This window comes from Pseudomonas sp. S2_A05, assembly GCF_054668485.1.
Genome location: NZ_CP162775.1, coordinates 515,099 through 1,437,844, shown reverse-complemented (window position 1 = coordinate 1,437,844; position 922,746 = coordinate 515,099). Strand labels below are relative to the sequence as shown.

Genomic DNA, 922,746 nt, shown 5'->3' with positions numbered 1-922,746 from the left:
ATCTGCAGGACGCGAGCGAAGGCAATTATTCGCCGATTACCACGGTGCGCGAGTATGGGCAGTGGTTGTATTTCGGCTCGTTGAAGGCCATGCATATGGGGCGAATGGGGTTGGATGCGGCGCTTAAGTAAAACAGAAAAATTTTCACCGTATGGACCGACGATATCGCTGGCAAGCCAGCTCCCACAGTGTCCGTGTGAATTCCAAATATGTGTTCACCAGATGAACCTGTGGGAGCTGGCTTGCCAGCGATAGCGGTCTGTCAGTTGCCGGACCGGTCGAACTTCTCCGGATCTTCATCCTCAGGCAGTTCTTTCACGGTTTTTTCCGGATGCGCTGTGGTATGCGCCGGGCTGTTCGGTTCAGGACGGGTAGGAATCGGGTCGAAACCACCCTGCTCTTCACTGGGGAATTTGGGGTCGTTCATAAGGCACCTCGCAACGAGTCGATGGTTTGCAGACTCTGCACATTGGAGGTGCCATTGGCCGTAGCCGTTCCCTTCAAAAATGACCACGGGTCGGGCGACTACTGTCCCGTCAGCGGCTGCCCGGCGAGTTGAGCAACGATCTGTTCCTTGACGATCACGCGCTTCTCTTTGAGCTTTTTCAATTCGTCGTCAGTGGGGGCGTCTGACTGGGCGTTCTCGGCTTCGACCACGGCTTTATCCACGTCGAAGTACTTGTTGAGCAGCGAATCCAGCTTCGGATCCTCGGAGCGTTTTTGCTCGATCTCTTCCTTCTTGCAGCCCAGGTCCTGATACAGATCATGTGAAACCGGCATGAAACACCTCCATCAATTTGATCGACAACCAGCGCGACCGATGCGCTGACTCATTATCAGCATGGCCTTGCCCGATGACTTCTGTCGACTCCCTGTCAGACCAGCGGTGGCCGTTCGTCGCCCTGTCGTAAATGCGATAAAACCTTTGGCGTCTGCGCTCGCTCCATTGGATAACGCTCACAAAAACCTGCGTGGAGATACCCAATGGACGGATTCAACCTGCGTCATCTCGCTCTGGCTGTTGCACTGTCTGCCGGCATGGGCAGCGCCTTTGCCGCAACCGACAACGACTTTGTCGACAATGCCGCCGCTGGTGGCATCGCCGAAATCGAAACCAGCAAGCTGGCACTGGAAAAAAGCCAGTCAGCCGACATCAAAGCCTTCGCTAACCAAATGATCGCTGATCACACCAAGGCCAATGAAGAGCTGAAGAAGATCGCGACCACCAATGACATCGAAGTCCCTGACGACACCACCCTGGTCAAGCAGGCCAAGGAAAAGATTCTCGACATGCGCGATGAATCCTTCGATGCGGCCTACGCCAACAACCAGGTCAAGGCTCACGAAGAGACCATCGAGCTGTTCAAGAAGCAGGCGAACACCGTGACCGATGACAAGGCCAAGGGCGCTACTGAGCTGAAAGCGTTCGCGCAGAAGATGCTGCCAGCGCTGGAAAAACACCTGGCCCACGCCAAAGAGCTGCAAGCCAAACATCCGAGCAAGTAACCGGCCGGCAATAAAAAGGCCGCATCCTTCGATGCGGCCTTTTTGCGTTTCAGCGATCAACCACCATCGGTGTCGATATCGGCGTCAGTGCTTTCGCCCGGTTCAGGACGGTCCGGGTCAGGCTTGAAGCCGGGGCTGAAATCGTTGCTGTTGTCGTTGTGATGCTGCTTTTGATCGACCTCGGCAGCCGCGCTGTCCGCCTGCCCTTCTTCAACCGGCGCGGGAGTATTTTGCCCCGGCGTTTGCGGGTCGATGGCCGGGTCGTTGCGGTTAATTGACTCTGAGGACTGATTTTGCTGTTGCGGCGCTTGCTCGTTCATATCCACCTCATTCATAGTCCTGCCTCCTTCTTCCAGCACGACTGGAAAACGTCGGGCATGCAGATTCGAAGCCTGACGCCGTAGATTCGTTCAAAAGATCGTTGCCTGCCGCCACGCCGACTAGAGTTACCGGGGCGTTCGACGCGGCAGGCAGAAAAATTCATCGCTAGCTGAACAACTATTTCAAGCGGTAAATGTCAGTCAAATCGCGCCGGTCATTTCGCCGAGCCGGCCCATATACGTAACGGAGCGACACGCACATGGCAGCACTGCAGAACAGCACAGTTGAAGCAATCAAGAACAACCAGACTCAGCTGTTGAGCGAGTGGACCAAACGCCTCGAAGCCAGCGGCGCCACACGCAACCTCAAGGAACACGACCTCGCTCAGCAAACCCGCGACTTGCTGGGCCTGCTCCTGGCGGGTCTGGAAAACGGCAACGGCAGCAAGATTGCCGCTGCGGGCTGGGAGGATACCCGTCAGTTCCTTGAAAAGCTGTCGCAGAGCCGTGCCCTCCTCGGCCAGGATTCCCAGCAAACCGCAAACTTCATCTTCGCCTTGAAAGGCCCGTTGTTCGCCCTGCTGCAAAACCATTATCAGGACCAGCCGGCACTGCTTGCCGAGCAATTGCTGGAAGTCTCCGAATTGCTCGACACCGTCGGTATGCACACCATCGGCACCTTCCAGAAATCCCGTGAAGCGGTGATCAAGCGTCAACAGGAAGAGCTGCTGGAACTGTCGACTCCGGTGGTCAAGCTGTGGGATGGCGTCCTCGCCCTGCCAATGATCGGCACCCTCGATTCGCAGCGCACCCAAGTAGTCATGGAATCGCTGCTGCAACGCATCGTCGACACCGGTTCGGAAATCGCCATCATCGACATCACCGGCGTGCCAACCGTCGACACTCTGGTCGCCCAGCACTTGCTGAAAACCGTGACCGCGATCCGCCTGATGGGCGCTGACTGCATCATCAGCGGCGTGCGTCCACAGATTGCGCAAACCATCGTTCACCTGGGTCTGGATCTGCAAGGCGTAGTGACCAAGGCCAATCTGGCCGACGCATTGAAACTGGCCCTGACCCGCTTGGGTGTCAGCCTCGTCAAGACGGCTTGACCATGGAACGTATTCCGATTCTTCAAATGGGCGATATCTTGCTGGTGACCATTCAGGTCGACATGCATGACCAACTCGCCCTGACCCTGCAGGACGATCTGTCCGAGCGCATCAGCCGGACATCCGCCCGGGGCGTGCTGATCGACATCACGGCGCTGGACATGGTCGATTCGTTCATCGGGCGCATGATCGGCGACATTTCCGGGCTGTCGAAAATCATGGACGCCAAAACCGTGCTGGTCGGCATGCAGCCGGCAGTGGCGATCACGCTCGTTGAGCTGGGCATGACTTTGCCAGACGTGAGCACCGCCCTGAACGTCGAACGCGGGATGAAACTGCTGCGGGAACGAGTACTTGCACAATGACCGTGCGCAGTAGCGGTACGCAACCCATTCTCATTGAACAGGACGTAGTGCTGGCCCGCCAGACCACGCGCAAGCTCGCCACCGAATGTGGCATGCGCCTGATCGACCTGACCAAACTGGTGACCGCTGTCAGTGAGCTGGCGCGTAACACCATGGTCTATGGCGGCGGCGGCGACATGGACTGGCAGATTCTCGAGGAAAACGGCCGGGTCGGTTTGCGTATCACCTTCCGCGACGAAGGCCCTGGCATCCCCGACATCAAACTGGCGATGACCGACGGCTGGACCTCCGGCAGCGGGTTGGGCCTTGGCCTGACTGGCGCCAAGCGCCTGGTCAATGAATTCGAACTCGACACTGAGCCCGGCAAAGGCACGCGCATTACGATCACACGATGGACATGAATATCACCGGGTCGTTGACCCAGGTTCTGCCGATCGAGGACAGCAGCCAGATCGGCCACGCCCGGCGCACCGCGCAGAAACTCGCCGAGCAGCATGGCTTCGACGAAAACGATGCCGGCCGCGTGGCGCTGGTCGCGACCGAACTGGCGAGCAACGTGCTCAAGCATGCCCAGCGTGGTGAATTTCACCTGCGTGTACTGGCTCGGCCGGATAACGGCTTCGGCATCGAAATGCAGACCGTGGATCGGGCGCAGGGCTTTGATCTGGATGCCTGTCTGGCGGATGGCTTTTCCACTGGCGGCACACAAGGCATCGGCCTCGGCGCCGTATCGCGGCAGACCAGTGTCTTCGATGTCTACGCCGACCACCGTGGCGCGGTGTTGCTGGCGCGAATTTTTCCGCGCAGCGATCGTCAGGCCGATATCCGCTTCGGCGTCAGCCAGCATTCGCTGCATGCCGATCCAGCCTGCGGCGATGTCTGGCATCTGGCGTATGAAGGCTCGCGGATCAGCGCGCTGGTGGTCGATGGCCTCGGTCATGGCGAAGACGCCGAGCGCGCAGGCCTGGCCGGGGCGCAGGCATTCGCCCGGGCGCCGTTTGCCGATCCAGTGGTATTGATGGAAGACCTGCATCAGGAAATGCTCGGCACCCGTGGCGGCGCCGTCGCTTTCGCGCAGTTTGACAGCCAGCGCGACGGCCTGACGTTCGCCGGTGTCGGTAACATCGGCGCCAGTCTGCTGGAGCCTGGCAAATCCCGCGGTCTGGCCTCACATCCCGGTATCGTTGGCGGCCAGTACCGTAAAGCCAAACCCTTTGACTATGCTCACGTGAACGGACATTTATTGATCATGTACAGCGACGGCCTACAGTCCCGTTGGAATCTTGCAGACTACCCCGGCCTGGTGCATCGCCATCCTGCCGTGATAGCCAGCGTCCTGCACCGCGACTTTTGCCGTGGTCGCGATGACGTGACGGTGCTGGTCGTGGCTCTGGAGGCCGCCCATGGCTGAATCGACAACCCTGAGCCCTGCTGAACAGGCGGCGCTCATCGCTCAGTTGCAGCGCGAAACCACTGCCCTGCGCGAAGAACTCGATGAAACCAACCAGGGTGTTCTGGCGCTGTACGCCGAGCTCGACAATCAGGCCGAAGAACTGCGTCAGGCATCGGATCTCAAAAGCCGTTTCCTGTCGTACATGAGCCATGAATTCCGCACGCCGCTGGGCTCGATACTGAGCATCAACAGTCTGCTCGCTGACGAACTCGACGGTCCGCTCAGCCCTGAACAGCACAAGCAGGTAGCCTTCGTCAGCACCGCTGCCCGCGAGCTCAGCGACATGGTTGATGACCTGCTCGATCTGGCGAAGATCGAAGCCGGGCGCATCAGCATTTCCCCGGCCTGGTTCGACATGTTCGACCTGTTCTCCGCCCTGCGCGGGATGTTCCGGCCAATCGTCGACGCCTCGGCGGTGGATCTGATCTTCGAAGAGCCACTGGGCCTGCCGCGCCTGTATACCGATGACAAGAAGCTCGGGCAGATCCTGCGCAACTTCATTTCCAACTCACTGAAATTCACCACCCGTGGCGAAGTGCGGGTATCGGCGCGAATGGAAGGTGAAGACAAAGTGCGCTTTGCCGTCAGCGACACCGGCATCGGCATCGCGGCCGAACTGCATGACACGCTGTTCGAAGACTTCTCCCAAGTCGATTCGCCATTGCAGAAACGTCTGCGCGGCACCGGTCTGGGTCTGTCACTGTGCAAGCGTTTCGCCGCCCTGCTCGGCGGTGAAGTCGGGGTAGACAGTACGCCGGGCGTCGGCTCGACGTTCTTTGTCATCATCCCGCTGGCGATCGCTCTGGAGAACGTCGATGAATCGTGACATCCGCCTGTTGATCGTCGATGACAACGTCGCCACCCGTTACGCCCTGCGCCGGCGCTTGGAGCGCCATGGCTACACGGTGCTCGAAGCCGGCACCGGCAGCGACGGCCTGGCCCTGATCGAGGGCGAAGCCCTCGATGCGTTGATCCTCGACGTCAACCTGCCGGACATGAGCGGTTTCGACATCGTCCGCCTGCTGCGCGCCGACCCGGGCACCGCGCTGCTGCCAGTGATTCATGTGTCAGCGGCGTCGATCCAGACCGGCGATATCATCACTGGTCTCAACGCGGGTGCCGATGCCTATCTGATTCACCCGGTCGACCCCGATGTGCTCTTGGCGACCCTGCGTACCCTGCTGCGGGTGCGCGACACGGAAAATGCCCTGCGCGAGAGCGAGGCACGTTTCCGCGAGATTTTCGCCAACGTCTCGGCACCGATCGCCGTGCTCGATGCCAATCTGAAAGTGTATGAATGCAACCACGCCTTTGCCCAACTGATCGTCGATAACCGCGACGCGCAGGCGCTGCGTGAATGCTTTGCCGAAGATCAATGCTCGATCCTCGATGAACTGCGTCTGCGTCTGGTCGACGGCGAGCGCTGGAAAGGCACGCTGAACATGCGTGTGCAGGGCGAGATTCGCGAGACGCAATGGCAGATTTCGCCGTATCGCACCCCGGAACTGAGTCTGGTGTTCGTCGAGGACGTCACCGAACACCGCCACCGCGAGCGCTCGCACCTGGCGCGGCTGGATGACACCACCACGCAGCTGGCCAAGGAAGTCGCCGAGCGCGTGCACGCCGAAGCGCAATTGCTGCAAGTGCAGAAAATGGATGCGCTGGGCAAGCTCACCGGCGGTATCGCCCACGACTTCAACAACCTGCTGACCGGGATCATCACCAGCCTGGAACTGATCCAGAAACGCGTGGCCGATGAGCGTCTGGACAAGGTGCAGTTCTATACCGAAGCAGCGCTGAACTCAGCCATGAGCGCGGCCTCATTGACCCATCGTCTGCTGGCATTTGCCCGCCAGCAGCCGCTCGATACACGGCCGGTGGACATCAACGAGCATGTCCGCTCGCTGGAAGAATTGCTGGTGCGCACCATCGGCGAGCGCATCACCCTCAAGCTGGAACTGACCAACAAACCGGCGATTGCGCTGGTCGACCCGGTGCAGCTGGAAAGCGCGGTGCTCAATCTGGTGATCAACGCCCGTGATGCCCTGCCCTCGGGCGGCAATATCTGGGTCAATACTTACGCCGCTTATTCCCATGGCGATCCGAATCTGGCCGATGGCGCGTACGTGGCGCTGTCGGTACGCGACGACGGCACCGGCATTGAACACAACGTGATCGACAAGGTGTTCGAACCGTTTTTCACCACCAAGCCTTTGGGCCAGGGCACCGGGCTCGGTCTGTCGACGATCTACGGTTTTGCCCGTCAGTCCGGCGGTGACGCGCACATCCGCAGCGTCGCCCGACGTGGCACCGAAGTGACCATCATGCTGCCCGGCACCAACGACCCGACCGGGGCCGACGCACCTGTGCCCGTGCCTGACGCGAAAGGCAGTGGCGAGCATGTGCTGATCGTCGAGGACATGGCCACGGTGCGCTTGTTCGTCACCGAAGTGCTGGAGGATGCCGGCTATCGCTGCACGCAAGCGGCGGATATCGAATCGGCGCTGGAGCGCTTGCAGAACGACCCGTCGATCGACCTGCTGCTGACCGACGTCGGCCTGCCGCGCATGAGCGGGCGGGAGTTGGCGGATGTTGCCCGTGGCTGGCACGAAGGGCTGCCGATCCTGTTCATGACCGGCTACGCCGAAACCGCGCTCAACCGCCAGGTCTTCCTCGGTACAGGCATGGACATGCTGGTCAAACCGTTCCAGATCAGCGAACTGCTCGACAAGGTCCGCCGCACGCTGGATGGCGCCTGAACTGGCGCCATCGCTGGCAAGCCAGCTCCCACAGGGGCATCAGTGTGCGCAGATTTTCGGCAACAACTTGAATTTCTGTGGGAGCTGGCTTGCCAGCGATGGCGGCCAGCAAGGCGCTGCAGTTATCGGCTTAAAGCACGGGCAAGAAACGGCGCGGTCTTGCTCTTCTTGCTGGCGGCGACTTTCTGTGGTGTGCCGGCGGCGACGATCCTGCCGCCCTGATCACCGGCGCCGGGGCCGATGTCGATCACCCAGTCGCTCTGCGCGACGACACGCATTTCGTGTTCGACCACAATCACCGTGTGCCCCGCCGTTACCAGCGTATCGAGTTGTTCCAGCAAGCGATCGACATCTCTCGGGTGCAATCCCGTGGTCGGTTCATCCAGTACATACAAGGTCGCACCACGCTGGCTGCGCTGCAACTCGGTCGCCAGTTTGATCCGCTGCGCTTCACCACCGGACAGTTCCGTGGCCGGTTGCCCCAGGCGCAGATAACCCAGGCCGATATCGCGCAGCACTTCCAGCGAACGACGAATCCCCGCCTGTTCGGCAAACACCGCTACCGCTTCATCGACTGTCAGTTGCAGGACTTGGGCGATGCTCAAGCCCTGCCAGAGAATCGCCAATGTCTGCGGGTTATACCGCGCTCCGTGGCAAGTTGGGCACGGCGCATACACGCTGGGCATGAACAGCAATTCCACACTGACAAAACCTTCGCCCTCACACGTGGCGCAACGGCCCTTGGCGACGTTGAAAGAAAACTGCCCGGCATCATAGCCCGCCGCTTGTGCCTCAGGTGTCGCGGCAAACAGCTTGCGCACGTTGTCGAACAACCCGGTGTAAGTCGCCAGATTGGAGCGCGGCGTGCGTCCGATGGGTTTCTGATCAACCTGCACCAGCCGTTTGATCGACTCCAGGCCGGCGCTGATCTGCCCGGTGCTGGGCGGCGGAGTGTCATCTTCCAGGCTCGGCTCTTCTGACTCGGCCTCGGCCACCGGACGGCCCAACTGCGCGCCGACCAGTTCGAGCAAGGCCTGACTGACCAGACTCGATTTGCCAGATCCCGATACGCCGGTCACCGAGGTGAAACAGCCCAAAGGGAATTCGGCGCTAAGATTATTCAGGTTATTGCGCGTGACGCCGTCCAGCTTCAGCCACCCGCTCGGCTTGCGTGCGGCGCGCTCAGGGCGTTGATTTTCCGCGAACAGATAAGCGCGGGTCTGCGAATCTGCAATATCAGCAAGTCCCGCAGGCGGACCGCTGTACAGCACGCGCCCGCCCTTCTCGCCCGCCGCCGGACCGACGTCAATCAGCCAGTCGGCACGGCGCATGGTTTCGACATCGTGCTCGACCACAAACAGCGTGTTGCCGTCCGCCTTCAAGCGCTGCAACGCCTCGAACAGCGCCTCACCATCCGCCGGATGCAGACCGGCAGACGGCTCGTCCAGGACATAAATCACCCCGAACAGCTGCGAACCCAATTGCGTGGCCAGGCGCAAACGCTGCAACTCGCCCGACGACAAGGTCGGCGTACTGCGTTCCAGCGCCAGATAACCCAGGCCGAGATCGGTCAGGGTGCTGACCCGCTCCAGCAAATCCTCAGCGATGCGCTGCGCCGCCAGACGCTTTTCCAGCGACAGATTCGGCGTGTGGCGCACGTCCGGTGCGCTGGCATGACCGCTGGCGCCATGGGCGACCCGCTGCTGACGAGCCTCGCGGGTTTGCGCATGGCTGAGGGTGTCGCCGCTCTCCTCGGCCTGTTCCAGATAATTTGCCGCTGCTACAGGCCGCAGCACTTCGGCCACTTGCAGCAACGGCATCTGCGACAACTCGCCAATGTCGTAGCCGGCAAAGGTCACCGACAACGCCTCGCGCTTGAGCCGTTTGCCCTCGCACAATGGGCACGGGCTACCGCGCATGAACTGTGAAACACGCTTCTTCATCAGCGCACTTTGCGAGTGAGTGAAGGTGTGCAGGATGTAGCGCCGGGCGCCGGTGAAGGTGCCCTGATAACTCGGTTCCATCTTGCGCTTGAGCGCGACGCGGGTTTCTTCCGGGGTCAGCCCGGCGTACACCGGCACCGTCGGCGTCTCTTCAGTGAAGAGAATCCAGTCGCGCTGCTTTTTCGGCAGTTTTTTCCACGGAATGTCGACATCGATGCCCATGGTCACGAGGATGTCGCGCAGGTTCTGCCCTTGCCAGGCCAAGGGCCAGGACGCCACTGCACGCTGGCGGATGGTCAGGTTCGGGTCCGGCACCATCAGCGCTTCGGTGACTTCATAGACGCGACCAAGTCCATGACACTCCGGACAGGCGCCCTGCGGCGTGTTCGGTGAAAAATCCTCGGCATACAGCATTGGCTGCCCCGGCGGGTAACTCCCGGCCCGGGAATAGAGCATGCGGATCAGGCTCGACAGCGTCGTCACACTGCCCACCGAAGAACGCGCGCTTGGCGTGCCGCGCTGTTGTTGCAGAGCGACGGCAGGCGGCAGTCCTTCGATGGAATCGACATCCGGCACGCCGACCTGATCGATCAGCCGCCGCGCGTAGGGCGCCACCGATTCGAAATACCGCCGCTGGGCCTCGGCGTAAAGCGTGGAAAACGCCAGCGACGACTTGCCCGAACCCGAGACGCCGGTGAACACCACCAGCGCATCACGCGGAATATCGACGTCAACGTTCTTCAGGTTATGTTCGCGGGCGCCGCGCACACGAACCATGCCGGCGGGTGCTTTGGAATTGCGCTTGGAAATCATCGGCCTGCCTTGATTGAAAAACTGGGCAGCGCTCGGCATCAGGTGCCGAGCACCTCGCAAATCATCTGCAGTAAGGCTTGCGGGCTGTAGGGTTTGCCGAGCAGATGCGTATCGGGGCTGAGCTGGTGGTCGCGGGAAATGATGTCGCGGGTATGCCCGGAAGTGAACAGCACCGGCACTGGCGGCGTCTGCACCTTGGCCCAGGCAGCTAGATCGGAACTCTTGATCAGGCCGGGCATGACCACGTCGGTGAAAATCAGATCGATCTCGATGCCTTCCAGCAACATCTGCATGGCCACGTCGCCATTGCCGGCGGTCATCACCCGATAGCCTTCTTCGCGCAGCAACTCGACCGCCGAAGCGCGCACCGCGTCATTGTCTTCCACCACCAGAATGGTTTCGTGGCCGCCGCTCTTGCGCTCGCCGACACTGGCGGTCTCTTCACGAACCGGACGCCGACTGCGCGGGAAATACAACTGCACCCGCGTGCCTTCGCCGAGCTTGCTGTCGATCTCGACGTGGCCGCCACTCTGTTTGACGAAGCCGAAGACCATGCTCAGACCGAGACCAGTGCCCTGCCCGTCGGCCTTGGTGGTGAAAAACGGTTCGAAAACCTGTTCCAGCATTTGTGGGGCAATGCCCACGCCGGTGTCGGTGACCGCCACGCGCACATACTCACCGGACGCGATGCCCTTGCCGACGCAGTATTCGCTGTCCAGACAGACATTGGCGGCGCTGAGGCCGATAACGCCCTCGCCTTTCATCGCGTCGCGGGCGTTGATGGCCAGATTGAGAATCGCGTTTTCCAACTGGTTACGGTCGACGTTGATATGCCACGGCTGCGGCGGCAACTGCACGTCGATCTGAATGGTTTCGCCCAAGGCGCGTTGCAGCAACTCGCCAACGCCTTCGAAAATCTGTTCTGGGTTGCACACGGCCGGTGACAGCGGTTGCCGGCGGGCAAATGCGAGCAATTGCGAAGACAGTTTGGCCCCGCGCTCGACCGCCGCCAGCGAAGCCCCGACCCGGCGCTGCACGTTGGCATTGTTGGGCTCATGCCGAGCGAGCAAATGCAGGTTGCCGGCAATCACTTGCAGCAGGTTGTTGAAGTCATGGGCCACGCCACCGGTCAAGCCGCCGATGGCTTCGAGTTTCTGCGACTGGCGAAGCTGTTCCTCAGCCGCCAGCCGCGCATTCACCTCGGCGGCCACGCGCTGTTCGAGGTTGCGGGTGAATTTGAGCAGCGACTCTTCAGCATTCTTGCGCTCATGAATATCGATCAGCACGCCGGGGAAGCGAAACGGCCTGCCGTCTTCATCGAACTCGCAGGCACCACTGGCCAGCACCCACAGATATTGGCCATCGCCGCGCTGTACACGGTACTCAGCGTTGTAGGGCTCGCCAGTGCGCACACAATGGGCGACCCGCTCCTGGACCCATGGGTGGTCGTCGGGATGAATGCGCGATTCGGCGATGTCTTGTTGCAGATCGCTCAGGTCCTGATCCGGCGGGTAGGAAAAGGTGCGGGCGAAACGTTCGTCAGCAGAGAAGCGATTGTTCTTGATGTCCCAGACAAACGAGCCAAGCAGTGCGCCGGCATTCAGCGCCAGACGCACGCGCTCGTTGTCGGCGCGGTACGCATCTTCGGCCGCCTGACGCAGGCGCTCGGAATGCACCAGTTCGGTGGTTTCGACCACCATCGCCATGACGCCGCCGGGCACGCCTTCGTCGTTGGCCACCGGGCTGTAATACAAGTCCATCCAGACGTCTTCGGGCACGCCGTCGCGCAGCAATACCAGCTCTTTGTTGCGATAGGACAAGGTGCCGCCGGCCAGGCAAGTGTCAACGACGTGGCGGTTGAATTCGGCGACTTCCGGCCAGCCCAGCTCTACCGGCACGCCAAGCAGATAGGGATGGCGGCCACCGGCGAATTCGGAGTAGGCGTCGTTGTAGATCATGTAGCCGGCATGGCCCCAGAGCATCACCATCGGCAGCGGCGAAGCCAGCATCAGCTGCACGGTGTTACACAGACTGGCCGGCCAGTCGGCGAGCGGACCCAGTTCGGTGAGGCTCCAGTCGAACGCACGGATGCGTCCGGCCATTTCGCCTTTCCAGCCCTCACAGCCGTGGCTTTCGGATAAAAACTGCATCGCCTGACTCAGTGTCCTTTTTTGCGGTTTTCCGATCTATCGCAACGCTACAACGACGCGACGCCCGTGTGTTTCGAGGCCCTGAAAACGCATTGGTTTCATTGGAGGTATAGCCGATTTGCGACACAGAGCCATTCAGACGCCAATCAAGTGTTTGAGTGGGTGATAGCCGGTTTTCATTTTTGCAGCAACGTCGAGAATCGCCTTCTCGATTCCGTTGAGGTGCGTGCAGGTCAGCTCGATCGCGGCGCTCTGATTACCGGCCTCGATGTACTCGAGCAAACGCAGGTGTTCATCGTCGCGGCAAGCTTGATGACTGTCATCATCGAGCGCGGCGGCATACAGCGAAGCGCGCGAGATCAGCTTCTGGAACCAGTCGAGCAGCACCGGATTGTTCAGGCTGCGCGCCAGTTTGAGGTGGAACTCGCCGAGGAGATGGATCAACCGTTCATGGTCGCCGGCCGCATGGGCGGCATCTTCCAGTAACAAGTGCTCACGCAGATCCTGCATGGCAACGGTGTCTTTGCGCCGGCACAGTTCGGTGACGATGCCGATCTCGATCAACCGCCGGGTTTCGAACAGCGAACGCAGCTCTGCGTCACTGGGCAGCGACACCGATGCACCTTTGTTGGGCTCAGTGGTGACCAGACCATCGGCTTCCAATTGCTTGAGCGCAGCACGAACCGACGTGCGGCTGACATTGAACAACTCGGCCAGCGAGGCCTCACCCAGCTTCATGCCCGGGCGCAACGAACGCTTGCTGATCGCCGCGTAAACCCCTTGGTAGACGCGATCGACCGTGGTTTCCAGTTTCTTTTCGCTCATTCGAACACTCCTTTGGCGTCGGGCAATTCATCCTGGCAGTGGCTGGCCATGGAGATTGATCGGGCTCCCGTACCGGTGTGAAGCGCAGAATATCTGCCTTCGGCCCAAAGGTGCAGCCTTTTGATTTATCTCGATTTTGAATAAACAGCCAAAACCTGTGGGAGCGAGCCTGCTCGTGAAGGCGGCGGCACGTTTGACATCGTCATTGCCTGACAGTCCGCTTTCGCGAGCAGGCTCGCTCCCACACTGATACGGGGTAAATCCACCATCTTCATCGCAACCAAATTCCCTGTGGGAGTGAGCTTGCTCGCGAAGGCGGCGGCACAGTCAACATCGTCATTGCCTCAGACTGCGCTTTCGCGAGCAGGCTCGCTCCCACTCTGATACGAGGCAGATCGACCATCTTCATTGCAACCAAAATCCCTGTGGGAGCGAGCTTGCTCGCGAAGGCGGCGGCACAGTCAACATCGTCATTGCCTCAGACTGCGCTTTCGCGAGCAAGCTCTTTCCCACAAGGCTCAGTGGAAATCCCGGCTCTGCACATGAATGCCGTTGAGCAGCGGGCTCAGGTCGCTCATGCGCCCGGCGATCAGGTGGCGCACATCACCTTCGCGTTCCCAGCGGCCGTCGACCTTGAGCAATTGCGACCCCACCAGCACTTGGCGCTGCCGCTCGGCCAGGTCACGCCAGACCACCACGTTGACGTTGCCGAACTCGTCTTCCAGGGTCACGAACGTCACGCCGCTGGCCGTACCGGGGCGCTGTCGGCCGGTGACCAGACCGGCCAAGCTGACCGGCCGGCCATGTTCGATATCCATCAATTCCCGCGAGCTGCGGCAACGCCGGGCCTGCAACTCGCCACGCAACAACGCCAGTGGATGCGGCCCCAGCGTCGTCCCCACGGTCGAGTAATCAGCATGCAGGTCTTCGCCAACGCTGGGTTTGGGCAGGACGATTTTGACTTCCTCTTCGTTGGGCAGGCCGGCGAACAGGCCGAGTTGTTTCTGCACCCCGGCTACTTCCCAACGCGCACGATGACGATGCCCGGCCAGACCGCGCAAGGCGCCGGAGTCTGCCAGCAAGGCCTGCGCACGACTGTCGAGGGCGGCGCGCTCACCCAGGTCAGCGACATCGGCAAACGCCCCGTGTCGGCGCGCGGCTTCGATGCGCCGTGCGTCCTCTTCGCGAAATCCCTTGATCATGCGCAGGCCCATGCGAATCGCCGGTTGCCCGGCACTCAACGGTTCGAGGCTGCAATCCCAGTCGCTGGCGCGCACGTCCACCGGACGGATCTGCAATTGGTGCCGCCGCGCGTCCTGCAGAATCTGGTCCGGGCTGTAAAAGCCCATCGGCCAACTGTTGATCAATGCACAGGCGAACGCCGCCGGCTCGTGGCATTTCAGCCAGCAACTGGCGTAGGTCAGCAAGGCGAAACTGGCGGCGTGGGATTCGGGGAAGCCATAACTGCCGAAGCCTTTTATCTGCTCGAAGATCTGCGCAGCGAATTCCGGTGTGTAGCCGTTCTTTTTCATGCCGGCGGCGAGGCGCTCCTTGTGCGGCTCCAGTCCGCCATGGCGCTTCCACGCCGCCATCGAACGGCGCAACTGATCGGCCTCGCCGGGGCTGTAGTCGGCAGCGACGATGGCGATCTGCATGACCTGTTCCTGAAACAGCGGCACGCCCAGGGTTCTTTTGAGTACGACTTCGAGCGCTGGCGACGGATAGGTTTCCGCCTCTTCCTTGTTACGTCGGCGCAGGTAGGGATGAACCATGCCGCCCTGAATCGGCCCCGGGCGGACGATCGCCACTTCAATCACCAGATCGTAGAACGTCTGCGGTTTCAGGCGCGGCAGCATCGACATCTGCGCCCGCGACTCGATCTGAAACACACCGACGGTATCGGCGCGGCTGATCATTGCGTAGGTCGGTTTGTCTTCGGCGGGGATCGTCGCGAGCGTCAGGTTCAGATCACGATGCCGGCGCAGCAGGTCGAAGCAGCGGCGAATCGCACTGAGCATACCCAAGGCGAGAATATCCACCTTGAGCAGGCCGACCGCATCGAGGTCGTCCTTGTCCCATTGAATGATGGTGCGGTCGGCCATTGCCGCGTTTTCGACCGGCACCAAGGTGTCCAGCGGCTGCTCGGAAATCACGAAACCACCGGGATGCTGCGACAGGTGCCGGGGAAGCCGATCAGTTGCCCGGTCAGGCTCAGCACCCGGCGCAGCACCGGACTGTCCGGGTCGAAGCCACCTTCACGCAAACGTTCCAGCGGCGGCGTTTCATCGCTCCAGCGCCCGCAGCAATCGGCCAGCGCGTTGATCTGATCCGGTGGCAGGCCGAGGGCCTTGGCCACATCGCGCACGGCACCGGTGGCGTGATAGGTGCTGACCACCGCGGTCAGCGCCGCACGCCGCCGGCCATAACGGTTGAACACGTATTGCAGGACTTCCTCGCGGCGCTCGTGCTCGAAATCGACATCGATGTCCGGCGGCTCGTTGCGCTCTTTGGACATGAAGCGTTCGAACAGCAGCGTAGTACGATCCGGATCGATCTCGGTGATGCCCAGGGCAAAACACACCGCCGAGTTGGCGGCCGAACCACGGCCCTGACAGAGGATGTTCTGCGTGCGGGCAAAGCGCACCACGTCGTGCACGGTGAGGAAGTAGCTTTCGTAGCCGAGTTCAGCGATCAATTGCAGCTCGTCATCGATCTGCTTGAGCACCTTGGCCTGAGGCCCTTTCGGCCAGCGCCAGGCAATGCCCTCCTCGGTCAGATGACGCAACCAGGAACTGGCATTGTGGCCCTTGGGCACCAGCTCTTTCGGATATTGATAGCGCAGCTCGCTCAGATCGAAGGTGCAGCGCTGGGCCAGGTTGACCGATTCCTCGAGCAAGGCCGGCGGATACAATTCGCGCAGCACATCAAGGCAACGCAAATGCCGCTCGCCATTGGGATGCAGGCGCAGACCCGCTTCGGCCACGGGGACGTGATGACGGATCGCGGTCATGGTGTCCTGCAAGGCACGGCGCCCCCGGGCATGCATGTGCACATCGCCGCTGGCCACGGCTGGAGTCTGCAGCTCAGCCGCCAGAGCCAACAATGCCGCGAGCCGCTGCTGATCGTTCTGCCCGCGATGCAGTTGCACCGTGAGCCACAGGCGGTCGCCGAAGGTTTGTTTCAGCCAGCGCCCTTCTTCCCGGTCATCCACTGAATCCGGCACCCACAACACCAGCAAACCCGGCAGCGCTTCGGCGAAGTCTTCGCGCAGCACCTGATACTGCCCTTTCTGCGTACGCCGCCGGGCCTGGGTGATCAAGCCGCACAGGGCCTGATAACCAGCAAGGTTTTCCACCAGCAGTACCAGTTTCGGGCCGTTGTCGATGCGCACCTCGCTGCCGATGATCAGCGGCAACTCGACGGACTTTGCCGCTTGCCACGCACGAACGATGCCGGCCAGGGTACATTCGTCGGTGATCGCCAGCGCCTGATAGCCGTGCTTTTTCGCCCGCTGAAACAGCTCCAGCGCGCTGGAGGCTCCGCGCTGGAAACTGAAATTCGACAGGCAATGCAGTTCGGCGTAATCGGCACTCATGCGAACCAGCCTTGCAGCCACAGCGGGCCGCCCTCACCCACAGCGCGCCAGGCCCAGCCCTGCTGACCGGCGCGGTTCTGGATCAGGTAGTAATCACGCCGCACGTCGCCACCGTCCCACCAACCGGATTCGATGCGCTCCGGCCCCATGAGAATCCGCGCCGAACCTTCCGGCACGCTCTGCGGTTCGTTGAGCAGCCAGCCCGGGCGCTGGACGCTGGGCAAACCTGTGCAAGGCTGTTTGTCGACGCCATTCTGCCACGCGCACTCGGGGCGATGATCGGCCTGAAAGCGCAAGCCCTGCACCGCGTCATCACCCAGCCGTGCGCGCAGACGTTCGCGCAATTGCTCCCAGGGCAAGGTCTGCTGCGGGCGGTCGTCGAACAGTTCCTGATACTGCGGAACGAAACTCGGCAGGTCTTCGGCGCGCAAGCGAAAACCACGCACCGGCGCCTCGACCTGGACTTGCTCCAGCCGGCCACGGGCCAGTTCAAACAGCATCGCCGCGTCACGCTCGGCACTGAGCAGGCCGACCTTGATCACCGTGTCCGGCAGCCCTGCGTGTTCCAGATGCAGGTCAAAACGCTGCACGCCACTGTCGCGCCCACAGAGGAACGCCGACAGGTCGCCGGTCAAGCGCCGTAACGGGAACAGCAAGGCTTGATGGGATTGCACGTCGAAATTCAGTTCGATGCGGATATCGAAACGGTCTGGCGGCAGATAGAACGCCAGCGCCAGCGGGCGTGCGCCGAACAGCGTGTCGAGGTGCTTGAGCATCTGCGCTTCGAAACGCCGGGCCAGTGCCTGGCGTGGCAGGCTTTGCACCTGACTGAGATTGCGCAGGCCCATGCGCGACAACGCCGTGGCGACATTCGGCTCCAGCCCCACACGATCAACCGGCAATTGCCCGAGATGATGCTGCAAGGCTTCGCTGTCCGGCACCACCAGGCCATCGTAGGCATTGGCCAGCACTCGTGCCGCCACCGGGTTCGGCGCGGCGACGATGCGATGGCGAAAGCCCAGATCTTTCAATTCCTGGCGCAGGCGAGCTTCAAATTGCGGCCAGGTACCGAACAGTCCGAGGCTGGATTCGATCTCGAACACCACGGTACGCGGGTAATGCACGCTGACCTGCGCGCTGAAGCGATAGGCCCACGCGGCGAGAAACTGCTGCCAGTGCTCGACCTCGGCCACCTCGTAATCGGCGGTGGCAAAGCCTTTGCTCATGGCTTGCGCGGCGGTCATCGACATGCCGGGGCGCAGGCCGAGTTTGCGCGCCGCCGGATTTACCGCTTGCAGCACTCGGCGTTGGGCCGGACCGCTGAGCAGCACCAACGGCTCTTCAGGGTCGGGCCGCTGACGCAGCACAGCGTCGAGGGCCAGTTGCGGAAAGAGAATACATACCCAGCGCATGACGATCAGTGCCCCACGGCAAAGGCAATCGGCGCCGCACGCGCCAGCCCGCCACGGCATTTGAGTACGCGGAGTTGCGCCGGTTTGGCATCGATGGCTATGCGCAACGCTGCCGGTGACGGGTTGACCGCCTCGCTCAACGGGCGCCAGGCAAAGGCCAGGGTCTGGCCGGTTTCCGCCGCTACCTGCAAACGCCGCAAAGCCCGGTCGTCGGCCTTGTTCGGCCAGCACAGCACCGCGCCGCAACTGCCCGAGCGCAGACACTGCTCCGCCGCCCACAAGGCATCGCGTTCGCTGGCCTGAATCACCGACAACTGGCGCAAATCGACCCCGGCATTGGCCCAGGCCTGCGGGTACGGCACGAACGGCGGCGCCACCAGCACGATGCGCTCACCGGCCGCGGACAATCGCGCCAGGGTTGGCCAGACCAGTTGCAGCTCGCCGACACCAGGGCCGGCGAGAAGGATTTCGCTCAGCGCCGCTTCCGGCCAGCCGCCGCTGGGCAGAGCTGCGTCCAGTCCCGCATGCCCGGTCGGCTGCGGACTCGCCGCCGGTGGCGCAGGCCTGCCGCGCCAGACCTGGCCGCCATTGAACAGCGTATCCAACGCAACGACGGCGCCCATCAGCCTTGCCTCACCAGACCACAGAACACGCCTTCAATGGCCAGATCCTGATCATCACGCACGACAATCGGCTTGTACGCCGGGTTGCGCGGCAGCAGGCGCACTTCATCCCCGACCCGTTCGAAGCGTTTGATGGTGACTTCACCGTCCAGACGCGCAACGACGATCTGGCCGTTCAGCGCCTCGGGATTGCGCCGCACACCGACCAGATCGCCATCGAGAATGCCGTCTTCGATCATCGAGTCGCCCTGCACCCGCAGCATGTAATCCGGGGTGCGGGAGAACAGCGCCGGGTCGAGCAGCAAACGGTTATGGATATCGGCATCGGCGCCAATCGGCGCGCCGGCGGCCACACGACCGAGTACGGGGATCTCCAGCAGCTCCGGACGCGATGGCTGGCCGAGCAAACGAATGCCCCTGGCCTGATGCGGGTTGACCTCGATGAAACCGGCTTCCGTGAGCGCCAGCACATGCTTGCGCGCCACGCTGCGCGAGGCAAAACCAAAAGCCTCGCTGATTTCAGCGAGGCTTGGGGGCTGACCGTGCTCGGCGATGCGATCGCGGATAAAGGTCAGAATGGCGGTACGGCGGGGAGTCAGATTGGTCATGGAGTACATTTGTACTCCTGTGGGAAATGCCTGACAAGAACCGCCAGTCGGCGCAAGCCGACGCAAGCAGCTGCCGAAGGCTGCGATCTGATCGTTCCCACGCTCTGCGTGGGAATGCCTCAAGGGACGCTCCGCGTCCAGTGACGCGGAGCGTCACGGGCTGCATTCCCACGCGGAGCATGGGAACGATCATCGGATAAGGTCAGGAAGCCAGTTGCGCCAGGTACTCCCACGGATAAATCCCGCGTTGATGCCCGTCGCTGAACACCAGTTGCACACCATAACCCTGCGGGTTGAGTTCGATCAGGCGCACGCGATCATCAACCAGCGGCGTGACACCGCGCAGGCGAAATGCGCGGCATTGCGAGCAAGGGCATTGCCGGCGCAGATCGGCATGCTTGAGCAGCGATTCGCGCCCGTCCGGCCAGCTCAGGTGTAACGTGCGCTCACTCTGCGAGTTGCCCACCGACAGCGGAGTCATTGCAGCTGACTCAACGCGATGCGCACGGCTTTGCGCACTTCCGGGTCGCCGTCGTCCTGCGCTGCCTGCAACGCGGCCACGGCGCCGCGATCGTTCAACTCTCCAAGCGCCAGCGCGGCCTCCTTGCGCAGGTTGCTGATGCGGTGGCCGAGGGTGTCGATCAGCGCGTCCAGCGCCGGGACGAAACGCAAGCGGCCAAGGCTGCGAGCGGCGCGCAGGCGCACTTGCCAGTAATCATCGCTCAGCGCTTCGACCAAGGTCGGGCCGGCGTCGCTGTGGCCAACCTTGCCCAGTGTCGTCGCGGCTTCTTCGCGCACTTGCCAGGCGGGGTCGTGCAAGGCCTGGCTCAGCGCCGGCAACACTTCGGCGCCACTGGCCAGACCCAGCGCACCGGTCGCGGCGCGGCGCACTTCGGTGTCCGGGTCGTCGCTGGCCAGGCGCGCCAAGGCTGGCAGCGCGTCGAGCTGTTTGAGCCAGCCGAGCACGCCAACCGCTTCGCGCCGAACATGAGCATCGGCATCCTCCAATGCCGCGACGGCAGCCGGCGCGGCCTCGGCAAAGCGCAATTCTCGCAACGCCCGAAATGCGGCGATGCGCACACTGACATCGGCATGTTCGGTCCACGGCAGAATCACGCGCCCCGCCGCTGCAGTCTTGAGCAGGCTCAGGCTTTGCGCCGCTGCCGATTGCACAGCGGGCGACGTATCCGTCAGCGCTTCGCACAAGGCTTGCACGACCGCATCGTCCTCCCACGCTTCAAGCAATCGCGCAGCTTCAGCGCGAACATCCTCGGCAGGATCCTGACGAAGTCGATCAACCAGCCAGAGCAAGCCATCCGGTTCTTCGAGATCGGCCAGATCGATCAGGGCAATGCGCCGCACGCCAGCGTCTTCAGCCGTCAGGCGCGGATGCAGGGCGCGGATTTCATCGTTGTCGGTCACAGCAAAAATAGAGGTCATAAGGCAAATCGCGGCAAAGGGTTTTCAGGAGGCAGGCCGAGCGGATTGAGGCGCGGCAGCGGTCGGTCGTTGTCGTGGCGCAGCAGGTCGAGGCAGTGGCGCTTGAGGCGAGCGAATTCCGGGCTGGTCACCAGTTCGCTGGTGCGCGGACGCGGAAAGTCCAGAGGCAAATCTTCGATGATTCGCCCCGGTCGCGCGCTCATCACCAACAAGCGATCGGCTAGAAACAGCGCCTCGTCAATGTCGTGGGTGACGAAAACCACCGTGGTGCGGATGCGCGTCCAGATGTCCAGCAGCAGTTCCTGCATGTTCAGACGGGTCAGCGCATCCAGCGCGCCGAACGGTTCGTCCATCAGCAACAGTCGCGGGCGATTGACCAGCACCCGGGCGATTTCTACCCGCTGCTGCATGCCCCCGGAGAGCTGATCGGGCCAACGCTCGGCAAAGCCGTCGAGGCCGACCAGTTTGAGAATGTCGTCAGCGGCGCGATGGCGCTCAGCCTTGCCGACCCCGCGCATCTTCAGGCCGAAGGCGACGTTGTCGCGCACCGTGCGCCACGGGAACAGCGTGTGGTGCTGAAACACCATGCCGCGCTGCGGCGACGGGCCGGTCACCGCGCTGCCGTCGACTTTCAAGCTGCCGGTACTGGCATTCAAGTGTCCGGCCAGGGCGCCGAGCAAGGTCGACTTGCCGCAACCGGACGGGCCGAGAATGCACACGAACTGGCCGGATTCGATCTGGCAATCGAGGCCCTGCACCGCTTCGAAGGCTTCGCGGCCCTGGCCGAGGACGATGGACAATTGGCGGATGTCGATCCGCCCTTCCGGGGTTTGCATCACGCTCATCAGGCTTTGCCTCGCGGTCGATGCCAAGGCGTGAACAAGCCGCCCAGGCGTTTGATCAGCCAACTGCTGCCCATGCCCAACACGCCGATCAGGAGCATGCCGACGACATTGTCGGCGTAGTTCTGAATGGTGTAGGACTCCCAGGTGTAGTAACCGATGCCGAACTGCCCGGAGATCATTTCCGCCGTCACCAGACAGAACCACGACGTGCCCATGCCGATCGCCAGGCCAGTGATGATGCTCGGCGCAGCGCCCGGCAGGATTACTTCCAGCAGAATCGCCCGACGCCCTGCCCCGAGGCTCTTTGCCGAAGCGATCAGGCGCGGGTCTACAGCTTCAACGCCGTGCACGGTGTTGAGCAGGATCGGGAACAGCGCGCCAGTGAAGGTGATGAAAACCATCGACAACTCCGAGGACGGAAACATCAGGATCGCCAGCGGAATCCACGCCACGGCGGGGATCGGGCGCAGGACCTCCAGTGGTGGCAGCAGAATGTCTTCAGCCCATTTCGAACGGCCGATGGCCAGGCCCAGGGCGATGCCGAGGATCAACGCCGCCACGTAACCGGCGAAGACCCGGCCGAGGCTGCTGCTCAGGTGCTGCCAGAGTTTGCCGGAGTCGCCCAGGCCCAGCGCGGCTTCGATCACCGCCAGTGGCGTCGGCACGTTGGCAAAGGTCACCAGGCCGAGGTTCCAGTGGTGGCTGGCGGCGAGTTGCCAGAAGAGCAGGCAGAGCAGCAGTGAGGCGGCTCTTGATGTCCAGCGCAACGGTGTTTTCATAGTCCGGTTTCCAGTTCGGGTTCTGTGTGATGGCTGAGATTTACCCCCTCACCCCAGCCCTCTCCCCGAGGGGGCGAGGGGGAAAGGGAGCCGATTTGCGTGCTTTTCACGACCTGAGTTCGACTCGATATTTCACGTCGGCGTATCTCTCACCAACAACTCGGTCAGTCCCCTCTCCCTCCGGGAGAGGGTTAGGGTGAGGGGCTTTTGATCTCAGCGCTTGCAGACCTCAGTTCGACTCGGTAATTCACGTCGGCGTATCTCTCACCAACAACTCGGTCAGTCCCCTCTCCCCTCCGGGAGAGGGTTAGGGTGAGGGGCTTTTGATCTTCAGCGCTTGCAGACCTCAGTTCGACTCGGTACTTCACGTCGGCGTATCTCTCACCAACAACTCGGTCAGTCCCCTCTCCCTTTGGGAGAGGGTTAGGGTGAGGGGCTTTTGATCTTCAGCGCGCAGCAACAACCTGCGCAGTGGCATCGCTAAAGTCGAACACCTTGCCACCCTGCGCCGCAGCGTATTGCTGGGCCTGGCCCTTGAGCAGAAATGCGCTGAGTCGGCCCTTGGCGTCGCTGGCAAACCACGCTTGTTCGGCGAGCAACTTGATCCCGCTGTCACTGGCCTGCGCATACACCGCACGAATGTTCCTGCCCTCCTGCTTCAACCCCGCCAGCGCGGTGAACGCCGCTTCAGCCGAGCCATAACGGCGGACTTTTTCCTCACCGCGCACCCAGATTTCCGCGACATGGCTGACGTCGGTGATGGCATTGCCCGTCGCCGCATCCACGCCCGGCAATGGCGTCTGCGCGTAGTTGGCCAGTTGCGCGGTGTAATCGAGGTTCGCAGCCTTGAAGGCGGCGCGGATGTACTGGTCGTCGATGAAGTTGTTCAGGTCGAGCCCGCGATCGGCTTTCTTCAGCAGCTTCAAGGTATCGATGGCGGTACCGACAGCCTGGCGGTATTCAGGTTTCCAGCTCAGGTCGCGGGTCTGTACGCCGAGCGGGCCGTGAAACAGGTAGTTGACCTCGGCATCGACCCCGGTGACTTTGGCGATCAGTTCGCTGTACTTCTCGGGTTCGGCGGCAAGCAGTTGGTTGGCTTCGATGCTCGCGCGCAAATAGGCGACGACGATTTCCGGGTACTTCCGGCGTAGGCCTGATCCACCAGTGCGCCATGGAAAGTCGGCGCGTTGGCCTGGGCGCCGTCGTAGATCTTGCGGGCGAAACCACGGCTCGGGAACAGCTCGGCGAACGGCACGAAATCGGCGTGGGCGTCGATCTTGCCGGCCTGCAATGCCGAGCCAGCGACTTCCGGTGGCTGGGCGATGATGTTGACATCCTTGAGCGGGTCCCAGCCCTGCTCTGCCACGGCACGCAGCAACATGCCGTGAGCCGTCGAGGCGAACGGCACCGAAATGGTCTTGCCCTTGAGTTCGCTCAGGCTTTGCACCGACGAAGCGCTCGGCACGACGATGCCATTGCCGCTGCCCTTGATGCTGCCCGACAGCACGCTGATGAACAGGCTGTGCTTGCCCGCTGTTTCGAACGCCACACCATTGAACGCACCGGGGAAATCGGCCATGGCGCCAAAGTCGAGCTTGCCGGCGACCATCTCGTTGGTCAGCGGCGCGCCACTGGTGAAATTCTTCCATTGCACGTCGTACTTCGCGTCTTTGTAGGCGCCATCGTGGGGCAGGTATTTTTCCAGCAGCCCCAGTTCCCTGATCAACAGGCCACCGGCGGCGCAGTTGATGGTGGTGTCCTGAGTGCCGATGGCGATGCGGATGGTTTCGGCCGAGGCCGACAAGGTGAATGAAGCCAGTACCAGACCGGCAAGTGCTGCACGCAACATGAGTGTTTCCCCTCGAATCATTTGTTTGAAGTTCGTCTCCGCCGCGATCGGGGCGCGGTGGGAAACGAGGGGTGTTTTGCATTCAGCGTCCGGGGTTCACCGGATGGCTATTGGATAATCACAATTGCAATGTGGGAGCGAGCCTGCTCGCGAAGGCGGCGGGTCAGTCACCATCATTGTTGAACGAACGATTGCTTTCGCGAGCAGGCTCGCTCCCACAATGGATTTGGGGTCAACGCAACAAATAGGGGATGTCGACCTTCACCGCCCCAGTCGGGCAATCCTTCTCGCACGGCATGCAGTACCAGCATTCATCGAACGCCATGTAGGCCTTTTGCGTGGCCGGGTTGATCGCCAGCAGGTCCATCGGGCAGACGTCGACGCACACGGTGCAGCCCTTTTCGGCGATGCATTTGTCCTCGTCCACGGTGACCGGGGCGTTGGAGCGGAAGAAGATTTCCTGAGCTTGATAAGCCATGGTTCGGACTCTCTTTCTAGTGATGCATCAAGCGGCGAAGGCGCCGACCCGCAGGCAGTCATAGGCCTGCATTTCCTCGGCATCGAGCGGAATGATGTAAGGCTCGACGGCTTTCTTGAAACTGGTCATCTGGCCGTCCTCGCCCTTCTTCAGATGGCAATGGCAGAACCACTCGGCGTCGTTGCGTTGCGGGTGATCGACGCGATAGTGGTACAAGCCCCAGCGGCTTTCGGCGCGGAACAACGACGCGCGGGCGGCCATTTCGGCGCAGTCGCGGATCACGCTGGTTTCCATCGCTCGCATCAGTTCGTGAGCGTTGTTGGCTTTCATCTGCTCAAGATCGCGTTCGATGTCGCTGAAACGCTGCAGGCCGATCTGCATCTTCTTGGTCACTTTCGGCGGTTGCAGGTAGTCGTTGACGAAGCGGCGCAGCTTGTATTCCACCTGCGCCGGTGGCAGGCCGTGTTCGCGGTCGAGCGGCGCGTAGACCCGGGCTTTTTCCTTGGCGATCTGCTCGCTGTCCAGTGCGGAAAACTCGCGGCCGGCGACAAAGTCTGCGGCGTTGTGCCCGGCGAACCAGCCGTAAGTGAACGCGCCAAGCATGTAATTGTGCGGCACCGCAGCCATGTCGCCGGCCGAATACAAGCCTTTCACTGAAGTCTCGGCACGCTCGTTGACCCACACGCCGGACGCCGAGTGGCCGCTGCAAAAGCCGATTTCCGAAATGTGCATTTCAACCATCTGCGTGCGGTAGTCGGTGCCACGGTTGGCGTGGAACTGGCCACGGCTCGGGCGCTCATTGCTGTGCAGGATTTCCTCGATGTTCTGGATGGTTTCCTCGGCCAGGTGATCGAGTTTGAGGAACACCGGACCGTTGCCGCTCTCCAGTTCCTGATGGAATTCCCACATCATCTGCCCGCTCCAGTAGTCGCACTCGATGAAGCGTTCGCCCTTGTTGTTGGCGGTGTAGCCACCCAGCGGGCCGGTGACGTAGGCACAGGCCGGGCCGTTGTAATCCTTGATCAACGGGTTGATCTGAAAGCACTCGAGATTGGCCAGTTCGGCGCCGGCGTGATAGGCCATCGCGTAGCCGTCGCCCGCATTGGTCGGGTTTTCGTAGGTGCCCATCAGGTAGCCCGACGACGGCAGGCCGAGGCGCCCGGCCGCGCCGCAGGCGAGAATCACTGCTTTGGCCTTGATCACATGGAAGTCGGCGGTGCGGCAATCGAAGCCCATCACTCCGTTGATCGCGCCCTCCTCGTCGGTCAACAAACGCGTGCATACCAGGCGATTGGTGATGCTCACCCGCGCACGTTTCAACTGCCGATACAGGACTTTCTTGATGTCGTGCCCTTCCGGCATCGGCAGCACATAGGCGCCCATGTGGTGGACCTTTTTTACCGCGTAGTCACCGGTCTCGTCTTTCTCGAACTTCACGCCCCAGCGGTCGAGTTGTTCGATGGTTTCACAACTGTGCGTCGCATAGGCGTAGACCGCCGCCTGATTGACGATGCCGTCGTTGGCGATGGTGATTTCCTTGGTGTACTGCTCTGGCGTCGAGTGGCCGGGGATGATCGCGTTGTTCAGGCCGTCCATGCCCATGCTGATCGCGCCGCTGCGCTTGACGTTGGCCTTGTCGACCAGCAAAACGCGCAAATCGCGGTTCTTCTCTTTGGCCTTGATCGCCGCCATCGGCCCGGCCGTACCGCCGCCAATCACGACGATGTCGTATTCCTGTTCTAGAACGTTGCGGGTCATGCCTGCTCCCCTTTTTGCCGGTCGATCCGCAGGCGGTACTGGAACGCATCGCCACGGTAATAAAGATGTTCGAAGTCCAGCGGCTGGCCGTGGGCATCGTGGGTCAGGCGCTCGATGCGCATGATCGGCGAGCCCGCTTCGACGCTGAGTGCCTGGGTCAGGTCGCTGTCGGCCAGCACCGCATCGATGGCCAGATCGGCGTGGCCGAGGGCGATGCCGCAGTCGTTTTCCAGAATCAGAAAGATGTCGCGAGTGACCAGATCGGCCTTCTCCAGCCGCTCGCCGACGTCTTTGGGCAGGTAGGTGATTTCCAGCGAGATCGGCTCGCGGTTGATCAGGCGCACGCGTTTGATCTGCGCGACGATTTCACCCTCGGCCACCTGCAGACGCTCGGCCACACGCTTGTCGGCCGGAATGAATTTGAAACTGCGCAGGCGGTTGATCACTTCATAACCGCGCCCGGTCATCGACTCGGCGAGGCCTTGCAGGCTGCTGACGTTCTGAAAGGTTTTCGGCTTGGCGACGAAGGTGCCCTTGCCATGGATTTTGAAGATCAGCCCTTCTTTCTGCAGATCGCCCAAGGCCTGGCGCACGGTGATGCGGCTGACTTTGAACAGCGCACCGAGTTCGCTTTCGGAAGGCATTTGACTGTCTTGCGGGTATTCACCGTCGAGAATCCGCGCACGCAGAACGTCGCGCAGTTGGGTGTGCAGCGGAACGCTACTGAGGGAGAGAACGTTATCGGTCATCACGGGATCACTTGTCATAACGAGTTATGACGTGATCTTAGAGATGTGATGCCGAGGTTGAGAAATACTGTTTGGGCATAACCTTAGATGCGTGTTGCGCCGGCAAAACCTGTGGGAGCGAGCCTGCTCGCGAAAGCGGTGTGTCAGTCACCCAAGATACTGACTGACAGAATGCTTTCGCGAGCAGGCTCGCTCCCACAGGGGATCGTGAGCTATTCAGCGTTTGAGTATCCGGTCCATGACCCAGTCGGTCTTGACGGCTTGCTCGGCCACGGCGGGATGCTGTGAATCACCACGAATATGCGCATTCATCCCCAGCACGTGATGCCACTGGATATGCTCATGGTGGGCGATTTCCAGGCTGATCTGCTCGTCGGCAAACAGCTGCACCGGATGTTCATCAAACACCGAAAACCCGATCCGCCCTTTGCTGCCGATAATCTCGACGCGATCCTCACGGCGGTCCGCAACAAAGTTCCAGCAGCCCATGCCCAGCGCTCCGGAAGCGAACCGCCACGTGGCGCTGACCGCATCTTCGGCGGCGTACAGACCCGCCTGACGCGCGGTGAAACCGGCGACCTCAACGATGTCGCCAAGCAGATACTGGAACAGGTCCAGGCCATGGCTGGCCAGGTCGGCAAAGTAGCCGCCGCCAGCCACCGCAGGGTCGGTGCGCCAATTATCGCGACCCTCAAGATCAGCCGGCGACGGCGCTTTGGTCAGCGTCCAGCTCATATGCCGGACATCACCGATGCGGCCCTCCTCCAGCCAATGCCGCACCTGGGCAAAGCGCGGTAGCGAGCGGCGGTAATACGAGACGAACAAGTGCAGACCGGCAGCGACAAACGCTTGCTGCATCTCGCGGCTTTGCCCGGCGTTGAGCGCCATGGGCTTTTCCACGCAGCAATGCTTGCCGGCGGCGGCGACTTTCAGGCTGTAGGCATGGTGGCTGTCGGGCGGCGTGGCGATGTACACCGCGTCCACCTCGGGATCGTTGATCAGCGCATCGACATCGGTGTAGACGCGACTAATGCCGTGGCGCGCAGCGTAGTCGGTCACCGCTTCGAGGCGACGGCCCATTACCGCAATCAGCGCCGAACCGGGCGCCTTGTAAAAGGCCGGCCCGCTCTTGCGTTCAGCGACGCTACCGCAACCGATCATGCCCCAGCGCACCACGTTCATCTTCAGTCCTCAGCCGATGCGCAACGCGCGCAGATCAAGGCGTCCGTCCTTGAGCGGCGGGCACCAGTAGTAGCCGCCGGTGATTGGTCGGCTGATCTGATACAAGCCATCGGCAATACCGTCCTCCAGACCGCTCATGCGCCGCAGCTGTGCTTCGAAGGCATCCAGCGAAAAGCCGAAGGCGAGGAACATCAAACCGGCACGATCGCCTTCGATCCACGGCATCGAACGGCGCACCACGAACGCTTCCGGCGCGAAGCTTTCCTGCGCGGTGCGTTTCACGTGGGCGGAGATCGGCGCGTCGTCGATTTCTTCGTTATCGCTCAAGCGCCGCCCCATGATGTCGTCCTTGGCCCCGGCAGACAGGCGATGAAAACCCTTGAGATCGTGCTGCCATTGCTGGATCGCGGCGAAGCTGCCACCGACCAGCCCGTCCGCGCCGGAGCTCAGCAGCGCGGCAGCCACAGCGGCGTCATCGTGGGGGTTTTCCGTGCCGTCTTCGTAACCGGTGAGGTCATGGCCCTCCATGTGGCGGAAGGCTTCCTGCATCTCGACCAGACGCAAGGCCGGGGCCAGCGCGGCTTCGATAGCGTTGCAGCGGTTGAGCAGCTCACCACGGTCGACACCGTGCAGCCAGATCCACAGGGCATGCTGGGTCGACGGGTTATTCACGCCAACGCCGGTCAGCGCCGGGAAGCTGCGCAGGCCAGCGATTTCGACATTCAGCGCCTTGGTCAACGACTCACCAAAGCCAACCACCGCCGACTTGCCATCCACCAGCATCAGCAGGTTGTCGATCGCTTGCGGCAAGGCTTCAACCGACGCCAGGGCGAAAAACAGATGACGTGCTTGCGCAGGAACAGGGTAGCGAGAATGCCCGGCTGGTAGTAACTCATGTGAACTCCTTGAAAAAGTGCGCGGAGTTTACCTGTAGCCGGATCGTTTGTGTGGGTAACGAGAGCGTCGTCGTTCAGCGTTCACCGCCTTCGATCAACGCCCTCAATGCCAGCGCATCGGCGGTGGCGGCACCGCTGGCGGTGTTGTCGAAGATGCACCAGATGTCTCTGCCGTCGGCCTTCGCGCGCCGCAGGTTCTGAGCGAGCTGTTGCAGATAAGCCGCTTCATAAGCGCTGTGATAAATCCGTGGCGAGCCGTGCAGGCGCCAATACTGCAGGCCTTGCCATCCACCCGGCGCGGTGTCGCTGCTGATCCGCGAGGGATCGACCACTGCCTGGGCAATCTGCAAATCCACCAGCATTGCCTCTGCCTCAGTCCACGATTCGTGTCGTGGCTCAAGCACCACACTGCCTTTGTACCGCTCGCGCAGGGCACGAAAAAACGCCTCGGCCACCGGAGCATCGAAAGCAAGTTTCGGTGGCAGTTGCACCAGCAGGCAGCCGAGTCGATCACCCAAGCCCGGCACTGTCCGAGAAACTCATCGAGCGCGGCCGCGCTGTCCGCCAGCCGCTGTTCATGGGTGATGAGCTTCGGCACTTTCACGGCGAAGCGAAAGTCCGGCGCCACCGAATCAGCCCAGCGCTCGTAGGTCTGACGCCGATGCGGGCGGTAGAACGAGCTGTTGATCTCCACACAGTTGAAGCGCGCGGCGTAGCGTTGCAGGTGCGTGCCCTCGGCGGGGAATGCCGGCCAGTGCTCGCGGCCGAGACTCCAGCCGGCGCAACCGATAAAGATCGCTGGCTCGTTCAAGCGCCCACCGTCATTTTTTCCCGGGCAACACGGCGCCGAGCACCTGCTTGGCGGTCTGCACAATCACCCCGGCTTCATCCGGATCACCCTTGAGCAGGGTCGTGGCGAACTTCTTCGCTTGCTCAAGCTTGATGTGCGGCGGCAGCGGCGGCACGTTCGGGTCGGTTTTGAACTCGATCAGCACCGGCACTTCCGAGGCGAGTGCCTGTTCCCACGCAGCGGCGACCTCTTCTTCACGATCAACAAAAATGCCCTTGAGGCCAATGGAGATCGCGAACAGGTGATACGGCACATCGGGAATGCTCTGCGACGCTTCGAACTTCGGATCGCCCTCCATCACCCGCTGCTCCCAGGTAACCTGGTTGAGATCCTCGTTGTTGAACACCGCGCAGATCCATTTCGGGCTCTGCCATTGCCGCCAGTATTTGGCGACGGTGATCAGCTCGGCCATGTTGTTCATCTGCATCGCGCCATCGCCGACCAGGGCAATGACCGGGCGTTCCGGGTAGGCAAATTTCGCCGCGATCGCATACGGCACCGCCGCGCCCATCGAGGCCAGACCACCGGACAACGAGCATTTCATGCCGCGACGGATTTTCAGGTCACGGGCGAACCAGTTGGCGCAAGAGCCGGAATCGCTGGTGATGATTGCCTGCTCAGGCAAGCGCGGTGACAACTCGTAGACCACTCGTTGCGGGTTGACCGGATCGGCTTTGGCCATGGCGCGTTTTTCCAGGGTTTTCTCCCAGCTGCTGCGCCAGCCTTCGATCTTCTTGCGCCATTTGTTCGAGGTTTTCTGTTCCAGCAATGGCAGCAACGCGGCAAGAGTTTCCGCTGAATCACCGACCAGATTGACCTCCATCGGATAACGCAGGCTGAGCATGTCCGGCTGCAGATCGATTTGAACCCCGCGCGCCTGGCCTTCCTTGGGCAGAAACTCGGAATACGGGAAGCCCGAACCGATCATCAGCAAGGTGTCGCATTCGCTCATCAGCTTGTAGCTGGGCTCGGTGCCAAGCAGGCCGATGCTGCCGGTCACCCACTGCAAGTCATCGGGGAGTGCCGCTTTGCCGAGCAGAGCCTTGGCGACACCGGCGCCAAGTTTTTCCGCCACGGCGATGACCAGATCGGTCGCCTCCAGCGCACCGGCACCGACCAGAATCGCGACTTTCTCGCCGCTGTTCAGTACCTCGGCGGCGCGTTGCAGATCGGCTGCATAAGGAACGACTTTCGGCTTGCTGTAGCCGACGCCGGAATGCGCGGTGCCATGGGCGCGCGCCGGTTGTTCGTAAGGCAGATCCTGCAAGTCATTGGGCAGAATCAGCGCGGTGACGCGGCGCTCGCCGACCGCAGTACGCACCGCACGATCAAGCAGATGGCGCACTTGCGACGGCGCCGAAGCCTGCTGCACAAAAGCCCCGGCGACATCCTTGAACATCGACACCAGATCCAGCTCCTGCTGGTAGTGACTGCCCAGCGCCGTCCGCGCCTGCTGACCGACAATGGCCAGCACCGGCATGTGGTCCATGCGCGCATCGTAGAGGCCGGTGATCAGGTGCGAAGCGCCGGGACCGGAGGTGGCGATGCACACGCCCAGCTCGCCGGTGAACTTGGCGTGGGCCGAGGCCATGAACGCAGCCATTTCCTCGTGCCGTGCCTGAACGAATTCGATCTTGCCTTTGGTCCGGCTCATGGCGCCGAACACGCCGTTGATGCCATCCCCTGGATAGCCAAAAATCCGCGTCACGCCCCATTCGCTGAGCCGCTCAACCAGAAAATCACCTACTGTCATCGTCATCTTGACCCTCGCCATTTACCGCTGCATGGACATGTAAGGGTCTGGACAGCCCGGTGCGCGATGAAGTTTCGCTGGATTTTCCGGGCATCAACATCGGCGCCGTGTTTGCGCGGCAATGATTTTTTGAGGCGTGCGCCCTGCTCTGTGGTCGATTGAGAAATGATCGAAGGAGGATGGGCCATGACTGAAGTACAAACCCTGCTGCTTCAACGCAATGACTGGGTGCCGAACAATCCGCGTCTGCCAGTGCTGATCTACCGCAGCGCGGTTGCCGTTGAAGGCGACGATCCCGCGGCGCGCTTCGAGCAGACCTTCGGCGCCAATGGCTGGCCGGCGCAGTGGCGCTACGGCATTTATGACTATCACCACTATCACACTGAAGGCCACGAAGTGCTTGGCGTGGCGGCCGGTCAGGCGCGGTTGATGTTGGGCGGGCCTGATGGGCAAGTCGTCGACGTCAGTGCCGGGGATGTGTTGTTGCTGCCGGCCGGAACCGGGCATTGCAATCTGGGCTCGAGTGAGGATTTTCTCGTGGTGGGTGCTTATCCGCCGGGGCAGCAGGCGGATATTTGCCGGGCCGCGCCAAGTGGTGCGCAGTTGGCGCGGATCGAGGGGCTGGCGTTTCCTGAGACAGATCCGGTGCAGGGAGTCGGGGGTGCGGTTGGGCGGTATTGGAGCCATTAGGCGCGGCGACCCTGCCGACGCTTTCGCGAGCAGGCTCGCTCCCACAATGAATACGGGTGAACCCTGTTTCTCTGTCCAATACATACCCTGTGGGAGCGAGCCTGCTCGCGAAGGCGGCAGATCGGTTTACATCATTCAATATGAATAACCGCACTCACCGCTGGCACCCGCCGGAAATTTTCCCTACGGTGTCTACCTGTTCTCTCCCAGCATCGACGAGGTCCGTTTCATGAGCAATGCGTCTTACGTTCCGCCCAAGGTCTGGAAACACGAAGCCCCGTCCGGCGGCCACTTCGCCAGCATCAACCGGCCGATCGCCGGGCCGACCCATGACAAAGAGCTGCCGGTCGGCAAGCATCCGCTGCAACTGTATTCGCTGGCCACGCCCAACGGCGTCAAGGTCACCATCATGCTCGAAGAGTTGCTCGCACTCGGGCACAGCGAGGCCGAATACGATGCGTGGCTGATCCGCATTGGCGAAGGCGATCAATTCTCCAGCGGTTTTGTCGAGGTCAACCCGAACTCGAAAATCCCGGCGCTGCTGGATCGCAGCGTCGAGCCACCGATCCGGGTGTTCGAATCCGGCTCGATCCTGCTGTATCTCGCGGAAAAGTTCGGCGCGTTGCTGCCCAAGGATCCGGCCGGTCGTACCGAAACCCTCAACTGGCTGTTCTGGCAAATGGGCTCGGCGCCGTACCTGGGCGGCGGTTTCGGGCACTTCTACGCGTATGCGCCGGAGAAGCTCGAATACCCGATCAACCGCTTCACCATGGAAGCCAAACGGCAGCTGGATGTGCTCAACCGCCGTCTCGCCGACAACGCCTATCTGGCCGGCGACGATTACACCATCGCCGATATCGCCGTATGGCCCTGGTATGGGCAACTGGTGCGCAACAACGTTTACTCGGCGGCGGAATTTCTCGCCGCTCATGAGTACAGCCATGTGCAGCGCTGGGCCGAAGAAATCGCCAAGCGGCCAGCGGTCATCCGTGGGCAGCGAGTGAATCGCACCTGGGGTGATGAAGACAGTCAGGTGCCGGAGCGGCATGAGGCGAAGGATCTGGACTGATTTCAAAAAAACCGCATAACCCTGTGGGAGCGAGCCTGCTCGCGAAAGCGGAGTATCAGACAACGCATCTGATGAATGACACACCGCCTTCGCGAGCAGGCTCGCTCCCATTTGCGTCAGAAGGCCATCGAATCCAATTGTGAAAAAATCATTAACTAACTGACTCGTACGGGTTTATTCCCCCGGTAACTTCCGACATACTAATGCGAATAATTCTTACATGCACTCGCATTAGTTTCGTTTGGGTAAATCTTGGGGAAGCAGATAGATGTCGTTTCACACCATTCACCGTCGCTCGAACCTTTCACCTAACCTCCTCGCAATCGCCATCGGCATGGCCAGCATCGCTCCTGCGTTGGCTGAAGAAACCGCAGCCACTGCGCCCACCAATGGCCCGCTGGAACTGCAAGCGACCGAAATCGGCGCCACGCAGATGAGCAGCACCACCGAAGACACGCAGTCCTACACCACCGGCCCGATGCAGACCGCGACCAAGCTGTCGCTGACCATGCGCGAAACGCCGCAGGCGGTGACGGTGATCACCCGTCAGCGCATGGACGACCAGAACATGACCAGCGTCAACGACGTGGTGCGCGGTACGCCGGGGCTGTTCCTCAGCGAGGCCAGCGGCCCGGGCCGGCAGACTTACAAGGCGCGCGGTTTCGACATCGACAACATCATGTACGACGGCCTGCCCAGCTCGTATTCGCCGTTCACCCTGGCGGTGCAGCCGAACCTGGCGATGTTCGACCGGGTGGAAATCGTTCGTGGCGCGACCGGCCTGGTCACCGGTGCCGGCAACCCGTCGGCGGCGATCAACATGGTCCGCAAGCGTCCAACCGCCGATCAGCGCGTGACCCTCACTGGCGCCGCCGGCAGCTGGGATGACTACCGTGGTGAAGTCGATGCCTCCAGCCCGCTGAACGACAGCGGCACCCTGCGTGGCCGGGTGGTGACGTCGTATCAGGGCGCCGACAGCTTCCGCGACAAGGAGGAAAACGATCACGGCCTGTTCTACGCCATCGGTGAAGCCGACCTGAGTGACAGCACCACCGCGACCCTCGGCTTCTCGCGGCAAAACGATCAGACCAACTATTTCTGGGGCGGCCTGCCGATCGGCGAAAACGGCCACCACCTCGACCTGCCCCGCTCCACCTACCCGGGCACCGATTGGGAAAACCGCAAGCTGCAGGTCGACACCGTGTTCGGTGAAGTCGAACACCGTTTCGCCAATGACTGGAAACTGCACCTCGGCGGCTCGACGTCGACCCTCGAGGGTGAATTCTCCGGCACGTACCTGTCGCGCTACGACGGCCCGCTGGAAACCACCGCCTACCAATCGCACCACACCGACAAGCAACGCGCCTTTGATGGTTTCGCCAGCGGCCCGTTCGAAGCGTTCGGCCGTACCCACGAATTGGTAGTCGGCGCCAGCAACCGCGTGTACGACGCCACCACCAAGGAATACTCGCCCTACGACACAGGTCTGCCGATCGCCGCGCCCAAGCCTGACTTCGTGCGCAGTGGCAAGTCGCGTAACGTCACCACCCAGGACGCGGTTTACCTGACCACGCGCTTGAGCCTGGCCGACCCGCTGACGTTGATCCTCGGCAGCCGCCTGGACTGGTATGACTACGACGATCGCAGTGCCGACGGCGACTTCAAGGTCACGCGCAACCTGACCCGTTACGCCGGCCTGATCTACAAACTCGATGACCATCATTCGGTCTACGCCAGCTACACCGATATCTTCACCCCGCAAACCCAGAAGGACCTCGGCGGCAAAGTGCTCGAGCCGATCGTCGGTGAAAACTACGAAGTCGGAATCAAGGGCGAATATTTCAACGGCGCGCTGAACGGCAGCGTGGCGGTGTTCCAGATGGACCAGACCAACCGCGCCACCCAGGCGGCGACCCAGCTCGGCTGCCCGGAACTGACCTGCTACGAAACCTCCGGCAAAGTTCGCGCCCAAGGCGTGGACATGGAACTGCAAGGTGCGCTGACCGAGCAATGGCAAGTCGGCGCCGGCTACACCTACACCCGCGCCCACTACATCAAGGACGAAAACCCGGCCAACAATAACCAGAAATTCGACACTGACATGCCGGAGCACCTGTTCAAGGTCTCCACCGTGTACCGCTTCAAAGGCCCGCTGGAAAAACTGCGCGTGGGCGGCAACGTCTACTGGCAGAGCCGCATGTACAACGACATCGCTCTGGCCAACGGCGGCAGCTATCGTCTCGAACAGGGCGGCTACGCGGTCACCGACCTGATGGCCGGTTACGAGGTCAACAAGCACCTCGACCTGCAGGTCAACGCCAACAACATCTTTGACCGCAAGTACTATTCCTCCATCGGCACCGACGTGACCTGGGGCTCGACCGATAACTACGGCACCCCGCGCAGCTACATGATGACGGCCAAGTACAAGTTCTGAGGCGATAGCGCTCAGCAAGCACCACACAGAGCGCCGGGAGTTTTCCCGGCGCCCTTTTTTGCAGGTTCATTAGGCATGTCCGGCGTTTACCGATAGTCTCTGGCGACACTTTCGCGAAGCGCCGGCCATGCCCCAGACAGATTTCTCCTCCGACCTCCAGGCCATCGGCAGCATTGACGCTGTGCCGGTGATCCTGAGCATGGTCAAGCACATGACCGGCATGCGCTTCGCCGCCGTAGCGCGGGTCACTGAGAGCAAGTGGATCGCCTGCGCCGTGGATGATTCGATAGACTTCGGCCTGTTGCCCGGCGGCGAACTGGTACTGGAATCGACGATTTGTCATGAGATCCGTCAGCACCATCAGCCGGTGATCTTCGGCCATGCCAGCCAGCACCCGGTTTTCTCCACGCACCACACGCCGAAAACCTATGGTCTGGAAAGCTACATTTCGATTCCGATCATCAAGGCCGATGGCGAGTTTTTCGGCACACTCTGCGCCATTGATTCGGTTCCGGCGAACCTCGACGACCCGGCCATCGAAAAGACCCTCACCCTCTTCGCCCAGCTGATTGCGATGAGCCTGGATACCCAAGGCCATTTGCACGCGACCAAAACCGCGCTGGCTGATGCCAACGAAATGGGCCGTCTGCGCGAGCAATTCATCGCGGTGCTGGGCCATGACTTGCGTACGCCGCTCAGCGCCATTCGCATGAGCGCCGATCTGCTGCAAAGCAAAGCCGAAGACAAAGCGCTCGCGCACGCTGCTATCGGCGATCCGTACCAGTTCGGTGCGCATGGGCGTGCTGATCGAAAACATCCTCGACTTTGCCCGGGGTCGGCTCGGCGGCGGGATTCCGGTGCAACGCAAACTGGTCGATGACTTGCAGCAAACGCTGCGCCAGACCCTTGAAGAAATCCAGGTGGCGTACCCGCAGGCGAAGTTCATTGATTCGCTTGAGGGTACCGACCGGGGTCTATTGCGACCCGTTGCGCATCAGCCAGTTGTTGTCGAATCTGCTGGGCAACGCGGTGACCCACGGTTCTACGGCCGAACCGATCGTGCTCAAGGCGTTTGCCGAGGGCGATGAGATGGTGATTTCGCTGACCAACCAGGGCGCGCCGATTCCACCCGCGCTGATGCCGCTGCTGTTTGAACCGTTCTCACGTTCCGAAGCCGGTCAGCGCAATGAAGGGCTGGGGCTGGGCTTGTACATTGCCGGGCAAATTGCCAATGCGCACAACGGCACCTTGACCGTGACGTCCGACAGCGAGGCAGGCACCTGTTTCGTGGCGCGCTTCCCTGCCCGCTTCAAATGGGTCTGAGCGCCGTTCTAAGTATTCAGTGGTGTCTGCGGCGTATCCGGATTGAGCTGGCGGCGACGAAACTGCCCCGGTGGCTGGCCATGAATCTGGCGAAAACGTCGAGAGAAATAGGCCTCATCAGCAAATCCACACAGCCGCGCGACCTCGCCCACCGAGCGCGTGCTGTTGAGGAGGAAATTGCGCGCCGCGTGCATGCGCCGCTCCAGCACCAGCTCGGTGAACGTCTTGCCGATCTCCTTGCGCAGCCAGTGCGTCAGGTAAGTCGGTGACAGATAGGTCGCAGCGGCGACTTTGATCAGGTTGAGATCAGGATCGGCGATGTTCTTCCGCAAGTACTCGAACATTCGGCTCAAGGCGTCGCGACGGCTGTTCTCGGCGGCATTCTCTTCCGCCAGGCGCTTGAGCGGCTCGGCGTAAAGAAAACACACGCTGCCGATCATCTGCAACAACAAGCCCTTGAGCATTTCCCGTGTGCCGAACTGACGGTTCTCATCAAGGCTGCGCATCTGCTCGATCAGGCCGCAGACCTGAGCGAAATCCTCATCGCCCAAAATGAAATCCAGATGCTCCTGAAAGCGGAACGGCGACAGTTCAGGCGCGAGCAGGATTGACACCTCTTCCAGATCCATCGGGTCGCACTGTAGATGCGGCAAGAGGAACGTCTGGGAAAAATTGATGACGATGAAATTGCTGTCTGCGGGATGCGGAATCACATGCACGCGGTGCGGCAGGATGAACGCCAGAGTGTTGCGCGGGAACGGCCGTTGCACGCTGCCGATGTGCTGCACGGTGTCGCCACCGAGGTTGATCTGGATTTGAAAATACTCATGCCGGTGAGGCGCGGTTTCGGCGCGCCGACCCTTTGTCGCGAATGTAGAAATCGGTCAATTCGCTGCGTTGCTGCATGACGTAGGTCGGGATACGGCTGGGTGAAGACATGGGCGGGAGGTCCTCCGGGCAGTGAGGTGGCGCCCGTCATCTTGCAGGGTTGTGCGGTGGGCGGCAACGAGTCATACGATGACGTCGTCTTTTTTGAAAGAAGCCTCGCGATGAGCCTGTCCAAAAACCGCATTATCGTAAAAGTAGAGATAGTCGTTATTTTTCAGTTATTTATGCTTTAAACCTGATCTTTATTCTCAAGACAAATCGTATTTATCTTTTTGGACACGTTCGCCAAATCCACTTTTTTCAGAAAAAACGTTCTAACCCATCGGTTGATTTAGAACCGTTGTACGACCACTGTAATGACCAACGCAGCCCAACCTCTTTCAAAAACAATCAAAGGTGCGCACGTCATGATCCTGCTATTTCCCCTCGCCGCCCCGCCCGACCTCCGCTTGAAATCAGTCGCAGAAAGACGTTCCTGAACGTCTGAAAACCGCGCTGCAACCCGTTCGATTGCCTTGCCCCACACGTTGCGGGCAACGGCATCGGCTGCTCGAAAAATCTCGACTCTTCTAACAATAACGAGGTCTCCGCATGTCCAACTCCCATTCTTCCAGTGCCACGGTGCCGCCGGTGATCGCCGGTGCACGCGATGCCGTTTCGGCGCAGCGTCTGCCTACCCGGCGGCGCTGGTTCATGCTGTCGCTGCTGCTGATCGCGACGATCATCAATTACATCGACCGGGTGAACATCTCGATCGCCGCGCCGTTCATGGCCAAGGACCTGGGCCTGGACAAGATCGAGATGGGCCTGATTTTTTCCGCGTTCGCCTGGACCTATGCGCTGGCGCTGGTGCCGGCCGGCTTCATCGCTGATCGATTTGGCTCGCGTTTCACCTACGGCGTATCGCTGATCAGTTGGTCGACCGTCACCGTTTGCCAAGGTTTCGCCACGGGATTTGCCTCGCTGTTTGGCCTGCGCCTGGCGGTCGGCGCCATGGAAGCCCCGGCTTTTCCGGCCAACAGCCGCGCCGTGACGGTGTGGTTCCCGGCGCGAGAACGCGGGATGGCCAGCAGCATTTACGTGTGCGGTCAGTACCTCGGCACGGCGCTGTTCACCGGCGCGCTGTTGTGGCTGGCGACCACTTTTGACTGGCGCCACGTGTTCTACAGCACCGGCGCACTCGGCATCGTCTTCGGTGTGCTGTGGCTGTACCTGTATCGCGATCCGCTGAACTGCAAGAAAGTCAGCCAGGAAGAATTGAAGTACATCGAAACCGGCGGCGGCCTGGTCAAGAGCAGCCAGGAGCGCACCCGTTTCAACTGGCGGCAGATCGCCGAGCTGTTCAGCTATCGGCAGATCTGGGCGATCTGCATCGGCAAATTCGCCAGCACCTCGGCGCTGTACTTCTTCCTCACCTGGTTCCCGACCTACCTGATCGAAGAACGCAAACTGACCATGATCAAGGCCGGGATCTTCGCCGTGCTGCCCTTCGTCGGTGCCACGGTGGGGATTCTGCTGGCCGGCATCGTTTCCGACCTGCTGATCCGTCGCGGCTACTCGATGTCCTTTGCGCGCAAGTTGCCGCTGGTGGTTGGCTCGATGCTGGGCATGTCGATCGTGCTGGTGAATTTCACCGATTCCAACCTGATCTGCATCGCCGTGCTGACCATCGCCTTCTTCGCCCAGGGCATCGCGTCCTCATCGTGGGCGGCGGTATCGGAAGTGGCGCCAAAAGAGCTGATCGGCCTCACCGGCGGCATTACCAGCCTGGCGGCGAACATCGGCGGCATCGTCACGCCGATCGTGATCGGCGCCATCGTCCACGCCACCGGCACCTTCGCCTATGCCTTCTGGTTTATTGGCGGCGTCGCGCTGATCGGCACGCTCTCCTATTCGTTGTTGCTCGGACGTCTGTACCGCATCGAGCTGAAGGTGCGCTGAGGCGAAAAGCCCGGATTTGTCCAAACGCAGGCGGCTTTCGTCCAACTTCGCCGACGCCAGCCGCCGTACGCTGCCCTTTCAAACAGGATGACCCGCAGGATGAACATGACCGAATACGTCTTTACCCCGGATCTGCCCGTGACCTTGCCGGTCCTCGGCACCGAGCAGCGCTTCCCCGTCGGCCGGGTGTTCTGTGTCGGCCGCAACTACCCATGGCCGGACTCTCAAGGCCAGTCGCGCCAGCCGCCGGTGTTTTTCATGAAACCGGCAAGCTGCGTGGTCGATGCCGTCGGCGACGTCGCCTTCCCCTCAGTGTGCGAGGACTTCGTTCACGAAATCGAACTGGTCGTGGCCATCGGTGAAGGCGGCGCCCATATCCCTGAAGATCAGGCTCTGGCCTACGTCTGGGGCTACGCTGCCGGCCTCGACCTGACCCGCCGCGATGTTCAACGCGCAGCCAAGAGCAACGGCTTGCCGTGGGAAGGCGCCAAGGTGTTCGACGGCGCCGCGCCGATGACTGCCGTTGTCCCGGTGAGCCGCTGCGGCCATCCCGAGGGTGAGTTGTGGCTGAACGTCAACGGCGAAGAACGCCAGCGCGACAACCTCGACAGCCAGATCTGGTCGGTCAGCGAAGTGATCGCGCGCATCTCGCAATCCGTGGCCCTGCGCGCCGGCGACCTGATCATGACCGGCAGCCCCGCCGGCGTTGACAGTCTGCAACCCGGCGATGTGATCAACGCTGGCATCGACGGCATCGGCCACCTGGAAATGCGCGTCGGCCCACGGCCCTGATCCTGCGGATTAAGAAAAAGGAGAACAACAATATGACGACCTCTTTGAAAGTCGCGCTGGTGACCGGCGCCGGCAGTGGCATCGGCCGCGCCGTGGCACTCGGCCTGATGGCCGACGGCTTTACCCTTGTGCTCGCCGGACGCCGGCCCGAGCCCTTGCAAACGCTGGTCGAACTGGCGCAGAGCCAGGGTCATCAAGCCTTGGCGGTGCCCACCGACGTGCGTGATCCGGCCAGTGTCGACGTGCTGTTCGCGACCATTGCCGAGGTCTACGGCCGCCTCGATGTGGTCTTCAACAACGCCGGGGTCAACGCCCCCGCCGTGCCGCTGGACGAGCTGACCTTCGAGCAGTGGCGCAACGTGATCGACACCAACCTCAACGGAGTCTTTCTGTGCGCTCGCGGCGCGTTTGGGCTGATGCGCAAACAACAGCCGCAGGGCGGGCGGATCATCAACAACGGCTCGATTTCCGCACACACGCCGCGCCCGTTCAGCAGCGCCTACACCGCGAGCAAACACGCCGTGCTCGGCCTGACCAAATCCCTGGCGCTGGATGGCCGTGAATTCAACATCGCCTGCAACCAGATCGACATCGGCAATGCCCTGACCGAAATGTCGGTGCGCATGACCAAAGGCGTACGCCAGGCCAACGGCAGCATCGCCGTCGAGCCGATGGTCGACGTCAAACACGTCGCCGATGCAGTGCGCTACATCGCCGGCCTGCCGCTGTCGGCCAACGTCCTGAACATGACCGTCATGGCCAGCGCCATGCCGTTTGCCGGCCGCGGTTGAGCCGGCCTTTTATTGCGTAACGAGGTAGCCATGAAGCCAGAAATCCTGCAACTGAGCCCGATCCTGATCCCGGCAATCAACGCGCGTCTGGACGAACTGTTCACCGTACGCCGCTACTTCCAGCAAGCGGACAAACCCGCCTACATAAAGGAACACGGCGCCAACATTCGCGGCGTCATCACCGGCGGCCACACCGGCATCAGCCAGGCGCTGATGGCGCAACTGCCGAACCTGGAAGTCGTCGCGGTCAACGGCGTCGGCACCGACGCCGTCGATCTGGCCTACGCCCGCGACCGCGGCATCCGCGTCACCGCCACCATCGGCGCCCTCACCGAAGACGTCGCCGACCTCGCCATCGGCCTGCTCATCTCGGTCTGTCGCGGCCTGTGCACCAGCGACCGCTACGTCCGCTCCGGCCAATGGCCGCAAAGCCCAACCCCACTCGCCCCACTGCCCCTGGCCCGACAAGTCTCCGGCATGCGCATCGGCATCGTCGGCATGGGCCGCGTCGGCCGCGCCATCGCCACCCGCGCCGCCGCCTTCGGCTGCCCGATCAGCTACACCGACCTGCAACCAATGAGCGACGTCCCCCACACCTTCGTCGCCGACCTCAAACAACTGGCCCGCGACAGCGACGCCCTGATCCTCGCCGCCGCAGCGGACAAGGGCGAAGCGATCATCGACGCGCCAGTGCTGCAAGCGCTGGGCAAGGACGGTTACCTGATCAACGTCGCCCGGGGCAAACTGGTGAATGAGACGGATCTGGTGGCCGCGCTTTCAGCGGGAGAGATTGCCGGGGCTGGGCTGGATGTATTCGTTGATGAACCGAATGTGCCGGAAGCGTTGTTTGGTAATGAACAGGTGGTGCTGCAACCTCATCGAGCCAGCGCAACATTGCAGACTCGCACGCGGATGGGGGAAATGGTGGTGGCGAGTCTGGTTGATACGTTTGCGGGGAAAGTGCCGGTTGGGTGTGTGACGGGGTGAACGGGTTCCGGAGCGCTGTTCGTGATCGCGGCACACACCGCCTTCGCGAGCAGGCTCGCTCCCACAGGTTTGATTGCGTACATTCAGTGAGAAATGGGGCGTCTGTCAGGCCGCCTTCGCTGGCAAGCCAGCTCCCACAGTTTTTTGTGGCGTAGACAGGAACTGGTCAACACCCAAAGTCCAATGCAGGCTTGCTCTCAACGGAAAAGCAAAAGCGAAGGCCAGATCAAAAGATCGCAGCCTTCGGCAGCTCCTACAGTTGGATCGCGTTCCGCTCAAGAACAGGTCGGCTGTCAGGCCGCCTTCGCGAGCAGGCTCGCTCCCACAGGAAAGCAAAAGCAAACCAAGCAGGCCGTCCCGCCACCCAACACGATGAGCGCAAGCTCGAGTAGCTTTTGATCCCGGAGCCCGTCGGCAGGCTGAGTGGAGGGATTGATCCGGGTGTGGGAGCGCAGCGACCGTCTGGCGCAGCCAGACACAGCGGAAGGAGGTGCAGCGAAGCAAACCGGAGCCGCTGCGCCCGGATCGATCCCGGAGCGAAGGAACCCCGAGCCCCAGCGAGCGGGCCGAACGTCAGGGCGAAGACCTTTGGTTCCTTTTGGGGCGTTTGCCAAAAGGGACTCGCCGTAAGGGCGAAACCGCCAGCCGCAACACCACCAAAAAAGGATATACACCCAAAAACCCCAAAGCATGGTCGGCCCAAAGGCCGCCAAGTCCAAAAAAAGCCCCACAACCGAAAACCAGTGTGGGGCGAAAAAATTGGTTGGTTGCGGCCAACCAAAGGAGCTCTGTCAAAACCCGTCAAGCGCTCAGATCAAATGCACTCCTGAGCCGCCCGCTCAAAACTCGAAGGCAACAAATTCGACGCCAGCAAATGCCGCTCATAAATGAACACCTTGCCGCCCTTCCCCGCCTTGTACGCCTCCAGCACGTTATCCGCCGACACCTTGCTCGGCACCACAATCCGATAACTGCGCTGACTCTGCGAAACCGTCGGATTCAACGCACTGCCCTGCAACTTCGGCACCACGCAATCGGCGTACTGCGCCGGCGTCTTGCTGGTCTGCAACGTCAGAGTCGGATCGTTCGGCGCCGAAGCACAACCGCCGAGCAAAGGGAAACAAAAGCCATGGCTGGTACGAATAAGGGACGCATCGAGGTAAATCCTGAAAATAAAGGTTCGGTTCAACCGGCAACGGTTCGACTTCACGGGATCGCCGCTGCCATTCAATTTTTTGGAGAATCAGCTCGACGCCACCAGGGCCTTGAGCGACACATCGAATTGCTTCAGCGCATTGAGTTGCAGATCACGCTGCTGATTGATCTGTGCCGCGATCTGCGGCGCCGCCCGGTCATGCACCCAGACCGAAGGCAGCTCCTGCTCGATTGCCCCCTCGGCCTTGCCGATGTATTGCAGGTCGGCGTCGTAGAACCGTGCAGAGAAGCGCGCCTCGACCAGACTGTTGCGCTGGGTCAGCAAGCGGTTAAAGGTGTCGAGCTTGACCACCACGTCCGGATGGGCCTGAACCAGCGCATCCAGATTGTCGTAGACGGTCACCGAGACGAACTGTTGCTGCAGCGAACTCACCAGCCAGTCGAGGGCCAGTTCCGGGTCGGAACTGCCAACAAAGGCGTCGCGAATTCGCGAATCCAGCGCATCTTTCGCGCCATTGAGCGCCATGTCGTGGTAGCGCTCCAGATATTGCAGGTTCTGCAACGTGTTTTCGCTCAACAACACCCCCACGGTCTGCGTATGCTGCAACGCCGAGGCACTGGCGGCGATGGGTTGCAGGTGACACGACCGGGCGTCGTCTGCGTAAGCCGGTGCGGTAACTACCCCGCCCATCAGCAGGGCGATCATTGCCAGTCGAGTCAGAATGTTCATCGCGCAATTTCCTTGAGCTGCGTCTTCGATGGAGGCGATTTTCCGCCGATCGCCGGCAAAGCAGAACTTGCGTTTCTTGATGGTCACTATTACTTCCAGCAATAGTTGCGCGTCGCGCAGACTGATGCACACTGAGCACATTCAAGAAAAATGATGAGGGTCTCGCCTTGAGAACGTTTGATCTGATCCGTGACGCCGTGCTGCCCGAATATCGCGACCGAGTAGCCGAATACCTGGTGCAATACGAAAGCGTCCTGCTGGACAAAACCACCCGCGATGCGCAATTGATCCGCGATACCGCCCAGCAACTGCGCGGTTATCTGCGCGGCCTCAATACCACGCGGGTGCTGGGCATGGCCTATTGGGAAGAGCTCGATCGCCGCGTGGTAGACACCTGGCTAAGCCCGCAAGAGTGACCGCTGAAGCGCCAGTGGTCTGCCCGGCAACGCGCCCCCTGCGAAAAACCTGACCAAACGCTTACAATCGCAGGCCTATTGCCATACAGACAGGCCTGCCCGGAAATGCCGCTCGACCCGCCAACGATGCTGACCATCACGATCGCCCTCGCAGCCGCTGCCGCGCTGTACCTGGCGGTCGAGTGGCGCAGCATTCGTGAGCCTTCGCTACTGTTCTGGAGCGCCGGTTTCGCCACCATCACCATCGGCTCCACCCTCGCGCTGCTGCGCAGCAGCGGTTTTCTGCTGCTGGGCATCTGGTTCGCCAACGGCCTGCTGGTGACCGCGCATTTCTTTTTCCTGCTCGGTGTGGCGCGCTTCACCCAGACCCGACTGTCGCCGGCGTGGTACCTGATTTTCGCAACCTGGCTGATCATGTTGATGTTGCCGGACGGCCCGCTGTGGTCCAAGGCCATGCTGGTGGCCAACTCAATGCTGGTGGCGATCCCGACCCTCAAGGCCAGTTCGCTGCTGCGCCCGCACGGCAAGTCGTTGAGCGTGGGCGCGGTGCAATTGCGTTATGTGCTGCTCGGCCACGGCATCTTTTATGTGGCCAAGGCCCTGACCGTGGTGATCCCCGGCACGCTGATCGATCTGGCGGCATTTCGCGGCGAGATCATTCAGATCTCGCTGGTCGAAGGCGCGATGGCGATCATGTTGATCGCCCTGTCGATGACCGGGACCGAGCGTTATCGCCGGGAAAAGCAGATCGCCCGCCTCGCCGAGCGCGATCCGCTCACGGCCCTCTACAACCGCCGCGCCCTGGAAAAGCGCACGCCACGCCTGCTGGCCGGCGTATCCGCGCAAAGACCGGGTGCGTTGCTGTTGATCGATATCGACAACTTCAAACTGGTCAACGACCAGTACGGGCATATCGCCGGTGATCGCTTGCTGATTGCTCTGAGCGAGATGATCCGCGCCCAGCTGCCGCCCCATGCGCTGACGGCGCGGCTGGGTGGCGATGAGTTTTTGATGCTGCTCAACAACGCGTCAGCGGAAGCTATCCTTGAACTGGGCAACGCCTTGCGCGAACAGTTTCTGGCCCTGGCGTCGCACACCTATCCCACGTCCGCTTCGGTGACCTTGAGCATCGGCGCCACCCTGTTCGACACACCGCCGGCCAGTCTGGCGGCGCTGATCGAACTTGGCGACGCCGCGCTCTACGAGTCCAAACGCGGCGGACGCAACCGCTTGCGCCTGTCCGGCCTCGCCACTCCAGGATGAAACCCGCCATGTCCAGCCACGACACCCCACTGCAAGACCTCGCCGCCCCCGAAGGCGTTTGTTACGGCTGCGGCGGCCGCAATCCGCAAGGCCTGCACGTGAAAAGTCGGTGGGATGAGGACGGCAACCACGTCATCGCCGAGCATCTGCCCGAAGCTCAATACTGCGGCTGGCCGGATCTGGTTTACGGCGGGCTGATTGCCATGCTCGTCGACTGTCACTCCAACTGGACCGCCATGGCCTGGCACTACCGCGCAGAAAACCGCGAAGCCGGCAGTCTGCCGCGCATCGACTGCGTGACTGGTAACCTTGGGATCAAGTTCATCAAGCCAACGCCGATGGGCGTACCGCTGCTCTTGCGTGCACGGGTCGAAGGTGAAGTCGGGCGCAAGACCCGGGTGATTTGCGAGGTGTATGCCGGGGAAGTGCTGACAGCGGTGGGTGATTCGGTGTTTGTGCGGGTGGATACGGGGCAGTTGGCAAACGCCGCGCATGGCCGCGAAAGCCAAAGCCCCTCACCCTAGCCCTCTCCCAAAGGGAGAGGGGAACTGACCGAGTTGCTTGGTGCAGATACGCCGACCTGGGAAACCGAGCCGAACTCAAATCTTGAAAAAACCCTCACCCTACCCCCTCTCCCAGAGGGGAGAGGGGATTGACCGAGGTGTCTGGTGGAATAGGCCGACCTGGGAAACCGAGCCGAACTCAAATCTTGAAAAACCCTCACCCTACCCCTCTCCCAGAGGGAGAGGGGATTGACCGAGGTGTCTGGTGGAATAGGCCGACTGGGAAACCGAGTCGAACACAAATTCTAAAAAAGCTTGAAAATCGGCTCCCTCTCCCTCGGGAGAGGGCTGGGGTGAGGGGCTACGGTTCAAGCCACGCAGCCACACTCAAGCCGAAAGCGAAACGTTCTGAGCCAGCTCTTCAACGCGACAAAGCCGCCACACCAGCCCGCGCCGCGTGCAGCTTTTATAGCTTTCGATCAAGCGCAAATGCCGATCCAGCCCTTCCAGCTTCATGCTCGTTGGCGTCAAACCGTAAAAACGCACACTGCCATTCACCGAACCAATCGCAGCATCCATACGCTCGTCACCAAACATCCGACGGAAGTTGGCCTCGTAGTCTTCCAGCTCGAGATCCTCGTCCAGCTCCATCTCCAGCACCACATTCACTGCCTGATAGAACAAGCCGCGCTCTACGGTGTTGTCGTTGTATTGCAGGAACGCCTCAACCAGATCCTTGGCCTCGTCAAACTTCTGCAGTGCGAGGTAGATCAGCAGGCGCAGTTCCAGAATCGTCAGCTTGCCCCACGGCGTGTTGTCGTCAAACTCGATGCCGATCAGCGTGGTGATATCGGTGTAGTCATCCTGCTCGCTGCGTTCCAGGCCTTGGACCAGATTGCGCAGGCCAACCTTGCTGAGGTTGTGCAGATTGAGGATGTCGGCACGGAATTGCAGGGCTTTGTTGGTGTTGTCCCAGATCAGGTCTTCGACCGGGTAGATCTCCGAGTAATCCGGCACGAGGATGCGGCAGGCCTTGGCGCCGATGTGCTCGTAGACCGCCATGTAGACTTCCTTGCCCATGTCTTCGAGGATGCCGAACAGGGTCGCGGCTTCTTCGGCGTTGGAGTTTTCGCCTTGGCCTGAGAAGTCCCATTCGACGAATTCGAAATCTGGTTTGGCGCTGAAGAAGCGCCACGACACCACACCGCTGGAATCGATGAAGTGCTCGACAAAGTTGTTCGGTTCGGTCACTGCCTGCCCCGAGAACGTCGGCTGCGGCAAGTCGTTGAGTCCTTCAAAGCTGCGGCCCTGAAGCAGTTCAGTCAGGCTGCGTTCCAGCGCGACTTCCAGGCTCGGGTGCGCGCCGAACGAGGCGAAGACGCCGCCGGTGCGCGGATTCATCAGGGTCACGCACATCACCGGGAATTCACCGCCCAGCGAGGCGTCCTTGACCAGCACCGGGAAGCCCTGCTCTTCAAGGCCTTTGATGCCGGCGAGGATGCTCGGGTATTTTTCCAGTACCTCTTGCGGTACATCCGGCAGGGCCATTTCGCCTTCGAGGATTTCGCGTTTGACCGCGCGCTCGAAAATTTCCGACAGGCACTGCACCTGCGCTTCGGCCAAGGTGTTGCCGGCGCTCATGCCGTTGCTCAGGTAGAGGTTTTCGATCAGGTTCGACGGGAAGTACACCACTTCACCGTCCGACTGGCGCACGAACGGCAGCGAGCAGATACCGCGCTGAGTGTTGCCGGAGTTGGTGTCGTAAAGGTGCGAGCCGCGCAGTTCGCCGTCGCGGTTGTAAATGCCAAGGGTGTAGTCGTCGAGAATCTCGCTTGGCAATTCGTCTTTCGAACCCGGCTTGAACCACTTCTCGTCCGGATAATGGACGAATTCGGCGTTGGCGATGTCTTCGCCCCAGAACTGGTCGTTATAGAAGAAGTTGCAATTGAGGCGCTCGATGAACTCGCCCAGCGCCGACGCCAGTGCGCCTTCCTTGGTCGCGCCCTTGCCGTTGGTGAAGCACATCGGCGAATGCGCATCGCGAATGTGCAGCGACCAGACGTTGGGCACGATGTTGCGCCACGAAGCGATTTCGATCTTCATGCCGAGGTCGGCGAGGATCTTCGACATGTTGGCAATGGTCTGTTCCAGCGGCAGGTCCTTGCCGGCGATGTAGGTGCCTGCCTGGGAATCGGACTGCGGCATCAACAAGGCCTGGGCATCGGCGTCGAGGTTGTCGACTTCTTCGATGATGAACTCGGGGCCGGTCTGCACCACCTTCTTCACGGTGCAGCGGTCGATGGAACGGAGGATGCCCTGGCGATCCTTGTCCGAGATGTCGGCCGGCAACTCGACCTGAATCTTGAAGATCTGGTTGTAGCGGTTTTCCGGGTCGACGATGTTGTTCTGCGACAGGCGAATGTTCTCTGTCGGAATATTGCGCGTGTCGCAGTACAGCTTGACGAAGTAAGCCGCGCACAAGGCCGACGACGCCAGGGAAGTAGTCGAACGGCCCCGGTGCCGAACCATCACCCTTGTAGCGAATTGGCTGATCGGCGATCACCGTGAAGTCGTCGAACTTGGCTTCAAGTCGAAGGTTGTCGAGAAAGTTGACCTTGATTTCCATGCGGGATTACCAGAATACGGCTAAACGAATGGCGGCCATTATCCGGTTTTTGTGCGGGAAGTCTCGCCCTTTCGGGATTCGCCGCTGGCCGGCGGTTCTGGAAATTCCAACGGATTCGCTACACTTTGAAAAAATCCAGGCGATACCAATAACAACAATCTGAACATTGTGCGCTCGCCATTGTTCTAGATTCAGAAGACACCGGATCAAGGACGAGCACATGGCCGTTATTCTCCCTGCGCAGCCAATCCCCACCCCGCAACGCGCCGTCACCCGGCGCCTGGCCATCGCCGTTGGCGCACTGTTTGTTGCGGGTGTCATTGCCGCGATCAGCACCTTGCTTGGCATTGCCAATACCCTTGACGCGAAGGATCTGGAACAGAATCAGTTCTATTCCGTGCGCGCCGTGGAAAACCGCATCACCGCGTCGAAAAACTACATCACCAGTTATGCCTACTGGACCCGCGCCTATGAGGCCTTGAGCGGGCCGATCGACGTCAATTGGGCCTACACCGAACAGAACATGGGCAAGACCCTGTTCACCAGCGACGGCTACGACGGCGTGTTCGTCCTTGATCGTAATCGCACCAAGTACGCGGTGATTCGCGGGCAGATGGTTGAAACCAACGTATCCAGCGTACTGCAAGCGCCCGCCTCGGCGCTGGTCGAGCAGGTGCTGAGTCAGCCTGATCTGACCAAGCCGATCAGTAGCTATTCATTGTTCGAAGGCTGGCCGGCGCTGATCACCGCTGCCGCGATCATTCCCAATGACGAGCGCCCGCTGGATGAATTGAGAAACACCTCGGTGCTGGTGTTCGTCGACAAGCTGACCCCGACCAAACTGCGCAAGATCGGCAGCGGTTATGGCCTGACGAACCTGACCCTCGTCCCGGATGAAACCATTGAGAAAGGCCATCCAAGCGTGCCCCTCGACAGCACCGGCTACAGCCTGGTCGCCGACCTGCAACGGCCCGGTCAGCAACTGTTATGGACGCTGGTGCCGCCGCTCGGCGCGACGTTTCTGGTGCTGATGCTGCTGACGGCATACTTTTTCCGCCACGCCCTGCGCTCATCGCAATACGTCGACAACAGCATTCATGCCATGCAGGCCTCGAATCAGGCACTCGAGAAAGCCAATCATGCCCTCGAAGCCAGTGAAGAACGCTTTCGCGCCGTGGCCGAAGCGGCGTCGGACTGGATCTGGGAAGTTGATGATCAGTTGTCGCTGACCTATCTGTCGGCGCGCTTCAGCGAAGTCACCGGTTACCCGCAAGCCCTGTGGCTGGGCCAGGACATCGGCGAATTACTGTCTTGCGACACCACGCCACTGGAGCTGTGGCTACGCAAACTCAGCGAAGAAAACAGCGCCGGCGACTTGCGCTGCACTTATCGCGATCACTCCGGGCGGCCACGCCACTGCCGGCTCTCGGCGCGGCCGATTTTCGACAAGAACAGCGTCGTCGGCTATCGCGGCACTGCCAGCGACATCACCGACGAAGTCGCCGCCCATGCGCAGATCCAGCACCTGTCGATGCATGACGCCCTGACCGGCCTGCCCAACCGCAACAAACTGGCGCGTTATCTCGACGACGTCCTGGTATTGAAGGAACACGCGCCGCCGCTGTCGCTGCTGATGATCGATCTGGACAACTTCAAGCCGATCAACGATTCCCTCGGCCATCCTGCCGGTGACGCGGTTCTCCAGGAAGTCGCCACGCGCCTGCGCGAATGCACCCGCGAGCACGACATCGTCGCCCGTCTCGGTGGTGATGAATTCGTCGTGGTGCTCAACGGCATGGACAGCCATAACGAGATCGACAAATTCTGCACACGGCTGATCGGCAGCCTGCATCAACCGATCAATTACGAACAACATCCGCTGCACATCGGCGCCAGCATCGGCATCGCCCTGAGTCGTCGACACGGTTTTGCCGCCAGCGATCTGATCCGCTACGCCGACATCGCGCTGTATCAGGCCAAATCCGACGGCAAGAACACCTGGTGCTATTTCGAAGCGCACATGAGCGACCAGATCCAGACGCGCCGGCAAATGGAAGATGACCTGCGCCACGCGCTCAAGCACAACGAATTTGTCCTGCACTATCAGCCGCGCTACAAGGTCGACGGCAAACACATCGTTTCAGTCGAAGCGCTGGTGCGCTGGCAGCATCCGACCCAAGGGTTGCTCGGACCGGACGTGTTCATTCCGCTGGCCGAGCAGACCGACCTGATCGTGCCGCTGGGCCGCTGGGTGTTGCGCGAAGCCTGCGAAACCGCGCTGGAATGGCCCCATGACATTCTGCTGTCGGTCAACCTCTCGCCTGCGCAGTTCGCCCTCAGCGATGTCGTCGAGGATGTTCGTGAAGTGCTGGTGGATACGCGTTTCCCCGCCAGCCGTCTGGAACTGGAGATCACCGAGAACGTGATGCTCAACGACACCGACGGCGCGCTGACCACCATGAATCAGCTCAAGGAGCTCGGCGTGCGTCTGAACATGGACGACTTCGGCACCGGTTATTCGTCGCTCGGTTACCTACGCGCCTATCCATTCGACGGGATCAAGATCGACAAACGCTTTATCGCCTCGATCAGCAGCGGCGCCAACGACCGTGCCGTGGTGCAGGCGATCATCGGTCTGGGCAAAGCCATGGGGCTGACGGTGACGGCCGAAGGCGTCGAGACCGAGGAGCAACTGGCGATTCTCGGCAAGGATCAATGCAACGAGGTGCAGGGTTATTTCATGAGTCGACCGATCGACAAGGCGGCTTTTGCTGATCTGCTACGGGCTTCGCGACTGTCGCTGGTGAGCAAAAAAGGTCGGGTGACGTGAATATCAGCCATCGCTGGCAACGCGCACTTTGCCGCTGAACACGCGGAAACCAAACGTGTTGTAGGCCAGCGTGATGGGGATCAGCACGGCGAATCCGACCAGCATGAAGATCTGGCTGTTCGGGCTGGATGCGGCTTCGCTCAAGGTCAGATCCGGCGGAATGATGAAGGGAAATAGCGCGACCAGCATCACCGCGAAAGCCGGGACGAAAACGCCCAGTGCGGCGAACAGCGGGATGAAGTCGAAGCGGCTGTGGAGGCCTTTGCTGAACCCCCCATCCTAGAGCGCTGAGGATCAGCCCTGCCGCCAACCACAGGCGAATATCGGCGAGCCTCCGGGCATATTGCGGCTGCAACGTCGCCGTCCATGCGATCAGCACCAGCAATAGTGCCGCGACGACCAGCGCCAGCATGCGGGCCTGACGAGCCGAGCGCTGCTGCAATTCATCCAGGTGCGCCAGTACAACCAGCACGTCCCCAGCCAGACGTAACCGAGTACCAGCACCAAACCGCAAAACACCGGGAACGGATTCAGCCAGTCGCGGCCATCGTCAATGTATTGACCGCCCCGATGCGCAACGCCTTGCACGAGAGTGCCGAGCACCATGCCCTGGACCAACCCGGTCAGCAGCGAAGCCGGGGCCAGCACACCGTCGACGATGCGCTTGCGTCGCTCGTTCGGTGCGTAATCCGCGAAATTCCAGCGCCATGGCCCGCGCGATCAAGGCGAGGAACATCACGATAAAAGGCACGTACAAGGCCGGCAGCAAGATCGCGTACGCCAGCGGAAACAACGCCAGCAGCCCGCCGCCGCCGAGCACCAGCCAGGTTTCGTTGGCGTCCCACACCGGCAGAATCGACACCGCCATGGCTCGTCGCTGGTGTTTGCAATCCGTGAGGCCCATGAGCATGCCGACGCCCAGATCGGTGCCGTCGAGCACCACGTAGTTCATGACCGAAAACGCCAATGCGGCGGCGCACAACAGAGTCAGCCAGTCCGTGTCCATGTCTGCTATTCCTCAGTGCCCGGTTTCGTCGGCAAGGGTGGGCTGCGGCCCGGGTTGATCCTGCTGCGGCGGCTCGCGCAACAGGCGCAGCAACACCCACAGACCGATGCCGAAGATCAGCAGATAAAACAGCAGAATCAGCCACGTCGACCCGACGACTTGAGCCCTGGACACCGATGACAGACTGTCCGCCGTGCGCATCAATCCGTAAATCGTAAACGGCTGTCGCCCCACTTCGGTGACGACCCAGCCGCTGAGCATTGCCAGAAATCCGGCCGGTGCCAACAGCACGCACGCGCCCAGCCAGAGCCGCGCCGTGTACAGGCGATTACGTCGGCGCAGGATCAGGCTGACCACACCCTGCCCAAGCATCAACAGCCCCAGCCCGACCATCAGCCGGAACGCGAAAAACACCGGCGCCACGGGCGGGATGTCCTCAGCCGGAAATTCATCAAGCGCGGCGATGGTGCTGGTCAGGTCATGCTGCAGGTAGAGGGAACCAATGCGCGGAATCGCCACCTCCCAGTGGTTGCGGCGCTCTTGCATATCCGGCCATGCGAACAGCCGCAGTGGCTCCCCTGCCCCTTGAGCCGGGCGCGTCCACGAGCCTTCAATGGCCGCCACTTTCTGCGGCTGGGCTTGCAAACTGTGCCGGCCATGCAGATCGCCGATAACAATCTGCACCGGCATCAGCAGCGCAATCACCCACAGCGCCATGGAGAATTGCAGGCGAGCACGCGGGTTTTCCGGGGCCTTGCGCAATTGCCAGGCACTGATCCCGGCAATCAGCGTCGCGCTGCCGATGAGCACGGCAAGTAGCATATGCGCCAGGCGATAGGGAAACGAAGGATTGAAGATGATTGCCCACCAGTCCTCGGCAAGGAAACGCCCGTCCGCGCCAATCGAATAGCCGGCCGGGGTTTGCATCCAGGAGTTGGCAGACAGAATCCAGAACGCGCTGATCAGCGAGCCCACCGTCACCGCGCACGTGGCAAAAAAGTGCAGACGCGGGCCGACTTTCTTCAAGCCGAACAGCATGATGCCAAGGAAACCCGCTTCGATGAAAAACGCCGCCATCACTTCATAGAACATCAGCGGACCGAGGACATCACCGGCCTGCACCGACAGCCGCGACCAGTTGAGGCCGAACTGATACTCCAGAATCAATCCCGACGCCGTGCCCACCGCAACGTTGAGGGCGAATACCTTGAGCCAGTAACGATAAACATCCAGATAAACCTGGCGCCCGGTTTTCAACCACAACGCTTCCAGCACCATGAGGAAATTCGCCAGACCGATGCTGAACGCCGCCAGCACGATGTGAAAGCTGATCGTGATCGCGAACTGGGCGCGGGCGGCCATCAGGGCCGAATCAACAGGCTCCATCCATCAGCCGCTGTAGAACACAGCAAGCTTGTTGCCTTCGGGGTCGCGCAGATAGGCCACGTAAAAGTCCGGCGTATAGGCTTCGCGCGTGCCCGGCGGTCCTTCATTGCTGCCGCCACTGTCGAGCCCGGCCTTGTGCACCTGATCGACCTGGTGCCGCGAGTCGGCGCGAAATGCCGGCATCATGCCGTTGCCGGGTGTCGCCGGCTCACCATTGAACGGTTGCGAGATGTGCACACTGCCGGGGCCGTTGGACTTGTCGATGCAATCGGGCAGGTAAAAACAGTAGTGTTCTTCGCGATCATGCCGGTAGCCCAGCGGCGTCAGGATCGCCTTGCAAAAAGCTGCCGAACGCTCGACGTCGTTGGCGCCGATAAACAGATAACTGAGCATGGGACGTCCTCCGATGACAGCTGTCAGCGCTGTGGCTGTTCTTGGTTCAAGGTGAAAACGTTGCCGGCGTCACGCACCAACTGGCGCCATTCGGCACTGGTGATCAGGCCTTGCTCCTCCATCTGATCCGCAGCCTTGAGCAGCTCGTCATATTGCTGTTCCGGATCCAGATCGCCCTCGGCCTGCTCTGCCATCTTGCGCCATGCCGCCAGTGATGCCTTCTTTTGCTGATCGAACATACCGGTATCTCCTGAGGGACTTACCCGGTAGAAAAATCAGCGCGAGAGAGGTTCAGGGCAGACGACGGATGGACGGTTGATGCGCAAAACCTTGTCGGAGTGAGCCTGCTCGCGATAGCGGTATATCTGTCAAATTAAATTTGAATGTTCCTCCGTCATCGCGAGCAGGCTCTCTCCCACAGAAAAAGCAAAATCAAAAGATCGCAGCCTTCGGCAGCTCCTACAGTTGGATCGCGTACCACCTCAAGAACAGGTCGGCTGTCAGGCCGTCATCGCGAGCAGGCTCACTCCCACAGAAAAGCAAAATCAAAAGATCGCAGCCTTCGGCAGCTCCTACAGTTGGATCGCGTACCACCTCAAGAACAGGTCGGCTGTCAGGCCGCCTTCGCGAGCAGGCTCGCCTACAAAGCAAACGCAAAGCAGCGCAGCTGCCCGCGGCGAAGCCGCACCACTCAACAATGAGCGCAAGCTCGAGTGCTTTGATCTTGACTCACCGGCGACGTCGGAAGGCTGAGTGGAGGGATTGATCCGGGCGTGGGAGCGCAGCGACCGTACGACGCAGTCGTACACAGCGAGTGTAGGTGCAGCGAAGCAAACCGGAGCCGCTGCGCCGGGATCGATCCCGGAGCGAAGGAACCCGAGCCTGCGAGGGCCGAACGCAGGAGCAAAGCGTTTTGGTTACTTTTGGGCGTCTGCAAAAGTGACCCGCTGTAAGAGCGGAACCGCCAGCCGCAACACCCGAAAAAACGGATATACACCCAAAACCCCAAGAGCCTGGTCGGCCCAAAGGCCGCCACGCCCAAAAAACCCGCAAATGTCAAAACCGCTCCGCCACCCGCTTGTACGCATAATCCGGCTCCCGGTACTTGCCCGGCTTCTGCCGTTTCGGCAACTCGACCTTGTCGCGCTTCACCTCTTCATAGGGGATGCGACTGAGCAGATCAGTGATGATGTTCAGCCGCGCACGACGTTTGTCATTCGAGTCGGCAACCCTCCACGGCGCCCAATCGGTGTCGGTGTGCTTGAACATTTCGTCCCGCGCCCGTGAGTAGTCATACCAGCGGCTGTAGGACTTCAGATCCATGGGTGTCAGTTTCCAGATCTTGCGCCCGTCATTGATTCGCGCTTCGAGCCGGCGGGTCTGTTCCTCCGGACTGACCTCCAGCCAGTACTTGAGCAGGATCACCCCCGAATCGACGATGGCGTTTTCCACCCACGGGATCGACTTGAGAAACTTGTCGGCCTGCTCCTCCGTACAAAAACCCATGACCCGTTCGACACCGGCGCGGTTGTACCAACTGCGGTCGAAAATCACCACCTCGCCGCCCGCCGGCAGATGCGGCAGATAGCGCTGTACATGCATCTGACTTTTTTCTCGATCGGTTGGCGCCGGTAATGCCATCACGCGGAACACCCGTGGGCTGACGCGCTCCGTGATCGCCTTGATCACCCCGCCCTTGCCCGCACCGTCGCGCCCTTCGAAAACAATACAAACCTTGACACCTTTGGCGATGACCCACTCCTGCAGCTTGACCAGCTCAACGTGGAGCTTGCGCAGCTGTTCGAGATAGTCCTTGTTTTTCAAGCGCGGACGTTCGATTGCCTTTGCAGGTTTCTTCTTGTCTTTCGCCATGAACCTGTCCTCGCGCTTCAACAGCCCGCTGAATTTGTTTATTGACCCGATGGCCCTGATCCGTGAGGTTAGTTCACGCCCGGTTGTTTGCCATCGCCGGGCAAAAAAGCCCTGTCGCCATGTGTTTCCTGAGGTTGTTCCGACGTCGCACTGTTCATTGCCCGATCCCCTGTTTGCTGGAGTTTTTCGATGCCGTCGTCCAAATCATTGCCCACTGCCCTGCTCGGTCTGGCCCTGGCCGGCCCGGCGATGGCCGAGATCCAAGGTCTGGAGCTGGGGCAAGTGCTGATTTCGGCAGATGAGCGCAGTGGCAGCGATGCAGCGGTCGAAGAAGCGCGGGAACGCCTTGAGCAGGTTCCCGGCGGCACCAACGTGGTCGACATGCGCCAGCCGTTGCAGGGCCGCGTTGCCAGCAATCAGGATGTGCTGGCCTATCAGCCGGGGGTGTATGCACAGTCGGCGGGCAACGAAGGCGTGAAGATTTCCATCCGTGGTTCAGGCATCAACCGCGCACCCGGCGCCCACGCCTCGGGGCTCTACACGATGCTGGATGGCTTGCCCCTGAGCGGCCCCGGCGGCACACCGTATGAATTGCTCGAGCCACTGTGGGTCGACCATGTCGAAGTGCTGCGCGGCGCCAACGGTTTCGATCGCGGCGCGCTGGCACTGGGCGGCGCTATCGATTACGTCAGCCACACCGGTTACACCGCGCCGAAGCTGCAAGTGCGCTACGCCACCGGCAGCCATGGCTTTCAGCAGCGCCAGGTCAGCTCCGGGCAAGTGCTGGGAGATTTCGATTACTACGTGTCCCTGACCGATGCCAACGCCGACGGCTATCAGGACCATACCGCCAGCGAGAGCAAAGGCCTGGTCGCCAACTTCGGCTATCGCTTCAACCCGAATCTGGAAACCCGCTTCTACTTCCGCTATCGCGAAACCGACAACGACCTCGCCGGTCGCGTGACCAAGCATTCCATCGAACACAGCCCACGGGCAGCCAACCCGGCGTATGTGGCCCGCGATGACAGCCGCAAGCAACCCGGCAGTACCTTCATCGGCAACAAGACCACGTTCTACCTCGATGACGATTCGAGCATCCAGACCGGCCTCGCCTACCACGACTACCCGATGGATCTGCGCGAAGGCCCGAACCGGCTGAAGGTGGCTTATACCGACGTCAGCGGCACCTTCGACTACAAGCGCCGCGCCACTTTGTTCGGGATGGAAAGCCGCAGCAATGTCGGCCTGCGCGTGACCAAGCACCTGCCCAACGATGGCGCCAGCGAGTTCGTGCGCATCCCGAGTGGCAACACCGCCAGCTATGCCCCGGGCACGCGGATGCGCAACTTCACTTATCAGGGCTCGGACACCGTTCTGCATTTCGGCAATGACCTGGAAATTGCCGACGACCTCTGGCTGACCACCGGCCTCGCCGCGATCTACACCCGCCGCGAAAGCGCCGTGACCTATCCGCAGGGCGGCGGCAAAACCAGTCTCAGCGACTGGGACTATGCACCGCGCATCGGCCTGCGCTACCAGATCACCCCGGACGTGCAAGTGTTCGGCAACCTCAGCCGCTCCGTCGAAGCACCGCACCCGTGGTCGCTGATCTACAGCTCCAACGTGCGCTTCCCTGCCGGCAACGGCGCCGCCACCGGCACCCAGCGCGACCCGGTCGAACTGCAAAACCAGACCGCTACCACTCTGGAACTCGGCGGCCGTGGCGACAGCCATTTGGGCGAATGGAGCCTGGCCTGGTACTACGCGCAAGTTCGTCACGAACTGCTCTCGGTACTGCCGGACGCCAACGCCGTCACGCCCTACGAACTCAACGCCAGCCCGACCGTGCACCAGGGCATCGAGGCCAGCCTCAACAACAAACTCTGGACCGCCGCCGACGGCCGCCAGTTGAGCTTGCGCCAGGCCTACACCTTCAGCGACTTCCACTACCGCGACGATGAGCGCTTCGGCGACAACCGCTTGCCGGGCCTGCCGATGCATTATTACCAGGGCGAACTGCGTTACGACTGGCCGCAGGGCTTCTTCGCCGCCGTAAACACGCAACTGGTGTCCAAAGTTGCCGTGGACTACGCCAACAGCTACTACGCCGATCCCTACGCCCTGTTCGGCGCCACCCTGGGCTACAACGCCCCGAAGGGCGACTGGCAAGGCTGGGTGGACATGCGCAACCTGACCGGCAAGCGTTATGCGGCAACGGTCACGCCGGGGTATGACGACAAGGGAGTGGACGCCGCGCGGTCGACCCCGGGTGAAGGGATGGGGGTTTATGTTGGGGTTTCGTGGAGTTTGCTATAAGACCCAACGCGAAATTCAAATGTGGGAGCGAGCCTGCTCGCGAAAGCGGTGTATCAGCCGTGAATTGTTTCGACTGACACGACGCCTTCGCGAGCAGGCTCGCTCCCACATTTGGCTTTGTGGTGTTGTTTAGAACGGCGCAGGATTCGAATCTTTGGACGAGTATATTCGTGAAAGCACGTACCCTCGAACCGACCAGATAATCATCGCTCTCCATTGAAAATAACGGACTGACCTCATGGATACTTCCCAAGAAAACCCATTGGAAACATCGCTCCGACTCGCCGCGGACGAACCCGCGCATCGCCCTGAGTTCTATCACACCCTGCTGGACTCGACCGTCTACATCCTCGGCACCGCCGGTGCGGCGCAAGGCCATGTCAATCTCGAAGCCGGCAGCAATATCAGCATCGCTCATTGGCAGAAGCCCGATGGCACGCCGGTCATTCCGTTCTTCTCCTCACTGCCAACGCTGCAACAATCCATCGACAGCGAGCAGAGCTATGTGGAGATACCTGCACGATCATTGTTCGAAATCACTCTGGGCGCGCTGCTCTTTCTCAATCCGAAGTCGCCGTACGGCAAGGAATTTCTTCCGGAGGAAGTGCAACGCCTGCTCTCAGGCGAAATCGGCCGGCCCGCCACGCAGCGTACCGTCGAAAAAGAAACCAACGTCTTGCTTGGACAGCCTTCGGACTACCCATCGACGATGGTCCATTCGCTCTCGCAACTGCTGGCCAAACACGCCAATGTGAAACGCGCATTCCTGGCGCTGATGCACGACCCCTCGATTGATGAAAAACCGCACTTGATCGTCGGCATCGAAGCGGATGGCGATATCGAACAGGTCATGCGCGAAGCCGGCAATGTCGCTGGGGACACAGCCCCTGATGGCGGGCCGGTTGATTTTTGCCGCGTGCTGACGGGACAAGCCGGGCTGAGTGATTACTTCCTCAGGGAGACCAAACCGTTCTACGAGCGCAAGTCACCGAGCAAGCTGCGTTCGTTCTTTGGCTTTGGTTGAATACGATCTGATGAAAATCGCAGTCGCCTGCATGTCGCTTGATCAGCAGGCCAGTGGTCGATTCTCATGAGCGTGACCTTGGATTCTCTCAACCCGCCCTCATAACAGTGGGTATCCCCCCATCGTCTCGAGAGGAAGCACACACCATGACCACTCAAACCGAAACTGCCATTCTCGCCGGCGGCTGCTTCTGGGGCATGCAGGATCTGTTGCGCCGCTATCCGGGTGTGCTGAAAACCCGCGTCGGCTACACCGGCGGCGATGTGCCGAATGCGACCTATCGTAATCATGGCAACCACGCCGAAGCCATCGAAATCGAGTTTGATCCGGCCGTGATCAGCTACCGGCAGATCCTTGAGTTCTTCTTTCAGATCCACGACCCGAGCACGCCCAACCGTCAGGGCAACGATCTTGGCCCGAGCTACCGGTCGGCGATTTACTACCTCAACGACGAGCAGCGCGCCGTCGCTGAGGACACCGCCGCCGATGTCAACGCCTCGAAGCTGTGGCCGGGCCGTGTGGTAACCGAAATCGAACCGGCCGGGCCGTTCTGGGAAGCGGAACCCGAGCATCAGGATTACCTGGAGCGGATTCCGAACGGTTACACCTGCCACTTCATCCGGCCGAACTGGAAACTGCCGAAGCGCGGTTGAAGAAACTGCTTGGCTGGGTTCAATGCCCCGCCACCACCGAAGCTCCTACGGAGCGCGGGCCTGACCTGAAACCGTGGGCCCGGGCACCCAGGCAATGGCGAAGGCGATAGCGACCAGTGCCAGCATGGCCCACGGAAATGAGGTAACGCCCCACTGATCGAGCAGCACGCCGCCGACGACACCGCTGCCAGCGATCGCGCTGTTCCACGCCACTACGTTCAACGACAAGGCAACATCCGCTCCGTCGCCCGCCGCATCAGCCAGCGCCGTTTGCAACAGCGTCGCTGCGCCGCCAAAGGTCAAACCCCATGCCGCCACGCCGAGATAAATCACCTCTGGGTTGCCTCCGCCAAATCCCAGCGCCACGCAGACGGCGGCAAAGGTCGCCAAACTCAGCAGAACCGTCGAGCGCAGCAGCGGCTCGACCAGCTTCGCCGTCAGCCATATCCCGACCAGCGCGGCGATGCCGAAGCTCAACAACACCACATCCACCCGCTCGGCCATGCCCGCCGGCGCCACGAACGGAGCGATATAGGTGTAGAGAATGTTGTGCGCCAGCATCCAGCTGATCACCACTGCTAGCACAGGACGCACGCCCGGGGTAGTCAGGACTTTGCTCAGCGATAGGCGTTGATGGGCCGGCTGCGGCGGGTAGTCGGGCACTTTCACCAGTACCCAGACGATCAGTACCAAGGTCAGCGCCGACATCAGACCGAATGTAGTGCGCCAACCGACCAGCCCACCGAGCCACGTACCCAGAGGCACGCCCAGCGACAACGCAATCGGTGTGCCGACCATCGCCAGCGCCAACGCCTTGCCCTGCTGTTCGGGCTCAACCATGCGTCGCGCATAGCCGGCCAACAGACTCCATGCCAGACCCGCCGCAACCCCGGCGAAGAACCGCGCGACCAGCGTCACGCCGTAGTGCGACGACAGCGCGGTAATCGAATTGAACAGCAGGAAACCGACAATCGTCAGCAGCAGCACGTTGCGGCGCCGCCAGCCCCGGGTGGCGATGGTCATCGGGATCACCGCCAGTACGGAACCCAATGCGTACGCGGTAACCATTTGCCCGGCCATGGACGGCGAAATCGCCAGACCTTCACTGATCAAAGGTAGCAGGCCCGCCGGCAGGGTTTCGGTGACGATGCAGATGAAGCCAGTCATGGCCAGCGCCAGCAAAGCGCCGATGGGCAGACCTTTTGGCGTAGCCGTTAACGTGATTGAAGGTGTCACTGGAAGCTCCTCGAAAAAACCGACTCAGATTTAAATACCGATCGATCTAGATCCTGAGGGTGCATGCGCAGCGTTGTCAACAATTTCTGTATCGACTAGTCTTTATATTAAATCAATGAGGAGTCAGGTCATGGCGAGAACCGGTCGCCCCCGTCAGTTTGATCGCGACGACGCCGTCGATCAGGCTTTGCAACTGTTCTGGCAACACGGCTACGACGCGACATCGCTCGCCCAATTGAAGGCAGGCCTGGGTGGCGGTATCTCTGCGCCTAGCTTCTACGCCGCGTTCGGTTCCAAGGAAGCGTTGTTCGATGAATGCGTGCAGCGTTATTTAACCACCTACGCGCAAGTCACCGAGTGCCTGTGGGACGACAGCCTGCCACCACGCCAGGCGATCGAGACCGCTTTGCGCCAGTCGGCACGCATGCAGTGCGACGACACACACCCCAAGGGCTGCATGGTTACCCTCGGCGTCATGAGCGCACCGAGCCCGGAAACCGCCCATGTGGCGCAAGCCCTGACCCACTCCCGGCAGCGCACCCGTGCCGGCATTCAAGCCTGCGTCGAACGTGCTGTGAATGCCGGCGAGCTGGCCAGCGGCACAAGTGCGGCGGCGATGGCGACGGTATTCGACAGTTTCCTGCAGGGCATATCCATCCTCGCCAGAGACAACACCGCGCTGGATAACATTGATGCTGCCATCACTCAGGTCATGCAAACCTGGGACATTGCCGCCACGCGTAAGGCGGATTGATCAAATCACAAATGCACCGGTGCCACCGGCGCCGAACCCGGCTCCGGCACATCGACATTGACCTTCAGGGCAATCAGCAGCGCGGCCAGCAACATCAGAATTCCAGCTGCTACAAACACGCCATTGATGCCGCTGAAACTGAACACCGAACCGCCGGCGGCGGCGCCTGCGGCAATCGCCGACTGCACCGATGCGACGACCATGCCGCCTGCGCTTTCGGCCTGATCGGGTATCGATCGCGCCACCCAGTTCGACCATGCCACCGGCACGCCACCGAAGGCCATCCCCCACAGAGCCAGAAGCAACGCCTGCCCGGTGAGCGACGCCGGTAACCCGACCAACGCCAGAGCAGCAACGCCCACCAACACCGGCATCAGCACCAGTGTTGCGCGTGGATTGCGCTGCAACAGCCAGCCAGCGAACAGCGTGCCGGCAAAGTTCGCCACGCCGAAACCGAGCAGCATCAGCGCCAGCGTCTGCGGGCCGACTCCGGTGGTGCTTTCCAGAAATGGCCTGATATAGGTGAACAACGCGAAGTGGCCGGTGTGCACCAATACACAGCCGAACATGCCAATGGCAATGCCCGGTCGCAGCAAAACCTCAAGCACCGTACGCAGGCGTGACGGTCGATGCGGCGCCAGACTCGGTAACGTGAACATTTGAAAGACCAGCGTCACCACGCCAACCGCCGCAGCTGCGAAAAACGCACTGCGCCAGCCAAACTGGCCGCCGAGATAACTGCCCAATGGCACCGCGACCACGGTCCCGACGGCGATCCCGCTGAAGATAATCGACAGCGCCCGTGGCAGCAGCGCCGCCGGCACCAGGCGCATCGCCACGGCCGCCGCCATGCTCCAGAATCCGCCCAGAGCTATGCCCAAAAGGATGCGCATGATCAGCAACACTGCGAGGCTCGACGACAGCGCCACCAGCAGATTCGACGCGATCATCAGTACCGAGAAACCGAGCAAGACCAGCCGCCGATCAAGACTGCGCGTCAATCCAGGTACGAGCAATCCGGCAAAGAGCGCCACCACTGCGGTCACCGTCACTGCTTGCCCGGCCAGGGCTTCGCTGACGCCAAGGTCGAGCGCCATCGGCGTCAGCAGGCTGGCCGGCAGATATTCTGCGGTGAGTAAACCGAACACACCCATCGCCAGTGAGAAAACCGCCATCCACGCAGGAACCATCGGCTCCTCTTCAGCTCGCCCATCACCTACACGTTCATTCATTTCCAGACTCCCTCGGACATTTCGAGAGGGCAGTCTATTGACGGCAAACCGGATGATCTATGATGGGCAGTCTTGAACTTTTGATCGAAACCCCGAACATGAGCAGCACTGATTCCTTTTCACTGTCATCAGACCTGATCACTGAATTGCTGCGCAGCATGCGTCTGCGTGGCGTGCAGTATCGGCGGATCCACGCCGGTCCGCCGTATGGTCTGGGTTTCAGCGACAAATCGGGCCATGCGTATTTCCACTTCGTTGCCGCTGGATCGACGGTGTTGCGACTGGAGGACGGCAGCCTTTACGAGTTGGCGGCGGGCAATGCGGTATTCATTGCCCATGGTGCAGCGCACCAGTTGCTGTCACACCCAAACGCCGAAGTGCAGGACATTGACAGCGCCGTCGCCGCGCCACTCGGCGATACGGTCTGCGCGGTGCAGGTCGGTCACAGCGCCGTTTCGCCCGATAGCGCCCTGCTCTTCAGTGGCTGTATGGAGTTCGAGCTCGGCAGCCTGCAGGGCCTCGGTCGGCTGATGCCGGGACTGATGCTGATCGACGCCGGCGGCCAGCGTTATCCGGGGCTTATGCCAATTCTTGCGACCATGGAACGCGAAGTCAGCGCAGCGCGCATCGGCTTCGCCGGCATTCTCGCTCGCCTTGCCGACGTAGTGGCGGCAATGATTGTTCGTGGCTGGGTCGAATGCGCTTGCGGCAATGCCTCCGGTCTCGTCGCCGCCCTGCGCGACCCTCGTCTGTCGAAAGCTTTGCTGGCCCTGCACCAACAACCGGGGCGCGACTGGAGCGTCGCCGAGCTGGCAACGCTGTGCAACACCTCACGCTCGGTCTTCGCCGAACGCTTCCAGACCACCCTCGGCACCCCGCCGCTGCGCTACGCCACCGAACTGCGCATGCGCTTGGCCAGTCAGTGGCTGACACTGGAAAGACTGCCGATCGAAGAAGTGGCGCAGCGCTTGGGCTACACCTCCCAAGCGGCGTTCAGTCGTGCGTTCAAGCGGATAACGGGAAGCTCACCGGGAGCGAGTCGGCGCCAGCGCGCACTGTAGAAATTGCGTTAACAGGGCGGCAATGAATCCGAGCCGCCCTCACCGCTGGATTTTCCCCAGCCCCGCGCCCACCCGCTCAGCAGCCTGCAAATCCCCGCGCGCCTCCAACTCCTGCGCCACTTGCCGCAACTGCTCAACCGTCAATCCCACATTCAGACTGATCTTCAAATGTGACTCCAGCTGCGATTCCACCCCAGCCATTGCCGCCAGCGCGCCAACCGTCGCCAGTTCCCGATCCGTCCATGCCAGGTTGTCGCGGGCGAAGATGTCGCCGAACAAGTGCACTTTCAGGAACTGATCGATCGCCGGGGCGAATTCGAAGAGCGGGCCGGACACTGGCGCGCCGACCAGACGGGTCTGATTGTCGGTGCCGAGTTCGGTAAGTGCATACCCCGACGGAACCGGGCCGGGCTCTCGTCCGGGCGCGTCTTCAATGCCCCGCGCGGCGCGTTCCTGCACAACCTTCATTAGCAAGGACAAGGCGTTGAGGCTGCGTGGGAACCCGGCGTAGGCGTACAGCTGCACCAGAACTTCCTTGGTTTCGCTGATGCTCAACCCGGCATCGAGGCCGCGATTGAGTGCGTCGTGCAAACGCGGCATGTCGCCGATTGCAGCGTTGGCGGCAATCGGGGCGATCGCCAGTTGCTTAAGCGTCAGAGGTTGTTCTTGCATGATCGGTTTCTCCGGTGATCGGGAAGGATTGGCGCACAGAGGATTCACGCAGGCTGCGCTGGCGAGGACCGCGCAGCCGAGAGCCACAATGCGCAGAAGGCGCGGCTGATGCAGGTTTTTCAGCTTCATCAATGAATCTCCTCACTCATCCAGCGTGAACGTCACCCGCACATCGCCACGCCCCAAGGTCTCGGCCAAGTCCTGCGGCCGGTCGATGCGACCAAGGCGCGAATAGCGGTAAGACGAATCGAAGGTTTTGTAGAAGACCACCAACGTATCGTCGCCATACAAAAGGAAATCGCCGTTGTGGATCGTGCCCGGCCGATAGGGCTGCGTGGGCAAGGGCGGCTGCACGGTGGCGTATTTTTCGTTGCTGTGCAGGTCGACCATGTTCAGGCTCAGCGGCAATCGCGTGAGCAATTGCCGAGTGCTCGGGTTGTCCTCAAGAGCAATGGCAAAACGGTGTTCTCCGACGGTCATCCACATCGTGATCTCCTCCGGGTTAGCAGCAGACAGAGCAAAGGGCAGCCATGCCATCAGTACGAATCCCTTCCAGCCGTTGGCAAAAATCCGCATCGCTTTGCTCCGTCGCGTTGAAAGTTACTTCAGGTTGCTCTTGAAGAACTGCGTCAGCTTGGCAAAAGGAATCAGCTCGGCCCGGTCGTACAGATCGACATGACCGGCATTCGGCACAATCACCAGTTCTTTCGGCTGCCCCGCCAACCGAAACGCCTCTTCGCTGAACTCACGGGAGTGCGCGTCGGCACCGGCAATAAACAACATCGGGCGCGGCGAGATGCTCTCGATATCGACGAATGGATAGAAGTTCATGAACTTGGTGTTGCTGCTCAGCGTCGGACGCGTGGTCTGTTGCGGCGTCGAGCTGGCCGGGGTGAATTCGCCGCGCGGGGTGCGGTAGAAATCGAAGAATTCACGCTGGATCGGATGGGTGTCGGCCTTCAGTTCCAGCACCGTGCCGCCGGTGTATTCGACTTTGCCGCCAGTAAACTCGGCGTAACGCTGCTCGGCCGCTTGCGCAATGATCTGCTTGCGCTGCGCAAGGCTTTGCGAATGCTTTAGGCCGTCACGGTTGGCGGCGCCCATGTCGTACATGCTGACCGTGGCGATGGCTTTCATGCGCGGGTCGATTTTCGCCGCGCTGATCACGAAGCTGCCACTACCGCAAATGCCCAACACGCCGATGCGCTCGCGGTCGATGAATGGCCGTGTGCCGAGGTAATCGACGGCCGCGCTGAAGTCTTCGGCATACATGTCCGGCAGCACGGCATTGCGCGGCGCGCCCTCGCTTTCGCCCCAGAACGACAGATCCAGCGACAAGGTGACAAAGCCCTGCTCCGCCAGTTTCTGTGCGTACAGATTGGCGCTCTGCTCCTTTACCGCGCCCATCGGATGACCAACGATAATCGCCGCGCTGCGGGCTGCCGGGTCGAGTCCTTTAGGGACAAACAGGTTGCCGACCACGGTGAGTTGATATTGATTTTTGAAGCTGACCTTCTGCGCGGTCACCTTGTCGCTTTTGAAGAAATTGTCGGCACCGTGGGACATGTCAGCTCCGAATGCAGTGAATGAACTCAGGAGAAACCCGAGCAGTATGAACAGTCGTTTCATGGGGGCGTCCTTGATCGAGAAGCCAGTCGTGGCCGGGATGAAGGTATTGTTGCGCACGCTCGAGACTTTGATTAGCTAATGAGTGCTTAATGCGGTTATAACTGCTGCTAATCAATAGAGCTGAACATTGCGCCATGGCCAAACCCAATTTCAACGACCTGCTTGCCTTCGTCACGGTTGCCCGCAGCGGCAGCTTCACCCGCGCGGCGGTGCAACTGGGCGTGACGCAATCGGCGGTGAGCCAGGTAGTCTCGGCGCTGGAGGCACGTCTTAAAATTCGCTTGCTTACCCGCACCACACGCAGCGTGTCACTGACCGCGGCCGGCGAACGCTTGCTGCACACCGTGGGTCATCGTTTCGATGAGATCGAAGCCGAGCTGGACGCTCTCACCGAGCTGCGCGACAAGCCCGCTGGCACGGTGCGCATCACCTGCGGCGACAACATCATCAAGACCACTCTGCTGCCGAAGCTGACGCCACTATTGCTGCAATATCCGGACATCAAGCTCGAGTTCGATATCAACTACGGTTTCCGCGACATCGTGGCCGACCGCTTCGATGCCGGCGTGCGTTTCAGCGATACCGTCGCCCAGGACATGATCGCCGTACCGATCGGCCCGCCACTGCGCATGGCCGTGGTCGCTTCGCCCAGCTACTTCGCCCAGCACCCCGCCCCGCAACATCCGCGCGATCTGGCGGCGCACCGTTGCATCGACATCCGCTTTCCGACCTACGACGGCGTCGATGCATGGGAATTCGAGCGTCAGGGCAAAAAGTTGAAAGTGCGAGTCGACGGGCAACTGGTGTTCAACTCCACCGTGCACATCGCCGACGCGGCTGTGAACGGGTTAGGGATTGCCTACCTGCCTGAAGACGAGTTCGGTACGCATCTGGCTGAAGGGCGTTTGGTCAGAGTGCTGGAAGACTGGTGCGAACCGTTCGGTGGCTTCCACCTCTACTACCCCAGCCGCCGCCAACCGTCGCCGGCGTTTTCACTGGTGGTGGATGCGTTGCGCGTGGTCAGAGACCCAGCCCCGTTGTAGGAGCGAGCCTGCTCGCGATAACGTCGGCACATCCAACAGAGTAAGTGCCTGACCCAGCGCTTTCGCGAGCAGGCTCGCTCCCACAGGGTTTTGCGTCAGATCCCGGAAATCAGTCGATTCACAAATCCATTGTGGGAGCGAGCCTGCTCGCGAAGACGCCAGACCAGGCAAATCATCTCTGCATGCCACCCCGCGCGCGCCTCACAACTTCGACACATCCCCGGTAGCCTCGGCAATCGTCGCCAAGGTTTCCTCCATGCTGGCGATGTCTTCATGCAGCTTTTGAAACACCAGATCCAGCGACTCGGGAGCGTCCACGGTCTGATGGCCACGCAGCGACTCGACGCTAGCGCTCTCCACGTGCTGAAGAATGTCCACGCTTTCTCGCAGTGCCAACAGCTGATCAAAGATCGCGGCAATCTGCGCCTGGCTGCGGGTGCTCATCGCTTCCCCGGCTTACAGATCAGTGATCCCCATCCCAGACATGTGATGACCATAAATCAGCCCCTTCTAAAGAAACGATGAACACAGAAAACAAGAGCCTGCTCAGCCTTTGGTTTTTCGCGGATCGGCAGCGCGCGGTAAAGTGCGTTCTTGCGTGAATGATCAAGACCGATATTGGATTGACCTTGAGCGGTTCAGAGAGTTTGAAAGAATTGATCCCGACTCAATACGCGAACTCGTGGCCCAACTCGCTCTCCATCCACGCCAGAAAACGCCTGACCCGTGGAAAGCTGGAGTGCGCCTTGGGGAATACCAAATGGTGCGCAGCCACCGCAGCACTCAGTGATTCAGGCGCGACTTCAACCAGCGTGCCCGCGGCCAGATACTTCTGCGCCAGCAATGTGCTTTCCAGCGCGAAACCCAAGCCATGACTCGCCGCTTCCAGCGACATGTACGAGCGATCGAAGCTCAATGCATAAGGCCGTTCCGGACGCGCCAGACCATGCTGAGCAAACCATTGCGGCCATTTGAGCAGGGTGGCTTCCGACAGAATCAGATCGCACTCCAGCAGATCCGCCGCCCCGCGCACCGGGCGTTGCGCGAGCAGTTTCGGTGAGGTCAGCACCGCGAACGTCTCATTCCTGACCGTGCGCACCTCATAGCTTGGCCAGTTCGGCAGACCATGGCGGATATCGACGTCGATCTTGTCGCGACTGAAGTGCAGCGATTCATAGGAGCACGACAGATTGATCTGTATGTCCGGGTGACTGGCGCGAAACGCTTCCAGGCGCGGCATCAGCCAGAGCAGGCCGAAGCTTGGCGACGAGTGCAAGCGCAGGCAATCGAGGCTGACATCGCTGGCAGCACGTTCGGTGGCAACGGCGAGACTGTGCAAAATCCCGGAAACTTCCTTGAGGTATTGCTCGCCGACCGGCGTCAGCGAGACGCCACGGGCAGCACGGACGAATAATTGCCGGCCGATCATCCCTTCCAGTTTCGCCAGTTGATGGCTGACTGCCGAGGGTGTCAGGTCCAGCACTTCCGCCGCTCTGGCGACGTTGCCGAAGCGCGCGGTTTGTTCGAAGGCCTGAATTGCTTTCAGCGGTGGCAGGATGATCGATGCCTCAGTGTCTGAGCGCATGGGGACTCCGTGGTGATTTCTTGTGATGTACGGACCGGTTTCATTCAAGCATTTGCGAAACGGCCTGACGAGTGCTGAATTTTTTTCAGCATTGAGTGACTTCCGCGTTATTGCTCACGCTCGCCCCGGAGGACAAGCTGAGTCATCGGTTACTTACACACCGACCCAATAAAAACAATTCGAGGGAATCCTCCATGCTTCTTCAAGGCAAAGTCGCAATCATTACCGGTGCCGCATCTGCCCGTGGCATTGGCCGCGCTACCGCCAGTACATTTGCGCAACACGGCGCTCGCGTGGTCATCCTCGATCTGGATGCATCCGCAGCACGTGACGCCGCCGCAGCACTGGGCGAAGGTCATCTGGGCCTGGCGGCCAACGTGGCCGACGAAGCGCAGGTTCAGCAAGCCGTCGCCGCCATCATCGAGCACTTCGGGCGCATCGATATCCTCGTCAACAACGCCGGCATCACCCAGCCACTGAAGACTCTGGATATTCGCCCATCGGACTACGACAAGGTGCTGGACGTCAGCCTGCGCGGCACTTTGCTCATGTCCCGGGCGGTGATTCCGCTGATGCGCCAACAGTCTTCCGGCAGCATCGTCTGCATGTCGTCTGTGTCTGCCCAGCGCGGCGGCGGCATCTTCGGTGGCCCGCATTACAGCGCGGCCAAGGCCGGTGTGCTGGGGCTGGGCAAGGCCATGGCGCGGGAATTGGGGCCGGACAATATCCGCGTCAACTCCATCGCCCCGGGCCTGATTCACACCGACATCACCGGCGGCCTGATGCAGGATGACCGCCGCCACGCCATCATCGAAGGCATTCCGCTCGGGCGCCTGGGTCAAGCGCAGGACGTCGCCAACGCCGCGCTGTTTCTGGCCAGCGACCTGTCCGCTTATCTGACCGGCATCACCCTCGATGTGAACGGCGGCATGCTGATTCACTGAGTAACTCTGGGCGGGCCTGCGTGGCCCGTGCGGTTCTGGATCGATGATGCAGCCGGGCCTGATGGCCTAGCGGTCAATAAAAACAAGAGATCAGACCATCATGACTACCCTGTCGCTCGAAGCGGTTTCGACCGTGCGTTCTTCTGCCTATCGCAAAACGGCCTGGCGGCTGATGCCGTTCCTGATGCTGTGCTACCTGTGCGCCTATCTGGACCGGGTCAACGTCGGTTTCGCCAAGCTGCAAATGATGAACGATCTGGCCCTCAGCGAAACGGTCTACGGACTGGGCGCGGGGGTGTTTTTCATCGGCTATTTCCTTTGCGAAGTGCCTAGCAACATCATCCTGCACAAGGTCGGCGCACGGGTGTGGATTGCGCGGATCATGATCACCTGGGGCATCGTCTCGGCGCTGTTCGCCTTCGTCGAAACCGCCTGGCAGTTCTACGCCCTGCGCTTTCTCCTGGGGATTGCCGAAGCCGGTCTGGCGCCGGGCCTGCTGCTCTATCTCACCTACTGGTTTCCGTCCTATCGGCGGGCGCGCATGACCGTGTTGTGGTTTATCGCCATTCCGCTGTCAGGCATGGTCGGTGGCCCGCTGTCCGGTTGGATCATGAACCACTTTGCCGGCGTGCACGGCTGGGCCGGCTGGCAGTGGATGTTCGTTCTCGAGGCGGTGCCCACCGTGGTCGTCGGCCTGCTGGTGCTGAGTTATCTGAAGGACGGCGTGCATCAGGCGACCTGGCTCAATGACGAGGAAAAAGCGCTGATCACTCGCGAACTGGCCGAAGACGACCAGCAAAAGGTCACCCACGCCTCGATCGGCGAGTTCATCCGCGACCGGCGCTTGTGGCTGCTGGCGGCGATCTACTTCTGTGTGGTCATGGGCCAATATGCGATCACCTTCTGGCTGCCGACACTGGTGCGTAATGCAGGGGTTTCCGACCCGCTGCACATCGGTTTCCTGACCAGCCTGCCTTACCTGTGCGCCATCGCCGCCATGCTCCTGGTCGGCCGCAGTGGCGACAAACATCGCGAGCGCCGCTGGCACCTGATCGTGCCGATGATCGCCGGTGCGATCGGCTTGAGCCTGGCAGCAATGATGGGCGGCAACCCGACCTTGTCGATCCTCAGCCTGTGCCTGGCCGCCTCCGGCATTCTCTCCGCCACCTCGTTGTTCTGGATGCTGCCCACCACGCTGCTTGGCGGGGTGTCTGCGGCCGCCGGCATCGCCGCGGTCAACAGCTTCGCCAACCTCGCCGGGTTTTGCTCGCCCTATCTGATCGGCTGGATCACCACCCTGACCGGTTCCAGCGCCATCGGCATGTACCTCATCACCGGCGTGCTGTTCCTCGGCGCCAGCCTGGTCCTGCGTATTCCTGCCGCTTTGGTCAATCGTTGAGTCAACGGAGTTTCATCATGACGACTAATCTTGCACACGCTGCATCGCTGAGCCTGACCCAGCGCGCGCACAACATTCGCCGCCATGCATTGCGCATGGGCCAGGTTCAGGGCCAGGGCTATGTGGGCCAGGCCCTCGGCGCGGCTGACCTGCTGGCGGTGTCTTACTTTCATGCGATGAATCATCGCCCCGCAGATCCCGAATGGGAGCAGCGCGATCGCTTCTATCTCTCCATCGGCCACTACGCCATTGCGCTGTACGCAGCGCTGATCGAAGCCGAGATCATTCCGCTCGACGAGCTGGAAACCTACGGTTCGGATGACAGCCGCCTGCCGATGTCGGGCATGGCCGCCTACACCCCGGGGATGGAAATCACCGGCGGCTCGCTGGGTCAGGGCCTGGGCATCGCGGTCGGTGCCTGCCTGGGCCTCAAGCGCAAAGGCTCGGCCTCGTTCGTCTACAACCTGCTGTCCGATGGCGAACTCAATGAAGGCTCGACCTGGGAAGCGGTGATGTCGGCGTCGCACTGGAAGCTCGACAACCTGATCGCCATCGTCGACGTCAACAACCAGCAGGCCGACGGTTACTCCAGCGAGATTCTTTCGTTCGAACCCATTGTCGATCGCTGGCAAGCCTTCGGCTGGTTCACCCAGCGCGTCGACGGCAATGACCTCGACGCCCTGGTCGCTGCATTCGATGCCGCCCGCAATCACCCCGGCGGGCAACCGCGCGTGATCATCTGCGACACGAAAATGGGCAAAGGCGTGCCGTTTCTGGAGAACCGGGAAAAGACCCACTTCATTCGCGTCGAAGAGCACGAATGGGACTTGGCACTGAGCAACCTTGAAGAAGGAAAAGACCAATGAGCAACACCGCCAATACTGCGACTTCGACTGCTACTGGCGCGCCGGTGAAAAAGCGCCTGACCACCTCGGCGATGATTGCCTCGATTGCCTCCGAGGGCCAGGCGACCCGTTCGGCACCGTTCGGCCATGCGCTCGCAGCGCTGGCAGACCAGCGCGCGGACATCGTCGGTCTCTCGGCTGACCTGTCCAAGTACACCGACCTGCACATTTTCGCCAAGGCGCATCCGGAGCGTTTCTATCAAATGGGCATGGCCGAACAGTTGCTGATGAGCGCTGCGGCGGGCATGGCGCGTGAGGGTTTCGTGCCGTTTGCCACCACCTACGCGGTGTTCGCTTCGCGCCGCGCTTACGACTTCATCTGCATGGCCATCGCCGAGGAAAACCTCAACGTCAAAATCGTCTGCGGTTTGCCCGGCCTCACTACCGGCTACGGGCCGAGCCACCAGGCCACCGATGATCTGGCTATTTTCCGCGCCATGCCCAATCTGATGATTGTCGACCCTTGCGATGCGCTGGAAATCGAACAGGCCGTGCCGGCCATCGCCGCTCACCAAGGCCCGGTCTACATGCGTTTGCTGCGCGGCAATGTGCCGTTGGTGTTGGACGAGTACGGTTATAAATTCGAGATCGGCAAGGCCAAGACTCTGCGCACGGGCAACGACGTGCTGATCATCTCCACCGGGCTGATGACCATGCGCTCGCTGGAAGCTGCCAAGCAGTTGCAGGCCGACGGCATTGATGTGGCCGTGCTGCACGTGCCGACCATCAAGCCGCTGGATGAACAAACCATTCTCGCCGAAGCACGCAAATCCGGGCGTCTGGTGGTCACAGCCGAGAACAGCTCGATCATCGGCGGTTTGGGTGAGGCGGTTGCCGGGTTGTTGTTGCGCAATGGCGTGACGCCCACCTTCAGACAGATCGCGTTGCCCGACGCCTTCCTCGACGCCGGTGCCCTGCCGACGCTGCATGATCGCTACGGCATTTCGACGCCGGCTGTCTGCGCGCAGATCAAAGCCTGGCTGTAACTCCACCGTGGGCGGCGCTTCGATCAGAGGCGCTCGCTCATTCGAGAACAGGAGGCAGAACGTGAAAGCACATGAACTGCTGGATCCCGACTTCAAAAGCTTTTTAACCCCCGGCGCACAAGCCTGGACGTTGGAGACGCTGCCCGCGATCAGGGAGCGTGTCCATGCGACGTTCAAATCCCGAGAACAAGCGCGCGGTGAAAGCCTATGGACCAAGGCCCACGACGGTGAGGATTTGCGCCTGTGTCTTTACCGGCCCGCCGCCGGGGCACCGGGCGGTAATTTTGCGGTGATCCTGTACATCCACGGTGGAGGCTTCGTCCTTGGTTGCCCCGAAATGGCCGATGACTATCTGGCTAACCTCGCCGAAGCACTTCAGGCGATCATCGTCGCTGTCGATTACCGTCTCGCGCCAGAGCACCCCTTCCCTATTCCCCTGGAAGATTGCTACACCGCCCTCGGCTGGGTTGTCGCCCACCGGCAAACGCTCAACATGGACGCCGACAACGTGATCGTCATGGGTCACAGTGCCGGTGCAGGTCTGGCAGCAGCGCTGGCAATTGTGGCGCGGGATCGCGGCGTATATTCCATCGCCAGCCAGGTGCTGGTGTATCCGATGCTCGATTACCGTTCGGGCAGCCCGGCCTCGCCTCACCAGAACAGCACGACCGGAGTGATTGGCTGGCCGGCGCAAGCCAACCAGTTCTGTTGGGATTGCCTGCGCGCTGACCAAGCGCTGGATGATCTGCCAATCGGCTGGTTTTCGCCGGCCCTGCAAGACGATCTGCGTGACTTGCCACCGACGTTTCTGGCCGTCGGGGCGCTGGATCTGTTCCTGGAAGAGGACGTTGCATTTGCCATGCGTCTGTCGCGCGCCGGGGCTGCCGTCGAACTGCATGTCTACCCTGGGGCGCCACATATGTTTGATCAGTGCCCCGGTAGCGTTAGCGATCAGTCTGCGCTGGATATCGTCCGATCACTTCGGCGATCGATAGCTAGCGCATTAACTGCTGAGGGATAGAAAGAACCGCTGAAACGGTAAAACAGGATTTCTTATACAAAGCCTTCCCCCCTTCTACGCTTATTGATTAATACCTTCGCAGACAGGCAGCTGCGGAGGTTGGCCTGCGCTTTGAGAAATTCAATATCGCTTAGCCATCACCCTCGGCGTTTTCGCCCGGACCTTTTCCAGCGTCCCTTTGGACAATGTCGAAAACGACACATTTTGTTGCACCCAAAAACCCCTTGGATCCAACGTCCCGACAAACGGTAACGACCTGAATAGAACAGATTTTCAAAGAGATAAACGTGGGCAAATGGCCCATCCATCCGCTCGTCAAAAATCAGGCAGCCCCATCTGACACTCCCTATCTATGGTTTTAAAACCATCCGTGGACGTCCGCCCCACCCATTTACAGGGAGTAGTAATGGACAACATCGTCATTGCCGACAAAGCCAATTCTCAGCTCACTGCCCAGAACTGGGGCAATGTTCAGCTCAATCAGCCTTCAGTTGTACAAATGCCGGTTCGGCCCGATCAATTGGCGTCGACCAGTCGCAGCGGTCAGGATTTGATCGTCAATCTGAAGTCAGGCGAGCAAATCAAAATCTCCAATTTCTTTGTCACCAGCCCTGACGGCGTGCCCAATGACATTGTCTTTCAGGGTGACGACGCGACGCTGTGGCAGGCGCGCTACAGCGCCGAGCCGTTCAATGGCTTTACCTTTGACGAAATCAATTCGCTGGACGAGCTGATCGCTGGCGTCGGTGTGGTGGATGGCGCAACGCCGGCCTGGGCGATTGCTGGGCTTGGCCTGTTGGGCGCGGGTGGTGCGGCGGCCGCTGCGGGCGGAAGTGGTGGTGGCGGCGGCGGTGGTGGCGGTGGAGACGCAACGCCTCCTGCGCCCGCGACCGGATTAACCTTGTCGGCCGATGGCCGGGTGCTGAGTGGTTTTGGCGAAGCTGGCAGTGTCGTTCAGGTACGCGATGCAGCCGGCAACCTTTTGGGTTCCGGAACCGTTGGCGCCGATGGCAGTTTCCAGGTCGACCTGGGTACGCCACAGAACAATGGCCAGCCGCTCGACGTCACGCTCACCGACCCTGCGGGCAACGTTTCGACACCGGGTACGGTCACTGCGCCGGATACCACCGCGCCGACCGCACCAGGCAATCTCAGCGTGAGCCCCGATGGCACGCAACTCGGCGGGACCGGTGAAGCCGGCTCGACCATCCAGGTGCGCGCCGCCGATGGCACGCTACTCGGTAGCGCTGTGGTGGCGGCGGATGGCACTTTCAGCGTCGCCCTCAGCCCCGCGCAAACCGGCGGTCAGCCGCTGACAGTGAATGCCACCGATGCCGCAGGCAACACCTCGACCGGCGCAACGGTCAGCGCGCCGGAGATCGTCGAACCGACGACGCCAGGCAATCTTGGTTTGAGCAGCGACGGCAGCCAACTGACCGGCACCGCCCGGGCCGGCACCACGATTGAAGTCCGTGCCGCCAACGGCGAATTGCTCGGGCGTGCGGCGGTGGCTGCTGACGGCACTTTCCTGCTGACGCTGGTTCGTGCGCAGGCCAACGGTGAAACCTTCAGTATCGTGGCAGTCAACAGCGCCGGTGCGCAATCGCCGGCCGTCACCTTCAATGCACCAGACATCACCGGCCCCACCGCTGCAACGGATCTGGCCGTGAGCAGCGATGGCCTTTCGGTGACCGGCCGTGGCGAACCCGGCAGCACAGTCAGCGTCACCAATGCCCAAGGCGCGCTGCTCGGCACGGCTCTGGTCGCCGCCGATGGCTCGTTCACTGTGCAACTCAATGCCGCGCAAATCGATGGTGAGGCGCTGAGCGTGCTGGTCACCGACGCCGCCGGCAACCCTTCGCCAGCAGCGACCGTTATCGCCATTGATCTCGATGGCCTGACTCAACCCAGCGACATCGCGGTAAGCGTCGATGGCACGCAGTTGAGCGGACGCGGCCAGCCCGGTTCGACCGTAACGGTGCGCGACGCCAACGGCAATGTGCTCGGCACGGCCGTGGTGGCGGCGGACGGCACGTTCAGCCTGCAACTGAGCAGTCCGCAGAACAATGGCGAAACACTGCAGATCAGTGCCAGCGACGCCGCTGGCAACACTTCCGCACCACTGAACTTCGTGACGCCTGACACCCAAGGGCCGACGGCCGTCTCCGATCTTGCGCTCGACACTCAGGGGCAGACGCTCACCGGTAAGGGTGAGTTGGGTGCGTCGGTCACTGTGCGCGATCCGGCCGGCAACATCATCGGCACGGGCACGGTGGATGCCGATGGCAATTTTACCGTTCCACTTTCCACACCACAGACCGATGCGCAACAACTGCAAGTGATCCAGACCGACGCGGAAGGCAATCCTTCGGCGCCGGTCAACGTCACCGCACCCGATCTGACCACGCCGGTCGCCGTGACCGATGTGAGCATTTCCGCCAATGGCGCCGTAGTCTCCGGCGCGGGTCAGATCGGCGCCACCGTTACTGTCACTGACACCAACGGGACCGTGCTGGGAACAGCTTTGGTCGGCAGCAACGGCCGGTTCGAAGTCACCCTGTCCTCGCCACAAACCAATGGCCAGAACCTCAGCGTGGTGCAGAGCGATGGCTCGCCTTCAGGCTCGCCGGCAGTTCCAGTTGAAGCGCCGGATATCCAGGCCCCCACTGCCCCTTCCAATCTGACGCTGAATGCAGGTGGCACTGAACTGAGTGGCACCGGCGAACCCGGTGCCACGGTGTCGGTCAAGGATTCGGCCGGCAATGTGCTGGGCACCGCAATCGTCGACGGCAGCGGCGCCTTTACAGTGCCGCTGAACAGCCCGCAGATCGATGGCCAACAACTGCAAGTGAGCCAATCGGATGGCGTGAACGTCTCCCCCAACACGCCGCTGACCGCAGCGGACACCACCGCGCCGCTGGCGCCGGACAATCTCGTGCTCGCCAGTAACGGCGTGACCTTGACCGGCACCGGGCAAGCGGGCAGCACCGTAACCGTCAGCGCGCCCGACGGCACGGTGCTCGGCACTACGGTGGTCGCCAGCGACGGCAGTTTCAGCGTCAATCTGAGCCCGGCTCAGCTCGACGGTCAGGTGCTGAGCGTGATCCAGACCGATGCGAGCGCCCTGCCCTCGCCCGCCACACCGGTCACCGCACCGGACATCACCGCCCCACCTGCACCGAGCGGTCTGCTCATCGATCCGGCGGGTGCCACGGTCACCGGCACCACGCAGCCCAATAACACGGTGCAGGTGCTGGATGCCGACGGCAACGTCATCGGCACCGCAACCGCTGACGGCACGGGCGCCTTCACGGTCAACCTCGATACGGCGCAGACCAATGGCGAAGCCTTGCAAGTCGTGGTGTCGGACGGCACCAACAGTTCGCTTCCCGGCAATGTCACCGCGCCTGACAGCACGCCACCGGCGCCGGTCAGCGATCTCGCGCTCAACCCCGCCGGCACGCAAGTGTCGGGACTTGCCGAACCGGGCACGACGGTCACCGTCAGCATTGCTGGCGGCGGTCTCGTGCTGGGTACCGCAACGGCGGGTGAGGACGGCCGCTTCGTCGTGACCCTCAGTCCACCGGCCGAGCCTGGCGGCAATCTGGAAGTCATCAGCACTGACGGCGGCGGCAATGATTCGCCCGTTGTGCCGCTGGCAGGACTGGACGGTACCCAGGTCGCGACCCCGACCGATCTGGCTTTGAGTGCCGATGGTTTCACCCTGACCGGCGCCGGTACGCCCGGTTGCACCGTGACGGTGACCAGCAGCAGCGGCACGGTGCTCGGCTCCGGGCTGATCAACAGCTTCGGCCGCTTCACCCTGTTGCTCAGTAGCAAACAGATCAATGCGCAAGTCCTCCAGGTGACGGCCACCAGTCCCGACGGTGACGTGTCGATTCCGGGCACGGTGACGGCGATCGATGGCACGGCGCCGGACGCTGTGACCAATCTGGCGCTGAATGCCAACGGCACGACACTCACTGGACGCGGAGAGGCCGGGGCGACGGTCACTGTCACCGACGCCACAGGTACCGTGCTCGGTACTGCACTGGTCGCCAGCAACGGCACGTTCAGCCTGACGCTGACGCCGGCACAACTTAATGGCCAGGCGCTTACCGCGATCCAGAGCGACGCCGCCGGCAATCTGTCGCAACCCGCCGGCATTATCGCTACCGATCTGCAACCGCCAGCTGCGGCGACTGGCGTGAGCATCAATGACGTCGGCACCGTGGTCAAAGGCCAGGGCGAAGCCGGCAGCACCGTGACCGTGCGCGATGCCGCCGGCAATGTTCTGGCCACCGGCGTGGTCGATCAGAGCGGCAATTTCCAGGTCACCTTGCCCAATGCGCAGAACACCGGCGAAACCCTGCAGGTCACTCTGACCGACGCCAACGGCAACGCCTCGATTTCCACTGGCGTGGTCACCGTCGACGGCACCCCGCCGGCCGCCGTGCAGAATCCGCTGATCAGCGCCGATGGCAGCACCCTCAGCGGCACGGGTGAAGCTGGCGCAACCGTCAATGTCACCACCGCCAACGGCATCGTGCTAGGCAGCGCCGTAGTTGGCGCGGACGGCTCGTTCAGCGTGACCCTGGCGCCAGCGCAGAGCAATGGTGAGGCGCTCGCGATCAGCCAGACCGACCCTGCCGGCAACGTCTCGCCATCAACCAGTGTCAACGCACCCGACATCAGCCCACCAGCTGCACTGACCCAAGTCGCGGTGAATGCTGACGGCGTCACCGTCACTGGTCATGGCGAACCGGGCGCAACGGTGTCCGTGCGCAGCGCCGACGGCACCTTGCTCGGCACCGCGCAGGTCGGCAGTGGCGGCGCGTTCACTGTCACCCTCAACGCAGCACAACTGAATGCCGAAGTGCTGACCGTCACTCAGGAAGATCCGCCGGGCAACGTTTCGACGGCGGTTGAAATCATCGCCGCGGATTTGACCGCGCCGGCGATTCCGAGCGCATTGACTCTCAATGCTGCCGGCGTGCAACTGGCCGGTAACGCCGAGGCCGGCAGTACGGTGACCGTACGCGACAGCCAGGGCAATCTTCTCGGTACCACCACGGCGGCCGCAAACGGCACTTTCCAGATTACTCTCAACAGCCCGCAAACCAACGGCCAGTCGCTGAACGTGACGGCCACCGATGCGGCAGGCAATCCGTCGGCCCCGGCAATCCTCAATGCGGTCGATAGCACGGTGCCGTTGTTGGCGAGCGATCTGGCGGTGAGCGCCAATGGTGCCACCCTGACCGGCATCGGCGAGGTCGGCGCCAGCGTGGAAGTTCGCGATGCCGGAGGTGTTTTGCTGGGTACTGCGACCGTTGCCAGCAATGGCAATTTCAGCGTCACGTTGTCCCCGGCTGCGGTGGCTGGATCGAATCTTTCCGTGGTGCAGATCGATGCTGCCGGCAACACCGGACCGGCAGCGCCGGTGACTGCACCGGGCAATCTGGCGGAAAGCGCACCGACCAATCTGGCCCTCAGCGCTGACGGCCTGACCCTGACCGGCTCGGCCACCGCCGGCAGCACCGTGAGCATTCGCAATGCCTCGGGCGTGTTGCTCGGCAGCGCGCTGGTGGCGGCCAATGGCACTTTCAGCGTCACCCTCAACGCCGCGCAACTCAACGGCGAACAGCTGTCTGCCGTGGCGACGTCGAGCACCGGTATCAATTCATCCCCGACCGACTACACCGCTGCCGATATCGCCGCGCCAACGCCGCTCAGCGAACTGAGCCTGGCACCGAACGGCACGGCCCTGACCGGGCGCGGTGAAGCCGGCGCCACGGTGACCGTGCTCGGCACGGGTGGAGTGGTTCTCGGCAGCGCCGTGGTGGCGGCCAATGGCACCTTCAGCGTCACTCTCAGCCCGGCACAGACCTCTGGTCAGACTTTGAGCCTGAGCCAGGCCGACACCGCCGGCAACGAATCGAACAGCGTCAACCTGATCGCCCCGGACCTGCTCGCGCCCAATGCGCCGGCGGCGCTGGTGGCAAGCACTGACGGCACGCTGCTGTCGGGTACCGGTGAGGCCGGCACCACGGTCAACGTGTACAACACCGCCGGAGCGCTGGTCGGGACCGGCACCGTGAGCATCGACGGCACGTTTGCGATCACCCTGACCACGCCGCAAGCCAACGGCCAGGCGCTGACCGTGTCGCTGACGGATGCAGCGGGCAACACCTCGGCAGCCACGCCGTTCACTTCGGTCGACAGCACACCGCCAGCGGCCGTTTCGCAACTGAGCATCGGCGGCGACGGCGCAAGCTTGACCGGGCGCGGCGAACCGGGCGCGCAGGTGCGCGTCATCGACAGTGACGGCAACGTGCTTGGCACCGCCGTGGTCAGCGCGACCGGTACCTTCACGCTGCCACTGAACCCGGCGTTGACCAATGCCGAAGTGATCACCGTGGTCCAGGCCGACGCAGCGGGCAACGACTCGCCGGCAGTGAACCTGACCACGCCGGACTTCACCCCACCTGATCCACTGGACAACGTCGATATCAACTCGTCCGGCGCGCTGGTCATCGGTACTGGCGAACCCGGCGCGACCGTGACCGTGCGCGATGCCAACGGCACTTTGCTCGGCACCAGCGTGGTACTCGGCGACGGCACGTTCAGCGTCACCCTCAATCCGCCGCAGATCAACGAACAGATCCTCAGCGTGCAGCAGGCTGATCCACCCGGTAACGTCAGCGCCCCGGTCACGGTCACCGCCCCGGATCTGACCCCGCCAGCGACGCCGGCCGATCTGCAACTGAATGCCGATGGCGGCCTGCTCACCGGTACCGGCGAAGTCGGCGCCACTGTCCGTGTGACGTCGGCCGATGGCACCGAACTGGGCACAGGCACGGTGGGCAGCGATGGTCGTTTCCAGATCACCGTGACCCCGGTGCAGACCAATGGCCAAGCGCTGTTTGTGGTATTGGCGGATGCGGCCGGCAATGCCTCGCCTGCCGGCACCCTGACCGCGCCGGACAGCACGCCTCCTGCCGCGCTGACCGATGTCGATATCGACGCCAGCGGCAGCCTGATCACCGGCTCCGGTGCGGCTGGCTCGCAGGTGGTCGTCACCAATGCGCTGGGCACCATCGTCGGCACTGGCACGGTGCAGGCCGACGGCAGTTTCAGCGTGACGCTCGACCAGCCGTTGCTCAATGGTGAAGCCTTGTCGGTGATCCAGCGCGATGCGGCGGGCAACCCTTCGCCGATCGTGCCCGTCACTGCGCCGGACATCACCCTGCCCGCTGCGCCCACCGGCCTCGTTCTCGCGCCCGACGGCGTGACATTGACCGGTACCGGTGAAGCCGGCGCCACGGTGCGCGTGCTCAGTGCGACTGGCACGGTACTGGGCTCGGCAACCGTGACCGGCAATGGCTCGTTCAGCGTGACCCTCAACCCGCCGCAGGTGAATGGCGAGCTGTTGAGCGTCAATCAGACTGATCCGGCTTCAAACATTTCACCCACAGCACCTCTGCAAGCGGGCGACAGCACTGATCCGCTGGAAGTGGCCGACCTCAACGTCAGCCAGGACGGCTTGACCGTCACCGGTACCGGCGAGCCCGGCGCAACCGTCACCGTGCTTGACGGCGCGGTGGTGCTCGGCACGGCGACGGTGGCGGCAGATGGCAGTTTCAGCGTCACGTTGTCGGCTGCGCAACTCGATGGCCGCGCACTGTCGGTCGTGCAGGCCGATGCACAAAACAACCAGTCCGAGCCCGTTCTGGTCGACGCGCCGGACAGCACTGCACCGATCGCACCAACGGTGACATCGCTGACCGGCGCCGGCACCTTGCTCGCCGGGACCGCCGAAGCTGGCAGCACCGTGACTGTGCTGTCCGCCACCGGCACCGTGCTCGGCACGGCGGTGGCATTGGGCGACGGCACCTACACCGTTACGCTGAATCCGGCTCAGGCCAATGGTCAGTTGTTGTCAGTGATCGCGACGGACGAAGCGCAAAACGCATCGCCAGTGCTGCTCTACCCGGCGGATGACACTACCGCTCCAGATGCCGTCACTGGTCTGACCATCAGCGGCGATCTGAGCCAACTCGCCGGTCGTGGCGAAGCCGGCGCCAGTGTCGAAGTGACCGATGCGCTGGGCAATATCGTCGGCACCGGCACAGTGGCCGCCAACGGCACGTTCCTGATCGATCTGGATTCGGGCATCACTGCCGGCCAGGTGCTGACGGTGAATCAGATCGACGTGGCGACTAACATTTCGGCAGATGCCAGCCTGATCGTTCCGGCCGTTCCGGCCCCGGATGCTCCAGCCAATCTGGCGCTCACGGCCGATGGTCTGACGCTGACCGGCACTGCGGCCATTGGCACGATCATCAATGTCTACGCGCCGGACAACAGTCTGATCGGCACCGGCGTCACCGGCGCGGATGGCACGTTCAGCGTCGTGCTGACGCCCGCGCAAACCAACGGCCAAAGCCTCGAAGTCACCGCCAACACTGCGTTGGGTGGCGCCTCGCTGCCGACTGAAATCACCGCAGGTGACACCTCGGCGCCGGCGCCACTCAGCGATCTGGCGGTCAACGCCAACGGCACTTTGGTTACCGGTCGCGGCGAAGTCGGCGCGTCAGTGACCATCACCGGCGCTGGCGGCGTGGTGCTGGGCAATGCGACGGTTGGCGCCAATGGCACTTTCAGCGCACAGCTCAATACGCCGCAGGTCAACGGTCAGGTGCTCAATGCGACACAGACCGATGCGGCCAACAACACCTCATCCGGTCTTAACGTAACTGCGCCCGATATCACTCTCCCGGCCGCTCCGACAGCACTGGTCCTCAGCGGTGCCGGACTGGTGCTCGGCGGGCTCGGTGAAGCCGGCGCCACCGTCACTGTTCGCGGTGCGGGTGGCGCGGTGCTGGGCACGGCGACGGTGGCGGGCAATGGCTCGTTCTCGGTGACCTTGTCCTCCGCGCAACTCAACGGCCAGCAACTCAGCGTCACGCAGAGTGATGCGGCGGGCAACGTTTCGCCGGTTACCAACCTCAGCGTCGCCGATACCACAGCGCCGGCGCCGCTGAGCAATGTCAGCCTGAACGGCACCGGCCTGGCGGTCAGCGGCACGGGTGAAGCCGGCGCGACCGTCAGCGTGACCAATGCGGCTGGTACCGTCCTCGGCACCGCCGTGGTCAATGCTGGCGGCACCTTCACCGTGCAACTGTCCAGCGCGCAACTGAATGGCCAACAGCTCAACGTCCAACAGGCCGACCCGACGGGCAATCTGTCGCCGGTTTTCAACCTGACGGCCCCTGACGTACAGGCGCCGATCGCGGCCAGCGGTCTGACGCTCGCTGCCAACGGTCTGACTTTGAGCGGTACGGGCGAAGCCGGTGCGACGGTCAACGTCTACGGCCCCGGCGGCGCGCTGATTGGCACTACCACCGTGGGCAGTGGCGGCACGTTCAGCTTCAACCTGAACACCGCACAACTCGACGGGCAGCTGTTGACCGTGCGTCTGGTCGACCCGGCCGGCAATCTGTCGCCCAACGCCAGCCTGACAGCGCCGGACATTACCGCGCCCGGCGCGCCGACCGGCGTCAGCGTCAATGGCAGCGGCACCGCGCTCACTGGCGTCGGTGTGCCCGGTTCGACCATCAGCGTACGCGGCGTCGGCGGTGTGGTGCTCGGCACCGCGACCGTTGCCGCCAACGGCAGCTTTTCGGTAGTACTGGCATCGGCGCAGATCAACAGCCAGGTACTCAGCGTCACCCAGGCCGATCCGAGTGGCAACGTATCGGCAGCGGCGACCGCGACGGCGCCAGACCTGACACCGCCCGCTGCGGCAACGGCGCTGCTGGTCGGTGCCGATGGCCTGACCGTCACCGGTACCGGTGAAGCCGGTGCAACCGTCACCATCAAGTCGGCCAGCGGCGCCGTTCTGGGCACCGCCACGGTCAACAACCTCGGCGTGTTTACCGTCACCCTGAGCAGCGCGCAGATCAACGGCGAAAACCTCACCGTCAATCTCAGCGACGCACGCGGCAACGTTTCGGTGGCCGCCAACGTCATTGCGCCGGACGTCGACGTCAACGCGCCAGTGGTCGCCAGCGATAACCTCGCCGTCGGCACCGTCACCCTGGCACCGGTCACCGCGTCGCAGACCTTCAACGACTCGTTCACCACGCTGCTGGCCGGATTCTCGAAAACCTTCACCTTCACCGTCGCCGGCGGCACGCGTCTTGATCCGACCCTGACGCTGACCACCAGCAGTCTGATTTCGCTGATCGATGGCGTGGTCTACACCCTGCAAGTGAAAGATGCCAGTGGCAACTGGGTCACTCTGGATGTCAACGGCAGCGGCGGCCTGCTTGACCTGATCGCGCTCGCCGGCCAGGGCGTACGGGTCGACATCGGTAATTTGCTGTCAGGCGATTATCGACTGACGGTTTCGAGCACCGGTATCGGCGTGCTGACCACGGTCAATACCCAGCTGCAACTGGATGTCAGCAGCCTGACCCAGTTCAACGGCATTGCCGGGCCAGCGGTGACCGGCAACGTCATCACCAACGTCGGCGTCGATGGCACGGCCGATCAGACCGGCCCGGACAACGGCGCGCAATTGCAGATCTTCAAGAACGGCGCCTGGGTCAGCGCTGGGGCCGGCACCACGGTGCAAGGGTTGTACGGCACGCTGACCATCGACGCTAACGGCAACTACAGCTACAAACCGAACGGCAGTGTTGGCAGCGTCGGCAAAGTCGACGTGTTCAACTACCAACTAGTGCACCCGAACGGCTTGAGCGACACCGCCAATCTGTACGTGCGCATCGACAGCCCGCAAGCCAGCGCAGTGTGGAACGACGCGAACCTTGGCAGCCCGGCGCTGGTGGTGGATGCCACGCCAGACGTCGCCTCGACTGACGTCAGCCTGATCAACCGCGAAGTCACCACCAACTCTGCCCTTGGCACGTTCAATGTCCTGCTGGGCGGCGGCAGCGGTAACTACAACACCGTGGTCGCGGCCGATACCGTCAGTGACCTGACCGTGGTGGTCAATTCGAGCAACCTGTTGGCGCTGCTCGGTTCGATGACGGTGGGCCTGTACAAACTCAATACCGCCACCAACCAGTACGTGCTGGTCAAGAGCTACGGCGGCAACGCCCTGGTCAATCTCGGCGGCGGCAACTACGGGATCAAGTTCGACGACCAGACCGCCGGCAGTTATCAGGTGCGGGTGGCAGTGGGCGGCCTCGGCCTGCTGACCAGCGTCAACACCAGCCTGATCAACGTCGCGACCTACAACAATCAGTTCGTGGTCGGCAGCTACACACCGGTATCGGGCAACCTGCTCACCGACACCGCGGGCGGCGGTGCCGATGTACTGGGCTCGGTCTATACCTTGCTCAGCGTGCTGGTCGCTGGCAGTTACGTCGCGCCGGGGTACAACGGCGTCTCGCTGGTCGGCAACTACGGCACCCTGGTGGTCCAGGCCAACGGCAACTACACCTACACGCTCAAGGCCGGCCTGACCGATGCGGTGATCGGCCAGGAAGACACCTTCACCTACCAACTCACCCACCCCAACGGCACCGTGGATACCGCGACGCTGACCATCGACCTGAACAATGCCGGCGCATTCGCCAGCACCGCGTTCTCGGCACTGGCCAGCGATGACCTCGGTCTGGCCCATGTCGCTGGCAGCGAACTGATCCAGGGCACCGAAGGCAACGACACCCTCGACGGCTCGCACGGTGGCGCCGTCACGCTGCAAGGTGGCGGTGGCGACGACACGCTGATCATCGCCGATCAGCAGTTCACCTCGGTGGACGGCGGCAGCGGCACCGACACCCTGCTCTGGGCCGGTGGCGATGTGTCGATCAACCTCGGCGATCTGCAGAGCAAGATCCACAACGTCGAAATCCTCGACCTCAACCATTCCAGTGCGGTTGCGCTGACATTGAATCTCAGCGATCTGCTGGCGATTACCTCTTCGGACAACAACACCCTGCTGATCAAGGGTGACGACAGGGACAGCGTGCACATGACCGATGGCTGGGTCGCCGATGGCACGCAACAGGCCGACGGCATCGACTATGTTCAATACACGGCACAGGAGGATCCGAGCCACCACTTGTGGGTGCAGAACGGCATTCAAGTGGTTTGAAACAAGACATCAAACGTTGGTCTCTCAACAGTAAGGGAAGTCTGTGGAGTCAGTTTTTCGCCAGAAATGGCCGGTGGTCCTGTTGACCATCGGCCTCTACCCCGCTTTCACCGTCGGCGTTCGCGCCGACGACAACCTCGACAGTAGCTTGCGCAGCATCAGCCCGTCGCAACTGCAACAACCGGCAGGCAATGACAATCGTCAGCGCCCTGCCCCTGCTTCAAAAACGGCCGCCAACGCGGATACTTTGGGGCTGGAACAAGCGGTCAGGCTCGCCGTGGACTGGCACCCACGCATCGGCGAGGCCATCGGCACCCTGTTCCAGCAAGGCGAAGGGGTCAACGTCGCCGAATCCGGTTATTACCCGCAGGTCACCGGAGGCATCAAGGGTGGTTACACCAGCGGTTACGGCAGCGATGCCGGCAGCCAGTCGGTGAACATTTCCCTCAAGCAGATGCTGTATGACTTCGGCAAGGTTTCCAGTTCGGTCGACGCCGCCCGCGCCCGGGTGGCGCGCAGTCAGGCGGGGATTCTGCTGGCAATCGACGACATCGCCCGCGACACCGCCAGGGCCTACATCGAAGTGCAGCGTTATCAGCGTCTGCTCGAGGTTGCCCGCGAACAGATTCAGGGCATCGGCGGCATCGTCGACCTGGCCAAACAGCGCAGCGACATGGGCGCCAGCACCCGCTCCGATATGGTCCAGGCGCAATCCCGCGCAGAAGGCGCGACGGCGACGTTGCAGGAATTCAAGGCGCAATACGCACGCTGGCAAGCGACCCTGACCAGTCTGCTCGGACGACGCACGCCGCCAGCAGTCAGCGACGCCGCCGCGCCTACGCTAACCCAGGCCTGCGACGCCTCGCAGATCTCCGACACCCTGCCCGCCGTCCTCCAGGCCGCCGCGCAACGCACTCAGGCCCAGGCCGAGCTGGCCCAGGCCAGAGCCGAGGCCAACCCGACCCTGTCGCTGCAACCCTCGGTCAACCAATATCTGGATGACCACTACGACGATCAGAACTCGCGCGCCGATCGCACTCAGGTCGGGATCTTTCTCAATCTCGAAGTGCCGATCTACCAGGGCGGTGCGATCAGTGCGCGCAGCCGCGCCGCCGGGCATGCACTGACCGCAGCGGACTCGGCCGAAGACTTCGCCCGTCTGCAAGCGCGCCAGGGTCTGGCCGAAGCCCAGGCGCAAACCTCGGGCCTGAACCGGCGGCTGCGCTCGCTGGAATTTCGCCAGACCAGCATCACCGAGGCGCGCATGTTGTATGGCCGCCAGTACCTGGAACTGGGCACGCGGCCGCTGCTCGACCTGCTCAACGCCGAGCAGGAAATCCACCAGTCGCGCTTCGATCTGGTCAACACCCGTGCTGATCTGCAACGTCTGCAGATCGACTGCTTCTACAACAGCGGTGCGATTCGCCGGGTCTTCGGCATCGACCACAGCGCCATCCAGAATGTCGAGATCCTGCCATGACCGATGTCAGCATCACTGTTCCCGAACCCGCCGCTGCCGAAGCTCGCGAAGATTATTCGCCGTGGCTGGAAGCGGTGCTCAAGGTCGCCCGCCACTATCGCCTCGACGTCTCGCCGGAAAGCGTGCGCCTGGCTTCGGTGCACAGCGAAGGCCGCGTCGAAGAAGTGGTTCGGCACATGGCGCGGCAGGCCGGTTTAAGCGTGAAGTTCGCGGTTTTCGACAACAAGAGCCTGAGCCGCTGGCGCACGCCGCTGGTGGTGCAACTGCGCGATGGTCAGGTCGGCGTGCTCGAAAGCATCGGCGAGACCGGCGAGCTGGGCATCTGCTTCAGTGGCGACCAGGGTTTGCAGAGTCGCATGGACGCCACCGCGCTCGCCGAGCAGGCCCTGCGCACGGTGATTCTGCGCCCGACGCAACCGGTGGCCGACGTGCGCACCAACGATTACATCAAGCCCTACGACGAGCACTGGTTCCGGCGCATCGTCCTCACCGATCTGCGGCCCTACAGCCAGGTGATGATCGCCTCGCTGGTCGCCAACCTGCTGGGCATGGCCGGGGTGCTGTTTTCCATGCAGGTGTACGACCGGGTGATTCCGGCCGAGTCGCTGCCGACCCTGTACGTGTTGTTCGGCGGGGTGATGCTGGCGCTGCTGTTCGATTTCGTCATGCGCATTTTGCGTCTGCGCATCACCGATGTGCTGGGCAAGCGCGCCGATTTGCGCGTCTCCGATCTGGTCTTCGGCCACGCCCTGCGCCTGCGCAATTCCGCGCGGCCGAAATCCACCGGTTCGTTCATTTCGCAGTTGCGCGAGCTGGAGCAGATCCGCGACCTGATCACCTCCAGCACTGCCACGGCACTGGCGGACATGCCGTTTTTCCTGCTGTTCCTGCTGGTGTTCTATTTGATCGGCGGGCCGCTGGTGCTGATTCCACTGGTGGCGCTGGTGTTCATGTTGCTCCCCGGGATCATCGCGCAACCGCGTTTGGCGCGATTGGCCAATGCGTCGATGCGTGAAGCGGCGCTGCGCAACGCCATGCTGGTGGAAAGCATTCAGGGCCTCGACGACATCAAGGCGCTGCAGGCCGAGCAGCGTTTCCAGCAACAGTGGAATCAGTACAACGCCGCCTCGGCGGACAGCAGCCTGCGCCTGCGCACCTTGACCAACAGCCTGGTGGCGTGGACGCAGAACGTACAAGGCGGAGTATTCGCAGTGGTCATCGTATTCGGCGCGCCAATGGTGATTGCCGGCGACCTGACCACCGGCAGTCTGGTCGCCGCGTCGATTCTGTCGTCGCGGATGATGGGGCCGATGGCGCAACTAACCCACGTGCTCACGCGATGGCAGCAGGCCAAGGTCGCGCTCGAAGGCTTGAACCGGATCATGCAGATGCCGGTGGATCATCCCGAAGGCAGTCAGCGCGTGCACTTGCCGGCGATTCGCGGCGACTACCGCCTGCGTCAGGCCAGTTTTCGCTACAGCGAGGAATCGACCCCGGCGCTCAACAACATCGACCTGAGCATTCGCCCCGGCGAGCGCATCGCCCTGCTCGGCCGCAACGGCGCCGGCAAGTCGACGTTGCTGCAAGCGCTGGGCGGCGCGATGGATCTGAGCAGCGGTGAAACCATCCTGGACGGCATCGCCCTGGCGCATCTGGATCCGGCCGATCTGCGCCGCGACGTCGGCCTGCTGTCGCAACAGGCGCGACTGTTTCATGGCACCTTGCGCGACAACATCACCCTCGGCGCCGGTCAGGCCAGCGATCAGGAAATCATCGCCGCGTTGACTGTCACCGGTGCGCTGGACTTCGTTCGGCAGCTGCCCAAAGGCATGGATCATCTGGTGCTTGAAGGTGGCTTGGGCCTGTCGGGCGGTCAGCGTCAAAGCCTGTTGCTGTCGCGCTTATTGATCCGCCAGCCACAAGTGCTGCTGCTCGACGAACCGACCGCCGCGCTCGATGACGTCACCGAGCGGCTGCTGCTGGAAAAACTCGCGACCTGGACCCGGGGCCGAACGCTGGTGGTTGCCACGCATCGGGTCAGTGTGTTGCAACTGGTCGAGCGGATCATCGTCCTCGACAACGGCCGCATCGTCATTGACGACCATCGCGACGCGGCACTCGCGCGGCTGCGCGCACCGGGCAAAGGAGTGGCGGTATGAAGCCGATGATGACCGACGTGCCGGATCCGATGTCCTACCTCGATGGCCGCGATGAGCGCGCACTTGCCGGTGGCGCAAAGGTGATCTGGAGTTGCGCGCTGATGCTCGCCTGCTTCATTGCCTGGGCGGCTTGGTTCGAGATCGTCGAAGTCTCGACCGGCACCGGCAAAGTGGTGCCCAGCTCGCGCGAGCAAGTCATTCAGTCGATGGAGGGCGGCATTCTCGAGCAGCTCAATGTCAGCGAAGGCGCTTTGGTCGAGCGCGGGCAGATCCTCGCGCAACTGGACCCGGTGAAGAACCAGTCCAACGTCGGCGAAAGCGCGGCCAAGTACCGCGCGGCGCTGGCCAGCGTCAACCGCTTGCAGGCCGAAGTCAGCGAAAAGCCGCTGACCTTCGACGCATCGCTGCAGGAATTTCCCGATCTGATCCGCGCCGAAACCGAGCTCTACCAGACCCGGCGCAAAGGTCTGGCGGAAACCCTCGACGGCATTCAGAGCTCGCTGAAACTGGTACGTAGCGAACTGGCGATCACCGAGAATCTGGCGAAGATCGGCGCCTCGAGTCGGGTCGAAGTGCTGCGCCTGACCCGTCAGCGCTCGGAGCTGGAATTGAAGGCCACCGAAGCCCGCTCCGATTACATGGTCCGCGCCCGCGAAGACCTGGCCAAAGCCAACGCCGAGGCGCAAATGCTCGAAGCGGTGATCCGTGGGCGCACCGATTCACTGTCGCGCCTGACCCTGCGCTCGCCGGTGCGCGGCATCGTCAAGGACATCGAGGTCAGCACGATTGGCGGCGTCATTGCGCCCAACGGCCAGGTCATGCAGATCGTGCCGCTCGACGAACAACTGCTGATCGAGACGCGCATCTCGCCGCGCGACATCGCCTTCATTCACCCAGGCCAGGCGGCGAAAGTGAAAATCACCGCCTATGACTATTCGATCTACGGCAGCCTCGACGGCGAAGTGGTGACGATCTCGCCGGACACCATCCAGGACGAAGCCAAGCCGGAGATCTTCTACTACCGCGTGTTCATCCGTACCGCGTCGGATGAACTGCGCAACAAGGCCGGCAAACGCTTCGCCATCGTGCCTGGGATGATCGCCACGGTGGACATCCGTACCGGCGAAAAAACCGTGCTCGACTACCTGATCAAACCACTCAACCGCGCCCGCGAAGCGTTGCGCGAACGCTGATCAGCGGCTGGCCAGTTTGGTCGCTGGTGGCGCTGTGGGGGTGATGCTGGCCTGATAGCGCGACCACTCGCGATTGATCTCCGCGTACGGCAAAAAGATGCTTACGCGCGGTTGATCGAGCAAGTCCTTGCGCTTGAGGCGGCTGACATCATCGCGGGTGAGAAACGCCACGTTGATGCCAACCACTTTGCCATCGGCGGAAAACACCGGCCCGCCAGACATGCCCTTGGCCAGCGCGCCATTGTGGGTGCCGTAAAGCACGTTGCCCTCTTTGACGTCGAGGCGAACCATCGCCGGCAACGCCTGGCCGGTACCCTTGACCGACATGTACAGCGAATTGAAGCCCACCGAAGTCAGCTCCTCGCCCGGCTTGTAGCCGCGCCACGCCGGCACGCTATTGGCCTTGTGACGGAAGAACTGCACATCTGCCTGCCCTTGGAAAACCGTGCCCGACAAGTAAGGAATGTGCTTCACCGTCACGGCGAAGTCTTCATTCCATTGCACAGCCGAACCCATCAGCACGTAAGGCAAAGGCGCGCCGGAGTGGACGACAAAGGCTTGGTCTAAAACAGGATCCTGAACATAAGCGACTGGCATTCCATTGCACCCGCTGAGCAGCAACGACGCTGCAACAAGTGACTTGAGGGGGCGCATTTTCGGTACATCTTGAGGTGAGGAAAGGTGCTGCAATATGTCATTGCGCCATCACTTTTAGCAATAGGCTCAGCCTACCGCTTGTCGGCGTGCGATATAGTGAGTTAATGATTGGATCCAAGTAGCGAGGTTGGGACGATGGCCACCATCGTCCCATTCAGACTCAGATCTGCGCTTGACCACCGTCGACAAACAGTTCGATACCGTTCACAAAGCTCGAGTCGTCCGAGGCGAGGAACACAGCGGCAGCGGCGATTTCTCCCGGCTCGCCGACACGCCCCATCGGTATCTGCGACGCCATGTAATCGAGCAAACCCTGTTGCTGTTCGGCATCCGGACCGGCCAGCCCCACCAGCCCCGGGGTTTTGGTTGCGCCGGGACTGAGTGTGTTGATGCGCACGTTGCGACCCTTCAAGTCGAGAATCCAGCTGCGCACAAAGGCCCTGACAGCCGCCTTCGACGCGGAATACACACTGAACGCCGGCGTGCCGGAACTGCCCGCTGTGGAACCTGTGAGAATCACCGAAGCGCCTTTGGCCAGCAGCGGCAGGGCTTTCTGCACGGTGAAAAGCACGCCTTTGACGTTGCGATCAAAGGTATCGTCGTAGTGCGCCTCAGTGATCTCGCCCAATGGAAGCATCGACCCACCGCCGGCGTTGGCGACAAGCACATCGAGGTAGCCTTTCTCGGCACCGATTTGCTGGTACAGCGCATCGAGCTGTTCGAGGTTCGTCGAGTCAACCTGAACGCCTTTGGCGTTGCCGACCAGGGCAACGGCGGCATCGAGCTCAGCCTGACGACGGCCGGTAATGTAAACGTAAGCGCCTTCTTCGGCGAAGCGCTTGGCCGTGGCAAGGCCAATACCAGTGGTGCCGCCGGTAACCAGTGCGATTTTGCCTTGAAGTTTGCCAGTCATAAGTCTTCTCCAGAACGTGAATACAGCCAGTCAGCGTTGGGTTGCGCGTTGGGCAAAGCTTATCGACGCTGTAGACCTTTCAAAATAGACTTGTCTGAAACTCATCGTTGCAGAATTGAAATGAGCAAACTGCCTGATTTTGAAGGTCTGGCGATGTTCGCCAAAGTCGCGGAGGAAGGTTCGTTCGCTTCTGCCGCACGGGTCATGGGTGTTTCGGTACCGACGGTGTCGCGCGCGATAGCGCGGCTCGAAGAGCGCCTCGGCGGTCGCCTGTTCAACCGCACCTCGCGGCAATTGGCACTGACTGAGTTCGGTTCGAGCATGGCGGCCAAAGCCGGGGACATTTACCGGCAGGCCGAGGAAGTCGAGAGTGAAGCCCAGGACCTCTCGGTGCAGCCGCGCGGACAAGTGCGCCTCGCCGTGCCCATGTCTTTCGGTTTGCGCTGGATCGCGCCGTTGTTGCCCGAACTGCTGCGCCGATTCCCCGAGCTGTTTGTCGACCTGCATTTGCACGACGCCTCGGTCGACCTGATCGCCGAGGGTTTCGACGCCGCGTTGCGTATCGCCGCCCTGCCCGATTCATCGCTGGTCGCGCGTCGACTGTGCGCCGTGAGCCAGTTGCTGGTGGCGTCTCCCGGCTACCTGGAAACTCATGGACGCCCCGCGCACCCGCGTGATCTGGCGACGCGTTCGTGCCTGAGTTACGCCTACCGTGCGCGTACACAAGTCTGGCGCTTCACCCACGAGAGCGGCGTCGAGGAAGATGTCGTGCCGAAAGGCCCGTTGCGCGTGACCAATTCCGATGCGCTGCTGCCGGTGTTGCTCGAAGGGCTGGCGATCGCCGAACTACCGGAATTCATCGCCAGCGAATACCTGGCCGATGGGCGGCTGGAAGTGTTGCTGCCGGAGTGGCACATGACGCGCGGCGGTCTGTATTTCGTGACGCCGTCTGCACGCAGTCGGCCAGCGAAAATCCGCGCGCTGTCCGACTTCTTTGCCGAGCATCTGTCAGAGCCGGTGTGGCGCTGTGATCCGGCCCACGCTTCGTACTTGCTCAAATGAACGTTCGTCGGTGCGCCTGAGGACCGCACGGGCAATCCGGAAAGTGCGTGCTAGGGTGTCTAGCCCAAGCACGTTTCAATCCAGGAAAATGAGGAGGATTCATGCCACTTCATCCCATTCTGTTCATGGGCGGCTCCGGCGCCATCGGCCATCAGACGGCCCGCGCATTGCGCGCGGCGCATCCCGACGTCCCCTTGCTGATCGGCGGACGCGACCTCGCCAAGGCTGAGCAAACCGCCGAGCAAATCGGCAATGCCCGTGGTGTGGTCATCGATGCTCGCGCAGATGATCTGGGGCTGGGTGATCGCCCGGTCAGCGCCATCGCCCTGTTCTACATGGACCACGCCCTCGCCGGGCTGCGCTTTGCGCAAAAGCGCAAGGTGCCGCACTTGAGCATCTCTTCCGGCGTGTTCGAAATCGCCCCGCAGATCGCCAGTTTCATGCACACGCCTGACGCGTCGCCCATTGTCCTCGGCTACGAATGGATGGTCGGTGCCACCACCGTGGCAACGCTGCACCTCGCCAAGGCATTCGCCCGCGTGCACGACATCCACATCCATGCACTGGTCGACGAACAGGACGGCGGCGGCCCGACCGTGGCCGTCGATTTCGAGCACCTGAACAAAATGCTGCCCGCCGCGCTGACCCGCCGTGACGGCGAATTCATCTGGCGTGAAGGCGACGATGCCAAGGTCAGCTTCCGCGCCGTCGACGGCACCACCCTGCAGGGCGCCGGCTTCTCCTCCATCGACGTGACAGGCCTCGCCGCCGCCACCGACGCCCCGAACGTCGAGTTCAACCTCGCCAGCGGCGTCAGCTCGACCCGGCGTCAGGGTCAGCCGATGTCGACGGAGATACTCATCGAACTTGAAGGCACGGATCACGATGGACAGCCATTGCGCACCCGCCACGCCGTGGTTCACCGCGCAGGTGCAGCGGCGTTGACCGGGCTCAGCGTGGCCATGCTGCTGGAGCGACTGGTTGGGCTGGATGGGCAAGCGCCGGTAAGGCCGGGGCTGTATTTCCCGTATCAGTTGCTGGAGGCACAGGTGTTTTTGCAGCGGTTGAGAGAGGACGGTGGGGAGTTGATCGAACTACTTGAGTGAGACGGCGCACAGGTCACTCGACACTTGAACTGCTCGTTTGAGAGAGTACCGGTGCTGCCCGCCACTGCTCGCAAGGATTGATTGCCATGGATTGCATCCCCACGCTTTACACCCGCCGCTTGATCCTCACGCCGCTGCAACTGAGTGATGCAGCGGCGGTGCAACAATTGTTTCCGCAATGGGAGGTCGTGCGCTATCTCGACAGCCGCGTTCCGTGGCCGTATCCGGACGACGGCGCGCTTGTTTACGTCCGCGATGTCGCGCTGCCCGCGATGGCTGCCGCAAAGGAATGGCACTGGATGATCCGCACCCGCGTTCAGCCCGAGAGCTGCATCGGCAGTATCAGCCTGTTTGATCAACCGGGTAACCATCGAGGCTTCTGGCTCGCCCCACAGTTTCAGGGCAACGGCTACATGCGCGAGGCCTGCAAGGTGATCAATGCCTACTGGTTCGATACGTTGATGCGCCCATTGATGCAGGTGCCCAAGGCCGCCGCCAACCGCGCTTCGCGCAAGATTTCCGAAGATGAAGGCATGCGGATGGCTGAAACACGGGACGGCCAGTTTGTGTCGGGGCCGATGCCGGTGGAGGTGTGGGAGATCACGCGCAGCGAATGGCTTGCCGAAGAAACAAACCGGTCAATTGATTGTTAGAGCCGATCAAGTGCTCAATCTTGCGTATATGCTGCTGTCTGCAAAATCAGGACAAGTACTCCCCCAAACGTTCGAGACAGTAGAAATGATCTCCGATCCAGGAACACCAACGCTTGATCAACTGAAAGTATTTCTGACGGTTGTAGAAGTGGGCAGTTTTGCCGCTGCGGCCAGAAAACTGCATCGCGCGACATCGGTGGTGAGTTACTCCATTTCCAATCTGGAGATGCAGCTCGGGGTTTCACTGTTTGACCGCAAAACCACGCGCAAACCGCAACTGACGGAGGCAGGTCGAACCGTCCTGGCTGAAGCACGCACTATTACCAACGGCGTAAATGGGCTGCGCGCAAAAGTCTCCGGTTTGCTGCATGGGCTTGAAGCAGAAGTTCACCTCGCGCTCGATGTAATGCTCCCTGCCGAGCGAGTAGTCGATGCGTTGAGGACCTTCAGGGAAGAATTTCCCACAGTCACTCTGCACTTGCACATGGAAGCCTTGGGGGCAGTGACCCAACTGGTGATGGAGAAGAAAGCTGGAGTCGGCATCAGCGGTCCGCTGGACATTGGCCTGGACGGCATCGAGCGCATCGGCGTGGGCAGTGTTCAATTGATACCGGTCGCCGCGCCTGCACACCCGCTTGCAACCGAGTGTTCCAAATCCCTGGCGCTGCCAGAGAGTTTGTTCAATTGGTGCTATCGGATCGTTCAACGCTTACGGGTGACAAGGACTTTGCCGTCGTGAGCACTCGCACTTGGCGACTGGCGGATCTGGGCGCCAAACACATGCTTCTCAAAGAGGGCATCGGATGGGGGAATATGCCGGTGCCCATGGTTCAGTCTGACCTGGACGAAGGACGCCTGGTCGAGCTTGATATGCCCGACTGTAAAGGCGGCACCTATGCCTTCGATGCGATTTATCGAACCGACTCGCCGCCCGGTCCGGCTGGGCAGTGGCTGATCAAGCGGTTCGGCGAACAGCTCTTGCCGACGTAAGCAATTCAGGGAAAAGAGCAAAAATCCGACAGCCTGAGCAAGGCTGCCGGAGAGATGCATGTCAAAAAGCAGGAAAGTTGAATTGTCGAAAGCGACTGACAACAACTGTTTATCCTCTTTTGATCCCCGGAGGCGCCATGACCGCATTTCGAAAATCCGACTTCCCTTTGAGCGAGGTTCGCCAGCATCTGGAAACCGGCCCCATCGTCCTGGTGACCTCCGCCTGGCAAGGTGAAACCAACATAATGACCATGGGTTGGCACATGATGATGCAGTTCTCCCCCGCCCTGTTTGGCTGCTACATCTGGAGTGCAAACCACAGCTACGAGCTGATCCACAACAGCCAGCAGTGCGTCATCAACGTGCCCACCGTCGAATTGGTGGACCAGGTTGTTGCCGTCGGCAACAGCAGCGGTGGCGCCATCGACAAGTTTGCCCAATTTGACCTCACAGCCGCCCCCGCAGAACGGGTAAAGGCCCCGTTGATCAAAGAGTGCTACGCCAATTTCGAGTGCAAGCTGTTCGACTCCAATCTTATCGGCGAGTACGGTCTGTTCGTGTGGGAAGTGGTCAAGGCGCATGTGGCTACGTCGGTGAAAAACCCCAAAACCCTGCATTACCGCGGGCAGGGGAAATTTATGGTGGCGGGCGAAACCCTGGATTTGCGCGATCAATTCCGCCCACAGAATCTGTAATACGACACTAATAAAAAAGCCGGAATGTTCATTCCGGCTTATGCGTCAGCGCTCGGGATATAACACCATGCCCGCGTGGTACAGCACGTTATCTCGAAACTCTCCGTCTGCGGTAAAGCCAGTATCGTCCACATACTCGATGTGGTCGCCTTCCAGCCAGTAGCGCCCTTGATAAGCGCTTTTTTGCCGACCGCGAGCCTCGTCATATCGCCCTCCTGGCAGCAACTCATGGCGAATATGACCGTCGGCTGTCACCCACATGCCAACGTACTTGCCCTGATCGCCGGCTGGATTTGCCGTGGCGTTTTCTTGCGCATCAGGGGTTACGCGAATTTCGACATCGGACATTTTAGAACTCCTGTTTTCAGATCATAGTTTCCTGCCGTTCAGCAGGATTTGAAGCAAGAGTAAAAAGTCGCGGCGCGGTGCCGTTATGCAATTCCTGCGCAGGTTTTGCCCAATGCTCCAGGCGCTCGCAGAACGTCTAAGCGAAGGACTACGCGAACTTCTGCAAAGGAGAGAAGGCCCGCGCATCTTTCAGCGCCCGTGCCCACCAGGCCAGCTGGATCAACAACTGCGCCATCGAAACCCGTGCTTGCGCAAAGTGCTCCAGTCCGAGGCCTTGTTCGAGACGCTCGGCAATCTCAGCGAACTTCACATAGCCACCAACAGGCATGGCCTGCAGCTTCAACAACTCGCATCCAAGCTCGTCGACCTCATCCTCCCCGCCGGTCGTGGTGCCATAACCAACAAATGAACAAGGTCGTCCCTGGAGGTGTTCAGGCCAGCGCGCCATCAAGACTTTCAATCCATGCTGGTAACCAAGGTGACGTGCGGGCACCAAGACGATATAGGCATCTGCTGCCGCTAGCGCTCTCAAGCACACTCGACGACCGGGTTGTTCCGAAAAATCGTCTATAAATCTCAGGTCAAACGGCTCTACCACGCTCAACGCAAATTCGCTGCGGTCTTGCACCACGGCGGTAATCCATTGCACCAACGCCGTGTCTACGCCGTTGGACTGGTTGCTGTTATGGATCAGTACTAATTGCAGTGTGTGAGTCATTTCAGCCTCCGAGCAGCTATCAACTTGGCAATGTTCTACGGTTAGAGAAAACAACGTGACAGCAAGAGCGCGATGGTTGGAAGTGGCCACTTCTTTGCTTGCAAAGTCGGCAACCGTTCCATATCGCGTTGGCAAAATATTAGGCGCGCGAAATGGTAGATAAACAGCCCGTGCCCAGGCACACGATTTATGACGTGAGTTCACATGCGACGACTGGATATCAATTGCTTCGCCGAGATGAGCGTGTTCGTTAAAGTGGTGGAACGCGGAGGTTATTCAGCGGCCGCAAGAGCTTGCGCGATAACCCCCTCTGCCGTGAGCAAGCTCATGACGCGCCTGGAAAGCCGTCTTGGCGCACGTTTGCTGAGCAGGTCCACGCGCAAGCAACTGCTGACGCCAGAAGGAATGGCTTTTTACGAACGCAGCGTTGCCATACTGGCCGATCTTGACGAAACGGAACGCGAAGCATCTGCCAGTTCTGCACCGCAGGGAGTGGTCAGAATCAGCTCTAATGTGGGTATCGGCCGCCAGCTTTTTCTTCCCATCATCAACTTGTTCATGAATCAACATCCTGGGGTCAGCGTCGAACTTTTCCTCACCGATGAGGTGGTCGATCTCATCGAAGCACGTGCGGATATCGCCATACGCACCGGAGCGCTCAAGAACTCCAACCTTGTGGCGAAACGACTCGGGCAATCCAGAGGGCTGATCGTAGGATCTCCTGACTACCTGGCGGCCAAGGGCACTCCGCTGGTGCCTCAAGACCTTGCCGATCACAACTGTCTGGGTTTCACCTTTTCGCCTCCCGCCATGGAGTGGGCCTTGCTCGACGAGAGCGGCGAGCAACGTATGTACCCGGTAAAAGGCAATCTGCGCGTCAGCGATGGCGACGCCTTGCGTGAATTGACGGTGCTGGGCGCAGGGCTAGCCAGGCTGGGGTTCTGCCAGGTTGCAGATGACCTGGCTGCCGGAAGGTTGGTTTGCGTCCTGCAACCATTCGTGCCTGCAAGCGTCACGGAGATTCATGCGATTTACGTCGGCCAAGGCGGACATCTGCCCGCACGCGTAAGAGCCCTGATGGATTTCCTCGCCGCCCATTTGCATGTTCATTGAACCGCAACGCGGGCAAAGGGCCGTTCCTTCAATGCATAGGCCAGCACAAGAGCCGCGGGCAAAGCAGCGCCCAGTAGGCACAGCCCTTCCCAGCCGACATACCGAATACCGAAACTTGCAACTGCGGAGCCAATAGCGCCGCCAACAAAGTTGATACTGATAAACACCGCGGTAATCCGTGAGTTGGCTGCGGGGGCCAGTTTGTAGATGACCGATTGATGGGTGATCTGCAAGCCCATTACGCCAACGTTCAAGGCCATTGCGGCAGCGATAATTATCCAGAGCCCTGTCGCCGCAAAGCTCAGCACTGCCCAGGCCAGCATCATCAACGAGGCCAACCCGAATGCCAGCGCGTGCCGGTAGCCATGATCACAGAGCCGGCCAACCACACCGGGAATCAACGCGCCAGTCACTCCCGTGAGCCCGATCAGTCCGATGCTCGAAGTCGAAAAATTGAACGGCGGTTGCGACAACAGTATTGGTAATCCAGTCCACAACATGCTGAAGCTGGCCATTCCCAGCGCACCGTAAAGCGCCCGGCGAGCAAGCGCTGGGTACTCGAGGATGAGTTGCCACAACGAGCGCATCAACTGCTCATAACGCACGGGCTGGCCTCGGCGCTCGGGCTCGGTTGGCAAGGTGATTCTGAGCAGCATGAGCAGGATCAGCGCCGCGCACCCGGCGCTGGCGTACACCAAGCGCCAACCTGCCGCGTTGCCGATACCGCCGGAGACCAGCCACGACAGCGGTATCGCGAGCAAGGCCCCGGTCATCACCACGCCGATCACTTGACCGCGCCGATGCTCGGCTGCGATGGACGCTACATACGGCACAATCAACATGGCAGCGGATGCCGTGACTCCACTGATCAACACTGCGGCGCAGAACAGCAAGAAATTCGGGCTGGCCGCAGCCACAAACAGCGCTAATGCGTTGATGGTAAACATCCGGCTCAGAAGCGCTCTTCTTTCGAGGACGTCACCGAGCGGGACGACCGGCACAATGCCCAGCGTGTAGCCAAGTTGAGCGCAACTCACCAGCAGGCCGGACGTGGCAAGCGGAATACCAAATGCCCCCGTTACCAACGACAGGATCGGTTGCAGATAATAGAGATTAGCGATCATGGCCCCCGCTGCGAATGCGCAGAGCCACATGAAAGGTCGGGACGGGGACGACGAATTCATACAAATACTCCTCGGTAAATGCCGTTCAAAATTGGGCGAGTCAACTCACTCGCCCAGTTTTTCCCGCACCGCGTCGTCCCCGTTAACTCACTCCTCTCAGGTGTTTGCCTGATTCTGTAGCGTCCATGCCATCAGTGCGGGCTTCGCCTGTCAGGCCGTCGGGAAGTCCGCGCCACGGGCGGTAGACTCCCATGCGCTGAACTCGCGGCCCATGGCGGCAAGCTTCGCCTGCGCTGCCTCATAGGCTTCATTGCCCAACAGCAGGCGCGCCGGCGGCGCTGCGCAGGTAACCGCGGCGTAGATCGCCGCTGCCGCCCTGTCTGGGTCGCCAGCTTGATTGCCAACAGATTGCTGGTACGCGCGCATCGCAGCGCCGGCGGTTGCCTGATAATCCTCGGCCACCGTTTGCGCAGCGCCCGAAGACCCCGCCCATTGGGTTCTGAAGGCGCTGGGCTGAACGGTCATCACGCCGATACCCAGTGGCGCAACTTCGGCGCGCAGACTTTCCGACAGGCCCTCAACGGCGAACTTCGTCGCGCAGTAGTGGCCGACCGCTTCGAACCCGACCAGACCGCCTACCGATGTGAGGTTGACGATCATGCCGGTGCGCCGCTTGCGCATGCCGTGCAGTACCGCGCGAATCATATGGGCCGTGCCGAAGTAGTTGACCTCGAACATCCGCCGAACAGCCCCATCGTCGCTGTCTTCTATCGATGAGAAATAGCCGACGCCGGCGTTATTGATCAGCACGTCCACTCGCCCGAAGCGATGCTCGGCCGCCTGTACGACCTGCATCGCCTGCGCCGGATCGGTCACGTCCAGAGGCAGAATCAAAGCGTCGCCGAGGGCGGCCAGATCCTCGATCTGCTGTGTGTTGCGCGCCGTGACCACCACACGCTCACCCTCATTCAGCAGCGCCGTGGCGATGTGGCGACCGAACCCGGTGGAACAGCCTGTAACCAACCAAACCTTAGTCTCGTTCATTGCAGTACTCCTCTAGATAGCGGCGGTTCAGGATTCGGCTGAACCGCGTTCGAGACCAACGTACCGAATCCGCCCCGCCACTGTTATCCGATTAATCCGCGACATTTGCCTGATCCTGCTCCCCAACACACGTCGCTGACCACAGTGGAAGGTCAACTTCGATTTCTGCTGCATTTCTAGTTTTTCGAACCTGATCATCGAAACTTGTCGGCTATTGCGCAAAGCCTCGCGATGACATCATCTGCTCCACAACGGCGCTTCATGGTGAAGCGCTGAAATCAGCGGAATCCACGTCATGTCCCACGCAGCCACAATTTCCAGCGTCACTGCCTCAACGTCTTCCAACCTCAACAGCACCGTTTCCTTGATCGGGCGGATTCTTCTGAGCGCGATCTTCATTCTTTCGGGCCTGTCGAAAATCGCGGCACCGGCCATGATGATTGGCTACATCGGCTCTGTCGGGTTGCCTTTTCCCGAACTGGCGTTGGGCGTGGCGATTGCTGTCGAGGTTCTCGGCGGCGTAGCGTTGATCGCCGGTTATCGCACACGTACCACCGCAGCGCTGTTGGCGATTTTCAGCGTACTGACCGCACTGATTTTCCATAACGCCCTGGCGGACCAGAATCAGTTCATTCACTTCTTCAAGAATATCGCCATGGCCGGTGGGCTCTTGCAGATCGTTTCTTTCGGCGCAGGGCGTTTCAGCCTCGACGCACGTCGCCACTAATCGAATCGCCGGCACGTCCATTCCTTCCGACGAGCCTTGACCATCACAACGGAGAGAATCATGAAAGCGATCCAAGTCGCGCAGTACGGCCAGGCAGAAGCGCTGGAGCTCAAAGAACTTGCGGATCTGAAACCCAATGACGATCAGGTGTTAATCAATGTTGCCGGTAGTGGGATCAATCCAATCGATTGGAAAATCCTCTCCGGTGCCATGCAGCAATTCATTCCTCTGCCACTGCCCTACACGCCTGGCGTGGAAGTCTCAGGCACAGTCGCCGCGGTGGGCAGGAATGTCAGAGACTTTGTCGTTGGCGACAAGGTGTTCGGGTTTATCGGGATTACCGGCGGATATGCGACCCAGGCCCTCTCAACGCCAGATCGTCTGGCCCACACGCCGACAACACTATCGTTGCAAGAAGCCGGCGGCGTGCCGGCGGCAGCGCTGACCGCTTGGCAAGCTCTGCATGAACACGCCGGAATTCAGGCAGGTCAAAAAGTCCTCATTCACGGCGGCTCAGGTGGCGTGGGCAGCTTCGCAATCCAGCTCGCCCGCCTTGCCGGTGCTTATGTGATCGCGACCAGCTCTGCGAAGAACCACGACTATCTGCGTTCACTTGGCGCCGATGAGGTGATTGACTACACCACGGCTAAATTCGAAGACAACGTTGCTGACCTCGATGCGGTCATTGATCTGGTCGGCGGCGAAACTCAGAACCGTTCATGGAGTGTGATCAAGCGCGGGGGCGTTCTGGTTTCCCCCGTAAGCGCACCCTCTGCACAGAAGGCAAGCGAGCACGGTGTGAGTGGCAAAAATTTCGCCACCCGCTCCGATGGCAGCCAATTGGTCGAGATTGCCGCGCTGTTCACATCCGGCAAGCTCAGCCTTGAGGCTCAAGTGGTACCGCTGACAGAAGTTGTCGACGCGGTTAAACAAAGCTGGGCCGGACACACCCGGGGAAAAATCGTGCTCGATGTCAGCGCTCAGGCCGAATCCTGAACCAGATCGCATACATCGCCGGCAGAAACACCAGCGTGATGATGGTGCCAACAAACGTGCCGCCGATCAGCGTGTACGCGAGCGTGCCCCAGAACACCGAGTGGGTCAGCGGAATGAACGCGAGAATCGCCGCCAGCGCGGTCAACAACACCGGCCGCGCCCGTTGCACTGTCGCTTCGACCACGGCATGGAACGGCGCCAGCCCTTCCTGCTCGTTGTGATGGATCTGCCCGATCAGAATCAGCGTGTTGCGCATCAGAATCCCCGACAGCGCAATCAGCCCGACCAGCGCATTGATGCCGAAAGGCTGGTTGAAGATCAGCAGCGTCGGCACCACACCGATCAAGCCTAATGGCGAGGTGAGAAAGACCATGATCATCGCCGAAATCGAGCGTACCTGGACGATGATGATCAGCAAGGTCATGGCGATCATGATCGGCAGCAACGGCAGAATCGCTTTGCCAGCCTTGCCGGATTCTTCGATGGCGCCCGCCTGTTCAATCCGGTAGCCGGAAGGCAGGTTTTCGAGGATCGGCTGCAACTGCTGGATGATCGCGCCGGAAACGTCCGGCGGCTGCAAACCTTCGGCGATGTCGCCACGGACGGTGATGGTCGGCGTGCGATCGCGACGCCGCAGGATCGGGTCTTCCATGCGCACTTCCACCTCGCCGATCTGCGACAAGGGGATGCGCTGCCCCGCCGCGCCGACCAGGGTGAAGCCTTCGATCTGTGCCGGGTCGAGGCGGATATTGCCCGCCGCACGGCCGACGACCTGCACTGATCGGATGTCCTCGCGAACCGCCGTGATCGGCACGCCGCTGAGCAAAACCTGCAGCTGCTGCGCGACCGCGCTGGACGTCAGCCCCACTGCCTGCAAGCGGTCCTGATCCAGGTTGAAATGCAGCGTCGGCGTCAGCGGCCCCCAGTCGGTGTTGACGGTTCTCATCATCGGGCTGTCCTGCATCACCGCCCTGACCTGCTCGGCGATGTCGCGCAGCTTTGCCGGATCCGGCCCCATCACCCGGTAGGCCACCGGGAATGGCGAATACGGACCGAACACGATCTGCGTCGCCCGAACCCGCGCCTCTGGAGCAAGCCCTTCGGCCACCGCTTCGCGCAAACGCAACTTCAGAGTTTCGCGGGCGTCCTGGCTGTCGGTCAGCACGACGATTTTGGCGAACGATGGATCCGGTAACTCCGGCGCCATCGCCAGGAAAAACCGAGGCGCACCCTGGCCGATATAGGCGGTGACGATTTTGGCCTCTTCCTGCTTGTGCAGCCAGGCTTCGACTTTGGCCGCAGCGGCGCTGGTCTGCTCGATGGACGTGCCGTAGGGCATCTGCACTTCGATCATCACTTCGGGGCGGTCCGAGGTTGGAAAGAACTGCTTCTTCACCAGCCCCATGCCTGGGATCGCAACAGCAAACAGCGCGACCACCGCACCGGCCACCAGCCATTTGCGCGTGATCACCCATGCCAGAACACGCCGGAAACGGTTATAGCGCGGCGTGTCGTAGATTGCCCCATGCCCGCCTTCGACTTTCTTGATGTCCGGCAACAGCTTCACGCCCAAGTACGGCGTGAAAGCCACGGCGACGACCCACGAAGCAATGAGCGCGATGCCGACAATCCAGAACATGTTGCTGGTGTATTCGCCCGCCGTTGATTGCGCAAAACCGTTGGGCAGAAAGCCAATCGCCGTGACCAGCGTGCCGGCCAGCATCGGCGCTGCCGTATGACTCCAGGCATAGGCCGAAGCCTTGATGCGGTCGTAGCCCTCCTCCATCTTCACCACCATCATTTCAATGGCGATGATCGCGTCATCGACCAGCAAGCCGAGCGCCAGAATCAGCGAACCGAGGGTGATCCGGTCAAAGTTCTTGCCGGTGGCCGCCATCACCACAAACACGATCGCCAGGGTCAATGGCACCGCCGCTGCGACGACCACGCCGACACGCCAGCCCATGCTGAGAAAACACACCAGCATGACCACCAGCAGCGCGAAAAAGAACTTGACCATGAACTCGCCGACGGCCGAGTCGATATTAACCGCCTGATCGGTGACTTTGGAGAGGGTCATGCCCAAGGGCATTTCCTCGTTGATCCCGGCCGTTTCGGCGTCCAGCGCCTTGCCCAGATCGAGACCGTTCCAGCCCTCGCGCATGATCACGCCGAGCAATAAGGCTTCTTCGCCGTTGTTGCGCACGAGGAAGGTCGCCGGGTTTTCGTAGCCGCGTTCGACCGTGGCCACGTCAGACAGTTTGAGTGTTCGTCCCTGCGCCACCACAGGCGTGTCACGGATTTTCTGTAACGTGTCGAACGCGCCATCGACGCGCAAAAATACCTCCGGCCCTTTGGTTTCGACCGATCCGGCGGGCGTCAATACGTTCTGATTGTTCAGCGCGGCGAAGATGTCCTGTGGCGCCAAGCCCAGCGTCGCCAGCCGATCATGGGAAAACGAGACGAATATCCGCTCGGCCTGCTCGCCGATGATGTTGACCTTCTTCACGCCAGGCACATGCAACAGCTGCTGGCGTAACCTCTCCGCATCACGCACCAGCAAGCGCTGTGGCTCGCCCCCTGGCTTTCAAAGCGAACAGCGCGAAGGTCACGTCGGAAAACTCGTCGTTGACCATCGGCCCGATGACACCCGCCGGCAGCCTGATCGCTTCATCGTCGAGCTTCTTGCGTGCCTGGTAGAACTCTTCCTGCACCTGCGATGGCGGTGTGCTGTCGAGCAACGAGACCACGGTGAATGCCAGTCCCGGACGCGTGTAGGTTTCCGAGCGGTCGTACCACTTCAGTTCCTGCAAGCGTTTTTCGAGGGGTTCGGCGACCTGATCCTGCATCTCTTGCGCGGTCGCTCCTGGCCACGCGGTGATGACGGTCAGCTGCTTGACCGTGAACGGTGGGTCTTCCGCCCGGCCCAATTTGAAGAACGACAGAACGCCGGCAACGGCGATGAGAAAAATAAGAAACACCGTGATTGCGCGCTGGCGCACGGCGATGGCGGAAAGGTTGAACCGGCCCTCGCTCATGGACGACTCCCGGCAATCTGGCCATCGTCGCGGGCAAGCAAGCGTACTTCTTCGCCATCGCGCAGCAGATGCGCGCCCAGCGCGACAATCGGTTCACCGACGTTGAGCTGGCCAGCGACACGGGCCGAGTCATCGCTCAAGCCCAGCACCTCGACCGGGCGCCAGCTCACTGTCGCCGGTGTGCCGGCGATGACCCACACGCCGGGGCCTTTGCCTGGGTTGTAGATCGCGGCGACGGGCACCTTGAGCGCCTGATCTGGCGAAGAACCCTGGGCAATTTCGACGGTGACCGTCGAGCCGATTGGCGCATTGGCCAAACTGCCTTCGAGCACATAGCGCGCCTCGAAAGTACGAGTTGTGCTGTCGGCCGAATCGGAAAGCAGACGCAGTTTTGCGCTCACGGTAGCCGACTTATCGCCATACAATTTTGCCTGAGCGGTCGAGCCCGGCGCGGGGCGCAAGGTCTCGGGCAGATGGACGATGGCCTCCCGCTGACCGGCCCGCGCCAGCCGCACCACCGGTTGTCCCGGGCTGACGACTTGCCCGGGCTCGGCGAGGGTTTCCACCACCACGCCATCAGCGTCCGCCACCAGAACCGCGTAGCCCGAGGCGTTGCGCGCGACGTCCGCTTGCGCCACAGCGGCATTGAGCTGCGCCCCGGCGGTGTCGGCTGCGGCTTTGAACTGATCGTAGGCCGATGCCGAAATAGCGCCGGCGGCGACGAGTTTGCGATTGCGTGTTTCGTCACCGGCAGTCTGTATGGCTCGGGCGCGAGCGGCGCTCACCGCTTCTTGCTGGGCTCGCGCCTGCAGGCCGAGGTCGATCGGGTCCGAGCGCATCAGTGGCTGGCCGCGCTTGACCGTCTGCCCGGTATCGACCAGACGCTCAAGCACCTTGCCCGAAACGCGAAAGCCCAGATCGCCCTGGGTGCGCGCGGCGACGACGCCGGTGAATGATCGAGATCCATTTTCTGCCGGTTGCACCGCCGCCGATCTGACAATCGGCGCCAAGGTACGTGGATCTTTTGCGCTGGAGGAATCACCGCACGCCGTCAGGGCCAGGGCAATAAACATACCGCGAGGGGAAAAGGTCGGAGCCGGCGCATGGAATTCCTTCACTGAAAATAGGATGACCATCATATTCTCAATCTTGTGACCGATATCGTCAACAGTCACTAAATCGCCGATCCGATTTTCCGCGCTGAATCAGAAGCGGTAACTGACGGAAGTGCCTCAGGCCGCTGGCGCTGTTCTTGTATTTCGCGCTGAACGAACCCTTGCCAGCCGAGGTGTCGTTGATCTCCACGCTCTCTTCCCAGAGATAGGAATAGGCGACGTCGATGGTGACATTTTCCGCAGGCGTCCAACCGGCGCCGACGCTGAACACCTTGCGATCGCCCGTTGGAATACGCGGCCCGCGATTGGTGTTGTTCGCCGGCGATTGATCAACCGAGAACCCGGTGCGCAGCACCCATTGGTTGTTCAACCGGTACGCCGCGCCGATGGCGTGAGCCCAGGTGTCATGCCAGTTCTGTTCTTCGCTGATCGTGCCCAACTGACGGGCGAGCAGTGGCGGCAATCCGCTGTTTTCGATGGTCAGCGCTTTAAAACGGCTCCAGCGCGTCCAGGTGCTGCCGGCATACAGCGTCCAGTCGTTGTTCAGTTGATGGGTGACCGAGAAGTCCACCGATTCCGGGGTGTCGACGTCCAGCGACGCGTCAAAGCTGCGGCCGCTGACGCCGAGCACGTTGAAGATGCCATCGCTGAGTTTGCTTTTCGCGTCGAGGTGGTAACTGACTTTTGAGTGATAGGTCAGGCCCAGGCGGGTCTGCTCGGTCGCCTGCATCATGACCCCGGCGTTGAAGCCCAGCGCGGTATCGTCGCCCGTGCTTTTGACTTTGCCGTCATTGCGCCCGGGGCTCAGCGGATTGGCGACCATCCCCGATAGCTCGCCGCTGATGCGGTTGATGGTCGGGCCGAAGCCGATCGACACCTTGTCATTGAAGGCATAACTGATGGTCGGCTGGAACGTCAGCGTGGTGACTTCGCTTTTGTTGGCGTAATAGCGGCCAGCGAAACCACTGCCGTAGTCGGTGATCAGGCCAAACGGCACGTAGAACCCCACGCCGAACGCCCAATGCTCGTCGATCGGTTTGACGTAATAACCCATCGGTACCGTGGTGGTCGGCACCATGTCGCCGTCTTCCTTGCCGCCGAACGTGCTGCGGGTCTGGCTGATATCAGACTTCGCAAACAGCGTCGCCTGCCCCACGCTCGCCTGCTCGCGCTTGAGCCGCGCCATGCCCGCCGGGTTGCCAAAAACGGTGCTGGCGTCTTCCGCCGAGGAAGAGCGACCGGCAAAGCCCGATCCCATGCCGCTGACGCTTTGCTCATTGAGCGCAAAACCACCCGCAAGAACATTCGACGAGGCAAGAACGACAGCCAGCCCCACCGGGCGCTTGAGCATTGTTTTTTTCATTGTGTGGACTCTATGGGTGACTCGGAATTGGATGAACTGCGGCGGCCATGTTATCCGAGTGACCATATCAGTCAACAGTCACGCTTTGGGCAATTATTCATCGTCCGCCCTGTACAGGCGAGGCGAGATCAGGCGGCGACTGATCCGAGTATTCGGATCAGCAGAGGGTCAAGGCATCAAGCTGCGCAGGATGAGGTTCGAAGTCAGCGTCGGCGCCACTTCGATAAAGTCGAGGTTGTGTTGCAGCATCAGTGGATTGACGAAGGGTCGCAACGCCAGGTGGATCGATTCGACCGTCTCGTCCAGCGGCGTCCTGCGCTCGAACTCACCGGCCTCGCGCCCTTCACGGACAATGTCGGTGATGAAACGCTTGATCTGCGCATCGTAACGCTGCGCACTCGGCCAGTTCTCACCCGCTGCAAACGCAGCAATGTCGTAGAGCTTGCGGTCGTTGAAAAACAGGTTCACGCCCGTGGCGATCACGGTTTTCACCAAACGGCGGAAACGCTCGGTAGGCGTCAGGTCTTCCTCGTTGATCGCCTGCTCGACCGCCGCAACGATTTGCCCCAGACAGTTAGCGCAGATGGCTTCGCCAATCGCCTGCTTGGAATCAAAGAATTTGTAGATGTACGCCTTGGAGAAACCGATGGCCTTGGCCAGATCGGACACCGTGGTCTTGGCGTAGCCGTACTGGCTGAAATGCTCGTTGGCAGCCGCGACAATCTGATCACGAATGTCGTGATCGACTGGCCCACGCGGGCCGGGGAAAGATGGGGAAACTGAGGACTGATTCATGTCGGCAGCTTACTCACCCGCCCGCCGACTGACAACGTGTGACACATTTTGAATACCACCACCCATCCACTGTGGGAGCGAGCCTGCTCGCAATGACACCCGCCCAAACGACACCAATCCCCCAAACCGGCGCACTACCCGGCCTTACTGATCGCGGAAAATCTAATGCGAGAACAGCCATGCAGCAACATCCCGACAATGATCAGCGCCCCCGCCCGCAACCACGTTTCCCACCCCTGCTGACTGAGCAGCACCAGACACGACACGATTGCAAGCACCGGAACGAAGGTCGGCACGCGAAAGTGGTCCTCCTCTACCCTGTCACGACGAAGGACGAGCACCGCCACATTGGTACTCAGAAAAACGAACAGCAACAGCAACACCACCGTCTCTGCCAGCGTTGCCAGCGTGCCTGTGAGTGTCAGGGCAATAGCGACCACGGTGGTTGCGACAATGGCAGCCCATGGAGTTTTTCGTTCAGGCAGAACCGCACCCAAGACACCCGGCAACAGCCCCAGGTTGGCCATGCCATAAGTCAATCGACTGGCCATGATCATGGTTAATAGCGCACCGTTGGCCACAGCGATCAGCGCAATAAAAGAGAACAGCGCCGGCGGGATTGCGAGGGTCGATGCGCGGACAACTTCGAGCAAAGGCGCCGACGTTGCCACCAACTTCTCGGTAGGCAACACCGAAGAAGCCGCCACACCCACCGCCATGTAAACCACGCCAGCCGTAATCAAAGCCGCGAACAAGGCGCGCGGATAGACCTTGCGCACGTCCTTGATTTCCTCGGCCAGATTGGCCGAAGTTTCGAACCCGACGAAGGAATAGAACGCCAACAATGCCGCCCCCAGCACCGCCAGCACGGGACTGACGCCCGGTTTGAACGTGAGCGTCCGCCCCAGATCCGCATCGCCTGTACGGAAATACCAGACCGCAGCCACGATCACCAGAATCAACCCGGACAGTTCAATCACGGTCATCACCAGGTTTGCCCCAAGCGACTCCTTGATCCCCCGCGCGTTGAGCAGGCCGATAGCCAGAAGAAACACCAGGGCTGCAATCTGCGGCGATACGTCGACGAAGGCGTTCAAGTAATCACCGGCAAACGCCAGCGACAAACCCGCTGCACTGGTGACCGCAGCCGCCAGCATGCAAAAACCGACCAGGAAGGAAATGAGCGGTGACTTGAAGGCTTTTTCCGCGAATACCGAAGCCGCGCCGGCGTGGGGATATTTGGTCACCAGCTCCGCGTAGGAACCCGCCGTCAACATGGCGAAGAACAATGCGATCAGCAGCGGCACCCAAATCGCGCCGCCCACCTCCCCCGCGATCGTTCCGGCGAGTGCGTAAACGCCCGCCCCCAGAACATCGCCGAGAATAAACAGAAACAGCATCGGGAAAGTGATAGCCCGGCGCAGAGAAGTTTTATCAGTGGGAGCCGTCACGGTCATTCCTTGATTCAGGTGGGTAGGAGCTGGAGGGTTGTCACCTCAAACAATGGAAATGGCGCCGAAAGCAAAGTTCAAAATGTGTGACCGCCCGACTGGCACGACGCTGTAAACGTTGCCAACTCGACACCTGTGGGAGCGAGCCTGCTCGCGAAGACCCCAGCCCGATCAACACAAAACATCAGCCAAAACCAATTCCCTAAACACCCCGTTTAAAACCGACATCCAGACTGTTCCAGCAAGCTACAACGCCTTGCGCCATTGCCTACGACTACGCCAGAATCCGCCGGCTTGTGCGCCTCGGGCCGTGGTTCTATCGTTGGCCGGTCACTGAAAACCAGTGATCGGGTTTGGTAGCCCGCTTTCCACATGGCGCATAACGTCATTCTATGCAGATGCTTTCGCATCGGTTTTATGGTGGCCATGCGCAGGGCGTTTTCGAGCGCGCCGGTTTTTCCATGTGGGCCGGTCTACCAACCTTCGTATGGCCACCACCCTTCGTTTGGTAGCGAGAGTGATGGCTCCCTTGGTCACATATGGAGCTTCACCATGTTCAAAGTCACGCCAAACCCGCCACAGTCGGACGCAACCTCCCCCTACGAATCCCTCGACTCAAAAAACTCCACGAAGCTGCCGACCGCGCCCTCGACCACTACCTCAAACCCAGCGACACCATCAAAACCACGCCCTACCAGACCAGCAGCATGTTCCTCGCCAACCCGAAAACCGCCACTGAAGAACTGCTGGTCAACGCCAGCGAATCGCTGGGCTCGGCTTCGGTGATGTTGAGTGATGTGATCGGGATGGTTGAAGGATCTGCGCGCAAGACACTGCAAGGTATCGCGCAAGTGGTGATGCTTGGCGAGCTCGCGGTTAATCAGGCGTTGGATAACGTCGTGCCGGTCGAGTAATTCTGCGGATGCAGGCGTTCGCTAATGCCTCGCCCCCATCGCGCTCCTCGATAGCCCAGCCTTGCGCTGGGCTTTTTGCTCGTCAGTGGCAGTGGTAGTCGTTGTCGTTGTCGTTGGTTTTATGGTTGCGATGGCAACCCTTTGCATCAGTGCCACCGCTGTGCGCAAACGGCCTTATGCGCTCAGGCCAATCCAGCCATGAAAGCCGACATACAGGCCAACGCCAATGATCAGCACGCTGGACAGGTAAGGAGCGCGGCGCGCCACGGTTCCCAGCCACGGCCAGCGATTGGAAGCCTGTCTGGCACCGATGGCTGCTGCGGCACCGACAGTGACCAAAGTCAGCGCCAGGCCGATACTGAAACACAGGACGAGCATGCCGCCGAGCGCGACTTCTTTGACTTGCAGGCACAGCAACAGAACAGTGATGGCAGCCGGACAGGGAATCAGGCCGCCAGTCAGCCCGAACATGACGATCTGACCCGTGGTCACTTCGCGGTTGGTGAAGCGCTTACGGATGTCGTTGGCATGAGCACGTTCGTGCGCATCCTGATAGCCATCAATCGACAGCTCCAGGCCTTCGAGTTCGGAATGCGCATGCCCGTGATCATGCTCCTGGAACGTCAGGTCGTAATCATGCGAATGCCCGGCATGTCCAAGGCTCAAGCGAGCGCTGAACTCGTGCGGTTCCGGAATATCCACCGTCGACTGCAGAAAGCCTTCGCGCTCGACGAACGCGAACGATTGGCTGCTGCCGTCCGGACGCGTCGTGGTCAGGCGAACATCCGAGGCTGCCCAGGCGTGTCCGCTCAAGGTCTTCAAGCGCCAGTGCGGTGGCAGGCCTTCCTCGAAGATCGACAGTTCAACACGGCCATGGCCGGTATCTATTCGGTGCGTTTCATCATGATGACCATGGTCGTGTTCGCCGTGATGGTGATCATCGCTTTGCTCGAACTTGAACATCTGCTCACCGCGCCAGGTACGCCACAGCATCCACAGGGCGATCGCGATGATCAGTGCAGCAGACGCAAGCTGGAAATACGGCTCAGTGGTTTCAGCATCCAGTGCCTTTGCCCAGGTACATGCCGCCGATGGCGACCAGCCACACCACGGCGGTGTGCGAAAGCGTTGCGGCCAACCCCAACAAAACAGCCTGTTTGACCGAGCCACGGATGGCCACGATGAAGGCCGCCATCATGGTTTTCGAATGACCTGGCTCCAGGCCATGCAAGGCGCCGAGCAGAATCGCGCTCGGGAAATACAGCCAGGCGTGAGCCCCGCCTTGCTGCAACAGTTCAGCGAAATCGGGCATGTCAGACCTAAAGGTACTTGGTGATTTGTTTGAAGGCTTCCAGCGGTGCGCGCTCGCCATTGCCTAGCGCCGAAACGGTATCTTCGAGGCAGTGGTCGATGTGATCCTGGATGAGCGTGCGTTTGGCCTGGCAGATCGCTTTCTCAACCGCATGAAGCTGCTGGGCGATATCCACGCACTGACGCCCTTCTTCGATCATGGTGATGATGCCGCGCAAATGCCCGTCCGCCCGTTTGAGGCGTTTGATGATCGCCTCATGACTTTGGTGGGTGTGGGGATGGCTGTGGTCGTGTTCGTGTTCACTCATGAGTTGAGTCTCAGGGCTCGATGAATTACGCTGGCATCGTATCCCCCCGGGGGGATTAGGCAAATCGCTTGAGCGCCCTGTCGACGAGTTGAAACCTTTAACACCATGTACAGCAAAACACTGACAACGACGGTAGTAATCGCGCTTGCTCTCGCCATGTTCATGGCCTGGGCCGGGCATACCTATTCGTTGCCAGCCACCTCGGGGCAGCCAGCCTGGGAGATCGCTCAGGACGTCCATCGTTCTCACGGCGAAGAGTCGTCATCCAGCCACGACCGGCGATTACCTGAGCGTCAAACAGTAGTCCGGAACACATGGAAAACGAGGCCGCAAATGCGGCCTCGTTTTTTCTGCGTGAAGAAAAGTGCTGGATTCAAATTCCACAAATGTCCGTGCGCAGCCGCCAGGCGTCCTTCGCCGGTGGCATGCCGAACAGACGGGCGTAGTCCCGACTGAACTGCGAGGGGCTTTCATAACCGACCGTATATCCCGCCTCTGCGGCATCGACCGCTTCGGTGACCATCAGCCGGCGTGCTTCCTGTAGCCGCAACTGGTTACGAAACTCCAGCGGGCTCATCGAGGTGATCGCCTTGAAATGCGCATGAAACGAAGAACGGCTCATGCCGGCGACTTCGACGAGTTCATCTATCCGACACGCTTCGTTGTAGTGGCTGCGGAGCCAGGCAATGGCCTTGGCGATCTGGTTCAAGCGGCTGTCTGCTTGTGCCATCTGCCTGATGATGCTGTTGCCGTTCTCGGTGAGAAGGCGATAAAGCATTTCGCGAATCACCAGCGGAGCGAGCGCTTCGATATCCCGCGGTCTGTCGAGCAGCCCCGCGAGTCGAACCGCTGCATCCAACAGTTCTGGAGTCGTATCGTTGAGCGTAATGCCTGCCGGCGGTGCACTGACGCTCTCTTCTCTTAGCGGATGGCGCAGCGCAAGTTCACTCAACACAGCGGTATCGAGATCCAGCGCCAGGCACAGATAGGGAACAGCCTCACTCGCCTCGATGACCGAGCCCATCACCGGAAGGTCTACCGATGCAATCAGGTACTTGGCCGGATCGTAAACATAGACGGTAGTACCCAGCATCGCTTGTTTACGTCCCTGAGCGACAAGGCAGAGTGTCGGCTCGTACACCACCGGCATAGGCATCGTGGGCGTAGCCGAGCGAATCAGGCTGATACCCGGGATCGCGGTGCTGTGAATGCCGTCATCCCGGACGTGACGACCAATGATATCGACAAGCTTTGAAAGGGAATTCAAACACAACTCCATAACGTGACGATGCGGCGGATAGGCATCTGGTATCGGATGATCAAGCAAGAAATCAGGACGATCCTGCAACAGCCCTCCTCCGCTCGTAAGTCACACTTCAGATGAGGCCCAGAGATACTGCTGGCCAAACCCGCGCCGGTTCTTGCCAATGCCTCATATAGAACAACGGCGTGTGGGAACGCAACTAGCGGCTCTCAGATAACAACAACGGCCCATCCAACTCGACGGGGCTCATCGGACAGATTAAGGAGCACAGGAAATGACGCTTGTTCAACGCCTCTCTACAGCGCTAGCACTGGTCCTCACCACACTCATCGCAGGGCCGGCGCCCGCCGGAGCCAACGATCCGACGGAACGCAATCGCCAATTCATCGCGCAAGCGTTCAACCAGTGGGCTCAAGGCGGCCGGACGTTCTTCACAGATGTGCTGTCTCCCGACGTGACCTGGACAATCAAGGGGACGAGCCCCTCGGCAGGTACTTATCGGGGCCGAGATGACTTCCTAAAACGCGCAGTCCACCCTTTCGCAAAACGGCTCGCCTCGCCCGTTCGCCCGACGGTGACGGATATCTGGGCTGAAGGCGATGACGTCGTTGTGCACTGGAACGGCACCGCCACCGCAGCCGACGGCGCGCCTTATCGCAACAGCTACGTATGGATCATGCGCATGCGAAATCTGCAGGCAGTTGAAGTCATTGCCTTTCTCGATCTGGTGCCTTATGACGACGTTATCAGGCGAATTCCGCTTAAAGCGGGAGATCTTGAATAGATAAGCCCGCCAGGATCGACTGGAGGATCTGCTCGCAACAAGCTGCAAGAAATACGGAGATAGAGATGTCACCGAATGTCGGCTTTCGGCCAAAAGCGGACGTTCGGCCCATGGTCTTCAGTCCAGAAACGGTCGTTCATCTGAAGCTTCCGCGCAAAGCTCACCAAGCTGCCGGCTGCGCAGCGTGTACCAGATATAACTCCGGATGAGCAGGCGTATGCAATTTTGAGTGTCATAAGGAGACTGACTATCGATGAGCGGCTTGCGATCACAGCTAATGCGCAATGGCCATTACCAAAGTGTTTTAGATAGCATACTATTACCCAAGGCCTGCGAAATCATGGAAAGGAGTGCTCTGTAAAATGTCTATATTGGAAAAAAGTGACCATTTTGAGGTAAAGGAAGAGTCGCTGACGCGGGAAGAATTAGTGCGCAATGCACCCCAGTCATTGGCAGAAATTATCAAAGAAAAAAGTTTAATCATTTTACCGTCACACGGAACAGTAGATGAATTTTACGCGGGAAGTCTGGACACACTTGATTACCTCAATGATAACAATGTCGATACTGAGATCTACTCTACGGATGAGAACTATAAAGAGCTAAGCCTGCACGGGGCAGACTTTTGGATTGGAACATTTTTTGTTTCTAGCATTGTTCTGCCAATACTAACCAATCTTATGTCATCTTACATATATGATAAGCTCAAAGCCCAGAAAGATGATGGGATCTCCTTAAAGCTTATTATCGAAAGAAAAAGCGGCTCAACAGTCTCCATTAGCTTTGATGGCAAGGTTGAAAAACTAGATAAAGTTTTCACTGCTATCAAGGAACTCGAAAATGAAATTTGAGCTGACCACGCTGGAACACACAAAAAATCCAGACATTAAATGGGCCTTGAGTGAGCTGGAAAAAGTTAAGGCGCAAGCTGTTGTTGCAGGGGACGAAGAGCGTGCAAACAATTGCTGGAGAGAATCAGAAGCTCTCCAGCTTACGCTGATCTACATAGAGGCGTTTCACAAAATAAAGCGTAAGGAGTACAGAGAGGCATGGTACGACTTAGAACGATGCGAGGTTAAGTGTCAGTTTGTCCTACGAAACTCGAGTGAAGAGTTCTGTCTGAATAAAAATATATTTTTCATAAATCATCAAATTTCTAATCTGCAATCACTTTACCCTTATTGTGTGTTTTCAAGCCCTGGCATGGTTGTTGGGTATTACTCTTGCGGTATCTGTGACCATAAAATTCGCCCTCGCTCTAGATGCTCTCATGCGAAAGGTAAAATATACAACGGAAAACTATGCGTTCATGTTGCACATGATATCGTGCTTAAAGAGATATCTATTGTGTCAAAACCGGTCCAAAAATACTCTGTTGTTCATAATGATGAGACTTTGGATTTTTCCGTACTGGAACACCTCATGGCTGTTTTGGAAGAGGCTTTTGAGGAGTGGGATGTTATTAGGACGACAAGAAAATTTCCAATTGATATGTTTTTCCGTGTCGGGCTGGATTCTGATTGTCCTTGCAAAGGGGGAGGCAAGTTCGGGCAGTGCTGTTCTAAAAAAGGAGAGGTTGAAATACCTCATTTGGATTTTGTTTTTCGAAGGGATATTCCAAATCTTCCGGGGATTAAATTCCCTTATTGATTGCGATTATAGAATTTTAGATTCGCGACGATCAGACCTTGGTAAGGTCGGAGCACTTCTTTTGGTCGGCGATTACAGCATCAATTTGAATGGTAGGCTCCTGCCCTTTAATAATGCGCGCATCAACTACCTTGTCATAAAGTTTATAGGCAGTGAGGCACTATGTCTGAATTATGCTACATGTGTGAAAAACCGGGCATCACTGTCGAGCACGTACCTCCAAGATGTCTGTTTCCTGAGTTAAAGGATGCCGGCATTGATTTAAGATTAAACTTAATTACAGTACCTTCTTGCGAGGAGCACAATTGTAAAAAGTCTGATGACGATGAATTTCTGATGGTGAGTATTGCGGGGATTCTTGGGAATAATTCCATCGGTTATGAACATTACAATGGAAAAATCCAAAGAGCTCTAAAGCGCACGTCTTACAAGCTATTAGAAAAGGTTTTCCTTAAGAAACGGCTCATTCGGCTCGGCAACGAAAATAAGTTTATCGACGTACTTTGGGGAACCCCAGATTATAAACGTCTTATTGACTGCTTTACACATATTGCCTATGGCATACACAGACATCATTTTAAGGCCAGTTTTGTTGGTACCACCAAGGCACTATTAGGATTCCTTCACACAAATGTACCCAACCCGAAAGCATTCAAAGCTTTCATTAAAGAAAAGGCAAGCCTGGAACTCGCCGACAAGACTAAGCATGGAGACAATCCGGCAGTCTTTTATTATCAATATACAGAGCCAGATAAATTCGGGATTTTTCTAGTAAAGTTATGCTTTTACCAGAACGTTGATGTGTATATTTCTTATATGCCATCTTCCTCAGAAAAACCATTCCACATTGGCTTCGAGTTAATGAAATTAGGGTGTAAAACGATCATTACTTTGGGTGATAAGAAATTTGAATTTAACTCCAGCGCTGACTCAGCCGATCTTACTCAAAATCCAAGAATTGATAGCGATAAAATTGATTAATATACGCCGCCCTCGTCGAGACTGGTTAACAGTCGGTGTAACTTGAGGGGTGAGTTGCATTCCTGCAACTCATCATCGGCCAGATAACCGCTAACTCTGAACCAATTCAAATATCTTTATTGATCACTTGACCTAACATCGGCTAACAACTTGTTTAGTTTCTTCCAATGAGAGCACAACTGCTTTCTAATTGATTCAGAATCCATAATATTTGCAGCCCTGAACCCATATGAAATGAAGTTTCTGCGCCCCGGTAGCTATACCCCCTATAGATCGTACGAAGGAAAAGCTCTCGCGGAAGCTCCCCCTTCCAGCCCGGAGTTCATTGCAACGGTCCATGGCTTTCTTACTTACCCAAATACGCTTCCGAAGTTTTTTATAGTATCTTGTTATCGATGATGATCGAATATGCTCACGTTGCCCATCAAACGAAAAGCCAAGGTAATGTACCGGCTTATCAGAGCGAAGCTTGCCAGCCGCGTCAAAGGAAAATTGTCTAATTTCCGTTTTTTTCTCCTGTAAATTCAACCCTAATTTTCTAACTTCATCATTTACAAATTCATAAATTTCATCTTCTTTTTCCGCATCACATATGACGAGTATGTCGTCGCAATAGCGATAGAAGACCGATTCTGTCAAGGATAACTTGGAAAGCAATGCGAGATCAAACTCCAACATATAGATATTGGATAGGAGCGCACTTATTGGAGATCCTTGCGGAATGCCTCGTGACTCGGGGTTGGTAGCAAGAAGTCCTCCACCTCTCACATCATCACGGAATCGCTGGGCCGAGCAGAGACGTTTATCCTCAACTCGAGGGTTATGGATCGATACACCGAGCTTATTATAGAGGGCAACTTTTTCGACGCGAGAGCTCTTTGTGATCGACTTGAAAACCGCAAAATGGTCCGTCGGAAGTTTCCCGACTCCTAGTAACTTCGCCCAAGCAGCCTTCAATCGTGAATGATCAAGGCGATCAAAGAACTTTTCAACATCGAATGCAAGAACGCAGCACTCTCCCTTAGCCTTGATCTCGCAGAACGCATCATGTGCAAAATGAATATTACTTTTTCCATCAATAGAGCGAAAAGCTAATACTGACGTATGCAAACCACGCCGCACTAGCTCCTTTTCATATAGTTGGCTTAGAACGAAGCAGTAGTAGGCATATACGTGCGAGTCTAAGTGAGCCGAGTAACTGATTGGCCTAGGCTTGGGAGTCTTTACGAACATCCCACTATCTTTATCTAAACGATACTTCAGAATCACTGAATTGTAGGTGATAAAGGGATAAAACGAATGAGCTGCGACTTTCTGAGGAGAAGACACGTAATCCAGAGCGGCTTTCTGTCCAACAGGACGGTCAAAGTGAAGATACTTTCTAGGCTTGTACCGGGGCAACTCGTCCATGCTCACACCTTGATAAGCCAACCGGTGGGACTAGGATGGCGGCAATCCCTAAACCGCCCCACCGGCTAAACTTAATGCTCTAAACATTATCCATCTTTTCAGACTAGGCCGCGTATTGCTAGAGTTGACGTATAGTGTCAGTATCACGATTACATCCGGAGGTTCTCAATGAAGAGATTCCGCATGCTGTTGTTCGCCATCTGTATCCCGCTGATAAACAATCATGGGTGGCTTGACAACTTGTGATCCACCTCGTGGCCTAATGCCACAAGCATTTTGAAGCTAGCACAAGGAATGTGATCACGCCTATGGAGCGGATCATATTTTTCAACCGTAGCCCCGCCTCAAAAAATCCAAGCTCCCTTCCAACATCTAGTTTTACGCCGAAAAAAATGCAGCGTTATCAGGTGGTTATGCCCGAGGTGCTTAGCTGTGCGCAACTGGTGTCATCGTGAACCCGATATCTGAATTACCACAAATTTCTTAGACTCATTCGAAAGTCCGCTCATGGCCGGAAGGCTCCGCTCAAACTCCGCTTTTGGCCGATTGCTGCCCGTCGCAATGCGCACCTTGCTGGCAGGCAATGCAAATGGATAACGGTGAAGATCCTGGAAAATCAAAAAACCCCGACAGCCCCATAACCCGTCCAGACAAGCTATCGTGTCGAGCCCTCGCTTCGTCAAAACCAAGGAAAGCCAATGCCCAGCTCACTTGTATTGAATGGCCAGGCTCACCAGCTCGACCATTCAGACCCCATAACCCCATGGTGGAGCTTTACCAAAACAGTGTTGGCAGCGACCGCGCTTTCATTGGTACGTGACGGTCTGATCGAACTGGACGAGCCAGTTCTCAACCAGCCTTTTACGCTGCGTCAGTTGCTGCGGCATGAGGCAGGCCTCGCCGATTATGGCGAGCTGGCTGAGTATCACGCCGCCGTCGCTGGCAATGAGGACGCATGGCCGGTGGTTGAAATGATGCAACGTCTTGAGGGTGCGCGACTTCGATACAGCCCTGGCACCGGATGGCGTTACTCGAATGTTGGTTACCTTTTCGTCGTGAGACTTATTGAACAGCTCACTGAGCTGACGCTTGAAGAGGCCATCCGCCGACGCGTCTTGATCCCATTAGGTCTTTCGAGCGTTCGCTTCGCTAAAACGCGGGCCGATTTGACGGAGTGCCAAGGTGGAAATACCTTGAACTACGACCCCGCCTGGGTCTATCACGGCTTGCTGATTGGCCCCCTCTCGCAAGCAGCGTTATTGCTGGATCGACTCCTCGCCGGCCAACTCATTCCCTCGACGTTGCTTCAGGCAATGCAGACAGCAAAACCCTTGGGCGGGCCGATTCCAGGACGCCCATGGATCGCTCCGGGGTACGGCCTTGGTTTGATGCAGGGTTCGATTGAGGGCGGATTGACCCTGAGCGGACACACGGGTTGCGGACCCGGCAGTGTCATTGCCGTTTACCGGGTCTGCGATGGCGACGCGTCAGCCTGTTGCGCGGGTTTCGAGATGGGAGCCAATGAAGGTGCCGTTGAAGCCCACGTCGTCCAACGATTGGTGCAGGCCTTACGATACGGCGCTGACAACGCCTGAGTTCTCTGCCGGCTGCCGTTCACCCCGCAAAAAATCCACAAACGCCCTCAGCGGCGAAGGCATGTGGCGGCGGCCGTGGTAGTAAAGAAACGGGCCGTCGAAGTCCTGCCACCAGTCCTCGAGAATCGGCACCAGTCGACCATCGGAGAGCGGCTCGCGCAGGAAGTCCTCGAAGGTATAGACGATGCCCAGTCCGTTGATGGCCGAGCGAATTTTCAGATCGTGCGACGACGTCAGCAGTTGCCCCTGAGGCGGGATACGCACGATACGGCCGTCTCGATGGAACTCGAATACGCCGACTTTGCCACTCTCGAACCGATGGCCAAGCAGGTCATGGCCTGGCAGTTCTTCGGGATGAGTGGGTGTCCCTCGTTCAGCCAGATAGCGCGGGGCGGCGGCTGCAACGAAGCGTTGGCGACGCGGGCCGATGGGCACGGCGATCATGTCCTTGGCCAGGCTCTCTTCATAGCGCACGCCGGCGTCATACCCGCCAGCATTGACGTCGACAAAGGTGTTGTCCATGACGACTTCGACACTGATCCCCGGATAAAGGCGCAGAAAACGCGCCAGCAGGTCGGGCAACAGAAAGCGTGCCACCGGCACCGGCACATTGAGCTTTAGCGTGCCGACCGGGCGCTGAGCGTCGTCGTCGAGATCGTTGAAAGCGGCGTCGATTTCTTGCAAGGCCGGGCGCAGGCGCTCGAGCAATCGTTCGCCGGCCGCCGTCGGCGTGACGCTGCGCGTGGTTCGATTGAGCAGGCGCACGCCCAGGTCGCTTTCCAGCCGGCGCATGCAGTCGCTCAACGACGAGGCGGACAGCCCTCGCTTTTGCGCGGCAGCACGAAATCCCCCCGCCTCGACCACCGCAGCAAATATCGACACATCGGTAAGGTTTGGTTTACGCATGAATGCTTCCTCCGCAGGCGCCTGACTGTACGCCATACCGTACGGGCCATCCACAAATGACCGACTTATCCTCGCGCATTCGTACACCGATACTGCTCACTCGCCCCGCCAACCGGGAACCTGTACCGCGAATGAGATTTCCCCAATGAGCCATTCACCCGCTACGCCGAGCAATACTGCGACCCAACGCCTCCTCAAGGCCGCCCGAACGCTGTTCGCCATTTCCGCGATGGCCGGCACACTGGCTGCGCAGGCGACTCCCCGAACGGAGCCGAAGCCGGACTGGTCAACCCACGATATGCCCAGCCAGAAAGGCCGCATTGTGCTGGTGACCGGAGGGACCAGCGGCATGGGCTATGAAGACGCGCTGGCCCTGACGCGCGCCGGTGCCGAGGTGATCATCGCCGCACGCAACGCCGAGCGCGGCCGCGAAGCGATCGCAAACATCAAGCAAGCCGTGCCCGAGGCGCGCGTGCAATTCGAAACGCTGGACCTTGCCAATCTGCAATCGGTGCGCGACCTCGCCAACCGTCTGCAAGGTCGCCTGCCGAGGCTCGACGTGCTGATCAACAATGCCGCGATCATGTCGCCGCCTGTTCGAGGCGTTTCCGCCGATGGCTACGAGATGCAATTGGCGACCAATTACCTGGGGCATTTCGCCCTGACCGGCCTGCTGATGCCCCTGCTACGCAAAAGCGACGATGGTCGGGTGGTCAGCCTGTCGAGCATCGCCGCCGGGCGCGCAAGCCTGAACTTCGATGACCTGCAAGCTGAGCGCAGTTACGACCCCTTTGCCAGCTACAGCCAATCGAAACTGGCGATACTCAAGTGGAGTATCGAGCTGCAGCAGCGCAGCGATGCCGCCGGTTGGGGAATACGCAGCATCGCCGCTCACCCCGGCGTTGCCGTGACCGAACTGATCGCCCGGGGGCCTGGCCTGGACAGTCAATTCGGCAAACAATGGGCTGTAGAGCGGGACATGTATCATTCCGCAGCGCAGGGCGCGCTGCCCACCTTATATGCGGCGACGGCGCTGGAGGCTGTCGGCGGCGCCTACTACGGCCCCACCGGTGATAACGAGAAGCGCGGGCCGCTGGGCTTCGCCAAGATGCCGCCGGCCGCTGCCGATCGCTCGAATTCGGCCACACTGTGGCAACTCTCTGAGCGACTGACCGGCGTCACCTATCGCTGAGCCCGCTGGCACGGGCAGGCTCCGTGCCATTGCCCCGCCACTCCCACAGGAGCGCAACATGGATACGTCTCTTCTCGCCCACCGCGCCGGCGCCATCATCAATGCCGAGGCTCACGAGCTGCGCCCTGCGCTCAACGGTTTTCTGCTGTTCGTTTGCCTGTTCGCCGGCTATTTCATGCTCCGCCCGATCCGCGAATCGATGGGCATCACTGCCGGCGTCGAGAACTTGCAGTGGCTGTTCACCGCGACCTTCCTGGTCATGCTGACGGCCGTTCCGCTGTTCGCCTGGCTCAGCGCACGCGTGCCGCGCCTGCATTTCGTGGACTGGGTGTACGGATTCTTCTGCACCAACCTGCTGTTGTTCGCCGCCTTGTTCCTCGGCGAAGAAAGCGCTTGGCTGGCGCGCGTGTTTTACGTGTGGATATCGGTCTACAACCTGTTTGTCGTATCGGTCGCCTGGAGCCTGATGGCCGATGTATTCGACAGTGCCCAGGCCAAACGCCTGTTCGCGTTCATCGCGGCGGGCGCCAGCGTCGGCGGCCTGAGTGGCCCTGCGCTGAGCGCCTTGCTGATCGGTCCGCTGGGGGAGTCCGGCCTGATGCTGCTGGCCGCTGTTCTGCTCGGCGCTGCGATGTGGTTCAAGCGCCAGTTGATGCGCTGGCGTGAACGGGGTGGCGCAGGACGCCCCGATGCCGCGCCGAGCGAAAGCCCTCGCAGGCCGTTGCCGGGCAATCCGTTCAGCGGTATGACGGCCGTTCTGAAATCACCCTATCTGCTCGGCATCTGCGGTTTTGTGGTGCTGCTGGCGACAGTCTCCACCTTCCTTTACTTCGAGCAGGCACGCGTCGTCGCCGAACACTTCCCGGACCGCGAGGCGCAGGTGCGCGTGTTCGGCATCATCGACTTTGTCGTGCAGGCGGGCGCCCTGCTCTGTCAGCTGTTCATCACTGGACGCCTCGCGCAAAGGCTCGGCGTCGGCGTGCTGTTGGCCATGGTGCCGCTGGTCATGTGTGCCGGGTTTATCGGACTGATCTTCGCCCCCGGCTTTGGCCTGATCGCCGCGCTGATGATCGTGCGCCGCATCGGTGAATACGCCTTCGTGCGCCCAGGCCGGGAGATGCTGTTCGCCCCGCTCGATGCCGAAAGCAAGTACAAGGCAAAGAACTTCATCGACACCGTGGTCTACCGCGCCGGCGACGCCATCAGTGCCTGGGCGAAAAGCGCGCTGGACGCCATCAGCCAAGGTGCAGGCATGGCAGCGTTGGTCGGCGCGCTGTGTGCACTGCTCTGGGGTCTGCTGGGATGGCGACTCGGCGAACGGGCGGACCGCCGAGCCAGTTTGTCGGCGGCGCGGCAAAACCCCGCCTAGCGTTCAACGGTCATTGACTGATACAGGCATTGCCGTAGAATCCCCCGCCCAAAAAATCAGCTTGCAGAGCGAGAAGGAGCTTCGATGCAACGGGTGATGATTGTTGGTCAGCCTGGGTCTGGCAAAAGTACGTTGGCGCGCAAGCTGGGTAAGCGCACGGGGTTGCCGGTCGTGCATATCGACACGATCCACTGGCAGCCAGGCTGGATCGAGCGAAGCCCGGATGAGAAGACCCGACTCTGCCTGGAGGTCGAGGCGCGTGATCGCTGGATATTCGAAGGTGGCCATTCGACAACTTGGGAAAATCGCGTCGCCCGTGCAGATCTGCTGATCTGGATCGATCGTTCGCCACCGCTTCGATTCTTGCGCGTCCTGCGTAGAACGCTGCTCAACCACGGTCAGTCTCGGCCCGACTTGCCGGAAAACTGCCCCGAACAGCTGGCGAACCTGCCGGAGTTTCTAAAGTTCATGTGGCGGACGAGAAAAACCTCGCGAGCCAAAATGCGCCAATTCGTGTCAACGGCGCCATCGGCTTGCCGGGTGGTTCATCTGCGATCCAATCGAGAGACGAGGATATTTCTTGAAAGCATTCGCCATGCACAGGGCCAGACTTTGCAGACTGACTGACGGCTGACCGCCCCACCAGGGAACTGCCGGTGCCAGGCATCGTCCGAGCTTAAGCGTTTAAGCAAACTGCTCGCCACGAGGTTTCCGTTTGAAAGCTGCCATCGTCAAAAAATACCGTCTGATCATCAAGACCCTGGGTTACGTGGGCTGGTCTTTGTTCTGGTTGCTGCTCTGGGACATCGCCGTCACCGTCGACTTCATGCTATTTCTCAACGCCAAGCTGAACCTGCCGTTGATGCCGCTGACCTTGCTCGGTTCGGCGTTGATCGTGTTGATCAGTTTTCGCAACAGCAGCGCTTACAACCGCTGGTGGGAGGCGCGGACGCTGTGGGGGTCGATGATCAACAATTCCCGCAGCTTTGCCAGGCAGGTGCTGACGCTGCTGGACGACGCTGGTGGCGAGGTTAATCCGGTCAAATCCACGCTGTTGCGCCGCCACGTGGCCTACGTAAATTGCCTCGCCGCGCATCTGCAAGGTCAGCCGTGTCCCGACGAGGTGCGAGCGTTTATTCCCGCCGAAGAATTTGCCCGCAGCGGCACGACCAATAACTTTGCCAACGATATCCTCACCGGCTCGGCGACTCTGCTCGCTCGCGAATACAAGGCCGGGCATCTGGACAGTATTCGCCTGGCGCGGCTTGAGTCGACGCTGGTGGATCTGTCCAACAGCCAAGGCGGCATGGAGCGGATCGCCAACACCCCGCTGCCCTACCCTTATGTGTATTTCCCACGGCTGTTCATTTCGCTGTTCTGCCTGATCGTCCCGATAGGTCTGGTGGAATCCCTCGGCTGGTTCACGCCGCTGGCGTCGACTGTGGTCGGGTTCATGCTGCTGGCCATCGAGCGCATCGGCACCGATCTGCAAAGTCCGTTTCGCCACAGCGAACACCAGATTCAGATGGAAGCGCTGTGCGAAACCATTGAAAAGAATTTGCAGTCGATGCAGCGTGATTCCTTGGGGGATGTGCGCAGGGTTGAAGAGCACGCTTGAGGCGCTGCTTTAGCAGCAGCGCTTTTCATCAGATGCGGAGCGGCTATTGACGAGTGTCCGCCTCCTCGGCCGGGTAAAACTCGCCCTGCTTGCCCATTTCTTCGAGTCGTTCGCGCGCTACCGCCTCAACACGGGCCACTGCATCTCGATCGTCAGGGTCAACCAACTGCAAGCACAGGCGTCGAACATTCTGATCATGGGTTCCCTCGCTGAGCATTTCGTGGGTGAAGACTTGTTCAGCACGCCATAGGCATAACTGGGTATGGGTCCCGCCGAGCCATATCTCGTTGATTGATCCAAGATCAGTGGTTGCCAGTTGATCCACGGTGATTGTCTTATCCATTGCGCCGTACCTTGAAAATGCTTGTACAGGTACGACTGGCAGGCATAGCGAGTCGTTCAAGTCGTCGACAGTCCACCCACGCCCCACTCTCACTTGTTCGGAAAATTCTTATGAAATCGCCAAAAATCGAAGATTACATCGCTCAATGGCCATTACTGGGCGTGGACTCCGCTGCCCCTTGGGCGGTGGTTCAGGATTGCGAGAGCCGGATTCTGAAATTGCTTGAAACGCTCGGCCCGGGATACCGGCGCCACAACAATTGTGCGATTCATGAAACCGCCATTGTTGAGCAAGGCGCCGTTCTCAAAGGCGCAATCATCATCGGCGAGGGCTGTTTCGTAGCAGCGGGCGCTTACCTCCGTGGAGGCGTTTACCTGGGCAAAAACTGCATCGTTGGCCCCAGCTGTGAGCTGAAAAGTACCTTCATGCTCGATGGCAGCAAGCTTGCCCACTTCAACTTCGTCGGCGACTCATTGATTGGCGAAGCGGTAAATATTGAAGCCGGCGCGATCATCGCCAACTACCGTAACGAACTGGACGGGGCTGATATCAGGATCCGCCACGAAGATCAGGTGATCGACACAGGCGTCAGCAAGTTCGGAGCGCTGGTGGGTGACGGCTGCAAGATTGGCGCAAACGCTGTGATTGCTCCTGGCGCTTTGTTGCGGTCCCACACACGTGTTCCTCGTCTGGGGTTGATTGATCAGTTTGCTTACGAATGACACCAGATATTCGAATCTATTTTTCGGCCAGAAGCTGCCGTTGGAATGTGTACCTTCCCGAGTATGTTCCGAGGTGGTGATCTGTCTGCCGGGAATATGCAAGTGCGATTAATTGGCTGTCTGCTCTTGCTTGAAAGCAGTCCGTGGTTCCAGCCCTGTCACTGAACCGTCACACCCGCCTCCTACGCTCGACCGATCTCGACCATCGCCCCAAGAGCCCGCATTCCAAAATGCCGCCCATCGCAACTGCATCCCCAACCCGGCAAAAAATCATCCTGCGCTCCGACAACCTCACCTCTTCCGACTTCGGCGCCCTGTTCTCCAGACTCTTTGGCAACCGCTACGCCGATACTCCGCCGCCGCCCTCCAACATCATCATCGGCGGTGTCTACGGGCGGCACGACGGGGTGAGTTTTCGGCGTATGCATTACCACGGCGACTTCAGCGTCACCCTCCCCGATCCGCAGAACGAAATCACTTTCGTCATCCCCACCGCCGGCAAGATCGTTTTCAACCACGCCACCGAGTCCATCGGCATGGCGCATGTCGGTCTGGCAATCGACAAGGCGGATATCCGTTCGATGCGTTTTGTTGACGATCACGCGCATCACGGCATTTCGATCAATCGTCTGCAGCTCACCGAGCGGTTGTCGGCGCTGCTGGAGAAACCGGTCGTGCAGAAGATCGTGTTTGAGCCAAGCGTGGATCTGAATGCCCCGGCATTTCAGGGCCTCAAGGCGTTGATCGATCTGGCCACGGGCACTGAGTTCGATGCCTTGATCAACAGCGGCACGTTGATGCCGTCACGGTTGCGCGAGATGTTGATCGATGCGGTGCTGGAGGCGTGGCCGCACAATTTCACCGAGGCATTACGGGGGCCGGCGCCGTGTGTGGCGCCACGACATGTGAAGGTGGCGATGGAGTTTATTCAGGCGCATCCGCAGCAGTTGGTCAGTGGCGTGGATCTGGCGCGGTTGAGCCATGTCAGCCAGCGCGCCTTGCAGGAAGGTTTTCGACGTTTTGTCGGGATGTCGATCGTGGCGTATCAGCGGCAGGTGCGTTTGCAGCGCGCCTATGAGGCGTTGGTGCGCGGGCATGCAGGCTCCGTGACGGAGGTGGCGTTGAGCTTTGGCTTCAGTAATGTCGGGCGCTTTTGTCAGTATTTTCAGAGTGCTTATGGCGTTAGCCCAGCGGAGTTGAAGGCTAGGCGTTGACCATTCGGTCCGGCGAAACCTGCATTTGATTGAACAGCAGGAATCTCAGGACGACTAACCCCAGACAGGTCGCTTGACGGCATAGCCGATTCAGGCGGCGTTTACCTGGCTGCGGCCGGCGCTGCGCTTCTGCGCCAGCGTCGTCGCAGGCTTCGCAAGGGGGTTTCAATGACTGAGGATTTCATCGGCTTTTTCACGACGCACACACTTCTGGGAATTTCACTGGCGAACTGGGTCTTGGCGTTGCTCGCCGCAACGCTCAGTTATCTGCTGACCACCACGGCGATCCGCTTCGTTTTCCGCAAGGTGCAGGCGCGGGCCACTGCCGGCAATGGGCATCTGACGTACATGGCCAGCGAAGTGCTGGCGGCGACCAGCACCACGTTGCTGTTGCTGGCATCGATTCTGGTCGGTATCGGTTTGCTGGATTTGCCGGAGCGCTGGCTCGGGCGGGTCAGCAGTTTATGGTTCGTGGTGGCGGCGTTGCAGGTCGGCCTGTGGACCAACCGCGCACTGGCGCTGGGGCTGCATCGCTATTTTTCGCGGCATAACGCGACCGGCTCCTTTCAAGCGAGCGCCCTGGCGACCCTTAGCCTGTGGGGCGTCAAGGTGTTGCTGTGGGCGGTGATTCTGCTGGCGATGCTGTCGAACCTGGGCGTCAACATCACTGCATTCGTCGCCAGCCTGGGTGTCGGCGGTATCGCGGTGGCGCTGGCGGTGCAGAACATTCTCGGCGACGTGTTCGCCTCGCTGTCGATTGCCGTCGACAAGCCGTTTGAGGTGGGCGATTTCATCGTCGTCGGCACGCTGGCCGGTACGGTCGAGCACGTCGGCCTGAAGACCACGCGCATCCGCAGTCTCGGCGGTGAGCAGATTGTCATGGCCAACGCCGACATGATCGGCAGCACCATTCAGAACTACAAACGCTTGCAGGAGCGTCGAGTGGTGTTCGAGTTTCGTCTGACTTACGAGTGCACCAGCGAACAGATCCGCCAGATCACTCAACGCGTTGAAAGCATCATCAAGAACGAAAAACAGGCACGCTTCGACCGCTGCCATTTCCGCAGTTTCGGTGAAAGCGCGCTGGAATTCGAGACGGTGTATATCGTTCTGGACGCCAGCTACAACGTCTACATGGACGTGCAGCAACGCATCAATCTGGCAATCATGGAAGCGGTGGCCGAGCTGGACGCGACGTTCGCCTTCCCGGCGCGCACCGTGCATGTCGCCTCGCTGCCCGAACCCACCGCGCCACCGGCACGCACACAGCAACCTTCGCGTGCGCAGCATGCTTGAGCGCAAGAGCCCGGCAATTTGCCGGGCTCGCTGTGTTCAAAACGCGTAACTGGCTTTCAGTCCGCCATTGAAACCATGGCTGTCACCGCCACCGTTGGCCCCGACCTCAGCGCCCACACTCAGGGCGCCGAGGTTGGCCATCAAGTTGACGCCGCCGCTGAACTGATCGCGGTTGTCGAACGCCGCGCGCTGCTCGATATCCAGCCCCAGCAGGTGGCCTTCGCTGTCGACTTGCTGATCGCCGAGCGCACGTTCATAGCCCACGCGAACGCCCGGGACCAACTGCCACGCACCCACGGCCTCCGGGGCAAATGACACGTCGAGATTGGCCACCGCGCTACGGCGGGTCTGCTCGATGCCATCGACGTCGAGCGCCAGCTCACTGCCCTTCTCTTTGAAACCTTGCAAGTCGAGATGACTGACGCGAAAGCCCAGGCTCGGTTCGACAATCACGCTGCTCAGCGGCAGGCGATAACCCAACGCCACGGTCGCGCCAGTGAGATTGCCGTGAGTGTCGCCCTTGGCAGTGCCGAGGCCACCGCCAAGCTCGCGTTTGCTGTCGTAGTCGACGTAACCGGCGCTGGCATTGGCATCGACAAACATGCCGCGCTCAAGGCTGGTGAGGCCGTAACGCGCACCGAGGTTGAGGAAGGTGAAGTCCGTATCGGCCTCGCCACCCGCGCCGCCCACGCTGCCCTTGCTGTAGCCAAAGCCGCCGCGTGCGCTGAGTTGTTCGCTGAAGCGCTGGGTGATGCCGAGCATCAGGCCCTGGCTGTGTTCGTTGCTGCTGTCGGCGTGGGCCGAGCCGTCCGTGCCGAGGTAGCCGGCAAGCGCGGTGCTCCACAGGCGGTATTGGCCGATCTTCAGATCGCTGCCGCTGGCGAACGGTGCGGCGGCTTGTTCGATCATCGCGTTCTGCCGCAGCAGGTAGCTGGCCGCATCAGCGTGGACCTGACCGCCGACTTGAGATTCGACACCGCCCAGACTGCCGGCGTCGATCGCCGATTGCAGGTAGTAGTTGTAGGCGCTGTAGGTGCCGGACAGCTCGGAGTTCTGCAGCTGGCGCAGCAACTCGGCACCAGCGGCGGCATTGCCGATCAGCCCGGTCTGCCCCGGCAAGCTGTTGTACTCGACCAGTTTGCCGCGCAGCACGTAAATGGTTTCCTGGGACAGACCGAGGCCCTGCTTGAGGTAGTTGTCCATGCTGCCGTACTCGGCGGCGACCTGGTCGAGACCCGCCTGCAAATAACTGGCCTGCACCCCGAGCAGCGGCTCGTAGACAGCGGCCATGCTCGGCGGCAAGGCTTTCAAGGTCGCGGCGACACGGGCGGCGGTGTAGTCGTTGGTCGCCAGATAATTGGCCATGATCGTCGCCTCATCAACGCCAGCGATGCTCTGCAACACGGCGGCGGTCCAGCCGGTGCGGTCCTTGCCGGCGGTGCAGTGAAACAACTGCGCGGCGTCGACACTGGCCAGCTCATTGAACAACTGGCCGAACTGCCCGCGCATGCCGGCATCGCTGACGAAAGCGCGGTTGGTTTCCTCCATCATCGCCACGGCCTCGGCGGCGCTGTGGAACGAGATATTGGTGATGTTCGCACCAGAGGTGGTGCTGCCAATGATGTCGATGTTGCGATAGACCGCGCCGCTGATCATCGTGTCGGGCGTAGCGGCAATTTCGCTGGGCGTGCGCAAGTCGTAAATGGCTTTGATGCCAAGCCCATTGAGTGTCGCCAGATCCGTCGCCGACGGCGTCAATGCGTTGGAGCGGTAGAACACGCCGCTGCGCATAACGCCGTCGTGGGCGGTGGAGTACGCAGTGGCGATGCCGGCGATGTCGCGAAAGTTGTCGATGCCGGACAAGCGCGGCGTGTCGAGGCTGACAGGCTCGGCCGCGTGGGCAGCGGCGATGGACAGGCTCAGAACGGACAGCGAACACAGAAGACGTTGGAACACAGTGCAGCCTCATGAAATCAGCGTTGGGCTGGTCACTATGGGCAGACGAGTGGGAGGGAATATGACAGTTTCGGCTGGCTACAAAATGCCTGCGCGAATGGGCCGTGGAGTGCGTGATCGGTCCATCAATCCTGCTTGGATGTGTTGAAGATCCCTGTGGCAGCGAGCCTGCTCATGAAAGCGGCGTGTCAGCCGATTATATTCAAACTGAAAAAAGCTTTCGCGAGCAGGCTCGCTCCCACAGGGTTTGGGGAAGTATCCGTTTTTTCAATTTGTCGCGCGCAGCGACAACCCCTTATAAGACTGCCATCACTTTCAAGAACAAGAGACCGCCCTCATGAGCAACGCCTGGAACGAAGGTTATTTCACCGACGAAGGCTACACCTACAGCTATAGCCGGGAGATCAATCCGGTGTTCCTGCGTTACTGCCTGTTGTTGCGCGGGTTCGCCACGCTGGAAAGCAACGAAGGCGTGCACTGCGAACTGGGCTTCGGTCAGGGCGTGTCGATCAACATCCACGCCACCGCCAACCCGGGTTCGTTTGTCGGTACGGACTTTCACCCGGGTATGGCGGCCCATGCCATCGAACTCGCGACTGCCGCCAACAACGGCGCCCGCCTGTATGACGACAGCTTCGAACAGCTGCTGGCGCGCAATGATCTGCCGCAGTTCGACAGCATCAGCCTGCATGGCATCTGGACCTGGGTCAGCCGCGACAATCAAAAACTGATCGTCGAATTCGCCCGCCGTCACCTGAAGCCGGGCGGCATGCTTTACGTCAGTTACAACTGCTTCCCCGGCTGGTCGCCGTCGGCGCCGCTGCGCAATCTGTTCAGCCTGCATGACCGCTTTGCCAATGCCTCGTCGCGCTCCGACCAGCGCATCGACGCCGCACTGCAATTTTCCGAAGCACTGCTCGCGGCCAACCCGAAATACGCCGCTGCGGCGCCGAGTCTCGGCGCGCGGCTGCAGAGCATCAAGGGTCAGGATCGTCACTACGTCGCCCACGAGTATTTCAACCGTGACTGGAATTGCATGTACTTCGCCGACATGGTCGACGCGCTGGCCTCGGCCAAACTCGACTACGCCACCACGGCAGTGCCGCTGGATTCGGTCGCCCCGCTCAACCTGAGCGCTGAAGGCATGGACTTTCTGGAAACCATCGAACATCCGATCATGCGCGAGCAAGCGCGGGACTACTTCGTCAACCAGCACTTCCGCCGCGACCTGTACGTACGTGGCGCGACCCGCCTGTCCGCTGCCGAACGCCGCGCGAGGATGCTGCACAGCCGTTTCGTGCTGCTGCAACCCTGGGAAACCGTGGCGGGCTCGGTCAGTGGTCCCGCCGGCGAAGCGACGCTGCAACCGGAGATTTACGGCCCGGTGCTCGATGCACTGGCGGCACAGAACTATGCGGCCAAATCGATGCGCCAATTGCTGTCCGAGGCTGCGCTGGCTTACGACGACCTCGAACAAGCCCTGGCCGTGCTGATCGGTATGGGCGCTGTCGCTCCGTGCCAGAGCGAGGCCGCCGAGTCTCAGGTCAGCGGTCGCTGCGCCGCGCTCAATCTGCAACTGTGCAAACGCTCGCTGTACGGCGCCAACATCCAGACCCTGGCCAGCCCGGTCACTGGCGGCGGCGTGACGGTCAGCCGCTTCCAGCAGCTGTTCCTGATCTCGATCAAGCAAGGCAAACAGCAGCCAGCCGAGTGGGCGCAATTGGCGTGGAGTGTGATCAGCGAACAAGGTGAAGTGCTGGTAGAGAACGGCCAGCCGCTGCTCACTGCCGAAGCCAATATCGCCGCGCTGACCGCACAGGCGCAGGTATTCGCCGAGCAGACGCTGGTGGTGCTGAGGGCGTTGAAGATCGCTTGATTGCCAACGAACCATTGTGGGAGCGAGCCTGCTCGCGAAAGCGCTGGATCAGCCGCCAAATCGGTAACTGACGTACCGCATTCGCGAGCAGGCTCGCTCCCACATTGGTCGTGGAACAGGGTCAAGCCAACCGTCCTGTTTCCGGAACTTTCCGCCCTCTGCCGTCCGTCCAGCCGGCCTGCAATAAACGAAATTTCCGCTCCACCCACTCCTCACAACTATGCATGCGCTAACGCCCATCAGGGCAAAAGCGCGATAGCCTGGTCTGAGGAAAATTTGAATGTTCATACATAACAAGCGACTTCAGTACACCGTTCGCGTGGCCGAGCCCAACCCTGGTCTGGCCAATCTGCTGTTGGAACAATTCGGGGGCGCCAATGGCGAACTGGCCGCAGCAGCGCGCTATTTCACCCAAGCCTTGGCCGAGGAAGATCCGGGGCGCAAAGACCTTCTGCTGGACATTGCCACCGAAGAATTGAGCCATCTGGAGGTGGTCGGCTCGATCATCGTCATGCTCAACAGAGGTGCCAAGGGTCAACTCGCCGAGGGCGTTCAGGAGGAAGGCGAGCTGTACCGTGCGCTGAATGGCGCCGGTAATGACTCGCACATCACCAGCCTGCTGTACGGCGCAGGCGCGCCTCTGGTCAATTCCGCTGGCGTACCGTGGACAGCGGCGTATGTAGATTCGATCACCGAGCCTACTGCCGACTTCCGTTCGAACATCGCAGCCGAAGCGCGGGCGAAAATCCTCTACGAACGTTTGATCAACATCACCGATGATCCGGGCGTCAAAGAGGCGCTTGGCTTTTTGATGACGCGGGAAATCGCCCATCAACAATCCTTCGAAAAAGCCCTGCATTCGATCCAGCCGAACTTTCCGCAGGGCAAGCTGCCGGGGATGCCGGAGTTCACCAACAAGTACTTCAACATGTCTGGCGAGCCTAATGTGCGCGGCCCTTGGAACGAGGGCGGTGCGTGGGAGTACGTGGAAAACCCAGAGCCTGCGGTCGACGGCGGCGATGGTCTGGCGACCGTCAGCCTTCCGGCCGAAGACGAACAGGTGCTGGAAGCGATGAAGACTCGTACAGCCTCTGACCCACTCAGCGAGCCGGTGACCGGTGCTGATCTGGGCTCCGGTTATGTACAAGGCAAAGATGTCTGAACCCGTCCGGCGGCCCCGGACCGGGGTCGCCACTTGCTCAAGGAAAACCACATGAAAAGCAGCAAAGTCCTGGCACTGACCTCTGAACATTTTCAACGTTTGATGGAGCACGCATACGCCGGTTTTGAGCTGGACTGCAAACAGGCCTGTCGAGGATTGAAAGTCAGCATGGCGGTGAATGTATTCGGCTTGGGCACCCTTCTCCCGAATAATTTTGCCGATCAAGCCACAGTCCAGCAATCGGAGGTGGCAGCCATCCATTGACCGCGAACTGGCGGGAAGACTTGCTGCTCTGTGAGCCGAGTGTTGCCACCGTCTTCAATGCAGAACCGGGCGTTCAGAAAAGTACCGACGCAGCTTCCCTCATGAAGATCTCGACGGTCTTCGGCCCTATCCCCTCGAACTCGGACAGGCGCTTCTCCAGCGCCTTACGGTCCGCGCTCGCGGCCACGATGTTACTGACCTTACCGGCGTACTCGCTGTTGAGCTTGTAGGCCAGCGCGAGTAGTCGCGACGCCGTGCTTTCGTCGTAGCGCACGTAACGCGCCTGCCCCAGCATCGACACCAGTTGACGGTGCGTACACTGCGCGAGCTTTTGCGGGGTGTCTTGGTGATGCTGCTCTACTATGACTTGATACGCCTTGGCGGCAATGGCGCCCTGAATCCTTTTGCCCATCAGAAAACTCGCCAGCAGCCATTTGAACAGGCCGGTTTCGTTGGCATTGCGCAGGTCGATGTTCAATTCACCGGCCGTGATGATTTCGCTCACAAGTCTCACCTCAAGGCGCGTTTCAATTACAGATGTTGACCCGGCACGGCTTTGAACGATCCAATCGCGACCGCCTGGCCAAGGCAGTAAATTGAATTCCAGATGGAAAAGGATGGTCATCTTTCAAGAGATGAGAGATGACAAGCATAAGGACCCTCAAATGCTCGGTCGTAAGATGCCCAAAACCAAGGGGCATGACGCCGCAGAAACCGCTCCCATCAAAGCTGCCAGCGAGATAGCCGCTTTCCGCCTGACAGTCATCTTCATGCTGACGGTCATTCTGGCGTTTCTCGGCGTGGAGGGATGGCGAACCTGGCGTGACTATCATGCAGCCTTCTCGTCGGCGCGTGATTCGGTCACCAACCTCGCGCGGGCAACCGCGCAACACGCCGAAGACGCCATCCGCCAGGTCGATGTGTTGACCGCCGCCCTGGGCGAGCGCGTCGAAGGCGACGGTCTGCAGAACATCGACGTACCGCGCATCCACAACTTGCTGGTGCAGCAGGCCAAATTGATGCCGCAGTTGCATGGACTGTTTATCTACGGCCCGGACGGCAAATGGATCGTCACCGACAAGGAAATGATCCCGGACCCGGCGAACAATGCCGATCGCGACTACTTCCAGTATCACCGCGCCAACACCGATCGAAACGTGCGTATCGGTGATGTCGTCAAAAGCAAATCCACGGACGACCTGATCATTCCGATTTCCCGCCGCTTGAATAACCCGGACGGCTCCTTCGCCGGCGTGCTGCTGGGGACGATCAAGGTCAGTTATTTCGTCGACTATTACGGCGATTTCAAGATCGACGACAAGGGTGCACTGGTGCTGGCGTTGCGCAATGGAACCATTCTCGTGCGTCGTCCTTTCATCGCTTCGGTAATCGGTCAGAGCCTCGCCGACAGCGAGGTGTTCAAGAACTACCTGCCGTTTTCCAATCAAGGGATCGCCGAGGTCCGAGCCGTCGTCGACGGCACCCAGCGTCTGTACGGTTACAGAGCTTTGAGCACCTATCCGTTGGTAGTCGAAACCGGACTGTCCCGCGAATCGATCATTGCGCCGTGGCGCTGGGACCTGATCAAAACCGGCTTTGTGTTGATGTCGGTGATCACCGCGTTCACGGTCTTCGGACTGATCGTCTTGAGGCAACTGCGCCAACGGATGGTGATGGAAAAGGATTTGCGCAAGGCACACCAGGCCATGAAGGACATGGCCTTGACCGACAGCCTGACCGGGCTGGCCAACCGTCGGCGACTGGACACTGCCTTGATTGACGAAATTCGTCTGGCCAGACGCCAGGGTTCGTCGATCTCACTGATCATGATCGATGTCGATCACTTCAAGCTCTACAACGACAGCTACGGGCACGCGGCAGGTGATGATTGCCTGAGCGCAGTCGGGCAGGCGATTGCGCAGGCGGTAAAGCGACCGGGTGATCTGGCTGTGCGCTATGGCGGCGAGGAGTTTTCCGTGTTGCTGCCCAACACCGATATTCGCGGGGCGGCGCTTGTGGCTGAGGAAATTCTTGAGGCCATTCGATCCTTGCGGATGGAGCACAGAGCCCATCCGCTGGGTCACGTCACCGCCAGTGCAGGTATTGCGGTTGGCAAACCGGCCGAACATGAAGTGACCCCCGCCACTCTTATCGAGTCGGCTGACAAAATGCTTTATGCCGCGAAGCAGAAAGGCAGGGATCGCTACTGTATCGGCGAGGAAGTGCTCGGCGCCTAGCCACCGCTCTTCAACGGGAGCGCAGCATCACGGCTGCGCGAACCCGCTGTACACCAAACACCGTCATGCGCAGAAATTCCTGGTGACTGACCGGCAAGTGCTGGCAGTCCAGGCCGCGCTTGAGTTTGCTGTGGTCGACATCAGGATCATGCAAGTAGACGAAGTCCTCGTCACACCCGGTGATGATGACCCAATGCGGCGCTTTCAAGCGGGTGAATCGGTAGCTGCTGATCAGCACCAGCGGTTTGTATCCGGCCGCCAACGCAGCGCCGATCTGCAGATAATCACCCAGAACCTGCTCGACTTGCGTGGCAGCCAGTTCCTGGGCAAACCCATCCTCGACCAGTTTCATGATCGACTTCTTCTCCGTGCTGCGTACGCCGTGAAGAAAAAGCGAGCCCGCGTGACTGACTTCCAGGCGCACATCGAAACCGCGCCGCCAGGCCGCCAATGCCAGACCCTGAGGACTACAGCCACCGTGCCCCGCCGTCATGAAAATGGTGGTTGCCTCGCGCCACAGCTGGATTTCCTCCGCTCGGGTCATGGCACGGCTCGCGTCGATGGCAGACATGGCCATCAGCAGGCACGCGGCGCCGCAGGTGAACTCGGTGGTCTGCTGGTAATACGGCACTTGCCGGGCGGGGGCAGGTGTTTCGCGCAGGATGCGTTTCTCGTAGCGCAACGCCTCGCAGTGGTCCTCGTAGTAGTCCTCGACACTGGCAAAGCGTTGATAGCCGTTGGCTTCGTAGAGGCGGATGGCAGCGCTGTTGTCAGCGCGCACCTCCAGACGCAGCCATGCGCAGTTGCGCGCCAATGCGCAGGCCTGGGCCTTTTCCAGCAGACGCTGGCCAAGCTCATGCCCGCGCCAGGCGGGGCTGACCGCAATCGAATACAGGCGTCCAAGTGAGGTGCCACGGTGAAAAAGCACCAGCGCGTAACCGCAAAGTGTTGCGCCCGAGGTGACGACAATCAGCGCGGCATTCGCTCGACTGAGCATCCAGCTGAAGTTGCGCTGATTCAACCGGTCGAGGGTAAAACACATCCGCTCCAATTCGACCAGATCGTCGATATCGTCCATGGATGCAAAGCGAAAATCAAAAGACATGACCGCACCGTAAAGTTTGAGTAACGAACCGGGACAGACCGAAAGGCCCGTGATTTATTGAAGCGGCGTCTTCTTCAACAGGGATTCATTACTCATGTCAGCGGTGCAAGCCAACGTGAACGAAGTATTAGACAAAACCGAGCATTCGACAATCTCCCTCAGCGAGGAACCTCCCAGTATCAAGCCCTCGGGAAGTCGATTGCTCATACTGGTCGAACGCAAGGATGACTGGGCTGATTACCTGCCCAGCGAGAGCCTGATGCTGGCTCAGGATTACCTTGAACACAGCGATGATTTTCCTCATCGCACCCAGGTCATAAACCTCTGCCGCAATTACAAATACCTCGGTCAGGGCTATTACTGCTCATTGCTGGCCGAAGCGCGCGGACACAAGGTTTTCCCCTCGGTACGCACCGTCAGCGAGCTGGCGCGCAAAGCGCTTTACGGGGTCGGGCTGAATGATCTGCAACGCACCCTGGAGCGGGCGCTGGCCAACCATCCATACGGCGAAACCGAAGCCTTCACGCTGTCGCTGTACTTCGGCAAGGCCTCGATCGAGCCGCTGCAAGAGATCGGCCGTCAGCTGTTCGAGGCGTTCCCCTGCCCTATCCTGCTGGTGGAATTCCGCCGTGGTGAGAGCTGGCAGATCGCAGGCATCAAGGCCGGTGCACTGCACAAACTTCGCGATGAACAGCAGCATGTTTTCGCTGATGCACTGGACGCGTTCAATCGCAGGACATGGCGTCAGCCCGCCTCCAAACGTGTGGCCCGCTACGACCTGGCCATCCTCCATGATCCTGACGAAGCCCTACCGCCGTCCAACCCCGAGGCATTGCAGCGTTTCATCGCTGCGGGCGAACAGCTGGGTATCGATGTCGAACTGATCGAGAAAAAGGACTACGCACGTCTCGCCGAATTCGACGCGCTGTTCATCCGCGAAACAACGCGAGTGGATGATCACACCTATCGGTTCGCGAAAAAGGCTGAAAGCGAAGGCCTGGTGGTGATTGACGATCCGTCGTCCATCCTGCGCTGCACCAACAAGGTTTATCTGGCCGATTTGCTGAAGCGTCGCGGACTGGGCATGCCTGCAACGGAAATACTCTACAAGGATCGTCCGCAGGAACTCGAAAACGCAGGGCGTCGCCTCGGTTTTCCCTTGGTATTGAAGATCCCCGATGGCTGTTTTTCAAGGGGTGTGATCAAGGTCGCCGATGCACAAGCGCTGGCCACTGCCGCGCAGGAGTTATTCGAACACTCGGTGTTGCTGCTGGCGCAAGAGTATTGCTACACCGAATACGACTGGCGCGTCGGGGTGCTCAATGGCGAAGCGCTGTATGCCTGCAGGTATTTCATGTCAAAGGGGCATTGGCAGATTTACAACCACAAGGCGCTGCCCGGCGAGATCAACGGAATGTGCGAGGCGGTGCCGGTCGAGCAAGCCCCGCCCGCAGTCGTGCAGCTCGCCGTACAGACGGCGCGGCTGATCGGCGACGGCCTCTACGGCGTCGACCTCAAGCAAGCGGGTGATCGGGTGCTGGTGATCGAAGTGAACGACAATCCCAACCTCGATGCGGGCATCGAAGACGCGGTGCTGGGCGACGAATTGTACCGGCGCGTATTACAGGCTTTTACCCAAAGGCTTGAGCTCAAACACCGTGGCCAAGCGTGGTGAGCAATGATTGAAGGCTATTGCATTGATTGCGGCGCCCTGCACAGGACATCGGAGGACCAGGCGACTGTCTGGCTGTGTGTCGCCCCGGACGCAGCCGAGCAACTGGATTTGCACAGACGCCTGGGCATTGGCGCACAAGCGATAGAGTCGTCGCTGGACCCAGATGAAGTGGCCCGCATCGAGGTCAAGCCAGATCACCTGTTCCTGATCTGGAAGCGTCCGGAAAGCTTCGACGGGCGCGCATTCAACGTTTCGTCCTTCGGAGTGGTGCTGAGCGAAAAACGCCTGGTGGTCATTTGCGCGAGCAACTCGCTGCTTTCGGGTCTTGAGCACGATGCGCAAATGACCGGGCCGCTGGACGTGCTGATGGCGTTACTCGCTGAAAGCGTTCATCACTACCTTGGGCATTTGCGCGTGGTCAAACAGATCGCCCGGGAGATTCAACAGCAATTCACGCGGGCAATGGACAATCAGCAATTGGCGCAGATGTACAACCTGAGCGAAAGCCTCGTGTACTACGTCAATGCGATTCAAAGTAACGGAGCAGTGCTGACGCTGTTGCGCAACCACGGCCAGCGTCAGGGCTTCAGCGACAGTCAACTGGCTGCGCTGAACGATCTGATCGTGGAAAACGAACAAAGCTTCCAACAGGCCAGAATTCACGCCAAGGTGTTCGCCAACCTCATCGAATCCCACGGCAATCTTGCCAACAACAGCATGAACCGCGCGCTGCGAAAGCTGACGCTGATCAACGTCGTATTCCTTCCCTTGAACCTGATCGCCGGCATCGGTGGCATGTCGGAGTTCAGCATGATGACGTCCGGCGTCCCATGGTGGATGTCCTTTCCCGTGCTGATCGCATGCATGGGCCTCGTGGGCGCGGGGATGGTGCTGGTATTGCGGCGCATGGCCTGAATTCAGAGCACATTCTGCTAACGCCTGCGCCGCATGCGGGCGTCAATTGGTCCGGCTGACCACCCGGATATGCGTAATCCCTACCCGCTCAGCCTGCTCGATAATCTGCTCTGGCGTCGAATCCGCCGTGGGCATGACCAGGCTGTTTTCCGCATCGCCCAGATGCAGTTCGAGCAGATGCATCGCCGCGTCGTGCTCGGCCAGTTGCGCTTCCTTGAGTTCGAGCAGATAAGTACGAGGCTCGCCGTTGAAACGGTATTCGATGTGATAGGTGTACATGTTGTCGTCCGCGTCGGTGGGAAAAGGCAGTGTTTATCCTGACGCAGCGGTCAGCTTTTAGTTCAACCTGACTGCCAAATTGCATTTGCGAACAAACTTTTTGCGCAGCGAAGCGTCCTCTTCTTAACTCTCCATAACAGCTGATCACAGCTAAGGACTGGCAATGACCTTTTTCATCTTCCTCTTGGCCTGCGCGGCGGCGGCAACCACTGGCGTAATGTTCAAACCCGGCCCGTGGTATGAATCGCTGACCAAACCCTCTTTCACCCCGCCCAACTGGGCCTTTCCGGTAGCGTGGACGATCATCTACCTGCTGCTGGCCTGGGCCGGTTATCGCCTGAGCCTGATTCCCGGCAGCCAAACGGTGCTGGCCTTGTGGGCCGCGCAAATCGCCCTGAACACGCTGTGGACGCCGGTGTTCTTCGGCGCGCATCAGGTGCTGGCGGCGCTGGTGATTCTGGCGGTGCTGTGGGTGGTAGTCGCGGTGATGGTCGTGCTCGCACTGCAACTGGACGTGGTCACCGGGCTGATTCTGTTCCCGTACCTGGCGTGGCTGTGCGTTGCGGCGGCGCTGAACTGCTCGATCCTGATGAAGAATCGCCTGTGAGCGATTTTCCATGGCCGCAAGGCGAGCGTGAGCTGGCACAGGTTCGCGCATTCAACAAAAAGCTCGCCTGGCTGCCGCGTTTCAAGATCCGCAATCGCCTCACCCCACGGCTGATTCAGGCGTTGCTGCGGGCGGGTCAGCTCGGCGGCGCTGGCAAGCTGCGCCAGCATGGGCTGAGCGCCGAACGCAAGATCATCGACACGGTGCCGGTACGCATCATCCGTCCCAAGGGCAAAGCCAGAGGCGTAGTGCTGGATTTCCATGGTGGCGGCTGGGTGATCGGCAATGCGCAGATGAACGACAACTTCAACATCGCCATCGTCAACACTTGCGACGTGGCGGTGCTGTCGGTGGATTATCGGCTGGCGGTGTCGACGCCAATCGAGGGCTTGCTGGAAGACTGTCTGCGCGCCACTCGCGGCATCTTGAGCGATGGCGAATTTGCCGGACTGCCCGTGGTCGTCGTCGGTGAATCGGCCGGTGGGCATCTGGCGGCGGCCACCCTGCTCGCCCTCAAATCTTTGCCGCAACTGCTGCAACGGATCTGCGGCGCGCTGCTGTATTACGGCGTCTACGACCTGACCGGCACGCCCAGCGTGCGCGCCGCGCCAGCCGATACCTTGGTGCTCGACGGCCCCGGCATGGTCGAAGCGTTGCGCCTGCTCACGCCGGATATCAGCGACGAACAACGACGCCAGCCACCGCTGTCGCCGCTGTACGGCGATTTCAGCGGACTGCCACCAGCACTGCTGTTTGCCGGCGACCTCGATCCGCTGCTGGATGACTCGCGACTCATCGCTGAGCGCTGGCAGCAAGCGGCGCCGGTGGAGATGTACGTGCTGCCAGAGTGTCCGCATGGCTTCATTCACTTCCCGACCGCCACTGCTGACCATGTGCTGGCTTACAGCAGGCAGTGGATTTCGGCACGAGTGGCAAGCTACTCAGCGAAATCCGCCGAGATCAGCCCGGCGCTTTCGTAGCTGCCGATCAACTCATCAAACAACGCAATATCCCCTCGGCTGCGTGCAATCAACTGCGCACCGGCCACCGCCGCGTAAATCGCCCGCGCCCGCGCCTCGCAGCTGTCTTCGTCGGCAGCTCCTGCAGCGATCAACACCTGGGTCAGCCACTCGATGTTGACCTCTGCGAACTTCTTCACCTGGTCCTTCACCGGGTCTGGCAGATCCTGGTATTCGGCAGCCATGAAGCTGACCAGGCACAGCCGATTACCGTTCTCCAGCGAAGTGCGGAATATCGACGGGTACAGCTTCAGGGATTGATGCGGCTCGGGATTGGCCTCACGAATACCGTCCAGCGCCTTGGCCGCGTCTTGCCAGTAACGCTCGGCAACTGCCGCGCCGAGGTCGGCCTTGCTGGGAAAGTGATAGTAGATGCTGGCGTTCTTGATACCCACCACTTCACCGATGCTACGGAAGTTGATGCCGTTGTAGCCGTGGGTCTGCGCCGCTGTTTTGGCGGCGTCCAGAATAGCTTCGCGTGCGTTCACGCTCATGTCTGTGTCCTCGCTGACTATCGGTCAATGGGGCGGAGTGTACCCGCGAAAGATTTACCTGCCAATTGGCAGGTAGGGGATTGACAGGAATAAATTCTGGTCGCAGTCTTTGCCTACCAACTGACAGGCAGGGCAACTGAAATGACCGCTAACTCGACTCAAAACGACGCTCACTCCATTTCCGCATTGAAAATCTACGACTGGTACAACGGCCCCTACCCGGCGCGCGTGCGCATCGCCCTGGCGGAAAAATCGCTATTGGCCCGCACCGAATTCGTCTCGGTAAATCTGTGGAAAGGCGAACACAAGAACCCCGAGTTCTTGCGCTTGAACTACTCCGGAACGCTGCCAGTGCTGGAGCTGGAAGACGGCACGCTGCTCGCCGAATGCACGGCCATCACGCAATACCTGGACGTTCTCGATGGCAACCCTGTCCTCACCGGCCGCACACCGATTGAGCAAGGACGAATACACATGCTGACCAAACGTGCCGAGATCGAATTTCTCGATGCCGTCAGCGTGTATTTCCACCATGCAACCCCGGGACTCGGCCCTAAAGTGGAGCTGTACCAGAACGCTGAATGGGGCATGCGCATGCGGGACAAGGCTGTGCGCGGCATGCGCTATTTCGACAACTTGCTGCGTCAGCAGCCGTTCGTGGCCGGCACCAGTTTTTCCATGGCGGACATCGCCGTGTTGGGCGGGATGATCTTCTCGGCGCTGGTTGAGCTGGAAGTCCCGGAAGACTGCACGGCACTGCGCGAATGGCACGCGCGCATGCAGCAACGTCCGAGTGTGCAGCAATGGCGCGCGATGGTTGAGCGAGGCGAGCCGTAAAAAACCAGACCAGCAAAAAAGGCGCCTTGATCGGCGCCTTTTTCGTTGTCAGCCTACCTTGATCACAACCTTGCCAAACGCCCCCTTCGCCAGATGCTCATAGGCATCGCGCGCCTTTTCGAATGGATACACATGGTCGATCACCGGCCGAATATCGTGCTCGGCGAGGAACACGTTCATCCGGTCGAACGATGAACGCGGTGCCACCGCGATGCCGCGAATGGTGGTCTGGCGGAAGATCAGCGGCATCAGGTTCAGCTCGACAGTCTGCCCTGTCAGAAAGCCGATCTGCGCTATCCGCCCCGAAGCCTTGGTCGCTGCTACCGACTGATTGATGCCATTGCCTCCCGCCACATCAAGCAGCAGGTCCACACCCTTGCCCTCGGTGAGTTTCAGCACCTCGTCCGCCCAGTTCGGCGTGCTGCGGTAGTTGATACCGGCGATCGCGCCCAGACGTTTTACCGCGTGCAGATTGTCATCGCTGCTTGAGGTTGCGATGACTTTGGCGCCCAGCGCGGTGGCGATCTGCACGGCGAAAATCGATACGCCGCCGGTGCCCTGTACCAACACGGTCTGGCCCGGTTGAATAGCGCCGAAATCCACCAGTGCGTACCACGCGGTGAGTGCGGCGATTGGCAGCGTCGCCGCCTCTTCATCGCTCATGTTGGCCGGCGCGCCGACGGCGCTGTCCTGATGAATGATCATGTACTCGGCGAGGCCACCGGGCAGCGGCGAACCGAAGCAATAATCCGGCTCGTTCGGCCCCGGCTCTCCGTCAAGCCAGCGCGAGTACAGATGCGAATTGACTCGGTCGCCGACCTTGAAGCGTGTCACGCCGTCGCCGATCGCAACCACCGTGCCGACGGCATCGCTGACCGGAATCAACGGTTTTGGCACCATGTGCGGCTCATAGATGCCGTCAACGATGGCCTTGTCGCGAAAATTCAGCGACACCGCGCCGACCTTGACCAGCAGTTCGCCAGCCTTGGGCTGCGGCGTTGGCGTCTCGCCGAGTTGCAGATTTTCGAGCCCGAAATCTTTCAGTAACCACGCTTTCATGATGTGTCTCCAAATGCATTATTGGCCGCAAACCCTCAGCGGGCTTGCCTTGGGGCCATGATTGGCTTTTACATCAGCGCAATAAATGCTTGGAAACAGACATGATTGTTCTATTCTCAGGCAACAAATCCAGATACTGAAGCTCACCGGAAAAGTCATGGAATTACTGCAATCGATGCGCCTGTTCGCCCGACTGGCGGAGCTGGGCAGTTTCACCAAAGCCGCTGAGTCGCTGGACATCGGCCGGCCGCAGGTCACTCGCTATATTCAGGAACTGGAAACATCGCTGGGCGTGCGCCTCTTCCAGCGCACTACGAGGAAAGTCGCACTCACCGCCGAGGGTGAACTTTTCTATCAGCGGGTCCAGGAAATTCTGGCCGAGATCACCGCCGCCACCACAATGTTCGATCGCACCGGAGCCACGCTGTCCGGCCGCCTGCGCATCGACATTCCCACGGCGTTCGCGCAGCTGGAATTCATCAAAAGCCTGCGCGAATTCACCGACACCTACCCCGGCATCGATATGGTGCTGGGCGTCACCGATCGTGCGGTTGATCTGGTCGGCGAAGGCATCGACTGCGCGCTGCGCATCGGCGAGCTGCCCGACTCAACCCTGATCGCCCGCCCTATCGCCTTGGCGACCATGGTCACCTGCGCCGCGCCCGAATACCTGCGCGAGCACGGCACACCGGAAACGCTTGGAGATCTGGCGAACCATCAAGGCGTGAACTTTCTCTCGGGCCAGAACAACCGCACCTTGCCCTGGCAGTTTTCAGCTGAGGGCAAACAGAAATCCTACGTCAGCCGCCAAGGTATTACCGTCACCGAGTCGAACGCCTACGTGCAGTGTGGCGTGTCGGGCTTCGGCATTATTCAGGCACCGGGTATCGCGGTGGCAGAGCATCTGGCTAACGGTGCTCTGGTGGAAATTCTGCAACCGCTGCGCCCGCTGCCTCGGCCAGTGACGCTTTTGTACCCGAGCCGCACGCATTTGCCGGCGCAGGTGCAGGTGTTTATCGAATGGCTGCAGGTGCGGTTTGTGCAGTTGCATGGGGGGTGGGTGGTAGGTTGAATCTGGCTTATCCCGCAGTTTCTGCAGCGTGCGCACCTAGGATTTAACACTGATCCCGCGAGCAGCAAAGACTTCACGCGCAGCCGTTATACCGTTCAAGGCGCTGGGAAATCCTGCGTATACGGTCATTTGCAAGATCACATCGACCACCGCCTCCGGTGTGCACCCGACGTTCAGGGCGCCGCCGATATGCACTTTCAGTTGTGGCTGTGCATTGCCCAGTGCGGTCAGTGCCGCAACGGTTGCCAGCTCACGAGTGCAGTGATCGAGCCCGGGGCGGGCGAAGACATCGCCGTAGGCAAAACTCAGAATCCAGTCCGCAAGCTCTGGAGCAGTATCCTTCAATGAATCAACCACTGCCTGACCAGGTCCGCCAGTAATCTGCGTCAGAGCGGCTTCTCCGCGCGCTCGACGATCAGTCATGTCCACGGGCGCTGCCACACTGGTCACGCTTGCGCCAATCAATGTGGCGGACAGCAAGCGGTTGAAACCGGGAAGTTTACGGATCATGGTGATGCTCCTTTTGCTCGAGTTGGTGATAGATCTGAATCTTGTTATCCAGAACCTCCAGGGACTGGCTCAACTGGCTGATCTGCGCTTGCACGTCCCGGCGATGCTGCTCGAGAAGCTCGCGGCGTTCTGCCAGGGTCGAGTCGCCTGATCGGCGCAGTTCGGCATACCGCAGCATTTGCTGGATCGGCATTCCGGTCGCCTTCAACCGGAGCAGAAACTCGGCCCACAGCACATCCTTCTCGGCGTACACCCGGTGGCCATTGCCACCGCGCCCAACCGGGTCGAACAGCCCGATGCGCTCGTAATAGCGGATCGTGTGAGCGCTCAAATCAAGGCGCTTGGCCAACTGTGAAATTGTCAGTTCTGGATTCATGTCATCACCGTAAAGGTTTGAGCGTGCTCTAAGTCAATGGCTATTTTCAATCAGTTGGAATCAGACAAATCGCGGGCACTATCCGCGCGGTCCGTCGCTATCAGTCTCGACGGTTCAACCCCTGTTATATTCGCTTTACCAGATATATGACTATGCGTATATTCGGTTATCCGTATCCATTGCTCGGCAATCATCCCGCCGCCTTTCACCCTACGCGTCACGACATCCGCAAGCGCATCAGGCTCTTCGTTTTGGTCAAGACACAAGCTTCTGGAGGATGTATGACAGAACCCATGACCCCCACCACCTTGTTCAAGTGTCTGGCCGATGACACCCGGGCCAAAATTTCCCTGCTTGTCGTGCGCGAAGGCGAGTTGTGTGTATGCGAGCTGACGGCAGCGCTCGACCTCAGTCAGCCGAAGATTTCTCGCCACTTGGCGCTGCTGCGCTCCGCCGGTTTGCTGCTGGATCGTCGCCAGGGTCAATGGGTGTACTACCGGCTGAATCCTGATGTGCCCGCGTGGGTGGCAGCAGTTTTGAAGGCAGTGGCAGACGCCAATCAGCCATGGCTGGAAACCGAGGCCAAGCGCCTGTGCTGCATGAGCGACCGACCGATCAATCAGGCCATGTGCAGCTGATTCATGCCCACCGGATCAACCACCCTGGCACTGCGCCTCAGTTTCTGAATCAAGGAATCGTCTGATGAAAATCTTGTTCATGTGCACCCACAACAGCTGCCGCAGCATTCTGTCCGAGGCGCTTTTCAACCATTTGGCGCCCGAGGGCGTAGACGCTGTCAGCTCAGGCAGCTTTCCCAGTGGCCGGGTGAATCAACGGGCACTGCAAACGCTGGAGGCGGCGGGTATTTCCACAGTGGGCTTGAGCAGCAAGGCTTCGGATGCTTTTGAGGGCTCGCCTCCGGACATCGTGATCACCGTCTGTGATCGGGCTGCGGGAGAAGCATGCCCGATCTTTTTCGGCCCAGCCTTGAAGGCGCATTGGGGGCTGGCCGACCCGTCTGAGGCTAGCGGGTCGGAAGCCGAGATCACCGCAGCGTTTGCAACCACACTGGCCAAAATCCAGGAACGCGTGAGTGCGTTTCTCGCACTGCCGCTCAAGACCATGAGCCCTGACCAACTGCAAGCTGAACTGAACCGCATCGGTTCGCTTTGAAGATCAACCGAGGCGCCCCCCTCCGGGTGCCGCCGCAGGAGTTCATATGCAAGAGACATTGCCAAACGTACACGCCGACCTGATCGACATTCCTACGCTGGAGCAGCTGTCTCCGCGTAATCCTTCGCCCCACAAACCTCGCATTTTGCTGCTATACGGATCGACGCGAGAGCGCTCGTTCAGTCGTCTGGTCACGCAAGAAGCGGCACGCCTGCTGAATGAGTTTGGCGCCGAAACCGGGATTTTTGATCCTGCGGGTCTGCCGCTGCCTGATGACGCACCCGACACGCATCCCAAAGTCGTGGAACTGCGCGAGCTGATGCAATGGTCCGAGGGTCAGGTGTGGTGCTCTCCTGAGCGTCACGGCTCCATGAGTGCCGTGTTCAAAGCGCAGATCGACTGGGTTCCGCTGGCGCTGGGCGCTGTACGACCTACGCAAGGCAAAACCCTCGCTGTGATGCAGGTCTGCGGCGGCTCGCAGTCATTCAACGTGGTCAATCAGTTGCGGGTACTTGGCCGCTGGATGCGGATGTTCACCATCCCGAACCAGTCTTCCGTGGCCAAGGCCTTCACAGAGTTCGATGAGGCCGGTCGCATGAAGCCTTCCGCCTACTACGATCGCCTGGTGGACGTGATGGAAGAATTGATGAAGTTCACGCTGCTCTTGCGCGATCGTCAGGATTACCTGGTCGACCGTTATTCCGAGCGCAAGGAATCCGCCGAAGAGCTGTCCAGACGAGTCAACCAGCGTTCAATTTGATACCTGTGTGCGGAAACGGTATGAGCGCACCACGATCTTTCACACGTTGAGGCCTTTGCGCCGGGAGGATGCTGGTGAGTCAGAATTCGACACTTGATGTTGTGGTCATTGGTGGTGGTCAATCCGCGCTGACAGTCGCCTATTTTTTGAAGCGCACAGGCTTGTCTTACGTGCTGCTCGATGCCGAGCCGGGACCGGGAGGCGCCTGGCGGCATGGCTGGGATTCGCTGCGACTCTTCTCGCCGTCGGCATGGAGCTCGATTGCAGGCTGGCCGATGCCGGCCATAACCGAGGGGACGCCCGGGCGGGACGATGTTGTCGAATACCTGACTCAGTACGAGCGCCGGTATGACTTCCCCATCATCCGTTCCACGCGGGTGACCGGTGTCGAGAAGATCGAAGGCGGGTTGCGCGTTATCTCAAAGGACAATTACTGGGACGCCAAAGCGGTTATCAGTGCAACAGGCACCTGGAGCCGCCCGTTCGTACCGGACTATCCCGGCCAGGCGTTGTTTGCAGGCAGGCAGCTTCATTCCGCTCATTACGTCGGGCCGAACGGGTTTGCGGGTAAAAACGTCCTTGTCGTCGGTGGCGGCAACTCCGGCGCCCAGATTTACGCCGAGGTCTCCAAAGTGGCTCAGGCAACCTGGGTCACGCAACAGGCCCCAACGTTCTTACCTGATGAGGTGGATGGACGAGTCCTGTTCGAACGCGCTACTGCTCGACTGAAGGCGCAGCAGGATGGCGTGGAGCCTCAACAGCCCGTTGGAGGGCTGGGCGACATCGTCATGGTGCCGCCGGTGAAGGAAGCTCGCGAACGCGGTGTACTGAACGCAGTACGGCCGTTCACGCGTTTTACTTCGACGGGGGTTGTGTGGTCATCGGGCATCGAGACAAAGGTGGACGCTGTCATCTGGTGCACGGGTTTTGCTCCGGCGCTCGACCACCTGAACAGCCTGGGCGTTGTAGGCCGGGATGGCAAAGTGATTGTGGACGAAAGCCGAAGCGTTGCGATGCCCGAACTGTGGCTGGTGGGTTATGGCGACTGGACGGGGCTCGCTTCTGCCACATTGATCGGCGTAACCCGCACCGCCCGGGATGTAGTCAAGCAAGTGCAAAGCTATCTCACTGGCGGAACCTGATTGCTCGCGGCGCCGTGAAGCCATAAGGTCGCTAGCCTGTAAATCATCTTCAGCGAGCAGAATCAGGCAAGTCGCCAACAGTATCCGCCTAACGCCGACACCGCCCTGCCCCCTAATCTGAACCCATGCAGAACACACCACTGCAACGGGTTAACCAGATACGGATCTGAACGACCCGGACCTCAATCTCAACTTGACCGGAGTCACCGCCATGAAAACTGTAAGCCAACTGATCGCCGTCGCCACTTTCGCCCTCAGCGCCAGCGCATTCGCCGTACCGAGCAATCAGGAAGATCGTTTCTTCACCCAGGTCAACGAACCACAGCAGACTGTTGCTGCCGATGGCTCGGAACGTACGCCGCAGGGTCAGGCCATCGCTGCCGACGGCTCAGACCGCACCCCACTGGGCGAGGCGCTCGCCGCTGATGGATCAGACCGGACCCCAGGTCGTCGCGCAGCTTAAGCGCATGATGCTGAGACAAGAAAAGTCCTGCAGGTTTGAAACCTGCAGGGCTTTTCCGTTTTTTGAGGCAAGACCTGATCGAAAACCCTACTGATAGGAACAGGCAATACTCCGATCCGATTCGGCATCGTCCGCCAGCGTTATCCGCCCTAGCATGGCCTCTCCAATTGCCTGCTGGAGTACAGATCCATGAAGACCCTTTTCATCACCGGTGTCAGCAGCGGCTTTGGCCAAGCGCTGGCCAAGGAAGCACTTGCCCAGGGCCATAAGATCATCGGCACAGTGCGCAGCGAATCAGCGCTGGCAGCCTTCGAAGCGCTGTCGCCCGAACGCGCTCATGGGGTGGTGCTGGACGTTACCGATTTCGATGCCATCGATGGGGTGGTTGCGGCAGTGGAGGATCGCCACGGCCCGGTGGACGTGCTGGTCAACAACGCAGGTTATGGCCACGAGGGGATTTTTGAAGAGTCGTCGCTGCAGGAAATGCGCCGCCAGTTCGACGTCAACGTGTTCGGCGCGGTGGCGGTGGCCAAGGCGTTCGTCCCGTATTTTCGCCAGCGCCGCGCGGGGCATGTTCTTAATATCACGTCGATGGGGGGCCATATCACCATGCCCGGGATCGCGTATTACTGCGGCAGCAAGTTTGCGCTTGAGGGCATCTCCGACACCTTGAGCAAGGAGCTTGCGCCCTTCAATATTTTTGTCACCGCTGTGGCGCCGGGGTCATTTCGCACCGACTGGGCAGGCCGCTCGATGCAACGCACGCCGCGTAGCATCAGTGACTACGACGCAAGCTTCGATCCGGTGCGCAAGGCCCGGGAGGAGAAAAGCGGCCAGCAGCTGGGCGATCCGCTGAAAGCTGCACGGGCCATGCTGACCATCATCGACAGTCCAGATCCGCCGGCTCACCTGCTATTGGGCAGTGATGCGCTGGCGCTGGTGCGTGACAAGTTGCAGCAGACGGCGGAGAGTATTGAGCAATGGGCAGCGCTTAGTCGTTCGACGGATGGCTGAAAGATCAAAAGCACCCTCACCCCAGCCCTCTCCCGGAGGGAGAGGGAGCCGATCGCGGGTGGATTCAACTCCTGAGCCTGCCTCGAAGATTTCCGCAGGGCTTATTACGCTAGAACAGCGCGGTCAGCATTCGGCGCGATATTTCAGGTCGGCAGATCCCGATCAAACACCACGGTCAGTCCCCTCTACCTCTGGGAGAGGGAGCCGATCGCGGGTGGATTCCACTCCTGAGCCTGCCTCGAAGATTTCCGCAGGGCTTATTACGCTAGAACAGCGCGGTCAGCATTCGGCGCGATATTTCAGGTCGGCAGATCCCGATCAAACACCACGGTCAGTCCCCTCTCCCTCTGGGAGAGGGAACCGATCGCGGGTAGATTCCACTCCTGAGCCTGTCTCGAAGATTTCCGCAGGGCTTATTGCGCTAGAACAGCGCGGTCAGCATTCGGCGCGATATTTCAGGTCGGCAGATCCCGATCAAACACCACGGTTAGTCCCCTTTCCCTCTGGGAGAGGGAGCCGATCGCGGGTGGATTCAACTCCTGAGCCTGCCTCGAAGATTTCCGCAGGGCTTATTGCGCTAGAACAGCGCGGTCAGCATTCGGCGCGATATTTCAGGTCGGCAGATCCCGATCAAACACCACGGTCAGTCCCCTCTCCCCTCTGGGAGAGGGCTAGGGTGAGGGCTCTGTCTGACACCCCGCCAATCAGCCAGACAGATTCAAACGCGCCTTTTCACAAGGAAACCCACAGCCCATGCCGAAACCGAAAGACCCAATCACAGCGCGCATGGTCCAGTTAATGAGCCAGCTCGCCCCGCTGGAGGGCTACAACCTGAGCCCGCTGGACGATGTACGTTTCCTGCGTTCCAACCGACCGCTGACCCGCACGCCGGTGCTGTATGAACCGGGCATCGTCATCCTCTGTCAGGGGCGTAAACGCGGTTACCTCGGCGATGAAATCTACGTCTACGACGCTCAGCACTATCTGGTGGTGTCGGTGCCGGTACCCTTCACCATGGAAACCGACGCCAGCGAAGCCGAGCCAATGCTCGCGGTGTACGTACGTCTGGATTTCGCCCTGGCTGGCGAGCTGATTCAGCAAGTGGATGAGCGGTGGGATTTCCCCACAGCGCAGCCGATGGGCATGTACGCCTCGCCTCTCGACGAACCGCTACGCCAATCGACCCTGCGCTTTCTTGAAGTGATGAGCAACGATGCCGACGCGCAAATCCTCGGCCCGGCGATGCTGCGCGAGCTTTACTACCGAATCCTCACCGGCGAACAAGGTGGCACCCTGCGCGCCGCCATTGCCCAACAAGGCCAGTTCGGCAAAGTGACCCGCGCCATCCACAAGATCCACAGTTGCTATCACCAACATCTCGACGTAGAAACCCTGGCCGAAGAAGCGCAGATGAGTGTGCCCAATTTTCATCTGCACTTTCGCAAGGTTACCGATTCCTCGCCGATGCAGTATCTGAAGTCGACGCGTTTGCACCAGGCGCGATTGCTGATGCTGCGTAACGACCTGACCGCGGCAAAATCTGCGTTTCTGGTCGGTTACGAAAGCGCCTCGCAATTCAGCCGCGACTTCAAACGCCTGTTCGGCCGCACGCCGCTTGCGGAAGTGGCGTGGATGAAACAAGCCTATGCGCTGCCGGCACCGACGAGTGCTTCGCCGTTTGTGTCGTCGCACTGATTTTCAGTGCCACGCTCCGCGCATTTATTGCAGCAAATTCCCCGTTCGCATAGTGCTTGCCCCCTCCTGCGTTTCCTCGCCCAATCATGCAGGTCAGTCGCCTGCATCAGGATGGGAACATGAACACCACGGCCATTCCCGAAGGTTTTACTCCGTTCACCCGCAGCAGTCCTTTGCTGGATCTGCTCGGCCCGATCTACGCCAGGGGTCAGGGGCTGCACTTGGAACTGGGTTTACTGACCGACTCCCGCCACGCCAATGGCCGTGGCACTTTGCATGGCGGTGTATTGGCGACACTGGCGGACGTGGGCATGGGTTACGCCATGGCCTTTTCCAGCGATCCGCCGCAGCCGTTGATCACCGCGAGCATGACCCTGGATTATCTCGGCGCGGTGCAAATCAACGAGTGGCTCGAAGTGCGTCTTGAGCACTCCAGAAAGGGCCGCCAATTGGCGTTTGCTGGCGTCAGTCTGCACGTCGGTGAGCGAACGGTTGCGCGCGCCAGTGCCGTGTTCGCCGTGCCGATGAATTGAATCGACTGACTCGACTCATCGTCCCACCCTGGACGGCAGGCCGGGATTTGCCGCCCCGCCCGCACGGCCATTACCTTCAAGGCATGGTGTTCGCCATCGTCACCCCATACGCAGCCAGAAGCATATCCGCCGCCCGCTCACCAATAACGACACACGGCGCCATCGTGTTGCCAACGGTAATGCGCGGCATGATCGAGGCATCTGCAACGCGCAGCCCGTCGATCCCGTACACGCGTAATTGGTGGTCAACCACCGACAGCGCATCGCGGCCCATTTTTGCCGTGCACGACAGGTGCCAGTAGGTCACGGCCGAATTGCGGATGAACTGTTCCATAGCGCGACGCTCTCTGGGACCGGGCACGACTTCGCGCTTGATCAGCGCATTGAAGGCCTGGCTGTTGCCGAGTGCGCGGCACAGTTCGATCGACGCATGGGCTGCGGCCATGTCCTCGGGCTCGCTCAGGGAGTTCGGCTCAATGATCGGTGCATCCAGCGGCCCAGCACCCGACAACCGCAAGCGCCCACGACTGGCCGGTCTGGCCAGCCCGGCGAACATGGTCCAGCCATGCTCCGGCGGCTCGATGGCGACCTCAGGCGGAGACGGTACCGCGAATGCCAACTGGCACTGCAACAGGTCCGGGGCTTCCAGGCGGCTGTCGCTTTTCCAGTACAAGGTGGTTTCGCATCCGCTGCCAGCGACGGCCTGGGGTTGTCGATACTCCCACGTGCAAGCGAACGCCAGATGATCCTGCAAATTCTCGCCCACACCGGGTAGATGAACGACCGGTGCGATGCCGTGTTTTCGCAGTTCATCCGCCGGGCCGATGCCCGACTGCATGAGCACTTTCGGTGATTGCACCGCGCCCATGGACAGGATGACTTCTGCTGCGGCATGAAAGCAGCGCCGCTCGCCGGCGATCAACACTTCGACACCGACGGCCCGGGTGCCGACCAGCAACACGCGGGTCACTAAGGCTCCGGTCAGCACCGTCAGATTTGGACATTGCAAGCGTGGCTGGATGTAGGCGTCATAAACCGATTCACGCTTGCCGTGTTTGATGCGCAAGTCGGTGATGGCGACCCCGCCCGGGCCTTCCATCATCTCGCCATTGGGACTGTCGAATCGGGGGATGCCCAGATCGCTGGCCGCCTCCAGCGTTGCCCACGCAAGGGGTTGAGGCGTGGCCGGCTGTTCGACATGTACCGGCCCACCTGAACCACGCCGAGTGGCGTCCGGGCTGCCTTGCCAGTTTTCGATCCTGCGGTAGTAATCGAGAACCGATGCGTAGCCCCAGGCCGGGTCGCCAGACTCGGCAGCAAAATGCTCCCAATCGGCGCGATGGCCGCGCGACCAGACCATCACGTTGATGCTCGAACCTCCACCGAGCCCCTTGCCCATGCTCAGCGGGAGCCGTCGACCGTTGAGGCGTGGATCGGATTGCCCCTCGAATGCCCAGTCGCGCGCGGAGCCGAGGTTCAGCGGCCATTGCGCCGGTTCGGTCACCTCGGGGCCTGAGTAACCTTCGCCGGCTTCAATCAGCAGAACCCGTGCGCCTGACTGATCGGCAAGCCGCGCAGCGACCACGCAGCCCGACGTGCCGGCACCACAGACAATGAAGTCATAGTCGTGATCGCTCCGAGGATTCATACGCCCGCTCACCTTCGATGCCGCGATCACTGCTCAGCAACGCCGTGCACGGCTTTGAGAATCACCGCCGCGACTTGCGCCGGCTGCGACTGCTGCGGGACATGGCTGGCGTGCACCTCTGCAAGGGTCGCACCGATGCGCTTGGCGGCAGACCGCTGGACGTCGGGATGAATCATCCGGTCTTCGGTAGCGAGCAGGTACCAGGACGGCTTGGTTTTCCAGGCCGAAGCGGTGGTTTTATCTTCGAAAGCCGAGGCCTTGATCGGCCCCTGTGTGGCGGTCATGACGGCGGTCTGCGCGGCCGGCAGATCCTGAGCGAAATCCTTGGCCATGCCTTCAGCGGTCAGATAGAGGAAGCCGTTACCGTCGGCCTTGATCTGACTGATGCCCGGCGGCGTCGGCGCGCCTTTACCCTGTTCGCCACTGGTTTGCCCGGCGTCTGGCGCGAAGGCGGCGACATACACCAGCGCGCTGACTTTCTGGTCGTTGCCGGCTTCGGTGATCACCGTGCCGCCCCAGGAGTGACCGACCAGCACCACCTTGCCCTGCTGGTTGTTCAGCGCGCGGCGCGTGGCGGCAACGTCGTCGGCCAGTGAGGTGAGCGGATTTTGCACAACGGTAACGGCCACGCCTTTGGCTTGCAGCAGTGGCACCACTTTGGCCCAGTCGGAACCGTCGGCGAAGGCGCCATGTACGATCAGCACCGAAGGCGTTGTATCCTGCGCGTGGCTTGCGCCGGCCATGAAGGTACTGGCCAGGGCAAAGGCGACGGTGGCGAATTTCGATTTGATTGTTTTCATTGGATGAGCTCCTGTTCGGGAGTTCAGAGTGTGCTGGCCGGCCTGCGATGTGGGCATCGGTCAATTATCCGACCCCGGGGCATTTTTCATGGATAGTGGCTTGCAACTGGACATCTCACTGGACGGCGCACTGGCAACCATCGCCCAGGTCGGTGACCTCAGCATGGGGCAACCGCTCGGTCACTCGCGGCGCGTTGCCGCTTTGGCGCGGATGCTCGCGCAGGCATGCCACGGCGCCGGTGAGCATCTGCAGGTTGCAGAGCAGATTGCCTTGCTGCGCTGGTCTGGGTGCACGGCCAACGCCGAAGGCTTTGCCGACCTGCTGGGTGACGACGTCGATGGTCGCCGCGCGATGCTCGATCTGACCCTGGGCAATGAGCAGATGAACGCGGTGCATCAGGCAACCCCGCTGGCCGTGGTGCACTGTGAAGTGTCCGGTGCAATCGCCAAAACCCTCCAGCTCGGAACCGCCGTCGAAGCGGGCCTGTGTCGGGTGTTCGAAACCTACGACGGCACTGGCCGACCGCTCGGCGTGGCGCATGAACATATTCCGGAGGTGGCCTATCAGGTGGTCATGGCCGGTGATCTGGATATTCTCACTCGCGCTCACGGTCTGGACGCGGCGTTGCGCTGGATCAACGAGCAGTCGGATCGGCGCTATCCAGCGTCGCTGGTGTCGTTGCTGGTGGCCAATGCCAAGGCCTGGCTGGCGGATCTGGAAACGCTTTCCACCAAAGTTGAACCCGCGCCTGAGCAGCGTCGTGTCTCGCTGACTTTGGTCGGAGACGTCATTGACTTGAAGCTGCCATGGCTGGCCGGGCATTCGCGTCAGGTCGCCCATGTCGCCGTGGAAGCTGCGCGCCTGTGGGGGCTGGGTGAGCCGGCTTTGGCAAACATTGGCAAGTCTGCACTCATTTACGGTCTCGGCCGCGCAGCCGTTTCCAATCACCTATGGAATAGCCCAGGGCCGCTGCCCTATGGGGCGGCGGAGCGAATTCGCCTGGTGCCTTACTGGACGCAACAGGCGCTCCGACCGGTACCTGAACTGGCCGCGCCCGCCGAGATAGCCACCCACGCGTATGAACGGCTCGATGGCAGCGGCTATTTTCGCGGCGTGGCCGGTGATGCACTGAATGCCGAACATCGGCTGTTCGCCACCTCGGTCGCCTGGGTAGCGTTGAGGCAAGCCCGGCCATGGCGAACAGCCCACGACGAAGCCGCAGCAGCCACGCTACTCAAACAGGATGCTGGCCGTGGTCTGTTCGACAACGATGTCTGCGAAGCGGTCATTGCCGCCGCCAGTGGCGAGCGTCGCCTGCGGCAACCCAAGCCTTCGCTGCTGACAGCGCGTGAGTGCCGCATTCTTCTGGAGATCAGCCGTGGCGCCAGCAACAAGCAAGTCGCGCAACTGTTGGCTATCAGTCCGAGCACGGTACGCACGCACATGGAAAGCATCTTTCGCAAATTGCAATGCTCGACCCGTGCAGCCGCCACTCTGAAGGGGCTGACACTGGGCTTGATCGCCTGAGCCCTGCGCCGGGTCAAGCCTGATCAGCCTGCATGGCGCGAGCAAGTTCGATGAATGCCCTGGCGGCCGCAGAGGGATTGCGGCGGTTCGGGTAGTACAGGCACAACCTGTCTCGGGGCGGGGTCCAGTCCTTGAGTACCTGCACGAACTCGCCGCTGCGGATTTCGTCACGAACGTCCTGCTCCATGAAAAAGCCCAGCCCCATATCCGCCTGCACCGCCACCTTGACCACGCTCGATTCATCCAGGGTCAGCGGCCCGTTCACATCCAGACGAATGACTTCGCCGTCGCGCTCGAAATACCAAGGGAAAATCGCCCCGTTCGGCAGTCGCACACGGATGCATCGATGCCCGGGCAGATCGGACGGCGAGCGCGGTTTGTCGTGTTGTGCAAAATACCCCGGCGAACCGACCACCGCGTACCGTTGCGGCGGCCCGACTGGCACCACAATCACATCGTTGGGCACCAGGCCTGCCGAGCGCACGCCGAAATCGAAGCCGTCAGCCACGATATCCACCAGGCGCCCTTCGGTCACAAGGTCAATGTGGACTTTCGGATGCTGCTGCAAAAACTCGATCACCAGTGGCAGCAGCGCCGAACGAGCAGCGCTGGCGAATGCGTTGATGCGCAGCGTTCCCGAGGGTCCGGCATTCTGCGATCGCACTGCATCCAGTGCGGCGCGCAAGTCGTGCAAGGCTGGCCCCACTTGCTCGAGAAACACCCTGCCCGCTTCGGTGATGGCGACGCTGCGGGTGGTGCGGTTGAACAGGCGCGATTCGAGGCGCGCTTCGAGTTGCGCAATGGTGTTGCTCAGCGCGGTGGTCGAAACGTCGAGATCAATGGCAGCCTGGCGGAACGACCCCCTGCGTGCCACCGCTATAACGGCATCCAGTTCATTAAGGGCTAAGCGATCCTGGGCCATGGATTGTCCTGTTTTCCGGGATTGGTCATTACGATTTGTCCCAGTTGAACAAACTATCTGCAGCGCAGCAAGATGACTCCAGACCATCAATCAGGAGTCAGGCAATGAACCTTCAACTTTCCAACGTCGTGCAAACGTATCTCACGGTCACCGACGAGAAAAAAATCTCCGACGCAATCCATCAATTCCTCGCGCTGGAGATCTCGCCATGCTGAATTCAGGATTGACTGGCAAGCGGGTGCTCGTCACCGGCGGCACCAAGGGAATCGGCAGAGCCGTTGTGGATTGGTTCGTAGCCGAGGGCGCGAAAGTCATCACCTCGGCTCGGCAAGTGGACGTCCAAATGCCGGGCGCACTGCTGGTTGCGGCTGATCTTTCGACACGGGAAGGTTGTGACGCACTCATCGCTGCGGTCGAACAGCAACTGGGCGGCGTCGACATAGTGATCCATGTCCTGGGTGGCTCGTCGGCCCCCGGTGGTGGTTTTGCGGCGCTGGACGAGGAACAGTGGCATCGCGAGCTCAACCTGAATCTGCTGCCGGCGGTGCGCCTTGATCGCGCCGTGCTGCCGGGCATGCTCGAGCGTCGTAATGGCGTGGTGATCCATGTCACATCCATCCAGAGTCGGCTGCCACTGCCGGAATCAACGACGGCGTACGCGGCGGCCAAGGCTGCGCTGTCAACCTACAGCAAAAGCCTGTCGAAAGAAGTGTCACCCAAGGGGGTTCGCGTCGTGCGGGTATCGCCGGGCTGGGTTGAAACCGAAGCGTCGGTGGCATTCGCCGAGCGACTCGCGCAGGAGGCAGGCACTGACTATCAAGGTGGCAAGGACATCATCATGCAGGCCCTGGGCGGTATCCCGCTCGGCCGCCCGTCGACGCCAGTTGAAGTGGCTGAGCTGATCGGGTTCCTGGCATCGCCGCGAGCAGCGTCGATCACCGGGAGTGAATTTGTGATCGACGGCGGCACCATCCCGACCATTTAGCCGCCAGTCTGCGGGTCATGGACGACCCGCAGAATCCGCACAGCACGTCTACATCCGATGCTGCTCCAGCAAAAAATCCACAAACAAGCGCACCCGCACCGGCATCGCCGCGCCGCCGACGAACACCGCATGAATCGGTTCCTCATCGCCCGGGTTAAACACTTGCAGCAGCGGGATCAGCGTGCCGCGCTGCAAGTCTTCCCTGACGGTGAACTCGCCAATCCGCGCAACGCCTGCGCCGAGTCTGGCGAACTGGGCCAGTGCTTCGCCGCTGCTGCATTCGATGTTGCCGCTGACTTTCAGCGAGAACTCCTTGCCGTCGCGGATGAACGGCCAGTTGGCTTCGGCGCGGCGGAAGTTGAAGCGCAGGCAGTTGTGCTTGAGCAGGTCTTCGGGTTGCTGAGGCGTGCCATGACGTTCCAGATAGTCGGGCGATGCCACGACCACCTGGCCGGTGTGGCCGAGCCGGCGGGCGGTCAACGGGCTGTCGGGCAGATGGCCGAAGCGTATGGCGACGTCAGCTTGGCCGGCGAGGATGTCGACGACTTCGTCGCCAAGGCTGAGGTCGACGACGATGTTCGGGTAACGGGCGGTGAAGGCTGCGACCAGCGGCACAATGGTCAGCCTTCCATGGCCAAGGGCGGCACTGACACGCAAGCGGCCCTTGGGTACGCCCTGATCGGTGATGGCCCCTTCCACTTCGTCCATGTCGGCGAGAATCCGCCGGGCACCGCGCAGGAAGGCCTCGCCCTCGGCGGTAAAAGTGAGTGCGCGGGTGGTGCGCAGCAGCAAGCGGGTACCAAGTCGTTGTTCCGCGCGGGCGATGATCCGACTGACCGCCGAAGGCGTCAGTCCCAGCGCACGCGCAGCAGCTGAGAGACTGCCCTCCTGCGCCACGGTGACGAACACGCTCATTTCCCCTGACCTGCCGTTGAAGTCCATTCGTGCCTCTTGCGCAAAGGTGATTGCCAAAATCGCCATCTACCGCCTGGAAACCATGGATCGTAGCATTGGCGGCATAGATGAGGAGACTTTCCATGCGTATCAATCCACCACTTGTTGCACTCGCTGTCGGCGCCTTTGGCATCGGCGTCACCGAGTTCGCGCCGATGGGCATGTTGCCCGGCATCGCCGCCGATCTCGGCGTTTCCATTCCCGCTGCGGGGTTGCTGGTCAGTGCCTACGCCTTGGGCGTGCTGCTCGGCGCGCCGCTGATGACCCTGACCACTGGCAAGATCCCCCGGCGCTATCTGCTGATCGGGCTGATGGCGATTTTCACCCTGGGTAACCTGATGTCGGCGCTGGCCACCGATTACTCCAGCCTGATGGTCGCCCGAGTGATCACCTCGCTCAATCACGGCGCATTCTTCGGAGTGGGCTCTGTGGTCGCCGCCAGCGTGGTCGCGCCGGAAAAACGCGCCGGCGCAGTCGCGGCGATGTTCATGGGCCTGACCCTGGCGACCATTGGCGGTGTGCCGCTGGCAGCCTGGTTCGGTGAGCTGTTCGGCTGGCGCACGGCGTTCTGGGGCATTACCGGCCTCGGTGTGCTGACCATGATCGCCTTGTGGTTCGCCCTGCCCAATCTGAAAGCAGAGCAAGGCGCGGGTGCGCTGGCAGAAATACGGGTATTGGGCCGCGGTCCGGTGTTGGCCGCGCTGGCCCTGACCGTGGTCGGCTCAAGTGCGATGTTCACCGTATTCACCTACATCGCGCCGATCCTCAGCAGCGAGACCCATGCCTCCGCCGCGTTCATCACCGCCATGCTGGTGTTGTTCGGAATCGGTTTGACGCTGGGCAACATGTGGGGTGGCAAGGCTGCCGACCGTTCGATCGACCGCACCCTGATCGTGTCGCTGAGCGCATTGATTGTGGTGTTGCTGGCGTTCACGGTGCTGATGCGCTGGCCGCTGCCGGCCGCCGTGGCCATTCTGATCTGGGGTATCGCCAGTTTCGCCCTGGTGCCACCGCTGCAAATGCGCGTGATGGAAGCGGCCAAGGACGCGCCGAATCTGGCTTCGGCGGTGAACATCGGTGCCTTCAATTTCGGCAACGCGATCGGCGCGGCGCTGGGTGGCGCGGTGATCAATGCCGGGCTGGGTTATCCGGCGATTTCCCTGGCCGGCGCGGCGATGGCTGGTCTGGGGTTGCTGATGGTGCTGACGTTCGCCTGGCGCTCCAGAGCCAGTGCCGCTGCGCTGGCGTAAGTCTTCGCAGCGCTACGCCCCGCCCTGCTGATACTCGCGGGGCGTGCAGCCGAACTCGCGACGGAACACCGTGTGCAGGTACTGCGCCGATTTGAAGCCGCAGGCCTGGGCAATGTCGGCAATCGCAGCATCGGTGTTCTTCAAACCGCTGGTAGCCGCCGCCAGTTTGAAACGCAGAATCTCGTCATGCACGCTGCAACCGCGCTCGGCGCGGAAATGCGCTTCCAGCGATGAGCGCGACACGCCGACATACGCCGCCACTTGCGCGGTCTTGATGCCCTGACAGGCATATTGGCGGATGAACAGCAGCGCTTGCATGACGTAGGGATTGCCCAGCGGTTGGTGCAGGCTCGACACCTGCACATTGACCGCATCAGGCGGAATCAGGATTTGCGTGCCGGTGGACGGCATGCCGTGGAGCATCTGGTGCAGCAATTGCGCAGCGGTGCGGCCCATGGTTTCGGTGCCCTGAATCACCGAACTCAGCGGTACACGCGTCAGGCTGCGGGTCAGCGGGTCGTTGTCGATGCCGATCAGCGCGACCTGCTCCGGCACGGCAATGCCGGCGGTCAGGCAGGCTTGCAGCAACTGCCGAGCGCGGGCGTCGCTAACGGCGATGATGCCGATCGGTTTGGGCAGGCTGTGCAGCCAGGCTATCAGTTGCTCGACGGCACTGTCCCACAGCGGCGCGCTGGTGCCCATGCCGCGATAGATCTCGGCATGCAGGCCGTCGCGCTGCATCAGTTTGCGAAAGGCTTTCTCCCGCTCCTGCGCCCAGCGATTGGCCTGCGCCTCCGGCAGACTAAAACAGGCGAAGCGCTGCAACCCCGCCTCGACCAGATGCGAATAAGCCAGAGTGATCAGTGCGTTGTTATCAGTGGCAACGTAGGGGATCGCTTTCGGATAGGCGCGCGCATCCTCGTAAGAACCGCCGACCGCCACCACCGGCAAATGAATGTCGGCCAGCGCCTCGCCAATCAGCGGATCGTCGAAGTCGGCAATGATGCCGTCACCCTGCCAGCGCTCGATGCCTTTCAAGCGGCAGAGAAAGTCCTCTTCCAGAAACAGGTCCCAGGAAGCGCGGGTGCTGCTCAGGTAGTTGCCGATGCCGCTGATGATTCCACGGTCGTAGATCTTGCTGCCGTTGAACAACAGGGCGATGCGGTGCACGGGCGGTAGGCTTTTCATTCAGTATCCGGATTTTGCGTCAAGCCATTCGCGAGCAGGCTGGCTCCCACACGGTTTTGTGAACGACACGAATCAAATGTGGGAGCGAGCCTGCTCGCGAAAGCGGCCTCAAATTGTTTTTGTTCCGGGCGCCATGTCACGGCGACGATGGACACAGACTAGGCCTGCGCGCGCTGAAGCTCAATACGCAAAATCGCACTCACGGTTGAGGCTTTTCATAATCAGCGGGCACGGGGGCGTTGCTAGTATCGAGACACCGCCAAGAACAACAAGGACAAGGTCCATGCAGTATTTCCCCAATATCGAGCCGGTTCGCTACGAAGGCCCGAACAGTGATTCGCCCCTCGCTTTTCGTCACTACGATGCCGACAAACTGATCCTCGGCAAACCCATGCGCGAACACCTGCGCATGGCCGCCTGCTACTGGCACACCTTTGTCTGGCCGGGCTCCGATGTGTTCGGTGCCGGCACCTTCAAACGCCCCTGGCAACGCAGTGGCGAACCGATGGAACTGGCCATCGGCAAGGCTCAAGCCGCATTCGAGTTCTTCAGCAAACTGGGCATCGATTACTACTGCTTTCACGACACGGACGTCGCCCCCGAAGGCAATTCGCTGAAGGAGTACCGCGAACACTTCGCGCAAATGGTCGACCGCCTCGAACAGCATCAGGAACAAAGCGGCATCAAGTTGCTCTGGGGCACCGCCAACTGCTTCAGCAATCCGCGTTTTGCCGCCGGTGCGGCGAGCAATCCCGATCCGGAAGTGTTCGCCTGCGCCGCCGCGCAAGTGTTCAGCGCAATGAACGCCACCCATCGGCTCAAGGGTTCCAACTACGTGCTATGGGGCGGTCGCGAAGGCTACGAAACCCTGCTCAACACCGATCTGAAACGTGAGCGCGAACAACTCGGGCGCTTCATGCGCATGGTGGTCGAGCACAAGCACAAGATCGGTTTCACCGGCGACCTGCTGATCGAACCCAAGCCGCAGGAGCCGACCAAGCACCAATACGATTACGACAGCGCCACGGTGTTCGGCTTCCTCCAGCAGTACGGTCTGGAGAAGGAAATCAAGGTCAACATCGAGGCCAACCACGCGACCCTGGCCGGCCACAGCTTTCATCACGAAATTGCCACGGCTGCCTCGCTGGGGATTTTCGGCAGCATCGACGCCAACCGTGGCGATCCGCAGAACGGCTGGGACACCGACCAGTTCCCCAACAGCGTCGAAGAAATGACCTTGGCGACCTATGAAATCCTCAAGGCCGGCGGTTTCAAGAATGGCGGTTTCAACTTCGACTCCAAGGTGCGCCGGCAGAGCCTCGACGAGATCGACCTGTTCCACGGTCATGTTGGCGCCATGGACGTCCTCGCCCTGTCGCTGGAACGCGCCGCTGCGATGGTTGAGAACGATCAATTGCAAGTGCTCAAGGATCAACGCTACGCCGGCTGGCGTCAGCCGTTCGGGCAAGCGGTGATGGCGGGCGACTTCAATCTTGAGTCTCTGGCCGAGCACGCGTTCACCAACGAGCTGAACCCGCAAGCCGTCAGCGGCCGCCAGGAAATGCTCGAAAACATCGTCAACCGTTACCTGTATCGCTGATCGCCAAGGGAGGCTGCCGACGCAACGACGCTGTGACAATTGCACGACAATTCTGTACCTGCTGCGTCGGCAGATTCTCTACAGTTCTACCCAGCCCGATTCATCGTCAGGCCGTGTCTTTCCAACAAAAATAAAAGGACGCACCACCATGAAGAACTTGAAACGTACGCTGTTGGCCAGTGCCCTGGCGTTGTTGGCCCTGCCGGTAATGGCCGACGCCACCCACCCGAAAATCGGTTTCTCCATTGACGATCTGCGTCTGGAACGCTGGTCGCGCGATCGCGATTACTTCGTCGCGGCGGCGGAAAAAATGGACGCCAAAGTCTTCGTGCAATCGGCGGACGCCAACGAGCAGAAGCAGATTTCGCAGATCGAAAACCTTATCTCTCGCGGCGTCGATGTGATCGTCATCGTGCCGTTCAACGCGACAGTGCTGACCAACGCCGTGGCCGAGGCGAAGAAAGCCGGGATCAAAGTGGTGTCTTACGACCGGCTGATTCTCAACGCCGATGTCGACGCCTATATCTCCTTCGATAACGAAAAGGTCGGTGAGATGCAGGCCGGCGGCGTGCTGAAAGCGGCGCCCAAGGGCAATTACTTCTTGCTGGGTGGCGCGCCCACCGACAACAACGCCAAGATCCTCCGTGAAGGCCAGATGAAGGTGCTGCAACCCGCCATCGACAAGGGCGATATCAAGATCGTCGGCCAGCAGTGGGTCAAGGAATGGAACCCGACCGAAGCGCTGAGCATCGTCGAAAACGCCCTGACCCGTAACAACAATAAAATCGACGGCATCGTCGCCTCCAACGACGCCACCGCTGGCGGCGCCATCCAGGCATTGGCCGCGCAGCAACTGGCCGGCAAGGTGCCGATTTCCGGTCAGGACGCTGACCTCGCAGCGGTCAAACGCGTAATCGCCGGCACGCAAACCATGACCGTGTACAAACCGCTGAAACTCATTGCGTCCGAAGCGGCGAAGCTCTCGGTGCAACTGGCACGCAACGAAAAACCGGCCTACACCTCGCAGTACGACAACGGCAGCAAAAAGGTCGACACCATCCTGCTCACGCCAACGCCGTTGACCAAGGACAACATCGACTTGCTCGAACAGGACGGCTTCTACACCAAGGCGCAGATTGCCGGGCAGTGATCCGGTCGTAAATCTTGATCAGACCTGTGGGAGCGAGCCTGCTCGCGAAAGCGGAGTGTCAGTCAGTCAAGCTCTGGCTGAAAAGGCCCCTTCGCGAGCAGGCTCGCTCCCACACAGGTTCAGTGGTGTTTGAGTCCCTGGTATACGAGCCTTTTCCATGTCCGACTATCTGCTGCAAATGAACGGCATCGTCAAAACCTTCGGCGGTGTCAAAGCGCTCAACGGCATCGACATCAAAGTCCGGCCCGGTGAATGCGTGGGCCTGTGCGGCGAGAATGGCGCCGGCAAGTCGACGCTGATGAAGATCCTCTCGGCGGTCTATCCCTATGGCACCTGGGACGGTGAAATCCTCTGGGACGGGCAACCGCTCCGGGCGCAATCGATCAGCGAAACCGAAGCCGCCGGCATCGTCATCATCCATCAGGAACTGACGTTGGTTCCCGACCTGTCGGTGGCGGAAAACATCTTCATGGGCCATGAGTTGACGCTGCCCGGCGGGCGCATGAACTACCCGGCGATGATCCACCGCGCCGAAGCCTTGATGCGTGAATTGAAAGTGCCGGACATGAATGTTTCGCTGCCGGTTTCGCAGTACGGCGGCGGCTACCAGCAACTGGTGGAAATCGCCAAGGCCCTGAACAAACAGGCGCGCCTGCTGATCCTCGACGAACCCTCCTCGGCCCTGAGCCGCTCGGAAATCGAAGTGCTGCTGGACATCATCCGCGACCTCAAAGCCAAGGGCGTCGCCTGCGTCTACATCTCGCACAAGCTCGATGAAGTCGCCGCCGTGTGCGACACGATTTCAGTGATCCGCGACGGCAAACACATCGCCACCACCGCCATGGCCGACATGGACATTCCACAGATCATCACGCAGATGGTCGGCCGCGAAATGAGCAACCTCTACCCCAGCGAGCCGCACGAGATTGGCGAGGTGATTTTCGAGGCGCGCCACATCACTTGCTACGACGTCGACAACCCCAAGCGCAAACGGGTCGACGACATTTCCTTCAGCCTCAAGCGCGGCGAGATTCTCGGCATTGCCGGGCTGGTCGGAGCCGGCCGCACCGAACTGGTCACCGCATTGTTCGGCGCTTACCCCGGCCGCCACGAGGGCGAAGTCTGGCTGGACGGCCAGCCGATCGACACGCGCACGCCGCTCAAAGCGATCCGCGCCGGCCTGTGCCTGGTGCCCGAAGATCGCAAGCGCCAGGGCATCATTCCGGATCTCGGTGTCGGTCAGAACATCACCCTCGCCGTGCTCGAGAGCTATTCGAAAATGACCCGCATCGATGCCGAAGCCGAGCTGGGCTGCATCGACCGGGAAATCTCCCGTCTGCATCTGAAAACCGCAAGTCCGTCCCTGCCGATCACCAGCCTGTCGGGCGGTAACCAGCAGAAAGCCGTGCTGGCGAAAATGCTGCTGGCCAAACCGCGCGTGCTGATTCTCGACGAGCCGACCCGAGGCGTGGACGTCGGCGCCAAGTACGAGATCTACAAATTGATGGGCGCGCTGGCCGCCGAAGGCGTGTCGATCATCATGGTTTCGTCGGAACTGGCCGAAGTGCTCGGCGTCTCCGACCGCGTGCTGGTGATCGGCGAAGGCCAGTTGCGCGGCGATTTCGTCAACCATGAGCTGACCCAGGAACAGGTACTCGCCGCCGCCCTCAGCCAGCCGGGCAGCCATAACAATAATGATCGGAAAACCGCGTAAATGAATCAGGTCAAACAACTGTTCACCCGCTACAAGATGCTCGCGCTGGTATTTGCCGTGGTGCTGATCTGGCTGTTCTTCAGCTGGCAGACCGAGGGCGGCTTCCTCACCCCGCGCAACCTTTCCAACCTGCTGCGGCAGATGTCGATTACCGGAATTCTGGCCTGCGGCATGGTGCTGGTGATCATCAGCGGCGAGATCGATTTGTCGGTGGGTTCATTGCTCGGCCTGCTCGGCGGCCTCGCGGCGATACTCGACGTGGTCTATCACATTCCGCTGCTGGCGAATCTCAGTCTGGTTGCCCTGTGCGGTCTGGTCATCGGGCTTGCCAACGGCTACATGGCGGCGTACTTGCGCATCCCCTCATTCATTGTCGGCCTCGGTGGCATGTTGGCGTTTCGCGGGATTTTGCTGGGGATCACCGGCGGCACCACCATCGCCCCGGTATCGCCGGAGCTGGTCTACGTCGGCCAGGGTTATCTGCCCCACGCGATCGGCACCGGCCTGGGTGTGCTGCTGTTTGTGCTGACGGTGTTCCTGACCTGGAAACAACGACGCAATCGCGCCCTGCATGGCCTGGCGGCGCATTCGCTGGTACGTGATGTTGTGCGCGTGCTGGTGATCGGCGCGGTGCTGGCCGGCTTCGTCCAGACCCTCAACAGCTATGACGGCATTCCGGTGCCGGTGCTGCTGTTGCTGATTCTGCTCGGCGTGTTCAGCTACGTCACCAGCCAGACCGTGTTCGGCCGCCGGGTCTATTCGGTCGGCAGCAACATGGAAGCGACGCGCCTGTCGGGCATCAATGTGCAAGCGGTCAAGCTGTGGATCTTCGGCATCATGGGCGTGATGTGCGCCCTCGCCGGCGTGGTCAACACCGCACGCCTCGCCGCCGGCTCACCGTCCGCCGGCAGCATGGGCGAACTCGACGCCATCGCCGCCTGCTTCATCGGCGGCACCTCCATGCGCGGCGGCTCCGGCACCGTCTACGGCGCCCTCCTCGGCGCACTGGTGATCACCAGCCTGGATAACGGCATGTCGATGCTCGACGTCGACAGTTACTGGCAGATGATCGTCAAGGGCAGCATTCTGGTGCTGGCGGTCTGGGTGGATGTGAGCACGCGCACGGCGCGGCGTTGAAACGTTGCAGGTGAGTTGGTAAAACGCAAATGAGGCCTGATCACAGGCCTCACTTTTTCCTATCAACGGCGTGAACCGTCTCTTGCGACTGGCTTAAGCGTGCTTTTCCGGGTTCTGGCCAGCCCGTCAGGGCATCCACTGCCACGGCGGCTGGCACCGACGCTACATTCAAACGCCATCCACCGCCGGATAATCCCCATACCCTTCCCAACCCTGGCTGAACCAAGTGCTCATTTCGCTTTCCGCCAATGGCAACTGCCGAGCGAATCTCAGCGGCAGATCCGGATTGGCTATAAACGGCCGTCCAAACGCAATCGCATCGGCGAGCCCGGCATCCAGTTGCGCTTGTGCCCTGGCGAAACCGTAGTCCGAATTGAGGATCAGCACGCCTTTGAACACGTCGCGAATCATCCCGGCCAGTGGCGGGCGTTCGGACTTGCCGAAGGTGCCGTCCAGCGGTGGTTCGCGGACTTCCAGATGAGCGATGCCAATCGCTGACAGCACTTCGGCGGCGCGGATGAACAGCGCTTCGGGATCGCTGTCGCGGATGCCCTGCTCGTAGCTGCTTGGAGTCAAGCGCACGCCAGTGCGGTCGGCGCCGATGACTTCGGCCACCGCCTCGGTCACTTCCTTGAGCAAGCGGATACGGTTGTTGATCGAGCCGCCGTACGCATCGGTGCGAAAATTGTCGCTGTCGCGCAGGAACTGGTCGAGCAGATAGCCGTTGGCGGCGTGGATCTGCACGCCATCGAAACCCGCCTCGATTGCGTTGCGAGTGGCCTGACGAAAGTCTTCCAGCAGTTCGGGAATTTCTTCCAGCGGCAACGCACGCGCCGGTGTATACGGCTGCTTGCCGGCGTACGTATGCGCCTGTCCCGGCGCGGTGGTGACCGATGCGGAAACCGGCTGGCCGCCGCCAAGGAAACTCGGGTGCACGACCCGGCCCATGTGCCAGAGCTGCGCGATGATCCGGCCGCCAGCGCCATGCACGGCATCGGTGACCTTGCGCCAGCCGGCGACCTGTTCGGCCGACCAAATGCCTGTCGCATACGGCCAGCCCAGACCTTGCTGGCTGATGCCGATCGCTTCGGAAATGATCAGGCCGGCACTGGCGCGCTGGCGGTAATACTCGACCATCATCTCGGTCGGGACGTGCTCGCGAGTGCCGCGCGCGCGGGTCATCGGTGCCATCAGGATGCGGTTGGGCAAATCGAGCGCGCCGAGGCGCACGGAATCAAATAACGATGTCATGTTCAGGCTCTCAAAAAGGTGGGCAGGATCAAACCAGGCGTGCGCCGCCGTCGATGTTGAGCACGGCGCCGTTCATGAAGGTGTTGCTCATCAGGAAAACCACTGCCGCGCCCGCTTCTGCAGCTGTGCCGAGGCGATGCAGGGGCAGCACCTGCTCAAGAGAAGCGACAAATGCATCCCGCCCCTCGCCCAGTGCCTTGCCCAGAATCGGGGTGTTGATCGGGCCGGGCGAAAGCGTGTTGACTCGCACCGGTGCCAACTCAAGGGCCAGACCGCGAGCCAGTGCTTCCATGGCTGCCGAGGCGGCGGCGAGTACGGCGGTGCCGTAGGCATTCGGGCGATCAGCGAGAGAACCGGAGATAAACGTGATCGAGCCGTCTTTTGCCAGCCTGTCGCCAAGGACCCGAATCGCATTGATCGATGCCCAGATGCGTTCGTCGAACGCGCGGTGCAGATAATCGAGATCAGCCGCGCGCACGGTGCTAGCGACAAACGTGCCGGCGAGCAGAACGAGGTGATCGACCTGAAGGATATCGGCCAGTGCAGTATCGAGAGCCTGGCTATCGGTCACGTCGGCCGCGCGCCAGCCATCGAGCCCGTGCTCGCTGGCGGCCTGCTCGGCACGTGCAGCGTTCGAGCCGATGACGATGACCTTGGCGCCAGCGGCTTTCGCTTGCACCGCAGCGGCCAGGCCGATGCCGGAGGTGCCGCCGAAAATGACCACGGTTTTGTCGGTGAGTGTGGAAGGCAGGGTTTGGCTGATGTTCATGCTGAGTTCTCCGTCTGGAACACCTGAATGGCGTTCGATGGGCAAAGACTACGTTTTGGAAGCCACATTGATAATTGGGCCAGAAGTCGCTTTACTAGTGCCATGAAGGCACAAATTGGATTGGATCGTTTAACCGGGCTCATCGCCTTTGCACGAGCGGCTTCGCTGGGCAGCTACACGGCTGCCGCTCGGGCACTGTCGGTGTCGCCGTCGGCCATCAGCAAAGCGTGCAACGGCTCGAAGAGTATTTCGGCCTGATGCTGTTTACTCGCACCACGCGCTCGCTGGTACTCACCCCGGAGGGCCGTGATCTATACGAACGGGCGCTGCGGATTCTGCGCGAAGTCGAAGACATCGATCAGGCCGCCGTTGCTTCACGCGCTGAGCCATCGGGCGTATTGAAGGTCACCGCGCCGTTGCCGATTGGACTGAATATCCTCGCGCCGGCCCTGCCGAGATTTCGCGAGCAATATCCAAAGGTGACGATCGATCTACGACTCGGCGATCAGTATGCCGACCTCATCGAACAAGGCATCGACGTCGCGGTTCGGGTTGGCAATCTTGCGGATTCGCGACTGATTTCTCGCCCGCTGGGCCCGCATCGAATCGGTGCGTTCGCATCACCGGACTATCTGCAGCGCAAGGGTACTCCGCTTACGGCCGAGGATCTCGCCGAGCATGAGTGCGTGAATTTCCGCTATCAAAGCACCGGGCAGAGTTTGCGCTGGCCGTATCTAGCCGGTGACAGACAGTTGGAACTGGCACCCGACGCGGCCTTCACCGTTGATGCCAGCGATGCGGTCGCGGCGGTGCTGGCTGCCGGCGGCGGCATCGGTATTTCGCCGCACTACGTAGCGGCGGCGTATGTTCGTCGGGGCGAACTGGTCCCGGTGCTGCCACAGTTCACCGTCGAACGCTTCGCCATTACCGCGTTGTGGCCGGAGAGCCGTCGCGGTAGCCCGAATGTCAAAGCGTTCACGGCGTTTTTGCTTGAGTTGTTCCCTGCAACGCCGCCTTGGGATGAGGTCATCCAGACGTACGTAGAGGGTTCAGGTCCGGCCTGACGGTTCATAGCGAACGTTTTGCAATCCACTGCTTGTACTGTCCGGTGCGAAAGAACATCGCCAACTGTTGTGACAGCAATCGCGCAACCTACTGTGGAAACGGGCTTGCTCGCGAAAGCGCTCTGCCGGTCGCCATCCGTGGTGACCGTTCTGGCCCCTTCGCGAGCAAGCTCGCTCCCACAGGTTTTTTGGCATGGCTGGGGATTGGTGGCGTGCCAGCACCGACTGGTTTTCGTCAGTGCGCCAATTCTCATCGTCCCGCCCCCAGTCCATAACCTTTGAACTGACTTGAAACCTGTACGCGTCGGCAGGCCAATCAAGCGCTCACGTTGCCCGAATCACTTATGCACAAGCAGCGACTTGCGCGCTGCCTTGTCCTGCTTCATGGCAGCGATTTCCCGCTCGCACGCTTCGACATCGAAGGAGTTGTCCCACTTGGCAATAGCAATGGTGCCGATGCCGTTGCCGATCAGGTTGGTCACCGCTCGCGCCTCGTTGAGGAAGCGGTCGATGCCCAACAGCAACACCAGGCCCACCAGAGGTATGGAGTGAATGGTGGTGAGCGTGGCCGCCAGGGTCACGAACCCTGCTCCCGCCACCCCGGCCGAGCCCTTGGAGGTCAGCAGGAACACGCCGAGCAGAATCATCTGATCCATGAAGGTCAGCGGCGTGTTGGTCGCCTGGGCGATGAAGATCGCTGCCATGGTCAGGTAGATGCAGGTGCCGTCCGCGTTGAAGGTGTAGCCCGTCGGCAGGACCATGCCGACCACGGATTTCTTGCAGCCGAGCTTTTCCAGTTTGACCATCATTCGCGGCAGCACCGCTTCGGTCGAACAGGTGCCCAGCGTGATCAGGATTTCATCCTTGAAATAACGCAGAAACTGCATCAGCGGCATGCCCGACCATCGCGCCACCGCGCCCAGTACCACGACGATGAAGATCAGCGTGGTGATGTACAGCGCGACCAGCAACTGCCCCAGCGACAGCAAGGTGCCGATGCCGTACTTACCGATAGTGAACGCCATGCCAGCCCCCGCGCCCAACGGCGCCAGACGCATGACCATCGCGACGATTTTGAACAGACCTTGCAGGAACAGGTCGATGGTGTTGATCAGCGGTTTGCTGGTTTCGCCCATTTGCACCAAGGCGACGCCCATCAGCACCGACAACAGAATCACCTGCAGCATGACGCCATTGGAGAAGGCGCCGAGGAAGGTATGCGGAATGATATTGAGGAAGAATTCGACGAGGCCGCCCTGCTCGCTCGCCGCCTGGCTGTACTTGTTGACAGCGCTGCCATCGAGGGTGCCGGCGTTGATGTTCATGCCGGCGCCGGGCTTGACCACGTTGACTACGATCAGGCCTACCACCAGTGCGATGGTGGAAAGAATCTCGAAGTAGATCAGCGCTTTCACACCGATGCGGCCGACCTCCTTGATGCTGCCCATCTTGGCGATACCGACCACTACCGTGCCGAAAATGATCGGCGCCGGGAGCATCTTGATCAGTTTGATGAAACCGTCGGCAAACGGTTGCAGCTTGGCGCCGATGTCCGGCACGAAGTATCCGATGGCAGCGCCGATGACGATGCCGATCAGCACTTGCACATAGAGCTGGCTGTACCAGCGTGATTTTGAAGTTTCCACGGAAGCACCTCATTTTATTGTTGTGGTGGGCATGTGGCTTTGGCGTCGAGGATGATGCCTGAAGGTGCGGCCTCGGAAATCGAGGCCGCAGATAAAACCGAATCAGCCCTCGCCCAGTTCGCGCATGACGGCATACAGCGCAGACTTGGCTTCGAAGCCGACGCCCGGAATATCCGGCAGCCCGACGTAGCCGTTTTCTACGCGGATGCCATCGGCAAAACCGCCGAAGGGCTGGAACACGTCCGGGTACGATTCGTTGCCGCCCAGGTGCAGACCAGCGGCGATGTTCAGCGACATCTGGTGACCGCCATGTGGCACCACGCGGCGCGAAGACCAACCCAGCTCTTCCATCACTTTCAGGGTGCGCATGTACTCGACGAGACCGTAGGACAGCGCGCAGTCGAATTGCAGGTAATCGCGGTCCGGGCGCATGCCGCCGTGGCGCAACAGGTTGCGGGCGTCCTGGTGAGAGAACAGGTTTTCCCCAGTGGCCATCGGCAGTTCGTAGTGATTGGCCAGCTCGGCCTGGAGCGCATAATCCAGCGGGTCGCCGACTTCTTCGTACCAGAACAGGTTGTACTTCTTGATCGCTTCGGCGTACGCGATACCGGTCTGCAGATCGAAGCGGCCGTTGGCATCGACCGCCAGGCGCTGGCCGTCGCCCACCACTTCGAGCACCGCCTCAATGCGGCGGATATCTTCGTCCAGCGGCACCGCGCCGATCTTCATCTTGACCACGTCGTAGCCACGATCCAGATAGCTCTGCATTTCGGCCTTGAGTTTGCTCTGGTCCTTGCCCGGGTAGTAATAGCCACCCGCCGCGTACACCCAGACTTTGTCATCGGCCACACCGTTGCGATAACGATCGGCAAGCAGGCGATACAGCGGCTTGCCTTCGATCTTCGCCACCGCATCCCACACCGCCATATCGATGGTGCCGACCGCTACTGAACGCTCGCCATGCCCGCCCGGTTTTTCGTTGGTCATCAGGGTTTTCCAGATGGCGAACGGATCGAGGTTATTGTTCTCGTGATCGATCAGGGTTTCCGGGTCGGCTTCAGTGATCCGCGCCAGAAAACGGTCGCGCATCAATGCGCCCTGGCCGTAGCGACCGTTAGAGTTGAAACCGTAACCGATGACCGGCTTACCATCGCGAATCACGTCGGTAATGACCGCGACGACCGAGCAGGTCATCTTCGAAAAGTCGATGTAGGCATTGGCGATCGGGGAAGCGATGGAGACGGTTTTTTCACGGATATCGACGATACGCATGACGGGTTCCTCTTGTTGTGGTGGGCCAACGTTATGCGTTGCGACGACACCCGCCCAATGCTATTAATGCCGCGCCCTATGCACAGGAGGCATTGCCCTTGGAACTGGTTTGGCTTGAGGATTTTTCAGCGCTGGCCGAATACGGCAGCTTTGTCCGGGCCGCCGAAGCGCGCCATGTGACGCAGCCGGCGTTCAGTCGCCGAGTGCGCTCGCTGGAGAACTGGATGGGCGTGGAATTGTTCGTGCGCACTCCGCAGGGCGCGACGCTGACCGAGGCCGGCAGGCAGATTTTGCCCAGCGCTCAGGAAGCGGCCAGACGCCTGTACCGCATGCGCTCCGAGGCTCAGGAAGTGGCTGGCATGGCGGCGAAAACCTTGCAGTTTGCTGCCACTCACTCGCTGTCATTCACCTTCTTCCCACGCTGGTTGCGCAGTGCCGAAAGTGGCGCGCCGATCGATGCAGTTCGCCTGCATTCCGACAGCATGGCCGTGTGCGAACAGATGCTGATTCATGGTCAGGTGCAATTTCTGTTGTGCCATCGCCACCCCGACGTTCCGCCGTTGCTGGCGCCTGATCAGTTCATTGGCAAGAAGGTCGGCGAGGACGTACTTGTGCCGCTGGCGAGTGCTTCAGCCCAGTTCGGCACGTCGCCTGAAACCCTGCCCTATCTGGCCTACACCCACGAATCCGGCCTGGGCCGAATCGTCGCCCACAGGCTACACGGCAAGGCCGATTATCTGCATTTGAAACCGCTGTTCAGCAGCCATCTGGCGGCAGTGCTGATGTCGATGGCGCTGGAAAGCAAAGGCGTCGCCTGGCTGCCGAAAAGCCTGACCGAACAGGAAATGGCCGACGGGCGCCTGGTCAGGGCGCTGGATGACAGTTGGGACATTCCACTGGAAATACACCTGACTCGCCCGACCGCACCGATCAGCCCTTCGGCGGAGGAATTCTGGGCGAAGCTGGGAGAGTAACTCTATCGAGCAGCCCCTCACCCCAGCCCTCTCCCGAGGGAGAGGGAGCCGATTTGGGTGCTGTTCAAGAACTGAGTTCGACCCGGTATTTCAGGTCGGCGAATTTCTACTAAACACCTCGGTCAGTCCCCTCTCCCTTCGGGAGAGGGTTAGGGTGAGGGGCTTTTGTCCTTTGACTCGATTTATGCCACCGTGAGCCCCGTCCATTGCTCCGAAACCGCCCAAAGTCGCTCAGCCAGCTCAGCATCCGCCGCCCATTGCGCAACGCCCTTGCGGCCCGCTTCAGGTTGATTGATCGGCGCAACATTGCAGTCTTCGCAATACACGCCACCCAAATCCGCAAGCAATGCACTGGTCGCACACCACAATCCCGTCGCGGCGCCCTGCTCCAGCGTTTTCAGACCGTTGTGGGCATCCAGCCGTGGCCGGCCCTGCTCATCCAGCGCATCGAATGCGGCAAGTTCCGCTGTGCTGAGGTGCCGTGCCAGATCCGTCAGAATCTGCCCCGGATGCAATGAGAACGCACGAACGCCATGACTGCGCCCGCGACGATCGAGCGCCATGGCGAACAAGGCATTGGCCGTTTTCGACTGACCATACGCGACCCATTTGTCATACGGCCGTTGCAGGAAATCAATGTCGTCAAAGTCGATCCCGGCAATCTGGTGCCCGCGCGATGACACTGACAGCACCCGCGCCTGTCCAGCTTTGACCAGCGCCGGCCAAAGGCCGCAGGTCAGGCGATAGTGGCCCAAGTGATTGGTCGCGAACTGGCTTTCATGGCCATCGGCATCGCGCAGCAACGGCGCGGCCATGACTCCGGCGCAGTTGATCAGCAATGACACCGGCTGACCCGCGCTGACCACGCTGTGGCTGAACGCCGCCACCGATTCAGCCTGCATGAGGTCCATGGGCAGCACGCGGACACCGTCAACACCCGCCAATGCCACCTCTGCCCGCGCCGTATCTCTGGCCGGCACGATGACTTGCGCGCCCGCCGCCGCGAGGCTTTTCACCGTCAGCAGACCCAGGCCGGAATAGCCGCCGGTGACCACAGCGAGTTGCCCGCGCAGATCGATGCCGGCCATGACTTCAGCCGCTGTGCTCGCGGCGTTGAACGGTGATTGCACAGGTTGTTGGAGCGTAGCCATGAGCCTTAATCCTGAGTGAGCTATCGAAGGCCTTCATTCTTGGCTAAGCTCTCGGGACAAACCAGTCTGATAAATCCAGGTTTCTGTCGTGATCATCCAAAATCCTGCTGGCGATCCGCTTTCTGCCGTATTGGCGCTCTCCGAGTTGCAAGCAGCCTGCTCGGTTCGCTTGCAAGCGGGAGGCGTCTGGGCGCTGCGATTTCACCCCATCGAACTGAAATTCAACGTGGTGCGACGAGGCGAATGCTGGTTGCGCATGCAGGGCTTGCCGGCGCAGTTGCTGCGGGCCGGCGACTGTTTTGTGGTGTCGCGCACGCCGTTCATTCTGGCCAGCGGCGCCGACGTCGAGGCGGTGAATGCAGCGGATGTTTTTGCCCATGACGGCGTCTCGGCGACCTTTGGCGTCGGCGAGGAAGTCGAGCTGCTGGGCGGCAGCGTGTCGCTATCGGGACCCGGCGCAACCGAACTGCTCGACGTGCTGCCGACCTCGCTGATCATTCGCGCCGAGGCCACAGGTGCCTCGTCGTTCGGTTGGCTGCTGGATGAACTGGAGCGCGAGTGGCCATCACACCAGGCCGGCTCGCAGGCGATGTGCAACGACTTGCTGCGACTGATCTTCATCCATGCGCTGCGCCATCACATCAACAGCGCGGATGCCGAACAGTTGTCCTGGCTGGGCGGGCTACGGGAACCGGCGATTGCCGGCGTCTTGCGCGCCGTTCACGCTGCCCCGGAAAAACCTTGGCGACTGACGCAAATGGCCGAGATTGCCTGCATGTCGCGCTCCGGTTTCGCCGCGCTGTTCAAGACACGCATGGGTCTGGCACCGGTCGAATACGCCACGCGCTGGCGGATGCGCGTAGCCGCGTTCCGCTTGCGCAATGGTCGGGACAATGTGGCCACTGTTGCCGCGTCACTGGGCTATCTGTCCGACGCGGCGTTTGGCGCTGCCTTCCGCCGCGTGCACGGCATATCGCCGGGCCAATACCGCCGCGATCCACTCCTGTAGGCCAATGATCGAGGTTATGATCGCGACAACCGCCGCCAAGGACATCCGCCGATGCCTGCCATGAAAACCCGCCCTACCCCCGCGCCATTGCTCAAGCCCGGCGAAACCGTGGTGCTGTTCGACGGCGTGTGCAAACTGTGCAACGGCTGGGCGCGCTTTCTGATTCGCCATGACCATCAGCGCCATGTGCGTCTGGCGACCGTGCAATCGCCCGAAGGCCAGGCCTTGCTGGCGTGGGCCGGTTTGCCCCTGGATGAGTTCGACACCATGGCGGTGATCCGCGACCGCAATTATTGGGAGCGATCAGATGCATTCCTTGAAGTGGTCGGGCAACTGCCGATGCGCTGGCAGCCGTTGAAACTGCTGCGCATCTTCCCGCGTCGTCTGCGCGACTGGGCTTACGATCGAATCGCGCTGAACCGCTATCGGCTGTTCGGCAAGTACGACACTTGCCTGCTGCCAACAGCGGATCATGAAAGCCGCTTTCTAAAAGCCCACGGTTAACCCGACCAGTTGCACCGGTGTCATCTTCGTCACCATCATCAGCACGATGACAAACATCCCGGCGAACCCGGCGATGCCCATCCAGAACCACCAGCGGTAAGTGCTTGCAAAGCGATCATCCAGAGGCAGGCCACTCTCGCCCGCGCTCAGCGCCATCTTCTGCAGACGCTTTTGCAATACCAGTACAGGCAGCCACAGTGCGCCTACGCAGAAGAAAATGATCAGCGACGTCAGCAGCCACTCACTGCTCATCGAAAGCCCGGAAAGCCGCATCAGCAGATAGCCGGTGATGACCTGCACAATCCCTGCCGGCGTGGTGATCCACGTATCGAAACGCACCACCATCCTTGCGACATGGGCGATCACTTGCGGGTTGCCGCTGCGGCTGGCGGCGATCAGGTAGAGGTAGGAACCCATGCCGAAACCGAAGAGGAAAATCGCCGCGATTACATGCAGGTACTTCAGGCAGAGATAGAGCATCTCAACGCTGCCCATCGGAGAATTGAACCGACAGGCTCAAGTTGGCCGGATCGTTGATCGCCGCCAGATATTCATCGACGCTGATTTCGCCAACACACGGCCGCGCGCCGGCCTGCGGTACATAACCCCGAGCCATTTTGCTCGCGAGGGCGACGGCGGCGCAGGTGGGGATTTCCGGGCCTTTGTCATTCAGTGCGGTGAGTTGCGCGGTCATGCTCAGCGGCTGGCCTTCGACACCGATGCCGCGAACATCGATGTACATCGCGCTTTTGCCATCACCGAAACGTTCGAACCAAGTACCCAGGCGATGCAGGCGTGCCGCCCAGCGCACATGATCGCGCACCACCCCGAAGCGCAAAGCCTGCGCCAGCAAGGCGTTGGCAACGCCGCCGAGCTTCAGGCCAGCGCCAGCCTTGAAGCGCAGCGTCTGTGCGCCATAGCGGCGAGCGAAAATATCCATGTCCGGCACATCGACATTGGCCAGCACCCGCGTGCCCAGTTGCGGCATCGTGCGCAAAGTCAGATCGAGCCAGCCCAGCACTTCGTGTACCTGGCCGTGCTTCAATTGTTTGATCGGTTTGCCGGCATAAGCGAGCACGCCTTCGACCGTGGACAGCCCCGGCATTTTTGCCGAGGAAGAAATGCCATGCTCGATCGAGTCGATTCGCGCAAAACGTGAGCGCTGCTGATCGATGATTGCCGAAGACAAGGTCGGCACCGAACTGCAACCGCTGAGCACGGCCACCCCAGCCTCTCTGGCACGGGCGTCGAGCACATCAATGCCGTCGACGAAGGTGCGGCAGTCAGCCAGATCGCAATAATTCACACCGGCGCCGATGCAGCTTTCAGCAACTGCGTAGGATTGCCCCTGAAACGGCCCGCCGGTGTGCACCACCAACTGAACATTCAACTCTCGCAACGCCGCTTGAAAACCTGCGCCCATTGCATCACCGCACCAGCCTTCGCACGGACGGCCTGATTGCGCTTGCAGCTCAGCGACCTTGCCCTGCAACTTGCGCGCATCGCGGCCCGACAACAGCAGTTCAATCTCTGGCATGAGCGCCAGATGCCGACAAACGATGCTGCCGAAATTGCCGTAACCACCGACGACCATCACCCTGAATGCCATTGCCCTGTCCCTGTTCCAGCCTAAACGTGTGGCGCAGAGGATATAGGGCGCAGCGGCGACCAGACATTTATTTTGCAACCGGGTATCACCCCGCCCGCTTGTCCAAGGCAAAAAGAATGAACCCAACGCCCCTCTCGTCGCCTAACGCACAGACCATCAGGAGCTAAGCCTATGCAAATCGAAACCGTGTGGATCGTATTGGCGGTCATTCTTGTGCTGATCGAGCTTTGGGCCATTAACCGGGTGCGTAAAAGCGAGGGGAAATCCAGTAGTAAAGGCGTGTGGATCGTGCTGATCGTGTTCGTGCCGCTGTTCGGCCTGATCGCCTGGGCGTTGGCGGGACCCAAGCATGTCGGTCGCATTTCGCCTTCCCAGGCTAACCGGTGACCCACGGGTGCAGGCCCGTCTGAAGTATCACCACAGCCCGGCTTTTGCCGGGCTTGTTATATGCAATGCCCGCCGCGCGGATTTCTTGCAGGCTGCACGAAAGCATTGTGCCTGCTTCGATGCCAGCCCTTGATTTAGAAGGGTTGCGCTTGATCGGCGAGTTGGCATGAGTCCTGCGATAGCCTCTTCCTGAATACACAGCAGCGCGAAAAAAGAACGCTGTGTTCAATCCGTGAAAAGCAGAGGCCTCAAAAAATGAATGCCATCGACCTTCTCAAAGCCGACCATGAAAAAGTAAAAGCCATCCTCAGCCAACTGAGTGAATCCACCGACCGCGCGCTGAAAAAACGCGTCGAGTTGCTGGGCAAACTGGAAATGGAAATCACCATCCACACCCGCCTCGAAGAAGAGATTCTCTACCCTGCGTTCAAGGAAGCCGGCAGCAAGGAAGAAGACATCATGTATTACGAAGCCAAGGAAGAGCACCGCACCGTGGATTCGCTGGTACTGCCTGATCTGAAAGAAACCGATCCAGGCAGCCCGGAATTTGCCGGTCGGGTCAAAGTGGTCAAGGAACTGCTGGAGCACCACATCGAGGAGGAAGAAGAGGAAATGTTCCCGAAAGCGCAGAAGCTTCTGGGTAAGGCCAAGCTCGAGGAACTGGGCGCACAGATGGAAGCCATGAAGGCGAGCCACAAAAGGAAATGGCGGCCAACAAAATCGCCGCTTGAAGTGTTGAAGACACCGAAGCCCGGCGGCAATGCCGGGCTTTTTTTGCGCGCCCAAACTGGCCCTCGCTCCCACACTGGATATACGTATGTCCGGCAATTCCTGAGCAAGCCACGAAACCTGTGGGAGCGAGCCTGCTCGCGAAGGCGTCAGGTCAGCCACATCATCTATGACTGACACTGCGCTTTCGCGAGCAGGCTCGCTCCCACAGGGTCAGTGTCGGTCTTGATGCAGGTTGTGATCAAACCGCCCAAGGTGGCGCCGGATCGAATTTCCCTTCAATCCACTCCTTGAACACCACCACCGCCGCCGCTGGAAACCGCGATGACGGCCTGACCAGATAAACGCCGCCCGCCGAATCCAGATGCCAGTCGGGCAGCACGTGAATCAACCGACCTGCCGCCAGATCGCGGCTCATCAGCCAGTCGCCGGCACCGAGTATGCCGGCGTCGGCGCGGGCGGCGGCGAGCAGGGATTCGCTGTCGCTGGCAGTCAGGTTGCCGTGGGGCGTGATGGTCTGCACCTCGTTGCCGCGATGCAGGCGCCACAGCGGGAACGACGCCAGCCCACTGAAGCGCAGGCAATTGTGCTGCAGCAGATCCTGTGGTGTCTGCGGCATGCCATGGGCCTCGATGTACGTCGGTGATGCGCAAAGAATCCGCCGATGGTCACTGAGCTTTTTTGCAATCAGCCGATTGTCCTCAAGCTCGCCGATGCGGATAGCCGCGTCGAAACCCTGCTCGATGATGTCGACCAGGCCTTCGCTGTAATCGGCGATTACCGAAACATGCGGATGAGCCTTGAGAAACTCCGGCAGCAGCGGTCCCAGCCACAAGCGCCCCATCGCCGCCGGCAACGCCAGGCGCAAGGTGCCGCGTACTTCGCTGGCGCCCTGCACCGCTTGTTGCTGCGCTTCGTTCATCAACTCGACGGCCGCGCGCAAGCGTTGTTCAAGTTGCAGGCCGGCCTCGGTGATACGCACGTGTCGCGTCGAGCGTTCCACCAACCGCACGCCCAGTCGCTTCTCCATCGCCGCGAGGCGCTTGGAAACGATGGTCGGATGACGCTGCAACAAACGCCCCGCCGCGACAAACGAGCCTTGCGCGGCGACGGCCAGGAAAGCAGCGATTTCATCGCTGTGCGGGTTGCTCAGAACATCCAGATTCATGGTTTTAGAATGATCGCCCCTGATGATCGCCCCGATTCAAGATCGGCATGCGCTTGTGCCGCGTCGGCCAATGAATACCGCGCGCGAATTTGCGGCGTGATGATACCGGCGGCCACCGCAGCCAGCACGTCTTGCGCGCGCTCCTGATATTCGGCTGTCGTGGCAGTGTGCGCGGCCAGCGATGGACGGGTCAGGAACAGCGAGCCCTTGGCGTTCAGCGTGGCTATTTCCACCGCTGCCGGCGCGCCGGTCTGCGCGCCGAACGAGACCATCAATCCGCGTGGGCGCAAGCTGTCCAGCGAGGCCTGAAAAGACACCCGACCAATCGGGTCATACACCACATCGACCTTGCGCCCCTCGGTGATACGCAACACGTCGGCGGCGAGGGTCTCGGCATCGAACACCAGTACTTCGTCACAACCGGAAGCGCGAGCCTTGTCGACACTGGCCTGCTTCGACACCACACCGATCACCGTTGCGCCAAGGTGTTTGGCCCATGGCACCATGATTTCCCCCAGACCACCCGCGACGCCGTAAAGCAGCATCGTCGTGCCCGGCCCGACCGGATAAGTCGCCTTCAGCAGATACTGCGCGGTGATGCCTTTGAACAACACCGCCGCCGCATCTTCGAACGACAACTCATCGGGGATCTTCACCAGACGCTCCGCCGGAAACAGCCGCGCCGAGGCGTAACCACCCAAGGGGCCAGTGGCATAAGCAACTCGATCGCCGACGCGGACATTGCTCACACCGGCACCGACCGCTGCCACCCGACCCGCGCCTTCCAGACCCAACCCCGAAGGCAACGCCACCGGCACTGCACCTTTGCGCTGGCTGACATCGAGGTAATTGACGCCCACCGCCGCTTGCTCCAGCCAGACCTCGCCGGCCCCGGGGGTCTGTTCGCTGACAGTGTGCAATTGCAGGACATCCGGTGCGCCCGTTGCGGTGAAGCGGATTGCATTGGCCATGGTCATCTCCATTCATTCGTTAGCCGTTGAGCTCAGTCTGAAAGCTCAGCATTCAACGAACAACCCAACCTGAATGCAGTTCATTGCTGCATCTGATGCAGCTATGCGTGAATAAAAAAGGAGCGGCAGGTGCTGCCACTCCTCTTTGCAGAATCAATCGAACGCGCCGTTGAGCACCTCGTAGATCAGCCCGGTAGCCAGCGCGACGAGGATCAGGTCGGTGCCAACCTGTTGCCATTCGTAGCCGTCATAGTGAGGCAAATGGCCGAGCAGCCGCCCGTCCAGCTTCTTGGCGATGCCCGGTGGCAGCGGTTTGCCCCGCGCCAGATTCTTTTGAATGCCCGGCGGCAGTGCTGGCCCCGGATTCCAGTATTCGCCGCGATAGCCGCCGACGATGCCGAGAATATTGCCGCGATCAATGCTCGGAGCACCGCCGCCATTGCCAGAGTGTTGCTGGCCTTTGTTGCCATTGCCCTGACCGCCCCCACCCGGTTTACCATGATCCTGCATGTTCTGCGGTTTGCCCTTGCCGTTGCCCTGGCCGCCCTGGCCCTTGCCATTGCCGGGGTCGGCCAGTGCCGTCGTGCTGCCGACTACAAGCGCGAGGCAAGACAGCGCGACAATCAATCTGCGAGCTTTTCTCATGTGCGATTCCTTCGGTTTGGGGGGCTCTTGAGTAGGGGGAATGTGCTCAGCTTAGTGGATTTCTCCTTGCTGACCACTTGGCCTTGCGTCAGGATTCCCACCCTCTCCACCCGCGATCGAAAAATCATGAATCGTCAAAAGAAGCTGCAGCAGTTGTTCAAGGAAAAAGCCAAAAAGGCCAACGCCAAACTGGCGCCGAAAAAGCCCAAGTACATCTGCAAGGCCGACCGCCTGAAGCTGGAAGCCGAAGCCGCGCAGGCTTCAGTGGAGAATACCGAGAGCTGAGTCAGGCTTTCTGCCGCGACGTCAGCCACGTCATCATCGCCGCCAGCACCAGCAATGCCGCGCTGGCGAAGAAGGTCAGCCGATAGCCACTGCCGTCGAACAGCAGACCACCGACGGTCGACCCCGAAGCGATAGACAACTGCACCACCGCCACCATCAGCCCACCGCCGGCTTCGGCATCGTCAGGCAGCGTGCGCGCCAGCCACGACCACCAGCCTACCGGCGCCGCCGTGGCGATCAATCCCCACAAGCCCAGCAACACGAACGCCGCCACCACTGAACTGCCCAGCCCGATGAGCGCCATCGCAATCATCGCCATCAATAGCGGAATCGTGATAACCACCCTGTACAGTCCTGACTTCAGCACCGAGCCGATGACCACGGTGCCGATAAACCCGGCCACACCAATGACCAGTAAAATCATCGACAGCACCGAAACATCGACCCGGGTCACGGTTTCCAGAAACGGTCGCAGGTAAGTGAACAGCACAAACTGGCCCATGAAGAACAGGCCGGCGCCGAGCATGCCGAATGCCACCCGGCGGCTTTTGAACAACGCAAAGCCGTTGGCTGCGCTGGCTTTGCGTGGCGCGGCGGGGAGCGCGGGCAAGCTGATCCATTGCCAGAGCAGCGCAATCAACGCCACCGGTATCAGGCAGAAAAACGCCCCGCGCCAGCCAATCACACTGCCGAGATAACTGCCCAGCGGCGCCGCGACCACCGTAGCCAAAGCATTGCCGCCGTTAAAAATTGCCAATGCCTTGGGCACGCTGGCGGAGGGCACCAGACGCATGGCCAACGCTGCCGACATCGACCAGAAGCCGCCAATCACCACGCCGATCAATGCGCGACCGATCATGTAAACCGTGTAGTTGGGCGCCAGGCCCACCACCAGCCCGGACGCACACATCAGCGCCGTCAACAGCAGCAACAGGCGCTTGCGATCCATCGAACCGGCAAGCCCGGTGATCGTCAGGCTGGTCAGCACCGCGAACGCGCCGGAGATGGCGATGCCGTAGCCGGCCAGGCCTTCGCTGATGTGCAAGTCCGTGGCCATGGGCGTGAGCAGACTGACCGGCATGAACTCGGAGGCGATCAGCGCGAAGACACACAGGGTCATGGCGAACACGCCGCTCCAGTACGCCGGTTGCTCGCCGGCAGTGGACACGCCCATGGGCTGGTTTGTCGGGTTGTCGATTGCTTGGGCCGTCATGCAAAAACCTGTTTGGAAGAACAAATGGTCGAGGCACTTCTGCCCCGCTACTCAGGCTGCAAAGCTTGACGGATCGGACTTAACTTGATTAGTAGCGGTAATCTTCATGTGCTTTTGAGAAAAATTCAGCAATGAGCAACACCAAAGTCAATGACCTGCAGGCCTTTCTGGCGGTGGCCCAGGATCAAAGCTTCACCAAAGCCGCTGCTCGCCTCGGCGTCACGCCTTCTGCGTTGAGTCATACGGTCCGCGCGCTGGAGCAGCGTCTGGGTATCCGCTTGCTGGCTCGCACGACGCGCAACGTCTCGCCGACCGAGGCTGGCGAGCGCTTGATGCATTCGATTGCGCCGCTGTTCGAGCAGATCAGCGCCGAGCTCGAAGCCCTTGGCGAATTGCGCGACAAGCCCAGCGGCACCATTCGGATTTCCTGCACGGACGATCAGATTGAGTTGTGCATTCGGCCGATGCTTACAAAGTTTTTGCAGGACTATCCGGACATCACCTTGGAGTTTTACGTCGATTATGGTTTCACCAATGTTGTCAAGGAGCGCTTCGACGCTGGTATTCGTCTCGGTGAATCAATCAGCAAAGACATGATCGCCGTACGCATCGGCCCGGACTGGCGCCTGGCCGTGGTCGCCTCGCCCGATTACTTCGCCCGCCACCCGGCCCCCGCCACGCCGCATCAGTTGACGGAACACACCTGCATCAACATCCGCCACCAACCGGCCGGCGCGATATACGCCTGGGAGTTTGCGCACAAGGGTCAGGATTTCAGCGTGAAGGTCGACGGGCAGTTGGTGTTCAACAGCATCATGCACGTGCTCAATGCCGCCGTGGATGGCATCGGCGTGGCGTACGTGCCCGAGCAATTGGTCGCGCCGTATCTGGCGGACGGGCGACTGGTGGAAGTCCTGGAAGAGTGGTGCCCGACGTTTCAGGGCTATCACCTGTACTACCCGAACCGGCGCCAAGGCTCGGCAGCGTTTGCAGCGTTTGTCGAAGCACTGAAGCTGAACACCGCGCCCCTGTAAGAGTGAGCCTGCTCGCGAAGGCGCCAGATCAGATACATCCACGTTGAATGACACACCGCTTCGCGAGCAGGCTCGCTCCCACAATGGTCCGGGGCAAGGCCAAAATCTTCAGCGCAACCAAAATCCCTGTGGGAGCGAGCCTGCTCGCGAAGGCGCCAGATCAGATACATCCACGTTGAATGACACACCGCTTCGCGAGCAGGCTCGCTCCCACAATGGTCCGGGGCAAGGCCAAAATCTTCAGCGCAACCAAAATCCCTGTGGGAGCGAGCCTGCTCGCGAAGGCGCCAGATCAGATACATCCACATTGAATGACACACCGCTTTCGCGAGCAGGCTCGCTCCCACAATGATCCGGGTCAAGGCTACGTTTTCACAGGCTGGCTCACCACAGCGGCGCACCGAATCACCGCCGTACAACGACGAAGGGAGGCCCATTGCAGGCCTCCCTCGTTTCTCCCCGTCAGGATGTACCCAGACCCTGCGACAGATCCGAAGAAGACGGCCGCGCCGGATCCGGTTTGGTCTCGACTTCGGTTTGTTCAGTGGTTCGGGTCACCGTGTCACGCACGGCTTCATAACCTTCCTGAGCTTTTTGCTTGGCTTTGTCGACCATGCCAGCGCTGGTGCGGCCCATGTAGCGCTGTTCAGTGGACGTGGTCGGCAACGCCGCGCCGAGCAAGGCACCCAAAGCGACCCCAGCGGCAGCCACCATCAGCGGTTGCTCCTTGAGCAGGTGACTGAACTGCTGGCCAAGCACCTGCGAATTGCGCGACAACCGGTCACCGGCGTCATGCATCGCATGGCTCAGGTTTTCCTTCGCCGCACCGACGTTTTCACCAAGGTGGCTGGCCTTGCCTTTCAGCGACTGGTAGCCGTCCTTCAGCGAATCCGAGGTCGAGTGCAAATGCGCGCGGGCACTGTCGATGCCGTCGGCCAGACCGTCGGCCCACTCGCCGGCCTTGTCCTGATCCGGCCCGCTGCGATAGGTCGGCTGCGGCACCGGTGGGCGATTCTGGCTGATCATCAGCCAGAGCAGGCCCACGGAAGTCAGCACCGCTGGCACCGGATTATTGCGCACGCTGGTGCCGAGATTGGTGAAGAACGTCGAGCCGTTGCTCTGCATCATCCCCCAGGCCTGATCGATCATCTGCCCGGGGGTGAACTTGCTCTCCAGTTGATCGACGATGTTGCCGATGCTGGCGCGCTGCGCATCGATTTCGCGCTCGATCTGCTCCGGGCTTTTTTCCGCTTCGATATCCAGTTCGCTTTTCATGAGACTTTCCTCCGCAGCGCTTCCTGATCCTTGTTCAAGGCGTCGAGGGTGCGATCAGGTTTGAAGTGAGATGGCTCGAATTGCTTTTTCCCGGATTGCAGCATGGCGAAGCCGATGATCATCACCACCACGCCGACGATCAGCGCGGCCAGCCATGGCGCCATGAACATGCTCAGGCCGTACACCGCCGACATCAGCAGAATGATGAAGCCGGCGAGAAACACGATCGCGCCGCCGGCCACCGCAGCGATGCCCGCTTTCAGCGTGCTGAGGCTGTTGTGCAGTTCGGCTTTTGCCAGTGCCAGTTCCTTGGTGAACAAGGCCGGGACTTCGCGCGACAGTTGTCGCAACAGGCCGACCACGGAGGCGTCATCCGTTTGGCCGAGGGGCCTTGCCCCGCTCAGATCAGATTCATCTCTGTTCATCACAGTTCTCCTTTGGCGTCGGGTGCGTGCGGTACGGAAGCCGCGGCAAAATCAGAGGGGTGATCGCTGTCACTGGGCGAGGTCGGCGTGATGCCGGTGGCCAGTCCCGGATTGGCGTGGGTCGACGACGGCATCGACGATTCATAGGGTCGCTGCGCGCCGTAATCGGCTGGCGGTGGCGTCGAGGTGGAGCCCGCCGCTGGATCGTGTTCGGCACTGACCGTCGCTGCTGCAGAGGTGCCGGCTTTGAGAAACCGCGACAGGCCGAAACCGATGGCAATGCTGCCGGCGATGAACAATCCCGGATTGCTGCGCGCCAGATCCGCTGCATCGTGCAGTAACTGTTCGGCACTCTTGCCGCGCAAATTGCCCGCCAGCCCGGTCATGGAATCCGCCATGTCGGTCAGGTAGTCGGACATACCCAGCGTGTCCTTGTCCTGGAGTTCCGAGACAAAGCTTTTCGCCCCTTGCGCCAAGGCTTCGATCTGCTCGGCCGCCGTGTCGCGATACTGGCCGAATTGCGCATCGGCCTGCTGCCGCGCACCGCCCAGTGCTTCGCTGACGTTGTCCTTCAAATGATCAAAACTTTGCTCAGGCTTGCCGTTGGGATCACCTGATTCATACCCTGACCTGCTGTCTGAAGTATTCATGTCGCCCCTCGCCTTCTCACTGAAAACGTAAAAACGGAGCTACACGGCAACATTGCCTCGAGCCCCCACATAGGAGATGACGGAGCAGCTTGCGCGAGAGTTCAAACAGGTTGATGAGCGTGCGACATCAGGTCTGGATCAGCGACGAAAGGTTGCGCTTGGCAGGATTGTGTTGAGCTTCTGCGCCGGTCTGCGGTCAAGACAAGGCACGGGGGTTCATCCAGATGATGGCAGTGAAACCCTCAACGCCGCCGATAGATGGCAGAATCCCCACACCCTGATCACTTCGGAGACCGCAATGCTTCGCCTGTTTGAAGAAAGGCTCGACCCCTTCCCGCCCGACGAGGCGCCGCCACCGCCAGTCGGCCTGATGCGATTTCTGTGGGCCTGCACCCGGGGCGCGCGCGGTTACATCCTGGCCTTCGCCCTGCTCAGCGCCAGCGTGTCGATCTACGAGGCATGGCTGTTTTCGTTCCTCGGGCAAGTGGTGGATCTGCTCTCGACCTGGCAATCTGGCGGCGCTGCTGGTGACGAGGAAAGCCGCGTGTTGTGGGGCATCGGCATTGTGCTGGTAGTCAGCATCGGGCTGGTGGCGCTACGCACGATGGTCCAGCACCAGATCCTCGCGATCAATCTGCCGCTGCGCCTGCGCTGGGACTTTCACCGGTTGATGCTGCGGCAAAGTCTGTCGTTCTTCTCCGACGAGTTCTCCGGCCGGGTCACGACCAAGGTCATGCAGACTGCGTTGTCGGTGCGCGAGGTGTTGTTCACCCTGATCGAAATTCTCCCCGGCATTGGCGTGTACTTCATCGCGATCATTGCGCTGGCTGGTGGCTTTGCGTTGAAGTTGATGCTGCCGTTCCTGGCGTGGATCGTTTTGTTCGGGCTGGCGATGGTGTATTTCGTGCCGCGTCTGGGCAAGGTCGGCCAGGAACAGGCCGATGCGCGCTCGTCGATGACCGGGCGGATTGCCGATGCCTACACCAACATCACCACGGTCAAACTGTTCTCGCACTCCAAGCGTGAAGCGCATTTTGCCCGTGCGGCGATGGAAGATTTCAAGCTCACCGGGTTCCGCCAGATGCGTCTCGTCAGCCAGTTCGAGATCGTCAATCAGGCGCTGGTGGTCGCGCTGATTCTCGGTGCCGGCGGTTATGCGTTGTGGCTGTGGCATCAGGGCGAAGTCGGCACCGGCGCTGTCGCGGCGATCACCGCCATGGCGTTGCGCATCAACGGCATGTCGCACTGGATCATGTGGCAAATGACTTCGCTGTTCGAAAACATCGGTACCGTGCAGGACGGCATGGCCACCCTGACCAGCGGCCCGAAAGTCCAGGACGCGCCGGATGCCAAAGTGCTGGAGCCGGCCGGCGGCGAAGTGGTTTTCGACAATGTCAGCTTCAACTACAACGGCGAACGCCAGGTGCTCGACGGCTTGACTCTGCACATTCGCCCCGGCGAAAAAATCGGCCTGGTCGGCCGCTCCGGTGCAGGTAAATCGACGCTGATCAACCTGCTGCTGCGCTTCTACGACGTTGATCGCGGCGAGATCCGCATCGATGGGCAGAACATCGCCGAGGTCACCCAGGACAGCTTGCGCAGCGTGATCGGCATGGTCACCCAGGACACGTCGCTGTTGCACCGTTCGATCCGCGACAACATTGCCTACGGACGCCCGGACGCCACCGACGAAGACATCCACCGCGCTGCGGTGAACGCCCAGGCCGATGGTTTCATCAGCCAGTTGAGCGACAAGCAGGGCCACAGCGGTTACGACACGCTGGTCGGCGAACGCGGCATCAAGCTCTCCGGCGGGCAGCGACAACGCATTGCCATCGCCCGGGTAATGCTGAAGAACGCGCCGATCCTGTTGCTCGACGAAGCCACCAGCGCCCTGGACTCGGAAGTCGAAGTGGCGATCCAGGAAAGCCTCGATGAAATGATGCAGGGCAAAACCGTGATCGCCATCGCCCACCGCTTGTCGACCATTGCGGCCATGGACCGGCTGATCGTCATGGACGAAGGCCGCATCATCGAGCAAGGCACCCACGCGCAATTGCTCGAGAAGAACGGCACCTATGCGCGGCTGTGGCAACACCAGAGCGGCGGCTTCCTCGGTGAGGATCGCGGTTTGGTTGAGGTGATGGAGGAGTGATCAGGCTGGAGGGCCGGGGCCGGCTCTCCATCGATTGGCCTAGATGGAGACGGGGCTTTCGGCATCAACCGGAAGCTTTACGCGAAACACGGTTCCGCCGTCCAGGTCAGAGCTGACCTCGATGGAGCCGGCATGTGAGGCGACGATTTCCGAAGCGATAAACAGGCCCAGACCGAGCCCGGCAACCGGTCCGTGATCAACCACGGAGCGCTGCGAGAACCGCCCCATCGGGTTGAAGATGAACGGCAATACATCCTCCGGGATCGGTTCACCGCCGTTATGTACGGTGAACACCGCGCAATCCTCGCGGACCTGCAACTCGACCGAGACCGGAAACTTATTGTCGCCGTGGGTCACCGCATTGCTGATGATGTTGGAAAAGACCTGTTCCATCCTGGCGCCATCGAAGGCTCCCCTCACCGCTTCCTTCGCATCGAACCGCACGTTGGCCTGCGGATGAAAGGCGCGGATTTCCTCGATCACCCGCTCGCACACAGGGCTGAGATCGATCAGGGATTTTTTCACCGGAATTCCCGGCCCCATCTGGCAGCGCGTCAGATCCAGCAGGTCGCCAACGATCTCGCTGGCGCGCTGCACGCTGGCGTAGATCTGCCGGGCCACCTTGCTGGTGCGCGGGTCGGCAGTCTCTGTACGCCGCAACATATCCGCACCAAGCAGAATCGCCCCCAGTGGCGTGCGCAAGTCATGGCCGAGAATCCCCAGAAACACATTGCGCGACGCCTCGACGGCGCGCGAGTAGCTGGCAATCGACTCGGCCAGCGCCTGGTCGATGGCTTCGTGAAAACGCGTCATGTCGTCGACATTCACCGATTTGCCATCCTTGACCTGACGCAGCCACTGGCTCAGCACACTGGTGCGCAGCGCGCGGTATTCGGAAACCATCTGATCGATGGTGAAACCGGCCATCAGCCGCGTCACCGCGTGGGTTTCCGCAGCCGTTTCTTCATCGTCGCGCGGCGCATGACCCTGGGCCTTGGCAATTTGCTCGCTGATGGTCTGCTTGCTCCGCAGATCGATAACGATGGCGTGCAACATCTGCTCGGCGTGATCGCGCAGCGCAGCGTTATCGAGTTCCGCACCTGGTGTCTCGATGGTGCGGGCGAAATCTTCCCAGGCCTGCAGTATCGGCTCTAGGTTTTCGAGAATGAAATCTGGCAGGCGCATGGCTGTAGTCCATAGAGGAAATCCATCTGCGCCGACAGGCGCGCCGGCGCAGACAGTAAAAGAACAAACTCAGGAGTACAGAAGGTACGGCTGACCTCGTGCAGCCTAACATCATTGCATTGGTTCAACGCGGGAGGAAAATCGGCAACAGCCACTTGTGACGAAAGCCATCAGAACACTCAGCTACCTGTACTTGAGCCACTGTCCGGAACGCTCAAGTCGCCACCCGGAAAAGCACCACCCTCAATGTGATACACGCTCGGCTCTGCGGAAAAATAATCCTCCAGCCCCAGCATGAAGCGCTGATGGTCGTCACTCTCTTCAAACCCCGGCGAGTGATCCTCAAGCGATTGCCAGCGCACCATCAGATTGAACTGCTCGGGAGTTTCAATACCTTGCGCCAGCAAGTGGCCGCCGTATCCCTTGGCGCGGGTCAGCAACGGTTCGACTTCGGCAAATGCGCGCCGGAAGGCTTCAGTCTGATGCGGGTGAACGGGCAGCACAGCGATCTCGTAAACCATGATGTTTCTCCAAAATCAGTGAGCGGATTCAGACGATGAGCGAAGGCTCGACGGCGATGGCGATTTTTCCCAGCAGACCGTTGTTGGCGCTCTCCAGTCGAGCGTGGGCGAGCGGGATGTCGGCGAGGGAATAGACCGCGCCAACGTGGGGCCGCAACTGGCCGCGCTCGACCAACGCGCTCAATTCATCGAGCTTGCCGCGATTCTGCCGGGTGAAGACGAAGTGGTAGCTGGCGTTCTTGCCCCAGGCCTGAACGAGGTTTTGTGGCTGCGCGATGTCGACGATCGAGACTACGCGGCCAAGCTGAGCGAGCACGTCGGCGCTGCGAGACAGGGTATCGCCGCCGATGGTGTCGAACACCACATCAACGCCATGCCCGGCGGTTTCGCGCATGATCGCTTCGACGTAGTCCTCTTGGGTGTAATCGATCACCACGTCAGCGCCCAGGCTGCGGACGAAATCGGCGTTGGCCTCGCGCACGGTCGTAAAGACCCCGGCGCCCATGGCTTTGGCCACCTGAATCGCCACATGGCCGACGCCGCCCGCGCCGCCGTGGATCAGAATGCTTTCGCCTACGCGCAGCACAGCGCGCACGGTGAGCGCTTCCCAAACCGTACCGCCGACCAGACTCAGACTGGCCGCCTCAAGGTGGCTCAGCGAGGCAGGCTTTCTGGCGATGATGCTTTCGGCTGCGACGTGGTACTCGGCATAACTGCCCTGCCCGTCGAATATCTGCGGGGTGTACCAGACCTCGTCGCCCGGCGCGAAAGCGCTGACGCCCGGCCCGATGGCTTCAACCACGCCCGACACGTCGTGACCGGTAATGGCTGGCAGCGGCACCAGGTCGGGATAGTCACCGCGCCGAACCTGATAATCCAGCGGATTGATGGAAGTAGCGTGCACTCGGACCAGCACTTGGCCCGCTTGCGGAACCGGTTTGGGCACTTCGCTGAGTTCGAACGAATCAGGACCGCCGAAGGATTTCAGAATCATCGCTTTCATGGCAAAACCTCGTATCGATAAAGAGGGATATCGAGAATTCTCGATATCCTGTAGTAAAAAAATTTACAGCTCTTTCCCTATGATCTCTGCAAGCGCGCTGATTGCTGCCTCATTGCGTTTGTAGTAGGTCCATTGACCGATGCGCCGCACTTCCACCAGCCCCACCCGCTGCAACGTGGCCAGATAACTCGACACCGTCGACTGCGACAGGCCGATACCTTCCTGGATACTGCTGACGCAGACACCCTCAACAAGAACGTCACCCTCATCCTGCGGGGGGAAGTTCTTCACGGGATCCTTCAGGCCTTCAAGGATCTTGAGGCGCGTCGGGTTCGAGAGGGCTTTGAAGATTTCGATCAGTTCCATTCGCCGAGGATATCGAGATTCTTCGATATGTCAATGCGGGATATCGATCTGATTGACAGTCGGCGACAGGCGGCAATGGAACCCGATCTGCCGCCCTGCCGGACAGCTCAGCCTTGGGGCGCATCCAGCAACACCCACAACCGCACGATTTTCCCTTCGCTGATTTCTGCCACATCGACGCCGCTGACGATGACCGGCCCATCGCCCGGGCCGGCGTGCCAGCGCAGATAACCCAAGCCGTGATGCCCAACTGCAGTTCCCTCCGCAACAAAAGCGAAGTCCGGCCCGAACTGATCCAGCAACGCACCGGCCACTGCCGAAATCGCCGCTTGCCCGGTGACGATGCCAGCCGGTTCATACATCGTCGGTGCTTCTGCAAAAAGCTCCTGCACCGCCGCCAAGCGCCTTTGTGCATCGCGTTGGTTGAACACCCGCTGCAGATTGGCCCGTAGCAAGGCGTCGTAGTTTTCAACTTCATCAGTATTTCGCGAATCTGAGCCAGCCATTTTTGATTCCTCGATTTGTGTGTGAAGCCCGGTTGCCCGGGCTCAGCGATTAACCATGTTTGACCAGGTTCAAGGCTGGCAGCGGTCCGCCCGGAAACTGCGCAAGCATTCCCTGCTGCACACCGCCGAGATCGATGCCGTAAAAACCCAATTGATCAATCAGCTCTGCAACTTGGGTTTTGCTCGCGGCATCTTCACCGGAATAAAACAGCACACGCTTGCCGCCCTCGGCGGTGGGATCGCTCAGCAGAGCCGCGAGCAGGTGGTTGAAGGCCTTGACCACGTGCGCACCGGGCAGCATCTGCGCCACCACTTGCGAAGACGGCTGGCCGCCCAGATCGAACGGTTTGAACAGTGGCGCCTCGATCGGGTTGTTGGCATCGATCACGATGCGCCCATCCCAAGGCCCGAGATCGCGCACCGCGTCGGGGATTTTCGACCAGTTCACCGCCAGAAAAACGATGTCCGCCTGACTGGCTTGCTGAGCCGTCACCGCTTGTGCGAGTGGACCCAATTTGCTGACCAGATCGGCAAGGCTCTGCGGCCCGCGGCTGTTGGCCAGGCTGACCGGCAGGCCTGCGTTGACGAGCAACCGAGCGATGGCGGTGCCGATGGAGCCAGTACCAATGATGCTGATAGTCATGATGCTCTCCTTACGCTGTGAAGCCGCCGTCGACGATTAATTCTGCACCGGTGACAAACCCTGCCTCTGCACTGGCCAGGTACGCCACCGCGCTGGCAACATCCTTGCCCTCGCCGTACCGCCCCATGGCGATGTTCGGGCGTAGGAAGTCCGCAATAGGCCCGTCGGCCGGGTTCATGTCGCTGTCGGTCGGGCCGGGATGGACGGTGTTCACAGTGATGCCGCGCGGCCCCAGATCGCGCACCAGTCCACGACTGAAACCGGTCAGCGCACCTTTGCTCAGGGTGTAGACGGAGGCGGTAGCGAACGCAGCGTATTGCACCATCGAGCTGCCGATGTGAATGATGCGGCCGCCCTGCCCCATGTGTTTGAGCGCTTGCTGAGTGGCGACGAAGAGGCCGGTCACGTTCACCGCAAGGATGCGTTGAAAGTCCTCAAAGACGATGTCCTCGGGGGCACCGAGCAGGCTGATACCAGCGTTGTTGACCAGAATGTCGATCTTGCCAAAACGCTGTGCAACCTCGGCAATCGCAGCACGTACAGCCTCGGGGTTGCCCGCATCGGCCGCCAGCGCCACAGCCTGGCCGCCCGCCGCAACGATTTCCTGCACGACCGCTGCGGCGCGATCTGGCGATGCGTTGTAGGTGATAGCGACGGTTGCGCCATCTGCCGCGAGCCGTTTGGCGATGGCTGCGCCGATGCTGCGTGAGCCACCGGTAACGATGGCGATTTTGCCGGTCAGTGGAAGCGTGGATGTGTTCATGGTCGAGCCTCTGGGTGGTTGAAGTTGATGAGGCTATGAGACGCTTTTTGATCTTCCACCAGTAGTGGAAGACAACTAGAATCACTTTCAATCATTAGTTGAAGGTGCGCGGATGGAAACGTTGGGTAATTTGCTCTCATTCGTGCGCAGCGCCGAGGCAGGAAGCTTCTCTGCGGCGGGGCGCCGCCTAAGCCTGACACCCGCGGCGGTCAGCCGCAATGTCGCGCAATTGGAGGCTAACCTCGGCGTACGCTTGTTTCAGCGCAGCACGCGCAAACTCACGCTGACCGAAGCGGGAGAACGCTTTCTGGCCAACGTCGGTTCGGGACTGGAAAGTGTTCAAGCGGCGATTGCCGATGTGGCCGGCAATGCCGGAGAGCCTTCAGGGCTTTTGCGTCTGAGCGCAGCACCCGGTTTCGCCAGGGATTTTCTGCTGCCGCTGATGCCCGAGTTTCTCAAGCAATACCCCGCCGTGACCCCTGAATGGCACGTCGACAATCGCCAGGTCGATCTCATCGCGGATGGATTTGATGCGGCCATCGGTGGCGGCATTGAACTCGCGCAAGGTGTGGTCGCCAGAGCCATCGCCCCGGCGCATCTGATTCTGGTGGCCTCGCGGGAGTATCTGTCGGGGCGCCCGCGCGTCCAGCGCATTGAAGAGCTGTCGACGCTGAATCACCTGGCCATGCGCTCGGTACAGACCGGCAAGGTGCGCAGCTGGATGCTGCAAGGCCCCGACGGGCAACGAGCGCCCCTGGAGTTGACGCCGCGCCTGTTGGTCAACGATCCGCAAGCGCTGTGTCAGTGCGCGCGACTGGGGTTGGGGGTTGCGCTGTTGGCAGTTCCGGATGTTTTGCCTTATCTGCAGGACGGTACGCTGGAAAGGGTTTTGCCCGATTGGTATGTCGATGCAGGGCAGATCTATTTGTACTTTTCCAGCCAGAAACTATTGCCAGCAAAAACCCGGGCTTTTGTGGATTTTCTGGTCGGTCAGGCTCGAGAGGATGGGTGGGCAATTCGACTCGATGCTCGGGTTTAACGAGCAAGTTATACGACCTCTAAGATCTAAGCAGCACCACAACCAAGCGATTTTACAAGCCTTTCAAGCTTGCCGGCCCCGCTCGATTACGGTACAAATCTGGCAGTTGTACGACAACATAATAAAAACCTGAGCCACCCCGAGTGGCTATCATTTTTGAGATCTGCCATGTCCCGTCCTGAGTTTGCGCCAACCGTACCGCCGCCCTTCCCCCGTTATCTCGCCGTGATCATTCTGTTGTGCATGGGTTGTGCGTTCGCCGGCAACCACGTCGCGGCACGGGTCGCTTTTGATGATGGCGCGGGCGTGTTGCTGGCGATTCTGATGCGCTCGGGCGGGACCTTGCTGGTGCTGGCCATTCTCGTCCTGTGGCAGCGGCAAAGTCTGCGTCTGCCGGCGGGCGCTTGGCGTTGGCAATTACTGTTGGGGCTGTTGATCACCGCGCAGAGCCTATGTCTGTACTCCGCTGTCGCGCGGGTCCCGGTCGCTTTGGCCCTGCTGGTGGCCAACGTGTTTCCGATCCTGCTCGCCTTGCTGACCTGGGCGCTGGGCGGCCCACGACCAAGCGCGCGCACCGCGATGTTGATGGGCTTGATTCTCATGGGATTGGTGTTCGTACTGGACGTCCCCGGACGTCTGTCAGACAGCGCCAGCGTCGGCCCGGAATGGCTACTGGGCGTCGCACTCGCCTTCTGCGCCGCCAGCGTATTCGCCTGCGCGCTGTGGATCACCGACCACAAACTGTCGCAAGTGCGCGGCTCGGTGCGCAGCCTGCTGACCATCTTCATCGTCTTCAGCAGCGTCAACCTGGCCGGCCTGACCGGCGCCCTCCCCGGCGGACTCAACCTCCCCCGCCACCTCAACCGGCTGGCTGGCCCTTGCCACGCTCGTCGTGCTCTATGGGACCGGCTTCATTGTGTTGTTCATTTCCGTACCCCGACTGGACATGCCACGCAACGCCCCGGTGATGAATATCGAACCACTGGCGACGTTGTTGATGGGCTGGATTGTGCTGGATCAAATGCTCAGCAGAGGGCAGATCGTGGGTGGAGTAATTGTAGTGAGCGGGATTGTTTTGCTGACGTATCGCAAAGCGGCGGTGAAGGTTGGGGTGAAGGCTGAGCTTTGAGGGGGTGTGGTGGCGGGACTCTTGGTTGGCGAGTCCTGCTTATCGCCCCCGGCTCGATACCGGATCAGCAGAATTGCAGGCTCTCGAGGTCTACCTGGACATAGCTTCCTATTTCACCCTTGTAGAGATAAATCGCAGTTACCTCCAGCTCCGTTCGTAAGAATTCCGCCAGCGTTCTGAGTCTGGTGCTTGTGGTCATGGCAGGGCGTACGACCGTCGCGCTACCGGGTTGGTCATCGTAAGTTCTGACGAGAAACTGATCGACACCATCCAGAATCAGGTAATTGAACCCTCGATACTCATAGCCTGCGTCGTAGTCGACATCATCGAAACGGTCGACCTTTTCTATTCTCAAGACGCCGCCCCTAATTCGACTCAAAAGAAGTGAAACGGTCTAGCACTTGAAAAGTGGACGGCGCTCCATCCACGTCATTTACCAACTACCGTACGGGATGCCGAACTTATCAATGTAACGCTTGGCCTTTTCACTCACGGGATAGGCATAGCGCCCGCCATGCTTGCCCTGCTCCGGGCCGAGAGGTTCGAGTTCGCCTTGAGCATGGGAGACTTTTATCGGGCGGTGGCAGTAGTCCCTGACCCACGCTTGAAGCACTCCCCCCGGGGCGAGCCCCACAAGCAGCGTTGCGGAGTAACGTGCGGTTCTTTCCGGAGTCTTCGGGCACCGCTGATGTGTGGACTGCACCATCAGTTGCCTCGCTTCTTCTGGAATCTCTATGAAGCCTTTATAGGTTTTCTGCTCCGATATCGACTGCCAACGGACAAAAATCATTCGAGGAAGGTCAGCACCGGTAACCAAAACTCCAGAACCACCGACTGTTCCCCAACCACGGGCAGACTCCGTCCCATCTTCTGGTTCGCCTCCGGGAGCGGATTTTCCACCGACTCTGAAAAACATTCTGTTATTGATATCCAGCACCGAGCTGTCCTCAACCCAGATCTTCATGTAATTCGGCTCAACGAATCCTATTTGCCACCAAGGAGACTTGGGGTCATTTTCTCCACTTTCGAAACCTCCTTTCTGGCAGCCCATTAACAATAAGGCGACAAGCAGAGCGATTACAGACTTCATTACCAGAGCTTCCAATCAGCTACGTGAGGATGTTGTACACGGATCGCGTCTTCCGTCGGGGCGTTGATGTAAACAGCATCAATACCGCTCCCGTCTCTTCTTCCAAGGGGATGATTCCAGTTTGCAGAGGTATGAATGTACTTCAGCTTGAGCAAAGCCTCCTCTTCTGCAGTTGTTCTGTAGTTTCCGGTGAGAAATCGGTCACAAAGAGATTGCAGCTCTGCCGGCACGGAATATTCGTCATCTTCCGGTATATCAATGAATTGAACACCCTTTTCTTTTGCCAGCTGATACATGACTCTTAAATAAACTCTCGAAAGTTTTCCACTCACCGGACGTTTCAATTGTAGAGCGGCATATACGCGCTTCTGCCCCGGTGAAAGCCTGTCTTGATGCTCCTGCGGAATTTCGAAGGAAGCCGGGGTGACAATATCCAGCAGATGCGCAGGCCATCCTTTAGCAAGCCACTCGCTTTTTACGCGCGCGGCGTCGTGATAAATCGACGTCGTTGAAACGTCTACGTACCGAGGTACATCGAGAGTTTGCATCGGACTGACAAGCACGCGTTCCTCTACTTCATCAAGATAGCTGCCGCCAATATCCGAATGAACCCCGGGAAGAGTGTACTCAGGGTGCGCGGGCTTCACTCGGCTGAGCGCAAAATTAGCGCGACACTCATCACGCGCTACGAGATGTACGACATCCGTGAAGTATTGACGGTCCAGGTAAAGCCTCACACCGGGAGCTATAGGACTTTTCACCCGGCCAAGATTGGTGAAGCCGGCAATTGAGGGCACCGTGTCAAAGAGCCCGATGAAACCCATTTTGATGCCGTTCCCGTATTTATTATCAAAGGTGCGACTGAAATCTGCGGCGTTCCGGTTTAGGAGATCTCCTAAAGCTCCTTGCTTACCCCGCACCACTTCATTTGCGAAGTGCCGTGCAGCAGCAGCCCCACGACTGAAGCCAAATGTATCGAACGTCAGGGACGCAATTTCACTGTCGGGGTTCTCTTGCAGTGCCTCTTCGATAGCTTGTTTTATCTGCGTGAAGGACGCTTGTACGCGACTCGTAACACCAGTCTCACCTCGCCCCGTTCCAGCACCTACAGCGCTATCCATCTGATTGCTTTCAGTGCCTATACCTTCGACATATATTGGGCTTGAGACGAACTTAAGAAAGCCATCGCCTTCGGCTTTCTGGGTCTTTTTATACAGAGAAAACAATTTCTTGATATTCGTAGGCCCGGCACCATAACTACTATCCGGGTCACTCATATAAGGCATGCAGCTAGCTGGTATATCCTCCGGCGCAATCGGATGCTGAGCACCACACAACAACCCCGCAGCAGAATTGTTCGCATTGTTGCCAGTGCCATCAAAGAAAACCCCGATCCTCAACGCAATGCCTATCTTCTCAGGCTCGCGCGCGGGCTCTTTCCCGTGTTTCTCATACTCGGCCCAATGCTGGGCGTGCAGGTCGACGGGTTTGGCTTGTTCGTAGCGGTAGTTTTTCGGCGGGTTTGGAACGTAACCACTCAATCCTTGATTCCTTGTTCTGATCCTTGAAGAACGGCCCGAAGGGTGACAGTCGAGCCCGGGTGGTGCAAGCCGTGGCCGTGTGCCAGCCGTGGTGCGCCCGGGTGTTGCGACGAGGTTTTGCGCTCGTCGCATTGCGGGTTATTTGGCTATTTCGACTTTGTCCAAAGCCTGATTGACCGCGATTTCGCCGAGCATGACGACCTGGGCGATGCCTAGCAGGGTTTTGCGGCGCGGGTTGTCGAGCAGCGCGGCGAAGTCGTAGAGCATGGTGGTGGCCGAGCCGAGGGATTCGCTGGCGTTGGCCAGCAGGGATTCGGTGTCGTATTTCGGGTTGGCGAGGAACATCTGTTCCGGGGTGTTGGTGCTGGCCAGGATGTCTGCCGGGCCGAGGTAGTGATCGAGGGCGCGTTCGGCGGCTTCGTGTAGTTTTTTCGATGCACTTGATTCGTAGGGGGATGCGGGGTCGGTGGTTGGGGGATTGGGTGTGACTTTGAACATGGTGAAACTCCTAGTTAGCTAAAAGGAGCCTTCACATTCGCTACCAAACGAAGGTGGCGGCCATACGCGGGTTGGTAGACCGGTAACTAGGAACCGGCACACCCGAAGGTGTCCTGCGCATGGCCACCATTGAGCAGCGACCTGAAGCCGGTCTGCGAACGGTGCGCGATGCGACTAGTTATGGCGGGCTACCAAACCCGATCACTGTTTTTCAGCGACCGACAGACGATAGAACCCGCGACCTAGACGCACAAGCCGGCGGATTCTGGCGTAGTCGTAGGGAATGGCGCAAGGCGTTGTAGCCGTTTGCTTAATGCTTGATTTACTGTTTAAACGGGCTAAGGGTTTTCTGTTTATGTGGCGGTGAATGGGCTGGCGTCATCGCGAACAGGCTCACTCCTACAAGGGGATCAGGCGATGGGCAGTCACAGCATTCTGCTCCTGCACATTCAACTGTCGCTTCTTAAGCAGCGGGTCAATCTCCATTTTGCTCCTCGGTCGTGTGCCGCTAGTTGTCCCTGGTACTTCAAAGCCTCAATCAAAAACCCGAGCGCTCTACGAAAGGTCGGGATGCATAAAGATTTCCTTATCGGTTTAAACGATCAATCGGGGCGGCATCAACCCTGCGTTACGAGCGTCAATTTCGGCCAGATCTCGAGCCATCTCTTCGACTGCAGGCGCTCCAGAAACACCACGTATTTATCACTTTCAAATCGGGCGGTTGGCCGCACTTTCAGCGCAAACAAATCCTCCAGCCCCAATGGCGCCGAAACCTCTATCGCACCATGCCGATCAAGCCTGACACCTACTGCCGTAGCAGTTTCCGGCCAGAACGTCATTGCATCCGCAGCCGCCCCATAAGGCGCATCGGCGTTCCGCTGGTGCATGCGTGCCTGGTTTTTCACCGACCACTTCAAGTCACTGCACAGTGCTGCAAGCTCGACCTCCAAGGCCAAATCCGTTTGATCACCGGGACGTGTTCTGTCAAACCATATGACATCAATGTCCTCGGGCAACGGCGAAGGTTGGCGCTGATGCAGATGATCCCAAACCAGGCTGCGCACAAAACCTGCGGCAACCCAGCAGTCCGGCAAGTTGAGAACCCTGACGATGCGCAAGATGTGCATGCGGACGGGATCTTCAGCAATCAGATCCCGCAGTTGCGCTTCCAGATTCATTTATTTCAATCCAATGACCATGGTTGCGAGAGCCTATCAGTGATCTCTGTAAGCGCTCGGTCCCTTGTGCTGAATGACGAGTGCAGGCGAACTTTGCAGGATAGGGCCAACTGCCGACCACTTCTCAAACCTTGAACTCTTCCTTAAGCAAATCGGCAAACTTGTCTTTTGCGCGATTAGATTCAACGTGCCTGTTCCAGATAAAATAATTCTGCACAGGCTTTAAGTCATTGAAGAAGAATCCTTGAATACCGCCGAGCTGGCGGAACTGTTCAAACATGCCTCTGGGCACCAACGATATCCCGGCGCCTGAACTTACGCAGCCAAGGATGGTGCCATAACTGGCTATGCTTGTTATCGGATTGAAAACTTTGTACCGTTCCAGCCAGGTTACCAAAGCCTTTCTGTAGGGACATCCTTCAGGCCACATGAATAAATCCACACCGCGCAGGTCCTCTGGCTGGTTTATCACCCCCGCGGACGGCGAGGCAATCACCACTAGATCCTCTTCATAGATCTCCAGACTCTCGATGTCCGGATGTTCTGGCCTGACGGCAATTATTGCCCCGTCCAACGTGTAGTTGACCACTTCTGCGGATAATTGTGACCAATCGCCAGTGCTGAATTGCATTTGTACAGCCGGATAAAGTTGATGAAACCTGGATAGCACTTTGGGTAACCGGCCGGTAGCGGATGATTCTATGGCACCAATCCTGAGTTCTCCCGAAGGAGCTGACGACGGATCAAGCGCTCGTTGCGATTCTTCGCACAAAGACAGGATTTTGTTGGTATAGCCGAGAAAAAGCCGACCTGAAGGGCTGATGATCAATCCTCTGCCTTTCCTTATAAACAGGTCAACTCCAAGCTCACGTTCCAGAAGCTTGATGCGGTTGGTGATGTTGGACGGCACGCAGTGCAATCGCTCCGAGGCACGGACGATACTGCCCAGATCGGCTACTGCCTTGAACATGACCAGTTGCGAAAACTCCATGTAAACGCTCATTAAAAATGAATGATTTGGTCAGTATAAGTCACTTGTCGCAGGCCAACAAATCGGGCTAATTTCGCCGCTGCAAGGCAAGAAAGTGCGTTAAAACCAAACATTTCATAGGTCTTTAGGGAGAAGGACACATCATGAGCTCAGCATCGCCACAGAGTCGTTTGGAACCGCTTGAACATAAATCCATGCAAGAATTTGGCGAGACATTTATCCAGGCCCTGCCCAAGCACATACGCAACTTGAAAATTCCCGGACGTACCTTAGAAGAAAACCAACGGCGTCAACCGTTGCTGGCCTGCGTCGGCAACGTTGCTGAGATACAGGACGCCATGCTTGAGGTACTCAATCATTCCATCACGCAAGACGCGCAACTGGCGGCTGAAAGCGCATTCAGGGCGTTCCTCGAAAAGCCAGTAATAGACTCGTCGGTATTGAGCTTTTTCAATGGGTGGAATGAAACCCATAAAACCACCAGCCTTGTCTCGGCAAAAATCATCATGCGCCTGTCGGCGGATGCGATATCGGTATCTGCCGACAGACGTGAGGGTTACCACAATGTCATGGCGCATATGCATGAAGTGGCGAAAGATGATTTCGGTCTTGGACATCAGGGCCATGACGGAATGTACAACTACATGACTGCAACTTTTGGTGCGTCAGCCTGGGTTGAAGAACAATTCAAAATTGCTGAATGCAATGACTTCGCGGACTTCCTATACAACACCGGGGTCGCCAAGCATAAAACGGCACTAAACTCGCAGGAACACAAATCTTCAATTATGGATGCGATGATGGTTTCAATCTCATCTGAACTGTGGAACGGTCGTGAATACAATTTCATCGCTCAATATATTGAAGCAAAGCTCCTCGCGGCCAATCCGTTCTTGAGGACAAACACGCAAAACCTGCGTAACGCCAAAGGCTACGTAATGGGGCACTCCGGAGAAGTTGAGAACAAACACGGATTGCATGCCTTGGCGGCCGCGCAAGCTTACGGTCAGACGGTAGGTCTGGAATTCAAGCCTGCGCGACTGAAGGGCATCATGCTCAATTACAATGAAAGAGTCGGCAATGCATTCTCCGCCATGCATCGGATTATGACCTGTTGATCTCTATGGATTAACGAAGCATGCCGATGAACTCTCATAATGTGAGCTTGGAGAATGATCGGCATGTTTTGACGATATTTAAACCAAACCACGAGCGACTCATGAACCTTCCGGCCAAATGACGTTCCGCAGGGATCTATCGCATGGATGTTGAACACGCTGTTCTTGCATTGGGTTTCTTCGCGTTTTGTGGTGGCCTGATAGACGCTGCGGTCGGTGGCGGGGGCCTGGTACAGGTGCCGGCACTTCTACATGCTCTACCCCAGTACAGCCTTGCCACCATTTTCGGCACCAACAAACTGGCCGTTCTGGCAGGCAATATTTCATCAATATCGGGTTACCTGAAGCGCATAAAAATTCGCTGGAATTTAATGCTTCCGACCATGCTCGCCGCTTTTTTATTTTCTTTTCTCGGAGCTCTCTCAGTATCCCTTGTTCCTAAAAGATTGATGGAGATCGTTGTCTTTTTCATATTGATAGTCATGGCTATCTACACGTTTATGGAAAAAAACTTGGTTTGGCAGGCAAAGACCGCCACTTCGGAACGAAAGACATATGCCTTGGAGTTTTCTTTGGCAGCCTGATCGGTTTCTACGATGGTGTCTTCGGCCCGGGCAGTGGCAGCCTGCTGCTGTTTATCTTCGTCAAGGTCTTTGGCTTTGATTTCCTCAATGCATCAGCCTCTGCAAAACTGGTCAACCTGGGGACGTTCAGCGCTGCGCTCATATTTTTTATCCCCTCCGGTAATGTCTTGTGGGCGATTGGCGGCATAGTTGCTTTATGCAATATGGCCGGTGCACTGACCGGTGTCTTTTTGGCATTACGGTATGGAAGCAGTTTCATCAGAGTTTTCTTCCTGATTCTGCTCGTATTCCTGATCGGCAGAATGGGGATCAACATTTTTTCGTAGACCCTGGTCACGTCATACCCTCCGCCGCGAATCCCGCCGTACCGCCTGCGGCGGCACGCCAAAGCCGCGCATGAACACCTCGCGCATATGCCGACGGTCACGAAACCCGGTTTCTCTGGCAACAATATCCAGACTGTGATTGCTCTGCTCGATCAGCAAACGCGCCGCTTCCAGGCGCAGGCTCTCTATCGCCTTGGCCGGAGACTGGCCGGTTTCGGCGGTGAACACGCGGGTGAATTGCCGCGGACTCAGGTGCACCACTTCGGCCAGTTCTTCGACACTCAGCGGGCGATTGAGGTGCTTGCGCGCGTAATCCAGCGCACTCTGAATGCGGTCGGATTTGGGTGACAGCGACAGCAATTCCGAGTGCTGCGACTGCCCGCCCGAGCGGCGCTGATGCATCACCAGCCGATGTGCCACCGAGCGCGCAATGTCGCTGCCCAGATCTTTTTCGACCATGCCCAACGCCATGTCGACCCCAGCGGTCATGCCCGCCGATGTCCACACCGGGCCGTCGATAATAAAGATCCGGTCGTCCTCGACATTCACCGACGGATGCATCCTGCGCAGCGCCGGGGCGAACGCCCAGTGCGTGGTCGCGCGGCGATTATCCAGTACACCGGCCTGCGCCAGTACGAACGAGCCGGTGCAGATGCCGGCCACGCGGCGTGCGCCGTCGGCGAGCCCGCGCACGCTGTGCAGCACGTCAGCATCGGGCGGCGTCAGCGGTGTCAGCGTTCCCGCCACCAGCCAACTGTCGGCCAGCCCCGCTTGCGTCAGCGGCAACGTATCGACGTGCAAGCCCAGCGAGGAGCTGACGATGCCGCCGGCCTGGGAAAAGTTCTGCACCTTGTACACGGCTTTGCCCGTGACGATGTTGGCGAACTCGAACACCGACTGGGTCGCCAGCGCCATCACCTGAAAACCTTCCGTGAGCAGATAGCCGACTCGATGCATGGTCGCGCTCCGTTTGTTGAATGTCCTGAAACACTACCACATACGTCATTCAGGTCGGAGCAGGTTTTCTCCATCATGGCTTGCATTCCAATCAATCCACTCGCGGGACGCAGCTCATGAAACTTGAAGCCAACACGATCTTCATCACCGGCGGCACTTCCGGCATCGGCCGCGCACTGGCCGAGGCCCTGCATCAGCGCGGCAACAAGGTCATCATCGCTGGTCGTCGCCAGACCCTGCTGGCAGAGATTGCCCAGGCGAATCCGGGCATCGACACCGTGCAGCTGGACATCAACGATGCGCAGCAGATCAAGGACGTCGCCGCCGAAGTCATCCGCCGCCATCCGTCGTTGAACGTAATCATCAACAACGCCGGGATCATGCCCTTCGACAACGCGGGTTCCGGCGACTACGACGATGAGCAGGCAGTAGGTCTGTTGCAGACCAACCTGCTCGGCCCGGTGCGCGTCAGTGCGGCGTTCGTCGAACACCTCAAGCGCCAGCCCGAGGCCTACATCATCAACAACAGCTCGGTGCTGGCCTACCTGCCGCTGGCGACCACGGCGCTGTATTCGGCGACCAAAGCGGCGATCCACTCCTACTCGCTGTCGCAACGCTTCATGCTGCGCGACACCAGCGTCAAGGTCCTGGAAATCGCGCCACCTTGGGTCGATACCGATCTGATTCACAAGAGCGGCGACGAGCGCGCCATGCCGCTGGGCGAGTTCATCGAGGAAACCCTGATCAAGCTGGAAACCGCCACTACCGAAGTGCTGGTTGATCGAGTCTTGCCGCTGCGAGCCAACCAGGGCGCGAACGAGCACGGGTTGATCGAGCAGTTCAACCTGTCGCTGCTGGAGAATCCTATTCCGGTGGCCTGAACTCACCGACAGAAACACCCGGGCTCAATGCCCGGGTAGCCTGGCTGTTGATCATGTTCATTCACAACGCGGCAAGCCAAACACCACCCGCGCCCCGCTCGGCTCATTGCGCTCGGCCCACAATTTGCCGCCGTGTCCTTCAATGATCGTGCGGCAAATCGACAGGCCCATGCCCAGCCCGGTGGATTTGGTCGTGTAGAACGCCGTGAACACGTGCTCCGCCCGCTCGCAGGCAAAGCCCGGCCCCGAATCGCTGACACTGATGTGCACGTTATCACCCAGCGCCTCACTGCGAATCAGCAGACGTCGCTGCCCCTCTGCCATGATCGTCATGGCTTCGAGGCTGTTGATGATCAGGTTAAGCAGCACCTGTTGCAGTTCGACCCGGTCCGCCACTACGAAAGGCAATTCTGCCGCAAGCTCAACGCTGACTTCGGCGCCGTGCTTGAGCGCTTCGCCCCGGCTGAAACCGACCATTTCTTCAATCAGCAGATTGAGGCTGACAGGCTGACGCTGCGGTGGCGTTTTGTGAATCAGCGCGCGGATGCGCCCGAGTACGTCGGCGGCGCGGTTGCCGTCGAGAATGATATGCCGCAGGCCCTGCTCGACCTCGTTGATATTTGGTGGCTTTGCACCGAGCCAGCGCAACGCGGCATTAGCATGGGTCACCGTGGCGGCGATCGGCTGATTGACTTCGTGGGCAATCGATGCGGCCAACTGACCCATGGTTGCCACACGATTGGCGTGGGCCAGTTCCGTTTGCACCTGACGATAACGACGCTCGCCTTCGCGCACTTGCTCTTCAGCCAGCTTGCGTTCGCTGATATCCAGCACAAAGGCCAGGCCCTGTTGCTGACTCGCTTCGAAGGCAGCCAGACCGACAATCACCGGCAGCCGACTGCCGTCCTTGCGGATGTACTCCTTTTCGAATGGCTGGGCCCGGCCAGTGTGGATCGCCGTTGCCAGTGCAATATCGCTGTTAGCGCGCATCGCCGGCGGGGTCATGTCACGCCAATGGACACTGCCCGAAAGCAACTCATCACGGGTGTAACCGACCATGCGCAGGAACGCGTCATTGGCCTCGATGATTTCCCCTTCCACGCCCCAGACGATGATGCCGATGATGTTGGCGTCGACCAGCCGACGGATCTTCGCTTCTCGCTCGGCGAGGTCGCGGTACAGGCGCGCGTTGTCCAGCGAGATCGCTGCCTGCGACGCCACCAGGCGCAACACGGCGAGACGCGTCGGGCTGAACACCCCGGCGGACAGGTTGTTTTCCAGATACAGCGCCCCGGCGACCCGCGCCTGATTCATCAATGCCAGGCACAGGATCGAGCGCGCGCCTCGTTGCTGAACGTATGGATCAGCGGCGAACAGCGGATCGGCAACCGCGTCGTCCAGGCACAGGTTTTCGCCGGTGCGCAGCGTCTGGTAGAGCACTGACTCTGCCAGCGCCACCGTGTGCAGCGGCGCGTTGCACAGCTGCGTGGCACCGTCGCCGATACGGGTTCGCGCAGCGACATAGGGAATGTCGGCGTTCAACAAAATGAGCAGGCCATGCTCGGCCCCGGCCTGTTCGATCGCGGTGCGCATCACCGTTTCGATCAAACGGTCCAGGACGATCTCGCCGGAGACTGCTTGAGAGACCTTGAGCACCGTTGCCAGGTCGAGATGTTCAACTGGCGTAATGAGCGTGGTGACCGGATTCGGTTGCGCCTCTTCGGCACGCAGAAAACGATGACGTCGCTCCAGCTCCCGCACCTTGCCAGCAGCCCCCCAACGCAGATAGGCGTAGCGTGCGTCGCGCAGGTAAACCCGGGATATCCTGACCAGCCCGCGAGCGCCGTAGAACCGTGCGGCCAGTTCGTTGGCCAGCGCTTCGATATGGAGCAAACCATTGTCCTGAGCCAATTGAATGGCTTGCTCGTACTGCAATTCGGCTTCGAGCAACTGTCCGGTGACGCGCGCCATTTCCGCGCCGACCAGCGCCACCTGACTGGCGAAGGTCTCTGCACACAAGCGCGCCCACGTCTGCAACTGTTCATGATGTTGACCCAGACGCTGCAAAGCACCGGCGTCAGTTTCGCCGTGGGCCGCCAAGGTCAACGCCGCGTAGAAATGGTATTCGGCCTCCTCGAAAAACGCCGAAACCACCCACAAAAGTCCCTGCGCCTGGGCCGCGCACTCAGCGGCCGCCGCGTAATCCCCGGCCAGATAGCGCGCCTGCAACTTGCGTACCCAGTACTTGCCGCGCGCCAGCGCCAGATCCGCCGAACCGGCCAGATGCGCCTCGACAGCTGTTTCATCGAACCCGTCATCGTCGAAACAGCCGAACGTCGGCGTCTGCCCGCGCAGCATGCGGATCAGCGTCAACTGGCAGCGCATGAAATCCGCCACCAGACCGAAACCGACCTTTTGTGCATAGACCAGCCCTGATTCCGCTTGCGCCTGCACCTCGGCCAGCGGCTCGCCGATAAACAACAGATCGGAAATCAGGCTGTTTCCGGCGAACGCGGCATACGGCAGATCGCCGCTGCGATGGGCCGCGTTGAGCGCACGGCGCAACAGTTCGCGGCACTCGCGCACTGGCCGCATCCAGCGCACCACGAAGATCGAGAAGCACAACCAGGTGCTCGCCTCATAACGCGTGAGCCCGCGCCGATCAACCAGATCGCAGCCCAGACGGCCAAATCGATAACCAGCGGCATAGTCGCCAAAACGCGGCCCCGACACGCGCCCGAAGTTGGCATAGAGCAGGCAGGAGGCGTCGCAGTTGCCATATTGCAGGCTCAGGCTGATCGCTTTGCAAATGGTCAGGCTGGCGAGGTTCAGATCCGACTGCACCGCCGGCGCGAAGAGTTTGCCCAGCGCATCGAGGGTGGCCCGCGCGGCAGGATCCTCCATCAGCGGCAAGTCGATCATCTGCTCGATACTGCGCCCGCGCAGGCTGGTCCAGACCTGCTGATATTCGTCGCGCACCTGAATATCGTCCGGACGCGCTGGCCAATCGATGCCGACCTGACGCAGAAAGGCCAGACACACCGTCACCGCCCGGTCACTGCGATCAAGCAGCAAGTAGACATCCATCTGCAGGCACGCCACCGCCGCGCGCTCGACGGTGGTCACGGCGCGCTCGGCCAATGTCGCCAGGCGCGAGTCGGCAAGCTGCAGTTGGCCGGTGAGAAATTCGCACTCGGCACGGTTCAGCTCCAGAGCGAAACCCAGTTCATGCCGACTGTCATAACCCTGCTCGCCCAACAGTTCTGCGCCGGCGCCCAGATAGGTCAGTGCTGAGGTATAAGCGGTCGAGGCCTTCGCTCGCTGGCCGGCGAGCAGGTTGAACTCGGCCAGTTGCTCGCGCTCGGCACGCAGGCTGATCAGATGCGCACCGCGATTGAGCTGGCCGACAATCTCGAAGATCGCCTCCTCGCGCCGCTCACCCTGGGTTTGCAGTGCCAGCAGCCGGCCGATGCGCAAGTGCATTTGCGCCCGTTCGGTTTCAGCGATCAGCGAATACGCCGCCTCATGGATGCGATCATGCACAAACCTGTAGGCACCGTCCTGACGCTCGACCAACTCAAGCCGCACCGCCGGCCACAATGCGGAGTGAACGTGAGGCACCGGCACATCAAGGACTGTGGCCAGCGTGTCGAGACGCGCGACGTTGCCCAGGCAGGCCAGTTGTTGCAGCGCCTGGCGGGTTTCCTGGGCAGCCGCGCCAGTTTGCCGACCATCAAATCGACGACATTGTCGGTGTAGCCCTTGCCGTTGATCAGGTGCACATCCCACCGCCAGCGCTGGCACGCAGGCTCGTATGTCAGCAGCTTCTCCTCGGCCAGGGCGTGCAGAAACTGGATGACGAAGAACGGATTGCCAGCGGTCTTGTCCAGCACCAGCCGCGCCAGCGCGACAATGCTCGCCGGCGGGCAGCGCAGTGACTCGCTGATCAGTTGTTCGATGTGCGCGCCAGCCAGTGGCGCCAGACGAATTTCGTCAATGTGTACGCCGGCGTGATGCAGGGTCTTGAGTGTGCGGCTGAGTGGGTGATCGCCATCTACCTCGTTGTCGCGATAAGCACCGACCAGCAGCAGATGAGGGGTCTCTGCGCGACTGAGCAAATCTTCGAGCAGATCAAGGGTGGCCGCGTCGAGCCATTGCAGGTCGTCAAGGAACAGCGCCAACGGATGCTCGGACTGAGCGAACACGCCAATAAAACGCTGCAAGACCTGAAGGAACCGCTGCTGCGCCTGTTGCGGCTCCAACTCAGGCACGGGCGGCGGCTCGCCGATGATCAGCTTGAGTTCGGGGATCAGATCGGTGATCAACCGCGCATTCGCTTCCAGTGCCCGCAACAGTGCTTCGCGCCAGCCCGCCAGTACGTCGGTGCGCTTGCCCAACAGCGTCCGCACCAGCCCCTGAAAGGCCTGAACCAGAGTCGAATAAGGCACGTCGCGCTGGTACTGGTCGAACTTGCCGGCGGCGAACAAGCCACGCGACGGCACCAGCACCTTGTGCAGTTCACTGACCACCGACGATTTGCCGATGCCGGAATAGCCGGATACCAGCACCAGTGTCGGCGCGCCTGTCTGCACCACATTGGCGAAGGCATCGATCAACGTTTGCACTTCGTGTTCGCGGCCGTAGAGTTTTTCCGGAATCAGCAAGCGCTCGCAGGCGCCCTGCTCGTCCAACGTGAACGTCTCGATCTGCCGCATACGGCGCCAGTCATCGAGGCAACGGCGCAAGTCATGCTCGACACCGACTGCGCTCTGATAGCGCTCCTCGGCAGTTTTCGCCAGCAGTTTCATGACCACTCGCGAGAACATCGGCGGCACCGTCGCCACCCGTTCACACACGGGCATTGGCAGCCGCGCGATATGGCAATGCACCCACTCCATCGGTTCACTGGCACTGAACGGCAGCGAGCCGGTGAGCATCTGGTACAGCGTCACGCCAAAGGCATACAGATCACTACGCGAATCGATCGAACGATTCATCCGCCCGGTTTGCTCCGGCGCCATGTAAGCCAGCGTGCCGGCGATAGATTCCGGTGGCGTGGGCGCTTGCCGTTCCCGTGGCAAGCGCGTGGCCAGGCCGAAGCCGGTCAGCCGCGCCTGCCCGTCATGGCAATGGACAAAGACATGCTGCGGTTTCAGGTCTTTGTGCACCAGACCACACTGATGCATATGGCCCAGTGCCTTGGCGATGTTCGTGGCCAATTCCAGACAGGTTTCGATATCCAGCGGAGCGACCAGCAATCGCGACAACGGCTCGCCACCCGGATCGTCGAACAGCAGACGAACTCGGGTGCCCGTACGCTCGAAAGCTGTCGGCTGCAACGCCCAGGCAGGATTGAGGTCGTCCCTGAGGCTGTATTCATGCGCCAGACGCTCCAGGGTGCTCGGCAATGGCTGGCCCATCGCCGGACGCACCGCCAGTAGGCTGCCATCATTCGAACCGCGCTCACGGGACAGCACCCGCTCGCCGTCGTCCCACAAAATCTGTTTTCTGCTGGCCATCTGCGTCAACACTGCTCAGGTTTTTTGCCGCACGGTGAGTTGCACGTCGCCAGCGCTCAGGGGTTGCGCTGGACAGGCTCGATGCCCAGCGCTTCTGCGATACGCACCAGATCGGCCACTGAACGTGCGGCCATTTTGCGCATGACCTGGCCACGGTGGACCTTGACCGTGACCTCGCTGAGGTTGAGCTGTCCGGCAATCTGTTTGTTCATCAGCCCGGCAATGACGAAGCCGAGCACTTCGCGCTCACGTGCGGTCAGGGTTTGGTAAGCCCGACACAAAACGGCGCCGGAGTGTTCGGCTGCTAGCCGCGCACGGTCGCGAGCCAACGCACTGGCCACGGCGTCGAGCATGTCCTGATCACGGAACGGCTTGGCCAGAAAATCCACCGCGCCGGCCTTCATCGCCTTGACGCTCATGGCGATGTCGCCGTGGCCGGTCATGAACACCACAGGGATGCGCAAGCCATTTTTTTCCATCTGTTCCTGAAACGTCAGGCCACTTTCGCCGCGCAGGCGCACGTCGAGCACCAGGCAACCGGGTACCTCACGTTGCGCTTGCGCGAGAAAATCTCCGGCGCTGTCGAAGGTTCGCACCTGCAAGCCGATCGAGCGCAGCAAGCTGTCGAGCGCCTGGCGCATCGAGGCATCGTCATCGACCACGTACACCACTGGTTCGCCGAGCACATCGGGACTTTGCGCAGGGCTGGAATGCGACCACAAGGTCATTGTGTCTCCTCGGCGAGATCGCAGCACGCATTGGGCTGGTCAATAAATCTAGTTCAGGATGGCCACCGCAGCCAGACACCGGCCGGACGGTCAGCAATCAGGCTAACAGTCAGCACCATTGCCGGCCGGCCAGAAACCCCTGAAAATCGGCCAGGCTGAGGCAGTCCCGCCTCTAGCGCTGCAAACAGGCAGGCCCGCGATGTCCACTCATCCCGCTTTTACAACGGCCCCGCGCGACGTGGTGTTTATCGCCTACCCACGGCTGAGCCTGCTCGATCTCAGCGGTGCGCAGACCGTGTTCTGGGCGGCGAGCAAAGCCTTGGTCGAGCGCGGGCAGCCCGGTTATCAACTGCACACCGCCAGCCTCAGCGGCGGCTTGATCCCGACCGTCGAAGGGCTGGCCATCGACACCCAAGCGTTAACCACGCTCGACACCACCGCGCTGGACACGCTGGTCGTGCCCGGCGCCCCTGACATCTGCCAGACCCTTGAGGAGCACCGCGAACTGAGCGACTGGCTGCAGGACCATGCTCACCTCGCCCGCCGCGTGGTCTCGGTGTGCAGTGGTGCGTTTCTGCTGGCTCAGGCCGGATTGCTCGACGCCCGCCGCGCTGCCACTCACTGGGCGATGTGCGACGCTTTGCGCGATCGCTTTCCAGCGGTCGAGGTAGATGCCGACGCGATCTTCATTCAGCAAGGCAAGGTCTGGACCTCGGCCGGAGTCACCGCCGGGATCGATCTGGCGCTGGCGCTGGTAGAGGCCGATTACGGCCGTGAAGTGACGTTGCAAGTCGCGCGGGAATTGGTGGTGTACATCAAACGCCCCGGCGGCCAGGCGCAATACAGCACGCTGCTGCAATCGCAGGCGCAGGACGCTGCGATGTTCGATGATCTGCACCTTTGGCTCATGGAGCGCCTCGGCGACCCGAATCTGACGGTGGAGCGCCTCGCCGAGCAAGCCGCAATGAGCCTGCGCAACTTCACGCGGGTCTATAAAGCGCGCACCGGGCGCACACCGTCGAAAGCGCTCGAGCTGTTCCGGCTCGAAGCGGCCAAACGCCTGCTGGAAAACTCCCCGCACAAAATCGAACGAATCGCCCGCCTCTGCGGCTTCAACGATGAAGAACGCCTGCGCGCCTGCTTCCAGCGCCACCTGTCGATCTCCCCGCGCGACTACCGCAGTCGCTTCAGCCGCGATGGCTGAACCGCTATACCTACGTATAGTTTTGCCCGCTGGCCATCAGCGTATGGTGCAAGAACGACAGGAGTCACCAGCTCGGCCGCCCGGCCCGGGAGCTTTATGTACAAGACGCATGTCATTGCGGTAGTGGACGACGACGAGGCAATGCGCACATCGCTGAGCAGCCTGCTGCGAGCGTCGGGGTATCAGGTGTTCTGCTATGCGGCGCCAGCGGACTACCTTGACTCGGACGGGCCGGCGCAGACTGATTGTTTGATTTCCGATATTCAGATGCCGGGCATGGGTGGTTTGCAGATGCTGGATGCACTGCGGGCGCAAGGCTGGCGGATGCCGGTGATTTTTGTGTCGGCGCATGCGGGCAAAATGCCCAACAGCGTACCCGGGGTCATCGCGTGTCTGGCCAAGCCATTTCAGGCTGAACGTTTGCTCGCCTGCCTGGAAAAAGCGCTGGGTTGATCCTTTTTCCCCATACCTTCGTATACCCCCCTTCCACCCATGCGTACCCCACGCACACCGATGGACAACTGCGCTCGTAGCCTCCCCGCCCTAGCATGGCTCTACACAGCGGGCGATTGAGCGCCAGGCAGTACGGCAAGCAGTTACGGCGGCCAGTGATCGTCACGCCAGAGTCCGCATCGGACTCGGGTGTCATCCATCCATCAGCGTCAGGGAGCACATTATGAAACAGCAATTATTGGTGATCGGTGCAGGGTTCGGCGGGCTGTGGAGTGCGCTGAGCGCTGCGCGTTTGCTGGATATGCATGCCCGTCAGGATGTCGAGATCACGCTGCTCGCCCCGCAAGCGGAATTGCGTATTCGCCCGCGCTTCTACGAGCCGGACGTGCACAGCATGTACGCGCCGCTCGACGCGCTGTTCGATGCGGTGGGTGTGCGCTTCGTCAAAGGCACCGCTGAAAGCATCGACGCCCGGGCGCGCCGAATCGGTTACCGCGACGAGGCCGGGCGTCCGGGTGAACTGGCCTACGATCGGCTGGTTCTCGCCAGCGGCAGCCAGCTCGCTCGGCCTCCGGTGGTTGGCCTCAAGGAGCATGCGTTCGATGTCGATCAGATCGAATCCTCGGCGCGTCTGGAACGCCATCTCATCGCCCTCGGCAACCAACCGCCCAGCGTTGCGCGCAACACCGTGGTGGTCGCCGGTGGCGGTTTCACCGGGATTGAAACTGCGACGGAAATGCCGGCGCGCCTGCGCGCGATTCTCGGTGAGGATCAAGACCTGCGCGTGATCATTGTCGATCGCAGCAAGGACATCGCTGCGACCATGGGCGATGGCATTCGCCCGTCGATCATCGAGGCGTCCAATTACCTGGGTATCGAATGGATCGTCGATGCCAGCGTTGCCGCTGTGGATGCCAATGGCGTCACCCTCGCCGATGGCCGCCACATCGAAAGCCACACCGTGATCTGGACCGTAGGTTTCCGCGCAAGCCCGCTCACCGAACAACTCGACGCCGAACGCGATGGCCAGGGCCGCTTGCATGTCGATGGCAACCTCAAGGTGCACGGCATCGATCACGTCTTTGCCGCCGGTGATGTCGCTCGCGCCGCCACTGACGACCTCGGCAACTATGCCGCGATGTCTTGCCAGCATGCGATCAGCCTGGGTCGCTACGCCGGCAACAACGCCGCCGCCGATATCCTCGGCGTCGCTCCGACAATGTATCGCCAGCCCAAGTACGTGACTTGCCTGGATCTGGGCACCTGGGGCGCGGTGTACACCGAAGGCTGGGATCGTCAGCTGAAACTGGTGAAGGCCGAAGCCAAAGAGCTGAAGACGCAGATCAACACGGTGTGGATCTACCCGCCCGCCGCCGAACGTCGCGCCGCCCTCGCGGCCGCCGATCCGCTGATCCCTGTAGCCTGATTTCACCCTCCGCTTTAGCCCTGAGAACAAGGAGAACACCATGACCCTGCATCTGGATTCCTTCACCGCCAACCGCGCGGTGGCCCTGCAAACGCAAAGCGAAGAACTGGTGCCGTCGCGCTACGCCCTGCGCCTGGGCGACATTGACGTGATGGTGATCAGCGACGGCGTGTTGCCGTTGCCGACCCAGACCATGTCAACCAATGCCGCCCCCGCCGACCGTGCCGCCTGGTTCAAGGAAATGTATCTGGGCCCTGACGCCTTCGACTGGGCGCTCAACGTGCTGGTGGTGCGTAGCGGCGAACAAGTCATCCTCGTCGACGCCGGCCTCGGTGGCCAATTCCCCGGTTTCCCGCGCGCCGGGCAGTTCCCCAAGCGCCTGGCCGCTGCCGGGGTGGACCTCGCCGACATCACTGATATCGTCATCACGCACATGCACATGGACCATATCGGCGGCCTACTGGTCGACTCGGTGAAGAGCCGTCTGCGCCACGACGTGCGCATCCACGTCACCGCTGCCGAAGTGAATTTCTGGTCCACGCCAGACTTCACCAGCACCGACATGCCCGCACCAGTACCAGACGTCCTGCGCAGCACCGCCAACGCGTTCATCAACCACTATGAAAGCAAGTTGCACATATTCGAAGACGAATGTCAGGTTGCACCGGGCGTAGTTGCAAAACTCACCGGTGGTCATACGCCAGGGCACTGCGTGGTCTACGTCAACTCCGGTGGCGAGCGCCTGACCTTTGCCGGTGACGCGTTGTTCCCGGTGGCGTTCGATCACCCTGACTGGCACAACGGTTTCGAACACGATCCGACCAAATCGGTGGAAGTGCGCGTGCGCATGCTCAAGGAAGCCGCCGCCAGCGGCGAGCTGTTTGTCGCCACGCATCTGGCCTTCCCTTCGGTGGGTAGGGTCGCGATCAATGGTGCTGCTTTCCGTTGGATACCTGCGATTTGGGATTACTGATTGCGCGCCTGAAATCTTCGCCCGGCTTCTGCCGGGCGAAACCTTTTTCACCGCCATTGCTACGCAGAACCGTGCGGGCGGTGACCATACTTCGGTTGCTGTGTACCCTTTCTGCATCAGGCAAATCCATGCAGAGGACAGGGTGTTGGCATATCTGGATTGGGTGCAATGGCCGGCGATGCTGGTCACCGTTCTGGCCGCCTGGCTGATCGGTTCGCAACGACCGCAACGGCGCATGAGCGGCTTCGTTTGTTTCAGTCTGAGCAATTTGCTGTGGGTGATCTGGGGCGTCCATGCCGGGGCTTACGCGCTGATCGTTCTGCAGCTTTGCCTGTTCCTGATGAACCTGCGCGGCTTCATGAAGAACCGCGTTTCAGAGCGCTGAGTGACGATGATCATCTGGCCAGAAAATCCTTTGAATTTTTCTTGTCGGACAAAATCATTTACGTATGAGCGTAAGGAGGAACTCATGCGTAGCACCGATATTTTCGTCATCGAATACAAACATCACGACCAGCCAAAATCATTCGTCATCCGCGCCAAGAGTATGCGCAACGCCGACGCTTGGCATTGGGCGAGCTGTGACGCCGGTATTGCGCCGATTCCGAAACCGGGTAAACCACCGTTGAAAGTGGTTTCCAAACCCCAGGCCGAGCGCTATGGGATTACGGAGGTGAAGTGGCGCGAGACGGCAGCGCTGGACTGGACGGAGGCTTAGGCAAATCGGGTCGCCTGGCTGAGCTTGCAAGTCAGCCAGGCGCCCCATAACAGACCAGGGGGGCATTCCGCTGGGGAATGTGCGGTTATCGTCCCGGTGAAGTGACCAGTACCTGACCGCGCGAAACTGATCGTTCCTCACGCTCCGCGTGGGAACGATCCATATCAACTAAGACCAGAACCCTTTATGCGGCTCAGCCGCCTCTTCCTCCAGCATCGGCCCGAAAACGCTCACCGTGCGCTGCCCTCTGGCAAACACTTCGCGACACGGCAACGAGAACGTCGGGTTCTCGGGATGATCGCCGGTCAGCCCGAGCAAAGCATGTTCCGATAACGCGTACACCACTCGCCCGACACCGGTCCAATACACCGCGCCCGCGCACATGCAGCAAGGTTCGGCGCTGGTGTACAGCGTGCACGCCTCCAGCTCCGTGGGTGACAAACGCTTCGCCGCCGCAGCCACCGCGACCAGTTCGGCGTGCTGGGTGGGATCACCTTCCGGCGGCATCGAATTGTTGCCCGCTTCGGCAATGACGTTGCCGTCGCGGTCCGCCACCAGCGCCGCAAACGGGTGCCGGCCACGTTGTTTCGACGCCTGCGACAGGGCGATGGTCTGGCGCAGCAATGCCGAGGTCCAGATCGCTGACGCCGGCCGGAACAAGCTGAGTGAATTGATTCATGGGTAACTCCTGGGCAGTGAGAAAAGACAAAAGTCAGTCGGCCAGTTTGGCCGTGGAAGCGCCGACGGCGTCGGTCGATGGTTTTTGTTTGTTGAGCAAGAGGTTGAGCAGAATGGCGGTGATCGCACCGAGGAAAATGCCGCTGTCGAGCACCAGTTTCAGCGTCGGGCCGACATGTTCGAACAGGGCCGGAAACGACATTGGCAAGACGCCGACGCTGACCGACACCGCAACAATGATGGCGTTGCGTGTGCCCTCGAACTGCACCCGTGACAGTTCCTGAATGCCCGCCACCGTGGTCATGCCGAACATGACGATCGCGCAGCCGCCCAGCACCGGCGTCGGCACCGCCGCAATCAGCGCGCCGAGCTTGGGGAACAAGCCCATCAACACCATGATCGCGCCAGCGGTCGCAACGACGAAGCGGCTCTTGATGCTGGAAAGCGCAATCAGGCCGGTGTTTTGCGTGAAGGCGTTATAGGGAAAGCTGTTGAACAGACCACCGAGCATGGTCGACAAGCCGTCGGCGCGGAAGGCGTTACCGAGGGTCTGCTGCGTAGTCGGTTTGCCGACCAGTTTGCCGATGGCCAGGCAGTTGCCAGTGGTCTCGGCCATGATCACCAGCATCGCCAGGGTCATGATCAGAATCGGTACCAGAGAAAATTCCGGCGCACCGAACGCCATTGGCGCGCTCAACTCGAACCACGCCGCCTCGCTGACCCGACTGAAGTGCGTCATGCCGAATGCGGCAGCGATCAGGCTGCCGACAAACAAGCCGATGAGCACACTGAGGTTACCGATGAAGCCGCTGAATTTCGCATAAATCACCAGCGTCACACTGACCGTGGCCAGACCCAGCAGCAGATTGGCCGGGCGACCGAAGTCAGGCGAATCAGGATTGCCACCACCCAGCCAGATTGCCGCCGCCGGCATCAGTGAAATACCGATGATGGTGATCAGGCTGCCAATCACCACGGGCGGAAAGAATCGCAGCAAGCGGCTGAACACCGGCGCCAGTGCGATGGTCAGGAAGCCGGCGGCGATCACCGCCCCGAAGATCTGGCTGAGGCCAAATTCTTTGCCGATCATGATCATCGGCGCCAGCGCAATGAACGAGCAGCCCTGAATCAACGGTAAACGCGCGCCGAACTTCCAGAAGCCGAGGGTCTGAATCAACGTCGCCACACCGGACGTCAGCAGGTTGGCGTTGATCAGTAAAACCACCTGAGCCGACGTCAGCCCCATCGCACTGCCGAGAATCAGCGGCACCGCCACCGCTCCCGCATACATCACCAGAACATGCTGCAGACCGAAGGTGAAAAGCTGCCGCAGGGGCAACACCTCGTCGACCGGGTGAACGCGTTGTGTAGTCATGGCACAAGCTCCTGAAGGGGCAGCGTTGGTTGTAATCGCGGGCGCTCAGGGACAGACGCACAAACAGAATCGGCCCCGGCGTTCGAAGACGCGGGGTCATCCTTGAATGTTTTTAACGATGAAACAAATTGGCAACCATCGCTTTTTCGATGGCAAAGACGCGGCACAATCGCCGTCTCGCTCAAGCTCGGAGTACACCGCGTGCGCTTCTCACTCGATCAGTTGCTGATGTTCGTCCAAGTGGTGAAAAGCGGCTCGTTCTCCGCCGCCGGGCGCAAGCTGGGCAAGACGCAATCGACCATCAGCGCGGCGATCGCCAATCTGGAAACCGACGTTGGCGTCGAGTTGTTCGACCGCAGCAATCGCAGCCCTGCCCTCACCGCCAGCGGGCATAAATTGCTGGTCCAGGCAGAGGCGGTACTGGAGCGCTGCATGACCTTCGAGGCCCACGCCGATTGCCTTTCCGATAGCGTCGAACCGAGCCTGACCCTGGCGATTGAAACGCCGTACGGCCCGATCATGCCGGTGCTGCAAGCGTTCGAGCAGGCCTTTCCGTTTGTCGATCTGATCATTCGCCACCCGGTCTACGGCGATGTCAGCGAACTGGTCAGCAGTGGCGAGGCGGTGCTGGGCGTGGCGTTTTCGCAGCCGGGCTATCCCCGGGAACTGGCGTTCCAGCAACTGGGCAAACTGATCATGCTGCACGTCTGTCATCCCGATCATCCGCTGGCGCAACTGGACAACGTCACGTTCGACGATTTGCACGTGCATCGGCGCCTGGCGTTCAGTGCGCACGCCAGCAAACTGCCGAGCAGTGAATACCTGCGTTCGACGCAACTGTGGCAAGCGGAAAGCTATCTGGCCCTGCTCGAAATGGTCCGCGCCGGCCTCGGCTGGGCGACCCTGCCGCGCCAGCTGATCCAGCGTGAACTGGGCAATGGCGAACTGGTCGAGTTGCAGCTGTCGGCGTACCCGCATACCGACTGGCAAATCGGCGTCGACCTGTTATGGGCACGCCAACGGCCACTAGGGACGGCCGAGCGCTGGCTTAAGGAAAAGCTCCAGGCCAACAAGGTTTATGAACGCGATCGCAACGGTCAGACCACTACGCTGTGATTACTTGGCGAACACCTGGCCCATGTCCTTGAACGCCTTGAATTCCAGCGCATTACCGCAGGGGTCGAGCAGAAACATGGTCGCCTGTTCGCCGACCTGACCCTTGAATCGAATGTAGGGCTCGATCACGAATTGCGTGCCGAATGACTTCAGTCGCTCGGCCAGTGCTTCCCATTGCTGCCACTCTAAAATGATGCCGAAGTGCGGGACCGGTACGTCGTGGCCGTCGACCGGGTTGCTGTGAACGCTTTCCTGGGCAGCTGTCTGCGGCTGTTCATGGATGACCAATTGGTGGCCGTAAAAATTGAAATCGACCCACTGCGCGCTGGATCGGCCCTCGTCCAGACCGAACACTTCACCGTAAAAACGGCGGCAAGCGGCAAGATCGTAAACCGGGATGGCGAGGTGGAAAGGCGAAAGACTCATCAGGCACTCCGGCAACCGCGTTGATTAAACCAATCTGGCAACGGCGCACCGCTGCTGATCGAGGATCGAAAACAGCCTAGATCAAAAACCCTGCGAATGCCGGCTCGACTTTTCATGCCATGGAGATAGCGCGGCTGTGAATACGCGCCACGACTATCTGCTCGGCTTCCTTACCGGCGCGTCACCACTTTTCGGTGACAGTCCGCCGGGGCCAGCACCGCGCCGGCGCTGGAGCGCACGACGATAGTTTCGACGGGCTCGGCCCGTTCGTTGTCGAGCAGGATCGAGTGATCCTCGCCTTCCGCAAACAGGAAGCGCTCGCCCCACTGACGCAGGCTGACGACGATGGGAAACACCGCGCGGCCCATGTCGGTGAGCACGTATTCCTTATAGGCACTGCCGTCTGACGCGGGCCGAAGCTCCAGCACGCCCAACTCGACGAGCATTTTCAGTTTGACCGTGAGGATGTTCTTGGCCAGGCCCAGACGTTTCTGGAATTCACTGAAACGGCGCACGTCATCGAACGCATCGCGAATGATCATCAAGGCCCAGCGATCGCCAATGGCTTCGAGGGTTCGGGCCACCGGGCATTCGCTCTGCGCCAATGTTTGTTGTCGGGCCATGTGATTCCTGATGGATCGGCTATTGAATGTGGTTGCATTTAACAACCCGAATGAATAAAGATCAACGTATCGGTTTCAATTCAAAACCACACTACGAGGAAGCAAGGATGCCGTGTCAGACGCAAACCCTGATCAATGCGCAAGCCGCAGCTGACAGCGCAACGACCGGGCTGAGTCGTTTGCAGACTTTTCTCTTTGCAATCACCTGCGCGATGGCAGTGGCCAATGTTTATTTCGCACAGCCATTGTTGGAATCGATGGCCGCCAGCCTCGGCGTTTCACCCGGTGCAATCGGCGTTGTGGTCACGGCCACGCAAGCCGGGTATGCGGTCGGGCTGCTGTTCATTGTGCCGCTGGGTGATCTGCTCGATCGCAAGAAACTCATCGTGAGCCAACTGCTTTTGTCTGCAACGGCGCTGTGTGCCGTGGGCCTGTCCGAGAGCTGGGGAGTGTTGCTCGGCGCCATGATGCTGGTGGGTCTGCTGGCGGTGGTGGTGCAAGTGGTGGTCGCCTGCACCGCCAGCCTTGCTCGCCCGGAGCAACGCGGCGCCGCGGTGGGCACCGTCACCAGTGGCGTGGTACTGGGCATTTTGCTGGCGCGTTTCGTTTCCGGCGTAGTGGCTGATCTGGCCGGATGGCGCGGCGTGTATTTTGTCTCGGCAGTCACGATGGTCGGTATGGCTTTGGTGCTTTGGCGCACCCTGCCCGCCTCGGCAAAACCGCCCGCACAGGGCAGCTATCGGCAATTGCTGCGCTCGATGTTCCAACTTTTTTTGACTGAGCGGGTATTGCGCATCAGAGGCATCTTCGCCCTGCTGATTTTCGCCGCGTTCAGTGTGTTGTGGACGTCGATGGTGCTGCCGCTCAGCGCCGCGCCCCTGTCGTTGTCCCACACGCAGATCGGCCTGTTCGGACTGGCCGGGGTAGCGGGCGCGCTCGCCGCCGCACGGGCTGGGCGCCTGGCCGATCGCGGCTTGGGCAATCGCACCACCGGCATCGCTCTGGCGCTGTTGACGCTGTCCTGGCTACCCATCGCATTTGTCGACAGTTCGCTGCTGGCGATGGCCGTCGGAGTGATCCTCCTCGACTTCGCCGTGCAAGCGGTGCACGTCACCAACCAAAGCCTGATCTTCGCCGCACGGCCCGATGCGCAGAGCCGACTGGTCGGTGCGTATATGTGTTTTTACTCGGTGGGCAGTGGTCTGGGCGCCATCGCGGCGACGTATACCTATGCGCACTCTGGCTGGGTGGCGGTGTGTTTTCTCGGAGGCGGGATCAGTGCTGTGGCGCTGATGTATTGGGTGTGGCTGGAGTACGTATATTCACACGACTGAACCAATGTGGGAGCGAGCCTGCTCGCGAAGACTAAGCATCAGTCAGCAGCGAATTGTCTGACCTGACGCCTTCGCGAGCAGACTCGCTCCCACAGGGATTATTCGCCAGCAGTTACTTGCCGTCCTCGGGCTTCTCGGTCTGCATCTGCACCGACGGTTTGCTCTTGTCGCCGTCCTTGTTGGGTGCATCGTTGGAATCGAAGCAGCCGCTCAACAGAAACACTGAGCAGAACCCCAGACATACGCAGATTTTCTTCATGACAATCTCCTTTCAGCAGTGGTATTGCTACCCGGTTCAAGCTTGAGCATGCATCGTTCACCTACATTTCCGGAATGCGCGCAAAATCATTGCAGGACCGCATCAGGCTCTCAACCCTTACTGTGCTCCGGCGACGAAGGCCCTTCCTTGACGCCGCGCGGGCCGGCGATGCCCCACACGATCAGGCCGAGCACCGGGAAGACGATCAAGCCGATCGCCCAGGCGGCTTTGACGCCGACGCTCTTGTTGCTGCGAAACACACTGACGATCGCCCACAGATCGACCAGCAGAATGATCACCGCCACGGCGATGGAGAAGTAACTCGCTGCCTCGTTCATTTCGCAATCCTCCGATGACTTGTAAGCATTGGGCTGCGGGGCTTTTTCAGCGTTCAAAAAAATTGCGCGCGCGCGGCGCCAAAGCTTCAGCCGCCTTCCGGATCCTGGCGGATCACGGAAATCTTGCCGTTGCGTTCGATGATCGCGAATTTGATCTGGTCGATGGTTTCTATGCCCTGACTGGAACGTGCCGCCTCCATGACATCCGCCTCGACCAGCCGCGCATGACGCAGGCGTCGGTGCAACAGCTTGCCATTCTCGACAATGATCGTCGGCTCGCCATCGATCAGCCGCGACACCCAACTGGAACGTTGTTTGAGCAGGGAAAAACCGACATCCACAGCGATCAGCGTAATGATCACCAGAAACGCATTGGTCAGAGAAAAATCATCACCGAGCAGCGCTTGCTGGGTGGCTTCACCGATGATCATCAGCAGGACGAAATCAAACGTCGTCAGCTCGGCCAGCGAACGCCGGCCGGCAATTTTGAACAGCACCATCAGTGCCAGATACATCGCGAGTGCGCGCAACACCGAGTCCATGGGTCACCTATGGATAAATGAATTGAGTGAGCTTCACTTCGCTCGAGCCTAGCGTGCGGATATGGCTGCGAAACAGGCCCAGTCCGTCGCCGCGCAGCGTCACATAGAGCGTCGCCTGGCCTTGGGCATCCGCCTGCAACCACAAGCGCATACCCTGTTTTGAGCTGCGCATACGCACCGGTGCCGGCTGCATGGTTTCGACGCTGAAGCCATCGAGCATCTCGCCGCCGATGTCCAATTCGACGGTAGCTTCAGGGGTCGCGTGCACGCTGAGTTTCAGCGGGTTGGTCGAGCCGTTGCGATGGAACATCTCGTATTCGACCTGGACTTTACCGTCATCGCTGCGAGCGTCCTGCGAACTGAGCACGCCCCGGGAAAACAACCCCAACAGGCCCAGCAGCATGCACAACACCAGCAGATACCAACCAATGTGCTCGAAGCGCCAGACCTTCAACTGATAGGCCATGTCCTCCTGCACCGGGAACTGTCGACTTTGCAGATCGGGATGGTCAGCGTCGTGCTTCATCGGCGCCACCCTCCTTCGCCGCGCAAGGCACGACGGTGATAGGCCGGCAACTGCTGCAAGGCGAACTCACAGGCCAGGGTCTGCACTTCACTGCGCGATCCGGGAAACCATTGCCGGGTGCTGAACAGAAAATGTTGGTCATCGAACTGGAATGCCCAGGCGAAACACACCGTACCGGCCTTGATGCCATCCATATCGTCGGGTCCGAGAATGCCGGTGGTGGCGACGGCGACGTTGGCCGTGCTGTCGCGCAACGCACCGATGGCCATTTCACTGGCCACTTCCACGCTGGTCAGATTGAAGGTTTCCATGGTCGCCGGGCTGACGTGGAGCAAGCGCTGCTTGGCTTGCGGCGAATAGACCACGTAGCCGCATTCGATCAGCTCGCCGCTGCCGGGCACTTCCGACAGCAACATGACGATTTCCCCGGCCGTGCAGGATTCGGCGGTGGTGATGATCAGCGAATGTTGGCGCAGGTATTCAATCGTTTCCTTGGCGATGGACATGGCACGCTCTCGAAGCTGTTATTGCCGGTTGACCGCTCGCTGTGCGGATCATTCCGCTGGACTGGATGAGCGTATAACCGCCTCTTGCCGAGAAAGTTTTCCGCCCCATTCGGCGCGATCACCTACCCTCATAGACTGTGTGATCCACTCGAGCCCGCCGCCCCCATGCGTTGTTCATTCAAGTCATTGTTTTTGATTCTGTTCCTGCTGCTGATGCCGGGCAGCGCCGCGTCGTGGGCAGCGGAGCCTGCCGCGCCGACAAACCCCGGCGCAGCGCCGCTGCCGGTGATTTCGCAGAGCGATCTGCAAGCCCTGCAACAACGCCTCGACGGGCTCAAGCAGCAGATTTCGGCGGCAAACAATTACAACCAGCTCGAAGGCCCGCAGGATCGGGTGCAGGCGTTCATTCTCGATGTCGATCGGTTGTCGGCAGCGCTGTTGCCGCAACAGGCGCAACTGGCGGTGCAACTGGGCGTGCTCGGCACCGCTCCAGACGCCGAGGTGGCTGCCGAGCAAGCCGATATCGTCGCCCAGCGGGCCGCGCTGGCGGAACAGAAAAGCAAGGTCGACGGCACCCTGAAAAGCCTCGCCGCACTGAAACAGAATGCCGCCGACCTGATCACGCAAATCGCCGGCATTCGCCGCACGCTGCTGGAAAGCGAACTGACCCTGAGCACACGCAGCGTGTTGAGTCCGCAGTTCTGGGCGCCACTGATCAATCCAAGCGAGGACGACCGCGAGCGGCTGCGACTGTTCGTCGAGCAGGTTGGCGACGTCTGGGCCACGGTCTGGGCGCCGGGCGAGCGTTTTTACACCTGCGTGCTGGTGCTGCTGGCGCTGCTGATCTGGACCTTCGGCCGACGTCTGGCTGAGCGCGGGCTGACCTGGTTCTGCATTCATCGCGTGGCGGAGGGCCGACTGCGCCGCAGTGCCTTGGCATTCGCCTCAGCCATAGCGACCTTCATCACCACCGCCATCGCCCTGAAGCTGCTGTTCTACGCCTGCACCCGCCACGACGCCCTGCCGCCGGTGCTGGAAACCTTCTCCGAAGAGTTCGAAAAAGTCGTCTATGCCTGCGTGCTGATCACCGGGCTCAGCCGTGCATTGCTGTCCACCGAGCACCCGTCGTGGCGCCTGCCGGCAATTGCTGATCCAGTGGCGCTGGCCCTCAAGCCTTATCCGCGAATCCTCGCCTGCGCGTTGCTGGTGTTGGTGACGCTGGTGCAAGTCGCCAATGCCACAGGCATGAGCAGCCACATCGTGATGGCCGGGCGCGGCGTGATTTCCATGGTGGTGCTGGCGATCATCGGCACGATGCTGGTGCGCGTGGGCAAAGTGCGCAAGGCCTTGGTCGCCGCCAACGACGCTTCGGCGACGAACAGCGTGTTCGCCGGGCTGATCTACAGCGTCGCCAGCGTCTCGATGTTTGTCACGGCCATTGCCCTGCTTGCCGGCTATGTTTCGCTGGCGCGGTTCATCAGTTATGAACTGGTGTGGAGCTACGTCGTGCTGTCGGGTTTCTATTTGCTCATTCAGTTGGTCAAGGACGCCTGTGAACACCTGTTTTCACCGAAACACGCGAGCGGCCAGGCGCTCAAGCAATTGCTCGGGGTCAGCGATCGACGCCTTGAGCAAACGTCGATCCTGTTGTCCGGCGTCAGCCGCGCCGGCCTGATGCTGATGGCGCTGATTTCGTTGTTTGTCGGCGGCATCGGCACCACGCTCGGCCAACTGGTCACCAACATCATGTCGATTCTTGGCGGCGCCGGTTTGCGCAAGCTGAATATCGTCCCCGGGCACCTGCTCAATGCGCTGTTGGCGCTGCTGATCGGCATCTGGCTGATCCGTACATTGAGCCGCTGGCTCGACAACGAATTCCTGCCCAAGACCGACATGGACCCGGGCATGTGCGCGTCGCTGAGCACGCTGTTTTCCAATATCGGCTACGCCTTCGTGATTCTGCTGACGCTGTCGTCGCTGGGCGTGCAGTGGACCAATCTGGCGTGGATCGTCAGTGCGCTGTCAGTGGGTATCGGCTTTGGCTTGCAGGAGATCGTCAAGAACTTCGTCTCCGGCCTGATTCTGCTCACCGAGCGCCCGGTCAAGGTCGGCGACCTGATCAGCATCAGCGGCGTCGAGGGCGACATCCGCCGGATCAACGTGCGCGCCACGGAGATCCAGCTCAGCGACCGCTCGATCGTGATCGTGCCCAACTCGCAACTGATCTCGCAGAACCTGCGCAACGTTACCCTCGGCGGCAGCGCTCAGGGCGTAGCATCGCTGGAGCTGGTGTTTCCGCTGGATATCGATCCTGAGGAGGTCAAACAACTGCTGCTGGATGCGTATCACGAGAACGAAACCATCCTCGATAAACCGGCGCCATTCGTGCGCTTCAGCAAGTTGTCCCAGGACGGAATAACTCTCACGGTCACCGGATATGTCGGCAGTCCAAGGATCGTCGGGCTGACCAAGAGTGATTTGTTGTTTGAGGTCCTGAAGCGTTTGGGTGCGGCGGGGATTGCGCTGGCGAAACCGCCAGCGGCGTGATCAGGTTAGCGCTTGCCCGTGTTGTCGATGCGGGCCGTGCTGCTGCGTGGCGTCAGCTCGAACGGCAGGACGACATGCCTTTCTGCCAGCGGCCGCTTTTCGATCAGGGCAATCAGCATCTCGACCGCCTTGGCCCCGAAGGCCTCGGCTGGTTGCGAGATGGTGGTCAGCGGCGGATCGCAGAACGCAGCCATGGGAATGTCATCGAAACCCACCAATGAAATATCCTCGGGCACACGTAGCCCGGCCTGCCGGATGCGCTTGAGCGCACCAATGGCCATTTCATCGTTTTCGCAGAACAGCGCGCTCGGCCGCTCGGCCAATGCGAGCATCTTTTGCGCGCCGGCAAAACCGGCCTCGAGGCTGAAATTGCCATGGCAGATCAGTGCTTCGTCGAAGGCAATCCCGGCCTCGCGCAGTGCCGCTTCGTAGCCTGCCAGTCGATCCAGAGCCAACGGGCTGTTTTTCGAGCCCTTGATCAGGCCGATGCGTCGGTGCCCCAATGCGATCAGATGGTCGGTCATGGCTTTGGCGGCGGCGACGTTGTCCAGGCTGATGGTTGGATAACGCCCGGCCTTGAGCACTTCGCAGGCGTTCACAATCGGCGGCACATCGGCGTCGGCCGGAGCGTTTTCGAAAGGATCGTAGGCGCGCAACTGAATCACCCCGTCGGCCTGATAGGCGTACACCAGCTCGGCGAATTGTCGCTCCAGTTCTTCCCGGCCCTGAGTGTCGCAGAGCAGCAAGCGATAGCCAGCCGCCTGCGCCGCTTGCTGCGCGCCGCTGATGACCCGGGCAAAGAAGGTATTGGCGATGGTCGGCACCAGAATCACCAGATTGCCGGTGCGCCGCGAGCGAAACTGCACGGCCATCAGGTTCGGCCGATAGCCGGCCTGCTCCACGGCGGCCATGACGCGCTCACGGGTTGGCGCGAGCACACGCTCGGGCGATTTCAAAGTCCTTGAAACCGTCGCCACGGAAACCCCGGCCAGCCGAGCCACTTCGCGAATATTGGACAAAACCACCTCGTTGTTTCATGCCGATCAGGCGCGGAGCTTACCGCAGGCGACGAGCGATCGAAACGCTGTCGATCATCCGCTGGCATTTGACACCCGGCTAATTCAAGCCTAGATTTCGCCCACGATGTAACCGGTTACATCACTCATCAGCATTGCATCCAGCTACCGAGAGGACCGCCATGTACGCTGCCGCAAAAAAAACAAGAATGGGTTTTGTCGGAGGCGGTGAAGGTTCATTCATTGCCCGTGCCCACCGGCAAGCCGCCGGCCTCGATGGACGCTTCGAACTGGTCTGTGGCGCGTTCAGCCGCGACTCGGAGAATAATCAGCGCACCGCTGCGACCCTGGGAGTGTCCGCCGAACGTTGTTACGGCGACTGGCAAACCCTGCTCGCTCGCGAGGCCGCCCTGCCCGCCGAGCAACGCATGCAACTGCTGGTCATTGTCACCCCCAATCATCTGCACGCACCGATTGCCCGTGAGGCATTGAGCGCCGGTTTTCACGTGTTCAGCGAGAAACCCGCGGCGCTGAATCTCGCCGAGGTGCAGGCGCTGCATTCGGTGGTGATCAACAGCCAGCGAATTTACGGGCTGGCGCACACCTACCTCGGTTACGCGATGGTCTGGCAGGCCCGCGAAATGGTCGCCAGCGGCGTGCTCGGGCACGTGCGCAAAGTCATCGTCGAGTACCCGCAAGGCTGGCTCAGCACCGATGTCGCCGGGCAAGGCAACAAGCAGGCCGGCTGGCGCGACGATCCGGCGCAATCCGGGATCGGCGGCTGCATCGGTGACATCGGCACCCATGCCTTTTCCCTCGCCGAGTTCGTTACCGGCCAGTCGATCCAGTTCATCAGCGCGATGCTTGGCGCCCATGTCGAGGGGCGGCACCTGGATGACGATGTGGCGATGCTGTTCAAAATGAGCGACGGCGCCAGTGGCGTATTGCTCGCCAGTCAGGTCTGCGCCGGTGAAGAAAACCCGCTGAAGATCCGCGTCTACGGTGACAAGGGTGGGCTGGAATGGCGTCAGGAAGAGCCGGCCAGTCTGATTCATCGACCGTTGAATGAACCGATGCGCATTCTGCGATCCGGAGTCGGTCAGCCGTGGTTGTGTGACGCTGCCAGTCAGCGCATGCGCCTGCCCGCCGGGCATCCCGAAGGTTATTTGGAAGCGATGGCCAACCTGTACGGCGATCTTGCCGAGGCGATTGTTCAAGGCGTCGAAGGCCATCAGGCCCCGGGCGTACCGGGCATCGAGACCGGCCTGCGCGGCATGGCCTTTATTGAAACCGCCATCGCCAACCACCTTGGCAATGAAAAGTGGAGCGAGATTCCCGGCCAACCGACAGGAGCCCAGCACAATGAACAGTGATCAGCAAAATTCGACTGGCCTTAAAGGTCCGGGGATTTTTCTCGCGCAATTCATCGCCGACCAAGCGCCTTTCGACACGCTCGCCAACATCGCCGAATGGGCAGCCTCGCAAGGCTACAAAGCCATTCAGGTACCGACCCTCGGCACGCGTTTCATCGATTTGCAGCGCGCCGCTGAGAGCCAGGATTACTGCGACGAACTCATCGCCGTCTGCGCCCGCGCGGGTGTAGTGATCAGTGAGCTGTCGACGCACCTGCAAGGGCAATTGGTCGCTGTGCATCCGGCGTTCGACAGTCTGTTCGACGACTTCGCCCCGCCAGCGCTGCGCGGCAAGCCGCAGGAGCGCACCGAGTGGGCCATCGAGCAGTTGAAACTGGCGGCCCGTGCCAGCCAGCGTCTCGGACTCAAGGCCCATGCGACCTTCTCCGGCGCCCTGCTCTGGCCCTACGTCTATCCATGGCCGCAACGTCCGGCCGGTTTGGTCGAGCAAGGTTTCGCCGAACTGGGCAAGCGCTGGCTGCCGATCCTCGACTGCTTCGAAGAGGCTGGCGTTGATCTGTGCTACGAAATCCATCCCGGCGAAGACTTGCATGACGGCGCGTCGTTCGAGCAGTTTCTTGAGGCGGTGAATCATCACCCCCGCGCCGCAATTCTCTATGACCCGAGCCACCTGCTGCTGCAGCAAATGGATTACCTCGGCTTCATCGACCGTTACCACCAACGCATCCGCATGTTCCACGTCAAGGATGCCGAGTTCCGCCCCGATGCGCGCTCCGGCGTCTACGGCGGCTATCAGGGCTGGGTCGAGCGTCCCGGGCGCTTCCGCTCGCTGGGCGACGGCCAGATCGATTTCAAATCGATCTTCAGCAAATTGTGCCAATACGACTTCAACGGCTGGGCCGTGCTCGAGTGGGAATGCTGCCTGAAAGACTCTGCACAGGGCGCGGCGGAAGGCGCGGCGTTCATCGAGCGACACATGATCCGCAAGACCGCCAAGGCCTTCGACGACTTCGCCGGGGTCAGCGCCGATGCCGCTTCCAACCGGCGCCTGCTCGGCCTGACCGACGACTGATTCATCCGCGTTACCGACATAAAAACAATACGGTGATCTGAAATGAACGTAATGAATGCGCGACTGAGCGTGATGATGTTTTTGCAGTTCTTTATCTGGGGCGGCTGGTTCGTCACCCTCGGCACTTTTCTGGCCACCACGCTCGCTGCCAGCGGCGGCCAGGTCGGCATGGCCTTCGCCACGCAATCATGGGGTGCGATTCTGGCGCCGTTTGTCATTGGCTTGATTGCCGACCGGTTTTTCAATGCCGAACGCATTCTGGCGGCGCTCCATCTGCTGGGCGCGGTGCTGCTCTATCAGCTCTATCGCGCGGCAGACTTCAGCGCGTTTTATCCCTATGTGCTCGCCTACATGATGGTCTACATGCCGACATTGGCGCTGGTGAACGCCGTGGCGTTCCGCCAGATCAAAGACCCGGCGCTGGAGTTCTCGCGCATTCGCGTATGGGGCACAGTGGGCTGGATTGTCGCCGGCGTGGTGATCAGCTTCGTGTTCGCCTGGGACTCGCAGCAAAGCATCGCGGCGGGAGGCTTGCGCAATACGTTTCTGATGTCCGCCGTCGCATCACTGCTGTTGGGGCTTTACAGCTTCAGTCTGCCGAACACCGCGCCGCTGAAAACCGCAGCCGGCTCATCAAGCCTGAAGCAGATGCTCGGCGTCGATGCGTGGGGTTTGCTCAAGGATCGCAGCTATCTGGTGTTCTTTCTCGCCTCGATCCTGATCTGCATTCCGCTGGCCTTCTATTACCAGAACGCCAACCCGTTTCTCGCGGAGATCGGCGTGACCAACCCGACAGCGAAGATGGCCATCGGTCAGGTCTCGGAAGTGCTGTTCATGTTGCTGTTGCCGCTGTTCATCCATCGTTTCGGCATCAAGATCGCCCTGCTGGTCGGCATGGCTGCCTGGGCGTTGCGTTACGTGCTGTTTGCCTTCGGCAATAACGACGATCAGGCATTCATGCTGCTGATCGGCATTGCCCTGCACGGCGCGTGCTATGACTTCTTCTTCGTGTCCGGGCAGATCTACACCGATGCAAAAGCACCGGAACGCTTCCGCAGTTCGGCGCAAGGTCTGATCACTTTGGCCACGTACGGGTTGGGCATGTTGATTGGCTTCTGGATTGCGGGACGGATTACTGACCACTTCACTTCGAGTGCGGGCCATGACTGGAGAAGTATCTGGCTATTTCCAGCCGGTTTTTCCGTGGCGGTGCTGCTGTGTTTCTGGGCGACGTTCAAGGGCCGCGATCGGGACAAGGCTGTGTTGCCGACTGCGGTTTAGAGCAGAGTTCTAATGCATGAACAGAACGAATGCCGCCTGTGGTTTAGGCGGCATTCGCTATCGATGCTCATGGTTGCGCTCAAGCGGTGCGACGTTCGAGCAGACGGTCTGCGCCACCTTCGGCAACCCGATTGCCTTGCAGATGATCGGAGCCATCAGAGGCTACTGCATCGCTGAACAGTGGATCGGTTTCGGTGGCGGCAACTGCGTCGCTGAATAGCGGGTCGGTTTCGGTGGCGGCTACTGCGTCGCTGAACAGACGATCAGTTTGAGTAGCGGCCACCGCGTCGCTGAACAGTGGGTCGGTTTCGGTGGCGGCGAAGGCGTTCAGTGCAAAAACCGAGAAAGCGATACCGAGGATAGTCTGGCGTTTCATGATGATGTGCTCCGAGGTGCAGTGATTGGGTATGGAGTCGATCTTACGCCGCGCTATGGATATGAGAACTTCATTGACTTAATGGTCGTTATTGACGCAATCAATGATCGAGCTAAGCAAAAGTAGCTGCTTATCTAACCTTTAAGCTGTTACTTACGGGTCCAAACGAAACGCCCTACAACGTCCAAGGCACAAAACTGACCAATCGTATTATTGACAGCTTTACGCAAGCAAAAAAAAGACCCGAATCGATAAAAACCGAAACGGGTCTTTCCCACTCAGACGACCCTTATTTCAAGTCGTCAAAGTGATCTCGCAGGAACTCGTAAAAGCGCAAAGCTTTCAACAATCTCCATACAAGGCTCAGCGTACGCAGCAAAAGCTTCATACGTTTTGGCCTCCAGGGCTGGCGGCCAAACCTCCAGCAAACTTACCGGACCATGCGTGCCTTCAGCCTACATGCTGGTGTGGCTAGTGAGGCGGCCGGTTGAAATCCCTCCGAGACAACATTCCGGCGCGGGTGCGAATCCGCGTCAGAGGGCGTGAAACCTTTTGCGCCCCCCAGCCAAACCTCACTGCTCTACCAACAAGATGAGCGCAGGCATCTTAACGCAGAAATCAGAAGAGAAAACCCGAGTACCCAAGGTTATCCTGCGGCTACGCCTGAACCTTTGTAAAATCTTATTTCTGACAATGTTTATTGACAGACCTGAATTCAGCTACATGCGTTGGACGTTCCGAAAAAACCTCGCACATCACGCTAAACCTACGTTGCACTGACGGGAGAAACTCAATACCATGCGCGGACATGTTGGTGTGGCTAGTGAAGCACATGGCCTCGGCTCCAAACCGAGGATTGAAAAACCGCCCCGCGAAGGCGGTTTTTTTTCGTCTGCGTTTTCTGGTCCCACCCCATCCAGGACACATTGCCTGACTCGATCCCCCTGCACAAATCTTCTAAACACTCTCCTCCCCCACGCGGTATTTTAAAAACGCCCAAGCTCAACCGCCCTATGGAGTCCTCCCATGGACACACGCAACTGGATCTCCCTGTCCCAGGATGTCGATACCGGGATCGAGTCGATTCGTGCGCATTTCCGTGGGCATGCCTACGATCCGCACTGGCATGACAGTTTCCTCGTGGGCGTTACCGAGCAGGGCGTGCAGCAGTTCAATTGCCGTCGTATACGTCATCGCAGTACCCCGGGGCATGTGTTCCTGCTTGAACCAGGAGAGATCCACGATGGCCATGCGCCGACCGAGGATGGCTTCACCTACTCGATGCTGTACCTCGATCCGCACTGGCTGGAGCGCGAACTGCACGCGCTGTTCGAAGAGGCGCCCGCCGACAGTCAGCCAGGATTTGCCGACACCCTGAGCCACGATCCGCGCCTGTCGACGGCGATCGTGCAAGCCTTCCATGCTTTGCATGACGGCGATCTGCGCATCGTCCGGCAGACTGCGCTGGATGGCCTGCTGGCGTCCCTCACCCGCCACCTCGACTGGCGCAAGCGTCAGGACTTCGATCCGCGCCTGCCACTGGTTGCGCAGGTTGCGCGCGACTATCTGCATGCCCACACCTACGAAGACATCGGCCTCGACGACCTAGCGCAAGCCTGTGGCGTTGATCGCTTTCGCCTGACCCGCGCGTTCAAGGCCGCTTTCGGTCTGGCACCCCACGCTTACCTGATCCAGTTGCGCCTGGCCAAGGCGCGGCAATTGCTCGCGCGCGGCGAGACGCCAGCGCAGGTGGCCAGCGTGCTCGGTTTTGCCGATCAGAGTCATCTCGGTCGCTGGTTCCGACGCGCCTATCAACTGACCCCGGCGGACTACCGCAAACGCTGCTCAAATCTTCCAGACTGACGCCCTCCGTCTGACGATCATGGTGTCCTGTTTCGACTTTCAGGAGTTTGCACCATGGCTTCTTTACTGCCCTTTCTACTGTTTGCTTTCGTTGCCTCGATCACGCCGGGGCCGACCAATATTCTGGTGTTGAGCCACAGCTCGCGGCGCGGATTGATTGCCACGCTGCCGATCATTTTTGGCGCGTGTGCGGCGGCCGCGTTGATCGTGCTGGTGGTCGGGCTCGGTGCTGGTGAAACCCTGCTGCGCTTTCCGCGCGTGCAGCAAGCCATGGCTTGGGCTGGCGTGCTCTGGTTGAGCTGGCTGGCGTGGCAGATCTTTCGCAGCCCGCCGCCATCCCTGGACCCGAAATCGCAGGAACAAAGCTTGAGCGTATTCGGCGCGGCGCTGCTGCAATTGGTCAACCCGAAGGTGTGGATGATGGCTGTGGCGGTGGTCAGCGTATTCGTCGGCGGCGGCGACAAGACGCTGCGCCTGTTGGTGTTGTCGCTGGCGTTTCTGCTGGTGTCGTTGCCGTGCATGACGCTCTGGGCATTGCTCGGCGTTGGCAGCGCGCGCTTGCTCAGCTCACCGCAGGCGTTCAAGCGCATGAACGCGGCACTGGCCCTTCTTCTGCTGCTCTCGGCCTGGATGGCCGTGTTGGTCTAATGCCCGGTGGCTTGCCGGTATTCGCGTGGTGTAAACCCGGTCGAGGCCTTGAACTGACGGGTGAAAGCGCTGTGATCGGTGTAGCCGCATTGCAGCGCCACCTCGGTGATCGGCAGGTCGCTGTGCAGCAATCGATGGGCGTGTTCAAGACGGACTTTCTGAATCATCTGCCGTGGTGTCAGGTGGAAAACGCGTTTGCAATAGCGCTCCAGTTGCGCCACGGAAATCCCGGCGATCCGCGTCAGTTCACTCAGCGTCACCCGCCGGTTGAAGTTGCCGCGAATGTATTCATCGACAGCCGCCAGGCGCTCGAACGCCGGGTGGGTTTCACTGGCTGACTGCAGATCCACCGAGATCCCCACCAGACCGATGATCGTCCCGTCACGGTTGTAGATCGGCCTCTTGTGGGTCAGGCACCAGCCCGGTTCGCGACTGCCATACAGATGCAGTTCGAGCTGATCCTCCAACACGAAACCTTCCTCCAGCACCTTGCGATCCTGCTCGGTATAACCCGGCCCCAACTGCGCCGGGAACACCTGCGCACTGGTTTTGCCGAGCAACGGGCGCAGGTCCTTCAAGCCACAACGCTGCACCAGCGTACGGTTGGCCAGCACATAACGCGCTTGCAGATCCTTGATGAAGATCGCCGCATTGGGGATCACATCGAGTATCGGCAACAGCTGCGCGGCCCCGGCGACCATCTCTTCGAGGGTCTGCGCACGCAAGCCGTCAGTGCCTTGGCACAGGATCGAAAACGCTGACTGCATCAAAGACTTCCCCTCGAATTGAACCACCGCAAATGTCACTCGCCAGCAGATTGCAGCAACGTCGCGACCCTGTCGAGGCCGCGCATTCATCGGTGCCATTGTGCTGAATTCGTCATCGATCCCGGCATAAAACATCAATCGCCGCCACTGCCGGGCGGTGCAAAGTCTGCTCGTCCCCGTGACACAACTGCCTATCCAATAACTCACAAGAAGGCGATGCCATGTCAGGCCAAGGCAAGTTCAAAAAACAGCTTTCATTGATCGACCTCACCTTTATCGGACTCGGCGCGATCTTCGGCTCCGGCTGGTTGTTCGCCGCCAGCCATGTCTCGGCGATTGCCGGTCCGGCGGGGATTTTCTCCTGGTTGCTGGGCGGTTTTGCCGTGTTGCTGCTGGGCATCGTCTACTGCGAACTGGGCGCGGCATTGCCCCGTGCCGGCGGCGTGGTGCGCTACCCGGTTTATTCCCACGGCCCGCTGCTCGGCTACCTGATGGGCTTCATTACGCTGATTGCGTTTTCCAGTCTGGTGGCGATCGAAGTGGTCGCCTCGCGCCAATACGCGGCGGCGTGGTTTCCCGGCCTGACCAAGGCTGGCAGTGGCGATCCGACGATCCTCGGCTGGCTGGTCCAGTTCGGCCTGCTCTGCGTGTTTTTCCTGCTCAACTACCGCAGCGTGAAGACCTTCGCCAAGGCCAACAATCTGGTCAGCGTGTTCAAATTCATCGTGCCGCTGCTGGTCATCGGCGTGCTGTTCACCTTCTTCAAACCGGAGAACTTCCAGGTTCAGGGATTCGCTCCATTCGGCCTGTCCGGCGTGGAGATGGCGGTCTCCGCCGGCGGGATCATCTTTGCCTATCTGGGCCTGACGCCGATCATTTCCGTCGCCAGCGAAGTGAAGAATCCACAGCGCACCATTCCCATCGCGCTGATTCTTTCGGTACTGCTGTCGACCTTGATTTACGTGCTGCTGCAAATGGCTTTTCTCGGCAGCATCCCGACGGAAATGCTCGCCAACGGCTGGGCCGGTATCAGCAAGGAATTCGCCCTGCCCTATCGCGACATCGCCCTGGCGCTCGGTGTCAGCTGGCTGGCGTATCTGGTGATTGCCGATGCGGTCATTTCGCCGAGCGGCTGCGGCAACATCTACATGAACGCCACGCCGCGAGTGATCTACGGCTGGGCGCAGACCGGCACCTTCTTCAAGGTCTTCACCCACATCGATGAAAAGTCCGGCATCCCGCGTCCGGCGCTGTGGCTGACTTTCGCCCTGTCGGTGTTCTGGACCCTGCCATTCCCGTCGTGGGAAGCGCTGATCAACGTGGTGTCCGCCGCGCTGGTGTTGAGCTATGCGGTGGCGCCCGTATCGGTTGCGGCGCTGCGGCGCAATGCGCCGGACATGCCGCGCCCGTTCCGGGTCAAGAGCATGGGCCTGCTCGGGCCGGTGTCGTTCATCATCGCCGCGCTGATCGTTTACTGGTCGGGCTGGAACACCGTGTCGTGGCTGCTCGGCCTGCAAATCCTGATGTTTGTCATCTACCTGTTCTGCGGTCGCTTTGTGCCCACTGCGCACCTGAGTCTGGCGCGTCAGGTGCGCTCATCGGCGTGGCTGATCGCCTTCTACGCGGTGACCATCGTGCTGTCGAAACTCGGCACCTTCGGTGGCCTGGGCATCCTCGCCCATCCGTTCGACACGATCGTCGTCGCCGCTTGCGCCACCGGCATTTACTACTGGGGTGCAGCAACCGGCGTGCCTGCGCATCTGCTGCGCCTGGACGACGAGGACGAAGAAAGCGAAAGCCCTGCGCCCTCGTCCACCGTCACCGCCCGCCCTGCCGGCGCCTACTGAAATCATCCAACGGGATCTCTCCATGAAACGAGTACACGTCATTGATTCCCACACCGGCGGCGAACCGACACGGCTGGTGATGAGCGGCTTCCCCGAGTTGTCCGGCAACAGCATGGCCGAGAAACGCGATGCCTTGCGCAACCAGCATGACCAGTGGCGGCGCGCCTGTCTGCTCGAGCCACGCGGCAACGATGTGCTGGTCGGCGCGCTCTATTGCCCACCGGTATCGGCGGACGCCACTTGCGGGGTGATCTTCTTCAACAACGCCGGCTACCTGGGCATGTGCGGCCACGGCACCATTGGCCTGATCAATTCGTTGCAGCATCTGGGGAAAATCCAGCCGGGCGTGCACAAGATCGACACACCGGTGGGGCAAGTCAGCGCGACGCTGCACGACGATGGCTCGGTCACTCTGGGCAACGTGCCCGCTTACCGTTATCGCAAACAGGTACCAGTGGACGTGCCCGGTTTTGGTCGCGTAGTCGGTGATATCGCCTACGGCGGCAACTGGTTTTTTCTGGTTTCCGAGCATGGCCAGACCCTGACCATGGACAACGTCGAACACCTGACCGCGTGCACCTGGGCCATGCTCAAGGCGCTGGAAGATCAGGGCATCTTCGGCGAAGACAGTGCGGTCATCGACCACATCGAATTGTTCGCCGATGACGATCAGGCCGACAGCCGCAACTTCGTCATGTGTCCCGGCAAAGCCTACGACCGCTCACCGTGCGGCACCGGCACCAGCGCCAAACTTGCCTGCCTGGCAGCCGACGACAAGCTGCAACCGGGCGCACCGTGGATCCAGGCGAGCATCACCGGCAGCCAGTTCGAAGGCCGCTTCGAATGGGAAGGTGAACGCATTCGCCCGTTCATCACCGGCCGCGCCTACATGACCGCCGACAGCACCTTGCTGATCGACGACAGCGACCCGTTCGCGTGGGGCATCTGAGCCGCCACGCCGATTTTTTCCCTCGAATAAAACGAAATGCCAAGGAGTTAAACCATGAGCGACAACATCTTCACCGGTTGCATGCCGGCCCTGATGACCCCGTGCACCGCCCAGCGCAAACCGGACTTCGATGCGCTGGTGAGCAAGGGACGCGAGCTGATTGATATCGGCATGAGCGCCGTGGTCTATTGCGGCTCGATGGGCGACTGGCCGCTGCTGACTGAAGCCGAGCGTCAGGAAGGTGTGGCGCGCCTGGTCGCCGCCGGGGTGCCGACCATCGTCGGCACTGGTGCAGTGAATACCCGTGAAGCGGTTTCCCACGCAGCGCATGCGGCGAAAGTCGGCGCGCAAGGCTTGATGGTCATTCCGCGCGTGCTGTCCCGTGGTGCTTCGGCGACGGCGCAAAAGGCCCACTTCGCTGCCATCCTGCAAGCCGCACCGAACTTGCCGGCGGTGATTTACAACAGCCCTTACTACGGCTTCGCCACCCGCGCCGATCTGTTTTTCGAACTGCGTCGCGAATACCCGAACCTGATCGGCTTCAAGGAATTTGGTGGGGGCGCAGACCTGCGCTACGCGGCTGAGAACATCACCTCCAAGGACGATGACGTGACCCTGATGGTCGGTGTCGACACGCAAGTGGTGCACGGTTTCGTCAACTGCAACGCTACCGGCGCCATCACCGGTATCGGCAACGCCCTTCCTCGCGAAGTGCTGCAACTGGTCGCGCTGAGCAAGCAGGCCGCGCAAGGCGATGCCAAGGCCCGACGTCAGGCGCGGGAGCTGGAATCGGCATTGGCAGTGCTGTCATCGTTCGACGAAGGCTGTGATCTGGTGCTGTATTACAAGCACTTGATGGTGCTCAACGGCGACAAGGAATACACCCTGCACTTCAACGAAACCGATGCGCTGAGCGACTCGCAACGGCGCTATGCCGAGAAGCAGTATTCGCTGTTCCGTCACTGGTATGAAAACTGGTCTGCCGAACAGAATTTCGCCTGACCACCACCTGCTGCGAGTCATCACGATTCGCGGCAGGCCTCGCTCATTTCACAGGAAGACACCATGACTCTGACGGGCAACATGCTGATCGGCCAGCAAGCCGTGACCGGTAATCGTCCAGCCTTTCGCGCGATTGATCCGGCGACCAACCAGGCACTTGAACCGCAGTACGCCGGGGCATCAGCCGAACAGGTGGAACAAGCCTGCGCCCTGGCCTGGGCGGCGCTAGACGCGTATTGCGAAACCAGCCTGAGCAGCCGTGCGGCATTTCTCGAAAGCATTGCCGAGCACATCGAAAACCTTGGCGATGAACTGATCGAACGCGCCCACGCCGAAACTGGTCTGCCACCTGCACGCCTTCAAGGCGAGCGTGGCCGCACCTGCTCGCAATTGCGCCTGTTCGCCCGTACGGTGCGCGCGGGTGAATGGCTGGATGTGCGCGTCGACAGTGCGCAACCGCAACGCCAGCCACTGCCGCGCTCCGACCTGCGCCAGCGGCAGATTGCCCTGGGGCCGGTCGCGGTGTTTGGTGCGAGCAACTTTCCCCTGGCATTTTCCGTGGCCGGTGGCGACACCGCTGCGGCATTGGCGGCTGGTTGCCCGGTGATCGTCAAGGCGCACAGCGCGCATCCCGGCACCAGCGAACTGGTCGGCCGCGCAGTCGCGCAAGCGGTCAGGGCCTGCGCTCTGCCCGAAGGCGTGTTTTCCTTATTGTTCGATTCGGGGTACGAAGTCGGCATCGCATTGGTCAGTGATTGGCGCATCAAAGCCGCTGGTTTCACCGGCTCACGGGCTGGTGGACTGGCCTTGATGAAAGCCGCGCAAGTGCGGCCGGAGCCGATTCCGGTGTATGCGGAAATGAGCTCGATCAACCCGGTTTTGCTGTTTCCCGCCGCGCTGGAAAATCGGGCGCAGGCGTTGGCCGAAGGGTTTGTCGCGTCGCTGACACTGGGCGCCGGGCAGTTCTGCACCAACCCGGGATTGCTGATTGCCCGCAAAGGCCCTGCGCTCGACGGGTTTCTCGGCGCGATAGCGGAACTGATCCCGCGCAGCGCGGCGCAAACCATGCTCACGCCCGGCATCTTCGGCGCCTATCAAGCAGGCGTGACCGCTCTGCAAGGCAATCCCCGTGCACGCGCGGTAGCGGTTGGCCAAGTCGGCGGCGCCCCGAATCAGTGTCAGACGCATGTCTTCAGCACCGATGCAGCGGATTTTCTTGCCGATCAAAACTTGCAAGCTGAGGTGTTCGGCGCGACATCGCTTGTCGTGCATTGCAGCAGTGACGAGGAAATTCGCCAGGTCTGCGCACATCTGGAAGGCCAACTGACCGCGACCCTGCACATGGATGACGCCGACCTTGCACTGGCGCGCACGTTGTTGCCAACCCTCGAGCGCAAGGCCGGGCGCTTGCTGGTCAATGGCTGGCCGACCGGCGTGGAAGTCTGCGATGCGATGGTGCATGGCGGGCCTTACCCGGCAACCTCGGATGCGCGCAGCACCTCGGTGGGCACTGCGGCGATCCTGCGTTTCCTGCGGCCGGTGTGCTATCAGGATTTCCCCGACAGCTTGCTGCCGACGGCGCTGCAACAGACCAATCCGCTCAACCTTCGGCGCTTGCTCGATGGCCAACGGGAAGCGACACACCATGGCGAATAATCCTTCGCACGACATCGCGGTGGTCGGCGCCGGGATCATTGGCGTGGCTTGCGCACTGCGCCTGGCCCGCCAGGGTTTGCGCGTGGTGGTCATCGATCAGCAGGAACCGGGGCATGGCGCTTCGTTCGGCAACGCCGGACATCTGGCCACCGAGCAAGTCTTTCCTATCGCTGACGTGTCGATCCTCAAGCGCCTGCCGGCCATGTTGATGGACCCGATGGGGCCGCTACGCCTGGACTGGAAGTACCTGCCGCGCGCCCTGCCGTGGTTCACCCGCTTGCTGCTGAATCTGCGGCCTGAGCCTTTTCAGAAAACCGTCGCCGGCTTGCGCGCACTCAATGAAAGCAGCCTGGATGCGTGGCAGCGCTTGCTCAGCGATATCCAGCGCCCGGATCTGCTCAAGGTTGACGGCTCGTTACTGGTCTTCGAAAAACCTGAATCGCGGCAATCCCTCGAAGCCTTGCAGGCACGCCTGAATCAGCAGCAGGTGCCGGTGGATTACTGGCAGGCGGGGGCGATCCGCGAAACGGCGCCGCAGCTCAGCGAACAGATTCAGGGCGGACTGTTTTTCCCGCGAACCGGGCATTTCCTTGACCCCTATCGGGTGGTTCGTGCACTGGTCGAGGCGGCGCGCAGCAGCGGCGTGAGTTTTCTCAAACAGCAGGTTCAGGGCGGCTACGTGCAGGAAAACGGTGTGCTATTAGTCACCGGTAATGGCGGCGTAACGGCCAGCCGCGTGTTACTGGCCTGCGGTGCGCATTCGGCGAAACTGACTGCCGCGCTGACCGGCAAGCAAGTACCGTTGGACACCGAACGTGGCTATCACCTGATGCTGCCGCACGAGCATGATCGCCTGCCCTTCCCCGTCACCTCGCTGGAACGCAAATTCATCATGACGCCGATGCGCGATGGGCTGCGCCTGGCCGGCACGGTCGAATTCGCCGGATTGGAGCGGCCAGCGAACATGGCGCGCGCCTGGCAGTTGCAGCGCCTGAGCCAAGGCCTGTTTCGCAAGGACCTGAACGCTGATGGCGCCACACCGTGGATGGGCTTTCGCCCGTCGCTGCCGGATTCGCTGCCAGTGATTGATCAGGTTTGCGCCGGCAAGGTCTTGCTTGCCTTCGGTCATCAGCATCTGGGCCTGACTCAAGCGGCGGTGACGGCGGAATTGATCGGGCAGATGGTCTCAGGCGCGGCCGGCGAGTTGCCGAATGCCGACGCCTACCGACTGGCACGTTTCTAAGCGTGCTTCAGCGCGTCGCCGTGATGCATGGCCAGGTGGCCGGTCTTGTCGCTCTTGACCTCGTACTGCGGCGCGTCTTTCGAGGGCTGGCCGGTGGCGGCCCATGAACTCGGTGTCGCGGGTGTGCACCTTGACCACTTTGCCGTGGATCTCGCCCGCCTCGGAATTCCAGCGCACCGCATCGCCGACTTTGAATGAGCTGCTCATCATTGCGTCCTCGCCTCTGGCTGTTGGTTTATGGAGCGGCGCGCGTCGGAGAAATTCCGCTTTTTTGCGAGGCGACCGAAGGCAGGCAAAAAAATCGAACGGCGAAAATCACCCGCACCTCCAATCTGCACAAGCCGTAGAAAACGGCCATGACGAGGTGTGAGATGAATAACGATCAAGGCAAGCAAGGTGACGATCCGCTCCCAACCACGCCCGACCCGCTGAGTCCGGGGCGTACCGAGGTCGATCCGATGAAGGAACGCGGCATCGACGAACTGCCCGACAACGAAGGCGAAATCCCGCTGGACGATGACAGTACCGGGCTGGATCCGGAGCGCGTACGTCAGGAAACCGATAACGCCGAGATGGACGACCAGCCCAATCCGCGTTGAGCCTGAACAGGCAGCCGTCGCCATACGGCTGCCTGTCGGTTGCGCAATCAACAGCAGAATCAGGCAAGCATTTCACAGAAATGCACTACTTCGCGCTCCGACCCAGGCGCAACAATGGGCGTCCGACAACCCATGGAGGATGCTCACATGCTCGTACAAGCCTATGGCGCCCACGCTGGCGACAAACCCCTTGAGCCCATGCAGATCAAACGCCGTGCGCCAGCCGCGCACGACGTACAGATCGATATCGCCTTCTGCGGCGTCTGCCATTCCGACCTGCATCAGGTGCGCGCCGAATGGGCCGGCACGCAATTCCCTTGCGTCCCCGGCCACGAAATCGTCGGCCGCGTCTCGGCGGTCGGCGATCACGTCAAGGACTACAAGGTCGGCGATCTGGTCGGTGTCGGCTGCATCGTCGACAGCTGCCAGCACTGCGATGACTGCGAATCCGGTCTGGAAAATTACTGTGACGGCATGATCGGCACCTACAACTTCCCGACCCCGGACGCACCGGGCTGGACTCTCGGCGGTTACTCGCAAAACATCGTCGTGCACGAGCGCTATGTGCTGCGCATCCGTCATCCCGAGGCGCAACTGGCCGCCGTCGCGCCGCTGCTCTGCGCCGGCATTACCACCTACTCGCCGCTGCGTCAGTGGCACGCTGGCCCCGGCAAGAAAGTCGGCGTGGTCGGCATCGGTGGCTTGGGTCACATGGCCATCAAACTGGCCCACGCCATGGGCGCCCACGTGGTGGCGTTCACCACCTCCGAATCCAAGCGTGAAGCGGCCAAGGCACTGGGCGCGGACGAAGTGGTGGTGTCGCGCAATGCCGAGGAAATGGCGGCGCACACCAAGAGCTTCGACTTCATCCTCAATACCGTCGCAGCCCCGCACGATCTCGACGCCTTCCTCCTCCTGCTCAAGCGCGACGGCGCGTTGACCCTGGTCGGTGCGCCTGCCTCGCCGCATCCGTCGCCGAACGTGTTCAACCTGATCACCAAGCGGCGCACCATCGCCGGCTCAATGATCGGCGGCATCCCTGAAACCCAGGAAATGCTGGATTTCTGCGCCGAGCACGGCATCGTCTCCGACATCGAGTTGATCCGCGCCGATCAGATCAACGAGTCCTACGAGCGCATGCTCAAGGGCGACGTGAAATACCGCTTCGTCATCGACAACGCAACGCTCGCCGGCTAAGCACAAGCGCCCATCGGCAGCGCAATGCTGCCGATGGCACGAGTAATTCCATCGCGTAATTGACAGCGCCAGCGTTGCTCGCCAGAGTCGCACCCCTTTTTTCCACCGCAGGGTGAACAGGGGTTTGCGTTGAACCAACAAACATTGTCCATGCGCCTTGAGCGCGTCGCCGCCCATGTGCCGCTTGGCGCTAGACTGGCCGATATCGGCTCCGATCATGCTTACCTGCCGGTGGCCTTGCTGCGCCGCGGACTTATCACAGCGGCGGTGGCTGGCGAGGTCGCGTTGACGCCATTTCACGCGGCGCAACGCACCGTCAATGACAGCGACCTGCACGGCCAGATCAGCGTGCGCCTGGCCGATGGTCTGACGGCAATCAAACCTGGCGACGCCATCAGCGCCATCACCCTGTGCGGCATGGGCGGCGAAACCATTCGCGATATTTTCGACAGTGGTAAAGCCCATCTCAGCGGCCACGAACGCTTGATCATGCAACCCAACGGCGGCGAGCAAGCGCTGCGCCAGTGGTTGATGGATAACAGTTACCGGATCGTTTGCGAAGAAGTGCTGCACGAAAACCGTTTCGACTATGAAATCATCGTTGCCGAGCCAGCCATTGAACCGCTGACTTACAACGCCAGGGAACTGTTTTTCGGACCGCTGCATCTGCAGGCGCGCTGCCCGGCATTTCTGCACAAATGGCAACGCAGGCTGAAGCAGCGGCAGAAGACGTTGGGGCAGTTTACGAGAGCGCAACAGACGTTGCCGGAGGACAAAATTCTTGCGCTGAAGCAAGAGATGCAGTGGATTAGTGAATTGCTCGGGTGACTGTGCCGCCGTCTTCGCGAGCAGGCTCGCTCCCACAGGAAATTGCATTTCTCCTGAGGGAACACGGTCCACTGTGGGAGCGAGCCTGCTCGCGAAAGCGGTGGGTCAAGCTACAGAGCAACCAAGTTGGCCGCAGCCGTCGGAAAAACAAAAAGCCTGCTGTTAAAAGCAGGCTTTTTCGTGGGTGGTGAACTTACTTCTGCTGCGTCAGCGCCGAGTAGCTGTTCATCAGGTTGCGGTAGTTGGGGATGCGCTGCGACAGCAGATTGCCCAAGCCTTCGATGTCGTTGCGCCAGTCGCGGTGCAGCTCACAGGCCACCGAGAACCAGTTCATCATCTGCGCGCCAGCCTGAGTCATGCGGCTCCATGCGGCTTGCTGCACGGTGGTGTTGAAAGTGCCGGACGCATCAGTCACCACGAACACATCAAAACCTTCCGCCAGCGCCGACAGGGTCGGGAACGCTACACACACATCCGTTACGACACCGGCAATGATGATCTGCTTGCGCCCGGTGGCCTTGATCGCCTTGACGAAATCTTCGTTGTCCCAAGCGTTGATCTGACCTGGACGAGCGATGTACGGCGCATCCGGGAACATCTCTTTCAACTCCGGTACCAGCGGGCCGTTCGGGCCTTGTTCGAAGCTGGTAGTGAGGATCGTCGGCAGGTCGAAGAACTTGGCCAGATCCGCCAGCGCCAGCACGTTGTTCTTGAACTCGTTCGGCGAGAAGTCCTGCACCAGCGAGATCAGACCGGTCTGGTGGTCAACCAGCAGCACGATAGCGTCGTCTTTGTTCAGGCGGTTGTAGGTTGGAGTGGTCATGGTGTGCGTCCCTTTTCAAGTTTGGAGTTTTGTTGTTGCGTTCAAGTTGGGTACAGATTACTGACGCACAGCAAAGGGATAAATCGGCTGAAAAGCGTTTCACCGTCCACCTGAACAGGACAATCGAAAACGGCCCACTCCTACAAAAGCGCGTGCAGGCCGTTCTGATTAGATACACCGAAGTACAAATGATGTACCTCAGCCCCCATTTATCAACTCCGCGCAACTTCCTAAAGTCCTCTCCAACAGCCACCCGCCATCCTGACGGGCCAGCGACAGAGGAAATCATCATGAGCACATCGAAAAAAGTAGTTGTCATCACCGGCGCCTCGCAAGGCATTGGTGCAGGTCTGGTCGAAGGCTTTCGCGCCCTTGGCCATCAAGTGGTCGCAACCTCGCGCTCGATCAAAGAGTCGAGTGACCCGGATGTCCTGACCGTTGCCGGCGACATTGCCGATCCGCAAACCGCCGAGCGCGTGATTCGTGCCGCCGTTGCCCGCTTCGGTCGCGTCGATACGCTGGTCAACAATGCCGGGATCTTTCTGGCCAAGCCGTTCACCGCTTACAGCCAGGCGGACTATGCCCAGGTCGTGGCGACCAACATGAGCGGCTTCTTCTACATCTCGCAACTGGCCATCGCCGAGATGGAAAAACACGGCAGCGGCCACGTCGTCAGCGTCACCACCAGCCTGGTCGATCATGCAATAGACGGCGTGCCTTCGGTATTGGCGTCGCTGACCAAGGGCGGCATCAACGCCGCGACCAAATCCCTGGCGATCGAGTACGCCAAGCGTGGCATTCGGGTCAACGCGGTATCGCCGGGCATCATCAAAACGCCGATGCACGCCGAGGAAACCCATCAGGCGCTGGGCAGCCTGCACCCGGTCGGCCACATGGGGGAAATCGACGACATCGTGCAAGCGATCCTCTACCTCGACGGGGCGAATTTCGTCACTGGCGAGATCCTGCATGTCGACGGTGGCCAGAGCGCCGGCCATTGATCGAAACCCTGCAACGCCGCCGGTGGATACCGGCGGCGTCGTTGGTTGTGGTACACAGAGGATGAACGTCCGTCGATCCTCGGTGCGAGCCACAATGAAACGCCATTTTGAAGATTTGCAGTTAGGCAGTATCGAACTGTTCTGCCTGGCCGCCGAAGCCGGCAGCTTCACCGCCGCCGCGCAACTGGCCGGGGTCACGCCCGCTGCGGTGAGCCGGTCGATTCTGCGTCTGGAGCAACGCCTGGGTTCGCGACTGTTCGCCCGTACTACGCGCAGCATTCGCCTCACCGACGCCGGCCGCAGCTTCTTCGAACAATGCAGCCAGGCCCTGACGCAACTGGTCGAAGCGCAGCAGGAAGTCATGGGCGCGCAGACATCGCCATCGGGTCGACTGCGCATCAGCCTGCCAACCACCTACGGGCATCACCGCATCCTGCCGCTGCTGCCGAAATTTCGCGCGTTGTACCCCGAGGTCACGGTCGACGTGCACTTGGGCAATCGCAATATCGACTTCGTTGAAGAAGGCTACGACCTGGCGATACGCGTACGCGCGCAACCGGACTCGACCCTGATCGCGCGCTTGCTGGAAGACGCCGCCCTGGTGGTGGTCGCCGCCCCCGAATATCTGCATAGAGCCGGCACGCCGCAGACCCTCGACGATCTCATTGCGCATGAGTGCATCCAGTTCGAATTGCCCAGCAGCGGGCGGCGGATTTCCTGGCTGTTTCAGGAAAACGGCCGGGACCTGGAAGTGATTTCCGACGGTGGCTATTCCTGTTCCGACGATGTGCTCGGCGGCGTGACGCTGGCCAAGCACGGCGCCGGGCTGTTTCAGACTTACCGGTTCATCGTCGAGCAGGAACTCGCCGATGGCCGCCTGATTGAAGTGCTGCAGCCGTACGCCGGACGTTCGCGCCCCTACACCCTGCTCTACCCGCACGGCCGCTATGTGCCGCAACGGGTGCGGGCATTTGTGGATTTTCTGCTGGGGTTTCGTGAGGAATGGGCGGAACCCGCGCGCTAAACAGGGCGTCAACCGGTCTGGCGCAGGCGGCTGAGTTCCTTGGACGGCGGGCAGCCGAACTGGCGGTTGTATTCGCGGCTGAACTGCGAAGCGCTTTCGTAGCCGACGCGGTAGCAGGCGCTGGAGACGTCCAGCCCTTCATTGATGATCAGCCGCCGCGCCTCTTGCAGGCGCAGCTGTTTTTGATATTGCAGCGGGCTCATGGCGGTGACGGCTTTGAAGCGGTGATGCAGCGCCGAATTGCTCAGATTGGCCACCTGCGCCAGCGCGTCGATGCGCAGCGGTTCAGTGAAATTCTTGTTCAGCCAGTCGATGGCCCGCGTGACCCGATGGGTCTGCGAATCGCTGACGGCGATTTCATACAGCAGATGCCCGTGCTGGCCGCGCAGCAGGCGGTAATACAGCTCACGCAACACCATCGGTGCGAGCATGCCGATGTCGCGCGGATTATCCAGCAGGCGCACCAGACGCAACATGGTGTCGAGCAGGGTCACGTCGATCTTGTCGAGAAACATGCCGCGCCCGGCGTCTTGCGGCATGCCGGTCAGCGGCGACTCGGCAATCAGTTGCGTCAGTTGCGCGGGATCGAAGTCCAGCCGTACGCAAAAATACGGCGCCTCGGGTGAGGCTTCAATCACCCGTCCCGACACCGGCAACGTCACCGACACCACCAGGTAATTCAACGGGTCGTAGAGGAAACGTTCGTCGCCCAGCCCGACTTCCTTGCGGCCCTGCACGATCAGGCACAGCGCCGGGCGGTGCACGACATGGATCAGCTCGGACGGCCCATCGAGACGGATCACGTGCAGCGGCGCAATCGCGGTTTCGTAGGTGCCTGGCGCATCGAAGCGCTGAGTCAGCAAGCGCACCAGCTCGGCGCGATACACCGCCGTGTCGTGGAGGATGGAAGCGTCGTGGTTATCCATGCAAAGGGCCTCGAAAGCAGACGAAGGTAGGTCAACTGCCCAGGAAGATTAGCCAGTTTTACCCAGCGGCGACTAGATCAAAGATGCTGCAGATTTGCCTGATTCTGCGTGCTCATGATCGTGGCAAAGCCATGGCCGCGTTATCACACGCGCCCTTGGCTTGCCGCACCGCTATCAGCCTGCCGTTACCGTCATGCCGCCATCGGCCATGACTACCGAGCCGACCATGAAACTGGCGCGGTCGGAGGCCAGAAAGGTCACGATCTCGGCGATCTCTTCCGGCTGCGCCGCCCGACCGATTGGCGCTGCTTCGCCGTGCTGCGCGAGGAAGCCCGGGCCGTCCTCGACCACATCGTTGAGAATATTGGTCACCACATCGCCGACGCCGATCGCGTTGACGCGAATGCCGTGCTCGATGACTTCCAGGGCCAGCGTGCGGGTCAGTTGTGCCAGCGCACCTTTGGAAGCGGTGTAGGCGGCGATGGTCGGGAAGGCAAAGTACGAGGCATAGGAGGCGATATTGACGATGGCACCGGACTTGTTCGGGATCATCGCTTTCACCGCTTCGCGACAGTGCAGGAAGGCTGCCGTGGCATTGACTGCCTGGATCCTTTCCCAGTCGTCGCGGCTCATGTCGATCACGGCTTTGTTGATGATGATCCCGGCGTTGTTGACCAGAATATCCAGGCGCCCGAACTGCTCGACGGCAAGGCCTACTGCGCGTTCGGCGGCGCCGTCCTCGGTGATGTCCGCCACCAGCGGCACCAGATCGGGACGAGCCAGTGCTTCGACAGCCGGGTTGAGGTCTTCGGCAATCACCTTGGCGCCGCGAGCGTGCAGCATCAGCGCAATCGCCTTGCCGATGCCACTGGCCGCGCCAGTGACCAGTGCAACTTTACCGGCGACTTCTTGGGGCAGGGTGTGGTTGAAATCAGTCATGGTTTTAACTCCTCGATAGCGAATCGGTGTTGCGCCTGATGGCGCGGTCGTGAACACGGCTTCACTGTCGCGCACTGTCCGCCGCCGGGCTTTCGGGTGATTGCCGGGACTGTCGGGGTTTTGCGCTGGAGTTTCTCGTTCGCCCGCCCTAACCTTCAAAATCATTCGCAGCCGAAGCTTTTGATGGAGCGTCCTGTGCCCTCTGCCAGCCCCGCTACACCGACAATCAGCCAGCCCGCGCGCATCGCCGCCGAAGCCATGCCGGAGCATCTGCCCGGTATTGCGGAAACGACCACGCCGCGGCCGCAGATCAAGGATGCGGTGGTGCAGCTGTTCCGCCATCAAACCCTGCTTGAGCCGATCCGCGTGCCGTGCGTGGCCGAACCGCTGCTGGTGCTGGTACTGGCCGGCACTGCCCGGGTCGAAGAACGTTCGTTGGGCGGAGAGTGGCAGGCGAGCCAGGTCACGGCGGGCGATTTTTTCCTGACCAACACCCGCGAACCCTACGAAATGCGCTGGCAGACCGAAGGTTGCGAGGTCTTCGAAGTCATGCACCTCTACCTCGGTCTGGGCCTGATCGAACAAGCGGCGCGCGAAGCCTTCGGCGAACAGGCCGGTGCAGTGACGTTTGTCGATGTGTCGGGTGCGCGTGACGAGCAGGTCAGCTTCATTGTTGAGCAACTGCGCATCGAACTGACCGGACAGCGCCAACCCAGTGCACTGCTGGTGCACAGCCTGGCTCAGGCGTTGGCGATCCATCTGCTGCGTCATTACCTCGACCCCGACAGCAACCCGCGCCGCGACAACGCCCTGCCCGCCTACAAACTGCGCCGGGTGATCGAAGCCATGAATGCGAATCTGGCGGAAGATTTCAGCCTCGGTGATCTGGCCGCAGTCGCTGAGCTGAGCGACTACCACTTCAGCCGCACCTTCAAACGCGCCACCGGTTTATCGCCCTCGCAATACTTCATACGCCTGCGCATCAGCCGCGCGCGTCATCTGTTGCTGGAGACCGCACGCAGCGTGATCGACATTGGCCTGGAGGTGGGCTACTCCAGCCCCAGCCACTTTTCCCAGGTGTTCCGCCGTGAAGTCGGGGTCACTCCGAGTGCCTACCGGGACGCGCCACGCGGGGCCTGAAAACCTGTCGAAAAGCGATGCAGCAGAATTGGGCAAATCCCGAGGAGGAATCGATTAATAGCCCATGAGCCGCCGCACTTAATCTTCTTCCAGTGCCCACTCACGGGCACACAGAAGAGGACGACATCATGCTGAACATTCAAGAAAAAGTGATCGTGATTACCGGCGCCAGCAGCGGCATCGGCGAAGCCACCGCACGCCTGCTCGCCGAACGTGGCGCCAAAGTGGTGTTGGGGGCTCGGCGCACCGAGCGTTTGGCAGTGATTGCCGAAGGGATCAATAGCGCCGGCGGCCACGCGCAGTTCCGCGCACTGGACGTCACCGATCAGCAGGATGTGCAGCGCTTCGTTGATTTCGCCGTCGAGCATTACGGCCGCGTCGATGTGCTGGTCAACAACGCCGGGGTCATGCCGTTGTCACGGCTGGACGCGCTGAAGGTCGATGAGTGGAACCGCATGATCGACGTCAACATCCGTGGCGTGCTCCACGGCATCGCCGCCAGTCTGCCGTTGATGCAGCGCCAGCGCGCCGGGCAGATCATCAACATCGCCTCGATCGGCGCCTACGCGGTCAGCCCCACCGCAGCGGTGTACTGCGCAACCAAATACGCAGTGCGGGCCATTTCCGAAGGCTTGCGCCAGGAAGTCGGTGGCGATATCCGCGTCACCGTCATCGCACCGGGCGTGACCGAATCGGAACTGGCCGAGAGCATTTCCGATGAAGGCGGCCGCGAAGAGATGAAGTCATTCCGCAAGATCGCCATCCCCGCCGAAGCCATCGCCCGCGCGATTGCGTATGCCGTCGAACAACCGGCGGATGTCGACGTCAGCGAACTGATCGTGCGCCCGACCGCGAGCCCTTACTGAGACCAGATGAATCACAATCAACTGTAGGAGTGAGCCTGCTCGCGATAGCGGTAGACCAGTCAATGAAAATGCTGAATGTGCCGCCGCCTTCGCGAGCAGGCTCGCTCCCACCGGGGATTTGTGGCACCACCAAATAATTGGTCAACACGGAACATTGTGGGAGCTAGCCTGCTCGCGAAAGCGCTGGGTCAGTCGGCGAAGATGCTGGATGTGCCGCCGTCTTCGCGGGCAAGCCCGCTCCCACAGGGTTTTGTGGCGCAACCAAATCAATGGACAACACGGAACATTGTGGGAGCGAGCCTGCTCGCGAAAGCGCTGGGTCAGTCGGCAAAGATGCTGGATGTGTCGCCGTCTTCGCGAGCAGGCTCGCTCCCACCGGGGATTTAGCGCACGGATATTCCAACCCTGGCCGGTCGATACTGGTTTTCACGATGTCGGTGACTGAACTGCATAAGGGTGCGCGGGAGAGCCTCTCACTCTAATTCCAGAGTGGGAGGCATCGATTAAATCGCTCGATCAGCGTGACGGCGGATGTTCGGTTGACACCGAGTTGGCCGCATCCACATCTGACATATCTTCCTCGACCGGTGCCTCATCGTCCGGCGGCAAAGGCACCTCGGGATTTTCCCGCTTGGGATCGTGCCCCGTCTCGTTGTCGGTGGTGCGCGTCACGGCTTGTTGCGACTGGTTGCCCGGTGCGTTTTCATCAATGTCCATGTCGGTCTCCGATGTGATTCAGCGATAGGTACCTGAACGTGTGAAATGCCGGCGCGTGACAAGTGCCCGGCAATGGACGAACGGCGTTCTGTAGAAAACGCAAAAGCCTGCTTTCGAGGCAGGCTTTAGCTTTGGATGGGAGGCTTACTTCTGCTGCGTCAGCGCCGAGTAGCTGTTCATCAGGTTGCGGTAGTTGGGAATACGCTGCGACAGCAGGTTACCCAGACCTTCAATATCGTTGCGCCAGTCGCGGTGCAGCTCACAGGCCACCGAGAACCAGTTCATCATCTGCGCGCCAGCCTGAGTCATGCGGCTCCACGCGGCTTGCTGAACAGTGGTGTTGAAGGTGCCGGACGCATCAGTCACCACAAACACATCAAAACCTTCCGCCAGCGCCGACAGGGTCGGGAACGCTACACAGACATCCGTTACGACACCGGCAATGATGATCTGCTTGCGCCCGGTGGCCTTGATTGCCTTGACGAAGTCTTCGTTGTCCCAAGCGTTGATCTGACCTGGGCGAGCGATGTACGGCGCGTCCGGGAACATCTCTTTCAACTCCGGTACCAGCGGGCCGTTCGGGCCTTGTTCGAAGCTGGTGGTGAGGATGGTTGGCAGGTCAAAGAACTTGGCCAGATCCGCCAGCGCCAGCACGTTGTTCTTGAACTCGTTCGGCGAGAAGTCCTGCACCAGCGAGATCAGACCGGTCTGGTGGTCAACCAGCAGCACGATAGCGTCGTCTTTGTTCAGGCGGTTGTAGGTTGGAGTGGTCATGGTGTGCGTCCCTTTTCAAGTTTGGAGTTTTGTTGTTGCGTTCAAGTTGGGTACAGATTACTGACGCACAGCAAAGGGATAAATCGCTTGAAAAGGGTTACACCGTCCACTCAAACCGGACAATCCACTTCAATCGTAAAACGGCTCAACCAACGCCCGGCTGCCGACAAAGAAACTGTCCGCTACCAGGCGCAATGGTTGCAGGTCGAGGTCGCTGGCCTTGTCGCCGATCAATTGCTGGAAGTGGCGGTAGACCGCTGCGTACTCGCCCTCCTCCGACACGCTTTGCTTCACGCCGTCGATGCTTAGCACCGCGCCGCCATTGTCCAGACGCAGGACGCCTTCGACGCAGCGGATTTCGATGCTCCACAGTTCGTCGTGGCCATGGTCGAAGTCGAACTCGGCGCGTACGTCGAGCTGATGTGCATCAGACATTTTGATAGAGGCGGCAATCGGCGACTGGCAGTTGCTCGGCACGCGCAGTTCGGCGGCTTCGACAAACAGCGGCAGCGTCAGCAGGTGGGTGATGATCGACAAGGCGTTGATGCCCGGGTCGAAGACGCCGAGGCCGCCCGGTTGCCAGATCCATGCCTGACCCGGATGCCACTTGCGCACGTCTTCCTTCCAGTCAATCTGTACGCTTTGCAGGGTGCGGCTGGCCAGCCAGTCGCGGGCGGCGGCGATGCCCGGTGCGTAGCGTGAATGCCAGGCGAACAAAGCGCTGACGCCTTGATCGGCGACTTGATCGACCAGGGCCATAGCCTCGCCCAATGTCGCACAGGGCGGTTTTTCCACCAGCACGTGCTTGCCGGCCGCCAACGCCTGTTGCACCAGTGCGAAGCGCCCCTGTGGCGGCGTGCAGAACGCAATTGCGTCGACAGTCGGGCCGTTTTCGAGCAGTTCGCCCAGCGACTGGAAGTTCTCCACCCCGGCGCAAGGTTTGCCCTGGGTAGCGACCGCCACCAACTGGAACGCCGGGTTGGCGAGGATGGCGGGAACGTGTTGATCCTGGGCGATCTTGCCGTAGCCCACCAGGCCGAGACGAATCGGTTGCATTACAGACTCCTGTTGTTGTTTTGGTCTTTGCAGCGCAGCGGCAAGAGTACGTGTTTCTGCGCCCGCCTCCAATCGTCATACTATTTAAATCGAGTTTGGTCGCGGCGAACGCATGGCTTATTCGTCATTTCTTCTTACACCTTTTATCGTCCGATCCGGCACCGCGCGGCGATCGGCAGCCGGCGATCAGCCTCAGTTTGCTATCATGCGGCGCTTTTACGGTTAACCCCTCGCCAGTCCTGCCGACTGGCGGGCTGCAAAAGGCGGTATTAGATGACGGCTTTGTTGACTCGCCGCAAGGTACTTGCGGGAATGGGCGTGCTCGGGCTCGGCCTGCTCGCCGGTTGCGACACCCGTGGCCAACTGTCGTACAAGTACGGCAAGGATCTGAGCGACAAGATCCTCGGACGCACCTTCAAGCTGAAGAACCCCGAAGGCGAAACCATGTCGCTGTCGAGCTTTCGCGGGATGATGCCGATGATCTTCTTCGGCTTCACCCAGTGCCCGGCCGTTTGCCCCACCACCCTGGCCCGCGCCGCGCAGATCAAGAAACTCATGGGCCGCGACGGCGACCGCCTGCAAGTGGTGTTCATCACCCTTGACCCTGAGCGCGACACGCCGCAGATCCTCGACGCCTACGTCAAAGCCTTCGATCCGAGCTTCGTCGCGCTGTACGGCACACTTGAGGAAACCAAGGCCACCGCCAAGGAATTCGACGTGTTCTACGAGAAGGTCCCGGCCGGCGACACCTATACCATCTCCCATACGTCCACCAGCTACGTCTACGACTCGCGTGGTGAGTTGCGCCTGGGCCTGTCCACTTCGCTGACAGCCCAAGAGTGCACGGAAGATTTGCTTACTGTTATGGAGGTCTGCTGATGCATCCCGTTCTGAATCACCTCAAACGCACCGTATGTGCACTGTCCCTGCTCGGCCTGGCCTTCCAGGTGTCGGCGCAGACCAAAGTCGACGATGCCTGGGTCCGTGCCACCGTGCCGACCCAGTCCGCCAGCGGCGCGTTCATGACCGTCACTGCCGACACCGACAGCAAGCTGCTCAGCGTTGCCTCGCCAGTGGCCAAGGACGTTCAGATTCATGAAATGAGCATGAAGAACGATGTGATGACCATGGGCCGGGTGAAGTCCGTTGAGCTGCCTGCCGGCAAAGCCGTGAGCTTCGACCCGAACGGCTACCACGTCATGCTGATGGGCCTGAGCGGTCAGTTGAAGGAAGGCGACAGCGTGCCGCTGACCCTGACAGTGGAAAACATCAAGGGCGAGAAAGAAACCATCGAAGTCAAAGCACCGGTTCGCGCGCTGACCAACATGGGCGGCCACGATCACAGCAAGATGCATTGATCGCTGACGGAAAGACTGTTCGCCTGACACATAAACGGGGCGGCCTGATCGATGATCGGGCCGCCCCGTTTTTTATTGGCCGGAAGAAGGCTTACGCCGCTAAACCTGTGGGAGCGAGCCTGCTCGCGAAGGCGTCAGGTCAGTCAACTCGTCTGTGGCTGAAACTCCGCTTTCGCGAGCAAGCTCACTCCTACAGTAGTTCCGGGTGATGCCCAATCCCTCAACTCCCCGCACCACCATGCGCTTCTTCAAAGAAGTAATCCTTCCAGCTCGCCGCTTTGTTCTTCAACACGCCCAGTTCCTGCAATTTTTCGGCATAGATAAACGTGCGTTGCGGCACGACGGTGAAGTCGATTTCCGGGTCTTTGACGATTTGCTCGACCAGGGCCAGCGGCAGTTTCGATTGTTCTACGCGGATGTAGGCCTGGGCAGCGGCGGGTTTGTCGGCCTTGATGATTTTCTCGGCTTCAGCCAGTGCGTCGTAGAACGCCTTGTAGGTTTTCGGGTTTTCGTCGTGAAATTTTTCTGTGGTGTAGAGCACGTTGAACGTCGCCGGGCCGCCGAGGATGTCGTAGGAGCTCAGCACTTTATGCACGTTCGGGTTTTGCAGAGCCTGGTACTGAAACGGTGGGCTGGAGAAATGCGAATTGATTTCCGAGCCGCCGGCGATCAGCGCGGCGGTGGCGTCCGGGTGCGGCAGGCTGACTGAGATGTTGTCGAATTTCTTGAACTGGTCGTCACCGAATTGCCTGGCGGTTTCTATCTGCAGGGTGCGCGACTGAAAACCCACGCCTGCGGCTGGCACGGCGATGCGGTCCTTGTCGCTGAAGTCCTTGAGGGTTTTGATGTTCGGGTTGTTGGTCAGCAGGTAATTGGGCATCGAGCCCAGCGCGGCGATGGCTTTGACGTTCTGCTTGCCCTTGGTGCGGTCCCACACTGTGAGCATCGGCGGCACGCCGGCCGAGACCACATCCAGCGCTCCGGTCAGCAGCGCCTCGTTCATCGCCGTGGCGCCGGAAATGCTGTTCCAGTCGACCTTGATGTCCAGACCCTGAGCCTTGCCGTGTCTCTCGATCAGCTGTTGATCGCGTACGACATCGAGAATCAGGTAACCAATGCCGAATTGCTGGGCGATGCTGATCCTGCCCTCGGCTTGGGCGCCGCTACTGAACAGCGCACCCGCTGCCAGAGTAGCGGCCAACAGAGTCAGCGCAGAACGTTTGAACGGTGTGGCCATGACAACCTCGCAGCATGGGGATGGGCTGAAAGGCCTGACTTTATAGCTATAAAAAATTGAAATTAAATATCTTTATCGCATATCGATAGCACTGAGCGGTTTGCTGTCTGTTACGTGGATATCGCGAGAGGCGGACGGACTTACAACAGTCTGAAACAAAAAACTGCGCTGACTGTAAAGCCGCAATACGACCAGAACCCGTGCCTGATCTGGGTCCACGACATTTAAAGGATCGCCAGCCGCAGGTTTAAAAAGCCGATCAGCCCGCCTGTCCTTGGTATCATCACCCACACTTTTTTGACCCTTTGATGACAAGCAGGCCTTTTTTGTGAGCGCTCTTTTCAACTGGCTGCGGCGGCCGAATGCCCGCCTTCTTTCTCTAATCGTTTTGGTATTGATCGTGCCGGTGTGCCTGCGTGCAGCGTTGGGCTGGTCGACACCGCTGGGCTTTTTGTCGGATCTGGCCGTGGGTAGTCTGCTGGTGGTATCGCTGCATCGCCGTACGTGGTGGCTGGCCTTGCCGGTGCTGGTGTTTTGGGCGCTGCTGGCGATCGCCACGGCAGAATTGGTCAGCGCCGTCGGCCGCCTGCCGACGCCTTCGGATGTTCACTATCTGATCGACCCGCAGTTCGTCGAGAATTCCACTGGCGGCGGACTTGCGCACCCTGCCCTGGCCATTGCTTTGCTGGGTACTTTGGTTTTCTGGCTGCTGGCCCAATTTGTGGGGCGCGGTCTGGCTCGGCCGGCATTGCCGCGCGCTGCCTGGGCCGCGCCGATCGTTTTGTTCGCCGCCCACTGGGGCGCGCAAAACCTGTGGCCGAATGACGGCGACGCCTGGCGCCTGTACAACCTGCCGCATCAATTGCTCGCCAGCGAAGTGGCCGACCTGCAGATCCAGGCCGAGGAATGGCTGGACGGCGACGTCGAAGAACCGACACCGGCGATGGCCGGGCTCACCGATGTCGATCTCATTGGCCAGAAGCTGCTCGCCGCGCCGGGTCAGGCGCGCAATGTGTTGATCATTGCCCTGGAAGGCATTCCCGGCGCCTACATCCGCGCCAACCGCGAGGCGATCGGCAGTCATTACCAGGAAGACCTGATGCCCAACCTCAGCCGCTGGGCCGAGCGCGGCATGAACACTCCGGATTACGTGCTGCACACCCATCAGACCATTCGTGGTCTGTACGCCATGCTGTGCGGTGACTACGACAAGCTCAACAACGGCACGCCCAAAGGCGTGGAAATGCTCACCCTCAACGAACGCAACCAGGCCTGCCTGCCGGCGCAGCTGCGCGAACACGGCTTCAGCACTCATTACTTGCAGGGCGCCGGCCTGCGCTTCATGGCCAAAGACAAGATCATGCCGCACATCGGTTTCGATGCGACCCACGGCCTGGAATGGTTCAGCAACAGCAACTATCTGGAGTTCCCGTGGGGCAAGGATGACAAGGCGTTTTTCGAAGGTGCGCTGGATTACGTCGGCCAGTTGAAAAAGCAAAAGCAGCCGTGGATGTTGACCCTGCTGACGGTCGGCACCCATCAGCCCTACTCCGCACCGGAGGATTATCTGCAGCGTTATGAGACGCCCAAGCAGGCTGCCGTCGGTTATCTCGACGATGCGCTGGATCAGTTTCTTTCAGGGCTGGAGCGCCAAGGAGTTCTCAAGGACACACTGGTGGTGATCACCTCGGATGAATCCCATGGCATCGACGGCGTGCGGCTGGCCTCCTCGTGGGGTTTCAACCTGACGCTGGCACCGGAGCAGGCGCAACTGCCGCGTCTGAATGCCGGGGTTTATGGTCACGTCGATCTGAGCACCTCGATCCTCGACTATTTCGACCTGCCGGTGCCGACTGCGCTGAGCGGGCGGTCGCTGTTTCGCGACTACGATTCGGGGCGAGAAATCATGTCGTTCACCAACGGCAAACTGCGCTACCACAACGGTCAGGGCATCTTCTCCGAGTGCGATCTGCCGCGCCGCTGCCGCTATTACCAAAGCACCGGCTTCATCGCCGAAAGTGCCACATACAAAGGCACCTACAGCGGCCACCCGGCCCGGCAAATCGCCGCGCGCGCCGATGCGCTGGACCTGTCCTTGCTGCGCACACCGCTCAATCATCGCTACCAGTTCGGCAGCAACAACATCATCCCTCTGCAAGCGCAGATCAAGGATGACTGGGCTGACAACCTGATCGGCGCGCAATACCTGGAAATGCCCAAAGGCTCGCACACCCGCGTGCGCCTGACCGTGCGCTCGGTCGATCCGCAGCAGGCGGCGTACATTCAGCTCAAGGCCAAGGAATTTGAACAGGACGTGCAACTGGGCCTGCCAGCAGAGATGGTAGCCACGGCGGATCAGCCGCTGGAGATGGATTTCAGCTTTGAAAACCCGCAGCCGCGCAAAGCCTTCTCGTTCCATTTGCTGGGCTACGGCAATGGCGCGGTTGAAGTATCGGACTTCAGCGTGATCACTGAACTGCACTGGGCAGGATGACATTCTTGATGACGTGCCCGAGGACGACACCGCGCAATCGAGTTGACGTTTTTATCTATAAAGGCTGCACTCGCCTGTCACTTTGCTTCGGGGTATCGAGTGTAAGATCGAATTTGCCTGTCACTTTCCTGGCTTTTCCCAGATCCAGAGCAAAAGTGCCTGCTACGTTTTTGCGAAAATTGGCAAAGGTGACGATGAGTTCACCCTCAATAATGGGTTGGTCAAAATGATTGATCATAACCTTCCAATACCGTCCCATGGTTGGAAAAGTCACTGTGTGAGGACCATCTCCCTCCAACGCATTCGGCACAGACAACTCGACCGTGTGTATAAAATCGTCAGTTCCGATGATGATAAATTCCGTCTCGGTCTCTGCATAAACACATAACTTGCTCTCCAAAAATTTAACGTCATCGAGAAACGCGACAAAGCTACCGGTAGCATTTCGTTTGTTCAGAAGGTCACTTGTTTCGTCCTGAGACATGTCGATATTCCCTTGAGGTGAAGGTGACGTTGCGTTGACTCCAACATATTGTGATTGCGTGGTATCAACCACTGTCAAAGCTGACAGTTTTTAAGATCGCTTCGAAATAACGCCGCTTTTGCATCACGATATCGAGGTAGCAAAAGAGCCTGCCTATCGCCTGCCAAGACTGCGGCTATTAGCCGACTTGCCAACTCGGGTCTAGCCTTACCAGTCCGAAGTCGGCACGAGCCGGCCGCAGACCTGATAGGGATCCGAACATGGCAAACGAATCGAAATGCCCGTTCAACCACGCCGCCGGCGGCGGTACGACGAACCGTGACTGGTGGCCGAATCAACTCAATCTGAAAATCCTCAGCCAGCATTCCCCCAAGTCCGATCCGCTGGGCCAGGACTTCGACTACGCCAAAGCCTTCAAAAGCCTCGACTTCCAGGCGCTGAAACAAGACATCAAAGCACTGATGACTGATTCTCAGGACTGGTGGCCAGCCGATTTCGGCCATTACGGCCCACTGTTCGTGCGCATGGCCTGGCACAGCGCCGGGACCTATCGCACCGCCGACGGCCGTGGCGGCGCCGGCTCCGGTCAGCAACGCTTCGCCCCGCTCAACAGCTGGCCGGACAACGTCAGCCTCGACAAGGCCCGCCGTCTGCTGTGGCCGATCAAGCAGAAATACGGCCGCAACATTTCCTGGGCCGACCTGATCGTGCTCACCGGCAACGTCGCCCTTGAATCCATGGGCTTCAAGACCTTCGGTTTTTCCGGGGGCCGCGCCGATGTCTGGGAACCGGATGAAGATGTGTACTGGGGTTCGGAAACCGAGTGGCTGGGCGGCGACAACCGTTACGGCAAGAGCAATGGCCCGGTGCAGGAGCCCGGCGACGGCACGCTGGTGGCTGAGCCCGATCTGCATGGCCGTGAAGAAAGCCGCACCGATCAAGGCGAACGCAATCTGGAAAATCCCCTCGCCGCCGTGCAGATGGGTCTGATCTACGTCAACCCTGAAGGCCCTGAAGGCAACCCGGACCCGGTGGCCTCGGCCAAGGACATTCGCGAAACCTTCGGCCGCATGGCCATGAACGACGAAGAAACCGTGGCGCTGATCGCCGGCGGCCACGCGTTCGGCAAGACCCATGGCGCCGGCCCGGCTGACAATGTCGGTCCCGAACCGGAAGCGGCTGGCCTTGAGCAACAGGGTCTGGGCTGGAAAAACGCCTTCGGCACCGGTAAAGGCGCCGACACCATCACCAGTGGTCTGGAGGTAACCTGGACCACCACGCCAACACAGTGGAGCAACAACTATCTGGAAAACCTGTTCGGCTTCGAGTGGGAGCTGACCAAAAGCCCGGCGGGCGCCCATCAGTGGCAACCGAAAAACGGCGCCGGTGCCGGCACCGTTCCCCACGCTCACGATCCGAACAAGAAGCTCTCGCCGACCATGCTCACCTCCGACCTGGCGTTGCGCTTCGATCCTGCATACGAGCAGATTTCCCGGCGTTTCCTGGCCAATCCCGATCAGCTCGCCGACGCATTCGCCCGCGCCTGGTACAAGCTGATCCATCGTGACATGGGTCCGCTCTCTCGCTACCTCGGCCCGGAAATGCCGCAAGAGGAGCTGCTCTGGCAAGACCCGCTGCCCGACGTGACGCACCCGCTGATTGACGACAGCGACGCTGCGGCGCTGAAAACCAAGGTGCTGAATTCAGGACTGTCGGTGTCGCAACTGGTTTCGACCGCGTGGGCGGCGGCGTCGACGTTCCGCGGCTCGGACAAGCGCGGTGGCGCCAACGGCGGACGCTTGCGTCTGGCCCCGCAGAAGTTCTGGCAGGCCAACCAGCCCGAACAACTGGACAAAGTGCTGAGCACGCTGGAAAGCATTCAGAACGAGTTCAACGGTTCTGCTGCCAATGGCAAGAAGATCTCGTTGGCGGACCTGATCGTCCTGGCCGGTAATGCCGGGGTGGAAAAAGCCGCGCAGAACGCCGGGCATTCGGTGTCGGTGCCGTTTTCACCGGGCCGCGTCGATGCTTCGCAGGAGCAGACCGATGTCGAATCGTTCGGCTTCCTGGAACCGATCGCCGATGGCTTCCGCAATTACAGCAAAGGCAAATACACGGTTGCGGCAGAAACCCTGCTGATCGACAAGGCGCAGTTGCTGACTCTCACGGCACCAGAAATGACCGTGCTGCTGGGTGGTTTGCGGGTATTGAACACCAATGTTGGCCAGACCCAGCATGGCGTGTTCACCGACAGACCCGAAACGCTGAGCAACGACTTCTTCACCCACCTGCTGGACATGGGCGTGGAGTGGACGCCGACCTCACGGGATGCTGATGAGTTCGAGGGTCGCGAGCGCAAGACCGGGGCGGCGAAATGGACGGCGACGCGGGTGGATCTGGTGTTCGGCTCGAATGCGCAATTGCGCGCATTGGCCGAGGTCTATGCCAGTTCCGACGCGAACGCGCAGTTCGTCAATGATTTCGTCAAGGCGTGGACGAAGGTGATGAATCTGGATCGGTTTGATCTGCGTAAATAGCTGTTTGTTGTGCCAATGAAAATGCCGCTCGTTGAGCGGCATTTTTTTGTTGATCGTTCCCACGCGCAGCAAAGGAATGCAGCAAGGGACGCTCTGCGTCCCAAAGCCGATGCAGAGCGTGGAGAGAGGCATTCCCACGCAGAGCATGGGAACGATCAATTAAAGGCCCCAACATTTAATCGGCGTTACGCCAGGCTTTTGCTCACCACTTCATACACATCACTAGACAGCGCCCCGGACGCCAGAATCCGCTCCAGTTCAGCCTTCATCAACGCCTGGCGCGCGCTGTCGTATTTGCGCCAGCGGGTCAGCGGGGCCAGTTGGCGCGAGGCGATCTGCGGGTTGAAGCCGTTCAGTTCGATCACCAGATCGGCAAGGAAGCGATAACCGGAACCGTCCGCCGCGTGGAAGTTGATCAGGTTCTGCCCGGCGAACGCGCCGATCAGTGCCCGCACCTTGTTCGGGTTCTTGATGTTGAACGCCGGGTGCTGCATCAACGCCTTCACCCGCGCCAAACCGCCCGGCAAGGTGCTACCGGCCTGCACGCTGAACCACTGATCCATGACCAGCGGATTGTCCTTGAAGTGCTCGGCGAAGCTGGCCAAAGCCGGGGCCTTCTGCTCTTCGAACGGCGAGTTGACCAGCACCGCCAGCGCGGTCAGGCGCTCGGTCATGTTGTCGGCGGTCTCGAATTGCTCCAGCGCCGCTGCCAGCACTTCCGGCTTGCCGCTGAGCATCAGGTACGACAGGGCGATGTTCTGCAAGGCGCGACGGGCGAAGTGCTCGGCCTCGGCCACGTACGGAGTCTTTTTCGACAGATCGCGGTTGGCCTGATAACGCAGCCACAGCGCTTCGAACAAGCCTTCGGCGAGTTGCTTGCGGGCGAACTCGCGAGCGACGTGAATCGCCTCGACGTCAGCCACTTCGCTGATCTCGGTGAGATAGGCCTCACCCGGCAGCGAGAGCATTTCGGCAACCATCGCCTGATCCAGCGACTCGTCGGACAGCACCGTGCGCAGCGCCGACACCAAACGCGGATCGAGCTTCAGGCTCTCGCCGTTCTGATGCTGGCCGATCAACTCTTGAAGCACTTGCACCGACAGTTGCTGACCGGCATCCCAGCGATTGAAGCCGTCGCTGTCGTGCTGCATCAGGAACATCAGTTGATCGCGGTTGTACGGGAAGCTCAATTTCACTGGCGCCGAGAAGCCGCGCAGCAGCGACGGCAACGGCTGTTCGTTGATGTCGACGAAAGTGAAGGTCTGCTCGGCGTCGGTCACCGAGATCACCCGAGTGGTGCCTTGTGCCGAAGCTTCCCCAGCCAGACGCAGGGCGATTTCGTTGCCCTGGCTATCAAGCAGCCCGAGCTCGACCGGAATCACGAACGGCAGTTTTTCTACCTTGTCCGGGGTCGGCGGGCAGCTCTGGCGGAAGGTCAGGCTGTAGGTTTTCGCCGCAGCGTCATAGGACTCGCTGACGGCCAGACGCGGTGTGCCGGCCTGGCTGTACCAGCGCTTGAACTGGCTGAGGTCAACGCCATTGGCATCTTCCATGGCCTTGACGAAGTCGTCGCAGGTCACGGCCTGACCGTCGTGGCGTTCGAAATACAGATCGCTGCCCTTGCGGAAGCCGTCGGCGCCCAGCAGGGTGTGGATCATGCCGACCACTTCCGAACCCTTTTCGTACACGGTCAGGGTGTAGAAGTTGGAAATCTCGATGAAGCTGTCCGGACGCACGGCGTGGGCCATCGGCCCGGCATCTTCGGCGAACTGGTGGGTACGCAGGTACGCCACGTCCTGGATGCGCTTGACCGTCGCCGAGTTCATGTCCGAGGAGAAACCGGCATCGCGGAACACCGTGAAGCCTTCCTTGAGCGACAACTGGAACCAGTCACGGCAGGTCACGCGGTTGCCCGACCAGTTGTGGAAGTATTCGTGGGCGACGATCGCCTCGACCCGCTGGTGCGCGGCGTCGGTCGCGGTTTCGGCGCGGGCCAGCACGGCGCTGGAGTTGAAGATGTTGAGGCCCTTGTTCTCCATCGCGCCCATGTTGAAATCGTTGACGGCGACGATCATGAAGATGTCCAGATCGTACTCGCGACCGTACACCTCTTCGTCCCAGCGCATGGATTTCTTCAGGCTGTTCATCGCGTGCTGGCACTTGTCGATGTTTTCCGGCTCGACATAAATGCGCAGCGCGACGTTGCGCTGGCTCATGGTTGTGAAAGTGTCTTCGACGCACCACAGATCACCGGCGACCAGCGCAAACAGGTACGCCGGTTTCTTGAACGGATCTTCCCAGGTCGCCCAGTGCCGGCCGTCTTCGCCGGGGCCGGAAGCGATCGGGTTACCGTTGGAGAGCAACACCGGGTAGCTGTGCTGTTCGGCCACGACGGTGGTGGTGAACTTGCTCATCACGTCCGGGCGGTCGAGGTAATAGGTGATCTTGCGGAATCCTTCGGCCTCGCACTGAGTGCAGAACATCGTGCCGGACTTGTACAGGCCTTCCAGCGCGGTATTGGTTTCCGGATGGATGCGCACGCTGGTGTCGAGGGTGAAGGTTTCACTGGTTGGCTGCAGAGTCAGGTGGCTGTCCGAGACTTGATAGTCAGCGGCGCTCAGCTCCTGGTCCGCCAGCGTCACCGACAGCAGCTCCAGTTGCTGGCCGTCGAGCACCAGCGGCGGCAGGCCGGCGCCGCGTTCCGGGTTGCGGCGCATCACCAGTTGCGCGTGAACCAGGCTGTGGTCCTCGAACAACTCGAAGGTCAGGTGGGTTTCGTCGATCAGGTACTCGGGTGCCTGATAGTCCTTGAGGTAAATCATCTTCGGTTGTTCGGTGCGCATGCTGGAATCCTTATTGATGCACGGCGAGCTGGTACGCCGTGTATTTACGAATGTTGATCACGCCGGTGTCGAAGATCAGGTACTGGCCCTTGATCCCCAGCAGCGTGCCTTCGGCAATCGGGTTCTTGTCCAGGTTGAAGCTGACGATTTTCGCCGGGTATTGCTCGACGGGATAGCGGATTTCCAGCGGTTCGACATCGGCAATCGTCTGAATCGCCTGTAGGCCGAATCGCTCCTGCAACCCTTGCAGGCCTTCGGCGCAGCTTTCGAACAACTGATCGCGCACCTGCGCCAGATCCACCGCCGCCGCATCACCTTTGAGCAGCGCGCGCCAGTTGGTCTTGTCCGCCACCTGGCTGCGGAACAGGTCCTCGACAAACCCCGATTGCTGGCGTGTCGATACACGCATGATTGGCAAGGCTTGACTCGCACCCTGGTCGAGCCAGCGGGTCGGCAACTGCGTAGCACGGGTGATGCCAACCTTGATGCCTGACGAATTGGCCAGGTAAACCACATGGTCGGTCATGCAGAACTGCTGGCCCCACACCGGATCACGGCAGGTGCCGGCGTCGAAGTGGCAGCGTTCCGGGCTCATGATGCACAGGTCGCACTGCGCCAGTTTGGTCATGCACGGGTAGCAATAGCCCTGACTGAAACTGGTTTTGGTTTTGCGCCCGCAATGGGTGCAGTGAATCGCCCCCAAAAACTCCAGACGCAGCGTGCTGCCGATCAACGGATTGACCGGCACCTCGACGTCATCCAGACGAAACGCGTACTGCACGTTCGACCCGTCCAGACGCGCCGACATTTTGCTGATTGCACCGCGGCCAATCTCGATCAATGGATGGCATCCGACTTGAACAGGATGTTCGGCACTTCGATCGACTTCGACGCACACTCTTGCGGGCCCATGTAGCCAGTGCGCTGGTCTTCCGGCAGGTTCTGGATTTCCCAGGCAATCATCGCCTGCAACGACAGCTCGCGCTGTTCGGCAGTGAGTTTGTTGCCGTCGGACCATTTACCGATTTCCACGGCCAGTTTCAGGCTTTCGTAGATGTCCGGGGTGATGTTGTTGATCATGTCGTTGAAAGAGGACATCAGGGTCTCCGTGCTCTTTGCTGAAACAAAAATGTTAGGCGGCCAGTTTACGGCGGTTATACAAACCGCCCAACAAACCGGTAAAGCATCCGATGAGTAACCCGCTCAGGTGCGCGGCGTTGGCGATCTGGCCGAAACCGATCAGCGAGATCAGCCCGGACATGCACACCACCAGCCATACCAGCATCATCACCAGCACGCCGCGCGGCAGACGATAGGCCGGGTTCGGCGCCAGCAACTGGAAGATCCAGCAATGCCCGAGCAAGCCGTAAAGCACACCGGACAGCCCACCAAACAGGCTCGGGCCGCTCCAGACGAACTGCGCGTAGTTGGACACCAGACTGAACAACAGCGTCAAACCGATCAGGTTGATGCTGCCCTGGCGTGACTCGATGCGCCGCCCCAGCTCCCAATACCACATGCCGTTCATGGCCAGATGGAGGATGCCGAAGTGGATCAGCATCGGCGTGACCAGCCGCCACCACTGCCCCGCCGCGAGGCTGTCGGCCAGCGGCGTGAAGTGGATGTACTCACCGATCACGCGAAAATCGAGGAAGGTCAGCCAGCGCAGCGTTTCCAGGTTTTCGCCGAGAAAGGTCAGGCCACCGACGATGAGGCTCAACAGCAGAATCAACCCGGTGGCTTTGGCGTGTTTCAGCTGTTCGGCGAAACCCGGGCGCTTGAAGGTCTGGCCCACGGGAATGTCCAGTTGCTGATCCGGGTCGCCTGCCGGGAAGCGCTCGTACAAGGAACGCACGTCCTCGCTGATTTCCTCCGGCGCCCACAGCACCTGCTCGCCCGCCTCTTCGCTGACCCGATGGGGCACTTGCATGCGTTGCAGCAGCTTGACGAAACCGCTCAAATCCACCGCCAACGGCAGGCGCAATACCGCTATCGCACTCATTGCAGCACCTCCGGCCGCTCGACATCGACCCAGACGAATTTTTGCGGATCCAGGCGCGTTTCCTGGTCCAGACGATAGGCCACCAGTTTGCCGTAGAGCACGGCGCTGTAATCCAGGCACGCGAGGTTCGGGCGGATCGGCGCCGGTTTGCCGCTGCGCCAGTAGTGGCCGACGAACAGCAACGGCTCGTCGACGCCATAGCGCAGCAGGGAATTCTTTTCAGTGGACGTCAGCGGCGTCTGCGCGACAGGTTCCGGCAGTGCATCGGGCTGAAACACGATGTCGCCATAGGTTTTCGGGTCGTCCTCCCAGAACTTGGTGCGGAAAAACGAACGCACCAGACCGTCGCCGCTGGTCATGGTCAGGCCACCCGGCAGGCGCATGTCAGTGCCGCGCAGCAAGCGATCGAACACAGTGCAAGCGAAGCTGCCGGGCACCGCCGAGGCCTGGAGGAAATGCTCATCGACGCAGCCATTGGGGAACAGCGCCCGCAGCGGCTCGATCAGCCCGGCATCCCAGCATGCATGGACGACGCGAAACCGCCCGGCATCGACGAACAGCGGCAGCTCGTAGAACCACTGCTGGAAGTCATGCCAGTCGCCGGGATGGTCTTCAAATTGAGTCAGGGTTTCCTGCAACAGCCGCGCATGGCGCTTGGTGTGTTCGCGCACGAACTGCTTGCCGCTGCCCGGTGGCGCCGGGGTGACCCAGCCGAGCGCATTGAATTCATGGTTGCCCATGATGCACAGCGCCTGCCCCGCCTCGACCATGTCGTGAACGATGTGCAACGCCTCGCGAATGCGCGGGCCACGGTCGATGATGTCGCCGACGAACACCGCCATGCGTGACGGATGCCGCCAGACCCCGCCCTGCTTGTGATAACCGAGACGGTCCAGCAAGTGTTCGAGGGTCATGGCGCATCCGTGCACGTCACCGATCAGGTCGTAACTGCGCGCGGGATCGAGCATCAGTCGCCTCCGCCCCCCAGCTTGCTGCCCCAGCCAAGCTTGGTGCGGCACACCTCGTAGTAATTGTGATCGAGCGGATGAATCAGGCGCAGCTTCTGCGCTTTCTTGCTCACGGTAATGGTGTCGCCCGGTGCGCAGGTGAAGTGGTTCTGGCCGTCGCAGGACACCTGCGGGTAGATCTGCATATCTTTGGACACGACGATTTTCAGCTCACTGTTGCCATCGACCACGATCGGCCGTCCCGACAAGGTATGGGGGTACATCGGCACAATCACAATAGCGTCGAGCTTGGGATGCATGATCGGCCCGCCGGCAGACAACGCGTAGGCAGTGGAGCCGGTCGGCGTCGCGACGATCAGGCCGTCGGCCTTCTGGCTGCAGACGAACTGGCCGTCGATGTACAGCTCGAATTCGATCATCCGCGTCGATTTGCCCGGGTGCAGCACCACATCGTTGAGCGCATCGCCCTGGCCGATGGCCTCGCCATGGCGACGCACTTCGGCTTGCAGCAGGAAACGGTTTTCTACCAGATAGTGGCCGTCGAGCACTTCGGCGACCTTGATTTCCAGCTCGTCGGGGCGAATATCGGTGAGGAAGCCAAGGCTCCCACGGTTGATGCCCAGCACCGGAATATTGTGCTCGGCCAGCGCTCGCGCGGCGCCGAGCAGGCTGCCGTCACCGCCGACGACGATGACCATGTCACAAACTTCGCCGAGCATCTTGCGCGACGAGGTTTGCAGGCCATGGCCGGGCAGGACTTCAGCGATGGTGTCTTCGAGGATCACATGCATGTGACGGTCGAGCAGAAAGCGTTTCAGTCGGCGGACGGTATCCAGCACCTGGGAACTGCCCAGGCGACCGATGATGCCGATATTACGAAATTGCTCCATGGGACCTCTGCGGACAATCGAAAACGCGAAAAGCCGATTATGGGCGAAAGCGCCAGATAGACAAAATCCTTTCAGCCTCAAGGGTGCACTCAGGTTTAAGGCTATGCTCGCAAGATGATCCTGTTCCCCGACTTGTTGCAATTGCCCCATCGATTACGCCATCCCGAAGTGCGGGACCTGGCGTGGGTGATCCTCGCGCCGCCGATGCTCGCTGCCACGCCGTGGCCCCAGCGCCATCCGCTTGCCGGCAGCGAATGGGTACACGACCCGCAGCGCCTCGAACATTGGCTGCACCAGCTCGACCGCGACAGTTACGGCCTGCTGCAATGGCTGTCTCAGGCGCGCACCCGGCGTCTGGGTCTGTATTACGAGCGTCTTTGGCAGTTCGCCGTCTCGCATGCGCCGGGCATCGAACTGATCGCCGCCAACCTGCCGATTCGCCGCGCCGGGCACACCCTCGGCGAACTCGACATGCTGCTGCGTGACCGCGACGGCGTGCATCATCTGGAACTGGCGATCAAGCTCTACCTTGGCCCGCAGGATGGCGATGGCCGCGATCCCGCGCAGTGGCTGGGGCCGGGTTGTCATGACCGGCTGGATCGCAAACTGGCACATCTGGCCGAGCATCAATTGCCGATCTCGGCGCGCCCGGAAAGCCGCGAGGTGCTCGCGGCGCTGGATATCGAAACGTTCAGCGCGCAGCTGTGGCTGGGCGGTTATCTGCTGTATCCGTGGCCCGGGCAGGCCGACTCACCGCAAGGCGCGCATCCACAACATCTGCGTGGCAGTTGGCTGCATCAGAAGGACTGGCCGGCGTTTGTCGCACAGCGCCCGCCGGGCCGCTGGCAACCCCTGCCCCGCCATGCGTGGCTGGCGCCGGCGCATTACCCGGCGGATCAGGTCTGGACAGATGAGCACCTGCGTTTGTGGCTGGAAGACCTGCCAGCACTGGCCCCGGCGCAGTTGATGGTACGCCTGACCGAGAATGCCCAGGGCGAATGGGAAGAGGCGGAGCGGTTGTTTCTGGTGGCGGATCTTTGGCCGAATGTCCCCGGCCAAACCTGAGATTTGTGGTGTCCGACCCAATTCGCGAGCAGGCTCGCTCCCACAGAGAATGCATTTCAAATGTGGAATGCGATCCCTGTGGGAGCGAGCCTGCTCGCGAAAAGAGCAACTCGGTCTATAGGGATAACCGCACCGCCAATGCCGCCAACGTCACCAGTAACACCGGCACCGTCAACACAATCCCGACACGGAAGTAATAGCCCCAGCCGATATGGATGCCTTTGCGCTCCAGCACGTGCAGCCACAGCAAGGTCGCCAGGCTGCCGATCGGAGTGATCTTCGGCCCCAGGTCGCTGCCGATGACGTTGGCGTAGATCATCGCTTCTTTGATCACGCCGCTGGCCTGACTGGCATCGATCGACAGCAAGCCGATCAACACCGTCGGCAAGTTGTTCATGATCGACGACAGCAGCGCCGTCAGCACCCCGGTGCCCATGGCCGCGCCCCACACGCCGTGACCGGCGAATACGTCCAGCCACCCGGCGAGGTAACCGGTGAGCCCGGCGTTGCGCAGGCCGTACACCACCAGGTACATGCCCAGCGAGAAAATCACGATCTGCCACGGCGCTTCTTTCATCACTTTGCGCGTGGAGATCTTGTGGCCGCGCGCAGCGATACCCAGCAGCAGCGCGGCGCACACAGCGGAAATAGCGCTGATCGGAATGCCCAGCGGTTCGAGGGCAAAGCAGCCGATCAACAGGATCACCAACACCGCCCAACCGGCGTAGAACGTCGCTTTGTCGTGGATCGCGGTTTGCGGATTTTCCAGTTGTTCCGGGTCGTAAGCGGCCGGGATGTCGCGGCGAAAAAACCACAGCAACATGCCCAACGTCGCCGCCACGCTGACGAAGTTCACCGGCACCATCACTGCGGCATAGCGGTTGAAGCCAATATGGAAGAAGTCCGCCGAAACGATGTTGACCAGGTTCGACACCACCAGCGGCAGGCTCGCCGTATCGGCGATAAACCCGGCGCCCATGACGAAGGCCAGCGTCGCCGCTGGTGAAAAGCGCAGCGCCAGCAGCATTGAAATCACGATCGGCGTGAGAATCAGCGCCGCACCGTCATTGGCGAACAGCGCCGAGACCAGCGCGCCGAGCAGCACCATGAAGGCAAACAGTTTGCGCCCACTGCCCCGCCCCCAGCGCGCCACGTGCAGCGCTGCCCAATTAAAGAAGCCAGCCTCGTCGAGCAACAGGCTGATGATGATCAGCGCGACGAAGGTGCCGGTGGCGTTCCAGATGATCTGCCAGACCAGCGGGATGTCCGTGAGGTGAACGACGCCAAAAATCAACGCCAGCACGGCGCCCAACGTTGCACTCCAGCCGACGCCGAGCCCCTTGGGTTGCCAGATGACGAGGGTGATGGTCAGCAGGAAAATCAGTGACGCAGCGAGCATTCGCAGAAGCCTTCAAATAGCGAAACGAGTGGAAATCGAACAAATGTGGGAGCGAGCCTGCTCGCGAAAGCGGTGTGTCAGACGCGAAATTCTTATCTGACAGTCCGCCTTCGCGAGCAGGCTCGCTCCCACAGTGCGTTTCGGTAAGTTTATTTCTTGTGTTGCTCGACGAACTGGCCGTACGCATCGATGAATTTCTGCAGGAACGGTTTCACCGAGTCGCTCAGTTTGCCCGCTTCGTCGAACGCGTTACCGGCGCCGCCCAGGTAGGCTTCCGGCTGTTGCAGGCAATGGATATCAAGGAAAACAAAGGTCTGGCGCAGGTGCTGGTTGGCGCCGAAGCCGCCGATGGCGCCTGGCGATACGCTGATCACCGCACCGGGTTTGCCACTCCACGCGCTCTGGCCATAAGGACGGGAACCGACGTCGATGGCGTTCTTCAACGGTGCCGGGATCGAGCGGTTGTACTCGGGGGTGACAAACAGCACCGCGTCGGATGACGCCACTTTCTGACGGAAAGTGCTGTAGGCTGCCGGCGGAGAATCGCCGTCGATGTCTTCGTTGTACAGCGGCAGTTCACCGATTTCGACAATCTCGAGCTTGAGATTGGCCGGTGCCAGTTCGGCGAGGGCCAGTGCGACTTTGCGATTGATCGATGCTTTGCGCAGGCTACCGACCACTACAGCGACGTTGTAGACATTGCTCATGGATGACTCTCGATGGTCCGTGGGAAGAGTCGCTAGTTATAGATGATCCAGTGACATTTTCACCAGTGGTCATTGGTTTTTCCTGCGCGAGGAATATTTTTTTCATGTAGGAAAACTTACCGAGCTTGCTGACGGTCTACAAAGCCGCAAATCAAGCGTTTTATCTCCAGAGGTTCTAAGCAGATGGCAGCAGTACTCGTCGGTCAGTTTCATGCAAGAGATGCGGAAGGCCGCGTTTATTCCGTGCATGAATTCCAGGAATCGAACCCGTCTGCAGACGGATCCACTGGCTCGGAGCCCATTTACAAACTCGCCATTGGCGATCGGGTCAACAAGGTCAGTGACAGCGAGTTTCTCCTGGTTCAATCAGGCATTACCCTGATCCGCGAACCCGAGCCAACCGTTGCTTCATAACCCTGCATTATGAGCAGAAGTCATGCGAGCGGACTTGGGGTAGGATTCAGCGTCTGACCCCACCTGCTGAACATGGACTTCACGCATGCGTTTACGCCACATCGAAGTGATTCAGGCGCTCTTGCAGACCGGTCACCTGGGCACCGCCGCCGAATGGCTGCAACTGCCGGTGACCGAGGTCGAAGAGCGTTTGCGCGAAGCCGAGAGTCAGTTGGGGTTCATGCTGTTCGCCAGCGTTCGCGGTCGCCTGCAATCGACCCCCGAAGCGCGCGCCCTGCAAGTGGAAATCGCACACGTTTATGAGGCGCTTGAGCCGGTGCAGCGTCTGGCCAGCAGCCTCAAGCAATACCTCGCCCCACCCCTGCGCATCATCGGCACCCCGCCGCTGGCTCAACAATTACTGCCACAAAGCCTTGCGACTCTGCGTCGGCGCTTGCCGGACGCACCTTGCAGCCTGCTCAGCGCGCCGACTCGCGACATCGTCCGCAGCCTGTTATTGCGCGAAAGCGATCTGGGCCTGAGCCTGCACGATCCCGAACACCCCGATATCCACTGCCAGCCGCTGGCCCAGGGCAAGCTGCAATTGCTCGCTCCGCACGGCTGGCTGCAGCCGAAACAGAAATACATTTCCCTAGTGGATCTGGCCGGTCAGGCCATGGTCGGTCTCGAAGGTCAGGATCCACTGAGCCCGGCGCTGGAAAACAAACTTCAGGCCTTGCGCCCGGCACCGAGCATTCAGACCCGCGTGCAGACCCATCAGATGATGCGCAGCATGGTCGAGGCCGGCGAAGGTCTGGCCATCGTCGATCCGTTCACCGCTCTGGGCGCCCGCGCCGGTGGCCTGGACGTCTGCCCATTGTCACCGGCGGTGCCGATCAGCCTCTACGCCCTGACCTTCAAACATGCCGCGCCGTCGGCGGCGATTCAGACCTTGCTGGCGATCGTCACGGAACAAGCCGAGGCGATGTTGTCGAGCTGAGTGGTTTTTCCAGCGGATTATCGAACAGGCGATACCAGAACAACGCGACTTCAGCGGTATGCGCATCGATGCCGCGATAGCGCAACTGGTCGATGCCGCCGATCACATAGCCGCAACGCTCATACAGACGACAGGCGCCGAGATTGTTGTTTTGGGTTTCGAGCATGATGCCCGGCAGCTTCTTCTTGCGACTCCAGAACTGCGCGACATCAAGCAACGCCTTGGCCACGCCGTGGCGACGGGCCGGGGCATGCACCGCCAGTTCATCGATGTGGGCAAAGCCGTTCCAGTTGGTGCTGATCACCAGGTGGCCGACCGGCTCGTCGTCCAGATACGCCATGAAAATCGCGCTGTCGGGCGCGTTGTGAAAGGCGCTGAATTCTTCGGGATCAATACCGTAGCACTTGCGGTACGGCACGATCGGCGTCACCGGCCACTGCTCGACCGGTTTGCCGATCACGGCAGCGCCGTAGGCAGCGACCTCGAAACTGAAGTCGCTGCCCCAGATATACGGCGCAAAACCTTCGTCGGCTACACGCACCGACAACCCTGGGTATTTCGGATTCATGACCGGTTGCATACTGGGAAAAGTCCTCATTCCTTGACGCAGCCGACGGTGTCGACCTTACCGTCGCGATGGATGATTGCCAGCGCAAATTTCAACTCTTTGTACATGAGGCTCAGTGTCCTGAGGCGGCAGATTTGCACCTGACCAGTGCACTCAGGGTAGAGGGTTGCGACGAATGTGGCGAGGGTGGCAACTTGGCTTCATGTCGCCAAATGCAAAAAATCGCTGCCTTCCTGGTCCCTACTATGGAATGCAATCCCCGTAGGAGCTGCCGAAGGCTGCGATCTTTTGATCTTCTGATCTTTTGATTTTTCAGACCTGCGCATCAGCCTCGGCAATCTGCGTCCACAACGCCGGCGCTCCCGCCGATTTGGCGATGATTTCCAGCCGCACCAGATGCGCCGCCAGTTCCTCTTCGGTCGCGCGAATGATCCGTGCTGGCTGGCGATCGACCGGCAGGCGGCGGATTTCGGTAGCCGAGTTGTCGGCGCCCTCGCCCGTGCCATTGCCGTCGGACGCGTTGCCAGCCAGCGACAGGCTGGTCTGGCCGCCGGTCATGGTCAGGTAGACGTCGGCGAGAATCTCCGAGTCGAGCAAGGCGCCGTGCAGTTCACGGCCGGAGTTGTCGACGCCGTAACGTTTGCACAACGCGTCGAGGCTGTTGCGCTGCCCCGGGTGACGTTCCCGGGCCATTATCAGGGTATCGAGGATGGTGCAATGCTGGGTGATATCGGCGCGATCGTGCTGGCCCATCAAGGCGAATTCGTTGTTGATGAAGCCAACGTCGAACGCCGCGTTGTGGATGATCAGTTGCGCGCCCTGGATGAACTCGAAGAACTCATCGGCAACTTCGGCAAAGCGCGGCTTGCCGACGAGGAATTCGTTGGTGATGCCGTGCACACCGATCGCGCCTTCGTCGCTCTCGCGATCCGGTTGCAGATAAACGTGAAAGTGCCGGCCCGTCAGGCGCCGACCGATCAGTTCGACGCAACCGATTTCAATGATCCGGTGACCATCGGTCACCGGCATGCCGGTGGTTTCGGTATCGAGTACAACGGATCTGGTGGCCATCAGTGCTCAGCTCTCAACGGGTCAATCGGGCAAAGGCGCGGATGTTAACACGCTCGGCGGGGTGTTTCAGTCAGACCGTGCCGGGTCCTTCGCGAGCAGGCTCGCTCCCACATTGGAATGCATTCCAATTCAAGGCCTGGAATACATTTCCCTGTGGGAGCGAGCCTGCTCGCGAATGGCTACGCCACGGTTAGAAGCGAAATCAGCTCTGCTTGTAACCACGCACTTCGTCAACGCCACGATTGGCCAGTTGGTCAGCCCGCTCGTTACCGTGATGGCCAATGTGCCCGCGCACCCATTTCCAGGTGACTTTGTGGCGGTTGACCTGCTCGTCCAGCTCTTTCCACAGATCGGCATTCTTTACCGGCTCTTTCGCAGCCGTTTTCCAGCCGCGCTTCTTCCAGTTGGCCATCCACTCGTTGATGCCTTTCATCACGTATTGCGAGTCGGTGACCAGCAGCACTTCGCAGGGGCGCTTGAGCGCTTCGAGGCCACGAATCGCGCCGAGCAGCTCCATGCGATTGTTGGTGGTGTTGGCCTCGCCGCCCCACAGTTCCTTTTCGACGCCCTTGCACACCAGCAGCGCGCCCCAGCCGCCGGGGCCGGGGTTGCCCTTGCAGGCGCCGTCGGTGAACAGTTCTACGGTATCGACGCTTTCCACGCTTTCGCTCATGCCAGTCTTTCCAGAAAAAATGCCTGTCCTGCCAATCACGGATCGACAATGACCGCGGCCGGGACAAGCCCGGCCACAAATAAAAGAAGATTTACGGTTCGATGCGGCGGCGGTTGACCTTGGCCATCGGCAGCGGAATCAGCTTGCCCATCGGCTCGCGGCGTTCCTGGCGCAACGGCCTGAGCCCCACCACGATCTTGCGCGCCACCAGCAGATAGAAGCCGCCGCCGGACAATTGCCAGTCACCGGCCTTGCGTTCCCAGCCGGCCAGACGGTTCTGCCACTTGGGTGATGCGAGCGGCGGACGATAGCACCCGAAGCGGCGTTTCTCCAGCGCGAAGCCGAGCAGATTGAGCCAGTCGGCGACCCGCGACGGCGAGATGCAGCGCGCCTTGCGCAGGGCATCATTGGCGAAGAAATGCCGCAGCCCCCAAGTGCTCCAGGGGTTGATGCCGATGATCAGCAGATGCCCGCCGGGGCGCACGCTGCTCGCTGCTTCACGCAGCAAACCGTGGGGCGACAGGCAGAAATCCAGGCCATGCTGCATCACCACCACGTCGGCAGCGTGCTCGCTCAACGGCCAGGCCTGCTCTTCGCAAACGATCTCGACTCCGGGCAACGGTGCGCCGAGACGCACGTTGCGCTGCACTTGCGGCGCGGCCGGCGGGGTTTCGGCGGACGGCCCGTAATGCACCAGATAACCGCCGAAGAAGCGCCCGAGCTCGTCATCGAGCATGCGCCGCTCTTCATCCAGCAGAAATTGCCCGAGCGGCCCCAACAGCCATTCGCGGGCGGCGCTGATCAATGCCAGCCAGTCGGGATCGGCCTGAGCGAACGCTTTATCGGTCATGTCATTCTCCAACGCGCCGGGAACTACTAAGATGCGCCAATGTTTTCTGCTTGGCGAATTCCGACGATGATACAGATCAGTGCCCTGCCCGCGTTCACCGACAACTACATCTGGTTGTTACAGGATCACCAGACCCAGCGTTGCGCGGTGGTCGATCCGGGCGACGCCACCCCGGTGCAGGCGTGGCTTGACGCGCATCCGGGCTGGGTGCTCAGCGATATTCTGATCACTCACCATCACCATGACCATGTCGGCGGCGTCGAGCGCCTGAAAGCCGCGACCGGCGCCAAGGTCTACGGCCCGGCCAGCGAAAGCATCCCGGCGCGCGACGTAGCGCTCAAGGACAACGACAGCGTCAGCGTGCTCGGCTGGGACTTCGACGTCTATGCGGTACCCGGTCACACCCTGGGGCACATCGCCTATTACCACCATGGTCTGCTGTTCTGCGGCGACACCCTGTTCGCCGCCGGTTGCGGCCGGCTGTTCGAAGGCACACCCGAGCAGATGTACCGCTCGCTCAGCCGTCTTGCGGCCCTGCCGGAAGATACGCTGGTCTACTGCACCCATGAATACACCTTGAGCAATCTGAAATTTGCCGCCGCCGTCGAGCCGGGCAACCCGGAAGTCGCCGCCCGTCTGGAAAAGGTCACGCAGCAACGGCAGAACGGCGTGATGACATTGCCGTCGACTTTGGCCCTGGAAAAGCTGACCAATCCGTTTTTACGCACTTCTGAAACATTGGTTACACAAAAAGTGGACGAACGGGAAGGCGCTCAAAACCGGGAGCCGAGCGAGGTATTTGCGGCTCTGCGGGCATGGAAAGACAAGTTCTGACAAGCGCGCCGGCCGGGGCAAAAATTCTCAATGGTTGACCGCAGGGGGTGCGCTTTCTAGAATCGCCCGACATTTTTGCCCGGAACTTACTTCCAGCCAATGTCGTCATCCATACGTAAGTCCGTCAATTCAGATGCTTTGACCCGCCTGGCACAAGCCATCGCGGTGGCTGTGTCCGCCACGCTGGCGGGTTGCTCCAGCCACGCTCCGCAGACTGAAGCGACGCATACGCCGAACATTGCTGCGCGAGCCAAGCAGAAGCCGATCTGGCTGACCGAGAAGCCCACTCCAGTGGCGCCCCAGGACATCTGGGAACGCATGCGTCAGGGCTTCCAGTTGCAGGAAGGCCTTGGCGTCAATCCGCGCATTGAGCAACAGCGCCTGTGGTTCGCCAGTAACCCCTCTTTTCTCGAGAATGCCGGCGAACGCGGCAGCCTCTACATTCATTACATTGTCGAACGCCTCGAAGAGCGCAACATGCCGCTGGAACTGGCCCTGCTGCCAGTGATCGAGAGCGCGTACAACCCGATGGCCTACTCCCGCGCCGATGCGGTGGGCCTGTGGCAGTTCATTCCGTCCACCGGGCGTTATTTCAACCTGCGCCAGACGCGTTTTTATGATGGTCGTCGCGACATTACCGCCTCGACCACGGCCGCGATGGATTACCTGACCCGCCTGCACGACATGTTCAACGGCGACTGGCTGCTGGCGCTGGCAGCCTACAACGCTGGTGAAGGCACCGTCAGCCGGGCGATCGAGCGCAACGAAAAGCTCGGCCTGCCCACCGACTACTGGAACCTGCCGCTGCCGGCGGAAACCCAGGCCTATGTGCCGAAGTTGCTGGCGCTGTCGCAAGTGGTGCTGGCGCCGGAAGCCTACGGCGTCAACCTCAACCCGATCGCCAACGAGCCGTACTTCCAGGTCGTCGAAATCAACCAGCGCATGGACCTGTCCAAGGTCGCTGCGGTAGCGAACATCGATGAAGACGAACTGTTCCAGCTCAATCCGGCGTTCAAACAGCGCACCACCATCGACGGTCCGCAGCACTTGCTGGTGCCAACGTCCAAGGCGCAACTGCTGACCGCCAGTCTGCAGACCATGCGCCCGGACGAACTGATCAGCCCGCGCTCGCTGAAACCGGTGTTCGAAGGCGCCGATCCGTCGGAAGTGGCACAGCTCAAACGCGCCTATCGGGTCAAGCGTGGCGACAACCTCGGTTCCATCGCCAAGGCCAACAAGGTCGAAGTCAAGGATCTGCAGCGCTGGAACAAGCTGACCGGCAAGAATCTCAAGGTCGGCCAGACCCTGGTCATGCAGGACAACACCAAGCGTGCACCGGCGCGCAAATCCGGCCGGGTCAACACCGTGGTCGCGGCGAATACCAAGACCAAAGGCAAGGACGAGAGCAAGCAGCAGACCCAGTACAAGGTCAAGCGCGGCGACACCCTGTATGTGGTGGCCAAGCGCTTCAACGTCGAGATGCAACATCTCAAGCGATGGAACCCGGGTGCGGGCAAGGCGTTGAAGCCGGGGCAGATGCTTACGGTTTATCAGCCGCACTGATTGAAGAGCCCCTGATATTTCAGGGGCTTTTTTTTGGATGAAGTTTTTGTGGTGTGCTTTAGATCCATCCCCCTCACCCCAGCCCTCTCCCCGGGGGGAGAGGGGAAAGGAGCCGATCGAGGGTTTTTCAGAAACTGACTTCGACTCGGTATCGCACCTCGGTGCAATTCGCCCAGACACCACGATCAGTCCCCTCTCCCCTCCGGGAGAGGGTTAGGGTGAGGGGCTCTTCGCGCAAACGATTAACCCGGCATTAACCCGCATCTTTTTCCTGTCCAGACAAGCTGTTACTGTACGGCCCACAAAGCCCAAGCCGCTGGATCGGATCTGACTTGAAGCGTGCCCTCTCCCTGCTCCTGATCAGCCTGGCCTTGAGCTCACCCGCAAGCGCGACGATTACCGAAAGTCATGGTTATGCGCAGTTCGGCACGCTCAAGTACCCGGCCAGATTTACCCACTTCGACTGGGTCAACCCGCAAGCGCCCAAAGGCGGTACGTTGCGGGTGATGGCGTTCGGCACCTTCGATACTGTCAATCCGTACACCTTCAAGGGCACCAGCCCGGTTACCACCGCCAATTTTCTCCAGTACGGCATCAACGAGCTCAACGAGCCGCTGATGGTCGGTACCGGGCAGTATTCGCCGTCCGGCGACGAGCCGGCGTCGAGCTACGGTTTGATCGCACAATCGGTGGAGTACAGCGAAGATCGCAGCTGGGTCGTCTTCAATTTGCGCCCCGAAGCGCGCTTTCACGACGGCGCGCCGATCACCGCCTACGACGTGGCGTTCTCCTATCGAACGCTGCTCAAGGACGGTCATCCGCTATATCGCACGGCCCTGCAGGAAGTGCTGCGGGTCGACATCCTCAACAAACAGCGCATTCGCTTTGTGTTCAAGCGCTCGGGCAATCCGCTGCTGATCCTGCGCCTTGGCGAGTTGCCGGTGCTGCCGCAGCATTACTGGAAAGACCGCGACTTCAAAGCCACCACCTTCGAACCACCGCTGGGCAGCGGGCCGTACCGCATCACTACGGTCACGCCGGGGCGGCAGCTGATTTTCGAGCGGGTCAAGGATTACTGGGGCAAGGACCTGCCGGTCAATCGCGGCAAGTACAATTTCGATCGCATGGAAGTCGAGTTCTACCGCGACAGCGATGTCGCCTTCGAAGCGTTCAAGGCCGGGGAGTTCGACATCTACATCGAGCATCAGGCGAAGAACTGGGTCAACGGTTACAACTTCCCTGCTGTACGTCGTGGCGAAGTGATCAAGGTGCAGATCCCGCATCAGATCCCGACCCAGACTCAGGGCCTGTTCATGAACAGCCGCCGCGCGACCTTCGCCGATGTCAGGACGCGCGAAGCGTTGGGTCTGATGTTCGATTTCGAATGGACCAACCGCGCGCTGTTCAGCGATGCCTATAAACGCACCAGCAGCTACTACCCCAACAGCGAATTCACTGCGTCCGGCCTGCCGGTCGGCCATGAATGGCTGATGCTCAAGCCTTACAAGGAGCAGTTGCCAGCCCGGCTGTTCACCGAGCCGTTTACCCTGCCGAAGACCGACGGCCGTGGCATTCCGCGCGAGACTATGCGCAAAGCCCTCGCCCTGCTCGCCGAGGCCGGTTGGAAGCTCCACGGCCAGCGCCTGCAAGACAAAGACGGCCAACCGCTGCGTTTCGAACTGCTGCTGGTCAACCCGAGCCTGGAGCGGCTCTATCAGCCGTACATCGAAAACCTCAACAGCATCGGCATCGACGCGCGCCTGCGCACCGTTGATCGTGCGCAATACAAACAGCGCCTCGATCAATTCGATTTCGACATGATCTCGATGACCCTCGGCCAGACCCTGAGCCCGGGCCTTGAGCAGTGGCAGTACTTCCACTCCAGCCAGGTGAACGTCAAGGGCAGCAAGAATTACGCGGGCATCGCCAATCCGGTGGTCGATCACCTGCTCGAACAGTTGCTCGCCGCCCGCACCCGCGACGAGCAGGTCGCCGCTGGCAAAGCGCTCGACCGCGTGCTGCTCTGGCAGCACTACAGCATTCCCAACTGGTACCTCAATTATCACCGTCTGGCCTACCGCAACCGGTTGGCCTTTGTCACCACGCCGCCCTACACCCTGGGCCTGAGCGCATGGTGGCTGAAGTCTTCGGAGAAAGATCGATGAACGCTGTTCGCACCCTGCTCGTGCAGGCCGGCGGCTTGCTGTTCGCCGGGCTGGCCTGGGCCGCCCCGCAACACGCCGTGACCCTGTACAACGAGCCGCCGAAATACCCGGCCGATTTCAAGCACTTCGACTACGTCAATCCCGATGCGCCCAAGGGCGGCGTGTTCCGCCAAGCCGGTTTCGGCGGCTTCGACAGCCTCAACCCGTTCATCAACAAAGGCGTGCCCGCCGATGACATCGGCCAGATCTACGACACCCTGACCAAACACAGCCTCGACGAGCCGTTCACCGAATACGGCCTGATTGCCAGCAAGATCGAGAAAGCCGACGACAACAGTTGGGTGCGCTTCTACCTGCGCCCGCAAGCACGCTTCCACGACGGCCACCCGGTGCGCGCCGAAGACGTGGTGTTCAGCTTCGAGACGTTGACCAAGGAAGGCTCGCCGATGTTTCGCGGCTACTACAACGACGTCGCCGAAGCCATCGCCGAAGACCCGTTGAAAGTCTTGTTCAAGTTCAAGCACAGCAACAACCGCGAGCTGCCGCTGATCCTCGGCCAGTTGCCGGTCCTGCCGAAACACTGGTGGGCCAGCCGCGACTTCAACAAGGGCAATCTGGAAATCCCGCTGGGCAGCGGCCCGTACAAGGTCACCCAAGTGAAGGCCGGCCGTTCGGTACGTTACGAGCGGGTCAAGGATTACTGGGGCAAGGACTTGCCGGTCAACCGTGGCTTTTACAATTTCGACACGATGACCACCGACTATTACCGCGACAACACCGTCGCCCTCGAAGCACTGAAGGCCGGACAGTTCGACTACTGGCTGGAAATGACCGCGAAGAACTGGGCCAGCGCCTATAACGTTCCGGCGGTCACCGAGGGGCGTTTGATCAAGGAACTGATCCCCAACAGCAACCCGACCGGCATGCAGGGCTTCGTCTTCAATCTGCGCCGCCCGGTGTTCCAGGATGTGCGCGTGCGTCAGGCTCTCGGGCTGCTGTTCGACTTCGAATGGACCAACAAGCAATTGTTCAACGGCGCCTACGTGCGCACCCGCAGTTACTTCGAGAACTCGGAAATGGCCGCCACCGGCCTGCCCGACGCAGAGCAACGGACGATCCTCGAACCGTTTCGCAGCAAACTGCCGGCCCAGGTGTTCAGCGAAGCCTTCGAAAATCCCAAGACCGACGCCAGCGGCATGATCCGCACCCAGCAGCGTGAGGCGTATCAATTGCTGCAAGAGGCCGGCTGGAAAATCGTCGATGACAAAATGGTCGACGCCACTGGCAAACCGGTGGTGATCGAATTCCTCCTCGCCCAGACCGAGTTCGAACGGGTGCTGCTGCCGTTCAAGCGCAACCTCAGCGACCTCGGTATCGATCTGGTGATCCGCCGCGTCGACGTCTCGCAGTACATCAACCGCGTGCGCTCGCGGGATTTCGACATGATGGTCGGCAGCTTTCCCCAGTCCAATTCGCCGGGCAACGAGCAGCGCGAGTACTGGATGAGCGCCGCCGCCGACAAACCGAGCAGCCGCAACAGCATGGGGCTCAAAGACCCGACCGTTGACCAACTGGTGGAAAGCCTGATCAACGCCGACTCGCGCAAAAGTCTGGTTGCCCACGCTCGCGCGCTGGATCGGGTGCTGCAATGGGGCTACTACGTGGTGCCGAACTGGCACATCAAGAGCTGGCGCGTGGCTTACTGGAATCATATAGGCCACCCGAAAACCTCGCCCAAGTACGACATCGGCATCAACACCTGGTGGGTCAAGCCTGACGCCAAGCCTGCCGTAGAAGTCGAAACCCAACTGCAAGCCGACCCTGCGGGCACGGAGTAATCAGATGCTGGCGTATATCTTTCGGCGACTGCTGCTGATCATCCCGACCCTGTTCGGCATTCTGCTGATCAACTTCGTGATCATCCGGGCCGCGCCCGGCGGGCCGGTCGAGCAGATGATCGCCAAGCTCGAAGGTTTCGAAGGCGCCACGAGCCGGATTGCCGGCGGTGGTGCCGAAGTGGCGGTGGCCGGCTCGTCCTACCGTGGTGCGCAGGGGCTGGACCCGGCGCTGATCAAGGAAATCGAGCACATGTACGGGTTCGACAAATCGGCCCCGGAACGTCTGTGGATCATGGTCAAGAACTATGCGCAGCTGGATTTCGGCGACAGTTTCTTCCGCGACGCCAAGGTCATCGACCTGATCAAGGAAAAGATGCCGGTGTCGATCTCGCTGGGGCTGTGGAGCACGCTGATCATGTATCTGGTGTCGATCCCGCTGGGCATCGCCAAGGCCACGCGGCACGGCAGCCACTTCGACGTCTGGACCAGTTCGGCGATCATCGTCGGCTATGCGATCCCGGCGTTTCTGTTTGCGATCCTGCTGATCGTGGTATTTGCCGGCGGCAGTTATCTGGACTGGTTCCCCCTGCGCGGGCTGACTTCGAACAACTTCGATGAGCTGAGCCTGGGCGGCAAGATCCTCGATTACTTCTGGCACCTGGCATTGCCGGTCACCGCACTGGTGATCGGCAACTTCGCGACCATGACCCTGTTGACCAAGAACAGCTTTCTCGACGAAATCAACAAGCAGTATGTGGTCACCGCCAAGGCCAAGGGCCTGACCCGCCATCGCGTGCTCTACGGGCATGTATTCCGCAACGCCATGCTGCTGGTGATTGCCGGTTTCCCGTCGGCATTCATCGGTATCTTCTTCACCGGCTCGTTGCTGGTGGAAGTGATCTTCTCTCTCGATGGCCTCGGCCTGATGAGTTTCGAGGCGGCGATCAATCGCGATTACCCGGTGGTGTTCGGCACCCTGTTCATCTTCACCCTGCTCGGGCTGGTGGTGAAACTGATCGGCGATCTGACCTACACCTTTGTCGATCCGCGTATCGACTTCGCCAGCCGGGAGCATTGAGATGAACCTGTCCCCTCTCAACCGCCGGCGCTTCGAACTGTTCAAGGCCAACAAGCGTGGCTGGTGGTCGCTGTGGCTGTTCCTGATTCTGTTCGGCCTCAGTCTGGGCGCCGAACTGATCGCCAACGACAAGCCGCTGGTCGTGCATTACGACAACAACTGGTATTTCCCGGCGATCAAGCGCTATCCGGAAACCGCGTTCGGCGGCGAATTCCCGCTGGAAGCCAACTACAAGAGTCCGTACATTCGCGAACTGCTCAAGGCCAAGGAGGCGTGGATTCTGTGGGCGCCGATCCCCTACAGCTACCAAAGCATCAACTACGACCTGAAAGTCCCGGCCCCGGCGCCACCCTCGGCGGACAACCTGCTGGGCACCGACGATCAGGGCCGCGACGTGCTGGCGCGGGTGATCTACGGTTTCCGCATTTCCGTGTTGTTTGCGCTGACGCTGACCGTGCTGAGTTCGATCATTGGCGTGATTGCCGGGGCGCTACAGGGCTTTTATGGCGGCTGGGTCGATCTCGCCGGGCAGCGTTTTCTCGAGATCTGGTCGGGGCTGCCGGTGCTGTATCTGCTGATCATCCTTGCCAGTTTCGTCCAGCCGAATTTCTGGTGGTTGCTGGGGATCATGCTGCTGTTCTCGTGGATGAGCCTGGTCGATGTGGTGCGCGCCGAGTTCCTGCGCGGGCGCAATCTGGAATATGTGCGCGCCGCCCGCGCGCTGGGCATGCAGAACGGCGCGATCATGTTCCGCCACATCCTGCCCAACGCCATGGTCTCGACCATGACCTTCATGCCGTTCATTCTCACCGGCGCCATCGGCACCCTGACCGCGCTGGACTTCCTCGGCTTCGGCTTGCCGGCCGGCAGTCCGTCGCTGGGCGAACTGGTTGCCCAAGGCAAATCCAACCTGCAGGCGCCATGGCTGGGCATGAGCGCGTTTGCCGTGCTGGCGCTGATGTTGAGTCTGCTGGTGTTTATCGGCGAGTCCGCTCGCGATGCCTTCGACCCGAGGAAGTGAAATGAATCAGGACAATCTGATCGAAGTGCGCGACCTCGCCGTCGAATTCGGTTTCGGCGAGCGCGTGCACCGCGTGGTCGAAGGCGTGAGCTTTGACATCAAGCGCGGCGAGACCCTGGCACTGGTCGGCGAATCGGGCTCGGGCAAATCGGTAACGGCGCATTCGATCCTGCGCCTGCTGCCCTACCCCATGGCGCGGCATCCGGCCGGCAGCATCAATTACGCCGGGCAGAACCTGCTGGATTTGAGCGAGAAGACCATCCGCCATATTCGTGGCAACCGCATCGCCATGATCTTTCAGGAGCCGATGACTTCGCTCAATCCGCTGCATTCGATCGAGAAGCAGATCAACGAAGTGCTCGGCATCCACAAGGGCCTGAGTGGCAAAGTGGCGACCAAACGCACGCTGGAGCTGCTGGAAATGGTCGGCATTCCCGAGCCGCACAAGCGGCTCAAGGCGCTGCCCCATGAATTGTCCGGCGGCCAGCGGCAGCGGGTGATGATCGCCATGGCCCTGGCCAACGAGCCGGAATTGCTGATCGCCGACGAACCGACCACGGCGCTGGACGTGACCGTTCAGCTGAAAATCCTCGATTTGCTCAAGGATCTTCAGGCTCGATTGGGCATGTCGCTGCTACTGATCAGTCACGATTTGAACCTGGTGCGAAGAATTGCGCATCGCGTATGTGTCATGCAGCGCGGTTGCATCGTCGAACAGGCATCGTGCGCAGAGCTGTTCCGTTCGCCGCAGCATCCGTACACTCGGGAATTGCTCGGCGCGGAGCCCAGCGGCGGCCCGGCGAGCAATGAAATCGGCGCGCCGCTGCTCGAAGTCGAGGACCTCAAAGTCTGGTTCCCGATCAAGAAAGGCCTGCTCAAACGCACGGTGGATTACGTCAAGGCAGTGGACGGCATCAATTTCAGCCTGCCTCAGGGCCAGACCCTGGGGATCGTCGGCGAAAGCGGTTCCGGCAAATCCACCCTCGGTCTGGCGATTTTGCGGCTGATCGGCAGCAAAGGCACGATCCGCTTTGAAGGCAAGCAGCTAGACTGCCTGACGCAGAACGAGATTCGCCCGCTGCGGCGGGAGATGCAGGTGGTGTTTCAGGACCCGTTCGGCAGCCTGAGCCCGCGCATGTGCGTTAACGACATCGTTGGCGAAGGCCTGCGGATACACAAGATGGGCACCGCGACCGAACAGGAAGCGGCGATCATTGCGGCATTGAAGGAGGTAGGTCTGGATCCGGAAACCCGGCACCGCTACCCCCACGAATTTTCCGGTGGGCAACGGCAGCGAATCGCCATTGCCCGGGCCTTGGTGCTGAAACCGGCGCTGATCCTGCTGGACGAGCCGACTTCGGCGCTCGACCGGACGGTGCAGCGGCAAGTGGTGGAGCTGTTGCGTTCACTGCAAGCCAAGTACAACCTGACGTATTTGTTCATCAGCCATGACTTGGCTGTCGTCAAAGCGCTGAGCCACCAACTGATGGTGGTCAAGCATGGCCAAGTGGTCGAACAGGGAGACGCGCAAAGTATTTTTGCCGCCCCCCAACATCCGTATACACAGCAGTTGCTGGAAGCCGCTTTTCTGGCACCAGCCACTGCGCAATAACCTGAAAGAGGAGCAACACATGGGTTTTCTCGCCGGTAAGCGCGTACTGATCGTCGGTGTCGCCAGCAAGCTGTCCATCGCATCCGGCATCGCTGCCGCCATGCATCGCGAGGGCGCTGAGCTTGCCTTCACTTATCAGAACGACAAACTCAAGGGTCGCGTCGAAGAGTTCGCACAAGGCTGGGGTTCGAGCCCTGAGCTGTGCTTCCCGTGCGACGTGGCCAGCGATGAAGAAATCGCCAAGGTCTTCGAAGAGCTGAGCAAGAAGTGGGACGGTCTGGACTGCATCGTGCACTCCGTCGGCTTCGCCCCGGGCGACCAACTGGACGGCGACTTCACCGAAGCCACCACCCGTGAAGGCTTCCGCATCGCTCACGACATCAGCGCCTACAGCTTCGTGGCCCTGGCCAAGGCCGGTCGCGAAATGATGAAAGGCCGCAACGGCAGCCTGCTGACCCTGTCGTACCTGGGCGCCGAGCGCACCATGCCGAACTACAACGTGATGGGCATGGCCAAGGCCTCGCTGGAAGCCGGCGTCCGTTACCTGGCCGGTTCCCTCGGTCCGGACGGCACCCGCGTCAACTGCGTATCGGCTGGCCCGATCCGCACCCTGGCCGCTTCCGGCATCAAGAACTTCCGCAAGATGCTGGCTGCCAACGAAGCGCAGACTCCGCTGCGCCGCAACGTCACCATCGAAGAAGTCGGCAACGCCGGTGCCTTCCTGTGCTCCGACCTGGCGTCGGGCATCAGCGGTGAAATCATGTACGTCGACGGCGGCTTCAACACCACCGCGATGGGCAACATCGAAGAGTGATCTTCCTGTAGCCGATAAAAAACCCGCCGAATCCGGCGGGTTTTTTTATGTCTGCAGAAAAGCTCGCCCAACTACATATGTACCGCCAACCACCCTGCCCTGCCTTTGATACTCGGCGCTCGATGCTTATCAGCCGCCAGGGAGGCGCAGATGGACGACACACCGGTACACGAACAGACGCTGATTCACAATCTCATCGCAGAATTGACCGCCGTACCGGTGGTCAGCGCCGCCACACCGGCGCGCACGCTGGAGGTTCCCCGTGCATGCCGGCTGCGCGAATGGATGGAGCTTTACTGGAGCGCCCTCGAACGCCCTGAATTTCTCGATTGGGCCAGTGGCTTTAACATCGATCTGGATACCCTGCAGATCAAGGGCGATACCCTGCAAGCGCAGACACCCTCGAACGGCTCCAGCGATGTCCGCACGTTCACGCTGGAAGATGATTCGGGCTGGTGGCAGATGGCGCCGATGCTGCTGTCGATTTCCCAGCGTATCGATCCTGCGGGGCTGGGCCTGCCCTACATCGGCGGTAAATCCGCCAATCCGCTGTATCGGTTTCCACGGCAAGTGGTGCTGGCGTTCTACGGTTACCCGGAACCGCAAAACCAGATTCAGGCCCGAGTCATCCTCGCCGAGCTGAAGAAAACCGGGCTGGCGGCCATCGATGAAAACGGCCAGAGCACGTCGGCGCTAGTGAAGGAACGCAACGCGCAACTGGAAGACTTTCGGGCGATCGCCGATCGAATCGATGAAGTGTTGCTGGCGAGCGACCCTTTCGAGCAGCGAGGCTTTCTCGACACGCCGGTAACCCTCACTTCGGCCTCTGTTTCTGCACCCGCCAGAGGGCCGCGCCTCAAACTGGGCGAGCTTCTGGGCCGCTATGAGTTTGCGTTGCCGCAAGATGCCCGCGAAGCCAAGGCACTTGCGCAACGCCTGCGCCAGCAAAGCTGGCCGGCGCTGCCCTACGTCAGCGATTACGTGCAAAGCAACGACCCCATCCGCAGTTATCGTGAAGAATTTGGCGCTCTGGAAGATAACCGGCACATCGTGCGACGCCTTGAAGCGCTGAGCTGGAACAAAGCGCCCAAGGCCAAGATCGATTACGAGGAAATCAGCGAGCCCCATCCGGATTCCGCGCTGGCGGGACGGATGAAGTATGGCCAGCGTCAATTGCAGACACTCAGCGCCGATGAGGATTTTCAAGCCATCCTGCAACAGCACGGACTGCCCGCCGACAGTCAATTGCTCGTCACCGAATCCGGTCATGTCGGTACTGCCAGCGTAAAAGGCTGGGTCACCCTGACGGCGCAGGTGGAAAAACAGGCTGATCTGAAACTCTTTCGCGACCAGCTCAAGGCCAAGGCAAGCAAAGCCGGCGGCGCCCTGCGCTCAAGCGGTAAAGTCACCCTTGGGCAAATGCTGCGCTTCTACAATCTGCTTTTGCCGAACACTGTCGAGCAAGCCCTCGCGCTGGTGAAATGGTTCAGGATCAATCTGCACACCCGCCCCGGGCATATGAATCACTGGTATCTGCTGGGCCAGCCGTGGACACAAACCGAACGGTTCACGGCGCAACAGCGTCAGAGCATCATCGACACCACACAGGCGTTTTTACCCGTAGACTCGCCGCCGTTGATCGACTACCTCAGTGAGGGTGTCGATACCGATCTGCCGCTCAAAACGCTCCAGGCAAAAGCCGACTACCTGATCAGCCGTATCCTGATCACACCGCGCGCGCAAACGCTGGGCAATCTGCTGGTGAAGAATCTGGGCGCTCCGGCGCAGGAGAAACGCCTGCTGGCCACCAACCGCGATCGCCTGTTGCTCGCTGCATTGATTCTCAGCCTGGAGCCGAACGCGGGTGAGGATTTGAACCGTATTGTCGTGCAACGTCTGGAGGGGCGTGATTTCTGGGGCGACAGCTATGACGAGGTACGCCGCTTCATTGATCGGCAGCCCGCTCTTGCATCGGTAAAAAACAAAACGCTGGCGACCCATCTGTTGTTGTCCGGTATAGCGCCGGAGTTTCTGACCCGGCATATTCCGCCATCACTCTGTTACATGAGCTGTTCGCGTTGGGTCAGGCTGAAGCAGGTCGTGCTGTATATCGAAAGCCAAATGCCGGGTGTGGCACGCCTGATGAGCTATGAGCAACTCAGCCAACTGACCAAAGGCCCGGCCCCCACGCACTTCTACAAATTCCTGCGCGAGGATTCCTGTGCCTCACTGGTCGTTGACTGGGCGGTTGCCAGAGGGCTGATCCAGCGCAACGCCGAATTTCCGGTGACTGTTTATGACGCCACGACGCTGAAGCAGGCCGATGTCCTGTTCCGCAACCACAATCGCCTGTTGAACGATCTTTATCGGCGGGCGTTCCTCTCGGCACCGCCCACTCCCGTCACGGTTGCCTTGGCCGATCTGCGCAAGGTGTTCAGCGATTCCCCCTACCTCACGGAGAAGGCGCTGTTTGTTGCAGACGCCAACCCGCAGACCTCTGCAGCGCATTACTCGCTGAGCGAATTGCATGTCGCCGGCAAGCTGACAGGGAAGCTGGCGGGATGGCAATCGAGCAATGCACAGTTGCAACTGGCCCCCATGCTTGCCTCGTTGCCCAGACTGCACAATGTGGCGACCTACTTCCATGCGGCACTGAGCGCACGCCTGAGGCAAATGAAGGACGCACATATCGCATTTCTCAAGGAAGCGTTCTGTCGCTTGCCGTTCGCGCAGCGAATCGACATCGAAGACCACGAGCTGGAACTGCTCGCCCTGCGGCCAGTATCGGCAGCCACGGACAAGCTGGCTGACGCCAGCACTGCGCCATTCGGCATCTTGGCGCTGCTGCGTGGGAGTCCAGCCAGAGTCTTCGAGATTTTCACTGGCAGGAATGAAGTGGTGCTGCGTCGCGATATCGACCTTGCATTACTCAAACCATCGGGGGCAAATGATGCGGCGAAATCGCTGCCCGTCGACGCCGAAGCCTACAGGCACGGCTCCCAGCCTCGCTTGAATGCCACTTGTAACGCGTTCATTACTCGCCTCGATATTCAGGGCGCACCCCTGGCGCAACAGGAGCGCGCCGCCGTGCCCGATACTTTCGCCTCCAACATAGTCAACGCCATCGCCAGCACTGCCGTCAGGCATCTGTTCGATGCTTTCAAAGCGCAAGCCTTGCAAGACGCATTGCGCGTGCCCGAACTCGAGGATGCCGCTGCGAGTCACGAGAAATGGCTGGCGTTTTACCAGAAGCTGAGCCCGCCCAAGCGCTGAGCACTGGCGAATCCGGCGATAGATCGGCTGACGCCTTCGCGAGCAGGCTCGCTCCCACATAGATGGTGCTGAACTGAAAAATCCTCCGCGCCATCGAGACCTGTGGGAGCGAGCCTGCTCGCGAAGACATTCCATCAGCCAGCATCAAATTGCCTGACCCACCGCCATCGCGGGCAAGCCCGCTCCCACAGGAATTCAAGGTGAACTCACACCTCATTAACGTCACTGGAGTCTGTGGGAGCTGGCTCGCCAGCGATGGTGCCGGTGCTAGCAGCCTTTCAGAGCTTGCTTGTGCGCATACATTGCGCCATCCGCATCGGCGAGCAGGCGATCAACGGTTTCGTGGCGTGTGGGGTCGTATTCGATCTGGCCGACGCTGAAGCGAATCGCGTAACCACGGTGCAGCGTGGCGTTGCGCTCTTCGAGGATTTCCTTGAGCCGCGCCATGATCCGCGTGGTCTCGACGTGGCTGGAGCCGGTCAGCAACGCGACGAACTCATCACCGCCCAAGCGCCCCACCACATCGCTCTCGCGAAAGGCAATGCGCAACACATCGGCGAAGGTCTTCAGCGCACTGTCACCTTCGGCATGCCCGTACAGATCGTTGATCTGCTTGAAGTCGTTGAGATCGAAAAACAACAGCGTCGCCGGTCGGTTCAAACGTGCGCAGGCATCCAGCGCATGCTGGGCCAGTTGCTTGAAACCACGGCGATTGGACAGCAGCGTCAGTTCATCCATGCTTGCCATCTGCACCGCCGTCAGCTCTTGCTCGGCCATCTCCGCGAGGTCGCGCAACAAGGCACGCTCTTCGTCGTCGAGATGGCGGGGTTTGGTATCGATCAGGCACAGGGTGCCCATTTTGTTACCGTCCGGCACCGTCAATGGATAACCGGCGTAAAAGCGAATATTCGGTGCGCCGGTGACCAACGGGTTGTCATGAAAGCGCAAATCTTCCAGCGCATCGGGCACCAGCATCAACTCGTTTTGCAAAATCGCATGGCCGCAGAACGAGACATCGCGGGACGTCTCGCTGACATCCAGACCCACACAGGACTTGAACCACTGGCGATCCTTGTCGACCAGCGTGACCAGGGCGATCGGCACGTTGAACAGGCGCTTGGCCAGGCGTGTCAGACGATCAAAGCGCTCCTCCGGCGCCGAGTCGAGGTTGAGGCCGTGCAAGGCGTCGATTCGTGCAGCTTCATTGGCAGGTTTTCCGGGCACCAGCATGCGCACACTCCGTAGACAGTCATGCGTTCAGCGTAGCGCTTAATCGTCGGGGCATCACATTTGCGCCACCGGACAAGGCCCGCCGGCATCGGCCCAGAGTTTGAATTGCGCGACGAAGATATCGTGCGGCACTGGCACCGGTGCGCGCCCTGCCCCGGGATTCCAGCCCCAGAGCACCAGTTTGTCTTCGCTGACGTGTTTTAACAGCGCGGCGAAATCACGATCACCATTGCTCGCGCGGTCCTTGATCATGGTGCAAAGCTTGTCCGAAGGCAGGCCGATCCAGGCCATTTTGTGTGCCGCTGGCGGCAGGCTCCAGTGCGGCGCACCCGGCGGCGCATGGGGGCCATAACTGGCCGGCGGATTGCTTTCAGCGTGACAGGTGGCGCAGGGCAAACCGGCGGCGCCCCTTGCCATCCATGCCGCGCACTACATTCATCGCGTGAGGGATGCCAGCGTCGAACTGCAACGGCGAATCGCCGGGGATGTGGCAGTTCTGGCAGCGCGGGCTCTGAAAGACTTTCTGCACCGTGGCGAAGGCTTTCAACGCCTGCTGATCCTCGGCAAACAGGTCCGAGGCATAGCCACCGAGGCCCAGCAACACGACGGTGCCCAACACAAGATGTCGTTTCATCTCACACCCCCGACAATTGCAGTGGCAGTTCGCGCAGGCGTTGCCCGGTCAAGGCGAACACTGCGTTGGCCACCGCCGGCGCGGTCGGTGGCACGCCGGGCTCGCCGATGCCGCCGGGTTTTTCACTGCTGGGGACGATGTGCACTTCCACCACCGGCATTTCGTTGAGCCGCAGCACCTGATAATCGTGATAGTTGGACTGCACGACGCCGCCGTCCTTGACGGTGAGCTTGCTGTGCAACGCCATGCCGAGACCGAAGGTGATGCACGATTCCATCTGCGCGGCGATGCTCTGCGGATTCACCGCAATGCCGCAGTCCACCGCGCAGACCACCCGATGCACGCGGATCGCCAGATTGTCCTGCGACACCTCCGCCACTTGCGCCACGTAGCTGCCGAACGACTCGTGCACCGCCACGCCCAGAGCATGCCCGTCCGGCAACGGCGCGCCCCAGTTGGCCTTCTCCACCGCCAGATTGAGCACGCCGAGATGGCGCGGGTGCGCCTTGAGCAGCGTTCGTCGGTACTCCACCGGATCCTTGCCCGCCGCCGTCGCCAGTTCATCGATCAGCGATTCCATGACAAAACCCGTGTGGGTGTGGCCCACCGAACGCAGCCACAACACATTGATGCCGGTCTGCGGCGAATGCAGGTCGACCTGATGATGAGGCAGATCCTTGATGTACGGACTGTCGGCCACGCCCTCGACCGAGGTGGCATCGATGCCGTTCTTGACCATCGCTGCCTCGAGCATCGTCCCGGCCATGATCGACTGGCCGACCAGCACATGCTGCCAGCTCATCGGCAAACCATCAGCACCCAGTCCGACCTGCGCCTTGTGCAGGTACATCGAGCGGTAGTAGCCGCCGCGAATGTCATCTTCGCGCGCCCACACGGTTTTCACCGGCAGGTCCGCCGCTTTCGCCACTTGCACCGCTTCGGCGACGAAGTCCGAAGTCGGATTGGCGCGGCGACCGAAGCCACCGCCGAGAAATTCCGTGTGAATTTCGACCTGCTCGGGCTTGAGCCCGGTGATCTTGCTGGCGACCATTTGGTCGAGGGTCTGAAACTGCGTGCCAGTCCAGATTTCGCATTTGCCAGCGCTGATTTTCACCGTGCAATTGAGCGGTTCCATCGGCGCGTGGGCCAGATACGGCACGCTGTATTCGACCTCTATTTTCTTCGCGGCTTTGCCGAAATTGGCCTTGGCATCTCCAGCCTGCGTGGCCGAGGTGCCCGGCGTCGCCGCCAGTTTGCGGAAACTCTCGAGCAGTTTTTCACTGCTCATGTCGGCCAACCGCCCCAGATCCCAATCGACCTTCAGCGCATCACGGCCCAACTTCGCCGCCCAGAAATGCTCGGCCACCACCGCCACGCCGCTGGGCACCTGCACAACCTTGTGTACGCCGGGAATGGCCAGCGCTGCGGCGCCTTCGAAGGTTTTCACCGTGGCGCCAAACACCGGCGCGCGGGCGACCATCGCGGTCATCAGGCCTTCGAACTGCACGTCCATGCCGAATCTGGCGCGGCCGGTGATCTTCTCCGGGGTGTCGAGACGCTTGGTCGGTTTGCCGATGACTTTCCAGTCCTTGGCTTCCTTGAAAGTGATGGTTTTCGGGTCAGGCACCGGCAGTTGCCCGGCGGCATCGGCCAGTTCGCCGTAGGTCGCGCGGTGGTCCCCGACGATGACCACGCCGGACTCAGTGCGAATCGTCGACGGCGCGACGTCGAAACGTTTCGCAGCCGCTTCCACCAGCATCTGCCGTGCCGTCGCCCCGGCCAGTCGATAGCGGTCGAATTCCATCCAGGTCGACGTCGAGCCACCGGTGATCTGCATGCCGCCAAATGCTGGCAACCCGTAATCCGCCGCTGAGGCTGGCGAGTGCTCGACGCGGATTTTCGACCAGTCGGCGTCCAGTTCTTCGGCGATCAGCATGGTCAGGCCGGTCCAGATGCCCTGGCCCATTTCCGAATGACCGAGCAGCACGGTGACGCTGTTGTCCGCCGCGATGCGCAGAAACGCGTTGGGTGCGAACGTCTTGTTCTGATTTTCTGCCGCCCGGGCAAAGCGGTTGGCCCCGGGCACCACAAACGCCACCATCAGGCCGCCGCTTAACAGTGCGCTGCCCTTGAGAAACCCGCGACGCGATACAGGACTGTTCATCGTTCCTCTCCCAGAGAATGACTCAGCCGATTTCGGCGGCGCGTTTGACCGCAGCGCGAATGCGCGGATAGGTGCCGCAGCGGCAGATATTGCCGGAGAGCGCCTGATCGATATCGCTGTCGGTGGGCTTGGGAATTTTCGCCAGCAACGCGGCGGCGGACATGATCTGCCCGGACTGGCAATAACCGCACTGCACCACGTCCAGCTCGGCCCAGGCCTGCTGCACCGGGTGCGAGCCATCGGTGGACAAGCCCTCGATGGTGAGGATTTTCTGGCCGTGGGCGACGGCAGTCGCCGGGGTGATACAGGAGCGTAATGGCGCGCCGTCGACGTGCACGGTGCAGGCGCCGCACTGGGCCATGCCGCAACCGAACTTGGTCCCGGTCAGGTGCGCGATATCGCGCAGAACCCAGAGCAGCGGCATGTCGGCGGGTACATCGAGCTCTTGGTCCTTGCCATTGATATTCAGGGTCAGCATCGGGTGATTTCCTCAGACTCACGTATTGCAAAGGGGCGTCGCTGTGGTCGCAAAAACCTACGGACGCCCGCGCTTATCCCTTTCAGCAAAGCCTAATTTGCGCTTGAAGCCAGACGTTGTGACCAGCGGTCATGCAGACCCCGGCTTTGCTCCTACAGTTGATAACGGCTCGCACTGAGTCGTCGTATCTCTGCGCAACCGGCCCGCGAACCTCGCGGTTGTCCATCACAGGTCAGGAGTAACGAATATGGGCTTTGTCACCACTCGAGACGGCGTCGACATCTTCTACAAGGACTGGGGGCCGCGCGACGCGCCGGTGATGCACTTCCACCACGGCTGGCCGCTCAGCTCGGATGACTGGGACGCGCAGATGCTGTTTTTCCTGGCACAGGGCTTTCGGGTGATTGCTCATGATCGACGCGGGCATGGCCGCTCGAGCCAGGTCTGGGACGGCCACGACATGGATCACTACGCCGACGATGTGCTGGCAGTGGTTAATCATCTGGGTACGCGCGACGTTGTCCACGTCGGCCATTCCACCGGCGGCGGCGAAGTGATCCATTACATCGCCCGGCATGGTCAGGACAAGGTCAGCAAAGCGGTGTTGATCAGCGCCGTGCCACCGTTGATGGTGCAGACCGAAAGCAACCCGGGCGGTTTGCCGAAATCGGTGTTCGATGGCTTTCAGGCGCAGTTGGCGGCGAATCGCGCGCAGTTCTATCGCGATGTGCCGAGCGGACCTTTCTACGGCTACAACCGCCCGGGCGCCGAGTCGGCGGAAGGGATCATCGCCAACTGGTGGCGCCAGGGCATGATCGGCGGGGCCAAGGCGCATTACGACGGCATCATCGCCTTCTCGCAGACCGACTTCACCGAAGACCTGAAAAAAGTCACCGTGCCGGTGCTGGTCATGCACGGCGAGGATGACCAGATCGTGCCTTACGCCAACTCCGCACCGTTATCGGCGAAACTGCTGCCCAACGGCACACTGAAGTCGTACCCGAGGATTTCCGCATGGCATGCCGACCACGCAGGCTGAAACCATCAATGCGGATTTGTTGGCGTTTATTCGCGGGTAACCGCCTCAATCAGGCTTACTGCAATTGGCAAACACTGATCCCCTGTGGGAGCGGGCTTGCCCGCGAGGCGTCTCTACAGTCCAATTATCTGCGAATGACACTCCGCTTTCGCGAGCAGGCTCGCTCCCACAGTTGGGATTGGGTATATCCGTCAGAGACTGGTCGGCTACAAGGCCGCCATCGCTGGCAAGCCAGCTCCCACAGTTGGAATTGGGTATATCCGCCAGAGACTGGTCGGCTATAAGGCCGCCATCGCTGGCAAGCCAGCTCCCACAGGGATCAGGGTAGATCTGCTGTTCATTCGTATCTTTGAGATAGCTATCGCGAGCAGGCTCACTCCTACAAGAGCAAGAGCAAGAGCAAGAGCAAGAGCAAGAGCAAAAGATCGCAGCCTTCGGCAGCTCCTACAGTCTCCGCGTTCGCCTTAGGCCGAGTGTCAGCTCGCCTGCTTTTGATCTTGATCCACCGGCGACGTCGGAAGGCTGAGCGGAGGGATTGATCCGGGCGTGGGAGCGCAGCGACCGTCTGGCGCAGCCAGACACAGCGGAAGGAGGTGCAGCGAAGCAAACCGGAGCCGCTGCGCCCGGATCGATCCCGCAGCGAAGGAACCCGAGCCTGCGAGGGCCGAACGCAGGAGCAAGCCTTTTTTGGTTACTTTTTCGGCGTTTGGAAAAAGTGACCCGCCGTAAGGGCGGAACCCTAAGCAGCCGTTACCGCAGCAACGGATATGTACTCGGTCAACCAGAACAAATCATCGCTCGACAACAAGCCTTCGCGAGCAGACTCGCCCCCACAGAAATCGCAAGCGTGCTGAAGGCTGAATCAATCCCCTACCCCTCTGCCCGCCCTTCGCCTTCACGATCACCACGGTAATGCCTGGCCAGCGGAAAATCCGGCAGCCACGATTCACGCCGCACAATCCAGCTCTCATAGGTCGGCTTCAACTGATCCGGCGCATCCAGCGCGCCGAGGTTCACCTCGACCTCATCAACACTGCGGTTGAACACCGAAGAACCACAACGCGGACAAAAGTGCCGCCCCTGGTACTCATGGGTTTCACCGCTGATGGTCACAGCGTTCTCAGGAAAAATCGCCGAGGCATGAAACAGCGCACCGTGGACCTTGCGACAGTCCAGACAATGGCACAGCCCGACCCGGTAAGGCTCGCCAGAGGCTTGAAAACGCACATCGCCGCACAGGCATCCGCCGGCAAAGATATTCATGGTTCAGCTCCATCGCGCCCGTGGTGTCACGCCCCCCAGAGCCTATAACAGTCGGCGCTGCAATGCAGGCGATGTTTCAGATGAAAGAACTTGATGTCGCCGCACTGCAACGGGCATTCGACGGCCAGAGCTAATACACTCAGGCGCTGACCTGCCGGGACAATCACGATGAAACACGCCGCTGCGAAAAACCCCGAGAAAGCCCCGCGCTTCTGGCGCGACGACGCCCTGCCCTTCATCGAAGCGCGGGCCATCGCGGATGGGCGTGAAGTCTGTTATGCGCGGCATTCCCATGCGCACTTTTCCATCGGCGCAATCACCGCCGGGCGCAGTACCTATGTGCATGAGCAGGCGCAATTTGAGGTGGCGGCCGGCACCGTGGTGCTGATGAATCCCGGCGATGTACACGCCTGCAATCCGATCGATGATCAGCCTTGGTCGTACGTGATGTTGTATGTCGAAACGCCGTGGCTGACGGATTTGCAGCATCAATTGGGGTTTGCCGGGGAGCTGGAATTCCGGCGATTTTCCGACACGCATCTGGCTGATGCCGAGCTGTTCGGCAAGTTGATGGGGTTGTATGAGGTTTTGCTCGACGACCAAATGGAGGCACTGGCGAAACACAGCGCGGCGGTAGAGTTTTTCAGTGATTTGCAGGTCCGCCTCAATCCGGCGGATGAGCCCGTCGATGAGCCGAATTTCAAGCTGGAACGCGCCGCTGATTTCATCCGGGGACATTGCACCGAAGTGCTCAGCCTCGAGGCGATTTGCGCGGCGGCGCAGCTGTCGCCGTCATACCTGATTCGCGCGTTCAAGCAGCGCTACGGGATGACGCCCCATGCCTTCCTGGTCAACCAGCGCATCCAGTTCGCCCGCGAGCGCTTGCGCAGCGGCCAGTTGATTGCCGATGTCGCGCTCCAGGCCGGGTTTGCCGATCAGGCGCATTTTCAGCGAGCGTTCAAACAACATCTGGCGGCGACGCCGGGGCAGTATCGCGGCTGACTTCATACTCGAAGTTGAACACTGCCCCCCTTGTGGGAGCGAGCCTGCTCGCGAATGCGGTGGATCAGTCAGTGAAGTGTTGAATGACACACCGCGTTCGCGAGCAGGCTCGCTCCCACAGGGGGTTGTGGTGGGCCTGTCAATCAAGTGAACAGCAAATAAAGCGCACTCACCGCCAGCAACAACGCCATCAACCGATTGAACCAGCGCATCCCGGCGGCATTGCTCAGATAACCGCGCAAAAACGTCCCGGCATACGCCCAGCAGCCCACCGACAGATAGCAGATCACCAGATACACCGCCGCAAACTGCCAGACCAGCCGCGCCTCGCCGTCGGCGACAAACGCGCCCATGCCGGCCACGCATGCCAGCCAGGCCTTGGGGTTGAGCCATTGCATCACCGCGCCATAGAGCATCGACGGCGCACGGCCGGACTCGCTGGTGTTCAGTTGGCCGTCATCGCTGGCCAGTTTCCAGGCCATGAACAACAGGAACGCCACCCCGGCCCATTGCACCACGCGGGTCATGAACGGCCACAATTGCAGCACCTCATGCAGGCCCAAGCCCATCAGCACCAGCAACAGCACAAACCCCAACGTCGCCCCGGCCACGTGCCGCTGGCTGGCGCGGAAACCGTACTGCGCGCCGGAACTCAAGGCGACGATATTGACCGGCCCGGGGGTGATGGATGCGGCGAGGGCAAACGCCGCCATGGAAAGAATCAGACTCATTGCACACCTGCTTCAAACGAGGAACGAGGTGGCTACGGTAGCGAGCGGGGGATTTGCGGTATTGAAGAAAATGACCCTGAGGCTGCGAATCTGATCGTTCCCACGCTCTGCGTGGGAATGCAGCCCGGGACGCTCTGCGTCCCATTCAGAGCGTGGGAACGATCGAAACCTACAAGGGGCACTCAGGCCAGGCGCGGCACGGTGAAGCGGAATTCGCTGCCCTGGCCCGGCTCGCTCTCGGCGACGATCTGGCCGCCATGGGCTTCTACGATGCCTTGGGTGATATACAAACCCAGGCCAGTGCCGGTCGGGTTGCCTTCCTTTATCGTCCAGTAGCGATCAAACACATGCGGCAAGTGCTCCTTGGGAATGCCTTCACCACTGTCACGCACGATGAACACGATCTCGTCACCCACCGATTTGGCGTGCACGCCGACCGTGCCCATGCGCGGGGTGAATTTGATGGCGTTGCCCACCAGGTTCGACAGCACCTGAAACAGCCGCTCGGGGTCGGCGTGGATGCGCAGGTCAGGATCGGCCTGGAAGGAAATGCTGATGTCCTTGTCATGGGCCAGCGGCGACAGCAACGCTTGGGCCTCTTCAAAGATGTGCCCGACCTCCAGCGCCTGCGGGGTGATGGAGTAGCGCCCGGCGTCGATTTTCGAGGTATCGAGCAGGTCTTCCAGCAGCGTGTTCATCCGCGCCGTGGCCTGCTGCATGGTGTCGATTGCAGTGGAGATACGCCGCGAAGTGTGCGCGCCTTCCGAGCTGAAGGCTTTCTGCATCATGCCGCAGAGCATCGAAATCACCGTCATCGGGTTGCGCAGGTCGTGGGAAACCACCGCCACCAGATCATCGCGCGCCTGCACAGCCGCCTGCTCGCGACGTACCTGACGGGCCAGATCGTTCTCCAGCGCCGAGCGGCGCAGGTCATTGGCGGCGAACCGGTCACCGTGGCTCCACTTGGTGGAAATCCCGGCCATCTCGACTTTCCAGATTTCGAACGAGGTACGCGGACGCAGGCGCATCCCGGCATCGGAGGTTTCCAGATCCAGCGGTTTGCGCGGATCGCCACTCCAGTTGATGTTTTCCTTCACTTCCGGACGGAACCACAGCACGCCGTTGTCCACCGGTTTGGGCAGGCTCATGGCGAGCACACCGCTGGCCACAGACTGATACTGCGCCGCCGGCGGGTAAACGCTGGACAGGTGATGGCTGGCGAACACCGGCTCGCCGCGCGCCTGCAACCACTTGTGCAGCGCGCGAATTTCTTCCGGCGCCGGGCAGTTGCCGTAACGGTGCAACTGCTTGTCTTCGATGATCGCGATGCCGCCGGCATTGACCAGCGCCATCAGCGTCGCTGGCTGCTGGGCGAGGCCGTCGAAAACATTTTGCGGCGAATCGACCATCGCCTGATTGAGCCGCGCCAGCGCTTCGACCTTCTCTTCACGCTGGCGGGTCAGTTCAAGGGTTTCCATGGCACTGATCTGCAACGACAGGACCTGGCCGATGGTCTGGCAAGCCATGCGCAATTCATGCGGCACGTGCAGCGGCTGGCGATTGCCGCAGCTGATCAGGCCCCAGAGCTTGTCGCCCTTGAGCAGGGAAATGCTCATCGACGACAGCACGCCCATGTTCTTCATGTACTGACAGTGAATCGGCGAGACGCTGCGCAGCGTGGCGAAACTGAGGTCCAGCGGCGTTTGCGTGTCCGGGCGCAGCTTCGGCACCAGTGGCACTGGCTGATAATCGGCGTTGGGGATGATCCGCAGCCAATTGGTGCGGTACAGCTCGCGCGCCTGCTCGGGAATGTCCGAAGCCGGGAAGAACAGGCCGTTGAACACTTCCATCGACGGATCGGACGCTTCGGCGATGACCTGACCGTGGCCCTCTTCCTCGAAGCGATAGATCAGCACCCGGTCGTAACCGGTCATCGCCTGGATTTCCTTGACGCTGATGTCGTACAGGGCCTGCAGCGTGGTCGCCGCTTGCAGGCGCTGGAGCATGCGGCCCAGGTGGGTATTGACCCCGGCGACGTTGCGCGGCTGGAAATTCTTCACATGGATTTCCAGCTCGAGAATCAGCACGCCCTGATGGCGGTGCAGCAAACCTTCGAATTCAGTGCCGTTGAGCTCGAATCGTAGCGGCGCCGCCTCGGAAAACGCTGTCTGCTGCAAGGCTTCGAGCACGTGCGCGGTGTGTTCGGCGCCGATCAGGCTGTGCAGCGGCTGGCCGATCAGCGATTCGGGCGCGCGGGCCAGCAGGGTCTCGACGTTGGCGCTGACCTGAATGATCTGCAGCGCAGGCTCGGTCAGGGTCAGCAGCAAACCATGGGGCTGGATCGCGCCAGGAAAGCGGATTGGCTCGTCGGCACAGTTGGCCAGCAGTTCTTCAAAGGCTTGTGGGTCTTGCGGGTTCATGCCAGTACCTCCTGGCGCTCGAGCCACTGCTCGAAACAGCTGAATGTGGTTTGTGCTGCGCTGACCACGGCCGGGCGTTCGCTGGCCGCCATGGGCCGGTTGCTCAGGTATTCGATGAACTCGCGCCAACGCCGCCCGGTGGCCGCGCCGTAGACATCGAGGAAGGCAGCGCCATTGTCGGCGTCCAGATTCAGCCGCGCGGCGATCTCCCGACGCAGGATCTGCCCGCCGAGAGTGGCGCCTTCGAGCACGTACAAAACGCCGAGACTGGCGGCGCTGGAGTCGATCACCGGCAAGTCCTCGCACAGCGGCAAATCATTGGTCGTCGCGCCCAGTGCGCGCAGGTCGGCGTGCAAGGTCTCGGCCTTCAAACGAGGCGTCAGATCGAAATCATCCGGGACAGCGCCACTGGCGAGCAACGCCCGTTCCAGCGGCTGATAAAAACCGTAATAGGCCGCCATCAAGCGCTCGAATGCGGGGGTATCGAGGGTATCGGTAAAAAAAGGAAGGCGTTTTTCCAGTGCGATGTGCAGTTCGGCTGTGCCGGCCCGCAGATCTTGCAGCACCGGTGGCACATAAACCTCACGGGCCTTTGCTTGCATGTAGATCGCTCTTGGTGGGACCCGGCAGGGGCCATTCTGGGTGGGCTCGACGTGGGGGGAATTTATCACGCCACGCAGCTTTTTCTGCCTGCCAAAGCGTTTTTTCTGTCGAACTGCGACCCTATGACAGGTTCAGAGTGGCGCCGGATCAGAAAAGTTCGACCGACGCCATTATCCTGCCACTGCTGACCACCTCAATCAGCGCCGTCGTTCTGCACCGATGGATCGCCGTTGGCCGGTACGCTGTTGTCGGCAACGGGTTTCGATGGGTTGTTTTTTTCGGCGCCGGGATAACCGGGCAGACCGCGAGTATCGTCCGGCGTCATGACATCCTCGTTATCTCGACTAACGTCCCAGTCGGTGGTGGCGTTGGGGTCTTCATCGCGCCCGGCCGTGCCGATGGCGAAGCCGTCGTCGTTGGGATTGACGGTTTGCTTAAGCGCTTTGTCGTTGCTGGATGGGTTGCTCATGTCTGCCTCCAGAACACGTTGATCGGACTTGTTTGGAAACGCCTTGGCCGCTCAAGTGCAATGGACAAGACCAACGGTGCATTCGCGGGGCACTGGTCGCCTGGCGTGAACCACCGCAACGGCGCACGGTTCTCAAGAGAACCACTTGCTCGAGCACCGTCATGAGCCACCCGCGATTCGGCATTGAGGAGGAGTACTTTCTCACTGACCTGCAGAGCCTGCGCATGGTCGGCAGTCCGCCCCCACAGGCCATCGAGGCTTGCCGGGCGGCGCTGGGTGTGTGGTTTGCCACGGAGATGTTTCAGGGGCAGATCGAAGTGGCTTCGCCGGTGTTCAGCGACTTTGTGCACGCTGGCGATTTTCTCCGTGGCAGCCGTCAGGCCTTGGGTGCAGCCCTTGAACCGTTTGCTCTGGGCGTGCTCAGCGCCGGCAGTCATCCGCTGGCCGACTGGCGCGAGCAGGTTCCGACCGACGAGGAACATTTCCATCATCTGTTCGAGCGCTACGGCCATGTTGCCCGCCGCAGCGTGCTGTCGGGCCTGCATGTGCACGTCGAGGTGGCAGAGCCGCTGGATCGCATTGCGGTGATGAACGAAGTGCTGCCCTGGACGCCGCTGCTGTTGGCACTGAGCTGTTCGTCGCCGATCTGGGATGGCGCCGCCAGCGGCTTCATGAGCTATCGGCAGACCGCGTGTGACGAGTGGCCACGCATGGGCATCCGCCGCTGTTTGCCGATCAGCGCCATTACGACGAACACTTGGCGTTTCTCATGCGTATCGGCGCGATCAGCCAGCCCGGCGAGTGTTGGTGGGGCGTGCGCCCGGCAGCGCGTTTTCCGACCCTGGAACTGCGTATGACTGACGCTTGCCCTCGGGTCGAGGATGCGCTGACCCTTGCGGCGTTCTTTCGCGTTCTGGTGGCTCACGCCAGTGCGCAGCGGCGGCCGGGATTGCTCTATGACCAGACCGCACGTTCGATGCTGGAGGAAAATCGCTGGCGGGCCAAACGCTTGGGAATTCATGGGCGCTATTTGGTCGAAGGCATCGACGGCGACTGTTCGTTCGCGCAATGGCTGGAACTGGCCGAGCAGCGTTTTGCCGAAACGGCACAGGTATTGGGCGCGGCGCAGTTGTTCGAACGTGCCCGGGCGATCATCGACAGCGGCACCAGCGCCGATCGGCAACTGGCGCTGTTCAATCTGGCGTCTGAACAAGCGCAAAACGGCCGCTCGGCCCTCGGGCAAGTGGCCGAGCTGCTGCTTCAGGAAACCGCTGGCTGATCGCTCTCGGACGGGCCTTTGAGTTCGACCTGATTGCCGTCCGGGTCGAAACAGTACAGCGACAAGCCGTAACCCTCGGCGCCAAAACGCCTGGCGGCTTGTTCAACGGTCAGCCCGAACGATTGCAGATGGGCGATGAGCGCGGCTTCGTCGAACGGTTCTATGCGCAGACAGAAGTGATCGACGTTGCGCTTGTGCGCATCAGCGGCGCCGCCGCCCTTGCGCCCGAGTTCGCCCGCCAAATCGACGAGATCGATCATCGACGTACCGGCCCGCAGGTGCACCAGCCCCAGCGGCTGGTTATGCCTGACCACTTCGGCGCCAAACACCCTGGCGTAGAAATCGATGCTGCGCTGCAGGTCGGCGACGCGCAGGACGATATGATCGATGTGCTGAATGGAAAAGGGATGCATGAGTTGGCTTCCTCGAAAGCGGCGACCCGCTCATTGTGCTGCACAAGGGAAAAAATTCACTGTCGATTTTTCGGTGGAGCCATCGACAAAGCGGATTTACTCTCACGTCATGAACATACCAGCCGCTGTCCTGCCGCCCCACGCCGAAATGGTTCGCGCCATGCTCGAGCGCGACACTGCCTATGAAGGCGTTTTCTTCACCGCCGTGAAAACCACCGGGATCTTTTGCCGCCCCAGTTGCACGGCGCGCAAGCCGAAACCGGAAAACGTCGAATTCTTCGCCCACGCCGACGAATGCCTGTGCGCTGGTTACCGCGCCTGCCTGCGCTGCAGACCGCTGGACGCAGCGGCCATCGCCCCGGACTGGGTGCAGCGCCTGCTCAATGCGGTGGACGCCGATCCCGAACGGCGCTGGAGCGATGCGCAATTGCTCGCCGAGGGCATCGAACCGCTGAAACTGCGACGCTGGTTCAAGCAGCACTTCGGCATGACCTTCCACGCCTGGCTGCGCACACGTCGCCTTGGCATGGCCTTGGGCGGGATCAGGCAAGGCACGTCGATCGATCACGCGGCGTTCGACTCCGGCTACGAGTCGCTCAGCGGTTTTCGCGATGCGTTTCAGAAGTCCTTCCACATCACCCCGGGCCGTGCGGCCAACAGTGAGCCGTTGCTGTTCACCCGCCTTACCACGCCGCTGGGGCCGATGATCGCCATGGCTGAGCAGCGTGGGCTGGTGTTGTTGGAGTTTCTCGATCGACCGGCGCTGACCCGCGAAGTCGAAGCGCTGCAGAATCGTTATGGCTACGCGGTTGCGCCGGGGCATAACGCCCACTTGCAGCAGATCGAGGTGCAACTGGCGGATTATTTCGCCGGCAAACTGACTCAGTTCAGCGTGCCGCTGCACCTGCCCGGCAGCACTTTCGCCCGTGAGGTGTGGGCGGCGCTGCTGCAAATTCCCTATGGCCGCACGAGCACGTACGGCGCCATCGCGGCAGGCTTGGGCAAACCCGGCGCCAGCCGTGCCGTCGGCCTGGCCAACGGGCACAATCGGTTGTCGATTGTGGTCCCGTGCCACCGAGTGATCGGCGCAGACGGCTCGCTGACAGGTTATGGTGGCGGACAACCGCGCAAGGCGTTTCTACTCAGACTGGAAAACGCCGCACTGCAAATGACTCAACAATTGGCTTTTTGAGCCGTGCGATCCAACACGCAAACAGGGATTTCGATGAGTACGTTCGAATCACCGCAACATGGCTGACATGTATGAGATGGCCAGCGCTTTTCTGGCCGCGATAGACACTGACTGGCAGCGCCATGTCAGCGCCGTCGGGCCATGTCTGCATCAGCCACATCCGGCGCGCGACCCGTATGAATCGCTGGTACGGGCGATTGCCTATCAGCAACTGCACGCCAAGGCCGGCGATGCGATCCTTGGGCGTTTGGTGGAGTTGTTCCCCGGCCAGTCGTTTCCGCATCCGCAGCAGATTCTGGCTACCGAGGTCGAGCGACTGCGTGCTTGTGGTTTTTCGGCGAGCAAGATTGCGACGATTCAAGGGATCGCCCAGGCGTCGCTGGACGGCGTGGTGCCGGATTACCCGACTGCACGGGCGATGGACGATGAAACCCTGATCGAACGCCTGACCAGCCTGCGCGGGGTCGGCCGCTGGACCGTGGAGATGCTGTTGATCTACAGCCTGGAACGTATGGACATCCTGCCGGCGGATGATTTTGGCGTGCGTGAGGGATATCGGCGCTTGAAGGGACTGGAGGTGCAGCCGACGCGCAAACAGATGATCGAGATTGGCCAGGCGTGGAAACCTTATCGGACGCTTGCGGCCTGGTATCTGTGGCGCGTGGCCAAGGTTTAGACCGCGTTATCGTTCTTCGCGAGCAGGCTCGCTCCCACACTGAATCAGCGTTCGGCGCTCTGTTTCCGCGCTCCCGGGGTGAGGGGAAAATCGAACTGGCGCTGCAAATCTTCAGCCTTGAGAATCTCGAACAACGCCTGCGCCGCCGCCGACAGGTCATTGCCCGGCTCGGTCAACACACCAATCGCCCGTTCCACCGAATCATTCAAGGTCAGGCAATGCGCGCCCAGCTCACGCATTTGCCCCGCGCACAATGCCGGCACCGCGCTGACCCCAAGCCCGCTGGCAACCATTCGCCCTACCGTCGCCAATTGATGGCTCTCGAACTCCACCGGCAACTTCATTCCGCGCGCCTGCAAATGCTCTTCCAGCATCACCCGCACCGTTGATGGCCGCTGCAGGGTGATGAACGGTTGCTCCAGCAAGGTCTGCCAATCGATGTCGGCGCGACCGGCCAGCGCTGAATCGGCCGGCACCACGGCGACAAAGCGATCGACATACAAAGGCGTGAATGTCATCGACGTGCTCTGCATCGGCGCGAACGCCACACCGAGTTCAACCTGACGATCGCGGACCATTTCCAGCACTTGCTCGTTGATCACGTCGTTGACCGTGACGTTGACGTTCGGATAACGCGCGCGGAAGCTCTTGAGAATCGGCGGCAACAGATTGCCGGCAAACGACGGCATCGCCGCCAGCGTCACGCGTCCGCGCTGCAGGCTGAAACGCTGGCGCATTTCGTCTTCGGCATTGTCCCAGTCGGCGATCAAGCGGCGCGCCAGCGGCAGCAGGGACTCACCTTCCGGGGTCAACGCCACGTTACGCGTGTTACGGCTGAACAGACGCCCTCCCAGGCCCTCTTCCAGCGCCTTGATGGTCAGGCTGAGCGCCGATTGCGACAAATGCAGACGCTCGCAGGCCACAGCGAAGCTCAGGCTATGGGCCACGGCGAGAAAGGCCCGGATCTGTTTGATGGTCATGTCGCTTTGCTCCAGTTGCGAGCGGCAAGCGTCAAGCTGCAAGCCGTGATGCGATGGCCCTGATCGTTCCCACGCTCCTGCGTGGGAACGATCATCGCCGAACGCTTATTGGTGAGATTTATCAATCAATCCACCTTAAAAATCAACTTAACAAATATATCCAGCAGAGAGACACTCCAGTCATTCGGCTAGCCAGCCGCCCGCAAATAATAAAAGAGGTGCCTATGGCAGGTTTCGACAAGCGTGTGTATTCCTACGAGGAAGCGATGGCCGGGCTGGAAGACGGCATGACCGTTATCGCCGGCGGCTTCGGCCTGTGCGGCATTCCGGAAAACCTGATCGCCGAGATCAAGCGCAAGGGCACCCGTGACCTCACCGTGGTTTCCAACAACTGCGGCGTTGATGGTTTCGGCCTTGGCGTGCTGCTCACCGACCGCCAGATCAGCAAAGTCATCGCCTCCTACGTCGGCGAGAACAAACTGTTTGAAGAGCAACTGCTCAAGGGCGAGATCGAAGTCATCCTTACCCCGCAAGGCACCCTCGCCGAGAAGATGCGCGCAGGCGGCGCCGGCATTCCGGCGTTCTTCACCGCCACTGGCGTTGGCACCCCGGTTGCTGAAGGCAAGGAAGTGCGCGAGTTCAAGGGGCGCAAATACCTGATGGAAGAATCCATCACCGGCGATTTCGCCATCGTCAAAGGCTGGAAGGCCGACCATTTCGGTAACGTCGTTTACCGCCACACTGCGCAGAACTTCAATCCGCTGGCCGCGACCGCCGGCAAGATCACCGTGGTCGAAGTCGAAGAAATCGTCGAGCCCGGCGAACTCGACCCGACGCAGATCCACACCCCGGGTATCTACGTCGATCGAGTCATTTGCGGCACGTTCGAAAAACGCATCGAACAGCGCACCATCCGCAAATAATTCAGGCCTTCGGAGAACAACAACATGGCACTTACCCGCGAACAAATGGCTCAGCGCGTCGCCCGCGAAATGCAGGACGGCTACTACGTGAACCTCGGCATCGGCATTCCGACCCTGGTCGCCAACTACATCCCCGAAGGCATGGAAGTCATGCTGCAATCGGAAAACGGCCTGCTCGGCATGGGTCCGTTCCCGACCGAAGAAACCATCGATGCCGACATGATCAACGCCGGCAAACAAACGGTGACTGCACGGATCGGCGCGTCGATCTTCAATTCCGCCGAATCCTTCGCGATGATCCGCGGCGGCCATGTCGACCTGACCGTGCTCGGCGCGTTCGAGGTCGACGTCGAAGGCAACATCGCTTCGTGGATGATCCCCGGCAAACTGGTCAAGGGCATGGGCGGCGCGATGGATCTGGTGGCCGGCGCCGACAACATCATTGTCATCATGACCCACGCGTCCAAGGACGGTGAGTCCAAGCTGCTGGCCAAGTGCAGCCTGCCGCTGACCGGTGCCGGCTGCATCAAGCGCGTGCTGACCGACCTCGCCTATCTGGAAATCGAAAATGGCGCTTTTGTCCTCAAGGAACGCGCACCTGGCGTCAGTGTTGAGGAAATCGTCGCCAAAACCGCTGGTAAACTGATCGTCCCGGATCACGTACCGGAAATGCAGTTCGCTGCCCAGTGAGGAATTCGCACATGCAAGACGTCGTCATTGTTGCCGCCACGCGTACCGCGATCGGCAGTTTTCAGGGCTCCCTGGCCAATGTATCCGCCGTAGACCTGGGCGCGGCGGTGATCCGCCAGTTGCTCGAGCAGACCGGCCTCGACGGGGCGCAGGTCGATGAAGTGATCATGGGCCAGGTGCTCACCGCTGGCGCCGGGCAGAACCCGGCACGTCAAGCCGCAATCAAGGCTGGCCTGCCCCACGCCGTACCGGCCATGACCCTGAACAAGGTCTGCGGTTCGGGCCTCAAGGCTCTGCACTTGGGCGCGCAAGCGATCCGTTGCGGCGACGCCGAGGTGATCATCGCCGGCGGTCAGGAGAACATGAGCCTGTCCAACTACATCATGCCGGGTGCGCGCACCGGTCTGCGCATGGGCCACGCGCAAATCGTCGACACCATGATCAGCGATGGCCTGTGGGATGCGTTCAACGATTACCACATGGGCATCACTGCCGAGAATCTGGTCGACAAATACCAGATCAGCCGCGAACAGCAGGACGCCTTCGCTGCCGCTTCCCAGCAGAAAGCTGCCGCTGCGATCGAGGCCGGGCGCTTCGTTGATGAAATCACGCCGATCCTGATCCCCCAGCGCAAAGGCGATCCGGTGGCGTTCAAGGTCGACGAGCAGCCACGCGGCGATACCACCGCACAATCTCTGGCGAAACTGCGTCCGGCGTTCAAAAAGGACGGCAGCGTCACCGCAGGCAACGCCTCGTCGCTGAACGACGGTGCCGCCGCCGTGATTCTGATGAGTGCCGAGAAAGCCAAGTCGCTGGGCCTGCCGGTTCTGGCCGGGATTGCCGCCTACGCCAACGCTGGCGTCGATCCGGCGATCATGGGTATCGGCCCGGTATCGGCCACCCGCCGCTGCCTGGACAAGGCCGGCTGGAGCATCGATCAGCTCGACCTGATCGAAGCCAACGAAGCGTTCGCTGCGCAATCGCTGGCCGTGGCCAAAGACCTGCAATGGGATCTGGACAAGGTCAACGTCAACGGTGGCGCCATCGCCCTCGGTCACCCGATCGGCGCATCAGGTTGCCGCGTGCTCGTGACATTGCTGCACGAAATGCTCAAGCGCGATGCGAAAAAAGGTCTGGCGACCTTGTGCATCGGCGGCGGTCAGGGTGTGGCTTTGGCGCTGGAACGCGGCTGATACGGAGTTCTAGGTTGACGGCGGATCCACGACATCCGCTGTTGGCTGGCAACAAAAAACCCGGTGCGATTTGCGTTGCACCGGGTTTCTTTTTGCCTGTCTACAATCGGTGGTGAATGTTCTGACCCCTTCGCGGGCAGGCTCGCCCCACATTCTGCAACGCATTTCCCTGTGGGAGCGAGCCTGCTCGCGAAAGCGCGTGTTCAGGCGCCAACCATTCAAGGCTTGCGCAACAGATAGGTATCCATGATCCACCCATGCTCCGCTCGCGCCGCCTTGCGCACCCGTTCGATCTCATCGGCCACTTCCGCCAGCCGGCCGCTGAGCAGTATCTCGTCCGGCGTGCCCAGGTAAGCGCCCCAGAAAATCTCGGTCTGCCGATCCGCCACCCGCTGGTAGGAATCCTCGGCATCAAGCATCACCACCAGACTGTCCGCTTCACCCACCTGCCCCGCCGCCAATCGCCGGCCTGTGGTGATTTCTACTGAGCGACCAATCGTGTTCAAAGGTATTTTGTGCTGCGCAGCCAAGGCTTGAACACTGGTAATCCCGGGGATGACTTCATAGTCGAATTCACAGCGGCCTGTTGCCTGAATCGCCTGAAGAATCCGCAATGTGCTGTCGTATAACGCCGGATCGCCCCATATCAGGAATCCGCCGCACTGGCCGTCGGACAATTCTTCATTGATCAGCCGTTCGAAGGTCTGCTGCTTGGCGAGGTTCAGTGCATCGACGCTCGCCGTGTAGTCGACATCGCCGCGCTCGCGCTCCGGACTGCTGGCTTCGACAAAGCGATGTGCGTGGTCGGTGATGTAGCGCTCGCAGATCTCGCGGCGCAGATCGATCAGCGTCTGCTTGCTCTGGCCTTTATCCAGCAAAAAGAACACATCGACCCGATTCAGCGCTTTCACCGCCTGCATGGTGATGTAGTCCGGATTGCCGGCGCCAATGCCGATGACCAGCAGCTGTTTCATCAGAATTCCTCGTCAAGGGCCATGCCCGGCAAGCGTAGTCGCCAGATGCCATTGAAGCGCAAGTCGATGATCGCCAGCGGCTCGACGTCGATTGCGTGGAACGCCGCGCCCTGCAGCACCTGCATCAGCGCCGCGCGCATGACGAAAGGATGAGTCACCGCCACGACATGCCCAGGCGCTGCAGCGATTGTGTCCAGCCACTCTGCCACCCGCTGCGTCAGTTGCCTGACTGATTCGCCGCCATGGGGTGCCGCTTCAGGATCGGCCAGCCAGGCTTGCAAAGCCTGGTTTTCGTTGGCTTGCAGATCCTTGATCGACTGGCCGTGCCAGCGTCCCCAATCGCAATCGCGCAGGGCTTGATCAATCTGCGCATCGACGCCAAACCATGCCGCCGTTTGCTGAGTTCTCAACTCCGGGGCACACACCAGCCGCCGCGTTACCGCCAATCGCGCCCTGAACGCGTCGGACGGAACAGCCAGATTTTCAACAGGCTCGTCCGTAGGAAAACGCGCTAGTTTCTGTGCGACGGTTCGCGCATGGCAAATCAGTATCAAACGGCTACTTGGCACAAGCAGGTTCTCGGTCGAAAGATAAAACAAACAATGGCACATGGCCGATATGCGTCGCATTGTGCCGCAAAACCTCGGCGTTCAGGGTTGTCACCGGCCCGTCGCTGAGCTTGGGATAGGTAATGTCTGACACAGCAATCGGCAAAGGACTACAACAGCGCGCTACTTCGACGTAGCCCTTATTACACGGGCACCTTGCACAGTTTTGGTGCTCGAAGAACCTGTACAAAAATTAGCTAGACATGTAACACCCATTACATAAATACTCGTTTAACGGATTGTGAAACGAATTCGACACCCCATCCAGCAGGAGCCCGGATGCCCCCTCTCAGAGACCTGATCACCGACCCCGGCCTGGACCTGACGCCATCGGAGCGCAAAGTCGTTCGCGCCCTGCTTGATCAGTATCCGCGCAACGGTCTCGGGCCTATGGCGCGACTGGCCGAACATGCCGGTGTCAGCGATCCGACCATCGTGCGCCTGGTGAAAAAGCTCGGTTTCGGCGGTTATGCCGAATTCCAGGAAGCCCTGCTCAGCGACATGGACCATCGCCTGCGTTCACCGCGCACCTTGTTGCAGCCGCGCTCGCAGCAGAACAAGGACGATGCCTGGGCGCATTACCTGGCGGACAGCCAGCGCTTGCTGATCGACACCCAAGCCCTGACCCAGCCTGAAGATGTGCGCATCCTCGTGGAATGGCTGCTCGACAGCCGCCATCAGGTCTACTGTTTCGGTGGCCGCTTCAGCATTCTGCTGGCCAATTATCTGCTCAACCACCTGCGTCTGCTGCGTCCCGGCTGCTTCGCCCTGGAAGACAACGCCCTGCTGCCCGACCGTTTGTACGATCTGCAACGTCAGGACGTGGTGCTGGTATTCGACTACCGGCGCTACCAGACCCAAGCTTTGCGCGTTGCGCAGGCGGCGAAAAACAACAACGCGCGAGTGGTGCTGTTCACCGATGTCTACGCCTCGCCGCTGCGCGAATTGGCCGACCTGATCATCAGCGCGCCGGTGGAATCGGCGTCGCCGTTCGACACCATGGTGCCGGCGCTGGCGCAGGTCGAGGCGTTGATCGCCTGCCTGACCTTGCGCGTGCCGGACCCGGCCGATCGCCTGGAAGGCATCGATGCCCTGCGCAACGACTTTGCGACTCACCTGCTGGAGGACAAATAAGGATGTTCAGCCTTCCCCACCGCTCGCCTCGGGACCTGCCGTTTGCGACCGACCACACCGCTTTGCTGCTGGTGGACATGCAGCGCGCCTGGCTCGAACCGCAATTCGACCCGCACCTGAGCGAGCCGGATGCCGAGTATTTTCTCCAGCGCACGCGCAGCCAGGTGGTGCCCAACCAACAGCGTCTGCTGGGCGCCTTTCGTCAGGCGCAGCAGAACGTGCTGCACACGATTATCGAAAGCCTGACCGCCGACGGTCGCGACCGCTCGCTGGATCACAAACTGTCGGACATGCACCTGCCCAATGGCAGCGTGCAAGCTCAGGTCATCGCTGAACTGACCCCGACCGAAAACGAAATCGTGCTGCCGAAGACCTCCTCCGGGGTGTTCAATTCAACCAACATCGATTACGTGCTGCGCAATCTGCAAACCCGCCATCTGATCATCGCCGGCATCGTCACCGACCAGTGCGTCGACATGGCTGTGCGCGACGCCGCCGACCGTGGCTATCTGGTCACGCTGGTGGAGGATGCCTGCGCCACTTACACAGCTGAACGCCATCACGCCTGCCTCAACGCGATCAAGGGTTACTGCTGGATCACCGACACCGACACCGTGCTCGGTCGCTTGCAGGAGATGCAGCCATGAGCCCGCGCCTGACGCCTTTGCCGATGACCACGCTGGTGACAACCGACCTGATCGGCATCACCCGTGGCCGCTCGTTTCCCAGCGATGAGCTGGAGCATTACCAGGCAGCGGGTTGCGGTTGGGTACCGGCCAACAGTGCGTTGACGCCACAGGACATTATCGCGTCGAGCAATCCCTGGGGCGCGTATGGCGACCTGCGGCTGATTCCCGATCTGAGCAGCCGCGTCACTGTCGGCAGCGGCCCGGACGCCAATGCGCCGGTGCTGGATTTCATTCACGCCGACATTCGTGAGACCGACGGCCAGGCATGGGGCGCCTGCCCACGCACATTGCTGCGCGATGAAATCGAGCGCTATCACGATGAGTTGGGGTTGCAGGTCAACGCCGCCTTCGAACATGAATTCAACCTGCACGCAGGTATTGCCGAACACGCGGCGTTCTCTCTCGAAGCGCAGCGCCAGGGCGCCGAATTCGGCGGCTGGCTGCTCAGCGCCCTGCGCGCCGGCGGCGTCGAGCCGGAAATGTTCCTGCCGGAATACGGCAAGCACCAATACGAAATCACCTGCCGCCCGACGCTTGGCGTGGCGGCGGCGGATCGCGCGGTCAACGTGCGGGAAATCACCCGGGAAATCGCCCGGCAAATGGGCCTGGATCTGAGTTTTGCGCCGAAGACTGCCGCCGAGGCGGTGTGCAACGGTGTGCACCTGCACGTCAGCCTGCTCGACCTGAGCGGCCAGCCGATGTTGTACGACGCCGGCACCAGCAACGGCCTGTCGAGCATCGGTCAGCACTGGGCTGCCGGAGTCCTGCATTTTCTACCGGCGCTGTGCGCGTTCACCGCGCCGACGCCGCTGTCCTACCAGCGTTTGCAGCCGCACCACTGGAGCGCGTCGTATGCGTGTCTGGGGCAGCAGAATCGTGAAGCGGCGCTGCGCATCTGCCCGACTGTGACCTTGGGCGGCAAGTCTGCCGCGCAGCAGTTCAACCTGGAATTCCGCGCCATGGACGCCACTGCCTCGCCGCATCTGGCCATGGCTGCGCTGCTGATTGCCGGGCGGCTGGGCATCGAACAGCGTCTGGCGCTGAACGCGGTTACCGATGAAATTCCCGATTCACTCAACGACGAGCAACGCAAGGCCCGGGGCATCGTCGCCCTGCCCGCCTCGCTGGCCCAGGCGCTGGATTGCCTGCGTGACAGTACAGCCTTCAACGAATGGCTGCCCAAGCCGTTGCTCGACACTTATTACGCCCTGAAAACCGAGGAACTGGCGCTGACGGAACAGCTCTCGCCCGCTGACCTGTGTGAGCACTATGCACGCCTGTACTGAATCCGCCGAGCTTGGGTTGTACACCCGCCCGGTCTACAACCTGAGCCGCGAGGACTCGACGAACCCGTTGATCCTCGTGTGCGAACACGCCAGTCGCTACATCCCCGACGCCCTGAACAATCTGGGCCTGGACGAGGCGGCCGCGCGCGAACATATCGCTTGGGACATCGGCGCGCTGCAACTGGCCGAACAGTTATCGGAACAGCTCGGCGCCACGTTGCTCAGCGCCAATTACTCACGGCTGCTGATCGACCTCAACCGCCCCCGCCATGCGCCGGACAGCATCCCGCTGCAGAGCGAGATCTACCCGATACCGGGCAATCGTGAGCTGGATGAGGCGACCCGCGAGTACCGGCGCCAGACGTTGTTCAAACCGTTTCACGCGCGCTTGCAGATCTTGATCGACGAGCGCATTGCCAAAGGTCTGCCGGTGCGGGTGGTCGGTGTTCACAGTTTCACCCCGGTGTATTACGGCCAGCCGCGACCACTGGAAGTCGGCGTGTTGTTCGGCCAGGCCCAGGACTATGCTCAGCGCCTGCTCGACGGGTTGCAAGCGCACCCGCTGAAAGTCGCGGGCAACCAGCCGTACAAAATTGACCCGCTGGGCGATATGACCGTGCCTGTGCACGGTGATGCCGAGGGCCTTGAGGCGGTGCTGATCGAGGTGCGCAATGATCTGCTGCGCAGCCCCGATGCGGTCTCGCGCTGGGCAGGCTATCTCGCACCTTTGCTGTAAACGATGGACCGATAAAACATAAACCAACCGATAGCTGACAAGGAGTTGCGCTTCATGGAAATTGAAGAATTCGGCTACAAGCAAGAGTTGAAACGTAGCCTGACGCTGACCGATCTGGTGGTGTACGGGATGATCTTCATGATCCCCATCGCCCCGTTCGGTGTGTATGGCTACGTCAACGCCGAAGCACCGGGGATGGTGCCGCTGGCGTACATCATCGGCATGGTGGCGATGCTGTTCACCGCCCTGAGTTACGGCAGCATGGCCAAGGCCTTTCCGGTTGCCGGCTCCGTATATTCCTACGCGCAACGCGGGCTTAATCAACACGTCGGCTTCATCGCTGGCTGGCTGATGCTGCTCGATTACCTGCTGATTCCGCCGCTGCTGTACCTGTATTCGGCGATGGCGCTCAACCATTTGTACCCAGACATTCCCAAGGTCGGCTTCATCCTGGCGTTTCTGGTCAGCGCGACGTTCGTCAACCTGCGCGGCATTACCTTCACCGCGCGGATGAACATGCTGTTCCTGCTGGCACAACTGGTGGTGCTGGGCATCTTCCTGTTCTACGCCTGGAACGCCCTGCACAACGGTGGCGGTAACGGTGAGCTGACGCTGGCGCCGCTGTATCACCCGGAAACGTTCAACTTCGCCCTGCTGATGCAAGCCGTGTCGATCGCCGTGCTGTCGTTCCTCGGCTTCGACGCGATCTCCACCCTCGCCGAAGAAATCAAGGAAGATCCGGGCCGCAGTGTCGGCAAGGCAGCGCTGATCACCCTGGCAGTGATGGGCACGATTTTCGTCGTACAAACGTGGATCGCCACCGATCTGGCAGCGGGCATGGGCTTCAAATCCGCCGACACCGCGTTCTATGAAATCGCTGAAATTGCCGCCGGCAGCTGGCTGGCGACCCTGACCGCCGTCGCCACGGCGCTGGCCTGGGGCGTCGCCGTGGCAATCACCTCGCAGGCCGCCGTGTCGCGGCTGCTGTTCGGCATGGCCCGCGACGGCAAGCTGCCGAAGGTGCTGGCCAAGGTCCACCCGAAACACAACACGCCGTACCTGAGCATTTATCTGGTGGCGGTGTTGTCGCTGCTGATCTGCTACCTGTTCATCGACGCGGTCGACATCCTCACCTCGCTGATCAACTTCGGCGCCCTCAGCGGTTTCATGCTGCTGCACCTGACGGTGATCAACCACTACTGGCGTCGGCAGAAGTCGGGGCAGTTTGTGCGCCATCTGCTCTGCCCGGTGATCGGCTTCATCATCGTCGCCGCGATCATGTACAACATGGGCGTCGATGCGCAGAAACTCGGCCTAATCTGGATTGCCCTGGGCCTTGTGTACCTGTTCTTCCTCAACAAGCTCGGCGCCAGCACAGCGCTGCCCGATCCGAGCAAAGGCTGACAAGAAAAAGAGCGGCGTCTGACAACAAAAGGCGACCGCCGATTCAATGCGTGGAAACCGACAGTGATAGTCAGGTTCGGCGAATGGGCCGAACCTTTTGATACAGGAGTACATCCATGCTGGTCTTACGCCCAGTCGAGCAGAATGATCTGCCCCAGCTACAGCGCCTGGCCCGCGAGAGCCTGATCGGCGTGACTTCGCTGCCGAATGACAGCGAACACCTGCGCGAAAAAATCGCCGCGTCGTGCGCGTCTTTCGACAGCGCCGCCACAGCCCAGGGGCCGGAAAACTATTTCTTTGTACTGGAAGATCTCGAACGCCAGCAACTGGTCGGCTGCTCGGAAATCCTCGCCACCGCCGGCTTCAAGGAGCCGTTCTACAGCCTGCGCAACCGCCATTTCACCAGTGCATCGCGAGAATTGAACATCGAGCATGGCGTGCCCGCGTTGTCGCTGTGCCATGACCTGAGCGGGCATACCTTGCTGCGCGGTTTCCACATTGACACCGCGCTGGTGCGTACGCCGTTTTCCGAACTGTTGTCGCGAGCGCGCCTGCTGTTCATTGCTGCGCATGCACAGCGGTTCTCCGAGGCGGTGATCACCGAGATCGTCGGCTACAGCGACGAGCAGGGGCATTCGCCATTCTGGGATGCGCTGGGCAAGCACTTTTTCGACCTGCCGTACGCGGAAGCCGAGCGCCTGTGCGGCTTGCAGAGCCGCACGTTTCTCGCCGAACTGATGCCGCAATACCCGATCTACGTACCGATGCTGCCGCAAGCGGCGCAGGATTGCATCGGCCGCGTGCACCCGGACGGCCAGGAAGCGTTCGACATCCTCGCGCGGGAAGGCTTCGAAACCAACAGCTACATCGACCTGTTCGACGCCGGCCCGACCCTGTATGCGCGTACCGCAAACATTCGCTCGATCGCTGACAGCCAGACCGCTATTGTCCGCCAACAAGTATCGACCGACGCCCGTGGCCGTTACCTGCTCAGCAACGACGCCCTGCATGACTACCGAGCGATTGTCACCGAACTCGACTATCACCCTGATCAACCGCTGCCCCTGACACCCGCCATCTGCGCGGCACTGAAAGTCAGCGAAGGCAGCTCGATACGGCTGGTCGCTCTGTGAGCCGCGTTAGCCATCCGCGCCTGAATCGGTACGCCAAAGGAGTTGGAGCATGATTGTCCGTCCGGTAAAAGTCAGCGACCTGCCTGCCTTGATGACCCTCGTCGAACAGGCAGGGCCAGGTTTCACCACCCTTCCGGCCAACGAAGACCGCCTCGCACATCGAGTGCGTTGGGCACAGCGCGCATTCGCCGAACAGGTGGAGCGCGCCGATGCCGATTACCTGTTTGTCCTCGAGGATGATGAGCAGCGCGTGGTCGGTGTCAGCGCGATGGCCGGCGCCGTTGGCCTGCGCGAGCCCTGGTACAACTACCGGCTCGGGGTGACCGTCAGTTCGGCACCGGACCTGGGCATTCAGCGGCAGATCCCAACGTTGTTCCTCAACAACGAACTGACCGGCCAATCGGAGCTGTGCTCGCTGTTCCTGCGCCATGACCAGCGCAACGGCAGCAATGGCCGCCTGTTGTCGCTGGGTCGTCTGCTGTTCGTCGCCGAATTTCCGCACCTGTTTGGCGAGAAGATGATCGCCGAGTTGCGCGGCAGTGCCGATGAAAACGGTTGCTCGCCATTTTGGGACAGCCTTGGCCGGCACTTCTTCCAGATGGATTTCACCCACGCCGATCACTTGTCCGGTCTGGGCAACAAAGCCTTTATCGCCGAACTGATGCCGCGCCAGCCACTATATACCTGCCTGCTCACCGAACAGGCGCAGGCGGCGATAGGCCAGACTCACCCGAACACCCAGCCGGCGTTGAAGATTCTTCAGGCCGAGGGCTTCACGCACAAAGGCTATATCGACATTTTCGACGGTGGCCCGGTCATCGAAGCGCCGATCCGCAGCATCCGCACGGTGCGCGACAGCCTCGAACTGACCTTGAGCCTCGGCACCCCGGACGAGCAGGCGCCGCTATGGCTGATTCACAACCGCCGGCTGGAAAACTGCCGTATCACCGTGGCCCCCGGGCGACTGGTGGGCAACAGCCTGGTTGTCGATCGTCTCACTGCCAAACGCCTGCAACTGCAGCCGGGCAATTCAGTGCGCGCAGTGCTCCTGCCCCATCAACAGCAACATGCCGTGGCGGCCTGATATTTCCGGCACGGGAGATTAAACCTTTCAGCCGCCAGTCCTGCCGCGCAAATTCGTCATGATTCTTGACCCATTCGCGTGATAGCCTTTTCATTCTTCGGCGTTGACACCTTTGCTCAAGCCTTTCCATTCCTTATGTATTGGTGGAACTCGTATGACCAGGCTTTCCCATCAAGATTTGCGCCGCAATTTCCGTCAGCTGCTGGCCTCCGACACCTGCTACCACACGGCTTCGGTTTTCGACCCGATGTCCGCCCGCATCGCCGCTGACCTGGGTTTTGAAGTGGGTATCCTCGGCGGTTCCGTGGCCTCCCTGCAGGTGCTTGGCGCGCCGGACTTCGCCCTGATCACCCTCAGCGAATTCGCCGAACAGGCCACGCGCATTGGCCGCGTCGCCCAATTGCCAGTGATCGCCGACGCCGACCACGGCTATGGCAACGCTCTTAACGTGATGCGCACCATCGTCGAACTGGAACGCGCGGGCGTCGCTGCACTGACCATCGAAGACACCCTGCTGCCCGCGCAATTCGGGCGCAAATCCACCGACCTGATCACCGTGGCCGAAGGCGTCGGCAAGATCCGCGCGGCGCTGGAAGCCCGGGTCGACACCGAGATGGCCATCATCGCCCGCACCAACGCCGGCATTCTGCCGAATCAGGAAATCATCAGCCGCACCCGCCAATATCAGGCGGCGGGCGCTGACGGTATCTGCATGGTCGGCGTGCAGGACTTCGATCAGCTGGAACAGATCGCCGAGCATCTGACCGTGCCGCTGATGTTGGTCACCTACGGCAACCCGGCCCTGCGCGACGACAAACGCCTGGCCGAACTCGGCGTACGCGTGACCATCGACGGCCACGGCGCCTACTTCGCCGCGATCAAGGCAACCTACGACAGCCTGCGCGAACAGCGGCAGATCTTCACCCAGGCCTCCGATTTGAGCGCGACCGAGTTGACCCACACCTATACCCAGCCGGAGGAATACATTCTCTGGGCCAAGGAGTACATGAGCGTCAAGGAGTGATGCACACGCTGCACCGGCCCTTCGCGAGCAGGCTCGCTCCCACAGTTGAAATGCGGTCCCCTGTGGGAGCGAGCCTGCTCGCGAAAGCGTCTATTGCGGCACCGCTAAACCGGCGTCTTATACCCCTCCTACCGCTGCGCCGCCCGCGCCTGAATCACATTCAGAATCGCGCAGCCCTCGCGCATCAGCAGATGAACCGCGCTGGTCACCCGCGTCAGATCACAATCGGAGATGCCCTTGAGGTTGAGGCTGGCGAAAGTGTCGGCCAGATCGCGCACGACCACAAACCGGTGCATCGCACAGGCGGCCATGTCGCTGAGTTCTGTATGGGTATTGATGAAGAGCACCGGCGATTCGGCGTCGTAGGTGTCGATGGGGAGGTAGCGCGGCATTACCTGGTCGGTCATAGAGTTCACTCCAGAAAGGTCAGGTTCTGTATTCGACCGGCCAAGATCGTCGCAGAGTTATCTGCGAACGGAGACTATAAGAGCCGCGCCCGACGGCCGCAACGAGAGCTTCTGTCGGACTTTTCGGTATTTTTTGTACGCCGTCCTCGACTGCCACTTTTCCCACAAAAGCCCCTCACCCTAGCCCTCTCCCAGAGGGAGAGCGAACCGATTGGGGGATGCTCAGGATCTGCGCCGACGTGGTGGACCGTGTTGAATGCGAAATTGAATTCAGCAGAAAATCTTAAGCTTGCCGCATTGACTATAAACAACACGGTCAGTCCCCTCTCCTGGGGAGAGGGCTAGGGTGAGGGGGTGAGTCAACTGACACCCCATCCCAAGCATTCACACCACCAACCCCATCACCGCGGCTTCGCCAACTCCATGATCATCCGTGACAACAAATAAATCCGCGGCGCCACGCTCGCCACCTCGGCATACTCCTCAGGCGTGTGAATATTGCCGCCGACAATGCCGAAGCCATCCAGCGTCGGCGTCCCTACGCCTGCGGACAGACTGGCATCCGCCGCGCCGCCGCTGCCCTCCTCGGTGAGCTTGCGGCCAATTTCGCCGTAAATGCCTTGAGCCATGGCCATCAAGCGATCGGACTCAGCGGTCTGCGGCATCGGCGGCAAACCGCGCTGCAAGGACGTTTTCACTTCGGTATCGGCAATCAACTTGTCCTGCGAGACCCGCGCCAGATCCTTCTCGATGCGATCAAATTCCTCCGGCACTGCCGCGCGCACATCCGCCTTGGCCGTGGCCTGATCAGGAATCACGTTGGTGCGATCGCCGGCCTTGAGCACGGTGAAGTTGATGGTGGTCTTCTTCGCCTCGTCACCGAGCTTGCCCAGTTGCAGAATCTGATGCGCCGCTTCCATCGCCGCGTTCCGTCCCAACTCTGGCGCGACGCCGGCGTGGGCGGCCTTGCCTTTGACTTCGACCAGCGCCGTCGCACTGCCCTTGCGCCACACCACCAGGCCATCGGCCGGGCGCCCCGGTTCGAGGTTGAGGGTGACGTCGTGCTGTTTGGCGGTTTTCTTGATCAGGTCGGTGGCGACGTCCGAGCCGGTTTCTTCGCTGGCATCCAGCAGGAAGGTGATCTGCGCGTAATCCTTGAAGTCGAGGTTCTTCAGCACTTTCAATGCGTAGATGCCGGCGACGATGCCGCCCTTGTCGTCCATCACACCCGGCCCGTAGGCGCGGCCGTCCTTGATGTGGAAAGGCCGCTCGGCGGCGGAGCCTTCCTTGAACACCGTGTCCATGTGCGCCATCAGCAGGATTTTCGCCTTGCCGGTGCCTTTGAGCGTGGCCAGTACGTGGTTGGATTTTTCCGGGGTGTTGGGCACCAGTTCGATGGTGGCGCCGAGTTTTTTCAGTTCATCGATGGCAATGTCGCTGACCTGTTTCAGGCCCGGCTCATAACCTGAGCCGGAGTCGATATTGACCAGTCGCTCCAACATTTTCAGGGCTTCGGGCTGATACTGCTCGGCATCGGCGAGCACTTGTTTGTGCGGTTCGGCGGCGTTTGCGGCCGAGAATGCGAGGGACAGACCGAGGCTGGCGGCCAGCAGAGAGCGGGGAAATGAGAACGTCATGAAGCAGTCCTTGTTTCGTGTCGGAGGGATTCAACCGTAACCGACATTGACGCAAGGCTCTATAGCGGATGCGACACTGATCTAACCGACAACACATACCCCGGTGGGAGCGAGCCTGCTCGCGAAGGCGTCGTGGCAAACGATATTGATACCGCCTGACCCAGCGCTTTCGCGAGCAGGCTCGCTCCCACAGGTATCAGCTCGCCCGTCAGACCGAATCCAGCAGCGCCTGCCTCGGCTTGTTGTCGCTGTTGCAGATCACCCGATTGCGCCCACTGGCCTTGGCTTCGTACAACGCCTGATCGGCCTCATCCAGCCAACGCGTGGCGTCGGCATGGCTCGGGTCGTACGCGGCCAGGCCAATGCTCAGACTGACCTTCAACGCGGGGTTCTGCTCGTAGCCCATCACCGCAAAACGCTCGCGCAAGGCTTCCATCGCCTGAGCCGCGTTGAACAGTGGCAGCTCCGGCAGAATCACGCAGAACTCGTCCCCGCCATAGCGCCCGGCCACATCCGTGGCGCGTAGATTCTGTTTGAGCAGTTTGCTCAACTGGCGCAGGACGATATCGCCAGCGACATGCCCATAGGTGTCATTGATCGCTTTGAAGTGGTCGATGTCGATCAGCGCAATCGCCGCGCCCTGCTGCTGGCGTTTGCAGCGCTGGAACGCGAGGTTCAGCTGATCCTTCCACGCGCCGTGATTGAGCAGACCGGTCAGGCTGTCGGTGCGACTCAACGCCAATAGCTCGCGCTTGTGCCGACCGAGGGTCGAGGCCTGGCGAAAGCAGATCCAGCCCAGCGCCAGCGGATACAGCAACAGCAACGGCAAACAGGCGTACAGCTGCAGCGGCGTTGTTGGCGGGATGAACGCCGGCGCAAACACCACCAGCCCTACGCCCATACCGAGCAACTGCACCGCCGTGCCCGCCAGCAAAAACCGCCCGCCACCGATGGCGACGTTGTTCATCGCCATCATCGAAATCGTGGTCGCGCTGGGCAAGGGATTGAATTGCATGGCGGCGACCCAGAAGCCGCCCATGAATGCATCGATCAGCAAATTGCGGTGTTCGGCGCGAAACGGCACGCTCGAGCTTCGCGCCCATTGAAAGGCCAGATGCGGCCAGACCAGGCCGTTGAACAGCATCAGGCCCCACACCCACAGCGGCGGATCGAGCGCGTGCATCGCCACGCTGACACACATCAGCCCGAGCAGCAGCCCGAACACCCGCGACCTGTAAAGCCTCCTGGCCAGTGAAAGTCCCTTTCCTCGCGTATTTCCCATAAGGGCCTCGACCGCGCGATGCATGGTTACATCCCGACAAGGATGTGTCCGGAGTCTATCAGGGCGCCGTTAAATAGCCATCACCGGCCAGCGGCCTGAATAGAGCGCTATCAGCGCCGCACGCGCGGCCCAGAGTTGGCTATAAATGAAAGAGGGGAAATGGAAAAACAACTATAAAAAGGGGGCACATGCATACCTACGCTGTGTTGATCATCGGCAGCGGTTTCGGCGGCCAGTGCGCGGCGGTCAACCTGCTCAAGGCCGGAATCGACGACTTTCGCGTTCTTGAACGACGCGACTTCTTCGGCGGCACCTGGTGCCAGAACACCTACCCCGGCGCAGCGGTGGACGTGCCGTCGCCGCTGTATTCGCTGTCATTCGCGCCCTACCGCTGGTCGCAGATGTTCGCCGAACAGGCGGAACTGCGTCGCTACACCGAACAGGTGATCGAGCAGTTCGGTTTACGCGAGCGCGTGGAACTGGGGGCGGATGTCGAGCGCGTCGAGTGGGACGAAGCGGAAAAGCATTGGTTGGTGCAAACCCGCGCCAGAGGTACTTTCCGAACCCAATTCCTGATCAATGCTTCCGGGCCGTTGAGTCAGCCGGTCATCCCCAACTTTCCTGGGATGGATCGCTTTCAAGGCAAGACTTTTCACACAAACAATTGGGATCACAGCTACGACTATCGCGGTAAACGCGTGGCGATCGTCGGCAGTGGTGCCAGCGCCGCGCAGGTGATCCCGGCGATTGCGCCACAAGTCGAACACCTGCATGTATTCCAGCGCACGCCGCATTGGGTGCTACCGCGTGCCGATCGCAAATTCGGCCGTTTCCAGCGCTGGCTGCTCGGTCTGAAGCCGGCGTACAAGCTGCTGCGCTGGCTGATCTACTGGCAATTCGAAACCCGGGTGATCGCCTTCAAATACTCGAGACCGGCGATTCATCTGGTCCAACGACATGCGCTGCGTTTTCTCAAGCGCCAGGTTCCGGACCCGCTGCTGCGGCAAAAACTCACTCCGGACTTCACCATCGGCTGCAAACGCGTTTTGGTGTCCAGCACGTACTACCCGGCGCTGAGCCGCGCCAACGTCACGTTGCACAGTCGCGAGCACGGCATCGCTTCGATCGACGAAAGCGGGATCAACACCGTGGACGGTGAGCATCTCGATGTTGATCTGATCGTCTGGTCCACCGGTTACGACGCCACCGACGGGGTGATTTCCTACCCGGTCAGCGGCAAAAACGCGGTGCAACTCAGAGATGTCTGGGCCGAATACCCGCGCGCGTACCTCGGCACCAGCCTGCCGGATTTCCCCAACCTGTTTATCGTCACCGGGCCGAACACCGGCATTGGCCACACCTCGGCACTGTTCATCATCGAATCGCAGATGAACTACATCCTCGACTGCATCCGCACCGTACGGGCCAAAGGCCTGAGCAGCATCGAAGTGCGCCGTGACGCAGAACGTACCTACACTGCAATGATCCACCGGGAAATGCAGCGCACGGTGTGGAAATCCGGTAGTTGCCACAGTTGGTACCAGAGCAAGAGCGGTCATGTGATCGCGATGTTTCCCGGCTTCAGTTTCAGCTATCACCTGCTGACCCGGGCGCTGAAACCGGCCGACCATATTTTGTCCTGAACACGTATAAGGAAGACGTCGATGCTTTTGCTGTTTGTCGCACTCGCGGTTTTCGTGGCCTGGAGCTGGTTGAGTTACCCGGCGGTCGGCCATTGGTTGTACAACCTGGCCATGGCCAGCGAGGCCAGGTTGTACAAATTGCACAAGATCGAAGTGCCGATCGCCGAGATGACCGTGTCGACCTGGCAAGGCGGGCCGTACGAGGCGTCCAGCGCGATCCTGATGCTGCACGGCTTCAGCGCCGATAAAAACCTCTGGCTGCGCTGCGCCCGGCACTTCGTCCGTCAGTATCGGGTGATCATTCCGGATCTGGCCGGCCACGGTGAGACTGGCTTCAAGGCTGGCGGCGGTTACGACATTGCGGTTCAGGCCAAACGCATGATTCAGCTGCTCGACGTCTGCGGCGTGGAGAAAGTCCACGTCATCGGCAACTCCATGGGCGGCTACATTGCCGCGTGGCTGGCGGCGACCTATCCGGAGCGAATCGCCTCGCTGGCATTGATCGACCCGGCCGGCGTCACCGCTCCGGAGCCAAGCGACATGGAGCGCCATCTGGCGCGCGGGCACAACCCGTTCCTGATCAACTCCCGCGAAGAATTTCAGCGCTTCTACGCGATGACCATGGAGTCGCCGCCGTGGGTGCCGAAACTGGTGCTGGACGCCGTCGCCCAGCGCTACGAGCAACAGCGTGACGAGCTCGAAGAAATCTTCCGCGACTTCCGCGCCAGCCCGCCGATGGAGCCGAAACTGGCCGAGATCCAATGCCCGGCGCTGTTGCTCTGGGGACGCAAGGATCGCCTGATCGACGTCAGCAGCGTGCCGGTGTGGAGCAAAGGCATCGCCAATCTCGAAGTGGATGTGTGGGATCACGTCGGGCACATGCCGATGGTCGAACAGCCGGGAAATACCGCGCGGCTGTACGGGCAGTTTCTGGAACGACAGCGATGAAGATGGATACTCGCAATGCCCCAGGTTGCGCACCTGATCGTTCCCATGCTCTGCGTGGGAACGATCAGCGGAGACAGAAGGTTGGCGTTCCCATGAACATCCTTTACGACGAACGCCTCGACGGTCCGTTGCCCGAGGTGAACAAGGGCGAATTGCTCAAGGCTCTGCAACAAGCCCTGCCGGACCTGGACATCCTCTGGCGCGAAGATGAACTCAAACCCTACGAATGCGACGGTCTCTCCGCCTACCGCACCACGCCGATGCTGGTCGCCCTGCCCCGTCGACTCGAACAAGTGCAAACCCTGCTGAAACTCTGCCACCAAAGCAACGTGCCTGTCGTCGCGCGGGGTGCCGGTACGGGCTTGTCCGGCGGCGCGCTGCCACTGGAAAAGGGCCTGCTGCTGGTGATGGCGCGGTTCAACAACATCCTGCACATCGACCCCGCTGCACGTATCGCGCGGGTTCAGCCGGGGGTGCGCAATCTTGCTATCTCCCAGTGCGGCGGCCCCATTTGGCTTGTATTACGCACCGGATCCGTCATCGCAGATCGCCTGCTCGATCGGCGGCAACGTCGCGGAAAACGCTGGTGGCGTGCATTGCCTCAAGTACGGCCTGACCGTGCACAACGTGTTGAAAATCGAAGTACTGACCATCGAGGGCGAACGTCTGACGCTAGGCTCCGAGGCGCTCGATTCAGCCGGTTTTGACCTGCTCGCCTTGTTCACCGGCTCCGAAGGCCTGCTGGGAATCATCACCGAAGTCACGGTGAAACTGCTGCCCAAACCGCAAGTCGCCAAGGTCCTGCTCGGCAGTTTCGATTCAGTGGAAAAGGCCGGCCGCGCGGTTGCCGAAATCATCGCAGCAGGGATCATTCCGGGTGGTCTGGAAATGATGGACAACCTGGCCATTCGCGCCGCCGAAGACTTTATCCACGCCGGTTACCCGGTCGACGCCGAGGCGATTCTGTTGTGCGAACTCGACGGCGTCGAAGCCGACGTGCACGACGATTGCCAGCGCGTACGGGAAGTCATGACAGCGGCCGGCGCCACTGAAGTGCGCCGGGCCCAGGACGAGGCCGAGCGCGTACGTTTCTGGGCCGGGCGCAAAAATGCCTTCCCGGCGATAGGTAGATTGTCGCCGGATTATTACTGCATGGACGGCACCATCCCGCGCCGCGAATTGCCCGCTGTGCTGCAAGGTATCGCCAGCCTCGGCGAAGAATATGGCTTGCGCGTGGCCAACGTGTTCCACGCCGGCGACGGCAATATGCACCCGCTGATTCTGTTCGACGCCAACCAGCCGGGGGAGCTGCATCGCGCCGAGGCATTGGGCGGCAAGATCCTCGAACTGTGCGTGAAGGTCGGCGGCAGCATCACTGGCGAGCACGGCGTCGGCCGCGAGAAAATCAATCAGATGTGCGCGCAGTTCAACAGCGACGAGTTACTGCTGTTTCATGCAGTGAAAGCCGCGTTCGATCCGCAGGGCTTGCTCAATCCCGGCAAGAACATTCCGACCCTGCACCGCTGCGCCGAATTCGGCGCGATGCACATTCACGCCGGGCAACTGCCCTTCCCCGAGCTGGAGCGATTCTGATGGCTGATTTCGACGCCGCCAACGCCCTGCTCGATCAGGTCAACGCCGCGCGGGCCAATGCCACGCCGCTGAAGATTCAGGGCGGCAACAGCAAGGCGTTTCTCGGCCGCGAGGTGGCCGGCGAAGTGCTCGACACCCGTGCTCATCGCGGCATCGTTCAGTACGATCCGACCGAACTGGTGGTCACGGTGCGCGCCGGCACGCCGTTGTCCGAGCTGCTCGCGGCGCTGGATGACGCCGGGCAAATGTTGCCCTGCGAACCGCCATCCTTTGCCGACAGCGCCACGGTCGGCGGCATGGTCGCCACGGGACTGTCCGGACCTCGCCGGCCGTGGTCCGGCTCGGTACGCGACTTCGTTCTCGGCACGCGGGTGATCACCGGCCTCGGTCAGCATCTGCGCTTCGGTGGCGAAGTGATGAAAAACGTCGCCGGTTATGACCTTTCGCGACTGATGACCGGCAGTTTCGGTTGCCTCGGCGTACTCACCGAAGTGTCGCTGAAAGTCCTGCCGAAACCGCGCCAGTGCCTGAGCATTCGCCTCGATATCGACTGCGCTCGGGCCTTGAGCAAACTTGCCGAATGGGGCCAGCAACCGCTGCCGATCAGCGCTGCGTGTCACGATGGCCAGAGTCTGTATCTGCGTCTGGAAGGCGGCGAAGGTTCGGTAACGGCGGCGCATCAACGCCTCGGCGGCGAGCCGCTGGACTCGGTTTTCTGGCGCGACCTCAACGAACAGCGCCTGAGTTTTTTCGACGAAGGTTTGCCGCTGTGGCGCCTGTCATTGCCGAACAATCTCGGCCCTCTCGAGTTGCCCGGCGAGCAACTGATCGACTGGGCCGGCGCGCAACGCTGGGTGAAATCCGAAAGCTCTGAGATTCACGCACTCGCCCATTCCTTGGGCGGCCATGCAACGTGCTTTACCCACGGTGCCACCGACTCGCCGTTTCAACCCTTGGCGCCAACCCTGTTGCGCTACCACCGGCAACTCAAGGCACAACTCGACCCGCAAGGGCTGTTCAACCCCGGACGCATGTACGCGGAGGTCTAGCCATGCAAACCACCCTCAGCGAGCAATCGCGGCAACTGCCCCGGGCTGGCGAAGCGGAAAAGATCCTGCGCACCTGTGTGCACTGCGGCTTTTGCAACGCGACGTGCCCGACGTATCAATTGCTCGGCGATGAACTCGATGGGCCGCGCGGGCGCATATACCTGATCAAGCAAGTGCTGGAAGGCGCACCGGCCACCGAGCAGACGCAGCTGCATCTGGATCGCTGCCTGTCGTGTCGCAACTGCGAAACCACCTGCCCGTCCGGCGTCGATTATCACAACCTGCTCGACATCGGCCGTGCGGTGGTCGACAGCGCGGTGCCGCGCCCGGCCGCTCAGCGCTTGCTGCGCGAAGGCTTGCGTGCGTTGGCGCCGAATCCGGCTGTGTTCAAAGGCTTGCTGCGCACGGGCGCGACCTTTCGACCGCTGCTGCCGCGCCTGCTGGAAAGCAAACTGCCGCAACACTTGGGTGTTATGGGGTCGCGCCCCGCTCCTCGGCATCCGCGCCGGGTGTTGTTGCTCGAAGGTTGCGTGCAACCGGGTCTGTCGCCGAACACCAATGACGCGACGGCGCGGGTGCTCGATCGTCTGGGCATCAGCGTCACTCCGGTGAGCGAGGCGGGTTGCTGCGGCGCGCTCGACTATCACCTCGACGCTCAGGGCAAAGGTCTCGACCGCGCTCGACAGAACATCGACGCCTGGTGGCCGCACCTGCAGAACGGCGCTGAAGCCATCGTGCAGACAGCCAGCGGTTGTGGCGCGTTCATCAAGGATTATGGGCATTTGCTTGCGGACGACCCGATCTACGCCTCGAAAGCACGGCGGATCAGCGAAATGACTCGGGATCTGGTGCAAATCATCGCCGAGGAACCGCTGGAGCAAGTGTGCGCCGCCAGCGAACGACGCATCGCCGTGCATTGCCCGTGCACTTTGCAGCACGCACTGAAACTCGGCGGCGCCGTGGAAGCCGTGCTGACCCGACTCGGCTTCAACCTCACACCAGTGCCGGACGGCCATTTGTGCTGCGGCTCGGCGGGCACTTACTCGCTGACCCAACCGGTGCTGGCGCGGCAACTGCGCGATCAGCGCCTCAACGCCCTGGAAAGCGGCCGACCGGAGTTGATCGTCACTTCCAATGTGGGCTGTCAGAGCCATCTGGCGAGCGCCGGGCGCACGCCGGTCAGACACTGGATCGAGCTGGTGGATCAGTCGTTGGCAGAATGAAGTTCGTAGGATTCTTCGTTTGCCCGCGTGGGCGAAGGCTGCGATCTTTTCGGGCATCCATTTCGTCACCGTGGCAGGAATTTTTTTCATGACCGTGCAGCCGTTCGTCAGCCCCGACCTGATCCGCCAACGCTTCTCCCAAGCGATGTCCGACATGTACCGCGAAGAGGTGCCGCTGTACGGCGCGCTGATGGAACTGGTGGAGAAAACCAATCGCGAAGTGCTGGCACGTCAGCCTGACATCGCCGGACAGCTCAAGCGCACCGGCGAAATCGAACGCCTGGACATGGAACGCCACGGCGCTATCCGCGTCGGCACCGCGACCGAACTGGCCACCCTCGCCCGCTTGTTCGCGGTGATGGGCATGCAACCGGTGGGTTATTACGACCTGACCCCAGCGGGTGTGCCGGTGCATTCAACGGCGTTTCGCGCGGTGCATGAAGAAGCGCTGCAGGTCAGCCCGTTTCGCGTGTTTACCTCGTTGCTACGCCTGGAGCTGATTGAAGACGCTGAATTGCGTTCGTTTGCCGAGTCGGTACTGGCCCGTCGTTCGATTTTTACTGAAGAGGCGTTGCGCCTGATTGAACAGGCGGAAACGGCAGGCGGACTGAATGACGACGAAGCCGCAGAATTCGTCCGACAGGCACTGGAGACTTTTCGCTGGCACCACAGCGCCACCGTCAGTGCCGCGCAATACCAAAAACTCAGCGCTCAGCACCGCTTGATCGCCGATGTCGTTGCGTTCAAAGGCCCGCACATCAACCACCTGACCCCACACACGCTGGACATCGACACCGTGCAGGAGCAGATGCCTGCCCATGGCATCACACCCAAAGCGGTGATCGAAGGTCCACCACGCCGCAATTGCCCGATCCTGCTGCGCCAGACCAGCTTCAAAGCGCTGGACGAGCCGATCGCCTTCACCGATCAGCCCGAAACCTGTGGCAGCCACAGCGCGCGCTTCGGCGAAATCGAACAACGCGGCGCCGCCCTCACGCCCAAGGGTCGCGCGTTGTATGACCGCTTGTTGAATGCCGCTCGCGATGAACTGGGCGACTTCCCCAATGAAGCCAATGCCGCACGCTACGACGCGCTGATGACGCAGCACTTTGCCGAATTTCCTGACAGCATCGAGGACATGCGCGAACAGGGGCTGGCGTACTTTCGTTATTTCGCTACGGAAAAGGGCATCGCGCCGCACGGACTTGGCGAATCGTCACTGGAGGATTTAATGCGCGAAGGCTATGTGAAAGCGGAGCCGCTGGTGTACGAAGATTTCCTGCCGGTGAGCGCAGCGGGGATTTTTCAGTCGAACCTGGGGGATGCCGCACAGGCGCATTACGCCGAACACTCCAATCGACATGCTTTCGAACAGGCGCTGGGGCGTTCGACCATTGATGAGTTGGGGTTGTATGCCGAGACGCAACGGCGGTCGATTGAGGAATGTGCCGAAGTGCTGCGGATCAAACTGACCTGAATTTGCGCCGTTCTATTGTAGGAGTGAGCCTGCTCGCGATAGCGGTGTAACAGTCGCCGATGATGTGAGTGGAAAGACGCCTTCGCGAGCAGGCTCGCTCCCACAGGTTTTGCGGATGGACCGCCGTTCAGGACAAGCGACAAAACCAAATGGTCGCTGCATCTATTGGAAAACAATGTCGGATCTGAATTATCCCGCTTGTTTTCACAAACCAATCAGATCGGCAAATTAAGCTTCACCTAAGCTTCCCCGCTAGCATCCCGGCTCATCAACCTGTCGTCTTGAGCCGTGATGAGTCCCTCCGACATGAAAGCCTTCGATCTGCCTACCCAGCCGCATCCCGACTTCAGTCTGGTTCTGGTCAATTACAAAACCCCGGACATCACTCGCATGTGTCTGGAGCTGTTGCGCGAGCATGTCCAGGCGCAGGGCATTCCAGTGTGGGTGGTGGACAACGATTCGGCGGATGCCAGCCTCGATTATTTGCGTTCGCTGGACTGGATCAATCTGATCGAGCGGCCGTCGCCCGGTAAGGAAATGGGGCATATTGCTCATGGCAAGGCGCTGGATCTGGCCTTGGCGAAAGTTGAGACCGATTATTTGTTTCTGCTGCACACCGATACCTTTGTCTACGACATGGAAGTGTTCGCGATGATGATGCGCGAATGCACGAAAAGTGCGGACATGGCGGCGGTGGGTTGTGTTGAGCAACTTGATCGTGGGTGGCTGCGAGACACCTGGCGGTTAACTTCGCGGTTCTGCAAACATCATGTTCGTAGGCTAAAAGTTCATTTCGGCCTGCGTTCGAAACCACCACGCCCGTATAAAGAAACGCATCTGAAAAGTTTCTGTACGCTGTGGAATGCGCGTTTGATGAAGTCGCTCGGGCTGCACTTCTGCATGGATGAGGAGGTGCCTGGTTACACGCTTCAGGATCGAATGGTCGGGTTGGGCTATGGCGTCAGGTTCCTCTCGCCGCGGAAGATTTTCCGCTATCTGGATCACATCCAGGCCGGCACCGTCGCGGCGGCAGGCACGTATGGCAAGGATCACCGCCGTACAAAAATGTACCAGCAGACACTCAAGCGCTTGCAGGGGCAGCATGGCAAAACCGGTATGCAGGCTTCGACTTGATCGAAAACAATAAAAAAGGGCGACTTCAAAGTCGCCCTTTTTGTTTGCAGATTCTGTATACAACTTTCGCCAGTAGTGGAGTTCGCCCAGTGTTACGGCCTGGCAATCCTTGCACCGGTAAAGAGCCCTGACACTGGGCGAACGCCGAGGATTTTAATTCAAACAAGTGGACCTGTCGTCATGGGCAAACATGAAATTTTTGCACTGAAAAGTTAAAAACTGTGTTTTGCCGATTTATCCCGGGAATTGTCTTACAAAAACCTTTATATGATTGCTCTCATACATAAAGTTGTACAAGAGCAATAAACTTGTAGAGTTAATACTCAACTATCGTGCTGACTGGTCACTTTCAGGATATCGGTATAAGTGACAATAACGCTCTGCCCTACTTTCAGATCTTTCAACTTGGCCTGAATCTCCGGCTTCTTCACATCGAGCGTCTTCGATTGTCCGGACGGATCTTGGAGGGTGACCTGATTGGTCTTCAAATCGATTTTGCTGATTTTCAGCTGCACCTGAACCTGACGATAGGCCTCGCCGCCCGGGTTATCGCTGCCCGGGGCCTTGCGCAGTTCGCCGGTACGTTCGGTGGTGCCTGGCAGACCTTTATCCACGTCTGTATCGAGATAAGCGGCGACAGATCGCTGCACCTCGATTTTCACCAGGTCCCCTACTTTGAGATTGGCAAGATTTTTCGCTTTGTCGCTGAGCTGAACGTGGACCTGACGTCCCTCGGGGCCTTCCAGCACGACCTGGTGATTGGCCGGGTCGACGGCGAGCACTTTGGTGGTAACGGAATCGGCCTCAACGACGGCAGATAACGGAATATCGGCAGCTAAAGCGCCGAAACTGGCAGCAGAAAGCAGCGTTGCGAGAGTGATGGCCTTGGCCAGAGCGTCGAGCTTCATATGCATTACTTTCCCTGTGATGAAATGGCGACGCCCGCCACCGAAACGACTTCTGCAGCAGGCGTGCCAGTGAGCATAGACGCTGTTCAGGGCTTGACTTGGGTTTGTGGCCCACGGGTATGTGGCTTGGCAGTCTCCTGGGCGGTGGATTCGCCACTCGGGGTGCCTTTGCCGCTGTCCTGTCGCTGCTTGGGATCAGTCGGGCGCAAGGCATCATTGTCGCGCTCGGTTTCACCGGCCGGGCGTGGTTCGTCGGGGTTGTCGTTCTGGTTGTTGGTGGTATTCATGGCAGGAGTCCTCAGGCTTCGGGATCTTCAAGTTCGCGGGCGACGTTGACCTCGGGTGACTGCTTGTGCAGATCGTCGGCTTTGGCGCGCATCAACTGCCATTGCTCAAGATCGATTGCGCCTTGGCCGAGCAGGCCATCGGCGATGCGTTGCAGATCGAGGTAGTGAGCGTCAGGGGAGTTCTGCCAGTAGGCTTGATCGTCGAACAGGCGCTGCCAGGTGTCGAGGTCTGGGGGTTGCACGTCGTCGCTCATGGGTGAGTCCGAAAATGGCGGGTTTCTGGGTAGAGCGGAGAGCGCTGGCGAGAGTTCCAGTCAGTTAACTCAGCGGTCACAGCGCTGACGCTTTCGCGAGCAGGCTCGCTCCCACAGGGAAGAAAGCGGTGCCGCCGTTAATATCCGGTCATTTCCAGATAGCCTTGGCCAGGATGGCTGCCATCAATCTTCACCGGCCCTTCCCAGTACGGGATACGCAAATCCATCCACGCATTGCGATTGATCGCGTCAACGCTGATATCGAGTTTCTTGTCAGGAATGCGGATAGACCATTTCACCGGCATCGGTCGATCGGCAACCTTTGCCGTGTCCTGCGGCACAAGGCTGATCTGCTCGCTGCGCAACGTCTGAATCTGCCCGTCAGCGGCGATCCAGGTGCCGGTCAGATAAGGCGCGCCGGTCTTCTGCCGCATGCGATAAAGCATCACGTGTTCGCCGCTGTCCAGATGCAGCGAGAACCAGTCCCAGCCAGTTTGATTGGCGGTGAGTGGCTGACTGCTCCACTCGCGATCGAGCCACGCCGGGCCGCTGACGGTGTAGGTCTGGCCGTCGATCTGCAGCGTGCCGCTGGCCTGGAAAAATGGCTGGCTGTAGTAATAAGACGCCTGGCCTTCTTCGGATTTTTGGCTGAAACCCTGGTCGCCTTGCAGCACCAGCGGTCGGCTGGAGGTAAGGCGCAGTTGATAAGCGAAATTCTTGTCACGAGCACTGAGTTGCATGTCGCGCAACGGATCCTGCGCCTGACTGGCAAACATCCAGTCATCGATCCACGCCTCGAACGGCGCCAGGCGCACGCCGGCCTGGCCTACTCCGCCCCGGGCGTAGCGCTCGGCGGCATGATGCACCGAGCGCGAAGTGACTGCCGCATGGCCCAGCCAGATCGTTTGGTTGCCCCAACCGGCCTGCTCGGCGACGGGTTTCAGGGCGCTGCGAAACAGCGTCCATTGCACGCCGAAATCATTGCCCTGCTGATCCTTGAGGTTGGCGGTGACGTACCACCACTCAATGCGAAAACCATCATGCGCGCCATGATCGGCCGGAAAGCTGAATATCCGACCGGGCACCACCGGGGTGAAGGATTGCGCCTGATCGCCCATGCCGGCAAAACCCTTTTCCTCGGGTGCAGGCTGATCGCAGCCAGCGAGCAGCAGCGCAATCATCAGCACGAGCCATTTAGTCCTCATGGGCAAATGTCCTCAGCAAGTCCGCCGGTTGTGTGCGGTACAGCGAATACAGCGGCCATGCCGAAGCCAGTAAAGTCGCGAGCAAGGCCAGGCCCATCAGTTGCAACAACTGCAACGGGAACACCCGCAGCGGCAGTCGCCAGCCGAACGCCTGCACGTTGATCACCGCATCGAGGCACCACGCCAGGGCGATGCCCAACGGCAGCGCCAACAGCAACGTCAATACGGCAAGCAGCCAGGTCTGACCGAGGTTGAGCAGCATCAATTGTTTGCGTGTAACGCCCAGCGCCCACAGCGGTGCGAGCTGACTGAGGCGACTCTGGCTCTGAGTGAGCAGACTGATGAACAGCGCCACACCCGCCACGGCCAGGGTCAGGCTGTTCAAAGCTGCTGTCGCAGCAAATGTGCGTTCAAAGACTTGCACCGACCAGCCCTTGAGCCGCGCCTGATCGACGATGCGGTTGTCATCCAGCGCAAAACGCGCCTGCAAGGCGTTGAGCAGCGCCGGAATCTGCGCTGGGTCGATACGCAGATTGAAGCGGTTCGGCGTGAGTTGCGGCCATCCGCGCAGCAGGTGCTCACTGCTGATCAGCACGTGCCCCTTCGGATTGCCGTAGTCGGCGTAGATGCCGACGATGCGCGGCGACCATGTGCCGTTCGGCGTGGGAATGTTCAGATGCTCGCCCGGCTTCATTTTCAGGCGTCGTGCCAGTTGTTCACTGAGCATCACCGCATCATCCGTGGCCAGTTTGCCCCACGGATCGCTGCCACTGCTGTCGAGCAACGGCCAGTGCTGGCGATAGTAGGAGTGGTCGATGATGCCGTAGACATCGGCCGGCCAGCCTTGCAGCGTCACCGAAACCTGCCAGTTGGGCAGCACAGCGGTCACGTTGGGCTGCTGCCTGAGCCAACTGTGCATCTCGCGGGCCTGCGCCGGGTTGGCCGGGTTGATGTACAACTCGGCGCTCAGGCGTTGTTCGAGCCAGTCGTTGAAGGTCTGGCGAAAACCGGCGGTCATGCTGCCGGCGCCGATATTGGCGGCGAGCGCCAACAGCAGCGCCATCAGCGCCAGACTCAGGGCTGGCAGTTGCTGGCGGCAGTCGGCGAGAAACCACTGGCCGAGCACCGAACGACTGCGCCCGAGCAACGGGTTCAACAACGCGCTGAGCAACACCGGCAAGGCCAGAGCGGCACCGAGCAACAGCCCGGCCATGAGCACGAAACCGCTGCTCAGGCTGTCGCCCCAGATCAGCGCCGCCAGCGCAATTGTCAGCAGCGCTGTCGCCAGCCAACCCTGTCGGCGCAACCAGCGCGAATACTGTTGATGCCACGCCTGCGGATCGGCCACCGCCAGCAATGGCAGGCGCGCCGCCCGCAGCAGACTGTTGGCCCCGGCCAGCAACGCGCCGAGCAGGCTCAGCCCTATGCCGCTGAACCACCACCAGGGACTCAGGCGCAACTGCCCCGCCACTTCCGCGCCATATAAACCGCGCAGGCTGGCGGCGACGTCCGGCAGCAGCACGCTGGCCAGCCAATAGCCGCTGATCACACCGAATAATCCGCCGATCAGCGCCAGCACACCCAGTTCAACCACCAGACATGCGATCAGCATTCGTGCACTGACGCCACAGGCGCGCAAGGTGCGCAGCAAACCTCGGCGCTGTTCCAGAGCGAGGCCGATGGCGGCGTGGACGATGAACAGGCCGACCAGAAATGACAAAAATCCAAGGGCATCAAGATTGAGGTGAAAGCTCTCGGTCAGCCGCGCGAGGTTGTTTTCTTCGCCGCTGCTCTTGAGCTGCAAGCGATCGGTGAAACTCGCTGGTAATTCTTGATGAAAGTCCTTGGGTAGCAGCAGTCGCGACAATTGCTCGGGTTGTTCGAGCAGGCGCTGCGCTACGCCGATGTCGACCAGCAACAGGCCCGGCGCCATGTCCTTCTGCGCGAGCAGTGGCGGCAGGGTTTGGCCGTTTACGGTTTGCGGTGTATCACCTTCGCGCAAGCCGAGCATTTGCAGGGTGTCCGGAGAAATCCAGGTGCTGCCCGGCGGGCTGAAAAATTCGACGATGCGCTCGATCGGCATCGCCTGCCCGGCCACTGCCGAATCCGTCGGCAGCGACACCGGCTCGATGCCCATCACCTGAATCCGCTGGTCTTCGTGGCCCTTGAGCGTCAGCCGGCCCTGCAACACCGGCGACACCGGCAAGCCCTGACGGCGCAATTCGATAAACCAGCGCTGGGGAAACAGTGCCCCATTCGGCGTGCTCAGGCTGGCCTGTGGTTCGCCGCCGATCATCTGGCTGGCCCGCGCGTAGCTGTCACGTGCCTGACTGTTCAGCGCCTCGACGCCAGTGAGCAGACTGGTGGCCAGCCACAACCCGGTCAGCACGCTGAAAAACTGCACGGGATGGCGCCGCCAGTGGCTGAGCAGCGCGCGCAGGGTTTGCCGCCAGATCATCAGGCGACCCGCCCGTTCGACAACACCACACGCTGGGCCAATCGCGCCGCGACGCGCTGACTGTGGGTGACCATCAGCAGGGTCGTCGGCGTGTCATCGAGCAATTCCAGCAACAGCCGCAGCACTTCATCGCTGGTCGCTTCATCGAGGCTGCCGGTGGGTTCATCGGCCAACAGCAATTTCGGCTGCGAAGCCAATGCCCGGCCCAAAGCGACTCGTTGCTGCTGACCGCCGGAGAGTTGCTCGGGATACCGCGAGAGCAGATCGCCCAGACCCAGACGCTGCACCAGATGCGCTTGCCAGCGCGGCTCATGGCGCCCGGCCAGGCGCGCCTGAAAGGCCAGATTGTCTTCCACGCGCAGACTGCCGATCAGGTTGAACTGCTGAAACACCAGACCGATTTCCGTGCATCGCCAGTTGGCCAGTTGCGCTTCGCTCATGGCTTCCAGACGATGTCCGCCGCTGCGGATGCTGCCGCTGTCGACCTTGTCCAGCCCCGCCACCAGATGCAGCAGCGTGCTTTTGCCACTGCCCGATTCGCCCATCAGCGCCAGGCTGCCACCTGCTTCCAGCGTCAGGTCGACGCCTTGCAGCACCGGCAACAATCCCTGTGGCGTGGCATAGCTTTTGAAAACGTCGCGAACCTCAAGCATGGGCAAACCCGATCAGTGAACCTGGGCCTAGGATAGCGGCCCTGAATGGTTTTTGTCCGCTGATGATCATCGTCAACCCAGCGCCGCGCCCTAAGCTGCTGGCTGTTCGGCCATAACGATAAAAAAACCGGAGACACCCATGCCCCGTTTCATCCTGAGCCCGCGTGGCCTGCTGACCTGCCTGATCACCACTTGCCTGAGCCAGCCGTTGCTCGCTGCTGACGGTCCGGTGGCGCCGAGCGTGCAAACCGCCGCAAGCAACGCTGCCGTGCTGCAAACCCTGCCTTTCAGCGACCGCACCGATTTCGAATCCGTCAGCAAAGGCTTGATCGCACCGTTCAAGGGCCAGATCAAGGATGCCGCCGGCAAAGTCATCTGGAACGTCAATGCCTATGATTTCCTCGCCAAAGACAAGACGCCGGAATCGGTCAATCCGAGCCTGTGGCGACTGGCACAGCTCAATGCCCACGCCGGTCTGTTCGAGGTCAGCCCCAAGCTGTATCAGGTACGCGGTCTCGACCTCGCCAACATGACCATCATCGAAGGTGACGACGGGCTGATCATCATCGATCCGCTGACCATGGCCGAAACCGCCAGGACGGCGCTGGATCTGTACTACGCCAATCGCCCACGCAAACCGGTCGTCGCGGTGATCTACAGCCACACTCATGTCGATCATTTCGGCGGCGTGCGCGGGGTGATCGACGAGGCCGATGTCAAGTCCGGCAAGGTCAAGGTGTATGCGCCAGCGGGCTTCATGGAACACGTGATGAGCGAGAACGTCATGGCCGGAAACGCCATGAGCCGCCGCGCGCAGTACCAGTTCGGCAGCCTGTTGCCGCGCAGTGAAAAAGGTCAGGTCGATGCTGGCCTCGGCAAGAGCGCGCCCAGCGGTGGCACGGTCACACTGATCGCGCCTACCGATCTGATTGCCGAGCCGTTGGAAACCCGCACCATCGCTGGCCTGCAAGTCGAATTCCAGCTGACCCCGGGCACCGAAGCGCCAGCGGAAATGAACCTTTATCTACCGCAGCTGAAAGCCTTGTGCATGGCCGAAAACGCCACGCAGATGATGCACAACATCCTCACCCCGCGCGGTGCGCAGGTGCGTGACGCCAAAGCCTGGTCGCAATATCTCGATGACAGCCTGGCGCGCTATGGTGACAAGGCCGACGTGCTGTTCGCCCAACACAACTGGCCGACCTGGGGTGGCGAGCGGATTCGTACTTTGCTCGCCGATCAGCGCGACATGTACGCGTTCATCAACGACCGCACCCTGCACTTGCTCAACCAGGGCCTGACGCCGCTGGAAATTGCCGAAGCAATCAAGAAACTGCCCGGCTCGCTCGATCAGAAGTGGTACACCCGTGGCTATTACGGCTCGCTGAGTTTCAATACGCGCGCGGTGTATCAGCGCTACATGGGTTTCTACGACGGCAACCCGGCCAATCTCAATCCGCTGCCCCCGGTCGATGCGGCTAAACGCTCGGTCGAGGCCATGGGCGGTGCCGCGTCGGTGCTGGAGAAAATGCGCAGTGCGATGGCCAGCGCTGACTACCGATGGGCCGCGCAGTTGGGCAACCAGTTGCTGTTCGCCGATCCGGACAACGCGGATGCCCGCAACGCTCAAGCCGAGACGCTGGAGCAGTTGGGTTATCAAAGCGAGAACGCCACCTGGCGCAACATGTACCTGACCGGTGCGATGGAACTGCGCAACGGCGTACCACCGCAGTCTGCCAATACCGTATCGGTGGACATGGTCCGGGCGATGAGTCCGGAAATGTTCTTCGATTACCTCGCGGTACGCCTGGACAGCGACAAAGCCGTGGCCCATGACCTGACGCTGAACTGGACGTTCGACGATGTGCAAAAGGATTTCACCCTGACCCTGCGCAACGGCGTGCTGACTCACCGCGCCGGCTTGAATCCGGCGGCGGATGCGAGCGTCAGCCTGAGCCGCGATACGCTGGAGAAGATTAGCCTGAAGCAATTGGACTTCCCGACGGCGATGCAAAAAGGGCTGGTGAAGTTGCAGGGCAATGGTCAGAAATTCGGATTATTGATGGGCAGCCTGGATACGTTCGGGCCGCAGTTCAATATTGTCACGCCGTAAGTCAAAAGCCCCTCACCCTAGCCCTCTCCCAAAGGGAGAGGGGACTGACCGTGTTGGATCTACGAGATACGCCGAGGTGGGATACCGAGTAGGACTCAGATTCCGAACGCCATGAAGATCGGCTCCCTTTCCCCCTCGCCCCCTTGGGGAGAGGGGGGAAATCTTGCTGGCACCCTCAATAACGATCAATCACCTCAATCCTGCTTTCAACAAACCTGCCCCGGATTCAACCGGAACTGCTTCGGCGTAATCCCGAACTGTTTGCGAAACGCGCGGATAAAGTTGCTCGGCTGGCGATAACCCAGCCGCTCAGCGATCCGTTCGATCGGTTGATCGCCCGCCGTCAGCCAGTGCCGCGCCATCGTCAGATTGTCCTCACGCGCAGGCGCGCAAGTTGCAGCGTGCCAGTGGCGCAGCATGCTCTGGTACAGAAACGGGTTGGCGCCCAGCAAGGCCTGATCGAGCCTGGAGCGCGGCAAGGTCAGGCACAGATGCTCGCCCTGCTCCACCGCGATACCCACTCCACGCAGCCAGCCACCGGCCATTTGCTCCGGGCGCAGGCTGACACTCACAAACAAATCTCCAGGCGCCCCGCCGAGTCGACGGGCAATGTTGCGCACCAGCGTTATCGCCGCCGCATCCAGAGCGAAATGATGCAACTGCCCCTGCAGCGAATGCAGGCGCAAACGAGCCACGTCGCCTGCCTCGACCAACTCCACCGCAACGTAATTGATCACCCTTGGCAAGCAGTCGATGAAGCACTTCAGACTGGCCCGCAGGGTCGCGGCCGAGTCGAGCAGAATATTCAGTCCTTGCAGGCAATCGGTCGCCATCCCGTCGGACAGTTCGCAGCCAAACGTCGGCGCTACCCCGGCCCATTCACACTCACGCCACAACCGTTCAACCGCTTGTGCGGCGATCAATTGATGCTGCCCGGCGAGCACAGACGGGCAGATCCCGATGCGCGTCATCAAGCGTTGCGGGCACAGCCCGGACTGGCGAGCATGCGCGAGAATCGTGCGGGTGAACGCGCTGGAGGCGAACAGAGGCTGAGACATGAAGGCGGCCATCGAAGAACAGGCGTGTACTTATGCCAGCGGACGTGCTATCGATCCAATGCATTAAAAGTATTCACAAAGTGCAGGAGACGCATGATGGATCTTCGCCAGCTTCGCCACTTGGTCGCCCTCGCTGATTACCGCAACTTCGGTCGCGCCGCCGAGGCGATCAACCTCAGCCAACCGGCGTTCAGCCGCAGCATCCAGACTCTGGAGCGTGACCTTGACTGCGAGCTGGTCGAGCGCAGCAGCCGTGAGTTTCGCCTGACCGGGCAAGGCCAACTGGTGCTGCAACATGCGCGGCGCCTGCTCGCTGGCAGTCAGGCGCTGCACAACGAATTGACGCAATACAACGGCCTCACCGGCGGCGAACTGCAATTCGGTTGCGGCCCGTATCCGGCACAAGTGCTGGTGCCGGAAGCGCTGGCCGATTTCATTCAGGCGCATCCGGCAATTCGTACGCGCTTTCATCAGGGCGACTGGCAGCAATTGTCGCTGTGGTTGCGCGAGCAGCAGATCGAGTTTTTCGTCGCCGATGCGCGGCACTTCGTCAGCGATCCGCAGTATCAGGTGCACCTGCTGCGCACGCGGCCGGGACGGTTTTTCTGTCGCGCCGGCCATCCGCTCCTCGCGCAACGAGACCTGCGCTTGCGCGCCCTGCTCGATTACCCGATCGTCGGCACGCGCATTCCACCGATGATCCGCAAGGTGCTCGCCGATATCCTCGGTGAGCAGGACTTCACCCCGAGCGTCGAGTGCGCACAATTTGACGCGATCCAGCGCGTAGTGCTGCGTTCAGACGCGGTGGGGCTCGCCACGCTTGAGGCCTTGCGTGAACAACTTGATCGAGGCCTGATCGAGCTGCTCGACTTTGTCGACGTCCCCCATGACGAGGCGGCGCTGCAATTGGGTTACGGCATCGTCAGCCGCGCCGGTTTTACCCTGACGCCAGCAGCGCGGGCGATGATCGAGGCGATCCTCAGCGTCGATCAGCGTTTGCTGGCGGCTAACGGAGCGACGGGAGACGCGCGCGCAACATGAGCAAAACCCATCCGCAACCCGTCAACGCTTTTTACGCGCCGACCCTGCTGCCGGCCATTGAAGAATTGCTCGCGCGCGGCGTTACCCAAGGCGCAATCGAAGCGCAGCTGCGCCGCAGCCTGTTCGATCTGCGCACGCCGTTCACGCGCATGCCGCTGCTGATGTCACGGCGCTTCTGGGCGTTTGCCGTGGAACAGAGCGGGGATCCACTGATCGGTCTGGCGGCGGGTGAACGTTTCGTTTCGACGGCCACCAACGGGCTGACCTATCTGTTCGATGTCGCCGTGTCGCTGGAACGTGCCTGTGCGTTTTTCGCCGAGTACTTCGCGTTTTTCAACGGACATTTCCGTGTGCAAATCCTGCGTGAAAATGGCGGCGTAACACTGCGTCTGGTCGAAGCCGGCAGTCTTGGTGCTCCGGCGGCGCTGACCGATTACATCCTTGTCAGCCTGTGCAGCCTGGTACGACGCAAATTGCTCGCCAGCGGCGTGAATCGTGATCCGGTGCTAGGTGTGGCATTGGCATCGGCAAGCCGCGAGCAGCATCAATCGGCATTGCGCGCCCCGGTGAGCGCAGAGCAATCATGCGCGGCGATTTATCTGGATCCTCAGCTGTTCGTGATGCCGTTGACACCGGGCAATCCGGCATTGGAAACAACGCTTGTCGATCTGCTGGAACAGACCCGACGTCTCAGTGAATCGACCTTGCTCGGACAGCTCAGCGATTATCTGATCGAAGATCTGGCTTCAGCGGATTGGCAGCAGTTCTGTGTTACACAGCATTTGCTTGAGCGCACGGCGGCAAGGCGTTTGAAGGCGTTGGGCTGGACTTTCAGCGAACTGCTTGATGAGCATCGCCGCTATCGTGCCGAGGACCTGCTGCAATCCGGGGCGCTGGAGCTGGTCGAAGTGGCTGATCGGTTGGGTTACAGCGATGTGCAGGGATTCAACCGGGCTTTCGCGCGCTGGCTGGGCTGCGCGCCTGGGGAGTATCGCGCGCGGTGGCTGAAGCTTTGAATTGGCTGGTGTCAGTGCTGGCCCCATCGCTGGCAAGCCAGCTCCCACAGAGGCCAGTGCTGACACAGGATTTGTGAACAACCTCGAACCCTGTGGGAGCTGGCTTGCCAGCGAAGAGGCCCGCCCGAGCAACCCAAAACTCACTGCCCCGCAGCCACACTCGCCGGTGCCCGCTCAGGGGTGACGATGCTGCCCAGATCGATATGCTTCCACTCAGGCTTGGCACCCAAGCGCGCATTGAAGCGGTAGTTGAAAGTGAACTCATCCGCCGTCGGCACGCTCAGCGGTTTGCCATATACCGCTTCAATCCCCGCAAGGTCATAACCCATCACCTGCAACAGCGTCGGGAAGATGTTGTAGTGGCTGGAGCGGTCCTTGTTTGCCGGCAGATTCGCCGCCCAGTCCGGCGTCTGCAATCCACGGCCCTGAATCACCACCAGCGGCACCAGCCCCTCCTCTTCCACCGGGTCGCCGCCGCAGTGGGTATTCAAGCCCGGGTTGCCGCGCTCATGCAGATCCTGGCCATGATCGGAGGTATAGATCAGCAGCGCATTGTCCAGATTGGCATGGGCAAACACCCGGGCGAAGAACTCGCCAACGTTCCACAACAGCGTGTTCTTGTAGGCGTTGCGATACAGCACCCAGTCATCCGGCTGGCCATTGAAACCGGGGCGTTCGCCAGTGTCGGCGACTTCGGTGAACTGCCCGCGCGGCAGCGTCGGCCGGTAGGCCATGAACGCGTCCGGGTATTTGTCATGCACCGGAAAATGCGCGCCGACCTTATTGATCACGATCAGCTCGGGGCGATCGTCATTGAGCAATTCGATCAGCTTCGCCGCTGCCGCCATATCGCGGTCGCGCACGCTGGTCTGGTCGAATTGCACGAAACTGTCGATGTCGTTTTTCTCGGCGGCGGTCATCAGGTTCTGCAAATTGCCGGCCGTGCGCTGAGCGTCGATGTAGACCGTGCCGAGCCCGGCCTTCTTCGCGTACTGCCAGATCGACGGCAACGTGCTGTTGATGCGCCTGTAATCGGCGCGGGTGCCGCCGTAGCGCAAGGTGACGTTGGTGTCGGCGCTGCAGTTGGCAATGGACGCGGCATAACCGAAGTTGAAGACATCGACCCCGGCCGGCGCTTGCTTGAGGTTGCTGTGCACGCCGAACGGCGCGTTGATGTCGAGGTAATTGCCGGAAATGCTTTCGTCGATGATCAGCACGATATCGTGGCTGATGGCAGGCGCGGCGCGCGCGAGCGTCACCGCTTCACGGGGGCCGACAGTATCGTGCAACGCTTCATAGGCAAACAGGTTCAGGTAGGCCAGCGGCGTGTACATGATCGGCAGACCACGTGCGCCCTCACCCGCACGTAAAAACAGCAAAGCGCTGAGCATCAACACGCCGATGACCGGAGCCGCTACCCGCAACGTGTTGGGTATGAACAGCGCATGACGCGGCTTGAGTCCGATGCCGAATAACAGCAGCAAGCCACTGAGCAGCGCGCGCAGGATCGCGTCGCGGTACTGATAGGCCGCTTCCTGAATGAAGCCGCCGGAGTACACCAGCGAGACAAAATCGCTGTACCTCAGGTAATCCGCCGTGACCCGGGTATAGACATCGAAAAAAACCGCCGCAACAAACAGCGTTAATGCGAACGCATGTCGAACAAGAGTCTGACGTATATAGGCAGTTAGATATAACGCGAAAGTAAGCGCCAAAAACATCGCGCCAAAAACAAGTACATTAAAACCCCACCCGATAGCATTTAACCGGTCCAGATAGTAGTCGGAAAAGAGCAATAAGTAGGCAACTAAAAGCAGTTCCTTGGCGTATTTGAACATGGCGATACCGGCCGTCCGAAATGGGAGGTTGTCAAAGCTTTGTCGGTCAGAACCTGACACTAGCACCCGGCCATCAAAGCGCAAGAAATGACTGATAGCCGGGTAAAGCGTCAAAAAAACGGTGACTCAAATCTGACACACCCGGGGGGATGAAAGCCTTTAATTTCGGGGACTTAGACCGTCTGTCGGTTAAATTGAATCTGAACAAATCTGCAAAGAAAGAACAAATTCAATCGCAGCAATGACTTGATGGCCAATCGCCAAAAACGCCTCAAGTGTTATACCCGTGCAACATGTCATTTTGCTGACACGCTTTTCAAACCCTGCGCTATACCCCTTTAACAATCTCATTCCGTAGTTAACTTTTCTGGTTTTATTGAGGTGCGCAGATGGACGTGAGCGTATTTGGCACTGGCTATGTCGGACTTATACAAGCCGCTGCACTTGCCGATGTCGGTCATCGGGTTTTATGCATTGATATTGATCCCAACAAGATCAAACAACTGCAACAAGCGGTACCGCCCATCAGTGAACCAGGCCTGTCCGCAACACTTGAAGAAAACATCAAGGCCGGGCGCTTGTTGTTCAGCACCCAGGCCAGTGATGCGGTGACTCACGCCGAGCTGATTTTCATCGCCGTCGGCACCCCGGCGGACGAAGACGGCTCAGCCGACCTCAGCCATGTACTCAACGTCGCCCGGCAGATCGCCGGCCTGATGGAGGCCGATCGCACGCTGATCATCAAATCCACAGTGCCGGTCGGGACTGCCGATCAGGTTCTGGCCACGGCCACCAGCGAATTGCTGCAGCGCGGCAAAACCGAGCTGCAGGTGCGCGTGGTATCCAACCCGGAATTTCTCAAGGAAGGCAGCGCCCTCGCCGACTGCATGCGCCCGGACCGGATCATCATCGGCACCCGCGACGACGCTGCCCGCGAGCAGATGAGCGAGCTGTACGCGCCGTTCTGCCGCAACCACGAAAAACTGATGTTCATGGACAACCGCAGCGCCGAGCTGACCAAATACGCGGCCAACGCGATGCTCGCCACCCGCATCAGTTTCATGAACGAACTGGCCAATCTCACCGAGCTGCTCGGCGCCGACATCGAAGCGGTGCGCAAAGGCATCGGCTCCGACCCGCGCATCGGCTATCACTTCATCTATCCGGGCTGCGGCTTCGGTGGCTCGTGCTTTCCCAAGGATCTGCGGGCCTTGCTGCACACCGCCGAACACAACGGCATGCCGCTGAAACTGCTGCGCAGCGTCACCGACGTCAATGACAGCCAACGGCACATCCTGTTCAGCAAATTGCGCGCGCAGTTTCCGCAAGGCCTGGCCGGCAAATCCATCGCCGTCTGGGGCCTGGCGTTCAAACCGAACACCGACGACATGCGCGAAGCCCCCAGCCGTTACCTGATGGACGCGTTGTGGGCCGAAGGCGCCAGCGTGCAGGCTTATGATCCGGAAGCCATGTCCGAGTGCCGGCGCATCTACGGCTACCGCAACGACCTGCACCTGTGCGCGACCCGCGACGACACTCTCGAAGACGCCGACGCGCTGGTGATCTGCACCGAGTGGAAAAACTTCCGCGTGGTCGATTTCGAGCTGCTCGCCGAGAAGCTGCGTTCGAAGGTAATCATCGATGGGCGCAATCTCTACAACCCGGAACAAGTAGCCGCCGCCGGCCTGCATTACAGCGGCATCGGCCTGCGCCACATCGCCCCTGAAGGGCTGCGGCCATGAAGATTCTGGTGACCGGTGCCGCCGGTTTCATTGGTGCCCATTGCGTCCTGCGCTTGCTGCGCGACGGGCATTCGGTGGTCGGCCTGGACAATTTCAACCACTACTACGACCCGCAACTCAAGCACGACCGCGTGCAGTGGGTGCGCGAGCAGGTCGGCGATTTTCCGCTGGCCACGGTGGATCTGGCCCACGCTTCAGCGATCGACGCGCTGTTCGCCCGCGAGCAGCCACAAGTGGTGATCCATCTGGCTGCGCAGGCCGGGGTGCGTTATTCGCTGGACAATCCACGGGCGTATCTGGACAGCAACCTCAACGGTTTCCTGAACATTCTCGAGAGCTGCCGCCACCACCCGGTCGAGCACCTGATCTACGCCTCGTCGAGTTCGGTGTACGGCGCCAATCAACACACGCCTTACTCGGTCAAGGATGGCGTCAACCATCCGCTGTCGCTGTACGCCGCGACCAAGAAAGCCAATGAACTGATGGCGCACAGCTACAGCCATCTGTTCGGCATTCCCTGCACCGGCCTGCGCTTTTTCACCGTGTACGGGCCTTGGGGTCGGCCGGACATGTCGCCGATCCAGTTCGCCCGGGCGATCAGCGAAGGCGAGCCGCTGAAGCTGTTCAATTACGGCGAGCACCAGCGCGATTTCACCTACATCGACGACATCATCGAAAGCATCGCACGCCTCATCGATCAGCCACCGCAAGCCAATCCGCAGTGGGATCGCGAGCAGCCCGACCCGGCCAGCAGCATGGCGCCGTGGCGTCTGTTCAACATTGGCGGGCAGCAGCCGGTTGCACTGAAAACCTACCTCGCGCTGATGGAAAAACATCTCGATCGGCAAGCCATTGTCGAGCTGCTGCCGCTGCAACCGGGCGACGTGCTCAACACCTGCGCCGAGGCCAGCGATCTGGCCCAGGCCACCGGATTCCAGCCCCGGATAGAACTGGATGAAGGACTGGGCCGCTTCATCGCCTGGTTCCGCGACTACTACCCCACTGCCCGTGCGCCGCTTGCGGCTGATTGAATGCGGAGGACGCCATGACTGGACATGAAAGAAGTGTGTCGATTGCACAGATGCGCCCTGACAAGCGCGTCGACCCGGAACATCGCATGCGCCTCGACGCGGCGATCCACCGTCAGGGTCGCGGCTGGCTCAGCGGCCGCGATGGTGGCCGCCCATGGCAGCTGTCGCGGACCAACCGGGTGGTCGCCTGCCTCGGCGCGCTGACGATTCTCGTGCTGATCTCGCCAGTGCTGCTGGGCCTGGCCCCGGCCATCAAGCTCACCAGCCCGGGGCCGGTGCTGTTCGTGCAGAAACGCACCGGTTATCGCGGGCGCAAGTTCGGCATGTTCAAGTTCCGCACCATGGTCAGCAACGCCGAAGACCTCAAAGAGTCGCTGCGCCACCTGAACAAACACGGGGCCGACGCCATCGACTTCAAGATCGACAAGGATCCGCGCGTCACCGGCATCGGCAGTTTTCTGCGGCGCACCAGCCTCGACGAACTGCCCAATCTGATCAACGTAGTGACCGGCGACATGCGCCTGGTCGGCCCTCGCCCGACCTCGTTCAACGCTTACCGCTACAAGGACAATCACCTCGCGCGTCTGGCGATCTACCCCGGTATGACCGGTCTGTGGCAGATCTCCGGACGCAGCAACATCGACTTCGACCAGCGCGTTGAGTTGGACCTCAGCTACATCGCCGAGCAGAGCCTTCTGCTTGATCTGAAGATTCTGTTGAAAACCCCCTTCAAAGTATTCAGCGGCCACGGAGCAAGCTAATGGACGGTTCAACCAATAAAAGCCTGAGCATCGCCAGCCCCAGCGAATCGAATCTGACTTCGACCGTGCTGGATCTCGATCTGCGCATTCTGTTCCTGACCGCCGCCAACCCCGGCGCCGGCACCACCACCAGCGCTCTGGCACTGGCCAGTCAGCTGGCGCAGATGAGCAGCGGCCAGGTGCTGCTGGTCGACGCCAGCCAGTCGGCGAACAACCTCACCCAGCAGATGAACCTCGGCAAGGAGCGCGGCCTGCGCGACCTGCTGTTCAACCCGGGCAACCCGCCGCTGTTGCAGGACTGCGTGGTGCAGGTCTCGAGCCTGCCCTTCCATGTGCTGCCCAACGGCCGGCCGATCCGCACGCTGGAACACCTGACCGCCGAGCGCCTGAGCCCGTTGCTCGACCAGTTGGGCAGCCAGTACCGCTTTGTGGTGATCGACGGCGACGCGGTGTATTCCGCCGCCGACACCCTGGTCATCAGTACTCAGGTCGACGGCGTGGTGTTTGTCGTGCGCGCCGAAGACACCCGCTGGGAAGTCGCCCAGGCCGCTGTGCAACGCCTGACTCAGGCCGGGGCGAAAGTGGTCGGCAGCGTGTTCAACCGGCGCAAGTACTACATGCCCAAATGGCTTTACAAAAACCTGTAAGCGAACGCAAAGGATGACGCCATGAACGCCAGAATGCTTGTCCTGCTGTTGCTGCCGCTTGCGGGCTGCTCCAGCACTTCCGACACCCAGAACATGCCGGTGAATATTCTCACCGCCTCCCCGGCCAACGCCCAGGCGACCGATATGCCGAAGATCGAGCAGACCCTGCGCCCGCAGGATGTGCTGGACGTGATCTTCCATATCAGCACCAGCGGTTCGGACGCCTACCGCGTGCAATCGGGCGACCAGATCGGCCTGAATTTCACCGCCGCCAGCCAGCTCAACGGCAATCAACTGGTGCTGCCCGACGGCACCATCGAACTGCCGGGCGCCAACACCTCGGTGAAAATCGCCGGGCTGACCAGCGAAGAAGCGCGCCAGGAAATCCAGCGCGTGTATCAGCGCAAACAGCTGTTCCAGCCCAACCGCAATCAGCTTACCGTGCAGATCATCAGCCCGCTGAGCAACGAGCAGAACCTGAAAAGCGCCCTCAATCACCCGGCCACCGGCATGAGCCGCGAGATCACCGTCGGCACTGACGGCTACGCGAGTTTTCCGGAAATCGGCGCCGTGCCGCTGCAAGGCATGACCGTCAATCAACTGGAATCGTTCCTCAACAAAAAGTACGCGCAACTGCCGGGCCGCATGACCGTGGACGTGCTGCTCAAGTCCACCGCAGGCAACGAGATCTACGTGCTGGGTGAAGTCGCACAACCGGGCTCGTATCCGATCCGCCGGCCGGTGTCGGTGCTCGAGGCGCTGACCCTGGCGCGCGGTACCAACGTCAAGGCGCGGCTGGATTCGGTGGTGATCATGCGGCGCAATGGCAATCAGGTGAAAGCCGTGCGCTACGACGTCGAAAAAGCGCTGTCCGGCGACGCCCCGCAAATCGCCTACCTGCAACCGGACGACATGCTCTACGTGCCAAAAACCAAACTGGCTAGCGCCGGCGAACTCGCCCGCCAACTGGCTGATGTGGTGCTGTTCCAGGGCGTCGGTTTCAGCTTCGGCTACCGCGTCGACAACAAAGACAGTGACAACTAACTCACAGGTGACCGACATGAACCCAAAGGAAAACTACCTGCATGAGTTCTTCAGGATTTTCTTCGCCAACAAGCAGTTGGTGAAGCGCGTCTTCCTGACCTTTGCAGTCATCGCCCTGCTCCTGCCGTTGCTGCTCAAACAGAGCTTCGATATCACCGCGCAGGTCATCGTGCAGTCGAAAAAACTCTCTCAGGGCGACGCCACCACGTCGCTCACGGTGGACAACGCCACGTTTATTCCGCCGTCGCTGGCGGACATGGAAACCGAGAGCAACATCCTCCGCTCGCCAGCGCTGATCCGTCAGACCATCAGCGAACTGCGCGACAACGGCGAATACAGCCCGCCACCCGGGGTGTTCGCCAAGTTGCTCGGCGAACCGTTCAAGCGCTACGTCTCGACGCCGCTGCGCGAGTACGTGATCAATCCGCTTCGCGACGGGCTCGGCATGGAAACCGATCCGGTGCGTGACACCACCCTCGACGCCCTGACCCAGCAAGCCGTCGACAGCCTGAAAATCGAAACCCTGCCCGGTTCCAACGTGATCTCGATCACCTACAGCTTCCCGGATCCGCAGCAAGGCACGACGTTTGTCAGCGCCCTGCTGCAGAACTATCTGGTCAGCCGTCAGGCCCTGCAATCGATCGACTTGCCGCAGTCGTTCTACGAGACCAAAAAGCACCAGTATCAAGTGCGTCTCGATGGCCTGGAAGGTAATCGTCAAGCACTGCTGGAAAATGTCGGCGCAGCGGATCCGAAGGAGGAAATCACCTTCCGCCTCAACGCCATCAACACTGAAGAACAGGCGCTGAACCTGTATCAGGACCGCCTGCTGCAAAGCCAACGCTGGCTCGAATATCTGAAAACCGCGCTCGCCGCCGCCAGCAGTAGCAAGCTCAACGACTACACCTTCCCCTACACCTTCACCACCACCGTCGACAACGTGGCGTTCGAGGACCGGGAAATCAAACAGATGGGCGAGCAACTGACCAGCCAGGTCAGCCGTTACATGAACGATCTGGCGGTGTTCCAGCCCGGCAGCGAACCGATGCTGTTGACCCGCGAGCAGATCGCCCGCACCCGTCAGCAGTTTCTCAAAGTGGTGAGCAACCGCATCCAGGAACGCACCGCCGATCTGGCCGTGGTCAAGCAGGTGATCGAGCAGAAAACCGCGCGCATCGCCGAGTTCAAGAACCGCATCCGCGACCTGCAGCAGACCCAGAGCAAACTGCGCCAGATGGACACCGAGATCGATGCGCTGCACGCAGCGTTCTCGACCTATGCCCAGCGTTTTGCCGAAAGCAGCACCACGCGCTCGCTCAACGATGACCTGTCCAACGCCCGGGTACTCAGCCCGCCGTTCGAACCGACCGAGGCAGCGTTCCCGAAACCGCTGCTGATCATCCCTTTCGGGCTGTTCACCGGTCTGCTGCTGGCAATCGCGTTCGTCTACGTGCGTGAGTTCTTCGACCATCGCTTCAAGCATCCGGCGCAAATCAGCCATGAGCTGGGTCTGCCGGTCTTGTTGGTACTCAACGAAGAAACGTCACAGCCGGGCAATCCGCACAAGAACTGGACCATGCCGAGCCTGGTTCACTGGGTGCGCAATTGAACGCGGTGTCCACCCCAATCGTCGCCCTGCCGATCATTCATTTGCTCAGCAGCGGCGGCTTCTACGGGGCCGAGCGGATGTTGCTGGATCATTGCCTGGCCACGCCGGGGCAGCATCAGGTGCTGTTCCTCGACGCACCGCCTGAGCTGATCTCGCGCTTTCGCGAGGCTGGGGTGGACGCTCGCGCTTGTTCAGGGCCGGGCGAGCTGTTGCGGCACTTGCGTCAGCGCCGTGGCGACAAACCGTTGCTCAACACCCACAACTTCAAAGGCCTGTTGTTCGGCTGGGTCGGCGCCACGCTGTTGCGCCTGCCGCTGGTGATCACTCAGCACGGCTTCACCCCACGCAGTCGCAAGCAGAAGTTCTACACCTGGCTCAGCCTGCAACTGTGCCGCACGGCGTCGGTGAAACGGGTGGTCTGCGTGGCGGAAAGTATCGCCGTGCTGCACCGTCAGGCCAACGTACGGACGGAGAAGTTGCAGGTGATTCCCAACGGTTTACCAGCGGCGCCAGCGATGCCGTCGCTGGCAGAGCGGCAACGCTGGCTGGCCGGTTACGTCGGGCGGTTGAGCAGCGAGAAAGGCCCGGACCTGTTCCTCGATGCGCTGATCGCATTGTGTCACCAGCATCCGCAACTGGACGCGGTGATGCTCGGTGACGGACCGGAACGCGAGGCCTTGCAGGCGCGCATCGATGCTGCCGGGTTGCAGCAGCGGATTCGCCTACCGGGCTACCAGACGGCGATGCAAGGCTGGTGGCAACAACTCGATGCGCTGGTGATCAGCTCGCGCACCGAGGGCACGCCGATGATTCTGCTCGAAGCGATGCAGGCCGGGGTGCCAGTGGTGGCGTTCGCGGTCGGCGGCATTCCCGATGTCCTGCAGGACCGTCACAACGGCCTGCTCGCGGCGCCGACGGATACCGCCGCCCTCGCCCGCCAGCTCGACACACTGCTGGCCGAACCGAAGCTGGCCGCGCAGTTGCGCGACAACGCCAGACGCACCCAACAGGAGCGCTACGACCTCAAGGCTTTGGCCGAACGCTGGTCGCAGCTGTACATCCAAACGGCACGGGAGACACGCGCATGATTTTCCCGCTCTCGATCGTCAGTCTGTTCGCCCTGGTCAGCCTCGGTTTGCTGGCCAGTCCCTGGCCGTATCTGGCGCCGGGGGCGGTGATTGGCCTGGTCGGTTTCACCGTCCTGTACCGCAAGCCGACATGGGGCCTGCTCGGCATTGCCGCGCTGGTGCCGTTCGAAGGGTTCTTCAAGGACAGTTCAGTGTCGGGAAGCAAGTTGCTCGGCGCCTCCCTGGCGGTAATCGTGATGCTGCAACTGGCGCTGCACCAGATTCCGTCGCAACGCCTGCGCAGCAACCTGTGGCACTGCCTGATCGGCTTCATGGTTCTGTATTTTCTCAGCCTGCTCAATACCGATGACATGGGCATGTCGCTGGGGCATCTGCGCGAACTCAGCGTTGGTCTGGTGCTGTTTGTCATTACCTTGTTGATCGGCCGCGAACTGAACCTCGACCTGTTCGCCCGGCTGGTGACACTCGCCGTCACCGCGACCTGCGCCATGGCGATGTTCTCGGCGAAGTTTCAGGATCAGGGGCGCGCCGCCGGCCTGCTCGAAGACCCCAACGCCTTCGCTATGCTCATCGCCTTCGCCATTCCTCTGGGTCTGCTGCTGGTGATCCGCAGCCCGAACCTGCTGCACCGCTTGTTCTGGGGCACCTGCTGCCTGCTGTTGCTCGGTGGCATGACCAAGACCGAATCGCGTTCCGGGCTGGTGGTATTGGCGTTGAGCCTGCTCATCGGCATCTGGCACTACCGCGCGCAACTGACCCACATCCGCCCACGGCACCTGGGTTTCGTCATGCTCGGTGCGGCCATCGTGATTCCGCTGGCGATCTACGCCATGCCGGCCGGTTACATGGCGCGGATCCAGTCATTGAGCATCCTCAGCGCCGGCTCCAAGGCGCAGGACGAATCCCTCGGCCGCCGTGCTTCCTACATCGTCGTCGGCAGCCAGATGATCCGCGAGCACCCGGTGCTCGGCTCCGGCCCCGGGACCTTCCCGTTGCATTACGCGACCACCGGTTACGCCAAGGCGTTTTCTGCCAACCGCAAGATCGGCGACCTGTACCGACGCGCCCACAACACCTATCTGGAAATCTTCAGCGAACTGGGCGTGCCCGCCGGGCTGTTCTTCGTCGGCATGCTCGGGCTCGGTCTGTACAACCTGATTCGCGCTCGGGCGGCGTGGATGCTGCGCGGTGACGGATATCGGGCAGACATGATGACCCACCCGGGGGTGAGCTTTCTGTCGCTGACCCTGTTCCTGATGTTCCTCAGCGCGCCGAACCAGAAATACGTGTGGATCATGCTGGCGCTGACCAGCGTCCTGCGCATCAAGGCCGAGCAGGCGCCACTGACCCCGGAGACGCAGGCATGAAGCGGATCAGCATCGTCATCCCGATGTACAACGAGGCGCGGCACATTGGCCGTACCCTGCTCGCCGCGCAGAAAGCCGCACACGCGGCCAACGTCGAGTGCGAGCTGATCGTGGTCGACAACGGCTCGACCGATCAGGGTCCGCAGATTGCCCGGCAGTTCGGCGCAACCGTGCTGAGCTTGCCGGGGCTGTTGATCGGCGCGCTGCGTAATCGCGGCACGGCGATCGCCAGCGGGGAATGGCTGGCCTTCATCGACGCCGACGTGGAAATGCCTGAAACCTGGTTGCAGCCCTTGTTCGACATCCAAGCCAGTGGCCAAGCCGATGTGTTCGGCCTGGATCTGCATACGCCGGCCGAGGCGCCATGGTTCGCCACGGCCTGGCAGCGGCGCACTTCGCAGCCGTCGCACCGCGTCAGCCACAGTGTCGATTGGCTGCCCAGTTCCAACCTGCTGATGCGTCGCGACTGGTTCGACAAGGTCGGCGGTTTCAACGAGGCCCTGCGCACTGGCGAAGACAAGGAATTCACCCTGCGCCTGCACGAACAGGGCGCGCGTCTGCTGTCGGTCAATGACAAGGTCGCGCTGCACTGGGGTTACGAGATGAACTGGCGCGAATGGATGGGCAAGGAAATGTGGCGCCAGGGCAGCCATCTGCAACTGCTGCGCACCCATGGCATGAGCCTGCGCCTGCTGCGCTTTCCAATATTGTCGTTGTTGGTGTGGATCCTCGATTTCCTGGCGATTTCCGCACTGCTAGACGGCTTTCCCCATCACGCGGCGGTGATGGTCACCCTGACCGTGATCCCCGGTCTGGTCCTGAGCGTTCGCCAGAGCATCAAGCACCGCGATCCGATTCTGCTCCTGCAACTGTGGGGCCTGCACTGGCTGCGCCTGCACCTGGCCGGCGCGGCGTTCATTTTGAGTCTGTGTCAATGGAACGCAAGGAGGCCTGCCCGTGGCTGAGTTCATTTTCTGGATGTGCCTGTTGCTGCCGGTCTACGCCTACGTCGGTTACCCGCTGTTGCTGACGATCCTCGCGCCGCTGTTTCCAGCGTGGCGACACACGCCGGCGCCGCCGCTGAACGTCAGCATCGTCATCGCCGCGCACAACGAGGCGCGGCATATCGAGCACAAGTTGCGCACGCTGCTGGCCCAGGATTATCAACCGGCAACGCTGCAGATCATTCTCGCCAGCGACGGCTCTACCGATGACACCGTGGCCTGCGCGCACAAAGTGATTGATCCGCGCATCACCGTGCTTGACCTGCCGCGTCAGGGCAAAGCCGCCACGCTGAATGCCGGCGCGGCCCTGAGCAGCGGCGACATTCTGGTGTTTACCGATGCCGACAACCAATGGTCACGCGACACCCTCGGCCACTTGCTCGCGCCGCTGAGCGATCCACAGGTCGGCGCCTGCGCCGGGCACATGGTGATCCCGGTTACTGGTGGCGGCCTGAGCATCGGCGACAGCCTCTATCGGCATTACGAAGGCTGGTTGCGCCGGGTCGAGAACCGCACCGGTTGCATGGTCTCGGCCGACGGCGCCCTGCTCGCCCTGCGCCGCGAGTTGTTCCAGAACGTACCGGCCGAGGTCAATGACGACTTTTTTATCAGCACCTGCGCGCCGGTAGCCGGCAAGCGCATCGTCTACGTGCCCGAAGCGCAAGTGATCGACCATGGCGTCGACGAGGCGGACAAACAGTTTCGCCGCCGTCAGCGCGTCACCGTCGGCGGCCTGCAAAGCCTGGCCCAGCGCCGCGAGCTGCTCAACCCGCTCAAGCATGGCCTGTATTCCCTGGCGTTGATCAGCCACAAATTGATCCGCCGCCTGGCGCCGGTACTCCTGCTGCCATTGCTGCTGAGCAATTGCTGGCTGTGGGACGAGCACGCTTTCTATCGCCTGAGCCTGATCGCGCAACTGTTCGGCTACAGCGTGGCAATTGCCGGGCTGCTGGATGCGCAACACCGCTTGCCGAAACCGTTCCGCCTCGCCGCGTTTCTGCTGGTCACCCTCGCCGGGATGAGTCTCGGCCTGTGGCAGTTCCTGCGCGGTCAGCGGTATGCCCAGTGGAATCCGGAACAGAACCGTTAAGAGGACCGAAGCCATGGCGATCAAACAACTGATAAAAAGCACCAGTGGCTGGCTCTATCTCAACTCGCCGGTGGGCCGTCAGCAGTTGCAGGGCGCGGGGGTGATTCTGATGCTGCACCGCGTGCTGTCGAATGACCGCGCCGCCGACCTGCCGCACCGCAATGAACTGTGCGTCGGACCGAAAGCGTTCGAGCATTTGCTGGTGTGGCTGCGCAAGCATTTCGACTGCGTGCCGCTGATGGAAATTCTCCAGCCCAACGCCCTGCGCAGTGAACGCCCAAGGGTGGCGCTGACCTTTGACGATGGCTGGCGTGACAACGCCGTCAACGCCTTCCCGTTGCTGCAGAAACACCAGGTGCCGGCGAGCATTTTCCTCTCCACCGATTTCATCGGCAGCCGCCAGCGCTTCTGGTGGGAAAGCCTTGGCGAAACCCTATGGGGCAGCCATGGCGATAAAGCACGCATGCACCTGATCGAATGCCTGCATGCGCGCAAACATCCGCTGCCGGTGCTGCTTGATGACATCGATGTCGAGCGCCGCAGCCTGGCGCTGCTGCATTACCTGCAAGGGCTGAAAAGCCTGGCTCCGCAGGAGCTGGAAGAACTCACCGACGAATGCCCGAAGGACTCGCTGCCACAGGCACTGGACTGGCATCAGGTGCGGGCAATGGAAGCCTCCGGTCTGGTGCGGTTCGGCCCGCACGGCGCCAGCCACGCAATCCTCACCGGTCTCGATGATGCGCGCCTGAGCGAAGAAATCCGCCGCAGCCGCGACGCATTGAACAACGGCTGCAACCGACCTCTACCGGTCTATTGCTACCCCAACGGCGACAACGATGATCGCGTTCGCCAGCAGGTCGCGGACCACGATTACCCGTTTGCGCTGGGCACCGGCACCGGGATCTATCGCGGCGACGGCGATCCGCTGAACCTGCCGCGTTTCGGCGTCAGCCAGCGCACCGCGCGCCATCCGCAATTGCTGTCTTGGCGGATCTACCGGGGAGCGCGGCCATGAGCCGAGGCAACTACCTCAAGCACCTCGCGTTGAGCATGGGCACCAAGCTGGCGATGATCGCCTTGCGTTTGCTGCGCAACGTCTTGCTCGCGCGGATTCTCGGCCCCAGCGAACGCGGCCTGTTCGCCCTGCTCAGCACCCTGCCTGACCTGATCAGCGCGGCCACCAGCGGCGGTTTGAATTCGGCGGTCGGTTATCAGGCGGCCAAGCAGCGGCCGATGGGTTTGCTGCTCAGTCAGGTGCTGGTGTTCGGCTGTCTGCTGGCCGGTTTGCTGACTTTGCTGGTGGTGGCGCTGGTACGCGAATTTGGCACGCAACTGGACGTGACCACGCAACTGGGCCTGCTCGCCTGGCTGTTGCTGCTGGCGGTGCCGTTGACCGTTTTGAAAAGCGGCCTGCTGACCCTGCACAACGCCTCGGGTGGCGTGATCGCGTTCAACGTCTTGCGCCTGATCGAATCGCTGGCGCCGCTGTTGCTGTTCGTCGCACTGTTCTGGATGTGGCAGAGCGCGGCGTTGGAGGCAGCGCTGATCAGTTGGCTGGCCGGTATCAGTCTGGTGGTGCTCGCCGGTTGGGTCTGGTTGAAGCGGGCGCAGCCATTGCAGCTGCAATGGGATCGCGCCAGCCAGAAGGAGCTGCTGCGCTACAGCGCGCGCAGCCATCCCGATCTGCTGTTCCAGCAAGTGACTTTGCGCTCCGATTACCTGTTTATCGGCGCCCTGCTCGGTAGCACCGCGCTGGGCCATTACGCCATGGCCAGCGCTGCTGCCGAATTGCTGTTGATCGTCCCCGAAGCGGTGACTACGCCCCTGATGAAACGCCTGCTGCAACAGGATGAAGGCATGGACAAGGTCACTCCGCTGGCGCTGCGCCTGACCGCGACGGTGATGCTCGGCGCCTGTTTGAGCATGGCCGTGATCGGCGAGTGGTTGATCGTCACCCTGTTTGGCGCTGCCTACCAACCGGCGTACCCGGCGCTGCTGGCGTTGCTGCCGGGGCTGTTGGGTCTGTGCTACGCGAGCATTCTGCGCCTGGACTTGCTGGGCAAGAATCGCCCCGGCTCGGTGTCGTTGTTGATGGGCCTGGGCGCGCTGCTCAATCTGGCGCTGAACCTGGTGCTGATTCCGGCCTACGGCATCGTCGGCGCCGCCGCCGCATCATCGATCGCCTATCTGGCGGTGACCGTGGCCATGCTCGTGCTGTATTGCCGTTTGAGCGCTGTGCCGTTCTGGCAAACCCTGATCATCCTGCCCCGCGACGTGCTGCCGATGTGGTCGATGCTGCAGAGGAAGCCCGCATGAAAGGCTGGTACCTGCTGTTCGGTCTCGGCCTGTCGCTGGACGCTTTGGCGGCGTCGATGCGCTGGGGCGAAATTCGTGACGGCAGTCTGTTTCTGCAAACCGATCAGCCTGACAGCGTGACCGTGCGCTGGACCCCGGCGTGGCAAGCGGATGCCAACGAAGAGCAACTGTACCTGCTCGACGGTCGCGGCAAATTGCTCGGCGAACGCTTGATCAAGGCCAGCGAAACCCGTGGCAGCCAGACCTGGCCGCTGCTGCCCGGCGCGGCGAGTTATCGACTGGAAATTCCCGGCTACAGCTTCCGCCACTACCGCATCGAACACGATGAACGCACCGTTGCCCTGTTTGCCCCGGCCAAAGTGCACTTCAGTGCCGAAAGCAAAAATGGCGACGTGCTGTATTTCAAAGTCGCGGCCGGTGAGCATGCAGTGCTCGCCGGCAAGTTTCACGGCGGCGTCACCGCGCTACAGGCGCAGCGGATCGGCGACCACCAGGCGCTGACTCTCGCACTAAAGCCCTATCGCGCCTATTGGCAGTTCGATCAGGTCGCGTTGCCAGTCAGCCCCCGCGAGCAGGTCTGGCGCCTGCAACTGCAGGGCAGCGGCAAAGCGGCGTTCTGGCTTGATGGCACGGCTAATCTGTTTGCGCAGAATCCGCAGCAACTGCAACCGCTGCGCGAAGAGGTCGGAGATGTCCGGCTGGTGCTGCATGACAAAGTCCTCGGGCGCACGCCGGATCTCGGTATCGCCCTGCCCTATGTGATGCCGCCCGCAGCCAGCCACGCGCTGCTCGATGCGCTGAAGCCGACGGCGGCGAGCTATTACAGTTTCGTCGACGTCACGGCGCAGAATCCGCAATTCGAAGACGCATTCCGCCGGGTCTATCAGCAGCGCTTCGGCATTCGCAACGACATCACCCTGCTGGCCGGCAGTCAGCGCCAGGCCGATCTGCGCGCCGACGTGCAGAGCAACAGCGGCCTCGACGCCTGGCTGGCGAGCACCCGCGCGCTGGGCGGCAACGGCATGCACTACATCGGCTTTGCCGACGAACCCAATCTCAACTATTCCAGCTACGGGCAATATCAGGCGATTTTCACCAGCATGGCCCGTCAGGTGCGCAGCGACCCGGCGAATGCCCGCGCCGGTGTGCGCATCGCCATGCCGGCCAGTTCGCGACTGGTCAACGGCCCGTTCGCCGATAACGCGGCGGACAAGCGCGGAATCGATTGGGCACGGCGCCTGCTCAGCGAGTCAGCCGATCAGGTCGATGCACTGGCCTGGCATGAATGGATGATTCGCGATCTGCTCGCCACCCGCGTCTACCGCGACAGCGTACGCCGTGCCGCCGAACTGGTCGGCCGCGACGCCAATGGTCAGCCGCGCAAGGCCTTGCTTCTCGATCAGACCAACCTGTCCAGCGGCTCCAGCCTCAGCCCCTACGATCAGGAAACCCACTACACCTCGCTGTGGTGGGCGTCGGTGGTGATCAACGCCTCGCAGGACGGTTTGCTGAGCATGCTCAACTGGTTTCAGGCCGCTGACGAACCGCATTACCCCAAAGGCATGTTGCGCGTGTTGGACGACGATCGCTTCGAGCTGAAACCGGTCGGCCTGGCCCAGCAATTCATCGCCCGCCACTGGCTGCACCAGGTGCTGCAACTGGACAACGATGCCTTTGAGGTGGATGTGCTGGCGATGGCCGGCGACGAGCAGCGCACGTTGCTCGGAGTGAACAAAGGTACGCGCCTGCAACGCGTCGATCTGAGCGGCGCCCGATGCCCGCTCAACCATGGCGCCCTGCGTTACTTCGGCGCCGACAATCGCAGCCGCGACGCACCGTTTGCCTGCGACAACGGGCGCGTGCGTTTCGAACTGCCGGGGCAAACCCTGTTTGCCCTGCGCTGGAGCGCTTCATGAGCCGCCCTTCGATGCTCTGCCGCGCGGTCTTGATGCCGCGCATGGCACCCTCATCAGGAGAAGAGACCATGGATGTTTTGCAAAAACTCAGCGGACATATTCGTCGTAAAGGCCTGCGAGCGACCTTGGGCAAGATCCGCAAACTGTACATTTTTTCCCATCAGCAACTGCTGTGGATGGAGCGCGACCTGGTCAGCCCGGTGCCGCCGCACAGGCTCAAACCCTATCCGCCGCTGCGCGTGGTCAGGATCACCGCGGACAACGCCAGCGCTTTCGCGCGTTACTTTGGCGACCGGGTCGGCACGATGGCCGAGCTGGCCAAAGAGGGCCACACCGGGCACATGCATGTCGACGAGCAAGGCGATGCCGTGGCGTTTATCTGGGGCACGCCGCGCAGTTATTTCGATCGGCACTACTACGGCTGCCGATTCCCGGTGAAGCCCGGCGAGTTCTTCGAGTTCGGCGGCGAACTGGCCCGGGCCTACTGGGGGACAGAGCTGTCGGTGGACCTGCAATTGCGCCTGTGGGAAGCCATGGCCGCCCAGGGCTGCCGAAAAGTGGTCGATGTCTGTGAGTCGACCAACATCCCGGCACTCAAGCTGCATCTGCGCATGAGCTATACCGAACAACGGCGGATCATGAATATCTACACGCTGTTCGGCCGCTGGCGCTTCTATCGCGAAACCCGCTACAGCGGTTCGCGCCTGGCGGCGCTGGGTAAAACTTCCCGTCCACCTGTCAACGCAACGGCGGCCTGAACCTATGGTGATGCGATTCGAATGGCGCACGTCCCTGTGCGCCGCCGACTTCCCGGCAACCGCGTATGAAACGCTGCGCCTGGGCGTGACCGACCATACGCCGTTCAACAATCTCGGCTGGTTATGTGCGGCGGAACAGGCTCTGGGTGAGGATCAGCGCCTGCACATTCTGCTCGGTTGGGAAGCCGCAGAACTACGCCTGTGCCTGCCGCTGGTAGCCAGCCGCGAGCGCTTCGCCGGCGTGCCGTTTCGGGTCTTGCATCACTTGGGTTATCCGCTGGCTGATCGTCTGGCCCTGCTGTCGTTGCTCGGCGGCGCGGACATGCACGAGGCGCTGCTGTTGATTCGCCAGCGCCTGCCCCATGCGCTGCTGCAACTCAATGAGTTGTCGGAGCCTGCGGGTGAAGAAAGTGCCGTCACCGCATGGATGGCGCGCAGTTCTACGGCCGAGCGACGCCTGAGCTGCCGGGTGCCAGTGCATCTGATCAGCGAAGCCGACCATCAGGAAGTCTCCGGCGACCCGCGCTACAAACTGCGCCGGGCACGCAAACGGATTGCCGCGTGCGGTGCGCAGATCCGCCGGATTACCCCGGATGCGCTGAGCATGGCTGCCTTGTTGCAGACCATCAGCGAAGTCGAGGCGGTGAGCTGGAAAGGCGATGAAGGCGTCGGGATTTTCGCCACACCGCGCAGTCGCCAATGGATCGAACGCGCCTTCACCGCCCTCGCCGGCCAAGGCATGGTACGCGTGGTGATGCTCGAGCTGAACGGCCGCTGCATCAGCTATCGCCTCGGCCTGCTCGAACAGGGCCGGCTCTACGATTACAACCTCGCCTTCCTGCCGCAGTACGCCGACCTGGGCAGTGGCCGGGTGTTGCTGGAGGAATGGATTCGCTGGGGCCTGGACGAGCACTGGCGCTGGATCGATGCCTCGCGGGTCAGCCTGGAAAACTCCAGCCATCAACTGCACGAACGCATGACCGGGCAATTGGAACACTGGCGCTGGAGTTTCTATTCGTGGCGCCCAAGTGGGCTGGCATTGGGTCTGGCGCTGCGCATCTGGTATCGCTGCAAGCCCGCCGTGCAGCAGTGGCGTACCAGGCGCGCCAACAAAAAATCTGCAGCACTGGTGCAACCTGTCGCAATCACTCCGGAGGGCGGCCATGCCTCGCCAAGTCATAGTCAACGCTGATGACTTCGGTCTCAGCGCCAACGAAAACGCAGTGATCTTCGCTGCCTTCCAGTGCCGGCCTGATCAGCTCGGCCACGGCCATGGCCAACATGCCGGCGTTTGAAGCCGCCTGCACCATGGCCCGCCATCCGACGCTGCAAGGTCGGATCGGTCTGCACTTCAACCTGACCTACGGGCGCCCGCTGAGCCAGGCGATCCTGGGGCGGCGGACCTTTTGCGATGGCAACGGCGTGTTCGACCTCAACCTGCCCCGCCACAGCCTGTGGCTGAGTCGCGCAGACCGTGACGCGGTGCGCGCCGAGTTACAGGCGCAGTGGCAACGCTGCGTCGATCACGGCATGCGCCCGAGCCATATCGACTCGCACCAGCACGTACACAACATCTGGCCGATCGGCGAAGTCGTCGCGAAGTTTGCCGCCGAGCAAGGCGTACCGATTCGGCTGGCGCGCAACCTCGGGCACAACCTCACGTTGCCCAAGCGCCTATTCAAGGGTTTGCTCAATGGCCGTTTGCAGAGTCTGGCGCGGGTCACCGCCGATTACGTCTGCACCCCGGTGGACCTGCGCAATGCCAGCGTCCCCAGCGACGGCGTGCTGGAAATCGTCGCCCACCCGACCCGCCTCGGCGTCGATTTCGGTGATGCCTATCTCGACTCCGGCGAGTCTTTGAGCGAGGTAATCGAACAGGGTTTGAGAGGCGTCGCGCGAGTCTCGTATGCCGACCTCAATCGAGAGGAAACGCAGGGCGCTACGGCGCTCGAATGAATCACCGCTGTAACGACACTCACCACAACATCCGGGCAAAGACCCTGGAGGGGCATCATGAGCATCATCACCAAAGTGCAAGATCGCATCAGACAGAAAGGCCTGGGCCGCACCGTCGGCACGTTGTGGAAACGCTACGTGTTCTTCCACTGGGAACTGCTGTGGATGGAGCGCGACCTGGTCAGCCCGGTACCGCCACACAAACTGCGCCCGTATGAAGGCCTGCGCAAAGTCGACATCACCCCGGAGAACGCCGTGGCGTTCAGCAAACACTTCGGCGACCGTGTCGGCACCATGGCCGAACTGGCTGCCGAGGGCCACACCGGGCACATGTACCTGGACGCCGATGGCCACGCCGTGGGCTTTATCTGGGGCAGCATTCGCGACTACCACGACCGCCACTATTACGGCTGCACCTTCCCGGTCAAACCCGGCGAGTTCTTCGAATTCGGCGGCGAAATGATCCGCGCCTACTTCGGCAGCAGCCTGTCGGTGGACGTGCAGGTTGCACTGTGGCAAGCGATGGCGGCGCAGGGTTGCACCAAGGTGGTCGACGTTTGCGAAACCCACAACATCCCGGCGCTTAAACTGCATATCCGCATGGGTTATCAGGAACAGGGCCGGGTGACCCACGTTTACTGCCTGTTCGGCCGCTGGAAATTCTTCCGCGAAACCCGCTATGAAGGCTCACGCCTGGATCCGCTGCGCAAACCGGGCCGGCCGGTGGTAAGTGCCGCGGCCCAGGCTTGATCCGGCCTTGTGAAATGTGGCGGTCGCAAGGCCGCCATCGCGAGCAGGCTCGCTCCCACATTGGAATGCGTTTCCCTGTGGGAGCGAGCCTGCTCGCGAAGAGGCCAGCCGTCGCAAAAAAGGTTCTCAGGCCTTGCTTGCCACCAGGCTAAAGCACATCGGCAGCTGCGCCTGCTGGTTCAGGTAGCAGTCATACACCTCTTCCCGGTTCGAATGCGCATATTCCTGAAAATCCACAATGCTCAGCCCCGCTCCAATGGCGCCGCTGAAGATCGCGCCCAGCGTATGCACGAACCAGTACGACTTTGCCGCCGGCTGCTCGACTTTACCTACGTAAACGATCGGCTCTTGCTGCACAAACGGCTCGACACGGAAATACGAGCTGGCGAGGCGGAAAGGATCTTCAGCCTGCGGATCAACCATTTCCAGAAACGGATGGGTTTCGTAGATCACCAGCTTGCCGCCGGGCTTCAGCACCTGCGCGACATGGCGGAAGAATTCGCCGATGTCAGGCATCCAGTTGAGTACCCCGATGGTGATCAGGGCGACGTCGAAGCGGTTATGCAGCGATGCGGGCAGATGGTGGATGTCGCTCTCGACGAGTTCGGCATTGTGCGGCGAGCGGCTGTTGAGCTCGCGGGCCTGCTCAAGAAACGCGGCCGATTGATCGACGCCGACGACACTGCGCGCACCCAGCGCAAACAGCGACAGGCTCTCCCGACCGTTATTGCAGCCCAGTTGAATCACGTCTTTGCCGTCGACGTCCAGCAAACCACGCAAGGTGTCGTCAAGGCAGCAAAACTCCCCCTGCGCAACATCGCTGAGCAATGCCTGCCAGTCCGGTGAATCCTGATGATGACGGGCGGAATCGTTCCACGCCTGTCGATTGCTTTCGATGGCGGTTTTGGGGTTGGGCACTTCCATGGCGCTACTCCGGGTGAGGCTCGTGATTGAGCGGCGTGAGTGTAGAACAGACGCGGGGTGGCGGTTGTTCCAATGTTGTAATCACACTGCGCAGTCCTCTTCAGCGAGTCCTACAGAAAAAGGAAGGAACTCGAGAAACCCCAACCGTTTTCCTACATCTTCCGTCGGTTGGCCGTCGGAAGCGCTCAGTCTAGGATTTGTCGAACTACAAGTACTCATGGAGCTCGACCAAGATGCAGTTCATCCAGACAACGACGACAGCAATCCCTGTACCGAATAGACTGCCAGGCATTGATCCCGGAGGCACTATGGACGGCAAAATCTTTCCCGACGATTCAGGGTTTGAAAGCGACGAGCAGGCTGCCAGTCATGATCGCTGGTTGCGAGCCAAGGTGCAGGCGTCCAGAGATGATCCCCATCCGAGTCTCCCCCATGAGGACGTGATGGCGGACATGCATGCCTTGATCGAATCCATGCGAAAAAAGGCCGATGCAGATTGAGTGGCGGCCCGAAGCCAAGGCCGATCTTTCGAACATCCTCAGATACATTGGCGAGAGAAACTTTGCAGCCGCAGTGAGTCTCTCGAAATCCATCGAAGAATCCACAACCTCACTCTCCGTTCATCCCCATCTCTACCGTAAAGGTCGATCTCCCGGCACCCGGGAAATCGTTGTACATCCTAACTACGTAGTGATTTATGAGGTGACGGATCGAATCGAGATACTTAGCGTTTTGCATACCCGACAGGAATATCCATAAAGACATCGCAGGAAAAAACGGTAGGACGTTCGCCCGATCGATAACACGCCGTTTGCCCAGCAGGCCCCACTATCAAAGATTCACATGACTCTGGTTAAGCCGCTCACGCAAAAACTCCACCAGCGCCTGTACCGGCCGCGAAGCCTGGCGATGCTGCGGATAAACCGCTGACAGGGTCAGTGGCTCCGGGCGTAAATCATCCAGCACGGGCACGAGGCGCCCATCCTTCAGCGCCGCACCGACGATGAAGGTCGGCAGATAGGTAATGCCCATCCCCTGCACCGCCGCGTCTCGCAGCAGTTCGCCGTTGTTGACGCGCATGCGGCCGGTGACGTTGATAAGTAGCGGTTTGCCCGGCGCTTCGTTGAAACGCCATTGCACCGAGCGCCCGTGGCCGTAAGGCAGGCAGTCGTGGCTGTGCAGGTCTTCGGGTTTGAGTGGTGTGCCGCGTTCGGCGAGGTAGGCCGGGCTGGCGCAGTAGACCCGTTCGATGCTGGCGATACGTCGGGCGATCAATGTCGAGTCCTCCAGCACGCCGATGCGCAGGGCCAGGTCGTAACCTTCGCCGAGCAGGTCGACCGGGCGATCGCTCAGATCCACTTCGACGGTGACTTCGCGATAACGCTGCAGGAATAGCGGTAGCAGACAACCCAGATGCGCCACGGCAAACGACAACGGCGCGCTGAGGCGAATCGTGCCGCGCGGCTCGGCGGTTTCGCCGGCGATGCCCTGCTCGACCTGTTCCACCTCACCCAACAAGCGCAACGCCGATTCGTAATAGCTCTGCCCCAGCGGGGTGACGTCGAGGCGGCGGGTCGAGCGATTCAACAAGCGCACACCGAGGCGCTCTTCCAGTTGCATCAAACGGCGGCTGACGAACTGCTTGGACAGCCCCAACTGATCGGCCGCGGCGGTGAAGCTGCCGGAGTCCATGACCTGGCAAAAAATACGCATGTCTTCGAACGGGTTCATTGTCACTCTCTGGTGGACAGTTAAACGCTTTATAGCCGCTTTTTCGCTTCTCAGCAGCCCATTAATCTGTGCTCACGGTTTGAAAACAACCCTGAACACAAAGAGCTGCCGAAGGCAGCCATCTGATCGTTGGGACGCGGAGCGTCCCCGGCTGCATTCCCACGCAGAGCGTGGGAACGATCAGATCGCAGCCTTCGACAGCTCCTACATCACACATTCAAAAATGGAATTGAACATGAGCATCAAGAAAACCCTCGCCGCATCCCTCCTCGCCCTGTCCGTCAGCAGCGCTTTCGCCGCTGGCAGTCCCGGCGTCGAACACAACACCCAGGCGTTCCTCGATGCCCTCGCCGCTGGCGGTGGTCGTCCGCTGGAGCAACTGAGCCCGAAGGACGCCCGTGCAGTGCTGACTGGTGCCCAAGCTTCGGTAAAGGTTGATCTGTCCGGCGTGGAAGTCAGCGACAAGGCGATCAAGGTCGACGGCCAGACCATCAACCTGAAAGTGGTGCGCCCGGCCAAGGTCAAAGGCGAGTTGCCGGTGTTCATGTTCTTCCACGGTGGCGGCTGGGTGCTGGGTGACTTCCCGACGCACCAGCGCCTGATCCGTGATCTGGTGGTCGGCTCTGGCGCTGTTGCGGTGTATGTCGATTACACGCCATCGCCGGAAGCGCAGTACCCGACCGCGATCAATCAGGCTTACGCCGCGACGAAATGGGTGGCCGAGCACGGCAAGGACATCGGTGTCGATGGCAAACGTCTGGCGGTGGCCGGCAACAGCGTCGGCGGCAACATGGCGGCGGTCGTGGCGTTGATGGCCAAGGAGCAGAAAACCCCTGCCCTGCGCTTCCAGCTGTTGATGTGGCCGGTGACCAATGCGCAATTCGACGACGGTTCTTACCAGCAATTTGCCGAGGGACACTTCCTTACCAAGGGCATGATGCAGTGGTTCTGGGACAACTACACAACCAACCCGGCCGAGCGTGCGCAGATCCATGCCTCGCCGCTCAAAGCCAGCGCCGAACAGCTCAAGGGCCTGCCCGCTGCGCTGGTGCAGACCGCCGAGTTCGACGTGCTGCGTGACGAAGGCGAAGGCTATGCGCGGCATCTGGATGCAGCCGGCGTGCCGGTGACTTCGGTGCGCTACAACGGCATGATTCATGACTTCGGCCTGCTCAATCCGCTGAGCCAGATTCCGGAAGTCAAAGCGGCGGTGCGTCAGGCGGCGGCTGAACTGAAAACCCACTTGCAGCCTTAACCGCAAGAGATCGCAGCCTTCGGCAGCTCCTACAGGAAAACGCATTCCAAAGTAGAAGTTGTCGCAGGCTGCGATCTTTTCATTTGCAGCCATTGCGGAGCTTCGGTCATGACCCTTTTCTACGCCCACCTGCTGTCCTGGAGCGCCGTCCTGTTGCTGCTCGACGCCGCACTCTGGCACTTCTCGCCCTTCAGCCATCGCGCGCCGCGAGTCGGCGTGCGTCTGGCACTGTTTCTGGCGTTCAGCGCGCTGGTGATCAATGCCGGTGTCAGCCCCTTGCAGGCGCCGCTGTTCGCCGATGATCGTGTGGCGCAGCTGGGTGCGACGGCGCTGGGGATTCTCTGGTGGTTGTACGCAGCACGGGTGCTGACCGAAGTGATCGGCCTGGCGCTGATGCGCCGCATCGGTCACAGCGGTCGCTTGCTGCAGGATGTCATCGGTGCGCTGGTGTTTCTGGTCGCGATTGTCGCGGCGGCCGGTTACGTGCTGGAACTGCCGGTCAAAGGTCTGCTGGCCACTTCCGGGGTGGTCGCCATCGTGGTCGGTCTGGCGCTGCAAAGCACCCTCGCCGATGTGTTTTCCGGCATCGTCCTCAACACCACCAAGCCGTATCAGGTGGACGATCTGGTGATGATCGACGGCGTCGAAGGCAAGGTCTTCGATATCGACTGGCGCGCCACGCACCTGCTGACCAGCGCCGGCACCATGGCCGTAGTACCGAACTCGGTGGCGGCCAAGGCGAAAATCGTCAATCTCAGCCGGCCGAGCAACATGCACGGTGTCTCGATCAGTATCAAAGTGCCGAACCACATTCGCCCGCGTCGGGTATTGGATGCCCTTGATCGCACTCTGCAGGGCAGCAGTTCGCTGTTGCTCAGCCCGGCGCCGAAAGCCGTACTCAAAGAAGCCGGCGAAACCATGTCGGAATACGTTGCCAGCGGTTTCATCGCTGAGCTGGGCAAGAAGAGCGAAGTGCGCAATCAACTGTTCGACCTCGCCCACCGTCATCTCGAAGCGGCGGGTATTTCGCGCCATCCCGACGGAGTGATCGAACCGTCGAGCCGCGCCCGTGCGTTGCTGGATGAAGTGAAGATTTTCCGCTCGCTGAGCAGTGAGGAACGTGATCGCCTCGCTGAGTCGATGGTCGCGCAGCAGTACACGGCGGGTCAGGTGGTGCTGGATCTGGACGAGGTGCCGGACAGTCTGTTCGTGATCGCCACGGGCGTGGTCAGCGCGACGTTGCCGGACGGCAATGGCCAGATCGAGGCCGGGCGCATGGGGCCGAGCGAAGTCATGGGCGAACAGAGCATTCTTGCCGATACACCGTCGCAGGCGACGTTCACAGCGCTGACGTCGAGCATCATCTATCGTCTCGACAAACAGTTGACCCGTGAGTGCATGGACAAGCGCAGCGAAGTCGGCCGGGCCTTGAACAAGTTGCAGGCGGTGCGTCAGCAGAACAGTCGCCTCGCGTTGATGGCCAAACCGGTGGCGGTGAAGAAAGGTGGTTTTTGGGGTGGTTGCAAAAACGCTGATCTGAAACTTTGAAGATCAAAAGCTCACCCCCTCATCGGAACGCCGCCCGCCCAGCCCTCTCCCCCTAAGGGGCGAGGGGGGAAAGGGAGCCGATCTCCATGCGTTTCAAGAGCGGAGCTCGGCTCGGTATTGCAGGTCGATGCAACTCTAGCAAACAACGCGGTCAGTCCCCTCTCCCCTCCGGGAGAGGGCTAGGGTGAGGGGCTTTTGACTTTCGACCAGATTACTTGGCAGTGAACTTGGTATAGCTGTTGATCAGGTTGCGATAGTTAGGCAGACGCTCGGACAGCAGATGCGCCAGACCTTCCATGTCGTTGCGCCAGTCGCCTTGCAGCTCGCAGGCCACAGCGAACCAGTTCATCAGGTGTGCACCGGCGGCCGACATCCGCGCCCACGCCGCTTGTTGCACGGTGGTGTTGAAGGTACCCGACGAGTCGGTGACGACGAACACTTCGAAGCCTTCAGCAATCGCCGACAGGGTCGGGAAAGCTACGCAAACGTCGGTCACTACACCGGCGATGATCAGTTGCTTGCGGCCGGTGGCCTTGATCGCTTTGACGAAGTCTTCGTTGTCCCAGGCGTTGATCTGGCCTGGACGCTGAATGAACGGCGCGTCGGGGAATTGCTCAAGCAGCTCGGGCACGATCGGGCCGTTGGGACCCGCGTCGAAGCTGGTGGTCAGAATGGTCGGCAGCTTGAAGAACTTGGCGATGTCGCCCAGTGCCAGCACGTTGTTCTTGAACTCGTTCGGCGAGAAATCCTGCACCAGCGAGATCAGACCGGTCTGGTGATCGACCAGCAGGACGACGGCATCATCTTTGTTCAGACGCTTGTAAGGAACGCTCATGGCAAAACTCCTGGATGGATGGTTGTTGCGGGAAGCGCCGGCCCTGATGACCGGCGCTTTTTTCAAACTCAGAACGCGAAGCAGGAACAGCCGAACGCGCCCCAGAAACCGGCGAAATCGCTGACCGGCGCATTCGACATCCGCGCTTTTTCATGGCTGTGGGTGTGCACGGCGCACGGCCCGCTGCACTGGTGAACCTGCGCCTGCAGTGGCGAGTTCGGGCGCCAATGGCCCGGGACTTTGACTACCGGCGACCAGTCCGGCAGCACCGGAATCGAACGCGGGCCGAGGTCTTCGAAGTCGCCGGCGGCGTAGACGATCTTGCCGCCGACCACGGTCATCACCGACTCGATCCACTTGATCGCTTCTTCCTCAACGCTGAAGAAGTCCGCGCTCAGTGCCGCGAGGTCTGCCAGTTGGCCGACGCGGATCTGGCCCTTCTTGCCCTGCTCCGAGGAGAACCAGGCGCTGCCGTGGGTGAACAGTTCCAGCGCGGTGCTGCGTGGCAAGCCTTCTTCGTAAAGCGCCAGACCGCCAACGGTACGGCCGCTGACCATCCAGTACAGCGAAGTCCAAGGGTTGTAACTGGACACTCGGGTGGCGTCGGTGCCAGCGCCAACCGGTACGCCCTCGGCGAGCATGCGCTTGATCGGTGGTGTGGCTTCGGCGGCTTGTTTGCCATAGCGATCGACAAAGTATTCGCCCTGGAACGCCATGCGATCCTGAATCGCGATACCGCCGCCCAGCGCTTTCACACGCTCGATGTTCTGCGGGGTGATGGTTTCAGCGTGGTCGAAGAACCACGGCAGACCGTTGAACGGAATGTCGCGGTTGACCTTCTCGAACACATCGAGCATACGGCTGATCGATTCGTTGTACGTGGCGTGCAGACGGAACGGCCAGCGCTGCTCAACGAGGTGGCGTACCACCGGCTCCAGCTCCTGTTCCATGGTCTGCGGCAGGTCTGGACGCGGCTCGAGGAAATCCTCGAAGTCGGCGGCGGAGAACACCAGCATTTCGCCAGCACCGTTGTGGCGCAGGTAGTCGTCGCCCTGATGCAACTTGACGCTGCCGGTCCAGTTCTGGAAATCGGTCAGCTCTTCTTTCGGCTTCTGGGTGAACAGGTTGTAAGCGATGCGTACGGTCAACTGGTCGTCTTTGGCCAGTTGCTCGATCACTTGGTAATCGTCCGGGTAATTCTGGAAACCACCCCCGGCGTCGATTGCACTGGTCAGGCCCAGGCGATTGAGCTCGCGCATGAACTGGCGGGTCGAGTTGACCTGATATTCCAGCGGCAGCTTCGGTCCCTTGGCCAGTGTCGAGTAGAGGATCATCGCGTTCGGCCGCGCGACCAGCATGCCGGTCGGGTTGCCGTTGCTGTCGCGGACGATTTCGCCACCCGGCGGGTTTGGCGTGTCGCGGGTGTAGCCGGCCACGCGCAGGGCAGCGCGGTTGAGCAGCGCACGGTCGTAGAGGTGCAGGATGAACACCGGGGTGTCCGGCGCGGCCTGGTTGATTTCTTCCAGGGTCGGCATGCGTTTTTCGGCGAACTGGAATTCGTTCCAGCCACCGACCACGCGCACCCACTGCGGGGTGGGCGTGCGATCGGCCTGATCCTTGAGCATGCGCAGCGCGTCGGCGAGCGATGGCACGCCTTCCCAGCGCAGTTCGAGGTTGTAGTTCAGACCGCCGCGAATCAGGTGCAAGTGCGAGTCGTTGAGGCCGGGGATGACGCAGCGGCCCTTCATGTCGACCACTTGTGTGGCGCTGCCCTTGAGGGCCATGGCCTCGGCATCGTTACCGACGGCGACGAAGCGGCCATCCTTGATCGCCACCGCACTGGCCAGTGGTTTTTCCCGGTCTACGGTATGAAATTGGCCATTGAATAAAATCAGATCGGCGCTCATCGCAGTTCCTCAAGCGAAAGTGAAAAGAAGCAAACCCCGCTCAACGCGGCGAGGTTTCTTGGGAATCGAGGTGTTCGTGGGCCTGACTGGCTTCCAGCCACGGGGTAAACAAACGGGTGACCGGCGGCATCACCACGTAGACCACCGAGAGGACGATGGTCAGGGTGATCAGGAACGTGGCGACCACGTAGTTGGACAGAAGCGGATGCAGCGCCAGCAGCGGGCCCCAGATCAGCGGCACCAGCAGGGTGTGCGGTAGAATCACCAACAGTGTGACGACAGCCTGCTTCCAGCGCGGCGGCGGCGAGCCGGCCTCGGCCAGCGGTGTGAACCAGAATTCATTGACCGGCGCGACTTCGGTCTGATCACCGTCAGCCAGCATCGGCGCAGCTTCGGCGACCAGCGCCTGACGCTCGGAGGATTCCAGCCAGCCCTGCATCGCTTCGGTGGAGCTAAAGCGCAATACGCAAGTGTAGAAATCCAGACGCCCGCGCTTGCCGCGCACCACGTCGACACCCAGGTGCCCTTCGCGCTGCCCGGCGACGCGCACGATATTGCGCAGCCATGCTTCATAGGCCGACTCGAAACCGGCCTTGACCGAGTGTTTGATGATCAACGTGACGGTCTCATCGGCCCCCGGTGCTTGTGAATTGAGGACTTCAGGCATAACGCAGCACTCCGGGCAAACGAACAGGAATCGCCAGCCGTCCCGGCCCGGCAATCAATACGGTGGTGAAAAGAATCAACAGCAACCAGCCAAACTGCCCTTCAGCCACACTCCATTGCGGATGCACGACCAGCAGCGCCACGAGCAGTACAAAGAGAATAGGCAAACAAGCCAATCGCGCCAGCACACCGGCGACGATCAGCAACGGGCAGAGGACTTCGGCGAAAATCGCCAGGATCAGGGTCAGGTGAGCGCCGAGGTGGAACGGGTCTTCGATCAGTTGCAGCTGCGCGGTGAAGTCCAGCAACTTCGGCAAGCCGTGCACCCACAGCAGAAATAATCCACCGCTGACCCGCAGGAACAGCAACCCGATGTCGCGCGCCTGTTCATCCCTCGTAGCAATCATGACCCGACCCTTTGAATGTCATTGACGGGAATCATGCCAAGGCCGGCGCGGGAGAAATTGGATGGGTGTGCTTAGTTGCTTTTCAGGTCTTTGATGTTCTGCCGCCAGCCACAAAACAATGTGGGAGTGAGCTTGCTCGCGAAGGTGTCAGGTCAGCCACATCCACATTGACTGACACACCGCTTTCGCGAGCAGGCTCGCTCCCACAGGTTTTTGTGGTGACCAACAATGTTCATTCCACCCCGTATCCCTGTGGGAGCTGGCTTGCCAGCGATTGGTCGGCACATCCACCACCTTCTTTGACGGACCCACCGCAATCGCTGGCAAGCCAGCTCCCACAAGTCTATGTGCCGAATCACAAAGCCCGGTCAGCCCCGAATTTCTCTGTGGGAGCGAGCCTGCTCGCGAAGGCGTCAGGTCAGTCACATCCACACCAACTGACATACCGCTTTCGCGAGCAGGCTCGCTCCCACAGGAGAACTGCTTGTGTAATCGAGGGCGGTTAAAGCGCCGGAATATCCAGCGGCGCCGCCATGAACTGGCTGATGCGCGAGCGCAGCCATTTCTCTGCCGGGTCGTTGTCGTGCACCCCGCTCCAGGCCATGGACAATTGCGCGGCATCGATCGGGAATGGCGGATCTTCGGCACGCAGGGCGCAGCCTTCAACCAAGGCACAGGCGGCGTAGTCCGGCACCGTCGCGATCATCTCGGTACCGGCGAGCAAGGCGCGCAAGCCGCTGAACTGCGGTACGCCGAGAACGACTCGGCGGCAACGGCCGATCTTGGCCAGATCCAGATCGATATTGCCGCTCAGATCACCGGAGAACGACACCATTGCATGCGGACGTTCGCAATATTCGTCCAGGGTCAACGGCCCCGGACGGTCGTCGCCGCGCAGCACTTTGCAGGGAATATCACGCAGCTTCTTGCGCTTGGCGTTGGCCGGCAGATCCGTGGTGTAGCTGACGCCCACGGAAATTTCTCCAGAGGCCAACAACGCCGGCATCAACAGATAGTTGGCGCGGCGCACCACCACGACGATCCCCGGCGCCTCCTGCTGAAGCTGGCGCAACAGCGGTGGAAACAGACCGAACTCGGCGTCGTCCGACAGACCGATGCGAAATACGTCACAACTGCTGGCCGGTTCGAACTCCTTGGCGCGGCTGACTGCGCCGGAAATCACGTCCATTGCCGGTTGCAATTCCTTGAGGATCGCCAGCGCCCGCGCTGTCGGCTCCATGCCGCGACCGTTGCGCAGCAGCAACGGATCGTCGAACAGATCACGCAAGCGCCCCAGCGCAGCACTGACCGCCGGCTGGCCCATGAACAGTTTTTCCGCCACACGGGTCAGATTCTTTTCGAACATCAGCGCTTCGAAAATCACCAGCAGGTTCATGTCGACGCGGCGCAGATCGTTACGGTTCATGGGTGTGGTTTCCTTATCGGTGTCAGACGCTTTTTGCCACAGGCGTTGGGCACTTTACTCGATCAATGGCACTTTCGCCGCGCGTTTGTAGGGGCCGTACTCTACCGGCACCCATTGGAAATGTTTGCCCTCGGCGGTGATGTGGCCGATGCCCGGGAACGGCAGATGCGCTGCCGTCACCCAGGTCTTGCTCGCTGCCGCAGCACTGAACACTGCCTGACGACTGCTGATCGCTTGCTGACTGTTGACGTCGAAACCGATCGACACTTCCGGGTGCAAAAACTGCACCGCCAGGTTATGCACCAGATCGCCCATGAACACGATGCTCTGCTGCTGCGAATTGAAGCGATATGTGGTGCTGCCCGGCGTGTGGCCGGCTTCGAGGGTTGCTTCGACCAGTCCCGGCAGTGGCGACTGCCCGGCGGCAAACGTCTTGAAGCGACCGCCGGCAACATAGGGCGCCGTAGAGTCCCGGGCTATCCTGAAAAACTCTTTGGCGCCCGCCGGGGCCTTGGCCAGCGCTGCCGGATCGAGCCAGTAGTCGGCCTCGGCTTTGGCTGCAAACACGGTGGCGTTGGCGAACACCGGTTTCTTTTCGGCGTCGACCAGACCGCAGACGTGATCGAGGTGCAGGTGCGTCAGCAGAATCGTGTCGACCTGTTCAGGCTTGTAACCGGCGGCCTGCATGTTGGCCGAGAGTTGGCCTGCGGTGGCGCCGATGCACTGTCCTGCGCCCGTGTCGACCAAAATCAGTTGTTTGCCAGTGTTGACCAGAAAGGCATTGAACGCCGTCTGCACGCCAGGGGTTTCAATCGAACGGCGCGCAAGCAGCGCGCGAATCTGACTCTGGCTCATGCCCTGCAACAACTTCGGCGACAAATCGTTGTAACCGTCGAACAACGCGGTGACTTCGTAATCGCCGACAGCCAGCCGGAAATAACCCGGCGCCTGAGTGCCAACCTGCGGTGCCTGCGCCATGGCGCCGGACATTGCCAGCACGACCGCCAGCGTCGTTGCCGCTTTCACCAAGCTTTTCATTGCATTCCCCTTTGAACCTGGCCAACGGCGGCCGTGCTTTGTCGACATCGTCGCGCAAAGCGCCGGGCGCTGACTTGCAAGGATGTGCTGAGTTCCAGCCTGAGCGAGGAAATTAACAACGATTAACTCGTCAGTCTCAAGGCATCGCCCAACAATGAAGCCCTCTGCGCAGCGTTGCTTTTTTGACCTGAGGGAATGCGCCGACCGTGCCTTCCCCACCGACACGGACCTTGGCCATGGCTTATCCACAGCAAACCGTCGCCCTCGCCCCTGCCAGCGAACCGCGTAAAAACACGACTGGCGGACTCAGTCCGCAGCGCGAACGCCAGATCAAACAGTTGATCCTCGATCGCTTGGGCGAAAGCCTCGAAGTGGCTGAACTGGCCCGGGCATGTGCACTGTCACGCAGTCATTTCTCCCGCGCATTCAAGTGCAGCACCGGCCTGTCGCCACAGGACTGGATCCGCGCCCAGCGCCTGGCCCGGGCCAAGTTGCTGATCCAGCACACCGACTTGAGCCTGACGCAAATCAGCCTCGAATGCGGCTTCTGCGATCAGGCGCACTTCTGCCACATGTTCACCCGCAGCGAGGGCATCAATCCCTTCGCCTGGCGCTGTCGAGTCATGGATAAACCGAAAAACACCGCAGCGCAGCCTGCGGTGTTTTGACTGCTGCCGTTACGCCACCCGTTGCACTGATGCTCAAACCTGAGGATTATGCCCGGACACCCCGGATCAGACGGCCTGCGCATGCGCCAGGCACTGATTCGCCCTGTCCGCCGCATCACCGCAGGAGCGCGCTGTTGAGTTTTTCCCCGAATCAGGCCATTGCGTTTGGCCCCTATCGGATTCATCCCGGGCAACGATTGCTACTTGAAGGCCAACAGCCTTTGCGCCTGGGACGGCGGGCGATGGACATCCTCCTGATTTTGCTGGCCCATGCCGGTGAAGTGGTGAGCAAACAGCAATTGATGGCCGGGGTCTGGCCAGACAGTGTCGTTGAAGACATCAATTTGCGCGTGCACATGGCAGCGCTGCGCAAAGCGCTTGGCGACGGGCAGAACGGCCAGCGCTACATCGTCACCGTGGCGCAGCGCGGCTACAGCTTTGTCGCACCGTTCGTGCTCGACAGCATCGAAGCAACGCCTGCGGTCGCCGCGCCCCGGCACAACCTGCCGCTGCGTCGTACGCGGATGATTGGTCGCCAACCCCTGATCGATCACTTGATTACGCAACTGCCGCGCCGACGCTGCATCACTCTGGTCGGCCCCGGCGGCATTGGCAAGACCACCGTCGCCCTGCGCGTCGCTGAACAATTGCTCGACCAGTATCGCGACGGCATCCGCCTGGTGGATCTGGCGCCCATCGCCGATCCCGCGCTGATCGGCTCGCATCTGGCGACGCTGCTTGATCTGTCCGCAGCTGAAGGCGATGCGCAGGCTGGTCTGGTCGACGGCCTGCGAGAACGGCAAATGTTGTTGGTGATCGACAACTGCGAGCACTTGATCGATGCGGTCGCGTCGCTCAGCGAGCAGATTCTGCGGGGGGCACCAAAGGTGCATATCCTGGCGACCAGCCGCGAGAGCCTGCGCGCTGAGGGTGAGTTCGTGCAGCGTCTGGAATCGCTCGAATGCCCGTCCATGTCGACCCCGATGGAGCCGGCCCAAGCACTGGGCTTTGCTGCGATGCAGTTGTTTGTCGAGCGCGCCACCGCAGCCAGGGAAAACTTCCGACTGAGCCACGCCGAGTTGCCGCAAGCGATCGAAATCTGCCAGCGCCTGGACGGCATTCCGCTGGCACTGGAACTGGCCGCCGCGCAGGTCAGCGAATTGGGCATGGACGGATTGCTCAAGCAATTGCGCGAGGGTTTGCCGCCATTGTCGGCCGGACACCACAGCAGCGCCGAACGCCACCTGACCCTGCGCGCGACGATGGACTGGAGTTTCAACCTGCTCAACGTCTGCGAGCAAACCTGTTTGCGGCGACTGGGGATTTTCCGCGGCAGCTTCACCCTCACCTCGGCAGCAGCGGTGATCATCGGCCAACAGATTGATCCCGGCGCGGTGTTCACCGCCGTCACGCAATTGGTGGCCAAATCCCTGCTGAGCGTCGAAGTGGGCGACGAAGATGTTTTCTATCGCTTGCTCGACACTACCCGCCACTACGCACTGGAAAAACTCGAGCAGGCCGACGAGCTCAGCGCAACCCGCCAACGCCACGCCGAGCGCTGCCTGACACTGATGCAGCAGGCGCAGGCGGATTGGGACAATACTCCGACTGTATTGTGGATGGAGCGCTATGCCCGGGGTCTGGAGGATTTGCGCGCGGCGCTGGACTGGAGCCTCAACGGCCCGGGACCGGATGAGCTGGGGGTGCAACTGGCAGCCGCGTCGGCGCCTTTGTGGCAGGAGCTGTCGTTGCTGCGCGATTACAGCCGCTATGTGCGCCGGGCACTGAGTCTGCTGGAGGCTTCGCCAGCAGACTCGCTGCTACCGCCCTGCCCTCGCCTGCAAATCGCCTTGAAACTGGCGCTCGGTAGCGCCAGCTATCACACCTGGGCGGCACGCCACAAACCATTCAGGCCTTCGTCGACGCCTGCCAATTGGCCGAGGAACACGGCGATCTGGCCGGGCAACTGCGTGCGATATCGGGGCATATGGCGGTCAATCTGAGTTGCGGGCATTACCGCATGGCTTTGGCCCAGAGTGAGCAATTCGACCGCATCGGCCTGCACGGCGAACCGCTGCTGTCACTGAGCACACATCGCTTGCGCGTGCTGGCCCTGCATTATGCCGGCGACCAGCCGCAGGCACGCGTACATGCCGAGCAGGTGCTGCAACGCATGGCGCACAGCGGCCATCTCAATCGTTTCACCCATGGTTTTGGCGTGCAATACGACCAGAGCGTCGCTTCGCTGACAGTACTGGCCCGAGTGCTGTGGTTGCAGGGTCTGCCCGAGCAAGCCTGGCGCGCCGCACGGCAGGCGCTGGACATCGCCGTGCAGATCAATCACGGCACATCGATCTGTTACACCCTGGCGCTGGCCAGTTGTCTGATCGCTCATTACAACGGCGACCATGTAAACGCCCGCGCGCTGCTGCAGTTGCTGCTGGAACAATCGCAGAAGCACTCGGTGCTGCTGTTCAATAACTGGGGCCGGCAGTATGCGCAGGTGATCGATCCGGATAATGCCGTGCCCGTACCAGCACAGAGCAGCGGTCTGATTCGGGAAGTGATGGTTACGCTGGATGAGCGTTTTGTCGATGATGCACTGGTGGAGCGCGCGCGCAATGGCGATGCGGGATGGAGTGCAGCGGAGATATTGCGGGCGCGGGCGGCGGCATTGTTGAAGGGTTCATCCTGTGGGAGCGAGCCTGCTCGCGAATCGGCCCGCTCAGACACCGCTGAAACCCGAGAAGCCGAACAAACCCTGCAACAAGCTCTGGCCATCGCCAGAAGCCAGGGCGCCCTCGCTTGGGAACTGCGCAGCGCCACGGACCTCGCCCGATTATGGCAGCGCCAGTTCCGCCATCGCGAAGCATGGGATTTGCTCAGCCCCATTTACCAGCGCTTCACCGAAGGCTACGCCACACCGGACTTGCGCAAGGTCCGCCTGCTACTCGACAGCCTCCACGAGCAGTGCCCGGCCTGAAGCGTTGCGCGTTCTGCTGAGATAGCGCGCATGGCGCTGTTTCAGTTCGAAATTGTCGTCACTGCGCTCGAACTGATCACGAGCATAGCGGCGCACGGTGTTGAGCATCCAATAGCGGGCCGTCGCACGGTTGGGTTCTCGAACAAGCAACGATTTGCGCGCCAACCCTTCGATTATCGCGGACAGTCTGGAGCCCGCCAGATCCGCGCTGCTGATCACACTCAGTGCGGCCTCCAGGGTAAAGCCCGCGCTGAATACCGACAGACGCAGCAGCACACGCTGTTCCATCTCCGTCAGGTACTGGAAGCTCCAATCGATCGCAGCGGCCATCGACTGATGGCGCGGTTCCGCGGTGCGCCGGCCTTGGCCAAGCAACTGCAGGCCGTTTTCAACCTGTGCCTGCAAGCCGATCAAGCCCAGCGCGTCGATCTGCGCAGCGGCGAGCTCGATCGCCAGCGGCAGACCGTCCAGTTGACGGCAGATCTCGCGCACACCTGGCAAATCCTGCTCACGCAAACAGAAGCCATGCTGCCGTGCCCGCGCGCGATTGACGAACAACTGCACCGCCGGATAGCCCATGGCTTCTTCGACGGTGTTCAATGTCGAGCGCTTGGGAATCGCCAACAGCGGCACGTAATGAACGGTCTCCTGCGCGACTTGCAAGGCTTCGCGGCCGGTGACCAGAATCGACAGGCGAGGCGCAGCATGCAACAGCGTTTCCACCAGTGCCGCACAGCTGTCGCGCTGGTGGTCGCAGTTATCCAGGATCAACAAGGCGTGCCGGCCGGTCAGTGTGAAAAAGTCTGTCTTCAGGGTGTGCAACAGGCGCTCGAGCAATGGAATGTCATCTTCGAGGCTGGCAAGGTCGACCCACCAGGCGCCATCGCGAAAGTATTGCAGGAGCAATTCCGCCACGCGCAATGCCACTGTGGTCTTGCCAACACCCGGCGCACCGGTAATCGTCATCAAGCGGCATACCGGCATTTGTCGAACCAGACTACCAATCAGGGCGTCGCGCCCACTGACTGGCGTCAGTCGTGCCGGAAGATTGTGCAGGGGCATGAGCGCGGCAGCGGGCATGGTCAGCGCATCACTGGTGCCCTGCTCCACCGGGGCGACAAAACTGTAGCCGCAGTGCGCCACGTGAATGATGAAACGCTGCCCGTTTACGCCGTCACCCAGTGCGCGGCGCAACGCCGCAATGTGCACCCGCAGGTTGATCTCTTCGACGACCGAGGTCGGCCATACCCGAGCAATCAACTGCTCTTTGCTGACCACCTCACCCGCGTGTTCGAGCAGCGCCTGAAGGATGTCCATGGCGCGCCCGCCCATGCGCAACGGCTGCTCTCCTTCAAGGACCAGACGTTGGCGCACATGAAAGGCGTAGGGGCCGAAACGCAGCACTGAACCGTGGCTTGTGTCGTTGTGATTATTCATGCCAAACATCTTGGCACTCTCGCGTGACGATACAACCGCCAGAGCCGACGCAGCACGGACATCCGACTGCGTCAGACGGACAGAACCGCTCTAGCTGAACTGTTCGCGGTATTGTAACGGTGTAAGACCGAGCTTTTCGGCGAACAACGAGCGCATGTGCCGGACACTGCCAAAGCCGCTTTTGTAGGCGATGGTCTTGAGCGGCAGATCGCCGGTTTCCAACAGGTTTCGCGCGCAGTCAATGCGGGCATTCTGCAAAAACTCCATCGGCGTCATATTGACGTCACGGGCGAACAGGCGAGCAAAGTGCCGTGCGCTCATGTTCGCCAATCCAGCCATGCGCTCGACGGTGAACGCTTCATCCAGATGTTCAAGGACGTAATTCTGCGCGCGGGTGATGGGCGTTTCTTGCGGTGAGACTGCCGCCATCAACGGGCTGAACTGCGCTTGCCCGCCCTGCCGCTTCATGACCACCAACAAGACCTTGGCAACGTCCTGGGCGATTTTCTTGCCGTGATCTCTGGCCACCACCGCCAGCGCCAGGTCGATGCCGGCCGTAACGCCACCGGAGGTGATGAGATTACGATCCTCGACGTAGATCTGATCGGTGGTCACCGTGGTTTTCGGGAAAGCCTTGATCAGCCGTTCGGTGTAGTTCCAATGCGTGGTGACGCGATAACCATCAAGCAGGCAGGCGTGGCCGAGGATGAATGCGCCAGTGCAAATCGAACCGTAACGCTCCGCGCGCGGCACGGCTTTTTTCAACCAGCCAAACAGCTCGAGAAATCTCTGGTTATAGGCGCCGGGTCCGCCCGGCACCAATAGCAGGTCATAGCGCTCGGCCGCTTCGTCGATGTGCAAGTCAGCCTGAACCTGCACGCCGTTGGACGCCCTCAGCAAGCCGCGCTCTGTGCCGAGAGTCGTCAATTGATAGTGCAGATCAGGTTTCAGATAACGGTTGGCGACTGAAAACACCTCCAGCGGCCCCGCCATGTCGAGCATCAGAAAGTCAGGGAACAGCACCATTGCCACGGTTTTCATGGGAGGTTTCACACATATTCAAGGGTCAATACGCACGCTTCAGCCAAGGCATTATGGCGGACCGAGTGTTCAGGAGCGTGATCGAATGGGTGAACCATAACGCAAAACTGTCAACCTGAGCCGGACAGTCTTTCAATTTCCATCTACTTATTGCCTCACCGGGTAACCAGTAACCTTCTCCTCACTCGGACGAATTCACGTCCCGCCAGGAGATTTCATCATGCTGACTCTTCGCAAAGCCTCCGATCGCGGCCTCGCCAATCACGGCTGGTTGAAGTCGTTTCACACCTTTTCTTTCGCCAGCTACCGCAACCCGCGTGAACAGGGTTTCTCCGATCTGCTGGTGATCAACGATGACCGGGTCGCCGCCGGCAAAGGCTTTGGCCAGCACCCGCACCGCGACATGGAGATCTTTTCCTATGTGCTCGAAGGCGCGCTGGAACACAAGGACACCCTCGGTACTGGCTCGGTGATCCGCCCTGGGGACGTGCAATTGATGAGTGCCGGCAGCGGCGTGGCGCACAGTGAGTTCAACCACTCGGCCACCAAGCCCGTGCACTTTCTGCAAATCTGGATCGTGCCGGATGTCAGTGGCGCCAAGCCGCGCTATCAACAGGAACACTTCAGCGCGCAGAAAAAACGTGGTCGCCTGCAACTGATCATCTCGCCGGACGGTAGCAGTGGCTCCCTGAAAGTCCGTCAGGATGCGCGGGTCTACGCCGGGTTATTTGACGGCGAGGAAAGTGCCACGCTGAAATTGCCGGCCAATCGTTACGCTTACGTGCACGTTGCGCGTGGCAGCGTCGAACTCAATGGCCAAGCCTTGCAGGAAGGCGACGGCGTGCGGGTTCGTGAAGAACAGCTGCTCACCTTGAGCAACGGGGTTGATGCCGAAGTGCTGGTGTTCGACTTGCGGCCTCAGGAGTTGCCGCAAATGCCATGATCTGGCGCGATGCAGAACGGCCTTCCACTGAAGGCCGTTTTTTATTGCGGCGGCTCTGCTGAGGGTTGTACGACAGGTTTGGGTGACGATACCTCTTTGCCAATCTGAATCGCTGCCAGCGTGGTTTGTATCGTGGTCAACACCGCCGCCTGATTGGCAAAATGTGCGCCAACCAGCAAGGAAGCCACGCCGAGGAAATGCACAGTGGTGGCAGCCCAGTAATTGGCCTTTACCGTCGATGCCTGTCTGATCGCTTCCCGCGATTCGTCGGCGATTTTCTGCACGCCCATCCACATCAGGTCATAACGCTTGTCCCGTTCCTGCAGGGCCTTGTCCCGTTCAAGATAGACCTTGTCCCGCTCTGCCTGAGCAGCCAGGAACCCGCGAATGTCGGCGCGCATTTCTGCCACGCGGCCATCCATCCTCGTCTCGATGGTTTCTATCCTGGCATCGAATTCTTCGCGACTTATGCTGCTCATGATTTGCCTGTCCCGCCCCGCGTCCGATCTGTCCGTGACTGCATATTGATTCACTTCCCTGATTTTCAATTCGACACCTTTCTGCGGCTACGCGGCCTTCCCTGGCTCTTCGTTTCGATGCGTCACTGAGGTCTGCATCGAGCTGCAGTGACAATAGAACTCATCACGGACTACAACAAGCCGGCCCATTATGTCTCGGACGTAGGCTGTTTCGTCAGCAGTTGTAGCCTCGGCAAAACCCTGAACCACTTATTCGTTTTCCAGCGCAAAAGCCTCAACGATCTGCTCGATGACCGCCCGTACCCGCGCGGTGTGACGCAGGTCGGCGTGGGTGACCAGCCACACTTCATACGGCAGCGGCCGGGTCCGCTCCGGCCAAAGTCTGACGAGGCCATCGCGTTCGCCCATGTATACCGGTATCTCGCCTATCCCGAGGCCTGCGGCAAGGGCTCGACGCACCAAAAGGCTGGAGCTGAGCGTGGCGACGATGCGTCCGCGGGTCAACGGTTCAGAGACCAGCGTGAGGTCTTTTTTGCTCTGTAAGTACGGCTGATACACCACCAGATCATGGCCCTCGAAAGCGTTGCCGGGCTGCGGTTCTCCATGGCGCTCGACATAGGCCTGTGCTGCGAAAAGTCCTACAGGCCAACGGGCGATTCGCCGAGCGATGAGATCCGGGTTATCCGGCCGAGTATTGCGCACTGCGATATCGGCTTCGCGCTTGGCCAGACTGAGGATTTGCGTCGACGCATCCAACTGGATCTGCACGTCGGGGTGCTGGTCATGCAGGCGCGCCATCGCCGGGATGATGAAGTCGATGGCCATCGAGTCGGTGGTACTGACCCGTACGTTACCGGTCAGACGATCGTCCAGCCCGTGGATGTGCCGCTCCAGTTCCAGTGCCGAATGCTCCATTTTTTCCACACTTTTACGCGCCGCTTCACCAACACTGGTCAGCGCGTAGCCATCGGAGGTACGCAGGAACAGCGTCGCGCTCAAAGACTTTTCCAGCGCGGTAATACGCCGCCCGACAGTGGCCTGGTCCACGCCCAGAACTCGTGCAGCTCCGCGCAAGGTGGACTCGCGACAGACCGCCAGAAAAACCCGCGCATCATCCCAATTCATGCTGGTCCTCATCGAAGCATTTTTGCATCACTCTGCCGCTTAATCGCTGCATATGCGCAGCCAAGATAGCCGATAAGCTGAGCGCCATACACCTCTTGTGAGATCGCTATCATGCGTACTGCAAATTCCTCCGGCATCTGGCTGCCGATCTTCGCCGGGCTTTGTGCCAGCCTGGTCAGCATTGGCCTGGCGCGTTTCGCCTACACGCCGCTGATCCCTTCGCTGATTCAGGCGCAGTGGTTTTCCGCCAATGATGTCGTCTATCTCGGCGCGGCCAATCTGGTCGGCTACTTGATCGGCGCCCTGCTCGGTCGGCCCATGGCCCATCGACTGGGTAACCGCAACGCCCTGCGCCTGATGATGCTCGCGGTCACGGGAGCATTTTTTGCCTGTGCTTATCCGCTGTCGGTGAGCTGGTTCTTCGGCTGGCGTTTGCTGTCCGGCATAGCCGGTGGCGCGATCATGGTGCTGGTGGCGGCAACCGTGCTGCCTCACGTTCCGGCGCCGCGCAGAGGTCTGGCCAGTGGCGCAATCTTCCTTGGCATCGGCCTGGGGATTGCTGGCTCCGGCACCATCGTGCCGCCACTGCTGACTCTTGGCTTGCAGGCAACATGGCTGGGGCTGGGCGCGCTGGCGTTGTTGCTGACCGCGTTGAGCTGGTTCGGCTGGCCTGCGGATACCGCGCACCCTGTGGCTGCGCACGCAACGTCGGCTGATGAGCCGACACCGTCGGGCGTTTACCTGTTGTTCGCTCAATACGCGTTCATGGCCGCCGGGCTGGTGCCTGCCATGGTGTTTCTGGTGGATTACGTGGCTCGCGGACTGGGCGCCGGGGCGCATATCGGCGCAATGGTCTGGGTGATGTATGGCCTGGGAGCGATTGTCGGGCCGGTGACTTACGGCTTCCTGGCCGACCAGCTTGGCGCCCGCACTGGTATTCGACTGGTGTTGGTAGTTCAAGCCATTGCCCTCGGTTTGCTCGCCGTCTCCCATGCGTTTCTGGCGCTGGCTTTACTGGCGGTGATTCTCGGCTCGTTCCCGCCGGGCATCGTCCCTCTGGCTTTGGCCCGCGTGCATGAGCTGGTGCCGTCGCATCACCGTCAGCAGATCGCCTGGAGCCGTGCCACTGTGTCATTCGCAACCTTTCAGGCGCTGGCCGGGTTTGCCTATTCGGCATTGTTCAATGCCTCGGGCGGCCAGCACACGCTGCTGTTTGTGATCGCCGCTGGCGCGATCGTCGTGGCTCTACTGCTGGAGCTAGCCATGCGCTGGCTGCCCTCTGCTAATGAAACGCGCTGCGCGGCGAACTGAGGGGAATCATTGCACCCTGTCTGCGCTCCCATCTACACGACCTTCTCCACAGGAATCGACATGTCACTGCCTAAAGAAATGACCCGTATCGAAATCACCCAACCCGGCGGCCCTGAAGTATTGCAAGCCAGGCGCGTACCTCTGCCCACCGTTGGCGAAGGCCAAGTGCTTATCCGCGTTCACGCTGCCGGCATCAATCGCCCGGATGCCTTGCAGCGCGCCGGCAAGTACCCGATGAAGCCCGGCATGGACCCGATCCCCGGTCTGGAAGTGGCTGGCGAAGTGGTCGCGGTTGGCGCCGGAGTAACGCGTTTCGCGGTCGGCGATCGGGTCTGCGCGCTGACCAATGGCGGTGGCTACGCCGAGTATTGCGCGGTTCCGGCCGGCCAGACTTTGCCTGTGCCGGATGGAGTCGATTGGGTCCAGGCCGCCGCAGTTCCAGAAACGTTTTTCACCGTCTGGGCCAACCTGTTCGGCCTCGGCGGTGCCAAGGCCGGCCAGCGCGTGCTGATTCACGGCGGCACCAGCGGTATCGGTACCACCGCGCTGATGCTCTGTCGTGAATTTGGCATCGAGGCGTTTGCTACCGCAGGCAGTGCTGAAAAATGCGACGCGATCCGTCAGCTTGGCGGGCAACCGATCAACTATCGTGAGGAAGATTTCGCCAAGGTCATTGCCCAGAAAACCGCAGATCAAGGCGTGAACGTGATTCTCGACATCATGGGTGGCTCGTATCTGAACGGCAACATCAGCGCACTGGCAATGGATGGCCGACTGGTGATGCTCGGCTTTCTCGGCGGCGCCCGCGCCAACGACATCGATCTGCTGGCGATCCTCGGCAAACGCGCAGTGGTCACCGGCTCGCTGCTGCGCGCGCGTACGGCTACGGAAAAAGCCGCCATCGCCGATCAACTGCAAGAACACGTTTGGCCTGCCCTCAGCGCCGGGCGCTGCCTGCCGATCATCGACAAGGTTTACCCGCTGGCTGACGCGGCTCAGGCCCATGCCCGCATGGAGGGCGGCGATCATATCGGCAAGATTGTGCTGCAGGTGGCGTGATCGATTGCAGCATCTTGTAATCGTTGGGCGTGCACGGTGGTCGAAAAACAGTCACGCGCAGACCGAGGCATCTGGTAAAAAGCGTTCTTTGTCTGCGCTGTGGTGAAACGATTAATGTTCCTGTCCTTCCTGACCCGTCTGCGACGCCGCCGCTTGGCGTTCGCCATGATGGCCGCGCTGATCATTGGCGTGCCGACGAGTTGTGCGGTGCTGGAACACACCGAGCGCAAACTGTTGTTTCGCATCGAGCCGGGCACCGCCGGCTGGTATCGCGGTCTGCCCGGCAGCGTTCAGGAACTCGATCTGCAACCGAAGAGTTTCAAGGCCGGGCAGAACATCCATGCCTGGTGGTGGCCGGCGGAACGTGCCAATGCCCCGGCAATCCTTTATTTGCATGGCGTGCGCTGGAACCTCACCGGACAGTTGTTCCGCATAGAGCAACTACGCGCGGCGGGCTATTCGGTGCTGGCCATCGATTATCGCGGGTTCGGCCAAAGCAAGGGTGATCTACCATCCGAAAGCAGCGTTTATGAAGATGCCCGCGTGGCCTGGGAGCGCTTCCAGCTGCTGCAACCGGACCCGAACAAGCGCCTGATCTACGGCCACTCTCTCGGCGGTGCGGTGGCGATTGATCTGGCGGCCGAGCTCGGACAGAACGCGGCGCGCAACAACACACCTCTGCCGGTTCGCGGTCTGGTCATCGAATCTACCTTCACTTCTCTCGCCGACGTAGCTGCCGCCGTGGCCAACACCTCGCTTCCTGTGCGTTGGCTCCTGTCGCAGAAATTCGATTCCATCGACAAGATCGCCGACATTCACATGCCACTGCTGGTGGTGCATGGCCTGGCTGATGCCTTCGTGCCGCCGCGCTTCAGCGAGCAGCTATTCAATGCCGCAGAGCAGCCCAAACGCCTGCTGCTCGTGCCCGGCGCGACGCACAACAACAGCATGGCGCTTGGCGGCCAGGGCTATCGCAAGGCTCTGGATGCACTGATGCAGACCAAAGCGGCGCCGCGGGTTGCCGGGCCGGCAGTGGCCAAGGGCTCTCGCGATTCCTGAGCTGTGTAAATCAGTCCTGAGAAACCGGCATCAGCGCCGAGCCAACTCATGGCGTACGCATTGTTCGTAATAGGTCTGCTTGACCGCTGCCGGTTTGAGCTTCGAACTGCTGTTGTAGGTCTGCTCGGTAATCCCCATCGCTGTCATGCGCATCCAGGGTTGCTGGAATCGGCGAACCTGCAATTGCTTGCGCGCGCCATACAGCGAAACCCCGGACAGTTTTGATCGCTGCGCACCGGCAGCAATATCCGAGCCCCAGGTGCAGGCAAAGCGATGGCCCTTGCTCAACTCTTTTGCCTGCACTCCCGAGGCGATCAAAGCCAGGGAAAGCGTCACAACGGTGATGACAATCGTGCGCATGTAGCCAACCTAACCTTTTGAAAAAAGGCGATTTTGCCGGTGCGAAACACCTATGGGGGCCAGCAATTTGCCTGCTGTCGCGAGATTTTTGATCCGGCTGAATACAATCAGGCTTCGCCGCTCGTCCAGTACTGCGCACCTTTGGCAGACAGGCTTATCCAAAGCAGTACATCCCACCGCGTAGAAGGCCCACGTGATGAACAAGAAAATCTTCGCAATTTCGTTTTTCAGTCTGTGCTTGATTGGCCCGCTCCACGCTTGGGCAGCCGAAACGACAGCGGGCGCTGCCACCCCCGCCACCGCCCTGCCCGGTGTCAATCATGCACAAAGCTCTAGTGACCATGATGAGAAGGCCAACAAGAAAGGTGAAGAGTCTTCAGGCGCCAACGCGGGCTCAGAACCGCACGAGACGGAGAAGGATGCGGCGACGTCGAGCGACTCCGAAGATCTTGAGAAAAAACCCGCTCAGTAACCACGGACTTTGCTATTCATAACAAAATACCGACGCCGAACTAGCGCAATCCACGGTGATATCAATATGATGCGCGCACTGGCCACCATAGAAGGTGGCCAGAGGAAAATACATCCAAGGAATGCAAATGAAAGATTTCGTCATCGGCGTCAACAACATCGTTCTCTACATCGCACTGGCGGTCATCCTGATCGTTTCCCTCTTCATGATGAGCCAGAGCTTTCTTTCGGGTCTCGGCATGTTCGTAGGCGGTACCCTGGGCTGGTGCATCGTCTCCGGCTTCTGGTTCGTGCAATCGGCGACCTACGAAGAACTGCGCAAGCTGAACTCGAAAACCAGCTGATCTGCGCCGAGTATTCGTTAAAGAAAAAGGCCAATGTCATCGACATTGGCCTTTTTCTTTCAGCTTCGAAAGGATTGATTAGTCATTGCTTGGTGCACTGAGCGCCCAGTCCCATGCCCATGGAACCCAGAGCAACCATCGGGCCGCTCGGCAGTTCGCACGTATATTCGCCACTTTCGGTTTGCGCGGTGTAGAAGGTTGTATTGAAGTCGCTGCGGATATTTGAAACCTTGATTACGGGTTTACCGATGGTGGTCTGTGCGCGATTCTTGAGATCACTCTCTCCCGGTTTGACGGTCTGGCATCCAGTAACTGCGAGCGCCATTGTTGCGAATAAAGCGAGAACCGGGATAGTCCTTGATGAGTTCATTGCAGATCGACCTTTTTGATTTTCATACCGGAGAAATACTGGCAATAACCTGCCAAGCGAAAGGACTTTAAGGTCGAGCCAGACCGGGGGCAATTAGGTCGGATGTGCTAATGGCTGAAGGCTAGCCTCACCTGCGATGAGGTTGTGCAACTGCTTTCCGGTTGCCGGCCGCTGTTAATCGGTTTGGAAAACGTCTACCCGCAAGCGATCGCCGCCCTCCTCTCGGCAATCGATACGGACCGGCAAAAACAGGTGAATGACTTCGATGTTGCTGCGCAGATGATCAGTCATGCGCGGCGTGGTGAACGATCCGCCACCGGCCAGCGCCATCGGCAACAGCAACTGATCGGCCAGATGCTCAGCGACCGCAGCATCACTGCGCAACCAGTCGACAGCCTGATTGATTGCGGCATCGGCCACCTTCTCGGCGCGTAACGACACTTGGCCAAATGCGCTGAACACCTCAGTGACATGCTCGAAAACGTACTCCAGCAATAACACATTGCCCGGGCCGCGTGCCGGATCAAGCGCCACAGGTTGCAGCGCCTCCTCTGGCCAGTTCAAACGCTTGGCCACCTGACTCAGCTCTCGCTGAGCGACAGTAGGTGCGAGACCTGCGGTCAGCGCCAATGCGCGTCGTGAGACTGCCTCGCCGCGCTCACACAGGTCCAGGCGCGTGAGGCGCGAGGGCTGCACCTTCACCGCAATTTCGCCACCGCCAGCCGGTACGAAACCATGACGCAGCAACTCCAACTCGACATCGCCGCCCATGCGCCGCAGCAGCGGCAACCAACTGCGCGACAGGAAATCCGTCGGCGGCGCCAGCGGATTATGCGTGCCACCGGAGATCGTCACCCGACTGGCCTTCGATGCCCGCAACAAGGCTGGCAGCAACGTCTGCAGCACCAGCGTGCAGCTGCCGGCCGTGCCGATAGCGAACTGAAAGTCGCCGCCGCGAATTTCGCCCGGTTCGAAGCTCAGGCCTTGCGACCCCAGATGCGCACCAGATATCTGTGCACCACAAACCTCGCCCGCAGCCATCACGGCTGTCAGGTGCTGACGCAGCAATCCCGGACGACTGCGTCTGGCGCGAATCTGTTTAATGCGAAACGCCCGACCTGTCACCATCGACAGGCTCAGCGCACTGCGCAACACCTGGCCGCCACCGATGGCACCGTCCAGTTCGATTATCTCTTTCATTGCAAATCCTTACGCGTATAGCCCGACGGTGTCTCTGAGGTACCGTTAAACCGTCGTGGGTCTTCCTGAGTTACGATCAATATTGATAATTCGCGCTTCAGCTCAGCCGCGATGAACCGGGGCAGCGCCGGACGCAGAATTCTCGCCAGCGCTGTAGTTTCTTAGCCTTTGACGCACACCACCTGACGCAGGGTGTGCAGCACTTCCACCAGCTCACGCTGGGCGTGCATGACTTTGTCGATGTCCTTGTAGGCCATCGGAATTTCGTCAATCACCGCTTCGTCCTTGCGGCACTCCACATGGGCAGTGGCGCGGATCTGATCGGCAACGGTGAAGGTATTCTTGGCCTTGGTTCGGCTCATGGTGCGCCCGGCGCCGTGGCTGCAGGAACTGAACGACTCTGCGTTGCCCAGACCGCGAACGATAAAGCTCTTGGCGCCCATCGAGCCCGGAATAATCCCCAGTTCGCCCTTCTTCGCTGACACCGCGCCTTTGCGGGTAATCAGCACGTCCTCACCGAAATGCCGTTCCTTCTGCACGTAATTGTGGTGGCAGTTGACCGCCTCCAGCGCCACTTCGAACGGCTTGCGGATGATCTGCCGCGTGGCCTGAACCACCGCACGCATCATCAGTTCGCGGTTCTGTCTGGCGAAGTCCTGCGCCCAGCCCACCGCTTCCACATAGTCATCAAAATGTCGGCTGCCTTCTTCGAAATAGGCCAGGTCACGGTCCGGCAGGTTGGCAATATGCTGACGCATATCAGCTTGGGCCATCTGGATGAACAGGTTGCCGATAGCGTTGCCGACACCGCGCGAACCGCTGTGCAACATGAACCACACCCGGTTGGCTTCATCCAGGCACACTTCGACGAAGTGGTTGCCACTGCCGAGCGTCCCCAGTGCCCACGGTTGTTGGTGTTGGCCAGTTTCGGATACTTGTCGGTGATCAGTTTGAAGCGCGGCTGCAACCCCGCCCAGGCCTGATCGGCTTGCTGAGGAATCTCATCCCAGGCGCCTTTGTCTCGCCGCGAACGATTCGAACTGCGGCCATGTGGCACCGCTTGCTCGATGGCGCTACGCAGTCCGTGGAGGTTGTCCGGCAGATCCGAAGCCATCAGCGATGTACGGGCAGCGATCATTCCACAACCGATGTCGACGCCCACCGCTGCGGGAATGATCGCGCCGACCGTTGGAATAACGCTGCCAATTGTCGAGCCCTTGCCCAAGTGCACATCGGGCATCACCGCCAGATGCTTGAAGATGAATGGCATTTTTGCCGTGTTCATCAACTGTGCGCGGGCTTCGCTTTCAACCGGGACACCTTCGGTCCAGAGTTTGATTGGCTTGCCGTTGGCGACTTCGAGAAGCTGGTAGGTTTGGTCTTTCATATCTTGGTGTCCATGTTCGTTTCCACCAGCATTGCAGCCGCAGTGCCAGCTTTGGATGCGGCTATGGTTTTTTCTGCTATGTTTCTGATTTTAATAGTTTTTATCTCTTATGCGACGAGTCTCGATAATCTATGGAAGACAAATCAGACCAGCAAAATTATCATTGCATATCGTCATTTATCTTATGAGATAAGCATGCCCAACAAACGCACGGTCGCCATCGGATTTATCGGAGCCACCCTGGATCGTGTCGGCAAAGGCGCCAGCCGTTGGAATTATTGGCGACCAAGCGTAGGTCTGTGCCAACAAACAGACCTCCCTATCCATCGGCTTGAATTGATTCACGGCCTGGACGCGCGCGACGTCAGCCTCGCCGAGCGCGTCCGAGTGGACATCCAGCAGATTTCTCCAAGCACCGAAGTGCGCCTGCATCCAATGTCGCTGCGCAACCCTTGGGATTTCGAGGAGGTGTACGGCGCCCTGCACGACTTCACCACTGCGTACAATTTTGACACTGAGCACGAGGATTACCTCGTCCACATCACCACCGGCACCCACGTCGCACAGATCTGCTGGTTCCTGCTCACCGAGGCGCGCTATCTGCCAGCCCGGCTGATTCAGACCTCCCCCGCCAAGCGCAAGAACGATAACGAGCCCGCCTGCGGCACTCACGCGCTGATCGATCTCGATCTGTCGCGCTATGATCGCATCGCCTCACGCTTCGCCAGCAAACGTCTCGAAGGCCTCGAATTTCTCAAGTCCGGCATCGCCACGCGCAACCCGGCCTTCAACCGCTCCATTGAACAGATAGAGCGCGTTGCGCTGCGCTCGAAAGCCCCCATGCTGCTGATCGGCCCGACCGGCGCCGGCAAATCCTTCCTGGCGCGGCGCATCTACGAACTCAAACGCAATCGCCATCAGATGCAGGGACGCTTTGTCGAAGTCAACTGCGCCACTTTGCGTGGCGACGGCGCGATGTCGGCCTTGTTCGGCCACGTCAAAGGCGCCTTCACCGGCGCGCAAAACGCTCGCGATGGCCTGCTGCGCGCCGCAAACGGCGGCATGCTGTTTCTCGATGAAATCGGCGAGCTCGGCGCAGACGAACAAGCGATGCTGTTAAAAGCAATCGAAGAGAAACGCTTCTTCCCGCTGGGCTCGGACAAGGAAGTCGAGAGTGATTTTCTGATAATCGCCGGCACCCACCGCGACCTGCGCAGCCGCGTCGCCGAAGGCCTTTTTCGCGAGGACCTGTACGCAAGGATCAACCTCTGGACATTCGACCTGCCCGGCCTCGCCGGCCGCCGCGAGGACATCGAGCCAAATATCGATTTCGAACTGGAACGCCACGCGCGCGAACATGGGCAACGCGCGCGTTTCAATCTCGAAGCACGCCGACGCTACCTGGCCTTCGCCAGCTCACCTGCAGCAGCCTGGCTGGGCAACTTTCGCGAACTCTCCGCATCGATTACACGGATGGCAACTCTGGCCGAAAGCGGACGCATCGATGAAGCGCAGGTAGACGATGAGATCGATCGATTGCGATATGCATGGGGCTTGGCGCAACCCACTGCGGTATCAACTGAGTTGCCGGGAGATAGCGAGAGCATGGACTTGTTCGATCGATTGCAGTTGAAGGCTGTCATTGAGGTGTGCCGGCAGGCCGACAGCTTGTCCGATGCCGGCCGACAGCTGTTCAGTGTTTCCCGGCAGGCCAAGGCGCAGCCTAATGATGCCGATCGCTTGAGGAAGTACCTGGCGCGGTTCGGACTTGAATGGGGCAAGTTAGTGGACACGAGGTGAAGCACAGCGCTCTTGATCGCACTACTTCAATGATGACTGTAGAAAAAATGAATTAGCCGCCTGATCTCTCGGTCAAGAATTATGAACGCAGTAAATCTGACGAGGTGACAGCAATGACTATCCAGGCAGAGACACTCGTACAACTGACCGAAGCGCTCCAAGAGCGAGGCATGAAAATGGTCTCAGACGTCCATTTCACCCGCGCACCCTATCGATACAACCATCGCTGGATCTGCATCGTAGAGTGAACATGCTTGTTGCCGGCGCCTGGATCGAAGCGTCCAGCCGCCGGCGCCGCTCGGCTTCGCCCTCCCAAGCCCAAATAGCCGTCTGCGCCCGGGGATGTCGATAGAGGGTTGGGCGGCAATAAAAACCCGGCGCGATGGCCGGGTCTCGTGAACTATTACAATTGATCGGGCTTACTTGGCGCCGCCATTATCTCGGCCCGTCTGGGCGTCCTGATCAGAGCCAGGATTGCCGGGTGGCGGATTCCAGTCCTCTGGTCGTTCGTCGGTACCCTGCTTCGGCTCAGAATCAGCCTGCTCCAGGCCGGAATCATGACCCTCGCCAGAATCAGGGGTTTGTTCGTCTGGTCCCGGATATGGCGCTTCAGGGCCGTTGTTGTCGTCGATCATCATTCTCTCCCGTCAGTGGCGCAGGGGCTGCGCTTAATAAGTAAGAGAAGATCGGCGCACAGAGAGTGCTATTTGCTCGACGAGCGGACTTTCTTACTAATCCAAACACTTGGTGATGCGAGTCGCAGGCGTGATCGAGTAGCCCCGCAAATCTCACACACATGAAAAAGGCCAATGCTGTGAACATTGGCCTAGATCATTGAAAAATATGGTCGGGACGGAGTGATTCGAACACTCGACCCCTAGCACCCCATGCTAGTGCGCTACCGGACTGCGCTACGCCCCGACTGATGTTGCATCCCGTTCTTCACCTCGAAGAACGCTCAAGAATATATCGCAAGCTTTTGAAAACTGGAAGTATTCAAACGCAGCTTTTTATTTCTTGAGTACCACCAGGACATCTTCCAATTCGGCAATCATCTGCCGAATCATCTGTTTGTACTGTGTGGTGTCATCTTTGGCTTCGTCGCCGGACAGACGCAGACGTGCGCCGCCGATGGTGAAACCCTGATCGTAAAGGAGCGCGCGGATCTGCCGGATCATCAGCACGTCCTGGCGCTGATAATACCGGCGGTTCCCGCGGCGTTTGACGGGGTTGAGCTGCGGAAACTCCTGCTCCCAGTAGCGCAGCACGTGTGGCTTTACGGCACACAGCTCGCTGACTTCACCAATGGTGAAGTAGCGTTTGCCCGGGATGACGGGTAGTTCGTCGTTATGACTTGGTTCCAGCATAAGCCTCAACTCGGGCCTTCAACTTCTGCCCTGGACGAAAGGTGACCACACGGCGAGCCGTGATCGGGATTTCTTCCCCCGTTTTCGGGTTGCGGCCAGGCCGCTGGCGTTTGTCCCGAAGGTCGAAATTGCCGAAACCGGACAATTTGACCTGCTCGTTGTCTTCAAGAGCGTGCCTGATTTCCTCGAAAAACAGTTCGACCAATTCCTTGGCTTCCCGCTTGTTCAGGCCCAGCTCTTCATACAGACGTTCCGCCATCTCAGCTTTCGTCAAAGCCCCCATACGTCACTTCCTTAACGTGGCGTTCAACCTTTGTTCGAGCGAGGTGAGGATATTTTGCGTCGTCGAATTCACCTCATCGTCATTAAGAGTGCGCGATGGATGCTGCCAGGTCAAGCCGACTGCAAGGCTTTTTCTATCAGGATCAATACCTTTACCCTGATACACGTCAAACAGCCTGAGCTCTGTGAGCCATTCGCCTGCATTTTCACGGATTACGTCCAGTACAGCCGAGGCCGCGACGTCTTTGTGCGCGATCAGTGCAAGGTCACGACGCACTTCAGGAAAGCGCGACAACTCGTGGAATTTCGGCATTTTACCGAGCGCCACTTCCGCCAGAACCAGCTCAAAGACGAACACCGGACGATCCAGCCCCAGCGCCTTCGACAGCTCAGGGTGAATTGCACCGATATAGCCTACCTCGCGACCTTCACGCTCGATGCGCGCGGTTTGACCCGGATGCAGCGCTGGGTGTTTGCCCGGAGCAAAGGTGAACGAATCCAGGGCACCGGCAAAACCCAGTACAGCCTCCACGTCAGCCTTTACGTCGAAGAAGTCGACGGTATCCCGACCCTGCGCCCAGCCTTCCGGCAAGCGACTCCCGCACACAACCCCGGACAGCATCGGTTCTTGCTTCAAGCCTTCAAGCTGACCAACGAAGCGCAGGCCGCTCTCGAACAGACGCACGCGATCCTGCTGACGGTTGAGGTTGTGCTGCAACGCCTTGACCAGACCTGGCCACAACGACGAGCGCATGGCGGCCATATCGTTGGAGATCGGATTGGCCAGCAACAGCGGCTCGACGCCTGGATTGAACAGTTCGAACTGACGCGGATCGATGAAGCTGTAAGTGATCGCTTCCTGATAACCACGAGCAACCAGCAGACGACGCAGCTCAGGCAGATCACTACGCGCTTCGGCCTTGGCTTGCGGCGCAAGACGCGCTTGCGGGTAGCGAACCGGCAAACGGTTGTAACCGTAAAGACGCGCCAGCTCTTCGATCAGGTCGACTTCCAGGCTGATATCGAAGCGGTGGCTTGGCACTTCAACGCGCCATTGGCCTTCGCCGTCAGCAGTAATGCTCAGGCCCAAGGCACTGAGCAGACGCTCGACCTGTGCCGAATCCATCTCCATGCCGAGCATCTGAGTGATGCGCTGAGCACGCAAAGTGATCGGTGCAATCGATGGCAGATGTTGTTCGCTGACGGTCTCGATGATCGGACCAGCTTCGCCGCCAGTGATTTCCAGCAGCAGGCCAGTGGCGCGCTCCATGGCTTCACGAGCGAGTTGCCAGTCAACGCCACGCTCGTAGCGATGCGAAGCGTCGGTATGCAAGCCGTAAGAACGTGCCTTGCCGGCAACCGCAATCTGATCAAAGAACGCAGATTCGAGGAACACATCACGGGTGGTCGCGGAAACACCGCTGTGCTCGCCACCCATGACGCCGGCGATCGCCAGTGCACGAGTGTGGTCAGCGATGACCAGCGTATCGCTACGCAGGCTGACTTCCTGACCATCAAGCAGAACCAGCTTTTCGCCCTCTTCAGCCATGCGCACACGAATGCCGCCATTGATTTCGGCGAGATCGAAAGCGTGCAGCGGTTGGCCGAGCTCGAGCATGACGTAGTTGGTGATGTCGACGGCAGCGTCGATGCTGCGCACGTCGGCGCGACGCAGACGCTCAACCATCCACAGCGGGGTTGGCTTGGACAGGTCGACGTTACGGATGACCCGACCCAGGTAACGTGGGCAGGCAGCTGGGGCCAGCACCTCGACCGAGCGGACTTCGTCGTGTACCGCTGCAACCGCAGCCACCACAGGACGGGTTACCGGCACGGCGTACAGCGCGCCGACTTCACGAGCCAGACCGGCCAGGGACAGGCAGTCGCCACGGTTCGGGGTCAGGTCGACCTCGATGCTGGCGTCTTCCAGATCCAGATACACTCGGAAATCTTCGCCCACCGGCGCATCGGCCGGCAGCTCCATCAGACCGTCGTTGCCCTCACCGACCTGCAGCTCTGCCTGCGAGCACAGCATGCCGTTGGACTCGACGCCACGCAGCTTGGCCTTCTTGATCTTGAAGTCGCCCGGCAGCTCTGCGCCAATCATGGCGAACGGAATCTTCAGGCCCGGGCGCACGTTTGGCGCTCCGCACACGACCTGGAAGGTTTCCGCGCCATTGCTGACCTGGCATACGCGCAACTTGTCGGCGTCCGGATGCTGCTCGGTGCTCAGCACCTCACCCACCACCACACCACTGAATACGCCGGCGGCCGGAGTAACGCTATCGACCTCAAGACCGGCCATCGACAGACGAGCAACCAGCTCATCGCGATCTACCTGCGGGCTGACCCAGCCACGCAGCCATTGTTCACTGAATTTCATCCTGCTCTCCTAAGAATTCGTTACGACTAGCGAAATTGCGCGAGGAACCGCAAGTCGTTGTCGAAGAACAGACGCAAGTCGTTCACGCCGTAACGGAGCATGGCCAGACGCTCGACACCCATGCCGAAGGCAAATCCGGAGAACTCTTCCGGATCGATGCCGGACATGCGCAGCACGTTCGGGTGAACCATGCCGCAGCCCATCACTTCCAGCCAGCCGGTCTGCTTGCAGACGCGGCAGCCTTTGCCGCTGCACATCACGCATTCCATATCGACTTCAGCGGATGGCTCGGTGAAGGGGAAATACGAAGGACGGAAACGCACGGCCAGTTCTTTCTCGAAGAACACCCGCAGGAATTCTTCGATGGTGCCTTTGAGATCGGCAAAATTGATATCGCGATCAACCAGCAGGCCTTCGACCTGGTGGAACATCGGCGAATGGGTGATATCGGAGTCGCTGCGATAGACGCGGCCCGGGCAGACGATGCGGATCGGCGGCTGCTTGGATTCCATGGTGCGGACCTGTACCGGCGAGGTATGGGTGCGCAGCAACATGTTGGCATTGAAATAGAAGGTGTCATGCATCGACCGGGCCGGGTGATGGCCTGGGATGTTGAGCGCTTCAAAGTTGTGGTAGTCGTCTTCGACCTCAGGACCTTCGGCGATGCCGTAGCCAATGTGGGTGAAGAACTGCTCGACGCGCTCCAGAGTCCGGGTGACCGGATGCAGACCGCCAGAGGTCTGGCCACGGCCCGGCAACGTCACGTCGATGGATTCGGCAGACAGTTTGGCAGCCAGTTCGGCTTCTTCAAACAATGCCATGCGCGCATTGAGAACGCCTGTAACACGTTCCTTGGCAACGTTGATCAGCGCACCGACTTGCGGACGCTCTTCGGCCGGCAGATTCCCCAGGGTCTTCATCACCTGAGTCAATTCGCCCTTCTTGCCAAGGTATTGAACCCGGATTTGCTCCAGGGCATTGATATCTTCAGCGCTTTGCACAGCCTCTAGTGCTTGAGAGACCAGCGCGTCCAGGTTTTCCATGTACAGACTCCAGATACAAAATAGGGGAAGAGCTTGAAGGCTCTTCCCCTATTTATGACGTTTAACACCTGGCCCCACAGAGGTGAGGCCGGGTGACTGTCGGGGGTACTTAAGCCAAGGTGGCTTTAGCTTTCTCGACAATCGCAGCAAACGCCGCTTTTTCGTTCACTGCCAGATCAGCCAGAACCTTACGGTCGATCTCGATGGACGCTTTTTTCAGGCCAGCGATGAAACGGCTGTAGGACAGACCGTTAACACGAGCACCAGCGTTGATACGAGCGATCCACAGAGCGCGGAACTGACGTTTTTTCTGACGACGGTCACGGTAGGCGTATTGGCCTGCCTTGATTACCGCTTGCTTGGCAACACGGAATACGCGGGAGCGTGCGCCGTAGTAGCCTTTAGCAAGTTTCAGAATTTTTTTGTGACGCTTACGGGCAATGACGCCACGCTTTACACGAGCCATGAGTTACTTCCTCTATTCTTGACTAAATTAACGAAGGCGCAGCATGCGCTCGACTTTTGCCACGTCAGACGGATGCAGCAAGCTGCTACCGCGCAGTTGACGCTTACGCTTGGTCGACATTTTAGTCAGGATGTGGCTCTTGAAAGCGTGCTTGTGCTTGATGCCGTTAGCAGTTTTCAGAAACCGCTTGGCAGCACCACTTTTGGTTTTCATTTTTGGCATGTTCGGATACTCCGCATTCAGTTGATAAACATAATCAGAAGGCCTGCCGTGCCCTGTTGATTACTTCTTCTTTTTCGGGGCGATGACCATGATCAGCTGGCGTCCTTCCATCTTAGGATGCTGTTCGACCGAACCGTACTCGAGCAGGTCTTGTTCAACCCGCTTGAGGAGTTCCATCCCCAGCTCCTGGTGGGCCATCTCACGGCCGCGGAATCGCAAGGATACCTTGGCCCTGTCCCCGTCACTCAGGAAACGTACCAGGTTGCGCAGTTTTACCTGGTAATCCCCTTCCTCCGTCCCTGGACGAAACTTGATTTCTTTAACCTGAATCTGCTTCTGGTTTTTCTTCGCCGCGGCAATCTGCTTCTTCTTCTCGAAGATCGATTTGCCGTAGTCCATCACCCGGCAAACAGGCGGGACTGCATCTGCGGAAATTTCCACCAGATCAAGCTTTGCTTCTTCAGCGATACGAAGCGCTTCATCAATCGAGACGATGCCAATCTGCTCGCCATCAGCGCCAATTAACCGAACCTCGCGTGCCGAGATATTCTCGTTGATCGGGGCTTTCGGTGCAGCTCGTTTATCTTGTCTCATTTCACGCTTAATAATAATTACTCCGAATCTGGGCGACCACGCCGGGAAACCGCTTGCGCGAGAAACTCAGCGAACTGGGCGACGGGCATCGAGCCCAGGTCAGCACCTTCACGAGTACGCACAGCGACAGTCTGCATCTCGACTTCCTTATCTCCGATAACCAAAAGATAGGGAACCTTGAGCAAAGTATGCTCGCGGATTTTAAAGCCGATCTTTTCATTTCTCAAGTCGGACTTGGCACGAAATCCGCTTTCGTTGAGAGTTTTTTCAACCTCTGCAACAAAATCTGCCTGTTTATCAGTGATATTCATGATCACCGCCTGGGTCGGCGCGAGCCACGCAGGGAAAGCACCTTCGTAGTGCTCGATCAGAATCCCGACGAAACGCTCGAACGAACCGAGGATCGCGCGGTGCAACATCACCGGGTGTTTGCGGCTGTTGTCTTCAGAGACGTATTCAGCGCCCAAACGGACAGGCAGGTTAAAATCGAGCTGCAAGGTACCACACTGCCAGACTCGACCGAGACAATCTTTCAGCGAGAACTCGATCTTCGGCCCGTAGAAAGCACCCTCGCCCGGCTGCAGATCGTACGGCAGGCCAGCAGAATCAAGGGCTGCAGCCAATGCAGCTTCAGCGCGATCCCACAGCTCATCGGAGCCGACGCGTTTTTCCGGACGAGTGGACAGTTTCATCTCGACTTCGGTAAAGCCGAAATCGCGATAGACATCCATGGTCAGCTTGATGAACGCAGCGGACTCGGCCTGCATCTGCTCTTCGGTGCAGAAGATATGCGCGTCGTCCTGAGTAAACGCTCGCACGCGCATGATGCCATGCAACGCACCCGACGGCTCGTTACGGTGGCAAGCACCGAACTCGGCCAGACGCATCGGCAACTCGCGGTAGCTTTTCAGGCCCTGATTGAACACCTGCACGTGGCATGGGCAGTTCATCGGCTTGATGGCGTAGTCGCGGTTTTCCGACTGAGTGGTGAACATGTTGTCGGCGTAGTTGGCCCAGTGCCCGGATTTTTCCCACAGGCTGCGGTCGACGACTTGAGGAGTCTTGATCTCAAGGTAGCCGTTGTCGCGCTGGATCTTGCGCATGTACTGCTCGAGCACCTGGTATAGAGTCCAGCCATTCGGGTGCCAGAACACCATGCCCGGCGACTCTTCCTGAGTGTGGAACAGGCCCAGACGCTTGCCGATCTTGCGGTGATCGCGCTTCTCGGCTTCTTCGATGCGCTGAATGTAAGCCGCCAGCTGTTTCTTGTCCGCCCAAGCGGTGCCGTAGACGCGCTGCAATTGCTCGTTCTTGGCGTCGCCACGCCAGTAGGCGCCCGACAGCTTGGTCAGCTTGAAGGATTTCAGGAAACGCGTGTTCGGCACGTGCGGACCGCGGCACATGTCGACGTATTCTTCGTGATAGTACAGACCCATGGCCTGCTCGTTCGGCATGTCTTCGACCAGACGCAGCTTGTAATCTTCGCCGCGGGCCTTGAACACTTCGATCACTTCCGCGCGCGGAGTGACTTTCTTGATGACGTCATAATCCTTCTCGATCAGCTGCTGCATGCGCTGCTCGATGGCCGCCATGTCTTCCGGCGTGAAAGGACGCTCGTAGGCGATGTCGTAATAGAAGCCTTCGTCGATGACCGGGCCGATGACCATCTTCGCGGTCGGGTACAGCTGCTTGACCGCGTGGCCAACCAGGTGCGCGCAAGAGTGGCGAATGATCTCCAGCCCCTCTTCATCCTTTGGCGTAATGATTTGCAGGGTCGCGTCGCTGCTGATGATGTCGCTGGCGTCGACCAGTTGGCCATTGACCTTGCCCGCGAGCGTGGCTTTGGCCAGACCTGCACCAATGGATGCGGCGACCTCGGCTACGGAAACCGGGTGATCGAATGAACGTTGACTGCCGTCGGGAAGAGTAATAGTTGGCATGGCGCCTCCTCTCCCTAGTGGTGACCCCTACCAAAGGTCACGTGGGTTGGGATGAGCCAGTACAAGATCCGATCCAGGCCATTCAATGACGAACGCCTGCCTTACAGCGGCAGGAGCCTTGCGGCCAACCGGAAAACCGAACCAGAGTGACTGGGATTCAAATCGGAAAAATTCGCACGCCGACCGCTTCGGGACTGAAGGTCATCCGAAGCCTGAGAACGCTTGAGCCCGGCATGCTAGCACAGATGAGCGGTCGCTTACGTCCTGATTTGGCAGAAGGTCAAATGTCCGTTTTTATGCCAAAGTGCTGAACTTGATCGGCCTTTGCGCCCTCAGATAACAAGACATTGACCCACAAGGAGCATCCTCGCATGCGTCTGAAAAGCTTATTCGCCCTCGTCGCACCCGTCGTTCTGCTGCTGCCACTGAGCGCCCATGCCGACTGGCCGAAAGGCGAGCGCGAGAAGTACATGGCCCAGTGCACTGAGGCTGCAACCCAGCAAATCGGTGCTGCCGCGGCGAAATCCCACTGCGCTTGCGGAGCTGACGCCATCAAGTCCTATCCGGCCAGCGACATTCAGGCGCTGATGGACAACAAGGCGACGCCTGAATTGCAAAAGAAAGCCCTTGGCCAGATCACCAAATGCAAGGCAAATACCGCCCCGAAAAAATAAGAAAACCGGTCATTAACATCGGCTGAAAGGCGGAAAAAAGTGCTGGAAATGAGGCTTTTCAGACGATTTATGCAGGTTTTACAGGTTTTTTTATCGTCTTTACGTTTCGCTGAAAGCCTTTCAAACCGGGGCTTTCAGCGCAACCAGGTGGTAAAGAAAACACGACTGATTGGCAAACAGCACGTCCGGGGGGCTACCAAAGCGAACATTTCGACTATGATACCCGGGTGTGCCCAGTTGGCCTGAGCAGCACAGCACTACTGAAAATATATGTTTCTTGGAGATACACCATGTCTAATCGCCAAACCGGCACCGTTAAATGGTTCAACGATGAAAAAGGCTTCGGCTTCATCACTCCTCAAGGTGGCGGTGACGACCTGTTCGTACACTTCAAAGCTATCGAATCCGACGGTTTCAAAAGCCTGAAAGAAGGCCAGACCGTCTCTTTCGTGGCTGAGAAAGGCCAAAAGGGTATGCAAGCTGCACAGGTTCGCCCAGAGTAATTTCTCGGCGCACTAAAAAAACCCCGTCCTGGTGACGGGGTTTTTTATGCCTGACACAAAAGGACTCAGCCGCAGTTGACGCGAGTAACTACCAGGTTGTTATCGGTGTTCAGGTTCAGGCGATCGGAGCGGTATTCCAGGGTGATCATGTCGTTCGGCTTGAGGAAACGCGCATTTTGCGCCCCAGCCTTGGCACGCGCCTGATCCAGCAACTCAGGGGATGCCTTCTTGCCGATGGCAAATTGCGCTGCCGATGCTTCGCAGCGGCTATTTCCTGATTCAGCCGCCACGGGCTCCTTTGCCGACTCGCTGGAGGTTGTGCTGCAACCAGCCAACAGAGCAGCGGCCATAAGTGCACCCAGTGTCGCGAACTTCAAAGGCATGAAGCCTCCTTGTTTTCAAATGTTTAAGCAGAGATCGTGCGACCGCCAATGCGGCGTTTGGTTTCAAGGCTCAAGCCATGCCCTGCCCCACGAGCGGAAAAATGCCGAGTGTGCCTGAGCCGCCCTGTCCGGCTCATCAAACATTCGTGACTGAATATTAACGACCTCAATAAACGTCGATGTAGTCGTAGGGCGGATTCGGCCAGTTGTCTTTGAGTGCGTTGAAAATCTGCATCACCCAGACTTCATCGCTGGCTGCGACGTTACCCACATAGCCCGACCCCTTCGCCCAGGTTTCCAGGCGAAACAGCAGACCCTCGATATCCTGCCCACCGGTCACCGTAGACAGATAGGCAATGCCATCTTTGGTCACGCGCAATTGGTTGTGCACGTCGTCACTGCCCGAGGCAAGCAATTGGCGCACTGCTTCGAGTGTGAGGCCGTCAGGGGTATTCAGATCAATCTGCACAGCGGGGTCCTTTGCAAGCCGGAAAAGACCAAGTGTCGCATAGCGCTCCGCTCATGCCTAAGTCGCAGTGCCAAATGCCGCACAAAATGGTTAACTCGAAAACAGACATCCTGACCTTTCGAGCCTCCCATGACCAGTGTAAGCATCGACGCCGCCATCAACGCCAAATGGGCCGAAGGACACAGCTCTTACAGCCCCGGCACGACGGAAGAATTGGCGCTGATCGGCATTGATTTACTGGTCAAGGAGTTGGGGATAGAAGCGGCGCAGCATTTTATCAATCAGGTATTCGAACGCTATCCGATCAGCCAGGCTGAACAGCCGCAGTGAAAACCCGCAGGCAAACCGCCTGCGGGTTGACGAATTATTTCAGGCGTTTCAGGCGCTCGGTCAGCAGATCAAAGAATCCCTGGGCGTCGCCATTTTCGACCCAGAATGCATTCTTCGGTGCTTTCAGGCCGTCATACCAGTCAACAATGGTCTGGCCGAATGTCGGTCCTTCACGGCTATCCACCACGACGTTGACCGCCCGACCGGTAAACAACTCAGGCTTGAGCAGATACGCCACAACCGTCGCGTCATGCACCGGGCCACCGGGAATGCCGTAGTGCTCCATATCGCCCTTGATGTATTCGTTGAGAATGTCGCCGACGATCTTGCTCGCATTGTTGTTCAGCGCGGCGATCTGCTTCAGGCGTGCATCGCTGGTCAGGACCTTGTGGGTCACGTCCAGCGGCAGATAGGTGAGCTTCACCCCGCTCTTGAGCACCACCTCGGCAGCCTGCGGATCGGCGAACAAGTTGAATTCAGCCACAGGGGTGATGTTGCCACCGTTGAAATGCGCCCCGCCCATGATCACCACTTCCTTGATGCCCTGAACGATTTCCGGCTCCTGGATCAATGCCAGAGCCAGGTTGGTCTGCGGACCGAGCATGGCAATGGTGATGCTGTGCGGTTTGGCCGATTTAAGAGTGTCGATCAGGTAATTGACCGCATTGCCTTTCGCCAGGCCTTTCTTCGGTTCGTGAACCGTGACGCCTGACAAACCTTCCTTGCCATGAATGTTCTCGGCGTAGATCGGCGTGCGCATCAGCGGCTTCGGTGCGCCAGCGTAAACCGGCACGTCTTCGCGCCCTGCCCATTCGCGAGCGAGTCGCGCGTTACGCGAAGTCTTGTCCAGGCGCACGTTGCCGGCGACAGTCGTTAACGCGCGGATATTCAATTCATCCGGCGACGCCAGCGCGAAGAGCAAAGCGACAACGTCGTCAGCGCCTGGATCGGTGTCGATGATCAAATCGATTTTTTCAGCGGCCTGAACGCCGGTCGCAGTTATCACAGACAAAAGCAGCAGGCTCCGGACCAGTTGATGAAGTTTTGCAGCATAGCGTTGCATAGCGCATTCCTTGTGCAGGTGATATCGGAAATCAGAATGTAACCCCGGCGACCAGAACGATGTTGCAGTACGGCTGACATTCTCCTGTACGAATGATCGCCCTGGCTTGTCGGCTAAGCACCTTGAACTGCTCGTGGGTGAGCAGATCCCTACGGCCCAGCGCGCCCTCTTCGTTCAACGCGTCCAGATCGGCCAGCGCCGTGGGTTGTTTGTCGAAGATCTCTTTGGCCAGCACATGGCTCTCTACCTGCATCTCGCTGAGTACAACTTTCAGCGTGCTGACGAAATCAGGGATGCCATGGGTCAGTGCCAGATCAATCAACTCGACACCCGGTGGCACGGGCAAACCGGCATCGCCAATCACGACCATGTCACCGTGGCCAAGAGAAGCGATCAGTCGCGACAGCGCGACGTTAAGCAGAGGAGTCTTTTTCATGCGGGTTTGAACGCCTGTACTTCGGACATGGTTGGAATCGACGGTTGCGCACCGGCGCGGGTAACCGACAGTGCAGCGGCGATCTGCCCGTAGCGAATCGCCTCGGCCTCAGTCTTGCCATCGGCCAGCGCTGCGGCAAAACCGCCGACGAAAGTGTCGCCCGCCGCCGTGGTATCGACCGCCTTCACGGTCGGCGCGGGGAAATGTTCGAAGCCGTTGCCGTTGGCGAACAATGAGCCTTGCGCGCCTAACGTGACGATGACTTTGCCCGCGCCCATGGCAATCAACTGAGTGGCAGCCGTTTCTGCCGACTGCAGCGAGTCGACAGCGAGCCCGCTCAATGCGGCGGCTTCGCTTTCGTTGGGAATCAGATAGTCGATGGCGGCAAACCAGTCAGCCGGCAAAGGACGGCTGGCCGGCGCCGGGTTGAGGATGACGGTTTTGCCCAGCTCACGCGCACGCTTGAGCGCATGCCCGACCGTCGCATCGGGAATCTCGAGCTGACAGATCACTACATCGGCGACCTGTAAAACCGCATCAAAGCGGTCGACCACTGCCGGCGTCATTGCGCCATTGGCACCGGCGACAATCACGATGGCGTTCTGGCTGTTGTCATCCACCACAATCAGCGCTACGCCACTGGAATCCTCTACGACACTGACAGCCTCGCAGTCGATGTGCTCGGCGAGCAAGGCATCACGCAATCGCACACCGTAGTCGTCATTTCCGACGCAACCGATCATTGCCACCTTAGCGCCCAAGCGCGCAGCAGCAACCGCCTGATTGGCGCCCTTGCCGCCAGACACCGTGGCAAAGGAATGACCGATCAGCGTTTCACCGCCGCGTGGCAGCCGTGGCGCCCGGGTGACCAGGTCCATGTTCAGGCTGCCTATTACCACTACATTTGCTGGCATACATCACTACTCATCAATTCGGTTTCAGCGATATTCGGTGAACACGCCGGACAGCGGCGCGGTCGATTCGCGCAGGACAATGCTCGGGGTCACGATGCGTTGATCGGTGCCCGAATCCGGCGCAGCAATTCTGCGCAACAGCACTTCGGCGGCCATCTCGCCCAGTTGCAGGATCGACTGGCCGACCGTGGTCAGCGCCGGATAGACATAACGGCTCATCTGAATGTCATCGAAGCCGATCACCGACAGCTCGGCCGGTACCCGGACATTACGTTCAGCCGCCGCACGCAGCACACCGATGCCAATCATGTCGTTGCCGGCAAAAATCGCGCTCGGGGGATTGCTTTCGAGCAGCCGGGCAGCGGCGTTGTAACCGCCGGTGCTGGTGAAGTCGCTTTCGAGCATACGCTCCTCGCGCACCTCGATTCCCGCCTCTTGCAGCGCTCGGCAATAACCGGCCTGACGCATTTGCGCCACGCTGGTACTGGCCGGACCGCCGATGGTGGCGATGTCGCGATGCCCCAACTCGAGCAGGTGACGGGTTGCCAGATAAGCGCCGTATTCGTGGTCGATGCGCACCAGATCGGCATTTACACCCTCCAGGCCTCGGTCGACGATGACCATCGGCGTCTTCACGCCCGCCAGCCCTTGCGCCAGACCACTGTCACCGCCGGCGGAGGCGACGATCAAACCGTCGATGCGTTTTTCCAGCAACACGCGCAGATAACTGCGCTGCTTGTCCGGATTGTCGTCGGAGTTACAGAGGATCACGCAGTAACCGTTGCGCTCGCAGTAATCCTCGATTCCGCGCGCCAATTCAGCGAAGTACGGGTTGAGGCTGTTAGGCACCAGCAGGCCGATGGTCGCCGTGGTTTTGGCTTTCAGCGAGCGCGCCACGGCACTGGGAACGTAGTCGAGGCTCTTGATCGCCGCCTCGACTTTGCGCCGCACTTCTTGACTCACCGGGCGGGTGTTGTTCACCACGTGCGACACGGTCGTGTAGGAAATACCCGCAAGCGCCGCTACATCCTTGATCGTTGCCATGGTTCAGCCCCGGCGACTGGCGCGTTGACTGCGATAGGTGTCGAGCACCACGGCGATAACAATTACCGCACCGGTGATGATGCGCTTGGTCGGCTCCGTCGCACCAATCTGCGCGAGACCGGCCGCGAGCACGGAAATGATCAGCACGCCAAAGAAAGTACTGATTACCGAACCGCGTCCACCCATCAGGCTGGTACCGCCGATAACCACCGCCGCGATCACTTGCAGTTCCAGACCCGAACCTGCGTTCGGGTCAGCCGCTTCCAGGCGCGAAATCTGAAACAGAGCGGCAATGCCCGCCAGCAGCCCCATAAGGCTGAACACCAGAATCTTGTAGGGCTTGGGATTGATCCCGGCCAGCCGCACGGCTTCTTCGTTGGTGCCGATGCCGATCAGGTAGCGGCCGAAAACCGTGCGGGTCAAAACTGCCTGCGCGATGAAGATCACCAGCAAAGCGATGATGAACGACGGGGAAATGCCCAACGCGATCGGATTCGACAGCCAGGCGAACGCATCGCCGATGTACGCAGTCCGCGACCCGGTCATCTGATACGCCACACCGCGGGCCATTTCCAGCACGCCGAGAGAGACGATGAACGACGGAATCCGCCAGGCCACGGTGATCGAGCCAGTGATGGTCCCGGCTAGCGCCGCCACCGCCATGCCGAGCAGCGCCGCTGGCAAAACGCTCCAGCCCCAGCCGAGAATCGCAACGCTGACCGTCGATGCGGCCAACGCCAGCACCGAGCCGACGGACAAATCGATGCCGCCGATGATCAGCACAAAGGTCATGCCCACCGCCAGCACCATCAAGTCGGGAATCTGGTTGGCCAGGGTGCTGAAAGTGTTGTACGAGAGGAAATGGCTGCTCAGAACCGAGAACAGCGCAATCATCGCCAGCAAGGCACCGGCCAGGCCCAGATATGTGCCCAGGCCGAAGAAATTGCCACTACGTTTACTGGCAGAAGATGCAGTTTTCATGGGAGATCCCTAGGCGCTGCCTCATTGAGCAACGCATCACGTTTTTGGTAGCCGGCGAATGCGGCGGCAAGCAAATCATCCTGGGTCCAGCTGTCGCGCTCGAAGGTGTCGATCAGACGCCCCGCCGAAAGCACGCCGATCCGGTCGCAGATCAGCATCAACTCGCGCAAGTCACTGGACACCACCACCAACGCCTTGCCCTGACGGGTCAACTCACCGAGCAAACCGTAAATATCGAACTTGGCGCCGACATCAATCCCGCGAGTCGGCTCGTCGAACAGCAGCACCGAACAGTCGCGCTCCAGCCAGCGACCGATCACGACCTTCTGCTGATTGCCGCCGGACAGTTCCGAAACCAACTGCGTCGGGCTCGAGCTGCGGATGCGCATGGCTTCGATCTGACGCTCCGCCAGGGAGATTTCGTCGCCGTTGTTGACGAAACCGCCACTGGAGATTTCCGGCATGTTACCCAGGGCGATGTTGGCGCTGATCGACTGACTGAGCAGCAGCCCTTCGCCCTTGCGATCCTCGGTGATCAACGCGATGCCATTGCGTACGGCATCGACTGGCGAGCGAACACTCACGACCTTGGCCGGGGAGCCGAGCGCGATGGTGCCGCTGTCGGCAGCATCGGCACCGAATATCAGCCGCAGCAATTCCGTGCGCCCTGCCCCGATCAATCCGGAAATGCCGAAGATCTCCCCGGCACGCACCTCAAAAGAGACGTCGCGGACTTTGTCAGAGCGGGTCAGGCCTTTGACCGTCAACGCCGGAGCGCCGATCTTGCGCGGCCCCATGTCGATGTGTTCACCCAGTTCGCGACCGACCATCAAGGTGACCAGTTGCTCGCTGTTGTAGTTGGCCATCGGCTCGACGCAGACCAGGTTGCCGTCACGCAGCACGGCAATACGCTGCGCCACCCGCGCCAGTTCTTCGAGACGGTGAGAGATATAGATGATGGAAACGCCGCGGGCCTGCAATCGGCTGATCTGCTCGAAGAGCATTTCGACTTCGCGCGCCGTGAGCATCGCGGTCGGCTCGTCAAGGATCAGCACATGGCAGTCGCCGATCAGGTTGCGCGCGATTTCAACCATCTGCTGATGGCCGATACCGAGTTCGCCGACCAGCGTGTCCGGATCGATCGCATCGAGGCCGACTTGCGCCATGGCTTCGATCGCGGCCTTGCGCAACTGCTTGCGGCTGATCCAGCCCGCGCTGCTCGGCAGATTATCCAGAAAGAGGTTTTCCGCCACCGACAGCGTCGGCAACAGATTGAGTTCTTGCATGACCATGCGCACGCCAAGCTCTTCGGCCTGGGTACGGCTGCCCGGACGATAATCCTTGCCGTGGAATTGCATCTGGCCGGTAGTGGGTGTGACCAGACCGCCAATGATCTTCGACAGGGTACTTTTGCCGGCACCATTTTCGCCGGTCAGCGCCAGTACTTCACCGCGCATCAGCGTCAGATCGATGCCGGTGAGCACCGGTTGCGCATAGGTCTTGCCGATACCGCTGACCGAGAGGACAGCGTTCGGGGCGGAAACTGACATAGAAATCTCCATGCGCTCGCCCGGACGGACGAGCGCCGTTGTGTCGCCAAATGACTTACTGGGTGACCAGCTCGACCGGTGTTTCGATCACGCCGTTGGCACCGCTGTCGACTTTCTCGCCTTTGATGATCTTCAGCGCGGTTTCGATGCCGAACACGGCCTGCTTGGCTGCAAACTGATCAGCCGTCGCCAGCACGCGGCCGTCCTTGAGCATTGGCTTGATGGCATTGATATTGTCGTAACCGACGACTTTCACCTGCCCTGCCTTACCAGCGGCACGGACTGCGGAAACGGCACCGACCGCCATGCTGTCGTTACCGGCCAGCAGTGCTTTGACATCCGGGTATTCACTGAGGATCGAAGCCGCAACCTTGTTGCCCTTGTCGATTTCCCAGTCACCGGACTGCAGCGAGACCACTTTGATCTGCGCGGCTTCCATCGCGTCCTTGAAACCGGCCGTGCGCGCCTGCGCGTTGGTGGTGGTGGACACGCCTTCGATGATGCCGACCTCGTCGCCCGCCTTCAGTTGCTTGGCCAGATATTCGCCAACCAGACGTGCACCCTTGCGGTTGTCCGGACCTACGAACGGCACGTTGATGTTTTTGCTTTTGACCACGGCGGGATCGAGCTGGTTGTCGATGTTGATCACCGTGATACCGGCGTCTACGGCCTTCTTGATCACCGGCACCATGGCCTTGGAGTCAGAAGGCGCGATCACCAGTGCATTCACCTTGGCCAGGATCATCTGTTCGACGATGCGAGTCTGGCCGGCAGTGTCGGTTTCGTCCTTGATACCGTTGGAGATCAGATCGAAATCGGCGGAGTGTTCTTTCTGGTACGCCTTGGCGCCGTCTTCCATGGTCAGGAAGAATTCATTGGCCAAGGATTTCATGACCAGCGCGACTTTGGGCTTTTCTGCAGATTCGGCGAACGCCGAGGAGACAGGTAGTGCGGCGGCTGTGGCAGCCAGCATAGCGACAGCAAGAAGACGTGCGGCGAATGGCAGCTTCATGGGTTCACTCCGATCTTATGATTATTGTGAGCAACGTTTGCGCTGACGTAAGCTACGTCACGGCTCCGGAAGCAGATGCCCTTCAAAGCCGCGCAAACGTTTGCGTAGACCGAACTATGAGAATCCCGCTGACATTTGTCAACAATCAGAAATCGTCTTTTGTTGTAGGCCGAATCGCTGAGTCGGCCATCAGACGCTTCAGGCGGTCGTGTCGACCAGGCCACCGCTTGTAGCGCTTTTCGACATCTCCTTGACCAACGCACCCGCCACCTCTGCCAGTGCGGCGCTGGTTTGCGCGATCTGGCCCTGAATCGACATCACTGCCTGGGATTTCGCTTCGGGAGTCGGATAGCTTGCGGCCTGAGCCGCAGCCAGTTGCTGTTGCTGCTCCTGAAGTTGCTTCTGCAGTTCCTTCATCCGCTTGAGCAACGTCTTGACGGTGATGCTGAGATTGCTGTCAGCCTCGGTTTCACTGTTTTCCTGCACAGGCCCGCCACCGGTTCTGACCTGATTCTTCTCAGTCTTTTCGGTACCCAGCGCCTGCGCCGAAGTCTCATTGGTCGCATCGTTCAGGCTGTTGATCGTCGCTGCAGTTTTACCGCCAATGGTGACTGCAGCGGGATTGGCAAAACCGACCGTCAGTGACATGTGAACTCCTAAGATTTGGTTTCCTTGAGGACGCATCGGCCTGAGAGCACATTTCTTTAGCGGGGATTTGTCACCCGCCTGGCTTTTCAGAGATTGCCTATCGGCGAGCCGAACACGAATCCGTCTGTCGTTCGGAATCCCGGATGGATGGATCCTCAACGATGCTCTAGCCCTCGACAAATATTGATTTAAATCATTGGGTTAAACATTTTCCGCCAGCACATTACGCATGGTATGAATCCTGCTCCCGTCCTTGCACCTCGAGCATTCAGATCGGCTTGGGGCGCATCTAGATGAACCTGCATCAGCACCGTCTCACGACTAGAGAGAAAAATAATGAAATCTGCTTTCAATACTTTGATTCCGGGCGCATTGGCCCTCCTCCTGCTCCTGCCTGCTGCCCTTCAGGCAAAAGAAGCCGAAACCCAGACGAAACTGGCCAACGTCGTCGTCCTTGCCACAGGCGGCACCATCGCTGGCGCCGGCGCCAGTGCGGCCAACAGCGCCACTTATCAGGCAGCAAAAGTCGGCATCGAACAACTGATTGCCGGCATTCCCGAGTTGAGCAAACTGGCTAACGTGCGTGGCGAACAAGTCATGCAGATCGCTTCGGAAAGCATCACCAACGACAACCTGCTGCAATTGGGTCGTCGCGTTTCCGAACTGGCTGACAGCAAGGACGTGGACGGCATCGTTATCACCCACGGCACCGACACCCTCGAAGAAACCGCTTACTTCCTGAACCTTGTCGAGAAGACCGACAAGCCGATCATCGTCGTAGGTTCGATGCGTCCGGGCACTGCCATGTCGGCAGACGGCATGCTCAACCTGTACAACGCCGTCGCCGTGGCGAGCAGCAAAGAAGCGCGCGGCAAAGGTGTGCTGGTGACCATGAACGACGAGATCCAGTCCGGTCGCGACGTCAGCAAAATGATCAACATCAAGACCGAAGCATTCAAAAGCGCCTGGGGTCCGCTGGGCATGGTGGTCGAAGGCAAATCCTACTGGTTCCGCCTGCCGGCCAAGCGTCACACCATGGATTCGGAATTCGACATCAAGGACATCAAGAGCCTGCCTGACGTAGAAATTGCCTACTCCTACGGCAACGTCAGCGATACCGCCTACAAGGCACTGGCTCAAGCCGGCGCCAAAGCCATCATCCACGCCGGCACTGGCAACGGTTCGGTATCCTCTCGCGTGGTTCCATCCCTGCAAGCCCTGCGCAAGGATGGCGTGCAGATCATTCGCTCGTCCCACGTCAACGCTGGCGGCTTTGTCCTGCGTAACGCCGAACAGCCCGACGACAAATACGACTGGGTTGTCGCTCACGACCTGAACCCTCAGAAAGCCCGCATCCTGGCGATGGTTGCACTGACCAAGACCAACGACAGCAAAGAGCTGCAACGGATGTTCTGGGAATACTGATTGAACATCGCCTGATCACTTCTCGATCGGGCAATTGCGCATCACCTGTCAGCTTGACAGGTGGTGCCCCGCTTACACCCTTCCAATACTTTTCCCACAAAAATCTCGACAAGTCCTACACCAAAATCGGAAACCCGCTGTCAGAGGATTTTCTTGAATTTTAAGCAGTTGCGAAATCGCTTACAGTTAAATACTGTATGCACGTACAGCTTAATAAGGATAACCTCGTGGCCACCTCTCCTGCTGCTCCTGACGCTTATGAACGCATGGGTATGCGCGTTCAGAAAATCATCAATTCCCCCACCGCACAAAAAGCCAAAGCCGCACTGATTTTCCGTCTGCCGGATGAGCCGATGGACGACTGGGAGCGCTTGCTCGAGGAAATCGACGAGAACGACAACGTCACCCTCGCCTATCGCGATGACGGTGGCGTGCAGATTTTTTGGGTTGTGCCGAAGGAAGATTGATTCAATGAGTGTCCGCTGTGTTGCTTTGCTGTTGTTGTTTTTCGCCGTGGGCGCCCAGGCTGGCGCCCCACGTACATTTTCCGAAGCCAAGAAAGCCGCATGGAAACTTTATGCGCCGCAGTCCACGGAGTTCTACTGCGGCTGCAAGTACACCGGCAACCGCGTCGATCTCAAGGCTTGCGGCTATGTGCCGCGCAAGAACGCCAAGCGTGCATCGAGGATCGAGTGGGAGCACATCGTGCCGGCGTGGCAGATCGGGCATCAGCGGCAGTGCTGGCAGCAAGGCGGACGCAAGAATTGCACGCGTTACGATCCGGTTTATCAAAAGGCCGAAGCTGACCTGCACAACCTGGTACCGAGCATCGGTGAGGTTTATTTACCTACACCCCACTTCTCCTGATTTGTTGACAGGCTCTGATCCCTTGCTAGCCTCCTAGGACATCAGCACAGAGACGCTGGGTGACCACCATGCGAGTAGCGAAGGTCGAGGGGGTAAAGTGGAACGGCCGCGAGGTCAATGCCGTCATGATCCTCCGGGACGGGCCACTGACGAATGAGTCTGTGGTGTTCGTGCCCACCTATTATCTGCTCCACCTTGCTAAGGCTGCACCACTCAATACCCTGTTAGCCACCGCGTCAGATCTCAAGTTTTACTTCGAAGCCCTGGAGATAAGTGGTAGGCAATGGGACGAGATAACTGACGATCAAATGTCGGGCTATCTTGAAAGCACCCTAGCATCCACTTATAAACTTTCCGAAAAAAGCATAACTCGTCATCGCGCCTCGATTGACGGCATGTACACGCACTTATCAAAAAAGCGGATTCACGGAAAGATACTTCGACTTCAGCTTTAGATACTACAGAGTGGACGGCGTAGAGCAGAATGCTGATTCACCCACATCAGAGAACTTCAAACTTAGAAAAAAATACATCAACGAACCGTTGTATAATTGCTTGCTTGAAAACGTCCCTGGCTCCATAGGGTTTGTGTGCGACCGAAACGAGCTGATACTGGAATTAGGATATCAGCTTGGGCTAAGAGCATTCGAAGTAACGCACGGTAGGAATTTGAAAATTGCTGACCTTCAAGAAATCTTTGAATCCAACAGCAAAAACAAAAAGCTGTCCGCCTCTATAACGATTTTTGGTAAAAGAAAAAAATCCCGCACAATTAACATACCACCAGACTTGCTTCATAAAATGGAGATCTTCATTCAACGATATGAACATCTCCCATATAGGACTAACCTGATTTCCTCAAAAAATGGAAAATTGTTAGCTGCTTCATTTGCATGCAAAATATTTAATACTACTCGGAATTCTGCCTTGCCGAAGCTTAAGGAAGTTCTTGGCGAGCTCCACAAAGACGAAAATGCCCCCTACACAATTAACTGGAAATCCATACAGGCCCTAAGCTTCCATTGCATGAGGCACACCTACGCGACGAACTTGGTCACGTACTGCTACGACAATAATATCGACCCGAACAGCTATCTTCCCACTCAACTTGGCCATACAAAGCCATCCACCACTAAACAGTATACGAATTTTGAAGCAGCGCTTTACAATCGCGATAGCCGGCGGAAATTATTCAGCGTAACGGAGAATAGCCATGAGTAAAGCGCCCCTACAAAATGAAAACATTATAATTTCCGTTACTGATCCTCATGTTGCGCATGTACGCTACAAAGGAGTCTATAAAACAATAATTAGCAAAACCATATCAATACCCGAAAAATTTCATAACTTTCTTCTCCTTCAGTGCATCATATGCTACCTGCAAATAATGACAGCAAGGAATTCCTTCAATCTCTACAAATTCGTAACCATTGCGCGAGATTTTGTATTATTCCTCGAAGCAAAATACGAACGAAGCTCATCCATACCTAGCAACGTACTCAGAAACTATGCTTTATATTTGAGTGACAGCAAGCAATTGAAGCCCGCTAGTATTCGCAGCACCCTGAGTGCACTACAGGAAATATTTTCTTGGAATGTAGGCAGACCAGACTTTAAAGATCAACCAGAAAAAGAACGAACGTTTGTTTTGGCAGTACTGGCTCAGAAACCATCAATACCGATCAATAAGATGCTAGACGGGACAGCCCCCTCTATGTCGGAGCTGGTTCAGTCTAAAGAATATGACGACTTGGAACTGCTCAACTCCCTCATAAAATTTTGCTTCGGATTTCTAATAATTTTTCAAAATCATCGCTTGATTATTACTGGAGATCGTAGGGTTCAGGCACGACTAAATCAAGCAAAAAACACTAGAAACCCCGACATTGACTGGCACTTTCTTCACCCGGACTGGGAAGACTACAACGAGATATTCAACGCAATTGTAGCGTCGCGAGAGGCCACTTTGCTAGAACGACTTCTCGTCTCAAACCAGAGGTTTCAAGACGCATTTTCCGAAGCCGATAGACCTTGCACCCTTGAAGAACTTTACGAAAAATTAAAAACCTGTGTGCGCGGAATAGGCTCGATTGCGTTCACAAATAGACTGAACGAGCAAAGTCAATATGTTACATTTGAGCAACTCGACATACGGAGCTTACTTAGCCCTAGCGAAGCTGAAGAGATTTGCTTTCGGTGGCTGTTGGCAGTAGACAGAATTCAGCAAAGCGGGCAAAAGCAATTAACTCTAGACGACGCTGATATCACGCCTACCCATGTGACCCTTTCCTTTCTAAAACGTAGGGCCAACGAGTACCAACGGGATTCGACAATTCATCGTGCCAAGACATATAACTACCGTCTCATCAAGGCATTCACAGAGCTCAGAAAAACTTTTGAGCAAGATCTCAGTGATAAATCTATATCAAAGCTATTTTTTCAATACGAGAACCCATTTGCAAGGGTACAACATAGAACATCCATTAGTTATCGCACAATAATACTGGCATGCACTCCTTTTACAAATATCTATAATGAAATATCGGAGGCTTTTCCCGAGGCTAAACTCTTCCAAGAGTATTTTAACCTCCTGATCCAAGAAAACACAGAAGCTCGACAGAGTGCTTTCGAGCGAACAAAATCCGGCGATCAAACAGCCACCTCTTCTGCTAATACATCGACGCGTACGCTCAGCGCGAACGTAGTCGCTCAGTCCCGCGCAATCATCGACCCAGAAGAGCCCAAACCATTTTCAGCTTTCGACCGTAAGGCGATGCTAGAGGCTGAGGCAGATGGTGCAGCACACACAGTCAGAACCAGCCAAGAAGTGTACAGAAATCGCAGCCAAACAGCGCATAGGCTTGGGCTTCGTGCGAAATTTGTAAACTCAGTAGGGAAGCTCCAGGAGGAGGATGCGCGACGACTCTCAGCTCTTATGAATATGACTACCCTCGTTACAATGAGCGACGTGAATGAAGCTCTGGGTTGGGACGTATCATCTTTCAAGCGCGAAGATATAGAGGAGTTCAATCAGCTTATTGAAATCGCTGAAGCGGATGGATACAACTGCCAACCCTTTGGATGGTTGTCCAAAGTGGGCTCCCAGCAACGCATCATAATAATAACGCCGGTGACTGCAGCGCTAGTACACTCATACATTCAGGGATGCAAACAAGCCTTGAAAACCTCAGAATCGCAGGAGAAATCACGCGCAATCATCCTCCAACTGTGTTATGCCAAGCTTGTGCTAAATTCATTTGACAAACGCACGATTGCGGAAGGGCGAACGCTACTAAAAGACTACAATTTCCCGCCAGCTATCATATAGCAGAAAACTCATGAAAAACAAAACTCAGAACACTGCGAATAACACATTGGGGAGTTCGACCCTTGTCATTATAGATGGCAGCGGAAGTAAACCTACAGATGTGGATTTCGATTTCCGTTGCGATATTGAAAAAGTGATTTGGGCACAGCAAGTTTTCTTGGAAATGCCATTCATCTCCCATCAGGAACGTGGACAACCCATATCGGTAACGAGCAGCAAAGCAGCTAAAGACACAGCCGTATCATTGCGAAAAATTTGTGAATACTGGGAATCTCGCTTACCCAATAAGTCGTTGTGGAGTTGGTCAGAGCCAGACGTAGTAGATTTTTTTCACATCGCAATGCTGCGCTCTGAGGTTACGGAACAATTCCCTTGGCCCGTATATTCCAACCAGCGATATCATGATTACTCTCAGATATTTAATATTAGCCACAAATCAAAGACAATCGGAAAAGCGGCTGATGGACTGCATTTCAGTTTGAGCAGCCGCTTTAAGATGCGCACGATGGAGCCGATTCTGGATGAACATGGGCTGATTTACGAAGAGTGGGTGACCGGTCGCGGCTACCCACCAGTACCACTAGGCATCTGCTCTGTTCTACTCATGAAAGCTATCGATGTACTTGATTCGAAGGACACCGCTCTTACGCTAGCTTTATATGCTGCCTGGAATAAAAATCCAGATTTACACAAGGAGTGGCTCAAGAAAGACCTTAGTCCCCTGGATCTGCTCAAGATGTCCACAGACTCATCTAATGACCACGTGGGTCTTCTTGAAGAACTTCAGGCACGCGGACTAGATCATCACGTCACGCTTCCCTGGTTAGGGAAACAAAGCTTCGAGAATACAGGCGTCGAGTAATTGGTGCTTGTGTCAATATCAACTTTGTCCAATCCGGTCATCGTGCCCACGAGTTTCTTTCAATAGTATCGAATGACCGTAAACATAAGAAGAATACGTTATATGTAAAGCAACGGATGGGAAAATCATTGGACGGTCTCAAAATCTATAGACCACTGGCAGACCTCTCCGCTCGGGCGGCTGAGACCCTCTGGACAATGAGTTATGTAGACCCAAACATCTATCCTGTGCCACTCCTACATCCATGCGACACAATCCAATATGCAAGAATGATGAGTAATGGCTATATCCCAACATCAGAGTTTCGCTCCTACGGGACATTAGCCACCAATCAACGCCTGAATGCATTTTACAGATCTGACGTATTTAGTGTTATGCCCGAAGCACAAACCATACATCCAACTCTTTCAACCCATCAGTTTAGACACTCATTTGCAGAATTTACACTGCGGCGATTTGACGAAGATGTTCACGAAAGCCTACGAGAGCACTTTGTTCAAAAATCAGATTATGCCACCCAGATATATGAACGAAAAAAACTAGACCCTGCTGTCCAAAGCATGCTTGAGCGAAAGTATCTCTATGAGATTATTGGAAAGGCAGCCCAAGGAAAACTATCCTCTCGCTTCTGGGGGCCCGCATTTTCTCGCATCCAAAAAGAAATTGATAAAATTAAATTTTTGCACCCATCGAGCCCAGCTGCCCATTACGAGGAAATATTAAAACAAGTCGAGCGTTTTTCAGTATTCGAATGGGGATTCTGCGTTCTATTCACATCTTCAACGCATGAGGCAAAATGTAAAGACTCAACAACTGGCTTACCCGAGATCGATTCGCTTGCGAGTGCCGCACGCTGCACGAACTGCCCGAACAACATGGGAAATTCAATTCAAAAAAACAATTTACTTAGAACTGAACTCGCTTTCTCAGAGCTTGGTAGAACGCATCCAATCAAGGCCATAGGAAGACTGTGCACCGACATTGCAAACAATATTTCTCGAAGGACAAAAATCTAACATGGCAATTACACTCGAAAGTATAAAGAAGAATGAGAAAACAGAAACTCTATTTCCAGAATGGACTTCTTCTGAAACCAAGAAGAAGCTTTATGCAACAACGATGCAAATGTTTCACGACATAAAGGTTCGAATTGAGCAAGGCGAATTCGACTCCGCTCGCGACATAAAACTCATTGCACGGCGGATTGCAACAAGCTGCGGACTAAGCCCAAGCATTATCACTGCCCGACGCCAGCCCGAGATAGTCGCCCTGATCGAGACAATGAATGAAGATCTGTCAATTCTTTACACAAGCTCAGAGGCGACTCGACGTCATAAATCCTTCAGGCCAACGAAGGATCAACTTCAGATAGAAAACCGCCGACTTAAAGAGGAAATCGCCTCTCTTAAAAACTTAGCACTCGGATCATACGCCAGCACTGTCCTCCATAGTGTTTTCCCTAGCAATGCCCGCAATGCCGCAATAACCATAGCAAAACTTAAAGAAGAAATAGAGCGTCAATCATTGATTATAGAAAACCAGGCAGAGCAAAACAGAAAATACATGGAAGCCTTGAGTAAATATAATACCGATGACTGACGGAGCTCTATACTCACTAATTTGGTGAGGTCAACTATTTAAGTGAAGCTAACCATCACAGTGAAACATCAGATCTGCAGATTCACATCGTAGAAAAAAAACTGCTGAACAACGTAGTAGTTGGTTTCCCAGCAAAATCATAAACTTATAAACCGCGTGCAATTCTCCCCACACTCATCTTTTCTTAAAATATCATTTTGGCTTGCAAAAAATTTTTTTATCCTCTACCACTTAACACGAAAGGACAACCGCCACCTGGTAGTTCATCATGAGGATCTCGCCGCTCATGCGTATTCACTGGGGATTCAAAGAAGATATATTAAGGCTTCTCTCTGAAGCTGCACTCGCCCCAGCTCACTCCCCAGAGCAAGAGCGGCTGTTGAATGAAGCCTGTGTGCTGCTATGGCGATTCGACGAACACATAATTCCCAGATCCTCAGAGGATATATTCCCTTTACTTTCCATGGATATCTCCAGCTGGCTGCCGAAGTCTGTCAACCTACTCTACACAGGCCAGCTATTGGCGAAAGGCCATCCGACAACTTTGCCCAGAACCATCTTAACTGACATTTCAGGTCACTCCTTGAGCCTACGCGACAAAATAATCAATGATTTATTACTTTCAAATAGCAAGCGCGCCACCACAACCAAAGACTTTCGCACACTAGTCAGTTCAGAGAATCTTGCAGGAGTAATCAAAGCGAAAAACATAGCTGATCCCAGTATACTTCAGCTGTACGAACCCTTCGCAGAAACAGAAGCCCAAAAATTCATTCTACTTTGTCGCCAGTGCTCTTACCCTCTAGATTCAGTAGGGGATTATTTAATATGTATCTCACCATTCTGTAGCAACGTAAAATACTCTGCACACCCTCCTCACCAGCCAGTTCCTTTTAGCCGAAAACAAAAACCACTCAAAAAATTTCTGCGCATGGTACGTTGAAGCTCAGACACATTATTTGGAGAACTATTGCAACCCCCCTACAACTAGAGTGCCGCATGATCAGCTATTTCAAAAAAACCTTGCCCCCAGCAACGTACTCAACTTTAGCTCTCATTGATGGCAGACCTGGCATCTCTATAATCGAAGGCGACAAGAAAATACAACTTGAGCCAGTAGCCACTCATTCAGCGAGCACGATTGAGAACTATTACGGCAGCTTAGAAAACTCCAATCTTACATGGATTATCGTGCCCGACGGTACGCGTTATTTATTCCAGCACTTGAAAGCCAGGCTCCCAACCAACTATACCATCGTCACAGCCAGAAGCTATCCCTATGAGTACTTAGCGACTTTCCATAATTTAGCTAAACGTGGGGGGCGCCGCGTACGCTGTCAATGAATGCCATTGGATCCCTGCTCTGCTTGCGTACACATTCACTTCCTTCCTCCGGATTTACTTCGAGCAGTAGGCGCTGGGCGGTTGTCCACGGATTCTATATGCCGAGTCATTGTCAGAACGGGTATCAGTGCTCGCAGTACTCCCCCCAAAAATTTCCACTCTTTGATTAAACTACTTACCGCGCTCTCTCAGCACCTAAATTGCAAAGAACCTTCAATTCGACATACTGTCCTTTTAGTAGCATCACGCGATCCTGGCTTGGACGCGCATCTAAAAAATCTTGTATCTCCCGAAGACTATGCACTTGAGCTCATGTATATTTTCACGTTTTTGGATTCAAGAGATGTACTCTAAGCCTTCTTTCTTGCTCGCAATATCACTGTGCCTCTGCGCCCCTTTCTCTCCCTCCGCTCATGCAGATACCAAAATTGCCACTTGGAATCTCCAACACTTGAGTGTGCGCCCAACGAAGGACTTCAAAGCCATTGCCAAGGTCGCAAAAAACGTTGACTTCATGGCTGTGCAGGAGCTGATGAGTGAGAATGCTCTTAACGCATTGACCAAGGAGCTCGCCAAGCAGACTGGCGTACATTGGAGTTCCATGGCATCTCATGCGGTCGGCCGGTCTAGCTATAAAGAAATGTATGGGTTCGTATGGCGGGCTGATGCCATTTCCTATGAAGATGGCGCAGTCACCTACCTGGACAGGAGAGATACCTTTGAGCGCGAGCCTTACTCGGCACGCTTTAAGTCTCTCCGGGACAACGCATTCTTTGTGGCTGCCACGGTGCACATCCTGTATGGAAAAAATCAGGCAGAACGCTCCACAGAGATCGTCGCGCTGTCAGACTACTGGGACTGGCTTCATCAGACCTACCCCGATACCGATCAAATTTTCCTGATGGGTGACTTCAACACTCCGCCGGCGGCTCAAGCATGGGCAAGCCTCGACAAGCTCGCAAAACCACTGATGCTTAAAGGAGCGAGTACCCTGTCCGCCAAGGATGGTCAATTCGCGAACCTTTACGACAATGTATTCATCAGTAAAGACAGCCGCATGCGGATCAATGGAGCAGAGGTGTTCAACTACCCCAAATACCTAGGCCTGAACAATGCCCAGGGAAGATCTCGCGTATCCGACCATGCACCGATTTTTCTAAACGTCCGTCTCAACTCGACGACCTCTTCTCTGCAGGCCAGCACATCGTCACGCAAAATCGCCAATCCTGTGGGCTCGGCGGAGCGTAACCCGACGATTAGACCAATCCCTTCACAAGCCCAGGCAATGGTTATCGGAAATCTGAAGACGAAGATCTATCACATGCCCGGCTGCCCATCTTATGCAACCGTTAGTGCAAAAAACCGAGTTGAGTTTCCCAATGAGAAGGACGCTATGGCCCGAGACTTCCGTCGAGCCAAGAACTGCCTCTGAGCAAGCGTATCCCCCTCAACAGTGCTGAGGCCCACTCCCCGCCTATCCAGGGTTTTCTATCAAGCCGCTCGATGACCGTAAACATCGGGTGGCTTTTCACACTTTACTGATTTACATGGCTTTTATAAAAATGTAGCCGGATGGAATAGCTCTGCAGGCCAAGGAGACAATAATGGACTGAGCTACGATCACCCAATTGCTTCACTACCCTGGAAAGCCCACAAGACGAGGGCAGTAGCGATTTTCAACGAATTGATGGGACATTCCCTTCCCAACTCTTCATTCCCCGCGTTCAGAGCTCATAAACATTTTGCTCAGGCCAGGCAAGGCACTGCCCGACCCACCCTCAGTATAGGAAAAGCGTCTATTCGGAATTACAGAGTAAGGGCTGCATCCTTCTCGACGGTCTATATTGCGTGGGCTATAGCGCACCAGGCGTGTTTCTAGCCCCCCGCTCGACATTGGCAGACAGCGTATGGCTTGCATCCACGACTATATCGAGACATTTCCAGTTTCAGTAGACGCCATCAAGCGCAGCCGAACACAGGCAGTCGCAACTGTACTAACGGCCCTTCATCAGCTGAATACATCAACGCCATGTTACTCAGGGATAAGCTGCGCCACTGGTCGGACATGGGTGGATAGACCCGTAATTCAGCATTGTCGAGACTATATTCCTCGTCAGGTATCGTTAGGCGACACATTTAAAATTTAATCAGCTTGCACCTACAGCTGCTCCATACTTAACATGTCTGTATGCGTACAATAACAATAAAGGCGGCATTTAAATGCCCGACGCCAAGTCTACTTCATGCTCTCGCGCTCGAACCAAAAAATGGTTTGGCACCCGCTCATTATCTGCTGCCCAGAAAAAACTTGTAAGACTTAGCCAATTCCAAGCAATCGGTTGGTTTTTCAAAGCCGTCGACACCATGGCGGCAGGATCGTACATGGATCAGTTGAACGGGCTGTTTTGTTTCGACCGCGAAGTTGATCAACTCGGCATCGGAACTGACGCCCCAATACATTTATTATGCTCTGCTAACTGGGACGAGAGATTCTTCGTTGCTTGGTGCTTGATCGGTGCGCGCGAGCGAGAACTTGCCAAGCAACTGCTTGCTGACGGAATACACAATTTTTGGCCTGACACCCGTTTCTGCGAAGCCAGTTGGGAAGACCGTGTTCAAGTGTGGCTAGCCAGTCTCCCTACGGGTGAACCTGATCACGTTGAGTTAGAAATCGCAAGATTCGCAGGCCAGGCGCCTCGAAATGCCCTCCAGTTTGCACAATAGAATCAAGGTGCACGGGCGGCTCTGCTCATGTGATTGTTGAGTCTTCAGGATCAGGAACAGCGCCGATGATGAGCCCACCAGGCCATCCTGGAGCCACCGCCAGTCATGCGCCGCTTGGCGGGTCGATCTGTGCCGTGCATTGCTTGGCCCAGCCGGGCATTAACAGCCTGTATTTATATACAGTATTAGCAAAATACGGCACCCCCGAGGCCCCAAGTGCACCGTTGCACCCCTGTGCAGGTTCCTGATGAGCTTCCAAAACCCGTAGCACAGGGCCTGTAGCCGTTCTCCACTGGCGATCACTCGCCATGGTCGACACCGTTAATCAGGACATCCACGTGCCAGGTTTTTAGGGTTACAAATAGAACTATATATACAGTATTCGGCCTACCACGCCCGCACCGGCGCCCTGCCGTCGCCCTCGCCCTTTTCCGCACAAGTGCCAGCGGTTTGCGCAGCCAGGGGAAAACTAAGCTATAACGCCAACCGCCCAAAAATCTGCAAAAACTAAGGTAAAGTTCTAAAGTCTTCCAGTCACACCGATAGCTGTAAACCAACTTTTTGCACTGTAAACCACTGTGGTTAACAGTATTGAAAACTGGTTTACATCCACTTCTCTACCTTTTAGAGGCAGGGAACAGCGCCCGTTGGGTGAGCAGGAGCAACCCCAGCAGGCTGGAGGCCTTGTCCTTACGGTTTTCGATAGCCTCCTCGAGCAGTGCCCGGGCGTCTTCCTGCGTGAGCTTCAGCGTATCGGCAGCCAATGCGGCGGCAAACCCCAAGGCGGCATCGCCGTAAGTCCGCTCCCAGCGGGCAAATACCTTGGCGAGGCGATACAGCTCAAAGGCTATCGCAATAGCGTCATCCACGCAGACCTAGGAGGCCTCCCCCTTCCGGAACTCCATCGTCGCTTTAAGGAAGCGATCAATGTTCTCCGCCCCTTTACTGTCTGTTCAGCTAGCAGGGAGCGACTCACACAGTTCCGCTGGAAGTGGAATCGTCTAAATTTGAAGATTGATCAACAGTACTTCAAATTGTCCAAGCAGGACGTTGAAAACCTGCTGGTCGAACTGCACCCCTCATCGCGAGGTAGGCTCTACTTCAATGCGGATAAGAAGGTTCACACCGCCATGCTCGACACTGCAAACAGATCTCGCAGCTTCTTTATCGAGAGCAAAGAGCACCGCCAGCTGATACTGCCTTAGCAGCGTCTTGGTGAATGGGCCGCTAAATCTTCCGGTAGTCGGGCCCATCAACGCCTGGGCGCACCTGCAGCGTACATTTGTACTCAAATGCTATGAATGGCGTTTGGGGCTGGCTTGCAGGGACTGTGGTGTGACTGCGACATGCGTCGTTGAGATCAATTCCGGGGGCCGCATGCTCTGCTTCAAGCTGGCTGAAACTCATGCCACATCAGTTGTTTTCAGGATTCGCTTGGGGCCTCATCACCCTTGCACCAACCTTCCACCGCTGAGACATATAGCCACTGCCTTAACGGGTGAACGGATACGAAAGGTATCCTGCATGGATATCTATAAAGACCATAGAAGTCCTGCACGTGCTGCATTTTTTGCACCACCGAAAATGTTACGGTGATTTGATTTACCTGATCACTATCAAAAGACCGCGCTTGGCCCACTCCGCTTCGTCGATCCCCTTATCTACAGCCTCGTAAATTTCCCTCAAGACTTCGCCAGACTGCAAAGACCACTGCACTGATTGCGCCCTAAGTCGATGCAAGTCTGCCGGAGCTACGAATATTGAGCGCTCTGAATCACTGCCGTCACCTATGAGGGGATCAAGGCCCGTCCCCGTTAGAGCGTCAAGTAAGACCTCTACCATGAGAGAATTGATTGATAGGCTTTGCACGAGTGTACAGGTGCCGCTGCGAGCCGGCTTTGACAGGTCGTTGACCTGCCTTGCAGTGTAAAACTCGACGATGGTTCCCATGCTAGCGCTACCCCAATTGCAGGCTTGTTTTTAGAATTCGAAATTTTGTGAGTCTCGCTTGTTGTGACGTTCAAGCTTGTATCCGAAATCAACCAAAAGCTGAGCGATCGCACCTCCTGCCCAATCCACCATGTCGAATGTTGTGATATCGGAATCGCTACCCCGCTGCAGCCGCCCTAGCTCTTGATTAACCTGTCGCAAGAACTCCTTGTGAGCGAGAGACAACGCGTCGACACAGCCCTGGAAATCCCGCTGGGCAAGCTTGCCCATAACACTTGCCCAAGCCGCAGCCAAAAGGCTGTCGCCCTTATCAAACTCTCCACTGGCAGACGCGTCATGCAGCCGTAACGCGTGCCGCTGGACGGTGTCATAGTCAAGGTCGACCAAAGCAGCCATGGCTTGCGATTGCCCGCGCTCCAGACTGTAGAAATCATCGGTGGGAGCGGTTTTGAGAACGGCAGACGCAAGCAGCCGCCGAGCAGCGTGATCTTTGAAGGTGATCGCTAGACTCAGCTCTACGAGCAGCAGTTCGGGGGCAGGCCTGAACGCTTCCGCGATCTTGCACCCCCACTGGATTACAGTTTTGGCACCAGAGTCAAAATCGGCTTCTTGTCCAAGAATGGCACTGGCAGCCAGCCACTCGAACAGTCCTCCCCGCGCAGCAAGGGCTACCGTAATGTCTTGGCTGGCACGCGCGATGTTCCAATTGCGCTCCATTTGCGAGAATGCAGCCTGATTGTCTTGCACAGCTTCCCCTGCCAGCTCCCTGGCCATTGCCGCGTGTTTGAAAGGCCCGCTCATATTCATCTGCATTCAGCATTTATCCTTGATGTATCGATCGGACTGTTCACCGTTGCGTCTCCTCTGGCCGTCACATAACAAAGGCTCAGCGAACGGTAGGCATCCATGATCAATTTGCCCGCCTGCTGCCGGGCGACTACATGGGCAGGAGCACCGCCCTTCTTCCATTTTCGCATGGCCTTTTGCATATACAGCGCACGTGAGGGCGCGTACATGAGCTCATTTTGGCTCACCGTCGGAGCAACGTGCCCCATTTGCCGAATGAGCTTTGAGGTTTTCACGACCCCAAAACCACTTTTACCACCCTTCGCTTCACCCACTACAAGCAAAGGTTGCGATGCTCCAGGAATCGCCACGCGCACGACGACATTCACATTGTATGCACCGGCACATTCCAGGTACGCGAGCGCTCCAGAAGTATCAGTAGCACCCACATAACGACATCCAGGATAGGTACTCGACTGGGCAATGATCCCCCCAGCCAGATCCTCCCCCAGCAAAGCGGACGTTTCATACAGCCAGGCAATCAGCCCAATCCCTTCTTTGATCGATCTCAGCTCTTGAATTGTTCCGCCCTGAGCTACGTGCAATGCGAGTTGTTGTTTCGCCGCATCGGAACGGGCTTTGAGCGCTGTACTGTCGAGAGGGTAGATACTCTTCCAAGCTTGCGCACAGAGCTCCATCGCCTGCAAGTGCCTCGGGAGTTTCAGCGATCCATTGAGTCGAGCTATAAACAAAGCATCTCGTGCGCGCTTCCCGTAAACGACGATGCTTTGCGGGGGCATGGTGCCAACGGCTAGCTGCAGCATTTGAATCAAGCGATCGGCTTCTGCCTGCATTGATTGGCCTCCAGGTATCAACAGAAGCTTAATAAGTGAGTCCATTTGACCGCCGTAAGCTCCCCCTCCACCCCCCGTACGAGGATAAGACGTCAAACCGCCGCTCATGTGTTAGCACCCTGTGAGGGCGGAGAGATCAAACCTCCACTCCGCTTGCTAACCAAACGGTTGTGTTGAGCTCTCTCGATGGTTTCGAGCGAAGTCCAGATTCTCTCTTGAATCTCTGAGCTGTTTTTTTCATTCGATATCAACAGCGGCAGCAGTTGCGACAAAGCATCACGCACCTGGATCTTGTGCTCCTCGACAGATTCAAGAAGCTCGGCAAGCCGCGTGCAAAACAGCGGTGAAGACAACTCCGGCGCGGCACCCTCCAGCGCTAAAGCAGTTTGAACCCCAGATGGGGTCAAACGGAGCTGGCCCATATGGACGGGCGCTTCCAGGAGTCCCTTCCTGACGAGCTTTTCAAGGGCGGATGCGCAGGTCGACGGACGACCGATATTCATTTTTTCCATCTCAAGCAAAAGTCGATCAATCGGCATGAACCAGCGCCCTGCCGACTCTCCCTCAAAATCAAGGGGCGCATCAGACAACTCCGAAAAGTGGTATTGCAGGAACGTGGCGTCATTGTCAGGCGCTGTTTGTTCGAGAAGATGAAGTTGCTCCTGTGTGAGCTTCTCCCCAGTGACGCCCTCAAACCGGACGCCTAGCCGACTCTGGCCAGAAAACACGTAATCAAGCCGGGCTCGTGTCACCCGTGCTCCTGCTTCTCCGACAGACTCGGCAAAACTGAAACGATCCCAAATGATTTGGTAGATATCGCGACACACCTGACTGTTGAAAGCGCCTTGCAGGACAGTGGGTGGAGCGGCTCGATCCAACGGGGTAACAGGAGGATGGCCGCTCGCGAGGAACGCCAAAACGATCGGATCTTCAGGCTCAAATCCTTCGTCACCGAAGCCTTCCCTCCACGACCCGTCATACAAGGCCTGCAACGCTTCCATGCTTTTCCACGGGAGGTGGCCAAATCGCTGCCATGCCTCTGCGAGTATAGAGAATGTGCCAGCCACAGGAGGATGCGCTTGCTCCCGGACTACCTCCGGTGGACTCAGCAGCTCTAATTTAGCAGACCCCAATTTTGTGATGATCTGCCCTACCTGCGAGGTGCGAGTAAGGTCGCGCTGCTCGCCGATGTCAAAAAGATAACCTGACAGTTGTTCATTGCCCACGCGTACCTTCACGCGTATCCGACTACGCGCCTGAAGCGATACTGCCCGCCGGGCATGGTCAAGAATCAAGCGAAGAATCGCACCCTGAACTCGTCCCACCAGCTTAAATTTTGGGGATTGATCGCGAGGGCTAGTGCAAGCGCCACAGCTGACCAAATCGCTCAACTCACGCATATCGATGTCACTTCGGCGCAAGTCGTCGTGGCAAAAACGCTGCGTAACCAACAAGTCGACGATCTCTCGCACGGATTCGGCGGCAACTTTGCCTTCATCGATGCTACCCGGAGCATTGAACGCCGCTCTAACTGCAGGGCCGTTGATTCCTCCCAAGCGGACGCGTAACAGGCTCTTGCCTGAAGCGCGCTCCTTGAGCAACCGCTGGACTTGCCACGCGATCAGCTCTCCCATGCGATCGTCATCGGTCGCAATGACGACATCCTCCACCGCGTCGATAATCTTGCTCACCTCACCAAGAAAAGCACCAGCCCCCATCTCATTTCGAGGAATCGGAATAAGGCCCGCGGCAACGTCCACGCCCCCTCGGACGGGAAGATATTGGAGAGCTCCGTGGGTAGCGATCACCGCGCAGCTTTTGCCAAGGATTCGAGCCAAGGTCTGCTGCTTCCCGCCCGCCTCGATAACTACCAAGCGTCTTGGGTACAGCAATCGAGCTTGAGGGGTTTTGCGCAGATAAGCACCGAGAAAATGGATTGGCGCAAGACTCGCTTCATTTGCCTCAGGGGCAGGAAACAGCCGCTTCGGATGCCCAAAGACGATGAAGGAGGATTTCGCTCGCGACACAGCCACGTTCAACAGAGAAGCATCCCTATCCATGAAGCTTCCTGCAGCTTCATCGGGGCCTTCAACCAAACTGAAGCAGACGATAGGTCGCTCTGCACCTTGCAGCTGATGGACAGTACCGACCGTGACTTTTTTGATGTCATCCACGGTGGGCCAAGAGATCGAGCCGGTACCTCTCAACTGATCGAACACCTTCTCGAGTTCAGCACGCAAGAGGTTGGCTTGCGGGCGGTAAGCCGTGATCAGAGCGACAATATCCTGAATGGATTTTCCCATCGTGACAGGATCGGTCTGCCAGGCAGGCCAGCGTTCACCAATCCAACTGGTGATGTGCTCCACCTCCATTGGATTGCACAGAGATCCGCCCTTCCGGACAGGCTGGTTCTCTATCGAAACCCACGACATGGCGGGTTCGTGGCCAGGACTGCCTTCAGAGGTTCTGGGTACCAGCGTCTTGTTGTAGCTCAGCGCATTGCAATAACCGATGATGCTTGGCTTACAGCGATAGTGATACCGCAGAGTGATCCCAAGATCTTTTTCCTCTCGCCATTTCGATACTAGTCGGGCAGCAGCAAGCACGCTGCCATCAGCAATCGACAAGCGCGATTGCTTCAGATCATTGAGACGATTGAAAACGCCTGCAGCCGATGCGACAGCGATCTCACTTAGCGACTTGTGGTTCCAAATAGGCTCTAGCTGCTTCAGATCCCCCACCACCGCTGCTCTTTTAGCCATGAGCAACGCTGGGCCGGCAAGCTCCGGAGATGCCTGTCCTGCCTCATCAATTACCAAGAGGTCAAACAGGGAAAAGGAGTGCTTGATTGCGCTATCGCCCTCAACCAAGGGGCTAATTTGTCCAAGCGTCGATACGTTATGCAGCGTTGAAACCAGACAAGGTGTCAGCATGCAAAGACGACGCAGCGACTCTTCGACATTTGCAGGGTGTCGGGAGAACAGGCGCTCACGTTGAGCGAGAAGAAAACGTCCTTCCCAATACCGCGCAGCCCAATGAAACGCGTCGCAGCTAAACGTGAGGTCGATTGCACCTCGCGCTGCATCTGCATCCCCCCGGTTCTTTTTGAGATTGCCAATCAGCCTATCCAACTGTTCGTGGCGATCGGGGTGCCAAATCGTTGCCGGGGTTGGCCGAGCATTTTCTAGCAGCGCCAACCAATTTGGATCATCCTTCGCCAAGTACTCCAAAAAGGTGTCGCGCAACTTAACGGTGACACGCAGTTTTCGGTGCACAACCTCAACGGCAGCTTCCATGCTCGGCAGAGCGTGCTGGGGAAAGGCCTTTCTGGCGTGTACCGGGTAGGCCTCCTCGAGCTCCAAGGCGTTGTTAGGCGTCAAGACAGCAGGCCTATCCTTGTACGACCAAAGCATGCCTGTAGAGCCCCAATCGCCCTGTACACAGACGAACCGAGCGAGCTCCGCTTGTTTGTCCGTGTTGCTCAACATGCTCTTGGATGCAAAATATGCCCCGTAGCTCGGCACCCCTGCGATCCAACGCTCGGCGTGAGGCAATAAGTCGTCCGGATGAGGTGCCTTGCCGAAGGCCTCGATAACGTTGGTGACTGATTGATTGGTTGCCCCGCAAGCGACAACGATCGGACATGCCTCTTGGTTCAAAGCTGCACTGACCCATCGGCTGGCAACCACCGCACGCAACATCGAAGTCTTACCGCTTCCAGGAGGGCCATTAATCGCTTGGATTTCGCCGTCTTGAAGACTGGCAACAGCGCATGCAGCTCTGCGCTGGGACTCGTCCAATGGGAACAGTGGGCGATTGCCTTTGGAGTCGTCGTACTCGTCAATATGGCCGGTGATCAGGTTGGCAATCCCACTCGGCATACTCGCGGCTTGGAGTGCCTGATCACCACCACAAAACCGCTCGAACAAAGAAATCTTGGGGCGCTCGTTGGCATCGAGGAAGCTCGCGTACACATCAACCATCGCCTTTGCCGCAGAACCTTGAGAGGGGAACACGACTGCACGGAGCACCCAATTGACGGAGTCGGTCTTGCCTCTAGTGGTTGAGGCCGCTGTCTCCTTGGCAAGCGATTTCAGCTTCCCAAGCAATGCCTCGTCCTGGTCGACATCGAGTAGCTCGCGCACAACACTCAGTGGCGTCGACCACCACGTTGCCCAATCCATCTGCAGTGACTTGTCCGAAGAGAGTTGCCCCAGGGCATTGAACATGCGTTCATTGGCCAGTTGACCATCAGCGATCGCAAAGGCATCCCCCTTCTGATCAGGGTACAGATAAGCAGGGTTTAAAATAGGTGCACCTGCGGTTCGGGGTGCCAGGAATTTTTCTTCCACCAGCAACGCGGGAACAGCAAGCAACGGATGACGACTCACAAGCCGCTTGTCGCGAGTGTTCAGCTGACAGAGCATGAAGACGACAGCTACATCTTCGCCGACCAATCCATCCTCAATCTGGGTTGCGACCTGAGCAACCTCGTCCAACGCCAGTATCATCTTGTGCGCCGGCGCGTCTTTAGACTTGCCACCGAAAGAGCTGAAGTTGACGTAATCCAAGCCCCCCTTCCAGTAGGCGGCAACATCCTCTGGAGACAGCACAGGCGAGCGCGATACAGCCGACACCGAGTTGCCAAGTGGATGAGGCTCGGCTGACGAATGAGGCTGGGCTGGTGAGTGAGCCTTGGCAAGCGAACAGAGCGTAACGGAAGCATAAACTGGGGTGGCACCGCGTAGCGGTGGAGTGCTCTCAGTTGCCTGAGGTGAAAAGAGAGCGGACAAGTTTTTTAGAAACGTACTCAGCGCTGCCCTCATGCTTCACCTCGCATAGGCAGGGATCGATGCAGACGGCAGACATTCCAGTAGGGTGGATTGCCGACTAACTGGACGATGGCCGTTGTTCCTTTGGTGAGTCCGCCGTAAACAATCTCCTCACGTTTGAGGAACCCATTGACGTTACCCCGTCCTACCCTTCGATCCTTGATCTCAATTGTCACTTTCACTTTTTGAATCTTCTTCTTGGATGAGTCGCTTCCAGGTGGAGCATCCTGGGAGGCAATCCCGTCGTCTTCCAGTGGCTCGGCGTCCACCTCGTTGGACTCGCCTTCATCGGGATCATCGACAGCGACGACCGTGCCCTCAACCCAGTCAATGGCCTCTTTGGGGGTTGGCTCACGCATCGGAATCGGGGCGACAAGTTTTTGGGTATTCCAGAAGCCTCGGGCATTCCAGACCAGCGTCACCTCAATGCACCCGATATTCAGACAGTCGATTTCTTGAGGGGAGCCCTCCCGCAAGACAGTTTGCGCATGCTCGATGTAGTCTTCTGCCCGGCTCACTGCGCTTGGGTCACTTACGTCGACTCTCGTGAGGGATGGAATCGACTGACGCCGCAGTAATGTAGTGAAGACGTTTACCAGAGGCCAGATCGAAACGCTTGGCAGCCTGACTGCGAAGGGCACACTTTTAACGGAATCATTCGTGCTCCATTCCCGCAGCGAGAATGCGTAGAATGTGATCAGCGAATCAGTGATAACGGTTGATAGCGTCGGCTCCAAGATTTCAGTCACAGTCCAGTCCGCCTCATTCGGCAGCGCCATGAATGTGAGTTCCTGCCCCCGTTCTACATGTGCAAATCTTGCCGCCCGAAGCGCCTTGGAATCGAGTGTCGCGTGCGCTGCACCAGGTTGCCCGGGGACAAGTTTGATCCGCCAGGATCGTTGGCCGCCAACCAACGAATCAGACTCAACAAATCCCGTGAGCCTAACCTCAAGCGGCTTTGCGCTTTCTGCAACCTCAACGACACGCCAGCGACCCTTACTCAGCTGGATTTTGCAATCAAATGGCACGCTGAGTTCGGGCTGGCACTTCAACGCCTTCGGACTGTAGATCGCCTCCTGCACAGATGAGCCAGGCGTCAACACCTTTGCCCGCGCGTATGTCCCGTAAGGCCCTTCCAGCCACTGCTCTACGCACGCACTGACTGCAACAGGTGAAGACTCCATTTCCTCGGACATTGGTGCGCTCTGACGTGTTGATGATGCCAAGGAGTGAAATCGCTCCAATGCATGGGTATGATGCTGCAGAGCCGCAAGATTACCTCAAGATCGCATGATCTAGAGCCTGCGCATTGCGATAAGCGTCGCCAACCTACCAATTCGGGTTACCAAACCAAAGAAAGGCAAGAAGGCACCAGCCTCTACAGCGAAAACGTCGTGATAGCCCCTCAATCGCAATAGCCTCAGTGGGCCAGAGGGACGACTCAATTACAGTATGATGCGACTATCGCTCAACCCTTTCTAGGGCTGATAGATCATGCGGCGCGGCTGGAGCAAGCGGACATGCACATCGATCACTCCGGTCACTGGATTTTCTGCTTCACCTCCTACTACCCTCAAGTGCAACCACTGCCAACCTGGGATGGACTCCATGCGAGATTTACGTTTCAGTCGTACATTTACCCTGTTGCAGCAAGAAGGCCATCTAGCTAGAACGTCACTCCTCTTAGGAATCGATCTGCTTCTAAAGGCCAACCTAGACGAGAGAACAGTAGGCAATTTTTATTCGGCATTTTTTCAGCTAACTATTGGTATTGAGCGAACTTTAAAGCTCGTGATAATTGCAAATCACATGCTTGAAAATGACTACAAGCCTCCAACTGATAATGAGCTACGCAAAAAATACGGGCACAACATTAAATCTACTTACCTGCACGCACTATCCGTGAGAAACAAATGGGGCCACGGAAAAGTGAAAGCACCACCGTCCGAAAGCATTGAGGAGAAAATTCTGGATTTCCTGGAGAAATTTGCTAACAAGGCACGCTATTACAACCTCCGCGAGCTAAACAACACGACCGCAGATCGCGGCCCGCTCGGAGACTGGTACTCTATCTGCATAGAAGTCGCAGAAGCTAAGATAGGGTACGCGAAGCTAAACAAATCAGCTGAACAGGTCATGCACCAGCTTGATCGAGCAGGATTAGTAGGCTACTCATCAAGGTTCGATTTTGACGGCCACCCTATGACACTTTTCGACGATTATTGGAGAATGCATGTAATACAGAAAACCGCACCGCACCTAGTCTGGGAAATCGTCCAGTTCATCAGGCCGCTGTATGACGCCCTAAACTATATCGCTCACGAGGCAATGGAGTTTGAGAACGAAAAGCAATTAAAATTACCCGTCATACCCCACCTATATGAATTTTTTGTGTTTTCGCTTGCGATTAAGTCGGACACCATACGTAGAAAATCATGGTCTCGAATTTTTTGTTAACAAGAACGCCCCTGTGAGCACGGATTGAAAATAGGGGGCAGCAGCCCCAAACTTATGGAAGTAAATCTAAATTCAGCAGTTGTTTGGAGAATCGTTCTATAAATTTTCGAGCATCTCGAATGCCATCAGATAGCTCAGCTGCGCTCATCTCATGGGCACGGTGAATGATTCCATCTCGGCGATCAACCAAAGAACTGACCTGGTCGCGATGCGGCAAACGCTGGGGTGCTGTTATCACGCCAATACGCTGGAGTGCATCCTGCAACACCCTCAGCGTCTCCCTGGGGCCGAGCGTTTCGGTACCATTCTCCTTAAATGCTGAGAGCGCCAAATCCTCTCGCCGCTCAAACAATCCATAGAGGAAAATTTCGACAGCGTGGACGGTAGCAATGGCGGCGAGCCTGCGATTGTTTGCACCACCCTCCCACTGTAGCTCTTCGGCCTTCCTGAAAAAGTCCCTAGCCATCAGCAAGAAACCGGCAACCTCGGCAAGCAGCACCCTGACGCCATACCTCCGCGACCTGCTAGAATAGTAAGATCAAGTGCGGCCACATCTCAGCATAGCTGTGATTTAGCGCGAGGAACCTGAAGGGTCATCGCCATGTCAGAACGATGTCCCGTTTTCGATTGCAAAATGGCATCTAACAATGGGAAAATTAGGCATAGCTGAGATGAGCTACGCTTGGAAGCCTAACCTAGGAGAAAATCATGACAAAACTGAAGCTTGATCTGACCGCTAAGGAAATCGATTGGGATTTGTTCTGAATACCTGATTCTTCAGCTAGGCAAACAAGCGCCAGCCCATATGGGCGGCGCTTTTTTTTGGGGCAAGGAAATGCTTTTTAAGTTCGTCCACCGGTTCAAACACGTCTTCTTCTGGGTCTACATTTTCTTTGCCGCCGCGCTGATCGCCGCGCTCGGCTACGTTGCCTATTATCAGGCCGGCTGCGAGCTGAAATGCTCAGTTAACGGGCTCAACCCTTCCTCTTACCTAGTACCGATTATCGCCTATCTCAGTATCGGGTTGGTGGCGATCACGATCGGGTTCACTCGTAAAACGGCCAGTGAGAAGAACGCGCTCGATTTCGCAAAAGAGCTAGGTCTACTTACGCCTCATATGAAGGCGCTGGGAGAGATCCGTAAAGGGATGCTCCAGAACGATGGCGAACTCAACCGTCGCAAAGCTGCCGAGTATATGGCAAGCCTGTCAGATCTGAGCGACCCGACCGCTGACGGCGGCTCGAAGGCTGCTGATGCCAAGAGCACTAGCAACCCAGGCGTCAGCAACGCATCTGGGGAGCAGCCCGCATCCGATTCTTCGCACCCAAAAACAGATGACCCCAGCGCTGAGGCCCAAACAAAACAAGGCAACCAGAACAACCCTGCTGCCGGTGCTCAAGTCGATGACACTGCTAAGACCAGTGATGCTCCCAAGGCTACGGAAACGGAAAAATCTTGCACCACCGTCCCCCAGACCCAGGGAGAGATTGATTGGAACAACCGTCAATCTGCTTTCGCGCTCCTGAATGCGCTAGAGAGCTGCGCCAACGCAGTGCGCTACGAAATCTACGACGAAGATTTTATCTATAACATCTACGGCAGCCATTTCATCGAATGGTACGAGCTGTGTTATGGCCTAATCAAACGACGCCAACGGAAGCAGGAACGGGTCTGGGTCAACTTTGAATGGCTGGCGGTGAAATGGACGTTACGTCACAACATCACTGGCGTAATTTCCAATGAGTCGAGGCAGACCTCCTACATCATCAACGAGGCTCTGCAAGCTCTTAAGAGCCACAACAGAACACGCCCCATCCAGAGCAAGCTAAAAAAATTCGAGAAGCAACTCAAGCGCCGCAAGTTCCCGATGTGACCCCCCAGGGCAGCTAGCGATGGCTGCCCTTTACTGCCTGTGCCCACCTATCATGCCTGAGCTAGATTGCCTCATTTCGCTGGAGGCCTATGCTCGCGGTTTATCAGACTGGGCGATTAAGGCCGGAGATCAGTGGTGAAAAGCACGGTACGCGTTTTGATTCTGGTAGCTTTCTGACTTTTCTTATCAGCGGGGGCTCTCAAGGCTGCGGCGACATCAAAGCCCGTCGTTTTTGACATGACAGAGCCCACGAGTATCCACCCAACATCTCGCAGGACACCCAAGCACCCTTCCCTTGTCCCATGCAAGCAGAGATGACCTTTCGGATTGACCACGAAATCACTGCATGTCTCAGCTATTTGGAGGCTTTTGTGACCCAAGAGGCGCAGAGCTGTTCCGCCTGATCCGGGCCACTCAGAGTAGGCTTATTTTTCAGCCCAGCAATCCGAGTCGCAAGCCTCTCCAATTCATCTGCGGCCTTTGGCGCCCAACCATCACCTACATCCCATGCACGTAACGCTGTAGCATTCAGCGTGTGCCCTTTTTCGCGGAGAATTCTGAGCACCCGATCAACTCGTTCTTTATCCGAGTTGTGGAGCACTCCTGTGGCCACCACCATTGTTGCCGTCAAGCCCTCTGAAGAGTTCAAACAGAGGCGAGCCTTGAACCAAGAGCGTGCGTTTGCATCTATGCAAAACAAAATAGAGACGCACCGGTTGAAAAATATCGAGCGACATTTAAGGAAATCTGGCGATTACCCTCGTCCGTAATCGAGATGGGTTGGCCTCTCGATCGCGTGGCCGCTCCAGTCTGAGCGTTGGTTGGTGTATACACTTTGAAGACCGCCAAGTCCTGGCCTACGACAGCATTGCGGGTAAAAGGGGCCAGCTCGAGGTCACTCAGGCGACAAACCCATGCTCTAAGCGCCTGATGAACTCAATCACGGTGTCAGTCTCCAGCCTGGTTGTGACCATGCCGGCAGGAGCTTTGCCATCAAACGCCTTGAGTGGGAGAAACATCCAGCGCATTGCCGCGTCAAGATCGCCGCCATACAAGCTCTCTGCTGCTCTGAGCACTTCTAGGTAGCGGTCGTGTTGATCAGGGTACAAAGTGCTCATGAGAAAGCGCGCTCCGCTTTGGCTATGCCTCACGCCGGGCATGTGGCTGGGTCGAGATGTGATTATCGTCGATTGCTTGGCAGGCGTCTGCTGCCATTTGGGATGCACCGGCGGTGGACTGCTTCAGAGCGGCAGCGCTCAGCCGTGAGAAGCGCGGGCAGTATGACTGGCGTCAAGACGACTCCTTGTATGCGGCTGATCATTCGGCGTCGGATTGATCCAATGGCGACCATGTCCTCCAAAAACCAACCCCAAAATGGCATTACGGTTGGCTTCAGCGCAATTGACGTTGCGTGAATCCGGCTGTCACCCATCAGACGGAAGCCGTGAGCCGGTGGTAGCAACCGTGAGATAGGGTACCTGCGGCGGCTGCCGGGGCGGCCAGTGAAGTGGGACGCTTTAGGTTGCGGGGTAATCAGCCCTAGCTCTATAAGCGCTCTGATACCCAAGCGTCTAGAACTCCAAGTCGCCCTCGACCTCGACTTGTAAACTAAATTTTTGATCTGTTAACCAACGCGGTTTACACATCAAAAAAAGGCTTACATGGGTCATGATCGGCGGAGTTCTTCTAGGTGGTATCTAAGGACGTGCACCTAATTCCTCGCACATCACTGGCGCGTGCTCCAGCAGTGTGATCGCCTTCCTAGCTGCAGCCCGGTACTGCTCAAACCCTCCGACAACGGAGCTCACGAACACCTTCATAAAGATCCCCCAAACTGAAGCCTAACTGACGGCCTTGGAGAACTACTGTATGTCATAACAGAGGCCAGTGCTAAGCACCCGACCTGAGCTAAGTAGCACTCAAACTAGCGGGTGATCAGCCCTTCCCCACCTGCAGTGAATACAGCTTTCAACAAGCGAACCCATGCTCGATCTGAGTCAGCACCTCGATCACCCTCTCTAAATCTTCCTGGTCTTTCACGAAGTCGATAGGTGCCTCGCCACCGAATAACTGACTAAGCGTCGAAAGCCATGCTGCGGCTTTGGCCCTGTCGCCAAAAACCTGCTCAGCTTTTTGCCACACCGCATCTAAATTTTGCATACGCCACCCTGCACTATCGAGCTCGCCATCACCGTGCAAGCCTAGTCTGTTCTGTAATCATGGAAGGTCATGCAGCCAGCCCGAGAATCTCGAAGTACTCATCAATCACTTTCTTGCATAGCGCTTCAGCTTGTTTGTGCCGCTTCAACTTCCACAGAGCGATCGAGTGGTTGTAGTCAAAAACCCGCTGGTTGTCAGCGTCCGGAATTTTTGGCGTGGCGTACTCCACCAGCTGCCTCACCTCGTCCTCGCGGCCTTGGTCGGCAGCGAACAGAATTTTTCTCATCGCCCAAGCGACCTGCTCACGGAACCGAAATCCATGTTCGGTCAGGAGCTGCTCCATTGTGAGCAGAGACTCAGCCACTTCTTCGAAGCGACCTTCTCGCATCAACGAAAACACAAGCCCATCAAGCGCGCAGAAAGCCTAGTGGGGATTCAGACCACCTTCATCAAGCACCTGCTTTAAGGTTGAAGTGATGTCGACTGACAGCCCCATCTCGTAGAACAGCTCCTCCCCTGCCAATCCAATCAGGGTCATCACGTCGTTGAGCCTGATGAATATCCGAGTGAGAAGCGCAAACCGTGACGCATCAAGGTTCTTCTCCATGCTCTCGATCAGCAGATCCTTCAACGCTACCAGTGCAGTGGTGATCACCGGCTCACCTCTCAGCTCCAGATGGCGCATGCCCAGAGCACGGACGGCATCGTGGACTTTGAGTGTTTTGCACCGAACACCTCAACCGTGCCGGTGGCTTGGATTTTCCTGATGGCTGTGGCTGCGCCGCCCTTTGACAATTCCAGCGTGGCTGATAACAGTCGCACGATTTCTTCTTGCGTGAACCCTATATCAGCAAGGCTGACGACGGCTACTCACCGCCCTGAAGCAGTGGTGGTTTCCAGTCAGCGAAGTGTTTTAACGCATCAGGGTCGCCGACCAATTCCTTCGCGTTGGCCAGCCGCTCCATGACAGCCTCTCTCGCCACACCATCGAGGCACTGCGCTGATTTTTCGATATCGGCGAAGAATGCGCGAACACTGTTCACCTTTGCCCACCTCTGAATTACGGATTCGAGTTGCTCACGGCTGTCCTGAATGACCTTGAGGCGGAGTTTTTCCTCCTCCTTTCTTTTCCATTCTGCTAATTGCAACTGATGCTTTTGCCATTCGAGCTCGGCTTTCTCCCGTTCGAGCTTCACTTTCTCGGCAAGTCCTGGAGCTTCAGCGATCAGAAGCTTCACGATGCTTGGGATTTTATTGATCAGATCGCCAGGCTTGTCTTCCTTCCAGCGCTGAACCCACTCCGCCCGGTAGTAAGGAGAGTAAACCTGAAGGCACAGTCGACCGCTGGGCATGTCGGCACGCATTACCCATTCGTTTCGATACGGGGCAGCGCGTTTTCTCACTGGACGTGAACCCAGCCGGACTAACCTTTTGTCTACGCTTTTGACTTCAACATATTCGCTGATTTCGTAAATGGACAAACCGAAAACGACGCTTCCAACATGAACCACAGTTGGACGTTGAGGCTGCCAAAGCGAGGGATAGACATATCTCGATGAGGGGTTGTCCCTATGATCAACTGGTTCGCGGCTCATGCGCTCGGCAGGATCGCTGAAGGTAACGGTGAGACCTTTTTTCATAAACGCTAGGAACAACTGGTTTGCGAAGTTGACTGCATGAGCGAGCCCACTGCAGCTCACAATTAGATCCGCCATCGCGCGTTTGGTAGGCCTATCGTAGCCGTTCTCGCTTTCCCGCACCTTTTTGAAGTGATCTTCAATGCTCAGTAAAAGTGGGTGCCTTCGAGGTTGCGCATCAGAATTGAGCGGGGGCGTCCGGCTCACCCTCTTTCGCTTTATCGCTGACGATCGCTGAACCTGAACCGGTGCTTCATTTCGGTTCCACACCGTGGGTTCACCAGGTTGAGCACCAGGCAAGACTGGGCGAGCCTTAGCCTTTCCTACCGCGACTTGCGCCCAATAGCCTACAGGCGGCCTAGGAATATTCAGGCTGATGTAAACCTTAGTGAGATAGCTGGAGGACACTCCGAATCGCGAGCTAATTTTGGTCATTGGAGTCGACCAAGCCAGATCGAAAAGCGATTCTCTCGTCACCACTTCATCCGACATATCACCCGCTGAGTTCTGAGCGTTAGCTGAGCCTTCCATAGGGATCACTTTCCAGCGATTGAAGAGCAAATGATCGTAGCTAATCCGTCGCGACTACATAGCTGGTTACCTACTTCCGACGGATAGACATGTGAAATGAAGCGTCGATCTTAAAGGAAATGGTGGCCCTCTGATTTGCCGGGCCTTGTGCCCGAGGATGCCTTCCCACATACGAACCTACAGACGGAACAGCCGTAAACGAATCGTTGCTAACCATCTGTGGTCTGCCGCGATACCTCATCACGCATTGATCGGCGTCTCAATGAATCGATCAGCCGACTCCATGTAAGTGGCCAGGTCGACGATCTGTCGAAGAACAATCACCACCTCAAGCTTGTGTGCCTCGTCGGGCAGCCCTATCCGTTTTAGCATCGCCTTTGCGTCTTCCTCGATCGCCGCTAGCGCATCGATATCACTCTGCAACCTCATGTCGGCCTCCTGCCATTGTGAGATCAGAGATACATACCCCACTTCTTCAAATCACACCAGCGGGCACAAGCACTGCTTTGAGGAAGGGTAACGGTACCGACGAGCAAGCGCGCCGAGTCATAGCAACGGATCGGGGCATTCACAGCTCATGCCGGGTTAGCTCTCAGTTGCTGATATAGGTCAGCAAGAAGCCTGGCGTCGAGTAATGCATGGTGCGGTAGCTCCGGGAGGTCGACCTCACCGAGGTCATTGCCTTCTAGGTGGCGAAACAGATGAATCAGATTCGTGGGCTCGTTGGCCACATTGCTTGGCCATTCATCAGCCGAACCGGCCAGTTGGCAGAAAAACCTCCAGTCCCAATCTGGCGCATCCGAGCAAATCTCGAGTTCTTCCTCAAAACTGTCGAGGTAAGACTTCATAGCAGCTTGGGCGGAAGCGAGTGACCTGCCATGACGGTTTGAATCCAACTGCGGCAAGACGTTTTGAATCACGAAGTCGCTGCAGTCTCCCACTAGATATGTGTCTGTGAGCTCGACGTAGTATTCGTGGCCGGCTTCGGAAACGAGTGCCAGCGAAATCAACTTGGTGTCGCGGTTAAGCTGAGTGAATTCGCAGTCCAAAAATACCTTCACACCCTCCCCTCCTGTGTGTACCTGGTTCATGCGTGCCAGTGTATATTTGATAAAACGATCAGAGCCGGCTGGTTTCCTTTATGACTTTAACCAATTGTCCTGACGTTTCTACGCAGGCGCTCCCAAGGAAGTTGTTTTTGCGAGTCTTAGACTCTGAAGACTCACTCCACCATATTTACCGTCTGTACTTGTCTCATATTACAATTGTTATAGCCTGAAGCGCCCCACGAGTTTCTCCATCTCGCCGGAAATTTCTGTCAGACGCCCCGACCCGGAATGGGATGAGTGCGCAAACTCTTCAACTAGGAGGGCATCGGCGTGAATTTGCGCAATGTGTTGGTTGATATCCTCGGCCACCTGATGCTGTTCCTCTGCAGCCGTAGATATTTGAGCATTTTGGTCGCGAATTGAGTCCACTGAGTCGCGGATCTTTTCGAAACTGTCACTCGCCTGCTGGATACACTCCACGCTGATCTGCGACGCCTCCAAGCTGCGTTGCATCTGCTGGGTGACCTCCTTGGTTCGCCGCGCGAAGTTGCCGAGCAGGCTGTCGATCTCGCCAGTTGAGTCGGCAGTACGACGCGCTAAGGCGCGAACTTCGTCAGCCACGACCGCGAATCCACGCCCCTGGCCGCCGGCGCGCGCCGCTTCGATGGCGGCATTGAGTGCCAACAGATTGGTCTGCTCAGCGATCGAACGAATAGTATCGAGGATCGTGTTGATGTTCTTACTGTCCTGCTCGAGCATCTGCATGGTACATGCCGACTGCTGCAGGTCTTCACTCAATTTAAGAACGCTGCCCGTGGCCTCACCAATGTGCCGTTGCCCGTCGTGCACCTCTCGATAACCAACGTCCGCGCTGGAAGCCGCGCGACTACATGAGCGAGCCACTTCGTTAGAGGTAGCGACCATCTCGTTGAAAGCCGTGCTTACTAATTCAACTGCTTCGCGCTGCCGCACTGCGGCGTTGTTCATGTTGCTGGCCACTTGACTTGTATCCGCAGCGACCTCTTGCAAATCGGAGGAAGCGCTGCGGATGCGCCTCATCAGTTGCGCGATCATCCCAAGGAACTGGTTGAACCAACCAGCCAAAGTGGCGGTTTCGTCCTTGCCCCGCACTTCGAGTTCGCGTGTCAGGTCGCCTTCCCCTTCGGCAATTTCCTGCAAGCCATTGGCAACGCTGCGAATTGGTCTAACGATTACGCCGGCGAAGCTCGCGCCTACGATGGCGAATACAATCGCCAACACGGCGGCAATCATCGCAATAAGCCATGTGAGACTGGTGGCCTGAGCCATGACTTCGTCACGCTTAATTAGACCGATGAAGCGCCAGCCTAGGCTTTCGGAACTCACCACATTGACCATATAGGGCACGCCATCGATTTCGATCCCGGTGACGCCATCGCCAGTCTTTGCCAGATCGTAGTAGCCGTGGCCCAAATCGGCCAAGGGTTTGAAGCTGTTTTGGGGATTGGCGGGATCGACTAAAACGTTGCCGTTGGCTTCGACCATCATCAGGTATCCGCTGTCGCCCAGCTTGATGGTTTTAACCAGTTCCGTTAGTTGCTTTAGCGAGACGTCTACACCGACGACGCCTACCGGGTTGCCGCTTGCGTCGGCGAAAGCGCGAACCGTGCTGACCAGCACCATGTCATCCGGCGCCCAGTAGTAGGCGCCCGTGCGCACGGTTAAGCCTGATGCGGCGGCCATGGCGGTTTTGTACCAGGGACGCACCCGGGGGTCGTAGCTGGCCATTTTGGGATCGTCGGGCCAGCCGGCAAATCCGCCGTCGTTGAGCCCCAGTGAAATGGACGCGGTGGTCGGGTGGGTCTCGGCAAATCGATCGAAAATAATCTGGAGCCGCTGATCGGCTTCGCTGACAGGCGTTTGCTCAGCATTGGCAGCGGTATAGTTTTTCAATCCCTTGACGCTGGCGATCCGAGGATCCTTGGCAAGGTATTCGACGTTTTGGCGGATGCTTTCAAAGAACTGCTTCATGCCGTTATCAATCTGGCGAATTTCACGACCGCTGCTATCCAGGAAATTGGCTTGCGCCGCGCTCCGCAAGTTCAATACGACGAGCACCGCAACCATAACCACTGGAAGACAGGCGATGGCAGCAAATACCCATGTCAGCTTCTGTTTGATATTCATGACCTCTCCAACGGGTACTTATAATTATTTAGGGCGGGCCGATGGAACGGATACACCCATTGGAATCAAAACAGCGCCCACGACGACTGACGCGAAATCTGCAGGGACAGCGTCCGTAGATAAATATCAGTGTTAATTTTCCTGACAGGCCAGGTTCTCGCCCGCTACTCCAACGGAGACGGGCGGAAGGTTCATGTACTGCAGCTCAGCTCAGCTCAGCTCAAAAACGGCCTGGAGCAAAGGGTGCTGGATCGACTACAGGCGTCTCGCCCATCATCAATTCTGCGAGCAGTCGACCGCTGACCGGGCCCAGCGTAAACCCCTGATGGGCATGGCCGAAGTTGAACCAGAGCCCTTTATGCAAGGGCGCTGCGCCGATTACCGGTTTCATGTCTACCGTACAGGGTCGGGCGCCCTTCCATGGCATGCGCTCAACTTGGGGGCCTAACGCCAATAGTTGCCGTGCAGCACTCTCGGCCTTGCCTAACTGCACCGGTGTCGGAGGTGCACTTAGACTGGCGAACTCTGCCCCTGTCGATAGGCGGATACCGCGTTTCATCGGCGCCAGCATGTAGCCTTGTTCGGTATCCAGCACCGGGCGGGTCAACATTGCTCCATCGGCAAAGTGAGCGTGGTAACCCCGTTTGACGAACAACGGTATGCGGTAGCCCAACTCAAACAGCAGCTCATGAGCCCAAGGCCCCAGCGCCACTACCACCTCGGATGCGCCGACCGATCCGGAATCGGTATCGACGCTCCAGCCGGCTCCCAACTGACGCAACGATCGCGCATCGCCGCGCAAAATTTGCCCACCTTCACTCACGAACAGATCGGCATAACGCTGCACTAGCTCTCCAGGCTCAATACAAGTCCAGGGTTGCAGCCAATGAATGCCCCCCACCAATGCCTCGCTCAGGGCGGGTTCCGCCAGTCTTAGCGCGACACCGTCCAAATGCTCGGACAATACGCCGTGTGCACTCACGCGTACCGCACGCTCCACCGCCTCATCGAATTGCTGTGGGCTACGGAACGCCTGAATCCAGCCTTTGCGCACGATAAGGTTCTGCGAACCGCTTTGCTCAATCAGCTCCGAGTGCTCACTAATCGAATGCTCAATCAACGTGCGAAAGGCATCCGCAATGGCCTGGTAATGCTTCGGCGCGGAGTTGGCCCAATACCTGACCAAGGCAGGCACGTATTCAGGCATCGCGCGTATATGGTAATTAACGCCGATGTCACGCTTGGTTGCCACGTTTATCAAACTGGCAAGATCCCTTGGAAACGCGTAAGGCTCAATGGCCTCGCGCTGAATAATACCTGCGTTACCGAACGATGTTTCGCGCCCTGGCAACCCTTTGTCTACCAGCGTCACTGCGCAGCCACGGCGCTGCAAATGCAACGCCGTGCACACGCCGACAATACCGGCTCCCAATACCACCACTTGTTTTTCGCTCACGCCGCCTCCGAATCAAGCACGCTGTTGCGCGATGACACTGATCTCTATCAATGCATCGACCACAAGGCCGGCGCAGACGGTCGCGCGCACTGGCAGGTTGGTCGTGAAGAATGATGCATAAGCGCGATTGAATTCGGCGAAATCACTCCGGTCGGTCAGGTATACGGTGACGCTGACAACATCGTCCAGCGACAGTGATTCGGCTTCCAGCGTCTGGGCAATACGCGTCAGGGTCAAACGCGTTTGCGCTTCGATACCTTCAGGAAAGCTGCCGTCCTCACGAAACGGCAATTCGCCAGACAAAAAAACCAGGCCTTGGCTGTGGCGGACTTTGGAAAAGGGCAGATTTTTTACGGTCATGGCAGTTCTCTCTCTTGGGTATTCAAAGATTCGCTCATCAGCGAGCACCGATTGTGAATCATCGCTTGCAGTCCATCTGTGCTCACGGCTAGGCAACAAGTCGTAAATGCGCTTGAGCATCTACCCCCTTACGGGCGCTGGCCATGCTTACAGAGCGAACAGCATTCCGAAATCATGTTGACTCACTGGTCAGTCGTGACAGCAAGGGCTGAACTAGGTTTTAGCTTAAAAAGCTCGGCTTGTATATACAGGGTCAAGCATTTTCAATGCCGCTCGCAAAAAAACACGCCAGATGCCTAAGGCAAAGCCAGTAGCTGTCCATTTATGGTTAGCTCATTAAATGCGTACGGCAATCAATGTTTCGTTTAAACACGCCACGAAGTGAGGGTAACACCCCCCCGCGGAACCATAGGTTACACATTGAAAATCCTGCATGAACAAGCATCTGATCCACTTCTCTGAAAACAGGCCTTAACCGCGGCTCTATTACCGCACGAAGGTTTTGGCCTGCATCTTGCCTTTCTGGTATATACAGGATCATACAGATCATTCGCCACGTTACGCTGTTCGCTAAGGACGTCACATCATGAATCCAATGGTACCGCTCAGATCCATCCAGCTATCAGCCAGCCGAGTTCAGACATGACGCCGAGTAGTAGCGTCTGCAGCAGCTCCTGCAGAACCGACTGAATCGAAATGCTTTCCCGCAAAACACTAATTGAGGTTAGCCCTGTATGAATGCCAATGACTTGAACCTGCTTGCCCGCGCAGAAGTTCGCGAATTGGCCAGCTATAATGCTGGCCTGGCTTCGGATGCCGTGCGCAAACGATTCGGCCTTACACGCGTAGCCAAACTTGGGAGCAACGAAAACCCAATGGGCACAGCACCCGCCGTTAGCGCCGCAACGGCTCGAGCTTGCAGCGAAATTGCGCTGTATCCCGATGCCGGCTGCCAAGCATTGCGTACTGCGCTTTCTGAAAAGCTGGGTGTGCCGGAAAACCAGTTGGTGTTCGGCAACGGCTCGGAGGATTTGCTGAGCGTCATCAGTCGAGTGTTTCTGGATCACGACGACGAAGTCGTGACCGTAGTGCCTTCGTTCGGTCTGCACTTCATCTATCCACTGGCAGCCGGCGCCAAGGTGATTGGTGTGCCAATGACCCAGCAAGGCACATTCGATGTGCCGGCGATGGTCGCAGCACTCACGCCCCACACGCATGTGTTGATGTTTTCCTGCCCATCCAACCCGGTTGGCTGCGCCCTTAGCGCCGACGAGCTGCAACAACTGCTCGACGCATTGCCACCGCAATGTTTGTTGGTGTTCGACGAGGCCTACTACGAATATGCACAATGGGAAGCCGAATACCCGGACTGTCTTGCTCTGATTCAAGGCAGCGGCAGACCGTTCATCCTACTGAGGACGTTCTCCAAGGCTTATTCCCTGGCGGGTTTGCGCATAGGCTACGGGGTGGTGAGCGATCCGATGTTGGCCGATCTTATTAACCGTCTGCGTACTCCCTTCAACGTCAACCACGTAGCCCAGGCCGCAGCGATTGCCGCACTGGCTGACGATGAGCATCTGAACGCCTGCCTGTCCCATGTCGCTAGCGAACGTCGGCGAATGGAGGCGACACTGCACGAGCAAGGCATTACAACCGCGCCCTCCCTTGCCAACTTCTTGTTTTTCAGCACGCCTTTTCCGGCCGAAGTCATCAATCAAGCGCTACTGCGCGAAGGGGTGATCATCAAACCGTGGCGCGAAGTTGGTTACACTGAGTACTTGCGCGTCTCTGTCGGAAGCTGTGAGGATAACGACCTTTTCCTCACAGCACTGGCAAGCGTCTTTGCCACACTCGAGACACGGACTGACTAATGACCAAAAATGCACCACAAGCGCTCTACCGGCGTGCAAAGGATTATGTGCAAGACCAACTTCGGGCGGGCGTTTGGAAACCTGGTGACCTGATTTCTTCAGAAAACCAGCTGGTGCAAGAACTGGGCATTTCGCGCATGACCGTCAATCGGGCTTTGCGCGAACTAACCGAAGAGGGTCATCTGGTCAGGATTTCAGGTGTCGGCACGTTCGTAGCCGAAAGCAAGCCGCAATCAAACTTGCTGCGCATCACCAACATTGCCGACGAGATCCTGGCCCGAGGCCACAGCTACACCTGCCGTGTCCTGCACCTGGGGCGTGAATCGGCCTCGATGCCGGTGGCGTCCGCTTTGGGTCTGACCACCGGCTCTTCAGTTTTTCATCTGGTCTGTGTTCACAGCGAAGAAGGCGTGCCCGTACAACTGGAGGATCGTTACGTCAATCCCGAGCTGGTGCCAGAGTTCCTGCAACAAGACTTTGGGGAACACTTGCAACCTGCCAAATACCTGTTGCGCGTCGTCAAACCTGATGAAATGGAGCATATCGTCGAAGCCTGTCACCCAAGCATTGACGAAAGCAAACATATGCAGATCGACGCCAACGAACCTTGCTTAGCGCTTATCCGTCGCACTTGGAGCCAAAGCAAAATTGTGACTTACGTGCGCTTGGTTCACCCCTCCTCACGCTATCGACTCGGCAGTCGCCTGCCCGTAAACGGGGCGCATAGAGACAGTTGATGCCTGAAGGCATCTGATGAACTGATCCATCATAAACCGGGATCGAAATGCCATTGCTGCTTCTACTTTCCGGACAACCTCTTGACGCAGAATTTCACCAGTGAGTTTCCTGTACTACAAAAGTAAAAAGCTCCACAGCTACGACAACTGCCTGTCGCCGATAGCTGTAGAGCAAAAAAACTGCATAAACACTGTAGCTCTCGTGCGGGATGACTCGAGCAATTCAGCTTGCTCACACAGGAGCCAAACGCCCCTTCCCCCCGATTACAGGCTAGGCAGCAACTTTGGCAACACCAGTTCGTTCAAGCACCGGGAAGCCAACAACTCGCTTGCTGCGTTGATATCCGGCGCAAAGAAGCGATCTTTGTCGTAGTAAGCCACTTTGCTGCGCAGGCTGGTGCGGGCAAGCTCCAGCTTCGTCGAGGTCTTCAAGCCTTCGCGCAAGTCAAGGCCCTGACACGCAGCGAGCCACTCAACAGCGAGGACGCCGCGAGTGTTTTCAGCCATTTCCCATAAACGCTTGCCCGCTGCAGGAGCCATCGACACGTGGTCTTCCTGATTCGCGGAAGTTGGCAGGCTATCCACCGAATGTGGATGCGCCAGTGCCTTGTTCTCACTGGCCAGCGCCGCTGCGGTAACTTGGGAAATCATGAAGCCGGAGTTCACACCGCCGTTGGCCACCAGGAATGGCGGCAATTGCGACATGTGCTTGTCCATCATCAGGGAAATACGCCGCTCGCTTAGCGAGCCGATTTCCGCAATCGCCAATGCCATGTTGTCAGCAGCCATGGCCACAGGCTCGGCGTGGAAGTTGCCACCGGAGATCACATCGCCTTCGACAGCGAAGACCAATGGGTTATCGGAGACGGCATTAGCTTCGACGACCAATACCTCCGCAGCTTGACGGAACTGGGTCAGGCACGCGCCCATGACTTGCGGCTGGCAACGCAGGGAGTACGGATCCTGAACCTTGCCGCAGTTCTGGTGGGAGTCGGAGACTTCACTGCGCTCCCCGAGCAAGTCTCGGTAGGCGGTAGCACTGTCGATCTGGCCTTTCTGGCCACGCGCGGCGTGGATGCGTGCGTCGAACGGCGAGCGCGAGCCCAAAACCGCTTCAACAGTCAGAGCACCGATCGCCAGTGCGCCAGCGAACAGATCTTCGCCCTCGAACAAACCACGCAGTGCATAAGCGGTGGATACCTGCGTGCCGTTGAGCAACGCCAGCCCTTCCTTGGCAGCCAGTGTCAGTGGCGTCAGGCCGGCGATTTTCAGCGCCTCGGTTGCTTCCAGCCATTCGCCCTTGTAACGAGCCTTGCCTTCACCCAACAGCGCCAGCGACATGTGGGCCAAGGGTGCGAGGTCGCCGGATGCACCGACCGAACCTTTCAACGGAATGTGCGGATAAACCTCGGCGTTGATCAAAGCGATCAGTGCTTCGATGACGGTGCGGCGGATTCCGGAGAAACCACGGCTCAAGCTATTGACCTTGAGCACCATGACCAGCCTGACCAGCGCGTCACTGATCGGTTCGCCAACACCGGCAGCGTGAGACAGAACCAATGAGCGCTGGAGGTTCTCCAGGTCTTCAGTAGCGATGCGGGTCGAGGCCAGTAGGCCGAAACCGGTATTGATCCCATAGGCGGTGCGGTTCTCGGCGAGAATTTGTTCCACGCAAGCAACGCTGGCTTCAATCTGGGCCGAAGCACTGTCATCGAGGGAGATGTTGACCGGATGCTGGTAGACGTCGCGCAGTTGGGCAAGGCTCAGTTGGCCAGGGATGATGTTGAGTGTGTTCATGCTTTTGCTCCTTTAACAGAGGTGATCATTGGCAGGTTTAAGCCTTGTTCTTTGGCACAATCTATTGCGATCTGGTAACCCGCATCGGCGTGACGCATCACGCCGGTCGCCGGGTCGTTGTGCAGCACGCGTGCAATGCGCTCAGCCGCTTCGTCGGTACCGTCGCAGACAATCACCATGCCCGAGTGCTGAGAGAAGCCCATGCCGACGCCGCCGCCGTGGTGCAGGGAAACCCAGGTCGCGCCGCTCGCGGTGTTCAGCAGTGCGTTGAGCAGTGGCCAGTCGGACACGGCGTCGGAACCGTCCTGCATTGATTCGGTTTCGCGGTTTGGGCTGGCCACGGAGCCGGAGTCCAAATGGTCGCGACCGATGACGATCGGCGCCGACAATTCCCCGCTACGCACCATTTCGTTGAATGCCAGGCCCAGCTTGGCGCGCAGACCCAGCCCTACCCAGCAGATTCGGGCCGGCAAGCCCTGGAAGCTGATGCGCTCGCGCGCCATGTCCAGCCAGTTATGCAGGTGCGCATCGTCCGGGATCAGCTCTTTGACCTTGGCATCAGTTTTGTAGATGTCTTCAGCGTTACCCGACAGCGCAGCCCAGCGGAACGGGCCGATGCCACGGCAGAACAGCGGACGGATGTAGGCCGGTACGAAGCCCGGGAAGTCGAATGCGTTTTCCACGCCTTCTTCCTGAGCCATCTGACGGATGTTGTTGCCGTAGTCGAAAGTTGGAATGCCCATTTTCTGGAATTCAAGCATCGCTTTGACGTGTACGGCCATCGATTGCTTGGCGGCTTTCACTACAGCGGCAGGCTCGGTCTTGGCACGAGCGCGATACTCTTCCCAAGTCCAGCCGGCAGGGAGGTAACCGTTTAGCGGGTCGTGGGCGCTGGTCTGGTCGGTGACCATGTCCGGGCGTACGCCGCGCTTGACCAGCTCCGGCAGGATTTCGGCGGCGTTACCCAGCAAGGCGATGGAGATGGCCTTGCCTTCCTTGGTGTACTTGCCAATGCGTGCCAGGGCGTCGTCGAGGTCGGTAGCTTGCTCGTCGACATAGCGGCTGCTCAGGCGGAAATCTATGCTGACCTGCTGGCATTCGATGTTCAGCGAGCAAGCGCCGGCCAGGGTTGCCGCCAGCGGCTGGGCCCCGCCCATGCCGCCGAGACCGGCGGTGAGCACCCAGCGACCGGTCAAATCGCTGTTGTAATGCTGGCGGCTAGCTTCGACGAAGGTTTCGTAGGTGCCCTGGACGATGCCCTGGCTGCCGATGTATATCCAGCTGCCGGCGGTCATCTGGCCGTACATGGCCAGGCCCTTAGCATCCAATTCGTTAAAGTGTTCCCAGGTGGCCCAGTGCGGCACCAGGTTGGAGTTGGCGATCAGCACACGGGGCGCATTGCTATGGGTCTTGAACACGCCGACCGGTTTGCCCGATTGCACCAGCAGGGTTTCGTCGTCGTTCAGGTTGGTGAGGCTCTCGACGATCTGGTCGTAGCATTCCCAATTGCGCGCCGCACGGCCAATGCCACCATACACCACCAGTTCTTTTGGGTTCTCGGCCACTTCCGGGTCGAGGTTGTTCATTAACATGCGCAGTGGCGCTTCGGTCAGCCAGCTTTTGGCGGTCAGCGTGTTACCACGCGCGGCGCGGATTTCGACATTACGGAAATGGGATGGCTTGCTCACCGGTAATCCTCTCGAAATGACTTTCTCAGCCTATTTATTGATTTAATCATACAGGTCACGCATAAATATAATCATGTATATACAACCACAATCAAGCGAATTTCACTTGAGCATGGTCACTCACGAAGGGCGAAGTACTATGGAGCTAATGAGCGATCGAAGAGTCGCTCGAAGGCATCGCGGTTACTTGAGGTTGCCGCTAAGGAACTGCTGCAGGCGCTCGCTCTTGGGGTTTCCCAAGACATCCTCAGGTAAGCCCTGCTCTTCCACGAGTCCTTGGTGGAGGAACAACACCTGACTCGACACCTTACGCGCGAAGCTCATCTCATGAGTCACCATGATCATGGTTCGACCTTCTTCGGCCAGACCCTGGATCACCTTGAGCACCTCGCCCACCAATTCTGGATCAAGCGCCGAAGTCGGCTCGTCGAACAACATGATCTCGGGCTCCATGGCCAAAGCCCGAGCAATAGCGACCCGCTGCTGCTGCCCGCCAGAGAGAAAAGCTGGATACTGGTCGGCAACGCGAGACGGCAAACCTACCTTGTCCAGATACCGCCGAGCACGCTCCTCAGCATCTTTTTTGCTGATACCCAGGACGCGGCGTGGAGCCATCGTGATGTTGTCAAGCACGGTCATATGGCTCCAGAGGTTGAAGTGCTGGAACACCATCGCAAGCCGTGTGCGCAGCCGTTGCAGTTCAGAAGCGTCGGCCACATGCATGCCGTGGCGATCATGCATCATGCGAATCGGCTGGTTATCCAAGCCCATGGCGCCATCGTTGGGCGTTTCCAAAAAGTTGATACAACGTAAGAAGGTGCTCTTGCCCGACCCACTGGCGCCAATAAGGCTAATCACATCGCCGGTCTTGGCGTTTAGGGAAACGCCTTTAAGTACTTCGTGGCTGCCATAGCTTTTATGCAGGTTTTCAACGGTCAATTTGTACATGTTCAAACACCCTGAATTAATGAGCCGGGCCGAGGAAAGACAGCCAGCGGCGTTCAGCCAGACGGAACAGGCCAACCAGAGAGAAAGTGACTGCGAGGTAAATCGCGGCGGCGATACCGAACGACTGGAATGTCAGGAACGTTGCCGAATTGGCATCCCGGGCGACCTTGAGAATGTCCGGCACAGTCGCAGTGAACGCGACTGTGGTCGAGTGCAGCATCAGTATGACTTCGTTGCTGTAGTTCGGCAGCGATCGGCGCAGCGCAGATGGCATGATGATGTAGGCATACAACTTCCAGCCGCGCAGTCCGAATGCCTTGGCCGCTTCGACCTCGCCGTGATTCATGTTACGGATCGCTCCGGCGAAAATTTCCGTGGTGTAGGCGCAAGTGCTCAAAGCGAAGGCAAGAATGGTGCAGTTGATTGCATCGCGGAAGAATGCGTCGAGCATGGGTTGCGCGCGCACCGCTGCAAGACTGTAGATACCGGTGTAGCAGATCAGTAGCTGTATATACAGTGGCGTACCGCGAAACAGATAAGTGTAGAACTGTACCGGCCAGCGCACCCATACGTTGCTTGAGACCCTGGCAATCGACAGCGGGAGTGCCATCAAAAAGCCCAGGAAAAGCGAAGCACTTAGCAGCCACAGGGTCATCGCCAACCCGGTGATGTGATAGCCATCGCTGTAGAGGAAAGGCTTCCAGTATTCCTGCAGAAGTTCGATCATCGCACGGCCTCCCGGGTGCCTGCGGCATAGAGGATTTCCAGCCGGCGCAATACGTAGTTCGATGCAGTGGTGATGACCAGATAGATCAAGGCCGCCAGCACCAGGAAAAAGAACAGCTGATAGGTGGTCTTGCCGGCGTCCTGAGCCACTTTCACCAGGTCAGCCAGCCCAATAATCGAGACCAACGCGGTGGCTTTGAGGATGACCATCCAGTTATTGCCGATACCCGGTAAGGCAAAACGCATCATCTGCGGGAACAGTACGAAGCGGAAACGCTGCGCGCGGGTAAGGCCGTAAGCAGTGGCCGCTTCCATCTGGCCACGCGGCACGGCAAGGATGGCGCCTCGGAAAGTCTCAGTGAAATACGCACCATAGATAAAGCCCAGGGTGATCACGCCGGCACTGAATGGATTGATCTCGATGTAATCCCACCCTAAGGCTAAGGTCAGCTGGGTGAGCCAGGTCTGTAAGCTGTAGAAGATCAGCAGCATCAGAACCAGATCCGGCACTCCACGAATCAGCGTGGTGTAGGCCTGTGCAGGGACGCGAAACAGCGCCGACGTTGAAAGCTTGGCACTGGCACCTATCAGGCCCAAAACCACGCTTAGCAGCAAGCAAAGGAAGGATAACTTGACCGTCATCCAGGTGCCTTGCAGCAACAGTGGGCCAAAGCCCTTGAGGCTGAAGCCCGACAGCCCCAGCATCTGCAATAGGTTTTCTAACATGGGGAAGTCCTTCGTCAATCAGGAAAACGCCCATCCGTGAATGGGCGCAGCGTCGTTATTTGCCGCTGTAAATATTCTGATCACCGAAGTGTTTCTTTTGGATGGCCACGTAGGTGCCGTCGTCGTGGAGCGCCTGTATGCCTTTGTTCACTAAGGCTTTAAGCTCGGTATTGCCTTTGAGCAGACCGATCGCCGTTTTTGCTGGCAGCAGTTCGTGATGGACTGGCTTGCTCACTTCAAAGTCAGCGCCTTGCGGGGACTTCAGGAAACCCATTTCAGCTTGCAGCATGTTCTGAATCGAGGCATCGAGGCGACCCGTGACCAGGTCAGCATAAACCTGATCCTGGTTGGCGTAGGCCTGGGTTTTTACCCCGGCCTTGTTCAGCACGGCCTTGGCGTAGGCCTCCTCGGTGGTGCCTTGTTCATAGCCAACGGTTTTGCCAGCCAGCGTCGTGATGTCTTCGCTCAAGGCCGAGCCTTTCTTAAAGACAAAGGATGTTGGCACCGAGAACAATTCGTTGGAGAAATCAATGACTTTTTCCCGCGAAGAAGTCACGGTCATGGCAGAAATCACGCCGTCGAATTTATTAGCCCTGAGGCCGGGAATCATCCCGTCGAAATCACTTTCTACCCATTTGCACTTGACCTTCAGTTCAGCGCAAATCGCGTTACCCAGATCAATATCAAAGCCCACAAGGCTGCCGTCGGCTGCCTTGGATTCGAAGGGTGCATAGGATGGGTCGACTCCAAAGCGCAACTCTTTGTACTCCTTGGCCACGGCAGTACCAGCCGCCGCGCACAGAGCCAATACTGATAAGGTCAAAATAGATTTTTTCATTGTTTTTATTCCTAATAACCAACAGAAGCGCTTGGGCGCACGAGTACAGTTATGGAGCGCGTGTGGCGTTACGCTGAACACACAGCCTCCAGGTTACGGACAAACGTGTCGAGACACATGGTCGACTCTAGCGCGCAAATACATACTTGTACAGACAGGCATAGCCAATCAATCGTCCTTTGATCTGATCGATTCCTTTCTGGGAATTTAGACGACGCTAAAATTGCCTGTAAATAGGGGTCTCGGTGTTTTTTTCTCTAGACCTAAGGAGGACAGTCAACCTCTTTAATCTCGATATGCGCCATGTGGCTGGTTCGGGAGATGGTGTAGGCGGTCGGATGTAGGAGGCGGATCAGCATCGACCTAACGCGGACATGATCCTGAAGCCTCCTCGGCGACCCGGATGACTCCAATCTCGAGATAGAATCTGAATTCGTACTACTGCCACAATCCCGGCGTAATAGAAGAAAAAACGGATACGGCTCAAAAGTGGTGCGCGAAACATCCCGCATCAGGACGGCATCGTTGAACGCTTTTCGTAAATGCCTAAAAGGCAATCCATTGGGTCATTACCACTATGACAATGGGAAGAGCGACGCCTGCGAGAAGGGTTTGGCAAGCGATGATCCCAGCCATTAGTGGCGCATCTCCGCCCAACTGACGAGCCATGATGTAGGAGGATGAAGCGGTCGGCAGCGCCTGGAACAGGAGTGCTGCAATGGCAGCTTTCCCTTCAAGCCTGAACAGATGGCAAGCTCCAAGCGTGACGAGCGGCATGACTAAGAACTTCGCCAGAGACGAATAGCCGACCGGGCGTAGCCATTGCTTAATGCTCCCGAACTCAAGCGCGGCACCCACGCAGATTAAACCGAGCGGCAGTGACGCTTGACCCAAGGCTTTGAGCATCGGCTCGATACCAACTGGTAGCCCCCAGCCAAAGACCTGGATCAACCCGCCGGCGAAGCAAGCGAGTACAAGCGGGTTCAGTGCCAACTGCTTGAGCACTTTGCTAAATGTCATTCTGCCGCTAGATCCGAACCTTGCGAAAACAAGTACGCACAGGATGTTAACTGTAGGCACTATCGCAGCGTTCGCGACGGCTGCCAGCGCTACGCCTTGCACACCAAACAAACCCGCCGCTGCAGAAACGCCAACGTAATTGTTGAAGCGTATGCCACCCTGAAAAACTGACGTGAATGCCGCATTGTCCCGAGTGATCAGCACTCTTGCTCCCAATAGCATTAGCGACACGACGACAGTCGACAATATAAGCACCGAGACCATGCTTTGAATGGGCACTCCATCAAGCTTGGCGGTCGCCAGTCCGTGAAAGAAAAGACAAGGAAGCAATACGTAATATGCCAAGCGCTCTGCCTGCGCCCAGAAGGTATCCGCTAGAAATTGACGATGCTTGAGGCATGCGCCCAGCGCGATCAAAAAAGCGATGGGTAACAAGGCAATCAACAAAGAAAGGGTCATGCGCCCGCCTTGATTTTTTGCACCAAACGTTCACAGCCCGCAGTCAGGATGGACTCATCGGTAGCAAAGGAAAGCCTGAGATGTCCTGGCATCCCAAAAGCGCTACCTGGAACAGTTGCTATGCCCGCCTCAAGTAGCTCGAGCGCGAAGGCCTGATCATCGTTGATAGTTTTGATCCTAGGAATAAGGTAAAACGCGCCTTCTGGACATGCGACATCAATAGCTTCGCAGGCCCGCAGGATTTGGAGCGCGGCATCACGTCGCTGTCGATAAATTGCATTTCGCTCGCCCACCAACGCTTGAGGCCCAGTCAATGCGGAAACCGCCGCCAACTGGCTCAGGGTGCTGGTCTGAGTACAGTTCTGTGATTGAACCGAGCTGATCGTCGTGATCAATTGCGTTGGCCCACACCCCCACCCCACTCGCCAGCCGGTCATTGCGTAAACTTTAGATACGCCATCCACGATCAGGATACGGTCTCTCAAATCAGGCGCCACCGTCGCCAACGTTTGGTAGGGATCATCCGTGTAACGAATTTCTGAATAAATGTCATCTGATAGCACCATCACCCGTGGGTATCGACGCAGCACTTCGGCGATGGCCAACAGTTGCTCACGTGAGTAAAGCGCTCCTGACGGGTTGCCCGGCGCATTCAAGACGATCCACTTGGGCGACGTTGCCGGCTAAGCGCTGCCTCCAAATGCTCTGCAGTGAGGCGAAAACCTTGTTCTCTTGTAGTCGAAACAATCAGCGGTCGCGCGCCGCACATCTTGATCATGGCGGGATAACTCGCCCAATAGGGCGCGGGCACGATCACCTCGTCGCCACTTTTGAGGGTCGCTTGAAAAGCGTTGTAGATGATTTGTTTGGCGCCACAGCCGACGGCCACTTGATCATCGGCGTAATCGAGTTTTCGAATTTCTTTCATGCGCATTCGGATCGCGCGACGAAGTGGTTCAATACCGTTAGACGGTGAGTAGGTCAGGCGACCGCTGAGCGCAGCGTGCGCAGCTTCAAGAACGTGTGGCGGCGCGTTGAAGTCTGGCTCGCCCAATGTCAGGTCGATGACATCCCTGCCCTGCGCTTGCATCAACGCGGCTCGCTTTGCCATTATCAGGATAGGAGACTGCAGGATATTGTCTGCGTTAGGTGGAGTGCTCATGTCGCCCTCAAGAATGCGTCTGGATGGGCACTACGATAAGAAGTCGGACTCTAAAATAAAAACGATTTAAAATTCAGCAAACAACAAGTATCACTCATGGGTCGGTGTGCGGAGAATAAGCTTTCACGGCGTTCGCCAGGGCTGAAGCCAATCGCCTAAGCGGACGCTCTTCGCGCTCCAGTAATACAACGCGCCTGGTTTTTTGAGGCGTGCCGAACGGCTCAAAGGCGAGTGTGGTCAGGCTTTCGACTTGTTGCTGAGCGAGAGGAATGATGGATACTCCAAGTCCGCTTGAAACCATCTGGATAATCGCATCTTGGCTATCAAGCTCCATGCTGGTCTGCACCCGCATCCGCATAGTGCGAAGCTCTCGCTCAATGGTTCGACCCGCCCAGGCACGACGATCAAAGCGAATAAACGGCTGACTTTTGAGAAGAAGCTGCAAGTCCTCATGCGCGAGTGATACCGGCGCGATGATCCAGAAACCTTCTTCGTAAAGCACCGTGTTCGCCAAGCCATAAGGGTGTGGTTTTACCGGTTCTGTGGTGATCGCAACATCTAGCTCGCCCGCTTCTACGCGAATGGCCAACTCAGCAGACATGCCCGACGCAACAGTGATGCGCACGTGCGGATGTTGGACGCGCAATGCAGACAGTGCCAGGGGCAAAACGCCTGCCAGTGCTGTTTGGATCGCGCCGATTCTGAGCCTGCCGCGTAACTCGCCATCGACGCCGATCTCAGAGGAGATGCCGTCGTACAAAGCTAGAATTTCTCTCGCGCGCTCCACGGCGATATGGCCCGCATCCGTCAGTACCGGCAACCGTCGTGAACGGTCAAACAGGAGCGCGTTGAAATCCTCCTCCAACGACCGAACATGAAGGCTGACCGCTGACTGGGTGAGATGAACGGCGTCCGCTGCTCTGACGAAAGAACCGTGTTGGGCAATAGCAAGCAGTGTTCGAAGTGCGCGAAGAGACATAGCCATCATCCAACAAGTTGATGAGCGAGCTTACCAGCTGGTGCAGGCGTCTTGTTTGGACGCAGACATCTTCCCTACGATCCAATATGACCTGTGGCGAAATAGCGCACCCAGGAAAAATTTACTTCACTCTTTGAAGCGGGCTAAATAGCTGCCCCTTCGCGGCGATTTCATTTATGAGCCCGTTGAAACGTATCCGTCCCTGGATTGCCTGTCTGGCTGTCCTGCTCAATCTGTTCGCCATGCCGATGAGTCGTGCGATGCAGGCGCCAGACGTGCGCCTGATGCTTTGGGGTGGTTTTTGTTCAAGTGGGAACTTGAGCGCCCTTCCTGCAGACCTCGGCAAAGTAATTGATGCCCTGCAGCTGCCGCAATCGAAACCTGTCATGCAGCACGGCGACTGCTGTTGTGGTCATGCGGGACTTGCAGCGTTACCGTCCAACTACTACCGGCACTACCTACCGCCGTACCCCTCCAATACCGTCCTCGAAAATCCTGAGTTGCCCACGCTACATCCGAGAATTCGTTGGCCAAGCCTAAGTCCACGAGCATCCCCTTTCGCCTGATCACAACACCGCTGACCTCGTGCGGTGCTGCTCTCTTTAAATCCTTTCAGCGGCCTGCGATGGACGCTGAACGCCCTTAAAGTTTCTTGATCATCAGGAAGTGCGTGCTATGCCTGCTTCAACCACTTTGCGCCATGCAAAGGCATTGTCTGTGTTCCGCCCCCTCTGGCCCCTGCTTTCAATAGGGGTGCTCGCATTGAGCCCGCTGCCAGTGGCATTAGCTGAAGCCAGTAGAATCGAAAATTCCACCCTGACCCTGGGTGCGGTCAGCATTCAGGGCTCGGCAAGCGGCCCTTTGAGTACCAGAAACGTTCTCAGCTCGGTGGATATTCTCGGAGGAGACATCCTCGAAAAAATGCCAGTAAATTACAGCTGGGAACTGTTCACTCGCGCACCGGGTGTCATGCTCACCGAGTTCAACCAAGGCACGACCTCAGGGAAAATTTCCTTCCGTGGCTTTAACGGTGAAGGCGAAGTGAATGCCGTAAAGCTTTTGATCGATGGCATTCCGAGCAACAGCAACGACGGCAATATGCCGTTCATGGACATGATTTTCCCCATGGAGCTGGACAGCATCGAGGTTGTCCGAGGCACCAGTGATGCGCGTTATGGTTTGAACAACATCGCGGGTAACGTCAACATGCTGACCCGCACCGGTGGTGACTACGCCAAGGCGCGGATTCGTTACGGCAGTTTCAACACTCAGGAAACCCAGCTCGCCAAGGGCATCGAAAGCAGCAACTGGACTCAGAACTACTTCTTTGCCTATCAAAAATCCGATGGCTACAGGGATCATTCCCAAGCAGACCGGTTTTCTATGTCGGGTAAGTGGTTTTATACACCGGATGACGACAGCTACCGAATCGGTTTGATCGCCCGTCACTACGAAGCAGAGGCTCAGGAGCCTGGCTATTTGACCGAAGATGATGCCCGCCATCATCCGACCATGACCAACAGTTTCAACGCCACCGACAAGGGCACTCGGCGTATGAATCAGGTCAGCCTGCATTTCGATACAGACTTGGCTGAGAACCTCGCATGGTCGGCGAAGACCTACGTCAACACCTTCGATGATCGACGCTGGACGCAATATTGGCGCACTAGCTCCCAACAGGAGCGTGATGCCTATGAAACTCAATATGGCGCTCTCACATCTCTGACATGGCGACCGGAGGTCAGCTGGCTGTATGACTTCGCCTTGGAAGGTGGTGCAGACGTACAGCAGCAGCAAAACAAGAGTGAGCGCTATCGCACCAAAGACCGTGCTCGTCTGGCAACTACCCGAGATCAGCAGTTCGACTTCGACACCTACGGCGCCTACGTCCAGGCTGAGATCAAACCTTTCGAGTCGCTGAAGATCGTACCGGCGTATCGGGTCGATAAAATCCAGGGGGATTTCACCAACGAAATGACCGGCCTGGATTACGATATCAACGATTATGGCCTGATCAAACAACCTAAGCTTAGCGTGGTCTATTCGCCCTGGGACGTAGCCAGTTTCTATGCCAACTGGGGCCGTACCTTCCAAGTTGGCACCGGCGCGGCAGCCTACAAAATCCCGCCAAGAGATACCGATCTGGCACCTTCAATCAATGAAGGCTGGGAAACAGGCATCAAGTTCACCCCGGCGGACTGGATTGATGGTCGCGTCGCATACTGGCAGCAAGAAGCCTCGGGTGAATTCAGTCGCCGCCTCAACGACCCGAGCGGCGAGTCGGACAACGTCGGTGAAACGCGACGGTGGGGTTATGACTTGCAGATGAACCTACACCCAAACGAACGCACGGAAATATGGATGGCCTACTCTTGGCAGTATTCGAAAATACTCCAGCCAAGCGCCACTTTGCCCAACAGCAAAGGTCAGGAAATCGACCATATCCCCCATCACCTTTACAACGCCGGGATCAGCTATGAAGCGACACCTGCGCTACAGCTGACGGCCTGGATGAATGGCCAGACTAACTACTACCTGGAGCGAGAAAACACCAAAGGGACTTATGGCGGATACGCTCTGATGAACCTCGGCGCGACCTACAAAGTGACCGAGTCAGTGAGCGTCGATCTACAGTTGAAAAACCTCACCAACCGCTATTATGAATACGTTTGGTATGACCCGGACGGTGCCCAGGCATCCCTACATTCCCCGGGTGATGGCCGTGCGCTTTACACCGGAGTGACTTTGGACTTTTGAGGAGTAATTCTGTTGAGGCCTATTAGGCCTCATCAGCTCCAAGGAATGCGCGCCTTCCTCACCGCAATCCGATTAACTAAGATATAGCTGGTTGGCAACTAATCGCCTGAGAAATCTATATATATTAGGCTCACTCACTGTCGCATTCGAATACAATCTTACGCGATCTAGAAGCCAACAGCTTAATCAGTTCTTGCAGTTGACATGATCGAAAATGAGCATGCATAGATTGTTCGTCGCGCCAAAAAAATTCGATTATCCAACTATTCAATTCCGCGACCTTCCTCAATTCACATCCTGCAACACCTGAGAACCACTCTCCAACAGCCCAAAAATATTACAAACCTTATCTGCAAATTCATCATCCATGTTCACTTCGAACCCCAAAGCGCTCTTCATAAACCCCGACATAAAACCAATCTCCAAGTCGAAAAAATAATTAGGCCGTGCGAATTGCCAATACATGGATCTGGATAACGCACATGCCCAAGTCTTGCTGGCCAAATCCCAATATGAGGTCAACAAGGCGCAGTGGGAAACTGCCAGGATCAACTTGGCCCGAACAACCATTACAGCGCCAGCTGACGGTACGATCACTAACGTCAGACTGCAGGAAGACAACTACATAGCCCAAGGTTCTCCCGCCTTCTCACTCGTCAAAAATGATTCGTTCTACGTGACCGCTTACTTCGAAGAAACCAAGCTCCTCGACATCCGTGAGGGGGATTTGGCCGATGTCTCACTCATGACCGGAGGGCCGTCCATCACTGGCCGTGTCCTGAGCATCGCCAAAGGTGTCGCCAACACCAACACGCAAGCAGATCCAATGCTGCTGCCTCAAGTGCAACAGGCGTTCAACTGGGTGCGATTGGCGCAACGCATACCGCTCGACATAAAGCTGGATGAGAGCTCTGCAGGCACTCGCTTGATTGCTGGCATGAGCGCATCCGTGAGAGTCCACGAACAAGCCGCTGAGGTGGGCAGCCAATGAGAGCCGCCCTGATGCACTACCTGGCACCTGACCTTCGCAGCATAGTGTTCGCTTGCAAGGGGCTTTCTGCCGTTGCGCTCGCTCTAACGATTTCAATGAGCCTGGATCTGGACAAGCCATTCTGGGCGATGGTGGCGTCGATGATGCTCCAGTGCTCGCCCCGAGGCCGGATTGGTCATCGAAAAAGCGGCATGCCTTGTTCTTGGATCAACGGTCGGCGCCGTTATAGCGGTACTGATCCTGGACAATTTGACGCCATACCCTGTGTTAGCTATTGGAGCACTCGCGCTGCGCGTTGCCGTCACGTCGGCAATCGCCTCAACCATGCGGCATGTCAATTTTATATTCGCAATGTCATTAGTGAGTGTCACAGCGATTCTGATTGTACTTTTCGCCATGGCCGATCCTGCAAACACCAGCAGCGGATCGATCTCTATAGTGGTTCGCGCTCGGTTGAGCGAAGTTCTGGTCGGAGCCACCAGTGCCATCCTGGCCAGCGTCCTGCTTTATCCCTTCAAGGTGAAGAAGGTGCTGGAGGCGGGTATGAATCGCCTACGGGATTTGAGCCTCACCCATGTCTCGGCGATTCTTCAGGCGCAATCAAATCCAACAGCTGTCCATCAACAGCGCATAGGCATCATCGCCTTGTCCACATCCATAACGATGACGCCAATGCGGGACGCTATGAGCTGGCAAGCAATGTCGATGCAGCCCTACTCACCGCTAGCAACGCCTTGACCATCGTTGCATGGGGGCAAACCATCGAGCACATATTGAGTGATAACCCTAAGCGGTTGGCGTGTATGTTAGCTCGCTTCGTCGATCAAGACGCTCATGGTTGCAGCTCGCTTGAGGCAGTGTGCTTGGACAAAGTATCCGAGGCACTCTCAGCTATTCATGGAACCTGCGATTCAGCGGCTGAAGGCTCGCGCGAAACGCAACGCTTTCCACGTTTCAATCGACATCGTGACTGGCTCGTCGGACTAAGAACGGCGCTGCGAAGCTCACTTGTTTTCCTGAGCGCTATCGGGGTATGGATTCTGTCAGGCGAACAAGCCGCACTCATCATGATGATCGCACTACCTGTTCTCCTCTCCCAGATATTCTCCTCACACCCGGCTCCACGCCTGTCCACCGCAAAGTTACTCGGTGGAGCCTTGATCGCCATCCCTGTCGCCACCCTGTTCGTACTCAGTTCGCTAGCGCAGGGTTCGGGCGATTTCGAGATGTTGATCCTGGTGCTTTCTGCGCCTCTTTTTCTGGGGCTGATGAGCATGACTTCACCGTCACTCACCCCTTACGGTCTAGGTTTCTGTCTGACCCTGGCGGTGCTTGTTCAGCCAAGCAACTACATGACCTTTGCAATCGATCAATGCCTGTCCACTGGACTGGGGATCGCAGCGGGCCTAGGAATGCTTTACGCAGCTTTTGATCTGCTAGGGCCGCCCAAAGCCATATGGCAGCAGCAACGGATTATCAGAGCACTCAATTCCGACTTGGAAAAAATGCGGAAAAAGCGATTGTCAGCCAACTGGCTTACACAACGTGCGGCTGAGCGTCTCGCCTTTCTCGCTGCATACGAGCCGCCATCGCAGGTCGGTAGGAAGCTGACACAGCGTGGGCTTAAAGTATTTGAGTCTGGCCACCGCATGAGCGTGAACTCAATCAAGCAGCACCAAGGATCAAATTCCACGCTCCAATAATGAATTTAAAGGTATACAAAAATGCACAACCATCAGGCTGATGCTAACTTCATGCGAGATCTCCAAGAGGCTGCCCCCGAAATGGTCGCGGCATTTTTCAACTTTGACAAAGCTGTATTCAACAAGGATGTCGGTAGCCTGAATTTAGCCACGCGGGAATTAATCGCTGTTGGCGTAGCAGTGACTACACAGTGTTCTTATTGCATTACCGACCATGCGAAGCGAGCCATCAGCGCGGGGGCGTCGAAGCAAGATGTAGCCGAGGCGATCATGGTAGCGACAGCGCTTCGAGCGGGTGGTGGGATTACCCATGGATGGCAAGCGATGAAAGCTGCCCATCAAAGTGATGAGTCACGACGCTAAAGCAGTATTCGTCTGGGTACGTTTCAAAAAAACGCTATCGGATCGAAGCTGCGCATCGCGGCAATCCGATCTTTGCACAGAAATAAAACGTGATGTGGACTTGCTTGGCGTGCCCGACCCTTCGAGTCTGGAAAAACATATGTGAGGCATTCAACCAGTCCATTAATGCAAGTTAGAGTTTACCAAAAGAGGTCACTCTCATCTAATCCCTTCACCCGAAAAGTAATGGGTGCCAAACACACGGTGGGCATGCATAAGTATAGCACGGGATGTCTCCCACCCGACTTTATCGCATTTTAGCAAACAATTTCGGTTGCTCCGGGTAAGAGTCGGCATGAATATTTTACCGTGAGCAGAATGAAGGCACACGAGCGGAAAAAATGTTGGGGTATGGAAAAAGACTTATCTCCTACCGATTTGAGAGAAACGAACGTCGGCAAGCGTCGACCTCAAAGCTCAGCTCTTCGATCAGCGACGAAAGTGCGGAACTGGACGCAAGGATATCACCACGGACAGCGGTAACAAGAAGATCCACACGACCAGAACAAGGTTCGTAAAGTTTGATAGTAAGGGTGCCATCTGCGCTCAATGTACAATCGCACGAAAGTGGTCGAAAAGCCGACTCAAGAGCCTTTCGCAACTGAAGCGCAGAAATTCCTGCTAGCATTTTTGACACCCGGAGACGCCCTATCAGAGGGTCTACTAAACTCAACCTATGAATAGATTGCTTTCAGTCACATTTAGAAGCAAACATGCTCACCGCCTCAACCGCATCGCTTGTTCCCGTTTGGATTTGGGATATAACCTCTCCCGCTTGATCAGCCAGCATCACACCGCGCTGTGCGCCGTCGCGCGTCTTTCCCATACTCGCAACCGCATCGCGCGTCTCTGTTAGGATTTTTCCAATCATTTCCGCAATTTCTGCTGTTGAGCGACTCGTTCGTCCCGCAAGCTGTCTAACCTCATCCGCTACTACCGCAAAACCTCGGCCTTGATCGCCCGCGCGTGCTGCCTCGATTGCAGCATTCAGCGCAAGTAAATTGGTCTGTTCAGCAATGCCACGAATAGTATTTACGATCGCCGTTATTTGCTCAGATCTGTCTCCTAACTGTCCAATTAATCGGGCAGAATCTCCAATGCTCTCCGCTATTGAGCGCATCTCTGTTGCTGTCTCATGAATCACTTGCGCACCTTGCTGGGCTACTCGTTCAGTTTCAGCTGAGATGTGATATGCACGTAATGCGCCTTGAGCATCTTTGTCAATTTTCTCAATACGAGTGGTGATGTCGCTTGCAAACTTTATGATTTTTATTAATTGCCCTCCATTATCGTAAACAGGATTATAACTTGCTTCTAACCATACCGTTTTTCCGTCCTTGCTTATTCTTTTGAACTGACCACTAAAAAATTCGCCTGCGTTCAGGCGTCGCCAAAAATCATTGTATCCTTGACTGCTTACCAACTCTGGCTCACAAAGCAAACTATGATGCTTTCCGTACAAAGCAGAGAACTGATAGCCCAGAACATCTAGAAAATTTTGATTCGCACATATTATATTTCCTAGCACATCGAATTCAATAATTGCCATTGCCCTATCGATAGCGTGCAGCTTTGCTCGCAACTCTGCATCCCGAGTGACTTTATCCGTTACATCAAAAGCAAACTTAATTATTTTTTCCACTTTACCAGATGCACTTATCAGTGGGCTATAGGTGGCTTCAAGCCATATCACCTCGCCGCCTTTTGCGATTCTCGGAAACGTTCCAGAAATAGATTCTCCTAATGATAGCTTTTGCCAAAAGGAAGAATACTCCGCACTTTGAGTAAAGCTTTCTGAACAAAAGTCTTTATGCGTTTTATTAAGAACTTCATTAACACTATACCCTAGCAATCGCGAAATATTATTATTTGCGCGCACCACCTTCTTAGCTAGGTTGAATTCGATGATAGCTGCTGATCGATCGAGTACCGCAAATAACTCGTTGAGCTCGCTGTTTTGAGCTTCCATATCGGCTAATTTTAATTTAAGGGCTTTGTTGAACATGGTCACACCTTGAAAGATCGTAGCGAGATGGGTGGTTAATTCCATGCAGGCTTAAAAAATTATTTGTTAGTCTCAAATGCGCTCTGCGGGTGCACATCACTACACCAAAGTGATAAAAACAGAATTGCTACCTTCAGTGCGCAGGTAGATTAATTATCTTGCCTCATGAATACCAGCAACGTGCCTAAATAAACATGCGCTTTTCTTTAACTCTGCGTTTTTTTTGGATTGTCAATAAAAACGCAATAATAGGTAGTTGAATGCTTGACGAAGCGACAGCTATAATCCTCACATCGCCCACAATCACGATCGAAACCATGGATATCTACGGGGCACAAAAACTACACTTTTATGACATAGATGAGGCGTCAGAGCACTTCAAAAGCTACGACAACTTCATGTCGATAGTTCCGTGCTCGAGCGGAATTCTAGATTACGAAAAAAGGTTTTGTGTATTGGGTACGTCATTCGTAAGCCTTTCTTATAGCCCGTCTGGATGGGGATATAGGACATCTAACGAGATGGACGGCTTCTTAATTACAATGCCACATTCCGGCTTTATGCAATGGCGAAACTATAACGGCACTCACAGGGCTGAACGAGGGGCCATTGTTGTAGCTGATCAGAGAGAAATATTTTTTGCAAATTATGCCGCAGACATAAGCTATACAACGATATATCTTTCCAATGCAGATATAGTTAAACAACTTACCTTAATTTTAGGCTACCCGCCTAGAACGCGCATATTTTTTGACAAGAAACTCTGCGAACGCTGGCAAATTAACTCCATTCAAAAGCTTGTGGAAACCATTATGGATTTTGCTGAGAGGTCGCCGATTTTTGTCAGAAAAGTAGCTGACAGTTTAAAAGAGAGTTTAATAGGCTTCTGTCTTTCGAACTTTCACCATAATTATACAATGAATATTCTCGCCCCCGAAAAGAGCATAACGCCTACCCCTCATTCAATCAACAGGGCCGCGGAATACATGGCATCCAGTGTAGATCCTCATTTAACCGTGTGCGAAGTCGCTGCCCATGCGGGCCTTAGCGTTCGCTCTCTACAAATGGGCTTTAGGCAGTTCAAGAACATGACCCCTATTGTTTTTTTGCGCGAGCAAAGGCTAGAAAAAGCAAGGTGTTTGCTCAGCATGGAAGAAAATACGCTCAAACCAAAAGAAATTGCTTACGCATGTGGCTTTACTAATTACCAGTCTTTCTGCAAATACTATAGCCTTAAATATTTCGTTCATCCTTCGTTCATAGGACGGCCCGTCTACAGCAAAGAATCGTGAAGCAAGATTGCTCCATAAGGAGTCAGCAAGTTGGGAACCATGTTGGTTACGGCTGGAGGATCAGCAAGCACAAGATGCTCGCCCCGGGGCTATACTGCGGCTGATAAAAGCGCGTGGCGCCCGGTAGGTCTTGCCAAAGTTTGACCAGTTATGACCCGCAAGCACTGCACTAATCAACGCTCAAGGTTGAGACCTAAAGAAAGAAGTCTCTCGATCTTTTTAGTAGCCTCGCGCATCAATAAGGTCAGCATAGGAAGGTCACGCTCACTTTTGCGATATTGAGGAATAGTGGCTGAAATCGACCCTCGAATTTTGCCATCGATAAAATATGGTACTGCCAAGCCGAAGGCTCCGAGCACTCGCTCCCCCTCACCAGTGGCCCAGCCTCTTTCATGAATAACCTTGAGCTCTTGCTTGAGAACTTCACGCGAAGTAATAGTTGCTTCAGTGATTTTTATTAGTTCAATCGAATCGGCTAAATCTTCTCCACAAAAAGCCAAAACCGCCTTACCAGCTGCACCGGCATAAAGTGGTACTTCCACATTTACCTGTAGCTTGTATTGAATCGGGCGCCATCCTTGAATTACATCAAGAAACTCAGCTTTCTTAGATGTGTCGTCGTAGGCGAGGAACGCGATTGTCTCACCAGTTTCTTGGACTAAATCTGACAAAATTGACCGAGTGAGATCCGCAAATGTGCGGAAGTCGCTGCCGATCCTAGAGGCCCATCGATATAGCTTTGAACCCGGGAACAAAGTGGAGTCAGATAATGTAACAATCCCCGCTTGAACTCCAGACTGTATCAGCCGTTTGGCAGTAACCTCATTGCACAAGAGTTGCTCAGGCAATCCCGCAGATTTTTTCAGACCGTCCGGAAAAGCGCATGCCAGTAGCAAGAGTCTTTCGAGACGAGTAACGGTGGACTTAGTCTCCTCAATCAATAAGCTAGGCGCTCGCTGAAGGCTGCCCAAAATTCGAGAATTTACAGTCGCATGTATTTCTTCAGCCACTCGTTGCACATCTGAATCAATATTCGAATTCTTTTTTGCCCCGGCGCTACCGACAGAATGGACGGAGATGGACACGACTAATCCATTCGCAAGACTCTTTGTAGCAATCGACAACGCGCTGGGAAATTCGGCCTCAGATAGCAATCCAAGGTGGTGACACGCACTATGGTCAGACTCTCGTGAATTGCTCAGCACATTTGAATCTGAAGAGTTGCTTTCGATAAATTCAGCAAACTGCCGACCGATATCTCCGAATGTAAGCGGAAATACAACACCCAATTCTGGCTTGAACGTAAGAGTAACTTTAGCCTCGCGGCATGCAGCTACGAAATAGCCGTTACTAGAGGGGCAGTAGATCGAGACGAGCGCAGTGCCTTGTGATGAATCTGCCAGCTCACTCAACAATCCTCCGCTCCGTCCAAGAAGCACACTTGAATCACTGAGCGTCTTGGTAAGGACGTCGATCCGAGGCCCTATGCCGTACTTACCAACTCCAAGCTCACTCGCAAGGCCCACTTCAACCAAGGAGACTAAAATCCGATTAACGGTACTCCGACTCTCCGAAAGCTCTGCCGCAAGCTCTCGAACCCCCCAAGGCTCTCCGCCCGTTCTCCTGACAAGTGCGTCCACTACATCTATCAGCCTGGTATGGCTCGATGCAGGGTGCGCCGGCGTAGATGAGGTAATAGAGCGTTTTGCTTGAGCCATCTTTAGAGAAATCGAGGTTTTGGAGCCCCATTCTGGGGGCAAAAGCTGCCCAACCGCAAATCGCACCTGCCTGTTGACAAGCGTGTCCCGCTTCTAGAATCTAGAAAAAACAAAAGCAGGACGTCGTCCCATTTTTTGAGGAGGCGAACGTCCGCCAACCCGAGGTGCCCATGAACAACAATAACGTAATGGCCGAGCCTATCGTTGAGACCGTTGAAGAGACGGAGCAGACGAGGAAAGCCAAGAAGGCCACGAGGGCCGCTGTATTTGGAACCTTTGTCGAGTATTACGACTTCAGCGTCTACGGGTATGTCGCTGCAACCCTCGCCATGGTTTTCTTTCCTTCAGATGATGCAACGACCGGCCTGCTGAACACTTTCCTCGTGTTCGGCTCTGCTTTCTTGGTGAGGCCGCTCGGCGCTATCGCCTTCGGCTGGCTCGGCGACAAGGTAGGCAGACGCTTCAGTCTTATCGCCAGCATCACCTTGATGGGGGCTGCGGCCACTTTAATTGGCCTGTTGCCCGGCTATGCGCAGATTGGTGTCTGGGCACCGAGTCTTCTGGTCGTGCTGCGCATGTTGCAGGGCTTCTCCGCTGGTGGCGAAATCGGTGGCGCTGCAAGCTACATCCGTGAGTGGGCTCCGCCCAAACGTCGCGCCTTGTACATTTCCTTCCTGCCCTCGATTGCTCAGTTCGGTAAAGGCCTGGCAGCTGCAATTGCAGGTCTGGCTGCGGCGACACTCACAGATCCGGAGATGCTTTCGTGGGGCTGGCGTATTCCGTTCCTGCTGGCTCTGCCGCTGGGAATCATCGGCCTTTACATGCGACTCAGCATTGAAGACAGCCCTGAGTTCGCGTCCAAGAAAAACGATGCTGAAGTCAAGAAAGGCCAGCCTTTCGCTGAGCTGATCCGCGACTTTCGCAAGCCACTAATCAAAGTGATCATGATCGCGATGGTTCAGAATATCGGTACCTACATCGGTACCGTATTCATCGCCGCCTACTTCAGCTCCATCCTGGGGTACTCGAAAGGTGAAGCATCCACCATCGTTCTAATTGCCGTGATTCTTGCCGCGTTCCTGATTCCTCTCGCCGGCCAACTCGGCTCTTATCGCGGCGGTAAGTCCATCCTGCGTTACTCCTACCTGGCCTACGCCGTAGTGTCGATACCGTCCTTCATGCTGATGCAACAAGGCTCGGTAAACCTGGCAATGGCAGGTCTCGCCCTCGGCATGATCCCGTACGCACTTTGCCAGGCGGGTACCTATTCGGTGATGCCGGAATTTTTCCCGATGCATATACGCCACACCGGCGTCGCATTTGGCCACAGCGTAGGCGCTGTCATTGGCGGGGGCTCGGGCCCGTTCCTAGCCACCTGGCTGATTGGCGCAACCGGTAATCAATCCACGCCCGCATTCATTTTGTGCGCTTCAGGTCTCTTGGGGCTGATCGTTATCTCGACCGTTCGTAAAAATGCACCGGCGGCGGGCGATGACGCCAACACCCATCAATTCTCCTAAGGTGATGATCATGCCTTTGATTTATGTGACAAGCCCGATCCATCCAGACGTACTGGAAGCCCTTTCACCTCTGGGTGAAGTTCGACTCGGCTACGGCCCGAATGCAGTTTCCTATGCCGACATCCAACAACAGGTAGATGCCGTATTTCTGCGCGGTGGCCACATCTCTGCGGAGATGATTGCCCACTCCCCGAAGCTTCGGATCGTCGCCCGGCACGGCGCGGGCTATGACAATGTCGACTACAAAGCAGCAGCTGAGCTGGGGGTCTGGGTCACCAACACGCCTGGCGCAAACAGAAGAAGTGTTGTGGAGCACGTATTTGCTCTGCTGCTGGGTATTAGTCGCAAGATTCAACTGGCCACAGATCAGACACGCGACAATATTTGGGCGGCAGATCGACTGTCCCTTACAGGTATCGAGCTCGAGGGTCGCACTTTGGGCTTGATTGGATTTGGCGACATTGGTCGACATGTTGCGCCTGTTGCTGAAGCTTTCGGAATGAAGGTTCTGGCGACTGACCCTGCTTATGATTCGAGCTTCGATAAACGCTTGGTCGATCTCGATACCTTGCTGGCTCAAGCAGACGTGGTGAGCCTCCACGTTCCACTGCAGGCAGGCACTGAGAACCTCATTAGCGGTGCCGAAATCGAGAAAATGAAAACCGGGGCCATCCTGGTTAACACCAGCCGTGGTGGAGTGATCGATGAAGCTGCGGTTGCTGATGCGCTTCGCAGCGGCAAGCTGGGTGGTGCAGGTGTCGACGTGCTGGCTGCAGAAAACATCGACATGATCACACCTTTCAGTTGCAACACATTCCCTGTTTCCGACTTACCTAACCTGCTTGTGACGCCCCATGTTGCCGGTCAAACCAATGAGTCGTTGCTGCGCGTTGGTATGAGCGCGGTAGAGGCGATCTCCGCAGTTTTGCGCGGCGAAGCCCCACTGCACCCAGTCAACAAACCTGCATCCAAGACGTTCAACTAATAGCGCTTTAAACGGATTCACGCCGAGGTCACCATGTTTATCAATGTATCTGATGAAAGCATCACCGTGAGCGAAGATTGGGAGCGCGCGTCCCTTAAACAAATTGAAGAGATATCGCATTACCCAGTCGCATTGATCGGCGATGTCTTGCAGCGCCTAGGAATGATGGCCTCCGCTATCCACCACGTGGCAGGTAAAGCTTCGTTCTACGGAACGGTGCTGCCTATCCTCACTTGGGAGGGTGACAACTTGGCCATCCACAGGGCATTGGATGATGCAAAGCCAGGTGATGTTCTCGTGATCAATGGCAATGGTGAAACCAACCGTGCTGTTTTTGGTGATTTGCTGGGTGAGGTCTGTCTAGCCCGCGAAGTCTCAGCTGTGGTCATCGACGGAGCAGTTCGAGATGTGGAGGAGCTGAGCGTCATGGGTCTGCCGACCTATGCGCGCGCTGTGAATCCAGCCGGCCCATCCAAGTACGGCCCTGGACAGGTCGGTGCGCCTGTCGCGTGCGGCAATGTGGTTTGCAACCCGGGCGACGCAATTTTGGGAGACAGAGACGGAATCGTCGTTATCAGTCGCCACTTGGTTCCATCGCTCGCCGAGAAGCTCAAAGCCCAGGACGGGATCGAGAACAGTTTTAGAGAGAAAGTCCGCGCGAGTATTCGCTGAGAATCGTAGACGACTGCAGAGGAGGTGTTATCAAGCCCCCTCTGAATAACACTAGACCATCCACACTGACCGTAACGAGTGTGTGCACTTTAAGACGGGTCAAAGTAGCCGCATGCCGGTTGGAGTTTTATCATGATCGCACGGTTGCTTCCGTCCAAAAATCAAAGCGTGAACTACGACGAATTTCTGCAGCAGCTTGCTAAATCGGGCTTCCGGGGAGAAATCGCTCACAGCTATGGCCAGCGGATGGTGCTTGCAACAGACAACTCGATTTATCAGCGTTTACCTCAAGCAGCTGTGTTCCCACTGGATGCTCAAGACGTTCAGATTCTTGCGACGCTGGCAGCTGATTCCGACCATAGAGCCGTCGTCCTGACACCACGAGGTGGCGGAACGGGAACCAATGGTCAGTCGTTGACCGATGGGATCGTCGTAGACCTGTCACGTCACATGAACAGCATTCTTGAAATCAATTTTGAAGAGCGTTGGGTTCGCGTTCAAAGTGGCGTGATGAAAGACCAGTTAAATGCTGCGCTGAAACCCTACGGCTGTTCTTCGCACCGGAATTGTCCACCTCCAACCGGGCAACGATTGGCGGCATGATCAACACCGACGCCAGCGGCCAGGGAAGTTGCACCTACGGCAAAACCCGTGATCACGTCTTGGAGCTTTATACGGTATTGCTTGGCGGTGAGTTGCTCCACAGCGCAGCGATGAGTGAAAGCGCCCTGAAGGAAGAAACTACGCGTCTGGATCGGATTGGTGAGGTTTACCGATGCGCGGTTGGCATTGCGGAAAATCAGGCTGATCTGATTGAGCGAACCTTTCCTAAACTGAACCGATGCCTCACCGGCTATGACTTGGCACACCTCCGCGAGCAGGGTGACCGCTTCAACCTCAACAGTGTGCTGTGCGGCTCCGAAGGATCGCTGGGTTTGATTGTTGAAGCCAAACTCAACGTCTTGCCGATCCCAAAGTATTCGATTCTGGTCAACGTGCGGTATGCCGGCTTCATGGACGCTCTGCGCGACGCAAAAGCGTTAATGCAGCTCAAGCCTTTATCGATTGAGACCGTGGACTCAAAAGTCCTGATGCTGGCGATGAAGGACATTGTCTGGCACGGCGTCGCTGAATACTTCCCGGAAGATCCAGGCACACCGACCTTGGGCATCAACCTCATTGAGTTCAGTGGCGACGACGAAGCCGCCGTCCAGCAGAGCGTTCATGACTTTGTTTTGCATCTGCAGCGCGATACCTCCGTAGTGCGCCTGGGTCATACGCTGGCCATTGGCGCCGATGCACTGAAGCGCGTCTACGCGATGCGCAAGCGGGCTGTTGGATTGCTGGGTAACGTCAAGGGTGAAGCCAGACCCCAGCCTTTTGTAGAAGACACTGCCGTCCCTCCTGAGAATCTCGCTCATTTCATCCAGGAGTTCCGGGCACTGCTGGACAGCTACAATCTGCAATACGGGATGTTTGGCCATGTCGACGCTGGCGTACTGCATGTGCGCCCGATTCTCGACATGAAAGACCCTGTTCAGGCAGGCCTGATCCGTCCCATTTCCGACGCCGTCGCAGCCTTAACTCAAAAACACGGCGGCTTGCTGTGGGGCGAGCACGGGAAGGGATTGCGATCCCAATACGTGCCCGACTACTTCGGCGAGCTTTATCCGGCCCTGCAGGAATTGAAAGCGGCGTTTGATCCTTGGAATCAACTCAACCCCGGTAAAATCGCAACGCCTAAAACGCTGTCAGATACCCGACTCACGCGGGTTGACGAGGTAACGTTGCGGGGTGAGCTCGACCGCACGATTGATGAGCGAGTTTGGCGAAGCTACGACACCGCACTTCATTGCAATGGGAACGGCGCGTGCTACAACTTCGACCCTGACGACGCCATGTGCCCCTCATGGAAAGGCACCCGTGACCGCGTTCACTCACCGAAGGGACGTGCCTCGCTGATTCGCGAATGGCTCAGACTTCAGGGCCAGCAAGGCGTTGATGTAGTGGCGGCGAGTGATCACGCTCGATCCACCAGCAATGTCACCAGCATCGCAAAACGAGCCGTGCATACGATTGGGCAAAGAATGGGGCAGCAAGACTTTTCCCACGAAGTCTACGAGGCGATGGCAGGCTGCCTGGCGTGTAAATCCTGCGCGGGGCAGTGCCCGGTCAAGGTCAACGTGCCCGAGTTCCGCTCCCGGTTTCTGGAGCTGTATCACAGCCGCTATCTGCGCCCGCTGAAGGACTACCTGATAGGGTCTCTCGAATATACGATTCCCTACATCGCACGCTCACCGCGTCTATACAACTTTGTCATGGGCGCCCGCCCCGTACGCTATGTGCTTGAGCATGTGGCCGGGATGGTCGATAGCCCATTGCTCAGCATCACTGACTTCGACGCTGCATGCCGCCGGTGGAATGTTCAGACTGCAACGCCTGAATTGCTGTCGACTTTGGGTAAACAGCAGCGTGATCGCAGCGTGATCATCGTCCAGGATGCTTTTACCCGATACTTCGAAACTCCCGTACTAGCCGACTGGATCGAACTGATCTCGAGGCTTGGCTATCAGGTTTACATCGCACCCTTTGCACCCAATGGTAAACCGCTTCAGGTACAAGGCTTCATCAAAGCTTTTGAAAAGGCCGCACGTTTCAACGGTGAAGCGCTGCACCAGCTTCAGGAGTACGAAATACCGCTGGTGGGCCTCGATCCCGCGATGACATTGGTGTATCGCCAGGAGTATGCGAAGACACTTGGCAGCCACCAGGCTCCTACCGTACTACTGCCGCAGGAGTGGCTGGCCAATACGCTTCCATAGTCGCAGATTGTAAAAAATGCCGATCCCTACCACTTTCTTCCCCACTGCACTGAAAAGACAAATGAGCCAAACAGCATCGGCCTTTGGCAACAAGTCTATGAGCGGATGGGGCTGGAAATGAGCGTTCAAGCCAGCGGATGCTGCGGCATGTCCGGCACATATGGGCATGAGACGAAGAACGCAGGCACTTCTATAGTGGTCTACAAGCAATCCTGGGCGCCTCTTGTTAAAAAATATAATACTTCTGGCCGATTACTCGCAGACGGATATTCATGTCGAAGCCAAGTGAAACGACAGGACGGAGTAACCGTTTTACATCCATTGCAAGCGCTGCTGGATCTTGTCAGGAGTGCGGCTGCATGAACGCCAAGAGCATTAAGCCTCGGCAGGAGATTTAGTCGACAGCTCGGCTTTTAGTCTCGCTGACGCCCGCCTTACGGCTTGGATTCACTTCGCGAAAAAAAGTACGTCGATATTCAGAAGGCGACGTGCTTAGGTGAACGCCAAATTGTTGTCTCAGCGATAAAGGCGTTCCGAACCCCGCCTCCCCGGCAACACATTCGATTGGCAGGTCAGTTGTTTCCAATAGTTCTTGAGCTCTAGCAACGCGTTGCGCATTTAGCCATTTCGAAACGGTACTCCCTGTCGCCTCTTTGAATCGCCGCGTAAATGTACGCCTGCTCATTTTCGCCATGTCTGCAAGGACATCCAGCGACAGATCGTTGGTCAGGTTTACTCGAGCCCATGCCATTACATCAGATAGATAAGTTTCGCTAGATAGCTGCGGTACAGGATGTTCAACATATTGCGCTTGCCCACCTTGCCTGTGTGGTGGAGTTACGAGCATTTTCGCGGTGCGGTTCGCAACATCAGCGCCAAGACGCTGGCGTACCAAGTGAAGGCAACAATCAATTGCCGCCACGGTACCCGCCGAGGTGATGATGTTACCGGCACTGACATATAGAACCTCGGGTCTAAAGCGCACTTCAGGGAACCGTCGCGCAAACTCTTCTCGGGCGGCCCAGTGGGTGGTTGCTTCCTTGCCATCAAGCAACCCAGCATCTCCAAGGACGAATGAGCCCAAACATAACCCGACTATCAGCTTGCCTCGGGAATTGGCGCGCTGGAGCGCCGTCACCAGTTGCGCGGATGCAGCTTCTAATTGATCGCCCCATGCGGGAACGACGATTACGTCAGATTCCTCCATCAGTTCCAATCCATGAGTGACAGCGAGGTCAATGCCTTGGTCGCTAGTCACCATTCCCGTGCTCTCTGCGAAATAACTCACTACGTACTGAGGCTCGCCAGGTGCGGATTGAGCAGTCCCCAGCACCATTCCAGGAACGGAAAGATGAAACAGACTGACGCCTTCAAAAGCCAGAACGGCAACGCGTATGGATTGCATAAAATATGCCTCAGGTTGATCGCCTAAATAAGCGCGCATTCGAGCAGCAAGGGCTTCATTCGCCGTATCTCACATCTACGATGATCGGCTGGCCCAATTATATCGAAATATGTCATTCAGGCCACTGTTGTGGTGCTACGCAGTCGGCAAGAATGAATCTCTCGATGCATTAATAGGATCAATCCAATGACTTTAAGAAAACTTCCTCTTGTCCTCAGCCTCGCTTGCGCTACCGCCAGCACATGGGCGTTTGCCAATACTGATGTCTCGTCAGCACCAATCACCGCCCACAAAGTGGACTTGCAGCAAATTCGTAACGCAACGGTCAAAATCACTTATGGGGACAACACGTTTTTAGTCGATCCGATGCTTGCAAAAAAAGGAGCCTACCCAGGATTTGAAAATACCTACCGTAGCAATCTCCGTAATCCAATGGTCGATCTCACCGAATCGCCAGCCGAAGTTATCGCTGGTGTAGATGCGGTCATCCTCACCCATACCCATCTAGATCATTGGGATGAAGCTGCGCAGAAAGCGCTGCCTAAAGACATCCCGCTGTTCACGCAACACGAAGACGATGCCAAGCTGGTTCGTTCCCAAGGCTTCACAAATGTGAAGGTACTGAAGGATGAAATTGAATTCGGTGGAGTGAAACTCACCAAGGCAGGCGGACAGCACGGTACAGACGAAATGTATGCTGTGCCCCCACTCGCAAAGCTTTTGGGTGAGGCCATGGGCGTTGTTTTTCAAGCCCCTGGCTACAAGACCGTCTACCTTGCCGGTGACACCATTTGGCGTAAGGAGGTTGATCAGACCATTCAGAAATACCATCCAGAAGTCATCGTGCTCAATACAGGTAAAGCAAAGGTGAATGGATTCGATAGTGCGATCATCATGGGTGAAGACGACGTCCTGCATGCGTCCCAGGCGGCGGCAACGGCGAAGATAGTCGCCGTGCATATGAATGCAATCAACCATACCTCGCTGACACGTGAAGCACTACGAACCTACGTCAAGGAGCAAGGAATCGAAAATCGCGTAGATATTCCAGAGGACGGCGCTTCACTGGAATTTTGACTTAAACCTTCTTGGGTCGGGATTAAAGCTCTTTAAGCGCGATCCCAGCTCAATATTCAAATCATTGGATAATCGACGGGAGACCCTCATGAAACGAGGCCTTGTAGTAGTTGACCTACAAAACGAATATCTACCAACCGGAAAGTTGCCTTTAACCGGCATCGACGCAGCTGTAGAGAATGCTATCCGGGTCATCAGCCACGCGCGCGATACGGGTGTTCCTGTTTTTCACATTCGGCATGAGTCCGCTGAAGATGCTCCGATCTTCGCAAAGGGATCGACTGGTGCGGAAACTCAACCAAACGTAGTTCCGCAAGGTAATGAACCCGTAATCGTAAAAAAACATATCAACGCATTCAGGGAAACGAATCTGAAGCAGCAATTAGAAGCCGCTGATGTCAATGAAATCGTTGTCATAGGTGCAATGAGCCACATGTGCATTGACGCCGTGGTACGTGCAGCAGCGGACATGGGTTATCCGGTGACTGTGTTGCATGATGCGTGCGCCACATTGGATCTCACCTTTCGTGGTGTTTCCGTACCTGCCACTCAGGCGCATGCGGCAATAATGGCCGCATTCGAGTTCGGCTACGCCACTGTTCAGTCTGTGGACGAGTATCTATCGGCCTGACTAAGCGACTGTAAGTCTTGGGCCCCTAGGGCCCCTTGTCGTTTCCATACAGTATTGCGTGAAAGTAAACGAATCCTCTCCCTATCGGTTTTGGAATGGGCCCAGACGCGTATGGAGCAAGCAACGAGTTCTAACACTGCGCAGCGCTCACCCCCCTATCTAATGGCATTCAAAGTCATTTCCGATTTACCGTCGTGCAGGTCTGACGCAATGAAAGTAACTAGAAAAAAAATAGAAGACCGTGTAAGTCATCCTCGCTTGGTGATTCAAGTGATATTGTGCTTAGTGGCATTCGCGGCAAACTCAGTATTCTAGCAGACAAGCGTTGATGGAGGGGCAGATTGACCCTGAGTCATTTACGATGATTCGATTGCTCAGCGGTGGGCTTTTTTTGCTGATGTTAACCAAGATTCGCAATTCCAGATTAACTGTCGGTGGCAGTTGGAAGGGAGGCCTTTCCCTTTTCGTATATGCCTATCTCTTCTCAATCGCTTACGTTCAGCTAGGTGCAGGCATGGGCGCTCTGATTTTGTTCGGTGCAGTGCAGGTAACAATGTTTATTTTCTCGTGGGTTCAAGGAGAACGCTTTCATAAGAGGGTGGTGATCGGCATGCTGATTGCTTCTTCCGGCTTGTTCATGTTGTTGCTACCTGGCACCAGCTCCCCTCCTTGGGATGGTGCGCTGCAAATGACAATTTCCGGTGTGGCATGGGGTGCCTATTCGCTGCTTGGAAAGGGCGCTGCGAATCCACTTGCCCAGACCACCGGCAACTTTGTGAGGTGTCTTCCATTCATGCTCATACTTGGTACAGCCATGTTGTACGGAAACGCTCTTCAGATCAGCGCTCCTGGAGTGATGTATGCGCTTGCTTCAGGTGTCTTGGCATCAGGCTGTGGTTATGCGCTCTGGTACAGCACAATCAAGCACATTAGCTCTCAACGGGCCGCCACTCTCCAGCTAAGCGTTCCGATAATCGCTTCGCTTGGAGGTATACTGGTTTTGAATGAGCCTATATCGCTGCACCTATTGTTGATCTCAGGCATCGTACTGGGGGGTGTCGCGATGGCGTTACTGCCAAAACGTGAGCGCAGCGAAGCTGGTCAAAAGCAATGAGAACCGATTCTCAACTCACTTTGATGCCTTACACACTCCAAGCCCACCAGGGTAGTTCGCGATCGCCCATATTATCCCAACAAATGACGCGAGTAACTTGAGATATCTCAGACTTTCTTTACTTACTCAATCGCCTCGTAAGGGAGTCCCACGTAGTTTTCTGCGATAGTCCGACGCCCCGCTTCAGAGCGCACAAAATAGTCGAGCTCGGCCTGCTTAACTCGCTGCCCAAAATCATCATTACCTGGGAAGCGATGCAGTATTGAAGTCATCCACCATGAGAAACGCACAGCCTTCCAGATTCGACGCAAACAAACTTCAGAATAGCGTTCGAGAAGATCTGTACGGCCTTCTTGATAAACCTTCACAAGAATGCGGCTGAGTGTGCTCACATCGCTGGCCGCAAGGTTAAGGCCTTTTGCACCGGTTGGAGGCACAATATGCGCCGCATCACCCAGCAGAAAAAGGGCTCCGTACTGCATAGGCTCAACGACAAAACTGCGAAGTGGAGCGAAACTCTTTTCAATGGACGGGCCAGTTATGAGCCTGTCAGCGGTTTCTGCAGGGAGCCGTTTTTTCAACTCCTGCCAGAAACGATCGTCAGACCAAGCTTCGACTTTTTCATCGCTAGGTACCTGAATGTAATAGCGGGTGCGCGTAGGTGACCGCATACTGCATAAAGCGAAACCGCGTTCATGGCTGGCATAGATGAGTTCAGCACTCACGGGAGGTGTATCCGCTAACACCCCTAACCAGCCGAATGGATAGACACGCTCAAACTCCTTAATAACCCCATCCGGGATAGTCTTTCGCGACACACCATGGAATCCATCGCAGCCTGCGATGTAGTCACAGTCCAAGCGAACAGTCGATCCATCATGATCGAAGGTGATGTAAGGCGCCGTGGATTTTATATCTTTCGGCTGTACGTTCGTGGCGTTGTAGTAAGTAATGCCCGCGCTGGAGCTTCTAGCCTCCATTAGATCCCTAGTAACTTCGGTCTGACCGTAAACCATTACAGTTTTACCATTGGTCAAACCTTTAAGGTCTATATGCTCACTACGCCCATCGAACGCTAATTCAAATCCGTCATGAACGAGACCTTCGCGATCCATTCGTTCGGCAACACCCGCTTGTCGCAGCAAATCGACAGTCCCTTGCTCAAGCACGCCCGCACGGATACGCCCCAGGACATAGTCAGGATTCTGCCGTTCGATAATGACATTATCAATGCCAGCCTTTAGGAGCAGTTGACCAAGCAAGAGACCAGAAGGGCCAGCACCGATAATTGCAACTTTTGTTCTCATTTTTTTGTCCTAAGCGGGTGAATGCCACCATGGCGATTCTTCTTATTTCAGTTCTGTAGAATGCTTTATGCCGAACTCACACAAAGTAACTCATCAAGCTAGACGCGTTTGAACGAGACAATCTAGAAGGAAGTTCCTACGATGAGCTGTAAGTAAGTATTAGTATTTGCACTACCTAACTGCGAACCTCCCTGGCTCGCAGCTTTATCTGGCTTATACAACCCCAATACAGGACTGATGAAGACATGATCCGAAACCGCCACCTCAGCATATATATCGAATTCTCTTCCACCGAGGTTAGCTAGGCTGCGATCAATTGGATCAAAGTCGAAGTAAAGCGCACCTATTGTGAGATTTTCGCGCGGAGTGACCTTCAATCCGACGTGGTGAACACGGGTATTACTATTGAAAGGGCCTGCATAATTAGATGCCACTTCGCCCTGAAACCAAGTGCCATATCCTCGACTATTGCCATAAAACAGCGGGTCAAAAGATTCAGAAAAGCGACTATAACGATATGTGGCTTTGGGCGACCATGGAACAGATGCAAAAGTCCAACTGCCCTCCATATACCAAGCATTTTCTCGACCACTCTCTCTGTCTTGGGTCGCGTACTCGACAGCTAGATTCAAATTCTCGATCCCTAAAGAACCTGCTCCTCGTAGGCTAACGGTTTGCATACCATCACGCTCTGATTGGAATGGAGTAGCAAAACGTTCATTTACATCCAGGCCTTTAATATATGTGAGGCCTAAAGCCCCCTCATCGGCCACATTCTCTAAAGTAGCGACAGCTAACTTTGTTTCGGCTTGAGCTCGATTATCTGAGCCCAGCCACATCAGGTCACCCCTCCACCCTTTTTCTCCACCAATACGGAGCACAGCAGTTCCATCAAATGCTTTGCGAGGGGCTAAATAATAAGCGCCGCCCCGATCAAAGTTATTACCAAGATCGACATCACCTAGACTAAGCGCATCACCTTTAATTAAAAAACCATTCCCAACGATTACCTCTTGGCGACCGGCTGAAATTTCAATACCGTTTTCGCCAAGACTAGAAAAAGGCTTCCAGAACGCCAGCCAAGATAGGCATCTTCAACTGCAGTCCGCCGCTCGGAGCCTTTTGTAAAGCCCGCTGCATCGCCGTCACCCCACGTCCCTGAACTCAGGAGGCTAAAGGCACCGTACAGACTTGATTGATTTTGAAATTTGCTGTTTCCATTCAGCCCATATTTGATGAAACCCTCTCGCCAGTTTGAAGAACCTGAATCTTTCGTACCAGTTGTGGCGTAATTTTCGTCACTGTGCATCAAGGCAAATACTGCGTCGACCTTTGCGTTAAGTATCCGGCCATCCTGATTGTAGAGTTCGTAAGCACGGGATTCTATCGGAAACGTCAATACAACCACGGCGAAAGCTATCGACGTATATCCAAATTTTTTAGCTTCATATTTAGTCGACATAATGAATCCTTGATCTTATATTTATTATCGGAATTTACGAAAAGTCGATACAAAAACACTTGCCAACCATATTTCCAAAACGCGTCTCTACACTAGGTAGCGCATAGCAATACCAGAACCAATCGGCCACAAACTAACCTTCAGGTAGGGTGATTTTTTGCACACGAGATATTTTTGGCAATGGCATTTTGCTGATCGAATGATCGCGACTTACGATCAAGGGGCACCAACATAAGAAAAGTATCCGTCGCCCGCGTGCATCCGCCCATGAATAAGTCCGTCCGGAAAGCGTTGGTTCAATCACCGGCTATGATCGAACGATCAGCGTTTGAGGATTGCCAGGCTGAACCGCTGGGAGAAAAATCGAGTTACCAATAACAATTCAAATCCCGTCTTGCTGTAAGGGGAGGCCAGTATGCAAATTGAGCCGACACAACAAGGGCTTAAGCCCAAATCCTTAGGTGTCTCCGACATCGTCTTTTTTGTAATCGCAGCTGCAGCGCCGCTCGGCGCTACGCTCGGCGCAGGCCCGGTGGTTTTCGCTATGGGAGGTGCGGGAGCACCAGGCATCTATCTAATCGCCTCGCTTGTGCTGCTGCTTTTCGCTATTGGCTTTGCAGCGATGAGTCGTCACGTGATCAGCGCTGGTGGCTTCGCTGAGCTAGTGACCCACGGATTAGGACGAGCAGCCGGCAATGCAGCTGGCGGAATTGCGCTGCTTGCGTATATCGCTATGTTGACGGGAATTTACGGTCAGTTTGCCGCATTCGGAGCAGACTTGGCTCTTTCGATGGCAGGATGGCATGTGGACTGGCGCGTCATTGCCCTCCTCATCATCGGGTTGGTAGGAATTTTCGGCTATATGGACGTTAAGGTATCAGCCAAGGTGCTAGGCGTGCTGATGATCTTCGAGATCCTAATCCTTCTAATCTTTGACATTGCGGTCTTCGCGCAAACGGATGCTAATAATTTCTCTTGGAATGGCTTCATGCCTTCTCAGATATTCACTCCTGGTCTTGGGGTGGCACTGATGTTCGCGTTTTGCTGTTTTGTAGGGTTTGAGTCTACAACCATTTATGGGGAAGAAGCTAAGAACCCAAGTCGCACCGTTCCCCTGGCTACATATGTCGCCATCGCAATCATCGGTATTTTTTACACGCTTACGACGTGGTGCCTCGGCCTGGCTTATGCGAATAGCGATGTTCAGAGTGTCGCCGGCGCTGACATGATCAACTTCGTGTTCAATGCCAACACGAAGTATGTTGGCGCGCTTTCCACAGAAATAATGAAAGTCTTAGTAGTCACAAGTGTATTCGCGGTTTTACTCTCTTTCCACAATGCCCTAAGTCGTTATCTTTTCGCACTGGCTCGCAGCAGCTTCCTACCTCGAAAGCTCAGCCAAGTTCATCCGAAACACGCTAGCCCACATGTTGCAAGCGTTGCGCTCTCGATCACGACCGTCATCGCGGTCGGAGTCTTCATGCTCACCAATGCCGACCCAATACAGCATCTCTATCTGTGGATGGTTGGGCTTGGCACTCTAGCAGTCCTAGCCCTACAGACCTTGGGTGCTGCAGCTGTCGTTGGATTCACTTTCAAGACTAATAAGTGCAGCAAATGGCAGGGCGTAATCGCTCCAACTCTGGGCGGATGTGGACTGGCAACTGCCGTCGTTCTTGCGGTAGCGAATTTCGACGAACTGACTGGTGCCAAGGAAGGGATCGCAACGCTTCTTCCCTGGTTGGTTGTAATAGCAGCTTTACTTGGGGTCATTAATGGATTCCGAGCCAAACGGGATTTCCCTGTGACACCGGCGATTTCCTGAAGCGACTACCTGCCCACTAGCAACATTGAAATTATAGACGGGTGGTGCTCAATTGTGGTGCCGCCCCGGTATGGCAAGCGACCTAGAATCCAAAGGTACGGTCGTCATAAATTCGGAGAGTAATGTGAACAATAATCATCCTTACAGCGACCTAAACCTACAGCTCATCGGCGGAATTTGGCGCGAAGGTCGGACAGGGCGTTCTATGACTGTCAGCGACCCCTTCACCCAGCAAACGCTGCTTGAAATTGCGTTGGCTAATAAGGACGACTTGAATGAAGCTTACGCTAAAGCGAAAGCGGCACAGCCCGGTTGGGCAGCAATGGGGCCATCTACAAGAGCGAAAGTGCTCCTAAGAGCTGCTCAGATTTTCGATGATCGCCATGATGAGTTAGTTGAATGGATCATTTCTGAGTCAGGGAGTACGCGGATTAAAGCGGAGATCGAATGGGCATCAGCTAAAGCTATCACTCTGGAGGCAGCTTCATTCCCAAGTCGAGTTCATGGCCGAATCGTGGAATCTGATGTACCTGATAAAGAAAACCGCGTTTATCGACGCCCTCTCGGCGTTGTCGGGGTGATCAGCCCTTGGAACTTCCCATTCCATCTTACCCAGCGGTCTCTGGCACCGGCGTTGGCTCTCGGCAACGCCGTAGTTGTAAAACCTGCCAGCGACACTCCGGTCACCGGAGGCCTACTGCTTGCGCGCATCTTCGAAGAAGCAGGACTGCCAGAAGGAGTTCTCAGCGTGGTAGTGGGTGCTGGCTCTGAGATTGGTGACGACTTCGTTCTCCATCCTGCTCCAAGCTTTATCTCCTTCACAGGTTCAACCCCTATTGGCCAAAACATCGCCCGCCAAGCTGGTAGCGGCGAATATTTGAAACATGTGGCGTTGGAATTAGGCGGTAACAACCCTTTTGTGGTGCTAGCTGATGCGGATCTCAAGCAAGCAGTTCACGCAGCTGTTGTAGGCAAATTTCTGCACCAAGGCCAAATTTGTATGGCTATCAATAGAATCATTGTGGAGGAGCCGATTTACGACTCGTTTGTTTCGTTGTTCATTCAGCGCGTTAGTAACTTAGTCATCGGTGATCCTAAGAACCCAGCAACCTCCGTTGGGCCTGTAATCAATCGCAAACAGTTTGCTGGCTTAGTCGATAAGGTCGAACAGGCCAAAGCGGATGGCGCGACATTGGCTTATGCTGGAGAATCTGCAGGACTCGTATTCGCACCTCACGTTTTCACTGAAGTGACATCCGACATGGAATTGGCTTACGAAGAAATTTTCGGGCCTATCGCTGGGATAATGCGTGCGCGTGATGCCGATCACGCACTGGAGCTGGCTAACGCTACCCGTTTTGGACTATCCGCTGCAGTTTTTTCGGGTGACATCGAGCGCGGGGTACAATTTGCTCGACGCATTCACTCTGGTATGGCCCATGTGAACGACATGCCGGTTGCAGATGCACCTAACGTCCCGTTTGGTGGTGAGAAGAACTCAGGCCTGGGCAGATTCAATGGTGACTGGGCAATTGACGAGTTCACAACTACTCAATGGGTGTCTGTTCAGCGGCAACCCCGTCACTATCCCTTCTGAGTCCCCCCCAGTTTAAGAACTGACTGGAGGGGTATTTGCATACATTCCTGGGGCTCGCAAGCGATTAAGCCACTTCGCTGCGACGAGCCTCAGGAATGCAAGAAAGAGAGCTTTCCAGAGTCTCTGCCACACAGCGTCGAAGCGATCTAACTAATGGCGATCTATTACCAGCAAGAGTTGCCAAAGCCAATGAGCTACGTGGAGCGTCAGCTAGAGGTACGTAGCGCACACCTGGGTGGCTGAATAAGCGAGTGGCTGTCAGTGGGAACGTGTCAAACGCGCCACCATAGGCAACAGCAGCCAAGCTCTCAGGAATCGACTGGACATAAGCTCCTATCCGGCACGCCTCATGCCGCTCCGATCCCAAACTCCAATAATCAGCCCACTCTATAGGAGCCCCCTCACCCGCTACCGCAAATGGTTGCTCGATCAAGTCTGAAATAGAGAGGATCGAGGCATGCGCCATTTCATGGTTGGCCGGTACGGCAGCGACTCGTGGCTCATCAAACATCACATCAAGCTCAAGACGCGGATCGCAAATCGGTAATCTAACGAGCGCAGCATCTACCTTGCCAGAAATGAGCGCTTGCACCTGATTTGTCATGGACAGCTCAGTAAACACCAACCGAATACCGGGATTGCTCTGTTGAAAGAGCGTGAAAATCAGGTGGGTAAGCTCACCCGCAGCATCACCAAAAAAACCTAACTTCAGAACACCACGACTATTTTCAGCCAGTGCTCGGCATTCTAGGATCGTATTGTTCATGCTCCCTAAGAGCGTGCGAGCCTGATCTATGAATGTCTGACCTGCCTGAGTCAGGGAAACCCGATGACTGGTACGTTCAAATAATCGGAATCCCAGCTCACTCTCAAGCTTAGCAATTTGAGCACTCAAGCCCGATTGGGCAATGTTCTCGATCTCGGCTGCTTTACCAAAATGGAGGGTCTCAGCAAGCCTGGCTGCTAAGAGAAGCTGTCTTGTGTCCATTGCGGGGTACCTGCTACTCACGGAGCGTGTGGAAGAGCTATGTCTTGCAAATATCATGCAAATCACTGCATTCGCGAAAAAGCATCGAAGCCCTACCCGACCTGCGGATCCTGCCTCGGTTGGCTGAATGAATAATGCACCCAATCAGGGCAAATCGTTCAAATTTATCTCAACACAGCATCTAGATGAAGCTTGTATTCCCCCAAATGCACACAGCAACGCCGTAGCTCATTCTCCAAGACCTGCGACTGCTTGGCGACTCAACGAAAAACCCGCTTGATAGTGGGCAGCTAAGGCGCAGACCGTAACAAATCGCTTTTAGGGGTAACACTTTAAAATACTGCGATTCCGGCCCTTACCTATTCAACCATGCCGGGCGCCATGCTTTTCAGTTGGCAACCATATTCCATTTGAGTCTGAACGATGGATCTTAATGGCGTATGGATTTGAACGGTCAATCCACATAGATCTCGCAATGTCTGGAAAACAATCAGCAATCACAAATGCTGATCAAGCGATCTATAAATCCCCATTGCTCACATAGTTATTGTGAAAATACTATGACCTTAGCTTTCGTCAAGTGCACAGAAGCCGAAGCTGTATCAATCAGGAGACCACGAACCCTCATTAGCGTCAACTCTGCTATCGAGATCAATTTTGTAATGTGCATAAAAATATTGGCAAAGTCTGAGAATCATTTAAAACAACCATAATTTAAGTACATTTGGAAATAGCCATGAAGCTTAATTACCAGCAATCGCTTAAAAATTTCTCTGAAGCCTTTTCTCTTTCCAAGGAAGAAACCTCGAAAGGAAAGGAATATATTCCAGGAGGTTTTAGCAGGCGCACATTTGGCTATGGCCCGCATGCGATTTTCGTCGATAAAGGCGAAGCTCAGTACCTTCATACCATCGAAGGTAAAAAACTTCTCGACCTCAATAACAACTTTGCAACCAATGTACTGGGTCATAATCACCCAGCGATAATAAACGCAATCCAAGAAACGCTGCCCAATGGTTTCTCGTTCGGTAATCCTACCAATCACGAACTCGATCTCGCAAAGCTGATTTGTGAGCGCATCGAATCTGTTGAGCAAGTAAAGTTTTTTTGCTCCGCTAGCGAAGCATGTTTGAGTGCGGTGCGTATCGCCAGAGGCTATACGGCCCGTAAAAAAATTGCCAAATTTGAGGGGGGGTATCACGGTTTTTCCGATGACTTGGCCATTTCCGCCCACCCCAACCCAAACAATTTTCCCGGCCCCGACTCAAATCCAAAAGCGCTTCCAGATTCCGACGGGATCCCTGCCTACAAAAGCGACAACGTAATCGTTCTGACTCAAAATGATTTCGAGTCTTGCGAAAAAGTTCTTCGTGGCAACGCAGACGAAATTGCATGTTTGATCATGGAATTACAAACTTGTGCGGGCGGAATTGTAGAGCTAGATAAAAACTTCGTACAAAAGCTTAGAGCTCTTACTGAAGAGCTGGGCATCCTTCTCATCGCTGATGAAACGATTACACTCCGTGCGAATTTCAAAGGGCTGCAAAGCGAGTATCAAATTAAGCCGGACTTGACAGTCCTCGGGAAAATGATCGGTGGTGGCCTACCCATCGGGGCAGTTGGCGGCAGCAAAGAGGTCTTCCGCGTTATCGAGGAAAACCAGGTTATGATTTCTGGCACCCACCATGGGCATCCATTGGCCTGTGCTGCTGGCATTGCCTGCCTTAAAGCCATGGATGAGCATGCTTATCGACGACTCAACGAAATGGCAGCGAAGATCAAATCCGAACTGAATGATTGGGCCAAAGAGTCCGAATATCCATTTACCGTTTTCGGCTCCTTTTCGGTATTCGCATACGCATTCACAAAAGAGCTTGGCCAGACTATCAACACACATCGTGACTATTGGCATAAAATCGATGAAAACAGCATGGGTATCTACGCACTCGAAATGGCGACTCGGGGCTACTACCCGGTACACCGGGGCCAAGTGGGTCTCACACTCCCGATGACAGACGAGGACGTCAACGGCTACATTGAAACCACCAAGGACATCATTCGTCTGATTTACGCTTAAAAAATAACGGCTTGCGTGAACAGTGTAGACACGCAAGCCGTCTTGTTATTAGCATCAAAAGAGACAGTTCTAATTGTATTGTGAGACGAAACGACAACATTATCGGCGTCGCTAGGTGCCACCCTGGCTAGTTACGTAACAAACTGGTTGGCCAGTGCCTGTTGCTGAATGGCCAACGAATTAATTGCTCTGCTGACTTCTTGAGACTCTCGCGCCTGCGTTGAAAGCGATTCCGTAACATCCCGAATTGTGATCACGTTTTGGCTAACCTCGCCTGCCACTCTGCTCTGCTCCTCAACTGCAGAGGCAATCTGAAAATTCATATCGTTAATGACGCCCACAGACTCATTAATCCGATCAAATGCTTTTGAAGCATCGCCCACATGCGTTACTGCTACTTGAGCCTGGGCTACCCCTTTTTTCATTGCGCTGACTGTTTCGAGCGTATTTCTCTGCAATTGCTGGATCACGTCGCGAATTTCTTCAATGGAATCACTGGTGTTGCTCGCGAGGTTGCGAACCTCCTCAGCCACAACTGCAAAGCCCCGGCCCGCCTCTCCCGCTCTTGCAGCCTCAATAGCCGCATTCAAAGCGAGAAGGTTAGTCTGCTCAGCTACTGCCTGGATCACCTCGAGTACGCTGCCGATACGATCGCTACTGCCGGCTAGCCCTTCGATCTTTAACATGGCCGTCGATATTTCCTTCGCCAAACCCTCAATCGTGTCACATGTCGCCTTGATAATTCGCTGCCCATCCTGCGTTGCGGCTCCAGCTTCACCTGTAGCATTGGCTGCCCTGGTCGCGCTATGTGCCACTTCTTGAGCTGAAGAGCTCATTTCATTCGACGCGGTAGCCGCTTGGTCAATCTCCCGGTATTGCTGCTGCATTTCAGCGCTGATTTTATCCGAGATGGTTGCTGATCTATCGGCATTGCTATGCGCCTCTAATACCAGTCGCTTCAAATCGGACATCATTGGCTGAAGCTTACCGAGGAATGTGTTGAACCACATCACCAGAACGCCTAGTTCATCCTTACGGGAATAGTGCAGTCGTTTTGTAAGATCACCCCCACTACCTGCAACCTCTTTAAGCATTTCCGAAACTTGGTGGATCGGAGTTACGATTCTTCGAGCAATCAAGAAAACTATCAATAATCCCAAACTTAGAGCGACGGCTCCATAAAATGTTGACCAAACTGCATCAGAGAAATTGCGCTCATCCAATTTCGCCGCCAAAGCATGGGCTGGCTGCATTACAACGTGAGTAGGAACGTCTAGCACAACGCCCCAATTAGCGGAGTCTGGAATAGGCTGCACCGGCAGAGACACTCGCTGGTTGCCATGCAGCAAAGCGACAGACGTCGAGCCGCCCCTAACGGAGTTCAGTAGCTCCATCGCATCATCAATGCCGGCCTTAACCAAGGGCAATCCCAGTTTTTTTGAATCTGCACTGTGGCCCGCCAAGAGTCCGGTTGGGCTGAATATACTCACTTGCCCCGTTCCTCCGAAAAGCTTCGTGTTACCTTCCTGTACCAACTGTTGCACCGACTCCAAGCTAATATCCATACCAACCACTCCCAGTACCTTTTGACCATCCAATAGAGGAAAGGAAAGCGTGGTGATCAATGTTTTCCGACCCGATGAGTCGTCAAAATAAGGAGATAACAAACACGGCTTAGCGGATGTTTGGGGACAGGTATACCAACGATTGAACTCAGTACCATCAAGTGTAAAGGCCGTATCAGAGATAACAGACTCAGGTGTCGCCTGAACAACAAGGCGCCCATCCTGCTGCGCCGCATAGAAAGAAAATCGACCGACCTCGTTGCTCCCAAGGTCATCCCTTCCCATAAATAACTTGTCATTACCATCGAGTGAGTTAGGCTCGAAATTATATAAAGACTGAGCAGCTCAGAGTGCAACTTTAGATTATCCGAAACTAAATTTATCAGTTCAATCCTCCCCGTTAGCGACTCAAGACTTCCATCCCTTATCATTTTGCGGACTTGAACCGCACTGGTCGAAATGTCGAGCCCGCTCTGATACGCGCCCTGGAAATATTTCTGAACAGCTGCGCTTTGAAGCCCAGCTTCAGCCACCAATATTTTGTCGGCTGCGTCCTTTAGAAGACCTTGGGCCTCCACGCTAACTAAGCGTGCATTAGCGTCAGCTCTATAGATAGCAATCGCAACGAGAGATACGACTATCAAGCCAAGGCACGCCCCCACCATTATAAGCATGCGAGACTTGATCGAATTTTTGATCAGCATCCGTAAAATTCCTCTGCGCATTACAAAAAGCAAGCTGTGAAGGGAAGCTAAGGCCTGTTGATGTATCTGGCACTCATGTCAAACTTTGAATTTTTGAACGAGGCTGTTCAAGTTAACCGCAAGCCGACTTAGTTCATTACTTGCGGTGATTGTTTGATTCGCACCCTCGCTGCTTTGGATGGCTAAAGATCGAATGCTGATCAAACTCCTATCAACGTCCCTCGCGACATTAGCTTGTTGCTCTGACGCCACCGCGATCTGCAAATTACGCTCGTTGATTTGAAGAACGGAGTCAGTGATTTGCTGCAGAGACTGGCCCGCGCCCTCAGCTGTCCGTTTGGTGTTATAAACCTCCTCAGTGCTCTTACGGATAGACTCGACAGTAGTTGATGACCCACTCTGGATGGCTGCTATCATTTTTTCAATTTCCAAAGTGGAAATTTGAGTTCGATGAGCAAGTGCTCTGACTTCATCAGCGACAACAGCGAACCCCCTCCCTTGTTCGCCTGCGCGCGCGGCTTCGATAGCTGCATTCAAGGCCAACAAGTTGGTTTGCTCCGCTATACTTCGGATAACTCCCACAACCTGACTTATATCTTCCGCCTGCGCTGCCAGCTTAACCACCTGAGAAGACGAACTTTCTACGAGATCTGTCAGGGTTTCAACGGCGCTCAAGGTCTCAGAAACACGGAGGTTACCGCGCTTAGCTGACTCACTAGACTCTTGGGCAGCTTGTGAGGTTGAGGTGGCATTACGAGCAACTTCTTCCACCGCTGAAGTCATTTCTGTGACAGCCGTAGCAGCCTGTTCGATTTCGCTATTTTGTTGTTGAAGAAGTCGATCCGCAGCCTCGGTTATAGACGTCATTTCGACGGCGGCTGAACTTAACTGCATGGAGGCTTCTGAAATTTCCAAAACTGTCCCTTGGAGATTTTTTGACATTAAATTGAGTGCGACCATAAGCCTAGACACTTCATCCGATCCTGAAATCTCAAGGCGACGGGTCAGATCTCCTGATGCAATTTCTTCTGCCAACCTGAGCGAATCTCCTATTGGTCTTACAATGCTACGTGTCAACCCTATAGCTAATACGACCGTGAGCAACAAAGATACAAGAACAACAGCAGCAAGTACTTCAACACTCTTTTCATAAACCTCGCCAGCTTCGACACCCAGGGCTTTAGCTTGCTCTGCATTGAACTGCCTAATTACGTTTAGTTTATCCTGGAATAAATTGGCATTATCCGCTTGAGTAGTATTGGCGAAAGCTAGCGCGCGCTCATGCTCAGATGAATCAAGCTTAGTTAATTGTTCGAGTCCTGCAATGTAAATCCTCATTGCTTGGTCTGCGGCGTCAAAACGAGCCAAGTCTTGATCGTCGGAAATTAGGCTCTTTCGATAATATTCACTTCGAGCCTCCAAAGTTTGCACAGCATTTTGGACTTTAGACTCTGCCGCCAGCTTTCCCGCTACGTTCGTTGAATTCGCGAGCATTCTGATGCTTTCCAAGCGAGCATTTAGCAAAGAGATTTGGATATCATCAATAGTTTGCGTGCTTGGAAGCGCATTCTCTGCCAACTGCTGTCCAGCGGCCCGCAGATGTGATAACTGAATATAAGAAAACCCACCCAGCGCGATTAGAATAGCAGTGATAATCCCAAAGCATAGAGTAGCTTTTTTAGAGATACTTAAATTTCTGAAATACATAGTGACTCCGACAGTCGTTTTTCATCGCGAGCGAAACACTCAGGATGCGGATGACTTTTCATAGAAATATTATTTGGTAATGCGAAGCACAACTTTTTCAAAAGCTGATATCTGCTCGCCACGAATAAAGCCTGCAAACTGATCACTACTTATTATCTACGAGACTAATCTCTGCATTGAACAATTCATCATCAAGCTTCTTCAAAGTACGAATACTTTTAATCAACACTCTCTTATACTCACAAAACGCCTCTGAAAGTGGATCATCCGGATCTTCATGGATATCAATTTCGAGACTAGTTGTGACGGAGTTTAGATAACTGAGACTTTCGCCAATGTTACGCTTGATTGTCGCCTTCAAAGCCTCTAGAGAAAAGTTAAGCTTTTTTAATTCCCTAGCAAGCATATAAGACGGCAGAGATGTAGCTTTGCCGGAGTCACTAACATCAATTTGCGCGGCTTTTTCAACCTCAAGGTTAGCAAGCAAGAAGGTGTGTTCCAGTGCTCTCACTGAGAAAACAATGCCGCCAACGTCTTCCACCATTTGCATGGTGAGCTCTTCGCATTTCTTAGTTGCTTCAACATAGTTATATAATTTTGACATAATAGTAGACCAGCAATGTTCGTTAGCTGTTATGGAATTATTGTTTTTGTATTCCATTACGATGAGCACACTAAAGCTGAGCCAGAACTGCTTTGCCTAGTCTCCTTCGCTTCCGAGGTATACCTACGCTCGATCCAGGACTGCCTGCGAAAGTGAATCAACACTGTCAAAACTATCAGATACTCCGATGTTTAATCGGCAGCGAGAAATCGCCGGCGTGATGATATTACGCTATCATTTCGTCTAAAATAAATGACAATAGGTTGACGATTTACGCCAAAAATGAATACATACGCCCTACATTAGTGCGTGCAGGGGACGCTGAATGCTTACTAAAACGATTCAGTTCATGGCATTTTCTAATGCGAACCTAATCGACCTCGCAGGGCCCCTTGAAGTATTTTTAACAGCAAACTATTTTTCGGATCCGAAAGCCCTACCTTACAATCTATCGATAGCTTCGCTCGATAGTATCTCGACTGTCCTTCCTGGCACGCACCTCCACTCAATACCTTTAGATCAGAACACACCTGCCCCGCACACATTGATTGTCCCGGGTGGGTTAGGGATATATGACTTCTGCAAAAATCCGCGCTTCGATACTGTGTTTAAGAGACACGCTGGAAGAGCTACACGACTGGTCTCCGTATGCACCGGGGTGTTCGCCTTAGCCGCAACGGGAGGGCTTTCAGGCTGTGAGGTGACGACGCACTGGTCTGCGTATGATGAGCTTGAGCGAAACCATCCCGATGTTTTACTCAATCGTGGGCCAATATTTGTCAACGACGGACGTATCTGGACATCAGCCGGCGTCACCTCGGGTATCGACTTAGCATTAGCACTCGTTGAATCTGATTTAGGACACGCCCTTGCTTTGAAAGTGGCCAAGCACTTGGTTGTTTTCTTGAAGAGGCCTGGCGATCAAAATCAATTCAGTTCTAGCTTAGACATGCAAACCAGAAGCTCAACTTTTTCAGATCTGCACGCGTGGATGAATGAAAATCTTGTAGAAGATCTATCAATTCCCACTCTCGCTAAGAGAATGAACATGAGCGAGCGTACATTCGTAAGAAGGTATAGGACTACTACAGGCCAGACTCCGAGCAAGATGGTCGAAAAATTAAGAATTGATGCGGTGCGTCACCTGCTTGTGAGCACGGAATGCCCTCTTAAGGAAATTGCGTACCTGACCGGTTTAGGACATGAAGCAAGCTTGATACGGAAATTTTGGAAGTTTTTTGGCGTGACCCCGAATGAGTATCGCCAAAGATTTAAGTCAACCATCTGATTTTCAGGTCTTCTATAACCATATCAGCCTGACTACTCTGACTATCCAGCGAGCGATGAAGCTGTTCCGCACGTACCAAGATGAGCAAAAAGGCCCTATAAGGGCCTTCTCTCGAAGGTAATTAGTTACTCAGCCAGGACTCAACTGTCGCGGCGCCGTGCTTTGTTTTCCATTCCTTGAGCGTTTTGTGATTCCCGCCCTTGGTCTCTACGACTTCGCCCGTTTCAGGATTTTTATAAACCTTCAATTGGCGAGGCTTGCGGCTGCCCGCTTTGGGCTCGACAGCTGGAGCGCGACGACCAGTTTGCGGATCTAGGAGATTGATCACGTCCTTCAAGCTGTAGCCGTATTTTGCGAGCAAATCACGCAGTTTTGTTTCGAACTCAATTTCTTTCTTGAGGCCCGCGTCGCCCTTGAGGGCTTCCAGAGCCTGAAGCTGTTCGGCGAGGTGTTTTTCGAGTTGGCGGAATTCGGCGAGTTTGGACATGACAGGTCTCGATTAGATAGGTGATTAAGAGTGTATTGCAGTTCTGCATTTCGTGCCCGCTTCGTAACCGGGCTAGGGAAAATTCTTAACAAGCGATAATGATAGCTCGACCATAATTCCAAATAATTGTGGAGAGCTCGTCGTTCCGCCGACGAATACTGTCGACTCTCGGTTTTAGTTAGTCGTCAACATCCGAAGCCAGAGATAGCGGCTGAATTAGGTGCGCGCCCTGATTACGAACATTCCCCACATCCTTGCCAACCTTGTACCAGTGAAAATCCGTAGCAGGCCTGCAGTGCTCCATTGCGAGTTCGCGAGCTCGTTCAGGTGGAGTGTCTGGATCGACCCATTCACGGGCGTGCTGAGGCGATAAGACCAAGGGTTTGCGATCGTGGATATCGACCATGCCTTCGTCACTCGCAGCGGTGATGATGACGAAGCCGTCGCGCTCATCCATCTCCAGGCCTTCGTGCACCTCGGCCAACCCCGCGAAGAACATCGGAATTTGCTCTTTCAGCGTAATGAAATACGGCTGTTTTTTCTGAGGATCTTCTTCGTCCTTGACCCACTCGAACCAGCCATTCGCTGGCGTGAGTACGCGTCCGTTTGGCCAGAGCTGATTGAAGAACTTGCCGGTGATGACGGTCTCGACTCTCGCGTTGATCGGGTCAGGACGCTTTCCCTTCGCCCAGAATGGCGCCCAGCCCCATCTGACCTTATCAATGCTCAAGCCATCCCGAACCGGCCGGATGATTTCCACCCGCGTCGACGGGGCGACGTTGTATCGCTCGACTGGCCAGAGGTCATAGCCATTGATCACCAACTGCCTTGGCGCAAGCTCCTTGAGATAGTGATCCATCGATTCGTAGATCGAGTAGCGTCCGCACATACTGTCACCCGTCGAATTGTCGTGCCTATGAGATTGACCGCAAGCGAACCAAATCGTTAACTGTATGCATGTACAGTTAACCTCGTAAGGCTTGCATCATGAGCATCACCCTCCTCGGCCCACTCGCTACTGGCGGTAAGCAGCTGCCCCTTTATTCATCCAAGGTGCCGGCGGGCTTCCTTCCCCAGCGGCTGACCATATTGAAAAGCACATTTCCCTAGATGAGCTGTTCGATATCAGGGCGCCGCACGTGTATCTGGTGAGGATTGATGGGGATAGCATGCAGGGCGCGGGCATCTATTCCGGGGATATGGTGATCGTCGATCGAAGCATCGAAGCGGTCAGTGGCGATATCGTTATCGCCGCGTTGAATTCGGAGCCCTTCTGCAAGCGCCTGCTTCTGCGCGAGAACGCCGTGTTGCTTGTGTCAGAGAACCCAAAATATCCGGCTAGACATGTCATGGAAGGCGATGAGCTTGTGATCTGGGGCGTTGTGAAATACAGCGTGCGCGATCATGACAATACGTGAGCCTGTCTTCGCCCTGATCGACTGCAACTCGTTTTACGCGAGCTGCGAGCGCGTCTTTAGACCCGACCTCGCCAAGATACCTATCGTGGTACTGTCCAACAACGACGGCTGTGTGATCGCACGTAGCTACGACGCCAAGCCGTTCGTAAAAATGGGCCAGCCGTACTTCCAGATCAAAGACCATCTACGCCGGCATGGAGTGGTGGCGTTCAGCAGCAATTACGCTCTGTACGGCGACATGAGCGAACGCGTCATGACTATCATCGAATCGATGGTACCGGCACTTGAGGTCTACAGCATTGATGAAGCATTTGCTGATTTGACTGGCATGCTTGGAGATCTGTCCGCGTTTGGCAGGCGCATGCGCTCCACCCTTCTCAAGCGCACAGGCATTCCAGTCGGGGTGGGGATCGCGCGCACGAAAACACTGGCCAAGCTCGCCAACCACACAGCCAAACGGCTGCTCGATATCACCGGCGGCGTAGTGGATTTGTGCGATCCGTTCAAACGCGACTGGACGCTGCGCAACACCGACGTCGGCGAAGTCTGGGGCATTGGCAAGCGCATGAAGGCTCATCTGGAAACAATGGGCATCAAGACTGCAATGGACTTGGCAAAAGCCGATCCGTGGATGCTTCGTCAGAAATTCAGCGTGGTGATCGCGAAAACGGCTCGCGAGCTAGCCGGTACCCCATGTTTGGAACTGGGGGAAGCTGACCCACCGAAGCAGGAAATTTGCTGCAGCAGGATGTTCGGCACGCGTCTCACGCAGATTGAGCCGATCAAGGAAGCGGTCGCTACCTACACCCAACGCGCGGCGGAAAAGCTCCGAACGCAAAACTCACTCTGCAAGAAAATCCGAGTCAGCATTCGCACCGGCATGTTCAACCCTGAAGAAGCGAAGTATGCGAATGGAGCGCTGGTCGAGTTACCGTACCCGACCAACGACGTGCGGCTGATGACGAAGGCTGCGACCGAAGCGGTCAACCGTCTCTTCCGTCCCGGCTACAAGTACAGCAAGGCGGAAGTGCTGCTGATGGATTTGCGACAGCCCGGCGAATTCACTGATGACCTGTTCGCCCATTCGCAACCCGTGATGGCGGACAAGGTGATGAGCGTTCTGGATGAGATAAATGGCCGCTGGGGCAAGGGAGTGCTGCGTTTAGCCAGCGTGCCTGCGGCGCCTGATTGGGCAATGCGGCGAGAGCTGATGAGTCAGAGCTACACGACGAAGCTAGATCAGCTGTGGACGGTCAGAGCCAAGTAGCGACCGCGGGATGGGCATCTACCGCCGCAGAAACGAGCAGCCTTGAACGGCTGCTTAGGGTCATTTCAGTCGGTCACGACAGGCAGAAATCGGCCAGAAGCGGACATAAATGAGCCATGCATATAGCAAAGGTGGTCACCGCTGCGGGCTTGCCCATGTGGGTCTTTCGTTCAAGGCAAGCTGGGCGTCTCGGCACCGGCCAGCTGAGGAATCATTGATACAAGGTGGGCAACCATGGGGGGAATGTACGTAATCAAGGGCCCGAGTTGATCGCGTCAATCGAGGTAAAGTTAGCGCAAGAAAAATAAGAGGCCGAGCGCACGATCCGCACCGGATACATGTCTACACGACCTCTTCGCGTTTCTATGCCCTACCGCAAGGTATACCCACCATCTACCACAATATCTTGGCCGTAAATGCCACGTGCTCGCTCTGATAGAAGGAACAGAATCACATCTGCCACCGCTTCCGGCTCAAGGAACTTACCCTCTAGTAGGCGCTGGTTGACCGTTTCCGCGACTGAGGACAACGTCGCATTATCCAACCCTAGTGATCGCCAGATCGGCGTAGCTGTTGGCCCTGGCGATACGACGTTCACTCTAATTCCCGCCTCAGCCTGTTCGACGGCTAAGGTTCGAGCATGCGCTGTCAGTGCTGTTTTCGACGCAATGTAGCCAGCCAAGCCTGGGAAGGCCAAAGCGGAAAGAAAAGTCCCCACAAATACAACCGAAGCGGGTCTCGCCAATTGGGCTCGCAAAGCTGAAAGCGTGTTAAGCGCACCTGCTCCGTTGACGGCCCAATTTCGCTCGAATCCCTGACTCGCCAGGCTATCTTCAAGTACAGCGACTCCTGCATTCGGTACTAGAAAATCTACAGGCCCGATTCTGGAGACGCAGTGTGCAAGCTTCTCAAGATCCGAACTTACCGTAACATCGCCATTGACAATATGGAGGCGATCACCATGAACGTCTTTGAGTGCAGCCAGGCCGCCCTGGCCACGGGACATCGCCACTACCGTCGCTTCATAGCTTAGTAATCGTTGTACGACTGCCAGTCCGATGCCTGAACTTGCTCCGGTTACCACAGCGACACGATTGTCGAACTCACTTTTCATGTTTCAGCTCCTTGGGTATTAAGCCATTTACCCATCACTGACACATTTCATGCCAACCTAAAACGTCATAAAAATCAGGGTGCCGAAGCTCTACCGAGTCAATTTGACCATTGTTCGTTTTTGTCGAAATGACGACAAATAGGTTTTTTGACACGCGCCAATGGCTGTGTTCTCAGGTGCGTTATAGGACTGAAAATCCGGCCGCATCGAATTTCTTTGAGAGGAAAATACCACTCCACTCTTCGTAAATACGCCTGAGTTGCTCTGCGAACTGCGGATTGGCCGCCCACCGCCCCATTCTCTCGCGATCTGTTTCGGCGTTGTCGACCGGCGAGAGAAAGCAGTCTTCACAAAGGCGCTGCACCTGTTATCCACCTCAGAACTATCGCGCATCGCAACTCAGTTGCCGCTACTGTGCCAGTTTATACACCGGCTTTGGGTCGCCTTCCGCCGGGTACATGAACAACCGGCTTGGCAACATCGGCGAACGGCAAATCGAGAATCAGAACTGCATGGCTTAGTTGAAAGGTCTTTTCTTGGCCCTGTCTGACTAGACTACGCGTGGCTACAGTGGGCTCCAACAACCCTAAACCCCCTGCGAGTGACCGCCATGAACAACCGTCTTGATTACTTCAAACAGTCGCCTCAGGCTTCCAATAAGCTGGTGGAGCTGACGATGCAACTGAGTAAGAAGCCGCTACTGGCTGACCTGGCCCACCTCATAATGCTGCGGGCGTCTCAATTGAATGGCTGCGCGTTCTGCGTGGATATGCACGTGAAGGAAGCCAAGATCCATGGCGAGCGCGAATTGCGCCTCCATCACATTGCGGTCTGGCGTGAATCGCAACTCTTCTCGCCAATAGAGCGCGCGGCGCTCGCCTGGACAGAAGCCCTCACCCAACTGCCATCCCATGGTGTACCTGAAAGCCTCTACGCGGATGTGCGTGAGCAGTTTTCCGAACAGGATCTGTCGGATTTGTCGTTCCTGATTGTCGCCATCAACGGTTGGAATCGCCTCAATGTGGCCTTTCAGGCAGTCCCTGGTTCGTCGGATGAGGTGTTCGGCCTGACCAAAGCCAACCTCAACTGAGCGCACGGTTTATCAACGCGCCAAGCTGCTCGCCCTGAGCAGCGCAGGCGCAGTTGGTGAAGCTCAGCAGCAGCCCAGATTGACGCCGCGATGAAACACTCCATCGCGACAAGGGTTGCACGGCGATGCCTTTGGCCAGCAGTTGCTCAGTCAGGGCAGTGTCGGCTACTCCCTCCGGCAAACGGAGTACCAAGTGCATCCCCCCTGGCGAGCGCTCCACCAGCAGTCCATTGGGTAAACTCCGCTCCAACGCTTCAATAGTCAAAGCGCGTCGTTCGCTGTAGAGCCTTCGCATGCGCTGAATGTGCCGAGTGAAATGCCCCTCGACAATGAACTCTGCGACCAGCGCTTGAGTAATCGCTGGCGAGCCTGCGGAGAATAACGCCCGACTTACACGCTCAAACGCTGCCACTTGCCCCTGAGGCACCACTAGGTAGGCAAGGCGGATACCGGGGAAAAGCACCTTGCTGAAAGTCCCGGCGTACAGCACGCGCCCGTTGCGATCCAGGCTCGCCAACGCCGGCAAGGGGCGACTGACATAGCGATACTCGCCGTCGTAATCATCCTCGACAACCCAGGCATCGCTCCGGGCCACCCATTCGAGTAACAACTGTCTCCGAGGCAAAGACAGCGCCATACACAGCGGGCTTTGATGCCCCGGCGTCACCATGACGACCTGTGCAGCCTGATGCCTGGCAATGGCCTGCTCCACATCCATACCTTCGGCATCAACTGGCACTGCCTCAAGCTCAATACCGAATTGACGAAGCACTTGGCGCGTGGTTGGGTAGCCAGGATCTTCGACCCAGGCTCGCTCCCCTGCGCGCAGCAAAGTATGTGCGATCAGCGACAGGCTACTGCGCCAGCCGCTGGTGATAAACACCTGATGGGCGCCGCAATCGATACCTCGAGACACCTGCAGATATGAGGCGATGGCGCTGCGCAAGGCAGGCAGGCCGTGCGGCGGCGGATAGTCCAGATCGCCTGAACGCATGCCTCTCAGATAACGGGCACCCAAGCGCGCCCAGATCTTGCGTGGGAACTCATCCATTGCAGGCACTCCCATCTGAAACGGCAAAAGTTGCGGTGGACGCCATAGTGCGTCTGGGGAGTTTTCAATCACCTCGCTGCTGACGGATAAAGCGGGGGCAGACAGTAGCGGCTTCTGCAATTCGGGATTGACTACGGTGCCCTTCTGCCCCAGGGCCAAGAGGTAGCCCTCGCTCGTGAGCAGCGAATAGGCCAGTTCGATGGTGCCACGAGCAACGCCGAGATCCTTGGCGAGAGCTCGCACCGAAGGCAATCGGTCACCAGGGGAAAGCGTGCCAGCGGCGATGGCGGCGAGTACTCGGTCATATAACTGACGGTACAGAGGCGAACCGGGTTGCCCATCCAAGGAGGCGAAAGGGTGCGAACAGGAAGTCATCATGGCCTAGTTCATATCTCACTTCTTGGTTCAATAAATTGAGGCAATGTTAGTTCAAGATTTGACCATCACAACCCACTAAGGCCTCTCCCATGACGTTCAATCTTCAAGACTACGTGCCCAGCGTGCTCGACTTGGCCGACACTGCCCTGCGTCCTCTAGACAGCCGCCATGACTTGAAAATCGCTTTCCCGGTAATACAGCAATTGCGCCCCCACCTAACAAGCGAGGCCGATTTTATGAGTCGTATCGAACGAATGCGAGCCGGCGGCTATCGGCTGGTTGGAGCCTTCGAGTCATCGGCTCTCGTGGCGCTTGCAGGTTACCGCCTTCAGGAGAATCTGATTTATGGCCCATTCTTGTATGTCGATGACCTCATCACCGATGAAGCCCAGCGCGGCGGCCAGTGGGGCTCCCGGTTATTGCGAGCTCTGGAACGACTGGCTCGTGCCAGCGGTTGTGCTCGCCTTGTGCTTGACACGGGTTTGGCCAACGCGCGCGCCCAACGCTTCTACTTCCGCGAAGGCTTTTATACCGGCGCGCTGCGTTTTCAAAAACAGTTCGATACCCCATGACCGCATCACCCGTACAGGAGGTAATATCATGAACCCGTCTCAGAAGCCCCTCGCTCCTTTGCGAATCCTTCGCCTGATTGCCAGTCCCAACGGTAATGCATCTGAAAGCTTGAAACTGTCTGAGCGGATTCTGCACGCTCTGACAGTACGCGCTGGCATACGCGGGATTGAACTGACGGATATAGACCTGAACACGTTATCGCCAGTCGATGCGACTTATGCCCATGCCTTGGCCCATCCGAGCGAAATAGCTACCGAGGATCAGAAAGGTACATTGAGTCGCTCCGACCAAATGATCATCCTGTTGAATGCCTGCGATGTGCTGCTTATCGCTACTCCCATGCACAACTACAGCGTGCCCTCGCCGCTCAAGGCCTGGATTGACCACGTCGTACGCGTCGGAAAAACTTTCCTCAGCACATCAAAAGGTAAGGTTGGAACGTTATTGGATCGCCCCGTCTACGTTGCCGTAGCCACCGGCGGCTACATTAGCGGTGAGAGGGCACGGCAACCCGACTTTCTTCGTCCCTACCTATCCGCAGTGCTGAAAACCATCGGTCTCAATCAGGTGCATTACTTCGCCGTTGAAGGCACAGCAAAAGGGACGGACGCGCTAAAAACGGCGCAGAAAATAGGGTACGACGATGTGCACACGTTCTTCCATGAGGAAATCGAAACTAGGACTCATGAAACAGTTGCCTGAAGCCGGTAACCCCCCAGACGGCCGAAGCACAAAGGTCGGCAGCGATGCCTGAAGCTGAGCCTAGCTTTTTGATTTTCGGGAGAGCTGTTCGCCCGGGTCGGCAGCTATGGGCCGCATGCCCCCCTCTTAACAGGAATTGATCATGAGTCGCCTCAGTTGGTTTCAAACTTCACATGGTGCAGCCAAGTCGCTTGAAATTAATGACCCTGCCATGATCTACATACGAGAGATGCTGGAGCATGCCGACCGCCCCTACGACTTGCTTCCACCTCACCTCAAAACTCCAGCGTTCTTCTACAGCTAAAGGTGACAACCAAGTCTACTTTGGGGGCTATAGCATTCGAGACTGGCGGGATACTGATTGATCGGGGCCTGGCGGGATGGAGCGAGGGACGGGCGCAAGGGCATCTGCTGGTGGCAGATGACGCAGCAGGTGGATGCTTTTCCATCAACGGGGGCGGCTTGGGTGACGATGTGGGAGCGGTGTACTACTGGGCGCCCGATATTCTGCAGTGGGAGCCATTGGGCATCAGTTATACCGCCTTCTTGGAATGAGCTGTGAGCAATCTTACGGCGGCCTACTAAGAGGGCCTACGTTGGTAATCCTGGCGCAACGACATTCAGTGTGTGAGCGGAGATCAATGCGTGTCTTTCTACCCATTCCTATGGACACGAGGGACTCTGTGGCAATAAGCGCGCAGGGTTGTCAGCATGGCTGAATAGTATGATTTGAATTGCACATTAGCCGGCCAGTTGTACGCCCCGCCATCACTCCTAATTAAATAAGCAGGCCGGCCGTGAGTCAAAGTGCGCTGGTTACGCACAGACACTTCAAAGTTGAAGCATTTACCGGACGATTACTGAGACACTGATCACCTGCTTACGTCAGACTGACACTCCGGGTAGTACGTTTGAACAATACAACACCGAGCCTTCCTTCAAGGTTTCTCTCGACCTAGCTTACAGCAGGGGGAGCCTCCCAATGGTGGGATGCCCAAGTGCAGCTGCGCTGCCTTGCTACCTCTAAGAATGTAACCAAGACCATCAAGGTGATCTTGGCGCATAAGTCCTCCGACCTTTGTAATTTTGTTGGCAGCAATTGTTACGAAGTTGCTCTATCTGCCTAGGAACACCGCAACGCAGATCATGGGTTGATTAGTACAAAGATCCACTCGGGAGAGAAGGCGGACAAGCGAGGAAAAAGGACTACTGGATTTCGTTTTTATCAATAAAGTCGCGAGCACTGGTCTAACACAGACTGCCCCTCGGATTCTGCTGCAAAATTGAAACGAAAATTTTGGTTCGCGGGCACGGGAATCGCACTTAGCTCGTTTTGCTGTTGACTTGAGCCTGTCTTTAGATGCGAAGGTTAAAGAGCGACGAGAAGTGGCGTGCCGCTTTGGACATCGACCATAGCTTGGAGGGGAGAACTCTCTGAGTCCTAATGCTCGCTAAGGGAAATACGGGACGTACTCCCCACGCCAATTTGAGCTACACGAACCCGATCCATTTCCGGTCAAATGTAAAGAGATTGAATAAGGCGATTCGAAGTCTAGTTGCAGCAGAAACACGGTGTTCTGCCGCGTAGCTGCTTTACTTGAAAATTATGCTGCCTGCGAGGGGCTAGGAATGAATCGAAACGACTTGCGTCGCGTGGACATGAATCTTCTGGTTATTTTCGAAACCTTAATGTTCGAAAGGAACTTGACTCGGGCTGGGGAGAAACTGTTCTTAGGCCAACCCGCCGTCAGTGCCGCTTTAGCGCGGTTGCGCGACTTATTCGACGATCCCTTGCTAGTACGCAACGGTCGTACCTTAGAGCCGACCCAGCGAGCGCTGGCAATTCTTAAAGAGTTGCAACCAGCCATGGACACAATCTCCGGAGCTGTCAGCCGAGCTAAGGATTTTGACCCATCCACCAGCCGGGACGTATTCCGCATCGGCCTTTCCGACGATGCCGAATTTGGCCTGTTTCCACCATTGCTCAATCAACTTCGCGAAGAGGCGCAAAACGTAATCGTAGTGGTACGGCGGGTTAACTTTCTGCTGATGTCGACCATGCTTGCCTCCGGAGAGATTTCCGTCGGAGTCAGCTACACCACCGAGTTGCCCGCCAATGCAAAGCGCAAGAAGCTGCGGGATCTGCGCGTCAAGATACTGCGCGGCGATAATCGTCCCGGCCCCCTGACCTTGGATGAGTATTGCGAACGACCTCACGCCCTGGTGTCGTTTTCCGGGGATTTGACCGGTGCCATCGATACCGACTTGGCACGCATCGGCCGCTCGCGGCGAGTGATGCTGGCGGTACCCCAGTTCTCAGGACTGCGTGCCTTATTAGCGGGCACGGAAATGCTAGCCGCAGTGCCGGACTACGCGGCGTGCGCGCTGATCGATGGCAGCAGCCAGTTGCGTGCTGATGACCCGCCCTTTGACATCGTGCCGTCGGAGTTGTCGATGGTCTGGAGCGGGGTCAACGATAACGATCCGGCAGAGCGTTGGTTGCGCTCACTAATTGCCCAACACATGGCGACGCCTCTGCCGGTGTATTGAGCGAATTGAAACTTGGATCGGTCTCGCGCAGGAATATCGGCATGTCTGTCATTGGCGGCATGGCCGGAATGTCGAAATACATCTGGATCACCCACCCACGGTGATAGCTGGCGTGATTGACCACATGCATCAGCATTGCTCCGGCACTCATGGTGCCGCGTTCCCCAGACACAAATGTGAACTCGACGGGTCTATCCAGCGATGCCTCGCTCTGCCGGGCGCTCCAGTCGCAGTACCAGTGACCGATCTCCTTTTGTGCCAAGCGCAAATCAGCGAGTTCGGGATGCAGCAGATCATGTGAAGTTTGGAAGCCGTGCCCCCGGCCTTCGAGGTGAGCCTGCCAAATGCAGTCCACTACGTAAATGTGATTCAAAGTGCCAATTATGTTTTTGAACACCGACACTCGCTCTTTGTTGACTTCGCCAGGAGGCAGTGCGGCCAGGCTGTCAAAGAGGCGCTGATCGGCCCAGCATTTGTACTCGGCAAGCATGCGGGCTGTGCGTACGTTGATCACCAGATTTCCCCAGTTTAAATGGGCGTAATGCCAAGCATAGCCCTCATAACGAGCGGCATCGAAGACGCTGATTATCGGTCGGCAAGCGCCAGGGAGCCAATTTGGGCTAGTAGACTTGAAGCCGGAAAGCCTAAAGGCGCTGCCTGCCCCCCCCAGTCCTTGCTGATCAGGGAGCCTACCAAAGTTATACGACGAAGCTGGATCAGTTGTGGAGGGTGAGCGCCAGGTAGCGGCGACGGGATGGGCCTCTGCCGCCTGAAAAACGAGCCGTCTTGAACGGCTGCTTACGGCCAGGAGCGGACGCTAACGTGAGTCCCGAAAAGCATTGATGATGGCAAAAATTTGGTGGAGTTCGAATCTCTCTTTCACCGCCAAATTCAGAAAACACAAACCGCTGATTTTCCTAGAGAAAGTCGGGGGTTTGTGGTTTTTGGCGTCTGAAAAAAGGCCATATGGGACTGGCGCACTGTTCTGGTGCGAGAAATGCTGTGCGGCAAACGCTGCGTTAGTGATGATCCGACTGCGCTGAACTACGCTGTCAAGGAACCTCGCTCAAGGACGATCCCATGCCAAACAGTTCTGAATCCAACGTCGCCACGGCAGATGCTCTGACATTGCTGCTGCACAACCAACATGCCTTGGCCGCAGCAATTGAGGAGGTCACGAAATGGCTTTCAGATAATGGCGTAGACGCTGTTGCAGAAAACGCAGTTGCGGCGATGGAAACCTTGGATACGAACGCGCAAACAATCACAGATGCAATTATGCGACTACGGGAACTTTAGGGCTTTGGCCGCCCGCCATTCGCCAAGGTAAGGGTTCTGACTTGGAGTCATAGGCAGGCTACGTCGAACTTATCTGTAAGAGATATTCTTACGATGATAAATTCAGGGTTATGCTCAAAGAGCCTACTCATCTAAATAGAGTTTTAGCGATGAAGAGAATTAAGAGAAACCCTGGTAAATTTGAAGTGATAGATCTTTTCACTGCCCTTGGTAGAGAACATGGATTTAAAGTCTCTGAGGATGAGGATGCTAGAGAATTCATGGGGCTCGTAAAAAGCTCACTAAAAGAGTCGTTCGAAGATGCAAAGCTGCTACATGGTAAAAGAGTAGAGGCAATGTTTGCTCATGTTGCCGGAGCTCTCGGTGGATGCAGGCTTATAAAGCAAGAGGACAGTGGATCGATATTTACTGATGATGACGATCTTCAGCCTCCAGACTATTTAATTGTCCTAAAAAGTGGGGAGAGAATTTTTGTAGAAGTCAAAAACTGTCATTTCAAGAATTATAAATCTCCCTTCCCTGTTAAAAGTGACTACATCCAAAAGCTTGAGAATTATGCGCAGCTAAACGGTGCGGCGCTTAAGTTTGCGGTATTCTTTTCCCAGTTCAATCAGTGGGTGCTACTTTCCAAGAGTTCTTTTACAGAGCATAAGACGAAATGCAGCATCAGCTTTATTGAAGCTATAGCCAAAAATGAGATGTCGATCATTGGAGACAGGATAATTGGAACGAAGCCGCCTCTTTCAGTTGTTTTTGTTGCCGATCCCGAAAAGGAAGCATTTATCACAGACGATGGTCAGGCAAATTTTATTATTTCGGATATAAAGTTTTATTGCGACGAGAATGAGATTACAGACGGAACTGAGAAAAACATTGCCTTCTATCTCATTCAATTTGGAAAGTGGTCGGAATCTGAAGGTGAGGCACTATTTGATAGCGAACGGTTGGCGGGAGTGAAGCTTGACTATCAGCCTGAACATCAAGAGGAAGTGGACGATGCGCGTCAACAAGGATTTGGAATCATTGGCCATCTAAGCTCCATGGTTAGCACTGCTTACAAACAACATACGGTTTACGAGCAGCGAGTATTTGCATTAGATACAGCGGCAGATCCCGAGATTTTTTCGGTTGAGATCCCCAAGGGGTACAAAGGCGACAAGCTTCCACTATGGCAGATGGAGCTTAGGCCTAATACAGAATTAAAAGTAAGCATAGGAGAGTAAAAATGCATGTCTATCGGTATCGATCGTCAAACTTGCTTTCACAAAAGGCTTACTTTACGATGAATGGTATTTCGCCTCAAAGGAAGAGCTTAACGACCCTATCGACATGCAGTCAAAATTTGAATTTTCAGGCGACTGGACACGAATACTAACAAGTCTATGGGAGAATGATCATGAAGCAAAAATTGCTGCGGCTTATTTAACAAAGATAGGTCCAGTTTCTTATGAGCAGTTAATAATCGACTTTCACACTCATAAAGAAAAAATAATAGAGCGAGTTTTCAGTAATAGGCACGTCTCACTCATGGAACTCTCCAAGCTTGAAAATTCGCTGGAACACCTATTGGCACTGCTAAACCTTTATGCCCCTGGCTCGGGATACTCCATCTCATTATCTAGAACAAATTCAGACATGTTGATGTGGTCTCACTATGCCGCGAGTCATACGGGATTTTGTCTGACTTATAGACCGATAAATGGCTGCCTAAATCAGTGTCCAATTAGAAAAAAAGACTCACTAGCTGTTGCAACAAACCACCTCTCATCTGTTAGTGTTGCTTTCGAAATCGAAGATATCAATTACAAAGATCAGCTTCATCCGATAGATGCATTTTCATTGCTACCAGTAATCTACACGGGCTATAGCTTCGACTCAGAATCATCAAGGCTGGAGTATCATAAAAAAACTAGAGAGCAATTACTTACCAAAAATAAGTGCTGGCAGTACGAGCAAGAATGCAGATTAATGTTGCGTCAGCCCACTAAGTGGATTTCCGGCTGCTCGGCCTATAACAGTTTGCAACGTTTGTTCTATTATGATTTCAGTCAGATTACTGGAATAATATTCGGTGCGCGAATGTCATCACAGGACAAAGAAGCAATACGAAATATTATTAGTCATAAAATGCTAGATAAATACAAAAATATTCAGGGCGGAAAAACCTATGTTTTTGATTTTCTCTATCAACAGGCAGAGATCTGCCCCAGTTCTAGGGCTGTAAAAATTGTAGATCTTGATTTATATCTGATGGGGTCAATATTGAAGCCCGGTAGTGCGCAGTATGCAGATCGATTGGATAGGTGGAGGAGAGGGGAAGGAATGGCTATCGAAAACGGAAATTTTTCCTATGACCCTATACTCTGAGTGGAATTCTCATTAACCCGCTTCCCTATAACTAGGAATCGGTAATATTTTATGCTAGTTAAGCGATGGCAGCCACTTGAGTACTACAAGTTGGAATGATGCGAGAAGCTTCAGATCTTGATTTTAGTAGTGCAATACGATTAGGCCGGCTTTGCCATTTATAGGTTACTTTGTAGGGGGTTATATGTCAGTGGATCTTGAGCTACCAGTTGACACCGAACAGCTGCTGAGAAAATGGTATACACGGTGTAGTACAGTAGCCGTTGGGCATTACAAATCTGCTGAATACTACACTAAAATGCACGCGCGATTATCTGGCTCGGCAGCAGTGCTGTCTGCTATAACCGGTACCACTGTGTTCGCGACGCTGCAGAACCAACCCGCATTATGGTTGCAGATAATGCTTGGTTTTTTTAGTATTTTAGCAGCAGTCCTAGCAACATTTTCGGCATCGATGGCTTCTCAGGAAAAAGCAGAAAAACACAGGACTGCGGGGTCTAAATATAACTCCATTGGAAGAGAGTTTGAACAGATCGGATTAGCGACGCCAATAACTCAGGAGCTAATACACAACGTCCGTTCTCGTCTTGATGCATTGGCAGAGGAGGCTCCGCACATTCCACGGAGGATCCATAAAAAAATCGCCAACCCTGCCCAACTGTCAAACTGGAGCAACTAAAATTTTTATTTAAGACGAAGAACTGAAGTTCGGTTTGCAATTTCGCACCCTCGAGCGTCCGCTATTGGCCGAAAGCAGTCACTCCTACCCGAAACGTCCACGGAGAATTGGCCATGAAAACCGCCGTAATATCCGACACTCACAATCTCCTCCGCTCCGAAGCCATCGGCGCGCTCCAAGGCTGTGACCTGATCATCCACGCCGGCGACATCGGCAACCCGGACATCCTCGCCCAATTATCCAAAATTGCTCCCGTCCACGCCGTGCGCGGAAACAACGATCTCAGCAGCCCATGGGCCAAAGACCTTCCCGACCGTCTGATCTGCAGGCTCAACGGCTGGCACACCCTCCTAATCCACGACATCGCCGACGTGCCCGCCGATCTAGATCCAGACATAAAGCTCATCATCACCGGCCATTCCCATAAACCGCGCATCGAATGGCGCGGCGATCGTCTGTACGTGAACCCTGGTAGCGCCGGCCCTAGGCGTTTCAAATTGCCGGTCACGCTGGCAATTCTCGACATACAACCCGACAGCATCGAGCCGCGCCTGATTTCCCTGCTGGATCCCCCCGCTGAAATCACTACGGTTACCGCGATCCAGGGAATCCACGCATAATCTACAGCGCCAACAGTTTCCGCAGCGTTTTGTAGGAGGCAGCCAGCCTCTGAAAAATGCTGAATAACGCCCTTGGCGCCACGCTGCCATCGCAGGTTAAGTCAGATACGACACCAATCGTCTGTGGCCGAACATCGTTCCTTCGCGAAGCGCCTCTGGCTTCTCTAAGCGTTAGCAGAATGAATGAAAGCTGCACGCAAAGGTGTCAGGGGGCATGGTAAAAAATAAAGGACTAACCCATCAGCTGACACCAACCTATATAACCGAGGCATCCTCACAGTTTGCTTGGGCAAGTTCCGCCTGTGCACGTGATTCCTTGGTTCGCCTTCAGCCATTTCGTATGATGAGCAACCTAAGTTTGGGATGCTTGGCGTGAAACCATCATCAAAAAAAGCTCCAACCACACCGCCCGTACCAACCGGCGTCACCCAGAGTTTAAGCGATGCTGTAAGTCAGCTTTCTTGGGACGACTTGCGAATCATCAAAACGCTAAGCGAATGCGGTAATAGAGCCACGACAGCGAAACGGTTGGGTATCAATGTATCCACCGTATCGCGTCGCGTGGCTCAAGTGGAAAAGACACTTGGGGTCGCCCTATTTGACCACCGTCGCTCTGGGTACATGCTCACGCCAGAAGGCATCGAGTTACGGGCGCTCGCCGAACGCGTAGAGCTTGATATCGTGAGCGTCACGCGTAGAGTTTCTCGGGTAGGTCAAGGGCTACTTGGAAAGCTTAGGATCACGACGAGTGACTCCCTGCTGCTGTATTTTCTCACGCCGATCATTGCCGACTTCAAGGCGCTTAATGAAGGAATTGCCATCGAGGTTCTGGTTGGCAACGAGACGTTAAGTCTGGCTCGCGATGAATCTGACGTAGCGGTGAGAGCGACCAAAAAACCTGCCGAAAGTCTCGTCGGGCGCAAGCTCGCTTCGATTGCATGGGCGCCTTATGGCAGCATAAAACAAGCGACTACTATCCCGTTCGCAGAAGGCCAACCGTGGGTATCGTATTCCGCAGGATTATGTGGACTGAAGGCCAAAAGCTACGTCGAAGACAGGGTCAGCGCCGATTGTATCTCTTATCGCACCGACTCAGTCGCGGCGGCGAGCGTCGCCATTGCGGCAGGCCTTGGTTATGGGTTTCTCCCATGCATGTTGGGAGACATTACGCCTGGGTTAACACGCGTCGGGCCAGTTGTGCGCGAACTACAGGATGAGCTCTGGCTGCTCACGCACCAGGACATTCGAAAGTCATGGAGAGTAAAGGCGTTCATGACTTTTTGTGCAGCAGCCGTAGCGCATCAAAAGCCTTTGATCGAAGGGCAGCTGGATCTCCCGGTTGCGCAGGGCGAAACCGGGAGCGTCTCTTAGGCAGCGCGAGATCCGATGACAGCCTTGCAGACAATTTCAATCAGCTGTGAACGTTGAGCCAACCTGGATACACCGATGATATTGCTCGCACACTGGGGCCGCTCAGTGCGATATGCGGCTTTGCGCACATCACCTACCACGGCGAATGCCGCGTCCATATCCAAGACGTAGAGCGTTTCTTCGACGACATCATCAAGGGTTGCTCCATAGAGCGCGAGCAACTTGGCGATGTTGTCGTAGGAGACGCGCATCTGCTCTCCTATCGACGAGAAATCGCTGGGTTTGCCCTCGCTATTCAAAGGTGCGGGAGCAACCAGGTTACCCTCCTCATCGTGGTTGAACTGACCAGAGATATAGATCTCGTTTCCAACTTTTCTGGCCTGGGGGTAGCCGTAGCCCTCCTCCCATGAGACGCCCCAGTAAGCGGTGTTTTTGCCGTGCGGTTGTGAAGCAGCCATTGCTTTCTCCTTGCAGATGACGGATCGAATGACGTCGATTCGAGTTGTCGGGAAGCAAAGGCTAGCACTGGAAACACTATTGGAAAGGCGCATTTTTGCGCCTTCAGCAACGCAAAATTGCGCCCCCATCACGACGCGCCTTCCGTTAAATTTTTCTCATCGACTGACCGCTGGATTGAGCTTATCAACCGGCTACTGGGAAAAAGAAATCAGGATGGAAAACGAAACATGCGCGTCCTCAATTAGGGATTTGGCTAAACAATTCAGACACTTGAAACCTTGGCAGATCCAGCGCGCCAAGCAGTTGATGCTCGATAACCTGGACGCAGATATCTCCGTGGCAGCTATCGCACAGGCGTGTGCGCTATCGCGCAGCCATTTCACCCGTCAGTTTAAAAAAAGCACTCTTGTCTCACCTAAAGAATGGATGCGAGAGCAGCGGATTTTGAGGGGCAAGCAGCTGCTTCGGACTTCGAGATTGCTACTTGCGGACATTGCACTGGAGTGTGGCTTCTCTGACCAGTCTCACTTCTGTCGAACATTCGTGCGAACCGAAGGTGTGACTCCGAGGGCTTGGAAACAGAACAATCAATCGCCTGCGCTGTGATTTGATGAGCTTCATATAGTGGCAGTTGTGTCTGCAGGTCTAACCCCGAGGAGGTGACGTATGTGAACGGCGCCTTGGTAGAATTGCCGTATCCGATCAACGACGTGAGGCTGACGACGAAGGCTGCGACCGAAGCGGTCAATCGCCTCTTCCGATCGGGCTACAAATACAGCAAAGCCGAGATTTTGCTGATGGATCTGCGACAGCCTGGCGAATTCACTGATGACCTCTTTGCGCATTCGCAGCCTGTGATTGCGGACAAAGTGATGGGTGTCCTGGATGAGATCAATAGTCGCTGGGGACAGGGAGTGCTGCGTTTAGCCAGCGTGACTGCCGCGCCTGGTTGGGCGATGCGCAGTGAACTGATGAGCCAGAGCTATATGACGAAGATTAACCAGCTGTGGACTGTCATTGCTAAGTAATGAGCGAATGTTTCAGCCTCACACGCCCAAATCAGCAGCAAACAGCGCATCTCGGAGCGCCGGTGCGACCTGATTACCTAGAACGAGGCGGCGAAGTAAGTACTGCTCAACGTGCTCTTTGAGGCGACCACGCAATTCAACATAAGCGTGCGAGCTCTCACCATTGACCTTGGGCCGCTGCTGGATTAGCGCTTGTCTCAAAACTTGAAAAGCCTCGTCACCTACCGCGCTCGGGTACAAGCGCTGCATCTCATCGTAGCCGGCGCTGCGCTTGTAGCTAGTAAAGGCCTCACTTAATACCTTGCTCAGAGATTCGCCGAAGACCTGCCACGACTGTTCCCAAAGCAGATTCGCTACCTCATCCTGCACGCTAACCTCATTAATTTCCTCGGGCAGTGCCTAGCTTTCAACCCGTCGCCCCTCACTTACAGAGAGCAAGCTGATGCAAATCGAATTCGACCTTAACCAAAACGACCTAGAGGCCCTGTTACATCACTGTCAATCGCACAAGCCTGCAAGTGGCGATCCTCGGGAAGATCGCCGTTTGGAGTGCGCACTCGCAGCTCTAAAAGAAGCGCTACTCGAAGCTAACGCATCGAAGTGACTTAGAATCCCTCCCAATATATCGATTCCCAGAGCTATGACAATTCGCGCTTTATGAATCGCACGACACGCTGCACGTTGTCCTACATGGGAAAGTTAAGGCCTGTACTTCGGCATCGGACAGCCCCTAAGATCTAAGCCGTCACCAATCCATGGAGCGCCGATCTTGCCAAGCGTATTTTTTTCATACTGCCATGCCGATGAGGCGCTTCGTGATCAGCTGGAAAAACAGCTATCGATGCTCAAGCGCCAAGGCGTTATCGACACTTGGCATGATCGCAGGATCGGCGCTGGTCAAGAAATCGATGCAGCCATTGACAACCACATCAACAGCGACGAAATCATCCTTCTCCTGGTCAGCCCGGACTTCATCGCCTCTGATTATTGCTACAACATCGAGATGGCTCGCGCCATGGAGCGCCACGCCGCAAAGGAAGCGATCGTCATCCCTGTGATTTTGCGTGCGTGTGATTGGCATCATGCTCCGTTCGGTAAGCTACTTGCCACGCCTGAGGATGGTAAACCCGTCACCCTGTGGCCTGACCGCGATGTAGCTTTCCTGCAAGTAGCGCAGGCAGTACGCAAAGCTGCAGAAAGATGCCGCAAGGATGTGCCCATTCCTGCACCGCAAATCGCGCGCTCGGCGCCAACTATTCCACTGCCGCTCTCCCCGCTACCGGCCACTGCCCCCCGGTCGAGTAACCTTAGAGTCGCCAAGAGCTTCACCCAGCGGGACAAAGATCAGTTCTTGCTGGACACCTTCGAATACATCGCTCGCTACTTCGAGAACTCACTACAAGAGCTTCAAGCTCGTAATCCTGGCTATGAAGGTGTGTATCGTCGAATCGACGCCAATCGCTTTTCTGCGGTCATCTACAAGGACGGACGGGACGTTGCTAGGGGGACGGTGTTTACGGGAGGTCAGCTGGGTGCCGGGATTTATTACAGCCAAGGCGATTCGTTAGCGGGCAACAGCTACAACGAGTCACTTTCGGTAAACGCTGATGATCAGACCCTGTACTTGAAAACTCTGGGCATGTCTCACTTTTCCGGACACGACCAGAAGCTGTCTCAAGAAGGTGCTGCGGAGGCGCTCTGGGGAATCGTCATCACGCCTTTGCAACGCGAGAGATAACCTTTCCTGGCCAACCACAGAGACTTGGTGATGGAGTGGAGGCGAGACGCGTATCGGGTGCTTATCGCCTGGAGTCAATGTCTCCCATCACTTGGGGCGCTTCGAAGCAATAAGAGCATCGAAGGCTCCCTTGCTCGAATGCCCCTCCCGTATTCTTGCGACCAAAAAATCCGCATCCAACCCTGCTGGGTCAAAATGCTCTCGGGCATGCCGAACGATGCTCAACCAGAGTTCAAAAGGGACTGCTGTGTTATCACCATTTCTGCATCGATAACTTGGACGCTGAAGCAACGCCGGCGTTCGTAACACTAGGTCGTCACACAGCCGTTGGAAAATTCGGAAGGGTGTCTCGCTCATCCCGATTAGGGAGGGATGGGTGAGGCGGCTGATCGATTGGATAGCTGACTCGGTATCGACGGTGTGCAGGTTCGATAGACGTCGGACGTCCGCTTCAAATGCTTCTGCGCCAATTGACGTCACTAGTCTTTCAACAGATTCGAGTTCTGACAGGTTGTCACGGCCCAGCGTTCTTACGTGCTGCTCCATCATTCTCCTCCTGCGGACTAATTTCCTGCTTCCCACGTTCAAGAGACCATTCTGATCCACTGGAGCAACATCGCGGGCATTCGGGAAATTGCTGTTACTCGTCATCGAGTGCCAATCGATGTTGTTCCACGTGCGCGACTTCGCGCGCCCAAGCCTCTAGAAAATCAGTCCAATCATGCCAATACAATCCTGCCTCTACGCGACCTGCTGGCCCCAGAGCCACCGCGAAGCGGGATCTCCAAGGCTCTGGGATATCTGAGTCCCGAATAATCCAGCATCCTACAGGATGAGCCTCCCTAGGCAGCCGAACCAGCTCAGCGTGGTCGAGATGGCAGGCGCTCAATGGAACTTCATGATCAAGTCGTTCAAGCTCATCCAATCGTTCCAGGATCGCTCGTGCGCTTTGATCGCCTGGTACTAGTTCAGCGAGCCGCCATAGCGCCTTCCTTCGTTCTCGTTCTCGTAGCCAGATATCACTCATCACGACTCCCCTGGGAGCACGTAAGTACTCATAGTTAGTTGAGTGGGTGCTGCGCAGTTGTCCGTCAGCCGTATCCATAGATTGCAAGTCCAGGCTACGCCTCCCAAGCAAAGGTCGGACGGGAGACAGGGAGGTCAGCTTCATAAGTTAGCGGCCTCTCGACTACCGCAGCCGAAACACATATCCAAACGACATTCGCGGAAATTAACGAACTTTGATTCCGTGCTGCGCAAAATCATTAAGGAGTGTCTTGCGACTCAGCATCGCTGGAAGCTTGAAAATGTTCCTGTATCCGTACCAGAGGCCCAAAGGCATGATCACTAACCCAAGACCGAATGTGGCCGTAGCAGCAATGATGGCCGCAGGAATTGAGCCGAGCGAGAACACAACGCCTTTCAATATTGTCGATCTAGCGATCAATCGGATGTCGTCCAGATCGTATTCAACTTTTCCAGCTTTGTTTTCAAAAGCCAGCACCACAATGGTCTTTTTCGAGATTCTCTTGAAATACCAAGTTCGTGGAGTCTCGGTCGCCATCGCACCATGAATTTTCAGGTATTTCGGAACGACCACCTGTTTGAAATAGAATGTTTCTCCTTTTTCATCTTCAAGTCGCACCCGACTGTAAAGAGCATCAAGATCGCCTTGCGCCTGGACGTCATAATTTTTGATCGTCACGGTTATTTTTTCGAGGTCAGCCATTTTTCATCCTTAAGCGCTCCGGTTTTCGGGAGGCGCGGCTATCTGAATCCCCATCAAACCCCTCCTGATGGCGTCGTTCATGCGGTACACGTTTGAAAACGAAGTTGGGGTTATTGTCCTTTTCGACTCCCAATGGGGCTAAAAGACAGTCGGAGCTTTTAGGCTTTCAACAATCGTGCTCGCTTGTGATCACGTAGTGATCTCCTCCGATACTGCGAACCAGCTTGAAGCCGTCCTTCTCGGCGATGCACCGCACGGGAGGTGTCGCGATTGTCATACCGTTTTTCGACACTCCCGATTGGTCGTTGTAGACAAGCGCGACATAACGCTCCCCCACTCTCGCGGCGCCGAAAAGGAATGCGTCGACACCGACCGACCAGTCGACGTGCTGAGCCCGAACGACCTCTGGAGGCAAACCTTGCAAGGCGCCCTGGTGTTCCTCGGCCATCCGGCGGTCTCGCGCACAATCACAATTGAACATCTGCTTGATTCTCGACAATTGATGAAACTATACGAACGACGAGCGATTACTCCGACCTGCCTTCCAGTAGACCCGCAGTACCCAGTGCGATTTAGTAAATAATTGGATGAACTGAGTGAGCCTCCAACCGCAGTCACGCTGCGCACGCAAAACCATACCCAGGGCTGTGCATGCTGGCCCGCCGTGTCCTGCCACGCCTCCGGATATTGCTCTGGCCAGTGCAAGGAAGACCACCGACAGCAAGCTGTTCAGTTTTATACATCATATGACGTGTAACTGTACACGGCAACATGGCTACATCCTCTCTTTTGAGGACATCATCTTGTTGAAGCCAGCACTGGCAGCGGTCGTTCGAGCAGTTCGAGGGAATCTAGGCTTCACTCAGGAAAACCTTGCCCATGCGGCATCCCGCACGTACCTGAGCAAAATCGAGAATGCCGAAAGCAGCCCAACTATCGATAAATTTGTAGAACTCGCGGAGGCTCTCGGCATGAGCCCCCGGCTTTCATGGCATTGGTTCTCTCGGCCAGTGACAAGACTTCCACCTCAACTTTGCTAGCAAAGGCCGCAGTGGAATTGGAGGCACTTCAAGAACGCGTCAGCGACGCAGATATCGCAACGCATCTTGCCGGTTTTGATCTTGTGAAGCGGCCTGCCGCTCGACCAGTGAATCTGATCAAGCTGAAAGGTGTGCTGGAGTGCAAAAAAATTGGCTTGAGCAAAGCAGAGACTGCGAGACGGCTCGGGATGAGTCGATCAACAGTGGGCTTTCTTTGGGAACGGTCGATGCCAGCTGAAGACCTCAATGCCAGAGTCTCAACAAGCCAATCAAAACTCAAAGGACGTCCCTGAAACATGGCTAGACAACGTACCTTGCTCCCTCCGGGAAGAGAAAACTTTGCTCAAGACCCTTTTGCACATAGCGCGCTCGGTGCTATGAAATGGGAGACCGCGAGTTTATACGCCGGCTACCTATCGATCCGTCCGTTACGCCCTTGAGCGAACAGCTGAAGACCCAGTGCTCTGGATGACTCAGCGCATGCTATGCCTGAGGCGGCGTCAGCAGTGCTTCTCAAGGAGCAAAGCTTTGCAGAGATGCCGTTGTTTGTCCGCGCGGTCTGTGAGAGTCAATATTGCGCAATTGCCTTGATGCTTATTGGCTACAGCCTCGAAGTCAGTCTCAAGGCAATGATCATCGTCGAGAACGGGATTGAGAGTTACACCCAGATGGGCAAGAAGACCATGCATCATCGCCTTGATGACTTGGCCTCGTCCCTACCTGACCTCTCAAAAAAAGACAAAGCCATTCTGCTGGGACTTAGCCACTTCGTTAGCTGGGCAGGCCGGTATCCAGATCCGGGTACTGGCAAGGAGCACAAGCTGGACGAAATTTTTGACTTAGGCGAAAAGCACCAAGTGACAGCTTTCGACCTGTTCAACATGTCCAGCCGGCTGATGAGGCACGCGCAGACGGTCGTTAGCCAAGTGCTGGACTGAAACTTGCCTAACCCTTTATAGCCCCGCCGGCAGCGGCTCACCGGCTAAAACTTGCGCTACCTCAAGCAGCGACTCACGCACGCGGTTCGGCGTTTGCTGGCCCAGAACACGATCAATGGAACGAAATCCGTAATCGCCTCGGAGACTTTGAGCGCGTTCGGTTAAGCGACCAGCCACTCGTTGACATATTTCTTGAGAGGGAGCTCTTTCGCTAGCGAGCATCGCGCTGAGCTCGACCTTAAGATTGATCAAACTGCCCTCGGCCTCATCGACGAGTGCCAAAGCTGTCAGCCCTTTCACAACAGACTCCAGAATCTCCCACCCGGTTTCGTGCCTACCACCTTTTTTTCCCCACCCTAATAAGAGTCTTCTGGACTTGGTATAGAGGTCATCATCGCCACGCCTGAAGCTTTCCAACGCTGCCTCAAACAGGCATTCGGTTAGCGCGAAATTCTCAACAAAGGTCACGGAATTCTTGTCATCTGGAATCCATGAAAGCGTGTCGATTAGCCAACCCGCGTGACGTTTCAGTCTATCCTGCATACGCTCCGGGCAAGCTGGGGCATCCGCGAGGGCTCTTAGCAGCGCCGAAATGTCGGTAGCCCAGCCAATAGCATCAAATGTGAATTGAGATCGGTTCTGTACGGCTACTAGCAGGAGCTCTTTGTGCACGACGAAGATCTGATCCGCCCAAGTCTCGATATTTGCAATAATTCTGGACGCCTGTTCGTGCCCCTCAGGCGCTCGCAATAATTCATTCACCAAGGCAGTAAGCTGACATCTAAACGACGCAACGCTAGTGCCCGAATAATACGGGCCGAGCGTCATACTGTGGCTGGATGAGAGCCCTTCATCGGCAGTCCCTAGAAAGCTTTTCGAAACTGTCGTCACTGCTGTACGCAGCATACTGACAAGGGCTCCGATATCACGCTCGCTCTTGACTAGAAGATCGAGGGTGAGGCCGGCTAATTGCTCGAAGCCGGTCAGCGTGACAGGTTGATGACTCGCTTTCACCACCCCCACCAAAGAAAGCGTACCGATCTTCTTTACCAAGTTACCGATGTCGTTGGGGGGCATGTGTTTGAGAGCCACTTGTGATGCTTTACCCATTATTCGAATGCCTTGCATCATCAGATCAGGCATGTTGTGCGCCACGACAGACTCAACTGCTGACCCCAAATAGTTAGAGGCAAGCAGAGCGTGATGCTTACTCCGCTCTCGTCCCGAATAATCGATGCCCAGGTAAACCCCATAGAGCCCGCCAAACGCACGGACTGTGCTTTCTGCGAGTCGCTCATCCCCCTTGGAAAGCGCGTCATGCATCATCTGCCTCAATTGCTCAAGCGCAGTGTTTATCGTCTGGTCACTCTCACCTGACGCGGCAAAAAAGCCGTGACCACCAATAAATGTCCCGTTTTTGGCAGCGCAGTAAGCCGCGTTAATTAGTATCAGGTGATGGAAAGCAGCATCAGTAACTTCGTAATCGCCTTGGCTTGCAAAGCGCTTCGCATATGAAATGCCGTAGTGGATCGCTTGGTGGGTGACGGTGACCCATTGTGGGTTGGCTTGGTAAAAAGCTGCTTTCGATTCGTCCAACTGGATCTCCTCACCGACCGCCTTGGCCGCCGGAGCAACCCCCTCTCTCAATAGGATACTGGCGTTATCTGCTAGCCGGCTCCATTTTCGCAAGTCTCGACTAACCGTGCTCGACATGATGCGCAACTGCTCCATTGGATTAATGAGATGGAGCGCTCGACGGTACGCATACAGAAAAAAAGCACGATTACGGCGATACCCCAAATGGCAGTGAGTATCGCGGGCATCGCCCAACTCGCATCCGGGATCAACGATATGCCCGCTATTGCGATCGCAGTGACAAACGATCCCATGAAGGAGCACAGCAACCGGCGATCGGAACTGAATTGTTTGAAAAGCCCATGAGGCATCCGCTCAACATTTGTCTGCATCGCGAACACGATGATCGAGAAAGCAATCGCTGCGGCGCCGATCAGCGCCGATCCCACACCACCCAGAAGGCTCTTTAATGCTCCCAGGTTTTCTTGCTTACTGAAGAAGCCCCCTGCCAGAGTCTGCAGAAATGGTGTCAACAGGACGCTTGCAGCCACCGCGGCTAAGAAAGTAATGGCAATCAACTTCATGCCGTGACGCGAACGCCAAAAACCGAACTTCATCCTGGCTTGAAAGAGCCGCATAACACCCAACGCGTAGGCTTTGTGCACGCGTCCCTTGATGACTGGCATTTCCATTCGGTAAAACACTCCAGTTAGTAAGATTGCAGTCATTCACCCAGGACGCCATGCCATCGGAGGATGCGGCCGAATATGAACGTTTTGGGCTGGGGATCACCAGGTTCATCAGCCATGATGAATTGGAAAACCCGCTTTCATTGGTACCGAGTTTTGCATAAATTGGTGCATGGTTTGATCTGCGCTAAGCGTGCGGGCACCGACTTCGATTCGCTGGCAGGTGGGAAATCCGAGGGATCCAGAGTAAGCCCACAGCATGCCAACGAGCACTATCACTCTATCGAACTTATCTAGGTTGCTTCTACATGGCAGTAAGGCTTGAGTTTTTGACCACAGATCCTGAAGAGATCGAACTTGCTAACCGTTACTGGAGCATGAATGAGCACGGAGAGTTCTTGGAGGTCTTGAAGGATCTCGTCCCCTTCCGGGAGCTCAGACAACCTGCGCATCTGACTAAGTATGTGCGTGAGCTTTGCGTCGCCTACGACCTCAATCATCTGTGCGAATGTGGCAACCCCATCCGTGCGAGCGGGCGAACAGACCTAAAAAAATTTGCGGGCCGCTCATCGCGTTCCTGTCATGAGTGCCTGCAAACCGCACAGCGGAAAAAAGATGCAGAGGAAGCTGCGGACAAGGCTGAACTTGACGCACAGCTCGTGACCCACAGCGACTGGATGAAGCGCAGAACAATCTCTTACCAAGATCTGTCGGACGATGCAGTCCTAATACTTCGTGCGCTCTATGCCTCCGTTGGCCCGCGTTTATGGCAAGGCAGGTTCAAGCATGATGACTGCAATGACCTAGCACCTTACGACTGTGGCAGTTTCATCAATCGGCTTTATCGTCAAGGTGCCCTTAGCGATGATCCAGAGCCCGCTCGGAGGGGAACCTACTTCCTAGCTGAGGGCAAAGTATGCATCCGACTGGAATATGCTCATTTGTTTTTGTCTCCAGATGAAGACTTTGGAAGCGGAGATGAGGCGTTCAGCCTCTTACTCAACCGGGTATTCACTGACGCTGATGCGCTGAGCAACCTATGGCTCGATTACGCTTGTGCCGATGTAACGTGGTATCTGATGGATCAATGCGACCTGCACACCCAGCAGATCCATCCCGAAGATTATGTGAAAACTCAAGACCTCATTCGGGACGGGTTGCGTACTCACAGCGTTGCCCAGATGTGGTTCGTCATGTGGAAGGTGGCCAGGGATGCGGCGGCGCTGTCAAGGCGCTCCTACTACAGCCAGCAGAGTGCGACCGCAACGATTCCAACCAAAATCCGCAAGCAGCTGGAGCTTGCAGATAAGGATGGAAATCTGCGTGATACTTGGAAGCGATCAGCTCATCACATTGCTGGCACCCTTGGGACGGTATTCGACCAGATATTTGGCATTGATGAGAACACTACGGGCGCCAAGGTTTTGTCCATGTTTGAACAGCTCTGCAAGCCAATGGAGTCCGACACCGCATTGGATGAGCTCGCAGTTTTTTTCATGAAGGATACGCTTGAAACAAACAACTCGTTGCCTGCGCTTGAAGCCTTTGCCGAAATGATCAGATCGGGGCTCACAACCGAGGAAGCGTTGATCGAAGCGGTGCAGTCTAAGCCTAAGCAGATGGCGAACATATCTTCTGACCTGTCGAAGTAAGCCGATGGAGCTCTATGGCAAAGACTTGACCATCCATTTCCCTTCATCCTGATCGGCTTCGCAACCTAATGTCTCCCGTTATGACGTACCGTATCCCCAAGGAGCGTGAGCTGACATTTTGGGTGGCCGAGATCGATGTACCACCTCCATTCAAGATCTATTGGAAGGTGAAGAACGTCGGCCCACAGGCCATCGAGCGAGACATGATCCATGGCGAAATCCGTATCGACAGCGGCCACCGCCAGATCACCGAGCACTCTACCTTCCAAGGCGACCACTACGTGGAATGCTACGCAGTGAAAGAAAATGTGTGTGTTGCCCGCAGTCGGATCATCGTGCCGATCTGAACCCGTAGCAGATCCTCCCTGGCATATCACCACTGCTCGTACAGGGAGAGGCTGCAGAGCACATGGATCTCGAATACCAACACAATCGCGAGGGATGCAGCTTGAAGGAATATGCAGCGAAAAATGTCGACGAGTTAAACCGGCTCATTGAGGGTTTTGGTGAGAATGTTTTGTTTCGTGGCCAGACCTCTCATTACGGCGAGATTGGAGCCCCTTCCATCGTCACGTCCTTCGACAGGAACCGATGCATACCGAGCGAAATGCTCAAATGGTGCCGCTATTCTCAAAGCGTGCTGGATGCATATATCGCCAAACACCGAACAGACTTTGCCTATCAACAGGCACTCCTTCAGCACTACGGCTGGCGTTCGTTCTACGTGGATTGCACCTCTGATCCAGCCGTAGCCGCGTGGTTCGCGAGCCACAAATATACCGAAGCGGCCAAGCTGGAACTTTGTGAGGACTGTGACGAGCAGGCAGTGATGGTCAACAAGCGTATGGCGAATTATGCGCCTGTGACCGGCACCGGCCATCTGTATATTCTGTGCAAGCAGGCCGCAAATCAGATAGGCCTAGTTGACCTGGCTACGTTGACCGTTGAGGGTTACAGGCCGCGCACCGTGGCTCAGTCAGCTTGGCTTCTGGGCCCTCTGCAAAATCCAATACCGCAAGATTGCTTTCTCGCCCAGATGAGTGTTCCTAGCGAAGTTCTCCAGGAATACGCTGCCACGCGCGGCTTGACTGACACGAGTGCCCTCTTCCCCTCCCCCGCTGAAGATCCGATTTTGAAATCATTGCTGGGTCTGCCGTGGGAGGAGATCAAGTCCGAGGCGGCACTCAAAGGTCTACCTGCGTTCAAGCGAGCATTGGAGCTTCCAGAATACCATGAGAGCTTTGTGAAAATTGCAGGTGCGCATACCGCGTTCTATCGAGGTGCGAAAATTCTGGATACCCAGGATTCGATTGATGGTAATCCTCGCGGTGGAATCTTCGTCGAGATCCCGGACATGGTGCTCTATGGGTCAGCCGACCCGAGCAAGCCCCTCCGCTTCCCTAAGATCGAGAAGCTGATCAACGAGAATGGCACGGTAGCATTCGAAGCCGACACGTTGATCAAGCATCCAACCCTCGATCACCTGACGCTCTACCAGAAAGGTGTCGGCGTCATACCTCGAGGGCCTGACCTATTTGAGGTTTGTGAGCTCACGGTCAAACACCCAGGACTCCGACTGACCGGAGCCGGCTTCACCACGGGCTGGACATATCGAAGGCAGACGAGCGGAGTATGGATACGGGAAGCGCAGAACACAGACTGCTCATGCGGTAATCCCATCATCCATGCACAGCACATCAGCGCACTGCACATCGCCGAGGAGTTCCTGAAGGAGCCCAAAAGCATCGAGTAACGAAGCTCGTTGACTCAGCCGTGTCGATCACCAAGGAAAGCGGACGGCAATAAGCTATGTTTCCCACAGCACCTGCGAGCAATAAGGTCGAATTAGCGAAGGCTCGCGCTTAGCGCTGCCTTGAGTTGAGTTGACAGAGGAGTAGTCTCACGATGTATCCACCCTTCAATGTGGAAGACCTCGCAGCCGGGGCCGTAGAGGCCTTCAAGATGCTTGGCAACGCGCGCGCCATCGCCGTGCTCGTTTCTGGTGAATGCAACTTGGAATTGGTCGATACGAATTTCGGCGTGAATTACTGGCAGCTAGTAATCGCCTTGCCCATCCCTCTGTACTACGCGATGACCGAAGCGGAGCGGGAAACCACATCCATTGAGATTTGCGATGTCGTGAAGCCGTTTTACGCTACCCTCACGGATGAGGCTCTGTCCGGCGTAACCATTGCACCGCGTGTTGGCGAAGCTTCAGAAAACTGGCGGGATGAAGCTCTGCGTTACGTGAAAGGGGAAGGCGTCACCAACCAAGGACGAGTCAGGAGTGACAATATCGCGTCCCAGGAGCATCAGGGGCTGCTGTTTCGCTCGAAAGCCGAGGTCACCCTCTTCATTGCCCTCACGCGTGCAAAGCTGCCTGTGGCTCCACTACCCGTTTTCGTTCGGATAGGAAAATTCTACAACCGTTTGGAGCCTGACTTCGTCGTCATCTACAAAGGGCTCACCTTTATCATTGAGGTGGATGGAGACACATATCATCGTGAGTCGCCCGCTGAAGCCGATAAGCGTTTGGTGCCGCTGACCTGGGAGGGCGTTGAGGTCAGGAGGATACGCGCAGCAGACTTGTCCAGTGATTCCGCCGCAGACGATGTAGTGAAGGATCTGATCGACTTTATGTCGAAGAGGAAAGCCGCCCGATAGCGCTTCGCCCAGAGACTAGTAAGCTGTGATTGATGGCATCGCGCCACGGTGGTGAAATGGCTGCGCCGTGCTGTACTGACGGCTTTCTTTGGACTGCTTGATGGAAATGGACATGACCGCAGCTTTAATCACTATCTTTGCTGGCCTTTGCGCAGCTTACATGGCTCGCGAACTCAAGATTTCTGAATTCCGGCAAGCTTGGATCAACGGGCTTCGCGAGGAAATTTCAGACTTCGCAGCCAAGGCACACGAATGGATAGACCTGTACATCGATACCAACCCGAGTGATGACCAAAGGCTGAAGGCAGAAGCGCACAGAAAGCTCAACTCGCTGAAATACGAGGCATTCCGTGCATACCGGAAGATTCAGATGCGCTTCAAGCCGACCGACGAAGAAGCGAATAAGCTCCTGGCATCTCTGCAGAATCTGCTCGACCCCAGCAAGCTCTATGTAGACCCCCAAGACCCGAGAGGGAGGGGAAAATACAATGGCTGGCGAGAGCTCGCAGATTCGACAATCCTTCAAGCACGGCATCTGCTCAAGGAGGAATGGGAAACCACGAAAAACCCCCTCACTCGTGTTGCACGCAAAGTGCCAGCCTGGCTGGGTTCAGTTTCCGCTGCTGTGAGGAATTAGATGGTTCTGCGCCAGACTGGCTAAAGGCCGGGCAGTGAGATGGTTTAACACTTTGAGCCCTTGAGCTTGGACATAGATGCTAGGCCTCTTTTCTGCACGACGATGATCTGGCCAATTCATGAAGGCCGTTAAACTCACCAGACGGTAAATGAGGCGGGATCAGATGCCCTCTCCCGCTCGACCGCTAGACACCGTTTAATCGAGCAATTGTTCTCTCCTTCAGAACGTTCTCATCTTCATCCAGGGCTCAGTTGGCATCGCTCACGTGTATGAAAAGCTGGCTGATGCCTTCCTCGCTTTGCCTGCTGGCCTGACTCACCTGGCGCTAGAGATCCATACATCGCCGAAAACCACTACCAACACGAAATTTTTTTGGAGCTATAATCTCGCCAAACGAAACTTGAGAAACCTCAGATGATCAAATTCCGCCAGCCCACCATTCCCGAACTGTTGATCCAGAATGTCCCGCGAAACGTAGTCATGGGTGCTGAAGATGCCTTTGAAGCGGGCGCGTTCCGCGCCTATTTGGCTACAAGAGACATGGACGACAGTCATCGCAAGAATGCGCTCGGACAGATGCGGGCGTTCCATATGAACGAGGCATTCGAGGAGACGCTACGTGCTTCCGACGCTGTCCATACACCCCTTAAGGGCAATGGAGTCGTGCTGGGCCACGCAGGCATCTTCAAGTTCGGTCGGGTGAATATGTCTTCTACGCTCTGGAATAATATTCGGCGCGGCGCGATCCGTCGTCAGCTTGCAGAGGCGAACTTGGCAATGACTCAGTTGGTTCAGCCATCGCTATTTGCTCCGGAACCTATCACCTCCGGTACGTTCTTTTTCGTTGCATGCTTCACCGGATCCTTGACCAATCAGCCGGAGCGCCCCGTGGAAATTCACATCGCGGTGCCCGACGCGGAAATGAAGGGGTGGCTTTTCCGAGAGCCGTTGGGTAGGTTCCTCGCTCGCTACGACGAAGCACCTCAGCAAGTCGACAAGGCGAAGCCGAAGCTCAAAACAGGTGTGCTCGAAACGGGCCTACTCGAAACAGGACAAGATACAAAATCATGAGTCGTGGAATTACGGGGTTTGAGTCGGGGCGGCTTATACAGGCGCTTGCGGCTCGCGGCCTTTCTCAAGTAGCACTGGCGAGCATGGTAGGGGTGTCCCCCGCTACGATCAGCAAGTGGAAAAGCGGCCAGCAGTCGCCTGAGGCCGAAGCATTGGGCAAGCTCTCTCAAGTCATCAATGTGGCTCCAGAGTGGTTTACCCGCCCCATACCCGAGAAGTGCTCTCTTCCCTTGTTCCGAAGCAATGCTTCGGCGCATGCCAGCGCCCGTACGATGCTCGAAGCACGTCTCGAATGGGCTCAAGACATCGCGTTAGCCCTGGGTGAGTTCGTGGACTTCCCCGACGTAAACCTACCCACGCGCGCGTTCACGGATCCGGAGCAAATCACCAGTTCCGATATCGAGGACGCTGCGGATGAATGCCGCGAACTTTGGGGACTCGGTCGACGCGCGATACCTGATCTGGCCATGGCGGTTGAAGGCGCTGGCGTGATTTTGGTACGCGAAGAAACAGGCGTGGCGACCATTGAGGGACTATCTGCCTGGAGTCAGGTTTTGAATCGTCCGCTCGTGCTGCTTTCCGCTGATAAGCAAAACGGCTTTCGCAGCCGCTTCGACTTGGCTCACGAGCTTGGCCATTTGATCCTTCACAAGGGCATCGAGCGGTCGACTGACCCCGTTCGCCACAAATTGATGGAAGACCAGGCCCACCGTTTCGCAGGGGCCTTCCTGCTCCCAGCAGAAACGTTTGCCGCCGAAGTCAGGAGCCCAGTCACCCTGGATAGTCTCTTGCTGCTCAAGCAGCGCTGGGGCGTTTCTGTGGCTGCAATGGTCATGCGCCTTTGGGCTTTGAAGGTGATCGATGATGATGCAAAGGGCCTGCTGTTTAAACGTCGCTCAGCTCGCTGGGGAGTAAAAGCAGAGCCGGGCGATGAAGGGCGCACTCCTGAACAACCTCGTCTTCTAAAGCGCACTATCGAGCTGCTAGCCTCTTCGGGCGTTTTGCCTGTGGACGGTGTCGCTGCCTACGTCGGCCTTGCCGCAACGGATATCGAGATGCTGACGGGTTTGCCCAATGGATACCTAAGTGGCAATGCTGAAGTTGTGCATCTGGCCAAGCTTAAGGGTAACAGTGGCCCCGTCACTATTGAGCATAAGGCCCCAGAGTCAGGAGTGGTGCTCGCGTTCACTCGTCGCAGATGACTTGTCGGGGAGGCCGCATGGTTTGGCCTCCACCGACAACTATATCCTCAGGGGCTGATCGAGAGGCAAGACTGTCGCCCTTCCGCTCCGGCAACTCCAATCCGAGCTTATACCTGCAGAGCCAGTGCTCTTCCGCTTCGTTTGAATCTTCAGAATAGGTTCGGATCGACCGAATGAAGAAGGCTCACGACCACCCATTTCCCAAGGTTGAATGTATGTCCACCGTACAGCGAATACTTCTACCCGACACCAGCCTCACTCATAGTCACATTCTGAACGCAGTAGGCGTTGCAGATCGTCTGTGTGGGGTGTCAGGAACGCGAGACGTCATTTTCCCTGTACCAGCCAAACCATCACTAACCTCCGGCTCTCTTCATCAAGCTCTAGGCGCGACCATCCACAATGCGTTGGTCAAAGACAAGCCGGTGACGCTGCCCAGCGGCGCTCAGATGCGTTGCGAAACCATCAAGACGTTGCAGTTTGTAACTAAACCATCCGTGCTCATTGCCGTATTTGCCAACCAGGCCATGATGGATAAAGTCGATTCGCTACAGGGGCTGCTGGCCGTTTTGGCTGTTCCTTGGACGCAGGATGCGATCGAAAATTGGGTAAAGACCTAGTCGCCGAAAATGCTAGGAAAGGGTGCCAAGTCCGCCAAGCCAGTCGCAACGCTCATTGCTGACCCTATTGTTGAGCAAGCAATGAAGTCCCTGACCTCAGCGATCAACCGTGGCACCGCCGTCCTAAACGGCTCCGATGAAGATCATGCCAAACGCATACTCAGAATCTTGCGTGCGCATGTCCATCAAAGAGCCTGCAGAGAACATCAAGCTTTGGGCGATCAAGAATGGCTGGCTTCCCAAGACAGCTGAGAGACTAGAGGTATTGGCTGAGAAGGCGTTCGCACTGCGATCGAAGCCGAAAATCGATAACCCAGATCATGCAGGGCAGAGCTATAAGCGTTGGGCTGAGGCCGCCAGATCATAACCACGAGAGATACTGATATGTGGCCTGGCTCACCCACTCCGCCACAGAGCTGACGAGTGCCTTTACCACATCCCTGCTGGCCCGAATCTCAACGTGTTTATGAGGAAAGCTTGGCAAATTATTGTTCTATATGAAAAGGAATGAAAGTCCATAAGCTGCTGATAGTTTTCAATATTTGCTTAATCCTCAATCTGTGCTTGGCTTAAAAACGCAACATGTCCTAACCCGATTCGAGGTGCTACATCTGATGAAAAAACCACCACTGCGTCAAGGTATGGTTAACGGGCTGGTGCACGAGGTGGTTCAAACCCTTGTGGCCGTACAGACACATGCCGAAATCATCGCTGAGGTTACGCAGAGCGATCCCGCAAAGGCGTACGAAGCAGCCTTCAAAATTGCTATTGAAGGTGGCGGAGCGGAAGACCACATCCGCAGCCGGTACGAGGGCTTGAACTGCGCGGAGATTGCGGAAACGCTGGCCAGTCAGCCTTCTCGTCCCGAAACTCCAGCACCGGCATCACAGCCTAGTGCGCCGAAGCCGACTGAGTCTGTAGAAAAGGCTTAGAGATCGATTAAACACAGTAATGAGTTGCCCTCCCGCCACGCCAGCCAGACTGCCAATGGGCAGTCCGGCTTCTCCATTGCCTGGGTTGAGGTAAGCCTATGGGGCTCGGTACGCTCAGTACTTACAACAATTGGCCTGTAGATGTTGATCGATGCACAGGCCCAGAACTCTCAAACAGGGCAGGAGCGCTGCCTCATGTTTTTTTGATCTGCGGTCAGATCTCCAGGTAGCGAGGGGAGACAATTCAGCAGATAGCGCCTCCGGCGCAAGATTTCATGCCGACTTGTATCTCGGAAGGTCATTATTTTCCGCTGTGAGCAGACACCAGATTTGGCACTAGCGCCATATTTGAAAGCCGAAACAAATTACTTGAAAATCAGCATGTTGAAAATCTTCTGGGCGCCAAAGATAGCGATCAGTACAATGTATGTTTTTCCTCACAACCCCTCATTTCTGCGGGCTCTTTGGCACTCAAACTCGCCTGTAGCCCGCATTTCTCCCGGGAGTGCCAAAGACAGCGCTTCACGGTGCCAAATCCACCGCCTCCTCACACGATCGACGCCAAGACGTAGGCCTTATATTCGCCAGTACGACCTGACGAACAGACTTCAACGGCGCGTGGATCGATTGGCTCAACATTCAGTTGCCTGCCACTTCCCAACGTAGCCAAGAAACTCTTCATGTGGCCTACGCACTGTTTTCCAACTGCTGATGTCAGCGAGTTTGTCTCTAGTCTTAGCCGTTGTAACCACAAGTCGCCTCTTGGCGCGGGAAATACCCACGAAGAAAGTGCATCGAACTTCATGGGTGTCATTTCCCCAATAGGCCTCTTTCTCCAGACCTAGCAATATGACCGAATCAAACTCAAGGCCCTTGCTCTTGTGAACGGTCAGAATGCGGATTGACTGGTCATCAGACAGCTGGGCAAGCACCTTGAGCAGGTCAGGCTCCTGGTCTAGCGCAGCATCGATATGTTTCTTGAGATCACGGATGACCTCCTTCAAACGATCACGCGACTCGTAATCATGGGAAAGGCCCGTCAGCAGGCTCACACCCACCATGGACAGAAACTCTTTTAGTAGCGTCCACCTCTGAGCATAGTTTTTTGCGGCGAGATCCTCGGCAGCAGTCTTGCGTGCTTCCTTGATGAACCTGTTCCAATCGTTTCGCACGGAGCCCCCGTGGTCGTCGTCATCGGCTGGAATGATCCGCCTCAACAACCGCGTCCAGGCTTTCGGCTCCCGCGAACCATAAAGGCATAGCAGGAAGTCCACGACGACCAAGGCAATGGGCTCGGTGGTGATATCCTGCATCTGATTTTCGTTGCGATAGGCGATACCAAGCACTTGAAGCGCAGAGGTCAACCGGACGGTGTAGGCCTCAGGATAACTCCTGACCAAGACCGCAATTGCGGAGGGCGCCACACCCTCGACGTTGATCCAGGTGTTGATCTGATCGGCAAGACTGCAGGCCTCGTCGGTGCAGTCTTTGAAAGAATGAAGCAGGATCTCGCCGCCCTCACCGCCCAAGAGCCCTGCGGGCATTTCAGAACCGGGATCGAGCACTTTGATGAGGTCATTCTGCAGCCTGAGAAGCTGAGGTTGCGAGCGAAAATTGCGGTAGATGTTGAGATGGTTGGCTGTAAAATCCGCTTCAAACTTTCCGAATACGCCGTCGAGCGCGCCGGCCCAGCCCATGATCTTCTGCTTCACATCCCCGACCGCAGTGACCCGGCGAGCCGTACCAACAAAGATCTTGCTGACCAGCGCGTACTGCTCGTCCGTGCAGTCCTGAAACTCATCGAGGAACACATCACTGTAGGTCTGCCTGATGGCATTCACCGCCATGGGATAGGCGTCCAAGATCTTCAGGGCCAAAGGGATCAAGAGCCCGAACTCGGTCTGGACAGGGTGTACCTTCCCTTTGGGCATCACTCGAAAACCCGCGTCTAGCGCATCGTCGCCGGTGAGAACAGGCCGAAATCGTTCGATAATTCGCTTCGCGAAGCCATGGAAAGTGTAGCTGTCGAACCGGCTGGCGTAGTCGGGCCCGCATCGCCGCCACACCCTCTCTTTGAGGTTATTGCTCGCATCCACCTTGAAGGCAATGGCCAATATCCTCCTCGGATAACGGCATGCCCGCGTGGTCAGCAGGAAGTCAGCGCGCTGGGCAAGCAGTTCAGACTTACCGGCGCCCGGGCCAGCAGTCAGCGCCACGCACCGTGTTACTTCCCTGACGGCCGCCTCCGCATTTGGCTCCAAAATAATGCCTTCGGAGGGTTTCCAATCTTCCGGGGAGATCATTCCGAAAGCCCTTCGATCTTGGCGATGACGAAGTCTGCTAGACGATTTAGAGATGCGGGCATCTTGGCTATCAACTGATCGTCAGTAAGTTTAGAAAGAGCTTCGATATGCGACTTGGGCTTGCTATCGAGCTTGAAACGCTTGTGGTAGGCGACAAAGTGCTTTCGCTCGATCAATGAGTATTGGAAACGATCGTGATGACTATCGCCCAGCACGGACTTGGTTTGGCCCAGTTTCGGAACAACCAGATCTTCAGGGGCTACCCCGTACGCAGCGGGATAAGCCCTAAGCATGGAAAAATCCAGATCCATTGGCGCTGAAAAAAATACGCCCAGCGGCTCCAAATTCGCTATGCAGGATTTGTATTTCGGATCCTTCTCAATCTGCAGAAGTTTGTGGGTCTGATCATTCCATGCAGGTAGATTTTTGAGCTCATCGTCAGTCAGGTACAGATCGCTTGGGCGATGCTTTTTCATCTCTGTCGCGACGTATTTGATGCGTCCCCATCCCCCACCAAAGCGCGCCACATCCAAATCCAAGAGCGTGACGTATGGGATCTTGAGGCCACTGAGTAACCTCCAAAAATGGTTGATATGACGACCACCTAGCGGGGCAATGGTAATAGCTGCCTCATCGACTTCGAGCTTCTTAGCTGCGAGCAGCCGGGGCAGCACTATTTCCTCACTGTCGCCCTCCCCCAAGATCACCAGGCGAGAAAAATAGACCTCTGGATAGGCCTGCACTGCCTCCCTCACAAACTTGTATGCCTCGCCCTTCTCATTGGGTGGCATTCGAATCTTCGTCACCACCGTGCAGCGTGACTCGTCCAACCTCAGATATCTAATGGCTGAAGGTTCTACGCGGCGAAGCATCGAAGGCGCATGTGTCGCAATCAGAGCTTGGGAATCGGCGTATTTGGAGTCACCGACCAACCCTTTGAGGGATGACACAATTCGCCCCAGATAATGAGGCGACAGGCTGTTCTCTGGCTCTTCCAGGGCAACGATGGTGAACACCGCAGGGCGAAGTTTCTCAGCGTCAAAGGAGTCGTCATTGCCATGCAGCACCGCTCGCCCGACAGCCTGGGACGACAAAACCAGCGAGAGGTAGAGCATCGACTTTTGGCCATCGCTGAGTCTTGAAAAATCGACCAACTGCTCGCCATGACCAGGGGAGAACGACACCGAAAGATGACGCAACAGCGACTCAATTTCGTTGGCCATGAATGTAACGCTAGGCTGCGTGAAAAACTGTCCCTTGTGGAGCTCTTTCCAAGTCTTGGTCAAGCCGGCACTGAGGCTGAGCACTGATTCATTTTGAGTCAGGCTCTGGGAAATATCCGTAGTGAGCTGCTGGATCGTCTCGCGCTGCTCAGTCCAGTTCACAGCTCGAAGCAAACGCCCGAGCAAGGCGTTTGCACCATAGGCGATGTGGTCAGCCGGATCCCGGCGAGCTGGAAGGTAGTGAACCTGAATGAAGTTTCGCTCGTCTCTGGGCACCGGGGCGGTGTCGACCGGAACGTCATCTTCATCAACATCTAAAACGTACACGAGGCTTTGCTCGATTTCATCGTCAATGCCAATCGTTGCATCCAGACGATACCTCACGCGGGGCACACCATCAGGGGTATCAAGGCGCATATGCCCAAAATGACTAGGAATTGTCGGGTGTTCGTTCTCGTCGTCACTAAGCTCGGGGAAGATGAACTCAACCTCAATCCAAAGTGCTCGCTGATCTGGAGCCTCTACTTCATCGTGCGGGACGAAGAAATCCGATTTACGCAATCGCCGCTGATTGGGGTCAAACGAAAAGAGACGACAAAGCGCTTGGAGAGTCGCTGTTTTGCCGGAGCCGTTGGGCCCGATCAGAAATGTGAGGTCGGCCAAATCAACGGTGACTGGTTCCGCACCAAACGACTGAAAACCACAGATGCGAACAAACTGAAGCTTCAAATTAGAATCCTTTCCTTGTGGGGCCAGCGGTGCGGGAGGAACTACGCTCCAGTCGCAATCAGACGCTCAATCGATCCAGCGGGACATTGCGAGCGCGATCGCGCGAGTAGTACAGATACGATTGAGCACATACAGCGGCCAATGGCCCCGAGGCCATTACGACGGCTCGGGGGGCTGATTCTTTGTAGGACATGACAAAAAGTCGTGTGCCGCTAAGCGTATGCGAGCATCTGGCGGATCTTACGCCCCCAGGTTTTATCGTGGATGAAACGTCGATGGTCGTGATCGCCATTAATGATCTCGTCCTTGGTCAGGGTCGATAGGACTTCCCAATCCTCACCAAACTTATAGGTGGCGTTATCCAAATGTGAGCTCTCAAGGAGATAAATCCCACGCTTGGAAAAACCAAAGACGAAGTAGCCTTGATATCCCCCTCGGCCCGTCGCGAAGAAATCAGGCTCGAACCGAGTGATCTCTCTGATCCTGTGTTCGATCACTCCCTGCTCTGACGCCCGCAGACCGGCCAAATAGGGTTTTACGATGGCTTCAGCGCTCTTCCAAGGGTATTTCCCAGGGGGGAGCAAATCCCACTGTAACTGTCGTGCGTGCACCTTAGCGATACGCTGACGCTCAACGTCGAAGATCTCAAATTCCTGGAAAAATTCGAGCATGAGGTTGGCCACGTGAACAAGCGCTGCGGGCGGCTCATCGACTTCCACCCGGCGAGTCACGATGTACTCCTTCCCATCGATGACGCTGAGAGAAAGGTGCTCCATGGGCGGGCGAACAAAGTCGACGGGATACACATCCATTGTTCGAATTTGCACGCCGCTGTGCTCTTGACCATGCCAGTCTTTCCAGCTCCGGTATTGCGGCACTGATTTTTTGATTAGCGGGAGATCTCGCCGTTTAATCTCCTTGCCGCGAGCATTGAATTCGCTGATTTTTCCAATCACCGCAGGAAGGATCGAATCACCGTCTTTTTCGAGGTGAGCAATCGCCAGCCGCGCCTGGAGGTCTTGATCGACGTTGTCTCGCTCAATCACAAACAACATCTCGCGAGCACCATGCGAGTGCGCGATGATTCTGTTGACGCTATTGATTGACTTGCCTGTGACCATTGCTTTCGTCCTCGCCATCCGTGAGAGAAGCCAAAGGTAGCATACTGCCAGCAGAGTTGAAGTGGCTGAGCGGTTGGCCCAGTATCGTCTGTATCATGCTCAAACTTCGCATTGGTCACCCCAATCCTTTCGCACGTGCTCCCGGACTTACAAACTCCGTTATCCAAAGCGATGCACTTAGGCTGGCCGATTGCCGAAAAAAAACTGGAGAAGGTTCATCCGATGTACGGACGCGATATAGATCTGAACGAAAAGGGTCATTCAGTTGGCATCACCTCGTAGTTGAAAATTATGCATCAGTCGACATGAGGGATCCCGTTATTCTGCATAAGTGCTTGACCCGAAGGGACGGTGTCAATTTCAAGAAACCCAGGAAATCTTGCAAAACCTATCGCGCTAGAAACCTCGCCACTCCAGCACTCACGCCTCGCTTATCACTGGGGCCACAGCAAAAATCTCTCGGCCAACGTTCGAATAGTCGCTTCTTATTTTTCAGCTGGACTCGTCGGAGCTGAATGTTCTGGCATTAGCTTAGGCTGGGATATCGGCTCGCTAATTGTTGGTGGCGGGTGTGCAGGTACGGGCGCTGAAATAGGGGGCGCCAGAGTTGATACCGGTGATGCCAATGGAGGCGGTGCGTAAAGGAAGGCAAAGACTGCAATACCTATCGCGGCAGCCCCGAGCATCGTAAGTCCTTGGCAACTGATCCTGTAAAAGAAGCTCTCGGCCTGTTCAATAGGATCGCCGACCATCTTCTTGTATTCGGACTCCGAGAGGAAACGATACAGTTTCGATTGCCAGTCCTGGCGTAACTGCCGCTGAATGTTTATGAATTTACGACCCGACATCACGTTCAGCGTCGTGTAGCCGAATGCAACCGCCATCACGAGTTAAATAAGGTATGGGTTGATCGGCAGAGTTAGTCGCGCAGCAATCAAGCCCAATCCCACAGTCAGCGCTGTCGAAATCGCTGCGATCGCTTGACGGGTCGCATCTGTCGCTTTTGAAGTTTCTTCAGTGACAACCTTACGAAGGTCTCCTAGTGATTTGAGAGCATCTTTAGTGATCTCAGAGACCGCCATCTGATAGGCGATCTTTCCGCAATCCAGTGCCGCAGCAAGGTTCTCCTTGAAATACTGAAGTGCCTCTCCATCCGCCCTACCCGATCGAGCGATCTCAGCAGACAGCAGGATGTGCTTCACTTCCGCCTCACGGGCATTGTCGAACACCCAAACCGCTGCATCGTGTACGACCTTGAAGTCGTTAAGCGTGATCTGCGGGGCGCCATTGATCGCTTTCGGGAGTGTGAGGTTTAGTTTAGGTGGCCCTCTGAAACTGAGCTTGCTCCCGGTCGCATCAATCTCGTTCGCGAAACACCGGCTTAGGGCGTCAAAGGCCTGAGTTGCCCAAACAATATGCAACGGATCAGCTTCATCGAGCTCATGGCCATCAGCGAGCAACCAGTGGCGAACATCCTCGGGCACGGTGCGGACGTCGGCTGACTCTTTCACCAAAAGCCGGGGCGACTTCGTTGCTTGAGACTCCACGTAGAGCACTTCAACACCCCAGTCGGCATACGTTCGAGCACGGGTGTTGAAGGATTTCAGCAGGCCAAGAACGAACCATCGTGATGCCGAATGACCTTTTTCAAGGAATGCCTTAAACCCTGCCTCTGTCGCAACGTACAAAGCCGCAGTCTGATCGTGCTGCTCTGGTAACGGTTTTAAGAGCTCCGCGCGAAACGGCCCTAAAGCCTCATCCCCCTCTTCAACCTGGGTTTCGCCACCGGCGCTGTCATACGTGGTGGTCGACCAAGCGGCAGAGGCTACTTGAGTGATTGACCTAGCAGCATCAGCAGACAGGTTTGACACGATGAGGGTCGCATTTCCCTCAGTGATCAGCGCCTGACCTTTATGCGATAGGTCGTTAAGTAGGTTGGCCAGCTTTTGGTGTGACAACGCTGTCCTCCGTGACTCTGTCTGTATCCACGATAATTTGCACTTTCCCCCCTTCCAGCTCCACCACCTTTACGTTCGGGTTTTCCGCCCTGTCGGGGAACAGGATGGTGACGCCTTCGGTCATAACAATCCTGCGCATGTAGGGCTGTCGGAGGATCTTACGATCAGGCTTGAAGCTGAGCTCATGCAACTTGCCTTTTTTAATGCGCGTGCGAGTCTCTTTCTCAAGGCGACCAACTACCTTGTCATCTTCTGGGTGACCAGCAGCGAGCATCACTGCCTCCACGATCGCATCTTCATCGATCAGAGTGCGAGTGCCGAGGTTCGCTTGTGCTTTTTTACTTTTCTGTTGCCATAAAATTTTTATCAAATTCGCTACTGACTCGACAATGCAGGGCACCAGATGTTTTTACAAGCTATTTAACCCGTCGCTGGCGGATTTCTTAATCTATCGATACTCGGAAAAGTTTGAAGCCCTTGAGTTTGTTTTCAAACGTCTTCGAAGTCGCACCTCGCCAACCATGATTCTTGACCTCACCAAAAACAAGCTAATTGATCGAACAGCTGCGCATGATATGTTCTCCAAGCTATTTGATCATGAGGCAGAACTTAACTTCAAGAACAGTGACTCGGAATACCTGGCAACTCTGCATGTGCACCTAGCAACTAACCCTTCAAGCTCTAACGTTGCCAGCGCAAAACGGCTTCAAGCCGTTTGTGATGTAGCACTTAGCGACTCTGCGTCCAGGGCGAGTTTGAATGGCTGGAAGTGCTTGGTTACCGCCATTAATAACGAAACCGTATCTGCTGAGTCCGTGGTGCAGCTCGTACTGAAAGCAATCGAATATGGTGTTAATGAAAACGAGCTTCCGGGGCTTGGTGACCTGCTAGCTACCCTTGAGATACATAGTGTCGATAAAGTAACTGAATCTTTCGCAACACTCGCCCATGAATTTATCAGCAGTTCCCTTGACGATATGTTTGATGAGGGGGACATATACAGCTACGGCGAAGACTTGCCGGCTGCTGAGAGAAGGCTAAGGGATAAAATCTGCGACAAGCTTACAAGCTGGCAGGCCGAACCCAACCAGTCAATGATTGATGAACTGGTCGACGCCTATGATATTTCCTTCCGAATGAAGGGGTACTTTTCTGATGAGGATACGAATTTCGTATCACCTCGTGCAGAGCAGAATAGGCTTGAGGCGATAGATATCGATGACCTGTTTTCGAGAGAGCAATAACCTGTTTGACGGGGGGATGAGTGGCCGGGGTTTTCGCCGCCGAAAGGTCAATCCAGATCTGGTAGGAATGAGGGGTTCAGCGTCTTCCCCTGGATGTGTGCCTTGATCCTCGCATTCCGCTATAAATCGCGCTCCCTCCGAGGAGTGAGCGCTGCCTCCGTGATGGGCGCCGGCTTCGCTTACGGCCTGTACTCATTGGAGCCAGAGCGAGATGGTTCAGTGGTCACTGTAGATTAGTGAGAACCGTCGGTCGGCTCCGCGACGCGGTGTTTCGTCAACGTTGACAAGTTGATCGGCAACAAGATCGATGGAAGAGAAAATCCAAGCCACTGATTTTAAAAGGAAAAAACGCTAACCTTGTTCTTTGTCAACAAAAGCCCAGGGTAAATAAATACACCAACGGTGATCGCAGCAACTTCAGCTACGGCTGGTTGCCGGTGCAGTCCGGTCAGTATGGATCCTGCCTGACGCAGGTCGACTTCAAGGCCAAGAAGGTCATGCCCCGCCCTTCGATCCGCGGCATGATCGCCCGCACGTATTTTTACATGAGCAAACAATACGGACTGCGCCTGTCGAAGCAGGATCGGCAGTTGTACGAAGCGTGGGACAAGACCTATCCAGTGCAGGACTGGGAACGTCAGCGCAACCAGAGCGTGGCGTGCGTGATGGGGCGCGGCAACGAGTTTGTCGGCTCGGTAAATCTGAAAGCCTGCGGCTGATCGCAGCACAAATAAAAAGGCCTCGAGCGTTATGCTCGAGGCCTTTTTCACGTTTGGCGTTCAACCTGTTTTGAAGGCGCTACGCTTATGGCGTGAGGGGATGCTCAATCACCACCGACTCGATATTTTGTTTCTTGGCTTTTACCAATGCCGCATCCACCTGCACCTTGCGCGCCTCGGCGTCAGCCTGGGAATTGAACGGACCGATCAGAATTCGTGTTTTACCGCTGCCGTCCTTGACGACCGTCGGAACGAAAGCATGCTCGATCAACCAGCCGCTCAGGTCACTGACAGCCTGCGGAGTTTCGCCACGCACTTCCAGATCCCACTGTGGCGCGGCGGCCGCCGGCGCTGCCGCGACCTTTGTCTCAGGCTTTGGCGCATCTACACTCTTGCCTTCACCGCAGCCTGCCAATGCCAGTGCCGCTACCAGCCAAACCAATTTGCGCACAACGCTTTCCTCGGAATTCACAAAGCGGCGATCTTATCATTCATAAATACTTCGCGAGCCCCGCAAAATGGGCACAAAACAACGAGAATGATGATTGCAGCCTCTGTATAGTTACGCCCTGGGAATTAATGCCGCATCTGCGCGTCAGAAAGAGGCACCCAAACCGTGAGACTTCGCACTAATCTATAGATACCACCGACCTCTGCACTGTCTGAATCAGGTGCCCTACAAAGCAATCAAGGAGAAGACCATGCTGATACTCACCCGCAAAGTCGGTGAAAGCATAAACATTGGTGATGACATCACGATCACCATCCTCGGAGTCAGCGGCCAACAGGTTCGCATCGGCATCAACGCTCCGAAAAACGTGGCAGTGCACCGTGAAGAAATTTACCAACGCATCCAGGCCGGCCTGACCGCTCCGGACAAGCCGCAAACGCCCTGAGCCACTTTGCATTACGTAGCCAGTCCTATTGCCGTCGCGCAAGACTGGCTAAAGATTCACGCGCCGTTTAGCCATCCGCATTTCACCCCGCTGGGCACGGCGCCTGAAGCACACTGACTCCTTTCACTTGTCACTCCCTCCTTTCTTACGCCGATATTACCTTTCACTCCCGGAGCTGGCTGTCGGACGTTTCCGATAGAGCGCGGAGAATTTCGCCTTCTAAGCGAATATCACGCCACGCGCCATGCCCGTCGCCGCGACCATCATCAGGATCAGCAGCAGCGCTTCAACATGACTGATTCGCGCGTACAACTTCGCACGCCCGGCATCAGGCGCTACCCCGCGCGACGATGCGATGCGCCATTTGATCAGCGTGATCATGGGTGCAAGCTCTACCAGCAGGATCAGCACTAACAACGTCATCTTCAGATGAAACAGCGGCTGATGCAGGTAATAGTCAGAGCCTTTCTCGTAACCACCAAACGCACGCATCGCTCCGGTTATAAGCAGCGTCAAAGCTGAAAGCCCCCAGAGGTTATCCGCGAGCAGCACGCGCTTGAGCTCTCCCGTGCCCGCCGAGAGCTGGCTGAACGCTGTGCCGCGCGTCAGTACCGCCCAGAAAGCCAAGGCAAACGCGAATAGATGAACAGCCGCAAGGATCCACTGACTCAGCATCGACGCACTCCCTTACAAAGAGTTGAAAATCGGCCAGTCAGTAGTAGACGAAAAAGCGGGGCCTCGCTTGGAGGTGACGGCGAGACAGATGCCAAACGCCAAATCGCAGGCAAAAAAAATCCCAAGCAGCTGATGGAAGCTTGGGATTTAAAAATGCATAAACCGTGGTGGTGAACGCAGGTCGGATGCTACTTAAATTCCCAACATGCAACAAGGCTTTTTCGATAACCGGCTGGAGAAAAATAGCTGTAAGCCTTTGGATATTCAGGTGTTTTCAACAACGAAATGGTAGAAAAACGCACCAAAATGGCGCTTGATCACTTTGCCCAAATAGTAATGAATGGAGAGCTGATCAGAGCGAAGCGGAAATGACTGGGAACAAGCGTTGCGCAAATCGCAGACAACAAAAAAGGGCTCACCTTTCGGTGAGCCCTTCTAGACCGCCCAGCAGAGCGGATTTTGTTTGGTAGGCGCGATTGGACTCGAACCAACGACCCCCACCATGTCAAGGTGGTGCTCTAACCAACTGAGCTACGTGCCTGCTGTGAGGCGGCATTCTACGGAATTCCGGAGGGGTGTCAACACCTTTTTTTCACCTAACCCTATGAATATGCAAAATATTTAATTTCGCCTCAGCGACGAAGATTTTCCGGTGGCTGGCGGAGGTTTTTCAACTCGGGTAGGATCGGCACACTCGTAAAATATATTAAACAGAGGCGGCAGGATGGCGAACACCCAATACCCAGAGTCTTATTACGCTGCGTCGGCCAATGCCGTACCACCACGCCCTGTGCTGCAGGATGATGTGGAGACGGACGTCTGTGTGATCGGCGCCGGGTATACCGGGCTGTCGTCCGCCCTGTTCCTGTTGGAGAACGGTTTTCGCGTAACCGTGCTGGAAGCGGCGAAAGTCGGTTTTGGCGCCTCGGGCCGAAACGGCGGGCAGATCGTCAACAGCTATAGCCGCGACATAGACGTCATTGAACGCACGGTCGGCCCCAAGCAGGCGCAACTGCTCGGCGAAATGGCCTTTGAAGGCGGTCGGATCATTCGCGAGCGCGTGGCCAGATACAACATCCAGTGCGACCTGAAAGACGGTGGTGTATTCGCCGCCCTTTCCGCCAAACAAATGGGCCACCTTGAATCGCAGAAACGGTTGTGGGAACGCTTTGGTCACACTCAGCTGGAACTGATGGACCAACGCCGCATCCGTGAAGTGGTGGGTTGCGATCAATACGTCGGTGGCATGCTCGATATGAGCGGCGGCCACATCCATCCGCTGAATCTGGCGCTCGGTGAAGCGGCGGCAGTCGAGTCTCTCGGCGGCACCATCTATGAGCAATCACCTGCCGTGCGCATCGAGCGCGGCGCCAATCCGGTTGTGCATACGCCGCAGGGCAAGGTCAGGGCCAGGTTCATCATCGTTGCCGGCAACGCCTACCTCGGCAATCTGGTGCCGGAACTGGCGGCCAAATCGATGCCGTGTGGCACTCAGGTGATCACCACCGAGCCGCTGGGTGATGAGCTGGCGAAAGCGCTTTTGCCGCAGGACTACTGCGTGGAAGACTGCAACTATCTGCTCGACTACTATCGCCTGACCGCCGACAAGCGCTTGATCTTCGGTGGCGGCGTGGTTTACGGCGCTCGCGATCCGGCGAACATCGAAGCGATCATTCGCCCGAAGATGCTCAAAGCTTTCCCGCAACTCAAGGACGTGAAGATCGACTACGCCTGGACCGGCAACTTCCTGCTGACCCTTTCGCGCTTACCGCAGGTCGGGCGCCTGGGCGACAACATCTATTACTCGCAGGGCTGCAGCGGTCACGGCGTCACCTACACGCATCTGGCTGGCAAAGTCCTCGCCGAAGCGTTGCGCGGTCAGGCCGAGCGCTTCGATGCCTTTGCCGACCTGCCCCACTACCCCTTCCCCGGCGGGCAATTGCTGCGCACACCGTTTGCCGCGCTGGGGGCCTGGTATTACGGGCTGCGCGATAAGTACGGTCTATAAACACCATTGTGGCGAGGGATTTATCCCCGTAGGGGGTGCGAAGCGCCCCCTCTTGAGCAGGAGGGGACTGCTGCGCAGTCCAACCGGGGATAAATCCCCTCGCCACAGTAGATTCAGCAAGGCTTAGGATCAGAGCTGATCCCGAGCGATCCCGCTGCGAATCCGCAGGATATCCGCCAGCACCGCCAGCGCAATTTCCGCCGGTGTCTTGCTGCCGAGGTTGAGGCCGATCGGCGCATGAATCCGCGCCAGCTCCGCCTCGCTCAAACCACCAATGCGACGTAAGCGCTCAAAGCGTTTTTGCGACGTCTGCAAGCGATCCCATCACACCGATGTAAAACGCCTTGGTGCGCACCGCCTCCATCATCGCCAGATCATCGATACGCGGATCGTGGGTCAACGCCACTACCGCCGTATCGCGATGACAACCACCGTCGGCAATAAACACCGAAGGCAGCTGCCGACGGATTTCTACGCCATTGAGCACCACACCTTCCAGCACCTCGTCGCGCGGATCGCAGAGAATCACTTCGAAGCCAAGTCCTACCGCGAACTCGGCACAGGCCTGCGCCACACTGGAGTAGCCGGCGAGCAACAAGCGCTGTGCTGCACCGATACGGATGCGCACCCGATCAATCTCACGCTCGATCCGTGCACCCTGCTCGCGATCAGCCAACAGAACGCGCGCACCGCTGGCCAGATCGACTTCGCGAAGCAGACGACGTTGACCCAGCAGCGCTGATTCCAGTTCACGCAGATGCGCCTGCACCGCGCTGTCGGCGTCAAGTTTTTCCACCAACACATCGAGAATGCCACCGCAAGGCAGACTGACCCGCGAGCGCGGATCATCGCCTTCGCCGTAACGCACGACGCTGACTGCTTCGAGAAACGCACCTTCGGCAACGCGCTGAAGAAAATCCTCCTCAACGCAACCGCCCGACAGCGAACCGATCCACTGCCCGCTTTCGTTCACCGCGAGCAGCGAACCCGGCGCGCGCGGTGCCGAGCCGTAAGTGGTCAGCACCGTGCACAGCCAGATTCGCTGCCCGGCCACCGACCATTCCAGCGCCCGACGCACCACTTGCAGATCGAGATGCTGCATATCAGTGGGCCTTGTGCTCGACGCTCGGCGCGTCGGCTTGCAGCTTCTGCACTTCACTTACTGCCAGCTCAGCGCTCTGGCCGCCCCAACCCTGACGCAGGTAGTTGAGCAGATCAGTCAATTGCTCAGGACTGAGCTTTTCAGCAAAACCCGGCATCGGCTGCATGTGCTCGAAGCCGGAGAACTTCTGTTCGCCGATGCCGTCCTCGATCACTCGCAACAGATTGCGCGGATCTTCCAGACGCAACGTGGTGTTGCCGCGCATGGCCACTGCGATGTGCGGTTTGCCTTCTCCGCCAACCGCGTGACAACCGGCGCAGACGTTCAGATATTCCTGACGGCCGCGCTGAGCACTCGCGCTGAGCTTGTCCAGCGGTACTTCGACGAGCTCTTTGGCTGGTGGCGGTTGCTCGCCAAGCAGGAACGTCGCCATTGCCGCCAGATCAGCATCGCTCAGACCTTGAGTGCTGTTGTGAAACACCGGGAACATTTCGTTGAACATCGTTCCTTGCGCGCTCATGCCATGCTTGAGAAACGTGCTTAGATCCTGCTGATTCCAGCCGCGCGCGGCCAGGTCGGTAGCCAGCAGGCTCGGCGCCAGATAACCATTGAGGATGCCGCCGGTCATGCGCTTGTCCATTTGCATCGCGCCGGGCAGGCCGCGTGGCGTATGGCATTCACCGCAATGGCCGAGGACGTCGACCATATACTGGCCACGCTTCCACGCCGCACTTTTGCCTTCGGCGGGCTCCAGCTTGACGTCTTTGCCGTAGAGCATGTTCCAGCCGGTCAGGCCCAGACGCACATTGAACGGAAAGCTCAGGCTGGTCACCGGCGCGGCGCGTTCGATCGGCTCGATGGTTTTCAGATACGCGTGAATCGCATCGGAATCGGCGCGCGGCATCAGGTGATACGAGGTGTACGGCATCGCCGGATACAGATTCGCACCGTCGCGCCGTTTGCCTTCGGTCAGCGCAGCGAAGAACTCGTCATCGTTGTACAGACCGATGCCGTGCTCTTTGCTCGGGGTGATGTTGGTGCCGTAGATCGTGCCGAATGGCGAGACGATCGGCAGGCCGCCGGCATAGGGCGCGCCACCGGGTGCGGTGTGACAAGCCATGCAATCAGCGGCGCGGGCGAGGTATTCGCCGCGCTTGATCTGATCGTCGGCGTGGACCGCCAAAAGCGGCGCAGCCAGTCCGACCGCAAAAGTCAGGCGGGTCAGTAAACGCTTCATGCTCAACCCTCCTTGACCAGACCAAGATCGGTCAGCACGTTGCGCGTGGCGTTGTAATAACGCACGTACCCGGTGCAGCGGCAGACGTGATGGCCGAGGCTGTCCTCGATCACCTGTTCCAGCTGACTTTTGACGATCGGCTGGCGCTGCAGCTTCTCGACCAACACCGTCGCGGCGTTGACGAAGCCTGGCGCGCAGTAGCTGCACTGGAAGGCAAACTCGTCGACAAAGCGCTGCTGGATCGGATTGAGCTCAGTGACCTGGCCCTGCTCGTCGCGAGTGGCGTGGCCTTCGATGGTGCGGACTTTCTTGCCCTCGAAGTAGTGCGCGCCGGTGATGCAGGTGCGCACTTCTTCGCTGGTACCGTCGGGGTTATCGACGATCACCACGCAGGCGTGGCAGATCCCCTGACCGCAGCCCAGCCGCGAGCCGGTGAGGTTTTTGTATTCGTGCAGATAGTCGATCATCGGCAGGTCATCAGGGATGTCCACCGGGCCGACGGATTGACCATTGAGGGTCAGTTGAAGCGGACGGTTAGCCATTGAGGGCCTCCTTGATGCGCGCAGCAGTGATGGGCAGGTCGCGAACACGTTTGCCGATGGCATGCGCCACGGCGTTACCGATGGCACCGACAATCGGGATCATCACCACTTCGGCGATGCCCTTGGACGGATCGCTCGGCGACAGCGGCGGCAGAATCTCCGCAGTCTGCTTCCACACGGCAACGTGACGGGCCATCGGCAGACGATAACGGTTGAAGTTCCAGTCACCCTCCCCCGGCCCGCCTTCGTACAACGGCATTTCTTCCATCAGCGCATGACCAATACCCATGGCGATACCGCCTTCGAGCTGGCCCTTGACCAACTCTTCAACCAACACGCGCCCGCACTCGATCCAAGAATGGTGGTTGAGCACCTGAACCTCCGCCGAGCCTTTGTTGACCTTCAGCTCGACCAACGTGGCGACCGGGCTGTAATAGGTCACGGCAGCGTTGTTCAACTGCACTACCGGGTAGTTGACGTTCTGCCGATCAAGCAAGTGGAAGCCGGCGCTGTTCATCTGCGCTTTCTTCGCTTGTGGCGCGCCATCGCCGTATTTCACCGCCAGACCGTCGAGCGGCAAGCGCTCGCGCACGCCGTCGATGCTGTATTCAGCCTCGGCCCAGCTCCAGCGGTTGAAACCGTGCACCGTGGCGCCCGTCACCAGCCCGCGTTCGTGGGCGCGCTTGGCCAGCTCTTCGAAACTCAGCGGCTGCATGCCGTTGGCGGTCAGCTTGCCGTCGACCCAATGCGCATCTTCGCGACGCACCACGTAAGGGTTGGCCTGGCCGCCGTACGGCCCCTGACGCCATATCTCCAGCGCCGCGGGCCACAAACCATGGTTGAACAGCACGCGCGCGGCCTCACGGGTTGCATGGCTGAAGTAATAGGCGGAGTTGGTCGCCGAAGACGCCGACGCCAGCTTGCCGACCCAGCGCGGGTTGCGCAGCAGATTATCCTGCTCGGCCTGACTCATGATGTACGGGTTGCCGCTGGTGATCAGCTGCATTTCCTGCCACTCGGTTTCTCCGGTCTTCACATCATGCGCCGGGCTGCCGAGGAAATCGGCGACGACCAAGGCTTGCGAAGTGGACATGCCGGTGCCGATTTCGATACCGATATGGCGCAGGGTGATGCGCCCGTCAGCGGTGAATTCGATGCTGGCCATCGGTGCTTCGGAGCCGGTACCGAAGTCTTTCTGGCAAATGGCGAAACCGACGCCGTACCAGTTATCCGGGTCTGCCGCTTCACGTTGTTGCTTGATCGTGTCACGGTTTTTCCAGACTTCGTGCACCGAGGCCTTGTCGAGAATTTCGTGCAGGCGCAGTGCACCGGCCGGGATTGCGCCCTGGGTGTTTTTCATGCCGGATCGCAGTGCATTCCTGCGGCGCAAATCGATGGCGTCGACACCCAGACGATTGGCGATCTCGTCGACCATCATTTCGGTCGCCGCCATGCTTTGCAGGGTGCCGTAACCGCGCATCGAACCCGCCTCGACCGCGCGCGAGTGATACGCGGTGACTTGCAGGTCGTTCTGCGGCATGTAGTAGATCGACTGCGCTGCGGTGGCGCCAACCGCCGCCACCGATGGGCTGTAGTTGACCCGACCGCCGCCGTCGACGCTCATTTCTGCACGGAAAATCTTGAAGGTGTAGTCGTTCTTGTCCACGGCCAACTGGTAGCGGATGTCGAACGGGTGACGCTTGATACCGCTCTGGAATTGCTCATAGCGGTCGTTGGCCAGACGCACCGGCACACCGGCGCCGTACAGCGCGGCCAGGGCTGCGTAGTAGACAAAAATGTTGTGGTCTTTGGAGCCATACCCGACGGTGTAGCCCGGGTGCATGTTCAGGTTGGCCAGGCCGAAACGCGACGGCCCGATCATCTTCGCAGTCTCGGTCGCGACTTCCAGCGGGCACTGCGTCGCCACGACGAAATGCAGGGTTTTGGTTTTCGGGTCGTACCAGCCGTTGCCGTTGTCCGGCTCAAGGGCGGCCGGTTCGATCGACGGCGTCTTGTAGCGCTCATCGAACACCAGCCAGTTGTCTGGCGGCGTGTCGATCTCCTGCTTCATGCGGTCGGCGTAGAACAGACCGCGCTCGGTGAGGTTGCCATGCAGGTTCGGCGATGCATTCCACACTGGACGGCGGTTCTTCAGCATCGGGAACAGAATCGAATCCTTGAGGCTGGCGAACTCGTCTTCATCCGCCGAGGTCGCGCCACCGACGCGCACATAGCGGAAGCTGCCGTAGGGATCGCCTTCGTAGAACGGCACTTTGGCGCCGTAACGAATCGCCTTGTCATTGAATTTGAGTTGATTCTTGGCCTGACGGAAACGCTCGAAATCGTTCCAGATCAGGATCGCCACCGGGTGACCGATGAACATCGGCACTTTACCTTCCGGCAGCAATGGATCAGGCGCGTGCTCTTCGGGGAAGACGATACCGTCCTTGTCCAGATCGGCAGCGGTAACGATGCGGTCTGGCTGCAGATCAGCGCCGAGCCACGACAGGTCGTAACCTGCGTAGATACGGTCGGCCTTGATGGTTTTCAGCAGCATGGCGTGGCCCTGTTGCTCAGGCCAGCCAGGCATGTCCTTGGCGCGGATGTCGCGGGCAAACACCTTGCTGCCGCAGACCTTGGACAACGCATCGTTGCGTTGACGGGCCTTGCCGTTATTGCCGAGCCATTTCTCGGACGGCACGGTGACGCTGTTTTCCATCAAGGCAGCCAGCGCCTGACTGCTGAGCGGCGTAAGCGTAACGCTCACACCCGCCACCAGCCCGCCCTGGAGGAACGAGCGCCGGGATATTTCACGGTTGGACATGGATCATCCTCTGGGCGGTTATAGGTCCGCCCTTGTGGTTATCTACTGGGGATCTCGAGTCGTGCAGAAGCTCTTTCTGGCGAAGCAAAGAGCTGTGTTGACAGTGCAAAGCTGACCGAAAGGTTAACTTTAAAGGTTTCTGCGCCCACAGCAAACAACCAGTTACAAAAACCTGACTAAATAATCAAAAAATCAATGCGACGTAGCACCGCAGAGGGCTTGCAGAGATTCTTGTAGGAGCTGTCGCGTGAAACGAGGCCGCGATCTTTTGATCTTGCTTTTTAAAATCAAGATCAAAAGATCGCAGCGTGCCGCAGCTCCTACAGGACGATTTGCGTAGGAGTTCGAGAGAGGAATAGCTAAATTTCAGACACAAAAACCCCGGTCTTTCGACCAGGGTCTTTGCTATCGATCCGATTCAGCCAATGGCTGATTTCGGCGTTTCAAGGCGTTCAGTGGTCCTTGAAACAGATATGGCGCAGCGGACGGGACTCGAACCCGCGACCCCCGGCGTGACAGGCCGGTATTCTAACCGACTGAACTACCGCTGCGTATCGCTTTGAGCTTGCGCTCAAGTAACTCGTTTTGATTGCCGGCTTCGGTGCCTTGCAATCGCGAACCAGATGAATCTGACTCGTAAAATATGGCGCAGCGGACGGGACTCGAACCCGCGACCCCCGGCGTGACAGGCCGGTATTCTAACCGACTGAACTACCGCTGCGCGTCGGTGCAGGCACTTTCAGCCTACTCTCTTGCTTGCGCAAGCTTCTCGGGAGTGGTGGGTGATGACGGGATCGAACCGCCGACATTCTGCTTGTAAGGCAGACGCTCTCCCAGCTGAGCTAATCACCCGTTTGCATCTCCGAGGCCGCGAAATTTACGCAGGTGGCGAAGCTAAGTCAATAGCAGGATTGGAGTTTTTCTGAAAAAGACGAAATTGCTTCATTCCTGAAGAAGCCATCGACCGATGGACCGCATTCGCGAGCAGGCTCGCTCCCACAGGACGCGGCTTCGCTTGTTATTCCGTGTAGATCATCTTCTTGGTCATGCCGCCATCGACGACGAATTCCTGCCCGGTGACAAATCCCGCATTGCGCGACAGCAACCACGCCACCATCGCCGCCACGTCTTCGACCGTCCCCACCCTGCCCGCCGGATGCTGGGCGTGATCGGCATCGGCCAACGGTTCGGCGCGACGCACAGAGGGATCACGAGTATCGATCCAGCCCGGACTGACCGCATTCACGCGGATTTCCGGCCCAAGGCTGATTGCCAGCGCATGGGTCAGCGCCAACAGCCCCCCCTTGCTCGCCGCATACGCCTCGGAGTCCGCCTCCGACTGTCGCGCACGGGTCGAGGCCAGATTGACGATCGAACCGTTGTGCGCACGCAGATAAGGCGCACAGTGCTTGGCCAGCAACATCGGCCCGCTCAGATTCACCGCCAGCACCCGATTCCAGTAGGCGAGATCGAGGCTTTCCAGAGTGATGTTGTGCGGATCGGCCACCGCCGCGTTGCAGACCAATGCATCGAGGCGACCAAACTGCCCCAGCACCTCGGCCACGCCCAGTGCGACCTGATTTTCCTCGGCGACGTCCATGGCGATGAACCAGGCGTTCTCGCCGAGCACCTTCGCCACTTTCGAACCACGCACCCGATCAAGATCGGTCAGCACCACTTGCCAGCCTTCGCTGATCAGCCAGGCGGCAATTCCGAGGCCGATACCGCGTGCAGCGCCAGTGACCAGCGCCACGCGGCCATGGGTATTGGCCGCCGGTGTGGACAACTCGATCACAATGCCGCCAGACCGCGCGCCAGGTCAGCCTGCAGATCAGCGACATCTTCCAGACCAACCGCGACGCGGATGAGGCTGTCGCGAATCCCCGCTGCTTCACGCTCCTGCGGCGCCAGACGGCCGTGGGAGGTGGTGCTTGGATGGGTGATCGTGGTTTTGCTGTCGCCGAGATTGGCAGTGATCGAAATCAACCGAGTAGCATCGATAAAGCGCCGGGCGCCTTCTTTGCCGCCCTTGACCTCGAAGCTCACCACCGCACCAAAACCCTTCTGCTGGCGCTGGGCCAACTCGTGCTGCGGATGGCTCTTCAGACCGGCGTAATGGACCTTCTCGATGCCGTCCTGCTGCTCCAGCCATTCGGCCAGCGCCTGAGCGTTGGCGCAATGCGCTTTCATGCGCAGGTTGAGGGTCTCGAGGCCTTTGAGGAAGATCCACGCATTGAACGGGCTGAGGGTCGGCCCGGCGGTCCGCAGGAAACCCACCACTTCTTTCATCTGCTCACCGCGACCGGCGACAACGCCGCCCATGCAGCGACCCTGACCGTCGATGAACTTGGTCGCCGAGTGCACGACAATGTCCGCGCCGAGCTTCAGCGGCTGCTGCAACGCCGGGGTGCAGAAGCAGTTGTCGACCACCAGCTGCGCGCCCTTGGCATGAGCGATTTCAGCCAGGGCGGCGATATCCACCAGCTCGGCCAACGGGTTGGACGGCGACTCGACAAAAAGCAGTTTGGTGTTGGACTTGATCGCCGCGTCCCAGGCCGACAGATCGGCCAGCGGGACGTAATCGACTGCGACGCCGAAGCGTTTGAAGTATTTCTCGAAGAGGCTGATGGTCGAGCCGAACACGCTGCGCGACACCAGCACATGATCGCCAGCACTGCACAGGCTCATCACCACCGCCATGATCGCGGCCATGCCGGTTGCCGTGGCGACGGCTTGCTCGGCGCCCTCCAGCGCGGCAATGCGTTCTTCGAACGCGCGCACGGTCGGGTTGGTGTAGCGCGAATAGACGTTGCCGGGCACTTCGCCGGCAAAGCGCGCCGCTGCATCGGCAGCGGTGCGGAACACGTAACTGGAGGTGAAGAACATCGGGTCACCGTGTTCGCCTTCCGGCGTGCGGTGCTGACCGGCACGGACGGCCAGGGTATCGAACGCTACGCCTTCGAGGTCGCTGTCCAGCCGACCGGCATCCCATTCCTGACTCATGCTGTCTCTCCTTGCTGTTCTCGAACAATAAATATCAGATACAAAACCGGCCCCTCAGGGCCGGTGGAAACTCAGTTGTTGTACAGATCGATGATCGCACTGACTGCCCGGGTCTTGACCTTCGAGGCATCGTTGCGCGCCTGCTCGATCTTGTTCAGGTAAGCCTCGTCGACGTCACCGGTCACGTACTTGCCGTCGAACACTGCGCAATCGAAGTGCTCGATCTTGATCTTGCCGCCGCCGACCGCTTCGATCAAGTCAGGCAGGTCCTGATAGATCAGCCAGTCTGCACCGATCAGGTCGGCCACGTCCTGAGTCGAACGGTTGTGCGCGATCAGTTCGTGGGCGCTCGGCATGTCGATACCGTACACGTTCGGGAAGCGCACCGCAGGTGCCGCCGAGCAGAAGTAGACGTTTTTCGCGCCAGCTTCGCGGGCCATCTGGATGATCTGCTTGCAGGTGGTGCCGCGCACGATCGAGTCATCGACCAGCATGACGTTCTTGCCACGGAATTCCAGCTCGATGGCATTGAGCTTCTGGCGTACCGACTTCTTGCGCGCAGCCTGGCCCGGCATGATGAAGGTGCGACCGATGTAACGGTTCTTGACGAAACCTTCGCGGAATTTCACGCCCAGGTGATTGGCCAGCTCCAGCGCTGCGGTACGGCTGGTGTCCGGAATCGGGATGACCACGTCGATATCGTGCTCAGGGCGCTCGCGCAGGATCTTCTCGGCAAGCTTCTCGCCCATGCGCAGACGCGCCTTGTAAACCGACACGCCGTCGATGATCGAGTCCGGACGCGCCAGGTAGACGTGTTCGAAAATGCACGGGGTCAGCGACGGGTTGGTTGCGCACTGACGGGTGTGCAGCTTGCCGTCTTCAGTGATGTAGACCGCTTCACCCGGCGCGAGGTCGCGAATCAGGGTAAAACCGAGCACGTCCAGCGAAACGCTTTCCGAGGCGATCATGTACTCGACGCCTTCGTCGGTGTGACGCTGGCCAAACACGATCGGGCGGATGCCGTGCGGGTCGCGGAAACCGACGATGCCGTAACCGGTGACCATCGCCACCACGGCGTAGCCACCAACGCAACGGTTGTGCACGTCGGTCACGGCGGCGAACACGTCTTCTTCGGTCGGCTGCAGCTTGCCGCGCTGGGCCAGCTCGTGGGCGAAGACGTTGAGCAGCACTTCCGAGTCGGAGCTGGTGTTGACGTGACGCAGATCGGATTCGTAGATCTCTTTGGCCAACTGTTCAACGTTGGTCAGGTTGCCGTTGTGCGCCAGAGTGATGCCGTACGGCGAGTTGACGTAGAACGGCTGGGCTTCGGCCGACGTCGAGCTGCCGGCAGTCGGGTAACGGACGTGGCCGATACCCATGTGACCGACCAGACGCTGCATGTGACGCTGCTGGAACACGTCACGCACCAGGCCATTATCCTTGCGCAGGAACAACCGGCCATCATGGCTGGTAACGATACCGGCAGCGTCCTGGCCGCGGTGCTGGAGCACGGTTAGCGCGTCATACAGCGCCTGATTGACGTTCGACTTACCGACGATACCGACGATGCCACACATGCGACGCAACCCCTACTTAATGGATCTGAACTGAACAACACTCACTGAGGCGTTTTCGCCGTCGGCAAGAGCTGCTCCTTGAACGGAATCTCAGCGGGTACGCTGATTCCGCTGGCAAGCCACTGACTGCTCCACCCCAGTATCAGGTTTTTGGACCAGTCGGCGACCAATAGAAACTTGGGCACGAGCTGTGATTCTTTCCACCACCCGTCCTGCTGTACCGGCCCCAGACTCAACAGCCCGACCGCCACGACCACCAGCAACACGCCACGCGCTGCGCCGAAGGCCATGCCGAGGAATCGATCGGTCCCGGACAACCCGGTGACGCGAACCAACTCGCCGATAAGATAATTGATCATTGCGCCCACGATCAGTGTGGCGACAAACATGATGGCACAGCCCGCAATCACGCGAGCCGATGGGGTTTCGATGTATCCGGCGAGGTACTCGGACAGTGAGCCACCAAACATCCAGGCAACCGCTCCTGCGATGATCCAGGTCAGCAGCGATAACGCTTCCTTTACGAAGCCGCGGCTCAGACTGATCAATGCGGAGATGGCGATGATTGCAACGATCGCCCAGTCAACCCAGGTAAATGGCACAGTGCAGCCTACAGACGGATAAGGCGGCGCATTTTAGCAGAGCGCATGGCTGTCGGTAAGCTGCGATTGTCAGTGCTTTTCAATCGAGGTGATAGATTTCAGCCACGTTCAGGCTGAAAACGGACAACGAAGCCCTTGAGGTTCTGCTGACGACTCAGCAGATCGCGCAGACGATCGGCTTCGGCACGCTCGATCAGCGGACCGACGAACACCCGATTCTTGCCATCGGCAGAACGAATGTAGGCGTTGTAACCCTGGCTGCGCAGGTTCTTCTGCAGGCTCTCGGCGCTGGCGCGGCTCGACAGACTGGCCAGTTGCACCGACCAGCTCACCGACAGACCGTTGGCATCGACGCGGCTCTGCGTGGTGTCAGGCTTGCTGGTTGCGGATGTGATCGGCTGAGCCGGCGCCGGAATCGGCTTGGCCACCGGTGGCGGCGTTGCCGGACGGGCTATCTGCGCAGGGATGGTCGGTGCCGGGGCGGCCGGTGCAGCCGGTGCAGCCGGGGCCGCAGGCACCGCTTCTTCAGCGACTTCTTCGTCAGTCGGCACAGGCTCTTGCGGCAAGGCTTGCGGCTCGGGCACAGCCACCGGGTCAATTTGCACCTGCGGCATGGCCGAAGGCTGAGGCGCAGCCGGGGCCTCGACGGTCACCTGACGCTGCTCGTCCTGACGGGAAAACAGCATCGGCAGGAAGATCACCGCCAGCGCCACCAGCACCAGCGCGCCAACCATGCGCTGCTTGTACGCTTTATCCAGCAAAGCCATTTGCCGCTTCCTCCGTGGAGCGCCGGGCCAGCCATTCAAGGGCCTCGGCGACACAATAAAATGATCCGAACAACAGAATCTCGTCGTCACTGGTTGCTATAGCGCACTGCCCTTCCAGAGCGGCCGCCACGCTGGCGTAAGACGTAACCGAAGCACCAAGGTTCTGCAGCGCTGCCTCAAGTTCAGCCACCGGACGCGCGCGCGGCGAATCCAGCGGCGCGACAGCCCAATGCGCGACACTAGCATTCAATTCGCCAACAACACCATCCAGATCCTTGTCCGCCAGCAGGCCGAATACCGCCAGGCGCTTGCCCGCCGGGGGCCGCGCAGCCAGACGCCGAGCGAGATATTCAGCGGCATGAGGATTGTGACCAACATCCAGCAACATGTTCAGGCGCTTGCCGTTCCATTCGAACGAACGACGATCGAGGCGTCCGACCACGCGCGTCGCCTGCAACGCCGCGACAATCTGTTCGGCATTCCACGGCAAACCTGTCAGCAGATAGGCTTGCAGCGCCAGCGCGGCGTTTTCCTTCGGCAGATCGAGGAGCGGCAAGTCGCGCAACTCGACCACTTGGCCCAGGGCATCGGTGCCGCGCCATTGCCAGTGCTGGTCAGTGATGCCGAGATCGAAATCGCGTCCACGCAGGAAGAACGGGCAGGCCAGTTCGTGCGCTTTGTCGAGCAGTGGTTGCGGAGGATTCAGGTCGCCACACAGAGCAGGCTTGCCCTGGCGGAAAATTCCGGCCTTCTCGAAGGCCACGGATTCGCGGGTATCGCCCAGATAATCGGCGTGATCGACGCCAATGCTGGTGACCAGCGCAATATCGGCATCGACTACATTGACGGTATCCAGACGCCCGCCCAACCCGACTTCAAGCACCACAGCGTCAAGCGCCGCCTGCTGGAACAGCCAGAACGCTGCCAGAGTGCCCATTTCGAAGTAAGTCAGGGAAGTCTCGCCGCGGCCCGCCTCGACCGCAGCAAAGGCTTCGCAGAGCTGCGCGTCAGTGGCTTCGACGCCGTCGAGCTGCACCCGCTCGTTGTAACGCAGCAGGTGCGGAGAATTGTAGACACCAACGCTCAGGCCCTGGGCACGCAGCAACGAAGCCACGAACGCGCAGGTCGAACCCTTGCCGTTGGTGCCGGTGACCGTGATCACCCGAGGCGCCGGCTGGCCCAGCCCCATGCGGGACGCTACCTGTTGCGAACGCTCCAGGCCCATGTCGATGGCCGACGGATGCAACTGCTCAAGGTAGGCGAGCCATTCACCAAGGGTGCGCTGGGTCATACGTTGGCAGGCACCGGCGGCACCACGATCGGTTCGATCGGCGCGGCGACGAACTTCGGCGTCGGCTTGCCGGTCATCTGTGCCAGCAGGTTACCCAGACGCGGACGCAGTTCCTGACGGTGAATGATCATGTCGATCGCGCCGTGCTCCAGCAGGAACTCGCTGCGCTGGAAGCCTTCCGGCAGTTTCTCGCGCACGGTCTGCTCGATCACCCGCGGACCGGCGAAGCCGATCAGGGCTTTCGGCTCGCCGACGATGACGTCGCCAAGCATCGCCAGACTGGCGGAAACGCCGCCGTAGACCGGGTCGGTCAGTACGGAGATGAACGGAATGCCTTCTTCACGCAGACGCGCAAGTACGGCCGAAGTCTTGGCCATCTGCATCAGCGAGATCAGCGCTTCCTGCATGCGTGCACCACCGGAGGCGGCGAAGCAGATCATCGGGCAGCGGTTTTCCAGTGCGTAGTTGGCAGCGCGAACGAAGCGCTCACCGACGATGGCGCCCATGGAACCGCCCATGAAGTTGAATTCGAATGCCGAAACCACTACCGGCATGCCCAGCAAGGTACCGCTGACCGAGATCAGCGCATCTTTCTCGCCGGTCTGCTTCTGCGCAGCGACCAAGCGGTCCTTGTACTTCTTGCCGTCGCGGAATTTCAGACGGTCAACCGGCTCCAGGTCAGCACCCAGTTCGTTGCGGCCTTCCGGGTCGAGGAAAATGTCGATGCGGGCACGTGCGCCGATGCGCATGTGATGGTTGCACTTGGGGCAAACGTCCAGGGTCTTTTCCAGCTCCGGACGGTACAACACCGCCTCGCAGGACGGGCATTTGTGCCACAGACCTTCAGGCACCGAGCTCTTCTTGACCTCCGAGCGCATGATCGAAGGGATCAGTTTGTCTACTAACCAGTTGCTCATGCTTTCTTTCTCCAGTACCGGCGGCCCGAACGCTCTGGTTCGCAGCCCCGCGTATGCCCTTGAGCTAAATTCATGTGTGTGGCGATGGTTGCCGAACAGTGGCGGTCAGCGCGGAACATGACCTGCGTACGATTCAGCAACCCTCAGCCGCGCCTGCTTTGTGCAAGTGCATTGATGGACGGCGGCAGACTGCCAGCCGTCACATCGACGATGTATTGCCGCGCACCGCGTTGATGAATGCGCGAATCTTGTGGTGATCCTTGATGCCTTTGCTCGCTTCTACCCCGCCGCTGACATCCACCGCGTAGGGCTTGACCCGTGCTACCGCGTCGGCAACGTTCTCCGGCGTCAGGCCGCCGGCCAGAATCAGCGGTTTGCTCAAGTGTTGCGGAATCAGTGACCAGTCAAACGCCTCGCCGGTTCCGCCAGGCACCCCTTCGACATAGGTGTCGAGCAGCACGCCACTGGCGCCGGGAAAGGCATCGCAGGCAGCAGCAATGTCATCACCCGCCTTGACCCGCAGCGCTTTGATGTACGGACGATGCCAGCCTTCACACTCCTCCGCATTTTCGTCGCCATGGAATTGCAGCAGATCCAGCGGCACCGCATCGAGGATTTCCCCCAGCTCGCAACGACTGGCATTGACGAACAGCCCCACGGTGGTAACGAACGGCGGCAGCGCCTTGATGATCGCCCGCGCCTGCTGCACGTTCACCGCTCGCGGACTCTTGGCGTAAAACACCAGGCCGATCGCGTCGGCACCGGCTTCGACGGCGGCCAGCGCATCTTCGATGCGGGTAATGCCGCAGATCTTGCTGCGAACGGCTGACATGTCAGGAAAACCTCAAGGCAAAATCCGAAAACGTCCCGGATGGTAACAAAAGCGTTCGAGGGCGTCAGCCGTCAAGTTCGGAGAAACCCGTAAGGAAATGTGGCCCGATAAAGCGCTCGGGCAACGGAAATTCGTCGTGGTACTCGACCTGCACCAGATACAACCCGTAGGGATGCGCCGTGACCCCGCCGGAGCGACGCTCGCGACTGTCCAGCACTTCCTTCATCCACTCCACCGGACGCTCACCGGCACCGATGGTCATCAGCACACCAGCGATATTGCGCACCATGTGATGCAGGAACGCGTTGGCCCGAATGTCGAGCACGATCATCTTGCCGTGACGGGTCACGCGCAGGTGATGCATCTTCTTGATCGGCGACTTTGCCTGGCACTGACCGGCCCGGAACGCGCTGAAATCGTGGGTACCGATCAGGTACTGCGCGGCCTCGGCCATGCGCTCGGCGTCGAGCGGACGGTGATTCCAGGTGATTTCTTCATTGAGGTGCGCCGGGCGGATCTGATCGTTGTAGATCACATAGCGATAACGCCGGGCAATGGCTTTGAAGCGCGCATGAAAATGCGCCGGCATGACCCTGGCCCAACTGACGCTGATGTCGTGGGGCAGATTGATGTTGGCGCCCATGACCCAGGCTTTCAGCGAGCGATCAACCTGGGTGTCAAAGTGCACCACTTGGCCGCAGGCATGCACGCCGGCATCGGTACGCCCGGCGCATTGCAGGGAAACCGGCGAATTGGCGACTTTCGACAGGGCTTTTTCAAGCTCTTCCTGCACCGTCGCCACTCCGGTCAGCTGCCGTTGCCAGCCGCTGTAGCGCGAGCCTTTGTACTCAACGCCCAGCGCGACGCGGTAAAAGCCGTCGGGCGCCATTTCGGCGACCGGGTTATCTATGTTTGCCAAGGTGGGACAGCCTGCTGATTTGCAAAGGCGGGCATTATAAGGCGGTGGGCTGGGGATGCCAGAGTTCTCTATCGGCAGTACCGCCCCCTTCGCGAGCAGGCTCGCTCCCACATTTGCAATGCGCCCCCCTGTGGGAGCGAGCCTGCTCGCGAAAGCAATCGATCAAACACCGCCGAATCCGGCACAAACAAAAACGGCAGCCCCACCGGGCTGCCGCTTGTTGTTTACCGCTGAACTTACGCCAGGTTGGAAAGCATTTCCTTGGCCTCGCCCCGCTGCTTCTCGTCACCCTCGGTCAACACTTCGTTGAGGATGTCACGCGCACCGTCAGCGTCGCCCATGTCGATGTAAGCCTGGGCCAGATCGAGTTTGGTCGCTGCTTCGTCGGTGCCGGCGAGGAAGTCGAAATCATCTTCACCCAGGTCATCACCCAACGCTGCGTCCGCTTCGGTGAAGCTCGGTTCGGCCATGCTTTGCGACAGGCGATCCAGCTCGGCATTGACGTCGTCAAGCTCGGCCGCGAAAGCATCCGGCTCGGCGGCTGGGTTGGTGTCCATTTCGTCGGCCAGCGACAGGTCGAAATCGGCTGGGAGTTCCAGATCGTCCTGCGGCACGTCAGCAACTACCGGCGTCTCGACCGGCGGCAAGTCCTTCACGCCGTCGTCAAGATCCAGCAGGAAGTCATCTTCAGCCAACGTGGCCGGCGATGGTTCGGCGCCCAGATCCATGTCCAGATCGAAGTCCGACAGATCGTCGAGATTGTCTTTCATCTCGGTCTGCTCTTGCAGCACCGAAGCGAAGCTCAGATCGTCTTCGGCCGGAAATGCGTCGAGCTCGACAGGCGCTTCTGGCTCGACCGCTGGCGCAGGATCGACCGGGGTGATGTTGTCGAGGTCGTCCAGGCTCAAATCGAACGCGGTGTCGAGATCGTCAGCGGCAGCCTCGGGCGCTTGCGGCTCGTCTTGCAGCAATTCCTTGACGTACTGCGCGTCCAGTTCGGCAGCGACGGCGGCAGCTGCCAGCCCACCGGCAGCGACCACAGCCATGGCTGGGAAGCGGCTTTTCAGCGCTTCGACCTTGGCGAAGTTATCGCCATTGGCCACCAGTTGACGCTCTTGCGCAACGAACGCATCGCGGTCGCCCTGCTGACCGTAGACTTCCATCAGCTTCAGGCGCAGATCGCTGCGTTCCGGCTCAAGGCTGACGCCCTCTTCCAGCAGCGCAGCGGCCTGATTAAGGCGGCCGGCATTGATGTGCGATTGCGCTTTGTCGAGCACATCATCAGAGCGTTCGCCGGCCGGGGCCACCAGTGGTGCGGCAATCGGCGCAGCCATCACCACCGGAGTGACGACCGGTGCAGGGGCTGGCGCAGGTGCCGGAGCTGGCGTGTTGAGCTTGACGCTGGCTGCCGGGGTTTCCAGGCCGGAGAAGCTGCTTTCCGGCAGATCCTGCTCAGCGGAGAACTCTTGCTCTTCAGCCAGAGCGCGGGCCATGCGCAGGTGCTTTTCGGCTTCCTGCTGGGCTTTGCGACGGCGCGCCAGCAGCAACAGCAGAAGCAGCAGAACCACCGCACCGCCGCCGATCAGGCCGAGCAGGATCGGATTGGTCAGCAGCTCATTGAAGGCTTTGTCGTCATCGGCGGCAGCAGGCGGCGTAGTTTCGACCACCGGCTCGACGACTGGCTCAACCGGGGTTTCCGCTGGCGGCGCGATGGCCGACTCTGGAGTCGGTGAAGCCGCTGCGGCGTCGGCCGGGGTGGCTGGCGGTGTTGCGGCCAGTTCGGCAGTGATCGCCGGCACCGGCGGCACAGCAGCAGTGGCGCCAGGCGCAGCGCCGGCGCCGTCGGCCTGCATCTTCGCCAGTTGATTGTTCTTCAGCTCGATCAGCTTTTGCAGCTTGTCCAGCTGGCTCTGCAGATCAGCCATGCGGCTTTTCAGTTCCTCGTTGTCACGGCGGGTCGTGTCGAGGTTTTCCTGAGTAATTGCCAGTTTGTTGCTCAGCGCCTTGGCGTCGCCGGCCGGGCCTTTCGCACCGGGCTTGGCGCTTTCCGCCGAGACCAAGCTCAGATTGTCCTGGGTGTTGGCCGCTGCACCGGTATTGCCACGGCCACGATTGGTCGCATCCAGCTGCTGTTGACCGGTGCCAGGCTTGCCCACATAACGCCGGCCCTGACGCCAGGCTTCGTTCTGCGCCGCCACTTCAGCGATGGCAGCCGACTGCGGCAGCGCTGTGCTTTGTACCGGGTCAGGCAGACGCAGCACCTGGCCGGTTTTCAGACGGTTGATGTTGCCGTCGATAAAGGCATTCGGATTGAGCGCCTGAATCGCCAGCATGGTCTGCTGCACCGAGCCACCGTTGCGCGCCTTCGCGGCGATTTCCCACAGGGTGTCGCGCGGCGTGGTGGTGTATTGATTGCGATGGGTGGCGCCAGTGGTTGGCGCGGTGATGGTCTGCGACGGCGCCGGTTGCGCGGCGGCGTCTGCGGTCTGCGGCGAGAATTTCGACGGATCGAGCAGCACGCTGTAATCACGCAACAAGCGGCCATTGGGCCACATCACCTGCACAAGGAACTTCACCATCGGTTCCGACAGCGGTTGGCTCGAGGTCACGCGCAACACGCTTTTGCCGTTGGCGTTGAGTACCGGGGTGAACGTCAGGTCATTGAGAAAAGCCTGACGGTCGACGCCGGCCTTGGCGAAATCTTCAGGGGAAGCCAGGCTCGGCACCACTTCGGCAGCGGTGAGATCCTTGACGTCGAGCAGCTCGATTTCAGCCACCAACGGCTGGTTCAGGGTCGACTTCAGGGTCAGCTCCCCGAGCCCGAGGGCATGCGCCATACCGGAGGACAGCGCCGAGGCGGCCGCTATTGCTAACACCAGTTTGCGAACTTGAACCATAGCCTCATCCTTTGTTTGAACGTTCCTCGGCCAGCGAGAAGCTTTTGAATACCGCTGCCGTAAGGCATTGCGCGCGACGACGGGGGTCGCCGCGCGCGATCATTTCGGTGCTGCCCCGGAAAGTCCCGGAGGGTGACTCGTCATCGACGCGCTTCGGGCAAGCATAGCGCTCACCTAGAATCAGTCGACAAATTGTTGCCAAGTATCTTTTACAGCAGGTCTTTTATCAACAACTCAGCCAGTTGCACGGCGTTGAGCGCCGCGCCTTTGCGTACGTTATCTGACGTCAGCCAAAGATTTAGTTCCGCCGGGTCGTCGACGCCCGTCCGCACGCGGCCTACGTAGACCACGTCCTGCCCCACCGCATCGCCGACCGCGGTCGGATAATCACCGGCCTCGACCAGCTCGATGCCCGGTGCAGCCTCAAGCGCGGCGTTGACCTTTTCCAGGTCAACAGCGCTGCCTGACTGCAAGGTCACGCTAAAGCTATCGCCAAAAAACACCGGGGCTTGAACGCAAGTGGCAGAAATCTTCAATAAAGGTTTCGCCAGGACCTGGCGCAGCTCTCGAACCAATCGTTTTTCCAGCAGCGTGTGGCCCTGCGCATCAGGCGTACCGACTTGTGCCAGCAGGTTGAACGCCATCTGCCGATCAAAGAACGTCGGCTCCAGCGGGCGCATGTTGAGCAGCTCGGCGGTCTGCCGCGCGAGCTCGGTGACTGCCTCGCGGCCTTGTGCCGAAACGGCCAGATTGGCGGTGACGTTGACGTATTGCAGATCGAGCAGATCGAGCAACGGCGCCAGCACCACCGCAAGCGTCGTCGCAGACGGGCTTGGGCTGCTGACCTGGAATGGGCTTTTCAGACTGGCGAGAATATCGGCATTGGCCTCGGGCACCACTTGTGGCGCCTGATCGGTGGGCAAGGCGCCGGACAAGTCGATCAACGAGCAACCGGCAGCATGGGCGCGAGCGGCGTAGCTCAGCGACACAGCAGCGCCGGCGGCGAAGAACACCAGTCTGACCTTGCTGAAATCGAACTCGTCGACCTCGCGCACGCGTACGTTTTTGTTGCGGAAAAGCACCGAGCTGCCGGCCGATTCACTGCTGGCCAGCAGGTGCAGGTTGCCGACCGGGAAGTCGCGTTCTTCGAGAATCTGTACGAGGGTTTCGCCGACAGTACCGGTGGCGCCGATAACGGCGATATCGAAAGTCTGGGTCATGGAGCTACCTCTGGCAAAACGGGGGGAGCGGCACTTTACCGGGTGGGTGGCGCACAGGCAATTTCTGCAGGATTTGCGGCGGCTGGACCGGCCCTTTCGCGAGCAGGCTCGCTCCCACAGGGACCGCATTTCAATGTGGGAGCGAGCCTGCTCGCGAAAAAGGCAGTACAGACACCGGAGAAATCCTTGGCATAAAAAAACCCGCACCTCTCACAAGGCACGGGCTTCTTCAATGCTTCAAGCGATCAACGCTCCAGCAGGATCCGCAGCATGCGGCGCAGCGGTTCGGCCGCGCCCCACAGCAGCTGGTCGCCGACGGTAAAGGCACCGACGAATTGCGAACCCATGTTCAGCTTGCGCAGACGACCGACCGGTACATTCAGGGTGCCGGTGACCTTGGTCGGGCTCAGCTCCTGCATGCTGATCTCGCGGTTGTTCGGTACCAGCTTGACCCAAGGGTTGTGCTGGCTGATCAGCCCTTCGATATCAGCGATCGGTACGTCTTTGTTCAGCTTGATGGTCAGCGCCTGGCTGTGGCAGCGCATGGCGCCGATGCGCACGCAGATGCCGTCGACCGGGATCGGGCTCTTGAAGCGACCGAGAATCTTGTTGGTCTCGGCCTGGGCCTTCCACTCTTCGCGGCTCTGGCCGTTCGGCAGTTCCTTGTCGATCCATGGGATCAGGCTGCCGGCCAGCGGTACGCCGAAGTTTTCGGTCGGGTACGCGTCGCTGCGCATGGCTTCGGCCACGCGACGGTCGATGTCGAGGATCGCGCTGGCCGGGTCGGCCAGTTGATCGGCGACAGCGGCGTGGGTCGCGCCCATCTGCTTGATCAGTTCACGCATGTTCTGCGCGCCGGCACCGGAGGCCGCCTGATAGGTCATGGCGCTCATCCACTCGACCAGACCGGCCTCGAACAGACCGCCCAGACCCATCAGCATCAGGCTGACGGTGCAGTTGCCGCCAATGTAGTTCTTGGTGCCCGCGTCCAGTTGCTGGTCGATGACCTTGCGGTTGACCGGATCGAGAATGATCACCGCGTCATCGTTCATACGCAGGCTCGACGCCGCGTCGATCCAGTAACCCTGCCAGCCGGCTTCGCGCAGCTTGGGAAATACTTCGCTGGTGTAGTCGCCGCCCTGGCAGGTCAGGATCACGTCGAGGGTCTTCAGCTCGTCAATGCTGTAAGCGTCCTTGAGCGGAGCAATGTCCTTGCCCACGGACGGGCCTTGGCCACCGACATTGGACGTGGTGAAAAACACCGGCTCGATAAGATCGAAATCCTGCTCTTCCAGCATCCGCTGCATGAGCACGGAACCGACCATCCCGCGCCAACCGATCAGACCTACACGTTTCATCGCAACTACACCTTCTTGAAAAGTGGGCCGCTGCTTTGTATTGAATTTCGCAGCGGGCCCGAGAGATTACAGATTCCGCAGCGCGGCGACTACTGCGTCGCCCATTTCCTGCGTACCGACTTTGGTACAACCGGCCGAGTGGATGTCGCCGGTGCGCAAGCCCTGATCGAGCACGACACTGACGGCTTTTTCGATGGCATCGGCAGCGTCGTGCAGATTGAAGCTGTAACGCAGCATCATCGATACCGACAGGATCGTCGCCAGCGGGTTGGCAATGCCTTTGCCAGCAATGTCCGGCGCCGAACCATGACAAGGCTCGTACATGCCCTTGTTGTTGGAATCCAGCGAGGCCGACGGCAGCATGCCGATCGAGCCGGTGAGCATCGACGCTTCGTCGGAGAGGATGTCGCCGAACATGTTGTCGGTGACGATCACGTCGAACTGCTTGGGTGCGCGCACCAACTGCATGGCGGCGTTGTCGACGTACATGTGGCTCAGCTCGACCTCCGGGTAATCCTTGGCCACTTGCTCGACCACTTCACGCCACAACTGGCTGGATGCCAGGACGTTGGCCTTGTCCACCGAGCAGAGCTTCTTGCCACGAACCATGGCCATGTCGAAACCGACACGGGCGATGCGGCGGATTTCGCTTTCGCTGTACGGCAGCGTGTCGTAGGACTGACGCTCGCCGTTGTCCAGCGTACGGGTGCCACGCGGCGCGCCGAAGTAAATGCCGCCAGTCAGCTCACGGACAATGAGGATGTCCAGACCGGCAACGATTTCCGGTTTCAGGCTCGACGCTTCGGCCAGTTGCGGATAGAGGATCGCCGGGCGCAGGTTGCCGAACAGGCCCAGTTGCGCGCGGATTTTCAGCAGACCGCGCTCAGGGCGGATGTCACGCTCGATGGTGTCCCATTTCGGGCCACCGACCGCGCCCAGCAGCACGGCGTCGGCAGCGCGGGCGCGATCAAGGGTTTCGTCGGCCAGCGGCACGCCATGCTTGTCGATGGCCGCGCCGCCGATCACGTCGTGGCTCAGCTCGAAGCCCAGGCTGTACTTGTCATTGGCCAATTCCAGCACCTTGACCGCTTCGGCCATGATTTCCGGACCAATACCGTCACCCGGGAGAATCAGAATCTGCTTGCTCATGCTTTCCTCGTGTCTTCAAGCGGTGCGCCAGTGAACGGCGCGCCGGGAAAAATTCCTATCGCTCGGCCATCAGTACGATCACATCGGTACTGAACGAGCCGTCGGCATCTATCTCAAAATACTCACGCACTTCGTTGCCCATCGACTGCTGCAACTGGCGGATCGCCGCGCGCATCACGTCAGGTGTGCGCATGCGCTCGACCCAACTGCTGTACTCCAGACGCAGGCGCTGGCGGGTAGTACTGCGCACATGCAGACCGGCCTCGCTGACCTGGCGCAGCCACTCGGCGGCGGAGTAGTCGCGGACATGGCTGGTGTCGCGCAGCACTTCAACGCTTTGCAGGTAAGTGTCGAACAACGGACTGCCCGGTGACAACACGTCAACGAAAGCCGCCACCCCGCCCGGCTTCAGCACCCGGCGCACTTCGCGCAAGGCCAGACCGAGGTCGCTCCAGTGATGCGCCGAATAGCGGCTGAACACAAAATCGAACTCGCCATCGGCGAACGGCAAGCGCTCGGCAGCACCGTTGACGGTAATGATATTGCTCAAGCCGCGATCGACGGCAGCGCCGGCAACCACATCAAGCATTTGCTGCGACAGGTCGTAAGCCACCACTTCCTTGACCAATGGAGCGACGTGGAAACTGACATGGCCTGCGCCGCAACCCAAGTCCAGCAAACGAGCCTCGCCCTGCCCGGCCAGCTCAGCCTGTAGCAATGCGAATTCGGTGCCTTGAGCGTGCACGGCGCTGCTCAGGTAGGCGGCGGCCTGTTCACCGAATTGCTTTTGTACGACCTGAGTGTGTTGGGCGGTGCTGGTCATGGGGACATCCTGTTCAATTTTGCGTTGCTTTGCAGGGGTCCTATCGCTGGCAAGCCAGCTCCCACAGGTTTTGTGAACTGCGCAAATCCCTGTGGGAGCTGGCTTGCCAGCGATGGGGGTCAGCCCCGACTACATCAATTTCGAATCACACGTCGCGGAACAACCACGGCTGGCTCACGCGATGCTTGGCTTCGAACGTCGCAATAGCATCGCCGTCCTGCAAGGTCAGGCCGATATCGTCCAGACCGTTGAGCAGGCAGTGCTTGCGGAACGCGTCGATCTCGAAGCTGTAGACCTTGCCATCCGGGCGGGTCACGGTCTGCGCCTGCAAGTCGATCTGCAATTGATAACCCGGCTCGGCTTCAACTTGCTTAAACAGTTCATCAACTTCTGCATCGCTGAGAATGATCGGCAGCAGGCCGTTCTTGAAACTGTTGTTGAAGAAGATGTCGGCGTAACTCGGCGCGATGATGCTGCGGAAACCGTACTCTTCCAGCGCCCACGGCGCGTGTTCACGGCTCGAGCCGCAGCCGAAGTTCTCGCGGGCGAGCAATACGCTGGCACCCTGATAACGCTCGGCGTTGAGGACGAAATCCTTGTTCAACGGGCGCTTGGAGTTGTCCTGATACGGCTGGCCGACATCCAGATAACGCCACTCGTCGAACAGGTTCGGACCGAAACCGGTGCGCTTGATCGACTTCAAGAACTGCTTGGGAATGATCTGATCGGTGTCGACGTTGGCACGATCCAGAGGCGCGACAAGACCAGTGTGCTGAGTAAATGCCTTCATCTTTACTGTGCTCCTTGGATCAGTTCACGAACGTCGATGAAACGGCCGTTCACCGCTGCTGCTGCCGCCATGGCCGGGCTGACCAGGTGGGTACGGCCACCGGCGCCCTGACGGCCTTCGAAGTTACGGTTGGAAGTCGAGGCGCAATGCTCGCCGGACTCCAAACGGTCCGGGTTCATCGCCGGGCACATCGAGCAACCCGGCTCGCGCCATTCGAAACCGGCCTCGAGGAAAATCTTGTCCAGCCCTTCGGCTTCAGCCTGCGCCTTGACCAGACCCGAGCCCGGCACGACGATTGCCTGCTTGATGGTCGAGGCGACCTTGCGGCCCTTGGCGATGACCGCAGCGGCGCGCAAGTCTTCGATGCGCGAGTTGGTGCAGGAACCGATGAATACGCGATCAAGCCGAATGTCGGTGATCGCCTGATTGGCGGTCAGACCCATGTATTTCAAGGCGCGAACGATCGAGTCGCGCTTGACCAGATCCATTTCCTTGGCCGGGTCCGGCACATTCTGATCCACGGCCAAGACCATCTCAGGCGAAGTGCCCCAGCTGACTTGCGGCTTGATCTGCGCGGCGTCCAACTCGACCACGGTGTCGAATTTGGCATCGGCGTCGGAGACCAGGTCTTTCCAGGCTTCGACGGCCATGTCCCACTGCTCGCCCTTCGGCGCGAATGGACGACCTTTGACGTAGTCGATGGTCTTCTGATCCGCCGCCACCAGGCCGACGCGGGCGCCGGCTTCGATGGACATGTTGCAGATGGTCATGCGGCCTTCGACGGACAGATCGCGGATCGCGCTGCCGGCAAATTCGATGGCGTGGCCGTTACCGCCGGCGGTGCCGATCTTGCCGATCACCGCAAGGACGATGTCCTTGGCGGTCACGCCGAACGGCAATTGGCCTTCGACGCGCACCAGCATGTTTTTCATTTTCTTGGCGACCAGGCACTGTGTCGCGAGCACGTGCTCGACCTCGGATGTGCCGATACCGTGGGCCAACGCGCCGAATGCGCCATGGGTCGAGGTGTGCGAGTCGCCGCAAACCACGGTCATGCCCGGCAGGGTCGCGCCCTGCTCCGGGCTGATCACGTGAACGATGCCCTGACGGACGTCGTTCATCTTGAATTCGACGATGCCGTATTCATCGCAGTTGTCATCGAGGGTCTGCACCTGCAACCGCGAGACCTGGTCGGCAATGGCTTCGATCCCGCCCTTGCGCTCCGGAGTGGTCGGTACGTTGTGGTCCGGGGTCGCGATGTTGGCATCGATGCGCCAAGGCTTGCGCCCGGCCAGACGCAAGCCTTCGAAAGCTTGCGGCGAAGTCACTTCGTGGATGATGTGACGATCGATGTAGATCAGCGCCGAGCCATCGTCGCGCTGCTTGACCAAATGCGAATCCCAGAGCTTGTCGTAGAGCGTTTTGCCGGCCATCAGACGGTTCCTCATCAGCTTGTTTCTATGCCCCGGGCTCATCAATAACCCTTTGGCTTGTGAGGCCGATCCTATGGGGTTAGATTAAATAACTCAAATTCATATTTTTTATGCTTTGGATAACCAACTGGAATGCGACATGGATCTGGCTAACCTGAATGCTTTTATTGCCATCGCCGAGACCGGCAGCTTCTCCGGCGCCGGCGAACGCCTTCATCTGACACAACCGGCGATCAGCAAGCGCATCGCCGGGCTTGAGCAGCAATTGAAAGTGCGCCTGTTTGATCGACTAGGTCGCGAAGTCGGTCTGACCGAGGCGGGTCGCGCCCTGCTGCCAAGGGCCTATCAGATTCTCAATGTGCTCGACGACACCCGCCGCGCCCTGACCAACCTGACCGGTGAAGTCAGCGGCCGCCTTACGCTGGCCACCAGTCACCACATCGGCCTGCACCGCTTGCCGCCTCTATTAAGGGAGTTCACCCGCCGCTACCCACAGGTTGCGCTGGATATTCAGTTCCTTGATTCGGAAGTGGCCTACGAGGAAATTCTCCACGGCCGCGCAGAACTGGCGGTCATCACCCTCGCGCCAGAGCCGCACACCCTGGTCAAAGCCACGCCGGTGTGGGACGACCCGCTGGATTTCGTCGTCGCCCCGGAGCATTCGCTGATCAACAACGGCGCCGTCAGTCTGGCGGACATCGCCGGTCATCCGGCGGTTTTCCCCGGCGGCAACACGTTTACCCACCACATCGTCCAGCGTTTGTTCGAAGCCCAGGGCCTGACGCCGAACATCGCCATGAGCACCAACTATCTGGAAACCATCAAGATGATGGTCTCCATTGGCCTGGCCTGGAGCGTGCTGCCGCGCACGATGCTCGACGAACAAGTGGCAAGCATCGCATTGCCGGGCATACAGCTCACTCGCCAGCTAGGCTATATCTTGCACACCGAACGGACGCTATCGAATGCAGCACGCGCCTTCATGGCCCTGCTGGATGCACAAATCGATCGGCCAGGGATCCCGGCCTGACTTGTGCTACTCCTATAGAGCCGCTCCTGTGCCTAACGCCACTCAGCTCAAGGCCCGCTGACAATGCCGAAATCTGTTGACCGAACTCCGCCAATGCCGCGAATCCAGGCTGTCGATCCGCGCCATTCCGAGCAGAGCTGGGAAAGCGCGCCGCAATTGCTCGCCGCGCTCAACGGCGCGCGGCTCGGTGCCTGGTATTGGGACATCGAGCGCGGGCAAATCAGCTGGTCGCGGGGCACTCAGGCATTGTTCGGTTTCGATCCACGGCAGCCATTACCCGCCGATTTGGAATACCTCGACCTGTTGCCGCCGGAAGACCGTGCGAAAACCGTGCGTGCTTTCCACGCGGTGATCGCCGGCGCCCCTCTGGAGCAGGCGATGCATCACCGCATTCGCTGGCCCGACGGCAGCCTGCACTGGCTGGAGATCAGCGGCAGCCTGCTGCCAGACAAGAACGGCCGGCCCCGAATGATCGGGGTGATTCGCGAAATCACCCACCAACGCCAGCGCGAGCAGGCCCTGAGCAGCTCGGAGAAACGTTTCGCGACACTTTTCCACCTGTGCCCGAACATGGTTCTGCTGACCCGTCAGGATGACGGTCTGATCAGCGAGGCCAACCAGTATTTCGAAAGCCTGTTCGGCTGGCCGGTGCAAAGCGCAATCGGCCGCACCACCCTGGAACTGGGCCTGTGGGTGCATCCCGAGCAACGCGCCGAACTGGTGAAGAAAACCAAAGCCAAGGGCGAGCTGATCAGCATGGAAGTGCAGTTTCGCGCCAGCAATGGCCAAGTGCACGACGGCATCCTCAGCGCGCAGAAGGTCGAGCTCGAAGGTCAGCCCTATCTGCTCAGCACGTTCCTCGACACCACCGAACGCAAAGCCGCCGAACTGGCCTTGAAGGACAGCCAGGAACGCCTCGACCTGGCGCTGGACTCGGCGCAACTCGGCACCTGGGACTGGCACATCCCCAGCGGCATGCTCTACGGATCGGCGCGCGCTGCGCAATTGCACGGGCTGGAGCCGATTCCATTCCATGAATCATTCGAGGAGTTTTTCGAAGGCGTGCCGGGCGAGGAACGCGACAGCATGCGCGACGCCTACCGCAGCCTGCGCGAAGGCCCCGCCGGCAATTATCAACTGACCTATCGCGTGCAATTGCCCGACGGCAGCTCGCGCTATCTGGAAAGCCGCGCGCGTCTCTATCGCGACGACAACGGCGCGCCGCTGCGCATGGCCGGCACGTTGCTGGACATCACCGATCAGGTCGAGCGCGAGCAGCGGCTGGTAGCCTCGGAAGAGAAATTCGCCACGCTGTTTCAGGTCAGCCCCGATCCGATCTGCGTGACGCGCCAGGAAACCGGGGAATTCATCGAAATCAATTCGAGCTTCAGCCAGACCTTTGGCTGGAGCGCCGCCGATGTGATTGGCCACACCGCCGAGGAAATCGGTCTGTGGGACGCCTCGGCGAAAAGCCTGCAACGCATCGAACGGGTGATTCGCGAACAAGGCCTGAGCAACGTGGCCATTCTCGTCCAGCACAAGGACGGCCAGTCGCTGACCTGCGTGATTTCCAGCCGGCAGATCAGCGTCGGCGATCAGCCGTGCATCGTCACCACCCTGCGCGACATTACTCAGCAACAACGCTCGGAAGCAGCGCTGAAGGCTAGCGAAGAAAAGTTCGCCAAGGCGTTTCACTCAAGTCCAGACGCGATCACCATCACCGAACGCGACACCGGGCGTTATCTGGAGGTCAACGACGGTTTCTGTCGCCTCACCGGTTACCGCGCCGACGAAGTAGTGGGCAAAACCGTTTATCAGGTGGGGATCTGGGCCGAAGAGAAACAGCGCTCGACCTTACTCGCCGAGTTACAGATCAAGGGCCGCGTGCATCATCAGGAAATGCTCGGGCGCAACAAGCGCGGCGAATTGCTCACGGTGGAAGTCTCGGTCGAGCCGATCACCCTCAATGAAACCGCGTGCCTGCTGCTGACCGCGCGCGATGTCAGCCTGTTGAAGAACGCCGAAGCGCAGATTCGTCACCTGGCCTATCACGACCCGCTGACCAACCTGCCCAACCGCGCCCTGCTGATGGATCGCCTGAGTCAGCAGATCGCCCTGCTCAAGCGCCACAATCTGCGCGGCGCCTTGCTGTTTCTCGACCTCGACCACTTCAAGCACATCAACGATTCCCTCGGTCACCCGGTCGGCGACACCGTGCTGAAAATCATCACCGCGCGGCTCGAAGCCAGCGTGCGCATGGAAGACACGGTAGCGCGCCTCGGTGGCGATGAGTTCGTGGTGTTGCTCAGCGGCCTCGAAGGTTCGCGCAGTGAAGTCAGCGAACAAGTGCGCGCGCTGGCCGACACCATTCGCGAATTACTTTCGGAGCCGATGTTCCTCGATGGCCAGCGCCTGCAAGTGACGCCGAGCATTGGCGTGGCGCTGATTCCCGATCACGGCTCGACCCCGACCGACCTGCTCAAACGCGCCGACATCGCCCTGTACCGGGCCAAGGATTCCGGGCGCAACACCACGCAGATGTATCACAACACCATGCAGAAAGCGGCCAGCGAACGCCTGCGCATGGAGACCGACCTGCGTCTTGCGCTGTCGCGCGGCGAGTTCAACGTGCATTTTCAGCCACAGGTCGATGCCCGCGACAACCGCATCATCGGCGCCGAAGCCCTGGTGCGCTGGAACCATCCTGAACTTGGCGCGCAATCGCCTACCGAGTTCATCAAGGTGCTGGAAGATAGCGGCCTGATTCTCGAAGTCGGCACCTGGATCCTCGATGAAGCCTGCAACGCGTTCAAACAATTGATCGCACTGAAACTCGTCGACCCGCTGAATTTCAGCCTGTGCGTGAACATCAGCCCTCGGCAGTTCCGCCAGAACGATTTCGTCGAACGCATCGAACACAGCATGACCAGCCACGGCCTGCCCTGCTCTCTGCTGAAACTGGAAATCACCGAAGGCATCGTCATTCAGAATCTGGAAGACACCATCAGCAAAATGCGTCGTCTGAAAAAGCTCGGCGTGAGCTTCGCCATGGACGATTTCGGCACCGGTTATTCGTCGCTGACTTATTTGAAGCGTCTGCCGGTAGACACCCTGAAGATCGACCAGTCGTTCATCCGCGATGCGACCACTGACTCCAATGTTGCCGAGATCATTCGCGCGATTGTCGCGATGGCGCGCAGCTTGGAATTGGAAGTGATTGCCGAAGGAGTGGAGACGCCAGCACAGCTGGCGTTTTTGCAGGGGCTGGAATGCCATTTGTATCAGGGCTATCTGCACAGCCGACCGGTGGGGTTGGAGGATCTGAAAAAACTGCTGCCCTGAATCGGCGGTCGCACAGACTGGCAACAGAGCAACAATTGCCACGGTTTGCGTCAGCCTGTAGGGTCGCGTTTTTTGCGCCGCTTCGAGATCAACCATGCAGGATGCATCCCTTCCCCGCCCGGCCCTGCTGGGCATCGACCTTGGCACCACCAACAGCCTGATCGCCGTCTGGCGTGAAGGCCGCGCCGAACTGATCCGCAACGCCCTCGGCGATGTGCTGACACCGTCGGTGGTCAGCCTTGATGAAGACGACACGATTCTGGTCGGCAAAGCCGCCCGCGCCCGCCTGACCACGCACCCGGAACGCACTGCCGCCGCGTTCAAGCGTTTCATGGGCAGCGACAGGCAAATCCAGCTCGGCTCTCGCCAGTTCAGCCCGGAAGAGTTGTCGGCGCTGGTACTTGGCTCACTCAAGCAGGACGCGGAGGCCTTTCTCGGCCAAGCGGTCACAGAAGCGGTCATTTCGGTACCGGCATATTTCAGTGACGAGCAGCGCAAGCGCACCTTGTTCGCCGCCGAACTGGCCGGGCTGTCCGTGACGCGCCTGATCAATGAACCGACCGCTGCCGCCATGGCGTACGGCCTGCACGAACAGAAGTTCGAACGCACGCTGATATTCGATCTCGGCGGCGGCACGTTCGACGTCACCGTGCTCGAATACGCATTGCCGCTGATCGAAGTGCACGCCTCCACTGGCGACAACTTTCTTGGCGGCGAAGACTTCACCGCAGCCCTGTTGCAGGCCTGCCTGAAAAATTGGCAACTCACCCCCTCAACGATCGATGCACAAGCCATGGCCAGCCTCGGTGATGCCCTCGAACAGCTGAAATGCAAACTCGGCGAAGGCGCACAGCAGTTGAGCTGGCGGCATGCCGAGCAGACATTCGAATGGGAACTGGATGAAGCCGCTGCAGTGAAAATATGGGAGCCGTTGCTGGCCCGCTTGCGCGCGCCAATCGAACAGGCTCTGCGCGATGCCCGACTGAAACCGCGCGACCTCGACAGCCTGGTGCTGGTCGGTGGCGCCACGCGCATGCCGGCGGTACAGCAAATGGTCGCCACGTTGTTTGGACGCCTGCCTTATCGGCATCTTGATCCAGACACTATCGTGGCGCTGGGGGCGGCGACGCAGGCGGCATGCAAGGCGCGGGACGGTGCGGTCGAGGAATTGATTCTGACGGATGTCTGTCCGTATACGCTGGGGATTTCGACCAATCGTGGCGAAGGCGTCAGTGGCGCGTTCTCGCCGATCATCGAGCGCAACACCATCATCCCGACCTCAAGGGTGGAGCGTTACCACACGACATCTCCACGACAGGAAGTCATCCGTATTGCGGTCTATCAGGGCGAACGTCCGTGGGTACGCGACAACATTTTTATCGATGCTTTCGATGTCACGCTGACGCCGAGCGATGATATCCAGGCGCTGGATGTGCGGTTCAGTTATGACATCAACGGTTTGCTCGAAGTTGACGTCACCCTGCCAAGGACGGGCGAACGCCACAGCCACAGCATTGACCGCAGCCCGACCGGACTCGATGCGCAATCGCGGCAAACCAGTCATGAACGCTTGAGTACGCTGAAAATTCACCCCCGCGACACTCTGCCCAATCGAACCCTGCTGGCTCGACTGGAACGGGCGTGGACGCAAAGTCTGGGCGAAGAACGCCAGCGGATTGCCGACTGGCTGGACAGTTTCACCACGGTGCTGGGCGACCAGCGATCGGAAGAAATCGCCAGCCACCGCTCACAACTCAACAAGGTTCTGGATGAGTTACGCCTCTAGCCGATAAGTCGCCGTAAGGTCGCCTGCAAACCACCGGACAAGGTATCTTCACCGCCACTGTCCGGTGGCACGCCATAACGATTGGGCAGCTTCTCTCCGGGAAAACCGAACAGTATCAGCGGCAGAAACGGCAATACCGGCGACAGCATTACCAAAATCAGCAACATCGGAATGCCCCGCCCCATGTCATGCAAACGGCGCAGGACCGCACCGAGCAGAAACGCCAGGCCCAGTAGCAACACGACGATGCCGGATACGGGCGTACCGCTGAGCAACGCCGCCACGGGCGTCACCAGCAACGCGCCAATGACCTGCCAGATAAACGCCCCGCGCCCCAGCCGGGTACCCAGGCTCCAGAACGCAGCGGCGGGGGTTGGACGGGTCGTTGCCTTGGCTAACAGCAAACGCTCAGACCACGACAGCAATGCACTGAATGCGAAGCGCAAACCGAGTCCATTTTCCGAGTCATCCTTGGCCCGCTGCATGCGTAACAGAACCTTCTGCCTTGGCAAGCCCAGATTGCCAAAACGCACCAGATCCTTCAGCACATCCAGCGCCAGGTAAAAGGCGTCGCTGACACCCTCCTCCGCGAGAGCCTCACGGGGCGGGTGAACAGGCTCACCCTTGATCAGACTGTGACGGAAGCCGTCGAACCAGTCCTGTGGATTGACCACCTCGGTGATACTTTCCAGCAGGTATTTACGCTGTTGCGCAGTGAGCAACGGATCGTGGTAAAGGACTCCACCCAAGAGCATGCGCCCGAGCAAATCTTCGTTGAAGCTGGCGATGTCGCTGCGCATGCACTCGAACAAACGGTCATTACCCAACAGCCGAGTGCTATCGAGCGCCTCATGCACACTGAACAACTTGCGCGCGAGCAGCGAGTGCACCGGATCCGCCGCTTGCAGCCAGCCGAGCAGGCCACTGGCGCTGCCCTGCTCGCGACTCAGGCGACAGAGCAGCGGCTGCAAACGGGCCAAGGGGTGTTCACGCGCAATGCTCATGGCGTCGACGCAGTGTCCCGATTGCGCGCCCAGCCAACGCGTCGGATCGTCGAGGGTGGCCAGCAGGTAAATCGCCTGACGATGCCATTCCCAGACATCAGAGTAGCTATCGACCGCCGGAAGCAGCATGCCTTGCGCGGCCAGTTGCGCTTGCAACTTGAGCCCCGCAAGCCGTTCGTCACGCTTGTCGAGACTGAACGCTTCGGCAAGCCGCGCCAGCGATCGGGCGTCGTAAGCACGCAAACGGCGCATCCACAGCAGACTGAGCTCAAGCGGTTCGCCCTTTTCCAGCGCCGACGGCAGTGTCGATGCCGAGTCGCTGGCCAGAAACGCTTCCAGGGCCTGAGGAATCGGCGCTCGGGTCAACCAGCAGATCTGCTGCCCGGCCTGATACTGCAAGCCTTCCAGCACCAGTTGATCGAGCACATCCCCCGGCTCGGATGCCTGCATGATGCGTCGCAGCAATGGCACATCACCACGGTGCAAAGCCCAGGCATGCTGGTAGAGCGTTTGCAACGGACGGTCATCACTGTCAATGATCAGCGCCGCCAACAACGGCAACTCGTCACCACTGACACGCCATTCGACAAATGCACCGGCAATGTCCTGCAACTCGAGCTGCTTGGCCCTGAACCAACGCCCGAGTGTTTCCGGGCGCTGTGATGGACTGCCGTACTCTTGAGTGACATCACCTAGATCCTCGGACCAGTCGCGGAAGTTTTCCAGACGATCAAAGGCCTGAATCAGCAGCGGCAGGCGCTGAGGCTGATGTCGCGCGCACAACGCCAGTAACCACGTCGCCGCTTTCGGATGCTGATGTTCGCGCCAGAGCCGCACCCATGCCTGCAGTGCCAACTCTTCCATTCCCAGCGCACTGCGCTGACAGGCCAACAGATACAGCCAGTCGACATCTTCAGGCGCAAGCCGATGCTGCTCGCTGATAATGTCGAGAAAGTCTTTGTTGGCGATATCAGCCTGACTGAACTGTATGGCCAGGCGTTGCAATAACCCGTCATCAGCAGGCAGGGGGATGCAAGTGTGCAGGCCGGCGAAATGACGGTAGTCGTCGAGCGACGCCTCTCGGTTCAGGTGATTCAGGGTTCGCACATACCAGAGAGTTTCCAACTGCGCGACAGCGGGCCAATGGCTCATCAACGAGGTGTCGAACGGATCCGCCGCGCTGATCCGCTGCAAAAACTCGTCGACATGCCGTGCGTTGTCGAAATCCAGATCCAGCATGCGGCTCGCCCAGCCCAGGCGCTGGGCCAACAAACGGGCGCAGACATGGGAAATCGGGCCGGCGTCGAGCAATTCGCGCAGCAATGGCCAGCAAACTTCGTCCAGCACCTCCAGCGGCAGGCGGTCCAGCTCAAGGTTGAATGCCTGCCAGGCCACCGGTTGGAAGCGACGCGCTGGATCAAGCAGCAATGCTTCAAAGTCGGCCATCGTCTGATCGGCAGGACTGATCTCATCGGCAACCGGTTGATCCGGCTCCCCGGCTTCCTCGCGGGCAAAGCGTAATGCCAGCTCATAAGCCTCACGCAGCGCCTGAAAACCTTCCGGATCGGTTTCCGGATGGTGCTGCGGCAAGCGTGCGCGATAGGCGCCGCGAATGACGTCGTTGTCTTTGGTGGGCTCGATACCCAAGCGAATCCAGCAGCTCATGACCAGTCGAACTCCCCTAGCGAATCAGGCCGCTCGGGTGGATACAAGGGCATGTCCCAAGGCAATTGTGCGAACAGCGCGCGCGCATCACGATCAAGCTTTCTGATGACCACGGTGGTGCCTATGTAATCGCCTTGCCGGTCATATTCGTGCTCCAGCTCTTCATCCTTGTTGCCCAGGCAATGCCAGAAGGCTTTGCCGAAGACAAAGCCGTTAAGGTAGCTCGTCCAACTGTCGTAGTAGTAGCGCGCGCGTGCCGCCATGCGACCATGCAGCCAAAGGCTTTCGGTGAGATCAATCCAGCCGTGCAGCACTGCAGAACGCAGCAGAAAACCCATGCGACCAAGGTCCCAGGCACGGATGCCACCTGAACCGCACTCGCCAAATGTGCGACTGGCGAATTCGTAGAAAGCTCGCTGGCGAGTGTCGAGTGTTGCGAGCAAGGCCTGCCATTCGGACGGCAGACACCTCTGCCACTGCCGATAGGCTTCGTTCAACTGCGTAGCGTGGCCGTCATCGGCAGTACGCAGCATGTCCAACAGCTGTTCGCGCGTAGTGATGCCCCAACCACCTTCGACATCGACATGTTTGAGGTCAAAGCAATAGGTGGGTGCGGTGTAATCGGCGTCGGGATTGAGGGCGACCAAAGGCGCAGAAAGCGCGTATAGCCAGCGCTGTTCCATTTCGTCCATGAACAAAGGCTCCGGGGCCAGCGGGAATTAAGGGGGGGCTGGCCTTGATGGCGCGGATTGTAAAGAGCCACAAAGCCAGCAGCAAACGTTGCGTCGGCTTTCTTTGCGCGCACAAAAAAGGCCCCGACGTATCGGGGCCTTTCGTTCAGCGGCTTATCGCCGATTCGGGCGATTGTGTGTCAGCACATGAATCAATGCTGCAATGCCGGCTGCTGCGCTCCATTGATCGGGATGCGCTTGGCTTTCGCTTCTTCCGGGATCACACGGAGCAGGTCGATGCTCAGCAGGCCGTTGCGCAGCGCAGCGTCCTTGATCTCGATGTGATCGGCCAGACGGAACGACAGCTTGAAGGCTCGCTGAGCGATGCCTTGATGCAAGAACGTGACGCTTTCGTCAGTGTCACGCTTGCCGCCACTGATGGTCAGCACACCCTTCTCCACTTGCAGGTCCAGGTCTTCTTCCTGGAAACCGGCGGCCGCGACGACGATACGGTATTGGTCATCACCGTGTTTTTCGACGTTGTAGGGTGGATAGCTGCTGCCAGGCTCGTTACGCAGGGCGGTTTCGAACAGGTCGTTGAAACGGTCGAAACCTACCGAGGAACGGAACAGTGGCGCGAGAGAAAATGCAGTACTCATGATTCAAATCTCCTGAAAACAATCAGCAAGGTTTTGTGTCTCCGCGACCCGAATTCGGCATCGCGTAACCCTTAGATAGGGACCGCTGTTTTGATTTCAAGAGAATATTTTGAGATTTTTTATGCGGCTTCGACGAGCGGCAATCCGAGCAAGCGCGAGACTTGATCCGGCTCGGTTTCGCGACGCAGAACAGTGAAAAGCTCGGCGGCTTCCGGGTAGTTGCGCGTCAACATGGCCAGCCATTGCTTGAGGCGACCGGGCGATTGGCGTGCGGTCATCTGCGCCTTGGCCTGCAGCCAGAAGTCCTGAATCAGCGGCATCAGCTCGGCCCAGGTCATCTCGACGACCTCGTCGCCAGTGCGCGCCGCAGCGATCTGCCGAGCGAGATCCGGGCGGGAGACCAGCCCCCGACCGAGCATGATGTCTTCGACGCCGCTGATTTCGCGGCAACGGCGCCAGTCTTCGACGCTCCAGATGTCTCCGTTGGCGAAGACCGGGACCTTGACCACATCCTGCACACGCGGGATCCACTCCCAATGCGCCGGCGGTTTGTAGCCGTCCAGTTTCGTCCGCGCATGTACGACGATGTGCTCTGCCCCGCCTTCGGCCAGTGCCGTGGCGCAGACCAGCGAGCCGTCAGGACTGTCGAAACCCAGGCGCATTTTCGCGGTGACCGGGATGTGCGCCGGTACGGCGCGACGGACATGCTCGACGATCTGGTTGAGCAGCTCCGGCTCCTTGAGCAGCACGGCGCCGCCACGGGATTTGTTGACGGTCTTGGCCGGGCAGCCGAAGTTGAGGTCGATCACTTCCGAGCCAAGCTCGCAGGCCAACGCGGCGTTCTCCGCCAGGCACACCGGATCGGACCCGAGCAATTGCACGCGCAGCGGCACGCCGGACGCGGTGCGAGCGCCGTTGAGCAGCTCGGGGCCGAACTTGTGGAAATAGGCCGGCGTGAGCAACTGGTCGTTGACCCGAATGAACTCGGTCACGCACCAATCGATGCCGCCAACGCGGGTCAACACGTCGCGCAGGATGTCGTCGACCAACCCTTCCATGGGCGCCAGAGCAATTTGCATGGGGAAACACTACTTGAAGAAAAAACGTGCGGCAGTTTACTGGATATCGCACAAATCCGCAGAACTACACATATCTCTGTGGGAGTGAGCCTGCTCGCGAAGGCGGTCTGTCAGTTGACGCATGCGTAACTCACGCGATGCTTTCGCGAGCAGGCTCGCTCCCACAGGGTGAGATTCACATGGCTTCTGCAATCTGGATCGCCGGGCCATAGCCTTCGATAAATTCCGCCGGCATACGCTTGGGCTTGCCGGTCGACAGTTCGATGCACACAAATGTGGTCTGCGCGCGCAACAGGGTGGCGTTGTCGCTGGGGCGTTTGAGCTGGAAATGCCGGGTCATTTTCAGGCGCTGATCCCAATCGACGATCCAGGTCGCCAGTTGCAGTTCATCGCCTTCATAGGCGGCGGCCAGATAATCGATTTCGTGGCGGACAACGGCCATTGCTCGGTCCAGACGCCGGTATTCGACCAGGTCCAGGCCGAGGCGCTGCGAATGGCGCCAGGCGCAGCGCTCGAGCCAGGTGACGTACACCGCGTTATTGGCGTGCCCGAGCCCGTCGATGTCTTCGGCGCCTACTTGCAGATCAATGGTAAACGGCGTTGCCCGATCCCAGCCCATGCCCCACTCCCGGTCAAAGTATTCAACCGAGGCAGTGTAACGGAGCTCAGGCCGATTGGCGCGCCTGAAGACTGCGACCGGCGAGCAGTGATAACACGCCATCAATCACTCGAGGGTCGGCCAGCACGCGTTGATGGCCGCCGCTTTCCAGGCGCAGCAGGCGGCTGTCGAACCAGGCTTCGTGAATCAATTGCGATTCTTTGACCGAGACAAAATTGTCGTCCTCGGCATGGACGATCAGGCCGGGCATATCCAGTTGATAGTGGGCCACGTCCAGCGTCGCGGCGCGCATGCCGACGTCCTGCTCGACCTGACGAATGAACGCCGAACGCGCGCGCGGCGGCATGCCGACCATGCGCGCGAAACCGCGCAGCACGCCGAGAATCCGCGACGGTGCGGCGATGCTGACAAGGGTTTCGGTGCGCAGCCCCAACTGCACGGCGAGCATCGCGCTGGCGCCGCCCATGGAATGCCCGATAACCGCTTGCAGCGGCGGCAATTCGGCAGCGGCTTCAAGCATGGCGCGGGCGAACAGCACTACATTGGCTTCTCGCCCAGGGGAGCGACCGTGTGCCGGGCCATCGAGCGCGACGACGGTATAGCCGGCATCAACCAAAGCGTTTATCAGCGAAGCGAATTGCGTTGGCCGCCCTTCCCAACCATGCATCAGCAACACTGTAGGACCTTGGCCCCAACGCAGCGCCGACAGACCGAAGCGCAATGTGATGCGTTCGGAGCTGGCCAACAGCGGCAGCTCCCAATCGCGCAGCGGTAGCGCGCGGGGCGTCATGAACGCCAGACGCATTTTGCTTGCCACCAGTTTCGGTGCAAACCAGCCCAAGGTACCGTTAACGCCACGAACCCACTTCAACGCGTTCATCGCACTCTCCTCAGGCTTGTTGCCTTCAGGTCAACGCACCGCCGACTTGGCAGCGCGCAGCAATCGATCGGATAAATCTCCCGGACCCAGCGCTCTGGCCAAGGCCAGACCACCGACCATCAACGCGACATCGGCCAAAGCCTTGTCGGTGTCTTCAGGGCTGGCCGCCAGTTGCGCGACCATCAATTCCAAATGCTCGTTCAGCGCAATGCGGAACGACTCCGGCAAACGCCCCAGCTCCCCAATCGAGGCCGGGATCGGGCATGCGGCCTCGCTGGAATCCCGGTGTTTGCGTGACAGGTAGAACGCAGCCACCAAAGCGCGACGCTCTTCGCCGGTCAGATCGGCGTCCATATCGGCAATCAGGTCGCGACGGCGGCCCAGCAGCTGTTTGAACGCCTCGAGCATCATCGCGTCCTTGCTTTCGAAGTGCGCATAGAAGCCGCCGACAGTCAGCCCGGCGGCGCCCATCACTTCACCCACGCTCGGGTCTGCCGGGCCGCGTTGAATCAATGCGGCGCTGGCAGCCTTGAGGATGCGTTCGCGGGTTTGAGCTTTTTTATCGTTCATCGTTGCCTCCGAATATTACGACTAGAATATTATTCGCATAATAATATTCCGCAAGTCATGAATATGACCGCTGGTCTGAAGCACAGTGTAAGGAAAAAGGAGAGTTGGCCAAACGCCAGACAAACAAAAGGGCCATTCAATAATTGAATGACCCTTATAAAATCCCGCAGAGCGGGTAATCGTGGCGTCCCCTAGGGGACTCGAACCCCTGTTACCGCCGTGAAAGGGCGGTGTCCTAGGCCACTAGACGAAGGGGACACAAACCCTTCTATACAACTGATCAGTGCTGAGAGCTGATCGATTCAAGGCCGGTGTGGCCAGACCTTGAACTGTAAAATTGGTGGAGCTAAGCGGGATCGAACCGCTGACCTCCTGCATGCCATGCAGGCGCTCTCCCAGCTGAGCTATAGCCCCGGATTTTTCGCCTCGCGGCGGAGTGATCTCTTGCAACATCACTTCTGTAAAACTGGCGTCCCCTAGGGGACTCGAACCCCTGTTACCGCCGTGAAAGGGCGGTGTCCTAGGCCACTAGACGAAGGGGACGCAAACCCTTCTATACAACTGATCAACGCTGAGTGTTGATCGCTTCAAGGCCGGTGTGGCCAGACCTCGAAGTGTAAATTGGTGGAGCTAGACGGGATCGAACCGTCGACCTCTTGCATGCCATGCAAGCGCTCTCCCAGCTGAGCTATAGCCCCTCATCGCTGAGGACGGGGCGAATCTTAAGGGCGTATCGAAAGCCTGTCAAACTTATTTTTGAAAAATTTCAAAATTTTTTGCCGGGATAACAATCACTTACCGCCCTCCCCCGTAAATTCGGGAGAAACGCCGAAGGCAGGATCAAAAGATCGCAGCCTTCGGCAGTCCTGCAAAGAAGCAAAAGCAATCAGGCGATGGCGCCCAAGAGCTTTTCCCATTCCTTGTTTTCTTTCTTCGACACGCCGCCCAGCAGGTCAATCGCCTGGCGCAGACGGAAACGGGTGAGATCCGGGCCGAGGATTTCCATCGCATCGAGCACCGACACCGAACTCGCCTGCCCGGTGATCGCAGCAAACATCAACGGCATCGCATCGCGCAGTTTCAGCTCGAGGGATTCGACCACCGCCTGGATCGTCGCGGTGATGCTGTCCTTCTCCCACTGCCGCAGACTTTCCAGTTTCCACAGGATCAACTGCATCAACTGGCGAACCTGATCGCCGGAGAGCTTTTTCGACTCGAAGAGCTTGGCATCCGGATTCACGCCGCCGGCAAAGAAGAACCCCGCCAGCGGTGCGACCTGGCTGAACGTTTCAACCCGGCCCTGCACGTGCGGCGCGATCTTCATCATGTAGTCGGAATTGAACGCCCACTTCTGCACGCGCGCGGCAAACTCTTCCACCGGCAGATCGCGCAGCCACTGGCCGTTGAGCCACGACAGCTTCTCGATATCGAAAATCGGCCCACCGAGGGAAACGCGCTTGAGGTCGAAGTTGTCGACCATTTCCTGCAGCGAGAACTTCTCGCGCTCGTCCGGCATCGACCAGCCCATGCGCCCGAGGTAGTTGAGCATCGCTTCCGGCATGAAGCCCATGCGCTCGTAGAAGGTCACCGAGGTCGGGTTCTTGCGCTTGGACAGCTTGCTCTTGTCCGGGTTACGCAGCAGCGGCATGTAGCACAGCTCCGGCTGTTCCCAGCCGAAGTATTCGTACAGCAAAATCAGTTTCGGTGCCGATGGCAGCCATTCTTCGCCACGCAGCACGTGGGTGATGCCCATCAGGTGATCGTCGACCACGTTGGCGAGGAAGTACGTCGGCAGGCCGTCGGTCTTCATCAGCACCTGCATGTCCATGCGATCCCACGGGATCTCGACGTCGCCACGCAGCATGTCCGGCACCACGCAGACGCCTTCATTCGGCACCTTCATGCGGATCACGTGCGGTTCGCCAGCAGCCAGGCGCGCCGCGACTTCTTCCTTCGACAGCAGCAGCGCGCGGCCGTCGTAGCGCGGAGTTTCGCCACGAGCCATTTGCTCGGCGCGCATCTGATCGAGTTCTTCAGCAGTGCAGAAGCACGGGAACGCATGCCCCATGTCGACCAGTTGCTGGCAGTACTTCTGGTAGATGTCGCCGCGCTCGCTCTGCCGATACGGGCCGTGCGGGCCGCCGACATCCGGACCTTCGCTCCAGTCGATGCCGAGCCAGCGCAGGGCGTCGAAGATCTGCTGTTCGGACTCGCGGGTCGAACGCAACTGATCGGTGTCTTCGATGCGCAGGATGAACTCACCGCCATGCTGCTTGGCAAAGCAGTAGTTGAACAATGCGATGTAAGCGGTACCTACGTGGGGGTCCCCGGTAGGCGATGGCGCGATGCGAGTGCGGACGGTGGTCATGGCTTGTCTCGAAAAAATGAAGAGCAGAACAATCAAGCGGCGAATGGTAACAGGCGACACCCGCCCCGCTCCAGCGGGCAGGGTATTTAAGCCAGATGCCCTAAGCCCTTCGGATGGTGTGAAGGCCATTCGCGAGCAGGCTCGCTCTTACAGAGATACACAATGATCGTTCCCACGCTCTGCGTGGAAAGCATCCTGTGACGCTCTGCGTCACGCGAGCGATGGGACGCAGAGCGTCCCGGGCGGCATTCCCACGCAGAGCGTGGGAACGATCCCTTAAACCGTAAGCAATCGTTCGCGCAGTTTGGCAATCTCGTCACGCATCTGCGCCGCCGCTTCAAACTCCAGATCCCGCGCCAGTTGGTACATCTTCTCTTCCAGCGCGCGGATGCGCTTGGTGATTTCGCTTGGCGAGCGCAACTCGGCTTCGTACTTGGCGTTCTCTTCGGCGGCCTTGGCCATGCCTTTGCGCTTCTTGCTGCGCGAGCCCGGTACGGTGGCGCCTTCCATGATGTCGGCGACGTCCTTGATCACACCTTTCGGGGTGATGCCGTTCTCAAGGTTGAAAGCGATCTGCTTCTCGCGACGGCGCTCGGTCTCACCAATCGCCCGCTCCATCGAACCGGTCATGCGATCGGCGTAGAGAATCGCCCGGCCATTGAGGTTACGCGCCGCGCGACCGATGGTCTGGATCAGCGAGCGCTCGGAACGCAGGAAGCCTTCCTTGTCAGCATCGAGAATCGCCACCAGCGACACTTCCGGCATGTCGAGGCCTTCACGCAGCAGGTTGATCCCGACCAGCACATCGAACACGCCGAGGCGCAAATCGCGGATGATCTCGACGCGCTCGACGGTATCGATGTCCGAGTGCAGATAACGCACGCGCACGCCGTGGTCGGCGAGGTAATCGGTCAGGTCTTCGGCCATGCGCTTGGTCAGCGTGGTGACCAGCACACGTTCTTCGATCGCCACGCGCTTGGTGATTTCCGAGAGCAAGTCATCGACCTGAGTCAGCGCCGGCCGCACTTCAACCTGCGGGTCGACCAGGCCGGTCGGCCGCACCACTTGTTCGACCACGCGCCCGGCGTGCTCGGCTTCATAGTTGCCGGGCGTCGCCGAAACGAAAATGGTCTGCGGGCTGACCCCTTCCCACTCGTCGAAACGCATTGGCCGGTTGTCCAGCGCCGAAGGCAGGCGGAAGCCGTACTCAACGAGGGTTTCCTTGCGCGAACGGTCGCCCTTATACATCGCGCCGACCTGCGGCACGCTGACGTGGGATTCGTCGATCACCAGCAAGGCGTCGGCAGGCAGATAGTCGTAAAGCGTGGGTGGCGCCGCGCCGGATGGACGCCCGGAAAGGTAGCGCGAGTAGTTTTCGATGCCGTTGCAGTAACCCAGTTCGAGGATCATCTCGAGGTCGAAACGGGTGCGCTGCTCCAGGCGCTGGGCCTCCACCAGTTTGTTGTTACTGCGCAGGTATTCGAGGCGCTCCTGCAATTCGACCTTGATGCCTTCGATGGCGTCGAGCAGGGTTTCCCGAGGCGTCACGTAGTGGCTCTTCGGATAGAAAGTGAAGCGCGGCATCTTGCGGATGACTTCGCCGGTCAGCGGATCAAACGCGGAAATGCTCTCGACCTCGTCGTCGAAAAGCTCAATGCGGATCGCTTCCAGATCGGATTCCGCCGGGAAGATATCGATCACATCACCGCGCACGCGGAACGTCGCCCGGGCAAAATCCATGTCGTTGCGGGTGTATTGCAGGTCAGCCAAGCGCCGCAGAAGCGCGCGCTGATCGAGCTTGTCGCCGCGATCCACGTGCAAGACCATTTTCAGATAGGTTTCCGGGCTGCCCAGACCATAGATGCACGACACCGTGGTGACGATGATCGCGTCCTTGCGCTCCAGCAACGCTTTCGTCGCGGACAGTCGCATCTGCTCGATGTGGTCGTTGATCGACGCGTCCTTCTCGATGAAGGTGTCGGACGACGGCACATAGGCTTCGGGCTGGTAGTAGTCGTAATAGGAAACGAAGTATTCAACGGCGTTGTTCGGGAAGAACGCCTTGAACTCACCGTACAACTGCGCGGCCAGGGTCTTGTTCGGCGCCAGAACCAGCGTCGGACGCTGTACCTGGGAGATGACGTTGGCGATGCTGAAGGTCTTGCCCGAGCCGGTCACACCGAGCAATGTCTGGTGCGCCAGTCCGGCGTCAATGCCCTCAACCAACTGGCGAATGGCTTCCGGCTGATCGCCGGCAGGCTCGAAGCGGGTGACTAGCTGGAATTCCGACATACACACCTCTGGATTCGCGGCGCTCCGCGTCAGACGGAGCACCACGAGGACGACCGCAAACGACCGATGTCGCGCAAGAAAAAACCTGGATTGTGCTGAATGTGGTGGCGATTGCCTGACCTTTCAAGGCAAACGTCCTACATCCGGTAAAGAGTCTGACAAAGTCAATCGACTAACGGTCCAGAAATAATCGGAAAAACTTACCCCAAAAGCCGATTCGCCTGTCGCCATTGCGCGGTGATGGCCTCTATACTAGCTCCCCGTTTGTGCACCGCTCTAGTGCATTCGGCTGGAGCGCTACACGTCCCTCCACTCTCCATTCAGAGCCGCCGTAATAATGAGCCTGTTCTCCGCTGTCGAAATGGCACCCCGCGATCCAATCCTGGGCCTCAACGAAGCATTCAACGCCGATACCCGGACCACCAAGGTCAACCTGGGCGTAGGCGTGTACTGCAACGAAGAGGGGCGAATTCCACTGCTGCGCGCGGTGATCGAAGCCGAGACGATTCGCGTCGCGCAACACGCTTCGCGCGGTTACCTGCCGATCGATGGCATCGCTGCCTACGACCAGGCCGTGCAGAAACTGCTGTTCGGCAACGACTCGCCGCTGATCAGCGCCGGTCGCGTCATCACTACTCAGGCCGTCGGCGGGACCGGCGCACTGAAAATCGGTGCCGACTTCCTCAAGCAACTGCTGCCAAACGCTGTCGTGGCGATCAGCGACCCGAGCTGGGAAAACCACCGCGCGCTGTTCGAGACCGCTGGTTTCCCGGTGCAGAACTACCGTTACTACGACGCTGCCACCCATGACGTGAACCGTGCCGGCATGCTCGACGACCTCAACGCCCTGCCGAACGGCTCGATCGTTGTCCTGCATGCTTGCTGCCACAACCCGACCGGCGTCGACCTGACCCCGGCGGACTGGAACAAGGTGCTGGAAGTGGTCAAGGCCAAAGGTCACGTGCCGTTCCTCGACATGGCTTACCAGGGTTTCGGCGACGGCATCGATGAAGACGCCGCCGCTGTGCGCCTGTTCGCTGAATCCGGCCTGACCTTCTTCGTCTCGAGCTCGTTCTCCAAATCGTTCTCGCTGTACGGCGAGCGCGTTGGCGCACTGTCGATCATCAGCGAATCGAAAGAAGAAAGCGCGCGCGTGCTGTCGCAGGTCAAGCGCGTGATCCGCACCAACTACTCCAACCCGCCGACCCATGGCGCCAGCATTGTTGCTGCGGTGCTGAACAGCCCGGAACTGCGCGCACAGTGGGAAGCCGAGCTGGCCGAGATGCGCCTGCGCATTCGCGGCATGCGCGAGCAGATGGTTGCCCTGCTGGCGGAAAAAGCCCCGGGCCGCGATTTCAGCTTCGTCGGTCGTCAGCGCGGCATGTTCTCCTACTCCGGCCTGACCACTGAACAAGTGCATCGCCTGCGCAACGAGTTCGGCATCTACGCCCTGGACACCGGCCGCATCTGCGTGGCTGCCTTGAACCAGAGCAACATCAAGGCTGTGACGGACGCGATCGTTCAGGTCATCTGATTTCGGCGAGTGATGAAAAAACGGGAAGCCTTGAACGGCTTCCCGTTTTTATTTGTCCCTGGAACCGCCGTGCAACCTCTAGACTGCACACAATTCAAAGTGCAGGAGCTGACGAGTGCAACGAGGCTGCGATCTTTTGATCTTGTTTCCAAGATCAAGATCAAAAGATCGCAGCGTTCCGCAGCTCCGGTTTTGTGTACACCCGAGATTTTTGAAGAGAACCCACATGAAAAACGACAACCTGCGCGCCGACCGTGACGACCTGGATGACTTCATCCCGCGCGCTCCGGCCAAGCGTGAAAAGAGCCTGGTGCTGCAAGTCGCCACCGGGGTATTCCTCGGTGGCCTGGCCCTGTGGCTGGTGCAACTGGCGGCGACAGCCGTCTATGCCAAGCTGATGCTCGGCACGATTACTTTCGGCAGTTAAGCCAGTTCAGCCGAGCGCTGGGTGGCGGCATCGTCGTAAATCACATACAGCGATTCGGCGACCTGGCTTTTGATGGCCTTGCTGCTTTCGAGACCGAGGACGAAACCTTCGGCCTTGCCGCCGGCGCGGTTCAATTCTTCGGCGGTACTTGCCCCGGTGATTGCATCGAAAAGTTTTTCGGCGTGCGGGCCGATCCCTTTGGGCAGGCTGATCTGTGCAGTGCTCATGCAGGCACCTCGGTGTTGCGAGTGATTTGAATCATGGCGCGTACCTTTGCGGCGAATGGCCGGCAGCGCGTGTGACCACTTCCGGGCTGCCATGGTAGACCTCTGAGGCCTTTCTGGTAACCGCCAATCGCTGACAAAATCCCGTCCGTCCCGACGAATCGCAAAAGTTGCCCAGCGATGCTTGACTTCTCTTTTTGAATCAGTAACATACGCACCAATTCCGCAATAGCTCAGTTGGTAGAGCAAGTGACTGTTAATCACTGGGTCCCTGGTTCGAGTCCAGGTTGTGGAGCCAAATAGCAAAGCCCCTGAATCGCAAGGTTCAGGGGCTTTTTTGTGGGCGCACGAAAAATACCAAAAGGCCGATCTGTTTGGGCAGATCGGCCTTTTCTGTTTCAGACGCAGCGGTCAGACATGTTCGCTGCTTTTCACCTGAACCTTAGGCGCGCCGTGGCCATGGTCGTGGTCATCCGGCTCGATCACCGGCACTTCCTTGCCATCGCAATCATGCAGCTTGCCGTCGCTGAAGTAATCGCCTTCTCGCAGCGCGGCGAGATCGCGATAACGCAGGGTGCGCTCTTCGGCTGCGGCGAACACCGACTGTTGATCCGAGTTGCCGGTCGTGAAGTGGTTGAACGCCAGGTTGAGCAGGATCGCCATGATTGCCGACGAACTGATGCCCGAATGGAAAATAGTCGCGAACCAGCTCGGGAAGTGATCGTAGAAGTTCGGCGCTGCGATCGGGATCATGCCGAAACCGATCGAAGTGGCGACGATGATCAGGTTGACGTTGTTGCGGTAGTCCACCTTCGACAACGTGCGAATGCCACTCGCCGCCACGGTGCCGAACAGCACGATCCCTGCGCCGCCGAGGACAGAAGTCGGCACGGCGGCAATCACCCGGCCCATGAACGGCAGCAGGCCGAGCACCACCAGGAACAGGCCGCCGGTGGCGACCACGAATCGGCTCTTGATCCCGGTCACCGCCACCAGGCCGACGTTTTGCGCGAAAGCACTTTGCGTAAACGAACCGAAGATCGGCGCAAACATGCTCGACAGCATGTCGGCGCGCAGGCCGTTGCCCAAGCGTTTGGAATCTACCTTGGTGTCAATGATTTCGCCCACGGCAAGGATGTCTGCCGAGGTTTCCACCAGCGTCACCATGACCACAATGCACATCGACAGGATCGCGGCGAAATGGAAGGTCGGCATGCCGAAGTGGAACGGTGTCGGGAAGCCGAACATGGGACCGGTGGTGACACTGGAGAAATCCGCCATGCCGAGGAACACCGCCAGCACCGTGCCGATGACCATGGCCAGCAGAATCGACAGCCGAGAAATGGTCGCGCTGCCAACCTTGCTCAACAGCAACACCAGCACCAGCGTCACCGCTGCCAGACCGATGTTCTGCATGCTGCCGAAGTCCGGCGCGTGGCTGTTGCCACCCATTGCCCAGCGTGCGGCCACTGGCATCAGCGTCAGGCCGATAGTGGTGATCACAATGCCGGTGACCAACGGCGGAAAGAACTTGGTGATGCGCGAAAACACTGGCGTGATCAGCAAGCCGATCAACGAGGCGGCAATCACCGCGCCCAGCACCGATTGGAAACCGCCCTCCCCGCCACTGCTGACGATCGCGACCATGGTCGCCACACCAGAGAACGATACGCCCTGGACCAGCGGCAGCTGACAGCCAAAAAACGGCAGACCCAGGGTTTGCAGCAACGTCGCCAGCCCCCCCGCAAACAATGAAGCAGCAATCAACAGACCAATGTCCGCCGGCGACAGACCGGCCGCCTGGCCAATGATCAGTGGCACCGCAACGATACCGCCGTACATGGTCAGAACATGTTGCAGGCCGTAAGCCATATTCGCGCCGACCCCGAGGTTTTCGTCCTCGGGCCGTTGGTGTGAAACATGGGGCGTTTTCATGGTGGGGGTTCCCTGGTTTTTGTTATGCGCACACTGTATTCAATACTCAGGACAAATGTCCATAGAGTTGTATACAACTTGTCAGTCACATAATGGTTAGGTAGCCATCCAACCTTCTAGTCTGCGCTTCTTGCCCCAACAAATTCGGCAACACATCCCCGCTGCGTCCGCGCCAGTGCCCACCAGGCTGAAGTGTTCACGGCGACCGACGGTGCAGTCGCGCTCTTTCAGCGGCCATCGGCGAAATCCGTCGCGTATTGGAGCCTGATGTAAAGCCTTAGATGGAGGCTGGCGCGATTACCCGAGCCAGCGCTTGCCGCACACGCGGTGAATCAGGCACTTGAAGATCAAACTCACGCCGCAGCAATTTCATCAGCTCGTCGACATCCGCCACCTCGCGCCGCTCACTGTCCGCGCCCATGTGATGAATGGCAAAACTGCCGTTGTTCAGGGTTTTGCGCCAGCCAGCGCCGGTGCGCGCCACCATCAGGCGCTGGGCAAAAGGTGATTCGGGATGCGTCGAGACGTACCAGTTGCCGACGGTGTAATCGATGTCTTCCTGGCGCTGCAGATCAAACAGGTACATCGGCCGCCACTCGCCTGCGACCTGGGCGCGCAGCAGGTAGCCTTCGTTCTGCTTGTCGATGCGGTAGGGTTCGTGCGGGGTTAGTTGCTCATGTTCACTGTCGAGCAGCAGCGGTGCGGTGGGCACCATGCCGCCAAAGCCGACGTCGGTGATGTAACGCACTGCGTCGATGGTCACCAGACTCAGACGATGGGTGCGCGCCGTCCAGCTGCCTTCCGGTTGATTCATCACGACGCGCCCGTTGATCGCCCGCGCGTCGAAGCCCAATTCAAGCAGCAGCGCATAAAACAAATGGTTGAGTTCGTAGCAGTAGCCGCCCCGCCCCTGCTGCAGCACCTTGCTTTCGATGGAGTCCAGGTCGATCGACACCGGTTCACCCATGATCGTAGCCAGATTTTCGAAAACAAATTCGGCGGTATGGCGCAGTTGCAACTGACGCAACGTATCCAGTGTCGGTGGCGGCGGCGCATCGAAACCCAAACGTTGCAGATACAGATTGGTATTGCTCAGCCGTAGCGCACTCATTGCTCGATCCTTATGCATGGGCCGCAGAACACTGCGTGGATGTTGCCCTGTATACGGGATCAGGCACGGCTTTCGACAATTGATTTCGCCAATCGCCCGCTCAGCGCTTTTTCCGCGAAGCGATGCGAATCCATGTCGGTGCATGGTCGCTGGCGTGCGGTTCGTTGCGCACCCAGGCGTCGACGCCGGCATCGTGCAGATACGGGCTCAATGCCGGGTTGAGCAGCAGGTGGTCGATGCGCAGGCCGGAGTTGGTTTGCCAATGATTGCGGAAGTAATCCCAGAAGGTGTAGAGGCGTTCTTCGGGATACACGTGGCGCAGGGAATCGGTCCAGCCCTGATCCAGCAACCGCTGGTAGCACTCGCGGCTTTCAGGTTGCAACAAGGCGTCCTTGAGCCAGGATCGCGTGTTGTAGATGTCCATGTCGGTGGGCACGACATTGAAGTCACCGGCGAGCACCACCGGGTGATCGCTGCCTTGCAGGTCTTTGGCGTAATTGATCAGACGCTCGAACCAGGCCAGTTTGTAATCGAATTTCGGCCCCGGCTGCGGGTTGCCGTTGGGCAGATACAGGCAACCGACCAGCACACCGTGCACCGCCGCTTCGATATAGCGGCTGTGCGTGTCATCGGGATCGCCGGGCAAACCGCGTCGACTCTCCAGCGGCTGCGCATCACGCGCCAGAATCGCCACGCCATTCCATGACGCCTGGCCCTGCCAGATCGCGCCGTAACCGACGGCCTCCAGTTCGGCGGCGGGAAATGCGCTGTCCACCGACTTGAGCTCTTGCAGGCAGACGATGTCCGGTTGGTCGCGCTTGAGCCATTCCAGCAGATTCGGCAGCCGCGCGCGCATGCCGTTGACGTTGAAGGTGGCGATTCGCAGGTTTTTCATCGTCTGCAACTCCTGCCCGGTGGGATTGCAAATTGTGACCCTGAGAACGCTGCGCAGGTTGCATCGAATGACAATGCGACAGCTCAGACGCGATTACGCAGCCATTGCAGGAAGCCTCTTTTCGGCGCGACCACGGGCGCTTCCTCGTTCAGCGACTGCGCCTTGTGCAGGCGGAAATCGAGCAACGCCTGCATCGCATCATGGATGTCATGGCGCGCGTCCAGGCACGGTTTCAGGTAGGACTTCTCGATGCGATACAGGGCGCAGAAAGTCTTCGCGGAAAAATCCGCCGGCAGCGCGGTGTCGGAGAGAATCCCGGCCTCGCCGATCACCTCGCCCGGCCCCATGCGCCCGGATTCCGGGGTGCACCATGGCGCTTGAGCGTCACCGATACCACGCCGGATTCAATGATGAACAAATGATCGCTGACCTCCCCGCCCGCCAGAATCGTTTCGCCGGCGCGGAAGGTTTGCAGGGTCATGTTCTGGCTGAAGGTGTCTTTCTCTTCTTCACGCAGAGTCGAGAAGATCGGTGAGCTTTCCAACAACGCCCTTGGCCGCGACAACTGCGGTGCGGCGCTGGTCTCGTTGCTCGACAGCAGGTTGACGCCGGAGGCCTGCAAATGCCGGTAAGCGAGGTCGAACAACTGATTGCGCACCACGCGCTTCTCGCCCATCGAGGCGACAAATCCACTGATTTCGTATTCCGCGCCGCCGCTGGCAGAACTCTTCAACGACACGCTCGGCGCCGGTGTGTCGAGCAATTGCCGACAACCCTGCATTGCCCGCTCCAGCGCCTCGATTACCGAACTGGGCCGGGCATGGGGGCTGACAGGCACGCTGACGGAAACGCCGAACATATTGCTCGGTCGGCTGAAGTTGATGATTTTGGCTTTCGCCGCCAGCGAGTTGGGAATCACGGCCATGCTGCCCTGACTGGTTTGCAGACGCGTGGCGCGCCAGTCGATGTCGGTGACGCGGCCCTCGGTGCCGTCGATGGAGATCCAGTCATCGAGTTGATAGGGCTTGGTGGTGTTGAGGACGATGCCGGAGAACACGTCGCTCAAGGTGCTCTGCAAGGCCAGACCGACAATGATCGCCAACGCGCCCGACGTCGCCAGCACGCCTTTGACCGGCAGATCGAGCACGTACGCCAGCGCCGCAATGATCGCGATGAGGAAAATCACCGCGCCGAGCAAGTCCTGCAACAGCCGGCCGGTGTGGCCGACCCGCTGCATCATCACCGCGCCGATCAACACCGTCAGGGTGCGTGCACCAAACAGCCACCAGCCGATCTGCAACCCGGTCGCTGCCAGATGCAGCGGCACGTTGTCGGCCCACGGCGCCGGCTCCATCGGGTTGAGGCCTTCGTTGAACAGCACAATGCTGAACAGGGCGAAAATCAGCACCCGCACCAACAGCTTCCATTCGCTGCCGCGAGAGCTGATCAGCCGCCACAGGCCAAGATCGAGCAGGATCAGGATCAACGCGCTAAACAACGGGTGTTCGGTCAGCAGAGACAGCATCAAACAACTCCGACAAAGGCCAATCGCGAGAAGATCGCACAGATTGGCACAGTGTAGGAGCAATTGATTTCGGCGGATGAACCGCCGCTTGAAAACACTGCGAAACCCTGTAGGAGCTGCCGAAGGCTGCGATCTTGAGGCTGTGGGACGCGGAGCGTCCCCGGCTGCATTCCCACGCAGAGCGTGGGAACGATCAGACGCTGAAAAACCTGTGGGAGCGAGCCTGCTCGCGAAGGCGTCCTGTCAGTCACTACCTCTTCGACTGAATCAGAGCATTCGCGAGCAGGCTCGCTCCCACAGGGAAGTTTCAGTTGCCAGTAAAGCTCGGGGTCAGGCGTGCATCCGGCCAAAACGCCCGGACTGGAAGTCGGCGAAGGCCTGATGAATTTCCTGCTCGGTGTTCATCACAAACGGGCCATGGCCGACGATCGGTTCGTCGATCGGCTCGCCGCTGAGCAGCAATACCACCGCGTCTTCGCTGGCCTGGAGAGTGAGTCGATCACCGTCGCGTTCGAACAGCGCCAACTGCCCGACCCCTACCGATTCCGCGCCGTTGACCTGCACCGAACCCTTCAACACCACCAGTGCGGTGTTGCGTCCTTCGTGCAGATCAAGCGTCAGCAGCTTGCCGGCATTGAGGCGCAGATCCCAGACGTCGATCGGCGTGAAGGTGCGCGAAGGTCCGGTGTGCCCGTCGAATTCACCGGCGATCAGACGCAGGCTGCCGGCGTTGTCCTTGAGCGCGATGTTCGGAATGTCGCGGTCGAGAATGGTCTGGTAACCCGGCGCGGCCATTTTGTCCTTGGCCGGCAGGTTGACCCACAGCTGGACCATTTCCAGCTTGCCGCCGGTTCTGGCGAAATTCTCCGAATGAAACTCTTCATGGAGGATGCCGGACGCTGCGGTCATCCACTGCACGTCGCCCGGGCCGATGGTGCCGCCGCTGCCGGTGGAGTCGCGGTGTTGCACTTCGCCGTCGTAAACGATGGTCACGGTTTCAAAACCACGGTGCGGGTGCTGGCCGACGCCACGCTGTTCGGTGGTCGGGGTGAATTCGGCGGGACCGGCGTGATCGAGCAGCAGAAACGGGCTGATGTGCTTGCCCAGGTTGTCGTAAGAGAAAAGTGTGCGCACCGGAAAACCATCGCCGACCCAATGGCCGCGCGGGCTGGTGTAAATGCCGATGATATTTTTCATGGGGTCTCCAATGTGTAAATGCATTGGATTAAGCCTAAAGGCATATCGAATATTCGACTAGACGGTGAAAACCGGCTTGAGTGTTCCATGTGCAGAACAATTGGGTCAGCAGCGCGCATTTCGCGAGCAGGCTCGCTCCCACAGCAGACTGCATTGGTTCAGAGGCACCGTGCGAGGCCGTGCATGGCGTCGCGCAGCTTGCCGATGGCACGCTCGATAAACGCGTTATCACCGTCTCGGCACGCCGTGTCCAGATCTGCACACGCCGCAACAACCCGCGCAGCGCCGACCATTTGCGCGCCGCCCCTGATGCGATGGGCCAGCTCACGCAGGCCGTTGCGGTCGCCGACGTGGATATGATCCAGAGCCTGGAGATCATCACGCAGGCTGTTGCCGACTTCCTTGCGCAAACGCTCGATCAACGAGTGATCGGTCCCGGCCATCTGCTCCAGGGCACTCAGGTCAATCTCGACCGACTCGGCGCCAGGCGGTTCATCTTCGTGAAGCTCGCAACGGCGGGCGCCGTTCATGGCTTCAGCCAGATCATGCAAGCGAATCGGTTTGAACAGGCAGCCGTCCATGCCGGCATCCAGACAGCGCAGGCGCTCTTCGATCTGCGCGTTGGCCGTAAAACCGAGGATCAGACAGGGCCTGCGGCCGCTGGCGGCTTCTTCGTTGCGAATCGCCTGTGCCAGTTCATAGCCATTGCGTCGCGGCATGTTGCAGTCGGTGATCACCACATCGAAGGCCTGGGTTCGCCAGCGGTCCAGCCCCTGTTCTCCGTCGCCCACGTCTACCGTGCGATGCCCCAATTCACTCAGTTGCCAGCACATCAGCAAGCGATTGACCGGGTGATCGTCGACTACCAACACGCTTAATACACACGTCGCGGCCGCCGCCTCGGGCGTTGCCAGTGTGGTCGTCACCGACGTCAGCAGCGGCAACTGGATATTGATTTTTACTCGCGTGCCTTGCCCGAGATCACTATCGAGACCCAGCGTGCCGCCCATCATTTCGCAGAGGTTACGGCTGATCACCAACCCCAGGCCGGAACCGCTGCGCGCCGCTTGAAGGCTATTGCTCGCTTGAACGAACGGGCTGAACAGGCGCTTTTGATCCTCGGCACTTATACCGATGCCGCTGTCCTCGATAAGCACCTGCACATTCACTTGCTCGTCCGATATCGCAACGATCTGCAGACGCAGGCTGACCTCGCCTGCCTCGGTGAATTTGATCGCATTGCTCAACAGGTTGGACAGCACCTGTTTGAAGCGCGTCGGATCGGTCAGAACATCCACGTCGGCGCGCGGATCAAGTTCGATGCGCCACAACAAGCGCTTCTGCCGCGCCAGCCCTTCGAACACCCGACATACCGACGACACCGTCTCCCGCAGGTTGGCCCGCTCGGGCGCGAGGGACAAATGCCCCGATTCGATACGAGCGATATCGAGAATGTCGCCAATCAACGCCAATAATTGCTGGCCGGCATTCGACGCCACCTGAATGGCGAGTCGATCGGTCACGCCCTCCTCTGCGCGCTTGAGGGCCAGTTCGAGCATGCCGATCAGGGCGTTCATCGGCGTGCGGATCTCGTGGCTCATGGTCGCCAGAAAAGTGCTCTTGGCCCGACTGGCTTCGTCCGCCGCGTCCTTGGCCTGTTGCAGTTGCAGCAACCATTGCTGACGCTGGTGGATCTGCCGGCGCTGCCAGCCAATCCACAGCAGTGCCAACAGAAGCAAGGCAGCTGCGCTGGCGAAACCAAGCAGAATCTCCTGACGGTGGCGCAGCCAGTAGCTGTTCTCGACCACTACATCGTGGCTCCAGCGCTCCACCAGTTCATCCATTTGCTGCGGCGCAATGCTCAGTAACGCCTTGTTCAGGATCGAGTGCAGCAATGCCGATTGCGGCGCCGTGGCCAATGCGATGCGCGCCGGCTGATCGCCAACGGTGCCGGTAATTCGCAGGCGATCGCGGTACTGCCGGGCAATCAGAAAACGCGCCACCAGCAACGAGCTCACCGTTACGTCGACCTGTCCTCGGGCAATCAGCGCCATGCCTTCGGCGGGGCTTTTGACTTCGACCAGACGTAGTCCGGGCACGCGTTGCAACAGGTATTCGCGCAACGGGTGGCCGCGATAGATGGCCAGGCGTTTGCCCGCCAGGTCGTCGAGCGGCAATGGATGTGGCCCGTTCGCCGCACTGACCAGCACGAACGGATTGTTCAGATAGGCGCGGGTGAATTGCAGTTGCGCTTCCCGCTCGGTGCTCGGCGTCACTACCGGCAGGACATCAAGTTCACCCGCCTGGAGCTGCTCGAACTGATCGTTCAACGAGGTGCCACGCACGATCTCGAAATTCAGCCCGCTGCGCTGAGCGATGAGGCTCAACAACTGCGCTGCCAGGCCGTTGAAGCGTCCATCGGCATCGAAAAACGCCAACGGCGCGAAGTCTTCGACCGCGCCCACCCGCACCACCGGGTGCAGATCAAGCCACTGCTGTTCAGCGGCGCTGAGCTGTACCCGCGACTGTTCGGCCATCTCGGCGAGGCCGACGCTCCAGCGCTGTTCGATCAGATGCCGACGTTCCATGGGCACGGCCAGCAAGGCCTTGTCGACGATGCGTTTGAGCACCACATCGCTGCGCAACAACGCAAAGGCGAACGGATTGGCATCAAGCCCCGACGGCCCGGCCAATTGCAGGTCGTTGCGATAGTTGGTGTTGATCAGATAATTGGCGCTGATGAAGTCGCCCAGGTACACGTCGTCGGCACCGAAGGCGACCGCGCCGAGTGCATCCATGGCCGAAGCATAAAGCTGCACGTGGGCGCCGGGGTAGAACGCCTGAACATGGGCCAGTGGCAGGTAATCCTCGACCATGGCGATGCGTTTGGCCGTCAGGTCGGCGGTCAGCTTCTCGTCGTGGCGGGTGACCAGCATAGGCTGATCTTCAGCATACGGCCGCGACAGAACAAAGGCCGGATCCGCCGCTTCGAAACTGTTCGAGGTGCCCAAGAGATCAACGTCAGCGCGCTTGAGTGCGGCCATCAGTGCCGGCCGATCGGCGAAACGCCGCACTTCGATCCTGATGCCGAGCAGTTGCGCCAGCAGATCGGCGTAATCGGCGGTCAGCCCTTCCAGCTCATGCTGTTGGCGGGTGATTTCGAAGGGCGGGTAATCCGGGCCGGAGATGCCCATGCGCAAAACTGGATGCTCACGCAGCCACTGGCGCTCCCGATCATCGAGGCGGACCTGGATACCCCCAGGTTCGAGGCGCGCCAGCACCTCCAGTGTCTGCGGTTGGTCATTCGCCCCGACCGAGGCAACAAGCCCCAGCCACAGTCCTAAAACCCGCAGTCCCTGCGTCATGTCGAGGTACTCAGATCAAGTGATTGCGCTTGGCGAACTCACGCAGAAGCACCAGCGAACCCAGGCCAAGTTTCGCCATCATGCGGGTCTTGTAGGTGCTGACGGTCTTGTGACTCAGGTGCATCTCCTGGGCGATGGCTTTGTTTGGTTTGCCCAACGCCAGGTTCACGAAAATGCATAACTCTCGATCGGACAGCTGAGCGATCAGCTCCTGTTCAGTGCGTTGCACCGCGTTGTACAGACCGCTGGTATTGGGCAACGCAGAGAAATAGGTGTGGCCGGACATCAGCGCCTTGATAGCATCGTGCAGCAGCGTCAGATGATTGCTCTTGGTCACGTAACCCCGCGCGCCCGCGCGCAAACAGCGCTCCTGGTAATGCGTGGGCTCATGCATGCTGAACACCAGGATCCGGCAGCGTGCCGTCGGCGCTTTGATCTGGATTCGCGTCAGCACTTCCAGCCCGTCCATGGACCCCAAGCCGAGATCGAGCACGACCAGGTGTGGATCATGCGCGCAAATCAACGGCACGACTTCATTGCCATTGGACGCTTCATGAATCTGCGTGAAGCCTTGAGCCTGCAGGACAATGCGAATGGCCGCGCGCACGACTGGGTGATCATCGACGATCAGCGCTGACTTCATTGGTACTCCTGCAAAATCGAAGACACCGCAACAGTCTGTCCCGGAGTCGGTGGCTGCGCCGGCACTGTTACATGGATGAGCAAGAGAATCACCTGTCAGGTCTGACAGTTGTGCAGAGTGGTTTTTTATGCATTGGCATGGCGCAACGACGCGTGAGAGTCGGGCGGTGCCTGGCGTTCGTCGCAAGCTTCGACTCTCGCCATCACCTGCCCGATGAGCTGTGAATTGGGCAATGGCGTCGGGCTGATCTGCGCGTTTTCCTGAGCAAACCCCGCAACCGCCAGCAAGGGCGCCGACGGTTCGTTGTAGATCAGAGCGTGGCGAACCTGTGGGTGATCGAGCAGAAAGCCCGACAGATCCAGGGAGCCTGCCGCCAGCTCGGCATTGATCACCAATACATCGAACGGCTCGCAGCCGTAGTCGACCAGGGTCAACAATTCGCCGAGATTCTGCACCGGGGCGACGCGGTAGTAGCCGAGCGAGTTGAACAGGCGCTCGATTTTCATGCGATGAAAATGCTGCGGGTCGGCGATCAGGATGCGCAACGCTTTGTTGCTCATGGTCATTCTCCCGGTGAGGTTTGGGGAGGGCAAGACTACGCAAGCGCCGGGGATAGCTCTGTAGGACTTTTCCTAAAAATCCGCTCATTCATCCGGCGGCCCTGACGCATCAATATCCCCTGTGGGAGCGAGCCTGCTCGCGAAGGGGCTATACCAGTCAGAGACGTATTGACTGACACGGCGCCTTCGCGAGAAGGCTCGCTCCCACAGGGGAGAGCATTCCATGGCTGCTATTGCCAGCCGAATCGACGGATGTAGAAGCCTTTCACCGCTTGGGTCAAAGCCATGTACGCGAGCAGAATCATTGGCAGAAACGCGAAATACAGCGACGGCAGCGCCTGCAATTTGAAGTAATGCGCCAGCGGCCCCATTGGAAGGAAGATGCCGACTGCCATGATAATCGCCGTCATCACCATCAGCGGCATGGCTGCACGGCTTTGCAGGAACGGAATCTTCGGCGTGCGGATCATGTGCACGATCAGCGTCTGGGTCAGCAACCCGACCACGAACCAGCCGGACTGGAACAGTGTCTGGTGATCCGGGGTATTGGCGTCGAACACGTACCACATCAAGGCGAATGTCGTGATGTCGAAGATCGAACTGATCGGGCCGAAGAACAGCATGAAACGCCCGACGTCAGCCGGCTGCCAGCGCTGCGGCTGTTTCAGCATTTCGTCGTCGACGTTATCGAACGGAATGGCGATCTGCGAAATGTCGTACAGCAGGTTTTGCACCAGCAGGTGCATCGGCAGCATCGGCAGGAACGGGATGAACGCGCTGGCGACCAGCACCGAGAACACGTTGCCGAAATTGGAGCTGGCAGTCATCTTGATGTACTTGAGCATGTTGGCGAAGGTACGCCGCCCTTCGAGCACGCCCTCCTCCAGCACCATGAGGCTTTTTTCCAACAGGATGATGTCCGCCGCTTCCTTGGCGATGTCCACCGCGCTGTCCACGGAAATGCCGATGTCGGCGCTGCGCAGCGCCGGCGCGTCGTTGATGCCATCGCCCATGAACCCGACCACATGGCCGTTGCCCTTGAGCACACGGACGATGCGCTCTTTGTGCGACGGCGTGAGTCTGGCGAAGACGTTGGTCGTCTCGACCGCCATGGCCAGCTCAGCATCGCTCATGCGCTCAATGTCATTGCCCAGCAGCAAACCCTGTTGGCCGAGGCCGACCTCACGGCAGATTTTCGCCGTCACCAGCTCGTTGTCGCCGGTCAGCACCTTGACCGCCACGCCATGCTCGGCCAAAGCCTTGAGCGCTGGCGCGGTGCTTTCCTTCGGCGGATCGAGGAACGCCACGTAACCGATCAGCGTCAGTTCCTGTTCATCGGCCAGGCTGTAAATCTCGCGACCGTCAGGCATCGAGCGAGCCGCGACCGCCACCACGCGCAGACCTTCGGCGTTGAAAGCGCCGGTGACCTGGCGAATCCGTGCCAGCAATTCATCGCTCAAAGCCTCATCAACTTCGCCGTGACGCACCCGGCTGCACACCGCCAGCACTTCTTCCACCGCGCCTTTGCAGATCAATTGGTGGGGCTGAGCGCGGCCCTCCACGACCACCGACATGCGCCGGCGATTGAAATCAAACGGGATTTCATCGACTTTGCGAAACGCACTGCCGACTTTCAATTCGCGATGGATTTCCACGTGTTCCAGCACCGCCACATCCAGCAGGTTTTTCAGGCCGGTCTGGTAGTAGCTGTTGAGGTAGGCCAGTTCCAGCACAGCGTCAGAATCCTCACCCCAGACGTCGACATTACGGGCGAGAAAGATCTTGTCCTGAGTCAGGGTGCCGGTCTTGTCGGTGCACAGCACGTCCATGGCGCCGAAGTTCTGGATCGCGTCGAGGCGTTTGACGATGACTTTTTTGCGCGACAGGAACACGGCCCCTTTGGCCGGGGTCGAGGTGACGATCATCGGCAGCATTTCCGGAGTCAGGCCGACGGCAATCGACAGCGCGAAGAGCAGCGCTTCGCTCCAGTCGCCCTTGGTGAAACCGTTGATGAACAGCACCAGCGGCGCCATGACGAACATGAAGCGGATCAGCAGCCAGCTGACCTTGTTGACGCCCTGCTGGAACGAGGTCACCGCGCGGTCCGTCGCGCCGACCCGTTGCGCCAACGCACCGAAATAGGTGCTGTTGCCGGTGGTGAGAATCAGCGCAATCGCGCTGCCGGAGACAACGTTGGTGCCCATGAACAGAATGTTGTCCAGCTCCAGCGGGTTACGCGTGTCGCGATCGGTCTGCCGGGTGAATTTCTCCACCGGCATCGATTCACCGGTCATCGCTGCCTGGCTGACGAACAGGTCCTTGGCGCTGAGCACGCGGCAATCGGCGGGAATCATGTCGCCGGCCGAGAGTACGATCAGATCGCCGGGCACCAGTTGCTTGATCGGCAGCTCCCGGCGTGGGCCATCGCGGCGCAGCACCGTGGCGGTGTTGCTGACCATGGCTTTGAGCGCATCGGCGGCCTGATTGGATTTGCTCTCTTGCCAGAAGCGCAGCAGCGTCGACAGCACCACCATGGAGAAAATCACCACGGCCGCCTTGAGGTCTTCGGTCAGCCAGGAGATCACCGCGAGCAAGGTCAGCAGCAGGTTGAACGGATTTTTGTAGCAGTGCCACAGATGAGTCCACCACGGCAGCGGTTGCTCATGCTCGACCTCGTTGAGGCCATGTTGCGCGCGCAGTGCATCGGCCTCGACCTCGGTGAGCCCCTCGCCGTGCGTGCCCAACGACGACAGCAACGCGGCGCTGTCGGCATGGGCGGCAGCCACCAGCGTACTGGCCAGCGTCGGCGGCACTTCACGGCTGACCCCGGTGTCGTTGATCGAATCCAGCAACGCGAGGCGACGGAAGTGCCGGGCGATGTGACGGCTGCGCAGAAAGCCTGCGAAAAATTCCTTGAGCGTGAGTTTCATGGCTGTGTCCCCTGTGGTCAGCCGGGAAACCGTCGAGCAGGTACCGCCGCGCCCTGGCACCGGGACAACCGGCGCGGCAAGGCTTGGCACGCCGGTCGGGAATGACAGGCGTGTCGATAGGCGGCGATGACGATTGAGGTCGTCAGCACGCTTGGTTCAGCGTCGTTGAGAAGGACGTCGAGACACGTTCCGGAACGGGTCGTGCACGGGATGCCGCTGCTCGCTGTTACGGCGAGACAACGGCAGGGAAAGACTGCGCGTTATCTTGCCGAGAATCTGCCGGTGATCGAGACCGGCCGACAACTGTCACTCGAACAAGTACCCACTGTGGGTCTCCGCAATTGATGAAAACGCGCGCAGCTTACGCCTGCAGCTAAACCGCTGGAAGAGGTGTTTGCCGGGAATGTGGGGGGTGTTCAGGAAGGGTTCAGATTCAGGATCTGTGGGGCTTTCCATGGCCCCTTCGCGAGCAGGCTCGCTCCCACATTCTGGCCTGCATTCACAGAACCATTGTGGGAGCGAGCCTGCTCGCGAAAGCGGTGTGACAGGCGCCGCATACTTCAGCTGGCAGTCGCCAACAACAGCTCCGCCACCGAGCGACTGTGCCCGCGCTGCTTGCCATGCTCGTACAACGAGCCAGCGATTTCATCGGCGCGAATCGGCAGCACCGACAGCAGCGTATCGCTCAGGCCATGGCTGGCCTGGCAGAAGCCCTGCATATATATGCCGGCCTTGCAGCGCTCGTCGGTGATCAGTTTGTAGTTGCGATCCACTTCGAATTCGCCGAGGTATTCCTCCAGCGGCGCGAGCAATTTGCGGTGCATCTGGCGCTCGTAACCGGTGGCCAGCACCACGGCGTCATAGATTCGCACCGTGACTTCCCCGGTGGCGTTGTTGCGCACGGCCAGTTCGATGCCGTTTGCCGTGGCAGTGGCGCTCTCGACGGTGGTCAGGGTGCGGAACGCATGGCGGGCAATCCCGGAAACCTTCTGCCGGTAGAAGATGCCGTAGATGCGTTCGATCAGGTCGATGTCGACCACCGAATAGTTGGTGTTGTGGTACTCGTTGACCAGACGCTCGCGCTCGACGCTGTTCTGCTGGAACACCAGATCAGTGAATTCCGGCGAGAACACTTCGTTGACGAACGGGCTGTCGTCCGCAGGCTTCAAGGCCGAGCCGCGCAGGATCATGTCGACCTGCACCGACGGGAATGAATCGTTCAGATCGATAAAGGCTTCCGCCGCGCTCTGTCCGCCTCCGATGATGGCGATGCTCATCGGTTGATTGTTCACGCAAGGCTGTCTGGCCATTTGCGACAGATACTGCGAATGGTGGAACACCCGATGATCGCCCTTCAGCGCCTTGAACGCCTCCGGAATGCGCGGCGTGCCGCCAGCGCTGACCACCACCGAACGCGTGGTGCGCACGAATTGCTGGCCGTCGCTGCCCCGGGAAATCACCCGCAACGCTTCAACCTGCTGGTTGTGCAACACCGGTTCGATAAACTGTACTTCTTCACCATAACGGCTCTGCTCGGTGAACTGCCCGGCCACCCAGCGCAGGTAGTCGTTGTACTCCATGCGGCATGGATAAAAAGTGCCGAGGTTGATGAAGTCGACCAGACGCCCGTGGTGCTTGAGGTAATTGACGAAAGAATACGGGCTGGTCGGATTGCGCAGGGTCACCAGGTCCTTGAGGAAGGAAATCTGCAACTCGCTCTGCGTCGACAATGTATTGCCGTGCCAGCTGTAGGTGGCCTGCTTGTCGAGGAACAGCACATCCAGTTCGCCCTGGATCCGGCCGCGCTCTTGCAGGGCGATGGCCAGTGCCAGGTTCGAAGGGCCGAAACCGACGCCGATCAGGTCGTGAACGATGGGCGATGCAATTGCCTGTGTCATTTCCAGTGTCCTCTGGATGAACCCCTCAACGCGGGGAAATAAAGCCTGGGTGGCCTGACCGGCCTGAATCAGGTCAGCAGGTCGTCTGTTGAGTAGGAACGAGGACGATGAAAGGAAATTTAACCGGCGCGGATCACTGGCCATCCCATTGCTGGATGCGCAAGCGGCAATGTTTCATGGCGTTGACGATGTGTTTTTCCACCAGCGCCCGGGAGATGCCGAGGGTCTGGGCGATTTCCGGATGGGACAGGCCTTCGATCTTGCGCAGCAGAAAACTGTCGCGGCACAGCGGCGGCAATTCGGCCAGTGCGCGCTGGAGCATTTCCAGGCGCTGTCCGTGATCAAGGGTGCCGTGAGGCGAGGGAGTGAAATAGCGCTCTTCGTTATCCAGCACGTCCAGCGATTCGACCTGGCGCAGCGCGTTGCGGCGGTGATCGTCGATAACCAGGTTCAACGCGGTGCGATAAAGGAAGGCCCGGGGTTGTTCGATCGGCACCTCGCTGGAGCGCTCCAGCACGCGTACGTAGGCGTCATGCACCACATCCTCGGCGACCTGACGGTTGCCCAGTCTGGCGTTGAGGAAACACACCAGCTCACGATAGTAGTTTTCCAACATGACTCCCGACCGCATCGATGCCGTTTCTGTCCTTGAGCGCACTGATCAGACCTGCGGATCACGCAGTAGCAAGATAGTGGCAACTTGAGGTGCGTAATTTATAGTAATTCTCATATAGATTTAAAGAGTTGATTCCATATCCCGGACAAATAGTCGTCGCCCGGCTACGGTAACTCGATGTGTCTGCGGCTAAATTCCGTCGCCCATGCCTCGTTTACAGGACAGCCCCTGTGTCTGTCGTGCCTTGCGACGGGCCGCAACCACTGGCCGGAACCCTGCATGAATCGTCCCCGCCCCGCCCGTCGCGCGCTGTTTGCCGCCCTCTGTCTGATTCCCGTGATCGCCGTTGCTGCCTGGCAGGTTTTGCCACCCGGTCGCGACGCCGTTGCCACTGTGCAGGTCAGCCGGGGCGATATCGAAAACAGCGTGACGGCGCTCGGTACCTTGCAGCCGCGCCGCTATGTGGATGTCGGGGCGCAGGCTTCGGGGCAGATTCAGAAGATTCACGTCGAGGCTGGCGATACGGTCAAGGAAGGCCAGTTGCTGGTGGAAATCGACCCGTCGACACAGAAAGCCAAGCTCGATGCCGGGCGCTTTTCCATCGAAAACCTCAAGGCGCAGTTGCAGGAGCAACGCGCCCAGCACGATCTGGCGCAGCAGAAATACCAGCGCCAGCAGAAACTCGCCGCCGGTGGCGCCACCCGCGAGGAAGACGTGCAGACCGCGCGCGCCGAGGTTCGCGCAACCCAGGCGCGCATCGACATGTTCCAGGCGCAGATCCGCCAGGCCCAGGCCAGCCTGCGCAGCGACGAAGCGGAGCTCGGTTACACGCGCATCTACGCGCCGATGAGCGGCACCGTGGTCGCCATCGGTGCGCGCGAAGGCCAGACCCTCAACGCGCAGCAACAGACCCCGCTGATCCTGCGCATCGCCCGACTGTCGCCGATGACGGTATGGGCCGAAGTTTCGGAGGCCGACATTGGCCACGTCAAACCGGGCATGACCGCTTACTTCACCACCCTCAGCGGTGGCACTCGGCGCTGGAGCAGCACGGTGCGGCAGATCCTGCCGGTGCCACCACGTCCGCTTGAACAGAATCAGGGCGGCAGCCCTACCAGTGGTCGCAGCGGCAGCGAACGCGTGGTTCTTTATACCGTGCTGCTCGACGTCGACAACGCCGATCACAGCCTGATGACCGACATGACCGCCCAGGTGTTCTTCGTCGCCGAACAGGCGCAAGACACCCTGACCGTGCCGACTGCTGCCCTGCAACCGGGCTCGCGTCCGCAGTGGCAGCGGGCGCAGATCGTCGCTGCCAACGGTGATATTCAAACGCGGGAAGTGCGCACCGGCATCAACGATCGCCTGCGCACCCAGGTGCTGGAAGGTCTGGCCGAGGGCGAGCATGTTCTCAGCGCGCCGGCCACTGGTCATGGAGGCTGAATGCACACGCCCCTGATCGACCTGCGGCAGATCCGCAAAGCCTACGGCGGTGATGACAGCCCACTGGTGGAGGTGCTGCGCGGGATCGATCTGTCGATCCACGCCGGCGAATTCGTTGCGATTGTCGGCGCCTCCGGTTCAGGCAAATCGACGCTGATGAACATCCTCGGCTGCCTCGACCGACCGACCAGCGGCGAATACCGCTTCGCCGGGGAAAACGTCGCTCATCTGGACAGTGATGAACTGGCCTGGCTGCGCCGCGAAGCGTTCGGGTTTGTCTTTCAGGGCTATCACCTGATCCCGTCCGGCTCGGCGCAGGAAAACGTCGAGATGCCAGCGATCTATGCCGGCACCCCGGCCGCCGAGCGCCATGCCCGAGCTCACGCGCTGCTGGAACGTCTCGGTCTCGGCACTCGCACCGGCAATCGTCCGCACCAACTTTCCGGCGGCCAGCAACAGCGGGTGTCGATTGCCCGTGCGCTGATGAACGGCGGCCACATCATCCTCGCCGACGAGCCGACCGGCGCCCTCGACAGCCACAGCGGCGCTGAAGTGATGACCCTGCTCGACGAACTCGCCGATCAGGGCCATGTGGTGATCCTTATCACCCACGACCGCGAAGTGGCGCAACGGGCCAAACGCATCATCGAAATCCGCGACGGCCTGATCATCAGCGACAGCGCCGAGCACGCGTGCGCGCCGCCCGCGGCCAATCCCGGGGCGTTGCAAGCGGTCGACCTGCGCCAGCGCCTGAGCAGCGGCAGCAACCAGACCGGCGCCTGGAAAGGTGAACTGCTCGACGCTGTACAAGCGGCGTGGCGGGTGATGTGGATCAACCGCTTTCGCACGGCGCTGACCCTGCTGGGCATCGTCATTGGCGTGGCCTCGGTGGTGGTCATGCTCGCCGTCGGCGAGGGCAGCAAGCGTCAGGTCATGGCACAAATGGGCGCGTTCGGCTCGAACATCATTTACCTCAGCGGCTCGGCGCCGAACCCGCGTACGCCGGAGGGCATCATCACCCTCGACGACGTTGCCGAACTGTCCACCCTGCCCCAGGTGGAACGGATCATGCCGGTCAACGGCTCGACCGCCGGGGTGCGCTTTGGCAACGCCGACCACAGCAGTTACGTCGGCGGCAATGACACCAACTTTCCGCAGATTTTCAACTGGCCGGTGATTCAGGGCAGCTACTTCACCCAGGCCGACGAGGACAGCGCCGCCGCCGTCGCGGTGATCGGCACCAAGGTTCGCGACAAGTTGCTCAAGGATGTCGCCGACCCCATCGGTCAATACATCCTCATCGAAAACGTGCCGTTCCAGATCCTCGGCGTGCTTGCGGAAAAAGGCGCCAGCTCCGGCGACTCCGATAGCGACAACCGCATCGCCGTTCCCTACTCGGCGGCGAGCACGCGCCTGTTCGGCAGCCGCAATCCACAATACGTGGTGATTGCCGCCAAGGACGCGCGCAAGGTCAAGGACGCCGAACAGGCCATCGAACAGGCGATGTTGCGTCGACACCACGGCAAGAAGGATTTCGAGCTGACCAACAATGCCGCGATGATCCAGGCCGAAGCGCGCACGCAAGGCACGCTGTCGCTGATGCTGGGGGCGATTGCAGCAATTTCTCTGCTGGTCGGCGGCATTGGCGTGATGAACATCATGCTCATGACCGTGCGCGAACGTACCCGCGAGATCGGTATTCGCATGGCCACCGGCGCCCGTCAGCGCGACATCCTCCGACAGTTTCTCACCGAGGCGGTAATGCTCTCGGTGGTCGGCGGTGTCGCCGGGATTGGCTTGGCACTACTGGTTGGCGGCGTGTTGCTGCTCAGCGGCGTGGCGATCGCCTTTCAAGCGCTGGCAGTGATCGGTGCGTTTGCCTGTGCGCTGGTCACCGGTGTCATCTTCGGCTTCATGCCGGCCCGCAAAGCTGCCCGGCTTGACCCGGTCACGGCCCTTACCAGTGAATGATCGACCTATGAAAGTGCGACTGACGTTCCTCGCCGCCAGCTTGTTGCTGGCGGCCTGCAGCAGCCCGGCGCCGCGCCTCGACAGCGGCGTGCAGCCACCGAGCGCGTGGCAGTCCGCCGACAGCCACGGCGCGCTGCAGAGCAATCGACAATGGTGGACGCAATTCGGCAGCCCCGAGCTGGCGCGACTGGTCGAACAGGCGCGGCTGGGCAGCTACGACCTCGCCGCCGCCGTGGCACGGGTCAGACAGGCCGAGGCCAGCGCAACCATTGCCGGCGCCCCGCTGCTGCCCGAACTCAAGGCCGGGCTGAACGCCAACCGGCAGAAACTGATCCACGGCAAGGGCTACAGCCAGTTGGATGTCAGTCCCGAGAATCGCTCGCTGGATTATTACGACGCCGAGCTCAGCGCCAGTTACGAAATCGATTTCTGGGGCGGCAAGCGTGCCGCGCGCGACAGTGCCTTGTTCGGTGTGCAGGCCAGCGAGTTCGACCGCGCCACCGTCGAACTGACCTTGCTCAGCGGCGTCGCCAACAGTTACACCCAGGCCCTGGCCCTGCGTGAGCAGGCGCGGATCGCCGAACTCAATCTGGCCAATGCACAGAACGTGCTGCATCTGGTGCAGACCCGTTTCGACGCCGGCAGCGCCACCGCGCTGGAACTGGCCCAGCAGAAAAGCCTGGTGGCGGAACAACAGCGTCGCCTACCGCTGGTGCAACAACAGGCCCGCGAAGCACTGATCAGCCTCGCCGCCCTGCTCGGCCAACCGGTGCAAGCGTTGCCGTTGCCCGAGCAATCCTTCGCCCAATTGCACTGGCCGGACATCGCCAGCGGCGTGCCGAGCGACTTGCTCAGCCGCCGCCCGGACATTGCCAGCGCCGAGGCCAGACTGGCGGCGGCGCAGGCTGATGTCACCGTCGCCCGCGCCGCGATGCTGCCGAAAATCACCCTGACCGCCAGCCTCGGCAGCGGCGCCGACCTTGCCGCCGACCTGCTGCGCACGACGTTCTACAACCTGTCCTCGGGGCTGACCGCGCCGATCTTCAACAACGGCCGCCTCAGCGCCGAACGCGACAAGGCCAAGGCCCGACAGGATGAACTGCTGGAGACCTATCGCGGGGCAATCATCAACGGCTTCGCCGACGTCGAAAAAGCCCTCAGCAGCATTCGCGGCCTCGACGAACAGCGGCAATGGCAAAGCGAAGAACTGAACCAGGCACAGACCGCTTTCGACATCGCCCAGAGCCGCTACCAGGCCGGCGCCGAAGACCTGCTCACCGTCCTGCAAACTCAGCGCACGCTGTATGCGGCGCAAGACCTGAACGTCCAGCTGCGCCTGTCGCGGTTGCAGGCGAGCATTGCCTTGTACAAAGCGCTGGGGGGTGGTTGGGAAGTGATCTGACGGAGATGCGTCGACTGAACTGACGCCATCGCGAGCAAGCTCGCTCCCACAGGGATCAGGGTAAATCTGCTGTTCATTCGTATCTTTGAGATAGCTATCGCGAGCAGGCTCGCTCCCACAGAAAAGCAAAGCAGCGCAGCTGCCCGCGGCGAAGCCGCCCCACTCAACAACGAGCGTTAGCTCGAGTGCTTTTGATCTTGATCTACCGGCGACGTCGGAAGGCTGCGCGGAGGGATTGATCCGGGCGTGGGAGCGCAGCGACCGTCTGGCGCAGCCAGACACAGCGGAAGGAGGTGCAGCGAAGCAAACCGGAAACGCTGCGCCCGGATCGATCCCGCAGCGAAGGAACCCGAGCCTGCGAGGGCCGAACGCAGGAGCAAGCGTTTTTTTGCTTACTTTTTTTAGGCGTTTGTAAAAAAGTGAGTCGCCGTAAGGGCGAAACCTTAGGTAGTCGTTACCGCAGCGATGGATATGTACTCACTCAAAATGCCCCCACCGCCCCAAAAAAAGCCTCCGCGAGCAAGCTCGCTCCTACAAGGGATTGCGACCAATTCAGAGAGTGTGTTTGTTTGAACCAATCTAGAGCTGTCGGCCCTTGACCTTCAGGTGTCGCGCATACCAAGGGCGCTGTGGCACTTTGCGGAACAGCTCGGTCATGTTGTCTTCGTCGCCAAAAGTGATACGCAGCGCCAGCTTCATGGTCTCCGGGTCCATCTCCACTGAGCGTCCGACTTGCAGCCCGGGCACGGTGCTGCAGCCGTGGGTGTCGGGGCCGAGCCAGGGGTCGGCGACTTCCACCCAGCGTCCCGGCGCAAACCACGGCACGCCGTTGACTTCCAGACGGCTCACTTCGCCCGGGTGAAAACGTTCATGGGCGCGGAACCAGTCTTCCAGGCGGTCATCAATCCAGCCGTGGAAACGCCAGAACACCGGATTCACATGGGAGGAAAACGGATCACCGAGAAAGTCGTTTTCCGGCGCATACCAGCGCGCAGCGAAGTCCGCCTGATCGCGCGCCATCGGCACTGGAATGTCGTTGGATGGGTCACGCGCCACCGAAGCCCAGCGCATGTGCAGCCAGTCGTGCAGGCCCAGTTCGACTTCCGAACCGAACTGGCCAAGGGTCAATTTCGACAAATAACGCGGGTCACGGTACTGCGATTCCCAGACCAGGAAATTGCTCTGGAAAGTCTCCGCCGCTTTGATGTCGCTGACCCACTTGGTGTACTCGTCATCGCCCTCGGCCAGCCAGGTCGGCGGCAGCGAATTGCCGTCATGATTGTCGAAATAGCGGGCGAAGCCCTGTCGGTCCCGCTCCAGCTCAGGCTGCGGCTGCGGAAACGCCGGCCAGGAAGGCAAATCCTGCATCGAGCGGGCGATGCCTAGCATGTGCCGATGCATAAAGAAAAAATCCACGCCCGAGCCATTGCGATCCTTGCTTGGCCCACGGGCGTCGCGCTCTTTGTCACGCGGCCCGGGCTGCCAGCCGATGCCGCGCAGCGCTTCGCGCTTTTTCTCCGAGAGCTTGTGCCACTTGTCGCGGGTGGCGTGCCAGAGCTGGTGGAACAACCGATGCTCGGGCGCCACCAGCCAGGCCAACAGTTGCGGATTCAGACCGGTGCGTTCACGGGCCTCGGGAAAACGTCGTTTGATGGCGATGAACTGGTTGTCCAGCTCGGGCAACGCCAACGGCCGGTCCAGACGCAGCACTTGCCCGGTGAACGTGGCGCTGCCGGCATTGCCGAACGCCGCCCAGACCTCATCCAGTTTGACTTTTAATTCATACACCGGCGGTGCAAGTGGCGCATCGGTGCGCAGCAGGCGCCAATACATCTCGGCGCCGTTGCCCGGTGCCAGATCGCCAACCACTTGATAACGCACAGGCCCTTCGGCACGCAGATTCGCTCCGGTGTCGAGATAACCGCGCAGGCCGCGCCCACGATGAGCGATGTCGAGAAACAGCTCCAGGCCTTGCGCCGGCAAACCATCAAGCCCGGCCGCCGCACCGGTAAAGCGAATGTCCCAGACCCCACGCAAATTGTCCGCCAGCTGTTGCCCGGCGGTGTCCGCCAGATCGACCGTGGCCTCGCCCGGGGTGATCGGAAACTCCTCGCGGGTCAATTCACGATGTGCATAAAAAGCGGCAGGCAGCGCGGCGCCCGTGAGTGCCATGCCCGCCATGAACCAGCGTCGAGAGATCGTCATTGCCCTACCTGTGTCAGCCATGAAGCAGGCTTTATCCAAGCTAGAACGTTTGCTCGGCGGGGAAATTTACGCCGCCGGCAAAACATCCCTGCGCCGCTGCCGGGCATTTGTAACGCACACCTAAATTAGCCGTGCAGCCACTCGTTCTTCCCAGATAGCAAAGGCCCCTGCGCCTGTACCTCGACGGCGAACCTGAATGAGATGGCAATGACAAAACCGCGTTGGAAAAAGGCTCTATTCATCGGCCTGCCGCTGGCCCTGGCGATCAGTGCCGGCGCAGGATTTCTGGCCTGGGATTACTGGAACAACCCCGGCTATCCGGTGAAGGTGATGAAACAGGCGACGGAGTTGCAGGATCGCCTGCTGTCGTTCGACAGCCACATCACCGTACCGCTGAGTTTCGGCAGCCACGACCACGAAGCCGACAAGGATGGCTCGGGCCAGTTCGACCTCATCAAGGCCAATCGCGGACGCCTGTCCGGCGCCGCGCTGACGGTGTTCGGCTGGCCGGAAATGTGGAACGGCCCGAATGCCCCGCACCGTCCGACCGAGGGTTTTGTCGAAGAAGCGCGCAATCAGCAGGAGGTGCGCTACAAGATCATTTCCGGGATCGTCCGCGACTTCCCCAATCAGGCCGGCATCGCCTACACGCCGGATGACTTCCGCCGCCTGCACGGCGAAGGCAAGTTTGCGATCTTCATCAGCATGCTCAACGCCTACCCGCTGGGCAATGATCTGAGAAAGCTCGACCTGTGGGCCGGGCGCGGCATGCGCATGTTCGGTTTCAGTTACATCGGCAACAACAGCTGGGCCGACTCGTCGCGGCCGCTGCCGTTTTTCAATGATTCGCCCGACGCCCTCGATGGTCTGTCGGACATCGGCAAACAAGCGGTGCAGCGCTTGAACGATCTGGGCGTGATCATCGACGTTTCGCAGATGTCGACCAAGGCCCTCGAGCAAGTCGCCGAACTGAGCCGTACACCGCTGGTGGCCTCGCACTCGGCGCCACGGGCGGCGGTGGATATCCCGCGCAACCTCAGCGACAAAGAACTGCAACTGATCAAAAACAGTGGCGGCGTGGTGCAAGTCGTCGCCTTCTCGCAGTACCTGAAACCGCTGACCCAGGGCACGCAGGACAAACTCAATGCGTTGCGTGCGCGCTTCGATCTGCCGCCACTGCCCAATCTGGCCATGGCACTGATGCCGGGCGATCCGATCATCACCGCCTGGTCGGAACAGAAGCTCGGCCAGTACGCCAGCGGCCTCTACGCGATCCTCGAAGAAGAACCGAAAGCCACCCTCAAGGACTTCGGCGACGCCATCGATTACACAGTGCGCAAGATCGGTATCGACCACGTCGGCATCGCCTCGGACTTCAACGACGGCGGCGGCATCAAGGGCTGGGAAAACGTCGGCGAGATTCGCAACGTCACCGCCGAACTGCTGCAGCGCGGCTATTCCGAAGCGGATATCGCCAAGCTCTGGGGCGGCAACTTCATGCGCGTCTGGGATCAGGTGCAAAAAGCCGCGAAACCGGCGCTGGCGGCACGCCAGGAGGTGGCCCGGCCATGACCGATCGTCGCACTTTCCTGAAGCAGGCCGGCCTGCTCGCCGCCGCCCTGCCCTTGGGCGCCAGCCTGAGTGCACCGGCGGCCATCGCTGCTGTGCCGACTGCGTCGCGGGACAAATGGGCGCAGTTGCGTCAGTTGTTCGAGCAGGATCCCCAAGCGATTCACTTCGCCAATTTCCTCGTCACCTCGCACCCCAAACCGGTGCGCGAAGCGATCGAACGCCATCGCGCGGCGCTGGATCTGAATCCGGGTCTGGCGATGGATTGGGATCTGGGCGTCACCGAGAAGCGCGAAGAAAACGTGCGCCACTGGGCAGGCCAGTATCTGCAAGCCAAACCGGCGCAGATCGCCCTGACCGGCAGCACCACCGAAGGCTTGGCGATGATCTACGGCAGCGTACAGGTGCGCGCGGATCAGGAAATTCTTACCACGGTTCACGAACATTATTCGACGCGCAACATTCTCGATTTCCGCAGCCGTCGTGACGGCACGCGCGTGCGCAAACTCAAGCTGTTCGAAACCCCGCAGAGCATTTCTCTGGATCAGGTGCTCGACACGATCAATCGCAATATCCGCCCCGAAACCCGCGTGCTGGGCATGACCTGGGTGCATTCCGGCAGCGGCGTGAAGCTGCCGATCAGCGAGATTTCGCGGCTGGTCGATGAGCACAACCGCCAGCGCGACGACCAGGACCGGCTGATTTACGTGGTCGATGGTGTGCACGGTTTCGGTGTCGACGACTTGAGTTTCCCGCAGATGAACTGCGACTTTTTCATCGCCGGCACGCACAAGTGGATGTTCGGCCCGCGCGGCACCGGCATCGTTTGCAGCCGCGCCGAAGAACTGAAATACGTCAGCCCCAGCGTGCCGACCTTCTCCGAGGCCACGGCCTTCTCGACCATCATGACCCCGGGCGGCTACCACGCCTTCGAGCATCGCTGGGCGCTGGACGAAGCCTTCAAGTTGCACCTGCAACTGGGCAAGGCCGAGGTGCAGACGCGCATTCATCAGCTCAACAGTTACCTCAAGCAACGCCTGCAAGAGCACCGCAACATCGAACTGGTCACCCCGCTCGACTCGCAGTTCTCCGCCGGCTTCACTTTCTTCCGGATCAAGGGCCAGGACAGCGATGAAGTGGCGGCCTGGCTGATGCAGAACCGGGTGATCTGCGACGCGGTCAGCCGCGACGTCGGGCCGGTGATTCGCACCGCACCGGGCTTGCTCAACAACGAAGCCGAAGTGGATCGCTTCATGGACATCCTCGGCACCAAGCTGCGTGCCTGACCCTCGACTGCCGTTTTCCTTTCAAAGAGACGACCCATGAAAAAGCCTCACGCGTCACTCATCTCCAAAGCCCTGCCCGCACTGGCGCTGAGCGCCCTCTGCGGCGCACTGATGCCCGGCACCGCGCAGGCGGCGACAGGCCCCGCCGCGGGTAAAGTGTTCAAGGACTGCAAGGACTGCCCGGAAATGGTCGTGCTGCCGACCGGCAGCTACACCATGGGCACGCCGGACGATGAAGTCGGCCGCCAACCCGACGAAGGCCCGCTGCACACGGTGACGTTCAGCAAACCATTCGCTATCAGCCGCTCGCAGGTGCTGGTGGGCGAATGGGACGCCTATGTCCGCGAGACCGGCAACAAACCTTACGACTTCGATGACCGCCCCGGCCGCCGCTGCACCGCCGGCAAGCCGGAATTCAAACAGACGCCACGCGACCCGGCCGTGTGCATGAACGTCGCCGAAGCCCAGGGCTACATCGACTGGCTGTCGAAAAAGACCGGGCACGCCTATCGCCTGCAAAGCGAATCGATCCGCGAATACGCCGCCCGGGGCGGCAGCACCGGGCCTTTCCCGTTCCCGTTCGATGAGGGCAAGGATTACCAGATTTCCGGGCACGCCAACACTTACGGCGCAGCCGACGGCTACAACTTCACCTCGCCGGCCGGCACCTTCCCGGCCAATGCGTTTGGCGTGTTCGACGCCCACGGCAACGTCTACGAATGGACCGCCGACTGCTACCACCCGGACTACTCCGGCGTGCCCGCCGACGGTCGCCCATGGACCCAGGAAAACTGCGAACGCCAGGTCATGCGCGGCAATGACTGGGGCGAGGCGCCGATCTTCTCGCGCTCGGGCAACCGCAACAGCAGCTGGCCGACCAGCAAGGGCGACTGGCTGGGCTTCCGCGTAGTACGCGACCTCTGATCCCGCCCTCGACGAGCGCAGCCACGCCTGCGCTCAGTTAAAGAAACTACCCGACCATTCGTTTTCCTTAAGTACCGGCACTCCCTCCGCATCGAAGCAGGAATCCTCCATGACCAAGCCTACGCGTGGGGCGATCAACGAATTGTTCGCCCTGCTCAAGCCCTTCCGCCTGATCGTCTCGGCGTCCATCGTGCTCGGCATGCTCGGCGGCCTGAGCGTCACCGTGCTGCTGGCGACCATCAACAACGCCCTGCATTCCGATGACGGCCTGACCCGCACCGTGGTGATGATCTTCGCCGGCCTCTGTGCCCTGGCCCTGCTGACCACGATCCTGTCGGACATCGGCACCAACTACGTCGGCCAGCACATCATCGCCAAACTGCGCAAAGAGCTGGGGGAGAAAGTCCTGTCGGCGCCGATCGACCAGATCGAACGCTATCGCAGCCATCGCCTGATTCCGGTGCTGACCCACGACGTCGACACCATCAGCGACTTCGCCTTCGCCTTCGCGCCCCTGGCGATCTCCATGACCGTGACCCTTGGTTGTCTCGGCTATCTGGCCATGCTGTCGTGGCCGATGTTCCTGATGATGCTGGTGGCCATCGCCATCGGCACCACCATCCAGTGCCATCGCCCGGGCCAAAGGCATGCGCGGTTTCTACGCCGCCCGCGATTCCGAAGACGAACTGCAGAAGCACTACAACGCAATTGCCGAAGGCGCCAAGGAACTGCGCATTCACCGCCCGCGTCGCCAGCGCATGTTCGTCGCCGGCATTCAGAAAACCGCCGAGAAAATCTGCGATACCCAGATCAGATCGATCAACACCTTCGTCATCGCCAAGTCGTTTGGCTCGATGCTGTTCTTCGTGGTCATCGGCATGGCCCTGGCCCTGCAATCGCTGTGGCCGAGTGCCGACAAAGCGGTGATGAGCGGTTTCGTTCTGGTGCTGCTGTACATGAAGGGGCCGCTGGAACACCTGATCAGCACCCTGCCGATCATCAGCCGCGCGCAGATTGCCTTCCGCCGCATCGCCGAACTCAGCGAACAGTTCTCCTCGCCGGAACCGCACCTGTTGCTGCAGGATCAGGGCAGCAAGCCGGCCGCCGTCAACAGCCTGGAACTGCGCAACGTGCGCTACGCCTTCCCTCCCGTGGAAGGCAGCGAGCCGTTCCGCCTCGGCCCGGTGAACCTGCGCATCGAACAGGGCGACATTGTGTTTATCGTCGGTGAGAACGGCTGCGGCAAGACCACGCTGATCAAATTGCTCCTGGGCCTGTACGCGCCGACCGAGGGCGAAATTCGCGTTAACGACAAGCCGATCACCGCCGTCAACCGCGATGATTACCGGCAGAACTTCACGACGATCTTCGCCGACTACTACCTGTTCGATGACTTGATCCAGGGCGATCGTGAAGTGCCGCAGGATGCCACCCGCTACCTGGAACGTCTGGAGATCGCGCACAAGGTCAGCGTGCGCGACGGCGCCTTCAGCACTACCGACCTGTCCACCGGCCAGCGCAAACGCCTGGCACTGGTCAATGCCTGGCTCGAAGAGCGCCCGGTGCTGGTGTTCGATGAATGGGCGGCGGATCAGGACCCGACATTCCGGCGGATCTTCTATACCGAGCTGCTGCCCGACCTCAAGCGTCTGGGCAAGACCATCATCGTGATTTCCCACGACGACCGTTACTTCGACGTCGCCGATCAACTGGTGCGCATGGAGGCTGGCAAGGTCAAAAGCGAACTGCAACCCGCCTGATCGAAGCAGCCGCGACCGGGCCGGAGAAAAAACTTTTCCGGTTTGCCGCGGCTTCCTCGTCTTAATGAGATGAATAAGAACCATTAACAACTATACCTGCCAAGGTCTTAACCTCATGTCCGCATCCCGTTTCATGCTTCGCCCTCTGACTCGAGCCCTGCTGATGCACGGCGCGACCCGCACACGCCTGGCCGGTAGCGGCCTGGGTCTGGCACTGACCCTTGCAGCAGCGCCGTATGTCCAGGCCCAGGAATGGACCCTGAACATCCCGGCCCAGCCGCTGGCCCAGGCCCTGCAGACCCTCGGTCAGCAGACCAGCCTGCAAATCATCTACAGCCCGGAAAGCCTGCAAGGCCTGCGCTCCAGCGCCCTCAACGGCCGCTACCAGGATGACGAGTCACTGAAGGCGATGCTCAGCGGCACCGGCATTCGCTATCAGCGTGACGGCAACACCGTCACCGTGCTCGGCCCGGCCACCAGCGGCAACGCGATGGAACTGGCGCCGACCAACGTCAACGCCAACCGCCTCGGCGCCACCACCGAAGGCAGCAACTCCTACACCACCGGCGGCGTGACCATCGGCAAAGGCGTGCACTCGCTGAAGGAAACGCCGCAGTCGGTCACGGTGATGACCCGCAAGATGCTCGACGACCAGAACCTCAACACCATCGAACAGGTGATGGAGAAGACCCCGGGCATCACCGTCTACGACTCGCCCATGGGCGGCAAATATTTCTACTCGCGCGGTTTCCGCATGACCGGCCAGTACCAGTACGACGGCGTGCCGCTGGACATCGGCAGCAGCTACGTGCAGGCGGACAGCTTCAACAGCGACATGGCCATCTACGACCGCGTGGAAATCCTCCGCGGCGCGGCGGGCATGATGAAGGGCGCGGGCGGCACCGCCGGCGGCGTCAACTTCGTGCGCAAGCGCGGCCAGGACACCCCGCACACGCAGCTGTCGCTGTCGGCCGGCACCTGGGACAACTACCGCGGCCAGGTCGACACCGGCGGACCGCTGAACGACGCCGGCACTGTCCGTGGCCGCGCAGTGGTGACCCAGCAGACCCGTAAGTATTTCTACGATGTGGCTGAACGCCGCGACCAGATCTACTACGGCGCCCTGGACTTCGACCTCAGCCCTGACACCACCCTCGGTCTGGGCATGGCCTATGAAGACGTCGACGCCACCCCGTGCTGGGGCGGCCTGCCGCGCTACGCCGACGGCTCCGACCTGCACCTGAAACGCTCCACCTGCCTGAACACCTCGTGGAACAACCAGCGCAGCAAACGCGCCACCTACTTCGCCGACGTCAAACACCAGTTCAACGACGACTGGTCGCTGAAAGTCGCCGGCGTGTACTCGCGCAACACTCAGGACATGGAATATTCCTTCCCGAGCGGCACAGTGCCCTTGGGCGCCACCGCCACCAACACGCTGATGCTCGGCAGTACCTATGATTACGATCAGCGCGACTACGGGTTCGATGCCTACGTCGATGGCAAATTCGACGCCTTCGGCCAGCAGCACGAACTGATCGTCGGCGCCAACGCCAGCCGTTCGCACAAGGACGACTTCTACGCGGTGGCGGCATTGCCACAGCGCCAGAACGTGTTCAACCCGAACCACAACATCCCGCAGCCGGATGAAAGCTACTACCTGGCCAACGCCTCCCGTGGCGGCCCGGTGGACATGCACATCAAGCAATACGGCGCCTACTCGATCGCCCGCCTGAAACTCGCCGACCCGATGACCCTGGTACTCGGCAGCCGGGTCAGCTGGTACAAATCCGACACTGACTCGGTGCAGTACTTCCGTGGCGAAGGCACCGAGGTCAACACCCAGTCCACCGAAACCGGCCAGGTCACGCCCTTCGCCGGCCTGCTCTACGACCTCAACGACAACCTGACCGCCTACGCCAGCTACACCGACATCTTCACCCCGCAAGGCTCGTACAAAACCATCGACGGCAGCACGCTCAAGCCGCTGATTGGCCAGAGCTACGAGCTGGGGATCAAGGGTGAGTGGTACGACGGTCGTCTGAACACCACGTTCAACCTGTTCCGCACCATCCAGAAAGACGCGGCCCAGGATGACCTGCGGTGCGAAGACAGTTCGTGCCAGATCAACTCGGGCAAGGTCCGCGCCCAGGGCTTTGAAGCTGAAGTCAGCGGTGAAGTGATCGACCGCCTGCAACTGTTGGCCGGTTATACCTACACCCAGACCAAGGTGCTGGAAGATGCCGATGCCACTCAGGATGGCGCGGTCTACAACTCCTACGTGCCGCGTCACCTGTTGCGCGTCTGGGGTGATTACGCCCTGAGCGGGCCGCTGGACCGTGTGACGATTGGTGCGGGGGTCAATGCGCAGACGGGCACCTACCGGGTTTCGCCTCTGGGCGGGGACAATGTCGATGGCGCGGGTTATGCGGTCTGGAACGGTCGCATTGGTTATCGGATTGATGACACCTGGTCGGTGGCGTTGAACGGCAACAACCTGTTCGACAAGCGTTATTACGCGACTATTGGTACCGAGGGGTTCGGTAACTTCTATGGGGATCCGCGCAATTTTGTGATGTCGGTGAAGGCTGATTTCTGATTGCTCTTAGTTGTGTGGAAGCCCCGCTTTGGCGGGGCTTTTTGGTTTTTGGGATTGGGGGGCATATCCGTTGCTGCGGTGAAGGCTACTTAGGGTTCCGCCCTTACGGCGGGTCACTTTTTCCAAACGCCGGAATGCCGGCCCAGCGAAAAGTAACCAAAAAGGCTTTGCCCCGGCGTACGGCCCGCTCGCTGGGGCTCGGGGTACCTTCGTTACGGGACCGATCCGGGCGCAGCGGCTCCGGTTGGCTTCGCTGCACCTACACTCGCTGTGTACGACTGCGTCGTACGGTCGCTACGCTCCCACCCCCGGATCGATCCCGTAACGAAGCCTGCCGAAGGGGCAAAAGATCAAGAGCCAGAGCAAAAGCCCCTCACCCTAGCCCTCTCCCGAAGGGAGAGGGGACTGACCGAGGTGTTCAGGCGAAATACGCCGACTTGCGATATCGAGTCGAATGCAGATTCTGGAAAGCCCGCAAATCGGCTCCCTCTCCCTCGGGAGAGGGCTGGGGTGAGGGGCGAATCCAACACAGATCCAAAGCAGACCACACGCTTTTCACCACTCAACAATGAGCGTTAGCTCGAGTGCTTTTGATCTTGCTTTTGATCCACCGGCGACGTCGGAAGGCTGAGTGGAGGGATTGATCCGGGGGTGGGAGCGCAGCGACCGTTTGGCGCAGCCAAACACAGCGAGTGTAGGTGCAGCGAAGCAAACCGGAGCCGCTGCGCCCGGATCGATCCCGCAGCGAAGGAACCCGAGCCTGCGAGGGCCGAACGCAGGAGCTAGCGTTTTTTGCTTACTTTTTTAGGCGCTTGTAAAAAAGTAAGTCGCCGTAAGGGCGAAACCGCCAGCAGCAACACCAAAAAAAACGGATATTCACCCCATCCAAAAAACCCGCGCAAGCGCCCCACCAACCCGCGAATAAACCTCCAGAACCCCAGGCACCACCGTCCCCAACCGCAACAAATCATGAGTCAACCCGGCACAAACCTCGACCTCGACCTCAACCCCCTGCCCACGCAGCCTGTCGACATAAGCCTTCCCCTCATCCAGCAACGGATCAAACCCGGCCAATACGACAATGGCCGGCGCCACCCCACGCAAATCCTCCGCCAGCAACGGCGAAAAACGCCAATCCAGATAATCCTCCGGCCCTCGCGCATAGTGCTGATAAAACCACTCCAGCGTGTCGTTCTCGAGCAGGTACCCCTCACCAAACAACAGCCGCGAATCATGCACCCGCGAAGCATCGGTCACCGGATAACACAACAACTGCGCCTTGGGCGCGATAGCCACCGTGTGCGGCTGCACCACTGCCTGAATCGCCAGCACCGTCGCCAACGTGGCACCCGCGCTGTCGCCACCAAACGCAACGCGCGAACCATCCAGGCCGAGGCTCGCAGCCTGTTCGGCCAGCCAGGCCAAAGCGTCCTCGCCATCCTCCAGCGCTGTCGGAAAGCGATGCTCCGGCGCCAGTCGATAACCGACCGAGAGCACTGCACACGGCGTGCGCTGGCAAAACTCGCGGCAGACGCCGTCGTGGGAATCCAGACTGCCAACGACAAATCCGCCACCGTGGAAATACACCAGCACCGGCAGCGGCGATTCAATACCGTTGGGCCGATACAAACGTAACGCCAACGCCGCACCGTCACGGGCCTGTGTTTCGATCTCGGTGACTTCAAGATCCTGCGGCGCCGGCCAGCGCAGTTGCGCGGTAGTCTGTTCGAAGGTGGCGCGGGCCTCGCTCGGGGTCAGTTGGTGCATGGCCGGCAGGCCGGCGTCCTGGCTGTCTTGAGCGAGGTCAAGGAAAGCTTCCAGATCAGGGTGTAACGACATCGTTAAAAATCCTTGTATCCGCAATAGGACGGGCGCGCCTGGGCAGCGCCCGCGCAAAAGACCGGGCGATCAACCCACACGCGCCATGCAATGTTCGATCAACGCTTCAAGTTCACGCTGGTAATCGCTCATCAGCGCATCCATGGTGCCGGCGCGGTAACGCTGGCTGCTGTAGATGCAGCGCAAGGCCAGTTGCCCGTCATAGACCTGGCCGACGATTTCCAGCCAGTTGCCCAGATTCGCCTTGAGACTGTAGTTGTCGCCGGTCTCTTCCAGTGCCGGCACCAGCAACGCCTGTTCGTCGAAGCTCTGGTCGAACTGTCCGAGGTAGTTGAAGGTCACCCGTGCCTGCGGCAGTGCGGCCAGTTGCGCCGAAATGTCCGGCCCGGCCAGATGACGCAGCACGCCATAGCCGATGCCCTTCTGCGGTACGCCCGCCAGTTGCGCCTGCACATCGATGATCGACTGGCCGATGTCGTCGCCGTCCGGGCGCAAACGCACCGGGAACATGCTGGTGAACCAGCCGAGGCTGCGGCTCAGGTCGATCGATTCGAAGAGGTCTTCGCGCCCGTGCCCTTCGAGCAGAATCAACGCCGACGGTTGCTGACTCCAGCGGCACAGGGCGCGGCTGAGCGCTGACAACAGCAAGTCGTTGATCTGCGTGCCGTACACCGCCGGGGCCCGTTTGAGCAGTTGTTCGGTGTGCTCGCGGGACAGCTTGAGCCGCGCCTGCGCCTGTTGCCGCACGAGGTTCTTGCCGCGCGGGTTGTCGCACGGCAGATCAACGCCGGGCTGATCCAGTTGCTCCAGCCAATAGCTCAATTCCTGCTCGGCAATCACCGGCGCCTGCGCCTGCAATGCCTCGGCAAACGAACGATAACTGCTGGTGCGAATCGGCAGCTGCGGCGCCAGCCCCTGCACGCACGCCTCATAAGCGACTTTCAGATCGTCGAGCAGAATCCGCCACGACACGGTGTCGACCACCAGGTGATGAATCACCACCAACAACCGCGCCTGGCCATCCGGCAAGGCCACATGCATGACCCGCCAGACCGGCCCGTCATCGAGTTTGAGGCTGCGCTGCGCGAGGTTGGCCAAGGCTTCGACCTCTTCGCTGTTTTGCGCTTCACGGCGCCACAGCACAGCCTCGTCGGACGCGCTGCTGCTATAGCGCTGCAACCAGCGCCCGCCGTCATTGGAAAAACGCAGACGCAACGAATCGTGATGCTGTTCGATCAAGCCCAGCGCCTGTTCCAGGGCATCGAGATCCAGCGGCTGACGTGCGCTGAGCAGCAACGACTGGTTGTAGTGATGCGCCTCGGCCATGCCTTCGGCGAAGAACCATTGCTGGATCGGCAGCAAATTGAACGCACCCTCTGCAGCAACCTGAGTCAGGTCCGGCAACGCTTGCCCGGCGCCCTCCTTCGCCACTTGCTGCTCGACGATGCCGGCGATGGTTTGATAGCGCATCAGATCACGCAGCTTCAGCTCCATCTGCAGGGTCGGGTGGTTTCTCACCCGCGAGATCACTTGCAGGCTGAGGATCGAATCGCCGCCCAGTTCAAAGAAGTTATCGCTGATACCGACCTGCTCGACCTGCAACACCTGCGCCCAGATTTCCGCCAGCAGGCGTTCCTGCTCGGTGCGCGGGGCAACATATTCGTCGCTTTTGAACTCCGGCTCCGGCAAGGCCTTGCGATCGAGCTTGCCGTTGGGCGTGACCGGGAACGCGCTGAGGCAGACGATCTGCGCCGGCACCATGTATTCCGGCAGCGAAGCGCGCAGCCCGGCCTTGAGTTCATCGCCGATGTCTTCACCGCTGGCGGTGACCACGTAGCCGATCAGTTGCTTGCCGGAGGCATTGTCGCGGGCAATCACCAGCGCATCGCTGACCGCCGGCAACTGACGCAGGCTGGCCTCGACTTCGCCCAGCTCGATGCGGAAGCCACGCACCTTGACCTGATGGTCGATGCGCCCGACGTAATCGACCACGCCGTCCGGGCGACGGCGCACCAGATCGCCGCTGCGGTACAGGCGCTCGCCGAGGGCAAACGGGTTGGGCACGAAGCGCTCGCTGGTCAGATCGGGGCGGCCGTAGTAACCGCGAGCGACGCCGTAACCGCCGATGTACAACTCACCGGCAAAACCCGGCGGCAGCGGATTCAGATCGTCGTCGAGCACGTACAACGAACGCGCACCGACCGCGCGGCCAATCGGCGCGTATGCCGCTTCGCACTGCTGGCTGATGGCGACTTTCCAGAGCATCGGCGTGACCACGGTTTCGGTCGGGCCGTAGCCGTTGGTGAAGAACTGCGGACGCAATGCGGCTTTGACCTGTTCGAAGGTTTGCTCCGGCACCGCATCGCCACCGAAGCAGTAGATGCGCACTGGCGGTGGTGCGATGCCACTGGCGGCGGCGTACTCGGCGAGTTGTTTGAGATAGGCCGGCGGGAAACAGGCGATGGTCACGCCGTAATCGTGCAGGGCCTGATAGGTCTGCTCCGGCGTCCAAAGGCAACCGTCGCGAATCACCAGACGACCGCCGCTGTACAAGGTACTCAGCCAGCGTTCATGGGCACCGTCGAAAGCGAACGACATGAAGTGCAACTCGCAACTGCTCGCGTCCATTTCGTACAACTCGGCGATGGCCTGGCAGTGCATGCTCAGCGGTCCCTGGGTGACGGCCACGCCTTTTGGCCGTCCGGTGGAGCCGGAGGTGTAAACCAGATAGGCCAGGCTCTGCTCGTGAACATCGCAGACCGGTGCGGCATCGCTGTAAAGACTGCGATCGAGTTGATCGATTTCCAGACGCAACACGCCATGCGGCGCCGGTAACGTCGCCCGCAGGCTGGTTTGCGTCAGCAGCAGGGCCATGCGCGAATCTTCGATCATGTACGCCAGACGCTCCGGCGGGTAATCGATGTCCAGCGGTACGTACGCCGCACCGCTCTTGAGCACGGCGAGGAAGCTCACCAGCATTTCCAGCGAGCGCGGCAACGCCACGCCGATCACCACTTCCGGCCCGGCGCCGTGCGCGATCAGGCACTGCGCGAGTCGATTGGCCTGCCGCTCCAGTTCGGCGTAGGTCAGGCTCTCGCCGGCGCATTGCACCGCGATCGCATTCGGTTGCTGTTGCGCATGACGACTGATCAGCTCCGGCAGCAACTGCGGCGCGTGGCGGTGGGAAGGCTCGGCGCTCCAGGCCTGCGCCGCTTGCCATTGTTCGGCGGACAGACGCTGCAAATTGCCCAGTCGCTCATACGGCGCGGCCATCATCGCCGCGAGGGTGTTTTCCAGGGTCAGGCGAATGCCTTCTACCGCCTCGGCGCTGAAGTGGCTGCGCAGGTACAGGTACTCGATCGACAATTCATCGCCGAGCATCACCGCAAGGTCCATCGGCACGTTGGTCACGCCGTGGCCGATGGATTTGCCGAAGGTAAGCTCGGAGTCGGTTTCTTCCTGCAAGCGCTCGTCGATCGGGAAGTTCTCGAACACCACGATGCTGTCGAACAGCGCCTGACCACCGAGGTTCGACCAGCGCTGCACATCGGCCAGCGGTGCCTGGGAGTAATCGCGAATGTCGAGGTTGTAGGCCTGCACTTCGCCCAGCCAGTCGGCCAGGCGCTGATCGGCCTGTGGGGTCTGAATGATCGGCAACGTGTTGATGAACAGGCCGAGCATGTTGCCGACGTTCGGCAGACTTTCCGGGCGCCCCGACACGGTGGCGCCGAAGGTCACCGTTTGCTGGCCAGTGTAGCGTTGCAACAGCAGCAGCCACGCGCCCTGGATCAGCGTGTTGGGGGTGATGCGCAAATCGCGGCAGAACTCCAGCAGGCGCGCGGTTTGCGCCTTGTCCCAATTCGAATAGAGCGCATCGTGACCGGTAACGTCGGCACTGTGGCGCGGGTGCATCGCCTGACTCAGCGCAGTGGGTTCGTTGACCACCGCCAGACGCGCTTTCCAGAACAGCTCCTGGGCATCCTGATCCTGCGCCTGCAACCAGGCGATGAAGTCGCGATAGCGGCCGTTTTCGCCAGTCACCTGGCCCGTGGCGTAGTACTGCAAGACCTCGCCGAACAACCGCGAACTGCTCCAGCCGTCCATCAGGATGTGGTGACTGGTCCAGATCATCTGGTACTGCTCGTCGCCCAGCTGCAGCAGGGTCACCCGTTGCAAACGCGCCTCGGACAAGTCGAAGCCCAGCGCGCGGTCGGCGCTGGCGAATTCGGCAATCGCCGCCTCGCTGCAATCCTGCCCACGCCAATCGAGCACCTGCATCTGCAGCGGCGCCTGGCGATGCACGACCTGCAACGGCTTGGCCAGCCCATCCTGCCAATGGAAACTGGTGCGCAGGATCGCCTGCCGCACAATGATGAATTCCCAGGCCTGGCGGAAACGCTCCACGTCGAGGCCCTTGATCGGCAGGCTGACCTGTTGCACATAGAGGCTGCTGCCGTTATCCGACAGGGTGTGGAAGAGCATGCCTTCCTGCATCGGCGACAGCGGATAGACGTCTTCGATCAGTTCCGCCGGCACCGGCAAGGCATCGAGTTGCGCCTGATCCAGTTGCGCCAACGGGTAGTCGCTGGCGCTGGCGGATTGCGCGTCTTCAAGCGAAACCACTGCGGCCAGTTTCTGCACCGTCTGCTGCTGGAACAGGTCTTTGGGCGTGAAGCAAATGCCCTGCTGCCGCGCGCGGCTGACCAGTTGAATCGAGATGATCGAATCACCGCCGAGGGCGAAGAAATTGTCGGTCACGCCGACCTGCTCGATCTTCAGAATGTCCTGCCAGACCTCGGCCAGTTGCTGCTCCAGCGCCGTCGAAGGCGCGACGTAATCGCGTTGCGCCTGACTGGCGTCCGGTGCCGGGAGAGCCTTGCGATCAAGTTTGCCGTTGGGTGTCAGCGGCAACTGTTCGAGGAACAGCCACTGCGCCGGCACCATGTAATCCGGCAGATGCGCCTTGAGCGCGGCTTGCAGCGCAGCGCTCAGCGCGTCCAGTTGCGCAAGACTCTGATCAGCCTCGGCCGGCACCACATAAGCCACCAGTTGCTGGCCGCCAACGCCGTCCACCGCCAGCACCACGCCTTCGCGCACGCTGGCCTGGGCCAGCAGACGCGCTTCGATTTCCCCCAGTTCGATACGGAAGCCGCGCACCTTGACCTGATGGTCGATGCGGCCGACGTATTCGATACGGCCGTCGTCCATGAAACGCGTCAGGTCGCCGGTGCGGTACATGCGCTCGCCGTTGCTCGCCAACGGGTTGGGCACGAAGCGCTCGGCGGTCAGGCCCGGGCGCAACAGATAGCCACGGGTGATGCCCTCACCGGCCAGATACAGCTCCGCTGCGATGCCGAGCGGAGCTGCCTGCAATTGCCCGTCGAGCAGGTACGCGGTGGTGTTGCGCAATGGCCGGCCGATATTGGCCTGGCCGCCGAGTTCGCGACGGGTCCAGGTCGAATACGTGGTGTCTTCGGACGGCCCGTACAGATCGTAAACGTGGGCAACCGAAGTCTCGCGGTACAGCGTGTCGACCAGCGCCTGCTTGAGCGGCTCGCCGGCGAGATTGATGATGCGCACGCCCGCCGGGATCTGGCCGATGCGTTGTAGCGCGGCAATCGCCGATGGCACGGTGTTGATCAGGCGCACCTGATCACGCTCGGGCAAGTCGGGCAGCTCCAGAGCATTGCGCGCCATGACTATGGATCCGCCGCGCGCCAGGGTGACGAAAATCTCCCACACCGACAGGTCGAAGCACACCGACGTCGAGGCCAGCACGCCTTGCAGATCGTCCTCGCTGTAGACCTCGGCGGACCAGTCAATCAGCGCCTGTACGTTGCGATGGGCGATGGCCACGCCTTTCGGTTTACCGGTGGAACCGGAGGTGTAGATCACGTAGGCCAGATTGGCCGAGTCGGCGCGCGCCGGCAGGTTGTCCGGCGCTTGCGCGGCGAACGCCTCACCGCCGGCCTCGACCAGTACCACGTGTGCTTCGCTGGACGGCAGTTGCGCCAGCAACGCTTGCTGGGTCAGCAGAACTTTCGCCTGGCTGTCGTCGAGCATGTAGGCCACGCGGTCGGCCGGGTAGTCCGGGTCCAGCGGCACGTAGGTGCCGCCGGCCTTGAGCACCGCCATCAGGGCGATCACCAGTTCCGCCGAACGCGGCAGCGCCACGCCGACGCGCACTTCGGCGGTGACACCCAGCGTCACCAAATGCCGCGCCAGCTGATTCGCCCGCAGGTTCAGTTCGCCATAGCTCAGGGCCACGCCGGCATGACTCAACGCCAGTGCCTGCGGATGTGCTGCGACCCTTGCTTCAAAGCTCTGCGAGATCAACCGCTCGGCCGGATAAGCCGCGTGATTGTCGTTCCACTGCGCCAGCGTCTGACGCTCGGCCAGCGGCAGCAGACCGATCTCGCCGAGTGCACGCTGCGGCGCTGCGATAAATTGCTCGAGCACTTCACGCAAATGCGCCGCCAGACCAAGCACGCTGCGCTCGGCGAAGTGCTTGGTGAGGTAGTTGAAATCGAGGTTGAGCACTTCGCTGGCACCAGCGATCAGGGTCAGGCCGTAGTTGGTCTGTTCACGATGCTCCAGACCGGAAAAGCGCAGCCCGCCCGGATTGGCCTCCAGCGCTTCGGACACCGGGTAGTTCTCGAACACCAGCAAAGTGTCGAACAACGCTTCGCCACTCAATGCGGCCAGACGCTGAATGTCCTGCAACGGCGTCTGTTCGTAGTCGCGCAACAGCAGGTTCTTGTCCTGCACGCTGCGCACCCAGTCGCCGACGCTGAGGGTGGCCTGCGGGCTGGCGATTACCGGCAAGGTGTTGATGAATAGCCCCAGCTGTTCTTCGATGCCCGGCAAATCCACCGGACGCCCGGATACCGTGGCGCCAAACGCCACGGTGGCCTGCCCGGTGTAGCGCTGCAACACCAGCAGCCATGCCGCCTGCACCAGACTGTTGAGGGTCACCTGTTGCTGGCGGGAGAAGCTGTTCAGACGCTGGGTCAACGCTTCATCGAAATGCAGACGATGCATCTGTTTGCCCGGCCCCGGCACGGTGCGTCCGTGGCAGGCCGAGGCCAGTCGGGTCGGCTCGTCGAGTTCGGCCAGTTGTCCGCGCCAGAATTCCTGTGCCCCAGCCTTGTCCTGGCCTTGCAGCCAGACCAGAAAATCGCGGTAGCGGCCCTGTGCGCTCGGCACCGGCTGGCCGGCGTAATCCTGCAGCACCTCGCCGAACATCCGCGAGTTGCTCCAGCCATCCATGAGGATGTGGTGACAAGTGAAAATCAGTCGATGGCGGTCGTCGGCAGTGCGCAGCAGGCACAGGCGCAACAGCGGCGGATTCTGCAGATCGAAGCCGCGCTCGCGGTCGGCCTGCGCCCGCGCCTCAAGCACCGCCGGCAGATCAGCGGCATCGCGTACATCAACTTCCGGCATTTCCAGGGTCAGTTGGCGGTTGATCACCTGCAACGGCGCATCGAGGCCATCGCGGCCCCAGATGAAACCGGCGCGCAGCACTTCATGGCGATCGACCACCCGTTGCCAGGCTTGCTGGAACCGCGCGACGTCGAGGCCGTCGATGTCCAGCAGCATCTGATAGACGTAGGCGCTGGCATCCGCGTCGTACAGGCTGTGGAACAGAATGCCCTGCTGCATCGGCGCCAGCGGATAAATGTCCTCGATGCGCTGGGCGGCGATCGGCAGGCTGTCCAGATGCGCCTGGGACAAACCGGCCAGCGGAACGTCGGACGGAGTCAGCCCCCCGGAATGACTGAGGCAGTGGTCGATCAATTCGCTCAGCGCCACTTCGTAGGCGCGGGCCAAACCGACAATGGTCGCCTCCTCGAAGACGTCGCTGCTGTAGGTCCAGGTCAGGCTCAACTGGCCCTGATAAACCCGGCCATCGATGGTCAGCCAATTGGCCATCGGCGCGTTTGCGTCCTGACCGGCGCCCTTGTCTTCGGTGGCCGGCCGCCACAAGGCGTCTTCGTCGAAGTTGTTATCGAACTGGCCGAGGTAGTTGAACGTTACCTGCGGTTGCGCCAGTTCATGCAGTGCCGCTTGTGCTTCGGCGGTACCGAGATAACGCAGCAAGCTGAAGCCGATGCCCTTGTTCGGGATCGCGCGCAGTTGCTCCTTGATGCCTTTGATCGAGGTTTCCAGGCTGGCGTTTGGTGTCAGGCGCACCGGGAACATGCTGGTGAACCAGCCCACGGTGCGGCTCAGGTCGATGTCATCGAAGAGGTCTTCGCGGCCATGGCCTTCGAGCTGCACCAGCGCACTGTCGCTGGCGGTCCACTCGCACAGCACCCGCGCCAGTGCGGTCAGCAGCAGGTCGTTGACCTGGGTGCGGTAGACCGCCGGAGCCTGTTGCAGCAATTGGCGAGTGCGTTCGGCGTCCAGCCGCGTGTCGACGCTGCGTTCGAAGCGGTTGTTCAATTGGCCCTGCGGATTATCCAGCGGCAAACCGAGCGGCGCGTCGCGCAACTGTTCGCGCCAGTAGCTCAGTTCGCTGCCCAGCGCCGCGCTTCGCGCATGCTCTTGCAGGCGCAAGCCCCAGTCCTTGAACGCGCTGGTCTTGGCCGGCAGATGCACGCTCTGTCCGCTGCTGATCTGCTGATAGGCGCTTTGCAGGTCTTCGAGCAGGATTCGCCACGACACGCCATCGACCACCAGGTGATGAATCACCAGCAACAGACGCTGACTGGCGTCCGGCATATCGACCAGCGCCGCGCGGATCAGCGGGCCGTTGTGCAGGTCGAGGCTGCGTTGCAGGTCCAGGCACAGCGCTGGCAATGCCGCGCTGTCGTCCAGCGTGAAAGTGCGCAATAACGCTTGTGGTTGATCCTCCGCGCCGTGGCTTTGCTGCCAGCCCTGCTCGGTTTGGCGATAGCGCAGACGCAAGGCGTCATGCTGTTTTGGCACCTGCGCCAGGGCCTGTTGCAGGGCTGCGGCTTGCAGGGTTTTCGCCGGGGTCAGCAGGATCGACTGGTTCCAGTGATGCCGCGCCGGGATGTCGCTGTGGAAGAAATACTGCTGGATCGGCGTCAGCGGCGCATCGCCAAGCACCTCGCCCTGCTCCGTCTGCACGGCGTCGCTCTGCTGCGCGACTGTGGCCAGACGCTGCACGGTCTGGTGCTGAAAAATGTCCTTGGGCGTGAAGCGAATGCCAGCCTGCCGAGCGCGGCTGACCACTTGAATCGAGATGATCGAATCGCCGCCCAGCTCGAAGAAATTATCGTGAAGCCCGACCCGTTCGACCTTGAGCACGTCCTGCCAAATCTCCGCCAGACGCTGTTCCAGTTCGCTGCGCGGCGCGGCGTAGGCCTCTTGCACGTGCGCAACGTCCGGCTGCGGCAGTTGTTTGCGATCGAGCTTGCCGTTGGCGGTCAGCGGCAGTCGGTCGAGGAACGCCCAACTGACCGGGACCATATAATCCGGCAGGGTTTCGCGCAGGTGCAGCTTGATCGAATCACGCAGCGCGCCCTGCTCGTCCGTGTTCAATGTCTCAACCGGCACGACCCAGGTCGCCAGTTGCTGACCGCTGAGACCGTCCACCGCCAGCACCACCGCTTCGCGCACCTGTGGATGCTTGAGCAGTTGCGCTTCGATTTCGCCGAGCTCGATGCGGAAACCACGGATCTTCACTTGGTGGTCGATACGACCGATGTACTCGATCACCCCGTCGCCGCGCAGCCGTGCGAGGTCGCCGGTACGGTACAGACGCTGGCCGGCCTTGTGGTTGAACGGATCGGGCACGAAGCGGGTGGCGCTCATGCCGGCCTGATTCAGATAACCACGGGCGAGACCGGCGCCAGCGATGTACAACTCACCGATGCAGCCTTGCGGCACCAGGTTCAGCGAGCTGTCGAGCAAGTACCACGACAGGTCGACAATCGGCGCGCCAATCGGGCTGCTGTGATTGCTGTGCAGATCCGCCAGCGACAATGGCCGGTAGGTCACGTGCACGGTGGTTTCGGTGATGCCGTACATGTTGATCAGCGTCGGCGTGCGGTCGCCAAAACGTTCGAACCACGGGCGCAGATTCTGTACTTCCAGCGCCTCGCCGCCGAACACCACGTAACGCAGGGTATTACTGCGGCTCGACTCGCAGGCGACCTGCATCAACGGCTTGAACGCCGACGGTGTCTGGTTCAGCACCGTGACATTTTCATCGCACAGCAGCGTGTAGAAATCCTCTGGCGAACGGCTGACGTCGTGGGGCACGACCACCAGTTTGCCGCCGTACAGCAGCGCGCCAAAAATCTCCCACACCGAAAAGTCGAACGCGTAGGAATGGAACAGCGTCCAGCTGTCCTGCGCGCCGAAATCGAACCAGTGCGCGGTGGCGCTGAACAGGCGCATCACGTTGCCGTGCGGCAGCAACGCGCCCTTGGGTTTGCCGGTGGAACCGGAGGTGTAGATGACGTAGGCCAGATTGTCCGGCGTGGTCAGGCATGGCGGGTTGCTTTCGATGCTGTGTTCCGGCGCCTGATCCAGATCGAGGCAGATCAGCCCCGGCGGCAGCGGCAATTGCCCGAGCAAATGGCCCTGGGTCAACAGCAATCGAATACCGCTGTCGTCGATCATGTAGCTCAAGCGGTCATCCGGGTAGCTCGGGTCCAGCGGCACATAGGCGCCGCCCGCTTTCAGCACCGCGAGAATGGCGACGATCATGTCCAGCGAACGCTCGACCGCAACGCCGACGCACACGTCCGGGCCGACGCCCTGCTCGATCAGCGTATGCGCCCACAGGTTGGCGCGGTGATTGAGTTCAGCGTAAGTCAGGCGTTGCCCGGCAAAGCTCACCGCCACCGCATCGGCATGCCGCTCGGCCTGGGCCTCGATGGCTTGCTGGATGCACGGGGTCAGCGGTTGTTCAATCAGCGACGGATTCCATTGCGCCAACAGCTGTTGCTGCTGGCCGGCGTCGAGCATCGGCAATTGGCCGATGCACCGGGTCGGCTCGGCGACGATCGCCTGCAACAGCGCGGTCCAGTGTTGCGCCAGGCGCTCGATGGTCGCTGCGTCGAACAGGTCAGTGGCGTACTTGAGCACGGCTTCGATGTCGTGGGCCTGCTCGGTGGTGTTGAGGGTCAGGTCGAACTGCGCGGTCTGGCTCTGCCATTCCAGCGGTTCGATGTTCAGGCCGTTGAGGCGTGTGGCGACGCTTGCGCGGCGCTCGGCCTGGTGGTTGAACATCACCTGGAACAGCGGACTGTGGCTGAGGCTGCGGCCCGGCTCCAGCGCTTCGACCAGTTGCTCGAAAGGCAAGTCCTGATGCGCCTGCGCCTCCTGCGCGGTCTGTTTGACCTGACGCAGCAGTTCGACAAACGGCAGCTCTGCGTCGATGTCCGCCTTGAGCACCTGGGTGTTGACGAAGAAGCCGATCAGGCGCTCGATTTCCACTCGGCCACGGTTGGCCACCGGCACGCCGACACGGATGTCGCTTTGCCCGCTGTAGCGATGCAGCAAGGCCTGAAACGAAGCCAGCAGCAACACGAACAGGGTGACGTTTTCCTGCCGGGCAAAGGCCTTGAGGGCATGGCTCAGCGCCGGATCAAGAATCAGGTTATGGCTGGCGCCGGCGAAGCTTTGATCGACCGCGCGCGGGCGATCCAGCGGCAACTCCAGCACCGGTTGTTCGCCGCCGAGTTTTGCCTGCCAGTAGGCCAGCTGCCGCTCCTGCTCACCGGCCTCCATCCACTGGCGCTGCCACAAGGCGTAATCGGCGTATTGAATCGGCAGCGCCGGCAGACCGGCGTCGTGACCGAGGTTGAAACCGGCATAGAGCTGCACCAGTTCCTCGATCATCACTTGCAGCGACCAGCCATCGGAAACGATGTGATGCAGGGTCAGCACCAGCACATGCTCAGCGGGGTTGACCTGTAGCAGCGCGGCTCGCAGCAACGGGCCGTGCTGCAGGTCGAAAGTCTTCTGGCTCTGGGTCTGGACGAAAGCCTGGATCGAACGCTCCGGGTCATTCGCCAGATCAGCGCTCAGGTGATGAATCTCCAACGCAAAAGGTCCTGCGGGCAGGACCACTTGCAAGGGTTGCGCGCTGTCTTGAGAGAACACCGTGCGCAAGGTTTCGTGGCGTTCGATCAGCGCCGCGATGCTGCGTTCCAGTGCCGGCGCATCCAGCGGCCCCTGCAAGCGCAGGGCCGTCGGAATGTTGTAGGCCGCGCTGTGCGGTGCCCACTGCCAGAGGAACCACTGGCGCTGCTGAGCGTAGGACAGCAGCAACGGCTCTTCAGCCGTGCGCTTGAAAACCGGGGCAATGTCAAAGAGGTTGACGCCTTTCTGCTTGAGCAGAACCGCCAGAGCCTTTCTTTGCTTAGCCGAAAGTTGTCCTACCGACTCGATTAACTCTTGCACGCGTTTTTCCCTCTCAAGAAATCAGTTTTTCCAGATCATCGAGGGATAGACGTTTGAGGGCCTCCAGTGATTTAGCCAATTCATCCTGAACGGGCGACATTTCGACGCGCAGCGCTTCGATCCGCGCGCAGAAATCCTTGAGCGTGTCGGTTTCGAACAGCGCCTTGAGCGGCACCTTGTCGCCCAGACGTTCCTGCACCCGGGTCACCACCAATGTCGCCAGCAACGAATGGCCGCCGAGCTGGAAGAAGTTGTCCGCCAGCCCGACCCGCTCGACTTCCAGCACCTCCTGCCAGATCGTGGCGACCTCCCATTGCAGATCGCTTTGCGGCGCCTGGTATTGCTCCTGCGTCGGGCTCTCGCCCAACGCCATCAGCGCCTTGCGATCGAGCTTGCCGTTGGGCGTCAGCGGGATCGCGTCGATCAGGTGCAGATGCCCCGGCACCATGTGCGCCGGCAAGCGACTGGCCAACGCATTGCGCACCCGCTCGGCCAGCGTCGACCGCTCGCTGTCCGGCGCCGCGACGAGGTAGGCATGCAGGTGTTTGCCAGCGGCGCCGTCCTGCGCCAGTACCACCGCTTCGCCGATATCGTCGAGTTCCAGCAGACGCGCTTCGATCTCGCTGAGCTCGATGCGGAAGCCGCGAATCTTCACCTGATGGTCGGCGCGACCGATGTACTCGATGTTGCCATCGTCGCCCTGGCGCACCAGATCGCCGGTGCGGTACAGGCGCTCGCCATTGCTCGCGTAAGGATTCGGCACAAAGCGTTCGGCGGTCAGCGCGGCGCGGCGCAGATAGCCGCGCGTCACCCCGGCACCCGCCAGGTACAGCTCGGCCGCCACGCCCTCGGGCAGCGCCTGCAACTGACTGTCGAGCAGGTAGGCCACGGTGTTGTCCAGCGGCCGGCCAATGTTCGCCCGGCCCTGCGGTGTGCGCAGGGTGAAGGTCGAATAAGTGGTGTCCTCCGACGGCCCGTAGAGGTCGTAGACCTGCTGCACCTGAGTGCTGGCGTAGAGTCTGTCGACCAGACTCTGCTTGAGCGGCTCGCCGGCCAGATTGATGGTGCCGACTGAAGTCGGGATCTGCCCGGCCCGTTGCAACGCGGCAATCGCCGACGGCACAGTGTTGATCAGGGTGACCTGCTCGCGCGCCGGCAAATCCGTCAGCGCCAGAGCGTTGTCGGCCAGCACCAGGCAGCCACCGCAGGCCAGCGTGACGAAGATTTCCCACACCGACAGATCGAAGCAGATCGAGGTCGAGGCCAGCACACCGCGCAATTGTTCTTCGCGATAGACACCCGCTGACCACTGAATCAGCGCCGACAGATTGCCGTGGCTGATGGCTACGCCTTTCGGCTTGCCGGTGGAGCCGGAGGTGTAGATCACGTACGCCAGATTGTCTGCCGCGAGATTAACCAGTGGCGCAGCATCCGGGTATTCGCTGGCGACGTTCTCGTCCACCAGCAGCACCTGCGCACTCAAGGTTTCGGGCAGCATCGCCAAGGCCGCTGGCTCAGTGAGCAGCACCGCCGCGCGGCTGTCGTCGAGCATGTGCAGCAAGCGCTCCTGCGGGTAATCCGGGTCCAGCGGCACATAAGCGCCACCGGCCTTGAGGATCGCCAGCAAGCCGACCAGCATGTCCGGCGTGCGGCGCATGCACACGCCGACGCGCACTTCCGGCCCGACGCCCATGCCTTGCAGCTTGTGCGCCAGACGATTGGCCCGGGTATCGAGGTTTTGGTAAGCGATGGATTGCTCAGCGAACAGCACCGCGTTCGCCTGTGGCTGTCGTTGCACTTGCGCGGCGATGTGCGCCAGCACCGTGCGTTGATCCGGCGTGGTAACCGGCGCCTTGCCCCACTCGATCGCTTGTTGCCGTTGTGGCTCGGCGAGCAGTTGCAGCGCGCCCAGCGGCTGCGTGGCGTCGGCGAGGAACTGCTCGAGCAGGCCTTGCAACTGCGCACTCAACGCGCGGATCGCTTGAACGTCGAAGCTGGCCTGATCGAAACTCACGCCCAGACTCAGCTCGCGGCCGGTGACCGCGACCAGCGTCAGCGGATAGTTGGTCTGCTCCTGCCGGCGGATTGCCGAGAACTTCAGACCCGTCTGCGGTCCCTGCGCCAGCGCTTCGGCCATCGGATAGTTCTCGAACACCAGAATGCTGTCGAACAATGCCCCGGCACCCGCCCCGGCCCAGCGCTGAATATCATACAGCGGCGTGTGTTCGTGCTCGCGCAAGGCCAGATTGAGGTCTTGCACCTGTTGCAGCCATTGGCTGACGCCGATCTCCGGCGATGGCGCCGCCACCACCGGCAAGGTGTTGATGAACAGACCGATCTGCTGCTCGACGCCCGGCAAATCCGTCGGCCGCCCGGCGACCGTCGCGCCGAACGCCACGTGATCCTGGCCGGTGTAGCGCTGCAACAGCAGCAGCCACGCCGCTTGTACCAGCGTGTTGAGGGTGACTTTCTGCTCGCGGGCGAAGCGGTTCAGTTCGGCGGTCAGCGGTTCGCTGAACACATGCTCGTGATCGGCATAGCCACTCGCCGTTTGCCTGACCGGCATGGCACTGGCCAGTCGCGTCGGCTGTTCAAGGTCCGCCAGCGCTGCGCGCCAGAACTGTCGACTGGCCTGCTGATCACGCTGGCCGAGCCATTCGATGTAATCGCGATAACGCCCCTGCCCTGCGCTCGGCGCGATGCCGGCGTAACGTTGCAGCACTTCGCCGAACAACTGCGAAGTGCTCCAGCCGTCCATGAGGATGTGATGGCAGGTGTAGATCAGGTGATGAGTGTGCTCATCGATGCGCACCAACGTCACGCGCAACAGCGGTGCGTCGAGCAGATCGAAACCGTTGTGCAGATCTTCAGCGGCGAGATGATCAAGCGCGGCATCCAGGCCAGCGCGACCGCGCCAGTCCTGCACCTGCCACGGCATCTGCACACGGCTGCGGACCACCTGCACCGGCGCGGCGGCATCCTGCGGCCAGACGAACGCCGTACGCAGAATATCGTGGGCTTCGAGGGTCTGCTGCCAGGCCTGGTGGAAGCGCTCGGCGTCGAGCTGCTCGACGTCGACGCGCAGCTGATTGGTGTAAGCCGGACTGTCCGGCTCGTTGCGGCTGTGGAACAGAATGCCTTGCTGCATCGGCGACAGCGGGTACAGATCGACGATGTCACGCGGCGCAATCGGCAATGCCGACAGCTGCGCCTGGGTCAGGTTGGCGAGGTTGAAATCCGAAGGAGTCACGCCACCTGCGCCGCTCGCGCAGCAATGTTCGATCAGGCGTTGCAGTTCGCGGCGATAGGCCTCGGCCAGCGCCTCGATGGTCTCGGCGCGGTACATGCCGGTGCCGAAGGTCCAGGTCAGTTCCAGCTCACCGCCGAGAACCTGTCCGTCGACGCTCAGCCAATTGCCCAGCGGTGCCTGTCCATCCTGATTGGCGCCAGTGCCGTCGCTGCTTGGCAAGAACAACGCGCCCTGCTCAGCGCTGAACGCGCCGTCGAACTGGCCGAGATAATTGAAGGTTACCCGTGGTTGCGCCAGCGTCTGCAACTCGGCAGCACGCGTGAGGTAACGCAGCACGCCATAACCGATGCCTTTGCCCGGCACGGCGCGCAGTTGCTCCTTGATCGCGCACAGCGACGCAGCGGGACTCGTCTGCGGGGTCAGGCGCACCGGGAACAGGCTGCTGAACCAGCCGACCGTGCGGCTCAGGTCGATGTCGTCGAACAGGTCTTCACGACCATGGCCTTCGAGCTGGATCAACACCGAAGGCTGCTCGCTCCAGTCACACAGCACCCGCGCCAATGCGGTCAGCAACAGGTCGTTGATTTGCGTGCGGTAGGCCGCCGGGGCGACTTTCAGCAGTTTGTCGGTCAATGTCTGGCTCAGGCGCGTACTGGCGCGGGCGGCCTGGGCGCGGGTCTGGCTGTCCTCGGCGAAATCCCGTGGCAGTGCCGCGTCAGCCGCCGCCAGGGTCTGGCGCCAATAAGCGCTTTCGGCCGCCAACGTTTCGCTCTCTGCATAACGATGCAACTGCTCGGCCCAGTTGTGCAACGAACTGCTCTGGCTTGGCAACACTGGCGCCGTCCCCGCCGCCCATGCGTGGTAAGCCTGCTGCAAGTCGTCCAGCAGAATGCGCCACGACACGCCGTCGACCACCAGGTGATGAATCACCAGCAACAAGCGCTGCTCGGCGTTCGGCAGGTTGACCAGCACCGCGCGCAGCAAGTGCCCGCGTTGCAAATCCAGGCTGCGCTGCGCTGCGTCGGCCACGGCCGGCAAGGCATCGAGGCTGTCCAGCTCGCGAACCCAGAGCAATTCGGCATCGCGCTGAGTCTGCGGCAACGCCTGCCAGCTATCGCCCGACTGCACGAAACTCAGGGCCAAGGCCTCGTGCTGTTCTACCAACGCTGCCAGCGCCGTACGCAGATGCGCGGCGTCCAGCGCCAGGGTCGGTTGCAACATCACCGACTGATTCCAGTGCTGACGCTGGGCAATCGGCGTCTCGAAGAAGCGCACCTGGATCGGCAGCAACGGCAACGGCCCGCGAGCCACTGGTGCCGCGACGGCAGCCGGTTTGGCTTCGATCAGTCTGGCCACAGCAGCCAGTTGGCCGATGGTCTGTTTTTCGAACAACTGCTTGGGGCTGAGCTTGATGCCCTGGCGCTTGGCCCGGGCGATGATCTGCAAGCTGAGGATCGAGTCGCCGCCCAGTTCAAAGAAGTTATCGCTGCTGCCGACCCGCTCAAGCTTGAGCACCTCAGCCCAGATCGCGGCCAGTTTCTCTTCGATCTCACCGACCGGCGCGACGAACTGCTGGCTGACCACGCCGGGCACTGGCAAGGCACGCTTGTCGAGTTTGCCGTTGGCAGTCAGCGGCAGCTTTTCCAGCAACACTAACTGTGCCGGCACCAGGTAATCCGGCAGCCGCGCCTGCAATTGCTCGCGCAGCTCCTGCGCCTGCACCTTCGCGCCCACTGCCGGCACGCACCACGCCAGCAGTTGCAGGCGCGCCGGATCGTCATCCAGTGGCAGCGCGAGCACGGCGGCTTCGCTGACGTCATCGAGGCTGAGCAACACCCGCGCGACTTCCGCAGGCTCCACACGGTAGCCGCGAACTTTGACCTGATCGTCGGCACGACCGATGAACTCCAGCGCCTGCTCGCGGTTGCGCCGGACCCGGTCGCCGCTGCGGTAGACCCGCGCACCCGGTATGCCGAACGGATCGGGCAGGAAGCGTTCGGCGGTCAGCGCCGGCTGATTCAGGTAGCCAAGGGCAACGCTGTCGCCGCCGATGTACAACTCACCGGCAACCTGATCGGCCACCGGGTTGAGCACATCGTCGAGCACATAGACATGGGCACCGGCCAACGCCGTGCCGACCGGAACACTGCGCGCCTGCGCGGGGAGTTCTTCGACCTCATGGGTCAGCACACCCACGGTGGTTTCGCTAGGGCCATAGTGATTGATCAGGCGACAGCCCGGTTTAAGTTGCTGCACACGCTCGACCAGTGCCGGCGAACAGGCTTCGCCGCCGACGATCAGTGCGTGTTCCGGCAGCACATCCGCAGGCTTGGCCGCCTGCAACAGCGCGGCGAGATGGCCGGGAACGATCTTCAGCACGCCAACGCGATGGCAGGCCATGTATTCGGCAAAACGATCCGGGTCGAAGCCGAGTTCTTCTGGCAGCACATGTAGCAAACGACCGGAGCACAACGCGCCGAACAGCACGGTGAAGCCAAGGTCGGCGGCGATGGTCGAGACCAGCGCCATGCTCGCCTCCGGCGCAGGAGCCAGACGTTCGAGTACGCCGCGCACGTAACTGCCCAGCGCGCCGTGGCTGACCAGCACGCCCTTGGGTTGCCCGGTGGAACCGGAGGTGTGAATCACGTAGGCCGGCGACTGCGCATACAGCGTCAACTCAGGCGCGGATGCCGGCAGTGACTGCCATTGCCCCTGTGCAAATTCCAGACCCTGACAGCCCTCAGCCGCCAATTCGCTGAGCCGTGCGTCGCCTTCAGCACCGATCAGCGCCCGCGCCTGGGCAGCGCCGAGCATCTGTTGCAGGCGCGCGCTTGGCGCCTTGACGTCGAGCGGCATGTACACCGCGCCAGCCTTGAAAATCGCCAGCAGGCAAGTCAGCCAGTCCAGCGAACGCTCCAGCAGCACCGCCACCGGTTCGCCGACACTGACGCCCTGCGCACGCAAATAATGGGCGAGACGGTTGGCTTGTTCATCCAGCGCCTGGAAAGTCACCGTTTGCTTGAGATCCCGAGCGGCCAGCGCCAGCGGCTGCCGGGCCACTTCACGCGCCCAGTGTTGCAACACCGTCAACGCCGGTTCGCGTTGGCTGGCAAGCGCAGCAGGCCGTGGCGTCGCTACCGTGTGGAGCGGCGCCTGCGGCGAGTTGAGCAACTGTGTAAACAGGTCCAGCAACATCGGCACAAAACCGGCGACCGTTTCCGCCCGATAGAGATCGCTGGCGTAGGTCATCTGGCCGTGGATCAGCGCGCCGTCGTCGGTGATATCCAAGGCCAGATCGAAGTGCGTGCCGTCCTTGGCCAGCGGGTATTCGCCGACAGTCAGGCCGGGCAAGGCCATCGAGCGTTGTTTCTGCATGCCGACGTTCTGGTTGAACTTGGCCTGGAACAGCGGGTTGTGGCCCAGGGTGCGTTCGGCGACCAATTCGTCGACGAGTTGCTCGAACGGCAACTCCTGATGTGCCTGTGCGCCGAACGCCGCTTCACGCACCTGCGCGAGCAAATCGGCGAAACTGCCGCGCTCATCGACCTGGCAACGCAGCACCTGGGTGTTGACGAAGAAACCGATCAGTCCCTCGACTTCGGCGCGGCCACGGTTGGCATTCGGCACGCCGACACGAATGTCGCGCTCGCCGGCCAGACGCGAAAGGAACAGCGAGAACCCGGCCAGCACCAGCATGAACAGGCTGATGCCCTGGCTGCGGGCGAAGACGTTGAGCTGTTGCGACAGGTCGGTGCCGAAATCAAAGCTCAGGGTCTGCCCGGCGAAGCTCTGGGTCGGTGGTCGGGCAAAGTCCGCTGCCACTTCCAGCAGCGGATGCTCGTCGCCCAGTTGCTGACGCCAGTAGTCGAGCTGGCGTTCGCCCTCGCCGGCCTCCAGCCAGCGCCGCTGCCAGATCGCATAGTCGGCGTATTGCAACGGCAGCGCCGGCAATTGCGGCTCGCGCTGCAGGCTGAACGCCTGATAGCACTGCACGAATTCCTTGACCATGACGTCCATCGACCAGCCATCGGAGACGATGTGATGCATGCTCACCACCAGCACGAACTCATCGTCGGCCAAAGCAAACAGGCTGGCGCGCAACAGCGGGCCGTGGCGCAGATCAAACGGTTGCGCGGTGACGTCTTGTACGTGTTGCGCGAGCAGTTCTTCGCGCTCTTGCGCGGCGGTGCCGGTCAGATCGAAGCGTTCCAGCGCAATACTTTGTTGCTCGAGAATCAGCTGATGCGCTTGATCACCGTCGGTGTGAAACACCGTGCGCAACACTTCATGACGCGCCAGCAGATGATCGAACGAGCGGCTCAGGGCTGACTCATTCAGCGAACCTTTGAGACGCAAGCCAGCGGCCATGTTGTACGCGGCGCTCTGCGGTTCCAGTTGCCAGAGAAACAGCAGGCGCTGCTGGGCGAACGACAGGGGAATCTGCGCGCAGTCGTGGCGGCTGACCGGCAGCGGCAGCAGGCTGAAATCCTTGCCCTCCTCGCGCAATTTGGCCAGAAACAGCCGACGCTGTTCCAGCGGCAAGCCGACGAACCTTTTTGCAATACGTTCCGCCATCGTGCCGCTCATACTTCTTCTCCTTGCAAAGCATTCATGAACTGATCCAGGTCGGACCAGTCGTCGTCGCCGCTCGCCTCGGCCAGTTGCCCGAGCACCTCGGCGAGATCCGCCAGCAGCGGTTTTTCGAACAGGCTGCGCAGCGGCAGCACCACGCCCATCTGCTCCTTGACCCGGGCAATCACCTGCGCGGCCAGCAACGAATGGCCGCCCAGCTCAAAGAAGTGATCGTCCAGGCCCACACGCGGCACGTGCAGCACCTCGGCCCAGACCTGCGCCAGACACTGCTCGGCCGGCGATTGCGGGGCGCGGTAATCGCCCTGCAACTGCGCAGGATCCGGCGTCGGCAAGGCCTTGCGGTCGAGCTTGCCGCTCGGCGTCAGCGGCAGGTTCGCCAGCAACAGCAGATGCCCCGGCACCATGTAATCCGGCAGGCTGGCTTGCAGCGCAGCGCGGGTCTGCTGACGGAATGCCGCTTGCGTCGCCGCGCTGGCGAGCACCGCAGGTTCTGTCACCACGTAGGCGACCAGTTGCGCGCCGCCCGCGAATGGCACCGCCAGCACCACCGCTTCGCGAACGCCCGGACATTGCTGCAGGCGCGATTCGATCTCGCCCAGTTCGATGCGAAAGCCACGAATCTTCACTTGATGATCGACCCGGCCGACGTACTCCAGCGCGCCATCGCCGCGCAGCCGCGCACGATCGCCGGTGCGGTACAGGCGCTGACCGTCGGCGAAAGGGTCGACAATGAACCGCTCAGCGCTGAGGCTCGGCTGACGGTGATAACCGCGCGCCAGCCCCGGCCCACCGATGTACAACTCGCCCACCGCGCCTTGCGGCAGCAGGTTCAGATCATCGTCGAGCACGTACAGGCGACGCGCTGCAAGTCCGTGGCCGATCGGCATGCCACGCCACGACACGTCCTGCGCGGTCAGCGCGGTGCAGTCATGAATCGTCGAGACCACCGTGGCCTCGGTCGGGCCGTAGGTGTTGAGCAGGCGCACATGGCCGAGCCCGGCCTGTTGCCACAAGCGCAAACCGTCCACCGCCATGGCTTCACCGCCGACGTGAACCTGCCGCAGCGCGCCGAAACTTGCCCGCGGTTTCGCCGCATATTCCTGCACCAGCCAATACCAATAAGCCGCTGGCAGATCAGCCAGGGTAATGCCCTGATCGATGATCACCTGATGCAGCGTCGCGCTGTCCCACAACGGCGCATCGCGCATGACCACGCTGGCGCCATGGCACAGCGGCGGGAAAAACTGCTCGACGAAACCGTCGAAACTGCTGGTGGCAAATTGCAGAACCCGGTCGCCTTCACGCAAATCGCTGTAGTCGATGGCGCGGGCAATGAACTCGCTCAGCGCGCCATGACTGACCGCCACGCCTTTCGGCCGCCCGGTGGAACCCGAGGTGTAGATCACATAAGCGAGGTTGTCGGCTTCGACCGTGACCGGCAGGTTGCCGCTCTGCTCGCTGGCAGGCAGCTGCTCCAGACACAGGCATTCGATGCCGTCGAGCGGCGGCAGGCTGGCGAGGCTTTGCCGGTCGCCGAGCAACAGTTTCAGGCCGCTGTCAGCGAGCACATGGCGCAAGCGTTCGGCCGGCGTCTGCGGATCCAGCGGCACATAGGCACCACCGGCCTTGAGCACCGCCAGCAGCGCCACCGCCAATTCCAGCGAACGCCCCAGCGCGACGCCGACCAGCACGTCCGGGCCGACACCCTGTACGCGTAATTGATGGGCCAGACGATTGCTGCGGCTGTTGAGTTCGTCGAAGCTGAATGCCGGCGCAGGCGCAGTGGCCAACCGCACCGCCGGCGCTTGCCCAGTGCGCGCGACCTGCGCTTCGAACAGGCTTTGCACGCTAATGAAACGAGGCGCTGGCGCGGTGGCCTGGATCATGGCGTGGCGTTCGTCTTCGGCAAGCATCGCCACATCGCCGATCAACTGCTGCGGGTCACGGCACACCGATTGGAGAATGTTGCGCCAATGCCCGGCCAGCGCGGCGATGGTCGCGGCGTCGAAAATATCCGTGGCGTAAGTGAAGGCGGCAAACAGTTGCTCGCCCTCCTCACGGGTGTCGAGCATCAGGTCACTGGTGGCCGCGTGTTGCCGAGCGCTGCCGGCCAGTTGTTCTTCGCTCAGATAGCCCACGCGCAAGCCTGAAGCGAGTTGCGCCTGGTGCAAATCGGTGACCAGCGGCTGGTGGTTGAACATCACTTGAAACAGCGGATTGTGGCTCTGGCTGCGCGCCGGTTGCAGGGCTTCGATCAAGGCGTCAAAGGGCAGATCCTGATGGGCCTGGGCGCCGAGGGCGGCCTGGCGCAGGTTCTGCAGCAACTCGGTGAACGGCGTTTGTGCGGTGACCACGCTGCGCAGGATCTGCGTGTTGACGAAGAAACCGATCAACCCTTCGGTTTCACTGCGGGTGCGGTTGGCGATCAGCCCGCCGACACGAATATCGGTCTGGCCGCTGTAGCGATGCAACAGGGTCTTGAACGCTGCCAGCAACACCACGAACAAGGTTACGCCCTGACGCTGGGCAAGGTTTTTCAGCTCTTCGCGCAGGGCTGCGTCGATCACCGTTTCCAGGCGTGCGCCCTGATGGCTGGACTGCGCCGGATAGGCGCGATCGGTGGGCAATTCCAGCACTGGATGTTCGTCGCCCAGTTGCGTGCGCCAGTAGTCCAATTGCCGCTCGCGCTCGCCAGCCTCGAACCAGCTGCGCTGCCACAGTGCGTAGTCGCGGTAATGCACGCTCAACGGCGCCAGCGTCGGATCACGCCCGGCGACCAACGCGTCGTAAGTGCGCATGAATTCGTCGATCAGAATATTCATCGACCAGCCGTCGGCGATGATGTGATGCAGGGTCAGCAGCAGCACATGTTCCTGCTCGGCCAGGCGCAACAGCCGCAGGCTCAGCAGCGGGCCGTTCTGCAGGTCGAAGGCCTGCGTCGCCTCGGCCATCATGTGCTGCTGCGCCAGCGGCCAGCGCTGGGCTTCGGGCACCGTGCTCAAGTCAGTCACTGGCAGTTTCAGCGGCTGCGGTTCGGCCACGCGCTGGAAGGCCCGCTCGCCATCCTGGCCGAAGGTGGTGCGCAAACATTCGTGGCGCGCCGCCAGACGGCTGAAGGCCTGCTCCAGTGCCTCGACTTGCAACTCACCATCCAGACGCACAGCCATCGGCAGGTTGTAGGCGGCGCTGGTCGGCTCCAGTTGCCAGAGAAACCACATGCGCTGCTGCGCGTAAGACAGGCCGTCACGCTCGGCGATGCCGTCGCAGGCGGTCATGGGCAGCTGCGCAAAATCGATGCCTTCGCGGGCCATGCCGGCGAGGAACAGACGGCGTTTGTCCTGGGGCAATTCGATAAAGCGGCGGGCTAGTTTCTGTGCGTCTGCGGCATTCATGCGTGGAGTCCTTGCTGATCGGCGGCGTGACCTGGAGACCCGGTCGTATCAACAAGAACGAATGGCCCGCGCGATGATTTAGCGCGCCAGCGGCAATCACGGCCCGACGGTTCAAAGGCCAGACAGACAAATGCCGAAGCCGGTACAGGCCCGGATTCGGCATTTGAGTTGAAGGGTTGCGAACAGGTCAGCGCACGTCCTGCGAATGCCCCTCGGCCATGGCCACGATGACTTTGCGCGGCCCTTCGAACGGTGAGCGCGCGTGAGCCGAGAGCATGTTGTCGAGCATCAGCACATCGCCCTCCTGCCAGGGGAAACTGATCGCACAGTCGTCGAGCACCGCGCGAATCTGCGCCAGCACTTCGTCTTCGATCGGCGAGCCGTCGCCGTAGTAGACATTACGTGGCAGGTCTTCTTCGTCGACGATGTCGAGCAAGCTTTCGCGCACGTCCGCTGGCAGGTTGGAGATGTGAAACAGGTGCGCCTGATTGAACCAGACGTGGTCGCCGGTCACCGGATGCACCGCCACCGCCTGACAGATCTGGCGCGTGCGCAGCTCACCGTCGTCCTTCCACTCGCAGACAATGCCGTGAGCCTTGCAGTAGGCCTCGACGACTTCACGGTCTTCGGTGTTGAACACGTCTTCCCAGGCCACATCGAGGCCATTGCCGAAGTTGCGCACGTACATCAGGCCTTTGCTGACGAAACGCTCGCGGATCGCCACCGGGATGCGCCGGTACACTTCGCGGCTGTCGGCAATCGGCGTCTCACCGCCGGACCTGGCGGCGATCATGCTGTAGAACCAGATCTTCATCGGCCAGTCGCGGGAATAAGCCTGTTCGTTGTGCAGCGGAATGCTTTGGTGCGCCGGGTATTCGGTGGAGGTGTACACGCCTTGGGTGACGTTGGTACGCGGCGTCGAGCCGAACTCGTAGTTGAGCAATGGATGGCCGAAACTCGCGGCAAACTGGCGAAACTGCTCGGCGCCGTCGAGGCGGAAGCCGCGAAACAGCACGCCACCGTCGCGCAGCAGGTGCTCGTCGACCAGCTCCTTCAATTCATCGAATACCGCCAACAGATCAGTGTCGGCATCGCCCGCCTCGATCAACAGCGGCAAGCGTCCGCGCTGCGGCAGCAACGGCCGCACGGAAAACCCCAGAGCAACAGCCATGACTGGCCTCCTGAAAATGATAGATGAGGCGGTCTCAAAACGCCGGTTGCGCGGCCTGCGCATGGCGCCGGTGATGCACTTCCAGATGCGTCTTGATCGTGCGAATGACCCGCGCTTCATGTTCATGAATGAAGAAATGCCCGCCGGTCATCATGTCCACCGAGAAACTGCCCAGGGTCTCTTTGCTCCAGCCGATCAGTTGTTCGGTGGTGGCGCGGTCTTCCTTGCCACCGAGCACGTGCACCGGGCAATTGAGCAAGGGCCGCTCGGCAGGCGTGAAGCGCCCGCACATCATGAAATCGGCGCGCAGCACCGGCAGGGTCAGGCTCATCAGCTCTTTATTGGCGAGGACTTCTTCGCTGGTGCCCTGAAAAGTGCGCAACTGTTCGATGAGTTCTGCATCGCTGCGCGGTTCGGCAAAGCCTCGGTCGTAATCGCTGCGCATGGACGGTGCGGCGGTGCCGGAGGCGAACAGCGCCAGCGGCTCCGGCACACCCAATTCGCGAAAGGCATGGGCCATTTCGCAGGCGAGCAACGCACCGAGGCTATGCCCGAACAACGCATACGGGCCTTGCAGCCCCGGCTTGTGCTCGCGCGCCAGTTGCCGCGCCAGTGCGCGCATGTCGGTTTGCAGCGGTTCATCGAACCGCGCGCCACGTCCCGGCAGTTCCACCGGTTGCAATTGCAGCCACGTCGGCAGTTGACGCCGCCAGCGGCTGTAAACCATGGCGCTGGCGCCCGAATAGGGCAGGCACAGCAATGTCAGCTTGGTCACCGCGCTTTCCTTGAAAAATGTGTCTGCAAGAAAGACGGATCACTCGCCGGACAAATTAGTCGCCCGGTCGCTAAATTCCCCCGCCAGCCGCTCGTTGCCTGTTCAGGAAAAAAACAACAATCGCGAGGGAATCACCGTGGACCTGCAGAGCATTCTGGGCAAGTTGTTCGCCAACGCCGGCGCGGTCGGCATCGAGGGCGTTTTCCAGTTCATCTTCAGCGCGCAACAGGCGTACTGGTACGACATCAAGACCAGCCAGCGCACGGAAATCGGGCGCCATCCAAGCCCGGACGTGACCATCGAAGTGGCGCAAAAGGAATTTCTCGGGATCATGGCCGGCGTGGTCAATGTCGAGGAACTGTTCGCCAGCGGGCGCCTGAAGATCGGCGGCAACATGGGCCTGGCGACGATGTTGCCGCAGATCATCGACCACGCTCGCCAGGGTGGCGGCACGGTGGAAAAGGTTGACATGAACAAGCGCTACCCGACGCCACCGCGCTTCAGCGAAAAGCTCACTGCCGCGCTGCCTCGGCAGACCAGCATCGAACGCCGTGCGCGCGAAGGGTTGAGCCGGCACGAATTCGAAACCCGGTATCTGCCCAACGGCATTCCATTGGTGATCAGCAATGCCCTGCACGACTGGCCATTGTTCAGCCTGAGCCGCGAGGAATCGCTGGTGCATTTCGCTGAACTGCAGGGCATCACCCGCCATGGCGATTATGTGAAGAAGACCTTTTCCACCGAGCGTGATTTCCGCTCGACCTCGATGGCCGAATTCATCGCCTCGCTGGACAGCCCGGCGGTGAAAGGCGCGGACGGCGAGCCGCCGGCGTACATGGGCAACAACATCCTGCCCGCGCAATTGTTGCAGCAGATCCAGTACCCGCCTTACTTCGACGAGTCGCTGTTCATCCCGCCGCGCATCTGGATCGGCCCCAAGGGCACGCTGACGCCGTTGCACCGCGATGACACCGACAACCTCTTCGCCCAGGTTTGGGGGCAGAAAAAATTCACCCTTGCCGCGCCGCATCACCGCGAGGCACTGGGCACTTGGTCGACCGCGCCCAAGGGTGGCCTGGATGGCTGCGATTTCAACCCCGATGCGCCGGACTATGAACGCTTCCCGGCAGCGCGGGAGGTGACGTTTTTGCGGGTGACGCTGGAGGCTGGGGATCTGCTGTTCCTGCCCGAGGGCTGGTTCCATCAGGTGGAGTCGGTGTCGACGTCGCTATCCGTCAACTTCTGGGTCAACTCCGGCCGAGGCTGGTAACCCGATCCCCTGTAGGAGCTGACGAGTGCAACGAGGCTGCGATCTTTTGATCTTGATCTTGATCTTCAAATCCAAAGTCAAAGTCAAAGTCAAAAGATCGCAGCCTCGTTGCACTCGTCAGCTCCTACAACAGGACTGTTATTTCAAGTGACGGAAACTTTGAAACGCGGAAATCAGCACCACCGCCCCCGCCGCAATCGCCAGCCAGAATCCGCTGCGCGCGCCAAACGCATCGACCAGCGCGCCGGAACCGGCGGCGCCGATCGCCACGCCGATGCTCAGTCCGGTCACCAGCCAGGTCAGGCCTTCAGTCAGTTTGGCCGGCGGCACGATGCGTTCGATCAACGCCATCGCCACAATCAACGTCGGCGAAAAAAACAGTCCGGCGATAAATACCGCGATCGACAAGCCGAGGATGTTGCTCGCCAAAAGCAGCGGCAGCGTGGTCACCGCCGTCGCCACGCCGCCATAGAGAAACAGGCGCGGCAGCGGCAGTTTCGAACGCATCGCACCGAAGGCGATGCCGGCCAGGCATGAGCCGATCGCGTACACCGACAAAACAATACTCGCCGCTGCCGGCTGGCCCTGATGTTGAGCGAAGGCGACGCTGACCACGTCGATCACCCCGACGATCACGCCCATCGCCAGCATCAAGGCCAGCAGCCATTGCACGTCGGTCGAGCGAATGATCGAGCCCCGATGCTGCGACTCCTGCGCGTGCACGGGCGGCTCGGTGCTGCGCTGGGCGACAAACGCCGTCACGCCAATGGCCAAGGCCAACAACGCCGCCAAAGGCCCGGCCTCGGGAAACACCGCGACCGACAAGCCCACCGACAGCGGCGGCCCGACGATAAAACACACTTCGTCGAGCACCGACTCCAGCGCATACGCCGTCTGCAATTGCGGCTGGCCACGGTAGATTTCAGTCCAGCGCGCCCGCACCATCGCCGACATGCTCGGCATGCACCCGGCCAGCGCGGCGAACACGAACAACGTCCAGTCCGGCGCCTGCAAACGCGTGCACAGCAGCAACATCAATAAACCGCCGCCACCGGTCAGCGCTGCGATCGGCAGCACCCGCCCCTGCCCATAACGGTCCACCAACCGCGATACCTGCGGCGCGCAAAACGCCGTGGCCAAGGCAAACGTCGCCGCCACCGCCCCCGCCAGCGCATAACCGCCGTTCAACTGCGCAAGCATGGTGATCAGGCCGATGCCGGTCATGGAAATCGGCATGCGCGCCAGCATCCCGGCCAGCACAAACGCACGGGCACCGGGGGCGGTGAACAATTCGCGGTAGGGATTTGCCATCGATTGCAGCCTCATCAGGGGCGGCCAAGTTGCCATAGCCTTGAATGCCGTGGAAGCGCGCAATTGTTAGCGGTCTGTGAAGGCCCCTTCGCTCGCACATTCGAAATGCCGTCCCTCGGTGGGAGCGAGCCTGCTCGCGAAGGGGCCGGCGCAATCACCGCATCCAGCAAATGAACTCTCAGCGTCTGCCATCAGTCAGCTACTTAAGTCTCTGGAACCAAGGCGCGAATCGTCATGCAGATTTCCCTCGCTCATCAGGTGGCGCTGGTCACGGGTGCCAGCTCCGGCATCGGCCATGCCGCAGCTAAAGCACTCGCTGCGGCCGGTGCTGCGGTCGTGATCAACTACAACAGCAGCGCTGAACCTGCGGAAGAACTGGCCGCGCAAATCAACGCCAAGGGCGGCAAGGCCCTCGCTATCGGCGCCGATGTTTCGAAAGAGGACGAGGTCGAGCGGCTGTTCGCCGAGACCGTCGAAGCCTTCGGCTCGCTGGACATTCTGGTGGCCAACTCCGGTCTGCAAAAAGACGCTGCCGCCGTGGACATGACCCTCGACGACTGGAACACGGTGATCGGCGTCAACCTCACCGGGCAGTTCCTCTGCGCACGGGCGGCGTTGCGGATTTTCCAGCGTCAGGGCGTGCGCGAAGGCGTGTCGCGCGCGGCGGGCAAGATCATTCACATGAGTTCGGTGCACCAGCGCATTCCATGGGCCGGGCATGTCAATTACGCGGCGTCCAAGGGCGGCGTCGATCAATTGATGCAGAGCCTCGCCCAGGAAGTCAGCCACCAGCGCATCCGCATCAACAGCATCGCGCCCGGTGCGATCAGCACGGCTATCAACACAGAAGCCACTGAAGGCGCGGCCGGCGACAAACTTCTTGAGCTGATTCCGTACGGGCGCATCGGCGATGTCGAGGATGTCGCCAACGCAGTGGTTTTCCTCGCTTCCGACCTGTCCGATTACATCGTCGGCACCACCCTGTTCATCGATGGCGGGATGAGCCTCTATCCGGAGTTTCGCGGCAATGGCTGAGCCTGAAGTGGAACAACAAAGTCCCATCGGTGCCCACGGCATCATCGGCGACATGCGCAGCGCCGCACTGGTCAACGACAAGGGCAGCGTGGATTTTTTCTGCTGGCCGGAGTTCGACAGCCCGACGATCTTCTGCTCGCTGCTCGATACCCCTGAAGCAGGGATTTTCCAGCTCGCGCCGGACTTGCCGGATGCGCGCCGGGAACAGATTTATCTGCCCGACACCAACGTCTTGCAGACCCGTTGGCTAAGTGAGCACGCAGTGGTGGAAATCACCGATCTTTTGCCCATCGGAGACGATGTCGACGCCCTGCCGCTGCTGATGCGCCGGGTGCGCGTGGTCAGCGGCTCGGCGACGTTCAATCTGCGTTGCGCGGTGCGCCACGACTATGGCCGCGCCGACACCCGGGCAGAAATGGACGAAAAAGACGTAACGTTCCACGCCGCTGGCCAGCCGTCGATACGCCTGGCTTCAGATCAGGCACTGCAAATCGATGCGCAAGCGGCCGTCGCGCAGTTCACCCTCAAGCACAATGAAACCGCCGCGTTCATGCTCGGCGGCAGCGACGATCCGCGTTTTGCCGAAGGCGCCGGCGAGTTGTGCATGGAGCGCACCCTGAAATACTGGCGCGGCTGGATCGGCCAATCCAACTATCGCGGGCGCTGGCGGGAAATCGTCAATCGCTCCGCCCTCGCCCTGAAACTGCTGACCTCGCGTCGCCACGGTGCGATTCTCGCCGCCGCCACCTTCGGCCTGCCGGAAACTCCCGGCGGCGAGCGCAATTGGGATTACCGCTACACGTGGATCCGCGATGCCTCGTTCACCGTTTACGCGTTCATGCGCCTGGGCTTTGTCGATGAAGCCAACCACTACATGCAATGGCTGCGCGGACGGGTGAGCGATTGCTGCGGCAAACCAATGAAACTCAACATCCTCTATGCCATCGACGGCCAGCAGGAATTGCCGGAAACCGAACTCACGCACCTGTCCGGTCACGGCGGCGCGCAACCGGTGCGCATCGGTAACGGCGCTTATGACCAAATCCAGCTCGACATCTTCGGTGAGCTGATGGACGCCGTGTATCTGGTCAACAAGTACGGCGACGCCATTTCCCACGAAGGCTGGCGGCATGTCGGCGAAGTGGTCGATCAGGTCTGCGAAAACTGGCAGAGCGAAGATGTCGGCATCTGGGAAATGCGCGGTGAGACCCATCATTTCCTGCACTCGCGGCTGATGTGCTGGGTGGCGTTGGACCGGGCGATCCGTCTGGCTTCCAAACGTTCGCTGCCGGCGCCGTTCGCCCGTTGGGATGACACCCGGCAAGCGATCTACACCGACATCTGGGAAAACTTCTGGGACGAAGAACGCGGGCATTTCGTTCAGTACAAGGGCGGCACCGCACTGGATGGCTCGATGCTGCTGATGCCGCTGGTGCGCTTCGTCAGCGCCAAGGATCCGCGCTGGCTGTCGACTCTGGAAGCAATCGAAAAAACCCTGGTGCGTGACGGCATGGTCTATCGCTATCGCAACGAAGACGCCAACATCGATGGCCTCAGCGGCACCGAAGGCGCGTTCGCCGCGTGTTCGTTCTGGTACGTCGAATGCCTGGCCCGCGCCGGCCAGGTGGAAAAAGCCCACCTGGAGTTCGAGCAATTGCTGCGATATGCCAATCCGCTTGGGCTGTACGCCGAAGAGTTCGACAGCCACGGGCGGCACCTGGGCAACACGCCGCAAGCGCTGACGCATCTGGCGTTGATCAGTGCGGCGAGTTTTCTTGATCGCAAGCTGAGTGGCGAGAAGAGTTCCTGGCAGCCGTAGGGCTGTTTTTTCGTCAGCGCATGTCAGACCTATCCCTGACTGGACGGGATTTTTCCACAACGGGCCTGCCCGCCAGCCAACGGCAACAGGCCCATACCCAACGTGAAACCTGCACGGCGGTTATGTCTGGCGACAGTCTGTGTAAAAACTGCTCCTACATACGCCACACACGTTACGTTGAAACGCTTCCCGCAACGTACGCTTACACGGCGAAATACCTTGTTGCCAGCCGTTACATCCACACCTACCATCCAACGCAACGGGCACAGCGGAGCTGTCCAACCACACCCGAATTCAAGGAACCGGAATGCCTCACCACGTCCAGCGCAGCATCGCCTCCCCTCTTCGCAGCGGACTGACTCGCACCCAGCTCTGGGAAGCCGCCGACAAAGGCCTGATCAAATGTTGGGAAATCGGCCGCCAGCGCGCCGAACGCTTTCCCGAACTGGCCCAGCGCTGCCTGGCCGGTGAATTGCCGGTGCTGGGCTGGAAGGGTGGCGTCAGTCGCAGCCTGAAGAAAAACGAGAAGTACGGCTCACTGAAATATCTGGCGCAGTGGCAGGGTCTGCGCGGTGAGGATCTGGATATTGATCTGGCGCAGGAGCGTTCGCTGATGTGTTCGCGGACGAAGATGAAGGTGACGTTTACGCCGGATCGGACGAAGTATTTCAATCAGATCGCGGAGCTTGAGGCTTAGCCGTGCGGAAGTCCGGGCGGTAGCAATCCGGGTACAGGGCACAGACGCCGTACTGGGCGTCCAGATCGGCCATGTGCTGGTAGAACTGCTCGATTTCCCAAAACGTTTCATCCGCAACGGTCATCAGGTAGAAGTAACTGAGCTGATGGTCATTGGGCAGCACCAATGGAAACTCTGCCAGCGCGTCCATCCTCGGGGCATTGGCCAGCGCCGCGAGCATTGACGTCGGTGCCAGGGATAATTGCTCGAAGTACTTCTGCTTGTATGCCGCCAGACCGATGGCTTCACCTTTTGCTCTGGCATCGATAAGTTGCGCAAGGTTTGCACGGCGCTGCTCCCAGTACGCCGCCGGCAGGTCTACATTCATTTGTTGCTTATGGCTGGCCAATGCCTCATCGGCGCTGAGCTGGCGTTGCGGTTCGCCCGGCACGGTAGCGGATCGTGCGTCCAACTCCTTGAAGGACAGCATGATCGTCGACTTGGCAAACATGCGCTCCATCAGTTCACGGCGCTGCGGGGTGTCCGGCAATGCCGGTGGCGGCGATGCGCAACCGGTCAGCATCACGACAAGTGCCAACATAACAAGCAGCGTTTTGAGTGACATGTATCGTCCTTGAAGCCAGTCGACAGAATGAGCTGCGCAGTCTATCCGATGGTCTAGGGTTTGGAAGACGTTTGCACGGAGTTGACAGTCATGATTCAGTCAGTCCTTACGCCTTTTCTGACCATTGCCTACGAACAGCACGGTCCGAACAACGGCGCCCCGGTGATTCTGCTCCACGGCTTCCCCTATTCCCCGCGCACCTTCGACGAAGTCGCCCCGGCGCTGGCCGCGCGAGGCTACCGCGTCATCGTGCCGTACTTGCGCGGTTACGGGCCGACCCGGTTCAACAGTGCGCAAACCCTGCGCTCCGGCCAGCAAGCTGCGATGGCGCAGGACTTGCTCGATCTGATGGATGCGCTGGGCATCGAACAGGCCACGCTTTGCGGTTATGACTGGGGCGGTCGGGCAGCGTGTATTGTCGCGGCGTTGTTTCCGGCGCGAGTGCGCGGGCTGGTCAGCGGCGACGGCTACCTCGTGCAGGACATCGCCCATGCGAACCAGCCGTTGGACCCGGAAGACGAGCATCGGCTCTGGTATCAGTACTATTTCCACACGCCGCGTGGCGCCGAGGGCCTTAAGCAGAATCGCCGGGAGTTGTGTCAGTTGCTCTGGCGGCTGTGGTCGCCGACATGGGCGAGAAAGGACGAACGCTACCCGCTGACCGCTGGCGCTTTTGATAATCCTGACTTTGTCGACGTGGTGATTCATTCCTATCGGCATCGCTTCGGCTACGCCCCGGGCGATCCAGCTCTGGAGTGGATGGAAGAAGCGCTGGCCACAAAGCCGGTGATCAGCGTGCCGAGTATTTCGCTGTGCGGTGGCGATGATGGCGTCGGCCCGCCTTCGCTGATTGATGAAGATGCCGAGCATTTCAGCGGCTTTTATGAGCGGCGCGTGCTCGCGGGTGTCGGCCACAACATTCCCGAAGAAGCGCCGCAGGAAACCCTCAAGGCAATACTGGATCTGCTGCAACGCTGACCGAAAACCGCTCCCGATAAGCCTGCGGCGTCACGCCAATCGCTCGCAAAAAACTGCGCCGCAGCGTCTCTTCGCTGCCAAACCCGCAATTGGCGGCGATGCGTTTCACCGGCAAACCGGTATCGCTGAGCAGTCGCCGCGCGGTTTCGACGCGGATCAATTCGATCGCCCGCGCCGGGGTCTGGCCGGTGTCGGCGCGGTAGTGGCGGATGAAGCTGCGTTCGCTCATGCCAGCCTGTTCGGCGAGGGTCGGGATGCCGAGGTCGCAGGTCAGGTTCTCGGCGATCCAGGCGTGCAGTTCATCGAAGCGGTTGCCCTGTTGTTGCAGCGACAGCGTCACGCTGAACTGCGACTGTCCGCCCGGGCGTTTCAGGAAGACGACCAAGTGCCGGGCGACGTCGAGGGCGATGTCGCGGCCGAGGTCTTCTTCGACCATGGCCAACGCCAGATCGATACCGGCCGTGACCCCGGCGGAAGTCCATACCGGGCCGTCGTTGATGAAAATCGGGTTGGCTTCCACGTGCAGATTGGGATGTTGCGCGGCCAGTTGCTCGCAGCGCGTCCAGTGCGTGACCACGCGGCGACCATCAAGCCAGCCGCTGGCCGCGAGCAGAAAGGCCCCGGTGCATACCGAAGCCACGCGCCGGCAGTGAGTGCCGTGCTCGCGCACCCAGTCGACCAGTTGCGAGTCTTCGGCGGCGGGATAAATGCCCCAGCCGCCGGCGATGATCAAGGTGTCGCTGGGCGTTTTTGGCAAGGGTTCGGCGAGCACCGCCAACCCCGCCGATGACATCACCGCCCCACCGCCGCTGGCGATCACGCTCGGCGCATAGGGTGTGGGCAAACCGCGCTGGCGAGCCAGATCGTTGGCCGAGGCGAACACCTGCAGCGGCCCGGTGACATCGAGAATCTGCATGTTGGCAAACGCGAGGACGTGAATGGCTTTGGGCATTTGGCGTAATTCGTGGGGTGATTGGCGTATGCGCCAGAACCTACCCGCCTACAGTGAAGTCGTCCACTTCTTTCAACGGAGCAAGAACGATGACGCTGCAGATCGGTTTTCTGTTATTCCCGCAGGTTCAGCAACTCGACCTCACCGGCCCCTACGACGTCCTCGCCTCGTTGCCCGGCGTGCAGGTCCACCTGATCTGGAAGGATCTGATGCCAGTGACATCCAGCACCGGGCTGCTGCTGAAACCGACTACGACTTTCGAGGATTGCCCGGATCTGGACGTAATCTGCGTACCCGGCGGTGGCGGCGTCGGGCCGTTGATGGAAGATCAGCAGACGTTGGACTTCATCAAACGCCGGGCCGCCCAGGCACGTTACGTAACCTCGGTGTGCACCGGCTCGCTGGTGCTCGGCGCGGCGGGCCTGCTGCATGGCAAACGTGCGACCACGCACTGGGCCTATCACGAGTTGCTGCCGACGCTGGGCGCGGTTGCGGTGAAGGATCGGGTGGTACGCGACGGCAATCTGTTTACCGGTGGCGGAATCACTGCCGGGATCGATTTTGCCTTGGTGCTGGCGGCGGAACTGGTCGATGCCGACACAGCGCAACTGGTGCAGTTGCAACTGGAATATGCCCCGGCACCGCCGTTCAATGCCGGCAGCCCGGACGTGGCACCGAGTGCGGTGGTCGATGAAGCGCGGTTGCGCGCGGTGCCGTCGTTGAAGCTGCGTACCGAGATTACCGAACGCGCAGCGGCCAAACTGGGCCTGCGCTGATATCCAGCCGAATGCAAAACCTGTGGGAGCGAGCCTGCTCGCGAAGGCGGAGTGTCAGGCGCCAGTGACGTCATCTGGAAGACCGCATTCGCGAGCAGGCTCGCTCCCACATTTGATTTGTGTCTGGCATGACTGCCACACCTTCACTTGTCCCACCTCCCTCGCCCGTGTAGAAAGCCCCTTCCAGAAATCTCGCACAAGGACTTTCGATGAAGGCGCTGCCCCGGCTCTATCTCGCGCTGCTCGGCCTCGGTTACGGACTGGCCCTGAGCTACGGCCAGCTCGGTTGGCTGGCGTTGATCTCCGTCGGGCTTCTGTTGTTCGCCGCATTCGCCGTGCGTCAGCAAGAGGTGCCGGTCGCGCGTTGGCTCGGCCATGGCCTGTTCATTGTTTTAGCGGTGGCACTGGCGCTGCACTGGCTGCCGGGCTTCGCCAACGGCCGGGTGATCAATCCGCAACGTTTCACTGACAACGCCGTGCCGTTCGCGATGTACTTCAATCTCGACAAACCGCTGGTGGGCTTATGGTTGCTGCTGGTTTGTCCGTGGATCGTCGCGCGGCGATCGTTGCGCCTGACGGTCTATGCCACCGCCCTCGCCCTGACGCTGTGCGCGATTCTCGCCCTCGGCGGCGCGCTTTTACTTGGCGTGATCGCCTGGGCACCGAAATGGCCGGATCAGGCCTGGCTGTGGGTGCTGAACAATCTGCTGCTGGTGACGCTGGTCGAGGAAGCGCTGTTTCGCGGCTATATACAGGGCGGGCTGAGCCGTCGCTTCAAGCACCTGCCCTACGGCGACAATCTCGCGCTGCTGTTGGCCTCGCTGTTGTTCGGTCTGGTGCATGTCGGTGCTGGCTGGACCTGGGTGTTGCTGGCGGGACTGGCCGGGGTCGGCTATGGTCTGGCCTACCGTTTCGGCGGACTGGGCGCGGCGATCGCCACCCATTTCGGCCTGAATCTGTTGCACTTCGGTCTGTTCACCTATCCGATGCTGGCCAGTTGATGCAAGCGCGGTTCTGCGACGCCGTACTTAATTCTGAAAAAAAACTTCAATAAAAACCTGTCAGCGCCGACAACCTTTCAAAGCCTTGCGGATTGAAAAACCATGCGTAACAACCAGCCCATTACACAACGCGAGCGGACCTTTCCAGCTCAGCAACGGTTGATTTCCACCACCGATGCCAAGGGCATGATCACCTACTGCAACGACGCGTTCGTTGAAATCAGCGGGTTTTCGCGAGAGGAACTGATCCGTGCGCCGCACAATCTGGTCCGTCACCCTGACGTGCCGTCGGCGGTGTTCTCGCACATGTGGGGCACACTGAAACAAGGCTTGCCATGGATGGGCATCGTCAAGAATCGCTGCAAATCCGGTGACCACTATTGGGTTAACGCCTATGTCACACCGGTGTTCGATGGCAGCCAGGTGATCGGTTACGAGTCCGTGCGCGTCAAGCCCACCGCCGAACAGATCCGCCGCGCCGAAGCGCTCTACCAACGCATCAACCAGGGCAAGTCGGCGATTCCTTCGACGGACAAATGGCTGCCGCTCCTGCAGGACTGGCTGCCGTTCATTCTGGTCAGCCAGCTGAGCTTCATGATCGGCGCGACGCTGAACTCGCAGTGGGGCTTCGCCCTCGCCGCCGGTTTGTCGGTGCCGCTGGGCCTGATGGGCCTGCAATGGCAGCAACGCGGGCTCAAGCGCCTGCTGCGCCTGGCCGAACAGACCACCTCCGACCCGCTGATCGCGCAGATGTACACCGACAGCCGTGGCGCCCAGGCGCGTCTGGAAATGTCGATCCTCAGCCAGGAAGCACGCCTGAAAACCTGTCTGACCCGCCTGCAGGACACCGCCGAGCACTTGACCGAACAGGCCAAGCAGTCCGACGCCCTGGCGCACAACAGCTCAACCGGCCTGGAACGCCAGCGCGTGGAAACCGAACAGGTCGCCACCGCCGTCAACCAGATGGCCGCCACAACCCAGGAAGTCGCCAGCCACGTACAGCGCACCGCTGACGCCACCCAGGAAGCCAACCGCCTGACCGGCCGCGGCCGCGACATCGCCGGGGAAACCCGCGAAGCGATCCAGCGTCTGTCGGTGGTCGTCGGCGAAACCGGCCTGACCGTGACGCAACTGGCCAAGGACAGCGACGAAATCGGCGGCGTGGTCGACGTGATCAAAGGCATCGCCGACCAGACCAACCTCCTCGCCCTCAACGCTGCCATCGAGGCTGCACGTGCCGGTGAAATGGGCCGTGGTTTTGCGGTCGTGGCTGACGAAGTCCGCCAACTGGCGCAACGCACCAGCGAGTCCACTGGGCAGATTCACGCCCTGATCGCCAAGTTGCAACAGACCGCCTCCAGCGCCGTGCAAACCATGGAAGCCGGCCATCGCCAGGCTGAAGAAGGCGTGGCGCGGGTCTTGGAAGCGGATCAGGCGCTGGTCGGCATCAGCGAAGCAGTGGCCAACATCACCGACATGACCACCCAGATCGCCGCCGCGACCGAAGAGCAAAGTGCCGTGGCTGAAGAGATCAGCCGCAACATCAGCAATATCTCGGAACTGGCCGATCAGACCTCGGAACAAGCGCACAACTCGGCGTTGCTCAGTGAAGAACTGACGAAGACGGCCAACACGCAGTATTCGTTGGTGGCGCGGTTTAACCGCTGATTGGAAGGCTGGAATGAAAAAACCCGGATGGCGTGAGCTTTCCGGGTTTTTTGTTGTGTCAATGAACTACTCAATAGGATTTGAGTAGGTTGAGACTGCGCTTGAGTAGTTCAGTCTTGCATTGCGCCGCCTGCCAAACCGAGACATCTAATATTGAACTTCATCAGAAAGTTTTGCGCTGCACATTCGGAAATCCTGGCGAAAATCCACAGAATACAGCGTATGTCTACTGTCAGGTCTTACAGTAGACATTCAAGTTTCAGGGGCATATCTATAAATCGTTGAACAGATGGTTTTCATCATCACGATATGACCAAGGAGCTAAAAAATGAGCAAACATAGCATCCTCATCCCAAAACCAGGTGCCATTGCAAAACAGTCTAATGTTTTCACTTGGCAATTCGGCACCAACCCTGAAACAACGGCCACTATAATTTCTTTTGAGTTACGTCATTTTATTCCGACGGGCGAAAAGAGCTGGTCAATCTCAGGATCTACAGGAACGCTGGAGGAGAAGAACATCTTTCTCTACTCTTTCTCGATCCCCTATACCAGTGACGCCCCGTTCCATAAAACCTATACGCTAGAAGACGGGCTGACATTCCAGCACGGCCACTCGTCACCTGGACCCTCTGGGTTTTATGGATTTACTTATGTTGATGCTGATGAAGCCACGGTCACTATCGACATCCATCCCACCAAGGGGATTGCTAAAGGTACATTTGAAGCAAAGTTCAAAAGCCATGGATACCGAACGCAGCCTATAGGTACTTTCAACTTGCTTAGGGATGATTTGTGATTTTTCGCGACAACGTTTCGATCAGATTGCATCCCCGCCCTTTCAGCCGTATGGCGCTTCGCGAGCAGGCTCACTCCCACACTGGATCTGCGCTGATCACAGATTAGGTGCCAGACACCAATCCCCTGTGGGAGCGAGCCTGCTCGCGAAGAGGCCATAACAGCCAGCGAAATTATTGAGGCAACTTCAGCTTATCCAGCAGTCGATTGACCAACTGTTCGTTGAGCATGATTACCTGTTGCAGCGCCAGCAGTGGTTTGCGTTCCGGGCCGCCTATCGAGTTGGCGATGTTACCGGCCATGGCATGCGCGTATGAAAGCGACTCGCAGGCTTCGATCAACAGGGTTTCGTCATCCAGCGTGGGGTCCACGACATAGATCGGGCGATATTTTGGAGAGCTTGGTGGAGCGGCCAGATCTTCGGGTTTGAGGTAGTAATCGAGGGCGCGGTCGGTGGCTTCCTGGATTTTTTGCGGATCGAGAGCGCGGTCGTGGGGGGTGGCGGGTTGGGGGTGACTTTGAACATGGGCGTACTCCGGTTTCGAATATTGGGAGCCAACACCCTCGCTACCAAACGAAAGGTGGTGGTCATACGCAGGTTGGTAGACCGGTCGAAACAGGAAACCCGGCGCTCACAAAGGAGCCCCACGCATGCCCACCATAAAAGTCGAGCCCCGAAACGGGACTGCATACGGTGACGCTATACAACGGTTTCGACGCGGGCTACCAAACCCCATCACTGTTTCTCAGTGACAGACAAACGATATAGCCCGCCGCCTAGACGCGTAAGCCGGCGGATTCTGGCGTAGGCGTAGGCAATGGCGCAAGGAGTTGTAGCCGGGATGGCGTAACGGGTCGTGTAGTTTAAACATTGGTATTTGATGATGTTTAAGTTCAGAGATTGCCTCTGACAGGCAGGTGGTTTGATGTCGTCTGGAAGGGAGCTTTCGCGAGCAGGCTCGCTCCCACATTTGGATCGGGTACATCAGTGGGGGATTGGTCGACTTGGAGGCTGCCATCGCTGGCAAGCCAGCTCCCACAGGGATTTGGTCCAAAAGGTAGAGATTGGTCGACTGGGAGACCGCCATCGCGAGCTGGCTCACTTCTACAAGGAGCGCGGTGTACATCAGGAAGAATCAGGTCGGCTGTCAGGCCGCCTTCGCGAGCAGGCTCGCTCCCACATTTGGATCGGGTACATCAGTGGGGGATTGGTCGGCTTGGAGGCTGCCATCGCTGGCAAGCCAGCTCCCACAGGGATTTGGTCCAAACGGTAGAGATTGGTCGACTGGGAGACCGCCATCGCGAGCAGGCTCACTCCTACAAGGAGCGCGGTGTACATCAGGAAGAATCAGGTCGGCTGTCAGGCCGCCTTCGCGAGCAGGCTCGCTCCCACAGAAAAGCAAGGCAGCGCAGCTGCCCGCGGCGAAGCCGCACCACTCAACAATGAGCGCAAGCTCGAGTGCTCTTGATCTTGATCCACCGGCGACGTCGGAAGGCTGAGTGGAGGGATTGATCCGGGGGTGGGAGCGTAGCGACCGTCTGGCGCAGCCAGACACAGCGGAAGGAGGTGCAGCGAAGCAAACCGGAGCCGCTGCGCCCGGATCAGTCCCGGAGCGAAGGAACCCGAGCCTGCGAGGGCCGAACGCAGGAGCTAGCGTTTTTTGCTTACTTTTTTAGGCGCTTGTAAAAAAGTAAGTCGCCGTCAGGCGAAACCGCCAGCCGCAGCTCCCAAAGCAACGGATATGCCCCCAAGAGCAAGATCAAAAGCTAGCCCCCTCACCCCAACCCTCTCCCCCAAGGGGGCGAGGGGGAAAGGGAGCAGGTCTTCATGCAACGCAAAATCCCGGCCCGGCTCAAAATCAGTCACCGAGAAATTCAGCCACCTTCTGCGCAGCACCCGCCAAATGATCGGAATGCGCAAAGCCAGAAGCCTTGAGCGGCTTCAAATCATGATCCCCCGCCACCAACCAAAACACCTCAATCCCCGGCGCTAACGAATAGCCCTCAACCGCCTCGCGATTCCCCAGAGCGTCCCGCTCTCCCTGCACAATCAACGCCCGCGTGCGCAACGAAGCCAAATGCTCAACCCGCGGTTTCTCCGGCTTCCCCACCGCATAAAACGGATACCCCAGACATACCAACGCATCCACCCCCAACTCATCCGCCACCAGACTCGCCATCCGCCCGCCCATCGACTTGCCGCCAATCGCCAACGGCCCAGCGACATGACGCCGCACAACCGCAAACACCTCCCGCCAACATTCCTGCAACTTGCCAGCAGGATTCGGCGGCCGCTTAACCCCATCCACCCGCCGCTGCGCCATATAGGGAAACTCAAAGCGCAACACGTTGACCCCAAGCCCGGCAAGGCGCCCAGCCATGTCGTTCATCCACTCGCTATCCATCGGCGCCCCCGCCCCGTGCGCCAGAATCAGCGTTGCCGAAGCCTCACCAACAGCGGCATCCCAAAGCCACCCATGATCGAGCACACACTGCGCCCATTGATCCCCGTCAATACTGGCCTTGTGCTGTTTGTCCATGCTTGCCTCGCTTTTAGTCTGCCTATAACTCCAGGCGAAGGATTCGCGCCGTTTGCGCGCTCACTTCGGCTGAACCGTGGATGGGGAACCATGAACACTTCTATCAGTACCGCCTACAACTACAAGGTGGTCCGCCAATTCGCCATTATGACGGTGGTGTGGGGCATCGTCGGCATGGGCCTCGGGGTTTTTCTCGCGGCGCAATTGGTCTGGCCGGAACTCAACTTCAATTTGCCCTGGACCAGTTTCGGCCGTCTGCGCCCGCTGCACACCAACGCGGTGATCTTCGCCTTCGGTGGCTGCGCGCTGTTCGCCAGCTCTTTCTATTCGGTGCAACGCACCTGCCAGACGCAATTGTTTGCGCCGCAAATCGCCGCGTTCTGCTTCTGGGGCTGGCAACTGGTGATCCTGCTGGCGGCGATCAGCCTGCCGCTGGGTTACACCAGCTCCAAGGAATACGCCGAACTGGAATGGCCGATCGACATCCTGATCACCATCGTCTGGGTCGCCTATGCGATCGTGTTCTTCGGCACGATCATGCAGCGCAAAACCAAACACATTTATGTGGGCAACTGGTTCTTCGGCGCGTTCATCATCACCGTGGCGATTCTGCACATCGTCAACAACCTTGAGTTGCCGGTGAGTTTCACCAAGTCCTACTCGGTGTACGCCGGTGCAACCGACGCGATGGTGCAGTGGTGGTACGGCCACAACGCTGTGGGCTTTTTCCTCACCGCCGGTTTCCTCGGGATGATGTATTACTTCGTGCCGAAACAGGCCGAACGTCCGGTGTATTCGTATCGCCTGTCAATCGTGCACTTCTGGGCCTTGATCACCCTGTACATCTGGGCCGGCCCGCACCACTTGCACTACACCGCGCTGCCGGACTGGGCACAGTCACTGGGCATGGTGATGTCGCTGATCCTGCTGGCACCGAGCTGGGGCGGCATGATCAACGGCATGATGACCCTCTCCGGCGCCTGGCATAAGTTGCGCAGCGACCCGATCCTGCGCTTCCTCGTGGTGTCGCTGGCGTTCTACGGCATGTCGACCTTCGAAGGGCCGATGATGGCCATCAAGACTGTCAACGCCCTCTCCCACTACACCGACTGGACCATCGGCCACGTTCACGCCGGCGCCCTCGGCTGGGTAGCGATGATCTCGATCGGCGCGCTGTACCACATGATCCCGAAAATCTTCGGCAAAGCGCAGATGCACAGCGTCGGACTGATCAACGCGCATTTCTGGCTCGCGACCATCGGCACCGTGCTCTACATCGCCTCGATGTGGGTCAACGGCATCGCCCAGGGCCTGATGTGGCGCGCAGTCAACGAGGACGGCACGCTGACGTATTCCTTCGTCGAAACCCTGGTGGCCAGCCATCCGGGCTTTGTCGTGCGGCTGATCGGCGGGGCGATTTTCTTAAGCGGCATGTTCCTGATGGCTTACAACACCTGGCGCACCGTGCGGGCCTCGCAGCCTGCCGACGTCGTCGCTGCCGCGCAGATGGCCTGAGGAGTCCGCCATGAAACACGAAACGATTGAAAAGAACGTCGGCCTGCTGATGCTGTTGATGGTGTTCGCCGTGAGCATCGGCGGCCTGACCCAGATCATCCCGCTGTTCTTCCAGGACGTCACCAACAAACCGGTGGAGGGCATGAAGCCCTATACCGCGCTGCAACTGGAAGGTCGCGACATCTACATCCGCGAAGGCTGCGTCGGTTGCCACTCGCAGATGATCCGTCCGTTCCGCGCCGAAACCGAACGTTACGGGCACTACTCGGTTGCGGGCGAAAGCGTTTGGGATCACCCGTTCCTGTGGGGCTCGAAACGTACCGGTCCGGACCTCGCCCGGGTCGGCGCGCGTTACTCGGATGACTGGCACCGCGCGCACTTGTACAACCCGCGCAACGTCGTGCCGGAGTCGAAGATGCCGGCCTACCCGTGGCTGGTCACCCAAGCGGTCGACAGCAGCCACACCGAAACCAAGCTCAAAACCATGCGTACCCTCGGCGTGCCGTATACCGATGACGACATCAGCGGCGCAGTCGCCAGCCTCAAGGGCAAGACCGAAATGGACGCCCTCGTTTCCTACCTGCAAGTGCTCGGCACTGCAATCAAGAGCAAGAGGTGAGCCATGGTCATTGAAATGAGTGCAGGCCTGATTCGCGGTCTCGGCACGGTCGTGGTGTTCGTCGCGTTCGTCGGCCTGACCTTATGGGTGTTCAACCGCAAGCGCACCCCGGAATTCGCCGAAGCACGCCTGCTGCCGTTCGCCGACGAACCACTACCCGAAACAATTTCAGCCCCTGAAACAAGGAGTACCCGGCCATGACCACCTTCTGGAGTACGTGGATCTGCGTACTGACCATTGGCAGCCTGATCGGCCTGACCTCGTTGCTGATCGGCACGCGCCGGGGCGAGACCAAGGGCAGCGTCGACCAGACCATGGGCCACAGCTTCGACGGCATCGAGGAATACGACAATCCACTGCCGCAGTGGTGGTTCATGCTGTTCGCCGGCACGCTGGTGTTCTCGGTGGGTTATCTGATTCTCTATCCGGGCCTGGGCAACTGGAAAGGCATCCTGCCCGGCTATGAGGATGGCTGGACAGGCGTGCACGAATGGGAAAAGGAAATGAACAAGGCGGACGCCCGGTTCGGGCCGATCTTCGCCAAATTCGCGGCGATGCCGCTGGAAGAAGTGGCCAAGGATCCGCAGGCGCTGAAAATGGGCGGTCGTCTGTTCGCCTCCAATTGCTCGGTGTGCCACGGCTCGGATGCCAAGGGCGCGTTCGGCTTCCCTAACCTTGCCGACAGCGACTGGCGCTGGGGCGGCGATGCCGAGACGATCAAGACCACCATCATGGGCGGCCGCATGGCGGCTATGCCGGCCTGGGGCGAAGTGCTCGGTGAGGCCGGGGTGAAAAACGTTGCCGCCTACGTGCGCCACGAACTCGCCGGCCTGCCGCTACCTGCCGACAGCAAGGCAGACCTGCAAGCCGGGCAGCAGGCGTTCAGCACCACGTGCGTGGCTTGCCACGGCGCAACTGGCCAAGGCACCCCTGCCATGGGCGCACCGAATCTTACCCACCCGGCCGGCTTCATTTATGGCACCAGCCTGACCCAACTGGAGCAGACCATTCGCCATGGTCGTCAGGGGCATATGCCAGCGCAGAACGAATTGCTGGGCAACGATAAAGTGCAATTGCTCGCCGCTTATGTGTACAGCCTGAGCCACGGATTGAACACAGAAAAACTGATAACTGAAGACAACAAGAAATAGCAATTGCGTACACCACTGCCGCAGCTTTCTCGCTGCGGCAGTTTCCCGCCCCTTTGCGACGCATTGTCGCACCCCTTGGATCCCCTCCTTTCGGAACCCCGGATTCGGGTCTACGCTTCATCGAAGCGGACCGGCTGAAGTCGGTTTCCAGATCAATCCCGAACGATGCGCGCCGTGAAACGGTTGATGGATTCGCCGCAAACGCAGGTAGATAACGGCTGTTGCGCCGATTGCCCGCAATTTCCCGATCACGACCTGTGAACGGGCACCGTTGACGGCGATCCGAATTGCGAGCTTTTTACGCACACTGCGACATTTTGTCAGAGGCCATTTTTGACCCTACGCGGCGCATGGAAAGGCCGCAGAATCAGCGTTGGAAAGCATTGACCCAGGTCATGGCGCGTTGCAATGACCCCCTGCTTTATACATACTTGCGGCCGATTTTATCCCTATAAAAATACCCAAACCGTGGAACCTTAGAATGAGCACAGCAATCAGTCCGACTGCTTATAACTATAAGGTAGTCCGCCAGTTCGCCATCATGACGGTGATCTGGGGGATCCTTGGCATGGGGCTCGGTGTCTTCATCGCCTCGCAACTGGTCTGGCCGGAACTGAACTTCGGTCTGCCGTGGACGAGCTTTGGACGCCTGCGCCCGTTGCACACAAACCTGGTGATTTTCGCCTTCGGCGGTTGTGCACTGTTTGCCACTTCCTACTATGTCGTGCAGCGAACCTGCCAGACGCGACTGATTTCCGACAGCCTCGCAGCCTTCACCTTCTGGGGCTGGCAAGCGGTCATCGTCGGCGCAATCATTACCTTGCCGCTGGGTTACACCACCACCAAGGAATACGCCGAGCTGGAATGGCCGATCGCCATTTTGCTGGCCATTGTCTGGGTCACCTACGGTCTGGTGTTCTTCGGCACCATCACCAAGCGCAAAACCAAGCACATCTATGTGGGCAACTGGTTCTACGGGGCGTTCATCGTGGTCACCGCGATGCTGCACATCGTCAACCACATGTCGCTGCCGGTCAGCCTGTTCAAGTCGTATTCGGCCTACTCCGGCGCCACTGACGCGATGATCCAGTGGTGGTACGGCCACAACGCGGTGGGCTTCTTCCTGACCACCGGTTTCCTCGGGATGATGTACTACTTTGTGCCGAAACAGGCCGAACGCCCGATCTACTCCTATCGTCTGTCGATCGTGCACTTCTGGGCGCTGATCACCCTGTACATCTGGGCCGGCCCGCACCACCTGCACTACACCGCCCTGCCGGACTGGGCACAATCGCTGGGCATGGCGATGTCGATCATCCTCCTGGCGCCAAGCTGGGGCGGCATGATCAACGGCATGATGACCCTGTCGGGCGCCTGGCATAAGTTGCGCACCGACCCGATCCTGCGCTTCCTCGTGGTATCGCTGGCGTTCTACGGCATGTCGACCTTCGAAGGGCCGATGATGGCGATCAAAACCGTCAACTCGCTCTCGCACTACACCGACTGGACCATCGGCCACGTCCACGCCGGCGCCCTCGGTTGGGTAGCAATGATCTCGATCGGCGCGATCTACCACATGATCCCGAAACTGTTCGGCCGCGCGCAGATGCACAGCACCGGGCTGATCAATGCGCACTTCTGGCTTGCGACCATCGGTACTGTGCTCTACATCGCGTCGATGTGGGTCAACGGCATCACCCAGGGCCTGATGTGGCGTGCAATCAACGATGACGGCACCCTCACCTACTCGTTCGTCGAAGCGCTGCAGGCCAGCCACCCGGGCTTCATCGTCCGCGCGCTGGGCGGTGCTTTCTTTGCCAGCGGCATGCTGCTGATGGCTTACAACGTGTACCGCACTGTCCGTGCGTCGGATCCGGTTGAAGCCGAAGCCGCCGCCAAGATTGCCGTCGTTGGAGCTCACTGATGAAGCATGAAGCTGTCGAGAAGAATATTGGCCTGCTGGCCTTCTTCATGGTCATCGCCGTCAGCGTCGGTGGTCTGACCCAAATTGTTCCGCTGTTCTTCCAGGACGTCACCAACAAGCCGGTCGAGGGCATGAAGCCACGTTCGGCGCTGGAACTGGAAGGCCGCGACGTCTACATCGCCAACGGTTGTGTCGGCTGCCACTCGCAGATGATCCGCCCGTTCCGCGCTGAAACCGAACGCTATGGCCACTATTCGGTCGCCGGTGAAAGCGTCTGGGACCACCCGTTCCTGTGGGGCTCCAAACGTACCGGCCCGGATCTGGCCCGTGTGGGCGGTCGTTACTCCGATGACTGGCAACGTGCGCACTTGTACAACCCGCGCAACGTGGTCCCCGAGTCGAAAATGCCGGCTTACCCGTTCCTCGTGGAAAACAAGCTCGACGGCAAGGAAACCGCGAAAAAAATGGAAGTCTTGCGCACCCTCGGCGTGCCTTACACCGACGAAGACATCGCCGGTGCACAGGATGCCGTGAAGGGCAAAACCGAAATGGACGCGCTGGTGGCCTATCTGCAAGGCCTGGGCACCATCATCAAAAGCAAACGGTGAATCTGATGGATATCGGGATGATTCGAGGCCTGGGCACCGTTGTCGTGATGGTGGCCTTCATCGGTCTGGCCTTGTGGGTGTTCAGCCCCAAGCGCAAGTCGGAATTCGACGATGCGACCATGCTGCCTTTTGCCGATGATCCCGAAGCCATCAAGCACGTCGAGCAAGCTTCTAGGAGTAACAAAGAATGACTACATTCTGGAGTCTGTACGTCACAGTCCTCAGTCTCGGTACGATCTTCGCCCTGACCTGGCTGCTGCTGTCGACCCGCAAGGGCCAGCGCAGCGAACAGACGGACGAGACGGTCGGCCACTCCTTCGACGGGATCGAGGAGTACGACAACCCGCTGCCGAAATGGTGGTTCATGCTGTTCGTCGGCACCATCATTTTTGCCCTGGGTTATCTGGTGCTGTACCCGGGTCTGGGCAACTGGAAAGGTCTGCTGCCGGGCTACAACTATCTGGATACCGAGAAACAGACCGCGTTCGCCAACGGCCAGACCGGCTGGACCGGCGTCCACGAGTGGGAAAAGGAAATGGCCCGTTCGGACGCGCGCTTCGGTCCGATTTTCGCCAAGTTCGCGGCGATGCCGATCGAAGAAGTCGCCAAGGATCCGCAAGCACTGAAAATGGGCGGCCGTCTGTTCGCGTCCAACTGCTCGGTGTGCCACGGTTCCGACGCCAAGGGCGCCTATGGCTTCCCCAACCTGACCGACGCCGACTGGCGCTGGGGCGGTGAGCCGGAAACCATCAAGACCACCATCATGGGCGGCCGCCACGCGGTGATGCCGGCGTGGGCGGAAGTGATCGGTGAGCAAGGCGTGGCCGATGTGGCTGCTTACGTGGTGACCAATCTCGACGGCCGTAAATTGCCGGAAGGCACCAAGGCCGACCCGGCCAACGGCCAGAAACTCTTCGCCGCCAACTGCGTGGCTTGCCACGGCCCTGCCGGCAAAGGCACGCCGGCCATGGGTGCGCCTGACCTGACCCATCCGGGCGCATTCATCTACGGCTCGAGCTTCGCGCAACTGCAGCAGACCATCCGTTACGGTCGTCAGGGCCAGATGCCTGCGCAGGAACAACTGCAGGGCAATGACAAGGTGCACCTGCTGGCGGCGTATGTTTACAGTTTGTCCCATGGTGAAAAAACACCGGAGGCGAAGGCTGAGTAAGGCCAACGCTTGAAGCAAAAAAGGCCCCGCCAATGAGAATTGGCGGGGCCTTTTTTCATGCTGGCATTCATGATTCGAAACGCTTGCTCAATGGACCTGAGCTGCGATGCAAGGTAGGTTTTTTCGCCCCGATAAGCCATATCGGGACTACTTCAAGGATGAAGCCCCAATGTCGAAAGATCACCAAAGCACACTGCAAAATCAGCCTCAACCCGGCTCTACCCATAGGGCAGGGTTCGAACCAACATCTGTGAAACCGTTACTCGTGGTGTCGCAGCAAACCATTAACAGCCCCGGTAACGGTGGCGGACTCGACGGCCTCGGGGGCGGTAGATTGCTCTGACAAGGGCAGCAAAAACACCGAATTTACGCCCTGTATCCAGTGCCTCACGCCTTGGCGGGAGGCGCCTTCGCCGGTGCCCTTATGAAATTGACAAACCGATCGACCCCGACCTGCCTTTCCGATTGCGGTGAAAACCTCAAAATAGAAACGTTCCTACATCAGAATTTCTGGAGGCCAAACATGATGGCCATCACCACCATTTCCAGCCGCGAGTTCAATCAGGACACCAGTGCAGCCAAAAAAGCCACGCGTCAAGGTCCAGTAATCATTACTGACCGAGGCAGGCCTGCCCACGTATTGCTCAGCATTGAGGAGTACCAGAAACTGACCGGTTGCGAGACCAGCATCGTTGAGCTGCTGGCGATGCCGAATGCGCTTGAAATCGAATTCGGACCCGAGCGCGCTGTAATCACTCCTCGCAGCGTGGACCTTTCCTGATGTTCCTACTGGATACCAATGTAGTTTCCGAGCTGCGCAAAAAACAAGCCGACAGGCATGTGGTGAAATGGGCAAACAGCGTTTCCCCAGCCAGCCTGTATCTATCTGCAATGACTGTGCTGGAACTGGAAACGGGCGTCCTGCGTATCGAACGTCGTGGCCCTTCACAAGGCCAGCTGCTGCGCAACTGGCTGGAACATCACGTCAAACCGGCGTTCTCTGGAAGAATCCTGCCTGTCGATACCAGCGTCGCCACCCGGTGCGCACGATTGCATGTTCCCGACCGCAGCAGTGAATGCGACGCCTTGATCGCCGCCACCGCGCTTGTGCACGGGCTTACGCTGGTAACTCGCAACATTGCGGACTTTCAACTCAGCGGCGTCAATCTGATCAACCCATGGATCGCTGCCAATAACTGACTGCTGAACACCCCGCCCTATCACCGGCGGGGCTTTTTTCATGGGCGTTGGGCAAAGATTGAATGCACAACCGTGGTATCGATCAGCGTCCGCTCACGCCACTGGTTGTTCTTCACCAGATAGATCTGCAAATGCTTGCGATCCTCGGTGAAATTCGCAGTCAGGTAGGTTTGCTGAGAGGTGCTTCCGCTGAGATACATGGGGACGCTGCCTTCCCAGTAGGAACTTCCTCCTCGGTATGCAGGTGGCCGGCGAAAATGGCCGTCACCTGGTACTTGTTGACCATGTCATGGAAACGCTTCTTCTGCTCGGGGCTGCCCTGGTGCCGCAAGGGTTTATGCATATTGATAATGATGGCGTAGCCAGACGCTCGCGCCAGTCTCAGATCAGTCTCGAGCCAGTCCAGTGCGTCGTTGATTTCGAACGTCGTCGGGTTCAACGGATGAGCAATCCGGGTGGTGTAGGTCGGCTCGTTATTGAGCTGAACCATATGCACTTCGCCGATATTTTTCGAATAGGCGAGGCTACCGGCATACGTCTTGCTCAGAAAACCGTCAGTGATTTTCAGATCAAAGTTATCGACTTTACCTTCATGATGTTCTTTGAACTCGACAATACTTCCTGCAGCACAGTTATTGGTAAAGCAATCATCAACATTGTTTTCATAGTCGTGATTGCCCAAGCCGTAAAGATATTCACCCTTGAAGTGCCTGTTCAGCGAATCCTTCATGAACGAGCGCTGCCAGCCATGACCAAAAGCGGTTATATCGCCATTGATCATCAAAGGAACCTGCGCTTGGGAGCCGTGTAGATTTCTGAATTCGGCAATGCTTGCAAGTTGGGTTTCAATCAGCCATTTCGAGCGCGCCGTGAATTCTGAATCCGATTCGGGCTCGCGGATATCAGTCTTGTCTGTCCACGGATATTGAGTATCCGAAGCAAAGACCATATATTTCGGCATGCCAGTTGTAGCCTGAGCGGTAATAGCCGAAGCTACCAGACAAGCACCCATAAAGGTGCTCATGAATTTATTCAAAGCCATGCTTGAAATTCCATTTCAATTAATTTTCGGTACGCAAAAGAAGTTTCGCGCGAACAGAACTTATTCGAATACCGCGAAAACTTCAAAGCCTTCACCTACAACAATCGAGTGAATATATTTCAGACCCAACAACTTACAACATACCAATCAATAGAAACCCGTAGCGTCCGGCCTGAGTTGTCGCCTGGACGAAAACAATCACGGGTGTTATTCAACTTGCGAAATCAACGGCAGTGGCGTGAACAAACAATTGAAAGGATGAACTAGCCACTTCGGCAAAAGCGTCCATACTCAACAAGTCAATTGATCTGCGTCAGGCTTTTGCGCAATCGCTACACCATCCGCATTTTTTACTCCAACGCGACCAAAGGTCGCACCCTTGAGCCTGAGCGGCAGGCGTATCATCACGCTACTGCAACAGCCCTTTTTGACTTCGGTTGGCACGTATCGACCGAGGCATTTTTCCACTGCCGTGGGATGCAATGATGAGCAATCAGATTCCGGTACACGACGTCACGCCACCGAGCAAGAACGCGAACAACAGCGTCGATCTTTATGCCTCACGAGAAAAAATCTACACCCGGGCTTTCACCGGCCTGTTCCGCAATCTGCGGATGCTCGGCGGTGCGGCGTTGTTTCTGCTGTATTTCGGCACGGTGTGGCTGAACTGGGGCGGTCATCAGGCGGTGTGGTGGAACCTGCCGGAGCGCAAGTTCTTCATCTTCGGCGCGACTTTCTGGCCACAGGATTTCATCCTGCTCTCGGGCCTGTTGATCATTGCCGCGTTCGGCCTGTTCTTCATCACTGTCTATGCCGGGCGTGTCTGGTGCGGTTATACCTGCCCGCAGAGCGTGTGGACGTGGATTTTCATGTGGTGCGAAAAGGTCACCGAAGGCGACCGCAACCAGCGCATCAAGCTCGACAAGGCGCCGATGAGCGCCAACAAATTCCTGCGCAAACTGGCCAAGCACTCGCTGTGGCTGTTGATCGGTTTTGTCACCGGCATGACCTTTGTCGGCTACTTCTCGCCGATCCGCGAACTGGTCATCGAGTTCTTCACCGGCCAGGCCGATGGCTGGTCGTATTTCTGGGTCGGTTTTTTCACCCTTGCCACGTACGGCAACGCCGGTTGGTTACGTGAGCAGGTGTGCATCTACATGTGCCCGTATGCGCGCTTCCAGAGCGTGATGTTCGACAAGGACACGCTGATCGTTTCCTACGACCCGCGCCGTGGCGAAAGCCGTGGGCCGCGCAAGAAAGGCATCGACTACAAGGCGCTGGGGCTGGGCGATTGCATCGACTGCACGATGTGCGTGCAGGTCTGCCCGACCGGCATCGACATCCGCGATGGCCTGCAGATCGAATGCATCGGCTGCGCGGCGTGCATCGACGCTTGCGACAGCATCATGGACAAGATGGATTACCCGCGCGGCCTGATCAGTTACACCACCGAACACAACCTCTCCGGGCAGAAAACCCATAAACTGCGACCGCGCCTGATCGGTTACGCCGTGGTGCTGCTGGCGATGATCAGCCTGTTGGTCGCCGCGTTCTTCATGCGTTCACTGGTCGGCTTCGACGTCAGCAAAGACCGCGTGCTGTACCGCGAAAACGCTGAAGGCCGGATCGAAAACGTCTACAGCCTGAAGATCATGAACAAGGATCAGCGCGACCACACTTACCTGCTGCAAGCCGAGGGGCTGCCGGACCTGCGCCTGCAAGGCAAGCGCGAGATCAAGGTTGCCGCCGGCGATATCGTCAGCATGCCGGTCGAGTTGTCGAGCGCACCGGAACAACTGCCATCGAGCACCAACGAGGTGAAATTCATCCTCAAGGATGCCGATGACGAAAGCGTCCACGTTGAAGCCAAGAGCCGATTCATCGGCCCACAAATCCGTTGAGAGAATTTTGAACATGCCCGCTGCAAACGCCGCAAGTCCCTGGTACAAGCACCTCTGGCCGTGGATCATCATCGCGATTCTGGCCTGCTCGGTGGCCTTGACCCTGTCGATGGTGACCATCGCGGTGAACAACCCGGACAACTTGGTCAACGACAACTACTACGAGGCGGGCAAAGGCATCAACCGTTCACTGGATCGCGAGCTGCTGGCGCAAACCCTGAAGCTGCGTGCGGCGGTGCATCTGGATGATGTGACCGGTGAAGTCGATCTGCGCTTGAACGGTGACAGCCAGCCGCAAACCCTGGAACTGAACCTGATCTCGCCGACCCAGCCGGAAAAGGATCGCAAGATCGTTCTGACCCGCAGTGGCAGCGAGAGCGGGCGCTACATCGGCCAGCTAAGCGACAAGGTCGAAGGGCGGCGCTTTGTCGAGTTGCTCGGCAGCCAGGACGAGCACGTGTGGCGCATGTTTGAAGAAGAGCTGGTCAGCCATGACAAGGAACTGCTGCTGGGGGATGAGCCACTGCAGGGTGCGGAAGACCTGAAGAAGTGAATCAAAATCAAGAGCCCCTCACCCTAGCCCTCTCCCGGAGGGCGAGGGGACTGATCTCGGTTGCTTGGAAGCGGGGCGTATGACAGTGACAATGTCAGCGACTGAAGCCGCTCTTCAGGCTTACACCGATCGGCTCCCTCTCCCTCCGGGAGAGGGCTGGGGTGAGGGCAAGCGAACACCCCCAATGCAAGGGCTCATACCCTCATCAATGCCATGACCACCCCAGTTCCCTGCTACCACTGCGCCCTGCCCGTCCCGTCCGGCAGCCGCTTCACCGCCGTCGTCCTCGGGCAGGCCCGGGAGTTCTGCTGCCCGGGCTGTCAGGCGGTGGCCGAAGCCATTGTCGCCGGGGGTCTGGAAAGCTATTACCAGCATCGCAGCGAAGCGTCGGCCAATCCCGAAGCGCTGCCGGTGCAACTGACTGATGAACTGGCGCTGTACGACCGCGCCGACGTGCAGCAACCCTTCGTGCGCCATGAAGGCGATCTGGCCGAAACCACCTTGTTGATGGAAGGCATCAGTTGCGCCGCCTGCGGCTGGCTGATCGAGAAACACCTGCGCACCCTGCCCGCCGTCGCCGAAGCGCGGTTGAACCTGTCCAACCATCGCCTGCACGTGCGCTGGGCCGACGCACAATTGCCGCTGAGCCAGATCCTCGCCGAGCTGCGCCACATCGGTTACGCCGCCCACCCGTACCAGGCCGACCGCGCCAGCGAACAGCTGGCCAGCGAGAATCGCCTGGCCCTGCGCCAGCTCGGCGTCGCCGGGTTGCTGTGGTTTCAGGCGATGATGGCGACCATGGCCACCTGGCCGGAATTCAACATCGACCTCAGTCCCGAGCTGCACACGATCCTGCGCTGGGTCGCGCTGTTTCTGACCACACCGATCGTGTTCTACAGCTGCGCGCCGTTCTTCAAAGGCGCGATGCGCGATTTGCGTACGCGCCACTTGACCATGGACGTTTCTGTTTCACTGGCGATCGGCAGCGCTTACATCGCCGGGATCTGGACATCGATCACCGGGGTCGGCGAGCTGTACTTCGATGCGGTCGGCATGTTCGCGCTGTTTCTGCTCGCCGGACGCTATCTGGAACGCCGCGCCCGCGAACGCACCGCTGCCGCCACTGCGCAACTGGTCAACCTGTTGCCCGCCTCGTGCCTGCGCCTGGATGCGAATGGCCAGAGCGAACGCATCCTGCTCAGCGAATTGCAGGTCGGCGAGCGGATTCTGGTGCAGCCGGGCTCGATTCTGCCGGCTGACGGCAAGATCATCGACGGTCAGTCGAGCATCGACGAATCGCTGCTGACTGGCGAATACCTGCCGCAGCCACGCACGCTCGGCGATGCTGTTACTGCGGGCACGCTCAATGTCGAAGGCGCATTGACCGTGCAAGTGCAGGCGCTGGGACAGGACACGCGTCTCTCCGCGATCGTGCGCCTGCTCGACCGCGCTCAGGCGGAGAAACCGCGTCTGGCGGAAATCGCCGACCGCGCCGCGCAATGGTTTTTGCTGCTGTCGCTGATTGCGGCGGCAGTGATCGGCCTGCTGTGGTGGCAACTGGATTCTTCACGGGCGTTCTGGATCGTCCTCGCCATGCTGGTGGCGACCTGCCCGTGCGCGCTGTCACTGGCGACGCCGACCGCCCTCACCGCCGCCACCGGCACCCTGCACAAACTCGGCCTGCTGCTGACCCGCGGCCATGTGCTGGAAGGCTTGAACCAGATCGACACGGTGATTTTCGACAAGACCGGTACGCTCACCGAAGGCCGCTTGGTGCTGCGCTCGATTCGCCCGCTCGGCGCGCTCGACAGCGAGCAATGCCTGAGCCTCGCCGCTGCGCTGGAAAACCGCTCGGAACACCCGATCGCCCGCGCTTTCGGGCGTGCGCCGCTGGCCGCCGAGGACGTGCACAGCACACCAGGCCTGGGCCTGGAAGGCGTGGTCGGTGAGCAACGCTTGCGCATCGGTCAGGCGCCGTTCGCCTGTGCCCTGAGCGGCGCGGCACTGCCGTCAATGCCTGATGAGGCCGGGCAATGGCTGCTGCTCGCTGACACCCACGGGCCGCTGGCGTGGCTGGTGCTCGATGATCGCCTGCGTGACGACGCCCCCGCCCTGCTCGCGGCCTGCAAAGCGCGGGGCTGGCGCACCTTGCTGTTGTCCGGCGACAGTTCGCCGATGGTCGCCAGTGTCGCCGCCGAACTGGGCATCGACGAGGCCCGTGGCGGCTTGCGCCCCGATGACAAACTGCAAGTGCTGCAGCAACTTCATCGCGAAGGTCGCAAAGTGTTGATGCTCGGTGACGGCGTCAACGACGTGCCGGTGCTGGCTGCGGCCGATATCAGCGTGGCCATGGGCTCGGCCACCGATCTGGCGAAAACCAGCGCCGATGCAGTGTTGCTGTCCAACCGCCTTGACGCTCTGGTGCAAGCCTTCACGCTGGCGCGACGCACGCGCCGGGTAATCATCGAAAACCTGCTGTGGGCGGCGCTGTACAATGGCCTCATGTTGCCGTTCGCCGCCCTCGGCTGGATCACTCCGGTGTGGGCGGCGGTCGGCATGTCGATCAGTTCGCTGACCGTGGTGCTCAACGCCCTGCGCCTGACTCGTCTGCCGAGCGCGCCGGCCGCCGGCAGCCCGATCCAAACCCGCCCGCTGCCGGCCTGAGCCGCGCGGGCTTGGAGTTACCGATGCCAGCTCTCTATGTGATGATTCCCGCTGCCTTGCTCATCGTCGCCATCGCCGTGTACATCTTCTTCTGGGCGGTGGACAGCGGCCAGTACGATGACCTCGACGGCCCGGCGCACAGCATTCTTTTTGACGATCAGGACCCCAACCACACCGCCGCGGTGGACGAAGCCAACGCTGGCAAACCGGACGACAAGGCGCCACCCCATGCTTGAACTGGCGCCGCTGCTGGTCTCGGCGCTGATCCTCGGCCTGCTTGGTGGCGGCCACTGTCTGGGCATGTGCGGCGGCCTGATGGGCGCGCTGACCCTGGCGATTCCCAAGGAGCAGCGCAGCCGGCGCTTTCGCCTGTTACTGGCGTACAACCTCGGGCGGATTCTCAGTTATGCCACGGCGGGGTTGCTCATCGGTCTGGCCGGCTGGGCAGTCGCCAACAGCCCGGCGGCGCTGTTCATGCGCGTGCTGGCCGGGTTGCTGCTGATCGCCATGGGTTTGTACCTGGCCGGCTGGTGGAGCGGGCTCACCCGTATCGAAGCGCTCGGGCGTGGCTTGTGGCGTTTTATTCAACCCGTGGCGAATCGCTTGCTGCCGGTTTCCAGCCTGCCGCGTGCCTTGCTGCTCGGTGCGCTGTGGGGGTGGCTGCCGTGCGGACTGGTTTACAGCACCTTGCTGTGGAGCGCGAGTCAGGGCAATGCGCTGGACAGTGCGTTGCTGATGCTCGCTTTCGGCCTCGGCACCTGGCCGGTGCTGCTCGCCACCGGGCTGGCGGCTGAACGGGTGACCGCGATCTTGCGCAAACGCAGCGTGCGCATGGCGGGTGGCTTGCTGGTGATCCTGTTTGGCCTGTGGACCCTTCCCGGCCCGCATCAGCATTGGCTTATGGGCCATTAAATGTGTGGCGCGGCCTTCGCGAGCAGGCTCGCTCCCACAGGTCTTGAGTACGCTGCAAATCCAATGTGGGAGCGAGCCTGCTCGCGAAGACGCCCGCACGAACAACACAAATCCTCGCCGTTGATGCAAATCAAGATGCCCTGTAACGCACTCCCCTAGACTCGCCACACTGCCAGCCTATCCGGGGGAATGCCCGCATGCTCGACGCCATTCGTTGGGACTCTGATCTGATCCGCCGCTACGATCTGGCGGGGCCACGCTACACCTCGTACCCGACTGCCGTGCAATTTCACGGTCAGGTCGGCACTTTCGACCTGTTCCACGCCCTGCGCGACAGCCGCAAGGCGCAGCGGCCGTTGTCGCTGTACGTGCATGTGCCGTTCTGCGCGAACATTTGCTACTACTGCGCCTGCAATAAGGTCATCACCAAGGATCGCGGTCGCGCGCAGCCGTATCTGCAACGGCTCGAGCAGGAAATCCAGTTGATTGCCTGCCACCTCGACCCGGCGCAAACCGTCGAGCAGCTGCATTTCGGTGGCGGCACGCCGACTTTTCTCAGCCACGACGAATTGCGCCAGCTGATGGCGCACCTGCGCAAGCATTTCAATTTGCTCAACGATGACTCGGGCGATTACGGCATTGAAATCGACCCGCGCGAAGCCGACTGGTCGACCATGGGCCTGTTGCGTGAATTGGGTTTCAACCGGGTCAGCATTGGCCTGCAGGATCTTGACCCGGCGGTGCAGCGCGCGGTCAATCGCCTGCAAAGCCTGGAAGAAACCCGCGCGGTGATCGATGCGGCGCGAACCCTGCAATTTCGCTCGATCAACATCGATCTGATTTATGGCCTGCCCAAGCAGACACCCGACAATTTCGCCCGCACCGTCGAGGAAGTGATCAGCCTGCAACCGGATCGCCTCTCGGTATTCAACTACGCGCACCTGCCGGAACGCTTCATGCCGCAACGGCGAATCAACAGCAGCGAACTGCCGAGCCCGGCGCACAAGCTGGAAATGCTCCAGCGCACCATCGAGCAACTGACCGCTGCCGGCTACCGTTACATCGGCATGGACCACTTCGCCCTGCCTGATGACGAACTGGCGATTGCCCAGGAAGAGCACACCCTGCAACGCAACTTCCAGGGTTACACCACCCACGGCCATTGCGACCTGATTGGCCTGGGCGTGTCGGCGATCAGCCAGATCGGCGATCTGTACTGCCAGAACAGCAGCGACCTCAACGCGTATCAGAACAGCCTGGCCAGCGCGCAGCTGGCGACCAGTCGCGGTCTGGTGTGCAACGCCGACGACCGCTTGCGCCGCGCAGTGATTCAGCAACTGATCTGCAATTTCAAACTCGAGTTCGCCGAGATCGAGCAGCAGTTCAACATCGATTTTCAAGGCTACTTCGGCGCGCTCTGGCCGCAGTTGCAAGGTATGGCCGAGGATGGCCTGATCAGGCTTGAGCGCGAGCGCATCGAGGTGTTGCCAGCGGGCCGATTGCTGGTGCGCTCGGTGTGCATGGTCTTCGATGCGTACCTGGAGCAGCAGAACCGCCAGCGTTTCTCACGGGTGATTTAAGGCTTGGTCAGCAACGAGCCGACTTTGAGGTTCTGATCAGGATTGAGCGCCGACTGGTTCATGACTTTCGACAGGGCGAGGTTGGCGGTGATCAGGCCACTGTTGAGGGCGGCGATGGCGCCCCGCAGTGCGGCGAGCTTGTTGATCTTTTCCTCGGTGGAGAGGGTTCTGTCTGACATGACCGCCGCCATCCGGGCTTTTTTCTCGATGATTTCTTTTTGGATCTTGCGAATCATCTTCAGCAACTGCTGGATGTTCTCCGGCAAGCCACTGTTGTCGATGTCACTGTTTTCGCCGCCGACAGCGGCGGATTTGGCGATGGCCGCGCCGGACAGCGACACTTTGACGCCCTCGACCAAGGTCGGGGTTGCCGTGTGCGACAAGTCTTCATCGCGATCGATTGCAGCGTCGGTGCTGGCCATCTCCGGCGAAGCGGCAACGCCGCTGCTGCCGGGGCTTAGCGTGCCAATGGCGGTCATCGGGGCCTTCCTTGGTTGAGTGCTGATAGCAGGTTATCGGCCGCCGGTGCTGCGGCTTTATGTCTGTAGGACAACGCCGGCACGTGCTGGCCTGAATGTCCTCCCGTGGGTTACCCTTACGGCTTATGTGTGTTTTCCCACAAGGATTGAAGAAATGTCCGAGCCAGTCAAACTGCGCGCTCACAACCAGGCCCATTGCAAGGATTGCAGCCTGGCCCCGCTCTGCCTGCCACTTTCTCTGAATCTGGAAGACATGGATGCGCTCGACGAAATCGTTAAACGCGGCCGCCCGCTGAAGAAAGGCGAATTCCTGTTCCGCCAGGGCGACACCTTTGATTCCGTTTATGCAGTCCGCTCCGGCGCGCTGAAGACCTTCAGCCTGAGCGATGCCGGCGAAGAGCAACTGACCGGCTTCCACCTGCCAAGCGAACTGGTTGGCCTGTCGGGCATGGACACCGAAAAACACCCGGTCTCGGCCCAGGCGCTGGAAACCACTTCGGTCTGCGAGATTCCCTTCGAACGCCTCGACGAACTCGCGCTGCAATTACCACAACTGCGCCGCCAGTTGATGCGGGTGATGAGCCGCGAGATTCGTGACGACCAGCAAATGATGCTGCTGCTGTCGAAGAAGACCGCCGACGAGCGCATCGCCACTTTTCTGGTCAACCTGTCGGCCCGCTTCCGCGCTCGCGGCTTCTCGGCCAACCAGTTCCGCCTGAGCATGTCGCGCAATGAAATCGGCAATTACCTGGGCCTGGCGGTGGAAACCGTGTCGCGGGTGTTCACCCGTTTCCAGCAGAACGAGCTGATCGCCGCCGAGGGCAAAGAGATTCACATCCTCGACCCGATCCAGCTGTGTGCGCTGGCCGGCGGCTCGATCGAAGGCTGATCACGACCCGCGGTTGAGCGAATCGTTTCAGCCGCGGGTATACTGCGCCGTTTGCAGCCCTGCCAGGACACCCCGATGGTCTTCGACTCCTTCGACATCAAATCCCTGATCCGCCCCGTGATCGACTTCCCGAAACCGGGCGTGATCTTTCGCGACATCACCCCGCTGTTCCAGTCGCCGACGGCCCTGCGCCTGGTGATGGACAGCTTCGCCCATCGCTACGTCGAAGCCGACTTCACCCACATCGGCGCCATGGATGCCCGTGGTTTCCTGATCGGTTCGGTGCTGGCCTATCAGTTGAACAAGCCGCTGGTGCTGTTCCGCAAGCAAGGCAAACTGCCGGCGGACGTGCTGGCGGAAGGTTATGCGACCGAATACGGCGAAGCGTTCCTGGAAGTGCACGCCGACAGCCTGTGCGAAGGCGATTCGGTGGTGATGTTCGATGACCTGATCGCTACCGGCGGCACGCTGATCGCAGCAGCCAACCTGATTCGCCGCATGGGCGCGCGGGTACATGAAGCGGCGGCGATCATTGATCTGCCGGAGCTGCAAGGTTCGCAGCGCTTGCAGGACATGGGTATTCCGACGTTTTGCCTGACGCAGTTTGCGTTGACCGATAAATAAACAGCGTCTGACAGGCCGCTTTCGCGAGCAGGCTCGCTCCCACAGGGGAATGCATTTCAACTGTGGGAGCGAGCCTGCTCGCGAAGGGGCCGGCAGCTACACCGCAGGACTTAGAGCCCCATCTGCTTGCTGATGATTTCGTTCATCACTTCCCGCGTTCCGCCGCCAATCGACAGAATGCGATTATCCCGATACAACCGCTCCACCAGGCTTTCACGCATGTAACCGAGCCCGCCAAGGATCTGCACGGCTTCGGTGGTGATCCGGTCCGAGGTGTCGGTGGCGAAGTTCTTCGCCATGGAAATCTCCTTGATCACGCTCTGCCCCGCCGCCATTTTCGCTGCTTGCCGATATGTGAACTCCCGCGACACTTCCAGCGCCGTGGCCATTTCGGCGAGCCGATGTTTGATTACCTGAAACTTGCCGATGGGTTTGCCAAACGCCTCACGCTCGCGCGCCCACTTCAGGCTCTCCTCCAGCGCCAATTGCGCCGTCATGTTGGCCATCAGCGCCAGCGCCAGGCGTTCGCTCTGGAAATTGCCCATGATGCAGGCGAAGCCCATGTTCTCGGCGCCGATGAGGTTTCCTACAGGCACGCGGCAATCGTCGAAGAACAATTCAGCCGTGTCCGACGCCCACCAGCCCATTTTCTTCAACTGCCTACCGACACTGAACCCCGGCGTGCCCTTCTCGATCAGCAACAAACTGATGCCGCCAAACCCCGGCGCACCGGTGCGCACCGCGACGGTGTAGAAATCGGCGCGCACGCCGCTGGTGATAAAGGTCTTGCTGCCGCTGACCCGGTAGAAATCGCCGTCACGCACGGCGCGGGTTTGCAGGTTGGCGACGTCGGAACCGCCACCGGGTTCGGTAACCGCCAAGGCGCTGATCTTTTCGCCGCTGAGCACTTGGGGGACGACCCGCTCTCGCACTTCAGGCCGCGCCCATTTGACGATCGGCGGCAGGCCGATATCCAGCGAACCCAGCCCCGCCACCAGCCCGCCTGAGCCACAGCGCATCAGCTCCTCACTGGCGGCGACCTTGGCGAACAGATCGCCTTCATGGCTGCCGCCAAGCGCCTCGGGATAGCCGATACCGAGAATGCCCGCCGCACCGGCCTTGAGGTACAGCTCACGGGGAAAGCTTTCGGCTTCTTCCCACTGATCGATGTCCGGCAGGATCTCGCGTTCGACAAAACGTCTGACGCTGTCACGGACCAATTGGTGGCTGGGGTCGAAGTATTCCTGAAAGGCAGGCATGGGCGAGCTCCACGGAGGGGTTCGCCGACGTTAACCGAGCGCTTGCTTGGTTATCAATGAAATTGTGTGAATCAGATGGACCGCGGCGCGGCCATCGCTGGCAAGCCAGCTCCCACAGGGTTCGGTGTGGACACATATGCTGTGGGTCACATCCAACACTGTGGGAGCTGGCTTGCCAGCGATGTGGCCCGAAAGGGCGATAGAGACTTACAGGGAGATAGGTTTACGCCCGGCAAACGAATGCGCCAGCGTGCCGCCGTCGACCAGCTCCAGCTCACCGCCCAACGGTACGCCGTGGGCAATCCGCGAGGCGACCAGGCCTTTGTTGTTGAGCAACTGCGCGATGTAGTGCGCCGTCGCTTCGCCTTCCACCGTCGGGTTGGTGGCGAGGATGACTTCAGTAAAGGTCCCCGCCTCTTCAATCCGCGCCATCAGTTGCGGAATGCCGATCGCTTCCGGCCCCAGGCCATCCAGCGGCGACAAGTGCCCCTTGAGCACGAAATAGCGGCCACGGAAGCCGGTCTGCTCCACCGCATAAACGTCCATCGGCCCTTCGACCACGCAGAGCAGCGTGTCATCGCGGCGCGGGTCGGCGCATTGCGGGCAGAGGTCGTCTTCGGTCAGCGTGCGGCACTGGCGGCAATGGCCAACGCCTTCCATGGCCTGGCTCAAGGCCTGGGCCAGACGGGTGCCACCGCTGCGATCACGTTCGAGCAACTGCAACGCCATGCGCTGAGCGGTTTTCTGACCCACGCCTGGCAAGGTGCGCAGAGCGTCGATCAGTTGGCGAATCAAAGGGCTGAAGCTCATGGGTAAACAGTCCGACTAAACAACGAGACGCGGTTTATACCCGCGCCTCTGGCCAGCGTCAAATCCTCAGTCCTGGGCGACCCGGACCACCAGTTTGCCGAAGTTGCGCCCTTCCAGCAGACCGATGAACGCCTCGGGCGCCTGCTCCAGGCCTTCGACCACGTCCTCGCGGAACTTCACCTTGCCGTCGCGTACCCACGGCACCATGTGGCTGATGAATTCCGGCTGACGATCACCGTAATCGTCGAAGACGATGAAGCCCTGAATCCGCACACGCTTGGTGAGCAAAGTGCGTTGCAGCATCGGCAGACGATCCGGGCCGGTCGGCGCCTCGGCGGCGTTGTAGCCGGCGATCAGGCCGCACAACGGGATGCGCGCCTTGGGGTTGAGCAACGGCAAGACCGCGTCGAAGACATGGCCGCCGACGTTCTCGTAATAGATGTCGATGCCGTTGGGACAGGCTTTGGCCAGTTGCTCGGCAAAGTCATCGGCCTTGTGGTCGATGCAGGCATCAAAACCCAGCTCCTCAACGACGTATTTGCACTTCTCGGCCCCACCGGCCACACCGATCGCGCGCAGGCCTTTGATCTTCGCCACTTGCCCGACCACCGAGCCGACGGCGCCGGACGCCGCGGCCACCACCAGGGTTTCGCCCTCTTTCGGCTGGCCGATGTCCATCAGGCCCATGTAGGCGGTCATGCCCGGCATACCCAGCACCCCGAGGGCCATCGACGGGCTCGGCAGGCCGGCCGGGATCGGCATGATGTTGCGACCGTCGCTGATGCTGTGGCTCTGCCAACCGGTGGCGCCAACCACCAGATCACCTACGTGAAATTTCGGATGATTGGACTGCTCGACCCGGCTGACCGCACCACCGGTCATGACTTCGCCGATTTGCACTGGCGCAGCGTAGGACGGAGCGTCGCTCATGCGCCCGCGCATGTACGGGTCGAGTGACAGGTACAGGGTTTTCAGCAGAACTTGACCGTCCTGCAGATCCGGCAGCGCCTCGCGCTCCAGACGGAAGTTCTCCGGGGTCGGCGCGCCGCTCGGGCGCGAGGCGAGGACGAAGCGTTGATTGAGGGTGAGAGGGTCGGACATGTCAGCGTCTCCTGTGAATGGGGAATTCGGTGTATAGGGAGCAGACCTTGGTAGCGGTGGTGTGTTCGATGTTTCTGCAGTTTTGACCGAGGCTCGCTCCCACTGATCATTCCCAAGCTCTGCGTGGGAATGCAGCCCGGGACGCTCCGCGTCCCGATCGCAAGCTGGAACGCGGAGCGTCCCCAGAAGCATTCCCACGCAGAGCGTAGGAACGATCCGCGCCGCGCAGAAACAAAAATGCCAGGCACAATGCCTGGCATTTTGTGTAGCTCATCTGCCGCCCAAAGGCGAATCAGAATGGCAGTTTCATACCCGCTGGCAGGTTCATGCCGGCGGTCATGCTGCCCATTTTTTCCTGGCTGTTGGCTTCGATCTTGCGCACGGCGTCGTTGACGGCGGCAGCGACCACGGCTTCCAGCATCTCTTTGTCGTCTTCGCTCAGGCCTTCGACCAGGCTTGGGTCGATGCTCACGCTTTTAACGTCGTGACGACCGGTCATCACCACGGTGACCATGTCGCCGCCGGCCTTGCCGGTGACTTCGGCGTTGGCCAGTTCTTCCTGCATCTTGGCCATTTTTTCCTGCATCTGCTGCGCCTGCTTCATCAGGCCGGCCATGCCACCTTTCATCATGGGAATCACCTCAAACGTACTTGGATAAAACAGCGCCCGGCCATCTTGGCCGAGCACCTTCAGTTATTAGCCTTGGGTGACCAAGGCGTCGACAGGTTCAATAGTATCGCTTCGCACCACCGCGCCGAACTGCTGAACCATCTGCTGGATGAACGGATCACCATGGATCGATTCCTCGGCCTCGCGCTGGCGATTGGCGCGGCGGCGGGAGGCGGCCTGGGCCGGGGTTTCCTGCTCGGGCTTGATCAGCTCGATGGTCAGCGTCAGCGTGCGCCCGTGGAACTGGTTCAACGCGTCGTTGAGACGACGCTGCTGCGTGGCGTTGAACAGCGCGCTGTGGGCCGGATCAAGGTGCATCAGCCAGTGGTCGCCGTCGACCGCAATCAATGTGCAGTTGGCGGCGATGCTGCCGGTCATGCCGGAAATCGGCAGCTTCGGGAACAGCTCCAGCCATTGCAGGGCCAGGCCGGTGGCCGGCGCGGCGGCAGGTTCCGGCTCGGGCTCAGGCTCCGGATCGGCGGCGTGTTCGCTGGCCAGTTCGTCGAGGTAGCTGTAGGCCGAATCCATGTCCGGCTCGATGTAGTCTTCATCCAGCGGTGGTTCGTCGTCCATGTCCATGCCCGGCGTAGCGGCATCGACCTCGGCGACGGACGGCTCGGGAATTGGCGCAGCGGCCCACTCCGGCGCATCCGGCACCACGCTGTCCGGGGTCGGCAGCGGCATCGGCGGCAGCTCGGGCTGCTCGCCAGCGGTTTCCAGCACCGGTTCGACGGCGGGTTGCTGTACTGGTGCCGGCTCGGCCTCGGCTTCCACCGGGTCGTTCCATGGCAGATCGACCACGGTTTCGACGGCGACTGGCTCAGGCTCCGGTTGCGCTTCGACAACCGGCACAACCGGTTCTGGCTCGGCAGCGGGCGCGGGTGCTGGCGCAGCAGCCGCAGCCGCAGCGACCACCGGCGCAGGCTTCGGCGCGGCAGCCACTGAGTTTGCGGAATCAACTGTGGCCTGGCTGATCCCCACTGGCTTTAGCGGTTGCCTCGGCGCGTCCGCCGTATCCGCCGGGCGGAACGCGAGCATCCGCAGCAAGACCATCTCGAAACCGCCACGCGGGTCCGGCGCCAGCGGCAAGTCGCGGCGACCAATCAGGCCCATCTGGTAATAGAACTGCACGTCTTCGGCCGGCAACGCCTGGGCCAGGGCCAATACGCGATCACGGTCGCCGTGGCCATTGTCGACCCCTTCCGGCAACGCCTGAGCGATGGCCACCCGGTGCAGCACGTTAAGAATTTCCGAGAGCACGCCGTTCCAGTCCGGGCCTTGCTCGGCCAGATGCCGCACGGCTTCGAGCAGCGCCTTGGCATCGCCCTCGATCAGCGAATGCAGCACGTCATAGACCTGACCGTGATCCAGCGTGCCGAGCATGGCCCGCACGTCGGTAGCGAGCACTTTGCCTTCACCGAACGCGATGGCCTGATCGGTCAGGCTCATGGCGTCACGCATCGAGCCGTCAGCAGCGCGACCAAGCAGCCACAGTGCGTCGTCTTCGAACGGTACGTTTTCTGCGGTCAGCACGTGGGTCAAATGCTCGACCACACGCTCGGGCGTCATGTTCTTCAGGGAGAACTGCAGGCAGCGCGAAAGAATCGTTGCCGGAAGTTTCTGCGGATCGGTGGTCGCCAGGATGAACTTGACGTAGGGCGGCGGCTCTTCGAGGGTTTTCAACAGCGCATTGAAGGAATGGCTGGATAGCATGTGCACTTCGTCGATCAGGTAGACCTTGAAGCGCCCACGGCTTGGCGCGTACTGCACGTTATCGAGCAGTTCGCGGGTGTCTTCGACCTTGGTGCGGCTGGCGGCGTCGATCTCGATCAGGTCGACAAAACGACCTTCATCGATCTCGCGGCACACGGAGCACTCGCCGCAGGGGCTGGAGGTGATACCTGTCTCGCAGTTCAGGCACTTGGCAATAATCCGCGCGATGGTGGTCTTGCCGACCCCGCGCGTCCCGGTGAACAGGTAGGCGTGGTGCAGCCGTTGGCTGTCCAAGGCATTGATCAGAGCCTTGAGCACATGGGTCTGGCCGACCATTTCGCGGAACGAGCGTGGACGCCATTTACGTGCAAGAACCTGATAACTCATCGAAAACCGTCGCAGCGAAGGAAGCAGAAGCGGCTAATGCTAGCGGAGCAAGGGCAAAATTGCATCCGGTGTCCTCGTCTAATATGGCTAAGCTGCATCAGCAGAGGCTTTTATCGGCTCGGGACGAGGAATTACCGGAGCGTTTATGCGGTGGGCCGTGGCGGCATTGCTGGGAATCAGCCTCAACGCGATGGCAGCGCAGGCGCCGTTGCGTTTCGCCGTGCCGGACAGTTGGGCGATGCCGATGGTGCAACTGCAAGGCGGCAGACCGACCCAGGGGATACTGCACGACGTCCTGCTCAGCCTGGCGACCCAGGTTGGCGCGCCGGCACAGTTCGTCGTCCTGCCGCGCGCGCGGGTACAGAGCGCCATGGAACACGGCGACATCGATGTGCGCTGCTATGCCGCACAGTCGTGGTTGCCGAATCAGTCCGGCGATTACATCTGGAGCGTGCCGTTGTGGTTTCAGCGCGACCTGCTGATCAGCCGCAAGGAACAACCGGCGCAGATCGATCCCGCCCGGCTGCCGCGCCAGGCCATCGGCACCGTCCTCGGTTACAGCTACCCTACCCTGCAACCGCTGTTTGACGCCGACCAGTTGCAACGCGAAGACGCGCGCAATCAGGAACAGGTACTGGAAAAGCTCCTAGCCGGGCGATACCGCTATGCGGTGAGCAATCAGTGGACACTGGACTGGATCAATCAACGCCTGCTGCCGGAGCAGCAGTTGCAAGGGGTCGCGGTGCTGCAGGAACAGAATATCGGCTGCTATGTGAGGAACGACCCGAACGTGCCGGTGCAGCGGATTTTACGAACGTTGCTGCGCATGAAAATGTCCGGCGAGATCGACGACATAATCAGGTTGTACACCGGCGCCTCTTCAACCACACCCTAGCTCCCACAGGGTTGGCCGGGTCAATAACCGTGCGACTCGCGGAATTTTGGCTCGCGGCTGTGGTGATAATCGATCCACTCGACCACGTCGTAAGGCAGATAAAGCTGCTGCCGGGCACGGGACACGGCGATGTACACGGCACAGATGCGCTGATCGAACTCGTAGGCATCCTTGAATTTCTCGTTACTGAGCAACGTCCGGGTCAACAGCACGCGCTTGAACTCCATGCCGCCAGCCCGCTCGGCCATCATCAACAGGCAGGCTTTGCCTGGCTCGATGATCTTTTGGCTCAGGCGAGTCAGGTCGGCAATCATGAAGCCGTTTTGCAACTGCGCCTCGATCCACAAGAAAGCTTCATCGAACTGGTTGGCGGCGCGCACCCGCTGCCAATCAGCCATGTCGCTGAAATACGGGTGCGGTCCTTTCTCGCTGGACCCGGCATTGTAGAAATCGCGGCGGAACAGTTCGATGGCGGTGGTCATGAAATGTTTGATGTCGTCCTGCGCTTCCCTGTCGGGAAAACTGAAGGCGCAACTGGAGTCGTGCAGATGGATGGCCCACATCATCGTGTCCCAGGGTGACGCGGTCAGCACCACGCAACCTTCGGGCGGCACGAAGGCTTGCGGGTAGTACTCGATATCGACGTCGGCGTGACGAGCGCCTTCGAACGGCACTTTGCTCTTGTGCGTGTGGCGCGAGATCAGCGGATTGACCAGGCGCTCGACATTGCGCCCCGAACGCACCGAATAGCAGATATCGCTCTGACGGACTTCACGCTTGCGCTTGGGCGCCTCGCCCGTGGCCTGCTGATATTCATCGCCGAGGGTGATCAGCACCTGCTGCCCGCGCTCGATGATTTGCAGCAGCGACGCCGGCACGTCCTGGCTTTCGTCGATGATCACATGGGTGTAGCGCGGCGGGACGCGGCAACCGGCCAGACTGGCGCGCTTGATCATGAGCAACGTCGGAAAACCGCTCTGGCTGGCCCAGGCCGGATTGGCTTCCAGATACACCCACAGGCGACTGGAATATTCCAGCAGCGCCTGTGAGTCTGCGCCGCTCAACGGCTGCTGAAAATGCGGCAGGTGCCTGGCGGATAGCGTGTGATCTCTTGAGGCGCAATACAGCTCCAGCACGCGCAGACAAACCTCCAGAGTGCCCTGCCCATCGTGGTGGCGAAAGCCGAACATATTCAGTTCCTGCGCCAGCGCCTGCCTGCTCGGGATACGCGCTGGCGTCCTGGCCATGTGCGATCGGGGGCCAAGCAACTGGGCCTGGGCAAAATCGTAGAAGGTCTGGCCAATTTCCGTGTCGTGCACTTGCACGATGTGCTTGCGCAACGTCGCCAGTTTCGCCGGGGTGCGCGCCAGCACCAGGGTGCGTTTCGAGCGCAGGCATTCGATCAGCGCGCTGAGCATGTAACTCTTGCCGATGCCCGCATAACCCTGCACGTGCAGGTCTTCGTCGAGGTTGGCGCGAAAGGTTCGCAACAGCTTGTCCTGCGCCGCGCTCAACCAGTGCTCGCGCTCGCGTGGCGTGACCATTTGCTGCCGAAACGGGTTGTTCTGTTGCTGGTGGCGGACTTTGTAGTCCACATCCCATTGCCCGCCGGGCAACAGGTATTCCTGCGCTGTGACTTCATCGGCCATGAGAAACCGCAGGTTCAGGCCTTTGAGCGCATTGAGGCCGAAATACAATTTGCGCGAATCGAAAAGACGCCGCGCCTCTGCAAGCAGTCCCGCCGATCCGGAGCGCCGGGAGGTGACAGACCAGTCAATGAGTCTGGCGAGAATTTTCTCCGCTGCGCTGGCACTCAGGTCCTTTTCCGTGGCCTGGGCAAGGTTCTGGATGACCAGCACCGCCGCCAGTTCCGGGTCGCTCAGGTTGGCGAGTGTCGCGACACCCTCGGGCTGCAACAGCGCCGTACACACATCATGGGTGATGGGCAGAAATACCGGGGTGGCCAAATCAAAATGTTCCGGGTGCATACAACCTCGCCGCCTGGGCCTTAATACAACACCAGATCAGTCCTGGTCATTCTCGTCGGGCATTTCATGGGACTGCGGCAAGTTTCTCTCACGGCTGGACTCGGGGCTGATCCGCAGCTCGAAGGAGTAACCGCCGAGCGTGCCGGACATGCCGCGTCGTTCAGTGCCGCTGGCCACCGCCGCCGCATCGATCTGCGCCTGCACTTCGTAGAGGGCCATTTCGAGCAGTTTGCGCAGGTGTTCAGGGTTTTGCGCGGTGGCGTGCAGTTGCAGGTCGTACTTTGCGGTCGGCGAGGCTGATGCGTGCTCGACGATCGCCGATTGTGCCTCGACCGGGACCGACTGTTCAGGCTCGTCTGCCGCGTTGAAAACAGCAGATGCCGCCAGAATCGCAGCGTGTTCTTCATCCATCAGGTCGAGCACTCGCGACAGCTCCAGCGTGCGCTCGGGCTGATCCTGCATCTGTGCTTTGACTTCCAGACGACGTAACTGCCATTCGCGCAGCTTTTCCCGGGTCAGATCGTCAATTTCACCCACTTGCCTTACCTCTCGTTGCCAGGCGGGGGAGTATGCCACTGTTCGCTGTCGACAGCCGCAAGGGCACTGGAAGCTGCCCGGCTGATCCGAGCATTTTTGCTGGCGGATCAACGCCACTAGCCAAATCGCAGGCATAAAAAAACCGCAGTGGGCAAACCCATGCAGTTCTCTGAATTCTCGGTAGGTTCGTTAAGGTGGTGCCCCCACCAGCCACACCCCGGCACACAATGTTCCCGCTGTGGCTGCTTCCTTCCGGATCTGACCAGGTTCACGGGTAATCGTTGCGGGGGGACCGATGGGGTCACCATAACGACGCTTGCCTGTCGGCGAGCCGCGCCATTGTACCTGTCTGAGATGAAGTTACAACCGTTGGTTGCAGATAAAAAATACCAACAGGTTCAAGGACATGCGGTGACGCCAAAAGATCGCAGCCTGCGCCAGCTTCTACAGGGCCAGGACTTCGTCTGCGCGACCGCCCGCATCCTGGATCACCAGATGAATGAAGTGCAGCTTGGCGATCGCCGCTGCCGGCAGTACGAACGGATAGAAATCCGGCTGGCCCATGCTGCGCGACAGTTCGTTGAGCATGCCCGCCAGCTCGATCCACGCATTGACGAATGACAGGAAAGCGCCACCGCCGGGGTGCTCCGGGTCGTACAGGGTGCTGGTCGGAAACGGCTGATAGTCGAAGTCCATTTCCCGCGCGCTCATGCCGAAGCCCAGCGCAGTATCCACGGCGTCCATCATGTGCAGGTAGTGCGCCCAGGTTTCCGCCCAGTCTTCCCACGGGTGCATGGTCGCGTAGGCACTGACGTAGTGCTGCGGCCAGTCCAGCGGTGCGCCTTGCTGGTAATGCCGGTCCAGCGCGTCGGCGTAACTGGCGCGCTCGTCGCCGAACAGGTTACGGAACGCCTCCAGCCAAGGGCCGTTGGCGATGAGGCGATCCCAGTAGTAGTGGCCGACCTCATGGCGAAAATGCCCGAGCAGCGTGCGGTAAGGTTCGTGCATCGCCGCCCTGACCTGTTCACGGTGAGCGTCGTCGGCCTCTTTGATATCGAGGGTGATCAGGCCATTGGCGTGGCCGGTCATCGGCGCGTTGCCTTCCAGGTCGACACCGATGAAGTCGAACGCCAGCCCGGTTTCTTCATCCGTGGTTTTCGGGATGACCGGCAAGCCGAGGGTGATCAGTTGCGCGACCAGTCGACGCTTGGCGATTTCGACCTTGCGCCAGCGTTCGGGATTTTCCGCGACGGACAGGTCGGGAATGGTGCGGTTGAGGCTGCAAGCGATGCACAAGGTGTCGTGATCGTTGGCCGGCAGCAGCCAGTTGCACGCGGCGGGCATGTCGAGGTTGGCGCAGCGGCGGAACAGTCCGGCGTCGGGATCGGCGTCGAGCGTCCAGGTGCCCTCTTCCGGCCCCGGCTGCAGCGAGGTCAGGCGACTTTCTTCAGGTTGATAGCCGAGCAAGGCGTTACAGGCCAGGCACTGACTGTTGCGAAAGAACAGCGACTGGCCGCAACGGCACGGCCAGACTTTGCTGTTGCGCGAGGATCCGGCCACGAACGGCGCGATGATGCGGGAACTGAGCTGCTCGAAAAAACGGTGCATGGCGATCTCTCCCTGGGACTGGCCAAGACTAGATCATTCTGAAGACAACATCGTTCCCACCCATAACCGCGCAGCCGGGTGATAGCACCATTGTGGTGAGGGGATTTATCCCCGCTGGGTTGCGAAGAGCCCCCCAAAACCATACAACGCGGTTAATCAGGTATACCGAGTCGTTCGGTTTTGCGACGACGGTGTCGCCGAACGGGGATAAATCCCCTCGCCACAGGTGTCCATCCGGACAGGGATAAATCCCCTCACCACAGGGGTTCATCCGGTCAGACAGCGACGCCGTGGGTTTTGAGGAAGGCGATAAACGCTTCCTCGTCCATGACCTTCACACCCAGCTCGTTGGCCTTGGTCAGTTTCGAGCCGGCACCCGGGCCTGCGACCACGCAATGGGTTTTCGCCGACACCGAACCGGCGACCTTGGCACCCAGGCTTTCGAGATGATCCTTGGCCACATCCCGGCTCATCAGTTCGACCTTGCCGGTCAGCACCCAGGTTTCCCCGGACAGCGGCAGACCTTCGACGACTTTCTTCTCGCTCTGCCAATGCATGCCGAAATCGCGCAACTGCTGCTCGGCCCGCTCGGCCAGTTGCCGATGCTCAGGCGAGGCGAAGAACTCGCGCACCGAGTTGGCCTGCTTCTCTGGCAATGCCTGGCGCATGTCCAGCCAGTCAGCGTTCATCACCGCTTCCAGCGAGCCAAAGCGGTCGGCGAGTTTTTGCGCACCACCGGGGCCGACGAAAGGAATGTGCAGTTTGTCGAGCAAGCCGCCCAGCGTGGTACTGGCGGCGAATTCGGCGCCCAACTCGCCTTGATCCTGAATCTGCAAACCATGGCCGAGCAATTCGCTGATGACCTGCTGGTTGTGCGCATCCTCAAAGAAACTGTGAATCTCGTGCGCCACTTCCAGGCCGACATCCGGCAGATAGGTCAGCACATGCGGCAAAGCCTGTTGCACGCGCTCCAGTGAACCCAGCGAACGCGCCAGCACCTTCGCCGTCTCTTCGCCGACATCGGGAATGCCGAGGGCGTAGATGAAACGTGCCAGGCTCGGTTGCTTGCTGTCTTCAATGGCTTTGAGAAGCTTGTTGCTCGATACCTCGGCGAAGCCTTCCAGATCGACGATGTCGTCGAACTTCAGCGCATACAGATCGGCCGGCGAGCTGACCAGGCCTTCGTCGACCAGTTGTTCGACGCTCTTGTCGCCCAAGCCTTCGATGTCCATGGCCCGGCGCGAGACGAAGTGAATGATCGCCTGTTTCAGTTGCGCACCGCAGGCCAGTCGGCCGACGCAGCGATACACCGCGCCTTCGCTGAAGGTTTCCTTGCCCTTGCTGCGCTTGACCAGTTGCGTGCGTTCAACGTGGGAGCCGCACACCGGGCAACTTTCAGGAATGGCCACCGGGCGCGCGTCATCGGGGCGACGCTCGGTAACTACCTGCACCACTTGCGGAATCACATCGCCGGCGCGGCGAATGATCACCGTGTCGCCGATCATCAGGCCCAGACGCGCGACTTCGTCCATGTTGTGCAACGTGGCGTTGGCCACGGTGACGCCGGCGACTTTCACCGGTTTCAGGCGCGCCACGGGAGTTACCGCACCGGTGCGGCCGACCTGGAATTCCACGTCGAGCAGCTCGGTGAGTTCTTCCATCGCCGGGAATTTGTGCGCGATCGCCCAGCGCGGCTCGCGCGCACGAAAGCTCAGTTCACGCTGGTCGGCAATGCTGTTGACCTTGAACACCACGCCATCGATTTCATAGGCCAGCGAGTTACGGCGCGCGCCGATGTCGCGGTAATACTCCAGGCACTCATCGATGCCCTTGGCCAGCTTCAGTTCGTGACTGATCGGCATGCCCCACTTCTGCAACTGCTTGAGGTTGCCGATGTGGGTGTCGGCAATATCGTGGGACACCTGGCCAATGCCGTAGCAACAGAATTCCAGCGGCCGGTTGGCGGTGATCTTCGAATCGAGCTGGCGCAGGCTGCCTGCTGCCGCGTTGCGCGGGTTGGCAAAGGTCTTGCCGCCGATTTCCAGCTGCGAAGCATTGAGGCGCTCGAAACCGGCCTTGGACATGAACACTTCACCGCGCACTTCCAGCGTCGCCGGCCAGCCTTCGCCATGCAGCTTCAGCGGAATATTGCGCACAGTGCGCACGTTGACGCTGATGTCTTCGCCGGTGGTGCCATCGCCACGGGTGGCGCCGCGCACCAGCAGACCATCCTGATACAGCAGGCTGACCGCCAGGCCATCAAGCTTCGGCTCGCAGCTGTATTCCACCGCCGCGCCGCCACCAAACAGATCGCCGGCCGGCACGTCGAGGCCTTCGTTGACGCGGCGATCGAACTCGCGCATGTCGGATTCTTCGAAGGCGTTGCCGAGGCTGAGCATCGGAATTTCGTGACGCACCTGAGTGAACGCGGTCAACGCCATGCTGCCGACGCGCTGGGTCGGCGAATCGCTGGTGATCAGTTCCGGGTTGGCCGCCTCCAGTGCCTTGAGCTCGTGGAACAAGCGATCGTACTCGGCATCGGGAATGCTCGGCTCGTCGAGAACGTGATAGCGATAGTTGTGCTGATCCAGCTCAGCGCGCAGCTCTAGAATGCGGGTTTTGGCGGCGGTCATGGGTGTTCTCTCATAAAGCAAAAGAGCAGCCGAGGCTGCTCCAGTTTTATTCCATTATCGGCGGCGGGGCCAGAAGATCGCAGCCTCGTTGCACTCGTCAGCTCCTACAGTATCGCGATCCTCTGTAGGAGCTGCCGAAGGCTGCGATCTTTTGATCTGGCCTTAGCGCTTCTGGGTCAATGCGCGGCGTTCGAATTCGACGATGCGCTGACGGTAATGCTCAATCGTCTGCGCGGTCAGTACGCTGCGCTGATCGTCTTTCAATTCGCCGTTCAATTCCTGGGACAGCTTGCGGGCTGCCGCAACCATCACGTCGAAGGCCTGCTTTGGATGACGCGGGCCTGGCAGACCGAGGAAGAAGCTCACCGCCGGAGTGCTGAAGTGGTCGATGTCGTCCAGATCGAAGATACCCGGCTTGACCGCGTTGGCCATGGAGAACAGCACTTCGCCGTTGCCGGCCATGCTTTCGTGGCGGTGGAAAATGTCCATCTCGCCGAAACGCAGGCCGCTTTCGAGAATATTCTGCAGCAGCGCCGGGCCTTTGAAGCCGGCCGGGTCGCGGCAGATCACGCTGATCACCAGGACTTCTTCGGCTTGCGGCTGATCTTTTTCCGCCACGGCCGCTGCAGGCTTGCTGTCTTCGGCGAAATCGTCGTCACGGCTGCTGAAGCTCGGGCCGCCGTCCAGATCGAGGTCGAGGTTCAGGTCGCCCTGCGCCGGGCCGTTGCTGCCGCGCTTGCCACGTTTCGAACCGGACTCACGCGGTTCGCGGGCTTCGCGGTTGGGCATGCTCACCGACGGCAGATCGTGCTCGTCCAGTTGCGGCTCTTTGTGCGTATCCAGGACGCGGGCCGGGCCCAACAGCTCGGCGCTGGTGTCCTCGTCCGGCAGATTGGACAGGCTCCGGTCGAGACGGAATTTCAGCTTTCCCTTGCCGCCGCGCATACGGCGCCAGCCATCGAAAAGAATACCGGCTATCACAATGATGCCGATGACGATCAGCCACTCGCGCAGACCGATTTCCATGTAATCCCGTGCCTCTATAAAAAATGCTGAAAAATAAGGGGTTTACACTGCGTAAACCGCTTTAAAACGTGGCGCCAACTCTATGTTCTGACAGGCGTTTTGCCCACGTATACGAAAAATTGACATTAAACTAGCACGACCAAAGACAACTTTACACCGTCTGTCTCATTTGGCTTGCGCGAATATGTCGATTGGCCATCCAGCCGATGTCAGTAAAAAGTCCTACAGACCTCCAAAACTATTCCGACATCACACCGACTCAGGCGTCCACCATCGCCATCGCCTCCTCGACATCCACCGCCACCAGTCGCGAGCAGCCCGGTTCATGCATCGTCACCCCCATCAACTGCTCGGCCATTTCCATGGCGATCTTGTTGTGGGTGATGTAGATGAACTGCACGGTCTGCGACATGTCTTTGACCAGGCGTGCGTAGCGTCCAACGTTAGCGTCATCCAGTGGCGCGTCAACCTCATCGAGCATGCAGAACGGCGCCGGGTTCAACTTGAAGATGGCAAAAACCAGGGCCAGTGCAGTCAGGGCCTTTTCGCCGCCGGAGAGCAAATGGATGGTGCTGTTCTTCTTCCCGGGCGGCTGCGCCATGATCGTCACCCCTGTATCGAGTAGATCTTCGCCCGTCAGTTCCAAATACGCGCGCCCGCCACCGAAAACTTTCGGGAAAAGTGCCTGCAAACCGCCGTTGATCTGATCAAAGGTATCTTTGAAACGGTTGCGGGTTTCCTTGTCGATCTTGCGGATGACGTTTTCCAGGGTCTCCAGCGCCTCGACCAGATCGGCGTCCTGCGCATCCAGATAACGTTTACGCTCCGATTGTTGCGTGTATTCATCGATGGCCGCGAGGTTGATCGCACCCAGGCGCTGAATTCGCGCGTTGATGCGTTCTAGTTCTTCTTCGGCTTCGCGTTCACTGGCTTGTGCGGTCAATGTGGCGAGCACGCCGTTGAGATCGTAGCCATCTTCGAGCAATTGATCCTGCAAAGCTTTGCGCCGTACGGTCAGCGCCTGCCATTCCATGCGCTGTTGTTCGAGCTGGCCGCGAATCAGCTGCGATTGCTGTTCGGCCTGGGTGCGGCGTTTTTCCGCGTCGCGCAATTCACGATCGGCGTCTTCCAGGGCGATCTGCGCAGTCTTGAGTTCTTCATCGACGGTCATGCGCTTGTCGAGCAACTCTTCGAGCTTGAGGCGCAGCTCTTCCAGCGGCGCCTCGCCCTCCTCCAGATTCAGGCTCAACTGCTCGCGTTTTTCAGTCAGACGCTCGGCCTGCATTTCCAGACGTTCCAGCGCCTGCCGCGTGGAGTCGTGCTGAGCACGCAACGAGCCGAGACGCACGGCCAGTTGATGGGCGTGATCCTTGTGCTGCCGGGCTTCCTGACGCACGCGATCAAGGCGCTCGCGCAGGCTGTCGCGCTGGGCCAGCAGCAACTCGCGCTGCTCGGTGTCGAGCGCCATGGCGTCCAGCGCTTCCTGCAATTGCATGCGCGCTTCGCCGACCTGTTCGTGCTCAAGCTCGCGCTGTTCGGCGAGTTCGACCAGTTCTTCATCGAGACGGGTGCGGCGCAATGTCAGCTGTTCGGCTTTGGCCTTACCGGCGGACAACTGCGCTTTCAGTTCGCCTTGCTGGCGCGCTTCGTCCTGCAGCAAGCGGCGCAGATGTTCGCGGCCGTTTTCCTGCTGGCGCTGTTGCGCGCGCAAGGTTTGCAGGCGGGTTTCCATGGCCTCGACCGTGGCTTCGCGCTCTTCGCGTTCAAGCTGCAAGTCTTCGATTTCCTGGCCACGGGCGAGCATGCCGCTTTCCGCTTCGCTGGCGCGACGTACGCGTAAAAAGTGTCGACCCACCCAATAGCCATCGCGACTGATCAGGCTCTGCCCGGCGCTCAACTGACCGCGCAACGCCAGCGCCTGTTCAAGGCTGTCGACCGGTTTGACCTGACCAAGCCACGGCGACAGATCGATCTGCGCCTCGACTTTGTCCAGCAGGCTGCCCGCCACCCGCACGCCATCGCTGGCCGGGCTGAGCAGGCGCAAATCGCCTTGGGTGAAACCGGACAAATCAAAACCGCTGAAGTCGTCGACCAGCACCGCTTGCAGATCGGCGCCGAGCACGGTTTCCACCGCCAGCTCCCAACCGGCCTCGACCTTCAGGCCTTCGGCCAGACGCGGACGCTCGGCGAGGTTGTGTTCCTTCAACCACTCAGCAGTGCCGGTGCCGGGATCGAGCGCGGCCTGCTGCAAGGCTTCCAGCGACGCCAAACGCCCGTTGAGCCGCTGCAGATCGCCCTGCGCCTGCTGCTGGGCGGTCAACGCCTGCTGCAATTCCTGACGCAGTTGTTCGAGCTTTTCGACCTGCGCTTCTTCGCTGGTCTGCAAATCTTCGAGAGTCGCTTCGGACTCGGCGAGCTGCTCATTGAGCGCCATGATCGCCGCGTCTTCCGGGTCGGCGGACAGCAACGCACGTTCTTCGGCGAGGCGTTTCTGCCGGTCGGCCAGGCGCTCCATGCTGCTTTCCAGCTGCTGGATCCGCGATTGCTGGACTTCAGCCTGACGGCGCGGTTCGGCAGCGGTCAGGTTGAAAGCGTCCCACTGCTCCTGCCAGCCGTGCATGGTGGTTTCGGCTTCTTCAAGCGCAGCGGCGGCTTCCTCGGCGGCGGCGCTGGTGACTTCCTGCTCGGGGGTGAGCATGTCCAGTTCTTCGCCGAGAGTCAGCAGCAACGTGCGGTCGTGGCCAAGGTGCGATTCGGTTTCCAGACGCGCGCGCTCGGCTTCTTTCAGATCGTCCTGCAACTGACGCAAACGCTGCTGGCCGTGCTGGATGCTCTGCTCGACCCGGGCGATGTCGCCGCCGACCGAATAGAAGCGCCCCTGCACCAGATTGAAGCGTTCGGACAGGTCGTGGTGACCGTCACGCAGGCGTTCGATGGCGGCGTCAGCGTTACGCTGTTCAGCGACCAGCGCTTCGAAGCTGACTTCCTGGTTGCCGATGATCGACTCGCGCTGGCCGACCTGCTCGTTAAGATCCTGCCAGCGCAGCGCCGACAGTTGCGCCTTGAGCTGACGCTCTTCGGCCTTGAGTTCCTGATACTTTTTCGCCGCCTCGGCCTGACGGTGCAGACGTTCGAGCTGGCGCTCCAGTTCTTCGCGCAGGTCGGTGAGGCGGGCGAGGTTTTCGTGGGTGCGGCGGATGCGGTTCTCGGTCTCGCGGCGGCGCTCTTTATATTTCGAGATGCCGGCGGCTTCTTCGATGAAGTTACGCAGGTCTTCGGGCTTGGATTCGATCAGCTTGGAGATCATCCCCTGTTCGATGATCGAGTAGCTGCGCGGACCGAGGCCGGTGCCGAGGAAAATATCGGTGATGTCGCGCCGACGGCATTTGGTGCCGTTGAGGTAATAGGTGGTCTGGCTGTCGCGGGTGACTTTGCGGCGGATGGAAATTTCCGCGTAGGCGGCGTATTCGCCGAGCAGCGTGCCGTCGGAGTTGTCGAACACCAGCTCGATACTGGCCTGGCTCACCGGTTTGCGACTGGTCGAGCCGTTGAAGATGACATCGGTCATCGACTCGCCACGGAGGTTCTTCGCCGAACTTTCGCCCATCACCCAGCGCACGGCGTCGATGATGTTCGACTTGCCGCAACCGTTCGGCCCGACGACCGCCGCCATGTTACTGGGGAAGTTCACCGTGGTCGGGTCGACGAAGGATTTGAACCCCGCCAGTTTGATGCACTTCAGCCGCACGCTCAGGCAACCGTCAGCGCAGACACCACCAGATCGCAGCTGCGCTGGGCATAAGCCGTGAGCACGATGCGGATCTGCGGCAAATCACGGGCGAGTACGGCGGCGAGCAAGCGTTCGAACAGTTCGAGGAACTCGCTCATTTCCGCCTTGCGCTGTTCGAGGGCGAGGAAATACGCACGGCTCATCGCCGGCTGGAGGTTCTCGACGGTTTCTTGCAGGTACGGATTGTTGGCAAACGGATAGGCGGCGCGCATCACCGCGAAGCTGTCATCGACGAAGCTGCGGATATCGCCGCGTTCGTAATTGGCGGTCAGGCGCTGCTGGATCTGCACGAAGGGCGCCATGTCCGACTGCACTTGCCAGCCGTTGGCCACGGAATTGCCGAGCAGGATGTACAGCTCGCTCATCAGCGTGCACAGGCTCTGCACCTTGTGCGGCGTCAGCTCGGTAACGTGGGCGCCACGACGCGGCAGGATCGCGATCAGGTGACGGCGCTCGAGGATCAGCAAGGCTTCGCGGACCGAACCGCGGCTGACGTTGAGCGCCAGCGTGACCTTCTGTTCCTGGATGCGCTCTCCTGGCTTCATTTCGCCACGAATGATGCGTTCGGCGAGGTGGTGAGCGATTTGCTCGGCGAGGCTGTCCGGCGCCTTGAACGTCATGGTTGTCCTTCAAACTCTATCGATCTGCACAAGCGGCGCAGTGTAGCGCAAATGCGCGGTCATGGCGGAGTGCCCACTCAGCGGTTTTTGGCACGAATCCCGCAAAAAAGCGCAGTGACCGATGAAGGTCAATACTGAATAGACACGCTGTTGATCGACGAAACGGATTTTCCTGACCTTTAAGTCAGAAAACCATTGACCGAAAAGTCAGACCTGCTAAATTCGGTTCACGTCGGTTAACAACAATAATGAGTCTGCGAGGCCTTCCGTGATCCAGTTTTTACTTAACCAGGAACTCCGTAGCGAGCACGCCCTGGACCCGAATCTGACTGTGCTCAATTACCTGCGTGAACATGTGGGCAAGCCCGGCACCAAAGAAGGTTGCGCCAGCGGCGACTGCGGCGCCTGCACCGTGGTGGTTGGCGAGTTGCAGACCGATGACACGGGGCGTGAACACATTCGCTATCGCAGCCTCAACTCGTGCCTGACTTTCGTCTCATCGTTGCACGGCAAACAACTGATCAGCGTTGAAGACCTCAAGCACAAGGGCGAACTGCACAGCGTGCAGAAAGCCATGGTCGAGTGCCACGGTTCGCAGTGCGGCTTCTGCACCCCCGGTTTTGTGATGTCGTTGTTCGCCCTGCAAAAGAACAGCGATGCGCCGGATCAGGCCAAGGCCCACGAAGCGCTGGCCGGCAACCTCTGCCGCTGCACCGGCTACCGCCCTATTCTGGCCGCTGCCGAACAATCCTGCTGCGGCAAACCAGCGGATCAGTTCGACGCCCGCGAAGCCGAAACCATTGCCCGCCTCAAGGCCATCGCGCCGACCGATATCGGTGAACTCAACAGCGGTGACAAACGCTGCCTGGTGCCGCTGACCGTGGCCGATCTGGCCGACCTCTACGACGCTTATCCACAAGCACGCCTGCTCGCCGGCGGCACCGATCTGGCGCTGGAAGTCACCCAGTTCCACCGCACCCTGCCGGTAATGATCTATGTCGGCAACGTCGCCGAAATGAAGCGCATCGAAACCTTCGATGACCGCATCGAAATCGGCGCCGCCACTGCCCTCTCCGACTGCTACGAGGCGTTGAATGCCGAGTACCCGGACTTCGGCGAACTGCTGCACCGCTTCGCCTCGTTGCAGATCCGCAACCAAGGCACCCTCGGCGGCAACATCGGCAACGCCTCGCCGATCGGTGACTCGCCACCGCTGCTGATCGCCCTCGGCGCGCAGATCGTGCTGTGCAAAGGCGAAACCCGCCGCACCTTGAACCTGGAAGATTACTTCATCGACTACCGCGTCACCGCGCGCCAGGAAAGCGAATTCATCGAAAAAATCATCGTGCCGCGCGCCTGCGCCGAGCAGTTGTTCCGCGCCTATAAAGTGTCGAAGCGACTGGACGACGACATCTCCGCCGTCTGTGCTGCGTTCAATCTGCGCGTGGAAAATGGCGTGATCAGCGACGCCCGGGTGGCCTTCGGCGGCATGGCGGCGATTCCGAAACGCGCTGCGCACTGCGAAGCCGTGCTGCTTGGTCAGCCGTTCAATAACGCCGTGATCGAACGCGCCTGCGCCGCGCTGGCCGAAGACTTCACGCCACTCTCGGACTTCCGCGCCAGCAAGGAATATCGCCTGCTCAGCGCGCAGAACCTGCTGCGCAAATACTTCATCGAACTGCAAACACCGCACATCGAGACTCGGGTGACCGCTTATGTCTAACCATCACGCCGTAGAGAAGACTCAAGCTGAACTGGCCGAACTGTTCGCCCAGGACCTGACCACCGGTGTCGGCCGCAGCGTCAAGCACGACAGCGCCGCCAAGCATGTATCCGGTGAAGCGCAGTACATCGATGATCGCCTGGAATTCCCCAACCAATTGCACCTGTATGCGCGCCTGTCGGACCGCGCCCACGCGAAAATCCTCAGCATCGACACGTCGCCGTGCTACGCCTTCGAAGGCGTGCGCATTGTCATTACCCACGAAGACGTGCCGGGCCTGAAGGACATCGGCCCGCTGATGCCGGGTGACCCGCTGCTGGCCATCGATGACGTGCAGTTCGTCGGCCAGCCAGTGCTGGCAGTCGCAGCGAAAGATCTGGAAACCGCGCGCAAGGCAGCGATGGCGGCGATCATCGAATACGAAGATCTGGAACCGGTGCTCGACGTCGTCGAAGCCCTGCGCAAGCGCCATTTCGTGCTCGACAGCCACACCCATCAGCGCGGCGACTCGGCTTCGGCGCTGGCCACGGCTGAACACCGTATTCAGGGCACGCTGCACATCGGCGGCCAGGAGCACTTCTATCTGGAGACACAGATCTCCTCGGTGATGCCTACTGAAGACGGCGGCATGATCGTCTACTGCTCGACGCAGAACCCGACCGAAGTGCAGAAACTGGTCGCCGAAGTGCTCGACGTGTCGATGAACAAGATCGTCGTCGACATGCGCCGCATGGGCGGTGGTTTTGGTGGCAAGGAAACCCAGGCCGCGAGTCCGGCGTGCCTGTGCGCAGTGGTCGCGCACCTCACCGGCCAACCGACCAAGATGCGCCTGCCGCGTGTCGAAGACATGCTGATGACCGGCAAGCGCCACCCGTTCTACGTTGAATACGACGTCGGCTTCGACAGCAGCGGCCGTCTGCACGGGATCAATATGGAGCTGGCCGGCAACTGCGGCTGCTCGCCGGACTTGTCCGCCTCGATCGTTGACCGGGCGATGTTCCACTCGGACAACTCCTACTATCTCGGCGATGCGACCATCAACGGTCACCGCTGCAAGACCAACACCGCCTCGAACACCGCTTATCGTGGCTTCGGTGGCCCGCAAGGCATGGTCGCCATCGAGGAAGTGATGGACGCGATTGCCCGGCACCTGAAGCTCGACCCGCTGGCGGTGCGCAAGGCCAACTACTACGGCAAAACCGAGCGCAACGTCACCCACTACTACCAGACCGTCGAGCACAACATGCTCGAAGAGATGACCGCCGAGCTGGAAGAAAGCAGCCAGTACGCCGAGCGCCGCGAAGCGATCCGTCGCTACAACGCCAACAGCCCGATCCTGAAAAAAGGCCTGGCGCTGACTCCGGTGAAATTCGGCATTTCCTTCACTGCGAGCTTCTTGAACCAGGCCGGTGCGCTGATCCACATCTACACCGACGGCAGCATCCACCTGAACCACGGCGGTACGGAAATGGGCCAGGGCCTGAACACCAAAGTCGCTCAGGTCGTGGCGGAAGTGTTCCAGGTCGAAATCGATCGTGTGCAGATCACTGCGACCAACACCGACAAAGTGCCGAACACCTCGCCGACCGCTGCTTCCAGCGGTGCTGACCTGAACGGCAAAGCCGCGCAGAACGCAGCACAGACCATCAAGCAACGCCTGGTCGAATTCGCCGCGCGGCACTACAAGGTCAGCGAAGAAGACGTCGAATTCCGCAACGGCCACGTGCGGGTGCGCGAGCAGATCCTGACGTTCGAAGCGCTGATCCAGCAGGCGTATTTCAATCAGGTCTCGCTGTCCAGCACCGGCTTCTACAAGACCCCGAAAATCTATTACGACCGCAGTCAGGCGCGTGGGCGTCCGTTCTATTACTTCGCTTTCGGCGCAGCCTGCTGCGAAGTGATCGTCGACACCCTGACCGGCGAGTACAAGATGCTGCGCACCGACATCCTGCATGACGTCGGCGCCTCGCTGAACCCGTCGATCGACATCGGTCAGGTCGAGGGTGGTTTCGTGCAAGGTATGGGCTGGCTGACCATGGAAGAGCTGGTCTGGAACAACAAAGGCAAGCTGATGACCAACGGCCCGGCCAGCTACAAGATCCCGGCGGTGGCGGACATGCCGCTGGATCTGCGAGTGAAGCTGGTGGAAAACCGCAAGAACCCGGAAGACACGGTGTTCCATTCCAAAGCTGTCGGTGAACCGCCGTTCATGCTCGGGATCGCCGCGTGGTGTGCGATCAAGGATGCGGTGGCGAGCCTCGGTGATTATCAGCATCAGCCGAAAATCGACGCGCCAGCCACGCCGGAGCGGGTGTTGTGGGGTTGCGAGCAGATGCGTCAGCTCAAAGCGGTGAAAGCCGTCGAAGCTGAAACCGAGCTGGCTCCGCTCTAGGACCGAGGCGCGGCCATTCGCGAGCAGGCTCGCTCCCACATTTGGAATGCATTGCCAATGTGGGAGCGAGCCTGCTCGCGAAGAGGCCGGCACAGACAACGAAGATGTCGAGGTGAACATGTACAACTGGATCGACGCCCTCGCCGACCTGCAGAATCAGGGCGAGCCCTGTGTGCTGGTGACGATCATCGAAGAACTCGGTTCGACGCCACGCAACGCCGGCTCGAAAATGGTCGTCAGTGCCGACCGCCTGTTCGACACTATTGGTGGCGGGCATCTGGAATTCAAAGCCATGCAGATCGCCCGCGAAATGCTCGCCAGCGGTAAGCAGGACACCCATTTGGAGCGCTTCAGCCTCGGCGCCAGTCTCGGCCAGTGCTGCGGTGGCGCTACGGTGTTGCTGTTCGAACCGATGGGCCAGGTGCAGGCGCAGATTGCCGTGTTCGGTGCCGGCCATGTCGGTCGCGCCCTCGTGCCGCTGCTGGCCAGCCTGCCCTGCCGGGTGCGCTGGATCGATTCGCGCGAGGCGGAGTTCCCCGAACACATTCCCCACGGCGTGCGTAAAATCGTCAGCGAAGAGCCGGTGGACGAAGTCGATGATCTGCCTGCCGGCAGCTACTGCATCGTCATGACCCACAACCATCAGCTCGATCTGGAGCTGACCGCGGCGATTCTCAAGCGTAACGATTTCACTTGGTTCGGCCTGATCGGCTCGAAAACCAAACGCGCCAAATTCGAACACCGTCTGCGTGATCGTGGTTTCGACCCGAGCGTGGTGCAGCGCATGCGCTGCCCGATGGGCATCGGCGAAGTCAAAGGCAAACTGCCTGTGGAAATCGCCATCTCCATCGCCGGCGAAATCATCGCCACTTACAACGCCAATTTCGGCCAGCACAGCGCCCGCGCCGAACCGATTGCCCGACTGCTGCCCGCCTCGCGCCGCAGTCAGGCCGCCAAACTCAAAGCCTCAAACTGATTAGAGAACCCTCATGCCTCTGACTCGCAAAGCCTACCGCGCCGCCATCCTGCACAGCATCGCCGACCCTGCCGAAGTCGGCATCGAAGCCTCGTATGAATATTTCGAGGATGGCCTGCTGGTGATCGACGACGGCAAGATCAGCGCCCTCGGCCACGCCAGCGAACTGCTGCCAACCCTGCCGGCGGATATCGAGATCAACCATTATCAGGATGCGCTGATCACCCCCGGCTTTATCGATACGCACATTCACCTGCCGCAGACCGGCATGGTCGGCTCCTATGGCGAGCAACTGCTCGACTGGCTGAACACCTACACCTTCCCCTGCGAAAGCCAGTTTGGCGACAAGGCCCACGCCGACGAAGTGGCGGACATTTTCATCAAGGAACTGCTGCGCAACGGCACCACCACGGCGCTGGTGTTCGGCAGCGTGCACCCGCAGTCAGTCAATTCGTTTTTTGAAGCGGCGGAAAAGCTTGATCTGCGCATGATCGCCGGCAAGGTGATGATGGACCGCAATGCCCCGGACTATCTGGTCGATACCGCCGAATCCAGCTACGTCGACAGCAAGGCGCTGATCGAGCGCTGGCACGGCAAGGGTCGATTGCACTATGCGGTGACACCGCGCTTCGCCCCCACCAGCACCCCGGAACAACTGACCCTCGCCGGGCAATTGCTGACGGAATACCCGGATCTGTACATGCAGACCCACATCAGCGAAAACCTCAAGGAAATCGAGTGGGTCAAGGAGCTGTTTCCGGAGCGCAAGGGCTACCTCGACGTCTACGATCATTACCAGTTGCTCGGCGAACGCTCGGTATTCGCCCACGGCGTGCACCTGTGTGACGAAGAATGCGCGCGGCTGGCGGAAACCGGCTCGGCGATCTCGTTCTGCCCGACCTCGAACCTGTTCCTCGGCAGCGGCCTGTTCAACCTGCCGATGGCCGAGAAGCACAAGCTCAATGTCGGCCTCGGCACCGACGTCGGCGGCGGTACCAGTTTCTCCCTGCTGCAAACCCTCAACGAAGCCTACAAGGTCATGCAACTGCAGGGCGCGCGGTTGAGCCCGTTCAAGTCGCTGTATCTGGCGACCCTGGGTGGTGCGCGGGCGCTGCGTCTGGAAGACAGGATCGGCAATCTGCAACCGGGCTCCGATGCCGACTTCCTGGTACTGGATTACAACGCCACGCCGCTGCTGAGTTATCGCTTAAAGCAGTCGAATAACATTGCCGAGACATTGTTTGTGTTGATGACCTTGGGCGATGACCGGACGGTGCAGCAGACTTACGCTGCGGGGGCGCTGGTGCATCAGCGCTAACCTCTTCGCACTGATCGTTCCCGGTGGTGTTTACCACGGAGGATTTTTGTTGCCGGTCAGGTTGTCTTCGCGAGCAGGCTCGCTCCCACCTTTGAAATGCATTCCCCTGTGGGAGCGAGCCTGCTCGCGAAAGCCGCGACTCGGTTTCAGCTTAGAGCTTGGCCGCTGGACGCCCCGGCTTCTTGGTCTGCAACAAGTGCGAGAACACCGCATGCAGATCATCCGACGCGCCTTCCTCGTCGAGGTTGAGCTTGCTGTCGATGTGATCCATGTGATGCATCATCAGGTTCACCGCCAGTTCACCGTCGCGCTTTTCAATGGCGTCGATCAACTGCGTGTGTTCATCGTACGAGCAGTGCGAGCGGTTGCCGCTTTCATACTGGGCGATGATCAGCGAGGTCTGCGAAACCAGGCTGCGCTGGAAGCTGATCAACGGTGCGTTCATCGCCGCTTCCGCCAGTTTCAGGTGGAATTCGCCTGACAGACGAATACCGGCACCGCGATCGCCGCGCGAGAAACTGTCCCGCTCATCGTTGACCATCTGCCGCAATTCGGCGATCTGCTCGGCCGTGGCGTGCTGCACGGCCAATTCAGTGATCGCACGCTCGACCAGACGGCGGGCGAGGAACACTTGACGCGCTTCTTCAACACTCGGGCTGGCGACGACGGCGCCACGATTCGGCCGCAACAGCACCACGCCTTCATGGGCCAGACGCGACAGCGCGCGGCGAATGATGGTGCGGCTGACCCCGAAGATTTCCCCCAGCGCCTCTTCGCTCAACTTGGTACCGGGCGCCAGACGCTGTTCGAGGATGGCCTCGAAGATATGCGCGTAGACAATATCGTCCTGGGTTCCGCTGCGGCCGGCTTTGCCTGCTCGCGGTTGTTTCTTGAGGGGTTGCAACTGTTCGTTCATGGGCACTCGAGTCGGGAAAACTGCGGCGAATAGACCGTGACTGTAATACGGCACAGTAGGTCGCTGGCAAGTATCGCGTAAAAAACAGCGCGATTGTACACAATGAATGGTGGCAACACGACTGTACGGCTGTTTGCGCCTGCGGCTGTATTGCAACGGTTTGTCAGGTTTGAGTTTAGGCTTGATCGCAGAATCCGCTGCATGACCGCAATCCCCCGTGGGAGCGAGCCTGCTCGCGAAAGCCATTTCACATTCACTATGAATGTTGACTGACATAGCGCTTTCGCGAGCAGGCTCGCTCCCACAGAGGTTCTGTGTTGTGGCGGACATCTCCATTGGTATAAGGAACACCGCCGTCATGACCGACGCCACCCACGCCCGCCTGCGCCCTCTGGCCGACACTTCGCCTTCCGCCATCGTCGCCGGTTTCATCGCGATGATGACCGGTTACACCAGTTCGCTGGTGCTGATGTTCCAGGCCGGGCAAGCGGCCGGCCTGAGCAGCGGGCAGATTTCTTCGTGGATCTGGGCGATTTCTATCGGCATGGCGGTGTGTTCGATCGGCCTGTCGCTGCGCTATCGCACACCGATCACCATCGCTTGGTCGACCCCCGGCGCAGCGTTGCTGATCACCAGCCTGGGCGGAGTCAGTTACGGCGAGGCGATCGGCGCCTACATCACGTGCGCGGTACTGGTGACGATCTGCGGCCTGACCGGCAGCTTCGAACGGCTGGTGAAAAAGATCCCGGCCTCTTTGGCGGCAGCTCTGCTGGCAGGGATTCTGTTCAAGATCGGCAGCGAAATCTTCGTCGCCGCGCAACACCGTACCGGTCTGGTGTTGGGGATGTTCTTCACTTATCTGCTGGTCAAGCGCCTGTCGCCGCGCTATGCGGTGCTCGCGGCGCTGCTGATCGGCACCGCGCTGTCGGGCTTCATGGGGCTGCTGGATTTCAACGGCTTTCATCTGGAAGTGGCCACCCCGGTCTGGACCACGCCGCACTTCTCCCTGGCCGCAACCATCAGCATCGGCATTCCGCTGTTCGTGGTGGCGATGACCTCGCAGAACATGCCCGGCATCGCCGTGCTGCGCGCCGATGGCTATAACGTCCCGGCCTCGCCACTGATCACCACCACCGGCATCGCCTCGCTGTTGCTGGCGCCGTTCGGCTCCCACGGCATCAACCTCGCGGCCATCAGCGCGGCGATCTGCACCGGCCCGCATGCCCATGAAGATCGCAACAAGCGCTACACCGCAGCGGTGTGGTGCGGGGTGTTCTACGGGATTGCCGGGGTGTTCGGCGCGACGTTGGCAGCGTTGTTTGCCGCGTTGCCGAAAGAACTGGTGCTGTCGATTGCGGCGCTGGCGCTGTTCGGCTCGATCATCAATGGCTTGAGCATTGCCATGAGCGAGGTGAAGGAACGGGAAGCGGCGTTGATCACGTTTATGGTCACGGCGTCGGGGTTGACGCTGTTTTCCATTGGTTCGGCGTTCTGGGGGATCGTGGCGGGGGTTTTGACGCTGGTGATTTTGAATTGGCGTAAAGCTTAAGATCAAAAGCCCCTCACCCTAGCCCTCTCCCGGAGGGAGAGGGGAACTGACCGTGGTGTCTGGAAGAGGTGCGCCACATGAGGTACCGAGTCGAACTCATATCTTGAAAAGCCCACAAATCGGCTCCCTCTCCCTCGGGGAGAGGGCTGGGGTGAGGGGCGAGTCCACCATCAAATCCAAGCCGTATCACCTAAACACCAGACGAAAAAAAACGGCGACCCTCAGGTCGCCGTTTTTTTCAGTATCACTTGGCCGCGTTGATCGGCTTTTCCGGATACCACACGTCCAGCAGCGGGCTGACTTCGTACTTGGTCAGCTCGGAGCGGTTTTTCAGCCAGGCTTCAACGGCAGCGCGCTGCTCTTCGTTGACCGAGCCACGCTTCTGCAGGCACACCAGACCGAAGTCGTCGCCGCCAACATAACCCAGACCGTTGGCTTCCATGGCTTCTTTGATGAATGCTTCGAGGAAAGCGTCAATGGCTTCTTCGGACAAGTCTTCTTTGAAGTCCAGGTTCAGTTCGAAACCCAGCTCTTGAAATTCATCTACGCACAGTTTTTTGCGCAGACGCTGGGAACGGTTAGTCGCCATTGGAACAATCCTCTTTAGTAATAACGGCCGGCACTTTACCAGTTTAAGCCAGCGATTGCCCGACTCTCTGGTCGCTGCGGCCGACCGCCTGTAAAAAAATAAGCGATTGGCCGGTCGCGACACGGCACAAGCTGTTACAGCTTGGGGCATAATGCCGACACTTTCATGACCACTGAGGGCCTTTTCATCCATGTCCTCGTCTTTTTTCCCCTCTTTTGCAGGGTTTTATTGCATATGATCAAATCGTTGCGTCCACTGTTTCTCGCCGGCCTTCTTCTGCCTCTGGCCCTGCCTGTCTCCGCTGCCACCATCAACACTTCCCTCACCCCGAACGTCGAAAAAGCCCTCAAGGCCAGCAAGCTGCAGCCCACTGCGCTGTCGCTGGTGATGGTGCCGCTCGACGGTCCGGGCACGCCGACCGTGTTCAACGCCGACGTCTCGGTCAATCCGGCCTCGACGATGAAACTGGTCACCACTTACGCGGCGCTGGAAATGCTCGGGCCCAACCATCAGTGGAAAACCGAGTTCTACACCGACGGCACCCTGAGCGGCGGCATTCTCAACGGCAACCTCTACCTCAAGGGCGGCGGTGACCCGAAGCTGAACATGGAGAAACTCTGGCTGTTGATGCGCGACCTGCGCGCCAACGGCGTCACGCAGATCACCGGCGATCTGATCCTCGACCGCAACTTCTTCGTGCAGCCGCAATTGCCGGAATTCAACGATGACGGCAACGACGACAACAAGCCGTTCCTGGTCAAGCCCGACTCATTGCTGGTCAACCTCAAGGCCCTGCGCTTTGTTGCGCGCAATGACGGTGGCCGCGTACTGATTTCGGTTGAGCCGCCGATTGCCAGCATCCGCATCGAAAACACCGTCAAGGCGCTGCCGTCCAAGCAATGCACCGGCGGCGTGCGCTATAACCCGGTGCCGCAGGCCGATGGCAGCGTGACCGTAACCGTCGGCGGCCAGTTGGGTGAAGGCTGCAGCTCGCAGACTTACCTGTCGCTGCTCGACCACGCGACCTACACCGCTGGCGCCGTCCGCGCGATCTGGAAGGAACTGGGTGGCAGCATCCAGGGCAAGGATCGTCTGGCACCGACGCCGAGCAGCGCCAAACTGCTTGCCCGTGCGTACTCGCCGGATCTGGCCGAGATCATCCGCGACATCAACAAATACAGTAACAACACCATGGCCCAGCAGCTGTTCCTCAGCCTTGGCCAGCGTTTCCGCAACGATGCCGACGGTGACGACGCCCGGGCAGCGCAGCGCGTGGTACGTCAGTGGCTGGCGAAGAAAGGCATCACCGCGCCGCATCTGGTGATGGAGAATGGTTCTGGTCTGTCGCGGGCCGAGCGGGTCAGCGCGCGTGAGATGGCCAACATGCTGCAAGCCGCCTGGCACAGTCCGTACGCCGCCGAGTACATCAGCTCGCTGCCGATTGCCGGCACCGACGGCACCATGCGCAAACGCCTGAAAACCACGGCGATGCGCGGCGAAGCCCACGTCAAGACCGGCACCCTGAACACCGTGCGCGCGATCGCCGGTTTCAGTCGTGATGTGAATGGCAATACCTGGGCGGTGGTCGCGATCCTCAACGACAAGGCCCCGTTTGGTGCATCGTCGGTGCTCGATCAGGTGCTGCTGGATCTGTACAAACAGCCGAAACTGCCGCAGACCGCTTCGGTGCTGTAAGCGCAGCAGGTGCAATTGTGGGAGCGAGCCTGCTCGCGAAGGCGTCGGTTCAGTAAGCATGTTCAGTGACTGTCACACCGCTTTCGCGAGCAGGCTCGCTCCCACAGAAAATCAGCGCCAGGTCCCCTCTGCCCCACAGGGTCAGGTGTCAGGTTCGAATCAGCACATCTCCCGCTCAACCCGATCCCGGCCATTCTGCTTCGCTGCATAAACCCCTGAGTCAGCGCGCAGCAACAGCGCATCCGCGCCCTCCCCCGGGCGCCAACTGGCGATGCCGAAACTCGCGGTGACCAAGCCGACCACATCCACCGGCGCGCTACGCAAACCTTCCCACAACTCCATCGCCAGCATGTAGGCGTGTTCGCCGTCGATGTCCGGGCACAGCACCATGAACTCTTCGCCGCCCAGACGGCAGAACACGTCGGTGCGGCGCAAGCGATGGCCGATCCGTTCGCAAACTGCTTGCAGCACGCGGTCGCCGACAGCGTGGCCGAACTGATCGTTGATGCGTTTGAAGTGGTCGATGTCGAGCATGATCACCGACAACTCACCGCCGCCACGCTCGACCCGGGCCATTTCGGTGGTCAGGCGTTCCTGGAAATAGCGGCGGTTGTGTATGCCGGTCAGCGAATCGGTGATCGACAACGCGCGCAATTCTTCTTCCACGCGCTTGAGATCGGAGATATCCGAGATGTAACCGTGCCACAGCACCCCGCCGCCCGGCAGTTCTTCCGGTGTCGCCTCGCCGCGCACCCAGCGCAGGCCGCGCTCGGGCAGTTGCACGCGATACTCCTCGCGCCATGGGCTGAGATTTTCCGCCGATTCGCGGATCGAGCTGCGCACGCGAATCGCATCCTGCGGGTGAATGCGGCTGAAAATCGCCTCGGAGTCGAGCAGCAGCACATCCGGCTCCAGCTCGTAGATCTCGCGGATGCCATCGCTGGCGTAGATCACGCTGAAGCGTCCGTCGAATTCCATCTTGAATTGGTAGATGCCACCGGGAACATGGGCGCTGAGCTTCTTCAGCAACGTGTCGCGTGCTGCCAGCACTTCGTGCACGCGTTTGCGCTCGGTGATGTCGATGCAGATCGCCAGATGACCGACCCACAGGCCTTGCTCGTCAAGCACCGGGGTGGCGAGCATGTTCACCGGCAGATGACTGCCATCGCTGCGTACCAGGGTCCATTCGCGTGCTTCATGACCGCCGACTTCGCCGCCCTCGACCAGCATCGCGTGGCAGGTCGGAATGCTTTTGCCGTAGCGCGCGCTCAGCTCCGCCGAACGCGCCGCCAGCTCCCGGGGTAAATGCAGGTTCTCCAGGGTCATGCGCCCGACCACTTCGGCGCTGCTGTAGCCGAGCATCTGTTCAGCGCCGGGGTTGAAGGTGTTGATCACGCCGCGCAGGTCGGTGGCGATGATCGCGACCTGGGTGGCGGCATTCAGCACGCCGCGCAACTGACCGTGGGTGCCGCGCAGTTCCTGCTCGCGCTCGTGCAATTCCTGGGTGCGCACCTCGACCAGACGCACCGCGCGCTGACGCTGGCTGACCAGCACGTACAACAAGGCGCTGAGCAATGCGCTGAGCAAGCCGCCCAGAATGATCACGCTGCCCACCGACGAATGGTTGGCCTGCATGAACGCTTCGCTCGGCAGGATATCGACCTGATAGTCGTGATCGGCCATGCGTAGCAAGCGTGTCGCCGCCAGATCGCCGGGCACCGCCTCGTTGCTCGATTCGAACAGCGCCTCGTGCTGATCCTGGGTCGACAGGTCGAGAATGCGCACCGACAGGTAATCGTGCAGGGCATCGGGCAAACCGTCGGCGAGCAACTGGCGCATGCTGATCACCGCCATCACATAGCCGAACGGCTGCGACTCTCCAGCGCGACTGACCGGCGCCAGTAGCAACACCCCACGCGCGTAGGACGGCTCAATCCCGACCAGGTGCATCGGTTGCGACACCGCCATGCTGCCGAGCTGGTCGGCGCGTTGCAGGGTTTCGCGGCGCAAGGGTTGGGCGAGCAAGTCATAACCCAGTGGTGGCGCCAATCGGCTTTGGGTCTGGGTGTACAGCACCGGCACATATGCGTCGCGCGCTGCCGCCAGTTGCAGCTCGCCATTGGCGTCGAGCTCGCGAATGGTGAAGTTGCTCAGGCCTTCGTCACGCACCTGCTGTTCGAACGCGGCGCGTTCGGCACCACTGACTCTCGGGGCATAGGTATAGGCTTGGGTGCGCAGCAATAAAGGGCGGGAGTAGCCGTCGAATTCGGCGCGGGACACCGATTCGGAGTTGGCGAAGAACCGGCGCAGACTATCGAGACGTTGCTCCTGGTCCTGAAAACGTTCGGCGATACGGCTGTAGCGTTCGTTGGCCAGCAGTTGAAAGCGCTGACGCGATTGTTGCTGAAACTGGTTGAAGGTGCCCCACGCGAGCAGCCCGGTGAGAATCCCACCGGCAAGCAACACCAGCAAAGCGACCAGCCAGGCTGAGACGTCTTCACTGATGAAACCGAGGATTTTCGGGCGCACGGGGTGCAACGGCATAAGCACGACTCACTCCGCCAGATTCACGGGAAAACCCCATTGGCGGTGTGTGAGTTATAGCTATTAGCCACTAATTTAGCCAGCACCGCTGGATCCACCGAGCCGTTAAAAATCAAGGCTCTGTGGATCCAACCAGTGAAAGCGTCAACGAGCCGTGATTTTCCAGGCGCGGTGGATCTTGGTATTGCGGGCGAAATCCGGATCAATGGTCTGCGCACTGATTTCCTCGACCGCATAACGCTCGGCGAGGTTTTCCTCCAACTGGAACTTGCGGAAGTTGTTGGAGAAATACAGCACGCCACCCGGTGCCAGCCGCGCCATCGCCAAGTCGATCAACTGCACCTGATCGCGCTGTACGTCGAAGATGCCTTCCATGCGCTTGGAGTTGGAGAACGTCGGCGGGTCGATGAAGATCAGGTCGTATTCGTCGCGGCTGCTTTCCAGCCACGCCATCACATCGCCCTGCTCCAGACGGTTCTTGTCCGAGAAACCGTTCAACGACAGGTTGCGCCGCGCCCAGTCCAGATAGGTTTTCGACAGGTCGACGCTGGTAGTGCTGCGCGCGCCGCCCTTGGCCGCGTGTACGCTGGCGGTCGCGGTGTAGCAGAACAGATTGAGGAAGCGCTTGCCGGCCGCCTCTTTCTGAATGCGCATGCGCATCGGCCGGTGATCGAGGAACAGGCCGGTGTCGAGGTAATCGGTGAGGTTGACCAGCAGCTTCACGCCACCTTCATTGACCTCGACGAACTTGCCCTGCGCAGCCTGACGCTCGTACTGCTTGGTGCCGCTCTGGCGCTCGCGGCGCTTGACCACCACGCGGTTCTTGTCGACGTTCAACGCCTGCGGTATGGCCGCCAGCGCATCGAACATGCGCGCCGAGGCTTTTTCCGGGTCGATGGATTTCGGCGCGGCGTATTCCTGAACGTGCACCCAGTCGTGGTACAGGTCGATGGCCATTGCGTATTCCGGCATGTCGGCATCATAGACGCGGTAGCAATCGATACCTTCGCGCTTGACCCACTTGCCCATCGCCTTGAGATTTTTCTGCAAGCGATTGGCAAACATCTGCCCGCCTTCGCTCAGGCGCGGCTGTTCGATCACTGGCGCCGGGGCCGGCGTCGGCTTGATCGGGTTGCCGTTCTTGTTGAACTTGCGCTCTTGCGGCTCGTCCGGGGTCTGATCGTAAGCCGCTTGCTCGCGCTCGGCCTGACGCTGTTCCGGGGTGCGACGTTCGCCAGTGACGAACTGATCCGGCAGAACCTTGATCAGCAGCAGTTTGCACGGCAGCGCGCCGTTCCAGAACGAATACTGCTTATGGCTGCGAATGCCCATGCGCTTGCCCAGATCCGGGGCGCCGGTGAACACCGCCGCTTCCCAGTTCAAGCAGGCCTGACGCAGACGCTCGCCGAGGTTCTGATAGAGATACAGCAGGCTGGCTTCGTCACCGAGACGCTCGCCGTACGGCGGGTTGCAGATCACCAGGCCTTTCTGGTTCTGGTCCGGGCGCGGCTCGAAGGTCGCCACTTCGCCCTGGTAGATCTTGATCCACTCGCTGAGGCCGGCACGTTCAACGTTGTTGCGGCCTGGCTGAATCAATCGTGGGTCGGCTTCGTAACCGCGAATCCACAGCGGCGGTTTGGCCAGACCGGCGGCGGCACGCTCGACGGCTTCTTCGTGGAGTTTTTTCCACAGTGCCGGCACGTGACCGAGCCACGCGGTAAAGCCCCACTGCTCGCGACGCAGGTTCGGCGCCATGTCGGCAGCGATCATCCCCGCTTCGACGAGGAACGTACCGACACCGCACATCGGGTCAGCCAGTGCGCCACCTTCGGCGGCAATGCGCGGCCAGCCGGAACGAATGAGGATTGCCGCCGCGAGGTTTTCCTTCAGCGGCGCGGCGCCCTGCTGCAAGCGATAGCCGCGCTGGTGCAGGCTGTGGCCGGACAGGTCGAGGGAGAGAATCGCTTCGCCGCGATCCAGACGCAGGTGAATGCGCAGGTCCGGGTTGAGCTTGTCGATGGATGGACGATCACCCTGTGGCGTGCGCAGTTTGTCGACGATGGCATCTTTGACTTTCAGCGCGCCGAAGTGGGTGTTGTCGATGCCCGAGCCGTGGCCGCTGAATTCGACGGCCAGGGTGCCGTCGCTGAGCATGTGATCCTGCCAGTCGATGTCGAGCACGCCGTGGTAGAGGTCTTCGGCGTCCTTCATCGGGAAACGCTTGAGCACCAGCAACACCCGGTTGGCCAGACGCGACCAGAGGCACAGGCGATAGGCGGTTTCCATGGTCGCCATGCCACGCACGGCGGAGGTGTGCTCGCGCGCTTCTTCAAGGCCAAGCCCGACGGCTTCCTCGATGAGCAGGCCTTCAAGGCCTTTGGGGCAAGTGAGGAAGAGTTCGAAACGATCGGACATGGTAATTCCAGAGCCTTTGGCTAGTGGGCCGGCAACGCATTGCCGACCCGGTTTTCAATCAGGCGCTTTTCTGAAAGAGCGCCCGCGTGGCACGAAGGTGTGCCGTTCCATCCCCGCTGCTCGGGTTAAAAGAGCTTAGATGCCGGGACAGATAAAAAAGTTGGTGCAACAAAAAGACTGAAAGCGACCCTTCGTCGAATATTACCCAAGCGCAAACGTGGGTCATTCTCACTAAAGGACTAACCCCCTGAGTCAGCGGGGCGCCGATCATACCGGGGTTTGCGCATTGAACGTTGAATAAATACGCGGTTACTTATCGCCATAGCATCCTTTACGTTACGTGCTTATGACAAAACGATCATTCCCTCGGTGTGACTCATTGGTTAGAACTGAGCACAGGTTGACGTCGCAACGGCGTCAACACCTTGGCTCGCCACGCCGGCAGCGAGCCGCACGATGGCAGGTTTTTTCTGCCAGACCTCAATTGAGGTCAACGCGACACTACAGTCAACAAGTGAGGGAAACACCCTATGAGAAGACTTAAGCGTGATCCGTTGGAAAGAGCATTTTTGCGCGGATATCAATATGGCGTTGGTGGCAAATCCCGTGAGCTTTGCCCATTTACTCTACCGTCGGTACGTCAAGCCTGGATCAACGGCTGGCGAGAAGGACGCGGCGACAACTGGGACGGTATGACCGGCACTGCGGGAATCCACAGACTCAACGAACTTCACGCCGTCGGCTGACACAGGGCATTTATTCCGACACGACAATCTGAATCTGCACTGAATTAACCACGCACGTCCCTCCCGGACGGCGGGCTACGGCCCAGGGGCTCCTTCGAGGAGCCCTTTTTTATGCCTGCAAAAAGGGTTAACCGGGATCCACGTGGCGAGGGGATTTATCCCCGCTCGGCTGCGCAGCAGTCGCGAAGTCCGAATTTCAATTTACCTGGCGTATCAATGTGCAAGGCTTTGGGGCTGCTGAGCAGCCCAGCGGGGATAAATCCCCTCGCCACAAAGGCTCCGACAAGTCCTCGGCAATCCTCAGCGCAACGCGGCGATGGCGTCTACCGATTCACGAATCAGCGCCGGGCCTTTGTAGATGAAGCCCGAATAGATCTGCACCAGGCTCGCGCCAGCAGTAATTTTCTCCGCCGCGTGCTTGCCCTCGGTAATCCCGCCCGCAGCAATGATCGGCAAACGACCGGCCAATTCGCCCGCCAGCACCTTCACGGTATGGGTGCTCTTTTCACGCACCGGCGCACCCGACAGACCGCCCGCCTCGTCACCATGCTCCATGCCTTCGACGCCGACACGGCTCAGAGTCGTATTGGTGGCGATCACCGCATCCATGCCGGTTTCGATCAACGCCTGGGCGACCTGCGCAGTTTCTTCGTCGGTCATGTCCGGCGCGATCTTGATCGCCAGCGGCACATGCTTGCCGTGACGCAGAGCCAGTTCGGCGCGGCGCGTGGCCAGGTCCGCGAGCAATTGTTTGAGCGAGTCGCCGAACTGCAGGCTGCGCAGGCCCGGGGTATTCGGCGAGCTGACGTTGACCGTGATGTAACTGGCGTGGGCGTAGACCTTGTCCAGGCAGATCAGGTAATCATCCACCGCGCGCTCGACCGGGGTATCGAAGTTCTTGCCGATGTTGATGCCCAGCACGCCTGTGTATTTCGCCGCAGCGACCCGCGCCAGCAGGTTATCCACGCCGAGGTTGTTGAAGCCCATGCGATTGATGATCGCCTCGGCTTCCGGCAGGCGGAAGATCCGTGGTTTCGGGTTGCCCGGCTGCGGACGCGGGGTCACGGTGCCGATCTCGACAAAACCGAAACCCAGTTGCGCAAAGCCGTCGATGGCCGCGCCGTTCTTGTCCAGACCTGCCGCCAGCCCTACCGGGTTCGGGAACTCCAGGCCCATGACGGTCACCGGCATTTTCGCCGGAGCCTTGCACAGCAAGCCGTTGAGGCCCAAACGTCCACCCGCGCCGATCAGATCCAGCGACAGATCGTGGGAGGTTTCCGGGGAAAGTTTGAACAACAGCTGACGGGCCAGGGTGTACATGGGCGGCAATGACTCGGGCGGCGAAAAGAGGCGGCGATTATAGCCGGGCATCGTCCCCCGGCGCGAGGCGCCTGCGCGAATCAGGCGACTGGCATATGCCTTGCACCACCCCGCTCATCAGTCTGCCGACCAATGACGGCGCGCAGGCCAGGACAATGGCGTCGTCCCCGGGTTTTGCCTGCGCAGAATCCGGGACGACGTTTTTTTTGAGGTAGCGTATGAACGAAACGTCCTTGGGGCCTCTGGCCTGGGTCAATGGCAGCGATGCGCCGGAAAAGAGCGCGATCAATCTCGGCTTCATGGCGCTGAGCGACTGCGCCTCGGTGGTGGTCGCCGCCACTCAGGGCTTCGCCCAGCCCTACGGCCTGACCCTGAACCTCAAGCGTCAGGCGTCATGGGCCAACTTGCGCGACAAACTGGTCAGCGGCGAACTGGATGCCGCGCACAGCCTGTACGGGCTGATTTATGCGGTGCACCTGGGCATCGGCGGCGTCGCCCCGACCGACATGGCGGTGCTGATGGGCCTGAACCAGAATGGCCAGAGCCTGAACCTGTCCCATGGCTTGCAACAGGCTGGCGTGAACAGTCCTGAAGCGCTCGATCGGCACGTGCACCAAAGCCGCGCAAAACTGACCTTCGCCCAGACCTTCCCCACCGGCACCCATGCGATGTGGCTTTATTACTGGCTGGCGAGCCAGGGCATTCATCCGTTGCAGGACGTCGACAGCGTGGTAGTGCCGCCGCCGCAAATGGTCGCGCACCTGCAAGCCGGGCGCATCGACGGCTTTTGCGTCGGCGAACCGTGGGCGGCCAGCGCCGTGCAGCAGAATCTCGGTTTCACCATGGCGACCAGCCAGAGCATCTGGCCCGACCACCCGGAAAAAGTCCTCGGCTGCACTCGCGAATTCGTCGAGCAATACCCCAACACCGCGCGGGCGCTGGTCATGGCCATCCTTGAGGCCAGTCGCTTCATCGAAGAAAGCCCGGAAAACCGCCGCAGTACCGCGCAATTGCTCAGCGCCGCCGAATACCTCGACACCCCCGCCCCGTGCATCGAGCCGCGTTTCATGGGGGATTACGCCGATGGCCTCGGCAATCGCTGGCAGGACCCGCATGCGCTGCGTTTTCACGGCGGTGGCGAGGTCAATCTGCCGTACCTCTCCGACGGCATGTGGTTCATGACCCAGTTTCGTCGCTGGGGTCTGTTGCGCGAGGATCCGGATTATCTGGCCGTAGCCCGCCAGGTTCAGCGTCTGGATCTGTATCGCGAGGCCGCCAGCGCTGTCGGTGTTGCGACTTCGTACGCAGACCTGCGCAGCAGCCAGTTGCTCGACGGCAAGGTCTGGGACGGCAGCGACCCGGCGGGTTATGCGCGCAGTTTCAAACTGCATGCCCTGAGCGACACCGCCCCCCTTCTCGCCCAGCGCTGACAGGAGACCGCGAACATGTTGCGCATTCTGCTGATCAACGACACCGCGAAAAAAGTCGGACGCCTGAAAGCGGCGCTGACCGAGGCCGGCTTCGAGGTAATCGACGAGTCCGGCCTGACCATCGACCTGCCGGCGCGCGTCGAAACGGTGCGCCCGGACGTGATCCTGATCGATACCGAGTCACCGAGCCGCGATGTCATGGAGCAAGTGGTGCTGGTCAGCCGCGACCAGCCCCGGCCGATCGTGATGTTTACCGACGAACATGACCCGGGGGTGATGCGTCAGGCGATCAAGTCCGGGGTCAGTGCCTACATCGTCGAAGGCATTCACGCACAACGGTTGCAGCCGATTCTCGACGTGGCGATGGCGCGCTTCGAGAGTGACCAGGCTTTGCGCGCGCAATTGCAGGCGCGCGATCAGCAACTGGCCGAGCGCAAGCGCATCGAACTGGCCAAGGGGTTGCTGATGAAGATGAAGGATTGCAACGAGGAACAGGCCTACACGCTGATGCGCCGCCAGGCGATGAGCCGCCAGCAGAAGCTGATTCAGGTGGCGGAGCAGATCATTGCCATGAGTGAGTTGCTGGGCTGAAATTTTCGCTGCAAATCAAGGGCCCCTCACCCTAGCCCTCTCCCGGAGGGAGAGGGGACCGACCGCGTTGTCTTGCGCTGTCCGCCGACCTGAACGACCGAGTCGATTATGGATTCACTCGAAATCGTTCAGATCGGCAAATGATTCGGCCATCCCCCGCTCGGTTCCCTCTCCCGGAGGGGAGAGGGGACCGACCGCGTTGTCTTGCGCTGTCCGCCGACCTGAACGACCGAGTCGATTATGGATTCACTCGAAATCGTTCAGATCGGCAAATGATTCGGACATCCCCCGCTCGGTTCCCTCTCCCTCTGGGAGAGGGCTAGGGTGAGGGGCTTTTGCTTTTCAGCTGTTGGCACAAATCTCGCTAAGTAAACCGCACAGGTAACCAACGGCGGTTGCCCCACCTACGACAAAGACGTCGCTCACCCCGTTCGCCCCCCGGCGAATCAGGTAGCGGCGTTTTTGCGTTTTGGCCCCACAGAACGGGGCCGGTGGTGCGGCCGTGAGGCGCTCCACCTGCTGTGCATGACTCCTTTCGAGACTCTTTTCAGCCGAGGTGCGCGATGAATTCAAGCTTCTGGAAATCCGGCCATACCCCGACCCTGTTCGCGGCCTTTCTGTATTTCGACCTGAGCTTCATGGTCTGGTACCTGCTCGGCCCGCTGGCGGTGCAGATTGCCGCCGACCTGCACCTGACCACCCAGCAACGCGGCCTCGTCGTCGCCACGCCGATTCTGGCCGGCGCGGTGTTGCGCTTCGCCATGGGCATGCTCGCTGATCGCTTGTCGCCCAAGACCGCCGGGCTGATCGGCCAGGTCATCGTCATCTGCGCGCTGTTCGGTGCCTGGAAACTCGGCATCCACAGTTATGAACAGGCGCTGATCCTCGGCCTGTTCCTCGGTATGGCCGGCGCGTCGTTCGCCGTGGCCCTGCCGCTGGCCTCGCAGTGGTACCCGCCAGAGCACCAAGGCAAAGCCATGGGCATCGCCGGTGCGGGCAACTCCGGCACCGTGTTCGCCGCGCTGCTGGCGCCAGTGATTGCCGCCGCGTTCGGCTGGAGCAATGTCTTCGGGTTTGCCCTGATCCCGCTGGTCCTGACTTTGGTGCTGTTCGCCCTGTTGGCAAAAAACGCCCCGCAGCGGCCAAAACCGAAAGCCATGGCCGACTACTTCAAGGCCCTCGGTGATCGCGACAGCTGGTGGTTCATGTTTTTCTACAGCGTCACCTTCGGCGGCTTCATCGGCCTGGCCAGCGCCCTGCCCGGTTACTTCAACGATCAATACGGTCTGAGCCCGGTGACCGCCGGCTACTACACCGCTGCCTGCGTGTTCGGCGGCAGCCTGATGCGGCCATTGGGTGGCGCGCTGGCCGACCGCTTCGGCGGCATTCGTACCTTGCTGGCGATGTACACCGTCGCTGCCATCTGCATCGCAGCGGTGGGCTTCAATCTGCCAAGTTCCTACGCGGCGCTGGCGCTTTTCGTCTGCACCATGCTCGGCTTGGGCGCCGGCAACGGTGCGGTTTTCCAACTGGTGCCGCAGCGTTTTCGTCTGGAGATCGGCGTGATGACCGGGCTGATCGGCATGGCCGGCGGAATTGGCGGCTTCGCCCTGGCGGCCGGCATGGGCGCGATCAAGCAAAGCACCGGCAGCTATCAACTGGCGCTGTGGTTGTTCGCCAGCCTCGGCGTGCTGGCATGGTTTGGCCTGCACGGCGTCAAGCGTCGCTGGAGAACCACCTGGGGCTCGGCGGCGGTGACGGCGGCGCGGGTCTGAGGCCCCAATGGCCCTGCAACTGAGCTTCGCCGAAGCCAGCGCCACCGGCCCGCGCGCGGAGAATCAGGACGCCCTGCGTTCAGTGACACCGGCGCCGGCACTGGCGGTGAGCAAGGGTTATCTTTTCGCCATCGCCGACGGCGTCAGCCAGTGCGCCGATGGCGGCCTCGCCGCGCGTTCGACCTTGCAGGCCCTGGCGCTGGACTACTTTGCCACGCCGGAAACCTGGAGCGTGGCCCAGGCGCTGGATCGCCTGCTGCTCGCGCAAAATCGCTGGTTGCAGGCCAACGGCGGCGGGCAACCGCTGCTGACCACAGTCAGCGCGCTGGTGATGCGCGGTCGACGCTTCACCCTCGCCCACGTCGGCGATTGCCGGGTCTATCGCTGGCACGCCGAGCGCTTGCAGCGCATCAGCGAGGATCACGTCTGGGAGCAACCGGGCATGCAACACGTGCTCAAGCGTGCGCTCGGGCTCGATCAGCATCTGGTCCTGGATTTCCTCGACGGCGAACTGCGTGAGGGCGAAAGCTTCGTGCTGCTCAGCGACGGCGTCTGGTCGACCTTGGGCGATACCGCGATCGCCGCGATTCTGCGCGATCAAGTGGATCTGCACAGCGCGGCGCAAACCTTGGTCAACGCCGCGCATCTGGCCGGCAGTCAGGACAACGCCAGTGCCCTGCTGGTGCGCGTCGATGCGCTGGGCGAAGCGAGCATTGGCGATGCGCTGGTGCAATTGCAGCAATGGCCACTGCCGCCAACGCTGAAACCCGGGCAAGCGTTTGAAGGCTGGCAGGTGCAAGGCATCATCGGCCAGAGCCAGCAATCATTGCTGTATCGCGTGCTCGATAGTCAGGGCCAGCCTTGGCTGTTGAAGACCTTACCGGCGCGCCTGGCCGACGATCCGCAAGCCGGGCAGGCGCTGCTGTCGGAAGAATGGTTCCTCAAGCGCGTGGCCGGCCGGCATTTTCCACAAATCCATGCCTGCACTCAGCGTCAGCATTTGTATTACGTCATGCGCGAATACGCCGGGACGACGCTGGCCGACGTGTTTCAACACAGCGGCCCGTTGCCTTTGGCGCAGTGGCAGGACATCGCCGAACGGCTATTGCGCGCGGTCGGGCTGCTGCATCGGCGGCAGATTCTGCACCGCGACATCAAACCGGAAAACCTGCTGCTGGGGGATGACGGCGAACTGCGCCTGCTGGATTTCGGCCTGGCTTATTGCCCGGGATTGTCGGAGGACGCGCCGTCGACCCTGCCGGGAACGCCTAGTTTCATCGCCCCGGAAGCGTTTCGCGGCGAGTCGCCAAGTGCGCAGCAGGATTTGTATTCAGTCGGCGTCACTCTCTATTACCTGCTCACCGGGCATTTTCCCTACGGCGAAATCGAAGCATTCCAGCGGCCCCGATTTGGCGTGCCGGTGAGTGCCAGTCGCTATCGCCCAGACTTGCCGGACTGGCTGGCGCAAAGTCTGGAACGTGGCGTTGCCGCCGATCCGCAGCAACGCTTCGAAACCGCTGAAGAGTGGCTGCTGGTGCTGGAACAGGGTGAGCGGCAAAGTTTGAGTGTGCGGCCCCGGCCTTTGTTGGAGCGGGAGCCGTTGAAGGTCTGGCGGACCATGGCGCTTCTGGCATTGCTGGGTAATGTGGTGCTGCTGGTTTTGTTGTTTCACAGTTGAACCGCGCCGCGCCATTCGCGAGCAGGCTCGCTCCCACAGGGAATTTGTGTCGTTCGCAGACACCTTGTGGGAGCGAGCCTGCTCGCGAAGGCATTCGGCGCCACACCGCATAACCCCAAGAATTAACGCGCCACGAACGAGCAACACGCCTCGATTCGGTGCAAAAAAACCTCCTGTCACAACCCCAATCCCCAATAAATCCGCGTCCCCCCGAGTTGGCACAACCACTGCATTACCCTTTTCACCATACATAAAGCCCAACCTTCAACGACGAAGGCTGCGCTTCCCGAGAGAACGGGACCAGGACAAAGGCGTCCTCGCTAGGCAACTAGCGGGACGCCTTTTTTTGTTTGCGCAAAATTTGTCGAGCAAGGCCCGACGGCCCACCAGAGGCCAGCCGCAGCTCCCGGAGAACCTGATGAAAAAACTCAAACTGGTGATGATCGGCAATGGCATGGCCGGGGTCCGTACCCTGGAAGAACTGCTCAAGCTGAGCGACGAGCTCTACGACATCACCGTCTTCGGCGCCGAACCGCACACCAACTACAACCGCATCCTGTTGTCGCCGGTGCTGGCCGGTGAGCAGACCTTCGAAGAGATCGTCCTCAACGACCTCGACTGGTACCTGGAAAACAACATCAAGTTGCTGCTCAACCGCAAAGTGGTGGAGATCGACCGGGTCAAACGCCGAGTGATCGCCGAGGACGGCACCGAAGCCGAGTACGACCGTCTGCTGATCGCCACCGGCTCGACTCCGTTCATCCTGCCAATCCCCGGCAACACTTTGCAGGGCGTGATCGGTTACCGCGACATCGCCGACACCCAGGCCATGATCGACACCGCCAGGACCCACAAGCACGCCGTGGTCATCGGCGGCGGTCTGCTCGGCCTCGAAGCGGCCAACGGCCTGATGCTGCGCGGCATGCACGTGACCGTGGTGCACCTCGGCGAATGGCTGCTGGAGCGGCAACTGGACAAGACCAGCGGCCAGCTTCTGCAATCGGCGCTGGAATCCCGTGGCCTGCATTTTCGCCTGTGCGAACAGACCCAAGCCCTGCACGACGCCGGTAATGGCCGGGTCGGCTCGGTGCAGTTCAAGAACGGCGACATCATCCCTGCCGATCTGGTGGTGATGGCCGCCGGCATCCGTCCCAACACTGAACTGGCAGAAAAGGCCGGCATTCCGTGCAATCGCGGGATTCTGGTCAACGACACCCTGCAAACCTACGACCCGCGCATCTACGCAATCGGCGAATGCGCCAGCCATCGCGGCATCGCCTACGGTCTGGTTGCACCGCTGTTCGAACAGGCCAAGGTCTGCGCCAATCACCTCGCGCAACTGGGTTTCGCTCGCTATCAGGGTTCAGTGACCTCGACCAAATTGAAAGTCACCGGCATCGACCTGTTCTCCGCCGGCGACTTCATGGGCGGCGAAGGCACCGAGACCATCACCCTCTCCGACCCGATCGGCGGTGTGTACAAAAAACTGGTGATCAAGGATGACGTGCTGGTCGGCGCCTGTCTGTACGGCGATACGGCAGATGGCGGTTGGTATTTCCGGCAGATTCGTGAGAATCACGCCATCGGCGAAATCCGCGATCACCTGATGTTTGGAGAAAATGCATTAGGCGACGTAGGACATCAGGGCCAGGACAAAGCCATGGTCATGGCCGACAGCGCCGAAGTCTGCGGCTGCAATGGTGTGTGCAAGGGCACCATCGTCAAGGCGATCCAGGAACACGGCCTGTTCAGCGTCGATGAAGTGAAGAAACACACCAAGGCTGCGAGCTCCTGCGGCTCCTGCGCCGGGCTGGTCGAGCAGATCCTGATTAACACCGTCGGTGGCGCGGCGGACGTCAAACCGAAAAGCGAAAAAGCCATCTGCGGTTGCAGCGACCTCAACCACGGGCAGATTCGTCAGGCGATCCGTCAGGAACACCTGCTGACCATCGCCGAGACCATGAGTTACCTGAACTGGCGCACACCGAATGGCTGCGCGACCTGTCGCCCGGCGCTCAACTACTACCTGATTTCCACCTGGCCGGGCGAGGCCAAGGACGATCCGCAATCGCGCCTGATCAACGAACGCGCCCACGCCAACATCCAGAAGGACGGCACCTATTCGGTGGTGCCGCGCATGTGGGGCGGCGTCACCAACCCATCAGAACTGCGCCGAATCGCCGATGTGGCCGACAAGTACAACGTGCCGATGGTCAAGGTCACCGGCGGTCAGCGCATCGACTTGCTGGGGATCAAGAAACAGGATCTGCCCGGCGTCTGGAAAGACCTCGACATGCCGTCCGGCCACGCCTACGGCAAATCCATCCGCACGGTGAAAACCTGCGTTGGCAGCGAGTTCTGCCGCTTCGGCACGCAGAACTCGACGCAACTGGGCATCGAACTCGAGCACGACCTGTTCAACATGTGGTCGCCGCACAAAGTGAAGCTGGCGGTGTCCGGTTGCCCACGGAACTGCTCGGAAGCGGGCATCAAGGACGTAGGAATTATCGGCGTCGACTCCGGCTGGGAGATGTACATCGGTGGCAACGGCGGGATCAAGACCGAAGTCGCCGAGTTCTTCGTCAAGCTCAAGACTGCCGAGGAAGTCCGTGAATACAACGGCGCATTCCTCCAGCTCTACCGCGAAGAAGCCTTCTACCTTGAGCGCACCGTGCACTACCTGCAACGGGTCGGCATGGAGCACATCAAGAAGAACGTGCTCGAAGACGCCGAGCGGCGCAAGGCCCTCAACGAGCGCCTGCAATTCTCCCTGTCGTTCGAACAGGACCCATGGAAAGAGCGCCTGGCGCAGCCGCAACTGAAGAAAGAATTCGACGTGATCCCCGTGAAAAACCTGGAGGTGCCGGCATGAACTGGCTCGACATCTGTGCGCTGGAAGAGATCAACGCCCTCGGTTCGCGGATCATTGCCGGGCCGAAAGGAGACATCGCGATTTTTCGTACAAGCGACGACGAGGTTTTCGCCCTCGATGATCGCTGCCCGCACAAGGGTGGGCCATTGTCGCAAGGCCTGATCTACGGCAAGCGCGTGGCCTGCCCGCTCCACAACTGGCAGATCGACCTCGCAACCGGCGAAGCCCAGGCGCCGGACATCGGCTGTGCGCACCATCATCCGGCGCGGGTCGAGAATGGCCGGGTGCAACTGGCCCTGCGGGACGCCATCTGATGAACCGCCAGACGACCGCCTCGACCTGCTGTTACTGCGGGGTCGGCTGCGGCGTACTGATCGAGCATGACGGCGAGCGCATCCTCGGCGTCAGCGGCGATCCGGCGCACCCGGCCAACTTCGGCAAACTGTGCAGCAAAGGCTCGACGCTGCACCTGACCGGCGACCTCGCCGCCCGCGCCTTGTACCCGGAACTGCGCCTGGGCAAAGGCCTGGCGCGCAGCCGTACTGACTGGGATACCGCCCTCGACCACGCGACCAACGTGTTTGCCGAAACCATCGCCGAACACGGCCCGGACAGCGTGGCGTTCTACATCTCCGGGCAGTTGCTCACCGAGGACTACTACGCCTTCAACAAACTGGCGCGGGCGCTGGTCCGCACCAACAACATCGACAGCAATTCGCGGCTGTGCATGTCCTCGGCGGTGGTCGGCTACAAACGCAGCCTCGGCGCCGACGCACCGCCGTGCAGTTACGAAGACCTGGAGCTGAGCGACTGCGTGATGATCGTCGGCAGTAACATGGCCTACGCCCATCCGGTACTTTTCCGTCGGCTGGAGGAAGCCAAATCCCGTCGCCCGCAGATGAAAGTCATCGTAATCGACCCGCGTCGTACCGATACCTGCGATTTGGCTGACCTGCATCTGGCGATTCTTCCGGGCACCGATGTCGCCTTGTTCCATGGGATTTTGCATCTGCTGTTGTGGGAAGACTGGATCGATCGCGATTTCATCAAGGCGCACGCCGACGGCCTCGCCGAACTCAAGACGCTGGTCCGCGATTACACCCCGCAGATGGTTGCGCAACTGTGCGGCATCAGCATCGAACAACTGCAGCAATGCGCAGAATGGGTCGGCACTGCGCCGAGCTTCCTGTCGCTGTGGTGCATGGGCCTGAATCAGTCCACCGCCGGCAGCGCAAAAAACAGTGCGCTGATCAATCTGCACCTGGCCACCGGGCAAATCGGCCGACCCGGTGCAGGACCTTTCTCCCTGACGGGTCAGCCAAATGCCATGGGTGGGCGGGAAACCGGCAGTCTGTCCAATCTGTTGCCGGGCCATCGCGATGCCGCCAACCCGAAACATCGCGCCGAAGTGGCGGCGTACTGGGGCGTCGAGAGCTTGCCCGAGGCGCCGGGCCTGAGCGCCATCGAACTGTTCGAAAACCTGCGCAGCGGCAAAATCAAAGCACTGTGGATCGCCTGTACCAACCCGGCGCAATCGATGCCAGACCAGAGCGCAGTCCGCGCAGCGCTTGAGGCCTGCCCTTTTGTAGTGTTGCAGGAAGCCTTTCGGACCACCGAAACCGCTGCATTTGCCGACCTGCTGTTACCCGCCGCCAGTTGGGGCGAGAAAGAAGGTTCGGTGACCAACTCCGAACGGCGCATTTCCCACGTGCGCAAAGCGGTTGTCGCACCGGGCGAAGCGCGGCCGGACTGGGCCATCACGGTGGATTTCGCACAGCGTCTGGAGAAACGTCTGCGTCCTCGGCAGCCAAGTCTGTTCGCTTTCGATCAGCCTTCGCAGTTGTTTGATGAATTCAAACTGCTGACCCAAGGGCGAGACCTGGATCTGTGCGGAATCAGTCATGCCTTGATCGACGAGATCGGTCCGCAGCAATGGCCCTTCCCTGCCGGCGCCCGCCAAGGCACGCCACGCTTGTACGGCGACGGCATTTTCCCTACAGCCAATGGTCGCGCGCAATTCATTGCCGATCCGTACCGCGCCGCCAAGGAACAACGCGACGCGCGCTTCCCGCTGACGTTGATCACCGGTCGCCTGCGTGACCAGTGGCACGGCATGAGCCGCACCGGCACCGCCGCGCAATTGTTCGGCCACGTCAGCGAAGCCGTGCTGAGCCTGCACCCTGACGAAATACGTCGGCACCGCTTGCAGCCCGGTGATCTGGTCAATCTGAAAAGCCGCCGTGGCGCGGTGATTGTTGCGGTCGGCAGCGACGACAGCGTGCGTCCGGGCCAGGCGTTCCTGCCGATGCACTGGGGCGATCGCTATCTCAAGGGCGGCGTCAACACGCTGACCTTGCCGGCGTTTGATCCGCTGTCCAGGCAACCGGAGCTCAAGCACAGCGGCGTGCGTCTGGAGGCAGTCAACCTGCCGTGGCAACTGTTCGCCTTGATCGAGGGTGATGTTCAACGGCATTTCGAGACGCTACGGCCGCTGTGTGAGGCGTTTTCCTACGTCAGCCTCAGCCTTGTCGGTCGTGAGCGGCCAGCGTTGCTGATACGCGCTGCACACGCTGAGGCGCCCGATCCACAGTTGCTGGGCGAGATCGACCAATGCCTGTCCTTGCTGGATGGCCCGGTTCTGGCCTACGACGACCCTCGCCGAGCCATCGGCAAGCGGGTGCGTATCGAAAACGGCCGTATCACCGCGATTCGCCTGGCCGGCGAAACCCTGGCGCAACACTGGCTGCAAAGCCTGTGGCTGGAGGGCCGTGCCGACCAACAACTGCGGCGCTGGCTGCTCGCGCCGATGAGCGCGCCGCCGGGCGCTGTCGGCGCCATTGCGAGCGACAAGACCTTGTGCAATTGCGAAAACGTCAGTCTCAACGCAGTCTGCGCCGGCATTCGCCAGGGACTGGATCTGCAAGGCCTGAAAAACAATCTCCGATGCGGTACGCAATGCGGTTCCTGCGTGCCGGAAATCAAGCGTCTGCTGGCTGCCGAAGCGCGGCCGGTCGCGGTCATTTAACGAGGACAACACCATGAATGCGAAAGTCTGGCTGGTGGGCGCAGGCCCTGGCGATCCGGAGTTGCTGACGCTCAAAGCGGTGCGTGCATTGCGCGAGGCCGATGTGGTGATGATCGATGATCTGGTCAACGACGCCGTGCTGGAACACTGCCCGACTGCGCGGGTTATTCCCGTTGGCAAGCGCGGCGGCTGCCGTTCGACGCCACAGGCATTCATTCATCGGCTGATGCTGCGTTATTCACGCCAGGGCAAATGCGTAGTGCGCCTGAAGGGCGGCGATCCGTGCATTTTCGGCCGCGGTGGCGAAGAAGCGCAGTGGTTGCGCGAGCGCGGGGTTGAAGTGGAATTGGTCAATGGCATTACCGCCGGGCTGGCCGGGGCGACGCAGTGCGATATTCCGCTGACGTTGCGTGGCGTCGCGCGCGGGGTAACGCTGGTGACTGCGCACACTCAGGATGACAGCCAGTTGAACTGGCAGGCGTTGGCGCAAGGCGGAACGACGCTGGTGGTTTACATGGGCGTGGCCAAGCTGGGCGAGATTCGTGATCATCTGCTGGCGGGAGGGATGGCGGCGCATACGCCGGTGGCGATGATCGAAAACGCTTCTTTGGCGCATCAGCGTGAATGTCGCAGTGATCTGACTGCGATGGCTGAGGATGCGTCGGCGTTTGAGTTGAAAAGTCCGGCGATTCTGGTGATTGGTGCGGTGGCGGCTGTTGCTCAAGAGCAAAAGATCGCAGCCTTCGGTAGCTCCGGGACGGCGTACAACGCGCAGGCGCTTTAAGCGGCGAAGCCAAATCGCAGACAAAGAAAAGCCCGGCCTGAGCCGGGCTTTTCCATCAGCGGCAGCTAATTACTTAGCTTGAGCTTCAACCTGCGCTTCTACGCGACGGTTTACAGCGCGGCCAGCTTCAGTTTTGTTGTCAGCAACTGGGCGGGATTCGCCGTAGCCAACAGACTGAACGCGGGACGATTCAACACCGTACTGGTTGGTCAGAACTTGCTTAACGGCGTTTGCACGACGCTCGGACAGTTTCTGGTTGTAAGCGTCAGGACCGACGGAGTCAGTGTGACCTTCAACAGTAGTGGTGGTGGATGGGTACTGCTTCATGAAGTCAGCCAGGTTTTTGATGTCGCCGTAGCTGTTAGGCTTGACTACCGACTTGTCGAAGTCGAATTTCACGTCCAGCTCAACACGAACAACTTCAGCAACTGCTGGGCAGCCATCAGCGTCAACGGTTACGTTGGCTGGGGTGTCCGGGCACTTGTCAACGTTGTCGCAAACGCCATCGTTGTCGCTGTCGGAGCAGACTTCAGCAGGTGCTGGAACTGGAGCAGCAGCTGGCTTGGAGCCGCCACCGAAGTTCACACCGATACCGACGCTAGGAGCCCACTCGGTGTCGCCCTGGTCGATGTTGTACTGAGCTTCAACGCCGGCACGGGCGTAGAAGTTCTCGGTGAAGTACAGCTTGGCACCGCCGCCAACGTTGGCGAAGGTGGAACGGTTACGACCGTTCGAACCGTTCTGGTCGATGCTCTGGTCAGAGAAACCGGCCGAAACGTATGGACGAATCATGTCGCCTGGGTTGTTGAAGTGGTACAGAGCGTCCAGAGCGGTGTTAGCGCCTTTGACGTTCTTGCCATCGTCGGCACGTACGTTGTGCACTTCGTCGTAGCCCAGACGCAGTTCAACGTCGTCGGTCAGGAAGTAACCGATCGAACCGCCGAACAGGTTGCCGTTGTTCTTGAAGTTACGAGCGCTGTCGAATTGTTCTTTCTTAGCGAAGCCTTCGATTTCAACTGCGCCTTGGCCTTGTGCCAGAGCGCCGAACGAAGTGGCGGCAATCAGAGAACCAATGGCCAAGCCCAAGGTGTTTTTCAGTTTCATCCGTTAAATCCCCATCTGGTGATTGTGAAGCAGTCCCGCAAACCGGGGGACAACTCGGCGGCAAGTCTATCAGAACTTGCCTACACGTAAGAGATATTTGCGCTGAACTAAGTTTCAGCAATGCCTGCAAATTTCTCACGCAATTTATCTAGAGCGCGTTTGTAACGCATTTTTGTCGCACTCAAACCCATGTGCATGATGTCTGCGATCTCCTGAAACTCCAGCTCTGCGACAAATCGTAGCACCAGAATTTCGCGGTCAATCGGATTCACATACACCAGCCAGCGATCAAGCCCACCCTTCTCCTCCGGCTTCGGCGCCTTTTCTTCAGACGCTTCTTCAAGAGGGTCCAGACTGAGAGCGTCCATCAAGCGACGCTTACGCCGTTCCTTCCGATACTGCGTGATGCATTCGTTGTAAGTGATGCTGTAAAGCCAGGTTTTGAACTTCGATTTCCCCTCGAAGTTCTTCAGGCCGTACAGCACCTTCAGCATCACTTCCTGACAGACATCGTCTGCGTCGCGATCGTTCCCAAGATATCTCGCGCAGACGTTAAATAATGTTCGCTGGTAACGCCGCATCAACTCTTCGTAGGCGCGCGTTACGTGAAACAGCTCGGTATGCGAGCGCGCGACCAACTCCTCATCAGAGAGCTCGCGGGGGTCGTAGCGCGTGGATAGCGGTTGGGCTTTATTCAAAACAAGTCGTGCCGACAGTCAGGTCAATGTCCGCCACAACCAGCCTCGGCTGGCATTTTGCGGCGGCATACATTAGCAGGGTTTGCCGGTTTAGCGGCTACTCACATGCTGTTCCAGCAGGATCCGATTGGAGAGAGAGACTAGCTCACCCTCATCGGTCAGCAATGTGGTTTTAACCGTGCCGATCTCTTCGATCTGGCCTTCGACCTCGCCAACACGCACTTGTTGCCCAACCTCATACAGCTCACGCACATAGATTCCCGCAAGAATCTGACCGGCGATTTCCCGGCTTCCCAAACCCATGGCCAGCGCAACTGCCAGACCAACGGTAATCAAAACGATGACAATTACATGGTTCAGCAGGTCGGTCTTGACCTCGAGCTGGCTGATTGCAACCGAGATGCTGATGATGATCACCAGCCCCTGCGCGATCCGCCCCAACCCCGAAGCGTAGTCCAGGCCTACACCTTCTGCTGCGCCGCGCACCAGCCCGTTGGCCAGTTGCGCCAGCAGGACACCGACCAGCAGCACCAGCGCGGCGCCGAATACTTTCGGCAGATACAACGCCAGCATGTCCAGCGTAGCTGAAACTCGCTCGAGGCCAAGGGATTCTGCTGCGGAAACCAGAAAAATCAGCAGAACGAACCAGTAGACGATTTTACCGATCAGCGTCGAGATCGGCACTTGCAGCCCGGCGCGCGACATCAGCTTGGTCAGCCCGGTGCCGCCCATCAGGCGATCAAGGCCCAGTTTTGCGAGCAATTTGGAGAGCAAGGTGTCGAGCAGTTTGGCCACGACGAAACCCAACAGCAGCACAACCAGTGCGCCGAACAGGTTCGGAATGAAGTTAGCAACTTTGGTCCACAACGCAGTCATTGCAGTGACGAGGCTCTGAGTCCAGAGATCAAGTTCCATATTCAATCAGCCTTATCAGCAGTGCGAGCAGTGGTTTTACGAAGACGGGAAACCGGCGAGACATGCGCCGAGCCATTGTTCAGGGCGATCATCAGCGCGGGCAGCCAGCGGCCCAGCAGGCTGAACAGATCACCGGCGCCAACCTGGCGGTTGGCGGTTTTGAGTACGCGGCCCAGGCAGGCATCGTCGTCGCGGCTGGACGGCGAAGCGTTGAGCATGTCGCGCAAAGACTGTTCAAACGGATCGTGCATACGCACCTCTCGTGATGTCTGTGAAAGACGCGGGCAGATTTACTCGGGTCACATGCGCCATGTTCACACCCAGCGCAATCGACGGAACAACCACCACTGGCCGAACGCCGGGGCGAGTACCGTCAGGCAGGCAATCAGGAAACCATACGGGCTTTCGGCAAACGGAATACCGCCGACATTGATGCCCAGCAGACCGGTGATGAAACTCATCGGCAAGAAGATGCAGGTAATGATGCCGAAGCGGTACATGGTGCGATTCATGTGCACGCTCAAACGCCGATCTTCGGCCTCCAGCACAAGCCCCACGCGCTCTCGGGTCAATTCGAGCTCTTCCAGATAGCGGGTGAGGCTGTTGTTCAATTCGTTCCAGTAGTCGGCGTCGTCTTCGACGAACCACGGCAATTTTATCCGCGTCAGCTGTCCGAAAATATCCCGCTGTGGCGCAAGAAAACGCTTCAGCCCGGCCGCTCTACGGCGGATGTGCAAAATCGCCCCGTGCTCGGGCGTATACCGTTCGTCGGCGTCGAGTTTTTCTTCCTCTTCATCGACCACTTCCGACAGGCACGTGACCAGATCCTGCACTTTATTGGTGAGGAACTGCGCCAGATACAGCATCAATTCAGAAGACGTTTTCGGACCTTTGCCCTCCCCCAGCAGCGCCAGCAACTCATCTGTAGCGCGCAACGGACGCAAGCGCAGGGAAATCACGCGCTGAGCGGAGGCAAAAATCCGCACCGAGACCATGTCTTCCGGTTCGGCCCCGGGGTTGAGATTGACCCCGCGCAGAAACAGCAGCAGCTCGGAGTCGGGCAATGGCAACAGACGCGGGCGGGTGTTCTCTTCCAGCAGCAGATCGCAGGTGAATTCGTTGAGCCCGCTGGACTTGCGCAGCCAGGTTTGGGTCTGCGGATGGCTGCGATCCCAGTGCAGCCACAGGCTTTCATGGGCCTGCAGCTGCAAATCGTCGAGCTCAGTCCGGGCTATCGAACGCGCACCGCCCTTGCCGTCCAGTACCAGGGCATGTACCAGCCCCCATTGCGCGTTTTCTTCCTCGAACATCCGCATCCCTTGTCGAAAACCTTATTCAGGCATTTTCAGCGGAGTCGGCGAAACGATCACGCCGTTGTTGTCCGCATAAATGTACTGGCCCGGGTGAAACGTCACACCGGCGAAAGTCACCGGGACGTTGAGGTCGCCAATGCCGCGCTTGTCGGTTTTCATCGGGTGACTGGCCAGCGCCTGCACGCCGAGATCGGTCTGGGCAATGACGTCGACGTCACGGATGCAACCGTAGATCACCAGCCCTTCCCAGCCGTTCTGCGCGGCCTTGGCGGCGATCATGTCGCCCAGCAGGGCGCGGCGCAGCGAACCGCCGCCATCAACCACCAGCACTTTGCCTTTGCCGTTGAGTTCGGCCTGCTCCTTGACCAGCGAATTGTCTTCGAAGCACTTGATGGTCACGATTTCGCCGCCGAAGGAATCCCGGCCGCCGAAATTGCTGAACATCGGTTCCAGCACCTGCACCAGCTCCGGGTAGGCGTCGCACAGGTCAGGCGTAAGGTAATGTTCCATCGAAAAACTCCTGTAACAAGGAAGACGATCAAGGATGCCGCATTCTGATTAGACGAGTTCCGGCGGTCGCTGTTTACCTTAGTCCATGCCATGGTCGCTGAGCGAACCTGAACCGCGGCTGAAACGTTATCGCTAAACAGTCACGAAATATGACCGGAACCGCACAATGCGTCATATCTTAGCCGCAAGCCAGGCTGAACGGAACGCCCCTCACACTGCAGCGGCCAGATTCGCTGGCTGCTCAAGCAACGGTGTCTGCTGACCCCTCAACCAGCGCGCCACCAGCGGCCACACCTCAGCCTGCGCCGCTTTGCTCACCAGCATTTCGACATGACCGAAATTATCCGAGAAGCCCTGCTCGCGGCCCAGATTGATGAACTGCTTGTGCTCGGCGCCGATCTGCTCGAACAGCTTGCGGCAGGCCCACGCCGGATCCTGATGATCGCCCGCTGCCGTCACCGCCAGCACCGGTACCTGAACATCGGCAAGTCCGGCCCACCAGTCCTTGTCCTTGTCGCCGAAGCGACCGAACAAGCCGTACCAGCGCATGCTTTCGATGGCCAGGCCGATCGGTTCGTCTTCCGGGCCGCGTTTGAGGCGTGAGCCGGACAACTGCGCGAAACGCTTGAGAATAAAGCGCCCGCCCCACTCCACCGGTGGGATTTTCAAAGGCCAATAGGTGCGGCTGACCTGGGTGCCGAAAAACGCCGCCGAGGCCACGGCCGGTTCGCCGAGATATTCGCCGCCGAGCGCTGCTGCCAGGGTGATGCCGCCCAGCGAATGGCCGATCCAGTGCGGGATCTGTCCGCTCTGCTCACGCACGAACGCGGCAATCGCCGGCAGATCGTAACGGGCGTAATCGGCCACGCGGTTGCGCCGATAGTCCTCGTTGCGCTGGGACAGGCCGTGACCGCGCATTTCCGGAATCCACACGTCGAAGCCCAGCCGCGTCAGATACGCGCCGAGCCCGAGGCCTTTGGGAGAAAACCAGAAGCGCCGATTGGAAAAGCTGCCGTGTAACAGAATCACCGGCACGCCGCGTGGCGCCGTGTCATCGGCCATGCCCAGGCGGGTGACGGCGATCTCCACGGACCAGTCCGGGCTGTTGCCGGGTTTCAATCGATAGACGTCTTCGCTCAGATCGCCGCGCCGCTCGGCGCTGATCAGCGCGACAGGAAACAGGTTGCTGCTGCTTTGCATAATGCTCTTGCACAAAAAAGGGCGGCATCCGATGGAGCCCGCCCTACTTCAATCTCAAGGCCCGGCCCATGTGGGAGCGGGCCTGCTCGCGAAAGCGGTGTATCAATCAACATCCATGGTGAATGTTGCTCCGTCTTCGCGAGCAGGCTCGCTCCTACGAGGGCGCGGCCCGTTCACATGTTGATCAAGCCTGCGCCTGACCTTCGGCGAGGAAGAACCAGGTTTCCAGCACGGTGTCCGGGTTCAGCGACACGCTCTCGATGCCCTGTTCCATCAGCCACTTGGCCAGATCCGGGTGGTCCGAAGGACCCTGACCGCAGATGCCGATGTACTTGCCGGCCTTGTTGCACGCCTGAATGGCGTTGGCCAACAGCTTCTTCACCGCTGGATTCCGCTCGTCGAACAGGTGCGCGATGATCCCGGAGTCACGGTCCAGACCCAAAGTCAGTTGGGTCAGGTCGTTGGAGCCGATCGAGAAACCGTCGAAGAATTCGAGGAATTCCTCAGCCAGAATCGCGTTGGATGGCAGTTCGCACATCATGATTACGCGTAGACCGTTCTCGCCACGCTTCAAGCCGTTCTCGGCGAGCAGATCGACCACCTGGCTGGCTTCGCCGAGAGTACGGACGAACGGCACCATGATTTCCACGTTGGTCAGGCCCATCTCGTTGCGCACGCGTTTCAGCGCGCGGCATTCGAGTTCGAAGCAGTCGCGGAACGATTCGCTGATGTAACGCGAAGCGCCACGGAAGCCCAGCATCGGGTTTTCTTCTTCCGGCTCGTAGAGCTTGCCGCCGATCAGGTTGGCGTATTCGTTGGACTTGAAGTCCGACAGACGCACGATGACTTTTTCGGCGTGAACGCTGCAGCCAGGGTGCTGATGCCTTCCACCAGTTTGTCGACGTAGAAGTCGACGGGGTCGCTGTAACCAGCAATACGCTTGTCGACGCTGTCCTTGATTTCCTGCGGCAGACCGTCGTAGTTCAACAGCGCTTTCGGGTGCACGCCGATCATGCGGTTGATGATGAATTCCAGACGCGCCAGACCGACGCCGGCGTTCGGCAATTGGGCGAAGTCGAAGGCGCGATCCGGGTTGCCGACGTTCATCATGATCTTGAACGGCAGCTCCGGCATGGCGTCGACGGAGTTCTTCTTGATGTCGAAGCCCAGTTCGCCTTCGAAGATGTAACCGGTGTCGCCTTCGGCGCAGGATACGGTCACGCCCTGGCCATCCTTCAGCAGCTGGGTGGCGTTGCCGCAACCGACCACCGCCGGAATGCCCAGCTCACGGGCAATGATCGCCGCGTGGCAGGTACGTCCGCCACGGTTGGTGACGATGGCGCTGGCGCGCTTCATCACCGGTTCCCAGTCCGGGTCGGTCATGTCGGAAACCAGCACGTCGCCCGGCTGGACCTTGTCCATTTCCGAGACGTCTTTGATGATCCGCACTTTGCCGGCGCCGATGCGCTGGCCGATCGCCCGACCTTCCACCAGCACGGTGCCGGTTTCTTTCAGCAGGTAACGTTCCATGACGTTGGCCTGGGTGCGGCTTTTCACGGTTTCCGGACGGGCCTGCACGATGTACAGCTTGCCGTCGTCACCGTCCTTGGCCCACTCGATGTCCATCGGGCAGCCGTAGTGCTTCTCGATGATCATCGCCTGCTTGGCCAGCTCGCTGACTTCGGCGTCGGTCAGGCAGAAACGCGCGCGTTCGGCCTTGTCGACATCGACGGTTTTGACCGAACGACCGGCCTTGGCCTCGTCGCCGTAGATCATCTTGATGGCTTTGCTGCCCAGATTGCGACGCAGGATCGCCGGACGACCGGCCTCCAGCGTGCCTTTGTGTACGTAGAACTCATCCGGGTTGACCGCGCCTTGTACGACGGTTTCGCCCAGGCCGTAAGCGCCGGTGATGAACACCACGTCACGGAAACCCGATTCGGTATCGAGGGTGAACATCACGCCGGCGGTGCCGGTTTCCGAACGCACCATGCGCTGCACGCCAGCCGACAGGGCGACCAGTTTGTGGTCGAAGCCCTGGTGCACGCGGTAGGAAATCGCACGGTCGTTGAACAGCGAAGCGAACACCTCTTTGGCGGCGCGGATTACGTTTTCCACACCACGGATGTTCAGGAAGGTTTCCTGCTGACCGGCGAACGAGGCGTCCGGCAGGTCTTCGGCGGTGGCGGAAGAACGCACGGCAACGGCCACATCAGGGTTGCCCGCCGACAGCGCGGCGAACGCGGTGCGGATCTCGGTGTTGAGTTTTTCGGGGAATTCGGCGTCCATGATCCATTGGCGGATCTGCGCACCGGTCTTGGCCAGGGCATTGACGTCGTCGACGTCGAGCGCGTCGAGGGCCTTGTGGATCTGCTCGTTCAGGCCGCTCAGTTCGAGGAAGTCACGATAGGCCTGAGCCGTCGTGGCGAAGCCGCCGGGGACCGAAACACCGGCGCCTGCCAGGTTACTGATCATCTCGCCCAGGGATGCGTTCTTGCCCCCCACATGCTCAACATCGTGTTTGCCGAGCTTATCGAGGGAAACTACGTACTCTACCAAGGTGATCTCTCCACTAACTGTGTTGGAAAAGCTCAGAAACCGGCGGCCCGGGGGAGCCTTGGCCGGTTGTATGGCCTGGACCTGGAAAATAAGTGAGAATGCGGGCCAATGGCGGCCGGCAAATCGCGCCTATCATATCCAAGATTCGTTACTAGCTTAAGGCCCAAGGTGCAAATGAAACGATCTGCTTTCTTCATCTCCGATGGCACCGGCATTACCGCCGAAACCCTGGGTCAAAGCCTGCTGGCGCAGTTCGAAAACATTACCTTCAGCAAATTCACGCGGCCCTACATCGACAGCGTGGAAAAAGCGCGGGCCATGGTACAACAAATCAACAAAGCCGCTGAAACCGACGGCTTTCGGCCGATCATCTTCGACACCATCGTCAATCAGGACATTCGTGAGATTCTCGCAACGTCCAATGGTTTCATGATCGACATTTTCTCGACTTTCCTCGCGCCGCTCGAACAGGAGCTCACCGAGCACTCTTCCTACACCGTCGGCAAGTCTCATTCCATCGGGCACAACTCCAATTACATGGAGCGCATCGAGGCGGTGAACTTCGCCCTCGACAACGATGACGGCGCGCGCACCCACTATTACGACAAAGCCGATCTGATACTAGTGGGCGTGTCGCGATGCGGCAAAACGCCGACGTGTCTGTACATGGCCATGCAGTTCGGCATCCGCGCGGCCAACTATCCGCTGACCGAAGACGACATGGAGCGCCTGACCCTGCCGACGGCCCTGCGCGCCCATCAGCACAAGCTGTTCGGCCTGACCATCGACCCCGACCGCCTGACTGCGATCCGCAACGAGCGCAAGCCCAACAGCCGTTATTCGAGCTACGCCCAGTGCGAATTCGAAGTGCGCGAAGTGGAGAACCTGTTCCGCCGCGAGAACATTCCGCACATCAATTCCACGCATTTTTCCGTCGAGGAGATTTCGGCGAAGATTCTGGTGGAAAAAGGCGTTGAGCGGCGGTTCAAGTAGGTTTGCGGTGCCTGATCTGACGCTATCGCGGGCAAGCCCGCTCCCACAGGTTCTGAAGGCGTTCACAATTTCTGTGTTCATCACCATTCCCTGTGGGAGCGGGCTTGCCCGCGAAGAACGATAACGCGGTCTGTCAGAGCACAAACAGATCGATGAATCGATTCACCGCTGTGGCTTCCAGCCGCGCCTGATCCTCACAGAGCGCAAATATCTCAGCGCAACGCTGCCCGGCAAACCGCGTGGCCAGGTTGGCCTTGAACTTGTCCTCCAGCAACGGAATACCTTCGGCGCGGCGGCGGCGATGGCCGATCGGGTACTCCACCACGACGTTCTCGGTGCTGCTGCCGTCCTTGAAAAACACCTGCACGGCATTGGCAATCGAGCGTTTGTCGGGCTCAAGGTATTCGCGGGTGAAGCGCGGTTCTTCAACGATGAGCATTTTTTCGCGCAGCACATCGATGATCGGATGCGCCTTGTGGAAGTCGTCTTCGTAGTGCTCCGCCACCAGATTGCCGAATGCCAGCGGCACGGCGGTCATATATTGCAGGCAGTGGTCGCGGTCGGCTGCGTTGGCCAGCGGGCCGACCTTGGAAATTATGCGGATCGCCGATTCATGGGTGGTGATGACAATGCGGTCGATCTCGTGCAGGCGATTGCGCACCTGCGGATGCAGGGTCACCGCCGCCTCGCACGCCGTCTGCGCATGGAATTCGGCGGGGAAACTGATCTTGAACAGCACGTTTTCCATCACGTAACTGCCGAACGGCCGGGAGAAGCTGAAAGCGCGTTTGTCCGCGGGTTTCAGCGCCAGATCGTTGTTGGTGTGGCTGAACGAAACGTCATAGAAGCCCCACTGCTTCGCGCTCAAAACTCCGGGAATGCCCATCTCGCCGCGCATGGCGATGTCGGCCAGCCTTACGCCGCGACTCGCCGCATCCCCCGCCGCCCAGGATTTGCGCGAGCCAGCGTTCGGCGCATGGCGATAGGTACGCAGCGCCTGACCGTCGGCGAAGGCATGGGACAGCGCCGACAACAGCTGCTCGCGATTGGCACCCATCAGTCTGGCGCTGACGGCGGTCGAGGCGACTTTCACCAGAATGACGTGGTCGAGCCCAACCCGGTTGAAGGAGTTTTCCAGAGCGATCACGCCTTGAATCTCGTGGGCCATGATCATCGCTTCAAGCACATCACGCAGGGTCAGCGGCGCCTCACCGTGGGCGACGCGTTTCTGCGACAGGTGATCAGCAACGGCGAGGATGGCACCGAGGTTGTCCGATGGATGCCCCCACTCAGCGGCAAGCCAAGTGTCGTTGTAGTCGAGCCAGCGGACGATGCAGCCGATATCCCAGGCGGCCTTGACCGGATCGAGGCGATAACTGGTGCCCGGCACTCGTGCGCCGAACGGTACAACCGTGCCTTCGACGATCGGGCCGAGATGTTTCGTGCATTCGGGAAAACGCAGAGCCAGCAGACCGCAGCCCAGCGTGTCGATCAGGCAGTTGCGCGCGGTGTTCAGCGCTTCGGCGGATTCGGGCTTGAAGGTGAGGACGTAGTCGGCGATGTCCTGCAGGACTGCGTCGTAATCGGGACGGTTGTTCAGGTCGACGTTGGCGCTCATGTTCGATTCACTCGTAAAGTGGTTCGTTGATGGGACCTCGGTTCAGGGCTAACGATTTCTTATGATTGAAATGCAATCCACTGTGGGAGCGAGCCTGCTCGCGAAGGCTGAGTGTCAGTCAACCTTTGCATGTCTGATGCATCGCTTTCGCGAGCAGGCTCGCTCCCACAAGGATATTGCTGTCGCTTAAAAGGAATCTCCGGGCACGCGGACGTAACCTTCCATGAGAACGCGTGCACTGCGGCTCATGATGGCTTTCTTCACCACCCACTCGCCATTCTCCAGCGTCGCCTCAGCGCCCACGCGCAATGTCCCCGACGGATGCCCGAAACGCACCGCGTTGCGTTCAATGCCACCCGCCGCAAGATTGACCAACGTGCCGGAAATCGCTGCCGCCGTGCCGATCGCCACCGCTGCCGTGCCCATCATCGCGTGGTGCAGTTTGCCCATCGACAACGCGCGCACCAGCAGATCGACGTCACTGGCGGCAATCGCTTTACCACTCGACGCCACGTAATCCGCTGGCTTGGCGACGAACGCAACTTTCGGCGTGTGTTGCCGCTTGGCGGCTTCTTCCAGATTGGCGATCAGCCCCATCCGCAACGCACCGTAGGCGCGAATGGTCTCGAACATCAGTAGCGCTTTCGGATCGCCGTTGATCGCACCTTGCAGTTCGGTGCCGGTGTAGCCGATGTCTTCGGCGTTGACGAATATCGTCGGGATCCCGGCATTGATCATGGTCGCCTTGAACGTGCCGACACCCGGCACTTCCAGCTCGTCGACCAGATTGCCGGTAGGGAACATCGAGCCACCGCCGCCCTCTTCTTCCGCCGCCGGATCCATGAATTCAACCTGCACTTCGGCCGCCGGAAAGGTCACGCCGTCGAGTTCGAAATCACCGGTTTCCTGCACTTCGCCGTTGGTGATCGGGACGTGGGCAATGATGGTCTTGCCGATGTTGGCCTGCCACACGCGCACCACCGCCACACCGTTGTGCGGAATGCGGCTGACGTCGACCAGACCGTTGCTGATGGCGAACGAACCGACCGCCGCCGAGAGGTTGCCGCAGTTGCCGCTCCAGTCGACGAACGGCTTGTCGATCGACACTTGGCCGAACAGGTAATCGACGTCGTGATCGGCGCGGGTGCTTTTCGACAGGATCACGGTTTTGCTGGTGCTCGACGTCGCGCCGCCCATGCCGTCGATTTGCTTGTCGTAGGGATCGGGGCTGCCGATCACTCGCAGCAACAAAGCGTCGCGCGCCGGTCCTGGACCTGCGCTGCTTCGGGCAGATCCTTGAGGCTGAAGAACACGCCTTTGCTGGTGCCGCCGCGCATGTAAGTCGCAGGGATTTTTATTTGTGGTGCGTGAGCCATGGTGCTCCTTACCGAAGGCATGGGACTTGAAAATCCCATGCCCACAAGTTGATTTAAACGGCGACCGCCGAGCCTTCGAGGAAGTCCTGCGCGAAGCGCTGCAACACGCCGCCGGCCTCGTAGATCGACACTTCTTCAGCGGTATCGAGACGGCAGGTCACCGGCACTTCGACACGCTCGCCATTCTTGCGATTGATCACCAGCGTAAGATCCGCACGCGGCTTGCGCTCGCCGATCACGTCGTAGGTTTCGCTGCCATCGATGGCCAGAGTGTGGCGGTTGGTGCCAGGTTTGAATTCCAGCGGCAACACGCCCATGCCCACCAGGTTGGTGCGGTGAATGCGCTCGAAACCTTCAGCGGCAATCGCCTCGACACCGGCCAGGCGCACGCCTTTCGCCGCCCAGTCGCGGGACGAACCCTGGCCGTAGTCAGCGCCAGCGATGATGATCAGTGGCTGCTTACGCTGCATGTAGGTTTCGATGGCTTCCCACATGCGCATGACCTGGCCTTCCGGCTCGACACGCGCCAGCGAACCCTGCTTGACCTTGCCGTTTTCCACGACCATTTCGTTGAACAGCTTCGGGTTGGCGAATGTCGCGCGCTGGGCGGTCAGGTGGTCGCCACGGTGGGTGGCGTAGGAGTTGAAGTCCTCTTCCGGCAGGCCCATTTTTGCCAGGTATTCGCCGGCGGCGCTGTCGAGCATGATCGCGTTCGATGGCGACAGGTGATCAGTGGTGATGTTGTCCGGCAGCACCGCCAATGGGCGCATGCCCTTCAGCGGACGGGCGCCGGCCAGTGCGCCTTCCCAGTACGGCGGACGGCGGATGTAGGTGCTCATCTCGCGCCAGTCGTACAGCGGCGCGACTTTCGGCCCGGTGTCTTCATGCACGGCGAACATCGGAATGTAGACCTGACGGAACTGCTCAGGCTTGACCGACGACTTCACCACCGCATCGATTTCTTCATCGCTCGGCCAGATGTCCTTGAGGCGGATTTCCCGGCCATCGACCACGCCCAGCACATCCTTCTCGATATCGAAACGGATGGTCCCGGCGATCGCGTAGGCAACCACCAGCGGCGGCGAGGCGAGGAATGCCTGTTTGGCGTACGGGTGAATGCGGCCGTCGAAGTTGCGGTTGCCGGAAAGCACCGCGGTCGCGTACAGATCGCGGTCGATGATCTCTTGCTGGATCAGCGGATCGAGGGCGCCGGACATGCCGTTGCAAGTGGTGCAGGCAAATGCCACAACGCCGAAACCGAGCTGTTCCAGCTCAGTGGTCAGCCCCGCTTCATCGAGGTACAGCGCCACGGTTTTCGAGCCCGGCGCCAGCGAAGATTTGACCCACGGCTTGCGGGTCAGGCCGAGCTTGTTGGCATTGCGCGCCAACAGGCCGGCGGCGATGACGTTGCGCGGGTTGCTGGTGTTGGTGCAACTGGTGATCGCGGCGATGATCACCGCGCCGTCGGGCATTTGCCCCGGCACGTCATCCCACTGGCCGGAGATGCCTTTGGCCGCCAGATCGGACACCGCGACGCGGGCGTGCGGGTTGCTCGGGCCGGCCATGTTGCGCACCACCGAGGACAAATCGAAGGTCAGGCCGCGCTCGTATTGCGCACCTTTGAGGCTGTCAGCCCACAGGCCGGTGAGTTTGGCGTACTGCTCGACCAATTGAACCTGCTGGTCTTCACGACCGGTCAGTTTCAGGTAATCGATGGTCTGCTGGTCGATGTAGAACATCGCCGCCGTGGCGCCGTATTCCGGGGCCATGTTGGAAATGGTCGCGCGGTCGCCGAGTGTCAGCGCTGCTGCACCTTCACCGAAGAACTCCAGCCAGGCACCAACGACTTTCTGTTTGCGCAGGTATTCGGTCAGGGCCAGGACCATGTCGGTGGCGGTGATGCCCGGTTGCAACTTGCCGGTCAGTTCGACGCCAACGCTTTCCGGCAGGCGCATCCACGACGCGCGACCGAGCATCACGCTCTCGGCTTCGAGGCCGCCGACGCCGATGGCAATCACACCCAGCGCATCGACGTGCGGCGTGTGGCTGTCGGTGCCGACGCAAGTGTCGGGGAACGCCACGCCTTCGCGCACCTGAATCACCGGGGACATTTTCTCCAGGTTGATCTGGTGCATGATGCCGTTGCCCGGCGGGATCACATCGACGTTCTTGAAGGCCTTTTTGGTCCAGTTGATGAAGTGGAAACGGTCTTCGTTGCGGCGATCTTCGATGGCGCGGTTCTTCTCGAAGGCCTGGGCATCGAAACCGCCCGCCTCGACGGCCAGCGAGTGGTCGACGATCAGTTGCGTCGGCACCACCGGGTTGACCTGCGCCGGGTCACCACCCTGCAAAGCGATGGCGTCACGCAGACCGGCGAGGTCGACCAGCGCGGTCTGGCCGAGGATGTCATGGCAGACCACCCGCGCCGGGAACCACGGGAAATCGAGGTCGCGCTTGCGTTCGATCAGTTGCTTGAGCGAGTCGGTGAGCGTGGCCGGGTCGCAGCGACGCACAAGGTTTTCCGCCAGCACGCGGGAGGTGTACGGCAGGGTGTCGTAGCTGCCGGGCGCAATCGCCTCGACCGCCGCGCGGGTGTCGAAGTAATCCAGCGGCGTGCCGGGCAGGTTCTTGCGGAATTCTGTGTTCATCGGGTCAGGACTCGGGTCACGGTGATTGCAAAGGGTGAGCGCGACACCGACCTTGAAATTCACCCCGAACCCTGTGGGAGCTGGCTTGCCAGCGATAGCGGTGGGTCAGTCGACATCAATGTTGAATGTGACTCAGTCATCGCTGGCAAGCCAGCTCCCACAGGGTCTTCGGTGAATCTCGGATCAGCGCTTGGCCCTCACCATTCAGCGACGTTCGATTGGCACGAACTTGCGCTGTTCGACGCCGGTGTACTCGGCGCTTGGGCGGATGATGCGGTTGTTGGCGCGTTGTTCGAACACGTGCGCGGCCCAGCCGGTCAGGCGCGAGCAGACGAAGATCGGCGTGAACAGCTTGGTCGGGATGCCCATGAAGTGGTAAGCCGAGGCGTGATAGAAGTCGGCATTCGGGAACAGTTTCTTCTGCTCCCACATGGTCTTGTCGATGGCCTCGGAAACCGGGAACAGCACCTTGTCGCCGACCTCGTCCGCGAGTTTTTTCGCCCAGCCCTTGATCACCTCGTTGCGCGGGTCGCTGTCCTTATAGATCGCGTGGCCGAAGCCCATGATCTTGTCCTTGCGCTCGAGCATGCCGAGGGTGCCTTTGATCGCCTCTTCCGGCGACGAGAAGCGCTCGATCATTTCCATCGCCGCTTCGTTGGCGCCGCCGTGCAATGGACCGCGCAGCGAACCGATTGCCGCTGTTACGCAGGAATACAGATCGGAAAGGGTCGAGGCGCAAACCCGTGCGGTGAAGGTCGAGGCATTGAATTCGTGCTCGGCGTAGAGGATCAGCGACACGTTCATGACTTTGACGTGCAGTTCGCTCGGTTTCTTGCCGTGCAGCAAATGCAGGAAGTGGCCGCCAATGGTCGGCTCGTCGCTGACGCAGTCGATGCGCTTGCCGTCGTGGCTGAAGCGATACCAGTAGCACATGATCGCCGGGAACGCGGCGAGCAGACGGTCGGTCTTGTCGCGCTGTTCGGAGAAGTCTTTCTCCGGTTCGATGTTGCCGAGGAATGAGCAACCGGTGCGCATGACGTCCATAGGGTGGGCGTCGGCGGGAATTCGTTCGAGCACTTCTTTCAAAGCTTGCGGCAGGTCGCGCAGCTTGCTCAGTTTGCTTTGATAGTCGGCCAGTTGCGCTTTGGTCGGCAGTTCGCCGTACAGCAGCAGATACGCGACTTCTTCAAATTGCGCGTCGGCGGCCAGTTCACGCACGTCGTAGCCGCGATAGGTCAGCCCGGCTCCGGCCTGGCCCACGGTGGACAGTGCGGTTTGCCCGGCAACCTGGCCACGGAGCCCGGCGCCACTGAGTACTTTTGCTTCGGCCATTGTGTTCTCCAATCTTCTTGAATTTGTATGGGGAAAACTTGTGGGAGCGAGCCTGCTCGCGAAAGCGCTGGATCAGTCGACATCAATGTTGGATGTCAGTCCGTCTTCGCGAGCAGGCTCGCTCCCACAGGGTTTTGTTCAGCCTTTCTTCTGTGCAAACAACGCATCGAGCTTCTGCTCGAACGTGTGGTAATCGATACGATCGTAGAGCTCCATGCGAGTCTGCATGGTGTCGATGACATTCTGTTGCGTGCCATCGCGGCGGATCGCCGTGTAGACATTTTCCGCCGCCTTGTTCATCGCGCGGAATGCCGACAGCGGATACAGCACCAGAGAAACGTCGGCGCCGGCCAGTTGTTCGGTGGTGTACAGCGGCGTTGCGCCGAACTCGGTGATGTTGGCCAGGATCGGCGCTTTCACGCGATTGGCGAAAAGCTTGTACATGTCCAGCTCGGTAATCGCCTCAGGGAAAATCATGTCAGCGCCGGCCTCGATGCACGCCGCCGCACGATCGAGTGCCGACTCCAGACCTTCCACCGCCAGTGCGTCGGTACGCGCCATGATCACGAAGCTGTCATCGGTACGGGCATCGACGGCGGCTTTGATGCGATCGACCATTTCCTGCTGGCTGACAATTTCTTTATTCGGGCGATGGCCGCAGCGCTTGGCGCCAACCTGGTCCTCGATGTGAATCGCCGCCGCGCCGAACTTGATCATCGACTTGACCGTGCGCGCGACGTTGAACGCCGACGAGCCAAAACCGGTGTCGACATCCACCAGCAGCGGCAGGTCGCAGACATCGGTGATGCGGCGCACGTCGGTCAGCACGTCGTCCAATCCAGTGATGCCCAGGTCCGGCACGCCCAGAGAACCTGCGGCTACACCGCCACCGGACAGGTAGATCGCCTTGAAACCGGCGCGTTTGGCCAGCAGCGCGTGGTTGGCGTTGATCGCGCCGACCACTTGCAAAGGATGCTCGCTGGCGACCGCATCGCGGAAGCGCTGGCCCGGCGTGTTCAGGTTGGAAGTCATGCATCACCTCGTTCAGTGGCTGTCTTGTTGTGGGCGCCGTCCTCGTAGTGACGGGCGATGTTGCGTTTCGAGGCGCCGATGTGGCGGCGCATCAACAATTCCGCGAGCTCGCCGTCACGGTCGGCGATGGCATCGAGAATGCGGTGGTGTTCGGCGAACGCCTGGTGCGGGCGGTTCGGCGTGGTGGAAAACTGGATGCGGTACATGCGCACCAATTGATACAGCTCGCCGCAGAGCATCTGCGTCAGCGTGCGATTGCCGCTGCCCTGGATGATCCGGTAATGAAAGTCGAAATCGCCTTCCTGCTGGTAATAACCGACGCCGGCCTGAAACGCCGCATCGCGCTCGTGGGTTTCCAGGACCCGGCGCAGTTCGTCGATTTCCTCGACGCTCATGCGCTCGGCGGCGAGGCGGCAGGCCATACCTTCGAGGGATTCACGGATTTCGTAGAGTTCGATCAATTCGGCATGGCTGAGCGAGACCACCCGCGCACCGACGTGCGGCACGCGCACCAGCAGGCGCTGGCCTTCCAGACGATGGATCGCCTCACGCAGCGGGCCTCGGCTGATGCCATAGGTGCGCGCCAGCTCCGGCTCGGAGATCTTGCTGCCCGGGGCGATTTCGCCTTTGACGATTGCGGCCTGGATACGCCGGAAGACGTTTTCCGACAGCGTCTCGGAATCGTCGCCACTGATGACCGGGGGATCGAGTTGATCCAGCATGATTGTCGACACCTTTAAATCCAATGCGGCAAAAACTAGCCAATCTGGCCCGATGAGTCAAAGGATAAATAGGTATTGTCGACAATCGTCTAATAACCGCTGCCAATCGATCATCTCTTACTGTGGGAGCGAGCCTGCTCGCGAAGGCGGCAGGTCAGTCGGCTTCTGCATCGAATGACACAGCGCATTCGCGAGCAGGCTCGCTCTCACAAGGGTGGCACCCCTTGCAGGTTTTGGGTCGGCGCAAGCGCTGGCGCCATAAAACCACCGTGCTAGAATGCCGCCCGCATTTGCGGGTCTTTAGTACGGCTTGCCATAAAAAGCTGCCAGGCACACGCGGGGGCTTGCGCACGGTTGCGCGGGCACCTGAACCGATAACGGAACGCTGCGCACCAGGATTTATGAGACTCAAGCCTTTCCCCACCTTTTTTGCTCTGTTTTGCCTGCCCGGCCTCGCCGCCGCGGGGAAAAAACCGTGTATGGCCTCAACGAATACGCTTCGCTTGACGGCATCAATCTCGAAGTCGCGGCCAAACTCGACACCGGGGCGAAAACCGCCTCGCTGAGCGCCCGCGACATCAAACGCTTCAAACGCAACGGTGAGTCCTGGGTACGTTTCTACCTGGCCATCGACACCGCGCATTCACACCCCATCGAACGGCCGCTGGCGCGAGTCAGCAAGATCAAGCGCCGCGCCGGCGACTACGATCCGGAAGAAGGCAAGCAGTACACCGCCCGTCCGGTGATCGAGCTGGATATCTGCATGGGTTCGGCATTGCGCAGCATCGAAGTGAACCTCACCGACCGAAGTGCGTTCCAATACCCGCTTTTGATCGGCTCCGAGGCGCTGAAACGCTTCGACGCGCTGGTCGACCCCAGTCTTAAATACGCTGCCGGCAAACCTGCCTGCACCATCGCCGCTCATACCGCCGAGTAATTTCCATGCGTTCTCTAACCTTCCACCTGAAAATCCTGATCGCCGTGCTGGTGCTGCTGGGCGTTTCGGTTACGGCCTATCAGATTTTCGTGCTCGGCATCCCGGTGACCGAAGACGCCACCGACGACCTGTGGAACATCGACGCCAAGGTCGAGTTCGTCGCCAGCACCAAGGATCCGGTAAAGATCCAGATGTTCGTGCCGCCGTTGAGCCGCGATTACGTCAGTCTCAACGAAAGCTTCATCTCCAATAACTACGGCGTCGCGGTGAACCGCATCGACGGCAACCGCAAGGTGACCTGGTCGGCCCGTCGCGCCAAGGGCAACCAGACGCTGTATTACCGTTTGGTGCTGACAAAGCGCTACACCGCGGAAAAATCCAAGGTCAAAGGCCCGACCTTCCGTGACAGCATGGTCATCGAAGGCCCGGAAAAAATCGCCGCCGAAGCCCTGCTCGCGCCGATCCGCCAACATTCGGCCGACGTCGAAACCTTTATTGGCGAGGCGATCAAGCGCGTCAACAACGTCAACGACGACAACGTCAAATTGCTGCTGGCCGGCGATCCGTCGACTTCGCACAAAGCCAAGATCGTCGAACTGCTGCTGTCGATTGCCCACGTTCCGGTGGAAAAAGTCCACACCATCCGCCTCGTCGCCGATCAGCCTCAGACTCCCGAACTGTGGCTGCGCAGCTTCAACGGCAACGACTGGCTGTACTTCAACCCGGAAACCGGTGAGCAAGGCCTGCCGACCGATCGCCTGCTGTGGTGGACCGGCGACGAAAACCTGATCACCGTCGACGGCGGCAAGAAAGCCAACGTGACCTTCAGCCTGAACAACAGCGAGATGAACGCGATTCGTCTGGCCAAGCTGACCGACGAAAACACTGACGCCAACTTCCTCGATTACTCGCTGTACGGCTTACCGCTGCAGACCCAGCAGACCTTCATGATCATGGTGATGATCCCGATCGGTGTGCTGGTGATCCTGATCCTGCGCAACCTCGTCGGCCTGCAGACCCTCGGCACATTCACCCCGGTGCTGATCGCCTTGGCCTTCCGCGAAACGCAGCTGGGCTTCGGCATCCTGCTGTTCACAGTGATCACCGCGCTGGGCCTGTCATTGCGCTCGTATCTCGAACATCTGAAGCTGCAAATGCTGCCGCGTCTGTCGGTGGTGCTGACGTTCGTGGTGGTGTTGATTGCGGCGATCAGTCTGTTCAGCCACAAGCTGGGGCTTGAGCGTGGCTTGTCGGTGGCGCTGTTCCCGATGGTGATTCTGACCATGACCATCGAACGTCTGTCGATCACCTGGGAAGAACGCGGCGCCAACCATGCGCTGAAAGTCGCCATCGGCACGCTGTTCGCCGCCTCCCTGGCGCACCTGATCATGACCGTGCCGGAGCTGGTGTACTTCGTATTTACCTTCCCGGCGATCCTGCTGATTCTGGTCGGTTTCATGCTGGCGATGGGTCGCTATCGCGGCTACCGCCTGACCGAACTGGTACGTTTCAAGGCCTTCCTGAAGAAGGCTGACGCCTGATGTTCGGTTTCTGGAAGACCTGGAAGGCCCTCGAGGCGCGCGGCATCATGGGCATCAACCGCCGAAACGCGGACTACGTGCTCAAGTACAACAAGCGCAGCCTGTACCCGATCGTCGATGACAAGATCCTCACCAAGGAACGCGCCATCGCCGCCGGCATTCATGTGCCGGAGCTGTACGGGGTGATCTCCACCGAGAAGGAAATCGACAAGCTCGACGAGATCATCGGCGGGCGCAGCGACTTCGTGATCAAACCGGCGCAGGGCGCGGGTGGCGACGGCATCATCGTCATCGCCGACCGCTTCGAAGGCCGCTATCGCACGGTGTCGGGCAAGATCCTCGCCCACGAGGAGCTGGAACATCACATCTCCAGCATCCTCACCGGCCTGTACTCGCTGGGCGGCCACCGTGACCGCGCGCTGATCGAATACCGTGTGACCCCGGACCAGATCTTCAAAAGCATCAGCTACGAAGGCGTGCCGGACATCCGCATCATCGTGCTGATGGGTTACCCGGTGATGGCGATGTTGCGTCTGCCGACCCGCCAGTCCGGCGGCAAGGCCAACCTGCACCAGGGCGCCATTGGCGTCGGCGTCGATCTGGCCACCGGCCTTACGCTGCGCGGCACCTGGCTGAACAACATCATCACCAAACACCCTGACACCACCAACGCGGTGGATGGCGTGCAACTGCCCTACTGGGACGGTTTCATGAAACTCGCCGCCGGCTGCTATGAGTTGTGTGGGCTGGGTTATATCGGCGTGGACATGGTGCTCGATCAGGAAAAAGGCCCGCTGATCCTCGAGCTGAATGCGCGGCCGGGGCTGAACATTCAGATCGCCAACGATTGCGGCCTGACCTTGCGTACCCACGCGGTTGAAGCGCGGCTGGAAGAGCTGAAGGCGCGGGGCGTGACGGAGTCGGTTGAAGAGCGGGTGGCGTTTACCCAGGAGATGTTTGGGCATATTCCAGCTGTCGAAGGCTAAAAGCTCAAGAGCCCCTCACCCTAACCCTCTCCCAAAGGGAGAGGGGACTGACCGAGGTGGATGTTGGAGGTACGCCGACCTGAACGTCTTGAGTCGAACTCAAGCTTTGAAAAGCATGAAGATCGGCTCCCTCCCCCAAGATATCGAGCCGAACCCAAGTTTTGAAAAGCCCCCGATCTGCTCCCTTTCCCCCTCGCCCCCTTGGGGGAGAGGGTTGGGGTGAGGGGGAGGCTTTTGACTTTGATCTGGCAGCGCAGAGGACTACAATCCCCACCCCGCCTCAACGGCCGATCTGCCCCGCCCATGCTGACCTGCTCCGTACACCCACTGCCCTACCGCGCCAATCCGGCCGACTATTTCGCGGCCATTCGCAACGCACCCGGCGCCGTGCTGCTCGACAGCGGCCGGCCGAGCGCTGAACGCGGCCGTTATGACTTGCTCAGCGCTTGGCCGCTGGAACAACTGGCGGTGTTGCCGGACGAGAGCGGCGCGCATTTCCTCCAGCGCCTGCGTGACAATCTCAGCCGCTTGGGCGAAGCACAATTGCCTGCCGGGTACCAATTGCCGTTCGCCGGCGGACTGATCGGTTATTTGAGCTACGACTTCGGCCGGCATCTGGAAAACCTGCCGAGTCAGGCACTGGATGACCTGCAACTGCCCGATGCGCGTTTTGGCCTGTACGACTGGGCGCTGATCAGCGATCACCACGGGCAAACCAGCCAACTGGTCTTTCATCCTTCGCTTGTCGACAGTGAACGGCAGCGATTGGTCGCGCTGTTCACTCAGCCGCAAGTTGACGCGATGGCTCCCTTCAAACTGAGCGCCCCGATGGCCGCTGATATTTCGGCCGACGATTACCGTCAGGCGTTCGAACGCATTCAGGAATACATCCAGGCCGGCGACTGCTATCAGGTCAACTTCGCGCAACGCTTCCGCGCGCAATGCCAGGGCGATCCGTGGCTGGCTTACTGCGCTTTGCGTCAGGCCTGCCCGACGCCGTTCTCCGGCTTCCAGAGCCTGCCCGACGGCGGCGCGGTGCTGAGCCTGTCACCGGAACGTTTCGTCAGAGTCAGCCAGCGTCAGGTCGAAACCCGACCGATCAAGGGGACTCGCCCTCGCGGCGTGACTCCAGCCGAAGACGCCGCCAACGCCGCCGAACTGCTGGCCAGCCCCAAGGATCGCGCGGAAAACCTGATGATCGTCGACCTGCTGCGCAACGACCTCGGGCGCACCTGCCGCATCGGCTCGGTGCGGGTGCCGGAGTTGTTCAGTCTGGAGAGCTATCCGAATGTGCATCATCTGGTCAGCAGCGTGACCGGTGAACTGGCGGCGGATCGTGACGCGCTGGACCTGATAGCCGGCAGCTTCCCCGGCGGCTCAATCACCGGCGCACCGAAGATTCGGGCGATGCAGATCATCGACGAGCTGGAGCCGACCCGGCGCGGTCTGTATTGCGGCTCGTTGCTGTATCTGGACGTGCGCGGCGAGATGGACAGCTCCATCGCCATTCGCAGTCTGCTGGTCAAGGATGGCCAGGTGTGCTGCTGGGGCGGCGGCGGGATCGTCGCCGATTCGGACTGGCAGGCGGAGTATCAGGAGTCGATGACCAAAGTCAGAATTCTCTTGGAAACCCTGCAAAACCTCTGAGGAATGATCGTTCCCACGCTCCGCGTGGGAATGCAGCCCGGGACGCTCCGCGTCCCATCCAAAGCCGAACGCGGAGCGTCCGTTGAGGCATTCCCACGCAGAGCGTGGGAACGATCATCAATGCATTTTCTTGTGGGAGCGAGCCTGCTCGCGAAGACGTCCTTCCAGACGACTACAAACTCAACTCTCTATTAGAGGCCTTGAGAAATTCCTGCTTCAGCTCTTCAAACGTATGCACCGCCGGGAACTGCGGAAACTCGCGAATCACGTTGTCCGGCGCATGAAACAGAATCCCCGCATCCGCCTCGCCGAGCATGGTCGTGTCGTTGTACGAATCCCCCGCCGCGATCACCCGGTAGTACAGGCTCTTGAACGCCAGCACCGACTGACGCTTGGGATCTTTCTGACGCAACTGATAGCTGGTCACCCGCCCGCTTTCGTCAGTGATCAAGCGATGGCAAAGCAAGGTCGGGAAGCCCAGTTGGCGCATCAGTGGCTGTGAAAACTCATAAAAGGTGTCCGAGAGAATCACCACCTGGAAACGCTCGCGCAGCCAGTTGACGAACTCCACCGCGCCGTCCAGCGGTTTCAGTGTCGCGATCACTTCCTGAATGTCCGCAAGCTTGAGGCCGTGCTCATCGAGGATGCGCAGGCGCTGCTTCATTAGTACGTCGTAATCGGGAATGTCCCGGGTGGTAGCCTTGAGGGCGTCGATTCCGGTTTTTTCGGCGAAGGCGATCCAGATTTCCGGTACCAGTACCCCTTCAAGATCCAGGCAAGCAATTTCCACAAGACACTCCCGTTTGTAGTGATTATTGAGTCGAGCGAGGCCGAACTCTAGCGTCTGCACCAGACGCGCGCAACGCAGAGGACGCCCCGGCCGCGGCAGCTTTTTGTTACCATCGGCCCCCTATAGAGCGCCCGAGCGCCACTGACCTGTAGGAAGCCGACCTGATGAGCCCAACGTTCGACGTCGTGGAACTCGCCACGACCTATGCCAACAAATCCGCCCAGGACATCCTCAAGCTCGCCTTCGCCGAATTCGGCGATGACTTGTGGATATCTTTCAGCGGCGCCGAGGACGTGGTGTTGGTGGACATGGCGTGGAAGCTGAACAAGAACGTCAAAGTGTTCAGCCTCGACACCGGCCGCCTGCATCCGGAGACCTACCGCTTCATTGAGCAGGTGCGCGAGCACTACAAGATCGATATAGAAATCGTCTCGCCGGACTACACGAAACTCGAACCGTTCGTGAAGGAAAAAGGCCTGTTCAGTTTCTACAAGGACGGCCACGGCGAATGCTGCGGCATCCGCAAGATCGAGCCGCTGCGCCGTAAGCTGTCCGACGTCAAAGCGTGGGCCACCGGCCAGCGCCGCGATCAGAGCCCGGGCACCCGCAGCGCTGTGGCGGTGCTGGAAATCGACACGGCGTTCTCGACACCGGAACGCACCCTGTACAAGTTCAACCCGTTGGCGCAGATGACCAGCGAGGAGATCTGGGGTTACATCCGCATGCTCGAACTGCCCTACAACAGCCTGCACGAGCGCGGTTTCATCAGCATCGGCTGCGAACCCTGCACCCGCCCGGTGCTGCCGAACCAGCACGAGCGCGAGGGCCGCTGGTGGTGGGAAGAAGCCACGCAGAAAGAATGCGGACTGCACGCGGGGAATATCATCAGCAAGAGCAAGGTCTGATCCCCCATTTATAGAAAGACCTGCGGGAGCGAGCCTGCTCGCGAAAGCGCAGTTCCAGTCAACGTTTCAGTTGCCTGATACACCGCATTCGCGAGCAGGCTCGCTCCCACATTGATATGTGCCAGGCACACAAAAGGTGTACACAAGGTTGTCACCATCGGTGCCATTTATGTGTGCACTTTCTGTTTTTACGCCCTGAAAAGTTACATCCCCCAGCAGAATCCCCTCTGCGTGCGCCCCCTGCAAAATCCCTTCCCCAAAAAAATACCTGTCCAATCGATCAATTTATATCGCCGGTTTTTCAGTCACTTACCCCGCATTGATAACTATTCGAAATGAGCCCTGGCGCTTATGGATTCGCAACTGGCACAAATCTGGCTTTATCGCATACATGTTTTGTATACAAAACTGCAAAACATGCACACTTTCGATCCGCAAGCCTGAAGCGCCCTATCCCGTACAGGCTGCAGATGCCCCGTAACCAGTGATGTTTTCACCGTCGCGACGAAGATTTGTCGAGCCTGAGCGCTCATGCACAGTCATCGCGGGAGTGAACGTCAGGAGCCTGCCGGAATGCGTACAAGTCTTTCGAATAACATCGCGCTGAATCTGCCCTCCTCCACGCTCGATCAACCGTTGCCCGATGACGGACTGAGCGAGCCGCTGCAACTGAGCCCGCGTCTGCACAACAGCGATCTGGCGCCGACCAAAGCCGAAGGGCGGCGCTGGGGCCAGTACAGCATCTTCGCCCTGTGGACGAATGATGTGCACAACATCGCCAACTACTCGTTCGCCATCGGCTTGTATGCACTGGGTCTGGGCGGCTGGCAAATCCTCTTGTCACTGGGGATCGGCGCGGCGCTGGTGTACTTCTTCATGAACCTGTCCGGGTACATGGGGCAGAAAACCGGGGTGCCGTTTCCGGTGATCAGCCGGATCAGTTTCGGCATCCACGGTGCGCAAATTCCTGCATTGATCAGGGCGGTTATCGCCATCGCCTGGTTCGGTATTCAGACGTACCTCGCCTCGGTGGTATTCCGCGTCCTGCTGACCGCCGTGCATCCGGGCTTTGCCGAATACGATCACAACTCGATTCTCGGTCTGTCCAGTCTGGGCTGGGTGTGCTTTGTAGCAATCTGGCTGGTGCAACTGGCGATCCTCGCCTACGGCATGGAGATGGTGCGCCGTTACGAGGCATTTGCCGGGCCGGTGATTCTGCTGACCGTTGCTGCCCTCGCCGGGTGGATGTACTTCCAGGCCAACGCGACCATTGCCTGGTCGATCCGCGAGCCGCTGACCGGTGGCGAGATGTGGCGCAACATCTTTGCCGGCGGCGCGTTGTGGCTGGCGATCTACGGCACGCTGATCCTCAATTTCTGCGACTTCGCCCGTTCTTCGCCGTGCCGCAAAACCATCAAGGTAGGAAATTTCTGGGGCTTGCCGGTGAACATTCTGGTGTTCGCTGCGATAACCGTACTGCTGTGTGGCGCGCAGTTCCAGATCAACGGGCGAATCATCGAAAGCCCGACCGAGATCATCGCTTCAATCCCCAACACGTTCTTTCTGGTGCTCGGCTGCCTGGCTTTTCTGATCGTCACCGTTGCGGTGAACATCATGGCCAACTTCGTCGCCCCGGCGTTCGTCCTCAGCAACCTGGCGCCGAAGTACCTGACCTTCCGCCGCGCCGGGTTGATCAGCGCGACCATCGCCGTGCTGATCCTGCCGTGGAACCTCTACAACAGCCCGCTGGTGATCGTGTATTTCCTGTCGGGCCTCGGCGCCCTGCTCGGCCCGTTGTACGGCGTGATCATGGTCGACTACTGGCTGATCCGCAAAGGCCGGATCAACGTGCCGCAGCTCTACAGCGAAGACCCCAACGGCGCTTATTACTACAGCCGTGGCATCAATTTCCGCGCGGTGGCGGCGTTTATTCCTGCAGCGCTGATCGCCATCGTTCTGGCCCTGGTACCCGGTTTCCACAGCGTCTCACCGTTCTCCTGGCTGATCGGTGCCGGCATCGCCGGCATGCTTTACCTGATCATCGCCAAGCGCCAGACCCATTACGCCGAAGTCAGCGGTGAATGCATCGCTGTGGATAACGTCAGCCACTGATCCCTTCGCGGCCCGGTTTTCGGGCCGCACCACTGCCCGCAATAAGGATTTTCCATGCGTATTCTCGTGGTCAACGTCAACACCACCGAATCCATCACCGACGCCATCGCCCGCTCGGCGCAGGCCGTCGCTTCGCCCGGCACCGAAATCGTCGGCCTGACGCCGTACTTCGGCGCCGAATCGATTGAAGGCAATTTCGAAAGCTACCTGGCCGCCATCGCCGTGATGGATCGAGTGATGTCTTACGATCAACCCTTCGATGCGGTGATCCAGGCCGGCTACGGCGAACATGGCCGCGAAGGTTTGCAGGAACTGCTCAACGTGCCAGTGGTAGATATCACTGACGCGGCGGCCAGCACCGCGATGTTTCTCGGCCATGCCTACTCGGTGGTGACCACGCTGGATCGCACCGTGCCGCTGATCGAGGATCGGCTGAAATTGTCCGGCCTGTGGGATCGCTGTGCCTCGGTGCGCGCCAGTGGTCTGGCAGTTCTGGAGCTGGAACATGAACCGCAGCGCGCACTGGAAGCGATCGTGCAGCAGGCCGAACTGGCGGTGACCCAGGACAAGGCAGAGGTGATTTGCCTGGGCTGCGGCGGTATGGCCGGGCTGGACGAGCAGATTCGCCGGCGCACCGGCGTGCCGGTGGTGGATGGCGTGACAGCCGCCGTGATGATTGCCGAGTCGCTGGTGCGTTTGAAGTTGTCGACGTCCAAGGTGCGCACTTATGCGACGCCACGGCCGAAGAACATTGTTGGCTGGGCGGAGCGCTTTGCTCGATAAACCGAGTTATCGTTCATCGCGGGCAAGCCCTCTCCCACAGGGTTTTGTGTTGTTTGCAAGATGTGTGAACAACTCAAAACTTGTGGGAGCGGGCTTGCCCGCGATAGCCGCAACTCGGTTTGATGCCTGGCTCAGATAGCACTAAACCGCCGCCCCAGTCCCTGCTCAGCAAACTGTTCAATCACGAAATCCACAAACGCCCGGGTCTTGCCCGGCAACAATTTGTGCTCGGCGTAATAGATCGAAATGTTGCCGTCATCGACAAACCATTCCGGCAGCACTCGCCGTAACGTCCCTGCCTGAAGATACGGGACCGCAAACGGCATGCTCACCAGCGCAATGCCCAAATCTTGCATCGCCGTTGCACAGGCAGCCTCGGAATCACTCATGGTCATCCGCGCCCGCAATGTCAGCGGACTGTGTTGCTGATCGCGGTGAGTCAGTTGCCAGGAGCGCACGCGCCCGGTCTGCGGTGAGCGAATCAGAATGCCGTCGTGTTGCTTGAGGTCATCGGGATGGCTGATCGGCGCATGTTTTTGCAGATAGTCCTCCGATGCCACCAACACCCGATGCGCCGGTGTCAGCCTGCGCGCAACCACGCCTTGTGGCAGTTCAAAGCCGCCGCCAATCGCCGCGTCAAAGCCCTGCCCGATCAGGTCGACCTGGCGGTTATCGAAATGCCAGTCCGGGTTGATCGCCGGATAGCGCCGCAAGAACTCACCGAGCAGCGGCACGATATACAGACGACCGAACACCGTGCCCATGCTGACTTTCAGCGTGCCGGCCGGTTGCCCGCCGGCACTGGCCAGATTGGCTACGGCATTCTGGATGGTGGTCAGGCTGGCGCTGACTTCACTCAAAAACAGCTGCCCCGCTTCGGTCAGGGTCAGGCTGCGGGTACTACGCTGGAACAGCCGCACGCCAAGCCGCGCCTCCAGTTTCGCCACGCTTTTGCCGACCGCCGCCGGGGTCAGGCTCAAGCGTCGCGCGGCTTCGGCAAAGCTGCCGACTTCGGCGCTGCGCACAAAGCATTCGATACTGCTGAACGTTTCCATGATCGCCACTATAAACTTCTGGTTTACACAGACTATAGCAATCATGGTCTACCCGGTTGTCGATGCCAGGCCGATACTCGGCACCTACACCAAGGCATTCCGCCTTGAACACTTGGAGATCGAACATGACCACTCAACACCTCAGCGGCAAGGTCGCTCTGATTCAAGGCGGTTCGCGCGGCATCGGCGCGGCCATCGTCAAACGTCTGGCCGCTGAAGGCGCCGCTGTCGCTTTCACCTACGTCAGCTCCGCCGCCAAAGCTGAAGAACTGCAGAACAGCATCACTGGCAACGGCGGCAAAGCCTTGGCGATCAAGGCAGACAGCGCCGATGCCAGCGCGATTCGCCACGCCGTCAGCGCCACCGTCGAAGCGTTTGGACGCCTGGACATTCTGGTCAACAACGCCGGCGTACTGGCCATCGCGCCGCTGGAAGACTTCAAACTCGAAGACTTCGATCAGACCCTGGCCATCAACGTGCGCAGCGTGTTCATCGCTTCGCAGGAAGCGGCGAAACACATGGGCGAAGGCTCGCGGATCATCAACATCGGCAGCACCAACGCCGACCGCATGCCCTTCGGCGGTGGCGGTGTCTACGCGATGAGCAAATCGGCACTGGTCGGCCTGACCAAAGGCCTAGCCCGCGACCTCGGCCCTCGCGGCATCACCATCAACAACGTGCAACCTGGCCCGGTCGACACCGACATGAACCCGGCCCATGGCGAATTCGCCGACAGCCTGATCCCGCTGATGGCCGTCGGTCGTTACGGCACCGCCGATGAAATCGCCAGCTTCGTCGCCTACCTGGCCGGGCCGGAAGCCGGTTACATCACCGGTGCCAGCCTGACCATCGACGGTGGTTTCGGCGCCTGACAGACCGGCAAGAAAAAACGCCGCCCTTCTTTACAGGAAGGACGGCGTTTTTGTGCGGACGGTCAAGCCAGTTCCAGCGTCGGCAAGCCAAAGGCGCTGGGCATAAATGCTTTCAGCGAGCGGATAATGCCGTCAGCGTGAGCATATTTCTCATCAGCCATCGCTGCGTCGGGGATGGCGATTGCGGTCATGCCTGCCGCTTTCGCGGCGGTGACGCCGAACGGCGAATCCTCGAACACCAGACAATCCCCGGGCGCGATGCCCAGGCGCCGGGCGGCGGTGAGGAAGATATCCGGCGCCGGTTTGGCCGCGCCGACTTCCGGATCGTCCGCCGTGACGATGAAATCGAACAGCGCAAACCACTCACGGTGCAAGGTGGTTTTCTGCCCGAACGACTGGCGCGACGAACTGGTGCCGACTGCGATCGGGATGTTGTGCGCCTTGAGGTGACGCACCAGCGCTTCGGCCCCCGGCATCGCTTGCGCCTTGGGGAAACGCTCGCGCATCAGCGGCTCGCGGATCTGCAGAAATTCTTCCGGAGTGATCGGTAACTCCAACGCCTGCACCACGTAGTTGGCCAGATCATTGGCACCGCGACCAATGATGTTCTGCTTGACGCTCCAGTCGAAGGTTTTCCCGTAGCGCCCGGCAATCAGCGAGGTGACCTCGGTGTAAATGCCCTCGGTGTCGAGCAGCAAACCGTCCATATCGAAAATCACGGCCTTGATCGGGCCGAACGTCTTCAGCGGTGCATTCATCATCGGATCCGTTAACAAAGACATCCCGGGCGACAGGCAACGTGCCGCAACGCGGATCTGATTAATGGGTTCAGCAGCATAGCGAGGCCGATGGACATTGAGCAACGGGCAATGCCATCGACGCCTTTTCGCATTTAGCGAAAACTCCTACAGACACTGCCTACTTCCCCGACTTCTTTCCTTTTTGATCCCCCGCAAAGTCCGCGCTCCCGTTTCTTCATATGCGCGAGCGACTGCGAATGTTTCAACCCGATCAGCTCCTGGCCCTGAACAACAGCATCGGACTGCTGGTGGTGGCCGCCCTGAATCCGAAGCAGCCAGATTTTGAAGCGCTGATCGACGAGTTCCGCCTGTGCCTGAACAACTACGACGCCTGGGCCGAGCAATTCTGGACGGGGACGGCGCTGGACATCGAGCAGGTGTTCAAGGTTGGCAATGACGTACAACTGAGCGCGCCGATCACTTCGCGCGCACCTGTCAGTTCATCGGTGGTCATGTGTTCGGCCAGCGGACCGCTGACCCTGGTGCATCTGTTTGAAGCAGCGCGCTTCGTACCGATCGGCGACACCCCGGTGACCCTCGAACCGCTGCTCAGCGACGTCGACGGCGTGCTGACCTTCGGCGAACCAAAGCGCTACACCATTGGCCCGAGCGGGATCCTCGAGGTGACCGATTGCATGCGCGGCCAGCGCTATCGCGTCACCTTCTTTCCCAACGTTTCCTCCGCCCATGTCCGCGCCCTGTATGCCTCATATGAAGGGGTCATTGCCGGCCTTGAAGGCTGGCTGCGCAGCGAATGGACAGGCTTCCAGCCGCAGTGGACGGAGTTTTCCAGCGCCGGTTTTCTTGATCGTTACGGGCAGTTGCAGCGGGCCGATTGGCGCGGCCTGGAAAAAGCCCTGAATGGCGTCTGGGATGACATTCAACAGCTGTTCGCCCTACTTGCCGATCTGCAGGAGCACAGCGCAAAGCTCCTCGAATACCTGAGCGAAGTCGAACTCGAGGCGCTGCTTGCCGCTTCAAACGAAGCGATCGCCAACGCCTTGTTGATGCTCAGCGACGAGCCGTTGTTGTTCATTCATCTGGCCGCGTTCACCAGTTGGCTAAAAATGCTGCCGCCGCAATACCTCGCCGAGGTGGTGGCCGAAGTTCGCACCGAGTTGCTGATCAGCTTCCTGTTGATGCGCGTGGCGGGCGGTGCCGGCGTATCGCTGCGTTTGAGCAGCAAGGTCCTGGCGAAGATCAAATCGCCAAGGGCGCGGGAGTGGCTGGCCGCCTCAGCCTTGCGTCTGGCTGAGCTGACTTCGGCACCGGAACTCAAGCAGCACGCGAGCACGCTGAAGCCGCTGATGTTCCATGCCCGCGAAGTGGAGCTGAAGCCGACGCCATCGATTCCGCTGAACATTCGTCAGGCCGACGCGGTGGTGCTCCGCGTGCCGAATCCGGCGCCGCTCGCGCGGGAAAAATCCCGGGGCATGGCGCGCCTTGAGCGCCACGAGCCCCACGACGACGTCCCCGATCAAGCGAAAAACCCCAACGGCGACGCCGCCGACTGCGTCCCCAATACCTGCAAAAACGGCTGCCCTGTGTCGATGGTCACCGGCGAAGAACTGCTGACCCTGACCGACGCGGTGCTCGATGGCGTGCTGCCCTTCGAGTTCACCCGCTTGTACCGCAGCAGCGCGGTCGAGATCGACATCGGCCTGGGTTTCGGCTGGAGCCATACGCTCGCGCATCGGCTGGCCTTCGACGGCGATGGCGTGATCTGGATCGACCACGAAAACCGCCGCACCCGTTTTCCCCTGCCCAACGTCGCGCGCCCAGCGATTCACAACAGCCTGTCGCGGGCGGCGATCTTTCTCGGCGATGAGCCGGAAGAACTGATTCTGGTTTTGGCCGGCGACAGCGCGCGCTTTTATCACTTTCGCGCCGGCCGGCTGACGGCGATCAGCGATGTCTACGGCAATCGTCTGACCCTGCAACGCGATCGCTCCGACCGCATTCAGCGTCTGGACAACGGCGCCGGCCGCTCATTGCTGTTGCGTTATGACCGCGCGCAGCTGGTGGCGATTGATTATCAGGTGTTCGTCCAGGGCGAGTGGACCACCGAGCAAAACCTTGCCACCTACAGCTTCGATGCCCGGCAACGCCTGCTGACCGCGACCAACGCGGTCGGCGACAGCGAACGCTACGACTACGACGACCATCACGTCATCCTCCAGCGCCAGCTGACCGGCGGCGCGAGCTTCTTCTGGGAGTGGCAGCGCGAGGGCAAAGCGGCGCGCTGCGTGAGGCACTGGGCGTCGTTCTCGCAGATGAACACCCGTTACGTCTGGAACGATGACGACGCCAGCGTGACCGTGCATTACGTCGACGGTACCGAAGAAGTCTACGTCCACGACGAGCGCGCACGGCTGGTGCGGCAGGTCGCGGCCGATGGTGGCGAGCAGCTCAAGGCCTATGACCAGCAGGGCCGGTTGATCGCCGAGCAGGATGCGTTGGGCGCGGTTACCGAATACCGCTACGACGAGGTCGGACGGCTGATCGCGCTGATTCCGCCGGACGATGCACCAACGTCCTACGAGTACCGCAACGGTTTTCTCTACAAGCGTTGCCGTGGTGATGCGGTGTGGATCTACCGGCGCAACGCTGAAGGCGCCGTCACCGAAGCGGTCGATCCCCACGGCCAGGTCACCCATTACTACTACAACCTGCGCGGGCAATTGCTGTCGCTGCGCTATCCGGACAGCAGCCGCCACCGCTGGGTGTGGAACGAGCTCGGCCAGCTCATCGAAGAAACCCTGCCCGATGGCGGCGTGCGGCGTTTTTCCTACGATGCGCTGGGCCGGCGGATTACCACCCAGGACGAATTTGGTGTTGTCAGTCGTCAGCAGTGGGACGCGGCCGGCCGACTGATCCTGACGACTTCTCCTACGGGCAGCACGCGCGCCTACAGCTACGGCGCCTACGGCCAGATCACCGCTGAGCGCGATGAACTCGGGTGCATTACCCGCTACGAATATGACGATGATTTGCACCTGGTCTCGCGACGGATCAATCCCGACGGCACCCGCGTGCAGTACCGCTACGACCATGCGCGGTTGCTGCTGACCGAAATTGAAAACGAGTCAGGGGAAAAATACTGCCTGGATTACACGCCGACCGGATTGATCCGACAGGAAACCGGGTTTGATGGGCGGCGCACGGCGTATGCCTACGACCTCAACGGGCACCTGCTGGAGAAGACCGAGTTTGGCGAGCAGGGTTTATCGCTGGTCACCCACTACCAGCGCGATAAGGCCGGGCGCTTGCGGGTCAAAACCCTGCCCGATGGCGCCAAGATCCGCTACGACTACGATCGCCTCGGTCGGTTGATCGGCGTCGATGACGGGCAAAACCATCCGCTGGCCTTCGAGTACGACCGTCAGGACCGGCTGATCACCGAGCATCAGGGCTGGGGCACCTTGCGCTACGCCTATGACGCCTGCGGTCAGCTCAAGCGCCTGCGCCTGCCGGACAACAGCAAGCTCGATTACCACTACGCCAAGGGCGGTGCGCTGTCGGCCATCGACCTTAATGGCACGCCGCTCACGCGCCACGTCTACCAGTCCGGTCGCGAACAGCAACGCCAGCAAGGTTTGCTGCTCAGCGAATATTCTTACGACGATCAGGGCCGCTTGCTTGCCCACGCTGTAGGTCATCGCCACGCTTCGCTGTACCGCCGCGATTATGCCTACAGCGCCAACGGCAATCTCGAGCACATTGCCGACAGCCGCCACGGCCAGCGCACTTATGGCTACGACGCCCTCGACCGGTTGATCCGCGTACGTCACTCACGCGACGAGCTGCCCGAATCCTTCGCCCACGACCCGGCCGGCAACCTGCTGATGCAGGATCGTCCCGGCCCTGCGCAGATCAAGGGCAATCGCCTGCTGATGCAGGGCGACCGTCATTACGACTACGACGCCTTCGGCAACCTGATCCGCGAACGCCGTGGCCACGGCCAGACCCTGGTCACCGAATACCGCTACGACTGCCAGCACCGCCTGATCGGCCTGACCCGCCCCGACGGCCAGACCGCCACTTATCACTACGACGCCTTCGGCCGGCGCATCCGCAAAACAATCGACGGCGCCGTCACCGAATTCTTCTGGCAAGGCGAACACCTCGTCGCCGAAAGCAGCGCCACGCAATACCGCAGCTTCCTCTACGAACCCGGCACCTTCCGCCCACTGGCGATGCTCGACGGCAAAGGCCCGAAAAAAGCCTGCCCGTTCTACTACCAACTCGACCACCTCGGTACTCCGCAGGAACTCACCGACTACAGCGGCGAAATCGTCTGGTCCGCGCAATACGACGCCTACGGCAAAGTCGCCGCCGTCACCCTCGCCGGCGAAGACTACCTCGACCAACCGCTGCGTTTTCAGGGGCAGTACTTCGATGTTGAAAGTGGGCTGCATTACAACCGCCATCGGTATTACGACCCTAGGTTAGGGCGGTATCTGACCCCGGACCCGGTGAAGCTCGCGGGTGGGTTGAACCAGTACCAGTACGTGCCGAATCCGACGGGATGGGTGGATCCGTTGGGGTTGACGTCCAACTGCCCGCCGCCGAATAAGCCTGGGTGTGAGGTGCCGGGGGCGAGTGATGGGGTTAAGGTTGATGAGGGGGAGCCGGACCTACCGGCCATTGCTCACAATATAGATCCAAACACTCTGAAACGAGTACATGCAATCGCGGGTAAGACCTCAACTAGGACAGTAGATGGGTATAAGGACAAAATGCGTGACGGATTCAATTCAGTACGCCCCATTGACGTTCTAGAACATAACGGCAGTTTATATATTCTGGATGGACACCACCGCGCAGCAGCTGCACGACAAACTTCGACCAATGTGACGATTAAACTCATAACAAATCTGAAAGCGTACGAAGGATCTCTAAGAAGCATTGAAGATATATTAGAGTCAGCAAATAATATAGGCTTCGACAGATTGGAGCACCGGAGAAGAAGATGAGTGATCAAAGTGAAAATCTGGAGACCCTGATAAATGATTTTATCTCCATGGTAGATTCCAGCACGTTGATACTTGAAAGAAAATTTGGCACTCGAGATATTCGAAAGCTCTGGTATACCAAGGCGATCAAGCGATGCGGGAGAGTCACTCGAGGCGTTAAATATGAATTGCACGGCATTGGCTGCCGCATCAATCTATCGACAGGAACCGTAGATTTTGACTATGGACCTAATGGTGAAATCAATGGATTCGACACTTGGCGCTTATACAACTTTGCTTGTGAACGACCATCTAAGCATAGAAAGTATTGCAACGAAGAAACTATCGAAAAAGAATTCGCCGAATACATCAATCTAAAAAAAATCAAAAAAATTTCAGCCATAAGTAATCTATATATCTGGGCCGACTCGAAAGAAACGACCTAAACACGACCACAAAGAGGGCCTGTGGACTCAGGCCCTTTAAACCAATATTCAAAATCTCCATTCACCAAGAACACTCTCACTGCTCATCCCCATCCTCCTCATACTCCATATCCGCCTCATCCGCATCATTCAACGGCACCGTCGCATCATCCATCAGCGAGCCGGGATCTTCATTCCCCGGATCATTGATAAACGGCAATCCACTCGGGCCCTTCTCTTCTTTGCCTTCGGTTTCGGGAGTCATGGCGCACCTCTTGAGCGTGTGGGATGTATCACTTTCGAAAAGCCCTATCGCCAATCGTTCCTCTGCCTGACGGCCAGACACGAAAAACCCGGCGCCAGGCCGGGTTTTCGTTGATCAATCAGCGATGTTTATTTTTGTGTTTGTTCTTGTGCTTGTGGCCGCCGGAATGAGATCCGCCGTCGTCGTCGCCAAGATTGTTACCTACCGCGCCGCCTGCTGCGCCGCCCAGGCCTGCGCCAATGGCGGAGCCGGTGGAGCCGCCGAGGCTGTTGCCGACGACCGAGCCCCCTGCTGCGCCAAGACCGCCGCCAATCGCGGCTTCGGTGCGGTTGCGTTTGTTCGCGCCGACGGCACTGCCGGCCGCGCCGCCAACACCTGCGCCGACCGCTGCGCCCGTACTGCCGCCAAGTTGTCCGCCAACCACATTACCCAGCGCACCGCCGAGACCACCGCCTACGGCAGCGGTGCCGTCTCCGGCCGCCATCGCGCCCTGCGCCACGACCAAGCCAAAAAACAGTGCAGATAATGACAATCGCATATGAACCTCGCAGTTCCCGAATCGGGACAGTCCGCCCAAGCGGGGCGTATGCAGATTGGAGATGATTTCGGACGAAACGTTCAGCCATGAAAAAGCCCGACATCGAGTCGGGCTTTTTCTGACAGGCCATCAGTCTCAGTGGCGCCTGTGACCTTTGCCCAGGTTGCTGCCGACTGCGCCGCCGGCCGCGCCGCCCAGACCTGCACCGATGGTGGCGCCGTTGCGGCCGCCCAGGCTGTTGCCGATCACCGAACCGCCGGCTGCACCGACACCGCCGCCGATCGCCGCTTTGGTGCGGCTGCCCTTGCGTGCGGCGACGGCACTGCCTGCTGCGCCCGCGACGCCAGCGCCAATGGCGGCACCGGTGCTGCCGCCCATTTTCTGACCGACCACGTTACCCAGCGCGCCACCCAGGCCACCGCCCAGCGCAGCGGTGCCATCACCGGCAGCCATCGCACCTTGAGCAACCAGAAGGCCAAGAACCAGAGCAGGCAGTGTTAAACGCATGACGAAAACCTCAAATAAACGGGATGACGAAAAGGAGCGGGATTTAATGCGCTCGGCCCAGGAAAGTCCAGACGCAGGCGACAGCGTCGTTTGGACCGCGATCAGGGAAAAGGTTTTATGCCGGGCAAAAAAAAGCCCGCTGGGGAGACGGGCTGGAGACTTGCTTTCTAACGGATGGCTTCACACTACGTTGGCCAACGTGAAAAGTTTGTGAAAAAAAACCGACATTAATGTCAATGCTTGCCAGAGATTTCAAACCCCTATTCTTGCGCACATAAAAAACCCCGTTCAGTGACGGGGTGCAGGATGAAATCACTTTCTGGTCCTTGCCGTGACCTTGGGTAGGAATTTCGCTTTCGGCCCTTTGGGGGCTGTGGATTTGATTTTGCCGATGCTCACCGGATCCTCGCCAAACCCCGACTGATACTCCGACTGACCGCAGCGCACACAATTGTTGAATGAAAACTCTGCGCCATCATCTTCGATAAATGGACCTGACATAGACTCTCCCCTACGCAACTGGGTCGACACCGACAAAACAGTTTTGCCTGGAAAATATCGCCCCTCAGCGCTTTTGAGACTAGCTGGTCACTACTGGACTTGCCGTTCAGAAAGACTGATCACCGACGAATGGAAAAAAGCGTCGTGAACGATCATTCGCTAAAGATTTCCATCGAACGGCCGCTGCCCTTACTCCTACAAATGAATCTCAAGGAGAGATCATGCAGATCAATGGATTCCCGAACATGCCAGTCGTAAAACTCACGGACGAGCAGATCGCTGCCGGCAAGGCCGGTGCGGAAAAACTCAAGGAAAAGATCGCCTCGGGTGAAATCACCATCAAATACCCAGACAAACCGCTTCTGCAACCGGGCGTCGTCTACCATCCCAGCGAGCCCGCACCATCGGCGCAGCCTGACGGGACGCCGCCCCTCGTTGCCATCGATACACCGCTGACCTATGACTCAAGAGGCGCTGTGTTGCTCAAGCCACAAGGCTGATTGACGCGAAAAAGCCCATTCGTTGTGCGAGTGGACTTTGCCTTGAACACAATGATCAGCGCAGCTTGACCGCAGTTCCGGTGACGAACACCACGACCATGCCGCCCTTGCCTGCCGGCATGCTGATCTCGAAGTCCACGCCGACCACCGCGTCAGCCTGCAATGCCCGCGCTCGATCTTTCAGTTCGTCGGTGGCCTGAATGCGTGCTTCTTTAAGAGCCCGCTCCAACGTCTGCGACCGCCCGCCAAAGAAATCGCGCATGCCGGCGAACATATCGCGGATCACGTTGACGCCCTGCACAGACTCGGCGCTGACGATGTCCAGATAGGCCGTGATCTGCCGCCCCTCGACGGAATGAGTGGTGGAAATGATCATGAAAGTCGTCCCTTTACTGCATAAGTGAAGGCAGCGATTGTAACGCGGCACCAGATCTGGCCCGTGCCTCAATTGGATTTAACGACCCACAATTGATCCAGCTTCGTCGTAAAACTCGAACTCATCATCTCCCGCCGCATGCCCCAGGCCGGATCCGCCGGCACACTCCCCGCTCGCAACGTTCCATGCCCCCAGCGCAGATTGATCTGGTCCAGCACGCCCATCACCCTCTCCGCCGCTTGAGGTTGGGACTGTGCAAACAGGTCTTCGGTAAATTCTCCGGGCTGTCGCAGATCCATCAACAGCACCTCAGGCTTGCTGTACTTGAACCCCGGCCGGAACAATCGATCGATCGCTTCGCTCGCCACCTTGCTCAGCAATCGCACATCATTGGTCGGATAAGGCAACTCGATCAGCGCGCCATTGGCGTACTTCGCCTCTTCCGGATTGAACATGCCGGTGCGGATACTCACGCGGATCTTTTTGCACAGCGAACTCTGCGCACGCAGCTTTTCCGCCGCTCGATGCACATAAGTAGCAACGGCTTCCTTGATCGGCTCGATGGTAGTCAAACGGTTGCCAAACATGCGGCTGCTGCAAATTTCCTGCTTCGGCGGTTCTGTTTCCGACAGTTCCAGACAGGATGTGCCGCCCAGTTCGCGCGCGGTCTTCTCGATCACCACGCTGAACTTGCGCCGCAGTGTCCACGGATCGGCCTTCGCCAGGTCCATCGCACTTCTGATTTGCATGCTTTCCAGATGAGCTTTCATCCGCCGACCGACGCCCCACACGTCACCGACATCGGTATTGCGCAGCACCCAGTCGCGTTTGGACGGATCGCAGATGTCGACCACGCCGCCGGTATGCGCTTGCAGGCGTTTCGCGGTGTGGTTGGCGAGCTTGGCCAGCGTTTTCGTCGGGGCGATGCCGACGCCGACCGGGATGCCGGTGCGCTTATAAACAGCAGAGCGAATGGTTCGGCCAAAACCTGTCAGGTCCCCAGGAATGCCGCTGAGATCGGCGAACGCCTCATCAATGCTGTAAACCTCGACCGCCGGCACCATGGATTCGATGATCGTCATCACCCGTTCGCTCATGTCGCCGTACAACGCGTAATTACTGCTGAACACCTGAATGCCGTGGCGGCGCAGATCATCACGAATCTGAAAATACGGCGCGCCCATTTTCACAAAAGGTTTGGCATCGTAGCTGCGCGCGATCACGCAGCCATCGTTATTGCTCAGCACGACAATCGGCGTCTTCGCCAGATCGGGCCGGAACACTCGCTCACAGCTGGCATAGAAGCTGTTGCAATCGATCAGCGCGAAAACCTGCTCACGATTTGCCATGGTCGCGCACGCTGTAAGTCACCACGCCCCAGATCACCAGCTCATCCCCTTCCATCACATAGCGAGGCGGGTATTTGCTGTTGGCCGAAAGAAGGATGATGGTGTTGTCGCGCATGTGCAGGCGCTTGCAGACAGGTTCGGAGTTGAGACCGGCGATGACGATATCGCCGTGCTCGGCATTCAGGCTGCGATCAACAATCACCAGATCACCGCAAAATATCCCGGCGTCCTGCATGCTCTCGCCTTCGATCTTCGCCAGATAAACGTGCGGCGCACGAATATCAAAAACTTCGTCCAGAGAGATGTGCTTTTCAATGTGATCAGCCGCGGGCGAAGGAAAACCGGCGGGAATCCGAAACGAATACAGCGCAAGCTGTTCGCCCGCGCCTGACAAAGGGCCGAGGATGGTGACGCTCATGATACGAACCTGATAGTGAATTTACTGTATGCGCATACAGTAAACTCGGGACGGTTCGGGGGGTCAATGAGGCGTGTAGGAGATTTCGACGGGTGACAGGGTTTTGTATAGCTTTGGAGAGAGAATGATCACCAAAACACATTTCATGGATGCCGAGCACCAACGGTCCCATATGACCATTTTCCAGACACCAAAAACCACAAACCCCCGACTTTCTCTAGGAAAATCAGGGGTTTGCGTTTACTGAATGTGGCGGTGAAGGAGAGATTCGAACTCTCGATACAGTTTCCTGTATACACACTTTCCAGGCGTGCTCCTTAAGCCACTCGGACACTTCACCGTATCTCTGCAGACATGTTCTGTCTGTCGAGGCGCGCTAATGTAGTCGAAAGCTTTTCCGATGGCAAACTTTTTTTCAGAATTTTCATGCGCTTAAGAGAGCACGCTTCATTCTGCCAAAGCGGGCGATGGCAAACCCGCCAATCTCGGGTAAGCCGCACGCTTCCTTTATAGCAGGCAACACGCGCGCGACGCTGGCCGAAGCGCAAAACGGTGACTGGCAGGTCAGTCACGGCGCTTTACCTGGCCTGCGGCGGTGGGTAACGTCTGCCCATCTTTCTAATAAGGAATAGCGTCATGAGCGAGTTGATTGCCTACCACCTCGAAGACGGTATCGCGACCCTGACCCTGAACAATGGCAAGGTCAACGCGATTTCTCCGGATGTGATTGCGGCGTTTAATGCGGCGCTGGATCAGGCGGTGGCGGATCGCGCCGTGGTGATCATTACCGGGCAGCCGGGGATTCTTTCGGGTGGTTATGACCTGAAGGTGATGACGGCCGGCCCGAAAGAGGCCGTTGCGCTGGTGACGGCCGGTTCGACCCTGGCCCGCCGCCTGCTCTCTCACCCGTTCCCGGTGATCGTTGCTTGCCCGGGGCACGCCGTGGCCAAGGGTGCTTTCCTGCTGTTGTCCGCCGATTACCGCATCGGTGTCGACGGCCCGTTCAGCATCGGTCTCAACGAAGTGCAAATCGGCATGACCATGCACCATGCCGGTATCGAGCTGGCACGCGACCGCTTGCGGCGTTCGGCTTTCCATCGCTCGGTAATCAATGGCGAGATGTTCGATCCGCAAAGTGCCGTTGATGCAGGCTTCCTCGACAAAGTCGTCACTGCCGAAGAATTGCAGGGCGCCGCGCTGGCTGCCGCGCGTCAGTTGAAGAAGATCAACATGCTGGCGCACAAGAACACCAAGCTCAAAGTGCGCAAGCAACTGCTGGAAACCCTCGACGACGCGATCCTGCAGGATCAGCAACATCTGGGCTGACTCGTCCAAAATCTGCCGGTAAGAGAATAGCCCGACCTTGGTCGGGCTTTTTCTTAGGTTCAGCGTTGAAGATTCGCTGAAAGCTCTAGGACGCGCCTGACAGGCAACGCTGAAACATGCGCTTAAACATCGGCCATCTCCGGACTCTATAGCGGCAATTGCCGAAAACAGTGCACATCCGTACACTGCGCCACCTTTTGTCCCGGTGGGCCTGCAAAAATGCTGTTTGTGTTTCGTATGTTGTTGATGGGCCTGCACTTTATTCTGGCCGGCGTGCTCGGCGTGATCCTTGGATTGTGCCGCCCGTTCAACCCGGACAACAGCCGACTCTGCGCCCGCCTCTACGCTTTGCCGGCGATGTGTATCTTGCGTTTGCGGGTCAGGTCCGAGGTCAACGGCTTGATGAACAAGCCCGACAGTTGCGTAATCATTGCCAACCATCAGTCCAACTACGATCTGTTCGTGTTCGGCAATGTCGTCCCTCGTCGCACCGTTTGTATCGGCAAGAAGAGCCTGAAGTGGGTGCCGTTGTTCGGCCAGTTGTTCTGGCTGGCCGGCAATGTGTTGATCGACCGTGGCAATGCGCACAAGGCGCGGCAGTCGATGCTGACGACGACCCACACCTTGCAGAACGAAGACACCTCGATCTGGGTGTTTCCGGAGGGCACCCGCAACCTCGGTGAAGATCTATTGCCGTTCAAGAAAGGCGCGTTCCAGATGGCGATTGCTGCCGGCGTGCCGATCGTTCCGGTGTGCGTGAGCAGCTATATAAAGCACATGCGCCTGAATCGCTGGCGCAGTGGCAACGTTCTCATACGTTCCTTGCCGGCGATTCCTACAGTCGGATTGACCATGGACGACATGCCCATGCTGATCGAGCGATGCCGCGAGCAGATGCGCGAGTGCATCGAATCGATGGATCGGCAACTGCAAGCCGCGTGAAACCAAACCCGCCCCGTGCGGGTTTTCTTTTGCCGGGTGAACTGTAGAAGTTTCACTGACTCTCAAGCAGCGACACGGCTAAGCTGAAGCCTAGTTTCCCTGCCATCTGCCAAGAAGAAGTGAATCACCACCATGGGTCGAGTTGTTGCTGCTGCGGTGTACAGCGAGGGTAAGAAAGTCTCCAATATTTCGCTGGACGAAGGTGCTGCCTGGGCCGCCAAACCCGGCCACTTCGTCTGGATCGGTCTGGAAGAACCGGACGCACAGGAATTATCCAACCTGCAACGACAGTTCAACCTGCATGAACTGGCCATCGAAGACGCGCTGGAAAAACACAGCCGACCAAAACTGGAAACCTTTGGTGACGCTCTGTTTATCGTCACCTACTCACCGGTTCGCGAAAACGGCGTTTTGCAATTCATCGAAACGCATATCTTCGCCGGCAGGGGCTACATCATTACCGCACGCAACGGCCATTCCGCGTCGTACGCCTATGTGCGTCAACGCTGTGAAGCACGTCCGCTGTTGCTCGAGCACGGAGAGGATTTCGTCCTCTATGCGCTGCTCGATTTCGTCATCGAAAACTATCAGCCGGTGGGCGAAGCGATCCACGCCGAGATCGATGAGCTGGAGCGCAACGTGCTGTGCAGCGCCCTCAACGAGCGCGACATCCAGAAGCTGCACGGTCTGCGCCGCGATGTGGTGCGCTTGCGTCGGTACGCGGCACCGATGGTGGAGATCGGCGAGGAGCTGCAAAAGCTCAGTTTCCCGTTCATCGACAAGAACATGCGCCCGTACTTTCGCGATGTGCAGATTCACGTAACGCGGCAGATGGAAGACCTGACCACGCTGGCGGACATTGCCAGCCAGACCATCGAGATTGGCGTGCTGCTTGAGGCATCACGGCAGAGCGTGGTGCAGCGCAAGTTTGCAGCGTGGGCGGCGATTCTGGCGTTCCCGACTGCGGTAGCAGGGATCTACGGGATGAATTTCCAGAACATGCCCGAGTTGACCTGGCACTACGGTTATTTTGCAGTGCTGGGGTTTATTGCGGTGGGGTGTGTGAGTTTGTGGGCGAGTTTCAAGCGGTCCGGGTGGCTGTAGCCGGGACCGCGTTGCCCCGGAGATTCGCGAGCAGGCTCGCTCCCACAGGGATTGTGGGAGCAGGGACTTTTAGTGTTGAGCAGCTTCTGGCTTGTGCGCCACGAACCGCATCATCCACTCCGCAACCGTAGCGCCATGATGTTCCTGCTCAAGGCTGGCCATGCCTTTGCTGTAAATCTGCGAGCCCAGAGCTTCCTGGCGCAGATCGAGCAGCGCCCGCGAGTAATCGTGAATGAATTCCGGGTGACCCTGGAAGCACAGCACTTGATCGTTGATGTGATACGCCGCGAACGGGCAGAAATCGCTGGAGGCGATGACCGTGGCGTTTTCCGGAAGCTCGGTTACCTGATCCTGATGACTGATCAGCAGTGTCAGCTCTTCGCGCACCGGGCTCATCCACGGCGCCTTAGCTGCCAGCTGATAGCTGTGAGTGCCGACGCCCCAGCCTTGGGACGCACGCTCACTCTTGCCACCAAGCAGTAGCGCCAGCAATTGATGGCCGAAGCACACGCCGAGCAATTTGTCGCCGCGTTCGTAGCGGTTCAAAAGGTAGGTCTTGAGGGTCTGGATCCACGGATCCGTGCCGAACGAATCGGCCTTGCTGCCAGTGACCAGGTACGCATCGAAAGTCTCGTCGTCACTTGGGTAATCCCCTTTCACCACGTTATAGACAGTGAAATCAGCGGCGATCGGTTGCTGCGAGAACAGGCGCTGGAACATCTGCCCATAGCCCTGATATTGGTCAATCAATTCGGGCCGCAGGATGTCGGTTTCGAGAATGCAGATGCGCAGCGACATAAAAAATACCTGACACGTGATGGGAATAATGAACACCCCAGAGCCTGCCCTGAAACACCCGGCCAAGGCAAGCCCCGAAATGCTCGCCAGCCCTAGAACATTTCACCTTTCGCCGCTTTGTCCAGCAGCAGCGCTGGCGGGGTAAAACGCTCGCCGTATTGCTCGGCCAGATACTGCGCGCGGGCGATGAAGTCCTCCAGGCCATACTGGTTGATGAACTGCAGCGCACCGCCGGTCCACGCGGCGAAACCGATGCCGAAGATGGAACCGACGTTGCCATCCGCCGTCGAGGTCAGCACGCCCTCCTCCACGCAACGCACGGTTTCGATGGCCTGCACAAACAACAGACGATCACGCACATCCTTCGCAGAGATCTGTCCGTCGGCCTTCTCGAAGCGCGCTTTCAGCTCCGGCCACAAATGCTTCTGCGCGCCCGCTGGATACTCATAAAAACCGCCTCCGCCAGCTTTGCCCGGTCGCTTGAATTCATTGAGCATCAAATCGATCACGGCGAAGGCAGGGTGCTCAATCAGCGGTTTGCCTTCTGCCTGCAAGTCCTTGGCCGTCTGCTGACGGATATGGCTCATCAGGCTGAGGGAAACTTCATCGGAGATGGCCAGCGGCCCGACCGGCATCCCGGCCTTGCGCGCTTCGGTCTCGATCATCGGCGCACTGACACCCTCGCCGAGCATGGCGATGCCCTCGTTGGTGAATGTGCCGAAAACCCGCGAGGTAAAGAAGCCGCGACTGTCATTGACCACGATCGGAGTTTTCTTGATTTGCAGAACGAAGTCGAAACCGCGAGCGAGAGTTTCGTCGCTGGTCTGCTCGCCCTTGATGATTTCCACCAGCGGCATTTTTTCCACCGGACTGAAGAAATGCAGGCCGATGAATTTGCTTTGATCGGGCACGGCCGTCGCCAGGCCGGTGATCGGCAGGGTCGATGTGTTGGAGGCGATGACAGCGTCGCCACCCACCACCTGTTGCGCGGCGGCAGATACCTTGGCCTTGAGCTGGCGATCCTCGAACACCGCTTCGATGATCAGATCGCAACCGGCCAGATCGGCATCGCTTTCGCTCGCAACGATGCGCGCCAGCACCGCCTCGCGCTGCTCGACAGTCAGCTGGCCACGGGCAACTTTTTTATCCAGCAGCGCCGCTGAATGCGCCTTACCTTTCTCGGCAGCAGCGAGATTGATGTCCTTGAGGACGACTTCGATACCGGCCGAAGCGCTGACAAACGCGATGCCCGCGCCCATCATTCCGGCGCCGAGCACACCGACTTTCCGGGTTTTACAGGGCGCAAAACTTTGCGGCCTGGAACCGCCGGCGTTGATTTCGTTCAACTGGAACCAGAACGTGCCGATCAGGTTTTTCGAAATCTGCCCGGTCGTCAGCTCGGTGAAGTAGCGGGTTTCGATCAGGTGCGCGGTGTCGAAATCGACCTGAGCGCCCTCCACCGCCGCGCATAGAATCTTCTCCGGCGCCGGCAGGGTGCCTTGAGTTTTCGCGCGCAGGATCGACGGCGCAATCGCCAGCATCTGCGCCACTTTCGGGTTCGATGGCGTGCCGCCAGGTATCTGGTAGCCCTTAACGTCCCAGCGTTGCACTGCCGCCGGATTGGCGAGAATCCACGCGCGCGCCTTGGCCAGCAGCTCATCGCGATCCGATGCCAGTTCATCAATCAGCCCGGCCTGCAACGCCTGTTGCGGGCGCACCTTCTTGCCTTCAAGCAAGTACGGCAGGGCTTTTTCGATACCGAGCATGCGCACCATGCGCACCACCCCGCCGCCGCCCGGCAACAGGCCCAGCGTCACCTCCGGCAAACCGAGTTGCACCGAGGCATCATCCACAGCGATGCGATGGTGGCAGGACAGACAGATTTCCCAGCCGCCGCCCAGTGCGGCGCCGTTGATCGCCGCGACCACCGGTTTGCCGAGGGTTTCCAGGCTGCGCAATTGCGCCTTGAGAGTCAGCACCATGTCGTAGAAAGCTTTGGCTTCGGGTTTGCCGACCTTGATCAATTCATTGAGGTCGCCGCCGGCAAAAAAGGTTTTCTTCGCGGAGGTGATGATCACTCCGGCGATGCTGTCTTTCTCGGCCAGCAAGCGGGCAACGCAAGCGGCCATGGCCTCGCGGTACACGGCGTTCATGGTGTTGGCGCTCTGGCCCGGCATGTCCATGGTCAGCACGACGATAGCGTCCTGGCCTTTTTCGTAACGAATGGCTTCGCTCATAACAGGGTTCCTTGAAGTCGGGGCTCAGAGGCGTTCGATGATGGTGGCAATGCCCATGCCTCCGCCGACACACAGCGTCGCCAGGCCGTAGCGCAAGTTGCGCGCTTCCAGTTCATCAAGCAGGGTGCCGAGGATCGCGCAACCGGTGGCGCCCAGCGGGTGGCCCATGGCGATCGAGCCGCCGTTGACGTTGACCTTGCCCGGGTCGACGGCCATGTCCTTGATGAATTTCAACACCACCGAAGCAAACGCTTCGTTGACCTCGAACAGATCGATGTCCTCCACGCGCAGTCCGGCCTTGGCCAAGGCTTTGCGGGTCGCCGGCGCTGGGCCGGTGAGCATGATGGTCGGATCTGTGCTGGTGACGGCCGTGGCGACGATACGCGCGCGTGGCTGCAGCCCCAGCGCGCGGCCCTTGGCTTCGGAGCCGATGAGCATCAGCGCCGCACCGTCGACAATTCCGGAACTGTTGCCCGGCGTGTGCACGTGGTTGATCCGCTCGACATGGCTGTAGACCCGCAACGCCGTGGCGTCGAAGCCCATTTGCCCGATCATTTCGAAACTCGGCTTGAGCTTGCCCAGGCCCTCGAGGGTAGACTCGGCGCGGATGAACTCATCGTGGTCAAGCAGGATGATGCCGTTCTGATCCTGCACCGGCACCAGCGACTTGTTGAACGAGCCGTCGGCCCGCGCTCGTGCGGCTTTTTGCTGGGAGTGCAGTGCGTAGGCATCGACATCCTGCCGGCTGAAGCCTTCGAGGGTGGCGATCAGATCGGCGCCGACGCCTTGCGGGGTGAAATGGCTGTGCAGGTTGGTCTGCGGGTCCAGTGCCCAGGCGCCGCCATCGCTGCCCATCGGCACCCGCGACATCGACTCGACGCCGCCGACCACCACCAGATCCTCGAATCCTGAGCGCACTTTCATCGCGCCAAGATTCACCGCTTCCAGACCCGAAGCGCAGAAACGGTTGATCTGCACACCGGCGACGCTGACGTCCCAGTCGGCCACTTGCACCGCCGTCTTGGCGATGTCCGAACCTTGATCGCCGATCGGCGTGACGCAGCCAAGGACGACGTCATCGACCTGACTGGTATCCAGCGCGGTGCGCGCCTGCAAAGCGCTCAGCAAACCCGCCACCAGGTTGACCGGCTTCACGCTGTGCAGCGCGCCATCGGCCTTGCCTTTGCCACGCGGAGTGCGTAACGCATCGAAAATCAAAGCTTCAGTCATGACGTCCTCGAACCTGATTTATTGTCACTTCACTTTCGCCCTGCGCCCACTGGCAAGCAATGACCACATTGCTCAAAGCGCTTGACGCACGCGCTCAGACGGACGGTCATGCGGCATGAGGTGAACCGGTTCAGGTCGTCGAGTTGTCTAGCCAGCGGGCGGCAAAGAAGCTGGCAATACGCCTCATGCCGTTTTAAAAGCTTTTTCAAGATCCCCATATGAAATGGATCTAAGCGAAGGCTGACGCGGGCTCTAAGGTGAACATGTACGCCATCGTCGTTGGGTTTTGCCGAGACGGGCGTGCTTCAACAGGAAGTGCACCGCGTGCCGTCAGGGAAATGCAGTCAGGCACGCATCAGGAAATAACAATAAAGGCGGTCAAGCCATGTTCAAACAACCGAAAGTACGTCAAGCAGGACTCATTCTTTTCGCCACGACGCTGTTGTTGATCTTGCCGAATCTGACCAAGGTCATCGGCTGATTCAAACGTCGCGTGCTGTATATCGCCAATGAAAATGTGACTGGCCCGCTACCCGGGCCAGCGTGGTTGTGCCAACCTTTGCGCACTTCCTCGACATGGACGGCGATCATTTGAAAACGCTCATTGCGCTCGGTGCCTTGCTGCTGAGCTTGCCCTTGTCCGCCGCACAACTGGATCTGCAGTTGGGCGCAAACAGCCGCACCTGGCAGACCGAAGAGCTGCTCAAGCATCCTCAGCTGCAAACTCTCACGATTAACAATGATGTTTCCTATAAGAAGGACATGACCTATCAGGCCGTGCCGCTGGCCGCATTGCTGACGGGGGTCAAGCCGGAGGATCACTTGCAGGCGGTGGCGCTGGATGGCTTTGCCGCAGAGTTGGCCGCCGCGCCCTTGCTGAACAAGGACGGCGCGCGGGCATGGCTGGCGATCGAGGATCCGGCGCAGCCGTGGCCACCGCTGTCAGCCGGCAAGCACAGCGCCGGGCCGTTCTATCTGGTCTGGACCGATCCGCAGGCGGGCAATATCAGCCCCGAGCAGTGGCCGTTCGAAGTCGCCAGCATCAAGCTGATGGCCCCGGTGGCCCAACGCTTTCCTGCCCTGCTGCCCGATCCTGCCTTGAAGGCCGATGATCCGGTGAACCAGGGTTTTGCCCTGTTTCAAAAAAACTGCCTGGCCTGTCACCGGTTGAATGGTGCCGGAGACGCGCAGTTCGGTCCGGATCTGAATATTCCGTATAGCCCGACCGAGTATTTCGGGGCGGATTTCTTGAAGCGCTACATCCGCGATCCGCAGAGTTTGCGTCAGTGGCCGCAGGCGAAGATGCCGGGGTTTTCTGCTGAGGTATTGCCGGATACAGATCTTGAAATGCTGGTGGGCTATCTCAAGCATATGGCCGGGCGCAAAGTTAAGCCGTAAGCCTTAGGGTGTTATTACTGGCCTCTTCGCTGGCAAGCCAGCTCCCACAGGGTATGCGCAGAGTTCGAATCAGCGGTCATCCTGTGGGAGCTGGCTTGCCAGCGATAGCGGTATCCCGAATCTATTGTTGCTGCACGGAAATAACCGGTGTCGGCGAGACGAACACCTTCGCATGCATCTGCTCGCAGCCACCGCCCCGGCGCATGCCACGGACCGGGCAGGCATCGAGATAATCCAGGCCCACCGCCAGCTTCAGGTGTCGCTCCGGGCGCGCCAGCTGGTTGGTCACGTCGAAGCTGTACCACGCGTCATCCAGCCACGCTTCTGCCCAGGCATGACTGGCCAGATGCTCGCAATCTTCGCTGTACAGATAACCCGACACGTAACGCGACGGCACGCCGAGACTGCGCGCGCAGGCTAGAAAGGCGTGGGCATGATCCTGACAGACCCCGGCCCGACCGGCGAAAGCTTCGGCTGCGCTGGTGTCGACTTCGGTGGAGCCCGGCGTGTAGCTCATGTGCTGATTCAGACCGTGCATCAAGTCGATCAGCGCGGTGCGGTCTCGCCGCTGCTTGCAGTTCTTCGCGGCAAACTCGCGCAAGGCTTCATCGGCTTCGGTCAGGCGCGTGAAGCGCAGGAACGGCAGCGCCGACTGGCTCTCATGTTCGGCCTCGCGCAATTCGTCGATATCGACCTGCCCCCGGGCGCCAATGATGATCGCTTCGTGCGGCTCGTCCATGGTCAGCACATGCAGGATGTTGCCGAACGGATCGAGCTGCGCACGCACCGGACGCGGCAAGTCGAGTTGCCAACTGAGGACATGCTGACGCTCGCTGTCGTGGGGTGTCAGGCGCAGGTACTGGATGCTCGCGCGCACCTGATCTTCGTAGTGATAGGTGGTCTCGTGGCTTATGGAAAGTCTCATGCAGCCTCCAGGTAGGAACTGTGAATGGCGTTGCCCAACTGGCGCACCAGCGGGATGAATTCGGTCAGCCAGGCGTGCAGGCCTTCTTCGAGAATTTCGTTGATGCCGGTGTAACGCAGGCGCGCGTCCATTTCCGCCGCCAGGCGTTGTGCCGGTCGGCCGTTGGCGCCTGGCAGTTGCGCGAGGATCTGGTCGATCTCTTCGGTACAGGCACGCAGCGAACGCGGCACATCGGCGCGTAACAGCAGCAGTTCGGCGACATGCCGGGCGCCGGGCGCGTCGCGGTAGATTTCGGTGTAGGCCTCGAACGACGACAACGCCCGCAGCAGCGCACTCCACTGGTAATAAGCGTGCGCGGTGCCATCGCTGACCGCTTCGGCCTGATCGCCGGCCATTTCGTAACGCGCATCAAGCAGGCGCAGCGTGTTGTCCGCGCGCTCGATAAACGTGCCCAGACGAATAAAGCGAAACGCGTCGTTGCGCATGATCGTGCCGTAAGAGGCGCCGCGAAACAGGTGCGAACGCTCCTTGATCCATTCGCAGAAACGACTCATGCCATAGCGGCTCAAGCCCTGTTCGGCGATGCCGCGAATTTCCAGCCAGGTCGCGTTGATGTTTTCCCACATGTCCGCAGTGATTCGCCCGCGCACGGCATGGGCACTGGCCCGCGCTGCACCAAGGCAGCTGTAGATACTGGCCGGGTTGGCCGCGTCCAGTGCGAAGAAATGCAGCAAGCGTTCAGCGTGCAGGTCGCCGTGGCGTTCAAGGTAATCGTCCAAGGTGCCGGTGATCAGCAACGGCATGGCGAGTTCGTGCAGACCGTCGCCGCGCCCGTCCTGCGGCATCAGCGACAGCGAATAACTGATGTCGAGCATGCGCGCGAGATTCTCCGCACGCTCCAGGTAACGCGACATCCAGTACAGATCCGAGGCAGTTCTACTTAACATGGCAAGCTTCCTTCAATCCTCGACTACCCAGGTGTCCTTGGTCCCGCCGCCCTGGGAGGAGTTCACCACCAGGGAGCCTTCACGCAACGCGACACGGGTCAAACCGCCAGGCACCACACGGGTTTCGCGGCCAGACAGCACGAACGGACGCAAGTCGATATGGCGCGGCGCGATGCCGTTTTCGACAAAGGTCGGACAGGTCGACAGCGACAGCGTCGGCTGCGCAATGTAGGCATGGGGTTTGGCTTTGATGCGCTCGCGAAAGGCATCGATTTCCGCCGTCGTCGCGGCCGGTCCGACCAGCATCCCGTAACCGCCGGAGCCCTGGGTTTCCTTGACGACCAAATCCGCAAGATTGGCCAGTACGTGGGACAGCTCGGACGGGTTGCGGCATTGCCAGGTCGGCACGTTTTTCAGGATCGGCTCTTCGTCGAGGTAAAAACGGATCATGTCGGTGACAAACGGGTAAACCGATTTATCGTCCGCGACCCCGGTGCCGATGGCATTGGCCAGCACCACATTGCCGGAGCGATAAGACGACAGCAGCCCCGGCACGCCGAGCATCGAGTCCGGGTTGAACGCCAGCGGATCAAGGAACGCGTCGTCGAGGCGGCGATAGATCACGTCGACCGCTTTCGGGCCATCGGTGGTGCGCATGAACACCTTGTCGTCACGCACGAACAGATCTGCGCCTTCCACCAGTTCAACGCCCATCTCCCGCGCCAGAAACGCATGTTCGAAGAACGCGCTGTTGAAGCGACCCGGCGTCAACACCACCACGCTCGGGTTGTCGATCGGGCTTGAGCTTTTCAGGGTGTCGAGCAGCAGATTGGGATAGTGATCGATCGGGGCGATGCGCTGGGCGGAGAACAGTTCGGGGAACAGGCGCATCATCATCTTGCGGTCTTCGAGCATGTAGCTGACGCCACTGGGTGTGCGCAGGTTGTCTTCGAGGACGTAATAAGTGCCATCGCCATCGCGTACCAGATCGACGCCGGAGATATGCGAGTAGATGTCGCGGTGCAGATCCAGGCCCTGCATCGCCAACTGGTATTGCTCGTTGGCCAGCACCTGTTCGGCGGGAATGATCCCGGCCTTGATGATGCGCTGTTCGTGGTAGAGGTCGGCGAGAAACATGTTCAACGCCTTGACCCGCTGAATGCAGCCGCGCTCGACAATCCGCCATTCACTGGCAGGAATGCTGCGTGGAATGGTGTCGAACGGAATCAGGCGCTCGGTGCCCTGCTCGTCGCCATAGAGCGTGAAGGTGATCCCGGCCCGGTGGAACAGCAGATCGGCCTCGCGGCGGCGCTGCGCGAGCAGCTCGTCGGGCGTCTCGGCCAGCCAGCGGGCAAATTCCCGGTAATGCGGGCGGACCAGGCCGCCGGCATCGTACATCTCGTCAAAATAGGTGCGGATCATGCCGTACTCCTTGTCACTCCGGACATACAGGCCTTCGCAAGGCCCGTGCCATCGGCATAAACGCTTTGATTTCAATCGGTTGTAGATCCACGCCGAAGGCTGCGCACCATTCCTGTGCGGCAAATGCCCCGGCCCGATTGCCCCCGCTTCATTGCGACGCACTGCATCGCCTATCACCAGCATAGTCAGAGTTGATTTCACTGCCCGGCCACGACTGCGGATAATCCGCGCATTCGCTGCAAAACTTCCCCGGCACGCCGTCGCGAAGTAGTCAGCTCAACTGATCTGAACTGCCTTGGCAGCCCCGTCCCGACAGGACTTTATTGCACACCCGTCTTCCCTTTTAGCCACCCTCTCCGGTGGCTTTTTTTTGCCCGGGATTCTTGTTTCAGGGTTTTGCCACTGCGATGTGCAGAAGCCAGAAACGACAACGGCCGACCCGAAGGTCAGCCGTTGCCCGACAAACAATGCGCAATATCAATTCAACCGGTAACGATTGCGCACCTCCTGCTTCACGCCCCAACCCTCGATAATGCCGCCCAGCGGTTCGACCACGGCAGAAAAGCCTTGCTCGAAATCGCCGATGTCGTCATAGGTTGCGTACATCACTTTGCTCAATTCCAGCGACCAGGCGCCGTCGTCGCGCGCACTGACCTGGGCATTGATGGATTCACCGCGAAATTTGCCTGCTGCCCTGCGCGCCCGCTCCTCGTCCGGGAAAATCGCGTAGAACTCAATGGGATGGAACCGGGAAAAATCGAAACCGCCTTCTTTCATGCGGCGCAGAACATTGCTGCTGATGTCTTCTTGATAGGCTGTGCTCATGAATCGTCCCCCTCGATTGATGGATAGACTTTCCGTATTCCCGCCCCGGGCCTTTTGGCCTAAGTACTACGGCAACGTGGTTGCGCGCGGGAAACAAGCATGTAGCTGACAAGACCAGACCTTAGCGATCCATTCGCTGATCTCGCTTGCAGAGTAGCCCCAAGAGAGCGCCGCTGCCAAGGCCTGGTTTACGAGATGACAGGAAGTGTTCAGACAGGGGTGATGCTGCGGATTTCGATGCCGTTCTGAGTCTTGAGGTTTTTCACCTCGGCATCGGTGGTGCGCCCTTGCAGGTCGTTGAGATCCAGCTGGGCGGCAACCGGAAGAAGCCGCTCCTTGATCAGCCGGGCGGCTTCATCATCGGACGGGCATTCCTCACGTTCGAAGACTTCATCAACAATTTCGCCGTGATCATCCACGAAAGTGACTTTCCACTTTTGCATCAGTGCCTCCTCGATCAACCCGTAAATGGGCTTACCTCTATCTCGACTTTTTTCCGCGAGAGTTGGTTCAAAAGGATTACAGCCGCCAACGGTGAAAATAACCAGCCGATCGATAGGGCGGACTTCTGTGGCGAGGGGATTTATCCCCGTTCGGCTGCGCAGCAGTCGTAAGACCGTCCATTGCGGTTTAACGGATACACCGCGCCGGCCGGTTCAGGGATGCTGCGCATCCCAACGGGGATAAATCCCCTCACCACAAAAGCTCCCTTGCAGAGCGACTTCAGAGTGATCAGTCGTTGCTTGGCTTGTTGACCGCTTGCAGCACGTATTGCGGCAAGGCGAACGCGCCGATGTGGATTTCCGGATTGTAGTAACGGGTGACAATGCCGCTGCCGATGAAGCGCTGTTGCAGGGTTTCACGGCTGAGCTTGCGGTAGGCCGGGTTGGTCGAGCCCCAGGCGAAGGTCATCGAGCCGCCGATGTAGGTCGGCACGGCGGCCTGGTAGAAGTGCCAGTCCGGGAACAGGCTGCGCAGGCGACCGGCGGTGGTTTTGACTTCGTCGATTTGCATGAACGGCGTGCCGTTCTGAGTCACCAGGATGCCGCCTTCGTTCAGGCAGCGGTGGCACGCCTGGTAGAAGTTCTCCGAGAACAGCACTTCGCCCGGGCCGATCGGGTCGGTGGAGTCGGAGATGATCACGTCGAATTTTTCAGTGGTGGTGGCGACGAAACGCATGCCGTCATCGATCACCAGGTTCAGGCGCGGATCGTCGTAGGCACCAGCGGAATGGTTCGGCAGGAATTCCTTGCACATGTCGACCACGGTGCCGTCAATTTCGACCATGGTGATGTGCTCGACGCCGGCGTGCTTGGTCACTTCGCGCAACATGCCGCCGTCACCGCCGCCGATGATCAGCACGCGCTTGGCAGTGCCGTGGGCGAGGATCGGCACGTGGGTGAGCATTTCGTGGTAGATGAATTCGTCGGCTTCGGTGGTCTGGATCACGCCGTCCAGCGCCATCACCCGGCCCATGCGCGGGTTCTGGAAGATCACCAGATGCTGGTGTTCGGTGCGCACTTCGTGCAGCAGTTTTTCCATGCGAAAACGCTGGCCGTAGCCTTCGTAGAGGGTTTCCAGGTACTCGCTGGTCTTGGTAACGGTCATGGTCAAGTGCTCCGATAAATGCGCGGGCGCCATCGTGGGGACGATTGCCCGGGAAAGGCGCGCATTCTACGTTGCCGAAGATGACAGGTCGAACCTCCGGTTGTTTTTTACCAGCGCAAACCACTGTGGGAGCGAGCCTGCTCGCGAAAGCGGAGTATCAGTTGCCGGTGATGGCGACTGACACAACGTCTTCGCGAGCAGGCTCGCTCCCACAGGGATGACCGTGTGATCGAAACTCAGCTCAGATCCGGACGTTACCCCGTGGCCCGGCAATAGCCCAGATGATCAGGCCCAGCACCGGCAGGAGGATAATCAGCAACACCCAGACGATTTTCATCCCGGTGGAGGCGCCGCTTTTGAGCACATTGATGATGGCCCAGATATCGAGGGCAAGGATGATCAGGCCGATCAGACCGTTAAACGTGGAACCCATGGTGTCGCTCCAGAATAGTGGCATGCACTTTTAGGATAGACGGTCGCGCGCAGGGTTCCCTTTTATTGCGTTCAGACGTGAACGGCGACCTTCAAGGCTTCCAGCGCTGGCGCAGCGGCGATGCCAATCTCGGCGCATAACTCCAGCACGCGGGGCACATCGTTGCCGTAGACCAGGACCATTTGTAGCTCATCGTCGAGCAACTGGCTGAAGTTCATCAACGTGTAACCGCCGTTTTCCTTGTTCAGGCTGCTCATCTGCACCTGGATGCGGTTGAGTGCGGTCAGTGCTTCGGTCTTGGCCAGTTGTTTGGGCTTGAGGTTGAAATCCACACCGGGGCCAAACGAAGCAACGATTTGTGCGAACAGATCGACATAGGTATCGGCCTGGAACAGCACAGTTTCCGGCAGGCTGCCGACCACTACCCACTCACCCAGCGGGATCGGGAATGTGTCGTCGTAGTTGATGTCCGGATTGGCGGCCAGAAAAGCATTGGCATCGGCGTAGGCCTGCGCGGCTTCGTCGGCCACTTTCAGGATCTCGTCCTCGCCCATGCAGCCGGAGCTGATTTTGCTGATGAGTTCGACGAGTGCGGCTTTCATGAGGGCGGATCCTGTAGTGACAGTAGAATTTCGGGCGCGAAGAATAGCGCAGAAAAAGCAAAAGATCGCAGCCTTCGGCAGCTCCTACAGGTCCTGCGTTCACTTGGCGAACGCATCAAGTGTAGGAGCTGCCGCAGGCTGCGATCTTTTGATCGTTTATCAGGCCAACAACTTTTCCAGCTGCGCAGTGGTATCGACTGCACCCATGGTCCGCGCCGCATCCAGCGCGGTCACGCCATTGGCGTCCTTGGCTCTCGGGTCAGCACCCTGGCCGATCAGGTAATCGACGATTTCAACGCGGTTGAACATCGCCGCCATCATCAGCGCCGTGCGGCCGTCGAAGGAAGAACCTTCAATCTCGGCGCCCGCCTCGACCAGCGCCTTGACCACCGCCAGATCGCCTTTGAACGCAGCGCCGGCAATCGGGCTCTGGCCGTTGCCATTACGCATTTCCGGATCGGCTTTGTGTTTAAGCAGAACCTTCACCGCATCAACATGGCCGTAGTAGCTGGCGAGCATCAACAGGGTGTCGCCCTTGCTGTTTTTCAGGTTCACCGGCAGTCCGGCGGAGACAAGGCGATCAAGCATCTCGGCATCACCGTCGCGCGCCTTGTTGAAAACCTGCTCGGTGAATTCGGCAGCTTCCTCAGGGGTCATCTGGCGGCTTTGGTCAGACATGTGGCACTCCATTTCGGTCTATCGGAAGCCGACAGTTTCCCGAGCGCGACGGTGCCTGTCACTCGGTTTTTTCCGAGCGTCCCGATAGCCACGCTCAATACCGATGTTTGCCCTGTTGAATTTCAGCGAGGATTTGCTCACTGACATGCACGTAAGTTTCGCTGCCGGGCAGCCAGGCGAAGATCGGGTCATCGCCTGTGAGCCCGGGGTCAAAGCCTTCTGTTTTCAGGCGAGTCTTCTGGTACTTGAACGTGCCGGTGGTTTCCATTTTCACTTTCACCCGCAGGAACAACGGCACGGCATAAGCCGGCATACGTTGCCGGACGAAACTCAGCAATTCAGCGAAATCCAGCGTGGCCAAGGATTCCGCAGGAGTGATGGCGGCCATTCCGGCGCGCCCGTTGGTGTTGGGGATTTCGACACCGTAGGCCACGGCTTCAGCAATCAATGGATGTTGCAGCAACAGGTTCTCGACTTCGGTGGTCGACACGTTTTCACCCTTCCAGCGATAGGTATCGCCGAGGCGATCAACAAATTGCGCGTGGCCGAAACCGATGTTGCGCAGCAGGTCGCCGGTGTTGAAAAAGCGATCGCCCTTGTTGAACACATCGTGGAGGACGACGCGCGCGGTTTTCTGCGGATCGGTGTAACCGTCCAGCGGCGCTTTGTCGTCGATCCGCGCCAGCAGCAGGCCTTGCTCGCCCTTGCCGACCTTGCGCATGAAACCATCTTCGCCGCGCAACGGCTCGCCACTGTCATGGTCGTAAGCGACCAGTTCCCAGGCCATCAGGGAAAACCCGACGGTGTTGTCGAAATTGAGGATGTTGGTGAAACCGATGTTGCCGTCGCTGGCCGCGTACAGCTCACAGATATGCTCCACCGCAAAACGTGATTTGAACTCGGCCCAAGCACCAGGACGCAGGCCATTGCCGATCATCTTGCGCACATCGTGACGGCTGTCATCGACGCTGACCGGTTGCTCGACCAGGTAGCGGCACAATTCGCCAACATAGCCGATGGTGGTCGCGCGATAGCGGCGCACATCATTCCAGAACTGGCTGGCGCTGAATTTGCGGCGGATGGCGAAACCCGAGGCGCCGTTGATCGCCGATCCCCAACACACGCACAGACCTGTGGCGTGATACAGCGGCAAGGTGCAGTAAACGACATCATCCGGGCGCATATCGAGGGCGATCATGCCGAAGCTCGCCGAACTGCGCATCCACCGTCCGTGCTTGAAAACCCCGGCCTTGGGCAGACCGGTGGTGCCGGAGGTGTAGATGTAGAAACACGGATCGTCGAAGAATACTTGCGCGCTGCTCGGCGGGTTATCGCTGCTGGCGTCAGCACTGGCGCTGATCAGATTGACGTAATCCTCGGGCGCGATGCCCGGGTGGCTGTATGTGTCCTGATCAGCGACAAACCAGGTGCGGGGCGCTGCGATCGCTACCTGATCACGCACGCCGGCATAGGCAGCGGTCAGTTCTTCCCCGACCACGATGGCCACAGGCGCAACCAGATTGATGCTGTGAACAAGCGTGTCGCGCATCAATGAGGTGTTGAGCAGCGCACTGACCGCGCCGAGCTTGGCCAGCGCCAGGATTGTCACCAGTAATTCCGCACGGTTCTCGATGAACACCGCGACCACATCGCCTTTGCCGATACCTTGCTCGCTCAGATAATGCGCAATGCGATTGGCCCACTGGTTGACCTGTGTGTAGGTCAACGCCACGTCGCCCTGCAATAACGCCACACCATCGGGATTGCGCAGCGTCGCCTGCTCGAACGTCCAGCCCAGGCCACACGTTTGGGTCGGATCCGTGACGTTGGCCACCTTCATGCCTTTGACCACCCGGGGGATGGCCTTGGCGATCATCGGCAGTTTGCGGAGCATCATGCCCCAGGTAATCGTGTCGCTTGGTGCGTGACGCATGAAAGCTCCCCGTTCGATCTTGACGTGCAGACCGCTGTTCTTGTTATCGGGTAATGACTGCGACCGACGCGTTTACGCCGTGGGTCGAGAAGGAAAGTACGTCAGTGCTCGCGGGGCTGTACACGCGGTTTTTGCAATGATTTGTATCCCGTCGCGCCTCCGGGGAAGAGCGGATTCTGGTACGGACGTTTGGTTCCGTTGTACGGAGAAAAATCACGCAAAATGCAGGATGCACGATGGCCATTCATGCATATTGCACGACGCCTGCAAAATGCAATGCATTTAAATTATTGATTTTAAAGGGTTTTTATTAGAAGCAATGCTGGCACAAACGCTGCAACTACCTCCGCATGCTTGCCATTCAAGTACATACGGAGCTGATGACATGAGCCTGATTCAAGAAAAATTTACATCGCTGTTCTCCAACTACGAAGTCAGCACTGCCCCGCGTCCTGACGGTGGCATCCTGCTCACTCTGCGTAGCAGCGACGGCAAAGTCTTCAAACGCGCCCTCTCGTATCAGCAACTGCATGCCGGTGACCAACTGTCGTGGGCGATCAGCGCGATCCGCCGCGACCTGGCCGAACAAGCCAGCGAGCTGCCGCAAATTGCGATGCTGCAGAGCCAGCAGCGTTTTGCTCTGCCGACCTATCACTCGCTGTAATTGGCTTTAAACAAAAACAGGCCGTGGAGCATGCGCTTCACGGCCTGTTTTTATGTGCGCATGATTTTTTTAGGAGCTGCGGCACGCTGCGATCTTTTGATCTTGATTTCATGCGTAAATCGAAAGATCGCAGCCTCGTTTCACTCGACAGCTCCTTCAGGGATGCGTGCAATGGTCAGAACGCTTCCGGTTCGATCCCGGTAAAGCTGTCCACCGTCACGTGTCCTGCCAACTCTCCGCCTTCACGCGCCAGGCCACAGGTTTTCATGCCGGCTGACTGGGCAGCGTCGAGCTCTTCGACGATGTCCGACAAGAACAGGATTTCATCGGCTTCAACACCCACTGCCTGCTGAATGTTGCGGTAGGACTGCGCCTCACGCTTCGGCCCTGATGTGGTGTCGAAATAGCCGCTGAACAGCGGTGTCAGATCCCCCGCCTCCGAGCAACCGAAAATCAGTTTCTGCGCCTGGATCGAGCCGGATGAGTAAACAAACAGTTGATAACCGGCCGCATGCCAACGTTGCAGCGCTTCAACAGCATCCGGATAAACATGCCCTTTCAGCTGCCCGGCCTGATAGCCCTGCGCCCAGACCATGCCTTGCAACGCCTTGAGCGGCGTGGCTTTGCGGTCTTCAGCGATCCAGCTCAAGAGGATTTCAACAACCCGCTCAACATCGGCCTGCGGCTCGTTGCTGTCGCGGCGCACGGCGTCGAGCTGTTCGGCGACATCAGCACGCGATGCGGTCTGGCGCACAAAGTCGGGCAAATGTTCGGCGGCGTAGGGAAACAGCACGTCGAAGACGAAACTCACCGCGCTGGTGGTGCCTTCAATGTCGGTGAGGATGGCTTTGATCGACACGGTTTCAGTCCTCCAGACGCGGGAAACGACCGGCGATGTCTTCGCCGGTGAAATTGGCAACCCAGCCTTCCGGGTTGTTGAACAGACGGATCGCCACGAAATGCGGATGCTCGCCCATGTCGAACCAGTGCTTGGTGCCGGCGGGAACCGAGATCAGATCATTTTTCTCGCAAAGCACGGCATAGACGTAATCGTCGATATGCAGGGTAAACAAGCCACGACCGGCGACGAAAAATCGCACTTCGTCTTCGCCATGGCGGTGCTCTTCGAGGAACTTGGCGCGCAGCTCGGCTTTTTGCGGATGATCACTGTTGAGGCTGATCACATCGACCGTAATGTAACCGCGCTCAGTCATCAGTTTGTCGATCTGCTCTTTATAAGCGCTGATGACCTCTTCCTGACTGGCGCCGGGCTGAATCTTCGCGGCGGCCTGCCAGCGGTCGAAACGCACGCCCTGCTCGGCCAGCGTCGAGGCGATATCTTCGAAATGGGTCAGCACCTTATTGGGAATCTCAGGGCTGGAAACGTGATAAACGGACAGGCTGCTCATGGGCAATTCCTCGGTAGCGGCGGCGCCGTCCGGCTCTTGAAGACCGGTCGGGCGCCGCATGGCATCAGGCAAACAGGCTGTTTCAGATGAATTCAGCCTTGGCGGTTCATGACGCTGCGGGTTTTCAACTCGCATTCAAACAGGAATTCAAAAGCCTCGATCTGCCGCAGCGCGTCGCTCATCTGCGCGCCCCAGGTGTAGAGGCCATGACCGCGAATCAGATAACCGACGCAATCAGGATGGGCGTCGAGCCAAGGCTGCACCTTGGCGGCGAGGCGCGCAATGTCCTGATCGTTGTCGAAAATCGGCACACGCACCCGTGATTCGTGGGTGGAAATGCCGCTGAAGGCTTTCTGCAATTCGTAGTCTTCAAATTCGATGAAATCTTCCGGGGTCAGGCGCGACAGCACCGTGGCATTCACCGAATGGGTGTGCAGCACCGCACCGATTTCCGCGCGCCAGCGGTAGAGCTGGGTGTGCAGCAAGGTTTCGGCGGAGGGTTTCTTGCCCGGCTCCAGGCTATTGCCGGACAGATCGGTAGCGAGCACGTCATCCACACCCAACTGGCCCTTGTGCTTGCCCGATACGGTCAACAGCGCTTCGCTCGGCGACAGGCGTGTCGAATAGTTGCTGCTGGTGGCTGGCGACCAGCCACGGCCATATAGAAAACGCCCGGCGTCAACGATCTGCTGGGCGAGCTGTTCACGACTAAGGCTCATGGCCTGTCCTCTTGCATACATGTGGCAATGATAACGGCAGCGGCAAGCGCTGCGAGACTGGCAATACTAAAGGTCAATGTTGCGCCGAGGGCATTCCAGCTGTAGCCGGAATACAGCGCGCCGAGCGCCCCGCCGGTGCCGGCCAGTGCCGCATACAGCGCCTGGCCCTGGCCTTGCTGGCGGGCGCCGAAACTACGTTGCACGAAAGCGATGGCAGCCGCATGAAAGCTGCCGAATGTCGCTGCATGCAACACCTGGGCGAACAACAACACCCAGAGAAACTCCGCAAACGAACCGAGCAGCACCCAACGCAACGCCGCCAGCAGGAAGCTCGCCAGCAGCACCCGGCGCAGGGAAAAGCGCGCCAGAATGCGACTCATGGCCATGAACATCAGCACTTCCGCCACCACACCCACGGCCCAGAGCATACCGATGACGCCACGGCTGTAACCGAGGCGTTCAAGGTGCAGAGTCAGAAAGGTGTAGTACGGCCCGTGGCTGACCTGCATCAGCGCGACGCAAGCATAAAACGCCAGCACGCCGGGATGACGCAATTGCTTGAGGAAGCCCTCACCCGTCGGCCGATTGCCTTGCGCGGGCTGCGCATTCGGCACCCACAGGCTGCTGAGAACGATACCGGCCATGATCAGCACCAGCGCAGCCGGGTAGATGTCCAGACTCAGCCATTCGAACAGCCGCCCCAGCACTACCACTGTGATGATGAAACCGATGGAGCCCCACAGGCGAATCTGGCTGTAGCGCGATGTTTGCCCCTGCAGATGCGCGAGGGTAATGACTTCGAACTGCGGCAGCACTGCATGCCAGAAGAACGCATGCAGGGCCATGACCATCGCCAGCCAGGCGTAGGTCTGGCTGACGAAAATCAGCGAAAAGGTCAGCAACGTACAGACCGCACCAAAGCGCACGATGGCCAGACGCCTGCCGGTGTAATCGCCGAGCCAGCCCCAGATGTTCGGCGCCACGCAGCGCATCAGCATCGGAATCGCCACCAGCTCGCCGATGCGTGCGGCGCTGAAGCCGAGGTGATCGAAGTACAGCGCCAGAAACGGCGCTGTCGATCCGAGCAAGGCGAAATAGAACAGATAGAAACTGGACAGCCGCCAGTAAGGAAGCGCCGCCACGCCGGTTATGCCGCGACGGCTTTGAGCGCAGTCATCAGAGCTGGCCCAGCACCGGCGTGCTCACGCGCACATCGGCGTTCTGCCCACGGTGGCGCAGCAGGTGATCCATCAGCACGATGGCCATCATCGCTTCGGCGATCGGCGTCGCGCGGATGCCGACGCAGGGGTCGTGACGACCCTTGGTGATCACGTCGACCGGGTTGCCATTCACGTCGATCGAGCGGCCCGGGGTGGTGATGCTCGAGGTCGGTTTCAATGCCAGATGCGCAACGATTGGCTGGCCGGACGAGATGCCACCGAGGATGCCGCCGGCGTTGTTGCTGAGGAATCCTTCCGGCGTCAGTTCATCGCGGTGTTCGGTACCACGCTGGGCGACACAGGCGAACCCGGCGCCGATCTCCACGCCTTTGACCGCGTTGATGCTCATCAGCGCGTGGGCCAGTTCGGCGTCGAGGCGGTCGAAAATCGGTTCGCCAAGACCCGGCATCACGCCTTCGGCGACCACGGTGATCTTCGCTCCGACCGAGTCCTGATCGCGGCGCAACTGGTCCATGTACGCTTCCAGCTCCGGGACCTTGTCCGGGTCAGGACTGAAAAAGGCGTTTTCTTCGACCGAATCCCAAGTCTTGAACGGAATTTCGATCGGGCCGAGCTGGCTCATGTAACCGCGAATGACGATGCCCTGACTGGCCAGATACTTCTTGGCGATCGCACCGGCCGCCACGCGCATGGCGGTTTCCCGCGCCGAACTGCGGCCACCGCCGCGATAATCGCGTTCGCCGTATTTATGGTGATAGGTGTAGTCGGCGTGAGCCGGGCGGAACAGGTCCTTGATCGCCGAGTAGTCCTTGGACTTCTGGTCGGTATTGCGAATCAGCAGGCCGATCGAGCAACCGGTGGTGCGACCCTCGAACACGCCGGAGAGGATTTCGACTTCATCGGCTTCCTGGCGCTGAGTGGTATGGCGGCTGGTGCCAGGCTTGCGGCGATCGAGGTCGCGCTGCAGATCTTCCAGGGAAATCTCCAGGCCCGGCGGGCAGCCGTCGACAATGGCGACCAACGCCGGACCATGGCTTTCGCCAGCGGTGGTGACAGTGAACAACTTGCCGTAGGTATTGCCGGACATGCAGGACGCTCCGTGAAATCAAACCCGAATTCTTGATGCGCGCCAGTATACGCAGGCTAACCGAGTAGTTCATCCTCGAACCTTAGTGGTGCTGGCGAGTCCAACCGGCACCTTGACCAATGATGGCGTGATGATGCTGCGAGTTCTGATCTTGAGTCTTACCCTCTTTACCGGCTTTGCCCAAGCGACAGTCCTACAGCGCCCGGTCACTCTGGACACCGGCAGCGGCGAACTTTTCGGTTCGCTGTTGTTGCCCAAGTCCGACAGCCCGGTGCCGATTGTTCTGATGATTTCTGGCTCAGGTCCTACAGATCGCGATGGAAACAACCCCGACGGCGGGCGTAACGACAGCCTCAAGCGCTTGGCCTGGGTGCTGGCCAAACACAACATCGCCAGCGTGCGCTACGACAAGCGTGGCGTTGCGGCAAGCCTGGCGGCAGCTCCCGATGAACGTGATTTGTCTGTAGAAGGCTACGCTGCGGACGCCGTGGCCTGGGGGCAGAAGCTCAAGGCCGATCCGCGTTTCGGCAAACTGATTCTGCTCGGCCACAGCGAAGGCGCGCTGATTGCCAGCCTCGCCGCGCCGAAGCTGGACGCAGCGGCGGTGATCTCGCTGTCCGGCAGCGCGCGCCCGGTCGATCAGGTAATCCGCGAACAGTTGGCGCGCAGCCTGCCGCCGCCACTGATGCTGCGCAGCAACGAACTGCTCGACAGCCTCAAGGCCGGCCATACCGATGACAACGTGCCGCAACCGTTGCAGGTGATCTTTCGCCCGAGCGTGCAGCCGTACCTGATTTCGCTGTTCCGTCAGGACCCGGCGCAAGCCTTTGCCCAGCTGAAAATGCCGGCGCTGATTGTCCAGGGCAGCAACGACATTCAGGTCGGCACCGAGGACGCGAAGCTGCTCAAGGCGGCGAAACCGGACGCGCAACTGACAGTGATCGACGGTATGAATCACGTGCTGCGCATCGTCCACAACGACATGAAGCGGCAATTGGCCTCCTACAAGGACCCGAATTTGCCCCTGGCCGCCGAACTGGGCGCCGCCGTCATCGAATTTATTGACGGAATTCGTGCAAGTTAACTGCGTTTTACCCTCCAGCCTCACAGAAAACGGCCGATAAGCCTTTGTCGCCAGCGCAACGTCTGGCGGCAAGCAGGGCTTGGACAGGATCTCGCCGTTATGACTGAAACCCAGACTTCACCCGACACCAGCGCTGAAAAAGACGCACCGCCAGCGGTCGAACTGCCGTGGGCGGACGTTCAGGCCGAGCACCACAAGATGCTCCGCCTGGCGCCGCTGCAGACCGACCGCAATACCGGCGGCCGGCCGTTGCGCTTTGTCGAATTCGGTTACGCCGAGCGCAACAGCAAAGAGCGCAGCCTGATGCGCATGGCGATCAAGCTGCCCAACCAGCGCGTGCGCAAAGAGCAGAATCATCTGGATGTGTGGGTCGACCACGCGAGCAAACGGGTGAGCTTCGGTCCCGATAGCGGCTTGCAGATTGAACCGCTGAATCGCGGTATCGGCCGCTTCATGGCTGCGCAAGGCATCAATTGGGCGAAAAAACGCTGGCCCGGCTACACCGTCGACGGCATGGACCTGAACAACAAGGACGCGCTCAACGAAGACACTCGCTTGCGCCGCGACCATTTCCTGCGCGTGCACGGTTTCGATGTGGCTTACGCCGATGCCCAGCATTTGAAAGGCAGCATCAAGGCCGTGCAGGTCGGTGATCTGCTCGGTGACTGGAACAGCGAAAAGCTGCAGATCGTCGAAATTCTTGAAGCCGCGCAGATGCTCCAGCAGGCCGAACAGAACCTGGCCGAGCAGGAAGTGAAACTGAAGAAGCAGGAAGAAAAAGTCAGCAAGTTCAAGCGTGAAGACGCCGGGCTGCGTTTCACCATTACGTGCCTGGTGGCATTTGCGGTGTTTCAGGCGGGGTTGTTGATCTGGATTGCTACGCACCGCTGAGGGCTTGAGCGCGTACTGATCGTTCCCATGCTCTGCGTGGGAATGCAGCCCGGGACGCTCCGCGTCCCAAAAGCGGACGCAGAGCGTCCATTGATGCATTCCCACGCGGAGCGTGGGAACGATCTGTCACAACCTTAGACGCGGGAGGCGAACAGGGCCTGATGCGCGCGGCACTGCTCGGCTGTGAGCATGAACACGCCATGCCCACCACGCTGGAACTCCAGCCAGGCGAAATCGACTTCCGGGTACAACGCCTCGACGTGCACCTGGCTGTTGCCCACCTCGACAATCAACAAACCTTTCTCGGTCAGGTGATCCGCCGCTTCGGCGAGCATGCGCCGGACCAGATTCAGACCATCATCACCGCAGGCCAGACCGAGTTCAGGCTCGTGCTGATACTCGTCCGGCATGTCGGCGAAATCTTCCGCATCGACGTAGGGCGGGTTCGACACGATCAGGTCGAAACGCTGACCCGGCAAGCCATCGAAGCCATCACCCTGCACCGTGTAGACGCGCTCATCGACGCCATGGCGCTCGATGTTCTGATTGGCCACTTCCAGCGCCTCGAACGACAGGTCCGCGAGCACTACCTCGGCATTCTGGAATTCGTAAGCGCAAGCAATGCCGATGCAGCCGGAGCCAGTGCACAGGTCGAGAATCCGCGCCGGTTCGTTGCCGATCCATGGCGCAAAGCGGTTTTCGATCAGTTCACCAATCGGCGAACGCGGGATCAACACGCGCGGGTCGACGATGAACGACATGCCGCAGAACCACGCCTCGCCGAGCAGATAGGCGGTGGGAACGCGATCCTCGATGCGGCGCTTGAGCAAGCGCTGCAGATTCACCAGTTCGTCATCTTCCAGCGCGCAATCAAGATAGCTGTCGGCGATTTCCCAAGGCAGGTGCAAAGCGCCCAGCACCAGCTGGCGCGCCTCGTCCCAGGCGTTGTCGGTGCCATGACCGAAAAACAGATCCTCCCCATGGAAGCGGCTGACGGCCCAACGGATGTGGTCGCGCAGGGTACGAAGTCGGGAAGTGATCACGGCGTAGAACTCCAGAAAAAACGACTGGCGATTCTAGCAGCCAAAACGCGCGACGACGACGCAGGAAAAACCACGCGGTTCCGGTAGGAGTTTTCTTTTTTTGCATCAGGCATTGAACGGAACGTGTAACTTGACAAGGCTGCAGGCCAAGAACGACGGCGCCTACGATGGTAGCGATTCACAGAACCGCTCAGCCAGAGGACAATGTCGCAAAAGCCCCACCCCGAGGAGCCCCAGAATGTCCGTTCCAAAAACGATGTTTCAACTCAGCGGCCGCGGTTACGCAGCGGCCACACTGAGCCATGCCACCGTGGTCATCATCGATGCCCAGAAGGAATACCTCAGTGGCCCGCTGGCCCTGAGCGGCATGGACGCGGCCGTCGCGAACATCAAACAAGTGGTTGCCGCAGCCCGTGCCGCCGGTCGGCCGATCGTGCACGTGCGTCATCTCGGCACCGTGGGTGGCCTGTTCGACCCGCAGGGCGAACGTGGCGAGTTCATCCCTGGTCTGGAACCACAGGGTGATGAAACCATTATCGGCAAACTGCTGCCGAGCGCGTTCCATGGCACCGAACTGCTCGAGCGCCTGCAGAACCTCGGCTCGCTGGACCTGATCGTTTGCGGTTTCATGAGTCACTCCAGCGTCAGCACCACCGTGCGCGCGGCGAAGAATCTCGGTTTCCGCTGCACCCTGGTCGAAGACGCCTGCGCGACACGCGATCTGCCGTTCAAGGGCGGTGTACTCAGCGCCGAACGCGTGCAGGAAGCGGAAATGGCGATCATGGCCGACAACTTCGCCACGCTGGCCAAGACTCAGGACCTGATCTGATCCTGCCCTTGCGAGCGGTGCGTTGGCGCCGCTCATCCGCTATATCCGCTGATTTGCCGCAAATGCCATAGCCTCAGGAACAACCCGGTCAACTCCCGGTCGAAGGGCCGATACCATTGAGGAAGGTCGGAATGAAGTTATCCGATGGATTTGACGCACGCCGTTTGCGGCCCAAAGGCCAAAGCAACTGGCGTTTTCGATTTGGCGCGGCGATCTCGGCCATTCTGGCTACGTTCGGCGTGCTGCTGGCGATGGCCGGGGCAGCCAGCCTGCTCGGCCGCCCGCCGGCGCTGGGTGACCTGAACGCGTCACCGCTGGGCTCGGCAATCATGCTCGCCATCGGCTTGCTGTTTCTGTATTTCGGCGTTGCCCTGTGGCGCCGCTGCCGCCGTCGCGCACGGCAATCGCGGGAACTGAACATGGCCCCGCATCTGATGAAAAAACACGACTGACCCAACGGCCTGGCTTTTTGCCGGGCCGTTTTCTGTCGACTTGGGTAAACTGGCCGCCCTTCGCGGAGGCTGACATGCAAGACGACGATTTTTCTCTGTTCAAAAGTGCGATCCAGGGCGTCAAGCCGATCAAGCACGACCGCGCCGACACCGGCAAACCCAAGGCTGACCGCGCGCAAATTGCCAAGCTGCGTCAGTCCGCCACCGTGCGCAGCGACACCACTATCATTGATGGCTTGTCCGACCAGTTCGTGATCGACGTCGGCCCGGAAGACGAACTGATGTGGTCCCGCGACGGCGTGCAGGAAAGCCAGATGCGCAAGCTCAAGGTCGGGCAGATCCCGTTCGAAGGCAGCCTCGACCTCCACGGCATGAGCGTGGAAAAGGCCCGGGAGACGCTTTGGGCCTTTCTCGCCGAAGCGACCAAATTCGAAATCCGCTGCGTGCGCGTGACTCACGGCAAGGCCGTGCGCCTCGATGGCAAGCGGCCAATGCTCAAAAGCCATGTCAACACCTGGCTGCGCCAGCACGCCCAAGTCCTCGGCTTTTGCTCCTGCCAGGCCCGTCACGGCGGCGCCGGCGCGGTTTATGTGATGCTGAAACGGACGATGATGGAAGGCCGCGACGAATAAAGCCATCACACCGAACTTGCAGGGTTGTGTCCGCCACCGTACCCTTGCCCTTTGCGAAAATCCCCACAGGTAGTTTCATGTCCCTGGAACAGAATTACACCGCGATTCTCGGCCAATTGGGCGAGGACGTCTCCCGCGAGGGCCTGCTCGACACGCCAAAGCGTGCCGCCAAAGCCATGCAGTACCTCTGCCGCGGTTATGCACAGACGCTCGAAGAGGTCACCAACGGTGCCCTGTTCAGCTCCGACAACAGCGAAATGGTGCTGGTCAAGGACATCGAGCTGTATTCGTTGTGCGAACACCACTTGCTGCCGTTCATCGGCAAGGCGCATGTCGCCTATATCCCGAGCGGCAAAGTGCTGGGCCTGTCCAAGGTTGCGCGGATCGTCGATATGTACGCGCGCCGCCTGCAGATTCAGGAAAACCTCAGCCGCCAGATCGCCGATGCGGTGCAGCAAGTCACCGGCGCGCTGGGCGTGGCCGTGGTGATCGAAGCCAAGCACATGTGCATGATGATGCGCGGCGTCGAAAAGCAGAATTCGTCGATGATCACTTCGGTGATGCTCGGTGAATTCCGTGAAAACGCGGCAACCCGTAGCGAATTCCTCAGCCTCATCAAGTAATTCGCAACAGAAAAGAGCCGGCGTTGATCGCCGGTTTTTTTTCGCCCGTGAAAAATCGGGTAAGCTGCGCGCCTTCTTCATTTGCACCGTGAGGCTTTCAACGTGTTCGTCAAAGCGCTTCGTGTCGGCCTCGGCCAACTGGTTATCTTCATCGATTTCATCACCCGCCCGGGCAAGACAAAACGCCCCGCTGCTGCTCAGGCACAAGTCGACGCTGCCGCGAAAGATCTGACCCTGTACCAATTTCACGCCTGCCCGTTCTGCGTGAAAACCCGCCGCGCCCTGCATCGCCTGAATGTGCCGGTGGCGCTGAAAGACGCGAAGAACAACGAGCAGGATCGCCAGACCCTGCTGGAACAGGGTGGCCGAATCAAAGTGCCTTGCCTGCGAATTGAAGAGAACGGGCAGACAACCTGGATGTATGAATCCAAGGTGATTATTGATTATCTGGATAAGCGGTTTGTTGCAGTCTGACATTGATGTGCTGTGGCTGATGGCGCCATCGCTGGCAAGCCAGCTCCCACATTGATCTCAGGTTGTAGACAAGAATTGTGGGAGCTGGCTTGCCAGCGATGAGGCCCGTCAAATCATCACAAAACTCAGACAATGATAAACCGGCCCTCCAGCCGGTTTATTGCTTATCAGGCCGCCCTCTCCATCTGCGCCCGCCGCACCACCGCCGCCAACCGCTTCAACCCTTCATCCAGCCGCGCCGGATCGATGTGGCTGAAATTCAGGCGCAAATGCCCATGATGCTTGTCCGGCTCGGGAAAGAACGGCTCACCGGGCATGAATGCCACATCATTGGCCAATGCCTCATTGAGCAAAGTGCGCGTATCCAGCGGTTGCTTCAGCGTCAGCCAGAAGAACAGTCCGCCTTGCGGCATGTCCCAGTCAGCCAGATCGGCAAAATGGCTTTCCAGCCCCAATTGAAACGCATCTCGCCGCAGCCGATAGAAATCCCGCAACTCACTTAAATGCTGTTGATACTTTTCCGAGCCGATCCATTGCAGCGCCTGCCACTGACCGATGCGATTGGTGTGCAGATCCGCCGATTGCTTGAGCTTGAGCAGGTGCGGGAACAGATCCGCACTGGCGATCAAGTAGCCAACACGTAAACCCGGGAGCAAGGTTTTCGATACGGTACCGGTGTAGATCCAGCTGGCTTTTTTCAGGCGCGCCGCAATCGGTTTTGCGCTGCCACCATCGAAAGTCAGTTCGCGGTATGGCTCGTCTTCGATGAGAGTGACGCCGAATTCATCGAGCAATGCCGCGACCGCTGCGCGCTTGGCCTCGCTGTAGCGCACGGCGGAAGGATTCTGGAAAGTCGGGATCAGGTAGATAAACGCAGGGCGATGCTGCTCTAAACGATTACGCAATTGCGCCAGATTTGGACCGTCGGCTTCCTGCGCCACAGTCAGGCAATCGGCGCCGAACAGCTGGAAGATTTGCAGCGCGGCCAGATAAGTCGGCGCCTCCAACAGAATTTCCGTGCCCTTGTCGATATACAGTTTTGCCGCCAGATCCAGAGTTTGCTGGGAACCACTGACCACCAGCACCTGACTCGCCTCGCACGCAAGGCCCAGCGCCCTCGCCTGTGCCGCCAGCGCCTCGCGCAAGGCCGGCTCGCCTTCGCTCATGCCGTACTGCCCCAGCGACAGCGGCATCTCGTCCCACTCCACCTTCGGCAACATCGCCTCAGCGGGCAAGCCGCCGGCGAACGACATGACCTCCGGACGCTGGGCGGCGGCGAGGATTTCTCGGATCAAAGAACTTTTGAGGCGTGAGACACGTTCGGAAAAAGCCATGGAGGTCACCGTAGCAAGGCATGCAGGAAATGAGTCAAACTTGTTGACTGAAATTACGACAGCTTGAGCGAGTACGTCAACATGCTTGACCTTAAGAACCCCTCCACTCAGCAACAGGCCATGGAAGCGTTTTTCTTCGGCTATCAGGCGTTCACTGCCAAGGCTGATGAAATGCTCGAGCGTCGCGGCCTCTCGCGGGTGCATCAGCGCATCGTGTTTTTCATCGCGCGCTATCCGAACCTGAGTGTGAAAGAGTTGCTGGCCCTGCTGGGCGTGAGCAAACAAGCGTTGAACATGCCCCTGCGCCAATTGCAGGAAATGCACCTGGTCGACAGCGTCGCTTCGCAGACGGACAAGCGTAAGCGCCTGCTTGAGCTGACGGCGGAAGGCGCGAAGTTCGAGCAAGCGCTGCGCCGTGAGCAGGTGAAATTGCTCGAGCGGGTATTTGCCGACGCTGGGGAAGCGGCGGTGAATGGGTGGTTGGCGGTGAATCTGGCGCTTGGGGGGAATCAGCCGCATCTGGATTGACAGGACCGCCCTCTTCGCGAGCAGGCTCGCTCCCACATTGGAACGCATTCTCCTGTGTGAGCGAGCCTGCTCGCGTAGCCATCCTGATAGCCATATATCCCTATCGGCAAAAAAATCGCCGACAAAACAAAAAACAATATTTGCTTTATTTGTACACAAAAGCATAATCCACTGCGTGCGAGTTCCTGACTATACGGTCAACAAATTCGCGTATGCCTCAAAGGGCCGCTGCCACCCCTCATGGGTCCGGCCCTGGAAATAACAATAAAACTCTTGAGGAGTACTCGCTGTGGAAAGCCGCAAATCCGAAGCACCGCCGCTCGAGCTCACGCCGCCATTACGCAATGGCCTGCTGGAGCGTCTGTTCAAACTCAGCTTGCATGGCACCACGGTGAAGACCGAGCTGATTGCCGGTCTGACAACCTTCATCACCATGGCTTACATCATTTTCGTCAACCCGAACATCATGGCCGATGCCGGCATCGACCACGGTGCGGCCTTCGTCGCCACCTGCATCGCCGCCGCGCTCGGTTGCCTGTTGATGGGGCTCTATGCCAATTGGCCGGTCGGCCTGGCGCCGGGCATGGGCCTCAACGCCTTCTTCACCTACACCGTGGTCGGCACCATGGGCTACAACTGGGAAACCGCCCTCGGCGCGGTGTTTGTCTCGGGCGTGCTGTTCATGTTCCTGACCTTTTCGCGGATCCGCGAGTGGCTGCTCAACAGTATCCCGGTCAGCCTGCGGTTCGCGATGGGCGCCGGTGTCGGTCTGTTTCTGGGCCTGATCGGTCTGAAGACGGCCGGTATCGTCGTCGACAGCCCGGCGACGCTGATCAAGCTGGGTTCGCTGCGTGAACCTGGCCCGCTGCTCGCCGCGATCTGCTTCCTGATGATCGCGATCCTCAGTTACCACCGCGTGTTCGGTGCGATCCTGATCAGCATCATCACCGTCACCCTCGCCGGCTGGGGCCTGGGTCTGGTGCACTACGAGGGCATCATGTCCGCGCCGCCGAGCCTGGCACCGACCTGGATGGCAATGAACGTCGCCGGCGTGTTCAACGTCAGCATGATCAGCGTGGTGCTCGCGTTCCTCTTCGTGCACATGTTCGACACCGCCGGTACGCTGATGGGCGTGGCCCAGCGCGCCAACCTTGTCGCCGCTGACGGTCGCATCGAGAATCTTTCCCGAGCCATGAAGGCTGACAGCGCATCCAGCGTATTTGGCGCCGTGGTGGGGGTTCCACCCGTGACAAGTTACGTGGAAAGTGCCGCCGGCGTAGCCGCTGGTGGTCGGACTGGTCTTACCGCCGTCACCGTGGGTGTGCTATTTATAGCGGCCATGTTTTTCGCACCGCTGGCTGGCATGATTCCCGCTTATGCCACGGCAGGTGCACTGATCTACGTGGCGATGTTGATGATGGGCGGTATGGCCCACATCGAATGGGACGAAGCGACCGACGCCATTCCGGCGATCGTCACGGCGATCATGATGCCGCTGACCTTTTCGGTCGCCGACGGCATCGCCCTGGGCTTCATCACTTACGTCGCGTTGAAGGCCGGCACCGGCAAGTACAAGGAAATTTCCGTCAGCCTGTGGGTGCTCTGCGCGATCTTCATCGCCAAGTTCATCTTCCTGTAAACGCTGCGCGGTTCAGGCTTCAAAACCAGCCTCACCCTCACCGGTGGGGCTTTTGCACATCTCGATAACAACAAAGGAGCAATACGATGAGTCTGGAAACCTGGCTGCTGTTCAGTGGCGCTGCGCTGGTGGTGATCCTGATCCCGGGACCGCTGTCATTGCTGATGATCAGCAACAGTCTGAATTACGGTTTGCGCCGGTCGTACCCCGCGTTCCTGGGTGGCGTGATCGCCTCGATCTGCCTGCTCAGCGCGTCGGCACTTGGCCTCGGCGCATTGCTAATGGCTTCGGAGCAGTTGTTCAGCGCATTGAAAATCGTCGGCGCGCTGTACCTGTTCTACCTCGCCTGGCAGAGCTGGCAGCAGTCGCGGCAGCCATCGACGGGCGCCGAAGTACCTGAGGCTGCACCGGCGCCGCGCTTTCGCACATTGTTCGGACGCGCCTTTGTACTGGGTGCGAGCAATCCGAAGGACATCCTGTTTTTCGCCGCGTTTCTGCCGCAGTTCCTCCGCGCTGAGCAACCTTTTCTGCCGCAATTGCTGATCATGATCGCGACCTGGGTAGTGCTCGATCTGTGCTGCAAGCTGGCCTATGGCCTGGGCGCCCATGGCGCCGCACGTTATCTGCGCAGCGGCAAAGGCCAGAGTTGGTTCAATCGGGTCAGTGCCGGACTATTTGGTGGTGCTGGCGCCGCGTCGTTGCTTGGCAGCCACTGAAAAGCGCCACTATTGATCATCCTGCCGGAACGGACCTCGGGCGGGATGATGTGTTGTTTTGAATCAATTCAACTCGAACAACATTCAATCTTTGATATGCAATAGATAGCAACAACCCCCCGATATACAGCTCTGGAAAAGCCAACGTAATATTCTTCGCCTTAACGACAATTGCCGGAACAAGGAAGTTCTAATGGCCACACTGATAAGCGAAGCAACAGCACAAACCGACCCTTCAATACACGCGGACCTGCAACCTGTTTCCGATACCGTAATAATCATGGATCTGGGCTATGAAGCCAACGAATACAAGCCCTCAACCATTGATCAGAGCCGAACTAACGAAAAATCGAGTCAGTTGCAAATGGTGGACGAAGTGTTCGGCCCCTTGGAAATTGGCGATATTTCAATTACCCGTACCGCACTCGACGGATTAGGCGCGACCATTGACGGTCAGCCGTTGAATGGCGAGAACAGTTTCTTTCGCCGCCCCAAGCGCTCTTTGATCAATAGCCTGCAGTTCGACGCCAATAAAGTTGAACACTACCTGAAAACTTCAACGGGCAGCGATAGCTACTTGTTGCCCACGCTCCTGTTTGAAATGGCCAGCCAGCGCCCGCTCACCGCTCCCCGGCTCTTGAGGGAGAGTGCTGCAGATACTGTATCCGGCAATTACCGCGACAAACTTGTCAAACTTCTGAGTGCCGCACAGTCGCTTGATCTGCAACACGTGCACGTCCCCAAACATCATCCCCGCTGGGCCGCATTGACCAAAAGTTACGCGACGCTGGGCTCCAGCGTGGGCATCCAGGGCTTCGGCATCTTCATGGGAATTCGCGGCGTTGTCGATGCGATCAAAGCCGAAAACACTGCTGAAATAGCGATAAACAGCGCAGGCATTGTATCGGAGCTGGGCTCCATCGCGGCCGATGTCGCGGTGAGCAAGATAGCCACGCAGATGCTCACAGCCGGGCAAAGTGCTTATCGGGACTTCGCCAAAACCCGCTTTGCACTCAGATTGGGTCGATCGGGAGGGTTGGTCGGCGGCATGCTGACGCTGCCCTTCGACATCTTTACCGCCGTGAGGTCGATGAACGCCGCTCAGAATGCCACCGGCAAAGAAGCGATGGATCATTACGTCAGCGCTGGCCTGAGCATTACCAGTGCAGCCATGACTGTCATCCTCGGGTCCGCCGCTATGGCCGGGTTCTCGTTTGCCGGCCCTGTCGGACTTGCAGCCGGCGCGATCCTCGCCATCGGCTCACAGGTCTACGGTGCGGTGCGTATCGTTGACGATATAGATGACTACATTGAATTGACTGTCGATGAACGGTGGCGTAGCGGTTGGTTTTCGTTCTGCATGATGGAGGTCGATCAAAGCGTTCAAAACCGCTATATCAAGGCAAAGACGCTGTTGCAGCACTCTCTGCAACTGAAAAAGTCCGCCAGAACGCTGCTCGATGGCCCCTTGAAAGAGACCACCGAAGCCATCGTCAACGGCAAGTTCGATGTGCGTCTGAAACCAACGCGGGTCTGGAAACGAAACTGGTGGACCAAACAGGATGCGTGGGAATCGGTCAATGTCCCTGAAGTGGTAGGCACCGATGACATCATTGATGCACGCGCAGGGGTTACAAAAGATACACCCGGCGCGGAGTTGGGGGTCGCCGCAGAGGGCAAGAACGTTCTCTGGTTCATCAGCGAGGGCAACGACTCGATCAGAGGGGTAGAAAAAAAACCCAACACCTTCCATTACAAGTCAGGAAAAAAACAACTTTCGGGCGGCGAAGAAAATGACCAGTTCCTGTTTGAGAACGCAGCGGACTTCCTTGAAAGGGGTCGCCATGTCGCAGATCATTCGACGCTGAGCGGCGGCGCGGGAAATGACACACTGGTACTCGGCGGCAGCTACTCCTCCCGAAATACCAACAGAACTGGCTATGACGTAGATCTGCTGGCTGGAACATTGCAGATCATCACGAGCGATGTCGATGCCGACAATAACCGGATATTTATCCTGCACAGTTTGCTGGACAGCATCGAAAACGTTGAGACAGTCCATCGCGCGGCAAGCGTGGTAACGGGCTCCGCGCAAAACAACATCATCAAATCCCGGGGCAGCGACAGCATTGAAGCTGGCGCTGGGGACGACCAGATATTTCTCTCCCACGAAAGAGCAAAAGCGTCGGGAGGCGCCGGCACCGATCAATATTACATAGCGCATGTGGCGGGCCGTTTTTCCATTGTCGATGATGGTGAACAGACCAGCTACATCGTCATGAACTGGCGCAAGGAGTTGATTGAATCCTGGGATATCGAGGGTAACGACCTGGTCATCCGCTCAGGTTTCGAAACGTCTGACCACCTCAAAAACGTGTTGACCATTCATGACGTTTATACGAACACCGAACACACTAGAAAGTTGAGCAACAAAAACCTGGTTTTCGTAACCAGCGATGATTTCCATTTCAGACTTGATCTGCCAGACACAATCCCGGACGGCCACACCGTAGAAATAACCGAAATCTTCCTCAAACGAGGAAAACCGGTAAACCCGATCATTATTTATGCAGCGGAATGCTGGATCCGCCACCGCAAACCCGCTGCCTATTACGTCCCGAGAACCGGCAAGACAACCACTTTTTACGCAGTTTTACGTTCTGATGTCATTACCCGGATATATCTGGATTTCCGCAGCGATGAGCTGACAAAAGCGGAGGCGCATTTTTTCTCGGACAAACCCAAGTCATATCACCTGACTGTTGGTTGCCATCTCGTCTATCACTTCGGCGCGAAAAGCATCAAGCTCAATTATTACTCCGCTGCGCGTAACGAAGACGATCACGACAATATTACGAAGATCCTGCGCACCATGGCTGTTCGTCCGTTCAGCCGTTACGTATTGATTTTCAAGGACGGTGTCGTTGCAGATGCCGAGCTTACAGCGCAAACCGAAATCGCACCTGCATTTACGGATTTCACGGTATCGCGGGATTGGGTGACCCAGATGAAACTGCCGCTCGAGGTTCGCTCTCAGCGTTACTTTCACAATCTGGCTGAAAAAGCAGCTGAACCGATGGGCCGTACAAGAGTTTGCGCAACGCCGATTCGACTGGCCGTGCAAACCGACATGGACAACTACGAAGGAGAAGGTTCGAGTTATCTCATCCACGTACTCCCGGACATGACCATCAAACTCTCGACTCCCGGCGCACTTGCCGATGCCAAAGTTCGCCTGCCCTATTCATCCACTTGGGAACTTGATGCAACGCAGCTCGGCAAGGTCGAAATAAGGCTGGAAGAAAACCGACTCTCCATCGGCACAACCACTTTTTATCTGCCGGTCTATGGAAGCGAAGATCTGATAGATCAAATCCGCGTTATTACCACCGGTGGAGTTGTGCACACGGTCGATCTGGTCTTTGATCGCATTTATCTGGATGGGCTTGATGCACGTTTTTTCGAAGAGCCCGACGCCTCAAAAGCGCTCCCGCCATATCTTGCCGCATTGGCCAACGACGAAGTCAAAGTCTGGAACGTTATCTGCGTCAACGACGAAACCGCGCGCGTGGGCTACAACCTGGCCGCCCATGGCTGGGTATTGCGTGCCGACAAATCCCGCATCGAAAAGTCTGCGTTAAGAGTAGTGAATCGCTGCAGTCACCAGACCAACATTTTCCGCCCTGTTTCGCTGATGAAAGTGCCTCCCGCGTAATTCGCGGTAACCCGTCAACAAACACCCTTTTTTTATCAGCGTACTGTCTACGCGGCACCCGCACGCGTCTGCGCGCTCTTTTTCCGAGTATTTCCCATGGCCAAATCACCCAAAAAAATCCCGACCATAAAATCGCCCGATTCGCCCGATGCCACACATCCCGGATCACCGCCCCTCGTCAAAAATGTGGGCCTGGACATGCCTGACGCCCTGCTCCTGGGCATCGATTCGCCGGCGATCAGCCAAGCGCCAGCCACCTCTGCCGCAGCCAACGCAGTGCCCACGGTCAGCCTTCATGCCTTGCCAGATGCAGCGCATGATTTCAGCGCCACTCGGAACGCAATCGCCTGGCCGCAAGAGCGTTTCCACGAATTGGTACCGGTGACGCAGAACGATGGCTTGTTCACTGGACCGGATCAGCGCACCTACGCTCAAATCGCCAATGAAGGCCAATTTGTCGTCGAGCAGGACGGGCAAGGCAACTACCATGTGCCACTGACCTTCGCGCCCGGCGTGCCCGGCCTGCCTCTGACGCGAACCGAGGGTCAGGCGATCTGGCAAATCCAGCGGCCCGCGAGGCCCTCCAACCGGCTTGCGTCCTCCACGCCACACTTGCCCTCATACATCTCGCCGGCCGACGCCATGACGTTGACCAAGCCGGAAATGGCGACAGAAGGCCTTCGTTACAACAGACTCAGGCAGACCTTCGTAACCACGGTAGACGGCACCGTCATGGTGCGCAAAAACCAGGACGGTGAATATCAACAAGCGTTTGCCTCAACGACCAATGCACCCGACGTTTTCTTCGAGCAAATCCCCGGCACCGTGTTCTGGCGGCGAAAAACACCCGGGACGAAGCCATCAGGTACCAAGCCCGAAGCCAGCCAGTCCGACAACGCAGTCCCCGGCCCGAGCAAGCGTCCACGACTTGCCGAGGCCACAGAAACACTTACCGCGCCGAAAGCCACGACTCCGCCTGAGGAGCTGACCCCGTATTTCTGGCTGCCCTTGGGGCACCTGAACAAACCTGTGCACATCGAATCGGTACAGCTTGGCTGGCTGCATTATCCAATCGTCCCTGTCGGCTCGAACACGACACCCAAAGTGTATTTCGTATGTCATCCCGAGTTTGTCCCGACAGATTTCAATACTTTCGAAAGCATGCTGATAAACATGCCCGAGCGACAGCCGGTAGCGACTTTTCGCATCGGCAGTGATCCGGGTGAGGTCCATCCGGGCAAACGCTTTTTTGAAGAGCCGATATCAACGTCCGTCGCTCGCGCGTTCCCCGATTTCTCTGAAGCAACAGCAAGGGCCGTCGCCCGCAGGTTGTTCGAACTCGCTGATCACTCCGAGACGATTACCGGCACCGGATTGATCAATGTCCAGGCCGTTCTGCATCAGTGGAAACAACTGCCGTTTTCCACAGCTCCCGATTTTGCCGACCCGCTGAACATGCTGGCCGTTGCGCCGGACATCGACCTGGGAAGCAAACGGCTTATTCCGATGCCTTCCCAGACCGACAGCGAATTGCAACGCCTGAGCTTCGATCCGCAGCATTTCCCCTCTGCCTGGAATCATTACAAGACCTATCCCTCGGATCTGAATCTGCGGCGATTGCTCGGCGCGTTGCTGGTCGGCTGTGGTTACGAGCTGTTTCCACTGACTTATGAGCACAGAATGCCGACGCTGGTCTTCAAACGAGCCGGTCACGATCAGATCTTCTTTTTGAAACTGGGAGCGATCAGTCAGGCCGGCCTGACTCATGTGCCTGGCAACGAACTGGCGGAACCGGGCTTGCCCGCCAGAATCGGTCAGGACGCCTTCAAGGCACTGACCGATGCAGCCGCGCAGAACAAAGTGGTATGGCTGATCGGGGGCGTATTGAAGGTCGCGTCCACGCCAGATTCGGTATTCATTATCCGCGAGCGCTGAGCCGCTACCCGCCTGCACCGGCAGTTGAGCTGTAAGCAGGCATAAAAAAAGCCCGCAGTGTGAGCGGGCGAAAGACCAAAGAAGCTATATGCGCAGTCGCTTCCCGGTGGGGGCAGCTGCTTGGGGGTCAGCTGCCCCGATACGTGGAATAGCTGTAAGGCGAAATCAGCAGGGGCACGTGATAGTGCTCCTGCTCGGCGGAGATGCCGAAACGCAGCACCACCACGTCCAGGAAGGCCGGCTCGGGCAGTTGCACGCCCCGGGCGCGGTAGTAATCGCCGGCATGGAACTGCACCTGATAAACCCCGGTGCGGTAATCATCGCCCTGCAGCAGCGGCGCATCGACCCGGCCATCACTGTTGGTTGTCGCACTGGCGACCAATTCCAGGTGCGAACCTTCAACGCGGTACAGCTCGACCTTGATCGAGCTGCCCGGGCAACCGTGTGCAGCGTCCAAAACGTGTGTTGTCAAACGTCCCATTGATTCTGCGCGCCCGGCCGCAACAAGCGGTCAGACTTCGCGCCTCCCGAAGTCAGTTGAAAAGGAGACCGCACCGTTTCGGAGCACGAAACGCTGCGGCGAGCGACTGATTAAGACACTTTTCAAAAAAATTGTACACAATAAAAACGACATTTTTCGCTTCCCCCCCGCCATCCGGGCCTTAATCGCCAATTCGCAGGCAAAGCGCCTGATCATTGAACCTTCTATTCATTAGCTGACTGGTCAGGCAGGTTTCTTGCAGGCCGGAACCATTAACAGCAAAAGATGACAGCCGGTGAAAAATGCGAAAATTCAGGCTTACAAAATGTAAATAAAGTTGTATACAATCAGCCCATCGCTGTGACGCCAGCCTGCCAGGCCGCCACACCAATCTGTCAACGTACAAGAAGGAAGACTGCAGTGAGCGCTGACTACCCACGCGACCTGATCGGTTACGGCAGTAACCCTCCTCACCCACACTGGCCGGGCAATGCCCGGATCGCCCTGTCCTTCGTGCTCAATTACGAAGAAGGTGGCGAGCGCAATGTTCTGCACGGCGACAAGGAATCCGAAGCCTTCCTGTCGGAAATGGTCGCTGCCCAGCCGCTGCAGGGCGCGCGCAACATGAGCATGGAATCGCTTTACGAGTATGGCAGCCGTGCCGGCGTCTGGCGCATTTTGAAGCTGTTCAAGGAATTCGATATTCCGCTGACCATCTTCGCCGTGGCCATGGCCGCCCAGCGTCACCCGGACGTGATCCGTGCGATGGTCGAGGCCGGCCACGAAATCTGCAGCCACGGCTACCGCTGGATCGACTACCAGTACATGGACGAAGCGCAGGAACGCGAGCACATGCTCGAAGCGATCCGCATCCTCACCGAACTGACCGGCGAGCGTCCGCTGGGCTGGTACACCGGCCGTACCGGGCCGAATACCCGTCGCCTGGTCATGGAAGAAGGCGGTTTCCTCTACGACTGCGATACCTACGACGATGACCTGCCCTACTGGGAACCGAACAACCCGACCGGCAAGCCGCATCTGGTGATCCCCTACACCCTCGACACCAACGACATGCGCTTCACGCAAGTGCAGGGTTTCAACAAGGGTGACGATTTCTTCGAATACCTCAAAGACGCATTCGACGTGCTTTACGCCGAAGGTGCCGAGGCACCGAAAATGCTTTCGATCGGTCTGCACTGCCGCCTGATCGGCCGTCCTGGTCGCCTCGCTTCGCTCAAGCGCTTTATCGAATACGCCAAAAGTCATGAACAGGTGTGGTTCAGCCGTCGCGTCGACATCGCACGCCACTGGCAGCAAACCCACCCGTACCAAGGGACTGCAAAATGAGCCGCTTTCAAACCCTGCAACCGTCGACCCTGAGCCGCGACGCTTTCGTCAAAGCCTTCGCCGACATCTACGAACATTCGCCATGGGTGGCCGAAAAGGCCTACGACCTCGGTGCGGACGCTTCGATCGACGAGATCGAAACCCTGCACCAGCGCATGAGCGATATCCTGTTGAGCGCCGATCATGCCAGCCAGCTGGCCCTGACCAACGCTCACCCGGACTTGGCCGGCAAAGCTGCCGTCCAGGGCCAACTGACCGAAGCCAGCACCAATGAACAGGCTGGCGCCGGTATTCACCAATGCACGGCCGAAGAGTTCCAGCGCTTCACCGAGCTGAACGACGCCTACAAAGCCAAGTTCAAGTTTCCCTTCATCATGGCGGTAAAAGGCAGCAACCGGCATCAGATCCTCGCGGCGTTCGAAACGCGCATCAACAATTCGGTGGAAGCCGAGTTCAAATGCGCGCTGGCGGAGATCAACAAGATTGCCCTGTTCCGTTTACTGACTCTTTAGCAAGCCTGGCCCGAGCGTGAATGAACGCGCAAACGCCCAGGGCCCTGCGAGCATCCCCAGCCAACTTATCAAAGGCAGACAAGAAGAATGAAAGCTTACGCCGTACCTTTCGAAAAATACGTCAACCTGGCCGACGCCCGTCTGGGCACCAAGATCATTTCGGTCACCGATGACTGGTTCGCAGACGCCAATCGTCTGTTCCAACCGACCCCGGCCGTATGGAAGGAGGGCGTGTTCGATGACAACGGCAAGTGGATGGACGGCTGGGAGTCGCGCCGCAAGCGCTTCGAAGGTTTCGACAGCGCGGTGATCCGTCTGGGCGTACCGGGCTCGATCAAAGGCGTGGACATCGACACTTCATTCTTCACCGGCAACTACCCGCCATCGGCCTCGCTGGAAGCGTGCTTCCTGGCCTCGGGCGAGCCGGATGAAAACACCCAGTGGACCGAAGTGCTGTCGGCCGTCGAGCTGCAGGGCAACAGCCACCACTACCACGAAATCAGCAACGACAAAGCGTTCAGCCACCTGCGCTTCAACATCTACCCGGACGGTGGTGTTGCCCGTCTGCGCGTGTACGGCATTCCGTTCCGCGACTGGTCCGCTGTGGGTGACAACGAGCAAGTGGACTTGGCAGCAGCCCTCAACGGTGGCCGCGCCCTCGCCTGCTCCGACGAACACTTCGGCCGCATGAGCAACATCCTCAATCCGGGCCGTGGCATCAACATGGGCGACGGCTGGGAAACCGCGCGTCGTCGCACGCCGGGCAATGACTGGGTGATCGTCGCCCTGGGTCATCCGGGCGAGATCGAGAAGATCGTCGTCGACACCCTGCACTTCAAAGGCAACTACCCGGACACTTGCTCGATCCAGGGCGCGTTCGTGAAAGGCGGGACTGACAGCCAGATCGAAACCCAGTCGCTGTTCTGGCGCGAACTGCTGCCAAGCCAGAAGCTGGAAATGCACGCCGAACACACCTTCGTCGAGCAGATCAAGGCACTCGGCCCGATCACCCACATCCGCCTGAACGTGTTCCCGGATGGTGGCGTGAGTCGCCTGCGTGTACTCGGCAAGGTCGCTAAATAGGGTTGAATCCGTTCGCGAGCAGGCTCGCTCCCACAGGGAATAGCATTCCAAAGGTGGGAGCGAGCCTGCTCGCGAAAGCGTCAGAACCAACAAAACAGAATCCGGATAAGAAGAACAGCATGCGCACACTGACGATTGAACCGCTGACCAAAGAAGCCTTCGCCCCTTTCGGTGACGTGATCGAAACCGACGGCAGCGATCACTTCATGATCAACAACGGTTCGACCATGCGCTTCCACAAACTGGCGACGGTCGAAACCGCTACGCCTGAGGACAACGCGATCATCAGCATTTTCCGCGCCGACGCGCAGGACATGCCGCTGACCGTTTGCATGCTGGAACGCCATCCGCTGGGCAGCCAGGCTTTCATACCGCTGCTCGGCAACCCCTTTCTGATCGTGGTCGCGCCAGTTGGCGATGAACCTGTATCAGGCTTGGTCCGCGCCTTCGTCACCAACGGCAGGCAGGGCATTAATTACCATCGCGGCGTTTGGCACCACCCGGTGCTGACGATCGAAAAGCGGGATGACTTCCTGGTGGTTGATCGCAGTGGCACAGGCAATAACTGCGATGAGCATTTTTTCAAAGAGGATGAGCGGTTGATCCTCGCCCCCCACCAATAAGAGAAGGTCTGATCACTCGACAACAAGAGTGACAGGCGAGAGGTAAAGACTGTGGAAGCACATCTGTTGGAATGGCTGAACCTGAGCGTGCGCTGGGTTCACATGATCACTGGCGTGGCCTGGATCGGCGCGTCGTTCTACTTCGTCTGGCTGGAGAACAACCTCAACCGCGTCAACCCGAAAACCGGTCTGGCCGGTGATCTGTGGGCGATCCACGGCGGCGGCATCTACCACCTGGAAAAATACAAACTGGCCCCACCGTCCATGCCGGACAACCTGCACTGGTTCAAGTGGGAAGCCTACTTCACCTGGATGTCGGGGATCGCGCTGCTGTGCGTGGTGTTCTACTCCAATCCGGTGCTCTACCTCGTGGCACCCGGCAGTGGCCTCAGCGGTCCTGAAGGCGTGGCCATCGGTATCGGCTCGCTGATCGTCGGCTGGTTTGTCTACGACTTCCTCTGCGATTCGGCCCTGGGCAAGAAACCCGCCCTGCTCGGCTTCATCCTGTTCGTGCTGATCATTGCCGCCGCCTATGGCTTCAGCAAGGTGTTCAGCGGTCGTGGTGCGTACCTGCACGTTGGCGCGATCATCGGCACCATCATGGTCGGTAACGTGTTCCGCATCATCATGCCGGCGCAACGGGCACTGGTCGCGGCGATCGCCGAGAACCGCACGCCTGATCCGGCCCTGCCGGCCAAGGGCCTGCTGCGTTCGCGACACAACAACTACTTCACCCTGCCGGTGCTGTTCATCATGATCAGCAACCACTTCCCGAGCACTTACGGCAGCCAGTACAACTGGTTGATCCTCGCCGGGATCGCAGTGTTGGCGGTGTTGGTGCGTCACTACTTCAACACCCGTCACGACAGCCACAAGTTTGCCTGGACCCTGCCGGTGGCAGCGGTGGGCATGATCTGCCTGGCCTACGTCACTGGCCCGGCGCCGATGTCGAGCGCACCTGAAGTGGCCAAGGCACCGGCGAAAATCGAGTACCAACCGCTGCCGGAAACGGCACTGGGCGGTGGCGCGAAACCGGCCGAAGCGGCGCAACCTGCGGCACCCGCAGCCCCTGCGGCGGCACCCGCGCAAGCCTCGAATGCCGGCTCCGGTTTCGACAAGGTGCACAACGTGATTCAAGAGCGTTGCACGGTGTGCCATTCGTCCAAGCCGACCAGCCCGTTGTTCAGCGCAGCCCCGGCCGGTGTGATGTTCGACACCCCAGAGCAGATCCGCCAGAACGCCGCGCGCATTCAGGCGCAAGCCATCACCACGCAGATCATGCCACTGGGCAACATCACCCAGATGACCCAGCAGGAACGTGACCTGATCGGTGCCTGGATTGCCCAGGGAGCGCAAACCAATTAATCGTTAAAAGCATCGCTGGCAAGCCAGCTCCCACAGGGTTTTGCATTGCCTGTGTGGGAGCGGGCTTGCCCGCGAATGGCCGCTCCGCGGTCCCCCTGATGCAAAGAAACAGCTGCAAGCAACCCGGCAGCTGTTAATCACAAGAATAAAAAAGATCCGAGGTGTTGCATGTCCGAGCTGTCCAAAGCGCGCATCCCCGACGCACCCGCCATTCAGCGTTTGCCCCTTTTGCAACTGATCCTGGTCGGTCTGCAACATGTTCTGCTGATGTACGGCGGTGCCATCGCGGTGCCGCTGATCATCGGACAGGCCGCTGGCCTGAGTCGTGAAGAAATCGCCTTCCTGATCAACGCCGACCTGCTCGTCGCCGGCATCGCCACTATCGTGCAGTCGCTCGGCATCGGCCCGATGGGCATTCGCATGCCGGTGATGATGGGCGCCAGTTTCGCTGCGGTCGGCAGCATGGTGGCCATGGCCGGCATGCCCGGCATCGGTCTGCAAGGCATCTTCGGTGCAACGATCGCTGCCGGTTTCTTCGGCATGGTGATCGCGCCGTTCATGTCCAAGGTCGTGCGTTTCTTCCCGCCGCTGGTGACCGGCACCGTCATCACCTCGATCGGTTTATCGCTGTTCCCCGTGGCCGTGAACTGGGCCGGTGGCGGGGTCGATGCCGCGCAATTCGGTTCGCCGATTTATCTGGCCATCGCTGCGCTGGTGCTGGCCACCATCCTGTTGGTTCATCGCTTCATGCGCGGTTTCTGGGTCAATATTTCCGTGCTGATCGGCATGTGCCTGGGCTATGTATTGTGCGGCGCGATCGGCATGGTCGACCTCAGCGGCATGGCCAGCGCACCGTGGATTCAGTTCGTCACCCCGTTGCATTTCGGCATGCCCAAATTCGAGCTGGCACCGATTCTGTCGATGTGTCTGGTGGTGGTGATCATCTTCGTCGAGTCCACCGGGATGTTCCTCGCGCTGGGCAAGATCACCGGCCAGGAAGTCTGCCCACGCATGCTCCGTCGTGGCTTGTTGTGCGATGCCGGCGCGTCGTTTTTCGCCGGTTTCTTCAACACCTTCACCCACTCCTCGTTCGCGCAGAACATCGGCCTGGTGCAGATGACCGGCGTGCGCTGCCGTTCGGTGACCATCGTTGCCGGCGGTCTGCTGATCGTCCTCAGCCTGTTGCCCAAAGCGGCGTTTCTGGTGGCATCGATTCCACCGGCAGTGCTGGGCGGTGCGGCGATTGCGATGTTCGGCATGGTCGCCGCGACTGGCATCAAAATCCTCCAAGAGGCGGACATCGGTGACCGCCGCAACCAGTTGCTGGTCGCGGTGAGCATCGGCATGGGCCTGATCCCGGTGGTGCGTCCGGAATTCTTCGCCCACCTGCCGATGTGGATGAGCCCGATCACCCACAGCGGCATCGCCATGGCCACCCTCAGCGCGCTGACCCTGAACCTGCTGTTCAACATCCTCGGCGGCAAGGAGCGTGCGGCGATCAACGATTGCCATGCGCACTGATTGAAACCACCACACCACCTGTGGGAGCGAGCCTGCTCGCGAAAGCACTGTGTCATTCAACATTGGTGGCGACTGACACAACCGCTTCGCGAGCAGGCTCGCTCCCACAGGGACTACGCAACTGCTTGTGCCTCAAACAATAAAAACAACAGGGAGCAACAGATGATCCGCACGCAAAGCAACGTTCTGTTGTGTGGCGGCCTGCTGGCCGCGAGTCAGGCCATGGCCGGCGATCTGCTGCTGTGGCAGAGCAACAGCCTCAGCTATCTGTACGGCAAGAACTTCGCGATCAACCCGTCCTATCAGCAGACGGTCACCTTCGAGCACGCCGACAAGTGGAAGTACGGTGACAACTTTCTATTTGTCGACAAGATCTTCTACAACGGCAAGGAGGACCCGAACAAAGGTCCACACACCTTCTACGGCGAGTTCACCCCGCGCTTTTCCTTCGGCAAGATCCTCGACCGCAAGATCGAGTACGGCCCGATCAAGGATGTGCTGCTGGCGATGACCTACGAGTACGGCGAGGGCGAAAGCGAGGCCTACCTGATCGGTCCCGGCTTCGATCTGAAAGTGCCCGGCTTCAACTACGTCACCCTGAACATTTTCCGTCGTCAGACCGAAGGCCCGCGGCCCGGCGATGGTGTCTGGCAGATCACCCCCGCGTGGTCCTACAGCTTCCCACTGGGCAATTCCGATGTGCTGATCGACGGCTACCTCGACTGGGTCGTCGACAATGACGAAAACTCGCGCGGCACCTACCACGCCAACCTGCACATCAATCCGCAGATCAAATACGACCTCGGCAAAGCCTTGGGCTGGAGCCAGAAACAGGTATACGTCGGCACCGAGTACAGCTACTGGAAGAACAAATACGGCATCGAAAACAGCCACGCGTTCGATACCAACCAGAACACTGCCAGCCTGCTGCTGAAGGTGCACTTCTGAGATGGCCCGCAACCGTGCGCCATGCCTGCCGTCGGTGCTCTGTTGCGGGGCACTTGAGCGTTGGCCGAGGAGTCAGTATTCTCCGCGGCCTTCCGAATTCGCTCTAAAAAAAAGCCCGAATTCAATTTCTGACCGAAAAGCCAACTTATCCCGGCTGCGGTCAGTCCTGAGGCATCCCGAAAACACGCTCGTCGACTGTTTTTCAGCAGCCGAACGGGCGTTTTTTGGTTTTTCAAAAGCCTTGGCGCAGCTTTTGCTACCAGCATTCAAAGCTGACCGATCGGATGAAATTTGCGGTACGAAAAAAGGCGCCACATCAGAGCGCCGATCTTAAAAAAATAACGTGGAACACCTACTTTGGGAGCAACCGAATGAAACGTATGTGCACCAGCCTGATGCTGGCCGGATCGATGTTCGCCGGCGGCCAGGCGATGGCCGAAGGCCTGCTGCAGTGGCAGAACAACAGCCTGACCTACCTGTATGGCAAGGACTTCCAGGTCAACCCGCGCATTCAGCAGACCGTGACCTTCGAGCACGCCGATGCCTGGAAGTATGGGGACAACTTCCTGTTCATCGACAAGATCTTCTACAACGGCAAAGATGATGGCGGCGTCGGCTCCAACACCTACTACGGCGAGCTCAGCCCGCGCCTGTCGTTCGGCAAGATCTTCGATCAGAAACTGGCCTTTGGTCCGGTGACTGACGTGTTGCTGGCCATGACCTACGAGTTCGGTGAAGGCGATACCGAATCGTACCTGATCGGTCCGGGCTTCGACCTGGCGATTCCAGGCTTCGACTACTTCCAGCTGAACTTCTACCAGCGTCACACCCAGGGCGCACGCGCCGGTGACAATGTCTGGCAGATCACCCCGGTGTGGTCCTACATCATCCCGGTGGGTAAATCGAACATCCTCATCGACGGTTTCATGGACTGGGTGGTCGACAACGACTCCAATTCCAAGGGCGACTACCACGCCAACCTGCACTTCAACCCGCAGGTCAAATACGACCTGGGCAAGGCGCTGAATTTCGGCGAGAAGCAGTTGTATGTCGGTGTCGAGTACGACTACTGGTCGGACAAGTACGGGATCAAGGACAGCCAGTACTTCAAGACCGATCAGAGCACCACGAGCTTCCTGGTCAAGTTCCACTTCTGACCCTGAAAGCTTCGCGAGCAGGCTCGCTCCCACATTCAGACCGAGTTCCAATGTGGGAGCGAGCCTGCTCGCGAAGGCCTCACCGCAGATTTCAGGCAGGAGCCACCGCTTCAGATATCCGCAAAAACCGGCACAGCTCCTCGCGCTTGGCCAACGCATCCCGCCGTCCCAACTCGATCAACTCGCTGCAATACCCCGCCTCGAACAGCAGATAACTGAGCACCCCCGCCCCGCTCGTCTTCGTCGCCCCCGGCCCGCGCAGAAACAGGCGCAACGCCGCTGGCAGCTCCTGGCGATGCCGCGCGGCGATTTCGTCGATCGGCTGACTCGGCGCAATCACCAGCACTTCCACGGGCGCCACACCCAGCGCGCGAGTGGGTGTGCCGGCCGGGAGCAAATGACTGAACTGATTCAGACGCTGCAGCAACTCGATATCGCTCTCCAGACTGTCGATGAACGTGCTGTTGAGCATGTGCCCGCCAATCTGCGCCAGCGTCGGTTGCTGGCCGCTGTAGGCGCGCTCCAGCGGCTGCTGCGGATCGACGCCGCGCGGGTTGCCGCTGACGCCCACCACCAGCACGCGACTGGCCCCCAGATGCAGCGCCGGGCTGATCGGCGCCGACTGGCGCACTGCGCCGTCACCGAAATATTCCTCGCCGATTTTCACTGGCGCGAACAACAGCGGGATCGCCGAACTGGCCAACAGGTGATCGACCGACAATTGCGTCGGCACGCCAATACGGCGGTGCCGCAGCCAGGCGTCGATGGTGCCGCCGCCCTGATAGAACGTCACCGCTTGCCCCGATTCGTAGCCGAACGCAGTCACCGCTACCGCGTGCAATTGCTTGCGCGCGATGGATTCGGCGATGCCGGGCAGGTGCAGTTTTTCCTCGAGCAGCTCGCGCAGCGGCGAACTGTTGAGCAGTGCCACCGGCATCTGCCGACCGAGGCCGAGCAGGCTGTGGCTGACAAAACGGCTGGCCTGATGGATCACGCCCGGCCAGTCGCTGCGCAACACGCGGTGGCTGCGAAAGCCCTGCCAGAACTGGGTCAGGCGTTCGATGGCAGCGCGAAAATCCATGGCACCACTGGCCAGGCTGACCGCATTGATCGCCCCGGCCGAGGTGCCGACGATCACCGGAAACGGATTGTCCGCACCGACCGGCAGCAACTCGGCAATCGCCGCCAGCACCCCGACCTGATAAGCCGCCCGAGCCCCGCCGCCGGAAAGAATCAAACCTGTGACCGGTTCAGCAGGACTCATCGCAACACTCCACAGTGCTTGTCAGTACGGGTGAATCAACGACGCTTGGGATAAAGCTTCGGCTCGCCCGGTGGGCGACTCTTGAAGCGCCGATGCGCCCACAGATACTGCTCGGGGCAGGCACGCAAAGCGCTCTCGACCCACTGATTGATGCGGATGCAATCGGCCTCCTCGCTTTCGCCGGGGAAGTCTTCCAGCGGCGGATGAATCACCAGGCGATAACCACTGCCGTCGGCCAGACGTTCCTGAGTGAACGGCACCACCAGCGCTTTGCCCAGCCGTGCAAACTTGGTCGTCGCAGTGACGGTGGCGGCCTGAATGCCGAACAGCGGCACGAAGATGCTCTGCTTGGCGCCGTAATCCTGATCCGGCGCATACCAGATCGCCCGTCCCGAGCGCAGCAGTTTGAGCATGCCGCGTACGTCATCGCGCTCCACCGCCAGCGAATCGAGATTGTGCCGCTCGCGGCCACGGCGCTGGACGAAGTCGAACAAGGGGTTTTTGTGTTCGCGGTACATGCCGTCGATGGTGTGCTGCTGGCCGAGCAGCGCCGCGCCGATTTCCAGGGTGGTGAAATGCGCGGCCATGAGAATCACGCCTTTGCCTTCGCGCTGGGCCTTCTGCAGATGTTCAAGGCCTTCGACGTGGGCCAGTTTCGCCAGACGCTCGCGCGACCACCACCAGCTCATCGCCATTTCAAAAAAGGCAATGCCGGTGGAGGCGAAGTTTTCCTTGAGCAGGCGTTTGCGCTCAGCGGCGGATTTTTCCGGAAAGCACAATTCCAGATTGCGCCGGGCGATGGTTCGCCGGTCGCTGGCGACGCGATACATCAACGCGCCCAAAACTCGACCGATGGTCAGCAGCGCCGGATACGGCAACTGCACGATCAGCCACAAAAGCCCCAGGCCGCACCAGAGCGGCCAGAAGCGCGGAGCAAGATATGCTTTTCGAAAACGCGGGCGATCCATTAAAGCTTCCGTAAATACAGTGGCCGCGCATTCTACATCGTTCGACCCGGCTTGCGGCTCGCGGGCGTTCTCGTTATAAGTCTCGGCACTTTTAGTGACAAGCCGTTGTATGCCGACATGAGCCAAACCGACCCGTTAGACCAAGATCCCGTATTCCAGCTCAAGGGCAGCATGCTGGCCATCACTGTGCTGGAACTGGCCCGTAACGACCTCGAAAGCCTCGATCGGCAATTGGCCGCCAAAGTCGCCCAGGCGCCGAATTTTTTCAGCAATGCACCGCTGGTTCTGGCGCTGGACAAACTACCGCCGAATCAGGGCGCGGTTGACCTGCCGGGGCTGATGCGCGTCTGCCGTCAGCACGGTCTGCGTACCCTGGCCATTCGTGCCAGCCGCATCGAAGACATCGCCGCCGCCATCGCCATCGACATCCCCGTGCTACCGCCCTCCGGCGCCCGCGAGCGTCCGCTGGAGACGCCGGAAGCCGAAGTCAAAAAGAAGCCGGAAAAGCCGCCTGAGCCGACCGTCAAACCGACCCGCGTAATCACCACGCCAGTACGTGGTGGCCAGCAGATATATGCCCAGGGTGGCGATCTGGTCGTGGTCTCATCGGTCAGTCCGGGGGCGGAACTTCTCGCCGATGGCAACATCCATGTATACGGCCCGATGCGCGGCCGTGCGCTGGCCGGCGTCAAAGGTGACACCAAGGCACGGATTTTCTGTCAGCAATTGAGCGCTGAACTGATCTCCATCGCCGGTCATTACAAGGTCTCCGAGGATTTGCGTCGTGATCCGATGTGGGGCTCGGGCGTCCAGGTCAGCCTGTCAGGCGACGTGTTGAACATCATTCGGCTTTAACGGATACTGCCGCATTTTCCAAGCATCTCTAAAACGTAGCGAAAACGGCTCAAACGAAGTAGGAAAAAGGCTCAAAGCCAAATTCCAGCCAAGGCTGTCCGACTGCAGTAGTTTTCAAGAGATGTTTTTCAGGGGCTGAACAGTCCTTCTTCCTTAGGGGTGAAACACCTTGGCCAAGATTCTCGTGGTTACATCCGGCAAGGGTGGTGTGGGTAAGACCACCACCAGCGCCGCTATCGGTACCGGTCTCGCTCTGCGCGGCCACAAAACAGTGATCGTCGACTTCGACGTGGGCTTGCGTAACCTCGACCTGATCATGGGTTGCGAGCGCCGCGTGGTGTATGACTTCGTCAACGTGGTAAACGGCGAAGCCAACCTGCAACAGGCACTGATCAAAGACAAGCGCCTGGAAAACCTCTACGTACTGGCGGCCAGCCAGACCCGCGACAAAGACGCGCTGACCGTCGAAGGCGTGGAAAAAGTCCTGATGGAGCTCAAGGAACAATTCGAGTTCGTCGTCTGCGATTCCCCGGCGGGCATCGAGAAAGGTGCGCACCTGGCCATGTATTTCGCCGATGAAGCGATCGTCGTGACCAACCCGGAAGTCTCCTCGGTACGTGACTCGGACCGCATGCTCGGCCTGCTGGCGAGCAAATCGCGCCGCGCCGAACGTGGCGAAGACCCGATCAAGGAACACCTGCTGATCACCCGCTACCACCCGGAGCGGGTTGAAAAAGGCGAGATGCTTGGCGTTGAAGACGTCAAGGAGATCCTCTCGGTGACCCTGCTCGGCGTCATCCCGGAATCCCAGGCGGTGCTCAAGGCTTCCAACCAGGGCGTGCCGGTGATTCTCGACGACCAGAGCGATGCCGGTCAGGCTTACAGCGATACCGTCGACCGCCTGCTGGGCAAAGAAAAAGCCCACCGATTCCTCGATGTCGAGAAGAAGGGATTCTTCGAGCGCCTGTTTGGAGGTAGGTAATGAACCTTTTGACTTCTTTCGTGCCAACAAAAAGCCAAGTACCGCCTCGGTAGCGAAAGAGCGTCTACAGATCATCGTGGCGCATGAGCGCGGCCAGCGCAGCACGCCGGATTACCTGCCAGCCTTGCAGAAGGAACTGGTCGACGTGATCCGCAAGTACGTCAACATCGGCAACGACGACGTACATGTTGCACTGGAAAGCCAGGGCAGTTGCTCGATTCTGGAACTCAACATCACCCTGCCCGATCGCTGAGTCGATTTGGCAGTCGCTACGGCGGCTCGGGCTGTTGATGCTCGTGTAGGAGCTGCCGAAGGCTGCGATCTTTTGATCTTCAAAGTCAAAAGATCGCAGCCTTCGGCAGCTCCTACAGAGTTATCAGCAGTCCCGAGCCGCCGTTGGCATTTGTTACGAGGCTGTTTTAATGCCGCTGTCCAACATCCGCATCATCCACGAGGACGCCGCCGTTCTTGTGGTCGACAAACCGACCCTGCTGCTCTCGGTGCCCGGTCGCGCTGACGACAACAAGGACTGCCTGATTACCCGCTTGCAGGAAAACGGCTACCCGGAAGCGCGCATCGTTCATCGCCTGGACTGGGAAACCTCCGGGATCATCCTGCTGGCCCGTGACGCCGACACTCATCGCGAACTGTCGCGGCAGTTTCACGATCGCGAAACCGAAAAGGCCTACACCGCTTTGGCCTGGGGTCAGCCGGAGCTGGACAGCGGCAGCATCGATCTGCCCCTGCGCTACGACCCACCGACCAAGCCGCGACACGTGGTCGATCACGAATTCGGCAAGCATGCGCTGACCTTCTGGAAGGTGCTGGAACGTTGCGGCGACTGGTGCCGTGTCGAACTGACACCGATTACCGGCCGCTCCCATCAACTGCGCGTACACATGTTGTCGATCGGCCACCCGCTACTCGGTGACGGGCTCTACGCCCACGAGCAGGCGCTGGCGGCCTGGCCCCGTCTGTGCCTGCACGCAAGCATGCTCAGCTTCACTCATCCGCAGACCGGCGAGCGCCTGCGCTTCGAGTGCCCGGCTCCGTTCTGAATTGCGTGAATACTTTGGAAGCCCTTCCTGGTGAAGGGCTTTTTTTGTCCTGCCAGAATTCCACCGGCAATAGATTGACGTAAAGAACTGTCATAAAATTGTAATCAAATATAAAATCATGGCACTTCGATATCAGGCAGGAGGCCTTTCCCGTGTTCTGCAACAAAACACTTCAATCCGAATACCCGATCATCTACGCATTCGGTAACACGACCCTGCACTTGAGCGAAGCACCCAGCATCCAGGCACGCCAGGCCCTGGAGCAGCTCATTAAAAAACGCCGCGCGCACAAACTGACCCGGGCCAGCGCACCGTTGTCGTCCTGTGAAACACCACTATTTGCCAAGGTCCAGCCATTGGACACGTTCAAGGCAAAGGTGCGGGTGAGTCTGAACAAACCGCAACGCAACGGGCGCTTCGACTGGCCTCTCGAAGAGCTGATGAATTCCCTCGAAGCTCAGCGCCGGGGCGTGGAGATGCCTCCACTGAAGGGCTATGGCTATACCCGCAGCAGACTCGGCCTGACCGAGGAGTTCTTCCTGCTGACTCACCTGCTCGAAGGCCATATTGATGGGGCCGAGTGCATCAGACGCAATCCCGAAAACATCGAAGCCTTTATCCTCGACGCGTTTCAACTGCTCAGCTCGCTCGCCAGCAAGAACATCACCCACATGGATTTCTGGGTGGGCAACATCATGGTGCCCGAGCAAACGCAAAGGCCACTCAAAGCCATCGACTTTGAAAACTGCTTCGCAGGCCCGACCGCGCACGCAAGTGAAACACTCGGTTTTCAACTCGGCTTCTTCTATCGTCGGGATATCTACAAATTCATCACCGAAGCCGCCTACGATCGCCTGGTCGATCAATATCTCAGCGCGCTGCCCGGTCTGTCGAGAGACAGGTTCGAGGCTGTCTATCAGTTGAGCAAACATGAATACGTCGGTCGCAAGCAACGCCGTGAAGTCTTCCTCTCTGGCAGATTGATCACTGGTTGACGCCCTCCCTGGCAACACTTTGAAGCAAGTGTCCGGCCTGCAAATCAGCGGAGCAATACGGTAAACTCGCGCCCCCCGCCGTATGGAGCCGCTTATGCGCGAAGCCTTCCCCCCTGGAAAAAGTACCGCACCAGCTGCTCTACCTGATCTATGGCGACAAAGACGTTTATCGGCGCGAGGCGAAATTCAGCATCCTCACCGCCCTTGCACAGCTGCAGCCAGATGAATCGTTGTGCATCCGAGTCCTGACCGATCGTCCGCAGGACTATGCCGGCTGGCCGGTCGATACCGTCCCTTTGAGCGAGCAGACCCTGATCCAGTGGCAGGGCGAGAACGGCTACCACCACCGCCGCAAAGCGTGCGCCATTGCACTGGGCCTGACGCTTGCCGAAAAAACCCTGTTTGTCGACACCGACACGCTGTTTCTCGATTCGCCGCACCGGCTGTTCAGCATGATCACGCCCGGCCGTTACGTGATGGACCGCTTCGAATATGACTGGAGTTACGTCTGTAACCGGGCGGACTACGAAAAACTCGCGCGCTGCCTGCAAGTCCACGGCATCTCGTCGACGAACAGCTTCAAGCTCTACAACAGCGGCTTGTGCGGCGTCACCGATGGCGATGCAGCGCTGCTGGAGAAATCGGTCCGGCTGATCGATGAGTGGACGCAGGACCCGTTCGACATCCATACGATCGAACAGATTGCACTGTCGTTTGCCATGCGCGACCAGCCGATCCAGGAAGCGAAGAAATTCGTCTATCACTACTTCGCCGACAAAAACTTCTTCCACGCCATGCAGAAACATTTTTTCGCCCGTTACGGCGAGGCCTTCCACCCCGAACTGCCAGAGCTGTGCAACGAGGTTCCGCGCAGCAAACCCGTTCCCTCAACCTGGGAGCGCCTGCGCATCAAGTGGAAGCTGCGCAAAAAGCGCGGCGGCATGAAGAAAGTCGGCCGGGCGTTGCTGTTCGGCAGTGCTGCACCTGCCCATCCGTATTACGAGATCTGCCGTCACGAATGGTGGGAATCGGCGTCGCGGGAAATCCTGCGCTGGGACAGCGTCACGCAAAAGGCCTTCTTCGGCAGCGGCAAGGGCTGGCCGAAGCACCTGCCGAAACCCGCCAGAAAGGATGATCAACAAGCCATCATTGCCTACCTGCGCAAGCGCATCGATCAGCATTCCTGAGCGTGCTTGCGCAAACCACTTGCCCAATGGCGCTGAGTGATGCGTTAAACTGCCGCCCATTGCTGTCTGGAGTTTCTTATGCGCGCAGAGTTGAACCAGGGCCTGATCGACTTTCTCAAGGCCTCCCCTACCCCGTTCCACGCCACCGCCAGCCTCGTTCAGCGTCTGGAGGCCGCCGGTTATGTGCGCCTCGACGAGCGCGAGCCATGGTCCACCGAGGCCAACGGCCGCTATTACGTTACCCGTAACGACTCCTCGATCGTCGCGATCAAAATGGGCCGCAACTCGCCACTGCACGACGGTATCCGTCTGGTCGGCGCGCACACCGACAGCCCGTGTCTGCGGGTCAAGCCGCAACCGGAACTGCAACGTCAGGGCTTCTGGCAACTGGGCGTCGAAGTCTACGGCGGCGCGCTGCTGGCGCCATGGTTCGACCGCGATCTGTCGCTGGCCGGCCGCGTGACCTTCCGCCGTGACGGCAAGGTCGAGAGTCAGTTGATCGACTTCAAGGCACCCATCGCGATCATTCCCAACCTGGCCATTCACCTCAACCGTGAAGCCAACCAGGGCTGGGCGATCAACGCGCAGACCGAACTACCGCCGATCCTGGCGCAATTCGCCGGTGACGAGCGCGTCGATTTCCGCGCCGTGCTCACCGATCAACTGGCTCGCGAACACGGCCTGAATGCCGACGTGGTGCTGGATTACGAGCTGAGTTTCTACGACACGCAAAGCGCTGCGGTGATCGGCCTGAACGGCGATTTCATTGCCGGTGCGCGTCTGGACAACCTGCTGTCGTGCTACGCCGGCCTGCAAGCGTTGCTCACCGCCGAAACCGACGAGACCTGCGTGCTGGTCTGTAACGACCACGAAGAAGTCGGCTCGTGCTCGGCGTGCGGTGCCGACGGCCCGATGCTCGAACAGACTCTGCGCCGCCTGCTGCCAGAAGGCGACGAGTTCGTCCGCACGATTCAGAAATCCCTGCTGGTCTCCGCCGACAACGCCCACGGCGTGCATCCCAACTATGCAGACAAGCACGACGCCAATCACGGCCCGAAACTCAACGCCGGCCCGGTGATCAAGGTCAACAGCAACCAGCGCTACGCCACCAATAGCGAAACTGCCGGTTTCTTCCGCCATCTGTGCATGGCCGAAGAAGTCCCGGTGCAAAGCTTCGTGGTGCGCAGCGACATGGGCTGCGGCTCGACGATTGGCCCGATCACCGCCAGCCATCTGGGCGTGCGCACCGTCGACATCGGCCTGCCGACCTTCGCCATGCATTCGATTCGCGAACTGTGCGGCAGCCATGACCTGGCGCATCTGGTCAAAGTGCTCAGTGCGTTCTATGCCAGCCGTGAATTGCCGTAACGGCTGACAAGCTTCGCGAGCAGGCTCGCTCCCACAATGGAATGCCATTCACCTGTGGGAGCGAGCCTGCTCGCGAAATCGCCTGTGCCGACAGCAGAATCCTCCCGGCCTGATGCATTCCTGAGCCACATCACACCCCGCCTCGAAAACCCGCCTAGACTGCAAGCATCCCCCACAGACAAGGCAGTCTCCATGATCTCGATGTCCTCCTTCCACGGCATGCTCATTCCCATCCTCAGCGGAATGATCCTGCTGGCCATCGGCTTCAACTTCCGCGACAAGAACGCCGGGGTGTTCGCCATGTGGATCGGTATGCTGATGATCCTCGCCACGGTGGTCTACAAGATCCTCGCCAAACTCAACGAATGACCGCACCCGGCTCGCATTGAGCCAAAGGGCCTCGTACACTCCAGCGCATCCGCCTATCGCGAGGTTGTCTTCTGGTGTTCGCTCGTCTTTTTGCTTTGCCCGGTCTGCTGCTTGTCTGCCTGATGACGCTGCTGCCGCTGGCGCCCGCCCAAGCGGTCGGTCTGCCCGGCCTGCTCAACACTTCCAAACCGCAGCCTGAAGCCGTGGAACCCCTCGGCCAGTCACTGGACGAAGTGATCAAGTCGCTGGAAAACGACAAGCAACGCGCGCAGTTGCTCAGCGATCTGAAGAAGCTGCGCGACGCTACGAAGAAAGCTCAAGCCACCCCGGAAGAAGGCGTGCTGGGCCTGATCGGCGGCACCCTCGCCAGCTTCGAAAAACAGTTTTCCGGCGCCGACAGCCCGCTCACCCGCTGGTCCAACGAATTCGATCTGGCCAAGGACGAACTGACCAGCAAGCTGCTGCCGGCCAATGAATGGCTGCCGATCATCTTCGGTTTCGCAGTGATCCTGATGGTCTGGAGCCTGCTCGCCGCCGCGCTGATCTGGCTCAGCCACCGCGTGCGTCTGCGCTTCGGCCTCACCGAAGAACTGCCGCAACACCCCAAGGCCCTCGACATGCTGCGCTTTGCCCTGCGCAAGCTCGGGCCGTGGCTGATCGCGTTGGTAATGACGGTGTACATGAGCTACGTGCTGCCGTCTTCCCTGGGCAAAAGCCTGGCGATGGTGCTGGCCTATGCCTTGGTGGTCGGCACCTGTTTCTCGGCGATCTGCGTGATCGCCTTCTCCCTGCTCGACGGCCCGCACCGCCATCGCGCGCTGTACATCCTGCGTCATCAGGCGTTTCGGCCGCTGTGGCTGATCGGCAGCTTCGCCGCGTTTGGTGAAGCGCTGAGCGATCCGCGTCTGGTCGAGAGCCTGGGCGTACATCTGGCGCACACCGCCGCGACCACGGCCAATGTGCTTGCGGCGCTGTCGACCGGCCTGTTCATTCTGCGATTCCGCCGACCGATTGCGCACCTGATCCGCAACCAACCGCTGTCACGCCGCCTGACCCGCCGCGCCCTCAGCGACACCATCGAAATCCTCGGCACTTTCTGGTACGTGCCGGCACTGGTGCTGGTCGGCATCTCGCTGTTCGCCACGTTTGTCTCCGCCGGCGACACCAGCACCGCGCTGCGCCAGTCGCTGATCTGCACGGTGCTGCTGGTGTTGTGCATGGTGATCAACGGCCTCGTGCGCCGCCATTCGCTGAAACCGCAACGCGGGCCGAAACGCCATGCGCTGTATTCGGAGCGACTGAAAAACTTCTTCTACACCCTGACGCATTTGCTGGTGTGGCTGATCTTCATCGAACTGGGCCTGCGCGTCTGGGGCCATTCGCTGATCGCGTTCGCCGAAGGCGATGGCCATGACATCAGCGTCAAACTGTTCAGCCTGATCGGCACGCTGATTTTCTCCTGGCTGATCTGGATCCTCGCCGACACCGCCGTGCACCACGCCCTCACCCGCTCGCGCAAAGGCCTGGCGAATGCACGGGCGCAGACGATGATGCCGCTGATCCGCAACGTGCTGTTCGTGGCGATTTTCATCATCGCGCTGATCGTCGCGTTGGCGAACATGGGCATGAACGTCACACCGCTGCTGGCCGGTGCCGGCGTGATCGGTCTGGCCATCGGCTTCGGCGCGCAGTCGCTCGTCGCTGACCTGATCACCGGCCTGTTCATCATCATCGAAGACTCGCTGGCCATCGACGACTACGTCGACGTTGGCGGCCACCTCGGCACCGTCGAAGGCCTGACCATCCGCACCGTACGCCTGCGCGATATCGACGGCATCGTCCACACCATCCCGTTCAGCGAAATCAAAAGCATCAAGAACTACTCGCGGGAATTCGGCTACGCGATCTTCCGCGTCGCCGTGCCATACAACATGGAAATCGACGACGCGATCAAACTGATGCGCGACGTCGGCCAGAAGATGCGCAGCGATCCGTTGCAGCGCCGCAATATTTGGTCGCCGCTGGAGATTCAGGGTGTGGAAAGTTTCGAGTCCGGCAGCGCGATTTTGCGCGCACGGTTCAAGACTGCGCCGATCAAGCAGTGGGAAGTTTCCCGGGCGTTCAATTTGTCGCTGAAAAGGCAACTGGATGAGGCGGGGCTGGATCTGGCGACGCCAAGGATGAGTGTGCAGGTGATTACGCCTGGGGTGGAAATCAAAAAGGAAAGCTGAACAGAGATGGCCCCCTATTGGCAGGTAATACCAATAGGGGGCTAGTTTTATCTGGCTTTGAAACCAGGTTTTCCTTCGGCGGCCCGCCACCTTTTGACTTCCGCCACAATATTTTCCGGACCGCTTTTCCCCGATTCTGGGTAGTAGATCAAATCGGAACCCGCTGGATGTTCGCTCAGTCGTTCAAACTCCATTACAGCTGAGGTTTGCCCCTTCTCAGTCGCGTAATCCGATTGGTATATCTTTTGTACGAAATGCAAGAATTGCTCTTCGGACATTTCATTGATCATTAATTTTTTCATTACTCGCCTCCCTTATGAACTGCCAAATGCTGTTTCGGAGTTAGCAACCGCAGGTTGTCAATATCGTACAACTGCCCACCATCCGATAACGATGAGACGTGGTGCAACTCAAACTTCACTCGTTTACCAACCCGATCGCCCGCTTTCACATACGGTGATCGGCCTTTGCTCATTGCACTGAGACTACCTGGATCAAACGACATCGCCAGTTCCGCATCAGCGGCCACCGCTTTCCAGAAAGTCTCCCTGAATGCCCTGAAATCCTTGAAATTCTTGCCTCGCAATTGATCTGCAATTTTTGAGGGAATTGCCGCCCCCTCACCTTGCGTAGCCGCCTCCAGCCATCCACCCGCAACCGGCGCTCCATGACCACTCGCCACCCCTGGATCATTGCGTCGATCCCGGAACATGACGTACTGCGGTGGCAGGCCCGATTCCGACGGGAAGACCAGAATGAAGTCGTCGAAACGAATGCTGCCCCGCCCTGGGTGAGCGTCGATCCGTCCTTCAATCGGCACGAGGTTACCGCCGATATATCGCGGTGGGGACGGATTCTCGATGGGGAACAGCGTTGAACTGTCTGCCGGCGTTACTGCGGGAGTCCAGACCGCGGTTGTCGGCGGGATGTCAGTGAGGGTCGCGCTGTAAGTGTTGTTCCCTGCGTTGAAATCAGCTGCAACCACGCGAACGCCGGAAGGCCGTTTTGTCCCCGCTACCGGAACGACAAGCAGTTCGGCGAGAGAGCCCGTCAGCGGCCGGGCGCTCAAACGTACCGGCAGATTAAGTCGTGCTCTTTCGCTTGCCAGCTTGCCCAGATCAGGCAGTTGACCGGGCAGCAGATCTGCCAGTGGGAGGCTGAGCAGAAAGCGTTCAGGCAATTCCCCATTACCCAACACCGGGGAATAGACAAACGCACTCACCCCCACCATCAGCCCGGACGCCGCGCCGGCAGCCACCTCCGATAAACCGGCCACCGCCGCGCGAATCGAAGCGGCAAAACCCGCCATCAGGTTGTCTGCAATCGCGACCGCACCAGCGGACGTCGCAAATACCAGTTGGGCGTGGCTGGTATTGCCCTGAAAGCGCAACAGGCTACTGTGCCCACCGGAGGTGTCCTGCCAGCGCTTTTCCTCAGCAACCCTGCGTGCTTCGGCCTCAGCCTCAAGCGCTGCCTGTTCCTCGGCACGCTTGCGCTCTAGTGCCTCAGCCGCCAAACGGGCCTGTTCCTCTTCGAGCCGCCTGATTTCATCGGCCGCGGCCTGCCGCGCCAGCTCCTCCGCCTGCCGCCGCGCCTGCTCTTGAGCGACGCGGGCCTGTTCCTGTGCAACCTGCCCGGCGTATTCCGCCGCCAACCGCGCCTGCTCCTGAGCGATCCGCTCGGCTTCCTGCGCTTGCACCACGGCAATCATGCCCTTGACCGTGGCCGACTGGCTGTTCAACACGCCAATGCCTTCAACCAGTAACTTGGCGTTGAACAGAGCGCTATAAGCCTGCCGTACGCTGACGCTGGCGCTTCGCCGATTGACTTGCGGTAAGCGGCCTCCGTTGAAAAAGGTTTCAACCTGGGCGTGGCCGAAACGTTCGATGGCCACGTCCTTGGCCACCAAAAGCGCACCAAACTTCCTGGCGATCAGGGAATCCCTGAATTGCATCTCCCGCGCCAGCGCATCCAAAGGCGGCAAGACACTTTGATCACCTGCTGCCCGCACTTCTGCCAGTTCATTTTCAATGACCTGAGCAATATTCCTGGAAGTATCTTTATAGATACTTTCCATATCGAGTATTTCACCCAGCGGCGCAAAGTTAATGCCTGGTCCCGAGCCGTCCCCTGCACCTAAATAATGTAAATATTCATCTTGTTTATCCGGACGCACAACAATCGGCGGAAGCGTTATTCCATTACGCTGCATTTATAAGTCCTCCATGGACAATAGTTTTGTCGCACTGACTCGTTACCCTCAAACAGCCAATAACGTGACCGGCACCTGGAGAAATTTATGGAAATAGATGTTGTGCGGTGCGGTACATGGTTATCGCCCGCGTTTTATCTGTCACGCCGGACGGAACTGATAAAGCGGTAGGAGTTTTCGCTGATAACTTATGCTCAAACGTAAATCTGTCGGAGCGCATAGCGCTTTCCGGACCCGATCGCACTTGCGTGCAAAGCCTTTGTCACAGGCAAGGAAGCCAACAACAATAATCAAGGAGAAGCCCATGCAACTGACGCGCATTGCCCAGACCCTTTTGCTCACCCTGGTCGCCAGCCACGCCAGTGCCGCGACGATGGACAGCGCCCGCACGCGCATCGCCGAGCAGGCGCAGAAGCTCGAGCCGGAGCTGCTGGAAACCCGCCGCGACCTTCACGCTCATCCAGAACTTGGCAACACTGAAAAACGCACCGCTGAACTGGTCGCCAAACAGCTGCAAGCCATGGGCCTGGAAGTGAAAACCGGCGTCGCCCGCACCGGCGTTGTCGCCATTCTCAAAGGCGCCCTGCCCGGCCCGACCGTCGCCCTGCGCGCCGACATGGACGCGCTGCCGGTCAAGGAAGTCTCCGACTTGCCGTTCGCTTCGAAAGCCAAAGGCACGTATCTCGACAAGGAAGTCGACGTCATGCACGCCTGCGGCCACGACGCCCACACCGCAATCCTGCTCAGCGCAGCGAAAATTCTGACGGGCATGCGCGACACCCTGCCCGGCACCGTGGTGTTCTACTTCCAGCCCGCCGAAGAAGGCCCGAGCGACTTCATTCCCGACGGCAAAAACACCTGGGGCGCGAAGATGATGGTCGAGGAAGGCGTAATGAAATCGCCGAAACCAGACGCGGTGTTCGGGCTGCACGTCTGGGCCGGCGTCCCCGCCGGCCAGATCGCCTACCGCCCCGGCCCGACCCTGGCCAGCTCCGACGACCTGCGCATCAAGATCCACGGCAAACAAACCCACGCCGGCCGCCCCTGGGATGGCATCGACCCAATCACCGTCGGCGCGCAAACCATCGTCGGCCTGCAAACCGTGGTCAGCCGCCGCACCGACATTTCCTCTTACCCGTCGGTGGTCAGCATCGGCACCATCAACGGCGGCACCCGCTACAACATCATCCCCGAATCACTCGACATGACCGGCACCATCCGCTCCTACGACTACGGCATCCGCCAGAAACTGCACAGCGACGTACGCCAGACCATCGAGAAAATCGCCGAAAGCGGCGGCGCCAAAGCCGACGTCACCATCATCGAAAAATACGACCCGACGATTAACAACCCGGCACTGACCGAGAAAATGCTGCCGACATTGAAGTGGGCGGCCAAGGATGATGTGGTGCAGGGACCGCTGGTGGGTGGGGCGGAAGATTTCTCGTTCTTCGCCAAGGAAGCACCGGGACTGTTTGTGTTTCTTGGAGTGACCCCGCGGGACCAGGACATGAGCAAAGCCGCGCCGAATCACAATCCGGGGTTCTTTGTGGATGAGTCGGCGCTGGTGGTTGGGGTGAGGACACTGGCGTCGTTGGCGACGGATTATCTGTATGGGAATGCGGCGGTGGGCAAGTAGGAAGGGGTGACTGTGGGGGCGCTTTCGCGAGCAGACTCGCTCCCACAGGGATTAAGTACATCCGACAGAGATTGGTCGGCTGACAGGCCGCCTTCGCGAGCAGGCTCGCTTCCCACAGAAAAGCGAAAGCAAAAACAAAAGATCGCAGCCTTCGGCAGCTCCTACACACGATGAGCGTTAGCTCGAGCACCGCTTTTGATCTTGATCTCGGAGCCCGTCGGCAGGCTGAGTGGAGGGATTGATCCGGGCGTGGGAGCGCAGCGACCGTACGACGCAGTCGTACACAGCGAGTGTAGGTGCAGCGAAGCAAACCGGAGCCGCTGCGCCGGGATCGATCCCGCAGCGAAGGAACCCCGAGCCCCAGCGAGCGGGCCGAACGTCAGGGCGCAGCCTTTTGGTTACTTTTTGGCGTTTGAAAAAGTGACCCGCCGTAAGGACGGAACCATAAGAAGCCGTTACCGCAGCAACGGATATTCACCCAAACCCCCAAAACCTGGTCGGCCCAAAGGCCGCCAAGGTCAAAAAAGATCAAACCACATCAACCCCTACGTGAATCGCATCATGCCGCCAAAACTCCAGATCACAATCAATCAGCCGCCCATGCTGATCATAATTGACCCGAGCAATCCTCAATCCCGGACTCCCCACCGACACCCGCAAAGCCGCCGCCGCATCGACAGATAAAGACGTAGGCACAATCTCAAACCGCACCCGCCCATAGTGCAAATCGAAATGCCGCGCATACAACTCAGTGATCGACTGATTCAGATCAAACTCAAGAATCCCCGGAAAAAACTGCGGATTCAGGTAGTGCTCGACATACAACACCAGTCGCCCATCAATCCGCCGCGAGCGGCAAATCTGGATCACGCTCGACAACGCCGGCAGCTGCAACCACGCACACACCGCCGCCGAAGCCGGCTGCAACCGCGCCGAAATCACCTCGGTCGACGGCTCACGCCCCTGCGCACTGACCATCGCGTGAAAATGACTGCGCTGCATCAGGTTGTACGCCAGACGCGGCGGCGACACGAACCAGCCGCGCCGCTCCTCACGATAAATCTGCCCTTGCGCCTCCAATTGCAACAGCGCTTCACGCACAGTGATCCGCGTCGTCCCGAACAACTCGCTGAGCTTGCGTTCAGCGGGCAACTTGCTCCCGGCCGCCAGTAAACCATGATCGATCTGCTCCTGCAGCACCTGGCCAATCGCTGTCACCGCTTTCGTTGCCTCATCGCGCATCAACGTTACCTATCTGGACTAGACCAGCACTGTTTCAGGGCAAATCCGGGCGCTGCTCAGAGCGCTTTCGTGTGTTGCAAGCCTAGGCAGTGCAGATGACCGACAGATGACAAAACTACCCAACGGTCGTTTTCACGGCTTGCAATACATCGGCCAAGTCCCTTGCTTATCGGGCCTGCGTCATGGTCTACGCTTGTTTGGCAACCGCCAATCCCGGGCGGAGAAAAGATCAGCCATAAGGCCATCGACATCAAAATGTCATCCAGCCCGCCTAAATTGGCTCAGGTATTGCTGACCTAGACCAACCCAACCGCAATCGCAGCGTTGAACACGACCAAGGAGCTTCGGAATGAAACAGCTTTTCCTGGCAACACTGTTAGGCTCGACCATTGCAATGTGCAGCGCCGCCATGGCGGCCGACACCGATCTGAAAACCCTAGAAGCCGCTGCGAAAGCGGAAGGCGCCGTCAACAGCGTCGGCATGCCCGATGACTGGGCCAACTGGAAAGGCACCTGGGAAGACCTGGCCAAGAAATACGGCCTGAAACACATCGACACCGACATGAGCTCGGCCCAGGAAATCGCCAAATTCGCAGCTGAAAAAGACAACGCCACCGCCGACATCGGTGACGTCGGCGCCGCCTTCGGCCCGATCGCGGTCAAGCAAGGTGTGGTGCAACCGTACAAGCCAAGCACCTGGGATCAGATTCCGGACTGGGCCAAGGACAAGGACGGCAACTGGGCACTGGCCTACACCGGCACCATCGCCTTCATCGTCAACAAGAAGCTGCTGAACGGCTCCGACGTGCCGACCAAATGGGCTGACCTGAAAACCGGTAAATACAAAGTCTCCATCGGCGACGTGAGCACTGCTGCCCAGGCCGCCAACGGTGTCCTCGCTGCCGCACTGGCCAATGGCGGTGACGAGAAAAACATCAAGCCTGCCTTGCTGCTGTTCGCCGACCTCGCCAAACAGGGTCGTCTGTCGATGGCCAACCCGACCATCGCCACCATGGAAAAAGGCGAGATTGAAGTCGGCGTGGTCTGGGACTTCAATGGCCTGAGCTACAAAGCCAAGATGGCCAACCCGGATGATTACGTAGTGCTGATTCCATCCGACGGCTCGGTGATTTCCGGCTACACCACGATCATCAACAAGTACGCGAAAAACCCCAATGCCGCCAAGCTGACGCGCGAATACATCTTCAGCGACGCCGGCCAGACCAACCTCGCCCGCGGCAACGCCCGGCCGATCCGCGCCGAACACCTGCAACTGCCGGAAGACGTGAAAGCCAAGCTGCTGCCGAACGAGCAATACAAAAACGTTACGCCAGTCAAGGACGCCGACGCGTGGGAAAAGACCTCCAAAGCCCTGCCGCAGCAGTGGAACGAAGAAGTCATCGTAGAGATGAAGTAATCCTTCATCTGTAGGAGCTGCCGAAGGCTGCGATCTTTTGATCTTGCCCTTTAAAAGCAACATCGAAAGATCGCAGCGTCCGGCAGCTCCGACACAGATTGGTTCCAGATTTGTTTTCGGAGTTCTTGCCCCTATGAAGCACAACGTCATCCTTGTCGTGCTCGACGGCCTCAACTACGAGGTTGCGTGTCACGCCATGGGGCATCTGCAGGCTTATGTTGGCGCAGGACGCGCGGCGCTCTATCAACTGGAGTGCGAATTGCCCGCCCTGTCCCGACCGCTTTACGAATGTATCCTCACCGGCGTGCCACCGATCGGCAGCGGCATCGTCCACAACAATGTCTCGCGCTTGTCCAACCAGCGCAGCATCTATCACTACGCCCGCGATGCCGGGCTGAAAACCGCCGCTGCGGCGTATCACTGGGTCAGCGAGTTGTATAACCGCTCACCGTTCGTGGCTGCGCGCGACCGCCACACCGACGATCCGACATTGCCGATCCAGCACGGGCATTTCTACTGGAACGACCATTATCCGGATTCGCACCTGTTCGCCGACGCGGAGAACCTGCGCCTGCGTCATGCGCCGGATTTCCTCCTGATCCACCCGATGAACATCGACGACGCCGGGCACAAGCACGGCCTCGACAGCTCGCAATACCGCAACAGCGCGCGCTCGGCTGACGTCATCCTCGCCGACTATCTGCAGACCTGGCTCGACGCTGGTTATCAGGTATTGGTGACCGCAGACCACGGCATGAACAACGATCGTTCGCACAACGGCCTGCTGGCGGAAGAACGTCAGGTGCCGCTGTTCGTCCTCGGTGAGGCGTTCAGCCTCAACACTGACGCCACTCCGAAGCAGACCGAGCTCTGCGGCACGGTTTGCGAACTGCTCGGCGTGCCCCACGACAAACCTGTGTGCCGGGAGCTGCTCAAGTGAATGCCATGAATCGCGGCAAATGGCTCGCGGCGCTGTGTCTGGTGCCCTTCGCGCTGTTCTTCATCGTCTTCGAAATCGCCCCGCTGGTCTGGGTGATGATCAACAGCCTGCAATCGGAAGAGTCCGGCTGGGGCCTGGCCAACTTCAGCAAGATCTTCGGTTCGAAGTTCTATCGGCAGGCAATCCAGTACAGCCTGGAGATCAGTTTCTGGTCGAGCGTATTCGGCATCATCATCGCCGTGCTGGGTGCGTATTCACTACGCCGCGTCGATTCGAAGCTGCGCAACTTCGTGAATGCCTTCGCCAACATGACCAGCAATTTTGCCGGCGTGCCGCTGGCGTTCGCCTTCATCATCCTGCTCGGTTTCAACGGCAGCATCACCATCATGCTCAAGCAGTCGGGGATCATTCAGGACTTCAACCTGTATTCGAAAACCGGCCTGATCATCCTCTACACCTACTTCCAGATTCCCCTCGGCGTGCTGCTCCTCTACCCGGCTTTCGACGCTCTGCGGGAGGACTGGCGCGAGTCCGCCGCACTGCTCGGCGCCAACGGCTGGCAGTTCTGGCGGCACATCGGCCTGCCGGTGTTGACCCCGGCGTTGCTCGGCACGTTCGTGATCCTGCTGGCCAACGCCCTCGGCGCCTACGCCACGGTTTATGCGCTGACCACCGGCAACTTCAACGTTCTGCCGATCCGTATTGCGGCGATGGTCTCCGGCGACATTTCCCTTGACCCGAACCTGGCCAGCGCGCTGGCGGTGGTGCTCGTGGCGCTGATGACCATTGTCACCGTCGTGCATCAATTGCTGTTGAAGAGGAGCTACCATGTCTCGCGCTGAATCCGGCCCGGCCGGCCTCTACCACCGCGTCGTGGTCTATCTGCTGTTCGCCATCCTGTTGTTGCCGCTGCTGGGCACGCTGGTCTATTCGATCGCCAGCAGTTGGTCGGCGACCATTCTGCCGAGCGGCTTCACCTTCAAGTGGTACATCCAGCTGTGGAGCGATCCGCGCTTTCTCCACGCATTCGGGCAGTCGCTGATCGTCTGTGTCGGCGCGCTGGTGTTATCGGTGGTGCTGATCCTGCCGCTGCTGTTTGTCGTGCATTACTACTTTCCGAAACTCGATGCGCTGATGAACATCCTCATCCTGCTGCCCTTCGCGGTGCCGCCGGTGGTGTCCTCGGTGGGGCTGCTGCAGCTCTACGGTTCCGGGCCGATGGCGATGGTCGGCACACCGTGGATTCTGATCGGCTGCTACTTCACCGTAGCGCTGCCGTTCATGTACCGCGCGATCACCAACAACCTGCAAGCGATCAACCTGCGCGACCTGATGGACGCCGCGCAACTGCTCGGCGCCAGCACCTTTCAAGCGGCGTTTCTGGTGGTGCTGCCGAACTTGCGCAAAGGCCTGATGGTGGCGCTGCTACTGTCTTTCTCGTTCCTCTTCGGTGAGTTCGTGTTCGCCAACATTCTCGTCGGCACCCGCTACGAAACCTTGCAGGTGTACCTGAACAACATGCGCAACAGCAGCGGTCACTTCACCAGTGCGCTGGTCATTTCGTATTTCTTTTTCGTGCTGGTCCTGACCTGGATCGCCAACATCTTGAACAAGGACAAAAGCGAATGAGCTACGTCAGCGTCCAACACCTGCAGAAAAGTTATGCCGGCACCACGGTGTTCAGCGACATCGATTGCGAAATCAACAAAGGCGAGTTCGTCACCCTGCTCGGCCCGTCCGGTTGCGGCAAGTCGACTTTGCTGCGTTGCATCGCCGGCCTGACCCCGGTGGATGGCGGCAAGATCCTCCTCGACGGTGTCGACCTCGTGCCGTTGAGCCCACAGAAACGTGGCATCGGTATGGTCTTTCAAAGCTACGCGCTATTCCCCAACATGACCGTCGAACAGAACGTCGCCTTCGGCCTGCGCATGCAAAAGGTCAACGCCGATGACAGCCACAAGCGCGTCTCTGAAGTGTTGAAACTGGTTGAACTGCACGACTTCGCCAGCCGCTATCCGCATCAACTGTCAGGTGGGCAGTGCCAGCGTGTCGCCCTCGCCCGGTCGCTGGTGACCCGCCCGCGCTTGTTGCTGCTGGATGAGCCGCTGTCGGCGCTCGACGCACGGATTCGCAAACACCTGCGCGAACAGATTCGTCAGATCCAGCGCGAACTCGGCCTGACCACGATCTTCGTCACCCACGATCAGGAAGAAGCGCTGACCATGTCGGACCGGATTTTCCTGATGAACCAGGGAAAGATCGTCCAGAGCGGCGACGCCGAAACCCTCTACACCGCTCCGGTCGATGTATTCGCCGCCGGCTTCATCGGCAACTACAACCTGCTCGACGCAGATGCCGCCTCGAAGCTGTTGCAACGGCCGGTCAACCATCGCATCGCCATCCGCCCGGAAGCCATCGAACTGAGCCTTGACGGCGAACTCGACGCGCAGATCCGCAGCCACAGCCTGCTCGGCAACGTCATTCGCTATCGCGTCGAAGCGCGCGGGGTGGAACTGGTGGTCGACGTACTCAACCGCTCCGCCGCCGATCTGCATCCCGACGGACAACGCCTGGCACTTTCCATCGATCCGACGGCCCTGTGTGAGGTAGCCTGATGACTTTGCTGACGTTGAAGAGAGAACTGCACTGATGGCCCTGGCAATTTTTGATCTGGACGAAACGTTGATCCACGGCGACTGCGCCACCCTCTGGAGCGAGCAGATGGGGCGCCTGGGCTGGGTCGATCCCGAGTCGTTCATGCGCAAGAACAACGAACTGATGGACGCCTACAGCCATGGCAAATTACGCATGGAAGATTACATGGCGTTCAGCCTCGAACCGCTGATCGGCCGTACGCCAGAAGAAGTCGAGCACCTGGTCGGGCCGTGGGTTGAAGACTTTATCGAACCGATCATCTTCAGCGACGCGACCAAAACCATCGCCGCGCACCGCAAGGCCGGCGACCGGATTCTGGTGATCTCGGCGTCGGGCACGCACCTGGTCAGACCGATTGCCGATCGACTCGGCATCGACGAGATTCTAGGGATTGAACTGGAAGTCGCGCACGGCGTTTACAGCGGCCATACCGTGGGCACGTTGACCTACCGCGAAGGCAAGATCACCCGCTTGCTGGAATGGCTGGACGCCGAAGAAGAAAACCTCGAGGGCGCGAGTTTTTATTCCGATTCGCGCAATGACTTGCCGCTGCTGTTGAAAGTGGATTTTCCACACGTGGTCAATCCGGATCCGGTGCTGCTTGAGCACGCAGAAAAGGCCGGCTGGCCGATCCACCTCTGGAAATAAAAGCAAAAGATCGCAGCCTTCGGCAGCTGCTACTTTTGGAATGCGTGCCTCTGTAGATACCGTCATGAGCCTCACCGGGCAAGCGCAAGTTTCGGGTCATATGGCAGTCCTGACTTGAGCACTCCGTAAATGAAGTGCAGCAGCTTGCGCATTGCTGCGCAGATGATCTGCTTGGGGGCCTTGCCATTGGCTTCCAGGCGTTCTTTCATCGCCTTGATCGCCTTATTGTGTTTCAGCGCCACCATGCCAGGCATGTAAAGGCCTGCACGCAGCCGTGCTGACCCTACTCTTGAGATCAGGGTGTGACCTTTGAGCTTTCCTGATTCCTGCAGCTTTGGATTGAGCCCTGCGGCAGCGACCAGTTGGCGAGGATCACTGTATTTGCGCAGGTCACCCAGTTCGGCGAGCAATCGTTCAAGCGTTTTTTGTCCGATGCCGTCGATGGTTACGATGAGATCCCGCATCTGACGCATATCCGGGTCGTCATCGATGTGTTTTTTGATCGCCTTATGCGTTTCTACGATCTCTTTTTCGATATGGCGCAGAACGGAGTTGATCGAGTCTTTGACCTTTTCGTCGGAAACGTCCAGACGATTAAGCTCCATTTGTTCCATTTCCTGAAGGTCATCCAGGCGGCGCACCATTGCTTTTAACTGGCGGTATTTCAGCGGCTCAGGCGCCCATGGGTGAAGTTTTTGATCCTTTTCCCGGGCAAAGTCGGCGATCAGTTTAGCATCGCTTTTATCAGTCTTGATGCAGCGCAGTTCGCTGTCAGCGTACGCTTTGGTCGTAGCCGGGTTCACGACGCAGACCCGGAAGCCTTTGTTGTAAACGAATTCCGCGAGTTCCAAGTGGTAGACGCTGGTGGCTTCCATCACGATCAGGGCCGAACGCTCGGCGTTTTTTTCTAGCCACGCCTCAAACTCTTTAAAGCCCTTTGGATCGTTGGCCAGCTTGGCCTTGGTTTTGTGCTTGCCGTTGGGCTGGTGTGTAGCGATATCAAAGGTGTTCTTTGCGATGTCGACGCCAACGAAACCGGACATGATCGTTTCTCCACTTGTTCCCTGTTGCGATCATCACGTCACTCTGTCCAACCTTGCGAATGCGGGCTCTCGCCGCAGGCGGGCCCAAGATACCGTGCGAACTGTACGAGTGAGTGTGGAGGGCTGGAGCACGATCTACGTCACAGGCAAAAAGCCTAAGGAGCTGCGCGGCTTCCAAGTCCCTCCCTCGATGATCAGTCGAGAACTATCGCTCCTGACGGAGCGTTAGTCGAGATACAAGGAGCTGCCGAAGGCTGCGATCTTTTGACCTTGCTTTGCTGTCAGCTCAAACCCTCATTGATCACCAACACCAACTTGCCCGCCACCGTATTGCTCGCCAGTTGGGCAAACGCTGCTTCGGCATCCTTCACCGCAAAGGCTCTGGCCAATTGCGGACGCAAGCGGCCCTCGGCAAACAGCGGCCACACATGCTGGCCCAGATCACTGAGCAGATCGGCCTTGAATTGATCGCTACGGCTGCGCAACGTCGAACCGAGCAGTTGCACACGCTTGGCCAACACCTGCGCCAGATCCATCTTCGCCTCGCGCCCGCCCATCAAACCGATCAGCACCCAACGTCCGTCCAGCGCCATCAGCTTGAGGTTCAGCGCCGCATAATTGCCGCCCACCGGGTCGAGAATCACATCGAACGGCCCGAAGTCGCGCAGACTTTCAATTTCATCGGTGCGCACCACGCCGCCCTGCGCACCCAATGCTTCGCAGTAAGCCAGGCGTTCGGCGGAACCGACGCTGACCCAGCAAGGGTTACCGAAGGCTTTGCACAGCTGAATGGCGGCTGAACCGATTCCACTTGCGCCGGCGTGCAGGAGAATTTTCTCACCGGGTTTCAGCGCTGCAAGTTGAAACACATTCAGCCAGACGGTGGCGTACACCTCGGGCAATGCCGCCGCCTCGATCAGCGAAACACCTTCGGGCACGGGCAGTACATGCCGTCCGTCGACGACCACCTCTTCAGCCATGCCGCCCCCGGCCAACAAGGCGCAAACCCGGTCGCCAACCTGCCGGGACGAGCCCGCGCCGACCTCGCTGATCACCCCGGAGCACTCAAGACCAAGCACTTGGCCGGCCCCGGGTGGTGGCGGATAAAGCCCTGCTTTCTGTAATAAATCGGCGCGATTGAGGCCGGCTGCCGCCACCCGGATGCGGACTTGTCCTACATCGCACGTCGGACTCGGCTCTTCAACCCATGCCACTTGACCTTCAACGCCTTGCAATGCCTTCACACTGCCTCCATAGTGAGTCTGGACTGAGCCCGAAGCTGTAGCGCCGGGCTTTTTGCATTATGCGACCGGCTCTCAAAGAACCGGCGACTTCAAAGACGGCCTAATATGCGTTATCAATTGTCCCCGCGTCGAATCAGCATGAAGCATCTGCTCCCCAGCACCGCCCTCGCTCTTTTCATCGGTATCGGCCTGTTGCCGGTGTCGGGCACCACATTCGCAGCCAACAGCTGGGACAAGTTGCAGCCTGATCGCGATGAAGTCATCGCCAGCCTGAACGTCGTCGAGTTGCTCAAGCGTCACCACTACAGCAAGCCGCCGCTCGACGATGCGCGCTCGGTGATCATCTACGACAGCTACATCAAGCTGCTCGACCCGTCGCGCAGCTATTTCATGGCCAGCGACATCGCCGAATTCGACAAGTGGAAGACCCAGTTCGACGACTTCCTCAAAAGCGGCGACCTCAACGCCGGGTTCACCATCTACAAGCGCTACCTGGACCGCGTCAAAGCGCGTCTGGACTTCGCCCTTGCCGAGCTGAACAAAGGCGTCGACAAGATGGACTTCAACACCAAGGAGACCTTGCTGATCGATCGCAAGGACGCGCCTTGGCTCAAGTCCACCGCGGAACTCGACGACCTGTGGCGCAAACGCGTCAAGGACGAAGTGCTGCGCCAGAAGATCGCCGGCAAAGAGCCGAAGCAGATCCAGGAAACCCTGACCAAGCGCTACAAGAATCAGCTGGCGCGCCTCGACCAGACCCGTGCCGAGGACATTTTCCAGGCGTACATCAACACCTTCGCCATGTCCTACGACCCGCACACCAACTATCTGTCGCCGGATAACGCGGAAAACTTCGACATCAACATGAGCCTGTCCCTCGAGGGCATCGGTGCCGTGTTGCAGAGCGACAACGATCAAGTGAAAGTCGTGCGTCTGGTGCCGGCAGGCCCGGCGGACAAGACCAAGCAAGTCGCTCCGGCCGACAAGATCATCGGCGTCGCCCAGGGCAACAAGGAAATGGTCGACGTGGTCGGCTGGCGTCTGGACGAAGTGGTCAAATTGATTCGCGGTCCTAAAGGCACCGTGGTGCGTCTGGAAGTCATTCCGGCGAGCAATGCGCCGAACGACCAGACCACCAAGATCGTGCCGATCACCCGTGAAGCGGTGAAGCTCGAAGACCAGGCCGTGAAGAAGTCGATTCTCAGCCTGAAACAGGACGGCAAGGACTACAAACTTGGCGTGATCGAGATCCCGGCCTTCTACCTCGACTTCAAGGCATTCCGTGCCGGCGATCCGGACTACAAGAGCACCACTCGCGACGTCAAGAAGCTGCTGACCGAGCTGCAGAAGGACAAAGTCGACGGCGTGGTCATCGACTTGCGCAACAACGGCGGCGGCTCCCTGCAGGAAGCCACCGAGCTGACCAGCCTGTTCATCGACAAAGGTCCGACCGTACTCGTGCGTAACGCCGACGGCCGTGTTGACGTGCTCGAAGATGAAAACCCGGGCGCGTTCTACAAAGGCCCGATGGCGCTGTTGGTCAACCGCCTGTCCGCCTCGGCCTCGGAGATCTTCGCCGGCGCCATGCAGGACTACCATCGCGCATTGATCATCGGCGGCCAGACTTTCGGTAAAGGCACTGTGCAAACCATTCAGCCGCTGAACCACGGCGAACTGAAACTGACCCTGGCCAAGTTCTACCGTGTCTCCGGGCAGAGCACCCAGCATCAGGGTGTACTGCCGGACATCGACTACCCGTCGCTGATCGACACCAAGGAAATCGGCGAAAGTGCCCTGCCGGAAGCCATGCCGTGGGACACCATTCGCGCGGCGATCAAGCCGGCGGCCGATCCGTTCAAGCCGTTCCTCGCCCAGTTGAAGTCCGAACATGACTCGCGCACCAACAAGGATGCCGAGTTCGTGTTCATCCGCGACAAGCTGGCCCTGGCGCAGAAACTGATGGAAGAAAAAACCGTCAGCCTCAACGAAGCCGATCGTCGTGCCCAGCACGCCGACATCGACGCCAAGCAACTGGCGATGGAGAACATCCGTCGCAAGGCCAAAGGCGAAGAACCGCTCAAAGAGCTGAAGAAAGAAGACGAAGACGCACTGGCCGCTGCCGAGCCGGACAAGGTCAAACCAGAAGACGATGCCTACCTGAGCGAAACCGGGCGCGTGCTGCTGGATTACCTGAAACTTAGCAATCAGGTGGCCAAGAAGTAAGTGATGGCAATTTAGTGCTGACGATCCCCGGATCGTCATCAAACAGTCATCATTCTGTCGTGCAATAAAGGACCAGGAGCAAGCGCTCCCGGTCCTTTTTTATCGCCAGAGACTGCCATGACCACGACCGAACAGCTGAGCGCCTTGAGCTCGATCCTGACTCAAAGCGGTTTACACAGCCTGTTCCAGCCGATCATCTGTCTTTCCGAACGCCGCATTCTCGGTTACGAAGCCCTCACCCGTGGCCCGTCCAACAGCCCTCTTCACTCTCCGATTGCCCTGTTCGCCGTGGCGCGACAGGCTGGTCGATTGAGTGAACTGGAAATCGCCTGCCGACAAAGCGCCTGCCGCCGCTTCAACGAACAGCAACTGCCGGGCAAGCTGTTCCTTAACGTGTCGCCAGAATCCTTGCTCGAAGCCGCGCACCAACCCGGCCGTACGTTGCAACTGCTGCAGGACTTGGGCATTGCGCCGAGCCAGGTGGTGATCGAGCTCACCGAGCAGACGCCGATCGATGACTTCCAGTTGCTGCAAACCGCCCTGCATCACTACCGGGCGATGGGTTTTTCCATTGCGCTGGACGACTTGGGCGCGGGGTATTCGAGCCTGCGCCTGTGGTCGGAATTGCGTCCGGATTACGTGAAGATCGACCGGCACTTCATTGATGGCATTCATCAGGATGCGTTGAAAGAGAGTTTGTCGGTTCGATTCTGCAAATCGCCAAAGCCTCGCGCGCGCAAGTCATCGCCGAGGGCATCGAGCTACCGGAAGAACTCGCGGTGCTGACTGAAATGGGCGTCGACCTGGTGCAAGGCTACCTGCTCGGCCGCCCTCAGGAACATCCGTCCCGCGACGCTCGCGCGTTGATGCCCAAACACGACAGCAGCGCCGTCGCGCTGAATGACGAAGGCAGCGACCTCAGCGCCCTGCTCAACGACCAGCCCGCCGTGCAACGCGATACGCCCACCGCGACGGTACTGGAAGCCTTTCGCCGCCAGGCCAACCTCAATTCGCTCGCGGTGCTCGACGAACAAGGCCAGCCCTGCGGCATCGTCCATCGCCACTCGCTGTCGGACGCACTGCTCAAACCGTTTGCCACCGATCTGTTCGCGCGCAAACCGATCAGCCGCCTGATGAACGATGATTTCCTCGCCGTGGAAATCAGCCAGTCGCTGCAGCAAGTCAGCCGCCTGATCACCAGCCGCGCCCGCCAGCGCATCGAAGAAGACTTCATCATCACCCTCAACGGCGGTTATCTAGGCCTCGGCCGAGTGATCGACGTGCTGAAACTGATCACCGAACTGAAAATCCAGCAGGCGCGCTACGCCAATCCCCTCACCCTGCTGCCGGGCAACGTACCGATCCAGCAGTGCCTCACCCGCCTGCTGCAACAGGCCCGCGAGTCCATTATCTGCTACGTCGACATCGACAGCTTCAAACCCTTCAACGACATCTACGGCTACGGCCGTGGCGACGAAGTCCTGCTCTGCCTGGCCCAATGCCTCAACGAACGCATCGACCCCACCCGCGACTTCGTCGGCCACATCGGCGGCGACGACTTCCTCCTCGTCCTCGGCCCCGAAGACTGGCGCAAACGCCTCAACCAACTGCTCGACGATTTCCAAAGCCAATGCCGCCGGTTCTATCGGCCCGAGCATCTGGAAGCCGGTTGTTTTGTAGCGCCAAACCGACAGGGTGTGCGGCAAGAATTTGCGTTGTTGTCGTTATCGATTGGGGTGGTGCATTTGCGACCTGAAGCTTGTGCAACGCTTGATGCCAGCCAGCTTGCGGAGATGGCTTCGCAGGCTAAGCATCATGCGAAGGGTGTTGTGGGGTTTAGTGTGTACGTGATTGATAGTTTCGTCGCTGCCGAGCTACTTCCGTCATAGCTTACGGACCAACGTCAACTTGGCTTTTAGTTTACCAAGTTGATCTATCCTCATTAGTTGCCATCAATAGATCCTCTTTCCAAATTTCCTGCGCCAGTCGAAAGACATCTTGAAAAAAGCAACGGGGATTTTCTAATGAGTACCATTCCTCACGCGGCCAACTGTTTGTCTCGCATTCATCAATTTCGAATACAGCTTGAAAATCGAAGCTTGAATCCTTAAGCACTGCTTCCAGATTTTCAATGAGAACCAGTTTATGCCTAAAGGAGAGATAGGGCTGATTTAAGCAATATTTCGTTATTAGCACGCTTCTATCAGCTCGATCATTCGGATCATATATCTCGAGCTCCACACCCTTGGTTTCCTCTCTATCATAAACATCAAATACACCAACGAACCACATCAAATCAGGTTCAAAAGGCTCATTTAAAAATGGGTCTTTAAGCATCATTTGCCCTCCGACGGGAAGCCCGTAAAAGGCTTCTGTGTATTGTCTTTGTCGAACTTAACCTCAAACCAATTCATATCCTCATTCAGCCGAGGATTTTGTGCATCTTTTTTATTAGGCCTGTAGCCGCGCCCAGCTCCAGGCAGTTCCAATCGAACTATAGGATTTTTCTTTTGATCCTTCCCTGTATGTTTAATCAATCTGTTTTCATCCTTCGTCATCGCTTTATTCAAGGCCCCCAGATGCATACGCCAACTATGAAACTGAGAGCTTGGATTACCTTTGGCATTTTTAGGAACCTCGCCAGTATGAGGATCCGCGCCATTTATCGCTCGCTGCTTGAGAGCCGGGCCAGTAATTTCCGAACTATGTTTTTTCACAGTGTGCATGTCATAAAGTTCTTCATACTCACTCACACGCCGTTTCGCATTCTCCTCAGCCACTTCATCAATCCTCGCCCGTCGTTCCTGCGCCGTCATCTTTGGCAGCGGGGGCGCTCCCTCTTCGACGACCACGCGACCAGCCTCGTACCGCATAGGACGTCGCGGCGCTGACGGTGGACAAATGCAACTCAACCCCAACGGATCAACCCACCCCGTCGGATTCGGCACGTACTGGTACTGATTCAACCCACCCGCGAGCTTCACCGGATCCGGGGTTAGATACCTTCCCAATCTCGGGTCGTAATACCGATGTCGGTTGTAATGCAGGCCACTTTCAACATCGAAGTACTGCCCCTGAAAACGCAGCGGTTGGTCCAGATAGTCTTCGCCGGCGAGGGTGACGGCGGCGACTTTGCCGTAGGCGTCGTATTGCGCGGACCAGACGATTTCGCCGCTGTAGTCGGTGAGTTCCTGCGGGGTGCCGAGGTGGTCGAGTTGGTAGTAGAACGGGCAGGCTTTTTTCGGGCCTTTGCCGTCGAGCATCGCCAGTGGGCGGAAGGTGCCGGGTTCGTAGAGGAAGCTGCGGTATTGCGTGGCGCTGCTTTCGGCGACGAGGTGTTCGCCTTGCCAGAAGAATTCGGTGACGGCGCCGTCGATTGTTTTGCGGATGCGCCGGCCGAAGGCGTCGTAGTGATAAGTGGCGGTCTGGCCGTCGGGGCGGGTCAGGCCGATCAGGCGGTGCTGGCAGTCGTAGCGGTATTCGGTGACCAGGGTCTGGCCGTGGCCACGGCGTTCGCGGATCAGGTTGCCGAAGGCGTCGTAGTTGTAATGACGGTCGCCCTGCATCAGCAGGCGATTGCCCTTGATCTGCGCAGGGCCGGGACGATCCTGCATCAGCAGGTTGCCGGCCGGGTCGTGGGCGAAGGATTCGGGCAGCTCGTCGCGTGAGTGACGTACGCGGATCAACCGGTCGAGGGCGTCGTAGCCATAAGTGCGCTGGCCGTGGCGGCTGTCGGCAATGTGCTCGAGATTGCCGTTGGCGCTGTAGGCATAATCGCGGCGGTACAGCGAAGCGTGGCGATGACCTACAGCGTGGGCAAGCAAGCGGCCCTGATCGTCGTAAGAATATTCGCTGAGCAGCAAACCTTGCTGGCGTTGCTGTTCGCGACCGGACTGGTAGACGTGGCGCGTGAGCGGCGTGCCATTAAGGTCGATGGCTGACAGCGCACCGCCCTTGGTGTAGTGATAATCGAGCTTGCTGTTGTCCGGCAGACGCAGGCGTTTGAGCTGACCGCAGGCGTCATAGGCGTAGCGCAAGGTGCCCCAGCCCTGATGCTCGGTGATCAGCCGATCCTGACGGTCGTACTCGAAGGCCAGCGGATGGTTTTGCCCGTCCTCGACACCGATCAACCGACCGAGGCGATCGTAGTCGTAGCGGACTTTGAGCCCATCGGGCAGGGTTTTGACCAGCAAACGCCCGGCCTTGTCGCGCTCATAGTGGGTGACCAGACTGGGGCCGAAATCACCAAACTCGGTCTTCTCCAGCAAATGACCATTAAGGTCGTAGGCATAAGCCGTGCGCCGCCCATCAAACCCGGTTTCCTGTCGGATCAATCCGGTCGGCGTGTAATCCAGTCGGTATTTTTCCCCTGACTCGTTTTCAATTTCGGTCAGCAGCAACCGCGCATGGTCGTAGCGGTACTGCACGCGGGTGCCGTCAGGGTTGATCCGCCGCGAGACCAGATGCAGGTCGTCGTCATATTCGTAGCGGGTGATGCGCCCGAGCTCGTCGCGCTCAGCGGTGATCTGGCCGTAGGCGCCGTAGCTGTAGGCGCGCGTGCTTCCCGTAGGAGAAGTCGTCAGGATCAGTCGGCCGGCCGCGTCCCACTGCTGACGACTGACGACACCAAATTCGTCCTGGGTGGTAATCCGCCGTCCCAGCGCATCGTAGGAAAAGCGCCGCACGCCGCCATCGGGCAGGGTTTCTTCGATGAGCTGGCCGAGCTCGTTCCACACCCAGCGGTGGCGGCTGCTGTCCGGATAGCGCAGCGACAGCAATTGGCCGCGCAGGTTGTAGTAGTAATGGGTGACCTGGCCGTCGGGATCGACCGCTTCAGTGACGGCGCCTTCGGCATTGCGCCGGTAGATCCACACCGCATCACCACGGCAACGCTTGTAGAGAAAGCCGTTGCGGTACTCGTAGGACGTTGGTGCATCGTCCGGCGGAATCAGCGCGATCAGCCGTCCGAGTTCGTCATAGCGGTATTCGGTAACCGCGCCCAACGCATCCTGCTCGGCGATCAAGCGCCCCTGCTCGTCATAGGCCTTGAGCTGCTCGCCGCCATCGGCCGCGACCTGCCGCACCAGCCGTGCGCGCTCGTCGTGGACGTAGACTTCTTCGGTACCGTCGACGTAATGCACGGTCACGCTGGCGTCATCATCGTTCCAGACGTAACGGGTGTTCATCTGCGAGAACGACGCCCAGTGCCTCACGCAGCGGGCGGCTTTGCCCTCGCGCTGCCACTCCCAGAAGAAGCTCGCACCGCCGGTCAACTGGCGCTGGAGGATGACGTGGTGGTCGTCGTAGTCGTAGCGTTCGCTGTCGCCGACCGCGTTGGTCGCGGTCAGCAGGCGTTGCCGGGCATCGAAGCTGTAGGTGGCGAGGGTTTGCTCGGTGGTCCACTCGCCTTGGACGAACACCTGATAATCGATCGCCACCAGTTGCGCGCGGTCATAACGCAACAGCAGGGCGCGGCCGGCGCCGTTGTCCAGACGCTGAATGCGGTCGGAGCGATCGCGTTGCAGGGTCAGACGATTGCCGTAGACGTCGCTGATCGCCGTCAGCCGGCCGGCGCGAAAGTGATAAAAGCGCGCGCTGTCGCCGGCCAAAACCAGAATCAGTTCTTCCGGCTCATCGCCGAGAAAGATCGCCGCCCGCGACAGGCTGTTGTGAATCGCTGGGCGCGCGACGTTGGGCAGGGGAAAACGAGTGCGGCGGTTTTCGTGGTCGATCCAGATCACGCCATCGCCGTCGAAGGACAGGCGATGGGCCAGCGTGTGGCTCCAGCCAAAACCCAGGCCGATGTCGATCTCGACCGCGCTGCTGCGGTACAAGCGGGTGAACTCGAAGGGCAGCACGCCATCGAGCACCGCGTCGGTCAGGGTCAGCAGTTCCTCGCCGGTGACCATCGACACCGGACAGCCGTTTTTGCAGGTATTGGGGACGCAATCGGCGGCGTCGCCGTTGGGGTTTTTTGCCTGGTCGGGGACGTCGTCGTGCTGTTCGTCTTTCTTCAACATGGCGTTGCGCTGGGCATCCCAGCGCAATTGCATCCGGCCCTTTTTCACCCCGGCGGCGATGCCGCGCGCGGCAACGGCTTTGTAGCGGTCGACGTATTCAATGAAGGCGCTGACGATGCTGAACAGCGCCTTGACCAGACGCTTGGCGACGTTGAACAGCTGCGTTGCACGGTCAGCCAGACGCAGCGTCAGATAAGCGATCCCCGCCCCCGCTCCGACAAACGTCAGCACCACGCTGATCAACACATCGATGATCAGTTGCACGATCATCATCGACGCCACTTCAGCAGATTTGCCGGCAATCTCGCTGGGCGGCAGCATGTCCAGCCACAGGCTTGCCGACCGCAGCAGCAAGCACATCGCCGCTTCGTCACTGACCAGCAACTGCAGCTTTTCCATGAGATTTGGCGCGGTCTGTGCCAGCTCGATCAGCTCAGCCGCGCCACTGCCCAAACGCTCGGCGAACTTGCCGGGTTCCTGAAGAATTTCCGAGAGCAGTCCGAGGCTGTCCCATACCCCCTCGATGGCCGCCCAACTGCCGGCGAGCATGCCGTTGCTGGCTGCGGCCGCTACCGACTGTGACCACTGCGGCTTGAAACCTTGCCACTCGCTACGCAGCCAGCCGTCCAGCTCGCCGGTCAAACCGTCATAGGATTCGAACAGCTTCGCGACTTGATTGGAGGTGACAGCGCTGTGCACAAGAACGCGGTAGAACTTGCCCTCTTCACCTCTGAATTCGCCCTTGCCCTGCTGATCAAGGGTGACCGGCGCGGTCTTGCCGCTATCCACGTCGACCACATCGACGGAAATGTTGCCCAGCGGGATGTCGTAGACCGATTCAAACTTGCTCTCGATCTGCATGAGCCCGCCCTGCGGGCACTGGACGACGCTGGAAGAAAACTCCTCGTCGCTGCTACTGACCGCCGTGCTGCGATCGCCGAAGCGAATGATCCGCTCCATACCCACCAGCGATGGCAGGTCTGCTGCCTCGCTGATCTGGTCCACCCTGCGACTGAGCCAGTGATCAAGCTGTTTGCGGTAGAGGCTGAGCGTTTGCGGAAAGCTGTCGAGTTCCTGCTCGATGCGAGCGATGGCTTCCATCAACACACGCAGGCAGACAAGGTGGGCTGAAAAACGGGCTGAAGCATGAGCGGTCCCTCGCGCAAGAAATTAGTCGCGGGAACTGTGCGGGGGATCAGAAAGGAAAGAAGTCAGGCGAGTAGGCAAAGGATGTAGGACTAATCTGCAATCCAACATCCAGCGAAAAACGTGCAGGCAAAAACGTAAACGCGGCGTGAGGAAAACCTCACGCCGCGTTTACTTAGAAGACATACATGGAATTACTGCGTTGAATCACCAGCCATCAGCTGTTGCAGCTTAAGCTCGGCCAACGGGTGGCCGGCTTCGGCGGCCATGCTCCACCAACGAGCGGCCTCAGCGGGATCCGGCGCCTTGCTCGGGGTACCGGCGAGGCTGATCACGCCGACTTGATACGCCGCTTTACCATCACCAGCCAACGCCGCCAGACGCAGTAAGCGCACGCCTTCTTCACGCGCGCCTAACCCGACGCCGCGAAAAGTCAGAATGTGCCCATAAAAGCTTTGCGCACCGACATCGCCGAGGTTGGCCATGCGTGCAAACTGGCCTTCGAGCCAGCGCCAGCCACGCGGCTGGCGAACGAACCACGACCAATGAAACAGCCTGCGGGCCAGCCAGTAACCGGCCCGCGCCTTGAGGCGCAGAAACACTCAGGCCTCCGCCGATTCCGGGTATTCGTATTCGAAGACGCGCACCACTTCCGACGCATGCCAGGACGCCGCTGCAACGCCATCCGAAGGCCCGGAAAAGCGCCCCAGACGCTCGACACATTCAAAAAAACCGGTACGCGGCAAACGACTGGCGCCCTGACTGATGACCAGCGAACTGCGCAACGGCTGCTCGGCTTTGGCGTCCAGTGCGGCCAGATGCTCCAGCGCAGCCGTCAGTGTCTGCATCGCCGGCGTCGGCAGCTGCAAACGCTCAAGCAAGGCTCGATAAGTGAGAAGATGGCGCTGACGACGCGCCTGGTCCAGTTCCCCCAGCAATCCGTCCCAATGTTGACGGCTGATTCGTACGCTCACGATTCGTCCCTCCAACCCGGCACCGTCAGTTCCCAGGCCAGGCTGCGGCGAATCGCGGCGTCGGGCTGACGCTCACCACTTTCGATCATGGCCAGATAAGACGGGCTGATACCTACCGTGCGGGCCAGCGCCTCGATGGCGATGCCCTTCCCTTCGCGCAAACTGCGTAATTGATCCAGACCCGGAAGAATCGGCTCCGGCGAGGCGGCGAGCGGCGCTGCTGGCTGCTGCACCGGTGTTGCGTTGATCCCTGCTGCTTTCAGTAAAGCCTGATATTGAGCCCACGGCAGAACCGCGTATTCGGGTTCGCCATCGCGTGCAATTATCTGAATATCCATGACTACCCCGTAGGACAACACCACTTAGCGAGTCGGCACTTTTCCCTAGAAGTGTAATCCTAACAGCGGCCAGGGTCGCGAGTGGTATCTATCTGTAGGCAGTCTTCGTCAGTCAGGGCTTTTTCGGGCCTTGCAGCTGCAATTGTTCAGGGGTATCAGGAAGGCGCTCAACCACCGCCAGCTTCTCGGGTTGCTGGCGCTTGCGCCACAGGCGGAAGGCGTTGAGCTCGTCATCGAGGGTTTTCATCAGCCAGGCGAGGACAGCGATGTCATCGAGCATGCCGAACATGGGAATGAAATCCGGAATGGCATCGACCGGGCTGAGGAAATACATCAGGCCGGCCACCACCGAAATCAGCGACTTGGCACTGATCGCGCGATACTCGCCACGCCAGTAGGCCAGGCACAGCGACTGCAGCAAGCGCAGATCATCCTTGAGTTTGCCCAGGCGATTGCCTTGCGCGGCGCCTTTGCTGGCCACGGCAAACAACAGGGTCGGCAAGCGTCCACGGGCCAGCAGGCGACCGGCCAACGGCAGGAATCGAGCGAAATTCCACGGAGCTTTCATCTATTCTTCCCGTTGAAATGTTATCCACACAAATTGTGGATAACCTTGTGAACAGAGCTGCATTTCAGCGCTGAGAGCCCCGTTTCATAAGGGCTGCGCTCAGATCGGGCGTTTTTTACTCACATAAAAAAGCCCAATATTTCATTGACTTGGCAGCTCAGGGCGTCTAGCGCGGGCAGCCTCAAAGCTATGACTGTGCTGATCGCTGTCAGTTCGCTCTGTTTACCTTCCCTGACCTGCAGATGCAACAACGCCCCGCATGTGCGAGGCGTTGTTTTCGAGCCGTTGCGTGTTACTTGGCAGCGGCGTCTTCTTTGGCTGGATCCTTGATGGCCAGCAGTTCCAGGTCGAAAACCAGAACCGAGTTGGCCGGGATTGCCGGGCTTGGCGACTGAGCGCCGTAAGCCAGATCGCTAGGGATGTACAGTTTGTACTTCTCGCCAACGTGCATCAGTTGCAGACCTTCAACCCAACCCGGGATCACGCCACTGACTGGCAGATCGATCGGGCTGCCGCGCTCTACGGAGCTGTCGAACACGGTGCCGTTGGTCAGCTTGCCGGTGTAGTGAACAGTTACGACGTCGGTCGGCTTAGGCTGTGGGCCGTCGGCTTTCTTCACTACTTCGTACTGCAGGCCGGAAGCGGTGGTGGTCACACCGGCTTTCTTGCCGTTCTCTTCGAGGAATTTCTTGCCGGCGGCTGCCGACTCTTCACTCATCTTGGCCATACGCTCTTCAGCACGTTTTTGCAGCGAGGCGAAGGCTTCGACCAGTTCTTCATCTTTCAGCTTCTGTTCTTTCTTGCCAACGGCATCTTCGATGCCCTGGGCTACCGCTTTGGAGTCCAGATCATCCATGCCTTCCTGGGCAAGGCTTTTGCCCATGTTCAGGCCGATGCCGTAGGAAGCTTTTTGCGCCGGGGTTTTCAGCTCTACGCTGGTCTGCGAGTCACAACCCGCGAGTACCAGGCTAACCAGGGCTACCGCCGCCGCCAACCGATGCTGTTTCATGCTATTTCCTTGTTCATGCGCCGAATGGGCAATCGAGTAAAGCCGCGAGCTTATCAGGCCGCCACGACCAATGGCTACCGGCATGAGAGCAGGAATCTTCCGATAAGTTCAGGGATTAAAACGCATTTGGGCAACGGCTGGATGAAGCTTCTGTCATCCACGGACGACAAGCGTCATCGGAGCTTGCCTCAGCGTCTGGCGTAATGGCCACTTGCCCAGCAGTCATGGCTCAGGCATAACAGCGCAACAATTCGACAAGGATGTTTAACTTGCGCCTTCTATTCCGCGTTCTCACTCTGGTGATCGTGCTGGCGATAATCGCCCTCGCGGTGATCGTCTATTACGTCGCCAGCCCGAAATTGCCCTTCTACACCCCGCCGCAACAGGTACGTTACCTGGATCAATGGAGCGAAGAGCAACGGCAGACCTACTACTTCACGCCCCAAGGTACGCAAGTCAAAGGCCTGCGTTACGAGTGGTTCCAGGCATTGGAATTGCCCTTCTCCGAGCAGCGCTTCGCCTCCCCTGAATATCTCGCCCGTTTCGGCTTCCTGGTCGACCCGCAGCAGAAAGCGAGCGCGAACAACCCCGGCAACCTTCCCGTCGGTTTTGCCCGGCACGAGAATCCCGGCAACGCCTCGGAGCATTATCTGGACATCACCTGCGCCGCTTGCCACACCGGCGAGTTGCGCATCAAAGGCCAGGCCGTACGTATCGATGGCGGCAGCGCACAGCACGTGCTGCCTTCCAGCGTTCCTACGTTGCGCGGTGGCAGTTTCGGACAGGCCCTGGTCGCCAGTCTCGCCTCGACTTACTACAACCCGTGGAAGTTCGAGCGCTTCGCCCGCCAGGTGCTCGGAGATGATTACGAAGCGCGCCGCGAACAATTGCGCAGCGAGTTCAAGACCTCGCTGAACACCTTCGTCAAAGTGGCGTGGAACGACACCCATCGCGGCCTGTACCCGACCGAGGAAGGCCCGGGGCGCACCGATGCGTTCGGCCGGATTGCCAACGCGACGTTTGGCGATGCGATTTCCCCTGCCAACTACCGCGTAGCCGATGCCCCGGTGGATTATCCGCAGCTGTGGGACATGTGGACGTTCGATTGGGTGCAGTGGAATGGCTCGGCCCAGCAGCCGATGGCGCGCAATATCGGCGAAGCGCTCGGCGTCGGAGCCACATTGAATTTCTTCGACGGCAACGGCCAGCCGCTGCAAGGTGCTGAGCGCTACCCCTCCAGCGTGCGCGTGCGCGATCTGCACGCCATCGAAGAAACCTTGCAGCAGTTGAAGCCGCCGACCTGGCCGGAAGATCTGTTCGGTGCGATCGACAAGCCGCTGGCCGCCAAAGGCCGCGCGCTGTTCGCGGAAAACTGCGTCGGCTGCCATGTCCCGCGCCAATCGCAGGAAGGCGAACGCTGGGTGCAGCACTTGCACATGCTGCCCGTAGACGTGATCGGTACCGATCCCAATGCGGCCAACAACGTTGCCAGCCATCGTTTCGACCTGAGCGCGCTGCAATGGGATGTCAAAGAGTTGGAAAAAATGGACGTCAGACTGCACCCCGAACCTAAAGCGCCGCTTGATCTGAGCCAATTGTCGGTGGCCAAGGGCCTGGCTTACGTCACCGCGTTCGTGGAAAACCGTGCCTATAGCGACGCGCAGATCACGCCGGAAGAAAAACCGCGCATGGACGGTTTCGGCCTGCCGATCGGCGTGCGCGAGAAGGTCGCTTACAAGGCTCGACCGCTGGCTGGCGTGTGGGCGACTGCGCCGTTTCTGCACAACGGTTCGGTGCCAAGCATCTATCAGTTGCTGTCACCGCAGGATGAGCGCGCCACCACCTTCTATAAAGGCACGCTCGAATACGACCCGCGCCACCTCGGCTATCGCACCGAGCCTTTCACCAACGGTTTTCTGTTCGACACGCGCATCAGCGGCAACCACAACAGCGGCCACGAATTCCGCGCTGGCGCTCGCGGCAACGGGGTGATCGGCCGCCTCCTGCAACCAGAGGAGCGCTGGGCGCTGCTCGAATACCTGAAAGTGCTGGGCGGACCACTGGAGGCGCAGTTGCCATGATCATGCCGACATTCAAAAAAGAACTGCCGCCACTGGCTCGCTTCTGGCTCTGGTTGGGGCGTTTGCTTGGCAAGACGCTGCTGATCCTGCTGATCATCGGCCTGCTCGGCTGGGCCATCGCCGCCGCGTGGTTCGCTTGGCAGCATCGTGGGCCGGTGTCGGCGCAGGAACAGATTCCACCAGGCGAAGCGGTGATGACCCAGGACATCATTCAAACCGCTGTGCGCATCGTCGACCAGCATCGCGAAAGCACGCGTTATCTGCGCGATGCCCACGCCAAGGCGCATGGCTGCGTGAAGGCGCAAGTGCAAGTGTTACCGGAACTGGAGCAATCGCTGCGGCAGGGGGTGTTCAGCGAGCCGGGCAAGACCTGGCAGGCGCTGATCCGGTTGTCCAACGGTAATGCCTACCCGCAATTCGACAGCATTCGCGACGCGCGCGGGATGGCAATCAAGCTGTTCGAGGTTCCTGGCAAGCAACTGCTCGGCAACCGCCAGGACCAGCATGAACAGGATTTCGTGATGTTCAGCCATCCGAATTTCTTTGTCAGCGATGTCGCCGAGTATCGTCAGAATGTAGCGGCGCAGGCTGACGGCAAGAAGGTCATGGCGTTTTTTCCGACGTGGGATCCGCGCACCTGGCAGGTCCGTCATCTATTCATCGCGTTGGCAACCCTGTCAGCGCCGCCGGACAGTCCGACCGAGACTACATATTTCTCTGTATCACCCTACAAGTTCGGTGAGGCCAATGCGAAATTCCGCGTCGTGCCGGATCCGGAGCGGTGCCCGGCGTATACCTTGCCCAAACAGAATCACGACTTGCCGAATTTTCTGCGCAGTGCACTGAATCAACAGTTATCCACGGATCGGGTGCCGGCGTGTTTCGCCTTGCAGATCCAGCGCCAGGACGCGAACAAGTACATGCCGATCGAAGACACCAGCATTGAGTGGCGTGAGCAGGATGCGCCGTTTGCAACGGTGGCGCGGATCACCCTGCCCGCGCAGGACTTCGATACGCCGGCGCTGAATCTGCAATGCGACAATCTGTCGTTCAATCCTTGGTTCGGCATCGACGCGCATCGGCCGATTGGCGGGATCAATCGCTTGCGCAGGGCGGTGTATGAGGCGGTGAGCGATTATCGGCATGTCCGCAATGCGGCGCAGTAGCGCGGCGATTTCATAAATCGCAGACAGCAAAAAAGCCCGCACAAGGCGGGCTTTTTGTGGTGTCTGGCGTTCAGTTCCAGATACCGAATATGGCGCAGCGGACGGGACTCGAACCCGCGACCCCCGGCGTGACAGGCCGGTATTCTAACCGACTGAACTACCGCTGCGCGAAACGCTTGAAACGAATGGTGGGTGATGACGGGATCGAACCGCCGACATTCTGCTTGTAAGGCAGACGCTCTCCCAGCTGAGCTAATCACCCTTCGCTTCGTTACGGGGCGCATTATGCCACAAGTTTTCGTAAAGTGTTGATTTAATTGAATATTTTTCAAAAAAATCTGAAAACCGGTGAAACGATACATCCCGCGGGTACAACCTTGAGACAGAAAAAAACCCGCATCAGCGGGTTTTTCCGTGGTTACCTGGCGTTCAGTGGTCCAGGTTACCGAATATGGCGCAGCGGACGGGACTCGAACCCGCGACCCCCGGCGTGACAGGCCGGTATTCTAACCGACTGAACTACCGCTGCGCTAAACACTTGAAACGAATGGTGGGTGATGACGGGATCGAACCGCCGACATTCTGCTTGTAAGGCAGACGCTCTCCCAGCTGAGCTAATCACCCTTCGCTTCGGTGTGGCGCGCATTCTACGGAGCACCCCAACCTCTGGCAAGCACTTTTTTAAATAATTTTCCGAGGCCTTCCAAAGGCTTAGAGAAGGGTTGGCCTATGCCCCGGCGAAGACAATAATGCCCCCCTTTGTATAAAGGAGTGACTCGCCCCATGTGGTTCAAGAACCTGCTGATCTATCGCCTGACCCAAGACCTGCCTGTCGATGCCGAGGCGCTGGAAACTGCACTGGCGACCAAACTGGCGCGGCCGTGTGCAAGCCAGGAGCTGACCACTTACGGTTTCGTCGCACCATTCGGCAAGGGCGAAGATGCGCCGCTGGTGCATGTCAGCGGCGATTTCCTGCTGATCTCTGCGCGTAAAGAAGAACGTATTCTGCCGGGCAGCGTGGTGCGTGACGCGGTCAAGGAAAAGGTCGAAGAGATCGAAGCCGAGCAGATGCGCAAGGTCTATAAGAAGGAACGCGACCAGATCAAGGATGAAATTATCCAGGCGTTTCTGCCGCGCGCGTTCATCCGTCGTTCGTCGACCTTCGCCGCGATCGCGCCGAAACAGGGCCTGATCCTGGTCAACTCGGCCAGCCCGAAACGCGCCGAAGACCTGCTGTCGACGCTGCGCGAAGTGATCGGCACCCTGCCCGTGCGTCCGCTGACCGTGAAAATGGCACCGACTGCGGTGATGACCGAGTGGGTCACCACACAGAAAGCCGCCGACGATTTCTATGTACTGGACGAGTGCGAACTGCGCGACACCCACGAAGACGGCGGCATTGTCCGTTGCAAGCGTCAGGACCTGACCAGCGAAGAAATCCAGCTGCACCTGAGCACCGGCAAAGTCGTCACTCAGCTGTCGCTGGCCTGGCAGGACAAACTGTCGTTCATGCTCGACGACAAGATGACCGTCAAGCGCCTGAAATTCGAGGATCTGCTGCAGGATCAGGCGGAACAGGACGGTGGCGACGAAGCCCTGGGCCAACTGGATGCCAGCTTCACCCTGATGATGCTGACCTTCGGCGACTTCCTGCCGGCGCTGGTTGAAGCGTTGGGTGGGGAAGAGATGCCGCAGGGGATCTGACTCTGACGAGCATCTAACCTGTGGGAGCGAGCCTGCTCGCGAATGCGGTGCGCCAGCAACATTAATGTATCTGGCTCACCGCTTTCGCGAGCAGGCTCGCTCCCACAATGTTTTGTGGTGTAACCAATAATAAGGATCAAGCCATGCGCGCACTGGCTGCACTCAGCCGCTTTGTCGGCAATACCTTCGCTTACTGGGTTCTGATATTCGCCGTCGTGGCCTTCCTGCAACCGGCGTGGTTCATTGGCCTGAAAAGCGCGATCGTACCGCTGCTGGGTCTGGTGATGTTCGGCATGGGCCTGACCCTCAAGCTCGACGACTTCGCTGCCGTCGCTCGCCATCCGTGGCGGGTGGCGCTGGGCGTGGTTGCGCATTTCGTGATCATGCCCGGTGTAGCGTGGTTGCTCTGCCAGGTGTTTCACCTGCCGCCGGAAATCGCCGTCGGGGTGATTCTGGTCGGCTGCTGCCCGAGCGGCACCTCTTCGAACGTGATGACCTGGCTGGCACGCGGTGATCTGGCGCTTTCAGTGGCGATTGCCGCGGTCACTACCCTCCTCGCCCCACTGTTGACCCCGGCGCTGATCTGGCTGCTGGCCTCGGCGTGGCTGCCGGTATCGTTCATGGAGCTGTTCTGGTCGATCCTGCAAGTGGTGCTGTTGCCGATCGTTCTCGGCGTGGTCGCGCAGCGTCTGCTCGGCGACAAGGTGCGGCATGCGGTGGATGTGTTGCCGCTGGTATCGGTGGTCAGCATCGTGATTATCGTCACCGCCGTGGTGGCGGCCAGTCAGGCGAAAATCGCCGAGTCCGGCCTGTTGATCATGGCCGTGGTGATGCTGCACAACAGCTTCGGTTATCTGCTCGGCTACTTCACCGGACGCCTGTTCGGCTTGCCTCTGGCTCAGCGCAAGTCGCTGGCACTGGAGGTCGGCATGCAGAATTCGGGACTGGGCGCGGCATTGGCCAGTGCGCACTTTTCGCCACTGGCGGCGGTGCCGAGCGCGCTGTTCAGCGTTTGGCACAATATTTCCGGAGCACTGCTATCGACGTACTTCCGGCGCATGAGCGAAAAGGAAGACCGCGACAACCTCGCGCAACGGGCTGCCGATTGAGGCTGAAAACTTGATCCCCGGGTTAATGCTCGTCACTATATTGCGCAACGCGGGGACGACCCTGCGGCTCGCTCGAGTCATTCATCTGGGGACGACCCCGTCAATCGATGGAGGTCCTGCATGTCCTGGATCATTCTGTTTTGCGCCGGCCTGTTCGAAGTCGGCTGGGCCGTTGGCCTGAAATACACCGACGGCTTCACCCGCCCGCTTCCCACCGCCCTGACCGTTGCCGCCATGGCCATCAGTCTGGGTCTATTGGGCTTGGCGATGAAGGAATTGCCATTGGGTACGGCTTATGCGATCTGGACCGGCGTAGGTGCGGTGGGCACGGTGATCGCCGGGATCATTTTGTTTGGCGAATCAATGGCGCTGATTCGACTGGTCAGTGTGGCGTTGATCGTTACCGGGTTGATCGGGCTCAAGGTCAGCGCTTAAGCCACCGGCCCCATCGCTGGCAAGCCAGCTCCCACAAGATTGGTGTACACCATCGAACCTGTGGGAGCTGGCTTGCCAGCGATGAGGGCCGTCCAGTCAACAACTATCTGACGGATCCGCGCAACTCCCCCACCAACACCTGCAACTTCGCCGGCTCGGTCCCTTCGGTAATAGCCGGCCCCGCCACCAGCGTCACCCGCGACCACAAGCGATGGAACAAGCCCTTGTTCGGATCGCGACTGAAGAAACTCCCCCACAATCCTTGCAGCGCCAGCGGAATCACCGGCACCGGGGTCTCTTCGAGAATCCGCGTCACGCCGCCGCGAAACTCGTTGATCTCGCCATCGGCGGTCAATTTGCCTTCCGGGAAAATACACACCAGCTCACCGTCCCTCAAATACTGAGCGATGCGGGTAAAGGCTTTTTCGTAGATCTGGATATCTTCCTGGCGTCCGGCAATCGGAATAGCGCCCGCCGTGCGAAAGATGAAGTTCAGCACCGGCAAGTTGTAGATCTTGTAGTACATGACAAAGCGAATCGGCCTACGCACCGCCCCGCCGATCAGCAAGGCGTCGACGAACGACACATGGTTGCACACCAGCAGCGCCGCGCCCTCGTCCGGGATCGCTTCAAGGTTGCGATGTTCGACGCGGTACATGGAATGGCTGAGCAGCCAGATCATGAAGCGCATGCTGAATTCCGGAACGATCTTGAAGATGTAGGCGTTGACGCCGATGTTCAGCAGCGACACCACCAGGAACAGTTGCGGGATCGACAGCTTGGCGACGCTCAACAACGCGATCGAAACAATCGCCGACACCACCATAAACAACGCGTTGAGAATGTTGTTGGCGGCAATCACCCGCGCGCGTTCGTTTTCAGCCGTACGCGACTGGATCAGCGCGTACAGCGGGACAATATAGAAGCCACCGAAAATGCCGAGGCCAAGAATGTCGATCAACACCGCCCAGGTGTGCACGAAGCCGAGCACCGCAATCCAGCTATGGCCGCTGACGCTGTCCGGGATCCCACCGGAATGCCACCACAGCAACAGGCCGAACACGGTCAGGCCAAACGAGCCAAACGGCACCAGACCGATCTCGACTTTGCGCCCGGAGAGCTTCTCGCAGAGCATCGAACCCAGCGCGATGCCCACCGAGAACACGGTCAGGATCAGCGTGACCACGGTTTCGTCACCGTGCATCCATTCCTTGGCGTAGGCCGGGATCTGCGTCAGATAGATAGCCCCGACGAACCAGAACCACGAGTTGCCGACAATCGAGCGCGACACCGCAGGCGTCTGGCCCAGACCGAGTTTCAACGTCGCCCAGGACTGACTGAAGATATTCCAGTTCAGGCGCATTTCCGGCGACGAGGCCGCCGCGCGCGGAATACTGCGGCTGGCCAGATAACCCAGCACGGCAATGCCGACGATCGCGGCGGAGACTACCGGCGCGTAGTGCTCGGTCGACATCATGATCCCGGCGCCGATGGTCCCGGCGAGAATCGCCAGAAACGTGCCCATTTCCACCAGACCGTTGCCGCCGACCAGTTCATCGTCGCGCAAGGCCTGCGGCAGGATCGAATACTTCACCGGGCCGAACAGCGCCGAGTGCGTGCCCATGGCGAACAGCGCCACCAGCATCAGCGACAGATGATCGAAGAGGAAGCCGATCGATCCTACGGCCATGATGGCGATTTCCGCGAGTTTGATCAGACGGATCAGCGCGTCCTTGGCGAATTTTTCCCCGAACTGCCCGGCCAGCGCCGAGAACAGGAAAAACGGCAGGATAAACAGCAGCGCGCAGAGGTTGACCCAGATCGAGCGATCGCCCTCGATGGTCAGCCGATAGAGGATGGCGAGGATCAACGACTGCTTGAACACATTGTCGTTAAACGCGCCGAGCGACTGGGTAATAAAGAAGGGCAAAAAGCGCCGGGTGCGCAACAGGTTGAACTGTGAGGGGTGACTCATCTTCCGTGTTTCCTGATGTTAGGTAGTGAGGCCTGGGTGCTTGTTATTGGAATCCCGCACCACGATCCAGGCCACACCTTACCTAAACTTTTCGGATTATTTCTTCAAACCTGCAATACACGGCGAGACAAACAGCTCGCCACGCCACGCGCCCTGCACGGTGCGCTTGCCGACGATCAGCCACATTGCCGCCAACAAAATCACCAGCGCCGTACCGATCACACTGAAAAATGTCAGGTTGAGGATACTTGCCAGTTTCAGCGTCGCCAGCGAATACACGCCCAATGGGAAGGTGAAGCCCCACCAGCCGAGGTTGAACGGAATGCCGTCACGCAGATAACGCACGGTGATCAGCAGCGCCATCAACATCCACCACAGACCAAAACCCCACAGGGTGATCCCTGCCACCAGCCCTAATCCTGAGGCGATTTCACCAACGCCGGGCAGACCATTCGCGGCAAAAATCGCTGGCGCCTCACCGCCCAACAGCAACATGCCCAGGGCACCGGTGCCGATCGGACCGAGGGCGAGCCAGCTCGACGCGGCCATGTTTTCGTGGGGTAGCTTGTGCAGAGCCATGCGCAACAACAGGATGGTCAGAATGCTGAACGCCACCGGCAGGGAGAAAGCCCAGAGCACATAGCTGGTGGTCAGTACGACGAGTTGCCCATGGGCGTCGGTCAGATGCGGGGCGAGCAAACCGCCGCTGGCCGCTGCTACTTCCGCCGCCACCACCGGCAGCAACCAGACCGCAGTCATCTGATCGATGCTGTGTTCCTGACGGGTAAACATCATGTACGGAATCAACACACCGCAGGCCAGCGACATCGCTACATCGATCCACCACAACACTTCAACGAGCTGAATGACACCGTCGCCCCAGCGCGGCAGCCCGAACAACAGAAAGCCGTTGATGATCGTCGCCAGGCCCATGGGAATGGTGCCGAAGAACATCGACACAGTGGAATGACCGAAAATCCGCCGCGCCTCGTCAAAGAACAGAATCCAGCGCGCGGCGTAGGCAGCGGTAAACAGGCTGAACAAGAGAATGTTGAACAACCACAGCCCTTCGGCCACAGCGCGCAATCCGGGAATGGCCAGCGGCAACTGGGCCAGCGCCAATGCCAACACACCGGTGCCCATGGTCGCGGCGAACCAGTTCGGCGTGAACTGGCGGATCACTTCACGCGGATGCTGAAGCTGGCTGAAAGGTTTGTAGCCGGGGGTGACACTGTTAGGGCAAATCATCATGAACTCCTGTCCTCTGGTGAGGTTGAGTCCATGGTAGATCCGAATCGAATATCGATATAACGGGTAATATCTCTAACTGTTATCTGTTTTGCAGATAAGATCTACACGCGCTTAAGGAGCGTTGCAAACTCTGCCGGTCTGCGGACGCAGACTGAGCAGCAGCGCAGCCACGGCCAGCACGATCAATACAACGCCGTAACCATCAGTGGTCGCCAGCAACCCGAAACTGCGCGCCAGGTGCCCGGCCAGCAACGCCGGCAAACAGAACGCCAGATAACTGAGCACGTAATACGCCGACATCAATCCGGCTCGCTCGTGTGGCGAGGCCAGCGACACCAGACTGCGCACCGCACCGAGGAAACCCGAACCGAAGCCGCAACCGGCGATCAGGGTGCCAAAGAAAAACAGCGACAGACTGGCGCCATGCACACCGAGCAGAATCAGCACTAGCCCGATCGGCAGCAAGCTCGCGCCCAGCCGCAGCGCCTGAGCGGCCGGACGATTGCGCATCATGAAAATCATCAACGCACCGGTCACGGTGAGCGCCGCGACCGTAGCGCCGCCGATCAGATTGGAGGTAGAGCCAGTGGCGGTGCGCACCAACGACGGTGCCAGCGAGGCATAAAAACCTCCGAGCGCCCAGGTTGCGGTGTTCAGCGGCAGCACTCGCCACAACGTCGATCGCGCTTGCACCGGCACGTGCAAAGTCGGTCGCAAAGACGCCAGCGCCCCACCTTGCCGCGAGACACTTTCCGGCAGGCGCCAGACATACACGCCTTGCAACACAAACAGTGCCAACAGTAACCAATAGGTCAGCTGCAACGGCGCTGGTGCGAATTCTGCCAGCAAGCCACAGCCCAAACCGCCCAAAGCCATCCCGAGTAACGGCGCGACACTGTTGATCAGCGGCCCCTGCTGACGGTCGGTGTCGAGCAGCGTTGCACTCAATACGGCAGTGGCCATGCCGGTGGCGAAACCTTGCAGCACCCGTGCGCTGATCAACCACGACACGCTGTCGGCATAAATGAACAGCAGCATCGCCAGCGCATTGAGCAGCACTGCACTGAAGATCACCGGTTTGCGTCCGAGATGGTCGGAAAGCGAACCAACCGTCAGCAACGCCGCCAACAGACTGAAAGCGTAAACGGCGAAGATCAGCGTCAACATCGCTGCCGAGAAATGCAGCTGATCCTGATACAAGTGATACAACGGCGTCGGAGCGGTGGAAGCGGCGAGAAAACTGAGTAAGGTGATCGCCAGAAACCACAAGCTGGACCGGTGGGAAGCGACACTATTCAAGGGGCTGGTCATGGGCATACTCCGCAAAAGCTAATTTTTTGCTTTTGCGGAGTGTGCTACCGCCCAGCGCTTAAAGCAAATTCTTTGTGTTAAGGTCTGCCGCATGGCTATTAAAGAAGGTTTACGCCCCGGTGGCCGCAGTGCCCGGGTGCAGGAGTCGATTCATTCGGCGGTCAATGCGCTGCTGCAAGAGCAGGAACGTTCCACCGTGACCGTCCCGCAGATTGCCGCCCGCGCGGGGGTTACGCCGTCGACGATCTACCGCCGCTGGGGTGATCTGGCGGCGTTGCTGGCGGACGTCGCCCTCGCCCGCATGCGCCCGGACAGCGAGCCGGCGAACACTGGCAGCCTGCGCGGCGATATCCGCGCCTGGGCCGAGCAATATCTCGACGAGATGAGCTCGGAGGTCGGGCGCAACATGATGCGCGACGTGCAGGCCAGCGCTACGCCCGGCTATTGCGTGGCGATCATCGGTGCGCAGTTGCAGACCATTGTCGATCGCTATCCGGATGAAAACACACCGAGTGTCGACCGCTTGATCAATCTGGTGGTGGCGCCGGTGGTGTTCCGGATTCTGTTTTCGGCCACGGCGCTGGAGGTGGATGAGTTGCATCGGTTGATCGATATTGCATTGCGGCAGGACTGACGCCTTCGCGAGCAGGCTCGCTCCCACAAGGGAATGCATTCCAGAAAGTGGGAGCGAGCCTGCTCGCGAAGAGGCCCGCCCGGGCACCACAAAAACCACCCGGTACCCCGCCTGCGACACCCCGCCACGCCACGACCTTGGTCGACACTGACTAACCGTCGCGCGCGTGCGAGACTGTCCGCCCGGGCAGGAGTGCCGGGGAGTCTTTTGTCGGGAGTGCTGCATGTCGTTGTCCACCGGGCTGATCGCCGTCGTTGCCCTGGCCTACATGGCCATCATGTTCGCCATCGCCTTCTACGGCGACCGTCGCAGCACGCCGTTGCCGCCACGGGTGCGCGCCTGGGTGTACAGCCTGTCGCTGGCGGTTTACTGCACCAGTTGGACGTTCTTCGGCGCGGTCGGTCAGGCGGCGGAACAACTGTGGTCATTCCTGCCGATCTACCTCGGGCCGATCCTGCTGCTGGTCGGCGCGCCGTGGGTCCTGCAGAAAATGGTGATGATCAGCAAACAGGAGAACATCACCTCCATCGCCGACTTCATCGCCGCGCGCTACGGTAAGTCGCAATCGCTGGCGGTGGTGGTGGCGCTGATTTGTCTCGTCGGCGTCTTGCCCTACATCGCCCTGCAACTCAAAGGCATTGTCCTTGGCGTGAACCTGTTGATCGGCGCCGGCGCCGATGCCATGGGCACCCGCGCCCAGGACACGGCGCTGATCGTGTCGCTGGTGCTGGCGTTGTTCACCATCGTTTTCGGTACGCGCAACCTCGACGCCACCGAACACCACCGTGGCATGGTGCTGGCGATCGCGTTCGAATCGCTGGTCAAGCTGTTCGCCTTCCTCGCCGTCGGCGCCTTCGTCACGTACGGGCTGTATGACGGTTTCGACGACCTGTTCAATCAGGCGATGCTCGCCCCGCGCCTTGAGGCGTACTGGAAGGAAACGATTAATTGGCCGTCGATGGTGGTGCAGACCGGCGTGGCGATGATGGCGATCATCTGCCTGCCCCGGCAATTTCACGTGACCGTGGTGGAGAACATCGACCCGCAGGATCTGCGACTGGCGAAATGGGTCTTCCCCGCCTATCTGGCTCTGGCCGCACTGTTTGTAGTCCCGATCGCCCTTGCCGGTCAGATGATGCTGCCCAGCGATGTACTGCCCGACTCGTTCGTGATCAGCCTGCCGCTGGCCCAGGCCCATCCGGCGCTGGCGATGCTGGCGTTTATCGGCGGCGCATCGGCAGCGACCGGCATGGTGATTGTCGCCAGCGTCGCACTGTCGACCATGGTCTCCAACGACATGCTGCTGCCGTGGCTGTTGCGGCGCAACAACGCCGAGCGCCCGTTCGAGGTGTTCCGCCAGTGGATGCTCTCGGTGCGCCGCGTGAGCATCGTGGTGATTCTGCTGCTGGCCTACGTCAGTTATCGCTTGCTCGGCTCGACCGCGAGCCTGGCGACCATCGGCCAGATCGCCTTCGCGGCGGTAACGCAACTGGCGCCGGCCATGCTTGGCGCGCTGTACTGGAAACAGGCCAACCGCCGTGGCGTGTTCGCCGGGCTCGCTACCGGGACGTTTCTGTGGTTTTACACGCTGGTGCTGCCGATTGCCGCGCACAGTCTCGGCTGGTCACTGGCGAGCTTCCCCGGCTTGGCGTGGCTGCACAGCAATCCGCTGAACCTGCCGATCACCCCGTTGACCCAAGGCGTGGTGCTGTCGCTGGCCGGTAATTTCACCCTGTTCGCCTGGGTCTCGGTGCTGTCGCGCACGCGCGTTTCCGAGCACTGGCAAGCCGGGCGCTTCATCGGTCAGGAAATCAGCGCGCGGCCTAATGCCCGTTCGATGCTGGCGGTGCAGATCGACGATCTGCTGCAACTGGCGGCGCGTTTCGTCGGCGAAGAACGTGCGCGGCAGAGCTTCATTCGCTTCGCCTACCGTCAGGGCAAGGGTTTCAACCCCAACCAGAACGCCGACAGCGAATGGATTGCCCACACCGAACGCTTGCTCGCCGGTGTCCTTGGCGCCTCTTCGACGCGCGCCGTAGTAAAGGCCGCCATCGAAGGTCGGGAAATGCAGTTGGAGGACGTAGTCCGAATCGCTGACGAAGCCTCGGAAGTGCTGCAGTTCAACCGCGCCCTGCTGCAAGGCGCGATCGAGAACATCACCCAGGGCATCAGCGTGGTCGACCAGTCGCTGAAACTGGTGGCGTGGAACCGGCGTTATCTGGAGCTGTTCAACTACCCCGACGGCCTGATCAGCGTCGGCCGGCCGATTGCCGACATCATTCGCTACAACGCCGAACGCGGTTTGTGCGGCCCTGGCGAAGCGGAAGTGCACGTCGCGCGACGCTTGCACTGGATGCGTCAGGGCCGCGCACACACTTCCGAACGGCTGTTCCCCAATGGCCGGGTGATCGAGCTGATCGGCAACCCGATGCCCGGCGGCGGATTTGTCATGAGCTTCACCGACATTACCGCGTTCCGCGAAGCCGAACAGGCGCTGACCGAGGCCAACGAAGGGCTGGAACAACGGGTCAGCGAGCGCACCCAGGAACTGTCGCAACTCAACGTCGCGCTCACCGAAGCCAAGGGCAATGCCGAGGCGGCCAACCAGTCGAAAACCCGCTTCCTCGCCGCCGTCAGCCACGACTTGATGCAACCGCTGAACGCCGCGCGACTGTTCTCCGCCGCCCTCTCCCACCAGAACGAAGGCTTGAGCGCAGAGGCGCAGCAGCTGGTGCAACACCTCGACAGCTCGTTGCGTTCGGCGGAAGACCTGATCAGCGATCTACTGGACATATCGCGCCTGGAAAACGGCAAGATCAACCCGGACCGCAAAGCGTTCGTCGTCAATGAACTGTTCGACACCCTAGGCGCGGAGTTCAAGGCGCTGGCCCAAGAGCAAAAGCTCACGTTCCGGGTGCGCGGCAGTCAATTGCGCATCGACAGCGACATCAAACTGCTGCGGCGGATTCTGCAGAATTTCCTCACCAACGCGTTCCGCTACGCCAAAGGCCCAGTGCTGCTGGGCGTGCGTCGGCGCGGTGGTGAGTTATGTCTGGAAGTCTGGGATCGCGGCCCGGGGATTCCGGAAGACAAACAACAAGTGATTTTCGAAGAATTCAAACGCCTCGACAGCCACCAGACCCGCGCCGAAAAAGGTCTGGGCCTGGGTCTGGCGATCGCCGACGGCTTGTGCCGCGTGCTCGGGCACACCCTGCGCGTTCGCTCCTGGCCGGGGCGCGGCAGTGTGTTCAGCGTCACGGTACCGCTGGCGCGCGCGCAAACGCCTGCGGCGAGCGCCTCGATCGAACCAAACAGCAAAATGCTCAGCGGCGCGCAGGTGCTGTGCATCGATAACGAAGACAGCATCCTGATCGGCATGAACAGCCTGCTGAGCCGCTGGGGGTGCCAGGTATGGACGGCGCGCAATCGCGAAGAATGCGCAGCGATATTGAATGAAGGTGTGCGGCCGCAACTGGCGCTGGTCGACTATCACCTCGACCACGGCGATACCGGCACAGAGCTGATGGCCTGGTTGCGCACGCGCCTGGGCGAGCCGGTACCCGGCGTGGTAATCAGCGCGGATGGACGCCCGGAGACCGTAGCGCAAGTGCATGCCGCGGGCCTGGATTACCTGGCCAAACCGGTGAAGCCGGCAGCGTTGCGGGCACTGTTGAGTCGGTATTTGCCGTTGTAGAAGGTGACCTTGCAGACGCCTTCGCGAGCAGGCTCGCTCCCACAGAACAGCAAGAGCAAGAGCAAGAGCAAGAGCAAGAGCAAGAGCAAGAGCAAGAGCAAAAGATCGCAGCCTTCGGCAGCTCCTACAGTTGGACCGTCGATATCTGAGTGGAATGGTTGGTCGGCAGATTGCCTTCGCGAGCAGGCTCGCTCCCACAGAAAAGCAAAGCAGCGAAGCTGCCCGCGGCGCAGCCGCCCCACTCAACAATGAGCGCAAGCTCGAGTGCTTTTGATCTTGATCCACCGGCGACGTCGGAAGGCTGAGTGGAGGGATTGATCCGGGCGTGGGAGCGCAGCGACCGTCTGGCGCAGCCAGACACAGCGAGTGTAGGTGCAGCGAAGCAAACCGGAGCCGCTGCGCCCGGATCGATCCCGGAGCGAAGGAACCCGAGCCTGCGAGGGCCGAACGCAGGAGCTAGCGTTTTTTGCTTACTTTTTTAGGCGCTTGTAAAAAAGTAAGTCGCCGTCAGGCGAAACCGCCAGCCGCCACGCCCGCAGCAACGGATATGCCCCCAAAATCAGCCCAAAAAACGACGCCTACTCAGGCAACTCAACCAACCCATCAACATCCGTCATCGCCCGCTCCAGCAAATCCGCCGGCAAGCTCTTGCTCGCCCGCGCACCGAGCAACTTCAACTGCTCACTGCGGCTGACCAGATTACCGCGCCCCTCTGTCAGCTTATTGCGCGCTGAGCTGTAAGCCTTGTCCAGTTGCTGCAGACGATTGCCCACTTCGTCCAGATCCTGAATAAACAACACGAACTTGTCGTACAGCCAACCCGCCCGCTCAGCGATTTCCCGGGCATTCTGGCTCTGCCGTTCCTGCTTCCACAAACTGTCGATCACCCGCAGCGTGGCCAGCAGCGTAGTCGGGCTGACGATCACGATATTGCGGTCGAAAGCGTCCTGAAACAGCGACGGCTCAGCCTGTAACGCAGCGGAAAATGCCGCTTCGATCGGTACGAACAACAAAACGAAATCGAGGCTGTGCAGGCCTTCCAGGCGCTTGTAATCCTTGCCGGCCAGACCTTTGACGTGATTGCGCAGCGACAACACGTGCTGCTTAATCGCGATCTGCCCCAACGTGTCGTCATCAGCCGCAACATATTGTTGATAGGCCGTGAGGCTGACTTTCGAATCGACCACCACCTGCTTGTCGCCGGGCAGATAAATGATCACATCGGGCTGGAAGCGTTCCCCGTCCGGGCCTTTGAGATTGACCTGGGTCTGGTACTCGCGGCCCTTCTCCAGACCTGCATGCTCAAGAACGCGCTCGAGGATCAGTTCGCCCCAATTGCCTTGGGTTTTCTGGCCCTTGAGCGCGCGAGTCAGGTTGGTCGCTTCGTCGCTCAGGCGCAGGTTCAATGCCTGCAAACGCTCCAGCTCCTTGGCCAGCGAGAAGCGCTCGCGGGCTTCGGCCTGATAGCTTTCTTCCACGCGTTTTTCAAAGGACTGGATGCGTTCTTTCAACGGATCGAGTAACTGCCCGAGCCGCTGCTGGCTGGTTTCGGCAAAGCGCTGCTCACGCTCATCGAAGATCTTGCCGGCCAGCTCGGCGAATTGCGCACGCAACTCATCGCGCGAGCCTTGCAGGTCGTTGAGACGTTGTTGATGGCTTTCCTGTTGCTCTCGCAGTTCGGCACTCAGCGAGGCCGCTTGGGCGTCGAGGCGGCGCAACTCAGCGTCCTTGTTGGCGCGTTCGAGGTTCCAGGCGTGGGAGGCGTCGCGGGCGTCATCGCGCTCGATCTGCAGCAATTCAACTTCGCGGCGCAGGGCGGCGAGGTCTGCCTGTTTGGCGGCATTGGCCTGGCCGAGATCGGCGATTTCATCGCGGCTCGCTTCAAGCTGCGCGGTGAGGCCGTCCTGGGCCAGTTGCGCCATCGCCAGGCGCTCCTCGAGCAAGGCCAGATCGGCCTGGGCATTGCCGGCCCGGCGTTGCAGTTGCCAGGCCAGCGCCAGCAGCGGCACCCCTGCTGCCGCAAGACCAAGCAATATGCTGGTCAAGTCCATAGCCATAGCGACTCCTGCCAATCGGATAAAGCCTGAAGGTTAACCAAGGTGTCTGGGCTTGGACAGCTCAGTCTTCGATCAGACCGAGTTCCTGCTGTGCGCGACGGTCACCGGCGCGGGCGGCCTGACGCAGCAGCTCCTGACCGATACGCCGGTCACGGGCATTGCCGCACTCACGGCAGATCAATTGGCCGAGACGGCTTTGCGCAGCGACTACACCTTCACGGGCCGGTTGCTTGAGCAGGCGGCCCGCGAGGTGTTTGGCGCTGGGGCTGTCGCTCAGGCGCGGCGCATCGAGCAGCCACTCAGCCACACGTACGGAAAAACGCTTGGGAGCGGTAACAGAGGTCGGATTGGAGGTAACAGAGTCTGATACTGAGCGAAACTTCATAAAGCACTGCGGGACAGATCGGAAGGCGCGCCACTTTACTCTCTTTTTCTTACAGGTAAAGTCGAAAAAAACCCGGCACGCCCGTCCTAGAGCAAGCGCTAGGGACAATCCACAGAAGCTGTGGATAAGTCAGTGGACAACCGCTCTGTGATCCTCGCAAAGCCTTATGGAATGGGGCTCGCAGTCAAACTGACGATTTTTTCACCAACAAAAAAAGACGATATTTTTCATTGACTTAAACTTTTGATACAGGCAGTGACTGGAGTCAGGATCGATGTGACAGTTGCGTTACGCTCTGCGCAACTAATGTGCACAAGTACCTGTGAGCCGGTTATATGCGTGCGCTTTTTCGGGTCATTTTGCGCAGCTACGAGCGACCGAAAGGCTCTGCGAAAAGCATGCACGCCGACGGACGGTGCGACCCGACCATTCCCTGTGAAGTTTTTTTGACGTGGGGTTTGCTTCGCCCGAACGGATCCGTTACTATCCGCGGCGTTAGTACCAAGCTGAAAGTCAATTCCGGTCGAACATCTCCCACGGTCAACTTCCAACAGGAAGACACTGCCGAAAAAAGCGGGAACGACCCCTCGATGGTTTCCAGGTAACTTTTGCGACGACGCTGCCTTTGAACGAAAGCAAAGGGCGTTGCGAAGAACACTTACTCTGACCGAACCAACCTGCAAATTGATCAGGATCTTCACCCCGGGCCCAGAACCTTTGCCCTCGCTGTGATGCCTGTCCTCCTAAGTACCTACCTGCCAGCCCAAGCGCGCTCACTTATCAGCGCTTCAAACTGGCTGCTTTGTTCCAGTCGGGTTCTTCGTTCGATCAATGGTGATCAACGTTACTGGAACGTTTTAACGTTGCACGGTTCTTATCCGTGTCATTTGTAGGAACACCTAATAACTATGTCTACTCAAATCCAGACTCAGGATGCCATTCGCACCCTAACCAACGCTTTTGCTCCAATGAACTGCCTGATCATGGCCGCTCGCAAAGGCTGCTTCAGCTTCACCGTAGTCAATGAACACGGTATCGCTCGTCACAGCGAGCGTCTGTACCCCGATCAATACTCCAGCGCCGAACCGCTGCAGGCCGTGATCGAGCGTACCCGTCAGGCACTGGTTGCCTGAAAGCCGGACAGGCTGCAAAAGCAAAGCCCTGCTGAAAAGCGGGGCTTTTTATTGCCTGATATTTCACTTTTAGCGCAACGCTTCTAAGCATGTTCCGATCTAACGCCCGGTATGCGATGGCGGAAATATTTTAAAAACAGTCCTTTACACGCTGAATATGACACTACACTTCAACTCAAGCGGCTTGACCCGCTTGCGGCGAGCCTGATTCGATCCACTGCTGCCAAAGCCCCTTCAGGACTCGCCCTCAACAACAAGAACCGAGGGTGTTATGGGTATCGCTGCCAGCGAACTGTGCCGCTATGTGATCCGTCCCACATTGATCTATCTGGGACGCCACTGCGCAACCGCCGAATCCCTGCTGCTGGGTATCGCTGCCAGCCAATCCGCCCTCGGCTCTGCCCTGCACGACCGCCGCGGCCACGGCCTCTACCGGATTGCCGAGCATCGCCATCAGGCGCTCTGGGACGATTATCTGGCGCTCGATCCGGAGCGCGCCAGCCTGGTGCGCGGCCTCGCCAGTCAGCATGCATTCCTCAGCGGTCCGCATCTGGAACTGACCGTGAACCTGCGTTACGCCACGGCCATCGCCTGGCTGCTGGTAGAAGAACAGAACCCCATCCTCCCCGCTCCGACCGACCTGCTCGGCATGGCGCGCATCTGGCGCCAGACCTTTCAACCGCAAGGCCGTTTGCGCGACTTCACCTATGCCTGGCAAACCTGTGTTTCACCGTTGAATCAGGTCGCTTGCTGACCGGGCGGTTTCACAAGTTCTCGCAACAAGTCGCCATTTTGGTCGGATTGTCCTACAAAACCGCTCTAACTCAAGGCTTACAAGCTATAGCGCTGGGACGAAAATGTTGGTAATTTTCGCCCCGGTGATCACCAGGAGTTCTAATAATGAAAAAAGTCATGCTCAAAACCACCCTTAGCCTCGCCGTTACCCTTGCCTCCACACAAATCTTCGCGGCAGGTTTTGCCCTCAACGAACAAAGCATCAGTGGGATGGGGACTGGTTTTGCCGGGCGATCTTCTTCTGCCGACGACGCAAGCACTGTTTATGGCAACCCGGCCGGCATGGCGCGCATCAAGCGCGAACAAGTCACCGGCGGCGTCGCCCTGGTCGACGCGCATACCGATATCAGCGATACCAGCTCCAGCCCTAATGGCGGCAGCAACAAGGGCGACATGGTGCCCCTCACTGCCGTACCGATGGGCTTCTATGTAAAACCGATCGATGATCACTGGGCATTCGGCCTCGGTGTGTACGTACCGTTCGGTCTGATCACGGATTACGAAAACGGCTTCGCCGGTCGTTACTTCGGCAGCAAGTCCGAAGTGCAAGTCATCACTTTCCAGCCAACCGTCAGCTACGCCTTCAACGACAAGGTGTCGATCGGTTTCGGCCCGACCATCAACCGTATCGACGGCTCGCTGGAATCCAACCTGTCGATCACCCAGGCACTGCCGGACGGCAAGGTCAAGATCAAGGGTGACGACACCGCGCTGGGCTACAACGTCGGCTTGCTGGTCCAGGCCACCGACACCACCCGTGTCGGCCTGACCTATCACTCCAAGGTCGACTACAAGCTCGAAGGCGACACCAAGGTCAACTACAACGCTCTGGCGCTGGTGGGCGTTGGCGCCAACCAGAAGTACGACGCTTCGTTGAAGATCACCACGCCGGAATCCGTGGACCTGTCGGTCACCCAGGCGATCAACGATCGCTGGAACGTCTACGCCGGCACCACCTGGACCCGCTGGAGCCAGCTGGACAAGATCACCGTGAAGAACTCCGGCGTGCAGCCTCTGCTGGCCGGTCAGTTCGGTTCGATCAACGAAGACCAGAACTGGCATGACTCCTGGGCCTATGCCGTGGGTACCTCGTACCAGTTGAACAAGGAATGGGTCCTGCGTACCGGTCTGACCTTCGACCAGTCGCCAACCAATAACGAAGACCGCTCGCCGCGTATCCCGACTGGCGACCGCACCATCTTCAGTATCGGTGCCGGCTGGAGCCCGACCGACGACCTGACCATCGACGTCGCGTACTCGTACCTGAAAGAAGAGTCGGTCAACATCCGCAACGAAAACGCGCGCGGCCAGACTTACGATGCCAAGTATGAAAACTCGGCAAACGGCTTCGGTGTCGGCGCGACATACCGCTTCTGATGCACCGTGGCGAGGCTAAACCCTCGCCCACGAAAAAGCCCCGCTCTCTTTACAGAGGCGGGGCTTTTTCATGCCTGGGCATCGAACAAACCGGTAGGAGCTGACGAGTGCAACGAGGCTGCGATCTTTTGATCTTGAATTCGAGGATCAAAAGATCGCAGCCTCGTTGCACTCGTCAGCTCCTACAGGATCATCACAGGGCTTCAGGGCTTCAGCGGTTTGGAGGCAATTGCCTTTTCGATCGCGGCGATAAACTCGGGATCATCCGGTTTGGTCAAGCTGGAAAAACTCGCTACCACCTTGCCCTGCCGGTCGACCACGTACTTGTAGAAATTCCACTTCGGCGCATTGCTCTGCGCGGCCAGCACCTGGAACAGATGCGTGGCGTCATCACCGCGAACCTTCTGCGGCTCGGTCATGTTGAAGGTCACGCCATAATTGGCGTAGCAGACCTTGGCGGTTTCGGCGCTGTCCTTGGACTCCTGCTTGAAGTCATTCGACGGCACGCCGAGCATTTCCAGCCCTTGCGCCTTGTAGCGCTTGTTCAGCGCCTCGAGGCCTTCGAACTGCGGGGCGAAACCGCAGAAGCTGGCGGTATTGACCACCACCAGCGGCTTGTCGGCGTACTGCTTGCACAGATCGATGGATTCCTTGGCGCGCAGCTTGGGCAGCGAGCCTTGCAGCAGCTCAGGACAGTCGGCGGCCTGGGCCAGGCCAGTCAACGCCATCAGCAACGCGGGAACAGCACACCAGCGCATCAACATGTCGAATTTCCTTGGGCAGTCATCAGGCTTCGACGTTACTCGCCACGCTGCCATCTAGCAAATGCTCATGCCCAACTGCATCAGCGCCAGACCGCCGCGTTGCCAGCCCCACCACACCAGCGCCAACAGCGCAGCAGCCAGTGCGGTCACGGCGAATCGCGTGCAGATCCGGCTCATGCTGCGCTCGCCGCAGCTTGCAGGCGCGCCACCGGACGCTCGCGCACCGGCCAGTTCAGCGCCGCCGCGAGCAGGCTCAAGAGAACCGCCACTTGCCAGATCAAGTCATAACTCCCGGTTCGGTCGTACACCACCCCGCCCAGCCAGCCACCAAGGAATGAGCCGAGCTGATGGAACAGAAAGACGATGCCACCGAGCATGGACAAATTGCGCACGCCGAACAAGGTCGCCACCGTACCGTTGGTCAACGGCACCGTCGACAGCCACAGGAAGCCCATGGCCATGCCGAACAGATACGCTGTGGTGGTGGTCACCGGCAACCACAGGAACAGCACGATCACCACCGCGCGCAACAGATACAGCGCAGTCAACAGACGCGGTTTGGACATGCGTCCGCCAAGCCAACCAGCGGTGTAAGTGCCGAAGATATTGAACAGCCCGATCAATGCCAGCACCGTGGTGCCGACACTGGCGGGCAGATGCTGATCCACCAGATACGCTGGCAAGTGCACACCGATGAACACCACCTGAAAACCGCAGACAAAAAAGCCGAACGCCAGCAGCCAGAATCCGGAGTGCGAGCAGGCCTCACGCAGCGCTTCGGAAAGAGTCTGTTCATGGCCAAGCACCGGCAGGGGTTTATCCTTGAGCATGCTCACCAGCGGCACAATCATCGCCACCAGCAGGCCCAGCACCAACAGCGCGGCCGACCAGCCGAGCCAGCCGATCAACCCGAGAGTGCCCGGCAACATCGCAAACTGGCCGAACGAACCGGCGGCGCTGGCGATACCCATGCCCATGCTGCGTTTCTCTGGCGGCACAGCGCGACCCACAACACCAAGAATGACCGAAAACGAAGTGCCCGAAAGACCGATACCGATCAGCAGACCGGCACTGAGTGACAGAGTCACTGCCGAATCAGACAGGCCCATGCACACCAGGCCCGCCGCGTAGAGGATCCCACCGACCAGCACCACTTTCGCCGCACCGAAGCGGTCGGCCAGCGCGCCGGTGAACGGCTGCGCCAGGCCCCAGATCAGGTTTTGCAGGGCTATGGCGAAGGCAAACACTTCGCGACCCCAGCCGAACTGCGCGCTCATTGGCGACAGGAACAAGCCGAACCCGTGACGCACGCCCAATGACAACGCCAGGATCAGCGCACTCCCCAGCAACACCCAACCGCACGTACGCCACATCGATGTCATTGTTATTCTCCAGTCGCGGGTATATACCCGCTTGAGCGCGAAGAAACCGGCGTCAGGCCAGTTCGTCGAGCAATTTGAGCAAGGTTTCGCGCTTCTCGGCACCGAGCCGGTCGATCAGCCGCTGTTGCGCCGCCTCCCACGCCGGCAATGCCGCTGCCAGCCGCTGCACGCCGGTTTCAGTGAGGCGCACGATGCGGTTGCGCATGTCCTCGCCTTCGGCCAGCGCCACCAGACCTTCGCCCTCCAGCACACGTAGATTGCGCCCGAGGGTGCTGCGATCCAGGCCCATGGCCTCAGCCAGTTCGGAAATGCTCGGTTGCTCCAGCCGCTGCAGATTGCACAGCAGAGAATACTGGGCAACGTTGATCCCGAAGCCGTCGAGAGCGCCGTCGTAATGCCTGCTGACGCCACGCGCGGCGCGACGCAGGTTGGTGCATAAACACTGAGAAGGAAGCATGATGCGTGTATATACCCGCGAGTGTGTTAAATCAAGTTACAGATCAGTTTACTCTGAACATCATTGTTGCCGGTGAGGCCGCCTTCGCGAGCAGGCTCGCTCCCACAGGGGATTGCATTTCGAAGGTGGGAGCGAGCCTGCTCGCGAAGGGGCCGGCATCATCTACGCAAATCCTTCAGACCAAAGCGAGCCCCACCAACACCCCCATCTCCAGCAATTCCAGCAACGCCCCTGCCGTATCCCCGGTAGCCCCGCCCAACCGCCGCATCATCAATCGCCGCAGCCAGACAAACCCAACCAGCGAAATCAGCACCGCGCCGATACCCGCGATCAACACGCAGCCCAGCGCACTCAACCCCAGCACCCACCACCCCGCTTTGCGCGGCAGATGATCGGCCAGCGCCTGACCCAAGCCACCCGCACGCACATACGGCGTAGTCAGAAACAACCCCAACAGCGCCGCTCGCCCGAGCACCGGGACGATGATCAGCGCCAGGGTATGCCCTTGCTCGATCAGCGCCAGCAGCGCGGCGAATTTCAGCAACAACACCAGCACCAGCGTGACCACCGCGATCGGCCCGCTGCACGGATCTTTCATGATCGTCAGCGTGCGCTCGCGATCACCGAAGCCGCCGAGCCAGGCATCAGCGCTGTCGGCCAGGCCATCGAGATGCAGCGCGCCGCTGAGCAATACCCACACGGTCAACAACAGCGCCGCATGCAGCAACATCGGCGCGCCGACCAATAACAGATTCAACGCATAGAGGATCAACCCGAACAGCAATCCCACCAGCGGATAAAACAGCAGCGAACGGCCGAGCTGTTGCGGCTCGGGCATGCCCGGCAGGCGAATCGGCAGGCTGCTGAGAAACTGCAAGGCGATCCACAGCGGCAACATCTCAGTGACCTTCCTTGAGCGCGCCATCAGCCTCGACCGTCAGCGCAAACAGCGCGCCGTGGCCGACTTCGACATTGAGCAACTGTTCGCGCGGCAGACCACGTGCCTGCGCGAGCAACAAGCGCATCACGCCGCCGTGGCTGACCAGCAGAATCCGTTCGCCGGCGTAAGCCGCCTGCAACCGCGCGACCGCCGCCAACACCCGCGCGGAAAACGCGCTGACCGGCTCCCCCTGCGGTGGCGTGAAGCCATAGGGATCAGCCCAGAACAGCCCCAGCGCTTCGGCGTCCGTTTCCATCAACGCCGCCGCGCTCTGCCCTTCCCATGCGCCGAAATGCAGTTCCTGCAGATCCTTGTCCAGATGCACGGACAGGTTCAATTGCTCACCGAGTTCGGCGGCGAAGCGCGCGCAGCGCTGCAATGGCGAACTGACAATTCGATCCCACGGCCCGCCTTCGACCACCGCTGCACGCATCTGTGTCCAGCCGTTTGCGGTCAGCGCATCGTCGAGGCTGCCGCGCAAGCCGCCGCCGAGTTCCGTTTCGCCGTGGCGCAGCAGATCCAGACGCAGACTCATGCCGGGCGATCCGCGACAGCCGCTTCGGCGAACGTCGCCATTTGCCCGTGCAGGTCACAGGCCAGGCGCAACAACGGCACCGCCAACGCTGCGCCACTGCCCTCGCCCAAGCGCAGGTCGAGTTCCAGCAACGGTTCGGCGCACAAGGTTTCCAGCACATGACGATGGCCCGGCTCGGCACCGCGATGGCCGAACAACAGCCATTCACGACAGGCCGGATTCAAGCGCACTGCGACCAGCGCGGCGACAGTACAGATAAATCCGTCGACCAGCACCGCGATGCCTTCCTGCGCGCAGGCCAGATAAGCGCCGACCAACGCGGCAATCTCGAAACCGCCGAGATTCAACAGCGTCTGCAAGGCATCGCCACGCTGCGTGGCATGCAGCGCCAGCGCGCGCTCGATGACTTGCGCCTTGTGGCTGACGCCAGCGGCATTCAGCCCGGTACCGGGACCGGTCAGGTGCGCAACCGGGCAATCGAGCAAGGCACAGGCCAGCGCACTGGCCGCCGTGGTGTTGCCGATGCCCATCTCGCCGCCGATGAACAACTGGGAACCGGCGGCTTTCGCGCGCAAGACGCTGTCGCGACCGGCCTGCAAGGCTATTTCGCCCTGCGCCTGAGTCATCGCTGCGCCCTGAGCGAAGTTCGCCGTTCCCGCACCAATGTTCAGATGGCGCACGCCGGGCAGGTTCAGCGCCGGATTCACCGTGCCCAGATCGACCACTTCCAGTTGCGCACCGAGCTGACGCGCCAGCACGCTGATCGCCGCGCCGCCGCTGACAAAGTTGAGCAGCATCTGCCCGGTAACTTCCTGCGGATAAGCCGATACGCCTTCGGCTACCACACCATGGTCGCCAGCGAAGATCGCGATCCAGACTTGATCCAGCGTTGGCTTGAGCTGACCTTGCAGACCGGCCAGTTGCACGGCCACCGATTCAAGGCGCCCCAGCGAACCGGCCGGTTTGGTCAGTTGCTGCTGGCGCTCGGTCGCTTGCGCGATGATGTCCGAGTTCACGGTTTTGCACGGGTTCAGCCACCAGGTCGGGCTCATAACGCAGGTCCTTTCAAAGTCAGGGGCAGGCCGGCGACGGTCAGGACAACTCGCTGACAGCGCTCGGCCAGAGCTTGATGCAGCCAACCGGCTTCATCGACATAGCGGCGGGTCAATTCGCCCAGCGGCACGACACCCATTCCGGTCTCGTTGCTGACAAAAATGATTTCACCCGGCAACGACGCCAGGCAGTCGAGCAGCGCTTCACGCTCGGCGGCGAGACGTTCGGCGTCGTCGAGCATGAGCAGATTGGTCAGCCACAGGGTCAGGCAATCGACCAGCAGGCAGCGCTCTGCGCCGGCGGATTCGCGCAGCACGCGGGCCAGTTCCAGTGGCTCTTCGATCAACGCCCATTCGACCGGGCGGCGCGCGCGGTGATGGGCGACGCGCTGGTTCATTTCGCCGTCGAGCGGTTGGCTGGTGGCGATGTAGGTGACCGCCAGATGGCTGTCGCTGGCGAGTTTTTCCGCCAGACGACTCTTGCCGGAGCGGGCGCCGCCGAGGATCAGTTGGAGCATGGGTTCATCCAAAAATGTGTGGTGAGACAACCGGCCCCTTCGCGAGCAGGCTCGCTCCCACCGTTGATCGCGTCTCCCTGTGGGGAGCGAGCCTGCTCGCGAAGAGGCCAGTCCAGACAACTCAAATCCCGCAGAGCTGACGCAACAGCCCGGTATCCAGATGCTTCTCCACCAGATCTGCCAGCCGTTCGATGTCGCGTTCGCGCAAGCCGTGGTAATCGACTTCCTGCACATCACTCAACCCGGCCCAGCGCAGCAACGCCGCGCTCGCCTCGGGGGATTCGAACAAGCCGTGCAGATAGGTGCCAAACACCTGACCATCGGCACTTTGCGCACCATCGCAACGACCGTCGTCCAAATGTACCGCCGGATTCTCCAGCGCCGGCCCGCTGGTTACGCCAGCGTGTATTTCGTAACCGCTGACTGCGGCGCTTTCCAACGCCAGCCGCCCGCGCACGTTGCGCAATTGCTTCTCGGCTTCGAGTTGCGTTTCGAACGCCAGCAGCCCCAGACCGGCGCTGGAGCCGGCAGCGCCTTCCAGCCCAAGCGGATCGTGTACTTGCTCACCGAGCATCTGCAGACCGCCGCAAATCCCCAGCACCTTGCCGCCGTAGCGCAGATGCCGATTGATCGCAGCGTCCCAGCCGTTGGCGCGCAGATAAGCCAGATCACTGCGCACGCTTTTCGAGCCCGGCAGGATGATCAGGTCGGCGGCGGGAATCGCCTGCCCCGGGCCGACAAATTGCAGATCCACCTGCGGATGCAGACGCAGCGGGTCGAAATCGGTGTGATTGCTGATGCGCGGCAGCACCGGCACCACCACTTTCAAGACCTGTTCGGCCTTGTCGGTCTGGCGTTGGTCGATGCCGTCCTCGGCTTCAAGGTGCAGGTCCATCACGTAGGGCAGGACGCCGACCACCGGTTTGCCGGTGCGCTGTTCCAGCCAGTCGAGGCCCGGTTGCAACAAGGCGATATCGCCACGAAAGCGGTTGATGATGAAGCCTTTGACCCGCGCCTGCTCGCTCGGTGAAAGCAATTCCAGCGTGCCGACCAAATGCGCAAACACGCCGCCGCGATTGATGTCGGCGATCAGCAGCACCGGGCAATCCACCGCTTCGGCAAAGCCCATGTTGGCAATGTCGCCGGCGCGCAGATTGATCTCCGCCGGCGAACCGGCGCCTTCGACCATTACCAACGAGTACGCAGCGCTGAGTCGCTCGTGCGAGGCGAGCACCGCTTGCATCGCGATGGCCTTGTAATCGTGATAGGCGACGGCGTTCATCGTCGTCACCGCGCGGCCATGAATGATCACTTGCGCGCCGGTGTCGCTGTTGGGCTTGAGCAGCACCGGGTTCATGTCTGTGTGCGGTTCAAGACCGGCCGCTTGCGCCTGCACTGCCTGCGCGCGGCCGATCTCGCCGCCGTCAGCGGTGACTGCGCTGTTGAGCGCCATGTTCTGCGGTTTGAACGGCACCACCGCCACGCCCTGGCGAGTGGCCCAGCGGCACAACGCGGTCACCAATGTGCTTTTGCCGGCATCGGACGTGGTGCCTTGCACCATCAGAGTGGTCATGGGTGGTCCTTGGCGAATGCTTGCAAAGCCTGTTCGAGACGCAGCTCTTGCGCGGCATCGGCTGGCAGGCCGAAACGCACGCTGCTGTTGTGGCTGAACAGGCGCAGGAGGATGCCGCGCCGGGCGAGGAATTCGTGCAGCGCTTCGGCGTGCTCGGTGATCAGCCACTGAAACAGCGCGCAGCCACCCTGCGGTGCAAAACCGCAACGGGTCAGCAGCGCCGCCAGCCGTTCGCTCGCTTCATCGCTACGAATCCGCTGACGGGTGTGACCCTCGGTGTCTTGCAGGCACGCCGTACCGAGTACCCGCGTCGGCCCGCTCACCGCCCACGGCCCGACCTGTTCGGCGAGCAGTTTGAGCAACTTGCGCTCAGCCAGAACGAAACCGAGGCGCACCCCGGCCAGACCGAAAAACTTGCCGAACGAACGCAACACCACCAGCCCGACCTGATGCGCATAGGGCGCCAGGCTCAGTTGCGGTGTGTTGTCCATGAATGCTTCGTCGACCACCAGCCAGCCGCCGCGTTGCGCCAGCCGCGCATGCCAGTCGAGCAGGCGTGCCGGGGTCAGGCTGAGGCCGGTCGGATTGTTCGGATTGACTACCACCAGCACATCGAGACTGTCGAGAAAGAACTCGACTTCCTGCTCGAGCACTTCACGGACGATGTAACCGCTGCGCCGCCAGGCTTCGGCATGCTCGGCATAGCACGGCGACAACACGCCGACCTTGCCGGCCCGGCGCAGACGCGGCAGCAACTGGATAGCCATTTGCGAGCCGGCGACCGGTAGCACCTGCGCGGCGCCGTAATAATCGCAGGCGGCCTGTTCCAGTCCGTCATCGGTTTCCGGCAAGCGCGCCCAGGCGCGTAGCGGGATCTCCGGGATCGGGAACGGCCATGGCGCGAGGCCGCTGGACAGGTCAAGCCAGTCGGCCTCGGCAATCCCGTAATCGAGTGCAGCCTTGCGCAGCCGGCCACCGTGCTCAAGCATAAAATTCCGCCCCCAGGCAAAGCATCAGCAGCCACAACCATACGCCGCGCTGGACCAATTGCCAGCCACGGTCAATGGAATCGGCATCCGCCGGCGCACCTTCGCCCAGTTGTGGGCGCTCATGCAGTTCGCCGTGATAGATCGCCGGTCCACCCAACTCGACGCCGAGCGCACCGGCACCGGCCGCCATCACCGGGCCGGCGTTAGGGCTGTCCCACTGCGGCGCCTGGGTGCGCCAGCACTTCAGCGCGAGGCGGGTTTTGCCGAGCAGCGCGTAGGTCAATGCCACCAGACGCGCAGGAATGTAGTTCAACACGTCGTCGATTTTCGCCGCCGCCCAGCCGAAACGTTCGAAGCGTTCGTTGCGATAACCCCACATCGCATCGAGGGTATTGCTCAAGCGATACAGAACCACGCCCGGGGCGCCGGCGACGACAAACCAGAACAGCGCAGCGAACACCGCATCGCTGCCGTTCTCCAGCACCGACTCAGTCGCGGCACGGGCCACGGCAGTGCTGTCGAGTTCATCGGTCTGGCGGCTGACCAGATAACCGACACGCTTGCGCGCCTCGTCCAGATCATCGGCGCGCAACGCAGCCGCGACCGGTGCGACATGTTCGCCGAGGCTGCGCATGCCGAGGGCGCAATACAGCGCGAGAATCTCGACAATCCAGCCCACATAGGGCGCCCAGGAAAATGCTGTGGCGAGCAAGGTCAGCGGCAGCACCGCGAGCACCCACGCGGTCACACCGTGGCTGCGCCAGCCCCGGCCGCCGGCGTTGAAGCGTTGCTCGATGCGCCCGGCAAAATTGCCGAACGCCACCAGCGGATGCCAGCGTTTCGGTTCACCGAGCAGCGCATCCAGCGCTACTGCGGCGACACTCAGCAACGCCACACTCATTGACTCACTCCCCAATAATTTTCGTACAGCAACTCGTTGAGCGGCCGCGCCTGCGCCCAGCCTTCAAGTACCAGCATCGGCGCCGGATAGAATTCCTTGACCGGGCCGAGACACAACACCGCCAGCGGTTTCGCACCGGCCGGCAATTTGAGCAAATCCGCCAAGGCTTGCGGTTCGAACAACGAAACCCAGCCCATGCCCAGGCCTTCGGCACGGGAGGCCAGCCACAGATTCTGGATCGCGCAGGACAGCGAGGCCATGTCCATTTCCGGCAACGTGCGCCGACCGAAGATGTGTTTTTCGCGATCGTCCATCAGCGCTGCGACCAGCACTTCGGCGCAATCGTTGATGCCTTCGACCTTGAGCTGCATGAACTCATCGCTGCGCTCGCCAAGGGCTTCGGCAGTGCGGATGCGCTCTTCTTCCACCAGATCGCGGATCTGCCCGCGCAGAGCACGATCGCTGATGCGGATGAAGCGCCAGGGCTGCATCAGACCGACGCTCGGCGCTTGATGAGCGGCTTCGAGCAGACGACGCAGCAGTTGCGGCTCGACGCTGCCGCCGGTGAAGTGGCGCATGTCGCGGCGCTCGGCGATTGCCTTGTAGACCGCTGCGCGCTCGGCTTCGGAGAATGTGTTGTCGGTCATGGCCCCATCGCTGGCAAGCCAGCTCCCACAGGAGATCGCATTTCTTCAGGAAGCTCACCATTCACTGTGGGAGCGAGCTTGCTCGCGAAGCCGGCCTCACTGTCTGGCGCAAACAATGCCGCAATCGCAGTCGGATTCGATGGGAAATAAAAGTGCACGTACGACGCCGTCATCCGCCCCTCGCGATAAACCGCCTCAGCGCCGCGCCCGCCATTGGGACTCAGCCCACGGGCAATCGGCGTCAGCGCTGTGGTGGTCAGGGAATGATGATAGGTATGCCCACGCAACTCCCCTTCCGGCAATTCAACCGCCTGCAACGCCAGCGCCGCCAGACGCTTCTGCATCACCGCCTCGCCCTTGAGCAAACCGACCAGCTCAGCACGGGTGCCTTCCACGTCAGTCAGCGAATCAAGCAGGTAAAGCATGCCGCCACATTCGGCGAGCAAGGGCTTGCCCGCCGTATGGTGCGCGCGGATCGCCGCCAGCATCGAGGCGTTTTGCGCCAGCGCGACGTGATGCAACTCTGGATAGCCGCCCGGTAGATACAGGCTGTCCGCCTCGGGCAATTGCGTGTCGCGGATCGGCGAGAAGAAGCGCAATTCGGCGCCCATCGCCCGCAGCAGATCGAGACTGGCGCCATAGGTGAAGGCAAAGGCTTCATCGCGGGCAACGGCGATGCGCACACCTTTTAATAGAGGCTCGGCGGCGATGATCTCAGGCGCGGCGAATTCTACGGCGGGTGGCAGCGCGACCTCGCAACTGCTGGCCAGCGCATCGGCGGCCGCGTCGAGGCGCAGATCCAGATCATTCAATTCGCTGGCCTGAACCAGGCCGAGGTGGCGGCTCGGCAATTCGATACCGGTTTCGCGGGACAGCGCACCGTACCAGCGCAGACCTTCGGTGAGGCTGCCTTCGAGTAATTGCGCATGGCGCAAGGTGCCGACGCGGTTGGCCAGCACGCCAGCGAACGGCAAGTCCGGCTGATACTTCGCCAGGCCCAGCGCCAAGGCGCCAAAGGTCTGCGCCATGGCGGTGCCGTCGATCACGCCGAGCACCGGCACACCGAAGTGGCGCGCCAGATCAGCGCTGGATGGCGTGCCGTCGAAAAGGCCCATCACCCCTTCAATCAGAATCAGGTCGGCTTCGGCGGCGGCTTCCCACAACAGCCGGCGACTTTCCTGCTCGCCGACCATCCACATGTCCAGTTGATACACCGGCGCACCGCTGGCGCGCTCGAGGATCATCGGGTCGAGAAAGTCCGGGCCGCATTTGAACACGCGCACCTTGCGCCCCTGATTGCGATGCAAACGGGCGAGTGCGGCGGTGACGGTGGTCTTGCCCTGACCGGAGGCCGGCGCGGCGATCAACACCGCGGGGCAGTGACGTGGTGGCTTCAAAGTTCGACGCCTTTCTGCGCTTTGATCCCGGCCTGGAAGGCGTGCTTGAGCATGCCCATCTCGGTAACCGTGTCGCCCATCTCGATCATTTCCGGCTTGGCGCCGCGACCGGTGACCACCACGTGCTGCATCGGCGGGCGCGCTTGCAAATCGCTGAGCACCTGATCGAGATCGAGGTAGCCGTGCTTGAGGGCGATGTTCAATTCATCGAGCACCACCAGACCGATCGAAGGGTCGCGCAACAATTCACGCGAGACTTCCCAAGCGGCGGTCGCAGCGGCGATGTCGCGCTGACGATCCTGGGTTTCCCAGGTGAAGCCTTCGCCCATGACGTGGAAACGCACCTGCTCGGGGAAGCGGCGGAAAAACAATTCCTCGCCAGTGCTGTTGCGGCCCTTGATGAACTGCACCACGCCGCACTGCATGCCGTGGCCCATCGCGCGGGCGAGCATGCCGAACGCCGAGCTGCTCTTGCCTTTGCCATTGCCGGTCAGCACCAGCACCAGGCCACATTCGTCGGGCGAGCTGGCGATGCGTTCGTCGATCACGGCCTTCTTGCGCTGCATGCGCGCCAGATGGCGTTCGTCACGCTCGGGGGAATCAGTCATGGGGGGAGCTCTCCGTTGAGGCTGGATAACGGCGGGCAGGCACAAGAATAGACGGCAAAAAGCCTGGCATCGCCCACCGTGATGCCGCTGAGATGGATCAGGCCGGTCTCCGGGCTCATGAGCGGCGTTTCGCCGGACTGCGCGCCTTCCCGCTTCTTTCGAGGCAGTGGCTCAAGGCGCAGTTTTCACTCATTTACCGTTGCGGGGGCAGCGCCGGGATCGTCGTGGCTTCGCTTGAAGACCACCCTCACCGGCTTCCCTGTTTCACTCTGTCGACGCGGGGCCACAGAGCACCTGAAACAAGCGGCGAAGGTTAGAGGGTTGGGGGTGGAGCGTCAATTGAAGAGGCGCTTTGCGCGCGAATAACTGCCGCTGATCCATTGTGCAGCGGCAATCTTGTGCCAGACTGCGACAAGTGATATCAAAGAGCCATGCTTTTTTCGAAAGCCCACTACAACAATAAGGATGACGACGATGCAAGGCATGATCATCAGCAACCCGCGCCTGGAATTTCTGCGCCCGGTGCTGGAACGCTGGTTTGACTGTATCGATCGCTACAACACTGTACGCGGCGACAACGACACACCGTACTGGCACGACGAGAAAGCCAATCTCGGCCTGCTCGCGGCAGCGGCGTGGATGGCTGAAATGGTCACGCTGAACGACACGGCCACGCGCAAACAGAACGAAGAAGGCGAACGCAATGCTCGCGCCGACCTGCTGATTGCCGGCGCCGAAGACCGCGCGTTCATTCAGGCCACGCAACGCTGGCCACGGGTCAACAACCTCAACCTGACCCAGGCACTGCTCGACATCACCGTTGATGCCAAGCGCATCAGCTACGCCAGCGATCTCAAGCTCGGCTGCCTCTTCGTCGCTCCGCAAAAACCTCAGCACAGCGCCAGCCCCGAAGAATTGCAGGACATGGTCGACGACCTGCAAAAGGAACACACCTGCGCCGTGGCCTGGTATTTCCCCTACGCCTATCGCAAATTGCACAGCGACGCGGGCAACTATCATCCGGGCATCGCCGTGCTGTTAAAGGAAGCCCGCGGTTGAGCAGTTGAACCATCGGGCCTGCGCCCTCCTCTATGTTTAGGAATGCATTCATAGGGAAGATCAGCAATGCGCAAGGCCCAACTCGCTCTTATCATCGCCGTCGCTGGCGGGCTCGCCGCCTGCGGTGAAACCTCCAGCCTGCAAGTCTCCGACGGCACCGGCCCGTCACCGAAACTGCCCGAACCGAACAAGACGCTGATCCCGACAGTCAACATCGCCCCGGCGGTGGGCTGGCCGGACGGCGCGAAACCGACCGCAGCGGCCGGCACCCAGGTCGCCGCGTTTGCCGAAGGCCTTGATCACCCGCGCTGGCTCTACGTGCTGCCCAACGGCGATGTGCTGGTGGCGGAGACCAATGCGCCGCCCAAGCCCGATGACAGCAAAGGCATTCGTGGCTGGGTGATGAAGAAAGTCATGGGCAAGGCCGGCGCCGGCGTGCCCAGCCCGAACCGCATCACCCTGCTGCGTGATGCCGACCACGACGGCGTCGCAGAAACCCGCACGGTGTTCCTGCAGAACCTCAATTCGCCGTTTGGCATGACGCTGGTCGGCAACGATTTGTACGTAGCCGACACCGACCGCCTGCTGCGCTTCAACTACGAGCCGGGCGCCACCGAGATCAAGACCCAACCGATCAAAGTCGTCGACTTGCCTGGCGGCACGCTGAATCACCACTGGACCAAAAACGTCATCGCCAGCAAGGACGGCAACAAGCTCTACGTCACCGTCGGCTCGAACAGTAACGTCGGCGAAAACGGTCTGGATCAGGAAGAAGGCCGCGCGGCGATCTGGGAAGTCGATCGTGCGACCGGCAACCACCGCATCTTCGCCTCGGGCATTCGCAACCCCAACGGCCTCGCCCGGGAACCTACCAGCGGCGCCTTGTGGACAGCGGTCAACGAGCGTGACGAAATCGGCAGCGATCTGGTGCCGGACTACATCACCTCGGTCAAGGACGGCGGCTTCTATGGCTGGCCGTTCAGCTACTACGGCCAGCACGTCGATGTGCGGGTCAAACCGCAGAATCCTGATCTGGTGGCCAAGGCCATCGCTCCGGATTACGCGGTCGGTCCGCACACCGCTTCGCTGGGCCTGACCTTCGCCGAGGGCAACCGCTTGCCGGCGCAATTCAAGGAAGGCGCATTCATTGGCCAACACGGCTCGTGGAACCGCAAACCGCACAGTGGCTACAAGGTGATTTTCGTGCCGTTTACTGGCGGCAAGCCGACCGGGCAGCCGGTGGATGTGCTGACCGGCTTCCTCGACAAGGACGAGAACGCGCTGGGCCGCCCGGTGGGCGTGGTGATCGATCAGCAAGGTGGCTTGCTGGTGGCAGATGATGTGGGCAACAAGGTGTGGCGCGTTTCTGCCAGCAAGTAAGTTAAGCGCGAAGCAAAAAATGTGGGAGCGAGCCTGCTCGCGAAAGCGGTTTATCAGTCAAATCATTGTCAACTGACACTCCGCCTTCGCGAGCAGGCTCGCTCCCACATTTAGTTATGCATACGCACTAGGGGTTATGCGCCAGCTGCCCCGGCTGCAACACCCGCTTGGCGCTCAGATACGCCTTCTGCCAATAGGCCTTCGACAGGCTATCGAGCTTGACCGTGCCGCCCGTGGCCGGGGCATGCACGAAGCGCCCTTCCCCCACGTAAATCCCCGCATGACTGACCTGCGAGCCGCCATTGGTGGCGAAGAAGATCAGGTCGCCGGTTTGCAGGCCTTCCTTGCCGACATTCGGCGCCTGCATGACGATCATTTCGCGGGTCGAGCGTGGCAGTGAAATTCCCGCCGCGTCGCGGTAGACAAACCCGATCAGACCACTGCAATCAAAGCCCGAATCTGGCGTGTTGCCGCCCCAGCGATACGGCGTACCGACCAGGCCGAGGGCACGGAACAGCACGTCTTCAGCAACGGGGGAAAAAGCCTGGGAGGGAGCGAACACGATCGGCGCGCGAACCACGAGGGCTGGCGGCGGTGTGCGGCTGGCGCAGGCGCTGAGCAGCGCGGCGCAAAGGATCAAGGTGAGGCGGGCCGACATCGTCATAAGCAGAACATCCTGATCTGGCTGCGGCTTTCTCTGCCGAATGGACAGAAACAAAACCGCCTGCGTCATCACGCAGGCGGTTTGCCATCAATATAGATTCAGGATTCTAGCGGCTACGCGGCAAACTTCAAGTAAGACTTTAACTTCACCTTGTAAAGTTTAGGTCTACTCCGTTGCCGTGCCGTTTTGTCGCCGCGAACGCAGCGACATGCAGGTTACTTGCGAGCGGTGACCACGGTCGGCGCCATGGCGAGTGCACGCTTGGCTTCGATGAAGGTCTTGCTCCAGTAGCTGTCACCCAGGCTGTCGATGCGAACACCGCCGCTGCGACGACTGCTGGAGTGGATGAACTGATTGTCACCCAGGTAGATCCCGGCGTGACTGACACGACCGCGACGACCATTGGTGGCGAAGAACAGCAGATCCCCCGGTTCAAGGTTGCTGCGCGAAACCAGTGGCGCATCAACGTTGATCATTTCGCGAGTGGAGCGCGGCAGGTTCATGCCCGCCTCTTCACGGAACAGGTAACCGATGAAACCGCTGCAATCGAAACCGGCTTCAGAAGTTCCGCCGAAACGGTAACGAGTACCGATCAGGGACATACCGCGTTCGAGGATGCTGTCAGCCAGTACAGGAAGCTGATAAGGCTTGCTGCCGTTGAACTGGTTGAGTTCTTTTTCGGTGTCCAGCTCTTCCTGGTAAATAACGGAAGACTGGGCAGTAGCAGAATTCTTGACCTGTTGCGGCGGCTCTTGAACCGGAGAATGAGCAGCACAACCGAATAACAGGGTAACGAGTGCGAGAGGCACGAGGGGTGCGAAGCGCTTTAGCATGGGCACGACCGTGGCTGATAGTTGTAAAGAAGCCGAGACTATGCCCGCTATCGTCCTCATTTGCAAATTCAATCGAACTTTATGTGACTTCCCGGTTTCGCGTTTACATCTAAGCGCGTAACTCGTCTGGCCGGTGAATCGGCGCAGGGACGCGGGTTTTGTGGCGCCTGAAAGCTGGCAAAAGCCCACTACTACCAGCCAAGAGTTTCCTTGAGGAAGGGAATGGTCAGCTTGCGTTGCGCTTGCAGGGACGCCTGATCAAGCTGCTCGAGAAGATCGAACAGCGCGCTCATGCTGCGCGTGCCGCGAGTGAGAATGAAGTGCCCGACTTCATCGGTCAGGTGCAGACCGCGACGGGATGCGCGCAATTGCAGCGCACGCAATTTGTCTTCATCGGAGAGTGGGCGCATCTGGAAGATCAGCGCCAGGGTCAGGCGCGATTTCAGGTCGGCCAGCTTCACTGGCAATTCGCGCGGCGAAGTGGACGCGGCGATCAGCAGGCGCCGGCCGCTGTCACGCAGACGATTGAACAGATGAAACATCGCCTCTTCCCAGTCGGCCTTGCCGGCAATCACCTGCAAGTCATCCAGGCAGACCAGTTCGTACTGCTCAAGGTTGTCGAGGATTTCCACGCCGCGATCCATCAACTCGGCCAGCGGCAGATATACCGCCGGTTCGCCCATCTGCTCGAAGCGCAGGCACGCGGCCTGCAACAGATGCGTGCGCCCGACGCCGTGTTTGCCCCACAGGTAGATCAGGCTCTCCGTCCACCCGGCGTCGGCTTCGCAGAGACGCTCGACATAGCCGAGTGCAGCGGCATTGGCGCCTGGGTAGTAGTTGATGAAGGTGGCGTCGTCACGCAGACGCACACCTAGGGGCAGCTGAATCGGTTTCATGCTGACTGAACAGTTCTCAAAGGAACCGTTAGTGGCCTCTGTGTAAAGTTGGCGAAGTTTATACCCGTGAGGCTGAGCGCACAATGCGACAGACCCCAAGCAAAATCAAAGGTTTGCGTTGACGCAGCGGTTTGATGACAGATTCTCTGGCGCCCTCGCTCGAACGAAACGCGGCAGCCCGGCCAAGCGCCGGGCCGCCCGCGCCATCACAGCTCAGGTTCGTCAACGCCGCTGTAGATCCCGGAGTCCTTATACAAGTCGTGGACATGACGCACCAGCACCATGATCACCGCCGCCACTGGCAACGCCAGCAGCACGCCTGTAAAACCGAACAGCTCGCCACCCGCGAGGATCGCGAAGATCACCGCCACCGGGTGCAAGCCGATGCGGTCCCCGACCAGCAGCGGCGTCAGCACCATGCCTTCCAGTGCCTGACCGACCATGAACACTGCGACGATCCCGACCATCGGGTACAGATCGCCCCCGAACTGGAACAATCCGGCGATCAATGCCGCACCGATGCCGATGACAAAACCCATGTACGGCACAATCGCCGCGAGCCCGGCAATCAGGCCGATCAACAGCCCCAGTTCCAGACCGACGATCATCAGGCCGGCGGCATAAATCACCCCCAACGCAACCATCACCAGCAACTGCCCGCGCACGAACGCGCCGAGCACTTCGTGGCACTCGCCCGCCAGCGCAACCACGCGCTCTTCGCGATCACGTGGGAGCAGGCTGCGGATCTTGCCCATCATCACGTCCCAGTCGCGCAGCAGATAGAAGCTCACCACCGGAATCAGCACCAGGTTTGCCAGCCAGCCGATCAGCGCCAGGCTCGAGGCCGTCGCCTGACTCAGCACCACACCGACGATGTCGGTGGTCTGGCCCATGTGCTCGCTGATCGCGGCTTTGACTTTATCGAACTTCCAGAAGCCGTCCGACAAACCAAGCTTCGCTTGCGCCCACGGCACAGCGGTGTGCTGCAACCAGTCGAGCATCTGCGGCGCCAGCTCGTACAGACGCAGCAACTGCTTGGCGAGCATCGGTACCAGCACCAGCATCAACGCCGTGACGATCAAGGTGAACAAGGCAAACACGGCAATCACGCCCCAGGTTCGCGACAGCCCGAGCCGCTCCAGACGATCCACCAGCGGATCGAACAGATAAGCCAGCAACAACGCGACCAGAAACGGCGTGAGGATCGGATGCAGCAACCATACAAACGCGCAAAGCAGGACTACCCCACCGAGCCAGAACCAACGCCGCGTATCGGCCATTTACCACTCCTGATGCTTCTATATAAGGAAAGACTTACCAGCGAAACCGCAACGACGGTGCCGCCGCTGCCGGGGCTGGCGCTGGCGCTGCAACCGCAGGCGTACCATCCGCCGCTGGCTGGGCAGGCGCCACCGGAACCGGCGCTTCGGCCGGCAGCTCCTGCAACTTCGCCAGCGACAATTGCGCGCGCAACTGATCGGCGCTGCCATTGACCCGATAGACGATCCGATCGCCCTGCACGCTTTGCAGACGCACGCCGAACGGTTCGAGTAACCGCAGCAGCGCCGCATAATGCTCCAGATTCATGCCCTGCACTTCCAGCGTCTGCTGACCCGATGCGCCGGGTTTGGCGACGAATCGCGGCGCCAGACGCTCGGCCACCGCCAGCATCACCGCATCGGCAATCGCAGCCTGATCGGCGCCCTGCACGCTGCCGGCCTCTTTCTGATCACCGAGCCACAAGCGCCATTTTGCCTGCCACTGTCCGCCCTCTTCGCGGGCATGCACCGCCAGCAAGGCGTCGGCGTTGTAGCGCTCCGAAGCACTGCGCAAGGGCGCGGGGTCAGCGCTTTCCAGCGCGGGTGCGGTGGCAACCAATTGCTCGCTGAGATCAGCCAGCGGCAAGCGCAGTGGCAAACCGCGATGTTGTGCGGCCGTGCGCAACGCTGAGGCTGCGGCCTGACCGTCACCGACCAGGCTCGCACCTTCAGTTGAATCGTTCAGCCACCAGCCGAGGATCGACGGTCGACTGGCGCCCCACACCGGCAACCCGGCCCGACGCAAGGCCTGCTCGGTGGTTGCCGGATCGAAATCGACTTTCAGCACTTCCGGTGGCCCGGCATCGAAACCGAACTGGCTGATGATCTGCTGCGGGTCCTTGCGGATCGGCGCCAGCCCCGGGTTCTGCGCGGCTTTCGGGTCGCCGGTCAGGCGCAGCACCAGGGTATCGAGCGCCGCCTGCGTGGCGCGATCGCGCTCTTCCGGCGCCTGGCCGTTGACCGGCTGACGCACCTGATACAGACCTTTGAGGTTTTCGGCATGGCTCGCCAGGCTGACCAGCGTCAGGCAGCCTACAAATAACAATTTACAAAAACGCATGGAAAATTCCCGTCGACAGGAGCGGCTGGAACACGCCGCGTGAACCGGTTGAGCAAGGCTGTGACCCCCACCTCTTGCAAAACATTCACACGGTGGCGGTAAGTTTTTGCACAGTCCTAACGATAGACGGTTAATCGCCACACCTTATACAGGCAGTCATACCCTGCGATTGCAAAAAATTTCCGCCGATATGGCCCTGCCCGTCGGTGCGAGGATGGCCGCTGCCCCTCAAGCCTGATAAAATCGCGCGCCTTCGCAGACCGGCAACAGCCGGGCCCCTCGAAACTCGCGTGAGGCGATCGCCCATCGAGTTCGATGTTCCCGCTGAACTCGGTCGTTACCCCCTGAATCCCCTCCCCTAAAGGCCTGGATCATGAGCAAGCAACCCTCCCTGAGCTACAAGGACGCCGGTGTAGACATCGACGCCGGTGAAGCATTGGTCGAACGCATCAAGAGCGTCGCCAAGCGCACTGCGCGCCCGGAAGTCATGGGCGGCCTGGGCGGTTTCGGCGCCCTCTGCGAAATCCCGGCCGGCTACAAGCAGCCAGTGCTGGTCTCCGGCACCGACGGCGTCGGCACCAAGCTGCGTCTGGCGCTGAACCTGAACAAGCACGACAGCATCGGCATCGACCTGGTCGCCATGTGCGTCAACGATCTGGTGGTGTGCGGCGCCGAGCCGCTGTTCTTCCTCGACTACTACGCCACCGGCAAACTGAATGTCGACACCGCTGCCCAGGTTGTCACCGGCATCGGCGCTGGCTGCGAACTGTCGGGTTGCTCGCTGGTCGGCGGCGAAACCGCTGAAATGCCAGGCATGTACGAAGGCGAGGACTACGACCTGGCCGGCTTCTGCGTCGGCGTCGTGGAAAAAGCGGAAATCATCGACGGCTCGAAAGTCGCCACCGGTGACGCCCTGATCGCCCTGCCATCGTCCGGCCCGCACTCCAACGGCTACTCGCTGATCCGCAAGATCATCGAAGTCTCCGGCGCCGACATCGAAAACACCCAGCTCGACGGCAAACCGCTGACCGACCTGCTGATGGCCCCGACCCGCATCTACGTCAAGCCACTGCTCAAGCTGATCAAGGACACTGGCGCTGTGAAGGCCATGGCCCACATCACCGGTGGCGGCCTGCTCGACAACATCCCGCGCGTGTTGCCAAAAGGCGCGCAAGCTGTGGTTGACGTGGCAAGCTGGACTCGCCCGGCCGTATTCGACTGGCTGCAAGAGAAAGGCAACGTTGATGAAACCGAAATGCACCGCGTGCTCAACTGCGGCGTCGGCATGGTCATCTGCGTGGCTCAGGAGCACGTCGAAGTGGCCCTGAACACCCTGCGTGACGCCGGCGAGCAGCCTTGGGTCATCGGTCAGATCGCCGTGGCCGCCGAGGGCGCTGCGCAAGTCGAGCTGAAGAACCTCAAGGCTCACTGATGCCAAAGTCCTGTGATGTCGTGGTGCTGTTGTCCGGCACCGGCAGTAACTTGCAGGCTCTGATCGACAGCACGCGGACCGGCGACAGCCCGGTCCGCATCGCTGCGGTGATTTCCAACCGCGCCGACGCCTACGGCCTGCAACGCGCCCGCGACGCGGGTATCGCCACCCGCTCGCTGGATCACAAGGCATTCGAAGGCCGCGAGGCCTTCGATGCCGCGCTGATCGAACTGATCGACCAATTCAACCCCGAACTCGTGGTGCTGGCCGGCTTCATGCGCATTCTCAGCGCTGATTTCGTGCGTCATTACCAGGGTCGCCTGCTCAACATCCACCCGTCGCTGCTGCCCAAATACAAAGGGTTACACACTCATCAGCGCGCGCTGGAGGCCGGCGATACGGAACATGGCTGCTCCGTGCACTTCGTCACCGAGGAACTCGATGGCGGACCACTGGTCGTACAAGCAGTATTACCGGTAGAGTTGCACGACACGCCGCAGAGTCTGGCGCAACGAATCCACGCCCAGGAACACCTGATCTATCCGATGGCAGTACGCTGGTTTGCCGAAGGCAGGCTGACACTCGGTGACCAGGGTGCTTTACTCGACGGTCAGCCACTCGCCGCCAGCGGCCACTTGATTCGACACTAGGAGATATTATGCGTCGCGCCCTGCTCTTCGCTTGCGCTCTGCTCGCCCTGCCCTTCGCGCAGGCAGCGGACCTTCAACCGTTCTCCGCCAGCTACACCGCCGACTGGAAGCAGCTGCCCATGAGCGGCACCGCCGAACGCAGCCTGACCAAGGAAGCCGACGGCGTCTGGAAGCTCAGCTTCAAGGCCTCGATGATGATCGCCAGCCTGACTGAAGAAAGCACCCTGAAGCTGGACAAGGACACGCTGCTGCCGCAGTCCTACCACTTTGAACGTGGTGGTCTGGGCAAAGCGAAAAAAGCTGATCTGGACTTCGACTGGGCCAATAAACTGGTGACCGGCACCGACCGTGGCGACGCGGTGAAGATCCCGCTGAACCGCGGCATGGTCGACAAGTCGACCTATCAACTGGCGCTGCAGCACGACGTTGCCGCCGGCAAGAAAAGCATGAGCTATCAGGTGGTTGATGATGGCGAAGTCGATACCTACGACTTCCGCGTGCTGGGTTCGGAAAAGGTCGACACCAAGGCCGGCCAGATCGATGCGATCAAGGTCGAGCGCGTGCGCGATCCGACACAAAGCAAACGCATCACCGTGCTGTGGTTCGCCAAGGATTGGGATTACCTGCTGGTGCGCCTGCAACAGGTCGAGACTGACGGCAAGGAGTACAACATCATGCTCCAGGACGGTACTGTCAACGGCAAGACTGTCAAAGGCAGCTGATCCGTCGCAAGAACAGAGAGCCCCGCGAATGCGGGGCTTTTGTTTATCTGTTCGATGATACTGCGCGGCGGCCCTACCCCTCACCCCAGCCCTCTCCCGAGGGAGAGGGAGCCGACCGAGGTGTCTGCCGCTAACCATCGACCTGAGAAACCGAGTCGAATATGGATTCCAAAGCATCGCACGATTAGTCCCCTCTCCCCTCCGGGAGAGGGTTAGGTTGAGGGGCTTTTGAAGGTCAAACTCACACCGAAAACCGCGCCACCATCCCGTTCAGATCCACCGCCAACTTCGACAACTCCTGACTCGCCGCACTGGTCTGATTGGCCCCCGCCGATGTCTGCATCGCCAGATCACGAATATTCATCAGGTTGCGATCCACCTCCCGCGCCACCGCTGCCTGCTCTTCCGAGGCGCTGGCGATGACCAGATTGCGCTCGTTGATCAAGGTAAACGCCGAGGCAATTTCCTCCAGGGCCGAGCCTGCGCTCTTCGCCAGCTCGAGGGTCGAGCGCGCCCTTGAGTTGCTTTGCTGCATCGAACTGACCGCTGAATCGGTGCCCTGCTGGATCCCGCCGATCATTTGCTCGATTTCCTGGGTCGACTGCTGGGTGCGATGCGCCAGCGCCCGCACTTCATCTGCCACTACTGCAAAGCCACGCCCGGCATCACCGGCGCGCGCGGCTTCGATCGCAGCGTTGAGGGCGAGCAGATTGGTCTGTTCGGCGATCGAGCGAATCACGTCCAGCACTTTGCTGATGCCATGAACCTTTTGCGCCAGCGCCTCGACCTGCGCGGCATTATTGGTGACATCGCCAGCGAGAAACTCGATCGACGTCACCGTCTGCTGCACTTGCTCGCGCCCTTGCCGGGCGATGCGGTCGGACTCGCGGGAGGCTTCGGACGTGGCCACGGCGTTGTTCGCCACCTCTTCCACCGCTGCTGTCATCTGGTTGACCGCAGTGGCGGCCTGTTCGATTTCCTGGCTCTGCTGATGCAGGCCGCGAGTGGCGTCTTCGGTGACACTGCTGAGTTCTTCGGCTGCCGAGGCCAACTGCGTTGACGACTCGGAGATGCGCCGGATCGTGTCGCGCAGATTGTGCTGCATGCTTTTCAACGCTTGCAGCAGACGCGCCGGCTCGTCTTTGCCAGTGATGTGAATGTCACCGGTCAAATCCCCACCGGCCACCACCTCGGCCACGCTGAGCGATTGCGACAATGGCACGACAATGCTGCGCGTCAGCAGCAACGCCAGGCCGACAGTAATCAGCGCAGCCATGGCGATCATTACTGCGACCCATAGCCGCGATTGCTTGAACACCAGCCGCGCGGCCTCAGTGGCCAGACCGGCATTCTGTTTATTCAACTCGACCAGCTCACGCAAAGTGGCGGCGATTTCATCGGCCAGCGGGCTCATCTGATCATTGAGAATCGTCGCAGCCTCAGCGACCCGATTCTGCGCCGACAGCTGTAGAACTTGTGCCTGAAGCTCAAGGTATTTGTGCTCGGTGCCCTTGAAGCGTTCGAACAATACGCGCTCTTCAGGCAGCACGATCAGACCATCATAACGCTGCTGCGCTTCGCTCAAGCCACTGCGCAGTTCGTCGAGCTTGGCGACATTTTGCTCCAGTGCCTTGGGGTCACGGTTGAGCAACAGGCGCATGGTCAGCGCACGCAGACGCAGCATGTCCTGACTCATCTCCCCCACCGCCATCACGCTTGGCAGCCAGTTGTTGTCGACTTCATCGGACTGCGCTCGCATGTTCGACATTTGCAGCAAGGCGAACGCGCCGAGGGCAAACACCATCAGGGCCAGCAGGCCGAAACCGAGACCGGCGCGCGGGGCAATATTGAGACTACGGATATTCATCACTCTGGCTCCTTCCAAAAGCGCTGCATCAGCCTGCAGCGGGTTGCTTTAGAAGGTATCGGCATTGCCGTGAAATTGCGTAAGACGAAAAAGCGATAGGCAGACGAGCGGCTAGTCCGAACTCATGGCTTTGACGTTTCAGCGCGGAGCAGCGGATTTTTCTGTGTTGCGCGGCAATATTGCCAGGAAGTTATCGCGCGCGACTTTGCGCGCCACCCCTTCCGGCAGCGCATCGAGAAACGGCTTGTAGCTGTGCATTTCCTGACCAAGCTTGTTGAACCGTCCTACCACGTCAGAGCCGAGCATGAAGCGCTCGGGATACTTTTCCACCAGCGCCAGCCATTCGGCGCGCGGCTTGCCCTGCTCGTCCAGCAGATACGGCGTGAGCATGCTCCACGACAGGTCGATAAACAGATTCGGATAAGCCTCAAGCATGCGCGTCAGGGTTGGCAGGAGAAACGGCAACTGGGTCTGATGCCGATGGATCTCGGCGCTGGTGCCGGCATGCGCCCAGATGAATCGCGTGTGCGGATGGTTGCGCAGCGGCTCTTCGACTTCCTTCAGGTACAGCGGATTTTTCTCACGCTTGGAAGTGATGTTGGAATGCAGCATCACCGGCAGATCGTTTTCCGCAGCGAGGTGATAGATCTTGGTCATTGCCTCGTTGTTGGCTCGGGGCGTGTCGCCGGAGGTCAGCGCCGTCAGGTCATCGTGCCGGGTGAACACCTCGCCGATGCCCTGCCACAACCCCGGATACAGGTCGAGCATGCGCTGGATGTGCGCGGCGGAATTCTTGTCATTGGGATTGAAGCCGGACAGGAACGGATGAAAGTACTGGCGCTGCTCCGGCGCGAGCTTTTCCACCGCGTCGGCAACGATCACGTCAGTGGCGCTGTACCAATAGGCATCGGCGTCATCGCCGGCGTAGTAGCGCGGACGCTTGGGTTCGTCTTCGTGCCATTTCTTCGCCACGGGAATGCCGGAAATCATGACGTGCTCGATGGAATTGTCCTTCATGGCCGTGAGCAATTTCTGCATGCCGGCGCTTTCCTGGAAAAAATCCACGTAATGCAGGTGCGCATCGCTGTAGGTGTATTCGCGGGCACTGGCGCTGCCAGCGAACAGCAGCAGACAGGCAAGACTCAGACGAGACAAGGACACAAGTAATCTCCGGCAGATGGGCATAGCCTAGACCGCGCCCGAACGACAAGGGTTCATCCCTGCCGAAAAGCGGAACGCCCACTGCCGCGAATGCTCTATAACTGCAAGGTCTGTTTTGATCGAACGATTTTTCCTGCCGCCTGTGAGGTTTCCATGACTGTTACCGTCAATACCGTCTCTGCCGAAGGTTTTCGTCACACCGTCCAGATCGACGACCACGAATTGTTTGCCGATGTACCGAAAAACGCTGGGGGTGAAGGCACCGCGCCAGAGCCACACGACTACTTCGACGCAGCCCTTGGCGCCTGTAAAGCGCTGACCCTGAAGATGTACGCGAAGAAAAAAGACATCCCACTGACCGGCGTGGGAGTCGAAGTGAAGCGCGACAACAGCCAAGAGCAGAAAGGCAAATACGCCCTGCATGTCACCCTCACCCTCAAAGGTGTACTGACCGACGCTCAGCGCGAGGAACTGCTGCGTGTGGCCGATCGCTGCCCGATTCACAAATTGATGACCACCAGCGAAGTCAGTATCGAAACCCACGCACCACAAGGCTTCGACAGCCAATAATCCTCCCAATGCCAGCGGCGGGTTATGCTTCTGGCATCACCCGCTCAGCCTGGAATGCACCATGGACACGCCACTCCTGATCATCCGCCCGCGCGCCGAAGACGTCGAAGGCCAGCCGATTCTGCGCCCGCTGCCGTCAGCCAAATGCCGCAACGTCGGGCCTTTCGTGTTTTTCGACCACATGCTCGAGACGATTTATCCGACGGGTAAAGGCATGGATATCCGACAGCATCCGCACATTGGCCTGTCGACACTTACCTATCTGTTCGAAGGGCAATTGCAGCACAAAGACAGTCTGGGCTCCGATCAGGTGGTCGGCGCCGGCGATGTCAGCTGGATGACCGCTGGCAGCGCCATCGCCCACGTCGAGCGCACGCCTGCGCCACTGCTCGCCGAGACCTTCACTCTGCACGGCCTGCAAGTCTGGCTCGCCTCGCCCAAGGCACACGAAGAAGGCCCGGGGCATTACAGTCATCATCCGGCAGCGACGTTGCCGGTCAGCGATAACCTTGGCGTGCAGATTCGCATGATTGCCGGGTCAGGCTTTTGCCTGGAATCGCCGGTGCCGGTGCTTTCTCCTACGTTGTATGCGGAAGTGAAGATGCAGACCGCGACCACATTGCTGATTCCGGCCGAGCATGAAGAACGCGCGGTGTATGTGTTGAGCGGGGATGCGCAGTTGAACGGCGAGGCGATCGAGCCGCATGCGCTGGTGGTGTTGCCAGCCGGCGAAGAGATGAGCCTGTTTGCCGAAAGCGATGTGCACGCGGTGGTGTTCGGCGGCGCGGCGCTGGACGGTCCGAGGCGGATCAACTGGAATTTTGTTGCAAGCGATCCGGCGGCGATTGATGAGGCACGGCGCAAGTGGGCGGCCGGGGATTGGCCGACGGTGCCGGGGGAAGTCGAGCGGATCGAACTACCGCGCTAGGCCGCTTACCCTCACCCCAGCCCTCTCCCAGAGGGAGAGGGAGCCGACCGAGGCGTCTTGCGTTATACATCGACCTGAAAAGTCTCGGCGATTATGGATTCGCCTATTCACGTTCAGGTCGACGCCACTCCCGAGCAACCCCCAATCAGTCCCCTATCCCAGAGGGATAGGGAGCCGACCGAGGCGCCTTGCGTTATACATCGACCTGAAAAATCCCGGCGATTATGGATTCGCCTATTCAAGTTCAGGTCGACGTCACTCCCGAGCAACCCTCAATCAGTCGCCTATCCCAGAGGGATAGGGAGCCGACCGAGGCGTCTTGCGTTATACATCGACCTGAAAAGTCTCGGCGATTATGGATTCGCCTATTCACGTTCAGGTCGACGCCACTCCCGAGCAACCCCAATCAGTCCCCTCTCCCTCCGGGAGAGGGCTAGGGTGAGGGGCTTTTCGCTTTTAACCGTTGAACACTTCATCCAGCAAATCATGCATCGACTTGAACGCGCGCTTGGCGGTCTTTTCGTCGTACATCATCTTGCCCGGCACATTGGCGTGCGGATCGGTAAAGGAGTGCACCGCGCCGCCGTAGCTGAGCAGTTGCCAGTCGACCTTCGCCGCGTTCATCTCATCTTCGAATGCCGGCAGTTGCTCTTTCGGCACCAATGGATCGGACGCGCCATGCAGCACCAGCACCGAGCCCTTGATGTTCTGCGCATCCGCCGGGTTCGGCGAATCCAGCGTGCCGTGGAACGACACCGCCGCTTTTACCGGCGCGCCGGTGCGGGCCAGATCCAGCGCACAGCAACCACCGAAGCAGAAACCGAACACCGCCAGTTTTGACGTATCCACAGCGGCTTCGCCCTGGCTCTGCAATTGCTCAAATGCCACTTGCAGACGTTTGCGCAACAGCGCGCGGTCGTCCTTGAGCGGCATCATCGCTGCCAGCGCCTCATCAGCGTTCTGCGGACGTACGGTCTGGCCATAGACATCCGCAATCAGCACCACGTAACCCTTGGCCGCCACGGCTTTGGCGATGTCTTCAGCACCGGCGCTGACGCCCATCCAGTTCGGCGCCATCAGCAAACCCGGGCGCGCAGCCTTGTGCTCGGCGTCGAACGCCAGGCGACCTTCATAGGTCTGGCCGTCAATCTGATAGACCACGGAACGTACAGTGACTTGGCTCATTTCTGACTCCTGATTGTGTAAACACCAGAATGAAAAAACCCGCCGAAGCGGGTTTTTCCTACAACGTGATCAAACCGACAGTTCAACCAGCAGCTTGTTCAGCCGGCGCACGTAAGCGGCCGGATCCTTCAAGCTGTCGCCCGCCGCCAGGGCGGCCTGATCGAAGAGGATGTGCGACAGATCGCCAAAACGCTCTTCGCTCTGCTCGCCATCGAGTTTCTCGATCAGCGGGTGGCTCGGGTTGAACTCGAAGATCGGCTTCGAATCCGGGACTTTCTGCCCGCTGGCTTCGAGAATCTGGCGCATTTGCAGACCCAGATCCTGTTCGCCGATAGCCAGAATGGCCGGCGAGTCGGTCAGACGATGGGATACGCGAACTTCAGCCACGGAATCACCCAGCGCAGTTTTCAGGCGCTCGACCAGACCCTCTTTGGACTTGGCGACTTCTTCAGCGGCTTTCTTGTCCTCTTCCGAGTCCAGGTTGCCCAGATCGAGGTCACCGCGCGCCACGTCGACAAAAGTCTTGCCGTCGAATTCGCTGAGGTAGCTCATCAGCCACTCGTCGATGCGATCGGTGAGCAGCAGCACTTCGATGCCTTTCTTGCGGAAGACTTCCAGGTGCGGGCTGTTCTTGACCTGCGCGTAGGTTTCGCCGGTGAGGTAGTAGATCTTGTCCTGACCTTCCTTGGCGCGGGCCAGGTAGTCAGCCAGACCGACAATCTGCTCGCCGTCGTCGCCCTGGGTCGATGCAAAACGCAGCAGACCGGCAATTTTCTCTTTGTTGGCGAAATCTTCTGCCGGGCCTTCTTTCATGACCTGACCGAAGTTTTTCCAGAAGCCCTTGTATTGCTCAGGTTCGTTCTTCGCCAGTTTTTCCAGCATGTCGAGCACACGCTTGGTCAGCGCGGTTTTCATCGAATCGATGATCGGGTCTTTCTGCAGGATCTCACGCGACACGTTCAGCGACAGGTCGTTGGAATCGACCACGCCTTTGATGAAGCGCAGGTACAGCGGCAGGAACGACTCGGCCTGATCCATTACAAACACACGCTGCACGTACAGCTTCAGGCCCTTCGGCGCTTCACGCTGGTACAGGTCGAACGGCGCGCGGGCCGGCACGTACAGCAGCGAGCTGTACTCAAGCTTGCCTTCAACCTTGTTGTGGCTCCACGACAACGGATTCTCAAAGTCGTGCGCGATGTGTTTGTAGAACTCCTGGTATTCCTCGTCTTTGACTTCAGTGCGCGGACGGGTCCACAGGGCGCTGGCACGGTTGACGGTTTCCCATTCAACGGCTGGAGCCTCTTCGCCTTCGGCCGGAGTGACTTCCTTCGGCAGTTCGATCGGCAAAGCGATGTGGTCGGAGTACTTCTTGATGATGTTGCGCAGACGCCAGCCATCCGCGAATTCGTCTTCACCGGATTTCAGGTGCAGGACGATGCGGGTACCGCGCTCTGGCTTGTCAATGGTGGCGACTTCGAACTCGCCCTCGCCTTTCGACGACCAGTGCACGCCTTCGCTGGCATCGGTGCCGGCGCGACGGCTGTATACATCAACCTTGTCGGCGACGATAAAGGCCGAATAGAAGCCGACACCGAACTGGCCGATCAGGTGCGAATCTTTCTTCTGATCGCCGGACAGGTTTTTCATGAAATCGGCGGTGCCGGATTTGGCGATGGTCCCCAGGTGGGTGATCACATCGTCACGGTTCATGCCGATACCGTTGTCTTCGAGGGTGACGGTCTTGGCGTCCTTGTCGAAGCTCACACGGATTTTCAGGTCAGCGCCACCTTCGAGCAACTCAGGCTTGGCCAGGGCTTCGAAGCGCAGCTTGTCGACAGCGTCAGAGGCGTTCGAGATCAATTCGCGAAGGAAAATTTCCTTATTCGAATACAGCGAATGGATCATGAGGTGCAGCAGCTGCTTTACCTCGGTCTGGAAGCCCAGGGTTTCCTTTTGAGTTTCCACACTCATGGTCATCAAACTCCAATCAGATGGCAGTGGCCGCGACCCGAAATGGTCTGCGGCGGGTTGTCATCTGAGTTGGGGGCGCTGTTCAGGATTTCAAGGGCTCATCAATTTTGAAGTGCGCGCGGGCGGTGGCGATCGGTTCGCCCTCGGTACTCTGCCACGCCGTGACCGCAACGTTGGCCACGCGACGCCCCTGACGGCAGACCTGACACCTGGCCCACGTGTCGCGAAACTGCCCGGCGCGCAGGTAATCGAGGGAAAAATCGATGATCTTCGGCACGCCCGGCGTGCCGGTAAAAATCAGCAGATGCAGGGCTGCGGCCAGCTCCATGAAGCCGGCAATCACGCCGCCATGGATCGCCGGCAATAAAGGGTTACCAATGTTGTCCTTGTTCGCCGGCAGCTTGAACAAGAGCTCATCGCCAACCCGCGAACATTCGATACCGATCAGCCCGGCATAAGGAATCAACGCCAGCAGCGGCGCGTAATCGCCCTGCGCGTGGGCCTGCTGCAGCTGCTCCCTGAGATCGTTGCTCATTGGCTCGCTCCCTTGATCGCGCCCGCGAAACCTTTGCTGCCCTTCAAGCCGATGCCCATGCGCATGAATGTGCCGACGACGTGGGCAATCGGTTGCTCGGGATCGTCCTGGTAGGCAAAACCACGGGCAAAGATCACGTCGGTGGTGACGCGGTAGCACTGGGCAAAGCCGTACACCGCTTTGTTCGGTTCAGCGGCGTGCATGTAGTCGATGCGCAGATCGAGGGTCGGACAGACTTCGAACTCCGGCAGCACGCACAGGGTCGACATGCCGCATGCAGTGTCCATCAGTGAAGTGATGGCACCGCCGTGGATGACTCCGGTTTCGGGATTGCCGACGATTTTTTCGCTGTACGGCAGGATCACCGTCAGCCCTTCGCTGGAGGCACTGTGCACCTGCAGACCGAGGACCTGACAGTGCCGCAATGCCGATAAAAAGCGCGTCGCGCGCTCAAAAACGGGGTTTTCGGCCATGTGATAATTACTCGCGTTTGGGCCTTGTGCCAGTAGTGAGAAAAGCGGCAAAAGTTCCGTGATAAAACAAACTTATATATCTGAAACAATTGAGGAACTTAACCCGCAGCGCCGAGTTCTTAAGGCCAGTAGTTATTTTCCATAAGGAGATACACCCCATGCGTAAGACTTTAGCTATTGCCTTGATGTTGACCGCTTCCCTCGGTCTCGCTGCCTGCGATAAAAAATCCGAGGACAAAGCTCAAGATGCAAACCAACATGCTGAGCAAGCTCAGCAAGACATGAACAAAGCTCAGGATAAAGTGAACGACGCAGCAAAAGAAAACGCCGAAGCTGCCAAAGCTCAGGCTGAATCGAACGCCGCTGCTCAAGAAGAAGCCGCCAAAAAGCAATAAGCTTTGTGGTGTGAAAGAAAACCCGCCAAGTGCGGGTTTTCTTTTGCCTGCGATTTACCGATTAGAGCAACACGGTTCTAAAAGTCGGACTAATCATCAGCAACAGCGAACAGATGAAGCCAACTAGCCACATCAGGCTGCGCAACTTCGCCAGATCGGCCAGATAGAACCACAGATAGAAAATCCGCGAGATCACGAAGATGATCGCCAGCGCATCGATCAGCCAACCCGCGGTTTGCGTGGTATGCGCCATCAGCACGCCGACGGCGAAGAGGATGAAGGCTTCGATGCTGTTCTGATGGGCCGCCAGCGCCCTCGCACCGAAGCCGGTCAACTGCGCCTGCTGCTGCCGCGGCAAGTGATTGTCATACCCGCCCTGCTCTTTCATGGCCTTGGCCACCGGCATACGCGCCACGTAGATCAATAAAGCACTGATAAACACACACCAGAACGGAATACTCATCAAACAGCCTCTTTGTTCGCCTCAGGGACGGGCGCCTCTGTAGGGGTATAGACCATGACATCGAGAACGTCGGAATGAAACTCGCGGCGATACAAAACCACCACGACTCCCGCGCTCATGATCATGAACAGCCACGGGCTGACGAACCACGCCAGCATGCTCATGCCGAAGTAATAAGAACGCAGGCCGAAGTTGAACTGGTTGGCCGCCATCGAAATCACCCGCGCCGCCCGCGAAGCGAAGGCCTTGCGTTCCTGCTCGGTCACTTGGCGCTCACCGATCATCGGCGCCGACCCGACCAGAATCGCCGCGAAGTTGTATTGGCGCATGCACCAACTGAAAGTAAAGAACGCATAGACGAACACCAGTGCCAGACACAGCAACTTGATCTCCGACATGCCCTGCGACGCCTGCTGCACCATCGGAATATCCGCCAACAACGACACGGCTCGGTCGGACGCACCGAGCACGGTGAGGATACCGGCGAGGATGATCAGCGTGCTGGAGGCGAAGAACGACGCGTTGCGTTCCAGATTGCCGATCACGCTGGCATCGGCGATGCGGTTGTCACGCAGCAGCATGCGGCGCATCCAGTCTTCGCGGTACAGGTGCAACACGCTGGCCAGACACGCCGTATCACGGGCCTTCCAGGTGGCATAACGGGTGTAACCGCCCCAGCAGACGACAAACCAGACGGCGGCGAGCAAGTGGATCAGATTGGCTTGGATGAACGACATTCGTTGTCCTGAGCAAGAGGAATGATGGAGGGAACCCTTCGTTTCGACGTGTTGGCTCGTAAAAAGACACGCTCATTGAAGAGTCAAATTTATTCAAAATAGACCGCAGCTATCAGTTTTCAGAGGCTTATACCTGTCAACTCTGACAGTAGCGCCGAGGGTATGGCGAGGCATAAGGTCGTTTTCTCAAACGGGAACACTGACCGCTCCCCTATCAGACAAGGATTTGAGCATGAGACCTTTGAACGCTGCGCTGCCCATTGACACAACGTTTGGCAACCGGGGGTACGCCGAGTCATTTGCTACGGGAAGCCAGGCTTTGAAAATCGCAGGCTTGCGCCCGGATGGAAAGATCCTTCTCGTGGGACAAACTGTTGTAGAGGGCAAAGTCAGTTTTCATTTGGCGCAATTACTCGCGGACGGTACTAACGATACTGGCTTCAACGAAAACGGTTTGATCGTAGGTACGTTTACAGGTTCGGGACAAGCCAGCGGAACTGGCGCCTGTCTTTATAAAGACGGCAAGGCGCTGCTTTTTGGGTATCAATATGATGAGGACCAAGGAACCCGATTTGCGCTTGCCAGATTCTTCGCTGATGGTGAAAGAGATCGCGATTTCGGTCCCGATGGGACGGTTTACGTCCCTTTCCTGCCACAGTCCGAATCGCAATTGCCAAAACCGGAAGCTTCCATCACGTCGCAATCCAGAACCAGGTTAGTACTGACTGCTGATGAAAAAATACTCGTCGGTCAAAGCGACCGACTGTTCAGACTTGATCAGAATGGAGATTTCGATACCGCTTTCAACAACAAAGGCTGGCTGGATCTTGCAATGGGCATTGCTTCGATTTCAGTAGCAGAGGATGGAGTAATCACAGTTGCAGGTTCGAGGGCTGGAGAAGGGAAGATTGTGCGCCTGAACGTCGATGGAACGCCCCATAAAGACTTCGGCGATGATGGCACCGGGACCGTCTACATTCCATCGGATTACCCGGTCAGCGTACGAAGCCTGATGTTACGTGCTGACGGCAGCTTCTTTGTTGCTGGCCAGGTCGACACATCCCCCAACGACGTTTGGGGGAAAGGACGCAAAGCAATGATGGCCGCGTACAACCCGAACGGTAGACCAAATCTCGCATTCAATCAGGGTAAGCCTGTTGTCACTGATCTTGGATTAACCGACGGTTGCACTTTGTTCGATCTAAGTGGGGAACCTGAGGATGGTTTGGTTGTGGTGGGGAGTACAGGGCAAATAACCAGGGAGCAAATGCTTGCCTGCCGCTATCTGGCAACGGGTGAACTGGACACAACCTTTGGGGACGGCAAGGGATACGTTACTCACTCTATGGGGCCCGGTATGCAATGGATCTCGGTGGCAGTGCAGCCCGACAAGCGAATACTCCTGAGCCGTGACAGCGACAACGTCAATGTGGGAGCTCTGGTCGTACGTTATCTGGGTTGAGGATTATCAGCTCTGATAAAAAATGCCCCGTATCGATTGATACGGGGCATTTCTGTTTAACCGTGCCTGACCCGCTTGTGGCGGGTCACATCACGTCAGGCAGTGACTTCGCTGCGCTTGCCCAGCAGGCGATCACAGACCACGGCGACCACCAGGGTCATCACGCATGGCACCAGCCATGCCAGCCCTTGCTCGCTCAGCGGCAGATGGGTCAGCTGAGTTGGCATCCAGTCGGCCAGACCAGCGCCTTTCAGGGCGTCGATGGTGCCGAAAACGAAGGAAACCAGCATCACCGGGCCAAGAATGCGCCCGTGCTCATGCCAGAAATCCTTGCAGAAGCTCAGTGCGACCAGAACGATGCACGGCGGGTAGATCGCGGTGAGTACCGGAATCGAGAAAGCAATGAGCTTGGTCAGACCGAGGTTGGAGACCAGCAGCGAAAATGCCGCGAGGATAATCACCAGCGTCTTGTAAGACAGTGGCAGCACACGGCTGAAGTATTCAGCACAGGCACAGGTCAGACCGACCGCCGTGACCAGACACGCCAGCGAGATCAGCACCGCAAGGAAACCGCTACCCAGCGAACCGAAGGTGTGTTGCACGTAGGCATGCAACACCGCCGCGCCGTTGGTGGCGCCGACCGCGACTTCATGGCTGCCGGAACCGAGGCGGAACAGGCTGACGTAGACCAGTGCCAGACCCACGCCGGCAATCAGCCCGGCAATGATCGCGTAACGGGTGATCAGCGCCGGCGACTCGACGCCACGGGAGCGGATCGCGTTGACGATAACGATGCCGAATACCAGTGCGCCGAGGGTATCCATGGTCAGGTAACCATTGATGAAGCCCTGAGAGAACGGTGCCGCCACATATTCCGGTGTGCCGTGACCGATGTCACCCGCCGGCAAGGCGAACGCGGCGATGCCCAGTACTGCCAGCGCAATGATTTTCAGCGGTGCGAGGAAGCGGCCAACGGTATCCAGCAACCGCCCAGGGTAGAGCGAAATGAAGAACACCAGCAGGAAGTACACCGAGCTGTAGAGGAACAGCGCCAGCGGGCTTTCGCCGGTCAATGGCGCCAGACCTACCTCGAAGGATACGGTCGCGGTACGCGGGGTGGCGAACAGCGGACCCACGGCCAGGTAGCATGCCGCCGCGAGGATACCGCCAGCGATCTTGCCGATAGGGCTGCTCAACGCATCCATCGCACCGCCGACCTTGGCCAACGCCACCACGGTGACCACCGGCAAACCAACGGCGGTAATCAGGAAGCCCAGTGCGGCCATCCAGACGTGAGGCCCGGCCTGCAAGCCGACGATCGGCGGGAAAATGATGTTACCGGCCCCGACAAACAGGGCAAACGTCATAAAACCAAGTGCCAGGATGTCCTGACCTTTCAAAACTTTCATTAAGGTAATACCACACTACTGAAATCGGAATTTAGAGGGGGATTGCCCTGTTGGATTAGGGAAATGCTGTCGATCCGTATGGGACTGACCCTTAAAGCGCGTAGCTGCCTTGTGGGCGGCGGACGCAAAAATGGCGGCCAGCCTAACGAATTTGGCTGACAAACGCACTGTTAGAGGGCGAACTATCCGATACGCGACGTTTCAGTGTCGCGTTTACATATCTATTTTTCATACAGAGAACCTGTATTCATCACAACGAACCTGTGGCGAGGGGATTTATCCCCGTTGGACTGCGCAGCAGTCCCAAAGAATCCGAGCTGGAACTGCCTGACTGATCATGGTCGCTAGCATGGGGGCCGCTTCGCAGCCCAGCGGGGATAAATCCCCTCGCCACTACAGCTCTCAAAATTCTCATACGCCAGGAACGACAAAGGCCACCCGAAGGTGGCCTTTGTTGCTGGAGCTAAAAAGTCAGCCGAAGCTTACTTCTTCACTTCCCAGCCAGTCAGCTCGGCCAGGGCCTTGCCGATGTCTGCCAGCGAACGCACGGTTTTAACGCCTGCGTCTTGCAGCGCAGCGAATTTCTCGTCTGCAGTGCCTTTGCCGCCAGAGATGATTGCGCCAGCATGGCCCATGCGCTTGCCCGGAGGAGCAGTCACACCAGCGATGTAGGAAACAACCGGCTTGGTCACGTTAGCCTTGATGTAGGCAGCCGCTTCTTCTTCAGCCGAACCGCCGATCTCGCCGATCATCACGATCGCCTCGGTCTTCGGGTCTTCCTGGAACAGCTTCAGGATGTCGATGAAGTTCGAACCCGGGATCGGGTCACCGCCGATGCCGACGCAAGTCGACTGACCGAAACCGGCGTCAGTGGTCTGCTTCACAGCTTCGTAGGTCAGGGTGCCGGAACGCGAAACGATACCGACCTTGCCTGGCAAGTGAATGTGACCTGGCATGATGCCGATCTTGCATTCGCCTGGGGTGATCACGCCTGGGCAGTTAGGGCCGATCAGGACTACGCCCAGCTCGTCGCACTTAACTTTGGCGTCCAGCATGTCCAGGGTAGGAATGCCTTCGGTGATGCAGACGATCAGCTTGATGCCGCCGAATGCCGCTTCCAGGATCGAGTCCTTGCAGAACGGAGCCGGAACGTAGATCACGCTGGCGGTAGCGCCAGTGGCTGCTACTGCATCTTTGACGGTGTTGAACACTGGCAGACCCAGGTGCTCGGTGCCGCCTTTGCCCGGAGTTACGCCGCCAACCATCTTGGTGCCGTATTCGATGGCTTGCTGGGTGTGGAAACTACCTTGCGAACCGGTAATACCCTGGCAGATAACTTTGGTGTCTTTATTGATCAGGACGCTCATTATTTGCCCTCCGCAGCTTTGACAACTTGTTGAGCAGCGTCGGTCAGGCTGGTAGCAGCGATGATGTTCAAACCGCTTTCTGCCAGTACTTTAGCGCCCAGCTCAGCGTTGTTGCCTTCAAGGCGAACAACAACCGGGATTTTCACGCCGACTTCTTTCACGGCGCCGATGATGCCTTCGGCAATCATGTCGCAGCGAACGATGCCGCCGAAGATGTTGACCAGTACTGCCGCGACATTCTGGTCGGACAGGATGATCTTGAACGCTTCAGTAACGCGTTCCTTGGTAGCGCCACCACCTACGTCGAGGAAGTTGGCTGGCTTGCCGCCATGCAGGTTGACGATGTCCATGGTGCCCATGGCCAGACCGGCACCGTTGACCATGCAGCCGATGTTGCCTTCCAGCGCTACGTAGTTCAGTTCGAACTTGGCAGCGTGCGCTTCGCGCGGATCGTCCTGCGACGGATCGTGGAAAGCCTTCAGCTTAGGCTGACGGTACATGGCGTTGGCGTCGATGTTGATCTTCGCGTCGAGGCAGTGCAGATCGCCGTCAGCCTTGATCACCAGCGGGTTTACTTCCAGCAGAGCCAGGTCGTGGTCTTTGAACAGCTTGGCCAGACCTACGAAGATCTTGGCGAACTGAGTGACCTGCTTGCCTTCCAGACCCAGCTGGAATGCCAGCTCGCGACCCTGGGATGGCTGAGCGCCAACCAGTGGATCGATAGTGGCCTTGAGAATTTTTTCTGGAGTGTCGTGAGCGATTTTCTCGATGTCCACGCCACCTTCGGTGGAAGCCATGAACACGATGCGACGGCTCGAACGGTCAACGACAGCGCCCAGGTACAGCTCTTTAGCGATATCAGTGCACGATTCAACCAGGATCTTGGTGACTGGCTGGCCATTGGCGTCAGTCTGGTAAGTCACCAGACGCTTGCCCAGCCACTGCTGTGCGAAGGCTTTGGCGTCTTCTTTGCTGCGAACCAGCTTTACGCCGCCCGCTTTACCGCGACCACCGGCGTGAACCTGGGCTTTGACGACCCACTCGTTGCCGCCGATTTTGTCGCAAGCTTCTGCTGCTGCTTCCGGGGTGTCTACTGCGTAACCAGTGGAAACTGGCAGGCCGTATTCAGCGAACAGCTGCTTACCCTGATACTCGTGAAGATTCATGCTTTTTACCGTCTTCGTTAGGTACTGCGCATTCGGCGCTGCGCTCGTTTGAGTGCCGCGCCACCTGTGACTGCTGCTTGCGTAGCTGGGCTACGCAAGACTGCGTCCGGCGGACATTCCGCGGTGAGTCTTGCTCGCAAGGCTCACGACGGGCCGTTGCCGCCGTGGTTTCTTATTATGTCTTAACGCTTCTTGCGGTTGGCAATGTGAATGGCGCCGCCATTCACTGCCAGAGCAGCTTCGTGCAAGGCTTCGGACAGGGTCGGATGGGAGAAAACCATCATGCCCAGGTCTTCAGCGCTGGTGCCGAATTCCATACCGATCGCGCCCTGCTGAACCAGTTCTGCAGCGCTCGGGCCAATCACGTGCACGCCCAATACGCGGTCGGTCTTGGCATCGGCGATGACCTTGACGAAACCACCGGTATCGTTGGCAGCCATTGCACGGCCGGAAGCGGCGAACGGGAAGGTGCCGACGTTGACTTCAACGCCTTCGGCCTTCAGCGCCTGCTCGGTTTTGCCAACCCACGCGATTTCCGGGTGAGTATAAATAACCGAAGGGATCAAATCATAGTTCATCTGAGCCTTGTGGCCCTTGATGCGCTCGACAACCATGATGCCTTCTTCCGAAGCCTTGTGGGCCAGCATCATGCCGCGAACCACGTCACCGATGGCGAAGACGCCCGGTACAGCTGTGACGCAATGGTCATCGACCGCGATGAAACCGCGCTCGTCGATTTCCACGCCGCAGTCGGCAGACAGCAGATCAGTGGTCACCGGACGGCGACCAACGGCTACGATCAGCTTGTCGAAAGTGATGGTCTGTTCGCCGTTGGCATCGGTGTAGTTGACGACGACTTCTTCGCCGTTGACTTTCGAACCGGTAACGCGAGCGCCCAGCTTGATGTCCAGACCCTGTTTGGTCAGGGTTTTCAGCGCTTCCTTGGAAACAGCGGTGTCCGCTGCCATCAGGAAAGTGTCCAGTGCTTCGAGCACAGTCACTTCTGCACCCAGACGCGACCATACCGAACCCAGTTCCAGACCGATCACGCCAGCGCCGATCACGCCCAGACGTTTAGGTACGGACTGGAATTCCAGAGCGCCAGTCGAATCGACGATGACTTTCTGGTCAACCGGAGCCGGTGGAATGTCGATCGGACGCGAACCTGGCGCGAGAATGACGTTTTCCGCTTCGATGACTTCAACCGAACCGTCCGGCTTGGTGACTTCGACTTTCTTGCCGGCCAGCAGCTTGCCGTGGCCCTGGATCGAAGTAACGCCGTTGGCCTTGAACAGGGTGGCAACGCCGCCGGTCAGGTTCTTGACGATGCCAGCCTTGCGGCCAACCATCGCAGCGACGTCCATTTTGACTTCGCCGGTCGAGATACCGTGAACGTTGAAGCTCTCTTTGGCTTCCTTGTATTTCCACGAGCTGTCGAGCAGCGCCTTGGAAGGAATGCAACCTACGTTCAGGCAGGTACCGCCCAGGGCTTGCTTGCCCTCTGCGTCGGTGTACTTCTCGATGCAGGCAGTGGTCAGGCCCAACTGAGCAGCCTTGATGGCCGCTACATAGCCACCAGGGCCGGCACCGATCACTACTACGTCAAATTTCTGCGACATTCAAAAAATCCTCTTTAGCAATAAAGCTACAAGCCGCAAGCTCCAAGCTGCAAGCCCACCCGCTCGCCCTGAGCTTGAGGCTTGTAGCTGAAAGCTTGCAGCTGCTTTTTAGATATCCAGCAACAGACGAGCCGGATCTTCCAGCAGGTTCTTGATGGTCACCAGGAAGGTCACAGCTTCTTTGCCATCGATCAGGCGGTGATCGTAGGACAGAGCCAGGTACATCATCGGACGGATCACGACCTGACCGTTGATGGCCATCGGACGCTGGATGATGTTGTGCATGCCCAGAATCGCTGCCTGCGGCGGGTTGACGATCGGCGTCGACATCATCGAACCGAAGGTACCACCGTTGGTGATGGTGAAGGTACCACCGGTCATCTCGTCCATCGACAGTTTGCCGTCACGGGCTTTCTTGCCAAATGTTGCGATGCCGCCTTCGATTTCAGCCAGGCTCATCAGCTCGGCGTTACGCAGAACCGGTACCACCAGGCCACGGTCGCTGGAAACGGCAACGCCGATGTCCGCATAGCCGTGGTAAACGATGTCGCCGCCGTCGATCGACGCGTTGACAGCCGGGAAGCGTTTCAGCGCTTCGGTGGCCGCTTTCACGAAGAACGACATGAAGCCCAGGCGTACGCCGTTGTGGGACTTCTCGAACAGGTCCTTGTACTTCGAACGCAGCGCCATGACTTCGGTCATGTCGACTTCGTTGAACGTGGTCAGCATCGCCATGTTTGACTGGGCTTCAACCAGACGCTTGGCCACGGTGGCACGTACGCGAGTCATCGGTACGCGCTTCTCGATGCGGTCGCCGGCAGCGAACACAGGCGCAGCAGCCGAAGGAGCAGCAGCCTTGGCAGGTGCGGCAGCCGGAGCGGCTTTCTTCGCAGCAACCGCTGCTACCACGTCTTCCTTGGTCACACGACCGCCCTTGCCGGTGCCGGCAACGGAAGCGATGTTGATGCCGTTTTCTTCAGCCAGCTTGCGCGCGGCAGGAGCGGCGATCGGGTCATCTTCGCCATCGGCAGCAGCTGGTGCGGCAGCGGCAGTAGCGGCCGGAGCAGCAGCGGCGGCAGGAGCGGCAGCAGCAGCGCCGCCCTCTTCGATCGAGCCCAGGACCTGGTTCGACAGAACGGTAGCGCCCTCTTCGGCAACGATTGCGCCCAGCACGCCGTCTGCTTCAGCCAACACTTCGAGCACGACTTTGTCGGTTTCGATGTCGACGATCAGGTCGTCACGCTTGACGGCCTCACCTGGTTTCTTGTGCCAGGTGGCAACGGTGCCATCGGCAACCGATTCCGGGAATGACGGGGCTTTGATTTCGATAGCCATTATCTGTGGGTCCTTAAAATTCGGTTTCAGTCAGCGCGAAGGCGTTAAACAGTGAAAGCATCTTGCAGCAGTTTTTCCTGCTGCTCGGCGTGCATCGATGCGTAACCACAAGCTGGCGCAGCCGAAGCCTCACGGCCCGCGTACTCAAGTACGAGAGTCTTGTCGAGGTTGGCGATGCTGCGACGCAAGTGATGCTGGCTGCAGTACCAGGCACCCTGGTTCATCGGCTCTTCCTGACACCAAACGGCGTGTTTGACGTTGGTGTACGGAGCCAGGACTTCTTTCAAGTCGTCCTCAGGGAACGGATACAGCTGCTCGATACGCACGATGGCGATATCTTCGCGGCCTTCGGCACGGCGTTTTTCCAGCAGGTCGTAGTAGACCTTGCCGCTGCACAGAACCACGCGCTCGACCTTTTTCGGGTCCAGTGCATCGATTTCCGGGATCACGGTCTGGAACGAACCTTCGGCCAGATCTTCCAGTGTCGAGATGGCCAGCTTGTGGCGCAGCAGCGACTTCGGCGTCAGCACGACCAGCGGCTTGCGCAGCGGACG

At 59.3% G+C, this 922,746-nt stretch carries 764 protein-coding genes, 15 tRNA genes, 1 other RNA gene, 52 pseudogenes and 1 riboswitch (2 of these 833 only partly in view); of the genes and pseudogenes, 396 read left to right on the top strand and 436 right to left on the bottom strand.

Features of this window, described 5'->3' with window-relative positions; translation table 11 throughout:
• A protein-coding gene (locus AB4O12_RS06585; protein WP_315435838.1) for an SMP-30/gluconolactonase/LRE family protein crosses the window boundary here: on the top strand, positions 1–131 show its final stretch. 946 nt of this gene lie to the left of the window's left edge; only the last 131 of its 1,077 coding nucleotides appear in the window; its start codon lies off the left edge, out of view; the stop codon is at positions 129–131.
• Positions 132–262: 131 nt separating this feature from the next.
• Here the strand turns inward: AB4O12_RS06585 and AB4O12_RS06580 are convergent, their stop codons facing one another.
• A complete protein-coding gene (locus tag AB4O12_RS06580; RefSeq protein ID WP_016774471.1) occupies positions 263–427 on the bottom strand; it encodes a hypothetical protein in 165 nt (54 codons plus the stop codon).
• 98 nt (positions 428–525) lie between these two features.
• On the bottom strand, positions 526–780 hold the full coding sequence (locus tag AB4O12_RS06575; RefSeq protein WP_041478686.1) for a DUF465 domain-containing protein: 255 nt from the start codon (positions 778–780) through the stop codon (positions 526–528).
• Between the two features lie 204 nt (positions 781–984).
• Here AB4O12_RS06575 and AB4O12_RS06570 point away from each other — a divergent pair, with 204 nt between their 5' ends.
• Positions 985–1,506, top strand: coding sequence for a DUF4142 domain-containing protein (locus AB4O12_RS06570; RefSeq protein WP_056785185.1), 522 nt, complete (start codon positions 985–987; stop codon positions 1,504–1,506).
• A 56-nt stretch (positions 1,507–1,562) separates the two neighbouring features.
• Here AB4O12_RS06570 and AB4O12_RS06565 read toward each other — a convergent pair whose 3' ends face one another.
• Positions 1,563–1,826, bottom strand: coding sequence for a hypothetical protein (locus tag AB4O12_RS06565; RefSeq protein WP_110647015.1), 264 nt, complete (start codon positions 1,824–1,826; stop codon positions 1,563–1,565).
• 260 nt (positions 1,827–2,086) lie between these two features.
• On the opposite strand from AB4O12_RS06565, the gene AB4O12_RS06560 reads away from it, so the two are divergent.
• Genes AB4O12_RS06560 through AB4O12_RS06535 form a run of 6 tightly spaced genes read left to right on the top strand, consistent with a single transcriptional unit; the run spans position 2,087 to position 7,515 of the window.
• On the top strand, positions 2,087–2,938 hold the full coding sequence (locus AB4O12_RS06560; protein ID WP_041478684.1) for an STAS domain-containing protein: 852 nt from the start codon (positions 2,087–2,089) through the stop codon (positions 2,936–2,938).
• 2 nt (positions 2,939–2,940) lie between these two features.
• Complete coding sequence (locus tag AB4O12_RS06555) at positions 2,941–3,303, top strand: STAS domain-containing protein (protein WP_056785183.1); 363 nt, start codon at positions 2,941–2,943, stop codon at positions 3,301–3,303.
• On the top strand, positions 3,300–3,704 hold the full coding sequence (locus AB4O12_RS06550) for an anti-sigma regulatory factor (RefSeq protein WP_016774465.1): 405 nt from the start codon (positions 3,300–3,302) through the stop codon (positions 3,702–3,704). Before AB4O12_RS06555 ends, AB4O12_RS06550 begins: the two co-directional genes overlap by 4 nt.
• Positions 3,701–4,714 (top strand): ATP-binding protein, encoded by a 1,014-nt coding sequence (locus AB4O12_RS06545; RefSeq protein WP_150635939.1) that lies wholly within the window; start codon positions 3,701–3,703, stop codon positions 4,712–4,714. Before AB4O12_RS06550 ends, AB4O12_RS06545 begins: the two co-directional genes overlap by 4 nt.
• Positions 4,707–5,582: a sensor histidine kinase gene (locus AB4O12_RS06540; protein ID WP_252869336.1), complete on the top strand. Its 876-nt coding sequence runs from the start codon at positions 4,707–4,709 to the stop codon at positions 5,580–5,582. Before AB4O12_RS06545 ends, AB4O12_RS06540 begins: the two co-directional genes overlap by 8 nt.
• Entirely contained in the window at positions 5,572–7,515 is a 1,944-nt protein-coding gene (locus AB4O12_RS06535) for a response regulator (protein ID WP_460060916.1), read from the top strand. The genes AB4O12_RS06540 and AB4O12_RS06535 overlap by 11 nt, the downstream gene beginning before the upstream one ends.
• A gap of 122 nt (positions 7,516–7,637) precedes the next feature.
• On the opposite strand, the gene AB4O12_RS06530 is transcribed toward AB4O12_RS06535, so the two are convergent.
• The 19 genes and pseudogenes from AB4O12_RS06530 to AB4O12_RS06440 all read right to left on the bottom strand — a co-directional run bounded on the left by AB4O12_RS06530 (position 7,638) and on the right by AB4O12_RS06440 (position 32,069).
• The gene (locus AB4O12_RS06530; protein WP_252877988.1) at positions 7,638–10,271 is read right to left on the bottom strand and encodes an excinuclease ABC subunit UvrA; all 2,634 of its coding nucleotides are present in this window, start codon (positions 10,269–10,271) and stop codon (positions 7,638–7,640) included.
• Between the two features lie 38 nt (positions 10,272–10,309).
• Complete coding sequence (locus tag AB4O12_RS06525) at positions 10,310–12,421, bottom strand: ATP-binding protein (protein WP_460060914.1); 2,112 nt, start codon at positions 12,419–12,421, stop codon at positions 10,310–10,312.
• 135 nt (positions 12,422–12,556) lie between these two features.
• Positions 12,557–13,246, bottom strand: a complete 690-nt coding sequence (locus tag AB4O12_RS06520) for a GntR family transcriptional regulator (protein WP_076563214.1) — start codon at positions 13,244–13,246, stop codon at positions 12,557–12,559.
• Positions 13,247–13,764: 518 nt separating this feature from the next.
• A pseudogene (locus AB4O12_RS06515) lies at positions 13,765–16,841 on the bottom strand (error-prone DNA polymerase).
• Complete coding sequence (locus tag AB4O12_RS06510) at positions 16,838–18,253, bottom strand: Y-family DNA polymerase (protein WP_095179720.1); 1,416 nt, start codon at positions 18,251–18,253, stop codon at positions 16,838–16,840. Before AB4O12_RS06510 ends, AB4O12_RS06515 begins: the two are co-directional and overlap by 4 nt.
• A gap of 5 nt (positions 18,254–18,258) precedes the next feature.
• The gene (gene imuA / locus AB4O12_RS06505; RefSeq protein ID WP_041478676.1) at positions 18,259–18,876 is read right to left on the bottom strand and encodes a translesion DNA synthesis-associated protein ImuA; all 618 of its coding nucleotides are present in this window, start codon (positions 18,874–18,876) and stop codon (positions 18,259–18,261) included.
• A complete protein-coding gene (lexA, locus tag AB4O12_RS06500) occupies positions 18,876–19,493 on the bottom strand; it encodes a transcriptional repressor LexA (RefSeq protein ID WP_041478675.1) in 618 nt (205 codons plus the stop codon). Before lexA ends, imuA begins: the two co-directional genes overlap by 1 nt.
• Before the next feature lie 193 nt (positions 19,494–19,686).
• Positions 19,687–19,965 carry a DUF971 domain-containing protein gene (locus AB4O12_RS06495; RefSeq protein ID WP_122708003.1) on the bottom strand — a complete coding sequence of 93 codons (279 nt, stop codon included), beginning with the start codon at positions 19,963–19,965 and terminating at the stop codon, positions 19,687–19,689.
• Positions 19,962–20,924 (bottom strand): HEAT repeat domain-containing protein, encoded by a 963-nt coding sequence (locus tag AB4O12_RS06490; RefSeq protein ID WP_460060911.1) that lies wholly within the window; start codon positions 20,922–20,924, stop codon positions 19,962–19,964. The genes AB4O12_RS06495 and AB4O12_RS06490 overlap by 4 nt, the downstream gene beginning before the upstream one ends.
• A complete protein-coding gene (locus tag AB4O12_RS06485; RefSeq protein WP_460060909.1) occupies positions 20,921–21,769 on the bottom strand; it encodes an ABC transporter ATP-binding protein in 849 nt (282 codons plus the stop codon). The genes AB4O12_RS06490 and AB4O12_RS06485 overlap by 4 nt, the downstream gene beginning before the upstream one ends.
• Positions 21,769–22,548 carry an ABC transporter permease gene (locus AB4O12_RS06480; RefSeq protein ID WP_460060906.1) on the bottom strand — a complete coding sequence of 260 codons (780 nt, stop codon included), beginning with the start codon at positions 22,546–22,548 and terminating at the stop codon, positions 21,769–21,771. The genes AB4O12_RS06485 and AB4O12_RS06480 overlap by 1 nt, the downstream gene beginning before the upstream one ends.
• 446 nt (positions 22,549–22,994) lie before the next feature.
• Positions 22,995–24,418 (bottom strand): annotated as a pseudogene (locus AB4O12_RS06475) (ABC transporter substrate-binding protein).
• A 211-nt stretch (positions 24,419–24,629) separates the two neighbouring features.
• Entirely contained in the window at positions 24,630–24,875 is a 246-nt protein-coding gene (locus tag AB4O12_RS06470; protein WP_003225615.1) for a 4Fe-4S dicluster domain-containing protein, read from the bottom strand.
• Between the two features lie 27 nt (positions 24,876–24,902).
• Positions 24,903–26,633: a fumarate reductase/succinate dehydrogenase flavoprotein subunit gene (locus tag AB4O12_RS06465; RefSeq protein ID WP_460060903.1), complete on the bottom strand. Its 1,731-nt coding sequence runs from the start codon at positions 26,631–26,633 to the stop codon at positions 24,903–24,905.
• Positions 26,630–27,382, bottom strand: coding sequence for a GntR family transcriptional regulator (locus AB4O12_RS06460; protein WP_056785156.1), 753 nt, complete (start codon positions 27,380–27,382; stop codon positions 26,630–26,632). The genes AB4O12_RS06465 and AB4O12_RS06460 overlap by 4 nt, the downstream gene beginning before the upstream one ends.
• A 216-nt stretch (positions 27,383–27,598) precedes the next feature.
• Entirely contained in the window at positions 27,599–28,564 is a 966-nt protein-coding gene (locus tag AB4O12_RS06455) for a Gfo/Idh/MocA family protein (RefSeq protein WP_442101731.1), read from the bottom strand.
• A 9-nt stretch (positions 28,565–28,573) separates the two neighbouring features.
• Positions 28,574–29,460, bottom strand: a pseudogene (locus tag AB4O12_RS06450) (Dyp-type peroxidase).
• 74 nt (positions 29,461–29,534) lie between these two features.
• Positions 29,535–30,271, bottom strand: a pseudogene (locus AB4O12_RS06445) (DUF72 domain-containing protein).
• Positions 30,272–30,281: 10 nt separating this feature from the next.
• Positions 30,282–32,069: a thiamine pyrophosphate-requiring protein gene (locus AB4O12_RS06440; RefSeq protein WP_056785147.1), complete on the bottom strand. Its 1,788-nt coding sequence runs from the start codon at positions 32,067–32,069 to the stop codon at positions 30,282–30,284.
• 180 nt (positions 32,070–32,249) lie between these two features.
• Here AB4O12_RS06440 and AB4O12_RS06435 point away from each other — a divergent pair, with 180 nt between their 5' ends.
• From AB4O12_RS06435 to AB4O12_RS06415, 5 genes are all read left to right on the top strand, one after another.
• Complete coding sequence (locus AB4O12_RS06435) at positions 32,250–32,753, top strand: cupin (RefSeq protein ID WP_460060900.1); 504 nt, start codon at positions 32,250–32,252, stop codon at positions 32,751–32,753.
• A gap of 229 nt (positions 32,754–32,982) precedes the next feature.
• Complete coding sequence (yghU, locus tag AB4O12_RS06430; RefSeq protein ID WP_460060898.1) at positions 32,983–33,822, top strand: glutathione-dependent disulfide-bond oxidoreductase; 840 nt, start codon at positions 32,983–32,985, stop codon at positions 33,820–33,822.
• 268 nt (positions 33,823–34,090) lie between these two features.
• Complete coding sequence (locus AB4O12_RS06425) at positions 34,091–36,259, top strand: TonB-dependent siderophore receptor (RefSeq protein ID WP_460060896.1); 2,169 nt, start codon at positions 34,091–34,093, stop codon at positions 36,257–36,259.
• Between the two features lie 127 nt (positions 36,260–36,386).
• On the top strand, positions 36,387–37,139 hold the full coding sequence (locus tag AB4O12_RS06420) for a GAF domain-containing protein (RefSeq protein WP_460060894.1): 753 nt from the start codon (positions 36,387–36,389) through the stop codon (positions 37,137–37,139).
• A 65-nt stretch (positions 37,140–37,204) separates the two neighbouring features.
• A complete protein-coding gene (locus AB4O12_RS06415; RefSeq protein ID WP_460060892.1) occupies positions 37,205–37,582 on the top strand; it encodes a sensor histidine kinase in 378 nt (125 codons plus the stop codon).
• Positions 37,583–37,590: 8 nt separating this feature from the next.
• On the opposite strand, the pseudogene AB4O12_RS06410 reads toward AB4O12_RS06415, so the two are convergent.
• Positions 37,591–38,521: pseudogene (locus tag AB4O12_RS06410) on the bottom strand (helix-turn-helix transcriptional regulator).
• Positions 38,522–39,061: 540 nt separating this feature from the next.
• Between AB4O12_RS06410 and AB4O12_RS06405 the strand changes: the two are divergent.
• The 4 genes from AB4O12_RS06405 (at position 39,062) to AB4O12_RS06390 (ending at position 42,981) form a co-directional block, all read left to right on the top strand.
• A complete protein-coding gene (locus AB4O12_RS06405; RefSeq protein ID WP_056785134.1) occupies positions 39,062–40,411 on the top strand; it encodes an MFS transporter in 1,350 nt (449 codons plus the stop codon).
• Positions 40,412–40,510: 99 nt separating this feature from the next.
• On the top strand, positions 40,511–41,203 hold the full coding sequence (locus AB4O12_RS06400; protein WP_460060889.1) for a fumarylacetoacetate hydrolase family protein: 693 nt from the start codon (positions 40,511–40,513) through the stop codon (positions 41,201–41,203).
• Between the two features lie 32 nt (positions 41,204–41,235).
• A complete protein-coding gene (locus AB4O12_RS06395; protein ID WP_460060887.1) occupies positions 41,236–41,994 on the top strand; it encodes an SDR family oxidoreductase in 759 nt (252 codons plus the stop codon).
• Positions 41,995–42,024: 30 nt separating this feature from the next.
• Positions 42,025–42,981, top strand: coding sequence for a 2-hydroxyacid dehydrogenase (locus AB4O12_RS06390; RefSeq protein ID WP_460060885.1), 957 nt, complete (start codon positions 42,025–42,027; stop codon positions 42,979–42,981).
• Between the two features lie 814 nt (positions 42,982–43,795).
• Here the strand turns inward: AB4O12_RS06390 and AB4O12_RS06385 are convergent.
• Positions 43,796–44,136 (bottom strand): annotated as a pseudogene (locus AB4O12_RS06385) (hypothetical protein).
• 88 nt (positions 44,137–44,224) lie between these two features.
• Positions 44,225–44,866, bottom strand: a complete 642-nt coding sequence (locus AB4O12_RS06380; RefSeq protein ID WP_460062403.1) for an ATPase — start codon at positions 44,864–44,866, stop codon at positions 44,225–44,227.
• Between the two features lie 167 nt (positions 44,867–45,033).
• Here AB4O12_RS06380 and AB4O12_RS06375 point away from each other — a divergent pair, with 167 nt between their 5' ends.
• The 3 genes from AB4O12_RS06375 to AB4O12_RS06365 all read left to right on the top strand — a co-directional run bounded on the left by AB4O12_RS06375 (position 45,034) and on the right by AB4O12_RS06365 (position 47,069).
• On the top strand, positions 45,034–45,282 hold the full coding sequence (locus AB4O12_RS06375) for a hypothetical protein (RefSeq protein ID WP_041480432.1): 249 nt from the start codon (positions 45,034–45,036) through the stop codon (positions 45,280–45,282).
• A 105-nt stretch (positions 45,283–45,387) separates the two neighbouring features.
• On the top strand, positions 45,388–46,545 hold the full coding sequence (locus AB4O12_RS06370) for a GGDEF domain-containing protein (RefSeq protein WP_460060882.1): 1,158 nt from the start codon (positions 45,388–45,390) through the stop codon (positions 46,543–46,545).
• An 8-nt stretch (positions 46,546–46,553) separates the two neighbouring features.
• Positions 46,554–47,069, top strand: coding sequence for a PaaI family thioesterase (locus AB4O12_RS06365; protein WP_460060879.1), 516 nt, complete (start codon positions 46,554–46,556; stop codon positions 47,067–47,069).
• Between the two features lie 400 nt (positions 47,070–47,469).
• Here the strand turns inward: AB4O12_RS06365 and AB4O12_RS06360 are convergent.
• A pseudogene (locus tag AB4O12_RS06360) lies at positions 47,470–49,674 on the bottom strand (OsmC domain/YcaO domain-containing protein).
• Positions 49,675–49,894: 220 nt separating this feature from the next.
• On the opposite strand from AB4O12_RS06360, the gene AB4O12_RS06355 reads away from it, so the two are divergent.
• Positions 49,895–52,504: a bifunctional diguanylate cyclase/phosphodiesterase gene (locus AB4O12_RS06355; RefSeq protein WP_460060877.1), complete on the top strand. Its 2,610-nt coding sequence runs from the start codon at positions 49,895–49,897 to the stop codon at positions 52,502–52,504.
• Between the two features lie 3 nt (positions 52,505–52,507).
• Here the strand turns inward: AB4O12_RS06355 and AB4O12_RS06350 are convergent, their stop codons facing one another.
• From AB4O12_RS06350 to ppk2, 7 genes are all read right to left on the bottom strand, one after another.
• Positions 52,508–52,693: a cytochrome d ubiquinol oxidase subunit II gene (locus AB4O12_RS06350; protein WP_460060874.1), complete on the bottom strand. Its 186-nt coding sequence runs from the start codon at positions 52,691–52,693 to the stop codon at positions 52,508–52,510.
• Positions 52,694–52,876: 183 nt separating this feature from the next.
• Positions 52,877–53,152: a cytochrome d ubiquinol oxidase subunit II gene (locus AB4O12_RS06345; RefSeq protein ID WP_460060872.1), complete on the bottom strand. Its 276-nt coding sequence runs from the start codon at positions 53,150–53,152 to the stop codon at positions 52,877–52,879.
• Positions 53,055–53,510: a cytochrome d ubiquinol oxidase subunit II gene (locus AB4O12_RS06340; RefSeq protein ID WP_460060869.1), complete on the bottom strand. Its 456-nt coding sequence runs from the start codon at positions 53,508–53,510 to the stop codon at positions 53,055–53,057. Before AB4O12_RS06340 ends, AB4O12_RS06345 begins: the two co-directional genes overlap by 98 nt.
• A gap of 12 nt (positions 53,511–53,522) precedes the next feature.
• Complete coding sequence (locus AB4O12_RS06335; protein WP_460060867.1) at positions 53,523–54,872, bottom strand: cytochrome ubiquinol oxidase subunit I; 1,350 nt, start codon at positions 54,870–54,872, stop codon at positions 53,523–53,525.
• A 27-nt stretch (positions 54,873–54,899) separates the two neighbouring features.
• On the bottom strand, positions 54,900–55,289 hold the full coding sequence (locus AB4O12_RS06330) for a VOC family protein (RefSeq protein WP_460060865.1): 390 nt from the start codon (positions 55,287–55,289) through the stop codon (positions 54,900–54,902).
• A 23-nt stretch (positions 55,290–55,312) separates the two neighbouring features.
• Entirely contained in the window at positions 55,313–55,528 is a 216-nt protein-coding gene (locus AB4O12_RS06325) for a hypothetical protein (RefSeq protein ID WP_041480440.1), read from the bottom strand.
• Between the two features lie 817 nt (positions 55,529–56,345).
• Entirely contained in the window at positions 56,346–57,161 is an 816-nt protein-coding gene (gene ppk2, locus AB4O12_RS06320; protein ID WP_056785103.1) for a polyphosphate kinase 2, read from the bottom strand.
• Between the two features lie 189 nt (positions 57,162–57,350).
• On the opposite strand from ppk2, the gene AB4O12_RS06315 reads away from it, so the two are divergent.
• The 3 genes from AB4O12_RS06315 to msrA all read left to right on the top strand — a co-directional run bounded on the left by AB4O12_RS06315 (position 57,351) and on the right by msrA (position 61,154).
• Positions 57,351–59,477 carry a TonB-dependent receptor family protein gene (locus tag AB4O12_RS06315; RefSeq protein WP_460060862.1) on the top strand — a complete coding sequence of 709 codons (2,127 nt, stop codon included), beginning with the start codon at positions 57,351–57,353 and terminating at the stop codon, positions 59,475–59,477.
• Positions 59,478–59,715: 238 nt separating this feature from the next.
• A complete protein-coding gene (sseB, locus tag AB4O12_RS06310) occupies positions 59,716–60,501 on the top strand; it encodes an enhanced serine sensitivity protein SseB (protein ID WP_460060860.1) in 786 nt (261 codons plus the stop codon).
• A 146-nt stretch (positions 60,502–60,647) separates the two neighbouring features.
• Positions 60,648–61,154, top strand: coding sequence for a peptide-methionine (S)-S-oxide reductase MsrA (gene msrA / locus AB4O12_RS06305; RefSeq protein WP_460060858.1), 507 nt, complete (start codon positions 60,648–60,650; stop codon positions 61,152–61,154).
• A gap of 19 nt (positions 61,155–61,173) precedes the next feature.
• On the opposite strand, the pseudogene AB4O12_RS06300 reads toward msrA, so the two are convergent.
• Positions 61,174–62,390: pseudogene (locus AB4O12_RS06300) on the bottom strand (MFS transporter).
• A gap of 130 nt (positions 62,391–62,520) precedes the next feature.
• Here AB4O12_RS06300 and AB4O12_RS06295 point away from each other — a divergent pair.
• Positions 62,521–63,144: a TetR/AcrR family transcriptional regulator gene (locus tag AB4O12_RS06295; RefSeq protein ID WP_150635571.1), complete on the top strand. Its 624-nt coding sequence runs from the start codon at positions 62,521–62,523 to the stop codon at positions 63,142–63,144.
• 5 nt (positions 63,145–63,149) lie between these two features.
• Here AB4O12_RS06295 and AB4O12_RS06290 read toward each other — a convergent pair whose 3' ends face one another.
• Entirely contained in the window at positions 63,150–64,376 is a 1,227-nt protein-coding gene (locus AB4O12_RS06290) for an MFS transporter (protein ID WP_236169032.1), read from the bottom strand.
• Between the two features lie 62 nt (positions 64,377–64,438).
• Here AB4O12_RS06290 and AB4O12_RS06285 point away from each other — a divergent pair, with 62 nt between their 5' ends.
• Positions 64,439–65,437 (top strand): cupin domain-containing protein, encoded by a 999-nt coding sequence (locus AB4O12_RS06285; RefSeq protein ID WP_460062401.1) that lies wholly within the window; start codon positions 64,439–64,441, stop codon positions 65,435–65,437.
• Between the two features lie 39 nt (positions 65,438–65,476).
• On the opposite strand, the gene AB4O12_RS06280 is transcribed toward AB4O12_RS06285, so the two are convergent.
• The 3 genes from AB4O12_RS06280 to AB4O12_RS06270 form a co-directional block, all read right to left on the bottom strand.
• Positions 65,477–66,109, bottom strand: coding sequence for a carboxymuconolactone decarboxylase family protein (locus AB4O12_RS06280; RefSeq protein WP_224787239.1), 633 nt, complete (start codon positions 66,107–66,109; stop codon positions 65,477–65,479).
• 141 nt (positions 66,110–66,250) lie between these two features.
• Positions 66,251–66,685, bottom strand: coding sequence for a cyclophilin-like fold protein (locus AB4O12_RS06275; RefSeq protein WP_460060854.1), 435 nt, complete (start codon positions 66,683–66,685; stop codon positions 66,251–66,253).
• A gap of 24 nt (positions 66,686–66,709) precedes the next feature.
• On the bottom strand, positions 66,710–67,738 hold the full coding sequence (locus AB4O12_RS06270) for an alpha/beta hydrolase (RefSeq protein ID WP_150742621.1): 1,029 nt from the start codon (positions 67,736–67,738) through the stop codon (positions 66,710–66,712).
• Between the two features lie 134 nt (positions 67,739–67,872).
• Between AB4O12_RS06270 and AB4O12_RS06265 the strand changes: the two genes are divergently transcribed.
• On the top strand, positions 67,873–68,781 hold the full coding sequence (locus AB4O12_RS06265; RefSeq protein WP_095179691.1) for a LysR family transcriptional regulator: 909 nt from the start codon (positions 67,873–67,875) through the stop codon (positions 68,779–68,781).
• A 201-nt stretch (positions 68,782–68,982) separates the two neighbouring features.
• On the opposite strand, the gene AB4O12_RS06260 is transcribed toward AB4O12_RS06265, so the two are convergent.
• Together AB4O12_RS06260 and AB4O12_RS06255 are read right to left on the bottom strand one after the other, a co-directional pair.
• Positions 68,983–69,225, bottom strand: a complete 243-nt coding sequence (locus tag AB4O12_RS06260) for a hypothetical protein (protein ID WP_110645864.1) — start codon at positions 69,223–69,225, stop codon at positions 68,983–68,985.
• A 223-nt stretch (positions 69,226–69,448) separates the two neighbouring features.
• Positions 69,449–70,366, bottom strand: a complete 918-nt coding sequence (locus AB4O12_RS06255; RefSeq protein WP_024012668.1) for a LysR substrate-binding domain-containing protein — start codon at positions 70,364–70,366, stop codon at positions 69,449–69,451.
• A gap of 194 nt (positions 70,367–70,560) precedes the next feature.
• Here AB4O12_RS06255 and AB4O12_RS06250 point away from each other — a divergent pair, with 194 nt between their 5' ends.
• The 9 genes from AB4O12_RS06250 to AB4O12_RS06210 all read left to right on the top strand — a co-directional run bounded on the left by AB4O12_RS06250 (position 70,561) and on the right by AB4O12_RS06210 (position 92,580).
• The gene (locus tag AB4O12_RS06250; protein WP_460060850.1) at positions 70,561–71,310 is read left to right on the top strand and encodes an SDR family NAD(P)-dependent oxidoreductase; all 750 of its coding nucleotides are present in this window, start codon (positions 70,561–70,563) and stop codon (positions 71,308–71,310) included.
• 100 nt (positions 71,311–71,410) lie between these two features.
• Positions 71,411–72,709 (top strand): MFS transporter, encoded by a 1,299-nt coding sequence (locus tag AB4O12_RS06245; protein ID WP_460060848.1) that lies wholly within the window; start codon positions 71,411–71,413, stop codon positions 72,707–72,709.
• 17 nt (positions 72,710–72,726) lie between these two features.
• A complete protein-coding gene (locus tag AB4O12_RS06240; RefSeq protein WP_150635577.1) occupies positions 72,727–73,575 on the top strand; it encodes a transketolase in 849 nt (282 codons plus the stop codon).
• Positions 73,572–74,600, top strand: a complete 1,029-nt coding sequence (locus AB4O12_RS06235; RefSeq protein ID WP_460060845.1) for a transketolase family protein — start codon at positions 73,572–73,574, stop codon at positions 74,598–74,600. The genes AB4O12_RS06240 and AB4O12_RS06235 overlap by 4 nt, the downstream gene beginning before the upstream one ends.
• Positions 74,601–74,661: 61 nt before the next feature.
• Complete coding sequence (locus AB4O12_RS06230) at positions 74,662–75,621, top strand: alpha/beta hydrolase (RefSeq protein ID WP_460060843.1); 960 nt, start codon at positions 74,662–74,664, stop codon at positions 75,619–75,621.
• Positions 75,622–76,027: 406 nt separating this feature from the next.
• Positions 76,028–87,748, top strand: coding sequence for a BapA/Bap/LapF family large adhesin (locus AB4O12_RS06225; RefSeq protein WP_460060841.1), 11,721 nt, complete (start codon positions 76,028–76,030; stop codon positions 87,746–87,748).
• Positions 87,749–87,791: 43 nt separating this feature from the next.
• Positions 87,792–89,228: a TolC family outer membrane protein gene (locus AB4O12_RS06220; protein WP_460060838.1), complete on the top strand. Its 1,437-nt coding sequence runs from the start codon at positions 87,792–87,794 to the stop codon at positions 89,226–89,228.
• On the top strand, positions 89,225–91,387 hold the full coding sequence (locus AB4O12_RS06215) for a type I secretion system permease/ATPase (protein WP_460060836.1): 2,163 nt from the start codon (positions 89,225–89,227) through the stop codon (positions 91,385–91,387). Before AB4O12_RS06220 ends, AB4O12_RS06215 begins: the two co-directional genes overlap by 4 nt.
• Positions 91,388–91,392: 5 nt before the next feature.
• On the top strand, positions 91,393–92,580 hold the full coding sequence (locus tag AB4O12_RS06210; protein ID WP_374046352.1) for an HlyD family type I secretion periplasmic adaptor subunit: 1,188 nt from the start codon (positions 91,393–91,395) through the stop codon (positions 92,578–92,580).
• Here the strand turns inward: AB4O12_RS06210 and AB4O12_RS06205 are convergent, their stop codons facing one another.
• Together AB4O12_RS06205 and AB4O12_RS06200 are read right to left on the bottom strand one after the other, a co-directional pair.
• A complete protein-coding gene (locus AB4O12_RS06205; RefSeq protein WP_150742630.1) occupies positions 92,581–93,177 on the bottom strand; it encodes a trypsin-like peptidase domain-containing protein in 597 nt (198 codons plus the stop codon).
• Positions 93,178–93,397: 220 nt separating this feature from the next.
• A complete protein-coding gene (locus AB4O12_RS06200) occupies positions 93,398–94,150 on the bottom strand; it encodes an SDR family NAD(P)-dependent oxidoreductase (RefSeq protein ID WP_041480457.1) in 753 nt (250 codons plus the stop codon).
• Positions 94,151–94,270: 120 nt separating this feature from the next.
• Here AB4O12_RS06200 and AB4O12_RS06195 point away from each other — a divergent pair, with 120 nt between their 5' ends.
• The 5 genes and pseudogenes from AB4O12_RS06195 to AB4O12_RS06175 all read left to right on the top strand — a co-directional run bounded on the left by AB4O12_RS06195 (position 94,271) and on the right by AB4O12_RS06175 (position 98,656).
• Positions 94,271–95,212 (top strand): LysR family transcriptional regulator, encoded by a 942-nt coding sequence (locus tag AB4O12_RS06195; protein ID WP_150635584.1) that lies wholly within the window; start codon positions 94,271–94,273, stop codon positions 95,210–95,212.
• A gap of 101 nt (positions 95,213–95,313) precedes the next feature.
• Entirely contained in the window at positions 95,314–96,318 is a 1,005-nt protein-coding gene (locus AB4O12_RS06190; protein ID WP_460060833.1) for an NAD(P)-dependent oxidoreductase, read from the top strand.
• A gap of 86 nt (positions 96,319–96,404) precedes the next feature.
• Positions 96,405–96,971: a GNAT family N-acetyltransferase gene (locus AB4O12_RS06185; RefSeq protein WP_252877954.1), complete on the top strand. Its 567-nt coding sequence runs from the start codon at positions 96,405–96,407 to the stop codon at positions 96,969–96,971.
• An 85-nt stretch (positions 96,972–97,056) separates the two neighbouring features.
• A pseudogene (locus AB4O12_RS06180) lies at positions 97,057–97,961 on the top strand (LysR family transcriptional regulator).
• A gap of 137 nt (positions 97,962–98,098) precedes the next feature.
• Positions 98,099–98,656 carry a flavin reductase family protein gene (locus AB4O12_RS06175; RefSeq protein ID WP_056785061.1) on the top strand — a complete coding sequence of 186 codons (558 nt, stop codon included), beginning with the start codon at positions 98,099–98,101 and terminating at the stop codon, positions 98,654–98,656.
• Between the two features lie 45 nt (positions 98,657–98,701).
• Here the strand turns inward: AB4O12_RS06175 and AB4O12_RS06170 are convergent, their stop codons facing one another.
• A complete protein-coding gene (locus AB4O12_RS06170; protein WP_056786820.1) occupies positions 98,702–98,917 on the bottom strand; it encodes an Atu4866 domain-containing protein in 216 nt (71 codons plus the stop codon).
• Positions 98,918–99,152: 235 nt separating this feature from the next.
• Positions 99,153–99,722 carry an NAD(P)H-dependent oxidoreductase gene (locus AB4O12_RS06165; protein WP_016774391.1) on the bottom strand — a complete coding sequence of 190 codons (570 nt, stop codon included), beginning with the start codon at positions 99,720–99,722 and terminating at the stop codon, positions 99,153–99,155.
• 204 nt (positions 99,723–99,926) lie between these two features.
• On the opposite strand from AB4O12_RS06165, the gene AB4O12_RS06160 reads away from it, so the two are divergent.
• Positions 99,927–100,835, top strand: a complete 909-nt coding sequence (locus AB4O12_RS06160) for a LysR family transcriptional regulator (protein ID WP_460060830.1) — start codon at positions 99,927–99,929, stop codon at positions 100,833–100,835.
• Here AB4O12_RS06160 and AB4O12_RS06155 read toward each other — a convergent pair.
• Positions 100,829–101,959 carry an MFS transporter gene (locus tag AB4O12_RS06155; protein WP_460060828.1) on the bottom strand — a complete coding sequence of 377 codons (1,131 nt, stop codon included), beginning with the start codon at positions 101,957–101,959 and terminating at the stop codon, positions 100,829–100,831. The genes AB4O12_RS06160 and AB4O12_RS06155 overlap by 7 nt on opposite strands.
• A gap of 210 nt (positions 101,960–102,169) precedes the next feature.
• Entirely contained in the window at positions 102,170–103,003 is an 834-nt protein-coding gene (locus AB4O12_RS06150) for an oxidoreductase (protein ID WP_460060826.1), read from the bottom strand.
• A gap of 295 nt (positions 103,004–103,298) precedes the next feature.
• Between AB4O12_RS06150 and AB4O12_RS06145 the strand changes: the two genes are divergently transcribed.
• Together AB4O12_RS06145 and AB4O12_RS06140 are read left to right on the top strand one after the other, a co-directional pair.
• Entirely contained in the window at positions 103,299–103,730 is a 432-nt protein-coding gene (locus AB4O12_RS06145; protein WP_082228565.1) for a DoxX family protein, read from the top strand.
• A gap of 60 nt (positions 103,731–103,790) precedes the next feature.
• On the top strand, positions 103,791–104,726 hold the full coding sequence (locus tag AB4O12_RS06140) for an NADP-dependent oxidoreductase (protein ID WP_150635590.1): 936 nt from the start codon (positions 103,791–103,793) through the stop codon (positions 104,724–104,726).
• Here AB4O12_RS06140 and AB4O12_RS06135 read toward each other — a convergent pair.
• From AB4O12_RS06135 to AB4O12_RS06115, 5 genes and pseudogenes are all read right to left on the bottom strand, one after another.
• Positions 104,704–107,764, bottom strand: a pseudogene (locus tag AB4O12_RS06135) (efflux RND transporter permease subunit). The gene AB4O12_RS06140 and the pseudogene AB4O12_RS06135 sit on opposite strands and share 23 nt — an antisense overlap.
• Positions 107,761–108,869: pseudogene (locus AB4O12_RS06130) on the bottom strand (efflux RND transporter periplasmic adaptor subunit). Before AB4O12_RS06130 ends, AB4O12_RS06135 begins: the two co-directional pseudogenes overlap by 4 nt.
• Positions 108,870–108,969: 100 nt before the next feature.
• Positions 108,970–110,242: pseudogene (locus tag AB4O12_RS06125) on the bottom strand (OmpP1/FadL family transporter).
• Positions 110,243–110,410: 168 nt separating this feature from the next.
• Positions 110,411–111,037 carry a TetR/AcrR family transcriptional regulator gene (locus AB4O12_RS06120; protein WP_016774383.1) on the bottom strand — a complete coding sequence of 209 codons (627 nt, stop codon included), beginning with the start codon at positions 111,035–111,037 and terminating at the stop codon, positions 110,411–110,413.
• Between the two features lie 134 nt (positions 111,038–111,171).
• Positions 111,172–112,494, bottom strand: coding sequence for an APC family permease (locus tag AB4O12_RS06115; protein ID WP_305382780.1), 1,323 nt, complete (start codon positions 112,492–112,494; stop codon positions 111,172–111,174).
• A 546-nt stretch (positions 112,495–113,040) separates the two neighbouring features.
• Between AB4O12_RS06115 and AB4O12_RS06110 the strand changes: the two are divergent.
• Positions 113,041–113,402: pseudogene (locus AB4O12_RS06110) on the top strand (DUF6124 family protein).
• 174 nt (positions 113,403–113,576) lie between these two features.
• Here the strand turns inward: AB4O12_RS06110 and AB4O12_RS06105 are convergent.
• The 4 genes from AB4O12_RS06105 to AB4O12_RS06090 all read right to left on the bottom strand — a co-directional run bounded on the left by AB4O12_RS06105 (position 113,577) and on the right by AB4O12_RS06090 (position 116,369).
• Entirely contained in the window at positions 113,577–114,395 is an 819-nt protein-coding gene (locus AB4O12_RS06105; protein ID WP_460060822.1) for a nickel/cobalt efflux transporter, read from the bottom strand.
• Between the two features lie 61 nt (positions 114,396–114,456).
• Positions 114,457–114,714, bottom strand: coding sequence for a HoxN/HupN/NixA family nickel/cobalt transporter (locus AB4O12_RS06100; RefSeq protein ID WP_460060820.1), 258 nt, complete (start codon positions 114,712–114,714; stop codon positions 114,457–114,459).
• A 7-nt stretch (positions 114,715–114,721) separates the two neighbouring features.
• Positions 114,722–115,021 carry a metal-sensing transcriptional repressor gene (locus AB4O12_RS06095; RefSeq protein ID WP_016774379.1) on the bottom strand — a complete coding sequence of 100 codons (300 nt, stop codon included), beginning with the start codon at positions 115,019–115,021 and terminating at the stop codon, positions 114,722–114,724.
• Between the two features lie 373 nt (positions 115,022–115,394).
• Entirely contained in the window at positions 115,395–116,369 is a 975-nt protein-coding gene (locus AB4O12_RS06090) for an AraC family transcriptional regulator (protein WP_460060818.1), read from the bottom strand.
• 190 nt (positions 116,370–116,559) lie between these two features.
• Here AB4O12_RS06090 and AB4O12_RS06085 point away from each other — a divergent pair, with 190 nt between their 5' ends.
• The 4 genes from AB4O12_RS06085 to AB4O12_RS06070 all read left to right on the top strand — a co-directional run bounded on the left by AB4O12_RS06085 (position 116,560) and on the right by AB4O12_RS06070 (position 119,700).
• Positions 116,560–117,069 carry a nuclear transport factor 2 family protein gene (locus AB4O12_RS06085; protein ID WP_460060814.1) on the top strand — a complete coding sequence of 170 codons (510 nt, stop codon included), beginning with the start codon at positions 116,560–116,562 and terminating at the stop codon, positions 117,067–117,069.
• 362 nt (positions 117,070–117,431) lie between these two features.
• Positions 117,432–117,920, top strand: a complete 489-nt coding sequence (locus AB4O12_RS06080; protein ID WP_460060812.1) for a hypothetical protein — start codon at positions 117,432–117,434, stop codon at positions 117,918–117,920.
• The gene (locus AB4O12_RS06075; RefSeq protein WP_460060810.1) at positions 117,910–118,719 is read left to right on the top strand and encodes a hypothetical protein; all 810 of its coding nucleotides are present in this window, start codon (positions 117,910–117,912) and stop codon (positions 118,717–118,719) included. The genes AB4O12_RS06080 and AB4O12_RS06075 overlap by 11 nt, the downstream gene beginning before the upstream one ends.
• 162 nt (positions 118,720–118,881) lie before the next feature.
• Positions 118,882–119,700 (top strand): hypothetical protein, encoded by an 819-nt coding sequence (locus AB4O12_RS06070; protein WP_460060807.1) that lies wholly within the window; start codon positions 118,882–118,884, stop codon positions 119,698–119,700.
• Positions 119,701–119,895: 195 nt separating this feature from the next.
• On the opposite strand, the gene drt2 is transcribed toward AB4O12_RS06070, so the two are convergent.
• Entirely contained in the window at positions 119,896–121,110 is a 1,215-nt protein-coding gene (gene drt2 / locus AB4O12_RS06065) for an antiviral reverse transcriptase Drt2 (RefSeq protein WP_460060805.1), read from the bottom strand.
• 698 nt (positions 121,111–121,808) lie between these two features.
• Here drt2 and AB4O12_RS06060 point away from each other — a divergent pair.
• Positions 121,809–122,705, top strand: coding sequence for a serine hydrolase domain-containing protein (locus tag AB4O12_RS06060; protein WP_460060803.1), 897 nt, complete (start codon positions 121,809–121,811; stop codon positions 122,703–122,705).
• Here the strand turns inward: AB4O12_RS06060 and AB4O12_RS06055 are convergent.
• A complete protein-coding gene (locus AB4O12_RS06055) occupies positions 122,679–123,611 on the bottom strand; it encodes a LysR family transcriptional regulator (protein ID WP_460060800.1) in 933 nt (310 codons plus the stop codon). The two genes, AB4O12_RS06060 and AB4O12_RS06055, sit on opposite strands and share 27 nt — an antisense overlap.
• 145 nt (positions 123,612–123,756) lie before the next feature.
• On the opposite strand from AB4O12_RS06055, the gene AB4O12_RS06050 reads away from it, so the two are divergent.
• From AB4O12_RS06050 to AB4O12_RS06035, 4 genes are all read left to right on the top strand, one after another.
• Positions 123,757–124,803, top strand: coding sequence for an SDR family oxidoreductase (locus AB4O12_RS06050; protein ID WP_460060797.1), 1,047 nt, complete (start codon positions 123,757–123,759; stop codon positions 124,801–124,803).
• A gap of 58 nt (positions 124,804–124,861) precedes the next feature.
• The gene (locus AB4O12_RS06045; RefSeq protein WP_460060795.1) at positions 124,862–126,172 is read left to right on the top strand and encodes an NTP/NDP exchange transporter; all 1,311 of its coding nucleotides are present in this window, start codon (positions 124,862–124,864) and stop codon (positions 126,170–126,172) included.
• An 84-nt stretch (positions 126,173–126,256) separates the two neighbouring features.
• Positions 126,257–126,799: an AAA family ATPase gene (locus AB4O12_RS06040; protein WP_150635604.1), complete on the top strand. Its 543-nt coding sequence runs from the start codon at positions 126,257–126,259 to the stop codon at positions 126,797–126,799.
• Between the two features lie 88 nt (positions 126,800–126,887).
• On the top strand, positions 126,888–127,790 hold the full coding sequence (locus AB4O12_RS06035) for a bestrophin family protein (RefSeq protein ID WP_056784990.1): 903 nt from the start codon (positions 126,888–126,890) through the stop codon (positions 127,788–127,790).
• Between the two features lie 43 nt (positions 127,791–127,833).
• Here AB4O12_RS06035 and AB4O12_RS06030 read toward each other — a convergent pair whose 3' ends face one another.
• The gene (locus AB4O12_RS06030; protein WP_236169219.1) at positions 127,834–128,133 is read right to left on the bottom strand and encodes a hypothetical protein; all 300 of its coding nucleotides are present in this window, start codon (positions 128,131–128,133) and stop codon (positions 127,834–127,836) included.
• Between the two features lie 110 nt (positions 128,134–128,243).
• Between AB4O12_RS06030 and AB4O12_RS06025 the strand changes: the two genes are divergently transcribed.
• The 3 genes from AB4O12_RS06025 (at position 128,244) to AB4O12_RS06015 (ending at position 131,365) form a co-directional block, all read left to right on the top strand.
• Positions 128,244–128,855, top strand: coding sequence for a DapH/DapD/GlmU-related protein (locus tag AB4O12_RS06025; RefSeq protein WP_460060792.1), 612 nt, complete (start codon positions 128,244–128,246; stop codon positions 128,853–128,855).
• Positions 128,856–129,085: 230 nt separating this feature from the next.
• A complete protein-coding gene (locus tag AB4O12_RS06020) occupies positions 129,086–130,069 on the top strand; it encodes a helix-turn-helix transcriptional regulator (protein ID WP_460060790.1) in 984 nt (327 codons plus the stop codon).
• A gap of 168 nt (positions 130,070–130,237) precedes the next feature.
• Positions 130,238–131,365 carry a mechanosensitive ion channel family protein gene (locus AB4O12_RS06015; RefSeq protein ID WP_041480489.1) on the top strand — a complete coding sequence of 376 codons (1,128 nt, stop codon included), beginning with the start codon at positions 130,238–130,240 and terminating at the stop codon, positions 131,363–131,365.
• 36 nt (positions 131,366–131,401) lie between these two features.
• On the opposite strand, the gene AB4O12_RS06010 is transcribed toward AB4O12_RS06015, so the two are convergent.
• The gene (locus AB4O12_RS06010) at positions 131,402–133,321 is read right to left on the bottom strand and encodes a tyrosine-protein phosphatase (RefSeq protein WP_460060788.1); all 1,920 of its coding nucleotides are present in this window, start codon (positions 133,319–133,321) and stop codon (positions 131,402–131,404) included.
• Positions 133,322–133,658: 337 nt separating this feature from the next.
• Here AB4O12_RS06010 and AB4O12_RS06005 point away from each other — a divergent pair, with 337 nt between their 5' ends.
• The 3 genes from AB4O12_RS06005 to AB4O12_RS05995 all read left to right on the top strand — a co-directional run bounded on the left by AB4O12_RS06005 (position 133,659) and on the right by AB4O12_RS05995 (position 136,623).
• Positions 133,659–135,197, top strand: a complete 1,539-nt coding sequence (locus AB4O12_RS06005) for a methyltransferase regulatory domain-containing protein (protein WP_460060785.1) — start codon at positions 133,659–133,661, stop codon at positions 135,195–135,197.
• A gap of 280 nt (positions 135,198–135,477) precedes the next feature.
• A complete protein-coding gene (locus tag AB4O12_RS06000) occupies positions 135,478–136,359 on the top strand; it encodes a manganese catalase family protein (protein WP_041480494.1) in 882 nt (293 codons plus the stop codon).
• A 51-nt stretch (positions 136,360–136,410) separates the two neighbouring features.
• Positions 136,411–136,623, top strand: a complete 213-nt coding sequence (locus AB4O12_RS05995) for a hypothetical protein (RefSeq protein ID WP_095179668.1) — start codon at positions 136,411–136,413, stop codon at positions 136,621–136,623.
• 73 nt (positions 136,624–136,696) lie between these two features.
• Here the strand turns inward: AB4O12_RS05995 and AB4O12_RS05990 are convergent, their stop codons facing one another.
• Positions 136,697–137,128: an HhH-GDP family DNA glycosylase gene (locus tag AB4O12_RS05990; RefSeq protein WP_095179667.1), complete on the bottom strand. Its 432-nt coding sequence runs from the start codon at positions 137,126–137,128 to the stop codon at positions 136,697–136,699.
• A 160-nt stretch (positions 137,129–137,288) separates the two neighbouring features.
• On the opposite strand from AB4O12_RS05990, the gene AB4O12_RS05985 reads away from it, so the two are divergent.
• Positions 137,289–138,860, top strand: a complete 1,572-nt coding sequence (locus AB4O12_RS05985; protein ID WP_095179666.1) for a sensor domain-containing diguanylate cyclase — start codon at positions 137,289–137,291, stop codon at positions 138,858–138,860.
• Between the two features lie 10 nt (positions 138,861–138,870).
• On the opposite strand, the gene AB4O12_RS05980 is transcribed toward AB4O12_RS05985, so the two are convergent.
• Positions 138,871–139,965: a GNAT family N-acetyltransferase/peptidase C39 family protein gene (locus AB4O12_RS05980; RefSeq protein ID WP_460060780.1), complete on the bottom strand. Its 1,095-nt coding sequence runs from the start codon at positions 139,963–139,965 to the stop codon at positions 138,871–138,873.
• A 94-nt stretch (positions 139,966–140,059) separates the two neighbouring features.
• Here AB4O12_RS05980 and AB4O12_RS05975 point away from each other — a divergent pair, with 94 nt between their 5' ends.
• Both AB4O12_RS05975 and AB4O12_RS05970 read left to right on the top strand, forming a co-directional pair.
• Positions 140,060–141,640, top strand: a complete 1,581-nt coding sequence (locus AB4O12_RS05975; protein ID WP_071171957.1) for a RimK family protein — start codon at positions 140,060–140,062, stop codon at positions 141,638–141,640.
• A 3-nt stretch (positions 141,641–141,643) separates the two neighbouring features.
• A complete protein-coding gene (locus AB4O12_RS05970) occupies positions 141,644–142,555 on the top strand; it encodes a magnesium transporter CorA family protein (protein WP_150742655.1) in 912 nt (303 codons plus the stop codon).
• A gap of 42 nt (positions 142,556–142,597) precedes the next feature.
• On the opposite strand, the gene AB4O12_RS05965 is transcribed toward AB4O12_RS05970, so the two are convergent.
• On the bottom strand, positions 142,598–142,834 hold the full coding sequence (locus AB4O12_RS05965) for a hypothetical protein (protein ID WP_460060776.1): 237 nt from the start codon (positions 142,832–142,834) through the stop codon (positions 142,598–142,600).
• A gap of 163 nt (positions 142,835–142,997) precedes the next feature.
• Here AB4O12_RS05965 and tspO point away from each other — a divergent pair, with 163 nt between their 5' ends.
• Together tspO and AB4O12_RS05955 are read left to right on the top strand one after the other, a co-directional pair.
• A complete protein-coding gene (tspO, locus tag AB4O12_RS05960; protein WP_041480509.1) occupies positions 142,998–143,441 on the top strand; it encodes a tryptophan-rich sensory protein TspO in 444 nt (147 codons plus the stop codon).
• Positions 143,438–144,421, top strand: a complete 984-nt coding sequence (locus AB4O12_RS05955) for an alpha/beta hydrolase (RefSeq protein WP_460060774.1) — start codon at positions 143,438–143,440, stop codon at positions 144,419–144,421. Before tspO ends, AB4O12_RS05955 begins: the two co-directional genes overlap by 4 nt.
• On the opposite strand, the gene AB4O12_RS05950 is transcribed toward AB4O12_RS05955, so the two are convergent.
• Positions 144,379–144,954, bottom strand: coding sequence for a TetR/AcrR family transcriptional regulator (locus tag AB4O12_RS05950; protein ID WP_073475032.1), 576 nt, complete (start codon positions 144,952–144,954; stop codon positions 144,379–144,381). The two genes, AB4O12_RS05955 and AB4O12_RS05950, sit on opposite strands and share 43 nt — an antisense overlap.
• Before the next feature lie 141 nt (positions 144,955–145,095).
• Here AB4O12_RS05950 and AB4O12_RS05945 point away from each other — a divergent pair, with 141 nt between their 5' ends.
• On the top strand, positions 145,096–145,791 hold the full coding sequence (locus AB4O12_RS05945; protein WP_252887741.1) for a glutathione S-transferase: 696 nt from the start codon (positions 145,096–145,098) through the stop codon (positions 145,789–145,791).
• 48 nt (positions 145,792–145,839) lie between these two features.
• On the opposite strand, the gene AB4O12_RS05940 is transcribed toward AB4O12_RS05945, so the two are convergent.
• Positions 145,840–146,850 (bottom strand): zinc-dependent alcohol dehydrogenase family protein, encoded by a 1,011-nt coding sequence (locus AB4O12_RS05940; protein WP_150635622.1) that lies wholly within the window; start codon positions 146,848–146,850, stop codon positions 145,840–145,842.
• 157 nt (positions 146,851–147,007) lie between these two features.
• On the opposite strand from AB4O12_RS05940, the gene AB4O12_RS05935 reads away from it, so the two are divergent.
• On the top strand, positions 147,008–147,922 hold the full coding sequence (locus AB4O12_RS05935) for a LysR family transcriptional regulator (RefSeq protein WP_423661722.1): 915 nt from the start codon (positions 147,008–147,010) through the stop codon (positions 147,920–147,922).
• Positions 147,923–147,958: 36 nt separating this feature from the next.
• On the opposite strand, the gene AB4O12_RS05930 is transcribed toward AB4O12_RS05935, so the two are convergent.
• Positions 147,959–148,351, bottom strand: a complete 393-nt coding sequence (locus AB4O12_RS05930) for a carboxymuconolactone decarboxylase family protein (RefSeq protein ID WP_370593534.1) — start codon at positions 148,349–148,351, stop codon at positions 147,959–147,961.
• A gap of 70 nt (positions 148,352–148,421) precedes the next feature.
• Entirely contained in the window at positions 148,422–148,808 is a 387-nt protein-coding gene (locus tag AB4O12_RS05925) for a MerR family transcriptional regulator (RefSeq protein ID WP_056784936.1), read from the bottom strand.
• A gap of 281 nt (positions 148,809–149,089) precedes the next feature.
• On the opposite strand from AB4O12_RS05925, the gene AB4O12_RS05920 reads away from it, so the two are divergent.
• From AB4O12_RS05920 to AB4O12_RS05885, 8 genes are all read left to right on the top strand, one after another.
• A complete protein-coding gene (locus AB4O12_RS05920) occupies positions 149,090–149,446 on the top strand; it encodes a metalloregulator ArsR/SmtB family transcription factor (protein WP_150742657.1) in 357 nt (118 codons plus the stop codon).
• A 64-nt stretch (positions 149,447–149,510) separates the two neighbouring features.
• Complete coding sequence (locus AB4O12_RS05915) at positions 149,511–149,981, top strand: arsenate reductase ArsC (protein ID WP_095179654.1); 471 nt, start codon at positions 149,511–149,513, stop codon at positions 149,979–149,981.
• A gap of 46 nt (positions 149,982–150,027) precedes the next feature.
• The gene (gene arsH / locus AB4O12_RS05910) at positions 150,028–150,741 is read left to right on the top strand and encodes an arsenical resistance protein ArsH (protein WP_460060769.1); all 714 of its coding nucleotides are present in this window, start codon (positions 150,028–150,030) and stop codon (positions 150,739–150,741) included.
• A gap of 68 nt (positions 150,742–150,809) precedes the next feature.
• A complete protein-coding gene (locus AB4O12_RS05905) occupies positions 150,810–151,883 on the top strand; it encodes an ArsO family NAD(P)H-dependent flavin-containing monooxygenase (protein WP_252887739.1) in 1,074 nt (357 codons plus the stop codon).
• Between the two features lie 211 nt (positions 151,884–152,094).
• On the top strand, positions 152,095–152,346 hold the full coding sequence (locus tag AB4O12_RS05900) for a hypothetical protein (protein WP_252887738.1): 252 nt from the start codon (positions 152,095–152,097) through the stop codon (positions 152,344–152,346).
• Positions 152,347–152,535: 189 nt separating this feature from the next.
• On the top strand, positions 152,536–153,360 hold the full coding sequence (locus tag AB4O12_RS05895) for an oxidoreductase (protein WP_150635626.1): 825 nt from the start codon (positions 152,536–152,538) through the stop codon (positions 153,358–153,360).
• 753 nt (positions 153,361–154,113) lie between these two features.
• Positions 154,114–155,055: an AraC family transcriptional regulator gene (locus tag AB4O12_RS05890; protein WP_460060765.1), complete on the top strand. Its 942-nt coding sequence runs from the start codon at positions 154,114–154,116 to the stop codon at positions 155,053–155,055.
• Between the two features lie 119 nt (positions 155,056–155,174).
• Positions 155,175–155,588: a PaaI family thioesterase gene (locus AB4O12_RS05885; RefSeq protein WP_056784917.1), complete on the top strand. Its 414-nt coding sequence runs from the start codon at positions 155,175–155,177 to the stop codon at positions 155,586–155,588.
• 76 nt (positions 155,589–155,664) lie between these two features.
• On the opposite strand, the gene AB4O12_RS05880 is transcribed toward AB4O12_RS05885, so the two are convergent.
• Positions 155,665–157,236, bottom strand: a complete 1,572-nt coding sequence (locus AB4O12_RS05880) for a GMC family oxidoreductase (RefSeq protein ID WP_460060762.1) — start codon at positions 157,234–157,236, stop codon at positions 155,665–155,667.
• Between the two features lie 26 nt (positions 157,237–157,262).
• Entirely contained in the window at positions 157,263–158,036 is a 774-nt protein-coding gene (locus AB4O12_RS05875; protein WP_460060760.1) for an alpha/beta fold hydrolase, read from the bottom strand.
• A gap of 88 nt (positions 158,037–158,124) precedes the next feature.
• On the opposite strand from AB4O12_RS05875, the gene AB4O12_RS05870 reads away from it, so the two are divergent.
• Positions 158,125–159,564 (top strand): HD domain-containing phosphohydrolase, encoded by a 1,440-nt coding sequence (locus tag AB4O12_RS05870; protein ID WP_460060757.1) that lies wholly within the window; start codon positions 158,125–158,127, stop codon positions 159,562–159,564.
• 13 nt (positions 159,565–159,577) lie between these two features.
• Here AB4O12_RS05870 and AB4O12_RS05865 read toward each other — a convergent pair whose 3' ends face one another.
• Positions 159,578–160,486: a LysR family transcriptional regulator gene (locus AB4O12_RS05865; protein WP_460060754.1), complete on the bottom strand. Its 909-nt coding sequence runs from the start codon at positions 160,484–160,486 to the stop codon at positions 159,578–159,580.
• A gap of 208 nt (positions 160,487–160,694) precedes the next feature.
• On the opposite strand from AB4O12_RS05865, the gene AB4O12_RS05860 reads away from it, so the two are divergent.
• Positions 160,695–161,471, top strand: a complete 777-nt coding sequence (locus AB4O12_RS05860; RefSeq protein WP_460060752.1) for an SDR family oxidoreductase — start codon at positions 160,695–160,697, stop codon at positions 161,469–161,471.
• 48 nt (positions 161,472–161,519) lie between these two features.
• Here AB4O12_RS05860 and AB4O12_RS05855 read toward each other — a convergent pair whose 3' ends face one another.
• Positions 161,520–162,413 (bottom strand): LysR family transcriptional regulator, encoded by an 894-nt coding sequence (locus AB4O12_RS05855; protein ID WP_252885809.1) that lies wholly within the window; start codon positions 162,411–162,413, stop codon positions 161,520–161,522.
• Positions 162,414–162,508: 95 nt separating this feature from the next.
• Here AB4O12_RS05855 and AB4O12_RS05850 point away from each other — a divergent pair, with 95 nt between their 5' ends.
• Positions 162,509–163,675 carry an MFS transporter gene (locus AB4O12_RS05850; RefSeq protein WP_041480537.1) on the top strand — a complete coding sequence of 389 codons (1,167 nt, stop codon included), beginning with the start codon at positions 162,509–162,511 and terminating at the stop codon, positions 163,673–163,675.
• Between the two features lie 12 nt (positions 163,676–163,687).
• Here the strand turns inward: AB4O12_RS05850 and AB4O12_RS05845 are convergent, their stop codons facing one another.
• Positions 163,688–164,863, bottom strand: coding sequence for a XylR family transcriptional regulator (locus AB4O12_RS05845; protein ID WP_016774329.1), 1,176 nt, complete (start codon positions 164,861–164,863; stop codon positions 163,688–163,690).
• Between the two features lie 283 nt (positions 164,864–165,146).
• Between AB4O12_RS05845 and xylA the strand changes: the two genes are divergently transcribed.
• From xylA to AB4O12_RS05825, 4 genes are all read left to right on the top strand, one after another.
• Positions 165,147–166,463, top strand: coding sequence for a xylose isomerase (xylA, locus tag AB4O12_RS05840; protein WP_110599155.1), 1,317 nt, complete (start codon positions 165,147–165,149; stop codon positions 166,461–166,463).
• Between the two features lie 148 nt (positions 166,464–166,611).
• Entirely contained in the window at positions 166,612–167,613 is a 1,002-nt protein-coding gene (gene xylF, locus AB4O12_RS05835) for a D-xylose ABC transporter substrate-binding protein (RefSeq protein ID WP_016774327.1), read from the top strand.
• Between the two features lie 157 nt (positions 167,614–167,770).
• A complete protein-coding gene (gene xylG, locus AB4O12_RS05830; protein ID WP_056784901.1) occupies positions 167,771–169,327 on the top strand; it encodes a D-xylose ABC transporter ATP-binding protein in 1,557 nt (518 codons plus the stop codon).
• Positions 169,328–170,464 carry a sugar ABC transporter permease gene (locus AB4O12_RS05825; protein ID WP_076563313.1) on the top strand — a complete coding sequence of 379 codons (1,137 nt, stop codon included), beginning with the start codon at positions 169,328–169,330 and terminating at the stop codon, positions 170,462–170,464.
• Between the two features lie 168 nt (positions 170,465–170,632).
• On the opposite strand, the gene AB4O12_RS05820 is transcribed toward AB4O12_RS05825, so the two are convergent.
• On the bottom strand, positions 170,633–171,715 hold the full coding sequence (locus tag AB4O12_RS05820; protein ID WP_460060746.1) for an alkene reductase: 1,083 nt from the start codon (positions 171,713–171,715) through the stop codon (positions 170,633–170,635).
• Between the two features lie 28 nt (positions 171,716–171,743).
• Positions 171,744–172,484 (bottom strand): SDR family oxidoreductase, encoded by a 741-nt coding sequence (locus AB4O12_RS05815; protein WP_460060743.1) that lies wholly within the window; start codon positions 172,482–172,484, stop codon positions 171,744–171,746.
• A 27-nt stretch (positions 172,485–172,511) separates the two neighbouring features.
• On the opposite strand from AB4O12_RS05815, the pseudogene AB4O12_RS05810 reads away from it, so the two are divergent.
• Both AB4O12_RS05810 and AB4O12_RS05805 read left to right on the top strand, forming a co-directional pair.
• Positions 172,512–172,732 (top strand): annotated as a pseudogene (locus AB4O12_RS05810) (helix-turn-helix domain-containing protein); the annotation flags it as partial.
• A gap of 9 nt (positions 172,733–172,741) precedes the next feature.
• On the top strand, positions 172,742–173,548 hold the full coding sequence (locus tag AB4O12_RS05805; protein WP_460062397.1) for a substrate binding domain-containing protein: 807 nt from the start codon (positions 172,742–172,744) through the stop codon (positions 173,546–173,548).
• Between the two features lie 338 nt (positions 173,549–173,886).
• On the opposite strand, the gene dctA is transcribed toward AB4O12_RS05805, so the two are convergent.
• The gene (gene dctA / locus AB4O12_RS05800) at positions 173,887–175,194 is read right to left on the bottom strand and encodes a C4-dicarboxylate transporter DctA (RefSeq protein ID WP_460060741.1); all 1,308 of its coding nucleotides are present in this window, start codon (positions 175,192–175,194) and stop codon (positions 173,887–173,889) included.
• 102 nt (positions 175,195–175,296) lie between these two features.
• Positions 175,297–176,466, bottom strand: coding sequence for a mandelate racemase/muconate lactonizing enzyme family protein (locus AB4O12_RS05795; RefSeq protein WP_024012582.1), 1,170 nt, complete (start codon positions 176,464–176,466; stop codon positions 175,297–175,299).
• Between the two features lie 98 nt (positions 176,467–176,564).
• Here AB4O12_RS05795 and AB4O12_RS05790 point away from each other — a divergent pair, with 98 nt between their 5' ends.
• Positions 176,565–177,440, top strand: coding sequence for a LysR family transcriptional regulator (locus tag AB4O12_RS05790; RefSeq protein ID WP_056784881.1), 876 nt, complete (start codon positions 176,565–176,567; stop codon positions 177,438–177,440).
• Positions 177,441–177,622: 182 nt separating this feature from the next.
• Here AB4O12_RS05790 and AB4O12_RS05785 read toward each other — a convergent pair whose 3' ends face one another.
• Positions 177,623–178,591, bottom strand: a complete 969-nt coding sequence (locus tag AB4O12_RS05785; protein WP_460060737.1) for an oxidoreductase — start codon at positions 178,589–178,591, stop codon at positions 177,623–177,625.
• Positions 178,592–178,679: 88 nt separating this feature from the next.
• Here AB4O12_RS05785 and AB4O12_RS05780 point away from each other — a divergent pair, with 88 nt between their 5' ends.
• Positions 178,680–179,600, top strand: a complete 921-nt coding sequence (locus tag AB4O12_RS05780; protein ID WP_460060735.1) for an AraC family transcriptional regulator — start codon at positions 178,680–178,682, stop codon at positions 179,598–179,600.
• A gap of 51 nt (positions 179,601–179,651) precedes the next feature.
• A complete protein-coding gene (locus AB4O12_RS05775; protein ID WP_056784876.1) occupies positions 179,652–180,104 on the top strand; it encodes a thiol-disulfide oxidoreductase DCC family protein in 453 nt (150 codons plus the stop codon).
• Here the strand turns inward: AB4O12_RS05775 and AB4O12_RS05770 are convergent.
• Together AB4O12_RS05770 and AB4O12_RS05765 are read right to left on the bottom strand one after the other, a co-directional pair.
• Entirely contained in the window at positions 180,087–180,584 is a 498-nt protein-coding gene (locus tag AB4O12_RS05770) for a DUF2269 family protein (protein WP_150635640.1), read from the bottom strand. The two genes, AB4O12_RS05775 and AB4O12_RS05770, sit on opposite strands and share 18 nt — an antisense overlap.
• A 1-nt stretch (position 180,585) precedes the next feature.
• A complete protein-coding gene (locus tag AB4O12_RS05765; protein WP_460060732.1) occupies positions 180,586–181,713 on the bottom strand; it encodes a saccharopine dehydrogenase family protein in 1,128 nt (375 codons plus the stop codon).
• Positions 181,714–181,884: 171 nt separating this feature from the next.
• Here AB4O12_RS05765 and AB4O12_RS05760 point away from each other — a divergent pair, with 171 nt between their 5' ends.
• Both AB4O12_RS05760 and AB4O12_RS05755 read left to right on the top strand, forming a co-directional pair.
• Positions 181,885–182,100 carry a PLD nuclease N-terminal domain-containing protein gene (locus tag AB4O12_RS05760; RefSeq protein ID WP_041480553.1) on the top strand — a complete coding sequence of 72 codons (216 nt, stop codon included), beginning with the start codon at positions 181,885–181,887 and terminating at the stop codon, positions 182,098–182,100.
• A gap of 255 nt (positions 182,101–182,355) precedes the next feature.
• Positions 182,356–182,805: pseudogene (locus AB4O12_RS05755) on the top strand (hemerythrin domain-containing protein); the annotation flags it as partial.
• Between the two features lie 265 nt (positions 182,806–183,070).
• Here the strand turns inward: AB4O12_RS05755 and AB4O12_RS05750 are convergent.
• The 3 genes from AB4O12_RS05750 to AB4O12_RS05740 all read right to left on the bottom strand — a co-directional run bounded on the left by AB4O12_RS05750 (position 183,071) and on the right by AB4O12_RS05740 (position 185,613).
• Positions 183,071–183,997, bottom strand: a complete 927-nt coding sequence (locus AB4O12_RS05750) for a LysR family transcriptional regulator (RefSeq protein WP_460060729.1) — start codon at positions 183,995–183,997, stop codon at positions 183,071–183,073.
• A complete protein-coding gene (locus AB4O12_RS05745; RefSeq protein ID WP_460060727.1) occupies positions 183,994–184,968 on the bottom strand; it encodes a quinone oxidoreductase family protein in 975 nt (324 codons plus the stop codon). Before AB4O12_RS05745 ends, AB4O12_RS05750 begins: the two co-directional genes overlap by 4 nt.
• Positions 184,969–185,121: 153 nt before the next feature.
• Positions 185,122–185,613, bottom strand: coding sequence for an anti-virulence regulator CigR family protein (locus AB4O12_RS05740; RefSeq protein ID WP_460060724.1), 492 nt, complete (start codon positions 185,611–185,613; stop codon positions 185,122–185,124).
• A 126-nt stretch (positions 185,614–185,739) separates the two neighbouring features.
• Between AB4O12_RS05740 and AB4O12_RS05735 the strand changes: the two genes are divergently transcribed.
• A complete protein-coding gene (locus AB4O12_RS05735; protein ID WP_081932631.1) occupies positions 185,740–185,898 on the top strand; it encodes a DUF2986 domain-containing protein in 159 nt (52 codons plus the stop codon).
• A 1-nt stretch (position 185,899) separates the two neighbouring features.
• On the opposite strand, the gene AB4O12_RS05730 is transcribed toward AB4O12_RS05735, so the two are convergent.
• Positions 185,900–187,111: an MFS transporter gene (locus AB4O12_RS05730; protein ID WP_460060722.1), complete on the bottom strand. Its 1,212-nt coding sequence runs from the start codon at positions 187,109–187,111 to the stop codon at positions 185,900–185,902.
• 131 nt (positions 187,112–187,242) lie between these two features.
• Between AB4O12_RS05730 and AB4O12_RS05725 the strand changes: the two genes are divergently transcribed.
• Positions 187,243–188,145, top strand: coding sequence for a LysR family transcriptional regulator (locus AB4O12_RS05725; protein WP_460060720.1), 903 nt, complete (start codon positions 187,243–187,245; stop codon positions 188,143–188,145).
• Positions 188,146–188,607: 462 nt separating this feature from the next.
• Here AB4O12_RS05725 and AB4O12_RS05720 read toward each other — a convergent pair whose 3' ends face one another.
• The 3 genes from AB4O12_RS05720 to AB4O12_RS05710 are packed head-to-tail and all read right to left on the bottom strand — an operon-like array spanning position 188,608 to position 190,495.
• Positions 188,608–189,420: a DUF3618 domain-containing protein gene (locus AB4O12_RS05720; protein ID WP_460060718.1), complete on the bottom strand. Its 813-nt coding sequence runs from the start codon at positions 189,418–189,420 to the stop codon at positions 188,608–188,610.
• Entirely contained in the window at positions 189,417–189,845 is a 429-nt protein-coding gene (locus tag AB4O12_RS05715) for a phage holin family protein (protein WP_052392217.1), read from the bottom strand. The genes AB4O12_RS05720 and AB4O12_RS05715 overlap by 4 nt, the downstream gene beginning before the upstream one ends.
• Positions 189,845–190,495, bottom strand: coding sequence for a hypothetical protein (locus AB4O12_RS05710; RefSeq protein ID WP_423518795.1), 651 nt, complete (start codon positions 190,493–190,495; stop codon positions 189,845–189,847). The genes AB4O12_RS05715 and AB4O12_RS05710 overlap by 1 nt, the downstream gene beginning before the upstream one ends.
• A gap of 298 nt (positions 190,496–190,793) precedes the next feature.
• Here AB4O12_RS05710 and AB4O12_RS05705 point away from each other — a divergent pair, with 298 nt between their 5' ends.
• Complete coding sequence (locus AB4O12_RS05705) at positions 190,794–192,650, top strand: ABC transporter ATP-binding protein (protein ID WP_056784851.1); 1,857 nt, start codon at positions 190,794–190,796, stop codon at positions 192,648–192,650.
• 39 nt (positions 192,651–192,689) lie between these two features.
• Here the strand turns inward: AB4O12_RS05705 and AB4O12_RS05700 are convergent, their stop codons facing one another.
• The 7 genes from AB4O12_RS05700 to AB4O12_RS05670 form a co-directional block, all read right to left on the bottom strand.
• The gene (locus AB4O12_RS05700) at positions 192,690–193,835 is read right to left on the bottom strand and encodes an ATP-binding protein (protein WP_460060715.1); all 1,146 of its coding nucleotides are present in this window, start codon (positions 193,833–193,835) and stop codon (positions 192,690–192,692) included.
• Between the two features lie 179 nt (positions 193,836–194,014).
• Positions 194,015–194,356: an antibiotic biosynthesis monooxygenase family protein gene (locus AB4O12_RS05695; RefSeq protein ID WP_460060713.1), complete on the bottom strand. Its 342-nt coding sequence runs from the start codon at positions 194,354–194,356 to the stop codon at positions 194,015–194,017.
• Between the two features lie 28 nt (positions 194,357–194,384).
• Positions 194,385–195,359, bottom strand: a complete 975-nt coding sequence (locus AB4O12_RS05690; RefSeq protein WP_460060710.1) for a zinc-dependent alcohol dehydrogenase family protein — start codon at positions 195,357–195,359, stop codon at positions 194,385–194,387.
• Between the two features lie 63 nt (positions 195,360–195,422).
• On the bottom strand, positions 195,423–195,725 hold the full coding sequence (locus tag AB4O12_RS05685; protein ID WP_024012559.1) for an ArsR/SmtB family transcription factor: 303 nt from the start codon (positions 195,723–195,725) through the stop codon (positions 195,423–195,425).
• Between the two features lie 107 nt (positions 195,726–195,832).
• Positions 195,833–196,231 carry a nuclear transport factor 2 family protein gene (locus tag AB4O12_RS05680; protein ID WP_305382713.1) on the bottom strand — a complete coding sequence of 133 codons (399 nt, stop codon included), beginning with the start codon at positions 196,229–196,231 and terminating at the stop codon, positions 195,833–195,835.
• Positions 196,232–196,280: 49 nt separating this feature from the next.
• On the bottom strand, positions 196,281–196,877 hold the full coding sequence (locus AB4O12_RS05675) for an NADPH-dependent F420 reductase (protein WP_460062394.1): 597 nt from the start codon (positions 196,875–196,877) through the stop codon (positions 196,281–196,283).
• A 7-nt stretch (positions 196,878–196,884) separates the two neighbouring features.
• A complete protein-coding gene (locus tag AB4O12_RS05670; RefSeq protein WP_305382712.1) occupies positions 196,885–197,637 on the bottom strand; it encodes a 3-oxoacyl-ACP reductase family protein in 753 nt (250 codons plus the stop codon).
• Between the two features lie 112 nt (positions 197,638–197,749).
• Here AB4O12_RS05670 and AB4O12_RS05665 point away from each other — a divergent pair, with 112 nt between their 5' ends.
• Positions 197,750–198,676: a LysR family transcriptional regulator gene (locus AB4O12_RS05665; RefSeq protein WP_460060706.1), complete on the top strand. Its 927-nt coding sequence runs from the start codon at positions 197,750–197,752 to the stop codon at positions 198,674–198,676.
• Between the two features lie 243 nt (positions 198,677–198,919).
• Positions 198,920–199,805 (top strand): annotated as a pseudogene (locus AB4O12_RS05660) (EamA family transporter).
• Positions 199,806–200,238: 433 nt separating this feature from the next.
• Here AB4O12_RS05660 and AB4O12_RS05655 read toward each other — a convergent pair.
• The 5 genes from AB4O12_RS05655 to AB4O12_RS05635 all read right to left on the bottom strand — a co-directional run bounded on the left by AB4O12_RS05655 (position 200,239) and on the right by AB4O12_RS05635 (position 205,103).
• Positions 200,239–200,895 carry a DUF2931 family protein gene (locus AB4O12_RS05655; RefSeq protein WP_460060704.1) on the bottom strand — a complete coding sequence of 219 codons (657 nt, stop codon included), beginning with the start codon at positions 200,893–200,895 and terminating at the stop codon, positions 200,239–200,241.
• A complete protein-coding gene (locus AB4O12_RS05650; RefSeq protein WP_460060702.1) occupies positions 200,895–202,436 on the bottom strand; it encodes a T6SS phospholipase effector Tle1-like catalytic domain-containing protein in 1,542 nt (513 codons plus the stop codon). Before AB4O12_RS05650 ends, AB4O12_RS05655 begins: the two co-directional genes overlap by 1 nt.
• A gap of 138 nt (positions 202,437–202,574) precedes the next feature.
• Positions 202,575–202,934 carry a DUF6124 family protein gene (locus AB4O12_RS05645; protein WP_024012551.1) on the bottom strand — a complete coding sequence of 120 codons (360 nt, stop codon included), beginning with the start codon at positions 202,932–202,934 and terminating at the stop codon, positions 202,575–202,577.
• A gap of 617 nt (positions 202,935–203,551) precedes the next feature.
• Positions 203,552–204,112, bottom strand: coding sequence for a nucleotidyltransferase family protein (locus tag AB4O12_RS05640; protein ID WP_252869238.1), 561 nt, complete (start codon positions 204,110–204,112; stop codon positions 203,552–203,554).
• 124 nt (positions 204,113–204,236) lie between these two features.
• Positions 204,237–205,103, bottom strand: a complete 867-nt coding sequence (locus AB4O12_RS05635; RefSeq protein ID WP_252887710.1) for a LysR family transcriptional regulator — start codon at positions 205,101–205,103, stop codon at positions 204,237–204,239.
• 143 nt (positions 205,104–205,246) lie between these two features.
• Between AB4O12_RS05635 and AB4O12_RS05630 the strand changes: the two genes are divergently transcribed.
• On the top strand, positions 205,247–206,221 hold the full coding sequence (locus AB4O12_RS05630; RefSeq protein ID WP_460060698.1) for a hypothetical protein: 975 nt from the start codon (positions 205,247–205,249) through the stop codon (positions 206,219–206,221).
• Between the two features lie 143 nt (positions 206,222–206,364).
• A pseudogene (locus tag AB4O12_RS05625) lies at positions 206,365–207,131 on the top strand (sulfite exporter TauE/SafE family protein).
• Positions 207,132–207,143: 12 nt separating this feature from the next.
• On the opposite strand, the gene AB4O12_RS05620 reads toward AB4O12_RS05625, so the two are convergent.
• Entirely contained in the window at positions 207,144–208,088 is a 945-nt protein-coding gene (locus tag AB4O12_RS05620) for a GlxA family transcriptional regulator (RefSeq protein WP_315435626.1), read from the bottom strand.
• 116 nt (positions 208,089–208,204) lie between these two features.
• On the opposite strand from AB4O12_RS05620, the gene AB4O12_RS05615 reads away from it, so the two are divergent.
• Positions 208,205–208,969, top strand: a complete 765-nt coding sequence (locus AB4O12_RS05615; protein ID WP_041480578.1) for an SDR family oxidoreductase — start codon at positions 208,205–208,207, stop codon at positions 208,967–208,969.
• Between the two features lie 57 nt (positions 208,970–209,026).
• On the opposite strand, the pseudogene AB4O12_RS05610 reads toward AB4O12_RS05615, so the two are convergent.
• Together AB4O12_RS05610 and AB4O12_RS05605 are read right to left on the bottom strand one after the other, a co-directional pair.
• Positions 209,027–214,488 (bottom strand): annotated as a pseudogene (locus tag AB4O12_RS05610) (trifunctional serine/threonine-protein kinase/ATP-binding protein/sensor histidine kinase).
• Positions 214,489–214,544: 56 nt separating this feature from the next.
• Positions 214,545–215,216 carry a response regulator transcription factor gene (locus AB4O12_RS05605; RefSeq protein WP_056784803.1) on the bottom strand — a complete coding sequence of 224 codons (672 nt, stop codon included), beginning with the start codon at positions 215,214–215,216 and terminating at the stop codon, positions 214,545–214,547.
• A 199-nt stretch (positions 215,217–215,415) separates the two neighbouring features.
• Between AB4O12_RS05605 and AB4O12_RS05600 the strand changes: the two genes are divergently transcribed.
• The 6 genes from AB4O12_RS05600 to AB4O12_RS05575 all read left to right on the top strand — a co-directional run bounded on the left by AB4O12_RS05600 (position 215,416) and on the right by AB4O12_RS05575 (position 219,990).
• Positions 215,416–216,420: a GlxA family transcriptional regulator gene (locus AB4O12_RS05600; RefSeq protein WP_056784802.1), complete on the top strand. Its 1,005-nt coding sequence runs from the start codon at positions 215,416–215,418 to the stop codon at positions 216,418–216,420.
• A 96-nt stretch (positions 216,421–216,516) separates the two neighbouring features.
• Positions 216,517–216,873 (top strand): response regulator transcription factor, encoded by a 357-nt coding sequence (locus AB4O12_RS05595; protein WP_056784799.1) that lies wholly within the window; start codon positions 216,517–216,519, stop codon positions 216,871–216,873.
• Positions 216,874–217,096: 223 nt separating this feature from the next.
• Entirely contained in the window at positions 217,097–218,299 is a 1,203-nt protein-coding gene (locus AB4O12_RS05590; protein WP_460060695.1) for an NAD(P)/FAD-dependent oxidoreductase, read from the top strand.
• A gap of 40 nt (positions 218,300–218,339) precedes the next feature.
• Entirely contained in the window at positions 218,340–219,272 is a 933-nt protein-coding gene (locus AB4O12_RS05585; RefSeq protein WP_252877893.1) for an MBL fold metallo-hydrolase, read from the top strand.
• 178 nt (positions 219,273–219,450) lie between these two features.
• Positions 219,451–219,657 (top strand): hypothetical protein, encoded by a 207-nt coding sequence (locus AB4O12_RS05580; RefSeq protein ID WP_370593551.1) that lies wholly within the window; start codon positions 219,451–219,453, stop codon positions 219,655–219,657.
• Positions 219,658–219,741: 84 nt separating this feature from the next.
• Positions 219,742–219,990: a DUF6555 family protein gene (locus AB4O12_RS05575; protein ID WP_041480580.1), complete on the top strand. Its 249-nt coding sequence runs from the start codon at positions 219,742–219,744 to the stop codon at positions 219,988–219,990.
• Positions 219,991–220,158: 168 nt separating this feature from the next.
• On the opposite strand, the pseudogene AB4O12_RS05570 reads toward AB4O12_RS05575, so the two are convergent.
• Together AB4O12_RS05570 and AB4O12_RS05565 are read right to left on the bottom strand one after the other, a co-directional pair.
• Positions 220,159–220,669, bottom strand: a pseudogene (locus AB4O12_RS05570) (nucleoside deaminase).
• A gap of 33 nt (positions 220,670–220,702) precedes the next feature.
• A complete protein-coding gene (locus tag AB4O12_RS05565) occupies positions 220,703–222,043 on the bottom strand; it encodes a nucleobase:cation symporter-2 family protein (RefSeq protein ID WP_315435622.1) in 1,341 nt (446 codons plus the stop codon).
• A 201-nt stretch (positions 222,044–222,244) separates the two neighbouring features.
• Between AB4O12_RS05565 and AB4O12_RS05560 the strand changes: the two genes are divergently transcribed.
• Entirely contained in the window at positions 222,245–223,159 is a 915-nt protein-coding gene (locus AB4O12_RS05560) for a LysR family transcriptional regulator (RefSeq protein ID WP_256808833.1), read from the top strand.
• On the opposite strand, the gene AB4O12_RS05555 is transcribed toward AB4O12_RS05560, so the two are convergent.
• Together AB4O12_RS05555 and AB4O12_RS05550 are read right to left on the bottom strand one after the other, a co-directional pair.
• Positions 223,160–223,585, bottom strand: coding sequence for a VOC family protein (locus tag AB4O12_RS05555; protein WP_150635660.1), 426 nt, complete (start codon positions 223,583–223,585; stop codon positions 223,160–223,162).
• 170 nt (positions 223,586–223,755) lie between these two features.
• Positions 223,756–224,208 (bottom strand): winged helix-turn-helix transcriptional regulator, encoded by a 453-nt coding sequence (locus tag AB4O12_RS05550; RefSeq protein ID WP_460060690.1) that lies wholly within the window; start codon positions 224,206–224,208, stop codon positions 223,756–223,758.
• Positions 224,209–224,315: 107 nt separating this feature from the next.
• On the opposite strand from AB4O12_RS05550, the gene AB4O12_RS05545 reads away from it, so the two are divergent.
• Entirely contained in the window at positions 224,316–225,542 is a 1,227-nt protein-coding gene (locus tag AB4O12_RS05545; RefSeq protein WP_460060688.1) for an MFS transporter, read from the top strand.
• 112 nt (positions 225,543–225,654) lie between these two features.
• On the opposite strand, the gene AB4O12_RS05540 is transcribed toward AB4O12_RS05545, so the two are convergent.
• The 5 genes from AB4O12_RS05540 to AB4O12_RS05520 form a co-directional block, all read right to left on the bottom strand.
• Positions 225,655–225,801, bottom strand: a complete 147-nt coding sequence (locus AB4O12_RS05540) for a hypothetical protein (RefSeq protein ID WP_252869230.1) — start codon at positions 225,799–225,801, stop codon at positions 225,655–225,657.
• 110 nt (positions 225,802–225,911) lie between these two features.
• The gene (locus AB4O12_RS05535; protein WP_024012535.1) at positions 225,912–226,139 is read right to left on the bottom strand and encodes a PLD nuclease N-terminal domain-containing protein; all 228 of its coding nucleotides are present in this window, start codon (positions 226,137–226,139) and stop codon (positions 225,912–225,914) included.
• Positions 226,140–226,225: 86 nt separating this feature from the next.
• Complete coding sequence (locus AB4O12_RS05530; protein ID WP_024012534.1) at positions 226,226–226,681, bottom strand: DUF421 domain-containing protein; 456 nt, start codon at positions 226,679–226,681, stop codon at positions 226,226–226,228.
• 7 nt (positions 226,682–226,688) lie between these two features.
• On the bottom strand, positions 226,689–227,207 hold the full coding sequence (locus AB4O12_RS05525) for a hypothetical protein (RefSeq protein WP_252877891.1): 519 nt from the start codon (positions 227,205–227,207) through the stop codon (positions 226,689–226,691).
• Complete coding sequence (locus AB4O12_RS05520; RefSeq protein WP_150635663.1) at positions 227,204–227,713, bottom strand: CinA family protein; 510 nt, start codon at positions 227,711–227,713, stop codon at positions 227,204–227,206. Before AB4O12_RS05520 ends, AB4O12_RS05525 begins: the two co-directional genes overlap by 4 nt.
• 165 nt (positions 227,714–227,878) lie before the next feature.
• Here AB4O12_RS05520 and AB4O12_RS05515 point away from each other — a divergent pair, with 165 nt between their 5' ends.
• The gene (locus tag AB4O12_RS05515; protein ID WP_460060683.1) at positions 227,879–230,260 is read left to right on the top strand and encodes a DUF3772 domain-containing protein; all 2,382 of its coding nucleotides are present in this window, start codon (positions 227,879–227,881) and stop codon (positions 230,258–230,260) included.
• 5 nt (positions 230,261–230,265) lie between these two features.
• On the opposite strand, the gene AB4O12_RS05510 is transcribed toward AB4O12_RS05515, so the two are convergent.
• On the bottom strand, positions 230,266–231,279 hold the full coding sequence (locus AB4O12_RS05510) for a LacI family DNA-binding transcriptional regulator (RefSeq protein ID WP_460060679.1): 1,014 nt from the start codon (positions 231,277–231,279) through the stop codon (positions 230,266–230,268).
• Positions 231,280–231,485: 206 nt separating this feature from the next.
• On the opposite strand from AB4O12_RS05510, the gene AB4O12_RS05505 reads away from it, so the two are divergent.
• The 3 genes from AB4O12_RS05505 to AB4O12_RS05495 are packed head-to-tail and all read left to right on the top strand — an operon-like array spanning position 231,486 to position 235,002.
• Positions 231,486–232,649 (top strand): Gfo/Idh/MocA family protein, encoded by a 1,164-nt coding sequence (locus AB4O12_RS05505; RefSeq protein WP_460060675.1) that lies wholly within the window; start codon positions 231,486–231,488, stop codon positions 232,647–232,649.
• On the top strand, positions 232,639–233,721 hold the full coding sequence (locus tag AB4O12_RS05500) for a sugar phosphate isomerase/epimerase family protein (RefSeq protein ID WP_252883584.1): 1,083 nt from the start codon (positions 232,639–232,641) through the stop codon (positions 233,719–233,721). Before AB4O12_RS05505 ends, AB4O12_RS05500 begins: the two co-directional genes overlap by 11 nt.
• A 42-nt stretch (positions 233,722–233,763) precedes the next feature.
• Complete coding sequence (locus tag AB4O12_RS05495; protein ID WP_252887702.1) at positions 233,764–235,002, top strand: nucleoside permease; 1,239 nt, start codon at positions 233,764–233,766, stop codon at positions 235,000–235,002.
• Between the two features lie 79 nt (positions 235,003–235,081).
• Here the strand turns inward: AB4O12_RS05495 and AB4O12_RS05490 are convergent, their stop codons facing one another.
• Positions 235,082–235,378, bottom strand: coding sequence for a hypothetical protein (locus AB4O12_RS05490; RefSeq protein WP_042609596.1), 297 nt, complete (start codon positions 235,376–235,378; stop codon positions 235,082–235,084).
• Positions 235,379–236,404: 1,026 nt separating this feature from the next.
• On the opposite strand from AB4O12_RS05490, the gene AB4O12_RS05485 reads away from it, so the two are divergent.
• Both AB4O12_RS05485 and AB4O12_RS05480 read left to right on the top strand, forming a co-directional pair.
• Positions 236,405–237,241 carry an AraC family transcriptional regulator gene (locus AB4O12_RS05485; RefSeq protein ID WP_252887701.1) on the top strand — a complete coding sequence of 279 codons (837 nt, stop codon included), beginning with the start codon at positions 236,405–236,407 and terminating at the stop codon, positions 237,239–237,241.
• A gap of 54 nt (positions 237,242–237,295) precedes the next feature.
• A complete protein-coding gene (locus AB4O12_RS05480; protein ID WP_460060670.1) occupies positions 237,296–237,889 on the top strand; it encodes a LysE family translocator in 594 nt (197 codons plus the stop codon).
• On the opposite strand, the gene AB4O12_RS05475 is transcribed toward AB4O12_RS05480, so the two are convergent.
• Positions 237,886–238,656 carry an AraC family transcriptional regulator gene (locus AB4O12_RS05475; protein WP_252885778.1) on the bottom strand — a complete coding sequence of 257 codons (771 nt, stop codon included), beginning with the start codon at positions 238,654–238,656 and terminating at the stop codon, positions 237,886–237,888. The two genes, AB4O12_RS05480 and AB4O12_RS05475, sit on opposite strands and share 4 nt — an antisense overlap.
• Positions 238,657–238,877: 221 nt before the next feature.
• On the opposite strand from AB4O12_RS05475, the gene AB4O12_RS05470 reads away from it, so the two are divergent.
• The 5 genes from AB4O12_RS05470 (at position 238,878) to AB4O12_RS05450 (ending at position 245,353) form a co-directional block, all read left to right on the top strand.
• The gene (locus AB4O12_RS05470; protein ID WP_460060666.1) at positions 238,878–240,503 is read left to right on the top strand and encodes an APC family permease; all 1,626 of its coding nucleotides are present in this window, start codon (positions 238,878–238,880) and stop codon (positions 240,501–240,503) included.
• A gap of 22 nt (positions 240,504–240,525) precedes the next feature.
• Positions 240,526–241,452 carry a 4-hydroxyproline epimerase gene (locus AB4O12_RS05465; RefSeq protein ID WP_252887699.1) on the top strand — a complete coding sequence of 309 codons (927 nt, stop codon included), beginning with the start codon at positions 240,526–240,528 and terminating at the stop codon, positions 241,450–241,452.
• A gap of 54 nt (positions 241,453–241,506) precedes the next feature.
• On the top strand, positions 241,507–242,454 hold the full coding sequence (locus tag AB4O12_RS05460) for a dihydrodipicolinate synthase family protein (protein WP_056784739.1): 948 nt from the start codon (positions 241,507–241,509) through the stop codon (positions 242,452–242,454).
• A 63-nt stretch (positions 242,455–242,517) separates the two neighbouring features.
• Complete coding sequence (locus AB4O12_RS05455) at positions 242,518–244,110, top strand: aldehyde dehydrogenase (NADP(+)) (RefSeq protein ID WP_460060664.1); 1,593 nt, start codon at positions 242,518–242,520, stop codon at positions 244,108–244,110.
• Entirely contained in the window at positions 244,100–245,353 is a 1,254-nt protein-coding gene (locus AB4O12_RS05450; RefSeq protein ID WP_353188068.1) for an NAD(P)/FAD-dependent oxidoreductase, read from the top strand. Before AB4O12_RS05455 ends, AB4O12_RS05450 begins: the two co-directional genes overlap by 11 nt.
• On the opposite strand, the pseudogene AB4O12_RS05445 reads toward AB4O12_RS05450, so the two are convergent.
• Positions 245,350–245,560, bottom strand: a pseudogene (locus AB4O12_RS05445) (hypervirulence associated TUDOR domain-containing protein). The gene AB4O12_RS05450 and the pseudogene AB4O12_RS05445 overlap by 4 nt on opposite strands.
• A gap of 164 nt (positions 245,561–245,724) precedes the next feature.
• Between AB4O12_RS05445 and AB4O12_RS05440 the strand changes: the two are divergent.
• The 3 genes from AB4O12_RS05440 (at position 245,725) to AB4O12_RS05430 (ending at position 247,977) form a co-directional block, all read left to right on the top strand.
• The gene (locus AB4O12_RS05440; RefSeq protein WP_056784730.1) at positions 245,725–245,952 is read left to right on the top strand and encodes a hypothetical protein; all 228 of its coding nucleotides are present in this window, start codon (positions 245,725–245,727) and stop codon (positions 245,950–245,952) included.
• A gap of 147 nt (positions 245,953–246,099) precedes the next feature.
• The gene (locus tag AB4O12_RS05435) at positions 246,100–247,149 is read left to right on the top strand and encodes an NAD(P)-dependent alcohol dehydrogenase (protein WP_460060660.1); all 1,050 of its coding nucleotides are present in this window, start codon (positions 246,100–246,102) and stop codon (positions 247,147–247,149) included.
• Between the two features lie 129 nt (positions 247,150–247,278).
• Positions 247,279–247,977, top strand: coding sequence for a tRNA (adenine(22)-N(1))-methyltransferase (locus tag AB4O12_RS05430; RefSeq protein ID WP_460060658.1), 699 nt, complete (start codon positions 247,279–247,281; stop codon positions 247,975–247,977).
• A gap of 193 nt (positions 247,978–248,170) precedes the next feature.
• Here the strand turns inward: AB4O12_RS05430 and ycaC (AB4O12_RS05425) are convergent, their stop codons facing one another.
• Complete coding sequence (ycaC, locus tag AB4O12_RS05425; RefSeq protein ID WP_016774235.1) at positions 248,171–248,800, bottom strand: isochorismate family cysteine hydrolase YcaC; 630 nt, start codon at positions 248,798–248,800, stop codon at positions 248,171–248,173.
• 290 nt (positions 248,801–249,090) lie between these two features.
• Here ycaC (AB4O12_RS05425) and AB4O12_RS05420 point away from each other — a divergent pair, with 290 nt between their 5' ends.
• Together AB4O12_RS05420 and AB4O12_RS05415 are read left to right on the top strand one after the other, a co-directional pair.
• Complete coding sequence (locus tag AB4O12_RS05420; RefSeq protein WP_016774234.1) at positions 249,091–249,801, top strand: SDR family NAD(P)-dependent oxidoreductase; 711 nt, start codon at positions 249,091–249,093, stop codon at positions 249,799–249,801.
• Between the two features lie 94 nt (positions 249,802–249,895).
• Positions 249,896–250,825: a LysR family transcriptional regulator gene (locus AB4O12_RS05415; RefSeq protein WP_236169551.1), complete on the top strand. Its 930-nt coding sequence runs from the start codon at positions 249,896–249,898 to the stop codon at positions 250,823–250,825.
• A gap of 8 nt (positions 250,826–250,833) precedes the next feature.
• Here the strand turns inward: AB4O12_RS05415 and AB4O12_RS05410 are convergent, their stop codons facing one another.
• Both AB4O12_RS05410 and AB4O12_RS05405 read right to left on the bottom strand, forming a co-directional pair.
• The gene (locus AB4O12_RS05410) at positions 250,834–251,751 is read right to left on the bottom strand and encodes an AraC family transcriptional regulator (protein ID WP_095179591.1); all 918 of its coding nucleotides are present in this window, start codon (positions 251,749–251,751) and stop codon (positions 250,834–250,836) included.
• Between the two features lie 174 nt (positions 251,752–251,925).
• Positions 251,926–252,690, bottom strand: coding sequence for an SDR family NAD(P)-dependent oxidoreductase (locus tag AB4O12_RS05405; protein WP_041480606.1), 765 nt, complete (start codon positions 252,688–252,690; stop codon positions 251,926–251,928).
• Positions 252,691–252,948: 258 nt separating this feature from the next.
• On the opposite strand from AB4O12_RS05405, the gene AB4O12_RS05400 reads away from it, so the two are divergent.
• Positions 252,949–253,830 (top strand): helix-turn-helix domain-containing protein, encoded by an 882-nt coding sequence (locus tag AB4O12_RS05400; protein WP_460062392.1) that lies wholly within the window; start codon positions 252,949–252,951, stop codon positions 253,828–253,830.
• A 128-nt stretch (positions 253,831–253,958) separates the two neighbouring features.
• Positions 253,959–254,696 carry an SDR family oxidoreductase gene (locus AB4O12_RS05395; RefSeq protein WP_041480608.1) on the top strand — a complete coding sequence of 246 codons (738 nt, stop codon included), beginning with the start codon at positions 253,959–253,961 and terminating at the stop codon, positions 254,694–254,696.
• Positions 254,697–255,212: 516 nt separating this feature from the next.
• Here AB4O12_RS05395 and AB4O12_RS05390 read toward each other — a convergent pair.
• The 3 genes from AB4O12_RS05390 to AB4O12_RS05380 form a co-directional block, all read right to left on the bottom strand.
• On the bottom strand, positions 255,213–255,413 hold the full coding sequence (locus AB4O12_RS05390; RefSeq protein WP_016774226.1) for a hypothetical protein: 201 nt from the start codon (positions 255,411–255,413) through the stop codon (positions 255,213–255,215).
• A 144-nt stretch (positions 255,414–255,557) separates the two neighbouring features.
• A complete protein-coding gene (gene ycaC, locus AB4O12_RS05385; protein ID WP_016774235.1) occupies positions 255,558–256,187 on the bottom strand; it encodes an isochorismate family cysteine hydrolase YcaC in 630 nt (209 codons plus the stop codon).
• A 129-nt stretch (positions 256,188–256,316) separates the two neighbouring features.
• On the bottom strand, positions 256,317–257,243 hold the full coding sequence (locus tag AB4O12_RS05380) for a Gfo/Idh/MocA family protein (protein ID WP_236169547.1): 927 nt from the start codon (positions 257,241–257,243) through the stop codon (positions 256,317–256,319).
• 273 nt (positions 257,244–257,516) lie between these two features.
• Here AB4O12_RS05380 and AB4O12_RS05375 point away from each other — a divergent pair, with 273 nt between their 5' ends.
• Together AB4O12_RS05375 and AB4O12_RS05370 are read left to right on the top strand one after the other, a co-directional pair.
• Positions 257,517–258,122 (top strand): SCO family protein, encoded by a 606-nt coding sequence (locus AB4O12_RS05375; protein ID WP_016774221.1) that lies wholly within the window; start codon positions 257,517–257,519, stop codon positions 258,120–258,122.
• A complete protein-coding gene (locus AB4O12_RS05370; protein WP_460060652.1) occupies positions 258,122–258,601 on the top strand; it encodes a copper chaperone PCu(A)C in 480 nt (159 codons plus the stop codon). Before AB4O12_RS05375 ends, AB4O12_RS05370 begins: the two co-directional genes overlap by 1 nt.
• Positions 258,602–258,821: 220 nt before the next feature.
• Here the strand turns inward: AB4O12_RS05370 and AB4O12_RS05365 are convergent, their stop codons facing one another.
• The gene (locus AB4O12_RS05365; protein WP_460060649.1) at positions 258,822–259,838 is read right to left on the bottom strand and encodes an ABC transporter substrate-binding protein; all 1,017 of its coding nucleotides are present in this window, start codon (positions 259,836–259,838) and stop codon (positions 258,822–258,824) included.
• Positions 259,839–260,166: 328 nt separating this feature from the next.
• Here AB4O12_RS05365 and AB4O12_RS05360 point away from each other — a divergent pair.
• Positions 260,167–262,378, top strand: a pseudogene (locus tag AB4O12_RS05360) (LTA synthase family protein).
• A 9-nt stretch (positions 262,379–262,387) separates the two neighbouring features.
• On the opposite strand, the gene AB4O12_RS05355 reads toward AB4O12_RS05360, so the two are convergent.
• Entirely contained in the window at positions 262,388–262,816 is a 429-nt protein-coding gene (locus tag AB4O12_RS05355) for a hypothetical protein (protein WP_095179584.1), read from the bottom strand.
• A gap of 260 nt (positions 262,817–263,076) precedes the next feature.
• Here AB4O12_RS05355 and katG point away from each other — a divergent pair, with 260 nt between their 5' ends.
• Positions 263,077–265,353 (top strand): catalase/peroxidase HPI, encoded by a 2,277-nt coding sequence (gene katG / locus AB4O12_RS05350; protein WP_460060646.1) that lies wholly within the window; start codon positions 263,077–263,079, stop codon positions 265,351–265,353.
• 185 nt (positions 265,354–265,538) lie between these two features.
• On the opposite strand, the gene pepN is transcribed toward katG, so the two are convergent.
• Genes pepN through AB4O12_RS05320 form a run of 6 tightly spaced genes read right to left on the bottom strand, consistent with a single transcriptional unit; the run spans position 265,539 to position 272,056 of the window.
• Positions 265,539–268,196: an aminopeptidase N gene (gene pepN, locus AB4O12_RS05345; RefSeq protein ID WP_460060644.1), complete on the bottom strand. Its 2,658-nt coding sequence runs from the start codon at positions 268,194–268,196 to the stop codon at positions 265,539–265,541.
• Positions 268,197–268,206: 10 nt separating this feature from the next.
• Positions 268,207–269,037, bottom strand: a complete 831-nt coding sequence (locus AB4O12_RS05340; RefSeq protein ID WP_016774216.1) for a DUF2797 domain-containing protein — start codon at positions 269,035–269,037, stop codon at positions 268,207–268,209.
• Positions 269,034–269,294, bottom strand: a complete 261-nt coding sequence (locus AB4O12_RS05335) for a YeaC family protein (RefSeq protein ID WP_016774215.1) — start codon at positions 269,292–269,294, stop codon at positions 269,034–269,036. Before AB4O12_RS05335 ends, AB4O12_RS05340 begins: the two co-directional genes overlap by 4 nt.
• Positions 269,295–269,328: 34 nt before the next feature.
• Positions 269,329–270,198, bottom strand: coding sequence for a rhomboid family intramembrane serine protease (locus AB4O12_RS05330; protein ID WP_056784680.1), 870 nt, complete (start codon positions 270,196–270,198; stop codon positions 269,329–269,331).
• Positions 270,195–271,166: a metallophosphoesterase gene (locus tag AB4O12_RS05325; RefSeq protein WP_024012499.1), complete on the bottom strand. Its 972-nt coding sequence runs from the start codon at positions 271,164–271,166 to the stop codon at positions 270,195–270,197. Before AB4O12_RS05325 ends, AB4O12_RS05330 begins: the two co-directional genes overlap by 4 nt.
• Positions 271,166–272,056: an NAD(+) kinase gene (locus AB4O12_RS05320; protein WP_460060640.1), complete on the bottom strand. Its 891-nt coding sequence runs from the start codon at positions 272,054–272,056 to the stop codon at positions 271,166–271,168. The genes AB4O12_RS05325 and AB4O12_RS05320 overlap by 1 nt, the downstream gene beginning before the upstream one ends.
• Before the next feature lie 114 nt (positions 272,057–272,170).
• Here AB4O12_RS05320 and AB4O12_RS05315 point away from each other — a divergent pair, with 114 nt between their 5' ends.
• Positions 272,171–273,121: a DUF1853 family protein gene (locus tag AB4O12_RS05315; protein ID WP_315435605.1), complete on the top strand. Its 951-nt coding sequence runs from the start codon at positions 272,171–272,173 to the stop codon at positions 273,119–273,121.
• Between the two features lie 115 nt (positions 273,122–273,236).
• Here the strand turns inward: AB4O12_RS05315 and AB4O12_RS05310 are convergent, their stop codons facing one another.
• Together AB4O12_RS05310 and AB4O12_RS05305 are read right to left on the bottom strand one after the other, a co-directional pair.
• On the bottom strand, positions 273,237–274,520 hold the full coding sequence (locus tag AB4O12_RS05310; RefSeq protein ID WP_110599012.1) for an arsenic transporter: 1,284 nt from the start codon (positions 274,518–274,520) through the stop codon (positions 273,237–273,239).
• 149 nt (positions 274,521–274,669) lie between these two features.
• On the bottom strand, positions 274,670–275,227 hold the full coding sequence (locus AB4O12_RS05305; RefSeq protein ID WP_039763234.1) for an NADPH-dependent FMN reductase: 558 nt from the start codon (positions 275,225–275,227) through the stop codon (positions 274,670–274,672).
• Between the two features lie 183 nt (positions 275,228–275,410).
• Between AB4O12_RS05305 and AB4O12_RS05300 the strand changes: the two genes are divergently transcribed.
• The gene (locus AB4O12_RS05300; RefSeq protein ID WP_041480622.1) at positions 275,411–275,641 is read left to right on the top strand and encodes a hypothetical protein; all 231 of its coding nucleotides are present in this window, start codon (positions 275,411–275,413) and stop codon (positions 275,639–275,641) included.
• Positions 275,642–275,726: 85 nt separating this feature from the next.
• Positions 275,727–276,620 carry a LysR substrate-binding domain-containing protein gene (locus AB4O12_RS05295; RefSeq protein WP_041480623.1) on the top strand — a complete coding sequence of 298 codons (894 nt, stop codon included), beginning with the start codon at positions 275,727–275,729 and terminating at the stop codon, positions 276,618–276,620.
• On the opposite strand, the gene AB4O12_RS05290 is transcribed toward AB4O12_RS05295, so the two are convergent.
• The 4 genes from AB4O12_RS05290 to AB4O12_RS05275 form a co-directional block, all read right to left on the bottom strand.
• Positions 276,586–277,200 (bottom strand): GNAT family N-acetyltransferase, encoded by a 615-nt coding sequence (locus tag AB4O12_RS05290; protein ID WP_130909530.1) that lies wholly within the window; start codon positions 277,198–277,200, stop codon positions 276,586–276,588. The genes AB4O12_RS05295 and AB4O12_RS05290 overlap by 35 nt on opposite strands.
• A gap of 300 nt (positions 277,201–277,500) precedes the next feature.
• Positions 277,501–278,259, bottom strand: a complete 759-nt coding sequence (dnaQ, locus tag AB4O12_RS05285; protein ID WP_150742734.1) for a DNA polymerase III subunit epsilon — start codon at positions 278,257–278,259, stop codon at positions 277,501–277,503.
• A gap of 202 nt (positions 278,260–278,461) precedes the next feature.
• Positions 278,462–278,932, bottom strand: a complete 471-nt coding sequence (gene rnhA, locus AB4O12_RS05280) for a ribonuclease HI (protein WP_007910572.1) — start codon at positions 278,930–278,932, stop codon at positions 278,462–278,464.
• A gap of 91 nt (positions 278,933–279,023) precedes the next feature.
• A complete protein-coding gene (locus tag AB4O12_RS05275) occupies positions 279,024–279,782 on the bottom strand; it encodes a class I SAM-dependent methyltransferase (RefSeq protein ID WP_460060633.1) in 759 nt (252 codons plus the stop codon).
• A gap of 66 nt (positions 279,783–279,848) precedes the next feature.
• On the opposite strand from AB4O12_RS05275, the gene gloB reads away from it, so the two are divergent.
• From gloB to AB4O12_RS05230, 9 genes are all read left to right on the top strand, one after another.
• Entirely contained in the window at positions 279,849–280,616 is a 768-nt protein-coding gene (gene gloB, locus AB4O12_RS05270) for a hydroxyacylglutathione hydrolase (RefSeq protein WP_305382666.1), read from the top strand.
• A 99-nt stretch (positions 280,617–280,715) separates the two neighbouring features.
• Complete coding sequence (locus AB4O12_RS05265; protein WP_041480626.1) at positions 280,716–282,179, top strand: transglycosylase SLT domain-containing protein; 1,464 nt, start codon at positions 280,716–280,718, stop codon at positions 282,177–282,179.
• A 332-nt stretch (positions 282,180–282,511) separates the two neighbouring features.
• Positions 282,512–284,344, top strand: coding sequence for an extracellular solute-binding protein (locus AB4O12_RS05260; RefSeq protein WP_460060630.1), 1,833 nt, complete (start codon positions 282,512–282,514; stop codon positions 284,342–284,344).
• Entirely contained in the window at positions 284,341–286,182 is a 1,842-nt protein-coding gene (locus tag AB4O12_RS05255; RefSeq protein WP_252883565.1) for an extracellular solute-binding protein, read from the top strand. Before AB4O12_RS05260 ends, AB4O12_RS05255 begins: the two co-directional genes overlap by 4 nt.
• Before the next feature lie 4 nt (positions 286,183–286,186).
• Positions 286,187–287,260 carry a microcin C ABC transporter permease YejB gene (locus AB4O12_RS05250; RefSeq protein ID WP_460060626.1) on the top strand — a complete coding sequence of 358 codons (1,074 nt, stop codon included), beginning with the start codon at positions 286,187–286,189 and terminating at the stop codon, positions 287,258–287,260.
• Between the two features lies 1 nt (position 287,261).
• Complete coding sequence (locus AB4O12_RS05245; protein WP_460060624.1) at positions 287,262–288,281, top strand: ABC transporter permease; 1,020 nt, start codon at positions 287,262–287,264, stop codon at positions 288,279–288,281.
• A gap of 1 nt (position 288,282) precedes the next feature.
• Entirely contained in the window at positions 288,283–289,893 is a 1,611-nt protein-coding gene (locus AB4O12_RS05240) for an ABC transporter ATP-binding protein (RefSeq protein ID WP_457263551.1), read from the top strand.
• Between the two features lie 19 nt (positions 289,894–289,912).
• Positions 289,913–290,707, top strand: a complete 795-nt coding sequence (gene fabI / locus AB4O12_RS05235; protein WP_003202751.1) for an enoyl-ACP reductase FabI — start codon at positions 289,913–289,915, stop codon at positions 290,705–290,707.
• 150 nt (positions 290,708–290,857) lie between these two features.
• Positions 290,858–293,980 carry a hypothetical protein gene (locus tag AB4O12_RS05230; protein WP_460060620.1) on the top strand — a complete coding sequence of 1,041 codons (3,123 nt, stop codon included), beginning with the start codon at positions 290,858–290,860 and terminating at the stop codon, positions 293,978–293,980.
• Between the two features lie 267 nt (positions 293,981–294,247).
• Here AB4O12_RS05230 and AB4O12_RS05225 read toward each other — a convergent pair whose 3' ends face one another.
• From AB4O12_RS05225 to AB4O12_RS05210, 4 genes and pseudogenes are all read right to left on the bottom strand, one after another.
• A complete protein-coding gene (locus AB4O12_RS05225) occupies positions 294,248–295,210 on the bottom strand; it encodes a sensor domain-containing diguanylate cyclase (RefSeq protein WP_252883563.1) in 963 nt (320 codons plus the stop codon).
• Positions 295,211–295,264: 54 nt separating this feature from the next.
• Positions 295,265–295,844: pseudogene (locus AB4O12_RS05220) on the bottom strand (hypothetical protein).
• A gap of 1 nt (position 295,845) precedes the next feature.
• Entirely contained in the window at positions 295,846–298,008 is a 2,163-nt protein-coding gene (locus AB4O12_RS05215; RefSeq protein ID WP_460060617.1) for a xanthine dehydrogenase family protein molybdopterin-binding subunit, read from the bottom strand.
• 22 nt (positions 298,009–298,030) lie between these two features.
• Positions 298,031–298,486 carry a (2Fe-2S)-binding protein gene (locus AB4O12_RS05210; protein ID WP_041478642.1) on the bottom strand — a complete coding sequence of 152 codons (456 nt, stop codon included), beginning with the start codon at positions 298,484–298,486 and terminating at the stop codon, positions 298,031–298,033.
• Between the two features lie 247 nt (positions 298,487–298,733).
• Here AB4O12_RS05210 and AB4O12_RS05205 point away from each other — a divergent pair.
• Positions 298,734–299,565 (top strand): annotated as a pseudogene (locus tag AB4O12_RS05205) (alpha/beta fold hydrolase).
• Between the two features lie 830 nt (positions 299,566–300,395).
• On the opposite strand, the gene AB4O12_RS05200 reads toward AB4O12_RS05205, so the two are convergent.
• Positions 300,396–300,788 (bottom strand): GFA family protein, encoded by a 393-nt coding sequence (locus AB4O12_RS05200; RefSeq protein WP_150742744.1) that lies wholly within the window; start codon positions 300,786–300,788, stop codon positions 300,396–300,398.
• Positions 300,789–300,956: 168 nt separating this feature from the next.
• Between AB4O12_RS05200 and AB4O12_RS05195 the strand changes: the two genes are divergently transcribed.
• The gene (locus AB4O12_RS05195) at positions 300,957–301,790 is read left to right on the top strand and encodes an AraC family transcriptional regulator (protein ID WP_375123431.1); all 834 of its coding nucleotides are present in this window, start codon (positions 300,957–300,959) and stop codon (positions 301,788–301,790) included.
• A 143-nt stretch (positions 301,791–301,933) separates the two neighbouring features.
• Here the strand turns inward: AB4O12_RS05195 and AB4O12_RS05190 are convergent, their stop codons facing one another.
• The 4 genes from AB4O12_RS05190 to AB4O12_RS05175 all read right to left on the bottom strand — a co-directional run bounded on the left by AB4O12_RS05190 (position 301,934) and on the right by AB4O12_RS05175 (position 306,013).
• On the bottom strand, positions 301,934–302,521 hold the full coding sequence (locus tag AB4O12_RS05190) for a LysE family translocator (protein ID WP_122750638.1): 588 nt from the start codon (positions 302,519–302,521) through the stop codon (positions 301,934–301,936).
• Positions 302,522–302,703: 182 nt separating this feature from the next.
• Entirely contained in the window at positions 302,704–304,941 is a 2,238-nt protein-coding gene (locus tag AB4O12_RS05185; protein ID WP_041478638.1) for an ATP-binding protein, read from the bottom strand.
• Positions 304,938–305,543 carry a biliverdin-producing heme oxygenase gene (locus AB4O12_RS05180; RefSeq protein WP_460060612.1) on the bottom strand — a complete coding sequence of 202 codons (606 nt, stop codon included), beginning with the start codon at positions 305,541–305,543 and terminating at the stop codon, positions 304,938–304,940. Before AB4O12_RS05180 ends, AB4O12_RS05185 begins: the two co-directional genes overlap by 4 nt.
• Before the next feature lie 194 nt (positions 305,544–305,737).
• Positions 305,738–306,013 (bottom strand): hypothetical protein, encoded by a 276-nt coding sequence (locus AB4O12_RS05175; RefSeq protein ID WP_310215677.1) that lies wholly within the window; start codon positions 306,011–306,013, stop codon positions 305,738–305,740.
• 161 nt (positions 306,014–306,174) lie between these two features.
• On the opposite strand from AB4O12_RS05175, the pseudogene AB4O12_RS05170 reads away from it, so the two are divergent.
• Positions 306,175–307,292 (top strand): annotated as a pseudogene (locus AB4O12_RS05170) (carboxylate-amine ligase).
• Here AB4O12_RS05170 and AB4O12_RS05165 read toward each other — a convergent pair.
• Positions 307,274–307,705, bottom strand: coding sequence for a VOC family protein (locus tag AB4O12_RS05165; protein ID WP_252869197.1), 432 nt, complete (start codon positions 307,703–307,705; stop codon positions 307,274–307,276). The pseudogene AB4O12_RS05170 and the gene AB4O12_RS05165 overlap by 19 nt on opposite strands.
• A gap of 109 nt (positions 307,706–307,814) precedes the next feature.
• Between AB4O12_RS05165 and AB4O12_RS05160 the strand changes: the two genes are divergently transcribed.
• Positions 307,815–308,897 (top strand): bifunctional transcriptional activator/DNA repair enzyme AdaA, encoded by a 1,083-nt coding sequence (locus AB4O12_RS05160; protein WP_460060609.1) that lies wholly within the window; start codon positions 307,815–307,817, stop codon positions 308,895–308,897.
• A gap of 58 nt (positions 308,898–308,955) precedes the next feature.
• Positions 308,956–309,573 carry a DNA-3-methyladenine glycosylase family protein gene (locus AB4O12_RS05155; protein WP_056784624.1) on the top strand — a complete coding sequence of 206 codons (618 nt, stop codon included), beginning with the start codon at positions 308,956–308,958 and terminating at the stop codon, positions 309,571–309,573.
• A gap of 44 nt (positions 309,574–309,617) precedes the next feature.
• Here the strand turns inward: AB4O12_RS05155 and AB4O12_RS05150 are convergent, their stop codons facing one another.
• Positions 309,618–310,553, bottom strand: coding sequence for a LysR substrate-binding domain-containing protein (locus tag AB4O12_RS05150; protein ID WP_460060606.1), 936 nt, complete (start codon positions 310,551–310,553; stop codon positions 309,618–309,620).
• A gap of 224 nt (positions 310,554–310,777) precedes the next feature.
• Here AB4O12_RS05150 and AB4O12_RS05145 point away from each other — a divergent pair, with 224 nt between their 5' ends.
• Genes AB4O12_RS05145 through AB4O12_RS05135 form a run of 3 tightly spaced genes read left to right on the top strand, consistent with a single transcriptional unit; the run spans position 310,778 to position 313,359 of the window.
• A complete protein-coding gene (locus AB4O12_RS05145; protein WP_016774135.1) occupies positions 310,778–311,476 on the top strand; it encodes a CoA transferase subunit A in 699 nt (232 codons plus the stop codon).
• Positions 311,477–311,500: 24 nt separating this feature from the next.
• Positions 311,501–312,166 carry a CoA transferase subunit B gene (locus AB4O12_RS05140; RefSeq protein ID WP_016774134.1) on the top strand — a complete coding sequence of 222 codons (666 nt, stop codon included), beginning with the start codon at positions 311,501–311,503 and terminating at the stop codon, positions 312,164–312,166.
• A gap of 11 nt (positions 312,167–312,177) precedes the next feature.
• Positions 312,178–313,359, top strand: coding sequence for an acetyl-CoA C-acetyltransferase (locus AB4O12_RS05135; protein ID WP_460060603.1), 1,182 nt, complete (start codon positions 312,178–312,180; stop codon positions 313,357–313,359).
• Between the two features lie 218 nt (positions 313,360–313,577).
• On the opposite strand, the gene cobF is transcribed toward AB4O12_RS05135, so the two are convergent.
• Together cobF and AB4O12_RS05125 are read right to left on the bottom strand one after the other, a co-directional pair.
• Positions 313,578–314,333: a precorrin-6A synthase (deacetylating) gene (gene cobF, locus AB4O12_RS05130; RefSeq protein WP_375123424.1), complete on the bottom strand. Its 756-nt coding sequence runs from the start codon at positions 314,331–314,333 to the stop codon at positions 313,578–313,580.
• Positions 314,333–314,944, bottom strand: coding sequence for a histidine phosphatase family protein (locus tag AB4O12_RS05125; RefSeq protein ID WP_460062390.1), 612 nt, complete (start codon positions 314,942–314,944; stop codon positions 314,333–314,335). Before AB4O12_RS05125 ends, cobF begins: the two co-directional genes overlap by 1 nt.
• A 276-nt stretch (positions 314,945–315,220) precedes the next feature.
• Here AB4O12_RS05125 and AB4O12_RS05120 point away from each other — a divergent pair, with 276 nt between their 5' ends.
• The 8 genes from AB4O12_RS05120 to AB4O12_RS05085 all read left to right on the top strand — a co-directional run bounded on the left by AB4O12_RS05120 (position 315,221) and on the right by AB4O12_RS05085 (position 323,431).
• Positions 315,221–316,075: a MurR/RpiR family transcriptional regulator gene (locus AB4O12_RS05120; RefSeq protein ID WP_056784613.1), complete on the top strand. Its 855-nt coding sequence runs from the start codon at positions 315,221–315,223 to the stop codon at positions 316,073–316,075.
• Positions 316,076–316,077: 2 nt separating this feature from the next.
• Positions 316,078–316,722, top strand: a complete 645-nt coding sequence (locus tag AB4O12_RS05115) for a cysteine hydrolase family protein (protein ID WP_460060600.1) — start codon at positions 316,078–316,080, stop codon at positions 316,720–316,722.
• Positions 316,719–318,050, top strand: coding sequence for a type I glutamate--ammonia ligase (locus AB4O12_RS05110; RefSeq protein ID WP_122601701.1), 1,332 nt, complete (start codon positions 316,719–316,721; stop codon positions 318,048–318,050). Before AB4O12_RS05115 ends, AB4O12_RS05110 begins: the two co-directional genes overlap by 4 nt.
• Positions 318,034–318,786 (top strand): N-formylglutamate amidohydrolase, encoded by a 753-nt coding sequence (locus AB4O12_RS05105; RefSeq protein ID WP_460060597.1) that lies wholly within the window; start codon positions 318,034–318,036, stop codon positions 318,784–318,786. The genes AB4O12_RS05110 and AB4O12_RS05105 overlap by 17 nt, the downstream gene beginning before the upstream one ends.
• A 54-nt stretch (positions 318,787–318,840) precedes the next feature.
• On the top strand, positions 318,841–320,190 hold the full coding sequence (locus AB4O12_RS05100; protein WP_076567476.1) for an APC family permease: 1,350 nt from the start codon (positions 318,841–318,843) through the stop codon (positions 320,188–320,190).
• 116 nt (positions 320,191–320,306) lie between these two features.
• Positions 320,307–321,323, top strand: coding sequence for an arginine N-succinyltransferase (locus tag AB4O12_RS05095; RefSeq protein ID WP_073475358.1), 1,017 nt, complete (start codon positions 320,307–320,309; stop codon positions 321,321–321,323).
• A gap of 49 nt (positions 321,324–321,372) precedes the next feature.
• A complete protein-coding gene (gene astA / locus AB4O12_RS05090) occupies positions 321,373–322,407 on the top strand; it encodes an arginine N-succinyltransferase (protein WP_041478621.1) in 1,035 nt (344 codons plus the stop codon).
• A 154-nt stretch (positions 322,408–322,561) separates the two neighbouring features.
• Positions 322,562–323,431 carry an isocitrate lyase/PEP mutase family protein gene (locus tag AB4O12_RS05085; RefSeq protein WP_016774123.1) on the top strand — a complete coding sequence of 290 codons (870 nt, stop codon included), beginning with the start codon at positions 322,562–322,564 and terminating at the stop codon, positions 323,429–323,431.
• Positions 323,432–323,559: 128 nt separating this feature from the next.
• On the opposite strand, the gene AB4O12_RS05080 is transcribed toward AB4O12_RS05085, so the two are convergent.
• The 3 genes from AB4O12_RS05080 to AB4O12_RS05070 form a co-directional block, all read right to left on the bottom strand.
• Entirely contained in the window at positions 323,560–323,838 is a 279-nt protein-coding gene (locus AB4O12_RS05080) for a hypothetical protein (RefSeq protein ID WP_457263575.1), read from the bottom strand.
• A 401-nt stretch (positions 323,839–324,239) separates the two neighbouring features.
• Positions 324,240–325,475, bottom strand: a complete 1,236-nt coding sequence (locus tag AB4O12_RS05075) for a M20/M25/M40 family metallo-hydrolase (protein WP_056784596.1) — start codon at positions 325,473–325,475, stop codon at positions 324,240–324,242.
• A gap of 208 nt (positions 325,476–325,683) precedes the next feature.
• Positions 325,684–326,757: a diguanylate cyclase gene (locus tag AB4O12_RS05070; RefSeq protein WP_252869187.1), complete on the bottom strand. Its 1,074-nt coding sequence runs from the start codon at positions 326,755–326,757 to the stop codon at positions 325,684–325,686.
• Between the two features lie 188 nt (positions 326,758–326,945).
• Here AB4O12_RS05070 and AB4O12_RS05065 point away from each other — a divergent pair, with 188 nt between their 5' ends.
• The 7 genes and pseudogenes from AB4O12_RS05065 (at position 326,946) to AB4O12_RS05035 (ending at position 335,824) form a co-directional block, all read left to right on the top strand.
• Positions 326,946–328,400: a flavin-containing monooxygenase gene (locus tag AB4O12_RS05065; protein ID WP_460060592.1), complete on the top strand. Its 1,455-nt coding sequence runs from the start codon at positions 326,946–326,948 to the stop codon at positions 328,398–328,400.
• 21 nt (positions 328,401–328,421) lie between these two features.
• Positions 328,422–329,348 (top strand): alpha/beta fold hydrolase, encoded by a 927-nt coding sequence (locus AB4O12_RS05060; protein WP_460060589.1) that lies wholly within the window; start codon positions 328,422–328,424, stop codon positions 329,346–329,348.
• A 92-nt stretch (positions 329,349–329,440) separates the two neighbouring features.
• Positions 329,441–330,941 (top strand): annotated as a pseudogene (gene glcD / locus AB4O12_RS05055) (glycolate oxidase subunit GlcD).
• Positions 330,941–331,990 (top strand): glycolate oxidase subunit GlcE, encoded by a 1,050-nt coding sequence (gene glcE, locus AB4O12_RS05050; protein WP_460060587.1) that lies wholly within the window; start codon positions 330,941–330,943, stop codon positions 331,988–331,990. Before glcD ends, glcE begins: the two are co-directional and overlap by 1 nt.
• A gap of 2 nt (positions 331,991–331,992) precedes the next feature.
• Positions 331,993–333,213, top strand: coding sequence for a glycolate oxidase subunit GlcF (gene glcF, locus AB4O12_RS05045; protein WP_460060585.1), 1,221 nt, complete (start codon positions 331,993–331,995; stop codon positions 333,211–333,213).
• 88 nt (positions 333,214–333,301) lie between these two features.
• On the top strand, positions 333,302–334,690 hold the full coding sequence (hglS, locus tag AB4O12_RS05040) for a 2-oxoadipate dioxygenase/decarboxylase HglS (protein WP_460060582.1): 1,389 nt from the start codon (positions 333,302–333,304) through the stop codon (positions 334,688–334,690).
• A gap of 306 nt (positions 334,691–334,996) precedes the next feature.
• The gene (locus tag AB4O12_RS05035) at positions 334,997–335,824 is read left to right on the top strand and encodes a glycosyltransferase family 2 protein (RefSeq protein WP_252869545.1); all 828 of its coding nucleotides are present in this window, start codon (positions 334,997–334,999) and stop codon (positions 335,822–335,824) included.
• Between the two features lie 323 nt (positions 335,825–336,147).
• On the opposite strand, the gene AB4O12_RS05030 is transcribed toward AB4O12_RS05035, so the two are convergent.
• From AB4O12_RS05030 to AB4O12_RS05005, 6 genes are all read right to left on the bottom strand, one after another.
• Positions 336,148–336,732, bottom strand: a complete 585-nt coding sequence (locus AB4O12_RS05030) for a hypothetical protein (RefSeq protein WP_041478611.1) — start codon at positions 336,730–336,732, stop codon at positions 336,148–336,150.
• A gap of 86 nt (positions 336,733–336,818) precedes the next feature.
• Positions 336,819–337,019 (bottom strand): hypothetical protein, encoded by a 201-nt coding sequence (locus AB4O12_RS05025; RefSeq protein ID WP_041478610.1) that lies wholly within the window; start codon positions 337,017–337,019, stop codon positions 336,819–336,821.
• Between the two features lie 11 nt (positions 337,020–337,030).
• Entirely contained in the window at positions 337,031–337,273 is a 243-nt protein-coding gene (locus tag AB4O12_RS05020) for a hypothetical protein (RefSeq protein WP_460060579.1), read from the bottom strand.
• Between the two features lie 137 nt (positions 337,274–337,410).
• Positions 337,411–338,478 carry a lipocalin-like domain-containing protein gene (locus AB4O12_RS05015; protein ID WP_150741574.1) on the bottom strand — a complete coding sequence of 356 codons (1,068 nt, stop codon included), beginning with the start codon at positions 338,476–338,478 and terminating at the stop codon, positions 337,411–337,413.
• Positions 338,468–340,936 carry an ABC transporter permease gene (locus AB4O12_RS05010; protein WP_460060576.1) on the bottom strand — a complete coding sequence of 823 codons (2,469 nt, stop codon included), beginning with the start codon at positions 340,934–340,936 and terminating at the stop codon, positions 338,468–338,470. Before AB4O12_RS05010 ends, AB4O12_RS05015 begins: the two co-directional genes overlap by 11 nt.
• On the bottom strand, positions 340,936–341,589 hold the full coding sequence (locus AB4O12_RS05005) for an ABC transporter ATP-binding protein (protein WP_460060573.1): 654 nt from the start codon (positions 341,587–341,589) through the stop codon (positions 340,936–340,938). The genes AB4O12_RS05010 and AB4O12_RS05005 overlap by 1 nt, the downstream gene beginning before the upstream one ends.
• A gap of 139 nt (positions 341,590–341,728) precedes the next feature.
• Here AB4O12_RS05005 and AB4O12_RS05000 point away from each other — a divergent pair, with 139 nt between their 5' ends.
• Positions 341,729–343,702, top strand: a complete 1,974-nt coding sequence (locus AB4O12_RS05000) for an alkyl/aryl-sulfatase (RefSeq protein ID WP_460060570.1) — start codon at positions 341,729–341,731, stop codon at positions 343,700–343,702.
• Between the two features lie 206 nt (positions 343,703–343,908).
• Here the strand turns inward: AB4O12_RS05000 and AB4O12_RS04995 are convergent, their stop codons facing one another.
• The gene (locus AB4O12_RS04995) at positions 343,909–344,760 is read right to left on the bottom strand and encodes a helix-turn-helix domain-containing protein (RefSeq protein WP_305382636.1); all 852 of its coding nucleotides are present in this window, start codon (positions 344,758–344,760) and stop codon (positions 343,909–343,911) included.
• Positions 344,761–344,856: 96 nt separating this feature from the next.
• Between AB4O12_RS04995 and AB4O12_RS04990 the strand changes: the two genes are divergently transcribed.
• Positions 344,857–345,801, top strand: coding sequence for a LysR family transcriptional regulator (locus AB4O12_RS04990; RefSeq protein WP_460060567.1), 945 nt, complete (start codon positions 344,857–344,859; stop codon positions 345,799–345,801).
• On the top strand, positions 345,798–346,817 hold the full coding sequence (locus AB4O12_RS04985) for an AraC family transcriptional regulator (RefSeq protein ID WP_460060564.1): 1,020 nt from the start codon (positions 345,798–345,800) through the stop codon (positions 346,815–346,817). The genes AB4O12_RS04990 and AB4O12_RS04985 overlap by 4 nt, the downstream gene beginning before the upstream one ends.
• A 140-nt stretch (positions 346,818–346,957) precedes the next feature.
• Here the strand turns inward: AB4O12_RS04985 and AB4O12_RS04980 are convergent, their stop codons facing one another.
• Positions 346,958–348,655, bottom strand: a complete 1,698-nt coding sequence (locus AB4O12_RS04980) for a sulfatase-like hydrolase/transferase (protein ID WP_460060562.1) — start codon at positions 348,653–348,655, stop codon at positions 346,958–346,960.
• A 389-nt stretch (positions 348,656–349,044) separates the two neighbouring features.
• On the opposite strand from AB4O12_RS04980, the gene AB4O12_RS04975 reads away from it, so the two are divergent.
• The 17 genes and pseudogenes from AB4O12_RS04975 to AB4O12_RS04895 all read left to right on the top strand — a co-directional run bounded on the left by AB4O12_RS04975 (position 349,045) and on the right by AB4O12_RS04895 (position 367,734).
• Positions 349,045–350,397: a UDP-glucose dehydrogenase family protein gene (locus AB4O12_RS04975; protein WP_056784540.1), complete on the top strand. Its 1,353-nt coding sequence runs from the start codon at positions 349,045–349,047 to the stop codon at positions 350,395–350,397.
• Positions 350,394–351,428: an NAD-dependent epimerase gene (locus tag AB4O12_RS04970; protein WP_041478601.1), complete on the top strand. Its 1,035-nt coding sequence runs from the start codon at positions 350,394–350,396 to the stop codon at positions 351,426–351,428. Before AB4O12_RS04975 ends, AB4O12_RS04970 begins: the two co-directional genes overlap by 4 nt.
• 14 nt (positions 351,429–351,442) lie before the next feature.
• Entirely contained in the window at positions 351,443–352,189 is a 747-nt protein-coding gene (locus tag AB4O12_RS04965) for a sugar transferase (protein WP_460060558.1), read from the top strand.
• The gene (locus AB4O12_RS04960) at positions 352,189–352,836 is read left to right on the top strand and encodes a CpsD/CapB family tyrosine-protein kinase (protein ID WP_024012451.1); all 648 of its coding nucleotides are present in this window, start codon (positions 352,189–352,191) and stop codon (positions 352,834–352,836) included. Before AB4O12_RS04965 ends, AB4O12_RS04960 begins: the two co-directional genes overlap by 1 nt.
• A gap of 21 nt (positions 352,837–352,857) precedes the next feature.
• A complete protein-coding gene (locus AB4O12_RS04955; protein ID WP_095179536.1) occupies positions 352,858–353,880 on the top strand; it encodes a polysaccharide biosynthesis/export family protein in 1,023 nt (340 codons plus the stop codon).
• Positions 353,881–353,896: 16 nt separating this feature from the next.
• Positions 353,897–355,489 (top strand): GumC family protein, encoded by a 1,593-nt coding sequence (locus tag AB4O12_RS04950; RefSeq protein ID WP_095179535.1) that lies wholly within the window; start codon positions 353,897–353,899, stop codon positions 355,487–355,489.
• Positions 355,486–356,577 (top strand): glycosyltransferase family 4 protein, encoded by a 1,092-nt coding sequence (locus tag AB4O12_RS04945; RefSeq protein ID WP_122751100.1) that lies wholly within the window; start codon positions 355,486–355,488, stop codon positions 356,575–356,577. Before AB4O12_RS04950 ends, AB4O12_RS04945 begins: the two co-directional genes overlap by 4 nt.
• Complete coding sequence (locus tag AB4O12_RS04940; protein ID WP_460060554.1) at positions 356,574–357,944, top strand: O-antigen ligase family protein; 1,371 nt, start codon at positions 356,574–356,576, stop codon at positions 357,942–357,944. Before AB4O12_RS04945 ends, AB4O12_RS04940 begins: the two co-directional genes overlap by 4 nt.
• Positions 357,941–358,909: a glycosyltransferase family 2 protein gene (locus AB4O12_RS04935; RefSeq protein WP_150635725.1), complete on the top strand. Its 969-nt coding sequence runs from the start codon at positions 357,941–357,943 to the stop codon at positions 358,907–358,909. The genes AB4O12_RS04940 and AB4O12_RS04935 overlap by 4 nt, the downstream gene beginning before the upstream one ends.
• Positions 358,902–360,038, top strand: a complete 1,137-nt coding sequence (locus tag AB4O12_RS04930) for a glycosyltransferase family 2 protein (protein WP_041478594.1) — start codon at positions 358,902–358,904, stop codon at positions 360,036–360,038. Before AB4O12_RS04935 ends, AB4O12_RS04930 begins: the two co-directional genes overlap by 8 nt.
• Before the next feature lie 13 nt (positions 360,039–360,051).
• Positions 360,052–361,053 carry a polysaccharide deacetylase family protein gene (locus AB4O12_RS04925; RefSeq protein WP_041478593.1) on the top strand — a complete coding sequence of 334 codons (1,002 nt, stop codon included), beginning with the start codon at positions 360,052–360,054 and terminating at the stop codon, positions 361,051–361,053.
• Positions 361,050–362,354 (top strand): oligosaccharide flippase family protein, encoded by a 1,305-nt coding sequence (locus AB4O12_RS04920; RefSeq protein WP_460060551.1) that lies wholly within the window; start codon positions 361,050–361,052, stop codon positions 362,352–362,354. Before AB4O12_RS04925 ends, AB4O12_RS04920 begins: the two co-directional genes overlap by 4 nt.
• Positions 362,351–364,270, top strand: a complete 1,920-nt coding sequence (locus AB4O12_RS04915; RefSeq protein ID WP_460060549.1) for a hypothetical protein — start codon at positions 362,351–362,353, stop codon at positions 364,268–364,270. The genes AB4O12_RS04920 and AB4O12_RS04915 overlap by 4 nt, the downstream gene beginning before the upstream one ends.
• A gap of 68 nt (positions 364,271–364,338) precedes the next feature.
• Positions 364,339–365,028: a GNAT family N-acetyltransferase gene (locus tag AB4O12_RS04910; RefSeq protein WP_150635728.1), complete on the top strand. Its 690-nt coding sequence runs from the start codon at positions 364,339–364,341 to the stop codon at positions 365,026–365,028.
• 4 nt (positions 365,029–365,032) lie between these two features.
• Positions 365,033–366,220 (top strand): GNAT family N-acetyltransferase, encoded by a 1,188-nt coding sequence (locus AB4O12_RS04905; protein ID WP_095179527.1) that lies wholly within the window; start codon positions 365,033–365,035, stop codon positions 366,218–366,220.
• Positions 366,192–366,984, top strand: a pseudogene (locus tag AB4O12_RS04900) (carbohydrate deacetylase). The gene AB4O12_RS04905 and the pseudogene AB4O12_RS04900 overlap by 29 nt, the downstream one beginning before the upstream one ends.
• Before the next feature lie 57 nt (positions 366,985–367,041).
• Entirely contained in the window at positions 367,042–367,734 is a 693-nt protein-coding gene (locus AB4O12_RS04895) for a GNAT family N-acetyltransferase (protein ID WP_041478587.1), read from the top strand.
• Between the two features lie 126 nt (positions 367,735–367,860).
• Here AB4O12_RS04895 and AB4O12_RS04890 read toward each other — a convergent pair whose 3' ends face one another.
• Positions 367,861–368,658, bottom strand: coding sequence for a class I SAM-dependent methyltransferase (locus tag AB4O12_RS04890; RefSeq protein ID WP_460060545.1), 798 nt, complete (start codon positions 368,656–368,658; stop codon positions 367,861–367,863).
• Positions 368,659–368,966: 308 nt separating this feature from the next.
• On the opposite strand from AB4O12_RS04890, the gene relB reads away from it, so the two are divergent.
• Positions 368,967–369,158 carry a type II toxin-antitoxin system RelB family antitoxin gene (gene relB / locus AB4O12_RS04885; RefSeq protein WP_095180272.1) on the top strand — a complete coding sequence of 64 codons (192 nt, stop codon included), beginning with the start codon at positions 368,967–368,969 and terminating at the stop codon, positions 369,156–369,158.
• Positions 369,148–369,417, top strand: coding sequence for a type II toxin-antitoxin system RelE/ParE family toxin (locus AB4O12_RS04880; protein WP_082228561.1), 270 nt, complete (start codon positions 369,148–369,150; stop codon positions 369,415–369,417). Before relB ends, AB4O12_RS04880 begins: the two co-directional genes overlap by 11 nt.
• Before the next feature lie 72 nt (positions 369,418–369,489).
• Here AB4O12_RS04880 and AB4O12_RS04875 read toward each other — a convergent pair whose 3' ends face one another.
• On the bottom strand, positions 369,490–370,389 hold the full coding sequence (locus AB4O12_RS04875; protein ID WP_024012435.1) for a LysR family transcriptional regulator: 900 nt from the start codon (positions 370,387–370,389) through the stop codon (positions 369,490–369,492).
• 235 nt (positions 370,390–370,624) lie between these two features.
• Here AB4O12_RS04875 and AB4O12_RS04870 point away from each other — a divergent pair, with 235 nt between their 5' ends.
• Entirely contained in the window at positions 370,625–371,644 is a 1,020-nt protein-coding gene (locus AB4O12_RS04870; protein WP_236169328.1) for an alpha/beta hydrolase, read from the top strand.
• Between the two features lie 108 nt (positions 371,645–371,752).
• Positions 371,753–373,179: pseudogene (locus tag AB4O12_RS04865) on the top strand (mechanosensitive ion channel domain-containing protein).
• Positions 373,180–373,403: 224 nt separating this feature from the next.
• Here the strand turns inward: AB4O12_RS04865 and ycaC (AB4O12_RS04860) are convergent.
• The 6 genes from ycaC (AB4O12_RS04860) to AB4O12_RS04835 form a co-directional block, all read right to left on the bottom strand.
• Complete coding sequence (gene ycaC, locus AB4O12_RS04860) at positions 373,404–374,027, bottom strand: isochorismate family cysteine hydrolase YcaC (RefSeq protein ID WP_016774080.1); 624 nt, start codon at positions 374,025–374,027, stop codon at positions 373,404–373,406.
• A 68-nt stretch (positions 374,028–374,095) separates the two neighbouring features.
• On the bottom strand, positions 374,096–375,934 hold the full coding sequence (locus tag AB4O12_RS04855; protein ID WP_042609477.1) for an amidohydrolase: 1,839 nt from the start codon (positions 375,932–375,934) through the stop codon (positions 374,096–374,098).
• 40 nt (positions 375,935–375,974) lie between these two features.
• Entirely contained in the window at positions 375,975–376,601 is a 627-nt protein-coding gene (locus AB4O12_RS04850; protein WP_041478579.1) for an antibiotic biosynthesis monooxygenase, read from the bottom strand.
• Entirely contained in the window at positions 376,594–377,007 is a 414-nt protein-coding gene (locus tag AB4O12_RS04845) for a DoxX family protein (protein ID WP_024012430.1), read from the bottom strand. Before AB4O12_RS04845 ends, AB4O12_RS04850 begins: the two co-directional genes overlap by 8 nt.
• Positions 377,008–377,509: 502 nt before the next feature.
• A complete protein-coding gene (locus AB4O12_RS04840; RefSeq protein ID WP_039762138.1) occupies positions 377,510–378,433 on the bottom strand; it encodes a LysR family transcriptional regulator in 924 nt (307 codons plus the stop codon).
• Between the two features lie 54 nt (positions 378,434–378,487).
• Entirely contained in the window at positions 378,488–379,471 is a 984-nt protein-coding gene (locus tag AB4O12_RS04835) for an MBL fold metallo-hydrolase (RefSeq protein ID WP_370593571.1), read from the bottom strand.
• A gap of 236 nt (positions 379,472–379,707) precedes the next feature.
• Here AB4O12_RS04835 and AB4O12_RS04830 point away from each other — a divergent pair, with 236 nt between their 5' ends.
• Both AB4O12_RS04830 and AB4O12_RS04825 read left to right on the top strand, forming a co-directional pair.
• Positions 379,708–380,139, top strand: a complete 432-nt coding sequence (locus AB4O12_RS04830; RefSeq protein ID WP_056784487.1) for a helix-turn-helix domain-containing protein — start codon at positions 379,708–379,710, stop codon at positions 380,137–380,139.
• 134 nt (positions 380,140–380,273) lie between these two features.
• Positions 380,274–383,122 (top strand): annotated as a pseudogene (locus AB4O12_RS04825) (ATP-binding protein).
• Here the strand turns inward: AB4O12_RS04825 and AB4O12_RS04820 are convergent.
• Positions 383,087–384,559, bottom strand: a complete 1,473-nt coding sequence (locus AB4O12_RS04820) for an ATP-binding protein (RefSeq protein ID WP_252869159.1) — start codon at positions 384,557–384,559, stop codon at positions 383,087–383,089. The pseudogene AB4O12_RS04825 and the gene AB4O12_RS04820 sit on opposite strands and share 36 nt — an antisense overlap.
• Positions 384,560–384,649: 90 nt before the next feature.
• Positions 384,650–385,600 (bottom strand): GlxA family transcriptional regulator, encoded by a 951-nt coding sequence (locus tag AB4O12_RS04815; protein WP_460060537.1) that lies wholly within the window; start codon positions 385,598–385,600, stop codon positions 384,650–384,652.
• A 220-nt stretch (positions 385,601–385,820) separates the two neighbouring features.
• Between AB4O12_RS04815 and AB4O12_RS04810 the strand changes: the two genes are divergently transcribed.
• On the top strand, positions 385,821–386,543 hold the full coding sequence (locus tag AB4O12_RS04810; protein WP_252869158.1) for a pirin family protein: 723 nt from the start codon (positions 385,821–385,823) through the stop codon (positions 386,541–386,543).
• A gap of 41 nt (positions 386,544–386,584) precedes the next feature.
• Here AB4O12_RS04810 and AB4O12_RS04805 read toward each other — a convergent pair whose 3' ends face one another.
• Together AB4O12_RS04805 and AB4O12_RS04800 are read right to left on the bottom strand one after the other, a co-directional pair.
• Complete coding sequence (locus tag AB4O12_RS04805; protein ID WP_252869157.1) at positions 386,585–387,091, bottom strand: hypothetical protein; 507 nt, start codon at positions 387,089–387,091, stop codon at positions 386,585–386,587.
• A 180-nt stretch (positions 387,092–387,271) separates the two neighbouring features.
• On the bottom strand, positions 387,272–388,147 hold the full coding sequence (locus tag AB4O12_RS04800; protein WP_056784468.1) for a LysR family transcriptional regulator: 876 nt from the start codon (positions 388,145–388,147) through the stop codon (positions 387,272–387,274).
• Positions 388,148–388,258: 111 nt separating this feature from the next.
• On the opposite strand from AB4O12_RS04800, the gene AB4O12_RS04795 reads away from it, so the two are divergent.
• The 3 genes from AB4O12_RS04795 (at position 388,259) to AB4O12_RS04785 (ending at position 391,576) form a co-directional block, all read left to right on the top strand.
• Positions 388,259–389,458 carry a YbfB/YjiJ family MFS transporter gene (locus AB4O12_RS04795; RefSeq protein WP_256811614.1) on the top strand — a complete coding sequence of 400 codons (1,200 nt, stop codon included), beginning with the start codon at positions 388,259–388,261 and terminating at the stop codon, positions 389,456–389,458.
• 60 nt (positions 389,459–389,518) lie between these two features.
• Positions 389,519–390,517 (top strand): NAD(P)H-quinone oxidoreductase, encoded by a 999-nt coding sequence (locus AB4O12_RS04790; protein WP_256811612.1) that lies wholly within the window; start codon positions 389,519–389,521, stop codon positions 390,515–390,517.
• 114 nt (positions 390,518–390,631) lie between these two features.
• The gene (locus tag AB4O12_RS04785; protein ID WP_041478569.1) at positions 390,632–391,576 is read left to right on the top strand and encodes an alpha/beta hydrolase; all 945 of its coding nucleotides are present in this window, start codon (positions 390,632–390,634) and stop codon (positions 391,574–391,576) included.
• A gap of 30 nt (positions 391,577–391,606) precedes the next feature.
• Here the strand turns inward: AB4O12_RS04785 and AB4O12_RS04780 are convergent, their stop codons facing one another.
• The gene (locus tag AB4O12_RS04780; RefSeq protein WP_041478568.1) at positions 391,607–391,936 is read right to left on the bottom strand and encodes a hypothetical protein; all 330 of its coding nucleotides are present in this window, start codon (positions 391,934–391,936) and stop codon (positions 391,607–391,609) included.
• A gap of 196 nt (positions 391,937–392,132) precedes the next feature.
• On the opposite strand from AB4O12_RS04780, the gene AB4O12_RS04775 reads away from it, so the two are divergent.
• Together AB4O12_RS04775 and AB4O12_RS04770 are read left to right on the top strand one after the other, a co-directional pair.
• Positions 392,133–392,408: a hypothetical protein gene (locus AB4O12_RS04775; RefSeq protein ID WP_423662872.1), complete on the top strand. Its 276-nt coding sequence runs from the start codon at positions 392,133–392,135 to the stop codon at positions 392,406–392,408.
• A gap of 127 nt (positions 392,409–392,535) precedes the next feature.
• Positions 392,536–392,751 carry a hypothetical protein gene (locus AB4O12_RS04770; RefSeq protein ID WP_041478566.1) on the top strand — a complete coding sequence of 72 codons (216 nt, stop codon included), beginning with the start codon at positions 392,536–392,538 and terminating at the stop codon, positions 392,749–392,751.
• An 82-nt stretch (positions 392,752–392,833) separates the two neighbouring features.
• Here AB4O12_RS04770 and AB4O12_RS04765 read toward each other — a convergent pair whose 3' ends face one another.
• From AB4O12_RS04765 to AB4O12_RS04755, 3 genes and pseudogenes are all read right to left on the bottom strand, one after another.
• Positions 392,834–393,121 (bottom strand): hypothetical protein, encoded by a 288-nt coding sequence (locus AB4O12_RS04765; protein ID WP_041478565.1) that lies wholly within the window; start codon positions 393,119–393,121, stop codon positions 392,834–392,836.
• A gap of 174 nt (positions 393,122–393,295) precedes the next feature.
• Complete coding sequence (gene rtcA / locus AB4O12_RS04760) at positions 393,296–394,321, bottom strand: RNA 3'-terminal phosphate cyclase (protein WP_252869151.1); 1,026 nt, start codon at positions 394,319–394,321, stop codon at positions 393,296–393,298.
• Positions 394,322–394,482: 161 nt separating this feature from the next.
• Positions 394,483–395,561, bottom strand: a pseudogene (locus AB4O12_RS04755) (RtcB family protein).
• A gap of 342 nt (positions 395,562–395,903) precedes the next feature.
• Here AB4O12_RS04755 and rtcR point away from each other — a divergent pair.
• Positions 395,904–397,508, top strand: coding sequence for an RNA repair transcriptional activator RtcR (gene rtcR / locus AB4O12_RS04750; protein ID WP_460060530.1), 1,605 nt, complete (start codon positions 395,904–395,906; stop codon positions 397,506–397,508).
• 419 nt (positions 397,509–397,927) lie between these two features.
• Here rtcR and AB4O12_RS04745 read toward each other — a convergent pair whose 3' ends face one another.
• From AB4O12_RS04745 to thrS, 10 genes are all read right to left on the bottom strand, one after another.
• Complete coding sequence (locus AB4O12_RS04745) at positions 397,928–398,143, bottom strand: hypothetical protein (protein ID WP_076567342.1); 216 nt, start codon at positions 398,141–398,143, stop codon at positions 397,928–397,930.
• 209 nt (positions 398,144–398,352) lie between these two features.
• Positions 398,353–398,429 (bottom strand) — tRNA-Pro (locus tag AB4O12_RS04740).
• A gap of 89 nt (positions 398,430–398,518) precedes the next feature.
• Complete coding sequence (locus AB4O12_RS04735; RefSeq protein WP_003179985.1) at positions 398,519–398,875, bottom strand: MerR family transcriptional regulator; 357 nt, start codon at positions 398,873–398,875, stop codon at positions 398,519–398,521.
• Complete coding sequence (gene ihfA / locus AB4O12_RS04730; protein ID WP_002553164.1) at positions 398,856–399,158, bottom strand: integration host factor subunit alpha; 303 nt, start codon at positions 399,156–399,158, stop codon at positions 398,856–398,858. The genes AB4O12_RS04735 and ihfA overlap by 20 nt, the downstream gene beginning before the upstream one ends.
• A 3-nt stretch (positions 399,159–399,161) precedes the next feature.
• Positions 399,162–401,540 carry a phenylalanine--tRNA ligase subunit beta gene (gene pheT / locus AB4O12_RS04725; RefSeq protein WP_125926676.1) on the bottom strand — a complete coding sequence of 793 codons (2,379 nt, stop codon included), beginning with the start codon at positions 401,538–401,540 and terminating at the stop codon, positions 399,162–399,164.
• A 26-nt stretch (positions 401,541–401,566) separates the two neighbouring features.
• Positions 401,567–402,583, bottom strand: a complete 1,017-nt coding sequence (pheS, locus tag AB4O12_RS04720) for a phenylalanine--tRNA ligase subunit alpha (RefSeq protein ID WP_105708849.1) — start codon at positions 402,581–402,583, stop codon at positions 401,567–401,569.
• A 109-nt stretch (positions 402,584–402,692) separates the two neighbouring features.
• Positions 402,693–403,049, bottom strand: a complete 357-nt coding sequence (rplT, locus tag AB4O12_RS04715; RefSeq protein WP_002553161.1) for a 50S ribosomal protein L20 — start codon at positions 403,047–403,049, stop codon at positions 402,693–402,695.
• A 27-nt stretch (positions 403,050–403,076) separates the two neighbouring features.
• Positions 403,077–403,271: a 50S ribosomal protein L35 gene (rpmI, locus tag AB4O12_RS04710; protein ID WP_002553160.1), complete on the bottom strand. Its 195-nt coding sequence runs from the start codon at positions 403,269–403,271 to the stop codon at positions 403,077–403,079.
• Between the two features lie 60 nt (positions 403,272–403,331).
• Entirely contained in the window at positions 403,332–403,883 is a 552-nt protein-coding gene (gene infC, locus AB4O12_RS04705) for a translation initiation factor IF-3 (protein ID WP_169432615.1), read from the bottom strand.
• A complete protein-coding gene (thrS, locus tag AB4O12_RS04700; protein ID WP_024012407.1) occupies positions 403,883–405,805 on the bottom strand; it encodes a threonine--tRNA ligase in 1,923 nt (640 codons plus the stop codon). The genes infC and thrS overlap by 1 nt, the downstream gene beginning before the upstream one ends.
• Positions 405,806–406,176: 371 nt before the next feature.
• Here thrS and AB4O12_RS04695 point away from each other — a divergent pair, with 371 nt between their 5' ends.
• Both AB4O12_RS04695 and AB4O12_RS04690 read left to right on the top strand, forming a co-directional pair.
• A complete protein-coding gene (locus AB4O12_RS04695) occupies positions 406,177–406,479 on the top strand; it encodes a hypothetical protein (RefSeq protein WP_056784441.1) in 303 nt (100 codons plus the stop codon).
• A gap of 290 nt (positions 406,480–406,769) precedes the next feature.
• The gene (locus tag AB4O12_RS04690) at positions 406,770–406,982 is read left to right on the top strand and encodes a cold-shock protein (protein ID WP_003179963.1); all 213 of its coding nucleotides are present in this window, start codon (positions 406,770–406,772) and stop codon (positions 406,980–406,982) included.
• Positions 406,983–407,047: 65 nt separating this feature from the next.
• Here AB4O12_RS04690 and AB4O12_RS04685 read toward each other — a convergent pair whose 3' ends face one another.
• Together AB4O12_RS04685 and AB4O12_RS04680 are read right to left on the bottom strand one after the other, a co-directional pair.
• Positions 407,048–407,365, bottom strand: a complete 318-nt coding sequence (locus AB4O12_RS04685) for an I78 family peptidase inhibitor (RefSeq protein ID WP_016774047.1) — start codon at positions 407,363–407,365, stop codon at positions 407,048–407,050.
• A 166-nt stretch (positions 407,366–407,531) separates the two neighbouring features.
• Entirely contained in the window at positions 407,532–407,834 is a 303-nt protein-coding gene (locus AB4O12_RS04680) for a hypothetical protein (protein ID WP_056784439.1), read from the bottom strand.
• 129 nt (positions 407,835–407,963) lie between these two features.
• On the opposite strand from AB4O12_RS04680, the gene AB4O12_RS04675 reads away from it, so the two are divergent.
• Positions 407,964–408,164, top strand: a complete 201-nt coding sequence (locus tag AB4O12_RS04675) for a hypothetical protein (RefSeq protein ID WP_056784436.1) — start codon at positions 407,964–407,966, stop codon at positions 408,162–408,164.
• Positions 408,165–408,198: 34 nt separating this feature from the next.
• Here the strand turns inward: AB4O12_RS04675 and AB4O12_RS04670 are convergent, their stop codons facing one another.
• The 8 genes from AB4O12_RS04670 to AB4O12_RS04635 form a co-directional block, all read right to left on the bottom strand.
• The gene (locus AB4O12_RS04670) at positions 408,199–409,227 is read right to left on the bottom strand and encodes a nucleoside hydrolase (RefSeq protein WP_041478554.1); all 1,029 of its coding nucleotides are present in this window, start codon (positions 409,225–409,227) and stop codon (positions 408,199–408,201) included.
• A gap of 31 nt (positions 409,228–409,258) precedes the next feature.
• Positions 409,259–409,663: a D-ribose pyranase gene (gene rbsD, locus AB4O12_RS04665; RefSeq protein ID WP_041478553.1), complete on the bottom strand. Its 405-nt coding sequence runs from the start codon at positions 409,661–409,663 to the stop codon at positions 409,259–409,261.
• The gene (rbsK, locus tag AB4O12_RS04660) at positions 409,660–410,577 is read right to left on the bottom strand and encodes a ribokinase (protein ID WP_236169314.1); all 918 of its coding nucleotides are present in this window, start codon (positions 410,575–410,577) and stop codon (positions 409,660–409,662) included. Before rbsK ends, rbsD begins: the two co-directional genes overlap by 4 nt.
• Positions 410,578–410,601: 24 nt before the next feature.
• Entirely contained in the window at positions 410,602–411,621 is a 1,020-nt protein-coding gene (locus tag AB4O12_RS04655; protein WP_071171731.1) for a LacI family DNA-binding transcriptional regulator, read from the bottom strand.
• Between the two features lie 3 nt (positions 411,622–411,624).
• Positions 411,625–412,602 carry an ABC transporter permease gene (locus tag AB4O12_RS04650; protein ID WP_056784425.1) on the bottom strand — a complete coding sequence of 326 codons (978 nt, stop codon included), beginning with the start codon at positions 412,600–412,602 and terminating at the stop codon, positions 411,625–411,627.
• Complete coding sequence (locus tag AB4O12_RS04645; RefSeq protein ID WP_305382606.1) at positions 412,599–414,152, bottom strand: sugar ABC transporter ATP-binding protein; 1,554 nt, start codon at positions 414,150–414,152, stop codon at positions 412,599–412,601. Before AB4O12_RS04645 ends, AB4O12_RS04650 begins: the two co-directional genes overlap by 4 nt.
• A 55-nt stretch (positions 414,153–414,207) precedes the next feature.
• Positions 414,208–415,164, bottom strand: coding sequence for a sugar ABC transporter substrate-binding protein (locus AB4O12_RS04640; protein ID WP_024012403.1), 957 nt, complete (start codon positions 415,162–415,164; stop codon positions 414,208–414,210).
• Between the two features lie 198 nt (positions 415,165–415,362).
• Positions 415,363–415,812: a hypothetical protein gene (locus tag AB4O12_RS04635; RefSeq protein WP_460060521.1), complete on the bottom strand. Its 450-nt coding sequence runs from the start codon at positions 415,810–415,812 to the stop codon at positions 415,363–415,365.
• 336 nt (positions 415,813–416,148) lie between these two features.
• On the opposite strand from AB4O12_RS04635, the gene AB4O12_RS04630 reads away from it, so the two are divergent.
• The 13 genes and pseudogenes from AB4O12_RS04630 (at position 416,149) to AB4O12_RS04570 (ending at position 427,961) form a co-directional block, all read left to right on the top strand.
• The gene (locus AB4O12_RS04630) at positions 416,149–417,237 is read left to right on the top strand and encodes an asparaginase (RefSeq protein ID WP_095179504.1); all 1,089 of its coding nucleotides are present in this window, start codon (positions 416,149–416,151) and stop codon (positions 417,235–417,237) included.
• A 197-nt stretch (positions 417,238–417,434) separates the two neighbouring features.
• Positions 417,435–417,704: a DUF1654 domain-containing protein gene (locus AB4O12_RS04625; protein WP_016774035.1), complete on the top strand. Its 270-nt coding sequence runs from the start codon at positions 417,435–417,437 to the stop codon at positions 417,702–417,704.
• Positions 417,705–417,708: 4 nt separating this feature from the next.
• Positions 417,709–418,077: pseudogene (locus AB4O12_RS04620) on the top strand (endonuclease); the annotation flags it as partial.
• A gap of 95 nt (positions 418,078–418,172) precedes the next feature.
• Positions 418,173–418,559, top strand: coding sequence for a site-specific integrase (locus tag AB4O12_RS04615; protein WP_460062387.1), 387 nt, complete (start codon positions 418,173–418,175; stop codon positions 418,557–418,559).
• A gap of 10 nt (positions 418,560–418,569) precedes the next feature.
• Complete coding sequence (locus AB4O12_RS04610; RefSeq protein ID WP_460060518.1) at positions 418,570–419,325, top strand: tyrosine-type recombinase/integrase; 756 nt, start codon at positions 418,570–418,572, stop codon at positions 419,323–419,325.
• Positions 419,318–421,432 carry a hypothetical protein gene (locus AB4O12_RS04605; RefSeq protein ID WP_460060516.1) on the top strand — a complete coding sequence of 705 codons (2,115 nt, stop codon included), beginning with the start codon at positions 419,318–419,320 and terminating at the stop codon, positions 421,430–421,432. The genes AB4O12_RS04610 and AB4O12_RS04605 overlap by 8 nt, the downstream gene beginning before the upstream one ends.
• Positions 421,433–421,442: 10 nt before the next feature.
• A complete protein-coding gene (locus AB4O12_RS04600) occupies positions 421,443–422,294 on the top strand; it encodes a hypothetical protein (RefSeq protein ID WP_460060514.1) in 852 nt (283 codons plus the stop codon).
• A gap of 272 nt (positions 422,295–422,566) precedes the next feature.
• Entirely contained in the window at positions 422,567–423,310 is a 744-nt protein-coding gene (locus AB4O12_RS04595; protein WP_460060512.1) for a hypothetical protein, read from the top strand.
• Position 423,311: 1 nt separating this feature from the next.
• Positions 423,312–423,893, top strand: coding sequence for a hypothetical protein (locus AB4O12_RS04590; protein WP_460060509.1), 582 nt, complete (start codon positions 423,312–423,314; stop codon positions 423,891–423,893).
• 286 nt (positions 423,894–424,179) lie between these two features.
• Positions 424,180–424,836, top strand: coding sequence for a hypothetical protein (locus tag AB4O12_RS04585; RefSeq protein ID WP_460060507.1), 657 nt, complete (start codon positions 424,180–424,182; stop codon positions 424,834–424,836).
• 56 nt (positions 424,837–424,892) lie between these two features.
• The gene (locus AB4O12_RS04580) at positions 424,893–425,237 is read left to right on the top strand and encodes a hypothetical protein (protein ID WP_460060505.1); all 345 of its coding nucleotides are present in this window, start codon (positions 424,893–424,895) and stop codon (positions 425,235–425,237) included.
• A gap of 451 nt (positions 425,238–425,688) precedes the next feature.
• Complete coding sequence (locus tag AB4O12_RS04575; RefSeq protein WP_460060502.1) at positions 425,689–426,669, top strand: endonuclease/exonuclease/phosphatase family protein; 981 nt, start codon at positions 425,689–425,691, stop codon at positions 426,667–426,669.
• Positions 426,670–427,457: 788 nt separating this feature from the next.
• Positions 427,458–427,961, top strand: coding sequence for a hypothetical protein (locus AB4O12_RS04570; RefSeq protein WP_460060500.1), 504 nt, complete (start codon positions 427,458–427,460; stop codon positions 427,959–427,961).
• A 617-nt stretch (positions 427,962–428,578) separates the two neighbouring features.
• On the opposite strand, the gene AB4O12_RS04565 is transcribed toward AB4O12_RS04570, so the two are convergent.
• The 5 genes from AB4O12_RS04565 to AB4O12_RS04545 all read right to left on the bottom strand — a co-directional run bounded on the left by AB4O12_RS04565 (position 428,579) and on the right by AB4O12_RS04545 (position 437,579).
• Entirely contained in the window at positions 428,579–428,830 is a 252-nt protein-coding gene (locus AB4O12_RS04565; protein ID WP_460060498.1) for a hypothetical protein, read from the bottom strand.
• A gap of 1,111 nt (positions 428,831–429,941) precedes the next feature.
• Positions 429,942–430,724 (bottom strand): hypothetical protein, encoded by a 783-nt coding sequence (locus tag AB4O12_RS04560; protein WP_460060496.1) that lies wholly within the window; start codon positions 430,722–430,724, stop codon positions 429,942–429,944.
• On the bottom strand, positions 430,715–431,551 hold the full coding sequence (locus tag AB4O12_RS04555; protein WP_460060494.1) for a hypothetical protein: 837 nt from the start codon (positions 431,549–431,551) through the stop codon (positions 430,715–430,717). Before AB4O12_RS04555 ends, AB4O12_RS04560 begins: the two co-directional genes overlap by 10 nt.
• Before the next feature lie 104 nt (positions 431,552–431,655).
• Entirely contained in the window at positions 431,656–436,122 is a 4,467-nt protein-coding gene (locus AB4O12_RS04550; protein ID WP_460060491.1) for an AAA domain-containing protein, read from the bottom strand.
• 251 nt (positions 436,123–436,373) lie between these two features.
• Positions 436,374–437,579, bottom strand: a complete 1,206-nt coding sequence (locus AB4O12_RS04545; protein WP_460060488.1) for a hypothetical protein — start codon at positions 437,577–437,579, stop codon at positions 436,374–436,376.
• Positions 437,580–437,991: 412 nt separating this feature from the next.
• Here AB4O12_RS04545 and AB4O12_RS04540 point away from each other — a divergent pair, with 412 nt between their 5' ends.
• Positions 437,992–438,840, top strand: a complete 849-nt coding sequence (locus AB4O12_RS04540) for a hypothetical protein (RefSeq protein WP_460060486.1) — start codon at positions 437,992–437,994, stop codon at positions 438,838–438,840.
• A 52-nt stretch (positions 438,841–438,892) separates the two neighbouring features.
• Here the strand turns inward: AB4O12_RS04540 and AB4O12_RS04535 are convergent, their stop codons facing one another.
• A complete protein-coding gene (locus AB4O12_RS04535; protein WP_460060485.1) occupies positions 438,893–439,339 on the bottom strand; it encodes a hypothetical protein in 447 nt (148 codons plus the stop codon).
• A 306-nt stretch (positions 439,340–439,645) separates the two neighbouring features.
• Here AB4O12_RS04535 and AB4O12_RS04530 point away from each other — a divergent pair, with 306 nt between their 5' ends.
• A complete protein-coding gene (locus AB4O12_RS04530; RefSeq protein ID WP_460060482.1) occupies positions 439,646–440,713 on the top strand; it encodes a DUF4760 domain-containing protein in 1,068 nt (355 codons plus the stop codon).
• 899 nt (positions 440,714–441,612) lie between these two features.
• On the opposite strand, the gene AB4O12_RS04525 is transcribed toward AB4O12_RS04530, so the two are convergent.
• The 12 genes and pseudogenes from AB4O12_RS04525 to AB4O12_RS04470 all read right to left on the bottom strand — a co-directional run bounded on the left by AB4O12_RS04525 (position 441,613) and on the right by AB4O12_RS04470 (position 450,192).
• Positions 441,613–441,831, bottom strand: a complete 219-nt coding sequence (locus tag AB4O12_RS04525; RefSeq protein ID WP_460060480.1) for an antitoxin Xre/MbcA/ParS toxin-binding domain-containing protein — start codon at positions 441,829–441,831, stop codon at positions 441,613–441,615.
• A gap of 579 nt (positions 441,832–442,410) precedes the next feature.
• Complete coding sequence (locus AB4O12_RS04520; protein WP_460060479.1) at positions 442,411–442,533, bottom strand: DUF4062 domain-containing protein; 123 nt, start codon at positions 442,531–442,533, stop codon at positions 442,411–442,413.
• A 148-nt stretch (positions 442,534–442,681) separates the two neighbouring features.
• The gene (locus AB4O12_RS04515; RefSeq protein ID WP_125926600.1) at positions 442,682–442,873 is read right to left on the bottom strand and encodes an MbcA/ParS/Xre antitoxin family protein; all 192 of its coding nucleotides are present in this window, start codon (positions 442,871–442,873) and stop codon (positions 442,682–442,684) included.
• Between the two features lie 67 nt (positions 442,874–442,940).
• On the bottom strand, positions 442,941–443,273 hold the full coding sequence (locus AB4O12_RS04510; protein ID WP_460060478.1) for a hypothetical protein: 333 nt from the start codon (positions 443,271–443,273) through the stop codon (positions 442,941–442,943).
• A gap of 24 nt (positions 443,274–443,297) precedes the next feature.
• On the bottom strand, positions 443,298–443,558 hold the full coding sequence (locus AB4O12_RS04505; RefSeq protein ID WP_125926598.1) for a hypothetical protein: 261 nt from the start codon (positions 443,556–443,558) through the stop codon (positions 443,298–443,300).
• Positions 443,559–443,739: 181 nt separating this feature from the next.
• On the bottom strand, positions 443,740–445,041 hold the full coding sequence (locus AB4O12_RS04500; RefSeq protein ID WP_460060476.1) for a hypothetical protein: 1,302 nt from the start codon (positions 445,039–445,041) through the stop codon (positions 443,740–443,742).
• A 240-nt stretch (positions 445,042–445,281) separates the two neighbouring features.
• Complete coding sequence (locus AB4O12_RS04495) at positions 445,282–445,470, bottom strand: hypothetical protein (RefSeq protein ID WP_191952828.1); 189 nt, start codon at positions 445,468–445,470, stop codon at positions 445,282–445,284.
• 146 nt (positions 445,471–445,616) lie between these two features.
• Entirely contained in the window at positions 445,617–446,102 is a 486-nt protein-coding gene (locus AB4O12_RS04490; protein WP_258638162.1) for a 3'-5' exoribonuclease, read from the bottom strand.
• Positions 446,103–446,309: 207 nt separating this feature from the next.
• On the bottom strand, positions 446,310–447,014 hold the full coding sequence (locus AB4O12_RS04485) for a methyl-accepting chemotaxis protein (protein WP_460062385.1): 705 nt from the start codon (positions 447,012–447,014) through the stop codon (positions 446,310–446,312).
• A gap of 204 nt (positions 447,015–447,218) precedes the next feature.
• A pseudogene (locus AB4O12_RS04480) lies at positions 447,219–448,100 on the bottom strand (cache domain-containing protein); the annotation flags it as partial.
• A 376-nt stretch (positions 448,101–448,476) separates the two neighbouring features.
• Complete coding sequence (locus tag AB4O12_RS04475; RefSeq protein WP_460060474.1) at positions 448,477–449,712, bottom strand: NAD(P)/FAD-dependent oxidoreductase; 1,236 nt, start codon at positions 449,710–449,712, stop codon at positions 448,477–448,479.
• A 12-nt stretch (positions 449,713–449,724) separates the two neighbouring features.
• The gene (locus tag AB4O12_RS04470; RefSeq protein ID WP_199771619.1) at positions 449,725–450,192 is read right to left on the bottom strand and encodes a RidA family protein; all 468 of its coding nucleotides are present in this window, start codon (positions 450,190–450,192) and stop codon (positions 449,725–449,727) included.
• 614 nt (positions 450,193–450,806) lie between these two features.
• Between AB4O12_RS04470 and hisC the strand changes: the two genes are divergently transcribed.
• Together hisC and hutC are read left to right on the top strand one after the other, a co-directional pair.
• Positions 450,807–451,943 (top strand): histidinol-phosphate transaminase, encoded by a 1,137-nt coding sequence (gene hisC, locus AB4O12_RS04465; RefSeq protein WP_191952831.1) that lies wholly within the window; start codon positions 450,807–450,809, stop codon positions 451,941–451,943.
• Positions 451,943–452,680, top strand: coding sequence for a histidine utilization repressor (gene hutC, locus AB4O12_RS04460; RefSeq protein WP_191952832.1), 738 nt, complete (start codon positions 451,943–451,945; stop codon positions 452,678–452,680). Before hisC ends, hutC begins: the two co-directional genes overlap by 1 nt.
• Before the next feature lie 264 nt (positions 452,681–452,944).
• Here hutC and hutH read toward each other — a convergent pair whose 3' ends face one another.
• From hutH to AB4O12_RS04410, 10 genes are all read right to left on the bottom strand, one after another.
• Positions 452,945–454,477, bottom strand: coding sequence for a histidine ammonia-lyase (gene hutH, locus AB4O12_RS04455; RefSeq protein WP_150707043.1), 1,533 nt, complete (start codon positions 454,475–454,477; stop codon positions 452,945–452,947).
• Positions 454,474–456,165: a urocanate hydratase gene (gene hutU, locus AB4O12_RS04450; RefSeq protein ID WP_068933318.1), complete on the bottom strand. Its 1,692-nt coding sequence runs from the start codon at positions 456,163–456,165 to the stop codon at positions 454,474–454,476. Before hutU ends, hutH begins: the two co-directional genes overlap by 4 nt.
• 183 nt (positions 456,166–456,348) lie before the next feature.
• Complete coding sequence (locus AB4O12_RS04445) at positions 456,349–457,113, bottom strand: ABC transporter ATP-binding protein (protein ID WP_029291000.1); 765 nt, start codon at positions 457,111–457,113, stop codon at positions 456,349–456,351.
• 16 nt (positions 457,114–457,129) lie between these two features.
• Complete coding sequence (locus tag AB4O12_RS04440; RefSeq protein ID WP_068933319.1) at positions 457,130–457,840, bottom strand: ABC transporter permease; 711 nt, start codon at positions 457,838–457,840, stop codon at positions 457,130–457,132.
• Entirely contained in the window at positions 457,837–458,565 is a 729-nt protein-coding gene (locus tag AB4O12_RS04435; protein ID WP_258641466.1) for an ABC transporter permease, read from the bottom strand. Before AB4O12_RS04435 ends, AB4O12_RS04440 begins: the two co-directional genes overlap by 4 nt.
• Before the next feature lie 55 nt (positions 458,566–458,620).
• A complete protein-coding gene (locus AB4O12_RS04430) occupies positions 458,621–459,403 on the bottom strand; it encodes a transporter substrate-binding domain-containing protein (RefSeq protein ID WP_068933322.1) in 783 nt (260 codons plus the stop codon).
• Positions 459,404–459,949: 546 nt separating this feature from the next.
• Positions 459,950–460,882, bottom strand: coding sequence for an AEC family transporter (locus tag AB4O12_RS04425; RefSeq protein ID WP_191952835.1), 933 nt, complete (start codon positions 460,880–460,882; stop codon positions 459,950–459,952).
• Complete coding sequence (locus AB4O12_RS04420) at positions 460,879–461,538, bottom strand: aminotransferase class I/II-fold pyridoxal phosphate-dependent enzyme (protein ID WP_460060472.1); 660 nt, start codon at positions 461,536–461,538, stop codon at positions 460,879–460,881. The genes AB4O12_RS04425 and AB4O12_RS04420 overlap by 4 nt, the downstream gene beginning before the upstream one ends.
• The gene (locus AB4O12_RS04415; RefSeq protein ID WP_460060470.1) at positions 461,535–462,044 is read right to left on the bottom strand and encodes an aminotransferase class I/II-fold pyridoxal phosphate-dependent enzyme; all 510 of its coding nucleotides are present in this window, start codon (positions 462,042–462,044) and stop codon (positions 461,535–461,537) included. The genes AB4O12_RS04420 and AB4O12_RS04415 overlap by 4 nt, the downstream gene beginning before the upstream one ends.
• A gap of 94 nt (positions 462,045–462,138) precedes the next feature.
• On the bottom strand, positions 462,139–463,023 hold the full coding sequence (locus tag AB4O12_RS04410) for a LysR family transcriptional regulator (RefSeq protein WP_460060468.1): 885 nt from the start codon (positions 463,021–463,023) through the stop codon (positions 462,139–462,141).
• 176 nt (positions 463,024–463,199) lie between these two features.
• Here AB4O12_RS04410 and AB4O12_RS04405 point away from each other — a divergent pair, with 176 nt between their 5' ends.
• The 5 genes and pseudogenes from AB4O12_RS04405 (at position 463,200) to AB4O12_RS04385 (ending at position 468,837) form a co-directional block, all read left to right on the top strand.
• A complete protein-coding gene (locus AB4O12_RS04405) occupies positions 463,200–463,589 on the top strand; it encodes a DUF2946 domain-containing protein (protein WP_460060467.1) in 390 nt (129 codons plus the stop codon).
• Between the two features lie 109 nt (positions 463,590–463,698).
• Positions 463,699–465,780, top strand: coding sequence for a TonB-dependent receptor (locus tag AB4O12_RS04400; RefSeq protein WP_460060466.1), 2,082 nt, complete (start codon positions 463,699–463,701; stop codon positions 465,778–465,780).
• 463 nt (positions 465,781–466,243) lie between these two features.
• A complete protein-coding gene (locus tag AB4O12_RS04395; protein WP_460060465.1) occupies positions 466,244–466,771 on the top strand; it encodes an HlyD family efflux transporter periplasmic adaptor subunit in 528 nt (175 codons plus the stop codon).
• A gap of 171 nt (positions 466,772–466,942) precedes the next feature.
• Positions 466,943–468,474: pseudogene (locus AB4O12_RS04390) on the top strand (FUSC family protein).
• 21 nt (positions 468,475–468,495) lie between these two features.
• Positions 468,496–468,837, top strand: coding sequence for a carboxymuconolactone decarboxylase family protein (locus AB4O12_RS04385; RefSeq protein ID WP_150792768.1), 342 nt, complete (start codon positions 468,496–468,498; stop codon positions 468,835–468,837).
• A 409-nt stretch (positions 468,838–469,246) separates the two neighbouring features.
• Here AB4O12_RS04385 and AB4O12_RS04380 read toward each other — a convergent pair whose 3' ends face one another.
• Complete coding sequence (locus AB4O12_RS04380) at positions 469,247–469,504, bottom strand: DUF1652 domain-containing protein (RefSeq protein ID WP_460060464.1); 258 nt, start codon at positions 469,502–469,504, stop codon at positions 469,247–469,249.
• A 63-nt stretch (positions 469,505–469,567) separates the two neighbouring features.
• The gene (locus AB4O12_RS04375) at positions 469,568–470,881 is read right to left on the bottom strand and encodes a methyl-accepting chemotaxis protein (protein WP_460060463.1); all 1,314 of its coding nucleotides are present in this window, start codon (positions 470,879–470,881) and stop codon (positions 469,568–469,570) included.
• 521 nt (positions 470,882–471,402) lie between these two features.
• On the opposite strand from AB4O12_RS04375, the gene AB4O12_RS04370 reads away from it, so the two are divergent.
• Positions 471,403–472,173: a helix-turn-helix domain-containing protein gene (locus tag AB4O12_RS04370; protein ID WP_460060462.1), complete on the top strand. Its 771-nt coding sequence runs from the start codon at positions 471,403–471,405 to the stop codon at positions 472,171–472,173.
• Between the two features lie 173 nt (positions 472,174–472,346).
• On the opposite strand, the gene AB4O12_RS04365 is transcribed toward AB4O12_RS04370, so the two are convergent.
• Together AB4O12_RS04365 and AB4O12_RS04360 are read right to left on the bottom strand one after the other, a co-directional pair.
• Positions 472,347–473,585: an IclR family transcriptional regulator gene (locus tag AB4O12_RS04365; RefSeq protein ID WP_460062381.1), complete on the bottom strand. Its 1,239-nt coding sequence runs from the start codon at positions 473,583–473,585 to the stop codon at positions 472,347–472,349.
• 159 nt (positions 473,586–473,744) lie between these two features.
• A pseudogene (locus AB4O12_RS04360) lies at positions 473,745–473,891 on the bottom strand (hypothetical protein); the annotation flags it as partial.
• A gap of 170 nt (positions 473,892–474,061) precedes the next feature.
• On the opposite strand from AB4O12_RS04360, the gene AB4O12_RS04355 reads away from it, so the two are divergent.
• The 4 genes and pseudogenes from AB4O12_RS04355 (at position 474,062) to ydiJ (ending at position 480,253) form a co-directional block, all read left to right on the top strand.
• The gene (locus tag AB4O12_RS04355) at positions 474,062–475,411 is read left to right on the top strand and encodes an MFS transporter (RefSeq protein WP_460060460.1); all 1,350 of its coding nucleotides are present in this window, start codon (positions 474,062–474,064) and stop codon (positions 475,409–475,411) included.
• Positions 475,412–475,421: 10 nt separating this feature from the next.
• Positions 475,422–476,396 carry a hydroxyacid dehydrogenase gene (locus AB4O12_RS04350; RefSeq protein ID WP_460060459.1) on the top strand — a complete coding sequence of 325 codons (975 nt, stop codon included), beginning with the start codon at positions 475,422–475,424 and terminating at the stop codon, positions 476,394–476,396.
• Positions 476,397–476,429: 33 nt separating this feature from the next.
• Positions 476,430–477,068, top strand: coding sequence for an RraA family protein (locus AB4O12_RS04345; protein WP_460060457.1), 639 nt, complete (start codon positions 476,430–476,432; stop codon positions 477,066–477,068).
• Positions 477,069–477,200: 132 nt separating this feature from the next.
• Positions 477,201–480,253, top strand: a pseudogene (gene ydiJ / locus AB4O12_RS04340) (D-2-hydroxyglutarate dehydrogenase YdiJ).
• Positions 480,254–480,284: 31 nt separating this feature from the next.
• On the opposite strand, the gene AB4O12_RS04335 reads toward ydiJ, so the two are convergent.
• Complete coding sequence (locus tag AB4O12_RS04335) at positions 480,285–481,295, bottom strand: GlxA family transcriptional regulator (RefSeq protein ID WP_460060456.1); 1,011 nt, start codon at positions 481,293–481,295, stop codon at positions 480,285–480,287.
• A gap of 186 nt (positions 481,296–481,481) precedes the next feature.
• Here AB4O12_RS04335 and AB4O12_RS04330 point away from each other — a divergent pair, with 186 nt between their 5' ends.
• The 3 genes and pseudogenes from AB4O12_RS04330 to AB4O12_RS04320 all read left to right on the top strand — a co-directional run bounded on the left by AB4O12_RS04330 (position 481,482) and on the right by AB4O12_RS04320 (position 484,117).
• A complete protein-coding gene (locus AB4O12_RS04330; protein ID WP_460060454.1) occupies positions 481,482–482,372 on the top strand; it encodes an MBL fold metallo-hydrolase in 891 nt (296 codons plus the stop codon).
• An 88-nt stretch (positions 482,373–482,460) separates the two neighbouring features.
• Positions 482,461–483,003: a cysteine hydrolase family protein gene (locus AB4O12_RS04325; RefSeq protein ID WP_460060453.1), complete on the top strand. Its 543-nt coding sequence runs from the start codon at positions 482,461–482,463 to the stop codon at positions 483,001–483,003.
• Between the two features lie 270 nt (positions 483,004–483,273).
• Positions 483,274–484,117, top strand: a pseudogene (locus AB4O12_RS04320) (DMT family transporter).
• Between the two features lie 122 nt (positions 484,118–484,239).
• Here AB4O12_RS04320 and pobA read toward each other — a convergent pair.
• Both pobA and AB4O12_RS04310 read right to left on the bottom strand, forming a co-directional pair.
• Positions 484,240–485,424 (bottom strand): 4-hydroxybenzoate 3-monooxygenase, encoded by a 1,185-nt coding sequence (pobA, locus tag AB4O12_RS04315; RefSeq protein WP_460060452.1) that lies wholly within the window; start codon positions 485,422–485,424, stop codon positions 484,240–484,242.
• A 122-nt stretch (positions 485,425–485,546) separates the two neighbouring features.
• Positions 485,547–486,886, bottom strand: a pseudogene (locus AB4O12_RS04310) (alginate export family protein).
• Between the two features lie 415 nt (positions 486,887–487,301).
• On the opposite strand from AB4O12_RS04310, the gene AB4O12_RS04305 reads away from it, so the two are divergent.
• A complete protein-coding gene (locus AB4O12_RS04305; protein ID WP_460060451.1) occupies positions 487,302–488,711 on the top strand; it encodes an APC family permease in 1,410 nt (469 codons plus the stop codon).
• 124 nt (positions 488,712–488,835) lie between these two features.
• A complete protein-coding gene (locus tag AB4O12_RS04300) occupies positions 488,836–490,308 on the top strand; it encodes an aldehyde dehydrogenase family protein (RefSeq protein ID WP_460060450.1) in 1,473 nt (490 codons plus the stop codon).
• A gap of 64 nt (positions 490,309–490,372) precedes the next feature.
• Here the strand turns inward: AB4O12_RS04300 and AB4O12_RS04295 are convergent, their stop codons facing one another.
• Positions 490,373–491,296, bottom strand: coding sequence for a LysR family transcriptional regulator (locus tag AB4O12_RS04295; protein ID WP_460060448.1), 924 nt, complete (start codon positions 491,294–491,296; stop codon positions 490,373–490,375).
• Positions 491,297–492,032: 736 nt separating this feature from the next.
• On the opposite strand from AB4O12_RS04295, the gene AB4O12_RS04290 reads away from it, so the two are divergent.
• A complete protein-coding gene (locus AB4O12_RS04290) occupies positions 492,033–493,373 on the top strand; it encodes an aspartate aminotransferase family protein (protein WP_460060447.1) in 1,341 nt (446 codons plus the stop codon).
• Positions 493,374–493,504: 131 nt separating this feature from the next.
• Here AB4O12_RS04290 and AB4O12_RS04285 read toward each other — a convergent pair.
• The 5 genes and pseudogenes from AB4O12_RS04285 to AB4O12_RS04265 form a co-directional block, all read right to left on the bottom strand.
• Positions 493,505–494,020: pseudogene (locus tag AB4O12_RS04285) on the bottom strand (methyl-accepting chemotaxis protein); the annotation flags it as partial.
• Positions 494,021–494,410: 390 nt separating this feature from the next.
• Positions 494,411–495,223: pseudogene (locus AB4O12_RS04280) on the bottom strand (PDC sensor domain-containing protein); the annotation flags it as partial.
• A 497-nt stretch (positions 495,224–495,720) separates the two neighbouring features.
• A pseudogene (locus AB4O12_RS04275) lies at positions 495,721–496,320 on the bottom strand (methyl-accepting chemotaxis protein); the annotation flags it as partial.
• A gap of 306 nt (positions 496,321–496,626) precedes the next feature.
• Positions 496,627–497,349, bottom strand: a pseudogene (locus tag AB4O12_RS04270) (MCP four helix bundle domain-containing protein); the annotation flags it as partial.
• A 145-nt stretch (positions 497,350–497,494) separates the two neighbouring features.
• Complete coding sequence (locus tag AB4O12_RS04265) at positions 497,495–498,010, bottom strand: hypothetical protein (protein WP_460060445.1); 516 nt, start codon at positions 498,008–498,010, stop codon at positions 497,495–497,497.
• A gap of 268 nt (positions 498,011–498,278) precedes the next feature.
• On the opposite strand from AB4O12_RS04265, the gene AB4O12_RS04260 reads away from it, so the two are divergent.
• The gene (locus tag AB4O12_RS04260) at positions 498,279–499,241 is read left to right on the top strand and encodes a GlxA family transcriptional regulator (protein ID WP_460060443.1); all 963 of its coding nucleotides are present in this window, start codon (positions 498,279–498,281) and stop codon (positions 499,239–499,241) included.
• Positions 499,242–499,362: 121 nt separating this feature from the next.
• Here the strand turns inward: AB4O12_RS04260 and AB4O12_RS04255 are convergent, their stop codons facing one another.
• Together AB4O12_RS04255 and AB4O12_RS04250 are read right to left on the bottom strand one after the other, a co-directional pair.
• On the bottom strand, positions 499,363–499,728 hold the full coding sequence (locus tag AB4O12_RS04255; protein WP_227974115.1) for a histone-like nucleoid-structuring protein, MvaT/MvaU family: 366 nt from the start codon (positions 499,726–499,728) through the stop codon (positions 499,363–499,365).
• Between the two features lie 178 nt (positions 499,729–499,906).
• On the bottom strand, positions 499,907–500,617 hold the full coding sequence (locus AB4O12_RS04250) for an SOS response-associated peptidase (RefSeq protein ID WP_460060442.1): 711 nt from the start codon (positions 500,615–500,617) through the stop codon (positions 499,907–499,909).
• Positions 500,618–500,715: 98 nt separating this feature from the next.
• Between AB4O12_RS04250 and AB4O12_RS04245 the strand changes: the two are divergent.
• Positions 500,716–501,146: pseudogene (locus tag AB4O12_RS04245) on the top strand (LexA family protein).
• Positions 501,133–502,413: a translesion error-prone DNA polymerase V subunit UmuC gene (umuC, locus tag AB4O12_RS04240; RefSeq protein ID WP_460060440.1), complete on the top strand. Its 1,281-nt coding sequence runs from the start codon at positions 501,133–501,135 to the stop codon at positions 502,411–502,413. The pseudogene AB4O12_RS04245 and the gene umuC overlap by 14 nt, the downstream one beginning before the upstream one ends.
• Positions 502,414–502,783: 370 nt before the next feature.
• Here umuC and AB4O12_RS04235 read toward each other — a convergent pair whose 3' ends face one another.
• Entirely contained in the window at positions 502,784–503,527 is a 744-nt protein-coding gene (locus tag AB4O12_RS04235) for an SDR family NAD(P)-dependent oxidoreductase (protein ID WP_186566999.1), read from the bottom strand.
• Positions 503,528–504,137: 610 nt separating this feature from the next.
• Between AB4O12_RS04235 and AB4O12_RS04230 the strand changes: the two genes are divergently transcribed.
• The gene (locus AB4O12_RS04230; RefSeq protein ID WP_122506017.1) at positions 504,138–504,617 is read left to right on the top strand and encodes a carboxymuconolactone decarboxylase family protein; all 480 of its coding nucleotides are present in this window, start codon (positions 504,138–504,140) and stop codon (positions 504,615–504,617) included.
• Here AB4O12_RS04230 and pdxR read toward each other — a convergent pair.
• Entirely contained in the window at positions 504,610–506,046 is a 1,437-nt protein-coding gene (gene pdxR / locus AB4O12_RS04225; RefSeq protein WP_353187023.1) for a MocR-like pyridoxine biosynthesis transcription factor PdxR, read from the bottom strand. The genes AB4O12_RS04230 and pdxR overlap by 8 nt on opposite strands.
• An 89-nt stretch (positions 506,047–506,135) precedes the next feature.
• Between pdxR and AB4O12_RS04220 the strand changes: the two genes are divergently transcribed.
• From AB4O12_RS04220 to AB4O12_RS04200, 5 genes are all read left to right on the top strand, one after another.
• Positions 506,136–506,618 carry a GNAT family N-acetyltransferase gene (locus tag AB4O12_RS04220; RefSeq protein WP_460060437.1) on the top strand — a complete coding sequence of 161 codons (483 nt, stop codon included), beginning with the start codon at positions 506,136–506,138 and terminating at the stop codon, positions 506,616–506,618.
• Between the two features lie 28 nt (positions 506,619–506,646).
• The gene (locus tag AB4O12_RS04215) at positions 506,647–507,321 is read left to right on the top strand and encodes an FMN-dependent NADH-azoreductase (RefSeq protein WP_460060436.1); all 675 of its coding nucleotides are present in this window, start codon (positions 506,647–506,649) and stop codon (positions 507,319–507,321) included.
• Between the two features lie 142 nt (positions 507,322–507,463).
• Complete coding sequence (locus AB4O12_RS04210) at positions 507,464–507,625, top strand: hypothetical protein (RefSeq protein ID WP_460060435.1); 162 nt, start codon at positions 507,464–507,466, stop codon at positions 507,623–507,625.
• A gap of 2 nt (positions 507,626–507,627) precedes the next feature.
• Positions 507,628–507,876 carry a DUF2625 family protein gene (locus AB4O12_RS04205; RefSeq protein WP_353187018.1) on the top strand — a complete coding sequence of 83 codons (249 nt, stop codon included), beginning with the start codon at positions 507,628–507,630 and terminating at the stop codon, positions 507,874–507,876.
• A 1,074-nt stretch (positions 507,877–508,950) separates the two neighbouring features.
• Complete coding sequence (locus AB4O12_RS04200; RefSeq protein ID WP_186567005.1) at positions 508,951–509,871, top strand: LysR substrate-binding domain-containing protein; 921 nt, start codon at positions 508,951–508,953, stop codon at positions 509,869–509,871.
• Here AB4O12_RS04200 and AB4O12_RS04195 read toward each other — a convergent pair.
• Complete coding sequence (locus tag AB4O12_RS04195; protein ID WP_186567007.1) at positions 509,792–510,385, bottom strand: DinB family protein; 594 nt, start codon at positions 510,383–510,385, stop codon at positions 509,792–509,794. The genes AB4O12_RS04200 and AB4O12_RS04195 overlap by 80 nt on opposite strands.
• A 566-nt stretch (positions 510,386–510,951) precedes the next feature.
• On the opposite strand from AB4O12_RS04195, the gene AB4O12_RS04190 reads away from it, so the two are divergent.
• From AB4O12_RS04190 to AB4O12_RS04165, 6 genes are all read left to right on the top strand, one after another.
• Positions 510,952–511,170 carry a hypothetical protein gene (locus AB4O12_RS04190; protein WP_258708129.1) on the top strand — a complete coding sequence of 73 codons (219 nt, stop codon included), beginning with the start codon at positions 510,952–510,954 and terminating at the stop codon, positions 511,168–511,170.
• A 149-nt stretch (positions 511,171–511,319) separates the two neighbouring features.
• Complete coding sequence (locus AB4O12_RS04185; RefSeq protein WP_460060432.1) at positions 511,320–512,393, top strand: hypothetical protein; 1,074 nt, start codon at positions 511,320–511,322, stop codon at positions 512,391–512,393.
• Between the two features lie 106 nt (positions 512,394–512,499).
• Positions 512,500–513,537 carry a DUF2971 domain-containing protein gene (locus tag AB4O12_RS04180; RefSeq protein WP_460060431.1) on the top strand — a complete coding sequence of 346 codons (1,038 nt, stop codon included), beginning with the start codon at positions 512,500–512,502 and terminating at the stop codon, positions 513,535–513,537.
• Positions 513,538–513,721: 184 nt separating this feature from the next.
• The gene (locus tag AB4O12_RS04175) at positions 513,722–514,216 is read left to right on the top strand and encodes an SLATT domain-containing protein (protein ID WP_460060429.1); all 495 of its coding nucleotides are present in this window, start codon (positions 513,722–513,724) and stop codon (positions 514,214–514,216) included.
• Positions 514,217–514,329: 113 nt separating this feature from the next.
• A complete protein-coding gene (locus AB4O12_RS04170) occupies positions 514,330–514,836 on the top strand; it encodes a metallophosphoesterase family protein (RefSeq protein ID WP_460060428.1) in 507 nt (168 codons plus the stop codon).
• A gap of 363 nt (positions 514,837–515,199) precedes the next feature.
• A complete protein-coding gene (locus AB4O12_RS04165) occupies positions 515,200–516,207 on the top strand; it encodes a LysR family transcriptional regulator (protein WP_460060426.1) in 1,008 nt (335 codons plus the stop codon).
• Here AB4O12_RS04165 and AB4O12_RS04160 read toward each other — a convergent pair.
• Complete coding sequence (locus AB4O12_RS04160) at positions 516,204–516,665, bottom strand: Rid family hydrolase (RefSeq protein WP_186567015.1); 462 nt, start codon at positions 516,663–516,665, stop codon at positions 516,204–516,206. The two genes, AB4O12_RS04165 and AB4O12_RS04160, sit on opposite strands and share 4 nt — an antisense overlap.
• 28 nt (positions 516,666–516,693) lie before the next feature.
• On the opposite strand from AB4O12_RS04160, the gene AB4O12_RS04155 reads away from it, so the two are divergent.
• Positions 516,694–517,272: a helix-turn-helix domain-containing protein gene (locus AB4O12_RS04155; RefSeq protein WP_460060424.1), complete on the top strand. Its 579-nt coding sequence runs from the start codon at positions 516,694–516,696 to the stop codon at positions 517,270–517,272.
• Between the two features lie 41 nt (positions 517,273–517,313).
• Positions 517,314–517,694, top strand: a pseudogene (locus AB4O12_RS04150) (DUF4113 domain-containing protein); the annotation flags it as partial.
• Between the two features lie 18 nt (positions 517,695–517,712).
• On the opposite strand, the gene AB4O12_RS04145 reads toward AB4O12_RS04150, so the two are convergent.
• On the bottom strand, positions 517,713–518,063 hold the full coding sequence (locus AB4O12_RS04145; protein ID WP_460060422.1) for a hypothetical protein: 351 nt from the start codon (positions 518,061–518,063) through the stop codon (positions 517,713–517,715).
• A gap of 400 nt (positions 518,064–518,463) precedes the next feature.
• Here AB4O12_RS04145 and AB4O12_RS04140 point away from each other — a divergent pair, with 400 nt between their 5' ends.
• The gene (locus tag AB4O12_RS04140) at positions 518,464–519,432 is read left to right on the top strand and encodes a toll/interleukin-1 receptor domain-containing protein (protein ID WP_460060420.1); all 969 of its coding nucleotides are present in this window, start codon (positions 518,464–518,466) and stop codon (positions 519,430–519,432) included.
• Between the two features lie 87 nt (positions 519,433–519,519).
• Here the strand turns inward: AB4O12_RS04140 and AB4O12_RS04135 are convergent, their stop codons facing one another.
• The 3 genes from AB4O12_RS04135 to AB4O12_RS04125 all read right to left on the bottom strand — a co-directional run bounded on the left by AB4O12_RS04135 (position 519,520) and on the right by AB4O12_RS04125 (position 521,609).
• Positions 519,520–519,978 carry a hypothetical protein gene (locus AB4O12_RS04135; RefSeq protein ID WP_460060419.1) on the bottom strand — a complete coding sequence of 153 codons (459 nt, stop codon included), beginning with the start codon at positions 519,976–519,978 and terminating at the stop codon, positions 519,520–519,522.
• A 685-nt stretch (positions 519,979–520,663) separates the two neighbouring features.
• On the bottom strand, positions 520,664–521,161 hold the full coding sequence (locus AB4O12_RS04130; RefSeq protein ID WP_460060417.1) for a hypothetical protein: 498 nt from the start codon (positions 521,159–521,161) through the stop codon (positions 520,664–520,666).
• Between the two features lie 166 nt (positions 521,162–521,327).
• Complete coding sequence (locus AB4O12_RS04125) at positions 521,328–521,609, bottom strand: hypothetical protein (protein ID WP_460060415.1); 282 nt, start codon at positions 521,607–521,609, stop codon at positions 521,328–521,330.
• 298 nt (positions 521,610–521,907) lie between these two features.
• Here AB4O12_RS04125 and AB4O12_RS04120 point away from each other — a divergent pair, with 298 nt between their 5' ends.
• From AB4O12_RS04120 to AB4O12_RS04110, 3 genes are all read left to right on the top strand, one after another.
• Positions 521,908–522,201 carry a helix-turn-helix domain-containing protein gene (locus tag AB4O12_RS04120; protein WP_460062379.1) on the top strand — a complete coding sequence of 98 codons (294 nt, stop codon included), beginning with the start codon at positions 521,908–521,910 and terminating at the stop codon, positions 522,199–522,201.
• Positions 522,150–522,494, top strand: a complete 345-nt coding sequence (locus AB4O12_RS04115) for a hypothetical protein (protein WP_460060413.1) — start codon at positions 522,150–522,152, stop codon at positions 522,492–522,494. Before AB4O12_RS04120 ends, AB4O12_RS04115 begins: the two co-directional genes overlap by 52 nt.
• A 192-nt stretch (positions 522,495–522,686) precedes the next feature.
• Complete coding sequence (locus AB4O12_RS04110) at positions 522,687–523,139, top strand: hypothetical protein (RefSeq protein WP_460060412.1); 453 nt, start codon at positions 522,687–522,689, stop codon at positions 523,137–523,139.
• 15 nt (positions 523,140–523,154) lie between these two features.
• Here the strand turns inward: AB4O12_RS04110 and AB4O12_RS04105 are convergent, their stop codons facing one another.
• Together AB4O12_RS04105 and AB4O12_RS04100 are read right to left on the bottom strand one after the other, a co-directional pair.
• The gene (locus AB4O12_RS04105) at positions 523,155–524,852 is read right to left on the bottom strand and encodes a hypothetical protein (RefSeq protein WP_460060411.1); all 1,698 of its coding nucleotides are present in this window, start codon (positions 524,850–524,852) and stop codon (positions 523,155–523,157) included.
• Positions 524,807–525,406 (bottom strand): hypothetical protein, encoded by a 600-nt coding sequence (locus AB4O12_RS04100; RefSeq protein ID WP_460060410.1) that lies wholly within the window; start codon positions 525,404–525,406, stop codon positions 524,807–524,809. Before AB4O12_RS04100 ends, AB4O12_RS04105 begins: the two co-directional genes overlap by 46 nt.
• A 305-nt stretch (positions 525,407–525,711) precedes the next feature.
• Between AB4O12_RS04100 and AB4O12_RS04095 the strand changes: the two genes are divergently transcribed.
• The 9 genes from AB4O12_RS04095 to AB4O12_RS04055 all read left to right on the top strand — a co-directional run bounded on the left by AB4O12_RS04095 (position 525,712) and on the right by AB4O12_RS04055 (position 534,181).
• Positions 525,712–527,055, top strand: a complete 1,344-nt coding sequence (locus AB4O12_RS04095) for a hypothetical protein (RefSeq protein WP_460060409.1) — start codon at positions 525,712–525,714, stop codon at positions 527,053–527,055.
• A gap of 80 nt (positions 527,056–527,135) precedes the next feature.
• The gene (locus tag AB4O12_RS04090; RefSeq protein ID WP_460060408.1) at positions 527,136–527,402 is read left to right on the top strand and encodes a nucleotide-binding domain-containing protein; all 267 of its coding nucleotides are present in this window, start codon (positions 527,136–527,138) and stop codon (positions 527,400–527,402) included.
• 62 nt (positions 527,403–527,464) lie between these two features.
• The gene (locus AB4O12_RS04085; RefSeq protein ID WP_460060406.1) at positions 527,465–528,808 is read left to right on the top strand and encodes an FRG domain-containing protein; all 1,344 of its coding nucleotides are present in this window, start codon (positions 527,465–527,467) and stop codon (positions 528,806–528,808) included.
• Positions 528,809–528,960: 152 nt separating this feature from the next.
• Positions 528,961–529,719 (top strand): hypothetical protein, encoded by a 759-nt coding sequence (locus AB4O12_RS04080; RefSeq protein ID WP_460060405.1) that lies wholly within the window; start codon positions 528,961–528,963, stop codon positions 529,717–529,719.
• Positions 529,720–529,831: 112 nt separating this feature from the next.
• Positions 529,832–530,356 (top strand): hypothetical protein, encoded by a 525-nt coding sequence (locus tag AB4O12_RS04075; protein WP_460060404.1) that lies wholly within the window; start codon positions 529,832–529,834, stop codon positions 530,354–530,356.
• A gap of 414 nt (positions 530,357–530,770) precedes the next feature.
• Positions 530,771–531,427, top strand: coding sequence for a hypothetical protein (locus tag AB4O12_RS04070; RefSeq protein WP_460060402.1), 657 nt, complete (start codon positions 530,771–530,773; stop codon positions 531,425–531,427).
• Positions 531,424–532,629, top strand: a complete 1,206-nt coding sequence (locus AB4O12_RS04065) for an XRE family transcriptional regulator (RefSeq protein WP_460060400.1) — start codon at positions 531,424–531,426, stop codon at positions 532,627–532,629. Before AB4O12_RS04070 ends, AB4O12_RS04065 begins: the two co-directional genes overlap by 4 nt.
• 215 nt (positions 532,630–532,844) lie before the next feature.
• A complete protein-coding gene (locus AB4O12_RS04060) occupies positions 532,845–533,249 on the top strand; it encodes a hypothetical protein (protein WP_460060398.1) in 405 nt (134 codons plus the stop codon).
• 614 nt (positions 533,250–533,863) lie between these two features.
• Positions 533,864–534,181, top strand: coding sequence for a hypothetical protein (locus AB4O12_RS04055; RefSeq protein WP_330525165.1), 318 nt, complete (start codon positions 533,864–533,866; stop codon positions 534,179–534,181).
• Positions 534,182–534,813: 632 nt separating this feature from the next.
• On the opposite strand, the gene AB4O12_RS04050 is transcribed toward AB4O12_RS04055, so the two are convergent.
• From AB4O12_RS04050 to AB4O12_RS04030, 5 genes are all read right to left on the bottom strand, one after another.
• Positions 534,814–536,484 carry a UvrD-helicase domain-containing protein gene (locus AB4O12_RS04050; RefSeq protein ID WP_460060396.1) on the bottom strand — a complete coding sequence of 557 codons (1,671 nt, stop codon included), beginning with the start codon at positions 536,482–536,484 and terminating at the stop codon, positions 534,814–534,816.
• Positions 536,481–538,436 carry an ATP-dependent nuclease gene (locus tag AB4O12_RS04045; protein WP_460060395.1) on the bottom strand — a complete coding sequence of 652 codons (1,956 nt, stop codon included), beginning with the start codon at positions 538,434–538,436 and terminating at the stop codon, positions 536,481–536,483. The genes AB4O12_RS04050 and AB4O12_RS04045 overlap by 4 nt, the downstream gene beginning before the upstream one ends.
• 212 nt (positions 538,437–538,648) lie before the next feature.
• Positions 538,649–539,557, bottom strand: a complete 909-nt coding sequence (locus tag AB4O12_RS04040; RefSeq protein WP_460060394.1) for a hypothetical protein — start codon at positions 539,555–539,557, stop codon at positions 538,649–538,651.
• An 890-nt stretch (positions 539,558–540,447) separates the two neighbouring features.
• Entirely contained in the window at positions 540,448–541,515 is a 1,068-nt protein-coding gene (locus AB4O12_RS04035) for a hypothetical protein (protein ID WP_460060392.1), read from the bottom strand.
• On the bottom strand, positions 541,484–541,885 hold the full coding sequence (locus tag AB4O12_RS04030) for a hypothetical protein (RefSeq protein WP_460060391.1): 402 nt from the start codon (positions 541,883–541,885) through the stop codon (positions 541,484–541,486). Before AB4O12_RS04030 ends, AB4O12_RS04035 begins: the two co-directional genes overlap by 32 nt.
• Before the next feature lie 19 nt (positions 541,886–541,904).
• Here AB4O12_RS04030 and AB4O12_RS04025 point away from each other — a divergent pair, with 19 nt between their 5' ends.
• The gene (locus AB4O12_RS04025) at positions 541,905–542,759 is read left to right on the top strand and encodes a hypothetical protein (protein WP_460060389.1); all 855 of its coding nucleotides are present in this window, start codon (positions 541,905–541,907) and stop codon (positions 542,757–542,759) included.
• A 398-nt stretch (positions 542,760–543,157) separates the two neighbouring features.
• Positions 543,158–543,478: pseudogene (locus AB4O12_RS04020) on the top strand (endonuclease); the annotation flags it as partial.
• An 85-nt stretch (positions 543,479–543,563) separates the two neighbouring features.
• Here the strand turns inward: AB4O12_RS04020 and AB4O12_RS04015 are convergent.
• A complete protein-coding gene (locus tag AB4O12_RS04015; protein ID WP_056784413.1) occupies positions 543,564–543,929 on the bottom strand; it encodes an SPOR domain-containing protein in 366 nt (121 codons plus the stop codon).
• A gap of 250 nt (positions 543,930–544,179) precedes the next feature.
• Here AB4O12_RS04015 and csrA point away from each other — a divergent pair, with 250 nt between their 5' ends.
• On the top strand, positions 544,180–544,374 hold the full coding sequence (gene csrA / locus AB4O12_RS04010) for a carbon storage regulator CsrA (protein ID WP_003179932.1): 195 nt from the start codon (positions 544,180–544,182) through the stop codon (positions 544,372–544,374).
• 219 nt (positions 544,375–544,593) lie between these two features.
• On the opposite strand, the gene AB4O12_RS04005 is transcribed toward csrA, so the two are convergent.
• Both AB4O12_RS04005 and AB4O12_RS04000 read right to left on the bottom strand, forming a co-directional pair.
• Positions 544,594–545,049, bottom strand: coding sequence for a DUF2214 family protein (locus AB4O12_RS04005; RefSeq protein ID WP_056784409.1), 456 nt, complete (start codon positions 545,047–545,049; stop codon positions 544,594–544,596).
• A gap of 464 nt (positions 545,050–545,513) precedes the next feature.
• A tRNA-Val gene (locus AB4O12_RS04000) sits at positions 545,514–545,590 on the bottom strand.
• A 183-nt stretch (positions 545,591–545,773) separates the two neighbouring features.
• Here AB4O12_RS04000 and AB4O12_RS03995 point away from each other — a divergent pair.
• Positions 545,774–547,057, top strand: coding sequence for an NAD(P)/FAD-dependent oxidoreductase (locus AB4O12_RS03995; protein ID WP_041478544.1), 1,284 nt, complete (start codon positions 545,774–545,776; stop codon positions 547,055–547,057).
• 129 nt (positions 547,058–547,186) lie between these two features.
• Here the strand turns inward: AB4O12_RS03995 and AB4O12_RS03990 are convergent.
• The 23 genes and pseudogenes from AB4O12_RS03990 to leuC all read right to left on the bottom strand — a co-directional run bounded on the left by AB4O12_RS03990 (position 547,187) and on the right by leuC (position 572,340).
• Positions 547,187–548,159, bottom strand: a pseudogene (locus tag AB4O12_RS03990) (XdhC family protein).
• A 1-nt stretch (position 548,160) separates the two neighbouring features.
• The gene (locus AB4O12_RS03985; RefSeq protein WP_353188885.1) at positions 548,161–549,396 is read right to left on the bottom strand and encodes a c-type cytochrome; all 1,236 of its coding nucleotides are present in this window, start codon (positions 549,394–549,396) and stop codon (positions 548,161–548,163) included.
• A gap of 2 nt (positions 549,397–549,398) precedes the next feature.
• On the bottom strand, positions 549,399–549,938 hold the full coding sequence (locus AB4O12_RS03980) for a (2Fe-2S)-binding protein (RefSeq protein ID WP_016773947.1): 540 nt from the start codon (positions 549,936–549,938) through the stop codon (positions 549,399–549,401).
• Positions 549,931–552,762 carry a xanthine dehydrogenase family protein molybdopterin-binding subunit gene (locus AB4O12_RS03975; protein WP_252869129.1) on the bottom strand — a complete coding sequence of 944 codons (2,832 nt, stop codon included), beginning with the start codon at positions 552,760–552,762 and terminating at the stop codon, positions 549,931–549,933. Before AB4O12_RS03975 ends, AB4O12_RS03980 begins: the two co-directional genes overlap by 8 nt.
• Positions 552,763–553,236: 474 nt before the next feature.
• Positions 553,237–553,313 (bottom strand) — tRNA-Asp (locus tag AB4O12_RS03970).
• Positions 553,314–553,406: 93 nt separating this feature from the next.
• Positions 553,407–553,483 (bottom strand) — tRNA-Asp (locus AB4O12_RS03965).
• Between the two features lie 55 nt (positions 553,484–553,538).
• Positions 553,539–553,614, bottom strand: a tRNA-Val gene (locus AB4O12_RS03960).
• Positions 553,615–553,780: 166 nt separating this feature from the next.
• Positions 553,781–554,557 carry an SDR family oxidoreductase gene (locus AB4O12_RS03955; protein ID WP_056784397.1) on the bottom strand — a complete coding sequence of 259 codons (777 nt, stop codon included), beginning with the start codon at positions 554,555–554,557 and terminating at the stop codon, positions 553,781–553,783.
• Positions 554,554–555,765 carry an O-succinylhomoserine sulfhydrylase gene (locus AB4O12_RS03950; protein ID WP_460060388.1) on the bottom strand — a complete coding sequence of 404 codons (1,212 nt, stop codon included), beginning with the start codon at positions 555,763–555,765 and terminating at the stop codon, positions 554,554–554,556. The genes AB4O12_RS03955 and AB4O12_RS03950 overlap by 4 nt, the downstream gene beginning before the upstream one ends.
• A gap of 71 nt (positions 555,766–555,836) precedes the next feature.
• Positions 555,837–557,342, bottom strand: coding sequence for an amidophosphoribosyltransferase (purF, locus tag AB4O12_RS03945; protein WP_460060387.1), 1,506 nt, complete (start codon positions 557,340–557,342; stop codon positions 555,837–555,839).
• A 41-nt stretch (positions 557,343–557,383) separates the two neighbouring features.
• Positions 557,384–557,944: a CvpA family protein gene (locus AB4O12_RS03940; RefSeq protein ID WP_016773942.1), complete on the bottom strand. Its 561-nt coding sequence runs from the start codon at positions 557,942–557,944 to the stop codon at positions 557,384–557,386.
• 98 nt (positions 557,945–558,042) lie between these two features.
• On the bottom strand, positions 558,043–558,711 hold the full coding sequence (locus AB4O12_RS03935; protein WP_056784392.1) for an SPOR domain-containing protein: 669 nt from the start codon (positions 558,709–558,711) through the stop codon (positions 558,043–558,045).
• Positions 558,695–560,002 carry a bifunctional tetrahydrofolate synthase/dihydrofolate synthase gene (folC, locus tag AB4O12_RS03930; RefSeq protein ID WP_460060385.1) on the bottom strand — a complete coding sequence of 436 codons (1,308 nt, stop codon included), beginning with the start codon at positions 560,000–560,002 and terminating at the stop codon, positions 558,695–558,697. Before folC ends, AB4O12_RS03935 begins: the two co-directional genes overlap by 17 nt.
• Positions 559,999–560,919 (bottom strand): acetyl-CoA carboxylase, carboxyltransferase subunit beta, encoded by a 921-nt coding sequence (gene accD / locus AB4O12_RS03925; protein WP_016773939.1) that lies wholly within the window; start codon positions 560,917–560,919, stop codon positions 559,999–560,001. Before accD ends, folC begins: the two co-directional genes overlap by 4 nt.
• 199 nt (positions 560,920–561,118) lie before the next feature.
• Positions 561,119–561,751: a phosphoribosylanthranilate isomerase gene (locus tag AB4O12_RS03920; protein ID WP_041478535.1), complete on the bottom strand. Its 633-nt coding sequence runs from the start codon at positions 561,749–561,751 to the stop codon at positions 561,119–561,121.
• Positions 561,752–561,815: 64 nt separating this feature from the next.
• Positions 561,816–562,640 carry a tRNA pseudouridine(38-40) synthase TruA gene (gene truA / locus AB4O12_RS03915; RefSeq protein WP_056784385.1) on the bottom strand — a complete coding sequence of 275 codons (825 nt, stop codon included), beginning with the start codon at positions 562,638–562,640 and terminating at the stop codon, positions 561,816–561,818.
• 266 nt (positions 562,641–562,906) lie between these two features.
• Positions 562,907–565,567: a FimV/HubP family polar landmark protein gene (locus AB4O12_RS03910; RefSeq protein ID WP_056784383.1), complete on the bottom strand. Its 2,661-nt coding sequence runs from the start codon at positions 565,565–565,567 to the stop codon at positions 562,907–562,909.
• A gap of 209 nt (positions 565,568–565,776) precedes the next feature.
• Complete coding sequence (locus AB4O12_RS03905; RefSeq protein ID WP_150635754.1) at positions 565,777–566,787, bottom strand: aspartate-semialdehyde dehydrogenase; 1,011 nt, start codon at positions 566,785–566,787, stop codon at positions 565,777–565,779.
• A 245-nt stretch (positions 566,788–567,032) separates the two neighbouring features.
• Positions 567,033–568,145, bottom strand: a complete 1,113-nt coding sequence (gene asd, locus AB4O12_RS03900; RefSeq protein WP_016773934.1) for an aspartate-semialdehyde dehydrogenase — start codon at positions 568,143–568,145, stop codon at positions 567,033–567,035.
• 66 nt (positions 568,146–568,211) lie between these two features.
• Positions 568,212–569,294, bottom strand: coding sequence for a 3-isopropylmalate dehydrogenase (gene leuB, locus AB4O12_RS03895; protein ID WP_460060382.1), 1,083 nt, complete (start codon positions 569,292–569,294; stop codon positions 568,212–568,214).
• A 55-nt stretch (positions 569,295–569,349) separates the two neighbouring features.
• A complete protein-coding gene (locus AB4O12_RS03890; RefSeq protein ID WP_406228713.1) occupies positions 569,350–570,117 on the bottom strand; it encodes a class I SAM-dependent methyltransferase in 768 nt (255 codons plus the stop codon).
• A gap of 145 nt (positions 570,118–570,262) precedes the next feature.
• On the bottom strand, positions 570,263–570,907 hold the full coding sequence (gene leuD, locus AB4O12_RS03885) for a 3-isopropylmalate dehydratase small subunit (protein ID WP_056784378.1): 645 nt from the start codon (positions 570,905–570,907) through the stop codon (positions 570,263–570,265).
• A gap of 2 nt (positions 570,908–570,909) precedes the next feature.
• Entirely contained in the window at positions 570,910–572,340 is a 1,431-nt protein-coding gene (leuC, locus tag AB4O12_RS03880) for a 3-isopropylmalate dehydratase large subunit (protein WP_460060381.1), read from the bottom strand.
• A gap of 139 nt (positions 572,341–572,479) precedes the next feature.
• Between leuC and AB4O12_RS03875 the strand changes: the two genes are divergently transcribed.
• From AB4O12_RS03875 to AB4O12_RS03865, 3 genes are all read left to right on the top strand, one after another.
• Positions 572,480–573,370, top strand: a complete 891-nt coding sequence (locus AB4O12_RS03875; RefSeq protein WP_024012384.1) for a LysR family transcriptional regulator — start codon at positions 572,480–572,482, stop codon at positions 573,368–573,370.
• A 63-nt stretch (positions 573,371–573,433) separates the two neighbouring features.
• Positions 573,434–576,712, top strand: a complete 3,279-nt coding sequence (locus AB4O12_RS03870) for a PAS domain S-box protein (protein ID WP_024012383.1) — start codon at positions 573,434–573,436, stop codon at positions 576,710–576,712.
• A 94-nt stretch (positions 576,713–576,806) separates the two neighbouring features.
• A complete protein-coding gene (locus AB4O12_RS03865) occupies positions 576,807–578,498 on the top strand; it encodes an Hsp70 family protein (protein ID WP_460060380.1) in 1,692 nt (563 codons plus the stop codon).
• Here the strand turns inward: AB4O12_RS03865 and AB4O12_RS03860 are convergent.
• From AB4O12_RS03860 to uvrB, 13 genes are all read right to left on the bottom strand, one after another.
• A complete protein-coding gene (locus AB4O12_RS03860) occupies positions 578,495–581,167 on the bottom strand; it encodes a DUF805 domain-containing protein (protein ID WP_460060379.1) in 2,673 nt (890 codons plus the stop codon). The two genes, AB4O12_RS03865 and AB4O12_RS03860, sit on opposite strands and share 4 nt — an antisense overlap.
• Positions 581,164–581,859 (bottom strand): DUF1266 domain-containing protein, encoded by a 696-nt coding sequence (locus AB4O12_RS03855; RefSeq protein ID WP_056784370.1) that lies wholly within the window; start codon positions 581,857–581,859, stop codon positions 581,164–581,166. Before AB4O12_RS03855 ends, AB4O12_RS03860 begins: the two co-directional genes overlap by 4 nt.
• Positions 581,860–582,050: 191 nt before the next feature.
• On the bottom strand, positions 582,051–582,497 hold the full coding sequence (locus tag AB4O12_RS03850; protein ID WP_016773925.1) for an Hsp20 family protein: 447 nt from the start codon (positions 582,495–582,497) through the stop codon (positions 582,051–582,053).
• Between the two features lie 119 nt (positions 582,498–582,616).
• On the bottom strand, positions 582,617–583,576 hold the full coding sequence (locus tag AB4O12_RS03845; RefSeq protein ID WP_252887646.1) for a tRNA dihydrouridine synthase: 960 nt from the start codon (positions 583,574–583,576) through the stop codon (positions 582,617–582,619).
• A 175-nt stretch (positions 583,577–583,751) separates the two neighbouring features.
• Complete coding sequence (locus tag AB4O12_RS03840) at positions 583,752–584,195, bottom strand: acyl-CoA thioesterase (protein WP_016773923.1); 444 nt, start codon at positions 584,193–584,195, stop codon at positions 583,752–583,754.
• A gap of 46 nt (positions 584,196–584,241) precedes the next feature.
• A complete protein-coding gene (locus tag AB4O12_RS03835; protein WP_016773922.1) occupies positions 584,242–585,075 on the bottom strand; it encodes an alpha/beta fold hydrolase in 834 nt (277 codons plus the stop codon).
• Between the two features lie 30 nt (positions 585,076–585,105).
• Positions 585,106–585,645 carry a TetR/AcrR family transcriptional regulator gene (locus tag AB4O12_RS03830; protein ID WP_041478525.1) on the bottom strand — a complete coding sequence of 180 codons (540 nt, stop codon included), beginning with the start codon at positions 585,643–585,645 and terminating at the stop codon, positions 585,106–585,108.
• Positions 585,646–585,827: 182 nt separating this feature from the next.
• Positions 585,828–585,903 (bottom strand) — tRNA-Glu (locus AB4O12_RS03825).
• A gap of 80 nt (positions 585,904–585,983) precedes the next feature.
• A tRNA-Ala gene (locus tag AB4O12_RS03820) sits at positions 585,984–586,059 on the bottom strand.
• Positions 586,060–586,112: 53 nt separating this feature from the next.
• Positions 586,113–586,188 (bottom strand) — tRNA-Glu (locus AB4O12_RS03815).
• Between the two features lie 79 nt (positions 586,189–586,267).
• Positions 586,268–586,343: transfer RNA gene (locus AB4O12_RS03810), tRNA-Ala, on the bottom strand.
• 188 nt (positions 586,344–586,531) lie between these two features.
• Entirely contained in the window at positions 586,532–588,013 is a 1,482-nt protein-coding gene (gene gltX / locus AB4O12_RS03805; protein WP_095180271.1) for a glutamate--tRNA ligase, read from the bottom strand.
• 276 nt (positions 588,014–588,289) lie between these two features.
• Complete coding sequence (gene uvrB, locus AB4O12_RS03800) at positions 588,290–590,305, bottom strand: excinuclease ABC subunit UvrB (RefSeq protein ID WP_016773919.1); 2,016 nt, start codon at positions 590,303–590,305, stop codon at positions 588,290–588,292.
• 337 nt (positions 590,306–590,642) lie between these two features.
• On the opposite strand from uvrB, the gene AB4O12_RS03795 reads away from it, so the two are divergent.
• Positions 590,643–591,839 (top strand): amino acid aminotransferase, encoded by a 1,197-nt coding sequence (locus tag AB4O12_RS03795; RefSeq protein WP_016773918.1) that lies wholly within the window; start codon positions 590,643–590,645, stop codon positions 591,837–591,839.
• A 226-nt stretch (positions 591,840–592,065) separates the two neighbouring features.
• Entirely contained in the window at positions 592,066–592,266 is a 201-nt protein-coding gene (locus AB4O12_RS03790) for a hypothetical protein (protein WP_041478524.1), read from the top strand.
• Here the strand turns inward: AB4O12_RS03790 and AB4O12_RS03785 are convergent.
• Positions 592,263–592,493 carry a hypothetical protein gene (locus AB4O12_RS03785; protein ID WP_024012377.1) on the bottom strand — a complete coding sequence of 77 codons (231 nt, stop codon included), beginning with the start codon at positions 592,491–592,493 and terminating at the stop codon, positions 592,263–592,265. The two genes, AB4O12_RS03790 and AB4O12_RS03785, sit on opposite strands and share 4 nt — an antisense overlap.
• Before the next feature lie 219 nt (positions 592,494–592,712).
• Between AB4O12_RS03785 and AB4O12_RS03780 the strand changes: the two genes are divergently transcribed.
• Positions 592,713–592,788, top strand: a tRNA-Asn gene (locus AB4O12_RS03780).
• Positions 592,789–592,901: 113 nt separating this feature from the next.
• Here AB4O12_RS03780 and AB4O12_RS03775 read toward each other — a convergent pair.
• The 11 genes and pseudogenes from AB4O12_RS03775 to AB4O12_RS03725 form a co-directional block, all read right to left on the bottom strand.
• Positions 592,902–594,425 carry a nucleobase:cation symporter-2 family protein gene (locus AB4O12_RS03775; protein ID WP_024012376.1) on the bottom strand — a complete coding sequence of 508 codons (1,524 nt, stop codon included), beginning with the start codon at positions 594,423–594,425 and terminating at the stop codon, positions 592,902–592,904.
• A 277-nt stretch (positions 594,426–594,702) separates the two neighbouring features.
• Positions 594,703–595,536, bottom strand: coding sequence for an arylamine N-acetyltransferase family protein (locus tag AB4O12_RS03770; RefSeq protein ID WP_460060376.1), 834 nt, complete (start codon positions 595,534–595,536; stop codon positions 594,703–594,705).
• 100 nt (positions 595,537–595,636) lie between these two features.
• Positions 595,637–596,431: an exodeoxyribonuclease III gene (xth, locus tag AB4O12_RS03765; RefSeq protein ID WP_460060374.1), complete on the bottom strand. Its 795-nt coding sequence runs from the start codon at positions 596,429–596,431 to the stop codon at positions 595,637–595,639.
• A gap of 83 nt (positions 596,432–596,514) precedes the next feature.
• Positions 596,515–597,956: pseudogene (locus tag AB4O12_RS03760) on the bottom strand (mechanosensitive ion channel domain-containing protein).
• 330 nt (positions 597,957–598,286) lie between these two features.
• Positions 598,287–599,153: a pirin family protein gene (locus AB4O12_RS03755; RefSeq protein WP_095179483.1), complete on the bottom strand. Its 867-nt coding sequence runs from the start codon at positions 599,151–599,153 to the stop codon at positions 598,287–598,289.
• Positions 599,154–599,311: 158 nt separating this feature from the next.
• The gene (locus AB4O12_RS03750) at positions 599,312–602,518 is read right to left on the bottom strand and encodes a transporter substrate-binding domain-containing protein (protein ID WP_460060372.1); all 3,207 of its coding nucleotides are present in this window, start codon (positions 602,516–602,518) and stop codon (positions 599,312–599,314) included.
• Between the two features lie 10 nt (positions 602,519–602,528).
• The gene (locus AB4O12_RS03745) at positions 602,529–603,161 is read right to left on the bottom strand and encodes a response regulator transcription factor (protein ID WP_056784337.1); all 633 of its coding nucleotides are present in this window, start codon (positions 603,159–603,161) and stop codon (positions 602,529–602,531) included.
• Between the two features lie 125 nt (positions 603,162–603,286).
• The gene (locus AB4O12_RS03740; protein ID WP_041478514.1) at positions 603,287–603,721 is read right to left on the bottom strand and encodes an ANTAR domain-containing protein; all 435 of its coding nucleotides are present in this window, start codon (positions 603,719–603,721) and stop codon (positions 603,287–603,289) included.
• Between the two features lie 230 nt (positions 603,722–603,951).
• A complete protein-coding gene (mgtA, locus tag AB4O12_RS03735; RefSeq protein ID WP_460060371.1) occupies positions 603,952–606,651 on the bottom strand; it encodes a magnesium-translocating P-type ATPase in 2,700 nt (899 codons plus the stop codon).
• A 560-nt stretch (positions 606,652–607,211) separates the two neighbouring features.
• Complete coding sequence (locus AB4O12_RS03730; RefSeq protein WP_041478512.1) at positions 607,212–608,549, bottom strand: lysine N(6)-hydroxylase/L-ornithine N(5)-oxygenase family protein; 1,338 nt, start codon at positions 608,547–608,549, stop codon at positions 607,212–607,214.
• A 133-nt stretch (positions 608,550–608,682) separates the two neighbouring features.
• Positions 608,683–609,165 (bottom strand): sigma-70 family RNA polymerase sigma factor, encoded by a 483-nt coding sequence (locus tag AB4O12_RS03725; protein WP_041478511.1) that lies wholly within the window; start codon positions 609,163–609,165, stop codon positions 608,683–608,685.
• Between the two features lie 279 nt (positions 609,166–609,444).
• Between AB4O12_RS03725 and AB4O12_RS03720 the strand changes: the two genes are divergently transcribed.
• Genes AB4O12_RS03720 through AB4O12_RS03710 form a run of 3 tightly spaced genes read left to right on the top strand, consistent with a single transcriptional unit; the run spans position 609,445 to position 613,981 of the window.
• Positions 609,445–610,608: an efflux RND transporter periplasmic adaptor subunit gene (locus AB4O12_RS03720; protein WP_460060370.1), complete on the top strand. Its 1,164-nt coding sequence runs from the start codon at positions 609,445–609,447 to the stop codon at positions 610,606–610,608.
• Entirely contained in the window at positions 610,609–612,579 is a 1,971-nt protein-coding gene (locus AB4O12_RS03715; protein WP_460060368.1) for a MacB family efflux pump subunit, read from the top strand.
• Positions 612,580–612,586: 7 nt separating this feature from the next.
• Positions 612,587–613,981: an efflux transporter outer membrane subunit gene (locus tag AB4O12_RS03710; protein ID WP_460060367.1), complete on the top strand. Its 1,395-nt coding sequence runs from the start codon at positions 612,587–612,589 to the stop codon at positions 613,979–613,981.
• A 579-nt stretch (positions 613,982–614,560) separates the two neighbouring features.
• Here AB4O12_RS03710 and pvdP read toward each other — a convergent pair.
• Positions 614,561–616,186 (bottom strand): pyoverdine maturation tyrosinase PvdP, encoded by a 1,626-nt coding sequence (pvdP, locus tag AB4O12_RS03705; RefSeq protein ID WP_095179476.1) that lies wholly within the window; start codon positions 616,184–616,186, stop codon positions 614,561–614,563.
• A gap of 207 nt (positions 616,187–616,393) precedes the next feature.
• On the opposite strand from pvdP, the gene pvdM reads away from it, so the two are divergent.
• From pvdM to AB4O12_RS03680, 5 genes and pseudogenes are all read left to right on the top strand, one after another.
• Positions 616,394–617,758, top strand: coding sequence for a pyoverdine-tailoring dipeptidase-like protein PvdM (gene pvdM, locus AB4O12_RS03700; RefSeq protein ID WP_150741418.1), 1,365 nt, complete (start codon positions 616,394–616,396; stop codon positions 617,756–617,758).
• On the top strand, positions 617,755–619,041 hold the full coding sequence (gene pvdN, locus AB4O12_RS03695) for a pyoverdine-tailoring periplasmic protein PvdN (RefSeq protein WP_460060366.1): 1,287 nt from the start codon (positions 617,755–617,757) through the stop codon (positions 619,039–619,041). Before pvdM ends, pvdN begins: the two co-directional genes overlap by 4 nt.
• A 36-nt stretch (positions 619,042–619,077) precedes the next feature.
• Positions 619,078–619,965, top strand: a complete 888-nt coding sequence (pvdO, locus tag AB4O12_RS03690) for a dihydropyoverdine dehydrogenase (RefSeq protein ID WP_460060364.1) — start codon at positions 619,078–619,080, stop codon at positions 619,963–619,965.
• Positions 619,966–620,074: 109 nt separating this feature from the next.
• A pseudogene (locus AB4O12_RS03685) lies at positions 620,075–621,725 on the top strand (cyclic peptide export ABC transporter).
• Positions 621,726–621,840: 115 nt separating this feature from the next.
• The gene (locus tag AB4O12_RS03680; RefSeq protein WP_177342708.1) at positions 621,841–624,324 is read left to right on the top strand and encodes a TonB-dependent siderophore receptor; all 2,484 of its coding nucleotides are present in this window, start codon (positions 621,841–621,843) and stop codon (positions 624,322–624,324) included.
• An 876-nt stretch (positions 624,325–625,200) separates the two neighbouring features.
• On the opposite strand, the gene AB4O12_RS03675 is transcribed toward AB4O12_RS03680, so the two are convergent.
• The 6 genes from AB4O12_RS03675 to AB4O12_RS03650 form a co-directional block, all read right to left on the bottom strand.
• Complete coding sequence (locus AB4O12_RS03675) at positions 625,201–626,163, bottom strand: alpha/beta hydrolase (RefSeq protein ID WP_460060363.1); 963 nt, start codon at positions 626,161–626,163, stop codon at positions 625,201–625,203.
• A 69-nt stretch (positions 626,164–626,232) separates the two neighbouring features.
• The gene (locus AB4O12_RS03670; protein ID WP_460060361.1) at positions 626,233–638,547 is read right to left on the bottom strand and encodes a non-ribosomal peptide synthase/polyketide synthase; all 12,315 of its coding nucleotides are present in this window, start codon (positions 638,545–638,547) and stop codon (positions 626,233–626,235) included.
• A gap of 13 nt (positions 638,548–638,560) precedes the next feature.
• Entirely contained in the window at positions 638,561–646,384 is a 7,824-nt protein-coding gene (locus AB4O12_RS03665; RefSeq protein WP_460060360.1) for an amino acid adenylation domain-containing protein, read from the bottom strand.
• Positions 646,381–649,782, bottom strand: coding sequence for an amino acid adenylation domain-containing protein (locus tag AB4O12_RS03660; RefSeq protein ID WP_460060358.1), 3,402 nt, complete (start codon positions 649,780–649,782; stop codon positions 646,381–646,383). The genes AB4O12_RS03665 and AB4O12_RS03660 overlap by 4 nt, the downstream gene beginning before the upstream one ends.
• A 187-nt stretch (positions 649,783–649,969) precedes the next feature.
• Positions 649,970–650,953: a TauD/TfdA family dioxygenase gene (locus AB4O12_RS03655; protein ID WP_305382577.1), complete on the bottom strand. Its 984-nt coding sequence runs from the start codon at positions 650,951–650,953 to the stop codon at positions 649,970–649,972.
• Positions 650,954–650,987: 34 nt separating this feature from the next.
• Positions 650,988–651,728, bottom strand: a complete 741-nt coding sequence (locus tag AB4O12_RS03650) for a thioesterase II family protein (protein ID WP_056784290.1) — start codon at positions 651,726–651,728, stop codon at positions 650,988–650,990.
• Positions 651,729–651,864: 136 nt separating this feature from the next.
• Between AB4O12_RS03650 and AB4O12_RS03645 the strand changes: the two genes are divergently transcribed.
• Positions 651,865–652,998 carry a cupin-like domain-containing protein gene (locus tag AB4O12_RS03645; RefSeq protein ID WP_460060357.1) on the top strand — a complete coding sequence of 378 codons (1,134 nt, stop codon included), beginning with the start codon at positions 651,865–651,867 and terminating at the stop codon, positions 652,996–652,998.
• A gap of 138 nt (positions 652,999–653,136) precedes the next feature.
• On the opposite strand, the gene AB4O12_RS03640 is transcribed toward AB4O12_RS03645, so the two are convergent.
• Positions 653,137–654,309: an MFS transporter gene (locus tag AB4O12_RS03640; RefSeq protein WP_130927409.1), complete on the bottom strand. Its 1,173-nt coding sequence runs from the start codon at positions 654,307–654,309 to the stop codon at positions 653,137–653,139.
• Positions 654,310–654,543: 234 nt separating this feature from the next.
• Between AB4O12_RS03640 and AB4O12_RS03635 the strand changes: the two genes are divergently transcribed.
• The 3 genes from AB4O12_RS03635 (at position 654,544) to AB4O12_RS03625 (ending at position 657,860) form a co-directional block, all read left to right on the top strand.
• A complete protein-coding gene (locus tag AB4O12_RS03635) occupies positions 654,544–655,344 on the top strand; it encodes a glucose 1-dehydrogenase (protein ID WP_252869101.1) in 801 nt (266 codons plus the stop codon).
• Complete coding sequence (locus AB4O12_RS03630; protein WP_460060355.1) at positions 655,337–657,163, top strand: glycoside hydrolase family 15 protein; 1,827 nt, start codon at positions 655,337–655,339, stop codon at positions 657,161–657,163. Before AB4O12_RS03635 ends, AB4O12_RS03630 begins: the two co-directional genes overlap by 8 nt.
• Positions 657,164–657,470: 307 nt before the next feature.
• The gene (locus AB4O12_RS03625) at positions 657,471–657,860 is read left to right on the top strand and encodes a hypothetical protein (protein ID WP_130928540.1); all 390 of its coding nucleotides are present in this window, start codon (positions 657,471–657,473) and stop codon (positions 657,858–657,860) included.
• Here AB4O12_RS03625 and AB4O12_RS03620 read toward each other — a convergent pair.
• On the bottom strand, positions 657,832–658,440 hold the full coding sequence (locus AB4O12_RS03620; RefSeq protein ID WP_241664637.1) for a hypothetical protein: 609 nt from the start codon (positions 658,438–658,440) through the stop codon (positions 657,832–657,834). The genes AB4O12_RS03625 and AB4O12_RS03620 overlap by 29 nt on opposite strands.
• Before the next feature lie 114 nt (positions 658,441–658,554).
• Here AB4O12_RS03620 and AB4O12_RS03615 point away from each other — a divergent pair, with 114 nt between their 5' ends.
• Positions 658,555–659,442, top strand: coding sequence for an alpha/beta fold hydrolase (locus tag AB4O12_RS03615; RefSeq protein WP_460060353.1), 888 nt, complete (start codon positions 658,555–658,557; stop codon positions 659,440–659,442).
• Here the strand turns inward: AB4O12_RS03615 and AB4O12_RS03610 are convergent.
• Positions 659,411–660,394, bottom strand: a complete 984-nt coding sequence (locus AB4O12_RS03610) for a GlxA family transcriptional regulator (RefSeq protein ID WP_375123364.1) — start codon at positions 660,392–660,394, stop codon at positions 659,411–659,413. The genes AB4O12_RS03615 and AB4O12_RS03610 overlap by 32 nt on opposite strands.
• Positions 660,395–660,483: 89 nt before the next feature.
• On the opposite strand from AB4O12_RS03610, the gene inhA reads away from it, so the two are divergent.
• The 4 genes from inhA (at position 660,484) to AB4O12_RS03590 (ending at position 664,638) form a co-directional block, all read left to right on the top strand.
• The gene (gene inhA / locus AB4O12_RS03605; protein WP_460060351.1) at positions 660,484–661,170 is read left to right on the top strand and encodes an isonitrile hydratase; all 687 of its coding nucleotides are present in this window, start codon (positions 660,484–660,486) and stop codon (positions 661,168–661,170) included.
• Positions 661,171–661,379: 209 nt separating this feature from the next.
• Entirely contained in the window at positions 661,380–662,171 is a 792-nt protein-coding gene (locus AB4O12_RS03600; protein ID WP_460060350.1) for a CPBP family intramembrane glutamic endopeptidase, read from the top strand.
• 102 nt (positions 662,172–662,273) lie between these two features.
• Positions 662,274–663,839 (top strand): methyl-accepting chemotaxis protein, encoded by a 1,566-nt coding sequence (locus AB4O12_RS03595; protein WP_305382569.1) that lies wholly within the window; start codon positions 662,274–662,276, stop codon positions 663,837–663,839.
• Positions 663,840–664,167: 328 nt separating this feature from the next.
• A complete protein-coding gene (locus tag AB4O12_RS03590) occupies positions 664,168–664,638 on the top strand; it encodes a hypothetical protein (protein WP_052392185.1) in 471 nt (156 codons plus the stop codon).
• A 172-nt stretch (positions 664,639–664,810) separates the two neighbouring features.
• Here the strand turns inward: AB4O12_RS03590 and AB4O12_RS03585 are convergent.
• Both AB4O12_RS03585 and AB4O12_RS03580 read right to left on the bottom strand, forming a co-directional pair.
• Positions 664,811–665,163: pseudogene (locus AB4O12_RS03585) on the bottom strand (DUF6124 family protein).
• 1,333 nt (positions 665,164–666,496) lie between these two features.
• Positions 666,497–667,177, bottom strand: a complete 681-nt coding sequence (locus AB4O12_RS03580; RefSeq protein ID WP_375123363.1) for an alpha/beta family hydrolase — start codon at positions 667,175–667,177, stop codon at positions 666,497–666,499.
• A gap of 90 nt (positions 667,178–667,267) precedes the next feature.
• On the opposite strand from AB4O12_RS03580, the gene ccoN (AB4O12_RS03575) reads away from it, so the two are divergent.
• The 10 genes from ccoN (AB4O12_RS03575) (at position 667,268) to AB4O12_RS03530 (ending at position 675,365) form a co-directional block, all read left to right on the top strand.
• Entirely contained in the window at positions 667,268–668,692 is a 1,425-nt protein-coding gene (gene ccoN, locus AB4O12_RS03575) for a cytochrome-c oxidase, cbb3-type subunit I (protein ID WP_217850964.1), read from the top strand.
• Positions 668,693–668,702: 10 nt separating this feature from the next.
• Positions 668,703–669,311, top strand: coding sequence for a cytochrome-c oxidase, cbb3-type subunit II (gene ccoO, locus AB4O12_RS03570; RefSeq protein ID WP_056784249.1), 609 nt, complete (start codon positions 668,703–668,705; stop codon positions 669,309–669,311).
• A 3-nt stretch (positions 669,312–669,314) separates the two neighbouring features.
• A complete protein-coding gene (locus AB4O12_RS03565; RefSeq protein WP_016773878.1) occupies positions 669,315–669,512 on the top strand; it encodes a cbb3-type cytochrome oxidase subunit 3 in 198 nt (65 codons plus the stop codon).
• Positions 669,509–670,462, top strand: a complete 954-nt coding sequence (ccoP, locus tag AB4O12_RS03560; RefSeq protein ID WP_460060349.1) for a cytochrome-c oxidase, cbb3-type subunit III — start codon at positions 669,509–669,511, stop codon at positions 670,460–670,462. The genes AB4O12_RS03565 and ccoP (AB4O12_RS03560) overlap by 4 nt, the downstream gene beginning before the upstream one ends.
• A gap of 481 nt (positions 670,463–670,943) precedes the next feature.
• Positions 670,944–672,386: a cytochrome-c oxidase, cbb3-type subunit I gene (gene ccoN, locus AB4O12_RS03555; protein ID WP_460060347.1), complete on the top strand. Its 1,443-nt coding sequence runs from the start codon at positions 670,944–670,946 to the stop codon at positions 672,384–672,386.
• Entirely contained in the window at positions 672,386–672,994 is a 609-nt protein-coding gene (gene ccoO, locus AB4O12_RS03550) for a cytochrome-c oxidase, cbb3-type subunit II (protein WP_007917161.1), read from the top strand. The genes ccoN (AB4O12_RS03555) and ccoO (AB4O12_RS03550) overlap by 1 nt, the downstream gene beginning before the upstream one ends.
• A 5-nt stretch (positions 672,995–672,999) precedes the next feature.
• A complete protein-coding gene (locus tag AB4O12_RS03545; protein WP_016775513.1) occupies positions 673,000–673,185 on the top strand; it encodes a CcoQ/FixQ family Cbb3-type cytochrome c oxidase assembly chaperone in 186 nt (61 codons plus the stop codon).
• Positions 673,182–674,165 carry a cytochrome-c oxidase, cbb3-type subunit III gene (gene ccoP / locus AB4O12_RS03540; protein ID WP_150741399.1) on the top strand — a complete coding sequence of 328 codons (984 nt, stop codon included), beginning with the start codon at positions 673,182–673,184 and terminating at the stop codon, positions 674,163–674,165. The genes AB4O12_RS03545 and ccoP (AB4O12_RS03540) overlap by 4 nt, the downstream gene beginning before the upstream one ends.
• Positions 674,166–674,691: 526 nt before the next feature.
• Complete coding sequence (locus AB4O12_RS03535; protein ID WP_315435821.1) at positions 674,692–674,946, top strand: type II toxin-antitoxin system Phd/YefM family antitoxin; 255 nt, start codon at positions 674,692–674,694, stop codon at positions 674,944–674,946.
• A complete protein-coding gene (locus AB4O12_RS03530; RefSeq protein WP_150635814.1) occupies positions 674,946–675,365 on the top strand; it encodes a type II toxin-antitoxin system VapC family toxin in 420 nt (139 codons plus the stop codon). The genes AB4O12_RS03535 and AB4O12_RS03530 overlap by 1 nt, the downstream gene beginning before the upstream one ends.
• Positions 675,366–675,403: 38 nt before the next feature.
• On the opposite strand, the pseudogene AB4O12_RS03525 reads toward AB4O12_RS03530, so the two are convergent.
• Positions 675,404–676,407 (bottom strand): annotated as a pseudogene (locus AB4O12_RS03525) (metallophosphoesterase family protein).
• Positions 676,408–676,892: 485 nt separating this feature from the next.
• Between AB4O12_RS03525 and ccoG the strand changes: the two are divergent.
• The 6 genes from ccoG to hemN all read left to right on the top strand — a co-directional run bounded on the left by ccoG (position 676,893) and on the right by hemN (position 684,017).
• A complete protein-coding gene (ccoG, locus tag AB4O12_RS03520; RefSeq protein WP_016773872.1) occupies positions 676,893–678,308 on the top strand; it encodes a cytochrome c oxidase accessory protein CcoG in 1,416 nt (471 codons plus the stop codon).
• A gap of 13 nt (positions 678,309–678,321) precedes the next feature.
• Positions 678,322–678,861, top strand: a complete 540-nt coding sequence (locus tag AB4O12_RS03515; protein WP_056784237.1) for a FixH family protein — start codon at positions 678,322–678,324, stop codon at positions 678,859–678,861.
• A gap of 213 nt (positions 678,862–679,074) precedes the next feature.
• Positions 679,075–681,525: a heavy metal translocating P-type ATPase gene (locus AB4O12_RS03510; RefSeq protein WP_460060345.1), complete on the top strand. Its 2,451-nt coding sequence runs from the start codon at positions 679,075–679,077 to the stop codon at positions 681,523–681,525.
• Between the two features lie 23 nt (positions 681,526–681,548).
• Positions 681,549–681,761: a cbb3-type cytochrome oxidase assembly protein CcoS gene (ccoS, locus tag AB4O12_RS03505; RefSeq protein ID WP_039763029.1), complete on the top strand. Its 213-nt coding sequence runs from the start codon at positions 681,549–681,551 to the stop codon at positions 681,759–681,761.
• A complete protein-coding gene (locus tag AB4O12_RS03500) occupies positions 681,754–682,437 on the top strand; it encodes a sulfite exporter TauE/SafE family protein (RefSeq protein WP_041479091.1) in 684 nt (227 codons plus the stop codon). Before ccoS ends, AB4O12_RS03500 begins: the two co-directional genes overlap by 8 nt.
• 197 nt (positions 682,438–682,634) lie before the next feature.
• Entirely contained in the window at positions 682,635–684,017 is a 1,383-nt protein-coding gene (gene hemN, locus AB4O12_RS03495) for an oxygen-independent coproporphyrinogen III oxidase (RefSeq protein WP_236169137.1), read from the top strand.
• Here hemN and AB4O12_RS03490 read toward each other — a convergent pair.
• Positions 684,014–684,496: a hypothetical protein gene (locus AB4O12_RS03490; protein WP_460060344.1), complete on the bottom strand. Its 483-nt coding sequence runs from the start codon at positions 684,494–684,496 to the stop codon at positions 684,014–684,016. The genes hemN and AB4O12_RS03490 overlap by 4 nt on opposite strands.
• A gap of 154 nt (positions 684,497–684,650) precedes the next feature.
• Here AB4O12_RS03490 and fnr point away from each other — a divergent pair, with 154 nt between their 5' ends.
• Positions 684,651–685,385 carry a fumarate/nitrate reduction transcriptional regulator Fnr gene (gene fnr, locus AB4O12_RS03485; protein ID WP_016773865.1) on the top strand — a complete coding sequence of 245 codons (735 nt, stop codon included), beginning with the start codon at positions 684,651–684,653 and terminating at the stop codon, positions 685,383–685,385.
• Positions 685,386–685,460: 75 nt separating this feature from the next.
• Positions 685,461–686,009, top strand: a complete 549-nt coding sequence (locus AB4O12_RS03480) for an adenine phosphoribosyltransferase (RefSeq protein WP_024012326.1) — start codon at positions 685,461–685,463, stop codon at positions 686,007–686,009.
• A 110-nt stretch (positions 686,010–686,119) separates the two neighbouring features.
• Here the strand turns inward: AB4O12_RS03480 and AB4O12_RS03475 are convergent, their stop codons facing one another.
• The 5 genes from AB4O12_RS03475 to dnaX all read right to left on the bottom strand — a co-directional run bounded on the left by AB4O12_RS03475 (position 686,120) and on the right by dnaX (position 691,949).
• A complete protein-coding gene (locus AB4O12_RS03475) occupies positions 686,120–687,268 on the bottom strand; it encodes an acyl-CoA dehydrogenase family protein (protein ID WP_150741394.1) in 1,149 nt (382 codons plus the stop codon).
• Positions 687,269–687,475: 207 nt separating this feature from the next.
• Positions 687,476–688,078: a recombination mediator RecR gene (gene recR / locus AB4O12_RS03470; RefSeq protein ID WP_016773861.1), complete on the bottom strand. Its 603-nt coding sequence runs from the start codon at positions 688,076–688,078 to the stop codon at positions 687,476–687,478.
• A gap of 66 nt (positions 688,079–688,144) precedes the next feature.
• Entirely contained in the window at positions 688,145–689,179 is a 1,035-nt protein-coding gene (locus AB4O12_RS03465) for an NADP-dependent oxidoreductase (RefSeq protein ID WP_236169138.1), read from the bottom strand.
• Between the two features lie 292 nt (positions 689,180–689,471).
• Positions 689,472–689,810, bottom strand: a complete 339-nt coding sequence (locus AB4O12_RS03460; protein WP_003223337.1) for a YbaB/EbfC family nucleoid-associated protein — start codon at positions 689,808–689,810, stop codon at positions 689,472–689,474.
• A gap of 66 nt (positions 689,811–689,876) precedes the next feature.
• The gene (dnaX, locus tag AB4O12_RS03455; protein ID WP_252877777.1) at positions 689,877–691,949 is read right to left on the bottom strand and encodes a DNA polymerase III subunit gamma/tau; all 2,073 of its coding nucleotides are present in this window, start codon (positions 691,947–691,949) and stop codon (positions 689,877–689,879) included.
• Positions 691,950–692,094: 145 nt separating this feature from the next.
• On the opposite strand from dnaX, the gene AB4O12_RS03450 reads away from it, so the two are divergent.
• A complete protein-coding gene (locus AB4O12_RS03450) occupies positions 692,095–692,844 on the top strand; it encodes a substrate-binding periplasmic protein (RefSeq protein WP_206420728.1) in 750 nt (249 codons plus the stop codon).
• Between the two features lie 20 nt (positions 692,845–692,864).
• Here the strand turns inward: AB4O12_RS03450 and AB4O12_RS03445 are convergent, their stop codons facing one another.
• The 8 genes from AB4O12_RS03445 to AB4O12_RS03410 all read right to left on the bottom strand — a co-directional run bounded on the left by AB4O12_RS03445 (position 692,865) and on the right by AB4O12_RS03410 (position 705,046).
• Complete coding sequence (locus AB4O12_RS03445; protein ID WP_460060341.1) at positions 692,865–694,832, bottom strand: hypothetical protein; 1,968 nt, start codon at positions 694,830–694,832, stop codon at positions 692,865–692,867.
• 36 nt (positions 694,833–694,868) lie between these two features.
• Complete coding sequence (locus AB4O12_RS03440) at positions 694,869–695,369, bottom strand: hypothetical protein (protein WP_460060340.1); 501 nt, start codon at positions 695,367–695,369, stop codon at positions 694,869–694,871.
• 201 nt (positions 695,370–695,570) lie between these two features.
• Positions 695,571–695,667, bottom strand: an RNA gene (gene ffs / locus AB4O12_RS03435) — signal recognition particle sRNA small type.
• A gap of 146 nt (positions 695,668–695,813) precedes the next feature.
• A complete protein-coding gene (locus AB4O12_RS03430) occupies positions 695,814–696,977 on the bottom strand; it encodes a zinc-binding metallopeptidase family protein (protein ID WP_460060339.1) in 1,164 nt (387 codons plus the stop codon).
• Positions 696,978–697,252: 275 nt separating this feature from the next.
• On the bottom strand, positions 697,253–699,610 hold the full coding sequence (gene ligA / locus AB4O12_RS03425; RefSeq protein ID WP_460060337.1) for an NAD-dependent DNA ligase LigA: 2,358 nt from the start codon (positions 699,608–699,610) through the stop codon (positions 697,253–697,255).
• Positions 699,611–699,772: 162 nt separating this feature from the next.
• A complete protein-coding gene (gene zipA, locus AB4O12_RS03420; RefSeq protein WP_016773851.1) occupies positions 699,773–700,636 on the bottom strand; it encodes a cell division protein ZipA in 864 nt (287 codons plus the stop codon).
• A 259-nt stretch (positions 700,637–700,895) separates the two neighbouring features.
• Positions 700,896–704,384: a chromosome segregation protein SMC gene (gene smc / locus AB4O12_RS03415; RefSeq protein WP_460060335.1), complete on the bottom strand. Its 3,489-nt coding sequence runs from the start codon at positions 704,382–704,384 to the stop codon at positions 700,896–700,898.
• Between the two features lie 2 nt (positions 704,385–704,386).
• Entirely contained in the window at positions 704,387–705,046 is a 660-nt protein-coding gene (locus AB4O12_RS03410; RefSeq protein WP_039763015.1) for a GntR family transcriptional regulator, read from the bottom strand.
• Positions 705,047–705,314: 268 nt separating this feature from the next.
• On the opposite strand from AB4O12_RS03410, the gene xdhA reads away from it, so the two are divergent.
• The 4 genes from xdhA to guaD all read left to right on the top strand — a co-directional run bounded on the left by xdhA (position 705,315) and on the right by guaD (position 711,455).
• The gene (gene xdhA, locus AB4O12_RS03405; RefSeq protein ID WP_460060333.1) at positions 705,315–706,769 is read left to right on the top strand and encodes a xanthine dehydrogenase small subunit; all 1,455 of its coding nucleotides are present in this window, start codon (positions 705,315–705,317) and stop codon (positions 706,767–706,769) included.
• On the top strand, positions 706,762–709,161 hold the full coding sequence (gene xdhB / locus AB4O12_RS03400; RefSeq protein ID WP_217850993.1) for a xanthine dehydrogenase molybdopterin binding subunit: 2,400 nt from the start codon (positions 706,762–706,764) through the stop codon (positions 709,159–709,161). Before xdhA ends, xdhB begins: the two co-directional genes overlap by 8 nt.
• Before the next feature lie 118 nt (positions 709,162–709,279).
• Entirely contained in the window at positions 709,280–710,137 is an 858-nt protein-coding gene (gene xdhC, locus AB4O12_RS03395; protein WP_024012316.1) for a xanthine dehydrogenase accessory protein XdhC, read from the top strand.
• A 13-nt stretch (positions 710,138–710,150) separates the two neighbouring features.
• Positions 710,151–711,455: a guanine deaminase gene (gene guaD / locus AB4O12_RS03390; protein ID WP_406228654.1), complete on the top strand. Its 1,305-nt coding sequence runs from the start codon at positions 710,151–710,153 to the stop codon at positions 711,453–711,455.
• Positions 711,456–711,606: 151 nt separating this feature from the next.
• Here the strand turns inward: guaD and AB4O12_RS03385 are convergent, their stop codons facing one another.
• Positions 711,607–712,371 carry a GntR family transcriptional regulator gene (locus AB4O12_RS03385; RefSeq protein WP_007918375.1) on the bottom strand — a complete coding sequence of 255 codons (765 nt, stop codon included), beginning with the start codon at positions 712,369–712,371 and terminating at the stop codon, positions 711,607–711,609.
• Between the two features lie 358 nt (positions 712,372–712,729).
• Between AB4O12_RS03385 and AB4O12_RS03380 the strand changes: the two genes are divergently transcribed.
• Entirely contained in the window at positions 712,730–713,920 is a 1,191-nt protein-coding gene (locus tag AB4O12_RS03380; protein WP_252883460.1) for a benzoate/H(+) symporter BenE family transporter, read from the top strand.
• Between the two features lie 244 nt (positions 713,921–714,164).
• Here AB4O12_RS03380 and AB4O12_RS03375 read toward each other — a convergent pair whose 3' ends face one another.
• Positions 714,165–714,509: a YggL family protein gene (locus tag AB4O12_RS03375; RefSeq protein WP_016773843.1), complete on the bottom strand. Its 345-nt coding sequence runs from the start codon at positions 714,507–714,509 to the stop codon at positions 714,165–714,167.
• Between the two features lie 234 nt (positions 714,510–714,743).
• Between AB4O12_RS03375 and dacB the strand changes: the two genes are divergently transcribed.
• Positions 714,744–716,204, top strand: coding sequence for a D-alanyl-D-alanine carboxypeptidase/D-alanyl-D-alanine endopeptidase (gene dacB / locus AB4O12_RS03370; protein WP_056784182.1), 1,461 nt, complete (start codon positions 714,744–714,746; stop codon positions 716,202–716,204).
• Between the two features lie 159 nt (positions 716,205–716,363).
• Here the strand turns inward: dacB and AB4O12_RS03365 are convergent, their stop codons facing one another.
• Positions 716,364–718,748 (bottom strand): sensor domain-containing diguanylate cyclase, encoded by a 2,385-nt coding sequence (locus tag AB4O12_RS03365; RefSeq protein ID WP_457263817.1) that lies wholly within the window; start codon positions 718,746–718,748, stop codon positions 716,364–716,366.
• A 144-nt stretch (positions 718,749–718,892) separates the two neighbouring features.
• Positions 718,893–721,163 (bottom strand): bifunctional 23S rRNA (guanine(2069)-N(7))-methyltransferase RlmK/23S rRNA (guanine(2445)-N(2))-methyltransferase RlmL, encoded by a 2,271-nt coding sequence (rlmKL, locus tag AB4O12_RS03360; protein WP_024012311.1) that lies wholly within the window; start codon positions 721,161–721,163, stop codon positions 718,893–718,895.
• Between the two features lie 530 nt (positions 721,164–721,693).
• Between rlmKL and rmf the strand changes: the two genes are divergently transcribed.
• Positions 721,694–721,909: a ribosome modulation factor gene (rmf, locus tag AB4O12_RS03355; RefSeq protein WP_003223300.1), complete on the top strand. Its 216-nt coding sequence runs from the start codon at positions 721,694–721,696 to the stop codon at positions 721,907–721,909.
• A gap of 300 nt (positions 721,910–722,209) precedes the next feature.
• On the opposite strand, the gene AB4O12_RS03350 is transcribed toward rmf, so the two are convergent.
• The gene (locus AB4O12_RS03350; RefSeq protein ID WP_252877767.1) at positions 722,210–723,229 is read right to left on the bottom strand and encodes a quinone-dependent dihydroorotate dehydrogenase; all 1,020 of its coding nucleotides are present in this window, start codon (positions 723,227–723,229) and stop codon (positions 722,210–722,212) included.
• 218 nt (positions 723,230–723,447) lie between these two features.
• Here AB4O12_RS03350 and AB4O12_RS03345 point away from each other — a divergent pair, with 218 nt between their 5' ends.
• From AB4O12_RS03345 to cobA, 8 genes are all read left to right on the top strand, one after another.
• Entirely contained in the window at positions 723,448–724,659 is a 1,212-nt protein-coding gene (locus AB4O12_RS03345; RefSeq protein ID WP_056784170.1) for a CmpA/NrtA family ABC transporter substrate-binding protein, read from the top strand.
• A gap of 15 nt (positions 724,660–724,674) precedes the next feature.
• Positions 724,675–725,250, top strand: coding sequence for an ANTAR domain-containing response regulator (locus AB4O12_RS03340; RefSeq protein WP_056784167.1), 576 nt, complete (start codon positions 724,675–724,677; stop codon positions 725,248–725,250).
• Between the two features lie 563 nt (positions 725,251–725,813).
• Positions 725,814–727,025: a nitrate/nitrite transporter gene (locus AB4O12_RS03335; protein WP_016773839.1), complete on the top strand. Its 1,212-nt coding sequence runs from the start codon at positions 725,814–725,816 to the stop codon at positions 727,023–727,025.
• 7 nt (positions 727,026–727,032) lie between these two features.
• On the top strand, positions 727,033–728,703 hold the full coding sequence (locus AB4O12_RS03330) for a protein kinase domain-containing protein (protein WP_460060330.1): 1,671 nt from the start codon (positions 727,033–727,035) through the stop codon (positions 728,701–728,703).
• Between the two features lie 418 nt (positions 728,704–729,121).
• The gene (gene nirB / locus AB4O12_RS03325; protein WP_016773837.1) at positions 729,122–731,575 is read left to right on the top strand and encodes a nitrite reductase large subunit NirB; all 2,454 of its coding nucleotides are present in this window, start codon (positions 729,122–729,124) and stop codon (positions 731,573–731,575) included.
• The gene (gene nirD / locus AB4O12_RS03320) at positions 731,572–731,889 is read left to right on the top strand and encodes a nitrite reductase small subunit NirD (protein ID WP_041479130.1); all 318 of its coding nucleotides are present in this window, start codon (positions 731,572–731,574) and stop codon (positions 731,887–731,889) included. Before nirB ends, nirD begins: the two co-directional genes overlap by 4 nt.
• Positions 731,889–734,600, top strand: coding sequence for a nitrate reductase (locus AB4O12_RS03315; RefSeq protein WP_460060328.1), 2,712 nt, complete (start codon positions 731,889–731,891; stop codon positions 734,598–734,600). The genes nirD and AB4O12_RS03315 overlap by 1 nt, the downstream gene beginning before the upstream one ends.
• Positions 734,601–734,613: 13 nt before the next feature.
• Positions 734,614–735,384, top strand: coding sequence for a uroporphyrinogen-III C-methyltransferase (gene cobA, locus AB4O12_RS03310; RefSeq protein WP_460060327.1), 771 nt, complete (start codon positions 734,614–734,616; stop codon positions 735,382–735,384).
• Between the two features lie 69 nt (positions 735,385–735,453).
• Here cobA and AB4O12_RS03305 read toward each other — a convergent pair whose 3' ends face one another.
• The 8 genes and pseudogenes from AB4O12_RS03305 to ppsA all read right to left on the bottom strand — a co-directional run bounded on the left by AB4O12_RS03305 (position 735,454) and on the right by ppsA (position 743,683).
• Positions 735,454–736,488, bottom strand: coding sequence for an OmpA family protein (locus AB4O12_RS03305; RefSeq protein ID WP_039762998.1), 1,035 nt, complete (start codon positions 736,486–736,488; stop codon positions 735,454–735,456).
• A 107-nt stretch (positions 736,489–736,595) separates the two neighbouring features.
• The gene (gene sigX / locus AB4O12_RS03300) at positions 736,596–737,186 is read right to left on the bottom strand and encodes an RNA polymerase sigma factor SigX (RefSeq protein ID WP_016773832.1); all 591 of its coding nucleotides are present in this window, start codon (positions 737,184–737,186) and stop codon (positions 736,596–736,598) included.
• 90 nt (positions 737,187–737,276) lie between these two features.
• The gene (locus AB4O12_RS03295) at positions 737,277–738,101 is read right to left on the bottom strand and encodes a mechanosensitive ion channel family protein (RefSeq protein ID WP_016773831.1); all 825 of its coding nucleotides are present in this window, start codon (positions 738,099–738,101) and stop codon (positions 737,277–737,279) included.
• Positions 738,102–738,103: 2 nt separating this feature from the next.
• Entirely contained in the window at positions 738,104–738,352 is a 249-nt protein-coding gene (locus AB4O12_RS03290) for a hypothetical protein (protein WP_003223293.1), read from the bottom strand.
• A 63-nt stretch (positions 738,353–738,415) separates the two neighbouring features.
• Complete coding sequence (locus tag AB4O12_RS03285; RefSeq protein ID WP_460060325.1) at positions 738,416–739,411, bottom strand: zinc transporter ZntB; 996 nt, start codon at positions 739,409–739,411, stop codon at positions 738,416–738,418.
• A gap of 21 nt (positions 739,412–739,432) precedes the next feature.
• Entirely contained in the window at positions 739,433–739,924 is a 492-nt protein-coding gene (gene rraA / locus AB4O12_RS03280) for a ribonuclease E activity regulator RraA (protein ID WP_039762996.1), read from the bottom strand.
• Positions 739,925–740,134: 210 nt separating this feature from the next.
• Positions 740,135–741,124 (bottom strand): alpha/beta fold hydrolase, encoded by a 990-nt coding sequence (locus AB4O12_RS03275; RefSeq protein WP_460060323.1) that lies wholly within the window; start codon positions 741,122–741,124, stop codon positions 740,135–740,137.
• Positions 741,125–741,308: 184 nt separating this feature from the next.
• Positions 741,309–743,683, bottom strand: a pseudogene (gene ppsA / locus AB4O12_RS03270) (phosphoenolpyruvate synthase).
• A gap of 174 nt (positions 743,684–743,857) precedes the next feature.
• Here ppsA and ppsR point away from each other — a divergent pair.
• Positions 743,858–744,676, top strand: a complete 819-nt coding sequence (ppsR, locus tag AB4O12_RS03265) for a posphoenolpyruvate synthetase regulatory kinase/phosphorylase PpsR (protein ID WP_016773826.1) — start codon at positions 743,858–743,860, stop codon at positions 744,674–744,676.
• A gap of 133 nt (positions 744,677–744,809) precedes the next feature.
• Here the strand turns inward: ppsR and prpD are convergent, their stop codons facing one another.
• From prpD to AB4O12_RS03235, 6 genes and pseudogenes are all read right to left on the bottom strand, one after another.
• Entirely contained in the window at positions 744,810–746,294 is a 1,485-nt protein-coding gene (gene prpD, locus AB4O12_RS03260; RefSeq protein ID WP_460060322.1) for a 2-methylcitrate dehydratase, read from the bottom strand.
• Between the two features lie 186 nt (positions 746,295–746,480).
• Positions 746,481–747,670, bottom strand: a pseudogene (prpF, locus tag AB4O12_RS03255) (2-methylaconitate cis-trans isomerase PrpF).
• A gap of 53 nt (positions 747,671–747,723) precedes the next feature.
• The gene (acnD, locus tag AB4O12_RS03250) at positions 747,724–750,318 is read right to left on the bottom strand and encodes a Fe/S-dependent 2-methylisocitrate dehydratase AcnD (protein ID WP_016773823.1); all 2,595 of its coding nucleotides are present in this window, start codon (positions 750,316–750,318) and stop codon (positions 747,724–747,726) included.
• 204 nt (positions 750,319–750,522) lie between these two features.
• Entirely contained in the window at positions 750,523–751,650 is a 1,128-nt protein-coding gene (gene prpC, locus AB4O12_RS03245) for a bifunctional 2-methylcitrate synthase/citrate synthase (protein WP_217851015.1), read from the bottom strand.
• Between the two features lie 138 nt (positions 751,651–751,788).
• Positions 751,789–752,682, bottom strand: a complete 894-nt coding sequence (gene prpB / locus AB4O12_RS03240; RefSeq protein WP_024012298.1) for a methylisocitrate lyase — start codon at positions 752,680–752,682, stop codon at positions 751,789–751,791.
• Positions 752,679–753,401 (bottom strand): GntR family transcriptional regulator, encoded by a 723-nt coding sequence (locus AB4O12_RS03235; protein ID WP_177180867.1) that lies wholly within the window; start codon positions 753,399–753,401, stop codon positions 752,679–752,681. Before AB4O12_RS03235 ends, prpB begins: the two co-directional genes overlap by 4 nt.
• Before the next feature lie 404 nt (positions 753,402–753,805).
• On the opposite strand from AB4O12_RS03235, the pseudogene rloA reads away from it, so the two are divergent.
• The 4 genes and pseudogenes from rloA (at position 753,806) to pabB (ending at position 758,515) form a co-directional block, all read left to right on the top strand.
• Positions 753,806–754,341, top strand: a pseudogene (gene rloA, locus AB4O12_RS03230) (retropepsin-like aspartic peptidase RloA).
• Between the two features lie 5 nt (positions 754,342–754,346).
• Complete coding sequence (rloB, locus tag AB4O12_RS03225; RefSeq protein ID WP_024012295.1) at positions 754,347–755,882, top strand: osmotic stress tolerance membrane protein RloB; 1,536 nt, start codon at positions 754,347–754,349, stop codon at positions 755,880–755,882.
• Positions 755,882–756,868: an alpha-L-glutamate ligase-like protein gene (locus AB4O12_RS03220; protein WP_056784132.1), complete on the top strand. Its 987-nt coding sequence runs from the start codon at positions 755,882–755,884 to the stop codon at positions 756,866–756,868. Before rloB ends, AB4O12_RS03220 begins: the two co-directional genes overlap by 1 nt.
• A gap of 303 nt (positions 756,869–757,171) precedes the next feature.
• Positions 757,172–758,515, top strand: coding sequence for an aminodeoxychorismate synthase component I (gene pabB, locus AB4O12_RS03215; protein WP_460060319.1), 1,344 nt, complete (start codon positions 757,172–757,174; stop codon positions 758,513–758,515).
• A gap of 172 nt (positions 758,516–758,687) precedes the next feature.
• Here pabB and thrH read toward each other — a convergent pair whose 3' ends face one another.
• The gene (gene thrH / locus AB4O12_RS03210; protein WP_406228633.1) at positions 758,688–759,305 is read right to left on the bottom strand and encodes a bifunctional phosphoserine phosphatase/homoserine phosphotransferase ThrH; all 618 of its coding nucleotides are present in this window, start codon (positions 759,303–759,305) and stop codon (positions 758,688–758,690) included.
• Between the two features lie 164 nt (positions 759,306–759,469).
• Here thrH and AB4O12_RS03205 point away from each other — a divergent pair, with 164 nt between their 5' ends.
• The 3 genes from AB4O12_RS03205 (at position 759,470) to AB4O12_RS03195 (ending at position 763,105) form a co-directional block, all read left to right on the top strand.
• Positions 759,470–760,210, top strand: a complete 741-nt coding sequence (locus AB4O12_RS03205) for a phosphoadenylyl-sulfate reductase (protein ID WP_041479156.1) — start codon at positions 759,470–759,472, stop codon at positions 760,208–760,210.
• Between the two features lie 573 nt (positions 760,211–760,783).
• Positions 760,784–762,322: an NCS1 family nucleobase:cation symporter-1 gene (locus AB4O12_RS03200; RefSeq protein ID WP_137215835.1), complete on the top strand. Its 1,539-nt coding sequence runs from the start codon at positions 760,784–760,786 to the stop codon at positions 762,320–762,322.
• Positions 762,323–762,376: 54 nt separating this feature from the next.
• A complete protein-coding gene (locus AB4O12_RS03195; RefSeq protein WP_095180831.1) occupies positions 762,377–763,105 on the top strand; it encodes an aspartate/glutamate racemase family protein in 729 nt (242 codons plus the stop codon).
• Positions 763,106–763,236: 131 nt separating this feature from the next.
• On the opposite strand, the gene AB4O12_RS03190 is transcribed toward AB4O12_RS03195, so the two are convergent.
• Entirely contained in the window at positions 763,237–764,160 is a 924-nt protein-coding gene (locus AB4O12_RS03190) for a LysR family transcriptional regulator (RefSeq protein WP_460060317.1), read from the bottom strand.
• 125 nt (positions 764,161–764,285) lie between these two features.
• Here AB4O12_RS03190 and AB4O12_RS03185 point away from each other — a divergent pair, with 125 nt between their 5' ends.
• A complete protein-coding gene (locus tag AB4O12_RS03185; protein ID WP_056784118.1) occupies positions 764,286–765,032 on the top strand; it encodes a 3-oxoacyl-ACP reductase family protein in 747 nt (248 codons plus the stop codon).
• A 62-nt stretch (positions 765,033–765,094) separates the two neighbouring features.
• Here the strand turns inward: AB4O12_RS03185 and AB4O12_RS03180 are convergent, their stop codons facing one another.
• On the bottom strand, positions 765,095–765,790 hold the full coding sequence (locus AB4O12_RS03180; protein WP_056784114.1) for an HAD-IA family hydrolase: 696 nt from the start codon (positions 765,788–765,790) through the stop codon (positions 765,095–765,097).
• A gap of 239 nt (positions 765,791–766,029) precedes the next feature.
• On the opposite strand from AB4O12_RS03180, the gene AB4O12_RS03175 reads away from it, so the two are divergent.
• Positions 766,030–770,808: an RHS repeat-associated core domain-containing protein gene (locus tag AB4O12_RS03175; RefSeq protein WP_460060315.1), complete on the top strand. Its 4,779-nt coding sequence runs from the start codon at positions 766,030–766,032 to the stop codon at positions 770,806–770,808.
• Entirely contained in the window at positions 770,805–771,233 is a 429-nt protein-coding gene (locus AB4O12_RS03170) for a DUF6896 domain-containing protein (protein WP_056784098.1), read from the top strand. The genes AB4O12_RS03175 and AB4O12_RS03170 overlap by 4 nt, the downstream gene beginning before the upstream one ends.
• A gap of 76 nt (positions 771,234–771,309) precedes the next feature.
• On the opposite strand, the gene AB4O12_RS03165 is transcribed toward AB4O12_RS03170, so the two are convergent.
• The 4 genes from AB4O12_RS03165 to AB4O12_RS03150 form a co-directional block, all read right to left on the bottom strand.
• Positions 771,310–771,477, bottom strand: coding sequence for a hypothetical protein (locus tag AB4O12_RS03165; RefSeq protein WP_016773805.1), 168 nt, complete (start codon positions 771,475–771,477; stop codon positions 771,310–771,312).
• 118 nt (positions 771,478–771,595) lie between these two features.
• Positions 771,596–772,015, bottom strand: coding sequence for a YMGG-like glycine zipper-containing protein (locus tag AB4O12_RS03160; protein WP_024012287.1), 420 nt, complete (start codon positions 772,013–772,015; stop codon positions 771,596–771,598).
• 135 nt (positions 772,016–772,150) lie between these two features.
• Positions 772,151–772,522: a bacteriocin gene (locus AB4O12_RS03155; protein ID WP_252869068.1), complete on the bottom strand. Its 372-nt coding sequence runs from the start codon at positions 772,520–772,522 to the stop codon at positions 772,151–772,153.
• A 312-nt stretch (positions 772,523–772,834) separates the two neighbouring features.
• Positions 772,835–773,023, bottom strand: coding sequence for a hypothetical protein (locus AB4O12_RS03150; RefSeq protein ID WP_024012286.1), 189 nt, complete (start codon positions 773,021–773,023; stop codon positions 772,835–772,837).
• Between the two features lie 221 nt (positions 773,024–773,244).
• Between AB4O12_RS03150 and AB4O12_RS03145 the strand changes: the two genes are divergently transcribed.
• Positions 773,245–773,523 carry a hypothetical protein gene (locus tag AB4O12_RS03145; protein ID WP_056784095.1) on the top strand — a complete coding sequence of 93 codons (279 nt, stop codon included), beginning with the start codon at positions 773,245–773,247 and terminating at the stop codon, positions 773,521–773,523.
• A 55-nt stretch (positions 773,524–773,578) separates the two neighbouring features.
• Here AB4O12_RS03145 and AB4O12_RS03140 read toward each other — a convergent pair whose 3' ends face one another.
• The 4 genes from AB4O12_RS03140 to AB4O12_RS03125 form a co-directional block, all read right to left on the bottom strand.
• The gene (locus AB4O12_RS03140) at positions 773,579–773,899 is read right to left on the bottom strand and encodes a YbjQ family protein (protein WP_016773801.1); all 321 of its coding nucleotides are present in this window, start codon (positions 773,897–773,899) and stop codon (positions 773,579–773,581) included.
• A gap of 68 nt (positions 773,900–773,967) precedes the next feature.
• On the bottom strand, positions 773,968–775,248 hold the full coding sequence (locus tag AB4O12_RS03135) for a Y-family DNA polymerase (protein ID WP_460060312.1): 1,281 nt from the start codon (positions 775,246–775,248) through the stop codon (positions 773,968–773,970).
• The gene (locus AB4O12_RS03130; protein ID WP_041479371.1) at positions 775,235–775,666 is read right to left on the bottom strand and encodes a LexA family protein; all 432 of its coding nucleotides are present in this window, start codon (positions 775,664–775,666) and stop codon (positions 775,235–775,237) included. The genes AB4O12_RS03135 and AB4O12_RS03130 overlap by 14 nt, the downstream gene beginning before the upstream one ends.
• Before the next feature lie 250 nt (positions 775,667–775,916).
• Positions 775,917–776,006, bottom strand: a tRNA-Ser gene (locus AB4O12_RS03125).
• A 296-nt stretch (positions 776,007–776,302) separates the two neighbouring features.
• Here AB4O12_RS03125 and AB4O12_RS03120 point away from each other — a divergent pair.
• From AB4O12_RS03120 to AB4O12_RS03110, 3 genes are all read left to right on the top strand, one after another.
• Positions 776,303–776,992, top strand: a complete 690-nt coding sequence (locus AB4O12_RS03120) for a crotonase/enoyl-CoA hydratase family protein (RefSeq protein WP_076566844.1) — start codon at positions 776,303–776,305, stop codon at positions 776,990–776,992.
• Between the two features lie 219 nt (positions 776,993–777,211).
• Entirely contained in the window at positions 777,212–777,934 is a 723-nt protein-coding gene (locus tag AB4O12_RS03115; protein ID WP_024012238.1) for a 1-acylglycerol-3-phosphate O-acyltransferase, read from the top strand.
• A gap of 132 nt (positions 777,935–778,066) precedes the next feature.
• Positions 778,067–779,038: a magnesium and cobalt transport protein CorA gene (locus AB4O12_RS03110; RefSeq protein WP_041479369.1), complete on the top strand. Its 972-nt coding sequence runs from the start codon at positions 778,067–778,069 to the stop codon at positions 779,036–779,038.
• A 69-nt stretch (positions 779,039–779,107) separates the two neighbouring features.
• Here the strand turns inward: AB4O12_RS03110 and AB4O12_RS03105 are convergent, their stop codons facing one another.
• From AB4O12_RS03105 to AB4O12_RS03095, 3 genes are all read right to left on the bottom strand, one after another.
• Positions 779,108–779,836 carry an amidotransferase gene (locus AB4O12_RS03105; RefSeq protein WP_305382513.1) on the bottom strand — a complete coding sequence of 243 codons (729 nt, stop codon included), beginning with the start codon at positions 779,834–779,836 and terminating at the stop codon, positions 779,108–779,110.
• A 92-nt stretch (positions 779,837–779,928) separates the two neighbouring features.
• Positions 779,929–782,073 carry a 3-hydroxyacyl-CoA dehydrogenase NAD-binding domain-containing protein gene (locus tag AB4O12_RS03100; RefSeq protein ID WP_460060310.1) on the bottom strand — a complete coding sequence of 715 codons (2,145 nt, stop codon included), beginning with the start codon at positions 782,071–782,073 and terminating at the stop codon, positions 779,929–779,931.
• A gap of 24 nt (positions 782,074–782,097) precedes the next feature.
• Complete coding sequence (locus AB4O12_RS03095) at positions 782,098–783,303, bottom strand: acetyl-CoA C-acetyltransferase (RefSeq protein ID WP_041479365.1); 1,206 nt, start codon at positions 783,301–783,303, stop codon at positions 782,098–782,100.
• Positions 783,304–783,879: 576 nt separating this feature from the next.
• Here AB4O12_RS03095 and AB4O12_RS03090 point away from each other — a divergent pair.
• Entirely contained in the window at positions 783,880–784,701 is an 822-nt protein-coding gene (locus tag AB4O12_RS03090; RefSeq protein ID WP_252878162.1) for a c-type cytochrome, read from the top strand.
• 121 nt (positions 784,702–784,822) lie between these two features.
• Here the strand turns inward: AB4O12_RS03090 and AB4O12_RS03085 are convergent, their stop codons facing one another.
• The 10 genes from AB4O12_RS03085 to AB4O12_RS03040 form a co-directional block, all read right to left on the bottom strand.
• Entirely contained in the window at positions 784,823–785,626 is an 804-nt protein-coding gene (locus AB4O12_RS03085; RefSeq protein WP_056784068.1) for a transglutaminase family protein, read from the bottom strand.
• Positions 785,623–786,573 carry an alpha-E domain-containing protein gene (locus AB4O12_RS03080; protein ID WP_016773788.1) on the bottom strand — a complete coding sequence of 317 codons (951 nt, stop codon included), beginning with the start codon at positions 786,571–786,573 and terminating at the stop codon, positions 785,623–785,625. The genes AB4O12_RS03085 and AB4O12_RS03080 overlap by 4 nt, the downstream gene beginning before the upstream one ends.
• A 12-nt stretch (positions 786,574–786,585) precedes the next feature.
• Positions 786,586–787,995, bottom strand: a complete 1,410-nt coding sequence (locus AB4O12_RS03075) for a circularly permuted type 2 ATP-grasp protein (protein WP_056784066.1) — start codon at positions 787,993–787,995, stop codon at positions 786,586–786,588.
• A 477-nt stretch (positions 787,996–788,472) separates the two neighbouring features.
• Entirely contained in the window at positions 788,473–788,820 is a 348-nt protein-coding gene (locus AB4O12_RS03070; protein WP_003223226.1) for a ribonuclease E inhibitor RraB, read from the bottom strand.
• Between the two features lie 209 nt (positions 788,821–789,029).
• Complete coding sequence (locus tag AB4O12_RS03065; RefSeq protein ID WP_252877746.1) at positions 789,030–789,263, bottom strand: hypothetical protein; 234 nt, start codon at positions 789,261–789,263, stop codon at positions 789,030–789,032.
• 289 nt (positions 789,264–789,552) lie between these two features.
• The gene (gene speE, locus AB4O12_RS03060; protein ID WP_016773785.1) at positions 789,553–790,428 is read right to left on the bottom strand and encodes a polyamine aminopropyltransferase; all 876 of its coding nucleotides are present in this window, start codon (positions 790,426–790,428) and stop codon (positions 789,553–789,555) included.
• 241 nt (positions 790,429–790,669) lie between these two features.
• Positions 790,670–790,861: a PLDc N-terminal domain-containing protein gene (locus AB4O12_RS03055; RefSeq protein WP_016773784.1), complete on the bottom strand. Its 192-nt coding sequence runs from the start codon at positions 790,859–790,861 to the stop codon at positions 790,670–790,672.
• A 71-nt stretch (positions 790,862–790,932) separates the two neighbouring features.
• On the bottom strand, positions 790,933–791,463 hold the full coding sequence (locus AB4O12_RS03050) for a hypothetical protein (protein WP_150741360.1): 531 nt from the start codon (positions 791,461–791,463) through the stop codon (positions 790,933–790,935).
• 159 nt (positions 791,464–791,622) lie between these two features.
• On the bottom strand, positions 791,623–792,141 hold the full coding sequence (locus AB4O12_RS03045; RefSeq protein ID WP_150741359.1) for an ankyrin repeat domain-containing protein: 519 nt from the start codon (positions 792,139–792,141) through the stop codon (positions 791,623–791,625).
• Between the two features lie 94 nt (positions 792,142–792,235).
• Positions 792,236–794,074, bottom strand: a complete 1,839-nt coding sequence (locus AB4O12_RS03040; protein ID WP_423664436.1) for a long-chain-acyl-CoA synthetase — start codon at positions 794,072–794,074, stop codon at positions 792,236–792,238.
• Between the two features lie 385 nt (positions 794,075–794,459).
• On the opposite strand from AB4O12_RS03040, the gene AB4O12_RS03035 reads away from it, so the two are divergent.
• Entirely contained in the window at positions 794,460–794,738 is a 279-nt protein-coding gene (locus AB4O12_RS03035) for a DUF3509 domain-containing protein (protein ID WP_016773780.1), read from the top strand.
• A 175-nt stretch (positions 794,739–794,913) separates the two neighbouring features.
• On the opposite strand, the gene mtnC is transcribed toward AB4O12_RS03035, so the two are convergent.
• From mtnC to aroC, 5 genes are all read right to left on the bottom strand, one after another.
• Positions 794,914–795,597, bottom strand: a complete 684-nt coding sequence (gene mtnC / locus AB4O12_RS03030) for an acireductone synthase (RefSeq protein ID WP_236169483.1) — start codon at positions 795,595–795,597, stop codon at positions 794,914–794,916.
• Between the two features lie 4 nt (positions 795,598–795,601).
• Positions 795,602–796,147, bottom strand: coding sequence for a 1,2-dihydroxy-3-keto-5-methylthiopentene dioxygenase (locus AB4O12_RS03025; RefSeq protein WP_038861971.1), 546 nt, complete (start codon positions 796,145–796,147; stop codon positions 795,602–795,604).
• 92 nt (positions 796,148–796,239) lie between these two features.
• A complete protein-coding gene (locus tag AB4O12_RS03020; protein WP_095180814.1) occupies positions 796,240–796,866 on the bottom strand; it encodes a methylthioribulose 1-phosphate dehydratase in 627 nt (208 codons plus the stop codon).
• Positions 796,863–798,008, bottom strand: coding sequence for an MFS transporter (locus tag AB4O12_RS03015; protein WP_024012224.1), 1,146 nt, complete (start codon positions 798,006–798,008; stop codon positions 796,863–796,865). Before AB4O12_RS03015 ends, AB4O12_RS03020 begins: the two co-directional genes overlap by 4 nt.
• 34 nt (positions 798,009–798,042) lie before the next feature.
• Positions 798,043–799,134 carry a chorismate synthase gene (gene aroC, locus AB4O12_RS03010; protein WP_024012223.1) on the bottom strand — a complete coding sequence of 364 codons (1,092 nt, stop codon included), beginning with the start codon at positions 799,132–799,134 and terminating at the stop codon, positions 798,043–798,045.
• A gap of 130 nt (positions 799,135–799,264) precedes the next feature.
• Here aroC and AB4O12_RS03005 point away from each other — a divergent pair, with 130 nt between their 5' ends.
• Positions 799,265–800,218 (top strand): alpha/beta hydrolase, encoded by a 954-nt coding sequence (locus tag AB4O12_RS03005; RefSeq protein ID WP_041479390.1) that lies wholly within the window; start codon positions 799,265–799,267, stop codon positions 800,216–800,218.
• A gap of 99 nt (positions 800,219–800,317) precedes the next feature.
• Complete coding sequence (locus tag AB4O12_RS03000; RefSeq protein ID WP_125918579.1) at positions 800,318–801,109, top strand: hypothetical protein; 792 nt, start codon at positions 800,318–800,320, stop codon at positions 801,107–801,109.
• A 134-nt stretch (positions 801,110–801,243) separates the two neighbouring features.
• Here AB4O12_RS03000 and prmB read toward each other — a convergent pair whose 3' ends face one another.
• A complete protein-coding gene (gene prmB, locus AB4O12_RS02995) occupies positions 801,244–802,152 on the bottom strand; it encodes a 50S ribosomal protein L3 N(5)-glutamine methyltransferase (RefSeq protein WP_016773773.1) in 909 nt (302 codons plus the stop codon).
• 238 nt (positions 802,153–802,390) lie between these two features.
• On the opposite strand from prmB, the gene AB4O12_RS02990 reads away from it, so the two are divergent.
• The 5 genes from AB4O12_RS02990 to AB4O12_RS02970 all read left to right on the top strand — a co-directional run bounded on the left by AB4O12_RS02990 (position 802,391) and on the right by AB4O12_RS02970 (position 805,162).
• Complete coding sequence (locus AB4O12_RS02990; protein WP_016773772.1) at positions 802,391–802,981, top strand: cysteine hydrolase family protein; 591 nt, start codon at positions 802,391–802,393, stop codon at positions 802,979–802,981.
• A gap of 131 nt (positions 802,982–803,112) precedes the next feature.
• Positions 803,113–803,433 carry a hypothetical protein gene (locus tag AB4O12_RS02985; RefSeq protein ID WP_056784040.1) on the top strand — a complete coding sequence of 107 codons (321 nt, stop codon included), beginning with the start codon at positions 803,113–803,115 and terminating at the stop codon, positions 803,431–803,433.
• A 74-nt stretch (positions 803,434–803,507) separates the two neighbouring features.
• Positions 803,508–804,065, top strand: a complete 558-nt coding sequence (locus AB4O12_RS02980; RefSeq protein WP_375123326.1) for a Smr/MutS family protein — start codon at positions 803,508–803,510, stop codon at positions 804,063–804,065.
• Positions 804,066–804,142: 77 nt separating this feature from the next.
• Positions 804,143–804,688 (top strand): GTP cyclohydrolase I FolE, encoded by a 546-nt coding sequence (gene folE, locus AB4O12_RS02975; RefSeq protein WP_011062625.1) that lies wholly within the window; start codon positions 804,143–804,145, stop codon positions 804,686–804,688.
• Positions 804,689–804,790: 102 nt separating this feature from the next.
• Positions 804,791–805,162, top strand: a complete 372-nt coding sequence (locus AB4O12_RS02970; RefSeq protein ID WP_460060306.1) for a glutathione S-transferase N-terminal domain-containing protein — start codon at positions 804,791–804,793, stop codon at positions 805,160–805,162.
• A gap of 167 nt (positions 805,163–805,329) precedes the next feature.
• Here AB4O12_RS02970 and AB4O12_RS02965 read toward each other — a convergent pair whose 3' ends face one another.
• Positions 805,330–806,496 carry an aminotransferase-like domain-containing protein gene (locus AB4O12_RS02965; protein ID WP_460060305.1) on the bottom strand — a complete coding sequence of 389 codons (1,167 nt, stop codon included), beginning with the start codon at positions 806,494–806,496 and terminating at the stop codon, positions 805,330–805,332.
• An 81-nt stretch (positions 806,497–806,577) separates the two neighbouring features.
• Between AB4O12_RS02965 and AB4O12_RS02960 the strand changes: the two genes are divergently transcribed.
• The 5 genes from AB4O12_RS02960 to AB4O12_RS02940 all read left to right on the top strand — a co-directional run bounded on the left by AB4O12_RS02960 (position 806,578) and on the right by AB4O12_RS02940 (position 815,029).
• On the top strand, positions 806,578–807,024 hold the full coding sequence (locus tag AB4O12_RS02960) for a MarR family winged helix-turn-helix transcriptional regulator (protein ID WP_150638724.1): 447 nt from the start codon (positions 806,578–806,580) through the stop codon (positions 807,022–807,024).
• A gap of 289 nt (positions 807,025–807,313) precedes the next feature.
• Positions 807,314–808,663: an NCS2 family permease gene (locus AB4O12_RS02955; protein WP_024012217.1), complete on the top strand. Its 1,350-nt coding sequence runs from the start codon at positions 807,314–807,316 to the stop codon at positions 808,661–808,663.
• An 86-nt stretch (positions 808,664–808,749) separates the two neighbouring features.
• On the top strand, positions 808,750–809,379 hold the full coding sequence (locus AB4O12_RS02950; RefSeq protein WP_423664430.1) for a LysE family translocator: 630 nt from the start codon (positions 808,750–808,752) through the stop codon (positions 809,377–809,379).
• 193 nt (positions 809,380–809,572) lie between these two features.
• Positions 809,573–813,094 (top strand): calcium-binding protein, encoded by a 3,522-nt coding sequence (locus tag AB4O12_RS02945; RefSeq protein WP_256811339.1) that lies wholly within the window; start codon positions 809,573–809,575, stop codon positions 813,092–813,094.
• A 96-nt stretch (positions 813,095–813,190) separates the two neighbouring features.
• Positions 813,191–815,029, top strand: a complete 1,839-nt coding sequence (locus tag AB4O12_RS02940) for a hypothetical protein (protein WP_460060303.1) — start codon at positions 813,191–813,193, stop codon at positions 815,027–815,029.
• A 127-nt stretch (positions 815,030–815,156) separates the two neighbouring features.
• On the opposite strand, the gene uraH is transcribed toward AB4O12_RS02940, so the two are convergent.
• Entirely contained in the window at positions 815,157–815,510 is a 354-nt protein-coding gene (uraH, locus tag AB4O12_RS02935) for a hydroxyisourate hydrolase (protein ID WP_041479332.1), read from the bottom strand.
• A gap of 420 nt (positions 815,511–815,930) precedes the next feature.
• On the opposite strand from uraH, the gene puuE reads away from it, so the two are divergent.
• The 8 genes from puuE to AB4O12_RS02895 all read left to right on the top strand — a co-directional run bounded on the left by puuE (position 815,931) and on the right by AB4O12_RS02895 (position 824,066).
• A complete protein-coding gene (puuE, locus tag AB4O12_RS02930) occupies positions 815,931–816,857 on the top strand; it encodes an allantoinase PuuE (protein WP_150638729.1) in 927 nt (308 codons plus the stop codon).
• Complete coding sequence (gene uraD / locus AB4O12_RS02925; protein ID WP_460060301.1) at positions 816,854–817,369, top strand: 2-oxo-4-hydroxy-4-carboxy-5-ureidoimidazoline decarboxylase; 516 nt, start codon at positions 816,854–816,856, stop codon at positions 817,367–817,369. Before puuE ends, uraD begins: the two co-directional genes overlap by 4 nt.
• A gap of 87 nt (positions 817,370–817,456) precedes the next feature.
• Complete coding sequence (gene alc / locus AB4O12_RS02920; protein ID WP_016773759.1) at positions 817,457–818,452, top strand: allantoicase; 996 nt, start codon at positions 817,457–817,459, stop codon at positions 818,450–818,452.
• Between the two features lie 119 nt (positions 818,453–818,571).
• The gene (locus AB4O12_RS02915; RefSeq protein WP_016773758.1) at positions 818,572–819,075 is read left to right on the top strand and encodes an ureidoglycolate lyase; all 504 of its coding nucleotides are present in this window, start codon (positions 818,572–818,574) and stop codon (positions 819,073–819,075) included.
• A 51-nt stretch (positions 819,076–819,126) separates the two neighbouring features.
• Positions 819,127–820,440: a urate hydroxylase PuuD gene (locus AB4O12_RS02910; protein ID WP_460060299.1), complete on the top strand. Its 1,314-nt coding sequence runs from the start codon at positions 819,127–819,129 to the stop codon at positions 820,438–820,440.
• Positions 820,441–820,608: 168 nt separating this feature from the next.
• Positions 820,609–821,961: a nucleobase:cation symporter-2 family protein gene (locus AB4O12_RS02905; RefSeq protein ID WP_460060298.1), complete on the top strand. Its 1,353-nt coding sequence runs from the start codon at positions 820,609–820,611 to the stop codon at positions 821,959–821,961.
• Between the two features lie 162 nt (positions 821,962–822,123).
• Entirely contained in the window at positions 822,124–822,909 is a 786-nt protein-coding gene (locus AB4O12_RS02900; protein ID WP_460060297.1) for an outer membrane protein OmpK, read from the top strand.
• Between the two features lie 371 nt (positions 822,910–823,280).
• Positions 823,281–824,066 carry an outer membrane protein OmpK gene (locus AB4O12_RS02895; protein ID WP_460060295.1) on the top strand — a complete coding sequence of 262 codons (786 nt, stop codon included), beginning with the start codon at positions 823,281–823,283 and terminating at the stop codon, positions 824,064–824,066.
• Between the two features lie 91 nt (positions 824,067–824,157).
• On the opposite strand, the gene AB4O12_RS02890 is transcribed toward AB4O12_RS02895, so the two are convergent.
• Both AB4O12_RS02890 and AB4O12_RS02885 read right to left on the bottom strand, forming a co-directional pair.
• Positions 824,158–825,330, bottom strand: coding sequence for a patatin-like phospholipase family protein (locus AB4O12_RS02890; RefSeq protein WP_041479321.1), 1,173 nt, complete (start codon positions 825,328–825,330; stop codon positions 824,158–824,160).
• A gap of 35 nt (positions 825,331–825,365) precedes the next feature.
• Positions 825,366–826,298, bottom strand: coding sequence for a lipid A biosynthesis lauroyl acyltransferase (locus tag AB4O12_RS02885; RefSeq protein WP_041479319.1), 933 nt, complete (start codon positions 826,296–826,298; stop codon positions 825,366–825,368).
• Between the two features lie 117 nt (positions 826,299–826,415).
• On the opposite strand from AB4O12_RS02885, the gene minC reads away from it, so the two are divergent.
• From minC to AB4O12_RS02840, 9 genes are all read left to right on the top strand, one after another.
• Positions 826,416–827,153 carry a septum site-determining protein MinC gene (minC, locus tag AB4O12_RS02880; RefSeq protein ID WP_041479318.1) on the top strand — a complete coding sequence of 246 codons (738 nt, stop codon included), beginning with the start codon at positions 826,416–826,418 and terminating at the stop codon, positions 827,151–827,153.
• Positions 827,154–827,322: 169 nt separating this feature from the next.
• Positions 827,323–828,135, top strand: a complete 813-nt coding sequence (minD, locus tag AB4O12_RS02875; protein ID WP_007913953.1) for a septum site-determining protein MinD — start codon at positions 827,323–827,325, stop codon at positions 828,133–828,135.
• Positions 828,122–828,388, top strand: coding sequence for a cell division topological specificity factor MinE (minE, locus tag AB4O12_RS02870; protein ID WP_460060292.1), 267 nt, complete (start codon positions 828,122–828,124; stop codon positions 828,386–828,388). Before minD ends, minE begins: the two co-directional genes overlap by 14 nt.
• 169 nt (positions 828,389–828,557) lie before the next feature.
• Entirely contained in the window at positions 828,558–829,193 is a 636-nt protein-coding gene (locus AB4O12_RS02865; protein ID WP_024012204.1) for an RluA family pseudouridine synthase, read from the top strand.
• Between the two features lie 152 nt (positions 829,194–829,345).
• Positions 829,346–830,188, top strand: a complete 843-nt coding sequence (locus AB4O12_RS02860; RefSeq protein ID WP_460060290.1) for a protein kinase family protein — start codon at positions 829,346–829,348, stop codon at positions 830,186–830,188.
• Positions 830,189–830,301: 113 nt separating this feature from the next.
• The gene (locus AB4O12_RS02855) at positions 830,302–831,375 is read left to right on the top strand and encodes a hypothetical protein (RefSeq protein ID WP_460062375.1); all 1,074 of its coding nucleotides are present in this window, start codon (positions 830,302–830,304) and stop codon (positions 831,373–831,375) included.
• Positions 831,376–831,453: 78 nt separating this feature from the next.
• Positions 831,454–832,743: a M18 family aminopeptidase gene (locus tag AB4O12_RS02850; protein WP_016773748.1), complete on the top strand. Its 1,290-nt coding sequence runs from the start codon at positions 831,454–831,456 to the stop codon at positions 832,741–832,743.
• Positions 832,744–832,935: 192 nt separating this feature from the next.
• Positions 832,936–833,112, top strand: coding sequence for a hypothetical protein (locus AB4O12_RS02845; protein WP_460060289.1), 177 nt, complete (start codon positions 832,936–832,938; stop codon positions 833,110–833,112).
• Positions 833,113–833,186: 74 nt separating this feature from the next.
• Entirely contained in the window at positions 833,187–835,343 is a 2,157-nt protein-coding gene (locus AB4O12_RS02840; RefSeq protein WP_041479310.1) for a mechanosensitive ion channel family protein, read from the top strand.
• 47 nt (positions 835,344–835,390) lie between these two features.
• Here AB4O12_RS02840 and AB4O12_RS02835 read toward each other — a convergent pair whose 3' ends face one another.
• Together AB4O12_RS02835 and AB4O12_RS02830 are read right to left on the bottom strand one after the other, a co-directional pair.
• Positions 835,391–835,645, bottom strand: coding sequence for a bacteriocin immunity protein (locus AB4O12_RS02835; protein WP_076566779.1), 255 nt, complete (start codon positions 835,643–835,645; stop codon positions 835,391–835,393).
• Positions 835,645–837,555 carry an S-type pyocin domain-containing protein gene (locus tag AB4O12_RS02830; RefSeq protein ID WP_460060288.1) on the bottom strand — a complete coding sequence of 637 codons (1,911 nt, stop codon included), beginning with the start codon at positions 837,553–837,555 and terminating at the stop codon, positions 835,645–835,647. The genes AB4O12_RS02835 and AB4O12_RS02830 overlap by 1 nt, the downstream gene beginning before the upstream one ends.
• A 304-nt stretch (positions 837,556–837,859) precedes the next feature.
• Between AB4O12_RS02830 and AB4O12_RS02825 the strand changes: the two genes are divergently transcribed.
• The gene (locus AB4O12_RS02825) at positions 837,860–839,194 is read left to right on the top strand and encodes an amidohydrolase (RefSeq protein ID WP_041479306.1); all 1,335 of its coding nucleotides are present in this window, start codon (positions 837,860–837,862) and stop codon (positions 839,192–839,194) included.
• A gap of 528 nt (positions 839,195–839,722) precedes the next feature.
• Here the strand turns inward: AB4O12_RS02825 and phnR are convergent.
• On the bottom strand, positions 839,723–840,436 hold the full coding sequence (gene phnR / locus AB4O12_RS02820) for a phosphonate utilization transcriptional regulator PhnR (protein WP_016773745.1): 714 nt from the start codon (positions 840,434–840,436) through the stop codon (positions 839,723–839,725).
• Positions 840,437–840,785: 349 nt separating this feature from the next.
• Here phnR and AB4O12_RS02815 point away from each other — a divergent pair, with 349 nt between their 5' ends.
• From AB4O12_RS02815 to AB4O12_RS02790, 6 genes are all read left to right on the top strand, one after another.
• Positions 840,786–841,853: an ABC transporter substrate-binding protein gene (locus AB4O12_RS02815; RefSeq protein WP_150638735.1), complete on the top strand. Its 1,068-nt coding sequence runs from the start codon at positions 840,786–840,788 to the stop codon at positions 841,851–841,853.
• A gap of 133 nt (positions 841,854–841,986) precedes the next feature.
• Positions 841,987–842,793 (top strand): alkaline phosphatase family protein, encoded by an 807-nt coding sequence (locus AB4O12_RS02810; protein ID WP_460060287.1) that lies wholly within the window; start codon positions 841,987–841,989, stop codon positions 842,791–842,793.
• A gap of 5 nt (positions 842,794–842,798) precedes the next feature.
• On the top strand, positions 842,799–843,635 hold the full coding sequence (locus AB4O12_RS02805) for an ABC transporter permease (protein ID WP_161984092.1): 837 nt from the start codon (positions 842,799–842,801) through the stop codon (positions 843,633–843,635).
• Complete coding sequence (locus AB4O12_RS02800; RefSeq protein WP_016773742.1) at positions 843,622–844,422, top strand: ABC transporter permease; 801 nt, start codon at positions 843,622–843,624, stop codon at positions 844,420–844,422. The genes AB4O12_RS02805 and AB4O12_RS02800 overlap by 14 nt, the downstream gene beginning before the upstream one ends.
• Positions 844,419–845,408: an ABC transporter ATP-binding protein gene (locus AB4O12_RS02795; protein WP_073472631.1), complete on the top strand. Its 990-nt coding sequence runs from the start codon at positions 844,419–844,421 to the stop codon at positions 845,406–845,408. The genes AB4O12_RS02800 and AB4O12_RS02795 overlap by 4 nt, the downstream gene beginning before the upstream one ends.
• A 34-nt stretch (positions 845,409–845,442) precedes the next feature.
• Positions 845,443–846,096: an HAD family hydrolase gene (locus AB4O12_RS02790; protein ID WP_073472633.1), complete on the top strand. Its 654-nt coding sequence runs from the start codon at positions 845,443–845,445 to the stop codon at positions 846,094–846,096.
• A 71-nt stretch (positions 846,097–846,167) separates the two neighbouring features.
• Here the strand turns inward: AB4O12_RS02790 and AB4O12_RS02785 are convergent, their stop codons facing one another.
• Together AB4O12_RS02785 and AB4O12_RS02780 are read right to left on the bottom strand one after the other, a co-directional pair.
• Positions 846,168–847,139, bottom strand: a complete 972-nt coding sequence (locus AB4O12_RS02785) for an IS110 family RNA-guided transposase (protein WP_460060285.1) — start codon at positions 847,137–847,139, stop codon at positions 846,168–846,170.
• Between the two features lie 281 nt (positions 847,140–847,420).
• Positions 847,421–848,383 carry a zinc-binding dehydrogenase gene (locus AB4O12_RS02780; protein WP_460060283.1) on the bottom strand — a complete coding sequence of 321 codons (963 nt, stop codon included), beginning with the start codon at positions 848,381–848,383 and terminating at the stop codon, positions 847,421–847,423.
• Positions 848,384–848,521: 138 nt separating this feature from the next.
• On the opposite strand from AB4O12_RS02780, the gene AB4O12_RS02775 reads away from it, so the two are divergent.
• Positions 848,522–850,606 carry a carboxy terminal-processing peptidase gene (locus AB4O12_RS02775; protein WP_162245411.1) on the top strand — a complete coding sequence of 695 codons (2,085 nt, stop codon included), beginning with the start codon at positions 848,522–848,524 and terminating at the stop codon, positions 850,604–850,606.
• Between the two features lie 117 nt (positions 850,607–850,723).
• Positions 850,724–852,495: pseudogene (locus AB4O12_RS02770) on the top strand (bifunctional diguanylate cyclase/phosphodiesterase).
• Positions 852,496–852,526: 31 nt separating this feature from the next.
• Here the strand turns inward: AB4O12_RS02770 and AB4O12_RS02765 are convergent.
• From AB4O12_RS02765 to AB4O12_RS02735, 7 genes are all read right to left on the bottom strand, one after another.
• The gene (locus AB4O12_RS02765) at positions 852,527–852,946 is read right to left on the bottom strand and encodes a hypothetical protein (protein WP_056783991.1); all 420 of its coding nucleotides are present in this window, start codon (positions 852,944–852,946) and stop codon (positions 852,527–852,529) included.
• Positions 852,943–857,727: an RHS repeat-associated core domain-containing protein gene (locus AB4O12_RS02760; protein WP_460060281.1), complete on the bottom strand. Its 4,785-nt coding sequence runs from the start codon at positions 857,725–857,727 to the stop codon at positions 852,943–852,945. The genes AB4O12_RS02765 and AB4O12_RS02760 overlap by 4 nt, the downstream gene beginning before the upstream one ends.
• Positions 857,728–857,966: 239 nt before the next feature.
• Positions 857,967–858,374, bottom strand: coding sequence for an SEL1-like repeat protein (locus AB4O12_RS02755; RefSeq protein WP_076566754.1), 408 nt, complete (start codon positions 858,372–858,374; stop codon positions 857,967–857,969).
• Positions 858,375–858,746, bottom strand: a complete 372-nt coding sequence (locus AB4O12_RS02750) for a hypothetical protein (RefSeq protein WP_003223109.1) — start codon at positions 858,744–858,746, stop codon at positions 858,375–858,377.
• Complete coding sequence (locus AB4O12_RS02745) at positions 858,743–859,084, bottom strand: helix-turn-helix domain-containing protein (RefSeq protein WP_056783977.1); 342 nt, start codon at positions 859,082–859,084, stop codon at positions 858,743–858,745. The genes AB4O12_RS02750 and AB4O12_RS02745 overlap by 4 nt, the downstream gene beginning before the upstream one ends.
• Before the next feature lie 112 nt (positions 859,085–859,196).
• Positions 859,197–859,652 (bottom strand): YkvA family protein, encoded by a 456-nt coding sequence (locus AB4O12_RS02740; RefSeq protein ID WP_016773733.1) that lies wholly within the window; start codon positions 859,650–859,652, stop codon positions 859,197–859,199.
• 292 nt (positions 859,653–859,944) lie between these two features.
• Complete coding sequence (locus AB4O12_RS02735) at positions 859,945–860,661, bottom strand: FKBP-type peptidyl-prolyl cis-trans isomerase (protein WP_016773732.1); 717 nt, start codon at positions 860,659–860,661, stop codon at positions 859,945–859,947.
• 269 nt (positions 860,662–860,930) lie between these two features.
• On the opposite strand from AB4O12_RS02735, the gene AB4O12_RS02730 reads away from it, so the two are divergent.
• Positions 860,931–862,742 carry a di-heme-cytochrome C peroxidase gene (locus AB4O12_RS02730; RefSeq protein WP_460060279.1) on the top strand — a complete coding sequence of 604 codons (1,812 nt, stop codon included), beginning with the start codon at positions 860,931–860,933 and terminating at the stop codon, positions 862,740–862,742.
• Positions 862,739–863,908 carry a catalase family protein gene (locus AB4O12_RS02725; protein ID WP_406228595.1) on the top strand — a complete coding sequence of 390 codons (1,170 nt, stop codon included), beginning with the start codon at positions 862,739–862,741 and terminating at the stop codon, positions 863,906–863,908. Before AB4O12_RS02730 ends, AB4O12_RS02725 begins: the two co-directional genes overlap by 4 nt.
• Before the next feature lie 90 nt (positions 863,909–863,998).
• On the opposite strand, the gene AB4O12_RS02720 is transcribed toward AB4O12_RS02725, so the two are convergent.
• The 4 genes from AB4O12_RS02720 to AB4O12_RS02705 all read right to left on the bottom strand — a co-directional run bounded on the left by AB4O12_RS02720 (position 863,999) and on the right by AB4O12_RS02705 (position 864,532).
• A tRNA-Asp gene (locus AB4O12_RS02720) sits at positions 863,999–864,075 on the bottom strand.
• 19 nt (positions 864,076–864,094) lie between these two features.
• Positions 864,095–864,170: transfer RNA gene (locus tag AB4O12_RS02715), tRNA-Val, on the bottom strand.
• A gap of 190 nt (positions 864,171–864,360) precedes the next feature.
• Positions 864,361–864,437: transfer RNA gene (locus AB4O12_RS02710), tRNA-Asp, on the bottom strand.
• A gap of 19 nt (positions 864,438–864,456) precedes the next feature.
• Positions 864,457–864,532: transfer RNA gene (locus AB4O12_RS02705), tRNA-Val, on the bottom strand.
• A gap of 159 nt (positions 864,533–864,691) precedes the next feature.
• Between AB4O12_RS02705 and rdgC the strand changes: the two genes are divergently transcribed.
• The 3 genes from rdgC to sugE all read left to right on the top strand — a co-directional run bounded on the left by rdgC (position 864,692) and on the right by sugE (position 867,156).
• Positions 864,692–865,612 (top strand): recombination-associated protein RdgC, encoded by a 921-nt coding sequence (gene rdgC, locus AB4O12_RS02700; protein ID WP_024012190.1) that lies wholly within the window; start codon positions 864,692–864,694, stop codon positions 865,610–865,612.
• Between the two features lie 143 nt (positions 865,613–865,755).
• The gene (locus AB4O12_RS02695; RefSeq protein WP_041479525.1) at positions 865,756–866,721 is read left to right on the top strand and encodes a bile acid:sodium symporter family protein; all 966 of its coding nucleotides are present in this window, start codon (positions 865,756–865,758) and stop codon (positions 866,719–866,721) included.
• Between the two features lie 120 nt (positions 866,722–866,841).
• Positions 866,842–867,156: a quaternary ammonium compound efflux SMR transporter SugE gene (gene sugE / locus AB4O12_RS02690; protein ID WP_024012188.1), complete on the top strand. Its 315-nt coding sequence runs from the start codon at positions 866,842–866,844 to the stop codon at positions 867,154–867,156.
• Positions 867,157–867,259: 103 nt separating this feature from the next.
• Here sugE and AB4O12_RS02685 read toward each other — a convergent pair whose 3' ends face one another.
• The 3 genes from AB4O12_RS02685 to AB4O12_RS02675 all read right to left on the bottom strand — a co-directional run bounded on the left by AB4O12_RS02685 (position 867,260) and on the right by AB4O12_RS02675 (position 871,681).
• Complete coding sequence (locus AB4O12_RS02685) at positions 867,260–869,131, bottom strand: MFS transporter (protein ID WP_460060276.1); 1,872 nt, start codon at positions 869,129–869,131, stop codon at positions 867,260–867,262.
• A 96-nt stretch (positions 869,132–869,227) separates the two neighbouring features.
• Positions 869,228–870,379 (bottom strand): TDT family transporter, encoded by a 1,152-nt coding sequence (locus AB4O12_RS02680; protein ID WP_305382482.1) that lies wholly within the window; start codon positions 870,377–870,379, stop codon positions 869,228–869,230.
• A 114-nt stretch (positions 870,380–870,493) separates the two neighbouring features.
• Positions 870,494–871,681: an MFS transporter gene (locus AB4O12_RS02675; protein ID WP_305383113.1), complete on the bottom strand. Its 1,188-nt coding sequence runs from the start codon at positions 871,679–871,681 to the stop codon at positions 870,494–870,496.
• 103 nt (positions 871,682–871,784) lie between these two features.
• Between AB4O12_RS02675 and AB4O12_RS02670 the strand changes: the two genes are divergently transcribed.
• The gene (locus AB4O12_RS02670; RefSeq protein ID WP_236169115.1) at positions 871,785–872,327 is read left to right on the top strand and encodes a TetR/AcrR family transcriptional regulator; all 543 of its coding nucleotides are present in this window, start codon (positions 871,785–871,787) and stop codon (positions 872,325–872,327) included.
• Positions 872,328–872,550: 223 nt separating this feature from the next.
• Positions 872,551–876,021, top strand: a complete 3,471-nt coding sequence (locus AB4O12_RS02665; RefSeq protein WP_305382481.1) for a hybrid sensor histidine kinase/response regulator — start codon at positions 872,551–872,553, stop codon at positions 876,019–876,021.
• A 578-nt stretch (positions 876,022–876,599) separates the two neighbouring features.
• On the opposite strand, the gene AB4O12_RS02660 is transcribed toward AB4O12_RS02665, so the two are convergent.
• On the bottom strand, positions 876,600–877,964 hold the full coding sequence (locus AB4O12_RS02660; protein ID WP_164488343.1) for a DNA recombination protein RmuC: 1,365 nt from the start codon (positions 877,962–877,964) through the stop codon (positions 876,600–876,602).
• Between the two features lie 175 nt (positions 877,965–878,139).
• Positions 878,140–878,463 carry an SEL1-like repeat protein gene (locus AB4O12_RS02655; protein ID WP_024012181.1) on the bottom strand — a complete coding sequence of 108 codons (324 nt, stop codon included), beginning with the start codon at positions 878,461–878,463 and terminating at the stop codon, positions 878,140–878,142.
• A 908-nt stretch (positions 878,464–879,371) separates the two neighbouring features.
• Between AB4O12_RS02655 and AB4O12_RS02650 the strand changes: the two genes are divergently transcribed.
• From AB4O12_RS02650 to AB4O12_RS02640, 3 genes are all read left to right on the top strand, one after another.
• A complete protein-coding gene (locus AB4O12_RS02650) occupies positions 879,372–879,596 on the top strand; it encodes a hypothetical protein (protein ID WP_016773719.1) in 225 nt (74 codons plus the stop codon).
• Between the two features lie 271 nt (positions 879,597–879,867).
• Positions 879,868–880,350, top strand: coding sequence for a hypothetical protein (locus AB4O12_RS02645; RefSeq protein WP_073472662.1), 483 nt, complete (start codon positions 879,868–879,870; stop codon positions 880,348–880,350).
• A gap of 146 nt (positions 880,351–880,496) precedes the next feature.
• Positions 880,497–881,768: an OmpP1/FadL family transporter gene (locus AB4O12_RS02640; protein WP_056783953.1), complete on the top strand. Its 1,272-nt coding sequence runs from the start codon at positions 880,497–880,499 to the stop codon at positions 881,766–881,768.
• Between the two features lie 203 nt (positions 881,769–881,971).
• Here AB4O12_RS02640 and AB4O12_RS02635 read toward each other — a convergent pair whose 3' ends face one another.
• The 14 genes from AB4O12_RS02635 to cobO form a co-directional block, all read right to left on the bottom strand.
• A complete protein-coding gene (locus AB4O12_RS02635) occupies positions 881,972–882,532 on the bottom strand; it encodes a glutathione peroxidase (protein ID WP_071171497.1) in 561 nt (186 codons plus the stop codon).
• 54 nt (positions 882,533–882,586) lie between these two features.
• Complete coding sequence (locus AB4O12_RS02630) at positions 882,587–882,709, bottom strand: hypothetical protein (protein ID WP_423664655.1); 123 nt, start codon at positions 882,707–882,709, stop codon at positions 882,587–882,589.
• Positions 882,706–883,914 (bottom strand): MFS transporter, encoded by a 1,209-nt coding sequence (locus AB4O12_RS02625; protein WP_056783951.1) that lies wholly within the window; start codon positions 883,912–883,914, stop codon positions 882,706–882,708. Before AB4O12_RS02625 ends, AB4O12_RS02630 begins: the two co-directional genes overlap by 4 nt.
• Before the next feature lie 52 nt (positions 883,915–883,966).
• On the bottom strand, positions 883,967–884,371 hold the full coding sequence (locus AB4O12_RS02620; protein ID WP_016773714.1) for a MarR family winged helix-turn-helix transcriptional regulator: 405 nt from the start codon (positions 884,369–884,371) through the stop codon (positions 883,967–883,969).
• 175 nt (positions 884,372–884,546) lie between these two features.
• A complete protein-coding gene (locus AB4O12_RS02615; protein WP_460060273.1) occupies positions 884,547–885,269 on the bottom strand; it encodes an adenosylcobinamide-GDP ribazoletransferase in 723 nt (240 codons plus the stop codon).
• 1 nt (position 885,270) lies between these two features.
• Positions 885,271–885,846, bottom strand: a complete 576-nt coding sequence (gene cobC, locus AB4O12_RS02610) for an alpha-ribazole phosphatase family protein (protein WP_056783946.1) — start codon at positions 885,844–885,846, stop codon at positions 885,271–885,273.
• Positions 885,843–886,898 carry a nicotinate-nucleotide--dimethylbenzimidazole phosphoribosyltransferase gene (gene cobT, locus AB4O12_RS02605; protein ID WP_460060271.1) on the bottom strand — a complete coding sequence of 352 codons (1,056 nt, stop codon included), beginning with the start codon at positions 886,896–886,898 and terminating at the stop codon, positions 885,843–885,845. The genes cobC and cobT overlap by 4 nt, the downstream gene beginning before the upstream one ends.
• Positions 886,895–887,416 carry a bifunctional adenosylcobinamide kinase/adenosylcobinamide-phosphate guanylyltransferase gene (gene cobU / locus AB4O12_RS02600; protein WP_041479540.1) on the bottom strand — a complete coding sequence of 174 codons (522 nt, stop codon included), beginning with the start codon at positions 887,414–887,416 and terminating at the stop codon, positions 886,895–886,897. Before cobU ends, cobT begins: the two co-directional genes overlap by 4 nt.
• 121 nt (positions 887,417–887,537) lie before the next feature.
• Positions 887,538–888,989 (bottom strand): cobyric acid synthase, encoded by a 1,452-nt coding sequence (locus AB4O12_RS02595; protein WP_252879678.1) that lies wholly within the window; start codon positions 888,987–888,989, stop codon positions 887,538–887,540.
• The gene (gene cobD, locus AB4O12_RS02590; protein ID WP_150636724.1) at positions 888,986–889,978 is read right to left on the bottom strand and encodes a threonine-phosphate decarboxylase CobD; all 993 of its coding nucleotides are present in this window, start codon (positions 889,976–889,978) and stop codon (positions 888,986–888,988) included. Before cobD ends, AB4O12_RS02595 begins: the two co-directional genes overlap by 4 nt.
• Positions 889,971–890,879, bottom strand: coding sequence for an adenosylcobinamide-phosphate synthase CbiB (gene cbiB / locus AB4O12_RS02585; protein ID WP_041479543.1), 909 nt, complete (start codon positions 890,877–890,879; stop codon positions 889,971–889,973). The genes cobD and cbiB overlap by 8 nt, the downstream gene beginning before the upstream one ends.
• The gene (gene bluB / locus AB4O12_RS02580; protein WP_024012169.1) at positions 890,876–891,526 is read right to left on the bottom strand and encodes a 5,6-dimethylbenzimidazole synthase; all 651 of its coding nucleotides are present in this window, start codon (positions 891,524–891,526) and stop codon (positions 890,876–890,878) included. The genes cbiB and bluB overlap by 4 nt, the downstream gene beginning before the upstream one ends.
• Complete coding sequence (locus AB4O12_RS02575) at positions 891,523–892,923, bottom strand: cobyrinate a,c-diamide synthase (protein ID WP_305382475.1); 1,401 nt, start codon at positions 892,921–892,923, stop codon at positions 891,523–891,525. The genes bluB and AB4O12_RS02575 overlap by 4 nt, the downstream gene beginning before the upstream one ends.
• Positions 892,920–893,531, bottom strand: coding sequence for a cob(I)yrinic acid a,c-diamide adenosyltransferase (gene cobO, locus AB4O12_RS02570; RefSeq protein ID WP_150636720.1), 612 nt, complete (start codon positions 893,529–893,531; stop codon positions 892,920–892,922). Before cobO ends, AB4O12_RS02575 begins: the two co-directional genes overlap by 4 nt.
• Positions 893,532–893,614: 83 nt before the next feature.
• A riboswitch (cobalamin riboswitch) is annotated at positions 893,615–893,844 on the bottom strand.
• A 161-nt stretch (positions 893,845–894,005) separates the two neighbouring features.
• Here cobO and AB4O12_RS02565 point away from each other — a divergent pair.
• Together AB4O12_RS02565 and AB4O12_RS02560 are read left to right on the top strand one after the other, a co-directional pair.
• Positions 894,006–894,590, top strand: coding sequence for a hypothetical protein (locus tag AB4O12_RS02565; RefSeq protein WP_252887525.1), 585 nt, complete (start codon positions 894,006–894,008; stop codon positions 894,588–894,590).
• Between the two features lie 66 nt (positions 894,591–894,656).
• Positions 894,657–895,970: a PQQ-dependent sugar dehydrogenase gene (locus tag AB4O12_RS02560; RefSeq protein ID WP_460060269.1), complete on the top strand. Its 1,314-nt coding sequence runs from the start codon at positions 894,657–894,659 to the stop codon at positions 895,968–895,970.
• A gap of 127 nt (positions 895,971–896,097) precedes the next feature.
• Here AB4O12_RS02560 and AB4O12_RS02555 read toward each other — a convergent pair whose 3' ends face one another.
• The 5 genes from AB4O12_RS02555 to AB4O12_RS02535 form a co-directional block, all read right to left on the bottom strand.
• The gene (locus tag AB4O12_RS02555; RefSeq protein ID WP_460060268.1) at positions 896,098–896,634 is read right to left on the bottom strand and encodes a C40 family peptidase; all 537 of its coding nucleotides are present in this window, start codon (positions 896,632–896,634) and stop codon (positions 896,098–896,100) included.
• A 215-nt stretch (positions 896,635–896,849) separates the two neighbouring features.
• Positions 896,850–897,467 (bottom strand): C40 family peptidase, encoded by a 618-nt coding sequence (locus tag AB4O12_RS02550; protein WP_016773699.1) that lies wholly within the window; start codon positions 897,465–897,467, stop codon positions 896,850–896,852.
• 191 nt (positions 897,468–897,658) lie between these two features.
• Positions 897,659–898,363: a DnaA regulatory inactivator Hda gene (gene hda, locus AB4O12_RS02545; protein ID WP_007919828.1), complete on the bottom strand. Its 705-nt coding sequence runs from the start codon at positions 898,361–898,363 to the stop codon at positions 897,659–897,661.
• A 206-nt stretch (positions 898,364–898,569) separates the two neighbouring features.
• Positions 898,570–899,643, bottom strand: a complete 1,074-nt coding sequence (locus AB4O12_RS02540) for an AI-2E family transporter (RefSeq protein ID WP_095180755.1) — start codon at positions 899,641–899,643, stop codon at positions 898,570–898,572.
• 34 nt (positions 899,644–899,677) lie between these two features.
• Positions 899,678–900,742, bottom strand: coding sequence for a DUF2066 domain-containing protein (locus AB4O12_RS02535; protein WP_252877705.1), 1,065 nt, complete (start codon positions 900,740–900,742; stop codon positions 899,678–899,680).
• Positions 900,743–901,115: 373 nt separating this feature from the next.
• Between AB4O12_RS02535 and purM the strand changes: the two genes are divergently transcribed.
• Genes purM through AB4O12_RS02520 form a run of 3 tightly spaced genes read left to right on the top strand, consistent with a single transcriptional unit; the run spans position 901,116 to position 903,546 of the window.
• Positions 901,116–902,174 carry a phosphoribosylformylglycinamidine cyclo-ligase gene (purM, locus tag AB4O12_RS02530; RefSeq protein WP_016773695.1) on the top strand — a complete coding sequence of 353 codons (1,059 nt, stop codon included), beginning with the start codon at positions 901,116–901,118 and terminating at the stop codon, positions 902,172–902,174.
• Positions 902,174–902,824 (top strand): phosphoribosylglycinamide formyltransferase, encoded by a 651-nt coding sequence (gene purN, locus AB4O12_RS02525; RefSeq protein WP_460060267.1) that lies wholly within the window; start codon positions 902,174–902,176, stop codon positions 902,822–902,824. The genes purM and purN overlap by 1 nt, the downstream gene beginning before the upstream one ends.
• 8 nt (positions 902,825–902,832) lie before the next feature.
• Positions 902,833–903,546: a DUF3108 domain-containing protein gene (locus AB4O12_RS02520; protein WP_056783915.1), complete on the top strand. Its 714-nt coding sequence runs from the start codon at positions 902,833–902,835 to the stop codon at positions 903,544–903,546.
• Positions 903,547–903,787: 241 nt separating this feature from the next.
• Here the strand turns inward: AB4O12_RS02520 and AB4O12_RS02515 are convergent, their stop codons facing one another.
• Together AB4O12_RS02515 and AB4O12_RS02510 are read right to left on the bottom strand one after the other, a co-directional pair.
• Positions 903,788–905,413, bottom strand: coding sequence for a methyl-accepting chemotaxis protein (locus tag AB4O12_RS02515; RefSeq protein ID WP_024012161.1), 1,626 nt, complete (start codon positions 905,411–905,413; stop codon positions 903,788–903,790).
• Between the two features lie 138 nt (positions 905,414–905,551).
• Positions 905,552–906,598, bottom strand: a complete 1,047-nt coding sequence (locus AB4O12_RS02510; RefSeq protein ID WP_375123299.1) for an amidohydrolase family protein — start codon at positions 906,596–906,598, stop codon at positions 905,552–905,554.
• Positions 906,599–906,727: 129 nt separating this feature from the next.
• On the opposite strand from AB4O12_RS02510, the gene AB4O12_RS02505 reads away from it, so the two are divergent.
• On the top strand, positions 906,728–907,144 hold the full coding sequence (locus tag AB4O12_RS02505; RefSeq protein ID WP_056783910.1) for an OsmC family protein: 417 nt from the start codon (positions 906,728–906,730) through the stop codon (positions 907,142–907,144).
• A 61-nt stretch (positions 907,145–907,205) separates the two neighbouring features.
• Entirely contained in the window at positions 907,206–908,072 is an 867-nt protein-coding gene (locus tag AB4O12_RS02500; RefSeq protein WP_056783908.1) for a pirin family protein, read from the top strand.
• Positions 908,073–908,528: 456 nt separating this feature from the next.
• Here the strand turns inward: AB4O12_RS02500 and AB4O12_RS02495 are convergent, their stop codons facing one another.
• The 4 genes from AB4O12_RS02495 to AB4O12_RS02480 all read right to left on the bottom strand — a co-directional run bounded on the left by AB4O12_RS02495 (position 908,529) and on the right by AB4O12_RS02480 (position 912,239).
• Positions 908,529–909,257, bottom strand: a complete 729-nt coding sequence (locus AB4O12_RS02495) for a dienelactone hydrolase family protein (protein WP_252879670.1) — start codon at positions 909,255–909,257, stop codon at positions 908,529–908,531.
• A gap of 69 nt (positions 909,258–909,326) precedes the next feature.
• Entirely contained in the window at positions 909,327–911,231 is a 1,905-nt protein-coding gene (htpG, locus tag AB4O12_RS02490) for a molecular chaperone HtpG (RefSeq protein WP_056786759.1), read from the bottom strand.
• Between the two features lie 82 nt (positions 911,232–911,313).
• Positions 911,314–911,766 (bottom strand): PaaI family thioesterase, encoded by a 453-nt coding sequence (locus tag AB4O12_RS02485; RefSeq protein WP_042607592.1) that lies wholly within the window; start codon positions 911,764–911,766, stop codon positions 911,314–911,316.
• Positions 911,763–912,239: a PaaI family thioesterase gene (locus AB4O12_RS02480; protein ID WP_024012154.1), complete on the bottom strand. Its 477-nt coding sequence runs from the start codon at positions 912,237–912,239 to the stop codon at positions 911,763–911,765. The genes AB4O12_RS02485 and AB4O12_RS02480 overlap by 4 nt, the downstream gene beginning before the upstream one ends.
• 158 nt (positions 912,240–912,397) lie before the next feature.
• Here AB4O12_RS02480 and AB4O12_RS02475 point away from each other — a divergent pair, with 158 nt between their 5' ends.
• Positions 912,398–912,634 (top strand): hypothetical protein, encoded by a 237-nt coding sequence (locus AB4O12_RS02475; protein WP_007959016.1) that lies wholly within the window; start codon positions 912,398–912,400, stop codon positions 912,632–912,634.
• A gap of 61 nt (positions 912,635–912,695) precedes the next feature.
• On the opposite strand, the gene AB4O12_RS02470 is transcribed toward AB4O12_RS02475, so the two are convergent.
• Together AB4O12_RS02470 and AB4O12_RS02465 are read right to left on the bottom strand one after the other, a co-directional pair.
• Positions 912,696–913,097: an MAPEG family protein gene (locus AB4O12_RS02470; protein WP_056783897.1), complete on the bottom strand. Its 402-nt coding sequence runs from the start codon at positions 913,095–913,097 to the stop codon at positions 912,696–912,698.
• Positions 913,097–913,834, bottom strand: a complete 738-nt coding sequence (locus AB4O12_RS02465) for a DUF599 domain-containing protein (protein WP_016773682.1) — start codon at positions 913,832–913,834, stop codon at positions 913,097–913,099. Before AB4O12_RS02465 ends, AB4O12_RS02470 begins: the two co-directional genes overlap by 1 nt.
• 232 nt (positions 913,835–914,066) lie before the next feature.
• On the opposite strand from AB4O12_RS02465, the gene AB4O12_RS02460 reads away from it, so the two are divergent.
• On the top strand, positions 914,067–915,296 hold the full coding sequence (locus AB4O12_RS02460; RefSeq protein ID WP_236169133.1) for an NHL repeat-containing protein: 1,230 nt from the start codon (positions 914,067–914,069) through the stop codon (positions 915,294–915,296).
• 95 nt (positions 915,297–915,391) lie between these two features.
• Here the strand turns inward: AB4O12_RS02460 and brnQ are convergent, their stop codons facing one another.
• From brnQ to AB4O12_RS02430, 6 genes are all read right to left on the bottom strand, one after another.
• Entirely contained in the window at positions 915,392–916,705 is a 1,314-nt protein-coding gene (brnQ, locus tag AB4O12_RS02455) for a branched-chain amino acid transport system II carrier protein (protein ID WP_016773681.1), read from the bottom strand.
• A gap of 482 nt (positions 916,706–917,187) precedes the next feature.
• Positions 917,188–918,072: a succinate--CoA ligase subunit alpha gene (gene sucD / locus AB4O12_RS02450; RefSeq protein WP_016773680.1), complete on the bottom strand. Its 885-nt coding sequence runs from the start codon at positions 918,070–918,072 to the stop codon at positions 917,188–917,190.
• Positions 918,072–919,238 (bottom strand): ADP-forming succinate--CoA ligase subunit beta, encoded by a 1,167-nt coding sequence (gene sucC / locus AB4O12_RS02445; protein ID WP_016773679.1) that lies wholly within the window; start codon positions 919,236–919,238, stop codon positions 918,072–918,074. The genes sucD and sucC overlap by 1 nt, the downstream gene beginning before the upstream one ends.
• Before the next feature lie 182 nt (positions 919,239–919,420).
• A complete protein-coding gene (gene lpdA / locus AB4O12_RS02440; RefSeq protein WP_016773678.1) occupies positions 919,421–920,857 on the bottom strand; it encodes a dihydrolipoyl dehydrogenase in 1,437 nt (478 codons plus the stop codon).
• A 108-nt stretch (positions 920,858–920,965) separates the two neighbouring features.
• Complete coding sequence (gene odhB / locus AB4O12_RS02435; RefSeq protein ID WP_024012151.1) at positions 920,966–922,192, bottom strand: 2-oxoglutarate dehydrogenase complex dihydrolipoyllysine-residue succinyltransferase; 1,227 nt, start codon at positions 922,190–922,192, stop codon at positions 920,966–920,968.
• Between the two features lie 44 nt (positions 922,193–922,236).
• Positions 922,237–922,746: the final stretch of a 2-oxoglutarate dehydrogenase E1 component gene (locus AB4O12_RS02430; protein WP_041479560.1), read on the bottom strand. Its footprint extends 2,322 nt past the window's final position; 510 of the gene's 2,832 nt are visible here — the last part of the coding sequence; its start codon lies off the right edge, out of view; it ends in the stop codon at positions 922,237–922,239.

Excerpts from the sequence above, each read along its gene's own strand:
- AB4O12_RS03490 (WP_460060344.1), bottom strand. The coding sequence starts at position 684,496 with ATGACCGCCATTGGCACGCTAAGCCCCGGCAGCAGCGGCGTTGCCGCT.
- AB4O12_RS04580 (WP_460060505.1), top strand. The coding sequence starts at position 424,893 with ATGATCAGCTATTTCAAAAAAACCTTGCCCCCAGCAACGTACTCAACT.
- AB4O12_RS04895 (WP_041478587.1), top strand. The coding sequence starts at position 367,042 with ATGAGCATCATCACCAAAGTGCAAGATCGCATCAGACAGAAAGGCCTG.
- AB4O12_RS05465 (WP_252887699.1), top strand. The coding sequence starts at position 240,526 with ATGAAACGAGTACACGTCATTGATTCCCACACCGGCGGCGAACCGACA.
- AB4O12_RS02905 (WP_460060298.1), top strand. The coding sequence starts at position 820,609 with ATGTCCGAGCTGTCCAAAGCGCGCATCCCCGACGCACCCGCCATTCAG.
- AB4O12_RS02830 (WP_460060288.1), bottom strand. The coding sequence starts at position 837,555 with ATGCAGCGTAATGGAATAACGCTTCCGCCGATTGTTGTGCGTCCGGAT.
- AB4O12_RS06055 (WP_460060800.1), bottom strand. The coding sequence starts at position 123,611 with ATGCGTAAACCAAACCTTACCGATGTGTCGATATTTGCTGCGGTGGTC.
- AB4O12_RS02735 (WP_016773732.1), bottom strand. The coding sequence starts at position 860,661 with ATGAAACAGCATCGGTTGGCGGCGGCGGTAGCCCTGGTTAGCCTGGTA.
- AB4O12_RS05240 (WP_457263551.1), top strand. The coding sequence starts at position 288,283 with ATGAATCAGGACAATCTGATCGAAGTGCGCGACCTCGCCGTCGAATTC.
- AB4O12_RS05620 (WP_315435626.1), bottom strand. The coding sequence starts at position 208,088 with ATGCATCGAGTCGGCTATCTGCTCACGGAAGGTTTTCAGGTGATGGCG.
- guaD (WP_406228654.1), top strand. The coding sequence starts at position 710,151 with ATGCCTCTGACTCGCAAAGCCTACCGCGCCGCCATCCTGCACAGCATC.
- AB4O12_RS04410 (WP_460060468.1), bottom strand. The coding sequence starts at position 463,023 with ATGTCTCTTCGCGCACTTCGAACACTGCTTGCTATTGCCCAACACGGT.
- AB4O12_RS05440 (WP_056784730.1), top strand. The coding sequence starts at position 245,725 with ATGAATAACGATCAAGGCAAGCAAGGTGACGATCCGCTCCCAACCACG.
- AB4O12_RS02825 (WP_041479306.1), top strand. The coding sequence starts at position 837,860 with ATGCAACTGACGCGCATTGCCCAGACCCTTTTGCTCACCCTGGTCGCC.
- rloB (WP_024012295.1), top strand. The coding sequence starts at position 754,347 with ATGCGTTCTCTAACCTTCCACCTGAAAATCCTGATCGCCGTGCTGGTG.
- AB4O12_RS02850 (WP_016773748.1), top strand. The coding sequence starts at position 831,454 with ATGCGCGCAGAGTTGAACCAGGGCCTGATCGACTTTCTCAAGGCCTCC.
- AB4O12_RS05605 (WP_056784803.1), bottom strand. The coding sequence starts at position 215,216 with ATGACCTTGTGGTCGCATTCCAGCCCTGCGCAAAGTCCCGATGTGCTC.
- AB4O12_RS05875 (WP_460060760.1), bottom strand. The coding sequence starts at position 158,036 with ATGAAAACAATCAAATCGAAATTCGCCACCGTCGCCTTTGCCCTGGCC.
- AB4O12_RS04095 (WP_460060409.1), top strand. The coding sequence starts at position 525,712 with ATGGCAGTAAGGCTTGAGTTTTTGACCACAGATCCTGAAGAGATCGAA.
- AB4O12_RS03000 (WP_125918579.1), top strand. The coding sequence starts at position 800,318 with ATGACTGAAACCCAGACTTCACCCGACACCAGCGCTGAAAAAGACGCA.
- AB4O12_RS06495 (WP_122708003.1), bottom strand. The coding sequence starts at position 19,965 with ATGACTCCGCTGTCGGTGGGCAACTCGCAGAGTGAGCGCACGTTACAC.
- AB4O12_RS06420 (WP_460060894.1), top strand. The coding sequence starts at position 36,387 with ATGCCCCAGACAGATTTCTCCTCCGACCTCCAGGCCATCGGCAGCATT.
- relB (WP_095180272.1), top strand. The coding sequence starts at position 368,967 with ATGGACGGCAAAATCTTTCCCGACGATTCAGGGTTTGAAAGCGACGAG.
- AB4O12_RS05735 (WP_081932631.1), top strand. The coding sequence starts at position 185,740 with ATGAATCGTCAAAAGAAGCTGCAGCAGTTGTTCAAGGAAAAAGCCAAA.
- AB4O12_RS02725 (WP_406228595.1), top strand. The coding sequence starts at position 862,739 with ATGATCATGCCGACATTCAAAAAAGAACTGCCGCCACTGGCTCGCTTC.
- AB4O12_RS02835 (WP_076566779.1), bottom strand. The coding sequence starts at position 835,645 with ATGAAAAAATTAATGATCAATGAAATGTCCGAAGAGCAATTCTTGCAT.
- AB4O12_RS05110 (WP_122601701.1), top strand. The coding sequence starts at position 316,719 with ATGAGCCCGCGCCTGACGCCTTTGCCGATGACCACGCTGGTGACAACC.
- AB4O12_RS02620 (WP_016773714.1), bottom strand. The coding sequence starts at position 884,371 with ATGCTTCCTTCTCAGTGTTTATGCACCAACCTGCGTCGCGCCGCGCGT.
- AB4O12_RS04160 (WP_186567015.1), bottom strand. The coding sequence starts at position 516,665 with ATGGCTGCTTCACAACCGCACGGCAAAAACACCGCTTACTGGGGCGTC.
- AB4O12_RS04200 (WP_186567005.1), top strand. The coding sequence starts at position 508,951 with ATGAATCGAAACGACTTGCGTCGCGTGGACATGAATCTTCTGGTTATT.
- hisC (WP_191952831.1), top strand. The coding sequence starts at position 450,807 with ATGAATGCCAATGACTTGAACCTGCTTGCCCGCGCAGAAGTTCGCGAA.
- AB4O12_RS03150 (WP_024012286.1), bottom strand. The coding sequence starts at position 773,023 with ATGTCAGGTCCATTTATCGAAGATGATGGCGCAGAGTTTTCATTCAAC.
- AB4O12_RS02670 (WP_236169115.1), top strand. The coding sequence starts at position 871,785 with ATGGCTATTAAAGAAGGTTTACGCCCCGGTGGCCGCAGTGCCCGGGTG.
- AB4O12_RS05370 (WP_460060652.1), top strand. The coding sequence starts at position 258,122 with ATGCATCCCGTTCTGAATCACCTCAAACGCACCGTATGTGCACTGTCC.
- AB4O12_RS04690 (WP_003179963.1), top strand. The coding sequence starts at position 406,770 with ATGTCTAATCGCCAAACCGGCACCGTTAAATGGTTCAACGATGAAAAA.
- xylA (WP_110599155.1), top strand. The coding sequence starts at position 165,147 with ATGCAGTATTTCCCCAATATCGAGCCGGTTCGCTACGAAGGCCCGAAC.
- AB4O12_RS06555 (WP_056785183.1), top strand. The coding sequence starts at position 2,941 with ATGGAACGTATTCCGATTCTTCAAATGGGCGATATCTTGCTGGTGACC.
- AB4O12_RS06165 (WP_016774391.1), bottom strand. The coding sequence starts at position 99,722 with ATGACTCACACACTGCAATTAGTACTGATCCATAACAGCAACCAGTCC.
- AB4O12_RS03950 (WP_460060388.1), bottom strand. The coding sequence starts at position 555,765 with ATGAGTCAGGAATGGGATGCCGGTCGGCTGGACAGCGACCTCGAAGGC.
- AB4O12_RS05025 (WP_041478610.1), bottom strand. The coding sequence starts at position 337,019 with ATGAATACCACCAACAACCAGAACGACAACCCCGACGAACCACGCCCG.
- AB4O12_RS04915 (WP_460060549.1), top strand. The coding sequence starts at position 362,351 with ATGAAAGGCTGGTACCTGCTGTTCGGTCTCGGCCTGTCGCTGGACGCT.
- AB4O12_RS02550 (WP_016773699.1), bottom strand. The coding sequence starts at position 897,467 with ATGCTAAAGCGCTTCGCACCCCTCGTGCCTCTCGCACTCGTTACCCTG.
- AB4O12_RS04675 (WP_056784436.1), top strand. The coding sequence starts at position 407,964 with ATGACCAGTGTAAGCATCGACGCCGCCATCAACGCCAAATGGGCCGAA.
- AB4O12_RS05720 (WP_460060718.1), bottom strand. The coding sequence starts at position 189,420 with ATGAAAAGCGAACTGGATATCGAAGCGGAAAAAAGCCCGGAGCAGATC.
- AB4O12_RS05275 (WP_460060633.1), bottom strand. The coding sequence starts at position 279,782 with ATGACCGATAAAGCGTTCGCTCAGGCCGATCCCGACTGGCTGGCATTG.
- AB4O12_RS05850 (WP_041480537.1), top strand. The coding sequence starts at position 162,509 with ATGCGTATCAATCCACCACTTGTTGCACTCGCTGTCGGCGCCTTTGGC.
- AB4O12_RS02655 (WP_024012181.1), bottom strand. The coding sequence starts at position 878,463 with ATGAAGTTTCGCTCAGTATCAGACTCTGTTACCTCCAATCCGACCTCT.
- zipA (WP_016773851.1), bottom strand. The coding sequence starts at position 700,636 with ATGGAAATCGGTCTGCGCGAGTGGCTGATCGTCATCGGCATCATTGTG.
- imuA (WP_041478676.1), bottom strand. The coding sequence starts at position 18,876 with ATGGGCGCCGTCGTTGCGTTGGATACGCTGTTCAATGGCGGCCAGGTC.
- AB4O12_RS06295 (WP_150635571.1), top strand. The coding sequence starts at position 62,521 with ATGGCGAGAACCGGTCGCCCCCGTCAGTTTGATCGCGACGACGCCGTC.
- AB4O12_RS02940 (WP_460060303.1), top strand. The coding sequence starts at position 813,191 with ATGGCCAAATCACCCAAAAAAATCCCGACCATAAAATCGCCCGATTCG.
- AB4O12_RS04105 (WP_460060411.1), bottom strand. The coding sequence starts at position 524,852 with ATGTCGAGCACGGTTAGTCGAGACTTGCGAAAATGGAGCCGGCTAGCA.
- purM (WP_016773695.1), top strand. The coding sequence starts at position 901,116 with ATGAGCAAGCAACCCTCCCTGAGCTACAAGGACGCCGGTGTAGACATC.
- AB4O12_RS06255 (WP_024012668.1), bottom strand. The coding sequence starts at position 70,366 with ATGCGCTCAGACACTGAGGCATCGATCATCCTGCCACCGCTGAAAGCA.
- AB4O12_RS05550 (WP_460060690.1), bottom strand. The coding sequence starts at position 224,208 with ATGGCCCGACAACAAACATTGGCGCAGAGCGAATGCCCGGTGGCCCGA.
- AB4O12_RS03290 (WP_003223293.1), bottom strand. The coding sequence starts at position 738,352 with ATGCACGATCCGTTTGAACAGTCTTTGCGCGACATGCTCAACGCTTCG.
- AB4O12_RS06285 (WP_460062401.1), top strand. The coding sequence starts at position 64,439 with ATGGGCAGTCTTGAACTTTTGATCGAAACCCCGAACATGAGCAGCACT.
- AB4O12_RS05715 (WP_052392217.1), bottom strand. The coding sequence starts at position 189,845 with ATGAACAGAGATGAATCTGATCTGAGCGGGGCAAGGCCCCTCGGCCAA.
- AB4O12_RS03775 (WP_024012376.1), bottom strand. The coding sequence starts at position 594,425 with ATGAAAACGCCCCATGTTTCACACCAACGGCCCGAGGACGAAAACCTC.
- AB4O12_RS06490 (WP_460060911.1), bottom strand. The coding sequence starts at position 20,924 with ATGACCTCTATTTTTGCTGTGACCGACAACGATGAAATCCGCGCCCTG.
- AB4O12_RS03170 (WP_056784098.1), top strand. The coding sequence starts at position 770,805 with ATGAGTGATCAAAGTGAAAATCTGGAGACCCTGATAAATGATTTTATC.
- AB4O12_RS04785 (WP_041478569.1), top strand. The coding sequence starts at position 390,632 with ATGTTCCTGTCCTTCCTGACCCGTCTGCGACGCCGCCGCTTGGCGTTC.
- AB4O12_RS05530 (WP_024012534.1), bottom strand. The coding sequence starts at position 226,681 with ATGGACTCGGTGTTGCGCGCACTCGCGATGTATCTGGCACTGATGGTG.
- pheS (WP_105708849.1), bottom strand. The coding sequence starts at position 402,583 with ATGGAAAACCTGGACGCGCTGGTCTCTCAAGCACTAGAGGCTGTGCAA.
- AB4O12_RS05225 (WP_252883563.1), bottom strand. The coding sequence starts at position 295,210 with ATGCTGGTGCCCGGAAAACCTGCCAATGAAGCTGCACGAATCGACGCC.
- acnD (WP_016773823.1), bottom strand. The coding sequence starts at position 750,318 with ATGAACACAGAATTCCGCAAGAACCTGCCCGGCACGCCGCTGGATTAC.
- AB4O12_RS05705 (WP_056784851.1), top strand. The coding sequence starts at position 190,794 with ATGCTTCGCCTGTTTGAAGAAAGGCTCGACCCCTTCCCGCCCGACGAG.
- AB4O12_RS05265 (WP_041480626.1), top strand. The coding sequence starts at position 280,716 with ATGTCGTCATCCATACGTAAGTCCGTCAATTCAGATGCTTTGACCCGC.
- AB4O12_RS03625 (WP_130928540.1), top strand. The coding sequence starts at position 657,471 with ATGCCTCACCACGTCCAGCGCAGCATCGCCTCCCCTCTTCGCAGCGGA.
- AB4O12_RS04180 (WP_460060431.1), top strand. The coding sequence starts at position 512,500 with ATGCAGTCAAAATTTGAATTTTCAGGCGACTGGACACGAATACTAACA.
- hemN (WP_236169137.1), top strand. The coding sequence starts at position 682,635 with ATGCTCGACGCCATTCGTTGGGACTCTGATCTGATCCGCCGCTACGAT.
- AB4O12_RS05020 (WP_460060579.1), bottom strand. The coding sequence starts at position 337,273 with ATGAGCGACGACGTGCAACCCCCAGACCTCGACACCTGGCAGCGCCTG.
- AB4O12_RS06235 (WP_460060845.1), top strand. The coding sequence starts at position 73,572 with ATGAGCAACACCGCCAATACTGCGACTTCGACTGCTACTGGCGCGCCG.
- AB4O12_RS06365 (WP_460060879.1), top strand. The coding sequence starts at position 46,554 with ATGTCCAGCCACGACACCCCACTGCAAGACCTCGCCGCCCCCGAAGGC.
- AB4O12_RS02765 (WP_056783991.1), bottom strand. The coding sequence starts at position 852,946 with ATGATGCTTAAAGACCCATTTTTAAATGAGCCTTTTGAACCTGATTTG.
- AB4O12_RS06380 (WP_460062403.1), bottom strand. The coding sequence starts at position 44,866 with ATGAACATTCTGACTCGACTGGCAATGATCGCCCTGCTGATGGGCGGG.
- AB4O12_RS06460 (WP_056785156.1), bottom strand. The coding sequence starts at position 27,382 with ATGACCGATAACGTTCTCTCCCTCAGTAGCGTTCCGCTGCACACCCAA.
- fnr (WP_016773865.1), top strand. The coding sequence starts at position 684,651 with ATGTCCGAGCCAGTCAAACTGCGCGCTCACAACCAGGCCCATTGCAAG.
- AB4O12_RS03845 (WP_252887646.1), bottom strand. The coding sequence starts at position 583,576 with ATGCAAATTGCTCTGGCGCCCATGGAAGGGTTGGTCGACGACATCCTG.
- AB4O12_RS02985 (WP_056784040.1), top strand. The coding sequence starts at position 803,113 with ATGAAGTTATCCGATGGATTTGACGCACGCCGTTTGCGGCCCAAAGGC.
- AB4O12_RS04415 (WP_460060470.1), bottom strand. The coding sequence starts at position 462,044 with ATGAGCACTCCACCTAACGCAGACAATATCCTGCAGTCTCCTATCCTG.
- AB4O12_RS03725 (WP_041478511.1), bottom strand. The coding sequence starts at position 609,165 with ATGTTGGAAAACTACTATCGTGAGCTGGTGTGTTTCCTCAACGCCAGA.
- rlmKL (WP_024012311.1), bottom strand. The coding sequence starts at position 721,163 with ATGTCCGATCGTTTCGAACTCTTCCTCACTTGCCCCAAAGGCCTTGAA.
- AB4O12_RS03790 (WP_041478524.1), top strand. The coding sequence starts at position 592,066 with ATGAAAAACGACAACCTGCGCGCCGACCGTGACGACCTGGATGACTTC.
- AB4O12_RS02635 (WP_071171497.1), bottom strand. The coding sequence starts at position 882,532 with ATGTTGATGCGCTGGTGTGCTGTTCCCGCGTTGCTGATGGCGTTGACT.
- AB4O12_RS03580 (WP_375123363.1), bottom strand. The coding sequence starts at position 667,177 with ATGGACAAACAGCACAAGGCCAGTATTGACGGGGATCAATGGGCGCAG.
- AB4O12_RS03155 (WP_252869068.1), bottom strand. The coding sequence starts at position 772,522 with ATGCGTTTAACACTGCCTGCTCTGGTTCTTGGCCTTCTGGTTGCTCAA.
- pvdN (WP_460060366.1), top strand. The coding sequence starts at position 617,755 with ATGACCGATCGTCGCACTTTCCTGAAGCAGGCCGGCCTGCTCGCCGCC.
- AB4O12_RS02740 (WP_016773733.1), bottom strand. The coding sequence starts at position 859,652 with ATGAAAGCTCCGTGGAATTTCGCTCGATTCCTGCCGTTGGCCGGTCGC.
- AB4O12_RS05305 (WP_039763234.1), bottom strand. The coding sequence starts at position 275,227 with ATGAGCAATGTCTACAACGTCGCTGTAGTGGTCGGTAGCCTGCGCAAA.
- AB4O12_RS04350 (WP_460060459.1), top strand. The coding sequence starts at position 475,422 with ATGCCTTTGATTTATGTGACAAGCCCGATCCATCCAGACGTACTGGAA.
- rraA (WP_039762996.1), bottom strand. The coding sequence starts at position 739,924 with ATGGAACATTACCTTACGCCTGACCTGTGCGACGCCTACCCGGAGCTG.
- AB4O12_RS05120 (WP_056784613.1), top strand. The coding sequence starts at position 315,221 with ATGCCCCCTCTCAGAGACCTGATCACCGACCCCGGCCTGGACCTGACG.
- AB4O12_RS03715 (WP_460060368.1), top strand. The coding sequence starts at position 610,609 with ATGCACACGCCCCTGATCGACCTGCGGCAGATCCGCAAAGCCTACGGC.
- AB4O12_RS06115 (WP_305382780.1), bottom strand. The coding sequence starts at position 112,494 with ATGACCGTGACGGCTCCCACTGATAAAACTTCTCTGCGCCGGGCTATC.
- AB4O12_RS06520 (WP_076563214.1), bottom strand. The coding sequence starts at position 13,246 with ATGAGCGAAAAGAAACTGGAAACCACGGTCGATCGCGTCTACCAAGGG.
- AB4O12_RS03610 (WP_375123364.1), bottom strand. The coding sequence starts at position 660,394 with ATGCCCAAAGCCATTCACGTCCTCGCGTTTGCCAACATGCAGATTCTC.
- hglS (WP_460060582.1), top strand. The coding sequence starts at position 333,302 with ATGACCGTGCAGCCGTTCGTCAGCCCCGACCTGATCCGCCAACGCTTC.
- sucC (WP_016773679.1), bottom strand. The coding sequence starts at position 919,238 with ATGAATCTTCACGAGTATCAGGGTAAGCAGCTGTTCGCTGAATACGGC.
- ligA (WP_460060337.1), bottom strand. The coding sequence starts at position 699,610 with ATGACCGCCGCCAAAACCCGCATTCTAGAGCTGCGCGCTGAGCTGGAT.
- AB4O12_RS04555 (WP_460060494.1), bottom strand. The coding sequence starts at position 431,551 with ATGCAGGCAGAAGCCGATCGCTTGATTCAAATGCTGCAGCTAGCCGTT.
- AB4O12_RS05165 (WP_252869197.1), bottom strand. The coding sequence starts at position 307,705 with ATGCATCCCTTTTCCATTCAGCACATCGATCATATCGTCCTGCGCGTC.
- AB4O12_RS06355 (WP_460060877.1), top strand. The coding sequence starts at position 49,895 with ATGGCCGTTATTCTCCCTGCGCAGCCAATCCCCACCCCGCAACGCGCC.
- AB4O12_RS04630 (WP_095179504.1), top strand. The coding sequence starts at position 416,149 with ATGAAATCTGCTTTCAATACTTTGATTCCGGGCGCATTGGCCCTCCTC.
- AB4O12_RS04855 (WP_042609477.1), bottom strand. The coding sequence starts at position 375,934 with ATGAGCGCCGATCTGATTTTATTCAATGGCCAATTTCATACCGTAGAC.
- AB4O12_RS05490 (WP_042609596.1), bottom strand. The coding sequence starts at position 235,378 with ATGAAACGCCAGACTATCCTCGGTATCGCTTTCTCGGTTTTTGCACTG.
- AB4O12_RS04685 (WP_016774047.1), bottom strand. The coding sequence starts at position 407,365 with ATGCCTTTGAAGTTCGCGACACTGGGTGCACTTATGGCCGCTGCTCTG.
- AB4O12_RS03445 (WP_460060341.1), bottom strand. The coding sequence starts at position 694,832 with ATGCACCCGGAACATTTTGATTTGGCCACCCCGGTATTTCTGCCCATC.
- AB4O12_RS04385 (WP_150792768.1), top strand. The coding sequence starts at position 468,496 with ATGCACAACCATCAGGCTGATGCTAACTTCATGCGAGATCTCCAAGAG.
- AB4O12_RS04840 (WP_039762138.1), bottom strand. The coding sequence starts at position 378,433 with ATGAACCGTAACGATCTGCGCCGCGTCGACATGAACCTGCTGGTGATT.
- AB4O12_RS03045 (WP_150741359.1), bottom strand. The coding sequence starts at position 792,141 with ATGTCTGACCAAAGCCGCCAGATGACCCCTGAGGAAGCTGCCGAATTC.
- AB4O12_RS05880 (WP_460060762.1), bottom strand. The coding sequence starts at position 157,236 with ATGAATCCTCGGAGCGATCACGACTATGACTTCATTGTCTGTGGTGCC.
- AB4O12_RS06485 (WP_460060909.1), bottom strand. The coding sequence starts at position 21,769 with ATGAGCGTGATGCAAACCCCGGAAGGGCGGATCGACATCCGCCAATTG.
- AB4O12_RS06005 (WP_460060785.1), top strand. The coding sequence starts at position 133,659 with ATGAGCAACGCCTGGAACGAAGGTTATTTCACCGACGAAGGCTACACC.
- AB4O12_RS04780 (WP_041478568.1), bottom strand. The coding sequence starts at position 391,936 with ATGCGCACGATTGTCATCACCGTTGTGACGCTTTCCCTGGCTTTGATC.
- AB4O12_RS02515 (WP_024012161.1), bottom strand. The coding sequence starts at position 905,413 with ATGAATATCCGTAGTCTCAATATTGCCCCGCGCGCCGGTCTCGGTTTC.
- AB4O12_RS05600 (WP_056784802.1), top strand. The coding sequence starts at position 215,416 with ATGTCCACTCATCCCGCTTTTACAACGGCCCCGCGCGACGTGGTGTTT.
- AB4O12_RS04355 (WP_460060460.1), top strand. The coding sequence starts at position 474,062 with ATGAACAACAATAACGTAATGGCCGAGCCTATCGTTGAGACCGTTGAA.
- AB4O12_RS04495 (WP_191952828.1), bottom strand. The coding sequence starts at position 445,470 with ATGAGGTTGCAGAGTGATATCGATGCGCTAGCGGCGATCGAGGAAGAC.
- ycaC (WP_016774235.1), bottom strand. The coding sequence starts at position 256,187 with ATGACCACTCCAACCTACAACCGCCTGAACAAAGACGACGCTATCGTG.
- AB4O12_RS03075 (WP_056784066.1), bottom strand. The coding sequence starts at position 787,995 with ATGATCCGCACCTATTTTGACGAGATGTACGATGCCGGCGGCCTGGTC.
- AB4O12_RS04745 (WP_076567342.1), bottom strand. The coding sequence starts at position 398,143 with ATGATCGACGACAACAACGGCCCTGAAGCGCCATATCCGGGACCAGAC.
- AB4O12_RS05070 (WP_252869187.1), bottom strand. The coding sequence starts at position 326,757 with ATGGGAAATACGCGAGGAAAGGGACTTTCACTGGCCAGGAGGCTTTAC.
- AB4O12_RS03285 (WP_460060325.1), bottom strand. The coding sequence starts at position 739,411 with ATGTTCGAGGAAGAAAACGCGCAATGGGGGCTGGTACATGCCCTGGTA.
- AB4O12_RS04770 (WP_041478566.1), top strand. The coding sequence starts at position 392,536 with ATGAAAGATTTCGTCATCGGCGTCAACAACATCGTTCTCTACATCGCA.
- AB4O12_RS05105 (WP_460060597.1), top strand. The coding sequence starts at position 318,034 with ATGCACGCCTGTACTGAATCCGCCGAGCTTGGGTTGTACACCCGCCCG.
- AB4O12_RS03195 (WP_095180831.1), top strand. The coding sequence starts at position 762,377 with ATGCGTATTCTCGTGGTCAACGTCAACACCACCGAATCCATCACCGAC.
- aroC (WP_024012223.1), bottom strand. The coding sequence starts at position 799,134 with ATGTCCGGCAATACCTACGGCAAGTTGTTCACTGTCACCACCGCTGGC.
- AB4O12_RS05300 (WP_041480622.1), top strand. The coding sequence starts at position 275,411 with ATGGCAGCAGTACTCGTCGGTCAGTTTCATGCAAGAGATGCGGAAGGC.
- AB4O12_RS04835 (WP_370593571.1), bottom strand. The coding sequence starts at position 379,471 with ATGAAAAGCTTGGTGAAAGCGGCAACGACGCTGGCGGTCGTGCTGGCA.
- rmf (WP_003223300.1), top strand. The coding sequence starts at position 721,694 with ATGAGAAGACTTAAGCGTGATCCGTTGGAAAGAGCATTTTTGCGCGGA.
- AB4O12_RS04600 (WP_460060514.1), top strand. The coding sequence starts at position 421,443 with ATGAAAAACAAAACTCAGAACACTGCGAATAACACATTGGGGAGTTCG.
- AB4O12_RS05900 (WP_252887738.1), top strand. The coding sequence starts at position 152,095 with ATGAAAACTGTAAGCCAACTGATCGCCGTCGCCACTTTCGCCCTCAGC.
- AB4O12_RS04645 (WP_305382606.1), bottom strand. The coding sequence starts at position 414,152 with ATGTCAGTTTCCGCCCCGAACGCTGTCCTCTCGGTCAGCGGTATCGGC.
- AB4O12_RS05460 (WP_056784739.1), top strand. The coding sequence starts at position 241,507 with ATGAGCGACAACATCTTCACCGGTTGCATGCCGGCCCTGATGACCCCG.
- cobC (WP_056783946.1), bottom strand. The coding sequence starts at position 885,846 with ATGAGTCTGCGTCTGGATCTGCTGCGCCACGGCGAAACGGAACTCGGC.
- rnhA (WP_007910572.1), bottom strand. The coding sequence starts at position 278,932 with ATGAGCGAAAGCGTGGAAAGCGTCGATACCGTAGAACTGTTCACCGAC.
- AB4O12_RS06215 (WP_460060836.1), top strand. The coding sequence starts at position 89,225 with ATGACCGATGTCAGCATCACTGTTCCCGAACCCGCCGCTGCCGAAGCT.
- AB4O12_RS03115 (WP_024012238.1), top strand. The coding sequence starts at position 777,212 with ATGCTGTTTGTGTTTCGTATGTTGTTGATGGGCCTGCACTTTATTCTG.
- AB4O12_RS04960 (WP_024012451.1), top strand. The coding sequence starts at position 352,189 with ATGGACGGTTCAACCAATAAAAGCCTGAGCATCGCCAGCCCCAGCGAA.
- AB4O12_RS04980 (WP_460060562.1), bottom strand. The coding sequence starts at position 348,655 with ATGTTCAAATACGCCAAGGAACTGCTTTTAGTTGCCTACTTATTGCTC.
- AB4O12_RS02630 (WP_423664655.1), bottom strand. The coding sequence starts at position 882,709 with ATGAGCCGGATCTGCACGCGATTCGCCGTGACCGCACTGGCTGCTGCG.
- AB4O12_RS05615 (WP_041480578.1), top strand. The coding sequence starts at position 208,205 with ATGAAACTTGAAGCCAACACGATCTTCATCACCGGCGGCACTTCCGGC.
- AB4O12_RS06405 (WP_056785134.1), top strand. The coding sequence starts at position 39,062 with ATGTCCAACTCCCATTCTTCCAGTGCCACGGTGCCGCCGGTGATCGCC.
- AB4O12_RS03680 (WP_177342708.1), top strand. The coding sequence starts at position 621,841 with ATGTCCGCATCCCGTTTCATGCTTCGCCCTCTGACTCGAGCCCTGCTG.
- AB4O12_RS02790 (WP_073472633.1), top strand. The coding sequence starts at position 845,443 with ATGGCCCTGGCAATTTTTGATCTGGACGAAACGTTGATCCACGGCGAC.
- dnaX (WP_252877777.1), bottom strand. The coding sequence starts at position 691,949 with ATGAGTTATCAGGTTCTTGCACGTAAATGGCGTCCACGCTCGTTCCGC.
- AB4O12_RS04380 (WP_460060464.1), bottom strand. The coding sequence starts at position 469,504 with ATGCTAGCAGGAATTTCTGCGCTTCAGTTGCGAAAGGCTCTTGAGTCG.
- AB4O12_RS05985 (WP_095179666.1), top strand. The coding sequence starts at position 137,289 with ATGCTCGGTCGTAAGATGCCCAAAACCAAGGGGCATGACGCCGCAGAA.
- AB4O12_RS03660 (WP_460060358.1), bottom strand. The coding sequence starts at position 649,782 with ATGAATGCCGCAGACGCACAGAAACTAGCCCGCCGCTTTATCGAATTG.
- AB4O12_RS03350 (WP_252877767.1), bottom strand. The coding sequence starts at position 723,229 with ATGTACACCCTGGCCCGTCAGCTGTTGTTCAAACTTTCCCCGGAAACC.
- AB4O12_RS05945 (WP_252887741.1), top strand. The coding sequence starts at position 145,096 with ATGACCGCTAACTCGACTCAAAACGACGCTCACTCCATTTCCGCATTG.
- AB4O12_RS04290 (WP_460060447.1), top strand. The coding sequence starts at position 492,033 with ATGAAGCTTAATTACCAGCAATCGCTTAAAAATTTCTCTGAAGCCTTT.
- AB4O12_RS05680 (WP_305382713.1), bottom strand. The coding sequence starts at position 196,231 with ATGGCTGGCTCAGATTCGCGAAATACTGATGAAGTTGAAAACTACGAC.
- AB4O12_RS04845 (WP_024012430.1), bottom strand. The coding sequence starts at position 377,007 with ATGATTGCTACGAGGGATGAACAGGCGCGCGACATCGGGTTGCTGTTC.
- AB4O12_RS06575 (WP_041478686.1), bottom strand. The coding sequence starts at position 780 with ATGCCGGTTTCACATGATCTGTATCAGGACCTGGGCTGCAAGAAGGAA.
- pobA (WP_460060452.1), bottom strand. The coding sequence starts at position 485,424 with ATGAGAACAAAAGTTGCAATTATCGGTGCTGGCCCTTCTGGTCTCTTG.
- AB4O12_RS06050 (WP_460060797.1), top strand. The coding sequence starts at position 123,757 with ATGAGCCATTCACCCGCTACGCCGAGCAATACTGCGACCCAACGCCTC.
- AB4O12_RS05355 (WP_095179584.1), bottom strand. The coding sequence starts at position 262,816 with ATGTCTCAGGACGAAACAAGTGACCTTCTGAACAAACGAAATGCTACC.
- ppk2 (WP_056785103.1), bottom strand. The coding sequence starts at position 57,161 with ATGGCGAAAGACAAGAAGAAACCTGCAAAGGCAATCGAACGTCCGCGC.
- AB4O12_RS02945 (WP_256811339.1), top strand. The coding sequence starts at position 809,573 with ATGGCCACACTGATAAGCGAAGCAACAGCACAAACCGACCCTTCAATA.
- AB4O12_RS02745 (WP_056783977.1), bottom strand. The coding sequence starts at position 859,084 with ATGGATATTCAGATAATTGCACGCGATGGCGAACCCGAATACGCGGTT.
- AB4O12_RS05155 (WP_056784624.1), top strand. The coding sequence starts at position 308,956 with ATGGCTGACATGTATGAGATGGCCAGCGCTTTTCTGGCCGCGATAGAC.
- AB4O12_RS05075 (WP_056784596.1), bottom strand. The coding sequence starts at position 325,475 with ATGACGTTCTCATTTCCCCGCTCTCTGCTGGCCGCCAGCCTCGGTCTG.
- AB4O12_RS05190 (WP_122750638.1), bottom strand. The coding sequence starts at position 302,521 with ATGAGTCTGATTCTTTCCATGGCGGCGTTTGCCCTCGCCGCATCCATC.
- AB4O12_RS02535 (WP_252877705.1), bottom strand. The coding sequence starts at position 900,742 with ATGCGTTTTTGTAAATTGTTATTTGTAGGCTGCCTGACGCTGGTCAGC.
- AB4O12_RS04540 (WP_460060486.1), top strand. The coding sequence starts at position 437,992 with ATGCGAGATTTACGTTTCAGTCGTACATTTACCCTGTTGCAGCAAGAA.
- AB4O12_RS03305 (WP_039762998.1), bottom strand. The coding sequence starts at position 736,488 with ATGAAACTGAAAAACACCTTGGGCTTGGCCATTGGTTCTCTGATTGCC.
- AB4O12_RS05375 (WP_016774221.1), top strand. The coding sequence starts at position 257,517 with ATGACGGCTTTGTTGACTCGCCGCAAGGTACTTGCGGGAATGGGCGTG.
- AB4O12_RS04130 (WP_460060417.1), bottom strand. The coding sequence starts at position 521,161 with ATGGCTGACCTCGAAAAAATAACCGTGACGATCAAAAATTATGACGTC.
- AB4O12_RS02810 (WP_460060287.1), top strand. The coding sequence starts at position 841,987 with ATGAAGCACAACGTCATCCTTGTCGTGCTCGACGGCCTCAACTACGAG.
- AB4O12_RS04050 (WP_460060396.1), bottom strand. The coding sequence starts at position 536,484 with ATGATCTCCCCGGAAGATTGGAAACCCTCCGAAGGCATTATTTTGGAG.
- cobD (WP_150636724.1), bottom strand. The coding sequence starts at position 889,978 with ATGCTTGAGCACGGTGGCCGGCTGCGCAAGGCTGCACTCGATTACGGG.
- AB4O12_RS05150 (WP_460060606.1), bottom strand. The coding sequence starts at position 310,553 with ATGACCATCAAACAGATCCGGGCCTTTCTCGCCGTGGCCCATAGCCTG.
- AB4O12_RS04470 (WP_199771619.1), bottom strand. The coding sequence starts at position 450,192 with ATGCTCAAGCGCATTTACGACTTGTTGCCTAGCCGTGAGCACAGATGG.
- AB4O12_RS02565 (WP_252887525.1), top strand. The coding sequence starts at position 894,006 with ATGCAAGGCATGATCATCAGCAACCCGCGCCTGGAATTTCTGCGCCCG.
- AB4O12_RS05195 (WP_375123431.1), top strand. The coding sequence starts at position 300,957 with ATGAAACACGCCGCTGCGAAAAACCCCGAGAAAGCCCCGCGCTTCTGG.
- AB4O12_RS06045 (WP_460060795.1), top strand. The coding sequence starts at position 124,862 with ATGGATACGTCTCTTCTCGCCCACCGCGCCGGCGCCATCATCAATGCC.
- AB4O12_RS04435 (WP_258641466.1), bottom strand. The coding sequence starts at position 458,565 with ATGTTAGAAAACCTATTGCAGATGCTGGGGCTGTCGGGCTTCAGCCTC.
- AB4O12_RS05710 (WP_423518795.1), bottom strand. The coding sequence starts at position 190,495 with ATGAATACTTCAGACAGCAGGTCAGGGTATGAATCAGGTGATCCCAAC.
- AB4O12_RS04170 (WP_460060428.1), top strand. The coding sequence starts at position 514,330 with ATGAAAACCGCCGTAATATCCGACACTCACAATCTCCTCCGCTCCGAA.
- AB4O12_RS04570 (WP_460060500.1), top strand. The coding sequence starts at position 427,458 with ATGCCCGACGCCAAGTCTACTTCATGCTCTCGCGCTCGAACCAAAAAA.
- cbiB (WP_041479543.1), bottom strand. The coding sequence starts at position 890,879 with ATGAGTGTGGCGTTGCTGAGTGTCGCCGCAGTAGCGCTGGATGCGCTG.
- AB4O12_RS05540 (WP_252869230.1), bottom strand. The coding sequence starts at position 225,801 with ATGAAGAAAATCTGCGTATGTCTGGGGTTCTGCTCAGTGTTTCTGTTG.
- AB4O12_RS03460 (WP_003223337.1), bottom strand. The coding sequence starts at position 689,810 with ATGATGAAAGGTGGCATGGCCGGCCTGATGAAGCAGGCGCAGCAGATG.
- AB4O12_RS04640 (WP_024012403.1), bottom strand. The coding sequence starts at position 415,164 with ATGAAGCTGCCATTCGCCGCACGTCTTCTTGCTGTCGCTATGCTGGCT.
- AB4O12_RS04590 (WP_460060509.1), top strand. The coding sequence starts at position 423,312 with ATGGCAATTACACTCGAAAGTATAAAGAAGAATGAGAAAACAGAAACT.
- AB4O12_RS02685 (WP_460060276.1), bottom strand. The coding sequence starts at position 869,131 with ATGAGTCACCCCTCACAGTTCAACCTGTTGCGCACCCGGCGCTTTTTG.
- AB4O12_RS06195 (WP_150635584.1), top strand. The coding sequence starts at position 94,271 with ATGAGCAAACTGCCTGATTTTGAAGGTCTGGCGATGTTCGCCAAAGTC.
- AB4O12_RS04335 (WP_460060456.1), bottom strand. The coding sequence starts at position 481,295 with ATGCAATCCATACGCGTTGCCGTTCTGGCTTTTGAAGGCGTCAGTCTG.
- AB4O12_RS05685 (WP_024012559.1), bottom strand. The coding sequence starts at position 195,725 with ATGGAACTGATCGAAATCTTCAAAGCCCTCTCGAACCCGACGCGCCTC.
- xylG (WP_056784901.1), top strand. The coding sequence starts at position 167,771 with ATGTCCGACTATCTGCTGCAAATGAACGGCATCGTCAAAACCTTCGGC.
- AB4O12_RS03340 (WP_056784167.1), top strand. The coding sequence starts at position 724,675 with ATGTTGCGCATTCTGCTGATCAACGACACCGCGAAAAAAGTCGGACGC.
- AB4O12_RS04650 (WP_056784425.1), bottom strand. The coding sequence starts at position 412,602 with ATGAAAACTGCATCTTCTGCCAGTAAACGTAGTGGCAATTTCTTCGGC.
- AB4O12_RS05500 (WP_252883584.1), top strand. The coding sequence starts at position 232,639 with ATGAACAGTGATCAGCAAAATTCGACTGGCCTTAAAGGTCCGGGGATT.
- AB4O12_RS03985 (WP_353188885.1), bottom strand. The coding sequence starts at position 549,396 with ATGAAGCGTTTACTGACCCGCCTGACTTTTGCGGTCGGACTGGCTGCG.
- AB4O12_RS06390 (WP_460060885.1), top strand. The coding sequence starts at position 42,025 with ATGAAGCCAGAAATCCTGCAACTGAGCCCGATCCTGATCCCGGCAATC.
- AB4O12_RS05915 (WP_095179654.1), top strand. The coding sequence starts at position 149,511 with ATGAAAATCTTGTTCATGTGCACCCACAACAGCTGCCGCAGCATTCTG.
- AB4O12_RS04525 (WP_460060480.1), bottom strand. The coding sequence starts at position 441,831 with ATGAGCACTTTGTACCCTGATCAACACGACCGCTACCTAGAAGTGCTC.
- cobA (WP_460060327.1), top strand. The coding sequence starts at position 734,614 with ATGAATGCGAAAGTCTGGCTGGTGGGCGCAGGCCCTGGCGATCCGGAG.
- AB4O12_RS03565 (WP_016773878.1), top strand. The coding sequence starts at position 669,315 with ATGGTCATTGAAATGAGTGCAGGCCTGATTCGCGGTCTCGGCACGGTC.
- AB4O12_RS04395 (WP_460060465.1), top strand. The coding sequence starts at position 466,244 with ATGGATCTGGATAACGCACATGCCCAAGTCTTGCTGGCCAAATCCCAA.
- AB4O12_RS03615 (WP_460060353.1), top strand. The coding sequence starts at position 658,555 with ATGATTCAGTCAGTCCTTACGCCTTTTCTGACCATTGCCTACGAACAG.
- brnQ (WP_016773681.1), bottom strand. The coding sequence starts at position 916,705 with ATGAAAGTTTTGAAAGGTCAGGACATCCTGGCACTTGGTTTTATGACG.
- ccoN (WP_217850964.1), top strand. The coding sequence starts at position 667,268 with ATGAACACTTCTATCAGTACCGCCTACAACTACAAGGTGGTCCGCCAA.
- AB4O12_RS03085 (WP_056784068.1), bottom strand. The coding sequence starts at position 785,626 with ATGAGACTTTCCATAAGCCACGAGACCACCTATCACTACGAAGATCAG.
- AB4O12_RS02805 (WP_161984092.1), top strand. The coding sequence starts at position 842,799 with ATGAATCGCGGCAAATGGCTCGCGGCGCTGTGTCTGGTGCCCTTCGCG.
- alc (WP_016773759.1), top strand. The coding sequence starts at position 817,457 with ATGAAAGCTTACGCCGTACCTTTCGAAAAATACGTCAACCTGGCCGAC.
- prpD (WP_460060322.1), bottom strand. The coding sequence starts at position 746,294 with ATGAGCGCCAACGTCGACCTGAACAACCGTCCCGATTACGACGCAGTC.
- AB4O12_RS02595 (WP_252879678.1), bottom strand. The coding sequence starts at position 888,989 with ATGACCACTCTGATGGTGCAAGGCACCACGTCCGATGCCGGCAAAAGC.
- AB4O12_RS03675 (WP_460060363.1), bottom strand. The coding sequence starts at position 626,163 with ATGTCGTTACACCCTGATCTGGAAGCTTTCCTTGACCTCGCTCAAGAC.
- AB4O12_RS04695 (WP_056784441.1), top strand. The coding sequence starts at position 406,177 with ATGCGTCTGAAAAGCTTATTCGCCCTCGTCGCACCCGTCGTTCTGCTG.
- tspO (WP_041480509.1), top strand. The coding sequence starts at position 142,998 with ATGACCTTTTTCATCTTCCTCTTGGCCTGCGCGGCGGCGGCAACCACT.
- AB4O12_RS06400 (WP_460060889.1), top strand. The coding sequence starts at position 40,511 with ATGAACATGACCGAATACGTCTTTACCCCGGATCTGCCCGTGACCTTG.
- AB4O12_RS05535 (WP_024012535.1), bottom strand. The coding sequence starts at position 226,139 with ATGAACGAGGCAGCGAGTTACTTCTCCATCGCCGTGGCGGTGATCATT.
- AB4O12_RS03005 (WP_041479390.1), top strand. The coding sequence starts at position 799,265 with ATGATGCTGCGAGTTCTGATCTTGAGTCTTACCCTCTTTACCGGCTTT.
- AB4O12_RS02470 (WP_056783897.1), bottom strand. The coding sequence starts at position 913,097 with ATGAGTATTCCGTTCTGGTGTGTGTTTATCAGTGCTTTATTGATCTAC.
- AB4O12_RS06455 (WP_442101731.1), bottom strand. The coding sequence starts at position 28,564 with ATGAACGTGGTGCGCTGGGGCATGATCGGTTGCGGTAGCGTCGCTGAA.
- AB4O12_RS03465 (WP_236169138.1), bottom strand. The coding sequence starts at position 689,179 with ATGTCCGACCCTCTCACCCTCAATCAACGCTTCGTCCTCGCCTCGCGC.
- AB4O12_RS04110 (WP_460060412.1), top strand. The coding sequence starts at position 522,687 with ATGCCTGAGGCGGCGTCAGCAGTGCTTCTCAAGGAGCAAAGCTTTGCA.
- AB4O12_RS03430 (WP_460060339.1), bottom strand. The coding sequence starts at position 696,977 with ATGCACCGTTTTTTCGAGCAGCTCAGTTCCCGCATCATCGCGCCGTTC.
- AB4O12_RS05925 (WP_056784936.1), bottom strand. The coding sequence starts at position 148,808 with ATGAATCCAGAACTGACAATTTCACAGTTGGCCAAGCGCCTTGATTTG.
- AB4O12_RS06015 (WP_041480489.1), top strand. The coding sequence starts at position 130,238 with ATGACTGAGGATTTCATCGGCTTTTTCACGACGCACACACTTCTGGGA.
- AB4O12_RS05085 (WP_016774123.1), top strand. The coding sequence starts at position 322,562 with ATGACCAGGCTTTCCCATCAAGATTTGCGCCGCAATTTCCGTCAGCTG.
- AB4O12_RS04075 (WP_460060404.1), top strand. The coding sequence starts at position 529,832 with ATGACCGCAGCTTTAATCACTATCTTTGCTGGCCTTTGCGCAGCTTAC.
- AB4O12_RS03020 (WP_095180814.1), bottom strand. The coding sequence starts at position 796,866 with ATGAGCCTTAGTCGTGAACAGCTCGCCCAGCAGATCGTTGACGCCGGG.
- AB4O12_RS06160 (WP_460060830.1), top strand. The coding sequence starts at position 99,927 with ATGCGACGACTGGATATCAATTGCTTCGCCGAGATGAGCGTGTTCGTT.
- AB4O12_RS03995 (WP_041478544.1), top strand. The coding sequence starts at position 545,774 with ATGGCGAACACCCAATACCCAGAGTCTTATTACGCTGCGTCGGCCAAT.
- AB4O12_RS02645 (WP_073472662.1), top strand. The coding sequence starts at position 879,868 with ATGGGTATCGCTGCCAGCGAACTGTGCCGCTATGTGATCCGTCCCACA.
- glcE (WP_460060587.1), top strand. The coding sequence starts at position 330,941 with ATGGCTGATTTCGACGCCGCCAACGCCCTGCTCGATCAGGTCAACGCC.
- msrA (WP_460060858.1), top strand. The coding sequence starts at position 60,648 with ATGACCACTCAAACCGAAACTGCCATTCTCGCCGGCGGCTGCTTCTGG.
- AB4O12_RS04500 (WP_460060476.1), bottom strand. The coding sequence starts at position 445,041 with ATGGAAGGCTCAGCTAACGCTCAGAACTCAGCGGGTGATATGTCGGAT.
- AB4O12_RS05740 (WP_460060724.1), bottom strand. The coding sequence starts at position 185,613 with ATGAGAAAAGCTCGCAGATTGATTGTCGCGCTGTCTTGCCTCGCGCTT.
- AB4O12_RS04585 (WP_460060507.1), top strand. The coding sequence starts at position 424,180 with ATGCGTATTCACTGGGGATTCAAAGAAGATATATTAAGGCTTCTCTCT.
- AB4O12_RS03090 (WP_252878162.1), top strand. The coding sequence starts at position 783,880 with ATGGACGGCGATCATTTGAAAACGCTCATTGCGCTCGGTGCCTTGCTG.
- AB4O12_RS03745 (WP_056784337.1), bottom strand. The coding sequence starts at position 603,161 with ATGAAGTCAGCGCTGATCGTCGATGATCACCCAGTCGTGCGCGCGGCC.
- xylF (WP_016774327.1), top strand. The coding sequence starts at position 166,612 with ATGAAGAACTTGAAACGTACGCTGTTGGCCAGTGCCCTGGCGTTGTTG.
- pvdP (WP_095179476.1), bottom strand. The coding sequence starts at position 616,186 with ATGACGATCTCTCGACGCTGGTTCATGGCGGGCATGGCACTCACGGGC.
- AB4O12_RS05480 (WP_460060670.1), top strand. The coding sequence starts at position 237,296 with ATGGCTTCTTTACTGCCCTTTCTACTGTTTGCTTTCGTTGCCTCGATC.
- AB4O12_RS03335 (WP_016773839.1), top strand. The coding sequence starts at position 725,814 with ATGAATTCAAGCTTCTGGAAATCCGGCCATACCCCGACCCTGTTCGCG.
- sseB (WP_460060860.1), top strand. The coding sequence starts at position 59,716 with ATGGATACTTCCCAAGAAAACCCATTGGAAACATCGCTCCGACTCGCC.
- AB4O12_RS05855 (WP_252885809.1), bottom strand. The coding sequence starts at position 162,413 with ATGGACTTCAACGGCAGGTCAGGGGAAATGAGCGTGTTCGTCACCGTG.
- AB4O12_RS05975 (WP_071171957.1), top strand. The coding sequence starts at position 140,060 with ATGTCAGCGGTGCAAGCCAACGTGAACGAAGTATTAGACAAAACCGAG.
- AB4O12_RS05515 (WP_460060683.1), top strand. The coding sequence starts at position 227,879 with ATGCGTTGTTCATTCAAGTCATTGTTTTTGATTCTGTTCCTGCTGCTG.
- ccoP (WP_460060349.1), top strand. The coding sequence starts at position 669,509 with ATGACCACCTTCTGGAGTACGTGGATCTGCGTACTGACCATTGGCAGC.
- AB4O12_RS05175 (WP_310215677.1), bottom strand. The coding sequence starts at position 306,013 with ATGAGCAACCCATCCAGCAACGACAAAGCGCTTAAGCAAACCGTCAAT.
- AB4O12_RS06210 (WP_374046352.1), top strand. The coding sequence starts at position 91,393 with ATGATGACCGACGTGCCGGATCCGATGTCCTACCTCGATGGCCGCGAT.
- recR (WP_016773861.1), bottom strand. The coding sequence starts at position 688,078 with ATGAGCTTCAGCCCTTTGATTCGCCAACTGATCGACGCTCTGCGCACC.
- AB4O12_RS03275 (WP_460060323.1), bottom strand. The coding sequence starts at position 741,124 with ATGCAAAGCAGCAGCAACCTGTTTCCTGTCGCGCTGATCAGCGCCGAG.
- lexA (WP_041478675.1), bottom strand. The coding sequence starts at position 19,493 with ATGTACTCCATGACCAATCTGACTCCCCGCCGTACCGCCATTCTGACC.
- AB4O12_RS05210 (WP_041478642.1), bottom strand. The coding sequence starts at position 298,486 with ATGCTGACCCTGAATATCAATGGCAAGGACCAAGAGCTCGATGTACCC.
- AB4O12_RS05255 (WP_252883565.1), top strand. The coding sequence starts at position 284,341 with ATGAACGCTGTTCGCACCCTGCTCGTGCAGGCCGGCGGCTTGCTGTTC.
- rpmI (WP_002553160.1), bottom strand. The coding sequence starts at position 403,271 with ATGCCAAAAATGAAAACCAAAAGTGGTGCTGCCAAGCGGTTTCTGAAA.
- pdxR (WP_353187023.1), bottom strand. The coding sequence starts at position 506,046 with ATGATGACTTCCTGTTCGCACCCTTTCGCCTCCTTGGATGGGCAACCC.
- drt2 (WP_460060805.1), bottom strand. The coding sequence starts at position 121,110 with ATGGACGAGTTGCCCCGGTACAAGCCTAGAAAGTATCTTCACTTTGAC.
- AB4O12_RS04060 (WP_460060398.1), top strand. The coding sequence starts at position 532,845 with ATGTCCACCGTACAGCGAATACTTCTACCCGACACCAGCCTCACTCAT.
- pvdM (WP_150741418.1), top strand. The coding sequence starts at position 616,394 with ATGACAAAACCGCGTTGGAAAAAGGCTCTATTCATCGGCCTGCCGCTG.
- AB4O12_RS05315 (WP_315435605.1), top strand. The coding sequence starts at position 272,171 with ATGATCCTGTTCCCCGACTTGTTGCAATTGCCCCATCGATTACGCCAT.
- AB4O12_RS04370 (WP_460060462.1), top strand. The coding sequence starts at position 471,403 with ATGGACGGCTTCTTAATTACAATGCCACATTCCGGCTTTATGCAATGG.
- AB4O12_RS03750 (WP_460060372.1), bottom strand. The coding sequence starts at position 602,518 with ATGACGCAGGGACTGCGGGTTTTAGGACTGTGGCTGGGGCTTGTTGCC.
- AB4O12_RS04615 (WP_460062387.1), top strand. The coding sequence starts at position 418,173 with ATGCGAGTAGCGAAGGTCGAGGGGGTAAAGTGGAACGGCCGCGAGGTC.
- AB4O12_RS02615 (WP_460060273.1), bottom strand. The coding sequence starts at position 885,269 with ATGTTGCCGCTGTGGATCGCCTTGCAGTTTCTCAGCAGCCTGCCGATT.
- AB4O12_RS02520 (WP_056783915.1), top strand. The coding sequence starts at position 902,833 with ATGCGTCGCGCCCTGCTCTTCGCTTGCGCTCTGCTCGCCCTGCCCTTC.
- AB4O12_RS02510 (WP_375123299.1), bottom strand. The coding sequence starts at position 906,598 with ATGCCCATCTGCCGGAGATTACTTGTGTCCTTGTCTCGTCTGAGTCTT.
- AB4O12_RS05785 (WP_460060737.1), bottom strand. The coding sequence starts at position 178,591 with ATGGCTACGCTCCAACAACCTGTGCAATCACCGTTCAACGCCGCGAGC.
- AB4O12_RS03600 (WP_460060350.1), top strand. The coding sequence starts at position 661,380 with ATGAAGGCGCTGCCCCGGCTCTATCTCGCGCTGCTCGGCCTCGGTTAC.
- nirD (WP_041479130.1), top strand. The coding sequence starts at position 731,572 with ATGAACTGGCTCGACATCTGTGCGCTGGAAGAGATCAACGCCCTCGGT.
- AB4O12_RS03410 (WP_039763015.1), bottom strand. The coding sequence starts at position 705,046 with ATGACGTTCAAGGCGCCGGACAGCCTCGCCGAGCAAATCGCTCACCAC.
- AB4O12_RS05590 (WP_460060695.1), top strand. The coding sequence starts at position 217,097 with ATGAAACAGCAATTATTGGTGATCGGTGCAGGGTTCGGCGGGCTGTGG.
- ccoS (WP_039763029.1), top strand. The coding sequence starts at position 681,549 with ATGCCAGCTCTCTATGTGATGATTCCCGCTGCCTTGCTCATCGTCGCC.
- AB4O12_RS05180 (WP_460060612.1), bottom strand. The coding sequence starts at position 305,543 with ATGCAAGCAAAGGCCCGTGAGGTTTATGTGCCACCGGTGCTGCAAGAT.
- AB4O12_RS05580 (WP_370593551.1), top strand. The coding sequence starts at position 219,451 with ATGCTGGTCACCGTTCTGGCCGCCTGGCTGATCGGTTCGCAACGACCG.
- AB4O12_RS03175 (WP_460060315.1), top strand. The coding sequence starts at position 766,030 with ATGTTTCAACCCGATCAGCTCCTGGCCCTGAACAACAGCATCGGACTG.
- AB4O12_RS05565 (WP_315435622.1), bottom strand. The coding sequence starts at position 222,043 with ATGACTACACAACGCGTTCACCCGGTCGACGAGGTGTTGCCCCTGCGG.
- AB4O12_RS03365 (WP_457263817.1), bottom strand. The coding sequence starts at position 718,748 with ATGCCGTTGCACCCCGTGCGCCCGAAAATCCTCGGTTTCATCAGTGAA.
- AB4O12_RS03770 (WP_460060376.1), bottom strand. The coding sequence starts at position 595,536 with ATGAGTGCGCTACGGCTGAGCAATACCAATCTGTATCTGCAACGTTTG.
- AB4O12_RS06120 (WP_016774383.1), bottom strand. The coding sequence starts at position 111,037 with ATGAATCAGTCCTCAGTTTCCCCATCTTTCCCCGGCCCGCGTGGGCCA.
- AB4O12_RS03920 (WP_041478535.1), bottom strand. The coding sequence starts at position 561,751 with ATGTCAGCCGTTCGCAGCAAGATCTGCGGCATTACCCGCATCGAAGAT.
- uraD (WP_460060301.1), top strand. The coding sequence starts at position 816,854 with ATGAGCCGCTTTCAAACCCTGCAACCGTCGACCCTGAGCCGCGACGCT.
- AB4O12_RS04870 (WP_236169328.1), top strand. The coding sequence starts at position 370,625 with ATGAGCATCAAGAAAACCCTCGCCGCATCCCTCCTCGCCCTGTCCGTC.
- AB4O12_RS06225 (WP_460060841.1), top strand. The coding sequence starts at position 76,028 with ATGGACAACATCGTCATTGCCGACAAAGCCAATTCTCAGCTCACTGCC.
- gltX (WP_095180271.1), bottom strand. The coding sequence starts at position 588,013 with ATGACCACCGTCCGCACTCGCATCGCGCCATCGCCTACCGGGGACCCC.
- AB4O12_RS02760 (WP_460060281.1), bottom strand. The coding sequence starts at position 857,727 with ATGGAAGCCATCGCTCGCATCGAGCAGGAACTCGACAGCTTTCCGCAA.
- AB4O12_RS05245 (WP_460060624.1), top strand. The coding sequence starts at position 287,262 with ATGAACCTGTCCCCTCTCAACCGCCGGCGCTTCGAACTGTTCAAGGCC.
- AB4O12_RS03295 (WP_016773831.1), bottom strand. The coding sequence starts at position 738,101 with ATGGAACTTGATCTCTGGACTCAGAGCCTCGTCACTGCAATGACTGCG.
- rtcA (WP_252869151.1), bottom strand. The coding sequence starts at position 394,321 with ATGAAAGAGATAATCGAACTGGACGGTGCCATCGGTGGCGGCCAGGTG.
- AB4O12_RS06370 (WP_460060882.1), top strand. The coding sequence starts at position 45,388 with ATGCCGCTCGACCCGCCAACGATGCTGACCATCACGATCGCCCTCGCA.
- AB4O12_RS02900 (WP_460060297.1), top strand. The coding sequence starts at position 822,124 with ATGATCCGCACGCAAAGCAACGTTCTGTTGTGTGGCGGCCTGCTGGCC.
- AB4O12_RS02990 (WP_016773772.1), top strand. The coding sequence starts at position 802,391 with ATGTCCGTTCCAAAAACGATGTTTCAACTCAGCGGCCGCGGTTACGCA.
- AB4O12_RS06040 (WP_150635604.1), top strand. The coding sequence starts at position 126,257 with ATGCAACGGGTGATGATTGTTGGTCAGCCTGGGTCTGGCAAAAGTACG.
- AB4O12_RS03135 (WP_460060312.1), bottom strand. The coding sequence starts at position 775,248 with ATGGCAAATCGTGAGCAGGTTTTCGCGCTGATCGATTGCAACAGCTTC.
- AB4O12_RS05310 (WP_110599012.1), bottom strand. The coding sequence starts at position 274,520 with ATGCTCGCTGCGTCACTGATTTTCCTGCTGACCATCACCCTCGTCATC.
- AB4O12_RS05905 (WP_252887739.1), top strand. The coding sequence starts at position 150,810 with ATGCTGGTGAGTCAGAATTCGACACTTGATGTTGTGGTCATTGGTGGT.
- AB4O12_RS04210 (WP_460060435.1), top strand. The coding sequence starts at position 507,464 with ATGAGTCGCCTCAGTTGGTTTCAAACTTCACATGGTGCAGCCAAGTCG.
- nirB (WP_016773837.1), top strand. The coding sequence starts at position 729,122 with ATGAAAAAACTCAAACTGGTGATGATCGGCAATGGCATGGCCGGGGTC.
- AB4O12_RS03510 (WP_460060345.1), top strand. The coding sequence starts at position 679,075 with ATGACCACCCCAGTTCCCTGCTACCACTGCGCCCTGCCCGTCCCGTCC.
- cobF (WP_375123424.1), bottom strand. The coding sequence starts at position 314,333 with ATGAAACAGCTGCTGGTCATCGGCATTGGCGCCGGCAATCCGGACTAC.
- AB4O12_RS06535 (WP_460060916.1), top strand. The coding sequence starts at position 5,572 with ATGAATCGTGACATCCGCCTGTTGATCGTCGATGACAACGTCGCCACC.
- ccoN (WP_460060347.1), top strand. The coding sequence starts at position 670,944 with ATGAGCACAGCAATCAGTCCGACTGCTTATAACTATAAGGTAGTCCGC.
- AB4O12_RS06465 (WP_460060903.1), bottom strand. The coding sequence starts at position 26,633 with ATGACCCGCAACGTTCTAGAACAGGAATACGACATCGTCGTGATTGGC.
- AB4O12_RS06175 (WP_056785061.1), top strand. The coding sequence starts at position 98,099 with ATGACCGCATTTCGAAAATCCGACTTCCCTTTGAGCGAGGTTCGCCAG.
- AB4O12_RS02480 (WP_024012154.1), bottom strand. The coding sequence starts at position 912,239 with ATGGCCGAAAACCCCGTTTTTGAGCGCGCGACGCGCTTTTTATCGGCA.
- AB4O12_RS03935 (WP_056784392.1), bottom strand. The coding sequence starts at position 558,711 with ATGGCTTTGCTGGATAAAGCGTACAAGCAGCGCATGGTTGGCGCGCTG.
- AB4O12_RS04560 (WP_460060496.1), bottom strand. The coding sequence starts at position 430,724 with ATGCAGATGAATATGAGCGGGCCTTTCAAACACGCGGCAATGGCCAGG.
- AB4O12_RS04790 (WP_256811612.1), top strand. The coding sequence starts at position 389,519 with ATGTCACTGCCTAAAGAAATGACCCGTATCGAAATCACCCAACCCGGC.
- AB4O12_RS04820 (WP_252869159.1), bottom strand. The coding sequence starts at position 384,559 with ATGAATAATCACAACGACACAAGCCACGGTTCAGTGCTGCGTTTCGGC.
- AB4O12_RS03860 (WP_460060379.1), bottom strand. The coding sequence starts at position 581,167 with ATGAGCTGCTGGATTCGCTTGGGTATCGAGCCCACCAAAGACAACGAC.
- AB4O12_RS05825 (WP_076563313.1), top strand. The coding sequence starts at position 169,328 with ATGAATCAGGTCAAACAACTGTTCACCCGCTACAAGATGCTCGCGCTG.
- AB4O12_RS03710 (WP_460060367.1), top strand. The coding sequence starts at position 612,587 with ATGAAAGTGCGACTGACGTTCCTCGCCGCCAGCTTGTTGCTGGCGGCC.
- uvrB (WP_016773919.1), bottom strand. The coding sequence starts at position 590,305 with ATGTCGGAATTCCAGCTAGTCACCCGCTTCGAGCCTGCCGGCGATCAG.
- AB4O12_RS06280 (WP_224787239.1), bottom strand. The coding sequence starts at position 66,109 with ATGCAAGAACAACCTCTGACGCTTAAGCAACTGGCGATCGCCCCGATT.
- AB4O12_RS03530 (WP_150635814.1), top strand. The coding sequence starts at position 674,946 with ATGTTCCTACTGGATACCAATGTAGTTTCCGAGCTGCGCAAAAAACAA.
- AB4O12_RS03145 (WP_056784095.1), top strand. The coding sequence starts at position 773,245 with ATGCAGATCAATGGATTCCCGAACATGCCAGTCGTAAAACTCACGGAC.
- pheT (WP_125926676.1), bottom strand. The coding sequence starts at position 401,540 with ATGAAATTCAGTGAACAATGGCTGCGTGGCTGGGTCAGCCCGCAGGTA.
- AB4O12_RS06240 (WP_150635577.1), top strand. The coding sequence starts at position 72,727 with ATGACGACTAATCTTGCACACGCTGCATCGCTGAGCCTGACCCAGCGC.
- AB4O12_RS03515 (WP_056784237.1), top strand. The coding sequence starts at position 678,322 with ATGCCCGCTGCAAACGCCGCAAGTCCCTGGTACAAGCACCTCTGGCCG.
- AB4O12_RS05395 (WP_041480608.1), top strand. The coding sequence starts at position 253,959 with ATGCTGAACATTCAAGAAAAAGTGATCGTGATTACCGGCGCCAGCAGC.
- AB4O12_RS05125 (WP_460062390.1), bottom strand. The coding sequence starts at position 314,944 with ATGTGCCATTGTTTGTTTTATCTTTCGACCGAGAACCTGCTTGTGCCA.
- AB4O12_RS04135 (WP_460060419.1), bottom strand. The coding sequence starts at position 519,978 with ATGGAGCAGCACGTAAGAACGCTGGGCCGTGACAACCTGTCAGAACTC.
- AB4O12_RS04080 (WP_460060405.1), top strand. The coding sequence starts at position 528,961 with ATGTATCCACCCTTCAATGTGGAAGACCTCGCAGCCGGGGCCGTAGAG.
- AB4O12_RS05290 (WP_130909530.1), bottom strand. The coding sequence starts at position 277,200 with ATGCAACCGGTCATGAATCCGAAATACCCAGGGTTGTCGGTGCGTGTA.
- AB4O12_RS04735 (WP_003179985.1), bottom strand. The coding sequence starts at position 398,875 with ATGCTGGAACCAAGTCATAACGACGAACTACCCGTCATCCCGGGCAAA.
- AB4O12_RS06075 (WP_460060810.1), top strand. The coding sequence starts at position 117,910 with ATGAAATTTGAGCTGACCACGCTGGAACACACAAAAAATCCAGACATT.
- AB4O12_RS02495 (WP_252879670.1), bottom strand. The coding sequence starts at position 909,257 with ATGAGCCAAGTCACTGTACGTTCCGTGGTCTATCAGATTGACGGCCAG.
- AB4O12_RS05135 (WP_460060603.1), top strand. The coding sequence starts at position 312,178 with ATGCAAGACGTCGTCATTGTTGCCGCCACGCGTACCGCGATCGGCAGT.
- AB4O12_RS02965 (WP_460060305.1), bottom strand. The coding sequence starts at position 806,496 with ATGGCTTTTTCCGAACGTGTCTCACGCCTCAAAAGTTCTTTGATCCGA.
- katG (WP_460060646.1), top strand. The coding sequence starts at position 263,077 with ATGGCAAACGAATCGAAATGCCCGTTCAACCACGCCGCCGGCGGCGGT.
- leuC (WP_460060381.1), bottom strand. The coding sequence starts at position 572,340 with ATGGCCGGCAAAACGCTCTACGACAAGCTCTGGGATTCGCATTTGGTC.
- xdhC (WP_024012316.1), top strand. The coding sequence starts at position 709,280 with ATGTACAACTGGATCGACGCCCTCGCCGACCTGCAGAATCAGGGCGAG.
- AB4O12_RS05770 (WP_150635640.1), bottom strand. The coding sequence starts at position 180,584 with ATGCTCTATCTCTGCCTGAAGTACCTGCATGTAATCGCGGCGATTTTC.
- AB4O12_RS02540 (WP_095180755.1), bottom strand. The coding sequence starts at position 899,643 with ATGGCCGATACGCGGCGTTGGTTCTGGCTCGGTGGGGTAGTCCTGCTT.
- AB4O12_RS03200 (WP_137215835.1), top strand. The coding sequence starts at position 760,784 with ATGCGTACAAGTCTTTCGAATAACATCGCGCTGAATCTGCCCTCCTCC.
- AB4O12_RS03095 (WP_041479365.1), bottom strand. The coding sequence starts at position 783,303 with ATGACTGAAGCTTTGATTTTCGATGCGTTACGCACTCCGCGTGGCAAA.
- AB4O12_RS03545 (WP_016775513.1), top strand. The coding sequence starts at position 673,000 with ATGGATATCGGGATGATTCGAGGCCTGGGCACCGTTGTCGTGATGGTG.
- AB4O12_RS04405 (WP_460060467.1), top strand. The coding sequence starts at position 463,200 with ATGAGCCCGTTGAAACGTATCCGTCCCTGGATTGCCTGTCTGGCTGTC.
- AB4O12_RS04990 (WP_460060567.1), top strand. The coding sequence starts at position 344,857 with ATGGATCTTCGCCAGCTTCGCCACTTGGTCGCCCTCGCTGATTACCGC.
- AB4O12_RS06140 (WP_150635590.1), top strand. The coding sequence starts at position 103,791 with ATGAAAGCGATCCAAGTCGCGCAGTACGGCCAGGCAGAAGCGCTGGAG.
- AB4O12_RS05645 (WP_024012551.1), bottom strand. The coding sequence starts at position 202,934 with ATGTTCAAAGTCACACCCAATCCCCCAACCACCGACCCCGCATCCCCC.
- AB4O12_RS03590 (WP_052392185.1), top strand. The coding sequence starts at position 664,168 with ATGAGCAAACATAGCATCCTCATCCCAAAACCAGGTGCCATTGCAAAA.
- AB4O12_RS05545 (WP_460060688.1), top strand. The coding sequence starts at position 224,316 with ATGCCGTGTCAGACGCAAACCCTGATCAATGCGCAAGCCGCAGCTGAC.
- AB4O12_RS04305 (WP_460060451.1), top strand. The coding sequence starts at position 487,302 with ATGCAAATTGAGCCGACACAACAAGGGCTTAAGCCCAAATCCTTAGGT.
- AB4O12_RS04795 (WP_256811614.1), top strand. The coding sequence starts at position 388,259 with ATGCGTACTGCAAATTCCTCCGGCATCTGGCTGCCGATCTTCGCCGGG.
- AB4O12_RS03740 (WP_041478514.1), bottom strand. The coding sequence starts at position 603,721 with ATGAGCAACAAAGCGTTGCGCATCCTGATCGCCGACCCGCAGCATTTT.
- AB4O12_RS02950 (WP_423664430.1), top strand. The coding sequence starts at position 808,750 with ATGAGTCTGGAAACCTGGCTGCTGTTCAGTGGCGCTGCGCTGGTGGTG.
- AB4O12_RS03180 (WP_056784114.1), bottom strand. The coding sequence starts at position 765,790 with ATGAATGCACCGCTGAAGACGTTCGGCCCGATCAAGGCCGTGATTTTC.
- AB4O12_RS04815 (WP_460060537.1), bottom strand. The coding sequence starts at position 385,600 with ATGAAAACCGTGGCAATGGTGCTGTTCCCTGACTTTCTGATGCTCGAC.
- AB4O12_RS04890 (WP_460060545.1), bottom strand. The coding sequence starts at position 368,658 with ATGGAAGTGCCCAACCCCAAAACCGCCATCGAAAGCAATCGACAGGCG.
- AB4O12_RS04220 (WP_460060437.1), top strand. The coding sequence starts at position 506,136 with ATGACGTTCAATCTTCAAGACTACGTGCCCAGCGTGCTCGACTTGGCC.
- AB4O12_RS05695 (WP_460060713.1), bottom strand. The coding sequence starts at position 194,356 with ATGGTTTACGAGATCGCTGTGCTGCCCGTTCACCCGCATCAGACTGAA.
- AB4O12_RS04260 (WP_460060443.1), top strand. The coding sequence starts at position 498,279 with ATGCTTACTAAAACGATTCAGTTCATGGCATTTTCTAATGCGAACCTA.
- AB4O12_RS04940 (WP_460060554.1), top strand. The coding sequence starts at position 356,574 with ATGATTTTCCCGCTCTCGATCGTCAGTCTGTTCGCCCTGGTCAGCCTC.
- AB4O12_RS04190 (WP_258708129.1), top strand. The coding sequence starts at position 510,952 with ATGCCAAACAGTTCTGAATCCAACGTCGCCACGGCAGATGCTCTGACA.
- AB4O12_RS05745 (WP_460060727.1), bottom strand. The coding sequence starts at position 184,968 with ATGGCCAATGCAATCCGCTTCACCGCAACGGGCGCACCGGATGTCCTG.
- AB4O12_RS05035 (WP_252869545.1), top strand. The coding sequence starts at position 334,997 with ATGAAAGCCTTCGATCTGCCTACCCAGCCGCATCCCGACTTCAGTCTG.
- AB4O12_RS05760 (WP_041480553.1), top strand. The coding sequence starts at position 181,885 with ATGCAAATCGAAACCGTGTGGATCGTATTGGCGGTCATTCTTGTGCTG.
- AB4O12_RS04985 (WP_460060564.1), top strand. The coding sequence starts at position 345,798 with ATGAGCAAAACCCATCCGCAACCCGTCAACGCTTTTTACGCGCCGACC.
- AB4O12_RS05320 (WP_460060640.1), bottom strand. The coding sequence starts at position 272,056 with ATGGAGCAATTTCGTAATATCGGCATCATCGGTCGCCTGGGCAGTTCC.
- sugE (WP_024012188.1), top strand. The coding sequence starts at position 866,842 with ATGTCCTGGATCATTCTGTTTTGCGCCGGCCTGTTCGAAGTCGGCTGG.
- AB4O12_RS05845 (WP_016774329.1), bottom strand. The coding sequence starts at position 164,863 with ATGAAAAGCCTACCGCCCGTGCACCGCATCGCCCTGTTGTTCAACGGC.
- AB4O12_RS06440 (WP_056785147.1), bottom strand. The coding sequence starts at position 32,069 with ATGACGATGACAGTAGGTGATTTTCTGGTTGAGCGGCTCAGCGAATGG.
- AB4O12_RS04595 (WP_460060512.1), top strand. The coding sequence starts at position 422,567 with ATGAGTAATGGCTATATCCCAACATCAGAGTTTCGCTCCTACGGGACA.
- AB4O12_RS05700 (WP_460060715.1), bottom strand. The coding sequence starts at position 193,835 with ATGCGCCTGCCAGATTTCATTCTCGAAAACCTAGAGCCGATACTGCAG.
- AB4O12_RS03830 (WP_041478525.1), bottom strand. The coding sequence starts at position 585,645 with ATGAACGATAAAAAAGCTCAAACCCGCGAACGCATCCTCAAGGCTGCC.
- AB4O12_RS03380 (WP_252883460.1), top strand. The coding sequence starts at position 712,730 with ATGACCGACGCCACCCACGCCCGCCTGCGCCCTCTGGCCGACACTTCG.
- AB4O12_RS03330 (WP_460060330.1), top strand. The coding sequence starts at position 727,033 with ATGGCCCTGCAACTGAGCTTCGCCGAAGCCAGCGCCACCGGCCCGCGC.
- AB4O12_RS02505 (WP_056783910.1), top strand. The coding sequence starts at position 906,728 with ATGACTGTTACCGTCAATACCGTCTCTGCCGAAGGTTTTCGTCACACC.
- AB4O12_RS05065 (WP_460060592.1), top strand. The coding sequence starts at position 326,946 with ATGCATACCTACGCTGTGTTGATCATCGGCAGCGGTTTCGGCGGCCAG.
- AB4O12_RS05505 (WP_460060675.1), top strand. The coding sequence starts at position 231,486 with ATGGGTTTTGTCGGAGGCGGTGAAGGTTCATTCATTGCCCGTGCCCAC.
- AB4O12_RS02775 (WP_162245411.1), top strand. The coding sequence starts at position 848,522 with ATGAAGCATCTGCTCCCCAGCACCGCCCTCGCTCTTTTCATCGGTATC.
- AB4O12_RS04910 (WP_150635728.1), top strand. The coding sequence starts at position 364,339 with ATGGATGTTTTGCAAAAACTCAGCGGACATATTCGTCGTAAAGGCCTG.
- AB4O12_RS06435 (WP_460060900.1), top strand. The coding sequence starts at position 32,250 with ATGACTGAAGTACAAACCCTGCTGCTTCAACGCAATGACTGGGTGCCG.
- AB4O12_RS04100 (WP_460060410.1), bottom strand. The coding sequence starts at position 525,406 with ATGGAAATGCCAGTCATCAAGGGACGCGTGCACAAAGCCTACGCGTTG.
- AB4O12_RS02885 (WP_041479319.1), bottom strand. The coding sequence starts at position 826,298 with ATGGATCGCCCGCGTTTTCGAAAAGCATATCTTGCTCCGCGCTTCTGG.
- AB4O12_RS06155 (WP_460060828.1), bottom strand. The coding sequence starts at position 101,959 with ATGATCGCTAATCTCTATTATCTGCAACCGATCCTGTCGTTGGTAACG.
- AB4O12_RS04255 (WP_227974115.1), bottom strand. The coding sequence starts at position 499,728 with ATGTCCAAACTCGCCGAATTCCGCCAACTCGAAAAACACCTCGCCGAA.
- AB4O12_RS05765 (WP_460060732.1), bottom strand. The coding sequence starts at position 181,713 with ATGGCATTCAGGGTGATGGTCGTCGGTGGTTACGGCAATTTCGGCAGC.
- AB4O12_RS05965 (WP_460060776.1), bottom strand. The coding sequence starts at position 142,834 with ATGTACACCTATCACATCGAATACCGTTTCAACGGCGAGCCTCGTACT.
- AB4O12_RS03035 (WP_016773780.1), top strand. The coding sequence starts at position 794,460 with ATGAGCCTGATTCAAGAAAAATTTACATCGCTGTTCTCCAACTACGAA.
- AB4O12_RS04055 (WP_330525165.1), top strand. The coding sequence starts at position 533,864 with ATGAAAAAACCACCACTGCGTCAAGGTATGGTTAACGGGCTGGTGCAC.
- AB4O12_RS05860 (WP_460060752.1), top strand. The coding sequence starts at position 160,695 with ATGCTGAATTCAGGATTGACTGGCAAGCGGGTGCTCGTCACCGGCGGC.
- AB4O12_RS03500 (WP_041479091.1), top strand. The coding sequence starts at position 681,754 with ATGCTTGAACTGGCGCCGCTGCTGGTCTCGGCGCTGATCCTCGGCCTG.
- AB4O12_RS04765 (WP_041478565.1), bottom strand. The coding sequence starts at position 393,121 with ATGAACTCATCAAGGACTATCCCGGTTCTCGCTTTATTCGCAACAATG.
- AB4O12_RS06095 (WP_016774379.1), bottom strand. The coding sequence starts at position 115,021 with ATGAGTGAACACGAACACGACCACAGCCATCCCCACACCCACCAAAGT.
- cobO (WP_150636720.1), bottom strand. The coding sequence starts at position 893,531 with ATGACTGATTCCCCCGAGCGTGACGAACGCCATCTGGCGCGCATGCAG.
- AB4O12_RS05060 (WP_460060589.1), top strand. The coding sequence starts at position 328,422 with ATGCTTTTGCTGTTTGTCGCACTCGCGGTTTTCGTGGCCTGGAGCTGG.
- AB4O12_RS06100 (WP_460060820.1), bottom strand. The coding sequence starts at position 114,714 with ATGCCCGATTTCGCTGAACTGTTGCAGCAAGGCGGGGCTCACGCCTGG.
- inhA (WP_460060351.1), top strand. The coding sequence starts at position 660,484 with ATGACGCTGCAGATCGGTTTTCTGTTATTCCCGCAGGTTCAGCAACTC.
- AB4O12_RS06020 (WP_460060790.1), top strand. The coding sequence starts at position 129,086 with ATGCCGCCCATCGCAACTGCATCCCCAACCCGGCAAAAAATCATCCTG.
- AB4O12_RS02890 (WP_041479321.1), bottom strand. The coding sequence starts at position 825,330 with ATGAGTCCTGCTGAACCGGTCACAGGTTTGATTCTTTCCGGCGGCGGG.
- AB4O12_RS06565 (WP_110647015.1), bottom strand. The coding sequence starts at position 1,826 with ATGAACGAGCAAGCGCCGCAACAGCAAAATCAGTCCTCAGAGTCAATT.
- AB4O12_RS02815 (WP_150638735.1), top strand. The coding sequence starts at position 840,786 with ATGAAACAGCTTTTCCTGGCAACACTGTTAGGCTCGACCATTGCAATG.
- AB4O12_RS05405 (WP_041480606.1), bottom strand. The coding sequence starts at position 252,690 with ATGACTGATTTCAACCACACCCTGCCCCAAGAAGTCGCCGGTAAAGTT.
- AB4O12_RS05015 (WP_150741574.1), bottom strand. The coding sequence starts at position 338,478 with ATGAGGACTAAATGGCTCGTGCTGATGATTGCGCTGCTGCTCGCTGGC.
- AB4O12_RS06525 (WP_460060914.1), bottom strand. The coding sequence starts at position 12,421 with ATGCAGTTTTTATCCGAAAGCCACGGCTGTGAGGGCTGGAAAGGCGAA.
- AB4O12_RS03205 (WP_041479156.1), top strand. The coding sequence starts at position 759,470 with ATGAGCCCAACGTTCGACGTCGTGGAACTCGCCACGACCTATGCCAAC.
- AB4O12_RS05995 (WP_095179668.1), top strand. The coding sequence starts at position 136,411 with ATGAAAAGCAGCAAAGTCCTGGCACTGACCTCTGAACATTTTCAACGT.
- AB4O12_RS06530 (WP_252877988.1), bottom strand. The coding sequence starts at position 10,271 with ATGATTTCCAAGCGCAATTCCAAAGCACCCGCCGGCATGGTTCGTGTG.
- AB4O12_RS06085 (WP_460060814.1), top strand. The coding sequence starts at position 116,560 with ATGACGCTTGTTCAACGCCTCTCTACAGCGCTAGCACTGGTCCTCACC.
- AB4O12_RS06105 (WP_460060822.1), bottom strand. The coding sequence starts at position 114,395 with ATGCTGTGGCGTACCTGGCGCGGTGAGCAGATGTTCAAGTTCGAGCAA.
- AB4O12_RS04965 (WP_460060558.1), top strand. The coding sequence starts at position 351,443 with ATGACTGGACATGAAAGAAGTGTGTCGATTGCACAGATGCGCCCTGAC.
- AB4O12_RS06080 (WP_460060812.1), top strand. The coding sequence starts at position 117,432 with ATGTCTATATTGGAAAAAAGTGACCATTTTGAGGTAAAGGAAGAGTCG.
- AB4O12_RS03105 (WP_305382513.1), bottom strand. The coding sequence starts at position 779,836 with ATGTCGCTGCGCATCTGCATTCTCGAAACCGACATCCTGCGGCCCGAA.
- AB4O12_RS05635 (WP_252887710.1), bottom strand. The coding sequence starts at position 205,103 with ATGGAGTTTTCGCAACTGGTCATGTTCAAGGCAGTAGCCGATCTGGGC.
- AB4O12_RS03795 (WP_016773918.1), top strand. The coding sequence starts at position 590,643 with ATGAGCCTGTTCTCCGCTGTCGAAATGGCACCCCGCGATCCAATCCTG.
- asd (WP_016773934.1), bottom strand. The coding sequence starts at position 568,145 with ATGAAACGTGTAGGTCTGATCGGTTGGCGCGGGATGGTCGGTTCCGTG.
- AB4O12_RS04295 (WP_460060448.1), bottom strand. The coding sequence starts at position 491,296 with ATGGACACAAGACAGCTTCTCTTAGCAGCCAGGCTTGCTGAGACCCTC.
- AB4O12_RS04325 (WP_460060453.1), top strand. The coding sequence starts at position 482,461 with ATGAAACGAGGCCTTGTAGTAGTTGACCTACAAAACGAATATCTACCA.
- AB4O12_RS03480 (WP_024012326.1), top strand. The coding sequence starts at position 685,461 with ATGGTCTTCGACTCCTTCGACATCAAATCCCTGATCCGCCCCGTGATC.
- AB4O12_RS03865 (WP_460060380.1), top strand. The coding sequence starts at position 576,807 with ATGCAGGATGCATCCCTTCCCCGCCCGGCCCTGCTGGGCATCGACCTT.
- AB4O12_RS04905 (WP_095179527.1), top strand. The coding sequence starts at position 365,033 with ATGGTGATGCGATTCGAATGGCGCACGTCCCTGTGCGCCGCCGACTTC.
- AB4O12_RS04375 (WP_460060463.1), bottom strand. The coding sequence starts at position 470,881 with ATGTTCAACAAAGCCCTTAAATTAAAATTAGCCGATATGGAAGCTCAA.
- rbsK (WP_236169314.1), bottom strand. The coding sequence starts at position 410,577 with ATGCCAGCAAATGTAGTGGTAATAGGCAGCCTGAACATGGACCTGGTC.
- AB4O12_RS06340 (WP_460060869.1), bottom strand. The coding sequence starts at position 53,510 with ATGGACACGGACTGGCTGACTCTGTTGTGCGCCGCCGCATTGGCGTTT.
- AB4O12_RS04775 (WP_423662872.1), top strand. The coding sequence starts at position 392,133 with ATGAACAAGAAAATCTTCGCAATTTCGTTTTTCAGTCTGTGCTTGATT.
- AB4O12_RS02475 (WP_007959016.1), top strand. The coding sequence starts at position 912,398 with ATGCGTAAGACTTTAGCTATTGCCTTGATGTTGACCGCTTCCCTCGGT.
- AB4O12_RS05140 (WP_016774134.1), top strand. The coding sequence starts at position 311,501 with ATGGCACTTACCCGCGAACAAATGGCTCAGCGCGTCGCCCGCGAAATG.
- ccoP (WP_150741399.1), top strand. The coding sequence starts at position 673,182 with ATGACTACATTCTGGAGTCTGTACGTCACAGTCCTCAGTCTCGGTACG.
- hda (WP_007919828.1), bottom strand. The coding sequence starts at position 898,363 with ATGAAACCGATTCAGCTGCCCCTAGGTGTGCGTCTGCGTGACGACGCC.
- AB4O12_RS05005 (WP_460060573.1), bottom strand. The coding sequence starts at position 341,589 with ATGCTTGAGGTTCGCGACGTTTTCAAAAGCTATGCCACGCCACAGGGA.
- ycaC (WP_016774235.1), bottom strand. The coding sequence starts at position 248,800 with ATGACCACTCCAACCTACAACCGCCTGAACAAAGACGACGCTATCGTG.
- AB4O12_RS05435 (WP_460060660.1), top strand. The coding sequence starts at position 246,100 with ATGCTCGTACAAGCCTATGGCGCCCACGCTGGCGACAAACCCCTTGAG.
- AB4O12_RS03535 (WP_315435821.1), top strand. The coding sequence starts at position 674,692 with ATGGCCATCACCACCATTTCCAGCCGCGAGTTCAATCAGGACACCAGT.
- AB4O12_RS03840 (WP_016773923.1), bottom strand. The coding sequence starts at position 584,195 with ATGGGCTGGGATCGGGCAACGCCGTTTACCATTGATCTGCAAGTAGGC.
- ihfA (WP_002553164.1), bottom strand. The coding sequence starts at position 399,158 with ATGGGGGCTTTGACGAAAGCTGAGATGGCGGAACGTCTGTATGAAGAG.
- AB4O12_RS05145 (WP_016774135.1), top strand. The coding sequence starts at position 310,778 with ATGGCAGGTTTCGACAAGCGTGTGTATTCCTACGAGGAAGCGATGGCC.
- speE (WP_016773785.1), bottom strand. The coding sequence starts at position 790,428 with ATGACCGTTACCAAGACCAGCGAGTACCTGGAAACCCTCTACGAAGGC.
- AB4O12_RS02560 (WP_460060269.1), top strand. The coding sequence starts at position 894,657 with ATGCGCAAGGCCCAACTCGCTCTTATCATCGCCGTCGCTGGCGGGCTC.
- phnR (WP_016773745.1), bottom strand. The coding sequence starts at position 840,436 with ATGCGCGATGAGGCAACGAAAGCGGTGACAGCGATTGGCCAGGTGCTG.
- AB4O12_RS06570 (WP_056785185.1), top strand. The coding sequence starts at position 985 with ATGGACGGATTCAACCTGCGTCATCTCGCTCTGGCTGTTGCACTGTCT.
- AB4O12_RS04085 (WP_460060406.1), top strand. The coding sequence starts at position 527,465 with ATGGATCTCGAATACCAACACAATCGCGAGGGATGCAGCTTGAAGGAA.
- AB4O12_RS06545 (WP_150635939.1), top strand. The coding sequence starts at position 3,701 with ATGAATATCACCGGGTCGTTGACCCAGGTTCTGCCGATCGAGGACAGC.
- AB4O12_RS05475 (WP_252885778.1), bottom strand. The coding sequence starts at position 238,656 with ATGCAGTCAGCGTTTTCGATCCTGTGCCAAGGCACTGACGGCTTGCGT.
- AB4O12_RS04040 (WP_460060394.1), bottom strand. The coding sequence starts at position 539,557 with ATGGTCACAGGCAAGTCAATCAATAGCGTCAACAGAATCATCGCGCAC.
- AB4O12_RS02555 (WP_460060268.1), bottom strand. The coding sequence starts at position 896,634 with ATGACGATGTCGGCCCGCCTCACCTTGATCCTTTGCGCCGCGCTGCTC.
- AB4O12_RS04605 (WP_460060516.1), top strand. The coding sequence starts at position 419,318 with ATGAGTAAAGCGCCCCTACAAAATGAAAACATTATAATTTCCGTTACT.
- AB4O12_RS05520 (WP_150635663.1), bottom strand. The coding sequence starts at position 227,713 with ATGTCCATCGCCAAGGAAACGATTGAATACCTGCGCCAACATTCGCTG.
- AB4O12_RS03185 (WP_056784118.1), top strand. The coding sequence starts at position 764,286 with ATGACCACTCAACACCTCAGCGGCAAGGTCGCTCTGATTCAAGGCGGT.
- AB4O12_RS03850 (WP_016773925.1), bottom strand. The coding sequence starts at position 582,497 with ATGAGTACTGCATTTTCTCTCGCGCCACTGTTCCGTTCCTCGGTAGGT.
- AB4O12_RS05380 (WP_236169547.1), bottom strand. The coding sequence starts at position 257,243 with ATGCAACCGATTCGTCTCGGCCTGGTGGGCTACGGCAAGATCGCCCAG.
- pvdO (WP_460060364.1), top strand. The coding sequence starts at position 619,078 with ATGAAAAAGCCTCACGCGTCACTCATCTCCAAAGCCCTGCCCGCACTG.
- ppsR (WP_016773826.1), top strand. The coding sequence starts at position 743,858 with ATGAAACGATCTGCTTTCTTCATCTCCGATGGCACCGGCATTACCGCC.
- ccoO (WP_056784249.1), top strand. The coding sequence starts at position 668,703 with ATGAAACACGAAACGATTGAAAAGAACGTCGGCCTGCTGATGCTGTTG.
- AB4O12_RS05525 (WP_252877891.1), bottom strand. The coding sequence starts at position 227,207 with ATGAAGCACGACGCTGACCATCCCGATCTGCAAAGTCGACAGTTCCCG.
- AB4O12_RS06250 (WP_460060850.1), top strand. The coding sequence starts at position 70,561 with ATGCTTCTTCAAGGCAAAGTCGCAATCATTACCGGTGCCGCATCTGCC.
- AB4O12_RS06145 (WP_082228565.1), top strand. The coding sequence starts at position 103,299 with ATGTCCCACGCAGCCACAATTTCCAGCGTCACTGCCTCAACGTCTTCC.
- AB4O12_RS05230 (WP_460060620.1), top strand. The coding sequence starts at position 290,858 with ATGGACGACACACCGGTACACGAACAGACGCTGATTCACAATCTCATC.
- AB4O12_RS04970 (WP_041478601.1), top strand. The coding sequence starts at position 350,394 with ATGAAGATTCTGGTGACCGGTGCCGCCGGTTTCATTGGTGCCCATTGC.
- umuC (WP_460060440.1), top strand. The coding sequence starts at position 501,133 with ATGACAATACGTGAGCCTGTCTTCGCCCTGATCGACTGCAACTCGTTT.
- AB4O12_RS04005 (WP_056784409.1), bottom strand. The coding sequence starts at position 545,049 with ATGCTGAGTCAGTGGATCCTTGCGGCTGTTCATCTATTCGCGTTTGCC.
- leuD (WP_056784378.1), bottom strand. The coding sequence starts at position 570,907 with ATGAAGGCATTTACTCAGCACACTGGTCTTGTCGCGCCTCTGGATCGT.
- AB4O12_RS05400 (WP_460062392.1), top strand. The coding sequence starts at position 252,949 with ATGCCGGAGCATCTGCCCGGTATTGCGGAAACGACCACGCCGCGGCCG.
- AB4O12_RS05670 (WP_305382712.1), bottom strand. The coding sequence starts at position 197,637 with ATGAACACATCCACGCTTCCACTGACCGGCAAAATCGCCATCGTTACC.
- AB4O12_RS03450 (WP_206420728.1), top strand. The coding sequence starts at position 692,095 with ATGCGGTGGGCCGTGGCGGCATTGCTGGGAATCAGCCTCAACGCGATG.
- AB4O12_RS02980 (WP_375123326.1), top strand. The coding sequence starts at position 803,508 with ATGCAAGACGACGATTTTTCTCTGTTCAAAAGTGCGATCCAGGGCGTC.
- AB4O12_RS04800 (WP_056784468.1), bottom strand. The coding sequence starts at position 388,147 with ATGAATTGGGATGATGCGCGGGTTTTTCTGGCGGTCTGTCGCGAGTCC.
- AB4O12_RS06200 (WP_041480457.1), bottom strand. The coding sequence starts at position 94,150 with ATGACTGGCAAACTTCAAGGCAAAATCGCACTGGTTACCGGCGGCACC.
- AB4O12_RS04265 (WP_460060445.1), bottom strand. The coding sequence starts at position 498,010 with ATGGAATACAAAAACAATAATTCCATAACAGCTAACGAACATTGCTGG.
- AB4O12_RS02640 (WP_056783953.1), top strand. The coding sequence starts at position 880,497 with ATGAAAAAAGTCATGCTCAAAACCACCCTTAGCCTCGCCGTTACCCTT.
- AB4O12_RS05485 (WP_252887701.1), top strand. The coding sequence starts at position 236,405 with ATGGACACACGCAACTGGATCTCCCTGTCCCAGGATGTCGATACCGGG.
- AB4O12_RS05890 (WP_460060765.1), top strand. The coding sequence starts at position 154,114 with ATGCCGAAACCGAAAGACCCAATCACAGCGCGCATGGTCCAGTTAATG.
- AB4O12_RS06030 (WP_236169219.1), bottom strand. The coding sequence starts at position 128,133 with ATGGATAAGACAATCACCGTGGATCAACTGGCAACCACTGATCTTGGA.
- AB4O12_RS04090 (WP_460060408.1), top strand. The coding sequence starts at position 527,136 with ATGACGTACCGTATCCCCAAGGAGCGTGAGCTGACATTTTGGGTGGCC.
- AB4O12_RS05970 (WP_150742655.1), top strand. The coding sequence starts at position 141,644 with ATGATTGAAGGCTATTGCATTGATTGCGGCGCCCTGCACAGGACATCG.
- AB4O12_RS06315 (WP_460060862.1), top strand. The coding sequence starts at position 57,351 with ATGCCGTCGTCCAAATCATTGCCCACTGCCCTGCTCGGTCTGGCCCTG.
- AB4O12_RS06275 (WP_460060854.1), bottom strand. The coding sequence starts at position 66,685 with ATGCGGATTTTTGCCAACGGCTGGAAGGGATTCGTACTGATGGCATGG.
- ycaC (WP_016774080.1), bottom strand. The coding sequence starts at position 374,027 with ATGAGCGTTCCTTACAAGCGTCTGAACAAAGATGATGCCGTCGTCCTG.
- AB4O12_RS03025 (WP_038861971.1), bottom strand. The coding sequence starts at position 796,147 with ATGAGCAGCCTGTCCGTTTATCACGTTTCCAGCCCTGAGATTCCCAAT.
- AB4O12_RS02465 (WP_016773682.1), bottom strand. The coding sequence starts at position 913,834 with ATGTCGTTCATCCAAGCCAATCTGATCCACTTGCTCGCCGCCGTCTGG.
- AB4O12_RS06540 (WP_252869336.1), top strand. The coding sequence starts at position 4,707 with ATGGCTGAATCGACAACCCTGAGCCCTGCTGAACAGGCGGCGCTCATC.
- AB4O12_RS05200 (WP_150742744.1), bottom strand. The coding sequence starts at position 300,788 with ATGAATATCTTTGCCGGCGGATGCCTGTGCGGCGATGTGCGTTTTCAA.
- AB4O12_RS05095 (WP_073475358.1), top strand. The coding sequence starts at position 320,307 with ATGCTGGTCTTACGCCCAGTCGAGCAGAATGATCTGCCCCAGCTACAG.
- AB4O12_RS02650 (WP_016773719.1), top strand. The coding sequence starts at position 879,372 with ATGTCTACTCAAATCCAGACTCAGGATGCCATTCGCACCCTAACCAAC.
- AB4O12_RS05420 (WP_016774234.1), top strand. The coding sequence starts at position 249,091 with ATGAGCACATCGAAAAAAGTAGTTGTCATCACCGGCGCCTCGCAAGGC.
- AB4O12_RS04125 (WP_460060415.1), bottom strand. The coding sequence starts at position 521,609 with ATGGCCGAGGAACACCAGGGCGCCTTGCAAGGTTTGCCTCCAGAGGTC.
- gloB (WP_305382666.1), top strand. The coding sequence starts at position 279,849 with ATGATACAGATCAGTGCCCTGCCCGCGTTCACCGACAACTACATCTGG.
- AB4O12_RS05325 (WP_024012499.1), bottom strand. The coding sequence starts at position 271,166 with ATGCTCGATCCCGCGCGCAGTTACGACCTGATCGGTGACGTGCACGGA.
- leuB (WP_460060382.1), bottom strand. The coding sequence starts at position 569,294 with ATGAGCAAGCAGATTCTGATTCTCCCGGGTGACGGTATTGGTCCGGAA.
- AB4O12_RS06260 (WP_110645864.1), bottom strand. The coding sequence starts at position 69,225 with ATGAGCACCCGCAGCCAGGCGCAGATTGCCGCGATCTTTGATCAGCTG.
- AB4O12_RS03890 (WP_406228713.1), bottom strand. The coding sequence starts at position 570,117 with ATGACCAGCACCGCCCAACACACTCAGGTCGTACAAAAGCAATTCGGT.
- AB4O12_RS03875 (WP_024012384.1), top strand. The coding sequence starts at position 572,480 with ATGGATCTGGCTAACCTGAATGCTTTTATTGCCATCGCCGAGACCGGC.
- AB4O12_RS06000 (WP_041480494.1), top strand. The coding sequence starts at position 135,478 with ATGTTCATACATAACAAGCGACTTCAGTACACCGTTCGCGTGGCCGAG.
- AB4O12_RS02865 (WP_024012204.1), top strand. The coding sequence starts at position 828,558 with ATGCCGCTGTCCAACATCCGCATCATCCACGAGGACGCCGCCGTTCTT.
- AB4O12_RS03120 (WP_076566844.1), top strand. The coding sequence starts at position 776,303 with ATGAGCGAGTTGATTGCCTACCACCTCGAAGACGGTATCGCGACCCTG.
- AB4O12_RS02785 (WP_460060285.1), bottom strand. The coding sequence starts at position 847,139 with ATGTCCGGTTTCGTTGGCGTCGACATCGCAAAGAACACCTTTGATATC.
- AB4O12_RS03140 (WP_016773801.1), bottom strand. The coding sequence starts at position 773,899 with ATGATCATTTCCACCACTCATTCCGTCGAGGGGCGGCAGATCACGGCC.
- AB4O12_RS04925 (WP_041478593.1), top strand. The coding sequence starts at position 360,052 with ATGGCGATCAAACAACTGATAAAAAGCACCAGTGGCTGGCTCTATCTC.
- folC (WP_460060385.1), bottom strand. The coding sequence starts at position 560,002 with ATGACCCAGCGCACCCTTGGTGAATGGCTCGCCTACCTTGAGCAGTTG.
- AB4O12_RS04120 (WP_460062379.1), top strand. The coding sequence starts at position 521,908 with ATGACGTGTAACTGTACACGGCAACATGGCTACATCCTCTCTTTTGAG.
- AB4O12_RS02485 (WP_042607592.1), bottom strand. The coding sequence starts at position 911,766 with ATGAGCAACGATCTCAGGGAGCAGCTGCAGCAGGCCCACGCGCAGGGC.
- odhB (WP_024012151.1), bottom strand. The coding sequence starts at position 922,192 with ATGGCTATCGAAATCAAAGCCCCGTCATTCCCGGAATCGGTTGCCGAT.
- AB4O12_RS03375 (WP_016773843.1), bottom strand. The coding sequence starts at position 714,509 with ATGGCGACTAACCGTTCCCAGCGTCTGCGCAAAAAACTGTGCGTAGAT.
- AB4O12_RS03595 (WP_305382569.1), top strand. The coding sequence starts at position 662,274 with ATGCGTAACAACCAGCCCATTACACAACGCGAGCGGACCTTTCCAGCT.
- AB4O12_RS04070 (WP_460060402.1), top strand. The coding sequence starts at position 530,771 with ATGATCAAATTCCGCCAGCCCACCATTCCCGAACTGTTGATCCAGAAT.
- AB4O12_RS05555 (WP_150635660.1), bottom strand. The coding sequence starts at position 223,585 with ATGAGTCTTTCGCCTTTCCACCTCGCCATCCCGGTTTACGATCTTGCC.
- htpG (WP_056786759.1), bottom strand. The coding sequence starts at position 911,231 with ATGAGTGTGGAAACTCAAAAGGAAACCCTGGGCTTCCAGACCGAGGTA.
- AB4O12_RS05010 (WP_460060576.1), bottom strand. The coding sequence starts at position 340,936 with ATGATCTGGCGGCAAACCCTGCGCGCGCTGCTCAGCCACTGGCGGCGC.
- AB4O12_RS02800 (WP_016773742.1), top strand. The coding sequence starts at position 843,622 with ATGTCTCGCGCTGAATCCGGCCCGGCCGGCCTCTACCACCGCGTCGTG.
- AB4O12_RS05185 (WP_041478638.1), bottom strand. The coding sequence starts at position 304,941 with ATGAACCCGCAAGACCCACAAGCCTTTGAAGAACTGCTGGCCAACTGT.
- AB4O12_RS04875 (WP_024012435.1), bottom strand. The coding sequence starts at position 370,389 with ATGAACCCGTTCGAAGACATGCGTATTTTTTGCCAGGTCATGGACTCC.
- pabB (WP_460060319.1), top strand. The coding sequence starts at position 757,172 with ATGCTGACCTGCTCCGTACACCCACTGCCCTACCGCGCCAATCCGGCC.
- AB4O12_RS05080 (WP_457263575.1), bottom strand. The coding sequence starts at position 323,838 with ATGACCGACCAGGTAATGCCGCGCTACCTCCCCATCGACACCTACGAC.
- AB4O12_RS03720 (WP_460060370.1), top strand. The coding sequence starts at position 609,445 with ATGAATCGTCCCCGCCCCGCCCGTCGCGCGCTGTTTGCCGCCCTCTGT.
- pepN (WP_460060644.1), bottom strand. The coding sequence starts at position 268,196 with ATGCGCACCGAACAACCGAAGATGATTTACCTCAAGGACTATCAGGCA.
- rdgC (WP_024012190.1), top strand. The coding sequence starts at position 864,692 with ATGTGGTTCAAGAACCTGCTGATCTATCGCCTGACCCAAGACCTGCCT.
- AB4O12_RS06025 (WP_460060792.1), top strand. The coding sequence starts at position 128,244 with ATGAAATCGCCAAAAATCGAAGATTACATCGCTCAATGGCCATTACTG.
- AB4O12_RS04830 (WP_056784487.1), top strand. The coding sequence starts at position 379,708 with ATGGCTTATCCACAGCAAACCGTCGCCCTCGCCCCTGCCAGCGAACCG.
- AB4O12_RS06150 (WP_460060826.1), bottom strand. The coding sequence starts at position 103,003 with ATGAACGAGACTAAGGTTTGGTTGGTTACAGGCTGTTCCACCGGGTTC.
- AB4O12_RS04505 (WP_125926598.1), bottom strand. The coding sequence starts at position 443,558 with ATGCGCCATCTGGAGCTGAGAGGTGAGCCGGTGATCACCACTGCACTG.
- dnaQ (WP_150742734.1), bottom strand. The coding sequence starts at position 278,259 with ATGGCCACCAGATCCGTTGTACTCGATACCGAAACCACCGGCATGCCG.
- AB4O12_RS03190 (WP_460060317.1), bottom strand. The coding sequence starts at position 764,160 with ATGGAAACGTTCAGCAGTATCGAATGCTTTGTGCGCAGCGCCGAAGTC.
- AB4O12_RS06170 (WP_056786820.1), bottom strand. The coding sequence starts at position 98,917 with ATGTGGGTGACAGCCGACGGTCATATTCGCCATGAGTTGCTGCCAGGA.
- AB4O12_RS06335 (WP_460060867.1), bottom strand. The coding sequence starts at position 54,872 with ATGGCCGCCCGCGCCCAGTTCGCGATCACGATCAGCTTTCACATCGTG.
- AB4O12_RS06205 (WP_150742630.1), bottom strand. The coding sequence starts at position 93,177 with ATGCCAGTCGCTTATGTTCAGGATCCTGTTTTAGACCAAGCCTTTGTC.
- AB4O12_RS06245 (WP_460060848.1), top strand. The coding sequence starts at position 71,411 with ATGACTACCCTGTCGCTCGAAGCGGTTTCGACCGTGCGTTCTTCTGCC.
- AB4O12_RS03640 (WP_130927409.1), bottom strand. The coding sequence starts at position 654,309 with ATGGCAAATCCCTACCGCGAATTGTTCACCGCCCCCGGTGCCCGTGCG.
- AB4O12_RS04155 (WP_460060424.1), top strand. The coding sequence starts at position 516,694 with ATGACGTCGATTCGAGTTGTCGGGAAGCAAAGGCTAGCACTGGAAACA.
- AB4O12_RS03870 (WP_024012383.1), top strand. The coding sequence starts at position 573,434 with ATGCCGAAATCTGTTGACCGAACTCCGCCAATGCCGCGAATCCAGGCT.
- AB4O12_RS03160 (WP_024012287.1), bottom strand. The coding sequence starts at position 772,015 with ATGCGATTGTCATTATCTGCACTGTTTTTTGGCTTGGTCGTGGCGCAG.
- AB4O12_RS05940 (WP_150635622.1), bottom strand. The coding sequence starts at position 146,850 with ATGAAAGCGTGGTTACTGAAAGATTTCGGGCTCGAAAATCTGCAACTC.
- thrS (WP_024012407.1), bottom strand. The coding sequence starts at position 405,805 with ATGCCAACTATTACTCTTCCCGACGGCAGTCAACGTTCATTCGATCAC.
- AB4O12_RS04935 (WP_150635725.1), top strand. The coding sequence starts at position 357,941 with ATGAAGCGGATCAGCATCGTCATCCCGATGTACAACGAGGCGCGGCAC.
- AB4O12_RS04920 (WP_460060551.1), top strand. The coding sequence starts at position 361,050 with ATGAGCCGAGGCAACTACCTCAAGCACCTCGCGTTGAGCATGGGCACC.
- AB4O12_RS04215 (WP_460060436.1), top strand. The coding sequence starts at position 506,647 with ATGAACCCGTCTCAGAAGCCCCTCGCTCCTTTGCGAATCCTTCGCCTG.
- AB4O12_RS05390 (WP_016774226.1), bottom strand. The coding sequence starts at position 255,413 with ATGGACATTGATGAAAACGCACCGGGCAACCAGTCGCAACAAGCCGTG.
- AB4O12_RS05030 (WP_041478611.1), bottom strand. The coding sequence starts at position 336,732 with ATGAAGCTCGACGCTCTGGCCAAGGCCATCACTCTCGCAACGCTGCTT.
- ccoO (WP_007917161.1), top strand. The coding sequence starts at position 672,386 with ATGAAGCATGAAGCTGTCGAGAAGAATATTGGCCTGCTGGCCTTCTTC.
- AB4O12_RS04485 (WP_460062385.1), bottom strand. The coding sequence starts at position 447,014 with ATGGTCGCTACCTCTAACGAAGTGGCTCGCTCATGTAGTCGCGCGGCT.
- AB4O12_RS04445 (WP_029291000.1), bottom strand. The coding sequence starts at position 457,113 with ATGTACAAATTGACCGTTGAAAACCTGCATAAAAGCTATGGCAGCCAC.
- AB4O12_RS05455 (WP_460060664.1), top strand. The coding sequence starts at position 242,518 with ATGACTCTGACGGGCAACATGCTGATCGGCCAGCAAGCCGTGACCGGT.
- AB4O12_RS06425 (WP_460060896.1), top strand. The coding sequence starts at position 34,091 with ATGTCGTTTCACACCATTCACCGTCGCTCGAACCTTTCACCTAACCTC.
- ccoG (WP_016773872.1), top strand. The coding sequence starts at position 676,893 with ATGAGCAATCAGATTCCGGTACACGACGTCACGCCACCGAGCAAGAAC.
- AB4O12_RS03655 (WP_305382577.1), bottom strand. The coding sequence starts at position 650,953 with ATGGCTGTTGCTCTGGGGTTTTCCGTGCGGCCGTTGCTGCCGCAGCGC.
- mgtA (WP_460060371.1), bottom strand. The coding sequence starts at position 606,651 with ATGAAACTCACGCTCAAGGAATTTTTCGCAGGCTTTCTGCGCAGCCGT.
- AB4O12_RS06325 (WP_041480440.1), bottom strand. The coding sequence starts at position 55,528 with ATGTTCGATCAGCAAAAGAAGGCATCACTGGCGGCATGGCGCAAGATG.
- AB4O12_RS04250 (WP_460060442.1), bottom strand. The coding sequence starts at position 500,617 with ATGTGCGGACGCTACTCGATCTACGAATCGATGGATCACTATCTCAAG.
- fabI (WP_003202751.1), top strand. The coding sequence starts at position 289,913 with ATGGGTTTTCTCGCCGGTAAGCGCGTACTGATCGTCGGTGTCGCCAGC.
- AB4O12_RS04175 (WP_460060429.1), top strand. The coding sequence starts at position 513,722 with ATGTCAGTGGATCTTGAGCTACCAGTTGACACCGAACAGCTGCTGAGA.
- AB4O12_RS02500 (WP_056783908.1), top strand. The coding sequence starts at position 907,206 with ATGGACACGCCACTCCTGATCATCCGCCCGCGCGCCGAAGACGTCGAA.
- AB4O12_RS05935 (WP_423661722.1), top strand. The coding sequence starts at position 147,008 with ATGGAATTACTGCAATCGATGCGCCTGTTCGCCCGACTGGCGGAGCTG.
- AB4O12_RS03855 (WP_056784370.1), bottom strand. The coding sequence starts at position 581,859 with ATGGACGAAATGGAACAGCGCTGGCTATACGCGCTTTCTGCGCCTTTG.
- bluB (WP_024012169.1), bottom strand. The coding sequence starts at position 891,526 with ATGACCGACAACACATTCTCCGAAGCCGAGCGCGCAGCGGTCTACAAG.
- AB4O12_RS05865 (WP_460060754.1), bottom strand. The coding sequence starts at position 160,486 with ATGGCCCAGGATCGCTTAGCCCTTAATGAACTGGATGCCGTTATAGCG.
- AB4O12_RS04625 (WP_016774035.1), top strand. The coding sequence starts at position 417,435 with ATGCACGTACAGCTTAATAAGGATAACCTCGTGGCCACCTCTCCTGCT.
- accD (WP_016773939.1), bottom strand. The coding sequence starts at position 560,919 with ATGAGCAACTGGTTAGTAGACAAACTGATCCCTTCGATCATGCGCTCG.
- AB4O12_RS05365 (WP_460060649.1), bottom strand. The coding sequence starts at position 259,838 with ATGGCCACACCGTTCAAACGTTCTGCGCTGACTCTGTTGGCCGCTACT.
- AB4O12_RS05980 (WP_460060780.1), bottom strand. The coding sequence starts at position 139,965 with ATGTCTTTTGATTTTCGCTTTGCATCCATGGACGATATCGACGATCTG.
- AB4O12_RS03070 (WP_003223226.1), bottom strand. The coding sequence starts at position 788,820 with ATGAGCACAGCCTATCAAGAAGACATCAGCAGCAATGTTCTGCGCCGC.
- csrA (WP_003179932.1), top strand. The coding sequence starts at position 544,180 with ATGCTGATACTCACCCGCAAAGTCGGTGAAAGCATAAACATTGGTGAT.
- AB4O12_RS05295 (WP_041480623.1), top strand. The coding sequence starts at position 275,727 with ATGCGTTTACGCCACATCGAAGTGATTCAGGCGCTCTTGCAGACCGGT.
- AB4O12_RS04425 (WP_191952835.1), bottom strand. The coding sequence starts at position 460,882 with ATGACCCTTTCTTTGTTGATTGCCTTGTTACCCATCGCTTTTTTGATC.
- purF (WP_460060387.1), bottom strand. The coding sequence starts at position 557,342 with ATGTGTGGCATCGTCGGTATCGTCGGTAAGTCGAACGTCAATCAGGCG.
- AB4O12_RS06350 (WP_460060874.1), bottom strand. The coding sequence starts at position 52,693 with ATGCTGGTCGCGCTATTTCCCTTCATCATTCCGCCGGATCTGACCTTG.
- AB4O12_RS05495 (WP_252887702.1), top strand. The coding sequence starts at position 233,764 with ATGAACGTAATGAATGCGCGACTGAGCGTGATGATGTTTTTGCAGTTC.
- AB4O12_RS04515 (WP_125926600.1), bottom strand. The coding sequence starts at position 442,873 with ATGCAAAATTTAGATGCGGTGTGGCAAAAAGCTGAGCAGGTTTTTGGC.
- AB4O12_RS05920 (WP_150742657.1), top strand. The coding sequence starts at position 149,090 with ATGACAGAACCCATGACCCCCACCACCTTGTTCAAGTGTCTGGCCGAT.
- AB4O12_RS03905 (WP_150635754.1), bottom strand. The coding sequence starts at position 566,787 with ATGACCCAGACTTTCGATATCGCCGTTATCGGCGCCACCGGTACTGTC.
- AB4O12_RS05415 (WP_236169551.1), top strand. The coding sequence starts at position 249,896 with ATGAAACGCCATTTTGAAGATTTGCAGTTAGGCAGTATCGAACTGTTC.
- hutH (WP_150707043.1), bottom strand. The coding sequence starts at position 454,477 with ATGAACACACTCAACATCATCCCTGGCCAACTGAGCCTTGCCCAACTG.
- astA (WP_041478621.1), top strand. The coding sequence starts at position 321,373 with ATGATTGTCCGTCCGGTAAAAGTCAGCGACCTGCCTGCCTTGATGACC.
- AB4O12_RS03385 (WP_007918375.1), bottom strand. The coding sequence starts at position 712,371 with ATGAACGAACAGTTGCAACCCCTCAAGAAACAACCGCGAGCAGGCAAA.
- AB4O12_RS04950 (WP_095179535.1), top strand. The coding sequence starts at position 353,897 with ATGAACCCAAAGGAAAACTACCTGCATGAGTTCTTCAGGATTTTCTTC.
- AB4O12_RS05950 (WP_073475032.1), bottom strand. The coding sequence starts at position 144,954 with ATGAGCGTGAACGCACGCGAAGCTATTCTGGACGCCGCCAAAACAGCG.
- AB4O12_RS05330 (WP_056784680.1), bottom strand. The coding sequence starts at position 270,198 with ATGAGTGCGATAGCGGTATTGCGCCTGCCGTTGGCGGTGGATTTGAGC.
- sucD (WP_016773680.1), bottom strand. The coding sequence starts at position 918,072 with ATGAGCGTCCTGATCAATAAAGACACCAAAGTTATCTGCCAGGGTATT.
- AB4O12_RS06190 (WP_460060833.1), top strand. The coding sequence starts at position 95,314 with ATGCCACTTCATCCCATTCTGTTCATGGGCGGCTCCGGCGCCATCGGC.
- cobU (WP_041479540.1), bottom strand. The coding sequence starts at position 887,416 with ATGCTCCAACTGATCCTCGGCGGCGCCCGCTCCGGCAAGAGTCGTCTG.
- AB4O12_RS05885 (WP_056784917.1), top strand. The coding sequence starts at position 155,175 with ATGAACACCACGGCCATTCCCGAAGGTTTTACTCCGTTCACCCGCAGC.
- AB4O12_RS04185 (WP_460060432.1), top strand. The coding sequence starts at position 511,320 with ATGAAGAGAATTAAGAGAAACCCTGGTAAATTTGAAGTGATAGATCTT.
- AB4O12_RS03975 (WP_252869129.1), bottom strand. The coding sequence starts at position 552,762 with ATGTCCAACCGTGAAATATCCCGGCGCTCGTTCCTCCAGGGCGGGCTG.
- AB4O12_RS03475 (WP_150741394.1), bottom strand. The coding sequence starts at position 687,268 with ATGCCTGCCTTTCAGGAATACTTCGACCCCAGCCACCAATTGGTCCGT.
- AB4O12_RS05730 (WP_460060722.1), bottom strand. The coding sequence starts at position 187,111 with ATGACGGCCCAAGCAATCGACAACCCGACAAACCAGCCCATGGGCGTG.
- AB4O12_RS06070 (WP_460060807.1), top strand. The coding sequence starts at position 118,882 with ATGTCTGAATTATGCTACATGTGTGAAAAACCGGGCATCACTGTCGAG.
- AB4O12_RS02795 (WP_073472631.1), top strand. The coding sequence starts at position 844,419 with ATGAGCTACGTCAGCGTCCAACACCTGCAGAAAAGTTATGCCGGCACC.
- rplT (WP_002553161.1), bottom strand. The coding sequence starts at position 403,049 with ATGGCTCGTGTAAAGCGTGGCGTCATTGCCCGTAAGCGTCACAAAAAA.
- rtcR (WP_460060530.1), top strand. The coding sequence starts at position 395,904 with ATGCCCAACAAACGCACGGTCGCCATCGGATTTATCGGAGCCACCCTG.
- AB4O12_RS05250 (WP_460060626.1), top strand. The coding sequence starts at position 286,187 with ATGCTGGCGTATATCTTTCGGCGACTGCTGCTGATCATCCCGACCCTG.
- AB4O12_RS04545 (WP_460060488.1), bottom strand. The coding sequence starts at position 437,579 with ATGTCCGAGGAAATGGAGTCTTCACCTGTTGCAGTCAGTGCGTGCGTA.
- AB4O12_RS04850 (WP_041478579.1), bottom strand. The coding sequence starts at position 376,601 with ATGCCTGAAGTCCTCAATTCACAAGCACCGGGGGCCGATGAGACCGTC.
- AB4O12_RS06470 (WP_003225615.1), bottom strand. The coding sequence starts at position 24,875 with ATGGCTTATCAAGCTCAGGAAATCTTCTTCCGCTCCAACGCCCCGGTC.
- AB4O12_RS02960 (WP_150638724.1), top strand. The coding sequence starts at position 806,578 with ATGCTTGACCTTAAGAACCCCTCCACTCAGCAACAGGCCATGGAAGCG.
- AB4O12_RS04115 (WP_460060413.1), top strand. The coding sequence starts at position 522,150 with ATGGCATTGGTTCTCTCGGCCAGTGACAAGACTTCCACCTCAACTTTG.
- AB4O12_RS04810 (WP_252869158.1), top strand. The coding sequence starts at position 385,821 with ATGCTGACTCTTCGCAAAGCCTCCGATCGCGGCCTCGCCAATCACGGC.
- AB4O12_RS04165 (WP_460060426.1), top strand. The coding sequence starts at position 515,200 with ATGCTTGGCGTGAAACCATCATCAAAAAAAGCTCCAACCACACCGCCC.
- AB4O12_RS05665 (WP_460060706.1), top strand. The coding sequence starts at position 197,750 with ATGGAAACGTTGGGTAATTTGCTCTCATTCGTGCGCAGCGCCGAGGCA.
- AB4O12_RS03050 (WP_150741360.1), bottom strand. The coding sequence starts at position 791,463 with ATGAAAGCCGCACTCGTCGAACTCATCAGCAAAATCAGCTCCGGCTGC.
- AB4O12_RS05115 (WP_460060600.1), top strand. The coding sequence starts at position 316,078 with ATGTTCAGCCTTCCCCACCGCTCGCCTCGGGACCTGCCGTTTGCGACC.
- AB4O12_RS04520 (WP_460060479.1), bottom strand. The coding sequence starts at position 442,533 with ATGAAGGTGTTCGTGAGCTCCGTTGTCGGAGGGTTTGAGCAGTACCGG.
- AB4O12_RS04655 (WP_071171731.1), bottom strand. The coding sequence starts at position 411,621 with ATGGCAACGATCAAGGATGTAGCGGCGCTTGCGGGTATTTCCTACACG.
- AB4O12_RS02695 (WP_041479525.1), top strand. The coding sequence starts at position 865,756 with ATGCGCGCACTGGCTGCACTCAGCCGCTTTGTCGGCAATACCTTCGCT.
- xth (WP_460060374.1), bottom strand. The coding sequence starts at position 596,431 with ATGAAAAACCTGCGAATCGCCACCTTCAACGTCAACGGCATGCGCGCG.
- AB4O12_RS06330 (WP_460060865.1), bottom strand. The coding sequence starts at position 55,289 with ATGCTCAGTTATCTGTTTATCGGCGCCAACGACGTCGAGCGTTCGGCA.
- AB4O12_RS03910 (WP_056784383.1), bottom strand. The coding sequence starts at position 565,567 with ATGGTTCAAGTTCGCAAACTGGTGTTAGCAATAGCGGCCGCCTCGGCG.
- AB4O12_RS02625 (WP_056783951.1), bottom strand. The coding sequence starts at position 883,914 with ATGACATCGATGTGGCGTACGTGCGGTTGGGTGTTGCTGGGGAGTGCG.
- AB4O12_RS03620 (WP_241664637.1), bottom strand. The coding sequence starts at position 658,440 with ATGTTGGCACTTGTCGTGATGCTGACCGGTTGCGCATCGCCGCCACCG.
- AB4O12_RS06510 (WP_095179720.1), bottom strand. The coding sequence starts at position 18,253 with ATGCGCTGGGTATGTATTCTCTTTCCGCAACTGGCCCTCGACGCTGTG.
- AB4O12_RS03080 (WP_016773788.1), bottom strand. The coding sequence starts at position 786,573 with ATGTTAAGTAGAACTGCCTCGGATCTGTACTGGATGTCGCGTTACCTG.
- AB4O12_RS05795 (WP_024012582.1), bottom strand. The coding sequence starts at position 176,466 with ATGCGTATCGTCGATATCCGTGAAAAAACCGTCTCCATCGCTTCCCCG.
- AB4O12_RS04995 (WP_305382636.1), bottom strand. The coding sequence starts at position 344,760 with ATGTCTCAGCCTCTGTTCGCCTCCAGCGCGTTCACCCGCACGATTCTC.
- AB4O12_RS04955 (WP_095179536.1), top strand. The coding sequence starts at position 352,858 with ATGAACGCCAGAATGCTTGTCCTGCTGTTGCTGCCGCTTGCGGGCTGC.
- AB4O12_RS02895 (WP_460060295.1), top strand. The coding sequence starts at position 823,281 with ATGAAACGTATGTGCACCAGCCTGATGCTGGCCGGATCGATGTTCGCC.
- AB4O12_RS06290 (WP_236169032.1), bottom strand. The coding sequence starts at position 64,376 with ATGAATGAACGTGTAGGTGATGGGCGAGCTGAAGAGGAGCCGATGGTT.
- AB4O12_RS02680 (WP_305382482.1), bottom strand. The coding sequence starts at position 870,379 with ATGATTTGCCCTAACAGTGTCACCCCCGGCTACAAACCTTTCAGCCAG.
- AB4O12_RS06560 (WP_041478684.1), top strand. The coding sequence starts at position 2,087 with ATGGCAGCACTGCAGAACAGCACAGTTGAAGCAATCAAGAACAACCAG.
- AB4O12_RS05100 (WP_076567476.1), top strand. The coding sequence starts at position 318,841 with ATGGAAATTGAAGAATTCGGCTACAAGCAAGAGTTGAAACGTAGCCTG.
- AB4O12_RS05655 (WP_460060704.1), bottom strand. The coding sequence starts at position 200,895 with ATGAAGTCTGTAATCGCTCTGCTTGTCGCCTTATTGTTAATGGGCTGC.
- AB4O12_RS03065 (WP_252877746.1), bottom strand. The coding sequence starts at position 789,263 with ATGCAAAAGTGGAAAGTCACTTTCGTGGATGATCACGGCGAAATTGTT.
- AB4O12_RS04670 (WP_041478554.1), bottom strand. The coding sequence starts at position 409,227 with ATGCAACGCTATGCTGCAAAACTTCATCAACTGGTCCGGAGCCTGCTG.
- AB4O12_RS05575 (WP_041480580.1), top strand. The coding sequence starts at position 219,742 with ATGCGTAGCACCGATATTTTCGTCATCGAATACAAACATCACGACCAG.
- glcF (WP_460060585.1), top strand. The coding sequence starts at position 331,993 with ATGCAAACCACCCTCAGCGAGCAATCGCGGCAACTGCCCCGGGCTGGC.
- AB4O12_RS05630 (WP_460060698.1), top strand. The coding sequence starts at position 205,247 with ATGAGCTCAGCATCGCCACAGAGTCGTTTGGAACCGCTTGAACATAAA.
- AB4O12_RS03345 (WP_056784170.1), top strand. The coding sequence starts at position 723,448 with ATGAACGAAACGTCCTTGGGGCCTCTGGCCTGGGTCAATGGCAGCGAT.
- AB4O12_RS03220 (WP_056784132.1), top strand. The coding sequence starts at position 755,882 with ATGTTCGGTTTCTGGAAGACCTGGAAGGCCCTCGAGGCGCGCGGCATC.
- AB4O12_RS05870 (WP_460060757.1), top strand. The coding sequence starts at position 158,125 with ATGGATAGTGGCTTGCAACTGGACATCTCACTGGACGGCGCACTGGCA.
- AB4O12_RS03130 (WP_041479371.1), bottom strand. The coding sequence starts at position 775,666 with ATGAGCGTCACCATCCTCGGCCCTTTGTCAGGCGCGGGCGAACAGCTT.
- xdhB (WP_217850993.1), top strand. The coding sequence starts at position 706,762 with ATGTCTAACCATCACGCCGTAGAGAAGACTCAAGCTGAACTGGCCGAA.
- AB4O12_RS04345 (WP_460060457.1), top strand. The coding sequence starts at position 476,430 with ATGTTTATCAATGTATCTGATGAAAGCATCACCGTGAGCGAAGATTGG.
- AB4O12_RS03665 (WP_460060360.1), bottom strand. The coding sequence starts at position 646,384 with ATGAGCGGCACGATGGCGGAACGTATTGCAAAAAGGTTCGTCGGCTTG.
- minC (WP_041479318.1), top strand. The coding sequence starts at position 826,416 with ATGAGCCAAACCGACCCGTTAGACCAAGATCCCGTATTCCAGCTCAAG.
- AB4O12_RS05410 (WP_095179591.1), bottom strand. The coding sequence starts at position 251,751 with ATGGATAACCACGACGCTTCCATCCTCCACGACACGGCGGTGTATCGC.
- AB4O12_RS05725 (WP_460060720.1), top strand. The coding sequence starts at position 187,243 with ATGAGCAACACCAAAGTCAATGACCTGCAGGCCTTTCTGGCGGTGGCC.
- AB4O12_RS03980 (WP_016773947.1), bottom strand. The coding sequence starts at position 549,938 with ATGGCTAACCGTCCGCTTCAACTGACCCTCAATGGTCAATCCGTCGGC.
- AB4O12_RS06395 (WP_460060887.1), top strand. The coding sequence starts at position 41,236 with ATGACGACCTCTTTGAAAGTCGCGCTGGTGACCGGCGCCGGCAGTGGC.
- AB4O12_RS06060 (WP_460060803.1), top strand. The coding sequence starts at position 121,809 with ATGCCCAGCTCACTTGTATTGAATGGCCAGGCTCACCAGCTCGACCAT.
- AB4O12_RS05335 (WP_016774215.1), bottom strand. The coding sequence starts at position 269,294 with ATGTCCTCTTTCAACGACATGATCAACAACATCACCCCGGACATCTAC.
- AB4O12_RS02460 (WP_236169133.1), top strand. The coding sequence starts at position 914,067 with ATGAGACCTTTGAACGCTGCGCTGCCCATTGACACAACGTTTGGCAAC.
- AB4O12_RS03110 (WP_041479369.1), top strand. The coding sequence starts at position 778,067 with ATGGGTCGAGTTGTTGCTGCTGCGGTGTACAGCGAGGGTAAGAAAGTC.
- AB4O12_RS06270 (WP_150742621.1), bottom strand. The coding sequence starts at position 67,738 with ATGAAACGACTGTTCATACTGCTCGGGTTTCTCCTGAGTTCATTCACT.
- AB4O12_RS03835 (WP_016773922.1), bottom strand. The coding sequence starts at position 585,075 with ATGAACGCGTTGAAGTGGGTTCGTGGCGTTAACGGTACCTTGGGCTGG.
- AB4O12_RS04025 (WP_460060389.1), top strand. The coding sequence starts at position 541,905 with ATGCAGGGCACCAGATGTTTTTACAAGCTATTTAACCCGTCGCTGGCG.
- AB4O12_RS05000 (WP_460060570.1), top strand. The coding sequence starts at position 341,729 with ATGCCCCGTTTCATCCTGAGCCCGCGTGGCCTGCTGACCTGCCTGATC.
- AB4O12_RS04065 (WP_460060400.1), top strand. The coding sequence starts at position 531,424 with ATGAGTCGTGGAATTACGGGGTTTGAGTCGGGGCGGCTTATACAGGCG.
- AB4O12_RS04975 (WP_056784540.1), top strand. The coding sequence starts at position 349,045 with ATGGACGTGAGCGTATTTGGCACTGGCTATGTCGGACTTATACAAGCC.
- prpB (WP_024012298.1), bottom strand. The coding sequence starts at position 752,682 with ATGACTTCCAACCTGAACACGCCGGGCCAGCGCTTCCGCGATGCGGTC.
- AB4O12_RS04430 (WP_068933322.1), bottom strand. The coding sequence starts at position 459,403 with ATGAAAAAATCTATTTTGACCTTATCAGTATTGGCTCTGTGCGCGGCG.
- AB4O12_RS03165 (WP_016773805.1), bottom strand. The coding sequence starts at position 771,477 with ATGACTCCCGAAACCGAAGGCAAAGAAGAGAAGGGCCCGAGTGGATTG.
- AB4O12_RS05160 (WP_460060609.1), top strand. The coding sequence starts at position 307,815 with ATGAACATACCAGCCGCTGTCCTGCCGCCCCACGCCGAAATGGTTCGC.
- AB4O12_RS05450 (WP_353188068.1), top strand. The coding sequence starts at position 244,100 with ATGGCGAATAATCCTTCGCACGACATCGCGGTGGTCGGCGCCGGGATC.
- dacB (WP_056784182.1), top strand. The coding sequence starts at position 714,744 with ATGATCAAATCGTTGCGTCCACTGTTTCTCGCCGGCCTTCTTCTGCCT.
- AB4O12_RS06185 (WP_252877954.1), top strand. The coding sequence starts at position 96,405 with ATGGATTGCATCCCCACGCTTTACACCCGCCGCTTGATCCTCACGCCG.
- truA (WP_056784385.1), bottom strand. The coding sequence starts at position 562,640 with ATGGCGCCCGACGGCTTTTACCGCGTCGCGCTGGGCGTTGAGTACAAA.
- AB4O12_RS05805 (WP_460062397.1), top strand. The coding sequence starts at position 172,742 with ATGCTGTTTACTCGCACCACGCGCTCGCTGGTACTCACCCCGGAGGGC.
- AB4O12_RS03040 (WP_423664436.1), bottom strand. The coding sequence starts at position 794,074 with ATGCGTCACGCACCAAGCGACACGATTACCTGGGGCATGATGCTCCGC.
- AB4O12_RS06480 (WP_460060906.1), bottom strand. The coding sequence starts at position 22,548 with ATGAAAACACCGTTGCGCTGGACATCAAGAGCCGCCTCACTGCTGCTC.
- AB4O12_RS05585 (WP_252877893.1), top strand. The coding sequence starts at position 218,340 with ATGACCCTGCATCTGGATTCCTTCACCGCCAACCGCGCGGTGGCCCTG.
- lpdA (WP_016773678.1), bottom strand. The coding sequence starts at position 920,857 with ATGTCGCAGAAATTTGACGTAGTAGTGATCGGTGCCGGCCCTGGTGGC.
- AB4O12_RS02845 (WP_460060289.1), top strand. The coding sequence starts at position 832,936 with ATGATCTCGATGTCCTCCTTCCACGGCATGCTCATTCCCATCCTCAGC.
- AB4O12_RS05690 (WP_460060710.1), bottom strand. The coding sequence starts at position 195,359 with ATGAAAGCGATGATTCTGAAATCCTTCGGCGGTCCTGATTCGTTCGAA.
- AB4O12_RS04635 (WP_460060521.1), bottom strand. The coding sequence starts at position 415,812 with ATGTCACTGACGGTCGGTTTTGCCAATCCCGCTGCAGTCACCATTGGC.
- AB4O12_RS03730 (WP_041478512.1), bottom strand. The coding sequence starts at position 608,549 with ATGACACAGGCAATTGCATCGCCCATCGTTCACGACCTGATCGGCGTC.
- hutC (WP_191952832.1), top strand. The coding sequence starts at position 451,943 with ATGACCAAAAATGCACCACAAGCGCTCTACCGGCGTGCAAAGGATTAT.
- AB4O12_RS03785 (WP_024012377.1), bottom strand. The coding sequence starts at position 592,493 with ATGAGCACTGCACAGATCAGCCTGCCCAAAGGGATCGGCCCGCACGCC.
- AB4O12_RS05750 (WP_460060729.1), bottom strand. The coding sequence starts at position 183,997 with ATGAATCTGGATGTTCTGAGCAACCCGCACAGCGATGAAATCGCTGCT.
- AB4O12_RS05595 (WP_056784799.1), top strand. The coding sequence starts at position 216,517 with ATGTACAAGACGCATGTCATTGCGGTAGTGGACGACGACGAGGCAATG.
- cobT (WP_460060271.1), bottom strand. The coding sequence starts at position 886,898 with ATGAGCCCGACCTGGTGGCTGAACCCGTGCAAAACCGTGAACTCGGAC.
- AB4O12_RS06265 (WP_095179691.1), top strand. The coding sequence starts at position 67,873 with ATGGCCAAACCCAATTTCAACGACCTGCTTGCCTTCGTCACGGTTGCC.
- uraH (WP_041479332.1), bottom strand. The coding sequence starts at position 815,510 with ATGGGACGTTTGACAACACACGTTTTGGACGCTGCACACGGTTGCCCG.
- AB4O12_RS03630 (WP_460060355.1), top strand. The coding sequence starts at position 655,337 with ATGGCTGAGCCTGAAGTGGAACAACAAAGTCCCATCGGTGCCCACGGC.
- AB4O12_RS04330 (WP_460060454.1), top strand. The coding sequence starts at position 481,482 with ATGACTTTAAGAAAACTTCCTCTTGTCCTCAGCCTCGCTTGCGCTACC.
- AB4O12_RS02665 (WP_305382481.1), top strand. The coding sequence starts at position 872,551 with ATGTCGTTGTCCACCGGGCTGATCGCCGTCGTTGCCCTGGCCTACATG.
- AB4O12_RS03635 (WP_252869101.1), top strand. The coding sequence starts at position 654,544 with ATGCAGATTTCCCTCGCTCATCAGGTGGCGCTGGTCACGGGTGCCAGC.
- arsH (WP_460060769.1), top strand. The coding sequence starts at position 150,028 with ATGCAAGAGACATTGCCAAACGTACACGCCGACCTGATCGACATTCCT.
- AB4O12_RS04400 (WP_460060466.1), top strand. The coding sequence starts at position 463,699 with ATGCCTGCTTCAACCACTTTGCGCCATGCAAAGGCATTGTCTGTGTTC.
- yghU (WP_460060898.1), top strand. The coding sequence starts at position 32,983 with ATGAGCAATGCGTCTTACGTTCCGCCCAAGGTCTGGAAACACGAAGCC.
- folE (WP_011062625.1), top strand. The coding sequence starts at position 804,143 with ATGTCCCTGGAACAGAATTACACCGCGATTCTCGGCCAATTGGGCGAG.
- AB4O12_RS03755 (WP_095179483.1), bottom strand. The coding sequence starts at position 599,153 with ATGAAAAATATCATCGGCATTTACACCAGCCCGCGCGGCCATTGGGTC.
- AB4O12_RS05640 (WP_252869238.1), bottom strand. The coding sequence starts at position 204,112 with ATGAATCTGGAAGCGCAACTGCGGGATCTGATTGCTGAAGATCCCGTC.
- AB4O12_RS05775 (WP_056784876.1), top strand. The coding sequence starts at position 179,652 with ATGCCTGCCATGAAAACCCGCCCTACCCCCGCGCCATTGCTCAAGCCC.
- AB4O12_RS05470 (WP_460060666.1), top strand. The coding sequence starts at position 238,878 with ATGTCAGGCCAAGGCAAGTTCAAAAAACAGCTTTCATTGATCGACCTC.
- AB4O12_RS05215 (WP_460060617.1), bottom strand. The coding sequence starts at position 298,008 with ATGAACAGTCCTGTATCGCGTCGCGGGTTTCTCAAGGGCAGCGCACTG.
- AB4O12_RS05895 (WP_150635626.1), top strand. The coding sequence starts at position 152,536 with ATGAAGACCCTTTTCATCACCGGTGTCAGCAGCGGCTTTGGCCAAGCG.
- purN (WP_460060267.1), top strand. The coding sequence starts at position 902,174 with ATGCCAAAGTCCTGTGATGTCGTGGTGCTGTTGTCCGGCACCGGCAGT.
- rbsD (WP_041478553.1), bottom strand. The coding sequence starts at position 409,663 with ATGAAAAAGACTCCTCTGCTTAACGTCGCGCTGTCGCGACTGATCGCT.
- AB4O12_RS04880 (WP_082228561.1), top strand. The coding sequence starts at position 369,148 with ATGCAGATTGAGTGGCGGCCCGAAGCCAAGGCCGATCTTTCGAACATC.
- AB4O12_RS03100 (WP_460060310.1), bottom strand. The coding sequence starts at position 782,073 with ATGAGCGAAGCCATTCGTTACGAAAAAGGCCAGGACGCTATCGTCGTG.
- AB4O12_RS03055 (WP_016773784.1), bottom strand. The coding sequence starts at position 790,861 with ATGGGTTCCACGTTTAACGGTCTGATCGGCCTGATCATCCTTGCCCTC.
- AB4O12_RS05815 (WP_460060743.1), bottom strand. The coding sequence starts at position 172,484 with ATGAACATCAGCCAAACCCTGCCTTCCACACTCACCGACAAAACCGTG.
- AB4O12_RS04230 (WP_122506017.1), top strand. The coding sequence starts at position 504,138 with ATGAACAACCGTCTTGATTACTTCAAACAGTCGCCTCAGGCTTCCAAT.
- AB4O12_RS03315 (WP_460060328.1), top strand. The coding sequence starts at position 731,889 with ATGAACCGCCAGACGACCGCCTCGACCTGCTGTTACTGCGGGGTCGGC.
- AB4O12_RS04530 (WP_460060482.1), top strand. The coding sequence starts at position 439,646 with ATGGGCGGCGCTTTTTTTTGGGGCAAGGAAATGCTTTTTAAGTTCGTC.
- AB4O12_RS02915 (WP_016773758.1), top strand. The coding sequence starts at position 818,572 with ATGCGCACACTGACGATTGAACCGCTGACCAAAGAAGCCTTCGCCCCT.
- AB4O12_RS06580 (WP_016774471.1), bottom strand. The coding sequence starts at position 427 with ATGAACGACCCCAAATTCCCCAGTGAAGAGCAGGGTGGTTTCGACCCG.
- AB4O12_RS04440 (WP_068933319.1), bottom strand. The coding sequence starts at position 457,840 with ATGATCGAACTTCTGCAGGAATACTGGAAGCCTTTCCTCTACAGCGAT.
- prpC (WP_217851015.1), bottom strand. The coding sequence starts at position 751,650 with ATGGCCGAAGCAAAAGTACTCAGTGGCGCCGGGCTCCGTGGCCAGGTT.
- AB4O12_RS04235 (WP_186566999.1), bottom strand. The coding sequence starts at position 503,527 with ATGAAAAGTGAGTTCGACAATCGTGTCGCTGTGGTAACCGGAGCAAGT.
- AB4O12_RS05820 (WP_460060746.1), bottom strand. The coding sequence starts at position 171,715 with ATGACATCGTTATTTGATTCCGTGCGCCTCGGCGCGCTCGATTTGCCC.
- AB4O12_RS06550 (WP_016774465.1), top strand. The coding sequence starts at position 3,300 with ATGACCGTGCGCAGTAGCGGTACGCAACCCATTCTCATTGAACAGGAC.